This window comes from Stenotrophomonas aracearum (genome assembly GCF_031834615.1).
In the GTDB taxonomy this organism is placed as follows: domain Bacteria; phylum Pseudomonadota; class Gammaproteobacteria; order Xanthomonadales; family Xanthomonadaceae; genus Stenotrophomonas; species Stenotrophomonas aracearum.
On the sequence record NZ_CP115543.1, the window covers coordinates 1629393 to 2552138 of the forward strand.

Here is a 922746-nt window from a genome sequence, read left to right on the forward strand (position 1 = left end):
CTTCAGCCTGGACTACAAGATCACCGACAACGTGAGCGTCTATTTCGAAGCGCAGAACCTGCTCGACAAGCCGCTGGAGCTTTACCAGGGCGTGCGTTCGCGCACCCTGCAGAACGAAGAGTATGGCCGCACCTACGCACTGGGCCTGAAGGTGGCGCTGTGATGCGCGCCGCTCCCGTCGCCAGCCTGCTGGCCGTGGCGCTGCTGGCCGGCTGCAAGCCCGCGGCGGCACCGGCGCCGGCCGCACCGGCGGTGGACGCCGCGACGGCGACCACCACCAACCGGGCCGTGGCCACCGTGGCCGAGGCCTTCCTGACTCCGATGACCCCGGCCGACAACATCGACTCGCCGGCCAGCTGGACCACGCCGGACGGGCAGGTGTGGCTGATCGACACCGCCAAGGCCACCGACAAGCTGGTGGTCTACGACGGCCAGACCGGCGCGCACGTGCGCGACGTGGGCAGCACCGGCACCGCGCCGGGCCAGTTCGTCCGGCCCAACGGCATTGCCGTGGTCGATGACCTGGTGCTGATCGTGGAGCGCGACAACCATCGCGTGCAGGTCCTGCAGCTGCCGGACTTCACCCCGCTGGGCGTGTTCGCCGCCGATGACCTGCGCAAGCCGTACGGCCTGTGGGTCAACAAACTGGCCAATGGCTATGACGTGTACGTCACCGACTCCTACGACGCCGGCGAGGACGCGCAGGGCAACGACGTGCTGCCGCCGCTGGCCGAACTGGACAAGCGCGTGCGTCGTTACGCGTTGCAGGTGCAGGACGGCAAGGCGCAGGCGAAGCTGGTGTCCAGCATCGGCGACACCAGCGAAGCCGGCGCGCTGCGCGTGGTCGAATCGATCTGGGGCGACCCGGCCAACGACCGCCTGCTGATCGCCGAGGAAGATGAAAGCTACGCCAGCGAGTTCAAGGTCTACACGCTGGAAGGCAAATTCACCGGCACCACCTTCGGCCGCGACGCCTTCAAGGCACAGGCCGAAGGCGTGATGCTGCGCCCCTGCGGCAAGGACGGCTGGTGGATCACCACCGAGCAGGGCAAGCAGCGCAGCGTGTTCCATCTGTTCGACCGCCACACGTTGAAGCATGTGGGCGCGTTCCAGGGCAACACGGTGGCCAACACCGATGGCATCTGGATGAGCATGGCGGCGTCGCCACGCTTCCCACACGGCGCGCTGTATGCGGTGCACGACGACCAGGGTGTGGTCGCCTTCGACTGGGCCAGCGTGGCCAAGCAACTGTCCTTGCCGCTGGAGTGTGAAAACTGATGTCCGTGCGTGATTGTGTGAAGGCGCTGGGCTTGGCGTTGCTGCTCTGTTCGGGGGCTGCATCGGCCAAAACCGCGACCCAGGTGGAACCCAACACGCAGGTGCCGGTGGGTAACCGTCATTACGCCGCTACGGGTTTCCCGGACCGCATCGTCGCCTCGCCGGCGCAGGACGCCGCGCGCGGCTTCGGCGTGGCCTGGCGCACCGATGGCACGGTGACGTCACCGGTGCTGGAGTGGGTCGTGGGCGGCGACTCGCCGGACGTGGGCAAGGTGACCCGGGTGACCGCGACGACCACCGCGCTCACCACCGAGCTGGGCGCCTCCAACCACCACCGTGCAGACGTGACCGGCCTCGCGCCGGACACGCTGTATCTGTGGCGGGTGCAGGGCAACGGCACCTGGAGTGCCTGGAACCAGCTGCGCACGGCCGGGACGGCAGACAAGCCGCTGACGCTGCTGTACTTCGGCGACACCCAGAACAAGAACCTGAGCCACGTCTCGCGCGTGCTGCGCGCCGGTATCAAGGCGGCCCCTACCGCGACGCTTTCGCTGTTCGCCGGCGACCTGGTCAGCGGCGGCGACGGACAGGACGACAGCGAGTGGGGCGAGTGGTTCGCCGCCGCCGGCTGGCTGCCGCAGGAAACCATGGTGGCGCCGGCGATCGGAAACCATGAGTACTTCGAAGAATTTGAAGACACCCCGCAGGAACGCCGCGTACTGGGCAAGCACTGGCCGGTGACGTTCGCACTGCCGCGCAATGGCGTGGACGCCGCCTCCACCAGCACCTACTGGTTCGACCATCAGGGCGTGCGCATCGTGGTGCTCGATGGGACGTCCGCGCTCGACCTGGGCACGGCCAAGGCGCAGGCGCAGTGGCTGGACAAGGTGCTCACGGACAACACCCAGCGCTGGACCATCGTGCTGCTGCACCAGCCGTTCTACTCGCCGCGCGAAGGCCGTGAGAATGCCGAGCTGCGCGACGTACTGCTGCCGGTGGTGCGTCGCCACGACGTCGACCTGGTCCTGCAGGGCCACGACCACACCTATGGCCGTCGCGGCGAAGGCAGCGATGCCACCCCGCAGTACGTGGTCACCGTGGCCGGTCCCAAGCAGTACCGGCTGTCCGACGAGGCGCGCGCGACCATGGCGCCGGTTGGTGAGGATACCCAGTTGTTCCAGGTACTCACGATCGATCCACAGCAGCTGCGCTATGAAGCCCGCACGGTGACCGGCCGCCTGTACGACGGCTTCGAACTGACCCGCGCGGCCGACGGCAGCAAGCGCAAGACCGAGCTGACCGAAGGCCGCATCGCCCCGCGCGACTGCGCGCGTACCGAGACCCTCAAGGGTCGCGCCGACCGATGCTGGGAATGATGCTGATGAATCGCCACCTTCCGCTTCTCGTCCTCACCGCCGCGCTGCTCCTGCTCACCGGCGCCAGCGTTGCCAGCAACGCGGTCCTGCACCCGTTCCTGGCTGCGCAACCGAAGGAAGCGCCGGAAGAAGCCAACCTGGCGGTGGAAATCCCCGCCGGCAGCTTCACCAAGTACGAGATCAAGGAAGACGGCCTGGTCCACGTCGACCGCTTCCAGTCGATGCCGGTGGCGTACCCGGCCAACTACGGCTCGATGCCGCGCACCCTGGCCGGCGACAACGACCCGCTGGACGCCCTGGTCCTCACCCGTGAGCCGTTGCACCCGGGCGTGATCGTGCGCTTCCGTCCGATCGGATACCTGAAAATGGTGGACAAGGGCGAGCACGACGAGAAGGTGATCGGCGTGCCCACCGACAAGATCGACCCCACCTACGCCACCATCCGCGACCTGCAGGACCTGCCGCTGATCGAACGCCAGCGCATCGAGGCCTTCTTCCGGGTCTACAAGGACCTGCCCGAGGGTCGGAACCCGGTGCAGCTCAGTGGCTGGGGCAACGCGGCAGAGGCAAAGGCGCTGATCCGCGAATCCATGCAGCGCTTCGATGCGCAGCAACGGCGCGGCAAGGGCGACTGACCCACGGACGCACGCCGGGCGGCACCCTGACTAACGGCCCTTCTGCGGGTCCCGTAGTGCAGTAGCCTTGAGGTAGACGCCAAGGAGAGCCTGCATGTCCCGTACCGTGCTGAAACCCGTCGTGTTCGCTGCCGCGCTGCTGCTGGCTGGCCCCGCTGTCGCAGAGGATTTTGCCATCGTCGGCGCGCAGGTGTTTCCTTCACCGGACGCCGCCCCGATTACCAATGGGACGGTGGTGGTCCGTGACGGACGCATTACTGCGGTCGGCCCTCGCAGCAAGGTGAAGGTGCCGGAAGGGACCCGCATCATCGACGGCAAGGGCCGCAGCGTGACCGCCGGGTTCTGGAACAGCCATGTGCACCTGATGTCCCCGCCGTTCCACCAGCCCGACGCGCAGGCGCCGCAGGCGCTGCAGGACGCACTGCGCGACCGCTTCGGAAAGTGGGGTTTCACCACGCTGTTCGACATCGGTTCCCTGCCGGGCGATGTCGGCGCGCTGCGCACGCGCATGGCAAAAGGCGAGGTCCAGGGACCGCGCCTGCTGACCGTGGACATGCCGTTCTACCCCGAGCACGGAACGCCGATCTACGTGCGCGAGCTGTGGGCACAGACCCGCACGATCAGCGCGGAAGTCGCCACGCCCGCAGAGGCGCGCCAACGCGCCGAAGCCCAACTGGATGCTGGCGCCGACGGCGTGAAGGTCTTCACCGGTGCAATCGTGGGCGGCCCGCAAGGGGTACTGCCGATGCGGGTGGACGTCGCCAGCGCGGCCGTGGCCGCCGCGCACGCGCATGGCAAGCCGGCGTTCGCGCATCCGACCAACATGGCCGGGCTCGAGGTTGCCGAGGCCAGCGGCGTGGACGTGCTGGCGCATACCGCGCCCGATGCAGGCCCGTGGTCGCCGGAGCTGGTGGCGCGGCTGAAAGCAAAGAACATGGCCTTGGTGCCGACGCTGTCGTTGTTCGACGCCCACCTGCGGCAGGAGGGCGTTCCGGACGAGGTGGTGAAGCGTTTCGTCGGCAATGCCCAGCAGCAGGTGAAGGCGATGGCCGACGGCGGCGGGCAGGTGCTGTTCGGCACCGACGCCGGCTACACCGAGGTCTACGACACCCGGTTGGAATACCGGCTGATGACCGCCGCCGGCCTCGACTGGCGGCAGATCCTGACCAGCCTGACCACCGCGCCCGCATCGCGGTTCGGCGACGCCACCCAGCGTGGACGGCTGGCCGAAGGTTACGCCGCCGATCTGGCAATGCTGGGCAGCGATCCACAGCAGTCCACCGAAGCCTTCGCGGATGTGCAGATGACCGTACGCGAAGGCAGGATCATCTACACCCCCCGGTAGAGCCACGCCCTGCGTGGCTGCCTGCATGGCGCGAAATGCAGCGGGGCAGAGCCCCGCCCTACCGCAGGGTATCGGACGTCCCGGCGGTGCTGGTCGGCTCGTGGATCGGGCAGCGGTTGAACCTCGAGCGGAATTCCCGCGAGGCCGCCATCACCACGCGTCGCGCGCGGTTGAGGTTGCCCAATGGCTGGTGCGCCGCCAACGCGTGCCATGGCGCAAAGGCGAGGGCATCTTCAGTCGCTTCGGCATCGGTGCTCCAGGACGACTGCGCTTCCACCACGAGCCGACCCACGGGCAGGTACGGGCTGAGGTCTTCCGGCCAGACTACCGATGCATCTTCGATCGGCATCTTCTCCAGATCGCGGCACAGCTGCACGCGCAGTTCCCATTCGGCAACGGCGCCGGGTGCTGCAAAGAACGCGGAAATCGCATCGCGCTGCGTGTCTGGCTCCGATTCCAGTTTCGTCCCCGTGAGTGCCACCAGCGCCGGCGAAACCGGCACCCACGAGAACTTCGCGATGTAGTCGCCATAGCGGAACGGAACCTGGGTGAAGAACGTTTCCCCCAGCGGATGGTGCTGTGGCTCGCCGCCCAGCGCCTTCAACGACGCGCTCTGTCCACCAACGGCTTCCAGCGCTGCCTCGGTACCGCGCAGCGTTGCCGAGATCACCTGTTTGGTCCGGGGCATGCGCTCGGTGGTGGCGGCCAGCAGCTTGGCCGAGCGAAGGAAGCCGCCGATGCCCGGCGTGTTGAATGCCGGTCCATTGACCATCAGGAAATCCTGGCTGTGCAGCTCGTCGCCGCCTTCAACGCGGGCGCCGGGCACGTCCAGGATCTTGACCGCCATTGCACGCGGGGTGGATACGGTATCCGGCAGCTGTTCGGCCGGCGGCGACGACAATCGCACCAGCGCGTCGAATTCGCCGGGCGCGGCGAACAAGCCCTGCGCAAGTTCGGGCGACAGCCCATCCAGTACCCGGAAGCGTCCACGCAGGAGCGCGTGCCCTTTGGCATGCACGGCGCGATGCGCGTGCCCTTCATGCGCCGCCACGGTGTGGGCCATATCCGTGAACACTTTCACCATCTCGGCAATGGTGGCGTCCTCATCCGCATCGCGGTGCTCGACGGCCGGGGAATAGGGAACAGCAGGCAGGGTAGGGGTCATCGCATGGGCATCCGGATCAGGCAGGAAGGGCTCCGCCACGCGGCCTTGGCAACGAGCGGCTGGGGCATGCGCCCACCATGTGCGTTTCCGGGTGCAGGCGTGGTGCATGCCGCATGCGGGCCATGCGAAGGACGCGTGCAGGGCCTTCACTTCAGCTCGTTATCATGACCGCTCTTTTCAAGCGTAGGCGGTGTCCGTGTCGGTAGCTCTGGTCTGGTTTCGTCGCGATCTGCGCCTTCAGGACAATCCGGCGCTGCAGGCCGCGCTTGAGGCCGGACACACGCCCGTACCGGTGTACATCCATGCACCGCAGGAAGAGGGCGACTGGGCACCCGGCGCAGCCTCCAACATTTGGTTGCACCGCTCGCTGGCGGCGCTGGATGCCGACCTGCGCGAACGCGGCTCGTCGCTGGTGCTGCGCCAGGGCGACAGCGAAGCCGAGCTGCAGGCGCTGATTGCCGAGACCGGCGCGGTGGCGGTGTACTGGAACCGCAAATACGAGCCGGCCACCCAGCCACGCGATGCGCGGATCAAGCGCGAGCTGCGCGAGCAGGGCATCGAAGCAGACAGCCATAACGGCAGCCTGATGTTCGAACCCTGGGACATCGCCACCCTGCAAGGCGGCCCCTACAAGGTGTTCACCCCGTTCTGGCGCAACGCGCTGACCCGCATGAACCTGCCCGCACCGCTGCCGGTGCCGGAGCGCCTGCCGTCGCACAAGGCCACGGGCGTCAGTCTCGACGCGTTGCAGCTGACCCCCACGCTCGACTGGGACCGGCAGTTCTGGGACCACTGGCAGCCCGGCGAAGCGGGCGCCGACGAGGCGCTGACGGTGTTCGTCGACGGCGCGCTGAACGGCTATCGCCAACAGCGCGACCTGCCTGATCGGGTAGGGACGTCGCTGCTGTCCCCGCACCTGCACTTCGGCGAAATCTCGCCGTGGCAGATCGTGCGCCGGCTGGAGAAAGAGCGCAGCGCCAGCCGTGACGCCGACATCGACGGCTACATCCGCGAACTGGGCTGGCGCGAGTTCTCGTACCACCTGATGCACCACTTCCCGCAGACACCGGAACAGAACCTCAATCCGCGTTTCGCCACCTTCAAATGGGCTGCTCCCAACGCGACGCAGCTGCAGGCCTGGCAGCAGGGCCGCACCGGCGTGCCGATCGTCGACGCCGGCCTGCGCGAATTGTGGGCCACCGGCTACATGCACAACCGCGTGCGCATGATCGTCGCCAGTTTCCTGTGCAAGCACATGCGCCAGCACTGGCTGCACGGCGCGCGCTGGTTCTGGGACACGCTGGTGGATGCCGACCTCGCCAACAACACCATGGGCTGGCAGTGGGTGGCCGGAACCGGGGCAGATGCGGCACCGTACTTCCGCATTTTCAACCCGGTCACGCAGTCGCAGAAGTTCGATCCGCACGCGCGCTACATCACGCGCTGGGTGCCGGAACTGGCGCCGTTGCCGGTCAAGGCGCGCTTCGCGCCGTGGCAGTCGGCGGCCCTGCTGGCCGAGCTGGCGCCGTCCTATCCCGCCGTACCGCTGGTGGACCTGGCCGCCGGACGGGAGGCGGCCTTGGCCGCGTATCGCCACACGGGCTAGAGACAGCTACCTGAATGAAATGCCGAATACGTGCGTGTTCATCATGCAGGCATCGCATTTCCCTGTTTATCCTTTCGGCCATTCACACGCCGCACGGCCGTCACTCGAGGAGAACACCATGATCCGATCCGCACCCCGCAACGTGGCCCTGGCCCTGATGACCGCTGCCGCCCTGTCGGCTTGCGCCACCGGTGGCTCCTACGTGCAGAGCGACCAGTACGGCAACCCGACCGAGCAGCAGAGCCGCACCGGCCGCAATGCGCTGATCGGTACCGCCATCGGCGTGGCCGCCGGCCTGCTGACCGGCGACAGCGCCACCGAACGTCGCCAGCACGCCATGGTGGGCGCGGGCATCGGCGCACTGGCCGGTGCCGGCGTGGGCGCTTACCAGAACAAGCAGGAGCGTCAGCTGCGCGAGCGTACCGCCAACACCGGCATCGACGTGCAGCGCCAGGGCGACAACATCGTGCTGAACCTGCCGGACGGCGTGACCTTCGACTTCGGCAAGTCCGCCCTGAAGCCGCAGTTCTACCCGGCCCTCAATGGCGTGGCCGCCACGCTCAACGAGTACAACCAGACCATGATCGAAGTGGTTGGGCACACCGACAGCATCGGCAGTGACGCGGTCAACAACAAGCTGTCCAAGGAGCGTGCCGATTCGGTCGCCGCCTACCTGAGCGGGCAGGGCGTGCAGAGCGTGCGCATGGAAACCCTGGGTGCCGGCAAGGCCTACCCGATTGCTGACAACAGCACCGATGCCGGCCGCGCCAAGAATCGTCGCGTCGAAATTCGGGTGATCCCGCTGACGCAGTAACAACGCACAGCGTTGTTACTGCGATACGTCGGTAACACCGGCGTATAGCGAAAATGCCGCCCCAACGGGCGGCATTTTCTGTAGAGCCGGGCTCTGCCCGGCTGCCCCAACCATCACTCCGCAGTAACCGTCTCCAGGATCCGCTTCCCGGTTTCCTGCAACTCCGCTTCCGCTTCCTTCGCCTGCTGCTTGGCCAGCTTCGCCGCCGGGCACTGCGCCAGCATGTAGTTCGCGTCGAAGTTCAGCTTCTCCACCAGGAAATCCACGAACGCGCGCACCTTCGGCGATACCAGCCGCCCACCGGCAAACACTGCGTTGAAGTCCACTTCAGGCCCGGTCCAGCCGGCCAGCACACGGCGCACCATGCCCGATTCGATGAATGGCTTGGCCATCACGTCACCGGTCAGCAGCAGCCCTTCGCCGCAGACCAACGCACCGTTCAACGCCGACGGATCATTCGCCACCAGCAGCGGATTGACCGGGAAATCGCGCAGGTCGCCGCCATTTTCGCCAAGCTGCCAGAAGAACCGGTTGTTGTTGAGGTTGCGCGCCTTGCGCATCGCCAGGATGCGGTGGAACTGCAGTTCGTCCGGATGCAGCGGCTCGCCATACCGTTCGATATAGGCCGGGCTGGCGAACACCTGCGTGCGCAGGCTGCCCAGCTTGCGCGCCACCAGGTTCGAGTCGGGCAACGCCCCCACGCGCAGCGCCAGGTCCGCTTCGCCTGCGATCAGGTCCAGCTTTTCGTTACCCAGGTGCATGTCCAGCTGGATTTCCGGGTACTGCGCGTGGAACTGCCCCAGCAGCGGCGCGATCCAGGTGATGCCGATGGAGTAGGGCACGGTGAAGCGCAGCCAGCCGCGCGGGCCGGATTGCAGCTGGTTGACCGCACCTTCGGCTTCTTCCAGCTCGCGCGCGATGCGCTGGCAGTGCTCGTGGTAGACCGAACCCGCCTCGGTCAGGCCCAGCCTGCGCGTGGTCCGGTGGAGCAGCCGCGCACCCAGGCGGGTTTCCAGTTCCTGCACCTTGCGGCTGACGGTGGTCTTGGGCAGGCCGAGCGCGTTGGCAGCTGCGATGAAGCTGCCTTGCTCGACCACCTTGACGAAGATCAGCGTGTCGTTGAGATCGTGGGCCATGAGGAGGATCCGAATCGGGGTGGGTAGGGTGCCCGAAAGATTGTGCCGGGTACGGGACGATTATTCCCCTTAATTCGGACTAATCAAGGGGGAGTTCGAGGACTAATCTGGCGCCATTCCCGATTTGGAGGACGCCAACCATGTGGTTGCAGAACATTCTTGGCCGCGTCATTGGCGGCCGCACCCCCTCGCTCGACCTGGCCCTGACCGTTGAGAAGCGCCCCTCGTCCTTCTCCGGCAAGGCTTTCCGCGAGTTCACCCCGCCCGACAACCTGCAGCGCGGCGGCAGCCTGCGCCTGGGCGCCCGCAACGGCGGCCGACTGGGCCGAATTGGGATTATCCCGGCGACGGGAGTTAAAGTCCCATGAGTGGGACGCTGGCCCCCGAGGTTCTGGTGCTGGGCGGCACCGGCAGCGTCGGGCAGGGCATCGTGGCCGCATTGCTGGAGGCCGGCAGCCCGGTCCTGGTGGTCGGCCGCGACCCGGGCCGGCTTGCCGCACTGCGCGAACAGTTCGCCGACGAACCGGGCCTGGAAACCCTGCTCGGGTCGCTGGGCGATGACGGCTCCGCACGCAGCGTGGCCGAGCGCGTTGCGCAGCGCCGCCGCCCGCTGGCCGCCGTGGTCGACGCCATGGGCGGCCCGTACAACCGTGGCCGGGTCACCGACCGCAGCGGCGATGCGTTGCTGCAGGCGCTGCAGGCCGACGTGATGCCGCATGTGCACGCCGGCCGCCATCTGCTGCCGCTGCTGCAGGGTGGCCCGCACGCGCGCCGCTACGTCGTGATCGGTGGGCCGGCCGGCTACAAGGCGTGGGCCGGGCACGGCGAAACCTCGATCACCATGTCGGCCACGCGCATGTATGCGCAGGTGCTGCACCAGGAAGCGCAGGCACTGGGCGTACGCGCGCAGATGCTGGAAGTGAACAACCCGGTGTGCACGCCGACCAACGCCGCCAATGCCTGCATCGAATGGCCGAGCGCGCTGCTGGTTGGGCGCCGGCTGGTGTCGTTGCTCGACAACTGCACCGACAACCGCCCCATCGTCCGCTGCGACACCCGCGACGCCGAACTTCCCCGCGGCCTGCTCAACCAGGAATGGCCGCCGGACCGCTCGCACAACATCGCCGGCACCGCTTGACCTCTACCAAGGTTTAGGTCTCACGCTACGCCACCTCGTTGCACCGCCGTTCTGATTTTCGCCTCACCCACTTTGCCGTAAGGATGCATCTCATGACCTCCCACACTCCTTCCACCCGCATTACCCGACGGCTGGCCATGGCCGGCGTGTCGATCCTCGCCGCTGCGGTATTGGCCGCCTGCAGCGGTGGCCACGCCGAAGAAGCCGGCGCGCCGCCGCCGCCGCAGGTCAGTGCCGCGCCGGTGCTGGTCAAGCCGGTCAGCCAGTGGGACGACTTCAGCGGCCGCGTCGAAGCGGTGCAGAGCGTTGAACTGCGCCCGCGCGTGTCCGGCTACATCGACAAGGTCAACTATGTCGAAGGCGATGAAGTAAAGAAGGGCGACGTGCTGTTCACCATCGACGCGCGCAGCTATCGCGCCGAACTGGACCGCGCCACCGCCGAACTGGCCCGCGCCCGTACCCAGGCCACGCTGAGCCGCAGCGAAGCCGAGCGTGCACGCCGCCTGTCCGACCAGCAGGCGATCTCCACCGAGACCTGGGAACAGCGCCGCGCCACCGCCGACCAGGCGCAGGCCTCGGTGCTGGCCGCGCAGGCCGCGGTGGACGCAGCGCGCTTGAACATGGAGTTCACCCAGGTGCGCGCACCCATCGACGGCCGCGCCGGCCGCGCGATGGTGACCGCCGGCAACCTGGTCACCGCCGGCGACAGCGCCAGCGTGCTGACCACGCTGGTCTCGCTGGACACGGTGTTCGTGTACTTCGACGCCGATGAAGGCACCTTCCTGCGCTATGCCCAGATGGCCCGCAAGGGCGAACGCCCGAGCGAGCGCGACAGCGACCTGCCGGTCAAGGTCGGGCTGTCCGGCGAAGAGGGCTTCCCGCACCAGGGCAAGGTCGACTTCCTCGACAACCAGGTGACCCGCAGCACCGGCACCATCCGTGTCCGTGCGCTGCTGGACAACACCGACCGTGCCTTCACCCCGGGCCTGTTCGCGCGCGTGCAGCTGCTCGGCAGCGGTGAGTTCCAGGCCATGCTGATCGACGACAAGGCCGTGCTGACCGACCAGGACCGCAAGTACGTGTACGTGGTCGACAAGGACGGCAAGGCGCAGCGTCGCGATATCACCCTCGGCCGTACCGCCGAGGGCCTGCGCATCGTGCAGCAGGGCCTGAACGCAGGCGACCGCGTGATCATCGACGGCGTGCAGAAGGTCTTCATGCCCGGCATGCCGGTGCAGGCCAAGGCGGTTGCGATGCAGCCGGCCCCGGCGGTCGTACCGGCACGTGCAACCGCGTTGAATTGAGTTGGTAGCCGGGCCCGGCCCGGCATTACCCGCCGCGTGACGCATCCCTTCCGCTGTCGGTTTCGACAGCGGCCGGGGTGCTGCACGCCGGCGTTGCTGAAAACACCAGGAATCCACACATGGACTTTTCCCGTTTCTTCATCGACAGGCCGATTTTCGCGGCGGTGTTGTCGATCGTGATCTTCGCCGCCGGCCTGATCTCCATTCCGATCCTGCCGATCGGCGAGTACCCGGAAGTGGTGCCGCCGTCGGTGGTTGTGCGCACCGTGTATCCGGGTGCCAACCCGAAGGTGATCGCCGAAACCGTGGCCACCCCGCTGGAAGAGGCGATCAACGGCGTCGAGGGCATGATGTACCTCAAGTCGGTGGCCGGCTCGGACGGCGTGCTGCAGATGACCGTCACCTTCCGCCCGGGTACCGACCCGGACGACGCGGCGGTGAAGGTGCAGAACCGCGTCGCCCAGGCGCAGGCGCGCCTGCCTGAAGACGTGCGCCGCCAGGGTGTGACCACCCAGAAGCAGTCGCCGACCTTCCTGATGGTGGTGCACCTGACCTCGCCGAACGGCAAGTACGACACCCTGTACCTGCGCAACTACGCCCGCCTGCACGTCAAGGACGCGCTGGCGCGCATTCCCGGCGTGGGCGACGCGCAGATCTTCGGCGGTGGCGACTACGCCATGCGCGCCTGGCTCGACCCGGACAAGGTCGCCGCGCGCGGCCTGACCGCCAGCGACGTGGTGCGTGCCATGCGCGAGCAGAACGTGCAGGTCTCGGCCGGCCAGCTCGGCGCCGAACCGATGCCCAACAGCCAGTTCCTGACCCTGATCAACGCCCAGGGCCGCCTGCGCAGCGAGCAGGAGTTCGGCGACATCGTGCTCAAGGCCGGTACCGACGGTGAGGTGGTACGCCTCTCCGACGTGGCCCGTGTCGAACTGGGCGCCGGCGACTACACCCTGCGCTCGCAGCTGGACGGCAAGAACGCGGTCGGCATCGGCATCTTCCAGGCGCCGGGCGCCAACGCGCTGGAGATCCGCGATGCGGTGATCGGCACCATGGACGAGATGCAGAAGACCTTCCCGGCCGACGTGAAGTACGAAGCGGTGTACGACACCACCATCTTCGTGCGCGACTCGATCAAGGCGGTGGTGTCGACGCTGCTGGAAGCCATCGCGCTGGTGGTGCTGGTGGTGATCCTGTTCCTGCAGACCTGGCGCGCCTCGATCATTCCGCTGATCGCGGTGCCGGTGTCGATCGTAGGTACCTTTGCTGCGCTGTACGTGCTGGGCTTCTCGATCAACACGCTGAGCCTGTTCGGGCTGGTGCTGGCGATCGGCATCGTGGTCGACGACGCGATCGTGGTGGTGGAAAACGTCGAGCGCAACATCGAAGAAGGCCTGTCGCCCACGGCGGCGGCCCACCAGGCCATGAAGGAAGTGTCCGGGCCGATCATCGCGATCGCGCTGGTGCTGTGCGCGGTGTTCGTGCCGATGGCGTTCCTGTCCGGCGTGACCGGTCAGTTCTACAAGCAGTTCGCGGTGACCATCGCCATCTCGACGGTGATTTCGGCCATCAACTCGCTGACCCTGTCGCCGGCCCTGGCTGCGCGCCTGCTCAAGCCGCATGACGCGGCCAAGGATGCGCCCACCCGGATCATCGACCGCCTGTTCGGCTGGATCTTCCGTCCGTTCAACCGCTTCTTCAAGTCCAGCTCGGAGAAGTACGAGCGCAGCGTCTCGAAGATCCTCGGTCGTCGCGGCGCGGTGTTCGTGGTCTACGCGGTGCTGCTGGTCGGTACCGGTTTCATCTTCAAGCTGGTGCCGCCGGGCTTCATCCCGACCCAGGACAAGCTGTACCTGATCGCCGGCGTGAAGCTGCCGGAAGGTTCCTCGATCGCGCGGACCGATGACATGCTGCGCAAGGTCGCCAAGATCGCCCAGGAAACCGACGGCGTGGCCCACACCATTTCGTTCCCGGGCCTGAACGCACTGCAGTTCACCAACACGCCCAACACCGGCGTGGCCTTCATTCCGCTCAAGCCGTTCAACGAGCGCCATGGCCGTACTGCTGCCGAGATCAATGCCGAGATCAACCAGAAGATCGCCGGGCTGCAGGAAGGCTTCGCCTTCGCGATGATGCCGCCGCCGATCCTGGGCCTGGGCAACGGCAACGGCTACCAGATGTTCATCGAAGACCGTGGCAACCTGGGCTACGGCGCATTGCAGACGGCGGTGAGCCAGATGCAGGGCGCGGTGGCGCAGACCCCGGGCATGGCGTTCCCGATCACCAGCTACCAGGCCAACGTGCCGCAGCTGGACGCCGAAGTGGACCGGGTCAAGGCCAAGGCGCAGGGCGTGCAGCTCACCGAGCTGTTCGACACCCTGCAGACCTACCTGGGTTCGTCGTACGTCAATGACTTCAATGAGTTCGGTCGTACCTGGCAGGTCATCGCCCAGGCCGACGGCCAGTTCCGCAACAGCGTGGAAGACATCGGCAAGCTGCGTACCCGCAACGATCGTGGCGAGATGGTGCCGATCGGTTCGATGGTGACCGTGAAGGAAACCTACGGCCCGGACCCGGTGCTGCGCTTCAACGGCTACCCGGCCGCCGACCTGGCTGGTGAAGCCGACCCGCGCATGCTGTCCTCGGCCCAGGCCATGAACAACCTGACCGAGATCGCCGCCAAGGTGCTGCCGGTGGGCATGACCACCGAATGGACCGACCTGAGCTACCAGCAGGCCACCCAGGGCAAGGCCGCCTTCATCGTGTTCCCGGTGGCGATCCTGCTGGCGTTCCTGGTGCTGGCCGCGCTGTACGAGAGCTGGTCGCTGCCGCTGGCGGTGATCCTGATCGTGCCGATGACGCTGCTGTCGGCCCTGTTCGGCGTATGGTTGACCGGCGGTGACAACAACGTGTTCGTGCAGGTCGGCCTGGTGGTGCTGATGGGTCTGGCGTGCAAGAACGCGATCCTGATCGTCGAATTCGCCCGCGAGCTGGAAATGGGCGGCAAGGGGATCGTGGACGCCGCGCTGGAAGCCTGCCGCCTGCGACTGCGCCCGATCGTGATGACCTCGATCGCGTTCATCGCCGGCACCATCCCGCTGGTGCTCTCGCATGGCGCCGGTGCGGAAGTGCGCTCGGTAACCGGCATCACCGTGTTTGCCGGCATGCTCGGCGTGACCCTGTTCGGCCTGTTCCTGACCCCGGTGTTCTACGTGGCGCTGCGCAAGTTCGTCAGCCGCAACGGCGGCGGCAAGCTGGTCGCCCACGGCGACTCCACCCTTCATCACTGATCCCGATCCCCACGAGGACGTTCCATGAATACTGCTACTTCCAAGATCGCGCTGGTCACCGGCGCCACCCGTGGCATCGGGCTGGAAACCGTGCGCCAGCTGGCCCAGGCCGGCGTGCATACGCTGCTGGCCGGCCGCAAGCGCGACACCGCCGTGGCCGAAGCGCTGAAGCTGCAGGCCGAAGGCCTGCCGGTGGAAGCGATCCAGCTCGACGTGGTCGACGCTGCCAGCATTGCCGCGGCCGTGCAGGAGATCAGCGACCGCCACGGTCGCCTGGACATCCTGGTCAACAACGCCGGCATCCTGCTCGACAACCCGGCGCTGGCGCCGTCGGCGCAGACCCTGGACACCTGGCGCGGCACCTTCGACACCAACCTCTTCGCGGTGATCGCCGTGACCCAGGCATTCCTGCCGCTGCTCAACCAGTCGCCGGCCGGTCGCATCGTCAACGTCTCCAGCATCCTCGGCTCGCTGACCCTGCACAGCCAGCCCGGCTCGCCGATCTACGGCTTCATGGTGCCTGCCTACAACGCCTCCAAGAGCGCGGTGAATGCCTGGACCGTGCAGCTGGCCTACGAGCTGCGCGAGAGCACCACCAAGGTCAACACCGTGCACCCGGGTTACGTGAAAACCGACATGAACAGTGGCGAAGGCGAGCTCGAAATCGCCGACGGCGCGCGCTCCAGCGTGGGCATGGCGCTGATCGGTGCCGACGGCCCCAACGGCAGCTTCACCTACCTGGGCGAGGTGCTGCCATGGTGATCCGTGTGTTGACCGCCGCCGTTGCCAGCGCGCTGCTGGCCGGCTGCGTCAGCGTCGGCCCGAACTACCAGGCACCGCCGGCACAGCCGGTGGTCCTGCAGGGCGCGGCCGCGCCGGTGTTCACTACCACCTCGCCGGTGGCCAGCTGGTGGGCGCAGTTCGACGACCCGGTGCTGGAGCAGCTGGTGCACGACGCGCTGGGCGACAACCTCGACCTGCGCATCGCGATGGCGCGGGTCCGCGAGGCCCGTGCGGTGTTCGTCGAGCAGCGCCTCGACCAGTTGCCGCATGTCACCGCGGGCGGCAGCTACGACCGTCGCAAGCAGCCGGACCTGACCGCCGGCGGCGAGCGTGTCTTCGGCGAAACCTACCAGCTCGGCTTCGATGCGGGCTGGGAGCTGGACCTGTTCGGTCGCCAGCGCCGGGCCGCCGAAGCGGCGCGTGCCGACCTCGGCGCCGAGCAGGACAACCTGGCCGACGCGCAGGTCACCGTGGCCGCGGAAGTGGCACGCAACTACTTCGAGCTGCGTGGCACCCAGAAGCGGATAGACGTGGCCCAGCGCACCTTGGTGAACCTGCGCGACACGCAGCGCCTGACCGAAGCGCGCTGGGAGCTGGGCGCGGGCAGCGAGCTGGACGTACAGAGCAGCCGGGCGCGGTTGAAGGCGATCGAGGCCGACATCCCGCTGCTGGAAGTGGCCGAAGTGCAGTCGCGGCATCGCCTGGCGGTGCTGCTGGGGCAGCGTCCGGATGCGCTGGATGCACTGCTGGCCCCGCGCGAGGTTCCGCCGTACGCGAAGGCGTTGCCGTTGGGCGACACCACCGACCTGCTGCGGCAGCGCGCCGACGTGCGCGTGGCCGAGCGCCGGCTGGCCGCTGCAACGGCGCGCGTGGGCGTGGCCACCGCCGACCTGTTCCCGCGGATCAGCCTGAGCGGTTTCGTTGGCTTCCTGTCCGGCGATGCCAGCGGGCTGGTCAACGGCAACAACAAGGCGTGGTCGGTGACCCCGTCGATCAGCTGGGCCGCGTTCGACTTCGGCACGGTCAAGGCACGGTTGCGCGCAAGCAAGGCGCAGGCCGACGGCGCCGCTGCCGAGTACGAAAAGGCGGTGCTGCTGGCGCTGGAAGACACGGAGAACGCGCTGACGCGTTATGCCAAGCAGCAGGCGCGGCTGGGCATCGTGGCCGAGCAGGCGCAGGCCGCGCGGCGTGCCGAGCAGCTGGCGCAGATCCGCTACCGTGAGGGGTCGGAAGACTTCCTGACCCTGCTCGATGCGCAGCGCACCCAGCTGGCGGCCGACGATGCGTTGGCCGCGGCCGAGTCCACCGTCAACGTCAGCGTGGTCGGCGTGTACAAGGCGCTGGGCGGTTGGGGCCAGCAGCAGGACGCTACTCCGCCGGCGCTGGCCGGCACGATGCGGTAACCGTATGCAGGGGGCGGCAAGCGTCGCCCCCTGCCATTTTTGTAATGGTTCGCCGCAATGGCGTACCGGAAAACCCCGCGCTGACGGCTTTGCCTCTGCCGGGTCGGTCTGGGCCGGTGCTAAAAACACCGCCAGTCCGGGAGATGAGCCATGCAACGGAAGTGCTGGGAGCCGCCACGCGCGGCCAGGGAAGAACGCCATGCGGGCACCGCGGGCCTGTCGGCCAGCGTGATCGTGCTGCTGGTCGTGGCCGCGCTGACGGTCAGCCTCGGCTTTGCGTGGCTGCCCGACAGCCTGCTCGGCATCGGCGTGGTCGGCGTCGGCCTGTTCCTCGCCATCAGCGCCCGCATCTGCCAGGCGCGCGAACAGCACCAGGCGCTGTGCAGGGTGTTGGAGCACCTGCGCAGCGCACCACGGTATTGAAGGCGATCAACGCTTCGGGGTTTCCGGGAACACCAGCTCCGCCATCACCGGATAATGGTCCGACGGCACCACGCCATCGAACGTCTGGTCCAGTGTGCTGAACTGCTTTACCCCAAACCCGCGCACCAGGATCCAATCGATCTCCACCGTCGGCGTGGTGCTGAAATTCTGGAAGGTCAGGCGCGGACCGTCGACCTTGCCGGCGAGCTTTCTTGCATCGCTTAGCGTGCGGGTGAATTCTGCATACGTGGGGCTGGTCGGCTCGCTGTTGAAATCGCCGGTGACCACCACCGGAATGTCCTTTGGCAGCTTCGCCAACCGCTCGGTGATCAGCTTCGCACCCAGCACGCGGCGCGGTTCATCCTCATCGCGATAGGGCAGGTGGGTGTTGTACAGGTAGAACTGCCTGCCATCGGCCTGGCGCTGGAACAACGCCCAGGTGACCATGCGCGGCATCAGGTTGCCCCAGGTGATGCTGCCGGCGACTTCCGGCGTGTCGGACAACCAGAAGTTGCCCGATTCGACCACCTTCAGTTTGGCGCTGTCGTAGAACACGCCCATGTGCTCCTCGTTGTCGCCCGGACCGCGCGGTTCACCGAACCAGCGATAGCCGGGCAGGTGCTGCACCAGATACTCGGCCTGGTTGGTCTTCAGCTCCTGGGTGCCGAATACCACCGGATGCTGTTCCTTCAACAGCGTGACCATCGCATCGCGACGGTCCTCCCAGCGCTTGTTGGGCTCGGTATCCACCGGCGTGCGCACGTTGAATGACATGACCCGCAGCGGTTCGGGGCTCTTGGCCAGTGCGGAGCCGAGCGGCAACGCCAGCGCGATCAGGGCCAGCAGGGCCGGACGACGAAAACGAGACAACATGGGAATCCCTCCATTCCGTGAAATCGTTTCCAGAGGGTCGCACGGAACCTGTGCCGGTGGATATGCGCAGATTGGCGAAACGGGTAGGGCAGACGTCATGTCAGGCCCCGCTCACGCCGCCACTGGGCGAAAAATGTCACGAGGTTGGGGTTCGGGTCCAGGTCATTCGCCACGGGGGGCAGCGCCTCGACGGGCCGGGGCGGCCCGCCGTAGGTCCGAAGGTAGTGGATGGAGAAGTCGGCGTCGGGGAAGCGGAAGCGGAGCTGCGGCACGACGACCCCGCCGCAGGAGGCGCAGGTGTCCAGCAGTGAGAACAGGCGGAAGCGCTTGACCGGCGGACCGTCTTCAATCGAACTGGCGATCAGCCGCTCGGAGTCCTTCTCACGATCGAACACGACAGTGCGCGTGTCGCCGTCCCTGCGAAGCACAGGCAGGCTGGTGATGTCGGATCGCGGCTCCTTGCCCTTCATCGCCTCACCTGCATCGATCAAGCGGGTGCCATCGGGAAGCGCAGCGGTAGGCTTCAGGTAGATCTTCCTGCTTCGCTTCCCGCCGGACAATGCGCAGTAGATCTCGCGCCCGCCGTTTTCGCGGACTACGTCGGCAATGGCCAGGTTGGCGCCATTGAGGTGCGCAATGATCCGCCTGCCCGCATCGGGTTCGGCCAGTGACGCTGCGGTGATCGGCGCCAGATCGCCCTTGCCCCCGGTGGCGGGCAGGATGGCATTGAGGATCTCGGCGACCGCCGCGCGCTCCTGCCCGCTCGCTGTAGTCAATGCCGTCCACTCGGGGACGTGCTTGCGGGCCAGCGCGACGAAGGTGGCCTGTTGGGGCTCCCCATTGAGGACCTTCCTGGCGTAGCCGGTGAGTGCGTTGGGTCGGCCGCGCGCCGCCTGGTAGCCCGCGTAGGCGTCGTACGTGGGGTAGCGTTCGAGCAGGTCTGCAGGCAGCGTTGGCCTCAGGTAGTTGTATGTAATACGCGCGATGTTGTCCTCATCCTGCCGGAGGAAAGGTCGAAGCAGATCCATGCGGTAACCTTCCGACTTCCGGAGGTAGGTATTGATCGCCGCCTTGTCGCGCCCGGTTTCCATCTTCGTGAAGTGCAGCGCGGTTTGCCCAGGCGCCGGCAACGGGGCCTGGTAGAACACCCCGTCGTCCGGTTCGATGCACAACGCGCGCAGGAACGGCGACTCCACCCGGATCGCGCGCAGCCGCCGCGCGTCGCCGATGCCGGGCAGCAGGGCACCGACATCCACGACCGGCAGTTCGTGTCCAAGGCGTGCGGCATGGTCTTCCGGCAACCCGGCGTGCAGGCCGAACATGCGGTGATCGGACAGCGTTCCTTCCAGCGTGGCAGGGTAGTTCACGCTGGTCGGCAAGCCCATTGCATCGAGCTGCTCGGCGGTCAACGGCACCAGTTGCGGTGCTGCTGCGCGCGCGGACGGCGTCCACGAGCAGACCATGCCGTCATGCACCATGAGGCGCAGCGTCTCGCCGCTGTCGGGGCGGGTGTGCGCCAGGTCCAGCGTGAACTCTCGCGTGGCGGCGGCGATGCCGTCCACGCGCTCGGGCGGCAGCTGGTCCAGGCGCAGGTTCCTGGCGGCGTCAGGAATGAAGCGCAGGCGCGATTGCCGTACGCAGGGGATCACCACCAGCGAACGGCGCGACCTGCAGTGCGACGGCAGCTCCTGCCACTGCCCGGGCCCGCTGCGATGTTCGGCCGTCGCGGTCTGCTCGAATGCGGTGCGTTGCGCATTGAGCCGGTAGCCGCGCTCGCCGATCAGCATTTCCCAGTCATCGTTGCCGTGGTCGAGGAACTGCGCGGGCGTGTCGCCCAGCGCAACCTGCAGACCTTCGTCCGTATGCTGCACGGGAATGATGGGCGGCAGTTCATTCGCGAACGCGAACGTGTCCAGCCTGGGCCCATACGGTTTACCGGTGAACACGTCGTAGCGATGCCAGGCGGTGCCGCGTGCAGCCACCAGCACCACGCTGCCGTCTTCCAGCGTCGCCTCCGCCAGCGTCGGGGTGGCGGCGCGTCGCGTCTGCAGCACCGCCTTCGGGACCCGTCCGCTGGCAATGGCGTGCTCGAGTGCGAGCGTGGATTCCTGCAGCGCCGGGCTGCTGCGCAGGCTGCGCTTGAGCCAGTCCGCACCCTGCAGCGCAGTTTCCCAGGCATGGCTGCCGACCCACTGCGAGCCCTTGACGACGTTGCGCACGGTGCCCAGCCCGCCCTGCATGGCCAGCGACGTTCCCAGCTTGTGAAGGGCTTCAACGGACTCCGCTGCAATCGACGTGATGGTGTGCTCGCCGGCGGTGCGCACGATACGGACGGTGCTTGCGAAGAACTCGCTCACCGGCGCCACCGTGGAAACAACGTCCATCACGCAGCCGCCGATCGTACCGGCCGAGAAGTCACCGGCACGGAGCTGCTCCACGCAGCTCAAGCCGGGCACCAGGAACTCGGCCAATGCATTCAGATCCTGCAGCTCCTGCGCGTGAAGTTGTTCCAGCCCCGTGCGCTGCGCGAGTTCATCCGTGTACGCCTGGTCCAGTCGTTCCTTCCAGAGGTCCGTCGCCGCCGCGCGCGCGAGTAACGGGAAGGTGTGTGGGCCGTTTCCGGTCACCGTGCTGCTGTACGGCGCCAAGGTCAGGCCAGACAGCGGTTCGAGCAGGTCGCCATCGCGCTGGCGCTGGGCATTGCCGGTAAACAGTCCTTCGGTGTCGACCAGGCTGCCCAGCGCCTGATCCTGCCATACCCGACGTGCCACCCCGGCCTGCGGGATGATTTCGAAGTACACAGGCTCCGCGCCCTGTTGGGTGGGCGTGCAACGCAGCAGCAGGCCGCGGTCGGCATGCCGATCGCCCAGGCTGATGCGCAGCGGCGTGCACACCGACGATTCGATCAGCCGCCGGTCGACTGCCGGGAGGCCTTCCAGCACCGTCGCGATGACACCGGCCAGCCCGGTTTCCACAGTGCGCCTCCATGCATCGAACGCGCTTTCGAAACGGCTCGCGGTAGTGGGTCCGTTGGTCGATACCCAGGCGTCGGCCACCACCAGTTCCTGCAGCGTGTCGTCGTTGGTGACCAGGGCGCGTTCGACCGGGTCGTCCATTGCACTGCCACCGCCCGGGCCCGGCCGGTAGGTGTCGTAGAAGCGGGTCTCGAAGTCGATCAGGCGCGAGGGTACGATGCCGTGGCGCTTCAGGTACGTCTCACCGATGTCGACCGGGCGCTTCGACCACAGTGCCGGGTCGATGCCTGCTTCCTCAAGGGTCTGTGCGGCGATGTCCATGCGTCTGGGCGATTCGCTGGCCAGCTGCTGCACATGCAGCGCGTGGATGGCCTGGTCGGCCTGCAGCAGGGTGAGCGCGTCACTCACCTGTTGCCCGGTGGTGGCGTCGAGCCGCGTGAGGTTACCCGCTCCACCGCGCGCGGCCGCATACGCCAACGCCGCGGGTGCAAGCGCTCGCGCCCACGCATCGTGCAGGTCGTCGTGCCCGCCGGGTGTCTTCGCCGGCAGCGAGAGCTGCGCGGGCAGGGCACAGACCTCATCGAAGCGGCCCCCGCTGCAGGCGCCCGGTTGCATGCCGTCCAGCAGCGTCGCGCCATGCCGCAGGGCCACGCTCTGCAGCGAGCCGCCGTAGGTGAGCCAGTCGGGAATGCCGTCCACCATCAGTGCCGGCTGCTCCAGCTCGCTGGCCAGCATCCAGTACAGCACGCCCAGCGCGGCCGGCGACGCCTCGCCGTTTTCATCCAACACCGCCAGGCGCAGTTCGTGGGCAAGGTGCGCAAACGGCACATCCACCACGTCGGCGGAGGCGAAGCGTTCGCGCAGCGCATCGATCCGGTCGCGGCCGATGTAGCGTTCCAGCATCAACTGCGCGAGCAGCGTCTGCGCGCCGCGCGCCGAACCGGTGTCTCCGGCGTCGCCACCCACCCAACCGGCCTCCGCCAGCAGCGGTTGGCAGAACGCGGCGAACTGGCGGGTGCGTGCCATCAGCGCCCAGGCATTGGGTGCGGTCAACGGTTCGTCGTCACGGCCGTCGGCTTCGGGCGGATGCAGCAGCGACAGGCCGAATCCTTCAAGCAGGTCATCCAGCGCTGGCAGGTGCGCCGGATCGACGCGGGGCGTGTCCGGGCGGGGTGGGGCGTCCGACTGCACGATTGCTGCCAGCAGCGCATCCTCCGATGCGTCCGCGCCACGCGCTGGCACGTGGGGCGGCTGCAACAGCGGGAAGCTCACTGGCGCGCGCGCTGGTGGGACCCCGCGTGCGTCAGGCGGCAGCAGCACGGCGCCGAATGCCAACGCCTCATCTGCCGTCAGCGCCGGATGCAGCCGTTGCAGGTCGATTGCCAGCGACAATACCGGCGCAGCGTCCTTGGCAGGGTCGTGAGTGAGTCCTTTGGGATCTTCGCCGAGCGACAGCTGCACCTCAGCCGACGCGCCCAACATCGCTGCGCAGGTGCTGGGCGACAACGGCGCCTCGCGGTCCAGCCGCGTGCCGGCGCTGCGCCCGGCAACCGAGCGTTGCAGGTGCTGCCAGGCGACCCGCTGCGCATCGTCGCTGGCGCACCACTGGTCCAGCGCCTGCGGTGCCTCCATGACCCGCGCCCACAGCGCTGGCGGAGCCTGTGTCCCGCGCGTTCCAGCAGTTGCAGCCAACGCGTGCTCGACGGCATTGACCACGCCCTCGCGGTTGGTGCGCATGCCGGGCGTTCGCCATAACGATGCCAGTTCCCGCTCAGGCAGCAGGCTCAGCCACTCGTCCGGCGACAGGTGCCAGGTGGAGCCGCGCTGGAACTCGTCGCGCCAGTGGCCGAATGCTTCAGCGCCTGGCGCGCTGGCCAGTTGCCGGAAGAACCCGTGAACCAGCTCTGGCGTAACGTCGTCCGCGCCGATGTCCAACATCTGCGCCACCAGCCGGCGTGTCTCACTGCCGCGCATCAGGCGCATCAGGTCGCGGGCCTGCTGCTGCGGCTCGTCTGCGATCCGGTCGCGACCGAGCAGGTGACGCAGCACGGCGGCCGGCAGGGGCAGGGTGACCGTCATCGGCAGCAGCAACGGCCGCAGGCGCTCGGGATTTCGTGCAAGGTCCAGCGCTTCCAGCGGGTCCAGGGCGGGGGACGCGTGGGCGCCACCGGTCCACGCGAAGAAGCCCGCATAGGCAGGGTAGGCAGTGCGGTACCACGGGTCGGCCTGTGCCATCGGCAGGTCCAGCCCCGAATACAGCTGCAGCAGCGGGGCGATCAGTTCACCCGTCAGCACGCGCAGGTCGTTGCGGCGGGGATCGATCACCGACTGCAGCGGCGGTTCCAGGTCTTCGTAGCGGGCCAGCGACGCGGCCACCTGGTGGAACAGCACGCCCAGTTCGGTCACCCAGTGCGTGCCGGCCACGGCAGCCTTGCGCTCGAGGTGGTCGCGCCAGTCGGCAGCGCCGGGCGGCTTGCCGCGCCAATCCCAGTATCTGCCGAAGCGCAGTGCATCGACCTCACCGCGCAGCGTGACCAGCAGGTCTGCCAGCAGGGTATCTGCGCTGTCGAGCAGATCGAACGTTCTTTCGTCCAGCAACGCAGGTTGCGCCTGTACCAGCCAGGCCCGCATCTGTCCGGTACTGGAGCCGTGCGGCAGCGGTTTGCCGTAGGCGAGGTGCATGCGCGCACGGTGTGCCTGCAGCTGCGCATCGGTCATCGGCGTTGCCAGGCGGCCGGCCACGGTATCGGTACGCCAGGCCAACGTATCGAAGTGCGCATGCGCGGCGACCAACGCGTTGGCGTCCTGTTCCTGCACGTACGCGACGGCGGCGCGACCAATGCAGGCCAGGCTGTGCAGCGCCCTGCGTTCGCCTTCGGCGTGCGGGTGCTGGGTGAGCTGTTCCAGCATGCGGGTGAACGCGTAAGCGCGTGCGCTGGCGCCGCCGTCGGCCAGGCTGCGGCGGGCGCCTTCCGGCAGCATCGGCAGCGTCTGCAGCGCGTCATACCATGCGCGTGCCGGCTTGGATGCGAAGAAGGAAGCCAGTGCGTCCGCGCTGGGTGCCCGGTGCTGCAGGTCCAGCCCGGCCTGCGCGAATGCGTCGGTGACGGCTGCATGCAGGCCACCCAGCGTGCGAGGCACCTGCCAGTCCAGCGCGTTCCACCAGTCGCCGGGCGCAAGGCGGTCGAGCAGCGGCGCCTGCACCAGCAGCGGCAACCGACCGTCGACCCGGATCATCTCCTGGGCGACCGCGCCATGGCACGGCAGCGCGGCGGGCGCGGGGGCGGCCGGTCGGCCGAGGTCGGTCAGCGCGCCGGCATCGGCGCGCGGCGCGCGCGTGCGGTGGTGAAGCATCGGCGTCGCCGTGGAAGCCGGGTCGATATCATGCACGGGGCACATCCCGTCTGTCGGCGCGGCTTTTGGGGCGTCGGGCGCTGTCAACGTCGTCGTTCCGGTGGGTTGACGTGCGAGGAATGCGCCGATCCCTGCGCTCTGCTCGCGCAACATGCCGGGTACGTTATGCGGCGCCTCCCAGCACTGACCGCGCAGCGCGACAGCAGTCCCCATCTGCGGGCGGCCAAGCAGCGCGCTGGTGTCGTCCACGAGCGGCGTTTCACCCACCATCGGCGTGCAGGCCAGGATGTTGACCGGCCGCGCCCACGCACCGCCAAGCCCATAAGGCTGCGCGGTATTCGCGACCGCTTCGGGCGTCGGCAGGGTCCTGCTGCCCAGCAGCCTCGCGCTTTTCGCAGCAGTAAAGCTGAGGTCCGCGCCGCCCTTCACCAGCTGCGGAAGCTGCCATGGAAGGCTGAGCAGGCTGACGGCTGCGCGCGCAGGGCTGTCGTAGCGGCCCAGGGGCTGCGCGGGAGCGGGGGTATCGAGATCGGCCTGTTGCGCCACGGCCAGCAGCTGCATGGCCAGCGGAGGCGCCTTTTCGAACGCCACTGTCGCCGTGGAGGGTACATTGGACCCGGTGCGCGTCGTGACCTGCTGCATCGCCGACAGTCGTGCACGAACGTCCGCAATCGACGCGGCATCGCCCGCGTGGGCAAACACCGTGCGCAGACCGGCGCGCGGATCGAGCAGGCCGGCATCGCGTTGTTCGTGCCGGCGCACCCACTTCATCGCCCCCTGCAGCGCCTGGGCGGTTGCGGCAGGTGCCAGTTCTGCCAGCAGCTTCGCCACGGCGCCATGGCGTTTGTCGGTATCCAGACCACCGTACTGCGTGCGCTGGTGGTCGAGCGCAATCTGCCGTGCGTCCGCCTCCGCATCGCGTGCACGCGGGCCGGCAAGCATCTCCTGCCAAGCAGCCGGCGTCTTGTCCAAGGGCCGATACAGCGCATCGCGCAGACGCTGCAACAGCGGATCGCGGCCGGAAACAGCGGCACTCAAGCGCGCCCTTTCGGCAACGCATTCCACTTCCCAGTGCGCCTGCGGCAGGCGCAGGGCATACAGCAGCACGCAGCGCCAGGCGGCGGCCTCGTCGTCGCTGCAGGAGGGAAGTACGCATTGAGCGGCCAGCCACTCCGACAGCGCATCGCCGAGCGGGCTGCCCGGCAACCCGCCGTCGAGCAAGCTCCCGATCAGCGTGGTATCGATCGGCCCCCTGGACAGCGCGTCCGCCAATGAATCCAGCTGTGCGGGCGGCACGCCCACCAGCGACAGCGTCGTCGCGTCGCGATTACGTACCTGCCACGGTGCCGCCGTTGGGCGCGTCTGCTCCTGGACGGGGGCAGGGGTGCGCTGCGCGGCAGCCGTGCACTTGGATGCGGTAGGGCAAGGGGACAGGTTCGGCACAGGCATGGAATCGTGACAGGCGCAGGGGCGCGGAAGGGCGCCGATCCTACGGATGGGTCTCAGCGCTGCAATCGACAACGCCAATGGAACCTGACTAAACGAGTGACTGCATACATCGAGATCGTTGCGGCATGGGGGATGCCGACAGTTGGCCGGTCCGCGCGGCCGGGAACGGCGACGTGTCGGTATCGGAATAGTTGTATCGGCTAGACTCGCCCCAACCTGGTTCGGGAGGTGCGTACGATGAAGCGGACGTGGTCGACCCTGATGCTGCTGACGATGGCGTGGGCAGCTCCCGTGCTGGCCAGCGATCCGCTGACCACCGTGCTGGCCCGCTGGGACCAGGACGAACATCCCGACCTGCGCGCGGTAGTGGTGATGCGCGACGGCCGGATCGTCGCCGAGCGCTATTACAACGGCGAAACCGCAGCCTCGCTGCACGATGTGCGCTCCGCCGGCAAAAGCGTCACCGCGCTGCTGGCCGGCATCGCCATCGACCAGGGCGCGTTGAAGAACGTGGACGAACGCGTCACCGCGCACTGGCCCGAGGCCGCTGGCAGCGCCGTGGGCGATGTGCGCCTGGACGACCTGCTGACCATGCGCTCCGGCCTGGCCGCCTTCGACGAAGATCCCGCCTCGCCCGGCAACGAAGACAAGCTCGACGAAGCCGCCGACCCGTTGGCCTTCGTGCTGGCAGTACCGCGCGCGACCCCGCCGGGCCAGGCCTATCGCTACAACTCGCTGACCAGCTATGTAGTGGGCGTGGAACTGGCCAAGGCCACCGGCATGTCGATGGCCGACTTCGCCCGCACCAACCTGTTCACCCCGCTGGGCATCAGCCGATGGGAATGGGCCAGCGACGCCGCCGGGTACACCAAAGGGCAGGGCAACCTGTCGCTGACCGCGCGCGACTTCGCAACCCTGGGCGAGATGGTCCGGAACAAGGGCCTGTACAACGGCCGCCGCATCGTCAGCGAGGCCTGGCTGAGCGAAGCATTGGCGCCCCGCGTGCCCATCGCCGACAGCGATCCGTATGCCGACCATTACGGCTATTTCTGGTACCACAAGGTCCACGACATCAACGGCCAGAAAGTTCCGGTGTCGTTCGCCTCCGGCAACGGCGGCAACAAGATCTACGTCATCCCCAGCCGAAATATGGTGGTGGCGATCACCTCCAGCGCGTACGGCAGGGGTTACGGGCAACGGCGCTCGGAAGCGATCCTCAAGGCGCTGCTGTCAGCCGACACACCCGCGCCGTGAGGTACTCTGGTCAGTCCCCCATGTCAGAACACCGGACCGCCCGATGGATTACCAGCTGATCATCAAGTTCTGGCGCAAATCGCTGGACGACGAAGGCTTCCTGGCTACGCTCGAAGCCGAACTGGGCGCGGCGCTGGGCAGCGCTGCGAAGCTGGACGGCTATGACGTCAGCGCGAAAGAGATCAACCTCTTCATGGACACCTCCGACCCGCGCCCGACCTTCCGCAAGGCCAAGGACGTGCTGGAGCGGATGGGCGTGATGCACAGCGTGTCGGCCGCCTACCGGCTGGTCGGCGGCGCGCAGTTCACCTCGGTCTGGCCGACCCGGATGGCACGGAAGTTCACGTTGCCCTGAGGCGGAAGACCGGCCTCAGTTGCCAACCGGGTTCAGATACAGCCGCGCACCATCGGACTCGCGCTTGCCCGACCAGCGTCCACTGCGGTCCTGGCGGAACCGGCCAATCGTGGTGTTGCTGGTGTCGGTAATCAGCAACTGGTTGCCCGACAAAACCCAGCGGTTGGCCGGGAAGAAGCCATCCGGGCAGCCTGCGGGCACGTAGGCGCTGTGCCCACCGAACCACTCGGCGTCCTTGAGCTCGATGGTGCAGGTGTTGCCGTTTTCCTGGCCAAGCGTCCAGCGCCCCACCAGTTCTTCGCCCCAGCCGGGACGGCCGCCGTGATGGTTGCCATGATCGTGACCGTGCGACCAATCGTCGTCATCGCCGCCCATGTCGATTTCCACCGAGCTGCCCTTGCTCTCGCTGCGCGACTCCGAATGCGAGCTGCCGCTGCTGGTGGATTGCTGGTTGAGCGAACCGAAGTTGCCGAACGCGGAGTCGCCGTTCTGATCGGAGCTGGTCGTTCCGTCCTGGTCCTGGCCGGTTGTCGACTGGCTGCTGGTGGTGGTCGTGCTGGAGCTGTCCTGCTCGCTGCTGGTGTGCTCCTCCATCGAACCGAACGACACGTCCTGGCCAAGGGCCACGGCCGGGGAGCCCAGCAGGAGCAGGGCGAGCAGAGGGATAGGGGGGAAGTTCGTTGCCATTGCTTTCTCCAGACGTAGACCGACGGGAACAGCGCGAGGCAAGCGGAGCACACCCGGCGTGAGCGGATTGGCAATAAAAAAGCCGGGATCCCGTTGAAGGAGGTCCCGGCTCTTTGGGTCCTTGCGGACCGTCTTATGGTGGAGGTGGGCGGAATTGAACCGCCGTCCGAAGGCACTCCATCCCCGGTACTACATGCTTAGCTCACCGTTGGATCTCGTCCCGTGGCACTGTGTGCATAGCGCACTCTAGGACAATCTGTTTTGATGCCCTCGGCATGCACCAAACAACTTCACAACCTACGTTGATACAAGCGCCGCCCGGCCACCTAAGCTGAACGATACAGGGTCCGGAGACTAGATCATCGGGCGAAGGCTGTTTTTTCTACATCAATTGATGTATAAAAAATGGACCCACTTCTGATCGGAGTTCCTATGACCTTTGCCGCTAGCCCGCGCGTTGTAGTGGACCCGATTGAAATCGAGGATGACATCAGTGTTCGTTTTGGCGTATCGAGCACCGAACTCAAAGGAGTGGCCGAAATCATCCTCGACGGCTTCTCTAAAGTGTCGAGCCTCCATCCTAAGGGCTTTAACGGTATTAGAGGTTGGGCAGAGGGTTCGGCCGCGATCCGTGCGGTGCTCATTCCGAAAGGCTGGCATCCAGAAGACCCTCAGAACCAGCCCCGGATTGTTTCAAAGAAGTTGGGCGTAGCCTTCACGGTTAGTAGCGGCAGCTCGTTCACGGGCATAGAGACCAAAACGCCCCAGACTCGTAATGATAAGGGGTCGCAGACATCGAGTAGCGTCAGATTCAACGCAAAGCAAACGGAACTTTTCCCGGTGACTGGCCAGGTGATTCCTTTGCGGCCGCAACATGGCGACCAATCACTCTGGATCTTCCTGTACTACGTCGATCGTGACAACAAAGAACTTAGGTATGAGTTGTCTCAACCCACTGCGATGTCTGAGGTTGACAAGGTTTCTGAGTGGGCAGTTCGTTATGTCTTCCCGCCGTTGAAGTTTGACGCCGTGTGGGATAGTCAGGACGACGATCAGGATGATATTCCTGACATCGACATTGAAGTAATACCTAAGAAGTAGCCTGTAGATATGAATGCGATCTTTAATCCCTCCCGCTTGGTTCTTGCGCGCCAGCGATGCCAGCTGAGCAAGAAGGATCTTGCCGCTCGGGCGGGAGTTACTCAGAAGAACCTGAAGGCGTTTGAAGAGGGGGAGAGGTCTCCATCCCCTGAAACGCTTGAACAGCTCCGAAAAGTGCTCGACTATCCAGTCGAGTTCTTTTTTGGGGGCGACATTGATCGACCTCTTGCCAGTAATGCTAGCTTCCGCTCATTCTCAAGAATGACGTCTGGTCAGAGGGATGCTGCTCTTGCGGCGGGCGGAATTGCGTTTGAGTTTTCGTCGTGGATTGATGAGAGGTTCCATCTTCCGCTTGTCGACGTACCTGACCTCACGGGGCTAGATCCAGAGACTGCGGCGGACATTGTCCGAGCCAAGTGGGGGCTCGATTTGAGGCCAATCAAGAACATGATTCACCTCTTGGAATCCAGGGGTGTGAGGGTTTTCTCGTTGGTTGAGGACACTCGAGAGGTCAATGCGTTCTCATCTTGGCGGAATGGTTCTATCCCTTTCGTTTTCCTTAATACGATGAAGTCTTCTGAGTCGAGTCGATTTGATGCGGCTCACGAGTTGGGGCACCTCGTTTTGCACCGTCACGGCGATCCTAAAGGGAAGGAGATTGAGGCGGAGGCTAACTCTTTTGCATCGGCGCTCCTCATGCCTCGTTCTGAGATGCTTGCGCTTTCTTCTAGGCCGATTGGGCTTGCCGAGATCATGCGGTACAAGAAGATCTGGAACGTTTCCGCCATGGCACTCGTTTATCGACTCCACAAAGTTGGCGTGCTTACTGAGTGGCTCTACCGCTCTATGTGTATCGATCTGAGCTCTCAGGGAATGCGAAGCAAGGAACGCGATGGTGCTGAACGCGAGAACTCTTTGGTGCTTAAGAAGGTGTTTGACTCATTAAGGGTCGATGGGAGGGCCTTGCGCGACGTGGCAAATGATCTTCGGTTGCCTGTTGAAGAGTTGCATAAGTTGATCTTTGCGTTAACGCCGGTTTCCCTCGGAGCTGATAACTCACAGCCGGTAGCGTCTTCGCCTCGCAGGGGACACCTATCACTCGTGCGGTAGTCCACCTCAGATTTGGTTTCTCCTCATGGCCTTGTCCAGGCGCGATTGCATTCGATCGTGTTCCCGGCAGTAGGGACGACGGACTGCAGTGGGAGGGGTTCGTAGACGGCGCTGGCATTTGCCCCTGCGTGGGGCTGCCTTGAGGAGATCCACCGGCCGTACTTCTTGGCAGTGATGGTCCAGTCCCGGCGGTCCATCTGCCTGGCGACCCAAATCACGGTCTCGCCGGCGATGAGCGCCTGCGAAGCGAAAGTGTGGAGGGTCTGTTACGGATAGCGACACCGGACGCGAGCCCGGCGCAACGTGCGCTGCCACTGCCGGTCCGAATGCTCTGGTCTGATGCCCACCGGGCATTAGTACTCGGATCGCGGCAGACCAACTCGCGGCTGTCGGGTTTAAGCGCCAGCTCGCTAAGAGTCGAATCAAGCACCGTTTAAAGGTGCACACTCAGCTTCCGCCTGCATCTTCGATTTACTCGGATGACGAATGGCCAAGTTCAGGATGGGCGTGCATGTACTCAACCGTCTCTTGGTCAAAGAATTGGCCAACTCGATGACCATGGGGCGCGTTCAGGGCGATGAGCTCGTCTAGATGCCGACAAGTGGCGTTGCGGCTGATGATGTACTGCTTTTCAATCACGAGTAGCTTGTCATGAGGCTCAGCGGAAACGTCTAGAATCCTCCCCGCGATCAAGCCCGGAAGGCTAGGGGGCCCCGGGTGACAGTCTGCATTGATCTCGGCTAGACGCTCTGAGTGAGCGGCAGTAGCCCCGACGCTCATCAGGTATTCGCCTCCCTCCATCAGTCCTACAAACTCGTACACGCCGGCGGGGGAGGACGCGCTGATCATTGCGATGTGCCCGGCTTCATGAAGGCGACCTCTCACAAGGCCGCCGCTTCGGCCATCAACAATCCAGCCGTCCAGAAAAGCTTGGGTGAAATCAGCAGCTGACGCGAGAAAGATTGGGAAGCCCCCGGGCCCTGTATCGCCCGGGCCGATCGCTTTGCGAGTATGTTCGTAGGGTTTCCCGTCCGTACCCATAGGTGTCGTCCTTGCTAGTCGAAGTCATGAGGATATCGCCGCTGCAGCTGTACAGGGGGGCTGAGACTTCCTCAACATTGGACCTTGCATCCGGAACCATGGAGGGGACTCCAGCAACCACACGTCTTGGCGGTGATGGCCCATTCCCGGCGGCCCTTCTGCGTGACCAACTCCATGACGACCACACTGGCGTTGGGCAGCTGGGTCGGGAATGTCTGGGGCATTTGATCTAGTTAGTTGTACCGGACGCCGGCCTTGCGCAACGTGCGCTGCCATCCGCCGTGCCGGGTGCTCAGCTTGAGCCCCATCGGACGTTGGTCCTGCGGCCGTAGAACACGAACTCGTCGGCTGTCGCGGTGAACGCGCGCTGCGCTTTGAAGGCATCGAGCGCGGGCAGTAGCAGTTGCAGCACGCGCACTCCCGACTCGGTCTTGCGGGCCTTCATCTTGCCCATGACTCAGGTACAGCGGATATTTCTCGTGCTGCTGCGGCAGTCCATCTCCGACCCGCACAAGCTCATCATCTCCGACGAGCGCAGGCCGGTGGCGAAGTTGAACTGGCAGTAGTTCCGCCCCTGGTCTTCCCCACAGGCGGCCAAGATGGCCTGGAGTTCCTCCGACGTCATTAGCTCAAGGACTGCCAGTCAGCTCATGAGTAGGGAAAGTCTGTGGCTCGCCTTCCAGCGATTGACGCTTTCAATCATAGCTTGAACGTGCTTAACGACCCGATCTCTAGGAGCGTTGGCGGCAGTCACAAATTCGGGGATTATCCGTCTTTCAGGTGCGCTTGCCGCCATGTTCCAGTGTTCGACTATCTGCCTCGCGGCATGCTCAACATGTCCCAGCGAGGGAAGCATAGAAGCTGGGGTAGCCGGATTCGTGAGGTGTGTCTGGCAGGCGACGATGGCGGTGGCTAACTCAACTGGAGCCGTCCCAATCTGGGCATCGATGATCGGAACAGTGTCGGCGTAGTGATCCGCCAACTGCTGGATCATGCGTAGTGCGTCCAGTATTGACTGCCGACGATCAAGTTCCTCTAGTCGGCGCATTCGGACGGGGACGTAAATGGCAAGGGCCAGTGCTGCGAGAGCGCCCGTGACTTGAATCCAGGCCGCCCACTCGCTATTGGAAAGGCATGGCCAGTTGACGATGTGTGGGCAGAATTGGACGTCCATGGCCGGTCCTTACTTTCAGGAGGCCAAGCATGAAACGGATTCGCTCTTGCAGCAAGTCTACGCATGTCAAAGCGACCCGAATGGATGGCACCGCATATGCCCGCTGCAACCAGTGGCGAAAACGGGGCGGAACAGGGCTATCGAGTAGTGCATCGAGCCCGTGGACATCTAGTAAGGGGCAAGGGAAACAGGTAGTTCTTCCTTGCTAACTGTTTAGGCTAGAACTTCAATCCCGTGCCGCTTAACGACATCTAACAGACGCATCGCCATGCCGCTGGGCTTCTTTGCGCCGGTCTCCCACTTCTGGACTGTGCTTTCACTTGTGCTCAAGTACAGCGCGAAAACCGGCTGGCTCACGTTATTGGCCGAACGAATCTGCACAATTTCTTCAGGTTTGAAGTCCGGTGCTTTCATCAGGTGGCGCGCGTCGAAGTCACGCATGGTGGCTTTACTGACTGCGCCAACCTTCGTCAGGGCCGAGGCCGACGAATGAAGGGCTTCAGACATATCACTCTTGAATCTGGTCTTCGTTTTCATGGCAGATCTCCACCAGGTCTTTGTCTTTCAGCAGAACGGTCAGCTGCGTTCCGTCCATCCTTCCGTAGGCTTTCGCAAGTGTCCGGAAGTCTTCCAGTTCGTCTTCGTCCAGGCTCTTCTTGCCTTGCTTGGAGAAGATGAAGTTGAAGATCCAGTATCGGCCGCCTTTCGCCAGGATGATGCTGCGGTACTCGTTGTTATGAAGGCGTTTCTTGAAGACCCCGCCGCCGAGATCTTCCGCTTGGCCCAGCCGGACCTGTTTCACAGCCCTGCATAAGTCAGCGTCGCTGATGCCGATCTTCTTAGCCTTCTTGGCGAACCAACTGGTCTTGAACGTGCGGCTCATGAACCTAAAGTAGCACTCAGTGCTACGCATGGTCAATCTTGAACCTTCAGCCAAATGCACTGGCAATAAAAAAGCCGGGACCCCGTTGAAGGAGGTCCCGGCTCTTTGGGTCCTTGCGGACCGTCTTATGGTGGAGGTGGGCGGAATTGAACCGCCGTCCGAAGGCACTCCATCCCCGGTACTACATGCTTAGCTCACCGTTGGATCTCGTCCCGTGGCAGCACGGTGTGCAAAGCGCACCCCAGGACCAGCCTGTTTTAGTTAAGCGGTGACTGACAGGCAGCCGTCACAGCCGGTTCCGTGATAATGACCCTACACCGACGAGCACGGGCACAAGTGGGTTCGGGGCTTACGCCTTAAGCGGCGAGAGCGTAGTTGTCGTCGTTGGCAACTAGAGTTTTGCCGCTGGATTTACGAGGAAAGCTGCCCCCTCGGCATGCACCAAGCAACTTCACAACCTCCGTCGAAACCAATGCACCCCCGGTTTCTTCAGAACCTGCAAGACGTCTGCGACCAGACATTACTTGACGGGATCGATCCTACTCCAATTCAGCTGAACAGTCACCCGGAAGCGTCATGGGCTGTCGTAATTACCGGCCTTCACGCTGGCGCTTGCTGTCGGCCTGGTGCTTGGCGCGCACCTTGCGCTCGTGGTTGGCGGCGTTGCGCTGGGTCATGGCCTGCTTGCGGGCTGCCGGTTCGGCCCGGGCCATCAGGGCCTCGATCCGGGCGACCAGGCGGCGGTGCTCGAGCGAGTCGTAGCTCTGGTTCTCGGAGGCGACCCGCTTGGCGTTGCGCAAGGTGTAGGTCAGCACCTTGAGCAGGGCAGCCGGGTCCATGGCGCGGGCCAACTCGCCGAAGATGGTCTCGTAGGCGGCGACGTCGGCCTGGAGCGTGGCGGTGGGGTCCGCAGTGGAGGCGGATTCCAAGGTGGTTTCTTCGGTCACGGGGACGCTCCGGGTATTGGGCAAAGAGCGGCCGGGCAGAGCCCGGCGCTACGGTGGTGTGATGATGCGGCAAGTCACGGGCGCATGGCGATGCGATACGCGCAATGGCGTCCGTACGGTGTCAGGCGTCGCGGTTGTGGCGGCGCATGGTGCGCTGCTTTTCGCGGGCCCAGTCGCGGTCCTTTTCGGCGTCGCGCTTGTCGTGGGTCTGCTTGCCCTTGGCCAGCGCCACTTCCAGCTTGATCTTGTTCTTGCTCCAGTACATCGCGGTGGGCACGATGGTGTAGCCGTCCCGCTCGACCTTGCCGACCAGCTTGTCGATCTCGCTGCGGTGGAGCAGCAGCTTGCGCTCGCGGCGGTCGTTGGCGACCACGTGGGTGGAGGCCTGGATCAGCGGGGTGATCTGGGCCCCGATCAGGAAGATCTCGCCGTCCTTCACATAGGCATAGGCGTCGATGATGTTGCCGCGCCCGGCGCGGATCGATTTGACCTCCCAGCCCCGCAGGGCCAGGCCGGCCTCGTAGCGGTCCTCCAGCGAGTACTCGTGGCGGGCACGCTTGTTGAGCGCGATGGTTTTGTTGGCCGTCGCGTTCTTTGCTTTATCCTTGGCGCTGTTCTTGCTCATTTATCTATTGTCTCCGATTCAGGCCCTCCGTGGTCGATTCGCCAGCCAAGCCTTCGCATGCCAACCATCAAACGTAGTGCCCTGGTCGAACATTCGGCTGCCCGCATGTTCGACCTGGTCAATGATATCGACGCCTACCCCCGGCGCTTCCGCTGGTGCTCTGCCGCGCAGGTCCTGGAAACGGGTCCGGACCGGGTGGTGGCGCGGCTGGATCTGGGCCTGGGGTCGTTTTCGACCTGGTTCATGACCGAAAACACCCTGCAGCGTCCGCACCATATTGATATGCAGCTGCGTGATGGACCGTTCAAGCGCCTGCACGGCCGCTGGGAGTTCCATTCGCTGGCCGAGGACGCCTGCAAGGTGACCCTGACCCTGGAGTTCGAACCGAACTCGCGGCTGCTTGGGCCGGCGCTGGCGCTGGGCTTTCAGGGCCTGGCCGACCGCATGGTCAATGATTTCGTCCGTGTTGCCGACGAGCAGGACTGACCGGTGATCCGCGTGGAGGTGGTGCTGGCCTGGCCGGAGCGGGTGGAATCACGCCTGCTGGAGCTGGGCGATGGCGCCACGGTGGCCGAGGCGGTTGCGGCGGCGGGGATCGAGGGGAGCGGGGATTGCCCGGCCGTGGCCGTGCATGGGGTGCTGGCGAAACCCGGCCAGGTGCTTCGTGACGGTGACCGGGTAGAGCTGCTGAGGCCGCTGGTAGCAGACCCCAAAGACAATCGGCGGCGGCGGGCTGCGCCTCGAAAGCCCTGACGTACCGCCAGGACGAGCGCGTCGCAACGCGCCCGGGCAATAAATCGCCGTGATCGCCGCGGTAGGGCCGAGCTCTGCTCGGCCACCCCGATTACCGGCCGCGCTGCTTCTTCTTGTCCTTGGCCAGGTTGCGGCCGAACTGGCGCACCTGGTCGCGGGCCAGCTGGGCGTCGTTGTTCGGGAAGAAATCACCCTCCCAACGGGTCACCTGGTCGTTCTCGAAGAACACGACGAAATTTTTGGTCTCGGTCCGGCCCAGGCGGTCCAGCCGCTGGCTGGCGGTGTAGTCCCAGCGCTGGGCGTGGAACGGGTCGTCGATGGATGGGGTGCCGAGCAGGGCGTTGACCTGCTGCTTGCTCTGGCCCACCTGCAGCTGACCGACGGACTGCTCCCGGATCAGGTTGCCCTGGTAGATGGGTTGCTTGTAGATGATGCCGCAGCCCGTGGTGGACAGGGCAACGGCGGCGACCAGCAGGAGATTGCGCATCGGGAATGGCGTTTGGGGAAATCCAGTCGATGATACACTCCGAACGTGTCGCCGCGACCCGATCCGAGGCAGCTGGCGCTAAATCGCCAATGAACGGAGACCTATGGAAACCCACGACCTGCGAAAAGTTGGCCTGAAGGTGACCCATCCGCGTATGCGGATCCTTGCCCTGCTCGAGCAGCGCGACGCCCAGAAGCACCAGCACCACATGACGGCCGAAGACATCTACCGCCAGCTGCTGGAGCACGGCGACGAGATCGGCCTGGCCACGGTGTACCGGGTGCTGACCCAGTTCGAGGCCGCCGGCCTGGTGCTGAAGCACAATTTCGAAGGCGGCCAGGCCGTTTACGAACTGGACCGCGGCGGCCACCACGACCATATGGTCGACGTGGACTCGGGCAAGATCATCGAGTTCGAAAGCCACGAAATCGAGGAACTTCAGCGCAAGATCGCCGCCGACCACGGCTACGAGCTGGAAGAGCACTCGCTGGTGCTTTACGTACGCAAAAAGCGCAAATAGCCGCTCGTTACCTGCACGATCGTGAAACCCCGGCCACGCCGGGGTTTTTCATTTTCGGCAGCGGGGCGGGTGAGGCAGCGGGGCAGAGCCCCGCTATAGGGCGGCGGGGCGCCCGGTTATGCCTGCAGGAGCTTGCGGGCGGCGGCGCGGGCTTCCTTGGTGACCTCTACGCCGCCGAGCATGCGCGCGAGTTCTTCTTCGCGGGCGCGGGCGTCCAGTTTTTCCACCGCGCTCTGGGTCATGCCTTCCACCGGGGCCTTGCTGACCCGGTAGTGGGCGTGGCCCTTGGAGGCGACCTGGGGCAGGTGGGTGACGCACAGCACCTGGCGCTTCTCGCCCAGCGCACGCAGCTTCTGGCCGACGATGTCGGCGACCGCGCCGCCGATGCCGGAATCGACTTCGTCGAAGACCATGGTCGGCACCGCGTCCAGGCCCAGCGCGGCCACTTCGATCGCCAGCGAGATGCGCGAGAGCTCGCCGCCGGAGGCGACCTTGCGCAGTGCGCGCGGGGGCTGCCCGGCGTTGGCCGCGACCAGGAATTCGACCCGCTCGGCCCCGTTCGGGTCCGGCTTGGCCGCCGCGTGCGGTTCGATCTCGATCAGGAACTGGCCGCCGCCCATGCCGAGTTCGCCGATCAGCGCGGTGGTGGTCTCCGACAAGGCCTTGGCGGCCGTGCTGCGGCTGCTGCTGAGGGTGGCGGCCACGGCCTGCCACTGCCCGGCGGCGCGGTCGATCTCGCCGGCCAAGGCCTGCAGGCGGGTATCGGCGCCGCGCAGCTGTTCGACCTCGGCTTCCATCGCGTCGCGGTGCTCGGCCAGTCCCTCCATCGGCACGCGGTGCTTGCGGGCCAGGTCGTGCAGTCGGCCCAGCCGGCGTTCGATGTCCTCGAACTGTTCCGGGTCGGCGTCCAGGTCGTCGTGGACCCGGTCGAGCAGGGCCAGGGCTTCGTGCAGCTGGATCACCGCGCTGTCCAGCAGCGCGTCCACCTCGCCCAACCGGGCGTCGTGCTCGGCCACGCGTGCGAGGTCGTGCCGGGTCTGCTGCAGCAGCTGCAGCACCGACACGTCATCGTCGCCATTGAGGCGTGCGGCGGCTACGTCGCAGGCGCTGACCAGCGCCCCGGCGTGGGCCTGGCGGCGGTGGCTGCTGCCGAGCGCTGCGATCGACGCCGGTTCCAGGTCTTCGCGTTGCAGTTCGCCGAGCTGGTGTTCGAGGAAGCCGATGCGGTCGCTGACATCGCCCTGGCGCGAGAGCGCGTCGGCCTCGTCCACCAGGGCCTGCCAGCGCGCGGCCGCCTGGCGCACCTGGACGCGTTCGGCGTCGTTGCGCGCATAGGCGTCCAGCAGGGCCAGCTGCGACGGCCGTGCCAGCAGCGCCTGCTGTTCATGCTGGCCGTGGATCTCGACCAGCATGCCGGCCAGTTCGCTCAGCTGCGACAGGGTCACCGGGCGTCCGTTGATCCAGGCGCGCGAACCGCCGTCGGCGCGGATGATCCGGCGCAGCTGGCACTGTTCGTCGTCGTCCAGCTCGTTCTCGCGCAGCCAGCGCCGGGCCGGGGCGTCGTCGCCGGGGGCGAACTCGGCCGACAGCTCGGCGCGGGCGGCGCCGTGGCGGACCACGCCGCTGTCGGCGCGCAGGCCGGACAGGAAGCCCAGCGCGTCGACCATCAGCGACTTGCCTGCGCCGGTCTCGCCGGAAACCACGGTCATGCCCGCGCCGAACTCCAGTTCGGTGGCGCGGACCACGGCAAAATCCTTGATCGATAGATGTCTGAGCATGGTGTTCGTTTCTTGAGCCGCGCAACGCTAGCATGGGCGAGGGGCAGCTCCAATCGGCATTTCCCCGATCCCTTGCCGGGCAATGGCCTGCCATTATCCAGTCTCGCGTCTCACAGGTTGATTCCATGCATCCGTCCGCGCCTCATCTCGCCCCGCGCGCCCGCCACCTGCTGCGGACACTGATCGCGCGCCACATCCAGGACGGCGAGCCGGTCGGGTCGCAGACCCTGGCGCGGCTGGCCGGGCTGGACGTGAGCCCGGCCACCATCCGCAACATCCTCGGCGACCTGGAAGACCTCGGCCTGCTCAGCTCGGCGCACGTCTCGGCCGGGCGCGTGCCCACCGCGCACGGCTACCGGGTGTTCGTGGACAGCCTGGTCAAGATGCAGCCGCCCGGCGAGGGCGAGCTGAGCCGGCTGCGCAGCGAGCTCTCGACCGGGGCGGGCACCCAGGCCCTGCTGGGCAGCGCCTCGGAGCTGCTCTCGGCAATGAGCCACTTCGTCGGCGTGGTCGGTGCGCCCAAGCGCGAACAGTTCGCGTTCCGGCATATCGATTTCGTGGCGCTGGACGCGCCCCGGGTGCTGGCGATCCTGGTCTTCGCCGACAACGAGGTGCAGAACCGGGTGATCGAACCCCGGCGCAGCTGGGAGCCGGCCGAGCTGGAGCAGGTCGCCAATTACCTCAATGCCCACTGTGCCGGGCGGCCGCTGTCCGAGATCCGTTCAAGGCTGCTGGTCGAGCTGCGCGACGCGCGCTCGGAGATGGAACAACTGCTGGCGCACAGCGTGGAGCTGGCCGAGCAGGCGATGGCGCCGCCGGCCGACGATATCGTGCTGGCCGGGCAGACCCGGCTGATGGGGGTGCAGGACCTGTCCGACCTGGACCGGCTGCGCGAACTGTTCGACCTGTTCGCCAGCAAGCGCGAGATCCTGCAGCTGCTGGAGCGCACCATCCAGGCCCCGGGCGTGCGCATCTTCATCGGCGAGGAAACCGGGGTGATGCCGCTGGAGAACATCTCGCTGGTCACCGCGCCGTACTCGGCCGGCGGCCAGGTGCTGGGGGTGCTGGGGGTGATCGGGCCGAAGCGGATGGCCTACGACCGCATGATCCCGCTGGTGGAAGCCACCGCCCAGGTGCTGGGCGCCGCGCTGGATGCGCCGGGCGGGGCCGGATTGTCCCGCGATCGCGGATAAACGCGCCTTCGGCTCTTGAATCGGGTCCGGCCGCCCACATAGGGGTGGGTGGAGGCGGAGAGTCACCGCCAAGGATCCGGAAATGAACCAAGATCAGCCTGATATCGCATCCCAGACCCCGGCCGGCGACGCCGCCCCGGGCGATTCCCTGCAGCAGCAGCTGGACAGCCTGCACAACGAGCTGGCCCTGCTCCGGTCCGAGTCGCTGCGTGAGCGCGCCGACCTGGACAACCAGCGCAAGCGCGTGGCCCGCGACGTCGAACAGGCGCGCCGCTTCGCCAATGAAAAGCTGCTGGGCGAGCTGCTGCCCGTGTTCGACAGCTTGGACGCCGGGCTGAATGCCGCCGGTGCCGAGCCGAGCCCGCTGCGCGAAGGCCTGGAGCTGACCTACAAGCAGCTGCTCAAGGTCGCCGCCGACAACGGCCTGACCCTGCTCGACCCGACCGGCCAGCCGTTCAACCCCGAACACCACCAGGCGATCAGCCAGGTCGACGCCCCCGGCGCCGCCCCGGGCAGCGTGGTCCAGGTGTTCCAGAAGGGCTATCTGCTCAACGACCGCCTGCTGCGTCCGGCTTTGGTCGTGGTCGCCCGCGACTGACCTGAACGTGTTTGGTCGTAATCGGACACAGCGTCCGATTGATGGCTTGAAAGTGACAACTGCGTCCCACACATCCCATTCATAACCCGGCAGCAGCCGGACGTTTCCCACATTTCAGGAGTCTCCCCCATGGGCAAGATCATTGGTATCGACCTCGGCACCACCAACTCGTGCGTGGCGATCATGGACGGCGGCAAGGCCCGCGTCATCGAAAATGCCGAAGGCGACCGCACCACGCCTTCCATCGTCGCCTACACCAAGGACGGCGAAGTGCTGGTCGGTGCCTCGGCCAAGCGCCAGGCCGTGACCAACCCGAAGAACACCTTCTACGCCGTCAAGCGCCTGATCGGCCGCAAGTTCACCGACGCTGAAGTCCAGAAGGACATCGCGCACGTGCCCTACGGCATCCTGGCCCACGACAACGGCGACGCCTGGGTCCAGACCAGCGACGCCAAGAAGATGGCCCCGCAGGAAATCTCCGCCCGCGTGCTGGAGAAGATGAAGAAGACCGCCGAAGCGTACCTGGGTGAGACCGTCACCGAGGCCGTGATCACCGTGCCGGCCTACTTCAACGACAGCCAGCGCCAGGCGACCAAGGACGCCGGCCGCATCGCGGGCCTGGAAGTGAAGCGCATCATCAACGAGCCGACCGCCGCGGCCCTGGCCTATGGCCTGGACAAGGGCGACGGCAAGGACCGCAAGATCGTCGTGTACGACCTGGGCGGCGGCACCTTCGACGTGTCGATCATCGAAATCGCCAACGTCGACGGTGAGAAGCAGTTCGAAGTGCTGGCCACCAACGGCGACACCTTCCTGGGCGGCGAAGACTTCGACAACCGCGTCATCGAATACCTGGTGGACGAGTTCAACAAGGACCAGGGTATCGACCTGCGCAAGGATCCGCTGGCCCTGCAGCGCCTGAAGGACGCGGCCGAGCGCGCCAAGATCGAGCTCTCGACCAGCCAGCAGACCGAAGTGAACCTGCCGTACGTCACCGCCGATGCCTCCGGTCCGAAGCACCTGAACATCAAGCTGACCCGCGCCAAGCTGGAAGCGCTGGTTGAAGACCTGATCAAGAAGTCGATCGAGCCGTGCCGCATCGCGCTGAACGATGCCGGCCTGCGTTCGAGCGACATCAGCGAAGTGATCCTGGTCGGCGGCCAGACCCGCATGCCGAAGGTGCAGCAGGCGGTCACCGAGTTCTTCGGCAAGGAACCGCGCAAGGACGTCAACCCGGACGAAGCCGTGGCACTGGGTGCTGCGATCCAGGGCGGCGTGCTGGGCGGCGACGTCAAGGACGTGCTGCTGCTGGACGTGACCCCGTTGTCGCTGGGTATCGAAACCATGGGCGGCGTGTTCACCAAGATCATCGAAAAGAACACCACCATCCCGACCAAGGCCTCCCAGGTGTTCTCCACCGCCGAGGACAACCAGTCGGCCGTGACCGTGCACGTGCTGCAGGGTGAGCGCGAACAGGCCCGCTACAACAAGTCGCTGGCCAAGTTCGACCTCTCCGGCATCGAGCCGGCCCCGCGCGGCCTGCCGCAGGTGGAAGTGTCCTTCGACATCGACGCCAACGGCATCCTGCACGTGTCGGCCAAGGACAAGAAGACCAACAAGGAACAGAAGGTCGAGATCAAGGCCGGTTCGGGCCTGTCCGAGGACGAGATCGCACGCATGGTCGCCGACGCGGAAGCCAACCGCGAAGAAGACAAGAAGTTCCACGAGCTGGTCCAGGCCCGCAACCAGGCTGACGCGCTGATCCACGGTACCCGTACCGCGATCACCGAACACGGCAGCAAGGTCGGTGGCGATGTCATCGGCAAGGTCGAGTCGGCCCTGGCCGACCTGGAAACCGCGATGAAGGGCGACGACAAGGCGCAGATCGAAGCCAAGTCGAAGGCGCTGGAAGAAGCCGGCCAGGCGCTGTTCGCGGCGGCTTCGGCCGGTGACCAGGGCGGTGCCCCGGGTGCCGACGCCGGTGCCGGTGGCAACGGCGGCGCGCAGGACGACGTGGTGGACGCCGAGTTCACCGAAGTCAAGGACGACAAGAAGTCCTGATCCGGACGCCAAGGCGGGACGTTGCGCAGGCAACGTCCCGTTGTCGTATCCATGAACGCCTGATTGCCGGAACCCGATTCAAACCATGAGCAAGCGCGACTACTACGAGGTGCTGGGTGTTTCCCGCACCGCGACCGAAGAAGAACTGAAGAAGTCCTATCGCCGTTGTGCGATGAAGTATCACCCTGACCGCAATCCGGGCGACAGCGCGGCCGAAGCCTCCTTCAAGGAGTGCAAGGAAGCCTACGAAACCCTGTCCGATGCCAACAAGCGCCGCATGTACGACGCCCACGGCCACGCCGCGTTCGAGCACGGCATGGGCGGTGGTGGTCCGGGCGGCCCGGACATGGGCGACATCTTCGGGGACATCTTCGGCAACATCTTCGGTGGCGCCGGTGGTGGTCCGCGCCAGGCCCGTCGCGGCGCCGACATCGGCTACGTGATGGAGCTGGACCTGGAAGAAGCGGTGCGCGGCATCGAGCGCCGCATCGAAATTCCGACCCTGTCCGAGTGCGACGACTGCCATGGCAGCGGGTCGGACGATGGCAAGGTCGAAACCTGCAGCGTGTGCCAGGGCCGTGGCCAGGTGCGCATCCAGCGCGGCATCTTCGCCATGCAGCAGGCCTGCCACAACTGCAATGGCCGTGGCCAGATCATCCAGAACCCCTGCAAGACCTGCCACGGCAACGGTCGCGTGGAGGAAGACAAGGTGTTGTCGGTGAAGGTGCCTGCCGGCGTCGACACCGGCGACCGCATCCGCCTGGCCGGCGAAGGCGAGGCCGGTCCGGCCGGTACGCCGCCGGGCGACCTGTACGTGGAAGTGCGGGTGCGCGAGCACGCGATCTTCCAGCGCGATGGCGACGATCTGCACTGCGAAGTGCCGATCCGCATCTCGCAGGCCGCACTCGGCGACACCGTCCGCGTTGCGACCCTGGGCGGTTATGCGGAAATCCGCATTCCGGCCGAAACCCAGACCGGCAAGCTGTTCCGCCTGCGCGGCAAGGGCGTGCGTTCGGTGCGCAGCCGCAGCGAAGGCGACCTGTACTGCCGCGTGGTGGTGGAGACCCCGGTCAACCTGACCAGCGAACAGCGCAAGCTGCTCGAACAGTTCGAAACCACCTTCACCGGCGAGGAAGCGCGCAAGCATTCGCCGAAGTCGGCCACCTTCATGGACGGCGTGAAAGGCTTCTGGGATCGCATGACGTCGTAACCGATCGTTTCACCTGCAACACAAAAACACCGGGCATGTCCCGGTGTTTTCGTGTCTGCGGCGCTAAAATCCCCTGATGAACGATTCCCTCGAAAGCCACCTGGTCCACGGTCGCCGCCAGCGTCCGGACGGTCCGTCGCCGGTCGACGTCATCTCGGTTCAATCGCAGCTTGTGTACGGCCACGCCGGCAACAGCGCCGCCGTGCCGCCGCTGCGTGCCCTCGGCGTGCGCGTGGCCGAAGTGCCGACCACGCTGCTCAGCAATGCCCCGTTCTATCCGACCACGCGCGGCCGCGTGCTGCCGGCCGACTGGTTCGCCGACCTGCTGCTGGGCGCGGAAGAACGCGGCCTGCCGGCGCGCGCGAAGATGCTGGTCTCCGGCTACTTCGGCAGCGTCGGCAACGGTGCCGCGTTCGCCGACTGGCTCGAGCGCGTGCTGCCCGCCTCGCCGCAGCTGCGCTACTGCCTGGACCCAGTGATTGGCGACACCCATACCGGTCCCTACGTGGAACCGGGGCTGGAAACCATCTTCGCCGAACGCCTGCTGCCGCACGCCTGGCTGGTCACGCCCAACGCGTTCGAACTGGGCCGCCTGACCGGCCTGCCGAGCCTGGCCGAAGCCGACGCCATCGCCGCCTCCCGCGCGCTGCTGCAGCGCGGTCCGGAGTGGGTGATTGCGCACAGCGTGGGCGGCGATCCGGGTCAGCTGGTCACTCTGGCGGTCAGCCGGGACGCGGTCTGGCGCTGGTCCTCGCCGCATCTGCCGGTCGACGTGGCCGGCACCGGCGACGTGTTGATGTCGCTGCTGGTCGCCTTCCTGCTGCGCGGCGAGCGCTTCGAGCAGGCCCTGTCGCGCTCGATCTCCGGCGTGCACGCCGCGCTGGAAGCGACCCTGGCCAACGACCACGAAGAATTCGACGTGCTGGCCGCCGCACCGGCGGCGCTGGCGCAGCCGCACCGCTTCACCGCCGAGCGGATCGCGTGATGCAGCGTCCGGTGGTCGGCATCGTTGGCAGCGCCGGTGCCTACGGGCGCTGGCTGCGCACCTTCCTCGAGCAGCGCATGGGGCTGGAGGTGATCGGCCACGACCCGGCCGATCCGGCCTCGGACGATCCGGAGCTGCTGCTGGAACGCGCGCAGGTCCTGGTGTTCTCCGCGCCGATCCGGCACACCCCGGCGCTGATCGCCGAGTACGTGCAGCGCTCGGCGGGCCGTGAGGCGGGTCGCCTGTGGCTGGATGTGACCTCGGTCAAGAGCGAACCGGTCGCGGCGATGCTGCGCTCGCAGGCGGAGGTGGCAGGCCTGCACCCGATGACCGCGCCGCCCAAGGCGCCGACGCTGAAGGGCAGGGTGATGGTGGTGTGCGAAGCGCGGCTGTCGGCATGGCAGCCGTGGCTGGCGCAGCTGTGCGCGGCACTGGAAGCCGAATGCGTGCTCGCCACGCCCGAGCACCACGACCAGGTCATGGCGCTGGTGCAGGCGATGGTGCATGCGACCCACCTGGCCCAGGCCGGCGTGCTGCGCGACTACGCCGCACTGCTGGGTCCGCTGCAGGACCTGATGCCGTACCGGTCGGCCTCGTTCGAGCTGGATACCGCGATCATCGCGCGCATCCTGTCGCTCAACCCGGCCATCTACGAGGACATCCAGTTCGGCAACCCGCACGTGGCGCCGATGCTGGACCGGCTGCTGGCGCAGCTGCAGACGCTGCGCAGCCAAGTGGAACAGGGCGATGACGCCGCGCGCGCTGCGTTCCGCCAGCAACTTCTGGCCGACAACCGCGAACACCAGGGTGCCGCTCTGCTGGCCAACGGCAATTACACCTTCGAACGGGTCGGTTACCTGCTGGCCGACCTGACCGAGCGCAACGCGATCAGCGTGCACCTGCCGGAGGACCGTCCCGGGTCGCTGCGCGAACTGCTGCATGTGTTCGAGCGGCATGGGGTCAGCCTGGCCTCGATCCACTCCTCGCGCACGCCTGGCGGCGAAGTGCACTTTCGCATGGGGTTCGTACCTGGCAGCGACCTGCAGGCGATGCAGCGAGCGGCGGTGGAAATCGACGCCAGCGGCATCGGCCGGGTCCTGCCACGCTGAAGCGCTGCCGCATTCATCCACAGGGGGTGTGGATGAAATGCGGACAAGCATGTGGATAAGCGTGCGCAGCCCCCGTACCGCAAGGCTGTCAAGATGGGTGGCTATTAATTGACCACGTCAATCACGTAGTCAACGTGAGCTCGCCGCCACTGGTGCGGAAGGTCCTGCCATCGCGGACCAGGTGCCGGCCGTCGGCCAGCTCGTAACGCACATGCGGATCGGCCGCGGTGTTTGCAGTGGCGGCCAGCTCATCCTTGAATTCGATGACGATGTAATCGTCACCGTTCGCATCGGTAGCGGGAAACTGACGGAACGACATGCAACACCTCCTGCAGCGGTCTGATGGGACGAGTGTCACCATGCGACCGCGCGTGTTAGCGGTGCGTCATCAATCGATGAACTGCAGTTTCGCCAGTTCAGCATACAGGCCACCCTCGGCCAGCAGCTCTGCGTGGGTACCCTGCGCCACGATGCGGCCGTGGTCCATCACCACGATGCGGTCGGCCTTCAGTACCGTCGCCAGCCGGTGTGCGATCACCAGCGTGGTGCGCCCGGCCATCAGCCGTTCCAGCGCCTGCTGCACCGCGCGTTCGCTCTGCGCGTCCAGCGCGCTGGTGGCTTCGTCCAGCAGCAGGATAGGGGCGTCCTTGAGCAGTGCGCGTGCAATCGCGATGCGCTGCTGCTGGCCGCCGGACAGGCGCGCGCCGCGCTCGCCCAGTTCGCTCAGGTAGCCGTCCGGCAGCGCCTCCAGGAATTCGTCGGCCTCGGCCGCTTCGGCAGCGCGCTGCACCTCTTCATTGCTGGCTTCCAGCCGACCGTAGCGGATGTTGTCCAGCGCACTGCTGGCGAACAGGGTCGGCTGCTGCGGCACCAGCGCCATCTGCGCGCGCAGCTGCGCCGGGTCGACCCGGCGCACGTCCACGCCATCCACCTGCACGCTGCCGGCGGCGGGGTCGTGGAAGCGCAGCAGCATGGACAGCACCGTGCTCTTGCCGGCGCCGGACGGCCCGACCAGCGCCACGGTTTCGCCCGGGCGCACATGCAGGTCGAAGTGATCCAGCGCGGCGGTGTCGGGTCGCTGCGGGTAATGAAAGACCACGTCCTGGAAGCGGATCTCGCCGCGCAGCGGCTGCGGCAGCGGCAGCGGCTCGGCCGGGCTGGTGATCTCGATGTCTTCCTGCAGCAGTTCGGCGATCCGGCCCATGCCGCCGGAGGCACGCTGCAGTTCATTCCACACTTCGGCCAACGCACCCACCGAACCACCGCCGATCAGCGCATACAGAACGAACTGGCCCAGCGTGCCGGCGCTCATGCGGCCGTCGATCACGTCGTGCGCACCGAGCCACAGCACGCCGACGATCGCACCGAACACCAGCACGATGGCGGTGGCAGTCACCAGCGACTGCGCTCCGATGCGGCGTCGCGCGGCGCGGATCGACTCGCCCAGCGCTGCGTTGAAACGGCCGCGTTCGTACGGCTCGCGCGCATGCGCCTGCACCGTGCGCACCGCGCCCAGGGTTTCGGCGGCCAGGCTGTTCGCGTCGGCGATGCGGTCCTGGCTGGCGCGCGAGATGCCGCGCAGCCGGCGCGCACCGATGATGATCGGCAGCACCGCCAGTGGAATGCCGACCAGTGACCATGCGGCCAGGCGCGGGCTGGTCACGAACAGCATCACCAAGCTGCCCACCACCGTGACGCTGCTGCGCAGGGCTACCGACATGGTCGAGCCGATTACGCTGCGCAGCAGTTCGCTGTCGGCGGTCAGGCGAGAGACCAGTTCGCCGCTGCGGCTGCGGTCGTGGAAACCGGCGCCGAGTGCGATCAGGTGCGCGTACAGGCGGCTGCGCAGGTCGGCCACCACTTTTTCGCCCAGCAGCGACACAAAGAAGAAGCGCGCCGCCGTAGCCAATGCCAGCACCACCGCAACCAGGAACAGCAGTGCGAAGGCGCGGTTGATCTGGCCGCCGCTGTTGAAGCCATGGTCGATCATCTGCTTCACCGCCGGCGGCAGGCTCAGCGTGGCCGCCGAGGACACCGCCAGCGCCACCAGCCAGGCCGCGAACAGCCCGCCATGGCGGCGTACGAACGGCCACAGCGTGCCCAGGCTGCCAAGGCGGCGCAGGGTCGGGGCCGGCGGGGAAACGGGGTCAGTCATGGGCAAGGCCTGGTTCGGTGCGTGCGTGCACCCGGATACGATCACGGGTGGCGTCGCGAAGGCGGATTTTCAACGGGTCGACCTGGTCGGCGGGCAGCCGGACATGCAGTTCCACCCCGGACGCGGTGAAGGTTTCGTCCAGCTTGTCGACCAGGTGCTGGGCCAGCGCCGCATGCAGCGCGCCCAGGTCTTCGAACCCGGCGTGCACGGTCAGCTCGGCCAGCGCCACCAGCGGCAATCGCGGCGCGGTGCGCAGGCATTCGGCTGCGATGCCGCCATAGGCCCGGACCAGGCCACCCGCGCCCAGCTTGATGCCGCCGTACCAGCGGATCACCACCACCATGACGCGGTCGAAGCCCTGGCCGTCGATGGCCGCCAGGATCGGGCGCCCGGCCGTACCGGCCGGTTCGCCGTCGTCGCTGGAGCGGTACTCATTGCCGTGCCGGTAGGCCCAGCAGTTGTGCGTGGCGTCGGCTACGGCGACCTGCTGCAGGAACGTGAGCGCATCGGCAGCCGCATCGATCGGCGCGGCGTGCGCGATGAAACGGCTGTGCTTGATGTCCAGGCTGTGGCTGACGGTGGTGGCGAGCGTATCGGGCATCGGCGTCATTTTAGTGCCGGGCTCTGCGCGGCACGTATCACGAATCCAGCAATTCCCGCAGGTCCCCTGGAATCCGCGCTTCCGGGTAAGCCTGCATGTACCGCTCCAGGCTCGCCCGCGCCGTATCCATATCACCCGCATCGCGGCGCTCGCGGATGCGCTTGATCCATTGCCGGCGTGGCAGCGCGGCGTCGGCATCGACCGCGAGGGTGAGCGCGTCGGGCGATGCCAAAGCGCCATAGGCCTGCGCCGGTGCCGGTTCGGCACGGCGCATCACTCCGGGTGCACCCTGCGTGCGTGCAGGGGCGGGTGCGGCCAGCTTGGCGCGCTCCCGCGCATCGACGGCGCGGCTGCCGGTGACGACCACGCGGTCCAGTTCGGCCGACTGTGCTGCATCGGCCTGCGCGTCCTGCTGGACCGGGGCGGCCATCGGCGCGGGAGGCGCCGGGGGAGCCGGCATGGCCATCGGTGCCGCAGCGGGCATCGGCGGTGGCGCTGGCACCGGTGCCGGCTTGGGCACCGACAGCGCCCGCGCCGGCGCAGGCGGCGCAGCGGCAGGTTTCTCCTGGGGGGCCACATCGGCAACCGGCGCTTCGGCCGGTACCGCCGCCGGTGCGGTGTCATCGCCTGCTGCGGGATCGGCCTGCGGTGCCGTCCCGGTGGCCATTTCGCTCGCCATCGGGGCGGGTGCGCCCGGCGGTGGCCCCTCCGGCTTGAGCTGCCAGGCGATGCCCACCGCAAAGACCAGCGAGGCGGCCAGGCCGAGTGCGGCCGGGAAGCGCGAACGCCTGCGCGGCGTCGTGGTGGACACGGGCGCAGCAGCGGGCGAAGCCGGTTCGACCGCGGGTGCCGCAGCAACCGGTTGCACCGCCGCACGCGCAGCGGCCAGCACCGCATCGTCCACCGCGGCCGGCGGTGCACTGGACGCCGGCCGGCCCAGCAGGCGGGCCAGTTCGCGTTCTTCCGGCGTCAGCGGATCGGGGCGGTTCATGGGCTCAACTCCGCGCGCAGTTTGTCCATCGCGTAGCGCAGCCGCGATTTCACGGTTTCGCGGCCCACGCCGGTGACCTGCGCGATCTCTTCCAGGCTCAGCTCCTGTTCCAGCCGCAGTTGCAGCACGGTGCGCTGGTCATCGGGCAGCTGCTCCATGGCCAGCTGCAGGCGGCGGCGCTGTTCGAATTCGGACAGCTGGGTTTCCGGCGTGCGCGTATCGCTCATGCGCGCCACGCGCTCGTCGGCGTCGCCCGGCGCGGAAGGACGGTGCTTCAGCGCCCGCCAGTGGTCGTTGAGCCGATTATGGGCAATCCGGAACAGCCAGGTGGTGAAGGCCGCCTCCGGCTGCCAGCCGGCGCGGGCGGCGATCACCCGCTGCCACACGTCCTGGAACATTTCGTCGGCCAGCGCCGCATCGCGCAGCTGGCGCAGCAGGAAGCTGTACAGGCGGTTGCGGTGGCGCGCATACAGGCTTTCGAAGGCACGCAGGTCGCCCCCGGCCCAGGCCAGCATCAGCGACTCGTCGGTTGGCAGGGCAGCAGCATCCACGGCGCACAGAGTAAGCGCTGGAGGGGGCTGCGCATAGCCGCGCGGGGCAGGGGCGATGGCGGTGGTCACCCTGTCATCAACGTCCGAAGGCGGGCAATGGGGTGAAGGGCTTCCATTCACCCCCGGTTTGCGCGTTATGCTCGGGGGACAGGGGAGGCGCCGGGTATCCGGCGTCAAAAGAGATGAACATGTTGTCCAGCCAGGCAGTGACGACTTCGGGACGGAAGGACCGCAGCGCAGCGGTATCGGCAGCGCTTGGGCGCACGCTGTGCGCGCTGTTGCCGGCCGGTGCCCAGCTCACCCTGGGCTGGTCCGACGCCACGCTGGGCGAAGGCTGCCTGCGGCATCCACCGCGGGCCGGTTCGGATCGCGCGCTGCTGGAGGCGCTGCTGGCCTCGCCGCCGGTCTGCCCGCAGGGCGGGGCGGTGTACCGCTGGCAGCACCAGGGCGGCGAGCTGGTCATCCACGTCCTGCTGGAAGATGGCGCAAGCCCGCCCGACGCCTGGTGGGGCGTGGCCCGCAGCGGCCTGCAGGACGCGCTGGCGCTGGCCCGGCAACGCGAGCAGATCCGCTCGCTGGAGAATTCCAAGCGGCTGCAGCAGGCGTTGTACGAAATCGCCGACCTGGCCGGTGCCGACCTGGAAATGAGCGAGATGCTGCGCCACTTCCACCGCGTGCTCAATTCGCTGATGTACGCGCAGAACTGCTACATCGTCGAGTACGACGATGTGCGCCGGCGGATCCGCTTCCTGTACTTCGCCGACCAGCGCGACGATTTCGTGGCCGACCCGGACCGCAGCTACGAAGAACATGAAATGCCGCGCAGCCTGACCTTCGCGCTGCTGCGCCACGGACAGCCGCTCAGCGGGCCATCCAATGAACTGCTGGCGGCGATGAACGACGAATACGACCCCAGCCGCGGGCCGGAGAGCCTGGATTGGCTGGGCGTGCCGATGCTGCGCGACGGCCGGGTCTGCGGCGCCATCGTGGTGCAGAGTTACGAGCAGCGCGTGCGCTACAACGAAGCCGACCGCACCCTGCTCGGCTATGTGGCCCAGCACATCCTGACCGCGATGGACCGGCGCCAGGCGCAGGTGCAGCTGGAGCGCCAGGTGGAGCGGCGCACGCTGGAGCTGCAGCGCGCCAACCACAGCCTGCAGGACGAGGTGGTCGAGCGCCGCCGCGCCGAGAAACTGCAGCTGGCGTTGTTCAACATCGCCGAAATGGCGATGAGCGCCGAAAGCCTGGCCCAGTTCTACGTGCAGGTGCATGGCGTGGTCGGGACGCTGCTGGATGCGCGCAACTTCTACATCGCGCTGGTCGACGAATCCGGCGAAGGGCTGGAGTTCGTCTACTCGGTGGACGAGTACAACCCCGCCCGCGCCCCGCGGCCGTTCAGCATGGGCCTGACCGAGTACATCGTGCGCAACCGGCAGCCGCTGCTGGCCTCGCGCGAGCATATCGACGCGCTGCGCGCCTCGGGTACCGTCAACGAATTCGGTGCGCGCTCGCACTGCTGGCTGGGCGTGCCGCTGCTGAGCGACGACGACGTGGTCGGGGTGATCGTGGTGCAGAGCTACTCGCCGGAGATCAGTTTCACCGCGCACGACCAGCGCCTGCTGACCTTCGTCGCGCAGAACATCGGCAACGGCCTGGCCCGGCAGCGCGACCAGGAGCGCCTGCGCAACGCGCACGCCGAGCTGGAAATACGCGTCGATGAGCGCACCCGCGAACTGGCCGAGGTGAACGACAAGCTGCTCGGCCAGATCGGCGAGCGCCTGCGCGCGGAACAGCGGCTGACCCACCAGGCCCTGCACGATGCGCTGACCGGCCTGCCCAATCGCGCGCACCTGCTCGACCGCCTGGAGGATGCCATCGCGCGCGCACGCTCGCGCGACGGCCTGCGGTTCGCGGTGCTGTTCCTGGACCTGGACCGCTTCAAGCTGGTCAACGACAGCATCGGCCACGCCGCCGGCGACCAGATGCTGGTCGAGGTGGCCAAGCGCATCGTGTCGATGGTCGGCGGCGATGACGTGGTGGCCCGCCTGGGCGGTGACGAGTTCGCCATCCTGCTCGAATGCGAGCAGGGCCTGGAATCGGCCCGCGAGTTCTCGCAGCGCATGCTGGTGGCGCTGGAAGAATCGATGTGGGTGCAGGGGCGCGAGCTGTTTCCGTCCGGCAGCCTGGGCATCGCGATGTGGAGCCCGCGCTACCGTAATGGCGAGGAGATGGTGCGCGACGCGGACGCGGCGATGTACCGCGCCAAGGCGCAGGGCAAGGACCGCTGGGCGGTGTTCGATGAAGCCATGCGCGAAGAAGCGCTGCGCAGCCTGGACCTGGAAGCCGACCTGCGCCGGGCCATCAACAATCGCGATTTCATGCCGTTCTACCAGCCCATCGTGCGCCTCACCGACGGCCAGGTGGTGGGCTACGAGGCACTGCTGCGCTGGCAGCACGAGCGTCGCGGCCTGCTGCTGCCGAGCGCGTTCCTGGACCTGGGCGAGGAGAGCGGCCTGATCGAACAGGTCGACTGGCTGCTGTATGAAGAAGTCATCGGCCAGCTCGCGCGCGGTGGCGAAGGCTATCTGTCGGTGAACGTGTCGCCGCGGCATTTCCGTTCGCCCGATTTCAGCTCACGGCTGTTCGGCCTGATCGAAGCGGCCGGTGCCGACCCACGCCGGCTGCGCCTGGAAATCACCGAAGTGGCGCTGCTCGACGACGGCCCGCGCACGCTGCGGATCCTGCAGGCGCTGCGCGAACGCGGCGTGCTGGTGCAGCTGGACGATTTCGGTACCGGCTTCTCGGCGCTGTCCTACCTGCACCGCTTCCCGATCTCCACGCTGAAGATCGACCAGAGCTTCATCGCCGGGCTGCATGGCCAGGACCTGCAGAGCACCTACGCGCTGGTCCAGGGCGTGCTGTCGCTGGCGCGCACGCTGGGCATCGAAACGGTGGGCGAGGGCATCGAAAACGCCGCCCAGCGCGAGACCCTGCTGCAGCTGGGCTGCGATTATGGGCAGGGCTACCTGCTGGGTCGCCCTGCGCCGATGGAAACGTTCGTTACCGCGTGATCAACGCAACGCCGTACGCCGCTTCTCGTCGATCCACTTCGATGCCTGCGCCGGCTCATACGCGCGCATCCATTCCAGCATCGCGTCGATGTCCGAGCCGTACCACAGGTCGGCGCGCTGGTCCGGGTGCAGGAAGCGCTCTTCGACCATGCGGTCGATCATGCCGATCAGGGGCGCGTAGAAGCCGTCCACATCGAGGAAGGCGCACGGCTTGTTGCCGATCCCAAGCTGGCGCCAGGTGAGCATCTCGAAGATCTCTTCCATGGTGCCGAAGCCGCCGGGCAGGGCCACGAACGCGTCGGACAGGTCGAACATGCGCGACTTGCGTTCGTGCATCGAGCCGACGATTTCCAACTCCGTCAGGCCGCGATGGGCCACTTCCCAGTCGGCCAGCTGCTGCGGGATGACCCCGGTCACTTCGCCGCCGCCGGCCAGCACCGCATTGGCCACCGTGCCCATCAGACCGACATTGCCGCCGCCGTAGACCAGGCGCAGGCCGTCACGGGCAATGCGGTCGCCCAGCGCGATCGCGCGTTCGGTGTAGATGGGCTTGCTGCCGGCGTTGGAGCCGCAGTAGACGCAGATGGACTTCATGGGTGGTTCCCGGTGGAAACCACCCATTATCGCATGGTGGGGTTTACGCCGCCTGCGATTGTTCCCGGCGCGGGCCTTCCTTCAGGGCGCGACCCACCAGGTTCACCAGCAGGTCCAGCTCCTCGCTGTCCATGCCGAAATGCGGGGTGAAGCGCAGCGAGTTCTCACCGCCATGGATGACGTTGATGCCATGGTTGCGCAGCCATTCTTCGGTGGAATTGGCGCCGTAGCACTTGAACTGCGGGGCCAGTTCGCAGGAGAACAGCAGGCCGGTGCCCTGGACCTTGGTGATCAGCCCGCCCAGTTCGCTGCGCAGCTGTTCCAGCTTGCGCACCGCTTCTTCGCCGCGCTGGCGGATGTTCTCGCGCACCTCCGGGGTGAGCAGGCCCAGGGTGGCGCAGGCCACGTCCAGCGCACGCGGGTTGGAGGTCATGGTGTTGCCGTAGATGCCCTTGCGGTACAGCTGCGCGGCATGCTCGGTCACGGCCAGCACCGACAGCGGGAACTGCGCGGCGTTCAGCGCCTTGGAGTAGGTCTCCATGTCCGGCACCTCCAGCCCTTCGAAGCCGGGGTAGTCCACGATCGAGAGCACGCCATGCGCGCGCAGGCCGGCCTGGATCGAGTCCAGCAGCAGCAGGCTGCCGTGCTGGCGGGTGAGCTCGCGGGCCAGTGCGTAGAACGACGGCGGCACCGAGCGACCCGGGTCGCCTTCGCCCATCACCGGCTCCAGGAACACCGCTTCGATGAACCAGTGGTTCTGTTCGGCCTCGGCAAATACCCGCTTCAGCGCGTCTTCGTCGTACGGCGCGATGGCGATCACGCTGTCCTCGCCACGGTAGCTGGCCAGGTGCTGCATGTAGGTCCTGCGGCTGGAATCGGAGTACAGGCCCGGACGGTCGGTGCGACCGTGGAAGCTGCCCTTGACCACCACGCGCTTGATCTTCGCACCGGCATGGCGGGCGCCCGGATCGGTCTGCAGCTTGGCGTTCACGTCGGCGATGCGCGCGGCCAAGCCGACCGCCTCGGAACCGGAATTCAGGCACATGAACCGTGCATACGGGCAGCCGCCGCGGCGGTGGCCGATCTCGCGGCGAAGCGCCTGGATGAAGCGGTGCTGGGACAGATTCGGAGTCATCACGTTGGCCATCACCTGCGGCGCGGCCATCGCGTCCAGCACCGCCTGCGGGGTGTGACCGAAGCCGAGCATGCCGTAGCCGCCGGCGTCGTACAGCACCGCACCCTTGAGGGTGACCACCCAGGGGCCACGGGCGGCGAGGGCAACGTAGGGGGTGACCGCGTCGTCGGCATAGAAATTGACGAAGCCGTCCTGCATGGCATCGATCTGGGCGCGTTCGTCCAGCGCCAGCAGCTCGGCCAGGTCGGCGCGGACCCGCTCAAATTCGACGACGGCGGCGTCCACGGCACCCAGCAGCTGCGGGTGGCCGGCGGCCAGGCGGTCGAGGGTGGCGTCATCCAGGCCGGCGGTGAGGCGCGTGCCGGGCTGGGCGCGGAGGGGGGCGAGGCGTTCGATGAAGCTCATTGCAGATCTCCTGAAACGATTGGCGGCACGGCGCAAATGCAAAACGCGCGACAGGGGCGCGCGCTTGGGGGAATGCGGCTCGTGCATCAGACTTCCGGTTCGATGCTAGCACGCGCTTTTTCGCGCGATAACCCCGGCAAAAACTGTTGCATAGCAGCATTTTGCGCGACGTTCGCCGCCATGCTCGTTGCCACCGGGAGCCAGTCGTACAATGCGCGACATTGCCTACACGTTGCCGTGCGCTCCCTTGAAGAAGTCCGATTTCCATTACGACCTGCCCGCCGAACTGATCGCCCAGGCGCCGCTCGCCGAGCGCTCCGCCAGCCGCCTGATGGTGGTGCCGCCGACCCCGGCAGCCTTCGACCACCGCCAGGTGCGCGACCTGCCGGACCTGCTGCAGCCCGGCGACCTGCTGGTGTTCAACGACACCCGGGTCATTCCGGCGCGCCTGTTCGGGCAGAAGGCCAGCGGCGGCCGGGTCGAGATCCTGATCGAGCGCCTGCTCGGCGGGCAGCAGGCGCGGGCGCAGGTTGGGGCCAGCAAATCGCCCAAGCCGGGCAGCCGGATCGCGCTGGACGCCGGCGGCGAAGCGGAGGTGCTGGGTCGCGACGGCGAGTTCTACGTGCTGCAGTTCCATGTGCCCGAGTCGCTGGAGCAGTGGCTGCTGCACGCCGGCCGCCTGCCGCTGCCGCCTTACATCCAGCGCGAGCCGGGGCTGGATGACCGCGAGCGCTACCAGACCGTGTTCGCCCGCGAAGTGGGTGCGGTGGCCGCGCCGACCGCCGGGCTGCACTTCGACGAAGCCCTGCTCGCGGCCCTGAAGGAAAAGGGCATTGGTTTCGGCCACGTCACCCTGCACGTGGGCGCTGGCACCTTCCAGCCGGTGCGTGCCGATGACCTGAAAGACCACGTCATGCACCGCGAGTGGCTGAACGTCGGCGCCGAGCTGGTCCAGCAGGTCCGCCAGACCCGTGCGGCCGGCGGGCGGGTGATCGGCGTGGGCACCACGGTGGTGCGCGCGCTGGAAAGCGCGATGCGCGACGGCGACCTGCTGCCGTATGCCGGCGAAACCCAGATCTTCATCACGCCCGGCTACCGGATCCGCAGCGTGGACGCCATGGTCACCAACTTCCACCTGCCCGAAAGCACGCTGCTGATGATGATTTCGGCCTTTGCCGGGCAGGAACGGGTGTTCGAGGCCTACCGCGCGGCGATCGCCGAAAAATACCGGTTCTTCAGCTATGGCGATGCCATGTTGTTGTTCCCGCAGGGGGATTGAAAGCGGGCACGACGGTTTTAGGCGATAATCGAGGATTATTTGCCCCGATTCCGCCCGATGTCCCGACTCCAGTTCCAGCTCCAGACCACCGACGGGCGTGCCCGCCGCGGCCGCCTGACCTTCCCGCGCGGGACGGTGGAAACCCCGGCGTTCATGCCGGTGGGCACCTATGGCTCGGTCAAGGGCATCCTGCCGGAGCAGATCCGCGCGCTGGGCGCCGAGATCATCTTGGGCAACACCTTCCATCTGTACCTGCGCCCGGGCCTGGACGTGATCGCCGATCACGGCGGCCTGCACGGCTTCGCGCGCTGGAACGGGCCGATCCTGACCGATTCCGGCGGTTTCCAGGTGTTTTCGCTGGCCCATCGCCGCAAGATCACCGAGCAGGGCGTGACCTTCGCCTCGCCGACCGACGGCGCTCGGGTGTTCCTGGGCCCGGAAGAGAGCATGAAGATCCAGAAGGTGCTCGATTCGGACGTCGTCATGATCTTCGACGAGTGCACCCCGTACCCGGCCACCGAACCGGTGGCGCGCACCTCGATGGAGCTCAGCCTGCGCTGGGCCCAGCGGAGCCGTAACGCGCACGACGAACTGGGCAACGACGCGGCGCTGTTCGGGATCGTCCAGGGCGGGGTCCACCATGACCTGCGCACCCGTTCGGCCGAGGGCCTGCAGCAGATCGGTTTCGACGGCTATGCCATCGGTGGCCTGGCGGTGGGCGAGCCGGAGCACGAGCGCAACGCCATGCTCGACCACATGCACCCGATCCTGCCGGCCGACCGTCCGCGCTACCTGATGGGCGTGGGCCGGCCGGAAGACCTGGTCGAAGGGGTCGCCCGCGGCGTGGACATGTTCGACTGCGTGATGCCGACCCGCAACGCCCGCAACGGCCACTATTTCACCTCCACCGGCACGGTGCGGATCCGCAACGCCCGCTATGAACGGGACATGGACACCATCGAGCCGGGCTGCGGCTGCCATGCCTGCACCAGCGGCTATACCCGGTCCTACCTGCGCCACCTGGACCGCTGCAACGAGATGCTGGCGCCGATGCTGGGCACCCTCCACAACCTCTTCTATTACGAGAAGCTGATGGCCGACATGCGCGCGGCCATCGCGGCGGGAACCTTCGAGGCCTTCCGCGAGTCCTTCTATGCGGCCCGGGGCATGGCCACGCCGCCGCTGTAACCCGCCCGGGGCCGTGGCATACTTCGCGGCTGACCCCTGTTTCGCGGCGACACCCGACCCCATGTGGGGAAGGGCGCCTCCCAACCCAAGGACACACCATGAACCTGATCGCCTTCCTGATTCCCGCCGCCCACGCCCAAGCCGCCGGTGGCCAGCCGCAGGGCATGGGCCTGACCACGCTGCTGTTCCCGATCATCCTGATCGCGATCATGTACTTCCTGATGATCCGCCCGCAGATGAAGCGCCAGAAGGAACACAAGGCGATGCTGGAAAAGATCAAGATCGGCGACGAAGTCCTGACCAACGGCGGCATCGCCGGCACCGTGAAGGGCATCGGCGACAACTTCGTCACCATCGAAGTGGCCGACAACGTCAACATCCGCGTGCAGAAGGGCGCCGTGGGCAACGTGCTGCCGACCGGCACGCTGAAGTCGGCCAACTGAGTCATCTCCTTTCCGAAGCACAACCGCGGCGCCGGGAATGGCGCCGCGCAGGAACCTGGCAATGCTTGAATTTCCACGCTGGAAATACGTCGTCATCCTGATCGTACTGGCGCTCAGCGCGCTGTACGCTCTGCCCAACATCTACCAGAAGGACCCCGCCGTCCAGATCACCGCCAACCGTGGCGGGCAGGTCGACGAGGCCCTTCGCGAGCGCGTGCTGGCCGACCTGAAGGCCGCCGGGATCGCCAACATCGGTGCGGACAAGGAAGGTGAGAGCCTGATCGTGCGCCTGCCGGACCTGCATACGCAGGCTGCGGCCAGCGCCCGGCTGCGCGACAGCGTGGGTGAGAACTACACGGTGGCACTGAACCTGGCCTCGACCGTGCCGGACTGGCTGCAGCGCCTGGGCGGTCGCCCGATGGTGCTGGGCCTGGACCTGCAGGGTGGCGTGCACTTCGTGCTGCAGGTCGACCAGAAGGCGGCCATCGACAAGCGCATGGACGCCTACGCCGAAGACGTGCGCGGCACGCTGCGCGAATCGCGCGTTCCGTTCCAGTCGGTCGAGCGTCGCCCGGACAACTCCATCGTCGCCACGCTGAGCCCGTCCACCGATGACGCGGCCGTGGACCGCGCCCGCGTGGCGCTGGCCAAGGCGCAGCCGACCCTGGGCTACGACGTGGTGGGCAAGCGCATCACCGTGACCGTGCCGGAAACCGAGCTGAGCCAGATCACCAACGGTGCGATCGAGCAGAACATCAACACCCTGCGCAACCGCGTCAACCAGCTGGGCGTGGCCGAGCCGATCATCCAGCGCCAGGGCGCCGACCGCGTGGTCGTGCAGCTCCCGGGCGTGCAGGACACCGCCGAAGCCAAGCGCATGATCGGTGCGACCGCCACCCTGGAATACCGTGCGGTGGTCGACGGCAATGCACAGGACGCCATCGACACCGGCCGCATTCCGCCGGAGGCCAAGGTCTACACGCGCCGTGACACGGGTGCCCCGATCCTGCTGAACAAGCGCGTGATCGTCACCGGCGACCAGATGGTCGCTGCCCAGGCGGTCAACGACGCCACCACCGGCACCCCGTCGGTCAGCGTGACGCTCAACAGCGTCGGCGGCCAGCGCATGTTCGACTTCACCAGCGCCAATGTCGGCAAGCCGATGGCGGTGGTGTACACCGAACGCGTGCCGACCGTGACCACGGTCGACGGCAAGGAAGTGCGCAGCTTCCGGGTCAACGAGGAAGTGATCTCGGTGGCCAACATCAACGGCGTGTTCGGCAAGAACTTCCAGACCACCGGTCTGGAGAAGAAGGAATCCGAAGAACTGGCCAAGCTGCTGAAGTCGGGCTCGCTGGCCGCGCCGATGGACTTCGTGGAAGAGCGCGTGGTCGGTCCCAGCCTGGGTGCCGAGAATGTCGAGCGCGGCATCACCGCGGTGATCTACGCCTTCATGTTCACCCTGGTGTTCTTCACCGTGTACTACCGCATGTTCGGCCTGATCACCTCGGCGGCGATGCTGTTCAACCTGCTGATCGTGGTTGCGGTGATGTCGCTGTTCGGCGCCACCATGACCCTGCCGGGCTTCGCCGGCCTGGCGTTGTCGGTGGGCCTGTCGGTCGACGCCAACGTGCTGATCAACGAGCGTATCCGTGAAGAGCTGCGTGCCGGCGTGCCGGGCAAGACCGCGATCGTGACCGGTTATGAGCGCGCCAGCGGCACCATCCTGGACGCCAACCTGACCGGCCTGATCGTGGGCGTGGCCCTGTTCGCGTTCGGTACCGGTCCGCTGAAGGGCTTCGCCCTGACCATGATCATCGGTATTTTCGCCTCGATGTTCACTGCGATCACCGTGTCGCGCGCCCTGGCGACGCTGATCTACGGTCGTCGCAAGAAGCTCCAGAACGTGGCCATCTGACGGGACGACTCGCACAATGAAACTGTTTCCGCTGCACATCCTCCCGAACGACACCACGATCGACTTCATGCGGTGGCGCCATGTCGCCATGGCAGTCACCATCGCGGTGTTCCTGGCCTCGGTTGCCATCATCGGCATCAAGGGCTTCACCTTCGCACTGGACTTCACCGGCGGCACCCTGATCGAAGCGCGCTTCGATCGCCAGGTGGACGTGGAAGAAGTCCGCTCGCGCCTGGAAGCCAACGGCTTCGAAGGCACCCAGGTACAGAGCTTCGGTGGCAACACCGACGTGCTGATCCGACTGGCCCCGCACGGCGAGCATGCCCCCGGCACCGGCGCAGCCAGTGCAGAGGACAAGGCCACCGGCGCGGCGGTGCTCAAGGCGATCACCACCAGCGAGAACCCGGCCACGATCCTGCGCAATGAGTTCGTGGGCCCGCAGATCGGCAAGGACCTGGCCATGAACGGCCTGTACGCGACGATCTTCATGCTGGCCGGCTTCCTGATCTACATCGGCTTCCGCTTCGAGTGGAAGTTCGCGGTTACCGCGAGCATCGTGGCGCTGTTCGACCTGCTGGTGACGCTGGCCTACGTGTCGCTGATGGGCCGCGAGTTCGACCTGAACGTGCTGGCCGGCCTGCTGTCGGTGATGGGCTTTGCAATCAACGACATCATCGTGGTGTTCGACCGCGTCCGCGAGAACTTCCGCAGCCTGCGCGTGGAACCGCTGGAAGTGCTGAACCGCTCGATCAACCAGACGCTGTCGCGTACGGTGATCACTGCGGTGATGTTCTTCCTGTCGGCGCTGGCGCTGTACATGTACGGCGGCGCGTCGATGGAAGGCCTGGCCGAAACCCACATGGTGGGTGCAGTGATCGTGGTACTGTCCTCGATCCTGGTCGCGGTGCCGATGCTGACGATCGGCTTCCTGCGCGTGAGCAAGCAGGACCTGCTGCCGAAGGCCAAGGACGTCGAAGCCCTGGCGCGCCGTCCGTAAGATGCAGGTCCGGCCGCTGGCCGGACACGACCCCGCTGTAGGTCCGGCCGCTGGCCGGACACCGGTAAAACGAAAAAGCCGCGCACTGCGCGGCTTTTTCGTTGCCACCGTACCGGGGCGTCGGTTGTGCTGTCTGCCCGTGCGCACTACGATTTCGGGGTTGCGTGCGGCCGTTCCCGTGGTCGCACCGTTTCTACCGAGGTTTCCATGGTCATCAAACCGCGTGTGCGCGGCTTCATCTGCGTCACCACCCATCCGGTCGGCTGCGACGCAGCCGTCAAGCAGCAGATCGATTACATCAAGGCGCAGCCGAAGATCCAGAACGGTCCCAAGCGCGTGCTGGTGCTGGGTGCGTCCACCGGTTATGGCCTGGCTGCGCGGATCACCGCCGCGTTCGGCAGCGGCGCGGCGACGCTGGGCGTGTTCTTCGAGCGTCCGGGTACCGAAACCAAGCCGGGCACGGCGGGCTGGTACAACTCGGCGGCGTTCCAGAAGTACGCTACGGAGGCCGGCCTGTACGCCCGCAGCGTGAACGGCGATGCGTTCTCGGACGAGGTGAAGGCCAAGGTCATCGAGCTGATCCGGCAGGACCTGGGCCAGGTCGACCAGGTGGTGTACAGCCTGGCCGCGCCGCGCCGCAAGCACCCGAAGACCGGTGAGGTGATCAGCTCGACGCTGAAGCCGATCGGCGCGCCGATCACCCTGCGCGGCCTGGACACCGACAAGGAAGTGATCACCGAAACCACGATCGAGCCGGCCACCCCGGAAGAGGTCGCGGGCACGGTGGCGGTGATGGGCGGCGAAGACTGGCAGATGTGGATCGACGCGCTGCTGGAGGCCGGTGTGCTGGCCGAGGGTGCGACCACCACGGCCTTCACCTACGTGGGCGAGGAAATCACCCAGGCGATCTACTGGAACGGTTCGATCGGTGCGGCGAAGAAGGACCTGGACCAGAAGGTGCAGGGCATCCGCGCCAAGCTGGCCCCGCTGGGCGGCGACGCGCGCGTGTCGGTGCTGAAGGCGGTGGTCACGCAGGCCAGCTCGGCGATTCCGACCATGCCGCTGTACCTGTCGCTGCTGTTCAAGGTGATGAAGGAGCGCGGTACGCACGAGGGCTGCATCGAGCAGCTGGATACGCTGTACGACATCGTCTACGGCGGCAGGGACAGCGGCCCTGCCGTGGAGCGCCTGCGCCACCAGCTGCTGGCCGACGGCCGCACGGTGGAGCTGGTCGACGAAGCGGGCCGCCTGCGTGCGGACTACAAGGAAATGGCGCCGGACGTGCAGGCCGAAGTCGTCGCGCTGTGGCCGCAGGTGACCAACGAGAACCTCTACGAGATCAGCGACCTGGCCGGCTACAAGGCCGACTTTCTGAAGCTGTTCGGGTTCGGCGTCGAAGGCGTGGATTACGAAGCGGATGTGGCGACGGATGTGGCGATTCCGGATCTGGTGGACCTGACCTGATTCGAACCTGAGTTCGAAAACGAGATGCCGCCCTTGTGGCGGCATTTTCGGTTCTACGGCGAAGAGCAGCGTCTCCCTACTACGTGCAGGGGCGGCCGCCGGGCAGCCCCGCTCCGGGACACGCCGTGAACCCATCCATGGGGGCTGCTAGAAAACATCCATGTTTTCTAGCGTCCCTCCGGGGGCTACCCGGCGGCCGCCCCCATACAGGGTCGTGTGCGGTGAGGAAGAGCAGCCGGGCAAGGCCCGGCTCTACCGCTTTTCGGTGACTCACCTGCCACTGTCGGAGGGTCGGCGGGGGTGGGTTTGAGGGGGCACGAGCCGCATGGATGCGGCGATGAGCCTACATGGATGTATTTACGGCGTCCCCCACAAACCCGCACCCGACGGCCCTGACCAGGGAAACCGCGCAGGCGGCGGCTGTTCGCACGAATCCAACAGCAGCCGGGCAGAGCCCGGCTCTACCGATGCCTTCCAACCACCGATCGCATCACCCGAAATCGAAGTTCATCACCGGGCCGGCCGGGCCGACGAACTCGCCCTGCACGTAATCGACGCCGGCACTGAACAGCATGCTCATCGAGTTCGCGTCCGCGATGAACTCCGCGATCGTGCGGATGTTCGCTTCCTGCGCGCGCGTGGTGATTTCGCTGATCTTGTCTGCGTTTTCGCGGGTCCGCGCGAAATCGCTGGTGAAGTCGCGGTCCAGCTTCAGGAACTGCGGCTGGAAGTGCGCCAGCAGCTGGAACGAATCCAGCCCCGAACCGAACTGCTCCAACCCGATCCGGCAGCCCAGCGGCGCCACGTCCGCCAGGAACTGCTGCGCGTTGCGCAGGTGCGTGAACACCTTCGCTTCCGGCGCGTGCAGCCACAGACGCTCGCCCGGCACCCCGTGTGCCTCCAGCTCCCGACGGATCGTCGCCACCATCTGCGGGTCGTTGAACGATTCCGGCGTGATTTTCACCATCATGTGCGTCGCATGGCCCGCGCGTGCGCGCTGCCCCAGCACGCTGATCGCATGCCCCACCACCCAGCGGTTGATGTCCGCCAGCAGCCCGTGCTCCTCGGCAATGCCCAGGAAGGCCGCCGGGCTCACCAGCTCCCCGTTGTTGTCCAGGCGCAGGTACGCCTCGTACAGCTCCAGCGGCTCGCCACCCAGGTTCAGCACCGGCTGGTAGTGCAGCTGGAAACCGTCGCCGGCCAAAGCCTCGTTGATCCGCGCCACCCAGCGCTGGATGCGCTCTTCCTCCACCCGGTCCACCGCCGCCGGATCGAAGATCCGGCTCGTGTTGCCCAGTTCCGACGCCGCCTGCTGGCATTCCGTCGCACGCGCCAGCACCTGCCCGACGCTCGCGATCTTCTCGCCCACCTGCACGCCGCCAATGCTCACCGTCACCGTCGCCGAACGCTCGCCGATGCTGAACACCTGCGCCGCGAAGGCCTCCCGGATCCGGTCCGCCAGCGCCTCGGTGTCCGCGAACGCACCCTCGGTCAGCACCGCCAGGCTGTGCTCGCCGTAGCGCGCCAGCTGCGCACTGTCGCCCACCGTATCCGCCAGCACCTTCGCCAGCGCCGCGATCAGCGCATCGGCCGAATCCAGCCCGATGTCCGGCAACAGCCGCGCGTAATGATCCGGCTCCACCAGCAGCAGCCCGAACCGGCCCTCGCTGCGGCCCGCCTGCGCCACCGCGTTTTCCACGTGCAGCATGAAGGTCTGCCGGTTGAGCAGCCCCGTCACCTGGTCGCGCTGGCGCAGGTCCTCCACCTCGCGGGCCAGTTCCGGGTCGAACTCCATCCGGCGGCGGAACACCACCTGCAGGCAGCTCTCGCCCTCATAGGTCGCCGGCGTGAATTCCATGGTCGCGGCGAACACCGCGCCGTCCTGGTTGCGCGCATCCACCTGGTACTGCGGCGGCGGCGGCTCGCCCTTGCTGAGCGACTTCAACAGCTGCTTGAAGCCTTCCACGTGCTGCGGCGCAACCATGTCCAGCAGCGAAATGCCTTCCACGTCGTCGAACGCCTCGTACCCGAACATCTCCAGGTAGGCCTCGTTGGCGCGGATGTGCATGCCCTCGTGGACGTAGGCGATGGGGTCGCGCGAAGACGCGATCAGCGCATCGCAGCGGCGCTCCGTCTCGCGCATCTGCGCCTCGATCCGGCGCAGCCCGCGGCGCGCGTGCAGGTCGGTCCACTCATTGCGCACCACCGCCAGCAGGTGTTCCGGGCGGTTGCGCAGGGCGACCGCGCGGATGCCGTTGGCACTGGCTTCCACCCATTCCGACTCGTTGATGCTCTCGGCCAGCAGGATCATCGGAATGTCCTTGCCGCTGGCCGCGATCTGCTGGGTCACCTGCAGCAGCGGAATGCTCTGCGCCGGCGCCGCCAGGACAAGGTCGATCGGCTGGCTGCCGATGATCTGCGCCAGCTCCTCGGCGTTCTGCGGGCGCGCCGGGCGCACCGCGATGCCGCTGTTGCGCAGCAGGCTGACGATGGTTTCGGCGTTCTCCCCGCTGTCATCCACGATCAGCAGGCGGACGGTGATGTCATTCGCGTTCTGCATTCACTACTCCCCAGACTGCAAACTTGATACACGATGCGTGCCGCTTCGTCCATGCCGGCGGCGGGCGCCGGTCACGGAATGCGCGCGCGCTTACACGACCTGGCCGGCGGCATGGCCGCTGGCCCAGGCCCACTGGAAGTTGTAGCCGCCCAGCCAGCCGGTCACGTCCAGCACCTCACCCACGAAATGCAGGCCCGGAACCAGCTGCGACTCGAACGTGCTGGACGACACCCTGCGCGTGTCCACGCCCCCCAGCGTGACCTCCGCGGTACGGTAGCCCTCGGTCCCACTGGCGACCAGCGGGAAGTCCTGCAGCAGGGTTGCCGCCTGGCGCAGCTCGCGCTCATCGATCTGGCGCACCGGCCGGTCCGGCAGCCAGTGTTCGCACAGGCGCAGCGCCAGCCGGCGCGGCAGCACCTCCGACAGCACCGTGCGCAGCTCGGCCGCGCCGCGCTCGCGCTTCATCGTGCGCAGCCAGTCCTCGGCGTCCTGGCCGGGCAGCAGGTCCAGGCGCAGGTCGTCGCCGGGCTGCCAGAACGAGGAGATCTGCAGGATCGCCGGCCCGCTGATGCCGCGATGGGTGATCAGCAGCGAATTGCGGAACTCGAGGTCGTTGCAGCGCGCCGCCACCGGCAGCGCCACCCCGCTGAGGTCGTGGAAGCGTTCCTGGTGCTTGCCGCTCAGGGTCAGCGGGACCAGCCCGGCCCGGGTCGGCAGCACCTCGTGGCCGAACTGGCGGGCCAGCTCATAACCGAACCCGGTCGCGCCCAGGCTGGGAATGGACAGCCCGCCGGTGGCGACCACCAGCGAGGCGGCATGGAAACGCCCCTGCGTGGTCTGCACATGGAAGCCGTCGCTGCCGCGCTCGACCTTCTCCACCGTGCAGTCGGTGCGGACCTGCGCGCCGGCCGCCGTGCACTCGTCCATCAACATGCGCACGATCTGCTTGGACGAAATGTCGCAGAACAGCTGGCCCAGTTCCTTCTCGTGGTAGGCGATGCCGTGCCGCTCCACCATCTCGATGAAGTTCCACGGCGTATAGCGGGCCAGGGCCGACTTGCAGAAATGCGGGTTGGCCGACAGGAAGTTGGCCGGGGTGGTGCCGGTGTTGGTGAAATTGCAGCGGCCGCCGCCGGACATCAGGATCTTCTTGCCGACCTTGTTGGCATGGTCGATCACCTGCACCATGCGCCCGCGCCGGCCGGCGGTGAGCGCGCACATCAGGCCGGCAGCGCCGGCGCCGATCACCAGGACATCGCAGCGGATGGTGCTCATACCGCCTTGCTCATGCCTGCGGAGCGGGCTTGCGCCAGGTGGGAATGACGCTCAGCTCGGCCTTGTCGGACATCAGCTGCACCTCGCCGTCCTGGATGATCACCGTCCAGCGCATGCTGCGCTCGATCTGCGCGCCCCACTGCTCGACGAACTCGCCGGGCAGGTCCAGCACTTCCAGGGTCTTGAGCTTGTTCAGCGCCGAGGCATTGCGCTCCCACCAGATGTCGGCCGCGCGGCCGCCGTAGGTGATCAGCTGCACCGCGCCGGCACGGCCCGCCGCTTTGCGCAGGCGCGACTCGTCCGGCTGGCCGAGGTCGATCCAGCGCTCGATGGCGCCGGTGTAGTCCTGCTTCCACAGGTCCGGTTCGTCGTCCACGCTCAGCCCGCGGCCGAACTCCAGCCGGTCCTCGGCGTTCAGCGCGAACGCCAGCAGGCGCACCATCAACCGGTCATCGGTCTCGGAAGGGTGCTGGGCCAGGGTCAGGTTATGGCTGGCGTAGTAGCCGCGATCCATGTCGCTGATCTGCAGTTCGGCCTTGCGGATGGTGGCGGTGAGGGCCATGGGGGTACCGTGAACAAAGAGCGCCATGATAATGGGTGGGCCATGACTGCGCCCGATTCCCTTCATACGACCGAACGGCCGAGCCGCCTGCAGCTGCCGCCCGGCGCCTGGCGCTGCCTGCTGGACGGACTGTGCGAGCGCTTCCCGCGCATCGACCGCGCCCAGTGGCAGGACCGTTTCGCGCGGGGCCGGGTCCGCGACGCGCAGGGCAGGGCGCTGTCGCCCGACCAGCCCTGGCAGGTCGGGCTGGAGATCCAGTATTTCCGCGAGGTCGCCGACGAACCGGTGATCCCGGCCCAGGAAGCGATCCTGCACGTCGACGCGCACCTGCTGGTCGCCGACAAGCCGCATTTCCTGCCGGTCACGCCGGCCGGTGGCTACGTCCGGCAGACCCTGCTGGCGCGGCTGGTGGCACGCACCGGCAACCCGGCGCTGGTGCCGCTGCACCGGCTCGACCGGCTGACCGCCGGGCTGGTGCTGTTCTCCACCCACGTGGGGACGCGCGACGCCTATCAGCGGCTGTTTCGTGAGCGGCGCATCGAAAAGACCTATGAGGCCTTGGCGCCGGCCCTGCCCGGGGTGGCGTTCCCACTGGAGCGCCACAGCCGGCTGGTGCCGGGCGACCCGTTCTTCCGGATGGCGGAGGCGGCAGGCGAGCCCAATGCGCGCACCCGGATCGACGTAATTGACGCGGATAGCCCGGTCTGGCGCTATCGGCTCCACCCGGAAACCGGCCGCAAGCACCAGCTGCGGGTACACATGGCAGCGCTGGGCGCGCCGATCTTCGGCGACGACCTGTATCCGGAGCTGGACGGGGCGCCAACCGCCGCGCCTCTGCAGCTGCTGGCGAGGGAGCTGGCGTTCGAGGACCCGCTGACCGGGGAGCGGAGGCGGTTTACCAGCGGCCTGACGCTTGGCGATGTCCCGAGGTGATGCGGTGGGTGAATGGCGCGTGGCGACGCGTTCGTCAGAACGGCGCCCGCCGGTCTAGAGGCGCGGCTCTACCCCTCCTATCGGCTTCTCGTCTACCCATCCGTAGGCATCAGAGGCCTCGCGTTTGGCTCAAATTAAGCCTGGAAATACATGAATAGGGCAGTCCAATTCGTGTAGGATGCGCCTACCCCTTGTCCTGTCAGGCGGGACGGGGGGAGATGGCTGAATCACCCAGCTATCGCTTTTTCGGTAAAAGGCGCGTATCGTCCCCCACACTGTGTTTGCTAGGGTCACCGTGAATCGTGGCCTGGTGCAGTTGATCTCACGATCCGCTCATCGATCCGCTTTACCAACGCCTGCAACTCAGTCTCGGCTCCGGAAATCCGGCGGCCGCGATTATTTCAACTTATGTTTCAGGAGTTAGTAACATGTCTGATCGTCAGAGCGGCACCGTCAAGTGGTTCAACGATGCCAAGGGCTTCGGCTTCATCACCCCGGAAAGCGGCCCGGACCTCTTCGTCCACTTCCGCGCCATCCAGGGCACCGGCTTCAAGTCGCTGCAGGAAGGCCAGAAGGTCACCTTCGTCGCCGTGCAGGGCCAGAAGGGCATGCAGGCTGACCAGGTGCAGGCGGCTTAATTGCCCCTGCAACCGTAAGGTTGCCAGGAACGCCGGAAGCGAAAGCTTCCGGCGTTTTTTATTGCGCGGTGCAGACGCGCCGACGGGTAGCATGTCGATTTGCCTTCGCGGACCTGCCGATGATCAAGGTGCACCATCTGGACCACTCGCGCTCGCAGCGCGTGCTGTGGATGCTTGAAGAACTGAACCTGCCGTACCAGCTGGTCAACTACCAGCGCGATGCGAAGACCTGGCTGGCCCCGCAGTCCCTGCGCGACATCCACCCGCTCGGCAAATCGCCGGTACTGCAGGACGACGCGCTGGTGCTGGCCGAATCCGGTGCGATCCTGGAGTACCTGGCCGACCGCTATGACAGCGGCCGCCAGCTGTCGCCGGAACTCCTGCCCGCGCAGGCGCCCGAGCGCATGCGCTACCGCTACTGGATGCATTACGCCGAAGGCTCGGCGATGCCGCCGCTGTTGATGAGCCTGGTGTTCGCGCGGGTGCGCAAGGCGCCGATGCCGTTCTTCGCCAGGCCGATTGCCCGTGGCATTGCCGACAAGGTGATGAAGACTTTCGTGGGCCCGCAGCTGAAGCTCCATCTGGACTGGATGGAGCGCGAACTGACCGCCGCACCCTGGTTCGCCGGCGAGCGCTTCACCGCCGCCGACATCCAGATGAGCTTCCCGATCCAGGCCGCGGCGTCGCGCGCGGGCAGCATGGAGGCGTACCCGAAGCTGAAGGGCTTCCTGCAGCGTATCGAACAGCGGCCGGCGTATCAGCGGGCGGTGGAGCGGGGCGGCCCGTTGAACCTGGGTGCCGGCGCGGCCTGAGCTTGTGGGGGCATCCTGACGCCCCCACCTTGTCGTGATGAGCACTGAATCGCTGCGCTTCGACAACCGTTTCCTCCGCGACCTGCCCGGCGACGACGAAACCGGCCCGCGCGTGCGCGAGGTGCGCGGCGCGCTGTGGTCGTCGGTGATGCCGACGCCGGTGGCGGCGCCGCGGTTGCTGGCCTACTCCCCCGAGCTGGCCACCCAGCTGGGTTTGGGCCAGGACCTGCTGGACAGTCCCGATTTCCCCCGCGTGTTCGGCGGCAATGCGCTGTACGAAGGCATGCAGCCGTGGGCCGCCAACTACGGTGGGCACCAGTTCGGGCACTGGGCCGGCCAGCTCGGCGACGGCCGCGCGATCTCGCTGGGGCAACTGGTGGCGCCGGACGGACGCTACTGGGAGCTGCAGCTGAAAGGGGCAGGGCGAACTCCGTACTCGCGCGGCGCCGACGGCCGTGCGGTGCTGCGCTCGTCGATCCGCGAATTCCTGTGCAGCGAAGCCATGCATCACCTGGGCGTGCCCACCACCCGCGCGCTCAGCCTGGTGGAGACCGGCGACCCGGTAGTGCGCGACATGTTCTATGACGGTCACCCCGAGGCGGAACCCGGCGCGGTGGTGTGCCGGGTGGCCCCCTCATTCCTGCGCTTCGGCAGTTTCGAGCTGCCGGCCTCGCGCGGCGACGTGGCCCTACTGCGGCACCTGGCCGATGCCTGCATCGCGCGCGATTTCCCCGAACTGGCCGAGGCCGGCGCGGACCGTTACGGCGCGTGGTTTGCGCAGGTCTCCGAGCGCACCGCCGTGCTGGTCGCGCACTGGATGCGGGTCGGCTTCGTGCATGGCGTGATGAACACCGACAACCTGTCCATCCTCGGCCTGACCATCGACTATGGCCCGTACGGCTGGGTGGACGACTACGACCCGGACTGGACCCCGAACACGACCGACGCGCAGGGCCGTCGTTATCGCTTCGGCACCCAGCCGCAGGTGGCGTACTGGAACCTGACCCGGCTCGCACAGGCGCTGGCGCCGCTGTTCGAGGACGTGGCGCCGCTGCACGCCGGCCTGGCCCGGTTCCAGGCCGTGCACGCGCAGTGCGAGCGCGACGACACTGCGGCCAAGCTCGGCCTGGCGGCCTGCGGCGATGCCGACCTCGGCTTGATGGCCGACTGGCTGCAGCTGCTGCACGAGGGCGAGATGGACATGACCCTGGCGTTCCGCGGCCTGATCGCGTTCGATCCGCTGGCGCCGGACATGGCCGTGCTGGACGACGCGTTCTACAGCCCGGACCGGCGCGCCGCCGTGCTGCCGGCGCTGCAGGCGTGGCTGCAGGCGTACGCGCTGCGGCTGCAGGCCGATGGGCTGGATCCCGCGCAGCGGCAGCAGCGCATGCGCGCGGCCAATCCGCTGTACGTGCTGCGCAACTGGCTGGCGCAGGAGGCGATCGAACGGGCGGAGCAGGGCGACTTGGGTGGCGTGCATGCCCTGCAGGAGGTGCTGCGGCATCCCTATGACGAACAGCCGGGCCGCGCGCATTACGCCGGCAAGCGTCCGGAATGGGCCCGGAACAAGGCCGGCTGCTCGATGCTGTCCTGCAGTTCCTGAGGGGTTACCCTATGCCACCCTCTGTGGTTGCGTGACCATGACCGATTCTTCCGCCCCTGTTCCGGCCTGGGCCGGCCGCCTGCGCGACGTCGCCGATTTCCCCAAGCCGGGCATCCTGTTCAAGGACATCATGCCGCTGCTGGCCAACGGCCCGGATTTCGCGGCCGCGGTGGACGCGATGGTCGCGCCGTGGCGCGATGCGTCCCTGGATGCGGTGATGGGCATCGAATCGCGCGGGTTCATCCTGGGCGCGGCGATGGCGCAGGTGCTCGGCGTGGGTTTCGTGCCGGTGCGCAAGCCGGGCAAGCTGCCGGGGCGCACGTTGAAGCAGGATTACACCCTGGAATACCGCACCGACAGCATCGAAGTGCATGCCGACGCGTTGCCGCCGGGTGCGCGCGTGCTGGTGGTGGACGACGTTCTGGCCACCGGCGGTACGCTGCTGGCGGCGCTCTCGCTGGCGCGGCAGCTGCAGGTCGAGGTGGTGGGCGCGGCGGTGCTGGTTGAACTGGCCGGGCTGGGTGGGCGCGAGCGCTGGAACAGCGACGTGCCGCTGGTGGCCAATCTGGTGTATTGAGGTGGTGCAGCCACGCAGGGCGTGGCTCTACCTCACCCCTCGACGGTAGAGCCACGCCCTGCGTGGCTGCACCGTACCGGATCCGATTACATCTTGCGCACGCGGAAACGCCTGCCCTTGATCTTGCCGGCTTCCAGCCGCGCGATCGCCTTGCCCACATGCTCGCGCGCGATCGCCACGTACGAACGCGTGGCGTAGATGTCGATCTTGCCGATCACCTTGGCCGACAATCCGGCCTCGCCGGTCAGCGCGCCGAGGATGTCGCCCGGGCGCAGCTTGTCGGTCTTGCCGCCGTCGATGCGCAGGGTGGCCATGGCGGCCTGCGGCAGCACCGACGGGCGCGCGGTCGCCAGTGGCGTCTTCTGCCAGTCCAGCGGCTTGCCCTGGGCGGCTTCCAGCGCCTCGGCGCGGTTGCGCTCGCGCCCGGTCACCAGGCTGATCGCCAGCCCGGTGGCACCGGCGCGGCCGGTCCGGCCAACGCGGTGTTCGTAGGTTTCGATGTCGGTGGGCAGCTCGTAATTGATCACCGCCGCCAGGTCCTGCACGTCCAGCCCGCGCGCGGCCACGTCGCTGGCGACGAGCACGTTGCAGCTGCGGTTTGCGAAGCGCACCAGCACTTCGTCGCGGTCGCGCTGTTCCATTTCACCGTGCAGCGGCAGCGCCGAGAAACCGAACTCCTGCAGCGACACCGCCACGTCGTCCACATCGCGGCGGGTGTTGCAGAACACCACGGTCGATTCCGGGGTGTACTTCAGCAGCAGGCCGGCCAGCGCCTTCTGCTTGCTGGCCAGGTCGACCTCGCAGAACAGGTGGCGGATCGCCGGGGCGTGGTCGGCGCCTTCCACGGTCACTTCGACCGGGTCGCGCAGCAGCACCCGCGCGATCTCCCGGATCTCGTCGGGATAGGTCGCCGAGAACAGCAGCGTCTGCCGATCCTTGCTGGTGCGCCCGGCAATCTCGCGGATCGGCTCTTCAAAGCCCATGTCGAGCATGCGGTCGGCTTCGTCCAGCACCAGCGTGGTCACCCCGCCCAGTTTCAGGGCGCGCTTGCGGCCCAGTTCCTGGATCCGGCCCGGGGTGCCGACCACCACGTGCGGGTCATGCGCTTCCAGCGAGGCCAGCTGCGGGCCCAGTGGCATGCCGCCGGTGAGCACCACCAGCTTCAGGTTGGGGATGCCGGTGGCCAGCTTGCGGATCTGCTTGCCGACCTGGTCGGCCAGTTCGCGGGTGGGGCACAGCACCAGCGCCTGCGCGCGGATCACCGCCGGGTCCAGCGCCTGCAGCAGGCCCAGCCCGAACGCCGCGGTCTTGCCGCTGCCGGTGGGGGCCTGTGCGATCAGGTCGCGGCGCGCCAGGATCGCCGGCAGCGCCTGCGCCTGCACGGGAGTCATCTGGGTATAGCCCAGCGCGTCGATGCCCGCCGCCAGCGAGGCCGACAGGGGCAGTTCGGAGAATTCGTTCATGCCACATTCTACCCGTTCGGGCTGCCGCGAGCGACGGCGCGCCCCGCCAGCCCGTACAATGGCGGGATGCCTCTGATTACTCTGCAAAACGTCGACTTCAGCGTCGGCGGCCCGCTGCTGCTGGAAAAAGCCGAACTGTCGATCGAACCGGGCGAACGCATCGCCCTGATCGGCCGCAACGGCGCCGGCAAGTCCACCCTGCTCAAGCTGCTGTCCGGCGACCACAAGCCCGACGACGGAGAAGTGCGCGTGCAGCAGGGGGTTCGCATCACCCGGCTCGAGCAGGAAGTGCCGCACGGCGCGGCCGGCAGCGTGTTCGACGTGGTCGCCGACGGCCTCGGCGAGCTGGGCCAGTGGCTGGCCGAGTTCCATCATCTGAGCGTGGCCGAGGAGTTTGACGGCGATGCCCTGGCGGCCGTGCAGGCCAGGATCGACGCCGCAAACGGCTGGGGCCTGGACCAGCGCGTCAGCGAAACCCTGACCAAGCTCGACCTCGACGGCGATGCCGAGTTCGCACGCCTGTCCGGCGGCATGAAGCGCCGCGTGCTGCTCGGCCGCGCGCTGGTCTCGGCACCGGACCTGCTGCTGCTGGACGAACCGACCAACCACCTAGACATCGAAGCCATCGACTGGCTGGAAATGTTCCTGAAGAACTGGAACGGCAGCGTGGTGTTCGTCACCCATGACCGCCGCTTCCTGCGCGCGCTGGCCACCCGCATCGTCGAGATCGACCGCGGCCAGGTCACCAGCTGGCCGGGCGACTGGGCCAACTACGAGCGTCGCCGCGAAGAGCGACTGAACGCGCAGGCGCAGGAAAACGCGCGCTTCGACAAACTGCTGGCCCAGGAAGAAGTCTGGATCCGGCAGGGCATCAAGGCCCGCCGCACCCGTGACGAGGGCCGCGTGCGCCGCCTCAAGGCCATGCGCACCGAACGGTCGCAGCGTCGCGAGCTCGGTGGCAACGTGCGCATGGAGGCCTCCCAGGCGGAGAACTCCGGCAAGAAGGTGATCGACGTCAAGGACATCTCCTTCGCGTTCGGCGACCGGGTGATGGTCAAGGACTTCAGCACCACCATCCTGCGCGGCGACCGGATCGGCCTGATCGGCCCCAACGGCAGCGGCAAGACCACCCTGCTCAAGCTGCTGCTGGGCGACCTCGCACCGGACAGCGGCGAAGTGCGCGCCGGCACCAACCTGCAGATCGCGTATTTCGACCAGTACCGTTCGGTGCTGCGCGAAGACTGGACCGCGATCGAGAACGTGGCCGAAGGCCGCGATTTCCTCGAGGTCAACGGCAAGCGCAAGCACGTGCATGCCTACCTGCAGGACTTCCTGTTCACCCCCGAGCGTGCGCGCGCGCCGATCACTCGCCTGTCCGGTGGCGAGCGCAACCGCCTGCTGCTGGCCAAGCTGTTCGCGCAGCCGTCCAACCTGCTGGTGATGGACGAACCGACCAACGACCTCGACGTGGAAACGCTGGAACTGCTCGAAGAGCTGCTCGGCGATTACACCGGCACGCTGCTGCTGGTCAGCCACGACCGTGACTTCCTCGACAACGTGGTGACCTCCACCATGGTGATGGAAGGCAACGGCGTGGTCGGCGAGTACGTGGGTGGCTACAGCGACTGGCAGCGCCATGCGGCGCGCGTCGAAGCCGCGGCCGCGCCGGTTGCAGCGGCGAAGCCGGCTGCGGCCCCGGTCGCGGCGGCTGCCGCACCGGCGCCGACGGCCAGGCGCAAGCTCAGCTTCAAGGACCAGCGCGAGCTGGAACAGCTGCCGCAGAAGATCGAGACCCTGGAAAAGGACGTCGAAGGCCTGACCGCCGCGATGAACGATCCGGCGTTCTACCAGCGCAGCGCACCGGACATGGCCGCGCACACCCAGCAGCTGGGCAAGGTGCAGGCGGAGCTGGACGCCGCCTACAAGCGTTGGGAAGAGCTCGACAATTGAGGAACAGCCGGGCAGAGCCCGGCTCTACGCCGTAGTGCCTAGCTCTGCCCGGCAGCGATGCGTGTAATCACGCATCGCCCGCACCGGTCACTTCAACCCGTGCAGATCCCGCAACTGGCTCGGCCGCGAGCCGAAGAACGCCGCCAGGTCGGCAATATCCTGATCGGTCAGCTCCGCTGCCTGCGGCGTCATCAGCGCATGCTGGCGGTCGCCGGCACGGTAGGCCTGCAACGCATGGGCGAGGTAATCGCCGTACTGTCCCCCCAGCTTCGGGTAGGTCGGGTCGATCGGGTTGTTGCCGTCGGCGCCGTGGCAGTCGATGCAGCTCTGGTTGGTCGCCTTGCTGCGGCGCTGGGCAAGCCCCTCACCGTGGCCGATGCGGCCCGCCGGCAGGCCGGCAGAAGAACCTGACCCGTGCTCACCACTGGCGTGGCCCGGGTCGGCGGCGGAATCTGCGCTGTTTTCCACCTGCGACTGCGAACAGGCAGCCAGCAGCAGGGTAACGGACAGGGCGATGGCGTAACGCTTGAATCGCGTGGCTTTCGTCATGAGCGCGCTTATTTGACGGTGGACAGGTAAACAGCGAGATCGGCGATCTCCTGTTCGCTGAAACTCATGGACTGCGCCTGCATCGTCGGATGCCGGCGCTTGCCCGTGCGGTACTCGCTCAGCGCCTGGCTGAGGTACTGCTGGGTCTGCCCACCGATCTTGGGCACCCGGTAACTGGGGTAGGCGTTCTTGTACCCGGTGATGCCGTGGCACCCCTGGCACGTGTAGGCGAGCACCCGGCCGTTGTCGAACTGCCCGGTCAGGGCGGCCGGGGCGGCCGGGGCGGCGGGCGCGGCTGCCGGGGCAGCGGCGGGTACGGCGGGTACGGCTGGAGCTGGAGCAGGTGCGGCCTGGACGGCAACCCCGAAGGGCAGGAGGACGGCCAGAGCAAGACAAGCGGCGAGCGGCTGCGGGCGCATGATGTCGTTTCCGATATACGGGTTCTGGTCGTTCCGGCGTGGGGTACGGAACTGACCCGAGTATAGCCTGCGTTTTCATCTAGCTGAAACCGGGCATTGCCGACAGGCGGCCGCAGGTCACCATGACCTTTGGGATATGGTGTAGTCGTGACGTGGTGCATTACTTTGCTACCACACCTGCCCACGCATCCTTCAGGGACACGACGATGTTGCGAATCTCTCTTCTGCCCGGCCGCACCGGAACCTGCGCCGCGGCGCTGATCATCTCCACCTCGCTGCTGCTGGGCGGCTGCGGCGCCGGTGGCCCGGCCGGCGACGCGGCGGCCGCCGAAAAGGACCCCAAGGCCGAGAAGGCCGTTGAAGCGGTGCCGGTGGAAGCCGCTGCGGCCACCCGCCGCGCGGTCGCGGCCAGCTACACCGGTACGGCGGCGCTGGAAGCCCGCGCCGAATCGCAGGTGGTGGCCAAGACCTCCGGCGTGGCGCTGGCCGTGCTGGTCGAGGAAGGCCAGCAGGTGCGTGCCGGCCAGCCGCTGGTGCGGCTGGACCCGGACCGTGCGCGCCTGGCCGTGGCCCAGAGCGAGGCGCAGATGCGCAAGCTGGAGAACAGCTACCAGCGTGCGCAGAAGCTGGTCGGCCAGCAGATGGTCAGCGCTGCCGACGTGGACCAGCTGCGTTACGACCTGGAAAACGTGCGCGCGCAGTACCGCCTGGCTACGCTCGAGCTGTCCTACACCACGGTGGTGGCGCCGATCTCCGGTGTGATCGCCTCGCGGTCGATCAAGACCGGCAACTTCGTGCAGATCAACACGCCGATCTTCCGCATCGTCGACAACTCGCGGCTGGAGGCCACCCTCAACGTGCCCGAGCGCGAACTGGCCACGCTGCGTCCGGGCCAGCCGGTGACCCTGGTGGCCGACGCGCTGCCGGGCAAATCCTTCCCCGGCAAGGTCGACCGCATCTCGCCGGTGGTCGATGCCGGCAGCGGCACCTTCCGTGTCGTAAGCGGCTTCGGCGAAGGTGCCGAAGGCCTGCAGCCTGGCATGTTCGGTCGCATCCGGATCGACTACGACCAGCGCGCCGACGCGCTGGTGGTGCCGCGCCTGGCCCTGCTCGACGACGGCGACCCGGCCGTGTTCCGCGTGCGTGACGGCAAGGTCGCACGGGTCCCGGTCAAGCTGGGCTACGCCGAAGGGCCGTGGGTGGAAATCCGCGACGGCCTGGTCGCCGGCGACAAGGTCGTGACTGCCGGCAAGGTCGCGCTGCGCGACGGCACCGCGGTCCAGGTGATCGGCGACAAACCGGCGGCCACCGTGGCCAGCAAGGCTGCCCCGGCCAAGGCGGAGACCCGCCAATGAGTCCGGCCGGCCACGACCACCCGGACGCCCCCGGCGGCGGCCTGGTGGAGTTCGCCACCCGCCGCCGCGTCACCATTTTCATGTTCATGATCACCCTGGTGCTGTTCGGGTTGATCGCACTGGGCAACCTCAAGGTCAACCTGCTGCCCGACCTGAGCTATCCCACCCTGACCGTGCGCACCGAGTACACCGGTGCAGCCCCGACCGAGATCGAAACGCTGATCACCGAACCGGTCGAAGAGGCCGTGGGCGTGGTCAAGAACCTGCGCAAGCTCAAGTCGATCTCGCGCACCGGGCAGAGCGATGTGGTGCTCGAGTTTGCCTGGGGCACCAACATGGACCAGGCCGGCCTGGAGGTGCGCGACAAGATGGAAGCGCTGAACCTGCCACTGGAGGCCAAGGCCCCGGTGCTGCTGCGCTTCAATCCGTCCACCGCGCCGATCATGCGCCTGGTGATCGCGTCCAGGGCCGACCCGGCCAGCGACGCCGACGCCGTGCGCCAGCTCACCGCGTTGCGCCGCTATGCCGACGAAGACCTGAAGAAGAAACTGGAACCGGTGGCCGGCGTGGCGGCGGTGAAGGTCGGCGGTGGCCTCGAGGACGAGATCCAGGTCGACATCGACCAGCAGAAGCTGGCCCAGCTCAACCTGCCGATCGACAACGTCATCAAGCGCCTCAAGGAAGAGAACATCAACATTTCCGGCGGCCGCCTGGAGGAGGGCTCGCAGCGCTTCCTGGTGCGCACCGTCAACCAGTTCGCCGACCTGGAGGACATCCGCAACCTGCTGGTGACCACCCAGGGCAGCACCGGCAGCGCGGCCGACGCGGCCATGCAGCAGATGTTCGCGATTGCCGCCTCCAGCGGTTCGGACGCGGCCATCGCCGCCGCCTCGGCCGCGCAGAGCGCTTCCAGCAGCAGCTCCACCACCATCGCCAACGGCGTGCCGGTGCGCCTGAAGGATGTCGCCACCGTGCGCCAGGGCTTCAAGGAACGCGAGGCGATCATCCGCCTGGGCGGTCGTGAAGCGGTGGAACTGGCGATCTACAAGGAAGGCGACGCCAATACCGTGGCCACCGCCGAAGCACTGCGTGCCAAGCTCGAACAGATCAAGGCGCAGATCCCGGGCGATGCCGAACTGACCACGATTGAAGACCAGTCGCGCTTCATCGAACACGCGATCAGCGACGTCAAGAAGGACGCGGTGATCGGTGGCCTGCTGGCGATCCTGATCATCTTCCTGTTCCTGCGTGACGGCTGGAGCACCTTCGTGATCAGCCTGTCACTGCCGGTCTCGATCATCACCACCTTCTTCTTCATGGGCCAGCTCGGGCTGAGCTTGAACGTGATGTCGCTGGGCGGCCTGGCACTGGCCACCGGGCTGGTGGTGGACGACTCGATCGTGGTGCTGGAGAGCATCGCCAAGGCGCGCGAACGCGGCCTCGGCATCCTGCAGGCGGCCATTGCCGGTACCCGCGAAGTGAGCATGGCGGTGGTCGCCTCGACCCTGACCACCATCGCGGTGTTCCTGCCCCTGGTGTTCGTCGACGGCATCGCCGGCCAGCTGTTCCGCGACCAGGCGCTGACCGTGGCGATCGCCATTGCGATCTCGCTGCTGGTGGCGATGACCCTGATTCCGATGCTGAGCTCGCTCAAGGGCCGCCCGCCGCTGGCGTTCCCGGAAGAACCGGCGCACGCCACGTGGCAGCCGCAGAATCGCTGGCTCAAGCCGGTGGCCGGCGGTCGTCGCGGGCTGGGTGCGCTGGTGCGCTGGACCGTGTTCGGTATCGCCTGGGCAATCGTCAAAGTGTGGCGTGGCCTCACCGCCGTCATCGGTCCGGTGATGCGCAAGGCCAGCGACCTGGCGATGAAGCCATATGCCGGTGCCGAGCGCGGCTACCTGAAGCTGCTGCCCAGCGCGCTGGCCCATCCGGGCAAGGTGCTGGGGCTGGCCGCGCTGGCGTTCTTCGCCACGATGGCGCTGGTGCCGATGCTGGGCGCGGACCTGATTCCGCAGCTGGCCCAGGACCGTTTTGAAATGACCGCCAAGCTGCCGGCCGGTACGCCGCTGAAGCAGACCGATGCGTTGGTGCGCGAGCTGCAGCTGGCCCACGCCAAGGACGACAGCATCACCTCGCTGTACGGCGTCAGTGGCAGCGGCACGCGGCTGGATGCCAGCCCGACCGAGAGTGGCGAGAACATCGGCAAGCTCACCGTGGTCATGGCCGACGGTGGCAGTGCGCGCACCGAAGCGGCGATCACCGAACGCCTGCGTGCGTCGATGAAGGGCCATCCGGGCGTGCAGGTCGACTTCGCGCGGCCGGCCTTGTTCAGCTTCTCCACGCCGCTGGAAGTGGAACTGCGCGGCCAGGACATGGCGACGCTGGAACACGCGGGCCAGGCGCTGGCCGCACGGCTGCGTGCCAACCCGCACTACGCCGACGTCAAGTTGACGGTGGAAGAGGGCTTCCCGGAAATCCAGATCCGCTTCGACCAGGAACGCGCCGGTGCGCTGGGCCTGACCACGCGCCAGATCGCCGACGTGGTGGTCAAGAAGGTGCGCGGCGACGTGGCCACGCGTTACAGCTTCCGCGACCGCAAGATCGACGTGCTGGTGCGTGCCCAGGAAGGCGACCGTGCCAGCGTGGAGGGCATCCGCCGGCTGATCGTCAATCCGGGCAGTTCGCGGCCGGTGACGCTGGATGCGGTGGCGGACGTGGTCGCCACCAACGGCCCGAGCGAGATCCATCGCGCCGACCAGACCCGCGTGGCGGTGGTCTCGGCCAACCTGCGTGACATCGACCTCGGCGGCGCCGTGCGCGAAGTGCAGGAGATGGTGGCCCGGGAGCCGCTGGGTGCCGGCGTGGGCATGCATATTGGCGGGCAGGGCGAGGAGCTGGCCGAGTCGGCGCGTTCGCTGATCTTCGCCTTCGGCCTGGCGATCTTCCTGGTCTACCTGGTGATGGCCTCGCAGTTCGAATCGCTGCTGCATCCGTTCGTGATCCTGTTCACCATCCCGCTGGCCCTGGTCGGCGCGATCCTCGCGCTGATGCTGACCGGCAAGCCGATCTCGGTGGTGGTGTTCATCGGCCTGATCCTGCTGGTCGGGCTGGTCACCAAGAACGCGATCATCCTGATCGACAAGGTCAACCAGCTGCGCGAGGCCGGCGTGGCCAAGCACCAGGCGCTGGTGGAAGGTGCACGTTCGCGCCTTCGCCCGATCATCATGACCACGCTGTGCACCCTGTTCGGCTTCCTGCCGCTGGCGGTGGCGATGGGCGAGGGGGCCGAAGTGCGCGCGCCGATGGCGATCACCGTGATCGGCGGCCTGCTGGTTTCCACCCTGTTGACCCTGCTGGTGATCCCGGTGGTGTACGACCTGCTCGACCGTCGTGGCGATGCCTACTACCGCGAGCGCGGCCGCAAGCACCACATGGATGCCGCGGCTACCCCGGGTACGGCCGGCGACGCGGCACAGGAGCCGGCATGAGCATCGCCGAGTTCTCCATCCGCCGTCCCATCACCACCATCATGATGTTCGTCTCACTGGTGGTGGTGGGCCTGATCGCCGCGTTCCGGCTGCCGCTGGAGGCGCTGCCGGACATCTCCGCGCCGTTCCTGTTCGTGCAGGTGCCGTACTCGGGTTCGACGCCCGAGGAAGTGGAGCGCACCATCATCCGGCCGACCGAGGAAGCGCTGGCGACGATGACCGGGATCAAGCGCATGCGCTCCCAGGCCACCGCCGAAGGCGCCAGCATCTTCATCGAGTTCACCGACTGGGACCGCGACATCGCCATCGCCGCCTCCGACGCGCGCGAGCGCATCGACGCGATCCGCACCGACCTGCCCGACGACCTGCAGCGCTACAACGTGTTCAAGTGGTCGAGCAGCGACGAGCCGGTGCTGAAGGTGCGCCTGGCCAGCACCTCCGACCTCACCGGCGCGTACGACATGCTCGACCGCGAGTTCAAGCGGCGCATCGAACGCATACCGGGGGTGGCCCGGGTGGAGATCTCCGGCGCGCCACCGAACGAGGTGGAGATCGCCATCGACGCCGATCGCCTGACCGCGCACAACCTGAGCATCAACGAGCTCAGCGAGCGGCTGCGCACCTTGAACTTCTCGATTTCGGCCGGGCAGATCGACGACAACGGCCAGCGCGTACGGATCCAGCCGGTCGGTGAGATCACCGACCTGCAGGAACTGCGCGAGCTGGTGATCGACACCAAGGGCCTGCGCCTGGGCGACATCGCCGAGATCCGGCTCAAGCCCACCCGCATGAACTACGGGCGCCGCCTGGACGGCAACCCGGCGGTCGGCCTGGACATCTACAAGGAGCGCAGCGCGAACCTGGTGGAGGTGTCGCGCGGTGCACTGGCGGAAGTGGAGGCGATCCGCAAGCAGCCGTCGATGCGCGACGTGAACATCAAGGTGATCGACAACCAGGGCAAGACGGTGACGTCTTCGCTGCTGGAGCTGGCCGAGGCCGGCGCGGTCGGCCTGCTGCTGTCGGTGACGGTGCTGTTCTTCTTCCTGCGCCATTGGCCGTCCACGCTGATGGTGACGCTGGCGATCCCGATCTGTTTCGTGATCACGCTGGGCTTCATGTATTTCGTGGGTGTCACCCTCAACATCCTGACCATGATGGGCCTGCTGCTGGCCGTGGGCATGCTGGTGGACAACGCGGTGGTGGTGGTGGAGAGCATCTACCAGGAACGCGAGCGCATGCCCGACCAGCCGGTGCAGGCCTCGATCGTCGGCACCCGCAACGTGGCCATCGCGCTCAGCGCCGGCACCCTGTGCCACTGCATCGTGTTCGTGCCCAACCTGTTCGGCGAGACCAACAACATCAGCATCTTCATGGCGCAGATCGCGATCACCATCTCGGTCTCGCTGATGGCGTCGTGGCTGGTGGCGGTCAGCCTGATCCCGATGCTGTCGGCGCGCATGCAGACGCCCAAGCTGGTGCATTCACAGACCGGCGTGATCGCGCGGCTGCAGCGGCGCTATGCGTCGGTGCTGCAGTGGACGCTGGAGCACCGGGGCTGGAGCGTGTTCGGCATCATCATGGTGGTGCTGATCAGCCTGGTGCCGATGAAGCTGACCAAGGTCGACATGTTCGGCGGCGAAGGCGGGACCGACGTGTTCATCGGCTACAACTGGAAGGGCGCGTTCACCCGCGAACAGATGTCCGACGAGGTCGCGCGGGTCGAACAATACCTGCAGCAGAACCGCGAGAAGCTGCACATCACCCAGGTGTATTCCTGGTACAGCGAGCAGGAAGGCAGCAGCACCATCATGACCCTGGACGAGAAGCACACCGGCAACATGGCGGCGGTGCAGGAATCGCTGCGCAAGGGGCTGCCGCGTTCGGCGCGCGCCGACTACATCGTCGGCAACCAGGGCGGCGACGGCGGTGGCGGCGGTGGCAGCAAGGGCGTGGAAGTGCAGCTGATCGGCGACTCCACCCAGATGCTGCAGGAAATCGGCGAAGACGTGGTGCCGCTGCTGGCCCAGCGCAAGGAACTGCGTGACGTGCGCATCGACAATGGCGAGAAGGGCAGCGAGCTGTCCATCCATGTCGACCGCGAGCGCGCGGCGGCGTTCGGCTTCAATGCCGAGCAGGTCGCCAGCTTCGTCGGCCTCGCCCTGCGTGGTGCCCCGCTGCGTGAGTTCCGTCGTGGCGACAGCGAGGTGCCGGTGTGGGTGCGTTTCGCCGGTGCCGAGCAGAGCAGCCCGGAAGACCTGGCCAGCTTCACCGTGCGCACCGGCGACGGGCGTTCGGTGCCACTGCTGAGCCTGGTCGACGTCAGCATCAAACCCTCGGCCACGCGGGTCGGGCGCACCAACCGCCAGACCACGCTGACCATCAAGGCCAACCTGGCCGAGAAGGTCACCGCGCCGGAAGGCCGCAAGGCGATGGAGGAGACGCTGAAGCCGATGAGCTTCCCGGCCGGCTACAACTTCACCTTCGACGGCGGCGACTTCGGCGACGACAACGAGGCGATGCAGCAGATGATGTTCAACCTGGTGATCGCACTGGTGATGATCTACGTGGTGATGGCGGCGGTGTTCGAATCGCTGCTGTTCCCGGCCGCGATCATGAGCGGGGTGCTGTTCTCGATCTTCGGGGTGTTCTGGCTGTTCTGGCTGACCGGCACCTCGTTCGGGATCATGTCCTTCATCGGCATCCTGGTGCTGATGGGCGTGGTGGTGAACAACGGCATCGTGATGATCGAGCACATCAACAACCTGCGCCGGCGCGGCATGGCCCGCACCCAGGCATTGGTGGAAGGCTCACGCGAGCGCCTGCGCCCGATCATGATGACCATGGGCACGGCGATCCTGGCGATGATCCCGATCTCGCTGACCGACACCCAGCTGCTGGGCGACGGCCCGCCGTACTATCCAATGGCCCGCGCCATCGCCGGCGGCCTGGCGTTCTCCACCGTGGTCAGCCTGCTGTTCCTGCCGACCATCTACGCCATGCTCGACGACATGAGCATCAGCGTGGCCCGGATCGTGCGGCGGGCGAGGGGCCTGCCTCCGAAGGGCAGCGACGCGGTGATCGAACCGGCCTAGGTTTCTGTCACCCTTTGCGCAGAAACCAGGTCCGGACCTTGTACTGGTGGCCGAAGTCGACGTGTTTGAAGCGGGCAACATGGCGGCCATCGCGTTGGTAGTAGCGCCAGGGGGCCTGCTGGCGGGCCCTGGACGGATCGTAGAAGACGTCCATGTGTCCCACCGGCATGCCCTTGGGCGTGACATGCATGACGACGCTGCGCCGGGTGCGCGTCGCTGCATGCGGGGCACCTCCGTGGAACAGCTGCGGGTGCCAGATGATGACGTCGCCCGGCGACACGTGCACCGGTTGCGGCACCAGGCCTGCGGCCTCGCACTGGGCGGCCACCGCGTCCTGGTAGGCAGTCCAGCCTTCCGGCGACATCGGATCGATCGGTCCCTCGCCATAGAGCCGCTGGCGAATGGCGTGCACGTCGATCGGGGGCAGCGCATGGCTTCCCGGGACCACCATGAGGGGACCGTTGTCATCGGATACCGAGTCCAGGGCCACCCAGACGCCCATGTAGCGCCCCAGCGGAGTGGTGGCAAACACAGGGGTATCCCGGTGCAACGACTGCTCCGAGCCCCGCTCGTAGTAAAGGCTGGTGTACAGCGAAGTGGGTTCTCCGAAGAATGCGTCGCACACGGCGATGGCCGCATTCTCGGTGAGCAGCTTTGTCATCGCATCGATGGCCAGATGCAGGTTGACCACGCGATACAGCCGCCCATGCTCGTCGAGGTTACGCGCCGCGGCCTTGGCGTTGCGTTGTTTGAAGCGGCTGATGCGTTCGTTGAGTTCGTTGACCAGAGAGGCATCCACCGCACCTCGAACCACTACGTAGCCGTCCCGCTCCAGACTGTCCATTGCGTCCATCGACTCTCCTTGGAACTACATCTCACATTGAATGCCGCCCGTGGGTCGGCGTCTGTTCACGCGCCGACCTTGCTCCACACCTGGAAGCCGGTCAGCCACAACCCAAGCATGCTGCCGAGATTGGTCAGCATGAAGGTCAGCACCACCCGGGTTACCCGGTTGCGGTACCAGCCCTTCAGGGACTGCGCATCATCACGCAGCTTGAGGAAATCCTCGTACGCCGGCTTGCGCAGCCGGGTTTCCACCAGCGCGGCGAACGCGCCGGTGGGAATGCTCAGCCGGAACGGTTTGAACGGCGCGACCACGATCGCGGTCAGGATGCTGAGCGGATGGCTGCCGGCCAGCAGGCAACCCAGGCCCGCCAGGCCGCCGGTGTACATCGCCCAGACCGCCAGCAGCTCCGTGCCGACGCCAAGCCCGCCACGATAGAAGCCCACCGCGATCCCGGTCAGCACGATGGCCAGGATGGCCAGCGTGATCCACGGGATGTTGCGCTTCTTCGGCACCGACTCCAGCGACTCGCGCAGCGGACCCGGTGCATCGGTATCGGTTTCCAGATACCTTGCCAGCCCGGCCAGATGCCCGGCACCCACCACCGCCAGCACCTCGCGCTGCGCCGGGTCATGCACTTCGCGCAGGCGGGTCGCCATGTACCGGTCGCGCTCGCCGATGATGGTTTCGTACAGGGCCGGACTTTCGCTGGCGAACTCGCCGAAGCTGGCCTCCAGCATGTCGCCCTGCTTGAGCTTCTCGATCTCGTCTTCGCCAACATCTTCGGACGCGAAGAGGCCAGTGCCCAGGCCCATCACCAGCTTGATCTTGCCGACGAACCCGAGCCGCTGCGATGCGCGCTTGAAGGTCAGGCCGACTTCGCGGTCGATCAGGTGCACCGGCAGGTTGCGTTCGTTGGCGAGGCCGACCGCGCGCTTGAGTTCGGCGCCCGGCTCGATGCCCAGCTGCTCGGCCAGGCGGCGCTGGTAAGCGGCGAGGGCAAGGTTGGCGGCGAACAGGGCGACCCGGCCTTTGCGGATCACTTCGACCAGGTCGAGCTTGGCCAGCGCGTCCGGGTTGGTAAGGGCCTGCAGGCGCTGCGGATCCAGTTCCACCGCCACGGCATCGAAACGCCCGCTGTTGATCGCGCGTTCCACCACCTCGACGCTCGCCTGTGAAACGTGCGCAGTGCCAAGCAGGGTGTAGCGCACGCCGTCGCGTTCGACCACGCGCACGGGCTGGCCGGCGAACAGGGTGTCGCCGTTGGGGTCCATCAGGTTCTCAGTCATTTCGTCATTCATTGGAAGGGGCGCTGTCGGCGCCGTCGCCGAGCGCGCGCTGCATCTGCACGGTATCCAGCCAGCGGCCGTGCTTGCGGCCCAGGCCGCGGAAGATGCCGACAGTGTGGAAACCGAAGCGTTCGTGCAGCTTGATCGAGGCGGTGTTGGACGGTTCGCCGATCACCGCGACCATCTGCCGGTAACCCCGCGCCACGCAGGCGTCGATCAGGCCCTGCATCAACGCGGTGCCCACGCCACGCCCCTGGAAGGCGGCATCGACGTAGACCGAGTTCTCCACGGTCCACTGATAGGCGATGCGCCCGCGGTAGGTATTGGCGTACGCATAGCCGGCAACCTGGCCATCGACCTCGGCCACGATGTAGGGGAAGCCCCGCGCAACGATGTCATGCATCCGTCGCAGCATCTCGGCCGCGTCGGGAACGTCGTACTCGTAGGTGTTGACGAAGTCGGTCACTTCCACCGCATAGATCGCGGTGATGGCCGCAATGTCGGCATCGGTGGCATCGCGCAGCTGCACGGTCACGGGGCAGGGTTCCTGTGGGATCAGTCGATATAGCGCTTGAGCAGGTCGCCATAGGCATCGATGCGGCGGTCGCGCAGGAACGGCCAGATGCGGCGCACATGTTCGCTGCGCTGCAGGTCGACGTCGCACACAAGCACGGTAGGCTCACCGCCGGCTTCGGCGATGAACTCGCCCTGCGGACCGAGCACGTGGCTGTTGCCCCAGAACTGGATGCCGGACGCGCCCAGCGGCGACGCCTCATGGCCCACGCGGTTGCAGCTCAGCACCGGCACGCCGTTGGCCACGGCATGGCCACGATGGCTCAGCACCCACGCATCGCGCTGGCGGCCCTGCTCATCCTTCTGGTCGTCCGGGTCCCAGCCGATGGCGGTGGGGTAAAGCAGCAGTTCCGCACCGGCCAGCGCCATCAGGCGCGCGGCTTCCGGATACCACTGGTCCCAGCACACCAGCACGCCAAGGCGGCCCACCGAGGCGTCGATCGGCTTGAAGCCGATGTCGCCGGGGGTGAAGTAGAACTTCTCATAGAAGCCGGGATCGTCCGGGATATGCATCTTGCGGTACTTGCCCAGCAACGTGCCGTCCTTCTCGAAGACCACCGCCGTGTTGTGGTACAGGCCGGCGGCGCGACGCTCGAACAGCGACCCGACGATCACCACGCCATGCTTTTTGGCGAGCGCGCCGAGTCGTTCAGTGCTGGGGCCCGGGATCGGCTCGGCCAGGTCGAACTCATCGACCGACTCGTGCTGGCAGAAGTACGCACCGTTGTGCAGTTCCTGCAGCAGCACCAGCTTGGCACCCTGGGCAGCCGCTTCAGCCACGCGCGTTTCGATCACGGCCAGGTTGGCGGTCGCGTCACCGTGGTTGCGCTCCTGGATCAGGGCGACGGAAAGGGTGTGGCGTGAGCTCATCCGGGGCGGGTCCTGCAGGGGGAAAAACGCAGTTTATCGCGGATGGGTGTGTAGGGCGTGCTGGGGGTTAAATGGGTTGGAGCGAAAGCCAAAGCCGGCGTCTTCGATGCTACGTGCAGGGGCGGCCGCCGGGCAGCCCCGCTCCGGGACACGCCGTGAACCCGTCCATGGGGGCTGCTAGAAAACATCCATGTTTTCTAGCGTCCCTCCGGGGGCTACCCGGCGGCCGCCCCCACACATGGTCGTGTGCGGTGGGAAAGGGCGGACACGCATGGCGTGTCACTACGCGCGTGCGACCGTCCGCAGGGTAGGGTCGGTTCCCAAACGACCGCCGTGAAATCGCCCGCGCCCGGTGACGCATGAACATGATCGGCATCGCGACGCCGGCCTACGGCCGGCACCCGCTTTTCCCGTGGCCACCGCCACACTGTCAAAGGGTCGCCCGGGGTCGGTTTGCGGGGGACTCGGCGCCATGGATGGCGTCCGCGTAGCCTCCATGGACGGATTCACGGCGACCCCGCAAACCGGCACCGGGCGGCCCAAGCCAGGTAACCCGTGCAGCCCACGGCCGTTCGCCCAAAACCAAAAGCGCCGGGCAAAGCCCGGCGCCAAGGAAACCATCGAATACCAACAGGGCCTTACCCAGCCAACACACCGGCAGGCAACTGCATGGTGATGCAGTGCAGGCTGCCGTTCTGCCAGATCAGCGAGCGGCAGGGGACCTGCACGATCTCGTGGTTCGGGTAGGCCCGGGCCAGCACGTCGCGCGCCGCGTCGTCCGCGACGTCGCCGTACGCCGGCATCAGCACCGCACCGTTAAGGATCAGGTAGTTCGCATACGACGCCGCCAGCCGGCGACCCTCGTCGATCACCGGCCGTGCCCACGGCAGCGGGAACAGCCGGTACGGCTGGCCCCCGGCCGTGCGCAGCGCCGCCAGCTCGTTGCCCATCGCCTGCAGCTCCGCGAAATGCGAATCCGTGCTGTCATCACAGGCCTGGTACACGATGCTGTCCACCGACGCGAAACGCGCCAGCGTATCGATGTGTGCGTCCGTGTCGTCGCCTTCCAGATAGCCGTGGTCCAGCCACAGCACCCGGTCCTGCGCCAGCCAGCCCGCCATGTCCGCGCTCAGCGACGCCCGGTCGCGCTCCGGATGACGCTCGTGCAGGCACTGCCACGTCGTCAGCAGCGTGCCCGCCCCGTCGGTCTCGATCGCACCGCCTTCCAGCGCGAACGGAATGCTCTTCAGCTCTGCGTCCGCGAACAGACCCGCCTGGTGCAGCACCCCCACCAGCTGGTCGTCCAGGCTCGCCTCGAACTTCCCGCCCCAGCCCGTGAAACGGAAATCCAGCAGCAGGAAGCCGCCGTCCGCACGGCGCAGCGTGATCGGGCCCGAATCGCGCAGCCACGTGTCGTCGTAGGGCGCCGTGACGAACCGCACCCGGTCCGTATCGATCCGGTTCGAGCGCAGGCGCGCGTCCGCGTACGCCTCCAGGTCGTCATCGGCCACGATGATCACCACCGGCTGGAAGCGGGTGATGGCCGCGACCAGCGCGATGTAGGTGTCCTCGACGTCACCCAGGCGGTCGGCCCAGTCGGTGTCGGCGTGGGGCCAGGCGATCAGGATGGCGGACTGGGATTCCCATTCGGCCGGAAAACGGAGCGTGTCGTTCATGGTCTCGGTGCAATGACCCGCCGGATGCCGGCGGGCGGGGTGGGGTGGGTCAGCGGATCGGCGGCCTCGGGCCGACTTCGTTGCTGTCGGCCTTGTTGACCACCACGTCGATCACCTTCGACTTCTCGAAGTAGACGGTGAACTGCGGGTAGACCCAGCGGTTGATGGTCGGCCACTGGCGCTTCTGGCCGCCGCGCGGATCCAGCCTTTCGCTGGGCTCGCCGAAGGCAGCCTGGACCTGGCTGGCGGTCTGGCCGCGAACCGGAACGGCCGTGGTGGGCTGCTCCTTGGTACGGTCGATCAGCAGCGTGTCGGCGTGGACGCTGGCGCAGGCCAGCAGGGCAAGCAACGGCAGGGTGGACAGGTAACGCTTCATCTCGATCTACTCCCCAGTCATCAAGAACGGTGTGGGCCAATTACAACAAAATCGGCAATAAAAAACCGCCCGGAGGCGGCTTTTTATTCAGGCAGGTCGCGACCATGGGGGTCGGGACGCCTTGGGCTCAGCGCTGGCGAGCCTTGAAACGCGGGTTCGACTTGCAGATCACGAAGATCTTGCCGCGACGACGGACGACCTTGCAGTCGCGGTGACGGGACTTGGCCGACTTCAGGGAAGACAGGACTTTCATTGCATACCTCGGCGTAAACGTGGATTCGGGTGGAGCGCGGCCGCGATATGCAGATGACAATCGGCAGGTGACGCTCGTTCAAGCCCGCCATTCTACCGGGCTTTTTTCCATCCTTTCAAGTGGTTGCACCAAAAAAGTCTCGGTGCCGGCCCGCCAGGGGCTAGAATGGGCGGTCAAATCCACAGGGAAACCCATGAACCAGCTACCTCCCGTGCTCACCATCGACGGCCCGTCCGGGGCCGGCAAGGGGACCGTCAGCCGCATTGTCGCACGCCGGCTGGGCTGGCATTACCTGGATTCCGGCGCCCTGTACCGCGCCGTGGGCGTCGCCGCAAGCTGGGCCGACATCGACACCTCCGACGCTTCCGCGCTGGTCCGCTGCACCTTCGACACCCATGTGAAGTTCGTTGAAGCCGGCGACGGCGGGCTGCGTGTCATCGTCAATGAGACCGACGCCACCGACGAGCTGCGCCTGGAGACCACCGGCGCGCTGGCCTCCGCCATCGCCGCCATCCCCGAAGTCCGGGCCGCCCTCAAGGAGCGCCAGCGCGCATTCAGGGTTCTGCCCGGCCTGGTCGCCGACGGCCGCGACATGGGCACCGTGATCTTCCCGGACGCCCCGTTCAAGGTGTTCCTGACCGCCAGCGCCGAGGAGCGCGCGGAGCGTCGGCATAACCAGTTGAAAGACAAGGGGGTTTCTGTTAACTTTGATGACCTCCTGCGCGAGATCATGGCCCGCGACGCCCGTGATGCACAGCGCACAGTGGCGCCCCTGAAGCCGGCAGACGATGCCGTCGTCATCGACACCAGTGGTATCGGCATCGACACCGTCGTTGCCAAGGTACTGGATCTGCTTCCGGTTTCGGGTGCCTGATCCGTTGCAAGGAGGCCGTCAATCCATCGGCGGTAGTCGCACCAATGCAAGGCAACACAAGCTCCGTCCCGCAATGATGCGTGGCGGTTTTCCTACTTAACACACGACCTGCGTTTCCGGGGTCGACCAACAGGCGGGCAGTAAACGGAACCCTTCCGGGAACCAATGCCCATGTGTCCAACAGAGTAAATCTAATGACCGAATCATTTGCCGAACTGTTTGAAGCCAGCCAGGCCAATCTGGCCAAGCTGAAGCCGGGCGCCATCGTCAGCGGTGTTGTCGTTGAAGTCCGCGGCGACGTCGTGGTGATCAACGCCGGCCTGAAGTCCGAAGGCATCGTGCCGATCGAACAGTTCCGTAACGACGCTGGCGAAATCGACGTTGCCGAAGGCGATGTCGTCAAGGTCGCCCTCGACTCGATCGAGAACGGCTTCGGTGAAACCGTCCTGTCGCGCGAGAAGGCCAAGCGCGCCATGGTGTGGGACGAGCTGGAAGAAGCGTTGGAAAAGAACGAAACCATCACCGGCCGCATCAGCGGCAAGGTCAAGGGTGGTTTCACCGTGGACATCAAGGATGTCCGCGCGTTCCTGCCCGGTTCGCTGGTGGATGTGCGCCCGGTGCGCGACCCGGCCTACCTGGAAGGCAAGGAGCTGGAATTCAAGCTCATCAAGCTGGACCGCAAGCGTAACAACGTCGTGGTCTCGCGCCGCGCTGTCGTCGAAAGCGAGCACTCGGAAGAGCGCGAGCAGCTGATGGACAAGCTGCAGGAAGGCGCGATCCTGAAGGGTGTCGTCAAGAACCTGACCGATTACGGCGCGTTCGTGGACCTGGGCGGCATCGACGGCCTGCTGCACATCACCGACATGGCCTGGAAGCGCGTGCGCCATCCGTCCGAAGTCGTGAACGTCGGCGACGAGCTGGACGTGCGCGTGCTGAAGTTCGACCGCGAGCGCAACCGCGTTTCGCTCGGCCTGAAGCAGCTGGGCGAGGATCCGTGGGACAACATCGCCCGTCGTTACCCGGCCAACAGCCGCGTCTTCGGCAAGGTCTCCAACGTCACCGATTACGGCGCGTTCGTCGAGATCGAGCCGGGCGTCGAAGGCCTGGTGCACGTGTCCGAAATGGATTGGACCAACAAGAACGTCAACCCGTCCAAGGTTGTGCAGGTCGGTGACGAAGTTGAAGTCATGGTCCTGGACGTCGACGAGGAGCGTCGCCGCATCTCGCTGGGCATGAAGCAGGTTGCCGCCAATCCGTGGGAAACCTTCGCTGCCATCCACAAGAAGGGCGACAAGGTGTCGGGCCAGATCAAGTCGATCACCGACTTCGGCATCTTCATCGGCCTGGACGGCGGTATCGACGGCCTGGTGCACCTGTCCGACATCAGCTGGAACACCACCGGCGAAGACGTGGTCCGCAACTTCAAGAAGGGCGACAACCTGGACGCCGTCGTCCTGGCCGTCGATCCGGAGCGCGAGCGCATCAGCCTGGGCGTCAAGCAGCTGGAGCAGGATCCGTTCGGTCAGTACATGGCTGCCAACCCGAAGGGTTCGAAGGTCGAAGGCGTGGTCAAGGAAGTGGACGCCAAGGGCGCTACCATCGAACTGGCTGACGGCATCGAAGGTTACGTCTCGGCTCGTGACGTTGCCAACGAGCGCGTCGACGACGCGACCCAGTTCCTGAAGGTCGGCGACAAGGTTGAAGCGAAGTTCGTGGGCATGGATCGCAAGGGTCGTACCCTGCAGCTGTCGATCAAGGCCAAGGACGACGCGGAAATGCGCGAAGTGCTGGAGGAATACCAGTCCTCTTCGGCTTCCAGCGGCACCACCCAGCTGGGCGCGCTGCTGCGTGCACAGCTGAACGGCAACAAGTCCGAGTAATCGGTCTTACCCGTTGCAGTAGTTCCTGGACGGCCCGGACAATTGTCCGGGCCGTTTCAGGGTTTGAGGCCCTCGACGCGAGTCCGCAATGACCAAATCCGAGTTGATCGAAATCCTGGCGCGCCGACAGGCGCATCTGAAGTCGGACGATGTCGATCTGGCGGTAAAGTCGTTGCTGGAAATGATGGGCGGGGCGCTGGCCGGCGGGGATCGCATCGAGATCCGCGGGTTCGGCAGTTTTTCGTTGCACTACCGGCCGCCCAGGCTGGGTCGCAACCCCAAGACCGGGGAATCGGTCGCATTGCCGGGCAAGCATGTCCCGCACTTCAAGCCGGGCAAGGAACTGCGTGAGCGCGTCAGCGCCGTGGTGCCGCTGGAAAGCGATCCGGCCTGAGCCAAGTCGTCCGCCCTCGCGGATGCACCCTTTACATCCCTTCGGCTACTCTTTGACCGAACGCATGCCTTCTTCTCCTTTCGACGGACAATAAGCGCCGATGGAATTCGTCTCCGAGTGGTTCTGGTTTTTCCTGTTCCTGCCGCTGGCAGCGGTGTCCGGCTGGGTGATCGGCCGGCGTGGCGGGCAGCGCCACGGCGACAACCAGGTCAGCCGTCTCTCAAGCACTTATTTCCGCGGCCTGAACTACCTGCTCAACGAGCAGCCGGACAAGGCCATCGAACTGTTCCTGCACATTGCGGAGCTGGACAAGGAAACCTTTGAAACCCAGGTTGCGCTGGGCCACCTGTTCCGCCGCCGAGGCGAGGTCGACCGGGCCATCCGCCTGCACCAGGGGCTGGTCAACCGTACCGACCTGAGCGACGCCCAGCGCGTCCAGGCCCTGCTGGCGCTCGGCGAGGACTACATGAAGTCCGGCCTGCTGGACCGCGCCGAAACCGTGTTCTCCGAACTGGCCCAGATCGACCAGCGCGCCCCGCAGGCGCTCAAGCACCTGATCGGCATCTACCAGGCCGAGCGCGACTGGGAAAAGGCGATCGACAACGCCACCCGCTACGAGGAAGTCACCGGTGAGCCGATGGGCAAGCTGGTCGGGCAGTTCGAATGCGAGCTGGCCGAGCGCTTCCGTGGCGCCGGCAAGATCGACGAGGCGCGTGCGGCGATTGCCCGCGCCTACCAGGCCGACGCCATGTCGGTCCGCGCTGGCATCATCGAAGGTCGCCTGGAAACCGATTCGGGCAATGCCGAAGCGGCGGTGCGCGCCTTCGAGCGCGCAGCCCGCAACGATCCCGAGTACCTGCCCGAGGTGCTGCAGCCGCTGATGCAGAACTACCGAAAGGTGGGCGACCTGGGCGGCGCGCGCGCGTTCCTCTCTGAAATGACCGAGCACTACCGCGGCATCGCCCCGGTCCTGGCATTGACCCAGTTGATGGAAGAGCAGGAAGGCGTTGCCCCCGCGCGCGCCTACCTGGGCCGCCAGCTCAAGGATCGTCCGTCGGTCCGTGGCGAGTCTGCCCTGATCGACCTGACCCTGGCCGAGGGCGCCGATTCCACTGCGACCCTGCACGACCTCAAGCACATCACCGACCAGCTGCTGGTCCGCAATCCCGCCTACCGCTGCACCCGCTGCGGCTTCGGCGCGCGCACCCATCACTGGCAATGCCCGAGCTGCAAGGAGTGGGGAACGGTCAAGCCGCTGCTGAACTACGCGGTACTCTGACCCATGTTCCCGGGAGTGTGGATCGGACTGCTGGCGGTGCTGGCAGTCGCGGCGGTGCTCACCGCGTGCGCCCGCTACTACGCGCTGCGGCGCAACCTGCTGGACCAGCCCGGCGAACGCCGCAGCCATGGCGTTGCGACCCCGCGCGGCGGCGGAATCGCCATCGTGCTGACCCTGCTGCTGGCGGTCGTTGCCGGCGCATTTTATTGGCCGCAGGCCCGCACCACGCTGCTGGTGTTCGGGCTGGGCCTCGCCCTGGTAGCCGGGATCGGCTGGTGGGACGACCACCGGCCGCTGCCGGCGGTGCGCCGGCTGCTGGTCCATGTGGTGGCCGCCAGCCTGCTGGCCGGGCTGGTCTGGAACGCTACCGGCAACCCCTGGCAGGCGGCGCTGGCCCTGCTGTTCACGACATCCCTGATCAACATCTGGAACTTCATGGATGGGATCAACGGGATTGCCACCACCCAGGCCATCCTGGCCGGCGCCGCGTTCGCGCTGGTGCTGCCGGGTCCGCTGGCGCTGGCCGGCGTGGTGCTGGCCCTGGCGTGCCTGGGCTTCCTGCCGTTCAACTTCCCCCGGGCCCGGATTTTCATGGGGGACGTCGGCAGCGGCGCGCTCGGCTATGCGGTGGCCGCCCTGGTCTGCCTGGCCAGCGTGGCAACCACGGTGTCCTGGCTGCTGCTGCTGGTGCCACTCACCGCCTTCCTCGTGGACGCGGGCTTCACACTGCTGGCGCGCATGCTCTCCGGGCAGAGGTGGATGGAACCCCACACCCAGCATCTGTACCAGCGCGCCGTCAAAGGTGGAGCAACGCACACTTCGGTTACAGGGATGTACTTTGTTTTTGGTTTGTTCAGTATTACAGTGTTTAATGCTTGCACGTATTTGCAGCCGAGGTGGGAGGCTGCCGTGGCCGTAACGTGGATAATCTCCGCGACCGGTCTTTGGCTACTCCTGCGCAAGGGAATGCGCCACTAGAAGGAATGCTTGGTTTATGACGCCTTGGCTGGACCGCTTTACGAGTCTGCTCCCCCGTGCCGCCATCGTGGCCCACGACCTCTTCATGGTCTGGGCCTGCTGGCAGTTGCTGCATGCGGGCCGCTATTCGATGCTGGCCGACGCCCCTTCGCTTCCGCTCTGGAATATCGACACCACGCTGGTGCTGGCCATCCAGGCCGTCGTGTTCTGGCGGGTAGGCCTCTACCGGGGCCTGTGGCGGTTCGCCAGCGTGGCCGACCTGCTGCACATCTTCAAATCCAGCTTCATCGGCCTGCTGGCCATCGTCGTGGTGCTCGCTTACAAGCGCTTCAACGGCGTACCGATGTCGGTGCTGGTGATCTATCCGTTCGCGCTGTCGGCGCTGCTGGGTGCGCCACGCCTGCTGTACCGGGCATGGAAGGACTACCAGGCGCTGCAGTCCGACGCGAGCGCGCGCCGCGTGCTGATCCTGGGTGCCGGCCAGGCGGCCGAAGCCCTGGTCCGCGACCTGCGTCGCTCCGGTGATTTCGAACCGGTCGGCCTGCTCGACGACGCCCCGCACCTGCAGGGTGCCAAGCTGCAGGGCCTGCCGATCCTGGGCACGCTGGACGATGCCGCTGCCGTGGCACGCGAAACCGCCGCCAAGCTGCTGGTGATCGCCATTCCGTCGCTCGACGCGGCGGGCATGCAGCGCGTGGTGGCCCTGTGCGAGAGCACCGGCGTGCCGTTCCGGATGGTGCCCAAGCTCAACGACGTGCTGCTCGGCCATTCGCTGCCGGGTGAGCTCAAGGAAGTGGCGATCGAGGACCTGCTGGGGCGCAAGCCGATCCTGCCGGACTGGTCGCTGATCCGTAGCTGGCTGGGTGGCCGCACGGTGCTGGTCACCGGCGCCGGTGGCTCGATCGGCTCGGAACTGTGCCGCCAGTGCGCGCGGCACGGGGCAGGGCGGGTCGTGCTGCTGGAAATGAGTGAACTGCTGCTGCTGACCATCGAGGCCGAGCTGAAGCGCAGCTTCCCGGACCTGGTGGTGGAGGCGGTGCTGGGCGACTGCGGCGACCCGGCGGTGATCCGCCACGCGCTGTCGCTGTCCAGCGTCGACGCGGTGTTCCATGCGGCGGCCTACAAGCAGGTGCCGGTGCTGGAGCGCCAGCTGCGCGAAGCGGTCCGCAACAACATCCTCTCCACCGAGACGGTGGCGCGCGCCTGTGTCGAGGCGCGGATCGAGCATTTCGTGTTCATCTCCACCGACAAGGCGGTCGACCCGGTCAACGCGCTGGGCGCCAGCAAGCGCTACGCGGAGATGATCTGCCAGAGCCTGGACCAGAAGACCAGCCACACGCGCTTTGTCACCGTACGCTTCGGCAACGTGCTGGCCTCCGCCGGCAGCGTGGTCCCGGTATTCCGCGAACAGATCCTCAAGGGCGGCCCGGTCACGGTCACCGACCCGGAAGTAACCCGCTACTTCATGACCATCCCCGAAGCCTGCCAGCTGATCCTGCAGGCGGCGGCGTCGGCCTCGCATGGTGCGATCTACACCCTGGACATGGGCGAGCCGGTGCCGATCCGGGTGCTGGCCGAGCAGATGATTCGCCTGGCCGGCAAGCAGCCTTACAAGGACATCGCGATCGTCTATACGGGCCTGCGTCCGGGCGAGAAGCTGCACGAAACCCTGTTCTATTCGGACGAGGATTACCGGCCGACCGCGCACCCCAAGATCCTCGAAGCCGGCGTGCGCACTTTCGCCCGCGACCAGGTGCTGGGCAACGTGCCGCGCCTGCGCGAGGCGATCGCCAATTACGATACCGATGCCATCAACAGCATCCTCTTCGCGACCATGCCGGAATTCTCGCCGTTGCAACAGGAATCTCACGTCGAGTCGGCTAATGTGGTTCCCTTTCCGGCACGAGAGGCCAACAGGCTGTGACGAGCAAGCGCATTCGCAAGGCGGTTTTCCCGGTGGCAGGACTGGGTACCCGGTTCCTCCCCGCTACCAAGACGGTTCCCAAGGAAATGCTGCCGATCATCGATCGGCCGCTGATCCAGTACGCCGTCGATGAGGCGATCGAAGCAGGGTGCGACACCCTGATCTTCATCACCAACCGCTACAAGCATGCGGTGGCCGATTATTTCGACAAGGCCTACGAACTGGAGCAGAAGCTCGAGCGTGCCGGCAAGACCGAGCAGCTTGAACTGGTCCGGCACGTGCTGCCCAACGGCGTGCGCGCGATCTTCGTCACCCAGGCCGAAGCCCTGGGCCTGGGCCACGCGGTGCTGTGCGCCAAGGCCGTGATCGGCGATGAGCCGTTCGCGGTACTGCTGCCGGACGACCTGATCTGGAACCGCGGCGATGGTGCGCTCAAGCAGATGGCCGACCTCAACCAGGCTACCGGCGCCAGCGTGATCGCGGTCGAAGACGTGCCGCACGAGAACACCGCCAGCTATGGCATCGTCGCCACCGACGCGTTCGACGGCCGCAAGGGCCGCATTTCGCAGATCGTGGAGAAGCCCAAGCCGGCCGACGCACCGAGCGACCTGGCCGTGGTCGGGCGCTACGTGCTCAGCCCGAAGATCTTCGAGCTGCTGGAGTCCACCGGCACCGGTGCCGGCGGCGAGATCCAGCTGACCGACGCCATTGCCGAACTGCTCAAGACCGAGGAAGTGGACGCGTTCCGCTTCGAAGGCACCCGTTTCGACTGCGGTACCCACTTGGGACTGGTCGAGGCGACCATCCGCTTCGCACTGGAAAGCCACAAGCTGGGCAAGCCGGCACGCGAGAAGCTGGCACAGATGCTGGCCGACGACGAAGGGTAGGCAGTAGGTCCGGCCGCTGGCCGGACACATCAAAAAAGGGCGGCCATCAGGCCGCCCTTTTTTTTGCACTTACAGCGATTCGAAGATACCCGCAGCGCCCATGCCGGTGCCGATGCACATGGTGACCATGCCGTACTTCTGCTGGCGGCGGCGCAGGCCGTGCAGAAGGGTGGCGGTACGGATCGCGCCGGTCGCGCCCAGCGGGTGGCCCAGGGCGATGGCGCCGCCCAGCGGGTTGACCTTGGACGGATCCAGGCCGCAGTCGCGGATCACTGCCAGCGACTGCGCAGCGAAGGCTTCGTTGAGCTCGATCCAGTCCAGCTGGTCCTGGGTCAGGCCGGCCTGCTTGAGCGCCTTCGGAATGGCCGCGATCGGGCCGATGCCCATCACTTCCGGGCGCACGCCGGCGACCGAGAAGCTGACGAAGCGGGCCAGCGGCTTCAGGCCGTAGTCCTTCACCGCCTGCTCGGAGGCCAGCAGCACCGCACCGGCGCCGTCGCTCATCTGCGAGGAGTTGCCGGCGGTCACGGTGCCGCCGAACTGGCCGTTGCGGAACACCGGGCGCAGCTTGGCCAGGCCTTCTGCGGACGAATCCGGGCGCGGGCCTTCGTCGGTGTCGACGATGCGGTCGCGGGTGATGATGCGGCGGCCGTCGGCCAGGTCCGGCTGGCGGGTGCGCACATCGTACGGGCTGATCTCATCCTTGAACTCGCCGTTCTGGATCGCCGCGATGGCCTTCTGGTGCGAGGCCAGGGCGAAGGCGTCCTGCTCCTCGCGCGAGACCTTCCATTCCTCGGCGACCTTCTCGGCGGTGATGCCCATGCCGTAGGCAATGGCCACGTGGTCGTTGTCGAACACGCTCGGCGCCATGGCGATCTTGTTGCCCATCATCGGCACCATCGACATCGACTCGGTACCGCCGGCCAGCATCAGGTCGGCGTTGCCCAGGCGGATCTGGTCGGCGGCCATGGCCACGGCCTGCAGGCCGGAGGAGCAGAAGCGGTTGACCGTCTGCGCGGCGATGGTGTCCGGCAGGCCGGCCAGCAGCACGCCGATGCGGGCCACGTTCATGCCCTGCTCGGCTTCGGGCATGGCGCAGCCGATGATGGCGTCGTCGATGCGATTGACGTCGATGCCCGGGGCCTGCGCGACCACGGACTTGAGCACGTGCGCGAGCATGTCGTCGGGACGGGTATTGCGGAACACGCCCTTGGGCGCCTTGCCAACCGGGGTGCGGGTGGCGGCGACGATGTAGGCGTCCTGGATCTGCTTGGTCATTGTGGCGATCTCTTGAATGTGGTTCGGGCCGATCAGTTACGCAGCGGCTTGCCGGTCTTGAGCATGTGCGCGATGCGGGCCTGGGTCTTTTCCTGCTGGGCCAGTTCGACGAAGTGCTTGCGCTCCAGGGTCAGCAGCCACTCTTCGTCGACCAGGGTGCCGCGGTCGACTTCGCCACCACAAAGCACGGTGGCGATGCGCACGGCGATCTCGTAGTCGTACGGGCTGATGAAACGGCCTTCCAGCATGTTGACCAGCATCATCTTGAAGGTGGCGATACCCACGTCGCCGGCGACCTGGATGCGGCGGGCCGGCATCGGCGGACGGTAGCCGCCCTCGGCCAGCGCCTGCACTTCGGCCTTGGCGATGTACAGCGCCTCGAAGCTGTTGAACACGACCTTGTCGGTCGGGCGCATCAGGCCCAATTCCTTGGCGTTGACCGCCGAGTTGGAGACCTTGGCCATGGCCACGGTTTCGAAGGTCTTCTTCAGTTCGGCGAACACGTCGCCGCCCGGGCCGGCGGCCTGCGAGGCACGCACCGCCAGTTCCTTCAGGCCACCACCGGCCGGCAGCAGGCCAACGCCGGCCTCGACCAGGCCGATGTAGCTTTCCAGGGCCGCCACGCTCTTGGCGCTGTGCATCTGGAATTCGCAGCCACCGCCCAGGGCCAGGCCGCGCACGGCGGTCACCACCGGCACCAGCGAATACTTGATCGCCTGGCTGGTGCGCTGGAAGTTGTGCACCATCTCTTCGAACTGGTCGACCTTGCCGGCCTGCAGCAGGCCGAGCGCGCCGGCCAGGTCGGCACCGGCGGAGAAGGGCTCCTTCTGCTGCCAGATCACCAGGCCCTTGAAGCCCTGCTCGGCGCGCTTGATCGCTTCCTGCAGGCCGTTGAGCACGTGGTCGGACACGGTGTTCATCTTGGTCTTGAAGCTGACCACGGCAATGCCGTCGCCGTCGTGCCACATGCGCACGCCGTCGTTCTCGAACACGGTTTCGCCCGGGCTGAAGGTCTCGCCCAGCAGGGGATCCGGGAAGCGCTGGCGCTGGTACACCGGCAGCGCCGAGCGCGGCAGCTTGGCGTTGCGGGTCGGGCTGTAGCTGCCTTCGGCAGCGTGCACGCCGTCGCGGCCGTCGAACACCCAGTCCGGCAGCGGGGCATTGCTCATGCTCTTGCCGGCGACGATGTCATCGGCGATCCACTGCGCCACCTGCTTCCAGCCGGCGGCCTGCCAGGTTTCGAACGGGCCCAGCGACCAGCCGTAGCCCCAGCGGATGGCCAGGTCCACGTCGCGCGCGGTCTCGGCGATGTCGGCCAGGTGGTAGGCGCTGTAGTGGAACAGGTCGCGGAAGGTCGCCCACAGGAACTGTGCCTGCGGGTGCTGGCTTTCGCGCAGCTTGGCGAACTTCTCGGCCGGATTCTTGATCTTCAGGATCTCGACCACTTCAGGCGCGGCAGTGCGGTCGGCCGGACGGTAGTCCTGCTTCTCCACGTCCAGCACCACGATGTCCTTGCCGACCTTGCGGAAAATGCCGGCGCCGGTCTTCTGGCCGAGCGCGCCCTTGGCGATCAGCGCTTCGAGCCACTTCGGCGACTTGAAGAAGGCGTGCCACGGATCGTTGGGCAGGGTGTCGCCCATGGTCTTGATGACGTGGGCCATGGTGTCCAGGCCGACCACGTCGGAGGTGCGGTAGGTGGCCGACTTCGGGCGGCCGACCAGCGGGCCGGTCAGGCCGTCGACTTCGTCGAAGCCCAGGCCGAACTGCTCGGTGTGGTGGATGGTGGACAGGATCGAGAACACGCCGATGCGGTTGCCGATGAAGTTCGGGGTGTCCTTGGCGTACACCACGCCCTTGCCCAGGGTGGTGACCAGGAAGCTTTCCAGGCCTTCCAGCACGGCGGCGTCGGTGGTGCTGGCCGGGATCAGCTCGGCCAGGTGCATGTAGCGCGGCGGATTGAAGAAATGTACGCCGCAGAAGCGATGGCGCAGCTGCTCGGGCAGCACGTCGGCCAGCTTGTTGATGCCCAGGCCGGAGGTGTTGGAGGCCAGTACCGCGTGGTCGGCCACGAACGGCGCGATCTTCTTGTACAGGTCCTGCTTCCAGTCCATGCGTTCGGCGATGGCTTCGATGATCAGGTCGCAGTCGCGCAGCTGCTCCAGGCCGGTTTCATAGTTGGCCGGGGTGATCGCTTCGGCGTAGGACTTGCTGGCGAGCGGGGCAGGGCTCAACTTGCCGAGGTTGGCGATGGCCTTGAGCACGATGCCGTCGGCCGGACCTTCCTTGGCGGGCAGGTCGAACAGCACGGTGTCGACGCCGGCATTGGTCAGGTGGGCTGCGATCTGGGCGCCCATGACGCCGGCACCCAGCACGGCGGCGCGGCGGACTAGCAGGGAATTGGACATGTCGATAAGCCTTTTGGCGTTACGGGGTGGAAAGGGGGGCGTGGGTGGCCGCGCTGGCGCGGAAGCCAGCCTCGGCGAAATGGATCAGTTCCTGGGCTGCATGGGCACGATGCGCCGCTTCGGTGACACCGGCGGGACGCTTGATCAGCCCGAAGTCGGCCATCGCGTAGGTCAGCGCGCCGGCCAGGAAGTCCAGGCGCCAGTACAGCTCTTCCTTGCTCAGGCCCGGCACGCAGGCGGCGATGGCCTTGCCGAACTCGCGCAGCACGTGGCCGTAGTGGTCGGAGAGGAACTTGCGCAGGTTGTCGTTCTTTTCCGCATAGGCGCGGGCGATGACGCGGACGAAGGCGCCGCCGGTCTGGCGGTCCTGGGCCATGGCAAGCGCGGGTTCGACGAACGCGGCCAGCACCGGGCGCAGCTGGCCCGGGTGCTCGCGGCGGGCGGCCTCCAGCTGGGCCAGGCGCGCGGCGGTCATTTCGTCCATGCGGCGGCGGAACACCTCGTTGACCAGGTTTTCCTTGGAGCCGAAGTGGTAGTTGACCGCCGCGATGTTCACGTCGGCCTGGCTGGTGACCTGGCGCAGCGAGGTCCCGGCGAACCCGTGCAGGGCGAACAGCTCCTCGGCGGCGCCGAGAATGCGGTCCTTGGTGGAGAAATGGGCGGGCTTGGCCATGGTCGGGGCAGGGTTCAATCAAACGATTGTTTGATATTAGACCCAGCGCCGTGCGGCTGCATTGTGCGGCGCAGCAGAACGGTTGCCGGGCGGTCATCCAGATGAATGCGGCACGTTGTATCCGGCCGCCGGGACGCTGTAGAATTGACGCACGTATATCAGGCTAAGCCCGCGTTTTGACGCGGGTTTTTTTCATGTTACTCTCGGGCCGATCAGTGGCCCGCCCAACGGAGAACTTCCCATGGCGCTGGAGCGCACCCTTTCCATCATCAAGCCGGACGCCGTCGCCAAGAACGTCATCGGTGAAATCTACGCCCGCTTCGAAAAGGCTGGCCTGAAGGTCGTGGCTGCCAAGTACAAGCAGCTGTCGCGCCGCGAAGCCGAAGGCTTCTACGCCGTGCACCGCGAGCGTCCGTTCTTCAACGCGCTGGTCGAGTTCATGATCTCCGGCCCGGTGATGATCCAGGCCCTGGAAGGCGAGAACGCCGTGCTGGCCCACCGCGACCTGCTGGGCGCCACCAATCCGAAGGACGCTGCGCCGGGCACCATCCGCGCCGACTTCGCCGATTCCATCGATGCCAATGCCGCCCACGGCTCGGACTCGGTCGAGAACGCCGCGATTGAAATCGCGTACTTCTTCGCCGCGACCGACGTGGTCTCGCGCTGAGAGTAATGCCGTGAACGAGGTCGTACAGCCCACCGCCATCCCCATCGTGCTCGCCGAAGGCGCGCCGGTGGCCAAGCAGAACCTGCTCGACCTCGATCGCGCGGGCCTGGAGCGCTTCTTCGCCGAGACCCTCGGCGAAGCGCGCTACCGTGCCCACCAGGTGATGAAGTGGATCCACCACCACTACGTCACCGACTTCGATGAAATGACCGACCTGGGCAAGGCGCTGCGCGCCAAGCTGCACCAGCATGCCGAGGTCCGCGTTCCCAACATCGTGTTCGACAAGCCGTCTGCCGACGGGACCCACAAGTGGCTGCTGGCCATGGGCACCGACGGCAAGAACGCGATCGAAGCGGTGTACATCCCGGACAAGAACCGCGGCACGCTGTGCGTGTCCTCGCAGGTCGGCTGCGCGCTGAACTGCACGTTCTGTTCGACCGCCACCCAGGGCTTCAACCGCAATCTTTCCACCGCCGAGATCATCGGCCAGGTGTGGGTTGCCGCGCGCCACCTGGGCAACATCCCGCACAAGCAGCGTCGCCTCACCAACGTGGTGATGATGGGCATGGGCGAGCCGTTGATGAATTTCGACAACGTCGTGCGTGCCATGAGCGTGATGCGCGACGACCTGGGCTACGGCCTGGCCAACAAGCGGGTGACCCTGTCGACCTCCGGCCTGGTGCCACAGATCGACCGTCTCTCGGCCGAAAGCGATGTGTCGCTGGCGGTGTCGCTGCACGCACCCAACGATGCGCTGCGCGAGACCCTGGTCCCGCTCAACAAGAAGTACCCGATCGTCGAGCTGATGGCCTCGTGCGCGCGCTACCTGCGCGCCAACAAGCGCCGCGAATCGGTGACCTTCGAATACACCCTGATGAAGGGCATCAATGACCAGCCCGAACACGCCCGCCAGCTGGCGCGCCTGATGCGCCAGTTCGACAACGCGGTGCAGGCCTCGCACTCGGGCAAGGTCAACCTGATTCCGTTCAATCCGTTCCCGGGCACGCGCTACGAGCGCTCCGGCGATGCGGAGATCCGTGCCTTCCAGAAGATCCTGCTCGACCAGCAGGTGCTGACCATGGTGCGGCGTACCCGTGGCGACGACATCGACGCCGCCTGTGGGCAGCTCAAGGGCCAGGTGATGGACCGTACGCGCCGCCAGGCCGAGTTCAACAAGACGCTCCAGGACGGGAAAAACCGGGATGCCGCTGCCTGACCTTCGATTGCCAGCCGTTGTTTTCGTCGCGCTGGCATTCGCTGGCTGTGGCAGCAAAGGCGTCAAACCCATCAGTGCGCCGCTGGGCATCGCCCCGGAGTACGTGGCCCGTGACAGCGCCGACACCCGGCGCCGGTTCAACTACCAGGACCAGCTGACGCTGGCCGCCGAGGCCTTCCGTGCCGGCCAGCCGGACGTGGCCGAAAAGCGCGCACGCAGCGCGCTCAAGCTCGACCCGGGCCAGCCCGACGCCTACATCCTGCTCGCTGCCCTGGCCAACCAGCGCGGCGCGGTGGCCGAGGCCGGTCCGCTGTTCCAGAAGGCGGCCGAGCTGGCGCCGCAGAGCGGGGACGTGCTGAACAACTACGGTGCCTGGCTGTGCGGGCAGGGGCGAGCCGCCGAGGCGCTGCCGCTGTTCGACCGCGCCGTGGTTGCGCCGGGTTATCGCACCCCGGCTGCCGCGCTTGCCAACGCCGGCGGCTGCGCGCTGGACGCCGGGCAGCCGGAACGGGCCGTGCGTGACCTGCGCAAGGCGCTGGTGCTGGAACCCGGCAACGCCTACGCGCTGGAATCCATGGCGCGCAACGAGTACGCGCAGTCGCGTTATTTCGAGGCCCGCGCCTTCGTGCAACGGCGTCTCGCGGCTGCACCGGCCACACGTTCCGTGTTACAACTTGCCTCTCAAATCGAGGCGCAGCTTGGTGACACAGTGGCATCCGGTCGCTATCTGCAGCGAATTCGCGACGAATTTCCGCAGGATGCGGCTCCTAATTCCCGGGGTTGAAGCATTGTGATTGATGACCAGACTGTGAACGCGCTTGATACCGCTGCCGGCTGTGGGGCTCGCCTCCGCCAGGCGCGGGAAGCGGCAGGGATGACGCTGGAGGACGTGGGTCCGAAGCTGCGCATGCCGGTCCAGGTGGTGAAGTCGCTGGAAGCCGAGCAGTGGGACCGCCTCGGCGCGCCGGTGTTCGTGCGCGGCCAGCTCAAGAGCTACGCCCGCCTGCTCAACGTCGACCTGGGCGATGTGCTGGACCAGGCCCGGATCGGGCCGGTGGTGCCGCCGCAGCTGGTCAGCCATACGCATACCCCGCGGGCCCGGCGCATCGCCGAGAACCTCGGTCGCCGTGCCCTGTACGTGGGCATCACCGCGGTGCTGGCGGTGCCGGTGTGGTTCGCCACGCGCGGCCATTTCGACAGTGCGTCCACCGCGCCGGCGACCGCTTCGCTGGACGTGATTCCGGCCGCGGTTCCGGTGGCCGGCTCGTCCCCGCCGGCCGCCCCGGCCGCGTCCGCGGCGACGCCTGCCGCGGCACCGGCCGCGCCTTCGGCACCGTACCTTGCCTCGCTCACCCCGGTGCCGAGACCGGCCACCGCCGCCCCGGCCCCGGCCGGCGCGCTGACCCTGCAGTTCAAGGGCGACAGCTGGGTCGACATTGCCGGTCCCGACGGCGCGACCGTCGAGAAGGCCCTGATCAAATCCGGCGAAACCCGCACCTTCAGCCCCGGCCAGGTGGCCCGCATGGTGCTGGGCAATGCCTCGGCGGTCGAGGTTCAGCAGGCCGGCACTATCGTCGACCTTTCGCCGTACCAGCGAGCCAACGTGGCGCGCTTTACGGTATCCTCTGACGGCTCCGTGGCTCCGGTTTCACACTGAGCCGCGTTTCCGCTGTTTCGACAGTCCAATTCAAACAGTCCCTCCTGACCGGCAGGGGCGAGAGTACGCATGGCGATCGACGACCTGCTCGACGAGCACGAACAAAGTGAACGCGTCCGCAGCTGGCTGCGGAACAATGGTGTGAGCATCATCGCCGGCGTGGCGATCGCCATCGGCGGCATTGCTGGCTGGCAGTGGTGGCAGAAGGAACAGGGCAACCACCTGTCCATGGCCAACGCCGAGTACCAGGTGGTGCTCAAGCAGCTGCAGGACAACAAGCTGGATGACGCGGCCAAGGGCATCAAGGCCCTGGACGGCGGCAAGGCCAGCGTCTATGCCGACCTGGCTGCGCTGCAGCTGGCCAAGGCGCAGGTCGACGCCGGCAAGAACGAAGAGGCCCTGGCCACCCTGCGTGCGATCCAGGCCAGCCCCGAACTCAAACCCGCGATCGACCAGCGCATCGCGCGCCTGTTGATCGCCACCGGCAAGCAGGATGAAGCCATCAAGCTGCTGGGCGATGCGACCGACAGTGCCAGCCTGGAAATCCATGGCGACGCGCTGATTGCATCGGGCAAGCGCGACGAAGCCCGCGGGCTGTATGAGAAGGCGCTCAAGACGCTGGACGTGGCAGCGCCGCAGCGGCGTGTTCTGGAAACCAAGGTGATGGATGCCGGTGGCACCGTCGCCGAGCCCGCGGAGTCGGTGTAATGAAGCAGATGGTCATGATCAAGCGCGTTGCCACCCTGGTCCTGATGGGCGTGGCGCTGTCCGGCTGCAGCACCGTCAAGGGCTGGTTCGCGGGCAAGGACGCAGAGGCCAAGAAGGCGCTGGAACCGGCTGAGCTGGTCAAGTTCGAGCCGACCGTGAAGGTCGACAAGGTCTGGAGCACCAACCTGGGCAAGGGCGAGAAGCGCATTGGCGTCCGCCAGGGTCCGGTCGTGGCCGACGGCCGCGTGTTCGCGGCGGCCATCACCGGCGGCGTGCATGCGCTGGACCTTCAGACCGGCAAGACTGTGTGGACCTACGAGCCGGCCAAGGTCAAGAAGCAGCCCAAGCTGCGCCTGTCCGGTGGCCCCGGCGTCGGCGAAGGCCTGGTGGTGATCGGTACGCTGGATGGCCAGGTGATCGCGCTGGACGCCAACGACGGCACCGAAAAGTGGCGCGCCAAGGTCCCCGGTGAAGTGATTTCCGCCCCGGCCGTCGGCCAGGGCATCGTGTTCGTGCGCAGCAACGATGGCCGGGTGACCGCCTTCGATGCCGGCAACGGCACCCAGAAGTGGTTCAACCCGCGCGAACTGCCTGCGCTGACCGTGCGCGGCAACGCGCCGGTGGTGGCCGGCCCGGGCGTGCTGTTCATCGGCAACGATGACGGCAGCGTGGCCGCGCTGGCCATGCAGGACGGTCGCACCGTGTGGGACCAGATGGTCGCCAACGGCGAAGGCCGTACCGAGCTGGAGCGCATGTCCGACGTGGACGGTGCCCCGGTGCTGGAAGGCAACACCCTGTTCGTGAGCAGCTTCAAGAACCAGACCATGGCGATCGAAGGCCCGACCGGCCGTCCGCTGTGGGCACGCGATCATGGCGGCGCCGGTGGCGTGGCCCTGACCTCGGGCAATGTGTTCGTCACCGACAACAAGGGTGGCGTGTTCGGCCTGGACAAGACCAGTGGCACGGCCATGTGGTCGCAGACCGGGCTGGCCCGCCGCTCGCTGACCGGGCCGGTGGTGCAGGGCGATTACGTTGTAGTCGGTGACTACAAGGGCTACCTGCACTGGCTGCGCACCGACAACGGCGAATTCGCCGGGCGCGCCAAGAGTGGCGGCGATGCCCTGCTGGCGCAGCCAGTGGTCGCCGATGGGATTCTGCTGGTGCAGAACGTTGATGGAAAGCTGACCGCGTTCCGGTTGGCACAATAAGGAGTTACCGCGATGCTGCCCTTGGTCGCCCTGGTTGGACGGCCGAATGTCGGCAAGTCCACCATTTTCAATGCGCTGACCCGTACCCGTGACGCCCTGGTCCATGACCAGCCCGGCGTCACCCGGGACCGCAACTATGGTGTCTGCCGTCTCGACGAGGACAATCATTTCCTCGTCGTCGACACGGGCGGTATCGCGGAAGAGGAAGAGGGCCTGGCTGGTGCGACCGCACGCCAGGCCCGCGCCGCTGCTGCCGAAGCCGACCTGATCCTGTTCGTGGTCGATGCCCGTGACGGCACCTCGGCGTTGGATGACGAGATCCTGTCGTGGCTGCGCAAGCTGTCGCGGCCGACCCTGCTGCTGATCAACAAGATCGACGGCACCAACGAAGACAACGTCCGCTCCGAGTTCGCCCGTTACGGCTTCAGCGAAATGCTGACCGTGTCGGCGGCGCATCGCCAGGGCCTGGACGATCTGCTCGAGGAAGTTGTCCAGCGCCTGCCGGAAGAGGGCAGCGCCGAAGAGATGGACAACGATCCGGCCCGGATGCGCATCGCCTTCGTCGGCCGCCCCAACGTGGGCAAGTCGACCCTGGTCAACCGCATCCTCGGCGAGGAGCGGATGATCGCGTCCGAAGTGCCGGGCACCACCCGCGACTCGATCGCGGTGGACCTGGAGCGCGACGGCCGCCAGTATCGCCTGATCGACACCGCCGGCCTGCGCCGCAAGGGGCGTGTCGAAGAGGTGGTCGAGAAGTTCAGCGTGATCAAGACCCTGCAGGCCATCGAGCAGTGCCAGGTAGCCGTGCTGATGCTCGACGCCGGCGAAGGCGTGACCGACCAGGACGCCAGCGTGCTGGGCGCGGTGCTCGATGCCGGGCGTGCGCTGGTGGTGGCGATCAACAAGTGGGACGGGCTGACCGACTACCAGCGCGAGCAGGCCGAAACCCTGGTGTCGCGCAAGCTCGGCTTCGTGCCGTGGGCGGAAACCGTGCGCATCTCGGCCAAGCATGGCTCGGGCCTGCGCGAGCTGTTCCGTGCGATCCACCAGGCGCATGCCTCGGCCACGCATGAGTTCAGCACCAGCGAAGTCAACAAGGCGCTGGAAATCGCCTACGAGACCAACCCGCCGCCGGCGGTGCGTGGCCACGTGTCCAAGCTGCGTTACGTGCACCCGGGCGGTTCCAACCCGCCGACCTTCATCGTGCACGGCACCCGCCTGAAGGAACTGCCGGAGTCGTACAAGCGCTACCTCGAGAACTTCTTCCGCAAGCGCTTCAAGCTGATCGGCACGCCGGTGCAGTTCATCTTCCGCGAGGGTACCAACCCGTACGAAGGCAAGAAGAACCAGCTGACCGAGCGCCAGATCGCCAAGAAGAAGCGCCTGATCCGCCACGTAAAGGGCCGCTGACGCGACTCCGGATACGGCGATCCCGGTAGAGCCACGCCCTGCGTGGCTTCGCGGCGTCCGAACGTACGACAGCCACGCAGAGCGTGGCTCTACCGTCCGGGCGCGCGCGATAATGTGGCCATGAGCGCCATTCTCGAGATCACCCCCGAACACGCCCACCAACGCGCCCTCCACGGCGCGCTGCTGATCGACGTGCGCGAAGCGCACGAGCGCGCCACCGGCATGGCCGAAGGCGCGCGGGGTATCGCGCAGGGCGACCTCCAGGCCGAGCCCACCGCGCACCTCCCGGCACTCGACCGCGAGATCCTGCTGATCTGCCAGAGCGGCAAGCGCTCGCTCGACACGGCAACGGCCCTGCACGACCTCGGCTACACCCGCATCGCCTCGGTCCACGGCGGCACCACCGCCTGGCGCGCCGCCGGCCTGCCACTGGTGCAACCGCTGCAGAGCGATGACGAACGCGACTTCAACGAACGCTACTCGCGCCACCTGCTGCTGCCCCAGGTCGGCGTGGCCGGCCAGCAGGCGCTGCTGGGCGCGCGCGTGCTGCTGCTCGGCGCCGGGGGCCTCGGCTCGCCCGCCGCCTTCTACCTGGCCGCTGCCGGGGTAGGGCACCTGCGCATCGCCGACGACGACGTCGTCGACCGCAGCAACCTGCACCGGCAGATCCTGCACACCGACGCCAGCGTCGGCCAGCCCAAGGTGCTGTCGGCGCGGGAACGACTGCTGGCGCTCAATCCACGCCTGGACGTGGACGCCGTGCAGGCGCGCGTCACCTCGGACAACATCGACGCCCTGCTGGAAGGCGTGGACGTGGTGCTGGACGGCTCGGACAACTTCCCGCTGCGCTACCTGCTCAACGATGCGTGCATCAAGCACGGCATACCGCTGGTGTATGGCGCGGTGGAGCGCTTCACCGGCCAGGTGTCGGTGTTCGATGCCGGCCGCCAGCGCGGCCACGCACCGTGTTACCGCTGCCTGTTCCCGGAACCACCCCCGCCGGAGTTCGCGCCCAACTGCGCCGAAGCCGGCGTGCTCGGCGTGCTGCCGGGCATGGTCGGCCTGCTGCAGGCCACCGAAGTGCTCAAGCTGCTGCTGGGCATCGGCGAGCCGCTCGTCGGCCGGTTGTTGACCTTCGATGCGCTGGCAATGCGCTTCCGCGAAATCCGGCTGGCGCCGGACCCGGCGTGCCCGGTATGTGCGCCGGGGCAGGCGTTCCCCGGATACATCGACTACACGGCGTTTTGCAGTAGCAGTTAGTGGAATGACCTGGCGCTTTTATGGCCTATCGTTCCATTCCCGGCACGATCCTGCGCACCGGCGTGCTATGTCCCTGCGTCAACTTGTCCTATCGTGACGGCTGATCGGATTTACAGGGAACAACCGCATGGCGGTGGAAGCAGGTGCCAGTGAACTGGTGAAGGTAGTCGCCCTGCTGGGTGCGGCCGTGGTGATGGTGCCGCTGTTCCGCCGGCTGGGACTGGGCTCGGTGCTGGGCTACTTCGCCGCCGGCCTGGCGATCGGACCGTTCGGCTTCGGCTGGTTCTCCGACCCACAGGCGATCCTGCATACCGCCGAACTCGGCGTGGTGATGTTCCTGTTCGTGATCGGACTGGAAATGCGTCCTTCGCACCTGTGGAGCCTGCGCACCGAAATCTTCGGCCTGGGCACCCTGCAGATCGTGGTCTGCGGTGCGGTGCTCACCGGCGTGTGCATGCTGTTCGGCTTCCCGCTGCCGGTGGCCTTCATCGGCGCGGCCGGTTTCGTGCTGACCTCCACCGCGGTGGTGATGCAGCTGCTGGCCGAGCGCGGCGACATCGCGCTGCCCTCGGGGCAGAAGATCGTCTCGATCCTGCTGTTCGAAGACCTGCTGATCGTGCCGCTGCTGGCCGTGGTGGCGTTCATGGCGCCGGTGCAGGCCGACGCCGGCGCGGGTTCGCGCTGGCTCAGCGTGGCCATTGCCGCCGGCGCGATCATCGGCCTGGTGCTGGTGGGGCGCTTCCTGCTCAACCCGCTGTTCCGCATCCTGGCGGCGGCCAAGGCGCGTGAGGTGATGACCGCCGCCGCACTGCTTGTGGTGCTGGGTGCGGCGCTGCTGATGCAACTGGGCGGCCTCTCGATGGCAATGGGCGCGTTCCTCGCCGGCGTGCTGCTGAGCGAGTCGACCTTCCGCCACCAGATCGAAGCGGATATCGAGCCGTTCCGCGGCATCCTGCTCGGCCTGTTCTTCCTCAGCGTGGGCATGGCGCTGGACCTGACCGTGGTCGCCAACAACTGGCCGCTGATCGTGTCCGGCGTGCTGGCGCTGATGCTGGCCAAGGCGGTCTGCATCTACACCGTGGCGCGCCTGCTGGGCAGCGACCACCGCCAGGCGCTGGACCGTGGCGTGGTGATGGCGCAGGGCGGCGAGTTCGCGTTCGTGCTGTTCTCGGCCGCGGCCACCGCGGGGGTGATCGGGGTGGAGGTCAATGCCAACCTGACCGCCATCGTGGTCCTCTCGATGGCGCTGACCCCGCTGTTCGTGCTGCTGCACGACAGGTTGATGCCGGCGCGCGAAGTGTCGCTGGAAGGGGTGGACACCGCCGAGGGCATGTCCGGCAGCGTGCTGATGATCGGTTTCGGTCGTTTCGGCCAGGTCGCCAGCCAGTCGCTGCTGGCGCGCGACGTGGACGTGACCATCATCGACAACGACGTGGACATGATCCACAACGCCGAGCGCTTCGGCTTCAAGATTTATTACGGTGATGGCACCCGCCTGGACGTGCTGCATGCGTCCGGCGCCGCCACTGCGCGTGCGATTGCGATCTGCGTCAACAGCGACGTCGACGCCGACCGCATCGTGGAACTGGCGAAACACGAATTCCCGCAGGCCAAGCTGCTGGTGCGTTCGTTCGACCGCGAACATTCGCTGCGCCTGATCCATGCGGGCGTCGACTATCAGATCCGCGAAACCTTCGAATCGGCCCTGCAGTTCGGCCAGGCCGCATTGATGGAGCTCGGCGCCGACGCCGACGACGCACGCGAGATCGCCGAACAGATCCGCGAGCGCGACGCCGAGCGTTTCGAACTGGAAATGGCCGGTGGCGACCTGCGTGCGGGCGCCCACATGGTGTTCGGCAGCGCGCTGCCCGGCGTGCCGACCCCGACGCCGTTCACCGCGCCAAAGCGCAAGGCGCGCACCCTCAACGCCGACGAAGTCCCCGACGAAGAGTAGTGCCGGCCGCCGGCCGGCTCCTCGCATTACCTTCCGGCAGCCCGAAGAGCCGGCCAGCGGCCGGCACTACCGGCGGTCGCTGGCCCGCAGGTGTTCGGCATCCCGCTAATGAAGGACAATACGCTCCCCGCCGCCCCACGCCGCACGCCCGATGACCGACTCCGCCGCCCCCCATTCCGCCCGCATCCTGGACGGACGCCGCATCGCCGAAGACCTGCTGGACAGCCTGAAGGTGCGCGTGGACGCCCGCCTGGCCGCCGGTGGCAGCCGGCCGGGGCTGGCCGTGGTGCTGGTCGGCGGCGACCCGGCTTCGACCGTGTACGTGCGCAACAAGCGCCGCGCGGCCGAGAAGGTCGGCATCGAAGCGTTCGACTATGACCTGCCGGCCGGCACCAGCGAAGCCCAGCTGCTGACCCTGATCGACCAGCTCAATGCCGACCCGAAGATCCACGGCATCCTGGTGCAGCTGCCGCTGCCGGGCATTCCCGACGCCAGCCGCCTGATCCACCGGATCGACCCGCGCAAGGACGTGGACGGCTTCCATCCGGAAAACGTCGGCCACCTGGCGCTGCGCGAATTCGGCCTGCGCCCGTGCACCCCGCGCGGCATCACCACGCTGCTCGGCCATACCGACCAGCCGGTGCGCGGCCGCAACGCCACCATCGTCGGCGTGAGCAACCACGTGGGCCGGCCGATGGGCCTGGAACTGCTGATCGCCGGCTGCACGGTGACCAGCTGCCACAAGTTCACCCCCAAGGACGTGCTGGAGCAGTCGGTGCGCAACGCCGACATCCTGGTGGTCGCGGTGGGCCGCCCGGGGATCGTGCCGGGCGAGTGGGTCAAGCCGGGCGCGGTGGTGATCGACGTGGGCATCAACCGCCTGGACGACGGCCGCCTGGTCGGCGACGTGGGCTTCGACGCGGCCGCGCAGCGCGCCAGCTGGATCACCCCGGTGCCGGGTGGGGTAGGGCCGATGACCGTGGCCACCCTGATGCAGAATACGATTGAGGCCGCCGAAGCGTCCTGAATGGCGACACGCGGCGCGACACAGCGTCGCATCTGGCCCCTGCCCATCGGGGCCAAATCAGGGTAAAATGTCGCGCTTCCCCACATCTCGGGTATGCCGATGCTGCGCATCCAGGCTGAAGCACTGACTTACGACGACGTCTCGCTCGTCCCCGCCCATTCGACCATCCTGCCCAAGGACGTCACCCTGGAGACGCGCCTGACGCGTGACCTGCGGTTGAAGTTGCCGATCCTTTCGGCTGCCATGGACACCGTTACCGAAGCCCGCCTGGCGATCGCCATGGCCCAGCTCGGCGGCATGGGCATCATCCACAAGAACCTGAGCGTGGAGCAGCAGGCCGCTGAAGTGGCCAAGGTCAAGAAGTTCGAGGCCGGCGTCATCCGCGACCCGATCACGGTCGGTCCGGAAACCACCATCCGCGACGTGCTGGCCCTGACCCAGGCGCGCAACATCTCCGGCGTGCCGGTGGTCGACGGCGGCCAGCTGGTCGGCATCGTGACCCACCGCGACATGCGCTTCGAGACCGAGCTGGACGATCCGGTCCGCCACATCATGACCAAGAAGGATCGCCTGATCACGGTCAAGGAAGGCGCTGCGTCCGACGAAGTCCTGCAGCTGCTGCACCGCAACCGCATCGAAAAGATCCTGGTGGTCAACGATGATTTCGCCCTGCGCGGCCTGATCACCGTCAAGGACATCCAGAAGAACACCGATTACCCGAACGCCGCCAAGGACATCGCGACCCGCCTGCTGGTCGGCGCGGCCGTTGGCGTGGGCGGCGACACCGACCGTCGCGTCGAAGCGCTGGTCGCGGCCGGCGTCGATGTGCTGGTGGTGGACACCGCGCACGGCCACTCGCAGGGCGTGCTGGACCGCGTCAGCTGGGTCAAGAAGCACTTCCCGCAGGTGCAGGTCGTCGGCGGCAACATCTGCACCGGCGAAGCGGCCCTGGCGCTGCTGGACAGCGGCGCGGACGCGGTCAAGGTCGGCATCGGCCCGGGCTCGATCTGCACCACCCGCGTGGTCGCCGGTGTCGGCGTGCCGCAGGTCACCGCGATCGACCTGGTCGCCGAAGCGCTGCAGGACCGCATCCCGCTGATCGCCGACGGTGGCATCCGCTACTCCGGCGACATCGGCAAGGCGCTGGCTGCCGGTGCCTCGACCATCATGATCGGTGGCCTGCTGGCCGGTACCGAGGAATCGCCGGGTGAAACCGAGCTGTTCCAGGGTCGTTCGTACAAGAGCTACCGCGGCATGGGCTCGCTGGCGGCGATGGAGAAGGGGTCCAAGGACCGCTACTTCCAGGACGCGTCCAGCGCCGACAAGCTGGTTCCCGAAGGCATCGAAGGCCGCGTGCCGTATCGCGGCCCGGTCGGCGGCATCATCCACCAGCTGATGGGCGGCCTGCGCGCCACCATGGGCTACGTGGGCTGCGGCACCATCGAAGACATGCGCAGCAAGCCGAAGTTCGTCAAGATCAGCGGCGCCGGCCAGCGTGAGAGCCACGTCCACGACGTGCAGATCACCAAAGAGCCGCCGAACTACCGCGCTTGATGCGGAGGGGCAGAGAGGAACGAGGAAGCTGATTCCCGTTCCTCTTTCTCTATCTGCCATCGAATTTTGTTTCTGAGATTTTCCACCTGTTCTTTCCGGGCGCCATGACCAACATCCATAACGACAAGATCCTCATCCTCGATTTCGGCGCGCAGTACACCCAGCTGATCGCGCGCCGCATCCGCGAGCTCGGCGTGTACTGCGAGATCTGGGCATGGGACCACAACCCGGCCGAGATCGCCGCGTTCGGCGCCAAGGGCATCATCCTGTCCGGCGGCCCGGAATCCACCACCCTGCCGGGCGCGCCCGCCGCGCCGCAGGAAGTGTTCGACAGCGGCCTGCCGATCTTCGGCATCTGCTACGGCATGCAGACCCTGGCCGCGCAGCTCGGGGGTGCCACCGAAGCGGCCGACCAGCGCGAGTTCGGCCATGCCGAAGTCAACGTGGTCAACCCGGATGCGCTGTTCAAGGGCCTGAGCGATCACGGCGGCGAGCCGCGTCTCAATGTGTGGATGAGCCACGGCGACCACGTGTCCAAGGCGCCCCCGGGCTTCACCGTCACCGCCACCACCGACCGCATTCCGGTGGCCGCGATGGCCAACGAAGAGAAGCGTTGGTACGGCGTGCAGTTCCACCCGGAAGTGACCCACACCCTGCAGGGCCAGGCACTGCTGCGTCGGTTCGTGGTCGACGTGTGCGGCTGCCAGACCCTGTGGACCGCCGCCAACATCATCGACGACCAGATCGCCCGCGTGCGCGAACAGGTGGGCGACGATGAAGTGATCCTTGGCCTGTCCGGCGGCGTCGATTCGTCGGTGGTTGCCGCGCTGCTGCACAAGGCGATCGGCGACAAGCTGACCTGCGTGTTCGTCGACACCGGCCTGCTGCGCTGGCAGGAAGGCGACCAGGTGATGGCGATGTTCGCCGAGCACATGGGCGTCAAGGTGATCCGCGTCAACGCGGCCGACCGTTACTTCGCCAAGCTGGAAGGCGTGAGCGACCCGGAAGCCAAGCGCAAGATCATCGGCAACCTGTTCGTAGACATCTTCGACGAAGAGTCCAACAAGCTGAGCAACGCCAAGTGGCTGGCGCAGGGCACCATCTACCCCGACGTGATCGAGTCGGCCGGCAGCAAGACCGGCAAGGCCCACGTGATCAAGAGCCACCACAACGTCGGCGGCCTGCCCGAGCACATGAAGCTGGGCCTGGTCGAGCCGCTGCGCGAACTGTTCAAGGACGAAGTGCGCCGCCTCGGCGTCGAACTCGGCCTGCCGCGCAGCATGGTCTACCGCCACCCGTTCCCGGGCCCGGGCCTGGGGGTGCGCATCCTCGGCGAAGTGAAGCGCGAGTACGCCGAACTGCTGGCCAAGGCCGATGCGATCTTCATCGACGAACTGCGCAAGGCCGACCTGTACGACAAGACCAGCCAGGCGTTCGCGGTGTTCCTGCCGGTGAAGTCGGTCGGCGTCGTCGGCGACGCACGTGCCTACGAATGGGTGATCGCACTGCGTGCGGTGGAAACCATCGACTTCATGACCGCGCATTGGGCGCACCTGCCGTACGACTTCCTGGGCACGGTGAGCAACCGCATCATCAACGAACTGCGCGGCGTCTCGCGCGTGGTCTACGACATCTCCGGCAAGCCGCCGGCGACGATCGAGTGGGAATGATCCCCACCCGGTAGAGCGGGGTTCTGCCCCGCTGCCGTTGAATCACAAGGGCGCCGAAAGGCGCCCTTGTGCGTTGCTGCCCGCGTCGGGGAGAGCTTCCCTACCAGCGCGCTTCGAGCGTGCGGAACGGCTTGTCGATGAGCACGCTCTTGTCGTCGAAGTCCTTCACCGCGCGGCCGTCGACCCGCACGTCGCTCGGCTTCGTGCGGCTGGGCCACCAGACCCTTACCGCCGTGTCCTTGCGCAGGCCCTTGCCGAGCGTGACGTGCAACGTGCCGTCGCGTTCCTTCGCCTCCATCTGCAACGTCCCGAACGCGGTCGGCAGCCGCTCCACTGCCAGACCGTCGCCCACCAGCCACGACTTGGGCGTGCCCGGCAGCAGCGACAGCGCATCGTCGTCTTCGCGCATCAGCATGCCGAACAACGTGCGGCCGTACTCCGCGCCGATCCACGTATGCGGCATGTCGCCGAGGTAGCGCGGGAAACGCAGCCGCGAGTGGACCACTTCGGCCAGCACCTGCCACTCCAGCGGGCGGCGGTCGTGCAGCAGGCCCTGCAGCAGTTCGTTGGCCGCTTCCGGCTGGTCCAGGTGCACGTAGCTGAGCACGTTGCGGATTTCATACGGCGTGTAGGCGTACAGCGCGTCGGGCTGGTTGCGCTTGCGCACGTCGTCCAGGTAGCGGGCAAAGGTGGTGCGCAGCGCCTGTTCCGGCAGCACGTCCTGCGCGCCGGTCGGGTCCAGTGCGATCGACACGCCGGTTGGGTCGCCATCGCCCAGGTCTGCCGAGGAAGGAATGAAATCGATGCCCTTCCACGCCATGGTGGCGCGGATCGAGGCGGCCAGCGCATCGTGCAGGGCACGGTACTGTTCGCGCGCCCATGCGGCAGTTTCATGATCGCCGAGCTGCTCAGCCAGCCACGCGCCGTCGTGCCAGCCCTTCAGGCCCCAGTAGTCGTCCCAGTAGCTGTGGGTCGGCGAGGGGTAGCCCTCATGGCTGATCGACGGCGCAAGGATGCCGGCGAAGCGTTCCGGCGCGGGTTGGTTGGCCATGTAGCCGGGCACCAGCGTGCGCTCGCGCAGCTCCTGCAGGAAGCGCAGTGCGGCCTTCACCTTGGGCAGGTAAGCGCGCACCGATTTCGGCCCGCCGTCGAGCCGGGCGACGTCGGCCACCAGCGCCACGTACTGGCCCTGGCTGTCGTACTCGATGTCCGAACCGAAACCGGTGTTGACGCTGCCGTCGTTGTTGAGGATAGGGGAGACCAGACCGTTCTCATGCACACCGTGCTCGGTGTACCAGGCCAGGTAGTCGCGCGCGATCTTCGACTCGCCCATGCGCAGCAGCACCGCCGAAGTGGCCATGCCGTCGCGGATGAAGGAGCGGTTGTAGTTGCGTGGACCGGGCTGCATGGCCGGGCCGGTCTGGTTGATCAGCATGTAAGCGGCTTGCGCGCGCAGCATGTCCACCAGCGAGGGGTCGGGCAGGCGCAGTCCGACCTGGCCCAGGCGTGCCTGCCAGTCGTTGGCGGCGCGGCTGGCCAGCGTGTCAAAGGTGGCATCCGCATCGGCGGTATCCAGCACGAGCGCCGGGGCTTCCGGCAACACCCCGTGCGCGTCGGCCGGCGCGGTGCCGAGCGGGAACGCCACGACCACGGACTGGCTGGCACCCGGTGCGAGCTGGATGCGGTAGGCGAGGGCGGCTGACGCCAGGCCCTCTAAATCGTCCGCCTGCTGCGCACGGGGCAACTGACCCGCTGCGACGGCGGCGGTGATCTCGGTGCTGCCATCGGGACCGAACGCAGCCGCGCCGGCGCTTTCGACCGGGGTGAGCGAGCGCAGCAGCGTGCGCTGGTTGACCCGCACCGCGTTGTCCTCGACCGCAATGCTGCGGATCGGCGACAGCCCACCGTTCTGCCACGGCGGATTCATCTGCATCGGCCGCACCACCAGGTTGAGGGTGCCATCCACCGGCGCGCTGCCGCTGTTGTGCAGGCGATGGCGGACCAGGGTGACCGGTTGCCCGTCCAGCTCCACGGCGAACGCTTCACTGCGCAGCTCCAACCCGGGTTGCGGTTGCCAGGTGGCAGACGGCATCGGCTTCCAGCCATCGCGCAACGCGTGCTGCACGGACTGGTTGGCGGCTGCAGCGGTGGTGCCGTCGGCACTGCGCCAGATCGGCTGCACCAGCGGCGCGCCCTTGAACGCTTCAATGTTGCCGTGCTCGTCGAAGATCGACTTCTGCAGGCCCCCATGCACGCCCACGGCGGTCCAGTAGGTCTGCTGCATGTGCAGGGAGGCCGGGAACAACGCGCGGTCCGCACCACTGGCGGCGATCTGGTAACGCTTCATCGGGGTCATGACCGCAGCGGGGCCGAGCAGGCGCACGCGGGCGATCTTCGGCGCGTCGCCGTCGACCTGCAGGCGCAGGGCGTGCGCGGTCACCGGCGCGGTGCCGGCCAGCCAGCTCTGTTGGCGGCTGCCGGCCTGCGGGTCGTGCGCAAGGTCGGTCCATCGCCCGTGGGCGTCCTGCGCCTGCAGGCGTGCGGCGCCGTGCGCGCCGGCCCATTCAACGGCCAGGCCGGTGGTTGCCAGCGCGTGCGGCAATGCGATGTCGAGCACATGGCTACCCGCTTTGCTGGCGGGAACGGCGATGGCGCTGCCGCCCTGCCACAGCGCCGCTGCCTGGGCTGCATCCAGTCCGGCAACGCGGAGGCCGGTGCGCGCATCCAGCGGCTCCAGTTCGAAGATGGACACACCCCAGTCGGAGGTGCGCTCGGGGCTGGCCAGGCGCAGGTAGCGGGCCTGGCGCGGGGCGAAGGACACGGTTTCGATACCGCCCAGCGAATCGCGCATGGTGTACGCGGTCTGCCACTGCGTTCCGTCCAGCGAGGTCTGCAGGCTGTAGCCCTCGGGATTGGAGACATCCCAGGTCACGCGCGCGCCGGTGAGGGTGGTGGGCTGCCCCAGGTCGATCTGGAACCAGTGCCCGGGACTGAAGGCGCCGCCGGTGACGGTCTTGGGGTCGTTATCGATCAGGTGACCGATCGCCATGGCCGCGACCTGCTGGGAGGAACTGCTGGCTTTCCACGCCGACCGGGGCGGAAGGTCCTGGGCGAAGCCCGACGACGCCAGGAACAGGCCAAGTGTGGAAAACAACAGCGTGCGGCGAACTACATGCAAGCCCATCGAAAACAACCTCGTACTCGTGCCTCGCCAGTGAGGCGGGGCAACCCTAACAGGGGATGTAATCGGTTACATGACGCAGTGCAATATGTGGCCGGGTCCCCGTCGCCGGACGGCCCGGTTGACGAATCGTCAGGTGCCGCATGCCTTGACTTGACAGGCTGCCCGTTCAGCAACGCATCGCCCCCGCCCACACTGGCAACCGAAGTCACGGCCTGCCGGCTGATGACGCAATCGGTCCATTTTTGGGGAAACCACATGATCAGCATTCCAGTTTCAGACACCTCGCACGCTCGCCTGTCCCGCGCTTCGCGCTGGTTGTGCAGCATCGGCTACGCCGTGCTGGCCGTGTTCTTCGCCTGGTCCGCGTTGAGCGGGCACCGTGAGGCGGAAGCCATCCTCAAGGATGCGGTGACCGTGCAGGCGCCGGTGCAGGTCGACCATATCGAAGAGAAGCGCCGCAAGGGCAGGGTCTCCTACCAGTACCACTTCCGTTACGACTTCGAAGCCAACGGCGTTACCCATACCGGCACCTTCTCCACCTCCGAAGACAATGCCGCGCCGTACCTGGGCGACGAACCGCAGGTCACCGTGGCGTACGCGCGGGCCGATCCGTCGCACTTCGAGCGGCTGGACCGGCTGGAAGGGCAGAAGAGCCTGGGTTCGGTGCTGGGGCGGGTGATCGTGGCGCTGGGCATGCTGGCGATCCTGGCCTTCATCGTGCACCTGCTGCTGACCCGCAAGTTGTTCGTGCGTCAGACGCCCGCCGTCCCGGCCGGCTGAGCCGGGAGACCGTCGTGGCCGGTTCGCATATGGTTGACAGTCCAAGCGGTCACGGTAGGGTGTGCGGCTCACTCCCTTTCTGGTCGTTTCCCATGCCTGCCCTGGACTTCGCGGACCTGCTGTCCCGGCACATGCGGCGGATCCGCGCCAGCGCGGGTGGGGTGGCCTCGGAGATCGGGATCAGCCGTGAGGCGGTCAACAACTGGCGGGCCGGCATCTCGCGGCCCAGCCGCCGCCATCGCGACCGCGTGCTGGCCTGCGCCAACTACCTGCGGCTGACCGAAATCGAGTGCAACGCGTTGCTGCAGTCGGCCGGCTTTGAACCGGAGTTTCCGGCGGAGCCGGCCGCCACGGCAGCCAATGAAGGGCAGGCGGCGCCACCGGTGCTGGTGCCGCCCACCGTCACCCGGTTGTTCGACCGGCTGCAGGCACTGCGGCCGTATCCGGTCAGTTTGTTGCTGACCCAGGCGCACTGGGGCCAGCCGCCCGAGCGCGCGGCGATCCTGGCCGAGGCGGCCATGCGCTATGGAAGGGATCGGGTGCTGCACCTGCAGCCCCCGTTCCGCGCCGGCGAGGGCGACCAGGATTACTTCGCACTGCTGGCCGCGCAATGCGGGCTGGACGGTGTGTCCTCCGATGCCAGCTTCGAAATGGCGCTGGCGCGCGTGCTGCAGCAGCCCGGCCCGTTGTTCTGCCTGGTCAGCCGCTTCGAGCAGGGCGCGCCCGAACCGCGCGACGTGCTCGCCGGAATCCTGCGCAGCCTCAGCGAAATGTACAGCGGCAAGCTGCACCTGTTGATCTGCGGCGGCGCTGCATTGGCCGACCTCAAATACCAGGGCGGCGATCTGTCGCTGCTCAACATCGCCGCTACCGAGAGCTGGCCGGAACTGGGCGTGGATGACCTGCGCCGTGGCGCGGTCGACGCGACCGAGGCCACGCTCATGCGTGCGCTGCATCTTTCCGGTGGGCATCCCCTGCTGGCCCAGGCGGCGCTGGTGCTGCTGGCCGACGCCAGCCTGGACGATGCGGCGATCACCGAAACGCTGTCCACCCATCCGCGGCTGTGGGAAGCGCTGGTGCCGTTGCTGCGCGATCCGGCTACCCGCAGCACGGTGGAAGGCTGGCTGGCGCGCCCCTCACTGGGACCGGCGCGCCCCTACCTGGCCGATCCACTGCTGCGCCAGCTGTACTGGAGCAACCTGCTGGCGGCCCGCGCGCAGCCGCACGGCGCGTTCCTGGAATGGCGTTGCGAAGCGATCCGCCGCGCGGTGCACCAGGTGATCGAAGGGCTGGAGGCGCAACCGGCATGATGACCTTGCCGCGCAGGTCGCTCGGCGTGGGCGTGCCGCTGCTGCTGGTGATCGGGCTCACCTGGTTCGTCGGCAGTTACCTGTTCGTGCCGTGGCTCAATCCGGTCCAGCTGTGGCGCATGCAGCGCGACGGCGAAAGCATGATGCTGATGCAGCGGGCGAACATTGACATGATGTTCCTGCGCGAAGAAGCGCTGTCGTACTGGCTGCAGCATGAAACCTGGCCGAGCGAGGTCGCGGTGCCCGGCGTGCACGATCCCGCCGAGACGCTGGTGGAGGCCGAGTTGCCGCGCCCGTGGGTGCTGCGACTGCGCTTCAGCGATCGCTTCCCGGCCAACAGCGGACTGGGCGGCACGGTGATCGAACAGACCCTGGAACCCAGCACCCAGTACTGGCGCTGTCGTCCGGGCACTCCGGCGCCGCCCGCGCGGTGGTTGCCGGCCAACTGCCGCGCGCAGGAGCCGTGGACCATCGTGCAGTGGTTGTCGCTGCTGCTGGGCGGTTCGGTGCTCGGGTTGGCCGCGCTCGGCCTGCTCTGGTACTGGGTGCGGCCGGCCGTGGCCGCGATCATCGCCGAGCCGAAGCTGCTGTTCGAGCAGCCGCTGCAGGGCCTTCCCGCCATCGACCGCCAGCTGGGCTGGCTGCGTCTGCGCGAACGCGTGTTGGCGGGCGCTGGCATTGCCACGGTGCGGTGGCGCGACGCGCTGCGCCAGCTGCACGCGTCTCCCGACACCCGCGCCCAGCAGCTCGCCGCCCGGATCGGCGCGGTCGACGCGCCCGCGACAGGTTGGTCGCTGCCCGGGCTCGTCCGCGAGTGGACCCTGCCGGACAAGCTTCCGCTGGCCCTTGAGCGGCTGTGGCTGTACCAACCCGAGCCCGGGCTGGCGGTTGACGCCATCGTGCACGCGCTGCGCAGCATGCCCAACGGCCAGGACGTGGTGCTGGTAGTGAGTCCTTCGCTGGTAGCAGAGCCGGAACTGGTTGCCTACGCTGACGACCCAGCCAACCTGTGCGTGTGCCTGGAACAGGTCGCGCAGACGCGCTGGCTGCTGCAGCCCGGTGCGCTGGACGGTCTGGTCGACCTGCTTGCGCGCCAGCTGCGGGTGACCCGGATTTCGCCGTACCAGACCCACGGCGGCATTACCCGCCCCGGTGCGTTCTTCGGCCGCGCGTCGCTGCTGGCGCGCGTGCTCAATCGCGAGCCGGGCAACTACCTGCTGGTGGGCGGGCGCCAGCTCGGCAAGACCAGCCTGATGAAGGCCATCGAACGGCGCTTTACCGGCCACCCGCGCGTGCACTGCGTGTACCTGTCGCTGCGCGACCACCGCCTGACCATGCGCCTGGCGATGGAGCTGGGCATGGCCGAGGACACCGGCATCGATGCGCTGGTCGCCGAGCTCTCGGCCCGTGCCGCCGGGCGCGGCCTGTTGCTGCTGATCGACGAGACCGATCTGTTCCTGCGCGCCGAAGCCGCGCAGGGCTACCCGCAGTTGCTGGCGCTGCGCGCGCTGAGCGAGGAAGGCCGCTGCCACTTCATGCTGGCCGGGTTCTGGGACCTGTACGAAGCGGTCACCCTGGACTTCGCGTCGCCGCTGCGTAATTTCGGTGACGTCATCCACGTCGGCAGCCTGGAAGAGGACGCCTGCCGGGCCCTGGCGACCGTACCGATGGCCCGGTTGGGCGTGCACTACGCCAGTCCTGACCTCCCGAACCGACTGGTGGCCGCGTGCGGGCACCGCGCCAACCTGGTGGCCATCACCTGCCAGCAGCTGCTCAGCCAGCTCGGGCGCGGGCAACGCGTGCTGGATGCCGCGCAGGTGCATGCGGCACTGGTAAGCGAGCCGGTGATGGATGCGCTGGCGGGCTGGGCACGATTGAGTCCGGATCCGGTGGCATGCCGGATCGACCGCATCGTGGTCTACCAGGTGGCGTTGGCGCAGCTTGCGGGCAGCGGCGAGCGTGGGATCACGTTGCTTGAGCTGCTGGCCGCGTTCGATGCGGCCGGGGTGCGGGTCGACCCTGAGCAGGTGCGGCATGCGTTGGCGCGGTTGCAATTGGCGTACGTGATCCGGCGCGAGGCCGATGGCTTGCCGTTCGTGTTCGCGGTGCCGGTGTTTGTTACGCAGTTCCAGCGCGAGGAGGTGCAGGCGCTGGTGCAGCGGGAATTGCAGGCGATGGGCGGCAGCTAGTCACTCGCCGGGTTTTGCGGCAGCGCTGGCGGCTTCGGAGGCAGCGCGGCGTACCAGTACCGCTTCGCGATGCGCGATGTAGGCGTTGGCGCCGAGGATGATGCCGGCGCCGATCACGGTCCAGCGGTCCAGGGTTTCGCCGAACAGCAGCCAGCCCAGCACCGCCACCAGCGGCAGCTGCATGAAGCTGATCGGGGTCAGCGCGGAGACTTCGCCCAGGCGCAGCGCACGCGTCCACATCAACTGGCCGAGCGTGCCGAGCAAGCCGGTGGCGATCAGCCACATCCAGCCGGTGCTGTTCGGCCAGACCCAGACGAACAGGGCCGGCACCAGCGACATCGGCACCCAGAAGGCATACGTGTAGAACACCACCGTGTCGGCGCCATCGACGCGGGTGAGCTGTTTGATCTGGATCGCGACCAGCGAGCTCAGTACCGCCGCCAGCACCGCCACCAGCAGGCCCGGACTGAACGAGTCGGCGCCGGGGCGCACGATGATCAGCACGCCGATGAAGCCGCAGACCACCGCGGCCCAGCGGCGCAGGCGCACGGTCTCGCCCAGGAACAGGACGGCGGCGACGGTGACGAACAGCGGCGTGGAGTACGACAGCGAGATCGCCTGCGAGATCGGCAGGTGGCCGATCGCCCAGAACGCGCACAACATCGAGGCCAGCCCGATCAGGCTGCGCACGAAATAGCGCGGCAGCTGCCGGGTACGGAACGGTGAACTGCCCGGACGCAGCAGGAACGGCAGCAGTGCGAGCAGGCCGAACGCGTTGCGGAAGAACGCCACTTCCTGGGTTGGCACATGCCGCGTGGCATAGCGGATGGCAATGGCCATCAGCCCGAACGCCATCGTGCTGCCGAACATCAGCAGCGCCGCACGCATCGGCGTGGGCGCGGGCAGGGCACGCGGCGCGGTCACCACTGTGCGCCGATCAGGCGCGGCTCCGGTTCGATCGGTACGCCGAACTTCTCCAGCACCGACGCGGAAATGCGCCGCGCCAGCGCCAGCAGCTCCGCACCGGTGGCGGTGCCATGGTTGACCAGCACCAGCGCGTGCTGCGGCGACACGCCGGCGTCGCCCTCGCGGAAGCCTTTCCAGCCGCACGCCTCGATCAGCCACGCGGCCGACAGCTTGCGACGGTTGTCCTGGTCGGCCGGGTACACCGGCAGCTCGGGGAACTGCTGCAGCAGCACGTCCACCTGTTCCAGCGGCAGCACCGGGTTCTTGAAGAAGCTGCCGGCGTTGCCCAGCACGTCCGGGTCCGGCAGCTTGCGCCGACGGATCGCGATCACCGCATTGGCCACGTCAGCCGCGACCGGCAGCTCCACGCCCATCGCCTGCATTTCCTCGGCGATGCCGGCATAACCCAGGCGCAGGTCGTGCAGCAGCGGCAGGCGCAGTTCGATGGCGGTGATCAGGTAGCGGTCGGGCGCGTGCTTGAACACGCTGTCGCGATAGCCGAACGCGCAGGCCTCGGCATCGAAGCGCACCCATTCGCCGGTCTCGCGGTCCCAGGCGTCCACCGCCTGGATGAACTCGTCGACCTGCACGCCGTAGGCACCGATGTTCTGGATCGGCGCCGCACCGCAGGTGCCGGGAATCAGCGCCAGGTTTTCCAGCCCGGACAGCCCGTTCTGCAGCGACCACATCACCAGCCCATGCCAGTTGACCCCGGCACCGGCGCGGACCACGGTGTAGTCGGCCCGGTGCTCCAGTTCTTCGATGCTGCGGTTGGCAAACACCAGCACGGTACCGGGCACGTTGTCGGCGAGCAGCACGTTGCTGCCGCAGCCCAGCACCAGCAGCGGCTTGCCGACGACGTGCGGATGGGCCAGCACGTCGGGCAGCAGGCTCGGGTCGTGCAGTTCCAGCAGCTGTTCGGCGCTGGCGTCGACATGGAACGTGTTGAGGGCCTTCAGCGAGGCATTTTCGGTCAGCGACCAGGCAGGCATTGCAGTACTCACAGGGGGGCCACCGCGCCGCGGCTGGGGGCTTCGCGACGACGGCGGATGGCCTCGACGCAGTCATGCACCAGGGCGGGGCCCCGGAAGATCAGGCCGCTGTAGCACTGCACCAGCGCCGCACCGGCGGCCATTTTGGCTACGGCGTCCGCACCGGACTGGATGCCACCGACACCGATCAACGGGGTGGATTCGGGCAGGCGCGCGCGCAGGCGGCGCAGCACCAGGGTGGACTGGCCCAGCAGCGGCGCGCCGGACAGGCCGCCGGCTTCGCTGGCCCGCGGATCGCCGGCCACCGCGCTGCGGTCGATGGTGGTGTTGGTGGCGATCACGCCGTCGACCTTCAGTTCGCCGAGCACGCGCGCGGCGGCGTCGATGTCGCGGTCGCTCAGGTCCGGGGCGACCTTGACCAGCATCGGCACGCGCTTGCCATGTTTGGCCGCCAGCGCCTCCTGGCTTTCGCGCAGCTGCGAGACCAGCTGGCGCAGCGCGGTTTCTTCCTGCAGTTCGCGCAGGCCGGCGGTGTTGGGCGAGGAGATGTTGACGGTGATGTAGTCGGCCAGCGGATACACCTTCTGCAGGCAGTGCTGGTAATCGTCGAACGCCTGCTCGTTGGGGGTGTCCTTGTTCTTGCCGATGTTGATGCCCAGCAGGCCGTCGCGACGCTGCGCGCGTTCCACATTGCGCACCAACGCATCCACGCCCTGGTTGTTGAAGCCCATGCGGTTGATGATCGCCTGGTGTGCAGGCAGCCGGAACAGGCGCGGCTTCGGGTTGCCTTCCTGCGGACGCGGGGTGATGGTGCCGATCTCCACGAAGCCGAAGCCGAGCGCGAACAGCGCGTCGATGTGTTCGCCGTTCTTGTCCAGGCCGGCGGCCAGGCCGACCGGATTGGGGAAGCGCAGGCCGAATGCGTTGGTCGGCAGCGGGGCAGGGCGGCGCGCCACCAGCGGCGTGGTGCCGGTGCGATAGGCGAGTTCCAGCGCACTCAGGCCCAGGCCGTGGGCGCGCTCGGCGTCCAGCGAAAACAGGAAGGGTCGGGCAAGCGAGTACATGGCGTCCAGTCAGTCCAGCGTGCCGACGAAGGCACGGGTTTGGTATTCAAAAGCAATTTTGCCATCCACCGCATGCGCGTCGAACAGCTGCTGCAGCGCCTCCAGCATCGGCGCGTGGCGCGGGTGTCCCGGCGGGGGCGCATACGAGGACGACAGCAGGCGGCCACGCAGGCCATCGGCGTCCATGGTCTGCGTGTTCGGGAACTGCGCGATGCCGCGCAGGCCGTCGCCGAACCACGCACGCATGGTGTCATCATCCTGGTAGCGCTCGGCCACCTCGGTGTAGTCGGTCCCGAACTCCAGCAGCAGCTGCTCGTAGCCGACCAGGAACGGCGAGGCGTCAAGCAGGCGCGAATTCCAGAACACCAGTGCCATCCCGCCCGGATGCAGGATGCGCGACCATTCGCGGCGCACGGCGGTGGTGTCGAACCAGTGGAAGGCCTGTGCGGCGCTGACCAGCCCGACGCTGTCGTCGGCCAGGGTGGTGGCTTCGGCGGTGCCGTCCACCAGTTTCAGGCGCAGGTACTCATGGGCCAGCAGCGCCTCGGCCGCCTCGCGCATCGGCGCGTTGGGCTCGACCGCGATCACCGGGTGGCCGCTGGCCAGGAACAGCCGGGTGGAAATGCCGGTGCCGGCACCGATGTCGGCCACCAGGGTCTCGGTCGGCACGCCGATCTCGCGATGCAGCCAGTCCAGCAGCGCCGGCGGGTAATCGGGACGGTAGCGCACGTAATCGGCTACGCGGTTGCTGAAACGTCCGGTGGGATCCGATCCGCTCATGGGCACCTCACGACTGCAGGGAAACGAACCAGGCCAGGCCACCGAAGAACATGAGGATGGCGAGCACGGCCAGCACGCTGCCGATCACCACCACCCAGCCCATGATCAGGCCGGCCAGTGCCAGGCCGTCGCCTTCCAGCTCCAGCGGGCGGCGCCGGATTTCGGCGCGGGCCATGTGCCCGGTGATGATGGCCACCACGCTGCCAAGGAAGGGAAGGGCGGTCCAGCCGAGGATGCCGGCGATCAGGCTGATCAGGGCCATCGGGCTGGTTTGACGCGGCGGAAGGCTCATGCGGCTCCTGGGGGATGGGGCGGACAAGGGAATGATAGGGCCAGAGCCGACGTTATCCCATCAAGACCTGCCCACCATCGACATTCAAGGTATGGCCGGTGATCCAGCGGGCCAGTGGCGAGCACAGGAACAGGGCCGCGTCGGCGACCTCCTGTGGGTGGCCGAAGCGGCCGAACGGGATCTTGGCCAGGGTGCCGTGGTACAGCGCCGGGTCTTCGCTGCGGCGGCGCGCCCACAACCCGTCCTCGAACTCGATCGAGCCCGGGGCGATGGCATTGACGCGGATCCGATGCGGGGCCAGCGCCAGGGCCTGCGAGGTGGTGTAGTGCATCAGCGCCGCCTTGGCAGCGCCATAAGGCGCCGCACCGGGGCGCGGTTGCTGCGCGGCGATCGAGGCCAGGTTGAGGATGCAGGCGTCGCGGGACTGCTGCAGCCAGGGCAGGGCCAGCCGCGAGGCGCGTACGGCCGACATCAGGTCCACGCCCAGGCTGGCCTCCCAGCCGGCTTCGTCATCGGACATGCCGTAACCGGTTGCGTTGTTGATCAGGATGTCGATGCCGCCCAGCGCCTTGGCGGCGCTGGCCAGCCAGCGTTCGATGTCGTCCAGCCGGGCCAGGTCGGCCGTTTCGGTGTGCATTGGGACGCCCAGCGCGGCGGCGTCCTCGCGCAGCGCGGCCAGGCCCGGTTCGCCGCGGGCACAGACCGACACCGCTGCGCCAGCCGAGGCAAAGGCCAGCGCCATGGCGCGGCCGATGCCCTTGCTGCCGCCGGCCACCAGAACCCGGCGGCCGCTGAAGTCGAGCGCGTGGCTCACAGGTCGAACTTGATGCCCTGGGCCAGCGGCAGCGAATCGGAGTAGTTGATGGTGTTGGTCTGGCGGCGCATGTACACCTTCCACGCATCCGAACCGGACTCGCGGCCACCGCCGGTGTCCTTCTCGCCACCGAACGCACCGCCGATCTCCGCACCCGAGGTGCCGATGTTGACGTTGGCGATGCCGCAGTCCGAACCGGCTGCCGAAAGGAAGCGTTCGGCGGTCTTGAGGTTGGTGGTGAAGATCGACGAGGACAGGCCCTGCGGCACGCCGTTCTGCATGTCGATGGCTTCGTCCAGGGTGCTGTACTTCATCACGTACAGGATCGGCGCGAAGGTTTCGTGCTGCACCACTTCGTCGCTGTTCTTCAGCCCGGTCACGATGGCCGGCAGCACGAAGTTGCCGGCGCGGTCGATGCGCGTGCCGCCGGTTTCCACGGTGCCGCCGCTGGCCTTGGCCTTCGCGATGGAGGCCAGGAACTGCTGCACGGCGCCGTCGCTGTTGAGCGGGCCCATCAGGTTGGCCGGGTCGGTCGGGTCGCCGATCTTGCCTTCGACCTGCTTGTACGCCTTGATCAGCGTGGCCAGCACGTCGTCGTGGATGGATTCGTGCACGATCAGGCGGCGGGTGGTGGTGCAGCGCTGGCCGGCGGTGCCGACCGCACCGAACACGATGCCCGGGATGGCCAGCTTCAGGTCGGCGGTTTCGTCGAGGATGATCGCGTTGTTGCCACCCAGTTCGAGCAGGCAGCGGCCCAGGCGATGGGCGACCTTCTCGGCGACCTGGCGGCCGACCTGGGTCGAACCGGTGAAGCTGATCAGCGGCACGCGCTTGTCGGCCACCATCTTCTCCGACAGCGCCGTGCCGGCGTCGTTGATCAGGAAGAAGATGTCCGGGAAGCCGGCGCCGCGCAGCGCGTCATTGCAGATCTTCATCGAGGCGATTGCGGTCAGCGGGGTCTTGTTGGACGGCTTCCACAGGCACACATCGCCGCAGATCGCGGCCAGGAACGAGTTCCAGGCCCACACCGCGACCGGGAAGTTGAACGCGCTGATGATGCCGACCAGGCCGAGCGGCTGGTACTGCTCGTACATGCGGTGGCCGGGGCGCTCGGAATGCATCGTGTAGCCGTACAGCATGCGGCTCTGGCCGACCGCGAAGTCGGCGATGTCGATCATCTCCTGCACTTCGCCGTCGCCTTCCGGCTTGCTCTTGCCCATTTCCAGCGCAACCAGCGAACCCAGCGCATCCTTGTTGGCGCGCAGCGCTTCGCCGCACAGGCGCACGGCTTCGCCACGGCGCGGGGCCGGGGTGGTGCGCCACACCTTGAAGGCTTCCTGGGCGCGCGCAACGATGGTTTCGTAGTCGGCGTCGGTGGTGGCATGCACCTGGGCGATGGCTTCACCGGTGGTCGGATTGACCGGGGTGATCACGCCGGCGTCGGTGGCGGTGGACCACTCGCCGTTGCCGAGGTAGGTGCCAGCGTTGGTCGCGTCGAGGCCGAGCGCCTTGAGCAGGTCAGAGGACATGCAAACTCCTGTTGCGGATCGAAAAGGGCGCAGCCGCTGGCAGGGTGGGGGATGCGGCATGCAGACCCGTCATTCTATCAGGACGCCCGCCGGGGCATTGCCGCAACGCCACACGACCGGGCCGGGGCCGCTACAATTGCGGTCATTGTTCGCCCCCCAGGAATCTGAATGAACGTTACCGTTGCAGAAGGCGTCGTCGTCGGGAACCGACTCCCGTTCGTGCTGTTTGGCGGCCTGAACGTGCTTGAGGACCTGGACTCGACCCTGCACGCGGCCGAGCAGTTCACCACGGTCACCCGCAAGCTGGGCATTCCGTACGTGTTCAAGGCCTCCTTCGACAAGGCCAACCGTTCGTCGATCAAGTCCTACCGTGGCGTGGGCCTGGACGAAGGGTTGCGCATCTTCGAAGAGGTGAAGCGCCAGTTCGGCATCCCGGTCATCACCGACGTGCACGAAGTCGCCCAGGCCGCCCCGGTGGCCGAAGTGGTCGACGTGCTGCAGATTCCGGCATTCCTGGCGCGCCAGACCGACCTGGTGGTGGCCATCGCCGAAACCGGCCGCGCGGTCAACATCAAGAAGCCGCAATTCCTCAGCCCCACGCAGATCAAGCACATCGTGTCCAAGATCCGCGAGGCCGGCAACGAGAACATCATCCTGTGCGAGCGCGGTTCGCAGTTCGGCTATGACAACCTGGTCGTGGACATGCTGGGCTTCCGCGAAATGATCGAATCCACCGGCGGCCTGCCGGCGATCTTCGACGTCACCCACAGCCTGCAGCGCCGCGACGCCGGCAGCGAAGCCTCCGGTGGCCGCCGCCGCCAGGTCGCCGAACTGGCCCGTTCGGGCATGGCACTCGGCCTGGCCGGTCTGTTCCTGGAAGCCCACCGCGACCCCGATCACGCGCGCTGCGACGGCCCCAGCGCCCTGCCGCTGAACGCGCTGGAACCGTTTCTGGCCCAGATCAAGGCCGTGGACGAGCTGGTCAAGGGCTTCGCGGAGCTGGACATCCGCTGAGGCGGAACGCCCTGCACGGCGGGATCGGCCTTGGTCCCGTCGCTGAATGTGGGTATCCTTCACACCTGCCTGCATGCAACGTGCGGGCAGCAGTGGACGGGCAACGCGCCCGCACCGCGCATTGGCCCCGTAGCTCAGCTGGATAGAGCGTCCCCCTCCTAAGGGGAAGGTCGCCCGTTCGAATCGGGCCGGGGTCACCAACATGCCGTGCACGCAATCGTCGCCGAAGATTGACGGCCATCCTGTCAGCGTGGTCATAACGCCGTTGTGCAGGACCCCCGCATGTCTCTCGTCGCTACTCGACTTGAATTCCCCTGGCAGCCCACTTCGCAGGTGCCTGCACCCGGACCGGGGCCTGCTGCACCGGAGCCGCCGGTGGAAGCGCCGCCGCCGGGCGAGCCGCCGGTGACGGAGCCACCGAGCGAAGTTCCTCCCGAGCGGGATCCGTCGCCGGACCGTCCTCCACTGGAGGCGCCGGAACCTGAAAATCCACGTTGAAGTTGATTGGAAACATCACGCCGCACTCGTTGCGGCGTTTGTTTTTTGCAGCGCTCAAAACAACGTGCGTGAGGGTGTCGTTGCAGCGCGGACACACTCCGAAAACAAGCTTTTTTCGCTGCGCAGACATCGCTTAACGCTGCGATTTCGAGGTCACGCCGACTTCATTCCGGATGCGGAAAAGTGGTTCCACCCCGACACGGGTCATCCAGAATTTTTTACCAGGAGTAGAAATCAGTGAGCACCGAATCCAAGACCGCGCACACCCTCAATGACCTGATCGAAATCGCACGTGACGGCAAGGACTTCTACACCGAAGCCGCCGGCAAGGTGAAAGACGCCGAGCTGTCCTCGCTGTTTACCCGCATCGCCGGCGTCAAGGCCGAGATCGTCAATGCGCTGAGCAGCACCGTGCTCGCCACGGGTGGCAAGCCGGCCGAGCACGGCACCATGGTCGGCTCCATGCAGCAATTCTACGGGAAGGTCCGCGCCACCTTGGGCGACACCCAGTACGGGTACGTGGCCGAGCTGGAGGAGTCCGAAGACCGACTGCTGAAGGCGTTCAAGGACACCCTGAACGACAACGACACCCCGCCGGCCGCGCGCCAGGAAGTCACCCGCCTGCTGCCGTCGGTGCAGGAAACGCATGAAGTCATGCGCGCCCGCAAGCACGCCATGAAGCATTGATCGAGAGGCGGGCGGCCCCACGCCGCCCCGCCTGTCGGGCGCCCCGGTTCAGCCGGGGCGTCTGCGTTTCCGGCCCGCTCCGCGTTCCAGACCCCGGCGTACGGCACCTGCGGATATGGTGCATACTCGATTTTCGATATCGCTGGGAATGCACATGGAACACATGCGTTGGCTCACGCTTCGTCTTGGCAACAACCAGTCCATCGGACCGCAGGTGCTGTTGAATTTGTGGTCCAACGCGTGCGAGACGAACCAGTCGTCCGTCACCCGCGACAAACCGGTAGGCCGCTCCACCGCGTATGCGCTGCATGCGCCCACCTCGCTGGCGTATCCCAAGCGCGCAGAGCTGCGCATGCGCAAGCTGCTCGAAGAGGCCGGTTACACCTTCACCATGGGCTCGCTGGCCGACCGCCCGGCGCCACAGCCGGTGCGATTCCGCTGAAGCGGTTCAGCCCGCCACCGGCAGTACCCGGCGCATGATCCGGACCGGCACGCCGGTGCGATGCGTCTGCCGCTCGAGCGGTTCCCAACCCAACCGCCTGTACAGTCCACCATCATCGTGCTCGGTCTGCAGGAACACTTCTCGCACACCGTAGCCGCGCGCTTTCTGCATCAACGTTTCGATCATCTCGCTGGCCAGGTCATGGCCGCGGTGTTCCGGCGTGACGAACACGCCGCCCAGCCAGTGCAGCCGCTGCGGGTGCTCGGTGCGTTCGTGGAATTTCAGCTGCGCGGCGGCAATGGGCGTGTCGTCCTGCATGGCCATGAGCAGCATCGGCAGCTCGTTGTCGTGCAGGAACACCTCCAGCCGCTGCTGCTCGTCATCGAAGGTGTGCCCGGGCACGCGGGCGCCCCAGGTATCGAAGTACCAGTGCGCGACCGTGGGCATCAACTGCGGGGCCTGGCTCAGGGTCAGGAACTTCATTGAGTACTCCCTGTACAGAACGTCGGGTGTTCCGGCGCGACAGGCCCGTTATACCACCCACCCCTTGGGCCTCTACCGTGACGCGTTGCAGGTTTCTGCAACCGCGCGCAGACTGCGCTGCATGTCTTCACCTGCTTTCAACCTTCGCCAGTACGGCCGCGCGTCCAGCGTGGACCGCCACGCCTTCGCGCAGTGGGTGGTGCCGGTGCGCGGTGAACTGGCGTTCGAGCTGGAAGGGCGGGGCGCGCGGCTGGATCTGCTGCAGGGCGCGTTTGTCGCGCCGATGGCCGGGCACGCACAGACCGCCTCGGACGACGACCGTTTCCTGATCGTCGACTGCCCGGCCGAAATGTTCGATGACGACACCTTGGAGTGCCTGCAGCGACAGCCGGTGTTGGCGCTTCCGGCTCGGGTGCGCAGCATGGCGCAGCGCCTGGGTACCGTGGTGGGCGAACAGGTGGAGGCGACGTTCGTGCAGGCGGAGCTGCCCGGGTTGCTGCAGGCGTTTTCGCTGGCAGGCAGCGCCACCCGGTTGCAGGCGGTGTGCGCGCGCATCGAAGCGAATCCGGGCCAGGCCTGGCCCGTGGAGCGCATCGCAGGCGAAGTGGGGGTGAGCGGCAGCCGCCTGCATGCCCTGTTCCGGCAGGCGTTCGGGCTCAGTCCGCAGGCCTGGTTGAGCGGCAGCCGGTTGCGCTGGGCCCGGGGTCGGCTGGCGGACAGCGATGTCCCGATCGCCGCCATCGCCCAGCACGCCGGGTATTCCGAACAGAGCGCGCTGACCCGCGCCCTGCGCCGGGAATGGGGCATGACCCCGGCCGACTACCGCCGCCGCTTTCGCCACCCGCAGTAGCCTGGGTCAAGAACGCCAGCGTGCCGATCCCTACACTGGGGCGGACTTTCTGCTGCCGGGCGCGTGACCCCTGATGAATCGTTCGATGGGCGTGGGTATCGCCAACGGTATTGCCGCCGGTGCGTTGTGGGGCGTGGTGTTCCTGGCGCCGGCGGTGCTGAGCCACTTCAGCGCGGTGCAGCTGTCGGCCGGGCGCTACCTGGTCTACGGCCTGATCGCCGTGGTGCTGCTCGCACCCCGCTGGCGCGAGCTGCGCCAGCGCATCGGCATGGCCGAATGGCGCGGGCTGCTGTGGCTGAGCCTGGCCGGCAACCTGGTGTATTTCGTGCTGCTGGCCAAGGCTGTGCAGTGGGCGGGCGGGGCGGCCGCGTCGCTGATCGTGGGCCTGATCCCGGTAGTGGTGACCGTGGCGGGAGTGCGCGAACAGGGCGCAGTACCGCTGCGCCAACTGGCGCCGGCCCTGCTGCTGTGCCTGGTCGGGGTCGCGCTGGTCGGGTATGAGGCGATGCAGTCCGAACACGCGCAGGGCACGGCCAACCAGCGGCTGTTGGGCCTGTTGTGCGCGATCGGGGCGTTGTTCTCGTGGGCGGTGTATTCGATCGGCAACAGCCGCTGGCTGGCCCGACGGCCGGACTTGTCCGGGCACGACTGGTCGCTGCTGACCGGGGTCACCACCGGCGCGCTGGCGTTGCTGCTGGTGCCCAGCGCGTTCTTCGTGCGCGGGCCGGCACATGCACCGGTCGACTGGCTGTGGTTCTGGGTGATCAGTGCCGGCGTGGCGGTGGTGGCGTCCGTAGTGGGCAACGCCTGCTGGAACCGGGCCAGCCGCAACCTGCCGTTGACCCTGACCGGCCAGATGATCGTGTTCGAAACGTTGTTCGCGCTGCTGTACGGCTTCGCCTGGCAGCAGCGCTGGCCTACGCAGATGGAAAGCCTGGCCATCGTCTGCCTGATCTCCGGCGTGCTGCTGTGTGCCCACGCGCACCGGCCGCCACGCGCGGTGGCCGAACACGCTGGCTGAGTCCGTTGCGCGGCCTGGATGGTCACATTCGCAACTTTTTGCCGGACGATATCCGCTGATCGACGCATTCGGCTTTTTGCAGTGCAGCACTTGACAAGCGGTGCGTCGGCGTAGTTTTCTTGGCCCATGGTCCTTGCCGCCGCCGCCGCCGAACTGCTTGCCACTGCCGCCCACGGCAGCGGTCGCAGCGCTGCGCCGGCCACCGGCACCACCACGATTACCACCGTCACCACTCGCCTGGTGCGGCCCGTCGTCTTCGCGTAATTTCCGAACACAACGGCCCCGCACCAGACCAGGTTGCGGGGACTCTCCTTCAGCCTGAATGACGCGGGGCCTCGAATCGAGGTCAGCATGTCCATCGTCGCCGCTTCACCCGATGCCGCTGCATCGCCAGCACCGTCCTCTCCGCTGCAGGCCGCCACCGCCACCGTGGTGCACAAGTTCGGCGGCACTTCCGTGGCCGACGCCGACCGTTACCGCCACGTGGCGCAGTTGCTGCTTGCGCGCGATGAAGCGATGCAGGTCACCGTCGTTTCTGCGATGAAAGGCGTCACCGACGCGCTGATCGCACTGGCCGGCGCGGCTGCGGACAATGCACCGCAGTGGCGCGACGACTGGCACGACCTGCGTGCACGCCACCGGGGCGCGGCGGTGGCGCTGCTCGGCGAACATGCCGGCGAGACCGTGGAATGGCTGGATGCGCGTTTCGATCACCTGGCCGAAGTGCTCGGTGCGCTGGCGGTGATCGGTGAGCTGCCGGCCGAAGTGCTCGACCGCGTGCAGGGCCTGGGCGAGGTCTATTCCGCGCATCTGCTGGGCCACTACCTGCGCAGCATCGGCGAGGACTGCGCGGTGCTGGACGCGCGCGAAGTGCTGGTGGTAGACCGTGGCGAACTCGGCGTGGACGTGGACTGGGTGCAGAGCGCGCAGCGGCTGGCGCGCTGGCGCGAGGCCAACAGCGCAGCGCGCGTGGTGGCGACCGGCTTCGTGGCGCGCGACCGTCGCGACCGCGTGACCACGCTGGGGCGCAACGGCAGCGACTACTCCGGCGCGATCTTCGCCGCCCTGTTCAATGCCGACGAACTGCATATCTGGACCGACGTGGACGGCGTGCTCTCGGCCGATCCGCGCGTGGTGCCCGAAGCGGTGCAGCTGGAAGCGCTGAGCTACGACGAAGCCTGCGAGCTGGCCTACTTCGGCGCCAAGGTGGTGCACCCGCAGACCATGTCGCCGGCGATCGAGCGCGGACTGCCCATCATCATCCGCAACACCTTCCACCCCGACAATCCCGGCACCCGCATCACCGCCGAACGCACCGCCTCGGGCCCGATCAAGGGGCTGACCCTCAGCGCCGACCTGGCCCTGCTCAACCTGGAAGGCACCGGTCTGATCGGCGTGCCGGGCACGGCCGAACGCGTGTTCGCGGCGCTGCGCAACGCGCATGTGTCGGTGGTGATGATCTCGCAGGGCTCATCGGAGCATTCGATCTGCTGCGTGGTGCGCCAGGCCGAAGCGCAGCGGGCGCGCGATGCATTGCTGCACGCCTTCGCGCATGAACTGAGCCTGGGCCAGGTGCAGCGCGTGCAGCTCACCGACAACGTCAGCGTGCTGGCCGCGGTGGGCGACGGCATGGCCGGGCAGCCCGGCGTGGCCGCGCGCCTGTTCGAGTCGCTGGGGCGCGCGCAGGTGAACATCCTCGCGATCGCGCAGGGTTCGTCCGAACGCAACATTTCGGTGGCGGTGGACAGCCGCCATGCGACCAAGGCGCTGCGTGCCGCGCACGCTGGATTCTGGCTCTCGCCGCAGACGTTCTCGGTGGGCGTGATCGGTCCTGGCAATGTAGGCGCAGCGCTGCTGGACCAGTTGCTGGCCGCGCAACCCACGCTGCTGACCCGTGCCAACGTCGACCTGCGGCTGCGTGCAGTGGCCTCGCGCAGCCGCATGCGGCTGGATGCGCGCGGCGTGTCCGGCGACTGGCGCGCTGCGCTGGCCGGCGAGGCGCAGGCGACCGATCTCGACGAGTTCACCGACCATCTGCTGTCGGCGCACCTGCCGCACGCGTTGATCATCGACTGCAGCGGCAGCGCTGATGTGGCCGACCGCTATGCCGGCTGGCTGCAGGCGGGCATCCATGTGGTGACGCCGAACAAACAGGCCGGCGCCGGTCCGCTGCCTCGCTACCACGCCATCCGCGACGCGGCGGCGGCCAGCGGTGCACGCTTCCGCTATGAGGCGACGGTGGGCGCCGGCTTGCCGGTGATCACCACGCTGCGCGACCTGGTCGACACCGGCGATGAGCTACTCGCCATCGATGGCATCTTCTCCGGCACGCTGGCCTGGCTGTTCAACAAGTACGACGGCCAGGTCCCGTTCTCCGAACTGGTCGCGCAGGCGCGCGGCATGGGCTACACCGAGCCGGATCCGCGCGATGACCTGTCCGGCGTGGACGTTGCGCGCAAGCTGGTGATCCTGGCGCGTGAAGCGGGGCGCGAGCTGAGCCTGGAACAGGTCACCGTGGAAAGCCTGGTGCCCGAAGCGCTGCGCGCGGGCAGCGTGGACGATTTCATGGCGGGGCTGGATTCGGTGGATGCGGTGTTTGCCGAGCGTCTTTCCGGGGCGCGTGCGCGCGGTGCGGTGCTGCGTTACGTGGCACGCCTGTCAGCCGATGCCGCGCAGGTGGGGCTGGTGGAGCTGCCGGCCGACCACGCCTTCGCCAACCTGCGCCTGACCGACAACGTGGTGCAATTCACCACGCGCCGTTACTGCGAGAACCCGCTGGTGGTGCAGGGTCCGGGCGCCGGTCCGGAGGTGACTGCCGCCGGCGTGTTTGCCGACGTGCTGCGGGTGGCGGCCGGTGAAGGAGCGCGCCTGTGAGCGATGCAGTGCAAGGGCAGGCGCGTGCGTTCTCGCCGGCCTCGGTGGGCAACGTCGCGGTGGGCTTCGACATCCTCGGCCATGTCATCGCTGGGGTGGGCGATACGGTGACGGTGCGCCGCACGCAGGCACCGGGCGCACGCATCCTCGCGATCCGTGGCACCACCGTGGACCTGCCGTTGGAAGCGGCCGACAACACGGCGGGTGCGGCGCTGTTGGCACTGTGCGATGCGCTTGCGCTGCCCTTCGGCTTCGAGCTTGAAATCGACAAGGGCATCGCACTGGGTTCGGGCATGGGCGGATCGGCGGCGTCGTGCGTGGCCGCGCTGGTGGCGGCCAATGCGCTGTTGGACGCGCCGCTTTCGCGTGAGGCGCTGTACCCGTTCGCGTTGACCGGCGAAGCGGTGGCCAGCGGCGGCCGGCACGGCGACAACCTGGGGCCGATGCTGCTGGGCGGGCTGGTGCTGAGTACGGCCGACCGGCTCGTGCCGATTCCGGTGCCCGCGCACTGGCACAGCCTGCTGGTGCATCCGGACGCGGTACTGGAAACCCGCCGTGCGCGCGCCGCGCTGCAGGGCAGTTATGCGCTGCCGGAATTCGTGGCGCAGAGCGCGAACCTCGCGCTGGTGCTCAGCGGGTGCTTCCGGGGCGACGCGGACCTGCTCCGCGCCGGCCTGCGCGACGTGCTGGTGGAACCGCGCCGCGCCGGGTTGATCGTGGGCTTCGCGGCCGCCCGCGACGCGGCGCTGGCCGCCGGTGCGCTGGGCGCCAGCATCTCCGGTGCCGGGCCGAGCGTGTTTGCCTGGTTCGACAGCGAAGCGGCGGCACGGGCGGCGCAGGCGGCGGTGCAGGGCGCATTTGCCGACGCGGGGTTCGCCAGCCAGGCGTGGGTTTCTCCGTTGAACGCGCCCGGCGCCTGCCTGCTGTGAGCGCGGCTTCCTTACTCTTTTCAGGACCTTCCATGCATTTCGTTTCCACCCGACACGCGGCACCGGCCGCTTCCCTCAGTGCGGCGATTGCGTCCGGTCTGGCGCCCGACGGTGGGCTGTACGTGCCCGAGCAGCGTCCGCAGCCGCAGCGTTGGCACGGGCAGGGCAGCCTGGCGCATGATGCCGAGGCCGTGCTGGCGCCGTTCTTTGCCGGCGACGCGCTGGCGCCTCGGCTGGGCGCCTTGTGCGACGACGCATTCAATTTCCCGGCGCCGCTGCGGGCGTTGTCCACCCCGGGCGACCATGTGCTGGAGCTCTTCCACGGGCCCACGGCGGCGTTCAAGGATTTCGGTGCGCGCTTCCTCGCCGCCAGCCTGGCGCAGCTGCAACGCGACCGGGCGCAGGAACTGACCATCGTGGTCGCGACCTCGGGCGACACCGGCGCCGCGGTGGCCGCCGCGTTCCACCAGCAGCCCGGCATCCGGGTGGTGGTGCTGTACCCGGATGGGCGGGTCTCGCCCCGCCAGGCGCACCAGCTGGGCTGCTTCGGCGACAACATCCACGCACTGCGCGTGGCCGGGTCGTTCGACGACTGCCAGGCGATGGTGAAGCAGGCATTGAGCGACCGCGAACTGCAGGCGCAGGTACCGTTGAGTTCGGCCAACAGCATCAGCCTGGGGCGCTGGCTGCCGCAGATGAGTTACTACGCGCATGCGGCGCTGGTCCATCACGCCGCCACCGGTGAGGTCCTGAACCTGGTGGTGCCGACCGGCAACCTGGGCAATGCGATGGCGGCGGTGCTGGCGCGATCCATGGGCCTGCCGCTGGGGCAGATCGCGTTGGCGACCAATGCCAATGACGTGCTGCCCCGGTTCTTCGAGGGTCAGGCGTATCGTCCGCAGGACAGTGTGGCCACGTTGGCCAATGCGATGGACGTGGGTGCGCCGAGTAATTTCGAGCGGCTGCGTTGGTTGCATGAGGGCGACGACGATGCGCTGCGCGCCGGGTTCCGTACCGCATCGGTGAATGATGCGGAGATCCGCGAGGTGATCGCGCGCCGTTACGCATCGGCAGGCGAGGTGTTCTGCCCGCACACGGCGACGGCGGTGAAGCTGCTCGAACAGCTGCGTGCGGAAGGCGTGCAGGGTGATTGGGCGGTGGCGGCCACCGCGCATCCAGCCAAGTTCGAGTCGGTGGTGGAGCCGCTGATTGGTCGCAGCATCGAGGCGCCGCCTGCGTTGGCGGATCTGCTGAAGCGTCCTGCGCATGCGGAACCGTGCGCGCCGCATTACGCGGCATTGCGCGAGCGGCTCCGGAACGTCTAAACGCCGGAGAGTTGAATGTGAGCGATGCAAGTGCGGTTTCGGACGCTCGAGCCGCGCTGCGCGCGGTGTCCGGCCAGCGGCCGGACCTACGAATTGTTACGTAACGACCGTATGCCCGGATACGTCAGCAATGGGTTTCACAGCGCCCGGCGGGTGCTATGCGCCGCAAAGATCGCGCAAGCCTGCTTCGTCCAGGATCTCGACGGTGTTGAGGTGGGGCAGGGCGATCAGGCCCTGCTGGCGCAGCTTGGTGAAGGTGCGGCTGACGGTTTCCATGGTCAGGCCGAGGTGGTCGGCGATGTCGCTGCGGCCCATCGGCAGGGTCACGCGCAGGCCGGGGTCGCCCAGGCGGGCTTCGCGGGCAGCCAGGCGCAGCAGGAAGTCGGCGAGCTTTTCGGCCGGTTGCAGGCGCGCCAGGGCCAGCGCGGCATCGGCTGCATCGTCCAATGCCTGGCAGGCGCGTTGCAGCAGCTTGCGCTCCAGGTGCGGGTAACGTGCACGCAGGTCCTTCATCTGCGGCAGGGCGACGCGGCAGACCCGGCTGTCGGCAATGGCTTCGATGTCATGCCGGTGGTGGTCGCTGCCGGTCAGGCCCAGGTAGTCGCCGGGCAGCACGAAACCGCTGATCTGGCGGCGGCCATCGGCGAGGGTGCGGACCAGGCGCAGGGCGCCGCCGGTCAAGGTATAGACATGTTGGCGCGGTTCGCCGGCGCGGGCCAGGGTGGCGCCCAGCGGCAGTGCCTGCGAGACGGTGACCCGTTCCAGCGCCTGGACTTCGTCCGGCGACAAGGCTGAACACACGGCCAGATGGCGCACCGAGCAGTGCAGGCAGTCGCGCAGGGCGGAGCAGCCCGGGGCGGGGTCGTCTACGGTGGCAACGGCGGTTCCGGAGTGGGGCCGGGTCATGTCGAACCTGGAAGCGGGGCCTGTCCATGATACGTCATGCGGCGCCCGGCCCGGCTGCGGCTAGAATATGCAGCTCGAACATCCCCACGTTCCGCAGGAGTCCGCAAGTGATCAAGCCCCGTACGCCGCCCGGCATCATGGAATTGCTGCCGCGCGAGCAGATCGCGTTCCAGCGCATGCTGGACGTCATCCGCCGCAATTACGAGCGGTTCGGGTTCCTGCCGGTGGAAACGCCGGTGTTCGAGCTGTCGGACGTGCTGCTTACCAAGTCCGGCGGCGAAACCGAGCGCCAGGTGTATTTCGTGCAGTCCACCGGGGCGCTGGCCAATGCGGCCGAGGCGGGCGACAAGAGCCTGCCGGAACTTGCGCTGCGCTTCGACCTGACGGTGCCGCTGGCGCGCTACGTGGCCGAGCACGAGCACGACCTGACCTTCCCGTTCCGCCGTTACCAGATGCAGCGGGTGTACCGTGGCGAGCGCGCGCAGCGCGGCCGTTTCCGCGAGTTCTACCAGTGCGACATCGACGTGATCGGCAAGGACGGCCTGAGCACGCGCTATGACGCGGAAGTGCTGGCGGTGATCCACGCGGTGTTCTCGGAACTGCGCATCGGTGATTTCTCGGTGCAGCTGAACAACCGCAAGTTGATGCGCGGGTTCTTCGAGAGCCTGGGCGTGGCCGACGGCGAGCGCCAGATGGCGGTGCTGCGCGAGGTCGACAAGCTGGACAAGCGCGGCCCGGACTACGTGCGCGAAACGCTGACCGGTGAAGGCTTTGCGATTCCTGCCGAACAGGTGGACCGCATCCTGGCGTTCGTGGCGGTGCGTTCGAGCAGCCACGCCGATGCGCTGGCGCAGCTGGACGCGCTGGTGGCCGACGGTAACGCGAGCGAAACGCTGCAGCTGGGTGTGGCCGAGCTGCGCGAGGTGCTGCAGCTGGTGAAGGCGCTGGGCGTACCGGAAACGGCGTACTGCCTGAACTTCTCGATTGCCCGCGGCCTGGATTACTACACCGGCACGGTGTACGAAACCACGCTGACCGACCACCCGCAGATCGGTTCGATCTGTTCGGGCGGCCGTTACGAGGACCTGGCCAGCCACTACAGCAAGTCGAAGCTGCCGGGCGTGGGCATTTCGATCGGGCTGACCCGTCTGTTCTGGCAGCTGCGCGAGGCAGGCCTGATTGCCGGCATCGAAGACAGCAGCGTGCATGCGCTGGTGGCGCTGATGGACGACAACGGCCTGTCTGATTCGCTGGACATCGCACGCCGCCTGCGCGCGGGCGGAATCAACGCGGAAGTGCAGATGGAGCCGAAGAAGATCGGCAAGCAGTTCCAGTACGCGGCCAAGGCGGGCATCCGTTTCGTGGTGCTGGCCGGCGAAGACGAGCTGGCACGCGGCGTGGTGGCGGTGAAGGATCTTCTGCGCGAGCAGCAGTTCGAAGTCGCCCGCGATGAGCTCGCCAGTGCCTTGCAGGTGGAGTTGGAGCAGACCCGCGCTATGGCGTGATGGGTTCTTGCGTTCATGTTCGATCGATAACGGCACCTTCGGGTGCCGTTGTTGTTTTCAGAGTTAAAAGCAGCGTTTCATTTGTTCCGTGCTGGGGCGGCCGCCGGGCAGCCCCGCTCCGGGACACGCCGTGAACCCATCCATGGGGGCTGCTAGAAAACATCCATGTTTTCTAGCGTCCCTCCGGGGGCTACCCGGCGGCCGCCCCCATACATGGTCGTGTGCGGTGAGGAAGAGCAGCCGGGCAAGGCCCGGCTCTACCGCCTTCGGGTGACTCACCTGCCAACTATCGGAGGGTCGGCGGGGGTGGGTTTGAGGGGGCACGAGCCGCATGGGTCGGGCGCATGCGCCCGACGGGTTGGGCAGGAGCCCAACCCAGGTCTTGCCGTGTGCGCAGGACAGCGCACACGTGCAAGCGGCGATGAGCTTACATGGACGTACTTGCAGCGTCCCCCACAAACCCGCACCCGACGGCCCTGACCAGGGAGGCCCCGCAGCCCAAGGATGTTCGCCTGAATCCAACAGCAGCCGGGCAGAGCCCGGCTCTACCGGGCTGGATCCAGGCTCTACCTGAACTGTCGAATCCAGGATTTGGCTTCCGGTCGAATTTGCGCTAATGTAATAGCACGCTATTACATTGATACGATGAAAATCCGCCCCGTCCCCCGTGAAAAAGACCCTCAGGCCGATCTGGCCTGCCTTGCTGCGGCGTTTGCCGGCCTGGACAGCGAGGCGCAGGTGACTGCCTTCCTGCGCGACCTGTGCACTCCCGCCGAGCTGGAGGCCCTGTCTGATCGGTGGAAGGTGGTGCCGCTGCTCCGGCAGGGCGTGCCGTATCGCGAAATCCATGAATTGACCGGTGTCAGCGTGACCACCACCGGGCGCGTGGCGCGCTCGCTGGACCATGGCCACGGCGGCTATGCCGCCGCCATTGCCGCGACCGCCACGCCCGCGTCCCCCGAATCCGAGTAGAGACCTCCCCCATGAGTGCAACCCAGACCGCCCCGGCACGCGACCGGCTGCGTATCGCCATCCAGAAGAGCGGGCGGCTCGCCGAACCCGCGCGCAGCCTGCTCACCGCCTGCGGCCTGAGCTGGCGGCAGAGCCGCGACAAGCTCTTCTGCTACGGCGAATCGCTGCCCGTCGACCTCCTGCTCGTGCGCGACGACGACATTCCCGGCCTGATCGCCGACGGCGTCTGCGACTTCGGCATCGTCGGCCGCAACGAACTGGACGAACAGGGCGCCGCCCGCCGCCGGATCGGCCTGCCCGACGCCTACCAGGCGCTGCGCGGCCTCAACTTCGGCCAGTGCCGCCTGATGCTCGCCGTGCCCGACGAATGGGACTGGCAGGGCGTGCAGCAGCTCGCCGGCAAGCGCATCGCCACCAGCTACCCCGCCATCCTGGCCGACTGGCTGGCCGAGCGCGGCGTCGACGCCCAGGTCGTCGAACTGTCCGGCTCCGTGGAAATCGCCCCGCGCCTCGGCACCGCCGACCTCATCTGCGACCTCGTCTCCAGCGGCGCCACCCTGGCCGCCAACCAGCTCAAGCCGGTCGAAACCCTGCTCGAAAGCGAAGCCGTACTCGCCGGACCAGTCAAAACCCCCGACGACGCCCGCGCCGGCCTCATGGCCATGCTGCTGCGCCGCCTCGACGGCGTAGTGAACGTGCAGGACAGCAAGCTGCTGATGTTCCGCGCCGATCAGGACCGCGTCTCCGACCTGGCCCGCCTGCTGCCCGACGCCGACCCGCTCGTGCAGCTGCCCGACGAGGGCGGCCGCCTGCGCCTGCAGACCATGTGCCACGGCGCCCTGACCTGGCAGCGGCTCGAAGAGCTGGAGCGCGCCGGCGCCCAGGGGTTGATGGTGTTGAGCGTGGAGCGGTCGCTGGCATGAATCGTCTGCACTGGTCCCAGCTGGATGCCACCGAACAGGCCCAGGCGCTGCAGCGCCCCGTACAGGCCGTGGCCGCGCGTACCCGTGAATCGGTCGCCGCCCTGATCTCCTCCGTACGCGAAGACGGCGACGCCGCCCTGCGCGAAATCAGCCTGCGCTTCGACGGCGTCGCGCCCGCCTCGTTCGAAGTCAATGACGAAGAATTCGCCGCCGCCGAACGCGCCGTGCCGGCCGAACTGCGACAGGCCATGATCGACGCCGCCGAGCGCATCCGCCTGTTCCACAAGGCTGGCATGAGCCAGGGCTACGCGGTCGAAACCGCCCCCGGCGTGCGCTGCGAACGCATGGTCCGGCCGATCGGCCGGGTCGGCCTGTATGTGCCCGCCGGCAGCGCGCCGCTGCCGTCCACCGCGCTGATGCTCGGCGTTCCCGCACAGCTGGCCGGATGCCGCGAAGTCGTGCTGTGCACCCCGCCGCGTCGCGACGGAAGTGCCGATCCCGCTGTACTCGTGGCCGCGCGCCTCACCGGCGTGCACCGCGTGTTCAAGCTCGGCGGCGCCCAGGCCATTGCCGCCATGGCTTACGGCACCGCCAGCGTGCCTGCCTGCGACAAGCTGTACGGTCCCGGCAACAGCTACGTGACCGAAGCCAAGCAGCAGGTCGCACAGGACGGCGCCGCCGCCATCGACATGCCCGCCGGTCCTTCCGAAGTGCTGGTGATTGCCGATGCCGGCGCCAACCCCGCGTTCGTGGCCGCCGACCTGCTCTCCCAGGCCGAACACGGCCCGGACTCGCAGGTACTGCTGCTCACCGATGATGCCGCCATGCTGGAGCGCGTCGAAGCACAGGTACAGGCGCAGCTGGCGAAGCTGTCGCGCGCCGACATCGCCGCCCAGGCACTGCAGTCCTCGCGCCTGATCCTGGTCGACTCCCTCGTCCAGGCCTTCCAGATCAGCAACCGCTACGCGCCCGAACACCTCATCCTGGCCCTGCGCGAACCGCGCGACTGGCTGGCCCAGGTCGAGGCCGCAGGCTCGGTGTTCCTTGGCGACTACACGCCCGAAGCACTCGGCGACTACTGCAGCGGCACCAACCACGTGCTGCCCACCGCCGGCGCCGCGCGCGCCTACAGCGGGGTCAGCGTTGCCAGTTTCCAGAACATGATCAGCGTGCAGTCCGCCACTGCGCAGGGCATTGCCGCCATCGGAAACTGCGCGCGCGTGCTGGCCCGTGCCGAAGGCCTGGATGCGCACGAAAACGCCGTAGCCCTGCGCATGGAGAGCGTCGCATGAGCGCCGACACCGTGCTTTCGCTGGTGCGCGACGACCTGCGCGCATTCGCCGGTTATTCCTCTGCGCGCAGCAGCGCGCTGGTCGGCGATGTCTGGCTCAATGCCAACGAATCGGCCTGGTCCAACCCGGCCGACGCGCAGGGCATCGCACGGCGCTATCCCGAACCCCAGCCGCAGGCCCTGCGCACGCAGCTCGCCGCGCTGTATGGCTGCAGCGCAGACCAGCTGCTGATCGGGCGCGGCAGTGACGAAGCCATCGACCTGCTGGTGCGCGCCCTGTGCCAGCCCGGCCGCGACGCGGTACTGGTCACCCCACCGGTGTTCGGCATGTACGCGGTCTGCGCACGCCTGCAGAACGCGCCGCTGCTGGAGGTCCCGCTGCGCGACAGCGGCGACGCACTGGTCGCCGACATCGACGCCATCATTGCGGCCGCGTTGTCAGGCAACGCCAAGCTGGTATTCCTGTGCACGCCCTCGAATCCGGCCGGCAGCAGCATTGCATTGAACGACATCGAGCGCGTCGCCCAGGCGCTGGAGGGCAGGGCACTGGTGGTGGTTGACGAGGCCTACGGCGAGTACGCCGACCAGGCGTCTGCGGCCACCCTGCTGTCCCGCTACAACAACGTGGCGGTGCTGCGCACCCTGTCCAAGGCGCATGCGTTGGCCGCCGCCCGTATCGGCACCCTGATCGCGGCGCCGACCCTGATCCAGGTGCTGCGCCGTTGCCAGGCGCCGTACCCGGTGCCCGCGCCGTGCACCGCGCTGGCGCTGGCCGCGCTCGACTCCGATGCGCTGGCCGTGACCGACGCGCGCGTGGCGCAGGTCAAGGCCGAGCGTGACCGTCTGTACCAGGCCCTGCAGCAGGCCCCCGGCGTGCTGCGCGCCTATCCCTCGCACGGCAACTACCTGCTGGTCCGTTTCGACGACGCACAGGCCGCCTTCGACGCGCTGCTGGCGGCCGGCGTGGTGGTCCGCGACCAGCGCGCCGCCCCGCAACTGCACGACGCACTGCGCATCACCATTGGCAGCCCGGAACAGAACGACCGCGTGCTCCAGGTACTTACCGCCCGGAGGGCCGCCGCATGACCCCGATCCTGTTCGTCGACCGCGACGGCACCCTCATCGAAGAGCCCGCCGACTTCCAGATCGACGCCTACGAGAAGATCCGCTTCGTGCGCGATGTGATCCCGGCGATGCTCAGGCTGCGCGATGCCGGCTACCAGTTCGTCATCGTCAGCAACCAGGACGGGCTCGGCAGCGAAGGCTATCCGCAGGCGTCCTTCGATGGTCCCAACGACCTGATGCTGCAGATCTTCGCCAGCCAGGGCATCGTGTTCCGTGACGTGCTCATCGACGGCACCTGGCCGCACGACAACGCGCCTACCCGCAAACCCGGCATCGGCATGATGCTGCCGTACCTGCAGGACCGCAGCATCGACTGGGCGCGCTCGGCCATGGTCGGCGACCGTCCCACCGACATCCAGTTCGCGCAGAACATGAACATCCGCGGTTTCCAGTTGCGTACCGAGCAGTTCGGTGGTGACTGGGACTGGAACGGCATCGCCCACGAGCTGGCCGATGCGCCGCGCCGCGCCACCGTGCAGCGCAATACGAAAGAAACCCGCATCCGCGTGGATGTGGACCTCGACCGTACCGCCGAACCGCAGACCCACACCGGCCTGCCGTTCTTCGACCACATGCTGGAGCAGATCGGCAAGCACGGCGGCTTCTCGCTGAGCGTGCAGGCCGAGGGCGACCTGCATATCGACGAACACCACACCATCGAAGACACCGGCCTGGCGCTGGGCCAGGCGCTGCGTGAAGCACTGGGCGACAAGCGCGGTATCGGCCGCTACGGCTTCACCCTGCCGATGGACGAGACCCTGGCCAGCGCCGCGCTGGACTTCAGCGGCCGTCCGTACTTTGTGTTCGAAGGCGAGTTCAAGCGCGAGCGCGTCGGCGACATGCCGACCGAGCTGGTGCCGCATTTCTTCCGTTCGCTGTGCGATGCCTCGGGGTTGAACCTGCACCTGAGCGTGCGCGGCGACAACGACCACCACAAGGTCGAAGCCTGCTTCAAGGCGCTGGCCCGGGCCCTGCGCCAGGCCCTGCCGCGCCAGGGCACCGCCCTGCCCAGTACCAAGGGGGCGCTGTGACCGACGTTGCCCTGATCGATGCCGGCGGTGCCAACCTGGGTTCGGTCCGCTACGCGCTGGAGCGGCTGGGCGCGAACGTGCAGCTGGTGCGCGACGCGGATGGCCTGCGCGACGCACGCCGGGTGATCCTGCCGGGCGTGGGTGCGGCGAAGCCGGCGATGCAGCGCCTGCACGCACAAGGGCTGGTCGAACCGCTGCGGCGCCTGCAGGTGCCGCTGATGGGCATCTGTTTGGGCATGCAGCTGCTGTTCGAGCATTCCGAGGAAGCCGGGGTGGAAACGCTCGGCCTGATCCCCGGCACGGTGCGCAAACTGGTGCCGGCCATTGGCATCCGCGTGCCACACATGGGCTGGAACCGGCTGCTGCCGTTGAAGCCGTCGGTGCTGCTGCGCGACATCCCCGCGCGTGCCAGCGCCTACTTCGTGCACAGCTATGCCGCGCCGCTCAACGCCCACACCGTGGCCGCCTGCGACCACGGCGGTCTGTTCACCGCGATGGTGGAGCAGGGCCGGTACTTCGGTGCCCAGTTCCACCCCGAGCGTTCCGGCGACACCGGCGCGCTGATGTTGCGCAATTTCCTTGAGGACACCGCTGTATGAGTTTCATCGTCTACCCCGCGCTGGATATCCGTGGCGGCCGCGTGGTGCGGCTGCGCCAGGGCGACTACGCGCAGGAAACCCACTACGGCGACGACCCGCTGCCGCGTGCCCGGGCCTTTGAGGCGCAGGGCGCACGCTGGATGCACCTGGTCGACCTCGACGCCGCACGCGCCGGCGGGTACACGCTGGCACCGCTGCTGGCAGCGATCCGCGCCAACACCGGCCTGCAGGTGCAGACCGGTGGCGGCGTCCGTGGCCGCGACGATGTGGCGCGCATCCTCGATGCCGGCGCCAGCCGCGTGGTGGTCGGCTCGCTGGCGGTGCGCGAACCGGAGCAGGTGATCGGTTGGCTGGCAGCGTTCGGCGCCGAGCGCATCACCATCGCGCTGGATGCGCGCCAGGACGCCGACGGCGAATGGCAGCTGCCGGTACACGGCTGGACCGAAAACGCCGGGGTGACCCTGGACGCACTCGCCGAGCGCTACGCGCAGGCCGGCCTACGCCACCTGCTGTGCACCGACATCGCCCGCGACGGCATGCTGGCCGGGCCGAACCTGGAGCTGTACCGGCACCTCACCGCGCGCCTGCCGGGCGTGGCGGTCCAGGCCTCCGGTGGCGTGCGCGACGTGGCCGACGTGGCTGCCGCGCGCGCTGCGGGCTGTGCCGGTGCGGTGCTGGGCAAGGCCCTGCTCGAACAGCGCATGGACCTGGGCGAGGCGCTGGCATGTTGAGCCGCCGCATCATTCCCTGCCTGGACGTGCGCGATGGCCGCGTGGTCAAGGGCGTGCGCTTCCGCGACCACGTGGACATGGGCGACATCGTCGAGCTGTCGCAGCGTTACCGCGACCAGGGTGCCGACGAACTGGTGTTCTACGACATCGGCGCCAGTCCGGAGGCGCGTTCGGTGGATGTGGCCTGGATCGAGCGCATCGCGCGCCTGATCGACATTCCGTTCTGCGTGGCCGGTGGCATCGACAGCGTCGAGACCGCACGCCGCGTGCTGTTTGCCGGTGCCGACAAGATCTCGATCAACTCCCCGGCGCTGGGTCGGCCGGAGCTGATCACCGAGTTGGCCGACGAGTTCGGCGTGCAATGCGTGGTGGTCGGCATCGACTCGGTGCGCGAAGCCGACGGGCAGTGGCGGGTGCGCCGTTTCAGCGGCGACCCGGACAAGACCCAGGCCGTCGCGGTGCGCACGCTGGACTGGGTGCGCGAAGTGCAGCGCCGGGGTGCCGGCGAGATCGTGCTGAACTGCATGGACAGTGACGGCGTGCGCCGTGGCTACGACGTCGAGCAGCTGCGCCAGGCGCGCGACGCCTGCCACGTGCCCCTGATCGCCTCCGGCGGCGCCGGCGAGATGCAGCACTTCGCCGATGTGTTCGACCAGGCCGATGTCGACGGCGCGCTCGCCGCCAGCGTCTTCCACAGCGGCGCCATCGCCATTCCCGCGCTGAAACAGTTCCTGCGCACGCAGCAGATCGAGGTTCGAGATGTCTATTGAAGTGTTGCCCTCCCGCGAGGCCCTGGACACCCTGGACTGGGCCAAGGGCGACGGCCTGTTGCCGGTGGTGGTGCAGGACGCCGACAGCCTGGCAGTACTGATGCTGGGCTACGCCACTGCCGAGTCGCTGGCGTTGACCCTGGAAACCGGGCACATGACCTTCTACAGCCGCAGCAAACAGCGGCTGTGGACCAAGGGCGAGTCGTCCGGCAACGTGCTGGCGGTGGTGGCGGTGCGCGTGGACTGCGACCGCGACACCCTGCTGGTCACTGCGCGTCCGGCCGGGCCGACCTGCCACACCGGCAGCGAAAGCTGCTTCGCACAGGCGCCGGGCAACTTCCTGGGGCAACTGGACGCACTGGTGCGCGAGCGCGAACAACAGCGCCCGGCCAACAGCTACACCACCTCGCTGTTCGAGCAGGGCATCCGCCGGATCGCGCAGAAGGTGGGCGAGGAAGGCGTGGAAACCGCGCTGGCCGGCGTGGTCCAGGACGATGCCGCGTTGCTGGGGGAGTCGGCCGACCTGCTGTTCCACCTGACCGTGCTGCTGCGCGCCCGTGGCCTGTCGCTGCAGGACGCGGTCGAGGTGCTGGTGGCCCGCCACGCGAAATGAGTGCGGCGGCCGCCATTTAACGCGGCTGAAACGGACCACCAGCGATGATGTGCGGCTTTACACTTGCCAACCTCCTACGGAACGCCTCGATGACCCGCACTGCTGCCTGGCTGGCCTGCCTGCTGTTGATGTCCGCACCTGCCTGGGCCAGCGAGGCCACCGTGACCGGCAAGGTCTACCAGGAGCGCGACGGCAAGCCCGGCCGTGGTCCCACCGACCCGGCGCTGGCGGGGGTGCAGGTCTCCAACGGCGAGGCGATCGTGCGCACCGCCGCCGACGGCAGCTACAGCCTGCCGATCCGCGACGGCCAGACCGTGTTCGTGATCAAGCCCGACGAGTTCCAGTTCCCGGTCGCGGCCAATGGCATGCCCAGCTACTGGCGGCACTACGCGCCGCAGGGCTCGCCGCGACTGAAGTACGACGGCATCGCCGCCACCGGCGGCAACGTGCGCAACTGGGACTTCGCGCTGGAGCCGGCCAAGGACGCCGACGCCGCGCGTTCCGGCTTTGAAATGCTGGTGTTCACCGACTCCCAGACCGCCAGCCGCCAGGACGTGGGCTACTACCACCGTGCCATCGTCGAGCCGATCATCGGCAAGCACCCGGCGCGCCTGGGCACCACGCTGGGCGACATCGTCAACGACGACCTCTCCCTGTATCCGGAGATCAACAAGGCCACCGCGCAGCTGCAGGTGCCGTGGTTCCATGTGCCGGGCAACCACGACCTGGACATGGATGCCGGCGACGACCGCCATTCGCTGGACAGCTGGCGTGCGGTGTATGGCCCGGACACCTACGCGGTGGAGGAGGGCGGCGCCAGTTTCGTGTTCCTCGATGACGTGGTCTATGACCCGACCGCCAAGCCGAAGTATGTAGGCGGCCTGCGCCCGGACCAGTTCACCTTCCTGGCCAACTACCTCAAGGGCCTGCCGCGCGACCGCCTGCTGGTGCTGGGCATGCACATCCCGCTGTTCGATGCCGCACCCGGCCGCGAAACCTTCCGACACGCCGACCGCACGCGCCTGTTCGCGCTGCTCAAGGATTTCCCGCACGTGCTGGTGCTCAGCGGCCACAGCCATACCCAGCAGCATTACTACCACGGCGAAGCCGAAGGCTGGAACGGCAGCCGGCCGCTGCACGAGTACAACGTGGGAGCGGCCTGTGGCGCGTTCTGGTCGGGTGTAAAGGACAGTGCCGGCATTCCCGATGCCACCATGAGCGACGGCACCCCGAACGGCTATGCGGTGCTCTCGGTGCAGCCGGGCGGCGAGTACGGCCTGCGCTACTACGTCGCCCGCGCGCCGGACGACTACCAGATCGCGCTGCATGCGCCGAAAGTGCTGCGCAAGGGCGCCTACCCGGCCTGGGGTGTGTTCGCCAATGTGTTCATGGGCCAGGCCGACACGGTGGTGGAGTTCCGCGTGGATGACGGCACGTGGCAGCCGATGAAGCGGGTGGAGCAGCCGGATCCGCGCGTGCTGCTCGAGAACGTTGCCGACGACACCGCAGAGCGCCTGCGCGGTTTCGACCGTTCGCCCGAAGCCACTCCGTCAACCCACCTGTGGCGCGGCGCGCTGCCGACCGACCTGGCCATCGGCGACCACAAGGTGGACGTGCGTGCCGTCCACGCCGACGGCCCCACCGCAAACGCCAGCACCACCTACCGCCTGCAGACCGCCAAACCCTGATGCCGCACGCCCGGGTACGGCAAAACAGCTTTGCAAACCCCAGCCGATCACCGAAAATCCGCCCATGCGATCGAATCAGCCCAAGGCCAGCGAGTGAGTGTTGCAACACCGTTTCCGGATAGTCATCCGGCTCAACCGCCACGCCCGGGTTCCCAAGGCGACACCCTGATCGTCGCCGACGTCGGCGGCACCTACGCGCGGCTGGCTGTGGCTGAAACGGTGGCCGGCCACGCACCGCGCATCCGCAACCTGCGTCGCTACGCCTGTGCGGAATTCGCCAGCCTGGCGAGCATCCTTGCTGCGTTCCGTGCTTCACAGGACAGTGCCCCGGCGACCGCCGTCGTCGCCATCGCCGGCCTGCTCGAAGGCGACCACCTGGTCAACACCAACCTGCCGTGGCCGGTATCCGTAGCCGCGACGCGCCGCGACGCCGGGCTCGCCTCGCTCGACCTGATCAACGATTTCGAAGCCGTGGCCTACGCGATTCCGCACGTCGCCGCCGACACGCTGGTGGCGTTGAACGGCGAATCCGATGCAGGCAGACGTTGGCCGGCACTGGTGCTGGGCCCGGGCACCGGGCTGGGCGCGGCGCTGCGTTTCGAAGCCGGCGCAGGCGCGGTGCTGGCCAGCGAAGCCGGGCACGCCGCACTCGGTGCGGTCACCGCACTCGAACTGCAGGTGCTCCAGCAGATGCTGCAACGCTGGGAACACGTGGACAACGAACGCATCCTGTCCGGCAGCGGGTTGATGAACCTGTATCCCAGCCTGTGTGCGATCCGTGGCGTGGCACCGCAGTGGACCACCACCGAGGCATTGATCGGCGCCGCACTGGCGGGCGACGACGCGTTGGCCGTGGAAACACTGGAGGTGTTCTGCGGCTGGCTGGGCAGCCTGGCCGGCGACCTGGCGGCGACCTTCGGGGCGCGCTCGGTGTACCTGGCCGGTGGCATTTCTGGCCACGTTGCACGGTTCATCGATGACGGTCACTTCCGCACCCGGTTCCTGGCCAAGGGCGTGATGCGCCGGGTGTTGGAGCAGGTGCCGGTGTGGCGGGTCGAACATGGCGAGCTGGGCGTGGTCGGTGCGGCGGTGTGGCACGCCGAGAACCGCCGCGCGGCCGCATAGCATTCCATTCCGGGGGAGCAGCACGTGACAGATCGTAGGCAGTTTCTCCAGGCCGGTGCATTGGCCGCAGGCGTGATGGCGTTTCCGAAAGTGCAGGCCAGCAGCAACGGTCGTGCCCGGGTAGTCTCCACCTGGGACTTCGGTGTGGGTGCCAACCAGGCCGCGTGGAAGGTGCTGTCGGCCGGTGGCAGCGCGCTGGACGCAGTGGAAACCGGTGCACGCTGGGCTGAAAGCGAGTTGTGCAATCCGACGGTGGGCCGCTGCGGCAATCCAGACCGCGACGGTGTGCTCAGCCTGGATGCCAGCATCATGGCCGGCGACGGTCGCTGTGGCTCGGTGGCAGCGCTGACCGACATCCTGCATCCGGTCTCGGTCGCCCGCAAAGTGATGGAACAGACCCCGCATGTGATGCTGGTAGGCGAAGGCGCGCAGCAGTTCGCCGTGCAGCAGGGTTTCCCGCGCGAGAAACTGCTGACCCCCGCCGCGGAAAAGGCGTGGCGCGAATGGTTGAAGACGGCGCAGTACACGCCGGAGATCAATGCCGAGCGGCGCACGCGCCCGGGTGACAGCAGCAACCACGACACGCTGGGCATGCTGGCCATCGACGCGCACGGCCAGCTGGCCGGTGCCTGCACCACCAGCGGCATGGCCTGGAAGCTGCACGGGCGGGTCGGCGACAGCCCGATCATCGGCGCAGGCCTGTACGTAGACAACGAAGTAGGTGCGGCCACCGCGTCGGGCGTCGGCGAGGAAATGATCCGCAACGCGGCCTCGTTCCTGGTGGTGGAACTGATGCGCCAGGGCCGTTCCCCGGCCGAGGCCTGCCGCGAGGCCATCGCGCGCGTGGTGCGCAAGCGCCCCGAGGCGAGCAAGACGCTGCAGGTGTGTTTCCTGGCGCTGGACCGCAACGGCGAAGTCGGCGCGTACGCGCTCCATCGCGGTTTCGTCTACGCGGTCTGCGACAAGGACCGCCAGGACGACCTGCGCGACTCGGCGTCGGTCTATACCACCGGGCAGACCTGATGGCCGCCCGCCACGTGCTGGAGATCGCCTCGAACTCGGTGGCCTCGGCACTGGCCGCGCAGGCCGGCGGCGCGGATCGGGTCGAGCTGTTCGACAACCTGGGTGAGGGCGGCACCACACCGTCTTACGCGAGCATCGCCATCGCGCGTGAGCGTCTGCGCATTCCATTGTTCGTGTTGATCCGGCCGCGACCGGGCGATTTTCACTACGACGCGCTGGAAACAGAGCTCATGCTCCGCGATATCGCGAATTGCCGGCAGCTGGGCTGCGACGGCGTCGTGATCGGGGCGTTGGACGCGGACGGCACCGTGGACATGCCGCTGTGCCGCGAACTGGTGGCCGCAGCCGGTCCACTGGGCATCACGTTTCACCGTGCCTTCGATGCCGCGCGTGACCTGCCCGAAGCGTTGGAGCAGGTAGTCGAGCTGGGGTGTCAGCGCGTATTGAGCTCTGGTGGGAAGGCCAGCGCAGGGCAGGGCGGCGAAATGCTGGCCCGGCTAGTTGCGCGGGCCGGTAATCGATTGTCGGTGATGGCCGGTGCGGGCATCACGCCGGACAACATCGCCGCGATTGCGTCTGCCACGGGTTGCCGGGAGCTGCATGCGTCTGCGAAGGCGGAGCGCGTTTCGGGCATGCGGTTCCGCAATGCCGATCTTCGCGGGTTGGACAACGATTGGGTGCAGACCGACGCCGCGACGGTGGCGACATTGCGTTTCGCCCTGGATCTGGCGGTGCGGTGAGTTGGCGCTGACACGCATGGGGTGTCACGACGCAAAAAAAACGACAGCCATCTGTACCAGCCTGACTGTCGTGGAGGAACGTTGCCCTCGCCGGTAAGGCGAGGGCAGGTAGTGCTTAGAACTTGTAGGTCGCGCCGAAGTACAGCTGGCGGCCGGAGTAGAGGCTGGAGATCAGGCGGGCATCGGTGTCGTTGCCGAGGTGGATGCGCTGCTCTTCCTTGGTGGCGTTCAGGACCGAAGCGGTGAAGGTCAGCGCGTCGGTGAAGTTGTAGGCCACATTGAGGTCGAGCTGTGCGTACGGCTCGGTGTACTCGGTCATGCCGCCATTCAAGCCACCGACCACTTCGCCACGGCGGTTGTACGAGGCGCGCGCCAGGAACGAGTCGTTCTCGTAGAACACGGTGAAGTTGGCCTGGTTCTTGGCGCTGCCGACCAGCGGCGATGCGCCGATGTTCTCGCCGTCGAGCACGATCGAAGCCAGGTTGGTGTCGTTGTAGGTGTAGTTGGCCTGCACGCCCAGACCGAAGTCGAAGGTGTACTGGCCATACAGTTCCACGCCCTGCGACACGCCGTCACGGCCGTTGGCCTGGGTCTCGTAGTCCTGCACGGTGACCGACTCGCCGCCGATCACCATCTGCACGTCACGCACGACCGGCACGGTGAAGTTGTCCACGTTCTTGCGGAACAGGCCGATACCCGCCACGGCACCCGGCTGGAAGTACCACTCCAGGCCGACGTCGAACTGGGTTGCCTCGAACGGTTCCAGGTCCTTGTTGCTGCCGTGGCCCTGCCAGCCTTCCTGCGGCGCGCCACCGGCGACGCGGCGGTCGTTGACATACTCAGCGCTGAAGTAGCTGAGTGCGCCCGGCGCGGCGATGCTGGTGTAGCTCGGACGTGCGATCACCTTGGACGCGGCGCCACGCAGCACCAGGTTGTCGGTGATGTCCCAGGCGATGTTGAAGCTCGGCAGGAAGTCCGTGTAGGTCTTGTCGGAGCCGATCAGCTCGAACGTCTTCTCACGGGCCAGGCTGTCGGGCAGGCGCACGAAGCCGCTTTCGCAACCGTAGTTCGGGAATGCCGCCGCGGCCGGGTCGTTGCACGACATCGGCGCGCCCGAGGCGTTGTCCAGGAAGTAGTCGTTGAAGCGTTCGATCGAGTCGCTGGACTGGGCGAACTGCTCGGTGCGGACCATGCGGACGCCGACGTTGCCGCGCAGGCGGTCGGTACGGAAGTTGGCCTGGAAGTAGCCGGCGTAGACCTTCTCGTTGACGTTGTAGACGAAGTCTTCTTCGGTCCGGTTGTGCGAACCGCCGTAGCGGTCGTTGAGGTAGTTGATGTAGGCCGGATAGTCGATGCCCGGGAACACGTTGGCGTCGAAACCGCCGCGGATGCCGGTGATCGGGTTGGACAGGAAGAAGCCCGGCTGGGCGATGCCCGCGGTGTTGTCGCAGCCCGCCTGGTAGCGGTTGTTGTCGTAGTCGGCCGGATCGGTGCCCGGGCAGACCCAGTAGGTGTTGCCGGTGTTGCGGTGGACCTTGCCGTCGCTGTACTTGGCGCCGAACTGGAACGAGTCCAGCCAGCCGGCTTCGAACAGCTTGGTGAAGTCGGCCTGGAAGTGGTTCTGCTTGACCTCGGTCTGCATCCAGGACGAATCGGTGGAGCCGGTGTCCACTTCAGCGATGCCGTTCATCAGCTGCTGCTGCAGGTCAGGCGAGAACGTGGCCGACGGGGTGCCGGTCAGGTCCCATGCGGAGTAGCGGTTGCCCGATTCCCACACGCCATCGACGCGACGGCGCGGCTTGGCCGACATGCGGAAGTTCATGGTCGGCCCACCCTCGGACCAGGTGCGGCCGCCGCTGAAGGACGCCTTCCAGAGCGGGCTGATGTCCCAGTCGATGCTCAGGTCGGCGGTCTGCGACAGCGCCTTTTCGCGGCTGTAGCCACCGGTCAGCTGCGGGGTGGGGATGGTGCAGTCGTCCGGACCCCAGCCACCCGGCGGCAGGCCGGCGGCAGCGGCTTCGTCTTCGCTGCAGTAGTAGGTCTTGCCGGCCAGCTTCTCGAACTGGGCGCCGGTGACGATGCTGCCGCTGGGATCCATCGTCAGTCCGTTGAGCAGGCGACCGCCGGCCCAGTTGCCGTCCTGGTTGTAGCGCGCCATGTTCCATTCCGGAATCTTGAGCATGTTCTGGGTGTAGTCACCCTGCAGCTCGAAGCGGAAGTAGTTGGCGGTCAGCGTGACGTTGTCGGTCGGCTTGAACTGGAAGGTGAACTGGCCACCGGTGCGCTCACGTTCTTCTTCCTTGACCGCGAAGTTCACCGAGGTGGGCATGAAGAAGTCGGTGTAGTTGTTGCCGTTCTGGTCGTTGAAGCCGGAGTTGCCCCACCAGTAGTTGACGCCGCCCTGGGTCAGCGCGTTGCCGTTGACATCGCGCGCGTCGGTGTCGGTGCCGTACCACTGGTAGTTCTCGGTGGTGGCTTCCATGGTGCGGCTGGTGCGCTTCTGGTTGGTCACGCCAACCAGCACGCCGAAGCGTTCGTCTTCGCTGTGCCAGGAGTACAGCGCGGACGCCTGCGGGTCGACGTCGGGGCTGGTGTCCGAGGAGGTGCCTTCCAGGGTCATGTAGCCGGAATTGGATTCCATCTCGAGCGGACGACGGGTATGCAGGATCACCGTGCCGCCGATGCCACCTTCGTCGATGCGCGCTTCGGGCGACTTGAACAGCTCGGCGCTGGACAGCATGTTCGACGGCAGCAGGGTGTAGTTGAACGAACGGCTGGCCTCGTCGTTGGTTTCCGAGGTGGCGATGTAGTTGCCGTTCAACTGGGTCAGGGTCAGGTCCGGATCCAGGCCGCGCACGCTGACGCTCTTGCCTTCGCCGCCGTCGCGGGTAATGACCACGCCCGGCACGCGCTGCAGCGAGTCGGCCACGTTCTTGTCGGGGAACTTGCCCACGTCTTCGGCGGTGATCACTTCGACCACGGCGTTGGCGTCGCGCTTCTGCTGCAGGCTCTTTTCGATGGCGTAGCGGTAGCCGGTGACCTGCACGCTGTCGAGCGTGGTCGCCGAGGGCGCTTCGGACGGGGTCGCGGCCTGCTGGGCGAACACGGTCGCCGGCACGAAGGCCGCGGCGGCCAGGGCAAAGGTGATCGCGGCGGACAATGCGTCGCGGCCGTGCATGCGGGACATCTGCTTCATTCCACTCTCTCCGTTGGATTGAATCGGTGCTGAGATTTCGTTGAATCGATCTAAAATTGGCAGCGGACCTGGCGAGCCCCCCAGCTCGCCGTGCCACGCATATGACGGTTCGGAGTTGGATCGATCTAAACCGCTGGCGGCGAATTTTTAACACGGTGGCGCCAGGGAAGCATGCTGCTCCGCAATATGGACGGCGGGGCCGGGAATGTGCCAAGGGCGCAGACGCCACAAGGGACAAGGGGTGGGCGGGGCTGTGAACGCTTCAGTTGCGCAGCGGGCGGGGCGCGGTGGGGCTGGCGGGATCGGGGCTGCGCTCATGTTGCGCCGCAGAATGCATCGGCGGATTGCCCCGTGGTTTACTTAAATCGATCTAAATTCACGCCGCCGTGACTTTGGAGCGATCCAAAACGCACCTCGCCTCACCGTCATCGACCCACAGGAACCACTGCATGCGCCGATTGCCGTCCCGCCTCGCCCTGACGACCTGCCTGGCCGTCGTGGCCTTCACCCCCATGCTGCAGGCCGCCCCGGCCGCGCTGGAGCGTGAGGTCAACACCTTCATCGGCAGCAAGGATGACGGCAACACCTTCCCGGGCGCCTCGGCCCCGTTCGGCCTGATCCAGGTCAGCCCGATCGGCGAGCACTACGCTGGCTGGCGCTATGACGACCCGAAGATCCGTGGCTTCGGCCATTCCTTCCTGTCCGGCGCGGGTTGCTGGGAGCAGGGCGGCCAGGTCTCGGTCCTGCCGGTGACCGGCAGCATCGGTCCGGGCGGCGACTTCGACACCGACAGCGCCAAGAGCTTCGACCAGAAGGCTTACGCCTCTGGCTACACCCATGAGGGCGAGGTCGGCCAGGCCGGCTACTACAAGGTGCGGCTGACCAGCTACGGCGGCATCGACGCCGAGGCCACCGCGCGCACCCGCGCCGCCGCCGAGCGCTATACCTTCCCGGCCGACGCCACTACCGGCCATGTGCTGGTCAACGTGGGCCAGGCCAACGAACGCCATTCGGTGATCGGCAGCGTGATCGACGTGGTCGGCGACCGCGTGGTCGAAGGCAAGCTCGTTACCAAGAGCTTCTGCGGCGGCCACCAGTACACCACCTGGTTCCGCATCGAGTTCGACCGCCCGTTCAAGGCGTTCGGTACGTGGGGCGAGGGGGGTGGCCTGCCCGGCGCGCGCCACGGCATGGAAGGCGAGCTCAAGCCCAGCGGGGCGTGGCTGAGTTTCGATACATCCAAGGGCCGCGCGGTGACGGCAGTCAGCGCCATTTCCCACGTCGACGCCGAAGGCGCGCGCGCCAACCTGCGCAGCGACGGCATGCAGGACGGCCGCCTGCTCGGCTTCGAGCGCATGCGCAGCCTCTCCCAGCAGCAGTGGCGCAAGGAGCTGTCCACCGTGCGCGTGGACAGCAAGCACGCCGATGACCGCACCGTGCTGTACACCGCGCTGTACCACGCGCTGCTGCAGCCGCTGACCGGCAGCGATGCCGACGGCCGTTACCGGGGCTATGACGACAACATCCACCGTGCCGACGGCTGGACCTACTACGAGTACTTCTCGCTGTGGGACACCTACCGGGCGCAGAACCAGTGGCTGGCGCTGACCCGTCCGCAGGTCACCCGCGACATCGGCCGCAGCCTGCTGGCGATCAACGAGCAGGGCGGTTGGCTGCCGCGCTGGGGCTACGCGAACTTCGAGACCAACATCATGACCGGCGACCCGGTCACCCCCTTCATGGTCGACCTGTGGCGCTTCGGCGCGCTGGCCGGGCGCGAAGGCGAGGCGTACACCGCGCTGCGCCGCAATGCGTTCGAGCTGCCGCCGATGAACTCGCGCCATGCCGGCCGCTCGGGCAACCCGGGTTATGTCGAGAACGGCTACGTCGCCTACGATCGCGCGTTCCCGTCCAAGGGCATGGACGTCGACCCGCACCACGGCGGCTCGGCGACGCTGGAATACGCGCTGGCCGACTGCGCGCTGGCGCAGATGGCCGACGGCCTGGGCCATGCCGACGACGCCGGCGTGCTGCGCCAGCGTGGCCGCAACTGGCAGAAGGTGTGGGACCCGAGCGTGCGCGACGAGGAAACCGGCATGAGCGGCTTCCCGCGTCCGCGCATGGACGATGGCAAGTGGTACCTGCCGGCCGACGGCCACTACAGCCCGCGTTCGCACCATGGCTTCCATGAAGGCACCGCGTGGCAGTACCAGTGGCTGGCCCAGCAGGACATTCCCGGCCTGGTCCAGGCCATGCACGGCCGCGAACAGGCCGGCAAACGCCTGGATGCCTTCTTCGCCTACGACGCCCTGCTGCAGTCGCCGCTGCAGGCCGCGCGCAAGGAGTGGGTGGTCGGTCCGTACAGCTACTACAACCAGTACCGCTACAACCCGAACAACGAGCCGGACCTGCACGCGCCGTGGATGTACACGCTGATCGGCCAGCCGTGGAAGACCGCCACGGTGGTGCGCGCCGCGCAGCAGCTGTTCACCAACGCGCCCAATGGCGTCACCGGCAACGATGACCTGGGCACGATGTCGGCCTGGTACCTGTTCAGTGCGCTGGGCCTCTACCCGGCGGTGCCGGGCAGCGGCCAGTTCCTGCTGCACGCACCGCGCTTTGCCAAGGTCGAAGTGGACCTGGGCCAGGGCCGCACGCTGCGCCTGCAGGCGCCGGGCGCCGACGGCCGCAAGCTCCAGTACGTGCAGGGCGTGCAGGTCGACGGCCAGGCGCACGCACCGGTGTGGATGGACTGGAACCGCCTGCAGCAGGGCGGCACCCTTTCCTACGCACTCGGCGACACCGCCCCGGAAGCCGGTTGGGGGACCCGGGTGGCCGACCTGCCGGTGTCCTACTGCGCCACGCCGGGGGCCGTGCTGGAATGAGCCGCCGCCCCGGTCCGCTGGCCGATGCGATCGTTTAGGCTTGCAGCACCATGACCCGACCGACGCCCCGATGAAAAAGGACACTTCCGCTGCCAAGGGAACCCGCGCCAGCACGCCCCGTGCCGGCGCCGCACGTGCGGTCACCGTGACCGACATCGCCGATGCCATCGGCGTGTCGCGCGCCACGGTGTCGCTGGTGCTGCGGGGCAGCCCGCTGGTCAATGTCGACACCCGTGCGCGGGTGGAGGCCGAACTGCGCCGGCAGCGCTATGTGTACAACCGCGGCGCGGCCAACCTGCGCCGCCGCACCTCGACCAGCGTGGCGCTGGTGATCAACGATCTGTCCAACCCGTTCTTCGCCGAATTCGCCTCCGGCGTCGACGAAGCGCTGGGCGCGAAGGGCTACGTGACCCTGCTCGGCAGCACCGGCGAGTCGCCCGAGCGGCAGCAGGCGGTGCTGACCACCCTGATGGAACACACCCCGGCCGGGCTGATCCTGTCGCCGGCCGAAGGCAGCGACGCCACCGAGGTACGCCAGGCACTGGGCTTCAATGCCAACGTGCTGCTGTTCAACCGCGAACTCAACGGCGGCGACTGGGATTTCCTTACCCTGGACAACCAGCAGGGCGCCTACCTCGCGACCCGCCACCTGATCGAGCGCGGCCACCAGCGCATCGCGTTCTTCGGTGGTCATGCCGATTCCAGTTCCTGCCACCAGCGCCGCACCGGCTATGCGCAGGCGCTGGCCGAGGCAGGGCTGAAGGTGCAGCCGGACTGGCTGATCGAATCAGCGCCCAACCGTCTTGAAGCCGCCGCGCGTTCGGGCGAGCTGTTCGCCGGCGAAGTGCCCACCGCTGCAGTCTGCTACAACGACACCGTGGCGCTGGGCCTGATGCTGGGCCTGGCCTCGCGCGGCGTGCAACCGGGCCGCGATTTCGCGGTGACCGGTTTCGATGACATTTCCGAAGCAGCGGTGGCGATGCCGCCGCTGACCACGCTCACCGTGAACCCCCGCGAGCGCGGCCGCCAAGCGGCCGAACTGCTGCTGCAACGCCTGGACGATCCCACCGCCGCACCGCGCCGCACCGTGGCGCCGGTACAGCTCCGTATCCGTGACAGCAGCGGCCCCGCCGTAGGCTGATTTCGACTCCCTTTCACCCGCCCGCGCAATGAGGCGCGTACCGCATGCCCATTTCTCCAACGCCACGCCTGCCCACCTCGTCTTCCACCGCACCCGTGGTCAACACGCGCATGGCGTTGGCGGTCGCCACCACGATCTTCTTCATGTGGGGCTTCCTGACCTGCCTCAACGACATCCTGATTCCGCACCTGAAGGCGGTGTTCGAACTGAACTACGCCAAGGCGATGCTGGTCCAGTTCACCTTCTTCGGCGCGTACTTCCTGATGTCGCTGCCGGCCGGCCGGCTGGTCGCGCACCTGGGCTACAAGAAGGGCATCGTGGCCGGCCTGGCCATTGCCGCGGTCGGTGCGCTGGGCTTCTGGCCGGCCGCCGAACTGCGAGTGTATGAAGCCTTCCTCGGTGCGCTGTTCGTACTGGCCACCGGCATCACCGTGCTGCAGGTGGCGGCCAACCCGTACGTGGCATTGCTGGGCCCGGAACAGACCGCCTCGAGCCGGCTGACCCTGGCGCAGGCACTGAACTCGCTCGGCACGGCGATCGCGCCGATCTTCGGTGGGCTGCTGATCCTGGGCAACACGGTCAAGAGCGCCGACGAACTGGCCGCGCTGGGCGCCGCCGAACAGCTGGCCTACCGCACCCAGGAAGCACAGGCGGTGCAGGGCCCGTACGTGGGCCTGGCGATCGCGCTGGCGCTGCTGGCGGTGTTCGTCTACCTGTTCCGCCTGCCGGCACTGAACGAGACCACCGAGCAGGCCGACACCGGCAGCCACACGCTGATGGATGCGCTGCGCCATCGCCACGTGCTGTTCGGCGTGCTCGGCATCTTTTTCTACGTGGGTGCGGAAGTGTCGATCGGCAGCTTCCTGGTCAACTACCTGTCCATGCCGAACATCGGCGGCCTCACCGAACAGCAGGCGACCGGTTACGTGTCGGCGTACTGGACCATGGCGATGGTCGGCCGCTTCGCCGGCTCGGCGATCATGACCCGGTTCTCGCCGCGCATCCTGCTCACCCTGTTCGCCGGGGCCAATGCGTTGCTGCTGGCACTCACCATGGCGACCGAAGGCCACGTGGCGATGTACTCGGTGGTGGCGATCGGCCTGTTCAATTCGATCATGTTCCCGACCATCTTCGCGCTCAGCATCGAGCGCCTGGGTCCGCTGACCAACAAGGCCTCGAGCCTGCTGATCATGGCCATCGTCGGTGGCGCGATCATTCCGTTCCTGCAGGGCCTGCTGGCCGACCGCATCGGCCTGCACCTGTCTTTCATCCTGCCGTTGCTGTGCTACGGCTACATCCTCTTCTATGGCATGTGGGGCTCGCGCCCGCGTGCCGGTTTCAGCCAGGGGGGCTGAGCGCGTCATGACCAAGATTGTTTGTTTCGGCGAAATTTTGATCGATCTACTTGCACAGCCGCCGGCCACCCCGGACACCCCGCGTGCATTCCTGCAGTACGCCGGCGGCGCGCCGGCCAACGTTGCGGTGGCCGCAGCGCGCCTCGGCGCCGACACCCATTTCGCCGGCATGCTCGGCCAGGACATGTTCGGCGACTTCCTCGCCGACAGCCTTGCCAGCGCCGGGGTCGCCACCGACTGCATCGTGCGCACCGACGCGGCCAAGACCGCGCTGGCGTTCGTGGCGCTGGACGCACACGGCGAGCGCAGTTTCAGCTTCTACCGGCCGCCGGCGGCGGACCTGCTGTTCCGCGCCGAGCATTTCAGCCCGGCCTGTTTCGAGGGCACCCGCAGCTTCCACGTGTGCTCCAACAGCCTGACCGAGGGCGCCATCGCCCAGGCCACGCTGGACGGCATGCAGCGTGCACGCGCCGCCGGTGCGATGGTCAGCATCGACCTCAACCTGCGCCCGGCGTTGTGGCCGGCCGAGGTCGATCCGACCGACACGCTGTGGCAGGCGCTGGTGCTGGCCGACCTGGTCAAGCTCTCGCGCGAGGAACTGGATTTCCTGGCCGCGCCGCTGGGCGCCGACGGCGGCAGCGTGGTCATCCAGCGCCTGCTGGCCGCCCACGCGCACGCCGTGGTGGTCACCGACGGTGCCGCGCCGATGCGCTGGCACACCCGGCATGGCAATGGCGTGGTCACCGGCTTCCAGGTGCCTACCGTGGACACCACTGCAGCCGGTGATGCGTTCGTGGGTGGGCTGCTGTTCGCCCTTGGCGAGCGCGGCGCCGACGGTCCGGCCTTCGCCGGTTTCTGTGCCGATCCGGCCGCCCTGAAGGATGCCATTCGTTTTGGTGCCGCGGTCGGCGCGCTGGCGGTGACCCGCAAGGGCGCGTTCGCCGCGATGCCGAGCCTGGCCGATGTCCAGCAACTGCTGCAGCAACAACAGGAAATTCCCGCATGACCACCGCCGTTCCCGCCCAGCCTGATTTCCGTTCGCCCGACTTCCTGCGCGCGCATATCGCGCAGAGCATGGCGTTCTACCAACCGAACGAGATCGACCCGAACGGCGGCTTCTTCCACTACTACCGTGACGATGGCAGCGTGTACGACAGCAGCCACCGCCACCTGGTGAGCAGTACCCGTTTCGTGTTCAACCATGCGATGGCTTATCGCGAGTTCGGCAAGCCAGAAGACCTTGAAGCAGTGAAGCACGGGATCCGTTTCCTGCGCGACGTACACCGCAATCCAGTCACGGGCGGCTATGCCTGGACGCTGCGCGACGGCGTGGTCGAAGATGCCACCAACCACTGCTACGGCGTAGCGTTCGTGCTGCTGGCCTACAGCTGTGCGCTGAAGGCGGGCATCGAAGCCGCGCGCGGCTGGATGGACGAGACCTGGAACCTGCTGGAAACCCGCTTCTGGGAGCCGGAATTCGGCCTGTACAAGGACGAGGCCGACGCCGACTGGAACTTCAGCGACTACCGGGGCCAGAACGCCAACATGCACATGTGCGAGGCGATGCTGGCTGCGTTCGAGGCCAGCGGCGAAGCGCGCTACCGTGACCGCGCCCTGCTGCTTGCCGACCACATGACCCGTCGCCAGGCGGCGCAGGGCGAGGGGCTGGTCTGGGAACACTACGACCGCAACTGGCAGATCGACTGGAACTACAACCTCGACAATCCCAAGCACCTGTTCCGTCCGTGGGGCTTCCAGCCGGGGCACCAGACCGAATGGGCCAAGCTGCTGCTGATCCTGGATCGCCACGTGCAGGCCGACTGGCTGGTACCGACCGCGCGTTCGCTGTTCGACACGGCCGTTGCAAACAGTTGGGATGACGTGAACGGTGGGCTGGTCTATGGGTTCGCGCCCGATGGCACCGTGTGCGACAACGACAAATACTTCTGGGTGCAGGCCGAGTCGCTGGCGACTGCTGCGTTGCTGGCCGCACGTACTGGCGAGGCCATGTACTGGGAATGGTACGACCGCCTGTGGGCGTACTCGTGGGCGCACATGATCGACCATCAGTACGGTGCCTGGTACCGCATCCTGGACGTGCAGAACCGCAAGTACAGCGACGAGAAGAGCCCGGCGGGCAAGACCGATTACCACACCATGGGCGCGTGTTACGAAGTGCTCAACGTGGTGCGCTGAGTTCGATTCGAGTGGCAACAACGGGGTGAGTGCATGAAGCAGTGGGCGTGGGTGTCGGGTCTTGTTCTGCTGCTTGCGCTTCATGCGCTCCCCACTGCCGCCGCGCCGTTGCAGGCGCAGTGGTCGTTCCGGCTGCTGCCGGGCAATGCGCAGGTGAAGGCGCATCCGGAGGCGGCCGACTGGCGAGCCGCCTCCGTGCCCGGCTCGGTGCATACCGACCTGCTGGCCGCGAAGCTCATTCCCGACCCGTACGCCGGTGCGCCGGAAGCCGCCCTGCAGTGGATCGGGCTGGCAGACTGGGAGTACCAGGCCCGGTTCGATGTGGATGCCGCCACCCTGGCGCGCGCGCATGCCGAACTGGTGTTCGAAGGGTTGGACACCTTTGCTGATGTCAGTCTCAACGGCCGGCCGCTGTTGCGTGCCGACAACAGCCACCGTACTTGGCGGGCGCCTGTTGCAGGCCAGCTGCGTGCCCGCGGCAACGAACTGCGCGTGGTGATCCGCTCGCCGATCACCACGCTGCTGCCGGGCGTGCAGGCGATGCCGCACAAGATTGCAGGCAACTACCCGTCGCCGTACGGCGATGAACCGCGCGATGCGATGGTCGGCAATTTCGTACGCAAGCCCGGTTACCACTTCGGTTGGGACTGGGGCCCGCGCTATGTCACCGCCGGCATCTGGCGGCCGGTGCGGCTTGAGAGCTGGAACGTGCAGCGGATCACCGATGTAGCGGTGCAGGCCACGGCACTCGACGCACAGCGCGCTGCGCTGCAGGTCCAGGTGGAGGTGGAAGCCGCTGCGGCACGGCAGGCGACGGTGCAGGTGGAGATGCTGGATCCGGAAGGCCGCGTTGCGGCTACGGCGACGCAGCCGGCGGCACTGCGGGCCGGTGTACAGGTCGTGTCGGTGCCGGTTGCGCTGGCCAAGCCTCGCCGCTGGTGGCCGGTCGGGCAGGGCGAGCAGGCGCGTTACACCGTGCGCGCGCGCGTGGATGGCGGTACGCCCGACGCGGCGGAGCGCAGCATCCGTACCGGCCTGCGCACGGTCGAGCTGCGTCGCGAGGAGGACGCCAAGGGTGGGCAGGGTTTCACCTTCGTCATCAACGGCGTGCCGATCTTCGCCAAGGGTGCCAACGTCATTCCGTTCGACATGTTCCCGGCCCGGGTCGATCCGGCACGCATACGGCGCGAACTCACCGCCGCGCGCGACGCCAACATGAACATGCTGCGCAACTGGGGCGGCGGTTACTACGAAGACGACGCGTTCTTCAACATCGCCGACGAACTGGGGCTGCTGGTCTGGCAGGACTTCATGTTCGGCGGCGGCATGCAGCCGGGCTACGATCCGGCGTTCCGCGCCAACGTGGTGGCCGAGGCGCGCGACAACGTGCGCCGCCTGCGTCGCCATCCGAGCGTGGTGCTGTGGTGTGGCAACAATGAAGAAGAAACCGCGTGGAAGGACTGGGGCCACGGCAAGGACCTCAAGGCGGCCGATCCGGTGTTCGCAGCCAAGGTGTGGCAGGGGTACGTGGACCTGTTCGGCAACGACCTGCGCCAGGTGGTAGGCGAGGAAGGTCTGGGCGTGCCGTACTGGTCGAGCTCGCCGAGCAACGACCTGGATACCGTGGCCAACGATTCGACCCGGGGCGACAAGCACTACTGGCAGGTCTGGGGCAATCCGGCGTTACCGGTGCAGGCCTACCTGCGCGAGACCCCGCGTTTCATGTCCGAGTACGGGCTGCAGGCGTGGCCGGTGCTGCGGACGCTGGATGGCATCATTCCGGAAAGCGAGCGACAGGTGGACAGCACCACCGTGCGTGCGCACCAGAAGTTCATGGCGGGCGAGGGCAACCAGCGCCTGCTGCAGTACATCGAACGCGAGTTCGGCACGCCGCGCGACTTCGCCGATTTCGTCTACCTGAGCCAGGTGATGCAGGCCGAGGGTATCGAACTGGCGGCGCTGCATCATCGTGCGTCGCGCCCGTACACGATGGGGTCGCTGTACTGGCAGCTCAATGATGTGTGGCCCGGCGCGTCATGGTCGAGCATCGATCATGCCGGGCGTTGGAAAGCGCTGCATTTCCATGCGAAGCGGTTCTTCGCCGACCATGCGGTGGCCGCGTTGCGCGACGAGGGTGTGACCCGGGTAAGCCTGCTCAACGACCTGCAGCAGCCGTTGAAGGCGCAGTGGCGGGTGCGGGTGATGGATGTGGAGGGTCGGCAGATTTCGAAACAGCAGCACGCGGTAGTGGTGCCGGCGCTGTCGGCGCTGGAAGTGGGGCGATTCGCCGATGCGCAACTGCTGGGCAATGCCGATCCGGCACGGACGGTGGCCGTGGTGGAGCTGCTGAAGGGTACGAAGGTGCTGTCGCGGCAGGTGGTCTATTTCGCGGCGGCGAAAGACATGCGGTTGCCGAAGGCGAAGATCGAGACGCGGTGGCTGCAGGACGGTGATGACAGCGCGCTGGAGCTGCGCTCGGCACAGTTGGCTCGCGGCGTGTGGGTGGCGTTCGAGGGGTTCGATGCCACCCTGGACGACAATGCGTTCGACCTGGTGCCGGGTGAGGCGGTACGCGTGCGGGTCAGCGCGGATGCGGATATGCACGCGTTGAAGGACGCGTTGCAGCTTCGATCCGTAGTGGACGCGGTCGGAAGGTAATCGCCTGCGCCGGCTACCGCGAGGACGCGCATGGCGTGTCCCTACGCGATCTTGCATCGAGCGCTGATGCGTAGCGACACGCCATGCGTGTCCCACGCAATGGCCGGTTACACCGTGATCTGCTGGAAATTCTCGACCCGGTCATGCCCGTGCGTCGCGTCCCCGGTACGCGGCATCGGGTAATCATCCAGGCGGTCCAGCAGGCGCGTCTGCAGCCCGGCTTCGCGCGCGGCGTCCAGTTCTTCGACGACGTCGGACAGGAACACGATCTGCCCGGCGGGCACGCCAATCGCCTTGACGATGTTGCGGTAGCTCTCCGCGTCGCGCTTGCCGCCGATCTCGGTGTCGAACCAGCCGGACACCAGGTGGGTCAGGTTGCCGGCTTCGCTGAAGCCGAAGAACTGCTTCTGGGCGGGCACGGAGCCGGAGGAGTACACGTACAGGGGCTTGCCTTCGGCGTGCCAGCCTTCGAGCACGGCGGCGACCTCGGGGTAGAAATGCGCCTTGTAGTCGCCGTTGCGGTAACCGGCTTCCCAGATCATGCCCTGCAGCGCCTTCAGCGCGGTGTGCTTGCGGTCCTGGTCGATCCAGCCCTGCAGGGTTTCCACGATCAGGGCGTCCTGGCAGGCACCGCCGATCTCCACGGCGACCGCATCCAGCCAGCGACGCACTTCCGGCTCCTGGCCGTGCGCGGCGACGTAGGCCGGCAGGGCCTTGCGCGCATACGGGAACAGCACGTTCTTGACGAAGGAGATGCTGCTGGTGGTGCCTTCGATGTCGGTGAGGATGACGGTGGGGTGGGGCATGGATCAGGACGCCTTGGTCGGAACGTAACGGGGGAATTTCTGTGCGATGTCGGTGCCGGTGAAGTGGCCGACCCAGCCGTCCGGTTCGGTGAAAAAGCGGATCGCGACGAAGCTGGGCTCATCGCCCATGTCGAACCAGTGGGTGGTGCCGTCGGGCACGGCGATCAGATCGTCCTTCACGCACTCGATTTCGTAGACCTTGTCGTCGACGTGCAGGGTGAACAGGCCGGAGCCGGCGACGAAGAAGCGGACTTCGTCTTCCTTGTGGAAGTGCTCGTCGAGGAACTTCCTGCGGAGTTCGGCGCGGTTGGGGTTGTCCGGGGCGATCGAGGCGACGTCGACGCTCTTGAAGCCGTGCTCGGCGACCAGGCGGTCGATGTCGCTGCGGTAGGCGGCGAACACCTCGTCCTGGCTGGCGCCGGGAGCGACTTCATGGGCGGCCTGCCAGCGCTCGAAGGTGACGCCGATCTTCTTCAGTTCGGCAGCGATGAGCGCGCCGTCCTGGGTGTCCAGCAGCGGGGCGTCTGGGGCGTGGTCGTCGTAAATGCGCAGTCGGCTCATGGCGGCAGCTTGAACTGGTGGGGGAAACAGAGTGTGTAGTGCCGGGCTCTGCCCGGCAAGCTTCCGGCCGCTGGCCGGCAACCTTACGGCTGGAACGCTCAGGGCCCGCGCAGCTTGCGCAGCTCGAGCTCGCAATGCAGGAGGAATTCGATGGCTTCCAGGTGGCGACGGGCTTCGGCCATGTCGCGGCCCCAGGCGTACAGGCCATGGCCGTCGATCAGGTAGCCCCACATGCAGCCTTCGTCGAGCCTGGCTTCGACCTTGGCGGCGAGTTCGTCCATGTCCTGGGTGTTGGGGAACACCGGGATCTCGACGGCGGTTTCATGGGTGGTGTTGCCGTGGAAGGCCTTCAACAGTTCGTAGCCTTCGATCCGGATGTGGCCGTTGGCGGCATACAGGCGCGAGGCGATGGTCTGCACGGGCGAGTGGGTGTGCAGGACGCAGCCGATTTCGGGGAAGCGGCGGTACAGCTGGGTATGCAGCAGGGTTTCGGCGGAGGGACGCAGCGGGCGGCCGACGGCCTTGCCGTCGAAGTCGACGACCATGATGTCGTCTTCGATCAGGCGACCCTTGTCCTTGCCGGACACGGTGATCGCGGCGTGCTGGTCGTCCAGCCGGTGCGAAAAGTTGCTGCTGGTCGCGGGGGTCCACCCGGCCTGGGCCAGTTCGCGGATGTTGTCGATCAGCACCTGGGCCAGCTCGCTCAGCCGGGTCGTGTCGTAGGGGGTGTTGTTCATTGGGACATTTTACCTGCGAATGCATGGAAGGGCAGGTAAAGGGATGAGCAAACACCAGGCCAGGCGGGCTGTTCCCATGGCCACCGACCCAGTGTCGAGGGCCGGCGGGGGTGGGGGTACGGGGGGCTTTACGAAACATGGATGTTTCGTAAGAGCCTCCAAGGATGGATTCACGGCGCCCCCCCGTACCCCCGCCCCCGCCGGCCCAGCCAGGGGATGCATCAGACGAGGGCGGTTCGCCTGGATGCGTGAAGCAGCCGGGCAGAGCCCGGCTCTACGGGAGCCGTCAGCGGTTGCGCAGGCGGCTGTGGCGGTAGCTGTAGCCGAAGTAGATCGCGAAGCCCACGACGGTCCAGACGCCCATCAGCATCCAGTTGTGCATCGTCATGGCCGAGAGCAGGGCCAGGCAGCTGAGCACGCCCAGGCTGCAGACCAGCCAGGCGGCCGGGATGCGGAAGGGGCGGGGCAGGTCCGGCTGGGTGCGGCGCAGGACCAGGACGCCGGCGCAGACGGCGGCGAAGGCGATCAGGGTGCCCATCGAGGTCAGTTCGCCGAGGATGTCCAGCGGGAACAGGGCCGCCAGCAGGGCGATGCCGATGCCGGTGATGACGGTGTTGATGTGCGGGGTGCGGTACTTCGGGTGGATCTTGGTGAACACCGGCGGCAGCAGGCCGTCGCGGCCCATGATCATGAAGATGCGCGGCTGGCCGATGATCATCACCAGCACCACCGAGCTCAGGCCGATCAGTGCGCCGATTTCGACCACCACCCGCAACCAGCCCAGCTGGGGATGCGCGGCCACGGCGGTGACCACCGGCTCGTCGGTGCCCAGCAGCGTGTAGGGCACCAGGCCGGTCATCACCGCGGCCATGGCGATGTAGAGCACGGTGCAGATCACCAGCGACAGCAGCATGCCGATCGGCATGTCGCGCTGCGGGCGGTGCGATTCCTGAGCGGCGACCGAAACCGCCTCGAAGCCGATGTAGGCGAAGAACACCATCGCCGCGCCGCGCAGCACGCCTTCCATGCCGTACTTGCCCGGGCCCTGGTTTTCCGGAATGAACGGGGACCAGTTGGCCGGGTCGACGTACTTCCAGCCGACCACGATGACCAGCACGATCAGGCCGGTCTTCAGGATGACCATGGCCATGTTCATCGCCGAGGACTTGCTGATGCCGACGTAGCACAGCCAGGTCAGCAGCAGGACCAGGATGGCGGCCGGAATGTTGGCGATCGCGCCGGTCGGGCGCAGCTGGGCGTCCAGCGGGGCGCTGACCAGCGCCGTTGGCAGGTAGATGTCGAAATGACTGAGCAGGCTGAGGAAGTAGCCGGTCCAGCTGACCGCCACCGCCGAGGCCGAGACGCCATATTCCAGCACCAGCATCCAGCCGATGAACCAGGCGGCCAGTTCGCCGAAGGTGGCGTAGGTGTAGGTGTAGGCACTGCCGGAGACGGGCACCATCGAGGCGAACTCGGCGTAGGCCATGGCGCAGAACGCGCAGCAGATCGCGGCCAGCACGAACGACAGCATGATCGCCGGGCCGGCGTGGTTGGCGGCGGCCTGGCCGGTGATGACGAAGATGCCGCCGCCGATCACCGCGCCGATGCCCAGCGCGGTCAGGCCCCACGGGCCCAGATGGCGCTTCAGGCTCAGGCCGTTGGCGTCTTCATGCGCCGCATGCGGGTGCTTGGTCGCCCACAGTTGTTTGAACATCGATCAATTTCCGTCAAAGAACAGGGCCGGCGATGCGCCGGCCCGGGAATGGAATCAGGAAGCCTTGTTGAGCTTGCTGTGGCGGATGCCGTAGCCGAAGTAGATCAGCAGGCCCAGCACGGTCCAGCCGACGAACAGGTGCCAATGCACCACGAACGCCTGCCAGAACAGGAACAGGCACGCCAGCGCGCCCAGCGGGCAGATCAGCCACACCGCCGGCACGCGGAACGGACGGGTCAGTTCCGGGCGGGTGTAACGCAGCACCAGGACGCCGACGCAGACCGTGGCGAAGGCGAGGAGGGTGCCCATCGAGACCAGTTCGCCCAGCACGTTCAGCGGCATCAGGCCGGCCAGTGCGGCGGCCAGCACGCCGACCACGATGGTGGCCCAGTACGGGGTGCGGAAGCGGGCGTGGACCTTGCCGAAGATCTTCGGGATGAGGCCGTCGCGCGAGATCGTGTAGGCGATGCGGGTCTGGCCCATCATCATCACCAGCACCACCGAGGACAGGCCGGCGATCGCGCCGATTTCCACTGCGGTCTTGAGCCAGGACAGGCTGGCATACGGTTCCAGCGCGGTGGCCACCGGCTTGTCGGTGCCCAGCAGGTGGTACGGCATCATGCCGGTCAGCACCGCGCAGACGATGATGTAGACGATGGTGCACACCGCCAGCGAGCCGAGCAGGCCGATCGGCATGTTGCGCTGTGGGTCCTTGGTTTCGCCGGCGGCGGTGGAAACCGCGTCGAAGCCGATGTAGGCGAAGAACACGATGGTGGCCGCACGGAATACGCCGCTCCAGCCGAACTCGCCGGACACGCCGGTGTTTTCCGGGATGAAGGGCGTCCAGTTGGCGGCGTCGATATGCTGCGCGCCGAAGCCGATGAACAGGCAGATCACGGTGACCTTGATCGCCACGATGATCGCGTTGACGAAGGCCGACTGGGTCACGCCGACGTACAGCAGGCCCGAGACTGCCGCTACGATCAGCACCGCCGGCAGGTTGAACAGCTTGCCCGAGGAAATGAACTCCTGGCCGGTCCAGGCGATCGGCGCCGCGCTCAGTGCGTCCGGGAACGGCATGTGCAGGGTGGTGGTGATGAAACTGATCAGGTACGCCGACCAGCCCACCGCGACCGAGGCCGAGGCGAACAGGTATTCCAGTACCAGGCACCAGCCGATGAACCAGGCCATGCCTTCGCCCAGGGTGGCGTAGGAATAGGAATACGCACTGCCGGAGACCGGCATCATCGCCGCGAACTCGGCATAGCACAGGCCGGCCAGTGCGCAGGCAAAGCCGGCGATCACGAACGACAGCATGACCGCCGGGCCGGCATGGTTGGCCGCAGCCTGGCCGGTCAGCACGAAGATACCCGCGCCGATCACGGCGCCGATGCCCAGCATGATGAGGTGTTTCGCCGTGAGGGTCCTTTTCAGTGAGGCTTCGCCATCCAGGCTGCCTTCGATCGGCTCGCCGGCATCGACGTGCCCGGCCGGTTCGACCGGTTTGACCCTCAACAGAGACTTCAGCATGCAGTGCTTCCCAAAAGTGGTGGTTACAACGGGGAGGTGCGATACATGGCCGCACCGGCCCGCTGTACCTTAGCCAAAGCTGAAGGCTGCTTACAAGCGCAAATGCAGCATGCCGGGCGATAATCTGCCAAATCCGTCTTCCAGCGCCGCTGCCATGCCCCAAATCCCCGAATCCGTTGTAGGACTTGATCCCGTGCTGCGCGCGCAATTGGCTGATTACGCCCGTCGCCACCCCGAACACGCCGACCTGGCTGACGAATTCAGCACATTGCTGGATGACCCGGAGAACCCGTTCCTGCGCAGCCGCCTGACCGGGCATTTCACCGGCAGCGCGTGGCTGGTCAGTGCCGATGGCGACAGGGTGCTGCTCACCCATCACCGCAAGCTGGACCGCTGGCTGCAGCTGGGCGGGCACGCCGATGGCGAGCGGGATCTGGCCAAAATGGCGCTGACCGAGGCGGTGGAGGAATCCGGGCTCACCGGGCTGGTGCTGGAGGATGGCGAGCTGTTCGACATCGACAGGCACTGGATTCCGGAACGGAAGGACGTGCCCGGGCACTGGCATTACGACGCCCGCTACGTGGTGCGGGCGCTGGGCAGCGAGGCGTTCGTGGTCAGCGAGGAGTCGCTGGCGCTGGCGTGGCGGGAGGTGGCCGACGTGGCCAACGCGGCGATTGAAACCCCGGATGGGGATGATTCGTTGCCACGCATGGCGAAGCGCTGGCTGGCGCGGTGATCAATACAGAACGCGGGTGCGCAACGTGCCTGGAATGGCGGCCAGCTCGTCGCGCACCGCCGCCGCCTGTTCTTCGCTGGCGGTGATGTCGATCACCACGTAGCCGACCTTCGGGTCGGTGCGCAGGAACTGGCCGTCGATGTTGACGTTGTGGCGCGAGAAGATCTCGTTGACCTTGGACAGCACGCCCGGCACGTTCTGGTGGATGTGCAGCAGGCGCAGGCTGTCGGCGTGCTCGGGCAGGGTCACTTCCGGGAAGTTGACCGCCGACAGGGTGCTGCCGTTGTCGCTGTAGCGCACCAGCTTGGCTGCCACTTCCACGCCGATGTTGTCCTGCGCTTCCAGCGTGCTGCCGCCCACGTGCGGGGTGAGGATGACGTTGTCGTGCGCGGTCAGCGGCGACACGAACGCATCGCCATTGCCCTTGGGCTCGACCGGGAACACGTCCAGCGCCGCACCGCCGATGTGGCCCGAATGCAGCGCCGCGTCCAGCGCGTCGATGTCGACCACGGTGCCGCGTGCGGCGTTGATCAGGTGCGCGCCGGGGCGCATCTTCGCCAGCTGCGCCGCACCGATCATCCATTGCGTGGCCGCCGTTTCCGGCACGTGCACGGTGACGATGTCGGCGCGGGCCAGCAGGTCGTCCAGGTCGAGGGCGGCGCGCGCATTGCCCAGCGACAGCTTGGTTTCGATGTCGTGGAAGATCACCTGCATGCCCATCGCTTCGGCCATCACGCCGACCTGGGTGCCGATATGGCCATAGCCGATGATGCCCAGGGTCTTGCCGCGCACTTCATGGCTGCCGGCGGCCGACTTCGACCAGCCGCCGCGGTGGCATTCGGCGTTCTTCTGCGGAATGCCGCGGGTCAGCATGATCGCTTCGGCGATGACCAGCTCGGCCACGCTGCGGGTGTTGGAATACGGCGCGTTGAATACCGGGATGCCGGCCAGCTCGGCCGCTTCCAGGTCGACCTGGTTGGTGCCGATGCAGAAACAGCCCACCGCCATCAGGCGCTTGGCGTGGGCCAGCACCTCGGCGCTGAGCTGGGTGCGCGAGCGGATGCCGACGATGTGCGCTTCGGCGATGCGCGCCTTCAGCTCGTCTTCGGGCAGCGCCTTGTTGTGCAGCTCGATCTGCGAATAGCCGGCGGCGCTGAACACGTCGATCGCGGTCTGGCTGACCCCCTCCAGCAACAGCACGCGGATATCCTGCTTGGGGAACGAGGTCTTCTTCGGCGACATGGGCGAGCGGCAGCATGTTGGACGGGAGCTGCCCACTATGCCAGATCGGGAGGGGCATGGTGCGGTGCGCCAAAGGGTGGAAATGGTTTCAAACGCGACCATGGCTGAGGTCGCACGGCCAACGGTCGTGCGCTACCCTTTGGGGTTCTCCGCCCTGCGTTCGATTCCATGACCGACCCGCGCCTTGATTCGCTGTTGCAGGACTGCCCCGGGCTGCGGCTCAAGACCGATCCGGCCGATCTCGAACACTACGGGCGCGACTGGACCCGCCGCTGGACCCCGGCGCCGCTGGCGATCGCGTTGCCGGGCAGTGTCGAGGAGGTCCAGGCCATCCTGCGCTGGGCCAGCGCCCAGCGCGTGGCGGTGGTGCCCTCGGGCGGGCGCACCGGCCTGAGTGGCGGTGCCGTGGCAGCCCACGGCGAGCTGGTGCTCAGCCTGGAACGGATGAACAAGCCGCTGGCCTTCGATGCGGTCGACCGCACCCTGACCGTGCAGGCCGGCATGGCGCTGGAAGCGGTGCACAACGCCGCGCGCGAGCACGGCCTGATCTACCCGGTCGACTTCGCCGCGCGCGGCTCCTGTTCGATCGGCGGCAACATCGCGACCAATGCCGGTGGCATCCGGGTGATCCGTTACGGCAACACGCGCGAGTGGATCGCCGGGCTCAAGGTAGTGACCGCCAGCGGCGAGCTGCTCGAGCTGAACAAGGGGCTGATCAAGAACTCCAGCGGCTACGACTTCCGCCAGCTGCTGATCGCCTCTGAAGGCACGCTAGGGGTGATCGTCGAGGCCACCCTGAAGCTCACCGACCCGCCGCCGGCCAGCAACGTGATGCTGCTGGCGCTGCCGTCGTTCGAGGTGCTGATGCAGGTGTTTGCCGCGTTCCGTGAGCGCATGCAGCTGCAGGCCTTCGAATTCTTCACCGACCGCGCGCTGGAACACGTGCTGGCGCATGGCGCGCAGGCGCCGTTCGAAGAGGTGCATCCGTTCTACGTGGTCACCGAGTTCGCCGCCGGCGACGAGGCCCAGGAAGCGGCCGCGATGGCGGCGTTCGAGGCCTGCATGGAGCAGGGCTGGGTCAGCGACGGCGTGGTCAGCCAGAGCGAGGCGCAGGCCGCGCAGCTGTGGCGCCTGCGCGAGGGCATCACCGAAGCGGTCGCGCGCTACAAGCCGTACAAGAACGATGTGTCGGTGCGGATCTCGGCAATGCCGGCGTTCATGGCCCAGACCCAGGCCTTGATCGGCGAGGCCTATCCGCACTTCGACGTGGTCTGGTTCGGGCATATCGGCGATGGCAATCTGCACATCAACGTGCTCAAGCCTGACGGCACCGATGACGCCGAATTCCTGCAGCAGTGCGAGCACGTGACCAAGCTGCTGGCCAAGGTGCTGAAGGACTTCGATGGCAGCATTTCCGCCGAACATGGCATCGGGCTGGTCAAGAAGGGCTACCTGGACAGCACCCGGGGCCCCGCCGAAATCGCGCTGATGAAAGCGGTCAAACATGCGTTTGATCCCCAAGGGCTGCTGAATCCCGGCAAGGTATTCGACCTCTGACAGGCGACAGGCTTTCACATAGCCGATACGCTTTGCCTATTCCTGTCCTGAACGAATCCAAGATGACGCGATCGATCCTGCTGTTTGCCGTGCTCGCCCTGCCGCTTTCGGCCTTCGCTTCCAGCTTCGCCGGCTCGTCGGCCGGTTCGGCCTCGGGCGCTTCTTCGGCCGGCTCGTCCAGCTCGGACGATGACAAGGTGGTGGTGGATGCGCGCGAAGACGCGGCGGCCTTCGTCGCCAGCGACGGTGCGATCCGTGGCGCCCGCCTGGAAGCGGCCCTGTTGCACCTGCGCGAAACCGGCGCCGCCGCACGCGAGGCCAGCGACCTGCAGCTCGCGCGGTCGCTGCTGGCCCGCTGATGTTCCTGCGCCGCCGGGCCCTGCGCCGATGCGCGGCGGTCCTGGCGGTGCTGTTGTCCGTCCCGACCGCCCACGCCGCACTGCAACTGCAGCTGCAGGCCGACGGTCTCACCGCCGTGCAGGCGGCCAGCGCCGCCCAGGTACTGCGCGACGCGCCGGCCCTCCTGCCGGCGTCGTGGCAGGCACGCTTCGTCGCGCCGGTCACCGTGGCTTGGTCGGATCGCCTGCCCGACAACGTACACGGCCGCACCCGCCAGGGCGCGATCACGCTGCGTCGTGACCTGCTCGATGCCGTGCGCCCCGGCGAGCCGCTGCCCCGCGCAGTGCAGGCCGCACTCATCCACGAACTGACCCATGTGCTGGACCGCGCTGCCGACGGTGGCTGGTCATCCAGCGCGCGCTGGCGCGACCTGGCCGGCTGGCAACAACGCCCGTGGCGGCTGGGCCGCGGCGCCAACGCCTTCACCGAACGCAGCCCGGACCCCTACGAGCGCCACAGCCCGGCCGAGTATTTGGCGGTCAACGCCGAGCACTACCTGCTCGACGCCGATTTCGCCTGCCGTCGTCCGGCCCTGGCGGCGTGGTATGCCGCCGGGATCGGCGCCGGTCCACAGGCCGGTTGCGCGGGCACGGTGCCATTGGTGCAGGCAGGCGATACCACCGGCGAAGCCTCGCTGCTGGAGCTGGATCCGCGACGGGTGTACGCGGTGGACTACCTGCTGGCAGAAGGCAACGACCAGCTGATGAGCCGCTGGGGCCACAGCATGCTGCGCCTGGTGATCTGCGCGCCCGGGCGCCCGCGCGGCCCGGCCTGCCGGCTGGACCTGGCCGAGCACCGCGTGCTGTCGTTCCGCGCCTTCGTCGGCGACGTGCAGATTTCCAGCTGGAGCGGCCTGACCGGGGCGTACCCGTCGCGCCTGTTCGTGCTGCCGCTCAACCAGGTCATCAACGAGTACACCCAGCTGGAACTGCGCGGACTTCAGTCGGTGCCGCTGGCGCTGGAGCAGGACGACATCGCCAGCCTCCTCGAACGCGTCGGCCAGGTGCACTGGAGCTACGACGGGCGGTACCGCTTCATCAGCAACAACTGCGCGGTGGAAACCGGCAAGTTGCTGCAGGAAGGCGTGCCGCGCTGGGCCGACCCCGGCCTGAACCGGCTCAGCCCCGGCGGCCTGCTGCGCCGACTGGAACGCGAAGGGCGCGCCGACGCCACGGTGCTGGACGATCGCCGCGAGGCGATGCGCCTGGGCTATTACTTCCCCTCGGCGCAGGTGCACTACCAGCAGCTGTTCGATGTGGCGCGCGCGGAACTAAACCTGCCCACCCGCAACGTCAGCAGCTGGTTGCAGCTGCCGGCCGAGCAGCGCGCCGCATGGGCCGAGCGCGGCGGACTGCGCGCAACCTCGGCATTGCTGTTGCTGGAACAGGCCGCGCGTTACCGCGAGGAGCTGCGCGCGCGCGACGGACTCAAGCGCGCGCTGGGCGCGGCGGGCGAGGGCGGCGACAGCGCGCTGGCCGCGCTGCTGGCACTGCTGGACGATGCCGGGCAGCTGGTCAATCCCGCGGGTCTGGTCGGGGGCGAAGGCTACGGCCTGCCCGTCGGTGAGGAGCGTACAGCCGCGGCCGCCGCGACCCAACGCATCAGCGCGCGTGGCGTGCCAGCCTGGACGCAGCTGCAGGCGCAGATGCGGGCGAGATTGCCGGTGGCGCAGCAGCGCGAGCTGCTGACGATTGACGACACGCTGGCAACGCTGGGCGACCGGATGCGCCGGTTGGCGCGCGAGGGCTGACGCCTACAGTGATACCAACATCGGTAGAGCCAGGCCCTGCCTGGCTGAATGTCGGAACGAGGCGTTGTTCGTGCCATTCAGGCGATGCAGCCAGGCAGGGCCTGGCTCTACCCCCTGTCTCGTCCCGTCAGGTTCACGATGGTTGCGTTACCGTTCCCTGCTGATCCAGAACATCGGCAAAGGAGTCGAACATGCGCATTTCTCCCCTTATCCTGAGCGCGGCGGTGGCCCTTGGGTTGGCGGCCTGCCAGCCTGCGCAGCAGGCGGACTCGGCCCCGGCTGACCCGGCGGGTGGGACGTCAGCGCCGGCTGAGGTCCCGGCGGCGGATGCAGGTGGGTCACTGGCGCCTGCAACGGCTGCCGCCGGAACCGAAGCGCCGCCGGCTTTCCGTGCCACCGGCAACGAGCCGGGTTGGCTGGCGCAGGTGAGCGAGGGGCCCAACCCGGTTTTGCGGGTGGAAACTGGCTACGGTGAGCAGAAGTACGAGATCGCCTCGCCCACACAGGGTGCGGACGGCTGGTCGGGCAAGGCGGCCGACGGAACCGAGATCAAGCTCAGTTACCAGCGAACGCTCTGCCATGACGATATGAGTGGGCAGGGCTTCGGGGCCACGGTGATGCTTACCGTGGGCGCCCGTCAGTACCACGGCTGCGGCGAATTCGCCGGCGCGCCCGCCCGCGCGACACGCCCCTGACGAATCCCTGGCGACACGCCATGCGTGTCCCACGCGGTCCCAGCCCGGTAGAGCCACGCCCTGCGTGGCTGCCCCGTGGTGTCCAGCGAAAAGCAGCCGGGCAGAGCCCGGCTCTACGGAATTTGCACCATCAGTGCATTGATCAGTCCGCGCGACCTGCGAACTCGCCGGTCGCGGTGTTCACCAGCACGCGCTCGCCGTTGGTGATGTACTCCGGCACCATGATCTCGATGCCGGTGCTCAGCTTGGCCGGCTTCGGACGCTTGGTGGCGGTGCCGCCCTTCATTTCCGGCGGGGTCTCGACCACTTCCAGCACCACGCTGGCCGGCAGCTGCACGGCGACCGGCTGTTCGTCGATGACCTGCACATAGATGCCGGTCAGGCCTTCGGTGATGTAGCCGGCGTCGTCGCCGATCACGTCCGCATCCAGGGTGTACGGGGTGTAGTCCTCATCGTCCAGGAACACGAACGCATCGCCGTCCATGTACGAGTAGGTGGACTGGCGGCGCAGCAGTTCGACTTCCGGCAGGTTGTCGTCGGCGTCGAAGCTGGCGTCCAGCTTGTTGCCACCCGGCACGCTGTACATGATGAAACGGAAGCGCACGTTGCCGCCGCGACCCTGCGGCGAGCTGCGCTCGATGTCGCGGATCTGGTAGACGCCGTTGTTGTACTCGACGACGTTGCCTTTCTTGATGTCGTTGGCTTTCATGGGATGAAGATCAGTAGGTGGAAGTAGGGGTGTTACTTGGGAGCCAACCGCACCGCGCCATCAAGGCGGATGGTCTCGCCGTTGAGGTAGGTGTTGGTGAGGATGTGCGCGACCAGGCCGGCGAAATCTTCCGGCTTGCCCAGGCGCGGCGGGAACGGGATCGACGCTGCCAGCGACTCCTGCACGGCCGGCGGCATGCCGTCGACCATCGGGGTCCAGAAGATGCCCGGGGCGATGGTCATCACGCGGATGCCGAAGCGCGACAGTTCGCGCGCCATCGGCAGGGTCATGCCGACCACGCCGCCCTTGGACGCGGCATACGCGGCCTGGCCGATCTGGCCTTCATAGGCGGCGACGCTGGCGGTGTTGATGATGACGCCGCGCTCGCCGTCGTCGCCGGCGGCATTGTGCTGCATGCGGTTGGCCGCGGCCTTGGCGACGTTGAAGCTGCCGACCAGGTTGACCATCACCGTGTTCTGGAAGGTGGCCAGCGGCATCGGCGCTTCCTTGCCCAGCACGCGGCCGGCACCGAGGATGCCGGCGCAGCTCACCACCGCGTTCAGGCCGCCGAGGAAGTCATGCGCGGCGTCGATCTGCGCGGCAACCGCCGCCTCGTCGCTGACGTTGGTGCTGAAATAGCGGGCGTGTTCGGCGCCGAGCTCGGCGACAGCAGCCGCGCCTTTTTCATCGTTGAGGTCGAACAGGGCCACGCGGGCGCCCTGGGACACCAGGTGCCGGGCCACCGACAGGCCCAGGCCGGAAACGCCGCCGGTGACGACGGCGCGGACGGAAGACAGCTGCATTGCACGTACCCGCAGGTTCAAGAGCCGCCAATTCTAGCGGATGCGCGCCGTAAGGCGCCGTGCGAACTCGTCCGGGGCCAGCCCGGGCGCGAACAGGAAGCCCTGGCCGACGGTCACCCCCATGTCGTGCAGGAACCGCCGCTGCTCTTCCGATTCGATGCCCTCGGCGACCAGCCCCAGTCCCAGGCTGCGCGCGATGCCGCAGACCGCCTCGCATACCGCCACGTCCGAGCGGTTGCCGGGCACCCCCTCGACGAACATCTGGCTGAGCTTGAGCCCGTGGATCGGCAGCCGGCGAAGGTAGTTCAGCGCGCTGTAGCCTTCGCCGAAGTCGTCGATGGTCAGCAGCACCCCCATTTCGCGCAGGCGGGCGAAGGTCTGCAGGGTGTCCGGCGCGTCCTCGATCAGCACCCGCTCGGTGAATTCCAGCTCCAGCGCGCTGCCGGGCAGCCCGTACTGGTCCAGCGCCTGGCGCACGTTGCGGGCGAGGTCCTCGCCGACGAACTGGCGGTAGGAAACGTTGACCGCCACCCGCACGATGCCCAGGCCGGCGTCCTGCCACTGGCGGACCTGGCGGCAGGCCTCGTTCAGCACCCACAGCCCGATCCGGACGATGTCGCCGGTGCTTTCGGCATGCCCGATGAAGATGTCCGGGCGCAGCTCGCCCAGTTGCGTGTTGCGCCAGCGGATCAGCGCCTCGGCCGCCACCATCTGCCCGGTGTGCAGGTTGACCTGCGGCTGGTAGACCAGGTGGAACTCGTCATCGTCCAGCGCCCGGTGCAGGCGGCTTTCGATCTGCAGGCGGTCGTGCTGGCGCTGCGCCAGTTCCGGTGAGAACACCTGCCAGCCGTTGCGGGTGCGGCGCTTGCAGTCGTACATGGCGATGTCGGCATTCTGGATCAGCTGCTGCGGGCGCAGTCCGTCCTGCGGCGCACGGGCGATGCCGATGCTGGTGGTCACCGCGAATTCATCGCTGCCGAACCGGAACGGCGTGGCGAACGCGCGGGTGATCGCCTCGGCCAGGCGCTCGGGCTGGTCGGGCTGGTCGCGGGTATCGCAGACCACCAGGAACTCATCGCCACCGAACCGCGCCAGCAGCCCTTCGGTGCCGATCGCAGTGGAAATGCGCCGGGTCGCGTCGATCAGCAGTTCGTCGCCGGCGTTGTGGCCGAGCAGGTCGTTGACCGTCTTGAACCGGTCCAGGTCGATGTACAGCACGCCCACCCTGGAATGGGTGGGGCTGCCCATGCGCGTGGCGAGGTCGGTCAGCACCGCGTCGCGGTTCATGATCCCGGTCAGCGGGTCGGTGCGTGCCTGGATGCGCAGGGTCTCCTCGGCATGCTTGCGCGAGGTGATGTCCTGCACGGTGCCGGCGATGCGCGCGGCATTCACGTCGCCCGCTTCGGCTTCGCCGATCATGCGCACCCAGAACGAATGGCCGTCGCTGCGCTGGCCCTGCAGTTCAAGTTCGAACGGCGCCTGGCGGTCGATCACGTCCAGCAGGGCCTGCTGCAGCTGCATGCGGTCGTCCACGCGCAGGCATTCGAGCAGCTCGGCCATGTCCTGGAGCGGCAGCTCCTGGCCGAGGATGCGCGCGGCTTCGTCGGTCAGGTACAGCCGGTGCAGGCCGCGGTCCCATTCCCAGCCGCCGATGTGGGCCAGCGACTGCGCGCGGTCGAACAGGGTGTTGTTGCGCTTGAGCTCGGTGATGTCGCTGAACAGTGCGAACACATGGTCGGGGATGTCGCGGCCGTTGCCGTACACCGGCACGTTGGTGGTGGAGATCCAGATCATGCGCCCGCGTGGCCGGTGGTAGAGCCCGACGATGGTGCTGCGGATGATGCGTCCGCGCAGCAGCGATTCGCTGGCCGGCCACTGCTCGCGGCTCAGCGGGTGGCCGTGCTCGTCCACGCTGATCCAGTCTTCCGGGGCCAGCAGTGCCTGCAGGCTGCCGCCGTTGCCCTGGGTGCCGAGGATGCGGTGCGCGGCCGGGTTGGCCGACACCACGCGCAGGTCCCGGTCGAACAGGATCACACCCTTGTCGATCGACTCCATCAGCAGGCGGTAGCGCGATTCGGCCTGCCAGCGGCTGCTCAGGTCGCGCGCGACCGCCACGATGCAGTGCTCGCCCTGGTGCTCGAACCCGGCCGAATGCACTTCCACCGGGAAGCGGCTGCCGTCGCCGCGCATGTTGGTGACTTCGATGACATAGGTTTCGCCCCGGCGCAGCGCTTCCCAGACCGGGTCAAGGTGGTCACTGGGCAGGTCGGGATTGAGCGTTTCGATCGGCTGGCCGACGATGTCCTCGCGGCTGCGGCCATACGCGCGCACCCCGGCCTGGTTGAGGTCCAGCACCACGCCGGATTCACTAAGGATGCTGACCGGGTCGGGAACCGCGTCGAACAGCGCGGCGTAGCGGCGCAGCGCCAACTGGCGCTCATCCATCGCTTCCTGCAACGCCTGCTGCACGTCGCGCAGCAATGCATGCACATCCGTGCCCGGCGGCTGCGCCAGGGCCTGTTCCAGCGCCGCCAGCACATCGACGTGCGCGGTGAGGTGGTCACCGACCGCAGCATCCATGCGCGGGCGGAGACGGTTCATGCCGCGGCCAGCGCCCTTCCGGCCTTGCTGCCGGTTTCGCGGCCGAGACGCGCGGCAAGCCAGCGGCCGGTCGCAGCCAATGCGGGCAGGTCGATCCCGGTGCGCATGCCGATCCCGTGCAGCAGGTACACCACGTCCTCGCTGGCGACATTGCCGCTGGCGCCCTTGGCATACGGGCAGCCGCCGGCGCCGGACACGGCCGAATCGACCACGCGCACGCCTTCTTCCAGGCAGGCATCGATGTTGGCCAGGGCTTGGCCATAGGTGTCGTGGAAATGGACGGCCAGCGCCGCCATCGGCACCTCGGCCGCGACCGCATGCAGCATCGCGCGCGCCTTGCGCGGGGTGCCCACGCCGATGGTGTCGCCCAGCGAGATTTCGTAACAGCCCATGGCGTGCAGCGCTTTGGCAACCCGCACCACCTCGCTGACCGGCACCTCGCCCTGGTAGGGGCAGCCGAGCACGGTGGAGACGTAGCCACGCACCTTGACCCCGTCGGCGCGCGCGCGCTCCAGGATCGGCGCGAAGCGGGCCAGCGACTCGTCGATGCCGGCATTGGTGTTGGTACGGTTGAAGGTCTCCGAGGCGGCGGTGAACACCGCCACTTCCTGCACGCCCACCGCACGCGCACGGTCGTAGCCCTGCTCGTTGGGGACCAGCACCGGATAGTCGATGCCCGGCAGGCGTTCGATACCGGCGTAGACCTCGGCGGCGTCGGCCAGCTGCGGCACCCAGCGCGGGCTGACGAAGCTGGTCGCCTCGATGGTGCGCAGGCCGGTCAGCGACAGCTGCCGGACCAGCTCGATCTTGTCGGCGGTGGCCACCGGCTGGGCTTCATTCTGCAGCCCGTCGCGCGGTCCAACCTCGACGATGCGGACGAAGTCATCCATGACGGAGGGCCGGGCGGTCGGACAGCGGGGGGAACTCAAGTGCGATCACGGAACATCCTGGATGAATTGACGGCGCAGTTCCCTGGCGGGCCACGACAGGGAGATACGCGGGATGGGAAACAAAGCGGCCAGCGGCCGCGTTCAGTCCTGGCTGACCCAATGCGGGGCGCGTTTGTCCAGGAACGCGCCGAGCCCTTCCTGGCCCTCGGCCGAGACCCGCAGGCGCGCGATCAGCGCGGCATTGTCGCGGTCGGTGGCGTCGCGGTCGCGGCCGGCGGCGACCCGGCGCACCAGGTCCTTTGCCGACGCCGCGGCGATCGGGCCGGCCTTGTCGAGCAGCCCAAGCTGGCGCTGCACGGCTTCATCGATGCGTTCAGGTTCGACCAGCTGGTGCACCAGTCCGATCCGCAGCGCGGTCTCCGCGTCGAAATGCTCGCCGGTGGCGAACCAGCGGCGGGCCTGGCGCGGGCCGATCGCGTCGATCACATAGGGCGAGATCACCGCCGGCAGCAGGCCGAGGCGGCTTTCGGTCAGGCCGAAACGGGCGCTGGTGCTGGCGATGGCGATGTCGCAGCAGGCCACCAAGCCGACCCCGCCGCCGAACGCGGCGCCGTGGACCCGGGCGATGGTCGGCTTGGGCAGCTCGTCAAGGGTCCGCATCAGCCGCGCCAGGGCCAGCGAGTCCTGGCGGTTGTCCTCCTCGCTGGCGGCGGCCATGCCGCGCATCCACTGCATGTCCGCGCCGGCCGAGAACGAGGCACCGGTCGCGGCCAGCACCACCGCGCGGACCTGCGGGTCGCGCCCTGCCGCGTCCATCGCGGCGGTCAGCGCGGCGATCAGCCCGGCGTCGAAAGCGTTGTGCAGGGTGGGGCGGTCCAGCCACAGGGTCAGTACCGCGGCGCTGCGTTCAATCCGTAAAGCGTCACTCATCTTGGGGGCCTGCGCCTGCTCCATACATGTATGGATCATAGCGGTCCAAGGGGCGCGGGCCATGACGCGACGCGGCGATGCTAGAATTGATAACCATTCTTATCGACCCAAGGCGACCCGTGACGTTGTCCGATCTGCCGCTGCACGGCTCCGCTCAGGTGGAATCGGTGCGCGACCTCCATGCAAACGACGCCATCGCCCGCCGGCTCAGGGAACTGGGTTTTGTGAAGGGTGAAGATGTGCGTCTGGTAGCCCGTGGTCCCATCGGCGGCGAACCGCTGCTGGTGCAGGTCGGGTTCACCCGTTTCGCGCTGCGGATTTCCGAAGCCAGGCGAATCGACATTACGGCGGTTGCAGATGGAGCGGCCGCATGAGCGCCGCCACCCTGCGCGTTGCCCTGGTCGGCAACCCCAACAGCGGCAAGACCGCGCTGTTCAACCAGCTCACCGGCAGCCGCCAGAAGGTCGCCAACTACACCGGCGTAACCGTGGAACGCAAGGAAGGTCGCCTGCGCGCGCCGTCCGGTCGCGAATTCGCGGTGCTCGACCTGCCCGGTGCCTACAGCCTGCAGCCGGCCAGCCTGGACGAGGCGATCACCCGCGACCTGTGCCGGGGCTTCTATCCGGGTGAGGCGGCACCGGACGTGCTGCTGTGCGTGATCGACGCCACCAACCTGCGCCTGCACCTGCGTTTCGCGCTGGAGCTGCGCGAGCTGGGCAAGCCGATGATCGTGGCGCTGAACATGGTCGACGCGGCCGAGCGCCGTGGCATCAGGATCGACGTGCCGGCACTGGAGAAGGCCCTGGGCGTGCCGGTGGTGGAAACCGTGGCGGTGCGCCGCAACGGCGCCCGCGCGCTGGTCGAACGCCTGGACGCGATGGTGCCGCACCTGGATGCGCCGGTGGCGGCCGTCGCCGGGGAAACCGACTACCACATGCAGGTGCGTGACATCCTGGCCGCCGCTGTGAGCATGCCGACGCGCACCGCGAAGATCGACGACGCGCTGGACCGCTGGCTGCTGCACCCGGTGTTCGGGTTGATCACCCTGGTGGTGGTGATGTTCCTGATCTTCCAGGCGGTGTTTGCCTGGGCCACGCCGTTGATGGACGGGATCGAGGCCGGGTTCGGCTGGCTCGGCGAAGTGGTCGGCGCCAACCTGCCGGCCGGGCCGCTGACCAGCCTGCTCACCGACGGCATCATCGCCGGCGTCGGGGGGGTGGTGGTGTTCCTGCCGCAGATCCTGATCCTGTTCGCCTTCATCCTGGCGCTGGAAGAGTCCGGCTACCTGCCGCGCGCTGCGTTCCTGCTCGACCGCATGATGGCCTCGGCCGGCCTGTCCGGGCGTTCGTTCATCCCGCTGCTGTCCAGCTTCGCCTGCGCGGTGCCGGGGATCATGGCCACCCGAAGCATCCAGGATCCGCGCGACCGCCTGGCCACCATCCTGGTGGCGCCGCTGATGACCTGTTCGGCGCGCCTGCCGGTGTACGCGCTGCTGATCGGTGCCTTCATTCCACAGAAGACGCTGTGGGGCTTCGTCAGCCAGCAGGGCCTGGTGCTGTTTGGCCTGTACGTGGCCGGCATCCTCAGCGCGCTGGCGATGTCGTGGGTGATGAAAAAGTGGCGCCGCGACAAGAGCGAGCATCCGCTGATGCTGGAACTGCCGTCGTACCGCATCCCGCACCCGCGCGACCTGGCGGTGGGCCTGTACGAGCGCGGCATGATCTTCCTCAAGCGCGTGGGCGGCATCATCCTGTCGCTGACCATCCTGCTGTGGGTGTTGCTGTCGTTCCCCGGTGCGCCGGAAAACGCCACCATGCCGGCCATCGACTACAGCTTCGCCGGCCAGATCGGCCATGCGATGGCGGTGTTCTTCGCGCCGCTGGGCTTCAACTGGCAGATCTGCATCGCGCTGATCCCAGGCATGGGCGCGCGCGAAGTGGCGGTGTCGTCGTTGGCGACCATCTATGCGCTGTCGGCAGCCGATGACGATGCTGCGATCCAGGCGCTGACCCCGGTGGTCGCCAACGGCTGGTCGCTGGCGACCGGGCTGTCGCTGCTGGTGTGGTTCATCTATGCGCCGATGTGCATTTCCACCCTGGCCACGATCAAGCGCGAGACCAACTCCTGGAAGCAGGTTGGCTTTGCCACCTTCTACCTGTTCGCGGCCGCTTACGTGGCTGCGCTGGTCACCTACCAGGTGACCGTGGCGCTGGGCGGCGGCTGATGGACGCCGGCCTGATGCTGCAGTACGTGGTGGTCGCACTGATCGTGCTGGCCAGCGCGTGGGTGGTGGTGAAGAAGCAGATGCCCGGCACCGTGCGCCGGGTGCGCGGGGCGATCGCGCTGGGGCTGGTGAAGCCGGATCGCAGTGCCTGGCTGCAGGCGCTGGGGCGCAGGATCGCCCCGCCTGCCACCGGCGGCGGCGCGTGTGGTGGTTGTGACAGCTGTGGTCCCACGCCGCCGGAAGCAGCATCGGTAGCGCCGGCCGTTGGCCGGCCTTGGGATCGCGCGGGCCGGCCAACGGCCGGCGCTACCGTTTCCCGGGGCTTTCCTTTAGCCTTCTGGCATGACTACTCCCCCCATTCGTTTGCTCATCCACGGCGCATCCGGTCGCATGGGCCAGGCGCTGCTGCGGCTGGCCGCCGAACGCGACGACCTGCAGGTCGTTGCCGCCATCACCCGTCGTTCGCCGGCCCAGCGCGTGGTCGAAGGCGTGCCGCATTTCGCCGCCAGCGAACTGCACGGCGCGCCCCGGTTCGACGTGGCCATCGACTTCAGCCTGCCGGAAGGTTTCGATCCGGTACTGGCGCTGTGCGTGGAGCGCGGGGCAGGGCTGGTCTCCGGTACTACCGGGATCAGCGAAAGCCAGCGCCAGGCGCTGATCGCGGCCGCCGCGAAGATCCCGCTGGTGTGGGCCTCCAACTTCTCGCTCGGCGTGGCCGTGCTGGATGAACTGGTCGAACGCGCCGCCGCCGCGCTGGCAGGCTGGGACTGCGACATCGTCGAATCCCACCATGTGCACAAGCAGGACGCGCCGTCGGGCACCGCGCTCACGCTGGGCGCCGCCGCGCAGAAGGGTGGGGCACAGCCGCATTACGCCAGCCTGCGCGCCGGTGACATCGTGGGCGAGCATCTGGTCCAGTTCACCGGGCTGGGCGAGCGCATCGAGCTGACCCACCGGGCCACCAACCGGGACATCTTCGCGCGGGGTGCGCTGTTTGCCGCCATTCAGCTGAATGGGCGGGCGCCGGGCAGCTACCGGGTCCGGGATCTGCTAGCCGGAGCGTAGGGACACGCCCTGCGTGTCCTGTGTGGTTCATCACGCATCGGCCCATCGTGAATACGCACAACCACTGGCGCCGGGGCGCCCTTCCCATTACAATTCCCGCTCGCCGAATCACGACAGCCGGACCGGTCCCGCACCGCAGTCCGCGCTTTTTTGCAACCGCTTTTCCGTGAAGCGTGGCGTGACTTCGGCACCCCCTCGGTAGCCAAAGTGAGATTCCCGTGACCCAAGCCGCAATCCTCGTCCTCGAAGACGGCACCGTATTCGAGGGCGAATCCGTAGGCGCGCCCGGCCTGTCCGTCGGTGAGGTGGTGTTCAACACCGCCATGACCGGTTACCAGGAAGTGCTGACTGATCCCTCCTACGCTCGGCAGATGGTCACGCTGACCTACCCGCATATCGGCAACACCGGCATGACCGACCAGGACGACGAGGCCCACAAGGTCTGGTCGGCCGGCCTGATCGTGCGCGACGTGCCGCGCCGTCCCAGCAACTGGCGCAGCCAGGTGTCGTTGCAGGACTGGCTGCTGCAGCGTGGCGTAGTCGCCATTTCCGGCATCGACACCCGCAAGCTGACCCGCATCCTGCGCGAGCGCGGCGCGCAGAACGGTGCCCTGATGGCCGGCGACGACATCAACGTGGACGTGGCGCTGGAAGCGGCGCGCAAGTTCCCGGGCCTGAAGGGCATGGACCTGGCCAAGGTGACCAGCACGGAGAAGGCCTACAGCTGGAACGAGGGCCAGCTCGACCTGGACTCCAACACGTTCGTCAGCGCTGCCCCGCAGTTCAAGGTGGTGGCCTATGACTTCGGCGCCAAGCTGAACATCCTGCGCATGCTGGCCGAGCGCGGCTGCGACATCACCGTGGTGCCGGCGCAGACCCCGGCCGCCGAGGTGCTGGCGATGAACCCGGACGGCGTGTTCCTGTCCAACGGCCCGGGCGACCCGGAACCGTGCGACTACGCCATCGAGGCGATCAAGGTGTTCCTGGACAAGCAGCTGCCGGTGTTCGGCATCTGCCTGGGCCACCAGTTGCTGGCGCTGGCCTCCGGTGCCAAGACCGTGAAGATGGGCCACGGCCATCACGGTGCCAACCACCCGGTGCAGGACCTGGACGACGGCCGCGTGATGATCACCTCGCAGAACCACGGTTTCGCGGTGGACGAAACGACCCTGCCGGCCACCCTGCGGGTGACCCACCGCTCGCTGTTCGACGGCACCAACCAGGGCATCGCGCGCACCGACGTGCCGGCGTTCTCGTTCCAGGGCCACCCCGAAGCCTCGCCGGGCCCGCACGACGTCAGCCCGCTGTTCGACCGCTTCATCGCCCTGATGGCGCAGGCCAAGGCCTGATTCGAGGCGCCGCCGCCTTCGGCGCGGCGCCGGAAGACCCCGACACGCTGTACTGACTTAGAGAAGACAATGCCCAAGCGCACTGACCTTAAGACCATCCTCATCATCGGTGCCGGCCCGATCGTCATCGGCCAGGCCTGCGAGTTCGATTACTCCGGCGCCCAGGCCTGCAAGGCCCTGCGTGACGAGGGGTATCGCGTGGTGCTGGTCAACAGCAACCCGGCCACGATCATGACCGACCCGGAGATGGCCGACGCCGTCTACATCGAGCCGATCAACTGGCAGACGGTCGAAAAGATCATCGCCAAGGAAAAGCCGGACGCGCTGCTGCCGACGATGGGCGGCCAGACTGCGCTGAACTGCGCGCTCGACCTTGCCGACAATGGCGTGCTGGAGAAGTACAACGTCGAACTGATCGGCGCCAAGCGCGACGCGATCCGCATGGCCGAAGACCGTGAGCTGTTCCGCGTGGCGATGGGCGAGATCGGCCTCGAGTGCCCGACCGCTGCGGTCGCGCACACGCTTGAAGAAGCGATCGAGATCCAGACCCGCGTCGGCTACCCGACCATCATCCGCCCCAGCTTCACCCTGGGCGGCAGCGGTGGCGGCATCGCCTACAACCGCGAAGAGCTGGTCGATATCGTGACCCGCGGCCTGGAACTGTCGCCGACCACCGAAGTGCTGGTGGAAGAGTCGGTGCTGGGCTGGAAGGAATTCGAAATGGAGGTGGTGCGCGACACCGCCGACAACTGCATCATCGTCTGCTCGATCGAGAACCTGGACCCGATGGGCGTGCACACCGGTGACTCGATCACCGTGGCCCCGGCCCAGACCCTGACCGACAAGGAATACCAGCGCCTGCGCGATGCCTCCATCGCGGTGCTGCGCAAGATAGGCGTGGACACCGGCGGCTCCAACGTCCAGTTCGGCATCAGCCCGACCACCGGCCGCGTGGTGGTGATCGAAATGAACCCGCGCGTGTCGCGTTCGTCGGCGCTGGCCTCCAAGGCCACCGGCTTCCCGATTGCCAAGGTCGCGGCCAAGCTGGCGGTGGGTTACACCCTGGACGAGTTGAAGAACGAAATCACCGGCGGCCTGACCCCGGCCTCGTTCGAGCCGTCGATCGACTACGTCGTGACCAAGATCCCGCGCTTCGCGTTCGAGAAGTTCCCGGCCGCCGACGCCCGCCTGACCACCCAGATGAAGTCGGTGGGCGAGGTGATGGCGATGGGCCGCACCTTCCAGGAATCGCTGCAGAAGGCCCTGCGTGGCCTGGAAACCGGCAAGATCGGGCTCGACCCGACCGGCCTGGACCTGGCCAGCGAAGACGACATCACCACCCTGAAGCGCGAACTCAAGGCCCCGGGCCCGGAGCGCCTGTTCTTCGTGGGCGATGCGTTCCGCGCGGGCTTCAGCGTGGAAGAGGTGTTCGCGCTGTCGCACATCGACCCGTGGTTCCTGGACCAGATCGAAGAGATCATCCAGGCCGAAACCCAGCTGGCCGCCGATGGCCTCGACGCGCTCGACGCCGCACGCCTGCGCAAGCTCAAGCGCGCTGGCTTCTCCGATGCACGCCTGGCCGAGCTGACCGGTACCAACGAAGCGGGCGTGCGCGCGCTGCGCCGTGCGCACAAGGTGCGTCCGGTCTACAAGCGCGTGGACTCGTGCGCGGCCGAGTTCGGTACCAGCACCGCCTACCTGTATTCGACCTACGAGGACGAATGCGAAGCGGCGCCGAGCAACCGCGACAAGATCATGATCCTGGGCGGCGGTCCGAACCGCATCGGCCAGGGCATCGAGTTCGACTACTGCTGCGTGCACGCGGCATTGGCGCTGCGCGACGATGGTTACGAAACCATCATGGTCAACTGCAACCCGGAAACCGTGTCGACCGACTACGACACCTCCGACCGCCTGTACTTCGAGCCGCTGACGCTGGAAGACGTGCTGGAGATCGTCGAGCTGGAACAGCCCAAGGGCGTGATCGTGCAGTACGGCGGCCAGACCCCGCTGAAGCTGGCGCGCGCGCTGGAAGCCAATGGCGTGCCGGTGATCGGCACCTCGCCGGATTCCATCGACCTGGCCGAAGACCGCGAGCGCTTCCAGCAGCTGGTCGACAAGCTGGGCCTGAAGCAGCCGCCGAACCGCATCGCCCGCAACGACCAGGAAGCGCTGCTGCTGGCCCGCGAGATCGGCTACCCGCTGGTGGTACGCCCGAGCTACGTCCTGGGCGGCCGCGCGATGGAAATCGTCTATGGTGAAGCCGACCTGGCGCGCTACGTGCGCGATGCGGTCAAGGTTTCCAACGATTCGCCGGTGCTGCTGGACCGCTTCCTGGACAACGCGGTGGAAGTGGACGTGGACATCATTGCCGACAAGGACGGCAACGTGCTGATCGGCGGCGTGATGGAGCACATCGAAGAAGCCGGCGTGCATTCGGGCGACTCGTCCTGCTCGCTGCCGCCGTACTCGCTGTCCGCTGAAACCCAGGCCGAACTGCGCCGCCAGGTGGTGGAACTGGCCAAGGCCCTGAACGTGGTCGGCCTGATGAACACCCAGTTCGCGATCCAGGCCGGCGACGACGGCCAGGACATCGTGTACCTGCTGGAAGTGAACCCGCGTGCCTCGCGCACCGTGCCGTTCGTGTCCAAGGCCACCGGCATGGCGCTGGCCAAGATCGCCGCACGCTGCATGGCCGGCAAGACCCTGGCCGAGCAGGGCGCGACCAAGGAGATCGTGCCGGACTACTACTCGGTCAAGGAAGCGATCTTCCCGTTCGCCAAGTTCCAGGGCGTTGACCCGATCCTCGGGCCGGAAATGCGCTCCACCGGTGAGGTAATGGGCGTGGGCCGCAGCTTCAGCGCCGCCTTCGCGCGTGCGCAGGAAGCCGGTGGCATCAAGGCACCGCCGCTGGGCAAGGCCTTCGTGTCGGTCCGCGACCCGGACAAGAAGCGCGTGCTGCCGGTGGCGCAGGCGCTGCTGGAGCGCGGCTACAGCCTGGTGGCCACCCGTGGCACCGCAGCATGGCTGCAGCAGCACGGCATGGACTGCGAGATCGTCAACAAGGTGGTTGAAGGTCGCCCGCACATCGTCGACTCGATCAAGAACGGCGAGATCGTGTATATCGTCAACACGACCGAAGGTCGCGCGGCGATCAACGACTCGTTCTCGATCCGTCGCGAAGCGCTGCAGCACCGCGTGACCTATTCGACCACCATTGCCGGCGCCAAGGCGCTGGTGCAATCCCTGGAATTCCGCAGTACCGGCCCGGTCTGGTCGCTGCAGGAGCTGCACAAGGAGTTGAACGCATGAGAGCACCGATCACCCTGAAGGGCGCGCAGCGTCTGCGCGACGAGCTGGACCACCTGAAGTCGGTCAAGCGCCCCAAGGTCATCGCGGCGATCGCCGAGGCGCGCGAGCACGGCGATCTCAAGGAGAACGCCGAGTACCACGCCGCGCGCGAAGAGCAGGGCTTCATCGAAGGCCGCATCAAGCAGCTGGAAGGTGAGCTCTCGCATGCCGAGATCATCGACATCAGCAAGCTCAATGCGGGCAGCAAGGTCGTGTTCGGCGCGAGCGTGACCCTGGCCGACGTGGATACCGACGAAGAGAAGCAGTACCAGATCGTCGGCGACCTCGAGGCGGACATCAAGCAGGGCCTGATCGCCATTTCCTCGCCGGTGGCGCGTGCGCTGATCGGCAAGAACGAAGGCGACAGCGTCACCATCGATGCGCCGGCCGGCCAGCGCGAGTACGAAATCGTCGCCGTGCAGTACGTGGCCTGACCGCCCATGGCCACGGCAACGTTGTTGCTGCCGGCACGCAGCCGGTTTCCCGCCGCATCGTTGCCCGATGACGTGGCCAAAGCGCTCGGCCGTGCCGAGCGCACCAGCGTCGACGCCGGCGAGCGTGCCCAGCTGCAGCGGCATTTCCAGCTGCAGCCGGCGCACTGGCCGGTGGCCGCGCTGACCCGCCAGCTCGACGTGGGCGATGCCCATGACGGGGTATGGCTTCGGGCCGATCCGGCCAATGTGGTGCCGGACATGCACGGCGCGCGGATGATGGGCCATGGCGACACGCTGCGGCTCGAGGCCAACGACGTGGCCGCGCTGTTGCCGGCGCTGCAACCGTTGTTTGCCGGTTACGGATTCACCCTGGACGCGCCGACCCCGTCGCGCTGGTACCTGCGCCTGCCGCCGGGCACCACGCTGCCGGCGTTTGCCGCGCCCGACGATGTACTGGGCGATGACCTGTTCGCCTTCCTGCCCGAGGGCGATGCAGGCCGCCGTTGGCGTGCGCTGCTGACCGAGGCCCAGGTGGTGCTGCACCAGCATCCATGGAATGCCCAGCGGGTTGCCGCGGGCAAGCGCGCGGTCAATTCGCTGTGGTTCTGGGGCGGTGGTGAGCTGCCTGAAGCGGTGCGCACCGCGCATGCCCAGGTGCGCAGCCGCGACGCGCTGCTGCAGGCGCTGGCCAAGGCGGCCGGCGTGCAGGCCGACGGCGACCAGCAGGTGGATGCATTGGTCGACCTGCGCCAGCTGCGTTCGCTGGAACAGCTGGGCAACGATGCGATCCGGCCGTTGTTGTCGGCCCTGCAGCGCGGTGAGTTGCGCCGGCTGGTGCTGGATTTCGAGGATGGCGCACGCTTTGAGCTGGACAAGGGCCAGCGCTGGCGCTTCTGGAAGAAGCCGGTGCAGCTGCACGACGCATGACTGCTTCCGATTCGCTCCAGATCCAGCGCCGCGCCATCCCGTCTGCCGGTGAATGGCCTGCTGAAATGCTGCCGCTTCTGCAGCGCCTGTACGCGGCGCGCGGTGTCACCGACGCCGCCCAAGCGCAGCCCAAGCTGGCGCAACTGCACGCCCCGGAGCTGATGGGCAGCATGCAGGCAGCGGTCGATCTGCTCGCCGAGGCCATCGCCAACAATGCCCGCATCCTGGTGGTGGGCGATTTCGATTGCGACGGCGCCACCGCATGCGCGGTCGGCGTGCGTGGCCTGCGCATGCTGGGCGCGCGCGATGTGGTGCATGCGGTACCCAACCGCATGCTGCACGGCTACGGGCTGTCGCCTTCCCTGGTGGCCGAACTGGCGCCGTTGAAGCCGGGGCTGCTGGTCACCGTCGACCACGGCATTGCCTGCCACGCTGGCGTCAATGCCGCCAAGGCGTTGGGCTGGAAGGTGCTGGTCACCGACCATCATCTGCCCGGCGAACAGCTGCCGCCGGCCGACGCCATCGTCGACCCGAACATCAACGGCGATGCGTTCCCGAGCAAGGCGCTCGCCGGGGTTGGCGTGATCTTCTACGTGCTGATGGCGCTGCGTCGTCAGCTCCGCCAGCAGAGCGCGTTTGCTGCCGGTGCAGAGCCCGACCTGTTGACCCTGCTGGACCTCGTCGCCGTAGGCACCGTGGCCGATCTGGTCGCACTGGACGCCAACAACCGGGCGTTGGTCAGCGCGGGCCTGCGCCGCCTGCGCGCCGGGCAGGGGTGCGTAGGCCTGCAGGCGCTGATCGAGGCGAGCGGTCGTGATGTGGAACGCCTCAGTGCCACCGACATCGGCTTCGCCATCGGCCCGCGCCTCAACGCGGCAGGCCGTCTGGAAGACATGGCACTCGGCATCGAGCTGTTGCTCACTGAAGACCGCACGCAGGCCCGCGAGATCGCCCAGACCCTTGAGCAGATCAACTCGGAACGTCGCGCCGTCCAGCAGTTGATGACCGACGACGCGGAGCTGGCCGTTGCACGCGCCGTATTGAGTGCCGAAGGCGAACGCCCAATCGCAGCCTGCCTGTTCGACGCCGAATGGCACCCCGGCGTGGTCGGTCTGGTGGCGTCGAAGATAAAGGACCGCCTGCACCGTCCGGTAATCGCCTTCGCACCGTCCGAACCGGGCAGCGATTCGCTGCGCGGCTCGGCCCGCTCCATCGCCGGTTTCCACATCCGTGACGCGCTGGCGCTGGTCAATGCCGCGCATCCGGGCCTGATCGAAAAGTTCGGTGGCCACGCCATGGCTGCCGGCCTGAGCCTGCCGCATGCGCGCCTGCAGGAGTTCCAGAAGGCGTTCGTAGCGGTTGTCGAATCCAGCATGGACCCGGCCGCATTGCAGCAGCTGCTGATGAGCGATGGCGAATTGGCGCCGACCGAACTGGACTTCCGTCACGCCGAAGCGCTGCGCCTGGCTGGCCCATGGGGGCAGGGCTTCCCGGAACCGCTGTTCGATGGCCACTTCCAGGTCGCCCGCTGGCAGGTGCTGAAGGAAAAGCACCTCAAGCTCAGCCTGCGCGTCCCCGGCCGCGCCGAACCGATCAACGCCATCCATTTCAGCGGCTGGCGCGGCAACGCCCCGGCCAACACCGTACACATCGCTTACCGCCTGGTCAGCGACGACTATCGCGGCGGCGGCGCCATCCAGCTCATCATCGAGCACTGCACCGACGCGTGATTGGGGATGGGCTGACTGCGATGGCGGATCCCGGACGTTAGGCTCGACGCGATGGCCAGACGGCCGACGCAGCGTGGGTGGCAGGATTCATGTCGCATGTTCGATGGATGTACGGTGTCGTGTCCGTCGCGGTTTGCGTTCTGCTGGTGTACGTCAGTGACAAATGGGCTGCTCCCGACAGAATTGATTCCTTCACCTACTGGTGTGGCGTTGCCACATTGGTGGCACTTGTCATCGCCGTTGGTGAGATTATTCATGCAGGAACGGCCACAAACGCAGTAAATCTGGCGCTTTCTGCCACTGCACGGCAGGAGGCGAGGACGCTGAGTGCCGAAGTCATTGCATTGGTTGACGAGGTCAGCGAAAGCATGCGCGCTGAGGACTACACTGCGGCGTTAAGGGCGGTGCAGATCGCGCGACGATTTGCCGCCCGCCTCGATTTCAAGCATGTGCTGCCGTTCGAAGGTAACGCCATCGCCGAGAAGCTGGGCGACGTGGAGCATGCTCTTCAAAGGGCACTGAACGACGACAGAGGGAAGCCAATGACCCGGGCCGGAAAGACTGAGCTGAATGATGTGTTGATGACCATCAAGCGCGCTGCCGAGAGGCTCGCAAATCTGGAGGGATGGGTCTGATGTTGCCGCCCAAAGTCCGGGATTTCATGGAGAAAGTCGTTTCAAAGACGGATGCCGGTGAACTGACATGGACCTTTACCTATGACAGGGATGCCATCACGACCAAGACTGACCAGTTCGAGATGACGGTCCGCCACCGACGCGCAACTGCTCAAGTCCCGGGCGGCTACCTCGTCTTTTACCGCAGCAGCATGGACCCCGAGGAATTCCGGTTCTTTGCCAGCTATGAGGCCGAGCAGGATTGCGCGCTTCTGCAGCAGGTATTCGATGGTGTGCAGGCGTGTTCGGCGCATTTCCCGTTCTAGGCCGGGTGGCCCCGCGGCTGGCGCGGCTCTCAGGTCGGTGACTTGACGCCTTTGTCCTTCAACCCCATTCCCACTCCCCATGCGTTGAACCTCCCGTCATCGGATCTGGAGCGTCACATGGACAGCATGCTGCGGAACATCGGGCTGGGGTTGTTGCTTTGGGCGGGGGTAGGGGCAGGCATGCAAACGGCGGCGGCGCAGCAGGTTGCCGCGCCGGTGTTGAAGGTCGCCGGGGCCGAGCAGCCGGTTCGGCTGGAGCAGGCCCGCATCGACAGCCACGTGGCCGGAGGATTGGGCGAAACCCGGATCGAGCTGGTGTTCCGCAACCCCAATCGCCGCGTCCTGGAAGGATCGCTGGAGTTTCCCTTGGCCGAAGGCCAGCAGGTGACCGGTTTCGCATTGGATATCGACGGTGTGCTGCGCGACGCGGTGCCGGTGCCCAAGGCGCAGGGTCGCCAGGTGTTCGAGGCCATTGAGCGGCGCGGGGTCGATCCGGGCCTGCTTGAACAGACGGCCGGTAACCAGTTCCGGCTACGCATCTACCCGATTCCGGCGATGGGCACGCGGCGGGTGGCGATCACTGTGCGCGAAGCGCTGCCGGTGGAAGCGCAGGGCCTGCGCTGGACCCTGCCGCTGCAGTTTGCGCGGCAGGCGCAGTCGGTGCAGCTGAGCCTTGATGCCGTGGGTAATGGCGTGCCGGTGGCCAACGGGAAGTCGCCGCTGGTGCTAGCCCCGCGCGACGGCGCGTGGCGGAGCCGCTGGCAGGGTTCCGGCATGGCATTGCCCGCACAACTGGGCTGGATCTTGCCGCTGCCGCGCGGGGTCGATGCGGTGCGCGGCCGCTTCGATGGCGGGCAGTACCTGATGGTGCAGGTGCCGGTTCCGGTGGAGGCGCGTGCACGCACGCTGCCGCGCCGGGTGGGACTGCTGTGGGACGCCTCGGGTTCGGCACGCAACCGCGACACCGCTGCGGAACTGGCGGTGCTGGATAGGTACTTCCGCGCCATTGGCAACGGCGAGGTGCAGCTGACCGTCCTGCGCGACCGTGCCGAGCCGAGCCGCCGCTTCGCGATCCGCCAGGGCGACTGGATCGCATTGCGTCGCCACCTGGAGGCATTGCCGCGGGACGGCGCCAGCGCCTTGGGCGACTGGACGCCCCAGCCCGACGTGGACGAGTACCTGCTGGTGAGCGACGGGCTGGCCAACTACGGCAAGCGCGACCAGCCCGTGCTGGGTGCGCAGCAGCGCCTGTACGCCCTGAGCGGCGCCGGCGCGCGCACCGACAGCGACCGCCTGCGCGTCTGGACCCGCGCCGGACGGGGCCAGCTGCTGGTGATGGACGGGGCCGGCGACGTGGAGGCCGCCGCCGCGCGCCTGCTGCGCGACAACCCGGCGGATGTGATGGCCGACGGCGAAGGACTGGCAGACCTGCTGATCGACCCGGAGCGTGCCGACCACGGTTGGGTGCGGGTGCTTGGGCGGGTGCAGCGTGCGGATGCGGTGCTGCGGCTGCAGGTACCGGACGAAAACGGCGCGCGACGCACCGTGACAGTGCGGCTGGCCGATGTCGGCGACATCGGTGGCGAACTGGTCGCCCATGCCTGGGCCGATGCCCAGCGTCGGGCGCTGGCCGGCGATCCGGGCGCGAACCGCGCGGCGATCCAGGCGCTGTCGCAGCGCTTCGGACTGGTCGGCCCCGATACCTCCCTGCTGGTACTCGAAACCTTGGACGATTACCTTCGGTACGGCATCCGCCCGGCCGGCCCGCTGCAGCAGGCGTATGACCGCCAGCACGCGGTCACCCTGGCCGACGATGCCGCCGCCCGTCGCCAGCGACTGGACACGCTGGCGGCGCAGTTCGCCCAGCGCGAGGCATGGTGGAACCGCTCCTGGCCCAAGGGCGCGCCGCCGGTCGCCCCACCGGCCAAGGCGATGTCCGCGCCGATGGCGATGGCACCGCCCGCGCCGCCTGCGCCTGCCGCACCGATGATGATGGCGGCGGAGCGCGCGCAGCGCCGAGAGGAAGCCGCGCGCTCGACCTCGCTGGACAGGATCGTGGTCACTGGTGCCCGCCTGCCGGCCGACGCCGAGTCCGCCGCTGACGCTGACGCCTACACCGCCGGTGACCCCGCCAACCGCGGCGCGCTGAAAATCAGCGTCGCTGCGTGGGCGCCTGATTCGGCCTACGCCCGTCGCCTGCGCGCGGCGCGTCCGGACGCGGTCTATGCGCTGTACCTGCAGGAGCGCGACGACCACGCCGACAGCAGCGCGTTCTACCTGGACGTGGCCGACATCCTGCTGGCCCACGGCCAACGCGACCTGGCCCTGCGGGTGCTGTCCAACCTGGCCGAGATGCAGCTGGAGAACCGCCACGTATTGCGCGTGCTGGGCTACCGGTTGATGCAGGCCAAGGCGCCGGCGTTGGCCGTGCCCGTGTTCCGGGATGTGCTGGCGCTCGGTGAGGAAGAGCCGCAGAGCTTCCGCGACCTGGCCCTGGCACTGGAAGCCAACAACCAGCCGGCGGAGGCACTGGCGGCGTTCAACGAGGTGGTGGTGCGGCCGTGGGATGCGCGCTTCGACGGCATCTCACTGATCGCGCTGGACGAGCTGACCACGCTGGTCGCGCGTACAGGAGTAGACGCCAGTGCCGTTGACCCGCGCCTGCGCCGGGCAATGCCGCTGGACCTGCGCGTGGTGCTGAGCTGGGACAGCGACAACAGCGACATGGACCTGTGGGTGACCGACCCGAATGGTGAACGCGCCTATTACGGCAACCAGCTGACGTACCAGGGCGGCCAGATGTCGCGCGACTTCACCGGCGGCTACGGGCCGGAACAGTTCTCGCTGCGCCAGGCCAAGCCGGGCACGTACAGGGTGGAGGCCAATTACTTCGGCAGCCGCGAGCAGCTGGTGACCGGCGCGACCACGTTGACCCTGCGGCTCAGCACCCATTGGGGCAGCCGGCGCCAGCAGGACCAGTACGTGACCCTGCGTTTGAAGGAAAATTCCGAAACCGTACTGGTAGGTGAATTCGAGGTCCGCTGACCCTTGAACATGAACGGGGCTTGGGACGCTATAATTCCCGGTCTTGTCCCAAGCCTTCATTACCGCCGATATGATCGAGCTCAATCCCGTGCGCCAGCGAATCACCGATCTGACCGATCGCGTGGTCTCGCTCAGGGGGTATCTTTGACTACGACGCCAAGAAAGAGCGTCTGGAAGAAGTAACCCGGGAACTGGAAAATCCCGATATCTGGAACAACGCCGAGTACGCCCAGAACCTGGGCCGCGAGCGTTCCATGCTCGACAAGACGGTCGGCGGCATCGCCACCATCCTGGACGGGCTGACCGAATCCAGCGAACTGCTGGAGCTGGCTGAAAGCGAGCAGGACGAAGACACCGCGCTGGCCGTGGTCGCCGACCTGGACAAGTACCAGAAGCACGTGGAACAGCTGGAATTCCAGCGCATGTTCTCCGGCGAGATGGACAGCGCCGCCGCCTTCGTCGACATCCAGGCCGGTGCCGGTGGTACCGAAGCCCAGGACTGGGCCGAAATCCTGCTGCGCATGTACCTGCGCTGGTGCGAATCGCGTGGCTGGAAGACCGAGCTGATGGAAGTGTCCGGTGGCGATGTCGCCGGGATCAAGTCGGCCACGCTGCGCGTGGAAGGCGATTACGCCTATGGCTGGCTGAAGACCGAAACCGGCGTGCACCGCCTGGTGCGAAAGTCGCCGTTCGATTCGGACAACCGCCGCCACACCAGTTTCACCTCGGTGTTCGTGTCGCCGGAAATCGACGACAACATCGACATCACCATCAACCCGGCCGACCTGCGTACCGACGTGTACCGTTCGTCCGGCGCCGGTGGCCAGCACGTCAACAAGACCGAGTCGGCGGTGCGCATCACCCACATCCCGACCAACATCGTGGTGGCGTGCCAGACCGGCCGCAGCCAGCACCAGAACCGCGACAACGCGATGAAGATGCTGGCCGCCAAGCTCTACGAGCTGGAAATCCAGAAGCGCAACGCGGAAAAGGACGCCGTGGAAGCGACCAAGTCCGACATCGGCTGGGGCAGCCAGATCCGCAACTACGTGCTCGACCAGAGCCGTATCAAGGACCTGCGCACCGGCATCGAGCGTTCGGACACGCAGAAGGTGCTCGACGGCGACCTCGACGAATTCGTCGAAGCCAGCCTGAAGTCGGGCCTGGAAGTCGGTTCCAAACGCCTCGACGCCTGACCGTCGGGCCGCCACGTGCGGCCCGATGCTGCTTCACCTCCCCACTGTCCAATTCCCCAAGACACAGACCCACGCCATGAACGATCAGACCGCCGCGCCGCAGACCCCCGTCGACGAGAACAGCCTCATCGCCGAGCGCCGCGCGAAACTGACCGCGCTGCGCGGGCAGGGCATCGCCTACCCGAACGACTTCCGTCGCGAAGACTTCTCCGGCAGCCTGCAGGCCGAATTCGCCGATGCCGAACAGTGGACCGCCGAAGCGCTGGAAGCCACCGACCGTACGGTGAAGATGGCCGGCCGCCTGATGGCCAAGCGGGTGATGGGCAAGGCCAGCTTCGCCCAGATCCAGGACGAGTCCGGCCGCATCCAGCTGTTCCTGCAGGGCAATACCCTGGGCGATGCCTACACCGCCTTCAAGGGCTGGGACGTGGGCGACATCATCGCGGTGGAAGGCGGGCTGACCCGCACCAAGACCGGCGAGCTGTCGGTCAAGGCGACCAGCATCCGCCTGCTGACCAAGTCGCTGCGCCCGCTGCCGGACAAGTGGCATGGCCTGGCCGACGTGGAGCAGCGCTACCGCCAGCGCTACGTCGACCTGATCGTGACCCCGGAGTCGCGCGAGGTGTTCATCAAGCGCTCGCGGATCATCCGCGCCATGCGCGCCTGGCTGGACAACCGCGACTTCCTCGAAGTCGAAACGCCGATGATGCATTACATCCCCGGCGGCGCCACGGCCAAGCCGTTCACCACCCACCACAACGCGCTGGACCTGGACCTGTACCTGCGCGTGGCCCCGGAGCTGTACCTCAAGCGCCTGGTCGTGGGTGGGCTGGAGCGGGTGTACGAGATCAACCGTAACTTCCGCAACGAAGGCGTCAGCACCCGGCACAACCCGGAATTCACCATGATGGAGCTGTACGAGGCCTACGCCACGTACACCGAAGTGATGGACCTGACCGAAGGCGTGATCCGTGACGTGGCCAGCAAGGTGCTGGGCACCACCACCGTGGAGTGGGACGGCGCCACCATCGACCTGGCCCCGGCGTTCCGCCGCTGGCGCATGGACGAGGCGGTGCGCCACCACAACCCGGAGATCAGCCTGGCCGACTGCACCGACCGCGAGGCGCTGCTGCGCCATTGCGAGCGCCTGAAGATCCGGGTCAAGCCGTCCTACGGCTGGGGCAAGCTGCTGCTGGAGATCTTCGAAGCCACCGTCGAGCACACCCTGGTGCAGCCGACCTTCATCACCGACCACCCGGTCGAGGTCTCGCCGCTGGCCCGCGCCAACGACGACCAGCCGGGCTACACCGACCGCTTCGAGCTGTTCATCAATGGCAAGGAGCTGGCCAACGGCTTCTCCGAGCTGAACGACCCGGAAGACCAGGCGGCCCGCTTCCAGGCCCAGGTCACGGCCAAGGAGGGTGGCGACGACGAGGCCATGCATTACGACGCCGATTACATCCGTGCGCTGGAGTACGGTATGGCCCCGACCGGCGGCCTGGGCATCGGCATCGACCGGCTGGTGATGCTGCTGACCGGCAGCAGCTCGATCCGCGACGTGCTCCTGTTCCCCTACATGCGCCCCGAAAACTGAGACGCAGGTCCGGTTCGACCCGCCGGGGCATCCCGGCGGGGTTCCGCTGGGATGGCCGTCCGAGTATGGTTTCTGCGTAGCCCATTGAGGCGCCTTATGGGCGCCAGCTACGGATCATGAGCACTGGACGGCCCCCTGCGTGACGCACGCATCACGGCACGCCCAAGATCATGAATGGGGGAATCATGACCGGAGGTGGGTCCCATGCAAGGTGCCGGCGTACAAAGCAGCGGAGTATCGTCTTCGCAACACGTTCCAGTGTGGTCCAGGAAGACAACGGAAGCAGCCTTGAATATTGTCATCGTTGACGATCAGACGTCTGCGCGCACCATGCTGCGTCATGTCATCGAGGACATCGCGCCGGAACTGAGCGTGCATGACTTCGGCGACCCGCTCACGGCGTTGGCCTGGTGCGAATCGCACGGGGTCGACCTGCTGCTGCTCGACTACCGCATGCCGGAAATGGACGGACTGGAGTTTGCGCGCCGCTTCCGCCGCCTGCCCAAGCACCGCGATATTCCGGTGATCCTGATTACCGTGGTCGGCGACGAGCCGATCCGCCAGGCCGCGCTGGAAGCCGGGGTGATCGATTTTCTGGTCAAGCCGATCCGTCCGCGCGAACTGCGCGCGCGCTGCTACAACCTGCTGCAGCTGCGCCAGCAGTCCGAGAATGTGAAGCAACGCGCGTTGTCGCTGGAGCAGCGGCTGCTGGCCAGCATGCACGAGGTGGAGGAGCGTGAGCGCGAGACGCTGTCGCGGCTGGCCCGTGCGATCGAGTTCCGTGATGCCGGTACCAGCGCCTATCTGGAGCGCATGGCGCACGTGGCCGGGCTGATCGCCGAACAGCTGGGGCTGCCGGAAGAGGAGGTCAAGCTGATCGAGGCGGCCGCGCCGCTGCACGACATGGGCAAGATCGCCATTCCCGATGCGGTGCTGGTCAAGCAGGGCAAGCTCGACGACGAGGAGCTGGCGATCATGCGCCGGCACCCGCGCATCGGCTACGAGCTGCTCAGTGGCAGCCAGAACCGCTTCATCCAGGTGGGTGCGCTGATCGCACTGCGCCACCATGAACGCTACGACGGCAGCGGTTATCCCGATGGCCTGCGCGGCGACGCGATCCCGCTTGAAGCGCGGATCGTAGCGGTGGCCGACGTGTTCGACGCGCTGATTTCGCCCCGGCCTTACAAAGAAGCCTGGACGATGGAAGCCACCCTGGCCTATCTGTATGCACAGCGTGGTCGCCTGTTCGACCCGCGCTGCGTGGACGCCCTGCTGCGTGGCCGGCAGCAACTCGACGATATCTGCGCGCAGCACTCCACTGCGTCCGCACGCCCGGGGATGTGAGGTGCAGAGCATGTTTCACACCCTGAAGCAGCGGCTGGGCAACCGGCCCGACACCGAGCACGGCCAGGCCATCGTACGCATGGTGCTGATTGTGCTGATCCTGGGCTACGTGCTGCTTCCGGGTCCACGCCACGACCTGCCGCACCATCAGTACCAGGTGGTGCTGGGCATCGTGCTGACCGGCCTGACCCTGTCGGTGATGTTGTTCGCGTGGCTGCTGGCGCGGCCCGGGCGTTCGGACCCGCGCCGGGTGGCTGGCATGCTGGCCGACTATGGGCTGATCGCGGCCGGCATGGTGCAGATGGGCGAGCCGCTGGCCTGGGTCTACATCGTGGTGATGTGGGTAACCGTCGGCAACGGCATGCGGTTCGGCAACAAGTACCTGTACACCGCCGTTGGCATGGCACTGGTCAGTTTCGGGGTGACCGTGCTGGTCACCGACTACTGGCAGGCCAATGCACGGCTCGGCTTCGGCCTGTGGCTGGGCCTGGCGGCGGTGCCGCTGTACTTCGCCACGCTGCTGCGCCAGCTGACCCACGCCATGGACGAGGCGCGTCGCGCCAGTGAAGCCAAGAGCCGCTTCCTGGCCAACATGAGCCATGAGTTCCGCACCCCGCTGAATGGTTTGTCCGGCATGACCGAGGTGCTGGCCACCACGACGCTGGATGAAGAGCAGCGTGAGTGCGTCAACACCATCCAGGCGTCCTCGCGCAGCCTGCTGGCGCTGGTGGAGGAGGTGCTGGACATCTCCGCGATCGAGGCCGGCAAGCTGCGCGTGGTCGCCGAAGATTTCTCGCTGGATGACGTGATCCAGTCGATCGGCTTGATCCTGATGCCGCAGGCCAAGGTCAAGCGCCTCGACTACCAGGTCAAGGTGGCCGCAGGCGTGCCCAAGCTGCTGCGTGGCGACCTCGGCCACCTGCGCCAGATCCTGCTCAACCTGGCCGGCAACGCGGTCAAGTTCACCGAGCACGGCCGCATCGAGATCCGCGTGTCGCAGCTGCGCGAAGAGAACGAAGGCCAGGTGCGGCTGCGCTTCGACATCCTCGACACCGGCATCGGCGTGGTGCCGGACATGCGTGCGCGCCTGTTCCAGGCCTTCGAGCAGGCCGATGTGAGCCTGGGTCGCCGCCACGAGGGCAGCGGGCTGGGCACCTCGATTTCGCGCGGGCTGGTGGAGGCCATGGGCGGGCAGATCGGCTATGCCGAGAATCCGCCGCAGGGCAGCTGCTTCTGGTTCGAACTGCCGTTCGCGCTGCCGCCGGTGGTGGCGGGCGAGTACACCCCGGCCGTGGTCGGGGAGGGCAGTGCCACCGCGCCGGACAACGTGATCGCCTTCGCCGACCCGTTCCTGCGCCATCGCGCCCGGGTGCGCAGCATGAAAGTGCTGGTGGCCGACGACCACCAGGCCAACCGGCTGGTGCTGCAGCGCCTGCTGCAGAAGGCCGGGCACAAGGTGGTGTGCGTCAACGGCGGCGAAGCGGTGCTCGATGCCATGGCCGAGAGCGACTACGACGTGGCCATCGTCGACCTGCACATGCCCGGCATGAGCGGGCTGGACATGCTCAAGGAACTGCGCGTGCTGCAGGCCGGTGGCGCCCCGCGCACGCCGGTGCTGGTGCTCAGCGCCGACGTCACGCCCGAATCCATCCAGCAGTGCACCCAGGCCGGTGCGCACACCTTCTTCGGCAAGCCGGTGGTGCCGGTGCGCCTGCTCGACACGCTCGCTGAAATTGCGGCCAACGACGGCCTCAAGGCGCGCACGGCCGTGGTCCAGTCGGCGCCGGTCGCAGTGGGCGTGCTCGATACCGGTGTGCTCGACGAGCTGGCGGCGCTGGGCATGGGCGAAGGCTTCGAGCAGGAGTTCATCCGCCAGTGCCTGGCCGACGCCACGCAGTGCGTGGGCGGGGCCATGGAAGCCGGCGAACGCGGCGACTGGGTGCTGCTTCGCGAGCAGGCCCACGCCATCAAGGGCGTGGCCAGCAACCTGGGCCTGGTGCGGGTGGCGTACCGTGCCGGCGAGGTCATGCACATGGCCGACTGGCAGCTCAAGAGCGAATGGCGCGAGCGGATGACACTGATCCGTACGGCGGTGAAGGAAGGCCGGCAGGCGCTGGAAGAACGCCGGCGCCCCGGTGCCGCATCCAGCGACGACGGCGGCATCGACATGCGCTGACGCGCGTGCCGATGGATGGAAAAAAGCCCGGTTTCCACCGGGCTTTTTTACCGAACCCCCTTGCCGGCAGCAGCGCCGTTACGCGGCATCGAACTGCGCACGACGGGTCTGCGCCTTGATCAAACGGTCCATGGTACGCAGCGACTTGTCTTCCAGGGCCAGGGCCGAATCGACCCAGATCTTGGTGATTTCAAGCAGCTCGTCATAGCCCACCGCCTGGGCCAGGTTGCGCGCGGCGTTCATGGCCAGGTAGCTGCGCGGGGTGCGCTGCTGCTGGCGGATCAGGTCTTCGGCGGCCTTCACGCCCTGGCCCTTGGGCACCAGGATGTCGACCACGCCCATGGCGAACATTTCTTCGGACGAGTAGACCCGGCCTTCGAGGATGATCTTCTCGGCCAGCTGCGGGGCCACGCGGCGGCACAGGAACGAGTAGGCGCCCATGCCCGGGAAAAGCCCGAACAGCACTTCAGGCAGGCCCATGCCGCAGCCTTCCTCGGCAATGATGGTGTGGCAGGCCAAGGCCATTTCCAGGCCACCGCCCAGCGCGTCGCCCTGGATCAGGGCGATCGAGCGGACGTCGCCGCCGAAGCCGGTGTGCAGGTGGTGCACGCCTTCCACGCAGCGCTGGGCATAGGCCAGCAGGCGGTCGCGGTTGCCTTCACGGATCAGCTGGGCGAACAGGGCCAGGTCGCCGCCCAGGTTGTAGGCGGTGGCGTCGGAGGCCAGCACGAAGTGGCGCAGGCGGCCGCTGTTGCGTTCGGCCGGGGACAGGGTGATCTGGCTCATCACGCTCCACATTTCGTCCAGCATGTCCTTGCGGCAGCAGGGACGGATGCCGGTAGCGGCGTCGGCGTGCATGAACAACCAGTGGGCGGCGTTGTCGCCGGTGGTTTCGGTGCGGATGGTCGCGTAGCCGCGGGCATAGGGGAGCTTTTCGATGGAATGCATGGTGATCACCTCGGCGGGTTGGCCTGCTGGGAGGACGGTGGGCGGCAGGCCGGACGGGTCCACACGCCGCGATCCTACACCGGCGGTGGGGGCTGGAATGCATAAAGCCGGCGGGTGTTCCGCCGGCGCGATGAAGAATGGGTGAAAGCTCCATACGCGTTGTGCGGCGGAGGTATTGCAGGAGGCCAGCGCCAGTTCGCGGGAAGATCGGCCTCGCTGGGCGCGGCGCAGAACGGGCAGATTCGTTCCAGTCCGAACAGATGCTCCAAAACGCAGAACGCCCGCGGGTTGTGCTCGCGGGCGTTCGGGTGTTGCGTGCTGCCGGTGGTTACGCCGCCGGGGCGTCGCGCAGCTCGCGGCGCAGGATCTTGCCGACGTTGGTCTTCGGCAGTTCCTTGCGGAACTCGACGATCTTCGGGTGCTTGTAGCCGGTCAGGTTGGCGCGGGCGTGTTCCTTGACCATTTCGGCGGTCAGGTTCGGGTCCTTCTTGACGATCACGACCTTGACGATTTCGCCGGACTTTTCGTCGGGCACGCCCACTGCAGCCACTTCCAGCACGCCGGGCATCATCGCGATCACGTCTTCGACCTCGTTCGGGTACACGTTGAAGCCGGACACCAGGATCATGTCCTTCTTGCGGTCGACGATGTAGAAGAAGCCGTTCTCGTCCATGCGCGCCATGTCGCCGGTGTGCAGCCAGCCGTCGGCGTCGATCGCCTTGGCGGTGTCTTCCGGACGCTGCCAGTAACCCTTCATCACCTGCGGGCCACGGATGCACAGTTCGCCGACGTCGCCGGCAGCCATGGTGACGCCGTTGTCGTCTTTCACGCAGGCGTCGGTGGACGGAATCGGCAGGCCGATCGCGCCGTTGTACTCGGCCAGGTTGAGCGGGTTGATGCAGGCGGCCGGCGAGGTTTCGGTCAGGCCGTAGGCTTCGACCAGGGTGACGCCGGTGGTCTTCTTCCAGCGCTCTGCGACCGAACGCTGCACGGCCATGCCGCCGCCCAGGGTGACCTTCAGCGAGGAGAAGTCGATCTCGTCGAAGCCGGGGGTGTTGAGCAGGCCGTTGAACAGCGTGTTGACGCCGGTGATGGCGGTGAAGCGGGTCGACTTGAGCTCCTTGACGAAGCCCTTCATGTCGCGCGGGTTGGTGATCAGGTGGTTGCAGCCACCGAACTTCATGAAGACCAGCCCGTTCGCGGTCAATGCGAAGATGTGGTACAGCGGCAGGGCGGTGATGATCCACTCCTTGCCCATTTCAATGCCCGACGCGGAGATCCACGCCGAGGCCTGCTGCATGTTGGCCACCAGGTTGCGGTTGGTCAGCATGGCGCCCTTGGCCACGCCGGTGGTGCCGCCGGTGTACTGCAGGAAGGCCACGTCGTCGTGGTCCAGCTCCACCTTCGGCAGGGTGTGCTTGCTGCCCAGCTTCAGCGCCTGGTTGAAGCGGATCGCGCCGCGCAGGCTGTAGTTGGGCACCATCTTCTTGATGTACTTCAGCACGAAGTTCACCAGCACGCCCTTCGCGCCGAGCATGTCGCCCAGGCCGGTGGTGATGACCTGCTTGACCTGGGTCTCGGCGATGACCTGCTGCACGGTGTCGCCGAAGTTGTCCACGACCACGAGTACGGAAGCACCGGAATCGACCAGCTGGTGCTTCAGTTCGCGCGCGGTGTACAGCGGGTTGACGTTGACCACGGTCAGGCCGGCGCGCAGCACGCCGAAGGTGGCGACCGGGTACTGCAGGCAGTTGGGCATCATCAGGGCGACGCGGTCGCCCTTCTTGAGCTTCAGCTCGCCCAGCAGGTAGGCGGCGAATTTTTCGACCAGGGCGTCGGTTTCACCATAGGTGAGGACCTTGCCGAAGCTGGAGTAGGCGGGACGGTCGCGGAACCTGGCCACGGACGTATCGAAAACGGCCGACACCGAATGGAACTCATTGACGTCGATTTCGGCGGGTACGCCGTTGGGATAGCTCTTCAGCCAGGGACGTTCCAGACTCATTATTCCCCCTCCAGGAAACGTGGATGTTGTGATGCTGACGGACAGTATCCGTCGATTCGGTCCCCGGCAGCATACCGGTCCGAATGGAAAACGCGAAGGCCCTGTGAATAAAGCGTGCAGGCCACGTGGAGAGGCCCCCTTCCTGAATGGAAGGGGGCAGGGGGCTCAGCGGGCCGCCAGCTGGCGCAGCACGTACTGCAGCAGGCCGCCGTGCTTGAAGTACTCCACTTCCTTGGGGGTCAGCAGCATCACATGGGCCTGGAAGGTCTTCACGGTGCCGTCGGCGCGGGTCGCGGTGACCGTGGCGGTCTTGCTGGCGCCATCGGCCAGGCCGGTGATGTCGACCTTCTCCGAGCCGTCCAGGCCCAGGCTCTGGGCGTTCTCGCCTGCCTGGAACTGCAGCGGCAGCACGCCCATGCCGACCAGGTTGGAACGGTGGATGCGCTCGAAGCTCTCGGCCATCACCGCCTTCACGCCCAGCAGGTTGGTGCCCTTGGCGGCCCAGTCGCGCGAGGAGCCGGTGCCGTACTCCTTGCCGGCGAACACCACCAGCGGCACGCCCTCGGCCTTGTACTTCATGGCCGCGTCGTAGATGGCCAGCTTTTCCGGCTCGCCGCCGCCGGCCGGGTAGTACAGGGTGTTGCCGCCTTCCTCGCCCAAAAACATCAGGTTCTTGATGCGGATGTTGGCAAAGGTGCCGCGCACCATCACGTCGTCATTGCCGCGGCGGCTGCCGTAGCTGTTGAAGTCGGCCGGCTGCACGCCGCGCTCCTGCAGGAAGCGGCCCGCCGGGGAGTCCTTCTTGATGTTGCCGGCCGGGGAGATGTGGTCGGTGGTGATCGAGTCGCCGAACAGGCCCATCACCCGGGCGCCGTGCACGTCGTCGATGTGGCCGACCTGCATGGTCATGCCATCGAAGTAGGGCGGGTTCTTGATGTAGGTGGAGCTGCCGTCCCATTCGTACAGGTCGCCGTCGGGCGACTGGATGGTGTTCCAGCGGCTGTCGCCCTTGAACACGTCGGCGTAGTTCTGCTTGAACATCTCCGGGCCGATGGTCGCGGCGATGACGTCGCCGATTTCCTTGTTGCTCGGCCAGATGTCGCGCAGGTACACCGGCTGGCCGTCGCTGCCGGTGCCGAGCGGTTCGGTGGTCAGGTCGATGTCGGTGGTGCCGGCGATCGCGTAGGCCACCACCAGCGGCGGGCTGGCCAGATAGTTCATCTTCACTTCGGGGTGCACGCGGCCCTCGAAGTTGCGGTTGCCCGACAGCACCGAGGTCACCACCAGGTCGCCACTGGCGATGCCGGCGCTGACTTCGGTGGGCAGCGGGCCGGAATTGCCGATGCAGGTGGTGCAGCCGTAGCCGACCACGTAGAAGCCGACCTTTTCCAGCTCGGTGAGCACGCCGGCCTTTTCAAGGTAGTCGGTGACCACGCGCGAACCCGGGCCGAGCGAGGTCTTCACCCACGGCTTGCGGTCCAGGCCCTTGGCCGCCGCGTTGCGGGCGAGCAGGCCGGCACCGATCATCACCGCCGGGTTGGAGGTGTTGGTGCAGGAGGTGATGGCGGCGATGACCACGGCACCGTCCTTGAGCCGGAAACGGGTGCCGTCCAGGTCGACATCGGCGTAGCCCTTGGCCAGCTGTTCGTTGCCGACCGCAGCGCCGCCGCCTTCGTTGACGAACTTGGAAACGTCGTCGCTGCGCTTGTCGCGATTGGTGGTCAGGCCACCCAGGTTGTCGCGGTAGTTCTGCTTGACGTCCTGCAGCAGCACCCGATCCTGCGGGCGCTTGGGACCGGCCAGCGACGGCTTGACCTCGCCCATGTCCAGTTCCAGCGTGGCGCTGTAGCTGGCATGGGCGGTGGTGGCGTCGTGCCACAGGCCCTGGGCCTTGGCGTAGGCTTCGACCAGCGCGATCTGTTCTTCGTTGCGGCCGGACAGGCGCAGGTAGTTCAGCGATTCGTTGTCGATCGGAAAGATGCCGCAGGTGGCGCCGTACTCGGGCGCCATGTTGCCGATGGTGGCGCGGTCGGCCAGCGGCAGGTGCTGCAGGCCTTCGCCGAAGAACTCGACGAACTTGCCGACCACCCCGTGCTTGCGCAGCATCTGGGTGACGGTCAGCACCAGGTCGGTGGCGGTCGCGCCTTCGGGCAGGCGGCCGGTGAGCTTGAAGCCCACCACCTGCGGGATCAGCATGGAGGAGGGCTGGCCGAGCATCGCCGCTTCGGCCTCAATGCCGCCCACGCCCCAGCCGAGCACGCCGATGCCGTTGATCATGGTGGTGTGGCTGTCGGTGCCGAACACGGTGTCGGGGTAGGCGACCGCCTTGCCGTCCTTGTCCGCAGTCATCACCACGCGCGCCAGGTTCTCCAGGTTCACCTGGTGGACGATGCCGGTGTTGGGCGGCACCACCTTGAAGTTGTCGAACGCCTTCTGGCCCCAGCGAAGGAAGCCGTAGCGTTCCTGGTTGCGCTGGAATTCGATCTTGCCGTTCAGGTCGAGTGCGTCCGGGGTGCCGAACACGTCCACCTGCACCGAGTGGTCGATGACCAGTTCGGAGGGGATCTGCGGGTTGATCTGTTCCGGGCGGCCGCCCAGCTTGACCACGGCGTCGCGCATGGCGGCCAGGTCGACCACGCAGGGCACGCCGGTGAAGTCCTGCAGGACCACGCGGGCCGGCATGAAGGCGATTTCGATGTCCGGCTCGGCGGCCGGGTTCCAGCGTGCCACCGCTTCGATGTGATCGCGGCCGACGGTGGCGCCGCCGTCTTCGTGCCGGAGCAGGTTCTCCAGCAGGATCTTCATCGAATAGGGCAGGTGGGAGATGTCGAACTGCTGTCCGAGCTTGGGCAGGCTGAAGTAGTCGTAGGTGGTGCCGCCGACGTCCAGCTGGCTGCGGGTGGAGAACGAGTCGCTCATGCGGGGAAACTCCTCTTGCGGATGGCTTGCAGTGGCCCGGGGGCCTGCTTGCGGTTGCCGGAGGCCAGGCGCCGGCAGTGGGAATCAGTATGAACCCTTCAGCCACGCGCCGGTCTTCGGCAGGGCCTCAGGCTACCTATACCTATGTATCGCCTGTGTCATTGGTGTGGCAGGGCCTTGGGCGGTTGGAGGCGGCGAGGCTGAACAGGCTCGGGTAGAAGTATGCGGGGTCAAGTATGTATAATTCGTACATACTTTGGAGGGCCTACCGATGGAAGCCACCGTTGCAGAACGCGGACAGATCACCTTGCCCAAGGCGGTCCGCGACGCGCTCGGCCTGACCAAGGGCACCCAGCTGAAGGTGGAGCTCGACGGCAGCCGCATCATCCTGCGCAAGAGTGTTGACGATGCCATTTCAAGGGCGCGCGGCAAGTTCTCGCTGGACGGCTTCGAGTCGGCCGAGGCGGCCGTGCGCGCCGTGCGCGACGAGGGATAAGCCAGGATGATCGCCGTCGATTCCCCGGTGCTGGTCGAGCTGCTGAGCAATGGTCCGCAGGCCGATGCCGTGGAGGCCTGCCTGCGCCAGAGCCTGGTCAGCGGCAAGGTGGTGGTGTGCGGGGCAACCCTCGCCGAAGTCTGTGCCAGCCTGCGCGGCGGTGCCGAGGTGCTGGAAGCGCTGGAGGAAATGGGCGTCCATTTCAACGCGCTGGAAGCCAAGTCGGCCCTGCGCGCGGGCGAGATGCACCGCCGCCATCGCCAGCGCGGGGACAGCCGGCGCAGCCTGGACGACTTCATGGTCGGCGCGCACGCGCTGTTGCAGTGCGACGGCCTGATCACCTGGAACGACAAGTTTTACCGCGACTACTTCAAGGGCCTGAAGCTGATCGTGCCAAACGCCTGAGCCCCTTTTTTTCAACCGTTTCATTCAATCGCATTCTTCGAGAATCACCCGGGAGTTGTCATGTTGGAAGCCTACCGCCACCACGTAGCCGAGCGCGCCGCGCTTGGCATCCCGCCGCTGCCGCTGAACGCCCAGCAGACGGCCGACGTCATCGAACTGCTGAAGAACCCGCCGGCCGGCGAGGCCGAGTTCCTGCTCGACCTGCTGACCCACCGCGTTCCGGCCGGCGTCGATGACGCGGCCAAGGTCAAGGCCTCGTACCTGGCCGCGATCGCGTTCGGCAGCGAAACCAACCCGCTGATTCCGCGTGAGCGCGCCACCGAACTGCTGGGCACCATGCTGGGCGGCTACAACGTCGCGCCGCTGGTGCAGCTGCTGGACGACGCCAGCGTCGGCACCATTGCCGCCGATGCGCTGAAGCACACCCTGCTGGTGTTCGACGCCTTCCACGATGTGCAGGAAGAGGCCAAGGCGGGCAACGCCAACGCGCAGGCCGTGCTGCAGAGCTGGGCCGATGCCGAATGGTTCACCAGCAAGCCAGAAGTGGCCGCGAGCATGACCGTCACGGTGTTCAAGGTGCCGGGCGAAACCAATACCGATGACCTGTCGCCGGCCCCGGACGCCACCACCCGGCCGGATATTCCGATGCACGCCCTGGCGATGCTGAAGAACAAGCGCGACGATGCCGCCTTTACGCCGGAAGAAGACGGCAAGCGCGGTCCGATCCAGCAGATCCTCTCGCTCAAGGACAAGGGCCACCTGGTCGCCTACGTGGGCGATGTGGTCGGCACCGGTTCGTCGCGCAAGTCGGCGACCAACAGCGTGCTGTGGTGGACCGGCGACGACATTCCGTACATCCCGAACAAGCGCGCCGGCGGCGTGTGCCTGGGCGGCAAGATCGCCCCGATCTTCTACAACACCATGGAAGACGCTGGCGCACTGCCGATCGAGCTGGACGTGACGAAGATGGAGCACGGCGATGTCGTCGAGCTGCGTCCGTATGAAGGCAAGGCACTGAAGAACGGCGAAGTGATCGCCGAATTTGAAGTGAAGTCCGAAGTGCTGTTCGACGAAGTGCGCGCCGGTGGCCGCATTCCGCTGATCGTCGGCCGCGGCCTGACCGGCAAGGCGCGCGAAGCGCTGGGCCTGGCCCCGACCGATCTGTTCCGCCTGCCGGTGCAGCCGGTCGACACCGGCAAGGGCTTCTCGCTGGCGCAGAAGATGGTCGGCCGCGCCTGTGGCCTGCCGGAAGGCCAGGGCATGCGCCCGGGCACCTACTGCGAACCGAAGATGACCTCGGTGGGCTCGCAGGACACCACCGGCCCGATGACCCGTGACGAGCTGAAGGACCTGGCCTGCCTGGGCTTCTCGGCCGACCTGGTGATGCAGTCGTTCTGCCACACCGCGGCGTACCCGAAGCCGGTCGACGTCAAGACCCACCACACCCTGCCGGAATTCATCTCCACCCGTGGCGGCGTGTCGCTGCGTCCGGGCGATGGCGTGATCCACAGCTGGCTCAACCGCATGCTGCTGCCCGACACCGTCGGCACCGGCGGCGACTCGCACACCCGTTTCCCGGTGGGCATTTCGTTCCCGGCCGGCTCGGGCCTGGTGGCGTTCGCCGCCGCCACCGGCGTGATGCCGCTGGACATGCCGGAATCGGTGCTGGTGCGCTTCAAGGGCCAGATGCAGCCGGGCGTGACCCTGCGTGACCTGGTCAACGCGATTCCCCTGTACGCGATCAAGTCGGGCCTGCTGACCGTGGCCAAGGCTGGCAAGAAGAACATCTTCTCCGGCCGCATCCTTGAAATCGAAGGCCTGCCGGACCTGAAGGTGGAGCAGGCGTTCGAACTGTCCGACGCCTCGGCTGAGCGCTCGGCTGCCGGCTGCTCGGTGCACCTGAACAAGGAACCGATCATCGAGTACCTCACCAGCAACATCACGCTGCTGAAGTGGATGATTGCCGAGGGTTACCAGGACGCCCGTTCGCTGGCGCGCCGTATCGAGAAGATGGAATCGTGGCTGGCCAACCCGGAGCTGTTGGAGCCGGACGCCGACGCCGAATACGCCGCGGTCATCGAAATCGACCTGGCCGACATCCACGAGCCGATCGTGGCCTGCCCGAACGATCCGGACGACGTCAAGACGCTGTCGGACGTGGCCGGTGCGGCCATCGATGAAGTCTTCATCGGTTCGTGCATGACCAACATCGGTCACTTCCGCGCCGCTGCGAAGCTGCTGGAAGGCAAGCGCGACATCCCGACCAAGCTGTGGGTGGCCCCGCCGACCAAGATGGACGCCTCGGAGCTGACCAAGGAAGGCCATTACGGGACCTTCGGCACCGCCGGTGCGCGCATGGAAATGCCGGGCTGCTCGCTGTGCATGGGCAACCAGGCACAGGTGCGCGAAGGCGCGACGGTGTTCTCGACCTCGACCCGCAACTTCCCGAACCGCCTGGGCCGCAACTCCAACGTGTACCTGGGTTCGGCCGAGCTGGCCGCGATCTGCTCGCGCCTGGGCCGCATTCCGACCAAGGCCGAGTACATGGCCGACATCGGCGTGCTGGATGCCAGCGGCAAGGAGATCTACCGCTACATGAACTTCGACCAGATCGAGGAATACCAGGACGTGGCCAAGACGGTCGCCGCCTGAGTTTCGTGATCGGTTGATGTGTTGAACGAAAAACCCCCGGTGCGAGCCGGGGGTTATTTGTGTGGCAATTGCGCCGCGCGTGCGTTACCGTTTGATGGTAAACCCCGGTACCGTCTCTGCCTCAGGCATGCGGCCGGGGTATTTTTTTGGTTGGCGGTAGGCGGTAGGGTCGCACCCCAGTCGACCGCCGGGGTGGTCGGGGGTGCATTGGGGCACGACATTCGGTGGAGAGCGTTTCCACGTTCGGTTTCCATGCGTCGCCGTGCCGGTCAGTGGTATCGGCGGACGTTTGGGAACCGTCCCCACCGGTCCCGGCCATTTCGTTGTATCAGCTTCGCGCCAGCGCCATCAGGCGCTCTGCTATCCGCTCCAGCGGTACCTGTTCTTCCGCCGCGCCCAGCTTGAACGCTGCGCCCGGCATACCCCAGACCACGCTGGTGGCTTCGTCCTGGACGAGAGTTGGGGCGCCGACGTTCTTCAGTTCGAGCAGGCCGCGCGCGCCGTCGTCGCCCATGCCGGTGAGGATCGCGCCGATGGCGTTGGCGCCGGCGCTTTCCGCCACGGAGCGGAACAGCACGTCCACTGCCGGCTTGTGCCGGTTGACCGCTGGGCCGTCATCGACCCGGCAGCGCCAGCGGGCGCCGTCGCGGATCACGCGCAGATGCTTGCCGCCCGGGGGCAGGTAGGCGTGGCCGGCGAGCACGGCTTCGCCGTCGCTGGCTTCGCGCACGGACATGGCCGAGTGGCGGTCCAGGCGCTCGGCGAAGGCGGTGCTGAACGTTGCGGGCAGGTGCTGGGTGAGCACCACGGCCGGTGCGTCGGCAGGCATGCCTTCCAGCACCACGCGCAGCGCTTCGGTGCCGCCGGCGGAGGCGCCGATGGCGATCAGGCGGTCGGTGGTGCGGAACTGGATGGAACGGGTGGGCGAGGGCGCCACGGCGTCGAGCGTGACGCGCGGGGCGATCGGGCGGGCCAGGGTGCGCACGCGCGAGCGCGCGGCCATCTTGACCTTGGCGATGATTTCTTCGGCATAGCCCTGCAGGCCGCGCGCGACGTCCAGCTTGGGCTTCGAGATGAAGTCCACCGCGCCCAGGGCCAGCGCCTGCAGGGTGGTGTCGGCGCCACGCTCGGTGAGCGAGGAGATCATCACCACCGGCAGAGGGTGCAGCCGCATCAGGTTTTCCAGGAACGCCAGCCCGTCCATGCGCGGCATTTCCACGTCCAGGGTGATGACGTCGGGCGCCAGGCGCTTGATCTTCTCGCGCGCCAGCAGCGGGTCGGCGGCGGTGCCGACCACTTCGATGCCAGGGTCGCTGGCGAGGATCTCGCTCAGCATCTGCCGCACGACGGCGGAGTCGTCCACGATCAATACACGTACGGGCGAACCACTGATCATTCGAACAGCTCCACGCCACCGGTGACCGGGGCACGCGACAGGCGCGCACGCACCGCCGATTCGGTCGCGGCCACTTCGGCCTCGTGCGCATGCGGCAGGCGCTGCACCACCACGCGGCCGGTGTCGGCGAAGAACCACACCTTGCGCGGGTGGATGCCGCACAGGTCTTCGGCCAGCACCGGAATGTGCTCGGCCTGCAGGTACTGGCGCACGAACTCGGCATTGCGGGTGCCGACCGGGTTGCTGGTGAAGCCCTTGAGCACGTTGGCCCCGCCGAACACCTTGGCTTCCAGGCGCTTGCGGTGTGCGCCGCGCTTGAGCAGGTCGTTGATCAACAGTTCCATGGCATAGCTGCCGTAGCGGGCGGGCGCGCCGTCGCCGACGTTGCCTTCGGGCAGCAGGAAGTGGTTCATGCCGCCGATCTTGAGCATAGGGTCGCGCAGGCATGCGGCCACGCACGAGCCCAGGGTGGTGGTCAGCGCGGTTTCATCGTCGACCACCAGGCACTGGGTCGGCAGCAGCTTGGCGGCGGTGACCTTGAAGCGGCTGTCGTAGTAACGCATCACCTCGTCGGTGCGGGCGGCGAGGTTCATGCCGGGGCTCCGGGAGCGCGCTTGTAGAGGGTCCGGCCGCACGGCTGGATCAGGTCGGCGGCGTGCAGGTAGTTCTCCGAATGCCCGGTGTAGAGCAGGCCGTCGTCGCCCATGTGCTGGATCAGCCGCGAGAGGATGCCGCGCTGGGTGGGCTTGTCGAAATAGATCATGACGTTGCGGCAGAACAGGGCGTCGAACGGGCCGCCGACGTCGTAGCGCGGCGCCAGCAGGTTGAGCGGGCGGAAGTCGATCAGCTCGCGCAGGGCCGGATGCACGCGGCACTGGCCTTCGTTGGGGCCGCTGCCGCGCTGGAAGTAGCGCTTCTTGATCGCCGGATCGAGCCCGGAGACGCGGTCGATGGCATAGACGCCCTTGCTGGCGGTGGCCAGCACCTGGGTGTCGACGTCGGTGGCCAGGATCCGTACCGGCGGCTTCAGGGTGCCGAACGCTTCGCAGGCGGTGATCGCCATGGAGTAGGGCTCTTCACCGGTGGAGGCGGCGCACGACCACAGCTGCAGGGTGCCGTGGCCGGTGCGAGCGCGCAGTTCGGTGTCGAGCTTTTCGAAGTGGTGCGGTTCGCGGAAGAACGCAGTGAGGTTGGTGGTCAGGGCGTTGGTGAACGCCTGCCATTCGTCACCGCCCTGGCTTTCGAGCTGGTCCAGGTAGTCCTGGAAGCTGCGCAGGCCGAGCGCGCGCAGGCGCCGCGACAGGCGGCCGTAGACCATGTCGCGCTTGGCCGGGGCCAGCGAGATGCCGACGCGCTGGTAGATCAGGTCGCAGATCCGGCGGAAGTCGCGGTCGGCGAACTCGAATTCGCGACCGTGGGGCGTGCTGGCGGAGGCAGGGGCGGTTGGCGTGGTCACGGGCGCACTCGGGAGAATGGGGGGCGGATGGAAGCGGAGCAGAGCTCCGCTCTACCTCAGAATTCCTGCCAGTTGTTGTCGTCGGTCGGCGTAGTGCGGGGCGCACGCGCGGCGGGGGACGACCTGGTCGCAACCGGCTTTACGCTGCGCAGTGGCGCCGGCGGTGCGACGCGTGCGGCGACCGCGCTGACCGCGTTGGCCACCTGGTTGTCCAGGCGGAAGATCGAGACGGCGTCGGCCAGCTGGGTCGCCTGTTCTTCCATGGCGCGGGCGGCGGCGGTGGCTTCTTCCACCAGCGCGGCGTTCTGCTGGGTGGTTTCGTCCATCTGCACCACGGTCTGGTTGACCTGTTCGATGCCGGCCGACTGTTCCTGCGAGGCCGCCGAGATCTCGGCCATGATGTCGTTCACGCGCTGCACCGAGGCGACGATCTCGCCCATGGTGGTGCCGGCCTTGTGCACCAGGGCCGAGCCGTCGGCCACGCTGGCCACCGAGTCGTCGATCAGGCCCTTGATCTCCTTGGCGGCACCGGCCGAACGCTGGGCCAGGGTGCGTACTTCGGAGGCGACCACGGCGAAGCCGCGGCCCTGTTCGCCGGCACGTGCAGCTTCCACCGCGGCATTCAGCGCCAGGATGTTGGTCTGGAAGGCGATGCTGTCGATCACCGAGATGATCTCGGCAATGCGCCTGGAGCTGGCTTCGATCGCGCTCATGGTGGTGACCACCTGGCCGACCACTTCACCGCCCTGCGAGGCGACGCTGTGCGCGCCGATGGCGAGCTGGTTGGCCTGGCGCGCGTGTTCGGCGTTCTGGCGCACGGTGGAGGTCAGTTCCTCCATCGAGGCGGCGGTCTCTTCCAGGTTGGCGGCCTGCTGTTCGGTACGGCGCGACAGGTCGCTGTTGCCGGTGGCGATCTCGCCGGCGGCCAGGTTGATGTTGCCGGCCGCCTGTTGGATCTGGCCGACGATCTGGGTCAGCTGCGCGACGGTGGCGTTGGCGTCGTCGCGCATGGTCGCGAACACGCCCTGGTAGTCGCCGTGCATGCGCGCGGTGAGGTCGCCTTCGGCAATCGCCGACAGCAGCTGCGAGAGCTTGCCCAGGTTCTCGTCGCTGACCTGCATCATCGCGTTGAGGCTGGCGATCATCTGCGCGAAGTCGTGGTCGAAGCGGGCGCTGTCGCCGCGCTGGCTGAAATCGCCGGCGGCGGCCGCAGCGCCCAGGCGCTTGATCTCGGCGTTGATGCTGGCCAGGTTGTGCTTGACCGCGTCGACGGTGGTGCTGATCGCTGCCTTGTCGCCCGGGTAGCGGGCGATGTCGGCACTCAGGTCGCCGATGGCGTAGCGCTGGACCACGGCCAGCACCTCCTGCATGGTCTGCACGTGCGCGCCGACCAGGGTGTTGGTCTCATGCACCATCAGGCCGTACTCGCCCGGGAAGGCGGCTTCGTCCATGCGGTAGGTGGTCTGGCCGGCGTCGTGCTGGCTGGCCATCTCGCGCTGGGCGCCGATTACTGCGTGCAGCTGCTGCTGCATGCGGCCCATGCTTTCCAGCAGGCGGCCGGGTTCGTCCTGGGCCTGCACGCCGATGCGGCTGTCCAGCTTGCCGCGCGCGATGCTCTCGGCCACGCTGGTGGCCTGGCGCAGCGGCCCGGTGATGCGGTTGCCGATCAGCCAGCTCAGGGCCAGCACCAGCAGCACCACGGCGCCGCCGCTGCCGGCCATGATGCCGGTGAAGGCCAGCGCGTCGGACTGCACGTCGTCCATGTACACGCCGCTGGTGACCACCCACTGCCACGGTGCATACATGCCGGCGTACGTGGCCTTTTCGATCAGGGCATCGCCGTTGCCGGGCTTGGTGGTCGAGTAGTAAGTGAAGCCGCCGCTCTGCTTGGCCAGGTCCACCTGCTGCCGGTACAGCGGCACGCCGTCCTTGGAGACGTAGTCCTTCTGCACCTTGCCGACGCGGTCGGGCGCGAACGGGTGCATCAGCAGGGTGTAGTCGGTGGCCAGCACGTTGTAGTACGCCGCGTCGTTGTCGCCGCGCATGCTGTGCAGCGCCTGCAGGGCCGCGCTCTTGGCCGCTTCTTCGGTGAGTTCGCCGCTCTCGGTCAGACGCTTGTAGTGGTCCAGGATGCCGTAGGTAAGTTCGACCTGGGTCTTCAGGCTCTCCTTGCGCGTGTCGGCCAGGTCCAGGTACTGGATGCGGGCGGCGATCATGGCAAGGACGATCACGCCAAGCGCGATCAGGGCGGTGAGCAGGTTGAGCTTGCCCCGGACGGAGAGGTTGGAGAAGCGGCTGGCGAGATTCATGTATTCGGGTCTTCTGCTGCGGGGGCATGCCGTCGACGTACAAGTGACGGCAAATGAGTTATCGGCCGCGAACGCGTCGGATTGAGTCGTGCGAACTGAGCGCATTCAGCCTGGGATACGAAAAGGCCCCGGTGCATGCGCACCGGGGCCTGGTCTGTTGCGCGTCACGCGAAGGCGTGGCGCTTAGAACTCCTGCCAGTCGCCTTCGGCCAGTTCAGCGGCGACCGCACGGTTGGTCGGCTTGCGTGCCGGAGCAGCGGCAGCCACCGGACGGGCGGCCACCCGCGGTGCGGGTGCAGCCACCGGTGCCGGCGCCAGCACGTCACGCTCGTCGAGGCGGAAGATCGAGACAGCGTCGCTGAGGTGGCCGGCCTGTTCTTCCATGGCGCGGGCGGCAGCGGTGGCTTCTTCCACCAGCGCAGCGTTCTGCTGGGTGGTTTCGTCCATCTGCACGACCGTCTGGTTGACCTGCTCGATGCCGGCCGACTGTTCCTGGGAAGCGGCGGAGATCTCGGCCATGATGTCGGTGACGCGCTGCACCGAGGCGACGATCTCGCCCATGGTGGCGCCGGCCTTGTGGACCAGGGCCGAGCCGTCGTTGACCTTGCCGACCGAGTCGTCGATCAGGCCCTTGATTTCCTTGGCGGCACCGGCCGAACGCTGGGCCAGGGTACGTACTTCGGAGGCGACCACGGCGAAGCCGCGGCCCTGTTCGCCGGCACGCGCCGCTTCCACCGCGGCGTTCAGGGCCAGGATGTTGGTCTGGAAGGCGATGCCGTCGATCACCGAGATGATCTCGGCGATCTTCTTGGACGAGGTCTGGATCGCGCTCATGGTGGTGACCACCTGGCCGACCACCTCGCCACCCTGCGAGGCGACCGTATGCGCGCCGATGGCGAGCTGGTTGGCCTGGCGGGCGTGTTCGGCGTTCTGGCGCACGGTGGAGGTCAGTTCCTCCATCGAGGCGGCGGTTTCTTCCAGGTTGGCGGCCTGCTGTTCGGTACGGCGCGACAGGTCGCTGTTGCCGCTGGCGATTTCGCTGGCGGCGGTGCTGATCGCCTGGCTGGACTGCTTGATCTTGGTGACGATGCCGCTGAGCTGTTCGGCGGTGGCGTTGGCATCGTCGCGCATGGTGGCGAACACGCCGTCGAACTCGCCGTGCATGCGCACGGTCAGGTCGCCCTGCGACAGCGCCGTGAGCAGGCCGGAGATCTGTTCGATGCTCGACGCGTTGGCGTCGAGCAGGCCGTTGATCTGCTGGGCCAGCTGCAGGAAGAAGCCGTCCTTGCCTTCGGCGCTGATGCGGCCGGACAGGTCGCCGGCAGCGGCCTGGGCGATCACGCGGGCCACTTCGGCTTCGACCAGCGCTTCGGGGGTTCGATCGCGCCATTCGACCACGTGGCCGACGCTCTCGCCTTCTTCGTTGCGGATGGTGGAGACCACCTGGGCGAACTGGGCGTCACCGAACTGCATGGCGCGACGGGCAACGCCGTGCTGCTTGAGGTTGGCCAGCAGGGTGGCGTCCATTTCGCCACGGTGCTCGAGCACGGTCAGCGGGCGACCGACCAGGCTGGTGCTGGCGTCGAAGTCCGGCAGGCTGGCGCGCAGGTCGTCCTGGTACTGGGACAGGGTCTGTTCCAGGGCGCGGTTGGCGTAGACGATGTTGAGGTGGTTGTCGGTCAGGTACACGCCGGTGGAGCTGTAGTCCAGCGCGGTACGGATGCGCAGGTTCTCGCGGGCCACGGCCTGTTCGGTTTCGGTGCGCTCGCGCAGGTCGCGCTGCATGCGCTGCATGGCCTGCATCAGTTCGCCGACTTCGTCCTGGCGGGTGACGTCGATATGGCCATCGAGCTTGCCGCCGGCCACGTCGTTGGAGACCGAGACCGCGCCACGGACGGCGCCGACCAGCGAACGGGCGAACAGGTAGACCAGCACCAGGCCGAGCGCGGCGCCGCCGAGCAGGGCGATGACGGTCAGGGTGGCCGAGGTGGCGTAGGTCGATTCGGCCTCTTCGCGCGAGGCGCGGGCGAGGCGGTTGTCTTCGGCAATCAGGGTCTCAAGCGCGGTGGCGGCCTTGAGGTGCTTCATGCGGGTTTCGCCGACGAAGGTGTCGATGGCATCGTCCGGCAGGTCGAGCTCGAGCATTTCGGTGACGGCGTCGTAGGAGGCGAGCGAGTCGGTCCAGTCCTTGGCGAAGGCGTCGAACAGCTTCTTCTGCTGGGGGCTGTCGATCAGTGCCGGGTACTTCTTGATCGAGGCGTCGATCTTGCCGCGCAGGTCCTTGGCGCGGGTCTTGGCTTCGGCCTTGACGTCGTCGCTGGCGCGGATCAGGCCCTGGTAGGCCGAGTTGCGGTATTCACCGAGCATGCCACGCATTTCGCCGGCCATGCGGATGCTTTCCATCCGGTTGCCGGCCAGTTCGGTGGTCACGTTGTTGAGGGAGTGCAGGCCGCGATAGGCGACCACGCCCTGCAGCAGCATCACCAGCAGGATGACGCCAAAAGTCAGCATCAACTTCGGCATCAGTTTGAGGTTCTTGATCCATTGCATGGTGGTGCACTCTCCTGTGGCAGACGCGCCCGGGTCTCAGGCCCGGTTGCAGCAGCCACGCCGGCGCGGGCCGGCGTGGCGGGGCATGGGTCGATTACTTGATGTTGGCGAGCTTCAGGCCGGCCGGCGAGCTGACTTCGATTTCAGCGCGCGAGGCGTCGCGGGCGATCTTGCCGATCACGCACACGGTCTTGCCTTCCAGGGTTTCCAGCGGGAAGCTGAACTTGCCGCGGTTGGCGCCGGCGATGCGGGCCGAGAAGGTGTGGCGCGGGAAGGCGCCGCCCATGTACAGGAAGGTCGGCTGGCCTTCGGAACCTTCGGCGTAGCGGGCCTTTTCGACCTTGCCGCAGACCATGCCGTCCTTGCCGACCGAGCGCGCTGCCAGCTCCGGCGGGATCATCTCGGCGGACTGGGCGAAGGCGGAGGAGGCGGAAGCGGCCAGGACGGCAGCCGAGAACACGGCAAAGAGGGACTTCATCGGGAAATTCTCCGGGGGACTATGAATGGTGGTACCTGATTCCAGCTATCGGCCTTTTGCGACAGAACTGAAGAACTTTTTTGTCCGGATCAGGCGGCGGCGTCTTCGACGGCGGCCTGCTGGCCCATGTCGGCGCTGTCGAGCAGGGTTTCGATGTCGAGCAGGATCAGCATGCGGTCGTCCTGGGTGCCGATACCGGAGATGAAACGGGTGTCGACGGCGGCGCCGAATTCGGGGGTGGGGCGGATCTGGTCGGCGTTGAGCGGGATGACGTCGGAGACGCTGTCGACGACGATGCCGACGACGCGGTTGTCGACGTTGAGCACGATCATGACGGTGAAGGCGTCGTAGCGGGCTTCATCCAGGCGCAGCTTGAGGCGCAGGTCGATGACCGGGACGATGGTGCCGCGCAGGTTGATCACGCCCTTGATGTAGTCGGGGGCATCGGGGACGCGGGTGACCGAATCGTAGCCGCGGATTTCCTGGACCTTGAGGATGTCCACGCCGTAGTGCTCGGCGCCGAGGGTGAAGCTGAGGTACTCGCCACCGCTGCTGGCGGCGTTGGGGTTGCTGTCGTTCATGGAAGGAATCCTGGGTCGGGCGTGGCGGTCGGAAAACCGGGGCGTCACGCTTGGTATCGGCCTGGGATGTCGCGACTTTAGAGGGCGTCGCGAAGAGCGTCCGGCCAGCGGCCGGACCTACGCATTGGGGTCATTCCCCGTTCTTGCGGGCGCTGCGCTGGCGGTCGATGCGGAAGATGTAGCGCTGGATGGCGCTGTCGCCGCCGCGGGGCAGGCCGTCGAAACGCATGCCGATGCGCTTCATTTCCACGCCATTGGGGAGCTTGAGGGAGAGCTGGTTGCAGACGATCAGGGAGACCTGCAGGGGGCCGGTCTCGGGCATGTCCAGGCGGGCGTCGTAGCGCTTCTGGATGGAGAAGGCGTTGCAGTTGACCGGGACGGTCACGGCCAGGCCGCCGCCGCTGATGTCCACCACGCGCAGGTGCAGGGCTTCGCTGCGGTCTTCGTTGATCGGGAACAGCAGGTGCGGGGAGTCGGTGACCGGGGTTTCCAGGCGGTACAGTTCGCGGCGCTGGAGGTGCACCAGTTCGGTCGGGAAGGGCACGCGGAAAGCGACGTGGCCGTAGCCGCCGGTGCGCTCCAGGTGGTCCAGGCGGAAGCGGACCATGACCCGGTCCAGCTGGGCGAAACAGAGCAGGTGGCCGGCCTCTTCGGCGGCGCGGTTGGCCGGTTCGGAGGGGCTGCCGTCGAGCAGGAGGGTGTCGTCGTCTTCGTCCAGCTCGAGGATGGCAGTGGGGAACGACTGGTCGCGCCCACCCAGGTGCGCGGTGAGCAGCGAACGCTGGTCGATCAGCGCCTGCAGCAGCTGGCGGATCTGCCGGGGATTGCGGACCAGGTAGCGATCATCCGCGCCGTCGTCGTGGACGGCGTGGGCGTCGTTGTGTGCGTCAAGGCTGCCTTCGGACATGGACTCTGCTGCGTTGGGCGGGTACAGATTTCTTGCGAAATCAGGTCTCTGTCCGTTTATCGGCAGCAGATCACAATAATGTAGAGGCAATGTGTGCATCGGTAAACACGACACCCCGCCGGAGCGGGGTGTCGTGGGGCCTGTCGCCAGGGCAGTGGCTTAGAACTCCTGCCAGTCGCCTTCGCTGGCCAGCGCCGGTTCGCGCACGGCGGCGCGGCGGGCGGGAGCCGCCGGGGTACGCGGTGGGGTCGTGGCCCGCTGGCGGGTGGCCGGTGCGGCTGCGACCACGGTCGGTACGGCCTGGCCTTCCAGCTTGAACAGGGCGACCGCATCGGTGAGGTGGCCAGCCTGTTCTTCCATGGAGCGTGCGGCGGCGGTGGCTTCTTCCACCAGCGCGGCATTCTGCTGGGTGGTTTCGTCCATCTGCATGACGGTTTGGTTGACCTGCTCGATGCCGGCCGACTGTTCCTGCGAGGCGGCGGAGATCTCGGCCATGATGTCGGTCACGCGCTGTACCGAGGCCACGATCTCGTCCATGGTGGCGCCGGCCTGGTTGACCAGGGCGGAGCCTTCGGCGACCTTGCCGACCGATTCGTCGATCAGGCCCTTGATCTCCTTGGCGGCACTGGCCGAGCGCTGGGCCAGGGTGCGCACTTCGGAGGCGACCACGGCGAAGCCGCGGCCCTGCTCGCCGGCGCGGGCGGCTTCGACTGCAGCGTTCAAGGCCAGGATGTTGGTCTGGAAGGCGATGCCGTCGATGACGGTGATGATGTCGGCGATGCGGCGCGAGGACGCGTCGATTTCGTGCATGGTGCTGACCACCTTGCCGACCACGTCACCGCCCTGCGAGGCCACCGAGTGTGCGCCGATGGCGAGCTGGTTGGCCTGGCGGGCGTGTTCGGCGTTCTGGCGCACGGTGGAGGTGAGTTCCTCCATCGAGGCGGCGGTTTCTTCCAGGTTGGCCGCCTGCTGTTCGGTACGGCGCGACAGGTCGTTGTTGCCCGAGGCGATCTCACCGGCGGCGGTGCTGATGCTGCCGGAGGCGTGCTGGATGCGGCTGACGATCTGGGTCAGCTGCGCGACGGTGGTGTTGGCGTCGTCGCGCATGCTGGCGAACACGCCGTGGAACTGGCCGTGCATGCGCGCGGTGAGGTCGCCGTTGGCAATGGCCTGGAGCAGGTGCGACAGCTGCGAGAGGTTGCCGTCGGCCACTTCCATCATGGTGTTGAGGTGCTCGATCATGACCTTGAAGTCGTGGTCGAAGCGCTGCGCGTCGCCGCGCTTGCTGAAGTCGCCGGCCGCGGCGGCCTGGGCCAGGGCCTGGATCTGGGTGTTGATGGCCAGCAGGCTGGCCTTGGCCGCGTCCATCGATTCGTGCAGGATCGCGCGGGTGCCGGGCAGGCGGCGTGCATCCCTGGACAGGTCGCCGGCCGCGTACTGGTTGAGCACGTCGATGGCGTCTCGGATCGAATCGAGGTGTTCGAAGATCACCGTGTTCACGCCGACGGCGAGCTGGCCGTACACGCCCGGGAAATCTTCCGGAATGCGGTGGCTGATGTCCGGGCCGGCGTGCATTTCTACCATCTGCTGGGTTTCGCTGGAGTAGCGGCGCAGCATCAGGGTCATGTCGCGGGTGGCCGCGAGCATGCGACCGGCTTCATCGGCGGTGGTGCTGGAGGTGATGTTGACCGACAGGTCGCCACGCGCCACCGACTGGATGGCGTGCATGGCCTGGCGGATCGGACCGGTGATGGCGCGCGCGATCACCACGCCCATCGCGATGGCCAGCAGGGCCAGCAGCGAGACGGTGGTGATGATGGCGATCACGCTGTTGCGATGGGTGGTGTTGGCCTCGTCGATCTTTTCCAGCATCAGGCCGCTGCTGAACGCGCCGAGGGTCTTGAGGTCCTCGAACATGGTGCGGCGGGCGGGGCGTGATTTGTCATCGGAGATCTGCCGGGCCAGCACGGCGTCGCCGGCGGCACCGGCGGCGCGCATTTCGGCGTTGGCCGCGAAGTAGACCTCCAGGTCGGCGGCGACCTTGCGATACAGCGCCTTTTCCTGGTCGCCGGCCGGCAGCGCGGCGTAGGCGTTGAGTTCGTCACGCACGGTCTTGGCGGTGGCGTCCATGCGCGTGTTGTAGTCGGCGACCTTGTCGGGCTGGTCGAGCATGCTCAGCTGCGCCAGTTCGAAGGTGCGGAACTCGCCGAGCTGCGCGCGCACTTCGCCGAGGTGCTGCACCGAGGGGATGTCGTTGCTGGACATCTCGGCCAGCTCGGCATTCGCGCCGTTCAGGCGCAGCAGCGCAAACACGCCCAGCCCGATCGTCATCAAGGTGGTAAGGGCAAACCCGACCGCGAGCTTGCGGCTGATGGGCAGATTCTGGAACCACTTCATGCTGGGGACTCCGGGCAGGGCAGGGGCGCACGGCGGTTGAACCGCGGGGCGGGCAATGAAACTGTCATCGCTACTGCGGATAACGGCGTGCCCCAGCCCGAACTTGAGCGTTCGAATTCACATTTTTTCTGAAGCGTGAATGGTTGCGAAAGCAAGCAACCGCAAGGCTTTCGCCATGCGGATGCGGATGGATCGGGGGCGGAGGTGATCGTTGGCGAAAACGGGCGTCACGGTTCTGGTGGCGGCGCGGGAAAAGCGGAACGCCCCCGCTTTCGCGAGGGCGTTTCAGACAACCGGCAATTGAGCGCGGGTTACGCCGCCTGCGGCACCCGCAGCGAGCGCACCAGGCCGCCGATGTCGACGATCAGTGCAACGCGGCCATCACCCAGGATGGTGGCACCGGAGACCCCACCGATACGCCGGTAGTTGTTCTCGATGTTCTTCACCACCACCTGCTGCTGGCCGACCAGTTCGTCGACCTCCAGCGCGATTTTCTGGCCATCGCCTTCGACCACCACCACCAGCGAGTCCTCGCTGTTGCGGCGGCCATACCCGTAGTACTCGCTGAGCGACAGGATCGGCAGGTATTCGCCACGCACGCGCAGCACGCGGCCTTCGCCGGCCATCGAGCGCACGTCTTCGGCCTGCGGTTGCAATGCTTCAAGCACGTAGGCCAGCGGCAGGATGAGGGTTTCGCCGGCCACCGAGACGGTCATGCCGTCGAGGATGGCCAGGGTCAGCGGCAGGCGGATCAGCACGCGGGTGCCGTTGCCGGTCCTGCTTTCCAGCTGCACTTCGCCGCCCAGCGCCTGGATGTTGCGGCGGACCACGTCCATGCCCACGCCACGACCGGACAGGTCGGTGACCGCGTCGGCAGTGGAGAAGCCGGGCTGGAAGATCAGGTCCCAGACCTGCGCATCGGTGGGGTTGTCCGGCACGGCAAGGCCACGCTCGTGCGCCTTGGCCAGGATCTTGTCGCGGTTCAGGCCGCGGCCGTCGTCGCTGACTTCGATCACGATGTGGCCGCCCTGGTGCGAGGCCGCCAGGGTGATGGTGCCGGTTTCGTCCTTGCCGGCGTCGCGGCGGACGTCGGGCATTTCCAGGCCGTGGTCGATCGAGTTGCGTACCAGGTGGACCAGCGGGTCGGCGATCTTTTCGATCAGGCCCTTGTCCAGCTCGGTGCCTTCGCCGATCGTGCGCAGGCGGACCTGCTTGCCCAGGCGCGTGGAGAGGTCGCGGACCAGGCGCGGGAAGCGGCGGAACACCGCGTCCACCGGCAGCATGCGCACGCCGATGACCGCTTCCTGCAGGTCGCGGGTATTGCGTTCGAGCAGGTCCAGGCCGGCGAACAGCTGCTCGGCGTGCACCGGGTCCAGTGCGTGCGAGACCTGCTTGAGCATGGCCTGGGTGATGACCAGTTCGCCGACCAGGTTGATCAGCGCGTCGACCTTGTCCACGCTGACGCGGATCGAGGTTTCCGCTTCGCTGGACGCGGCAGCGGGGGCGGCGGCAGCGGCCGGCGCCGCAGGTGCGGCTGCCGGGGCAGCGGCGACGGGCGCGGCCGGAGCGCTGGTGGCCAGGCTCGGCGGTGCGGCCGGGCGGATGTCCAGTTCGCAGTCGTCCACGACCCAGGCGAAGGTGTCTTCGATCTTGCTGCGCGGCACCTTGCCGACCAGGCCCAGGTCCCAGGCCAGGTGCGCTTCGAGCGGATCGAGCTGGTCGAAACCGGGCAGCCGCTCCAGGCGTGCGGCCACCTGCAGCGAACCGAGGTGTTCCAGTTCGCGGATGATGCGCAGCGGGTCGTTGCCGCTCATGAACAGCGACGGCGCCGGCACGAAGCCGATCTGCCACGCTTCAGGGGTGTCGTCGACCTTGGCGGCGACCGGTGCGGCCGCGCTGGCGGCCTGGCCGGAGAGCACGGCTTCCAGGCGGGCCTTGATCGCGGCAACGGCCTGCGGGTCGGCCGGCTGGCCGTGTTCGGCTTCGCGCAGCAGGGCGCGCAGCACGTCCACCGAGGACAGCATGGCATCGACCGCGACCGGCTCCAGTGCGCGCTTGCCGGCGCGCAGTTCGTCCAGCAGCGTTTCCAGCACGTGGGTCAGCGCGGCGATGGCGTCGAAGCCGAAGGTGCCGGCGCCGCCCTTGATGGAGTGCGCGGCGCGGAACACCGAGTTGATGATTTCCGGATCCTGCTGGCCCGATTCCAGTGCCAGCAGCCCGGCTTCCATGGCGTCCAGGCCTTCGCGGCTTTCTTCGAAGAAAGTGGCGTGGAAGCGTTGCAGGTCCATGCTCATGGCAGTTCGGGTCCGGTTACCAAAGGGGAAGGAAGGGGCGGGGCGGGATCAGCCCAGGACTTTCTGGACGGTGGCGACCAGCTGTTCCGGGTTGAACGGCTTGACCAGCCAGCCGGTGGCACCGGCGGCCTTGCCTTCGGACTTCTTGTCGGCGGCGGACTCGGTGGTCAGCATCAGCATCGGGGTGAACTTGTAGTCCGGCAGCTGGCGCAGTTCGCGGATCAGCGAGATGCCGTCCATGTTCGGCATGTTCACGTCGGTCACCACCGCATTGAAGCGCTGGCCCTTGGCGCGACCCAGCGCGACCGCGCCGTCTTCGGCTTCTTCGACGGCAAAGCCGGCCGAGGTGAGGGCGAAGGAAACCATCTGGCGCATCGACGCCGAATCGTCCACCACCAAGATACGTGCGCTCATGCCGCGTTCTCCACAGATTTCAGGTTGTCATGGGTTGCGTCCAGGCCCAGGGCCTGGGTGACGCCGAGCAGTCGCGCGGCGTCGCGGAAGGTGGCGGTGCAGCCTTCGAATGCGGTCGGGTTGCCGGCCTGGCGGCGGGCTTCGACGAATGCGCACAGGACCTGCACCGACGCGGTATGGATACGGCCGACCTGGCTGGCGTCCAGCGTCAGGTCGCCGCCCTGGTCCACCAAGGGGGCCAGGCGTGTTTTGAGCTCGGTGCTGCTCTCGATACCGAGATCATCACCCAGGGCCACAGTGCTCATCGTTGCTCCGGACAAACGGTTCCTAGGTCTATAACGGCTGGCTTTCAGGAACCTTTAGGGGTCCGTGATGGCCGTCAATTCAGCAGCTGCGTGGCATCCAGCAGGATCATGGGCTGGGCGGTGACCCGGGCGACGCCGCGGAACAGGTCGTTGGAGATCTGGCAGATACGGGCGGTGTCCGGCGGTTCGATCTGGGAATCGGTCAGGTTGGCGACGTCTTCCACGGCCGAGACGCGCAGGCCCATGGTCTCGCCGTCTTCTTCCAGCACCACGATGCGGGTGTTGGCGTCGTCCTGGGCCGGACCGGCACCCAGGTGGATGCCGAGGTCCATCACCGGGACCACCTGGCCGCGCAGGTTCATGATGCCGAGCATGGCCGACGGCGTGCCGCGCAGCGGCAGCAGCGGAACCGGCAACACCACTTCCTGCACCTTCAGCAGTTCGAGGGCATAGGCCTGGGCGCCGCAGCGCAGGCGCAGCCAGCGCGAGGTGCGCTCGCTGGCGCGGCGGTCGCCACGAGGGCTGGAGGCGGGGTTGCGGGCCTGGGCCTGCAGTTCCTGCCAGCTGTTCGGGCGGCCGGTAGGTGCCAACGGCGCCGGTGCGGCGGCGCGGGCGACCGGTTGCGGAGCGGGCGCGGGGACGGCGCGTGCAACAGGTGCTGCAACGGGTGCAGCAACAGGTGCGACAGCGCGGGGCGGTGCAGGCGAAGCAGCAGGCGCAACGGCAGGCGTTGCTGCAACGGCGGGCACGCTGTCGTGGAGCGCTTCTTCGGGCAGATCGTCCCAGCTCGGACGCGATGCGTCTGCAACAGGGCCCAACGCGGGATCGTTGAGCAGCTCGTCGAGCAGCGCAAGGTTGGCGGGTGCGCCGGGCGAGGTCGGCGTATCGAAGGCAGGGGCAGCGGGAGCGGCTACCGGGCCAAGCGCCGGATCGTTCAGCAGTTCTTCGAGCAGGGCGAGGTTCGCCGGTGCGCCGGGCGAAGTCGGGGTCTCGAACGCGGGCACCGCGTCGCCCAGCAGTTCTTCCAGATAGTCGTCGAGCACGCCCACGGTGTTCATGCCGCGCGCTCCATCTGCTGCGCGTCGTCGGCCAGGATCCATTCCAGCGCGCGGCGGTACGCCAGCAGGCCGCGGCCGGGGTAGTCGTCCGAGGTCAGCGGCAGGGTCAGGCCGGCGGCGTTGGAGATGCGGGTGTCGACCGGGATCGCGTCTTCCCACACGCGTTGGCCGTGGCGGTCCTGCATCTGCTTGAGGGTTTCGTTGCCGGCGCGGGTGCGGCGGTCGAACAGCGTCGGCAGGATCGACATCGGCAGCGGGCGGCGGCGCGAGCGCTCGACCATCTCACCGGTGCGGACCATGCCGTCCAGGCCGTGCAGGGCCAGCGGTTCGGCCTGGGTCGGGATGATGAGGCGGTCGGCGGCGGCCAGCGCGTTGATCATCAGCAGGCCCAGGGTCGGCGCGCAGTCGAGCAGGATGTAGTCGTGCTGGCCCTGGTGGCGGGTCATCGCGTTCTGCAGGGCCAGGCCCAGCCCGGGCTGGTTGGCGCTGCGGCGTTCCAGCGTGGCCAGTGCGCCCTGCGCGCAGATGTAATCCAGGCCCGGCACCGTGCTGGCGTGTGCCAGGGTGCTGAGTTCAGCAGGCGGGGTGCCGAACAGTTCCAGCACGCCGGCCGGCGGCGGGTCCAGCGGCACGTTGAACGCGCGGGTCAGCGACGAATGCGGATCCAGGTCGATCAGCAGCACGCGGTGGCCCAGCGTGGCCAGGCCGCGGCCCAGCGCGAGGGTCGTGGTGGTCTTGCCCACGCCGCCCTTCTGGTTGGCGATTGCCCAGATGCGCATCGGTTCACTCCTTCATTGCGGGGGGAACGGCGGCGCCAACACGGCTGCCGGCCGGCACCGGTGGCAGCTGCACCGGGGCGAGGGGGGAAACAGGGGAAAGCGCCGGCGGCTCCGGTGCGGGTGCCGGCGTGGTGGCGGGCGCTGCGTCGGCGGTGAGCTGCGGGCCCAGCGGGTCCACGCCCTGCGCGGTGTCGGCGAGGATGATCACATTCACCCGGCGGTTGCGGTTGCGTCCCTGCGCGCTGGCGTTGTCCTCGCGCGGGCGGAACTGGCCGTAGCCGACCATCGCCAGCCGCGCCGGCTGCACGCCCTGGTCGGCGAACAGGTGCACCACGCTGGCCGCGCGCGCGGCCGAGAGTTCCCAGTTGGAGGGGAACAGCGCGGTGGCGATCGGCACGTCGTCGGTATGGCCTTCCACGCGCACGCCGTTGGGGGCGTCGTGCAGCACCTGGGCCAGCGAAGAGAGGGTGTCGCGCGCGTGCACGTCGAGCGTGGCCGAGCCGGTGGTGAACAGGATGTCGCTGTTGATCTCCACTTCGATCCACAGCTCGGTGCGGCGCACGGTGATCATGCCGCGGTCGATCAGCGGCGCCAGCGTGGCGGTGAGGCGGTCGGCGATGCCGTTGAGCTGGCGCTCGGCGCGCTGCAGCTGTTCCTGGTTGTGTACCGAGACAGGCATGCGCATCTGCGAGGCCATCGCCGGCAGCAGCGTCGGATCATTGCTGGGCGAGGGCGCGGACGAACCGATCCGGTTGCCGGCCTTGATCACCGAGGGGCTGTCCCAGCCGCCGCCCTGGACCTGCTGGTTGCCGACCTGGACCGGATTGATGGTGCGCGGCGCGCCGCCGAACGCGGTGGTCAGGGCGTCGGCCATGACCCGGTACTTGCCCTCGTTGAGCGAGGAGATCGCGTACATCACCACGAAGAAGGCAAGCAGCAGCGTCATGAGGTCGGCGTAGGGAATCGCCCAGGCCTCATGGTTGGCATGCTCTTCGTGGGCCTTGCGCCGGGCCATCTCAGTGCAGGAACCCGGACAGGTTGGTTTCGATGTTGCGCGGGTTCTCGCCCTGCGCGATCGAGATCAGGCCTTCGATGATCATCTCGCGGTCGCGGCTGTTGTGGTGGATCACGCTCTTGAGCTTGGCCGAGACCGGCAGGAACAGCAGGTTGGCCGAGGCGATGCCGTAGATGGTGGCGGTGAACGCGGCGGCGATGCCGTGGCCGAGCTTGCTCGGGTCCGCGAGGTTCTTCATTACCGCGATCAAGCCGAGCACGGCGCCGATGATGCCCAGGGTGGGGGCGTAGATGCCCATGCCTTCGAACACTTTGGAGGCGGCGAGGTCGCGGCTTTCCTGGCTGCTCAGTTCGATCTCGAGCATGTGCCGGATCGTTTCCGGCTCGACGCCGTCGACCAGCAGCTGCAGGCCCTTGCGCAGGAACGGGTCGTCCTGGGCCTCGACCTGGGTTTCCAGGCCCAGCAGGCCCTGGCGGCGGGCGATGTTGCTCCACTCCACGATCTGGCGGATCAGGTCGCTGCGGTCGGTGCTCGGCGGGCGGATGATCCAGCTGACGATCTTGAAGGCGTGCTTGAACACGGCCGGCGAGGTGTGCAGCAGGATCGAGGCGAGGGTGCCGACGATGACGATGACGAAGGCAGCAGGAGACCACAGCGACGCCAGCCCGGCACCCTTGAGGATGCTGCCGCCGACCAGGGAGGCCAGGGCGAGGAAAAGTCCGATGAGGCTGAGTCTGTCCATTGGTCCGATATCGGCTTGCGTTTGGGGGACTTGAGGTGGGGCGGTGTTGGGTTGGTCGGTGGTTCAGCCACGCAGGGCGTGGCTCTACCGGGGTGGACGTTCGGCGGTAGAGCCACGCCCTGCGTGGCTGCGACCGTTCAGCGCAAACCGTCTACGTCCAGAATGAGCGACATGCGGCCGTCGCCGATCAGGGTGGCGCCGGCGTAGCCGCGCAGGCCGCGCAGGGCCTTGGGCAGCGGCTTGATCACCACTTCCTCGCGGCCGCGGACCTGGTCGACCACCAGGCCGAAACGCGCTTCACCGGCCTGCAGCACCACGATGGTGAGCAGCGGCGAGGCGGTCGGCTCCACCGCCAGCCAATGGCGCAGGTCGACCAGCGGCAGGGTGTGCGACTTGCGATCCAGCACCGCGCGGCCGTCGAACCAGCCCAGCGAGGTGTTGGGCGCATGCAGCACTTCCATCACGCGCGCCAGCGGCAGCGCGTAGATGTCTTCGCCGGCCTGCACCAGCAGGGTCGGCAGGATCGCGAGGGTCAGCGGCACCCGGATCAGGAAGCGGCTGCCGCGACCCAGTTCCGACTGGATCTGGATCTGGCCGCTCAACTCGCGGATGCGCGACTGCACCACGTCCATGCCGACGCCACGGCCGGAAATGTCGGTGACTTCCTGCTTGGTCGAGAAACCAGGCAGGAACACCAGGTGCAGGCATTCCTCACTGCTCAGGCGGGCGGCCGCTTCGGGGTCGATCAGACCCTTTTCGCGGGCCTTGGCGCGCAGGCGCTCCGGATCGATGCCGGCGCCGTCGTCCTGCACTTCAATGCTGACGTAGTCGCCTTCCTGCTGCGCCGACAGCCGCACGTTGCCGCTGCGGGTCTTGCCCTGCGCTTCGCGCAGTTCGGGCATTTCGATGCCGTGGTCGATCGCGTTGCGCACCAGGTGCACCAGCGGGTCGGCCAGCGCTTCGACCAGGTTGCGGTCCAGCTCGGTTTCCGCGCCGATCAGTTCCAGCTCCACTTCCTTCTTGAGGTTGCGGGCGACGTCGCGGGCCACCTTGGGGAAGCGCGAGAACACCTTGCCGACCGGCTGCATGCGGGTGCGCATCACCGCCGACTGCAGGCGCGCGGTGGCGATGTCCAGGGTCGACACCGCACGGTCCAGCTCTTCGTCATGCAGGCGCGCGCGCAGGGTCTTGAGCCGGTTGCGCGAGAGCACCAGTTCGCCGATCAGGTTGACGATCGCATCCAGGCGCTTGGTGTCCACGCGCACGGTGTGCTCGGCTTCGGCCACCGGCTTGTTGGCGGCCGGCTTGGCCGGTGCCGGCGCGGCGACCGGACGCGGCGCGGGCGCCGGTGCAGGCACGGCTGCCTGCACGGCGCCGGGGGCAGCGCCACCGTGCAGCTGGTCGAGCAGCGCTTCGAATTCGTCTTCGCCGATCAGGCCGTCATCGACCTTTTTCGTGGGCGTCACGGCGGTCGGCGCGGCGCCACCGTGCAGGGTGTCCAGCAGCGCTTCGAACTCGTCGTCGGTGATCAGGTCACCGTTGGCCGGCGCGGCGGCCGCCACCGGTGCCGGCACTGCCGGACCGTTGACGTCGAACTGCGCGATCAGTTCCGGCGGGGCATAGCCCGGCTCGGTACCGGCCGACACCGAATCCAGCATCGACTGCAGGTAATCCAGCGACTGCTGGCCGGCATCGAAGTGATGCGCCTGCAGCACCGCGTGCCCGGAGCGGGCCATGCCCAGGGTCTCTTCCGCGGCGTGGCACAGTTCCACCATCGCCTGGATGCCGAGGAAACCGGCACCGCCCTTGAGCGTGTGGAAGCCGCGGAACACCGCGTTGAGCTGGTCGCTGTCCTGGGGCGACTGCTCCAGCGACACCAGCTGTTCGCCGAGGCGATCCAGGATTTCCTGGGCCTCGAGGATGAAGTCGGCGGCAATGTCGTCTGGAACAGCACTCATGGTTTCAAAGTCCCAAATCGGAAAGCAGATCGTCAGCGTCGACCTGCGACACCTGGTGACGGTCCAACCCGGTCACGGCGGGGCCGGCCAGGCCGTTGTCGCGCTTGCTGGTGGTCTCGTCCGGCGGCGGCAGGCCGAGTGCGCCGAAGCCTTCGTGGACGCGGCGCACGATGCCGACCACGCGGCGGATGATCTGCCCGGTGAGGTCCTGGTAGCTCTGGGTGAGCGCGATCTCGGTGAGGTTGTGGCGGATCCGCTCCAGCTGCACGTCCTGGTCCGGGCTGAGCCCGTTGGCGCGCAGCTGCTCGGTCAGCGCCCGGCATTCTTCGGCCAGGTCCAGGGTGCGGTGGGTCGCCTGTTCGGTCATCGCCACCACGTGGTCCAGGCGTGCACAGGCGTCGTCCAGCTCGCCGGCTTCGCTGGGCAGGGTGGGCAGTTCGCCCAGCGCCTGGCCCAGTTCGCGGGCCAGCCGGTTCAGGCCTGCCATCATCGGCTGGGTGCGCAGCGCGGCCAGCGCATCGATTTCCCGGCGCCAGCCCGCTTCGTCGCCACTTTCCAGCGCGGCAAGGGCGTCCTGCAGGCGCTGCACCAGCGCCGATTTGTCGCGAAGGGTTTCCATCAGGCGCTCGCCGCCAGGCGCTCGAAGATCTTGCCGAGCTTCTCTTCCAGGGTCTGCGCGGTGAACGGCTTGATGATGTAGCCGTTCACGCCGGACTGCGCCGCTTCGATGATCTGCTCGCGCTTGGCTTCGGCGGTGACCATCAGCACCGGCAGGGTCTTGAGCTTGGCGTCGGCGCGGATCGCCTTGAGCAGGTCGATGCCGGTCATCACCGGCATGTTCCAGTCGGTGACCACGAAATCGAACGGCTGGCTCTGCAGCAGGGCCAGCGCGGCATGCCCGTCCTCGGCTTCGGCCGTATTGGTGAAGCCCAGATCGCCCAGCAGGTTCTTGACGATACGACGCATGGTCGAGAAGTCGTCGACGATCAGGATGCGCATGTTCTTGTTCAAAGGTGTTTCCTCGGTCTCAGTTGTTCTCGAGGCCGGCGTCGGCCGCCTCGAAGATCTTCAATCGGCCACGCAGGCGCAGCACGGCCTGGCCATGGATCTGGCAGACGCGCGACTCGCTGACCCCGAGCACTGCGCCGATCTCTTTCAGGTTCAGTTCCTGCTCGTAGTACAACGACAGCACCAGCTGTTCGCGCTCGGGCAGCAGGCCGATCGCGTTGCCCAGCTCGCGGCCGAATTCGCCGCGCTCGAGCACCTGCTGCGGGGTCGGGCCGCCCTGGGCCACGGTGTCCAGCTCGCCCTGGTCTTCGATCCGCGACTCCAGGCTCAGCACCTGGCCGCGCGCGGCGTCTTCCATCAGGCGAAGGTAGTCGGGCAGCGGCATGTCCATCGCGGCGGCCACTTCGGTGGCGCTGGCGGCGCGGCCGGTGCTCTGCTCCAGGCGGCGGATGGTGGAGGCGGCGTCGCGCGCACGGCGGTGCACCGAGCGCGGCACCCAGTCGCCGCGGCGGATCTCGTCGATCATCGAGCCGCGGATGCGGATCGAGGCGTAGGTTTCGAACGAGGCGCCCTGGTCGGCGTCGTAGCTGCGCGACGCCTCGATCAGGCCCATCATGCCGGCCTGGATCAGGTCGTCCACTTCAACGCTGGCCGGCAGGCGCGCGGCCAGGTGGTGGGCAATGCGCCGGACCAGGTCCGAGTGCTGGGCAATGCACTCGTTGGCGGCGGCGCGTTGCACCTCCTTGTATTGTGCGGCGCCTTTCATGCGGCCACCCCGCGCTGCTTGAGGATGCGTTCCAGGAAGAACTCGACCCCGCCACGCGGTTCGGTCGGGGCCTGCCAGCGCGCGGTGCGGCGGGCGATCTCGGCGATCGCCTGCGCGGCCGGGCTGGACGGATAGGCCTTCACCACCGGCTGCTGGCGCTGCACCGACAGGCGCAGCCAGTCGTCCTGCGGCACGCAGCCCAGGTAGTTGAGCGAGACGTCGGCCAGGAACTTCTCGCACACGCGGCTCAGCTTTTCATAGAGCACGCGGCCTTCATTGGGGTCGCGCACCATGTTGGCCACGACCTGGATGCGGTCCACGCCGCGCTCGCGCGAGAGCACCTTGATCAGTGCGTAAGCGTCGGTGATCGAGGCCGGTTCATCGCAGACCACCACCACGGTGTCCTGCGCGGCCTGGCAGAAGGTCAGCACGCCGTCGGTGATGCCGGCGGCGGTGTCCACCACCATGAAGTCCAGTTCGCGTTCCAGTTCGGAGAACACATTGACCAGGCCCACGTGCTCGGCCGGCTGCAGTTCGGCCATGTGCCGGCGCCCGGACGCGGCCGGGACCACCAGCACGCCGTTGGGGCCTTCCAGGATCACCTCGTCCAGCGTGCAGCGCCCGGCGACCAGGTCGGCCAGGGTCAGCTTGGGCTGCAGGCCCAGGATCACGTCGATGTTGGCCAGGCCCAGGTCGGCGTCCAGCAGCAGCGTGCGCTTGCCCATGCCGGCCAGCGCCACGGCCAGGTTGGCCGAGACATTGGTCTTGCCCACGCCGCCCTTGCCGCCGGTGACGGCGATGGTGCGCACCGGGCCCAGCGGCTGGCTGCGGGTGGCCGACAGCGGGAAGGTCCTGGTCAGGTTTTCGTACTCACGCGACGGCATGGTTCAACTCCGGGTTGCAGGGCATATCGGCCGCGCGGCGCAAATCTTCAAGGCGAAGTACAAGATTGGCGGCACTGGCCCGGTGCAGGTCTTCGGGGACGTCCTGGCCGTCGGTGACCCAGGTGATCGGCAGGCGGTGGTCGACCGCCACCGACAGGGCGGTACCGAAGCGGCCGGTCTCGTCCAGCTTGCTCAGCACCACGCCCTGCGGGTTGGCGGCGCTGAAGCGGCGGACCACTTCGTCCATGTCGCCGAAGCTGGTGTTGGCCGGCAGCACCAGCAGGGTGCGTATCTGCTCGGACGCGCGCAGCCACTGCAGCTGGGCGGCCAGGGCGCGGTCGCGCGGGCCCAGCCCGGCGGTGTCGATCAGCACCAGCTTGTAGTCCTTCAGGCGCTCCAGCAGCTGGGCCAGGTCGCTGCCGCTGTTGGCTTCGTGCACCGCGATGCCGAGCTGGCGGCCGAAGCCGTACAGCTGTTCGCGGGCTCCGATGCGGGCGGTGTCGGTGGTGACCAGGGCCACGTCGCGGGCGGCATGCGCTTCGGCGAAGCGCGAGGCCAGCTTGGCGATGGTGGTGGTCTTGCCGGCACCGGTGGGACCGACCAGGGCGATCACGCCGCCGGCCTCGAGCGGGTCGACCGGGGCGATCGGCAGCTTCTTCGAGAGCAGGCCCAGCATCAGCCCGCGGCCACGGTGGGCTTCGGTGTCCAGCGGGATCTGCAGGGCGACGTCGCGGCAGATGCCGGCGTCGAAGCCGTATTCGTCCATCAGGTCGAGCGCGGCGGCACGGACCGGCGAGCCGCGCAGGCGTTCGTCGGTGAAGCGGTTCATTTCGCGCTCGATCACGTGGCGCATGCCGGCCACTTCATGGCGCAGCTGGCGCAGTTCCTCGTCGTCGCGGACCAGGGTGACCGGGACGGGTGCGGCGACCGGCGCGGCGGCAACCGGTTCCGGAGCAGTCACCCGCTCGGCTTCGGCGATCTCGGCCGGCGCCGTCGGTTCGTTGGCGGCCTGCATGGCCGGCAGCGCCGGCGGGGCGATCATGATCGCCGCCACCGGGGCGACCGGAGCGATCGGCGCAACCGGCGCAACCGGTGCAGCGGTCTCGATCATCACCATGGGAGCGGGCGGCACGAACACGGCGGAGTCGTCGATGTCCAGGCGCGCGGTGGCAGCTGCCGGGACCACCGGGACGGTTTCCCACAGCGGGGCGATCGGTGCGTCGAACGCGGCGCGCTGCATCTGTTGCGCGGGCATCTGCGGCAGCTGCGGCGGCAGGCTGCGGCCGGGCGGGGCGTGCATTTCGAACAGCGGGGCGTCGTCCTGCGGCGGGTCGATGATGAAGCGGGCGCGGTTGGACGGGGCCGGGGTGGCCGCGCGGGTCGGAGACGGTGCGTCTTCGATCGTTGGCCGGGCAGAGCCCGGCGTTACGTCGGACTGGGCGGCGTAAGCGGTTGCCGGGTTGGCAGCGTGGGCGGCGGCCTGTTCGACATTGAAGGGAGCGAAGATCTGTTCCGGCAGCGCGTCCAGGGTGCGGCGCGGTGCAACTGCCGCGCGGGCCAGGGTCGCGGCGAAACCGGGGCTGCCCGGCGGCGGCACGATTTCGTTGGCGGTGTCCAGGGTGCGGCCGGTGGCGCCGACGGCGGCGCGGGCCAGCGCAGCGACCGCCGAGGTGGTGGCGGCCACCGGCTCCGGCGCCGCTACCGGTGCCTTGCGGCGGGTGACGGCGGCGATCACCGCGTCGGCGGCATTGCGCGGGCGCGGGGCCGACGGCGGCGGGGCGACGTCCTTGCGGGCCGCTTCCAGTGCGCGCTGCACCGCGCCTTCGTCATAGTTCGCCGCGGCCACGATCTCCACGCCTTCCTCGATCCGGCGATTGGACAGGATCACCGCATCGGGACCGTGTTCCTTGCGCACCAGGTTCATGGCCGAGCGCATATCGGGAGCGACGAAGCGTTTGATTTTCATGCTGTGGTACCGGGACGGAGTCTGGGGCTGGGGGGCGGAAGGGAGGCTCTGGTTGTCGGTGGTCTGCACGGTCCGGGGTTCCCTTCTTGTCCTGCTGCGGTGATGGCGAAATGGGTGTGTCTGTTTTCTGACGCGTTGCTGTCGGAGTTCCGGCTCAGCTGATCGTGCCGACCAGCTTCAAGCGCTTGTCTTCCGGCACCTCGCTGTAGGCCAGCACGGACAGCGACGGAACGCTGTGGCGTACCAGCCGTGCCAGCGCGGCACGTACCGGACCGGGCACCAACACCACCGCGGGCTCGTTTTTCGCTTCCTGCTTGCCGACACATTCGGCCAGGCTCTGGTGCAGTCGCTCGGCGAGTCCGGGTTCCAGCGCTGCGCCGTTGCCCTGTGTGGACTCCTGCAAGACACGTTCCAATTGCGGGTTGAGGGTGAACACCGGCAGCTCCGCCGACATGCCGGCGATCTCCTGCACGATGAAACGGCCCAGCGCGTTGCGCACGGCGGCGGTGAGCACGCCCGGGTCTTGGCTGAGCGGTGCGTTTTCCACCAGCGACTCGGCGATCTTGCGCAGCTGGCGCACCGGGATGCGCTCGATCAGCAGGTTCTGCAGTACCCGCACCACCACCGACAGTGGCAGCGCCTTGGGGGTGAGGTCTTCGACCAGCTTGGGCGCGCTCTTGGCCAGGTTGGCCAGCAGCTGCTGCACTTCCTCGTGGCCCAGCAGCTCCGGCGCGTGCTCGCGGATCAGGTGCGAGAGATGGGTGGCGACCACGGTGGCCGGGTCGACCACGGTGTAGCCCATCGATTCGGCGTGGGCGCGCTGATGCGGCTGGATCCAGGTGGCATCCAGGCCGAACGCGGGGTCCTTGCCGGCGATGCCTTCCAGTGCGCCGAGCGCGCTGCCCGGGTCCAGCGCCAGTTCGCGGTCCGGATGGATCTCTGCGGTGGCCACCGGCACGCCGTGGATCAGCAGGCGGTAGGCGGTGGCGCCCAGTTCCAGGTTGTCGCGGATGTGCACCGAGGGGATCAGGAAGCCGATGTCATGGGTGAGCTTGCGGCGCACGCCCTTGATCCGCGCCATCAGTTCGCCGCCCTGGTTCTTGTCCACCAGCGGGATCAGGCGGTAACCCACTTCCAGGCCGAGCGGATCGACCGGGCGCAGTTCGTCCCAGGTGAGTTCGGCGGTGGGCGAGGGCGTGCCGGCCGGCAGGCCGAGCGCGGTGGTCGGGCCGGACGCCGGCGCAGCGGCGGCCTGCTCGGCGACCTGGCTCTTCTTCCACAGCTTCCAGGCGATGAAGCCGAGGATGGCGGCCAGCGTCAAGAAGGCGACGTTGGGCATGCCCGGGACCAGGCCGACCAGGCCGAGGATCGCGGCGGCAATGGTCAGCGCACGGTGCTGGCCGAACACCTGGCCCATCATGGCCTGGGCCATGTCCTGCGAGCGCGAGGCGCGGGTGACCAGCATCGCCACCGCCGAGGACACCAGCAGGGCCGGCAGCTGCGCCACCAGGCCGTCACCGATGGAGAGCAGGGTGTAGGTGGCTGCGGCTTGGCCGAACGGCATGCCGTGCTGGAGCACGCCCACGGCCAGGCCGCCGAGCATGTTGATGAACAGGATCAGGATGCCGGCGATGGCGTCGCCGCGGATGAACTTGCTGGCACCGTCCATCGCGCCGTAGAAGTCGGCTTCCTCGCGGACTTCTTCACGACGGACCTTGGCTTCCTCGCGCGTCAGCAAACCGGCGTTGAGGTCGGCGTCGATCGCCATCTGCTTGCCGGGCATGGCGTCGAGGATGAAGCGCGCGGTCACTTCGGAGACGCGCCCGGCGCCCTTGGTGATGACCACGAAGTTGATGATGGTCAGGATCGCGAAGACCACGATGCCGACCGCGTAGTTGCCGCCGATCACGAATTCGCCGAACGCGGCAATCACCTTGCCGGCCGCGTCGTGGCCGTTCTGGCCGTTGAGCAGGATCACGCGGGTGGAGGCCACGTTCAGCGCCAGCCGCAGCATGGTGGTGATCAGCAGCACGATCGGGAAGATGGTGAAGTCCAGCGGGCGCTTCACGTACACCACCGCCAGCAGCACCATCAGCGAGATGGCGATGTTGAAGGTGAACAGCGCGTCCAGCACCGGCGCGGCCAGCGGCACCACGACCATGGCCAGCAGGGCCAGCACGATCAGCGGGGCGCCCAGGCCCTGGCGGATCATGTCCAGGGCGCGGCGGGTGTTCATGCCAGCGGGCTGGGCGCTCACGGGCGGCCTCCCTTGCCGAACTCATCCACGTCGATGCTGGGCGCGGCCGGCATCGGCCCGCCCCGCCAGGTGCGCAGCTGGTAGACGTAGGACAGCACCTGGGCGACGGCCGAATACAGTCTCACGGGAATTTCCTTTCCAAGTTGACCTTCCCGATACAAGGCGCGTGCCAAAGGCGGGGCCGAGACGATGGCGACCTTGTTGCCGTCGGCCACTTCACGGATGCGCAGGGCGGTTTCGTCCACGCCCAGGGCCACCACGGTGGGGGCGCCCATCCTGCCGCCGTCGTATTTGAGGGCGACGGCATAGTGGGTCGGGTTGACCACGACCACGTCGGCGGTGGGCACCGCTTCCATCATCCGGCGGTTGGCCAGCTGCTGCTGCATCTGCCGGATGCGGCCCTTCACTTCCGGGCTGCCCTCGCTTTCCTTCATTTCCCGGCGCAGCTCTTCACGGGTCATCTTCAGCTTGCGCATCCAGTTCCAGCGCTGGTACGGGGCGTCGATGGCAGCCAGCAGCATCATGGCGCCACCGGTGGCCAGCATCAGCTTCAGGGTGAAGCCCAGGCCGTTGACGATGGCCGCTTCCAGCGGCTGGTGGACCAGGTCGCGCAGCGGGCGGATCCCGTGCCAGACCACCAGCCCGGCGGCAGCGCCGACGAACAGGATGCGCAGCAGCGACTTGATGAACTCGGCGATGGCCTCGGCGCCGTACAGGCGCTTCATGCCGGCCATCGGGCTGAGCCGGTTGAACTGGGGCATCAGCGACTTGTTCGACCAGCGCAGCCCGCCCATCGCCACCGGCGCCAGGAAACTGGCCAGCAGGCAGATCAGCAGCAACGGCCACATCGCCAGCATCAGCTGCAGGAACAGGTGGCCGAAGTGGCTGAACAGGCCGTTGGGTTCGAAGCGAAGGCCGGCCTCCGGGCTGAGCGCGGACTTCATCCAGGCCTTGCCGCCGGCCGCCATACTCCCGGAAAACGCCATCAGCGCCAGCACCGAGGCGCCGAACACGGCGGCCGTCGCCAGTTCGCGCGAACGCGGGATGTTGCCCTCTTCACGGGCATCGCGCAGGCGTTTTTCGGTAGGTTGTTCGGTCTTTTCGCCGGCTTCTTCGTTTTCGGACATCGTGAGCGGGTACCGGAAGGGTCACCCGGGGTGGTGCAAGAACTGTTCCGTTGTGGGACGGCGACGGCCTTCTTCGTTGGTTGTCATGCCCGAACCGGACGCGGGAAACTCACGTGCGGGCGATTGGGATGCGACCCTACCAAGGCGGGATCCGCGCAGCCGCGGTGGCGGGACAGACGCGGTGATGCGACCCTGCAGGGCTGAATGCCTGGGGTCTCCGATGTCGCTTACCCTCTTTCTCGTCGTGCTGTTCGCCGGTCTGCTTCACGCCAGCTGGAATGCCATCGTCAAACGCGGCAGCGATACGCTGCTGACGACGATTTTGGTGACGGGGGCGGCCGCGCTGATTTCGGCGCTGCTGCTGCCGTGGGTGGCCGCGCCGCACCCGCGCAGCTGGCCGTGGCTGGCGGCGTCGACCGTGCTGCAGGCGGGGTACTACGTGCTGGTGGCACGTACCTACCGGATGACCGACATGAGTGCGGCGTACCCGTTGATGCGGGGGTGTGCGCCCATCGTGGTGGCGGTGGTGGCTGCACTGCTGCTGGGGGAGCACCTTGCGGCCGGGGCGTGGATGGGGATCGTGCTGGTGTGCGGGGGCATCCTGTGCATGGCGCATGGGATCCAGCGGCAGCATCTGTGGCGGCCGCTGCTCAATGCGGGGGTGATTGCGACCTACACGCTGGTGGATGCGTACGGCGCGCGCCAGTCGGGGTCGGCGCTCGGCTACACCTTGTGGCTATTCCTGTTGTCAGGCTTGCCGTTGCCGATCTGGGCGCTGTGGGCGCGTTCGCCGCGGCTGGTGGGATATGCGCGTGCCAACTGGCACTACGGGCTGGTCGGGGGTATCGGGACGCTGACCTCGTATGGCCTGGCGCTGTGGGCCATGACCCAGGCGCCGGTGGCGATGGTGTCTGCGCTGCGCGAAACCTCGATCGTGTTCGCGGTGATCATTTCCGCGTTCGTGCTGCGCGAGCGGGTAAGGCGGCAACGGTGGCTGGCGGCCGGGCTGATCGTGGTGGGAGTGGGCGTGCTGCGGTTCGCAGGTTAGTTCGGGGGTCGCGCACCTCGGGTAGGGTCGGTCCCCAGACGACCGCACGGAACGGTTCCACGTTCTGTAACGCATGACCATCGAACGGCAAGAGCCGTTTCCGTCCCAAGGTCATGCCCAATCGGGCGCGGGCAATTTACGTGCAGTCGATTGGGATGCGACCCTACCAAGGCCACAGCACAGTCCAAAGCAGCGTCCAACGCCGGTGTCACGCCGCAGATCGGCACGGCCGGGTAGAGCCACGCCCTGCGTGGCTGCGCCCTCAGTCCAGGAAATGCCCGCCTTGGCTGGCCTGCAGTTCCGATGCGACCACCATGCGCGGTCGCGGCAGGTCGTGCAGCTGCATGAAGCGCTCCGGGTCGACCGGGCGGCCGAGCAGGTAGCCCTGCAGGAAATCACAGCCCAGCCGTTCCAGGTAGGCGCGCTGGCCGGCGGTTTCCACGCCTTCGGCGACGATGTCCATGTCCAGCGCGTGGCCGAGCGCCACGATGGCCGAAACGATGACTACGTCTTCGGAGCTGTTCTCAAGATCGCGCACGAAGGCGTGGTCGATCTTGATCTCGGTGGCTGGCAGGCGCTTGAGGTACAGCAGGCTGGAGTAACCGGTGCCGAAGTCGTCGATGGAAATGCCCACGCCCAGCCGCGCCAGCGACTGCAGCAGGCGCAGGCTGGTCTCGGTGTCGCGCATCACCGCGCTTTCGGTAATCTCCAGGACCAGCCGGCGCGGTTCCACCCGATGGATCTCCAGCGCGTCGCTCACTTCCTGCAGCAGGTGAGGGGAACCGAACTGGATCGGGGAAAGGTTCACCGACACCGACCAGGTGTCGTGCCCGGCGTCGTGCCAGCGCCGAAGCTGCCGGCAGGCTTCATTCAATGCCCAGCGGCCGATGTCGTTGATCACGCCGCTGCGCTCGGCCAGGCGGATGAAGCGGTCCGGTGGAATCAGCCCCTGTTCGGGATGTTGCCAGCGGATCAATGCCTCGGCACCGCTCACCTGATGGGTGCTGACGCGTACCTTGGGCTGGTACTGCAGGAACAGCTGGTTCAGTTCGATGGCGCGGCGCAGGTCGGCCAGCAGGCGGAACTGCTGTTCGGCGCTGTCGCTCATCCACTCGGCAAACACCACGTAGGCGTTGCGGCCCGCTTCCTTGGCCTGGTACATCGCCGCGTCGGCGTAGCCCATCAGCTGGCGCTCGGTGGCGGCGTGATCGGGGCAGATCGCGATGCCGATGCTGGCGGTGACCTGCAGCTCATGACCCGGCACGAGGTTGCCCTTGCCGATCGACTGGATGATCCGGTTGGCCACGGTGGACACGTCTTCGTCGTTTTCGATGCCGACCACCAGCACGAATTCGTCCCCACCCAGGCGTGCCAGCACGTCGGTCGGGCGCAGCAGCTGGCGGGTGCGCGAGGCCACGGCGACCAGCAGCGAGTCTCCGGTCTGGTGCCCGTAGGCGTCGTTGACCTGCTTGAAGCCGTCCAGGTCCATGAACATCACCGCGAAGCGGCCACCGCGCAGCTCGGCGTCGACCAGGGCCTGGTCGATGTGCTGCTGCAGCAGCAGGCGGTTGGGCAGGTGGGTCAGCGGGTCGTGCAGGGCGGCCTGGCTCAGTTCGGCTTCGGCGTCGTCCAGCGAGCTGCGCAGGCGCTGGTTGCGTATGCGCAGCAGCTGCGCCTGCTGGCGCTGGTCCAGCCAGGACACCAGCAGCACCACGGCCAGGATGCCGATGGTCAGCACCATCACCAGCGCACCCAGCCACTGGGTCTGCAGGCCGTCACCGGCGGCGGCGCCACACACGCTGTTGGCCGGGAACTGCGCGGCGGCCATGCCGGTGTAGTGCATGCCGACGATGGCCACGCCGAGCAGCACGGCGGGCACGATCCGGTGATGCAGGCGGGTGTCGTTGTGGCGCAGGCGGAACGCGACGAACAGCGCCACCCACGACGCGGCGACCGCGACCATCACCGAGAGGATGAACCAGCCACTGTGATACTCGATGCCGGGCCGCATCAACATCGCCGACATGCCGATGTAATGCATGCTGGCGATGCCGCAGCCCATCAGCAGCCCGCCCAATGCCAGCCGCGAATGCGGCAGGGTCGGGCGCGAAACCAGCCAGAGGGCGAAGATCGACGATGCGATGGCGGCCAGAAGTGAGGCAGCGGTCAGGCCGAGGTCATACCCGAGGGGAATCGGCAGACGGAAGGCCAGCATGCCGATGAAATGCATCGACCAGATGCCCAGGCCCATGGCGCAGCCGCCGCCGAACAGCCACAGCACGCTGATGCGCGAGGAGGGCGCGGTGGTGACCCGGTTGGCCATGTCCAGCGCGGTGAAGGACGCGAGGATGGCGACCAGGAGCGAGACTACGACCAACCACGGGGTGTAACTGCCGATAAGCATGCTGACTCCTCCCTGGCGTACGCAGCAGACTGCACTGACCAGCACGCGCGCATGGCGATGCCGGCTGCTCCGGCACGTTCCCCCTGCCGTAGGCGCATGAGACGACAGGGGTGGGGGCGAAAGCAAGCGCAAAAACGGCCAAATTTCATGTGGAAATCACACGAAGATGACGTTTTTCACATACTCAACGGTATGTCACCGCGCTCGACATCAGTGGGTAACGCTGTCGGCAGCCTGGAAGGCGGCGTCGAACAGGCGCTGCACCGGCGGGCCCATTTCGCCGGCCAGTACGGTCAGCAGGAACAGGCCGAGCAGCAGCGCGACCGGCAGGCCCAGCTGGATCGGGTTCAACGCAGGCGCAGCCTTGGAGAGCACGCCGAAGGCCAGGTTGATCGCGAGCATGGCCACGGTGAGCGGCAGGGCCAGGGTGAGCGCGCCGCGCAGCACCTGCAGCAGGAACATCGGTGCCACGTTCAGGAAGGCGTCGATGTCGGGCAACGCGGTGCCGATGGGCACGGCCTTGTAGCTGTCCATCAGCAGCGAGATCAGGGCAAGGTGCCCGTTGGCGGTGAAGAACAGCAGGCCGAACAATAGGTAGAACCACTGGCCGATCACGCCGGAGGTGCCGCCGCGCATGGGGTCGCTCATCTGTGCGAAGGCCAGGCCGGTACCCTGGGAGACCAGTTCGCCGGCCATGGCGCCGGCTTCAAATACCAGCCGCAGCAGGAAGCCGATGGACACGCCGATGGCCAGTTCGCGGGCGATGCTGAGCACGGTGGCGGCATCGAACCCGGTCCACGCCGGTACCGGCGGCAGCATCGGCGAGAGCGCGATGGCCAGGGCGCCGGAGAGCATGACGCGCACGCGCGCGGGCACCGCACGGCTGCCGACCAGCGGCATTGCCATGATCATGGCGCCGATGCGCAGCATGGTCCACAGCACGGTGCCGATCATGCCGAAGGCGTTGAGCCCGTCGGCGGCCATCTGGGTTGCCGAGTCCATCGCGGTGCTATCCGATCAGGTGCGGTATGCGCTGGAACAGCAGGACGGTGTACTCGACCAGGTGGCCGATCAGCAGGCTGCCGAGCGCGAATAACACGGCAGTCAGAGCGGCGGCCTTGGCGACGAAGGCGATGGTGGGTTCGTTGAGCTGGGTGGCGGCCTGGACGACGCCGACCACGACGCCGACGATGAGCACGGTGAGCAGCAGCGGGCCGGCCACCCAGAGCACGGTGATCAGGCCACCGCGCAGTTCGGTCAGGGCAAGTTCGGGAGTCATGTCAGCGCCTCAGACCGCGTTGAAGCTGGCGGCAAGCGTGCCGACCACCAGGACCCAGCCGTCGACGAGGACGAACAGCAGGATCTTGAACGGCGCCGAGACCAGCATGGGCGAGAGCATCATCATGCCCATGGACATCAGCACGCTGGCGACGACCAGGTCGATGATGACGAAGGGAATGAAGATCAGGAAGCCGATCTCGAAGGCGGTCTTCAGTTCGCTGGTGACGAACGAGGCGACCAGCACCGGGAACGGAATGGCGTCGGGGCTGGCGTAGGTGCCGTGCCCGGCCATGCCGGCGAAGGTCATCAGGTCGGTTTCGCGGATCTGGGCGAGCATGAAGGCGCGCAGCGGCTGGGTGGTGAGGGTCCAGGCGGTCTGGAAGTCGATCTCGCCGTTGAGGTAGGGCGCCATGCCGCTGCCCCAGGCTTTCTGCCACACCGGCAGCATGACCATGGCGGTGAGGAACAAGGCGAGGCCGAGCAGGACCTGGTTGGAGGGGGTCTGGCCGGTACCCAGTGCCTGGCGCAGCAGGCCGAGCACGATGATGATGCGGGTGAAGGCGGTGAGCACCAGCAGCATCGACGGGATCAGGGTGATCGCGGTCATCAGCAGCAGGGTCTGCAGCGGCAGGCTGACCGGGGCGCCACCGATCTTGCCGACGTTCACGTCGGGCAGGTTGGGCATGGCGGGGGCAGCGGGCGCGGCCATGGCCAGCGCGGGCAGGGCGCACAGCAACAGGGCAAGCAGCAACGGCAGGTAACGGGTCCAGGAAGCTTGGGGGCCACGCATGATCATTTGTCCTTGCGCAGCCGCTGTTGCAGGAGCTGGGCGAAATTGGGCAGGTTCTTGAAATCCGGCAGGCGCGCCGGTTCCGGGGTGGGCAGGGGTTCGGGCAGGCGGTGCAGGGTGTTGATGCCGCCGGCGGTGACGCCGAGCAGCAGCTGTTCGCCGTTGACGTCGACGACGACGACGCGTTCCTTGGCACCCACGTTGAGGCTGGCGACGATGCGCAGGCCTTCGGCGGGCTTGAAGCCGCTGCCGGGCATGCGCTTGAGCAGCCAGCCGAGGCCGACGATCAGGGCGAGCACGGCCAGCAGGGCCAGCACGGCGCCGAACATGCTGGGCGCGGCGGCGGCGTGCTGGCCGACCTTGGTCGCCTGCGCGCCGGCGGCGATGAGTGCCAGGGCGATCAACGCAGTCTCCGGATCCGTTCGCTGGGGCTGACGACGTCGGTCAGGCGGACGCCGAAACGGTCGTTGATGACGACGACTTCGCCGTGGGCGATGAGGGTGCCGTTGACGAAGACGTCGAGCGATTCGCCGGCGCCGCGTTCGAGTTCGACGACGGAGCCCTGGTTGAGCTGGAGCAGGTTGCGGATGGGGAGGCGGGCGCGGCCGACTTCGAGCGACAGGGTGACCGGGACGTCGAGGATGACGTCGAGGTTCAGGTCGGGACCGCCGTCGGCGTCGTCGGAATGCAGGGTGGTGAACTGCGCCGGTGCCGGTTCGTGGGTGTCGATGTCGTTCATTGCGGGTCTTCCTGGATGACGGGTACGCGGGGGCGGGTGCCCGGCGGGTGGGTAGCGGTGATCTTTACGGCGTTCATGCCGTTGGCGACGCCGAACTGGCCGGTGAAGACGGGGATGTTCTCGACGCAGACGGGAACCTGGTTGGGCAGGTCGATGGGCAGGACGTCGCCGATCTTGAGCCGGGTGAGGTCGCGCAGGCTCATGTGCTTGGTGGCGAGGACGCTGGAAAGAGTGACTTCGGCGACGTTGAGCTGTTCGCGCAGCATGGTGCCCCAGCTTTCGTCACGATCATTGCGGTCGCTCTGGATGCCGGCATCGAGCAGTTCGCGGATCGGTTCGAGCATGGAGTACGGGAGGGTGACGTGGATGTCGCCGCCACCGCCGTCAAGCTCGACATGCAGTCGGCAGACGACGACGTATTCGCGGGGGGTGACGATGTTGGCGAAGTGGGGATTGATCTCGGAGTTGATGTATTCGAAGTCGACATCCATCACCGGGGCCCAGGCTTCGCGGAGGTCGGCGAAGGTCTGCTTGAGCAGGAGATGGATGACGCGCATTTCGGTGGCGGTGAATTCGCGACCTTCGATGCGGGTGGGGTAGCGGCCGTCGCCACCGAAGAAGTTGTCGACGATGGCGAAGACGAGGGTGGGCTCGAAGACGATCAGGCCGGTGCCGCGCAGGGGCTTGAAGCGGATGAGGTTGAGGTTGGTGGGGACGTAGAGGGAGTGCATGTAGTCGTTGAACTTGATCAGTTCAATGCCACGCACGGACAGTTCGGCGGAACGACGGATGAGGTTGAACAGGCCGATGCGCCAGAGCCGGGCGAAGCGCTCGTTGACCATTTCGAGGGTCGGCATGCGGCCGCGGATGATGCGGTCCTGGCTGGCGAAGTCGTAGTTGCGGGCTTCGCCGGGGGCAATGGTGTCGACTTCGGTTTCGACGGCACCGGAGTCGACGCCATGCAGCAGGGCGTCGATTTCATCCTGGGAAAGCAGGTCGTTCATGGGCGGCCTTTACTGGGTGACGAAGCTGGTGAACAGCAGTTCGTCGACGCCCTTGTTGCCGGTTTCGGCTTTGAGGAGCTTCTGGACTTCGGCGAGGGAGTCGGCCTGGAGCTTTTCCTTGCCGGCGCGGTCGGCGATCTGGGCGGGTTCGACCTGGGAGAAGAGCATGAGCAGCTTGGCGCGGATGGCCGGGGCGTGAAGCTTGATGGCTTCGAGGGCGGCGGGGTCGCGGGTCATGAGCTGGACTTCGACCTGGAGGTAGCGGGGGCCGTCGAAGCTGCTGCTGAGGTTGACGACGAACGGGGGTTCGAGGCCGAAGTACTGGGCGGGCGCGGGCACGGCGGACTTGGCCTTTTCGGCGGTAGCCGGGGCCTTGTCGTCATGGGACTGGGTGAAATACCAGACGCCGCCACCGGCGGCGCCAGCGGCCACCACGGCAATGAGGGCCGTGATCAGGAGCGGGCTGCGCGGCTTGGCGGCCTTGTCCTTGTCGGCGGATTTCTTGGTTTTGTCGGCGGCTGCGGCCACTGGGAAGCTCCATTGGATTGCTTCCTGGCTACATGCAAGTGGTGTGCCGAAGTGCTTTGGCTGGGCTGGGTCGGGATTTTGACGTGACGGGTTTGCTTAACGTCAACGGCAACGTCAACGGCGTCGGCTCTGCGGTTCCGCCTGGCTGGGCGGGTCGGTATGGGTTTGTGGGGGACGCCGTAAATCCGTCCATGGAGGCTAAGTCGCGGCATCCATGCCGCTCATTCCCCCACAAACCCATACCGACCCACCCCTGAAACCGTACGGGTGACGGTGGGGAGAGCGGGTTCGTCGCCCGGTGCAATTCCGGCGGTAGGGTCGGTTCCCAAACGACCGCCGATAACGATGATCGGCTCTTTAACGCATGGACCCTGATCGAAACGCGGCTTTACGCGTACGCGTCGACCAATCCTCTCTGCCGCATCAACTGCGCAGGGGAGACGATGGTTTCCGTGACTGCCATCTCGCTGTCGCTGACGCCTTGTCCATTCTGCCCACCACCGGCCTTTCCATCCTGCGCGGTGTGCTGCTGCCCGACATCGGCATTGCCCAACTGGAATCCCTGTTCGTTCAACATTTCGCGAAGGCGCGGAATGCTGGATTCGAGGGCGTGCCTCACATCCGCATGTGCGCTGCTGAAGGTGGCGTGGACCTTGTCGCCGTCCATCTGCAGGCGGACTTCGATCAGGCCGAGGTCGTGGGGGGTGACTTTGATGGTGGCGTGGCCGATCTTCTGGTCGGCGAGCCAGCCGATGCGGGCGCTGAGGGCGTCGTCGAAGTCGTCGCCGCCTACGTGCGGGGTTGCGGTGGGCTCGGCCGCGAAGGGGGCGTTGGTGGCGTTGGCCTTGAGTTCGGCGGCGGCGTGCAGGGCGTGGAGGAGTGGGGTGGTGGTGGGGGCGTCGGCGTCGCTGGAGGTGGCAGAGGCGATGGCGTCGGCCAATTCGTCGGGTAGCGGGGTGTCTTCGCTGGCGCTGGCGTCGAGCGGCAGGGCGATCGGGCCGGCTGCATTGTCTGCTGGGGCGGCGGTGGCTGCGGTCAGTGCGGGGGCGGCGGTGAGGGGCGCGGCGCTGGGCAGGCCGGCCAGCACGGGGTCGGTCTTGGCGGCGCTGTCGGCGTTGGCGGCGGGGGCGGCCTGGACGGTGACGGCTTCCGGGCCGGCCAGCGCGAGGCCGGCGAGGCCCAGCGGGGGCCAGGGGGCGGTGTCGGTGTCGTCGGTGGGTTCGGGGGTGGCGGGCGTTTCGCTGGCTGCCGAACTGGTCACGGGGTCGGTGCTGTCGCCGGGCGCGGTGCTGCCGGGACGGCGCGAGGCGTCGTCCGTGGCATTCGTGGCGGTGTCCTGGCCGGGCTGCTTTGCAGTGCCCTCGGGCTTTGCCTGCTTGCTGTCGGCCTTGGCGGTGGTCGGTTTGCGGGCGGGTTCGGCGTTGAGCAGGGCGTCAAAGTCCCGGCGGTCGCTGCCGTTGGCGGTGTTGCGCGGGGCGCTGCCGGTGGTGGCAGTGCTGCCGGTGGCGCTGGCGCTGCTGCCGAGGAAGGTGGGGGTCATCACGCGGTCTCCCCGGAGTCGGTGTCTTCGGCGCGGGCGGCGCGGCTGCGGCGGGCGCCGATGTCGTCCATTTCGCGCTGGTCGCGGCGGTCGACCAGGACTTTTTCCTGGGCGCGGTAGCTGGCGGCGAGCTGTTCGAGCACGGCCTTGTCGCGGCTGGCGAGGATCAGGCGGGCGCGTTCGGCTTCGACCTTTTCGCGGTTGTTGTCGACGGTCTGGCGCTGCTGGGCGACGGCGGTGTCGAGGCGGTCGAGGAAAGCGCGGCGGTTGAGCAGCTGGGCCGGGCTGGTGGCGGCCATCTGGGCGTTGGCGTACTCCTCGGCATAGCGACGCAGTTCGTCCAGGCGCGAGAGGTGGGTGTCGAGCACGCGCTGGCGCTCGGCGAGGTCGCGGGCGACTTCGTCTTCGTGGTCCTGGGCCCGCTTGAGCAGGGGATCGATGCGCTTGGATTGCATGGCTTAGCCCTCAGGTTCCACCAGGCGCTTGAGCGCGGCCTGGCTGTGCGGCAGGTCGGCGGCCTTGCCGACGTCTTGGCCGAGGAAATCGACGATGTCCGACCAGCGTTCCAGCGCTTCGTCGGTGGCCGGATCGTTGCCGCGCTGGTACGCGCCGATGGCGATCAGGTCGCGGTTGCTGGAGTAGGCCGAGACCAGGCGCTTGAGCTTGCGGATGCGCAGGCGCCACGGTTCGTCGGCGATTTCGGTGACCACGCGGCTGACCGAGGATTCGACGTCGATGGCCGGGTACAGGCCGCTGTCGGCAACCCGGCGCGAGAGCAGGATGTGGCCGTCGAGGATGGCGCGCGCGGCGTCGGCGATGGGGTCCTGCGGGTCGTCGCCTTCGGTCAGCACGGTGTAGAAGGCGGTGATCGAACCGCGTCCCTTGGCGCCGTTGCCGGCGCGTTCGACCAGCGCCGGCAGCTTGGCGAATACCGACGGCGGGTAGCCGCGGGTGGTGGGCGGTTCGCCGACCGACAGGCCGATCTCGCGCTGGGCCTGGGCGAAGCGGGTCAGCGAGTCCATCAGCAGGAGCACGTTCAGGCCCTGGTCGCGGAACCATTCGGCGATGGCGGTGGCGCGGTAGGCGCCGTGCAGGCGGGCCAGCGGCGGGCGGTCGGCGGGGCTGGCCACGACCACGGCGCGGCGCAGGCCTTCTTCGCCCAGGGTGCTTTCGACGAAGTCGCGCACTTCGCGGCCACGTTCGCCGATCAGGCCGACCACGATCACGTCGGCGGCGGTATAGCGGGTCATCATGCCGAGCAGGGTCGATTTACCGACACCCGAGCCTGCGAACAGGCCGACACGCTGGCCGCGGCCGATCGGCAGCAGGGCGTTGATGGCACGCACGCCGACGTCCAGCGGCTGGGTGATCGGTTCGCGGGCGAGCGGGTTGATGGCCACGCCGGCCATGCCGACGGTGCCCTCGGCGCGGATCGGGCCCTTGCCGTCCAGCGGTACGCCGTCGCTGTCGATGACGCGGCCGAGCAGGCCTTCGCCCACTTCCACGCCGCCACGGCCCAGCGAGGGCACCACGCGCGCGTTGGGCAGCAGGCCGTGCAGTTCGGCGCTGGGCATCAGGTAGGTGCGTTCGCCGGCGAAGCCGACCACTTCAGCGTCGACCCAGCCGCCGTCGGCGACTTCGACCTTGCAGCTGGCGCCCATCGGCGATTCGCAGCCGACCGCTTCCAGGGTCAGGCCGACCGCGCGGCGCAGCACGCCTTCGCGGATCAGGCCGCGACCATGCGCGCCGTCGGGCTGGATGGTGTCCAGGCGCGCGGCCAGGCGCAGGTTGCGCGCGGCCGCCCAGTCGGCGGCGGGGGCGGGGAGCGGTTCGGTGTTCATGCGCTGGCTCCGGATTTGCGCAGCACCGCGTCCAGCGCGCCACGCAGGCGCGCTTCCAAGGTGCCGTCGATGCGCACGGCTTCGGCGTGCACGCGCAGGTCACCGCGGCTCAGGCTCAGGTCCGGGCTCAGCCGCTGGTTGGGCGAGAGAGTCAGCAGCGGGGTCAGGGCGGCGATGTCGTCGGGGTGCAGGCGCACTTCCACCTCGCGGTTGGCACCACCCACGGCGTCGACCGCTTCACCGACCAGCTGCGCGAGCAACGACGGATCAGCCTCGTAGGCGCGGCCGACCAAGGTGCCGGCGATGCGCACCGCCAGTTCGCCGAGCGCGGCCACCACTTCGTTCTCCAGCCGCACCAGCGGCCGGCTGAAGTTGTCCAGGATGCCTTCGATCTGCGCGATCAGGCGGCGCACTTCGGCCTGGCCCTGGGCGTGGCCGTCGGCATGGCCCTGGTCGAAGCCGTCCTTCTGCGCGGCGTCCTGGATCGCCTGGATTTCCTCCAGGGTCGGCAGCTGCAGGAACGGCTCGGGGTCGTGTTCGAGCTCGATGGCCTGGTCGTCGAACGCTTCTTCCTGCAAGGCGGCCGGATCGGCCAGCAGGTCCGGGGCGAGCCAGCGTACGGCGTTGTTCACAGCATGGCCTCCGCGTTGCCGCCCAGGGTGACGGTGCCTTCATCGGCCATGCGCTTGACGATGGCCAGGATCTCGCGCTGCGCCGCTTCCACGTCGGACAGGCGTACCGGACCGCGCGCTTCCATGTCTTCGAGCAGGATCTCGGCCGCGCGCTGGGACATGTTGCGGGTGATCTTGTCGCGCACCTTGATGTCGGCACCGCGCAGGGCCAGGCCCAGGCGTTCGCCGCTGACTTCGCGCAGCACCAGCTGCAGTTCGCGGTCTTCCAGGTCGATCAGGTCGTCGAACACGAACATCTTTTCCTGGATGCGCGCGCTGAGCGGGGCGTCGATGCGGGAGATCTCGCCGAGGATCGCCTGGTCCTGGCCGCTGTCCATGAAGTTCAGGATGTTGGCCGCGCACTGCACGCCGCCGATGTTGGACGACTTCAGGTTCTGGTTGCCAGCAAACTGGCGCTCCATGATTTCGTTCAGTTCGTTCAGCGCGTTCGGCGGAATGCCGTCCAGGGTGGCGATGCGCAGCAGCACGTCGACCCGGGTGCGTTCGGGCAGCAGCTTGAGCGCGTCGGCGGCCTGGTCGGTTTCCAGGTGGGCCATGACGATGGCGATGATCTGCGGGTGTTCGTTGCGGACCAGGTCGGCCACCGCACGCGGGTCCATCCACTTCAGCGCGTCCAGCCCGGTGGTGTTGCGGCCGAGCAGGATGCGGTCGATCAGGTTGCCGGCCTTCTCGCTGCCCAGGGCCTGCACCAGCATGTTGCGGATGTAGTCGTCCGAGCCGACGCCCAGCGAGGTCTTGGAGCCCAGTTCGGTATTGAACTGGTCCATCACCCGCTCGACCTGCTCGCGGGTGATGTCGCTCATGGTGGCCATGGCGATGCCGATCTTCTGCACTTCCTTCGGTTCCATGTGGCGCAGCACGTCGGCCGCTTCCACTTCGCCGAGCGAGAGCAGCAGCACGGCGGCGCGCTGCACGCCGCTGAGCGGGGCCGGGACGGTGGTATCAGTCATTGGCCACCCACCCCTTCACAACCTGGGCCACGCGCTTGGAATCGGTCTTTACAGCTTCACGCGCCATGCGCAGTCGTTCCTCGTAGGAGTCCACCGGCAGGGCCAGCGGCTCCTGTCCGGAGAGATGTACCCGGTCGGCGCCCAGCGCCGGCAGGCCTTCGCCGTCGTCCACCAGCTGCACGTCGGCGCTGTGCGGTTCCAGGCTGCCCTCGTGGGCCAGCTTCTTCGGGGTGCCGGTGATCGAGCGCAGCGCCGGGCGCAGCACGCCGAACACCAGCGCCAGCACCACGATGGCGCCGAGCAGCAGGCGCAGGCCGTCCTGCACGTACGGCAGTTCCCACCAGTTCGGGGCTTCGACCGGCGTGGTTTCGCGCACGAACGGGGCGTTCATCACCGACACGGTGTCGCCACGTTCGGCGTTGAAGCCCACCGCCTGCTTGACCAGCGCTTCCACGCGGGTGAGTTCGGCGGCCGAGAGAGGCTGTTCGGTGGTCTTGCCGTTGGCGCCGGGGCGCGGCACGTTGTCCAGCAGCACCGCGACGGAGACGCGCTTGATGCGGCCGGCCGGCTGGCGGGTGTGCTGCAGGGTGCGGTCCAGCTCGTAGTTGCGGGTGGCGTTGCGCGCGGTTTCGGTCGGCGTGGCCGCGGTCGCTGGGGCGGCAGCCGGGCCGGGCGGGGTGTTGCTGGCCGCACCCGGTACGCCCTGCGGGCCCGGGGTGCTGGTGCTGTTTTCGCTGGTCTGCTCGCTGCGCAGCTTCTGCGGCTCGCCGTTGTACAGCTCACGCGCTTCTTCGGTGACCGAGAAGTCCATGTCCACGCTGACTTCCGGGTTGACCCGGCCCGGGCCGGTCATCGGCTCGAGCAGTTCGCGGATGCGCTGGTTGAACGAGGTTTCCTGGCGGCGCACCTGGTCGAACTGGGCGGCATTGACCGCCGCTTCGCTGTTCGGGTCGGACACGCTGAGCATGCGCCCGCTCTGGTCAACCACGGTGACGCGCTCGGCGGTCAGGTCGGGAATGCTGGCCGCGACCATGTGCACGATGGCGTCGATCTGGCCGCGCTCCAGCTGCTGGCCACCGCGCAGTTCCAGCACCACCGAGGCGCTGGCCACGTCGCGCTGGCGGGTGAAGGCGCTGGGCTTGGGAATGGCCAGGTGCACGCGCGAGTCGCGCACCGGACGCAGAGTGTTGATGGTGCGCGACAGCTCGGTTTCCAGCGAGTGCTGGTAGCGGGCGTTTTCCATGAACTGGCTGACGCCGAAGCCGGGGTCCCGCTCCATCAGCTCGAAGCCCAGGCGGCCGCTGTCGGTCAGGCCGGAGCCGGCCAGTTTCAGGCGCGCGTCGTGCAGGTTCTTTTCCGGCACGGTGATGCCGCCGGTGGCGGCGTCCAGTTCGAACGGAATCTGCGCGGCGCGCAGCAGGTCGGTCGCTTCGGCGGTGGCCTTCTGGTCCAGGCCGGTGTACAGCGGCACCATGCCGGGCTTCTGCGACCAGAAGAACACGAACAGGCCTGCCGCAACGGCCACGGCGATCATGGCCATCAGGCCAAGCCGACGGGTGATCTGCAGGCTTTGCAGCCGGTCGAACCACTGGCCCGCCTTTTCGGCGTTCAGGGATTCCTTGGTGAGCGACAGGGCCATGCGGTTCTATCCTTACAGCGGCATGTTCATCACGTCCTGGTAAGCCTGGACGAGACGGTTGCGGACTTCCACGGTGGCGCGGAAGGCGATCTGGGACTGCTGGGAGGCGACCATGACCTTGGCCAGGTCGGCGCCGGGTTCGCCCAGTTCGAAGGCGCGGGCGAGGGCGCCGGACTTCTGCTGGGCTTCGTTGACGCCGGCAATGGCGCCGCGCAGGGTGTCGGTGAAGCTCGCGCCCTGCACGTCCTGCGGGGCAGCCAGGCCCTGCAGCGCATTGGTCTGCGGAGTCTCCAGCGGGCCGACCGGCTGGGTGACCTGGGTCTGGTAGCTGCGGATCTGGGAGAGAATCGAGGTGACGGAGTGTGACATCTGGAACGTTCCGGCTGATTTGGGGGATCTCGGGTGATGACGTTGCAAGCCCCGTGCCGAAACGGCTGAGCGGTTCAGTGATGTGGTGATGTCCGTGCGTGAAGGCCGGCGGTGCAAGGGGGGCGCGGAGAAATGTGACGTAGTTCCGCTGCGACGGGACGACGCACGCTCGCGACGGAACGTCGGCGTCGGGAAACCGGCGCGTTGGCCGGCGGCAGATGTGAAGACGCCCGGAGGATCCGGGCGTCTGTATGGATGGGTGGTAAAGCGCGGTTACCAGGTCACACCAGCACCGACCGCAACCGAGCTTTCGTCACCGCTGCGCGACGCACCTACCGACGCAGTGAAGTGCTCGGTGAAGCGGCGACGGAAACTGGCGGCAAAGGCATTCTCGCCTTCGGACCAGCCCACGCCTGCACCCAGGAAGTTACTGCCGACCTCCGGCACGCCAAGGCTCTGCGTCATCGCCGCGGCCATCGCGCCTTGGCGGCTGATCCGGCGGTCCATCACCCGCAACGCGTCGTCCATGCCATTCAGGCGCTCATCGATCCCGGCGAACCGGTCTTCGGCTTGTGCCTTGAACTGGGCGAGTGCATCGTTGGCACCGGCGGCCAGGCTGCTGAGCTGGTTGACCTGCTGGTCGGTGTACTGGTTCGCGGCCACCAACGTGTCACCGGCCACCGTGTCGGTGTAGGTGTTGGCTTCGGCGAGCGTCGCGTCGGCCTGCTCGTCGGTGTAGGTGTTGGCCGCGGCGAGGGTGTCGGCAGCCGATTGCTTCAGCTGGCTGACGTTGACCCCGTCGGTGTCTGCGGTACCGGCGGCGAGGTTGACGATGCGGCGTTCGGAGCCTGCGACGCCGAGCGAGACGGTGTTGGCTTCGGTAGCGACTGCGCCGGCGCCGAGGGCGATGGAACTTACGCCCGAGGCCTTTGCACCTTGGCCGAATGCCAGAGCATTCAGTGCTGTGGCGTCAGTACCTACGCCGATCGCAAGGGTGCCTTCCTCGGTAGCGTTGCTGTTGACGCCGATTGCCTGACTGTCGCGGCCAACTGCCTTGACGTTATATCCGATTGCGGTCGAAGCGAACCCGGTTGCGCCGGAATTGCGTCCTACGGCGGTGCCGAACTGGTCGCCAGCGGCTGCACCGTTACCGACAGCCGTGGCGTTGGCGCCGCCGGCGCTGGCTGCATCGCCGCAGGCAAAGGCGCCAGCGCCGGTAGCGGTAGGTGCCGCGCCGCCGGTCTGGGTACAGACCGTCTGGGCGAGAACGGGAGTGCTCAGCGACAGGAACACGCACAGCGTGGCCCCAACAAAGGCGAGCGAACGGGCGAGGGAGGCGCGCGAAACACCACGCAATGCAATGCGATACCAGGAACGATCCATGGCAGAGATCCTCGGGTGGCAGCGCACCTGGCCGGTCATGCACCGGTTTGGCGTTCTGCGTGAATCCCCCGATTCCCCGTAGCCGGAGCGTGTTTTTGAAGCCCCGTCACACGGCTGTGGGCGACGCTATGCCCGGAGCCGTCATGGCGAGGTGAAGGTAGAGCCACGCCCTGCGTGGCTGCTCTTCGTTCCGGCGGCGTAAGGGCGTTTGGATCCCGGAATGGGGCCGGCATCGCGAGGACACGCGTGGCGTGTCGCTACGCGTGTGATCCCCATCCGTTTCCGTTAGCCGGCCAGCTCCGCCTGGTCGCGTTCGATTCCGTACTTGCGCAATTTTTCCACCAGCGTGGTGCGCCGCAGGCCGAGCAGCTGCGCGGCGTGCGCGACCACGCCCTGCGTGCGCTCCAGCGCTTCGTTGATCAGCGTCAATTCGATGCTGGCCATGTGGTTGCGCAGGTCCAGGCCTGCGTCGGGCAGGGCGGGGGCGCGTTCTGCCGGGTTTGCCGCTGCGGCTGCGGTGCCCGTCGTCGGGGTGTGGAACGAGAAACTACGCAGGTCCAGGCGCTCGTCGCCGTTGGCTTCCGGCGCAGCAACCGCCACCGGTGCGGCCACTGCGAAATCGCCGCGGTACTTGGCCGGCAGGTCCTGCACGCGCACGCTGCCGCCCGGATGCAGCACCGCCAGGCGCTCCACCAGGTTGGTCAGCTCGCGCACGTTGCCCGGCCATTCGTAACAGGCAAGCGCCTGCAGCGCTTCCGGGCTGAAACGCACTTCGCCACGACCGGTGCGGGCCAGTTGGCCTGCAATGGTGGTGACCAGCGCGGGCAGATCTTCGCTGCGCTCGCGCAGGGCCGGCACTTCGATCGGGAACACGTTGAGGCGGTAGAACAGATCCTCGCGGAACTTGCCGTCGGCAATGCGCGATTCCAGGTCGCGATGTGTTGCGGCGATCACGCGCACGTTGCAGCGGATGGTCTGGTTGCCGCCGACGCGCTCGAAGCTGCGCTCCTGCAGGACGCGCAGCAGTTTGACCTGCATCGGCAGGCTCATGTCGCCGATTTCATCGAGCAGCAGGGTGCCGCCTTCGGCCATTTCGAAACGGCCCTTGCGCGCACTCAGCGCACCGGTGAAGGCGCCCTTTTCATGACCGAACAGCTCGCTTTCCAGCAGGTCGGCCGGAATCGCACCGCAGTTGATCGCGACGAACGGACCGTCGCGGCGCGGCGAGCGCTGGTGGATCGAGCGCGACACCACTTCCTTGCCGGTGCCCGATTCGCCCAGCACCAGCACGGTGGTGTCGAACGCGGCGACCTGCTCGATCATCTGGCGCAGCGCGCTTACCGCCGCACCGTCGCCGGTCGGGCCCTGTTCCTCCACGGCACCGGCCTGGTGTTCGGCGTCCAGCCGCTTCAGGCTGGCGCGGCGCAGCAGCGCTTCCATCTGCGCATGGCGCAGCGGCGCTTCCAGCGGCCACACGTTGGCTTCATGCAGGCCATGGCGCTGCGCGAAGGCGCTGGCGTCGCCGTCGATCAGCATCACCGGCGGCGGCAGGGCGCCCTGGCCGGCCCAGGCAAACAGCGCTTCGCTGCGCTCGCCCGGTTCCAGCCCGCCGATGATCACCGCCATCCAGTCGGTGGCGCGGTGGCGGCGGTGGTCGAAGTCGGCCGGGTCGGCGACCCAGCGCGGATTGAAGTCCATGAATTCCAGCAGGCTGACGGTGCGCTCGGCGCGCACGGCGTCGTTGTCCAGCACCAGGATGCGCGACTCGCTCATGGCGTGGCCTCCGGCTTCAATCCTTCCAGAATCGGCATGACCTCCTGGATGTAGGACAACTTGCTGACGAAGTTGTTGGCACCGGCCCGCAGCGCGTGCTCGCGGTGTTCGGTGTCATCGAAGTGGCTGGCGATCACGATGTACGGCGCGTCGTCCTGGCTCTTGATCAGCCGGGTGGCCTGCAGCCCGCCCATTTCCGGCATGGCCAGGTCCATCAGCACCACCTGCGGGCGCAGCGCTTCGGAACGCTCGATGGCTTCCAGGCCGTTGCCGGCACTGCCGACCACGTGCAGCCACTCGACCTTGCGGAAGTGGCGCATGGCCGCGTTGATGAAACCTTCGTGGTCGTCCACCAGCAGTACGGTGAGCTTGTTCATGGTTGTACTTCCTCAGCCCACCCGGGCCAGTAGCGGGGTGCGGGCACTGTGCCGGCGGCGTTCACGGGCCGGCGCGATGTCCAGTTGTTCGCGGTATTTTGCAACGGTTCGACGGGCAATATTCACCCCCTGGCGTGACAGAAGTCCCGCAATGGCTTCGTCGGCCAGCGGTTTGCCGGCCGGTTCGGCGTCGATCAGGCGGCGGACCATGGCCTTCACGGCCTGGCCGGAGACACTGGCACCTTCCAGCCGTACCGCGAAGAAATGCTTCAGTTCGAGGGTGCCGCGCGGGGTCTGCAGGTACTTGCCGGTGGTGATGCGCGAGACGGTGGACTCGTGCATGCCGATGGCGTCGGCCACTTCCTTCAGGGTCAGCGGCGCCATGGCCTCTTCGCCGCGGGTCAGGAAGCCGGCCTGGCGTTCGATGATGACCCGGGTGGTGCGCAGCAGGGTGTCGTAGCGCATCGACAGGCCGCGGGTCAGCCAGCGGGCTTCCTGCAGCATGTCGCGCAGCGGCTGGGCGCTGTCGCCGGCATCGGCCAGGGCGTTCTCGTAGGTGGGGTTGATGCTGAGGCGGCGGCTGGTGGCCGGGTTCAGGGCCACGCGCCATTGGCCGTCGGCGTGCCAGGCGACCACGTCGGGGATGACCGCGCCGGTGCTGTCCGGCAGCAGGCTGTCGCCCGGGCGCGGCTGCAGCGACAGGATCAGGCGGACCGCCTCGTGGATGTCGGCCACTTCGGCATCGAGCTGGCGGGCGAGGGCGGGGTAGTCGTGCGCGGCCAGCGCCTCCAGGCCGTTGTCCAGCACGCGCTGGGCCAGGTGGCGGGCCGGTACGCGGCCGTGCAGGGCGCGCAGCTGCACCGACAGGCATTCGTGCAGGTCCTGCGCGGCCAGCCCGGCCGGGTCGCCGTGCAGGATCTGCTGGCGCACCGCTTCCACCCCGGCGGCGTCGACATCGCAATGGGCGCTGGCCAGCAGGGTCAGCTGGGCCAGCGGGGCGTCCAGGTAGCCGGCGTCGTCGCAGTGCTCCAGCCAGAACCGGGCCACCGCCAGTTCGCGGGCATCCAGTTCGAGCGACAGGCGCTGCAGGGCGCGCAGCTGCGGGTCACTGGACTCGTCGGCGGCAATGCGCTGCAGGCGATCATCGTCGCCGTCGTGCCAGCTGGCACCTGCCACGTCCCACATCGCCGGTTCGGGCAGTTCGTCGAAGGCCGCCACTTCCACCGTGGTGCCGGCTTCGCTGGTGGTCGCCGTTTCCTGCGCCGGGGCTTCTTCCAGCTCCAGCAGCGGATTGGTTTCCAGGGCGCGGCGGATCTCCAGCTCCAGCTGCATGCCGTCCAGCTGCAGCAGTCGGATCGACTGCAGCAGTTGCGGCGTGAGGTGGAGCTGCTGACCCAGCTGGGTCGACATGGTCGGCTTCATTGCTGTGTATCCCCGTCGCACCGTGTCCCCGGTGCGTTATGGAACACATCTTGCTTCTGATCCCTTGCGGGGAAAATCAGGGGGTTCCTGATCGAGGTCGTCAGGTTCCCGACACCCTGTAGGGAGATTCCCTACCGTATTCCAGTTCTTTGACGCTGGTTGCCGCGAAAACCCTTGTCGTTACGTGGCTGGGCGGCGTGGCTGCGATTCAAAATTCCGACGACGACGGGTGGGGAGCCTGTCCGGTGTCGGGGAACCGACGCCGTTTATTCCAGCTCGTGCTGGTGGCGGGCGGCCAGCAGCAGCAGATCGTTGGCGCGGCGGCAGCCCAGCGACTCCATCATGCGCGCGCGGTGGGTCTCCACGGTCTTGACGCTGATGCCCAGGTCCGCGGCGATTTCCTTGTTGCTCTCGCCCTTGCCGATCTGGCGCAGGATCTCGCGCTGGCGAGGCGACAATGCGGCCACGCCGACCGGTTTTTCCTTGCCGAGCATGGGCGCCAGCATCTTGGCCGAGATCTGCGGGCTCAGGAACACCTGGCCGGCATGCGCGGCGCGCAGTGCCAGTTCCAGTTCCTGCGGCGCAGCGTCCTTGACCACGAAGCCGACCGCGCCGCGGTCCAGTGCGTCGCGCACATGCACGGCGTCGTCGTGCATGGTCATCATCACTACGCGGGTGCCGGGCGCGCGGACCAGGATGTCGCTCAGCGCTTCCAGCCCGGTGCGGCCGGGCAGGGAGAGGTCCATCAGGATCACGTCGGGCGAATGCAGCAGCGCCATCTGCAGGGCCTGCTCGGCGTTGCTGGCCTCGGCGGCCACGTCCACGTCGGCAAAGCCCTGGAGCAGGCGACTGAGGCCGGCGCGGACCAGGGTGTGATCGTCGACGATGAGAACGCGCACGGGCAGGGAGGGTGTGAAGGTCAAGAAGTTCTTCACATTAACCGACCCAGCGGCGGGAGCCAAGCGGTAGCGCCGGCTGCTGGCCGGCCCAGGCGGTCCCAACCCACCCGGTCGCGCCGGCTCCTCGCATGACCAAGGACCGCCTGGGCCGGCCAACGGCCGGCGCTACCGGGAGGTCGAGCGGCCAACGGTTGGCTTCAGCGGCTGCGCCGGCTTTCCGCGACCTGGCGGCGGTGCAGCCTGAACAGGTGGCGTTCGAGGGCCATTTCCAGCGTTTCGCTCATGGGCTGGACGCGCAGCCACAGGAAGCAGGAGCCGGCGCCGCTGGCGGCTTCGGCCAGGATGGAAACCGGCAGGTCGATGTGGTCGGGCAGCCAGTCGCAGGGCTGCAGGCGGATCACGCCCAGACTGCCGGTCGGCGCGCCGGTACGGGTGCCCAGCTCCAGCCGGATGCCGCGGCGCGACCAGCGCAGCGGGCGCAGGTCCAGTTCCTGTGTGCTCTGCCGGACCAGCCGGCCGAGCAGCACCATGGTCAGGTCCAGCTTGGCTTCCAGCCGCTGCAGCTGGGCGCTGTCGCCACGCTCGTCATGGCCGTCGTCGACGCGCGCGTCTTCGACCAGGGCCACGCTGCGCAGCAGGGTTTCGGCGCTGCCCGGGCGGATCACCGCGCTGCCCAGCCGGAACTCGGCGGGCAGGGCCAGGTCGCAGCTCAGCGTTTCATCGAACAGCTCGCTTTCGGCCGGATGATGGATGTCGCTGGGGCGCTGGTCGCTCATGACAGGGCTTCGGCGGTGAGGTAGGCGCGTGCCACGCGGCCGGCGGCGACGTTCTGGCGCAGGTGGCGCGCGGCTTCGTCGCGCTGGCTGGCCATCGTCCGCAGCAGTTGCTGCTGGCGGCTTTCCAGCGCGGTCAGCCCGGCCACGTCGGCCAGCGCGCCCGGCTGTGCCAGCCAGGCCTGCTGGTGGCGGTCCAGGTCATCCAGGCAGACCCCGGCGGCGGCGTAGTCGTCGACGCGCAGCGCTGCTTCCACCGCATCGAGGTCGGCATTGAGGCAGGCCAGCGACAGCGCGCCGTCCATCACAGCGCGACCGCGGCCGGCTGGCGCTGGTCGTGCGGAATCGCGTTCCAGGCCGAATCGATCTCGCCCAGCAGCTCCAGCGACTCGCGCAGGGCTTCGGGGTCGTTGTGCAGGTTGGCTTCGGTCAGGCGCTGCATGACGTAATCGTACAGGGCGGACAGATTGCCGGCGATTTCACCCCCGGCTTCATGGTCCAGCGAGCCGTTGAGGTGGCCCACGATCGCGCAGACCTCGCCGATCGCCTTGCCCTTGCGCGCCTGGTCGCCGCCTTCCAGGCAGGCCTGGGCCAGGCGCACGCGTTCCAGCGCGCCGGACAACAGCAGCGCGACCAGCTTGTGCGGGTCGGCATCGGTGATCGAGCTCTGCACGCCGACCTTGCGGTACTGCTCGGTGAATTGACGGTTGGAACCGTACATGGATCATGTCTCCTGCAACGTTGGTACCGATATCGGCCGCGCGCGCGCCCAACTTGAGCGTCCGGGCTCAACCCGACAGCTGGCTCAGCTGCTGGCTCAGCGCGGAGCTGCTCTGGCTGAGCTTGCCCATCAGGGCGTCCAGCGCCAGGAACTGCTTCTTGTAGCGTTCTTCGACGCCGGCCATGCGGGTGTCCAGCGCCGCGCGGCGCTTGTCGATGTCGGTCAGCGTGGCATTGATGCTCTTGGTGCGGGAAACGAACGCGCCTTCCTTGCCGACCGTGGTGCTGGTGTAGCCGTCGACCATGTTGAACAGCTTGGTGGCCGCACCGTCGTCGCCCGTGAAGGCCTGGCGCACCGCGCCGGCTTGGTTGACCAGGGCCGCTTCGAACTTGGTGTTGTCCAGCACCAGGCTGCCGTCCGCATTCGGGTAGGCGCGGGTCTGCAGGCCCAGGGTCTTGGGGTCCAGGCCATTGGCGGCCAGGTCCTTGAGCACGCCGCTCATCATCGAGCGCAGCTGGCTGGCGGCACCGCGCATCTGCGCGTCGCCGGTCAGCGAGGACGGCTCCTTGTTTTCGATGTCGTACTTGGTCGCCGTGTTGATCGCCGCGAGCGCGCCGTTGTAGGCGGTCACGAAGTCCTGCATGACCTTGCGCGCGGCAGCCACGTCGCTGCTGATGGTGACGTTGCTCTCGCCGACCTTCTTCAGGTTCAGGGTCAGGCCCGGGACCACGTCGGTGACGGTGTTCTCGCTGGCGACCACGGCCACGCCGTCGATGGTCAGCTTGGCGTCGGCCGCGGGGGTGCGCTCGGACATGCTGGCGGCCAGCGCGGTCAGGTCGGCGTTGCCGCTGCCGGCGCGGAGCTTGATCGCGTTGGCGGTGCCGGACTTCTCCTGCGACAGCGACAGGTACTGGTCGTCACCGGAGGCGATCAGGGTGGTCTGCACGCCCAGGCTGCGGGCGGCCTTGTCGATCTTGGTCCGGATCGAGGACAGGGTGTCGTCGGCCTCGACCTGGATGTCGAGCGACTTCATCTTGTCGCCCACGCCGACGTCCAGCGTCAGGGTTCCGGCGCCGAAGGTCTTGGTCTTGGGGATGGCGGTGTCGGCGATCCACTTGTTGGCGGTCGCCAGCTGCTCGACCTTGACCACGTGGGTGCCGGTGGCGGCATCGTTGGTGCCGCTGGCCGTCAGGATCTCGTCGGTGCCGCTCTTGGTCACGTTGAACAGGCGTGCGTCGAAGGCGGTGGATGCCTTGAGCGCCTTCAGCGAGGTGCTGAGCACGTCGAACGCGGACTTGACCGTGCCCACGGCCGAGAGCTGCATCTTGGCCTTGGACTGCTGCAGGTTCAGTGCGTTGTCCGCAGGCTTGCGGTCGGCCGCGACCAGGCTGGCCACCATGCCGGAAATGTCCAGCCCCGAACCGATGCCGCCGTAACCAAAGTCAGCCACGCTGTTTCTCCTGTCTGTCAACGAATGTAGCGGCCGTAGCCGCAAGGTCTTTAGACCCGTGTCGATGCAGGAGTTGTGCCACGGGCAGGGCGCGGAGGAATGGCACGCGCTTTGCAGGGGTAATCAGGCGGGACGCAGCATGGTCCGGCCGGGGGTCTGTAAAAAACCCTCCCCCAATGCAGGGGAGGGCTCAGGCTACTGAAAAATACGGGGGGAGACGAAGCCACCCGGGGAGTTCAGTCAAACTTACAGCGCTGATAACAGTTCGGCCGCAGGGGCGGGCCATTGCCACGGATGCCATGGACATGGCCCGGTCCTGCAATGGGTTCGCTGCTGCTCGGGGTTGCCCGCGCCGCCGGCGGTATGCCGGCGGCGTAGGCGCGTGGCTCAGCGCAGCAGGCTGAGCACGTTCTGCGGCACCTGGTTGGCCTGGGCCAGCATGGCCGTACCGGCCTGCTGCAGGATCTGGGTGCGGGTCAGCTCTGCGGTTTCCTTGGCGAAATCCGTGTCCTTGATGCGGCTGCGCGACGCGGACAGGTTTTCGGTGGAGGTCTGCAAGTTGGCGACGACCGAGGTGAAGCGGTTCTGCACGGCGCCCAGGTCGGCACGGGTGCTGTTGATCGAACCCAGCGCCTTGTCGACGATCTCCAGCGCCTGCTGGGCGCCAGCAACGGTGTCGATCTTCAGATCGGACAGGTGCGAAGCGGTGGTGTTGGCGGTTACGTCGGTGGTGGTCACGCCAGCCACCGAAGCGCCCGCGCCAGCCACGGCCAGGTCGGCCAGCTTGGCGTCGGCCTTGACCGAGGTCAGGGTGATTTCGCCATCGATCGCCTTGCCGGTGGCATCCACCGCCTGCGTTGCCAGCAGGCCGGTTTCACCCAGCTTGCTGCTGATCGCCGCGGTGATCGCCTTGACGGCGTTGGCCTGGTTGGCGGCATCGGCGCCGGCCACGTAGTCGAACTTCACGTCGCCCAGTGCCACGCCACCGACGGTCATCGCACCGATGGTGCCGCTGGCGAGGTCTGCACCGTCCACTTCAATCTTGCCGGCGGTGGCGAAGGTCGCAGCGCCCAGCGAGTCGGCCTTGGCATTGACCACCTTGTCGATGGCGATGGCCTGGCCGGCGTTGGCACCGACCTGGAACAGCTGGCTGGAGAACGAACCGTCCAGCAGCTTGGTGCCGTTGAAGTCCGACTGCTTGGCGACGCGGTCGATTTCGCTGACCAGCTGGGTCACTTCGGCCTGCAGCGCCTTGCGGTCGCTGGCGGAGTTGGTGGCGTTGGAGGCCTGCACCGCCAGTTCACGGACGCGCTGCAGGTTGTTGCCGATTTCGCTCAGCGAACCTTCGGCGACCTGGGCCAGCGAGATGCCGTCGTTGGCATTGCGGATGGCCACGTCGGTGCCGCGGATCTGGGTGCCGAAGCGCTCGGAGATCGCCAGGCCGGCGGCGTCGTCCTTGGCGCTGTTGATGCGCGAACCCGAGGACAGGCGCTGGATGGTGGTGGCCAGGGAGCTGCCGCTGGTGCTCAGGTTGCGCTGAGCGTTGAGCGACATGGTGTTGGTGTTGATCACTTGTGCCATGGGGATTCCTTGGTTGAAGCCTGAAACGTGGAGCGAGTGAAGCGGCGCCGGTTTCCCGGCGCCTTCGGATCAGGCGTGATCAGCGCAGCAGGCTGAGCACGTTCTGCGGCACCTGGTTGGCCTGGGCCAGCATGGCCGTACCGGCCTGCTGCAGGATCTGGGTGCGGGTCAGCTCTGCGGTTTCCTTGGCGAAATCCGTGTCCTTGATGCGGCTGCGCGAGGCGGACAGGTTTTCGGTGGAGGTCTGCAGGTTGGCGACGACCGAGGTGAAGCGGTTCTGCACGGCGCCCAGGTCGGCGCGGGTGCTGTTGATCGAACCCAGCGCCTTGTCGACGATCTCCAGCGCCTGCTGGGCGCCCTTGACGCTGTCGATGTTCACATCGCTCAGCATCTTGCCGGCCGGCGCAGTGGCGGTGGCGGTCGGTGCGGCCGAGTTGAAGCCGGTGATGCCTGCGCTGGTGCCGGCGGTGACGGTCATCGCGGTGAAGGCACCGGCCGAGTTGACGCTTTCCTTGACCGAGGTCAGGTTGATCTTGCCGGCGGTGGCATCGACTTCGGCAAACACGCCGGTTTCGCCGATCTTGGCGTTGATCGCGGTGGTCACCGCGGCGACCAGGGCCTTCTGGTCATCGGCGGCAACGCCGGTCGAGACGACTTCGACCTTGTCGATGGTGACCGCCGCAGCCAGGCTGCCGCCGCCGATCTTGACGCCATCGAAGGAGATCGTGGTGCCCTTGTTGGCAGCGGTCACGGTACCGGCAGCGATGGTGATCGAGTTGGCGTCGAAGGTGGCGTTGCCCAGCGCGTTGGCCTTGGCGTTGACCACCTTGTCGATGGCGATGGCCTGGCCGGCATTCGCACCGACCTGGAACAGCTGGCTGGAGAACGAACCGTCCAGCAGCTTGGTGCCGTTGAAGTCCGACTGCTTGGCGACGCGGTCGATTTCGCTGACCAGCTGGGTCACTTCGGCCTGCAGCGCCTTGCGGTCGCTGGCCGAGTTGGTGGCGTTGGAGGCCTGCACCGCCAGTTCACGGACGCGCTGCAGGTTGTTGCCGATTTCGCTCAGCGAACCTTCGGCGACCTGGGCCAGCGAGATGCCGTCGTTGGCATTGCGGATGGCGACGTCGGTGCCGCGGATCTGGGTGCCGAAGCGCTCCGAGATCGCCAGGCCGGCGGCGTCGTCCTTGGCGCTGTTGATGCGCGAACCCGAGGACAGGCGCTGGATGGTGGTGGCCAGGGAGCTGCCGCTGGTGCTCAGGTTGCGCTGGGCATTCAACGACATCGTGTTGGTATTGATGACTTGTGCCATGGGAATTCCTTCAGGCGTGGGTGGAACGCGGAGATTCGGGATCGGCGCCGGTCAGGCCGGCGCCGAGGGTGCCAGGGCGATCAGCGCAGCAGGCTGAGCACGTTCTGCGGCACCTGGTTGGCCTGGGCCAGCATGGCCGTACCGGCCTGCTGCAGGATCTGGGTGCGGGTCAGCTCTGCGGTTTCCTTGGCGAAATCCGTGTCCTTGATGCGGCTGCGCGACGCGGACAGGTTTTCGGTGGAGGTCTGCAGGTTGGCGACGACCGAGGTGAAGCGGTTCTGCACGGCGCCCAGGTCGGCACGGGTGCTGTTGATCGAACCCAGCGCCTTGTCGACCACTTCCAACGCCTGCTGCGCACCGAGCACCGAGCTGACGTCCAGCTTCTGCGCGTTGCTGGCGGTGGCGGTACCGGCGGTGTAGGCGCTGGTGGCGGCGGCGGTGGACCAGTCGCTGGTGGCGCTCTGGTAGTTGCTGCGGGTCAGGGCGATGTCGGCGGCGACCACGGCCTTGCCTTCCTTCACCGAGGACAGCTTCAGGGTGCCGTCGGTGTTGGCCTCGGCATAGATGCCGGCTTCACCGATCTTGCCGTTGATCGCGGTGGCGATCGCCTTGGCGGCATCACCGACGCTGGCGCCGCTCTTCACTTCCACGGTGCCGATGTCGACGCCGGCCACGGTGCCGCCGAAACGCACGTCGGTGGCAACGGCTGCGACGGCAGCGGTGGCGCCGGTGGCGAAGGTGCTGGTGCCCAGCGAACCGGCGCGGGCGTCGACCACCTTGTCGATGGCGATGGCCTGGCCGGCGTTGGCACCGACCTGGAACAGCTGGCTGGAGAACGAACCGTCCAGCAGCTTGGTGCCGTTGAAGTCCGACTGCTTGGCGACGCGGTCGATTTCGCTGACCAGCTGGGTCACTTCGGCCTGCAGCGCCTTGCGGTCGCTGGCGGAGTTGGTGGCGTTGGAGGCCTGCACCGCCAGTTCACGGACGCGCTGCAGGTTGTTGCCGATTTCGCTCAGCGAACCTTCGGCGACCTGGGCCAGCGAGATGCCGTCGTTGGCATTGCGGATGGCCACGTCGGTGCCGCGGATCTGGGTGCCGAAGCGCTCGGAGATCGCCAGGCCGGCCGCGTCGTCCTTGGCGCTGTTGATGCGCGAACCCGACGACAGGCGCTGGATGGTGGTGGCCAGGGAGCTGCCGCTGGTGCTCAGGTTGCGCTGAGCATTCAACGACATCGTGTTGGTATTGATGACTTGTGCCATGAGGAGAGGTCCTTGAGCGGTTGCACGTGTATGGGTTCAGACGCTCATGACGTGCTTCAGGAGCGGCTACTGTCAGCGCTGCAGCAGGCTGAGCACGTTCTGGGGCACCTGGTTGGCCTGGGCCAGCATGGCCGTACCGGCCTGCTGCAGGATCTGGGTGCGGGTCAGTTCTGCGGTTTCCTTGGCGAAGTCGGTATCGCGGATGCGGCTGCGCGAGGCCGACAGGTTCTCCGTGGAGGTCTGCAGGTTGGCGACGACGGAGGTGAAGCGGTTCTGGATCGCGCCGAGGTCGGCGCGCACGCTGTTGACCGATTCCAGTGCCTTGTCGACCACTTCCAGCGCCTTCTGCGCACCGACGTAGGACGACACGTCCAGGTCCTTGACCACGGCGCCGGTGGCGGTGGCAGCGACCGAGCTGGGGGCTGCGGCGGTGGAGTCGGCCAGGCTCAGCTGGGCGGCGCCGGTGATGACCAGGTCGCGGTCGGCTTCCACCGGGGTCAGCTTCAGGCGATAGGTGTCCGGGGTGCCGGCGGTGGTGACCACTTCGGCGAACACGCCGGTTTCGCCGATCTGGTTGTTGATCTGCGCGGCGGCCGAGGCGGCGAATTCCGTGGTGGTGGTGCCGCTGATGGTGCCGATGGTGACGCCGTTGATGGTGACGCCGGTCAGGTCGGTGAGGGTGGCCACGTCGGCGGTGCTGCTCACGGCCGGGGCGAACTTGGCGTTGCCCAGCGAGCTGGCCTTGGCGTCGACCACGTTGTTGATGGCGATGGCCTGGCCGGCGTTGGCGCCCACCTGGAACAGCTGGCTGGTGAAGCTGCCGTCCAGCAGCTTGGTGCCGTTGAAGTCGGACTGCTTGGCGACGCGGTCGATTTCGCTGACCAGCTGGGTGACTTCGGCCTGCAGGGCCTTGCGGTCGCTGGCCGAGTTGGTCGCGTTGGAGGCCTGCACGGCCAGTTCGCGGACGCGCTGCAGGTTGTTGCCGATCTCGCTCAGCGCGCCTTCGGCGACCTGGGCCAGCGAGATGCCGTCGTTGGCATTGCGGATCGCGACGTCGGTGCCGCGGATCTGGGTGCCGAAGCGCTCGGAGATGGCCAGGCCGGCGGCGTCGTCCTTCGCGCTGTTGATGCGCAGGCCGGACGAGAGGCGCTGGATGGTGGTCGCGAGCGAGCTGCCGCTGGTGCTCAGGTTGCGCTGAGCGTTGAGCGACATCGTATTGGTGTTGATTACCTGTGCCATGGGTCGTCTCCCTTATTGGAATCCCGGTGCGGAAATGGAACGAAGCGCCGCCGTTTGTTTTTGTTTGGCTGTGTGCTTCGTTGTTGCCAAATGAATAACGGCGCTTTGTCAACAACCTTTAGCCGGAAATTTCGTTGGGGTTTCAGGAGGGGCCACGGGGCCAATCTGAACGGGCAGGGCGCAGGAACGAAAAAGGCCGCGATGCTCGGAGCATCGCGGCCTTGGGGCCTTCTGGAAGCGGTGTGGCGGGTCAGCGTATGACGTTGAACAGCGACATCTGCTGCATCTGCGAGAACAGCGTCTGTGCCGCCTGCAGCGCGGTGCTTTCCAGCTGGTACTGGCTGATGGCGTCGGCATAGTCCAGGTCGCGCATCTGCGACAGGGTGCCCTTGAGCGTGACCGTGTTGGATTCACGCATGTCCGCGGCGTTGTCCAGCGCCTTGAGCTGGGCACCGCCGGCAGCGCGCGAGTCGATCATCCGTTCGGAGGCCCGGGCCACGTCGCGCAGGCCGCTCTGCAGCAGGTTCTGCTGCGCGGCCGACTTGGCCGCCGTGCCGGTGTCCATCTTCAGCGAGCCGATCAGGCTGTCGAGGGTACTGAAGATGTCGCGGCTGGTCGCGGCGCTGACCTCGAAGCGGTCACCGGCGGCGGGGACGCCATCGATATGCAGGCGCACGCCGTTGAGCACCAGGTCGTCGCCGGCCTTCATGCTGCCGGTGGAGACCACCGCACCGCCCGCATCGAGCAGTTCGTACTGGTCGGCGGCGGTGAAGCGCACGCTGAAGGCCTGGCCGTTCCAGTTGTCGCTGCCATCGCGGGTGACGTTGGTGAGCACACCGGTGCCGGTATTGGCCGTGTTGGCGGCGCCGTCGACGTGGCCGTCACCGGTGGCGATGCGCAGGAAGATCTCGCTGCCGGGCAGGGCGTCGAGCACGTAGGTGTCCGGACCCACTTCGACCTGGCGCTGGTTCTGGTCGCCGTTGTAGACCACCTTGCCGTCGACCTGGCTGAAGGGCGGGCTGTCGTCGGCGGTCCCACCGAACAGATAGCGGCCGGTGCCGTCGGTACTGTTGGCCAGGGCCAGCAGGTTGCCGCGGATCGCCTCGATTTCGGTGACCATCGACTGCTTGTCCGACGCGGCCAGCGCCGGATTGTTGGCGTACACGGTGAGTTCGGTGATGCGCCCCATCATGTCGCCAACCTGGGCCAGCGCGTTTTCCTGCAGGCCGAGCCGGTTCTGCACGTTGCCGGCGTTGAGCTCCATGCGCTCCAGCGAAGCCAGGGTGCGGTCCAGCCCGACCGCAGCGCCGGAGGCGACCGGGTCGTCCTTGGCGGTCACCAGGCGGCGACCGGTGGCGATCTGCTGTTCCAGGTGGCTCATCCTGGCCTGCTTGGCCATCATCAGCGAGACCGACTGGTTGAACATCATCCCGGTGGAAATGCGGTTGTTCATCGGCTCACGGCTCCGAGGATGGTCTGGAACATGTTGTCGGCGGTGGAGATCAGCTGCGACGCGGCCTGGTAGGCCTGCTGCAGGCGGAGCATGTCCGCCGCTTCCTCGTCCAGGTTGACCCCGGACACCGCGTCCCGCGACGCCTGCGCCTGGTCGGTGATGACCTGCTGCGCCTGCAGCGAGTAGTCGGCCGCGCGCGCGGCGGCGCCGACCTGGGTGGTCAGCCCGCCCAATGCACCGCTCAGGGTGACCGTGCCGGCATTGAAGGCTTTGGCCTGTTCAACCTTGGACAGCAACAGGGCGTTGCTGTTGTCCGAGGACCCGGCCGGGGTCGGCCCCATGTTGAAGGTGTCGCCGGACTTCGGCGCACCGTCCAGCACGAAGCTCCAGCCGTTGGCGCTGATGGTCTGGCCGGGGGTGTAGGTGAACGGACCGGCGCCGTCCACGGTGTACTCGGTGCCGCTGGTGAACACGATGGCGGCCGGGGTGCGCAGCGCCGGGTTGGTCGGGTCGGTGACCTTGACCCCGGTGAGCTTGCCGGTGCCGCTGTTGGACAGGGCGGCGCTGCCCTTGACGGGTGCGGCTGCGGCGATGCGCGAGGTATCGGTGATCGCGACCGACAGCGTGCCGGCCACGCCGGCGGTGGGCTGCAGCAGCATGCGGTCGTTGGTGGCCGGGGTACCGCTCATGACCAGTTCCACGCCATTGATCACCAGCGGGTCGGCGGCGCTGCCGGTGCCGGTCATCGGAATGGCGGCGCCGGTGTCGGCGCGGGTCGCCTGCCACTGGGTGCCGTCGAACTTCAGCACCACGTTCTGGCCGTCCAGTTTGGACAGGTCGCCGAACGTGGCAGTCATGCTGGCGGTGCCGGCATTGTTGGCGTTGCCGGTGACGCGCGGGCTGCCGATGTTGAAGAAGTCGCCGCCCAGATTGCCGTACAGGTCCGCGCCCTGGCGGTGCACGTCGTTGAAGCTGCTGGCCAGGCCGATGGCGAGCTTGCCCAGTTCGGCCTGGGTGGGCGTCAATACCGTGTCGCGGAATTCGAGCAGGCCGCCGATCTGGCCGCCCAAAATTTTCGGCTCCAGGGTGATCTTCTGGCCCTGGGTTTCCAGCGCCAGCTGCAGCCGCTCGGGCTGGTAGGGGTCGGTGACCGTGGTGACCTTGCTGGCGGTGGTGCCCACCACCAGCGGCTGGCCACCGGCGGTGTAGACGTTCATGAAACCGCCGTCCTGGATCACCGCCGTGCCACCGGTGTAGCCGATCAGGTTGGCGACCAGCGCATCGCGCCGGTCCAACAGGTCGGGCGCGGCGTTGTTGGCGTTGCTGCCGATCGCGCCATTGAGCTGGGCGATCTCGGCGGCGAGCCGGTTCACTTCGGTGGCGCCGGCGATCAGGCCGTTGTTGACCTCGCCGTTGAGCGTGTCGAGCTGGCCGTTGAGCTGCTGGAAGCGGCTGGCCAGGGTCTTGCCGCCGTCGAGCATGTTCTGCCGGTCCGAGGTGCCGGAGGCATTGGAGGACAAGCCGCTGACCGTATCGAAGAAGTTCGACCACACGCCCGACACATTGGTGGCCGTGTCGGAAAACATCGCGTCGACGCGGTCGGCCATGCTGGACAGCTGCTTCAGCCGCGCGAGCTCGCCGCTGCCATCGAGCAGGCGCGAGATCGCCAGCTGGTCGGCGACGCGGCGCACGTCGGTGATCCGGGTGCCATTGCCGATATCGCCATAGCCCAGGTTCTGCGGGGTGGCGGTGGCGAAGTCGACTTTCTGCCGGCTGTAGCCGGGCGTATTGATGTTGGCGACGTTATGGCTGGTGGTGGCCAGTGCACGCTGGAAGGCGAGCAGGGCGCTGGAGCCGGTGGAAAGTACGGACATGGGTTACCTCAACGACGGATTGCCCCCAGCCCGGCAGGGCTGGCGGTACTGGCAAACGTGCGGCCCAGGCGCTGGCCGGCGTCGTCCACGGCGGCGATGGCGCGCTCGATGGTCGGGCCGCCGGCGATCGCGGCGATCTTGGCCGCGTAACGCGGGTCGGTGGCATACCCGGCCCGCTGCAGGCCCTGCGCGAAGCCGCGCACGTCGCTGCCGGCCTGCAGGGCGTTCTGGTAACGCGGGCTGTTCTTGAGCAGCTTCACGTAGTCGGCAAAGCTGTCGCCAACCGAGCCGTAGGCGCGGAAGCTGGCGGTTTCGTTACGGCGCACGCCGTCCACATATTCGTGGGTGCCGCTGGTGGCGCGCTCGCCGCTCCAGCCGGTGGACTTGATCCCGAACAGGTTGTGCGAGCTGCCGCCGCCATTGCGCTGCACCAGCTTGCGGCCCCAGCCGGTTTCCAGCGCGGCCTGGGCGACCAGCGCCTTGGCGTCCACGCCGAGTTCGCGTGCGGCCTGCTGCGCGTGGCCCCAGATGCTGGCCACGAAGCCTTCCGGGGTGTGCGGGCCGAGCTGCGCGGCGGCGGTGCTGGCGGCGAGGGTGTCGACCGCACCGGGCGCGGCGGCGGCGCCGCCTACGTTGCTCCAGCGGTCGTCGGCCATCGCCCAGTCGGCGCTGGCGACATCCTGCGAAGGCATCGCGCCGTACGCATCGCTGCGGCCGATGGCTTCGTGCATCTGGCTGCTTTCGCGCCCGGCGATCAGGTCCAGCGCGCGCTCCATCGGCTGCAGCACGGCAGCCGGCGCACCGCCGCTCATCTTCTGCAGCAGGTCCACTTCGCTGGTGCCGCCGGGAAGCGGCTCGGCGCCCGGCAGCGCCATCGGCGCGGCCGCCGGCGCGTTGAGGCGGTAGGCGCGCAGCGCGGCGCCGGGATCCAGGCGGGTATCGGTCGGCTTGGCCGCTTCACCTTCGCCGCCGCCGAGCTGGCGCGCGATCATCGCCGACAGGCCCAGGCCACGGCCACGGGTCATCGCCTCGGCGATCTTCTGGTCGTACATGTCGCGGAACGTGGTGTTCTCGCCGGGCAGCAGCGAGTCGCCGAAGCTGGCGTCGCGCATGCTCTTGACCAGCATCTGCGCGAACTGGCCCTCCAGCTGGCGCGCGACCTTGTCGACCTTGGCCGGGCTGTTGGCCTGGGCGGGGTTGAGTTCCAGCGACGGTTGGATGCGCATCAGATCACCTCGAGCTCGGCACTGAGCGCGCCGGCCTGCTTGAGCGCCTCCAGGATCGCGATCAGGTCGCCCGGGGCCGCGCCAACGGCGTTGACCGCATGCACGATCTCGTCGAGCGTGCTGCCGCCGTTGAACTTGAACATGCGGCTGCCATCATTGGTGGCGGTGATGGTCGACTGCGGGGTGACCACGGTCTGGCCGCCGGCAAACGCATTGGGCTGGCTGACGTTGGCGTTTTCGTTGATGGTCACGGTGAGCGAGCCGTGCGAGATCGCCGCAGCGCCCACGTGAACCTGGGAGCCGATCACGACCGTGCCGGTACGCGAGTTGACCACCACCTTGGCCGGCGCACTGCCGGGGGTGAGTTCAAGATTCTCGATGCGCGCGAGCATGCCGATGCGTGCACCCGGGTCGGTGGGCGAGCGGACCGCCACGGTCACGCCGTCCACCGCACGCGCGGCGCCTTCGCCGAACGCGTTGTTCAGCGCGGCGACCATGCGCGAGACGGTGGTGAAGTCGTTCTGGTGCAGGTTCAGGGTGATGTCGCCGCCGGCGCTGAACACGTCGGGCAGGGCGCGCTCGACGGTGGCGCCGTTGGGAATGCGGCCGACGCTGGGCACGTTGACCGAGACGCGCGAACCGTCCTTGCCCTGCGCGCCGAATCCGCCGACCACCAGGTTGCCCTGCGCGATGGCGTACACCTGGCCGTCGGCACCGCGCAGCGGCGCCATCAGCAGCGAACCACCGCGCAGCGACACCGCGTTGCCGATCGACGACACGGTGATGTCGATCGGCTGGCCCGGCTTGGCAAACGGCGGCAGTTCCGCATGGATCGCCACCGCGGCCACATTCTTCAATTGCGGATTGACGTTGGCCGGCACGTTCACGCCCAGCTCGCCCAGCAGGTTCTTCAGGCTCTGCACGGTAAACGGCGCCTGGCTGGTGCGGTCACCGCTGCCATCCAGGCCGACCACCAGCCCGTAGCCGACCAGCGCATTGCCACGCACCCCGCCGACCTGGGCAAGATCCTTGATGCGCTCTGCCGACGCAGGCGCAGCCACTGCCAGCAAGCCGATGATGGCAAACACGTAGAGCGGGGCTCTGCCCCGCTGCGCACGAATGATCGAAACAATATTCTTCATACCCACCTCAGAACGGCACCAGCGCCGAGTTGAAGAACCGGCTCAGCCAGCCCATCGCATTGGACTGCGCAACCGGCCCGCGCCCGCCGTACACGATGCGCGCATCGGCCACGCGGCTGGAGGGAATGGTGTTGTCCGGGAAGATGTCGGCCGAGCGCACGATGCCCTGCACCTGCACCAGCTCGTCGCCCTGGTTGAGGCGCAGGTTCTTCGCACCCTGCACGACCAGGTTGCCGTTCGGCAGCCGCTGCATCACGGTCACGGTCACGCTGCCCTGCAGGCGGTTGCTCTGCGCGCTGGTGCCCTTGCCGGTGAAGTCGCGGCTACCCGACGCCGTGGCACTCAGGATGTCCTTGCCGCCCAGGGTGACCGGCGCGCCGAGCAGCGTCGGCGTGCTCAGGGCAAGGTTGGATTCCTTGTCGGTGCTGGTGTTGGCGGTAGTCTGCGCGGTGGTGTTTTCGGTCAGGGTAATCGTCAGCAGGTCGCCGACATCGCGCGCGCGACGGTCCGAATACAGCTGCAGGCCCGGGCCGGCGGCGTAGATGGCGCCGGCAGTGGCCGGGGCGCTCGGTGCGACCACGGGGACCACCGGGGCCATGGCCGGGTACGGCCGGACGTCGCCGGCGATCACGCAGCCGCCGAGCAGGGCGACCACGCTGGCGGCGGAAAGCAGGCGAAGGGCAGGGGTGAGAGGCAGCATGGCGGGGTCCCGGTTCAAACCGATCAGACGTTGTTGTTGAGGTAACCGAGCATCGAGTCGGTGGTTGAAATGGCCTTGGCGTTCATTTCGTAGGCGCGCTGGGTTTCGATCATCGACACCAGCTCTTCGACCACGTTGACGTTGCTGCCTTCCAGCGCGCCCTGGACCACGCTGCCCAGGCCGTTCAGGCCGGGATTGCCGTTCTGCGCGGGGCCGGAGGCGGTGGTTTCCAGGAACAGGTTCTCGCCGCGTGCCTGCAGGCCGGCCGGATTGACGAAGTCGGTCAGGGTCAGTGCGCCGATCTCCACCGAGGCCGCGTCATCGGCCATCTTCACGCTGATGGTGCCGTCGGTGCCGATGGTCAGCGACTGCGCGCCTTCGGGAATCTGGATGCCCGGCTGCACCGGGTAGCCGCTGTTGGTGACCAGTTCGCCCTGCTGGTTGCGCTGGAACGAGCCGTCACGGGTATACGCCGACGAACCGTCGGGCATCTGCACTTCGAAGAAGCCACGACCGTTGACCATCACGTCCAGCGCGCGGCCGGTCTGCTGCTGGCTGCCCTGCTCGAAGTTCTTCGAGGTGGCCACCACGCGCACGCCGGTGCCCAGCTGCAGGCCGGTCGGCAGCTGGGTCTGGGCCGAGGAGGAACCGCCGGGCTGGCGCACCTGCTGGTACAGCAGGTCTTCGAAGCTGGCACGGTCCTGCTTGAAACCGGTGGTATTGGTGTTGGCGAGGTTGTTGGACACCACCGACATGCGCGTCTGCTGCGCGTCCAGTCCGGTCTTTGCGATCCACAATGCCTGGTTCATGGCCTTGTTCCTGTGTTGGTGCGGGTGGCCGCATGGCGCGGCCGTCGTTCTGGCTGATGCATGGCGCGTGCCACAACCGCGCCGGGATTACGTCGGGGCGCCCGGTCAGCTACCCAGGCGCAGCAGGGAGTTGGCGCTGCGGGCGTTGTCGTCGCCGTGCTTGATCACCTTCACCTGCATTTCGTACTGGCGCTGCAGCTGGATCATCTGCACCAGCGCGCCGGCCGCGTCCACGTTGCTGCCTTCCAGCTGGCCGCTGTCCAGCGACTTGCCCTGGGCCTGCACGAACGGCTGCTGCGGGTCGGTGTTGCGCATCAGCCCGTCCAGGCCGCGCTCCAGCCGCGCATCCTCGGCCTGCACCACGCGCAGGCGACCGATCACCGCCATGGTCTGCGGGCCTTCGCCCTGCGGGATGATCGAGATGGTGCCGTCGTTGCCGATGTCCATCGCCTGGTGCGGCGGCACCGCGATCGGCACGCCGTTCTCGTCCAGCACCGGGTGGCCGCCGGCGGTGACCAGCTGGCCGTTGGGCGTGATCGACAGCGCGGCGCCGCGGGTGTAGGCCTCGCCGCCGCCGGTGGGTGCCTGCACCGCCAGCCAGTTGCCCTGCTCGAGCGACAGGTCCAGCGCGTTGCCGGTGATCTGCTGTGCGCCCTGGCGGCGGTTGAAGCCTGCGTCCACGTGCAGGGCGTCCACGCGCGAGGCGAAGCCGGCGCCCTTGATCGGGAAGGCTTCGGTATTGGCCAGCGCTTCCTTGAATCCGGGCGTATCGGTGTTGGCCAGGTTGTGCGACAGCGTGCCCTGCGCCTGCAGGGAGGCGCGCGCACCGGTCATCGCAACGTAGAGAGCCTTGTCCATGGTGGTGTTCCCGTGCGGCGGTCAGTGGCTCATCAACGGATGTTGATGATGGTCTGGGTGATCTGGTCCATGGTCGAGACCATCTGCGAATTGGCCTGGAAGTTGCGCTGGGCGGTGATCATGTTGACCAGCTGCTCGGTCAGGTCGACCGTGGAGGATTCCAGCGAACCGGCCTGGACCTTGCCCAGGTTGGAGCTGTCCGGTGCGCCGGTGCGCGGGGTGCCGGAGCTGAAGGTTTCCACCCACAGGTTGTTGCCCTTGGCTTCCAGGCCCTGCGAGTTGTTGAAGGTGGTCAGCGCGACCTGGCCCAGCGGCTTGTCGTCGCCGTTGGTGTAGCGGGCGTAGACCACGCCTTCCTCGGACACGGTGATCTCGTTGAGCTTGCCGGCGGCGTAACCGTCCTGCTGGGTGTTGCGCAGCGCGAACTTCTCGCCGTACTGGGTCGAACCGGTCACGTCCAGGGTCATCGCCAGGGTGCCGGCGCCGGTGCTCGGGGTGAACGGGTCCATGACGATCTGGCCATTGGCCGGATTGGTCAGCGCACCGGCGTTGTTGAAGGCCATCGTGGTCGGGGCACCCACGGCCTGGCCGTCCACGTAGTTGTAGACCTGCCACTCGTTGACGCCGCCGGTCTTGACGAAGTACGAGGTCTGGGTGTGGCTGACGCCCAGCGAGTCGTACACGGTGACGCCGCCGGTGGACTCGCTGTAGCTGTTGGAGTCGGTCGGGTCGAAGGGGGTCACCGTGGGCTGCTTGGCGTTTGCCGGCAGGGTGAACGCCACGTTGACCTTCCCGGTCTGCTTCGGGGCGCTGTCGGTGGTGAGCAGCTGCAGGTCGGTGAGGCGGCCGGCATCGAAGCCGGTGCCGTCGGCATTGGGCGCGAACACCTGCAGGCGCGCGCCCTGCGGGTTGGTGACGTAGCCGGCCTGGTCGGTCTGGAAGTTGCCGGCACGCGAGTACACGCGCGCACCGTTCATGTTCATGGTGAAGAAGCCCTCACCGGAAATGGCCATGTCCAGGCTGCGCCCGGTCTGTTCGTTGTTGCCCTGCGAGAACTGCTGGGCCACGTTGGTCAGGCGCACGCCCGAACCGACCGCGTTCTTGGACAGGCCGTAGCTGGTGGCCGAGAACAGGTCGGCGAATTCCGCGCGCGATTCCTTGAAGCCGGTGGTGTTGACGTTGGCGATGTTGTTCGCGGTGACGTTCAGGTCGGCATTGGCGGCGTTGATGCCGGACAGCGAGATGTTGAAGCCCATGGGGTTCTCCTTGGATGCGTGACGAAGGGACTCAGCTGACGCGCAGCACGTAGTCGATCGGGGCCGTACCGAGGCCCTTGAGGTTGAGGTACAGGCCGTCCGAGCCGACGGTGACGCTTTCCACCGGAGCTTCGACGTAGGTATTGGTCTTGGTCTGGGTACCGGCCGTATCGGTGTGGGTGGCGGCGATGCTGTAGCTGCCGGCGGCCACGCGGTTGCCATTGGCGTCCTTGCCGTCCCACTCGAAGCTCACTTCGCCGGCGGCCTTGGCTTCCACGCTGAGCTGGGTGACCTTGACCCCGTTGGCATCGGTGATGTCCACGGTGACGTAGCCGGCGCCGGGGGCGGCGACCATGCCGCTGGTGCCGCCTTCGGCCTCCAGCTGCCACTTGCTGGACGGCACCAGCACCTCGTGGCCGACCAGCGCCGCGCCACGCAGCACCTGGTCGCCGGCCATCGACTCCTGGAAGCCCTTGACCGTGCTGTTGAGGTCGTTGATGCCCTGCACCTGCGACAGCTGCGCCATCTGCGCCACCATCTGGGTGTTGTCCATCGGCTTGAGCGGATCCTGGTGCTGCAGCTGTTCGGTCATCAGGCGCAGGAAGTCGGCCTGGTCCAGGGTGTCCTTCTTCTTGCCGGTGCTGCTGTTGGGCGCGTTCAGGCCCAAGGCGCTGTAGATGTCGGTGTTGCCGACGCCGCTGGTGGTGCTCATGGAAGGGTGTCCTGCAATAAGAAGGGTCAGCGACCCATGGTCAGGGTGGCCAGGGCCAGTTCCTTGGCGGTGGTCAGCATCTCCACGCCGGCCTGGTAATTGCGCGAGGTCGAGATCAGGTTGACCATCTGCGCGACCGGGTCGACGTCGGCCTGGTAGATGTAGCCGTCGCCGTCGGCCAGCGGATGGCCGGGCTCGTAGCGCTTGATCGGCGCGGCGTCGCTCTGGCTGATTTCCTTGACCTGCACCGTGGTGATGTTCGGGTCGGTGCGGCTGGTGACGGCCTGGAAGATCGGTTCCAGCGGCTTGTACACCGCGTCGGCCGAGCCGGCCACGGTGTCGGCGTTGGAGAGGTTCGAGGCCAGGGTGCTCATGCGCACGGACTGCGCCTGCAGCGCGGAGCCGGCGATATCGAAAATGGGCAGGTTGCTCATGGCTTATTGCCCCGTGATCGCGGTGAGCATGGAGCGCACCTTGGATTCGACGAAGCTCAGCGACGCGCGGTACTCCAGCGCGGCGCGGCCGTAGGCGGCGCGTTCGGCGTCCGGGTCGACGGTATTGCCGTCGATGCTGGGCTGCACGCCTTCCTTGGTGATCTGGAACGGGTTGAGGCCGTTGCCGGTGAGGAAGTGCTGCTCACTGGTGGTCCGCATCAGGCCGTTGCTGTCGGCGCCCTGGGCGTTGCGCAGGGCGGCGTCGAAGTCCAGGTCCTGGGCCTTGTAGCCGGGGGTGTCGGCATTGCTCAGGTTGCTGGCGATCAGCTTCATGCGCTGCTCGCGCAACGGCATGGCCTGGGCGTGGACACCCAGGTAGTCGGAAATCAGGTTGGGCATGGCGCTCTCCCACGGGACGATGTGGGGGAGGGTGCAAGGCTTATGCCAATAACCGCATATCGCGGTTATCGGGAGACCGGTCAGGCCGCCTCGGCGACCTTTCGGAGGCGGTCGAGGACGAAATCCGCCAATTCATGCGGGGAATATTTCGCTACGAAGGCGTTCGCGCCCACGCGTTCGACCATGGCGTTGTTGAATACGCCCGACAACGACGTGTGCAGCAGCACGTACAGGCCGGCCAGGCCGGGGTGGCGACGGATTTCCGTCGTCAGGGTGTAGCCGTCCATGGCCGGCATTTCGATGTCCGAAATGACCATGGCGTACCGCTCGGCCGGGTTTTCGCCGGCGGCGTGGATCTGCAGCAGGTGGTCCAGCGCCTGCTTGCCGTCCGAGAGCAGGGTCGCGCCCACCCCCAGCTGGTCCAGCACGCTGCGGATCTGCTGGCGGGCCACGCGTGAGTCGTCCACCACCAGTACCTGCAGCTGCGGGCCGTCGGCTGACAGCGCCATCGACGGGTCCAGCACCGCCTCGCCGCGCACCTGGGCGATGTCGGCCAGCACGCTTTCCACGTCGATCACCTGGATCAGCTCGCCCTGGAAGCGGGTGACGGCAGTCAGGTAGCTCGATTCGGCGCCCAGCTCCGGCGGCGGGTGGATGTCTTCCACCGCGATGTTGACGATGCGCTCCACGCCGCTGACCAGGAAGCCCTGGATCGAGCGGTTGAACTCGGTCACCACCAGGTAGCCCGGCGCCTTGTCCGCGTCCGGCTCACGCTCGGGGTGGCCGATCGCCAGGCCCAGGTCCAGCACCGGCACCGAACGGCCGCGCACGTCGGCCACGCCGGCGAACTGGCCGGGCAGGCCGGGCACCTGGAACAGGTCCGGGCGGCGCAGGACTTCCTGCACCTTGAACACGTTCACGCCAAAAAGCTGACGTCCGCCAAGGCGGAACAACAGCAGGGCGAGGCGGTTGTGGCCAGCCAGGCGCGTGCGCTGGTCGATGCGGTTGAGCAGGTCATGTGACATGGAGACGGTATCGGCGCGACTGGCATTCCCTTGAGGGGTCGGTGAACGCGTCATCGGCACGCCGCTTGCATGACCCTGCGCAATGCCTGTTCCCGGAGCCGCCATGCGTATCTATAGTCTCGCCCTGCTCATCGTCGCCGCCGCGCTGGCCGCCGCGCCGGTGCACGCCGCCGGCGGCTGGCAGCCGGTGGAAAGCATCCGCGCCGCCGCACTGTCCACGTTGCCGGCCGGCAGCGAGGGCGACACCACCTTGGACTCGGCCCTGCGCCTGCCGGCCTGCGGCCAGGGGCTGGTCGCACAGCCCACCGGCACCACCACGGTCGAGGTCAGCTGCCCGGATGCCGGCGGCTGGCGCCTGTTCGTGCCGGTGAAGGTGCGGCGCAACCAGGCGGTGCTGATCCTCAACCGGGGCATCGCCGCTGGAGAAACCCTGACGGCGGCCGATATCACCACTGCACAGCGTGACGTGGCCCGTATTGCCGGTGCCGCGCTGGCCGACCCGGCCGTGGCGGTGGGGCGGGTGGCGCGGCGCACGTTGAGTGCCGGCAGCCTGCTGTCGGCCAATGATCTGGTCGCCCAGCGTCTCATCCGACGTGGCGACAGCGTGGCCCTGGTCTCCCGCTATGGCGGGGTCGAGGTCCGCGTGGCCGGCAAGGCGCTGGCCGATGCCGGTGAACATGAACGCGTGTCGGTCGAGAATCTGTCGTCACGCAAGGTAGTACAGGGTACGGTGGCGGCCTCCGGCGACGTAATTGTGACGCGCTGACCACTCCAACCCGTAAATTTTCCTAAAGATGGCGGCCGTGGTGCCGTTATCCCTTGTGAACCGTAACTCCCAGGACATCACCATGAGCCAGAAAATCGACGGCAACCTGCAGGCGCCCACCCTTCTGCGCAGCATCGCGCCGGGTAACAAGCCCAGCGTGAGCACCGATGCCCCGGCGCGCCCGGTGGAAGCGGCCGACAGCCTGCGGCTGACCGGCGAAGCCACCACCCTGCAGGCCATGCAGCGAGAGCTGAGCACCGCCCCGGCCATCGACGCCGGCCGCGTGCAGGCCGTGCGCGAGTCGCTGCAGAACGGCACCTACAAGATCAACCCGGACGCGATCGCCTCGCGCATGCTCGAGCTGGACCAGCAGCTGCAGGGATGAAGCTGGCCATGAGCGAGCCGCTGCAGCGCCTCAGCGATGCCCTGGACGTCGAACGCCAGGCATTGGTGGAGCATGACGTGCAGTCGCTGATCCGCGCCACCAGCGCCAAGCTCGACGCGCTGCGTGCGCTGGAGCAGGTGCTGCCGGTGGGGCAGCAGGAGCGGCTGCAGGAGCTGGCCGAACGCAACCGCGCCAACGGCGTGCTGCTCTCGCGCCGCCGCCGCGAGGTCAACTGGGCGCTGCGCCAGCTGGGCCGCAGCGAAGAATCTTCGGCGTACGACGCCAAGGGCCAGTCCAGCACCCTGCATACCCGGCGCCCGCTCGCGGTCGCCTGAGCGGTCAACACGGATATAGTGGGCGCTCTGTTCCAGCGGCCCCGATCCGACCGTGACCCTGTCTTCTACGTTTGTCACCGCACCGCTGCCCCCGCAGCCGGTCCTGCTTGCGCTGTTCGAGCGCATCAACGAAGGCGTGCTGCTGTTCCGCGAAGACGGAACCGTGGCCGTGGCCAATGCCACCGTACGGGCGATGCTCGGCCAGGCGGAAACCGATGGCGACGCCGAAGCCGGTTCCGGGCTGGACCCGGCCAAATGGCTGCGCCAGCTGCTGCCGCCCGACGCGCTGGAACACGCGCGCCAGCACGGTCACTGGAACGGCAGCCTGCCAGTCGGCGAGCGCATGGTCATCGTGCACCTGTACGAGCAGGAAGATGCCGGCCGCCGCCATTACCTGGCGCTGTTCCGCCGCATCGAAGGCCAGGAAGACTACGAACGCGAGCTGCAGCAGCGCCATGCCGAACTGCGCCAGGCCTACCTGCGCCTGAACGGCACCCAGGAAAAGCTGCTGCAGTCCGAGAAGATGGCCTCGATCGGCCAGCTGGCCGCCGGCGTGGCGCATGAGATCAACAACCCGATCGGCTACGTGCATTCCAACCTGGGCAGCCTGCAGGAATACCTGCGCAGCCTGTTCACCGTGATCGAAGCCTACGAGCGCGCCCTGCGTGCGCCGGACCCGAAGGCGTTGATCCCGGAAATCGACGACATCCGCACCCGCTTCGACATCGACTTCATCAGCCGCGACCTGCCGCAGCTGATGGCCGAATCGCGCGAGGGCATCGAGCGGGTGACCCGGATCGTGCGCGACCTGAAGGACTTCTCGTATTCCGGCCGCGACGAGTCGTGGAAGCTGGTCGACCTGCATGCCGGGTTGGAGTCGACCATCAACATCATCTGGAACGAACTGAAGTACAAGGCGGAACTGAAGCGCGAGTTCGGCCAGCTGCCGCTGGTGGAATGCCTGCCGTCCGAGCTCAACCAGGTCTACATGAACCTGCTGCTCAACGCCGGCCACGCCATTGCCGAACGCGGCACGATCACCGTGCGCACCGGCGTGGAGGGTGAGAACGTGTGGGTGGAATTCGAAGACACCGGCGGCGGCATTTCGCCCGAGCTGCGCCAGCGCATCTTCGACCCGTTCTTCACCACCAAGCCGGTGGGGAGCGGAACGGGCCTCGGCCTCTCCATTTCATACAGCATCATCAACAAACACCACGGCCGCATCGACCTCGACAGCACCCCGGGCGTCGGATCGACGTTCCGGTTGGTGCTGCCGATCAAGCAACCGCGTTGAGGGCGATCATTCGCCTTCCGGCGCCGGTATCGGCGCGGGTTGGGCGGTGTTGGCGCGACGCTGTTCCTCATGCGTCCGGAACGCCTGGTGGATGTGCTTGCGCAGCTCGTCATCGTTCCACGGCTTGGTCAGGAACCGATAAATCGCGCCGCGGTTGATCGCGTCGGTGACGGTGTTGAGGTCGGTGTAGCCGGACAGCACGAGCCGGATCGTGTCCGGGTACAGCATCTTGACCCGGCCCAGGAACTCGGTGCCGCTCATGTCGCTCATGCGCTGGTCGGACAGGATCACCTGCACGTCGTTGATCGCCAGCAGGTCGAACGCATCGCGCACGTTGCCTGCGGCCAGGATCCGGTAGCCGTCGCGGCGGAACAGGCGCACCAGTGAGCGCAGCACGTTCTCCTCGTCGTCCAGCAGCAGCAGGGTGCGGTCCGGGCGGGTTTCGGCAAACGCTTCCGGACGCAGGTAACGCCGGCGCAGGGTCATGCCCGCCGCGTCGGCCGACATCGGCTCGCCGAACAGGTAGCCCTGGAACACGTCGCAGTCGTTGCGGCGCAGGAAGCCGAGCTGCGCCTGCGATTCCACGCCGTTGGCGATCACGGTCATGCCGAGCTGGTGGCCCATGGCGATGATCGCGCGCGCGATCGCCGCCTCGCGGTTGCCGGCGGGTGCGCTCTTGATGAAGCTGCGGTCGATCTTCAGCTTGTCCACCGGGTACCGCACCAGCGCGCTCAGGCTGGAGTCGCCGGTGCCGAAATTATCCAGGCTCAGGCTGATGCCCTCGTTGCGCAGGTTCACCAGCGTTTCGTGCACGAAGTTGACGTTGTTGGTCAGCGCGCTTTCGTTGATCTCCAGGGTCAGCATGTGCGCCGGCACGCCGGCCGCCTGCATCAGCGACATCACCTCGGCGAAGAAGTTCGGGCGCAGCAGCTGCAGGGTGGAAACGTTCACTGCGATGGTGAAATCGTCGAAGCCCTGGTCGCGCCACAACCGGGCCTGCTTCAGCGCGCCTTCCAGCACCCAGGTGCCGATCTGCACGATGATGCCCAGCCGCTCGGCGGTACGCATGAAGCGCTCCGGCACCAGCATGCCCAGGGTAGGGGACTGCCAGCGCAGCAGCGCCTCCATGCCGACCACGTGCCCGTCGCGGGCGCTGACCAGTGGCTGGTAGCGCAGCTTCAGCTCGCCATTGGGAATGGCGTCGACGATCTGCCGCGCGATGATGCTTTCGCTGTGGGCACTGGACGGCGTGTTGACTGCATGGATGCGCACGGCGTTGCCGCCTTCGCGCGCGGCCTGGTACAGCGCATCTTCGGCGTGGTCGAGCAGGCGTGAGGTGTCGGTGGCGTGTTCCGGGCACAGGCTCACGCCGAGCTTGCCGGTCATGAACAACGTGTACGGCAGCACCGACAGCGGCAGTTCCAGCTGCTGGCGGATTTCTTCGGCCAGGTCGTCCGGCAGGGGCATGTCGGCCGCGCGCGGCACCGCGAGCAGGAATTCGTCGCTGCCATGCCGCCACAGCTTGCCGCGACCGCGCAGGTGGTGCTGCAGGCGCTGCGCGACCAGCACCAATGCCTGGTCGCCGACCTCCGCGCTCATGTTCTCGTTGACCGAGGCGAAGTGGTCGATATCCACGTGCATCAGCATCAGCGGCGTGCCGCCGGAGGCGGCCTCGGCCACCATCGCCTGCAGTTCGGGGTTGCCGGCGCCCAGGCGCGGCGGTGCGTCCTCGATGCTGACCAGGGGCAGGGAAGGGTTCCACATGACTCAGTGTTCCAACGTATCGGGGGTGGCCACGCTGTCGCTGCGGTACGGCAGGAACAGGTCGACCAGGGTGCCGGCGCCGTGCGCCGACTCGATCTTGAGGGTACCGCCGGCGCTCTGCGCGCGCTCGCGCATCACGATCAGGCCCAGCCCGCGCGGGCCGTCCGGGTCGAAGCCTTCGCCGTCGTCGCGCACCTGCAGGTGCAGGCCATGGTCATGCACGTCATGCAGTTTCAGGTGCACCTGGCTGGCGCGCGCATGGCGCAGCACGTTGGTCAGGCTTTCCTGGGCAATGCGGAAGCAGGCCTGCTCGATGTCGCCTTCCGGGCGGCGCGGCAGCGCGTCGATCTCGGCCAGCAGTTCGATCGGTGAGGAACGGAACAACACCCCGGCCTGCCAGCGCAGCGCTGCTTCCAGCCCCAGCGCGTCCAGCTGCGGCGGTCGCAGCAGGGTGGAGATGTCGCGCAGCTTGCCTACCGTGGTGTCGGCCAGCTGGATGATCTGCGCCAGGTCCTCGCCGCGCCGCTGCGGGTCGGTCTCGTCCTGCGCCGCATAGGCGGACAGCTTCATTGCGGTGATGGCCTGGCCGATGTCGTCGTGCAGGTCGCGGGAGATCGCCCGGCGTTCGTCTTCCTGCAGCGAGAACAGCCGCCCGGCCATCGCCTGCAGCTCGCGGTTGCTGGTTTCCAGCGCCTCGCGGATGCGTTCGGGTTCGCTCAGGTCGCGCACGATCAGCAGCTTGCAGTTGCGGCCGCCGTAACGCACATCGCCCACCGCCAGGCCGGCCTGGAAGCGCTCGCCATCGAGCCGGCGCATGCCGATCACCTCGGTGCCGCTGCTGGGCAGCGGAATGCTGGCGAACAGCTGCGCACGCACCCGGGCCAGGTCGCCGGCCACCACCAGCGCCGCCAGCGGTTCGCCGAGCAGGGTGTGCTGGCCATAGCCGAATTGGGCGGCGGCGCAGGCGTTGGCATACAGCACATGTTCCTCGGACAGGATCACCACGCCGTCGGGCAGCACCCGCACCAGTTCGCGGAACTGTTCTTCGCGCTCGCGCAGCAGGCGCCGCGATTGCTCGCGCTCGGTCACGTCCTGCAGCGTGCCGACCACGAGCGGGCGGCCGGCGTCGCCGCTGCCCTGCTCGGCGCGCAGGTGCACCATCAGCGCGCGCCCGTCCATGGCCAGCAGCGGCAGCAGCACGTCGATCTGCACCTGCTCGCCGCGCATGTCCTGCAGCAGCTGTTCGGTGAGCGCGGCGGTGGCCGGGTCGGCCGGCACCAGCAATTCCTCGAAGCGGTGCCAGCGCCGCGCCTCGGGTGGGCGCCGGCCCAGCAGCTGGTAGACCTGGTTGGAGTAGCGGCCCAAGCCGGTAGCAGGGTCCACTTCCCAGGCGCCGATCCGCGCCATCTCGTGCGCTTCCTCGACCCGGTTCAGCGCCTGGTCGCGGCGCCGCAGCGCCTGGTCTTCGCGGGTGCGGTCGATGGCGATCAGCAGTCGCGCCGGGCGCCCTGCGTAGTCGAGGTAGTTGCTGCGCATCTCGATGCTGCGTGTCGTGCCGTCCTTGAGCTGCAGGTCGGCGGTGATCTCGCACAGCTGCCCGGGCTGGGCCCGGATCTGCTCCAGCTTGGCCGCCAGCGCGGGCTCGTCGCCGGGCGGCCACAGCGCTGTCATCGGCAGCGCGGTGAACTCCTCGCGGGTCCAGCCGAACAGGCTGCACGCGGCCGGGTTCACGTCCAGGATCTCCAGCGTGTCCAGGTCGTAGACCAGGATCGGGCCGGGGTTGCCTTCGAACAGCTGGCGGTGGCGCTGCTCGGAGTGTTCCAGCTGCAGGTGGGTCTGCAGCACGTGGTGCGCCAGCGGGCGCAGCAGCAGGTAGATGACCGCGCCGCTGAGGATGACGAAGAAGGCGCCCTTGGCGGTCTGCCAGCGCGCGGCGGTGCCCAGGTCGGCGGTGAGCACCTGTACGGCCGCGTCGCTGCACAGGATCCAGACCAGTGCCAGTACCAGGTAACCGAGCACCACCCGCCAGCGGTCGCGGCGCAGGGCGCGGGCGAGCGGGTGGTCACGACGATGCTGGGCAGGCGGGCCGGGCGGGGCGACAGGCATGGGGCGCGACAGGTCCGGGGTCGGAGGGGCGCTCCATAGTAGTAGGTGCGGCCCCTTCGGCGCACGCGGCACTCAACTATCGGCGGCATCCGCCGCTAACGATTACGTTCCCGGCTGTCGGGTGCGTTATCGGAGTCATACCGCGTGGACCAAGGCATCATCGCGAGTCTGCTGCAGCACCCCCTGGCGTCGGCCCTGGTGATCCTGGACCGCAACGGGCGCCCGCTGGCCGCCAATCCGGCCGCGCGCGAGCACGGGCTGCCGGCCACGGTGGCGGCCTATGGCGCGCTGCTGGAGGACCTGCGCCTGCTGGCGGCCGATGGCGGCCTTGTGCCGTGCCAGCTGCCGGGCGGTCCGCACGGCCGCTTCGACGGCTGGATGCGTGCGGTGCACGACGCCGGTGGCAACCTGCTGGCCTTCACGCTGAGTGTGCCCGAGCCGGTTGTGGCTGACACCCGCGCGGCGCCGGCTGACCTGCAGGCGCAGGCGCAGATGGAAGCCCTGCTGCGTGAGCAGCAGGTGCACCTGCGCGAAGCCCAGCGCATCGCCAGCATGGGCAGCTGGTCGTGGGATCCGGCCAGCCGCCAGTTCTGGTGGTCGCCGGAATTCCGGGCCCTGCTGGGCGCGGGCCACGCACCGCTGGGCGGCCGCCGGCATTGGCTGCGGCAGCTCGAAACGCGCTCGCGCGGCCTGCTGCGCCAGGCCTGGCGGCGCATGCTGCGCGACGGCAAGCCGAGCACGTTGGCGCTGGAGCTGCCGCGCGGTGCGGAAGGCATGCGGCACCTGCGGCTGTGGCTGCAGCCGCTGCTGGGCCCGGACGGGCATATCCAGCGCGTGCTGGGCCAGGTCCAGGACATCACCGAACAGCACCAGACCGACGCGCTGATCCGCTGGCGCACCGAACTGCTCAACCGCGTCTCGGCCCTGGGCCGGATCGGCGGTTGCGAGATCGACGTGCTCACCCGGCACACGCAGTGGACCGAGGAGTGCTACCGCATCCACGGCCTGCGCAAGGAGCCCATCACCCTCGACCAGGTCCTGGCGCTGTACACCCAGGACTCGCGCGACGCGTTCGAAGCGGCGCTGGCGCGGATCGCGGCCGGCGGCCTGCCCGAACAGCTGGACCTGTGCTTCTACCGCCAGTCCGGCCTGCGGGTCTGGGTCCAGGTGCTGATCGAGCTGGACCACCGCGACGGCCTGCCGACGCGCTACGTGGTGCTGTTCCGTGACATCACCCGCGAGCGTGAAGCCAGCGAACGGATCGAGCTGCTGGCCCACTACGACCTGCTCACCGGCCTGCCCAACCGCATGCTGCTGCGCGAGCAGACCGCCGACGCCATCGAGGAAGCGCGCGACCGTGGCGCCGCGCTGGCGATGCTGTTCATTGATCTGGACGGCTTCAAGACCATCAACGACACCTTCGGCCACGCCACCGGCGATGCGCTGCTCAAGGCCGCCGCGGCGCGCCTGCACCAGGTGCTGCGCAATGCCGACCTGTTCGGGCGGTTCAACGGCGATGAATTCATCGTGGTGCTGCGCGACCTGGCCGACCCGGAAGACGCCGGCCATGTGGCGCGCAAGCTGATCGCCTCGCTGGCCGAACCGCTGCAGCGCGGCGAAACGACCCTGAAGGTAGGCGCCAGCGTGGGCATTGCCATGCTGGACGACGAGCACGGCGATTTCGACACGCTGCTGCGGGCGGCCGACGCCGCGATGTACGCGGCCAAGGAAGCCGGGCGCAATACCTGGCAGTACTACAGTCAGGACGCCCTGCTGCGGATCCAGCGCAGGCTGGAGATCGAACATGCGTTGCTGGGGGCGATCGAGCGCGAGGAGTTCAGCCTGGCCTACCAGCCACTGCTGCACGCCGCGCACGACCAGCCGCCGGCGATTGAGGCGCTGCTGCGCTGGCATCGTCCGGGCATCGGCTATTGCAGCCCGGCCGAGTTCATTCCGATTGCCGAGAAATGCGGTGAGATCGTGCGCATCGGCGACTGGGTGCTGGCCGAGGCCTGCCGCCAGGCGGCGGCGTGGGACCGTGCCGGCCTGCAGTTCGATCGCATTGCGGTGAACGTCTCGGCCGTGCAGCTGCGCGACCGGGGCTTTGCCGAGCGGGTGATCGATACCTGCCATGCGCATGGCTGGCCGCCGCAGCGGCTGGAGCTGGAACTGACCGAGTCGGCGCTGATCCGCGACACCGACGTGCTGCGGCATTGTTTCGACGTGCTGGAACGGCACGGGGTGCCGCTGGCGGTGGACGACTTCGGTACCGGGTTCTCCAACCTGCATTACCTCAACCGCTTCCCGGTCGGCCGCCTGAAGATCGACCGCAGCTTCGTGCAGGGCATGTTGCACGACACCGGTACTGCCGAGGTCACCCAGGCGATCGTGCACCTGGGGCATGCATTGGGCATGAAGGTGGTGGCTGAAGGCGTGGAAACCGAGCAGGAAGAGGCGATGCTGCGCCGCCAGGGGTGCGACGAGATCCAGGGGTATCTGTATTCCCGGCCGTTGACCCCGCGGGACCTGGCGCACTGGTTGCGGCAGGGTGGGGCGCAGGGGCAATTGTCGCTGGCTGGGGCCGCGATGGATGCCGTGCGGATTCCGGTTTCTCCGTAAGACACGGGGCCGTCAGGAGCGGCCGGGCAGAGCCCGGCGCTACGTGGCTTCGGTCCGTTGACCGGAGGCCATGACATCAGGGCCCGACAGGCCCATATCCCATCCCAGCCACGCCAACGTCGGATCCAGGCGTGGTTCGTCTTTTGCGTTCCCCGCCATCCCTGCCAATTCCGCCTGCGCCATCTGTTCCAGCGCCGCCAGCAATGCGCGTCCGCTCAGCGGCGCGGCCGGCGCCGGGGCGGGGTGGGGCACGTCGGCAGGCGCGTCGCTGGCGGCGCCTTGCGGTACGTGGTGGGGATGAGTGTTCAACAGCATCGGTCGGTCATCTACACGTAGGCGGAAAGGTCACACACGCGAAAGCCCCGGCAGTGCCGGGGCTTCGCGTTTTGCCGTTGCCGGCAACCCTCATCGATCAGAACAGTTCCACCGCACCGGCGGCCATGCTCTGCTGGCTCACCGGCTTGTGCGGCGGGCGCTCCCACTCGCTGCGCATGTCGCGCAGGCGGTTGCCGGTGCGCTGCAGGGCGGTGGCCACTTCGGCGTCGAACACACCGCCATTCCTGTGCAGCAGTTCCTGCAGGCCGACCGCTTCGCGGTTGATCGAGGTCAGGCGGTCCAGGTGGGTGTGCACGCCGCCCAGGGCCTGGGTGGCGATGTCCTCGAACTGCAGGGCGCGCACCGCTTCGGCCACGCTGCTGTCGATGGCACGGCCGCACTCCGAGATCTCGCGCATGCCGTCACCCAGCGAGGCGTTGATCTGGGCCACGTTGTCCAGCATCGCCGCCGCTTCGTGGCGGGCTTCGCGGGAACGGTCCATGTCGCGCGAGGCCATGTTGGAGACCGTCTCGCGGACCTTGGCGATGGCGTCCTTGGAGCTGTGCGCCAGCTTGCGGATCTGCTCGTTGAAGGTGGTGGAGCGCTCGGACAGGTTGCGCACTTCGTCGGCCACCACCGCGAAGCCACGACCGGCTTCACCGGCACGGGCCGCTTCGATGGCCGCGTTCAGGGCGAGCAGGTTGGTCTGGTCGGCAATCGACTTGACGTCTTCCAGCAGCGAGAAAATGCCGTCCAGGTGCTGCGCCATCTGGTCGATGTGCTGCACGGTGGTGCTGCTCTGGCCGCTCACCTGTTCCAGCGCTTCCACCAGCTGCTCCATGCGCTGGCTGGCGTGCTGGGCGAAGCGGGCCACGTCGACACCGGCGCCGCCGTCTTCACCGGCGCGGTCGACGATGCGGGCCAGCGCCTGGCTCTGCTGGCGCGACTTGCGGTTCATGGCGTCGAAGCTGCCGCCGAGGCCGGCCACGGCCTGGCGGATCAGGTCACGGGCGCGTTCGATCTCGCCGCGCGATCCGTCGATTTCGTTGCCGACGAACGTCCGCAGCTCGGTCAGCAGCTGGTCCTGTTCGCGCATCATGCGGGCATGTTCGGGCGAGCGCTGGGCCTGGGCGCGGACGGTCCACCAGGCAAAGCCCAGCCAGCTGAGCGTCATCGTGGTCAGGATCGCCCAGGTCAGGGCGGCCGGCCAGGCGAAGCCGATGGCGAAGGGAAGCAGCAGGGTCAGGACCAGGGGAGCGGCCAGACTAGTGAAAAGGCGTGAGTACATAAACGTTCTCGGGGAGGTGCACGGAGAATGTATCGGCCGTGCCCCCGGGAGCTTTAGTCGGTGTGTGCGGATTTCGTGCTTCGGGCGCATTGCAGCCACGCAGGGCGTGGCTCTACCGGTCAACGCAGCTGACGATCCACCGCTTCGATCATCGCCTTGCGCGAGATCAGGAAATCCCAGTACTGGCCGCCGGTCTGGCGCCACAGCACCGCCGAGCGCACCGCCGCCAGCAGCAGGGCGCGGATCTCGGCCACCACCCCGGCCTGGCCCAGGTAGTGCGGGTTGCCCTGCACCATCACGCGCGGCTTGAGGTGGCTGATGGTGTCGGCATACAGGCCGCCCAGGCTGCCCAGCACGTCCGGGTGGGCGCTGTCGTTCAGTTCCAGCGCCTGGCGACGGGCACGCGCGATGCCCTGGCTGACCTGCTCGACCACCGCGTGCTCACGCACGAAACGGCGCTCCAGCTGCAGCACCGCCAGCGCCAGCCGCGGCAGGATCTCGTCCTGGCCCTGGCTGCGGAAATAGTTGTGCAGGAGGCGCAGGCCCGGGGCCACGTTGGCCGCGCTGCCATACACGGCCTGCGGGCTGTCGGCGTCGATCCGGAATACGCTGTCGATCGCGGTGCGGACCACGCTGGCCTCGGAATGGCCGGTTTCGGCGATGCGGCGCACCTGCTGCAGCGCCTGGGCGATGCCAGCCAGGGCAAGGACGCGGTCGTCGATCGAAAAACTCATGCAGCAGATACCTCGAAGGGGGAAGGGGCGGTGCGCAGGCGCTGTTCCAGCGGCGCGTCGGTGGCGGCGATCACCGCGCCACCCAGGCAGACCTCGTCGTCATACAGCACCAGGGATTGGCCTGGGGTGACGGCGCGCTGCGGCCGGGCGAAACGCACGTCCACGCTGCCATCGTCGCGCACACGCACGGTGCAGGGCTCGTCCGGCTGGCGGTAACGGGTCTGCGCGGTGCAGGTGAACTCCCGCGCGGGCGGGGCGCCGGCGATCCAGTGCGCGGTCTCCGAATGCAGCCGGGTCGACTGCAGCCACGGGCTCTCGCGGTCCTGGTCGACGTACAGCACATTGCTGGCCACGTCCTTGCCCACCACGTACCACGGCGCCGCCGGGCGGCCGCGCACGCCGCCGATGTTCAGGCCCTCGCGCTGGCCCAGGGTGAAATAGAACACGCCCGGGTGCTCGGCGATGACGGTGCCGTCCGGGTCCTGGATCTGCCCGCTGCGCGCCGGCAGGTAGCGGCCCAGGAACTCGCGGAAGTCGCGCTCGCCGATGAAGCAGATGCCGGTGGAGTCCTTCTTGGCATGCGTGGGCAGGCGCGCGTCGCGGGCGATCCGGCGCAGGTCGTTCTTCTGCAGGTCGCCGATCGGGAACAGGGTCGCGGCCAGCTGGGCCTGGCCCAGCTGGTGCAGGAAATAGCTCTGGTCCTTGCTGCGGTCGGCACCGCGCAGCAGCGCCCAATGCCCACCGACCTTGGCCACGCGGGCATAGTGGCCGGTGGCGATGCGTTCGGCGCCGAGTTCGCGGGCCGCGTCCAGGAAGTGCTTGAACTTCACTTCGCGGTTGCACAGCACGTCCGGGTTCGGCGTGCGCCCGGCGGCGTACTCGGCCAGGAAGTGCTCGAACACGCCCTGCCAGTACTCGCTGGAGAAGTCGCGGAAATGGAACGGAATGTCGAGCAGGCCGCACACCGCGACCGCGTCGCGGCGGTCGTCCTCGGCGCGGCAGTCGCCGCTGCCGTCATCGGCCCAGTTCTGCATGAACAGACCGGCCACCGGCTCGCCCTGCTGGACCAGGCGCCAGGCCGCGACCGACGAGTCCACGCCACCGGAGACGCCGACCATGATGCGCGGGGTGCTCATGCGATCTCCTTGACGATCGAAAGGGGGTGGCGCTGGCCGGCCAGGAAGTCGGAAACGACCTCCCAGACCAGCGGACTGCGCAGCCGCGTCGGGTCGGCCCGGAGCTGGGCCGGGTCCAGCCACAGCGCGCGCAGGATGCCGGTGTCCAGCGGCCGCGCCGGATCATGCGCGACCGGCTCGGCCACGTAGGCGAAGCGCAGGAACGGCGTGCCGTCCGGTGCGGTCCACTGGTAGGTACCGATGAAGGCGGTCAGTCGTACCGTCCAGCCGGTTTCTTCCAGGGTTTCGCGCAGCGCGGCGCCAGCCAGGCTTTCGCCGGGTTCCAGGTGGCCGGCCGGCTGGTTGAGCACGGCGCGTCCGTCGATGGCTTCTTCCACCAGCAACAGCTGCCCGTCGCGTACCACCACGGTGGCCACGGTCACATGCGGCGTCCAGCGGGTGTCCTGCGCTGCGTCCACGTCAGTACTCGTCCGTTCCAGTCAGTTCGGCTTCCATCGCATCGGCGGTATTCGTGGCGGCCTCGATGGCGTCGCCCAGGGCCTGCGCGCCAGCGTTGGCGTCCACCTTCACAACGAACATCGCCAGCGTGTCCTGTTTCACCCAGCCGCCCAGTTTGGCGTCCTGCGAATCTTCCAGCAGGCGGTTGGCGACCTCGGCCGGGAACGCGCCGGAAGCCGCCTTGTAACCGGGCGACCAGACCTCGCGGATCCGGTGCTCGCCGTAGGTTTCCACCGCCGAGCGCACGAACACCAGCTGGGTGCGGCCGCCTTCCACGTCGAACACCAGCTTGTAATCGCCGTCCTCGTCGATCTCATATGGGTATTTGAGCGTATCCAGCACCTTGCCGATGGACGGATCCGGCGTGGCCGCATGGGCCCCGGACACGGCAGTGGCCAGCAGCAGCGCGGCGACGGTCGTTCTCATGAAAACCTTGTGAATGTCTCGTTGCATGCGGGGATTGTGACGGGGGCAGGGGGCCAACGTCCAATCCGGCGGGTCCGGCGGCTATAATGTCCGGATGCCTCGCGAGCCCTCCCAAGACCCCCATCACGACCACGGCGTAGCGCTGGAACCGGCCCGGCCGGAGGTCGCGCCGCCGCCGTTCTACCAGGTGATGCTGTTGAACGACGACTACACCCCGATGGATTTCGTGGTGACCGTGCTGCAGCACTTCTTCTCCATGGACCTTGAAAAGGCCACCCAGGTGATGCTCAACGTGCACACCCGCGGCCGTGGGGTATGCGGGGTATTCACCCGCGAGGTCGCCGAATCGAAGGTGGCCCAGGTCAACGAGTTCTCCCGAATGAACCAGCACCCGCTGCTGTGCACGATGGAAAAGGCCGGGTAATTTGGGATTTTGCAGGCGTTTGGGCGGCTTCGGTCATGTCTAAACGCCGGTGGGATTGTCCCGATTTCGTGCGTTTTCGACTTCGGGTGCTTGAGCCGCGCTGCGCGCGGTGTCCGGCCAGCGGCCGGACCTACGAATTCTTCCGAACGGAATAGGATCGGGACACGTCGGTACGGGCCCATCCGGATTGCGCGGCCCGCATGGCCGGTTCCATCCCCGGCGAGCGTCCTTCCGGGTAACGGCACCGGGGCTCTGGGGAGCGCCCGCGTGAGTACTAACGCCGTCTGAACGCACTGATCCGCTAGGGTGATGGAAATTGAGCAGGTAGGCCGCATATTGTTCACAACTGCCGCCGGAGTAGAACATGTTCAGTAAAGACCTCGAACACACCATCGGTCAGTGCTACAAGCGCGCCCGTGAGGCCCGCCATGAGTTCATGACGGTGGAACACCTGCTGCTGGCACTGCTCGACAACCCGTCCGCCCAGGCCGTCCTCAAGGCCTGCGGTGCGGACGCCGAGCGCCTGCGCCAGGAGCTGGAGCAGGCCATCGAGGCCTCCGTCTCCCGCCTGGCCGAAGATGACGGCCGCGACACCCAGCCGACCCTGGGCTTCCAGCGCGTGCTGCAGCGGGCGGTCTACCACGTGCAGTCCTCGGGCAAGAAGGAAGTCACCGGCGCCAACGTGCTGGTGGCGATCTTCGGCGAGAAGGACTCGCACGCGGTCTATTACCTCAACCAGCAAGACGTGACCCGGCTGGATATCGTCAACTACCTCTCCCATGGCATCGCCAAGCTGGGCGAGGAGGGCGAAGTGCCGCCGTCGTCGGACGCCGAAGGGCGCGCCGAGGGCGGTGATGGCGAAGGCAAGGGCGACGCCCTGGCCGAATTCGCCAGCAACCTCAACGACGCCGCGCGTGCGGGGCGGATCGACCCGCTCGTCGGTCGCCGCGACGAGATCGAGCGCACCATCCAGGTCCTGTGCCGCCGCCGCAAGAACAACCCGCTGTACGTGGGCGAGGCCGGCGTCGGCAAGACCGCCATCGCCGAGGGCCTGGCCAAGCGGATCGTGGAAGGCACGGTCCCCGACGTGCTGGCCGACGCAGTGATTTACTCGCTCGACCTGGGCGCGCTGGTGGCCGGCACCAAATACCGCGGCGACTTCGAAAAGCGCCTCAAGGGCGTGCTCACCGCGCTGAAGAAGATGCCCAACGCGGTGCTGTTCATCGACGAGATCCACACCATCATCGGTGCCGGGTCGGCGTCGGGCGGCACCATGGACGCCTCCAACCTGATCAAGCCGGCGCTGGCGTCGGGCGAGCTGCGCTGCATCGGCTCGACCACCTTCCAGGAATACCGCGGCATCTTCGAGAAGGACCGTGCGCTGGCACGCCGCTTCCAGAAGATCGACATCGTCGAGCCGACCGTGGGCGAAACCTACGAGATCCTGCAGGGGCTCAAGCCCAAGTACGAAGCGCACCACGGCGTGACCTACGCCGACGACGCGCTGCAGGCCGCAGTGGACCTGTCGGTCAAGCACATCGGCGACCGTTTGCTGCCCGACAAGGCCATCGACGTGATCGACGAAGCCGGTGCCCGCCAGCGGCTGCTGCCGGAAGGCGAGCGCAAGGAACTGATCGACATCGAGGAGATCGAGACCATCGTGGCCAAGATGGCGCGGATTCCGGCCAAGCAGGTCAGCGCCACCGACAAGGACGTGCTGCAGCACCTGGAGCGCAACCTGAAGATGGTGATCTTCGGGCAGGACCCGGCCATCGAGACGCTGTCTTCGGCGATCAAGCTGGCCCGCTCGGGCCTGGCCAATCCGGAAAAGCCGATCGGCAACTTCCTGTTTGCCGGCCCCACCGGCGTGGGCAAGACCGAGGTGACCAAGCAGCTCGCGCTGCAGCTGGGCATCGAGCTGGTCCGGTTCGACATGAGCGAGTACATGGAGCCGCATTCGATCAGCCGCCTGATCGGCGCGCCCCCGGGCTATGTCGGGTTCGACCAGGGCGGCCTGCTCACCGAGAAGATCGTCAAGACCCCGCACTGCGTGCTGCTGCTGGACGAGGTGGAAAAGGCCCACCCGGATATCTTCAACATCCTGCTGCAGGTCATGGATCGTGGCGTGCTGACCGACACCAACGGGCGCGAGGCGAACTTCAAGAACGTGGTGCTGGTGATGACCACCAATGCCGGCGCGGCGCAGGCCTCGCGGCGGTCGATCGGCTTCACCCGCCAGGACCACGCCACCGACGCGATGGAGATCATCCGCAAGAGCTTCACGCCGGAATTCCGCAACCGCCTTGACGCGGTGGTGCAGTTCCAGCCGCTGGGCTTCGAGCACATCCTGCGCGTGGTGGACAAGTTCCTGATCGAGCTGGAAATGCTGCTGCAGGAAAAGCACGTCAGCCTGTCGGCCACCCCGACCGCGCGCGACTGGCTGGCCCGCCACGGCTTCGACCCGCTGATGGGCGCCCGCCCGATGGCCCGCGTGATCCAGGACAAGATCAAGCGCCCGCTGGCCGACCAGCTGCTGTTCGGCAAGCTGGTCAACGGTGGCCGGGTCAGCATCGACGTCCGCGACGACGAGCTGTTCGTGGAAACACAGGCCGAACCGGAGCGGTTGCTGCCGGCAACGGTGGAATGACCTGCGGACGCTGATCGAAGATCGGAAAAACGCCCCTTACGGGGCGTTTTTTCTGGGCGGTGTCTTCAGCGCGCGCGGCGCGTGAATACCTCGGCAGTGATGGGTTGCACCGCAGTGACCTCGCAGGACTGCGAATCGGTGCGCAGCTTGCTGCCGCCGGCGCCGCAGAGCTGGCCTTGGTGATCGGGGGTGACGAATTCCACCTTGCGCGAGGTGGCGGCGCTGCTGCACGAGCGGGCGAAACGGACCAGGTAGTGGTCGCTGCCGTTCTGCAGCAGGATGCTTTCAGCGGCGCTCCTGCGAACCACCTGGTGGTCGGGGGCCAGCGCGATGCAGTCGGAACCGGCGGCAGCAGCCGTGTCGGGTGCGGTCTGTGCCGACGCCGAGCCGGCAGCGGTGGCGACAACCAGCAGGCACAGCGGGATCAGGGTTTTCATGTCGGGGGCCGGGATGTGGCGGTCCGGAGCGGACCGGATACCACCATGCCTGTGCGCGGCGGCAGGCGAATCTGCATCAAGGCAGGCTGACTGATGTCAGGGTGAAGGCGGTCAGGGTGACTGTTGGCCTACCTGGACAGGCTGAATGGCGCCCACGCAGAAAGGCCAGCACGGGGCTGGCCTTCGAACGCGTCTTCCGCAGAAGCCGCCTTACCGCTTACTTCATGCGGTAGGTAATGCGACCCTTGGTCAGGTCGTACGGCGTCATTTCAACCTTGACGCGGTCGCCGGTCAGGATGCGGATGTAGTTCTTGCGCATGCGGCCGGAGATATGGGCAATGATTTCATGCCCGTTTTCCAGTCGAACGCGGAAAGTGGTGTTCGGCAGCGTCTCGCTGACGGTGCCTTCGAACTCGATGGAGTCGTCTTTCGACATGTAGTCCTGTGCAGGTCTATAAACGGCCGAGCTGGCCTTAAGAGCGGGCATTTTACGCAGGTTGGCCCCGGGATGCAAAGTTTGCGTTAACTGGGGGGATAACCGTGGCTCGAACAACCACCGTGGTCCGATCAACCGTAGTGCCGGCCGCCGGCCGGCTCCAGGCGATATCGGGAGCCGGCGGCGGCCGGCACTACGCCGAGGTTGCCGCCGCCTGTGTTCGAAACCGGCCGCTCCAACTTTCCGGCGCTTCCGGCATCTGCACCTGCTCCCGCAGCACTCCTAGAAAGCGCTCCCGGGGCCAATGCTCAGCTCCCATGCTCAGCAGATGGTCGTTCTCAACCTGCGCGTCGATCAGCGGCCAGCCCTGCGACCCCAGATAGTGCGCCAGCCCGGCCAGCGCCACCTTCGAGCCGCCGCTCTCCGCGCTGAACATGCTCTCGCCGAAGAACATCCGCCCGATCGCCACCCCATAGATGCCGCCCACCAGCCGCTCGCCGTCCAGCACCTCGATGGAATGGGCGTACCCCAGCCCATGCAGGGCCACATAGGCCTCGACCATGTCGCGGGTAATCCAGGTGCCGTCCTGCCCGGGACGCGGGCTGGCCGAACAGGCCTGGATGACCTCGCGGAACCGCGTGTCCGCGCGCAGGGTCCAGCCGCTGCCGCGCAGGCTGCGCCGGAACCGCGAGGACAGGCGCACGCCGTCGGTGCGGAACACCATGCGCGGGTCCGGCGACCACCACAGCAGCGGCTGGCCCTCGGAAAACCACGGGAAGATACCGCCCGCATAGGCGTTCAGCAGCCGCACCGGCGAAAGGTCGCCGCCCAGCGCCAGCAGGCCGTCCGGTTCGCGCAGGGCGGTTTCGGCTGGCGGGAATGGCGCGTCGGAGCGGTCTTCCAGCCGCCACGGCAGGTGTCGGGTCATGTCGGTTCACCGTCCTTGAACGGGCTGTGCCCGGCCAGCACGTGGGCATAGCGGCGTACGTCGGCGCGCTCCTGTTCGCACCAGCCGGCCAGGGCTTCTGCGAACGCCGATTCGGCGATCCAGTGGCGGCTGCGCACCGTTGTCGGCAGGAAGCCGCGGGCCAGCTTGTGCTCGCCCTGGGCGCCGGGTTCGAACCGCGCCAGGCCTTCACGCAGGCAGTATTCGATGCCCTGGTAGTAGCAGGTCTCGAAGTGCAGGCCGGGCAGGGTGGCGCCGCCCCAATAGCGCCCGTACAGGGTGTCGGCACCGCGCAGGCACAGCGCGCCGGCCACCGGCTGGCCATCCAGCAGCGCCAGGAAGATCACCAGCCGGCGCGGCATCGTCGCCGCGAGGTGCTGCAGGAACGGCAGGGTCAGCGCCGGTGCGTTGCCATACTCGCTGAAGGTCTGCAGGTAGAACTGGTGCATGGCCTGCAGGTCGTCGGCGCTGGCCTCGTCGCCATGCACGATCCGGTAGGTGACGCCGGTGCGGGCGAGCTTGGCGCGTTCCTGGCGGATGTTCTTGCGATGCTTGTGGTCCATAGCGGCGAGGAAGCCGCTGAAGTCGGTCCAGTCGCCCGGGTTGTGCCACTGGAACTGGATGTCCTCGCGCAGCAGCCACTCCGGCCCGAAGGCGGAGTCGTCATCGGTCGGATGGAAGTTCACGTGTGCCGACGACCAGCCCATGCGTCCGACCTCGCCGCGCAGGGCGTCGACCAGTGCCCCGGCGGTCCCGGCATCCCGGGTGAGAAGGCGCGGTCCGGTCACTGGCGAGTACGGCACTGCACCCAGCCACTTCGGGAAGTAGTCCAACCCATGCCGCGCATACGCGTTGGCCCAGGCGTGATCGAACACAAACTCGCCATGCGAGTTGTCCTTGAGATAGCCGGGCACCGCGCCGACCAGCTGGTCGCCTTCCCACAGGGTGAAGTGGCGCGGTCGCCAACCCCACTCTGGCCGCAGGCAGCCGTGCTCTTCCAGCCCCGCCAGGAAGGCATGACTGACAAACGGGTTGCACCCGTCATGCAGGGCATCCCAATCGGCGGCGGGAAGGTCGGTGAGGCGATGAAGAAAGCGTGTATCGGGCATGCACAAAGGATAGGGCATACGAAAAAGGCCGGCAGTGTATGCCGGCCTTTCATGCGTCCCAGGTGCAGCGCACTCAGCCCAGCTCGCCCTTCGCGTCCAGGTAGCGCTCGGCGTCCAGTGCAGCCATGCAGCCGAAGCCGGCCGAGGTGATCGCCTGGCGGTAGTGCTGGTCGGCGACGTCCCCGGCGGCGAACACGCCTTCCACCGAGGTCTGGGTGGCGTTGCCGCCGAGGCCGGAGCGGATGTCGAGGTAGCCGTTGTTCATGGTCAGCTGGCCGTCGAACAGGCTGGTGTTGGGGTGGTGGCCGATGGCGACGAAGAAGCCGTGGGCGTCGATGTCGCGGGTGCTGCCGTCCAGGGTGGACTTCACGCGCACGCCGGTGACGCCGGCTTCGTTGCCCAGCACTTCTTCCACCTGGTGGTGCCACACGGTTTCGATCTTGCCGTGGGCGACCTTGGCGAACAGCTTGTCCTGCATGATCTTTTCCGCCTTGAGGGTGTCGCGGCGGTGGACCAGGTAGACCTTGCGGGCGATGTTGGACAGGTACAGGGCCTCTTCCACGGCGGTGTTGCCGCCGCCGACCACGACCACGTCCTGGTCACGGTAGAAGAAGCCGTCGCAGGTGGCGCAGGCCGACACGCCGCGACCCTTGAAGGCGTCTTCGCTCGGAATGCCCAGGTACTTGGCGGTGGCGCCGGTGGCGATGATCAGCGCGTCGCAGGTGTACTCGGCGCTGTCGCCGATCAGCTTGAACGGGCGCTGCTTCAGGTCGGCGGTGTGGATGTGGTCGAAGATCACTTCGGTCTCGAAGCGCTCGGCGTGGGCCTGCATGCGCGCCATCAGGTCCGGGCCCATCAGGCCGTGGGCGTCGCCCGGCCAGTTGTCCACCTCGGTGGTGGTCATCAGCTGGCCGCCCTGCTGCAGGCCGGTGATCACCACCGGCTTCAGGTTGGCGCGCGCGGCGTAGACGGCGGCGGTCCAGCCGGCCGGGCCGGAACCGAGGATGACCAGCTTCTGGTGGCGGGAAGGCTTGGAATTGCTCATGTAGACTCGCAAAGAGATGATGGGGCGGGGCGCTGGCGGTGCATTGCCCGGCGTCCAAGACAGGTCATAGAGTGGCGGCTGGGGGCGGCTGATTCAAGGCGAGCAGCGGAACGCGGTGAGCCAGCAGGGCATTCGCAACCCCTGCGCCGGAGAATTGGCGCCGAACCCTACCGGCCTCGGCATCAGTCGTTTATTATCAAGGACTAACAGTGCATTCCCAAGGTCTGGTCTAAGGTGGCGAAGCAGGTCCCGGAACGATCCAAGTCTGCCGACGGCAAGGCGGCATCGCGCCGTGCCGCGGCTGCGGCGCCGGTCGACAACCCGCGCAAACAGCGTCTGTGGCGCGATCTCGGCCTGATCGCGATCGCCCCGGCGCTGCTCTATCTGATTGCCAGTCTGTTCACGTATTCCGCGTCTGACCCGGGTTGGTCGCACACCGGCAGCGTGGTCGCGCCGATCCAGAACATGGGAGGCCGGGTAGGGGCCTGGGTGGCCGACGTGCTGCTGCAGCTGTTCGGTTACATGGCCTTCCTGCTGCCGATCGTGCTCGGCGCGCTGGCCTGGTTTGCGATGTTCGGCCTCAAGCGCGAAAGCAAGGGCGAGCACGACCTGGACCCGGCGCTGCGCCTGGTCGGGCTGGTCGGCTTCCTGATCGCCGGCACCGGCTTCCTGCACCTGCGCCTGTTCAGCGGCGATGTCGGCCATGCCGGCGGCATCCTTGGCCGCCTGGTCGGCAATTCGCTCAGTGCCGGTTTCGGCGCGCTCGGCGCCAACATGTTCGTGCTGGTGCTGCTGCTGGCCTCGATCACGCTGGCCACGGGCATCTCGTGGTTCGTGGTGATGGAGAAGATCGGCCGCGCCGTGCTGGCTCTTCCGCCGCTGCTCAGCAAGAAGAAGGAGCAGGCCAACGAATGGCAGCAGACCCGCGCCATGCGCGAGGAGCGCCAGGAAGTGCGCAAGGTCGACGCCGAAGTGCGCGCCAAGCGCGAGCCGGTCAAGATCGAGCCGCGCCCGGAGCCGGTGCTGGAGAAGAGCGACCGCGCCAAGCGCGAGACCCAGATTCCGATGTTCCGTGGCGTGAATGGCGACGGTTCGGACCTGCCGCCGCTGGCGCTGCTGGACGATCCCAAGCCGCAGCCCAAGGGCTACGACGAGACCACGCTGGAAACGCTGTCGCGCCAGATCGAGTTCAAGCTCAAGGACTTCCGCATCGATGCGCAGGTGGTCGGCGCCTACCCGGGCCCGGTGATCACCCGCTTCGAGATCGAGCCGGCGCCGGGCATCAAGGTCAGCCAGATCAGCTCGCTGGACAAGGACATCGCGCGCGGCCTGTCGGTGAAGTCGGTGCGCGTGGTCGACGTGATTCCGGGCAAGTCGGTGGTGGGCCTCGAGATCCCCAACGTCACCCGCGAAATGATCTACCTGTCCGAACTGCTGCGCTCCAAGGAGTACGACAAGTCGGCCAGTCCGCTGACCCTGGCGCTGGGCAAGGACATTGCCGGGCGCCCGACCGTGGCCGACCTGGCGCGCATGCCGCACCTGCTGGTGGCCGGTACCACCGGCTCGGGCAAGTCGGTGGCGGTCAACGCGATGGTGCTGAGCCTGCTGTACAAGGCTTCGCCGAAAGACCTGCGGATGCTGATGATCGACCCGAAGATGCTCGAACTGAGCGTCTACCAGGGTATTCCGCACCTGCTGGCGCCGGTGGTCACCGACATGAAGGAGGCCGCCAACGGCCTGCGCTGGTGCGTGGCCGAAATGGAACGCCGCTACAAGCTGATGAGCGCGGTGGGCGTGCGCAACCTGGCCGGCTTCAACAAGAAGGTCAAGGACGCCGAAGACGCCGGCCAGCCGCTGATGGATCCGCTGTTCAAGCCGAATCCCGAGCTGGGCGAACCGCCCCGTCCGCTGGAAACGCTGCCGTTCATCGTGATCTTCATCGACGAATTCGCCGACATGATGATGATTGTCGGCAAAAAGGTCGAAGAACTCATCGCGCGCCTGGCGCAGAAGGCCCGTGCGGCCGGCATCCACCTGATCCTGGCCACCCAGCGCCCGTCGGTGGACGTGATCACCGGCCTGATCAAGGCCAACATCCCGACCCGCATCGGCTTCCAGGTCAGCTCCAAGATTGACTCGCGCACCATCCTGGACCAGTCCGGCGCGGAAACGCTGCTGGGTCACGGCGACATGCTGTACCTGCCGCCGGGCACCGCGCTGCCGGACCGTGTCCACGGCGCGTTCGTGTCGGACGAGGAAGTGCATCGCGTGGTCGAACACCTCAAGGCCAGCGGCCCGGCCGACTACATCAGCGGCGTGCTGGACGAAGTGCAGATGATGGGCGACGGCGTGGTGGTGGGCGCGGGCGGCCTGCCCGAAACCAGCGCCGCGGCCGGCGACGAGTCCGACCCGCTGTACGACGAAGCGGTACGGATCGTGACCGAAACGCGCCGCGCGTCGATTTCCGGCGTGCAGCGCCGGCTCAAGATCGGCTACAACCGCGCCGCGCGCCTGATCGAAGCGATGGAAAACGCCGGCGTGGTCAGCCCGCCCGAACACAACGGTGACCGCAGCGTACTGGCCCCACCGCCGCCGAAGTAACGTCTGTATCGGGAACACCGATGTACTGCGGTAGAGCCACGCCCTGCGTGGCTGCACGGCGACCATGACGGCATGAACAACCAAGGAACGACGATGATTCGCATGTCATGGATTGCCGCGTGTGCACTGGCATGGGCGCCCCTGCAGGTCATGGCGCAGGCCGCCGCACCGGCGCCCACTCCCGTGCCCGCCATCGCCCCCACCTCCGCCCCGGCGTCCAACGACACCCAGGCCAGCAACAACTTCAGCTTCGTGCAGTACCGCGCCGACTACGAAGTGCGCGCCGACGCCAGCAACGTGCAGACCGAGTCCTACGACATCCTGCTCAAGACCAAGGCGGCCGTGGAGCAGTTCAGCCAGGTGCGGCTGAGCTACAGCGAGAAGATGGAAACGCTGGAGGTGCTCTCGGCCTACACGCTCACCGCCGATGGCCAGCGCCGCGACGTGCCGGCCGACCGCATCTACACCCAGGAAAGCTATTCCAGCGCGGCGGCGGCGATGTATGCCGACCGCAAGGTCAAGGTGGTGGTGTTTCCGAACCTGGCCCCCGGCACCCGGGTGGTCTACCAGACCCGGCGCACCCAGAACGTGCCGTATTTCCCCGGCTACTTCAGCCTGTGGGAAACCTTCAACGTGTTCCAGCAGTACGACGATGCCCAAGTCACCCTGACCGCGCCGGCGTCGCTGCCGATGTACGTGCAGCAGCGCGGCGTGCAGGGCAGCCAGGCGCCGACCGTACGCAACGGCCAGGCCCGCTGGACATGGAAATACCGCCGCAGCGAGCCGATGCCGGTGCAGAACTGGACCGCGCAGCCCTGGGAATTCAGCCCCACCATCATGGCCAGCACCTACCGCGACTGGGCGCAGGTGGCCCGCGCCTACCAGCTCAAGGGCGGCGAGGCGGCCAACGTGACCCCGGGCATCCAGGCGCTGGCCGACGAGGTCACCCGCGGCATCAGTGACCGCCGCGAGCAGGCGGCCGCGCTGTACCGCTGGGTCTCGCAGAACATCCGCTACGTGGCGGTGTACCTGGGCAACGGCGGGCTGGAGCCGAACCCGGCGCAGAGCATCCTCGACAACCACTACGGCGACTGCAAGGACCACGTGGTGATCCTGGAGGCGCTGCTGGCCGCGCGCGGGATCGACAGCACGCCGGTGCTGATCGGCGCCGGCGGCGGGCCGACCCTGCCGGCGATTCCGATGCTGGGCCGCTTCAACCACGCCATCACCTACGTGCCCGAGTTCGACCTGTACCTGGATTCCACCAGCGCCTACGCGCGCTTCGGCCAGCTGCCCGACGCCGACCTGGGCGCACCGGTACTGCATACCCGCCAGGCCACCGTGGCACGCACCCCGGACAACGACGCGGCGCGCAACGGTTCCGGCTTCGAGGTGACCTTCGAGTTCTCGCCCGGCGGCGACGTGCAGGGCCGCACCGTGCAGCAGCCGCGCGAAGTGAGCGAGATCGGCATGCGCGGCGCGTTCGCCCGGCTCAATGCGCAGAACCGGGCGCGGGTGGAGGAGTCGATCATGGCGTCGTCCGGCTTCGACGGCAGTGGCACCCTGACCCTGCTGGGCGACCCGCAGGACCTGACCCGTCCGTTCAACTACCGCTACGACTTCCACGCCACCGACTACGTGGACTTCGGCGTGGTCGGCGGCATGGTGCTGCCGGACCCGCCCGGTGGCGAGTCGTTCCGCGACATCTACACCACCACGTCGGCGCCGGACAACGCGACCCCGTTCTACTGCAACGACAGCCTGCGCGAAGAGACCTACCGGCTGCAGTACCCGGCCGGGGTGCCGATCGTGGCGATGCCGCGCGACCTGGACTTCCACAACGCCGCCGGCGAGTACCAGCTGCAGTGGCGTCGCGAAGGGCAGGCCATCGTGGCCCGGCACCGCCTGCACCAACGGGCCGTGCGTGGCGCGCAGGCGCTGTGCCAGCCCGGCGACTATGCCGCGTTCCGCGAGCTGTACCAGCAGGTACGGCGCGGTTTCCGCGGCCAGGTCGTGTACGGTGATCTTCGTACCGTGCAGTCGGTTCCATGATCCCCCATTCAGGATGCTCCGGGCACACTGCCGGGCATCCTCCAAATCTTGCCTGGATACCCGCATGAACAGCACCTTCCGCCGCTCCCTCGTTGCCGCCACGCTGCTGGTTGCCAGCGTCGGCTCGGCCACCGCCTGGGCCGGTGCCCGGGATGAACTGAACAAGTTCACCAAGGACCTCAAGGGCCTGTCCGGGGACTTCAGCCAGCAGGTGTTCGACAGCAAGGGCAAGGTCAAGGAATCCACCAGCGGCACTCTGGCGCTGTCGGCGCCGCGCCAGTTCCGCTGGGAGTACCTCAAGCCGCACGAGCAGCTGATCGTGGCCGACGGCAAGAACGTCTGGGTGTACGAGAAGGACCTGGAGCAGGCGACCAAGCGTGCGCAGGGCGCCGAAGAGCAGAACAGCCCGCTGACCGCGCTGATCAACCCCAAGCTGCTGGACCAGCAGTACGACGTGAGCGAAGAAGCGGCGCCGCGCGACGGCCTCCAGTGGCTGTCGCTGAGCCCGAAGCGTGAGACCGAGACCTCGTTCCAGTACGCCGCGCTGGGCTTCAATGCGCAGGGCTTGGCGCGCATGGAAGTGACCGATGCAGTCAACCAGCGCACCGTGATCAGCTTCAGCGGGTGGAAGCGCAATCCGGCGTTCAAGCCGGGTACCTTCACGTTTACCCCGCCGAAGGGCACCGACGTCATCGGGAATTGACGCGCAGCCGGGCAGGGCCCGGCGCTACGTGATTCGGCCATACAATACGTACGTGGCCAGAAACCGAACGACATCCCCAGGCCCCGATCTGCTGAGCGTGGATCGGGACAACATGCGCCCGCTTGCCGAGCGGATGCGCCCGCAGACCCTTGATGAAATGGTCGGGCAGAAGCGCCTGCTCGCCCCGGGCAGTGCGCTGCGCCGCGCGGTCGAATCCGGGCACGTGCACTCGATGATCCTGTGGGGGCCGCCCGGGTGCGGCAAGACCACGCTGTCGCTGCTGCTGGCCCACTATGCCGATGCCGAGTTCCGTGCGATCTCGGCGGTGCTGTCCGGCCTGCCGGAAGTGCGGGTGGTGCTGGCCGAAGCGGCGCAGCGCTTTGCCGAGGGCCGGCGCACGGTGCTGTTCGTCGACGAGGTGCACCGCATCAACAAGGCCCAGCAGGACGCGTTCCTGCCGCATATCGAGCGCGGCACGATCGTGTTCGTCGGCGCAACCACCGAGAATCCTTCGTTCGAGCTCAATTCCGCGTTGCTCTCGCGCTGCCGCGTGCACGTGCTGGAAGCAGTGTCGCCGGCCGACATTGTGGAAGCCTTGGAGCGGGCGCTGCACGACAGCGGGCGTGGGCTGGGCAGCGAGCACCTGCAGGTTACGCCGGAGGCGCTGCTGGAAATCGCCACCGCCGCCGATGGCGATGTGCGGCGCGGGCTGACCCTGCTGGAGATCGCGGCCGAACTGGCCGGCGGCGAAGGCGGGCGGATCAGTCCGGAGATGCTGGTGCAGGTGCTGGCCGACCGCACCCGTCGCTTCGACAAGGGCGGCGAGCAGTTCTACGACCAGATCTCGGCCCTGCACAAGTCGGTGCGCAGCTCCAATCCGGATGCGGCGTTGTACTGGCTCACGCGCATGCTGGATGGCGGCTGCGACCCGTCCTACCTGGCACGGCGGCTGACCCGCATGGCGATCGAGGACATCGGCCTGGCCGACCCTCGCGCACAGTCGATGGCGCTGGAAGCCTGGGACATCTACGAGCGGCTGGGCAGCCCGGAAGGCGAGCTGGCCTTCGCCCAGTTGGTGCTGTACCTGGCCAGCACCGCCAAGTCGAACGCCGGCTATGCGGCCTTCAACCTGGCAAAGAAGGAAGTGCGCGAGACCGGTACCCAGGAGGTGCCGCTTCACCTGCGCAATGCGCCGACCAAGCTGATGAAGGAGCTGGGCTACGGCGCGACCTACCAGTACGACCACGACGCCGAGGGCGGCATCGCGCTGGACCAGACCGGATTCCCGGACGCCATGGGCGAGCGCGTGTACTACCAGCCAGTGGCGCGCGGGCTGGAAATCAAGCTGAAGGAAAAGCTGGACCGCCTGCGCGCCGAGCGTGAGCAGGCAAGGGCGCGCAAGGGGCAGTCGTGATCGGCGGATTCGGTACCTGGGGGCAGCAGCTCGGCCTGGTCATGCTGGGCGGCGCGCTTGGTGCGGCGCTGCGCTTCATCATCGGCGATGCGATGTGGCGCCAGTTCGGCAGCAGTTTTCCGTGGGGCACGCTCACCGCGAACCTGATCGGTGCGTTCGCCATCGGCTACATCGCGGTGTGGCTGCAGACCCGGGGCAGCGCGGCGGTGTATTGGCGGGCGTTCGCGGTGGTTGGCATCATCGGCGGGCTGACCACGTTCTCGTCGATGATGCTGGAAGCGGTGCTGCTGGTGCGGAATGGGAAGGGGTGGGTGATGCCTACCTATATCGGCATCAGTCTGGTCGCGGGGTTTGCGTTGGTCTGGTTGGGGGCTCGGTTGGCCGAGGCGTCTGTCGCGCGATGATGGGTTCGCGTGGAGCCGGGCAGAGCCCGGCTCTACCGTCGTGCGGTGAAAATGCAGTGGTTTTTCTGGATTTACGTGCCGGATCACGATATTGTTTCGCCCCCGTCGTGCCGCCACCAGCCCTGTCATGCGTGATGAAGAAGATCCCGGCACCCTGGAACTGATGCTGCCGCGCAAGCGCGGGCGTCCGCCCACGTTCGGCTACGCCATGACCGATGCGCAGCGTGCGGCGCGCTACCGTGCCCGCCGCGCCGGGCAGGCCGACCACGCCGATGTGCGCACCTGCAGCGACATGGTGCTGCTGGACAAGATCCGCGCCTCGATCACCGCCAAGGACGCCGAGCTCACGGGGTTCCTGGTGCACGTGCTGTGGCAGCGCTATCCACTGCAGTTGAAGTAAGCGCGGCCCGCACCAGTTCGGCCACGGCCGGTCGCAGGTAGCCCAGCAGTCGTTCGGCTTCCACCCAACCGGTCGCGTCGTCCAGCTCCAGTTCGTGCAGGTCATCTGCAATGGCCGCCAGGGCCGACTGCCCGAGTACGCGCAATACCCCGGACAAGCGGTGCGCGTGGTGGCGGAATCGGTTGACCGCCTGCTGGCGCAGCGCGTCGTTCAGGCCCATCAACTCGTCCTGCAGCGACTGCAGGTAGCCGTTCCAGACCGATTCGGTGCAGGGTATCGCCTTGGCGTCCCGTTCGTCCGCTGTGCCGGCATCGCCCAGCTGCAGTACATCGAGCAACCGGCGCACCTCCAGCGGTTTGCACAGCACCGCGTCCATGCCGCAGCTGCGGCAGCGCTCCTCATGCCCGGCCGAGTCGTTGGCCGAAATCGCCACCAGTACCGCCGGTATGCGCGCATGGCAACGTTCCAGGTCGCGCAGCTGCACCGCCAGCTCGTAACCGCTCATGTCATCCAGCACGCAGTCCAGCAGCACGATGCTGCACGGTTCGGTGGCCTGGATGCGCAGCGCACTGGCACCGTCGCCGCAGGCCGTGACCGAGGCGCCGAGCACTTCCAGCTGGCGCGCCACCACGGTGCGGTTCAGGGCGTGGTCCTCGACCAGCAGCAGGGTGCGCCCGGCCAGCGGCTGCGCGCTCATGTCCTGGCCGCCGCCTTCGATCACCGCCGGCAGCCGCACTTCGAAGCAGCTGCCTTCGCCGGGCACGCTGTGCAGGTGCAGCTGGCCGCCCATGCCGCGTACCAGGTCCCGGCAGATCGACAGCCCGAGACCGGCGCCGCCCAGTTCGCGTGAGTGGCGGGCATGCGCCTGCGAGAACGGCTTGAACACGGCCTCATGCTGGTTGGCGGGGATGCCGATGCCGGTGTCGCGCACTGCCAGCAGCAGCTGCGCGGTGTCGTCGCGCTGCTGCAGCGACAGGGTCACTTCCACCTCGCCGACGTCGGTGAATTTCACGGCGTTGCCCAGCAGGTTGCTGAGCACCTGGCGCAACGCATCGCCATCGATCCAGATGCGCGGCAGCGGCTCGGTGTGCTGCAGCAGCACCATGGAAAGTCCCTTGGTGTCTGCCGCCGGGCGGGCCACGCTCATGCACTCGCGGGCAAGCTGGCGCAGGTCCTGCCAGCCCGGGATGGGGAGGTGCTCGCCACTGGCCACGCGTTCGTAGTCCAGTGCGTGGCCGAGCAGGTGGCGCAGGCTGACACCGGCCGAGCGGGCGGCGTTGACCAGTTGGCGCTGGCCGTGGTCGAGCGCCGACTGGTGCAGCAGGTCGACCGAGGTCACCAGTGCCTGCGCGGCATTGCGGACCTCATGGCTCATGGTGGCGAGGAAGCGCGCCTGCTGGCGTTCGCTGCGGCGTGCCGACTGCCGCGCCCGGTACATCCAGCCGCCGGCGCCGAGCAGCAGGGACAGGGTCAGGCCCATCGTCACCAGCTCCCATTGGAAGTGCCGCGACATCACCTGCAGAGACGGTCCGCTCAGGTAGGTGGCCTTGGTCCAGCGCTGCATCAGCATGGCGTGCTCCTGCGGGCTGATCGAGCGCATCGCCTGGTGGATCTGGTCGAGCATCGGGCGATCGCGGTGGCGTACCACCAGGTGCAGGCTGCCCGGCAGGCTGGCGGGACCGCCATGCAACAGCAGGCTGTCGCCGAATTCGCGCCGCACCGCCGGACGCATGGCCACGTCCAGCTCCATCGCCACATCGACTACGCCGGCCTCCACCGCGGTGAGGGCTTCACGCAGGGTAGGCAGGCCGACCACCTGCAAATGCGGGTGGTAGGCGGCCAGCCATTCGGAGAGGCGGCTGCCCTTTATCACGGCCACGCGACGCAGATGTGCGAACTCCGGCGGCTGCGCATGGATGTGTCGGCTGGCGAGCAGGGTCTGTCCACGGTAGTAGGCGGGCGAGGCGGCCAAGGCCGTGCATGGCGCATTGTCCAGCGGTCCCAGCAGCAGCATCAGGTCGGCGCGGCCGTTGCAGATGGCCTCCAGGGCCGCCGTGGTCGACTCCACCGGCTGTTCCTGGAAGCGCATGCCGGTCTGCTCCGAGACCAGTTGCGCATAGCCGCTGATAAGGTTGGCATCGCGCGCGGCGCGACCGTCGGCGACCAGCAGCCGGTGCTGGGTAGGGTCGGTGGCTACACGCACCAGGCGTGGCTCCGGCTGGCCGAGGACGGCCGGCATCAGCGCGACGACCAGCACCCCGGCCAGGATGCCAGCCGCGATCCGGTCGCCTCTCACCACACCGCCAGCTGGTGGCGCAGAGTGAAAAGGTCGCGATCCGTACGCAGGCCCAGCTTGCGGAACGCCGCATGCTTCTGGGTGCTGATGGTCTTGATGCTGCGGTGGCGCTGCTGCGCGATGTCGGTCACGGTCAAGCCGCTCAGGCACAACTGCAGCACTTCGCGCTCGGCCTGCGAGAGCCGGTGTTCGGCGTGTTCGTCGCGGTAGTTGAGCGGAACGTGGTCATGGCCGGCGGCCACCCGGCCGATCGCCCGTGCCAGCTCATCCAGGGTTTCAGCCTTGGAGATCACGCCCGCCGCGCCGGCCGCCAGCGTGTTGGAGATCATCACGTGGTGCACGTTGGCCGAGAACATCAGCACGCGCACCCGGGGAAAGCGGCGCCGCAGCATGCGCAGCAGTTCCATGCCCTGCAGGTCGCCTTCGGCCAGCGTGTAGTCGACCACCGCCACGTCGACCAGGTGGTGCAGCAGCGTGTTGACCAGCGCCCGGGTGGTGGCATGGTTGCCGACCACGTGGAAGCGCGGGTCCTGGGAGAGATGCACGTAACTGCCATGCCGCACCACGTCGTGATCATCGAGCAGCGCGATGTTCAACACGGCGGGTTGCAGGGGTCCGTACACGGAGCCGGGATAGCGTCGGGACAATGGAGGCACGCAATCGTGGGATTTGCGCCATTCTTACTGCTTCACCGTACTGCAGAGATACTCTGATGTCAGATTAGGACTATTCCTATGCCCGGTACGAGAGCTCCGTCACTTTCTGCGCGCATCCGAACGCTCCCTTCGGAATGATGCACAGGAAAACGGTCACCGACGCTCGCGGTCCAGCAGGCGTGCAAACTGTGACGCCAACTCCACCACCAGCGCATCGGCCGTCGGCCGATGCAGCATCGCGATCTCGATGCTGTCAATCGGTGTCAGTCCCTGCTTCGCGGTGAGCACGCGATGCTCGCGGGTCACCGCGCGCGCCGGCAGCAGGCTGATGCCCATGCCGTCGGCCACCGCGCCCTGGATGCCGCCGAGGCTGGAGCTGGTAAAGCCGATCCGCCAGCGCCGGCCCAGGCCCTCCACCGCCGCGATCAGCTCGTCGCGGTACAGCCCGCGCGGTGGAAAGGTCACCAGCGGAACCGGATCCAGCGCGATGCAGGGGCTGCGCGCACTGTCCACCCAGCGCATCGGTTCGGCCCAGCACGCCATCGCCTGGCGGCTGTTGCGGCGCTGTTTGACCAGTACCAGGTCGAGTTCGCCGTGGTCGTAGGCCGCGGCCAGGTCGCGGCTGAGCCCGCTGGTCACTTCCAGCTTCACCTGCGGGTGGCGGCGGGTGAAGCGGCCGAGCAGGGCAGTCGTGCGCGGGTTGACGAAATCCTCGGGCACGCCCAAGCGCACCGTTACCGCCACCGTAGCCCCGGCCAGCGCTTCGCCCATCTGGTCGTTCAGGGCCAGCATCTGGCGGGCGATGCCCAGCAGCGAGTGACCGGCATCGGTGGGGTGCACGTCGCGGTTGCCGCGCACCAGCAGCGGGTGGCCGGCCAGCTGCTCCAGGCGCCGGATCTTCTGGCTGACCGTGGACTGGGTGGAATGCAGGCGCGCGGCGGCGGTGGTGAAGCTGCCACAGTCGGCGACCATGACCATCGCGCGCAGCAGGTCCAGCTCGAACAGGGTGCGATGCGAAGCGGCACTGGGTGGCATGGCGCTATCCAGAAAACGAATGCGGAAGCTGCAGCATAGTCAGTCCGCGACCACCGCGCTGGCGCGGGCGAGGCTGCGCGCTACGCGCGCACCGGCGTCGCGCATCATCACGTGCAGCGCGGGCGGGCCGAGCACCTCGAACTCCAGTTCCAGGGCGAGCAGCCAGTACACGACCGCGCCCTGCGGATGCGCGCCGCAGCGCAGCAGGCAGCGCTGCGCATCCAGCGCCTCGAGCACACCGGCCGAGCCGGGCATGCGCTCGCGCACCGTCTCGATCGGAGCGTGCAGGACGATCCGCGCTTCGTCGCCGTGCGGACCCATCGTCAACGACTGGCTCACAAAGGCGCGCAGGTCGCCGTTGGCCGGGGAGGGGCGGGGACGGAAGTGCACGCCTACCTCGGGCGTGCTGGTCATGCGGTCGATGCGGAAAGTGCGCCAGTCGCTGCGCGTGGTATCCCACGCCACCAGATACCAGCGCCTCTCGGCATGCACCACGCCCTGCGGTTCCACCTGGCGATGGCTGGGCTGGCCCTGGCGGTCGGCGTAGTCGAAGCGCAGCTGCAACTGGTCCCGGCAGGCGCCGGCCAGCGTCGCCAGCAGGCGCGCGTCGACCAGCGGGCCACTCTGGTCGATCGGCAGGATCGCGGTGCGCAGCGCATCCAGGCGGCGACGCAGTCGCGCCGGCATCACCTGTTCCATCTTCACCAGCGCAGTGATCGCGGTCTGCTCAATACCGCTGATGGTGCCGCTCACCGCCATGCGCAGGGCGAGCGCGGCGGCCAATGCTTCCTCGTCGTCGAGCAGCAGCGGCGGCAACGCGCGACCGGCACGGAATGCATAGCCGCCGGCGACGCCGCTGCTGGCCTGGATCGGGTAACCCAGTTCGCGCAGGCGTTCGATGTCGCGCCGCAGCGTGCGCGGGTGCACGCCGATGTCGGTGGCCAGCGTATTGCCCGGCCAGTGCGGCCGGGATTGCAGCAGCGCCAGCAGGCGCAACAGACGGGCAGAGGTCGTAAGCATGGCGGCAGGGTCGCGCCTGTCGAGGACAGGATCTGTCCGCAATGGTGGCTAGCCTGTGGCCACGGTGCAAGGGCCTTCCGGCGCACCTCTTCCCCCGACACTTACAGGAGTACTGCATGTCCCTCGTCTTCTATTGGCACCCGATGTCCAGCGCCACCCCGGTGGCATGCGCGCTGGCCGAACTGGGCGTGGCCCACGACCGGGTGCGTATCGACATCCGCAACGGTGAGCAGCGCACCCCGGAGTACCTGGCGATCAACCCCAACGGCAAGGTGCCGTGCCTGGTGGTGGATGGCACGCCGATCTTCGAAGGACTGGCCATCCACCTGTGGCTGGGCGACCGCTTTGGCGTGGCGCGCGGGCTGTGGCCGGCGGCCGACACCCCGGAACGCCTGCAGGCGTTGTCGTGGTGCGCATGGGCGTATGTGACGTACGCGGCGGTCATCAACCGGATGTTCCTGGCCAGCGGTGACGGTCCGCTGCGCGACGCTACCCAGGCCGCTGCGGCAGGTGAGGCGGCGCAGCAGCTGCTGGCGCTGCTGGAAGATCGCCTTTCCACCCAGGCCTGGATGGTGGGTGATGCCTACTCGCTGGTGGACCTGGTGGTGGCGCAGGTGGTGGGCTATGGCACCTACGTGGGCGCGAGCGTGGCCGCATACCCGGCAGTGGCCGCGTGGCTGGCCACGGTGCAGGCACGCCCGGCGATGCAGGGCGAGGTTTGAACGGTATTTGGATTGTGAATGTGCAGCATGCCGAAATTTAACTGGTGAATGGGGGCCGCCGCGCCGTATGGTGCGGTGGTCCTTCCGTTACTGCGTCCTGCCATGAAATCCATCGTGCTCTCTGCGTTCCCGCTGCTGCTTGCGCTGGCGCCCTCCGCCCTGGCCGCCGAGCAGGCCGACCTGATCATCCGCCACGCCACCGTGGTCGACGTCGAGCACGCCACCACCGTGGCCGACCAGGCGGTGGTGGTGCGTGGCGACGATATCGTGGCGGTGGGCGATGACCGCGCCATCGCCAAGGCGTGGACCGCGGCGCGGAAGATCGATGGCAAGGGGCGTTACCTGATTCCCGGCCTGTGGGACATGCATGTGCACTTCGGTGGTGGTCCCGAGCTGATCGAAGAGAACAAGGCACTGTTGCCGCTGTATATCGCCCATGGCATCACCACCATCCGCGACTGCTCCGGCGACCTGCCCGAACAGGTGCTGCAGTGGCGCGGGCAGATTGCCGACGGCACGCTGGAAGGCCCGCAGCTTTTCAGCTCCGGCGCCAAGATCGAAGGCATCAAGCCTGTCTGGAAGGGCACCATTGAAGTGGGCAACCAGGCCGACCTGGATGCGGCTTTCGTCAAGCTGAAGCGCGACCGGGTCGACTTCGTCAAGATCACCGACAGCACCCTGACTCCGCCGTTGTTTCTGGAGGCCGTGCGTGGTGCGCGTGCCAACGGCCTGCGCGCCTCCGGCCACATTCCAATGGCGCTGACCGTGCAGCAGGCGGTGGACGCCGGCATCAGTTCGATCGAACACCTGGACTACGCGTACAAGGCCGGGGTCAAGGATGAAGCGGCCATCGCCGCCGACTTCGCCGCCAAGCGGATCGACCGCGCCGAAGCCAACCGCCGCCTGGATGCCGGCTTCGACCACGACACCGCGATGGCTGCGTACCGGGGCTTCGCCGCGAAGGGCGTGTATGTCACCCCGACCCTCAACGGCGGGCGCATCCTGGACTTCCTGGACCAGGACGACCACGCCAACGACCCGTACCTCGCCTACATCGGTCCCAGGCTGCAGGCCACCTACCAGTGGCGGGTGGAGCGGGCGGCCAAGGCCAGCCCGGAACAGATCGCGCAGCGCCACCAGCAGTACCACCAGGTGGCGGCGGTGCTGCCGATGCTGCAGGAGGCAGGCGTAACCGTGATGGCGGGTACCGACGCCGGCTTCCTCAATTCGTTCAATTACCCGGGCATCGGCCTGCACGACGAGCTCAGCCTGTTCGTCAAGGAAGGCCTGACCCCGGCCCAGGCGCTGTCTTCTGCGACCCGCGCCGGTCCGTCGTGGTTCGGTACGTTGGACCGCTACGGCGGCATCGCGCAGGGCAAGGCGGCGGACCTGGTGCTGCTGGATGCGAACCCGCTGCAGGACATCCAGGCCACCCGTGCCATCAATACGGTGGTGCTGCGCGGCCAGGTGTACGACCGCAAGGCGCTGGATGCCTTGCTGGCGCAGACACGCGAGAAGGTCGCGCAATGGCAGCAGGCGGCGAAGCAGTAACGCCCGCCACACTCCATCAATAAGAGAGAAAACCCGGCGCCCCGCATCTGCGGGGCGTTTTCGTATACGCGTTCCTGCAACAAATTGCAGTAGCGCATTGATGAAAATTGAATGTGCCGCGTTGCAGCACAAATCTACGATGCGCACCTGGTCAACGCCGACCGGCATTCCGGCGCTGGCAATCACCCAATCCATCAACTTTTGCAACTTGTTGTAGTGCAGCTTGAAAAAAGTTGCATGGGGCGACCGGTGGCTGACGCCTACGCTGCGCACTCGATTGAAGGCAGTTATGACAACTGGCCTTCGCATTCACCCCGTTAATCACAGGAGCAGCTTCGATGAAGCGTCTGATGACCGCGCTGGCGGTAGCCATGACCATGGCGATGTCGGCATCGCCTCATTCGGCCCAGGCCGCCGCACCCAACATCCACGTGGGCGCGATGTACGAGTACGCCGAGCCGGGCAAGGGGGCGCTTCTGAAGCGCGTTCGCAACACCGGGAACGCGACCGCATTCGTGCGCGTTCAGATCAGCGAAGTGCGCTACGCCGCCGACGGCAGCCACCAGGAGATCCCCGTCGACACGGCGGACGGTAGCCAGGCCGGACTGGTCGCCAGCCCGTCGCGGATGATCGTGCCGGCCCAGGGCCAGCAGGCTACGCGCCTGCTGGTGCAGGGTGACCGCAGCAGCGAGCGCTACTACCGCGTGCGGTTCGTACCGGTGCTGCCGCAGTCCGAAGACGAGTTCGCCCTGACCGACGCGCAGCGCGACGACTACCGCAAGGAGCTCTCGGCCGGCGTCAATGTGCTGACCGGCTACGGCGTGTTCGTGATCGTGCACCCGGACCAGGCCCGCTACGACGTGCAGACCGAAACCACCGGCGAGCACGTGCAGCTGCGCAATGCCGGCAACACCACGGTGCTGCTCGATGACGTGCGCCAGTGCAGCGCGGCCGACAAGACCGCCAAGTGCTCGCCTACCCGGAAGATCCACTTGCTCCCGGAGCGCACCGAGCGCTTCCCCCGTAGTGCCGAGCACGTGCACCGCCTCCAGATCGTTGAGGGGGACAGCCGGAAGGACGTCCTGCTCAGCCCCTAGGTTCCGCCCGGAACCGCCGTCCAGTCGCCGGACTCCAGGCGACACCTTCCCGTTGGAGATAAGAAGCAATGAACCTCAAGACCACCGTCCTGGCTGCTGCGGCCGCCCTGATCCTGACCCCGGCCGCTGCCATGGCCGCCACCGAGCAGTTCCCGATCCAGGTGACTGTTGAAGCCACCGTGCCGTCGGCCACCGGCCTGCAGATCTCGCCGGTTGGCGACTGGGCAGGCCAGACCCAGCAGATGCGCTGGAACATCGCGACCCAGAGCCTCGCCCCGATCCAGCAGCAGGTCGACATGAAGAGCGGCCTGGGTGCCATCAACGCCTACCTGACCACCGAAGCCATGCTGACCAGCGCCGGCAACGCCATCGACCTTGCGGTCAATGTCGCCGGCCAGGAACTGAAGGTCGGTGCCGGCAATGCCGTTGAAGTGGCCACCTCGACCGAAGCCGCTGCCAGCAAGCGCGCTGCGGTTGCCATCACCGCTGCCGCCCCGACCGGCGACGGCTACGTGCACGGCACCTACCAGGGCAACGTTTTCATGATGTTCGAAAGCGGCACCCCGTAAGCGTTTGAGTTGTTACCCGAGGGGCGCTCCCGCGCCCCTCTTTTCTTCCCGAGGAATGTCCATGTCGCGCCTGCTTCCGATCGCCACCGCCGTGATGCTTTACTGCAGCAGCGCTGCAGCATCCGCTGCGCCTGCCGCTCTGGAAAGCCTCACCCTGCTCGACCAGGCAGGGGGCCTGCCCGACGACTTCCGCGACCATTTTTTCGACGTGCCCCTGGTGGTGCGCGTGGAACGCGATGGCCAGTTCCTGGGCGATGCCCGGGCGCTGCTGACCCGCGAGAATACCTTGTCGTTGCTGGAGTTCACCGACAGCTACGACAGCACCGAACCGGCCACCGAACGTGCTCGCTGGCTGCAGGTACTGGCCACGCCGCGCCCGTTGGGTGCGTGCAACCAATCCTGTGATGCCGGCCTGGTGCGGCTGCACTACAGTCTTGAAAGTTCGCTGCTGTCCATCGCCACCGGGAACGGCGGCCGCAGCGCGAACGACGTACGCCACCATGCGCTTCCCGAAGGCGGTAGCCGTGGCCTGATCCTGCGCCACCAGCTCAACGCCTATGCAGGCGAGGGCATGGATGCATCCGGGCGGTACGCGCTGGACCTGCAGGGCAGCCTGGGCCAGTGGACCCTGGCCGGCAACTACCAGGTCGACCGCACTGGCGATCTGGACGGCCAACTACGCCATTCGGTGCAGAGCCTGTACGCCCAACGCGAATTCCGCGACAACTTCCTGCGTGCCGGCTACTTCCTGCCCAACTTCCAGGGCGTCACCCGGCAACCGCGCGCGGCCGGGTCGGTCAACCACACCACCGTGGGCGTCATGGCCGGTTCGTCCGACAGCCTGGCCATCGATGCACGCGCACCGAGCCTGTACCCGGTGTACGTGACCGCCAACCGCGAGGGCACCGTGGAGGTGTTCCGCGACGGCAGCCTGATCCTCACCCAGCCGCTGCAGCCCGGCCTGCAGGAGCTGGACACCCGGCGCCTGCCAGGTGGCATCTACGAAGTGGAGCTGCGGGTCATCGAAGATGGCCGCGAAAGCTCCCGCGAAACCACCGTGATACACAAGCCGGGCAACTGGCGCGATCCGAGCCGCCGCTGGCGCTACAGCGCCTTCGCCGGCATGCAGCACACCCTGCTGGACAGCATCAACGACCCGAATGCAGGCGCGTTTGCGGCCGGCGGCATCATCAATTACCTGGCCCATCCGCGTGCGGTGGTCGGGCTGTCCGCGCAGCACCTGGACGGCGCGAATGCGTTCGCCGGTTCGGTGGACTGGCAGATCAGCGACAGCGCGAACCTGTTCACCAATGCCTACACCAGCGACCAGGGGCGGGGCGTTGATCTGCAGGGCCTGTGGCGCTACCGCCATGGCACCGTGATCGTTTCGCACAACCGCACCTGGCAGGAGCGCCGTCGCCCGTGGGACGAAGGCTATGCGCCGTACCCGCCCGATGCCGAAGTGCCTGAGACCCGCTCGGGCTGGCTGCAGACCAGCGCCCTGAGCGTGAACCATCGTCTGGGCGACAGCAGCCACGTGGCCGCACGCGTGTCCCACAACCGTGGCATGAGTGACGGCGTCGGCGTGGATCTGTCGTTCAGTCGTCGCCAGACCCTGTTCGGCAGCGACGCCACCTGGCGCGCTTCGGTGTTCGACCGTCCGGCGAACAGCAGCAGCGGGATGCGTCGCAATCGCGGCGTGGACTTCACCCTCAACATCGCGCTGGGCGACGATGGCCGCCGCTACACCGGCAGCCTGGGCAGCCGCACCGCCACCGACGGCGGCCGCAGCCTGTACGCCAGCGCCGGTGCGCAGCAGAGCTTCGAGCAGGGACTGGTGCGCAGCATCGGTGGACAGGCCACTGCCGACAGCGATGGCTTGGGCCTGAGCGGCACCGCGCTGTTCGAACATCCCGCACTGCGCGGCGACGTGCACGCGCAGCGCTCCTCGCTCGGCGGCCAGCTCAGTGGCGGCGTGAACCTGGAAAGCACCATGGCCATCGGCGGCGGCAAGCTCGCGATTGCAGGTGCGGCGCAGGTCGGCAGCACCAGCACCGGCATGATCGTGGACGTGAGTTCCGAGCTGCCGGAGGTGGAGCTGCGTGCACATGACAGCCGAGGCGGTTCCTACACACTGCATCCGGGCCGCAATTTCCTGCCGGTCACCGCGTACCGCACCGGGTCGCTGCAGATCGATTTCCATGGCCGCGCCGCCCCGGCGGCCACCATCCAGCCGGCGAGCCTGGACTACCACCTCAACAAGGGGGGTGTGGCCTACGGCAAGGTCGAGGTGCTCAACACCTTCACCGTGATGGGTCACCTGAAAGATGCCGACGGCAAGCCGCTGGCCGGCGCGCATGTGATCAACCATGCCGGCCGCAGCGTGGCGGAAGCCGACGGCTTCTTCGCGCTCGAGATGAGCGCCCGCGCGCCAAACATGGAAGTGCGTCATCCCACCGTGACCGGTTGCAGCTTCGAGCTCGACGGCACCACCACCCGCCCTGAGGGCGATACCTGGATGGCAGGAGTGCTGCAGTGCCCGTCGTCCAGCCTGACCACGGCGCAGTCCGAATCCACTGCGTCGACTGCTGGAGCAATGCCATGATCGCCACTGCATCCCTGACGAGATTGATTCGAGCGCTGCGTGCAACTTGCTGCACCGTTGGCTTGATTGCGGTCGTTGGCGGCGCGGCTGCAGCGGAGATGACCATCACCGCAGAGTTTCGGCCATCGGCGCTTGATCCGGGCAGGAAGACGTTCACCAACACCACCCCCCGGGGGCAGTACTGCAACTGGCGGCCAGACTTCTGTGAGGCCTTGAACGCCTACGTGGTGGACTTGCCGGTCAACATTGCGTCGAAGATCTACGTCAAGGGCCCTAATGCCCGTAAGAGGTTCTTCGTGGGACTACCAGGTTCGCGGCGGGTAGTGGCTACGAATGAATCGGGCAATTCGATCGACGTGGATGTCGCAATCGGGTCCGTTTCCGGCCAGGTCTCGCCCGGTAACAGCACCAATCCGGTCTTCACCCGAACCGTGCTGGGTGGTGGGTGCACGTACGTGCACTCGGCAGGAGCAGCTCACTGGGTTCGTTTCGGCTGGAATGTCCGTGCGCCTGAATCGCCCCTGTTGTGCTACTCGCAAGGCGACGGCGGAGCCGTTGGTTTCACCGGAGTCTACAAGACGGATGTGCTCGGACTTGGCTTCATCGTAACCACGCCATCGCCGCTGGGTATTGATAATGGCCTGTATCGGGGGCAGTTGCGTTACAGCATGGGCGGCTTGGGCTCGGACTTCGATTTCGGCGACGACGTTGAGATGACTGACGATGTCATGGTGATCAACTTCGAGTTTCTTGTGGCACACGACTTCAAGGTTGAGCGTGCGCCGGGTACGGACACCATTGTGCTTCAGCCCGACAACGGCTGGCGCGACTGGGTGGAGCAGGGTAGGCCGCCGTCAGCGATTCGGCAGGAGTTGCCGTTTCTGATGACCAGCTCCGGGGACTTCACCGTGCACCTGGCCTGCGAACAGCAGGTGGGTGATCGCTGTGCGATCCGGAGCGAGAGCGGCGAAGATGCTGAGCTCGATGTATCAATGACCGTACCCGGTCTTTATGAGGCGGTGACCGATGCTCCCGTGGATCGTTATCCGTTGAAGGTGGGCGGGCTGCCGCCGGGCTTCCGGGTGCGTGAGTACATGCAGAACCGGCCATCACGTCTAGGCTTTTCTATATCGGGTGCGCCGCTGCGGAGAATGCTCGAGCTGCCAGGCAGCACGTGGCGGGGCGAGGTCACGGTGATCTTCGACGCAGCGCCGTAACGCCCGTCCCGGGGACGGGGCGACATGTAGTTATCGTACCTCTAGAAGGAGTAAGTGCCATTTCTACTGTAACCCTTTCAATCCCTCAGGCACGTCGGTGGCGCGCGGCAGCGCTGCCACTGACGCTCCTGCTTTTCACCGCTGCCGCCGCCCACGCGGCGGACATCTACATCAGCGCCGAGTTCAAACCGGACATCAACGATCCGGACAAGCGTGCCTTCACCAACACCACGCCCTGGTCGGGCGTATGCGCCGACACGCACCTGCAGACCTGCATCCGCAACAACTGGTGGAGCATCGACACCGGGATCCGCGGCACCAAGGATGGGATCAAGGAAGCGAACTACGGTCCGAACGGCTTCTACATCGGCATGCCGAGTTCCAGAACGGTAGCCGTTACCTCGGACGACGGGGCGCAGACGTTCGAGCTGGGATTCAACATCATCGGCGCTGCAATGCGGTTGTGGGACCGGGAGGGCGATGGGCCAGCGCAACCGGCGTCCACGGGTGGGCCGAACAACTGCTCTTTGGGCCTGACCAACAGCCAGGCCGGCAACCACAGCGCCATGCGGATGCTCCTGCGTCGGGATGGCGGCGAGGGTGCCGTGGCCTGCGCGTTGCACTGGCTGGCCACCAACAACTACCGCATGAGCGAGTTCGACTTCACCTACAAGCTCACCACGCCCCAGCCGCTGGGAATGCGGAGCGGGGTGTACCGGGGCATGACCACCTACCGGATCGGTGGCACCGGCGAGGGCGCGGACTTCGACCTTGGCAACGGGATGGTGCTGGAGGACAACATCGTCAACGTCCACTTCGAGCTCACCGTGGAGCATGCCTTCCAGCTGGATCTTCCGCCGGGCAGCGAGCGTGCGGTGCTGGCGCCCAAAGGTGGGTGGACGCAGTGGAGCGATCACGGCATCGCGCCGAAGTCGCTGGAGCGCGAGGTGCCATTCAGCCTGAGCAGTTCGGGGCAATTCGAGGTGTCGCTGCAGTGCCAGCATCCGTTGGCCGACGGACGCTGCGCCATCCGCAACGTCACCGAAGGCGCCGAGGAAGTGCCGCTGGATATCCAGCTGACGCTTCCCGGCTTCCACGATTCGGCGACGGGGGTGGATGTGGTGGGCATGCCGCTGACCACGACGATGGTGGCGCCTGTGTTGGCGGCGGATGTCTTCATCGTCCGGCGGCCTTCGAACCTGCGCTTCGCGGTACACGGCGACGCCGTGCGCAGCATGCTGGATCATCCCGGCAGCCACTACCGCGGTGACGTTACCGTGATCTTCGACGCGAGTCCGTAGCAGCACTGCGTCATCTGCATGCGACAGCAGCGTGACGGTGCCGATGGCGGCGCTGAACTGTTTACAGACATGCGCGCTACGTCTACGCCCAGAGGGGTTTAGCGCACGTCTTGGTAACGCGGAAATCCCTACGGTTGGCTCACCGGCCTCATTTCGATGTCGGGCACTCGGAGACACGTCATGGGTAACCAGCAGAATCCGCAGCAGGGCCAGCAGAACCAGCAGGGTCAGCAGAACCAGCAGAACCAGAAGGACCAGCAGCGCCAGGGCCAGCAGCAGCAACAGCAGGACCAGAAGCGCGAGCGCAACCAGCAGGGCAGCCAGGACGAAGAAGAATAAGCTGCTGCCCCAACGGAATAACCAAAGTCCGGCCTTACGGCCGGACTTTTTGTGTACCGGCCGGGCGTAGCAAGTGATACCCATTCGCATTTGAGGTACACTGGGGCGATCGCCTTGCCCGAGTCCCGCCTGCCGTGCTTTCCAGCCTGATGTCTTCGTTTTCCCCCTGGTTGCGCAACGTGGGCGCGGTAGCACTGCTGGGGATGGTGGCAGCCGCCCCGGTCGCGGCCCAGCAACGCAACCCGCTTCAGAAGGTGGGCGAGACGGTGCTGGACCAGCCCGCGCAGAGCTACCGCTTCGAGCGTTTCGTGATCGAAAGTGGGGAGCCCGCGCGCAGGTGGCGGGTCAATCTTGGCGTGCCGACCAGGACATCCACAACGCCGTCGCCGGTGCTTTACATGCTGGACGGCAACGCCGCGGCCATGGTCTTCGACCAGGCGCTGTTGAGCGACCTGGCCGCGCACGCCGCGCCGGTACTGGTGTTCATCGGCTACGACAACGACCTGCGCATCGATTCGGCCGCGCGCACGTTGGACTACACCGCGTGGGTCGATACCGCTGACGATGAAACCGGCACGCCGCAGTCCAGTGGCGGTGGCGCGCAGGCGTTCCTCGAGGTGATCCAGCAGAAGATCAAGCCTGAGGTGGAACGTCGCGCGCGCGTGGACACCGCGCAGCAGTCGCTGTGGGGCCATTCACTGGGCGGGCTCTTCGTGCTGAGCACCCTGTATACGCAGCCAACCGCATTCCAGAATTATGTGAGCGCCAGCCCCTCGCTGTGGTGGAGCCAGGGCGCGCCGCAGGGCGCGATGAAGCGGGCGTTCCTTGCCAAGCCCGCACCGGCCAACGTGTGGCTGATGCTCGGCGGCGACGAACGCAGCGGCAACCGCGGCGTGCGCGACATGAGCAACCCGCGCGTGGTGGCCCACCTGCGCCGTATCGCCGGCGCCGCCCCGGATGCCGCGCACGTGCTGAGCGAACGCCTGGCCAAGGTGCCGGGCGTGCAGGTGACCTACCGCGAATTCCCGGGGCTCGGCCATGGGCCGATGCTGCCGGCATCGTTGAAGGCGACGCTGGCAGCGCTGTATGGCGCTGCAGCTCGCAGTCGCCCCGCCCCGGCGGGCGCTGCCGATGCCGCCGCCGAGTGACCGTTCTTTCCCTTACCCAGGCGGCAACGCCAAGGCAACCCTTGTGACACGCGCCGCTGGCGCGCCCCTACAGAAGGAGTCTGCTATGTCCCGTTTCGTTTCCCTGCCGCGTGTTGCCGGCCTTGCCCTGGCATTGTCGCTGGTCACCGGCGCGGTGTCGGCCGAGCCGGTGTTCGACGCGCCGGCCAATGGCTTCCGTGGCCAGGTCAGTGCCCGCAATGAAAACGTGGTGCCGGGCAGCACCGCCGAAGTTACCGGTCGCGCGTTCGTACCGGGCCAGCAAGTGACCCTGCTGCGCGGCGCCACCGTGCTCAACGAAACGCCATACGTGGTCGACGCGCAGGGCAACTTCAAGGCCAGCGTGCAGGTGCCGGCCGATGCAGTGCCGGGCCAGCAGCCGCTGGTGGTGCGCGCCAGCAACCCGGCCGCTGCAGCGGTGGTGGCATTGCGGGTATCGCCGCACCTGCCGCTGAGCGGGCAGGGGGACTTCCAGCAGACCTCCGGCAAGCTCGTCCAGGGCCTGTACCAGAGCGCCTACAGCGCCGGCAGCAATGCACTGTTCGTCACTTCCGCCGTGGGCCGCCCGCCGGTGACGCAGTCTCAGCTGCTGAAGGTGGACCCGAAGACCCTGAAGGTGGTCAAGGCGATCACCCCGGCGCAGGTGCCCGATGCCAAGGGCGGCAGCGTGTTCGCCGTGTATGGCGTGGGCGTGGACGATGCCAACGGCAACGTATGGGTGAGCAACACCCGCCAGGATACGGTGGCGGTGTATCGCCAGTCGGATCTTTCGCTGGTCCATCAGTTCCCGGTGGGCGCGGTGCCGCATGCCCGCGACGTGGTGGTCGATGCCAAGCACGGCAAGGTGTTCGCCTCGGCGGCCGGTGAGGACCATCTGTCGGTGTTCGATGCAAAGACCTTCAAGGCGCTCGAACCCATCACCCTGGCCTCGGGCGTGGATGACGAGAAGTTCGTGCCGATGAGCCTGGTGCTGGACGAAGCGAGCGGCAAGCTGTTCACGGTGAGCATCGGCACGCCGGAAGCGGCGGTGATCGACGTGGCCAGCGGCAAGGTCGACAAGGTGATCGACCTGGGTAACGCGATCAGCGCCTCGGGCGTTGCGTTCGATGCGAAGCAGAATCGCCTGTACGTGGCCTCGCAGGGCACCGACAACCTGCTGATCGTCGACGTGGCGAGCGGCAAGGTGCTGCACGACGTGCCGGTGGGTGCCGGCGCGCTGAACGTGGCGTTCGAGCCGGTCTCGGGCCTGGCGTATGTCACCAATCGCGGCGCTGGTACGGTGACCGTGGTGAACGGCGAGGGCAAGGTGGTGGGCAACCTGGACGGCGGCACCTTCCCCAACCACGTGCGCGAGGACGGCAAGGGCAACGTGTTTGCGGTCAACAAGTCGCGCGGCGCCGAAGATCCCAAGGGCGACCGCATCACCCGCATCACCCCGGCCAAACGTTGATGACCCGCGCGCGCCGGGCGGTGGCCCTGCGCGCGCCTGATTGGAGCGATACATGTTGAATTCCCTGTCCCTGCAGCGAGGCGCCCTGGTGCTGGCCATGACGGCCGCCCTGGTGGCGTGTGGTGGCAAGCCGGTCGAACCTGCGGGCACTGCCGCGCCCGACACGGCCAACCCGGCTGATGCAGCTGCAACCACGGCGTTGCCGCAGGGCTGGCTGCGCGTTGCTGGCACCGACGTGCCGACCAGCACCGGGCTCACGGCAGTGCTGCCGGTCACGGTCACCTCCGACGACGGTGAGCAGGTGACGGTGAAGGACAGCTCGCGGATCGTTGCCGGCGGCGACGATGTGATCGCGGTGATCGAAGCACTGGGCATGGGCTCGCAGGTGTACGCCGCGCCGCTGCGTTCGGCCACGGAGGCCGGGCGCAACGCGCCGAAGCAGTTCCTGTTCAACCGCACCACGGGCGTGGAGGGCGTGCTCAGCCTGGAAGGCACGCTGTTCCTCGGCAACAGCCTGCGCCGCCACACCGAGCTGGCAAAGAAGCTGCGCGGTGCCGGCGAAGCGGCAGTGGTGATCGACGACCTGCAGCCGGCGCCGGACAAGGTGCGCAAGGTGGCGGCCGCGCTCGGCGTGGCCGAGGCGGGCACGCAGCTGGCCGCACAGGTGCAGGCGCAGCTGGATGAAGCGACTGCGATTGCCGCCGCGAGCAACGTGCACCCGCGGGTGATTCATCTCTCGGCCACCGGCGCCGGCGGCGCGCCGACCGTGGCGGGGGCGGACAGCGCATCGGGCAAGCTGATCGGGCTGGCCGGTGGGATCAACATCGGCACCGAAGCGGGCGTGGCCAATTACTCTGCGCTGAGCAACGAAGGCGTGGTCGCCGCCGCGCCGGATGTGATCCTTGTGACCGAGAACGACCTGCAGTTGTTCGGTGGGGAAGCCGGTCTGTGGAAGGCCTATCCCACCCTGAAGCAGACTCCGGCCGGCGCGGCCAACCGGGTCTGGGTCATGCCGGACGTGCAGCTCAAGGCTGCAAGCGTGGGCTCTGGCAGCGGCGCACTGGCGTTGGCCAAGGCGCTGGCGGCGCTGCCGTCGCCGTGAGTCGCGCAGCATGAGAGGACGTGCCTCGCGACGCCGTGCCGGCGGCTGGGTCCTGGCAATGATGGCGCTCGCGTTGCTTGGCGCCATCCTCGCCTCGTTCGCGGTGGGGCCGTTGCGCCTGCCACCGCTGGAGGTGGTGCAGGCCCTGGGTGTGAAGCTGGGCCTCCTGGATGCATCGCAGGTGAGCACCCGTGACATGGCGGTGGTCTGGAACCTGCGCATTCCGCGTGCATTGCTGGGTGCCCTGGTGGGCGCGTCGCTGGCCATGGCCGGGGCGAGCCTGCAGGGACTGTTTGGTAATCCACTGGCCGATCCGGGCATCGTGGGGGTGACGCAGGGAGCGGCACTCGGCGCGGTGGCTGCCATCGTGCTGGGCGCCGGCAGCGTGGGCGGCTGGACCCTGCCGTTGGCGGCCTTTGCCGGTGGTGCAGCGGCGATCAGCCTGACCTATGCGCTGGCGCGGCCGGGGCGTAATTCCGGTACCGCCACGCTGCTGCTGGTCGGCATCGCGATGGCGGCGTTCTGTTCGGCGGCGATCGGCTTCCTTACCTACATCGCCAGCGAAAGCGAGCTGCAGTCGCTGGTGTTCTGGCAGATGGGCTCGCTGGCGCAGGCCGACTGGGCCGACGTGGCCGCCGCGCTGCCGGTGTTCGTGCTGGGCACGTTTGCGCTGCTGCGGCTGGCCACACCGCTGGACATGCTGGCGCTGGGGGAGCGCCAGGCGCAGCACCTGGGGCTGGACGTGAAGCGCACGCGGTTGAAACTGATCGCGTTCAGTGCGCTGCTGGTGGGGGCGGCGGTGGCGTTCGCAGGCTCGATTGGATTCGTCGGGCTGGTGGTGCCGCACGTGGTGCGGATGCTGGTTGGCCCTGGGCATCGCTGGCTGCTGCCGGTGTCGGCGGTGACCGGGGCGCTGCTGATCGTGGTGGCCGACACGGCTGCGCGGACCCTGGATCCGCCGGCGGAGATTCCGCTGGGTCTGTTCTCGGCCGCGCTGGGTGCGCCGTTCTTCCTATGGCTGGTGCTGCACCAGCGGCGGAGCGGGGCGGTATGACCGCGCCGTTCCTGCACCTGGACGGAGTTGGGGTGCGCTTCGGCGAGCGCACCATCCTGCATGACATCCACCTGGGTTTCGTGCCGGGCACGTTGACCGCGCTTGTCGGCCCGAACGGGGCGGGCAAGTCCACGCTGCTGGCGGTAGCCAGCGGCGACGTACCGGCCGATGCGGGGAGCGTGATCCTGCACGACCAGCCCATCGCGCACTGGAAGGCGATGGCGCTGGCGCGCGAGCGCGCGGTGATGCCGCAGGACCATGCCGTGCGCTTCGCATTCACGGTGGAGGAGGTAGTTGCGATGGGGCGCCTGCCACACCCCGCCGACGCACTGCGTGACGCCGCACTGGTGGAACAGGCGTTGGGCCAGGCGGAAATGGCAGGCCTGCGCGCGCGGGAGGTGCAGACGTTGTCCGGCGGCGAAGCGGCCCGCGCGACCTTCGCGCGGGTGTTGACCCAGGACACGCCACTGCTGCTGCTCGACGAGCCGACAGCGGCACTCGACCTGCGCCATCAGGAGCGCACGCTCAAGGCGGTTCGGCAATTGGCCGATGCTGGCGCGTGCGTGATTGTCGTACTGCACGATCTCAATCTGGCCGCGGGTTACGCCGACCGCATCGTCCTGCTCGAACAGGGACGCGTAGCGGCGGACGGAACGCCGGACCAGGTGTTGACCCGCGAGCACATCGAGCGCGTATACCAGCAGCCAGTGGTAGTGCTGAGACATCCGCAACGCGACGTGCCACTCGTCGTAGTGACCTAGCGCCGGGCTCCGCCCGGCCGCGCACACCAGACACAGGCACACCGGAACGTCTCCCGCCAGGGTAGGAGGCGACGTTCGCGTGCATTCACGTCACGGCCGTGACGCATCTGGATCGAATGCAACTTATTGCACCCCCTTTTGAACGTAATTGCATCTCAAGTGGCGCAATCGACCCGTAATCTTTGCGGCGTTCCACAAGGGTCAATCAAGCACTCGCTAGCGATTGACCAAATCGATTGTTTGACAACCCACTATGAGGAATTACCCCATGAAGTTCTCCACCACTCTGCTTGCCCTGGCCATCGCTTCTTCGGCCGCCATCGCCCCGTCTGCCTTCGCGCAGTCGGCCGACCTGTCCGTCACCGGCCGCATCTTCCCGGGCGCCTGCGTTGTCGATCTCGGCAACGGCGGTGTTGCCGACCTGGGCAGCATCCGCCTGGAGTCGCTGCAGGCGGATATGACCACCGTGCTCGACGATGTCGATCTGAACATGACCATTGCCTGCCAGTCTGCAGTGCGTTTCGCACTGGAAGGTGTCGACAACAGCAATGACAGCTCGATCTCCCCGTCCCAGTATGGGTTGGGGATCACCGCGGCTGACGAGAAGATCGGCAGTGCGCGCCTTGGCCTGGTTGACGTAACCGCCGACGGTGAAGCAGCCAAGGCGATGTTCTCGGACGATGGCGGCGACAACTGGATTGTTCACCTGTTCCCCGACAGCGTCACGATCGGAAAGGGCAGCATGCTTGGCTTCCAGGTTGGACAAACCGGTCAGGGACCGAGTCCGATCAAGGACCTGCAGGGCACTGTAAAGGTCCGCGCCACCATCGCGCCGACCAGCGAGCTGACCGTGACGGAAGACGTTCCGGTCCAGGGCAATGCCACCATCAACCTGGCCTACCTGTAAGTGTTTCAGGGACTCCGGCGCGCCGCCTCTGCGGTGCGTCGGAGTCGACACTGGGGACCATCCGGGAAATAACTACCATGAAGCTTTCCAAGACCTTGTTTGCCCTCATGCTGGTCTCGGCTGCCCCGGGTGCGCTCGCGCAGTCGGCCGATCTTTCCATCACGGGGAATATCTTCCCGGGTGCCTGCACCGTGACCCTGGGCGGTGGCGGTGTCGCCGACCTGGGCGACATCCGAGCCGATACCCTGTCGCATGACACCACCACCGAGCTTGCGCCGGTGGACATGTCGCTGGGCGTCGCCTGCGAGTCGCCGGTGCGATTTGCGTTCGTGGGCGTCGACAACGCCATCGACAGCACGTTGGTCGAGAACCAATACGGCTTGGGCCTGACGCCTGCGGGCGAGAAGATCGGTGGTGCGGACATCCGCTTTTTCGACATCGATATCGACGGCGCGCGTGGCTACTGGACCCGTTCCTACAACGACGGTGAAACCTGGAGCCCCGGCGACGACGTCTTCATGCAGCCGCCCCTGATGCAGCACTACATCCTGGGATTCACGACCCAGACGGGCGCCACCACCGGGCCTGATCCGATCAAGGCGCTGCAGGGCCAGGTGCGCGTGGTCGCGAGGATTGCGCCTGCTGCAGAGCTGACTCTGACCGAAGACGTTGCCATCAATGGCAGCGCCACCATCAACCTTACGTATCTGTAACGGACTCACACAGCTGGGCGTGTCGCAGGCTGCGCCACGTCCAACTTTGTATTCACCAAGGCTTCACGGCCGCCAGCGCATCAATCCGCCGAAACGGGCAGCAGGGTACGCGCTGCGGCCTCCCCGCATGGCGGGCGCGTGTCAATCGGGGGATTGGCTGGCTCAAGGACATCACCATGAAGCGTTCCAAGACGCTGCTCGCGTTGGCCATCCTCACTTCGGCTGCCATTTCCCCGGCGACGTTCGCGCAGTCCGCGGACGTTACCATTGCAGGTCGGATCTCTCCAGCATCGTGCGCCGTCACACTGGACAATGGCGGCGTTGTCGAGATGGGCGAGATTCCCGCGAAAATGCTCAATACCAACAGCAACACCGTGCTGGGGCCGTACCCGCTCGCGATTGCAGTGACCTGCGACTCGCCGATACGGTATGCGTTGCAGGGGACCGACAACACCGATACCTCGACCGCGATCCATTTCTATGGGCTGGGGTTGACCCCGGCCGGTGAGAAGATCGGCGGGGTGAACGTGCTGCTGACCGACGTGATCGCCGATGGCGTGCCCGGTTACGGCACCGCCTCACTGGACAGCGGCACCACCTGGGAGCCCAGCGGCGGCGGCGGCTCCAGCATCCTGCGGGTCTCGCTGCTGGGCTTCAACAAGGAATCCGGCACGGTCAACGGCCCGACCCCGATCGCGTCACTCCGAGGCAGCCTGAGCCTGCTGGCCCATATCCAGCCTGCGCGCAACCTGACGCTTACCAGCATCGTGCCGATCAACGGCAGCGCGACCCTCAATATCATCTATCTGTAACCGGCCCAGGCGGCCTTGGGCGGTCGTGTCGTTTCCCACCCCAAATACAATAATTTGCACTTCGTTTTGAACGAAATTGCATGTGGTGTGGCGCAATCGGCCCGTAATCTTTGCGGCGTTCCACAGGGTCAATCAAGCATTCGCTCGCGATTGACCAATCCGATTGTTTGACAACCCACCACAAGGAATACCCCATGAAGTTCTCCACCACGCTGCTTGCCCTGGCCATCGCCTCGTCGGCCGCCATTGCCCCATCTGCCTTCGCGCAGTCGGCCGATCTCTCCATCACCGGCAACATCTTCCCAGGTGCGTGCACCGTGAGCGTCGGCAACGGCGGCGTCGCCGATCTGGGCGACATCCGTGCCGATACGCTCAACGCGGACACCACCACGCTGCTGGCGCCGGTCACCCTGCCGATGAACGTCGACTGCGAGTCTGACGTGCGGTTCGCCCTCCAGGGCGTGGACAATACCGCCGAGACCTCGACGCAGCCGGATCGCTACGGCCTGGGCATGACCGCCAATGACGAAAAGATCGGCAATGCCAATATCCTGGTGGCCGACGTCACTGCGGACGGCGTCCCCGCGCACGGTACCTTCTCCTACGATGAAGGCCTGACCTGGAACGAGAGCCACCCCGGCGGCCACTTCACCCTGGCAATGCCCGACATGCTGGGCTTTGCCAAGGAGCAGTCGGTCGACACCGGCCCGGCCGCGATCAAGAACCTGCAGGGCAGCCTGAAGGTGATTGCGCAGATCCAGCCGACCGATGAACTGACCATCGATGAAGATGTGCTCGTCAACGGCAGCGCCACGATCAACCTGACCTACCTGTAAGCGTTGCACTGCGCGCCGGCGCGCCTCACCCGAGGTGCGTCGGCGTCACACCTTCACCGCCACTTCACGCCTGCAGGCGCATGAATGCGCCCAGCAAGGCAACAGCATCGCCCCGGCACCAGACCGGGGGGCTTGTGAATCGGGGGATTCATTGGCTGCGCATTGCTTCACCTCATCGCGCGGGTAGTACGCAGCCAGGACACCCTTGAGGAGCTGGTCCCATGGCTATCGCACGATTCGCTGTTCCCGCCCTTGTCGCGGGCCTGGTGGTGTTGGGCAGCGCGCAGACCGCCTGCGCCGACGGGATGAAGCCCGAAAAGTCGATCGTGATCGTGTCGACCGACCCCAAACATCCCACCGTCATGAACGTTACCAACACGGGCGGGACCGAGGACATGCTGCTGGTGGATGTCCTGCCGATCGACGAGGACACGGCGGATATCGTTGTGGTTTCGCCGGCGTCGGCCACGGCGCGTGTGAAGCCCAACGGGACACAGCAGGTGACCTTCACCGCGATTGAGGGCGTCCAGGATTCGTCACAACAGCGCCTGCGCCGGGTGGTGTTCGAGGGAGCGAAGGGCACGCCCAAGCGCGCGCAGAAGCGTAACGAAGTGGGCGTAAGCGTGCGCCAGAACCTGCCGCTGATCATCCATCCGAAAGGACTGCCACTGGAGCGGGAGCCATGGAAGTTTCTGAAGTGGACCAGGTCCGGCGATGATCTGAAGGTGGAGAACAACAGTCCCTACGTGGTCCGCCTCTCCCAGGAGTTTGAATCATTGCCGTCAAACACCGTGTTGGGGCTGAGCAACTCATACGTGCGGCCGAATACAGCGCTTATCGTGCAGGTGCCTGCTGGCGCAAAGAATGACACGAAGGTCCGTATCCACCCGGCGACCGTGTACGGGTTCCAGACCGATCATTTCGAGGCGCCGATTACTGGCGATAAGTAGCGGATGCCTCCCGGGCCTGCTCGGCATGCGGATACAACACATTGCATCCCGTTTTGAAACACCTTGCATGTGGCGTGGCGCAATCGACCCGTACTCTTTGCGGCGATCAATAGGGTCTATCAGGCATTCGTACGCCATTGACCAAACATATCGCTCGCCACACCCGTCACGAGGACTACACCATGAAGCTCACCCACACGCTTTTGACGCTGGCCATTGCATCTGCGGCCGCCTCCGCTCCAAATGCTTTTGCCCAGTCGACCGAGCTGACCATCGTCGGCAAGATTCTGCCCGGCGCGTGCAACATCGCGCTGAGCAACGGCGGCGTCGCCGACTACGGCGACATCCGGTCGACGGCGCTCAAGCCGGTCGACAGTACCGAGCTCGAAGCGAAAGAACTGACCATGACCGTGACCTGCGACTCGGCGGTTCGATTTGCGATGCAGGGCGTCGACAATACCGGCGACACCTCTTTCGTCACCAACCGCTACGGGCTGGGCCGTACTGCAGACGACGAGAGGATTGGCAGCGCCACCATCGGCCTGAAGTCCGTTACCGTTGACGACGTCACCGGCTTTGCAACCACCACTTACAACCAGGGTGAAACCTGGTCCGATAGTGTAGTTCCCGGTCCTGCCCCCATCCCGCGCGATGGAATGATCGGCTTCGCGACCACCCAGGGTGTCACCACCGGTCCCGACGCCGTGAAATCCCTGCAGGGCACGCTTGAGGTCAAGGCCTACATCGCCCCGACCGACGGGCTCACCATCACCGGCGAAGTGCCGATCCGTGGCAGCGCCACCATCAACGTGATGTACCTCTAACCATCAGCCCGGCACGTCCGTCTATACGGAGGTTGCGATGATGAAGTTCACCAATGTCCTGGTAACGCTCGGACTGTTCGCAGCAACGCCGCCTGTCCTTGCGCAGGCGGCCGAGTTGACCATCATCGGAAACCTGCTTCCGGGTGCCTGCACTACGGTGTTGGAAGGCGGTGGCCTGGTCGATCTGGGTACGACGCTGCTGGAGAAGCTCAACCCGAACGAAGAGACGCCGCTGGGGTCCGTGCTGGTGCCCATGACCGTAACCTGCCAGATACCGGTGCGGTTTGCGTTCATGGGAATCGACAATACCGGCGACAGCGCTTCCGTGGGGACGCGCTACGGGCTGGGGCTGTCACCGGATGGCGAGAGGATCGGCGGTGCCGTGATCAGCTTCAAGGACCCCAACTCCGATGGCGCGACGGTCCACTACACACGCTCTGAAGATGGCGGGCAGCAATGGGAGCCCAGCGGCAATGCGGGCTCCACCTGGCTGGGCAAGCAATCCATCAATGGGTTCTCCACGGCCTCGGGTGCAACCACGGGGCCGGATCCTCTCGCGTCGCTCCAGGTGAATCTGGAGGTCCGCACCTACATCCAGCCCACCAACGAACTGACCATCGACGACAACGTGCCGATCCACGGCAGCGCCACCGTCGACCTGATCTATCTGTAAGCACCCCTACCGGATGAGGATGCCGTCATGAAGTTCGCCACGACCTTGCTTTCGCTCGCGTTTGTTGTCGCAGCTCCGACCGCCCTGGCGCAGTCAACCGACGTCTCCGTCACCGGCATCATCCACCCGGGGTCGTGCGATATCCAGCTCGGCGGAGGCGGTGTTGTCGATCTGGGCACGCTCAATACCGCCAATCTCAATACCGATCGGCCCACGGATCTGGAGCCGCGGACGATGACCCTGGCGGTGAGCTGCGATTCCCCGATGCGCTTCGCTCTGGAGGGCATCGACAACCGGCAGGAAAGCTCCATTTACACGCAGATGTATGGCCTGGGCATGACCCCGGAATCGGAGCGCATCGGTGGCGCCGAGCTGAGCGTAGGGGATGCCACGGCTGACGACGCTGCCGCCTACGGCACCCAGTCGCTGGACAGCGGCACCACCTGGGACGCGTCCGCCGCGGCACCCCTGAGTCCGATCATTCCCGATGCGTTGCGCGGATTCACTACGGAACAGGGCGTGTCGACCGGGCCCGCGCCGATCACGTCGTTGACGGGCAATCTGGTGGTCGGGGTCAGGATCCAGCCCACCGACATCATGCGCCTGACCGGTGAAGTGGATATCACCGGCAACATCACGCTCAATGTGATTTACCTGTAAGCAGTGTATGCGCGGTAAGGCTGCAACCGCCGGGCGCGGTTGTGGCGGCGGGTGAATCGGGGGATTCATGGCAGCAGGCACGGGGCGATGGGCCAAACACCGACCGTTCAAGCGGCGACATGGATGAGCGGCCTGCTGCTGTGCGGCTGCCTGCTGGCCACGCCTGCGCGCGGGCAGGAAGCGACGGCCGAAGAACCGCAGGATGAGCCGGAGGACGACGACGTACTTGTGTTCGACGCCGACCTGCTGCGTCAGCGCGGCCTGGACCCAAAGCTGGGCGAGTACCTGAGCCGGGGCGCGCGCTACACCCCCGGCAAGCAGACGGTCACGCTGATGGTCAACCAGCAGCGGATCGGCCAGGCGGAGGTCACCTTCGACGAGGAGGGCAGGCTGTGCCTGGACGAGGCACTGCTGGAACGCGCTGCACTGAAACTGCCGAAGGCCACAGGACCCGGCGGCACAGTGGCCTGCGACGACTTCAGAAAGGCCTATCCGGCGACCGTGGTTGAAAAGGATCCCGGCAAGCGCACGGTGACCCTTCTGGTGCCCGGCGACAGTCGGCTACCCGGGCGTGAAGGCGTGGGCGGCTATGTACAGGGTGGGGTGGGCGCGCTGTTCAACTACAGTGTGATGACCACCCGCAGCGACAGCAGCAGCGGCGCCAGTACCTATGTGGCCGCCATTACCGAGGCCGGTTTCAATGCCGGCGACTGGATCCTGCGCAGCCGCCAGAGCTACACACGGTCGGACGAGAAGACCACGTTCGACGTCACCCAGAGCTACGCGCAACGTACTTTCGCACGCTGGAAGACGGTGGTGCAGCTGGGTGAGCTGGACATGTTGACCCCGGTGCTGCCCGGTACCTCGATCACCGGTGTCCAGCTGCTGCCCGAAGCGGCATTGCAGGTGGGCGACGGCCCGGTGATCACCGGCATCGCCAATTCCAACGCGCGGGTGGAAGTGCGCCAGCGCGACGTGCTGCTGTACGTCACCGTGGTCGAGGCGGGGCGTTTCACCTTGTCCGGACTGCCGCCGCTGTCGGCGCTGACCGATGTGGATGTGAAGGTGGTCGAGGCCGACGGCAGCGAGCATGGTTTCACCGTGCCGGCCGTGGCCCTGGCCGGACTGGTGCGGCCACAGAGCGGCTATACCGTTGCAGTGGGGCGGGTGCGCAACGTGGAACTGGCGCCGGGGCGGCAACCGTGGGTGGCCAGCGCCAGTTGGAGTGGGGCGCTGGGCGGCTGGGGCACCGGGAGCGTGGCGGCGATGGCGGCGCAGGACTACACCGCGCTGGGTGGCAGCGGCTTCGTGGGCTGGCGCTTCGGAACGTCGCTGAGCCCGTACGTGCTGCTCTCACATGCGAAGGATGACGAAGGCACGCGCCGCGGCTGGCATGCGGGGCTCGGGCTGCAGCAGACGCTGGGCAGCCAGCTGTCCTTGAACGCTGGCGTGGCAATGCAGTCGCGCGAGTACCGTGAGCTGGTCGATGTGCTGTCAGCCACCACCGACGACACCAGCCGCGCGCGCTACCGGGAGCAGGCCCATGTGTCCCTGAGCTGGTCCACGCGCTGGCTGGGTTCGATCAGCGCGGGGTACTCGCGCGCTACCGTCTTCGACGGTCGCCCGACCTCGCGCGCATCGTTGTCGTGGGGCCGGAATTTCCGCTGGGCCACGGTGTCGCTCAATGCCGAGCGCGACCTGGCCCAGCGCGACGTACCAGACAGCCGCAACGACACCGTGGAGGGCGATGCCTACCGGGTGTACCTCAGTGTGAGCGTGCCGCTGGGCGAACGCAGACGCGCGCGCACCAACGTGCAGCATGATCGCTCCGGCGAGCGCATCGGGTTGTCCTACACCGACGCGCCCAGCAATACCCTGAGCTATCGGCTGGGGGTGGACCGCGACACGTTCAGCGGCAGGACCGACACCAGTGCCTCGGCGGCGTGGTTGCCGCGCTACCTGCAGACCAGTGCGTCGTACACGCGCTCCAGCCTGGGCAATTCGTCGAGTTCGGTGCTGCTCAGTGGCGGGGTGGCGATGCACGGGCGAGGGGTGACGGTGTCGCCGTACCCGATCCAGGACACGTTCGGGATCGTGGCGCTGAGCGACAAGGTGTCGGGTGTGGAGATCAGTACGCCTTACGGGCCGGTGTGGACCGATCCCTGGGGCAAGGCGGTCGTGGCGCAGTTGACGCCCTATACCACCAGCATGGTGGAGGTGGACACCGCCAGCCTGCCGCGCAACATGCTGTTGGACAACGGCGCGATATCGCTGGAGGCAGGCCGCGGAGCGGTCGCGCAGGTCGACCTGGAGACGCGTTACAGCCGGCGCATCCAGCTGCTGCCAAAGCATCCGGACGGCAGTGCACTGCCGCGCGGCACCACCGCGTTCCGCACCAATGACGACCTGGTGGGCATGGTCACCGCCGGTGGCTCGCTGTTCGTGTACGACGCGGTGGACGGCGAAACACTGGAACTGCACCTGCCTGATGAAAGCGTCTGCACGCTCACCTATCGGCTGGATGAGGACGAGGATGAAAACGTGATGATGCCGGTTGCAACGGTGACCTGTACGCCCGGGTCTGCGGAGCCTGCGTCATGAGTACGCAGGGCCTGGCAACACGCATTCTGCTGTGCGCGATGCTGTTGGTGGCGTGGCTGCCGGCGCAGGCACGGATCGACCCGCTGAAGCGCTGCACGATGACCTTGTCGCCGGGGATGATCGACTACGGGCAGCTTACCCGTGCGCAGGGAATCAGCCGCCCGTTCGTGCCGGGGCAGGGACCGGGCCTGGCGCGCGGGCCTGGGCTGATAAGGCCGAGCGGGATGGCACTGCCGGCGCACACCCTGTTCCTCAACCTGGTGTGCCCGCAACCGATCAACCTGACCATGCTGTTCCATGCGCCGTCGCGCGACCCGTCCACGTTCGACCTGGGCGGCGCGGGGTTTTACACCCTGCGCGTGCACGACGTGCGGGTGGACGAACAGCCGGTGGACATCGGGCTGGTGACGGTACCCGGTGAGCCGCCCAGCACCATTGCCGAGGTGCTGGAATGGGTGCCGGAGCATGCCTGGGTGCCGATGCGCGCGGGCATGCAGGTGCCGGGCAGCCGGTTGTCGGCGCAGATCGACGTGCAGGCCTGGGTGACCACGGACCTGGCGTCGGTGCGAGACGCGCAGGCGTGGGAAGCGGAAGGCATCATCGACGCGGAGGACGCGCGCCAGTTCGTGGCGCTGGGGCAGCGTGCGCAGGCGATGCCCAGTGCCTGCACGCCACGGCTGAGCCCGGCCTCGCTCGACCTGGGCACAGTGCCACGCAGCAGCCTGCACCCGGACTTCGGAACCGGACTGCCACGGCGCACGGTGCAGCTGCAGTTGAACTGCAGCGGGCCGGCGCTGCTGGCGGTGAAGCTGCTGGACAACCGGGCTGGTGCGGACGCCGCCGGATGGGCAGCGGGTGTTCCCGACCCCGGACGCTTTGCGATCACGCCGCGCGAAGGTGGGGTGGCGGGCATCTATGTGCTGTCGTTCGGTGCGGCCATCGCGGACGGCAAGTTGATGCAGGTAGTGCAGGGCAGCGGCGAACGCGCCAGCAGTTGGGCGGTTCACCCGGAAGGTTCGCCGCTGCAGCGCTTCGATGCGCAGTCGACGGTGTATGGCTTTGCCCAGCCCGGGCATGCGGTTCCCGCCGCGGTGGACAACCTGAGCGCATCGCTGCAGGTGGACGTGCAGCTGGCGCCTGCCTCCACGCTGGAGGACGGGGATGAAATCCTGCTGGATGGCTCGGTAACGATCGAGATCGTGTATCTGTGACGCTGCCAGTTTTCAGCGTTCCAGCAGGCTCTCATTGACATATCGGGAAATCCCGATACATTGGCTCCATGGAACTGCTCGATGTCTTCAAAGCCCTCTCCAACCGTACCCGCCTTGAGATCCTGAAAGGATTGAAGGACCCGGAAAAACACTTCCCCCCGCAGGACGAGGGCGATGTGCATGCGGTTGGGGTCTGCGTGAGCAGCATCCAGGAAGGGGTCGGTCTGTCGCAGTCGACGGTGTCGGACTACCTGGCAACCCTGCAGCGCGCCGGATTGGTCGAGGTCAGGCGTATCGGGCAGTGGACGTATTACAAGCGCAATGAAACAACCCTGCGGGCTCTTGCCGAGATCATCGGGAAAGAGCTGTGAGCTTTTGTCCAGACATATCGACAATTCCCGATATGTCGCTATATTGAATCCAGGATCTGAAATGAAAGCAGTTGTACTGACGTCGTTTGGTGGGCCGGAAGCGTTCGAACTGAGGGAGGTGCCGGTGCCGGTGCCGCCTGCGGGGCACGTACTGGTCCGGGTGCAGGCCACCTCGATCAACCCGTTGGATTACCAGGTGCGGCGTGGCGACTACGCCGATCTGGTGCCGTTGCCGGCGATCACCGGATACGACGTGTCGGGCGTGGTCGAGGCGGTGGGACCGGGCGTTTCTTCCTTCAGCGTGGGCGACGAGGTCTGGTACACGCCGCAGATCTTCGACGGCCCGGGCAGTTATGCCGATTACCACGTGGTGGCCGAAGCCATCATCGGCTTGAAGCCGCCGTCGTTGACCCATCTGGAAGCGGCGAGCGTGACGCTGGTGGGTGGCACCGCGTGGGAAGCGCTGACGGTGCGCGCGGGGCTGCGGGTGGGCGAGAGCATCCTGGTGCATGGCGGTGCGGGCGGCGTGGGCCATGTGGCGATCCAGCTGGCCAAGGCCATCGGGGCGCGGGTGTACACGACGGCGCGGAAAAGCCAGTTCGAGTTCGTGCGCTCGCTCGGTGCGGACGTGCTGATCGACTTCGAGAACGAGGATTACGTAGAGGTGATCCAGCGCGAGACCGGTGGGCACGGGGTGGATGTGGTGTTCGACACGGTAGGCGGCGACACGCTGGCGCGCAGTGCGGACGTGCTTGCCCAGCTGGGGCGGGTGGTGTCGATCGTGGACATCGCACAACCGCAGAACCTGATCCAGGCGTGGGGAAAGAACGCGAGCTACCACTTTGTGTTCACCCGCCAGAACCGCGGCAAGCTGGACGAACTAAGCGCGTTGATCGAACGCGGCCAGCTGCGCCCGCACGTGGGTGCCGTGTTCCAGCTGGCGGAGATCGCGGCGGCGCATGCGTTCCTGCAGCGGCCGGACAATGGGCTGCTGGGCAAGGTGGCGATTGCCGTGGGACCGCTGGCAGAGGTTGCAGGCGCACGGCCAGCGGACACCAGCGAGCGTCCCGCGTGATCCACGAGATCGCGGTACTGCCGGTGCGACCCGAGTGCGTGGATGACTTCCGCGCAGCCTTCGATCGCGTTGCGCCCCTGTTGCGCCGGGCCGATGGTTACCAGGGGCATGTGCTGGGGCAGGTCGTTGAATCCCCGCAGGTGTTCACCCTGATCGTACGTTGGCGGTCGTTGCACGATCACACGCCGATGTTCGAGGCCAGCGAAGACCATCGCGTCTTCATGCTTGGGCTGCAGGATCTGTTGTCTGGAGAACCGACGGTACAACACATCGAAAGCACTCCTGTGATTTGAACCGCGCGCGGTCGTGCCGGCAGGGGCCGGCACGACCGCAGGTGGTTCGTCCGTTGGTAGAGTTGGTCCCCAGACAACTGCCGACCATGCTGATCGGTGCTGGGACGCAGGGCACCTGCCGAAGCGCGCGCCTTACCAACCAAATGTGGCGGTGGCCATTACCGCGCGGCCGCTGCCGTAGTAGCAGGACGACACACCTGTGCAGGTAGAGACGTAGCGTTTGTCGGCCAGGTTGCTGGCGTTGAGCGCAAGCTTGACGTCGGTGCTGCCGAACTGGCCAAGGTCGTAACGGATCGCGGCATCGAACAGGGTGTACGAAGGAATACGGTACAGATTCGCGCTGTCGCCATAACTGACCCCGTTGTAACGCGCACCTGCCGCCAGGCTGAGCCCGCGCAGGGCGCCGGCCTGGAAGGTGTAGTCGGCCCAGAACGAGGCCGTCAGGTCCGGGACCATGGCCAGCTGCTTTCCGCCGTAAGCACTCGAACGCAGCATATCCGAATCCATCCGCGACGCCGCACCGATCAGGCTCAGACCGGGGATGGGAGTAATGCGGCCTTCCAGTTCGATACCGCGTACGCGGCCTTCGTCGCCCTGGATCGAGCACACGGCAGTGCCGGTGGCGCCGCAATTACGATGGCTGGCGACCGGGTCGTCGACGATCATGTTTTCCTGGCGCAGGTCGTACACGGCCAGGGTGACCAGGCCGTCTACATTCGCCGGCTGATACTTCACACCTGCTTCCCACTGCGCGCCGGTAACCGGTTCGAACGCGGTCTGCGTGAAGCTGTCCAGCGGCGACTTGGTGGCAGGCTGGAACGATTCGGCATAGCTGATGTACGGCGTCAGCCCATTCTCGAATACATACAGCAGTCCACCGCGACCGGTGAAGGCTTCGTTCTTGATCACGTTGTGCGGCCCCGGCTGCGAGATGCCGGTGGCGATGTTGCGGGTGGCGCTGAGGGTGTCGTCCTTGGTCCAGTCATACCGACCGCCCAGGGTGAGCCGCCAGTTGCCGGCCGCGAGCTGGTCCTGCAGGTAGATGCCGCTCTGGCGGTTGATGCCGCTGGTCGGGGTCTCGCTGGTGATGGTGGGGCTGTACGGGGAGTACACGGGGTTGAAGATGTCGATCGGGCGCGGGTTGCTCATCGCACTGCGCACGCCTTCCCAGTCGGCACGCTGCCAGTCCCAGCCGAGCAGCACGGTGTGGTCGACCGCGCCGGTGGCGAAACGTGCCTGCAGGCGGGTGTCGAAGGTGTCGCCGTCCGAGTCGCCGGTGCCCTGTACGCCGCGACGGTTCTGGGTGCGGCCGTCGGCGTTGAGCGCGCCGAAGGTGACCACGCCGCGGTACAGCGAGTCCACATGCGTGCGGCGCGCGTTCTGGGTCAGGGTGAGGTGGTCGTTGAAGGCGTGTTCGAACATCCAGCCTGCGGTCCACAGGGTGCGGTCGAACGTGTTCCAGTCCGGCTGGCCGATGAAGGTACTGTTCTTCATATGACCGTATTGCGTGGGGTTGAGCGTGCCGGCCATCGGCAGGAACTGGTAGGTGGAGCCGCCGTCGTCCTTCTGGTACATGCCAAGCAGGGTAAGGCGGGTGCGCTCGGCGATCTGCCAGGTGTAGCTGGGGGCGAGGAACCAGTGCTCCTGCGCGGTGTGCTTGATCTGGGTGTTGCCGTCGCGGTACAGCCCGACCAGGCGGCCCAGGTGTGCGTTGTCTTCCGTCCCGGTACCCACATCGAACGCGGCGCTGTACTGGCCGTTGGCTTCCACGCCGAGGCGTAGCTGCTGGACCTGGTCCGGCGTAGGCGTCTTGCTGACCTGGTTGACCATGCCGCCGGGGGCGACCTGGCCGTACATCACCGCAGACGGGCCCTTGAGCACTTCGACCCGGTCCAGGTTCCAGCTGTCGAACATGCTGCGGTTCCACTGGCTGCCCTGCGGGGCGCGCATGCCGTCGAGCGTCACGTTGTTGGCCCAGCTGCCGGCGTCGAAACCGCGGATGCGGAAGTCGTCCACGCGGTTGTCGATGCCGCTGCTTTCCAGGCTGACGCCGGCCACATAGCGCATGGCGTCGTTGAGCGACTGCACGCCACGCGCGTCCAGTTCGGCGCGCTCGATCACGGCGATGGACTGCGGGGTTTCGGCGATGGCGGTGCTGGTTTTCGTGGCGCCGCTGGTGCTGTTGGTGGCGCGGTAGGCGTTGACCCGGACGGCGTCGAGGTCGGTGGCGGATTGGGCCAGGGCGGGCGGCGTGAGCGCCAGCCAGCAGGCGAGGGTGAGCAGGTGGCGGCGGGACGATGCGGGGGAGAGATTCATTCCCGTATTTTCTGGGACTTGCGCATTCAATGCAATTGCGACCTATTCGCATGTGACGCTTTGTCGCGGGTCTCGACCGACCTTGGTGACCTGGCAGGTGTTCTGCTGGGAGAGAGATTGCCACTTCAAGTGGTTCAGCGTTCCACGGGTGTGGCCAAAAACCGCTTGCGCCCGGCTGCCACAGGTCTAGAATGCGCGGCACACCTTCCTGATCCACCGTGATGACTTCCATGCCGCTCCTGACGTTCTTTACTCGTAACCGCGCTTGCGCGGAACGGGCGCGTCTGCCTCGAGGCTCCACGGGCGGCTGATCGATCCACGATCACCGCAGGACCCCAGACAGAGCGCCCACCGGGCGCTCTTTTCGTTTCTGCCTTTCCCACAGCCGCTCCACAACCATTCGAAGGAGAACGTGCCATGCACCAGATCGCCGAGCCCCAAACCTGGCCGCACGCCCGATAGCCAACGGCGGCGTGCGGCTCCCCAGAGTTGGCAGCGAGATACTCATATGAACACCCAGACCCAGACCCGAAACCTCCGTCGCAACCTCGGCATCATTGCCCACATCGACGCCGGCAAAACCACGCTCACCGAACGCCTGCTGTGGAAAACCGGCGAGATCCATCGCGTCGGCGAAGTCCATGACGGCGCCGCCACCACCGACTTCTCGGCGATCGAGCGCGAACGCGGCATCACCATCGGTGCGGCCGCCGTGCAGGCGCATTGGGCGCCGCGCGACGAACCCACCCACCACCTGACCCTGATCGACACGCCCGGGCACATCGACTTCGCCATCGAAGTGGAACGCTCGTTGCGCGTGCTCGACGGTGCGGTGGCGGTGTTCTCGGCCGTGGACGGCGTGCAGCCGCAGTCGGAGACCGTGTGGCACCAGGCGCGCCGGCATGGCGTGCCGCTGATTGCGTTCGTCAACAAGATGGACCGCATCGGCGCGTCCTTCGAGCGCGTGCTGGCGCAGTTGCAGGACAAACTGCAGGCGCGTCCGTGGGCGATCGGCTGGCCGCTCGGCGCGGAAAGCGATTTCCACGGCTGGGTCGACCTGGTCGACCGCAGCACGGTGCTGTGGGACGACGCCGGCCAGCCGACGCGCAGCGCATGGACGCCCGCCGAACACGAACAGTGGGACCCGCGTCGCGAAGAACTGGTGGAAGCGGTGGCCGACCATGACGAGCTGCTGGCCGAGGCCTGGCTGGCCGGTGAGGCGGTGGACCCAGCGTCGCTGCGTGCGGCGTTGCGCCGGGCCACGCTGGCCGGTGCGGGCGTGCCGGTGCTCGCGGGTGCTGCGTTCAAGAGCAAGGGCATCGAAACCCTGCTCGACGCCATCGTGGACTACCTGCCTGCGCCGGAAGACCGGCCGGCGGTGGTCGCCACCGCGGAGGACGGCGAGGTCAGCCTGCCACCGGACCCGAACGGTCCACTCGCGGCGCTGCTGTTCAAGATCACCCACCAGCACCATGGTGCGTTGAGCTTCGTGCGGGTGTATTCGGGCACGCTGAAGGTGGGCGATGCGTTGGCCAGTTCGCAGCATGCGCAGGGACGGCGGGTCAGCCGGCTGGTGCGGGTGCAGGCCGACCAGACCCACGACATCAAGCAGGCGGTGGCCGGCGACATCGTGGCGGTGCTGGGCTGGAAGGACGCGGTGAGCGGTGAGACGCTCAGCGCGCCGTCGCGCCCGCTGCTGCTCGATGCGATCCGGGCGCAGCAGGCGGTGCTGGCGTGGCGGTTGACCGCGGAAAAGGCGGCCGACCTGATCCGCATCGCGCAGGGCCTTTCGAGCCTGGCCCAGGAGGATCCGTCGTTCCGTGTCGAAACCGAGGCGGACAGCGGTGAAACCCTGGTCTGGGGCATGGGCGAGCTGCACCTGGAGGTGATGGTGGAGCGGCTGCGTACCGAGTGGAACGTCAACGTGCGGACCGGCGCACCGCGCGTGGCCTACCAGGAAACCCTGCGGCAATCGCTGCGTGGGGTGGAAGGCAAGGTGGTCAAGCAGACCGGCGGCCAGGGCCAGTACGCACGGGTGGTGCTGGATGTCAGCCCGCGCGAGGACGGCGAGGTGCACTTCGTCGACCGCACCGTGGGTGGCGTGATTCCACGCGGGTTCGTGGCGGCGGTGGAGAAGGGCGTGCGCAGCGCGCTGCTGGAAGGGCCGCGTGGCCATCCGGTGGTGGGCATCGAGGTGGCGCTGGTCGACGGGCAGACCCATGCCAAGGATTCGTCGGACATGGCCTTCCACCGTGCCGGTGCCGAAGCGGTGAAAGCCGCGCTGGTGCAGGCCGGGACCACGTTGCTGGAGCCGGTGATGGAAGTGGCCATCCACGTGCCGTCGGTGAATGTCGGCGACGTGGTGGGCGACCTCAACCGCCGCAGTGGCCGCGTCGCGTCCATCGAGGACCAGGGCGGCCGGGCGGAAGTGGTGGGCTATGCGCCGCTGGCGCAGTTGTCCGGGTACACCACGTCACTGCGGTCGTTGACCCAGGGCAGGGCATCCAGCGACATGCGCTTCAATGGGTATGAAGAGGTGCAGGCTGCGTAACGTTGGAAACAGGCGGGGGCCGGCAATGCCGGCCCCCTTTATAATGGGCGCAATCGTTGCCGGAGTCCCCCATGAACACCCCCCATTTCTATCCCGTCGGCACGCCCGGCCAGCCTTGGGGCGATAACGAGCGCGCGGCCTGGCGCGCACGACAGGTCGTGCAGCGCAGCTACGCGGATGATGTGGTGGCCGCACTGAACGCGCTGCCTGAAGCATTCACCGTGGTGCAGTACGGCGACCTGCGGGCCGGCGCCGACCGCTACCCGCTGCTGCTGGCCATGACCCGCGACTGGAACCCCACGCTGCCCACCGCGCTGGTCACCGGTGGCGTGCACGGCTACGAAACCAGCGGCGTGCACGGTGCGCTGCAGTTCCTGCAAAACCACGCGAGCGCCTATGCTGGCCGCGTCAACCTCATCGTGGCGCCGTGCGTCTGCCCATGGGGCTATGAGCGCATCCAGCGCTGGAACCACGATGCGTTCGACCCGAACCGCAGTTTCCGTGACGGCGGCCTGATCACCGAATCGGCCGCGCTGATGGCGTGGATCGCCGCACGCAACGACAACCTGCAGGTGCACCTCGACCTGCACGAAACCACCGACAGCGACGCGCATGAATTCGACCCGGCGCTGGCCTCGCGCGATGGCAAGGCGTGGGTGCCCGAGTCCATTCCGGACGGGTTCTATGTGATCGGCAACAGCGAGAATCCCGAGCCGGACTTCCAGAAAGCGCTGATTGCCGCCGTCGCGCCGATCACCCACATCGCCCCGGCCGACGCGCAGGGCCATCTGGTCGGGCTGCCGCTGCAGTCCAACGGCGTGGTCTGGGGCGAGTCGCGCTCCATCGGCGCCTGTGCCGGTTTCACCGACGCGCGCTTCGCCACCACCACCGAGGTCTACCCGGACAGCCCGCGGACCTCGCCCTCGGAGTGCAATGCCGCCCAGGTGGCGGCGGTGTGCGCGGGACTCGATTTTGCATTGTCGTCACTGTCCCCCCCGTAGGGTTGCTGCTTTAAGGTAGGCGGCAACGCAGGGGGATGAACCGGTGCACGAGCGAGCTGCCCCAGCAGAAGACCCGCTCACCGATGGCTTCGGTCGTCGCTTCCCCTACCTCCGCCTGTCGCTGACCGAGGCCTGCAATTTCTCGTGCAGCTACTGCCTGCCCAACGGCTACCAGGCCGACGGACGCCCGCGTTTCCTTGAGGTGGACGAGATCGGGAGGCTGGTGAGCGCCTTCGCCACGCTGGGCATGCACAAGATCCGCCTGACCGGCGGGGAACCGAGCCTGCGCAAGGACCTGGACGCCATCATCAAGCGCGTTGCCGACGTCCCGGGCATCCGCAAGGTGGCGATCACCACCAATGGCACCCTGTTGCCGCGGCGCCTGCCGGGCTGGCACCGCGCCGGGCTCACCGCGTTGAACGTGAGCATGGACAGCCTGCGCCGCGACCGCTTCCACGCGATCACCGGGCACGACCGCCTGCCGGAGATCCTGGAAGGGCTGGCGCTGGCACAGGCGCTCGGGATGGAATCGGTGAAGGTCAATGCAGTGCTTCTGCGCGGCCTCAATGACGATGAGTTGCCGGCGTGGATGGACTTCCTGCGCGACCGCCCGATCAGCGTTCGCTTCATCGAACTGATGCGCACCGGCGACAACGCCGACTATTTCGAACGCCACCACCTGCGCGCCAGCGTAGTCGTGGAGCAGTTGCTGGCCGCCGGCTGGCGGCTGCGCCCACGTGCCGCCGACGCCGGCCCTGCGCAGGAATACACCCATCCCGATCATCGCGGCCGCATCGGCGTGATTGCGCCGTACTCGAAGGATTTCTGCCAAGGCTGCAACCGGCTTCGGGTCACTGCGCGCGGCGACCTGCGGCTATGCCTGTTCGGTGAGTTCGGGGTGCCGCTGCGCGCGCTTCTGCAACATGACGACGACCGCGACGCGCTGCTGGCGCGCATCACCACCCAGCTTGGCCTGAAGGCGGCCGGGCACGGCCTGCACCAGAACCAGACCGGCCTGGTGCCGAACCTGGCATCGATTGGAGGATGAGTACCGAATGAGTGGCGATATGTCCGCAGCGTTCCACATGGCCGATGTGCGCGACAAGCGCGTAACCCGTCGGCGCGCCGTTGCCGTGGGCGAGTTGCTGGCCGGCCCGGTGGCCTACCCGCTGATCGTCGAGCGCCGCCTTCCCAAGGGCGACGCATTGGTGATGGCCGAGATTGCCGGACTGCAGGGCGCCAAGATGGCATCGGCGCTCATGCCGCTGTGCCATCCCTTGCCGCTGGAGCTGGTGCGGGTGCACTGCGCCCCGGTGCCGGAGCGGCAGGCGATCCGGGTCTGGTGCGAGTGTGCGAGCGAAGCGCGTACCGGCGTGGAAATGGAAGCCCTGGCCGGCGTGAATGCCGCGCTGCTGACACTGTACGACCTGAGCAAGCCGGTCGAGCCCGCGCTGGAGATCGGCCCGGTGCGCCTGCTGTTCAAGGAAGGCGGCAAGCGTGGACTGTGGATCCATCCCAAAGGCATGGACGATGCAGAGCGCGCGCGTTACCAGCCTCGGTCGCCGCGCGATCTGCACGGTGTGGCGTGTGCGGTGATCACCCTGAGCGACCGTGCCAGCGACGGCAGCTACGAGGACCGTTCCGGCCCGCTTCTGGTGGAGGGTCTGCAGGCACTGGGCGGCAGCGTGAGCGCGGCCGAGGTCTTGCCCGATGGCGTGCAACCGTTGGCGCGCCGATTGCAGGCGCTGGAAATTTCCGGGGTAAGGCTGTGCCTGTGCACTGGCGGTACCGGCCTGGGGCCACGTGACCTGACCCCTGAAGCGCTGCTCTCGGTGGGCGGTCGCCGCGTGGAGGGACTGGCGCAGATGGTGCGCAGCCTGAGCGCGCAGCACACCCCGATGGCCTGGTTGAGTCGTGCCGAGGTGGTGCAGCTGGGGCAGATGCTGGTGTTCGCATTGCCGGGCAGTCCGCGTGCAGCGGCGCAATGCCTGGAGATCTTGGCTCCGGTGCTGGGCCACGCGTTGGCCATGGTCGAAGGAGCCGACCACCGATGATCGACTACGCAGAGGCGCTGCGGCGAATGCTGGCCTGTGCCGACGTGCTGCCCGCTGAAACGATATCGTTGGGCAACGCCCGCGGCCGCGTCCTGGCACGTGATGTCACCAGTCCGCAGTGCCTGCCGCCGTTCGACAACTCGGCGATGGATGGGTTCGCGCTGCGCTGCGCAGGCATACCCCTGCCGGTCGGCGCCATGGTGGAGGTGCAGGGTTCGCAGGCAGCAGGTGATGGTGCCAGCCAAGGCGGTGGCGGCGCGTGGGAAATCATGACCGGCGCACGCATGCCGGATGGGCTGGACAGCGTGATTCCGGTCGAGCAGGTGCGGGTGGTGTCGCGCGCCGACGGGTCTCCGCAACGCATTGAACTGCTGCAGGCGGTCGCGCCGGGCCAGTTCGTCCGCCAGCGCGGGCAGGACGTGCGAACCGGCGACCTGCTGCTCGCGGCAGGCAGTACGCTGGCGACCAACGCGCTCACCGTGCTCCACGCTACGGGCATCGCCGAGGTGGAGGTGCGCCAGCAACCGCGCGTGGCGGTGATCACCACCGGGCGCGAACTGGTGAGTGACGCCGGCCAGGCATTGGATGACGGGCAGATCCGTGACAGCAATCGTCCCTATCTGCTCGAACGGCTGCAGCAGGCGGGGGCGGTGGTGGTCTGGCACGGGGTTGTGGGTGACGATGCCAACGCGTTCGATGCCGCCGTAGACCTTGCGCTGGCGGCAGGTGCGCAGCTGGTGGTCAGCACCGGTGCCGTGTCGCAGGGGCGTTACGACTTCATCCCGGAGGCACTGCGTGCGCGCGGCGCCACGCTCCACTTCCACAAGGTCGCGATCCGGCCGGGCAAGCCGCTGCTGTTTGCGCAGTTGCCCGGAGGCGCGTTGTATTTCGGTTTGCCCGGCAACCCGGTGTCGGCGGCCGTGGGCCAGCGCTTCTTCATCGAGCCGGTGTTGCGCCGGCAGTTGGGACTGAAGCCCGAGCGTTCGATACAGGTGCCGTTGCAGGCAGATACGCGGAAGCCGACCGGCCTGCGCTTCCACGCGCGGGCGCGTGTCGAGCTGGATGTTACCGGCCAGGTGTCGGCGCGCGTACTGGCAGGGCAGGAATCGTTCCGGCTGATGACGACGCTGCAGGCGAACGGCTGGGTCGTGCTGGAGATCGACGGCGACGAGGTGGCCCGCGCGGGCACGCCGGTTCAGGTAGTGGGCTGGGGGCACCGCGAGCCGGTGCAGCTGGCCACGAGGGAGGAGGCATGAGGACGATCCAGGTGCAGCTGTTCGGCGCATTCTCTGAACTGGTGCCCGGGCGGGTGCTACAGGTTGAGGTGGAGGGTGATCGGGTGGAGGATCTGCGCAGGGCGATGCAGGTGCAGCTGATGCAGGGCTGGCCTTCGTTCCGCAGTGGGCTGCTGGCCTACAGTGCGTTTGCTGATGAGCAGCGGGTGCTGCGCGACAGCGACCCGTTGCCGGGCGATGGGCGGGTGGCGGTACTGCCGCCGGTGAGTGGCGGATGAGCGCGGGTGCCCGACAACGGCTGCACGTGGTGGAGCGCACCGACGCGGCGCTGGATCCGGCCGACGCGATCGCCTTTGTGTCCGATCCTGGTTTCGGTGGCATCGATGTGTTCATCGGCAAGGTGCGCGACCTCAATCACGGACGCGCAGTGCAGGGCATCAGCTATGACCTGTTCGTGCCACTGGTGCTGAACACGTTCCAGCAGCTTGCCGATGAGGTGGAGGCGGAGTTCGGACCCCGGCTCAAGCTGTATGTGGGCCACGCCACGGGCCGACTTGCGGTGGGCGATGTTGCGGTGGTGGTAGCGGCGGGCAGTCCGCACCGCGATGAGGCATTCCGCGCGTGCCGTGCCCTGATTGAAGCGGTCAAGCACCGCTCGCCGATCTGGAAGCAGGAGCATTACGAAGACGGCGACAGCGTGTGGAGCGAAGGCTGCTCGCTGTGCCAGCCGGACTCGGCGGTCGATACTCATTCCAACGAACCCAGGACCGCATCATGATCCGTACCCTGCGTACCCTGCGTACCCTGTTTTGCCTGGCGGTGCTGGCCACCGCGTTGCCGGCCGGGGCGGCCGGCCTCACGGTGTCGGCCGCGTCCAGCCTCACCGAGAGTTTCCGCGAGATTGGCGCGGCGTACGAACGTGCCCACCCCGGCACCAAGGTGGACCTGAACTTCGCCGCGTCCGGGGTGCTGCTGCAGCAGGTCGCGCGCGGGGCACCGGTGGACGTGCTGGCCACGGCCGACACCGCGACCATGGACCAGGCGGCGCAACAGAACCTGCTCGCCGACGACACGCGGCAGCTGTTTGCCAGCAACCAGCTGGTGGTAGTGGTGCCCAGTGCCGCGCGCAGCGCGCCGACCTCGCTGGCAGCGTTGGGCGGGGCAGGCGTGCAGCGCGTGGCAATTGGCAACCCGGACAGCGTGCCGGTAGGCCGCTACGCACGCACTGCGTTGCAGGATGCCGGCCTGTGGGAGGCCATGGGCTCCAAGACGATCTCGACACAGAATGTGCGCCAGTCGCTTGATTACGTGGCGCGTGGCGAAGTGGATGCGGGCTTCGTGTACTCCAGCGACGTGAACGCAGGTGGCGACCGCGTGCGGCAGGCGTTCGCGGTACCGCTGAAGACGCCCATCACCTACCCACTGGCCGTCATCAAGGACAGCGCCAATGCCGCCGAAGCCAAGCGGTTCGTGGCGTTCGTGCGCTCGCCGCAGGGGCTGGCGATCCTGAAGAAGCACGGCTTCGGCGCGCCCTGATCGATGGCGTTGGACTGGACCGCCTTGTGGTTGTCGCTGAAGGTGGCCGGCTGGGCCACGGCGATCAACCTGGTGCTGGGCGTGGCCCTGGGCGCATTGCTGGCGCGCCGCCGCTTTCCCGGCCGTGAGCTGCTGGACACGCTGCTGACCCTGCCGATGGTGCTGCCGCCGACCGTGCTGGGCTACTACCTGCTGGTGGTGATCGGGCGCAACGGCCCGCTCGGCGCCTGGTTGCAGTCCACCTTCGGAATCAATCTTGTATTTACCTGGCAGGCGGCGGTGATCGCTGCGGCAGTGGCTTCGCTGCCGCTGGTGTTCAAGCCCGCACGCGCTTCGTTTGAAGCGGTGGACGGGCAGTTGGAGCAGGCCGCGCGCACCTTGGGCGTGTCGGAGTTCGCGCTGTTCCTGCGGGTCAGCCTGCCGCTGGCGTGGCGCGGGATCCTGGCCGGGCTGCTGCTGGCGTTCGCACGTTCGATGGGCGAGTTCGGGGCCACGCTGATGGTGGCGGGCAGCATTCCGGGGCGCACCCAGACATTGTCGATCGCGATCTACGAAGCGGTGCAGGCCGGGCAGGACAGCAAGGCCAATGGGCTGGTGATCCTGACGTCGGTGGTGTGCATCGTGATCCTGCTGGCCGCCGCGCGGCTGGTGGGGCGCCGACCGGAGCCGCGCGATGTGGCTTGACCTCGACATCCGCCGCCGCTTCAGCGCGCCGGGCCAGCAGTTCGAACTGGACATGCAGCTGCAGTGCACCCAGCGCCAGGTGGTGCTGTTCGGGCCGTCCGGCGCAGGCAAGAGCCTGACCCTGAAGGCCATTGCGGGACTGCTACGGCCCGAGGCCGGGCATGTGCGGTTGGGTGGCGCGACCCTGTTCGACGCCGGGCAGGCCGTGAACCTGCCGCCGCAGCAACGGCGGCTCGGCTACCTGTTCCAGGACTACGCGCTTTTTCCGCACCTGACCGTGCGCCAGAACATTGCATTCGGGTTGCACCGCGGGTGGTTGAATCCGTCCCGCCGCGAGAAGGACGCGGAGGTGGAGCGCTGGATGGCGGCGCTGCGCATCGAGCACCTGGCGCAGATGCTGCCGGCGCAGGTGTCCGGCGGGCAGCGCCAGCGCACCGCGCTGGCCCGGGCACTGGTGACCCGCCCGCAGGCCCTGCTGCTGGATGAGCCGTTCGCCGCGCTTGACCACGACCTGCGCGCGCACCTGCGCCAGGAATTGCAGGAGGTGCTGGAGGCCACCGACGTGCCGTTGCTGCTGATCAGCCATGATCCGGCGGACGTGGCGATGTTCGGCCACCAGGTGGTTGAACTGGCAGACGGGAAGGTCAGTCGCGCCTGACAAGTCGGCAATCGGATAGTCCACGCACGTCTCACGCCTCATTTACGAAATCCTCTCCATCCTGAACCCTCACAACCGATGCGGGTGCCGGCCATGTCCTCCAATGTCGTGAAAATGACCCGGATGCAGCTGACCGCCATGGTGGTGGGCGGCATGATCGGGGCGGGAATCTTTTCGCTGCCACGCACGTTCGCCGGGGCGACCGGGCCACTGGGCGCGGTGGTGGCGTGGACCATCGCCGGGTTGGGCATGTACACCCTGGCACGGGTGTTCCAGCTGTTGGCCGAGCGCAAACCGGACCTGGACGCGGGTGTGTTCGCCTATGCAAAGGAGGGCTTCGGAGACTATCCGGGCTTCCTGTCCGCATTCGGGTACTGGATCGGCAGCTGCATCGGCAACGTGTCTTACTGGGTGCTGATCAAGTCGACGTTGGGGGCCTTTTTCCCGGTTTTCGGCGACGGCAACACTGTTGTGGCAATCCTGGTCGCCTCGGCCGGGATCTGGCTGTTCCACTTCATGATCCTGCGCGGCGTGCAGCAGGCCGCGGCGATCAACAAGATCGTCACCATCGCCAAGGTCATTCCGATCATCGTGTTCCTGGTGATCATTGCGTTTGCGATGAAGATGGACGTGTTCCGCTTCAACTTCTACGGCGGCGACCTCTCCGGAAGCATCTTCGAGCAGGTCCGCGCCACCATGCTGGTCACCGTGTTCGTGTTCCTGGGCATCGAAGGCGCCAGTGTGTACTCGCGCTACGCGAAGGACCGCAAGGACGTGGGTGCGGCGACCATCACCGGGTTCCTGGTGGTGACCACGCTGATGGTGCTGGTGACCCTGCTGCCGTTCGCGGTGATGGAGCGCGCCGACATCGCCGGCATGCGCCAGCCGTCGATGGCAGCGGTGCTGGAGGCGGTGGTGGGGCGCTGGGGCGCGATCTTCGTCAGCGTCGGCCTGCTGGTGTCGGTGCTGGGTGCGTACCTGACCTGGTCGCTGATCTGTGCCGAGGTGCTGTCGGCTGCGGCGCGGACCAAGGACATGCCGGCGATCTTCGCGCGTGAGAATGCCAATGGCGTACCTTCGGCTGCGCTGTGGGCGACCAACATCATCATCCAGCTGATCGTGATCAGTACGTACTGGTCGCGCGATGCATTCTCGCTGATGCTCAACCTGACCAGTGCGATGTCGCTGATCCCGTTCCTGCTGGTCGCGGCCTACGGGCTGCAGCTCACCAGGCGCGGCGAGACCTACAACGAGCGAGCCAACGAGCGCGGCCGCGACATGGTGCTGGCCATCCTCGCCACCCTCTACACGGTGTTCCTGCTGTACGCGGGCGGGATCAAGTTCATCGTGCTTTCGGCGGTGCTGTATGCCCCGGGCAGCCTGTTGTACTTCTGGGCGCGCCGCGAGCAGGGCGGAAAGATCTTCACCAAGGCGTCGGACTTCATCATCCTGGGCGTGGCCGTGGTTGCCGCCGTGGTCGGCGTCTACTGGATCGCGACCGGCTACATCCAGATCTGACCGGCCATGGCGCCCACTGCAGGCGACCGCAGGCTGTCGCTGCTGGAGCTGACCGCGCTGGTGGTCGGCTCAATGATCGGCTCGGGCATCTTCGCGCTGCCCGGCGCGTTCGGCAACACGACCGGCGTGTACGGCGCGCTGCTGGCCTGGCTGATCGCCGGTACCGGCATGCTGATGCTGGCGTTCGTGTTCCAGTCGCTGTCGCGGCTGAAGCCCGAACTGGACACCGGCATCTACGCCTACGCGAAGGCCGGCTTTGGCGATTACGCCGGCCTGTTGTCGGCGGTGGGTTACTGGCTCGGCTGCTGCCTGGCCGACGTGGCCTGCCTGATCCTGATCAAGGCCACGCTGGGCCAGTACTTTCCGGCGCTGGGCGATGGCACCACGGTCATCGCGATCCTGTCGGCCTCGCTGTTGCTGTGGGGCTTCCATTTCCTGATCCTGCGCGGGATCAAGGAAGCGGCGCTGATCAACACCATCGCCACAGTAGCCAAACTGGTACCGCTGGCGGTGTTCGTGGTGTTCCTCTTCATTGGCTTCCGCGCCGACGTGTTCGCGCTGAACCTGTGGGGCTTCGAGCCGCCGGCCGCCTCCACCCTGTGGCAGCAGACCCGGGGCACGCTGCTGCTGACCGTGTTCGTGTTCGTTGGCATCGAAGGCGCCAGCGTGTACTCGCGCTATGCGCGTCGCCGCGAGGACGTGGGCATCGCTACCGTTGCCGGCTTCCTCGGTGTGCTGTGCCTGCTGGTGATGGTCACCATCCTCTCCTATGGCGTGCTGCTTCGCCCGGACCTGGCCGCGCTGGCCACGCCGTCCATGGCCGGGGTAATGGAGGCGATTGCCGGGCGCTGGGGCGCATTGTTCATCAGTATCGGGCTGTTGGTGTCGGTGCTGGGGAACTACCTCTCGTGGTCGCTGCTGGCGGCCGAGGTGCTGCATTCGGCCGCGTTGAACGACGCGATGCCGCGGGCACTGGCGCGCGAGAACAAGGCCGGCGTCCCGGATGCGGCGCTGTGGCTGACCAATGGCGTGATCCAGGCGTTCCTGCTGGTCAGCTGGTTCGCCGACTACGCCTTCACCCTGGCGCTGAAGATGACCAGCGCGATGACGCTGGTGCCGTACCTGCTGGTGGCCGCCTACCAGTTGAAGCTGTCGTTGGCCGGCGAGGGCGGGCATGCGCGGATGCGCTGGATCGCCGGCATCGCCACGGCGTATGCGGCGGCGATGCTGCTGTCCGGCGGCAGCCGTTACCTGCTGCTGTCCAGCCTGCTGTACGTGCCGGGCTCGATCCTGTTCTGGGTGTGGCAGCGCCAGCGCGGCATTGCGTTCCGACCGCTGGAACTGCTGGTGCTGGTAGTGCTGTGTACGATGGCCGTGATGGCGTTGGTCGGGATGGGCAGCGGATGGCTGAGGCTTTGATGCGTCGCGTGTTCGACCGTCTGAGTGCACCGTATCTGGGGCCACTGTGCCGTACTGGACAGGTGCTGGGTGCGCTGTTTTTCATTGCATCGCTGACCCCCAGCCTGGTGCCGCGCGGGTATGTGGCGCAGGGGTTGTTAAGTGGCGTGTGTTTTGCGCTGGGCTACCTGCTGGGCGTGGCGCTGGCAGGTTTGTGGCACCGGTTGATGCTGCCGGAGCTGGGCAAAGGCCGGCTGCAGCGGCTTCTGCGCTGGCTACCGTGGGTGAGCCTGTTGGCCTGCGTGCTGACTGCGTGGTGGGTGCGCCCCTGGCAGGATTCGGTACGCGCGGTGATGGGCCTGCCGCCGATGGACGAAGAGTTTTCGCTGCGCCTGCTGGCGATCGCGCTGCTGGTGTTCGGCGTGCTGCTGCTGGTGGGGCGTGCCTTCGCGTGGGTGGCGCGACGGGTAGGCGCGCTGTCGCGGCGGGTGATGCCGGCGCCGGTGGCGCGCCTGCTCGGCATCGTGGTGGCGGCCGTGCTGTTCTTCAACATCGCCAACGGCGTGCTGCTGCGTGGCGCGCTGCATGCGGCCGATGCGTCGTTCCGCAGGGCCGATGCGCTGATTCCGCCGGAAGCGACGGCGCCGACGCGACCGGGCAGCACCGGCGGGCCCGGTTCGCTGGTGGCGTGGGAACAGATGGGCCGTACCGGTCGCGATTTCGTACGCAACGGTCCCGACGCGGCACAGATTGCGGCCTTCACCGGCAAGCCGGCGCTGCAGCCGATCCGCGTCTATGCGGGCCTTCCGTCTGCCAGCACTGCGCGTGCACGTGCGCGGCTGGCACTGCGCGAACTGCAGCGCCAGGGCGGCTTCGAGCGCGCCAACCTGGTGGTGATCACGCCCACCGGCACCGGCTGGGTCGACCCGGCGGCGGCCGACAGCCTGGAATACCTGCTGCATGGCGATGTGGCCAGCGTGGCGGTGCAGTACTCCTATCTGTCCAGCCCGCTCTCGCTGCTGGTCGAGCCGGAGTATGGCGAAGAGACCTCGCGCCTGCTGTTCGCCGAGGTTTACGCCTACTGGCGTACGTTGCCCGTGGAGACCCGGCCGCGTCTGTTCGCCTCGGCGCGATGAACTCGGAGCGCTCGGTCAACCTGTTCGACATGATCGATACGCCGATCGATGGCGCGCTGTGGAGCGGGCCGCCGTTCGCCACTCGGACCTGGCGGCAGACCACCAACCAGCGCAATCCGGGGTCGCCCGAGTGGCTGCCGGTGTTCCGTGACAGCCGCTCTGTGCGTTTCATGAACCAGCAGGGCACGCCGGTGCCTGCCGATGCGCCGTGGGGACGGATGCGCGTGGTGTACCTGCAGTACGCCAGCGATCCGATCACGTTCTTCACGCCGTACGACGCGTGGCGACAGCCGGACTGGATGGCCGAACCGCGCGCGCCGGACGTCTCGAAGGAAGTGCGCTGGTACCCGCTGGTGAGCATGCTGCAGCTGGCGCTGGACATGCTGCTGGCCGACCGCACCCCGATGGGGTATGGCCATGTGTTCGCGCCGGCGCACTATGTGGTCGGCTGGCAGGCGGTGCTGGGGAGGGGCGACTGGAGCGACGGCGACACCCGCCGCCTGCAGGACCTGCTGGACCCGCTGCGACGCCAGGAGATCGAGCGGCGGCGCAACCCCAGCGGCGGCTGAGTCAGGACGGGGGCGGGACGTTCGGCGGCGGATCCTGCGGCGGCAGCATGCGATGGCGGGCCAACCGCTCGGTCACCGCAAGCACCAGGGCCGAGAGCAGCAGCATGCCGTGGATGGCCGACATCCAGCGCAGTGTTTCCGGATCGATCCGGCTGCCTTCTTCCAGTTTCATGAAGATGCGCAGCAGGGCGATGGCCGAGATGGCGATGATCGACCCCATGAGCTTGTTCTTCATCGCCGCGAAGTCGACCATGCCCATCCACTGTGGACGCCGTTCGCCTCCCGAGTCGATGCGGGTCACGAAGTTTTCGTAGCCGGCCAGGGTGACGATCAGCAGCAGGTTGGCGACCAGCGACAGGTCGATCAGCGACAGCGCCATCAGCACCGCATCTGCGGCGCCGAGGTCGGTGATGCGCAGCGCGTAGTTGGCAAGCTGGCGCAGGAACACGAACAGCAGCAACAGCAGCGCCACCACCAGCCCGAAATAGAACGGTGCCATCAGCCATCGCGCATCGAACAGACTGCGCGATACATTGCGGCGGATCAGGCTGCGCAGCTTTTCCATCAATCGACCGGCCGGTCGGTGATGTCAGGCCCGGTGTCTTCCACCAGGTCCGCCGGACGCGTGCCGTAGATGGTGTTGCGCATTTCACGTCGTGCGTCGCGGATTGCGGTGCCGTCCAGTGGGCGGATCCGGATGATGCGGCAGGACTGCGGCATGGCCACGCTGGAGGTGCGCGGAATCACGCTGTCCCAGCGTGCGTTGACCGTACCGAAAGAGTTGGTGATCTCCACCGTATGCGCGATCGACAAGCCCGTGCAGCGGCCGCGCAGCTCCAGCAGGTGGCCTACGCTCTGGCTGGTCCATACCGCCAGTGCGCGGTCGCCCAGCGGTGTCCACTGGGTCTGGCGCACGAAGCGCGCAAGGCGGAACGAGGCTACCGGCGGCCCGGCATGCTGCACGTACAGATTGAAGCGGTCCTGGGTGCTCAGGGTGGGCGAGGTGGCACATCCGACCAGGGTAGTCACGGTCACGGCAAGCAGTGCGGTCAGCAGGCGGCGCATGTCGGTTCCCTCACGTGAGTGGTGCAGCAGGTCGCCCGTCCCTGTCGGGACGGGCCAGCCCTGGTTCGCTCCCCCGGGTCAGCGGGTGACGCGGGTGGTGGTGCCGTCGCTGGAGACGCGCACGCGGTCGCCGACGCGGTAATCGTTGGCGCTGCCGTCCTGGACCACGGCCACCGTGCGGCCATTCTCGAGCTGTACGGTGATCTCAACGCCATTGCGCGCATTGCGCGACAGCGCATTGCCGGCGGCGCCACCTGCTGCGGCGCCGGCGATCGCACCGACCGCGTTGGCACGGCTGCCGCCGCCGATGGTGCTGCCGGCCACGCCACCAATGGCCGCGCCGACCAGGGTGGGCACGCCGCGCGAGTCGTTCTGGATCTGCACGCCACGGATCGACTGGATGGTGCCCATCTGTACGTCCTGGGCACGGCCTACTTCAGACCGGTTGAAGGTGCTGGGCGTGGTGTGGGTGGCGCAGCCTGCCATGAACAGGGCAGACGCCAGCAGCGCCGTGGCAACGCCTGCATGAGGAAGTTTCATTGTGTGTCTCCATCGAGTGAATGCGCGGAACACGGAAGGAATGTCGCCGTCCCTGTGCGTGATTCGGGTCCTTGCAGCAGCGATTAACTACCTGCGGGGTAATGCGGATGTGAAGACGCTGCAAACGCCTAGCGCGGCAACAGATCCTCGATTTACAGCGGTTTTGCAGCACTGTCCGAAAACCGACGTTCACCTGCGCATTACCTTTTCAGGGCTACTTCTTCACGCACGCTCACTGCATCCAACGGCCGACCGCGACGGCACGCGGGGCCACGTCTTCCCCACGTTCCGTGATCGAGAGAGGTCCGCACATGTCCACTGCACCGGTGTATGGCGTTCATTCCGAAGTTGGCGTCCTCAGGAAGGTGATGGTCTGTTCCCCGGGCATGGCGCACAGCCGCCTGACCCCGCGCAACAAGGACGACCTGCTGTTCGACGATGTGATCTGGGTCGACAACGCAAAACGCGACCACTTCGATTTCATGTCCAAGATGCGCGCCCGTGGCGTGGACGTCGTGGAGATGCATGACCTGCTCACCGAGACGCTGGAGATCGACGAGGCGCGCAACTGGATCCTGGACCACCAGATCAACGCCAACGAAGTAGGCGTGGAGTTCATGGCCGAGGTGCGCGCCTACCTGCAGGGCATGCCGGCGCGGCAGCTGGCCGAAACCCTGATCGGCGGCCTGAGCGTGCTCGACCTGCCGGACGACTTCGCCGGCCCGACCCTGCAGAAGGTGCGCGAGGTGCCCGACCTGGTCGGCTACCTGCTGCCGCCGCTGCCCAATACCCTGTACACCCGCGACACCACCTGCTGGATCTACCAGGGGGTGACCCTGAATCCGCTGTACTGGCCCGCGCGGCATGAGGAGACCATCCTCACCACGGCGATCTACAAGTTCCATCCCGATTTCACCAAGGCCGACTTCCCGATCTGGTTCGGCGACCCGACCGTGGACTATGGCAACGCCACGCTGGAAGGCGGCGACGTACTGATTCCGGGCAATGGCATCGTGCTGGTGGGCATGAGCGAGCGCTCCTCGCGCACCGCGATCACCCAGCTGGCGCAGTCGCTGTTCAAGAACGGTGCGGCCACGCGGGTGATCGTGGCGGTGATGCCGAAGCTGCGTTCGGCCATGCACCTGGATACGGTGTTCACCTTCGCCGACCGCGACGTGGTGACCGTGTTCCCGGGCATCGTCGATCAGATCCGCACGGTCTCGCTGTATCCCAGCGACAAGGACCCGGGTTTCGAGATCGTGTTCGAAACCAAGCACTTCAACGACGTGGTCGCCGAGGCGCTGGGCTTCAAGAAGCTGCGCATCGTCGAATCCGGCGGCGACCGCTATGCGGCCGAACGCTCGCAGTGGGACAGCGGCAACAACCTGGTGGCGATGGCGCCGGGCGTGGTGGTGGCCTACGACCGCAGCACCCAGACCAACACCGACCTGCGCAAGCAGGGCATTGAAGTGATCAGCATCGTCGGCGCGGAACTGGGGCGTGGGCGTGGCGGTGGTCACTGCATGACGTGTCCGCTGATCCGGGACGCGGTGACGTTCTAGTCTTTAAACGGAGGCCGGAAGGATGCGATTCCCAGGGTGGATGGCGCGTGCATCGGTACTGGCGGCGGTTGCGCTGGGAATGGCGGCGTGCGGGCGGGGCGGTGGGCCGGGCGGTGAACGGCCCCCGACCCTGGTCGCGGTGGAAGTGGTGAAGGCACAGAGCGTGCCCAACATGGTGGAACTGCCGGGGCGGGTGGAAGCCAGCCGCTCGGCCGAGGTGCGGGCGCGCGCCGATGGCATCGTCGAGCGCCAGCTGTACGTGGACGGCACCGAGGTCGAGGCCAACGCCCCACTGTTCCAGATCGACCCGCGCGACCTGCAGGCACGGGTGCAGCAGGCCCGCGCCTCACTGGCCTCGGCCCGCGCGGCCAAGGCGCAGACCTCCTCGTTGCGCGCACGCCTGTCCACGCTGGTACAGCGCAAGGCGGTGAGCGTGCAGGAGTACGAATCGGCGCAGGCCTCGTTCCGCCAGGCCGATGCAGCGCTGATGGAAGCACAGGCCGCGGTGGACCGCGCCCAGTTGCAGCTGGACCATGCCACCGTGCGCGCGCCGATCAAGGGCCGCACCGGGCGCGCCCAGGTCAGTGAAGGCGCGCTGGTCAGTGCGGCGGCGGCCACGCTGATGACCCGGATCGACCAGGTCGACCCGGCGTTCGTGATCTTCAATCCGTCCAACATTTCGATGAACGAACTGCAGCGCGGCGTGGCCGACGGCCGTATCGACGTGGGCGACAACAAGCAGGTCAAGGTCACCATCCTGCTCGACGGTGGCGAACGCCTGCCGACCCAGGGCGTGGTGGATTTCAGCGAAACCGCGATCGACCCCGCCACCGGCAGCCGCACCCTGCGTGCACGCTTCCCCAATCCGGAAGGCCGGCTGCTGCCGGGGCAGTTCGTGCGCGGCATCCTGCAGATGGGCAGCATCCGCAACGGCACCAGCCTGCCGGAGCGCGCGATCCAGGTCGGCGAAGACGAGGCCAGCGTGATGCTGGTCAACGATGAGAACGTGGCGGTACGCCGTGCGGTGACGCTCGCCGGGCAGGCCGATGGCCGCTGGGTGGTGCAGAGTGGCCTGACCCCCGGTGACCGGGTGATCGTGGACGGCTGGCACAAGATCCAGCCGGGGCAGCCGGTATCCATCCAGTCCGAGCCGATTCCCAAGGCGAAGGCCAAGGCTCCATGAGCGGTTATTTCGTCTACCGCCCGGTCCTGGCGTGGGTCATCGCGCTGTTCGCGATCCTGTTCGGCGGCATCGCGCTCAGCACCTTGCCGGTGGAACAGTACCCGGACGTGGCACCGCCCAGCCTGAGCATTTCGGCCACCTTCGTCGGCGCCGACGCGCAGACCATTGATCGCACCGTGACCTCGGTGATCGAGAACGAGCTGAGCGGCGTGGACGATTTCCTGTTCATGACCTCGACCAGCCGCGCCAATGGAACCGCGCAGATCCGGGTCACGTTCCGCAGCGGCACCGACCTGGACATCGCCCGTTCGCAGGTGCAGGACCGCCTGGCCCGGGTCGAGCCGCGCCTGCCCGACGAAGTGCGGCAGATGGGCGTGCGCGTGACCCAGGCCAGCAACGGCTTCCTGATGCTGGTCTCGCTGCAGTCGGACAAGGGCCGCTATTCGGCGCTGGAGCTGGGCGACTACGCCAACAGCAACGTCGCCGACGAGCTGCGCCGCGTGCATGGCGTGGGCGATGTGACCCTGTTCGGCTCCAGTTACGCGATGCGGATCTGGCTGGACCGCGAGAAGCTGGTCAGCTATGGCATCTCACCCGGTGAGGTGATGGCGGCCGTGCGCGAGCAGAATGCGCAGACCGCCGGCGGCGGCCTGGGCCTGCAGCCGACCACCCCTTCGACCGAGACCACTGCGCAGATCGTGATGCGGGGGCGTTTCAGCACCCCGGAACAGTTCCGCCAGGTCATCATCCGCGCCACGCCCGGCGCGGCCACGGTGCGGCTTGGTGACGTGGCGCGGGTGGAACTGGGCAACGACAACTACGCCTTCAACCTGCGCTTGAACGGGCAGGAAAACGCCGGCCTGGCGGTGTCGCTCGCCACTGGCGCCAATGCACTGTCCACCGCCACGGCGGTGCGCCAGCGCATGCAGGAGCTGGAATCCAGCTTCCCGGACGGCATGCAGTGGAGCACCCCGTTCGACACCACGCCCTTCATCGTCGAGTCGGTCAACGGCGTGGCGATGACCATGCTGCAGTCGCTGGTGCTGGTCTCCATCGTGGTGCTGCTGTTCCTGCAGAGCTGGCGTGCGGTGTTCCTGCCGACCATCGTGGTGCCGGTGTCGCTGCTCGGCGCCTGCCTGGGCCTGCTGGCCTTCGGGGTCTCGATCAACCTGCTGTCGCTGTTTGCGATGGTGGTGGCGATCGGCATCCTCAACGACGACGCCATCGTGATCGTGGAAAGCGTCGAGCGGATCATGCGCGAGGAGGACCTGCCGCCACGCGAGGCGACCGCCAAGGCGATGGGCCAGCTCTCCGGCGCGATCATCGCCACCACGCTGGTGCTGCTGGCGGTGTTCATTCCGATGGGATTTTTTCCCGGCTCGGCGGGCGGCATCTACCGCCAGTTCGCGGTCACGCTCAGCGTCTCGCTGGTGGTTTCGACCATCCTGTCGCTGACCCTGGCGCCGGCGATCTGCGGCGCGATGCTGCGTCCGGCCAGGGAGCAGGAGGGCAAGGGCGGCCCCGCGCGGCGGCTGTTCACTGCGATCAACACCGGGCTGGACCGCAGCAGCCGTCGCTATGCCGGCTGGGTGGGCAGCATGCTGGTACGGCCGTGGCTGTGGATCGGCGTGTTCGCGGTGGTGACCCTGCTCACCGGGCTGTTGTATGCGCGATTGCCAGGCGGCTTCCTGCCCACCGAGGACCAGGGTTACATCTTCGTGGCCTACAACGCGGCGCCCGGCGCGACCATGGAGCGCACCCGCGCTGCCGCGGAACAGGCCGAGGCGATCCTGCGCCAGCAGCCGGAAGTGCGCAACGTGGCCACGGTGATCGGTTTCAGCTTCTTCGGCCAGGGCCAGGCGGTGGGCATGTCGTTCGTCGACCTGCACCCGTGGGCCGAACGCAGTGGCAGCGACCATAGTGCGATGTCGCTGGCCGCGCGCATGAGTGCGGCGTTCACCCGCATTCCGCAGGCGCAGGTGTTCGCGCTCAATCCGCCGGCCATCCAGTCGCTGGGCAATGCCTCCGGCTTCAGCATGAAGATCGAGGACCGCAGCGGTGTGGGCGGGCAAGGCCTGAGCGCTGCGGCCATGGGCATCACCGCCCGTGCTGCCGCCAGCGACCGGCTCACCGGCGTGCGCCCGGAAGGCATGCCGCGCGCGCCCCAGCTGTTTGTCGACATCGACCGCACCCAGGCACGAGCGCTGGGCGTGCAACTCTCCCAGGTAAACCAGGCGCTGGGCATCATGTTCGGCTCGGCTTACGTGAATGATTTTGTGCGTCAGGGCAACGTGCTGCGGGTGTTCATCCAGGGCGATGCGGAGCAGCGGATGCGCGCCGAGGATGTCTCCGATCTGCGCGTGATCGGCAACAACGGGCAATCGGTCCCGTTCTCCGCCTTCGCCACCACCCGCTGGACGGTGGGCGAGCAGCAGGTGGAGCGTTACAACGGCTTCCTCTCGGCCACGGTCTCGGGGCAGGGCGCGCCCGGCGTGTCCAGCGGCGCGGCGCTGGTGGAGATGGAGCGCATCGCAGACGACGTGCTGCCACCCGGCATGCGCCACGAATGGACCGGCACCGCACGCGAAGAACGCGAGGCCTCGGGCCAGGTCGGCATGCTGCTGGGCCTGGCCTTCATCGTGGCCTTCCTGCTGCTGGCCGCGCTGTATGAGAGCTGGGTGACCCCGGTGATCGTGCTGCTGGTGGTGCCGCTGGGCATCCTGGGCGCCGTGGTGTTCACTGCGGCACGCGGCATGTCTGCCGATGTGTACTTCACGGTGGGCCTGGTGACCATCATCGGCCTGGCCGCGAAGAACGCGATCCTGATCGTGCAGTTCGGCCTGGACGAAGAAGCGCGCGGCGTGCCGGTACGCGATGCGATCCTGCAGGCTGCGCAGCAGCGCCTGCGTCCGATCCTGATGACCAGCCTGACCTTCGTCGTCGGCATGGTGCCGCTGGTGATCGCCACCGGGGCCGGTGCGGCCAGCCGCCAGGCGGTGGGTACCGGCGTGCTCGGCAGCATGCTCAGCGCCACGGTGTTCGGCATCTTCTTTACCCCGTTGTTCTATTACGTGTTGCGCCGGCGTGCGCGGGCTAAGCAGGTGGACCCGGCGACCGCCGACCCGGTGAAGCGCGAGGGTGACCATGCATAAGCGCATGCTCGGGCGGGCAGGGGTGGCGCTGCTGGCGTGCCAGCTGTGCGCGTGCAACCTGGCGCCCACTTATGAGCGCCCCGATGCACCGGTTCCCGCCACGTTCCCGCCTACGGCTGCCGACGGTCGCGCCGCGCCGTCGATTCCGTGGCAGACCTATTTCCACGATCCGGTATTGCGCGACCTGATCGGCCAATCGTTGGCCTACAACCGCGACCTGGCCGGTGCGGCCGCCCGCATCGAACAGGCGCGCGCCCAGTTCCGGATCCAGCGCAGCCAGCGCCTGCCCGGGCTGGATGCCAGCGCATCGGGCCAGCGCCAGCGCGGGCCGTTGAGCCCGGCCGACAACGCGCCACGGGTCACGCTGGAAAGTTACGGCGTGCAGGTGGGCATTCCCTCGTACGAACTCGACTTCTGGGGCCGCGTGGCCAACCTCAGCGAGGTCGCGCGGCGGCAGTACCTGGCCACGGTGGAAGCGCGAAACACCGCCGAGCTCTCGCTGGTGGCGAACGTGGCCGCGAGCTACTACGCGGTGCGGGCCAGCCAGGAGGGCATCGTGCTGGCCGAGCGGTCGCTGACCAGCCGCAACGAAACCCTGGAACTGGCGCAGCTGCGCATGGATGCCGGGCTGACCTCGTCGATCGACTTCAACCAGTCCTATGCGCTGGTTACCCAGACCGAGCTGCAGCTGGCGCAGCTGCGTCGTACCCAGGGCCAGGCGCTGCAGCTGCTGCAGTTCCTGGTCGGCACTCCATTGCCGGCGACCCTGCCGGCCGGGCTGCCGCTCGACCCCGACGCGCAGTTGACCCGGCTCGACCCGGGTCTGCCCTCGGCGTTGCTGGAAGCGCGCCCGGACGTCCGACTGGCCGAGCACCAGCTGCGCGCGGCCAACGCCAACATCGGCGTGGCACGGGCGCTGTACTTCCCGATCATCGCCCTGACCGGCGCGGGTGGGTATGCGTCCACCGAACTGTCCGGCCTAGTTTCGGACAGCAACCGGGTCTGGTCATTCGGCGCGGGCGCAGTGCTCCCGCTGCTCGACTGGGGCGCCCGCCGCGCGCGCGTGGATGCGGCCAACGCCGGGCGCGACGAACGCGAAGTGGCCTACCAGTCCACCGTGCAGAACGCTTTCCGTGAGGTCGCCAGTGGACTGGTCGCGGCCGAACAGAACGACCTGCAGATCGCCGCGCAGGTGCGTGCCGTGGAAGTGCAGCAGGCGCTGGTGGTGACCGCGCACGATCGCTACGACGTGGGCCTCACGCCTTACCTGGAAGTCCTCGACGCCGAGCGCAACCACTTCGCCGCCGAACAGAACCTGCTGCAGCTGCGCGCCGCCGCCCTGCAGGACGCGGTCAATCTGTACGCCGCACTCGGTGGCGGCCAGGACCTGCGGGAGCGACCCGTCGACTGATCGTGCAGTGCACCCGTGATCCGCAACTCCAGTGAGGTACATCTTCCATGCGCATTCCCGCCCGATCGCTCTGCCTGGCCGCCGTGCTGCTGCCCGGCGCTGCCGCCGCCCAGACCCGCGACGCCAGCCAGGACGCGGAGATCCAGCGCCTGCGCCAGACCGTGGAGATGCTGACGTCGCGCATCCAGGCGTTGGAGGCCGGGCAGGCCGGAACGGCACCGGCGGCAGCTGCGGTTGCCACACCGCCAGCGCCCACCGCGCCACCCGGCACAGCGCCGGTTGCCAGCGTGCCCGCCGCGCCACTGCTTGCCGCCACGCCCGAGACGCTCAACGTGCCGGAGTCGCCGCTGCCAACGCGCGACACCTTCGACGAAGACGAGCAGGCCAGCGCCCGTGTCGACAACGAGGTGCCGCCCGGGGACGAACTGGAGGGCTTCTTCCAGATTCCCGGTACCGGCACGTGGCTGCGTCTGGGCGGGTACGCCAAGCTCGATGCGATGTTCGACAGCGGCGACGCCGGCGACAGCGATCAGTTCATTACTTCTGAGATCCCGGTTGACGGCGGTCGCGACAGCACGCGCTTCAACATGCACGCACGTCAGACCCGCTTCACCATAGAAGGACGGCGCGAAACCGGGGCCGGGCAGCTACGCTTCCTGGTCCAGAACGACTTCTTCGGCTCCGGTGGGAGCTACGGCTATCGCCTGCGCCACGCGTGGGGCCAGCTCGGCAACACCTACGTGGGTTTTGGCTGGTCGGCCTTCATGGACCTGGACTCCGGCCCGGATACGCTGGATTTCGCCGGTCCGCCGGCCTCGCCGTCGGCACGGCTGGCCAGCATCCGCCAGTACTTCCCGCTGGGCAACGGCAACCAGATCATTCTCGCCGCCGAACACCGTGCCCCGGAACTTCAGTTCAATGGCGTAACCCAGCGTTCGCGGACCGCCGCACCCAACCTGGTGCTGGCCGCGCGACATGAAGCGGGGTGGGGCAGCCTGCAGGCATCGGGCCTGCTGCGCTACCTGGCGTACGACTCGGCCAAGGTCAGCAACGAAGGCAGCGACAGCGCCACCGCCGGCGGCCTGGCCCTGAGCGGTACCTGGGGAGGCGGCGACCGGGGCGACTACGTGGTGTTCGGTGCGGTCGGCGGCGAAGGCATCGCCGCGTTCCTCGGCGACCTCGGCGGTTTGAACCTGGATGGCATCGTCGACCCGCAGGGCGACCTGAAGCTGCTGCAGCAGTACGGCGGCTGGGTCGGTTACACGCACCACTGGTCGCAGCGCTGGCGGTCGACACTCACCTACAGCCGTCTGTACCTGGAACGCGAAGACCTGCTCGATCCGAGCGTTTTCCGGCGCAGCGACTATGCCGCCGCCAACGTCGTCTGGCAGCCGGCGCCGAGCTGGAGCTGGGGCGCCGAACTGCTGTACGGCAAGCTGCAGGAGCAGAGCGGTGAAAGTGGCGACGTGTTCCGTCTGCAGACCGCGCTGAAGTACGACTTCGTGAAGTAGGAGGCCCCATGTCTGCCCGAACCCGATACCGCCACAGTGCGCGCCGCTGGCAGCCTGCGTTGCTGGCCGCAGCGCTCTCCGCGTCCGCGCCGCTGGCTGCGCAGGACGCCATGCTCGGCACCATCCTGGAAGAACCCGGTGCGGCTGGGCTCGGCTTCCTCAGCCGCATCGAGTCGTCGCCGTACAAGGGCGCCGACGACCGTGTCGACCTGATGCCGCTCTACCTGTACGAAGGCGAGCGCTTCTTCCTGCGCTCCAATGCGGCCGGCGTCCGCTTCGCCACGCAGGAGAACCAGGGGCTGGAGCTGTTCGTCGAACGCCGGCTGGAAGGCTACCCCGAAGACGAAACGCCGGACATCCTCGAAGGCATGGAAACCCGCAACAGCGAAGCGGACATCGGGGCGCGCTATTACTTCAAGCACAACGACCATGCGCTGGATCTCAGCGTACGCCAGGACCTTTCCAACAACTCCAACGGCACCGAGATCCGCGCCGCCTACGGCCACACCTGGCGCGGCGATCGCTGGGCCCTGCAGCCGGTGATCAGCCTGAACTGGCGCAGTGCCAAGCTCAACGATTACTACTTCGGCGTGGAGGATTACGAAGTCACGCCCGAGCGCAGCGCCTACTCGGCGGGCAGCGGCGTGGACGTGGTCGCCGGGCTGTACGGCCGCTACCGCATCCTGGAAAACTGGAGCCTGCTCGGTGGCGTGTATGCCAAGCGCTATTCCAGCACCGTGCGCAACAGCCCCCTGGTGGACAGCAACCTCGAATGGGGCGGCATGGTTGGCGCGGCCTACGACTTCGGCAACGGCCAGGTGCGCTGGGACGACGACCACACCCCGACCTATGTGAAAGTGTTCTACGGCCGCGACTCCGCCGATGGCTGCCACCTGGTCAAGATCATGACCTTCAGCTGCGTCAGCCTCAACGATGACGACCCCACCGACATCTGGGGCGTGCACGTGGGCCGGCCGTTCGTGTCCGGGCTCAACGGCTGGCCGCTGGACCTGGTGGGGTATGTCGGCATCCTGCGCCACAACGAACGCGGCCACCAGCCCGATGCGTGGCAGATCGACGCGTACATGAAAGGCTTCTACTACGGGTTTCCGTGGTCGCACCGGGTCAAGACCCGGATCGGCTTCGGCTTCGGCGTGTCCTATGCCGAGCGCGTGCCGTATGCGGAGGTGCAGGCGCAGGCACAGCGCGAACGCAACACCTCCAAGGTGCTGAACTACCTGGATCCGAGCATCGACGTGAGCCTGGGCGACATCTTCGGCAGCGAGCGCTGGCACGAGCTGTACTTCGGTTTCGGCGTTTCGCACCGCTCGGGCATCTTCGGTTCGGCGCAGATGCTGGGCACCGTCGACGGTGGCTCCAACTACATCTACACCTACCTGGAAGGCGCGTTCTGATGCAGGGTCCGGAACTAGAGGGGGGCGCGGTCCTGCCGGAACAACAGGGCGATGGCGATGTAGGCCGCGCCCATGGCGACCAGCGCCAGGCCCACACCCCACGACGCGGAAGCACGCCCGGCCCAGGCTACGCCGCTCACGCAGACCACGGCTGCCACCAATGCGACCAAGCCGGAGACCAACGAGATCCAGCGCTTCCCACCCGGTCTGAAGCGGAATGCCAGGCTGATCTGGGCGATCGCCTGCACCACCAGCACCGCCGCCACCGTGGTCGCCACCGCATAGGCGGCCCATTCGGGGTGGGTGTAGATGGCGATGCCGCCGATGATCTGCGCCGCGCCCAATGCAATGGTCATCGCGAAACTGGGCAGGCCGTGCAGCAGGAACGCCTCGGTAAGCTGCAGCGCACCGGCAATCACCAGCAGGCCGGCGATCAGCACGGTCATGGTGCGCACCATGAAGGAGGAGGCGTAGATGCCGAACGCCCCCAGCATCAGCAGCAGAATGCCTACGATCAGCAGCCGCGGCCAGCTCGATTTCATGGCCATGCCGATGGAGCCGGGATCCTTGCCAAGACGGGTGAGGACGGTCATCACGGTCGCTCCAGGGTGGACCGCTCAATTACCTCCCGGCCAGCGTTAGGCGTTGGTGAAATGGCGACCAGTAAATCCCGCAGAACGGTGCACGCTGCACATCGCAGTAACGCCACCGCTCCTATACCCAACAGACCGTCTTTACGGGGGAGTAGTGCCATGATGAACCGGCTTTCGTTCCGTATCCTGGGCGTCGCGCTGTCACTGGGCCTGGCCACGGCCACCTCCGCGCATTCCGTCATCCAGCAGGATCCCGGTGGCGCACTGGCTGAGCCTGCAGCAGCGCCTTCTCCAGCGGTACTGTTCACCAACGTACGGATTTTCGACGGCACCCACGCACGACTTTCCGGTCCGAGCAACGTGCTGGTGCAGGGCAACACCATCACCCGCATTTCCACGGGCGCCATCGACGCAGCCGGCGCGCGCGTCATCGACGGCCGGGGCCGCACGCTGATGCCGGGGCTGATCGACGCGCACTGGCACAGCATGTTCGCCGGCATTCCGATCCAGACGCTGATGACCGCCGACAACGGCTACATCAACATCGTCGCGGGCGCCGAGTCGCGCAAGACGCTGATGCGTGGTTTCACCACTGTGCGTGACGTCGGTGGCGCGGTGTGGGGCCTGAAGGCGGCGGTGGATGCCGGGCATGTGGAAGGGCCGCGGATCTTCCCGTCCGGCGCGATGATCACCGTGACCAGCGGACATGGCGATTTCCGCCAACCCTCCGACCTGCCACGCACGCTGGGAGCGCCCGGCTCGCGCCACGACCTGCTGGGCGACGGCGCCATCGCCGACAGTCCCGACGAACTGCGCATGCGCGTGCGCGAGCAGCTGATGCGCGGCGCCAGCCAGATCAAGCTGACCGCCGGTGGCGGAGTATCCTCACCACATAGCCCGCTGGACGCGGTGACGTTCACCGAGGCGGAACTGCGGGCGGCGGTCGAGGCCGCTACGGATTGGGGCACCTACGTGGCCGTGCATGCCTATACCCCGGAAGCCATCCAGCGCTCCATCCGCGCCGGGGTGAAGTGCATCGAACACGGCAGCCTGATGGACGACGCCAGCGCCCGGCGCATCCGCGACACCGGCACCTGGCTCAGTACCCAGCCGCTGCCGGAGGAACTGGCCAACGCGTTCCCGCGTGGCTCGGAACAATGGTTGAAGGCGCAGGAGGTGTTCGCCGGCACCGATCAGACCTACCGCTTCGCGATCAAGTACAAGCTCAAGACCGCCTTCGGCACCGACGTGCTGTTCTCCAGCGCGCTGGCCGGCCAGCAGAACCGCATCCTGGCCAGCCTGACCCGCTGGTACACCCCGGCCGAGACCCTGATCATGGCCACCGGCACCAACGCCCAGCTACTGGCCCTGTCCGGCAAGCGCAGCCCCTACGCCGGCCGCCTGGGCGTAGTGGAAGAGGGCGCCCTGGCCGACCTGCTGCTGGTCAACGGCGATCCCCTCTCCGATATAGCCGTCATCACCAACCCGGACGCAAATTTCAACGTAATCATGAAAGACGGCAGGATCTACAAAGAAGACCGCTGAGAAAATTGCTGGAACCCGCGTAGCGACACGCCACGCGTGTCCCAAGGAACAACGATCCGCACGAAATCAATTCCCAACCCCCATCCCACCCCCCGCCTTGAAGTTCAACACCAGCAGAACCACCCGCCAGAAGATGAACGCATACGCCGCACACAACAGAATCTGCAGCAGCAGGTGCGACTTCATCCGGCTCAACCGCCACAGCCCATCCAGCAGGTTCAGCAGCAGCAACGAGCCTCCGATCGCCACCACCACATACCCCACCAACGTCGGGTTCACCAGGTCCAGCTCCCCCGGCCCTTCCCGCACCACCTCCAGCCCGGCCGCCGTAATCAGCGTGGAGACCGCCATGTTGCGGGTGTTCTCGAATATCAGGCGCAGCACGCCGTTGTCGAAGAGTTGAACGGCGATACGCCTGATCGAAGCAGGAAGCATGTCTCACCCCTTGCCGGCGTATGTGCCGGGTCAGGCACAGGGTTGTCCGCACCCCATTAAGCCGGCGTGGACATCCTGCCTGCGTCGGTTGCGACTAGGTAGCTTTACTGATGCGCGGATGCGCCCCACCGGCCCAGACTTTGTCCAGGTGATCCGTATGGGGCAGGGCAATGGCCAGGGTAGCTTCGAACCGGGTGTTGTATGCGTCGATGGCGTCCTCGGCCGACCCACAGCCGGGGGCACTGTGCGGGATCTCCGATGTTGGGTCCCGCCGGTACAGCCGGTATCCCGCCACCCGCGCGGTGCGCTACGCGACCGAACCCGGGTGCCCGACGGAAGGCGAGGGCACGGGTGACGGCAACGAACCGCCCGGCGCGCAACCGCCCTCCGCGCCGGTTTCGAGCGCCACGCTGGATGGAAGCTACCGCGGCGCGAGCTACCGGGTCACCGCCTGGCAGCCCCAGGGCAAGCCGGCGTTCGTGTTCCTGCTGGCGATCGGTGAGCGGAAATTCCTGCAGCCGAACATCCCTGAAGGGGCCGACTTCGAGGAGGTCATGCGGCACGCAGCACATTACGTGGAGCAGCTGCTGGACGAAGACGAAGCCTGATTCACGTGACGCGTCACGTCGGTCCTTGAGGCGTATTCGCTCCGATTTCACAACAATGTCACCTTTGTCACCTCGATGACACCACTTTTGTGGTCAATGTCACGGCAGCGTCATGCGTTCCTGGCGCGGATGCGGCGTTCTAGGGTCTTCCAACCCAGAGCCCGCCCATGCTTCCGACCACCCGCACCCTGCATCGCAAAGCGCTGACTGCCGCGCTCCTGTCCGTCCTGACCCTGCCGGCATACGCTGCCGGCGTGAACTGCCAGCTGCTGGATGACAACGGCGCGCCACTGCCGATCGACAGCACCGCTACCGGCGACCAGAGCCTGGCCTGCGGCACCGACGCGAGCGCTAGCGGCAAGGGCAGCACCGCCGTGGGCACCTGGGTGGACCTGGACAATGACGGCGCAGTGGACCCCAATGAGGTGACGTGGGCCAACGGCACCAACGCGACCGCAGTCGGTGCTGCCGCGCAGGCCCTGGCCAACAACAGCACGGCCATCGGCGTGCGTGCAGTGGCCGTCAGTGAAGGAAGCGTGGCTATCGGCAACCAGGCCGGCGCCGTGCATGCCGGTTCGCTGACCACCAATTCGGTTGTCTATACCAAGGGAAGTCCACAGCAACGCACCACCACCAAGGTGGATACCACGCCTGCAGGCACCAGCGTCAACGCCATCGCGGTGGGAAGCGGCGCCACTGCCAACGGCAGCAACAACATCGCGATGGGTACCGGCACCCAGGTGCGCGCCATCAACGGAAGCCTGAGCGTCAGCCAGGACGCGAGCGGGGTGGTCACCAAACTTGAAACGCTCACGGAAACTCCCGCGCAGAACTCGGTCGCGGTTGGCAACGGCGCCACGGTCAATGGCAATGGCTCCATCGCACTGGGCAATGGCGCGACCGTGACCGGAACCAAGGGCAACCAGACCACCTTCGTCAGCGATTGGGCGGGCAGTTACGTCGATTCGACCACCACCGAAGCAGCCGCCAACTCCATCGCCATCGGCAACGGCGCCACGTCGAAGGGCAACAACAACGTGGTCATCGGCTCCGGCGCAGGGACCGCCGGCGACGTGCTCTATACGTCCTACAGCCCGAACTGGCTGCCCGACCAGAACTCCACGGTGGTGGGGGCTGGCGCCCAGTCCATCCGCACCAACGGGACCGCGTTCGGCTACACCTCCATCGCGTTCAACCCTTACTCCACCGCCATGGGCTACATGTCCTATGCGCTGGGCACCGGCTCGGTGGCGGTCGGCGGGTGGCTGGACTGGGCGCAGGCGTTTGGCGGCACCCCGCGGGGTCCGGGCAACATCAGCAATGCTTACGGCAAAGCCTATTCCATCAGCCTGGGCAGCGCCGCATTCGGCAGCGGAACCTATTCGTTCGGCAACTACAGCACCGCGCTGGGACCGGCCGCTGCCACCGGCGACCGCGACACCGAAAACCCCGGCCCGACCAGCATCATCCGCAACTACGACAGTGTCGACCCGACCGTAGTCTCCGGTTCGTTTGCGGGCGGCTTCTTCGCCCAGGCCGCCGGCCGTTCCAGCGTTGCCATCGGGCGGGAATCCAGCGCGGCCGACGCCGACGCCATCGCCATCGGCACCCAGACCGTCGCCTACGGCGTCGCCAGCATCGCGCTCGGCGACCAGGCCATCGCCACCTGGCACCGCAACATCGCCATCGGCGAGAACGCCTACGCCGACGGCTGGACCGGCACCGGCAACATCGCCTTCGGCCAGGATGCCAAGACCGCGCCGGGCGTGGGCGGGGAGTCCAGCAACGCCATCGCCTTCGGTACCGGCGCGCAGGCGACCGAGACCTCCGCGCTGGCCATGGGTTCTGCCGCGCAGGCCACCGGCCTGGGCAGTACCGCGCTCGGCAACACGGCACAGGCACTTGGTGCCAGTAGTGCTGCGGTGGGCGAGGGCAGCCTGGCAAGTGGCAACGCCGCTACCGCCATCGGCAACTATGCCTACGCCTCCGGTGACTCGGCCATGGCCAGCGGCACCAATGCCTTCGCCACCGGCACCCAGGCCATCGCGTCGGGCTACAACAGCTATGCAGGCGGGGACGACGCCGTGGCCATCGGCAGCTACGCCGTGGTTGAAACCGCAGGCAGCGTGGCGATCGGAAGCGGCGCGGCGGTTTACGGGCTGAACAGCGTGGCGATCGGCATGAATGCCAGCGCAGAGCAGGACAACGTGGTGTCGGTCGGCAGCGCCGGTGCCGAACGCCGCGTGGTCAACGTGGACAACGCGGTGGATGCCACCGACGCGGTCAACAAGCGTCAGCTGGACGCGGTGGTCGCCGACGTTGGCGGCACCCTCGGTTCCCAGCTTGACACCGTCGCTACCGCACTCGGCGGCGGCGCGGCGGTGAATGCCACCGGCATCAGCGCCCCGAGCTTCGCCTTCCAGGGCGGCAGCTACACGAATGTTGGCGCCAGCTTCAACGCCATCGATGCGGCCTTCAACGGTCTGCAGGATCGCGTGGCCGTGCTGGAAAGCGCACCCACGGGGTCGACGCCGGTGGCATCGGACGCACCGATGGGCAGCGGTGACGGCCTGGCGCTGGGTACCGGCTCGAATGCAACCGACGCCAACGATACGGCCGTGGGCAGCGGCGCGAAGGTTGGCGCGGCCAACAGCGTGGCCGTAGGCAGCAATGCCCTGGTTGACGCCAGCGCCGACAATGCCGTCGCCGTAGGCGCCGACAGCCATGCCAGCGCAAGCAGCGCAGTGGCGCTTGGCCAGGGCGCGGTCGCCGACCAGGAGAACACCGTGTCGGTGGGCAATGCCGCCCAGCAGCGCCGCATCACCCAGGTCGCCGCCGGTACAGATGCCAACGACGCGGCAAACGTCGGCCAGGTGCAGGACGCCGACGCCGCCACCCTGGCCTCGGCGAACAGCTACACCGACACCACCGCGACCCGCACGTTGTCCAGTGCCAACGCGTATGCCGATTCCCAGCTCAAGGGCCTGAACGACAGCTTCGACCTGCTGCGCAACGACGTCAACGCACGCCTCAACGCCCAGGACAAGCGGCTGGACCGCCAGGGCGCGATGGGTAGCGCGATGATGAACATGGCCATCAACGCCGCCAACTCGCGCAGCCCGCGCGGCCGCGTGGCGGCCGGCGTGGGCTGGCAGAACGGCGAAAGCGCGCTGTCGGTCGGCTACTCCAAGGCCTTGAGCGACCGCGTCTCCATGAGCATCGGTGGGGCCTTCAGCAGCGACGACCGCTCTGCCGGCCTCGGCTTCGGCGTTGACCTGTAATCCCCATCCCCAGACTCCGCATTCCAGGAATCCATCCATGAATTTCCGTCGTTCCGTCCTGAGCCTGCTGGTGGCCAGCGCCTGCGCTCCGGCATTTGCAGGCACCGTCGATCTTTCCTCCATCAATGACGCAACGCTGTCGCCACGTTTCATCGTGACCTACAAGCCCGGCGCGGCCGAGCGCACCCAGCCGGCGGCCCGCCAGCGTTCCCTGGACGCGGCTGCCAGCAGTGCCCGCCCGCAACTGGGCGCGCGTATTGCCGCGCAGCAGGGCGCAGCCGCCTTGCAGGTAAAGACCCTGCGGGCCACCTACAGCGGCCAGCACGTGGTACGTGCTTCGCAACGACTGGACCGCAGCCAGGCCGAAACCCTGATGCGCGCCATTGCCGCGCAGCCCAATGTCGAATCGGTACGGGTCGACCGGCTGATGCATGCCGCCGCCGTGCCCAATGACCCGGTGCTCAGCAGCCACCAGATGTGGCACTACGGTACCGGGGCGGGCGGGGCGCGGGTTACCACCGCATGGGAATCCGGTGCGACCGGCGCGGGGGTGGTCGTAGCTGTGATCGACACCGGCGCCACCCACCACGCCGACCTCGAGCCCAACCTGCTGCCCGGTTATGACTTCATTTCCGACGCGTTCGTCTCGCACCGGGACGATGACAGCCGCGTCGCCGGCGGCTGGGACCTCGGTGACTACAGTGCCGCCAACGAGTGCGGCGCCGGTGCGCCGGCCAGCAACAGCAGCTGGCATGGCACGCACGTGGCAGGCACCATCGCCGAAGTCACCAACAACGGTGTCGGCGGCGCCGGTATCGCCTACAACGCCAGGGTGCTGCCGGTGCGTGTACTCGGTCGCTGCGGCGGCTACACGTCCGACATCAACGACGCCATCGTCTGGGCTGCGGGTGGCCATATCGACGGCGTGCCGGACAACACCACGCCAGCCGAAGTGATCAACATGAGCCTGGGCGGCGCGCACGAGTGCGAAGCCGATACGCAGGCCGCGATCAACACGGCGACCAGCCTGGGCACCGTGGTGGTGGTGGCCGCAGGCAACGACAACGCGCCGGTCGTAGGCCATGCCCCGGCCAGCTGCGCGAATGTGATCACCGTCGGTGCCACCGGCTATTCCGGCCAGCGCGCCAGCTATTCCAACTACGGCGCCGGCATCGATCTGGCCGCACCCGGTGGCGCCGGCACCGAAGGCAACCCGAACGGTTACATCTGGTCCACCCTCAACGACGGCACCACCGTACCCGGCAACGACATCTATGCCGGTTACACCGGCACGTCGATGGCGACCCCGCACGTGGTGGGCGTGGTCGCGCTGATGCAGAGCGTGGCCGCGCAGCCGCTGACGCCCTCGCAGGTGGAAGGCTTGTTGAAGGCCACTTCGCGCGCGTTCCCGGTCAAGCAAAGCCAGCCCAACGGGACCGGCCTGCTGGACGCGGCGGCGGCGGTCGCGCGCGCGCGCACCTTCGGCCAGCCGATCGATGGCATTCCCACCAGCCCGGGTACTGCAATGCTGCTGCCGGCGATGGCGGCCGGCCAACGCGACCTGTACGTGATCGACGTCGCGCCCGGCAAAACCCGTCTGGAAATCACCACCTACGGTGGCCGTGGCGAGCTGCAGCTGCTGGCCGGGTACGAAATGGATCCGCTGCCGAACCAGAACGCCGGTGCGTCGGCGCGTCCGGGCGTGAACCAGGCTATCACCGTGGTCAACCCCGCGCAGGGTCGGTACTACCTGGCGGTGAGCGCGACCCAGGAAACCAGTGGTTCGCGCCTGCTGGTAAAGGTGAACTAAGTGAAGGGTAGAGCGGGGCTCCGCCCCGCTGCTGGAATTCCAGCGCTGCTTGCCTGGGCGCTGGTCGGGTGTAGTGGTGGGGACGGGCAGGATCGCCCGGGTGCGGCACCGGCGGCGATCGCGCCGCCGGTGCTCGTACTGAACCGAGACGACAACGATCGGCCGGTGCACTTGATGGCCGGTCAACGGGTCGAGGTGCGCCTGCCTGCGCATTCAGCCAGCGGCTACCGCTGCTGGCTGCGTGCCACGCCGTCATTGCTGCTCGATCTGGAACAGGAGCCGGCCCGCGTGGCTGGCGCCCACACCTGGCGTTTCCGGGCCTTGGCAGCGGGGCAGGGCGAGCTGATGTTCGACTGCGGGCAGGAGCTGGCTGACACCGCGCGCGAGGACGTCGTTTTCCATGTACGGGTGCGCTGAGCACGATGGGGCGTGCCTGTCGTAGGATGGGGATCCCCCAACGTGCGAGTGGCAGGCCAGGCTGATGCGCCTTATCCAGTATCGATTCGGCGATTACGTGCTGGACCCGGCCGTACGCGAGCTTCGTCGTAATGGCGAGCGCCTGCCGCTGCCGCTGAAATCGCTGGAGTGCCTGGTGTACCTGGTCGCCAACCGTCAGCGTGCGGTGGGCAGGGATGAACTGATTTCGGCGGTGTGGGGCCGCGCCGAGGTAAGCGACACGGTGATTACCCAGACCATGCGCCGTGCGCGCAAGGCCCTGGACGATGCCGGCGATCGGCAGACCATGATCCGCACCGTGCCGGGCTTCGGGTACCGCTGGGTGGCCGAGGTGGAGGAGCTTGAGCCAGGCACAGTTGCGGTGCCGATGCGTCCAACGGAACCGGATGACGACGGTGCTGGCGTGGTGCCTTCGGCGCCTGCGCCGGTGCCGGTGCCGGTATCGGTGCTGGGGCGGGAAGAGCCCGAGGCGCCCGCGGGCTTGGCGCAGGCGATTCACGACCGCAATCCAAGCAACTTCGCAGTGCGCTGGCGCATGGTCGCTGCAGTGCTTGTCGTCGTTTTGTGCGTGTCTTCCTCCGTGCTGTGGTGGAACCATCGCAGTGCGCCGTCGTCTGCGGATGTTGCCGTGACCCATCCGTCACGCGTGATCGTGCTGCCCGTGCGGGTGGCACCCGGCGAAGCGGACGTCAGCTGGGTGCGGCTTGGGGCGATGGAATACGCCGCGGATCGGCTTCGCGGCGCGGCGCTCCAGGTGACGCCGACCGAACAGACCCTGCATCTGGACGCAGCATTGCCCGACGCGCAGTCGCCGGATGCGGCCGCGCTACGGCAGCTCCTGGACCGGAGCGAAGCGCGCTGGCTGCTCCTGCCCACCGCACAACACAACGGCACGCAGTGGCGCGTGCAGTTGCGGGCGGTCGACAGCAGCGCGGACATCAGTGTCGAAGCCCTTGGCGATACGCCCCTGCAGGCCATGGCGGTGGCTACCGATACCTGGCTGCGGCGCATCGCGCGCGTCCCTGCAGACCGCGCCGTGCCCACCGAGCTGCAGGAGCGCCTGCGCCGCATCGACGCAGAACTGGACGCAGGCCAGCTCGAATCCGCACGCGAGCAGATCCAGGGAACGCCGCGCGCAATTCGTGACAGCCCTCCGTTGCAGGTCCGCGAAGGGCAGCTTGAGTATCGAGCCGGACGCATGGGGGAAGCCGCGCGGTTGTTCGACAGCGCGCTGGCCCAGAAGCCGGCCGCAACGCCTGGCGTGCGTGCCAAGGGGCTGATGGGCCTGGGCGCGGTGGCGCTGCGCAGCGGTGACCCGGCAACGGCCCAGGCGCGTTACACCGATGCGCTGGCACTACTCGCCGAGGCCAGCTCGGTGGACACACGACAGCTGGGCAACGCCTACAACGGGCGGGGCGTTGCCCAGGTACAGCTGGGCAACCTGGATGCCGCCGTGGCCGACCTTGGCCAGGCGCGGGTGGCCATGCGGCGCAGCGGCGATGACGTTTCAGCGGCCATGGTCGGCGCCAACCTGGGCCGCATGGAAGGCATGCGCAGTCATTGGCCGCAGGCCCTGCAGGAATTCGACAGTGCCATCGCGGTGTTCGAACGCTTCCAGGTCAATGACTACCTTGCTGCAACCTTGGCTGCCAAGGCCCAGGCACAGCTTGAAACCGTGCAGCCCGCGCAGGCGAAGGCCACGTTGGCGCGCACCGATGGACTGCTCGGTGCGCTGGAAGACGGCCAGTTGGTCGCGGTCATCCAGCTCGCACGCGGAAATGTGGCACTGGCCAACGGAGAACTCGGTGGGGTCGACGCTGCAGTGAAGGCGCTGGCACGCACCGGAAGCAAAGACCCGTCGGTGTCCCGCCTGCGCATGGCAGTGGCCGTGGCCCGGGGCGATTCTGGCGGAGCAGGGAGGCTGGCAGGCAGTGCATCGGTGCCAGTGCAGGGGGCCGTGTCGGAGATCGCCGCGATCGCCGTGCAGGCCGCAGCCGGCCAAGCGGATGGGGCGCGGTGGCTTGGGCCTGGCGCCTCCGCCAGGCATGCCGCTGCAGCACCGGATCCCGCGACCTTTTTTGCGAAAGCCATGTTGCAGCACCGGTTCGGACCTGCGGACCAGGCATTACGCGATGCTCAGAACGCACTCGCCGTCGCCAACCGCGATGGCAGCCCGAACGATCGCGTGCGCGCCAATCTGTTGCGCGCCGCAGTGCTTCTGGACGCCGACCAGCCCGAGCAGGCGGTGGCCGTGCTGGGTGAACTGGATGCTTACGCCTCCACGGATTACCGGGTGGCGTGGTGGGCCTCTGCGCTGTACAAGCGTCGGGGCGATGCGGCGTCGGCCCGCCGGGCACAGCACCAGGCCGCAGCGCTCGCGGGGGAGCGCCCGTTGGGCACGCCGCCGCTGCTCTGAGCGTGCAGCCGGAAGGCGAGGCGGCTGATTACCTTCAGTTCGCGCCGATGGTCAGCACCGGCGCCGGCGCCGAGGTGCCCGTTTCGGCCAGGGAGAAGAACACCATCATGAAGGCGAAGGCGCGCTTGGAATTCATGTCGGTGTCGTCCACCCAGTACCACGTATTGCGGTAGCGCACCGCAGCGTACGCATCGTCCGGCGCACTCGCTCCGCTGTGGATGGTAGCCAGCCGGCGCGGCCCGACGGCGGAGCTGCGCACGTAGCCAGGGAAGGCGCGGCCCTGCGCGATATGCTCGGGCGGTACCTCCACGCAATTGGAGAAGTCGAGCAGGATCTCAAGCATCGAACGGGTCAGCAGCGCAATCTCGGTGTCGTTGCGCGCCGTGGCGCCGTACACCAGGTTGAATTCCGGTGAGCGTTTGATGCCCAGCAGGTCGCGCACGCGCGCCACCTCCTGTTCCAGTTGGGGTTCGGCACCGCTGCGGAAGAACAGCAGCGTGGCATCGCCGTTCTCGCGCCGCTCGACGCGCATGCCCAAGCCTTCGTTGTACTGCACGTGCCGCATCCGCTCGGTGAGCTCGGTGAACTCGGGGTCGGCGTCGCGCGCATTGACGCCGGAAGAGCGGTTGTAATGGCCGTTGATCGCACGGGTGGTGGCACCCAGGATGAAGTCAGCCGGGTAGCCGGCCTGGATCATCTGGAACACCGAGGCCGGCGCGATGGGCCGCAGCAGACTCTGCGCGAACTTGTCGCCGGTCAGTGGTGCGTAGGAGATGGTGGGCTTGGTGGTGAATCGACCATAGCCGCCCAGCGTGGAAGTGCTGCTGCCGGTCGGTGGGAAGGTTACCCCGCCGTCCACCTGGCCTTCGGCAGCGTACGAAGCGACGATGGAAGATACATCCAGGAATACCGGTGCGTCGGCATAACGCAGACGCACGATATTGAGCAGGGTCTGTTCCTTCCAGGACTCGCCTATTGCGTACGAATATCCCTGGCGATCGCGGGGAATACTCTGCGGTCCCATCGTGGAACAGGCGGGCAGGGCAGCGCACAGGCACAGCGGCCAGGCGAGGGAGCGGAGGGGGCGCATGGTCGCCTGGCCGTGCCTTAGTCGTGACCCTTGCTCATGAACTGCTCGACCACGTTGGACATGTCGAAGCTCTTGCCACCCTGCACCGGCGGATACTTGGCGAGCGTGGTCAAGTGCTCCTTCATCATTTCGCCCATGGGACTGGTCTGCCAGGAAACCTTCTGGATAAGGTGGCCGTAGGAATCGCTGTTATCGTAACTTTCGAAGGGATCCATCCGGATGTTGAACACCAGCGGTTTGCTGCGGCCAACGATGTTGCCGTAATAGTCCTCGGCCGTGGAGAAGTGCCATTTCCAGGGTCCCATGCGCATGGCGGTCAGGCGTGACTCGTTGTAGTGGAAGATGTGATTGCGCGCGGAATCTTCAGACTTCCCGAGCCAGTAGTCGAGGTTGTCGACCCCATCGATATACTGCTTCTTTTCTTTCAGGACCTTGGCCTGCACGTCCTTGACGCCAGCAGCGGCGGCCAATGTCGTGAACATGTCCTGGTGGGCCTGGATGCCGTTCTTGATCTGCAGCGGCGCGATCACGCCGGGCCAGCGCAGCATGGAGATGACCCGGACGCCGCCTTCATAGGTGGTCATCTTTTCGCCCCGCCAAGGCGTGGTACCGCCGTGCGGCCACGACGAGTGTTCCGGTCCGTTGTCTGTGGAATACCAGACGATGGTGTCTTCCTCCAGCCCCTGTTCCTTGAGGAAATCCAGGACCAGGCCGATGTCATGGTCGTGCTGCAGCATGCCTGAGCCGTGCAGGTCGGCCTCGGATGTATACTTTTCAGCCGCGTAGCGCCACTTGTCGTTCAGCCGGGTATACAGGTGCATGCGGCTGGTGTTGAGCCATACGAAGAACGGCTCGTCGTTGTCCTGTGCGTTCTTCATGAACTCCAGCGCCTTGGGCACGAACTCGGCAGCATCCACGTCGTGCATCCGCTCCTGGTGCAGCGGGCCGGTATCTTCGATCTTCTGCTTCCCGACCCGGCCAAAGCGGGGGTCTTCGGTGGGATCGTCCTTATCGGTGGCCCAGCTGTGGATGACGCCACGGGCGCCAAATTTCTTCTCGTAGGCTTCCAGGCTCCCGGCGTAGGCCTTGGCGAAGTTCTTGTAGTCACGCTGTTCGTCTTCCTCGGAGACGTTCAGGTGGTACAGATTGCCGAAGAACTCTTCAAAACCGTGGTTGGTAGGCAGGTGCTCGTTGCGGTCGCCCAGGTGGCTCTTGCCGAAATGCCCGGTGCGGTAGCCGGCTTCCTTCATGACCTCGGCAAGGCAGGGCGAGGCGGGCTGCAGGCCCAGCGCGTCGCCCGGCTGGCCGACGGTGACCATGCCCGAGCGTATCGGGTACTGGCCGGTGATGAAGGCGGCGCGACCCGCCGTACAGGACTGCTGCGCGTAGTGATCGGTAAAGCGGATGCCCTCGTAGCCGATCCTGTCGATGTTGGGCGTGGTATAGCCCATGGTCCCCATGCCGTAGGCACTGACGTTCTGCCAACCGATGTCGTCGCCCCAGATGACTAGGATGTTCGGCTTCTTGGCCTTGCTGGATTTGGTTGCAGCGCTCATGACTATCCGCTCTGACGGGGGAGGCGCCAGTATCTCCAAGGGCAACATGGCGGTCTTGCGTAGTTCTACCGACGCCGGCCAGAAAACGGGGTGTTATTATCGTGACGCATCACGTCCATGCGTCTCGCCGGGCCGTACACTTCGGAGATTCTCCCGAACCAGGCCGCTACATGTCAGTTGACACCCCCGGATTGGTCGCAAGACAACTCCTGGCGAAGGACGGTCATTCCATCCTCGATGCGCTGCCGTCCACGGGCGATCAGAACGCGGCCATCCACGACGCGCGGAAAGCCATACGGCGAATGCGGGCCTTGCTCGCGCTACTGGCAGAGGATTCGTTCGATCTGGATGGTGAAGACTGGGCGCTCAGGCGGCTTGGCAAGGGCTTGTCCAGACTTCGCGATGCGCATGTTGTGGTGGAGACTGCAAAACAGCTCCAGTCGGTGCACCCGTCGCCAGGCTGGATCGCCGTGATTCACGCCTTGGAACTGCGACGTACGCGAATTCTGCAGGAGTCACTGGCTATTGACCCGGGTTTTGAGCGCAGGCGCCGCGTGGTCGAACGATTCCTGCAGCGAATGCAGGTCCAGCCTTGGGGCTCGTTGCGGCCGCGCGCGGTCCGCAAGGCGCTTGGTCGCAGTGAACGGCGCACGGTAAAGGCCGCAGCTCGCGCCAAGGTCGACGCCGCGCCGGAGGTCGTGCACCGGTGGCGACGCAAGGTCAGGCGGCTACGCATGCAACTCGAAGCGGCGCAGGCGTTGGGCGTACTACACAGGCACGATGCTGGCCGCTCCGAACTGGCCCGGAAAGGCAAAGCGCTGCACAAGATCAGCGACCGGCTGGGGTGGGAGCAGGATCTGCGGATGCTGCGGAACCTGGTTCGGAGCTTGCCGTACGCCGAAGGTAAGCAGGCTGTGATGACCGTGGTGGATCGGGAGCTGGGGTTGGTTCGGGTTGAGGGGTAACGTTGGGACGCAGGCGCATCTTACATAATATACATTATGCGAAATGTAGTGACTGGGCTTTGAACCGCTGGATCCTTGTTCCTTCGCATTCTTACCGGTGCTTCTGACGAAGCAGGTAAATCTGCTACCTAGCGCCACGTAAATCTGCAACTAGTTCAAGCCAATGGGTGACGGGACAACTACAAGCGTACTTTTGCGCCACCCAAATTTGTACTTTTTGACCCGCCAGAGAGCGCTCAGCGGTCAAGCTGGCGCTGCAGATCGATGAAATCATCCGGCCGGAGTGATCGACCATCGTCGCCCGGCTCAGTGGCAGAGCTCGGCGGAGTCACCATCGCACGACCGTACCGGGCGTAAAATTCGTCGATGAAGCCTTTAAGTCTGGGACCTGAGCCGCGTCCTCCGAGCTCTTGTCGAAGATTTCGCTGAGTAGTCACCAGTCCTTTTTCAAGAAGCGACATCATCGCCAAGAAGGCTTCGTCCTGCGTGATTTGGCCGGGCATTGTCGTATTCCGGAGGCAAGCGTCCGAGCCTTAGTGTGCGCCGATTGCGGCTCCCTTCAAGTGCCCTCGCCTATTCATGCGCGCACTTCGATACACGACGACATCGGTGTGCCATGCCGCCGACCTTGCCTTCCTTTGCTTGGGATGCTTGGGACGTTTCCCTCACACGTGACGGCCACGCGGCCATGGCATTCTTACGGCCAGTAGCTCATGCAGAAGACAGGCAATGCGCAGTGATTGGCCTCCGGAAACCCCAGCATCTGCCCAAGCCAGGGCGGAGGCCGTGGTTGATTGGCTCGATGCGGCGACGTTCGAATCGCTGCTTTACCGGGATGCTGGTGAAGGCCGGACGCTGAATCAACACCTACAATCTGGCACCGTTTTTGCCGTGTGGGTTCCAGAAAGGGATCTATATCTCTTTCCTTCATGGCAGCTCGATCCTACCGGCAGACCTTCGCCCGCCCTTGCGGAAGTGCTGGCGCTGCTGCGTGGTCAATATGGGGGTTCAGCCGAGATACGTGTAAAAATGCCCCATAGAATCCGATTTCTTTTGTGGAATCATGTGGTTGCCGGATAAAAAACGCTTCGTGGTCTCTACTCACGACCACGGCCCTTCCCGGCGGATGCCGTGTCGGCAACTGCCTGTTCGGGTTTCAGCTGCGCCAATAACTGCTCCAGTGTTTCCAGACGCACACCTGCGCGCAAGGCGTCGGCTTCGGCTTGCTCGCGACGTTCCCGTTCCTTGGTCGCTTCGGCACGAGCGCTGGTCAGTTCGACCCGCGCAGCCTCTAAGGCCTGTACGTCTTTGGCCCACCGTTCCTGCAGCGCCTGATGCTCTGCAGCCGTCAGCCGCAAGGCATCCAGTTCCTTCTGCTGGGCCTCGATGCCGCGGCGGGCATCGGCCAGTTCTCGCTCCAGGCGCCCGTGGCGCTCCAACCACTGGCTGTTATCGCGATTGAGTTGCAGCAACTCGTGGTTCTTGGCGGTCAGCGCCTCGTTGGCCTGGCGCAGCGTGACTTGTAATTCCTGCACCTGGTGCTCGTGGCGACGCTGTTCCTGTTCGCGCTGCTCCTTCATCGAGGTCCGGAAATGCTCCAGCGCCTCACGGGCGTGGGCATGCTTCTCTTCCAGCGATTTCGCATGGGCTTCGTGCTCGGCCACACGGGCGCTCAGGCCGGCGATGCGTTCGCTGAGCTGGGCGATTTCCGTCACCCGCTCCGCTAAGGACTGCTGGGCCGAAGCGTGGGCGGTCCGCTCCTCGTGCAGCGCCGCTTCGGTTCGCTGCAACTGATTGCTCAAGGCGCTCGCTTCCTGCCGAGCCTGTTCCAGCGCATCGCTGCGCTGCTGCAACTGCGCGGCAGAGCGCTGCTGAGCCTCGGTGGCGACGGCCTCCGCCTCTTCGTGCAGGCGGGCCGCAAGCCGGCCGACCAGATCCTGCAACGCGTCGCTGACGGCGACCTTGGCGCCGAGACCTTGCCCTTCCTCTTCCTCCAGTTCCTTGAGGTAGCGGTGGATCGTCGTCTTGGAACCGGTGTTGCCCAGCGCCACACGAACCGCATCCACCGACGGATGCTTGCCCTGCGCCCGCAACGCATCGCGGGCCTTCTGCACGTCGCTCTTGTATAAGCCGCCTCGGGCCATAACCGCCTCTCCGGACTATTCTGTAATGTATTACATACCACGTAATTACATACCGTGTAAATTACACAATCGGCGCTAATGAGCATGTAATTACACGCGGGATAATATTGGTTTATCCCGCCTAATGCCCGCTGACGGCATCAAACAGCCGGCAAGCAGTACGAAACCACCTACTCCCGGGAACTTCAGGGGTACGCCGCGCTTCCAAGTGTGCAGCCCGCAGAGTACGCTCCTCCTTGATGTTCCCTTCCTTGGCCCCTCCCACGCGTAACCAACGCCCATTTACTCGGGTTGCCGCGTTGCATTGGGAGGGTCGCCGATGAAGCTGCGTGCGTTCCGGACCCATTCGCTCCGCTTGCGCTTTGCCGGGCTGGCATTGCTGGCGCTGTTGTTCCAGCAGGTCGCGCTTGCCGCTTATGCGTGCCCCATCAGCGAGACGCCCCCGGAACCGCAGATGGTCATGGCCGGCTGCGAAGGCATGGAAATGCCCGACCCTGCGGCGCCTGCGCTGTGCGATCAGCACTGCCAGCGCGACCACGTCACCAGCCAACACCTCAAAGCGCCACAGGTGCCTTCGCTGGCTCTGCCGCCGCTGTACTTCGCTTTGGCCGCGGCCTTGCTGCCGCCGGTGGAAGCCCAGTACTACGAAGACGTGCCCACTTGCCGGTCCGACCCGCCGCCGGCGCAGCGCTTTTGTAGCCTGCAGATCTAGATCCCGAACGTGACTCGTCCCCTCGCTGCCGGATTCGGCGGCGCACTCGTCGTTGCGTGTTCGGAGGTCTCATGTCGTTTCCTTTCCCGCTGCACCGTCGGTGCAGAATTCGCCGTTGGCGCGTCTGGGCGCTCGCTTTCAGCTTGTTTGCCGTCGCCCCTGCCTGGTCTGCTACGGCCAGTATTACATTCGATGACGCGGTACGCCTGGCGGCCGAGCGCGCCCCGATGCTCCAGGCGCGTCAGTCGCAGATTGCGGCCAGCCAGGAAGAAGCCCTCCGCGCGGCGGCCTTGCCCGACCCCAGGTTGACGCTGGGCGTCGCCAGTCTGCCGGTGACCGGCGCTGACGCGTTCGACGCCAGCGCCGACTTCATGACCATGAAGCAGATCGGCGTGATGCAGGACTTTCCGGCCCGCGTCAAGCGCCAGGCGCGCCAAGCGGTGGCCGACCGCACCATCGAGCAGGCGCAGGCGCTGTCGGAGGCCGAACGACTCGCGGTACGTCAGGCGGTGGCGCAGGCGTGGATCGCCCTGTGGGCGGCGCAGCGGGAAGTCGCGGCGCTGCAAGCGCTGCGCGAGCCGACCGACGTGGCCGTCCGCGCCGCCAAGGCACGGCTTGCCGGCGGCACCGGTTCGGCGGTCGATGCGATGGCGACGCAGAACGCTGTGCTGGAACTGGAAAACCGCATCGACGCCGCCGAGGCATCGTTGGAGGCGGCGCGTGCCGGCTTGGCGCGCTGGCTGGGCGAAACGCAGGCGGACCTACGCATCGAGGGCGCGCCGCCGGACCTGATGGTGTTGCCCATTTCCCCCACCACCATGTTCGCTTCGATCGATCGCCAGGCGCCGCTGCTGCCGTGGCGCTCACGCGAGGCGGTCGCCGAAGCGCAGGTGGATGCCGCCATCGCCGAAAAGCGGCCGGACTGGAGCGTCGGCGTGACCTACGGGCAACGGGATCGTGCGCCCGACGGCATGCCGCGCAGCGACATGCTGATGGTCGAGTTCGCGATCGACCTGCCGTTGTTCACGCGCAATCGGCAGGACCGCGGCGTGGCTGCGCGGCGTGCCGAACTGGACGCCGTGGCCGCCGAACGCGAGGACGCCCGTCGTGCGCAGGCCGAGCGCGTGCGCATGACCCTGGCCGAATGGGATGGACTCAAGCGGCAGGTCGTACGCAAGGAAACCGAGTCGCTCCCGCTGGCCCGTGACCGCGCGAAGACCGCGTTGGCCGCCTATGCCGCCGGCGGCGATCTGCAACCGTGGCTGGAAGCGCGCCGCGACGAAATCGAACTGCACGTAATGCATGCCCGCCATCTCGGCGACCTTGGCCGGGCCTGGGCGGCGCTGGCCTACCTGCTGCCCGAAGAGGAACCCTCGCCATGACGTACACGATGAACCGCGTGGCGATGATCGTCGCAGCGGCCGCACTGCTGGTAGTCGGCTTGGCTGGCGGCTACTGGTGGGCCCGACGTGGCAGCAACCACGACATGGCAATGGCCGATGCGCCGGCGACCGAGGCCGGTGAGCGCAACGCCCTGTACTGGTACGACCCGATGGTGCCGGACCAGCACTTCGACAAGCCGGGCAAGTCGCCCTTCATGGATATGCAACTGGTGCCGAAGTACGCCGACGAAGTCGCCGGCGGTGGCGTCAGCATCGACCCGGGCCTGCGGCAGAGCGTGGGCATCCGCACCGAGGAGGTCGAGGTCGGCCGGTTGGCGGCGACGGTGCGCGTGCCAGGCACACTGGCCTGGGATCTGCGCCGGGAAGCCGTGGTCAGCGCGGTTACCGAAGGTCTCGTGAGCCGGGTGCAGGTCAAGGCGCCGTACACGAAGGTTGCGCGGGGTCAGCCACTGGCCGCGTTGCTGGCACCCGCCTGGAGCAGTGCCCTGGCCGAAGCGCAGGCGCTACGGCAGGCGCAATCGGCAACGGCACAGGAACTGCAATCGGCTGCACAGCAGCGGCTGCGCGTGCTGGGTGTTCCCAGCGGCCTGGGCCGCGACGGCAGCGTGACCTTGAGTGCGCCGCACGACGGTGTCGTTACCGAAGTGCTGGTCCGCGAAGGCCAGGCGGTGATGCCGGGCACACCGCTGTTCCGCGTCAACGGCACCGCGACGTTGTGGCTGGAAGCGGCGATTCCGCAAGCTGATGCGGCGCGGTTGCGGCCGGGCACGCCGGTCGAGGCGGTCGTCAGCGCGGTGCCGGGGCAGACCTTCAGCGGCGAAGTCGAGACGCTATTGCCGCAGGTCGACATGGCCAGCCGCACGCAGCAGGCCCGTATCGTGCTGCGCAATCCCAAAGGCGTGCTGGCGCCGGGCATGTTTGCCGAGGTGACGATGCAGCCCGAAGGCACCGCACCGGCGCCGCTGGTGCCGACCGAGGCGCTGATCGCCACCGGCACGGACAGCCGGGTGATCGTGCAGGACGCCAAAGGCGGCTTCCAGCCGGTACGCGTGCGCACCGGCCTCAGTGGCGGTGGCCGCACCGAAATCCTCGCCGGGCTCAAGGGCGGCGAACGCGTGGTCGTGTCCGGTCAGTTCCTGATCGACTCGGAGGCCAGTCTGTCGGGATTGCTCGGACGTCTCGAAACGGCCAAGGCGCCCGAGGCCGTGGGCCAAGCGGTCCTGCACGAGGCCGAGGCCACCGTCGAGTCCATCGCGGACGGAAAGATCACCCTCGAACATGGCCCGTTCCCGACGTTGAACATGCCGGGCATGACCATGGCCTTTCCGCTGGGTAACCCGGATGTGGCAAAGGGCCTCAAGGCCGGCGACCGCGTTCGGGTGTTCGTCCGCTCTGATGCCAAGGGGCTGACGGTGGAACGGCTTGAGCGGATCGGAGAACGCGCAGGAGATCAACCATGATCGCCCGCCTGATCCGCGCCTCCATCGCCAACCGCGCCCTGGTGCTGATGGCGGCCGTGCTGCTGGCTGCCGCCGGCCTGTGGTCGGTGTCGCACACGCCGCTCGACGCGCTGCCCGACCTGTCCGACACCCAGGTCATCATCCGCACCCAATGGCCTGGCCAGACGCCGCGCATCGTCGAGGATCAGGTCACCTATCCGCTGACCACGACGATGTTATCGGTGCCCGGTGTCAAGGCGGTGCGGGGCTACTCGTTCTTTGGCGATTCCTTCGTCTACATCCTGTTCGACGACAACACCGATCTGTACTGGGCGCGCTCGCGCGTGCTGGAGTACCTGAGCCAGGTGCGCGACCGCTTGCCCGCGGACGTCAGTCCCGCCCTCGGCCCCGACGCCACCGGCCTGGGCTGGATCTACGAGTACGCGCTGGTCGACCGCACCGGCCAGCACGATCTCGGCCAACTGCGCGCCTTGCAGGACTGGTTCCTGCGCTACGAGTTGAAGACCGTGCCCGACGTGGCCGAAGTCGCCAGCGTCGGCGGCATGGTGCGGGCCTGGCAGATCGTGCCTGATCCGCAGGCGTTGGCGGCCCGCGGCCTGACCGTGGCGCAGGTGATCGATGCGGTCGACGCCGCCAACGGCGCCACCGGCGGTTCGGTGATCGAACAGGGCGAAGCCGAGCTGATGGTGCGCAGCGAGGGTTATCTGCGCAGCCGCGAGGAGTTCGAGCGTGTACCGGTCAGCAGCACCACCGCTGGCATACCGGTTCTGCTGGGCGAAGTGGCTACCATCACTCGCGGTCCGACCTTCCGCCGCGGCATCGCCGAACTGGACGGCGAAGGTGAAGTGGCCGGTGGCGTGATCGTGCTGCGTACCGGCAAGGATGCACTGACCGCGATCGAGAACGTCAAGGCGCGGCTGAAGCAATTGCAGCCCAGCCTGCCCAAGGGCGTGGAGATCGTGCCGGTCTACGACCGCTCCGAGTTGATCCGCGAGGCAGTGCGCAACCTCACCCACAAGCTCGGCGAGGAATTCCTGGTCGTGGCGTTGGTGTGCATGCTGTTCCTCTGGCACCTGCGCTCAGCGTTGGTGGCGGTGATCACCTTGCCGCTGGGCGTGCTGGCCGCCTTCATCGTCATGCGCTACCAGGGCATCACCGCCAACCTGCTGTCGCTGGGCGGTATCGCGATCGCCATCGGCGCGATGGTGGACGCGGCGGTGGTGATGATCGAGAACGCACACAAGCACCTGGAGCACTGGCGCGAAACCAACGGCCGCGACCCGGAGGGCGAAGAACGCTGGGAGCTGATGGCCACCTCGGCCATCGAGGTCGGTCCGGCGCTGTTCGCCAGCCTGCTGGTGATCACGCTGTCGTTCGTACCGGTGTTCGCCTTGCAGGCGCAGGAGGGCCGGCTGTTCTCGCCGCTGGCCTATACCAAGACGTATGCAATGGCCGCCGCGGCCGGTTTGTCGGTGACGCTGATCCCGGTGCTGATGGGCTACCTGATCCGCGGCCGCATCCGCCCCGAGCAGACGAACCCGATCAATCGCGTGCTGTTCGCCGGCTACCGGCCGGTGCTGGACTGGGTGTTGCGACACCCGCGCCTGACGCTGGGCCTGAGTGGACTGTTGCTGCTGCTGACCGCCATTCCGTATGCGCGCATCGGCAGCGAGTTCATGCCGCCGCTCGACGAGGGCACCCTGCTGTACATGCCCACGGCGCTGCCAGGGCTGTCGGCGGGGAAGTCCGGTCAGTTGCTGCAGCTTTCCGACCGGATGATCAAGACCGTGCCCGAGGTTGCGCACGTGTTCGGCAAGGCCGGCCGTGCCGATACCGCGACCGATCCGGCGCCGATCGAGATGTTCGAGACCACGGTGACGTTCAAGCCGCGCGACCAATGGCGACCAGGCATGACCCCGGAAAAGCTCCGCCAGGAACTCGATGCCGCGGTCAAGGTGCCGGGCCTGACGAACCTGTGGGTACCGCCGATCCGCAACCGCATCGACATGCTTGCCACCGGCATCAAGAGCCCGATCGGGATCAAGGTCTCGGGGCCGGACACCCGGGTCATCGAGCAGATCAGCCACGAGCTCGAGCGCATGGCGAAAACCGTGCCCGGCGTGAGTTCCGCGCTGGCCGAGCGCGTCACCGGCGGACGCTACGTCGATGTCCGCATCCGCCCGGAAGTCGCGGCGCGGTATGGCTTGAGCCAGGCTGATCTGCAAAAGCTCATCGCCACGGTGGTCGGTGGCGATCCCATCGGCGAGACCATCGAGGGCCGCGAACGCTATCCCATCGTGCTGCGCTACCCACGCGGGCAACGCGATTCGCTCGCGGCGCTGGCGCAATTGCCGCTGGTCGCTCCGGGGGGCGTGCAACTCACGCTCGGGCAAGTGGCCGATCTGACGCTGACGCCCGGCCCGCCGATGCTCAAGAGCGAGAACGGGCGCCTGGTCGGTTACATCTTCGTCGACGTTGCCGGCCGCGATCTCGGCTCGGTGGTGAAGGACCTGCAGCAACGCACGGCAAAGGACATCAAGCTGCCGCCGGGTTACGGCATCGCCTGGTCGGGCCAGTACGAATACCTGGCACGGGCGCTGGCCCGCTTGCAGTGGGTCGTGCCGGCCGCGCTGGCGATCATCTTCCTGCTCATCTACCTGGTGTTTCGACGTTTCAGCGAGGCAGCGATCATTCTGCTGAGCGTGCCGCTGGCACTGGTCGGCGGGCTGTGGCTGATCTGGATGCTGGGCCATGCCGTGTCGATCGCAACGTTGATCGGCTTTATCGCCCTGGCCGGCGTGGCGGCCGAGTTCGGCGTGATCATGCTGCTGTACCTGCGCCACGCTTGGGAGCGACGCCTGGCCGCGGGCGAACCGGAAACCCTCGCCACCCTGGAAACGGCGATCCGCGAAGGCGCCGTACTGCGCGTGCGCCCCAAGGCGATGACCGTCGCCGTCATCCTCGCCGGCCTGTTGCCCTTGTTCATCGGTGGCGGTGCCGGTTCGGAAGTCATGCAACGCATCGCCGCGCCGATGATCGGCGGCATGGTCACCGCGCCCCTGTTGTCGATGCTGGTGATTCCGGCCGCCTATCGCCTGCTGCGTGCTCGCACCTTGCCCCGAACTTCGCCTGCCGCATCGCCGACGGGCACCGCGACGTGAGTGGCGCGTTCATTCCACTCATCGTTCCTATAGGAGATTCGTCATGAAACGTTCCCTCGTCATCGCTCTTCTCACCATCGTCGGCGGGTTGATGAGCGCCTGCACCTCATTGAATCCGGCGTACCGGCTCGGCACGGTCTCGACCGTGTCGGGCAGCGATCTTCAGGTGTGCTCCGGCCCGAAAGACACCCCGCCCATCGCCGGACAGGCCGTGCAACTGTTGCGGCGCGAGCAGTTCGGTAATCCGAAGTTTGCGCCCACCTTCCGCGAGCGCCGTGTCGGTACGGCGGAAATCGGTACGTCGGTCTCCGGACGCTGCGTGGAAGCTCGTTTGGTGCAAGGCAAGGCACGCCGATACGACCAGGTATTCCCCGCGCTGGGAGATGCCACGCCCAAGTGAAATCGCTTCTTCGTTTCGTGGCAGCCGAATGTGCCGCCACCGTGTGCTGTTCAAATCCCGCTCACCCAACCAAAGGAGATCCACATGAAACTTCAAGCCGTTCTGTTTTCCACCGTCCTGCTGGCCGCCTGTTCGCAACAGCCCGGCAACGCGGAAGATCAACCCATGCCCGAGGCAACGCAGCAGCCGATGCCGAATGAAGCGCCGTCCTCCGCCGACACAACGGCCACCGCAGCCCCAAGCGCCGCCGACATGCAGATGTCGGAAGCCGAGCACAAGCAAATGGCTGGAAATGCGGCGGCCACGATGGCGATGGCCACCGGCATCATTGAGTCGGTGGACACCGGTGCCGGCAAGATCACCATCGCCCACGGTCCGGTCGAGGCATTGAAGTGGCCGGCGATGACCATGGCGTTCAAGGCATCGCCGGAACAACTGGCGTCGGCAAAGCCCGGTCAGAAGGTGGAGTTCGAGTTCGAGTCCAAAGGCATGGACAACACCATCACTCGCATCAAACCGATGAAATAGGTCGCCACCTCAATCCGAAAGGCGGCCCATGGCCGTCTTTTCGGTCCTCGCATTGGAGGAGATTCGCATGATGAACTTCAAACATGTGGTTGCCATCGTCAGGCCTGATGTGCTGACGGCGCTGGAGGGAGCGCTTCGGGATCTGGGAATACGCGGGATGACCGTGATCAAGGTCCGCGGCATGGGCGAGCACGACGGCGTCGATTTTCTATCGCGCGATCATCTGTCCGACTACCTCAAGATGGAGTTCTACGTCGAAGCAGCGAAGGCGGATGCCCTGATCCGCACCATCATGGAGATCGCCCGTTCCGACCTGCCGGGCGCAGGCATCGTGGCGGTCAAGCCGGTCGAGTGGTTTTCTCGCGTCCCGGAAGGCGGCGACACGTTGCCCGATGTGTTTGTTGGCTAGCAGGGACCGTACAGGAGGGCTTCACGCATCCTCGTACGGCCTGGGTCTGTAATGCCATCCACATCGGCTGTTACGTTATGGAGCATTGATCATGAGCAACGAGCAACGCGAGGTCGTGGTCGTCACTGGCAGCGGTGGCTTCATCGGTGCGGCGGTGGTCAACAAGCTCGCGCAGCGGTATCGGGTCGTGGGCTTCGACCGCGGCGTTTCCACACATCCTCCGGCGGTCGCCGAATGTGTCTGCGTCGATGTGACCTCCGATTCCAGCGTGGCCGCCGGCATGGAACGCCTGCGAGCGGCTTACGGCGATCGCATCGCCTCGGTGATTCACCTTGCCGCCTATTTCGACCTCAGCGGCGAACCCAGTCCGCTGTATGAGGCGGTGACTGTCCGGGGTACCGAGCGACTGCTGCGGGCATTTCAGGACTTCGAGCTGGAGCAGTTCGTATTCGTCAGCACAATGCTGGTGCATGCGCCTACCGAACCGGGCGCGCCGATCAACGAAGATGCGCCGTTGGATCCCAAGTTCCCGTACCGGGCGTCGAAGATCCGCACCGAACAGCTGTTACGGGAGCAGCACTGGGATATTCCGATCGTGCTCGTCCGGCCAGCAGGTGTATACGACGATCGCGGCCGCTCGGCATTCCTCGCCCAGCAGATCGCTCGGATCTACGAGCGCCAGCTGTCGAGCCATTTCTATCCGGGCGACGTTGCTACCGGCCAGCCGTTTCTGCATCTGGACGACTTGGTTGACGCGCTCGTGCGCATCGTCGAGCGACGCGCGCAGTTGCCGCCGGACTTGCCACTGCTACTCGCCGAACAGGACGCTCCGAGCTTCGACCGACTGCAGCACGAGCTCGGATGCCTGATCCACGGTGAAGCGTGGACGACTCACGAGGTACCCAGGACGCTGGCGCAGACCGGTGTCTGGATTGAAACGCAGGTGCTGCGCGAAGAACCGTTCATCCGACCCTGGATGATCGAGATTTCCGACGACCATTACGAAGTCGACACCTCGCGCGCATCGAATCTGCTGGAATGGGCACCGCGGCACCGCTTGATCGAGGCGTTACCGACCATCGTGGCCGAACTCAAGCGCGATCCGGTCGGCTGGTACCAAGCCAACAAGCTCAATTCCGCCAAGGTGGCCGCACGCGGTGTGGAAGCCGAAGCGCAGGCCACGGCATCCGCGCCGGACGGCGATACCGCCAAGCCGGCCGAAGGCGCCTGCGGTCATGCCACGGGGTCCGACAAACCCATGGAAGGGCGGTGCGGACAGGCGATGGGAGACAAAGCCGCAGAAGGCAAATGCGGGCACGCGATGAACCAGGCGAGCCAGGTCGCCGAGGGCCGGTGCGGCCACGCGATGCAGGCGACGGCAACGAAAGCCGGCGACGACGGCATGAGCGGGCATATGGCCGGCATGCGCAAGCTGCACTTCAACCTGCTCTGGGTCCATTACCTCAACCTGCTGCTGGGTGCGTGGCTGATGACCAGCCCGGTCATTTTCGGCGGCGACACCGCCTTCAGCGATGCCGTATGGCGCGTGACGCAGGAACGCGGCCTGTCGGATCCGGCCCTGCGCAGCCAGTGGCTGGCCCGCAGCGACCTGTTCAGCGGCGCGCTGATCATGCTGTTCTCGATACTGTCGCTCACGCCGCGCCTGGCTTGGGCGCAGTGGGCCAATGCCGCGGTGGGGGTGTGGCTGCTGTTCGCCCCGCTGCTGATGTGGGCGCCGAATGCTGCGGTCTACGCCAACGATACGATGGTCGGCGCGCTGGTGATCACGTTCTCCATTCTGGTCCCGATGATGCCGGGCATGAGCATGGCGGGAATGATGGATTCCTCCGACATGCCACCCGGCTGGACCTATTCGCCGTCCACGTACCTGCAGCGCCTGCCGATCATCGCGATGGGTGCGTTGGGGTTCCTGATTTCGCGGCACCTGGCGGCCTACCAGCTTGGTCACATCGAAGGCGCCTGGGAACCGTTCTTCGCCGGCCTGCAGGGCCTGAACGGCACCGAGACGATCATTACCTCGGACGTGTCCAAGGCCTGGCCGATCGCCGATGCCGGCCTCGGCGCGGTGGCGTATCTGTTCGAGATCCTGATGGGCGCGATGGGCGGCCGGCAACGCTGGCGCACCATGCCCTGGATGGTGACCATGTTCGGCATGCTCGTGGTGCCGCTGGGCATCGTCAGCATCTACTTCATCATCATCCAGCCGATCGTCATCGGCACCTGGTGCACGCTGTGCCTGCTTGCCGGCATCGCGATGCTGATCATGATCCCGTACAGCCTCGACGAACTCGTCGCGATGGGCCAGTTTCTGACGCAGAGCGTGCGCCGCGGCGAACCGTTCTGGCGCACGTTCTTCCAGGGCGGCGCCCAACCTTACGACGGCCGCGATGCGCACCCGGATTTCGATGCGCCACTCGCGCAAGCCGCGCGCTCCGCGATCCGCGGCGTCACGCTGCCTTGGACGCTGCTCGTGAGCACAACGTTGGGGGCATGGCTGATGCTCACGCGGCTGACGTTCGACGCCGAGCCGCCCATGGCCGACAGCGACCACCTGGTCGGCGCGCTGATCGTGACCACCGCCGTGATCGCGATGGCCGAAGTGGCGCGCCCGGTACGCTTCGTCAACGTCGTGCTTGGCGCATGGCTGCTCGCAGCGCCATGGATGCTCGGCGGAGCGTCGATGCCCGCCACATGGAACAGCGTGCTGGTGGGACTCGCCATCATCGCGTTGAGCCTGCCGCGGGGTACGTGCAGCAAAGAGCATTACGGCAACTGGGACCGTTTTGTGGTGTAGAGATACAGCCGCGCTGTGCGCGCGTCGCGGAAGCAACACTTGCCCCCGTGAAGCGAGCGGCGCCTTGAACCGCTCCGTCCGCCCAAGACGTGGGTCTATAGGAAAGAAAGGCAGGTTTTCGCTCGCTCAGCGGCGGATATGGCGATTAACGCTCTGACTCGGCCGTCCACACAAGGAACGCCTCGGGCGCGATCCTCAACGGTGCAACTGCCGTCATTCTCGGCCTCTACGGAATGGAAGCAGCGCAGGTTGCCATGAGGAGCGACTATCGACAGCTCACGCGGGGCAACTACGCTATCCACAGTTCTCGCACTATCAGAAAGATGGCCCATGCATAGCCCAACAAAGTTGGAAGCACCGTCAGTACGAAGCCGAAGCCTCGGCCTGGTGCGCCCCTTTCATAGCCGAGGAAAAACGTCACTCGTCCTATGCCAAAAATCACCGTGGCACTGACGAGTAGCGAAAGCGCTGGCGCTGCAAGCACTGTGATCAGTGCTAGATACGCGCCGCTGGCCAACAAGGCTTGCTCCAGACTGTTCTGCAAGAACGCGATCCGGATCGCCAGGCGCGGACTAGGCGGACCGTATGCCGAGCCCCGAATGTCCTGGGCCGACCGACGCCGTCCTCGGGAAACCGCCCCGACGCCCACCGCCACCCAAATCAGTAGGAATACCTGCAGGCGAGCCCAGAACACGAACCGGTCGGTCAGCGCTTCGGGAAAATTGAAGTAGCGCGGCAGCAGTAAATAGCCCGCGAACAGTCCGACGAAACAGACAAGCACGCCCAACCCCGCCATCTTGAACAAGCCTCGGCGCTGAACGGCCAGATCAACGGGGGCGCCGGGTCTCAATTTGCCGGAAGTCTTTGTGTTCATGGGATGCCTCCGTTTCGCTAGTGGCGTGGCGGAAGTGAATGGCTAGACGTGCAGCGCCCAGTTGTCCACGGCCATCGCTGCCTCCTTGAGCGCTTCGGGCAAGGTGGGATGGGCATGGCAGCTGCGGGCGATGTCCTCAGCCGAACCACGGAACTCCATGGCCACTACGGCTTCGTGGATCAGCGACCCGGCCTCGGGACCAATGATGTGCACACCCAACACCCGATCGGTCGTGGCATCGGCGAGCACCTTCACGAAGCCCTCAGTCTGCGCCTTGGCGCGAGCACGGCTATTGGCGCTGAACGGAAAGCGGCCGACCTTGTAGCTCACACCGTCCGCCTTGAGTGCGTCTTCGGTCTGCCCCACGGAGGCGACTTCAGGCGCCGTGTAGACGACCGCCGGAATGGCGTCGTAGTTGACGTGGCCCGGCAGTCCGGCCAGTTGTTCGGCCAAGGCGACACCTTCCTCGGTGGCTTTGTGCGCCAGCATGGGACCGCCGATCACATCGCCAATGGCGTAAATGCCGTCCACATTCGTGCGCCAGTGCTCGTCGACCTGGATATAACCCTTCCGATCCCGTGTGATACCGATGGCGTCCAGTCCCAACCCGTCGGTAAAGGGCCGGCGTCCGATCGACACCAGCACATAGTCGGCGCGAATCTCCTCGCTCGGGCCGCCCTGGGCCGGTTCGGCCGTCAAGACGATTTCCTCGTCCTCGCTTCGCGCGCCCGTCACCTTCTGCGAAAGCAGGAATAGGAAGCCCTGTTCCTCCAGCACCTTGTGCAGAGCTTGAGAAAGCTCGGTGTCCATTCCTGAAGTGATGCGATCGAGATACTCGATCACGGTGACGTTTGCTCCCAAGCGCCTCCAGACCGATCCCAGCTCCAGGCCGACGTAACCTGCGCCGATCACCACGAGATGCTTGGGCACTTCCGGCAAGGCCAATGCGCCGGTGGAAGAGACGATGCGTGCTTCGTCGATCAGCACGCCGGGCAAGGTCGCGCTGTCGGAGCCGGTGGCGATGACGATGGAAGTGGCAGTCAGCGCCTGCGTGGCGCCGCTACTGTCGGTCAGGGTGACCTGTCCAGGCGCGGGTATCGATCCGGTGCCGACAAGGCGCGTGATCTTGTGCTTGCGCATGAGAAAGTCGATGCCATTGCCCAGCCCCGACACGACGTTGTCCTTATGCGTCATCAGCTGTGGCAGATTCAGCCGCAGACCCTCGAACTCGACGCCGTGTTCGGCGAACTCCGTGCGGGCGGCGATGAAGCGTTCGGAGGATTCGAGCAACGCCTTCGACGGAATGCAGCCGACGTTGAGGCAGGTACCGCCCAGCCGTTGGCGGCTCTCGATGCACGCGACGCGCAGCCCCAACTGGGCGGCACGGATGGCGGCGGGATAGCCGCCCGGGCCGCCGCCGATAATGACGACATCGTAGCGCTCGCTCATGCTCTGCTCCGAGTGGTGTTGCCTGAAGTACGATCTGACCCCAACACGCCGTGCAGCGCCATCGCGATGGCACCGACCACGATGGCCGAATCGCTGAGGTTGAACGCCGGCCAGTAGTAATCGCGCCAGTGCCACTGGATGAAGTCCACTACATGGCCGCGCAGCGATCGGTCGATGACATTGCTCAGCGCGCCGCCGATCACCAACGCATAGGACAGCGCAACCTTGTAGGCGGAGCGCGGTGTCTGGTACAGCCAGTAGGCCAGCAACCCGCTGATACCCAGCGCCAGGATCCCAAACACCACTTGCTGCCAGCCGCCGGCGTCGCTGAGGAAGCTGAAAGCCGCGCCGGTGTTGTAGCTGCGATACCAGTTCCACATGCCCTCGATCACCGGAACTGCGGTGTGCTCGGGCAGCGTGGCCAGTACCCAGTACTTGCTGGCCTGGTCCAGCGCAATCACCAGCGCGGAGACCGTCAACCAAATGAGGGCGTTGGGGATGGGAGCCGTGCGCTTGCGATTAGTGCTCATGCGGGCCCTCGTCGACGGCTGGACGCTTGTTCCATGCGGCGCCCACCAGCGCCGGCAACCGCCGGAAGTTGCGCGTCAGCAGAAGCACCGCCAGCCCGAGGTAGATCCACGCCATCGCGGTCAGCACGGCGATCTCTCGTGCCGGGGTGGCCTGGTAGAAGAACGCGAGCCCCAACTGGGTCAGGAACAGGACCGCCAGCGCGACGGCGCCCCAGACACTCAGGCGCAACTGCAGCAACAGCGCAAGGCCGAACAACGACTGCGCCGCAGTGAGGAAGAATTCTTCATGCTGGCGGGCATCCAGCGGCAGGCTCATCAGTTTTCCAGCTCCGATGCTCATCGCAATGGGCAACATGCCGACCAGCAAGGTCCATTGGTTGATCTTGTCACTGATCATCGTGGTCAGGCCGGCACGGGCGCGACCGTCGAGCACGAACAGGATCGCAATGGTCACCGCCGGCGCTTCGCTTGCCAGCGGCGCCAACCATTGGATCAGCAGAAACTCGTCGATGCCCAGGCGGCGACCGGAAGCCACCAGCGACTCGGCGAACGGCTCGGCGGACAGCAGGATCACGGTGGCCGCAACAACGCTCATCCCCCCCATCACCGCCCAGCGACGGGCGGGCGAGAAAGTGGCGATCACCGCGCCCGGACCCGGCTCCTCGTCCTCTTCTTCATCTTCGTTCTCGGCCCGCGATACACGCCACAGATAGGCACCGAACAACGCGCCCAGCACGATGAAGTCGAAGATTCCGATGCTGTTCTTGAGCACGATCACGAACGCGTACGCGCTGGCGGCCGCGAGGAAGACGATCTCGACCGAGTTATCCGCCTGCAAGGTGATGCCGCGCTGGCGCGAACGCCACCAGTGCAATCCGACCAGCAACGGCCAAGCCAGGCCGATCAACAAGCGGTTGGCGCCGGTCATATTGGCGGCTGCAAAAGCGACGTAGCCGGAGGCCGGATCCTGTCCTGCGCGGTAGGCGTAGTAGAAATCTACCGCGTACTCCGGCAGCACGGTGATCAACGCGACGACCGCGAGTACGAAACCAGTGGCGATGTACTTCTCGGCCGCTTCCGCCCCCCACGACAGCAGGAATCCCGCCGCCAGGATCGCTAGGCCGAACATGATGGCGTCGCCGATGGTTCCAGCACTGTTGCCGCTGAGGCGCAGGAACAGTGCTGGCAGCACGGTCACTACAGCCAGAGCCACGGGGACGATGAGTTCGCGGACAGTGCTAGGCGGTCGGGTCATCTCTTAAGGCTCCTATAGACGATGTCAATAAGGCGTGTCGCTATCGCTCACGTCTCGCCGTCGATGATGAACGCCTGTTCGATCGGGCTGACATAGACTGCGCCGGCCTCGGCGTGGCCCGTGCGACCGACGCGGCGGAAGATCTCGACCACGCGCGCGACCTCGTCGCCCTCGCAGAATAGTTCCATCTGCATTTCGCTGATCACCTGATCGCCGAACTCGACCGAGTACTGCTGCTCGCGCGCACTCAGGGCGCGTAGCAGGCCTTTGACGTCGAACAGGGAGAGCCGCCGGAACCCGGCGGCCTCCAGTTCATGGACCAGGTCGGCGACCCGGTTGCGATGCACGAAGGCCTTGATCTGCTTCATTATGCGTTCTCCTTGGAGTTGCGCTCGCCGGCCTGCCGTTCGGAGCGGTTCTCGAGCCATTCATACAGCACGGGCAGCAGCACCAGCGTCAACAGGGTCGAGCTGATCAGTCCGCCGACCACCACGGTGGCCAACGGCCGTTGGGTCTCGGCACCCACACCGCTGGAGAGCAACATCGGCACCAAGCCGAGGATCGCGACGCTCGCGGTCATCAACACCGGCCGCAATCGCAGGGCCGTGCCTTGCACAACGGCGTCGCGCACCGACAGGCCTTTCTCGCGCAATTCGTTGAGGAAGCTCACCAGCACGATGCCGTTGAGCATGGCCACGCCGAACACCGCGATGAAGCCGATGGCGGAGGGCACCGACAGGTACTGGCCGGTGATCGCCAATGCGATCAGGCCGCCGATGGTGGCGAACGGTACGTTGGCAATGATCAACGTGGCGTACTTGACCGAGTTGAACGCGGTATAGAGCAGCACGAAGATGAAGAAGATCGTGACCGGCACGATCAACGCCAGCTTCGCCAAAGCGCGTTGTTGGTTCTCGAACGCGCCGCCCCACTCGATCCAGTAGCCGGCGGGCAGCTGCACCTGTTGCTTGATCGCCGCCTGCGCGTCCTTTACGAAGCCGTCGATATCGCGGCCGCGCACATCCATCTGGATCACCGCGTAGCGCTGCAGCTGCTCGCGGCGGACGAACGAGTAGCCTTCGGCCACGCTGACCTCAGCCACCCGTGCCAACGGCACGATTGCGCCGGACGCAGTGCGCAGCGGAATCTGTCGTACCGCCTCCACCGACATACGTGCGGACTCGTCCAGTCGCACGGCGATGTCGAAGCGCTTGACGCCGTCCAGCAGCACACTGACCGGTTCGCCACCCAGACCATTGCGCACGATGGTCAGCACTTCCTCGGCGTTCATCCCGTACAGCGCCAACTCGTCGCGGTTGACTGCGATCCGGATTTGCGGCTTGCCGATGTTGGCTTCCAGCGACAGATCGGCCACCCCCGGCACCCCCTGCAGTACCTGCTTGATGCGGCCGCTCAGCTGGTCGAGCTGGGTTAGGTCCTCGCCATAAAGCTTCAGGGCCAGCGTGGCACGCACGCCGGAGATCAACTCTTCCACGCGCATCTGGATCGGCTGGGTGTAGCTCGGCACGACATTGGGCACCGCCTCCTCCAGCGTCTCCTGCATCGCGGCTTCGAGTTGCTTGATGTTGCGTCCCGACGTCCACTCGTCTTCCGGTTTAAGGGCGGTGTAGATCTCCATGTAGTTGACGTCGGCGGTTTCGCCCTTCTCGGCACGGCCAATCATCGCCAAGGTCGTCTCGACCTCCGGGAACTTCTTGAACGCCGCGGCGATGGTGTTGCTGGTCTGGATCGACTCGTCGAGCGAGGTCGACGGGATGCCGGTCACGCGCCACATGATCGAGCCTTCCTGCAACTGCGGCATGAACTCCTTGCCGAGGAACGGGAACAACGCCAGGCTCGCCACCAGCGCCACCACCGCGCTGATCACCACTACCTTTTTCTTCGCTAGTGCCTTGTCCAGCAGCGGCCGGTAGACGCGCTTGATCCGTGCGACCAGCCAGGTGTCACGCTCCGGTTTTGGCTTGAGGATCATCGACGCCAGTACCGGGATCAGGGTCAGGCTGAGGATCAACGAGCCGGCCATCGCGAAGGCGATGTTGAACGCCATCGGCTTGAACATCTTGCCTTCCAGACCTTCCAGCGCGAACAGCGGCAGGAACACGACGATGATGATGATGATCGCGAAGGCGATCGGGTTGGCCACCTCCCGCGCTGCCGCCAGCACCGCGGCAGTCTTGTCGACCTTTTCGCCGTGCTCTAATCGCTCGGCCATGATCCGGAAGGCGTTCTCCACCAGCACCACGGCGCCGTCGACCATCATGCCGATGCCTATCGCCAGACCCGCCAGCGACATCAGGTTGGCCGACAGCCCCATCTGTCCCATACCGATGAAGGCGATCAGCATCGCCAGCGGTAAGGTCACGATCACCACCAACGCCGAGCGCACCTCGCCCAGGAACAGGAACAGGATCACCGCGACCAGTAGCGAGCCTTCGATCAGCGCCCGCACGGCAGTTCCAACGGCCTTGTTGACCAGATCCGTGCGTTCATACATCGGCTTGAGCACCATGCCCTTGGGCAAGGCAGCGCGGGCGGTGTCGATCTTCGCCTTCACCGCCTCGACCACGTTCTTCGCGTTCTCGCCGATGCGGGCCAGCGCCTGGCCCATTACCACTTCCTGACCGTCGCGGGTGACTGCGCCGAACCGTGGCGCCGGAGCTTCCTCCACCGTGGCCACGTCACGCAGGTACACAGGCACGCCGTCCTCGGACTTGAGCACGATCGCACCGATATCGGCCGTCGACTTGAGCAAGCCCAAACCGCGCACCAGGAATTGCTCGCGGCCCACGTCCATGACGTTGCCGCCGACCTGGCCGTTGTTGGCCGGCACCGCGTTGATCACGTCGGCGAAGCCGAGACCGCGGGCATACAGCCGCTGCGGGTCGATCTGCACTTGGTACTGTCGTTCGCCGCCGCCCCAGGAGGTGACGTCATCGACACCGGGCGCCGTGCGCAGGATCAGGCGGACCGTCCACTCCTGCCAGGTGCGCAGGTCCATGTCGCTGATCTGGTCCTTGCTGACACCGGGGGCGCGCTCGACGGTGTACCAGTACACCTGACCTAGCCCCGACGTGTTCGGGCCCATGCCCGGCTTGCCATAGCCTTCGGGTAGCCGGTCGCCGATCTCCTGCAACCGCTCATTGACCAACTGGCGGGCGAAGTAAATGTCCATGTCGTCCTTGAAGTACACTGAGACATAGGACAAACCGAACAGACTGACCGAGCGGATTTCCTGCACCTTCGGCAAGCCGGCGAGCGCGGATTCGACCGGCGTTGTCAGCAGTTGCTCGACGTCTTCCGCCGCCAGCCCGGGCGATTCGGTGTAGACGTTGACCTGCACCGGGGTGACATCGGGGAACGCATCGATGGGGACGCTGCGCACCGCGCTGAGGCCAAGGAAGGCCACCACCGCGAATACGATCAGCACCAGGAACTTGTAACGCAGGGAGAGTTCGACCAGGCGATTCAGCATGGCGCACCTCCCGCGTGGGCGGGACAGGCATCAGTCGTCATCACTCTTCTCCCAACTGCGACTTGAGCATCTGCGACTTGATTGCGAATGCGCCTTTTACCGCTACCACATCACCGGACTTCAACCCCTCGCGAATGACCGTGCGATCACCGATCACTTCGCCGGCGCGCACCGCCACCGGTTCGAGCGCGCTTTCACGGTTGCGGCGGAAGACCACGGTGTCGCCCTGGAACTGCACCAGAGCTTCATTGGGCACCGACAGCGAGGTGGCGCTGGCGCGGCCGGAAATCGACTCGAAGAACACGTCAACGAAATCCCCGCCGTGCAGACGATCCCCCTGGTTCGACACCTCGATGCGCACTACTGCACTACGGGTGGCATCTGAGGTTCGGTGCGCAGAGCGCTGCACGGTACCGGTCAGGCGCTCACCTGCGAACACGATGGTGGCCTCCGATCCCGGCACCACGCGCGACACCGTGCCGGAGGGCAGTTTGGCGTCGACCCAGACCCGTGACTCGTCGACTAGACGGAACAACGCTTTACCCGGTTCGATGCGCTCGCCGACGACGAACTCGTCTTCGGTGATGCGGCCCGCGTGCGGCGCGGTCAACGTGAACTGGCCGTTGACGCCGCCCGAGGCGGTGCCGGGCAGGCCATAGGCCTGTGCCTTGGCCCGGGCCCGATCGACTGCCACCTTGGCCTCGCTGATGCGACGACCTGCCACGGCTTCGCGACCGAGCGCCGAAACCCGGCGCCATTCCTGTTCGGCGATGCGCAACTCGGCTTGGGCGTCGGACACCTCGACGCTCGCCAGCGTTACCAGCGGTGCACCGGCGCGGACCTCATCGCCGAGCTTGGCATGGCGGCGCACGACCAGGGCCTCGATCCGGGGCGTGATCAGCGTGGTGCCATAGGCATCGTCGACCACTTCACCGGGCGCCCGCAGTTCTTCGCTGAGTGCGGTCGTCTGGATGGCTTGCAACTCGATGCCCGCAGCCTTGAGGGCCGCGGCGTCCATCTTCAGCGGAGCCCCGACTTCGGCTTCCTCACCAGCCTCGCCAGCGCTGTCGGCGTCGGCATGTTCGGTCTCGGCCGATTCGGCGGCGGGCGCGCGGGCGGGCTTGCCTTCAGGCGATTTGCTGCAGCCGGTCAACACCAGCAACAGTGACACGGTAAGCAGGGACATCAGTCGGAACGGAACCATCGAATTCTCTCTCATGGGGTGCCCTCCAGGCCGGCCCAGCGTTCGAGCTGGCCGGTGGCGGCAAGGTAATCGGCGTAGGAACGCCACAGACGCGCTTCGAGTTCGGCGCCGGCGAGCTGCGTATCCACGGTCTGCTTGAGCTGTTGCAGGTAGTCGGCGGTGGACAGCTCGCCTTCGCGCCACAGCCGTTCCAGCAACGTGGTGCGGCGCTCGACGTCGGTGCCGCGGCTGGCCTGCCAGCGGGTCCAGCTCGATTGCGCCGCGGCATAACTGTCGATCGCGCGGCGTCGGTCGGCTTCCAACTCGAGGCGGACGCGTTCGGCATCGGCGGTCGCCGCGTCCGCCTCAGCCTGCGCGGCAACGACTTCGGCGCGGTAGGAGTTGCGCACGAACAACGGGACGGTCAGGGTGACTCCGTACACGTTCTCGCTGGGGCCGCCGAAATCGTATTGCTTGCGGCCGCCATAGGCGCCCAGCTTGGGATCGGCGATGCGATCGCGTCGTGCCACGGTGACTTCGCGTTCGGCCGCCAACGCGGTGGCTTGGGCGACCTGCCAGTCCGCCAGTTGGTCGATGCCGAGGTTCGTCCTGATCGGCGGCGACAAGGTTGCGGAGGGAAGCACGAGGTTCGCAAGCAGTTCGGGTGAACCGCCCACGGCACGAAATCGTGCTTCGGCCTCGGCCTGCTCGGCAATCAGTTGTGCTTGTTCGGCCTGCGCCTCGTCCTGAGCCAGCAGCGCCAGGTCCCGCTCCAGGCCGGAGATGTCGTCCGCGGCGAACTGTTTTTGCGCCAACTGGGCGAAGCGGCTCATCAACACCAGCCGCTTTTCGCCGGTGCGCACGCGTGCGGTGGCAGTCTGCAGCGCCGCCCAACTGCCGAACCACTGTTTGGCGAAATCGCGGCGACGCAGCCGAGCTTCGGCCGTGGCTAGATCGACGCGGGCGGCGGCGGCATCGCGGCGCACGCGGCGCTTGCCGCTGAGATCCAGGGTGAGATTCAGCCCGGCAGTAGAGGTCCGCTCCGAGCCTTCGTCCTCGGACGCCAATTCCAGTTCCGGGTTGTGGAGCGGTTGCCGGGCCGCGTCGAGGCGAGCCCGGGCGGCGGTTAGCTGTGCTTCGGTCGCCCGATAGGCAGGGTGGTGCTGCCAGGCCGACTGCAACGCCTCGCGAATGGCGGGCGGTGCCGCTGGCGCGGAGGAATCGGCCGCAGCGGCCGGCATCGATAGTGCCAGGGCCAACGCCATGGCGCAGGCCAACCGCACGGCAAAACGCCGTCGCGGTAAACGAACAAAGTGCATGGAGAATCCTCTGAGTCGACGACATGCCAACGGCCGGATTACCGAAGGCGAAACGCGGTCACTCAGGCGATCGGTGGCCTCAATTCCAGACGCAGATAGGTGCTGGGTGGTAGGCCGGACCGATAGCCGGCAGCGCGATCCGGCGGGATCGGGACTACTACGAGCACCGGGTTCGTCGGCAGCGCCGTCGCATGGTGGCAGCCACAATGGCTGCACGTGCCGGCAGGGGGGAACGAAGTCTTGGCAAGATCGCCCGCGTTTGTGTCCGTCGCTTGCACAACGACCCCATGCGTGTCGCCGGTACCGAAGTTTGAATCGGCGAAGTCGTTCTTCGCGCATGCGGCGGCCGCACCGACTTTCAGGGCAAAGATCAGCAGCACCAGCACCGCCAAGCGCGTGGAAGCGCGCAGGCGGGCAAGCATCGTGGTGCGGTTAGGTCGGGACGACATAACGGTCAACGATACCGGGCGTCAGTGACGTTATGAAATTTCATGCGGCCCAACGGCGCAGTTCGGGTGGAATGGGAGCGCTTTGAAAGGCACCTATCGTGGTGCCGCCGGTGTTGCCGCGCGGCATCCACAGCCAGGTGAACAACCCCACTGCAACGATGCGTAGCAGTTGCCCGACGATCTCCCCACCATCCCGATACCGGACTGCCCAGCGCAGGAAGGCGATGTGGCTGCGGAGGTGGGCCCACATGTGCGGCTGGCCGAGCACGTGCGCTTGCTCGAACAGGGCGTACGCCTTCGCCTTGTCACCCGATAGCAGCGCCGCATAGACGCCGTAGCGAATCAGCGTGGTAAGGCGCATCTGGACTTCCTCCTTGCTTCCAACCCAACAAAAGGCGTCTCGGTCATCGGCGCAGCAACCGCAACCCGTTGAACACCACCAGCAAGCTGGCGCCCATGTCGGCAAACACCGCCATCCACATGGTGGCCTGCCCGGTAAAGGTGAGCACCAAGAAGATCGCCTTGATGCCCAACGCCAGCACGATGTTTTGCATCAACACACTTGCCGTGGCGCGAGAGAGGCGCACGAAGGTGGGGATCTTGCGCAGGTCATCGTCCATCAGGGCCACGTCGGCCGTCTCGATGGCGGTATCGGTACCGGCAGCGCCCATCGCGAACCCGATGTCCGCCTGTGCGAGCGCCGGCGCATCGTTGATGCCGTCGCCCACCATGCCCACCGTCCCGGCCCGGGCCAATTGCTCGACCTCGCGTTGCTTGTCTTCCGGCAGCAGATTGCCTTGGGCACGATCGATACCGACTTGCGCGGCAATGGCTTGGGCGGTGTGCGGATTGTCGCCGGTCAGCATCAGGGTCTTGACGCCCAGGGCATGCAGCTCGGCGATCGCTTGGCGACTGCTGTCCTTGACGGTGTCGGCCACGGCGAACAGCGCATGCACGCGACTGTCTCCGATCAGCATCACCACGGTCTTGCCCTCGGCCTCCAGCATCGAGAGGCGGCGCTCCAGCTCCGGCGAGCTGACGCCCAGTTCTTCCATCAATCGGCGATTGCCCAAGTGGTAGGCCACGCCATCGATTTGACCTCGCACGCCGCGACCCGGCAGCGCGGCGAAGTCGCTGACCGCTTGCAGCATTACGCCGTCGGCCTGCGCGGCCAGCGCGACCGCCTTCGATACCGGATGGTCGGAGCGCGCAGCCAGACTGGCCGCCCATTCCCGCGCGGCGGTCGGCGCCGCTTCGTTCCAGGTCAGGAAATCCGTCTGCACCGGCTTGCCGTGGGTGAGCGTGCCGGTCTTGTCGAGGGCGAGCCATTGCAGCTTGCGCCCGCCTTCGAGGTAGACCCCGCCCTTGATGAGGATGCCGTGGCGAGCGGCGGCGGCGAGACCGCTGACGATGCTCACCGGGGTCGAGATGACCAGTGCACAGGGACAGGCGATCACCAGGAGCACCAGGGCCTTGTAGACCCAATCGAGCCACGGCCCGCCGACCACCAGCGGCGGCACGATGGCCACGGCAAGCGCAACCGCGAATACGGCCGGGGTGTACCAGCGGGCGAACTGATCGACAAAGCGTTGCGTGAGTGCGCGACTGCCTTGTGCGGCCTCCACCGCATGAATAATGCGAGCCAGTGTGGAGTTGCTCGCGGTGGCGGTCACGCGGAACTCGAACGAACCGGATTCGTTGATGGTGCCGGCAAAGACCGGATCGCCCGGGGCCTTTTCCACTGGCAGGCTCTCACCGGTGATCGGTGCCTGGTTGACGGTGGAACGTCCCTCCAGCACTTCGCCATCGAGCGCAAGCCGTTCGCCCGGTTTGACGCGCACCCGGCTGCCGATCATGACGTGCTTGGCATCCATCTCCTGCCACGTGCCATCGGTTTGCTGCACCGTGGCCCGTTCCGGCGCGAGGTCCAGCAGCCCGCGAATGGCGTTGCGGGCACGGTCCAGGGACTTGGCCTCGATCACTTCGGCCAGCGCAAACAACACCATCACCATCGCCGCTTCGGGCCAGTGCCCGATGAGCATGGCGCCGGTGACCGCAATCGACATCAACGCATTCATGTTGAGGTTGCGGTTGCGCAGCGCGATCCAGCCCTTCTTGTAGGTCGGCAGGCCACCCGTCAGGATCGCCACCAGGGCCAACGCCATAACGGACCAGTGATTGCCGTTGTTGAGCCAATAGATCGCTTCGGCGGCGATGGCAGCCACCGCGGAAATCGCCAACGGCCACCATTTCGTTGGGGTCGGCGCCGCCGGCGCCACGGCACCGGCGCCCTCCATGACGTGTGCTTCAAAATCGAGCGTCCTCAGCGCCGCCAGCACCTGGGGCAAGGCATCGGGCGTATGGCGGACCTGCAAGGTGCGTTGCACCAGATTGAAATCGAGATTCGACACCCCCGGCACCGTCCCAAGCTTGGCCCGGATCAAGGCTTCCTCGGTCGGGCAATCCATCTTGGCGATGGCCAGCGTCGTTGACTGGTCAGTCGGCGCCCCTTGAACAAGCACCGCACGCATGCCGATCGCGGCCAAGGCCTGTTCCACGGGCGTCAGCGACGGCAAGGCGTGGTGCACCGTCAGCAATCGCTGCACCAGATTGAAGTCCAAGCGCTCTACGCCCGGTACGCCTGACAGCTTGTTGCGAATCAAGGCCTCCTCAGTCGGACAGTCCATGTTCTCGATGCGGTAAACCGTCGAGGCGGGCGTGCGAAGGTGCGCCTCGGGGGCCGCCGCTGCGGCCGAACAACCACAGGTTTTGGAGTCTGCTTGGCTCATGGGGGCTTAGTCCTTGGTCGTCCGCACCGAGGCGGGCGAGCGCATGTTGAAGAGGAAGCCGATCACAGCAACGACGGCCACGGCCAACTGGGCCAACAGCGATTGCCAGGAGGGATAGACGCCCAGCCATTCGATGCGCGGGGCCGCCACCAGGGCCTGCGCGATCCAGCCCGCCTCCTGCAGGGCCGCGACGCCTTTGCCGACCAGGACCACGGCCAGCACCGCGATCAGGATCGAACTGGCAGAGAAGAACTGGCCGATCGGCAGCCGCTTGCTCATGCGCAACATCCAATAGGCCACCCCGGCCAGGACCAGGGCACCGGCCAGCAGGCCGCCCAAGATCGCGCCGGAGGCCTGTTCACTCCACATGGCGATGAAGAACAGGATCGTCTCGAACACTTCGCGGTAGACGGCGATGAAGGCGAGCGAAAACAGGAACAGGGCCGACCGCCGGGTCAGCGCGGCCGACATCTTGGCGTGCAGGTACTGCTGCCAGCGCCCGGCCAGGCTCTTCTGGTGCATCCAGATACCCACACTCAATAGGACCACCGCGGCAAACAGCGCGGACACGCCTTCGGTGACTTCGCGATTGGCGCCGCTAATGTCCACCAGATGCGTGGCAACGGCCCAGGTCAGCACGCCCGCCAGCAATGCACCGACCCAACCGGCATGGACGTAGGGCAGCACTTCGCGCCGCTCGGCCTTGCGCAGGAACGCAATCATGCCCACGACGATCAGCAGCGCTTCCAGTCCCTCACGCAGCAGGATGGTAAAGCTACCCAGGAAGGCTGTGGTTGTATCGGTGTGGGACGTTTGCAGTACCGCTTCAGCGCGATCGAACAAGCCGGTGATCTCCGCCGCCGTGGCGGTCACCTCGGCGGCCGGCGCACGGCGCCCCAACGCGTCGCGGAATCGGGCCATACCCGCTTCGATCTGGCGCATCAGAGCACGATCGCGGCTGGCCAAGGTCGGCTCCACCGGCTCCACACCGTCCAGGTAAGACGACAAAGCCAGTGTCTTGGCGTGCACTGCATCGCCGGCCGCATAGGCTTGCAAGCTGTCCGCCAGGCGTTGCCGCGCGAGTGCGAACGGGCTAGCCCCGACAGCGGCATGCGGCACCGCTTCAGCCGGGTGAGCACGCAAATACGCGGTGATCGCCTGCGCCTGTGCCACCGCCAACGTCTGGCCCAACTCGGCCTCGCTCGAACCGGACAGGGCGGCCAATGTCGGGAGCGCCTGATGCAGCTTCGGATCCTCTCGCCACAGGATTTCGCCGCGGCTGCGCGCCGCGTCGTCGTAGGCAAATCCCCCAACGTAGAAGGCCAGTGCCCAGCGGTCGGCTTCGGACAGATGGGCAAAGCTGGTCATGGCCGTGCCGTTCAAACCCTGCGAGATCACCTGATACAGCGCCAGGGGACTGCGCTGTGCTGCACGCTCCGCGTCGGTGAATGCGATCGGCCGCGGCGTGAGGCTAGCGGCTATGGGGCCATCTCCGCGGCCCTGGGCCCCGTGACATCCGGCGCACTGCTGGGCGTAAAGCGGGGCCGCGCTGGCCACGTCCGGCGGGGTCGTCGGTGCCGCCTCGATGCGGTAAACCGTCAGCAATTCGGCGGCCAGTGCATGCGCAGTTTTCGCGATGACTTCCGGTTCGGCGCGGGCGGCGACCGCCGCCTGCAGCCGCTCGGCCGAACTCACCAGCGCAGCTTGCTGCGGCGTCGCCGGGAGGCCGGCCACTTTCGTGCGCACCGTGGCCGCGAACTCCTGCATCTCGCTGTACTCACCCGGTTCGACCACTTGGCCGCCGCGCACGGCCCCGGCGTAATCCACGGCGATGTAATCGAGCAGCTGCCAGGCCTGCCGGGCTTCCGCCTGCGGGTCCGCCGCCCCGGCGACGCCGGCACTGAGCGCGATGATCAGGAGGGCGAGCGCGCAGTGACGCAGGACTTTCATCGAAAAAAAGGGCATTGCATGCGACCAGATGGGAGCCCATGGCGGCCAAGCGGCCAGGGCGTGGAATTTCGGAGGCCTCCAGTTTAGAGTCTGTACCTACTACAGAGTCAAGTAATGCGAATGACAATCAGTGACGCTGCCGCCGCCAGCGGCTGCCACCTCGAAACGATCCGCTATTACGAACGCGTCGGCCTGCTGCCCCGGCCCGGACGGACGCGCAGCGGCTACCGCCAGTACACGCCGGCCGACGTGGAGCGCCTGCGCTTCGTCACGCGTGGCCGCGACTTGGGTTTCAGCCTGGAGGAGATCCGCAGCCTGCTGCAGCTGGCCGAGGATCCGGCGCTGTCCTGCGCCGAGGTCGACCGGCTGGCGCGCGAACACCTGGACGATATCCAGACCAGGATTCGGGATTTGCAGCGGATGGCCAGCGAACTGGAGCGCACCATCGGCAGTTGCCGTGTCGGCCAGCGCGGGCAATGCACGATCCTGGAAACGCTGCGGCGATTCCCCGACCATTCCTCCCCCTGACGCCGATGACCACGCCACTTCGACTCGCGCTGGCGCAGTTCGATTTTCCCGTCGGCGATCTGATCGGGAATGCCGACCGGATCACGGCCTATATCGCCGAGGCCCGCGATATCCATGGCGCCGATCTGGTGGTGTTTCCGGAGCTCACGCTGAGTGGTTATCCGCCCGAGGACCTGCTACTGCGTCCCAGCTTCCTCGCCGAGTGCGAGGCGGCCGTCAGGCACGTCGCGGCGGCGGCCCGCGGCATCGTGGCGGTAGTCGGCTGGCCGGAAGCGGCCGGCGCCGTGGTCTATAACGCGGTCAGCGTCTTGCGCGATGGCGCTATCGCGACCACCTACCGCAAGCGCGACCTGCCCAATTACGCGGTGTTCGACGAGCGGCGTTACTTCGCCGTCGATCCCGACGGTAGCGCCTGCGTGTTCGAGGTAAAGGACGTTCCCATCGGGCTGCTGATTTGCCAGGACCTGTGGGGCCTGGAACCTCTCATTGAAACCGCGGCCGCCGGTGCGCAGTTGGTGCTGGTGCCCAATGCATCGCCCTTCGAGCGCGACAAGCACGCGGAACGCGATGCCTTGCTGGCCGAGCGCACGCGGGACACGGGCGTGGCGATCGCGTACGTGAATGTGGTTGGGGGGCAGGACGGCATCGTCTTCGATGGCGCCTCGCTGCTGGCCAACGCAGACGGCCACGTGCATCCAGCGGCCATCGCGTTCGAGCCGCATTGGCTGATCGCGGACTACGACGTCGAAAATCGCACTCTGCTACCGGTGTCGTGGCCGATCGAAGGCGACGAAAGCCGCGATGGCCTCGCTTGGCGGGCCGTGGTCCTGGGCACACGCGATTACTGCCGCAAGAATGGCTTTGACCGCGTTTGGGTCGGCCTATCGGGTGGCCTGGACTCGGCGGTCGTGCTCGCGATAGCGGTGGATGCGCTCGGCGCAGACCGCGTCACAGCCGTGCGTCTGCCGTCGCGCTACACCGCCGCGGTGTCGAATGACCTGGCCGACGAGCAGTGCCGCGCCATGGGCGTACGCCTGATGACGCTGCCGATCGAGGAGCCTTTCCAAGGGTACCTGGATGCCTTGGCGCCGCTGTTTGCGCAGGCGCCAGCGGATGCGACCGAGGAGAATCTGCAATCACGCACCCGCGGTGCGCTATTGATGGCCTTGGCCAACAAGTTCGGCGGCCTGCTGCTGACCACCGGCAACAAGAGCGAATACGCGGTCGGTTACACCACGATCTACGGCGACATGTGCGGTGGCTATGCGCCAATCAAGGATCTGTACAAGACAGAAGTCTCCGCGCTCGCCCGCTGGCGCAACGCCGTGGCGGGCGCTCCAGTGGTCCCATGGGGTGTGATCGATCGTCCACCTTCGGCGGAGCTGCGCGCGGACCAGACCGACCAGGACACCTTGCCGCCGTACGACGTGCTCGACGCCATCTTGTTCCGTTCCATCGATCAGGAGCAGTCGCGAGAGGAGATTGTCGCGGCAGGATTCACCCCCGAAACGGTCGACCACGTGCTTCGTCTGGTGCGCATCGGCGAATGGAAGCGGCATCAGGCGGCGCCAGGACCGAAGGTCTCGCGCCGCGCCTTTGGTCGGGAGCGGCGATATCCCATTACCGACGCGTGGGCCGACACGGCGGAATAGTCAGAAGAAGGCACGGCATGAGTGATATCGACCGTTACCTGCAAGCCGCCACCCGCGACAACACGCGGCGCAGCTATGCCTCGGCGTTGCGGCACTTCGAGGTCGCCTGGGGTGGGCACCTGCCGGCCACGGCCGACAGCGTGGCCCGTTACCTGGCCGAACACGCCGGACGGCTGGCCGTGAATACCCTGAAATTGCGCCTGGCTGCCCTGGCGCACTGGCATGCCGAACACGGGTTTGCGGATCCGACCCGGGCGCCGCTCGTGCGCCAGGTGCTCAAGGGCATCCAAACCCTTCACCCGCAGGAGGAGAAGCAGGCCACACCGTTGCAGCTGACCCAGCTGGCGCAGGTCGTGGACTGGCTGGACGGGGCGATCATCGCCGCTCAGGCGCGGAACGCACAGGCTGCGGATCTGCGTCATCGACGCGATCAGGCGCTGATCCTGCTCGGCTTCTGGCGGGGATTTCGCGGTGACGAACTGATCCGGCTGCGGATTGAACACCTGCGCCTGGTTCCCGGGGAAGGCATGGTCTGCTTCCTGCCGCACAGCAAAGGCGACCGTCAAGCCCAAGGCAAGACCTACAAAGTACCGGCCCTGTCGCGCCTGTGCCCGGTAGCCGCGACACGGGACTGGCTCGATGCCGCACAGCTGACTTCCGGCCCGCTGTTTCGGAGCGTCGGTCGTTGGGGCCAGATCGCCGACGCCCCCTTTCATCCCAACAGCTTGATCCGGTTGCTCCGGCAGGTGTTCCTGCACGCCGGATTGGCCAACGTCGAGGGCTACAGCAGCCATTCCCTGCGCCGCGGTTTCGCCGGCTGGGCCAACGCGAACGGCTGGGACGTAAAGGCGCTGATGGAGTACGTCGGCTGGCGCGACGTGCACTCGGCGATGCGCTATCTCGACGGCGGCGATCCGTTCGCGCGCCAGCGCATCGAGGCGAGCCTGCCACCACCGGCATTACTCACTCCCTGACCGAACTGAGGCTTCAATGGCGTCGATCGAACGGACCGCATACCCGCAATTCAAGCGCAACCCCGTCGTCCGGGAACTGGTCGCCGCCTACACGCCGACCGACGCCGAATTGGCCTTCATCACCGACAACGCTCGCCAACCAGGCCATCGATTGACCTTGGCGCTGCTGCTAAAATCCTTCCAGCGATTGGGCTACTTCCCCGCAATCGATGAAGTTCCCTCTGCGGTCGTCCGGCACCTCCGCAACGCGCTGCGGTACCGGATCCAGATCAAGCCCGCCGACATCGCGCCGAACAAGCGCTACCGCTATTTCCAGCGCATCCGGGATTATCTTCAGGTTCGAGCCTATGCCGACAGCGGCCTCGACGTGGCGGCCCGCGCCATCCACGAAGCCGCCGCCGTCATGGACAATCCGGCCGACCTGATCAACGTGGCGATCGAACAACTTGTCCGCGACCGCATCGAGCTGCCTGCGTTTTCCGCACTGGATCGCCTGGGGCGCCGGATTCGCACCATGGTCAATGGTCGTTACTTCGCTCTCATCGATGCGCGGCTGACGGCGGACGAGAAGCAGCGTCTGGACGATCTGCTGGTCGTCACCGACGCTCGCATCAAGAGCCCGCTGCAGGCCATCAAGCGGCTGCCCAAGCGCTCCTCGCTGCAGCACTTCCAGGAACTGATCGACCATATCGCGGCGTTGGACGAACTGGTCGGCAGCGAACTGCATCTGGCGGACATACCGGAACTCAAGCGCAAGCATTTCGCCGCCGAAGCCCGGGTGCTGGACGCCGCCGAGTTGCGCGACTTCGGCCCGGCCAAGCGACACGCACTCCTGCTGTGCCTGATCCATCGCGCTCGGGTGCAAACCCGTGACGACCTGGCCGAGATGTTCATCAAACGCATGGGAAATCTCCACAACCGCGGCAAGGAGGAACTGGAGCGGCTGCGTGCGCGCTATCGTGAGAAGACCGAGGCCATCGTGGCCACGATGTCGGATGTGATTCAGGTGCTTGATCGTCACCCTGGCGACACCGATGCAGGACGGGAGATTCGCCGCCTGGTCAGTACGCGCGGAGGCATCCAGACCCTGCAGGCCGACTGCGATGCGATCGCCGCACACAGCGGCGACAACCATCTGCCGCTGCTCTGGCCGTTCTACAAAAGTCACCGCGCCACCATCCTGCGCATGGTGCGTATGCTGGACCTGGAATCCACCACCGAAGACCGTTCATTGATCAACGCGATCGAACTGATCCTGTCGCAGGAGCGCGCCCGCGGCGACTGGCTCGACGAACCGGTCGATCTGGCGTTCACGACCCAGCTTTGGCGGAAGACGATCACCCATCGCACCGAGCAGGGCGAGGAACGCATTCGCCGCCGTCTGTTCGAGGTGTGCGTGTTCTCCTCGCTGGCCAACGAACTGAAATCCGGTGACGTGGCCGTGCATGGTTCGGAAACCTACGCCGATTACCGCGAGCAGCTGCTGCCCTGGGAGCAATGCGAACCGCTGCTGGACGACTACTGTCGCCAGGTGGGCTTGCCGGCCTCTGCGGTAGGATTCGTCAATGCCTTGCAGTCAAGGCTGATGCAAGTCGCTGACCTGACCGATCAGGGTTACCTGGAGAACGGCCAGGTGATCATCGGCGACGACGGGTTGCCGGTGCTCAAGCGCCACAAGGCCAAGAACATGAGCAGTGGTGCCCGTGCCTTGGAAACGGCGATTCTTGCTCGTTTGCGCGAGCGCAGCGTCATCGAGATCCTGTGCGACGTGGCCCACTGGACCCGCTGGCCACGGCATTTCGGACCGCTGTCCGGATCCGACACCAAGATCGACCAGCCCACCGAACGCTACGTGCTGACGGCATTCACCTACGGCTGCAACCTGGGCCCGGCCCAGGCCGCACGGCATCTGCGTGGCGCCGCTTCCGCGCATATGCTTTCATTCGTCAATCGCCGTCACGTGGATGCGAACAAGCTGGCAGCGGCCTGTCGCGACATCATCAACAGTTACGCTAACCTGCAGCTCCCCAAATTCTGGGGCGATGGCAAGCGTGCCGCCGCCGACGGCACCAAGTACGACTTGTACGACCAGAACCTGCTGGCGTCGTATCACATCCGTTATGGCGGATACGGCGGCATTGCCTATCACCACGTGTCCGACACCTACGTGGCGCTCTTCAGCCATTTCATCCCATGCGGCGTTTGGGAAGCGGTGTACATCATCGACGGACTGCTGAAGAACACTTCCGACATCCAACCCGACACCGTTCACGCCGATACCCAAGGTCAGTCGCTGCCAGTCTTCGGGCTATCGCACCTGTTCGGCATCCAGCTGATGCCGCGTATCCGCAATTGGCGCGACTACCGGTTCTTCCGTCCGGACGAGGACAGCCGCTACGAGCCCATCGATGCGCTGTTCCGGGAGGACATGGACTGGGACCTGATTGAGACCCACTGGAAGGATCTGATGCAGGTGGTGTTGTCGATCAAGTCCGGCAAGATCGCCGCCTCGACGCTGCTGCGCAAACTGGGCAACTACAGCCGCAAAAATCGCCTGTACCAAGCCTTCCGGGCGCTGGGTGCCGCAGTGCGCACGTTATTCCTGTTGCAATATATTTCCGACCGGGAGTTACGCGAGCAGATCACAGCCTCCACCAACAAGGTTGAAGCCTATAACGGGTTCTCCAAGTATTTCTTCTTCGGCGGAGAGGGCGTGATCGCCGACAACGATCCGCTCGAACAGGAGAAAGCGGTCAAGTACAACGACCTCGTCGCCAACGCCGTCATCTTTCATAACGTGGTCGAACAGACCCGCATCATCAAGACGCTGATGCGAGCAGGTTGGAAGATCACCCCGGAGGACGTGGCTGCACTCAGCCCCTACGTGACCAGCCACGTGAAGCGCTTCGGTGATTACCTGATCGACGTGGATGCTCTTCCGGAGCCGTACGAGATGGAATTGGCCTTGGCCGCGTAGCGTGGGTCAAGTTGTACTGCCGCAGCAGGGGCTGTGTTGCTGGATGGGCGGGCACGGCACCGTGCCGTAGGAACAGAACACACAGCAATCGCCTTCCTTGGGGCGCAGCAGGGTATGGCAGGCCGTGCACTCGTAGAAGAACTGACACGCCGTGGTGGGCATGATCTCGGTCGCTCGGTGCCCGCATGCCGGGCATGCCAGCGTGCTTTGCAACTTCACCTCAGCCACCGTTTGCGTCCGCCTTGGCGGTGGCCGGAAAACCAGCATCGGTGATGGCCTTGGCGATGACCGCTGCACTGGTGCGCTCGGCATCGAAGGTCACCGTCACGGTGGCGCCCTGAGTGTCGACACGGCGCGCCGTCACGCCCGGCACGGTGTCCATCGCCTTTCCGATCGTGATGCTGCACGCCGGGCAGGTCATGTTTTTCACTTGTAGTACAACTTGCTTTGGGGTAGCCGCCCAAGCTAGGCCCATCCATGCCGTGAATACCAAACCGAGAAGGATCTTGCGCATGGGGGACTCCTACAGGAACCAGCCGATGTAATAAGGGAAGAGCAGCAGCAGCGCGATCAGGCCGGTAGCGATCCACAGCCAGCGCCGCAGGCGTCGCAATCGCGCAGGATCGACGCAGATCCCGTCAATGCGGCAGCGCGAGGCCGGGCCATAGAGCATCCAGAATGCCCAGCCCAGACACGCCAGCGTGGCAGCGCTAAACCACGGGCGCCACGCATCCAGGGCTGTGAGATTGGCGATCCAGGCACCGCTGATACCCATCAGGACCAGCACCAAGGGCACGACACAACACACGGACGCGCCAATAGCCGCGACCGCGGCGCCCAAGAGGGCAGGCAAGGAGGACTGTGCGGGACGTTGGGCCATACCCGCATGTTAACCTCCGTACCTAAGTACGGAGTCAAGCCGATGGCCACCCACGTAATGACGATCAGTCGGCTGGCCGCGGCCGCTGGTGTGCATGTCGAAACGGTCCGTTATTACCAGCGGCGAGGCCTGCTGCCGGAGCCTGAGCGCCCAATGGGCAGCGTGCGCCGGTACGGCCCCAACGAAGTCGGCCGGCTTCAGTTCATCCGTCGAGCACAGACGATGGGATTCAGTCTCGACGAGATAGCGGGGCTGCTGGAGGTCAAAGGCCAGCGCGCCTGCGAGCAGACGCAGCAGCTGACCGAACAGAAATTGGCCGAAGTGCGCCGGCGCCTGGACGAACTACGACAATTGGAAGTCGACCTTGAGCATTTGGTAGATGAGTGTCGCCGCGTGGTGACAGGCGCGCCGTGCCCGACGCTCGATCTGTTGGCGCAACCAGCCGAGAAGAAAAATATCGGCTAACTCATTAACCTGAAAGAATTATTTGAGTTTTGCGGGGCATTTTTACACGTATCTCGGCTGAACCCCAATATGGAGCTTCTGCCGGCGAGCGGACGTCAGGTTGGGAGGAACTCGAGTGGCTGATTGCTCCTCATGCTCGGCTGTATGGGAACTCACCATCAGAAATGATGGCTCTGGAGCCCGCGCTGGTGCTAGAAGCTGCCCGGCACGATTTTTCGTCCTGGAGTGCTGGCTCAAGGTGGTGACCGAATTGCGGCGCTCGAACAACGCGAGAGCTGCGCTCTGGCAGTGGCGGTCCTCGCCGTAGATGTTGGGCAGACGGCCGTCTGACACCGAGACGACGCCCCCGTGTTTCTGGGGCGTCTTCGGATCCAGCTCAGGAAGCGATGTCCTCCGATCGCACCGCGCGCCGTAGCTCCGCCCAGCTGAGTCTGGGTCTTCCTAGTGGGCAACGCAATGAATTCGCTGTCTACCTTGCAACAGATGAGCATCTTCGCCGGCGTCGTCGCGTGGCAAATCTCTGGATGGCGGATGTTTCACGTAGGGAGCCTCTAGCCTTCAAAAACGCCTGACGCTCGCAGGTATTGATGGTACGCCCAGGAACGTTCTCAGGGGCAGCTATTAGGGGTAAGTAGCCCCCAAAAGTGCCGTCAATAGTGTTCCTAATTAATGGCTCTGGCTGGGCTCTACGCGAGCCGGCGCTCCTAGTTCGTGGCCTTGGATGAGCTCCTCTTAGCCTGCTGCTTGGAGCTTGCCTTCCGTGGACCGGGATTCACCTGGCTTCGCCTAAGCGCAGCCTCTAGATCCGCCGGCAAGTTCTGGAGCTTGGCCAGTTGCTCTTCTAGCGCTGCACATCTGCCACGCTGGTTGTCCACCATCTGTAGTGCCGCCGCAGTGGCTGAGTGTGCCTTTTCGAGGCTACCCCGCATCTCTGCTTCAATCGAAGTATGTTTTTTCACTGCGCTGGCCAGCTGCGCCTGCAACACCTTGCTCTCTTGTCTAGCGCGATCAAGATCACCCAATGCGCGGTTTTCGACAGATTTGACGTGCTCAGCCAGGCTCTCGCGCTCAGATCTCGCCGATTCCTCAGTCTCTTGGAGCCTGTCGTAGAGCGCCTGGCGTGACGCCTCCACATGCTCAAGTCGATCAATAGCGGCGGCTCGTTGCCCGGCCAGTTCTGCAGCCTGTAGCTGAAGCTGATCGACCAATCGCTGCAATTCGGTAGCCTGGGCGCATGCGATGCGTTCCGCGGCAATTGCCGCCTCCGACCTCGCATGGACAGCGCTCATCTCAACTGCAAGTGCCTTGGACCGGACAAGAAGCTCCTCTTGTTTGAGTGCAAGGTCCTCGCGCACCACGGAGAACTCAGCAAGGACCGCATCACGCGCATGTTCTAGCGCTAGCGCCCACCATTGCCCGGCAAGTTTCCCCACCACAGCCGGAGCGTCTTTCACGCCTGGACTCTCAGGGTGTAACCGACTTCCGAGGCTTTGCCACCAAGTCTCCAGCAAGCGGGTTACCGTGTTCGGGGAGCCCGTACCTAGGTGCGCCCGGACGCGCTCCACCGTCGGGCGCTCGCCCTTTGCGACAAGCGCGTCAGCGGCGCCGTGCACGTCCAGTTCCGTGATGCCGCGAGCCATTGAACTATCTCCTGTGCGGGCGCCCTGCCCCGTTGATTCCGTACTGGCGATAAGTGATGATTATCGCTAGTAAACACCATATTTCATAGCGTACATTACATACTATGAAACGAAATTCCACTCCTTTGACTCTGTCTGCGACGGCCACGCAGCTGGTCTTGCCGGAACAGCTGGCCCAGCATGCCGCCGATGCGGTGCGCGAACTGCTCGCCGAAGCGGCCGCGGCCAACACGACCCGCAGCTACGCCACTGCCCTGCGCTACTGGGCCGGCTGGCACCAAGCCCGCTATGGCATTGAGCTGGCCTTGCCTGCGAGCGAGGCTGTGGTGATCCAGTTCCTGGTTGACCACATCCAGCGCAAGAGCAAGACCGGCCTGGTCAGCGAGCTGCCGCCGACGCTGGACCAGGCTCTGGTCGCCGCCGGACTCAAAGCCAGGATCGGGCCCTTGAAGCTATCGACGGTGGTCCAGCGCGTGGCTGTGCTGTCTACCGCCCACAAGCTCAAGCGCCTGGCCAACCCCTGCGAGCTACCCAGTGTCCGGACATTGTTGGGCCGGGCTCGGCGTGCCGCCGTCAAGCGCGGCGAACGGCCGACCAAGAAGACAGCCATCACGCGCCCGGAGCTTGAGGCCATGCTGGCGACTTGTGATGACAGTTTGGAAGGGCTGCGTGACCGTGCCCTACTCTGCTTCGGGTTCGCCAGTGGCGGGCGCCGGCGCAGCGAGATCGCCGCCGCGGACATGCGCGACCTTCGCAAGGTTGGCGACGACTGCTACATCTACCGGCTCGAGTACTCGAAGACGCAGCAGGCCGGGGTGAAGGCCGATTCCACCCCGGACAAGCCGATCCTGGGGCGCAGCGCAGAAGCGCTCGCTGCCTGGCTCGGAGCCGCGGAGATTCATGAGGGGGCGATCTTCCGCCGAATTTGGAAGGAGCGAGTCGGCCCCGCTCTACTTCCAGGCTCGGTGGCCGCAGTCGTAAAGCGCCGGTCCCGTTTGGCGGGGCTGGAGGGAGACTTTGGTGCCCACAGCCTGCGGTCGGGGTTCGTGACCGAAGCTGGGAAACAAGGCATGCCCCTACCCGCGGTGATGGCCATGACTGAGCACCGATCGGTAGCGAGCGTGATTGGGTACTTTCAAGCAGGTGCTGCTGAGGACAATCCAGCGGCGCGCCTACTGAAATGAGTACCTGCGGCGCGGCAGCCAGTCCCAAACATGGCTGCGGGATTGGCGCTTCTCTTCAGCAATGACCCAGAGCTACGAACTCGCCAAGATAGCTGCACTCCGAGCGACTTCGGTCTTGCTCGAGGGTTTAGTCAGGCGAGTTCCTTCTCAAATCTCTCCCAGGTCACTCAATTGTTCTTGGCACTAACTCTGCGGGCTTGAAGCTAGCCCAGTTGGTAGGGGTGCATTCCGCGCTGCGCCGTCAGCAACCTTGCTCCAGCTTCAGAGTGTTGCGACCTCGCGGGTCCCGCTCCATAATGCCGACGGCGATCGCGAAATTGGACGCGTTCGGGCCTGGGGGGGCGGAATGACGAAACTGGAAGTAGGCAGGCGCGGTATCAGAATGGCTGCGGCAAAGCGCTTGCCCTCCATGCGGGGCATTCGCAGTGGCTGACGCTTTACTCCCCCAGGATGTCATAGACGGTGCCTCGGTTCGCGATCGGCCGAATCTGTTCGTTATCGGGTGCTATGACAGACGCATCACCTTTTACTCGCAGCAAGTCAGGGCGCTCTCGCTCGTCCATGCGCTTAAGGATTTGGGCTACCTCAATGCCAACCCGCGCATTGCGGTGATCGGCGGCGGTGCAGCCGGCGTTTCAGCGGCGGCGGCGGTTGCGCTTGTATCGAATTCTAACGTGATCTTGTTCGAGACAGCGGGTGAGTTGCTCTCGCTTCAGTCGACCACAGCCCGACGGCGCCTCGACCCGCACATTTATGACTGGCCTGCGCATGACACCACCGATCCGATCGCAGACCTGCCAATTCTAGATTGGGAATCCGGCACGTGCGTCTCGGTGCGTGATGATGTCCTGCTCAGTTTCGAGCACATCGCCCTTCGCCTCGCGCCACGGTTGCAGAAACGCATGCGGCACAAGGTGACCGGTCTTACCAGGGCAGCCGACGGATATGACGTCAGGTTTGTGAGTCTGGATGCGCCGCCGCCCGAAGCCGGGCAGGAGCGAACTGAGCGGTTCAACATGGTAATACTGGCGGTGGGGTTCGGCCTTGAGCCGGACGAGCCGCTGCAACATGTCCAGAGCGCAAGCTATTGGTCTGATGCCGGCGTGCCAGTCGCCGAATTCCAGGGGCGCCCCACGCCGCGATTTTTTATCAGTGGCGCTGGCGATGGCGGCCTGATCGATCTCGTGGCGGCCGGTGCGACCGACTTCGATCATGCCGGCATGATCTCCATGATCTCGCAGCATCCCGGCGTCGGCGAGCTCTCCGCAACACTAACTGCGATCGACGCCGAGGCTCGGGCGGCCGACGCCGCCGGCATCCGGTTCGACTTTATGGCGATCTACGATGCACAACTGCTAGCCCCGCTGACCGCTATCGGATTGCTCGCTGCTGTCGCCCAGCAATTGCGCCCCGGCGTGCGGCTCACCTTGCAGACCCGGCACGCCGAACTGTTCGAGGTGTCCACCTCGATGCTTAACCGGTTAGCTGCATACCTGACGATCAAGGCGTGCGAATCAGACGCGCAGCGATCATTCCGGCACCTCCGATGCGATGCAGTTACGCGGATCGACGCACCCTTCCCTCCGTCCGAAGCTCCCGCTGCATTCTGGCTCGACTGTGGAGGGGATAAGGTCGCGGCTGATGCGGTCATAGTTCGTCGTGGACCGTTGCGCGGGGTGGTTCGCGCACCGTTTGAAGAGCATCTTGCGGGTTACGCGCTTGCGCATAAAGAGTGGCTCACCCGTCACGGCGACGCGACACTGGTTCCCAAGTTGTCAGGTCACGCGCGGAGGTTGTTCATAGAGGCGGCGCGTGATGCCGGTATTCCGCTCGCACCGCGCTTGCAGCGGGCCGCCGCGCAGCAATTGCCGATTTCGGTCCAGCTTCGCAGTGACGCCAATCGCGTGCGATGGTCGGGCGCGATCACGGCGGACCAACTCGTTAGAGCCTGGAGTGAGGATCAGGCGTTCGACATCATTCTCCCCGATGGGCCTGGCGACCTTGGAATCGCCGCAGGCGCTATCCTACGCGTCGCATGTCACAGCCGGGGCTGCCGCCTGCATGCCGCGCCGGCCTTGTGGACTCAACATGTACGTGCACTCAGCCTCGAGTCGCTGCATGCCGAAGGAATGACGATGCCGACGATCACCAGCGGGAATCCTGGTGGCGCGGCGCAAAATCCAGAACAAGTTGCTCCCGAGATTCTCGCGAGGCGAATCCATCGCTCGCTCGACGCTTGTCTGCTGGGCCGGCTCGACGCCCATCTCCAGCCTTTTTTTGCGAGCAATGCCGATCCCGGACGCCACATTGGCCTAACGATCGCCAATGACTTGCGCATCGCGATGGCAGGGACTTGGGCTGACTGGCAGGCGTCGTTCGCCGACGATTCCTCGTTGCTCAATCACTTCCTTAGATTGATGGTCTGCGCGGTCGATAGCGAAGATAATCGTGACGTTGCGCAGGTGCTTGTCGGACCGACCAAGTGGAAAGAAATTGTCCGAGGCACGACCGTCGCCCTGGCTATCGCGTCGGCGTGGAAGACAACCTCGCCCAGGGGCGGCGGGCCGGGCAATCTCGTTCGTGAGCGCGACGGTGACAGCGCATGGACCGGTCACGGGTGCGCGGCGGATTTGATCAACGGTAGCGACATGTCGTTGTGCGCCGCGTCATATATGTGGCAGACCCAATTTGTCATCCTGATCGTCAAGGTTACGATAGAGGTCGCGCGTATCGCAGAGCGGGCTTTCGCTCAGATCGAATCTAATCAGCCGTCGCTCAGCGACACCGATGGCGGAGGCCCGGTGATTATGTCCATCAATCGCGAGTTTACTGATGCGGTCGCGTCAGGTCTGGTCGAACTCCGCGCCCTGCTGGCGACCGTCGAGGCCGGGCATTTCGAGGTCTTGGACAGAGCGATCGTGAAAGGTGGCGTGACATGACCAATGGTTCGACGATGTCCCCTGGTCTGACAGATTTTGCCGATCGGCTCCGCAATGCGGCGGCCGGACTTGACCTCACTGTCGAGAACCGTCCAGAACTGGCGAGCTCGACGTTCAATGGTGGCTCGAGCAAGTCCACTTCGCTTAGTCCCAGCGACCTTCCGGCCGAGTGCCACGCCATCCGCATCGATCGCTTCAATATCGTGTTAAGCGTCCTGCCCGATATTCCGACGCTCGAGGCGGTGCGCGAGACCTTGCGTCGTTGTCGCAACCAGTGTGTCGTCGCGCGCTCCTATCTTGGCACGAACGAGACTCTCGATCTGCAGTTACTGCTATTGGGACCGCGCGCGAGCGAGCGGCAGGCAGCCTGGCGTGCGTTGGCGCTGATGGTCGAGCGGGACGATCGCGTGGCGCGCAAGCTTGCTTGGCTGCGCCCGGAAGACGAGCAGCAGGACGATGTAAGCTTCTCCGACTTTCTAAAGCGGACGTTCCTCGCCCGGCCATGGGTTCATGACAAGGGTAAGTTTGAAGACGCGGCACTGGACGAACTGAGCGACAGCGGCGCATCGACGCCTGGCTTACCGCGAACGCTGGCGGACGACTGGGAGCGTATCGCGCTCGATGAGACGAAGTCGCCGGACGATATCGTCACGGCCCTGGTCAGGGCCTGGCAACGAAGAGGCCAAGCATGAGCGATATATTCCTTTCCCGCATTGCGATCCATGATTTTCGCACATTCGGCGACTTCGCCATCGACTTGCCGGCAGCGCCCGGACTCGTGCTGCTAACGGGAACCAATGGCCTCGGAAAGAGCAGCTTCTTCGACGCGATCGAATGGAGCCTGACGAACAAGATCCGCCGCTTCGAACCCTATCTGCAGACGGGCAAGAAGAAGCTCGCCGAGAAGGACTATCTCACCCGTCGAGGGGCGGATCCGGGCTCGCATCGCGTGTCGCTGACGTTCTCCGATCATGATCCGATCGAACGCGGCGCCGGCATCAGCACGCCCATGGCGGAAATCATCGCGCAACTCGCGCGTCCCGACCGCCGCACGATCAACGACCTTGGCACCTATCTCGCCCTCACACATTTTCTTGGGCAAGCGTCGCACCAGCGGTTCACCAGCCGTGATCCTCGGGATCAGTGGCACGCGCTGAAGGGTCCGAGCGGTATCGATCGGCTCGAACGCGTTCGAGCCGGGCTGCGCGGACGTCCGACAGTCGCGGCGTTCACCAGGCGCATCGAGCAGCAACAGGCGAGCGCTGCGACGCTGGAGCGTCAGATGGCCGACTGGCAGGGATGGATGACGCGGCTCGAACGGCTGCGCTCTGCCGCTCGCGCTACCGGCGTTCTAACTACTGCGGAGGTCTCCGAGCGCATCGATCAACTCGAGAACGAAATGCTACAGTTGATATCAGGCCAGCCCCTCGCTATAGCCGGCGAGGACATGGGGAGCCGTTTGGCCGCACTCGGCGACCGTATCAGCGATGCGTTGCGGTCTATGTCCGAGCGCAGGACTGCCTTGGAGGCCCTGACGCCACTGGTGACACAATTTTCGATCCGCGAGGGAGAGAGCCGCCTTGACGCCCCAGATCTCGTTAGGTTGCGAGGTGAATTGAGCAACGCTCAGGAACGGCTTGATCATGCGTCGCCTCTCGTCATTTCGGCGAGGGACGCGGTCTTGGCGCAGCAAGCCGCTATGGCCACGATCGAGCAGAGCATCGCAATTCTTGACGCGGGTCGGACCGACCTCGCGCGTCGCGCCCAACTGGCTGAGCTGATCGCCGCCGACGAGGCGGATCGTGCCGCGTTAGGCCAAGCAATCGCCACCCGCCGAGCCGCGCTCGACGCTGCGGACGGTGCCATCGCTGCGCATGGCAAGGCTGTCGCTGAGCTGGGGCGCCTGCGTAGCTTGGCCGGTTCCGCCAATGCACTCGAAAGGTCGATGGTCGACTATCTCGGTCTCGAAAGTCAGGCCGGGCTCGCGAGGGCCGCGCTGGTGCAGGGTCGCAAAGTTGCCGATAGCGCCACGGCGGAACTAGCGCCGCTCGAGATCCAACTGTCGGATATCAAACTCCATATCGCCCAAGCCGAGCAGGAACGTGCGGAAGCCGATCGTCACGCGACAGCCATTAGCGCCGCCCTCTCGCAGTTGTCGAGCCATTTACACGAAGACGACACCGAATGCCCAGTCTGCAGCACGTCATTTGAGCCTGGCGTAGTTAAGGCGCTCGCCGAGGCCGCGGCTTCGGGTAGCGACGGGCGGTTGGCCCAAGCCGATGAGGCGCTCGAAAGGCTGCGGACCAAATGCGCCGATCTGAACGGCAAAACTGCCGGCCTCAGATCGCAAGTTGCCGCAGTTGAGCAGCTCGAACGAGCAGCCACCGCTGCCATACGAGCGGCGACCGATGCCCGCACAGCGATTGCCCGAGCGCTGAACGTGAGCGCTGATGGTGATCTCACAGGCGTCGCGGCAATGCGTAGGCGAGAAGCAGACGCCTTGCTTGCAACGGCTGAAGCGGCGCTCCCTCAGATGGCTGCGAATGCGGCTGCCGCGACCGAACAGCGTCCGTCAGTGGTGAACGACCTCGATGATCTGATCGGGCGCGAAAGCCAGCTCGGCACCCGGCTGGCACAGTTTCAAGCCGAAGATACGGCGTGTGCAGATCGGATCGTGGCTCGCAATTTATCAAATGCCAGCATCGCCGACGTTGAAGGCCGTCTAACGTCGGAGCGTAGTCGGAGCGAGGCGGCTCGAACCCGTCTGGTCGAGCTAACCGATGCGGTCAGCGCGGCGGTCGTGACGGCGCAAAACGAGCAGGAGGCGGTTAATGCGGCGCAGCGCGATCTAGCGGCTGCAGAACTGATCCGCACCAATGCGGAGCAGTCAACGCGTCATATGCAACTGCGTTGGACCCAGGCGGGGTTGCCGGACATCCCGAGCCAGCTTGGCTATGATCGCGGTATTGCGGCACTCGACGCGAAGCTCGTAGGTTTGCGGTCGCTGGCGGAGCGGCACCAGATTCTTGCGCGTGATAATGAGAATGCATTGCTGCAGGCCGAGATGGACGAGATCACTGCAGCGATGCGGCTGGCTGGTGGCGACGATGGTTTCGGCGATCCGGTCGCTTACCTCGCGACCATGAAGGCGAAAGTGGACGGTGAGAAGGAGGCAGTCAAGCTCACGACCGCTGCGCGCAATGCAGTCAAACGCTATTCGGAAGAGCTGCAGACGCAAGCCGACGACTTCTCCAGCCGGGTCCTGGATCCGCTTAACTCGGTGATCGACGACTTTAATGAGGCAATGCTGAGCACACCCGGCGAGAGCATTCAGTTCAAGGCCGACACACGGGTCGATGCCACTACTTTTGGCATGGCGTTGCGCTATCGCGAGAAGGTCGAGAACGCCTTAGAGAGTAAGAAGGACTTGCCGCCGCAGGTAGTGCTTAGCGAAGGCCAGCTCGCTGCTAATGGCTTCAGCATTCTTTGCGCTGCCAGCACTGCTTATCCCTGGTCACGATGGCGCGCCTTGCTGCTGGACGATCCGCTCCAACACAACGACATCATCCACACCGCGGCTTTCGTCGATGTGATGCGCAACATGGTAGAACTCAACGGCTACCAGCTGATCATGTCCAGTCACGATCGCGGCGAGAGCGACTTCATCGCGCGCAAGTTCGACGCGGCCGGGCTTCCCTGTACCACAGTTCTCCTGACCGCGCCCTCGGACAAGGGGGTTGTCTGGGGTCCGCCAGAACAGAATCAGGCGGCAACCCGAATTCTTCGCCGTAGCGTCGAGAACTCGCATGCCAGGACCGCATGAATACTGAGACCCTCAGAGGATCGCAACAACTGATATGAACATCGCCCGGTCGAGACCAGCTCCCTGCGTAGTTCCCACTTTGAGCAAAGGGCGATCTCGAGTCCGGGCTGTACCTTGATTGCCTCGCGAGATGGGAGCAGCTCCTCTTCGGACGATCCTCGTCCCATTTCCCTACCCGCTATACCAGTCACGAAGTCCACTTTAGGTCAAGAGTCGGCCTCCCTACCCCCGATAAATCTCCCTAATCCCCTCCCCTCCGATGTACGCTGCCTGCCAGAAGCGTACATCGCCATCGTAGAAGACGGGCAGTAGATGCCCTCGCACTGGTCTTGAGACTAGCCAGAATGGCCAACGCGGTCATCCGACGATCGCTTGCCCAAAAATACGGGGTAACGAGGGCGACCCCAAGTGGCTCAGAGCTTTGACTTGGCCGCCCAGCGCGGAGAGGAATAGGACGTCACGGTTTGTTCAAGAAGATGGAGCGCTCTTGCAGCTCGGTCTCTTTTCCGGAAAAGAACGCCGCGCAGCTCTAGGGCCTGAGCCATGACTTCTCGCGTTACAGTCAAGCAAACGAGGCGGGGCTCAGGAAAACGGCGATAAGACGTATGACCACGGTCAATAATCGTGGTATCTCGATGGGAGCTTGCTCGAACCAGTCTTCGATAGATTACGTCCAAGCCTGACTTCGGACCCTCTAGATACTGCAAAAAAATTGCACCATCAAAGACCACGGTGCCCGTAACACCCCACCCTGCATTCGCCCGCTCCGCCGCTTTCCAAAGCTCGGGAAAGTTCTTGCTTTCCAGCCCCGGGGCGACAAGGCTCGTGAAGATCAAATACGAGTGCGGCATTGGTCGAGCTGCGTGTGGCGAGAAAGGGGCTTTCGGCACTGGGAAATGAAGCATCCGTACATGCTCAAACTATACGTCATCCCCGCCAGAAGCGAGGCAGGAAGATGATCAACACAGTGAAGAGCTCGAGTCTACCCAGCAGCATCGCGAACGACAGCACCCATTTGGCTGCGCTTGGCAGCGAGGCGAACGTCCCTGCTGGCCCAATGGTCTCCCCTAGTCCCGGTCCTACGTTGGACAGCGCCGTGGCCGCGCCGCTGGCGCTGGTTAGGAAGTCCAACCCGAGCCCAAGCAGCACGACCGTAATGACGGCATAGCAAACCAAAAACACCGTTAAAAACGCCACCACTGAGCCGATCACCTCGTCGGAGAGCGGCTTGCCGTCGTAGGACCGAGGAAAGACCCCATTGGGATAAAGCAGGCGTAGGAAGTGGACGCGAAGCATCACTGCCATGACCTCGAAGCGAAAGATCTTGATGCCCCCGCTCGTGGAGCCTGTGCACCCGCCAACAAACGTCAACAGGAAAAACACCCCTACGATTGCCGCTCCCCATTGGCCATAGTCGGTTACGGCATAGCCTGTGGTGGTAACCACAGAAACCACACTGAAAGCAGCGTAGCGATAAGCCTGCTCAAACCCATATTGGCCGGATGCAGCCAACCACGTTCCAATCCCACCCACCGACACTGCCAGAAGCCCTAGCAAAGACTTGACCTGGCGATCAAAAAACGCCCTCCGGTCCCCAGCCAAGAACCGCACATACAAGACGAAGGGCAAGGTCCCCGACAGCATGAAGAGCGTGGCAAGCCACTGGATCCCGTTGTCTTCCCATCGACCGAAAGATTGATCTGAGGTCGAATATCCGCCCGTCGCAATCGAGGTGAGTGCGTGCACGATGGCATCAAAGGGGTTCATGCCTGCCAGCCAATAGGCCACACCGGCCACAACCGTCAGACCAATGTAGAGGGTTGGCAGGGAATCGTTACGAACACGGCCAGATCTTCGCTAACCGATTGATGGATCGGTGAATTCTACCCTCGGCCGCCCTTGCAGGGTCGGACTGACGGGCCAACTAAGGCTGTACCTCTGCGCCAAGTGAATTTGTACTCCTATTGACGGGCCAACTAAGGCTGTACCTCTGCGCCAATTGAGTTTTTGCTTTTCTCTGTTCAATTCCGTCCTTGGCTATGTGATTTCGCTTGCCAGCGTCGTGTTCGTCTTGGCCAAGATGCCTTCCCGTCGCTCCAAATCAGATTCCCAGGCGTGTAGGACTATGAACAGTTGGTCGAGGGTTAGCCCAATTCTCTCAAATGCACTCGGCAGATTTGCAAGAACATTTCCTTGGGCATCTGGCTCCCCCAAGCTCTTAAGAGCTGCAATGACATCAGCAAGAGCCATGTCGGCAACTGAGCTCGGCCGACCTGCCAGCAATGCTGCTCGTTCTGCAAACCACGCGGCTACGAACCGGCTTAGTGTTGGCCCACTGCCGCGGCCTCCTAGGGCTGCGCGGACATTCAAATGATGAGGTGGCTTTCCGTTGGCGAGAAGCGACTCGATCGCTGCAAAAGCCTCGCCTTTCGTGACTGAGTCAGGCATGTGCGGGTACCAAAGGTGGCATGCAGTCCAATTGTGCGCCCCTAAGCCGAGCTCGCAAGCCCTCAGTGCGTATTCAGATGGCTACATGCTGCTCGCCGAGGCTGCAAGAGATGGCAGAGCCCGGGGGTATCACTTGATAGTTCTCCAATGCAGCCATGCTGCCCGCACTTTCTGGCAATCATGCAGTGTGTGGCCAGGCAGTAGGAGGTGCTGGGCCCAACAGCTAGGGTTAGAATTCTTGAAAACACCTCAGGTTGCGACCTGCAGTGAGCTGCGTCGCGCACTGGCTCTGGACCGGCCAGACTTCCGTAGACATTCATGAGCCGCCTTGCGCGTAGCGCCGTTCAAACTCTACAGGGGCCAGGTTGCCAGCGGAACCGTGGCGTCGGATTGGGTTGTAAAACATCTCGATGTAATTGAATACATCCGAGCGCGCCTCGTCCCGGGTCGGGTAGATCCGTCGCTTGATCCGCTCCTTCTTCAGTGCACTGAAAAAGCTCTCAGCCACCGCATTGTCATGGCAGTTTCCACGCCGACTCATGCTTGGAACCATGCCATTCTGCTTCAGCAACGATAGCCAGTCGCTGCTCGTGAACTGGCTGCCTTGGTCAGAGTGGATGATCAGGCCCGCAGCAGGCTTTCGCTTCCACACCGCCGATACCAGTGCCTGCAGCACAAGGTCGGTGGTCATCTGGGACTGCATCGCCCAGCCAACCACTTGCCGTGAGTAAAGGTCGACGATCACTGCCAGGAAAGTCCAGCCCTCGTAGGTGCGGATGTATGTTATGTCAGTGACCCACACCTTGTTTGGTGCAGCGGGCGAAAAGTCGCGATTGACGACGTTTTCAACCATCCCAGGCGGACCGCCTCGATGGCGCGGCTTGGTGCCGTAGCCAATTTCTGCCCTTATGCCCTCTGCCTTCATCAGACGTCGAACACGATGGCGGCTGCAACGTTCACCGGCCTCACGAAGTTCCCGGGTGATCTTGCGGTAGCCGTACACCGTCCCGCTTGCCAACCACGCGTGCTTGATAAGGCCGCGCAGACGATCATCCTCACGACGACGCGGCCTGCCCGAATTGCCCGCCCATGCGTAGTAGCCACTGCGGTTAACCCCAAGCACTCGACACATGGCCGTCAGCCTGAACTCGCCCAAGTGCTCACGCATGAAAGCGTACTTCGCCGTCATCCCTTGGCGAAGTACGCCGCGGCTTTTTTTGGGTATCCGGATTTTAGTGTGGGAAGACCGCACTAGCCCTTCTTGTCTGACAGCTCTCGTTCGGTAGGTTTCTGGTATCGCAAGGCTTACGCGCTTTTAGCCTTCAGTGTGGGCTTTGTCTGGCGCATGTCGGTGCAAGGAAACAATCAGTGGCAGGTCACCTTGCCCCCGGCTCGAACTGGGGTTTGAGGCGCAGTGGAACGGAAAACCGGGTTAAGCCACGCGCCTAGCTCCCGTGCAGAGAATCGATCAGCGGGCACGACACAGTGCCTCGCTGCGCATGGCACTCGTTGACCAACCGTGACAGCACCGCTTCGATTCGCGTCAGGTCCGCCATCTTGGTGCGCACGTCGGTGAGCTGGAGCGCAGCCAGCTCGGCGGCTTCGCTGCAGTGAGTGCCGTCCTCAAGCTGTAGGAGTTGGCCGACTTCGTCCAGGTTGAACCCCAGCCGCTGGGCGGATTTCACGAAACGCACCCGCGCCACGTCCGCCGATCCGTAGCGGCGAATACTGCCGACGGGCCGACCTGGTTCTGGCAATAACCCCTTGCGCTGATAGAACCGGATGGTCTCCACGTTGACCCCAGCGGCCTTGGCGAAAGCCCCGATGGTCAGTGTTTGCGGATCGTTCACCATCGCGCTTGACTCCGTACTTGACTACGGAAGTAACCTTAGCGCATCACGCAACGTCTCGGAAGGAGATCCCTCACATGGCAGACCCCAGCAACGGCCGCGGTGCACTGGCCGCCGGTGGCCTCGCCGCCATCCTCGCCTCGACCTGCTGCCTCGGTCCGCTGGTGCTGATCACGCTGGGTTTCTCCGGCGCCTGGATCGGCAACTTGACCGCGCTGGAACCGTACCGGCCGATCTTCATTGGCGTGGCGCTCGTGGCGCTGTTCTTCGCGTGGCGTCGCATCTTCCGGCCGGCTCGCGCCTGCGCGCCGGACGACGCATGCGCCGTGCCCCAGGTGCGGACGGCCTACAAGGTGATCTTCTGGATCGTCACCGCCCTGGTGCTGATCGCGCTCGTGTTCCCCTACCTCATGCCCCTGTTCTACTGAAAGGAGATTGCCATGAAGAAACTCGTCGCATTGCTCGCTCTGACCGTTGCCCTCAGCGCTCCCGCCTGGGCCGCCACCAAAACCGTCACGCTGTCGGTGCCGAGCATGACCTGCGCCACCTGTCCGATCACGGTCAAGAAGGCGCTGACCAAGGTCGAAGGCGTCATCGAGGCCAAGGTGACCTGGGAGCCCAAGGAGGCGGTGGTAACCTACGACGATGCCAAGACCACTCCGGCCGCGTTGACCAAAGCCACCGAGAACGCCGGCTACCCGTCTACCGTCAAGAAGTGAGCACACGCTCATGACCGAGGCGATCACGCTGCACATCGATGGCATGACCTGCGGGTCGTGCGCCGAGCACGTCAAGCAGACCTTGGAAAAGGTGCCCGGCGTGCGTTCGGCCTCAGTGTCCTACCCACAGCGCCGGGCCGAGATTGAGGCCAGCGTAGGTACCGCCGCGGACGTGACCTCGCTGGTCGCGGCGGTATCCGCACTCGGTTACCGAGCGCAGCTTGCCGATGCGCCGGGGCAACCCAGCGACCTGCTGAACAATGCACAAGAGCGGCTGGGCGGCGAACCAAAGCGCGAGGACGATGAGGCTGCACTGCACGTGGCCGTGATCGGCAGCGGCGGCGCGGCGATGGCGGCGGCGTTGAAGGCCGTCGAGCAAGGGGCGCGTGTGACGCTGATCGAGCGCAGCACTCTCGGCGGCACCTGCGTCAACGTCGGATGTGTGCCGTCCAAGATCATGATCCGCGCTGCCCACATTGCGCATCTGCGTCGCGAGAGTCCGTTCGATGACGGCATTGCCGCCGCCTCGCCGAAGATTCTGCGCAAGCGCTTGCTGGCTCAGCAGCAGGGGCGCGTCGATGAACTGCGCCACGCCAAGTACGAAGGCATCCTGACGAGCACCCCGACCATCACCGTGCTGCGCGGCGATGCCCGATTCAAGGATGCGCACACGCTGACCGTGGCAACCGCTGACGACGGGATGCGCGAGGTGAGTTTCGACCGCTGCCTCATCGCCACCGGGGCCAGTCCGGCGATTCCACCGATCCCGGGCTTGAAAGACACGCCCTTCTGGACGTCGACCGAAGCGCTGGCCAGCGACACGATCCCCGATCGGCTGGCCGTGATCGGCTCGTCGGTGGTGGCCGTCGAACTCGCGCAGGCCTTTGCCCGGCTGGGCAGCAAGGTGACCATGCTGGCGCGCAGCACACTGTTCTTTCGCGAAGACCCCGCCATTGGCGAGGCCATCACGGCCGTGTTCCGCGCCGAAGGCATCGAAGTGCTGGACCACACCCAGGCCAGCCAGGTCGCCTATGAGGATGGGGAATTCGTGCTCACCACCGAACGCGGCGAACTGCATGCCGACCGGCTGTTGTTCGCCACCGGCCGCACCCCAAACACCCGCACGCTCAACCTCGACGCGGCCGGTGTGGTGGTCAATGCGCAAGGCGCCATCACCATCGACCACGCGATGCGCACTACCGTGCCGCACATCTATGCCGCCGGCGACTGCACTGACCAGCCGCAGTTCGTCTACGTCGCGGCGGCGGCCGGCACCCGCGCTGCAATCAACATGACGGGTGGCAACGCGACGCTGGATCTGACGGCGATGCCGGCGGTGGTGTTCACCGACCCGCAGGTCGCCACCGTGGGCTACAGCGAAGCCGAAGCGCACCACGACGGTATCGAGACCGACAGCCGCACGCTGACGCTCGACAACGTGCCCCGGGCGCTGGTCAACTTCGACACGCGCGGTTTCATCAAGCTGGTTTCGGAGGCCGGTTCGGGACGACTGATCGGCGTGCAAGCGGTAGCCCCGGAAGCAGGCGAGCTGATCCAAACCGCAGTACTGGCGATTCGCAACCGCATGACGGTGCGAGAGTTGGCCGACCAGTTATTCCCCTACCTGACGATGGTCGAGGGGCTGAAACTCGCGGCACAAACCTTCACCAAGGACGTAAAGCAACTGTCCTGTTGCGCGGGGTAGTGGCTGGGCCTCTTACCTATGCTTCATCGGCTGAATCACAAATTCAGGCTGAAGCGCCGCCTCTTGCACAATGGGTTGAGGACTATTCGAAATACCCCTCTTCGAGTAGCCGCGCCAGCGTCGGGAGATAGGGGCCGTACTCGACCACGCGCGTGATCTTCTTCTTGCGCGTTGCCGCCGTGGTCATCCGCTGGAACACGAAGTCCGTGGTCATTGGGTCGTCGTCATCGACCAACACGGTTTCGATAACCGAGCCATCCTTGCGCGCCTTCTTGTCGTAGAGCATGCGCGCCCGAAGCACCTCGAAGCTGTAACCCCTGCCCATGCGGTTCATGTCTTTGGCCACTCGGTTGACTGACTCAGTATAGGCATTGGTAATCGGCTGCTCGAAGTAGGCGAAGATTTCGTCGTGCCAGTTGTGCACGGCGGTGGTCAGGTCCTTGAACGTGGCCGCCAATTCGGTCGGAATATTGGCCTGCCACTTCGCGCAGGCGGCTTCTGCTGCTGGGCGGGTCTTCTGATCCCAGATCGACAGAAATCCTTCCTTGAGCGCGTGGGCTTCGCTTAGGAGCGGGAACTGTTGGAACCATTCCCGCATCCGGTCCATATCTCTCCCTGTCAGGTCGTGCTGCCGCTTGAGCAGCAGGAACCGCTCGTCCTTGAGTTTGAGGCGCTGCCGGGTGGACAAATCCTTGCGAATGCGCTTGCGCAGCTTCTCCAGCGCGTCGTTCGCCATGCGCTGGATATGGAATCGATCGACCACGATCCGGGCCTGTGGCAGCGTGGCGCGCACCACCTGCCGATAAACGTGGTACATGTCCATCGCCACCCACTCGACCGAGTCCTTGTCCCGCAGGTCGCGGAAATAGGGCATCAACTCGGCTTTGGCCCGGCTGGGGCGGATATCGAACACGGTCTTGCGCTCGACGTTGGTGATCATGGCCCGGTACTGGCCGATGATCTTGAGCTCGTCGATACCCAGCACCCGCGGCGTCCGGAACTGGGTCTTGGCCTCGACCTCCTCGATGAAATCGTCGAAGACGTGGCGGACCGTCTTTTCGTCCACGGCTACTTCCCGGGCAAGGGCCGCAAAGGTCTTGGAGAAGGACTGGTCGCGGATATAACGCACCAGACGCGCCGTGGCTTGGCGTTTTCCATCAAGGTCCGCCACAGGCTCAAACAAGGTCTTGGTGCAGCTTGTACAGCGATAGCGACGGCGCTGGATGAAGATCACGACGGATTTGCCGTGCGTCGGTGTGTCCTGAAACGACTGTTCCTGTGAGCCGTGACCATGCAGGCGTCCGGTCTTGCACAGCGGGCAGGTCACCCACTGATTGACGCCTTCGGCCTTGACGACGTAACTGTCCTCGCTGGTCAGGATTTCAAGCGTCTTCAGGCTTCGCAGCTGGAGAAAGTCCGTCACTCAGCACCTTGGGCGAACCCACACTGAAATCCGACTTTTACTCTAGCACATCCGCTCAGCCGTCCAACACCAAAATCCATTCTTTGAAAGTGATAGCTACAAAGACCCAAGGAGCCAGAACCCACACCAGATACCGGATACCCCTTTTTTTAGGATGTCGCGCTCCTCAGTCAGGCGTTTCACCTCGGCCTTCAGGCGCCGCACCTCGGCTGAGTCCTTGGGCGTCGGCAACATCGACCCCTCAGGCGTGCCCGCCAAGGCCTCGCTCCTGGACTTGCGGAGCCATTGGTAAAGGCTGTGGGACGAGACCCCCAACCGCTTGGCAACCTCGGCTACCGCAAAGCCTCTTTCGGTAACCTGCTTGACCGCCTCGGCCTTGAACTCATCCGTGTACTGTTTGCTTGCCATTAGACACCTCTCTCGCTTCCATTGATTATGGCTCTGAGATGTCTACCAAATCCTGGCCGGTCCACTCTATCACCAATGGTTGGTTTCTAAGATGAACTTTTTAAACTCGTTGACCCTCTTACAGCAGATGAGCATTGTCGCCGGCGTTGCTGTCTTTTTAGTAGTATCCATAACTGTCGCTGCCGTATGGTCGCTCACCGTCAGAACAACAAAGGCTGACTTTGGGATTGCGCGACCACCTCGACGGCCCCGCAGAAGTTCCGGTGCCCTACTCCGTTCTTGGCATGCCAAACGTGCGACGTCCCCCCGAGATTGAGTAGCGAAGCGGTTTGGAGTCCAATCCTCAATGACAAGGAGATTGGACGTGAAGAAGCGCTTTTCCGAAGAGCAGATCATCGGCTTCCTACGCGAAGCTGAGTCCGGCATGCCCATCAAGGACCTCTGCCGCCAGCATGGCTTCAGCGAGGCCTCGTACTACCTGTGGCGCAGCAAGTTCGGCGGCATGAGCGTGCCCGACGCCAAGCGGCACAAGGACCTGGAGGCGGAGAACACACGCCTGAAGAAGCTGCTGGCAGAACAGGTCTTCGAGAACGACGTCATCAAGGATGCGTTGCGAAAAAAGTGGTGACCGCGCCGGCGCGCAGGCTGCTGGTGCGGAGCCTGGTCGAGAAGGGGTTGAGCGAGCGGCGAGCGCTGACGGTGGTGCGGATGAGCGCTAGCGCGCTGCGCTATGAGCCTCGGCCCGACAACAACGTTGAGCTGCGCGAGCAGATTGCTGCGCTGGCGCATCGGCACAGACGCTACGGGGTGGGCATGATCCATCTGAAGCTGCGGCAGAAAGGACTTGTCGTGAACTACAAGCGAGTGGAGCGGCTCTATCAGGAAGCGGGCCTGCAGGTGCGACGCAGAAAGCGTAAGAAGGTGCCGGTTAGCGAGCGCCAGCCCCTCCTGCGGCCGTCCGCTGCCAATGAGGTGTGGTCGATGGACTTCGTGTTCGAGCGTACCGCAGAAGGCCGGGTGGTCAAGTGCCTGACGATCGTCGACGACGCCACCCACGAGGCTGTGGCCATCGAAGTGGAGCGGGCAATATCCGGGCAAGGCGTGTCCAGGGTACTGGACAGGCTGGCCATGCAGCGCGGCTTGCCACGAGTGATCAGGACAGACAACGGCAAGGAGTTTTGCGGTAAGGCGATGGTGGCTTGGGCTCACGAAAAGGAAGTTGCCCTGCGTCTGATCGAACCGGGCAAGCCGAACCAAAATGCGTACATCGAGTCCTTCAACGGACGGCTGCGCGACGAATGCCTCAACGAGCACTGGTTCCCGACGTTGCTTCATGCCCGCACCAGTATCGAAAGCTGGCGGCGCGACTACAACGAAGAAAGACCAAAAAGAGCGCTTGGCGGTCTAACACCCGCCCAATACGCCGCGCAGTTGGCGGCGAAGAACGATAACATCAGCACCGGACTCTAAACCCGCCCACTACTCAAGCCGGGGGGACGTCGCGTGCGCAATTACATGGGCCGCAAGTGGCTCATGATCGATGCTAGGACTCCCAAGGAGTCACTACCAACTCCGCGAAGCGTGGCAGAGGCAAAGTTGCGCTGTAGCGGTAGCCCGAGGTAGTAGAGCCCCTTGATTGTGGTGGAAACCCCTTGGCTGTGTAGTGCCCGCCTGTCCGGATCCAAGGCTTCCCGTGGCAGGAATGACATGTTCGGCCGGAAGCCCGTCGCGAAGATCACAGCGTCGACCGCCTGTATTTCCGCATTCGGCCACACCACCCCATCGTTGGTAAACGCAGTGAACATCTCTCGACGGGAAATGGCACCCGTACTCAGGGCGTGTCGATAACGTCCATCATCCAGAACGGGCGTGCTCTGATCGCTCAGCCAACGGGAATTGCCCAGGCCGGTCCACTTGAGCCAGTCATGAAAATCGAAGCCGAGGAACCGTTGTGGCATGAACTTCACTGGCTCGCGGGTTGCCAGCACCACGGTGGCAGTGGAGTGCAGTTCGTGCGCGATCTGTACCGCTGAGTTGGCCGCACCGACGACGACGACGCGTTTGCCTTCGAAGCCGGTGGGTGTTCGGTAGGCCGAACTGTGCAGAATCGTCCCTTGGTATAGCTGCCTTCCAGGGATCCCCGGCAGGTGAGGTGTGTTGAAGCCACCGGTTGCCACCACTACTGCCTGGGCGGTAATGACCGCTCCATCGGCAAGTTTGACGCGATGTTGGCTTGCTTCGGAGATGACCTCCACAACCTCGCTGTTGGCGCGCACTGGCAGGTCGAAGGCGGACGCATACTGGCGCAGATACGCGGTGACCTCGTCCCGCTTGGGATAGCGCTTGGCTCCGCCGGGGAACTCGAGGCCAGGCAGCGAGGAATATCCTGCCGGGGAGAACAGGGTCAGGCTGTCGTAGTACGACGGCCAACTGCCACCAGCGGCCGGTTGTCGTTCGAGAATCAGGTGCGACACGCCTGCGTTCTTGAGCCGGTATGACATCGCCAAGCCTGCCTGCCCTGCCCCGATCACGACGACGTCGACATTCAACTTATTCATGCGTGTATGCGCCTATATGCATATATGTGAGTTGCGTTGATGAATCAAGAATTGCCTGCGGTATTACTTCAAATCACCGGGGCAGCAGTAAGGTGCCAGCGCCCTGACCTGCAGCAGGATCTGCTCCAAGCGTGCGACCATCGCGGGGCCATCGACCTGGTAGTACACCTGCCGGCTCACCCGCTCTGCGCGTAGGATCCCAGCATCGTGGAGTCCCTGCAGATGACGTGAGACCACGGATCGCTCCTGTGGAAGGCCGGCGGCAATCTCCGCGATATCTGCCCGTTCCACCTGAAGCACACGCTTGAGCACGGCCAAGCGCGACGGCTCAGCCAGCGCCCGAAAAATGGGGTCTGCCAGCACGCTTACTGCTTGCTCAATGGCGTTTGCCTTGGGGGTGCCCTTGCTCATGCATAAAGCATATATGCACACGCATGCATATTCAAGGGCTCACGCCCTGCGTCTTTGCAGGCAACCAACAGCTTCCAACCAAGGAAACAGTGGCAAGCAGCGCCAATAGGCAGATCAGCCAAACAGGCTCGGTTCGCTCGAGCGCAATGGCTGCAAGCGGCGGTGCTGCCGCCTGTGCCAGTAGCATGGGACGGGCAAGTTGGCCCATGGTCTTGCCGTAGTCCGCCGATCCGATCAACGCCAACGGGAGGGTGCCGCGGGCCACCGTGAGTATCCCGTTGCCGGCACCGTAGATGACGAATGCAATGATCGCTGCCCACGAGTATCCAGTGAGTAGCAGCAGTAGCGCTGCCAATGTCGCTGCAATTCCCACGCGTGCGGACCAGGTCGGATGCACGCCTCGCCCGAAGTACATCTCCAGCAAACGAGCGATGACCTGCGCGGGGCCGATCACCATGCCAGCGAGCAGCGCAACCGATGGCGCCAGCCCGATGGCACCGAGCAGCGCAATCAGATGCACCGATAAGGTCGCCATGATCGCTGCCTGGCAGGTCAGCAACAGGCCAATGAGCACAAGCCAGTGTGCAGGCGGTGCTGCAGCTGAAACGGGTGCTGCAGTGCTGGTGTGGACGGCAGCGACCGCTGAGGGATGCGGACTTGCGCTAATACGGGGCTGATGCTTCGGAATAGCGAGCAAATGGATGGGCAATGCGACCAGCAGGTTGAATGCGGCAGCCACCCACAACGCGCCGCGCCATCCCATGGCCTCGTCAAGGTAGGTCAGCGCTGGCCAGCCGAGCGTGCTTGCAAAGCCGGCCACCAAGGTCAGGCCGGCAATGGATTGCTTCGCGTTTGCCCCGAGCAGCTGTCCCAGTGTCGTGAACGCAGCGTCATACAGGCCCGCAGACATGGCAACGCCCAGTACCACCCAGCCAAGGTAATAGGTAGTTGGGGAGTGTGACGTGGCCAGCGCCGCGAGGCCCATGGCAAACACTACGGAGCTGACCGCCAGTACGGTCCGCCCTCCCCGCCTGTCGATGGTCCGACCGGCCAGAGGAGCGAGTAGTCCGGCTGTGACCAGCCCAGCGGAGAGGCCTCCGACCAACAGCCCCAGCGACCAGCCAGTGCTTCTGGACATGGGAAGCGCCAGAATGGCCAACAGGTAATAGCTGCTGGCCCACGCAATGATCTGGCCCACTCCCAGCGCAACGATCAGCCGGGGCAGCTTTTGCGGCTGCTTGGACGCGCTTTGCATGCTCTCGAACTCTCCCTGCCGCTTAGCAACTCAGCGGACGCGCTTGCCGTCCTGATCGATCACCACTTCGCCATCTTCCTTGGTAAAGGGCTCGTGCACTGCTGGCAGGATGTCCAGAACCACCTCAGAAGGCCGGCACAGGCGCGTGCCCATGGTGGTCTGGACGAAGGGGCGATTGATGAGAATAGGATTGGCCAGCATGGCATCCAGCAGTGCGTCCTCGCTCAACGCGGGATCGTGCAGCCCCAGTTCCAGATAGGGTGTGCCTTTCTGGCGGATTGCACCGCGAACATCCAATCCGGCGGCGGCAATCAGCTCGACAAGCCGCGTTCGGCTGGGTGGGTTGACCAGGTACTCAATGACTTCAGGCTCAATGCCGGCGTGGCGAATTAAAGCCAAGGTGTTTCGCGAGGTGCCGCACTTGGGGTTGTGATAGATGACAGCGTTCATGCGTTCTCCTTTTCATTCAATGCGGTCTCGACGACACCGGCCGCGGCAGTCAGCGCGGCCGCTTCGACAGCCCCCTTTCGTTCGCTGTAGCGATCAACCAGGTAGTCACTGCGTCCACGCACCAGGAGGGTGAACTTGACCAGCTCTTCCATCACATCCACGACGCGATCGTAGTAGGCGGAAGGCTTCATGCGCCCCTCGTCATCGAACTCCTGCCAGGCCTTGGCCACCGAGGACTGGTTCGGAATCGTGACCATCCGCATCCAGCGGCCGAGAACGCGCAACGCGTTGACCACGTTGAAGGACTGGGAGCCACCGCAGACCTGCATCACTGCCAGCGTGCGACCTTGGGTCGGGCGTACGCTGCCCTCTTCCAGCGGTAGCCAGTCAATCTGGTTCTTGAACACGGCAGTCAGCGTCCCGTGCCGCTCCGGGCTGACCCACACGTGCCCCTCGGACCACAACGAGGCTTGGCGCAGCTCCTGCACCTTGGGGTGGGAGGCGGGCACCGAATCGAGCATCGGCAGCTCATGCGGATCAAACACTCGGGTCTCTGCGCCCAGATGTTCCAGCAACCGCTGCGCCTCCAAAGCCAGCTTGCGGCTGAACGACTGCGGGCGCAGGGAACCGTACAAGATCAGGATGCGGGGCCGGTGCGGCGCGGCATTGGGCTCGCTCAGCTTTTCGGCCACCGGAGGGTTCAAGGCGCCCGGGACGACATTGGGAAGGTGTTGCATGGGGGGTTGTCCTGCCTATTCGATTCGACTATTCTAGAATCATGGAACATAAAAACGCAACTCACGCCCTGGCCGCCCTGGGTCACGCCACCCGGCTTTCCATCTTCCGCCTGCTGGTCCAAGCCGGAAGTGGCGGCAAGCTGGCCGGCGATATCGCCCAGTCCCTCTCCCTTCCCGGTGCCACCCTCTCCTTCCATCTGAAGGAGTTGCTGGCCGCTGGCCTGATCACCGCCGAGCAGCGCGGTCGCACCATCTGCTACCGCGCCGAGTTCGAGGCGATGAGCTCGCTGGTTGCCTACCTGACCGAAAACTGCTGCGCCGACGAACAGGCCTGCGAACGTCCTGCTGGCTGCTGACCTCCCCCCCTCCTAGAGATCGCTCAAATGACCCGTCGTGTTCTGTTCTTGTGTACTGGCAACTCCGCCCGCAGCGTGCTTGCCGAATCGACCCTTAAAAAATGGGGCGAAGGCCGCTATCTCTCCTTCAGTGCGGGCAGCCAGCCGGCCGGTCGCGTCAATCCCTTTGCCATTGCCCAGCTGGAGCGCGAAGGCTTCCCGGTCGAGGGCATGCGCAGCAAGTCCTGGGACGAATTTGCCGAAGCCGATGCCGCTGCCATGGATCTGATCGTCACCGTGTGTGACAGCGCGGCCGCCGAGGCGTGCCCGGTGGTGTTTGGTGACTTCGTTCGCGTGCATTGGGGCCTGTTCGACCCGGCCGGCGTGGAAGGTTCGGATGCGCAGAAGGCAGAAGCCTTTGACCGTGCCCATCAGACCATCAAGCGACGCCTGCAGGCCTTCCTGGAGATTCCTGACAGCGCCTGGGACGACCGCGCAGCGCTGAAGGCTCGCCTCGACCCGATCGCGCAGATCGACTAACCGCTTTTCCGAGACCTGCCATGACTACTGATTCCCCCCGCCTGTCCTTCCTGGACCGGTACCTTACGCTCTGGATTTTCTTGGCGATGGCCCTTGGCGTCGGCTTGGGCGCGATGTTCGAAGGCGTCCCCAGCGCGCTTCACAGCCTGTCGATTGGATCGACCAACATCCCGATCGCCATTGGCCTGATCCTGATGATGTATCCGCCGCTGGCCAAGGTGAAGTACGAAGAGCTGCCCAAGGTGTTTGCCGACAAGCGCGTGCTGATGCTCTCGCTGGTGCAGAACTGGATCATCGGTCCGTTCCTGATGTTCGGCCTGGCGGTGCTGTTCCTGCGCGACTACCCTGAGTACATGACTGGCCTGATCCTGATTGGCCTGGCACGCTGTATCGCTATGGTGCTGGTCTGGAATCAGCTCGCCCGCGGTGATGGGCAGTATGTGGCCGGGCTGGTGGCCTTCAACTCGATCTTCCAGATCGCGTTGTTCAGTGTGTACGCGTGGTTCTTCCTGTCGTGGCTGCCGCCGGTGTTCGGCCTGCAGGGCAGCGTGATCGACGTCAGCTTCTGGACCATTGCCGAGGCGGTGCTGATTTATCTGGGCATCCCCTTCCTCGCAGGGTTCCTCACCAGCCGCTGGCTCAAGGCGCGCAAAGGCGTGCGTTGGTATGAAGAGAAGTTCCTGCCAGCGATCAGTCCGATCACGCTGGCGGCGTTGCTGTTCACGATCGTTGCCATGTTCAGCCTGAAGGGGGGCGATGTGCTGCGCATCCCGATGGATGCAGTGCGCATCGCGATCCCGCTGACGCTCTATTTCATCATTCAGTTCGTGCTGAGCTTCTTCATGGGCAAGTTCATTGCGAAGGACTACCCGCGCACGACCGCGATCGCCTTCACTGCTGCTGGCAACAACTTCGAGCTGGCCATCGCCGTCGCCATCGCCGCCTTTGGTCTGGCTTCGCCGGTCGCCTTCGCTGCGGTCATCGGACCGCTGGTGGAGGTGCCGGTGCTGATCCTGTTGGTCCATGTCGCCCTGCGGCTGGGCAAGCGCTACTTTCCTGCCGACGCACGGAGTCATTGAGTTATGAGCACGACCCGACACATCCCGCTGTTGATCCTCGGTTCCGGCCCGGCCGGCTGGACGGCAGCGGTCTACGCCGCCCGCGCCAACCTGAACCCGGCGGTGATCACCGGTCTTCAGCAGGGCGGCCAGCTCATGACCACCACCGAAGTGGACAACTGGCCGGGCGACGCCCACGGCCTGATGGGCCCGGACCTGATGGCGCGCATGCAGGCCCACGCTGAGCGCTTCGAGACCGAAGTGATCTTCGACCACATCCACACCGCGGATGTGACCCAGCGCCCGTTCAAGCTGATCGGCGACAGCGCCGAGTACACCTGCGACGCGCTGATCATTGCCACCGGCGCCACCGCCAAGTACCTGGGCATTCCGACCGAAGAGGAATTCAAGGGCCGCGGCGTCTCCGCCTGCGCCACCTGCGACGGCTTCTTCTACCGTGACCAGGACGTGGTCGTGGTGGGCGGCGGCAACACCGCCGTGGAAGAGGCCCTGTACCTGTCCAACATCGCCCGCAAGGTCTACCTGGTCCACCGCCGCGACACCCTGAAGGCGGAAAAGATCATGCAGGATAAGCTGTTCGCCAAGGTCGCCCACGGCAAGATCGAAACCGTGTGGCACCACCAGGTGGACGAAGTGCTGGGCAATGAAGCCGGCGTCACCGGCGTGCGGGTCAAGTCCACCCTGGACGGCAGCACCCGCGACATCGAGGCACACGGCTTCTTCGTGGCCATCGGCCACCACCCCAACACCAGCCTGTTCGACGGCCAGCTGACCATGAACAACGGCTACCTGGACATCCGCTCGGGCCTGGGCGGCAACGCCACCCAGACCTCGGTGGAAGGTGTGTTCGCCGCCGGCGACGTGGCCGACCAGCACTACCGCCAGGCCATCACCTCGGCCGGCTTCGGCTGCATGGCTGCACTGGATGCGGAGCGCTACCTGGATGCACTCAAGATCTCCGATCAACAGCAGAGAAAGAATGCCGCCTGAGTGAGGCGGCGCGAGGGAGCACAGATGGACAGCGTCGATGTGGTGGTAATCGGAGGTGGCCAATCGGGTCTTTCTGCCGGCTATTTCCTGCGCCGCAGCGGGCTGTCCTATGTAATTCTCGATGCGGAAGCGTCGCCCGGCGGCGCATGGCAGCATGCCTGGCACTCGCTGCATCTGTTTTCCCCGGCGGGCTGGAGCTCCATTCCCGGATGGCCCATGCCCGCCAGCCAAGGCCCCTACCCTGCGCGTGCCGAAGTGCTCGCTTATCTGGCGCAGTACGAACAAAAATATGCGCTGCCCGTTCTTCGCCCTATCCGCGTGCAACGAGTCAGCCACTTTGGCGAGCGTCTGCGGGTGGTGGCCAGGGACGGTCGGCAATGGTTGGCGCGGGCGGTGATCAGCGCCACCGGAACATGGGGGGAAGCCTACACGCCTGAGTACCAAGGGTTGGAGTCATTTGCGGGGATCCAGCTGCACTCCGCTCACTACAGCACCCCTGCGCCGTTCGCCGGAATGCGGGTGGCCATCATCGGTGGTGGCAATTCCGGTGCGCAGATTCTGGCCGAAGTATCGACGGTGGCGGAAACCACCTGGATCACACAGCACGAACCGGCGTTCCTGGCCGATGACGTCGACGGCCGCGTGCTGTTCGAACGCGCGACTGAGCGATGGAAGGCGCAGCAGGAAGGCCGGGAGCCTGACCTGCCACCAGGCGGTTTCGGCGACATCGTCATGGTGCCGCCGGTGCTCGACGCGCGGGCGCGCGGGGTGCTCGCCGCAGTCCCACCGCCGGCCCGCTTCTCCCCCACCGGCATGCAATGGGCCGACGGCACCGAGCGGGCGTTCGATGCAGTGATCTGGTGCACCGGCTTCCGCCCGGCGTTGTCGCACCTGAAGGGCCTGGACCTTGTAACCCCGCAGGGCCAGGTGGAGGTCGACGGCAGCGGCCTGCGCGCGTTGGCGGTGCCCTCGGTTTGGTTGTTGGGATACGGGGATTGGAACGGCATGGCCTCTGCCACGCTGATTGGGGTCACGCGTTACGCCCGCGAGGCGGTGAGGCAGGTCACTGCCTATTGCGCAGACCACCAGGACAGGTAGCTGACCCCTGTTGCCAGCCGTGCCAGCTTGCTCCCCTCAACGTCCCGCTCCCGCGGGATTTTTTGTGAGCGACGTTGATCGGTAACTGAATAGGTGTGTGTCATCACGGTGTCACATAGAGGGCCCACCATTTCGTCATGTCGATATATCTCGACATGTCGACATCTTGTGCAATCGGAGCACCGTGATGGCCCAGCCCCAACGCGTCTTGGATTTTGATTACTTCGAACGGCGCTCACTCAGCGCATCGATGTCGATCGACCATGCGCTGGATGCACTGTCGGCACTGAGCAACGGCGCACGTCTTGTGATCTTCCGCACGCTGGTGAACCACGAGCCGGAAGGACTGACCGCCGGTGTCCTGACCGACATGATGGGAATGCGGCACAACACCTTGTCCAACCATCTGGCCGTGCTGAGCCGAGGCGGATTGATCTGCGGCACCCGCGAAGGCCGCTTCGTGCGCTATCGCGCCTGCCTGGACGGCATGCATGGTTTGCTGGCCTTCCTGCTGGACGATTGCTGCGGCGGTCGTTCCGAGCTCTGTCTGCAGCCTCATCCCACCGATCCCGCCTGCGATTGCGTGGCGGAGGTCCCTGCCCCACCGCGGCCGCTCAAATAGTCGTGTACCGCCCGGCTGGGGAGTCGGGGGGTACCTAACCATCGCACCCATGCTCATCTGAACCTCGGAGACTTACATGTACCTGCGCCTCACTTTGCTTGCCGCCGCAACGCTCAGCATCCTCGCCTGCTCGCCGTCTGGAACACCTGCTACCACTGGCCAGGACAGTGCCGGGGCACCTGCAAAAGCCGGCGAGATCACCGGCATGGTGAGCACGGACGGCTCGTCGACCGTGTTTCCCGTCACCGAAGCGATGGCTGAAGAGTTCCAGAAAGAAAATGCCGGCATCAAAGTAACGGTCGGCATGTCAGGAACCGGTGGCGGCTTCAAGAAGTTCTGCCGCGGCGAAACCGACATCTCCAATGCGTCGCGCCCGATCAAGGGTGAGGAGAAGGAAGCCTGCAAGGCCGCTGGCGTAGAGTACATCGAGCTTCCAGTCGCGATGGACGCTCTGACAGTTGTGGTCAACCCACAGAACACCTGGGCCAATGACCTCACCGTCGACGAACTGAAGGCCATGTGGGTCCCTGAAGCACAGGGCAAGATCACCAACTGGAACCAGATTCGTCCGAGCTTCCCGGACAAGCCGCTGGTCCTCTACGGTGCGGGCACCGATTCGGGCACCTACGACTATTTCACCGCTGCAATCGTTGGCAAGGAGCACTCCAGTCGCGGCGACTACACGGCCTCGGAGGACGACAACGTGCTGGTGCAGGGAGTCTCGGGTGATGCCAATGCACTGGGGTTCTTCGGTTTGGCCTATTACGAAGAGAACGCCGACAAGCTCAAGGCAGTAGGCATCAAGACCAACGCCGCCGCCCAGGCGGTCGCGCCCAGCGTCGAAACCGCGCGCTCCGGCCAGTATCAGCCTCTGTCGCGCCCGATCTTCATCTACGTAAGCAGGAAGGCCGCCGAAACCAAGCCCGAGGTCGCGCGCTTTGTCGAGTTCTATCTGGACTCCAAGCACTCCGAAGGATTGGTGCAGGAGGTGGGCTATGTACCGCTGCCGGAGAACGCATTGGCCGCAATGCGCGAGCGCTTTGCAAAGCGGGAGATTGGCACCGGCTTCACTGGCTCGAAGATTGGCGTTTCCATCGACGAGCTGCTGAAAGAGAAGCTGGTTTACTGACAATCATGGTCGGCGCGCACAGCGATGTGCGCGCTGGCTGAGGCCGTCTGATGAAAAGTAGTGGTTCCTTCCTCGATGTGGGTCCTGTCCCGCTTCAGCCAAGCGACGCATTTCTGCGCCGCCGCCATGCCATCGACACAGGCATTCGCCTGGTACTGTTCGTCGCAGCGGCGCTATCAGTTCTGGTCACCTTCGGCATCCTCTACGTCCTTCTCAGTGAGAGCTTGAAGTTCTTCACTCAGGTGTCCATCGTGGACTTCCTGACCGATACGCATTGGACGCCCGTCTTCGAAGAGAAGCACTTCGGGATCATGACACTACTGTCGGGTACGCTGATGACCACGGCCATTGCCTTGGTTGTTGCCGTGCCTGCCGGCACGATTCTCGCGTTGTATCTCAGCGAGTTCGCCAAGCCCAGGCTCCGTGAAGCGGTAAAGCCGTTCCTTGAGCTCATTGCAGGCGTACCAACGGTCGCTTTCGGGTACTTCGCTCTGTTGTTCTTGACGCCCATCTTTCAATCCTTCATCCCGGGTCTGGCGCGCTTCAACCTGCTCGTGTCTGGGGTGGTCATCGGCATCATGATCTTGCCCTACATCGTATCCATGAGCGAAGATGCCATGCGCGCCGTGCCTGATTCGCTGCGTGAGGGGGCATACGCACTGGGATTCACCCGCCTGCAGACCGGACTGAAGGTGGTGACGCCAGCTGCGCTCTCGGGCGTCACCGCCGCTTACTTGCTCGGAATGTCGCGGGCGGTCGGCGAGACTATGGTAGTGGCTATCGCTGCCGGCCAGCAGGCCAGGATCGCGACCAATCCGCTCGAGGGTGCAGCAACTATCACCTCATACATCGTGCAGTTGAGCATGGGCGATCTTCCACATGAGTCGATTGCCTATCAGACCATCTTCGCCGCCGGATTGACGCTTTTCGCACTTACGTTCAGTTTCAACCTCTTCGCCTTCTGGCTCCGCAAGCGCTACCGGGAGGCCTACTGATGCGCGACCACATCGAGCCCATGGGCCTTGACGATGCTGCAATTACACGGCGCGCAAGAGTTTCAGACTTGTGCTTCACCGTGCTCGGGCTGCTGGTACTGTTCCTGACCCTGACCATTCTGATGGCGCTTGTAGCCGACTTCGTAGTCGACGGCGCGGCCAGACTCACTCCAGACTTTTTCACCAACTTCCCCTCTCGCCGACCTGAGTCTGCCGGTATTCTCTCGGCGTGGATCGGTACTTGCCTTGTCATGCTGGTGACCGGGGTCCTTGCCGTGCCGGTGGGGGTCGCCGCAGGCGTCTATCTTGAGGAATACGCCCCGAAGCACTGGGTCACCGACTTTATTGAGGTCAATGTCACCAACCTTGCTGGCGTTCCTTCGATCATCTTCGGACTGCTGGCACTGGGGCTCTTCGTCCAGATGTTCGGGCTCGGCCAAACGATCCTGGTCGCGGGCATGACGCTTGCTCTGCTGATCCTGCCCATCATCATTGTCGCGACCCGCGAGTCACTGCGTGCCATTCCTCAAGACATCCGCGAGGCTGCTTTCGGGCTGGGGGCAGATCAGTGGCAGACCGTCAGCATCTTTCTGCTTCCGGCCGCGCGTCCGGGAATCCTGACTGGCGCCATCGTGGGCATGTCGCGGGCCATTGGCGAAACCGCGCCGATCATCACCATCGGCGCACTGACCTTCATTGCCTTCCTGCCGCCGTCACCAATCCAGGCATCTGCTCCCTTCATCAGTTTTGAATGGCTCAGCTCCCCCTTCACCGTGATGCCCATCCAGATGTTCAACTGGGTGTCGCGACCGCAGGCTGGCTTTCACGTGAATGCAGCCGCCGCCGGGCTGGTGCTGCTGGGCATGACCCTGCTGATGAACGGCTTTGCAATCTGGCTGCGTTACCGCCTTCGCCGCCGCTTGCGGTGATCCACGGAGACAACATGAATCACTCGACCATCTCAATTCCGGTTCCCGTGGCCGAACGCACCTCAACCCCCGCCCACGATGCGACGGTGCGTGCTGAGGTCCGTGGGCTTGACTTCCATTATGACAAGTTCCACGCGCTGAAGGACATCAACCTGTCGATCGGCAGCAACCAGGTCACTGCGCTGATCGGCCCCTCGGGCTGCGGCAAAAGTACGCTACTGCGCTGCTTCAACCGGATGCATGACCTGTATCCGAATAACCGGTACTCCGGCGCGATTACCCTCATGCCGGAGAACCTGAATATCGTAGGGCCGGATGTGGACCCGATGCGCGTGAGGCTGCGCATTGGCATGGTTTTTCAGAAGCCAAATCCGTTCCCGAAATCGATCTTTGACAACGTGGCCTCAGGGATCATGATTCGCGGTGTGCGCAACAAATCAGTTGTCACTGAGCATGTCGAACGCGCATTGCGCGGAGCGGCCCTCTGGGATGAGGTGAAGGACAGGCTTGGTAAGTCAGCATTCGAGTTGTCCGGCGGTCAGCAGCAGCGTCTGTGCATAGCCAGGGCGCTGGCGCCCAACCCCGAGATAATTCTCTTTGATGAACCCACATCTGCACTCGATCCCATTGCAACTGCGCGGATTGAAGAGCTGATCGACGAGTTGCGTGCGCAGTACACCATCGTCATTGTTACCCACAACATGCAGCAGGCTGCGCGGATCTCGGACAGGACGGCATTCATGCACATGGGACAGCTCATTGAGAGTGGCCCTACGGCGGAGTTTTTTACCAATCCGAAAGAGCAGAAGACCCACGAGTACATCACCGGCCGTTTCGGCTGAGGAGCAAAGGTCATGACCGACCATATTGTCCAGTCTTTCGATGTCGAGCTGCGGGGGCTTACTTCACACATCCTTGAGCTCGGCATCCTTGCCGAACAGCAGCTTACGGATGCCGTCTGGTCGCTACGGCGTGGCAACGAGCAAATGGCCAAGGAAGTGGCAGAGCGTGAGGAGCGACTGAACCGGCTTGCGGCGCAGATTGATAGCGACGCTGTGAGCATGATCGCGCGTAGACAGCCGCTAGCGATCGACCTTCGCCATGTGATGGCGGCAATCCGAATTAGTTCAAACCTGGAGCGCGTGGGCGATCTTGCTTACAACATTGCCAAACGCTCGATGGCAATGAGCGAGGCTCCGATACCAGCAGAGCTTGCGGAGCCTATGCAGCGTATGGCCGAGCTCACGCTATTGCAGCTGAAATCAGCGCGGGAGTCCTTTGCCACGATGGACATTCATTCGGCTTATCGCGTTTGGGAGGAAGATGCAGTAATTGACGCGATGCACACGATCTTGTTCAAGGATATCGTCCAATGCATGGCCGACGACCGCGCCTCCGCATTTGACTTAGCTCACCTGCTGTTCGTCGTCAAAAATATCGAGCGGGTTGGTGACCACGCAACCAACATAGCCGAGGACGTCGTATACATGGTCAGCGGAGCGTTACCCATCGGCAAACGCCCCAAGATGGATGAAAGCACCCTGCCCAGGGCGGGAAGTGACAACCTCGGCAACAGCTAACAAACCCACTATCCCTGCATATTGGGCCGCTGCGCCCAACGGCGACGAGGTCGGAGAGCCGTTTTGTGACGACGGGACTACCTCCTTCCCCAGATTTCACGTTGCACCATGCAACGGGTTATTTATCGCATGGTGTTGTGGCACCATGGAGTGATGGCGGTGACATATTACTTTCTTGATACCGAGTGGTCCGATGTATTGGGCGCTGAGTTGGTCAGCCTCGCGCTGGTCCGGGAGGATGGGGAGCAGGACTTTTACGCCGAACGTGCCGATCTTTCCGAAACGCCGACCGACTTTGTTCGCCAGGCCGTATACCCGCTGCTGACCCGCGGAAATGCGGCCATGTCGGATGCGGCTTTGACCACGGCGCTTCGTGCCTTTCTGGGGTCGGTTGCGACGCCAGCGGTGATGGCGGACTACCCAAACGACTTGCACCTCTTGCAGTACGCCTTGGATGGCTTTGAACTGCCTGACGAGCAGGCTGCAGCCTGCGGCCCAATTCCCACCCCCATCCTGACGCGCATGCTGAAGGACGGCCTCACGGGAATGCTGGTAGAAGATTGGTTCGCCGCACATCCGGAGCAAAACGCCAAGCGCCATCACGCGCTGGCGGATGCGCAGGCGTTGCGGATGGCGTGGCTGGTCGCTACCGATCGCCTGCCGCCGCCAGCATGGGCCAAGTCGTACCGGCGACTCAGGGTATAGAAGCTCTGCTGGCTTTGATGCATTGAGCGAATTGGGTATGCTTGCGCCATGAGTCACATCTGCCAGCTCGGCCACCGAATACCGGCGTGATCGCATTGATCGATCACGCCCCTGTTGCTCATGTTGGTCAGAGCGCCGGCCTTATACCCCGGTGAGAGCACGCGCCAGATAAGCGCGTACACGTCGGTTCGATTCCGACCGGGGGCACCACCGTCAATGACGGAAGAATGCTTCTACTTGCGCGCCATGGCAGCGCTTGTACTTGCTGCCGCTGCCACACAGGCACGGCGTATGTTCACGCAGTCCCGCACCGAGTGACTGGCCCAAGAAATCCCTGGCCTGTAGAAGGGGCTGGATTTCATTGGCGGGAACGCTCACTTCTCCATATTGGGATGCTCGCTCGCCGCGGTTCATCACCCGGACTATCGCTTCAGACATCTGGATGAAGTGCTTGATGAGCATGTCATCGCGTAACGGCATGCGGACGTTGTCGATGGCCAAGCCCTCGTAGCGTCTGCGCGGATCGGGCACAAAGAGAATGCGTGTCTCACCTTCAGGCTTTGGCGTGATGTCGACCATTTCACCCTCGGGGCTGACCCACACGGCATGGAATTCTGCCTCCACCAGCACGTGCGGCCATTCCCACAGCTGCCAACCGCACCGCATCTGGCCGCCGTCCCGCGTGATCTTCGCTTGCACGTTGGGAAAGCACTCATGCACGATCGCATCGGCTTCCGGCTGCACAGGCAGATAGACGGGCTCTGCGCCGCGCACGACGGAATCGGTCAGGCGCCGCACTGCACGGGTGATTTCCGGGGGTGTGGTCGTTACCACGGTCATAGCAAAGCTCCTTGCGATCGTTGCGCCTAGTGTTCTCAACCTAGGTTATGGCTCCGGCGTCTCTTCCGATGAGATCCGCTTCGAGCCTTTACCGCCGGTACTGGCCGGCTGTAGCTGGGCCAAAAGCGGCTCCAAGGTGCTCAGACGCACCGTGGCGCGCAGGGTCCCCGCCTCGGCGTGCTCGCGTCGTTCGCGCTCCTGGGTCAATTCGGTCCGAGCTTGGGTGAGCTCCTGTCGTACTGCTTCCAAACTCTGGGTATCTTGGCTCCAACGCACCTGCAGCGCCTGGTGTTCGGCCGCTGTGAGGCGCAGCGTATCGAGCTCGCCTTGTTGTGTCTGGATGGTCTGGCGCAACTGCGCTAACTCCCTTTCCAGCCGAGTGTGGCGTTCCAGCCATTGGCCGTTTTCCCTGTTGAGCTGCACCAGGTCGTGGTTTTTGGTGGTCAACACTTCGTTGGCTTGGCGCAGGGCGACCTGCAGTTCCTGCACCTGGTGCTCATGCCGGCGTTGCTCCTGCTCGCGCTGGTCTTTGACCGAGGTGCGGTAGTGCTCAAGGGCTTCCCTGGCATGCTCGTGCTTCTGTTCCAGGGAGCGCGCATGGCTTTCGTGCTCGGTCAGTCGCGCTGTGAGGCCCGCGATGCGCTCCTCTAGCTGGGCCAGTTCAGTGGTACGGCTGGCCAAGTCGCGCCTAGCCGCTTCGCCGGCCTCGCGCTCTGTCTGCAGCGCCGCCTCGGTGCGCTGAAGCTGCGCACTGAGGCTTCCGGCCTCTTGCCGGGCCTGTTCCAAGGCTTGGGTGCCCGCTTGCAGCTCGGCCTGGAAGCGCTCTTGCGCTTGGGCGATCAGCGCCTCGGCCTCGCCGTGCAGTCGCTCGGCCAGCCGCGCGACCAGGTCCTGCAGGGCATCGCTGACAGCGATCTTGGCGCGTAGGCCTTGCCCTTCCTCCTCTTCCAGCTCCTTCAGGTAGCGATGGATGGTGGTTTTGGACCCAGTGTTGCCCAGCGCCACGCGGACGGCGTCCACCGAGGGGTTCTTACCTTCGGCCCGGAGGATGTCGCGGGCGCGCTGCACATTGTTCGTCGACAGACAATTCTGCCCTGATCAGGCAGAGATTCTGCCCCTTCAGGCAGACAATACTGGCTCGCCGTGAATCCATGCAGAGATTTCTGGCTGTAGATTGGCCCGTTGCACACATCTACCGTTACAGGACCAGTTGAGCTCGCAGTTTAAGGAGCCTCTTACTTCATCGAAGGCCTGTCCGTCCTCATCGAAGCGCTTTCCGCCGGTGCCTGCCGATGGCCCGATCTGTCTGAGTAGACATGATCCGCCACAGGCCAGTTATCGGAGAGAAGAACCCGGCCGGGGTTTCCCTCGCGCCCTGGACGAATCCGCGGAGCATGGCAGTCATCAGATTCATGGTCGTCACCTCGCCCAATGGTGGATCAGATGTATCGGTACTGCACCGTAACACGCGCTGCCGACGGCTAGCTGCGCTTGTGGGCAGCCCTCGGCCTGACTGGTCAGATGGGTTGAGACGTTTCCCCCACAGGTTACCTGAGTGGCGAGCCGTGGCATTCTTGCGGCAAGCAGCTTCTGCAGCAGGCGTCCTATGCACTGGGATCCACCATCGGAAACGACCGCGTCTGCTCAAGCCAGGGTGGATGTCGCGACAGATTGGCTCGATGCGGACACTTTCGAAGCGTTGCTGAGCCCGGATGCCCTTCAAGGCCGGACCCTGAAGCAATGCCTTCAATCTGACAGCGTTTTGGGCGTGTGGATCGCAGAACGGAAGCTCTATCTCTTTCCACAGTGGCAGCTCGACCCTGCTGGGACACCTTGGGCTGGCCTCTCTGCAGTGTTGGCGCTACTGCGTGGGCCATATGGCGTTTCAAGCGGCGAACCTACGTCTGGGTGGGAGGAAATCGAGTGGCTGGTCGCTCCGCATGCTCTATTGTCCGGCGCGAAGCCATCAGAGGTACTTGCTCTGGATCCGGATCTGGTCCTGGCCGTGGCCAAGCAAGAGTTCTCCTCTTCTAGCGATGATGGCCGCTGGTGAACCCTGATCCTTGCGCTGAACCTTGACCAGGCAATTCGGGACGTTTCCCCCACGCTTTTAGCTCGCCTTTCAGCCGGCCACTAGGCGTGGCCCGGCCGCGCTGGTGATGATGCCCATGCCGTTCGCGCTACGTGCGTCCTGGGCTGCGCCAGGTATTGATGAGGTTGACGACTCGGTGTACTATCGGGACGTACTCAAAAAACACAATAAAATCAATGCGTTACCTCGCATAACGCATCTTATGTTTGTCAGGGCGATGTAAATGTCTATATGGCTTCGGTTTTTGCCGGATGCTGCCGATCTTTCGTCGAGGTGCGGCTTTCCCTGATAGACACTCAGGATTTCCTCTGACAGATTCGCTTGGCCAATCCAGGCGCAGCTAGGGGAACTTGCATGGCAGCTCGATATGTTCTGAGTCGTTCGGGAACGCAGTACCGCTTTGTCCTTAAGGCCGGCAACAACGAGATCATCCTCACCAGTGAATTGTATGCCTCCAAGCAAGGGGCACTGACTGGAATTGCTTCAGTCAAGGCGAACTCTCCTGAAGATTCGCGCTATGAGCGCAAGAACGCGGCAAACGGCCAGCCTATGTTCAACCTCAAGGCCGCTAATGGCGAGCGCATTGGTACCAGTGAGACCTACTCTTCCACCCAGGCCCGCGAGGCAGGAATTCAGGCTGTTAAAAACAACGGGCCAACTGCGCCAGTTGACGACCAGGCTTGAATTCCAAATGGGGAGCATGCCGCTCCCCTCCGCGGGCGTGCCCTATTCGTGAGGCTTGGGACGTTTTCCCCACAGATCGCCCACAATCTTCCGACTTGCTAGACTCGTGTTCTGTGTGGTCTCCATAGTGCGAGGCGGCTGAATGCACTTCGACACCTTTACGCCCGCTCAACGGATCCTCCGAGATGCGGCTGACGCGCGCCAAACACTTGCTGAGCAATGGCTCACTGCAGCACAGGTCAGTCAGGGGCTTGGCTCTCATGCTCCGAACGGTGGCCGCTTGGTCAGCCAGTTGCGCCGCGCTGGCAAGTTGCTGGGGGTCTACGTCACCAATCCGTCGCCCAGTTACCGCTACCCGACATGGCAGTTCCTCCCGAGCGGCCAGCCTGTGGACCACTTGGCCGAGATTCTGGCTGTGCTGCGTGAGTTCGGTCCTTTTGAGCAAGAAGGTCGGCAGGGATTCGTGAGAAAAACAGCCGAATCGTCTCTAACACCATGATTCAACGAGGAAACACCCCTCGACGTCAGGCAGTTCGTGGATTACAGACCTAGGCTTGATTGAACCAGAAGCCGCGTGACACAGGCATTCCTGGAGTACTGCTCAGGCACGCGTGCCCTTCTTGAATATTGGATTCAAGAGTTTCCACGCTCCTGACCCAACGGAAACCTTCAAGAAGGCTCTGACCGTCGCCTGATCCATTGCAGTAGTTCCTCGTGCGGGATCGTACGTCCAGCGTCGACGTCGGCCATACCCTCGCGGGTCCGCCGTTCCTTCTCTTCCTCGGTCAATCCCGGAAGGAGTGCTAGTAGCTTATCTTCAGGGCTCATAGGCCGATGAGCTGTGCTCAAGTTGGCTTGATTCTCGTGAAAAAATATGGGCAGGATCTGGGGATCATCCAAGCCCGCCGGCAAAGGCAGCGATACGTCGTGGACCGCCAAGTCGATGATGACGTCCAAATCTGAGCATAAGGGCTGTATGGCGGTGGTCACCAGACGAGCCGCCCGCTCGGCGAAAGCCAGGTCCACCACCAGCCAGATCAACAGACCGGGAGGCTGTTCGACGCCCCCTGACGAGTGAGTTTCCAGGAGATAGGCCGACGAGACGAAGTCGGCGTGCTCAAGGCTGCCGCTGATGGCCGGAGCGAGCCAAGCCGGCGCGGCCTGGGCAGGTCTCACCGCGAACTCCGCCGGCGCCAGACGTTCCACCCTGGCCAGAAAGCCCGTATCCAACAATGTCGCAACCTCTTCCGGGTACAGGACAACGCCGCCGTAGTTGGGATTGAGCATCAACGTCGCGCCGCGAGTACCGGTTAGCAGCTCACGGCCTGAAACTCCCAGAATTCTGACAGCAGACGAGCTGGCCGCCTGCGCCTTGTCGAGCGAGGTAAAGAAAGGGATCGCATCGAAACCGTCAGGATGGCGGAACTGGACCAGCCGCAGTGTCTGCGCGTCGTCCGAGATGGGCGCATGCACGTACACGATCGCATCCATCAGTCGCTTGAAGAATGCGCGTTCCTCGGCCGCACTGTCGCGGGCCCGTTCAAAGGAAGCCTCCAGCGCTGTCTCCGCAGACGTAGTCCCTCTTCCACGCGGCCTGCTCGGTTGCTTCATGGTCAGATGCGATGAGGGCCAAGCGGGTACCCGGAGAACCAATCCGCCTCGATCTCGCTGCTCAGGTAGGGTCGTACGAAGGCCGACTGGGTCAGCGCTCGCAGCCGCTCTTCGTGCTCAGCAATCGCCTCGATGTCGCTGACGGTTGGATAGTGCCGCAGCAGTCAATATGCCTCTTGCCGCACCTCTTTAGGCACGGCTTGGCTGGCCGCTAGCTGCCTGAGGAACGCGCCCGCCTGCAGCACATTGCGGGTGCGCTCAGATGGCATCGTCATGACATCAAGAATGACTAGCACTAAGGAATGCTTAGCTTATCGCGTTTGTGGCCGGCCAGGGCACGGTGCAACTACAGACCTTGCGATTCCTGTATTAATGTAATATAATCAATAACTTAATTCGCATAAGTGAGCGTTATGTCCATGGAGTGAGGGCCAATAGGAACGAGCAGGTAGCCTGAGCCTTCCCATGATGGGAAGGTCAACAACGCGGGACGGATTACCACTCAACTTGCCTGTCGTTTGACCTTCCCACCGTGGGAAGGCTCATCGTCACGCCGTCGGCAAACCGCCGATGCTTTTGGAGGGTTGTCCATGAATCTCGTTGTTGAAGGTATGACCTGTGGTCACTGTGTCCGAACGGTCACCCAAGCCATTCAGGCCCTTGACCCCCACGCCCAGGTGGACGTCGATCTGGGCAGTGGCGTGGTCAAGATCGAGGGCCTGCTTGCCGTAGAACAGGCGGTTGAGGCTATCCAGCGGCAAGGCTATGTGATCGCTGCGGTGCTCCCTTCTGAGGCTGGTACGCCGGCCGCCCCGGCCGTCGCATCCTCCTGCTGCGGCGGATGCCACCGCTGAGTCCGCGCGAGGGCTTGATCCTGATCAATGACAGTCGGCCCCAAGAGGGCTAGACTGGCCATCATGAGAGCTCGCACGTCCCCTGCCCTGATCTGCCCAGCGTCCGCAGGCGCTGCTTCGGGCGTGCGGGAGCTGTCATGGTGAGGCTGCTGAGGCGATGGCGGCGACCCCGTTCTCGTGCCCGACTGGCATGGCTGGGACTGTGGGCGCTGCTGCTGCAGCAACTCGCGCTGGTGGCTTACGCCTGTCCGCTGGAATCGGTGGAAGCTGGACAAGCGACCCTGATGGTCGGTTGCGAAGAGATGTCCACGCCGGATCCCGATGCTCCGGCGTTGTGCGACCAGCATTGCCAGCGCGATCACATCGCCACGGCCGATGCGAAGGCCCCTCAAGTGCCTTACCAGCCCGCGCTGGCCGCCTTCGCGCTGGTGCAGGCTCTGTTGCCACCGGTACACGCGCAGTTGTATCGGGATGTTCCGGTGTGCGTGTCCGATCCGCCTCCCCTGCAGCGCTTCTGTAGCCTGCTGATTTAAGCCCCCTCCTGGATTGACCCGTGCTCGTGCTGCATGCGTTGCAGCGCGCTCGTTGTCGTTTCCCGGAGGTCTTATGGAGATGTCTTTCTTCTTGCGTGCAAGGCGCAAGATGGCGTGTGGGTTCGTGTTTGCCCTGGCGCTCAGTGGTCCTGTGCTGGCGGCATCGCCCGCTATCCCGATCAGCTACACAGAAGCCCTACAACGGGCGCTTGCTAACGCCCCAACCCTGCAGGTGCGCCGATCGCAGATCGATGCCAGTACCGAAGAAGCCGCGCGTGCTGGCGCGCTTCCCGACCCACGTTTGATCGTGGGGCTGGCGAACTGGCCCGTCAGCGGACCCGATGCCTTCAGCTTGCGGGCCGATGAGATGACCACCCAGCAAATCGGTCTGATGCAGGAGTTTCCTGCGCGTGCGAAACGACGTGCCGAGCACGCGTTGGCGCAAGCGACGCTGGCGCAAGCGCGCTCACTGTCGATGGCCGAACAGCAGATGGTGGCCCAAGCGGCCGCGCTGGCCTGGATCGAGCTGTGGAGTACGCAGCAAGCCGTAGATGCGTTGGAAGGTCTGCGCGAGCCGGCCCGTATAGCCGAGCGTGCGGCGCGTGCTCGCTTGGCAGGCGGCACGGCCGGGGCCAGTGATGTGCTTGCCGCCCAGGCCGCCCTACTGCAGTTGGACAATCGCCTGGAGCAGGTACATGCGGAGCACGCCGCCGCGCAGGCCGGCCTGGCGCGGTGGTTGGGTATTGCACCAGAGGCGATCTTGGCCAGTGGTGCGGCACCGGATTTTTCGCAGTTGCCATTGGAGCCCACCCAACTGCTGGCCAAACTGGACCAACACACGCCACTACTGGGCTGGGAGGCACGCGAGAGCTTAGCCCAGGCCCAGGTGGATGCGGCCGTGGCCGAAACCCGCCCGGATTGGAGTGTGGAGCTCACCTACGGACGTCGCGAGCGCGCACCCGACGGCATGGCGCGCAGCGACATGCTCATGGTGGAAGTGGGTGTGGGCCTGCCGCTGTTCCAGAAGAACCGCCAAGCACGAGGCATCGCGGCACGGCGGGCCGAGCTGGAGGCGGTGTCCGCAGAGCGCGATGAGGCCCGGCGCATCCAAGCCGAGTCGGTGCAACGCGCGATAGCGCGATGGCGCGGGTTAACCGGCCAGTTGGAGCGCCAGAACACGCAGAGCCTGCCTTTGGCGCGCGATCGTGCACGCACGGCGTTGGCCGCCTACGGCGCCGGTGCCGACCTGCAGCCGTGGCTGGAAGCGCGGCGCGATGAGATCGAATTGCACCTGGAGAACGCCCGTCTGCTGGGCGAACAGGGCCGTGCCTGGGCGGCACTGGCCTATCTGCTACCCCATGAGGAGAACACGCCATGAGCCCGACCAAGACGCGTCTCACACAGCTCGCCGTGGCCCTCGGGTTGCTGGCGCTCGGCTTTGCCGGCGGCTACGCCTGGATGACTCGAACCTCTGATACCACCCCGCCCCCCGGCACGAGCGTCGCAGATCAAGCACGCAAGGTGCTGTACTGGTACGACCCCATGGCGCCGGAGCAGCGATTCGACAAGCCGGGCAAATCTCCGTTCATGGATATGGAGTTGCTGCCCAAATACGCAGATGAGGCCATAGGGGGCGGAACGCAGATCGATCCGCGCCTGCAGCAGAACGTGGGCATACGCACTCAGGAAGTGACGGTAGAGTTACTAGGGACTGCCGTACGCGTGCCGGGCACACTGACGTGGGATCTGACCCAGGAAAGCGTGATCAGTGCGCGCATGGAAGGCTTGATCACCCACGTGCAGGTAAAGGCGCCGTTTACCGAGGTTCGTCGTGGTCAAACGCTGGCCACCGTGCAGGCCCCGGCATGGAACGCGGCCATCGCCGAAGCACATGCCCTGAGCCAAGCTCAGTCCGCGGGCGCGCGTGAGCTGCAGGGTGCGGCGCAACAACGGTTGCGTTCGTTGGGTGTTCCTTCTGGCGCCTCGGCCAGAAGTGGCGTCGTGCTTAGCGCAGACCACAGTGGTGTCGTGACCGAGATCCTGGCACGCGAGGGACAGACGGTGATGCCCGGTACGCCACTGTTCAAGATCAATGGGCTGGACACGTTGTGGCTGGAGGCCTCGGTACCCCAGGCAGCGCTGGGCACCTTGCGGCCGGGGACCTCAGTGCAGGCCACGGTCAGTGCCTGGCCGGCAGAGCGCTTTGCCGGACAGATCCAGGCGTTGCTTCCCCAGGTCGACATGGCTAGTCGCACGCAGCGGGCGCGAATTGTGCTGCGCAACCCGCAGCGTCGGCTGGTGCCGGGCATGTTCGCCGAGGTTCTGGTGCAGCCCGACGCCGAGCAGGCCCTGCCAGTCGTTCCCACGGAGGCGCTGATCGCCACCGGGCGGGACAGCCGGGTCATCGTGCAGGATCCGGACGGGAGCTTCCGGCCAGTGCGGGTGAGTGTGGGACGTAGCGTGCAAGGGCGCACGCAGATCGTGGCAGGCTTGGCCGGTGGTGAACGCGTGGTCGTCTCGGGTCAGTTCTTGCTCGACTCCGAAGCCAGTCTCTCCGGTGCGTTGGAGCGCCTGGGTGCTGCACAACCGACACGCCCTGCCAGCGCATCAGGTGTGCACGAGCGCCATGACGCCGGGCACGAACCACGCACTGTCGTGCCGTCACCGTCCAGACAGCCGGCGCCTGTCGCGCCAGACACCTCCACCTCTACGCCGCCGCGCTGCCCGGTGCAGTACTGGTATGACCCGATGGTGCCGGAGAAGCATTTCGACAAGCCGGGCAAGTCACCGTTCATGGATATGCAGTTGGTACCCAAGTTCGGCCCCGCCGCAGCCGCTGATTGCCAGGCAAGCGAGGTCATGTCCGAAGCGATGGAGGGCACACCATGATCGCGCGCCTGATCCATGCTTGCATCGCCAATCGCGTGCTGGTGCTGGTTGCCGCCGCGCTGCTGGCGGTGGTCGGTATCTGGTCGGTAAAGAACACGCCGCTGGATGCGCTGCCGGACCTGTCCGATACCCAGGTCATCATCCGCACGCAATGGGCGGGGCAAACCCCGCGCATCATCGAAGACCAGGTCACCTACCCGTTGGCCACCACGATGTTGTCCGTGCCGGGCGTGAAGGCGGTACGCGGCTTCTCCTTCTTCGGTGATTCATTCGTCTACATCCTGTTTGACGATGCCACTGATCTTTACTGGGCGCGCTCTCGAGTGCTCGAGTACTTGAGCCAGGTACGCGATCGACTTCCGCCGAATGTGAATCCGGCGCTGGGTCCTGATGCGACAGGACTGGGCTGGATCTACCAGTACGCCTTGGTGGATCGGACAGGTCAACGTGATGTGGGGCAGCTGCGTGCGTTGCAGGACTGGTTTCTTCGTTATGAGCTAAAAACCGTGCCGGACGTGGCTGAAGTAGCCAGTGTGGGCGGTGCGGTGCGCGCCTGGCAGATCCAGCCCGATCCGCAGGCGTTGGCGGCCCGTGGACTGACGGTGGCCGAGCTCATCGAGGCGGTGGATGCGGCCAACGGCGCTACCGGGGGCTCGGTGATCGAACAAGGCGAAGCCGAACTGATGGTGCGCAGCGAAGGCTACCTGCGCACACAGGAGGCGTTCGAACAGGTGCCGGTAACCGGCAACGACGGCATCCCCGTCCTGCTCGGCGAGGTGGCCACGATCAGTCGCGGGCCGGTCTTCCGTCGTGGTATCGCAGAGTTGGATGGTCAAGGTGAGGTGGCCGGCGGCGTGATCGTCCTGCGGACCGGCAAGGATGCCTTGGGGGCCATTCGGAACGTCAAAGCGCGACTGCAGGCGTTGCAATCCAGCTTGCCCGAGGGCGTGGAAGTGGTGCCGGTGTACGACCGCTCCGAGCTGATCCAGGATGCGGTACGCAACCTCACCCACAAGCTTGGCGAAGAGTTTCTGGTCGTAGCGCTGGTATGCCTGCTGTTCCTGTGGCACCTACGCTCGGCGTTGGTGGCCGTCATCACCCTGCCTTTGGGTATCCTGGCGGCCTTCATCGTGATGCACGCCCAGGGGATCTCCGCCAACTTGCTGTCATTAGGCGGCATCGCCATCGCCATTGGTGCGATGGTCGATGCAGCGGTGGTGATGATCGAAAATGCACACAAGCATCTGGAGCACTGGCGGGAGGCGCACGGCCGGGAACCTCAGGGTGAGGAGCGCTGGCAGCTGATGGCCCGCTCGGCGGCCGAGGTCGGACCGGCCCTGTTCGCCAGCTTGCTGGTCATCACCCTGTCTTTCGTGCCGGTTTTTGCCCTGCAGGCGCAGGAAGGGCGATTGTTCTCGCCTCTGGCCTACACCAAGACCTACGCGATGGCCGCCGCAGCAGGGTTGTCGGTGACCTTGATCCCCGTCTTGATGGGCTACCTGATCCGCGGCCGCATCCGCCCGGAACAGCAGAACCCCATCAATCGCATCCTGATCGCTGGCTATCGGCCCATCCTGCTGTGGGTCCTCAAACATCCCGGTGTCACCTTGCTGCTCAGCGGCCTGCTGCTAGTGCTCACCTTGATCCCCTTTAGCCGGTTGGGCAGTGAGTTCATGCCGCCCTTGGAAGAAGGCAGCCTGTTGTACATGCCCACGGCCCTGCCCGGCCTGTCCGCCGACAAGGCCCGTCAGTTGCTCCAGCTCTCGGGCCGGATGATCAAGACCGTACCGGAGGTTGAGCACGTGTTCGGCAAGGCGGGCCGTGCCGAAAGTGCGACCGATCCGGCACCGATCGAAATGTTTGAGACCACCGTGACCTTCAAGCCGCGGGATCAATGGCGCCCGGGCATGACCCCCCAGAAGCTACGCCAGGAGTTGGACGCAGCGGTCAAGATTCCCGGTCTGACCAACCTATGGGTCCCGCCCATTCGCAATCGCATCGATATGTTGGCCACCGGCATCAAGAGCCCGATTGGGATCAAGGTCTCCGGACCCGATGTGGAGCAGATCGAGCGCCTGAGCCAGCAGATCGAGCAGGTGGCCAAGACTGTGCCCGGCGTGAGTTCGGCACTGGCCGAACGCGTCACGGGTGGGCGCTATGTCGATGTACAGGTGCGCCCGGAAATCGCTGCACGTTACGGATTCACTCAAGGCCAACTCCAGCAACTGATTGCCACGGTCGTTGGCGGTGATCCAATCGGGGAAACGATCGAGGGGCGCGAACGCTATCCCATCGTCTTGCGCTACCCCCGTGGCCAGCGTGACTCGTTGCAGGCCTTGCAGGATCTGCCGCTGATCGCGCCAGGCGGTGTGCAACTGACCTTGAGCCAGGTGGCGGAGCTGTCAATCAGCCCAGGCCCGCCGATGCTCAAGAGCGATAACGGCCGGTTGGTGGGCTACATCTACGTGGATGTGGCCGATCGCGACTTGGGATCGGTGGTCCAGGACCTGCAAGCCGCGGTGCAGACCCAGGTGAGTTTGCCTGCCGGCTATGGTCTGGCGTGGTCGGGGCAGTACGAGTATCTGCAACGGGCTTTGGCACGCCTGCAATGGGTGGTGCCCGCGGCGTTGGCGATCATCTTCCTGGTCATCTGGATGGTGTTTCGCCGGCTTAGCGATGTATCCATCATCCTGCTCAGCTTGCCCTTGGCGTTGGTGGGCGGTTTCTGGTTGATCTGGGGGCTGGGCCATGCGATTTCGGTGGCCAGCATGATCGGATTCATCGCCCTGGGCGGCGTTGCGGCTGAGTTCGGCGTCATCATGCTGCTGTACCTGCGTCATGCCTGGGAGCAGCGCTTGGCCAGCGGTGCGCCGGAAGATGTGTCTACCCTGCAAGAGGCTATCTACGAAGGCGCCGTGCAACGGGTGCGCCCGAAGGCGATGACGGTAGCCGTCATCCTGGCCGGGTTGTTTCCGCTTTTCGTCGGTGCCGGTGCCGGCTCGGAGGTCATGCAACGTATCGCCGCGCCGATGCTGGGTGGCATGCTCACCGCACCGGTGCTCTCTATGGTGGTGATTCCCGCAGCGTTCTATCTAGTGCGGCGACGTGGATTGCGCGCGGCGCGGGGCGACCAATGAGAGACAGACTGAGCACTTGAGGTAAGTCCCCACAAAAAGACGCCAGTCATGGAAGAAGTCATGACTGGCGTCAAAGGGGAGAGTACCGCCTACATGCTTACTTATCAGTGCCCGGCGTGCGGGGAAATCTCAAAGCTCAGCGACGCCCGATCCGACACAAAATCCAAACCCTTTTGTGTAGAGGGCACCATGTGATTGGTGTGGATGTACCAGGTCTTGGCGGTGGTCACCTGGAAACTGGCTTGGCCTTGGGCATCGGTGCGCAGGAGCGTAGCGCTACCGTGCCCACCCTTGACCGGTGCGTCAGCACGATGACCGACGTACACGCGTAGGTTGGGCACTGGCGTGCCCTGCTGCAGCACCTGGAACGACAGCTGTTCGCCGACCTTCACGCTTCCAGGATTGCGGGCCAAGCGGATCTCCAGCGGATAGCCCAGCGAGGCAGCGAAATCGTCGGTCAGTTTTGTGCCCACCTGTCCAATGGTACGAGCATGCTTGGTATAGCTATAGGTGACCCCTTTGGGAAACTTGCTCGCATCATAGGTGGCCAGGGTATCGGGCAAGTCTTCCAACTCCAGGTACTTGCCGAACTCGCTGGCCGTACGCGTGCTGGTGGAGGCCATCGTCGAGACCCCCAGCAGATAGGTGCCCTCGCCCGCCGGATGCACGGTGAGCTGGCTCTGCTTGCCGACCTCTTTCCAACTGGCCAAGTCCGGTGCAGCCTTAGCGCCGCCCTGACTCAGCGAAACGTCCTGTAGACGCGCTCGGGTGACTGCACCTGCACTTTCATCGAAGGTGCCATTGTTCACCAACGCTGTGTTCGCCTCGCCCGCTGCGGTGCCAGGCTTGGAGAAAGCGACAAACAGGTCGTGCGCACCGGCACTGCCGGCCACAGCGAACAGCAGTAGTGTGGCGGATAGTTGCGTGTTTCTCATGATGTGTAGCTCCTCGTGATCGTGGCTTACCAGTGGTAACCAAAGCGGACATTCCAGCGACGACCCAGCAAGTCGTACGTCATGGTGTCGGTGTCGGTGTTGGGGTTGTTCTTCACGAACGGCGCCTTCTTATCGAGCACTTTTTCAACGCCGGCGGAGATATCCCACTTCTTCTTGATGCCGTAGCTCAGTTGCAGGCTGTGGTACACCACGCTGGACACATGCGAGCCGATCGTGTCGGGCACGGCGATGATGTCGTCCGCGCTGCCGATGTACTGCGCCGAATAGACGCCGGTCCAACGGTTCTTGCCCATACGCAGTGAGCCCAAGCCACGCCACTGGGTGTAGCTACCCAAGCCGCTGGTGATCTTGCCGGCGTACTCAATGGTGGTGGCCCCGGGCGTGAGCGCCCCCAACCCACGCGGGGTGAGTCTGGAGGTCCTGGAAGCCCTGCTGGATCTGGTCATGGCCTCGGGCAAGGTACGTGTGGTCGACGTGGCGGAACTGTGTCCGCCCCTGGATCCGGATCAAGCCACCGCACGTGTGGCCGCGCGTTTGATCCACCGAATGGTCAGTGCGCAGGCTCAGTGAAGTGATATCGGCTGGCAAAAGGCAGTGAGCTAATGGGAACGCTCAGCCAGCAACTGCTTCATTTGCGCGATCTCCTGTGTCTGCGAGGTAATAATGTCCTGGCAGAGCTTCACCAACTCAGGATCCTTCAGACGATTCTCCTCACACATCAGGATGGCGCCAGCGTGGTGGGGAATCATCGAACGGATGAACTGTTTGTCAGTGACCGCTGCTTGAGTGCGAATGCCCCACCAGCAGAACAGCATGAACGCCACCGTCAGACCAGCCAGAATCAGATTGCGTCGGCGATCGGGGTACATGCTGGACATTAGCCACAGCTCGATCAGCAGCATGGGAGCGGCCATCAGGCCCGCCATGTAGAACTGGTTCACGTTGTTATAGACGTTAGCCCACTGATCGACCATTGCGTACATCAATGCGTACATGGCCACGAAAGACAGGCCCATCATCAACAACAGGCGGCCGTAATGGCCTTGATGCCCTTGTTGTGCCTGGTGGGCAGGTTGGTGTGAGGCGTGCGGTTTTGCGTGCTGGGACTGCGGGTCTTGCGCGTTTTCGTGCGTACCGTGCGAAGAGGACATAACAATCTCCGTGGGAATGGCAGAACGGCGGAAGAACCCGGGAACTGTTGGAACAGCTCCCGGGCTGAGAACACTTACATACCCTTGCCGGCAGCGAATTCCTGCGGGCTCAGCTTGCCATCTTTGTTGCTATCGAGCATGCCAAAGTGCGGCGCCAGCTTGTGCTTGGCCAGTTCTTCCTTGGACAGCGAGCCGTCCTTGTTGGCATCGAGCTTGGTGAAATCGGCATCGGCCGCCGCCGGCTTGTGCTGACCGTGGTCGGTGGTGGGCGTGGTGGTCTGGCCGCCGGCGAAGGCCGCGCCCGCCATCAGGAACAAGGCCATCATCGAGAGGGAGGCATAATGCTTCATTGCAGTACTCCTTGTGGGATATGAGCCATCAGTGACAGGAATGGCCGCGCGCAGGCTCATCGGCGCGGTCAGGGTGGGGGGTGGCAACAACGGTGGAGCCGGACAAACGCAGGGCATTGGTGACCACCGAAACCGAGCTCAGGCTCATGGCCAGGGCCGCCATCATCGGACTGAGCAAAAGGCCGAAGCTGGGATACAGCAAGCCGGCGGCGATAGGCACGCCGATGGCGTTGTAGACGAAGGCGAAGCCCAGGTTCTGCTTCATATTGGCCACCGTCAAAGACGAGATGGCACGGGCTTGCACGATGCGCCTCAAATCACCCTTGACCAGGGTGAGCTGGGCGCTGGACATGGCCACATCCGTGCCCGTCCCCATCGCGATGCCCACATCGGCTGCCGCCAGGGCCGGCGCATCGTTGATGCCATCGCCAGCCATGGCCACGCGACGACCCTGGGCTTTGAGTTGCTGGACCAGGTCGGCCTTGTCCTGCGGCTTGACGCCACCACGCACATCCTCGATGCCCAGCGTGCGCCCCACGGCCTCGGCCGTCGCCTGTGCGTCACCGGAGGCCATCACCACGTGCAGGCCATCGGCACGTAGCAGGTTCAAGGCAGGCAAGGTCGTGGCTTTGATGGGATCAGCCACCGCAATGGCGCCGGCCAACCGACCATTGACCGCCAGGAACATCACGCTAGCGCCTTCTTTCCGAAGACGCTCGGCGCTGCTTTGCAAAGGTGCTACATCGGCGCCAACCGACGCCATCAGGCTTTGGTTGCCGAGCACGACATCCTGATCGGACACGCGCCCGCGGACGCCTTGGCCGGTGAGCGAATCAAAATCTTGGGCGGCCACCAGGTTCAAGCCACGTCGCTGGGCTTCAGCCACGATGGCCTCGGCCAAGGGGTGCTCACTGCCCTGCTCCAAGCTGCCGGCCAAACAAAGGATCTGATCGGCGTCGAAGCCGGCGTTGGAGAGCGTGTCGCGAAAGGCTGGACGCCCCTCGGTCAACGTACCGGTCTTGTCCACGATCAACGTGTCGATCAGACGTAGCTGCTCGATCGCCTGAGCATCGCGGAACAGGACCCCGACCTGCGCAGCGCGGCCAGTGGCGACCATGATCGACATGGGGGTAGCCAAACCCAAGGCACACGGGCAAGCAATGATCAGAACCGATACGGCATTGAGGACGGCAAAGGTCCAGGACGGTTCGGGTCCAAACAGACCCCATCCGAAGAACGTGAGCACCGCCGTGGCCAGCACGGCCAGGACAAACCAGTACGCCACCTTGTCCGCCATACGCTGCATCGGCGCGCGGGAGCGCTGGGCTTGGGCTACCAACTGCACAATCTGCGCCAGTACCGTCCCGGATCCGACTTTGTCCGCCCGGATGACTAAGGCGCCCGTCCCGTTGAGCGTGGCGCCTATAACGTGATCACCGACAGCCTTCTCCACCGGAATGGGTTCACCGGTCAGCATCGACTCATCGACACTGGCGCGGCCTTCGATGACTTCCCCATCGACCGGCACCTTCTCGCCCGGTCGTACGCGAAGCAGATCACCCACGTGCACGTGATCCAGCGCAACGTCCTCTTCGCCCCCATCGGGTTTGACGCGGCGAGCCGTCTTGGGCGCCAATCCCAGCAGGGACTTGATGGCCGCCGAGGTTTTGGAACGCGCCCGCAGTTCCAGCAGCTGTCCGAGCAGGGTGAGCGAGACGATGACCGCTGCCGCCTCGAAGTAGACCCCTACCCGTCCATGCTCGCGGAAAGAGTCCGGAAACAGGTCCGGTGCCACGGTGGCCACCACGCTGTAGCCAAACGCGGCGGCCACGCCGATGCCGATCAGCGTCCACATGTTGGGGCTGCGATTGCCGATGGACTGTAGGCAGCGCTCAAAGAAAGGCCACCCCGCCCAGAGCACCACCGGGGCGCTCAGCACGAGCTCAATCCAGGTGCGCGCCTGCGTGGACAAGCCGGGCAGACGGTGTCCCAGCATGGCCAAGACCAGGACGATCAACGTCAAAGGCAACGTCCACCAGAACCTTCGGGTGAAATCGCGTAACTCTGGATTGTCGTCCTCCTCCAGCGAGGGCATCTCCGGCTCCAGCGCCATGCCGCAGATCGGACAGGTGCCGGGACCTGGCTGACGAATCTGCGGATGCATCGGGCAGGTGTAGACCGTGGCGTGGGTACCGCTGGGTTGGGCCACCGCTGCTGGGGCGGTCACTTCAACTTGCTGGGGAGCATCGTCCGTATAGCGGACGGGATTGGTGATGACCCGTCCATCCGCAGCCTCGACAGGGGCTGCGCCTGCAGAATGGTGATGGTCATGGGACGACGGTGAGTTCATGCCGATGCTCGCTTTAGTGGGGATGGACTGCCAAGGCAGTGTGCCATTGCGGGTTACACAGCTATTCGGGGCTGAGCGTCCCGAGCACTGAAACAACAATCAGGATCAAGATGGCCAGCGCGGCCTCAGCCGTAACACTCTGCCGCAAAGCCCGCACCTCCTGCGCGGGATCTCCGCTGGTCAGCGCTCGTTCCAAGCGCGGCACCAGCGTCCATCGGTGCAGCGCTCCCAAACCCAGCATTCCAGCGAACAGGGCCAGTTTGAAAAGCAGCAACTTCCCGTAGGTGCTCTGGAACAGGGCCGAAAACGACCACGCGGTGAGATCCCCGTAGTGCGCGATGCCGGACACGATGAGCGCACCAACGAAGATCGTTCCCAGCGTCGAAAAACCATGCAGAAAGTCATGCGTTGATCGCAGACGCCCGCTGCCGTTCGTCTCTTTGCCGCGCAGCAGCATGGCAAGGAACATCAGGACCGCTGCGATCCAGCCGCCTGCCGCGAGAAGATGGACGATGCCTGCAGCAAGCCGGACCGCGCCAGCCAAGCCCTCGCCAGCGGCGGCGTGGCCGTTCCATGCCAGCGAAGCGAGTGCGCCGCCCGCCAGCATCGCCCCCAGCGGGAAGGCGGTCTCCACCTTCCCGCGGCGACGATGCCATCCGAGCACGAACATCAGGGCGACCAGCAGCGCGCCTCTCGCCATGGCTGCCCGGCCCGCGGACGTCTCGAGCAGATACCAGCCAAGCGATGCGCGATCAACCTCGGCAAGCGGCATTCCCATGATGCCCGCGGTCTTGAAGACGACATCGAGCCCGGTGAGCACGAGACCGGCTACGGCACCCGCCAATAGAACGCCCATGAGTGACCACCCGGCCAAGGCGTCGGCGAGTGCCGATCGACGCGACCCGTACCAACCGAAGAGTGGAACCCCGAAAAGAACCATGATGACAAGGTATTCCAAGAATCTCAGTGCATAAGCCGACAGGTCGAACATTCGCGACTCCTCAGCGCACCGTGAAGCTGAAGCTGCCCGGCATGGGGTGGTTGTCACCACCGACGGCGCGGTATTCCACGGTATAGACGCCCGGAGCCAGCGGTCCAGGCAACTTGGCACGCAGGGTCTTGCCGTTGTTGACGATCTCGGTCGTGAAATTCTCGATCGGCATGGTGGAACTGCCGTGCTTCATGAGCAACTTGAGACGCGACGCCCGCGGAATCAATGTCTCGTTGAACACGAGATCGATCTGGCCTGGCGAGGCCACCACCGCATTTGCCGCCGGTGTGGACTGCTGCAGCGCGGCGTGGGCGTGCGCGACCTGCAGCGAAAACTGCCCGGCCGCGATTGCGAGGACGAGCGCGAAGGAGCGAATGACGTTGGACGACTTCATATGGATAAATCCTCATTGGAATGTGATGCAAAGCCCGTTCGGGAGGGGCCGCGCTGTGTTCGATGCGACAAGCGTTAGATGTCGGACTGTCACTGAAACCACGATTTGTCGGATTTTCTTGATACTTCCGCTTTCGCGAGACGAGGATCCCACCGGCTCAGGCGGGATCCTCGACGCATTACGCTGCCATGGCGCTGCAGCTTTCCGCGCAGCGGCGACAAACTTCGGCGCAGCGCGTCATCTCAGGGTCGTTCATGGCGTCGCATGCATCGGCGCACTGGCGGCAGATCTCCGCGCAGGCACCGCAAACCACGTCGTGAACGCTGGCACCGCGCAGCATCGCGTCGGCACTGGTTGCGCAGGTATCGGCACACGTCGCCAACAGGGCGATGTGCTCCGGGGCCGCGTGAACACCTCCTTTGGTCAGGCAGTAGTTGATGGTCTCCAGGCAGATCGCATGGCATTGCGTGCAGTTGTCGATGCACTCGTTCATGGCCTGGGGCCGGTGTGCTGCGGAATGGTGAGTCATGTAGTTCTCCTTCTTCCTCGCGGGCGAGAATCGGCGCGCCCGCAACACCGTCCCCTGTTGCTGCGACGGATCAGTGCTGTGCGAACGGTTCAGTGGTTCCGTCGCGATGTATCAGCTCGACCGTGAACGGCTGCTGGCGTCCCTCCGGGACCTCCATGCCCGGAGAACCAAGCGGCATCCCTGGGAGGACCAGGCCGCGTGCGTTCGGCTTTTCTTCGAGGAGACGCTTGATGTCCGCGGCCGGAACGTGGCCTTCGATGACGTATCCGCCGATCTCGGCCGTGTGGCAGGAGCCCTTTGCATAGGGGACACCCAACCGCTCCTTGACCAGACCCAGGTCATCCATGTCGTGCACATCCACGGTGAATCCCGCCTTCTGCACGTGGTCGATCCAGACACCGCAGCACCCGCAGGTCGGGGTCTTGTGGACGGTCATGCGTGGCAGGGCTGCTGGAGTCGCGTCGGCTGATTGGACGACAACCTGTGCGGAGGGCGAGGTTGTGGGTTGCGCGGATGAAGCATCCTGGGTGCAAGCACCCAGACCAGCCACGGCAAGGACCACAAAAGTCAGACGGTGCAATGTGAGCGTAGTCATTTCAATCTCTCGACTCAGCGCTTGGTCCGCGAGGACCAGTGGATGTGGACGATCCGCCAGCCGTCCGCGGTCTCCTTCAGCACCATCGTCTCGTCGCTCTGGACGGTCAGTGGCTGGCCGTCCTTCTGGGCATGCAACTCGCTTTCGGTTCCGACCCACGCGAACTCGCCAGCGGCTCGTGCGCGCTGACGGAGCAGCTGGCGATGGGCGCCCTTGAGGAACGCCGCATCGCTGACTGCGTGATGGCCCATGTATTCCTCGCGGCTGCGTTCGGCGCCCCCGGACTCGAGGATGAGAACGTCGGCAGCGAGCAGGGCTTCGACCGTGGCCAGATCGCCGCTAGACAGGGCCCTGTTGAAACGCTCCGCTACGGCGACCGCGGCCTCTGCAGTGACTGGGACGTCGACGTCCGCAGATGCCGCGGCAGCGGGGTGATGTGCGTGCGGCTGTGTCGCCTGCGCCATTGCGGGGGACACGACGGCCAGTGCCAGTGCGAGGGTGAACGAGATTGCTGTTGCGTTCATTGCGTGGGCTCCAAGGAGATCAATGGGGGTGCGCATGGCCGTCATCGGCCACGGGCGTGTGTGGTGCAGGGTGCGACTCCACCTTGCCGTCGGGATGGCCGTGGCTCACCAACCCGACTTCCGTGTCGCTGGGTGTCGGGCCGTGGTGATCGTCGTCCACGCCCGGCGGGTGCGCATGCGGCATGGAGTTGTTGCCCGGCTCGAATAAGGCAGGGTGATCCTCGGCCTTTTCGTCGTCATGGTGGCCTTGCGTCTCGCCGCCGCCATGCGAATGGCCCTCGCTGCTGTCGACAAGTTCCTTGTACGCAGTCGCGTCCAGCGTGGGCAACTTCTGCAGGAAGGCCGACATGTTCCATATGAACTCATCGTCCATGCTGCCGCCCCAAGCGGGCATGCCGCTGGCCTTGATGCCGTGCTTGATCACCCAGAACGCCTCAGCTGGAGCGACCGGCTGTTTGCTTAGGTTCGGTGGCGCGGGGTACAGGCCCTTGCTCATCTCGGTGGCCGCCGCGTCTGGTGAAAGATGGCAGGTCACGCACATGGCGTTGTAGTTGCCCGCACCCTGGCGGATACGCTCAGGATCATCAAGGTTCGTGGGTAGCTGAAGCTTGGCGGCGCGCACCTCAATGGAACGCTCGCGCGCCGTTTCAAGTAGCGCATACACCGGGCGACTATGCGGATCGTCGGCGGCCACGTTGTACACGCCCAGAGAGAGCGTGGCGGTTGCGACCACCGCAACCAATGCCACGCCGGCACCGAGCCATACCCACATCTTTTTGTTGGATTTCATTGTCAGTTCCCCTTAGAACCAGGTACGAAGGCCGATGACCAAGCGCGTGTCTTCAAAGGACTCGCCATGCTCGCGTCGCATGTCTGCGGTATTGCCAAACGCGCGCTCGTACACCACGCCGATGTAGGGAGCGAACTTTCGGGTGAACTCATAGCGAAGTCGTAGCCCCGCCTCAGCGGCACTCAGACCCGAACCTATCCCGCGCAATGGATCGTTCTTGCCATAGGCGGTGACTTCCACCAGCGGCTGCAAGATCAGCCGGTTGGTTAGCAGCAATTCGTACTCGGCCTCGACATTGGCGGCAGTCTGGCCCCCTTCGCCGAGATAGGCTGTGGCGGACACTTCGAACTTCATCGGCGCCAAGCCCTGTACACCGATAGCGGCGAAGTTCTGCGATGCCCCAGGCTTGAAGTCATGACGCACACCGGCCACCACATCCCACCACGTGGAGATACTGCGGCCGTAAAGCACTTCCAGATCAGCCGACTCGGTCTGACCATCCGTGCGTTCGCCTTCACTGCGGAGCCAGACGCGATTGAGGTCCGTACCGATCCAGCCCTGGCCCTCCCAGCCCAGCCCGGTGCCCGGATCGGCATCCCAGGTTTCCAGGCGATTGAGCAGCACGTAGCTCTTGATCGAGTTGTCATGCACCGGATGCGCGTGTTCCGGCGCGATGGCCGCCTTGCGATCCGCGTCCGTCACCGCGGGAATCGGGGTGCGCGGCTGCGTTGGCGCTGCAGGCCCGTGTCCCATCTGACTGTGGTCCATGCCCTCCATCGATTGCATTCCCGCTTCTGGTGTAGCGGGCGCGGGCGAATCATGGCCCATCTGCGAATGGTCCATCCCCTGCATCGCAGGCGTGGCCGTGCCGGAGGTGTCGGCTGCAGCGGGCTGTGCCATCTGACTGTGATCCATGCCCTGCATCGACTGCGCCTGCGCTGTGGGCGCCGCAGGTGTGCTCGCGGGCGAGCCGTGCCCCATCTGCGAATGGTCCATGCCCTGCATGGCAGGCTCGGCTGCGTTAGCCTGCGGCTCGGCGTGGCCCATCGCCGCATGATCGATCGTCGCTTCGCTCGTCTTGGCCGGTGTTGCAGGCTTTTGGGCTGGCGCAGGTTTTGATGTCGGTGCCTGATGTGCAGAGTGATCCTGAGTCTGGGTCTGCGCGCCCTGCTCCATCTGCATGGAGCCGTGCTGCATAGATTGGGCGCTGGCCGCATTGGCCAGGGCCAGCGAGATAGCCGTCAGCGCAGTCAGGGTGGTATCGCGTCTATTGATGTTCATTCGTCGACCCTCACCGTGCGCATCATTCCGGCTTCCATGTGATAAAGCAGGTGGCAATGGAACGCCCAGCTGCCCAACGCATCGGCACGCACGCGATACGTGCGTCGGCTACCTGGCGGCATATCCACCGTGTGCTTGCGCACCATGAAGTTGCCGTTGTCGTCCTCCACGTCACTCCACATGCCGTGCAAATGGATGGGATGGGTCATCATCGTGTCGTTAACCAATACGATGCGCATACGCTCGCCGTAGTTCAGCCGCAGCGGCTCGACATCGGAAAACTTCTGACCGTTGAAGCCCCAGGAGAATTTCTCCATGTGTCCGGTCAGATGCAGCTCGATCTCGCGACCGGGGTCGCGTCCGTCAGGGTCTTCAAAGGTGCTCTTGAGCATGGAATACGTCAGCACATGACGGCCGTTATCGCGCAGGCCATTGCCCGGATCATCCAAGCGCGAACTCACGCTCATGGCTTGGTTGTCCAACAGGGGATTGTTGGTCTCGCTAGCAGGGTGTGATTGCATGCCCCCGTGCTGCATGCCTGCCATGGCACCATCGCCGGCGGCGGGCATCGCATGGCCTGCATGGGCCGAGGTCGCGTTACCGCTGACAGATGGGGTCATGCCAGGCATGCCCATGGCCGCACCACAGCCGCCTTCCATGCCCTTGCTGCCGCCAGACATATCCATCGACCCATGATCCATGCCCATGTCTGCCATCGTCAGCAGCGGCCGGGGATCCACAGACGGAACGGGCGCGCGTAATCCTTCGCGCACAGCGAGCGTGCCGCTGATGTAGCCGGTGCGACCGGAGTCTTGGGCAAAGATGGTGAATGCGTCCTGCCCGGAGGGCTCCACGATCACATCGAAGGTTTCTGCTACCGCGATGCGGAACTCGTCGACGGAAACCGGATGGACATACAAGCCATCTGCCGCCACCACGGTCATCTTCAGCCCCGGAATACGCACATCGAAGTACGTCATGGCAGAGCCATTGATGAAACGCAGGCGCACCTTCTCGCCACTGCGGAACAAACCGGTCCAGTTGCCCAGTGAGGTCGTGCCGTTCATCAGGTAGGTGTAGGTGTTGGCGTTGACGTCGGACAGGTCCGTGGGCGTCATCCGCATCACGCCCCACATCTTGCGATCTTCCAACGTGGCCGACAGGCCGTTGCGCTTCACATCGCGCGCAAAATCGCCGACCGTGCGCTTGTAGTAATTGTCATGGCCCGGCATCTTCTTCAAACGATCGAACAGGGCCGTCGGGTCCAGGTCTGTCCAATCGCTCAGCATCACGACGTAGTCGCGATCGAAACTGAAGGGCTCCGGCTCCAATGGGTCGATGACGATCGGGCCATAGAGCCCGGCTTGTTCCTGGAACCCTGAGTGGCTGTGGTACCAGTAGGTTCCGCCCTGATGCAGGGTGAACCGGTAGTGGTAGGTCTCACCACGTCCGATACCGTCAAAGCTCAGACCCGGCACGCCGTCCATGTTGGCCGGCAAAATGATGCCGTGCCAATGGATGGAGGTGTCCGCGCCATGGATGGAGTTAGCGGGCAATGCATTAGAGACGCGCAAGTTGACCGTGGTGCCTTCCCGCCACCGCAGCAACGGCGCCGGAACGGACCCGTTGACCGTGATCGCGGTGCGGGTCTTGCCGGTGAAGTTCATCGGCGTCTCGCCAATGGTCAGGTCAAACTCAGTGCCCGATAGTACGTTGGGTTGTCCCGGCCCCTTGAGCGCCCAACTGGCTTTGGGCCAGAAACCTAATCCTGCGACTGCGCCTCCCAAGGCCAAGCCTTGGACAAATCGCCGCCGCGAAGGCAGCAGCGGTCCACCGCGTGGACCACGAAAATCATCATGCGACATGAAAATGCTCCAAGCGTCGTGTTGCCACCGGCGGGCGGTGGTACAGAGCGGGCGGCTGGCCTAAACAGGCATGCAAGCCACACCAACGGCGCCATTGCGGCGCCTAGGGACGCTTAGCCGATCGGTGGTCGGATCAGATGAGGCAAGGCAGGTGCCGCATGCCCTAGGGGCAGCGGCATGACATCCAGGCCCAAGGCCAGTTGCACCGAAACATGCAGGCGCGCAGGAAGTGCGCTCGCGCAAGCGTGTACGCAGGCGCACCGGCACGCAGAAGACTTGCAACAGTCGGGACCGGCATGGTCGCCATGCCCAGTGCCAGCCTTTTCAATCGATGTGGCATCGGGATGATGCTCAGCACTGTGATGGGCGAAGCAGTCTTCGTCGACTTGCACCGCGGCAGCCACTTCGCTGGCCTGCTCTTCCATGACCGGGTTCATACTGACGGACGCAAACGCCGACCACGCGCCGTTAAGCACGAGCATGGCGATCAGGAACAGTCGCAGTAGAAGTGAGGAGGCTGACACGGGCGACATGGTATATCACTTGAGACAAGGCGCGTGTGTATCGGTCGTGAACAAAATCTCAAGTAAGCCTGAGATGTCGCGACTTGTCAGTCGCACTAGCCGCGGACACTGCAGCTCCCTCCAGAAGCGCCCAAAGGGCGGGTTGAGGCGAAGAGTTGCCCATAGGGCGAGCGCTTGTTCGGTTTACTTCTCGGGCGTGGCCTCGATCAGCTTCACCAACTCGCGCTTCTGCTGCTTGCTTAGCGAGCCCCAGCGCAGGAGCAACTTGGCCAGCAGATCATCGTCGGTGTAAAGGAAGGCGGCGGGGATCCCCAACGCTTGGGCCAACCGCTCAGCAATCTCCAGCATGGGCTCGTGCTTGCCACGCTCGTACTGGTTGATTCGGGGGCTGGCCACGTGAGGATCCAGACCGGCCCGGATGCCCAACTCCTTCTGCGACAAACCCGTGTGCAGGCGGGCTTGTTTGAGGCGTCGAGCGAAGGTCGGTGTTGAGTCGACGGACAAAGTCACGCGCGCACCCCATGGAGACCCCATAAGGATGGCGGATGTACCCTGCCTTGCATACTAAGATATTCTTAGCTTTGAGGCAACCGGCGACACCGGTAGCGCCGCCCCCCCCCCCCCCAGGAGCCACGCCGCTCCCTCATCCCCGGAAACCGCATGCCCGGAACCTCGTCAATGACGCCATCTGGGGTCGCCAGCATCGAGGAGTTGGGCCTTCGTGGCACCCTTTTCCTAGCCGCACTGTTAGCCGCGCAGCTACGACGCCTACCGGTGGCGCCCACACGCCGCTCCACCTTGCTGGTGCTGGACACGCTGCGAGACTTGGCCTTGATCCAAGTTCCCTGGCCAGCGGATCGATGGCAGATCCGCCCCGATGCCGAGGTCACGCCCATCGAAGATCTGCAATGGGCTTTCGCCTGGTCTACCCACGAGCGCAGGCACCTGCTCCCGGTGCTGGAAGACCAACTCGGCGATATGGCACACGATGTAGACTTGGCGGACGCGAAACTGGAGCTGTGGGATGAACTTGCACTCTGGGAGACCGAGCAGTTTCTGGAGCAGCAATTGCTCAAACATCACTTCGACCCAGGCTGGGCACGTGATGTGGGGTTCGTCTTTCAATCCGGACCGCGGGGCTTGCCGATCGCGCGGTGGCGTTACTGCTGCTGGGCGGCGGTACGCCAAGGTGCCTCGGTGGCGATGCGTCTTGGCGTGCACGACAGCGCCCATGTGCGGGAAGCCATCTTTCAGGAGGTCCAGAAGCGCCTGCGCTACCTGATGACCAGTTCGCCCGAGCAAGGCATGTTCAAGCCCTATCATTTGGCACCGGAGTCCTCAGTAGCCAAACTGTTTGTAGATTGGGTCGTCCCTATGGAATGGGCGTACTGGACAGGTGAGCGCCACCCCAGCCGCTAGCAGACAAACGAGCAGCCTCGTCAGTCGGCTCCCCCATCTTGCGCATGGCCGCGCCGAGTTTTCTTCACCGCATTTTGTGCTGGCGTCAGTTGATTCAGTAGAGGCTCTAGCGCTTCAAGACGTGCATTGGCACGCAACGCATCGGCTTCAGCGCTCTCGCGGCGCTCACGCTCCCGCGCAAGGGTGTCTTGAACTTGAGCTAGCTCGTTGCGCATGGTATCCAAGGTCTTGGCGTCAGTCTTCCAGCGCTCCTGCAGTGCCAAATAGTCCGTCGCGGTCTGGCGCAACGCCACGACCTCGCTGTGTTGGCCTTCGTGGGCCTGTCGTAGCTGGGCAAGCTCACGCTCAATCCGCCCGTGGCGCTCCAGCCATTGACCATTGTCGCGGTTCAGCACCAACAGCTCCTGATTCTTCGCGCCCAAGGCTTCATTGGCCTGACGTAAGGCTACTTGCAGCTCTTGGACCTGATGCTCGTGACGGCGAAGCTCTTGCTCACGCTGCTCTTTGGTTGAAGTGCGGTAGTGCTCAAGCGCTTCCCGGGCATGGGCATGCTTGTCCTCCAGAGAACGCGTATGCGCCTCATGATCAGCCAGCCGCACCGTCATGCCAGCGATGCGCTCGTTCAACTGGGCGATTTCCGCGATCCTGTCACCTAGATTCTGTTGAAGGAGGGCGTGAGCAGCTTGCTCTTGGTGCAGGCTTGCTTCGGTGCGCTGCAGCCGACTGCTCAAGGCGGCAGCCTCCTCTTGGGCACCGGAAAGCGCCTGTTGCCGACTGTGGAGCTCAGCCTGATGGCGCTCACGCTCCTGGGTGAGGATGGCCTCTGCTTCCTCCTGGAGCCGCGAGGCCAAGCGCGCAACCAAGTCCTGCAAAGCATCACTAACGGCTACCGTCCTCGCCGGACCGCCGCCTTCCTCTCCTTCCAGTTCACGCAAGTAGCGGTGGATCGTGGTCTTGGAGCCCGTGTTGCCCAAGGCCACTCGCACCGCGTCGACTGACGGCTTCTTGCGTTGGGCCAGCAGCGCGTCGCGCGCCTTCTGGACGTCACTCTTATAGAGTCCTGCGCGCGCCATCGTGCCACCTCACTTTATTTCGTAATGTATTACATACCATGTAATTACATACTATTAAAGCAGGTAGACGACCGCTCGTCGGCGAAAATAGTTATACGGGATAATATTGAATTATCCCGCCTGATCGTCTTTTTGCTCCAGATTTCACCGGTGGCACGTACGAAACGGTCCGAGAGGAGACGCCCCTGCAGACGCCTATGGCACCTCTATCGACCAGGCCATCCAGAGGGGCCTCGTGCTGGGTTAAAATTGAGCGCGAATGGCCCATTCTTCTCCCACGACCACGCCAATGCCGCCCTAGACCCAGCCTGGGCCTAGATCGTCAAGACGTGGTTACAGCGCACAGCGCTTGAGGGAGTCTTATGCCGACCCATACCGCGGAGGCCGCGCGCCGCCGCACGTTTGCCATCATTTCGCACCCGGATGCCGGGAAAACCACCCTGACCGAGAAGTTTCTGTTGTTTGGCGGCGCCATTCGCCAGGCCGGTAGCGTCAAGTCCCGGAAGTCAGCCAAGCACGCCACGTCCGACTGGATGACGCTGGAGAAGGAACGCGGCATTTCGGTCACCTCGTCGGTGATGCAGTTCCCCTACGATGGCCGCATCGTCAACCTGCTCGATACGCCGGGGCATGCCGACTTCTCCGAGGACACCTACCGTGTGCTGACCGCGGTCGATTCGGCGCTGATGGTCATCGACTGCGCCAAGGGCGTGGAAGAGCGCACGATCAAGCTGATGGAGGTCTGTCGGCTGCGGGACACGCCGATCATGACCTTCATCAACAAGCTCGACCGCGAAGGCAAGTCGCCGGTCGAACTGCTGGACGAGGTCGAGCGCGTCCTCGACATCCCCTGCGCACCGATCACCTGGCCGATCGGCATGGGATCGAGGCTCAAGGGCGTGATCCATCTGATGACCGGCGAGGTCCACCTGTTCGAAACTGGCAAGAACTTCACGCGACAGGATTCGACGATCTTCCCATCCATAGAGGATCCTGCACTGGTCAAGCGCGTCGGAGCGCAGCTCCTCGATGAGGTCCGGGAGGAGCTGGCCCTGGTTCAGGGCGCGTCTCATCCCTTCGATCGCGAACTGTATTTGGCAGGTCTGCAGACTCCGGTATTCTTCGGCTCGGCGGTGAACAACTTTGGTGTCCAGTTGCTGCTCGACTTCTTCGTCACGCATGCGCCGGCACCCAAGCCACGCGACGCATCCCTGAGGAAGGTTTCGCCAGAGGAGCCGGCTTTCAGTGGCTTCGTGTTCAAGATCCAGGCCAATATGGATCCATTGCATCGCGACCGCGTCGCCTTCCTGCGCGTGTGCTCCGGCAGCTATCAGCACGGCATCAAGGCACTCCATGTCCGCACGGGCAAGGAGATGCGGCTTGGCGATGCCTTGACGTTCATGGCGTCCGAGCGTGAGTTGGCCGAGCACGCCTACCCGGGCGACGTCATTGGCATTCATAACCACGGCACGATCGCCATCGCCGACACGTTCACCGTCGGCGATCCGTTGCAGTTCACCGGCATACCGAGCTTTGCCCCCGAGCTGTTCCGGCGCATCCGCCTGCGGGACCCGTTGCGTCTCAAGCATTTGCAAAAGGGTCTGACCCAGTTGTCTGAAGAGGGAGCCACGCAGTTTTTCCGGCCACTGTTGTCCAACGACCTGATCCTCGGGGCAATCGGAACCCTGCAGTTCGAGGTGGTGGCCTATCGGTTAAAGGACGAGTACGGCGTGGAAGCGAGTTTCGAACCGGTCCAGATCCACACTGCGCGCTGGATCCAGGCTGAGAGCGATTCCGATCTCGAAGAGTTCCGTGAGAAGGCGGCAACCCATCTTGCGCTCGATGCTTCCGGAGCCCTGGTCTACCTGGCACCCAGTCGCGTCAACCTGCAGATGGCGCAGGAACGTGCACCGAAGATTTGCTTCACAGCCACACGCGAGCACTCCCAAGCCGTGGGTCGCGCGGACTAGGGGTTGTCCGTGTAAAAATGGTTCTTTGCGGATTACCGTGGAGCCTCGGCTGACCAACGGTGCCCTTGAGGCCTGATTTCCTAGATTCGAGGATGCAGCCATGCTGGACCGGAAGACGATCGAAAAGCTGGATGGCCGGGAAGGCTATCGGGTAGAGCGCGTGGCGTGGCCTGAGGATGACAGCCGGACCGTCACGATCTACCTCAAGCCATCGGCGCGGACGATGTACTGCGAGCACTGCGACACTCCCAAGCCGTGGGTCGCGTGCAGCGCAGGGGAAACCATCACGTTCATGAACCCCTCACCTCCGGTCGAATCGGCAATTGATCGGCGCGGACGTCGACCGCGTGCTCGATAGGCATTGATGCCGGACGTCTAACCCCCACGCGCTCCCGCATCACCTCGCGCACGATGAACAGCGACGCGATCGAGCACGCTTCAGAGCAGTCCTCGCGCAGGGCCAATTCGTGGAGGCGATCGAGCTGCCAAGGGACCACCTCGAGCTCTTCGGGTTCGTCCCCCGGCAAGCGCTCCGGGTACAGGTCCTCCGCCAGTACCAGATGGATGGCGTTGCTCATGTAGGTGGGGGCCAAGGTCAGTGGCCGCAGATAGCGCATAACCTTGGCGCCCATTCCGACCTCTTCCTTCAGCTCGCGATTGGCGGCCTCGAGAATCGACTCGCCGGGGTCCATACGTCCCTTGGGCAGGCCAAGTTCGTATCGATGGGTGCCCACCGCGTACTCGCGAATCAAAAGTACCGTGTGCGGATCGGGCATCGCGGCGATGATGACGCTTCCAGGTGAGCGGGTGTGGAGCCGCTCGTAGAGCCGTCGCTCCCCGTTCGCGAATTCGAGATGCACCTGTTCCAGGCAATACGGGCCGAGCTCGGTCGCATCAGCCCGATGGATGACCGGTAGGCGCAGGATCGTGTTGAGGCGGGACATCAGCCGTCTTCCGATTGCACCGCGCCCGGCGGTTCTGCTTCGGCAATCGCGACGCCGCTGCTGAGGAACATGCGGGCAGCAGCGGCCGCATTCTCCAAGGCCAAGCGGGTGACCTTGGTCGGATCGAGGATGCCGAACGCGACCATGTCGCCGTATTCGCCGGTCTGGGCGTTGTAGCCGAAATTGCCGCTGCCTTCCTTGACTTTGTTGACCACGACCGATGGCTCTTCACCGGCGTTGGCGACGATCTCGCGCAGCGGTGCTTCCATCGCGCGCAGGGCGATCTGGATGCCGTGGTTCTGGTCTTCGTTGGCGCCCTTCAGGCCTGCAATCGCGGCCTTGGCGCGCAGCAGCGCGACGCCGCCGCCCGGGACGATGCCTTCTTCCACCGCCGCACGCGTGGCGTGCAGGGCGTCTTCGACGCGGGCCTTCTTTGCCTTCATCTCGATCTCGGTCGACGCACCGACCTTGATCACCGCCACGCCGCCGGCCAGCTTGGCAACGCGCTCCTGCAGCTTCTCGCGGTCGTAATCCGACGAGGTGTCTTCGATCTGGGTCTTGATCTGGGTGACACGCGATTCGATGTTGGCCTTCTCGCCGGCGCCATCGATGATCGTGGTGTTTTCCTTGGAGACCTGCACCTTCTTGGCGCGGCCCAGGTCCTTGATCGTCGCCTTTTCGAGCGACAGACCGATTTCCTCGGAGATCACGGTGCCGCCGGTCAGCACGGCCATGTCTTCCAGCATCGCCTTGCGACGGTCGCCGAAGCCCGGTGCCTTGACGGCCACGACCTTGACGATGCCACGGATGGTGTTGACCACCAGAGTCGCCAGCGCTTCGCCTTCGATGTCTTCGGCGATGATCAGCAGCGGCTTGCCGGACTTGGCCACGCCTTCCAGCACGGGCAGCAGGTCGCGCACGTTGGAGATCTTCTTGTCGTGCAGCAGCACGTACGGATCGTCCAGGTCAGCGGTCTGCGACTGCTGGTTGTTGATGAAGTACGGGGACAGGTAGCCGCGGTCGAACTGCATGCCTTCGACGACGTCCAGCTCGTTTTCCAGGCCCGAGCCTTCTTCAACGGTGATCACGCCTTCCTTGGTCACGCGGCGCATCGCTTCGGCGATGATGTTGCCGATCGATTCGTCGGAGTTGGCCGAGATCGTACCGACCTGGGCGATCGCCTTGTCGTCGGTGGTCGGCTTGGAGATGTTCTTCAGCTCGGCGACGGCGGCGATCACGGCCTTGTCGATACCGCGCTTGAGGTCCATCGGGTTCATGCCGGCAGCAACGGCCTTGGCGCCTTCGCGGATCAGGGCCTGGGCCAGCACGGTGGCGGTGGTGGTGCCGTCGCCGGCGTCATCGTTGGTGCGGGAAGCAACTTCCTTCACCATCTGCGCGCCCATGTTCTCGAACTTGTCAGCCAGTTCGATTTCCTTGGCGACAGACACGCCGTCCTTGGTGATGGTCGGGGCGCCGAAGCTCTTTTCGAGCACGACGTTGCGGCCCTTCGGGCCCAGGGTGGCCTTGACGGCATTGGCGAGAATGTTGACGCCGCGCAGCAGGCGCAGCCGCGCATCATTATCGAAAAGGATCTCTCTGTGCGTCATGACCGTTCCTCCGCAATAAAAACGCATGCCGGAGGGGAGCCGCCAGAACCCCCGGCATACGCCGACTCCGGCAGCAACACTTTCGTTCCGTCCACCGCCTTCATCGAAAGCCGAACCCGACCCTGCATGTCCACTTCCAGGACCTTGACCTTCACCACATCCCCTTCCGACAGAACGGAATTCGGGTTTTCCACTCGCTCGTCAGAAATCTGCGAGACGTGCACCAGTCCGACCTTGCCCGGCGCGATGGTGACGAACGCGCCGAAGTCAAGCACCTTTGCCACCTTACCTTCGTAGACCCGACCCGGTTCGATTTCGGCCGTGATCTGTTCGATACGCCTGCGCGCCGTGTCGGCGGCTCCGCCGCTGGTCGAAGCGATCACGATCGTGCCGTCGTCCCGGATATCGATCTGCGTGCCAGTTTCCTTGGTGAGCGCCTGGATGGTGGCCCCGCCCTTGCCGATCACCTCGCGGATCTTGTCCGGATGGATCTTGATCGTCAGCAGGCGCGGTGCGAACTCCGACATCTGCTCGCGCGGGGCCTGGATGGCCTTGGCCATCTCCCGAAGGATGTGCAGTCGCCCTTCTCGCGCCTGCGCCAATGCCACCTCCATGATCTCGGCGGTCACGCCGTCGATCTTGATGTCCATCTGCAGGGCCGAGATACCGTCGATAGTGCCGGCGACCTTGAAATCCATATCGCCCAGGTGGTCCTCGTCACCCAGGATGTCGGACAGCACCGCGAACCGATCGCCTTCCTTGACCAGGCCCATGGCGATGCCTGTCACAGGCCCCTTGACCGGAACGCCCGCAGCCATCAGGGCCAGCGAGCTGCCGCACACTGAAGCCATCGAGGAAGAACCATTGGACTCGGTGATCTCCGACACTATTCGAATGGTGTAAGGGAATGCTTCCATCGACGGCATGATCGCGGCGACGCCACGCTTGGCCAGACGGCCGTGGCCGATTTCGCGTCGCTTTGGGCCGATCATCGGACCCGTCTCGCCGACGCAGTAAGGCGGGAAGTTGTAGTGGAAAAGGAAGTGTTCCTTGTACTCGCCGGTGACGGCATCGATGACCTGGCCGTCACGCGTAGTGCCGAGCGTGGTGGTCACGATGGCTTGGGTTTCGCCGCGTGTGAACACCGCCGAGCCATGAGTGCGCGGCAGCACGCCGAGTTGGATCGAGATCGGACGTACGTCTTCGAGACCGCGACCGTCCAGCCGACGCCGATCCTGCAGCACCATGCGGCGCACAGCGGTGTACTCGAGGTCGTCCAGCTCCGCGCGGACTTGGGCGACCTCCCAACCCGTTGCCGAGGTCGTCGGTGCAGCTAGCGCAATCAACACTTCATTTCTGATCGCCTGCACTCGTTTCTTGCGTGCGATCCGGTCGGTGATCAGCAAGGCGCTGTTGAGGTTGTTTCCAATCTGTGTGCGCACCGTATCGGCCAGGGCCAGGTCGCGTGGTGGATGGCTCCACTCCCACTTGGTCACCTTCGCTTCTTGGGCGAGTTCCTCGATCGCTTCGATCACGGGCTGCATGGCGTGGTGGCCAAGCGACACCGCCGCCAGCATGATCTCCTCCGAGAGCACGTTGGCTTCGGACTCGACCATCAACACGCCGTGCCGGGTGCCGGCGACGACCAGATTGAGGTCGGAGGCCTTGAGCTCTTCGGTGGTCGGGTTGACCAGAAAACTGTCGCCGTGGCGGCCGATGCGGACCGCTCCAATCGGCCCCTTGAACGGCAACCCCGACAAGCGCAGCGCGGCGGAGGCGCCGACCATGGCTGGAATATCGGGATCGATCAACGGATCGACGGACAGCACGGTCGCAATGACCTGGACCTCGTGGCGGAACTGATCGGGAAACAGTGGTCTTACCGGCCGGTCGATCAGGCGCGAGGTCAGGATTTCCTTTTCGGTCGGGCGACCCTCGCGCTTGAAGAAACCACCGGGGATACGACCGCCTGCGTAGAAGCGCTCCCGGTACTCGACGGTGAGCGGGAAGAAGTCGAGTCCATCTTTCGCGCGCTTGCTGCCGACCGCGGTTACCAGCACCACCGTATCGCCCATGCGGACTATGACCGCGCCGGACGCCTGCTTGGCGATCTCGCCGGTTTCGAGGGTGAGTTCATGCGCCCCGAAGGCGCAGCGCTTCACGACCGGTAATTTAGCCGGTGCATTCGTCATCAGATTCATTATGTTTTCCTTTCATCAACAAGGATATGCCGACCACCGCAGAGGCGGCCCAATGGGTGCCGCGCGGACTCAGCGACCGGCGTTTCGGCGCATGTTGTGCTGTTTCGCCTCGGCCAGTTCCTCGGTGCACTCCAGGCAAAAAGGCGCGGCGGGATCGGCCATCAAACGGCCATGCCCGATTTCGAGTTCACATCGGCAGCAAATGCCGTAGCGCCCCGATTCGTAGCGATCCAGCGCCGCCTTGATCCGATCCAACTGGATCATCAGGCGACTGCTGCCCGCCTTGGCCATGTGCTGCTGGGAGATGGCGTCGATCCTGCTGACGCGGCCTTGCGTGGTCTGATCGAGGGCGACGGGTTGGCCCGCGTCTTCCAAACCGGCGAGGGTGATGCGAATGTCCCGCTGCTCCTCTACGAGCATGCTGAAGAATTCGTCCAGACTTTGAACGTGTACGGACATGGTGACTCCTCATCTTGGTAGGCGGTATGCCGGGAGCGGCATCCGGAAGCGGGCATTGCGCCCGCGGCCAAGAAGTGAGCGTTAGATTGGAGTGGTCATGAGAGAGCCTCGTCTTGACCCTCTGAACCGCACCCCATTGTGCGGAAACCACATCACCTAGTAGAGCTTGAGGCCATCCTCAAGATCGACGAGACAGGCGGAGGGGTGTTGTATCGTGAATTTCACTAAATCATAGCATGTCAAGTCCCCCGTCAAACGACGGGGGATTACCTCGGGCCTTCTGGGCGCTGATAGCCGCCACGAACCCCATCCTTGGACAGCACCCACTGCCACAGTTGCAGGTCGCGGGCGCGGAATGCACCGGCGCAGGACAACAGGTAGTAGCGCCACATCCGATGGAACCGTTGCCCCAGTTCGTCCTCGAAATGAGGCCATGCCTGCTCGAAGTTGGCATGCCACGCCATCAATGTGTTGTCGTAGTCGGCGCCGAAGTTGTGCAGATCCTCGACGACGAAGAGCTCGTCGCAAGCATCACCGATCTGGCCAATCGACGGCAACTCGCCGTTCGGGAAAATGTAGCGATCGATCCACGGGTCGGTAGTGGACTTGCGCCGGTTCTTGCCGATGGTGTGAAGCAGGAACAGGCCGTCATCGGCCAGGCAGCGATGAGCTACTTCCATGTAGCTGCGATGGTTCTTGCGACCCACATGCTCGAACATGCCGACGCTGGCGATGCGATCGAAGCGCTCGTTGATGGAGCGGTAGTCCTGCAGCCGGAACTCCAGTGGCAGGTCGGCATAACGCTCCGTCGCCCATGCGGTCTGCTCCTTCGAAACCGTCACCCCCACGCACTCAACGCCGTAGTGCTCGGCGGCGTACGCCATGAAGCTGCCCCAGCCACAACCGATGTCGAGCACCCGCATGCCGGGCTCCAGGCGCAACTTGTGGCAGATCATGTCGAGCTTGGCTTCCTGCGCCTCCGCCAGGTTCTTCGCATCGGCCCAGTAGCCGCAGGTGTAGGTCATGCGCGGGTCCAGCATTGCCGTGTAGAAATCATTCCCGAGGTCGTAATGGGCCTCGCCGACTTCCCAGGCCTGTCGCGATGTCTGCCGATTCAGCAGCTTGGCCCGTAGCGAATGAAACATGAGCCGCAACGGTTTGACGTGGCGATCGAGCCGCGCACGCAGGATGCGATCGAACAGTTCGTCCAGCCGATCGCACTCCCATGCGCCGTTCATGTAACTTTCCCCAAGGCCGAGATTGCCCTGTGCAAATACGCGCTCCGGGACGCCATCGACCAGCAACCGGATATCCCATGGGCGATCACCGCCCAGTCGAACATCAGCGATCTCCAGCAGTTCGTCCATCATTCGATGGAGGTGGTTTCGATTGATTGTTTCAGTGGATTTATGCTTGGTTGATGCTTCGGTCATTTGACTTACTGCCGGTGGTTGGCGTCAACGGAGAAGGAGCACCGGGACGCGGCAGGTGCGCAGCATCGTGGTGGTGGTGCTGCCGACAATCAGCTGGCGGATACGCGAGTGGCCATAGGCCCCCATGACCAGCAGATCCACATGCTCGTCACGGATGTAATGGCCGATCACCTCTTCCGCTTCGCCCGGTCGCACCGCGCCGGCCGCAGACAATCCGGCCGCGGCCAGCGTGTCCAGCGCCCAGCGCAATGCGGCTTCGTTTGTGGCATTGGTCGCTCCGACGGTGAGCACACGGATATCGAGTCCACTGAACAACGGGCTGGCCGCCACCATTTCCACGCCCTTGCGGGTCGTGGCGCTCCCATCGAACGCGATCAGCACGCGTTCGATTTCCGTGTAGCTGCGCGACGCCACCAGCAATGGGCGATGGACTGCACGTACCACGCGTTCCAGTTGGCTGCCCAGGTGTCCCTTGGCGAAATCCGCATGCTCGCCACGCTTGCCAAGGACAAACAGGCGTGCATCGCCTTCCAACTCGATGAGGGTGTCCACCAAGGACCCATGCCGCATCCGCGTCTCCGCCTCGATGCCATGGAAAGCGGCCGCAATCCCCTTGGCCTGTTGCAGCACTAGGCGGCCTCGTTCTTGGCCCAGCTTGCTGCGGGTCTCGTCCAGCAAGGCGAGCCCTTCCAGCAACCTGGGCTGGGCATCCGCTCCGAGGTTCCCACTGAAGTCCGCGGTACTGGCCGCTTCCGGATGGCGGTCAAGCACATGAAGGTATTCCAGCGGGGCTTCCAGTCTGTGCGCTGCCCAAGCGGCGTAATGCGCCACGCTCTCGCTGTAAGCGGATGCGTCGGTGGCGGCCAATACACTGCCGCTGTGATCTATATGGGAGTGTCCAATCTTGTCTGTCATGGTTGCTTCCTCAGTGGCCCATCAGCCGCTCGACGGCGTCGGGCTTGTCGTGGACGCCCAAGCGATCCACCAGCGTCGCACTGGCTTCGTTCATTCCTAGGATTTCGACCTCAGTACCTTCACGCCTGAACTTCACCACAACCGTGTCCAGTGCGCCCACCGCGCTGAGATCCCAGAAGTGGGCACGGCCCACGTCAATTTGAACGCGCTCCAAAGCCTCGCGGAAATCGAAGCTAGCAATGAACTGGTCAGCCGAGGCAAAGAAAACCTGCCCGGTCACGGTGTAGCACCGCAGACGCCCACCTTCTTCAGAAGTGGAGCCGATATGAAGCACCTGGCCTACCTTGCGAGCAAAGAACAGCCCCGAGAGCAGTACGCCGATCAAAACGCCCTTTGCCAGATCATGGGTGGACACCGTCACGATAACTGTGGCGATCATCACCACACTAGAAGTCTTGGGATTTGCCTTAAGTGCCGCCAGTGAACCCCAGTTGAAAGTGCCAATGGAGACCATGATCATTACAGCGACCAGCGCCGCCATGGGAATCAGCTTTACCCAAGGGCCTGCAAATACCACCATCAACAATAGGAATACGCCCGCGGCCAGTGATGAGAGGCGACCACGACCGCCGGACTTAACGTTGATGACAGACTGGCCAATCATGGCGCAACCGGCCATGCCGCCAACAAAGCCGGATGCGATGTTGGCTATGCCCTGACCGACCGCTTCGCGGTTTTTGTTGCTCGGCGTATCGGTCAGATCATCGACGATCTTTGCAGTCATCATCGATTCCAGCAGGCCCACGACCGCCAATGTGGCGGAAACCGGGAAAATGATCTTCAGTGTCTCTAGATTCAAGGGAACATCAGGCAACAAGAACACCGGCAAGCTGTCGGGTAGTTCGCCCATGTCCCCCACGGTGCGGATATCAAGCTTGAGCAGGAGCGCGACTATCGTCAGGACCACGATGGCCACCAGCGGCGAGGGAATGACCTTGGTCACGCGTGGCAACAGATAGATGATGGCCAACCCTGCGGCGACCATCGCATAAACGGTCCAAGGGACGTTGGTTAGCTCGGGGAGCTGCGCCAGGAAAATCAGGATCGCCAGCGCATTGACAAAACCGGTGATGACCGAGCGCGAGACGAAACGCATCAACGCCCCGAGCCTAAACGTGCCAGCCAAGATCTGCAGCATCCCGGTTAGGAGCGTCGCTGCCAACAAATACTGCAGTCCGTGCTCCTTCACCAAGCCAACCATCAGCAGCGCCATGGCCCCGGTAGCTGCCGAGATCATTCCCGGACGACCGCCGGTAAAGGCGATAACCACTGCAATGCAGAATGAGGCGTAGAGGCCCACCTGGGGATCAAGCCCGGCAATAATTGAGAACGCAATGGCCTCAGGAATTAGAGCGAGCGCAACAACTATGCCGGCAAGCAAGTCGCCACGAATATTGCCGAGCCAGTCCTGGCGCAGTCGAGTAAGCGTAGTCAAAACAGAATATCCCTAGTCCCGACTGGTCGTCGGGCCAACAGTGTGATTTACGAAATAACAACCCTAAGCCCGCTTGCGGGCTTGATCCGATGACAGGATTTAGGGCGGCGTAATCACTATGGGCACTGGCTCGGGAGTAGAGTTGGGTCCGCTGTTGTTTGCGGCCGCTGGCTGGAGAGCCTAGCACAATCTGCATAGTTGCGTCGAATGATGGACGATTGGCCGGCCACCTTTGAAACGTGCGTGTTCTGGGCCAGGTGACTATCCTCGATCAGTACATTGATGCCGCCACCCGCGAGAACACTGTGCGCAGCTACGCTTCGGCGTTACGGCACTTTGAGGTCGAGTGGCAAGGACACCTTCCGGCCACCCCAGACAGTGTGGCGCGGTACTTGGCCACCTACGCGCAGACCCTGGCCACCAGCACGCTGCGGCATCGCCTGGCGGCGATCGCTTTTTGGCATCGGGATCACGGATTTGTGGATCCCACCCGCTCGCCACTGGTGCGCAAGGTACTTAAAGGGATTCAGACCCTCCACCCGACCCGGGTCAAGCAGGCTGCGCCACTGCAGATCCGGCGGCTGGTCGAGCTCGATGACTGGCTGGCCGCAGCGATTGCTGCGGCCCATGCCCGGGGCGACGGGGCGGCGGCGCTTCGCCATCAGCGGGATCGCGCGTTGGTGCTGCTCGGATTCTGGCGTGGCTTCCGTGGCGATGAACTGCTGCGTCTGGAAGTGGCCCATCTCACGCTGGTGCCGGGACAGGGGATGACCTGCTTCCTGCCGCGCAGCAAGGGCGATCGCCAAGCGGCCGGCGTTACCCATAAGGTGCCGGCGTTGTCGCGGCTGTGTCCGGTAGAGGCGACCCAAGTGTGGCTGCAGGCGGCAAACGTGCAAGACGGGCCGGTGTTTCGGGCAATCAACCAGTGGGGCCACGTAAGTGCCGAAGGGCTCCATCCCAACAGTTTGGTGCGCCTGCTGCGCTAGTTGCTGGCCAGTGCCGGCTTTGCCGATGCGGGGCTCCACAGCAGCCATTCGCTGCGCCGCGGCTTTGCTAGTTGGGCCAACGATCAGGGCTGGGACATGAAGGCGTTGATGGAGTACGTGGGCTGGCGCGATGTTCAGTCGGCCATGCGTTACCTGGACGGGCGTGACCCGTTCGCCCGGGATCGCATTGAAGCGAGCCTGCCCAGCCCAACCGCGCCAGCTCCGGCGATGGCGCTGCCGGCGCCCGAGGTCAAATCTGCCCTGCAGCTGCTCCTACGCATGGTGCTGACCCCGTTTGCCCGCGCCGGCCGCGGCGCGGCCAAGGCCCGGGGCAGAATCGAAGAGATCTGCTTGGCCCCGTTCCAAGCGGTGCGGCTGAACACCGCCAGCAGCGAGTACCGGTTGACTGTTCCCACCGATCCCGACCGGGATCTGGATGAAATCCTGGCCACGTTGCTCGATGACATGCACCGCATGGCCGATACGCACCAGTGTTTCCTGGAAGCGTCTCTCAGTACAGACGACGGCCGCCACTGGGATTGACCCCCCTCATAACCTCCGGATCCAATGGCTACCCTTCACGAGACCGCCTACCCGCGACTGAAGCCTGATCCTACCGCCAAGGAACTGGAGGAGATCTACACCCCGAGCGCCGCTGAGATTGCATTTGCCAAGCAGCTGACCACCCAGCCGGGTCCGCAGCTGGCGGTACTGATCCATCTAAAGCTCTTCCAACGCTTAGGCTACTTCACGCTGTTGGCGGAGGTACCTGAGCGGATCCGGCAGCACATCGCCAAGGCCGCCCGTCTCGGGCGTGTGCTGGCCTCTGACCAGCTCGATCGCTATGACAGCTCTGGCAGCAAACGCCGGCACATGCCGCAGCTTCGGCAGTTCATTGGGGTACGCCCGTTGGACAAATCTGGGTTGTCTTGGCTGGACACAGTGGCCACCGCCGCAGCCCAGACCAAGCACACCATCCCGGACATCGTGAACGTCCTGCTCGAAGAGCTGGTGCACCATCGCTACGAGCTACCAGGCTTCCGGACCCTTGAGATGGCCGCTATCGGGGCGCGCGAACGGGTCAACCTGGGCTACTACCGCAGTATCAGCCACGCACTGACGCCTGCCACGCGCACGCTGATTGATGAGCTACTGCGCGCACCGGAAGGATCCAAATTTACCGGCTGGCATTCGCTCAAGCGCGAGCCTGGCCGGCCGACCAACAAAGAGGTCCGGTTCTATCTGCAGCACATCCGTATGCTGCAGCAGTTGGCGGAGCAACTGCCTCCAATCGATGTACCGGTCCCCAAGCTCAAGCAATTCCGTGCAATGGCCCGGGCGTATGACGCCAGCGAGTTGGCCGAATTGGGTGAGGACAAGCGCTATGCGCTGGCCACCATCTTCATCCGCGCCCAGCATGCCAAGACATTAGACGATGCGGCAGAGTTGTTCATCAAGCAGGTGCGCGGGCTGGAGAACACCGCGCAGCAGAAGCTGCTGGCCTATCAGCTCGAACATGCCAAACGCGCCGACTTCCTCATCGGCCAGCTCAAGGAGATCCTGCAGGCCTACCAGCTCGACGGCAGCGATAGCCAGCGCGTGGACGCGATCGACAATAGTCTGGAAGCGGAAGTGTCCACCTTGCTGGCCGAATGCGAAGAACATATGGCCTACGCAGGGAAAAACTACCTGCCTTTCATGCTGCAACCTTACGGCGCGGTCAGGCCGCTGCTGTTCAATGGGCTGGAGCTCATGAACTTGCGGGCGACCAGCCACGACGCCGGCATGGAGCCGCTGATCGCAGCGGTGCTCTCGCTGCGCAACCAGCGCCGTGAGCTGATCGAGGTCGCCTCCCTCGGTTTGGACCCGGAAAAGGACTTTGACTGGATGTCCAAGCTCTGGCGTCAGCACGTGTTCGGCAAGCGGGCCAGTGCAGCCGGCGCCGGCTGGATGCACCGTAAGTACTTCGAGCTGGCCGTGCTGGTGCAGGTCAAGGACGAACTGAAGTCCGGAGATCTCTTCATTCCCAGCAGCGAACGGTTTGATGACTACCGTGAGCAGCTGGTCGATGAAGCCACCTTGGCCCAGGAACTGGAAGCCTACGGCCAGGTGTCAGGCCTGCCCACCGACGCCGAGTCTTTCGTGGCGGGGTTGCGCGCACAATTGACGGCTTTGGCCGATGAGGTCGACGCGCGTTTCCCGGAGAACGTTCATGCGGACATCCTGGATGGGCGCCTGGTGCTGCGGAAGGGGCAACGGGCCGAAGTCTCCAGCGCGATTACCACCGTGGATCGCCTCATCGCCGAACGACTCCCAGAGTCCAGCATCGTAGATGTCCTGATCGATGCCAGCCAATGGCTGGACCTGCACCGTTTTTTCCGCCCGATCGCCGGGACCGAGAGCCAAGTCGAAGATCTGCCCCGACGCGTGATCACCACGCTATTTTGCTATGGCTGCAACCTGGGGCCGACGCAGACGGCGCGGTCGATCAAGGGCTTCAGCCGGCGCCAGGTCGCTTGGCTCAACCTGAAATACGTGACCGAGGATGTGCTTGAGAAGGCCATCGTAGAGGTCATCAATACCTACAACAAATTTGACCTGCCTGGCTATTGGGGCAGCGGTAAGAGCGCGTCAGCAGATGGCACCAAGTGGAGCGTCTACGAAGACAACCTGCTGTCGGAGTACCACATCCGGTACGGCGGCTATGGCGGCATCGGCTACTACCATGTGTCCGACAAATACGTGGCGCTGTTCAGCCACTTCATTCCCTGTGGCGTGCACGAGGGCATCTACATCCTGGACGGCCTGTTGGCCAACACTTCCGACATCCAGCCTGAGATCGTCCATGGCGACACGCAGGCCCAAAGCTATCCGGTCTTCGGCTTGGCCCACATGCTGGGCATCCAGCTGATGCCCAGAATCCGAAACATCAAGGACCTGACATTCTTCCGGCCCGAACCGGGCAGGGCCTATAAAAACATCCAGGCACTGTTCGGGGACAGCATCGACTGGCAACTGATCGCCACCCATCTTCACGACATGCTGCGGGTGGTGATCTCAATCCGATTGGGCAAGATCACCGCGTCCTCGATCCTGCGCCGGCTGGGCACCTACAGCCGGAAGAACAAGCTGTACTTCGCATTCCGGGAACTTGGCAAGGCCGTCCGAACGCTGTTCTTGCTTCGCTACATTGATGACAACGAGATCCGCAAAACGATCAATGCCGCGACCAACAAGAGCGAGGAATACAACGGCTTCGTGAAGTGGGTCTTCTTTGGCAGCCAAGGGATCATCGCTGAGAACGTCCAACACGAGCAGCGCAAGATCATCAAGTACAGCCAGCTGGTGGCCAACATGATCATCCTCCACAACGTGGAGGGTATGAGCCGGACGTTGGCTGAGATGCGGAAGGAGGGGATCGAACTGACGCCCGAGATCCTGGCCGGTCTGTCGCCTTATCGGACCAGCCACATCAATCGCTTCGGCGATTACCACCTGGATCTTGAAAGGGAAGTGGCGCCGCTGAGCTACACAGCCAAGGTGCTTGAACAGACCCCATAGATGGGGAGAACCTGCCCGAGAGACGAGCAATCAACCTTGAAATTCAGTCGCTTAGGCAGCTTTTGGCCCTGTACGTAATGATTCCCTGCCGACCATCTAATCCGCATGGGCTCTGTAGGAAACAGTACACAATGCGCGGATCCGACTTTGCCGAGTTGAAGGCCTTCGTGGCCGTCGTGGAGCGCCAGAGCTTTGCCCGCGCCGCCGAGCATCTGGGGGTATCGCCGTCGGCCCTGAGCCAGACCATCCGTCAGTTGGAACGCCGGATCGGCGCTCGGCTGCTCAACCGCACGACCCGAAGCGTGGCGACGTCGGCGAGTGGCGAACTGCTTTACCGGCGGATCGCGCCGCTGTTCCGGGACCTTGCCGGTGCAGTTGCCGAGGCCAGTGAGGCGACGGGACAGATGAGCGGCACGCTGCGCATCAACACACTGGGAATCGCAGCCAGGTCTGTCATTGGACCCAGGCTCTCGCGCTTCCACCAAGCCCATCCCGACGTCGTGCTGGACATCGTGGTGGACGACGCGCTTACCGACATTGTTCATGGGCGATTCGACGCGGGCATCCGCGTAGGTGGCCAGCTTGAGAAAGACATGATCGCGGTCCGCCTTACGCCTGACCTGAAGATGATAGCCGTGGCCGCTCCGGAATACCTGGCAAGGTGCGGAACACCCACGTCGCCTGCCGACCTGCACCAGCATGCCTGCATCAACTGGAGGCTTCAGGCAGACGGCAGGCAGTATCGCTGGGAGTTCAAGAAGCGGGGGCAGCGCCTGGATGTCGCGGTGGAAGGTCCGGTCGTCACCAATCATGCTGACATCGGCATCGCGGCCGCACTGGGCGGACTCGGCATCGCCTATCACTTCGAGCAGGATGGCGTGGCCGAGCATATTGCCCAAGGGCGGCTGGTCCAGGTGCTTGCGGATTGGACGGTGTCGCGGCCTGGGCTGTTCCTTTACTACCCGAATAGACAACATCGACCCGCCCTGCTCGGAGCGTTGATCGACTGCCTGCTGGACAAAGGCGTGTTTGCTGAGGTCCAGGAAGCATAAGTCGAAGAGCCCGGCTCCCGACCGGGGGCGCCTGGGCTTCATCAAATGGCCGCAGAGCCCTTCCCGAGGATCCCGCCGGCTATACCCCGAGCATCTCAATGATCGCTTGGGCCATCTTTCTTTTTCGAGGGGACAGGCGCCTGATCAGGGAAAGAATGGTTCCCTCAAGCTCATTCTGGACGTGGTCCGCATTCATCTGCACGGCCGCGTCGAGTCCTTCTCCGTCAGTCGAGGACAGCCCGCGTCCAGTGGCCAACCACTCGAACCGTACTCGAGTGATGACTGCAATCTGCGCAAGGTGGGATACGCATGGCGTCGTGCCCTTCGGACACTCCCACTGGGCTACGGCGCTGCGTTTAACCCCGGCTTCTTTCGCCAGTTGCGACTGAGAGAGCCCTGCTCTCGTCCTTGCTGCCCGGATTCGGTCCGACATCGCCCACATCGCAGTCCCCCTGCTTATCCCTTTGCATTGGATACCTCAAAACTTTCCGAAGATTCTGAAAACCTCGCAGAACAACGGATTCCAAGAATATCGGCCAGCGCCCCGGAATATGAAGGGGCTGCGGGAATAGAGGCGATCCCAGCACGCGAGTTTCTCGCTACTCGAATCTGGTCACGGCACGCCGTTGTCAACGTGCTGGGCAAAGCCGGCACGACGCCCGAGGCGAGCAAACCACGCTTCCACAGCCGGAAGATCAGGCTTGTCACCTGGGGTCATCCGCCAACGCTGGGTCGACAGGCCAAGCACGATGTCGGCCAGTGTGAAGGAAGCGCCGACGACATGGGCGCCGGTGTGGGCGAGCTGGTGATCCAGCAGCCCCATCAACGCATTCCACCGGCCCATGCTTGCGTCCGCCACCGGGCCGTCCGGGTAGTCAGGGTGCCTTCGCACGCGGGACATGAATGCGCCCCGCCACGCCGAATTCAGATCGGTCGCCTGCCAGTCCATCCATTGCTCAACGAGCGCCCGTGCCCGCGGATCGGCCGGAAGCAGGTCATGGCGCTGGGCACGGGCGGCCAGGTAGCGGCAGATGCTGTTGGATTCCCACAGCGCGAAGTCGCCGTCAAGCAATACCGGCACCTGCCCGTTGGGATTGATTCTGCAGAGGCGTGCATTGAAGTCGGCGTCCGAAGAAGGGTCGCCACCAACGTGGCGATACTTGAGCTCCAGCTCCTCGCACAGCCACAGCACCTTGCGAACGTTGATCGAAGTGGACTTCCCGTAAAGCTCCAACATATAGCCTTCCGTAGCAATCGCTGAGATCGATAAGCCTACAACAGCTGTTCTAGTCGCCAATGACCTCTGAGTCGGAAAGCGGAGGTGCTGCTCACGTTGGTGTCGAGGAAACTACCTGCGCCTGGCTACCAGGTCCACCAGTACGTCTCAATGCCCGGCCAAAGCGTTGATCTCCGCGCATTCCACCACTGCCGGGGGCTGTGCTTGCGACGCCAGTGCGATCATAGCCCGGCCTATAGCCTCATTGCTCGTCACCATCGAGGGGGCCATGTGCTCGGCCATCTTCATCAGCGGGCCACCCAGAAGGTAGAGCGGCTTCAATGCGCCGTGGCGGGTTCCGGTATGTTCGACCGGCCTTACCCCGCCCGGCCGGAGCATCACGGTACGTATGGGCAGCGCCCCCAGTGCCTGCTCGGTTTCGCCCTTGATCCGCAGCGGCATGACCCGGCTGATTGGGTCCGCATAGACACCCGACACGTAAAGGAAACAACCCGCTGGGTTTGCCTCGGCCCAGGCTCGGGCGACCGCGAGGGTGACCTCCAGCGTGACGTGCCGGTACTCCTCTTCAGGCGTGCCGACCGGCGGTGCGCCTGCGCAGTAGAAGCAGGCATCGAAACCTGAAAGGCGGTCGGCAATCGTGGCGGCCTGCATGAAGTCAGGAAGCACAATCTCGTCCTTGCCCGGGCCCGCGCCGCCTGTTTTGCGAACCAGTGCCGTCATCCGCTCAACCTCCGCCGAGGCCGCGCAGGCACGCACCACGCCCTGCCCAACAAGCCCACTCGCACCGGTCACCAGAACTTTCATGATCGAACCCTTTGCCGTATTGCCAAGTCGCGTTCGAGACTATCACCCGCATACGGTGAGGGTGTTGTGGCTGACCTCGAGCGTCCAAAACATGCGCTTTATCGGGGGCAACAGCGAGCGTCCCCAATCGTCCGCGGCCCGATCACGTCACGTTAACCCGGCGAATGGCAAACACGGTCTGATAGCCATACCCATGCTCCGACAGGCGAACCGCGCATTTCACTACTAATGTGCGTCGCTTGGTTACCCAGGCCGTTTCTACAGAAGGGAACAGTTATGGAAGCGCAGATCTGCAACCAGGGTGATTCTCCACATCTGGCGCCAAAGGGAATGGCGCGACGCTGGATATGGGCAATCGTCGGCATGCTCTTGATCGTGGCAGGTTGCCAGCGGCAGCCATCGGACACCACCGCATCCGGCAATGGCGCTGCACCTGCCGCGCCCCCGTCGGCGCCGTCGCTCGAACAGGTGCGGGCGATCGCCAAGGAGGCCTACATCTACGGCTTCCCGATGGTGGACAGTTACCGCATCCAGCACTCGTATTTCGTGGACACGGCCAATCCCGAGTACAAGGGCGCCTGGAACCAGGTCCACAACACCGCGCGCGTCTACACGCCAGACGATAAGGCGATCCAGACGCCCAATTCCGACACGCCATACTCTCAGCTGGGCGTGGACCTTCGGACCGAGCCGCTGGTGATCACCGTGCCCCCGGTCGACAAGGGTCGCTACTTCTCGGCCCAGTTCATCGACATGTACACCTACAACTTCGCCTACGTCGGCACCCGGGCCACCGGTAACGACGGCGGCAGCTTCCTGCTCGCCGGGCCGGGCTGGAAGGGCGAAACCCCGCCCGGGATCAAGGACGTGATCCGCTCCGAAACCGAGCTCGCTTTCATCCTGTTCCGCACCCAGTTGCTCGGCGCCGACGACATCGACAACGTCAAGAAGATCCAGGCCGGATACAAGGTGCAGCCGCTGTCGGCATTCCTGGGCACGCCAGCGCCCCCTCCGGCGCCGACGATCGACTTCATCGCCCCGCTCACGCCCGAACAGCAGAAGACTTCGCCGGAGTTCTTCGCCATCCTCAACTTCCTCTTGCAGTTTGCCCCGACCGATCCGAGCGAGGTCGCACTGCGCGAGCGCTTCGCAAGCATCGGTATCGAGCCGGGCAAGCCGTTCGACGTTGCGAGCATGCCTGCCGATCGGCGCCAAGCGATTCAGCAGGGCATGGCCGACGCGTGGAAGGCCTTCTCTGACCACAAGACCAATGATATCGACACCGGCAAGGCGAGCAGCGCCGACTCCTTCGGTACCCGCGAATACCTGAAGAACAATTACATGGAGCGGATGAGCGGCGCCGTGCTGGGCATCTATGGCAATTCCAAGGACGAGGCGTTGTACCCGGCGTACTTCGTCGATTCGGCAGGGCAGAAGCTCGACGGCAGGAATCGCTACACCCTGCGCTTCGCGCCGGGCCAGCTGCCGCCGGTGGACGCGTTCTGGTCGACCACGATGTACGAACTGCCGTCCAGCCTACTGGTTGCCAACCCGCTCGACCGCTACCTGATCAACTCGGCCATGCTCCCCTCACTCCAGAAGGACGCCGACGGCGGCATCACCCTCTACCTCCAGCACGAATCGCCAGGCAAGGCGCGGGAGTCCAACTGGCTGCCGGCACCGGCCGGACCGTTCCTGGTGGCGATGCGCCTGTACCAGCCCAAGGCTGAAGCGCTCGACGGGCGCTGGAAGGCGCCGGCGCTCGAACGCACCCCGTAACCCACCCGTCATTTCGTCCTTCGACATAGGGAGATTGCGATGTCAGGTATGCACGCGCACACCGCTCGTTCGAGCCTGCTGTTCCTGGCCGTGATTGTCGCGCTGGCGGGTGCCAACGCGACGCTGACCCGGTGGCGAAGCCGGCGGAATCGTCGGCGGGCGCTCCAGCCGCGGCCGCCCCTGCCGAACCTGGCCCGGCAACGCCTGAACCAGGCAGCATCCCGGTCAATGCCGACAACTTCACGCGCGCGGAATCCGATCTGTACCTGAGCAACATCGTCAAGGAGAACGGTTTCGGCAAATTCTCCCACCGACGGGAGGTGACCCCGATCGACAAGCAGAACGTGATCCGCCTGAATCGCGACACGTTGTACTCGGCGGCCGTGTTCGACCTGGATGCCGGCCCGGTGACCATCACCCTGCCCGACACGGGCCAGCGCTTCATGTCGATGCAGATCATCGACGAGGACCAGTACACCTCGCAGGTGATCTACACGCCGGGCCCGCATACGTTCACCCGCGAGGGCATCGGCACGCGCTACGTGGTCACCCCGCTGCGCATGCTGGTCGATCCGAACAAGCCGGAAGATGTGGAACAGGTGCATGCCCTGCAGGACGCGGTGAAGGTCGAGCAGCCTGGTGGCCCCGGCGCGTTCGATATCCCGAAATGGGATCCGGTGAGCCAGACCCGCGTGCGCGAGGCGCTGCTCGCCCTGGCGGCGGGCCTGCCCGATACACGGCGCAGTTTCGGCACCAAGGCCGAGGTCGACCCGGTGCGGCGGCTGATCTCTTCGGCGTCGGCCTGGGGTGGTAATCCGGACCGCGATGCGCTTTATCTCAACGCGACGCCGGCGAAGAACGACGGCACCACGGTGCATCGGTTGCACGTAACGGACGTACCCGTCGACGGCTTCTGGTCGATCAGCGTATACAACGCCAAGGGCTTTTTCGAAGCCAACCCGCAGAACGCGTACTCGATCAACAACGTCACCGCGAAGAAGAACGACGACGGCTCCGTGGACGTGCAGTTTGGCGGCTGCGACGGCCAGGTATCCAACTGCCTGCCGATCACCGCGGGCTGGAACTACATGGTGCGCCTGTATCGGCCGAAGCAGGCGGCGCTGGACGGCACATGGACATTCCCGGAAGCGCAGCCGGTTCAGTAAGCCTGCGTGGTATGACTCACCTATCCACCCCGGACCCTACCCTTTCAGGCCCGGGAATGTAGAAGCTTGCGACGTCTTCTACAAACTGCACCGGCGACGCCCCGACCAGGTTGGTCAGAATCACCACGATCAGTCCGTCGGAGGGGTATATCGCAAGGACCGCACGACCGCCGCCACCAGAGATGATGGCACGATGCTCCGCGCGCTCCACTGTGGGCCAGCCGATGGCGTATCCGTTGATGAACCGGCTGAAGCCGGCGGTCGAACCATCGTTGAGCCGGGCCGGCGTCCACAGGATGTTCAGTGCGGCTTCGCCGTCGAGCAGTCGGCCCCCCTGTAGTGCAATGGCCCAACGCGCGAGGTCCTCGGCGGTGGTGTTGATGCCGGTCGCGGTCAGCAGCGCCGGATGCCACAGCTCATGCCGCGTATTGAGCTGGCGGCTGCCATCAGCGGCCTTTACGTATCGATACATGCCAACCGCATGCGGTACGACGTCGCGCGCGTCGTGGTAGCCCGTTGCGGGCATGCCTGCCACCTGCAGCTGACGTTCTGTGACGAACCGGGTGAAGGGTTCGCCTGCCAGTTGATCGATGATTCTGCCCAGCAGGACGTAGTTGGTGTGGTTGTAGGCGAAGCGCTCACCCGCGGGCGCTTGGAGTGGAAGCGTTCGCACCTTGTCCCAGGACGTTGCCTCGTCGCCGTCCACCAACAACCTGAGCTCATCATCGACGATGTCGGGCAGTCCGGATGTGTGAGAGAACAGCTGCTTGACCGTTACGGCGCGCCAGCTTGCTGGCAGGTCGTCCAGGTAGCGGGATGCGGGAGCGTTGAGGTCCAGCTTTCCCTCAGTCACCAGCTGCATGGCAGCTACACCAGTGAAGCCCTTGGTAATCGAGTTGATCGGGAACACCGATTCGTTGGTGACCGGCACCGAGTGCTCGACGCTTGCCACGCCGTACGCGCGAAGGAGCACGATCCTGCCCTGCTGAACGACCGCGACCTGCAGGCCGGGGATGCCTCGTTCGCGCATTTCCGCAAGCAGGAAGCGTTCCACGCCTTCCTCGGGCGAATGCGGATCGGCGGCATCGCCTTTGGCCTGGATGCCGAGGGACATAAGGCTAAGAAACAGTAGGCCTGCCGCACGCATCCGGTACCGGCCCGGCGCCAAACCTGGACCGCGGCTATCCGTATTCTTCGCCATTGCGTTTGCTCCGATCACCGACGGAGGTCCCGACCAGCGGGCCCACGACTCGATGCAAGTCGTAAAGGAAATGTAGTGCGCTACAACACCGTTATCCCCTGCCGGAAGTCACCGTGACCATGGCCTGCCCCGCCACCCCAGTTGCACCGGTCACCAGAGCTTTCATGATCGAGCATGACCTTTGTTGCCTGATGTGGTCCGTAGGCGCGCCCACGCTCAAGGTCGCCACCTGAATCGATACCGGGAGCGGAAGCTGTGAGATGCACGGTGGAACTTGGCAAAGGCCACGTAGAAAGGCCAGGAAAGCGGAAGCGGCACGAGGAGCAGCAAGAATGCATCGATCCCTTCCGGACCGAGATTGAACATGCGCTTGAACGGGTGGTCCAGCAGGCCTCCGAGAAGGCCTTCCACCAAGCCAAGCGTCACGAGCAAGGAGAACATGCTGCACATAAGGAACATGGCGGTACGGTTGATGTACCGGAAGGCCCTTATCCGGCCGCGAGAGCCCGTCGAACAGCACCCGGTGCGGTGCCAGCATCCGCGGTAGTCGTGAGGCCGCGCCCCTGAGAGCGCACAACTCCGGCAACGCGGAGCGGCCCGGCGGCTTGTTGGAAAGGATGCAACTCTCCAAGCGTTCGAACTTGATCTCAAAGAGGGCAACCGCAGAGAAGTACGTCGACAGGTGCCTCCGTGAGGCCTTGCTCACTTGAGGCCGAATAGGATTGAAGGACGCCCCGCCGGTTCGCCAGCCCATGAACTCTCTCCAAGCTTTCCCAGCAGTGCACGGCAACATTCTCGTGCTCGAAGACGACGCGGACTTTGCACCGCTGCTGAGCGAGGTGCTTTCCATGGCTGGCTACGATGTTTGCTGGGCCAGATCGACGCCGGAGGCCATGGGCTACATCAGGGACGGTTGCGTTGCTGCGGCGGTCTTGGACTGGCGTGTCCTTGGCGACAGCGCCGAAGACGTGGCAGATCGGTTGCGGTTGGCGCGTGTGCCGTATGTCATCGCCTCTGGCGGCAGTCCTGCCCAAGTGCCGGAACGCCACCGCTGGGCCCCATTTTTTGCCAAACCGTTTCGGATCACAGCGCTAATCAACGCCGTGGAGGAATGCCGGTCCGCGGGTGTCCCGGCCAGCGGCTGACCAAGCAATGACCCAGAACAACCAGAACAGCCAAAACAATCAACATAACCAGCAGAATGAAGAAAACGATCGTAACTGCGCAACGATCGGAACAGTCGCGACCAGCAGCGCTGGCAGCTGGTCGCTCGGCTCTTCCGGTGGGCTCGTTGGATCAGCTCAGATGCGGCGAAACAAGCTGCCTGAGTTTGTCTACGCCCGTGCCGCGCTGACTTGTTTCGCGGTGGCTCTGCACCAAAGCAGCCCATTCAGCCCTTGTGGCTTCAGCGAGATAAGACTGATCAACAGGGATCCAATGCATTGACCAATACGGAAAGCGCCTGGCTCCTGTCATTGCACGCCCCAACTCCATCACCTCAAAGTGGCTCGTCGCGTTGAGTATCCGTCGATAGGCGGACGCTACTCCGGCAGCAGGACCCTCCAGGTACTGAAGGAAGACAGCTCCATCACGCAATAGGACGCCAGTTACTCCTGCCATCGAGTTATGCGCGGCGGCGTCACGAACGAGATCGTCTATCTGATCCCTGCCAAGTCCAGGAACCAGCTGACTCACATAGGCGACTGCATGAACCGGCACTGTCTTTTTCCTCTCGATGTGCAGCTTCTACGCCCGAGGATACGATTGCGTCGGTTAATGGACGGTATAAAGAACTTCCCCCAATGCTCACGTGGTGATCCGTTGTGATCAGGCGTCAGGACTGTCTATGGAGGTGGACGAGTCAATCGTCCTGGGCCCATCTTGCCAAGTTCTGTTTGATCGTGTTGATTTCCGCCCAAGGGTCCTTGCGCCGTCGCTTCAACCGGGCTGGCACGTCCTTCATGGTGAAGGCGTCTGCACGGGTCAACTTGGGAAGCTCGCTCCAAGCGAGGGGCATTGCCACCGGGGCCCCTGGTCGACCGCGCAGAGAATAGGAAGCGACCGCCGTCGCCCCTTGGCCGTTTCGCAGGTAGTCCACAAAGATGCGTTTGTTCCGAAGGCTCTTGGTTGAGGTGGAAAGGAAGCGAGTTGGCTCGGACTGTGCCAACGCCTCTGCAAACCCTTTGGCGAAGCGCTTGGTCAGGCCCCAGTCGCAACCGGGATTCAATGGCACGACCACGTGCAGACCCTTGCCTCCAGAGGCGCGCAGGAACGATCTAAGCTCCAATTGTTCAAGAAGCCTGCGAATATGCGCCGCGGCCTTCTTCACCTCGGAGAACGGCACCTCCGGGCCTGGGTCCAGATCAAAGACGACACGATCGGCGCGATCCGGCGCCTCGGCGTGGCTGCCCCACGGATGGAACTCCAGCGCGTTGAATTGCACTAGTTCCAGCAGGCTTGCCGCGTCCCTGACGACCAGGTAGTGCGCGTTGATGCCGCTGTCCTCCTTGAGCCGAACCGAGTCAACGAGCTCCAGGCCTGCGGTGTGGTGCTTCTGGAAGAAACAGGGGTCTCCCAATGCCACTGGGGCACCGAATGATCGACAAAGGCCGATTGATGATCTCTGGCAGAAAATGATCCATCACTGCCGCGTAGTAGTCCCAGACGTCCTGTTTGGTGCCCTTGATGTCCGGAAAGATCACCTTGGTTGGGCTGGAGAGCTTGGGAGCGTTCCGGGGCTCACCGGCTGGGGCCGTGCTCGACGGCGACCCTTTCCCAACGTCGATGCTCAACCCTGCCCTGTCCGAGTCCGTCAAATCCGTCACGTCTTTATCGCGCCTCACCGCCTTGAGGGAGGGCTGACGAAGCAGTTGCTGTCCGCCGATGCCCCGGTAGAACACCTCCACCACGAATCGGGGGGCGAACCAGGTCGCCGACCGGAGGTCTGTCTCCTGGGTGGGCACATGGGCCGTAGGGGTCTTCCCGCCAGCTCGGCCGATAAGTTCGATCAACTCCTTGATAAGCACATCGGAAAAGCCCGAGCCCACGCGGCCCACGTAGAGCCACCCGTGCTCTGGGTCCGGCTTGGCCAGCAGAAGGGAACCGAGGCCCTTGCGGCTGCCCTTCGGCGCCGTGTAGCCAACGACGGCGAATTCATCGCTGGCCAGCTGCTTGGTCTTCTTCCAGTCGTCGCTTCGACCGCCGCGATAGGCCCGATCAGCCCGCTTGGAAATGATGCCTTCAAAATGGCGCTCGCCCGCCAGTTGATAGGCCGATTCCCCGTCGCCTTCGATGTGGGAACTGTAGGCCAGGAGACCCGTAGATCCTTCCAATAGCGCCTGTAGAAGGGCCTTGCGGTCCACCAAGAGCGCATTCGCGATGTCAACTCCATCGATGTGGAGCAGATCAAACAACGCATAGGCCAACGTGCCTTGCCGCTCGCCTGACAAGGTGGCCTGAAGAAGGTTGAAGTCCTCCTTCGTACCGCTGCCGGCGATGAGTTCGCCGTCCAGCGCGCCAGACTTCAACCCCAAAGCGGCCACCGCGTCCCGGATCTCAGGAATCTTGTGCGTCCACTCCAACGCGTTACGGGACCACAAGCGCACCTCGCCGTCGTTGATCGTCGCGAGGATGCGGTAGCCGTCCCACTTGATCTCATGAAGCCACTGCTCACCCTTCGGGGGCGCGTCGCCGAGCTTCGCCAATTGTGGCTCGAAGGGCCCAGCGGGAGGTTTCGCCGCCACTGCGCCGGACAGTGCCAAGGCCTTTTTCGCCCAGTCTTTCCTGCGTGCTCGCCTGACCGGAACAGCAGTCAGCTTCTTCTTTCCGCTCTTGCCCGCCCCTGCTCGCTTGAGGTCTTCGGCGGGCGCCGGTGCCACATCCGCCAAGAGATCGTCAGCCTCCAGATTGCCTGCAAATGCATCGTCCTCTTTGAACAACAGCCACTGCGGCTGACGTGCAGGTTTGCCAGAGCGGACCAGGTGCCAGCCGCCCTTGAGTTTGGTGCCAAAGAGCTCAAACCGGAGATGTCCTTTTGCAAGCTGCGCCTCCGGATCACCATTCGTCGCCCAGACGCCGTGATCGAATTGCGCTACATGACCGCCCCCATATTGCCCCTTGGGGATTTCGCCCTCGAAGGAGGCGTAGTCTACGGGGTGGTCCTCGACCTCCACCGCCATCCGCTTGACCGTGGGATCGTAGCTGGGACCCTTTGGCACCGCCCAACTTTTAAGGGCGTTCCCCACCTGCAGGCGGAAGTCGTAATGGCGGCGGCTGGCGTGGTGGAGCTGAACGACGAAGATGGCCCGCTGCCCGGCTGGCAGCGCCTTGCCGGGCTCGGGCTCCTTGGTCTGATCAAAGCGACGCTTGCGACGATATTCGACCAGGGACATGGCGACGACCTATTTGCCCAGGTGCTGCCGCACCGCAGCGGCTGTTGGCCCTACTGCCTTGACTGCTTCACGCACTACATCTGCGGAGACTCCCAGGGCTTTGGTCCAATACTGAAGCTCGTAGTCTTCGTTGACGTTGATGCGTTCGCGGTCGGGGCCGCCTGTCTTGCTCTTATCGTCTGTCACGGTCTTATCCTCACATCGTCGTTATCGAAGCGAACGTCGCTCAGGGTTCCCTCGCTGGGCTCTTCGTTGCGCCCGCACCGTCGCCCGTGGCCAGTTCGGCGCCCGTAAGTGGATCTTCTTCCGGATCCGAAAGCGTGCGCAAGCTGACCGCCTCCAACGCCAGCTTCTCGTGCTCAGAGAGGCCGACCGAACAGTCGCCGTCGCCGCCGTCCAATGCTCCCTGGGCATCGCGATCGCTGACCTGCTCCCAGAGATCGCCGCTGTTCCAGCTCCCGGTGGCGTCGCCTTCGCCTTGAGACATGTCCATGTAGAGGTCAGTGAAAGCCGGATCGCCGGGCATCTTGCCGGGCGGGAAGTTGGGGCGAATGCTGTAGAGCGCCTTTTCAAATGACTTCTGATGCGCGATTTCACGTGTCATCAGGAAGCGCAATGCGTCCTTGATGCCCGGATCATCCGTCACGTTGATGAGCCGCTCGTAGACGATCTTGGCGCGTGCCTCGGCGGCGATGTTCGAACGCAAATCCGCAGTAGGCTCGCCTATGGAGTCGACATACGAGGCATTCCAAGGCACGCCACTGGAGTTCACGAGCGCAGGGCCGCCGCCGTAGAGGATCTGTTGCGTGTGACTGGTGCTGTTGCCGCCCAGGTTACGCATGTCCTCCACCTCGGCCATGCCCTCGGACTGCACGGCCTTGGGGCCTTGGTTGAGCATGGCAATGATGGTGCCGATGATTTCTAGATGGCTGATTTCTTCGGTGGCGATGTCAAACAGGAGGTCTTTCCTGCCCGGATCGGTTTCTCCCAGTGCCTGGGTGAAGTAGCGCATCGCAGCGGCCAACTCCCCTTGGGGGCCGCCGAACTGTTCCAGCATCAGGGTGGCAAGGGCCGGGTCAGAACGTTCGACCCGGACGGTATACATGAGCTTTTTATGGTGCAGAAACATGGTGGGTCCTCTGGCGTTGGCTGGGACAACATCGCGTGGGTGTTGCCCAAACGCTACTGGGCAATGCATATGTATGAAGCGAACCTGTCGTGAAGGATTGGCGATGGGCATACCAAAAGCGCACAGCTTTCTTTCACATGTGGTGGTGTCCCTGCTGCGCGCGTGTGCTCGTAACAAGATGCATGCACGCCATTCGCGATCTGTTGATCGTCTTGGGCGGAAGCTGAACGTCCCGATGCGCTTGGACCTGACGATGAATCGATCTGCGCTACTGCTACTCCTGCTAGCCTCCCCCGCAGTGTTCGCCCAGCAGGGTGACGGCACCGACGTCCAGGCCGGCGTGCACACCTTCAAGCCCGGCAAGATCGAGGCTACGCCCAGCCGCATCCAAACCCTGAAGGTCCCGAACGGGTTCCAGGTTCGGCCCTTGGCCCAAGGCCTGCAGAATCCGCGCATCATTGCCGTTGCTCCCGACGGGCGAATTTATGTATCGCGGCGCGACCAGGGCGATGTGCTGCTGCTGGAAGACCAGAACGATGACGGCGTTCTCGATGCAGAGCCGAAGGTCGTATTCACTCGGCCGGGCTCTCACGGGTTGGCCGTCGCGAATGGGATGTTGTATGTGGCCACGGTGAATGATGTCTACCGGGCTCCCATTCGACCTGACGGCACGTTGGGGCGGGAGGAGCGGATCATCAGCGACCTGCCCGACGGCGGGCAGCATCCCAATCGGACCTTGGCGTTCGGCCCGGACGGGATGCTTTACATCAGCGTCGGCTCTTCCTGTAACGCCTGTAATGAAACCAACCCTGAGCACGCTACGCTGCTGCGCGCTTCGCCGGATGGCAAGACCCGCTCCATCTTCGCCAGCGGATTGCGAAACACCATCGGCTTCGCGTGGGATCCCAAAACCGGCGAGCTGTGGGGCATGGACCACGGCATCGATTACCTGGGTGACAACGAGCAGCCCGAAGAGCTCAACCGGATTCAGAAAGGCAAGCAATACGGTTGGCCCCACATCTGGGGCAAGGATGGAGAGAACCCGCAAAGCACGCCGCCGGGGCAGATCAGCAAGAAGCAATGGGCGGCGATGAGCGAGCCCATGACGCTGGGCTACACGGCCCACGCGGCTCCGATGCAGTTGGTGTTTTACACCGGGGCGCAGTTCCCCGCCGAATTTCGCGACGATGCGTTCGTGACCATGCGAGGCTCCTGGAATCGTAAACCCGCCTCAGGCTACGAAGTGGTGCGGATACGCTTTGAGAACGGAAAGCCGGCGGGCGTTGAGCCGTTCCTGACCGGATTCCTGGCTGACGCCGGGAAGTCGCACATCGCGCGCCCGGTTGGCCTGGCCGTGACCAAGGGCGGCGCCTTGCTTGTCGGAGACGACGCCAACGGCATGATCTATCGTGTGAGCTATGGCACCGGACCGTCGGCGGCCGCCGAACCCACGATCGTGCCTGGCGACGTGCTGATGGCCCAGGTCAAGGACGGCTCTGGGGTTCCCTTGGTGCTGCAACGCGTCGGGCAAGCCGGCAATGCCAGCGTCAGTTCCCCCGCCTTCGCCGAAGGCCAACCCCTTCCGCCGCGCTTCAGCGCCTACCACGACGATGCTTCTCCGCCGCTGTCGTGGACGCCGGTGCCCAACGCAAAGTCGTATGTGCTGATCATGGAAGATCCGGATGCTGCGGAACCGAAGCCGTTCGTCCATTGGGTGGCGTACAACATTCCGGTGACGGCGAACGGCCTGACGGAAGGGCTGCCCACGGATCCGAGGCTCCTTAAGCCCGCGGGAATGATGCAAGGCATCAACAGCCGTGGTTCGGTGGGTTACTTCGGGCCCAAGCCGCCAGTCGGGGACCCGCCCCACCATTACCACTTCCAACTGCTGGCGCTGGACGCGATGCTTGAGCTGAAGCCTGGGGCGTCGCGTGATCAGGTGCTGCAGGCGGCCAAAGGACACGTTGTTGGAAGTGGCGAAGTCGTAGGTACCTACCAGCAGAGCGACCCACCGCTGAAGTAATCAAGTTTCTCCATCCCGGGGCGGCGACTCCGCCGCCCCGTTCGGCGCAACCGTCATCCAGGCAGGCCCAACTTCCAGCTGCCGCCGGTCTTTTCGAATCGGACCAGGAGCTTGGAGAGCGCCTCGGGTGACGGGTCGGCGGCAAGCACCATTACCCCGGGGCCGGTGCCCAGATACATCCGCCTTCCCGGCTCAATGCCCAGTCCACGCATCCACAGCCCCCTCGCCTTCAGACAAGGAATGGTTGGGCAGCCAGGGTATGTTTCGAGCCCGTCATGATGAAGCGCATTGATCATTACGCTCTTCGGCGCGCGCCAGAAGCCCTTGAGAAGCGCTCGTTGCTCGGGGGTCATGTTAGTCCAGTCGTCGTGCATGATGGTTCTCCTCTGTGTTCTCCCTCGCCGGGATGGCGAGGGAGTCGGGAGGTTCAGAACCGTGACAATCGAGACGGTGCGACGTATTTCCGCGAGGGTGTTGCATTCCGCCACCCTCCCGACACAGGTCGTACAACTTGCTTGTGATTGTCGGGTTCTGACACCCAGGAGACACCATGCGACCGCCGTGAGCGTACTGGAAATCGAATTCCTCTATCACCGGGGCCGCACGTCAGCGCGGCTTCAAAAAGCATGTCGCAATAAGATCAGTTGGCAGAGATTCGTGTGCTAGCGCGCATTTACCAAGGCACTGGGTCGCAGTTACGGCTGACAAGCGCATACGAAGCGCTCCCTTCGATTTCACTTCGAAGCTGTCGCTACTGGCACATGCCGCGCAAACAAACCCAGAATTCACTGCTTGACCTGGCATAGCATCACACTGGCTATCGCTACGTACTCGGAAAGAGGCCTCATACCCATCAACTTGAGCGGAATCTTCAACTTCGTCTGGAACCCAAGCTCGGTGATTCAGTCGTATCTGGGACGGGGCGCTCCGAGAATTCAGGTGGAGCTTCCCATCTAGTCGATCCCTACTCCGCCCTGCACCGCTGCCAGCCACCAGAAGGTGACGAGACCTGTTCCCACCCATTCGGCAGCTTGCGCATCGCCTGGCCACCCACACATGCGCGCCCTGACTTTGCCGCCGCTTCGCTCCCCAATGCAGGCAGGCGGACCACGTCGTCAGATGGGCCAGGGCGCCCGGCGCGATGCGCCTCGCCTTGGAGCGCGCTCGCTTCCAGTCGGTCGCAGTAGAGCTTCACTCTCGGATCCGGGTGATTGGGCCACCGATACTGCTCGCAGTTGAAAGGCGTGGTGGTCTTCGACATGGAGTTGTAGGCCGCCTTTGGCACGACTGGCGCAGGCTTGGGGCTGGGCCCTTTGGCGGTGTGCATCTGCGCGGCCGCTGTCGACGAAACCAGCAACCCCAAGGTGATCATTGCCAAACGTGCGTCCATGTAGCCCCCTTTGTCCTACCCCGATTCTGCATGCATCAGGGCTGGCCGGACAAGGGTTCCATGACCCGGTTAAACGGTTTGACGCTTTGACAGTGAGGAAAACCCGGATGCCACGTGAAGAAAACCTCTTCGCCTGAGCATTTGGCTTCACGGTCCTTAAGCATCGCCGGCGCCAACCTATAAGCCCTTCCACCAGAGGATCGATACATGGCGATTAAAACCCTTGAAGAGCTGTTCGTCCACGAGCTTTCCGATATCTACAGCGCAGAGAAGCAGCTGACCAAGGCGCTTCCGCGTTTGGCTCGGGCGGCAGAAAATCCCGACCTGGCTGCCGCGTTTGAGACCCACCTTGAAGAAACGCAGGGTCAGATCGAGCGCATCGACCAGGTAGTCGAAGTACTGGGCATCCGCCTCAAGCGCATCAAGTGCGCAGCCATGGAAGGGTTGGTCGAGGAAGGCAAGGAAGTCATTGACTCGGTTGACAAGGGCCCAGTGCGCGACGCTGCGTTGATCGGTGGCGCCCAGAAGGTGGAGCATTACGAGATTGCCTCGTATGGCACCATCGCGGCGATTGCCAAGCAGCTTGGGTACAAGGACGCGCTGCCGCTCCTTCTTGAGACCTTGGAGGAAGAGAAGGCAACCGATGAGAAGTTGACCCTCCTGGCGAAGTCCGGCGGTAACGCCAAGGCCGCCCAAGCGGCGTGATGTACACCTTGGAGGGCGGCACAGGATGCCGCCCCTCCACTCAACTCGTACTGGAAGGGCAAACGCCGCGTCGCTTGGTCAACTCTGGCCCGTATGCTCATGTGTAAACGTAACGGTTTATCCATCGTGCTGCTCCTGCTCCTTCTCTGCTTCCTGGGCGGGCAGGTGTGGACCGGCTTTCTGGCGCACAATCAGGAGCTCGCGGACGCACACCGTACATCGTTGGACCTGTGGGAGTACCTCCAGAGCGGGCACTTCGTCAGCGCCACGTTCGAGAACTGGGAGAGCGAGTTCCTCCAGATGGGCATGTATGTTCTGTTGACTGTCACCCTTCGCCAGAAGGGGTCCGCTGAATCCCGGCCACTGGACGAAGCCCAGGAAGAAGAACGTGTTGAGCCTGGTCCCACCCCGTGGGCCGTCCGCAAGGGGGGGCTCTGGAAGGCGTTATACGGCCACTCCCTGGCGATCACCTTCGGTGCCCTGTTCGTTATGAGCTTCTCCCTGCACCTGGCGGGCAGCTGGCGTGCGGAGGTCGAAGAGCAGCTGGCGCTGGGACAGCCCGCCCCGACATGCTGGGAACACCTCTGGAGCAGCAGCTTCTGGTTCGAGTCCTTCCAGAACTGGCAAAGCGAATTCCTGGCGGTACTGTCACTTGTCATCCTGACCATCTTCCTGCGTCAGAAGGATTCACCCCAGTCGAAGCCACTGGCCGCCCCGCATAGCCAGACAGGCGATTAGGAGGTCGGAAGTTACATGAGTCAGTCCACCCCTGCGCTTCTGATCATCGACATGTTCACCCTGTTCGACTTCCCGGAAGCTGACCATGTGAAGCCAAGGGCCCTGCAGGCGGCCCGGAGCATCGCAGTCCTCGCGCGGCGCTTTCGCGAGCGGGGTAACCCCGTCATCTATGCCAATGACAACTTTGCCAACTGGCAGATGGACTTCAAGGAACTGGTGTGCCTCTGTATGGCGACGGAAGGCGCATCTTCTGAGATTGCCAAAGTGCTGCAGTCTCAGCCCGGTGACTACTTCGTGCTCAAGCCCAAGCATTCTGCCTTCCTCGCCACCCCGCTGACCGTGCTGCTTGCCAAGTTGGGGGTCAGCGAGCTCGTCGTTGCAGGAATGACCGCCGAGTCCTGTATCGCCGCCACCTGCTTCGATAGCAATGCCAGGGAGTACGACACGATCGTGGTGCAGGAGGCGGTGGCTGGCATAGGTTCACTACGAAAGACCGCGTTACGGCTCCTGGAGGATTCAAAGGCGGCGCGTGTCCTTAAACTGGCGAGCTATCTGCGCCGCTGAGGAGTCAAGGCCCACTACCGTGAGCATGTTCGCCGGTCGGGTCGTGGATCTGGATCACCCTGCCCTTTTGCCAAGCGTCTGCCGCCGGATCAATGGCGGGGACGGGAATATCGGCGCGACGTTCTCGCTTGTCTTCACTGCTGACGCCCAGCCGAGAATCGCGGGCTGCGACCATCGCGGGATCGGCTTGACCGTCGGCCGTGAAACCCATCATCAACTGCGGCATTCCCCGGGGTAGATCCTTGTCGAGATCGGTGTGCCAGGTATGCCAGGTCTTTCCATAAGTGTGAACAAGTTCTTCCATAAGCTCATGCTCGGCCAGCTCTGGAATGCCTGGTGCGACCAGCTGCCCCGATTTCACCTCATGGACGTGGCTATGCCAAAGCGCCTTCTCCTGCTCTGATAGCCCGGCGAACAGCTTCTCAGTGATGATGTACTCCACACCCATCAGCTTGGCGTCTTTCACGTTGCCATCGTAGATCGTGCATTGGATGACATCCTCGTTCAGGATGGCGCAGTAATGGTGGGCCTCCATCTGGACCGTCATCTGACCGTTGTAGAAATGAAATCCATCCAGGTAGGCGTTGACCGCGTCGATGGGGGGGCGACTCTGAAGCAACGCCGCGCCCGTCTCCAGGACCTTGGTCTTGGCGGTTTCCTCAGCCCCGGGGGGCTTGGACGTTGGACTCGGTGTTCCCGCCTCCGCAGGCGGTCAAGGCAAGTGCTGCTGAGGCGGATAAGATCGATCGGCGCATCTTGCTTCACGCCCAGACCGGTTTCAGGGCGGCGGACGACGTGCGAACGACTGCAGGTGCATACGCCATATGGCCGGCAGCTGCGATCAGATCAAGTAGATGGGATGCAACCGGGCTACCCGCTTTCGGAACCCCGATGAAGTGGACCCATGAACCCTCAACTTCCACTCGTGTTCGACCAAGCTCCGGGGACGCACTCAACAGTGCCTGCAGGTTTTGGATCCACGCCTCGCAGGGGATCGCGTCCAGCTGAACTGCGGTGGTGGCGTCCCCCACGTATAGATCTGCCATTTCAATTCTGGTCACTCGCGGCGCCGCGGCCCGAAACTGTGGGTATGCACTCATAACATCGTCCTGGGAAAAACTGGAGTACGAATATCCGCTCGTCAGGTGGCACAGCGCGTCATCGCGGCGTAGACGGTGCGTCAAATGATTCGTCCGCTCGGTGGCGTTCTCAGGAAATACACATCGCCGTGCGCGTTGGATCTCTAGAATTCGCCCCAGCGCCACCGTTGGCCCGCATGCAGGAGTCACGATGAACCGTTCTTCCAGCGTAGTCGCCGATAGCGATTGTCCGCCGTGGACGTGAGCGGGTGGCATCTGCTGTACCTGGTCTGGCTGTCTGCAGGGAGCATGGACTTTGTACTGCACAGAGCCAGCAGCATTGAAACAACCTCAGGACTGAGCGAATCCAGACTTCACTTGGTTCAGATTTGGATTCTCGGGCTTGCAACGATCCTTTGGCTCTGCTTCCGGGCATCCCCTGCTCTATTGACGATTCTCCTGATCCTGGTTTGCAGTCATGCCGTCACAGGCTACTGGGACACGCGGGTGGCCTATCCAACCCGGGCAATCCGCCCCGTGGAGCAGCACGTTCACAGCATTCTGGACATCGCTCCGTGGGTGGCGGTGGGCGCTGTTTATTGGTTCATGCCGGACAGGCACATGGGGGCTGCTCTTACATTTGAGCCAGCCCCACTTGCCATGTGGCTGTTTGCCATCGTGCCGGCGTTGCTTCTCACGGTGTTTCCTGCACTAGTTGAGTTTCGACGCTGTCTATCGTTCCGCGCCCTGTGATCGCAAGCGTGTCTCTCAGGGAATGAGAATTACCTTGCGGCAGTCCTCCTCCTTACGGTCGAAGAGTTCGTAGCCGCGTACGGCCTCTTCGAGCGGAAGACGATGGGTGATGATCACGCCCGGGTCGAGTGCGCCTTCCCCGATGTAGTCAAGCAGCTCAGGCATCAGCCCCTGCACGTGGGTCTGGCCCATCTTGAAGGTCAGGCCCTTGTCGAACGCGTCGCCCAGAAGGAAGCCGTGCAGGAAACCCGAATACACGCCAGGGATGCTCACGGTGCCGCAGCGGCGGGTGGCTGCGATGCACTGGCGGATCGCAACACCGCTGCTGCCTTCCACCTTCAGCGTGGTCAATGCGGTTTCCAGAGCGCTACCTTCGGCTTCGAAGCCCACCGCTTCAATGGAGGCGTCCACGCCGCGCCCATTGGTCTGGGTGACGATGTACTGCGCCGGGTCTTCGATCTGACTGAAGTCCACCGGGGTCACGCCGTAGGTCTGCGCGGCGAATGCCAGGCGGTATGCCAGATGGTCGACCATGAAGATGGTTTCGGCGCCCAGCAGGCGACAGCACGCCGCCGCCATCAGGCCCACCGGGCCGGCGCCGAAGATGGCCACGGTAGATCCCGGCTTGACGCCTGCGTTGATCGCGGCCTGGTAGCCGGTCGGCAGGATGTCCGAAAGGAAGAGTACCTGTTCGTCGGGCAGCGCATCCGGCACGCGCAGCGGGCCTACGTTTGCCTTGGGAACCCGCACATATTCAGCTTGCCCTCCTGATACGCCGCCATACAGATGGCTGTAGCCAAACAGCGCGGCCGGCGAACGGATCCCTTTCTGGTTTACCGCTGCGCCCTTGCCGGTATTCGTGGTCTCACATGCCGCGTGTTCAGCAAGCTTGCAGTGGAAGCACTCGCCGCACGCGATGACGAATGGCACCACCACGCGGTCGCCCGGCTTCAGGTCGGTCACTCCGCTGCCTACCTCTTCCACGACGCCCATGAATTCGTGACCGAGCACGTCGCCGGTGTGAAGATCGGGGATCTTTCCGCGGTACAGGTGAAGGTCAGAGCCGCAGATGGCGGTGGCCGTGACGCGCAGGATGAGGTCGTCGGGTGCTGCCAGGGTAGGATCCGGGACCGTGTCCACCCGAACGTCTTTGCTGCCGTGGTAGGTCAACGCGCGCATCGGGCGCTCCTGTTTTCGTGATAAGTACAACAAGAAATACCCGCCATTGCGTTCCCGGTCGGTGACTGCTGTGTAGTGGGGATGTGGACTCCATCAAGACGCTGCGCTCATGGTTGCAGGCTCAGCATGTACATCACCCCAAACCTTGGAGCGATCCATGACCAAGTTACCTCTCAACCCTGGTGCGGACGTGGCTGATCAGGACAAGGCGCACACTCCTGACAAGCTTCGCAACGACGACGCTACATGGAAGGACAAGGACATGCCGGAGTCGGAACACACCGCCAAGCCTGAAGACTACGAGCGTCCGCCGAAGCCGTAAGGCAAGGGACCGGTTCCATAGCCAGGAGAACCAGATGGCCTTGATACATTCGATCTTGATGGGAGCAGTGGCCGGGATGCGTGCGATGACGCCCTTGGCTGCGGTGACCAATGCCGCCCGGAGCGGAAACCTTCCCTTCGATAATGGTGCGCCGCGCCTACTCTCCAACAACCTGGCCTCGGCAGGCATGCTTGCACTGGCGGGCGGTGAGCTGATCGGCGACAAGATGAAAACAGCGCCTGATCGGATCGTGCCAGCGGGCATGGTGGCGCGGGTTGCGACCGGGATGATTGCCGGCGCGGCCCTTGCGCCCCATCGGCACAGAGGGCTGGGCGCACTGTTGGGCGCTACCGCCGCAGTTGGCATGGCTTATGTGACGTTCGATCTACGCATGCGCGCGATTGCCAGGTATGGACAAACCAGCACTGGCGCCGTGGAAGATTCCATTGCGGTTGGAAGTGCCGCACTGATCACCCAGGCTGCAAAGGGTGGCAAGCGGAGACGCCGCTGGTAAGCCGATTTCAGCAGGCAGCAAGCAGCACGACGAGTTTGGCTCAGGTCTGGGCGACGACAGAACCGCCCAGCACCTGCCAACCGATGTCCGTCTTGACCCAGAGCCGGCAGTACCTGAAGCGACCAGAGAACGCCGTGCAATCGATGGTTCCCGATAGTGGGCTGCTACGGTCGTCACGGCGACCTGGTCCCGCACCGTGACCTCCACGGAGTCCCACTCGGCCAGCGTCAGCTTCTGCCTGCCGGAGCGGTGCAACGCCAGATCGTCCTGCTTGTGAAAGACATCGCCAGACGGCCCCACCAAGATCAGGTCGTCCGCGATCAGTTCATCCAGTGCTTCCACATCACTGGCGAGCATCGCCAGGCGCAACGCTTCCTCGTGCTACCGAACATCAGATTCCATTCGACCTCCTGAGTGGGGGCATCAGAGAACGTCGATCGAATACAGTATCTGGATCACCCAGCCACCACGTTCCGGATCACCGAGACGGTCCTGTCGAGGGCGTCACGGTCGATCTGCCAATGGGTCACCAGTCGCATCTTGCCGCCGTACGCACCGTTGGCTCGGATGCCTGCTGCTTCCAGGGCGTCCATCAGCTGAGGCATGTCCACCCCATCGGGCAGCGCGAACCAGACCATGTTGATGTGGACGTCATCCATGTCGACGTTGATGCCTGGCACTTCGGCCAGTCGCTCGGCCAGGTACCTGGCATTGTCGTGGTCCACGTCCAGTCGCTGGGTCATTTCAGTGAGCGCAAGGATGCCCGGCGCGGCGATGACACCTGCCTGGCGCCATCCGCCCCCCAGTAGCTTGCGGTTGTAGCGGGCGCGTTTGATGAAGGCCGCCGGGCCAGCCAGGATGGAGCCGACCGGTGCGGCGAGGCCCTTGGAGAGGCAGCACATCACTGTGTCCACGTGCTGGGTGATCTCTTTTACGTCGCACCCCAGATAGGTGGCGGCGTTGAACACGCGGGCACCATCCAGGTGGATGGGAACGCCGTGCTTTTGTGCGATAGCGGCGGTGGCCTCCATCGTGGCCAATGGGATCACGCGGCCGTTGCCGTGCGCGTTCTCCAAGCAGATTAGCCCGGTGCGGGGGATGTGGATGTCCTCCCCTACCCGGATGCGGGACTCGATCTCGCTGGGCTCCAGGAGGCCCTGCTTGCTGGCAATCGTGCGCAGCTGCACGCCACTGATCACCGCCGCAGCGCCGTTTTCGTGCCAGACCAGGTGTGAGTCGTCGCCGGCGATCACTTCGTCGCCGCGGCGGCAATGGGTGAACACGGCCAGCTGGTTGCCGAAGACGCCGGTTGGGACGAACAGCGCATCTTCCTTGCCCAGCATCTCGGCAGCGAGGCGCTCGAGCTGGATTACGGTGGGATCGTCCTGGTAGACGTCGTCCCCCACTTCGGCTGTGGCCATGGCTTGGCGCATTGCGGGCGTGGGCTGGGTGACGGTGTCGCTGCGCAGGTCGATCCACTGCATTTCGGAACTCGCTGAATGTGGGTAGGCGTGGCCCCTTGGGGGCTTGGGACATTCTAGAGGATGCGATCGCTTGGTCGCATTGGGTTCTGGGCGCGCATTGGCATTCCTGAGCGTTGCTTCGTTCGGGGTCATGCGTTACCGGGGTGGTTGGGCTATCGGCAGTCGTCTGGGGACCGACTCTACCGGCGGTGCTGGGCGGTGAATTGCTGACGGCAACGTCCACGCAGCGTGGTTTTGTTCTTCTTGTTAGGGCGCTGTGAACATGGCCCCTGAATCCAGGCGCGTTGGCGCTTGTTTCTTTTTTACGCGCCAGCTGCATCCAATCGACTGGTTGGTGCGTAGGTATCAGGGCACACCGTTGTGCGCTCGAGATAAGAGGACATACACATGTACAACTCAATTCGGCGTTTGGCTATGGCTTCGTGCATTGCAGCAGCTTGTCTGGCTACCGTCAGCGCTTCGGCTGCTGAGAACCCCATGGTTGGCGGCGCGGCCATGTACCCCAACAAGACCATTGTGGAGAATGCTTCGACTGCCAAGAATCTCACCACCTTGGTGGCTGCCGTGAAGGCGGCTGGCCTGGTAGATACCCTGTCCGGGACTGGGCCGTTTACGGTGTTCGCGCCTACCAATGATGCGTTCGCGAAGCTGCCCAAAGGCACGGTCGATACGCTTCTGAAGCCTGAGAACAAGGCGAAACTCACCAAGATCCTGACCTACCACGTGGTGCCTGGCACGCATTCCGCCGCAGAGCTCACTGCTGCCGCCAGGAAGGGGGGCATGGCCAGCATGTTGACGACGGTTGAAGGCGAGAAGCTTACGGTCAAGCTGTCTGACGGCAAGGTGTGGCTGGTGGATGCGAAGGGTGGGAAGGCGGCTGTGACTACTGCGGACGTAATGCAGTCCAATGGTGTGGTGCACGTTATCGATACGGTTTTGATGCCCAAGTAGGTGGGCGTGGGCGGGGGGGGCTGATGGCCCCTGCCCCTTTTTATTTGCCGGCCGTCTTTGAGACGGCCGGCGCTGTTCGGCCAGGCAGGGCCTGGCTCTACCGCGTCAGGATTACGCGTCATCCCGCAGGGCCACGCGGCGTCGCGCGGGTCACGCGGGGTTATGCGCGATTGCGTGGGATCACGATGGGATCTTGATGGACTTTACGTTCACGAATTCCTTCAGGCCTTCCGGGCCGTGCTCGCGGCCGTAGCCGGAGGCTTTGACGCCGCCGAAGGGGAGCGCCGGCGAGGCTACGTCGAAGGTGTTAATGAAGACCATGCCGGTGTCGAAGTATTGGGTGGCCAACTCGCGGGCACGTTTGACGTCCCGACTGAAGATGCCGCCGCCCAGGCCGTAGCGACTGTCGTTGGCGATGCGCATTGCATCTTCATCGTCCTTGGCGCGGATGATGGCCGCGGCTGGACCGAACAGCTCGTCTTCGTAGGCCACCTGGCCCGGTGCCACATCTGCCAGAACCGTGGCTGGGTAGAACCAGCCAGTGCGGTCGGGTACTTCACCGCCCACGACAAGGCGCGCACCCTGCGAAATACTTTTCGTGACCTGCTCGTGCAGCTTGTCGCGCTGCGCCTTGGACACCATGGGCCCCAGCTGCGTGTCCGCAGCGTTGGGGTCGCCCATCGTTACCGCTGCGAACTTCCCAGCGTAGGCAGTGACGAATGCGTCGTAGTTTTTCTGGGTCACGATGAAACGCTTGGCGTTGACGCAGGTCTGGCCGTTGTTGAACAGGCGCCCTTTGACGCAGGTTTCCACGGCAAGGTCCAGGTCGGCGTCGTCCAGGACCAGATAGGCATCGTTGGAACCCAGTTCGAGTACCGTCTTCTTCAGCGACTCGGCCGCCTTGGTTGCCACGGTGCGTCCGGCGTCTTCGCTGCCGGTCAGTGTGACCGCGCGCACCAGATCGTTCTTCACGATGTCATTGGATTGGTCGTGGCTGATCAGCAGCACGCCGAACAAGCCCTTGGGCAGTCCCGCACTTTCGTAGATATCACGCAACAGAAGCCCGCTGCCAGTGCAGCTCTCCGCGTGCTTGAGCAGGACGCCATTGCCGGCCATCAGGCTGGCGATGGAGTAGCGGATCGCCTGGTAGGCGGGGAAGTTCCAGGGCTGAATGCCGTAGACCACGCCGATGGGGCAATGGGTCACGATGCCGGTGGCGCCTTCCACGTCGCGCTCCTCATCGGCGAGTACGGAAGGGCCCTGTTTGGCGGTGTATTCGCAGATGGCGGCGCAGAGCTCGACTTCGGTGCGGCTGTCTTCGATGAGCTTGCCGACCTCGTTGGTCATGAGCTGGGCGAATTCTTCCTTGCGGTCGCGGAGTTTCGCGGCAATGGACGAGATGACGTTCGCACGCTCGTCAAGGCTGCGCAGGCGCCACTGCAGGAAGGCTGCGTGGCTGGCCTTCACCACGCCGGCGGCTTCGTCATCGGACAGGTAGGCGTACGTTGCCAGTACTTCTTCGGTGAGCGGGTTGATCGTGTTCAGTTGCTTCTTGGACATGGAAACGGGTCCTTCACTGCATGGGGGAAACGATCAAGTGATGGTCGTTGCCTTGCAGTTCCCATGCAGTGAATTCCCCGGCCGCATCCCTCACCGGGGATTCACCCCGTCCTGGAACTTCGGAGCGGTGCAGCCCGGGATGCGCAGATGCCGCCCCGGAGGGCGGCAGCTGCATTGTGTTGGATCAGGAACGGATCCTGTCCAGGAACTGGCGATGACGCTCGTACTGGTCCAGCACGTCATGGATGAGCTGGACCTTCGTCCATCCCATCACGTCGTAGTCCTGCCCGCCTTCGCGCAGATAGACCTCGGCACGATAGTGGCGCGTGCCTTCGGCCAAGGGGCGACGCGGGTCCTGCAGGGCAAAGGTCGGGGCTTCGTAAGGCTGCGGCCGCACCGAGTAGAAGAAGTCCATTTCCTCGCCATGGCCAACCTGCAGCCACGCCCGGCCGTCGTCGCCGCGTGAGACCTGGACCGGCAGGTCCTGCTTGCGCAGTTCGGTGGCCACCTCTTCCAACGCAGGCACCGCGCACTGGTCAATGAACCCGGTCACTTCGATCTTCAGCGGGTTATGGGCCAGCAGGCGCAGCCGGGCGCGCCAGTCTTCACTGGTACCAGGCAGGATGCGGGCCTCGCGCAGGATGGAGCGCTTGGTGGCATCCAGATGCATCGCCTTGAGCAGCCCCCAGCACATCAGGATCATGATGACGGTGAACGGCAATGCGCTGGCAATGGTGGCGGCCTGGAGCGATTCCAGCCCGCCTGCCACCAGCAGTGCAATGGCCAGTCCGCCCACCAGCAGTGCCCAGAAGATGCGCTGCCAGACGGGCGATTCTTCCTCGCCCTTGGAGGTCAACATGTCGATCACCAGCGCGCCCGAGTCGGCCGAGGTAACGAAGAACAGCGCTACCAGGATGACCGCCAACGACGAGGTCAGCAGGGTCAATGGCAGGTGCTCCAGGAACTCGAACAGCGTCATGGAGCTGTCCGAGGACACGGCCTGCACCAGCTGTTGCAGCCCCTCCTCCCTGACCATGTGCAGCGCGGTGTTGCCGTAGATGGTCATCCACAGGAAGGTGAAGCCCAGCGGCACCAGCAGCACGCCCACCACGAATTCGCGCACGGTGCGGCCACGGGAAATGCGGGCGATGAACATTCCTACGAACGGCGACCAGGCGATCCACCAGCCCCAGTAGAACAGGGTCCAACCGCCCAGCCAGCCGGTAGGCTCATAGGCGTACTGGTTGAAGGTCATGGAGAACAGCTGCGAGACGTACATGCCGGTGTTCTGCACCAGCGTCTGCATCAGGTGCACGGTCGGGCCACAGACCAGCACGAAGGCAAGCAGCGCGGCGGCGAGGATCATGTTGATCTCCGACAGGCGGCGTACGCCGCTGTCCAGCCCGGCAATGACCGAGCCGGTGGCCACCAGCGTGATGACGGTGATCAGGCCGACCTGGACCAGCGTGCTCACCTCCAGGCCGAACAGGTAGCTCAAGCCGGCATTGATCTGCATCACCCCCAGGCCCAGCGACGTGGCCAGGCCGAAAATGGTGCCCAGCGCGGCGAAGGTGTCCACCGCATGCCCGAGCGGACCGTAGATGCGATCGCCAATGAGGGGGTACAGCGCCGACCTGACACGCAGTGGGAGGTTGTGCCTGTAGGCGAAGTACGCCAGCGACAACGCGACAACAGCGTAGATCGCCCACGCGTGGATGCCCCAATGGAAGAAGGTAATCCGCATGGCCTGGCGGGCTGCGGCGGCGGTCTCGGGCGTGCCGACCGGTGGCGTGGCGTAGTGCATGATCGGTTCGGCCACGCCGAAGAACATCAGGCCGATGCCCATGCCTGCGGCAAACAGCATGGCGAACCAGGAGCCATAACTGTAGTCCGGGGTACTGTGGTCCGGCCCCAGTTTGATGCGGCCGTAGCGACTGATGGCAACGCCGACCACGAATACAAGGAAGCCGGCCACGGCAAGGATGGTGAACCAGCCCGCGTCGTTGGCCGCCCAGGTTTTGGCAGCGGTGAACCAGCGGGTGGCGACGGCAGGCGCGAAGGCGGCCAGCGCGAGCAGCGCAATGACGATCGCTGCGGTGGGAATGAACACCTGCGGAAGGATCCGCTGGCGAACGGGGGGATGGTGCGGAGCCGGGCTCTGCATGGCTACCTCCGTAGACTGGAATGTGAAAATCGAGGGCCCCGGAACGGGGCAGGATTAGAAATAGAATCCGATGTTGAGGTTCAACCGCGAATGCCAGCGCGACGGTCCGCCGTCATCGATGCCGATGCCGTCGCCGCCTGCGAACCACATGTTGCGACCGGCGATCCAGTCGACATAGGTGAGCATGATCCCCTTCTGCAGGCTGCATCCGGTCACGTTCTGCCAGGAGTCGCGGACCCCGGCGGAATGACCGACCGGGCGGGTCATGCTGAGGTTGTTGTAGCAGGTCAGATCGTCGAGCCAGCCGCGCTGGCCAAACGAATAGGCCACGTTGGCGCTGGGCACGTCGGCCTCTGCCGCGATTTCGAACGGGGCCTGGAACGCAGACAAGGCAATGCGCTCGCCGGGGATGTCGTAGCGGTACCGGGCCCACTGCAACTGCGTGGTCCAGCCATCGCGCTTCCACTGCATGTGCACCGCAGCGCCCTGGTGGTCATGATGGCGGCGGGTCTGGGTGTTCTGGACCTTGCCGGCAAAGCCGGAGGCGCCGATCAGCAGGTCGCCGCCGGCCCAGTCCAGCGAGCGTTCCACGCGTGCGTTGAGGCGCTGCCGTTCCCGATAGGGTAGCGCGTCGGTCTGCGCCACATCGAAGGAATACCGGTCATAGCGCGCGCCGGTCCCGTATTCATCTCCGAAGAACCAGCCGGCATGCCAGGTGATATCGCCCTGCTGGTGGGTCACCACCAGGCCCGGATCGTAGTCGTCTTCGATGCCCAGGTAATAGCCGGAGCCGAACCAGAAGCTCTGCGACACCGTGGGCAGGAGCCCGAACGGCACCTGCTGGATGCCCGCTTTCAGCTGGGTCTGGTCGGAAAACTTCCAACCTGCGTACGCATGGTGGACCGCGTCGAACCCGTCGTACCATCGGTACTGGGCGGAGAAGGACAATCGGCCGACGCCCGCATCGACATCTGCACGCAGCAGCTCAAGCTGCAGCCGACTGGTGGGGCCGTAATCCAGCCACCCGTAATTGAATCTGACCGCGCCCCCGGGATCGAAATAGGGCGCATCGCCCCGGTCTTCTGCGCAGGCCCCGGAAACTGGCGCAAGGCCCGCCAGCGCGGTGGTGATGAGGAAGGAAAGTGCTCTCACTACGGTGTCTGTTGCCCCCATTTTCTGCGAATGAAAGCCCTCTAGTTTAACGCGATCTGTACGGAAGCGTCGGATGGCCCCACATTGAACCGAAACAATACTGGCCAGCGACGGTAGAACTACCGACGCTTTGGCGTGACGCAGCGGACAGACTGGGCACCTGACTCCCCTCTGCGAGAACAGCACCATGGCGCTGAAGGAATACAAGACCGGGCAGGCGTTCCCCGGCGTGATCGGCAGGACCTTCGACGTCTCCGAACCGGCCTGGCCGGCGCCCTTGCGGGCGAAACAGGGCGCACCCAACGTCCTGTTCATTGTGCTGGATGACACCGGCTACGGTCAGCTCGGTTGCTACGGCAGCCCGATCAACACCCCTCATATCGATGCGCTGGCCGCCGAGGGCCTGAAATTCAGCAACATGCACACGACGGCGCTGTGCTCCCCTACCCGCTCTTCGCTGATCACCGGGCGCAACCACCATTCCAATGGCATGGCCTGCATCACCGAAGGATCCATGGGCTACCCAGGCTCCAATGGCGCCATTCCGTTCGAGAATGGCTTCCTGTCTGAAATCCTGCAGCAACGCGGCTACAACACATACGCCATCGGCAAGTGGCACCTGACGCCGGCCGAGCAGACCTCGGCTGCAGGACCCTACGACCGTTGGCCGTTGGGCCGTGGCTTCGAGCGCTATTACGGTTTCCTGGGAGGCGACACGCACCAGTACTACCCCGAACTGGTCAGCGACAACCACCAGGTGGAACCGGAAACCACGCCCGAGCAGGGTTACCACCTGACCCCGGACCTGATCGCGCGGGCGAAGGCGATGATTGCCGACTCCAAGCAGGTTGCGCCGGACAAACCGTTCTTCATGTACCTGGCGCTGGGCACGGCACATGCGCCGCATCACGTGCCGCGCGAATGGGCCGACAAATACAAGGGCAAGTTCGACGCGGGCTGGGACGCCTATCGCCAGCAGGTATTCGAGAAGCAGAAGGCGCTGGGCCTGCTGCCGGAGAATGCCGTGCTGTCGCGCCATGATCCGGACGTGCAGGACTGGGATTCACTCGGCGCCGACGAGCGCCGGCTGTACGCGCGCATGATGGAGGTGTTCGCTGGCTTCCTGGAACACGCCGACCATCATATTGGCGACCTGATGGCCTTCCTGAAGGAGCTGGGCGAGTACGACAACACGCTGGTGATGTTGATCTCCGACAATGGCGCGAGCGCCGAGGGCGGTCCCACCGGATCGGTGAATGAGGGCAAGTTCTTCAACAACGTGCCCGACAACCTCGAGCAGAACCTCGCCGCGATCGACGACATCGGCGGCCCGAAGTACTTCAACCATTATCCGTGGGGCTGGACGCACGCAGGCAATACCCCTTTCCGTCGCTGGAAGCGGGAAACGTATCGCGGCGGTGTGTCCGACCCGTTCATCGTCTCGTGGCCCAAGGGCATCAAGGCGCGCGGCGAGCTGCGTCGCCAGTACTGCCACGCCATCGACCTGGTGCCGACCGTGCTGGACGCGCTCGACATCGAAGCCCCCGAACGGATCCGCGGCGTGACCCAGTCGCCGATCGAGGGTTTCAGCCTGAAGGGGTGCTTCGACGACGCAGAGGCCCGCTCGTTGCATGTCACCCAGTACTTCGAAATGTTCGGGCACCGTTCGCTGTACCACGATGGTTGGCGCGCGGTGTGTCCGTGGCCGGGCACCTCGCTGATCGAGTCGGGACGCCAGTTCGGCGATCCCATCGACTACGACACCCTCATCCAGCTCGATGCGCATGGATGGGAGCTGTACAACATCGACGAGGATTTCTGCGAAACCCACGACCTTGCCGAGCAGGAACGGGATCGCCTGATCGCGATGATCGGCATGTGGTACGTGGAGGCGGGCAAGTACAACGTGTTGCCGATCGACAGCCGAGGCACCGCACGGTTTGGCGAAGAGCGGCCGCAGATCTCGGTGGACCGGAAGAAGTACGTGTACTACCCCGGCACCCAGATGGTGCCCGGCAACGCCGCGCCGCGTGTGATCAACGTCGCCCACTCCATTTCGGTACACGCGGTCGTGCCGGAATCCGGCGCCGAAGGAGTGCTTCTGTCGATGGGCGGCAATGACGGTGGCTTCTCGTTCTACGTGCAGGACGGGAAGTTGACCTACGGCTACAACTACGTGGCCGACCAGCGCTTCAAGGTGCAGTCCGAGTCGCCCGTGCCGAGCGGTGAGCACATCTTCAGTTTCGAGTTCACCCCGACCGGCAAGGCCGACATCGCCAAGGGCAAGGGCGTGCCGGCGAACATCAAGCTGTTCGTCGACGGCGAGCGCGTGGGTAACGGCGATCTGCCGGTCACCATCCCGCTCCAGCTCGGTCTGGCTGCCGGCGTGGCGGTCGGGGCCGACACCGGCGCGCCGGTGATGCTGGACTACCCATCGCCGTTTGCCTTCACCGGCAAGGTCAAGAAAGCCCTGATCGATATTTCGGGCGACGCCGTGGAAGACCAGGAGGCCAAGATGCGGATGTACCTTGCCCGCCAGTAGTACTTGATACGCATAACTGTCCCTTTACCTGTTCCGTGGAGTAGACAATGCCGACCCCTACCAGCGATACCCCGTTCGAAGTTCATCTGGACCACACCCATCTGCCTGAGCCGGAATGGGATTTCAGGAATGCCAGGATCGGAATGTATGCGACCGAGTCCAGTCCGGACTTTCCACCGAACAAGCAGGCGCCGGCCGGCGCCCCCAACATCCTGCTGGCACTGCTGGATGATGTGGGCTTCGGCTGGTCAAGCGCGTGTGGTGGGCTGGTGCGGATGCCCACTGCCGAGCGCCTTGCAGGTAATGGGCTGTTCTACAACCAGTTCCACACGACGGCGCTGTGCTCGCCGACGCGGGCCGCGCTGTTGACCGGGCGCAATCACCACTCCGTAGCCACCGGCGTGATCGCCGAGATGGCCACCGGCTACCCCGGCTATTGCGGCATCATTCCGAAGGGGTGCGCCACGTTTGCCGAGCTGCTCAAACAGGCCGGCTACACCAGTGCGTGGTTCGGCAAGAACCACAACGTGCCCGACAACCAGACCAGTGCCGCCGGCCCGTTCGACAACTGGCCGACCTACCAGGGCTTCGACTACTTCTACGGTTTCATCAGTGGGGAAACCGACCAGTTCTATCCCTCGCTGCTACGCAACACCGACCCCATCGAGCCGCCTGCCAAGCCCGGCGACGGCTACCACCTGACGCGCGACCTTGCCGACCAATGTATCGGCTGGATCCGGCAGCAGAAGTCGATCGCCCCGGAGCGGCCGTTCCTCGCCTACTTCTCGACCGGTGCGGCGCATGCACCGCACCAGCCACCGCTGGACTGGCGTGGGCGCAATGAAGGCCGCTTCGACATGGGCTGGGACAAGTATCGCGAACAGGTACATGCCGAGCAGATCAAGCGCGGCATCATTCCGAAGGGCACGCGCCTGACCGAGCGTCCGGAACAGATTCCGTCCTGGGACAGCCAGCCGCCCGAGCACCAGAAGCTGTTTTCCCGGCAGGCGGAAAACTATGCCGATTTCCTCGAACACGCCGATTTCGAGACCGGTCGGATCGTGGATGCCATCGAGGGCATGGGCGAACTCGACAACACGCTGGTGATCTACATCATCGGCGACAACGGCTCCAGCGGCGAAGGATCGCTGGTGGGAACTCCGAACGAAATCATGAGCCTCAATGGCCGCCAGCCTTCGATGGAGGAGTCCATCGGCTTCATGGACCGCTGGGGCCTGCCCGGCACGTCCCCGCACTATGCCGTGGGCTGGGCATGGGCCGGCGATACGCCCTTCCAGTGGACCAAGCAGGTGGCCTCGCATTTTGGCGGCACGCGCAACGCGATGATCGTGTCCTGGCCGCGGCAGATCACCGACACGGGGCAGATGCGGTCCCAGTTCCACCACTGCATCGATCTGATGCCTACGCTGATGGAGATCGTGGGCATTACCGAGCCGCGCGAAGTCAACGGCTTCATCCAGCGGCCGATCGAGGGCACCAGTTTTGCCTACACCTTTGCCAACGGCGCAGGCAGCGTGCCGAGCACGCACACGCACCAGTACTTCGAGATGCTGGGTAACCGCGCGATGTATGCCGACGGCTGGATCGCGTCGTGCCGGCATGGCCGGCTGCCCTGGGAGACGTCAGGCTCGTCGGGCTTCGACGAAGACACGTGGGAGCTGTACAACATCACCGAGGATTTCAGCCAGGGCGTGGACCTGGCGGCGAAGGAACCCAAGCGGCTTCGCCAGCTGCAGGACCTGTTCATGGCCGAGGCCGCCAAATACAACGTGTTGCCGCTGGACGACCGCTTTGCGGAACGGCTGGACGTAACGCTGCGACCGAGCTACTTCCATGGCCGTGACGAAGTGACGTTCTACCCTGGCATGACACGCCTGCCGGAAGGCAGCGGCCCCAAGCTGGTCGGTGTGCCGTTCACGCTGACTGCCCCGGTGAAGATAGAGCGGGACACTGAAGGCGTCATCTTTGCACTGGGCGGTGATGCGGCCGGCTTCTCGCTGTTCTTCTGGGAGGGAAAGCCGCGCTTCCACTACAACTTCTTCGGCATCCGCCGCTACGACGTGGTCTCCCCCGAGGCCCTTCCTGCAGGCGAGCACACCATCGAGCTGGCCTTTACGCCAGCATCGCCGACCCCGGGCGGGCCGGCGGACGTCGTCCTCAGCGTGAACGGCAAGGAAGTCGCGCGGGGGCACATCGACGAGCAGGTGCCGCAGCGGTGTGGCACGGAGACCATGGACGTGGGCATGGACTGCGTATCGCCGGTGTGCGCGGACTATGAAGAGAAGGGCCTGTTCCCCTTCACCGGCACCATTGATTCGGTGACGCTGCGGTTCGGTGACCACGAACCACCGGGCGGCATGGAGCGGCTGAAACTGGCTACCCGCATGGACTGAGTCGCCTTCCAGGACTATGGCGGTGCGCTGCGCGACCAATGGAGGTCGAAACGCAGCGCAAGCCGCTCGCCGGGCAGGAGCCGGTGAGGAGCCAGGGTGAATCCATCGGGTGGGCCGGTCTGTGGTTCCACGCAGGTTGCATGAGCGGCCGCGTCGTACACCACCCAGTGGTCGGTGTCGGCGCTCAGGTGCAACTGCTGGCCTGCGCAGACCAGCACCGGGTCGCGCGTCCTGACAAAGCAGTCGTCCCACGGGCCTGCCGTGGGGGCTGCGCAGGGTGTGATGGCGATGCCTTCGCTGTCGCGCGGGTACATGGCATCTGCAACGAACTCCAGGCGATCCGGCTTGCGGAACCACGGGTGCCAGCCGAGCACGGCGGGCATGGCGTGGTGTCCCGCCTGCACGGCGAGGTGCAGCGCCAGGTGATCGGGGCCGAGGTGGATGGTCTGCGTTGCCGTGCCCCCGAAGGGCCAGTAGTCGTCTTCGGGAAGTGCCAACGAGAGCACGGCCGCGTCAGCTTCGAGGCTGTCGAGCTGCCAGGGCCGGGTGAAGCCTGTCCCGTGGATGGCATGCCCGCCGAAATTGGTGGGCAGTTCGTAACGCCTGCCGTCGAACTCGAATCGGCCGTGGCGGATACGCCCTGCCCACGGCACCATCGGGTAGCAGCCCCAGCCGATGGCGGACTTGCCGCCCTCTACCTCCCCCACCAGCCAATCCACTCCGTCATGGCGGATCTGGGCGATGCGTCCACCGGCTTCGGGCGCCAGCGCGACGTCCACGCCGCCTGACCGCAGCCACAGCAGGCGCCCCGCTGGCAGGGGTGCCAGCGCGTCATCGATTGGCAAGCAGGTCTCAGGCGCCATAGGGATCGATCGTACGGATGCTGCCGTCCGCGTCCATATGCAGTGGCGTGCACTTCACAGAGCGCAGGTGGGTCACGCCGCCGGACAGCAGGGAGTCGTGATAGAACAGATACCACTGCCCCTCCACTTCGCAGATGGAATGGTGCGTGGTCCAGCCCACTACCGGCTTGAGGATCACGCCAGCGTAGGTGAACGGACCGTACGGACTGTCGCCGACCGCGTAGCACAGCAGGTGGGTGTTGCCGGTGGAGTACGAGAGGTAGTAGCGGTCGTTGTACCGGTGCAGCCACGGACCTTCGAAGAAGCGGCGCTCGTGGTCGTCGGCACGCAGCGGTGTTCCGTGCTCGTCCAGGATCAGCACTTCGCGGGTGGGCTCTGCCAGCCGGGTCATGCCGGAATGGAGTCGCCCTACCCTCGGACCCAGTGCGGGCGCGGCGCCGGTGGGCTCTTCGTTCGCGACGTCGTACCGGTTGTCCCGGTACTTCTGCAGCTGCCCGCCCCATATGCCACCGAAGTAGAGATAGTGTTCCCCATCGTTGTCGCGGTAGACGGCCGGGTCGATGGAGTACGTCCCTGCCATCGGCTCGGCGTCGGCCGTGAACGGCCCCTCGGGGCGATCCGCAACCGCTGCGCCGATGCGGAAGATGCCCTGCGCATCCTTGGCCGGGAAGTAGAGGAAGTAGCGACCGTCACGCGTTGCCGCATCCGGTGCCCACATCTGCTTCGCAGCCCAGGGCACGTCACGTACATGCAGTGCCAGACCGCAGTCGGTGGCCTCGCCCTGCGGCGAGTCCATCCGCAGCACGTGGTAGTCCTCCATGCCGAAGTGGCCGCCGTCGTCATCGAATGGAGCGCCCGCATCGATGTCGTGCGAGGGGTAGATGTACAGCCTGCCTTCGAAGACATGCGCGGAAGGGTCGGCCGTGTAGATATGTGACACCAGCGGCTGGGAAATGGCGTGCGCGGCCAGGTGCTCCAGGTTGTTGCCATTCCGCCGTTGCAGCAGTTCCTGCTCGATCCGGGTTTCCATGCGCTTGTCGATCTTGTAGAGGAACAACAGTCCTACGGCGAGCAGGAACGGAATCGAGCAGTAGAGGCTCACGGTCAAGCGGATGCCATCCACCACGCCGTCCGGCTGCTGGGCGGCGCCGGCCTGATAGCCGTAGTGCGCCAGGATGCCCGCCACCAGTGCACCGCCGATGCTGAGGCCGATCTTCAGGCCGCAGAGCATGGCGGAGAAGATGATGGCGGTAGCCCGGCGGTTGTTCTTCCACTCGGAGTAGTCGGCTACGTCGGCAATCATCGCCCACAACAGCGGGATGGTGATGCCGTAGAAGAAGCCGTGCAGCATGAAGGACACGAACGCCACGGCCACTGCCGTGGGCGGGAACAGGTAGAACACGAGCAGGAACACGGTGCAGACGAACAACGCCGCGCCGAACACATCGCGCTTGCCGAAGCGGTCGGCCAACCGCCGCGAGACGCCGATGCCCAGGATCATGCAGATGATGCCGCAGGCATTGAACAGGCTGAACGCCGAGGTGGCCGGGTCCTTCGGCCAGGTGAAACCGGAGAGGCCCCATCCGCTCAGCACCGCGTTCAAGCCACCGATGAAGCGGTTGAAGCCGGAACTGTCGAGGACCGCGGCCAGCGCCGGCTCGCTCATGTAGTACTGGAAGTAGTAGATGTAGGTGCCGCCCTTCAGGGCGAGGTTCATGAACACCAGGATGGTCAGCGCCAGCATCACCTGCCACGGGCGGTTGTGCAGCAGGTCCTTGAGGTCCTGCCCTACCCCGGCGGTCTGCTCCTTGGCGGGAACGATGCGCTCGCGGGTGGTGGCGAACGTGATCAGGAAGAACACGGTGCCCACCACCGCGAACACGGTCATCACCCGTTCGAAGCCGAGCACGCGGTCGCCGTCGCCGAGGATCAGCACCAGCGGCAGCAGCAGGACCTGGATGATGAACTGCGCGATCATCACCGCCACGAAACGGTAGGCGGAGAGGCTGTTGCGCTGGTCCATGTTGCCGGTGAGCACGCCGCTGAGCGCGGAGTACGGCAGGTTGTTGGCCGCGTACACCAGCATCAGCAGGCCATAGGTGGCCAGGGCGTAGACCACCTTGCCGCGCTCGCCCAGGTCCGGCGTGCTGAATGCGAGCAGCGAGAGCACGCCGAACGGGATGGCGGTCCACAGGATCCACGGCCGGAACTTGCCCCAGCGGCTGCGGGTGCGGTCGGCGGCGATGCCGATCAACGGGGTGAACACGAACGCGCCGAGCAGGCCGACCACGAAGATCACCGTGGCCGCCGTGGCGGGCGGCAACCGGTAGACGTCGGTGTAGAAGAACGCCAGGTAGGTGATCAGCGTCTGGAAGATCAGGTTGGCTGCAAGGTCGCCCAGGCTGTAGCCCAGCTTTTCCCGTACCGACAGGGTGTGATCAGTCACGCTTTGCCTCCACGGTGAAACGTGCCTTTACGCGGGCGTCGGCACTGGAACTGCCTACCCGCACCTCGTACGCCCCCGGCGGCACTTCATACGCGCCGCGCGCTTCGTCGTACTGGCGAAGGGCCTGATAGGCGTCCAGGTCGAAGGCCACCGTCTGTTTCTGGCCTGCCGCCAGATGCACGCGCTGGAACCCATGCAGCGACTGAACCGCATCGCCCGGCGCGGCGTCCACCCGGCGCACGTACAGCTGCACCACTTCGTCGCCGTCGCGCTTGCCGGTGTTGGCCACTTCAACCTGTACGTTGAGACGACCATCGGCGGCGATGCGCGGCGAATCGAGCTGGAGCTTGCCGTAGTCGAAGGTGGTGTAGGACAGGCCATGGCCGAACGGGTACAGGGGGGTGCCGCGGAAGTAACGGTAGGTGCGGCCTTCCATGGCGTAGTCGTCGAACGCCGGCATCTTCTGGTCTGCGGTGTAGAAGGTCACGGGCAGACGGCCGCCGGGGTTGTAGTCGCCGAACAGCGCCTCGCCCACGGCGGTGCCGCCGCGTTGGCCGGGGTACCAGCCCATCAGGATGGCCGAGAGGTTTTCCTGCGCCCATTCAACGGCGAGCGCGGAACCGCCGGTCAGCACCATCACCACCGGCTTGCCGGTGTCCTTCAGTGCTTCCAGCAGCTTTCGCTGGGTGGCGGGCAGGCGCAGGTCGGTGCGGTCGCCACCGGCGAAGCCGGGATAATTGACCTTCATTTCCTCGCCTTCGACATCGCCGGTGAGGCCGCCGACGAACACCACCACATCGGAACTGCGGGCGGCGTCGAGCGCTTCCTCGAACGGCGGCTTGGCGCCGGGCATGCGCCAGCCCAGGCGTACGCCTGCGTCGCGCTCGGCGTCGAAGTACTCGAGCTTCAGGTCGTAGGCGCGGCCGGCGTCCAGGTCCAGGTCCACGCCGTCGCTGCGAATGCGATCGCTGGGGGTCCAGTGGTCGAGCACGCGCTTGCCGTCCACGTAGAGGCGGAAGCCATCGTCGGCGGCGGCCTCGATGCGGTAGCGGCCCGAGACCGGCGGTAGCACCTGGCCACTCCAGCGGATGCTGAAGTTGTCATTCGGCACGCCCTGCCCCGGGCCGGCTTCGCCGCGCGCCATCAGGTTGTCGGTGGGCGAGCCGCGGTCCCAGCCGAAGCCAATCTGCGCGTCGGTGCGGACCAGTGCGGGCGTGCCGGCCAGGTCGGCGGTGCGGAAGTACTCGCCGCGCAGGCCGCGTTCCGGGGAGTCAGCGGCGGGCCGCAGGTAGGCGGCTTCGATCAGCGGGGTGGCGTTGGGGTCGTCGCGCCCTTCCACCAGGTCCACGCCGCGCGCGTAGCGCACCTCCACGCCCTTGGCGGCGTCACGAATGCCCTGCAGGATCGTGACCGGTGCCGCCGGGGTGCCGAAGTAATTGCCCAGCAGCGCCATGGTGTCGTCGGCGGTCGGGCCGACCACGGCGATGCGCTTGAGATCGCGCGAGAGCGGCAGCACGCCGTCGTTCTTCAACAGCACCAGCGACTCGCGGGCGGCTTTCAACGCCAGCGCGTCGTGGGCGGGCGCTTGATTCACCGAGGCCGGAATCCGCGCATAGGCCACGCGCTCCGGCGGGTCGAACATGCCCAGCCGCATGCGTGCGGTGAACAGGCGGGTCACGGCGTCGTCGATCTCGGCTTCGCTGATCAGACCCTGTTTCACTGCCGCAGGCAACGTGGCGTATTCCTGGCCGCATTCCAGTTCGGTGCCGTTCTTCACCGCGAGTGCGGCGGCGGCTTCGCGCGTGGGCACGATTTTGTGATGCTTCCAGATGTCGACGATGGCCCAGCAGTCGGACACCACGTAGCCCTTGAAGCCCCAGTCGTCGCGCAGGATGTCGCGCAGCAGGAACTTGCTGGCGCTGGCGGACTCGCCGTAGACCCGATTATAGGCGCCCATGACAGCGTCCACCTGCCCTTCCTTCACCAGCGCTTCGAACGCCGGCAGGTAGGTGTCGTACAGGTCGCGCTTGCTGGGTTTGGCGTCGAAGTGATGGCGGTCGGCTTCGGGGCCGCTGTGCACCGCGAAGTGCTTGGCGGTGGCGTCGAGCTTCCGGTAGACCGGGTCGTCGCCCTGCAGGCCGTGCACGAAGGCAACGCCCATGCGCGCGGTGAGGTACGGGTCTTCGCCGTAGGTTTCCTGGCCGCGGCCCCAGCGCGGGTCACGGAAAATGTTGATGTTCGGCGACCAGAAGGTCAGGCCCTGGTAACGGCCATGTTGGCCGTCGCGCACGAACTGGTGGTGCTTGGCGCGCGCTTCGTCGCTGATGGTGGTGGCCACCTGCCCCATCAGCGGCACGTCGAAGGTGGCGGCCAAGCCGATGGCCTGCGGGAACACGGTGGCCTGCCCCGCCCGCGCGACGCCGTGCAGGCCTTCGCTCCACCAGTCGTAGGCGGGCACGCCCAGACGCTCGATGGCGGGTGCGCCGTTCTGCATCTGCGCGGCCTTCTCTTCCAGGGTCATCTCGGCGACCAGCGCGGCGGCACGGGTCTCGAAGCTGGCCGTAGTGTCCAGCCAGGGTTTGGGCTCTGCAGCGTGCACGCGGGTGGCGAGCCCGATGGCGGCGCACAAGGCCAAGGTGGCAAGGACGGGGCCGCGAAGGCCGACTAAGTGGTAAGGCCTGCGCGTCATCATCTGCTCCTCAAGGCGCGCTCGTCGCGCGCGAATGGTCCCAGCAGGGTGCCTACAAAGCCCCCTGCGCGATCGGTGCTGAGTACGGTGCCGTCTACATTTGCTGCGAGGGTTTGCCAGCCCTGCCCGTCTCCGGTGTCGACAGCGAAGGCGTAGTTGCCTTCATTGCCGCTGATCTGAAGGCGCAGCGTGGTTGCTGCTTTCAGTTCACGGGTCGCAAGGGTCTTCGTTGTGCCGCCGCCGTCCCGGGCTTCGAGGAAGACGGCGATGCGGTCGCCGCCTAGGCTGCGCACGCCAAGGAAGTACCACCAGGCCTCGCTCTGGAAGGCAGCCATCCCTGCTGCGATGCCTTGCGCCGGGCGGCTCATGGCGGTGCTCGCATCGAAGCGCAGGTGTTGCTGGCGGCGGCCGAGGAAGGCTGGATTCCTGAGCGTCTCAAGGCCTTCCGGCAGCGGGTGGATGGCGAGGCTTCCCGGGCGCTCGTACAGGCTTGCCCACTCTTGTTTGGGCACGCGTACGCGAAGCCAGGCGTTGCCCAGCGCCGCTCCGTCGAACTCGTCGCGGTCGGTGAAGTTCCCGGTCGAGGGCGCCTGCATGGCGTCGCCTCTCATCCAGCTGGGGGCTTTCACCGCATAAGGGATGGTCTGGTTGGCGGGCAGGATCACCGGCCAGCCATCGCGCCATGCCACCGGCAGCAGGTAGGTCTCACGCCCGGTGTTGTAGTGCCGCTGCTGGTAGTTGCGGCTGGCCAGGAACACGGCCCACCACGAGCCGTCCGGACCTTCCACCAGATCCGCATGGCCGGCATTGGTGATGGGCAGCGGGCGGTCGGCAGGCAGGTCGCGCTGGGTGAGGATCGGATTGTCTGCATAGGGAACGTACGGCCCCCAGACGTCGCGGCTGCGCAGCACCACCTGCGAGTGCTGCGGGCCAGTGCCGCCCTCGGCGTCGGAGAGGTAATACCAGCCCTCGCGCTTGTAGAGGTGCGGGCCTTCGATCCAGATCGGGCTTTTTTCCGGTTCGACGCCGCCGTCGATCAGGACTTTGCGCGGGCCGATGGGCTTGAACGCGGCCAGGTCGATCTGCTGCATCCAGATCGCGCGATGGCCTTCGTAGCGCGGGGTGCCGGGCGGCGCATCGTTGTTCACGAGGTAGACGTTGCCGTCGTCGTTGAAGAACAAGGACGGGTCGATGCCATCGATGCCGGGCAACCAGTGCGGGTCGGACCACGGGCCGGCGGGATCGCGTGCGGTCGCGATGAAGTTGCCGCCGCTGTCTACGGCGGTGGTGACCACGTAGAACAGGCCATCGTGGTACGAGATCGCGGGTGCGAACACGCCCCGTGAGACGCTGAGGCCGTCGAAATCGAGCTGGCTGGGTCGGTCGATGACGTTGCCGATCTGTCTCCAGTGCACCAGGTCCTCACTCTCGAAGACGGGGATGCCCGGGTAATAGGTGAAGCTGGAGTTGACCAGGTAGAACCGGCCGTTGACGGCGACGATGCTGGGGTCTGCATGGAATCCAGCCAGGATCGGGTTGCGGTAGTGCGCGGCCGGCAGCGGCGTTTCAAAGGCGGCATCGCGGCCGGTGTATTCGAACCAGTCGAAGTAGACCGGCGGCGCAGGCTCCTTGGCGCCGGTGGTCAACACCGCACTGAGCAGCATGGGAATAGCGAGCAGCCAGCGCATCAGCGGGCGGCTCCTTCCGTGATGGGCAGCTCGAACGGCCCCGTCGGCAGGCCGCTGCTGTCGCGCACGGTGCAGACCGGTCCGTCGGCCCAGCAGTAGCGGACGCGGGCGGCGGTGCCCGCCTGAGGGCTGCGCAGGACGACTGCGTGCCCGTCCAATGTCGCATCGGCGTAGTCGCAGTGGTGGGCAGCGGCGTCACAGAGCTCAAACCCGATGGGGCCCCGCGCGCCCGTGGTAATGAGTTCACCCGTAACATCTTCGAACTGGATCCGCAGTCCATCCGACGTGCGCGACGCAACCGTCGCCGTCGGACCGGTGGGTACCAGGTCGTGCTCGCCGTAGACCACGTTGCGCGCCAGCCGCGCCAGTCGACGTCCCAGTTCCTGCTTGTTCGGCGGGTGGATGTCGTAGGCGTCGCCAATGTCGATGGTGACGGCGAGCCCGCTGTGAGCGCCTTCCGCCGCCACGCGCCGTTGGGCTTCACGTACCTGCGCCCAGCCGCTTTCGGTGGGCGCTGAGGGTGGCTTGCCGTAGTTCGCGAGCTGGATGATCAGCAGGGGCAACGTTGCACCAGACCGGCTGCGCCAGTCGCCGCGCAGGCTGCGCAGTCGCCCTGCGTAAGCGGCACCGTCACCGGTGTTTGACTCGCCCTGGTACCAGAGCATGCCGCGCAGGCCGTAGTTGCCCAGTGGCGCGATCATGCCGTTGTACAGGGTGGACAGCCCGGTTGCTGCGTGCCATGGGGCGAGTGGCGGTGACTCAGGGCCGGGTGCCGCCCGGTACTGCCAAGGCGAGTCGAGCGTGACGCGGGTGCCATCGGCCAGGCGAATCGCGTGGGCGCTCGCGGGCCCGGCCAGCCCGCCGTCGCCCCAGGTGTCCAGTACGTTGAGCACCACGGAATTCGCGCCCGCTTTCAGCAGGCCGGGGGCCACGGGGTATGACCGCGCTTCGCCGGGGGCGTACTGGCTGCCTACCGCAACGCCGTTGACCCAGGTAACGTCGGTCTCGTCTACCGGTCCCAGTTCGAGCGTTGCGTTCTGTGCTGCCTGCGCGGCGGTAAGGGTGACCTGCGTGCGGTACCAGACCATGCCGTTGTAGTCGGACAGCTCGGGGACACCCCAGCGCTCCCATGCGCCCAGTGCAGCGGGTGCCTGCGTCCATGCCCCGTTGTTGGCATCTGGCTGCCACGGTGCATCGCCCGAAACGGTGCCATCGCGACTGGCCCACCATTGCTGCCAGTGCTTTCCCCATTGCGCATTCGCGGCTGCAGGGTCGTTGGCATACAGGGCGAGTACGGCCAGTGCGGGTTGCATGCCGTGCTGTGCGCGCAGGCCCTTGGCGCTGGTCCACGCTTCGATCCGCGAGCCGCCCCAGGCCGATTGGATGAGTCCCATCGGGACGTTGACGGTCTTCTGGAGTTCGCGCGCGAAGTAGTAGCAGGCGGCGGAGAACTCGCGGACGGTGTCTGGGGTTGCGGCGGCCCAACCGACCGGTGCGCTGAACGTGCTCTGCGGGGCGACGGCAGCAGCTTTGGGAACGGTGAAGAGGCGGATGTCGGGATGCGCTGCGGCGGCAAGCTCGGTGTTGGCGTCCAGGGTGCGCCAGACCGGCAGTTCCATGTTCGACTGGCCGGAGCACAGCCAGACGTCGCCGATCATCAGGTTATGCGCGGTCTGGGTGGCCTGCCCTGCACTTACGGTGAGTTCGTAGGGGCCGCCTGCTGAGGTGGACGGGAGCGTTGCCTGCCAGTGTCCGCTGGCGTCCGCGCGGGTTCTGCGGGACTGGCCCGCGAGCGATACGGACACGCTCTCGTCCGGCTTTGCTTCGCCCCAGACCGGAATCGGCTGGTCGCGCTGCAGGACGGCGTGATCCTGGAAGAGTGGATGCAGCAGGGAGGGCGTGGGTTGCTGCGCCATCGCGGGTGCGCTGGCAATGGCAAGTGCGGGCAGCAGCAACCGGTGAGCCCAACGGCGGAGCCTGCTCATCGACCGTCTCCGGGTGCTGAGGGGAACTGTAGGGATTTGTAGTAAGCGAGCGGGTGCGGTGGTGGGGCTTCGCCTGCAGGGAGTGGCAGGTCGTTGATGGATTGGAAGTAGGCGATGCTGGCGTCGCGCCACCATTGGGCTTCGCGTCGTTGGATGCGGAGGAAGGCGGTGATCTGGGCGCTTCGTTGTGGGTCGATTGGTGATGGCAGCGGGGCAGAGCCCCGCTCTACCTCGGGGGGATCCGTCAGGGTTGACCATTGCCTCTGCATTTCCTGAACCTGCTTTACGCCCAGCGAGTAGCGGGTGACCAGTTCGTCCCACAGGGTGCGGCCGGAGGCCATGCGGTGGTTCCATGGGACGTGGTGGAACCACAGCAGCAGCGGTTCGGGCACTTTCGTGAGGTCGCCGTACTGCGCGGCCAGTTCGGGCGCGTATTGGGCCACGGCATTGCTACCGCTCGCGTTGCGGTCGAAGCCGATGCCGTTGCGGTCGGCGCGGTGGTAGTACACCGAGGTCCAGTCCGGGCGTGGACCGCCGTCTACCCAGGGGCCGGGCCCGTAGTGGTGGCCGCGCGCCATCAGGTGGTGCAGGCCGAGTGGGGTCATGTAGTTCACGGCCGCCTCGCGCGAGGCCATCATCATCGCGACGATTGGCTGCACTACGGTGGGGTCCGGCGAGAAGGTCATTGCGGCCCAGTCGGCAGCGATGTCGCGGGCGGACTGGTGGGGGTTCCAGGCCAGCCGGCCGAAGGCGTACCAATTGGCCTGGTCGAAGTGCGAGCCGGTCCAGGTGCGGTCGTTGCCGATGTTGGCAACCCCGGCCATGCCGGTCAGCGTGTGTCCCTCCAGCGAGCCGTCCACCAGCTTGGCGACGGTGGAACCCTTGCCGCGTGCATGGGTATCCGAACGCAGCACTTCCTCGAACAACGGGCCGAGGTACACCAGGTGGGTGTTGAAACCGAGGTACTCCTTGGTGAGCTGGAACTCCATCATCAGCGGCGTGCGCGGCATGGCCCCGAACAAACCGTGGAACGGCTCGCGCGGCTGGAAGTCGATGGGGCCGTTCTTGACCTGCACGATCACGTTCGGGCGGAACGCGCCGTCCAGCCCGGCGAACTCGGTGAAGGCCTGGGTGGCACGATCTGCAGGTACATCATGCGCGTAGACGAAAGCGCGCCACATCACCACGCCGCCGTGCGGAGCCAGCGCGTCGGCCAGCAGGTTGGCGCCATCGGCATGCGAACGGCCGTAGTCCTGCGGGCCAGGCTGCCCTTCGGAATTGGCCTTGACCAGGAACCCGCCGAAGTCGGGAATGCGTGCATATATTTCATTGACCTTGTCGCGCCACCAGCGCTGCACGCCGGGATCCAACGGATCGGCGGTCTTCAGCCCACCCAGTTCGATGGGTGCGCTGAACCGTGCGCTCAGGTACAGGCGGATGCCGTAGGGCCGAAACACCTCCGCCAGTGCGGCTGCTTTATCCAGGTATGCCGGCGCCAGGCTCCAGGCGCTGGCATTGACGTTGTTCAGGACGGTGCCGTTGATGCCCAGCGAGGCATTGGCGCGCGCGTAGTCGGTGTAACGCGGATCCTTCCATTCCGGCAGGCTCTGCCAGTCCCACAGCGAGCGGCCCGCATAGCCGCGTTCCACATGGCCGTCCAGGTTGTCCCAATGATCAAGCACGCGCAGGTGCACGCGCGGCGATTCGTGCACGTCCAGCGCATCCAGTGAGGCGCCGGTCTGCAGCAGGCGCAGCAGGTGGAACACGCCGTACAGCACGCCGATATCCCGCTGCCCTGCCACCACCAGCACGCTGCGGCCGTCGCGCTGCACCCGCTTGAGCAGATACCCCTCCGGGCCCAGTGACGCGATCTCGCTGTGCAGTGGCGCAAGCAACGGGGACGACGCGGGTGTACCCAGTACCACGGCGTACTGTTGCGTCGCCTCGGCGTGCATCGGTGGTGCCGTGCCGAGCAGGCCAGCGAGCCCACGCTCCAACTCCGCACGCGCGGCGCGCTGCGTCGGCGTTGCGTCGGGTGCGACGATGTCGCTCAACTGCGCGCGGTAGGTGGCTGCGAGCGCAGGCTCAACCGGCACGTACCGCATCCACAGTGCATACCCGTCTTCCGCATGCGCGTTGCCCATGAAAAGCAGCAGCGCGATGACAACGCTCGACATCCAATGACACCGTTCGACAGCAGCAAAATGCGGCGTTTTCGGCAGTAAACCGGGTAAGCTGGTGACGCGCCTTGGCCGTTGCATCATCTCCCCTGCCCGCCGCACGGTAGCGTTACGAGAACGAAAGGAAACGCGTATTGGACAAGCCGAAGAAATCGGTCCGCCGCAAAACCAGCGGCGTGACGATCGACGAGGTGGCGGCGCTGGCAGGCGTTTCGCCGATGACCGTGTCGCGGGCCGTGAACCAGGGCAACGTGCGCGAAGAGACCCGCGAACGCGTGATGCGCGCGGTGCGCAAGCTGGGCTACACGCCCAATGTCGCGGCCAGTTCGCTGGCGGCCGCGCAGCACACCCGCATCGCGCTGATCTACGCCAATCCGAGCGGTGCCTACCTGAGTGAACTTCTGGTCGGCCTGCTGCGGGTGGCCTCCAATGCGCCGGTGCAGCTGACCATCGACTACTGGGAAAACATGGATGCCGAGGCCGAGCGCAAGGCCGCGCGCAGCCTGGCCAGCCGGGTCGACGGCGTGATCCTGCCGCCGCCGCTGTGCGAGTCCGCGGCCGCCGTGGGCGAGCTGGTAAAGGCGCGCATCCCCGTTGTGGCGATTGCGTCCGGCCGCCAGGGTGATGGTATTTCCTGCGTGCGCATCGACGACTTCCACGCCGGCAAGGAAATGGCCGAGCATCTGATCCAGCACGGGCATACCCGCATCGGCTTCATCTGCGGACGCGACGACCTCAGTGCCAGCGCCCGCCGCTACGACGGTTTTGTCACCGCGCTGCACGAGGCCGGGTTGGAGGTCGACCCCGAACTGGTCCAGCGCGGCAACTACACCTACCGCTCCGGGCTGGGCGCCGCAGAGCTGCTGCTGGCGCATGGGAACCCGCCCACCGCGATTTTCGCCAGCAACGACGACATGGGTGCAGCCGCCATTTCGGTCGCGCACCGGCGCGGGTTGGACGTGCCCCGCGACCTGACCGTGGTGGGCTTCGATGACACCTCGGCCGCCACCACGGTGTGGCCGGAACTCACCACCATCCACCAGCCCATTGCGGCGATGGCCGACGCAGCCATCGACATCCTGCTGCGCACCATCCGCAACCGCAACGACGAGGCGCGGCCGCTTACCGACCATGTGCTGCCGCACCGGTTGGTGGAGCGCGATTCGGTGGCGCGCCCGCCCAGAGGTCGGTAGGGCGCGCCGCATCGTCAGGCTCCCGGGCAGGCGACGGTGACGTCGGCTTCGTTCAGGGCGCCCAGTGCGACCCGCGACACCGAGACGGTCATCGCCGATGCGCTCACCAGCGACCACGGGCGGTCCAGCTTGCCCACCTGCGCACCGGCACCGGCCAGGCACTTCAGCGGCACGCCCACGCGGGTCCACTGCCCTGCCGGCAGCTTGGCCAGGGTCGGTCCCAGCGGTACACGCGCCGAACAGCCGGTACCGCACCCCACCGCCAGCCACGCCTCGCCCTTGGGCGCGGCATCCACGCGCAGCGTGGTGACCAGCATCAGGTCGCCGTTGCTCTCCCGCTGCAGGTCCAGTGCGGTGTGCGACTGCAACGCGGCGGTCGCCTCACCCTTGCCGGTCCAGGCCAGGCGGCGGCTGTCTTCCTGCTTGAGGTGGTCCACGCCGGTCACATTGAGCAGGTCGCCGTCCAGGCCTTCCGGCACCTTGGTGACGGTCACGCCCTGCCCCGTGGCGTTCTCCAGGCGCAGCGCCATGCCGGCACCGGCATCGCCCGCCGCGAAGAAGACGCCGGCCGCGCCTTCGTTGCCGGTCACGCCGGAAACTTCGGGCAAAGTGGCAAGGTCGCCCTTGTCGGCGTAGGTCAGGCCGTAACCGAACGCGAACTGCGGGTCGTAGTCCTTCTGGCCCACGTTGTTGGCGTACTGCACCGCTGTGCGCGGCCAGCTGAAGCTGAGCTTGCCCTTGAAGTCGTTCTGCACGGCCCCGTCGGGTTTGCGCAGCAGGACGTCGGCAATGCCTGCGCCTTCCGAACCGGGCAGCCACGCGGCGACGAATGCATCGGCGGCGTTGATCTCCCGGTTCACCCACAGCGGGCGGCCGCTCAGGAACACCGCGACCACCGGGATGCCGTCGGCCTTGAGCTTCTTGAGCAGCTGCAGGTCCGAGTCGTCGCCCGGCTTGTAGGCCAGCGTGGCCAGGTCGCCCTGGAATTCGGCGTACGGGTTCTCGCCGAACACGACCACGGCGACATCCGGCTTGGTCTTGTACCTGCCATCAACGGCAAGCTCAGCTTGGCCGCCAGCGGCCTTCACCTGCTGCGCGAGGCCTTCGAAGATGGTGTCCGCATTCGGGAAGTCCTTGCGCGTGGTGCCGGTGCCCTGCCAGTTCAGGGTCCAGCCACCGGCCTGCTTGCCCACATCATTCGCGCCGTCACCGGCCACCAGAATCTTCTGCTTCGGTGCGAGCGGCAGCACGCCGCCCTGGTTCTTGAGCAGCACCAGCGACTCGCGCACGGCCTGGCGTGCGACCTCGCGATGGTCCGGCGCGCCGATCAGCGCGAACTGGCCGCCGACCGAGCGCGCGGACGGCTTGCCGGCCTCGAACAGGCCCAGCCGCATCTTCACCCGCAGGATCCGGCGCACCGCGTCGTCCAGCCGTTCCTGGCTGATGGTGCCGGCCTTCACCGCGGCCAGCGTTGTTTCGTACATGCCCTTCCAGCTGTCCGAGGCCATCGGCATGTCCAGCCCGGCGTTGATGGTGGCCGGGCAGTCGGTGGCGGTGCAGCCCTTGACCTGGCCATGGCCGTTCCAGTCGCCGACCACGAAACCGCCAAAGTTCATGCGACCTTTCAGCGCGTCGGTGAGGTACGGCTTGTTGCCGTGCATCTTTTCGCCGTTGACGCTGTTGAAGGATGCCATCACGGTCTGCGCGCCGGCCGCGATCGCCGGCGGATAGCCGGCCGCGTGGATGCGGACCAGATCGGCTTCGCTGACCTTGGTGTCGCCCTGGTCCTTGCCGTCGGTCGTGCCGCCGTCGCCCAGGAAGTGCTTCACCGACGCGATCACATGGCGGCCGTCGAGGAACTCCGGCGAGCCCACCTTGCCCTGCAACCCCTCCACCACCTTGCCGGCATAGCTGGCCACCACGTCGGGCGATTCGGAGTAGCCCTCATAGGTGCGCCCCCAGCGGTCGTCCTGCGGCACCGCCACGGTCGGCGCGAACGCCCACTCCATGCCGGTGGCGCGGGTTTCCAGCGCGGTGATCTCGCCGATCCGGCGCACCAGTTCCGGGTTGCGCGCCGCGCCCAGGCCGATGTTGTGCGGGAACAACGTGGCGCCGACGATGTTGCTCTGCCCGTGCACCGCGTCGATGCCGAAGAGGACCGGAATCGCCTTGCCACCCTGCGAGGTATCCATCGAGGCGGCGTAGAACGCATCGGCCAGGGCCAGCCACTCGGCCGGCGAGGCGTCGTAGCGACCACCGGGGTCCGAGTTGCCGCCGGCGAGGATCGAGCCCAGCCGGTACTTGCGAACGTCGTCCGGGGTGATGCTGGCGATATCGCCCTGGATCAGCTGACCCACCTTCTCTTCCACCGTCATGGTTGCGATCAGGTCGTTGATGCGCTTTTCCAGGGAGGGGTCTTCGGCCAGCGGCCAGGCCACCGACGGCCACGGGTTGGCTTCGCCGCTGGCGGTGGCGGCGGCCGGGGCCTTTTCGGCAGCCGTGTCGTCGCCCTTGCAGGCAACCAGCGCGAGGACCACCGCGACCATCAGGGCACTGCTGCGGCGGGAATGAAGAAGGTGGGTCATGGGCTCATCCTTGGGGCTGCGCTCAGCGCAGCAGGTACGTGTTGATCAGGTTTTCGTAACGTTCCTGCTTGCCGCTGATCTGCGTGGGCTCACCGCCCTTCGCCCCCAGTGCAGCCAGGTCCGCCAGGCTGAGCTTGCCATGTTCGAAGTCCTTTCCGGCGCCACTGTCGAAGCTGGCGTAGCGTTCGGCGCGCCACTGCTCCCAGGGCGAGTCGTTGAGCAGCCCATGGGCGACCTCCAGCCCGCGCGCGAACGCGTCCATGCCGCCGATATGGGCGACGAACAGGTCCTCCATGTCGGTGGATTCGCGGCGCACTTTGGCGTCGAAGTTCAGGCCGCCTTCCAGCCCGCCCTGGCGCAGCACCACCAGCATCGCGCCGACGGTGTCGTACAGGTCGGTCGGGAACTGGTCGGTGTCCCAGCCGTTCTGCGCATTGCCGCGGTTGGCGTCGATGCTGCCAAGCAGGCCATGGTCCGAGGCGACCTGCAGGTCATGCTCGAAGGTGTGGCCGGACAGCGTGGCGTGGTTGGCTTCGATGTTGAGCTTGAAGTCCTTGTGCAGGCCATGCTCCTTCAGGAACCCGGCCACGGTGGCGCTGTCGAAGTCGTACTGGTGCTTCATCGGCTCCATCGGCTTGGGCTCGATCAGGAAGTTGCCCTTCAGGCCGATGCTGCGGCCGTAGTCGCGGGCCATGGTAAGGAAGCGGGCGAAGTGCTCCACCTCGCGCTTCATCTGGGTGTTCACCAGCGAGGCATAGCCTTCGCGGCCGCCCCAGAACACGTAGTGCTCGCCACCGAGTTCAACGGTGGCTTCCAGTGCGGCCTTGACCTGTACGGCCGCGCGCGCGACCACGGCGAAGTCCGGGTTGGTCGACGCACCGTTCATGTAGCGCGGGTGCGAGAACAGGTTGGCGGTGCCCCACAGCAGCTTCATGCCGGTGGCGTCCTGGCGTTCCTTGGCCAGCTTGACCATGTGCTTGAGGTTCTTTTCGTACTGGCCCACATCGTCGGCGTCCGGCGCCAGGTCGATGTCGTGGAAGCACCAGTACGGCACGCCGAGCTTGGTGAAGAACTCGAACGCGGCGTCCACCTTGGCTTCGGCACTGGCCAGCGGCGAGCTGGATTCCCACGGGAAGCGGCGGGTGCCCGGCCCGAACGGATCATGCCCGGCGTTGCAGAAGGTGTGCCAGTAGCAGACCGCGAAGCGCAGGTGCTCCTGCATGGTCTTGCCGCCGATCACCTTGTTGGCGTCGTACACCTTGAACGCGAGCGGGTTGTCCGAGCCGCGCCCTTCGAAGGGGATGCGGCCGATGCCGGGGAAATACTCGGTGGCGCCGATGAAGGGCTGCGTGCTCATGGTGCGGTTTCCTTTCGTTGTGCGAGGTGTCGCGTGAAGTGGGGTTCAGCCGCGCTGCAGCGGCGTGAGGGCGTCGAGGTAACGCAGGAAGCGGGCGTAGGCGGTGGCATAGGCGTGGCCACGCGCCGGGTCCGGACGGGCCGAGAGCTGCGGGTCGAGCGCAACGTGCCGCTCGGTGATGTCGGCGATGGAAGCACCCTCGCCGCGCGCATGCCCCAACGCCCACAGCGCCTGCAGGGCAGCGCCGAATGCCGCGCCTTCGGATTGGGTCGGCACGTCCACTGGCAGGCCGAACACATCGGCCACCAGCTGCCGCCACTGCGCGCTGTTGCTGCCGCCGCCGGTGAGCACGATGCGGTCGAACTGCATGCCACCGCGCACGAAGGCGTCGTAGCCGTACTTCAGGCTGTAGGTGGCGCCTTCCATCGCGGCGCGGTAGAAGTGCGCCGGGGTCATGTTGGTGGTGTCCAGGCCGGCCAGCACCCCCTTGCCCAGCGGCAGGTCCGGGGTGCGCTCACCGTTGAGGAACGGCAGCATCACCAGGCCGTCGGCGCCGGGGGGCGTATTGCGCAGGTGGCCGTCGGCGTGGCGGGTGTTGAAGTCGAAGGCGTCGGCCACCTGTTCGGTGACCACGGTGCAGTTCATGGTGCAGATCAACGGCAGCCAGCCGCCGGTGGACGAACAAAACGCGGCCCAGGCGCCTTCGGGGTCGACAACCGGTGTATCGGAATAAGCGAACAGCGTGCCCGACGTGCCGAGGCTCATCGCCAGGCGACCCGGGGTGACGCAGCCGGTGCCGATGGCCGCCATCATGTTGTCGCCGCCGCCCACGGCAACTTTCACCGTAGCCGGAAGCCCCAGCGTCTTAGCTGCGGCGGGTGCGATGTCGTACAGCGCTTCGGGCGCGGCGATGGGCGGCAGGCACGCCGCAAGGTCACGGTCCGGGTCGGTGGCGCGCAGCAGGTCGGGCGACCAGGTGCGGGTGCGCACGTCCAGCCAGCCGGTACCCGACGCGTCGCCGTACTCGCAGAAGCGCTCGCCGGTCAGCACGAAGTTGAGGTAGTCGTGCGGCAGCAGGATGGTGGCCAGGTTCGCGTAGGCCTCGGGCCGGTGCGTCTTCGTCCACGGTAGTTTGGAAGCGGTGTAGCCGCTCAGGATCGGGTTGCCGGCCGCTGCAATGGTCTGCGCGGTGCCGCCGACCGCATCCATGATCTGCGTGCATTCGGCCGAGGTGCTGGTGTCGCACCAGAGCTTGGCCGGTGCCAGTACCTGCCCTGCCGCGTCGAGCGGTACGAACCCGTGCTGCTGGCCCGAGACCGCCAGCGCCACGATGCGCGAACGCACCGCCGGTGCAATCGCCGCGAAGCAGCTGTTGAGCGCGGCCACCCAGTCGGCCGGGGCCTGCTCGCGGCTGCCATCGGCGCCGCTGGCCAGCTCCAGCGAAGCACTGGTGCTGGCCACGACCTTGCGCGCGGCAGGGTCGTACACCAGCACTTTCAAGCTCTGTGTGCCTGCATCGATTCCGGCAACCAGTTCCATCCCTTACACCCCGTATGCTTCAAAAGGTAGCGCTACCAAATCCGGGCAACAACGCGCAGCTTCGCTACGCGGTCGCCATCCTCCGCGGCCAGACGTCCTCGGACGCCTTGCAGTAGCGCGCGATGAACTCGGCCTGCGACGGCATCGTCGCCACCGCCTGCTGGATCGGCTGGCGGATGCGCTGCAGCAGGGTGCGCAGGTCGTCGTCGCTGATCGCGCTGGCCAACGGGTGGGCGGGCCCGGGCTGGATGCCCTGTCCCATCAGCACGCTGGTCCAGGAGTCCACGCGGAACAACTCACCCGGGTCCTGCCAGGCGTGCGCGCGCTCCCGCCACGCGCGCAGGCGCACCGCCAGCGACTCGGGCAGCTCCATCTCGCGGGCGGCCTTCCACATCGGTTCGTCGCGCTGGGTGGCGTGGTAGTGCAGGATGATGAAGTCGCGCACGTGCTCCATCTCCTTCTGCCCGACGTCGTTGTACAGCGCCTGCAGGGTCGGCGTGATGCCATCGATCGGGAACAGCTGGATCAGGCGCACCACCGAGCTGATGGTGAGGTGGATGCTGGTCGATTCCAGCGGCTCGATGAAGCCACTGGCCAGGCCCAGCGCCACCACGTTCTTGTTCCAGGCCTTGAGCCGACGCCCGCTGCGGAACGGGACCAGCCACGGGTCGCGCAGCGGTTCGCCTTCGATGTCGCGCAGCAGCTTGGCCTGCGCTTCGTCGTCGGACATGTGGCGGCTGGAGAACACCAGGCCACAGCCCACGCGGTGCTGTAGCGCGATATGCCAGCGCCAGCCGGCCTCGTGCGCGATGGCGCGGGTATACGGCACCGGCGGCTTCACCGATTCGGTCTGCACGGCTACTGCGCGGTCGCTGGGCAGCCACTGGTTCCAGTCTTCGTAGCCGGTATGCAGGGTCTGCTCGGTGAGCAGGCCACGGAACCCGGTGCAGTCGATGAACAGATCGCCCTCCAGCACCTGGCCGTCTTCCAGTACCAGCGCCTGCACCGAGCCGTCATGCGCGTGCTGGCGCACTTCGCGGATCTTCCCTTCCACCCGGCGCAGGCCATTCGCTTCGGCCTTGCGGCGCAGGAACTTCGCGTACAGCCCGGCGTCGAAGTGGTAGGCGTAATTGACCTGGGGCTGGGTCTGCAGCGAGAACTGGTCCCCGCGCGAGGCCACGCTTTCCAGGCAGAAGTCGCCCAGGTCCGAGGACATGCCGCGGCGCTGGCTGTCCAGCCAGAAGTGGTGGAACGGCGTGGCCCAGGTGTTCTGCCCGATGGTGCCGAACGGATGGATGAAGCGGTCGCCGGGGCGACGCCAGTTTTCGAACGAGATCGAGAGCTTGAACGTGCCGGCCACTTCGCGCAGGAATTCCTGCTCGTCGATCTGCAGGAAACGGTGGAAGGTGCGGATCGGTGGCACGGTCGATTCGCCCACGCCGACGGTGCCGATCTGCTCGGACTCCACCAGGGTGATTTCGAGCTGGTCACGGAACTGGTGGGCGAGCGCGCAGCCGGCGAGCCAGCCGGCGGTGCCGCCGCCGGCGATGACGACCTTGCGGATCCGGCCCGGCGTGGTGGTGTTGGCAGCGTTCAAAGCGATCCCCTGTCAGCGGTTGAGTCGAGCGAGCAGCTGGGCGCGCGTGCGGCGCGACTGCAGTTCGTCGAACGGTGCCAGTTCGCCGCGGGCGGCCTCGGGCAGGTGCTGCCCGGCGCGCTCTGCGGGTCCAAATACGTAGTACTCAAAGATCTTCGCCCACGCCTGCTTCTCGCGCGGCGGCAGGTCGCGCAGCGCCCACAGGGCGTGCTGCAGGGCCGGCAGCGGCGAGGACAGGAAGCCAGGCACGCTGCGCCACCAGTAGTTCACCAATACGTTGAATGGTGCCAGGCTGCGCACGTGGTGCCACCACATGCTGGGAATGAAAATCGCATCGCCGGGTTCCAGTTCGGCGGTGACCGCGCTGGCCAGTGCGTCACGGAAACGAGGATGGCGTTTGAAATCCGGAGTGTCGAAATCCACCACGCTGACCACCTGGCCGCCCGGCGTAGGCTCAAGCGGGCCCGGATAGAGGTTGTCGATCTGCTCCGGCGGGAACAGGGTGAAGCGGCGACGTCCCACCGCACAGCAGGCCAGGTTGTCCGGCGTGTCGAAATGGCAGGACGCGGTGACCCGGTTACCGATCCAGATGCTGGCCGAGGCGTCGATGCCCTGCCCGGCCAGGCCGGCGTCGTTGTGCTCGGAGAAGCCCGGTAATGCCCGATCGATCAGCAGCGAAGAGATGTAGTACATGGGCGGCTGGGGATCGTCAACGTGACGCGCAATCTCCTCCAGCACCTTGCCCAGCACGCCACGGCGGACCTCGAAGTTCAACGCGGTGAAGTCGGCGTTGTAGAACGGACGGCCCTGGATGGCGGGTTCGCCATGGGAATACGGCACCGGCACGCCGGCGTCGAACCCACGCAGGTAGTCCATGGCGTCGTTGGTCGAGCGCAGCCCGGCCTGGACAAGGCCCCAGTCACGCACGACGCCGCGCAGCACCACGGGTTCGCCGGCGGCGACCAGCGCCTCCAGCGGCAGCGCGGCAGGCGCCAGCCCTTCCAGTGTCCGCATCGCCGCCCCGTCGGCCATCGCTCAGTTCCTGCCCTGCAGGCGCAGGCGGCGCTGTTTCTCGGCGATGAGCCGTCGCATGTTATGCAGCGAGGCAAGCATCAGATACGCACCTTCCAGGTAACCGGCGCGGTTGAGCTCGGCCAACGCGTCACCGTCCAGCGCGGCCAGGCGATCGCGGTCGACCGCGTGCAGGCCGTTGACGCCGACCCGATGCTCGGCGTCGATCTGCACGTCGAGCGTGACCGGCTGGATCAGCCCCTTGGCGTCCAGCATCGCAAACATCTCCGCGCCGAAGGCATGGCCATCGTTGATGCCGCGCAGCACGGTGGCGATGTGGTCGAGATACGGGGTATTGCCACCCTGCGGCAGGAACACCGGTTCGCCGGCGCTGTTGTTCACGCGCGGGTGATCCAGGTCCACGTGCAGCACCGCTTCGCGGGTGAGTTCGCCGTCTATGCGGTTTTCCTGGAACCCGATCAGGAACGGGCCCTTGGCCGCGGCCCCTGGCAGGTACGACGCGTTCCAGCGGCCCTCGTCCAGGTACAGGTTCTCGTGTTGTTCAAAGCCCAGCAGGACCACCGACTGCCATGCACCGGAGGCGGTGTCCCTGCGCAGGAAAATGGGGTATTCGCGCTGCAGCTCGGCGAACTCGCTCGGGTACGCCGGCACCATGCCGACCGCGTCGCCGAATTCAGGCCCGAAGCCGGTCGCCACGCGCAGGTCGCGGTGGGCGATGTTGTTGAGCATTTCGTAACGCGGCATGTGTAGTCCAATCCCAGCAGGAGCCTGCACGGGTGCCGCTGCCCAAGCAACGGCACCCGTGACCTGTTCAGAACCTGTAACGAACGCCAAGCATGTAACGCGGATCCTGGTCAGCCAGCTTCACCATCATCTGCGAGGTGCGCGAACGCCACCGCACGTCCTCGCCCGTCAGGTTGATGGCTTCCAGGCTGAACGACCAGTTGTCATTCAGCGTATACCCCACGCTGAGATCCCACTGATCGTACTCTTCCACATAGTACGGGTTTCGGCTCGACCCCTGGTTGGCCAGGATCAGGTACTGGTCGCGCCAGTTCCAGGCCAGGCGGACCGACCAGCCATACTTTTCGTACATCAGCATGGCGTTGGCGGTGTCGCTCAGGCCGGTCAGCGAGAACTGGTCGACGTTCGGGTCGCCCGCATCGTTGTAGCCGACGTCACCGTTGACGATGGTGTAGTTGGCCAGCACGCCGAAGCCGGTGTCGCCGAAGAAGTACTGCCCACCCAGTTCCCAGCCATGCAGCTTGGACTGGTTCTGGTTGATCGGACGGTTGACGTTGAACTGGTACAGCGGATCGTCCGCCTCCCCGTACAGGTCGTAGGCCGCCTCGGTCGCCAGCACCTGTGCGTCAGTGCCGTTGTAGGCGCCCAGCCCGGCCGGATTGTTGCGCAGCAGCGCCAATGCGGTGAACAGGGAGGTGTCATTGGCCGAGCAGGCCGCCGCGTTGGCCGGACCCACCTGGGTGATACAGGCGCCACTGGTCAGGAACCCCAGCGCCGCCTGTGCGTCCGGCCCGGAGGTCGGGTCGCGCAGGCCGTACAGGTTTTCCTGCACGATGGTGTTGCCGATGAAGTTGTCGACCTGCTTGTTCCAGTAGGTCACCGACACATAGCTGGCATCGGCGAAATACCACTCCAGAGCCAGGTCCAGGTTGTCCGATTCCAGCGGCTTGAGCGCCGGGTTCTGCGCCGTGCCACTGGCCCGCGAGGACGGGTCGATCAGCACCGAACCGAACGGCTGCTGTGCGGTCGGTCCGGCGTACAGGTTGCCGATCGGCGCGCGCGCGATGCTCTTGCCGAAGGAAATGCGGCCCTTCAGGTCGTCCAGGAGGTCGATGCTGAAGTCCAGGTTCGGAAGGATGTAGCTGTAGCTGGTCTTCTCGGTGAAGGGCTGCTTGTCGTCGGACAACAACACGCGGAAGTCGTTGTTGGCCTGCCACTGGATGGACTCGGGCGTGGCGATGATCGAGGTCGAGACCACGTCGGTGGTTTCGTAGCGCACGCCCAGGCGTGTATTGGTGCGGTGGCCGCCCAGGTCGCCGTCCAGCTCGATCTGGACATAGGCCGAATTGGTCTTTTCTTCGACCCGGTTGTCGGCGGCATTCTGCGGACTGACCCCCAGGTTGGCGCCGTAGTACTGGCCCGCCCACTGGGCCAGGCGGCCGGCGTCGCCACGCCAGGCGCTGAAGCTGTTGACGTTGAAGTCGTCGAACATGCCGACGATGTTCACCGGCTGCAGCAGATCCATCAGGCCGTTGGCCACGTCGCCATTGACGTTGGCCACGCCCCAGTCACCCAGGGTGTTGTAGTTTTCCGCGGCCTGCAGGCGGTGCGTGGTCTGCTTGCTGGAGTCCACGCCGAACTGGAAGCGGCCCGCGTCGAAGGCCCACTCACCGTCCACGCGACCCTGCTTGATCTCGCTGATCTGGGTCTGCGAGTTGATGCGCAGCACCTGCGAGCCGATCTCACCCGGCACGAAGCCCGCGTTGACCACGCCATTGGTCTTGGCGATGGCGTCGGCGGCCGTCGGATACCAGACCTGGGTGCCGACCGGCAGGCCGTTGTTCCAGACCATTTCCTGCACGTAGGTGCCACCGCACTGCGGACCGGTGGTGCAGTTGTTGGTGCCGGCGATACTGGAGAAGATGGAGCCACCGCCGGTGAGCGGATCGTTCGGGCGGCTCTCGTTCTTCGAGTCGTGGCCGTCGAAGCTCAGCTTGAAGCGGTCGGTGATGTTCCAGGTGGCATTGAAGCCGAGCGAACCCAGCTTGTACTTCTGCATGCTGCGCTGCTGCTCGAGCCCGAAGTCCTTGGTGCCGGCGATTTCGCGGATGTAGATCGGCGTGGCGACCGCACCGCTGGTGTCGAACACCACGTCGGTGTAGTTGCTGTTCTGCAGCCACATGCCCTGCTCGCCACGATTCTCTTCGATCTCGTTGGTCGAGTAGGTGTAGTCCAGGGTCAGCGTGACCGCGTCGGTCGGTGCGAACTGCAGCACCGCCTGGCCATTGATGCGCTCGCGCTCGAAGTCGGCGAAGGCATAGCGCAGGTCGTTCGGGCGCCCGTACAGCGCGCCGATCGCCGGTGCATTGGTCACGGTCGGGTTGCCGGGCATGGTCCCGGTCCACGGCTGGATGTTCCAGTAGTTGTTGGTGGCCTGTACCGAGCCGCCCTTGCGCTTCTGGTAGCTCGCGCTGACGCCTACGCCCCAGGTCTTGTCCGGGTTGGTATAGCTGAAGATACCGGACAGTTCCGGGGTGATGTCGTTGTCGAACGGCTGGCTCTGGTCGGAGACGATCTTGGCGCCGGCGCTGGCCACGGTGCCCTCATGGTCGAACGGGCGACCGGTGAGGATGTTGATGGTGGCGCCGATACCGCCGCTGGGGACGTTGGCCTGGCTGGTTTTGAACACTTCGATGCCGTTGACCGCTTCGGCGGCCAGCTGCGCGAAGTTGAAGGCGCGGGTACCGCCGTCCACGCCGCCGATGGCGACCTGTCCTGCCGCACCGAATGCGTCGGCACCGGGCATCTGGCGGCCGTTGAGGGTCACCATGTTGAACTGCGGACCAAAACCACGCGCGGTGACCTGTGCGCCTTCACCATCGCGACGCTCGATCGAGATGCCGGTGATGCGCTGCAGGGACTCGGCCAGGTTGGTATCGGGGAACTTGCCGATGTCTTCGGCACTGATCGCGTCCACCACGCCCGCCGAGTCGCGCTTGATATCCATCGCCTGGCTGAGGCTGTTGCGGATACCGGTGACCTGCACCGTGTCGAGCTGGGTCGGCGTGCTCTGGGTCTGCTGAGCGGTCGTGGCCGGTGCCGGCGTCGACGCGTCCTGTGCAAAAGCGGGATTGATGACCAGGACGCCACCGACGAAGGTGAACATGGCCCGGGACGTTAGTTTCGCCAGCTTGCGGCTCATGCGTGAGCCCTCAGGTCTGGGGTACGACGGAAAGCACAAGCGCTCATGACTCTCCCCTCTGACATACGATCGAATGGATGTACTTCGCACCACGCCAAGGGCGCGGTGGGACCTCGAAATCGCTTGCAGTTGCCAGAACATGCGCGTGGTAAATGGGGGAATCTCCGCTGGCCTTACCCCGGCTCAGTGGTAGCGCTACCATCGCGTCAGGGCGCAGACTAATCACTCCGTCACACCGTTGTCATCATGCAACGCAGCAAAGGAGACCGGTCCTTGAGGAACACCCCCAAAGCGGTGCGTCGCAAAGGCAGCGCCGTCACCATCGACGAGGTCGCGGCGCATGCCGGGGTTTCGGCCATGACGGTTTCGAGGGTCATCAACGGCCACACCGGCGTGCGTGAGGGAAACCGGGAACGGGTGCTGCGCAGCGTGCAGGAACTGGACTACCGGCCCAACCTGGCGGCCAGCGCATTGGCCGCCGCGCAGCAGACCTGCATCGCGCTGATCTACACCAATCCCAGTTCCAGCTACCTGCGCGAACTGCTGGTCGGCGCCCTGCGCGGCTCCACCCGGGCGGCAGTGCAGCTGCTGATCGCGAGCTGGGATGAATTGGGGCCACGGGCACGCCGGGAGGCGGCACGGAGCCTGGCCAGCCGCGTCGCAGGCGTGATACTGCCGCCGCCATTATGCGAGTCCAAGGCCATCGTCGATGCATTCGTCAACGCCGGCATCGCCGTGGTCGCCATCGCCTCCGGCCACTTCAGCGGCCGCATTTCCTGCGTGCGCATCGACGACCGCCACGCAAGCCGCGATATCGTGGAACATCTGATCGCGCAGGGCCATCGCCGCATCGGCTACATTGCCGGCGACCCCAACCAGACCGCCAGCGCGCAGCGCTCGCAGGGCTACCGTGACGCCTTGGTCGATGCCGGCATCGGCTACGACGAGGCACTGGTCTACGCCGGTCACTTCACGTACCGGTCGGGCCTGGAGGCCGCGCAGCAGCTGCTGTCACTGCCCTGCCCGCCCAGCGCCATTTTCGCCAGCAATGACGATATGGCGTCTGCGGTGGTCTCGGTAGCGCATCGTCGTGGCCTACAGGTGCCGGGCGACCTGTCCGTGGTCGGTTTCGATGACACCTCGGCCTCGACCATGGTCTGGCCGGAAGTCACCACCATTCACCAGCCGGTAGCGGAGATGGCCGACGCCGCGATCGACATCCTGCTGGGCGAGATCAGGCGCACGCCCGGCGCGCGGCAGAACATCGTGAACCATGTACTGCCCCACCAGTTGGTCCTGCGCGCGTCAGTGCAACCGCCGGGCCGCCCGTAGAAACCCACTGGCGTCGACCGTACTTTTACGGTCGACGTGCGTTGGGAGCCCGTCGATAGTAGCCAGCACAGGCTTCGTTGCCCTACTCCGCTTCACCAACGCGAGGCGGCCCAGGATCATGAGATATCTGCATAAGCTCCAGGATGCGCTGGCGTTCGAGCCGCTCGCGATGTTCGGCTGGCATCTCAGCGTGGGCGACGCGCTCGCCGGCGTAACAGCGGTGCTGGTCACCTTGCTGATCGCAGGCGTGTGTCGGCGTGCGATCAATCGCTACGGCCGCCGCCACCCGGACGCCAACCAGGCAGCCCTGTACACCTTCTCGCGATTGCTTCACTACGCCATCCTGGTGGCCGGCGTGCTGATCGCCCTGCAGGTGGCCGGGTTGCCGCTGAGCCAGTTCGCGGTGTTTACTGGGGCCATCGGGGTGGGGCTTGGCTTCGGCATGCAGGCCATCTTCAGCAACTTCGTGTCGGGGCTCATCCTGCTGTTCGATCGGTCGTTGAAGGTCGGCGACTTCATCGAGCTGGACAAGGACACGCGCGGGGTCGTCAAGTCGATCGATATCCGCTCCACGTTGATCACGACCAACGACAACATCGACATCCTGGTTCCCAACTCGGAATTCGTGACCAAGCGGTTGGTGAACTGGACCCATGGCTCGGTCAACCGGCGGGTCCGGATTGCATTTGACGTAGACATCGACGTGGACAAGGAGCGGGTGAAGAAGGCAGCGCTGGATGCCGCCGCGCAGGTTCCCTTTACGCTGGCCACGTCGGGACCCAAGCGGCCGCAGCTCTGGTTGGCGGGCGCCGAAGGGAGCGTAACGAACTACGTGCTGGCGGTGTGGCTGACCGAAGCGGCGTCACGCAGGAACTCCGCGGTGCGCGCCGCTTATCTGTGGGAGCTCGACAGCGCGCTGAAGCGACACGGCGTACTGAATACCCTGCCCCGGCGCCAGGTTGTGATCTCTACCCTGAGCTCTCCTGCGTCCGACAACCTTGGCCACGTTGACGCGGACCCAGCCAGGGAACCTGAAGCACTGACGCCGGAAGAACGCCAGGCATTGTCCGTCAACGATGCAAAGGAAGAGGCGCAGCGCGAGTCCAAAGGCGAAGCGCCCACGTAGTGCCGGCCGCTGGCCGGCTCGCCTTTCGGTTGGAGTCGCCTGGAGCCGGCCGGCGGCCGGCACTACATGCCATGCCTTTTTGGCATGGATCATCTACGTTAATTGTATTGGATGCATATCGAAGCGGAGCGCAGACTGATCCCGTCTCAGCATGGCTGCTCACGAAATGCATGTCCCTCGCTCTCTCACACATCCCTCCCGTTGGATCGGCAGCCATGCCGCCGGTCTGCTGCTGACCGCGGCTGTCGCGGCGGTTGCCTTGGTGCTGGGCCATTGGCTGCCCCTGGTTGGCGGCCCGGTCTTCGGCATCGTGCTGGGCATCGTGGTCAAGAACACGGTCTCGCCCGGCAGCCGCTTCGACGCCGGCATCCGTTTCGGCGGCAAGCAGGTCCTGCAGTGGTCGATCATTGCCCTGGGCTTCGGCTTGAGTCTGGGCGAAGTGCTCAAGACCGGCATGGAATCGTTGGCGGTGACGCTGGTGACCGTCACCGTTGCCTTCCTGAGCGCTTGGGTGCTGGGCCGGTGGTTGCGCGTGGAAGGCAAGCTCACGGTGCTGATCGGGGTCGGTACGGCCATCTGCGGCGGCTCGGCCATTGCCGCGGTTACGCCTATCCTCAAGCCGGACGACCACGATACCGCCTTTGCCATCTCCACGATCTTCCTGTTCAACCTGGTGGCGGTGCTGTTGTTCCCGCTGCTGGGCCACCTGATGCAGATGAGCGACCAGGGGTTTGGCCTGTGGGCCGGTACCGCGATCAACGACACCTCCTCCGTGGTGGCCGCCGGTTACGCCTACAGCGACCTGGCCGGCGGTTACGCCACCATCGTCAAGCTGACCCGCTCCACGCTAATCATCCCGATCTGCCTGGTGCTGACCGTTGTCATGGCCACGCTGGCCAAGCGGCGCAGCGCGGGTGGCACCGACGCCGGCACGTTCAAGCTGGCCGCGATCTTTCCCTGGTTCATCCTGTGGTTCCTGGTCGCCTCGGGCGTTCGCTCGGCCGGCTGGGTGCCAGCCGCCGCACTTCCGGTGCTGCACCTGCTGGCGGAAGTGCTGATCGTCTTCGCGCTTTCGGCCATTGGCCTGTCCGCGAACCTGCGCCGCATGGCCGCTACCGGCGTGCGTCCCATCCTGCTCGGGCTGGGCGTCTGGGTCGCAGTGGCGGTCAGCAGCCTGATTGTGCAGTACTTTATCGGGCAGCTCTGACCACTTCGCGCGCATGAACCTCCATCACCTGGCCATCTTTCACGCCATTGCCGAGACCGGCAGCATTTCCGCCGCGGCCCTGCGCGTGCATGTCTCCCAGCCTGCTCTGTCGCGGGAGCTCAAGGTGTTCGAGGCGCGTTTGGGTGTGGTCCTGTTCGAGCGACAGTCCCGTGGCATGCGCATGACCGAACCGGGCAAGGTGCTGCACACCTATTCCACGCGCCTTTTCGCCGTGGCCGACAGTGCGCAGGCGGCCATGCGCGATTTCGCGGACGCTCGCGCCGGTCAGCTCTCCATCGGCGCCAGCAATACCATCGGCACCTATGTGCTGCCCCGCTACATCGCCGAGTTCCGCAAGGCCTTTCCGCAGGTGGGCATCTCCCTGTTTGTCGGCAACACCGAGCAGGTTGCGCAGGGCGTCGCAGATCTACGCTTCAGCGTGGGATTCATCGAAGGCCCGATCCGGGTCGAGGGAGTAACCACAAAGGCCTTCAGCCGCGATGAGCTGATTCCCGTAGTAGGCGCGGAGCACCCGCTCGCGACGCGCAAGCGCGCGGCTCCGACAGACATCAACGGGCTTCCGTTGCTGATGCGCGAACCCGGCTCCGGTACCCGCGAGCTGATCGCAGACCTGCTGCAGGCGCTCGGTGTACAGACCGGCAGCATCGTGGAATTCGGCAATACCGAGGCGCTGAAACAGGCGGCTATCCACGGCGGCGGCATCGCCTGGCTGCCCACCATCAGCGTGACGCGTGACCTGGAAGAAGGCACCTTGGTGCGGCTGCCGGTGAAAGCATTGGCCTTGCAACGACCGCTCAGCATCATCCGCCGCGAGGGCGCCTGGCAGGCGCCTGCGATGGAGGCATTTCTTGAGATGGTGCGGTAGCCGAAACCGGTTCGGCTGCGCATGAAGAGTTACGGCGAAACGCCGTCCTGTGCGTCGGCACGTTCACGCCGGGGGCGCTTGCCTTCAGTGTGCTGCGCGGTGGCCTGGCTCTTCGCAAATTCCGGGAAGACCTTGGAAATCTCGGTCTCCTCCGGCAGCACGTAGAACAGCCCGCCCTTCTCGAACGTCGGCTTGATCACCTTGGCATAGAACTCGGGATCGACATTGATGCAGCCGTTGGTAATGCGGTTGTCGTCCGGCTCAGGCGATGCCAGTCGCGCGGGGCGACGTTCCGACTTGACCCCGGTTGCCGTGGGATGGATGGACACCGCCGTATCGAAGTCCATCCACAGGACCCGCCCGGTGTCCATCGAAGGGCCGTAGCCGCCGACGAAACTGCCCGCCGGGGTGGTGCGCTGGCCCTTTGGAATATCCTTCAATGCATATTTGACGACGCCGGGGTCTGAGCGGTCACCCTTATCCGAACCGAACAGCGCAGGCGCCGCGCCCTTCAGCTTGCCGTCGCCGCCAAACACCAGGATCTGTGCGTTGACCTTGTCGATGACGGCAAATGGATAGCCAGCCGTGTCCTTGCTCGCCTTGACCCAACCGGCCAGGTCGATCACCGTTTGGGAAACTTCCTGCCCGGAGGGCAGCATGTCCACCGCGTCGGCGGAGTGGTCGGCCTCGATGGAGGGCTCTTCCTGGGCGAACGCCGCGCCGGAACATGCCAAAGAAAGTGCCAGCGCCAGAGCGCTACAGGTAGCCCGGAGGGAAGGATGCAGGGACATGGTAATGGGGGATTCCTTGAAGCAACTGCGGGGTCAAGCAGAGAAGCCGGTGGCCAGAAACGGCCACCGGGTCCCGGTTTCTAAAATTGTATTACGTGTTACCCAACAGGAATCAGCCGCGCGGCTGACGCTTGGTGGTGGTCGGCTGGGACTCGAGGCGCTGGAGGCGACCCTCGATCTGGTCCAGACGCTGGTTGGCCTGCTGTGCGGACTGGTTGGCCTGGTCTGCACTCTGGGCCGCGCTGTTCACCTTGGTGTCCAGCGAGTCGAGGCGGGAGTTGATGGTTGCGAACTCTTCTTTGTAGCTGGCGCAACCGGCAAGGCTCAGGCCTGCAACGAGTGCGACGACGACTGTGCGAGCAGTTGCCAGGTGGTTCTTGTTGATGTTCATTCCACTTCTCCTTTCGTCTGGGACGTCGGAAATATTGCAGACTTGAGCGGTTTTTTGCCGGAGCCAAGACCCCGCATGTAGCTTGCGTTGGGTTACGTAGATGAACTGTGAAGGCGTCGGTTTTAGCCAGATTCGGCAAACTCTGCAAAATTGTTCCCCCGCGTCAATCCGGCCAGAGGGGGCAAACGGGCTCGCTTTCTCCCAAAAAACCGGGCAAAGCAACCATGGGCATCAATCGCCTCGCCGCTCTTCTTGCAGAAAATTAACAAGTAGGGCTGCTATCTCGTGGGCGGATATCAGACCAGCCCGTTTGACGGTGGCGGCCCATCGATCCGCAGCCGTGACAGTTGGACGGATGTCATATTGTTCCGAGAGCTCACGAATAAATGCCGCGACGTTCTTGGTGGGAATTGTGAGCGGCGGCTTTGTCGCCGGTTCGTTCATTGGAAAACTCTGCAGCGGACCAGGTCGAACCTTGTCGAAATCAGGCCGATTTTTCTCCAAACCGAATCCGGCGTGACGCTCTCCCTTATAGCCCCCTCCTCCACCGCCATGACCAGCAACTCCCAAGGCGCCTCTTCAAGCAGAGTGCAAACGTGCGCAATGTATGATTGAGGAACCTCGCCATTTGCAAGTGCGCAGGACAGTTCTGACTCGGGAATCTCGGTCTTGTAGGTTACGCTCGCTGATCTGGCAGCCATCCACACCGCTCGCTTTGGCGTACTGTGAAGTATCAGCGGGCCTTCAAGGCCCAATCGAAGCAGATTTCCTACCTTGCGCAGGTGCTCGATATAGACATCCGTGGCGCCATCACTCTCGAATCGGTTGAGGCTGTTCAGCGTTACATCCCTTGGCCAGGGTGCAACGCTTCCTGCAGTAGGTCTCGTCGGGCTCGTCGCTTTTGAGTCGCCTGCCTTCAAGAAGGTAGAACGTCATTGGCAACTACGCGTCCTGGGTTTCAGTGGCTGTCAACGCCGCCGGTTTTCAAGGAAGAAGGTCTGGCGGCGTTTGCAGAGTTTCAGCGTGCATTGGACAGAAACCTGCTACGGCTGGTGACGTAGCCAGGGCGCGAAACACTGACCGAGATAAACGTCTCTTGACCGCGCCGAAGCAGCGCGGGTGTCAGTCGAAGCCGCCGTAGAGCCGGGCTCTGCCCGGCGGCTTCCTGGTCGCAAGTCATGCAGCAGCGTTGGCCGAATCGCAGATGCGCTTCAGCACCACCGACACCTGGGCAGCGGCTGTCTGCTGGGTCGAAAGCACAATGACGCCGGGCTTCGTCTCCACATAGAGACGCGTACCCGGTTTGATGCCCAGCGCATCGATCCAGAGTCCACGCAGTTTCACGCACGGAATGGGCGGGCAACCGGGAAAAGTTTCAAGGCTGTCGTGATGCAGCGCGTTGGTCATCACGCTCTTGGGCTTGCGCCACCAGAGCTTCTGATGGGCGGTCACGCCGGGAGGCGTGTTGGGCGAATGGCTGGACATGGTGAACCTCCATTGAGAAACATCCCTCGCCGGGATGGCGAGGGAGTCGGGAGGTTAAGAACCGTAACAAGACCGGCGCGACGTATTTCCACGAGGGTGTTGTATTTCGTCACCCTCCCAACGCAGAGTCCATCGTGTTGCATCTTGTTAGGAGTTCTTACGCTCCGAAGTGCCACCATGTCGCGGGGATCAGCATAGCTAAAGAAGATTCTCTCTTATGAATTTCAAGTTCTGATTGGCGTTCTCAATACACCAGGCTAATGGCGTCAGAATCAGAAAATTCCGTGCGACGAAGCGCATTTCCAGTGGGAGTGCGGTCACGAAACGCGAGCGGGCCCGACCAGAAAAACTGGTCGAGCCCGTGCATGTGAGTGACGCGATCAGCGCTGGATGCGCGCTGGCATCAGGGACTGTCGCGACGAATGGCCAGCGCGACCGCTTCAGTATAGGAAATCTTCACCAGGTCGCCGCGCTTCACGCTGGGCAGCTTGGCGCGCAGGTCGGGCCGCTCAACCGCGATGAGCTGGGTGTTGCCGCTCGCGCCCCGGAGCGCAATCGTATTTCGGTCCGGATTGACGGCCGTCACCTCGGTCACGATCTCGATGGTATTGGAGCGTGCCCCGCCCGGCTTCTGACCCGGCACCGGCACGGTCTTGGCCTGCGACTTGGTTACGCCCACCGGCGCGCTACCGGCCGGCTCCAGAGCCAGTGCGACAGCGGCCTTGTAGTCCAGGGTGACCCTGTCGCCCACTTTCAGCTGGTTGAAATTGCGTACTTCGGGCCCGGCCACGAACTCCACGGCGCCGCCGTCGGTGCCAGTCACGGTGACGGCACGTGTCTGGGTGTTCAGCGCGGTGATCTGCCCCTGCAGGGTGACCCCGGCGGAGGCGGCGTTGACCGGGGCAGGCATGGCGCGGGCGGCGGGGGCCGCCGCCGGCTGCGCCGCGTGGGCTGCGCCAGCGGCCAAGGCAGCAGTAATGAGGATGACGGATGAAGACAACATAGCGACGCGCATGGAGGACTCCAGGACGACGGCCGGATGGCCGATGAACCGTCATTGCATCAGCTGCCCTACCCCGGCGCCCCCGTACAACTACTGGGCGGTGATCAGAAAACTTACCGCACCACCCTATATCCCATGACCCCCGACCGGCTCGGTCTCGAAACGCTCGCCAAATCCCGTGATGTGCGGCCGCGCCTGGGCGATGGCCTGCTGTACCGAAGGCAGCGCCAGGGAAGCGCGGTGCTGCTCTGCGCTGTCCCATGCCTCTGTGATCCAGATCGCATTCTCGTTCGACGGATCGCGCGCGACTATGTAGCTGCGGCAACCCGGCATCGCCTCTGTTCCCCGCAGCAGGATGTCGATTACCACATCGCGCTGGCCGGGTTCCGTGAGCATTTTGCCAATCAGTCCGTACATGGGAGCCGCCTGCGCAGTTAAATTGGGGTCCATTGTGCTCGAAGTCCGGATGGGTGCGCACGTCCTGCTCTGGTATCTTCACACTTCGTCTTCCTGAACTGGATGCGTCACCTTCATGGATCGAATCAACAGGCTGTTGCTTGGCCTGGTGCTGGCAACCATTGCCACACCCGCTGCTGCCTCCGATTTCAGGGGCTTCTTCTCGCTGTTCCTCGCCGCGCCGTTTCTGGCCGGTGTCATGTTCTTTGCCGCCTTCATCCTGGCCCGCCGGGCGAGCGCCAGCGCCTCGGGACTGCGGCGTTTCGCGCCCTTGGCCCTGCTGGTGCCGGCGTTGATGCTGATGTCCTTGATATGCCTCGTGTTCTCGACCTACGCGCTGGTTGCGTTTCCACTGCTGTGCATCGCGCTGTTCCTGCTTTCCAGCAGGATCTGGTTTAACCCGGTCGGGCGGGTCTCGATCTGGTTTCCGCGTGTGCTTGCGTTGCTGGCGGTTGCGGCGGGCGCGTTCATGGCCTGGGATATGCACCTCGTGGTCAAGGATGGGATGAAGGCGGAGGAAGGCGTGGCGGTTGTGATGTTGGGGGCGGTGTTTTTCATGTCTTTGGGGGCTTGTCTGTTTGCGGGGCGGCGGCCGGCGGGGCGTTGAAGGGGCAGAAAAAGTGACGGGTCGCCGGCATCGCCAGGAGCCGGCCAACGGCCGGCACTACCGGCAAAGTCAAAGGCAAAAGCAAACGCAAACGAAAAGGCCCCGCATTGCGGGGCCTTTGTTTTCCACCGGGGCGCGGTGGCTTAGAAACTCCACCCCCAGGTCAACTGCGCGCCGTACGCGGTTTCGCCGTCACCACTGGCGCCCTGCAGCATCATCGAGAGGCGGCTGGCCTGCGAGGTCTGCAGGCTTATGCCGAACTCGCCCACTGCCGCATTCTCGGCCAATGCGACGCTGCGCACCTCGAAGCCGCTTCCGGCCGCCATGCGCATGGTGCGGCTGAGGTCCGTGTCGCCGAAGGCGTGCTGCCAGCCCAGGCCAGCTTCAAGCCGGGCACGCTGGCCCAGGTCCCAGGCCGCACGCACGCCCAGCGTGGCGCTGGTGTAGTCGTCGCGCTGACTGTCCGCGGAAAGCGCAGCAACGCCGCCCTGTTCGGTGAAGCCGTCGGTCTTGAGACGGGTGTGGGTGACGTTGAGGTACGGGGTGTAGCGGGCCGAACCGGCTTCGAAGGTCCAGGCCGCTTCCACGTACCCGCTGATGGCCTGGGCGTCGTAGTCGGCGTTCAGCCGCTCATCGAGGGTGCTGCCGATGGTGACCTGGCGGCGGCTCTCGATATCGTAGTCCGCGTAATCCACACCACCGGTCAGGCTGAAGCGGCCCCAATCGGCCTGGGCATACAGCCCGACGTGATTGGCGTCGATGTCAGCCGTGTCGTCATACTCGCGCGACCAGCTTTCCATGTCTTGGCGACCCACCGAGATACCCGCAACCACGTTCTCGCCGAAGCGGCGGTCGATACCGGCCATGACGCCTTCATCGCGGGTGCGCAGGCCCGGCATGCCGCCACTCGGGTCGATCCGGCGCGGCAGCGCACGGGCACTGAACCATGCGGTGTTGGCGCCCACTTCGCTGGTGAAGGCCTGTCCACGCAGGCGCTGACCGACGCCGTCGGTGAGGAAGCGGTTGTCCAGCAGCGACACCGCCGTGTTGGCATGGCTCTCACCCGACAGCGCACTCAGCGCCTGGGTCACCGCCCCCGGCGAATCAGGCAGCAGGATCACCGCGTTGAACACCGGGCTGGTGACCGGCAGCGTTTCGATCGCGCCGCCCACGGACACCTGGTTCGGGGTTTCGCCCTGCGAAGGCACCGTGGTGCCGTCGCGTTCCAGGGTCAGCGACAAACCTCCGCCGCCAGCGGTAACCGACGGGTCGAGGAAGGCAAATTCGTCGGTTACCTGGCTGAAGTTGCCGGTGACGCCGCCGCCCGCATTGGCAATGCTGATCGGCGAGCCGACCGGCAAGCGGTCACTGTGGTCCAGCTGCAGCGTAGCGCCCGGGTCGATCTGCAGCTTGCCGCCGATGCTGACCGGAACCACGGTGCCACCGCTGGTGGGCGTGATCTGCCAGGTGGAGCCGCCGTGCACTGCGGCATCGCCCACCACGGTAAGCGAGCCTTCGTCGCCGCCACTGAGCAGCGTGCCGGACACATCGAGCGAGCCGATGCTTCCGTTGCCGAACAGCGTGCCGCCGTTGCCCACCACCACCGGACCGCCCAACGCCGCGCCGGGCGTGGCGGGGGTGCCCACGCCCAGCGCGCCCGCGCTGACCGTAGTGGTGCCGGTGAAGTCGGCACTGTTGCCGCTGAGCAGCAGCGTGCCGCCACCGGTCTTGTCCAGGCTCCCGTCGCCCGAGAGCGTACCGGCATAGGTGCCGTTGGCGGCCTGGTCGAACACCACTGCTGCATTGTTGGCGATGTTGCCCTGCAGGCTGCTGGTGTTGCCGATCAGCGTGCCGGCGTCCACCGTGGTGCCGCCGCTGTAGCTGTTGCTGCCGACCAGGGTGAGCGCGCCTTCGCCCTCCTTTGTGAGCGCACCGGTGCCGGAGATCGCACCGCTGAAGGTACCGTCCTCGCCCTGGTCGAAGACCAGGCTGGCGTTGTCGACGATGTTGCCCTGCAGGCTGGTGGTGTCGCCGACCAGCGTACCGGCGCTGATGGTGGTGCCACCGCTGTAGCTGTTGATGCCGGCCAGGCGCAGCACGCCGAAGCCCTGCTTGGTCAGCGTGCCGCTGCCGCTGATGCTGCCGGCGAAGGTGTCATCGTCGCCCTGCTCGAACACCAGGTTGGCGTTGTCGACGATGTCGCCCTGCAGGCTGGTGGTATCGCCGAGCAGCGTACCGGCGTTGATGGTGGTGCCACCGCTGTAGCTGTTGGCGCCGGTGAGGGCCAGCGTGCCGCCGCCCTGCTTGACCAGCGAGCCATTGCCACTGATGACGCCGGCATAGGTACCGCCGCTGCCCTGGTCGAACACAAGTGCGGCGTTGTCGGTGATGTCGCCCTGCAGGCTGTCGGTGTCGCCGATCAGCGTGCCAGCCGCGACGGTGGTGCCGCCGCTGTAGCTGTTGGCGCCCGCCAGCCGCAGCGCGCCGCCGCCCTGCTTGGTCAGGGTGCCGCTGCCACTGATGCTGCCGGTGAAGGTGCCGTCGTCGGCCTGGTCGAAAATGACGGAACTCTCATTTGCGATGCCACCCTGCAGGCTGGCGCTGTTGCCTACCAGGGTGCCGGCGTTGACCGTGGTGCCGCCGCCGTAGCTGTTCGTTCCGGTCAAGGTCAGCGTGGTATCGCCGTCCTTGACCAGCCCACCGCTGCCCGCGATGTTGCCGGCCAGGGTCAGGTCATTGCTGCCGACCAGGTTGAGCGTGCCGTCGAGCGCGATGTTGTTGGCGAGCTGCGCGGCAGCAGTGGTATCCAGCGCGGTGCCGTCGGCGGCACTGAGCGTACCGGTGCCCAGCGCCTGCGCGTTGCCCAGCAGTAGCGTGCCGGCCTGCAGTGCGGTGCCGCCGCTGTAGGTATTGGCCGCATCCAAGGTAAGCGTGGTGTCGCCCTGCTTGACCAGCCCACCGTTGCCGCTGACCACGCCCGCCAGGGTGAGGTCGTTGCTGCCGGCCAGCGTGAGCGCGCCGTTCAGGGCAACTGCATTGGCCAACGTCATGGCCTCGCCGGTGTCGAGCGTGCTGCCATCGGCTGCAGTCAGCACGCCGCTGCCAATCGCCTGATCGTTGCCGAGCACCAGCGTGCCACCGGACAGCACAGTGCCGCCGCTGTAGGTGTTGATGCCGTCGAGGATGAGGGTGCCCGAGTCACGCTTGTCGAGGCTGCCACTGCCCACCAGCGGCAGGCTCAGCGTGGCGGTCACGCCGGGATCGACGCGCACGGCCGTGGGGAGCGCATTGAGCTGGAGTTGGCCGTCTGCCCCTGCGACCAGGTTGTAGTCGTCACGGGTGAACTGCAGGCCGGTGATGGCCTGGGTGCCGACCACGTCAACAACGCCACCGGCTTCGCCACCGAACACCGCGAAGCCCTGGTTCCAGGCCGCATTGTCCGCGCCGGCCTGGTCGGTCCAATGCGTGCCGTCGTCCCAGGTACCGGCGCCGCCCTGGATGACACCGTCGCCATCCACTTCGGTGCCATCCCAGAACTGCACAGTGCTGCCGCTCGCCGACACCACCAGGTTGACCTGCTGGCCCACGGCGGTCTGCACCAGCAACTGGCCCGGCAGCACGGCGACCGGGAGCGAGCCCAGCGACAGGCCGTTGTTGGTCAGCGCGCCGGTGGAGTCGATCAGGCGGTACACGCCATCGCCGAAGCCACCCAGATCCGTGACGTTGAGCGTTCCGTCGAGTGCGAGGTCGCCGTTCACGGCGAGCACGCGGGTATCGCTGGGTACGCCGAGCGCCGCGTCGAGGTTCGAGCCCGCGTCGAGCGCGAGGCTGCCGGTGGTGAGGGTCTGGCCGCTGCGCAGGCCCAGGCGACCGCCCGCGCCGACGGTGACCGGTGCAGTGACGCTTCCGGCGCCGGACAGGGTAGCCCCGCTACCGACATTGACCCCGGCCGACGCCAGCGTGCCATCCACCTGCAGCGTGCCGCCACTGACCTGCGTGGCGCCGCCGATGGCGCTGTTGCCACCGAGCGCCAGCGTGCCGGTGCCGATCTTTTCGAGACTGCCGGCGCCGCCGAGGGTGCCGTCGAAACTGCCGGACCCGTCATTGCGACCCAGCTGCAGCGTGCTGCCGGCCGCCAGGTCGACCGCACCGCTGCCGCTGATGACATCCAGCGCACCACTGTTGAGTCCCAGCGTGGCACCGCTGGCCACGCTGGCCTGCGCCACGTTGCCCAGCGCGGCGGCGTCGGCCAACTGCAGGCGTCCGGCCTGCACGTCGAAGGCGCCGCCGAGGGTATTGGCGCCGGACAGGGTCAGTTGCCGCTGCCCCCCTTGGCCAGGCCTGCGTTGCCACTGAGGCTGCCACTGAGCAGCAGGTCGTCTGCGGTGTTTACTGCGAGGGCTGCGCCAAGGTCGATCGCATTGGTGAGGTTCATGGCGCCCACGTCAGCCAGCGTGGAGGCGCCGGCGACGCTGAGCGTGCCGCCCCCCAATGCGGTGTCGCTGCCGATCGACAACGTACCGGCGTTGAGGGTGGTGCCGCCGCTGTAGCTGTTGGCGCCGGTGAGCGCCAGCGTGGAGGTTCCGTTCTTGACCAGCGCGCCGGCGCCGTCAATCGACCCGGACAGCGTGAGGTCGTTGCTGCCGGCGAACGTAAGCCCGCCGTTCAAGGTCACGGCGTTGCCCAGCGCCACGGCATTGCCGCTGTCGAGCGTGCCGTTGGCCACGATCAGCGCGCCGGAACCCAGCGCATCGGAGGCGTCAACGCGCACGGTGCCGTCGTTGAGCTGGGTGCCGCCGGCATAGCTGTTCGGCGAACCCAGGGTCAGCGTGGCCGCGCCGTTCTTGACCAGGCTGCCAGCGCCGCCGACGGCGCCGGAAAGAATGAGGTCATTGCTGCCGGCAATCGACAGCGCGCCGGCCAGATCCACGGTGTTGCCCAGCGCCAGCGCGGTGCTGGCATCGAGCGTGGTCCCGTCGGCGGCTGACAGCTGGCCGGCGCCGATGGCCTGGCCATTGCCCAGGATCAGGGTGCCGCCATTGAGTTGGGTGCCACCGGCATACGTGTTGGCGCCGTTGAGTACCAGCGTGCCGGACTCCAGTTTCTGGAGCGCGCCGCTGCCGACCAGCGGCACATCGAGCACTGCGGTCGCAGCCGCGCCTACGCGCACGGGGGTGGGTGCACCGTCGAGCTGCAGCTGGCCGTTGGCGCCCGCTACCAGCTGGTAGCCATCGATGGCGAACTGGAGGCCACGGGCCGCCTGCGTGCCTTCCACCGTGACCACGCCCGCCGAAACACCGCCGAATACGGCAAAGTCGTTGGCCCAGCCGGCATTGACCAGCCCCTCAGCGCCGGTCCAGTTGGTGTCGCTGCCCCAGGTGCCGGTGCCGCCTTCGACCAGGCCATTGGCCACTGTCTGCGTACCGTCCCAGAACTGCACGACCTCACCGGGCGCAGAGACCACCAGATTGATCTGCTGCCCGATGGCGGTCTGCAGTGCGAGCTGCGGCAGCGTGACGCCCGCCGGCAGGGTGCCGTAAAGCAGCCCGTTGTTGGTCAGGGCGCCGGTGTAGTCGATGAGCCGGTACACGCCACTGCCGAAGCCGCCGACGTCGCTGATATTGAGCGTGCCGTCGAGGGTGAGATTGCCGTTCACTGTAAGCAGGCCGTCACCGGGCACGCCGAGTCCGGCGTCGATGATCGAGCCGCCGGAAAGCGATAGATCGCCTGTGCTGAGCGTACTGCCGCTGGTCAGGCCGAGGCGACCGCCGTCGGCGATGGTGACCGGCGCGGTGATGCTACCGGCACCGCGCAGCGTGGCCCCATTGGCCACGTTGAGCGCCGTGGTTGCCAGGCTCCCGGCGACGTCGAACACCCCAGCGGTCACCGTGGTGCTGCCGCCCAGACTGCCGGTGCCGGCCAACTGGAACACGCCGCTGCCGATCTTCTCCAGGTTGCCTGCGCCGGTGAGCTGGCCGCCAAACACGCTGCTGGCGTCGTTGCCGCCGACCTGCAGGTTGGCGCCGGCCCCGATGCCGAGCGTACCGTCGCCGCTTACGGCCGCCAGGCTGCCACCACCGGCGAGGGTAAGCCCTGCCCCGCCCGCGATGATGACGCTCTGCGGCTGTCCCAGCGCACCGGGCGTGGCCGCCACGACCTGACCCACCTGGATGTCGAGATTGCCGTTGAAGGTGTTGTCGGCCTGCAACTGCAGTTCGCCTGCGCCGGTCTTGACCAGGTCGCCCGCCCCGCTGATCACCCCGCCCAGCGCCAGGCTGTCGGCGTTGTCGATGGTCAGCGCAGCGCCCAACGCGATCGCGTTGCCGACGCTCAGTGCGGCCCCGGTCGCCAGCCGCGAGGCGCCCTGTACGTTCAGAGCGCCGGTACCGAGCGCGCCGTTGTTGCCAAGCTGCAGGGTGCCCGCGTTGAGCGCAGTGCCGCCTGCATAGGTGTTGGCGGCGTTGAGCGCGAGCGTGGCCGCGCCGTCCTTGACCAGCCCGCCGGCACCATCGATCACGCCGCCCAGCGCGAGATCCTGGTTGCCGAGTACGTTGAGCGAGGCATTGAGTTGCACGGCGTTGCCGACGGCAACGGCCTGGGTGGCGTCCAGCGCCGCCGCACCGCTGACCAGCAGTGCGCCACTTCCCAGTGCACTGTTGCTGCCGAGCAGCAGGCTGCCTGCACCCAGCGTGGTGCCGCCGCTGTATCCATTGTTGCCGCCCAACGTGAGGGCGGCCGCACCGGTCTTGACCAGCGCGCCAGTGCCGTTGATCGGGCCACCCAGCACGAGGTTCTGGCTGCCCGGAAGATTCAGCGCGGCATTGAGCTGTACTGCATTGCCCAGCGAGACCGCCTGCGTAGCGTCCAGCACCGAGGCGCCGGCCACGGTCAGCGCGCCGCTGCCCAATGCCGTGTTGCCCCCCACCTGCACGGCGCCCCCGTTGACCGTGGTGCCGCCGCTGTAGGTGTTGTTGCCGGTGAGGGCCAGCGTGCCGGTGCCGAGCTTGGTGAGGCTGCCGGTCCCGGCGATGGTGCCTGCCAGGGCCAGCGGGTTGCCGCTGGCACCGACGCCGAGCGGACCGCTAAGGTTGATCGCGTTGCCGAGGCTCAGCGCAGCGGTGCCGTCGAGCTGGCCTCCGCTTGCGTTCAACGCACCGCTTCCCATTGCCGCGTTGTTCCCCAGTACCAGCCGTCCTGCACTGATCGTAGTGCCGCCGGTGTAGGCGTTGGCGCCGGTCAGGGTGAGATCCGCTGCGCCGGTCTTGACCAGCCCACCGGCGCCGCTGAGCGGTCCGGTCAATGTGAGTGCACCCGTGCCCGGCAGGGTCAAACCAGCATTGAGGGTGAACGCATTGGCAAAGGTCAGGGCGCCCGCATTGGACAGGCTGCCGCCGTTGACCGTTACCGCACCGGTGCTGAGCGCGGTGCTGTTGCCCAGTGCAATCGTGCCGGCGTTGAGCGTGGTGCCACCGGCGTAGGTATTGGCGCCGGCCAGGGTGAGCACTCCGGTGCCGTTCTTGGTCAACGCGCCGGTGCCGCCCACAGGGCCCGCGAAGGTCAGGCTGTTTGCGCCCTGCACGGCAAGTCCGCCCGCGTCGAGCCGGATCCCGTCGCTGGGCGCGAAGCTCAGGCCGGACGTGGTGGCTTCAAGCGCACCGCCGTTGCCGACGATCTGCCCGACGAACAGACCCGCGTTGCCGGTGAGCAGCGCGCCGCCATTGAGCTGCCCGACAGCGAATGTCCGGGTGCCGGTCAGGGTCCAGCTGCCGCTGCCCACCCGCAGGGTGTTGAAGTTGATGTAGCGGTCACTTTCCAGCACGCCTGTGCCGCTGGCACCCGCGTTGCCGGGATTCTGCAGGGCCAGTGTGTTGTTGCCGCCGCGGCCGCCGTCGACCACGCCGGTGGGCGCGAAATACAGCAGCCCGCCCGGCCCCAGCAGCTCCAGCGCGCCACCGCTGCCAGTGAAGGTGGAGCCGGTGACGGCGGTAAAGGTGTTGGTGCTGTTGGCACCCAGCGACACGCTGCCGTTGATGTTGCCGCTGTTGACGAAGGTGTTGCCTGCTGCCGAGGCCTGGAAAGCGATCCGCCCGTCGATGTTGCCGCTGTTGACCATGTTCACGCGGCCGCCGCCGCTGACCGCCACCACCGGAATGTCCGACCCCAGCAGGTTGACCCCGATCAGCGGCTGGCCGCCCATGATGCCGGCGTTGTTGATGTTGACCGTACCGTTGCTGGCGGTCGTGGCGCGCAGCGCCAGGCCGGTGAAATCAAGCAGGCTTACATTGGCGAGCGCGCCAGTGCCGTACATGCGGCCGCCGGCCAGGTTGTTCACGGTCACCTGGGTGGCGGTGCTGTTGCCCACCACGGTACCGCTGCTCAGCAGCGAAATCAGGCCGAGCAGCGAAGGATCGATGTTGCCGGCATTGTTGAGCGTGACGTTGTCGCCGGTGAGCTGCAGCGCGGTGCCGCCGATGCCGAGCAGCACGCCGATGCTGGCACCGCTTTGCACGTTGACGGTGAGATTGCTCGCCGAGGATGCATAGGACGGAGCCAGCGGATTGGCGGCACCCGTGCAGGTGACGATCGCCCCATTTGTCGTACACGCGGCCTTGGCGGTTGGTATTGCGGTGACCGCTGACATTGCGAGCAGCACAGTCAGTACGCTGACGCCCAGTGGATGGCGCCGAAGCCGCGGAGAACGGGAAGGAACCACCTGGACGCCGCGCTTCACTCGTACCTGTTGCATCGCATTTCTCCAATGAACGACAGGCACAGTCGTGCCTGGGGGACTTCAATAGGGAATCAGCGGGCCGTGCCGCCGTCGCGAGGTATGAGCAGTGTTGGAAACGTCGTCCGGTGCGCTCGCCGCATGCGTCCGCTGCTGCGGATGTGCGTGTCTCGTGCGATTCATCCTGGGTGCGAAGCGGTGAACGGCACGTTGGACGTCGCCATGAAAAGCGAGTAGTGCGTCACCCTTTATCCGATTACCGACGTTTCGGTTTCTAAACGCAATCAGTGAAATGAAATCACGATAGCTTTCACAGCTGCGTGCGATACGCGCCTGATTACATCAACTTGCACCCGCATTGAATGCATATCTTCCTATGTGCAGTCCATGCAGACCGTGCCGTCTGGCGTTTCAGGCGCGCGCCAAGGCAAACCAGCGATACCCAACGTAGATGCCTACGGCGACGATGGGTGCCATGCAAAGCCATAGCGGCAGCTTGAGCAGGAAGAACATGAGCGCGGCGACGGCGAATGCGGCGATGCCGAGGCCTATCGCCCATGCATTGAGCACCACCATATCCGCGGCGTCGTCCTGCCAGGCGTTTTGCGGGCGGCCCCGTGCGCTGCGCTGGCGGCGCAGCAGCCACACGTCGGTTACGAAGTCGACGATGCCTTCGAGAAGGTCTCCGATGATGCCGGCCATGGTCGATCCTTGAGATGGGCGTTGTGGCGCTATCTTTCGGTGCCGGCGCGTTTCGGTCAAGTGTGGGTGGAGCCGGCCGGCGGCCGGCACTACGCCAAGGGTCAACGCAGGTCGGCTTCGGGGGCCAGGGTGTGGATGACCTTGCCTTGGGCGTCGAGGAATTCGATGGCGCCGTAACCTTCCTGGGTGACGGTCAGGCGCAAGCGTGGACGGTCGGACTTGTCATTCAAGGCTATGGCCGGGGTGCCGTCGGCGCCTACCAGCATTTCAATGCGGGTGGGCGTAGCCACCCCGGGAATGAGGCGGTTGTCGAGCCTGGGTTCGCGGATCAGGGGCGGTGCCTGGTTGATCGAGAACCGGACTTCGCCGTCGGGCGATACACGCCAGCCGATCGCGTCCATTGCCGGGTGGTCCAGTGCCAGCACGGCCATGCCGCCGTTGACGTCGGCGGTGCCGAAGCCGCCGCGCTCGCTGCCCTTGTCGTCATAGAGGACCATGCCGGCGACGTTGAAGGCGCGCTTGTACTGGATGCCGTCGATGATCGGCGCCGGGGTCTGCCCGGACAGGGTCATCCGGATGGTGCCCTTCTCGTCGACGATGTCGATGCGGCGCGCGGTGATGCGGTCGTTGTCAGGCTTTTCGACGTGCGTCTGCGGGGATTTGTCGACGATGAGCTTTTGAAGCTGTTCAACGCTGGGTCGCTTGGGCCCCGGGGCGTCGGTTGCATACGCGTTGAGGGCCAGGGTGCCGAGGAGTGCGAGGGCCGTGCTGCCGATCAACTGCATGCTGCTTCCATTCCGGTGGGTGATATGGAACGTGACGATACCGGTGATGGGGGCGCAGGCCCCGCTGCCTTGCAGCATGGTGTACGTGGGACACGCATGGCGTGTCTCTACGCGGAGGGGTTCATGGGGACACGCGTTGCGAGTGTGCTGTGTAGCGACACGCCATGCGTGTCCCACGAGATCCCTCCGGCGCCAGAAACGCAACAGGCCACCCAAAGGATGGCCTGTCGCATTCAATGGCGGGCCAATCAGGTAAAGATCGCCCACAGGATCAGCAGCGGAATCGGCACGCCCAGTGCCCACAGCAGCAACATCTTCATTTTGGTTCTCCTCTACTCGTTCTCGTTACAGGTCGCGGCGACGGCCGCCCCATGTGGCAGTGAGGCTGGCAAAGAAGGCGCCGATCAGCAGGGTGATGAACAGCCACAGCGCGGCGTAAGCGGTGGCCTTGCGGGCATCATCCGCCGCCTGCTTGGCGGTGTTCTTCGCCTCTTCCAGCGCAGCGCGCATGCGGGTCTGGATGTCGGCCACGCGTGCTTCGGCTTCGGCCTGGCTCATGCCGGTTTCACGGGCGATCAGCTGGCCGAGGTATTGCTGGTCGGCCGGACTCAGGCCCTGCGACTGCAGGCTGGTGACGATGATGCGGTTCACTTCGGCACGCACTTCACGGCGGTCGCCCGGACCAGCGCCCGGCAACGGACGCGGCGGCGGCGCCATGCGCGGCGCGGGGGCACCGGCGACGGTCGGACCGGCCACACCGGCCGGCGGCACGGGCGGCGCGGCCGGATCGACCGGACCCATCGGCGCAGCGCCAGGGCCGGCGTCCGGACCCGGGGCACGGCGGAACAGCGAGTCCACCCAGTAGCCCAGGTCGCCTTCCCGCGAATCCATCGCAGCTGCGGAACCTGCGCCCGCCGCTGCTACGCCGGCGGTGGACGCGGCAGCACCAGCAGTGGCACCGGCAACCTTCGCACCAACGCCGAGCACGCCGCCAATGGCGGAGGTAAGCAGGCCGGCGGTCAGCAGCGTGGCCACGGCCCAGGAAACGAAGCCATGCGCGGTGTCGCGGAAGTAGGTTTCATCGCCATGCAGGCGGGTCCACTTGGTGCGCAGGCGACCGGCCAGGTAGCCGCCCAGGCCGGACTCGGCCAGCGCGGTGAAGGTCAGCCACGCGATGCTGCCCCAGCCAAAGGTTTCCTTGGTGACGCCCTCGAACGACCACGGCGACACCGAGGACAGGCCCAGGCCAACACCGAGAATAAGAAGAATCAGCGAGAGAGCCGCCGCCGCGGCAGCGCCCGCGAAAATGGCACCCCACGACACCGCGCTTTCCGGCGCGCTGGGTACCACGGTTTCATTGATGATCGCGACATCGGGCGCCACCGCGCCACGTTCGGGGTATTCCATTCGGGTGTTCATCGGTACGTGCTTCTCCGGTCTTGAACTGCGACTGCAGCTGTAAGCCGGAGGCTGCGCGATGCGTCGTGAACGCGGCGAGACCCGGGAATCTGCGCGATGTGATTACGACGCGCTGTCGCCCATCACGCGCGGCAATGCAAGTTCGAATGTGGCGCCTTCGCCCGGCGCGGACGTAATTGTGACGAAGCCCCCGGCCTGCCGTACCGCGCTATGGACCTGCGGCAACCCGAGACCTGAGCCCTCACCGGGCGGCTTGGTGGTGAAATACACCTCGAACACGCGCGCCATCACCTCCTCGCTCATGCCGCAGCCCGTATCCGACACGCATAGGGTGAGGTAGGAACCGGGGACCCGTGCGGTACTGCTGTCGTCGCCCGGGACGACCCTATGGCCCGTGGTCACCCGGATGGTGTCGCCCGACGTGCAGGCGTCGCGCGCGTTGACCACCAGGTTCAGCAGCGCCCGCTCCAGGGTGTTGCGGTCGACCATCGCACAACAGGTGGAGTCGCCCGGATCCACGACAAGCTCGATGCCCTGCCCAACCGCCTGATGCAGGAGTGGCTCCATTTTCGTCACCATCGCCGCCAGCTCGACGGCCTCGGGACGGTACGGATGCTGGCGCGCGAAACCAATAAGCCGTTGCGACATTTCGGCGCCCTGCTCCAGCGCGGCTTCGGCAACGGTCAGCAGCCCGGTGTTCTTCGGCCCCAGCTCGCCACTGGCCATGACCAGATCGATCGCGGTCGTGGCCGAGTGCAGGAAGTTGTTGAGGTCATGTACCACGCCGGCCAGCAGCTGCCCCACCGCTTCGCCCTTCTGGGCATGTTCGGCAATGAGTTCCGCCGCACGCTGGGCGGCCACGGCGAAGTCCCGGCCCTGGCTCACCTGGAAGTGACGCACCTCCAGTTCCTGATACGCCAGGTTGGTCGCCAACAGCCGCGACTGGCTTTCGCGCAGGGTATTGATGAGGGTGGCCTCGCGCGTTGCCGCGTTGGCGAGCAGCGCCCCGGCTTCATCGGCTTTTGCATCGAACGCAGCGCCAAGTACATCGGCAGCGGCGAGTGCTGCATTGCGCGCGGTGACATCGGAACTGACCGCGAGCACGCCGATGATCCGGCCATCGTCACGCAGCGGGCCAACGCGCACCCTCCAGTCGCGCAGCATGCCCTGCCCGTCCAGCGCGGAAGCCTCGAAGCCTGCCTTCTCTCCGCGCAGCGCAGCGGAGAGAGCGTGTTCGACCAGCGATTGGGTGGCCAGCGGCCAGAGCGCCTTCCATTTCCTGCCGAGCATGTCCGACGGCTGTTGGGCCCGGAACAGCTTCAGTCCGTTGTCATTGATGGCGACAACGGTTCCGGCAAGGTCCAACTCTTTGACGCAGTCCTCAGACAACTCCACGATCTGGCGGTATCGATCCATCAATCCATCGGGTGTAAACGGTTGTAGGAAGATTATCACCGGGTGATTGCCGCGTGAGTACTGCGGAACCTGAATCATTCATTCCCTTGCCGCATCGATCCCTGCGATCGCGGACCTGGACGCGTAGCGACACGCCGCGCGTGACCTCGCGATGTCTGATCGCGCGATGAGGGGATACGTGGACACGCATGGCGTGTCGCTACCGCTGCAGCAGGTATTTCAGGCCGTGCGTCAGGCCGCGCGGGGCCACGCTCAGGTGGTCTTCGTCGTTGAGCACGTCCAGCTTCAGGCGCAGCGACGGGTAGCGATGGGCACGCAGCGCTGCCTCCATCCGCCGCGCGTCGGCGACCATGTCGGCGTCGTTGCCGAAGGCCGGGGTTTCGTACTCGCCCACGTACATGTAGACCGACGCCGGCAGGTCGTCGTGGCCGGCGGCGTAGTCCTTTTCGAAACGGTCGATCACGTTGTGGTCGTACCAGTACGAGGGGCTGCCGACGATGTAGCCGGCGAACAGGCCCGGGTCGGTGAACAGGATCTGGGTGCCGAGCAGCGCGCCGTAGGAATGGCCTAGCAGCAGACGGCGGGTTTCGTCGGTGCGGTAGTGTCCGGCTACGTAGGGCAGCACCTGCTCGCGCAGGTAGGTGATGTAGGGCGCGGCACCGCCATGCACGGCGTCGGGCGGTGCGCTGCTGGGGCCCTTCGGGGTGGGCGTGTAATCGCGGCGGCGGCTCGGCATGCCTTCATCGCCCACTGCGTAGGACAGGCCGACCAGGATGAACTCATCCAGTTTCGGTCCTTCAACGTTCAACCGCCGACCGATCTGGCGTGCCAGCGGGAACGCGTAGTCCGCGTCGGTGACGTAGAGGACCGGGTACTTGCGGTCGGGCGCGTCGGCGTACGAAGGCGGCAGCGCGACGAAGACCTGGTAGGTGCGGCCGGAGACCGGATCCTTCACGTCATGGACTTCGCTGCCCACGACTTCATACGGCAGGCCCTGGCCGCGCTGTCCACCCAACGCAGAGGCCCTTTCAGGCGCTGATTGGCGTGGCGGCGACGCATCCCCGGCGGCCGCGGCGGCGGTTACGGGGGGCTTGGCGCACCCGGCGAGCATAGACAGAACCACAACACCTGCTACCAGATAGTTCAACGCATCATCTCCATGGTGATTCCAGAAACAGCCTCCACTGGCCGCCTCCGGGATCATACAAGACACCTGAAAGGATCCCCGCCATGTCCGACACTGCTGCATCCAGCGCCTCTCCCCGCGCGTTCGACGCGATCATCATCGGTACCGGGCAGGCAGGTCCCGCGCTGGCGGGGCGGTTGCACGCGGCCGGCATGCGGGTGGCGATCATCGAACGCCACTACGTAGGCGGCACCTGCGTGAACACCGGCTGCAAGCCGACCAAGACGCTGGTTGCCAGCGCCTACGCCGCGCACACCGCCCGGCGCGGCGCGGAGTATGGCTTCACAACGGGCCCGGTCAGCGTGGACATGGGCGTGGTGGCGGCGCGCGCGCGGAAGGTCATCCTGGATTCGCGCAGCAGCAACGAGGACTGGCTGGGCAGCATGCCGAACGTCACGCTGATCCGAGGCCACGCGCGTTTCGATGGCGCTGATACCGTGGTGGTCGACGGCGAACGGCTGACTGCGCCCCGCATCTTCATCAATGTGGGCGGACGCGCTTCGGTGCCGGACATGCCAGGTCTTGCGGAGGTGCCTTATCTCACCAACAGCAGCATGGTCGAGCTCGCTACCCTGCCCCGCCACCTCGTGGTGGTGGGCGGCAGCTACATCGGACTTGAGTTCGCGCAGATGTACCGGCGCTTTGGGGCGAAGGTAACCGTGATCGAGCGCTCCGACCGGCTGATCTCGCGCGAGGATCCGGACGTGTCAGCGGCGGTACGGAATATCCTGGAGGACGAAGGCATCGACGTGCATACCGGCGCGGACGAAATCGCATTCAAACCGCATGCCGACGGCGTGGAAGTGGCTGTTGGTTCAACGAGCGCCATCGGCAGCCATGTACTGATCGCGATCGGGCGGCGTCCGAACACCGACGACCTGGGCCTGGAGTCGGCCGGCATCACGAAAGACCAGCGCGGCTTCATCACGGTGGATGACCAGCTGCAGACCTCCGTGCCCGGCGTATGGGCGCTGGGCGACTGCAATGGCCGCGGCGCGTTCACGCATACTGCCTACAACGACTTCGAGATCGTGGCCGCCAACCTGCTGGACGGCGAGGACCGGCGGGTCAGCCAGCGCGTCCCGGGCTATGCGCTGTACATCGACCCACCGCTGGGCCGCGCGGGTATGTCCGAAGCCGAAGCAGCAAAGACCGGCCGACCCCTGCTGTTCGCCAAGCGCGCCATGACCGCCGTAGGGCGCGCGGTGGAGAAAGGTGAAACCAAGGGCTTCATGAAGGTGGTTGCCGACGCCGAAACCCGGCGCATCCTCGGGGCGGCGATCCTGGGCACTGGCGGCGACGAGGCGATCCACGGCATTCTCGACATGATGAGCGCCGACCGTCCGCTGGATGAACTGCGCTGGGCAGTGCCGATCCACCCGACGGTTTCCGAGCTGATTCCCACCCTGCTGGTCGATCTTGCGCCAGCGGCTGACTGAGGACGAACTGGATGCGCAACGCACGCTGGCTGTCGCTGTACCTGGGGCTGTGCACGGCCCTGCTGCTTCCCCCGGCGTGGAGCAAGGCTCCGGAGGCCCCGGGTACCCGCACCGAGACCGGCACCCTGGAGGGCGCGCCGTGGCGCCTGGACATGCCGGCCCACTGGAATGGCGAACTTGTGATGTACGCCCATGGCTTCGAGCCGATCGGCACGCCGAGACCGGACCCGTGGCCCGGCAACGCCTGGACCGAAGCGCTGACCCAGGCCGGCTACGCCGTTGCGCAGAGCGGTTACAGCAGCCAGGGCTGGGCGGTCACCGATGCGATTGCGGACCTGGAGCGCCTGCGCGCGCAATTCGTCGCCCAGCACCCCGACACCCGGCACAGCTGGATCATCGGCTTCTCGATGGGCGGCGCGGTGGCCATCGGCACGCTGGAACGACTGCCGCAGCACTACAGCGGCGGCGTTTCAATGTGCGGTGCCAACCTGCCGGGCGACGTGCTGGCCGCCGAGATGCTGACCTCGCTGGTCGCGTTCGAGTATTTCTTCCCGGATGCGAAAGGCCTGCCAGAGGGAGGCTTGATCTCGCCGGCTGCCGCGGCGATGCCCCAAGGCGAGACCTATGACGCGATCACTGCGGCCTTCGAGTCCAATCCAGTGGCCGCCGCAACCTTGTCCCGGCGCCTGGAGCTGAAACCGGGCGAACTGGCAGGCACGATCAGCCTTCACACCCTGGTATTTCAGGAGCTGGTCAAACGCAGCGGCGGGGTGCCGGTTTCGAACCAGCAGACGGTGTACTCCGGTTTCGGCGACGACACCGCGTTCAACGCGGGCGTTCGGCGGATCTCGGCAGACCCGGAGGCAGCGGCGGAGTTGGCACGCGAACTGGCGATGACCGGTGCACTGCAAAGGCCACTGGTGCTGCAATACAACCTGGACGATCCGTCGGTGACGCCCCGCTTCGAACCGGTTTACCCGGCACTGGCGCGCAAGGCGGGTGCGGCCTCACAGCTTGCCCAGCTGCCCCCGGTGGGGAGCGGGCACTGCCAGTTCACGCCGCAACAGGTGCTGGATGCAGTGGCGATGCAGAGTGCAGCGGCGCGGGCGACACCGGCGGGGTCCACTGGCGAAGCACAGCGCCCCTGAGCGCCTGCTCGCCACAACCGGCCGGGCAGCGCAGCACGCGGGCGACCGAGGTGCTGACGAAGCCCTCGCCTTCCTGCGCTTTGAAGACCGTCTCGCACAACTGGCAGCGCGCCACCATCGAGTACAGATGCACGATGCGCCCACTACAGGGGTCCTGCAGTGCGTTGACATCGAGCAGTTCGAACCGGCAGGTATCGGGCAGCGGACGCCGCGGAAGGGGGTTATGGAGCAGGGGCTGCAGATTCACGCGGGACGCCATTTCCTGGGTTGCAGCCACTGTAGGCAGCGCGGTGTCGACTGGATGTGCAGCCCGCCTGAACACGCCTTCGACACAGGTACTAAGCAGAACTACGCAGCGCAGCCCAGTACCACTACGGACGCTGCGCTGAGCGGCATGTGGTGCACTGGGCGGGTCAGTCGACCCAGGACACACTGCCATGACCCGCAAGACGTTCAACGGCGTGATCAAGCTAGACATCCGGGATTCCAAAGCCGATTGGGCGCCGTTCCTGCCGCCCAAGGCGCCGGAGGGCGCACCCAACGTGCTGATCATCCTGTACGACGATACGGGTCAGGCTGCCTGGGAGCCCTACGGCGGCGCGATCAACATGCCGACGCTGCAGAAGCTGGCCGAGAACGGGCTGACCTACACCCAGTGGCATACCACCGCGCTGTGCTCGCCGACCCGCTCGTGCTTCCTTACAGGGCGCAACCACCATCTCAACGGCATGTCTGCCATTACCGAGGCGGCCAACGGGTTCCCGGGGTGGTCCGGGCGCGTGCCGGAGGACTGCATGTCGGTGGGACAGGTGTTGCAGGACAACGGCTACAGCACGTTCTGGATCGGCAAGGACCACAACGTGCCGGAGCAGGACATCAGTGCCGGCGGGCCGAAGTCCGAATGGCCGCTGCAGAAGGGTTTTGATCGCTATTACGGATTCCTGGGCGGCGAAACCAACCAGTGGTATCCGGACCTCACCCAGGACAACGTGTTCATCGACCAGCCGTACGGTCCCGAAGACGGCTACCACCTCTCACGCGACCTGACCGACCAGGCGCTGCAGATGATCCGCGACCAGAAGGCATCGAATCCTTCCAAGCCATGGTTCCTGTGGTTCTGCCCGGGCGCCAACCACGCGCCGCACCACGCGCCCAAGGAATACATCGAAAAGTACAAGGGCAAGTTCGATGAGGGCTACGACGCCTACCGCAAGTGGGTGGTGCCGCGCATGATCGAGAAGGGCCTGCTGCCGGAAGGCACCGCCGTGCCGGACTTCAACCCGATGCCGGAGGACCAGGCCAACCCTGGCGATTACGTGAAACCGTGGGATTCGTTGAGCGCGGACGAAAAGCGTCTGTTCGCAAAGATGGCGGAAGTGTATGCGGGCTTCTCCGAATACACCGACGCGCAGGTGGGCCGGATCATCGACTACCTGGAAAAGAGCGGCCAGCTCGACAACACCATCGTGTTCTACTGCTCCGATAACGGCGCCTCGGGCGAAGGCAGCCCGACCGGGTCGGTCAACGAGAACAAGTTCTTCAACAACTACCCCGATTCGCTCGAGGAGAACCTCAAGTACATCGACGTGCTGGGCGGCCCGGAAACCTACAACCACTACCCCACCGGCTGGGCGGCGGCATTCTCGGCGCCGTACAAGATGTTCAAGCGCTACTCGGAGTACGCCGGCGGCACCTGCTGCCCGATGATCATCCATTGGCCCAAGGGCATCAAGGCCAAGGGCGAGGTGCGCAACCAGTACCACCACGCGGTGGACATCGTGCCGACCATCCTCGAGTCGATCGGCATCCAGATGCCCGAGGTCAACCGGGGTGCGAAGCAGCATCCGCTGTCCGGCGTTTCGATGAAGTACTCGTTCGAGGCCGATGGTCCCACGCAGAAGAAGCGCCAGTATTACGCGATGCTGGGTACCCGCGGGATCTGGGAGAACGGTTGGAAGGCCGCCACCACGCACGCTCCGCTCACCAGCAAGGGGCATTTCGAGGATGATCGCTGGGAGCTGTACAACGTGGACGAAGACCGTTCCGAGTCGAAGGACCTGGCCAAGGAACACCCGGAGAAGCTGAAGGCGCTGATCGACGCCTGGTTCGCCGAGGCCGAAGCCAACAACGTGCTTCCGTTGGACGACCGCACCGCGGCCGAAGTGCTGGGCACCGAGCGGCCGAGCACCGAAGCGCCGCGCGAGCGCTACATCTACTACCCCGGAACCTCGCCGGTGCCGGAGGGCGTGGCGGTGAACGTGCGCGGTCGCTCGTACAAGATCCTGGCCGAAGTGGACATCCAGGATGCGGACTGCGCCGGCGTGATCTTCGCGCATGGCTCGCGCTTCGGAGGGCACAGCCTGTTCATCAAGAACAGGAAGTTGTACTACGTCTACAATTTCCTGGGCATCAAGCCCGAGCAGAAGCTGGTGTCCACATCCGAGCTCAAGCCCGGCAAGTACACCCTCGGCATGGAGTTCGAGCGGACCGGGGCCGGCGAGCATGGCGAGTCACTGGGCAAGGCCAGGCTGTACGTCAACGACGCGGTGGAAGCCGAGAGCGACCTGAAGACCCAGCTCGGCAAGTTCACACTGTCCGGTGACGGGCTGTGCATCGGGCGCGACAGCGGTGACGCGGTCAGCGAGGAATACACCACGCCTGGCACGTTCAAGGGGGGTGAGATCCTCGCCGTGGGCGTCACGGTCGAGAAGAAGCAGTACCTGGACCTGGAGAAGCTGGCGGCGGCGGCGTTTGCGGTCGACTGAGCGGACCCACCGTTAACCTGGCGGCGCGCACTGCTGCTGCGCGCCGCCCCCACGACGGAGCACGCATGAGCGATTCGCCCAACCTGTCCAACGACCTGGCCAGGGGTCGCACCCATCTTGCCAATGAACGTACCCACCTGGCCTACCTGCGCACGACGGTTTCGCTGATTGGTTTCGGCATCACCATCAACCGCTTCAGCACCTACCTGATCCAGAACGACGAAGCGCCCGAAGGTGGCCGCCTGCTGCTGCACGATGCGAGCAACGCGGGTTTCGGCATGGTGGTGCTGGGACTGGCGCTGCTGGTCTGGTCTCTGATCCGGTACAGCCTGGTTACCCGTGACATCGAACGCGGAAAGATCGATTCGCGGCATCGGGCCACCACAGGGTTCACCATCGGCCTGCTGCTGCTCGGTGGGCTCACCGCACTCTGGCTGTTCACCAGTTGAGGAGTCTGACCATGAAACTACACCCGTATCGGGTTGCACTGTCGCTGCTGTTGGCCACCGCCATCCTGGTCGCTGCGCCGCTGGTGTGGGCCAAGACGCCTCCGCCAGGTGGGGTAGCTGCGCCCGCAGCCGCAACCGAGCGCCCACGCGCGTCCAACAAATGGCGGATCGAGTTTGACGAACGGGCCAAGTCCGATGGCACCGTCAGCTTCCGGATCTGGCCGCGCGACGGTGAACCCATGCAGGTCGACGTGCCGGTGGTCGATGGCCAGTCGGAGAACCACATTGCCGCCGCCACGCGCGACGCGCTGAAGGTGCGGTTGGGTAAAGGCTTCCATGTGGAGACCGATGACGGCGAGGACGTGCTGGTGAAGGCCAGGCACGGCACCGGGGACTTCGGGTTGGAGCTGCTGGGCAATACCGCCCGCGACGTGGACATCAAACTGCGCCGCGAGTAAGCGGCGCTGCAGCTACTGCCCGGTCGCGGTCACCGTGCATTGCAGGGTGAAGGTGACGCTGCTGTTGCCCGGCAGGCTGGGAATGGTGACCCCGGTGAACGCATCGCCGGACGGCAGTCCGGTTGGGCAGGTTCCGCCGTTTGCGGTACAGGTGGCCGGCGTGGTGCAGCTGAGCCCGGCACCCGGGGTATCGTTCACCACGGCGTTGCTGACGGTTGCCGTACCGACGTTGCTCGCCACCAGTGTGTAGGTGACCGTGCCGCCGCTGGCCACTGCCGTGGCGGGACTGGCCGATTTGCTGATGGCGAGGTCGACCGTCTGCTGCACATTGACGAAGGTGCACAGCAGGTCGGGCTCGCCCGCAAGGTCGGTGGCGGCGATGGTGAGCGTGTTGCCTGACAGGGAGCCGATCCCCCCCGGACCGCCATTGGTATCCACGCAGCTGGCCGAGGTCGGGGCGTAAAGCGCGTCCGGATCGTTCTGCTGGGTGATGACCACCGGCTGGGCTGCAGTGCCCACGTTGGCGATGAGTGGCGAGGTGGTCACCGCGCCGCCGCCGGTGGTGGTGATGCTGTCCGTCGCGGGGGTCAGGTTGCTCGAGGAGTAGACGAAGGTGCCGCTACCCACGTCGGTACTTGCGGCCAGTTGCACGGTCTGTGCGGCCGCCTGGCCAGCAACGGCCAGCCCCAGCATCGCGGCAAGCGGGATGCCGCAGCGGGCAGCAGCGCGATGAAGTCGCAGGGTTGCCATCAGTACGTTCCCACCATGTTGAGGAACCAGCCCTTGTGGTCGTAGTCGAAGTTGGTCAGGTCGTCGCTGAACTCGGTGAAGTTGTAGCCTACGCCGAGCCGGAAGTTGGTGCCGATGTCGCGGTCCAGCCCGACCAGGTAGCCGGACTGGGTGCCACCGTCCTTGACGTCCAGCCAGCGGTATTCGCCCAGCGCGTGCCACTTCTGCAGCAGCTCATAGCGCACCTGCAGTGCGCCGAATGTCGTCGCCGAGTCGAACCACGGCCCACTGCCCCGCCCCAACCGAACCTCGCCTTCGCGCCGCGCCAGCTTGACCCCGTATTCCCAGTGAGTGTCCTGCTTGTACACGCCTTCGAAGGACAGGATTTGGGTCTTCTGGTCCTGGTCGGTATTGTCCACCTGGCCGGGGCTGGCGAGGTCGTACAACTGGGTGTACCGCCCGAACAGCGCCCAGCGCTGGCTGTTCCACGGGCGGTAGGCGAAGCCGACGTTGCCTTCCCAGAACCGGGCGCCGGCCAGCGCGTTGAGCTGGTCGGTGGTCTTTGAGTAGTTGAAGCGCCCTGCGATGCGCCAGCTCTCGTTGATCTTGTGGGTCAGCCGGTTGGTGGTGACCCATTGTTCGCGCTGCTCGGCACCGGTGTCGCGGCGCCATTCGACCTTGCTGCGCCAGTCGGTATCGGACGAGGTACGACCACCGCTGACGCTGATCGCGCGGCGGTCGACCACGCCCCCGCCCACGGTTTCCAGCTCGCCACTCTGCAGGGTGAAGCCCAGGTTCCAGCCGGTGGCCGGATAGAAGTCCATGCCCACCGTGTGCGCCAGCCCGGACTGGGTGTCTTCCTTCAGGAACTGGCTTTCGTTGAACAGGTTCACCTGGTTGGAAATGCGCCAGCGCTGGCCCAGGGTCCAACCGTTGAGCCGGTCGTTGTCGAACGGAGAGTCGTAGGCGGTGGTGTCGGTGGACCAGGTGTAAGCGCCGTACAGGGAGTAGTCCGTGCCCATGCGGTACTCGGCGTCGACGGTGGCGGCGTCGCCGCGGTCGCCGGTGCTTGCCTCGGCACCAATGCTGGCGCGGTCGGCGATCAGGTAGTTGGCGCCTACGCCCACGGCGTTGTTGTCTTCGTAGCGGCCGCCGTCGTCATCCAGGGTGACCTGCGCCTGCCCGTAAACATCCAGCGCGGTGCCAAAGCGATGGGTGTACTTCACTGCCCCCAGCAGCCCGGCCGCCGGATCGGTGCGGCTGCCCTCCTCTACCCGGCGCAGCTCCGCCTCCAGCGTGTTCCAGTCATCCGGCCGCCATTCCACCGTGGCCTGCGCCTGGGTCAGCTGTTCTTCGCCGCTGCGCGCCTTGCTGTAGCGCGCATACAGCTGCAGCTCGCGATTGATCCGGCCCAGCACTTCGGCACCGTACTCGGTGACCGGCAGGCCGGTGTCGTGACGGGCAATGGAGAAACCGGCGTCGGTCTGCCGCCACCAGCTGCCGGCGCTCCAGTCCAGAGTGGTCCAGCCCAGCTCCTTCAGGTTGGCGCGCGCCTCTACGGCTACCGCGTCGCCTTCGCGGCGAATGTCGGTGGGGTTGCGCTGACTGAAGCTGAAGCCGCCGTTGTCGGAGAAGAACGACGGCACCGCGAACGATTCGGTGTGCGAGTACTCGGCCTTCAGGTAGGTGCCCTTGCCGGCCTGCAGGGTGAGGTCGCCGGCGGCCAGCGTGTAATCCTCGCCGTCACGGTTCTCGTCCACGTAGGTGGCGCCCACGCCGACATGGTCACCCAGCCATTGCCGGCCCCGGAAGCCGGCGGTGAGCTGGCCATCGTCGAAGCCACTGGGCAGCCATTCGTAGTCCACCAGCAGGCGCTGCTCGTACCCGTCCAGCGGCGCATCGCGGGTCAGCGTGCGCACATTCTCACGGGTGATCTGCGCCAGCGGCCGGGTCAGCAACAGACGGCCCTGCAGTTCGTCGATCTCGTAGTCGGTGCCGCGCACCAGGGGGGTGCGCACTTCCACCCGCCCGGTGGTGGGATCGCGCACTTCCAGCACGACCTGGTCCGACCCGGGCAGGATGTCGGTGTTGCGCAGGTAATACAGGCTGCCGCCGGTGCCGATGAATTCGTTGTGGCCGGGCGCGGTCTGCTCCTGTGCGCCGAACGCACGCACTTCACTGCGCGGCCCGCCCCACGGGGTGATGGTCGGCGAGCGCCAGCTCAGCGCACCGCCATACAGCGAGCGCACATATTGAGCGTACTCGGTACCGGTCAGGCCGGTGGCATAGTTGCCCCACAGCGCCTGGTTCTTGTCCCAGTCCACGCGCAGGTAGGAGCGGCCCATGCTGTCCACGTCGCGCCAAGTGGCCGAGTCGTCGCCGTAGGTCGGGTAGTACAGGTCCGGGTCGAGGCGGCGGAAGATGTCCTGCGGCCAGGCCTCGGTGAAGCCGTCGAACAGGTGCTTGATGTCCTGTTCGGTGGTGTCGGCCTGGGCGGTCACCAGGTATTTGCCCTTGACCTTGCCCTTCGCGTAGAACGCCAGCCGGCCGTCGCTGATCACGTCGTCCGCATAGCGCTCGTCCACCGCCAATGGCGCTGTGGCGGCGCTGACATCGTTCTGGGCGATGGTCACATCGGCCAGGCCGATGCCATAAAAGTACTTGCCGCTTACGTCCACGTCCAGCACATGGCGCTGCGGCGCTGCACCCTGCCCTGCGCCGCTGACTTCGATGTCGAAGCGGTGCGGGCCCACCGGCACCAGGTATTCGGCAACGAAACGACGCTGCTGGTCGACCGGGTACGAGTCGCCGTTGATGGTCAGGCTGGCCTGCTCGGCGATGTTGCTGCCGCGGATGCGGATGCGCGAGCCGTAGATCGGGATGTTCTGCAGGCGCAGTCCGTTCTCGGCGAAGGCGCTGTCGATCAGGCTCTGGCGCAGGCCTTCTTCGGCACTCAGGGCTTGGCCCAGTCGCGTTTCGGACGCATTGCGCAGGCGGGTCAGCTGGTTGTCCGCTTCCACCGGGTGCACCAGCTGCAGGGTATGCGGCAGGGTTTCGTCGTAGATGCCGTTGGCGCCATGCGCGCGCACGATGTACACCAGCGTGTCCCCGACCCGGAACTGATCCTGCACCGGCAGCTCGCCGGCCCAGTCGGCCTGGCTCACGGCCGACACCGGCAGTTCCACCGTGGCGATCGGACTGATCAGATCGACGTCGGTGGAGCGGTACACCAGCAGCTCCATCCGTTCGATGAAATCGCTGTAGTTGCCGCGCACATAGAACGGCACCGGCTTGGTGATGTGGCCGTCCTGGAACGCCACCAGCGACGGTGCCGACACCGACAGCTCCGGCCGCCCCAGGTTGGGGTCTTCCGTGGCCCAGATCGCGCCGCCGCCGGGCAGCAGGATGCTGAAGCGACCGGTGGCCACCGCCTTGCCCGGCGGCGGCGCCGACACGGTGACGCGACGGTCCGGCTGCAGCGCCTTCTCGCCGGCGTTGGCATCCAGCCCCTCGGTCACGGGCTGGGCGGCACCGCGCGTACGCACGCGCAGCAGTACCTTTCCGTCTTCATCGCAGGCATCGGTGCCGCACTTCACTTCCGGCGCCGTCTGTGTCCAGGCCGGCGGTGCCGCGCCCGCCAGCAGGCCGGCCAGTGCGCAATAGAGCAGATGGCGTTTCATCGGCCCTCCTTCGTGCCCGGCGGAGCATCCAGCGGTGACGCTGGATCGCCGCTGGTTTCCACCGTCACCCTGTCGCGCAGCGCCGGGGAGAGGCGTTCGCGCAGCGCCGCGGTGACCGCTGCGGCGCGGCGCAGGCCCAGTTTCATGTTGTAGTCGGCGGGCCCGCGCACGTCTGCATGGCCGACGATCACGATCCTGCCACCACCGCGTTGTTCCAGTGTGCGGGCCACGCGGTCCAGCAGGGCCAGCGTGTCGGGGTGCAGGGTCGACTGGTCGGTGTCGAACAGCGCCGTGCCCAGCAGCGCCCCGCCCTGGTCCACACCCACCAGCAGGGAGTCCGGATCGTCGACGTCACTGCGCGTGGTCACGGTGACCTGGGAGGCGGCATCGCCCAGCGATGCCAGCAGCGCGTTGCGCACCGCCTCGGCACGCTCGAAGGCCAACGCTGCGCTGGCGCCATTGGCGGCCACCAGCACCTCGCCCGCACCGTGCTGCCGGACCTGGTTGGCCATGGTGGCGATCACCGGGGCATAGCGCTCGGGAATGGCGCTGCTGTCTGGCGCGAAGAACACCTCGCCCAGCGCCAGCTCCACCGCCTCGCGCGATTCCAGCACGGACACCGGCAGGGTGATGCCGAAGTCGAAGCGCACCGGCAGCCCCGGGGTGATCCGGCGCAGCAGCGGGTTGGCGGTGGTGAAGGTTGCGCCTTCCGGCAGCGTGGCGGCATCGACTTTGAGTACGAAGTTGCGCCCCCGCGCGCGCCCGCCGCCTTCGATGCCGGCCAGGTGGTAGCGCCCGTACTGGTCGGTTTCCACCATCAGGCCTTCGACCGAGCCGATCCGCACGCCCGGAATGCCGGTTTCGTCGATGCCCTGGTTGGCGATCACGTAATCCACCACGTAGCCACCCTGGGCTTCCGTGACGCGGCGTTCCACCGTCGGTTCGGCGGCGGTAAGGCCCTTGGCCGCGTCACCGCTGCGTTCCACGCGGGCACGACCCTGCGCGTCCAGCCGCACACTCACGCCCTGCGCGCTGGTCAGCACGAAGTCGTCGGTGAAGTCCGGCGCGCGCAGGCGCTGGCGCACGATCACCTGGTGATTGGCGGCCGGGTCGGCCGGCGACTGCCGGGCGCTGATGCTGCCCAGCGCCAGTCCATGCAGCAGTGGCGCACTGGCGTCGGCCTGCAGCTGCGGGCCCGGGCCACGGTCGACCGTGGTGGAGCCCGCGATGTACGCGCCCGGCGCGAAGCCGCCCTGCACGTGCACCTTGTCCAGCGCAGCGCTGTCCTGCCAGCCATCGCCGTCGCGGTCGTCGAACACGCTGCCCATCACCAGGCTGTCGTCGATCAGCGGGTCGTTGCCCAGCACCACTTCGGCCGTGGCCACATTCGACGCCATCTCGTTGGTCGGCGCGAAGGCCTGCGCGTGGTTGACCTGGGTGCCCGGGCGCACCCCCGCGCCGACCCGCATCAGGTAGGACAGCCGCGCGGTGTTCCCGGCCGCGATGTCCAGATCGTTGATGCGCAGCGGCGACTGCCCGGTGGCGGTCACGAAATGGTCGTCATCATCGCCCTGCAGCGAGCCTTCCACGTAGGTGAAGCCGGCTGGCGGCGTGTCGAGCAGGTAGCCGTCGACCAGGTCGATGTCGCCCACGTTCTGCACGGTCAAGCTGTAACGCACCAGATCGCCGCGCTTCACTTCGCGCGTCCCGGCCACCTTGGTCAGGCGCAGCGTGGCCGGCTTGTTTTCCACCGCGATCACCGCTGCTGCCGTCGCCGTGGCGGTGGACAGCCCGGCACCGTTGGGCTGCCCTTGTGCCAGTACGGTGTTGGTGAGCTGACCACCGTCCACGCCGGCTTCGGCCTCGGTGATGGTGTGGGTGTAGGAGGCGCAGGTGGCCATCTGACCCGGCGCCAGCAGGGTCGGCGTGCAGTCCAGCAGCACAGGCGAGCTGCCTTGCAGGGTGTCGTTGATGGTCAGGTTGTTGAGCGTGACATTGCCCACGTTGGTGGCCGTCACCGCGTAGGTGATCACGTCGTCGATGTTGCCCTTTCCGGGCGTGCCGGCATCCACGCTCAGCGTCGCGGTCTTGGTGGTGGCCAGCGCGGGACGACGGTCGATCGGCAGGTTCAGTACCGGCGTGCAGCGTGCATCGGTCGAGCCAGCCGGGCACACCGCAGGCGGCAGCGGGCTGCCACCCGGCGCCGGCTCGGCGGTGATGCGGGCGGTGTTGTCCACGGTACCCGCATCGGTGTCGGCCTGGGTCACCGTATAGGTGCCGGTAAGTTCGCAGCTCGCCCCCGGAGCCACGCTGGCGCAGACCTGACGGTTCGGCGTGATCAACGCATCGTCGATGGTCACGTTCGACAGCGGCACATTGCCGGTGTTGGTAGCGCGCACGGTGTAGGTGAGCAGGTCGCCGGTGCTGACCTGCCCATTGCCATCCGGATCGCTGTTGGACGCCAGCGTCTTGGCGGTTTCCAGCGCCGGCTGGACCACGGTGTGATCGGTGCTGCAGGAGGTGCAGATCGGATCGGGATCGCCGCCCGGCGGGTTGCTGGCCGCCACGGTGTTGGTGACCACGCCACTGGCGCCGGCGTCCACGGTGGCGCGGTAGACCAGCGGGTAGCTGCCCGGCAAGGTCCCGGCCGGCAGCGTGCACTGCAATGCACCGGTGCAGGTGTAGGCGCCAGCGCTTACCACCGTGTCGAAGTTCAAACCCGCACCCAGCGCATCCTGCAGCAGCAGCGGCTGGGTGGTGGCCGAGCCGGCAATCACCGTGGTCACGGTGAACACGATGCCCTGCCCGCGGTCGACGAAGCTGCCGCTGACCGGATCGGCGCTCTTGGTCACGGTCGCCTGTGAGGGCACGATCGGGTGTTCGGTGCTGCAGCTGCTGCACACCGGCGCCGGGTCCACGCCGGCCGGCTTGGTCGGCACCACTGCATTGCGCACGGTACCGGTGGCGTCGGCATCCACGCGTGCGGTGTAGACCAGGGTATGCACTCCCGGCGCGGTTCCCACCGGCAGGCTGCAGACCAGCGGGTTGGCCGCGTTGCAGGTGAAGTCACCGGCCTGGGTGACAGCCACGAAGGTCAGGCCTGGGCCCAGCAGATCGGTCACGGTCACCACTTCGTGCAGCGCCGCATTGGCCACGGTGACCGCCACGCTGTACTCAATGACCTCGTTCGGGGCGACCTGGGTACCGCTGGCCGGCTGCGACGTTTTGGTGACCGTGGTGGCGGCCGGGGTCAGCTGGGTCGGCGTGGTGACCGTGTCGGTAGCGGTTGCATCCGGCAGCGTGCCGGGCGGCTTGCCGGTTGCGGTGGCGGTGTTGACCACCGCCGTGGCGGTCTCGTCGGCGAAGGTAATGGCGTACGCATTACCGGTGGCCTGGCAGGTGGTGGTGGCGCCCGGCTCCAGCACCAGTACTTCGCAGACCAAGGTGGGCAACAGTGGATCACTCACGCGTACCGGGGCCAGCCTCACGTTGCCGGTGTTCTGTACCGCGAACGCATAGGTGATCTGGTCGCCGGCGTCGCCGGTGATCCCGTCGGCGTTGCTGTCGGCCACGCTGGCGGTCTTGTCCAGCGTGATCGCCGGCAGCTGGGTGGCATCGATCGTCACCGTATCGGGCGCGGAGGTGCTGGTGCCGTCGGTGGCGGTCGCGGTGTTGGTGACGCTGCCGCTGTTGAGATCGGCCTGGGTGACCGTGTAGCTGGCGGTACAGGTGATCGAGGCATTCGGAGCCAGCCCACCGGGCGGCAGTGCCGGGCAGTTCACCGTGGCCGGTGCGACGATGCGGTCGTCGCTCACCGTGATCGGCGCGGTCACGGTCACCGTGCCGGTGTTGGTGACCAGGTAGCTGTACGGCAGCACGTCGCCCACGCTGTCGTAGGTGGTGGCGGTGCTGCTCTTGTCCAGCGACAGCCCACGCAGCTGCTGCACCGGGGTGATGGTCGGCGGCGACGGCGTGCGCGGCGTGGTATCGCTGATGCCGCTGCCGATGTTGAGCACCTGCCCCGCGTCAACGTCGGCCTGCACCACGGTATAGGTGCCGACCAGCACGCAGGTGCCACCCGGTGCCACCGAGGCGCAGGTGGTGCTGGCCGGGGTGATCTTGTCGTCGCTGATCACCACGTTGGTCAGCGTGGTGTTACCGCTGTTGGTGCCGGTGACGGTGTACTCCAGCACGCTGCCCAGCACCACCGGGTTGGGTGCGTTGGACACCACCTTGGCCATGCTCAACGCCGGATTCTGGGTGCCGTTGACGGTCACCGAATCCTGCGCGGAGGTGGTGCCGCCCGAGCTGGCCGTAGCCACGTTGGTGACACTGCCGGCGTCCAGGTCGGCCTGGGTCACGCTGTAGCTTGCGGTGCAGGTCACCGCGCCGCCCGGCACCAGCCCGCCCGGCGGCAGTGCCGGGCAGTTCACCGTGGCCGGGGCGACGATGCGGTCGTCGCTGACGGTCACCGGCGCGGTCAGGGTGATGTTGCCGGTGTTGGTCACCAGGTAGCTGTAAGCCAGCACATCGCCGACGCTGTCGTAGGTGGTCGTGGTGGTGCTCTTGTCCAGTGTCAGCGCCGGGGTCTGCACGGCGTTCACGGTCACCGTTGAGCTCGGCGATACCGTGGCCCCCGAAGTAGCGGTGGCCACATTGACCACGCTGCCCGCATCCAGATCGGCCTGGGTGGTGGTGTAGGTCGCGGTGCAGGTGACGCTGGCCGTGGGCGCCAGGCCGCCGGCCGGCAATGCGGGGCAGTTCACGGCACTGATGCGGTCGTCGCTGACCGTCACCGGATCGGTCAGGGTGATGTTGCCGTTGTTGGTGATCAGGTAGCTGTAGGTCAGCGTGGCACCTACCGCGTTGTAGCTCGGCGTGCTGGTGCTCTTGACCAGCGCCAGCGAACGGGTCTGTACGGCGGTAATGGTTTCCTGCGTGGTCACCGGCGCCAGCGTGCCCTGCGCGGGCGTGGCAGTGGCTGTGGCGGTGTTGGTCACGCTGCCGGCGTCCAGGTCGGCCTGGGTGATCGGATACGTGCCGGTGCAGGTGGTGCTGGCCTGCGGCGCCAGGGTGGTCGCCGGGCAGGCCACGCTCGCGATCAGGTCATCGGTCAGCGCCAGCACACTGACGGTGACGTTGCCGGTGTTCGTGACCACGTAGGCATAGGCGATGCTCTGCCCCACCGTCGCATACGTCTGCGGCGTGGCGGTCTTGACCAGCGTGAGGGCCGGTCCCGGCGCCAGCGGGGTGGTGGTGCTGTCGTCACCGGTGACCGCTGCACCCGTGGGCGGGAAGCCCTGCGCGGTGGCGGTGTTGACCACCTGGCCCGCGTCCATGTCGGGCTGGGTGATGGTGTAGACCGTGCTGGAACAGGTGATGCTTGCACCCGGTGCGACCGGGCCCGCTGGGCACGTGATGGGCGCGGTTCCGGGCAGCGGGTCGGCCACGGTGATGTTGTTGAGGGTGACGTTGCCGTTGTTGGTCACCACGAAGGCATAGCTGATGGTGTCGCCGGCATCGGTGATCGTGGCCGATGCGCCGGCGCTGACGCTGGGTGCGCCGGCGGTCTTGTCCAGCACGATCACCGGCTGTGCGGCCAGCGGTACCACCGCCTGCGAGGGCGCCGAACTGACCCGCGAGCTGGACGGCGGCGTACCCGCAGCGGTGGCGGTGTTGGTCACCGTGCCGTTGTCCATCTCCGACTGGGTGATGGTGTGTACGCCGGTGCAGGTCGCCACCGAGGTCGGCCCGCTGGCGGTGATCTCGGTCCGGTCGCAGGTGGCGGCAGCGTCGATGTTGGAGTCCGTTACCGCCACCGCTGACAAGGTCTGGTTGCCGGTATTGGTCACCACGAAGGTGTACGGGATGGTGTCGCCGGCGTCGGTGACGGTGGCGTCCCGGCCCGCCGCGATGGTAGGCGTGCCGGCGGTCTTGAGCAGGGTCAGCGACTGGTTGGGCAACGGCAGGGTCACCGCGGCGCTGGCGGCGGTGGTGCCTCCGGTCCAGCTCGCGGTGGCGGTGTTGTCGATGGCCTGGTCGCCACCGCCGTTGCTGTCGAAGTCCGCCTGGGTGGAGGTGTAGCTGCCCGTGCAGGTTACGGTTGCGGCCGGTGCCAGGGTTGCCACCGGGCTGGCCGGGGCGCAACTCAACGCGGGCAGCATGGGGTCGCTGATCACCACGTTCTCCAGCGTGGTATTCCCCGAATTTGTCGCGGTGATGGTGTAGACGATCACGTCACCGGGCGTGGCCACGCTCGCCACGTTGGCGGTCTTGGTCAGCCCCAGTCCGGGCGCGCGGACCACGGGAATGCCCAGCGCGCCAGTGCGGTTGATGAGCCCCCCCACTTCAGAGGTGCCGCTGGCGACGGCCACGTTGTCCAGGGATCCACCCGCATCGATGTCGGCCTGGGTCACCGTGCGGGTGGTGCCCGTGCACACCACGTCCGGACTGGCGCCGCCGAACACCACGCTGGCGTTCGGAATCAGGTCTACCGACGGGCAGCTCAGACCCAGGGCCGGGTCGCTCACGCTCACACCCGTCAACGTGACGTTGCCGGTATTGGCGACCGTGAAGCGGTAGTTGATCACGCCCGGCGCCGACACGCTGGTGACGTCGGCGCTCTTGACGATGGTCATCTGCGGTCCACGCACCGGCAGGTTCACTTCCTGCTCGCCGTCGTCGCGCACCACCTGGTTCTGCACCGGGGTGTTGGCGGTCACCACTGCAACGTTGTTGATCTGGCCATTGCCGGGCGAGGCGTCGTTGCTGCCGCTGTCGATGTCGGCCTGGGTCACTACGTAGCTGATCCCCGGGCAGCCCTGCACCACGATGGTGGCACCCGGCGCCAGGCTGGGAATCGGCGGGCACGCCAGCGCAGGCAGCAGCGGGTCGGTGATGGCCAGGTCGGTCAGGGTGACGTTGCCGGTGTTGGTGATGCTGAAGGTGTAGGAAATCGCCTGCCCCGGCCCACTGACCGAGCCCACGTCCGAGCCCTTGTCCAGGAACACCGCCGGCGTGCGCTGCGGCAGCGCAACCTCGGCGATGGCGGTGTCGGTGACGGTCACCACCGGATCGGTGCCGATCTGGTACTGCGCGGTGCCGGTGACTTCATTGCGGATGCGTCCGCTGTCGAACGCCGGGTTGCCCTGGTTGTCGATGTCGGACTGCAGCACCGTATACACGTTGCCGGTGCAGCTGAAGTCGACCGTGGCACCGGGCGCCAGCGTCGGGATCGGCGTGCACTGCAGGGCGCTGCCGAGCAGGCTGTCGTTGGTGATCTGCAGGTTGTCCAGCGTCACCGTGGAGGGGTTGTTGACCCGGAACGTATACGTGATCAGGTCGCCCACCGCATTGACCGAACTGCGGTCGGCGATCTTGATCAGCTGCGCCGAGACCGTGCCGCGATTGATGATGACCGTGGCGCCATCGTCGTCGACCACGTTGATGCCGTTGTCGGTGCCGGTGGCGGTGGCGGTGTTGGTGATGGCGTTGAGGTTGTCGATATCGTCCTGGGTGACGGTGTAGGTGGCGCTGCAGGTCGCGCTCGCGCCGGGCGCCAGCGTGAAGGGGGCCGGCGGCACGCAGGTGATCGCGCTCAAGCCGGGTTTCGGGTCGGTCACGTTGATGTCGTTGATGGTCACGTTGCCCGGGTTGTTCACCACGAAGGTGTACGTGATCACCTCCCCGGCAGTGCTGACCTGGCCCGGGCTTGCGGTCTTGTCGATCACCAGCCGCGGCGCTGCGGGATCCACCGGCACGTTCGCGGTGGCATCGCCGGTCGCGCTTCCGCCACCGGGTGCCACGGCAGTCCCTGTAGCGGTGTTGTCGATGTCACCGTCGCCGCCGCCACGATCGTCAATGTCGGCCTGGGTCACCGTGTAGGTATTGCCGGTGCACGCTACCTGTGAAGGCGGCGAGCTGCCGAAGGTCACCGTCTCACCCGGGGCCAGCGGCCCGATCACCGGGCAGTTCAGGCCCGGCAGCATGGGATCGGAAATGGTGACCGACTGGATGGTGGTGTTGCCGCCATTGGTGACGCTGAAGTTGTAGGTGATCACTTCCCCCGCACTCGCCGCGCCGCTGCCATTGGTATCGGCCAGGCTGCCGTTCTTGGTGAATGCGGCGATGTAGCTGGGGGTGGGAAGCGTGGTCTCTGCGGTGTCGTTGTCGACCACGGCGGCACCGTCCGGGTCGTTGCCGGCAACGCTGACCGAATTGGTGATCAATCCATTATCGATGCCGTCACTGCTGCCCTGGCGGTCGATGTCCGCCTGCGTGACCGTATGGCTGCCGGTGCAGCTGATGCCTGCGCCCGGCGCCAGGCTGGCTACCGGAATGGCCGGCGTGCAGCTGATGTTGCCGGCAATCAGCGGGTCGACCACGGTGACGTTGGTCAGCGGCACGTTGCCGTCGTTGGTGACCGTGATCTGGTACGGCACCACCTGGCCCGCCGTGGTGACGCTGGTGACCGTGGTGCTCTTGTCCACGGTGATCGACGAGCGCGGCACGAACGTGTTGGCATAGGTGCAGGTGATGGTGGTGTCCACATCGGCGATGGGAATCAGCAGGCCATTGCTGGGATCGGTGTCGGTACCGTCGCAGGTGAGGCTGCTGGTGTAATCGCCGGCGTTGCCGCTGGTGAACGACTCCGGCCCCAAGGCGCCGTTCTCCAGCGCATACACGGTCACCGGGCCGACCTGATCAGGGCCAGGCGAGGTGGAGTTGAACGCAGGGGTGTTGTTGGCGAACCCGGTACTGGCGGGAATCGACACGGTTGCCGGCGGCCCGCCCTGCCACACCTTGCGCACGACCAGCTCGGCGCTGCGTCGGTCATTGACGTAGGTGCAGGTGATCGGCTGGTTGTCGGTGGGTCCCACCGTAAGCGTGCCGGTGGTTGGCGAGGTTACCACCAGGCCCGCCGTGTTGGTGCAGGACAGGGTGGAGGTGTACAGGTTGGAGGTGACCGAGCCGAACGATTCGGTCAGTTCGATCACATCACCGGCATGCACCGTCTGCGGCGCGCCGGTGTCGGTCTGGCTGGCCGCGCCCGACGCGGTGGAAGGCAGCGGCACCAGGCCGGTGCCGCCTACCGTCACGGTATCGTTGCCCAGCCCGTTCAACCAGGTCTTCTGCAGGATCAGGGTGGTGGTGTTGCGGGTGTTGGTGTAGGTGCATACCAGCGGGTTGCCGGCATCCGCCGGCAGCACCGACAGCGTATTGCTGGCCTTGCCGTCCGCACCACTCAGGCTGCCACCGGTACAGGCCAGGCCCACCGCGTAGTTGGCCAGCGCGCCACCGCTCATGGTCTCGGCTGGCAGGATCGCCTGCTCGCCGACGTACACCGCCACCGTCGTGCTGTTGCCCGGGATCGATGCGGTGGCGCTGAAGGCACTGGTGTTGTTCTGCAGGCCGCTGCTGGCGGCCAGCTGCGCCACGTCGCCGTTACGGCTGTCCGGCGCCCACTGCTTCACCAACTGCAGCGTGGTCTGTGGGCGGGTGTTGGTATAGGTGCAGACGATGGCGGTATCGCCCTGCCCCACGGTCAGCACGTTGCCGCTCAGCCCCGAGCTGCCCGTACAGGCCAGCGCGCTGGTGTAGTTGGCGGCATTGCCCGGAACGGCGAAGGTTTCGCTGAGGGTGATTGCTTCGCCGGCAAAGACCTGTGCCGCCGCGCCGGTGTCGGTTTCGTTGGCGCTGTCGGCGGTAGAGGCCAGCGTGATCGGGCTGGTGGTGCTCCCGGCGGCCTCGACGGTGACGGCCTCGCCCACGGCCGCGTCCACCCAGCTCTTGCGCAGGGTCAGGCTGACCGCGCGGCGCGTGTTGGTCTGGGTGCAGACAATGGCGGTGTCGGCCGGGTCGATGGTGAGCCCGGTGCCATTGAGGGGCTGCGTGTTGCCGGTACAGGCCAGGGTGGCATCGTAATTGCCCGGGTTGCTCAGCGTTTCGACGATGTTGCCGGTTTCGCCCGCATACACGATCACCTCAGTGCCGGTGGTGACGTTGTTGCCGGACGAGGTGGACAGGCCACTGGTGGCCGCGTTCTCGAAGCCGGTGCTGGAAACGGTGGCGGTGTCACCGGGCAGGCCGTCGACCCAGGCCTTGGCCAGGGTCAGCGTGGCACTGCGCCGGGTGTTGGTGTAGGTGCAGACGATGGCGGTGTCGGCCGGGTCGATGGTCAGCGTGCCGCCGCTCAATGGCTGGGTGTTGCCGGTGCAGGCCAGGGTGCTGATGTAGTTGGCCGAGTCGCTGAGCGTTTCCGACAGCGTGCCCACTTCGCCTGCATACACCGTCGCGGGCGCGCCGGTGGTGGTGTTGTTCCCGGTGGAGGTGCTGGCGCCGGAGCTTGCATTGTTGGTGAAGCCGGCGCTGGAGACCGTGGCGGTCTCGCCCGGCCGGGCATCGACCCACTGTTTGACCAGGGTCAGGGTCGCCTGCCGACGGGTATTGGTGAACGCGCATGCGATCCCGGTGCCGTCCGGCATGGTCAGTTCCACCGAGGGGCCGCTGCCGGTTACCGGGACCGCCGCGCTGGTGTCATTGCGCGTGCAGGCCGCCGTGATCAGGTAGTTCGCCGCCGCGCCGGTACTGAAGGTTTCGGTCAGCGTCACCGCCGCACCGGCCGCGCCGCCCGCCGTGGCCGGCGTGGTGGTGCCGCCATTGGTGGAACTGCCGCCGCCGAGCACGATCACGCCCGCATCGCCGCTGATCGCCAGGCTCACCGCATCGCCGGCGGGGCTGTTGACCCAGGACTTACCCAGGGTGATGGCCGGCGAGACCGCGTGGGTGACGACGCAGCTGCCGCCACTGGTGCAGCCCTGCCCGCCGGTGACCGAATTGCTCACCGTGCCGGTGGCGTTGGGCGCTACCAGGGCCTGGTAGGACCACGCCGTCGCCGTGCCGACCGGTGTGTTGGCCGGGAGGGTGCAGGTGATGACCTGGCCGTTGCCGCTGCAGGCCGCAGGCAACGAGCCCGGCACCAGGGTCAAACCGGCGCTCAGCGTATCGGTGAACACGGTCGCTGCGGTGGTGGTCGCACCGGTCACCACCACGTTCAGGTCGAAGCCAATGGTGTCGCCGGCAGCTACCGGCGTGCCGCTGGCCGGGCTACCGGTCTTGCTGATCGTGACCGCATACACCGCCACCTGCACGCTGGCCTGGTTGTTGCCGGTATTGCCGTCCACCGTGCCAGCCGGCGGTTGGATCTGCGCAGTGTTCTGCACCGTGACCTGTGCAGCTGCCTGCCCGCCGACGGCGAGCAGTCCAACCAGAGCGAGGGCGAAGACGCGGTTCACTCGTGCCTGGCGTCCGGCTCATGATCCGGCGTCTCATGGTGCTGGCGCTCGCGGATCTCCTGGATGTCGCGTTCAAGGAAATAGTTGAGGAAGGTGCGAACCACGGCGATGGCGGCCAGCTGACCGATCGAATCCCACGTGGTGTAGATCGCCGATTCGATGATGTCTCCAGCCAGCTGCAGGGTCAGGCCGGCCACCAGCCAGCGCCCGTATTCCAGCCAGATCGCGCGTCGCAGCGTGTTGTTGCCGCCACGCGCCATCATCAGGATCATTTTGACGAATGCGATGATGGTGGCGAGCGTGATGAGGATCAGCGCAAGCAGCGCGATCACGGTAACCACTGGCTCGGTAAGCGCGACCAGCCACGCTTCCAGCGGCGGGGTGTCAAGGTGGGACGCAGCGGTGCCTGCAACGCTCACGACGATGCTCCTTGTATTACTTCGGATAGAGCAGCGTGACCACGAAGCGGACACCCCAATCCGGTCCGCCATCGGGAGCGTCGAGATACGCACGCACGCCGGCCTGGTAGCTGATCATCTGGCTCCCCAGCCGGGTAACCTTCGAATAGCTGATATTGAGCGGCACCGTCCATTGGCTCGCTTTCCAGTCGTAGGTGGATTCGATGTTGAACGCGAGGGTGCGCCCGCCGCTGTACGCCCGCGACAGGAACGGCTGCAGGAAGGTGGAGCTGATGTCCTGGCGGCGCGAGCCGGTGCCGGCCACATCGGCGATGTGGTTCATCAGCGCGCCATAGGTCCAGCCCGCGTCCTGCTTCAGCAACACAACAGTCGGGCCGGCGCCCCAGGTGTCCGCGCCGAGGTCGTCGGTGCCGGTGGGGACCAGGATCGCCGGACCGATGCCCCAGACCACCCCCGACGGACCGGTCTCTTTGGGCGAGAAGAAGAAACTCTGGGTGATGTCGCCGATCCCGGCCTGGTCGGTACCCGGGATCACGTCCTTCTGATAGGCCACCGGCAGGATGGTCCGCGATATCACATTCCAGTCGGTGGACAGCGAGAACGGTGCCACCGGCTGGATGTTCAGGGTGGTGCGGCGGCCACCGTTGGCGTAGCCGTCGTCATGGTTGAACTGGAGGGGCACGCTGATCAGTGCGGCTACCGGGTTGGAGAGCTTTTTCGCCAGTTCGTCGGCATCGGCCGCGCGAGCTTGGCCTGCCTGGGCGGCGGCAATGACCAGCGCAGGGAGCGCGCAGCGAAGGACGCCTGCACACACGCGCGTGTTCATGACCCACTCTCCCCTGGCCCGGCCGGAACCACCGGCAGATTGACCGAGCGCTGCAGGTCCAGCATCGGGTCCTGCGGCACGTTCACCGCGCCGGTACTGGGCAGGTCCAGGTCCAGCACAAGCCCTACCGCCAGCGAAAAAAGCAGCAGCAGCAAGGTCGTGGTGCTGCGCTTCTGCGCGCGCTCAAAGCCCAGCAGCCCGGCCGACAGCAGGGAAAACACGAACAGCATGCGGAGGATGCGGTGCGGAATGTGGTCCTGGCGCGCTGCGAAACGCTCGGCGGACAGGTCGATGGACTCGTTGGTCGTGGAGATCAGCAGGGAAGCGCGCGGCGTATCCCGGAACGGCTGCACCGCAGCCACCACGGCTGCCCACAACTCGTTCTGGATCGACACGGTGCGCGCAAACTGGTCCACCTCGGTGCGGGCGCTCTTTGCGTTGGCGAAGTCCACCCGCGCGTCGATGTACCGACGCAGGATGTCGCGAACGCGGTTGGCATCCTGCGGATCCAGCAGGTCCGCTCGCAGCCAGGTCGTACCCAGTGCATTGGCCTCCTTGAGCACCAGGGTGCGACGTTCGTCGTAGCGGCCCAGCGCGAGGGAGAAGGTGAAGCCAATCAGCAGCGCAAGCAGGCCGAGCACGGTGGTCGTCGAGAACGCGACCCCATCGCCGTCGCCGGAGCTCCCATCGACGTTCCCGGCGGTGCGCCGCCGACGCGTGCGCAACCAGGCACCCAGCTCGCGCGCAAGCAACAGCGACACGAAAAGAAGGAGCGTGATCAGCCAAAGCGGAAGGTAGGGAAAACTGCCCTGTAGTGCCATGTGCGCCGACCTAGGTATGGATGATGGTGCGGATGGCGCCGGTAATGAGCTGCAGCGCCAGCGCCACCTGCAACATTCCCAGCACTGCGGAAAGGATCTGCAGCGGCAGCTGCCCCACCGTTTTCATGATCGAGCGGATGAAGAGCATCGTGACCAGGTCCAGGACCAGCACCAGGATCGCCAGCCCCATGATCCAGAGATAGCGATCGGCAGACCCACTCAGTGCGACCAGTACGATGAGCGCCGCAATGCCGTAGGCAGGAATCGTGACCGGGAACGCGAGTCTGCCCGCGGGGGGTGGCGGTGCTGCGGTGCCGCCGGGCGGAGCCGGCGTGGCGTACTGGGCCAACACCATCTGCAGCGCTACCAGCAGGAACACCAGCCCGCCGGCCAGCTGCAGGACGGCGGGGGCAATGTGCCACTTGTTCAGCATGATCCCCCCCACGCCGCCGGCCACCAGCGTGGTGACCAGGGCAACGCCGAACACTTTCCAGGCCGTGGCGGTCCATTGCCTGGGTTCCATCCCGTGGGCGGCCGTGGCGTAGGCGCCCAGGGCCTTGATCGGACCGATCATGATGAAGAACAGCAGGAAGATGTCCGCCAAGGCAAGGACGTACGTGGGCGGGGGCGCGGCAACCGCGGCAGCAGCCATGACAAGGGACATCGGGCACGACCCCTGGTGAAATGAAGGTTCGTCCCCAGCATCGCGGATACGCACATCCGCGCGCGTCAGTACTTCTACTTGTTCAAGACCAGTGAAGAATGCACTGCCCGTTCAGCAGTCAACGTCCCTCACCTGGTCGGTTACAGGATAGACAGACCCCGCCTGCCAGCCGGACATTCCACACGCCATCTACGGCACGACGCAAGGAGATTCCGTGGCCGCCCGCTATGTCCTCACCCACGCCGGCTCGCAGTTCCATTTCGTACTGAAGGCAGGCAACAACGAAGTCATCCTGCAGAGCGAACGGTACACCACCCGGCAGAATGCACTTTCCGGCATCGCCGCGGTGCGTGCGAATGCCCCCTATGACGACCGCTACCAGCGCAAGGCGGCCGCGAACGGGCAGCCGATGTTCAACCTGGTCGCCGCCAATGGCGAACCCATCGGCACCAGCGAGACCTACACCTCCCCAGGCGCCCGCGAGATCGGCATCCAGTCGGTGATGACCAACGGTCCCGGGGCGCCGATCGACGACCAGAGCTGATCTCGCCGACGGGCCCGGGCAGGCACTGGCACCGCAATGGACGCCCGGCTATGTTAAGCGCCTTCCCTGCCCGGGCCCCGGCACCGATGCATTCGACTGCGTCCCACCTTGATGCCTGCGAGAACTGCGCCACCTCCCTGCAAGGGGATTTCTGCCACCACTGCGGTCAATCGGCGCACAGCCCGGTGCGCAGTTTCGGGCACGCGATCGAAGAGGTTTTCGAATCGTTCTGGCACCTGGATGGACGGATTTTCCGTACCCTCCAGCAGCTGTTGCGGCCCGGGCGTCTTGCAATGGACTACCTGGCCGGCCACCGCACCCGCTACATCCCGCCGATCCGGCTGTTCGTGATCGTGGCGGTGCTGACCTTCTTCGTGGCACGGCTGGTGGTCCACGTCGACGCCGGCACCTTCATCGACCAGACGCCTGCCCCACCGGAGGTGGCCACTGCGTTCAAGGACGCACGCACCAGCGAAGAGGTGGAAAAGGCGCGCCTGGCGCACATCAAACCGCTCGAAACCGCACGCAGGACCCTGCCCGAGCCGATGCGCTTCACCATGGACCGGGCCATTGCCAAGATCGACAAGCAGGCCGCCCAGCGCAACAAGGAACTGGCCGGGTTGCCCGGCTCTACGGCTGCCACGACGCCTACCGCGACGCCCGCCGCGTCACCGGGCACTGCCCCGGCTGCGCCCAAGGCGTACACCCCCGTTGATATCGACTTTCTTCCGGGGTTCGCCAACCGCTGGCTCACCGGCCAGGCCGAGATCATCCGCCTCAACCTGCCGCGCATCAATGAGCGGCCGCAGCTGCTGGTGAATGCCTTCTTCGCATCGGTACCGTCGGCATTGTTCGTGCTGGTGCCACTGTTCGCACTGTTGCTGAAGATCTTCTACTTCCGGAGCGGCCGTCTGTACCTGGAGCATCTGGTGGTGGCGCTGTACAGCCACGCCTTCCTGTGCGTGGCCCTGCTGGGCATCCTGCTGTTGACCCTGCTCGCCGGCCAGGTGCCCGACGTTCCAGTCGTTGGCAGCCTGATCGGCATTGCGGTGACCTTGCTCCTGGTCTGGATGCCGCTCTATCTGCTGATCATGCAGCGCCGCGTGTATGGCCAGTCCTGGCTGGTGACATCGATCAAGTTCATGGCGCTGGGGTGGTTGTATTTCACCCTGGTGACGGCAGCGACGGCGATCCTCGCCATCGCAAGCCTGGCTCGCGTGTAGGTCGGTGCAAGGCCAAGTGATGCACATTTTCATCGCGTAGCGGCCGTTAGACTCGTTTCTTTCATCCAGCCACCCCCACAGGTAGCCACCCCATGAAAGACGAGGCAGACCAGAGTCGGCCGACGTTGACCCGTCGCCGCTTTTTCCAGGGTCTTACCCTGCTACCTGTTGCCGCCGCCCTCCCCGGTTGCGCTCCCGGCACCCCGACAGAGACCGGCCCGGCTGACGCCGCGCCAGCCAAGGACTACACCCCGGAATTCTTCAACGCGGCCGAATGGGTGTTCATCACGGCGGCCTGCGACCGCTTGATCCCGTCGGACGAGACCGGCCCAGGTGCGGTGGAGTCCGGTGTTCCGGAGTTCCTCGACCGCCACATGCAGACGCCCTACGCCGCCGGTGCCATCTGGTACATGCAGGGCCCCTTCCTGGAGGCCCCCAGCGAATTCGGCTACCAGGGCAAGCTGGCCCTGCGCGACATCATCAAGGTCGGCATCGATGCCGTCGATGCCCACTGCCGCAACGCATTCAACGGCAAGACCTTCGCCCAGCTGGACCATGCGCAGCAGGAAACCCTGCTCAAGGCGGCCGAGGGCGGCAAGCTCGAGCTGGACGCCATTTCCAGCAAGCTGTTCTTCTCCAACCTGCTGGGTGAAGTGAAGAACGGTTACTTCGCCGATCCCAAGTACGGCGCCAACAAGGGCATGGCCGCGTGGAAGATGATCGGCTATCCCGGCATGCGCGCGGACTACATCGACTGGATCGGCGTGCGTGAAAAGGCGTATCCCCTGCCGCCGGTCGACCTGGCCGGGCGGAGGGGCTGAACGATGGCGATCACGAAACCGAAAGTAGATGCTGTCATCGTCGGCATGGGCTGGACCGGGGCGATCCTGGCCAAGGAACTCACCGACGCCGGCCTGCACGTGGTGGCGCTGGAGCGCGGCGGCGACCGCGATACCCAGCCGGACTTCGCCTATCCAAAGGTGGTCGACGAGCTCGAAGGCTCGGTGCACCGCCGTTACCTGCAGAGCCTCAACCAGGAGACCGTGACGGTCCGGCATTCCATCGCCGACACCGCAGTGCCCTACCGGCAGATGGGCTCGTTCAAGCCCGGCACTGGCGTGGGCGGCGCAGGAAGCCACTGGAGCGGCGCGCATTTCCGTCCGCTGCCGGAAGACCTGGTGCTGCGCTCCAACGTGGAACAGCGTTATGGCAAGGCCTTCATCCCCGACGACATGACCATCCAGGATTTCCCGGTCACCTATGCCGAACTTGAACCGCACCTGGACATGTTCGAACGGGTCTGCGGCACCTCCGGCAAGGCCGGCGTGATCCAGGGCGCCGTGCAGCCGGGCGGCAATCCCTTCGAAGGCTCGCGCTCGCGCGAGTATCCGTTGGGGCCCAACCCGAACTACCTGGGCGGCGAGCTCTTCTACAAGGCCGCCAAGGAAATGGGCTGGCACCCCTACCCTATTCCGGCCTCGAATGCGTCCGGTCCCTATGTGAATCCCTACGGCTGCCAGCTCGGCCCGTGCAACGCCTGCGGCTTCTGCAGCGACTACGGCTGCCTGAACTACTCCAAGGCCAGCCCGAATGCCTGCATCCTGCCGGTCCTGCGCCAGCGCCCGAAGTTCGAACTGCGCACGCATTCGCAGGTGCTGCGGGTCAACCTGGACAGCAGCAAGACCAAGGCCACCGGCGTGACCTACCTGGACGCGCAGGGCCGCGAGGTGGAACAGCCGGCCGACATGGTGCTGCTGTGCGCGTTCCAGCTCTACAACGTGCACCTGATGCTGGTCTCCGGCATCGGCGAGGCTTACGACCCGGTCACCAACACCGGCACCATCGGCCGCAATTACTCGTACCAGAACCTCAACCGCGTGGTGCTGTTCTTCGACAAGGACGTGCAGGCCAACGGCTTCATCGGCATCGGCGGCGCCGGCACCACCATGGATGACCTCAACGGCAACCAGCTCGACAACGCCAAGGCCGGCTTCGTCGGCGGTGGCCTGGTCTGGGCGCGCCAGCCTGGCGCCGGCCCGGTGCGTGGCATCAATGTGCCCTCCGGCACACCGAACTGGGGCGCCGCCTGGAAGAAGGCGGCGGCGGACAACTTCCGCCACAACTTCTATTACGAAGTCCAGGGCGCGTGCATGTCCTACCGGCAGCACTACCTGAGCCTGGACCCGAACTACAAGGATTCCTTCGGGCGGCCGCTGCTGCGCATGACCTTCGACTGGCACCCGAACGAGATCAAGGCCTCGCAGTTCTTCGTCGACCAGGCCATGCAGATGAGCCGCACGCTCAACCCGCTGTCGATGAGTGGCGACGCCAAGAAGAACGGCGAGCACTACAACATCACCAAGTACCAGAGCACGCATACCTGCGGTGGCGCGATCATGGGCGCGGACCCGAAGACGTCGGCCCTCAACCGCTACCTGCAGAGCTGGGACGTGCCGAATGTGTTCGTGATCGGCGCCAATGCCTTCCCGCAGAACAACGGCTACAACCCCACCGGGCTGGTTGGCGGGCTGGCGTACTGGGCGGCTACCGCCATCCGCGAGAAGTACCTGCCCGACCCGGGCCCGATGGTCCAGGCCTGAGGAGGCGCACATGAAGAAGCTCCTGCTCTGGATCGTGGTGATCGGCCTGGTGGTTCTGCTTGCCGCGTTGGCCTATGCCTTTATCCCCACCAGGACGCGCGTCCTGGCCGAAGGGCCTGCGGCAGACGCCGCCCTGATAGAGCGTGGCCGCTACCTGGCCGATGCCGGCGACTGCACCGCCTGCCACACCCGGCCGGGCGGCAAGCCGTTCGCCGGCGGCCTGCCGGTGGCCTCGCCGCTGGGCAACATCTACAGCACCAACATCACCCCGGACAAGGAAACCGGCATCGGCGCGTACTCGCTGGACGACTTCGACCGCGCGCTCCGCCACGGTATCGCGGCTGATGGTCGCACGCTGTATCCGGCCATGCCCTATCCCTCCTATGCCCGGGTCAGCGACGACGACGTGCGCGCCCTGCACGCTTACTTCCTGCACGGGGATATCGCGCCGGTGCATGAAGCCAACCGTGCAACAGACATCACCTGGCCGCTGTCGATGCGCTGGCCGCTGGCGATATGGCGCAAGACCTTCGCACCCGACGCCGATGCGGTGGCGTTCGATCCCAACCGCTACAGCGACCCCCAGCTCGCTCGCGGCGCCTATCTGGTCCAGGGCCTGGGCCACTGCGGCAGCTGCCACACCCCGCGCGGCTTCACGCTGCAGGAAAAGGCGCTGGATGAAAGCGGCGCTGCCTACCTCTCCGGCGGCCAGGTCATCGACGGCTGGAACGCGGTGAACCTGCGCGGCAATGACGCCGACGGGCTCGGGCGCTGGTCCACCCAGGACATCGTCGACACCCTGCGCACCGCTCGCAACGCGCACAGTGCCGTGGTGGGCACGCCGATGGCCGACGTGGTCACCCACAGCACCCAGAAGCTCACCGACCAGGACCTGCAGGCGATTGCCGTGTACCTGAAGCAGCTGCCCGCCAGCGGCCATGACCCGTCCCGGTACACCGCGAGCGACGCCACCGCGCGCAAGCTGCAGGCCGGCGTCAACGACAGCCGCGGCGCGGAATTGTTCGTGGACAACTGCGCGGCCTGCCACCGTACCGATGCCAACGGTTACACGAATGTGTTCCCGTCCATCGCCGGCAACCCGACCGTGCTGGCCGACGACCCGACCTCGGTGATCCGCCTCCTTCTGGACGGCAGCTCGCTGCCTTCCACCACCCAGCGCCCGTCCAACCTGGGCATGCCCGGCTTCGCTGAACGCCTGTCGGACAAGGAAATCGCCCAGCTCGCCACCTTCATCCGCCAGGACTTCGGCAACCAGGCCGGCGCAGTGACCCCGGAACAGGCGGCCAAGGTGCGCAGGCACCTGCAGGACGAGGCCAAGGCGGCCAAGGATGCGCACGACCCGACCACGGCCCGGGACGGCGAAGACGCCGGCTGACGGGGCGGTTCAGGCCCCGCCTGCATGAATGCCCCGGATCAGGGAGAATAGCGGCCCGCTGTACGCCCGCCTGCCGCTCTCTCCCGGATCCAACGTGAACGCTATCGCTTCTTCCCCCGCCGACGCCCTGCCCCAGGTCGAGTCGCCCCTTGATGACCGCATCCGTGCTGCGATGGAGCTCCTCGCCGCCATCGACGTCGACCGCACCCTGCTGGATGTGCTGCCGGTAGAGGAGCGCCAGCGCTTCCACCAGGTGGTGGCCCAGGTCTACCACCCGGAACCGAAGGAGCGCCGGGCCAAGCTCAAGCAGCAGGCCAAGGTGCGCCTGCGCGAAGAGAGCATCCGCAAGGAAGAAGCCAAGCTGGACAACACTGGCATCCGCACGCTGCGCCGCAAGCCGGTGTTCACGACCCCCAACTACTTCCCGCCGCACGCCGCCGGCCTGCACGACCCGCACAACGGTGAGAACGCGGCGGATGCACCGGAAGAAGTTCACGCGTCCGAAGCGCGCCACTGCTATGTGTGCAAGCAGAAGTACACCCAGCTGCACCACTTCTACGACCAGATGTGCGTCAGCTGTGGCGACGTGAACTTCATCAAGCGCACCGAAACCGCCGACCTGCGCGGCCGTGTTGCGCTGCTGACCGGCGGCCGGGTCAAGATCGGCTACCAGGCCGGCCTGAAGCTGCTGCGTGCCGGTGCCGAGCTGATCGTCACCACCCGTTTCCCGCGCGACTCGGCCGCCCGCTATGCGGAAGAGCCGGACTTCGCCGAATGGGGCCACCGCCTGCAGGTGTACGGCCTCGACCTGCGCCACACGCCCAGCGTGGAAGCGTTCTGCAGCGAACTGCTGGCTACCCGCACGCGCCTGGACTTCATCATCAACAACGCCTGCCAGACCGTGCGCCGCCCGCCGCAGTTCTACGCGCACATGATGGCCGGTGAAACCGTGGCCAGCCAGGACCTGCCGGAAACCATCCGCAAGCTGGTCGGCCAGTACGAAGGCCTGCGCAGCTCGGAAATGCTGGCGCTGGGCGCGGAAGCGTCCGCACTCGCAGTAAAGGACGCCGCCCTGCTGGGTGCCGATGGCCTGACCCGCGCCGCCGAGCTCTCGCAGGTACCGTTGCTGGCCGACGAACTGCTGGGCCAGCAGCATCTGTTCCCGGAAGGGCAGCTGGACAAGGACCTGCAGCAGGTCGACCTGCGCGGTCGCAATTCGTGGCGCCTGCAGCTGGACGAAGTGTCGTCGGTGGAGCTGCTGGAAACCCAGCTGGTCAACGCCGTTGCACCCTTCATCATCAATGCGCGCCTGAAGCCGCTGATGCTGCGCTCGCCCGAGCACGACAAGCACATCGTCAACGTGTCGGCGATGGAGGGGCAGTTCTACCGCAACTTCAAGACCACCCGCCACCCGCACACCAACATGGCCAAGGCCGCGTTGAACATGATGACGCGCACCTCGGCCGCCGATTACCACGGCGACGGCATCCACATGAACAGCGTGGATACCGGCTGGGTGACCGACGAGGACGTGGCGGAGATCGCCAAGCGCAAAGTGGAGGAAGAGCGTTTCCACCCGCCGCTGGATATCGTGGACGGCGCTGCGCGCATCGTCGATCCGATCATCCATGGCTTCAATACCGGCGAGCACGTGTGGGGCCAGTTCCTGAAGGATTACGTGCCTACCGATTGGTAACGCCGCGCGTGTGGTCGGGCAATGCCCGGCCACACGCCGCGTGACAACCTGTCGCAATGTGTCAAATGCGAATGGTTCGTGATACGATTGTTAACGTTTTCATAAACACGTACACGGACGTCCCAGCCATCGCCAGCGGACCCTTTAACCCAGGAGTTTGCTCTCGATGCATGTTTCATCCCCCACGCTTGCCCATTCCCTGGCCGCACTCACTGCCGCCATCGCCCTTGCCCTGTCCTCGCAGGCCCACGCCAACGGCGAAGCCGCTGCCGACACCAGGGACCTCGACACCGTCGTGGTCACCGCCACCGGCGCCCAGCAGTGGATCCGCGACGCGCCCGCCAGCATCAGCGTCATCACCCGCCAGGAGATCGAGCGCAAGCCGGTCAGCAGCATCGGCCAGCTGCTCAGCACCGTGCCCGGCGTGACCGGTGGCTATGCGCTCTCCGGCGCGCAGTCCAAGATCCGCCTGCGCGGCCTGCCCGAGCAGTACACCCTGATCCTCATCGACGGTCGCCGCCAGGGCAATTCGGCCGGCGTCAACTACCGCGACGACCTGGGCCCGCAGGACCTCAACTGGCTGTCGCCGGACATGATCGAGCGCATCGAAGTGGTGCGCGGCCCGATGTCGTCGCTGTATGGCTCCGACGCCATGGGTGGGGTGATCAACATCATCACCCGCAAGATCGGCACCGAATGGGGTGGCTCGGTTACCTACAACTACAGCAAGCCCGATGCGAAGTCGCGCGGCAACACCACCCAGATGGGCGGATTGTTCAGTGGCCCGCTGACTGACAACCTGGGGCTGCGCGTGGGCGCCAACGTCACCGACCGCGAATCCGACCGCGGCCGCAGCCAGACCCCGGGCAACAAGGCGGAGAATGCCAACGCCCTGCTCAACTGGGCGATCAACGGCGACCACATGCTGGGTTTTGAAGCCTCGCACGGCGTGCAGCGCAACAGTGGCGCCGGCAATGTAAACGCATGGGGCCTCTCCAAGCTGGTGCACACCGGTTACGTGGTCACCCACGACGGCCGTTACGGCGACACCAGCACCTCCAAGACCACGCTGACCCAGAACGATTACGAGGACAAGGGCAGCGCGGTGGGCAACCACTCCAAGGAAACCGTGTTCGACACCGCGTTCGCCACCGGCTTCCATTGGGGCTTCGAGCACAGCTTGAACGTGGGCGGCCAGTGGAAGCGCGAAGAGCTGCAGAACACCGACACCATCGGCACCGTACCGGTGACCTGGAGCGGCACCGGTCGGATCAGCCCGACCAATGAGGCCGACTCCTGGGCGTTGTTCGCCGAAGACCACATCACCCTGCACGAGCGCTTCACCCTGACCCTGGGCCTGCGCTGGGACAACACCGAGAACTACGACGGCAACCTGAGTCCGCGCATCTACGGGGTGTGGCACCCGTCCGACGCGTGGACGGTGCGGGGTGGCGTGTCACAGGGCTTCCGCGCCCCCAACCTCAAACAGGGCAGCGCCGGTGCGGCCACCCAGTCCGGCGGCAACGGCTGTCGCAGCCTGACCGTGGAAGGCTGGACCAACCGCTCGGTCAGCGCCGACGGCACCACCGGCTGCTACATGACCGGCAACCCGAACCTGGAACCGGAAACCAGCACCAACTACGAGCTGGGCGTTGGTTTCGACCGAAGCGGCTGGTCGGCCTCGGCCACCTACTTCCTGACCGACTTCGACGACAAGATCGAACAGGTGCCGCTGCGTGACATCGCCGGGTTCGACTCCAGCTTCGTCAACGGCTTCTGGTGGACGGTCGCGCAGAACATCCAGGAGGCGCGCACCCGCGGCGTGGAAGCCAGCGTCACGATTCCGCTGCATGAGCGTTTGAGCTGGACCACCAACGCCACCCGCATGCTGGAGTCGAAGAACCGCACGACCGGTGCCAACCTGCTGGTGGTGCCGAAGCTGACTGCCAATACCTCGCTGGATTGGCAGGTCACCGACGCGTGGTCGTTGAACCTGAGCGCGCAGCATGTGGGTGAGCAGCTGGTCTCCAGCACCAGCCCGACCTTCGCCAAGGCGTACACCACGTGGGACCTGGTGACCGGGTTCGATGTCAACGAGCACCTGACGTTGCGTGCAGGCGTGCTCAATGCCGGTGATGTCTCCACCATCGACGACGGCAACAGCTACGACACAGGCTCGCGCACGTTCTTTGTCGGTGCAACTGCCCGTTTCTGACGGCACCGGAATACGTAGTGCCGGCCGCCGGCCGGCTCCAGGCGATGCCGGATTCCCCGAGGAGCCGGCCAGCGGCCGGCACTACAGTTTCATGTTGACTGCCAGGTATAGGGATCGCCCTGCAGCCGGTGAAAACATCGGCTGCGGCTGCTCCCAGAAGAAGCTGTCGTACCACGCATACGCGTACTCACGGTCCGTCACATTCTTCACCTGCACATCCACGCTCCAGCGCGGGCTGATGTCATACCGCGCACTCAGATCCAACACCGCGAAGCCGCCATACTTGCCGGCCACATTGCGCTCTTCCAGGTAATAATCCCCCTGCGCCCTGCCCTGCAGCCCAAACTGCAACGCCTCGGTCGCCTGGAAATCCACCCCGATGTTGCTGATGTAACGCGGCGTGGCCGCCACCTCACGCCCCTCCAGCGACAGACTCGCATCGCGGTTATCCCGCTCGATCTTCGCCTCCTGGTACGCGTGCGACGCCCACACTGTCCAGCGCTCGCCCAAGCTGGCACTGACCTGCGCGTCCACGCCCCGCCGCCGAGTCTTGCCCAACGTCACGGTGGTGCCAGTGGCCGGCATATTGGACACCTCATTGGCCGCGTCCTGCTGCCACACCGCAACACGCGCCTGGCTGCCCGCGAAGGGGCTGAACTTCATGCCCAGCTCCATGCCGGTGTTGGTGGAAGCGCCCATCGGATCCTGGCCGGGAGTCAGGTACGCCGGCGGCGTCGAACCGGTCAGCACCTGGAAGGTGCGACCCCAGTTGGCGTACACATTGGCCGTGTCGGTGAAGGCATACACCACGCTGAGCTTTGGCTGCCCGATGGTGCCGTAGCGCTGCAACGGCCCGGTCACGCCACCCTGCAACTGCGTATTGCCATCAAACCGGTCCACCCGGTACGCCGGCACGATCTTCAGCGCTTCGATGGGCTGGTAGATCGCCTGCGCGTATGCACCCCAGTTGTCGAACGTGTGGCGGTCGTTGTTCTGCACCCGCGCAGGCGGTGCCGAGAAGTCGGTGGGCTCTGCGTAGCTGAAACGCTCGCGGATATAGCCGTTGTCCTGATGCTCGTAGTTGAGCCCACCTTCCAGCGTGAGGGTGTCCGCTGGCTGCCAGGTCAACGTGGTCAGCATGCCGGTCTGCTTTTCATCCCATACCCGTCGCTGGCGCGGCGCGTTGCCGGTCGGCAGGTCGCTGAAGGTGACCTTGCGGTCGTCTTCGTACCGGTTGTAATAGAGCTTGCTGCCCAGGAACAGGTTGTCCGCCAGCTTCAGGTCCAGGTGCACGCCAATCTGGCGCATGTCGCGCTCGTCGACGTCATTGGCGTTTCGCAGCTGCGAGCCACGGCGGTCCGTACGCAGTTCTTCCGCCGTCATGAAACCCGGCTCGTCTGCTTCCTGATGGTAGGTGCGAGCGGTCAGCCCGACCCGCATGCCATCGTCCAGGCTGCCATAAAACCACTTCCCGCCCAGCGCGTACTTGCGCGAGGTGTCGTGGTCCCTATAGCCGTCGGAGGCCTGGGTGCCGAAGAAGTAGTTCTGCGCGACGCCGTTGCTCTCGCGGCCGACCGCCAGCTGTGCGTCGCGGGTGTTGTAGCTACCGTAGCTGAGCCGGCCGTCGGTGTAGTTGCCGCCCTGGCGGGTACCGAAGTTCACATTGCCGCCGATGTTGTGCAGGCCATAGCGCGGGTCGTTGGTACCGCGCACCACTTCGATGTAGCTGATCTCCAGCGGGAACAGCATGTCGATGAAGCGCTGGTTGCCGCTGTTGACGTTGCTGGGCACGCCGTCGATCAGGGTCTTGATCGCATTGAGGTAGCCCTCGCCATTGAAGGCCCGGAAGCTGACCTTGCCCGACTCGGCGCCCTGGCGGAATTCGGTCAGCTGGATCCCGGGCATCTGGCCGAGCAGCTCCCAGCTCTGCGAGACATTCTTGTCCTCGATCTGGTCGGCGCCGAGCACATCCACCGAGGTCAGCACCTGATGGGCCGTGAGCTGGCCTTCGGTGTGCTGGTGTACGTCGACCTTGCCGAGCGTGAGGGCGGAGTCGGACGACTGGGCGCGGGTTTGGGGCGCGAACAGGATGGCGGCAGTGGCGGCCACCAAGGCATGGATCTTCATCAAGGACTGTCGTTATGAATAGGCAGTGGATGTAACACTATAACATCACGCTGGGTCCCTCATACCACACAATGGAACCACGACCCCACTTCTCTCCCCGCCAGTTTCACCGGACCCTGCCCGGGAGAAACCTAGGATGGGACAGTCGCAGCGGAGGGCTGCGCCGTAACAGGCTGTGGAGGCGTGCAGTGACCGAACGCGAGCGTCAAGCTGCAGTGGAGTACCTGCGGATTCTGGATTCCGACCCGGAGCCATTCTTCGACGCCCTGACCCGTGCAGCCCACGCCATGACCGGGATGCCGATCGCGATGATTTCGCTGATCGACGGCAACCGCCAGTGGTTCAAGTCGCTGGTGGGCATCGATGCCGCGTCGGAAACCGCCCGCGACATCTCCTTCTGCACCTGGGCGATCCAGTCGGACATGGTGCTGGAGGTGCAGGACGCCAGCGAGGATCCCCGGTTTGCCGACAACCCTATCGTGCAGGGGCCGCCCTTCGTGCGTCATTACCTGGGCGCACCGATCCGGGTACAGGGCGGCAACCGGATCGGCACCCTGTGCCTGCTCGACACCGCGCCGGGCCAGGCCAGCGCGGGCCAGCGTGAAGCGTTGGCATGGCTGGCACAGGTCGCCGCCTTCGCCATGGAGCAGCGCGCCAGCCTGCTGAACCGGATGGCCGAGCAACGACAGGCCAGCGAGGCACTGTCACAAAGCGAGGCGCGCTACCGCCGGCTGTTCCAGCACAGCCTGGGACTGATCTGCACGCATACGCTGGACGGCATCATCACCTCCGTCAATCCGGCCGCCTCCGCCTCGCTGGACCGGCCTGAATCGGAGCTGGTCGGTCATTCGCTGGCTGAGATCATTCCCGAAGAGCGGCAACATCTGCTGCAGGAATACCTGCAGCGCATCGCCGAGAACCAGAGCGATTCAGGCGTAATGGAGCTGCTGGCCGAAGACGGCTCGCGCCGCTACTGGGCGTATCACAACATCCTCGACACCGAAGCCAGCCCGCAGTACGTACTCGGGCACGCGCAGGACATCACCACCCAGCACCTGCAGGAGCGTCAGCTGATGGAACTGTCCATCCGCGACCCGCTCACCCGCTCCTTCAACCGCCGCTACCTCGCCGAGCTTGCCGAAAACCAGCCCGAAGCCTGGGGCTGCCTGGTGTTCGACCTGGACCACTTCAAGGAAATCAACGACACGCAGGGCCATGCGCATGGCGACGCTGTACTGGTGGACTTCGTCTCGTTCATGTCCGAACCGCTGCAGGAAGGCGAAGTGGTGGTGCGACTCGGCGGCGACGAATTCCTTGTGTTCGTACCGGGCGCCACGTTGGAACGCCTGCAGGCACTGGAGACCGAGTACCAGGACCGCGCCTACCTCTCCCCCATCCGCTTCTCCGGCGGCTGCGCTATCAATCGCCCTTCGGAGACCGTAGCCGACACCATCAATCGGGCCGACATGAAGCTTTACGAGCGTCGGCGGCGAGAGCGTCCGCCCTCCAACTGAGCGCTTGGCACAGCCGCAGCCGCATCGCGCACTGAATCAGCCCCAATCAAACCGCGGACGCTACAACTTCGAGATCGTTCACATCGAGGTAAAGTCGTGCTCTCACGTACAAGCCTGCGATCATGTCCAGCTCGGATTCCTTGTCGGCGTGGTGGGTCACCAGTCTTTCGCCAGGAAGCATGCCTTGTGTGACTGCGTGCTGTCGAAGCCCGGCAAGGTTGGCCTGAAGAAGTTCGCCCGACATGACGCCGCCAATCCCCCCTTTGAAGGTGACCAGGCAATTCCCGTCCTCATGGCGTTGAACCCTGAAATCAGGGTCTTGAAGAGTGACCGCACGGAGTCGTTCATTTGCCTCAGTAACACCGAGCTCCCCATCGCCAATCCAGACCACGCAGGTCCCGTGAGAGTAAAGCGTAAACGCGCGACCACCCAAGTACTTGCGCAGATGCGACATCGTCCATTCGCGCGCAGGCACGACGCTTGGACGCCATTTCGGCTTGGGAACTTCAGTTTGCATATTCATCCTTGTCCTGTTTGATATATATAACAAGTATGCGGAGAGGGACAACTGCGCGCCGCATTAAGGCAAATGAGAGGAGAGCTATGCCAAGGATGTAAGCTCGGGCTCCTTGAGGCAGCGTATGACAGATCATCCAAGTAGCTTTTGCCTCGCGCCGCGCACTCCCTCAGCTCAGCCTCGGAGAGCACGAAGGTCACTTCATACATTGCGATACCACCCATTATAACGTCGAGGCAAATGGCGCCCTCAGAGCTTGCGAACAATCGGTACATCAGTGTTGAATCAACGAGTAGATCCTGCTCCATACCGATCGCCTCCCGATGCAAGGAGAATGTAGCCTGCGGAGCGCACGTCCATGCCGCGACATGCACACCACGGCTTGGGATCTCAACGTCCCGGCACCTTCTAGAATCTTCAAGGTGACGAAGCCTTGCGCCTACCGGTGACTTTAAGGCGCAGCTCTGCAACTCTCGTTAGCGAATGTCATGATCGTCGTTGAATGAAGTCTCAAGTTTCCTTCCGGACATCGCCTGCATGCCATGCACAGCAATCTCTGCCAGGAAGCACCTCCAGTGATTCAATATGGTGGAGAGTTGCGCGTGGGAAAACTGCGGCGGCTCTCCTCCTACATCGAGCTCCGGGTAGATGTCATTGGTAAAGCATGCAAACCCTGGCTTGGCTACGGGCGGATCCAGCCAGATCGCGACCACGTTGTAACCCCAGTTCGCCCACCCAGTTCCCGATGGCTCGCGCCCCGGGTCTTCCATCGTGTCGAGCAAGTGAGCCACTTCCTCCAACTGTTCCTGGTCAAGTTCTGTGATCAGCGACAGAACTGTTAGATTCACTGCACGGCAATAGCTGTCATCCGGCCCTACACAGTAGTAGGTACTCCGGAAATATCCCGGTGAGTGCTCGTAGACTGAAGCAATGAACGTAATCATGGATTGCACTCGGGGACTCCACGTCGTCTTAGAACAGCGCTACCATTCGGCACGAACGAACGCAAGCCGATCTGGGCGTGCTCGGCCGGCAAAAAATATGTGGCACCAGCGTTCATTCCTCTCCAGAGTCATCCAACTCAACCCTCATTGCTTGGACGAATCTATCAACATCCGATACCTGCTGCCCAGAGGGAAGCTGAATCCTGGAGAAGACGTGCTCCAACTCTGCCGTTGACCAGTACTCGGACGCTCTAAGGACCTCCAACATATCATCGCGCCCTACCCTGTTCCATGCGAGAAAATTCGGTCTCAGCCAATCCCTCATCAAACGTGCCAGCTGTACGTCATCCTCGATGTCCACCCCGGCAATCAGGTCTGCCTCCCTGTCACTCAGCCCATTAACGTCGAAATATCTAAGCAAGACCATCAGGTCTCTGGGCTCGAGCTTGCGCAAGATCATTCTCCACAATCGAAAGAACAGCGATAATGACCGGGCTCGAACGCATCAAGAACGGCATCCAATCCCTTCCTCATGGTACCGCAGCTGAATCATACCTTGGATCCATAACAATCCTTCCTTCAAGCTCATCCCAGTACTCCTTATAGAGCGAGAAATCATCAGCAGTCCGGGCTTCCTTGTGTGCACCTCTCACGGCTCGGGCGAAAGCCGCAAATTCATCCGGACGCAGTCCATCAGCGGAGATTGCTGACATTCCACCCTCGTCATGGTGCCAAAATACCTGCGCGGCAACGGCCCTCTCACCGGCTCCGAAATGACACCGTATGGCATCACTTAACCGATCAAACACGATCGAGCTGAGCGCGACACCTTCTTCATACGTTACAAAGATTGTCCCTGCCATTTCACTCACATATGAAGAATGAATTGTCCGATGAACTTCAAGACCTCAGAAATCAAAGGTGTTGAGGACATCTCCCCCGAAGAGTAGCTCTGGCCCATTACCGCGGATATCGAGCATCACACCTCATCGCGTCGAGGATCTCTACCCACAACCACTTACCATCCAGTACGAACCCGCCGTCGCGGCTTGCGGAATAGGCTCTCTCACTGGCACGACAGAAGGCCAAGAAATTGTAGGCCTCCAACTCCGTCGAAGAGAGGAAGTACAGCCCACCCTCGCCATGGGGGCTGAACACTTCCTCGTGCACATCCTACTTCTGATATCTGGAATCTGCCGCCATCGCGTCAAATATTTCCGCCCACAGCCCTTCATCGACCAGTTCGCCCCCGCTCTCCCTACCTGCAACATGCGCTCGGTTGATCGCCCCACAAAGGATCAAGTACTTGTCACCGTCCAGATCGGCTGCGTACAGGTAGTTCAAGGCTCCCCCGTCAAATGGATCAAACACCTCCTCGAGAACATCCTGCTCTGCAGGCAGGAACGCGTCACGCACAAGGCGTGCGAAACACCTGAATTGAAACGTGCTCATTCCTACGCCGTTCTCATTAGAAAAAACCATGGAGCCAGCCATTACTACCTCACAGTTATGATCTTAGCCTGCTGATCCGGCGACAGGCCGGCAGTGTGCTTCAAAAGATGGCAAGTGCGAAGAGCTCTTCCGAATCAAGAAATCCATATTTCGTACCAGGCGCTCTCCATTGGGCCGCAGAAGAACGCCATGTCTGATCGACAGCGACAGCTCTAGCACTCAATCATCACGATGACCGTCACCGCGGGTGAGCTGCCGAAGCACCCCAACCGCTAGAGCCACTGTCCAGCCCACCGCCCAGGCGATGAAGCCAGACTCTCTCAGGAGGGTGTCTCTCGGAATCACTGAGATAAAGAACCCGAGAACCGCTAGCCCCACCACCAGCAGCGGCGCCACCACCGGCCCACGCCATGCAACAACTGCAGCCACCGGTAGAGAGATCAAGGGAAAGAACACACCCCCGCCGAATGGCGCAGCCCCAACCACGGCGAAGAACGCCGAGACCACCACCAACACCCACCCCATCACCTTGAACTGCATCCTGGCTTACTCCTGTCCATGCGGCCCGGCGACAGCGCCTTAACCTGCATTGCCTATCCTAGCAACGCGCCACGGGCATGACGCTCGGCGTTTCAATCGCCTTTCTCGATTCGATAGACAGGCGCTAACGAACACTGCAAAGGAGTAGCAATGAAGAAGCGTTACGCTGCCGTTCTCACCGCATGCCTCTTGGGCACCAGTGCCCTCGCCTTCGCCGAAGTCGCCAACCTGACCAACAGCGCCGAGGGTGCGAATCGCGACGCGGGACTGGCCGCAGTCAAGAAAAAGCTCCAGGACGCCTGCACCGACCGCAAGGGTACGCCCGACGCGGCCTCCTTCGAAGTGGTGTTCGAAAAGACCAGCGACAACCCCGACGTACCCAAGCCGTACTACGTTGACGGCAAGATGAAGTGTGATCTTCCCTGATCCTACCTTGGGCTTTCGCCTGAAGGCCCTTCTTCGACTTCCGTGAAACTGGCCGCGCCTCCGGGCCGCAGCCGGTCAGCCCTCACGGTTCGGACAGATTTCCCTCACCCGTTTCCGGGTCTGTCAGCACCCTGATAGAGGAGCCGTCATAGAAATCGCCCCTGGTCATGTGTGAGCCTGTTGCGATGAGCTCACTCTCCCTGAGACTCCAACTTTCGCCACTCTCCATCATATGGACCGAGTAGGACCACGTGCCGGTCTCGTCATTCCGAGCCATACCCAGAACAGCCCCTCTCCACCCGACTATAGCGCCAGTCATCGACCTTCCCGCTATCACCTCTACGACTTCATAGAACGCAAACAGGGAGCCACCATCTCTGTTCATTACGCGGCCCTCACGTCACCCAACCTCATTTTCGACGGAAATCAATCTCACCTGAGAACTCCCGTATCGGATCCCTCTCGATGATGGTAGTGAATCGAAGCGGAAAGAGTGACGACGCCTCTGGCAGTCCAAGTGCAGGATCGTCGGCTGAAAGCTCTGCAAGACTTTCAGTTGAAAACTTTGGGAAGTTCGAATTGACTGGGTACATCTTTCCATTCGCGAAAATCCCCATCCCTACGTCACCCATGCCATTCACGCATCCATCGAATTGAAATCCCTGCGCGGTGGTGATCCGAACTCTAAAGAAAAGGTCATCGATACTCTCTATCTGCTCATCAAGAGTGATGACAGGCGAATAGACTTCCGTATCCCTATCTTGCATCCAGACAGAGAACGCGAGGAAATCACTGAGTTCAAGAAACTGTTTTGACGCAGTCATGAGTAGCTTCACCAGGTCTAGTCGGCATCCCTCAAAGCAACATCAGGAGCAGCACGCTCCCATCGGTACTCCCCTGCCACTCACCGATGCATGAAGGCTTGTTTCATCCATCGGCCCCGCTCCAAATAATTAGTCGGTTACAGGCGGCCATCACTATCGCCGATTATCCAGCAGTTGGTACAGCGCTACGGAGGTTCTGACCCGCAAGCGTGGGTGCGCTGCGGTCAGGAAATCCGCCCGCCCCTGCCGGAAACGCCCATCTCCACCCCACCCCTCGCTGCTATAGTCGGTCCATCGTGACGGGCACCCCGCCCGTCCTTGGATCGCAGGGAGCGGGTCATGGGTCTCATTCAAGCAGTCAAGGGTGCAGTGGGCGGCGTGCTGGCCGACCAGTGGAAGGACTTCTACACCGTCCCGGCTGGGCTGCCGGCTACTGCGGCGCTGTTCGCGGCGGTGCCGCAGGGCACCAACGCAGGGCGCGGGTCCAACACCAGCGGCTCGTCCAACATCATCACCAATGGCTCGAAGATCGTGGTGCCGGAAGGCTACGGCCTGCTGCTGTTCCAGGACGGCGCGATCACCGGCTTCGTGGCCGAGCCGGGTGGTTATGAATGGCGTTCGGATGACCTGAATTCGCAGTCGATCTTCGCCGGCGACGGCATCGTCACCCCGCTGATCAAGCAGAGCTGGGAGCGCTTCAAGTTCGGCGGCCAGCCGGGCGGCCAGCAGCAGGCGTTCTTCGTCTCGCTGAAGGAACTGCCGGACAACCGCTTCGGCACCCAGTCGGAAATCTACTGGGACGACGGCTTCCTCAACACCCAGGTCGGCGCGGTCACGCGCGGCTCGTACACGTTGAAGATCGTCGACCCGATCCTGTTCGTGAAGAACTTCGTGCCGGCCAGCTACCTGCAGCCCGGCAAGGTGTTCGACTTCACCGACATGGACAACGCAGCTGCCACCCAGCTCTTCAATGAAGTGGTGGGCTCACTGGCACCTGCCTTCAGCCTGTATACGAACGATCCCGGCAAGGGCAACCGCATCACCAAGCTGCAGCAGGACTCGCTGGGCTTCGCCCAGAGCCTCTCCGCTGCGGTGGAACAGGGCTACCAGTGGAAGTCTGACCGCGGCCTGGCCATCGTCAAGACCGCCATTGTCTCCATCGAATACGACGCCAACACCCGCGAGCTGCTCAAGACCGTGCAGCGTGCCGATGCGCTGTCCGGTGGGCGTGGCAATTCCAACCTGCAGGCCAGCGTTGCGCAGGGCATCCAGTCCGCTGGCGAGAACGGCGGCGCGGCCGGCATCATGGGCGTAGGCATGGCCTCGGGCATGATGGGAGGAATTGGTTCGCTGCAGCAGCCGGTTGCGCCTTCCGCTCCCGCCGCGCCGGCTGCAGACGACCCGGTGGCCAAGCTGACCAAGGCCAAGGAAATGCTCGACCTCGGCCTGATCACCCAGGCCGACTACGACGCGCTCAAGGCCAAGGCGCTGGGTCTCTAAGGCGGACACTACAGACCCATGTCCGACCCCAGAACCCCGCCCCCGTTGCCCGGGGCTCCACCGCCGTTGCCGGAGGCCGATACCGGCCCCGGCTCGCCGCGTGACGTACCGCCGCTGCCGGGCAGCTTTCCGCTCGACCCGGCCACCCTGCCCGACCCGATCCGCGCCGAGATCGAGGCGCCGGATCCGGTCGCCCTCGACACCCGTGCCGAAGAGCTCAAGGACGGCCTGAACCGCTGCCCGAAGTGCGGCTCGACCGACGTGCGGCTCAAGCTCGGCACCGACGTGCTGATCTGCCAGTTCTGCCGTCACGAATGGCACGGCGCCTCGGTTGAACAGGAATATAGTCTGGGCGAAGGCTTGGACCAGCTGCGTGGCACGATCATCGCTTCGGGCGCACGCGACATCGAAGCCGGCACGGCCAGCCTGATGAGCTTCAAGTGCACCGGCTGCGGTGCGGAAGTGACCATCAATACCGAAACCACCATGACCGCACGCTGCCACTGGTGCCGCCATGTGTTCGGGGTCAACGAGCAGGTCGCCAACGGCGCGGTGCCCGACGCGGTGCTGCCGTTCCGGATCAGCAAGGACGACGCGGTTTCGCGCATCCGCCAGTTCGTGGACAAGCGCCGGCTGTTCGCGCTCAAGGCGTTCAAGGACCAGTTCACCCCGGAAAACGTGGTCGGCGTGTACATGCCGTACATGATCGTGGACAGCAACGTCAGCGCCAGCGTGACCGGCAAGGGCGAGATCCAGACCCGCCAGTACACGCGGGGCGAGGGTGACAAGAAGAAGACTTACTACGACGCGGACGTGTACCAGGTGGAGCGGTCGGTGGATTTCACCGTGGACGACCTGCCCATGGAATCCTCTGCCGAGCGTGGCAATCTGGACATCAAGGCCAACACCAACAACATCATCAACACGATCCTGCCGTTTGATACCAAGAACGCGCTGAAGTGGAACGCCTCGTACCTGCTGGGCTTCAGCTCGGAAAAGCGCAACCTGGATGTGGAGAAGATGAAGCCGCGGCTTGAAGACCAGCTGCTGTCCATCGCCCGCTCGCAGGTGGAAGGCTCGGTACGCCGCTATGACCGTGGCGTGCGCTGGGAGACTGAGCAGGTGGACGTGCACGGCTCGCGCTGGGTCTCCATGTACCTGCCGGTGTGGCTGTACTCGTACCACCAGCCCGGCCGCAACGGCGGCATGCTGCATTACATCGCGGTCAACGGGCGTACCGGTGAAACCATGGGCAGCGTGCCGGTGCAGCAGTGGAAACTGCTGCTGGCCGCGCTCACCACCGGCACGATTGTTGAAGCCATCACCCTCTGGTTCCTGGTAGCGGCCTCATGAGCGACGATAGTGGACTCTGGTTGCTGTTGGCTGGCCCCGCCAGCGCAACGGCGTTGTATTGGGGCTTGTACCGGTATTACCGCAATACCGACAAGTCGCATGCGTTCGAACGCGAAACCACGGTGGAGGCCAAGCCGGTGACCGGCTCGGACCGGCAGGTGGACACCAACAACGGTACGAAGGAGACGCGGATCCGCGGGGATAACGTGCGGGAGTATCGAAAGCGCGTCGTGCGCGGCGGAGGCGGATGAATGTGACCGCCTTCGCGCCACCTGCATCAACCGTGCACCCTGACTAGACAACCCATGGCACACCGTAGGGCGAATCGCCCCAGCCGGAACTGCCATGAGCGAGCCTGTCGCATCACCCCGTGTTACTCCGCCGCCCCGCCCTTCCCCGGGTCCGCGCGTACTGTACCCGCTCAGCCTCACCGTCAATGGCGAGCAGCAAACGCTCCAGGTGGAGTCCACGGTCAGCCTGCTCGACCTGCTGCGTGAACGGCTTCAGCTGACCGGAACCAAAAAGGGCTGCGACCACGGCCAGTGCGGCGCATGCACGGTGCTGGTGGATGGCCGCCGCATCAACAGCTGTCTGACCTTGGCCGTGATGCAGGACGGTGCCGAAATCCAGACCATCGAAGGGTTTGCCGACGGCGACGCCCTGCACCCACTGCAACAGGCCTTCATCGCCTGCGATGCACTGCAATGCGGCTACTGCACCCCCGGACAGATCTGCTCCGCGCAGGGCCTGATCAACGAAGGCAAGGCGTGTAGCCGGGATCAGGTGCGCGAACTGATGAGCGGCAACATCTGCCGCTGCGGCGCGTATCCGCAGATCACTGAAGCGGTGATGTCGGTAGCCGGCATCGCGCCAACGCAGGATGCCGCCACGCCGAAGCAGTGGGTGCCCGGGACGGTGCCGGCATGATCCCCGCCACCTACGAACGCGCCTCGTCGATCCGGCAGGCCCTGCAGACCATGGCCACCGCGGGGGACGACTCCCGCTTCATTGCCGGCGGCACCAACCTGCTCGACCTGATGGAGCTGCAGCTGATGACTCCGGAGACGCTGGTCGACGTGAACCGGCTGCCGCTCGACACCATCGAACGGCGCGACGATGGCGGCCTGCGCCTGGGCGCAACCGCGCGCAACGCGGACACCGCCTGGCACCCGCTGGTCGAGCGCGACTACCCGCTGCTGTCAGCCGCCATGCTGGCAGCCGCCTCGCCGCAGATCCGCAACATGGCCAGCAACGGCGGCAACCTGCTGCAGCGGACCCGTTGCACCTATTTCTACGACCGTGCCACGCCGTGCAACAAGCGCGAGCCGGGCAGCGGCTGCTCGGCCATCGGCGGCCTCACCCGCCACCACGCCATCCTGGGCGCCAGCGAGCACTGCATCGCCACCCACCCTTCCGACATGTGCGTGGCCTTGGCGGCGCTCGACGCCACCGTGCACGTGGCCAGCGTGCGCGGCGAGCGCAGCATTCCGTTCCTCGATTTCCACCGGCTGCCGGGCGACATCCCGCACATCGACAGCACGCTGGAAGCCGACGAACTGATCCTGCGCATCGAACTGCCGCCTGCCACGCAGTACGCCGCGCACAGCGCCTACCTGAAGATCCGCGAGCGCCTGTCCTACGCCTTTGCGCTGGTGTCCGTAGCGGCAGCACTGGATCTTGACGAAGACGGCAACGTCCGTAGCGCGCGGCTGGCGCTGGGCGGGGTCGCACACAAACCGTGGCGGAGCCTGGAAGCGGAATCGCTGTTGGCCGGCGCGAAGCCGTCCCCGGCCACTTTCGCGCTCGCGGCCGATCGCCTGTTGAAAGGCGCGGTCTCGCAGGGCCAGAACGCCTTCAAGATTCCGCTGGCGCACCGCGCCATCGTGCGCGCGCTCGAAACCGCAGCGAAGGGCACAGTCATCAATCAGGGAGATGCCGCATGAACCTGCCACTGCAGCCTCCCGTCGCCATACCCGGCACTGGCCATGTACCCACCGGCACCGGCACCCCGCGCATCGACGGCCGCGCCAAGGTCACCGGCCAGGCGCGTTACGCGGCCGAATGGCCCGCGACGGACCTTGTCTACGGCGTCGCCGTCAACAGCACCATCGCCAAGGGTCGCATCCTGGGCTTCAGTCTCCAGGAAGCCGAGGCCGTGCCCGGGGTGCTGAAGATCATCACCCATCTCAACCGCCCGCACATGCGTGGCAACGGCCTGTTCTACAAGGACATGACCGCCCCCGCCGGCAAACCCTTCCGTGCGTTGTACGACGACGTAGTGCGCTACAGCGGCCAGCCGGTTGCGCTGGTGCTGGCCGAGACGTTCGAGGCCGCGCGGGAAGCGGCCGGGCGCGTCGAAACGCATTACGAGGTGGAAGAACACGATACCAACCTGCTCGCCGCCATGGGCCGGGCGCGCGAGCCGCGCAAGATGAAGGCCGGCTTTTCCGCACCACCGAAGGACAAGGGCGACCCGACCGCAGCCTTCGCCAACGCACCCCACCAGGTGGTGGCCGACTTCTACCACGGCGTGGAACACCACAACCCGATGGAGCTGTTCGCCAGCACGGTGATCCGCGACGCCGACGGCCACCTCACCATCTACGACAAGACCCAGGGCTCGCAGAACAGCCGCTGGTACGTGTCGCAGGTGTTTGGCCTGCCAAAGAAAAAGGTCACCGTGCGCAACCCCTATGTCGGCGGCGCATTCGGTTCCGGGCTGCGCCCGCAGTACCAGTTGCCTCTGGCCGTGATGGGCAGCCTGGCGCTGGAACGGTCAGTCCGCGTGGTGCTGACCCGGCAGCAGATGTTCACCTTTGGCCACCGCCCTGAAACCGTGCAGCGGGTGAAGCTGGCGGCCGACGCGGACGGCACGCTGCGCTCCATTTCGCATGACGCGGTGGCCGAGACGTCACGGTTCGAAGATTACGTGGAAGTAGTGGTCAACTGGAGCGGGCAGCTGTACGCCTGCGACAACGTGCACCTGGGCTACAAGCTGGTGGACCTGGACCAGTACACCCCCATTGACATGCGCGCGCCGGGTGCTGCCCACGGCATGCATGCACTGGAAGTGGCGATGGACGAGCTGGCGGCGGACATCGGCATGGACCCGCTGGCGCTCCGGTTGAAGAACTACGCCGAGGTCAACCCCGCTGACGGAAAGCCGTTCTCCACCAAGGCACTGCGAGACTGCTACCGGTTGGGTGCCGAGCGCTTCGGCTGGAGCGATCGCGCACCGCTGCCGCGCGCTCGACGCGAAGGCCATGAATGGGTCGGCTGGGGCATGGCCACCGGGCAATGGGATGCACTGCAGATGTTCGCGCGCGCCCATGCCCGGTTGCACGCCGACGGTCGGCTGGTGGTGAGCAGCGCCGCCAGCGATATCGGCACCGGTACCTACACGGTGATGAGCATGATTGCGGCGGAGGCACTGGGCCTGCCGCTCGAGCAGGTGAGCTTCCAGATGGGCGACTCGACCCTGCCGGTGGCGCCCATCGAAGGCGGCTCCTCGCATGTCACCACGGTGGGCTCGGCGGTCCAGGGCGCCTGCGAAAAGCTGCAGAAACAGCTTCTGGCACTCGCCCGCAAGCAAGGCCGCGCCGCCTTCGCCCGCGCCCGGGTACACGATCTGGTGTTCGCGCGCGGCAGCATGGCCCTGCGCGACGATCCTGGGAGTGCGGTGCCGCTGACGGCCCTGCTTGCCGACGGCCAGTTGGATGGCATCGAGGCGAAGTACCTGCTGTTGCCGAACCTCCTGGAACAGCGCAAGTTCGTGCGTGCCACCCATAGCGCAGTCTTCGTGGAGGTCCGGGTCGACGAAGAGCTCGGCACGGTTCGGGTGATGCGCGTGGTCAGCGCGGTCGCCGCCGGGCGCATCCTGAACCCGACCACCGCGCGCAGCCAGATCGTCGGCGGCGTGATCTGGGGCATCGGCGAGGCACTGCATGAACATAGCGAGGCGGATCATCGCTTCGGCCGGTTCATGAACCACGACCTGGCCCAATACCACGTCTCCGTGAATGCGGACATCCACGATATCGACGTCCTGTTCGCCGACGAGGACGACAGGGTGGTGAGCAGCCTGGGCGCGAAGGGGGTGGGCGAAATTGGACTGGTGGGGGTATCCGCAGCGGTCAGCAATGCCATCTACCACGCCACCGGCAAGCGCGTCCGCAGCACGCCGATCACCCCGGACAAGGTCATGCGCTGAGCGGCGTTTCACCGTATGCCTACCCGGGCTCCCCGATGATGGGGGCATCGGCGCGCTTGGGGCGTGGCCGTGCCCCACCCCGTGAGCCAGGCTGCAGCAGCCAACGAGGAGCCAATCGATGAGCACCCCTCCGCACCTTTCCCTCTCGCGCCGCGACGTACTGAAACTCGGCGCCGGCTCGGCTACCACCATGGTGCTGCCGGCCGCGGTAGCCGAGGCGCAGGGGAATACCCCGGGTGCGCGCGCCCCGGTCACCGCCGAGGTCGCTTTCGAGGTGAACGGCCGTCCCCGTACCCTGCAACTGGACACGCGCGTGACCCTGCTCGACGCCCTGCGCGAGCACCTGCACCTGACCGGCACCAAGAAGGGCTGCGACCACGGCCAGTGCGGTGCCTGCACGGTGCTGGTCGACGGGCGCCGGATCAATGCCTGCCTGACCCTGGCGGTGATGCACCAGGGCGCGAAGATCACCACCATCGAAGGGCTGGGCAGCCCGGACAACCTGCACGCCATGCAGGCCGCGTTCGTGAAGCACGACGGCTGCCAGTGCGGCTACTGCACGCCTGGCCAGATCTGTTCGGCCGTTGCGGTGCTCCAGGAAGTGCGCGACAACATTCCCAGCCACGTGACCGGCGACCTGGAGGCGCGCACCGCGCTGTCCACCGACGAGATCCGGGAGCGCATGAGCGGCAACCTCTGCCGCTGCGGTGCCTACTCCAACATCGTCGAAGCCATTGAAGACGTCGGAGGCAACCGCGCATGAGAGCCTTCAGCTACGAACGCGCCACCTCGCCTGCCGAAGCCGCTGCTGCGGCCGCGCGCACCCAGGGCGCACGCTTCATCGCCGGCGGCACCAACCTGCTCGACCTGATGAAGCTGGAGATCGAAACCCCGACCCACCTGATCGACGTCAACGGGCTGCAGCTGGATACGATCGAAGCCACCGAAGACGGCGGCCTGCGCGTCGGCGCACTGGTGCGCAACACCGACCTGGCCGCCGACACGCGCATCCGCAGCGACTATGCGCTGCTGACCCGCGCATTGGTGGCGGGTGCTTCCGGCCAGCTTCGCAACAAGGCGACCACTGCCGGCAACCTCCTGCAGCGCACCCGCTGCCCCTACTTCTACGACACCGCGCAGCCCTGCAACAAGCGCCTGCCCGGCAGCGGTTGCGGGGCGATTGGCGGCATCAGCCGGCAGTTGGCCGTGGTCGGTACCAGCCCCGCCTGCATTGCCACCCACCCGAGCGACATGGCGGTGGCGATGATGGCGCTGGATGCCGTGGTGGAAACCATCCGCCCGGATGGTTCCAGCCGGCGCATTCCGTTGAACGACCTGTACCGCCCGCCGGGCACTACCCCGCAGCTGGAAACCGTGCTCGAGAAGGGCGAGCTGATCGCGGCGGCCGTGCTGCCTGCCCCGCTCGGCGGCACCCATATCTACCGCAAGGTGCGCGACCGCGCGTCGTATGCGTTTGCGCTGGTATCGGTGGCTGCGGTGGTCCAGCGCGACGGCACTGGCCGCGTGGCGCTTGGTGGCGTGGCCTACAAACCGTGGCGCACGCCGGAGGCGGATGCGCTGCTTCCACGGGGCGCAAGCGCAGTGATGGCCAAGCTGCTGGAAGGCGCGACGCCCTCGTCACAGAATGCCTTCAAGGTGCAGCTGGCCGAACGCACGCTCGCCGCCGTGCTGCTGGAAGCGAAGGGGTAAGCCATGAAATTCGACACACCCGCCGGCAAGAATCCCATCGACCAGCTCAAGGTGGTCGGCAAGCCGTTGAACCGCATCGACGGCCCGCTGAAGACCACCGGGCACGCGCCGTATGCGTATGAACGGCACGATGCCATCGCCAACCCTGCCTACGGCTACGTGGTGACTGCCGGCATCGCCAAGGGTCGGGTCAGCGGCATGGAGCTGGACGCGGCGCGCCGCTCACCCGGCGTGCTGGCCATCGTTACCGCCGACACCGCTGGTCCGCTGCAGAAGTCGGAACGCAACGCCGCCGCGCTGCTGGGCGGTCCGGAGATTTCCCACTATCACCAGGCCCTGGCGCTGGTGGTGGCCGAAACGTTTGAGCAGGCGCGCGCAGCGGCCGGGCTTGTCAAAGTCCGCTACGCCACCGGGAAAGGCGCCTACGACCTCGCAGCTGCAAAGAAGGCCGGCACGAATTTCCAGAAGACCGATCCCGACGCACGCGTGGGCGACTTCGAACGCGCCTATGGCAATGCACCGGTCACGCTGGATGCGACCTACCATACGCCCGACCAGTCGCATGCCATGATGGAACCACACGCCACGCTCGCCGCGTGGGAGGGCGACACGCTGACCGTGTGGACCTCCAACCAGATGATCGACTGGGGCAAGGGCGACCTGGCCAAGACGCTGGGCATGCCGAAGGAGAACGTGCGGCTGATCTCGCCGTACATCGGTGGCGGCTTCGGCGGCAAGCTGTTCGTGCGTTCGGACGTGCTGCTGGCGGCACTGGGCGCACGTGCGGCGAAACGACCGGTCAAGGTGGCGCTCTCGCGCCCGCAGATCGCCAACAACACGACGCATCGCCCGGCCACGCTGCAGCGCATCCGCTTGGGCGCCACCGCCGAAGGCACCCTCACCGCCATCGGTCACGAATCGTGGTCGGGCAACCTCCCCGGCGGCTCGCCCGAAGAAGCCGTGCAGCAGACCAAACTGCTGTATGCCGGTGCCAACCGCCTGGCAGGCCTGCGCCTGGCGAACCTGGACCTGCCGGAAGGCAATGCGATGCGCGCTCCCGGTGAGACACCGGGACTGATGGCGCTGGAAATCGCGATGGATGAAATGGCGGAGAAGCTCAAGCTCGACCCCATCGAGTTCCGCATCCGCAACGACACCCAGGTCGACCCGGCCAACCCGGAGCGCCCGTTCTCGCAGCGCCAGCTGGTGCAGTGCCTGCGTGATGGTGCACAGCGTTTTGGCTGGGACAAGCGCAATGCCCAACCGGGCCAGCAGCGCGATGGGCGTTGGCTGGTCGGCCTGGGCGTGGCCGCAGGCTTCCGCAACAACCTGGTGATGAAATCCGGTGCGCGCGTGCGACTGGATGCCACTGGCCAGGTCACGGTGGAAACCGACATGACCGACATCGGCACCGGCAGCTACACCATCATCGGGCAGACCGCCGCCGAAATGCTGGGTGTGCCGATCGAGAAGGTCACGGTGAAGCTGGGCGATTCCAGCTTCCCGGCGTCGGCGGGTTCCGGTGGCCAGTGGGGTGCGAACAGTTCGACCGCAGGTGTGTTCGCGGCCTGCACCAAACTGCGCGAAGCGGTTGCCGCGAAGCTCGGTTTTGACCCCGCCACGGCGGACTTCGCCGGTGGGCAGGTGAGCGAAGGCGGCAAGACCGTTGCACTGGGCAAGGCCGCCGCCGACGGCGAGCTGGTCGCCGAAGACAGCATCGAGTTCGCCGAGCTGGAAGAGAAGTTCCAGCAGTCCACCTTCGCCGCGCACTTCGTGGAAGTAGGCGTGGACGTGGCCACCGGCGAAAGCCGCATCCGCCGCATGCTCGCCGTCTGCGCGGCCGGTCGCATCCTCAATCCCAAGACCGCGCGCAGCCAGGTGATCGGCGCGATGACCATGGGCGTGGGCGCGGCGTTGTCCGAAGAGCTGGCGGTGGACACGCGGTTGGGCTTCTTCGTCAACCACGACCTGGCCGGCTATGAAGTGCCGGTACATGCGGATATTCCGCACCAGGAGGTGGTGTTCCTGGACGAAACCGATCCGGTGTCCTCGCCGATGAAGGCCAAGGGCGTGGGCGAGCTCGGCCTGTGCGGGGTCAGCGCAGCGGTGGCCAACGCCATCTACAACGCCACCGGCACCCGCGTGCGGGAGTATCCGATCACGCTGGACAAGCTGCTGCGCGGGTTGCCAGAGCTCGGATGAGCGCCGGCCTGGTCACTGCGCCGCTGGACGCGGACGACGGCAATCCCGGCCGGGTCCTGCAGGCCACGCTGGACGCGCTGCGTGCCGGTCGGCGCGCGGCCTTGGCGGTGGTACTGGAAACCGAAGGTTCCACCTATACCCGCGCCGGCACCGTGGTTCTGTTCACTGACGAGGGCCATGTAGGTTGGCTGAGTGGAGGCTGCCTGGAACCGGAGATCGAGCGTCGCGCGATGCAGGCCGTCGACCAGGCTGCGCTGGACTGGATGGAGATCGACACCCGCGACGATGACGCGTTGTTCTCGGCCAACGCGGTGGGGTGCCGGGGACTGCAGCGGATCGTGTTGATTCCCCTTGCCGCCCTGGAGGGCGTCGGCGGCGTATTGGCGTGCTGGCTGCGCGGTAACGGAACGCTGACGTTGCAGCTGGAGGCTGAAGGCCGGCTTGGCTGGCGGTGCGAGGACAGCGAAGTTGCGGGTTCGCTGCACAGCCTCCCCCTCGAGTGGGGCGGCACCCGTGCGCAGTGGCAGATCCAGTGGCGTGCCGCACCGAGCGTAGTGATGCTGGGTGCAGGGCCAGAGGCCACCCCCTTGCTGCCGCTGCTGCGCGGATTGGGGTGGCGGGTACAGTTGGTTGAACCACGTGAGCGTTGGCGCGAGCGTTTGTCGGGCGGTTGCTCGTTGGGTGCGTCTGCGTTCGCCGGCCAACGGCCGGCGCTACCGGGGCATGAGGTCGGCGCCACGGCAGTTCTGTGGCATGCGCCGTTGCCCGATGCGGTGTTGGTGATGCATCACAATTTCGAGCTGGACCGCGAGGCGCTGGAGCAACTGGCCGACCTGCCCATCCCCTTCATCGGGCTGCTGGGGCCACGCCGCCGTCGCGACGATCTGTTCAAGGTGCTGCCCCCGCAGGCCTGTGCGTCCCTCTCCCCCCGGCTGCGCTCGCCGGTGGGACTTGCACTGGGTGGTCGGGGTCCCGAGGCGATCGCATTGAGCATTGCCGCGCAGTTGCAGGCCTGGCGCCATGCGGCGGCAGGCCTGTCATGACGGGCGGCGGGACGTTGGACCATGCCGTGGTGGTGCTGGCCGCCGGTGCCAGTGCGCGACTGGGGCAGCCCAAGCAGCTGCTTCGCATCGATGGAGAAACGCTCTTGCATCGCGTGGTGCGGTTGGCACGCAGTACCAACCCTGCGGCGCTGGTGGTGGTGCTGCCGCCGGATGCGAACGCCATTGGGGAAGCGTTGGGCGACCAGGCGCTGACGATGGTCATCAACCCGGAGCCGCAGCGGGGCATGCGCAGCAGTCTTGAGGTGGCTGCGCCGCTGGTGGCGGGGTTTGCGCGGGTGCTGGTGGTGACGTGCGATCAGCCTGCGCTGGAGGCGGCGCATCTGCATGCGTTGTTGCGGGGGGCTTGCAACGCGTTGTCGGGGTGTGCGGGGACGCGGCTTTCGGTTGGGGCCGATGCGGATGCGGGGACGGTGGGTGTGCCTGCGGTGGTGCCCGGGCACTGGTTTGGCGATCTGGCCGGCCGCAGCGGCGACAGCGGGTTCCGCGCGCGGCTGCGCGCGCTGGATCCCGCGAGCGTCTACCTGCTCGACGCGCCGGCACTCGCACTCGACATCGACACCCCCGACAACCTGCGCGCCGCCCAATCCCTGGGCCTCATCGACGCGTAGGGCCGGGCTCTGCCCGGCCCACGCACACCGACGTCGCCCGTCACGGATCCCACCCCAACCCCTTCGGCGCACTGGCAAACCCCACCGCCCGCAATGCCTCGGTCACCGCATCGCGACGCACCGGCTGGTCATCGATCAGCTCCAGCGTGAACGACACCCGCCGTCCTCGGCGCAGCGCAATCGCAAGCGCCTGAGCGGCCGCCGTCAACACGGCATCGGCGTCGGCCGCATCGGCATCGAACCAGGTCAACAGCTGCCGGCCACCCTGCGCCAGGTACATGCGCAACCGGCCGCCACCGATCACCACGATCGCGCCAGCTCGGCGCACGGGTCGCAGTACCGCGCGGTGCGCAGGCCACGGCAGCACCGGGCCGAACGGGTTGGCAGGGTCCACCGCGGACAATCCGATGGTCGCACCCGGACCCTCCGGCACCTGCGCATCGGCCACCTCGCGCAACGCATCCACCAACCCTCGCTCGGCGAACTGCGCCCCGCCCATGCCCTCGACGAACCGTCCACGCAGCACGCGGCCCGCATCCTCCATGCCGCGATACACCTGCACCAACGCGGGGAAGCCACCGGCAACACCCTCGGCGATTGCGGCGCCACGCGTCACGATGCCGTGCCGATCCAGCAGCCCTTCGGCCAGCGCTATGGCGCGCACGGTGTCGCTCGTGCCGGGACGCTGCACCAGCGACCAGCGCCCGGCCAGGGTGGCGCCGGAGGCCGCATCGCGAAGTGCGCCCAGCGCATCGTCGCTGCCCGGCGGATGCATCATCGCCCTGCCCCGCGCGTACCGCCCCTGCCTGGCCGAGCTGACCACGCGCGGCCGCACCGGGCGGGCGCCGGAAAGATGGCGTAGCGGCGTCCAGATATCGGTCGTGACCCGGCCCGCCCAGACCAGTTCCCACAGTGCGTCGTGCAGTGCATCCGGATCGCTGCCTACCGCCTCCCCGCGGGCCGCGACGGCCGCCAGCAGCTGCCGTGCAAAGTAGGCGCCGCCATCGGCCAGCACCTGCAGGATGGCGGCCTGCAACGAGGAGGGTTCGAAGGACTCGACGGATGGCAGCGACTCCGCCGCAAGCTCCTGTGGGTGCAACGAGACCAGCCCATCGTCCTCGCCAAGTTTGCCGTGTCCTGCCCACACCACGGTGCCGCTGGCGAGCAGTCCGTCCAGCATCGAGGGCGCGTAGTCGGTCACGCGCGCCGGCAGGATCTGGTTCTCCCAGGCAGACGCCGGCAGCGGTACACCGGCAAGCAGCTCCACCACGCGCAGCACGCCGTCGGCGCCCTGCAACGGGCCGTGCGCAGGCACCGCACGGGTACGTGTGGCCACCGCCGCGTCGGCAATCAGCGCCTGGCGCTGCAGCAACAACGCAACGTAGGCCTCGCGCGTGGCCGGCCGCGTGGCCTCGCGCGCCGCCTGCAGCGAACGCAGTCGCAGGCGTTGGAACACGCCCTCGCCTACCCATTCCCGGCGCGCCAACGACAGGGGTTCGGCCACCGCGTCCAGCCCGGCACGCTGCGCTGCACCGAAATGCCCCCCCAACACCTTGCCCTGTGCCGACAAGGCATCCAGTCCCGCATCCGCTACTGCCACGCCCAGGCCCCAGTGCTGCGCAGCGTCGGCCGTCGTGAACGGTGCATGGGTGCGCGCGTAGCGGCCCAGAAGGTCCCCAACAGGATCTGCGCTTTCCTTCAGGAATGCAGCAGGCAGCCCTTCGGGCAGCACCACGCCCAGCGCGTCGCGCAGGCGTGCGGCATCTTCCACCGCCGCCCAGCACGGGCGAGTGGCAAGCAGTACCTTGAAGGCGCGTTGTTCGCGCTGCAGTGCCAGCAGATGGGCGCGCGCCTTTGCGCCATCGGTCAGCCGCTGCGCTACTGCATCCTCGCTCATGGGCCCCAGCTCGCGCAGCAGGTCGGCCACGCCCTCCCTGCCCGTCGCCTGTCGCTGCGGTGCCAGGCGCTGAAGCTCCTGCCCCACCTGCTCCACCACGCCAGCATCCAGCAGTTCGCCCAGATCCACCTGCCCGAGCAGGTCGCCAAGCAAACCGGTGTCCAGCGACAACACCGACGCGCGACGCTCGGCCAGCGGGACGTCGGTGCCGTACATGAACTCGGCCACATAGCCGAACAGCAGGTTGGCGGCGAATGGCGACGGCACCTCGGTGGTGACCTCGGCGATCTCCACGCTGCCCTCGGCCAAGCGCTGCATCAACGCGTCGAGCGCATCCAGGTCATAGACGTCCTGCAGGCACTCGCGCGCGGTCTCGATCAGGATCGGGAAGTCCGGGTAACGCTGCGCGATGCCCAGCAGTTCGGCCGAGCGCAGGCGTTGCTGCCACAGCGGGGAACGGCGACCGGGCTTGGTCCGGGGCAGCAACAGGGCGCGCGCGGCGCACTCACGGAAGCGGGCCGCGAACAGCGCCGAGCTGCCGACCGACTGGTTCACCTCGCGACGCAAGCGTTCCGGATCGAACAGGAACAGCTCCGCGCCGGGCAGGCGCCCGGTGGAATCGGGAATGCGCAGGATGATGCCGTCGTCGCTGGCCACCACCGCCGGATCGATGCCCCAGCGGTCCTGGATGCGCCCGGCGAGGGCGAGCGCCCACGGGTCGTGCACGCGACGCCCATACGGCGAATGCAGCATCACCCGCCAGTCGCCGGACTCGTCGCGGCAGCGCTCCACCACCAGCCGGCGGTCGGTGGGCAGCACGCCGGTGGCCTCGCGCTGTTCGTCCAGCAGGCCGACGATGTTGGCGATGGCGTTCGGCTGCAACCCGCAGCGTCGCAGGTCCTGCAGATGCGCGGGCGCGATCTCGCCGGTGGCAGCATCCGTGTCCATCGCCGCCAGGAAGGCACCCACCGCCTCGCCCAGCTCGGCCGGGCGACCCACGCCCTCGCCGCGCCAGAACGGCAGCCGCGCCGAACGCCCGGGCGCCGGGGTCACCACCACCTGGTCGTGGGTGATCTGCTCGATCCGCCACGACGTTGCACCCAGGGTGATCACATCATTGACCCGTGACTCGTGCACCATTTCCTCATCGAGCTCGCCCACCCGACGCGAACCGGCGCGCTCCTCGCCTTCCGGCAGCATCACGCTGTACATGCCCCGGTCGGGAATGGTGCCGGCGCTGGTCACGGCCAGCAGCTTGGCGCCGGGCCGCGCGCTCAGTTCGCCGCTCTGCCGGTTCCAGACCAGGCGCGGGCGAAAGCCGGCGAAGTCGTCGGAGGGATAGCGCCCGGCCAGCATGTCCAGGGTCGCGTCGAACGCACTGCGCGGCAGGGTCACGTACGGCGCCGCGCGGCGCACCGTGGCGTACCACTGCTCCACGTCCAGCGTGTCCATCGAGGCCGCGGCCACGGTCTGCTGGGCCAGCACGTCCAGGGGGTTGCGTGGCGGGTCGACCGCCTCGATCTGTCCCGCCAGCATCCGCTGGATCGCCACGGTCGCATCGATCAGGTCGCGCCGCGTGCGCGGATATACCAACCCGGTGGACGTGCCACCCACCTGGTGGCTGGCGCGGCCGATGCGCTGCAGGGCGCTGGCGACCGACGGCGGCGCCGCAACCTGGATCACCAGATCGACCAGGCCCATGTCGATGCCGAGCTCCAGACTGGAGGTGGCCACGACGCAGCGCAGGCTGCCGTCCTTGAGCGACCGTTCGATTTCGCGGCGTTGTTCCTTCGAGACCGAGCCGTGGTGTGAGCGCGCGATCACCTCCGGACTGTCGAGCACGCGCGACACGGTGCTGCCGGTGAACGAGCCGTACTGCTCCGGTACCGCCGTGGGCACGGGGAGCCCGGCGGCACGCGCAGTGCGGTCGGCGTACAACTCGTTGAGGCGCGCGGTCAGCTTTTCGGCCACCCCACGCGAATTGGCGAACACGATGGTCGAGCGGCGCTGCAGCACCTGGTCCAGGATGCTGGCCTCCACATGCGGCCAGATCGACCCGGCGCGCGCGTGCCCGTCGTGCTCCCCGCCGGGTCCTGCCTGCGCCGGCAGGTCGGCCATGTCCTCCACCGGGACTACGATGCGCACGTCCAGCTGGCGCGGGCTGTCCGGGTCGACCACCGTCACCGGCCGGTCGCCCCCCAGGAAGGCCGCAACCCGTTCCACCGGCCGCACCGTGGCAGACAGCCCGATGCGCTGCGCCGGCACCGGCAGCAGCGCGTCCAGCCGCTCCAGGCTGAGCGCCAGGTGGGTGCCGCGCTTGCTGCCGGCCACCGCGTGGATCTCGTCGACGATCACGGTGTCGACCTCGCGCAGCGTCTCGCGTGCCTGCGAGGTCAGCATCAGGAACAGCGATTCCGGGGTGGTGATCAGGATATCCGGCGGGCGCCGCACCATCCGCGCGCGTTCGGCGCTGGGCGTGTCGCCCGTGCGGACTGCGACGGTAAGGGTGACCGGCGGATCGCCGCGGCGCTCGCGCTCGGCATCCACGCCCAGCAAGGGCACCTGCAGGTTGCGCTGGACGTCGGCCCCCAGCGCCTTGATCGGGGAAATGTAAAGAACGCGTGTGCGCCGTGGTCCGGTGTCGTGCAGGCGCTGGCGGTACAGCTGGTCTATCGCGTGCAGGAACGCTGCCAACGTCTTGCCCGAGCCGGTGGGCGCTATCACCAGGGTGTGCTGGCGCTGGCCGATGGCCGCCCATGCCGCCGTTTGCACGGGCGTGGGCGCTGGGAAGGCCGAGGCGAACCAGTCGCGGGTGGCGGGTTCAAACGGAACGAGCGCGTGATGGGGAGGCGACTGTCTCATTGACGTCCAGATTACCCGCAGGGGCGTAGAAATACTGATCACAACCCGCTGTTTACTGACCGGCCACCGCCATGAACCGCCATCCGCATCCCGCCCTGAAAGTCGCCCTCTCCCTCGGTCTGTGTGTCCTGTTCGCGGGCAGCTCAACGGCGATGGCGCAGTTCGCGCCCGTGCTCACCCCGCGTGCCACCGACATGCCGCGCCCGAAGGCCGCCAACAGCTGGCGCCTGGCGATCCATGACGCCGCCGAATCGAACGGCACCGTGAGCTTCCGCATCTGGTTGCAGGAAGAGTCGCCGATGCACATCGACGTGCCGATCAGCGAAGGGGACTCCGAGACGCTGATTGCCAACGCCGCCCGCGCCGCCATCAGTGCGCGACTGGGCGACCGCTACAAGGTCATGGTCGAGAACGGCGATGTAGTCGTCATAGAAGCCCAACGCGGCGCCCCCGACTTCACCGTAGAACTGCTACGCGACACGGCCCGAGACGTGCGGGTCGCAATAGAGTAGCGACACGCCGCGCGTGTCCCACGGAACCTCTGGGCTATGCTGGACCAACACCCCGCCCAAGCCCTACGAATGCGCACCCTCTACCCTTCCATCATCCCCTATCGCGAACACACCCTCGCGGTAGATGCGCTCCACACCCTGCACGTAGAGGAATGCGGCACCCCCACCGGCATCCCGGTCGTGTTCCTGCACGGTGGCCCAGGCGCAGGGATCTCCCCGACGCACCACCGTTTCTTCGATCCCACCCGTTACCGCATCGTCCTGATCGACCAACGTGGCAGCGGCCGTTCCACGCCGTTCGGCGAACTGCGCGACAACACCACCGCGCACCTGGTTGCCGATATCGAAACCGTTCGCACCGAACTCGGCATCGACCGCTGGCTGGTCTTCGGCGGCTCATGGGGCTCCACCCTCGCCCTTGCCTACGCGCAGGCCCACCCCGACCGCGCCACCGGCCTGATCGTGCGCGGCGTCTACCTCGGCCGCGCAGACGAAAATAGATGGTTTGCCGAGGCCGACGGCGGCGCCCGCTGGATCTTCCCAGAACGCTGGGCGCGCTACGCCGCCTATCTGCCGGCGGACGAACACGGCGAGATGATCGAAGCCTACTGGAAGCGGCTCGACAGCGACGATCAGGCAACCCGGATCGCGGCGGCGCAAGCCTGGCTCGGCTGGGAAGACTTCGCCGCCACGCTGGTGCATGACGTGGACGCCGTCTCCGACGCAGACCCGCTCGACACCCTGGCCAAGGCGCGCATCGAAGCCCACTACTTCCGCCACAACGCGTTTCTCGAGCACGGCCAGCTGCTGCGCGACATCGACCGCATCCGCCACCTGCCGGGGGTGATCGTGCAGGGTCGCTACGACATCATCTGCCCGCCGCGCAGCGCCTGGGACCTGTCACAGGCATGGCCGGAGGCTCGCCTGGAGATGGTGCTGTCCGGCCACGGCGCCACCGAACCGGCTACGGTGGACGCGCTGGTGCGCGCCACCGATGCATTCGCCGATCAGGCGGCTGCGTAGCTCGGGTAATCGATGTAACCTTCCGCGCCGCCACCGTAGAAGGTGGTGCGGTCTGCAGTCGCGAGCGGCCAGCCGTTCTGCAGGCGGGCAACCAGATCGGGATTGCTGATGAAGGGCGCACCGAACGCCGCCAGGTCGATCAGGCCCGCATCGATCAGCTGCTCGGCACGCGCGCGGTCCAGGCCACCGGCCAGGATCAATGCGGTGTTCGGCAGGTTGCCGCGGATCGTGCGCAGCAGCGCCTGGAAGCCGGTTTCAGCGCCCCCAGCCATCACCTTCTCGCCCATCTGGTAACCGGACTGGTCCATCAGGTGCACGTAGGCCAGCCCGCGCTGGCCGATCGCCTCGGTCAGCGCGCTGTAGGTACTGTCGATCCCGTCGTGCAGCGGCATGTCGAACAACTGACCGTATGGCGACAGGCGAATGCCGGTGCGCGCCGCACCAATGCGGGCCACCACCGCGTCGATCACCTCCAGGGTGAAGCGAAGGCGGTTTTCCATGGTGTCGGCGGCGTACTGGTCGGTGCGGTCGTTGACCAGCGGGTTCATGAACTGCTCGAACAGGTAGCCGTTGGCGCCGTGGATCTCCACGCCGTCGAAGCCGGCCTCGATGGCGTTGGCCGCGGCCTGTGCGAACTCGCTGACGATCCGTGCGATCTCATCCGTTGCAAGCTGGCGCGGCGCGGGCGGCGCAACCAGCGCAGGTGTGCCGCTTTCGTCGTAACCAAAGGCCTGCGCGCCCATGGGCTGCTTCGAACTGGCGCTGACCGGCTGGCCGCCATCTGCCTGGATGGTCGGGTGCGAAACGCGGCCGACGTGCCACAGCTGGGCCACGATCTTCCCACCCACCGCATGCACGGAGTTGGTGGTCAGGCGCCAGCCCTCGATCTGCTCGGGGCGGAAGATGCCCGGATTGAACAGGTATCCCTGCCCTTCCTGCGAGATCGGCGTGCCCTCGCTGACGATCAGGCCGGCCGTGGCGCGCTGGGCGTAGTACAGCGCGATGCGCTCGTCGGCGATGTCATTGGGCGCGCGGGCACGGGTCAGCGGCGCCATCACCACCCGGTTGCGCAGTGGCGTGCCGGCGAGGTCGAACGGGGTAAACAGGGAAGCAGTCATGGCAGGGTTCCTGGGGAGGGGCCCGACGGTGCGGGCAGGCGTCCATGCTAGGTAGATGCTGATGGAGCTACAATCCGGCCAATCGTCAAATCACAATTGCGTAAATCGCAATCATGGAGCCCAGCCGATGCAGCTCAAGGCCCTGCGCTACTTCCTGATGGTGGCCAGCAACCGCAGTTTCCTGGCTACCGCCCGCCACTTCCGGGTACCCGCGTCATCGGTGTCGCGCTTCATCGCCGGACTGGAAAAGGACCTGGGCCACCAGCTGTTCTATCGCAGCACCCGCGCGGTGCGGCTGACCGAAGAAGGCGAACGTTTTCATCAGCAGGCCCGCGAAGCCATCGACCTGCTGGATGCGGCGGTGGACGATCTGGGCCACAACGAGGGCGCCCTGAGCGGGCGGCTGCGGATCAACGCCCCTGAAGCGTTCGGCCGCCTGCACGTGGCCCGCCTGATCGGCGCGCTGCAGGCCGAGCACCCCGCACTGGATGTCGAACTGCAGCTCACCGATGTCTTCATCGACCCGGTGCAGGAAGGCGTGGACATCACGGTACGGATCGGAGCGCAGGTCGACTCCGGGCTGATCGGGCGCACAGTGGCCGCGCAACGGCAGATCGTGGCGGCCAGCCCGGCCTACCTGGCCGCGCATGGCGTACCGCAAACACCTGCCGACCTGCTGGATCACCGCTGCCTGCTCTACAAGGGCCAGTTCGGCACCCAGCGCTGGTATTTCCGGCAGGATGCCTCCGCCGCGTTCGAGGGCATCAATGTCAGTGGCCCGCTGTGCAGCAACAACGCGGAAGTGTTGCTGGACGCCGCGATGGAAGGTCGCGGCGTGGTGCTGTTTCCGAGCTGGCTGTATCGACAAGGCAGCTTTGAGCGTACGCAGCTGGTGCCATTGCTCGGCACGTGGGAGGGCTCGGCAAGCGTCGAGAGCTCCTACATCCAGCTGTTGTCCCCCGAGAACAAGCTGCGCTCACGCAAGGTGCGCGAAGTGACGGCATTCCTGTTGGACGGCTTTGGGTCACCTGCGTACTGGGATGAAGCTGCCGACACGTGATGAAATCGGGACGACACGCATAAATGCGGATGCATGCTCTGGTAGGGTTGGTTCCCAAACAACCGCCGACCGTGTTGATCAGCGCGACGAACGCATGACCCACTCCGAAGGGCACGTTCCTTCCCGACGTCATGCCCCAACAGATCGATGCACCGTTATCGGCGGTCGATTGGGATGCGACCCTACCAGCGCCGGCGAGCGGCAGGTCCCGCACTCTGCGGGTTTTACTGTGGACCCGCCTCCCCTTCTGGTGCCACGCTTGCGGCGTGGACGCATCCAACGCCCGCCACCGCGCGTTTGCCTGGCTTGCCTTGTTCCTGGGCTGCCTGCTGCTGGCCGGGTGCGCCACCCTGCCCCGCAACCCCGTGCCCGCCGATCAGGTTGCCTGGGCGGCCGTGCCGGGGATGCCCGATGTGCGGGGCTGGGCCGGGCGGCCGAATCGCGACATGGAACTGGATTTTGAACGCTCGATCCGCGATGAGCGGCCGGACGACTTTCCGGTGGGTGGCGATGGACGCATCCACTATCCGCACCTTGCGCTGTCAGGTGGGGGCGCGAATGGGGCATTCGGGGCCGGGTTCCTCAATGGCTGGACCGCAACGGGCACCCGGCCGACGTTCAAGATCGTCACCGGGGTTTCGACCGGGGCGTTGATGGCGCCTTATGCTTTCCTCGGCCCGGACTACGACGCGGCGTTGCGGCGCTTCTACACCACCACCTCCGACGCGGATGTTTTCAGTGCCGGCAATCCGTTGATGGCACTGCTGCGCCGCGAGTCGCTTGCGAATACGGCACCGCTGGAGGCGCTCGTCGCCCGTGCCATCGACGCACCTCTGCTGCGGAAGATCGCCGCCGAGCACCGTGCAGGGCGACGGCTGTACATGGGCACCGCAGACCTCGATTCCCGCCACTTCGTGGTCTGGAACATGGGCCTGATTGCCACTCGCGGGTCTCCCGAGGCGCTCGCGCTGTTCCGCCGGGTAATGCTGGCCTCCGCCTCGATTCCGATTGCATTCCCACCGGTGCTGATCGAAGTGGAGGCCCACGGCAAACGCTACGACGAGATGCACGTGGACGGCTTCGTCGCCGCCAACATCTTCCTGCATGCCGGCATCATTGATCCCCAGCAGATCTACAACCGCGTATCGCGGGCACCCGCCACCTACGACACCTACCTGATCCACAACGGCCAGCTCGCCGCAGCGTCCGACCCGGCGGAACGCTCGCTGCGCGGCATCGCGTTCCGCACCATCGAAGTGGCCGGGCGCGCGGGCATGATCGGCGACCTGTTCCGTGAGTACGCCTACGCACGGCGCGACCGGGCGCGCTTTGCCTGGGTCACCATCGACTCGACATTGGATTTGCCCGAGGCGACCAGCTTCAATCCGGTGCAGATGAAGGTGCTGTATGACCTGGGCTACCAACGCGCCCGCGCGGGACCGGTGTGGCTGTCCCGCCCACCCGGAATGACGCCTGGCGACGATCCCTGATCGCCAGGCGCCTGTACCTCACCGTTACTGGCCGCTGCCCACGCGGCTGGCCAACAGCGCGATCGCGCGGTCCGGCAGATGCCACTGTCCATGCTCGTCGGGCTGCACCGGCGTGTCGTCCACTGAGGTGATCAGCAGGCGCCACGGGGTGTTGTCGGCGCTTGGCGGCGCGAATGCCTGGCTTTCAGCTGCCGCATTGACCAGCAACAACAGCTGGGTGGACTCGACCACGGTTGATTCGCCGTCGTGCGGCAGCGCCGGCAGCTGCAGCATCAACGCGCGATGCTGCGGTTCATGCCAGTCCGCCTCCTGCATCGGCTGCCCGTCCGGGCGCAGCCAATGTGCGGCATCGGCCCCTTGGCCGTCGCGCGCATCCAGGAACCGACTGCGCCGCAGCTGCGGGTAGCGGCGACGCAGCGCCAGCAGGCGGCGAACGAACTGCGACTGCTGCTGCCCGTCCTCGCTCGCCGCCCGTTCCCAGTCGATCCAGTTGATCGGGTTGTCCTGGCAATACGCATTGTTGTTGCCGTTCTGGGTGCGGCCGAACTCATCGCCGGCCAGCAGCATCGGCGTGCCCTGCGCCAGCAGCAGGCTGGCCAGCAGGTTGCGCATCTGGCGACGGCGCAGCGCCAGGATCCCGGGATCGTCGGTGGCGCCCTCCACCCCATGGTTCCAGGAGATGTTGTGGTCGCTGCCGTCGCGCCCGTCTTCGCCGTTCTCGATGTTGTGCTTGTCGTTGTAGCTGACCAGGTCGTGCAGGGTGAACCCGTCATGCGCGGTCACGAAATTGACCGACGCTGCAGGTCGCCGCCCGTTGTGGTCGAACAGGTCGGCCGAGCCCATCAGGCGCGTGGCGAACTCGGACAACTGGCCCTCGTCGCCCTTCCAGAACGCGCGCAGGTTGTCTCGGAAGCGGTCGTTCCACTCGGCCCAGCCCGGCGCGAAATTGCCCAGCTGGTAGCCGCCCGGGCCGATGTCCCACGGCTCCGCGATCAGCTTCACCTGGCTCAGCACCGGGTCCTGCCGCACCGCGTCGAGGAAGCTGCCGGACGCATCGAAACCCGCGCGCTCACGGCCGAGGATCGTGGCCAGGTCGAAACGGAAGCCGTCGACGTGCATGTCCTGCACCCAGTAGCGCAGCGAGTCCATCACCATCCGCAGCGCACCGGCGTTGGTCAGGTCGAACGTATTGCCGGTGCCGGTGTCGTTGATGTAGTAACGCCGGTCTTCTGCCAGGCGATAATAGCTGGCGTTGTCGATGCCCTTGAACGACAGGGTCGGGCCGAGCTCGTTGCCCTCGGCGGTGTGGTTGTAGACCACGTCCAGGATCAGCTCCAGGCCTGCGCTGTGCAGGCTTGCCACCATCTGCTTGAACTCGGCGATGGTGCTGGTCGACATGAACACCGGATCCGGCGCGAAGAAGCCCAGGGTGTTGTAGCCCCAATAGTTCTTCAGCCCCTTGTCCACCAGATACTGATCGTCGACATGTGCGTGCACCGGCAGCAGTTCCAGCGCGGTGATCCCCAGGTGCTTGAGGTGGTCGGTGACCGCCTCCGAGCGCAGCGCCGAGAACGTGCCGCGCGAAGCCTCCGGCACGGCCGGGTGCTGCATGGACAGACCGCGCAGGTGCGCTTCATAGATCACCGTGCGGTCCCAGGGTACCGCCGGGCTACGATCCGCGCCCCAGGTGAAGGCGGGGTCCACCACCACGCAGCGCGGCATGTAGCCGGCACTGTCGCGACGGTCGAAGCTGAGGTCCTTGTCCTTGTGGCCAATGGTGTAGCCGAACAGGTGCGGGGCCCACTTGATCTGACCCACCAGTTGCTTCGCGTACGGATCCAGCACCAGCTTGTTGGGGTTGAAACGGTGACCGGCGTCCGGCGCGTACGGGCCATGCACGCGGTAGCCGTAGCGCTGGCCGGGCCGCGCGTCCGGCAGGTAACCGTGCCAGATCTCGTCGGTGTACTCCGGCAAGGTGATCCGCTCGATCTCGCGGCCACGTTCATTGAACAGGCACAGCTCGACCCGGGTGGCATGCCGGCTGTAGAGCGAGAAGTTGACCCCCAGCCCGTCCCAGGTGGCGCCCAGCGGATACGGTCGACCGGCCTTGACCCGCGAGTGCGCGGCGCCACTGGCACGGCTCATCGGCTCGCCTCCTGGTCGTATTGCGCCGCTTCCACCTCGGCCGCTACCAACCGCTCGGCCATGTGCCAATGGCGGGCCGAATGTCCGTCCGGGCGGCCTTCGGCTTCCCATATCTGGCGGGCAAGTTCCCGGGTTCGCGCTGCCTTCTGTTCGTCGTCCATCGTCGTGCTCTTACCAGGTCGAGTAGATCGCTACCGGGCTGCCGTTGAACAGCTGCCGCAGTCGCGTGGGGGCACCGTCGCTTGTGAATTCTGCGCCGGTGAGGAGATTGCGGTAGCGTCCGGGAGGCACGGACAACGCCGCGCCGCGCCAGTGCGCGTCGCCCAGGGCCGCACCCACGCGGGCCGGCTCGGCGCCGGTGTGGTGGGCCACGGTCACCAGCAGGCGTGCGCCCGCACCGCTACGAACGAAGGCGAGCATCGGCACCTCCCGATCCGCATGCAGCGGTTGGTAGTCGCCGTCACGGAAAAGTGCGGGCTGCTGGCGACGCGCCTCAAGCAGGCGACGCAACAGGCGCGCCTTCACCGCGCCGTCCTGCCACTGCGCAAGCAGCTGCGGCCAGCTGCGCGGGTCGGCGAGCCATCCGCGCCGCTGGGCGTAGTCCACCGGACGGCGGTTGTCAGGGTCGACCAGCGAGAGATCCCATCCCTCGGTGCCCTGGTACAGATCGGGCACGCCCGGCAGGGTCAGGCGCAGCGCAAGCTGTGCGAGCCCGTTGCGCGCACCGGCGGCCGCGATGTGCAGCACGGACTGTTCAAGCACGCGACGCACGGGGGCCGCGGCGCGATGCGAGAGCAGGTCATGGGTGAACGCTTCCAGCCGCGCTTCGAAGCCGGCGTCCGGATCGGTCCACGAGGACCACAGGTCGCCCTCGCGCATCGCCTTGACCTGCCACTGCAGGATGCGCGCGGAGAAGGCGACCGGCTCTGCCAGGCCCTGTACCGGCCACGCGCCGACCAGGGTCTGCCACAGCATCTGGGCGACCGGCGCGGGCGGCAGGCGCAGTCCGATCCGCTTCGCGGTCCGCTCGAGGGTCCGGGTCTGCCGCGTCCACCACTGCGGGTGCTCGGACAGCACCGCCAGCCGCGCGCGACTGTCTTCCCCGCGCTTGTGGTCATGGGTGGCGGTGGCCAGCATCGCCTGCGGGTGTCGGTGCGCCCGCATCAGCGCACGGGTATGCAAGGCGCGGGTGGACAGCGCGAACTGGTCGGGGCGGCTGCCCACTTCGTTGCGCGACAGCAGCACGCCATAACGGTAAAAGGCGCGGTCTTCGACCGCCTTGGCGTTGAGGGGCGCGCTCAACTGCTGGAACCGCACACGCAGCGCGTCGCGGGCAGGATCTGCCGCCTCCGCCCAGAAGCGCGCCGCGATCCACTGCGCGGCAAGCGCGGTATCCGGTCGTTCCTCACGCACCACCCCTTCCAGCACTTCCGACCACCACGCGTGATCGCCTTCGCTGCAGCCGTGGTCGGTGGCGTAGCTGCGATAGACCGGGAAGCGCACCAGCAGTGCGGCCAACGCACGCGCCATGACCGTACGCCCCCAGCGGGCATCGGCGGCGACGGTGTCGCGCTCCATGCCCAGCAGGTGGCGCAGCACGGCATCGAACTCGCTGCGCAGGCCGCGCTCCAGCACCTCCTGCCGTGCCAGCCGCTCTTCAATGGCGAAGCTGGCGGGGCGACCACTGCGTGCCTGCCAGTGTGCGGCCAGCGCCGCTTCGCCGGTCGGCTGGTGCAGCCAGGCCGACACCTGGTCCATGAAATCGTAGCCGGTGGTGCCGTCGCACATCCACTCCGGGGGCAGTTCTTCGTCAGGCGCCAGGATTTTCTCCACCCACAGCAGAGGCGGATGTTCGCGACCCGCGCAGGCTGCATCCATCGCGCCACGCAGGCGCTGCAGGTACGCCTGCGGATCGGCCAGCCCGTCCACGTGATCCACGCGCAGGCCATCGGCCACGCCTTCGGCCAGCAGCGCCAGCGGCAGCCGATGCACGGTCTCGAACACATCGTCGTGCTGCACCTGCAGCCCGGCGAGCGAGGAGATGGTGAAGAAGCGCCGGTAGTTGATGCGGTCATCGCCCAGGCGCCACCAGATCGGTCGGTACGCCTGGGCGTCAAGCAGTTCCGGAACACCGGCGCTCGCTGCGTCGGGCGCACCTGCGCCAGCCAGCGGCAGGCGGCTGTCATGATGCAGCAGCGTCGGCGCTTCGCCGTCGCCGTCACGGTCGACCTGCAGCACGCCGTCGGACATCGCATCCTGCAACGGCCGATCGAGAACGGGCAGCTGCACCCTGCCCTCCGCCAGCGGCGCGTTCCACTGGATATCGAACCAGTGCGCGCAGCCGCTGCGCTGACCGTGCAGCAGCACGTCCCACCACCAGCGGTTGTCGGCGTGCGCGGCCATGTGGTTCGGTACGATGTCCAGCACCAGGCCCATGCCGTGCGCGCGTGCAGTGGCCGACAGTGCACGCAGTGCCGCCTCTCCCCCCAGCTCCGGATTGACTTCGGTCGGGTCGACTACATCGTACCCGTGTGTGGAGCCCGATACCGCACGCCAGATCGGCGACAGATACAGATGGCTGATGCCCAGCGCGGCGTAGTAGTCGACCTGGCGCGCTGCATCGGCGAGGGTGAACCCGGCATGCAGCTGCAGCCGCACGGTGGCCCGAACGGGCGTCATGCAGGCACCCTCGAACGTGCAGCGGCGAAGCGCGCCATCGAATCGACCAGCACCGCCTCGTGACCGTCACGCGGCAACCGCTGACGCCAGTTGGGATGCGTCCCCACCGTCCCCGGCAGATTGACCTGCTCGGCAAGGCCCAGTGCGTCCTCCACCGGGAGCAAGGCCAGCACACTGGGGCCGGATGCCACGAATTCCAGTGCCGCCCCGCGCCGATCCTGCGGCTCCGCGCGTTCCACGCCGAGCGCCGTGTCCAGCAGGGCCACGTCGGCCGCCCTGGCAGACAGCTGCTGCCCAAGGCCTGGCTGGTCAAGCTCGCCGAGCCGGTGGCGCCAGGCCAAGTCCAGGCCTCGCCGCCACCCGACCAGCGTCGGCAGGTCGTGGGTGCCGGTCATCGCCACCGCATCGGCACGCCAGTCCGCCGCAGGCAGGAAGCGGCCGGTGTCGTCGCGGGTGAAGGCCAGCACATCCATCCCCATCACGCCTCGCGCGGCCAGGGTCTGGCGGATGCCGGGTGGTACCACGCCGAGGTCTTCGCCGATCACGATGCAACGGTGCCGCCACGACTCGATCGCCGCAATGTTCAACAGATCCTGCAGCGGGTAGCGCAGGTAGGCGCCCTGCCCGGCATCGGCGCCCTCCGGCACGACCCACAGGCGCTGCCAGCCCAGGATATGGTCGACCCGGATCCCGCCGCGGTCGCGCATCACCGCGCGCAGCAGCGCGATGAACGGTGCATAGCCCTGCACCTGCAGCCCGGAGGGGGAATAGCTGCTGACGCCCCACACCTGCCCGCCGGCACAGAACGCATCCGGCGGCGCACCCAGAACCAGACCGCGCAGGCAGGCGTCGGCGCCTGCGGCGGCCTCTGCGCCGGAGGGGTCGAATCCCACTGCCAGGTCGGCGATCAGCCCGAGCCGCATGCCGCTTCCAAGCGCCTGGGACTGCGCCTGCTGCCAGCCGCGGGTCACCAGCCACTGACCGAACACATACAGTGACCGGGGCAGTGCGAGGCGTGCATGCATGAAGTCCACGTGCGCGGCCAATGCCGCGCCGCCTTCGTGTTCGAAACGCTGCAGTGCTTGCGCGGTCGCGACATCACCCGCGACGGCGCGCTGCACTTCGGACAGCCACGACCACTTGGCAGAGGCCACGGCAGGCCAGTCGATCAGCTCCGCGTTGCGCAGCAGGTGCAGCTCCGCGCGCAGCACCGGGTGTTCATCCAGCGCCCGCAGCGCAACCTCTCCCAGCGCCTGCACCGGCGCGGCGTACAGCGCCTCCAGGTAGCGGCGGTCCCCGGGCGAGTACGGGCTGTAGTCTTGATCCACCGCGTTGGCCGCATGCACCGGGCCCAGCGCCATTGCGTCAGCGCCTGCCGCGGCCACGCGCACGGCCCAAGCTGCACAGGCGGCGGTGTCGCCGATACCGGCGTCATGTTCCCCGCGCGCAGCGTAGGGCTGCAGCACCAGCCCCCATGCGCGTGCATCCGCGCCAAGGGCATCGGTGACGCCGAAGCAACGCACCGGCGCCACCGCCACCCGCTGCACCACGCCGGCGCAGGCCACGGTCCAGTAGCCCGGACGTGCAGGCGCATCCACGCGGCCGCCCGCGTCGGTCCGCGTGGACTCGCTGCTGCCATCTTCATGCACCCACACGCAGGCCGAATCGACCGGTCCGACCGCAACGCTTTCGCGCACGATGGCGGTCCGCAGCACGCCAGCCTGGTGTCGCACCGCCAGGGCGTGCAGCGCGTCGCGCCGCTGCAGCGAGGTCGCCGCCGGCAACGCCAGACGCTCAAGGATGGCCGCCAGGGCGTGGTCGTCGACCCGTTGCGGCATGCCCGCAACATCGGTCCAATCGACCATCACACCGGCGGCAGCGGCTACGTCAGCCAGCGAGGGGGCACTGTTCATGCGGCCTCCACGACGACGGCATACAGGCCGTCGGGCTCCAGCTGCCCATCGCGGCACGGCGCGCCGAGTCGAAAGACTTCCCTGCCCTGCGGCAGCTCGAGGGCAACCGGCGCATCACCGCTGTTGAACCCGATCCACCATTGCGCGCCCGGCACCTGCCAGCCGGCACGGAGTGCGCCCGGTGCAATGATGTCGGCACCGAGCGCATGCACCTCCCCTTCCGCCACCAGGTGCGCCCTGCGAACGGCCAGCAGGCTCCTGAATCCCTCGAGCCAGGTCGCTGCGTCGTTGTCATCCGGCGATGGCCACACGCTACGCGAAAGCGCGTACGTCTCCAGCGCATTGGGGTCCGGAATGAGCGAACGTCGCTGCTCGTCCCGGAAACTGCTGAAATGACCGAACTCACTGCGGCGACCTTCCCGCACCTGTTCGTCCAGCGGCGCGCGGTGGTCCGTGAAGTACAGGAACGGCGAGTGCGCGCCCCATGGCTCGCCCAGGAAAAACAGCGGAATCATGGGGGTCAACGCGGTCAGCGCCATCGCCAGCGCCGCCTTGCGCGGCCCCACCAGCTGGATCAGGCGCTCGCCCTGCGCGCGGTTGCCGATCTGGTCATGGTTCTGTGCAAACAGCACGAACTGGCGCGGCGACACATCACCGCTGGGCTCGCCGCGCGTCTGGCCGCTGCCATTCACTTCACCCTGCCAGGCAAACCCCTCGGCCAGGACGCGGCGCAACCGTTCCGAAGGATCATCGGCGAAGTCACGGTAGTAGCCTTCGCTCTCGCCGGTCAGCAGCGCGTGCAGCGCGTTGTGGAAGTCATCATTCCATTGCGCGGTAAAGCCACTGGCCAGCAGCGAGGCCTGGTTGCGCTCGTTCTCGAGCACCAGCGCGATCTCCCGATCCGGCAGCGCGCTGTGCACGCGCTCCCGCAGGATGTCCAGGAAGGCAGGCGGGTGGATGGCGTGCACCGCGTCCAGGCGCAATCCGTCGAAGCGGTATTCCTGCAGCCACATCAGGGCATTGTCGATGAAATACTGCTGCACCTCCGGGCGACGGAAATCCACCGCCGCGCCCCAGGGGGTGCGCACTTCCTCACGGAAGAACGCCGGCGCCAGTGCAGGCAGCACGTTGCCATCGGGACCGAAATGGTTGTACACCACGTCCAGCAGCACCATCAGGCCATGGCCATGCGCCGCATCGACCAGCGCTTTCAGGTCATCCGGCGTGCCGTAGGCCGCTGCGGGGGCGTACTGCAGCACCCCGTCATAGCCCCAGTTGCGGGTACCGGGAAAGGTGGCCACCGGCATCAGCTCAATGGCGGTTATGCCCAGCGCGGCCAGCTGCGGCAACTGTTCGCGCACCGCCGCGTAGGAGCCACCAGCCGCGCCGACGTGCACTTCGTAGATCACCGCCTCGCGCCACGGCCGACCGCGCCATTCGGTGCGCTGCCAGGGGAAGTCGTCGCGCAGCAGCGCGCTCGGCCCGAACACGCCCTCCGGTTGCGAGCGCGACGCCGGGTCGGCCAGCGTCCGTTCGCCGTCGATCCGGAAACGATAGTGCATGCCCGCCGAGGCAGGTGCGGACAGCCGGAACCAGCCGCCACCCGCCGGCTGCATCGCCAGCGCTTCACCGTCCAGCAGCAGTTCCAGGGACTGAGCGCCCGGTGCCCATGTTGCGAATTCCCATTGCCCCTGCCCGCCTTCGTGGGCGCCCCATCGCGGAACGGCTACGCTCATTCGGCCGCCTGCAGGTAAATCACCGAGAGCGGCGGCAGGGTCAGCGGCAGGCTCTGCGCATGGCCGTGCATGGGCCGGTCGATGGTGCTCACGCGGCCCGCGTTGCCCACGTTGCCGCCGCCGTAGTGCGCGCTGTCGGTATTGAGAATCTCCGACCACTCGCCGGCGGACGGCACCCCGAGCAGGTAGCCATCTCGCGCCACCGGGGTGAAGTTGCACACCACCAGGGTGGAGCGGCCCTGGCCGTCGGGTGCATGCCGGACGAACGCCAGCACGCTGTTGCGGTGATCGTCGCTCACGCTCCACTCGAAGCCGGCTTCACTGTCGTTGGCCAGGCGCAGGCTGGGTTCCTGCTGCAGCAGGCGGTTGAGGTCGCCCACCAGTCGCGCCATGCCGGCATGCGCCGGGTCGGCAGCGGCCGCCCAGTCCAGCGCGGCGTCGTGGTTCCACTCCGCCGGCTGTGCGAATTCGCCGCCCATGAACAACAGCTTGCTGCCCGGGTGCGCCCACATGAAACCGTAGCAGGCGCGCAGGTTGGCGAACTGCTGGCTGCGGTCGCCCGGCATCTTCGCCAGCAGCGAACCCTTGCCGTGCACCACCTCGTCGTGCGACAGCGGCAGGATGAAGCGCTCGCTGAAGGCGTAGATGGCGCTGAAGGTCATTTCGCCGTGGTGGTGGGCGCGATGGATCGGGTCACGGTGCAGGTAGGCCAGCGTGTCGTGCATCCAGCCCATGTTCCACTTGTGGGTGAAGCCGAGCCCCTGGGCTGCAGTAGGGGCGGTCACACCCGGCCACGCCGTCGATTCTTCGGCCATGACCAGCACGTCCGGGAAGCGCGCTCGAATGGCGTCGTTCAGCTGGCGCAGGAACGCCACGGCTTCCAGGTTCTCGCGCCCGCCGTTGACGTTCGGCAACCACTCGCCCTCCGCGCGGCTGTAGTCGCGGTATAGCATCGACGCGACAGCGTCCACGCGCAGGCCGTCCACATGGAACCGGTCGATCCACTCCAGCGCGCTGCCGATGAGGAACGCAGCCACTTCGGCGCGGCCGTAGTTGTAGATCAGCGTGTTCCAGTCCGGGTGCAGGCCGAGCCGGGGGTCATCGTGTTCGTACAGGGCGGTGCCGTCGAACCGGTTCATGCCATGGGCATCGGTCGGGAAATGGGCGCCCACCCAGTCGATGATGACCCCGAGCCCGGCAGCATGGCAGCGGTCCACGAACGCGGCGAAATCCTGCGGGCGTCCATAGCGCGCGGTCGGCGCATACAGGCCCAGCGGCTGGTAGCCCCACGACCCGCCGAATGGATGCTCGCTCACGGGCAGCAGCTCGATATGGGTAAAGCCCAGGCCGGTGACGTAGGGAATCAGCTGGTCGCCCAAGGCATTCCAGTCCAGCGGGGCGCCGGTGGCGTCATGTCGCCAGGAACCGGCATGCACCTCGTACACCGATATGGCCTGCCCGGGCGCCAGCGCACGGTGTGCCATCCACGCGGCGTCCTTCCAGACATGCGCGCACGGTGCCGACACCCGCGACGCGGTGTCCGGGGGAAGCTCGCACGCGCGTGCCAACGGGTCGGCCTTGAGCACCACGGACTGTCCATCGGCTGCGGTCAGTGCGAACTTGTACCGGGCACCGGCCTTCGCACGCGGCAGGAACAGTTCCCACACCCCGGCATCATGGCGAAGGCGCATCGGATGACGGCGTTGATCCCAGCTGTTGAAGTCGCCCACCACGGCCACCCGGCTGGCGTTGGGCGCCCACACCGCAAAGCGCACACCGGGCACGCCTTCGCAGGTTGCCGTGACCGCACCCAGCGAACGGCGAACCGCGTCCGGATTGCCGTCCCGCAACCGCTGCAGTTCGCCGTCATCCAGCTGGGTACCGAACGCGTAGGCGTCTTCGACTTCCTGGGTGCCATCAGGCCATTGAATGCGCAGCAGCCCGGTGCCGCGCTGTCCGGTCCGGAGCTGGAACAGGCCTTCGGCGGCCCCCCGCTGCATGGCACGCCAGGCGCCTTCTGCCAGCTGGGCCTCTACCTGGCGCGCGCCGGGCAGGTACACCGTATGCCGCCAGCCACTAACGTCCCGGTGCGGCCCCAGCACGGCAAACGCATCGCAGGGTTGGCCCGCCAACAGGGGCAGCAGCGCCGGTTCCAGCGGCTGCGGCGATACTTCCGGCATGCCGGCATCGTCAGGGGTGACCGCATCCCGAAGGTTCAGTGCGTCCTCGCTCATGCGCGCTGCTCCATCGCGCGGTCGTACAGATTCAGGTAATGCGACCCGGCCTGCTCCCAGCTGCTTGGCCGCAACATCGCGGCGCGACGCATCGCAGACAGCAGGCTCGGCAGGCGATAGGTCCGGAACGCCCGCTGCACGCAGCGGCGCAGCGAGTCGGCGTCTGCGGAATCGAACAGCAACCCGGTGACGCCGTCCTCGATCGTGTCGATCAGGCCACCAGTGGCATGCGCGATCGGCAGGCAGCCGAACCGCTGCGCATACATCTGGCTCAACCCGCACGGCTCGAAGCGCGACGGCATCAGCAGGAAGTCGGCGCCGGCGAACATCTTGCGGGCCAGCGCTTCGTCGAACCCGGCAAACACGCCCACCGACGACGGGAACCGGCGCGACAGGGTCGCCACCTCGGCGGCAATGCGCGGGTCGCCATCGCCGATGATCGCCAGCTGTCCACCTGCAGCGGCGATCTGGTGCGCCACCGCGCAGCTCAGGTCCAACCCCTTCTGGTGCACCAGCCGCGACACCACCGCAAACAGCGGACCATCGCCATGCGGCAGGCCGAGCGCGCGCTGCACGCGGCGCTTGTTGGCCACGCGGCCTTCCCAACGGTGCAGGTCGAAGTGCTCGGTCAGGTGCAGGTCGGTACGCGGGTCCCAACTATTGTCGATGCCGTTGACGATGCCACTCAGGCGACCGCTCGCGGCGTGTCCGGACAGCAGCACGTCCAGGCCGCAGCCCTGCTCCGGGCCCGTGATCTGCCGCGCATAGCTGACGCTGACCGTGTTCACCTGGTCGGCATGGACGATGCCCGCCTGCAGGAACGACAGCCTGCCGTGGAACAGGATGCTCTCCGCCTGTTCCGGGGAAACGCCAAGCGCCTCGGCCAGCTCAACCGGGAACAGGCCCTGGTACGCCAGGTTGTGGATGGTCAGCAATGCCGGTACGTCCGAGCCGTACCAACGCAGGTAGGCCGCCGCCAGCGCGCACGGCCAGTCGTTCAGGTGCAGCAGCTCCGGCTGCCAGCCCAGCCCGGCGCTGCCGCAGGCGATCACCGCGGCGGCGCGCGACAGGGCGGCGAAACGTACCGCGTTGTCGCTCCAGTCCTGGCCGGCGCCGTCCACGTACGGGCTGCCGCCGCGCTGGTACAGCTCCGGGCAGACCAGCACCAGCACCGGCAGGCCATCGGCCAGGGTCGCCTCGCCGATGTCGCAGGCGGGAATGCCGGCACGCGCCGGCACCCGTCCGACCAGGCGCAGGTCGGGTGCGCGGGCGATCACATCGTCGTAGCCGGGAATCAACACACGCACGTCCGAGCGACCGCGCAGCGCACGCGGCAGCGAGGCAGCTACGTCGCCGAGGCCGCCGGCCTTGATGTAGTCGGCCATTTCGGAGGTGACGAACAGTACCCGCCGCGCACGCTCGATGCGGGCCGTGACACTCGGGGCGCCGCCCTCGACCGCGCGCAGCTTCGGCGCACGCCGTACACGGATGCCACGTTCACCGTTGTCGGCAGCGGGCACGAGCGGAATCGCAGGAACAGCGGACAGACGCGGAGGCGACATGGGGGCAATCTCAGAGGTGTAACGCGGTGGGGGAACCGCTCATCGGCATTGCGCCGCAAGCTGTCGGGGCGTGGGCCCTGATTGGAATCTACCTGCGTGCCGAATAAACAACGTGTGAACCCGTTGCGACAGCTTCGTGACTTGACCGGATTACAAGGCCAGATTGCGCCGGAAAACGCAGCTGTGCGTGCATGCGGTGATTCGAATATCCCATCTGCACATCACCTCGCGGCATATGGGACTTCGCGCAGCGCCTGATTCGCGACGGAACCTGAAGGCTTCACACAGTGAGCGGAAGTGTCATCGCAGTCTCACGACTGCGGCGCGAGCACCTCGATCCAGGTGGGCGCGTGGTCGCTCGCCTTTTCCAGTCCGCGCACCCAACGGTCCACGCCGGCGTCCTTCAGGCCGACTGAAAGCACCGGGTTCACGAGCAGATGATCGATCCGGAGTCCGCGGTCGCGCTCGTAGTGCTGCCGGAAGTAGTCCCAGAAAGTGAAGATCTGCGCCTCGCCATGCACCTGGCGCAGGCTGTCGGTCCAGCCCTGCGCCAGCAGGTTGAAATACGCCTCGCGCGCCTCCGGCTGCAGCAGGGCATCGCGCCGCCAGGATTTCGGATCGTAGATGTCGGCGTCTGTCGGTACCACGTTGAAGTCGCCGATCAGGGCGACCGGGTGCGGCAACCCGACCAGCCCGGAAGCGTGCTTGTGCAGCCGCTGCATCCACTTGAGCTTGTAGTCGAACTTCGGTCCCGGCTGCGGGTTGCCGTTGGGCAGGTACAGGCCACCCACGAGCACGCCGTGCGCAGCCGCCTCCAGGTACCGGCTCTGGTCGTCGCTGCGGTCGCCCGGCAGGCCGCGCCGGCTTTCGATGGGGTCCTGCGCACGGGCAAGCATCGCAACGCCGTTCCATGAGCGCTGGCCGTGCCAGATGCAGCCATAGCCGGCGTCACGGATCTCCTTTTCAGGAAAGCTCTCCTGCGTTGCCTTGAGCTCCTGCACGGCCACGATGTGGGGCTTTTCGCGTTCCAGCCAGGCCAGCAGATGCGGCAGGCGGGACTTGATGCCGTTGACATTGAACGTGGCGATCTTCAGTCGCTTGCGGCGGCCCATGGCGTGCTCCTTCTGCGTGGCATGAGTATCCACCGGCCGTCGCACGTGCGCGTCAACGTCCAGCTCACGCGGTCGTCCCGCCGACATCGGTGTTCACCCCCTGCAACGCAGCCAGGCGCATGCTGGCTGCGTCCGCCTTCCATGGAGCTCCGCATGCACACCTCCCTGCGCACCTCGTTGATGGTCGCGCTGCTGGCCAGTCCCCTGGTCGGGTGCGGTCGCAGCCCGGATCCTGCGCCTGTCGCGCCGCCGAGCGGCGCCGATCCGGGTGCCGCCAAGGCGGTCGCGGTCACGGAGCAGAAGGCTGCAACCGTGGCGCCCGTGTTCGCGGAAGACGCGCCAGGCATTGCGCTGGATGCGGTTCCGGGCATGCAGGTGCGCCGCGACTTCACCCGCAGCTACCTGGCGCTGGACAGCTGGAAGCTGTTCGCGGAACCGGACAGTGAAGGCGAGCCGCTGGCGGCGCTTGTGCTGGAGGGGTCCAACGAGGTCACCGCCGCCGAGGTTCGGTTGGGGCGCAGTGTCGATGCCGATGCGGTGAAGCGATGCCTGGATCTGCCGGCCGAAGCAACCGGGAAGGCCGACACCGTGCGGATCGACGGCGTACCGTTTACCCACTTCAGCGCCGGCGATGCGGCGATGAGCCACTACGTGTCGGCGGAAAGCTACCGCGCCGTGCAGGACGGGCGCTGTTATGCGATTGACCTGGTGGTGGCCGGGACGCGACCGGAAGTGTATGACCCGCCGAAGGTGCCGCCTTTCAGCAATGAAGAGGCCAAGGAAAAGTTGGCGGCTGCGTTGAAAGCCGTTCGGTGGGTTCGTTGAGCCACGCAGGGCGTGGCTCTACCCATTGATCGCGAACGTTCCCTGGTAGAGCCACGCCCTGCGTGGCTTACCCAAGGCGCCTGCGACACGTGCCGCAGGCGCATCCTCCCACCGCTTACTGCGCCGGAGGCGCAGGCGTAACCGGTGCAGGCGCAGCAGCCGGCGCCGGCGCCACAGCCCCCGGCGCCGGCGTAATCCGCCAGATCGTATTGGCCAGGTCATCGGCCACGATCACCGCGCCACGCGGATCCACCGTGACACCCACCGGTCGGCCGCGGGTCTTGCCTTCATCCGTGCGGAACCCGGTAGCGAAATCGATCGCGTCCCCGGACGGCTTGCCGTCACGGAACGGCACGAACACCACCTTGTAGCCCACCGGCGGATTGCGGTTCCAGCTGCCATGCTGGCCCACGAACACGCCGTCGGTGAAGTTTCCACCCACTGCAGGGTTGGAGAACGCAACGCCCAGCGCGGCCACGTGCGACCCCAGTGCGTAGTCCGGCGCAATCGCCGAGGCGACCTTGTCCGGGTTCTGCGGCATCACGCGGGTGTCCACATTCTTGCCCCAGTAGCTGTAAGGCCAGCCATAGAAGCCGCCTTCGCGGACCGAGGTCAGGTAATCCGGCACCAGGTTCGGGCCGATCTCATCGCGCTCGTTCACCACCGCGAACAACGTGCCGGTGCCCGGCTGCACCGCCAGCGCGGTGGGATTGCGGATACCCGTGGCGAACGGGCGGTGCGCGCCGGTCTGCGCGTCGATCTCCCAGACCTGGGCGCGGTCGAGCTCGACCGCCATGCCCCGTTCGGTGATGTTGCTGTTCGAACCGATACCCACGTACAGCTTGGTACCGTCTTCGCTGGCCGCGAGCGACTTGGTCCAGTGGTGGTTGATCGCCGACGGCAGGTCGGTGACCTTCACCGGCGCGCCACTGGCCTTGGTCTGGCCCTCGGCGTAATCGAAGCGCACCAGCGCGTCCTGGTTGGCCACGTACAGCGCATTGCCTACCAACGCCAGGCCATACGGCGCGTTGAGCTTGTCGGCAAACACCGTCTTCAGCTCATACACACCGTCGCCGTCGGCATCTCGCAGCAGCGTCAGGCGGTTGCCGCTCTTCACCTGGGTGTTTCCCTTGGCCTTGATCTTGCCGGCAATCACATCCTTCGGTTTCAGGTTCGGCGCACTGCCGCCGCGTCCTTCAGCCACCAGGATGTCGCCGTTGGGCAGCACCAGGGTCTGGCGCGGAATCGCCAGGTCGGTGGCGATTGCCGACACCTTGAAGCCGGCCGGCACCGTAGGCACGCTGTCGCCCCACGGGGTCGGCTTGGCGATGGTCATGTCCGGCATTACCGCGCGGTGCGGCTTGGGCAGTTCCGGATTGCCACCGAGCTGCTGCAGCTCCGGCGCCTTGCCGCTGCAGGCGGCCAGCGCCACCGCGAGTGCGGAGACGGCGAGGATCTTCGTGGACGCGCGGTTCACAGGGCACCTCCCACGCGCACACGGACGCTGGCAAAGCCCAGCCAGGTGGCAATCAGTGCGAGCACGGTGACGATCACCGACCACACCAGCGCGCCGGGCATGATCGCCCACGCATCGCGCGCATGGTGCAGCGAATTGAGGAAGCCGACGATCCAGGTCGCCGCCAGCACGATCACGTAGAAGCCATTGCGGCTGCCGCGCAGACGCCCGAGCAGGCCAAACAACAGCGCCAGGGTCGTCATCACCATGGCCCCCACCAGCAGCCAGGACGCAAAGTTGCTCCACTGGATCTCATAGGTGTTCCAGTACGCGTAGTCCGCGAGCAGCGCGCCGAGGAACAGCGGCAGCACGCCGCCTAGCACGGCGGCATGGAACGGATGGATGACCCAGTGGCGGGTCACGACGGCAGTTGAGGCCACGGTTTGTCTCCTGTAGTGGGGCGGAACGCCTGCCATCGTGCCAGCCGCAGCGTGACGGCCTTATGGATGCAGGACGCCAGATCCGGCACAGCCTCCCAATGTCCTGAATGCGACGATGGCCGTCCGTATCGCGCGAGACGGCCGCCAGCGCCGGGCTTACGCTTTGCCGCTACCCTTCCCCACGGGTCCGGGTCGGTGCTGCCGACCGGGATCGCTGCTGCTGTTGATTGCCCCCATGCGCCCAGAAACTCCGCCGTCCGCCTCCCCTGTTGCCCCGGTAGTGCCCGCCGTCACCGAACCTGCGCAGCAGGGCTTTGCGATCCGCATCGTCGGTGCCGCTGCGTTCGCGCACCTGCTCAACGACATGATCCAGGCGGTGTTGCCCGCCGTGTACCCGATGTTTAAGAGCCAGTTCCAGCTGAGCTTCGGCCAGATCGGCACCATCGCGCTGGTCTACCAGTTCACCGCCTCGCTGCTGCAGCCGTGGGTGGGCATGTACACCGATAAGCGACCCATGCCCTACCTGCTGCCCTCGGGCATGGTCGCGACCTTCGTCGGCATCGGCATGATGGCCATGGCCAACAGTTACGAAATGTTGCTGCTCGCCGCCGCCGTGGTCGGCGTGGGCTCGGCGACGTTCCACCCGGAGGCCTCGCGCGTCGCACGGATGGCGTCGGGCGGCCGCTTCGGTACCGCCCAGTCCACGTTCCAGGTCGGCGGCAACACCGGCTCGGCCATCGGCCCGCTGCTTGCCGCTGCAGTGGTGATCCCGCATGGGCAGCGTGCCATCGGCTGGTTCCTGCTGATCGCCGCCGTCGCCATCTTCGTGCTGTTCCGCCTTACCGGTTGGACCGTGCGTCACGGCCAGGCCAAGATGAACAGCCTGGCGCGTTCGCATGGCATCGGCCTGAGCCGCGGCAAGGTCGTGCAGGCCATCGCGGTGGTGGCGGTGCTGATGTTCGCCAAGTTCGTCTACATCGCCTCGATCACCAACTACTTCACCTTCTACCTGATCGAACGCTTCCACCTGAGTGTGCAGCAGAGCCAGATGTATCTCTTCATCTTCCTGGCCTCCATCGCGCTGGGCACCTTCATGGGCGGCCCCGTGGGCGACAAGATCGGCCGCAAGGCGGTGATATGGATTTCGTTCCTGGGCGTGGCCCCGTTCGCGCTCGCCCTGCCCTACGCCAACCTGATGGGCACGGCCATTCTCGCCGTCGCCGTCGGCCTGGTGATGTCCTCCGCATTCGCCGCGCTGGTGGTGTACGCGCAGGAAGCCGTTCCTGGCCGCGTCGGCATGGTCTCGGGCCTGATGTTCGGCCTGATGTTCGGTATCGGCGGCATCGGCGCCGCCGGTCTCGGCAAGCTCGCCGACATCCACGGCATCGTGTGGGTCTACCACCTCACCTCGTTCCTGCCGCTGCTTGGATTGGCGACGGCGTTCCTGCCGAAGACATCGATGAAGTAGGCGCGGCTCCCAAGCCTGACGCTAGGTCCTACAACATCATTGATCGCGTATTGCGCTGCTCCAGGATGCATCGCGAAGATCAATTGGACCCCATGTCCGGATCCATAGACTCTAGTCCACACCGCATCGCCGATGCGGTTGCATGGATTTCTGGAGCTCTGCATGGATGCCCTCTGCGCGGCGATGCCGCTGCTCGCCGATCAGTGCGAGCGTATGAAGCTTGGCCAACTGACCTCGACAGCGCTCGCACTCTGCATCGCGCTTCTTGCTGGATGCGCTGACGACTCAATCCCCGCGCCAAGCGCAGGCCAGGTCAGGAAGGCTGCAGCGGTGCAGTCGAATCCGGCTTCGGCCGCCGAAGGCATGGATCGCGCAGCCAAGGCACAAAATCGCAATCTGCGAAATGGCATCACTACCCGTTCCTTGACGGGCCGCGCATATACCTTCATCGACATGGGAGGTGTTCCCGACGGGGATGCGGCAAGCGTAGTGCGAGACCTCTCATCGGCTGCGCTTGGAGGCGAGGCGAAGGCGTCCTACGCGATCCATCTCAAACTCCGCGAGTGTGCTGGAATGATGAAGCGCTTCGACAAGGAAGGCGCTTCCGCCGTTCGCCAAGCTACTTACGAGAACTGCAGGAGCCTGTCGGCAGAGCACTACGACTCCGCATCCGAATGGCTCTCCCTTGCCGCCGAACAGGGTCATGTCGGCGCGCAACTTCTCTACGTGTCAGACCCTGAGGCAACCCTCGGAAGCCCGGCGGACATGCTTCGAGACCCCGATGCCATCAAACAGTACAAAGCCACGGCAATGAAGTACCTGAAGGCTGCGTCATCCGACGGAAGTATCGATGCACTCATCCACCTGGGCGATGCGTACCGGATCGGGGTGCTTGCCGATCAAGACCTCGTAGCCGCGTACGCCTATTACCAGGTTGCGGCCAGGGTGGAACCGCGGTTTGTGTCATCGACAAGAATGGAGGAAATCAGGAAACGGCTGACCCCGCAGGAGCTTCAACACTCACACACGAAAGGAAAGATGATTCATGATGAATGTTGCCGGTAAACGCAGTGGGAGCTGGAAGACCCGCGTGTTTGCGACCATAGTGATTGCGCTGGTTCTAGCGACGACGTGCTCGATTCTGTATGCCTGGGAGCGGGGGCCGATCCATTGTGACAATGGTTGCCTCGTCCAAGCGCCCTACATAGATCCCTTGACGCAGCAATTCCTTGAGAGCATGCGGGCACCTGTCGATGACGTTCCCTTTTGGATGTTCGCCACGGGGACATCCTATATGGTCTGCAACGCAACGCACTGCGCTACGTACCGCCAGACTTTCGAAGGAAAGTACATCACGGATGAACGGGTTCCGATCAATCCTCCGCCTTCGCCCCCAGGCGGCAATGGTGGTGGCTACGGAGTGCTCCCCGGCGGCGGGGGCGGCTCTGGCTGGACCGGTGCCGTCGACCTAGGTCCCATCACTCCGCTGCCACCCGGTCAGAGTGGGTTTCCTCCGGGCGTGCCGCTGGTACCTTGCAGCCTGGGCGGCGGAATCCAATGGGTTCCGGTCGGGGGCTGCGACTTCTGAGCGCAAGTCGTGATCGGCACAGCCGCGTCACTGGAAGAACTGACTCGGCAATTGCCCGAAGCGCTTCTTGAACATCGCGGTAAACGCACTTGGACTGGCGTAGCCCTGCGACAGGGCTACGTCGATCACCTTTTCGCCATGCGCGAGCCGCTCCAGCGCACGGACGAGGCGGATCTGCTGGCGCCATTGGCCGAACGTCATGTCCAGTTCGCGCGCGCACAGGCGCTGGATGGTCTTGGCGTCCACGCCCAGGCGCTGCGCCCAGTCCTGCAATGTTGAAGCGTCATCGGGCGTGCTGTCCCAGTAGTGTGCGATTTCCTGCAGGCGCGGGTCGGCCGGTTCGGGCACGTGCAGGGGCAGCACCGGCAGCGTTTGCAGTTCGTCCAGGATCAGCTGCATCAGGTGGCCGTCGCGGGAGTTCGTCGCGTAAGGCTGCTGCACGTTTGCCGCCGCTGCGATCAGCTCAGCAAGCAGTGGCGTGATCGATACAGTGGCCGCGGTTGTCGGCGCATCCGGCATGGCCTGCGGCTGGACGTAGAGGCTGCGCATGCGCACCGCCCCGATGCAGCTGACCTTGTGGCCGATGCCCGCCGGCATCCAGATCGCGCGCGTGCTTGGCACCACCCACCGACCGCTGCCGGCCTGTACCACCAGGACACCGGAGGCGGCGTAGACCAGCTGGTGGCGGTCCGGATGGTGGTGCAAGGCAATCACCGTGCCGGCCACGTAGTCGCGCGCCCGGCACAGCACCGCCGACTCGGGTCCCAACGGCAGGCGCTGGCCTGCGCTGTCTGCAGGCGGAATGTCTTTTTTACGACGCGGCATGGGCGGGTATCGCGAAACAACCACGCCCCGACTCTAGCGCCGACCCCGGTCCGGCTCAACCACGCGCTCACGCTCCGCCGCCTAGTCTGGGCTTATGCGTCGCTTCGCACAGGCCATTGCCGAACCCGAGTCTATCCCCGAAGGCCTGCCGCGCGAGCTGGCTGAAGCGCTGGCGGCCGCGCCGGACCGCTACAACATCGGCAAGGGCTCGCCTGCGTCGGTCGTCGCGCGCGATGGCGACGGGGTGCTGCATGTGGCGGAGATGATCTGGGGCCTGGTCCCGCGCTGGTCGAAGACACCGAGCACGACCTACACCACCGTTACCGCCCGTCTCGACCGCGCGCCCGCCAGCCGCATCTTCGCCAAGGCGTGGTCCGAACGCCCGTGCGTGGTGCCGCTGTCCGGATACTACAAACTCGACCGCAGCCGCCGCCCGCCGTGGCCGCTGTTCGTGCAGCGACGCGACGGGCTTGCCCTGCTCGCGGCCGGCCTGTGGGAACACTGGGAGGACGGCGACGGCCTACAGCTGGACAGCTTTACCGTGCTGACCGCGCCCAACCGGGCCATTCCCAAACCGCTGACCCCGGACGGGCCGGTGTTCCTTTCCGCAGCGCAGGCGATGGACTGGCTGTCCGGCGCGATCACCACGCCTGCCGGCCTGCACGTGCCCTCGCCCGCACTGGAGGCCTGCCCGGTAGGGCGCGCCTTCCGCGACCTCAAGCGCGACGACTACACCCTGCTGGAACCGGTCGACCCGGACCTGGAAACGACATCGCCGCCCCCGGAAGACGGGGACGGCGATGGGTGGGACGACGACAGCTGAAGGACGTCAGTGCGACATCGAGTACGGCTGCTCGGCACCCTGCCCCGGCCACGCGGTGTTGGCGTCGGCCTGCAGGGTGAAGTGCAGTTCGCCACCGGCCATGATTTCGGCGTGGCGCAGGAACGTGCGGTTGAGCGGCTTGCCGTTGAGCGTGACCGAACCGACGTACTCGTGGCCCTTGCCCATGCCGTCGGTGGTGATGCGGAAGGTCTTGCCGTTGGGCAGGTTCAGCACTGCCTTGGGCAGGAACGGACGGCCGATGATGTACTCGGCGCTGCCCGGGGCGACCGGATAGAAACCGAGCGCGGTGAACACGTACCACGCCGACATCTGGCCCAGGTCGTCATTGCCGGCCAGGCCATCGGGACGGTCAGCGTACTGGGTGTCCATGATCTGCTTGAGGCGGGCCTGGGTGCGCCACGGCTGCCCGGCATGCGCGTACAGGTAGGCGACGTGGTGGCTGGGCTCATTGCCGTGCGCGTACCAGCCGATCAGGCCGGTGATGTCTTCCATATGCTCGAAGATCGACGGGTCGACCTTGGCGTCGAACACCGCGTCCAGCCGCGCCAGCAGCTTGTCGGCGCCGCCGTGTGCAGCGGCCAGGCCGGCCACGTCCTGCGGGACATACCACGAGTACTGCCAGGCGTTGCCTTCGGTGTAGTCGGTGCCATAGCCGCTGGCGCTGGGATCGAACGGGGTGCGGAAGCTGCCGTCGCGCTTGCGGGCGCGCATGAAGCCGGTTTCCTCATCGAAGGCATGCCGCCAGTTGGTGGCGCGCTTGTCGAACTCGGTGGCGACATCGTTCTTGCCCATGGCCGTAGCCATGCGCGCGATGGTCCAGTCGTCGAAGGCGTATTCCAGCGTCTTGCTGGCGGCCTCGCCTTCTTCGTCGATCGGCACCCAGCCCAGTTCGCGGTACTGCGCGATGCCGTCGTAGGGGCCGTAGTTGGCGGTGGCGACCATCGCCTTGAGCGCCTTGTCGGCGTCGAAGCCACGGATGCCCTTGACGTACGCGTCGGCGATCACCGGCACCGCGTGGTAACCGATCATGCACCAGGTTTCCTGGCCGTGGAACGCCCACACCGGCAGCATGCCGTAGGGGCTGTTGTGCTGGTGGGCAAGCAGCGAATTGACCATGTCGCTGGTGCGCTGTTCCGGCTGCACCAGGGTCAGCAGCGGGTGCAGTGCACGGTAGGTGTCCCACAGCGAGAACGTGGAGTAGTTGGTATAGCCCTCGGCGCGGTGCACGGCGTTGTCCGAACCGCGGTACTGGCCGTCCACGTCCATGAACAGCGTCGGTCCCAGCAGGCTGTGGTACAGCGTGGTGTAGGCACTGCGGCGATCGTGCTGCGGTGCCTCGATGTCCAGCACCGACAGCGCCCGCTGCCACTGGGTGCGGGCGTCGGCGCGGATGCGGTCGAAGTCCTGGTCCTTGGCTTCGGCTTCAAGGTTGGCGATGGCGCCGGCTTCGCTGACCGGCGAAATGGCCACGCTGACCACCAGCGGTGCATCGAGCTTGCCGAAGTCGAACGTGCCGACCAGCTGGCGACCTTCAATCTGTGCGCGCTGGGTCGGATCGTTCTGGCCCGGCGGCGGGAAGCCCTTGTAGGGAATGTCCTTCTCGGTGTTGTGCAGCGCGTGGCCGGTCAGCGGGCGCGAGAAGCGCATCGCGAAATACAGCTGGCGGCCCGGCGCCCAGCCGCGGGTTTCGCGGAAGCCGGTGATGGTGCCGTCGTCGCGCACGCGCAGCCGCGACCATGAGATCTTGCCCGGGTAGTCGTACAGGCTGGTGCGCAGGTCGAGCAGCAGCTTGGCCGACTCGCCCTTCGGGTAGGTATAGCGGTGCACGCCGGTGCGGGCGCTGGCGGTGAGTTCGGCGCGGACCTTGTAGTCCTGCAGGGTCACCGCGTAGTAACCGGGCTCGGCCTTTTCGTCCTTGTGGTCGAAGCGCGAGGCGTAGCCGCTGCGGGGCTTCTCCGGGTGGCCGCGCTCCAGGCCGGGGTCGCCGGTGAACGGCATCACCAGCACGTCGCCGAGGTCGGAGTGGCCGCTGCCGGAGAAGTGGGTATGCGAGAAGCCGACGATGCTGCTGTCGTCGTAACGGTAACCGGCGGCCCAGTCGTAGGCCTTTTCGCGCGGCTGGATGCGGGTGTCGGGGCTGAGCTGGACCATGCCGAACGGCACCGTGGCGCCCGGATAGGTATGCCCTTCGCCACCGGTGCCGATGAACGGATCGACCGCGGCGTAGGCGCGTTCGCCTGCGGTCTGTGGCGCCGCGCTGGCGCCTCCTGCTGCCAGCATGGCGCCCATGGCCAATGCTACCCACCCCGTTGCCGCCGCTCTGGTCATTTGGATTTAGATCGATACAAGGTGGATCGATCCTAGCATTGGATGCCCCCGCGCCGCATGTTGCGGCGCGGGGTCCAGTTTACGCGGGTCGCGCATCCGGCAATGCCGCCTCGGGGAGCGTGGGCTGGTGCGGGTCTACGGTCACCGGCTCGTCGCTCTTCAGCAGGGCGTGGGCTTCGGCTTCGCTGGCCACGGCCGGCGGAGAGCCGCGCAGCGGCAGGTTGGCGGTTTCCTTGACGAACAGCATGGTGACCAGGCCGATCACGGCGGCGCCCATCAGGTAGTACGCCGGCACCAGCGGGTCGCCGGTGCGCTCGACCAGCCAGGCAGTGATCAGCGGCGTGGTGCCCCCGAACAGAGAGACCGACACGTTGAAGGCGATCGACAGCGCGCTGTAGCGCACGGGCGTATAGAACAACGCCGGCAAGGTGGAGGGCATCGAACTGGTGAAACACACCAGTGCCAGGCCGAGCAGCATCAGCCCCAGGAAGATCAGCCAGTCGTTGCCGCTGCCGACCAGCAGCAGGCACGGGACGGCCAGCGCGAACAGGGCGATGCAGGCACCGATGATCATCGGGCGGCGGCCCAGCCGGTCACTGAACAACCCGCCGACCACGTTGAGCGGCATCATCACCAGCATCACGATGATGATCAGCAGCAGGCCCTTGCTCTCGGCGTAGCCCATGGTCACGCTCAGGTAGCTGGGCATGTAGGTCAGCAGCATGTAGTCGGTGACATTGAAGACGAGCACCAGGCCCACGCACTTGAGCAGCTGCGGCCAGTGCACGCGCAGCAGCGCGCCCAGGCCCGGGCGCTCCAGGTCGCGCTTGTCGGCTTCTTCGGCATACGCGCGGAAGGCCGGGGTTTCTTCCAGCTTCATGCGCATGTACAGCCCGAGCAGGCCCAACGGCCCGGCGATCAGGAACGGCAGGCGCCAGCCCCAGTCCAGCATCTGGCTGCTGCTCAGCGCCATGTGCAGCACGGTCACGGTGGCTGCACCGGCGATGTAGCCGCCCAGCGTGCCGAACTCCAGCCAGCTGCCCATCAGGCCGCGGTTGCGGTCGGTGGAGTATTCGGCAATGAAGGTCGCTGCACCGCCGTACTCGCCGCCGGTGGAGAAGCCCTGCACCAGCCGCGCGATCAGCAGCAGCGCGGGCGCCCACATGCCGATGCTGTCGTAGGAGGGAATCAGGCCGATGCTGAAAGTGCCCAGCGCCATCAGGATCATGGTGAAGGCCAGCACTTTCTGTCGACCATAGCGGTCGCCGAGGGGACCGAACACCAGCCCGCCGAGCGGACGGACCAGGAAGGCCACGGTGAAGGTGGCGAAGGTGGCGATCAGCTGCGCGGTTGGGCTGCTGGTCGGAAAGAACACATGGCCCAGGGTAACGGCGAGATAGCCGTACACACCGAAGTCGAACCATTCCATCGCATTGCCGAGCGCGGCAGCGCCGACGGCTTTCTTCAACATGGGGCGGTCAACGACAGTGACTTCGTCGACCTTCATCTGGCGGCGGCGTTTGAACCAACCGAAATGCGCATGTGCGGCATGCACTTCCTGCATCTGCTTTCTCCTGCAAGCAGGGTCATCCCGACGCCTGGCGTCCCCGCGCAAGGCACAGGAAAAGACCGCCTCTGGAAGAACGCGGCACGATGCGCGAAGAGGGGTGGCAACAGACGCTCCCGGACGGCCGCGAAAACACAACGGCGCTGCAGGAAGGATGACCGAGAGACGGGCAACGGCCCGGGACAATGATCAAGCGATGCATGTTACCACAGTTGACCCGCCGGGTCCTGGCCCTGTCTTCACATGTTGCAGAAAACGCCTGTTTTCAAGCGTTTTCCATGCACTGCGATCAACCGTTCGCGTGCAGTTCCATCGCACGCATCACGATGGGTTTCGCCCAGTCCGGCGTCTTCAGCAGATCGATCACCGTCACCGGATGATGCAGCCCATCGCGATCCAGCTGCAGCAGCGGCAGCGGCGTTGCCCTGCCCTGCGCATCCACCGGCGCGCTGTTGTCGTACACGTGCAGCTCGGCAAGGTACGGCAACAACGCGATCAGGTTTTCGCGCGCGGAATCGTAACGCGCACGGATCTTGTCCTGCGGAATGTCATGACCGCCCTGGCTGACCCGATCAGCCACGCGCTGCACGTGCAGTGCAACGCTCTGCAAGCCGCAGAACCAGATCGCCACCTCGTGGCTGTCGCACGCCTCGCGCAGCAGGCGCGGAATGGTGTTGCCCCCCAGCGTCGTCTCGAATGCGAAATCGGTGCCGTCGGCCATCGCCTGGCGCAGCCGTCGCGTACCTTCACTCCATGCCGCAGCATTGGCCTCGTCCAAGGGCCAGCCCTGCTCCACCAGTCGGCGGGTAAACGCGTCGGGGTTGAACCAAGTCAGGCCGGCTTCGCGCAGCCACGTGCCCAGAAGCGAACTTTTACCGGCGCCGTTGACGCCGGCCAACACCAGGATCTTCGCCACCGGTCAGAGCGACGGGCCAAGGAGCGTCGCCTTGCCACGGCGGATCGGCTGGCCGAGCACCTTGCCCAGGCCGCCCTCGCGCTGCAGGCTGGACAGCGCGGTGTCGAACTCGGCGCGCAGGCGCTCGAGTTCGCCCTGGCGGCCGTCATCCTGGCTGCCGGCCGCGCGGGCCAGCAGCTCCTGATAGGCCTTGATGTCCACGATCACCGCTTCTGGATGGTTGTGGTTGGTGATCACCAACGCCTGCTTCTCGCGCACGGTGCGCATCAGGCTCGGCCAGCCGCGGGTCTTCACCGACGACGCGGTGGCCTTTTCAAGACCGGGCACATCCAAAGGCAGGCTCATGGCGGAACTCCAACGGTGGACGGGGCCAGTATACCCTTTTTGGACAAATTGGGAATTTTGGTATATCCGCGTCCGCCCAGCGGCCGGATCTACCCGGCGTGGAGCGCCTGTTCGAGCGGCTGCAGGTCTGCTGGTGCGGTCGGCCGCACCACCCTCGCCTGCTCCTGGCCGTCCTTGAGCAGCACCAGGGTCGGCCACAGCTTCACCGTGAAGGCGCGCCCGAGCGGCCGCCCCTTGCCGTCCTCGACCTTGCGGTGCGCCAGGTCGGGGTGGCCGTCCACGAACCCGCGCACCGCCGGCTGCGCGGCCTGGCAGTGCCCGCACCAGTCGGTGCCGAACTCCAGCAGCTGCCAGCCCGTGCCGGCCTCGACCTCGGCACGGGTCGGCTCCAACTGATCTGCATAGCGGGTCGCGAAGGCCATGCTCAGGCCACCAGGGCGCGCTGGATGTCGTCCAGCGTGGAATTGGTGAGGTCCTTGGCGATCTCCTTGAGCATGCGCGACTCCACTTCCTTGTGCAGCTGCGGGCGGATATGCCCCAGCGTCTTCGGGTCGGCCACCAGGATCAGGTGGCTGTAGCGGTTCTTCAGCGCGTGGTCGTTCAGCTGCTGGGCCAGCTGCTTGGCGAAGGTGGCTTCGTTGAGCTGGGAAATGCTCATGTCCTTGGGCACCGAACCGGACGGGCCCTGGCCGGACACGCCTTCCGGGCTGATGTCGCGGATCTGCAGTTCCTCGTCCTGCTTCAGTTGCAGCGTGCGGCCGTCACCCACGTTGGTGAATACACGGGCCGAGCCGCCGTCGGCGACCACTACAAGGGTTTTTTCGGGGATCTGCATGGTGGACTCCTGGAAAGATTGCGGGCGATGGGTTGGCCCGCCCCCACCGTAGGCAACCGCATGTAAGCGCGGCGCATACGCGCGTGTTCACGGCGTGTGGAAGCGCCGCCGCGCCGGGCCGCCCGGGCATTCAGCGAGCCCGGCCGTCATTCCAGTGTAAAATTCGCGGTTTTTGACCGGTACCATGGCGAAAAAGCAGCACCGCACGCCTGTCCCCGGCCCGCCCTTCATCCGGTTGCTGGCGGCGCTGGCCGACCGCAACGCCCCGCGCACCGGGCCGGACCTGTCCGACCGGCTCAGCCAGTGGATCGACTGGACCCGTGCGGTCGCGCTGTCGCGCGCGCTGGACGGGCGCCTGCCGGCCCCGGCCGCGACCGAACCCACCGAGGTGGAGACGCTGGCCGAGGAATGCGCGAAGGTGCGTGCCAGCCTGGTCCAGTCCATCCAGTACACCCCGGACGCCGGCGCACCGGTCAGGATCGACCCGATCGCGTTCCGCCAGCGCTGCCTCACCGTGCAGCGCGCCATGCTGACCGCGACCGGGCGCCTGCGCGGCCAGTTGCGCGACCGGCTCAGCCAGGAACCCGGCGAGCTGCCGCGCCTGGCCGAGGTGGACGCCGCGATGGAACAGGCCCTGAGCCCGCGCGAGCAGCAGCTGCTGGCGAGCGTACCGACCCTGCTGGGCGCCCATTTCGAGCGCCTGCGCGACGACGCCGGTGGCGACGGGGCCGATCCCGACGCCGGCTGGCTTCAGATATTCAGGAACGACATGCAGGCCGTGCTGATGGCCGAACTGGACGTTCGTTTCCACCCCATCGAAGGCCTGCTTGCAGCGCTTCGCCCCCACTAACCGGGCTGTCATGTTCAGAACTCCTCTTTACGTTGTTGTTTTCCTCGCCGGCCTGCTGGCGGTGGGCTGGATAGGCGCCGGGTACGTCGGCAGCAACCTGGTCGGCGTCGCCGTCGCCCTGGTGATCGCCGCCTGCTACTGCGCCGGTGCGCTGGAACTTCACCGGTACCGGCAGGGCACTGCCGGACTGGCGCAGGCCGTGGCCGACGCCGCCGAGGCGCCGTCCAGCCTGGGCGACTGGCTGGCCAAGGTGCCCGATGCCCTGCGCAATGCGGTGCGGCTGCGCGTGGAAGGCGAGCGCGTCGCGCTGCCCGCGCCGGTGCTGACCCCGTACCTGGTCGGGCTGCTGGTGCTGCTGGGCATGCTCGGCACCCTGCTCGGCATGATGGCGACCCTGCGCGGCACTGGCCTGGCACTGGGCAGCGCGACCGACCTGCAGGCCATCCGTGGCTCGCTCGGCGCGCCGGTGGAAGGCCTTGCCGTAGCATTCGGCACCTCGATCGCCGGTGTGGCGACCTCGGCCACGCTCGGCCTGCTCGCGGCGCTGTGCCGGCGCGAACGCCTGCAGGTGGTGCAGCAGCTGGACACCCGCATCGCCACCACCCTGCACGTGCATTCGCAGGCCTGGCAGCGTGCCGAAGCGTTCCGCCTGCTGCAGGCCCAGGCCGGGCTGATGCCGGCACTGGTGGATCGCCTGGAAGCGATGAGCGCTGCGATTGAACAGCAGAGTGGCGCGGCCGGCGAACGCCTGGCCAGCAGCCAGGACAGCTTCCACGCCCGTGCCGAAGCCGCGCATGAGCGGCTCGCCGCATCGGTGCAGCAGGCGCTGGAGGCCAGCGTCGCGCAGAGTGCGCGCGCGGTCGGCGACGCGCTGCAGCCGATCATGGCGGAGACCATGGCAGGGATTGCACAGCAGACCACCGCCCTGCAGGGCACCGTCGGCGACGCCGTGCGTGCGCAGCTCGATGGCCTGGCCACGGGCTTCGAGACCAGCCGCGCCGCCACCGACGCGACCTGGAACGCCGCGCTCAACGCGCAGCGCCAGGCCCACGACACCCTGTCAGCCGACCTGCGCGCGACCCTGGCCACACTCAACGAGGCGCACGACCAGCGCGCCGTACAGCTGTTGGAAACGCTGGCTGCCCGCCTGGATGCCAGCGCCGACGCCGTGGCCGCACGTCTGGATGCCACCGCCACGCAGTGGAACGACGCGCAGGCCGTGCAGCAGCAGACCCATGCCACCCTGATTGCGCAGCTCGACGTTGCGCTGGGCCGCTTCAGCGATACCCACACCGAGCGCGCCACCGCGCTGGTGGAAACACTGGCGGACAGCCTGCAGGCGTCGCACAGCGGCCTGCAGGAGCGCCTGGAAGCGCGCGACACGCAGCGCCTGGACACCTGGCGCGATGCCTTCGCGCAGCTGTCCTCGCAGCTCGGCCAGCAGTGGGCCGAGAACGGCGCGCAGGTCGCGGCCAGCCAGCAGGCCGTGTGCGAGACGCTCTCGCGCACCGCGCATGAGATCGGCACCCAGGCCCAGGCGCATGCCGCCGAGACCATCAGCGAAATCTCGCGACTGGTCACGCTGGCCTCCGAAGCGCCAAAGGCCGCCGCCGAAGTGGTCGCCGAGCTGCGCCAGAAACTCTCCGACAGCATGGTCCGCGACACCGCCATGCTGGAAGAACGGACCCGCCTGCTGGGCACGCTGGAAACCCTGCTGGACGCGGTCAACCATGCCTCCACCGAACAGCGCACCGCCGTCGACGCGCTGGTCAGCACCTCGGCCGAGCTGCTGGAGCGTGTGGGCACGCAGTTCACCACGCATATCGCCGCCGAGACCGGCAAGCTGGAAGACGTGGCCGCGCAGGTCAGCGGCAGCGCGGTGGAAGTGGCCAGCCTGGCCGATGCGTTCGGCACCGCCATGCAGAGCTTCGGCAGCGCCAGCACCGGGCTGGGCGAACAGCTGCAGCAGGTCGCCGGTGCGCTGGACGCGTCGATGACCCGCAGCGATGAGCAGCTGGCCTACTACGTGACCCAGGCGCGTGAGGTGATCGACCTGAGCGTGCTTTCGCAGCAGCAGATCATCGAAGAACTGCAGCAGCTGGCCGGCCGTCGCCGCAGCGCCGGGGCCGCCACCGCATGAGCGACGAGATCGAGCTGGAGAACGAAACCGGCGCACCGATCTGGGCCGCCTTCGGCGACCTGATGTCGGTGCTGCTGGGGGCGTTCGTGCTGATCCTGGTCGGCGTGGTCGCCTTGCAGCTGGAGCTTTCGCACCGGCTGGACCAGGAAGTGGCGCAGCGCGAGGCCGAAGCCAAGCGCCGCCAGACCCTGGAACAGGCGCTGGCCGCACCGCTCGCGGCCGGCCGGGTGACCCTGGTGGATGGCCGCATCGGCATCCGCGGCAACGTGCTGTTCGCACTCAACTCCGACCAGTTGCAGCCGGAAGGCCGCGACCTGCTGCGCAGCCTGGCCGCGCCGCTCAGCGGCTACCTGGCCTCGCGCGAGGAAATCCTGATGGTCAGCGGCTTCACCGATGACCAGCCGGTGCGCGACAGCAACCGGCAGTTCGCCGACAACTGGGAGTTGTCCGCCGAGCGCGCATTGACCGTGACGCGCACCCTGATCGCCGAAGGCGTACCGGCCGGCTCGGTGTTCGCCGCCGCGTTCGGCGCCGAGCAGCCGGTGGGTTCGAATGCCGACGAGGAAGGCCGCGCGCGTAACCGCCGTGTGGAAATGGCACCGATGCCGCGCCTGAAGCCCAGCGTCGCAGGCGATGGACGGTAACCGCTCCGCCGCCACCGATCGCCTCGCCAAGTGGCGGGCGCAGCAGCTGGATCGCGTGGATCCGGTGCAGTTTGCGTTCCTGGAAGCGCTGCAGCGGCGCAGCCAGGCCACGCAGGGCGCGCTGCGCCGCACGCTGGATGCGCGCCTTGAAACGTTGCTGGACGCATACGCCAGCCGGCTGGCGGCACGTCCCGCTGCCACCGCGACCGCCGACACCGCCTCACCGCTGAACACGCTGGCGCCCCTCGGCACACCCCGCGCAAGCCACAACCCGGACTACCCGGCGCTGCCTGCGCTGGCGCAGTTCCGCACCCGGTGGGCGCAGCTGCGCACTGCCGGCCAGGTCCGGCAGACGCTGGCGCAGACCCCCAGCGACGGCGGCCCGTTGAATTCCAGTGTGCTGGTGCACCGGGCCATTGGCTGGATGGGCGACGTCTCGCCCGCCTATCTGGAACACTTCCTGGCCTACGTCGACAACCTGGCCTGGCTGGAACAGATGCAGCAGCGCGGCACCCTGCCCAGCCGCGACAGCGCGCCCGGCCGCGCACCGGCCAAGCCACGCCGCGCCCGCACCGCGCGCTAACCGCGCAGGGTCGCGCCGCCGTCCACGTACAGGTCGCTCATCGCGATGTGGCCGGCCTGGTCGGAGAGCAGGAACATCACCGCCTGCGCGATGTCGCCTGGCGTCGCCAGCTTGCGCAGTGGAATGCCCGCCTTGTAGGTCTCCGGACTGCCGTCGATGACGCGCTGCGCGCCGTTGTCGTCGGCCCACATGCCGGTCTGCATCGGGGTCAGGGTCGAGCCCGGCGCCACGATGTTGCAGCGGATGCCATGCGGCGCCAGCTCCAGTCCGAGGCAGCGGGTGAACATGGTCGCGGCCGCCTTGGACGCCGCATACGCGGCCATGCCATGGCGCGGCACGCCGGCCGCATTCGAGCTGACCGTGACGATGGCGCCGTGCCCGCGCGGCGTCATCACGCGTGCCAGGGCACGGCCTAGATGGAACACGCCATCGGCGTTGACCGCGAACACGCGGCGCCACTGCGCGTCGTCGATCCCCACCACCTCGCCAACCTGCAGCACGCCCGCCACGCTGATGCCGAAGCCGATCGGCCCAAGCGTGGCCTCCACCTCGGTGACCAGGGCATCCACCGCCGCCGCGTCAGCGACATCCAGCACCCGTGCATGCAGGCGGGGATGTGCAGGCAACACCGGCGCGGCCAGGTCGCTCGCGACCACCACGCAGCCGCTGTCCAGCAGCTGCTGCACCAGCGCGTTGCCAATGCCGCCGCCCGCACCGGTAACCAGTGCCAGGGTGCCGTCGAATCCGCTCAGCTTCATGTCGTGTGGTCCTGTTGGAGAACGTCCCAGTGCTGCAGTCGCGCCGACAACCACGGCGCCAGCTGCGCCACCGCCTCATGCCCGGTGAGTTCGGCATGCAGGAACGGCAGTGGCAGCGCTTCGACGCGGGCGGCATGGGCCTGCCACAGTGCGGACTGCAGGTGCGGTCGCTGCACATGGTCGTTGCCGGCGCGCACGTGCACCAGGGTGCCGTTGTAATGGCGGTGGTGATGCTCGCGGATCAGGCGATTGGTGCCGGTCACCGCGCGCACCACGCCGTCGAGCACCGGTTCGGGCAGGTTGCCCAAGGCACTGTCGCCCTGGCGCAGGAAGGCGACGATGCGTTCGCGGCTGTCCAGCCCGGGGTGCTGCTCCGGGTCGTGCCCGGCAATCGCCAACAGGGCACGCAACGCGGCCACCGCATCCGGTTCGGGCTCGGCCCGCCAGCACTCGCTGGGATACGCGTCCAGCAGCACCAGCGCACCGACCTCGCGACCGTGCGCCTGCAGGTGCACGGCGATGGCCTGGGCGATGATGCCCCCGACCGACCATCCGAGCAGGTGCACCGGGCCCTGCGGATGCAGCGCGATAATTCGCGACGCGTAGTCGGCAGCCAGCGCTTCAATGCTGTCCGGCAGGGGCGCGGTGGCATCGATCGCGGGCGACTGCAGCCCGTGCACGTCGCGCCCGGGACTCAGCGCCCGCGCCAGCGTGCGGTAGTTCCACGCAATGCCACCGGCGGGATGGATCACGAACAAGGGCGCCCTGCCCGGCTCACCGCGTGCCAGCACCAGCGTCGGTCCCAGCGCATGGTCGGTGTCCTGCGCGGCCGCGTCCAGGCGCGCGGCCAGTCCGGCCACCGTCGGTGCGGCGAAGATCGCGCCCAACCCGGGATCGCGCTGCCACTGCTGCTGGATCGCCAGCAACAGGTGCACCGCGCTCAGCGAATCGCCGCCAAGTGCGAAGAAATCGGCATCGGCCGGCACCGGCGCAGGCAGTCCCAGCGCCTGCTGGAACAGTGCGGCGAGCACGTGTTCGGTGGGCGACCCGGCGGCGCGTCCGCCGCCCTCGGCCGCCTCCGGCAACGGCAAGGCGCTTCGGTCCAGCTTGCCGTTCGAGGTCACCGGCCACGCAGGAATGCGCATGATCGCCGAAGGCAGCATGTAATCCGGCAGCTGCGCGCGCACTGCAGCCTGCACCACGGCGGCATCCACGTCATCGCCGGACACGTACGCAAGCAGTCGTGCCGGCATGCCGTCCGGCGCATGCAGCAGCACTTCGGCGCGCGCCACGCCCCGTGCGCTGCGCAGGGCCGCTTCGATCTCGCCCAGTTCAATGCGCAGTCCGCGCAGCTTGACCTGGTGGTCGCCGCGCCCCAGGTACTCCAGCGCGCCATCCTCGCGCCAGCGCGCACGATCGCCACTGCGGTACAGGCGCTGTCCGGGCAGGTGCGGGTTGGCCAGGAAGCGTTCGGTGGTCAGGTCATCGCGGCCGAGGTACCCCCGTGCCAGCTGCACCCCGCCCAGGTACAGGTCACCCACCACGCCGGCCGGCAGCGGCCGCAGCCGCGCGTCCAGCACGTACAACTGGGTGTTCCAGACCGGGTAGCCGATCGGCACCGGGTCGGAGCGGTCCTCGCGGGTGGCCGGCCAGAAACTCACGTCCACGGCGGCCTCGGTGGGCCCGTACAGGTTGTGCAGCCGTGCATCGACGCGGGCGTGGAAACGATCGCGCAGTCCGGCGTCCAGTGCTTCGCCGCTGGTGAATACCTGCTGCAACGGCAGCGCATCCAGGTCGGGCACGGCCAGCCATGCGTCCAGCATCGACGGCACGAAATGCAGGATCGAAATGCGTTCGTCGCGGATCAGCCGGGTCAGCGCCTGCGGGTCGCGATGCATCCCCGGCGGCGCGATCACCAGCGTGGCCCCGCTGATCAACGGCAGGAAGAATTCCCAGACCGACACATCGAAGGTGGCCGGGGTCTTCTGCAGCACGCGCGCCTGCGCATCCACCGCGTAATGGCACCGCATCCATTCCAGCCGGTTGACGATCGCCCGATGCTCGACCAGCACCCCCTTGGGCTCGCCGGTGGACCCGGAGGTGTAGATCACGTAGGCGGCATCGTCGGGCTGGACCGTATCGGGTAGCGCAGCCTCGCTGTCGGTGTGCCACTGCCCCGGCGTCAGCAGGCGGCAGCCCTCGAAGCGCGCGGCATCGCCGGGTTCGACCAGCACGCACCGCGGCGCTGCCGAGTCCAGGATCCGACGCAGGCGCGCGTCGGGGTGGTCCAGGTCCACCGGCAGGTACGCGCCCCCTGCGCGCAGCACCGCCACCAGCGCGACCAGCAGCGACAGCGAGCGCGGCAGCGCCACCACCACGCGCGACTCGCGGCCTACGCCGAGCGCCTGCAGCTGCAATGCCAGGGCACGGCTGCGCCGCTCCAGTTCCGCGTAGCTGAGCGACTCGCCTTCGAACACCAGTGCCGTGGCGTCCGGCGTAGCCGTCATCCGCGCCATCAACAGCGCCACCAGCGAGACGTCCGGCACTGCGCGCCCGGTGGCGTTGGCCTCCTGCACCCAGCGGCGCTCCTCCGCAGGCGTGCACAGCGCGACCTCGCCCAGCGTTCCCCCACGCGCCTGTACCTCCAGCGCGGCCGACACGAAATGCAGCAGGCGCTCGGCATGCTTCGGCAGTGCCGCCGCCGCGTGCCGCGCCGGGTTGGCCTCGATCTCCAGCACCAGCGCGCTGACCGCATCGCCGCGGAAGCCGAGGTTGATGTCGTCCACCGGCCCGGTGCACAGCACCTCCAGCTGCGCCGTGACCCCCTGCCACGGCAGCGGCCGGTAGAACGGCTGCACATTGACCAGCGGCCCATGCAGCCGGTGCTGCAAGCCGACCCAGCCCAGGTCGCGGCGCAGCTGCTCGCCGCGATAACGCCCGTGCCGACGTCCCCGCACCAGCAAGCGCGCAGTGTCGCGCACGCTGGCGTCGATCCGGTCGTCGTCGCGTGCCCCGACCCGCAGCGGCAGCACGTTCATCACCATCGCTGGCACCCGCGCCGACGCACTGCCCAGCCGGCCCATGAACGGCACCCCCACCATCACTTCCTCGGCCGCGCTGTACCGCCGGCAGTACTCCGCGGTCAGCGTGGTGAGCAGGTCCGGCCACGGCTGGCCGATCGCCAGCGCTGCGCTGAGCAGCCGTTCGCGCAGCGCGGCGTCCATCGGCCGGGTGAAGCGGTGCGCGTCGGCTGCTGCGGCCGCCGTGCCGCCGCCCAGCCCTTCGGCCGGCGTCGTACCCTGCAGGTAGGCGTGCCAGTGCGCGGCATCGCGCGTGCGCCGGTCGTCGGCCTGGTACTGCGCGTCTTCGTCCAGGACCGGCCGCAGCGGCTGCAGCGGTTCAGTGTCGCCGCCGTTGTACAGCGCGCAGACCCGTGCACTGAACAACGCCATGCCGTAACCGTCCGTCGCCAGGTGGTGCACCCGCACGTACCAGGCCACGCGCTGCGGCCCCACTACGTACAGCCGTTGCCGGGCCAGCCGGTCACGCGCGGGATCGACCGGTCGCAGGCGCTCGGCCTGCATCGCATCGCGCACCGCCTGCTCCGGATCCGCTGCCGTGGACACGTCCACCACCTGCAACAGCGGCACGTGTGCGGGATCCAGCCATTGCCACGGCACGCCTTCCGCGTCGGCGGCCATGCGCAGCCGCAGCGCTTCCGCCTCTGCCGCCGCCGTGTCCGCCGCCGCCGTGAAGCGGGCCAGGTCCAGCCCACCGTCGAACCAGATCGCGTGCGCAGTATTGAACGCTGCAGCTCCGGCCCCGTAGCGCCGGGTGCTGCCCGGCGGCTCTTCCAGCACGCGCTGCGCGAACCACAACCCGCGCTGCGCCTCGCTCAACGGCCAGCACAGGGCGTCCGCTGGAATCCCGCTGGCCGCGCCCCCGCTCATGCGTCGACGCGGGCCCGCGCCTGCAACTTCTGCACCACCTGCCACCAGCCGGCCAGTGTGGTGTGCTCGGCCAGATGGCCGAATTCCAGCGCAATGCCGGTATTGCCCCAGGCCAGCACCAGCCCGAGCACGCGCATCGAATCCAACCCCAGGTCCATCAGGTGGTCGTCGTCGCCCACCGCTTCGGGCGGCTCGCCCAGCAGGTCGGCGACATCGGCGCGCATGCGCTCCAGGGTGAGCGGCGCTGGGGCCAGGGAATCGGTCATGCGAGCGTCTTCAGCAGTTGGTCGGTGGTCATCGGTACGCCGCAGGTGCGCGCGATCCAGCGCAGCGCCTGATCGTGGTCCTCGCGCGAGAAGTCGGCCACCGCGTCTGCGGCGATGAAGGCTTCGATGTCGCGCTGGAACGCCTCCGCCACGGTGGCGGTGCAGCCGATATGCGCGTACACGCCGGTAACCAGCAGCTGGTCGCGGCCGCGCACGCGCATCAGGGTTTCAAGGTTGCTGCGCTGGAACGCGCTGTAACGGTGCTTGACCAGCACATGGTCGCCGTCCGTTGGCGCCAGCGCGTCGATGATGGCTTCATGCTCGGCGGTGGCGTGCATCCCCGGGCCCCACAGGTCGGCCTGCAGCCCGCGGTCGCGGCGGTCCTGGTGGCCGCGCTGCGCGGTGTAGAACACCGGAATCCCGCGTGCACGGCAGTGCGCGATCAACCGCGCGATGTTGGCCACCGCCGGCGACAGCGGCGCGCTGTCGGCACCGAAGGGCGCCAGGAAATAGCGCTGCATGTCGTGCACCAGCAGCGCCAGGCGCGCCGTCTCCGGCCGCCATGGCCCACGCGGCGGCGGCAGCTCGGCGGCGGTGGGCAAGGCGTAATCGGTAATGCGGGGCAACGCCATCAGCGCGTCTCTCCTGTCTGTGCAATGTGGTGGGCGCGCAGCTGGGCGCGCAGTTCGCGGCGGCTGACCTTGCCCACCGCGGTGGTACCGAAGGCATCAACGAACACCACCTGGTCAGGCACCTTGAAGGCGGCCAGGCCACGCCCGCGCACCCAGGCCTTCAGGCTGGCCGCGCTGGGGCGCTCACCCCGCGCGATCACGAATGCACAGCTGCGCTCGCCCAGGTACGGGTCGGGCATCGAGACCACGGCGGCGTCGAACACGCCGGCGTGCGCCAGCAGGTGGTCCTCGATCTCCTCGGCGGAGATCTTCTCGCCGGCGCGGTTGATGTGGTCGCCCGCGCGGCCCTGCACCACCAGATACCCACCCGGCAGCTGCTGCACCATGTCGCCGGTGCGGTAGTAGCCGTCCTCGGTGAAGGAACGCGCATTGGCGCCGGGGTCGTTGTGGTAACTGCGGATCGTGTATGGACCGCGCGTGAGCAGGTGGCCGACCTCGCCCGGAGCGACCGGGTGGCCGTGGTCGTCCACCACCAGCACCTCGTCGTCCGGCGAGATCGGGCGGCCCTGGGTGCCGAGCACGCAGTCCAGCGGATCATGCAGGCGGGTGTAGTTGACCAGGCCCTCGGCCATGCCGAATACCTGCTGCAGCTGGCAGCCGAGTCCGTCGATCACCCGGCGCGCGGCCTCCGGCACCAGCTTGGCGCCGCCCACCTGCACCACCTGCAGGCTGGAAAGCTCATGCGCGGTGGTGGCCGCGGCCTGCGCCCACAGCAACGCCAGCGGTGGCACCAGGCCGACACAGGTCACCCGCTCGCGCGCGATCAGCGGGAAGGCCGTGTCCGGCCCGGCGCCGGCGCTGAGCACCACGCGCGCGCCGGCGTAGAGCGCACCGAAGAAACCCGGCGAACTCATCGGGAAATTATGCGCGGCCGGCAGGGCGACCAGGTACACGCTGTCGCGGGTGATCCCGCAGATCGCGTTGCTGGCGCGGAACGAGTAAAGGTAATCGTCATGCGTGCGCGGAATCAGCTTGGAGAGGCCGGTGCTGCCACCGGACAGCTGCAGGAACGCGACCGCCTGCGGGTCCGGGTCGGGCGGCAGATGCGCGGTGTCGCCCTGCAACGCGTCGACCGCGGTGAACTCGGCGGCATCGCCCACCACCAGCACGTGGCGCAGCGCGGGAATCGCGGCCTGCAGCTCGCGCGCCAACAGGCGGTAATCGAAGCCTTCGTACTGCGCGGTGGTGATGTAGGCGTTGGCCTCGGCGTTGCGCAGCACGTGCGCCACTTCGGTGAAGCGGTGGGCGGGCAATGCATACACCGGCACCAGCCCGGCGCGGAACAGGCCGCAGACCACGGTCACGAAGTCCACGGTATTGCCCAGCTGCACCACCACCCGGTCGCCGGGCTGCAGCCCGTGGCCGAGCAGGCCGGCGCCGATGCGCCCGGCCTCGTCCCACAGCTGCGCATAGCTCAGCCGACGCTCGCCGCCGACCACGGCGATGTCATCCGCGTACTGCTGCGCGCGCTCGCGCAGGAAGCCGGGAAAGGTTTCGCCGCGCCAGTACCCGGCGGCGCGATAGCGGGCAACCAGCCCCGGCGGCCAGGCCTGGCGCAGGGGAACGCGGGCGGGAACAACGGGAACAACCATCAGCAACTCCAGGAATCAGTCGACAAGGCACCGTCCGCGCCCAGCGCGGCCAGCAGCGCCCCGAATTTCGTCGCGGTCTCGGCCACTTCCGCTGCCGGTTCGGAACCGGCCACGATGCCGGCACCGGCGTGGATGCACGCCTGCGTGCCCTGCACGCGCGCGCAGCGGATCGCCACGTACCAGTCGCCATCGCCGTTGGCATCGATCCAGCCAACCGCACCGGCGTAAAACCCGCGCGGCACCGGCTCCAGTTCGTGGATGGCGTCGCGCGCCAGGGTCGGCGGCGTGCCACATACCGCCGGGGTGGGATGCAGCGCGGCCAACAGCGTGGCGACCGAGGTTGTCGGATCGCGCAGCGTCGCTTCGATGCGCGTGCCCAGGTGCCACAGCGTGGTGGTGGCATGCAGGGTGGGCTGCGGCGCCGCATCGATCGCGTCGCAATACGGCCGCAGTGCCTCCACGATGGCCTCGACGACGTAGCGGTGCTCATCGTGGTCCTTGGCCGACGCCAGCAGCTCACGCGCGGCCCGGGCGTCTTGTTCCGGGTCGGCATGGCGTGCCGCCGAACCGGCCAGCGGATGCGAGAGCACCTGGCGGCCACGGCGCGACACCAGCCGTTCCGGGCTGGCCCCCACCAGCCACGCCGGGGGCTGGTGGGCGGCGACCGGCAGCGGTGCCAGGTAGGTCACCGCGTCCGGGTCGCGGCCGAGCCGCGCGACCAGCGCGTGCGGATCGATGGGGGTGTGCGACTGCACGCGCAGCGTGCGTGCCAACACCACTTTCTGCAGCGGTGCGCCTGGCTGGCGCAGCCGGGACACTGCCGTCGCCACGCTCGCGGCGTACTGCGCGGCAGCGGGTTCGGCATGGATCTCGCCACGAAAGCGCGGCGACACGGACGCGGGCTCACGGCTGCCCTGCCCCAGCGACTGCGGCTGGAACAGCGCGTCGGGCGCCTGCGGATCGAAGGGCACCAGCCCGACCAGCAGCGCCGGACCGCGTTGCCGGGCTGCGAAGAACGCGCGCACGCGCGCCTCCAGCGTTCCGGTACCGCCAGAGGCAAGCGTTTCGAGGCAGCCGCGCGCTTCGAGCGTGCGCCCGGCCACGCGCAGCTGGAAGCGCGTCGCCGTGTCGACCGCCACGTCTTCAGCGGTGCCATCGACGGTGTCGCATGTGCGCACGGCATCGTTCATCGCGCGCACCTGCCGTGCAGCATCGCCGCGAGCGCCAGCGCAGACAGCACCGCGCCGACCAGCAGGTACGGCACGCTGGGCGCAATGCGGTACAGCAGCGTGCCGACCATCGGGCCGATCACCATGCCCAGCCCCTGCACGCCCGCCACCGCGCCGGCGGCGGCGCCCTGCTCGTGCGCCTCCACCGAATCGGCGGCCAGCGCCTGGAACGAGGGAAACACAAAGCCCATACCGAACGCCGCGACCGCATAGGTCGCCAGCAGCTGCCAGGGCAGCGTGACCAGCGCCACCGAATCGAATCCCAGCGCCGCGATCAGCGCCCCCAGCGCGATCCAGTGACGGGGTGGCATGCGCTTGAAGGTCATCACCAGCATCTGCGCCAGGATCAGGCCGACACCCACCGCCGTCAGCGCCAGCCCGGCCATGCGCGCACCGGCCGCGGGGGCCAGCTGCAGGCGGTCGATGGCAAAGAAGCCGACCGTGACCTGCGCGATGGTCACCGAAATCATCGCGGCAAACACGGCCATCATCGGCAGGCGCAGGCGTGGATCGAACCGGCCCAGCGGCGCCTGCGGCCCCTTGCCCGCTGCTGCAGCCGGAGCCGCCTTCGGTAGGCGCCATGCAATCACCAGCAGCGCCAGCACCGGCAGCAATGCGGCCACGTACAACGTCAGCGCGAGATTGTGGAAGGCGACCCAACCGGCCGCTGCGGGCCCGATCACCATGCCCAGCGCATTCGCGCTGCCGAGCTTGGCCATCGCACCGGCGCGTTGGCCCGGCGCGGCTTCATCGGCCACCAGCGCGGCGGCGGTCGGCGGAACGGCCGCATAGAACAAGCCGACCAGCGCACGCGTACCCACCAGTACCAGTACCGACACCCACACCGCCGGCGCCGAGCGCAACGCGGTGTCAACGAACACGGCCATCAGCACATAGATCACCGCATACGCGGCGAGCGCGGTCAGCAATACGCGGCGGCGTCCGATCCGGTCGCTCAGTGCGCCCCAGCGGCGTGCGGAGAGCATCCACAGCACGCCAGCCGCCGTCACCGACAACCCGGCATGCCACTCCGAGAGTCCCAACAGGCGGACCACCGGGCCGATCACGGCCACGAACGCCATCATCGCCATGGTCCCGACCCAGGCCGCGAAGACCAGGGCCGGTAGGCTGGAAACGACAGGGGTTGAACGCATGCACCACCAGAAGCAGACAGGAATGGACACGCACCGCGCAGGGCGGGCGTTCGATTGAGTCGGCTTCGTCGGTGCGGGCACCGGCGTGGCTATCAACGTAAATGATAACAGCTCGCATTTGGATTGTGGCGATCAATCACCCCCGGTTTGCACCCGGCTGTCTAAGCTGCAGACAGTTCCACTGGATGTGCCCCATGGCATCACCTCCCCTGCCCGCGCTGCTGGACGACGCACAGGGCATCGCACTGCAGGTCATCAGCCTGGCCGGCGAGCTGTGGAGCGGTGACGTGCGCGAAGTGAGCGTGCCGGGCAGCACTGGACGCTTCGGGGTGATGGCGCAGCATGCCCCGCTGCTGGGCACGCTGCGCGAAGGCATGGTGTCGGTGTACCCGCTGAAGGCGGAGCCGCCGCTGCACGTGTACGTCTCCGGCGGCTACGTGGAAGTGCAGCCCGGCCGGGTGATCGTGATGGCCGACCTCGCGCTGCGCAGCGACGACATCGACCAGGCCCGCGCCCGCGTCGCGCAGGAGGCCGCACGCTCGCCGATGGCGCAGGCGTTCACCGACGAAGACTACGTGCGGCTGCATGCCGAACTGATGCACCAGCGCGCCCTGCAGCTGCGCGGATTGCCCTGGAAGTAGCCGCCGGAACTGCGGCAATCGGTCATCTCTGTCCGCTCGTCAACACTACATATGATGTTGACGATGAGACAGACCCACACTATGTTGTGTTCATCGGCTCCCCGCTTCCGCCAGGCCCGGTTTCTGTCTCACGACACTCCGAACGGCACAGGGAAGAAGGATTGACGATGCACGATGACCACACCGCAGCCACCACGCTGCTGTCGGACGCGCCGGTTGCAGAGGCCGGCCACGCCCCGCTCTGGATCACCAAGGAAGCCGGCAACCGGCGCATGCCGTTCGACCCGGCGCGACTGGAGCGTGCGCTGCGCAGCGTGCACGCGCACTTCCCCACGCTGGACCTGGCCGACTACCTGCGCGCGGTGCTGGCCCTGATCCAGCGGCGCCCCCAGCTCAGTGCCGACGACCTGGTCGACCTGCTGATCCGCGAGGCCGAGTCGCGCATCGACCTGGTCGCCCCGGACTGGGAACACTTCGCCGCGCGCCTCTACCTGCGCCGCCTGTACAAGCGCGCCAGCCGCAACCGCTTCTACGACGCCGCCCTGCGCTACGGCTCCTACGTGGGCCTGCAGGAGAGCCTGGCCGACCGCAACGTCTACTCGATCGACATCCTCAAGGCCTATTCCAAGGAGGAACTGGAAGAAGCCGGGCAGATGATCGAACCGGAGCGCGACCATCTGTTCGCCTACAACGGCCTGTACCTGCTGGCGACACGCTACCTGGCCACCGACCACTCGCGCGGCGTATTCGAACTGCCGCAGGAGCGCTGGCTGACCATCGCGCTGTACCTGATGCAGCACGAGCACCTGCAGGGCGACCGCTCGCGCAAGCGCCGCATGGGGCTGGTGCGCGAGGCGTACTGGGCGCTGTCGAACCTGTACATGACCGTGGCCACCCCGACCCTGGCCAATGCCGGCAAGGTCGGCGGGCAGCTCTCGTCGTGCTTCATCGACACCGTGGACGACAGCCTGCAGGGCATCTACGACTCCAACACCGACGTGGCGCGGGTGTCCAAGCACGGCGGTGGCGTAGGTGCCTACCTCGGCTATGTGCGCTCGGCCGGCGCGCCGATCCGTGGCGTGGCCAACTCCTCCGGCGGCGTGGTGCCGTGGATCAAGCAGCTCAACAACACCGCCGTGAGCGTGGACCAGCTGGGCCAGCGCAAGGGCGCGATCGCGGTGTACCTGGATGTGTGGCACCGCGACATCGAGGCCTTCCTGGACCTGCGCCTGAACAACGGTGACCAGCGCCTGCGTGCGCACGACGTGTTCACCTCGGTGTGCCTGCCCGACCTGTTCATGGAAGCGGTGGAACGCCGTGGCGACTGGTACCTGTTCGACCCGCACGAGGTGCACCGGATCAAGGGCTGGTACCTGCAGGATTTCCATGACGAAACGCGCGGCGAAGGCAATTTCCGCGAGCGCTATGCCGAGGTGGTGGCCGACGAACGGATCAGCCGGCGCACGCTCAAGGCCATCGACCTGTTCAAGCGGATCATGGTCAGCCAGCTGGAAACCGGTAATCCCTTCATGTTCTACCGCGACGAGGTCAACCGGAAGAACCCGAACAAGCATGCCGGCACGGTGTATTCCAGCAACCTGTGTACCGAGATCCTGCAGAACATGAGCCCCACCCGCATGATCCAGGAGATGATCAGCGGCGACCAGATCGTCACTACCCGCCAGGCCGGCGACTTCGTTGTGTGCAACCTGTCGTCGATCAACCTGGGCCGCGCGGTGACCGCAGCACCGGACCTGCTTTCCACAGATGTCCTGGAGCGGCTGGTGCCGATCCAGGTACGCATGCTCGACAACGTGATCGACCTCAACCAGCTGCCGGTGCCGCAGGCCACCATCACCAACCGCAAATACCGCGCCATCGGCCTGGGCACGTTCGGTTGGCACCACCTGCTGGCCCAGCAGCACATCCAGTGGGACAGCGTGCAGGCCGAGGACTACGCCGACAGCCTGTACGAGCGGATCAACTTCCTGTCGATCCAGGCCAGCCTGCAGCTGGCGCAGGAAAAGGGACGGTACAGCGCGTTTGCCGGCAGCGACTGGCAGACCGGCGCGTACTTCCGCGCGCGCGGCTACGACAGCCCGGCGTGGCAGGCACTGGCGGCACAGGTGGCCACGCACGGGTTGCGCAATGGCTGGCTGCTGGCGGTGGCGCCGAACATGAGTACGGCACAGATCGCCGGTTCCAGCGCGTCGATCGATCCGGTGTACGGGGCGTTCTATTACGAGGAGAAGAAGGACTTCCGCCGCCCGGTGGCCGCGCCGGGGTTGTCGCTGGAAACCTACCCGTATTACGAAAAGGGCGCGTACCGGCTGGACCAGTTCGCCAGCATCCGCCAGAACGCGCGACGGCAGCGCCATGTCGACCAGTCGATCAGCTTCAACCTGTACGTGCCGAGCACGATCCGTGCGAGCACGTTGTTGGCGCTGCATATGAGTGCCTGGAAGGAAGGATTGAAGACCACGTATTACGTGCGGTCGAACGACATTGATATTGAAGAATGCGATTGGTGTTCGTCCTGACCGTGTGTTGTGCAGCCACGCAGGGCGTGGCTCTACCGCAATCCGGCTAGACGATCCGAGACCCCGTAGTGCCGGCCGCCGGCCGGCTCCCGGCAAACGCCCGAACCCCAGGAACCCCCATGTCCACCCCGCTTGAACGCATCAAGATCCTCGAACCCCGCCATCCCAACCGCTCCACCGGCATCATCAATGGCCGCACCAGCGGCATCCTGAACTGGAACGACATTCCCTACCCGTCGTTCTATCGGGCCTACAAGGAACTCTCGACCAACTTCTGGATTCCCGACGAAGTGGACATGAAGGGCGACGCCCGCCAGTACGGCGAGCTCAACGCGCGCGAAAAGAATGCCTACGATTCCATCATCGGGCTGCTCGCCACGCTGGACTCGCCGCAGACCCGCTTCATCTACAACGTGGCCGAGTACATCACCGACCCCGCCGCGCATGCCAACGCAGCGATCATCGGCCAGCAGGAAGTGATCCACAACGAAAGCTACAGCTACGTGCTGGCCTCCATCGCCGGCCTGGCCGACCAGAACCGGGTGTTCGAACTGGCCCGGACCCACCCGACCATCCTCGCCCGCAATGCGCCCATCATGCAGTCCTACGACGACTTCATGCGCGAGAAGACCGCCGAGACCCTGATCCGTTCACTGATCCAGTCCTCGATACTGGAAGGCATCAACTTCTATTCCGGGTTCGCCTTCTTCTACAACCTGGTGCGGCAGAACCGCATGACCGGCACCGGCAAGATCATCAGCTTCATCAACCGCGACGAGCTGGCCCACACCAAGTTCATCAGCGAGCTGATCCGCGCCATCATCGGCGAAAACCAGCAGCTGCAGGGCGATGCGCTCACCGCCTATGTGCACGAAGCGTTCGAGCATGCCATCGCACTGGAGACGCGCTGGACCGGCGAAGTGCTGGATGGGATCGACGGCATCGACGTGGACGAGATGATCCGCTATGTGAAGTACCGCGCCAACAAGATGGCCGGCATGCTGGGCATCGAGCAGCTGTACGGCGACGCCAACGCCAACGTGATGCCGTGGATCAAGGCCTACGCCGACAACTTCACCGAAACCAAGACCGACTTCTTCGAAATGCGCAATGCCAGCTACAAGAAGACCAACTCGGACAATGGTTTCGACGACCTGTGAGGACCTGCCCATGGATGTCCTGGTCTGCTACGCATCGCTGAGCGGCAATACCCGTGAAGTGGCGCGCCAGGTCTCGGCGCACTGCAGCGCACGCGGTCACCGCGTGCACCTGATGGATGTCGATGACGCGCAGGCGGCGGCGACCGCCGCGCAACCGCACGACCGCCTGCTGCTCGGCTGCTGGACCGACAACGCCGGGCGCAACCCGGCCGAGATGAAACGGTTCGTGGCCGCCCTGCACGACATCGCCGGCGCTCCCCCTGCGGAGACCGTGGCGGTGTTCGGTACCGGCGAAACCCAGTGGGGCCTGGAGTACTACTGCGGCGCCGCGCATCGGCTGGCCCGCCACTTCGGCTCGCCCCACCCCGTGCTGGAAATCGAGCAGATGCCGCATGGCCCGGCCGATACCCGCGCCATCCACCTCTGGACCGACCGCGTCCTGCAACCGATAGGAGTCACTGCCTGATGTTGACCCTGCATGCCGACACCCCCGAGCAGTACCACGCCGCCGTCGCCGACCACCCGGCACTGCTGGTCGACTTCCACAAGGACAACTGCCCCGGCTGCCGGATGCTGGCGATGTCGCTGGCCGCCGTGGCCAGCACCCCGGAGGCGCACGAACTGGTGCTGCTCAAGGTGCGGCTGGAAGCCATTGGCGAAGTGTTCTTCCGCAGCCTCGGCCTGCGCCAGACGCCCACGTTGAGCGTCGTGCGCGATGGCCAGGAAGTGCTGCGCCTGCCTGGCTTCCAGTCGCCCGACGCGATCCGCGCCGCGCTTGCCCGCTCGGCCTGAGCGCGGCGCCCCTTACGCTGCCGGGCGTGCGCCAAGCAGGCCACGCCGCTTGAACCACCACTCCAGCGGCAGCGTCACCAGCGGCGGCACCGCCGCCAGCAGGGCCAGTACGGCCGCCCACCACGGCCAACGCAGCTTGACCGCGGCCAGCACGGTGACCACCACGTAGACCATGAAGGCCACGCCGTGCACCGGGCCGAACAACGCCACGCCGGCGGTGGTCGGCTCGGCGGCGTGGTACTTCAGGTACATGCCGACCAGCAGGCCGGCCCAGGTAAAGGCCTCGAACAGGGCCACGACAGCGAATACGCGACCCATCGGGTGCATCGGTACGGAAGAGCGCAAGAGAATCCCGACGACAGCGGCAAGGCCGGCCATCATACCGGCTTGCCGCGAATGCGACGCTTTCGCACTCAGACGAACATGCCGCCCGATGCTTCCACGCGCTGTGCGTTGATCCAGCCGGTGGCCGGCGACAGCAGCGCGACCACCACCGGACCGATATCGTCCGGCTTGCCCGCGCGGCCCAATGCGGTGTTCCCGGCGACCATGGCGTTGATCGCCTCATCGTCGCGCACACGACCACCGCCGAAGTCGGTCGCGATCGCGCCCGGCGCCAGCGTGTTGGCACTGATCCCGCGCGCGCCCAGTTCCTTGGCCAGGTACCGGCTGAACACCTCGATGCCGCCTTTCATCATCGCGTAGGCCGAACTGCCCGGCAGTGCGAAACGGGCCAGCCCGCTGGAGACATTGAGGATGCGGCCGCCATCGCCGAGCAGCGGCAGCAGCGCCTGGGTCAGGAAGTACGGGCCTTTCAGATGCACCGCTACCAAGTGGTCGAACTGGGCGGTGGTGGTGTCGGCAATCATTGCGTGCAGGCCTTCACCGGCATTGTTGAGCAGGCCCTGCAGGCGGGTTTCGCCCCAGGCCTGCAGCTGCGCCCGCACGGCATCTGCGAACGCGGGGAACGCGGCACTGTCGGCCACGTCCAGCGGCAGCGCGGCGGCACGACGACCCAGCGCCTGGATCTGCGCAACGACCTCGTTGGCCGCGTCCGCCTGGTTGCGATAGGTCAGCACGATGTCGGCACCGTCAGCGGCGAGCGCGAGGGCGGCGTTGCGGCCAAGGCCACGGCTGCCACCGGTGACCAGCACGATGCGGGAAGTCGAAGTACTCATTGGGGGCGCTCCTGGGTTGGGGTGCAGCCAGACTATTGGTATTGCCAGCACGCATAAATCACGCGATCCTGATTTGACTGTCCAACTGAGACGAACAATCCATGGATCGCCTCGATCAGCTGCGCAGCTTCCTGCGGGTCGCCGAACTGGGCTCGTTCACTGCCGCGGCCGAACAGCTCGGCCTGCCCAAGGCCAGCGTGTCGCTGGCCGTGCAGCGACTGGAGGCGGAGCTCGGCGTGCAGCTGCTGCACCGGACCACCCGTCGCGTGCGGCTCAGCGCGGACGGCGCACAGTTCCAGCAACGCGCGCGCGACCTTCTGGACGACATGGAGGACCTGCAGGGCATGTTCCGCCGCGACACCGGCCAGCTCAAGGGCCGGCTGCGGGTGGACATGTCCAGCGGGCTGGCCCGGCAGTGGATGATTCCGCACCTGCCCGGCTTCCTCGACCGACATCCGGGGCTGGAGATCGAGCTGAGCGGCACTGACCGCCGTGTCGACCTGGTCCGCGAGGGCTTCGACTGCGTGCTGCGGGTGGGGCCGCTGGACGACAACACGCTGGTCGCGCGCCCGATCGGGGCGATGCACATCGTCAACTGCGCCAGCCCCGGCTACCTCGCTGCGCACGGGGTGCCGCGCAGCGTGGAGGACCTGGCAACCCACGCGCTGGTGCATTACGTGGGCACGTTGGGCCAGCGCTCGCCGGGTTTCGAGTACCACGACGGCCAGGGGTACCGCAGCGTGCCGATGCGCGGCGCGGTCACGGTCAACAGCGGCGAGGCCTACAGCGCAGCGGCGCTGGCCGGGCTCGGCATCATCCAGGTGCCCCGCCTGGGCGCACGCCAGGCGCTGGCCGCGGGGCAATTGGTGGAAGTGCTGCCGGACTGCGTGGCCGAGCCGATGCCGGTCACCCTGCTCTACGCCCAGCGCCGGCACCTGCCGCGCCGCGTGTCGGCGTTCATGGACTGGGTGGCCGAACTGCTCGGCCCCGAACTGGCGCGCCGGGATTGACCACCCTCCCCGGCGCCCGGGTAAGCTGTGCGCCACCCATGTAAACGTTTTCATTCCATGTCCGAACCGCTCGACGCGCTCGCCAGCGCCGCCCGCACCCCGCGCGCCGAACAACACGCCACCCGCGCCGCATTCTTCCTGCCCGGTTTCGCCACCGCCGCGTGGGCACCGCTGGTGCCGTTCGCCAAGACCCGCACCGGCCTGGACGAAGGCACGCTGGGACTGGTGCTGCTGTGCCTGGGCGCAGGCTCGCTGCTGGCGATGCCGCTGGCCGGGGTCCTGGCCGCCCGGCATGGCTGCCGCGCGGTGATGGTCGCCACCCTGCTGATGGTGGTGGCCAGCCTGCCGCTGCTGGCCATTGCCCCGTCCCCGTGGACACTCGGCCTGGCGCTGTTCGTGTTTGGCGCCGGCGTGGGCGCCTGCGACTGCACCATGAACATCCAGGCGGTGATGGTCGAGCGCGACAGCGGCAAGCCGATGATGTCCGGCTTCCACGCGTTTTACAGCATTGGCGGCGCGGTCGGTGCCGCCGCGATGACCGCGTTGCTGTCGCTGCAGCTGGCACCGCTATGGGTGTGCGTGCTCGGCTCGCTGGCGATGCTGGCCGTGCTGGCGCTCTCGGTGCGGTACTGGCGCCGCGACCGCGCACCCAGCGGCGCGCCGGTGTTCGCGATACCGCATGGCGTGGTGCTGGCGATCGGCGTGCTGTGCTTCGTCGCGTTCCTGGCCGAAGGCGCGATGCTGGACTGGAGCGCGGTATTCCTGCACGAGGTGCAGCAGGTGCCGCCGGACCGCGCCGGGCTGGGCTTCATGACCTTCGCCATCGCCATGACCGTGACCCGGCTGGTGGGCGACGGCGTGGTGGCGAAACTGGGCCGGTTGCGCGCGATCCTGCTCGGCAGCATCGTCGGTGCGCTGGGCTTCGGCGTGGCCACGTTCGCCGGCACGCTGCCATTGGCGCTGCTGGGCTATGCGCTGATCGGCCTGGGCTGCGCCAACATCGTGCCGGCGCTGTTCTCGATGGCGGGCAACCAGAAGGCCATGCCGGAAAGCCTGGCCATTCCGGCGATCACCACGCTGGGCTATGCCGGCGTGCTGGCGGGGCCGGCGCTGATCGGCTTCGTGGCCCAGGCCAGCAGCCTGGTCTTTGCGTTCTGCCTGGTTGCAGCGGCGCTGCTGCTGGTCGGCATCAGCGCCCGCTGGGTCAAGGCCTGATCAACAAGGCAGGGTCAATGCGCCAGCGCGTAGTCGATGGCCGCGCACACCGCGGCCACCTGCGCGTCGTTGCACTGCTGCGGGGTCGCGCGCGGGCTGTCCGGGTAGACCTCGGTGGTGGTGGTGAAGCGCGCGCCGGTGATGCTGGCGCACAGGCCGAGCGTCTTCAGCGGGTACTGGATCACGCCGGGGGCGACCACGGCGGAGCCGATGATTTCGTTGCGGTCATCGGCCGGGGCGATGTGCGTGACCTGCTCCACCGCCGCGTTGACCGCCTGCTGGAACGCCGGCTGCGGGTTTTCGGTGTCGTCGACCAGGTAGAAGCCATCGGGAATCAGGCCGGGCTCGAACGGCTTGCCGTCGCGTGCGGCCAGCGCCGGTCGGAACTCGGACTCGTCGCTGTCGGTGGTTTCGTGCAGGTCGATGTGCATGACCATGCCCTCGCGGAGCGGCGCGAGCAGGGCCATCAGCGCGGCGGATTCCTGGGCCGGGCTGTCGGCCACGAACGAGCGGTTCGGGTCGATGGCATCGGCGTTCCAGCGCTGGATGCGCTCATAGCCCCACGGGCTCACGCACGGCACCACCAGCACGTTGGCGCGGCCGGCGTAGTCGGCTGCGCGGGTGTCGAGGAACTGCAGCGCGCCTTCCACGCCGCTGGTTTCGTACCCGTGGACGCCGCCGGTGACGAGGACGGACGGGAGTGACGGATTCCAGTTCTTGCTGCGCACCGCGAACAATGGGTAGGTGTGGGGGGTGTAGTCCAGGGTGCCGTATTGGGTGACGTCGAACCGGTCGCGCAATGCGTCCAGTTTGGGGACGACGTCGTTGGCGTATGAGCGCACCGGCACCTGCCTTGCCCGCCATTCCGCTTTTTCGGCGGCGCCCCACGGTTGGTTGGGGGTGCCGATGGGGTAAAAGCGGGTGTCATTCATGGCGGTGCTCAGGTATGGATCGGGGAACCCGATTTTAGCCGGCCCTGCGACGAGCCGGGCAGAGCCCGGCTCTACGGCTTCAACAATACCTTGCCGTTGCGGCCTGGCTGCAGGCTCGCCGTGGCCGCCTCCGCAACCTGATCCAAGCCGTAGACCCCATCCACCGGCAGGCTCAATCCGCCCTTGGCGGCCAGGGTCAACAACTCACCTACCAGCCGCCGCTTGTCTTCCGGCGCCATCGCCTGGCTGACCTTGCTGCCCCAGAATCCCTTGATCGTGGCCTGCTTGAAGATCACATCGCCCGAACCGATCTGCATCGGTTCGCCGGTCATGGAGCCGAACGACACCAGCGTGCCGTTCTCGCTCAACAGCTTCACCAGCTCACCGCTGGCCGTACCGCCGACCGAGTCGACGGCCGCAGCCACAACGCCGTCCCCCACCGTCGTCTTGACCTGCTTCGTCCAGTCTTCGGATGCCGTGGAAATCGTGTTCTCGATCCCCAGCGCCTCCATCTCGGCAACACCCTCATCGCGCCTGACCAGGTTGAGGCAGTGCACGCCGCGCGCCTTGGCCAGCATCGCCAGCGCCTTGCCCACCGCGCCATTGGCCGCGTTCTGCACGATCCACTGGCCCTGTTTCACCTGCAGGAACTCCAGCAGCATCAGCGCGCTCAACGGCATCGCGATCAGCTGCGCGGCGGTGTTGTCGTCAATGCTGTCTGGCATCGGGATCACCATCTTCGCCGGGGCGATGAAGTACTCGGCCCAGGTGCCATGCACCGAGGCGGCGCTGACCCGCTGGCCCACCTGCAGCCCGGTCACGCCCTCGCCCAGCGCATCGATCACGCCGGTGCCTTCGCTGCCGCCGATGGCCGGCAGCGTGGGCGTGTAGCCGTACTGGCCGCGCACCGTCCACAGGTCGTGGTTGTGGATCGGCGCCAGCACCGTGCGCACCCGCACTTCACCGGGACCGGGCTGTGGAGTCGGCGCTTCGCCGCCGTGCAGGACCTCGGTCGGGTCACCAAACTGCTCATGCAGTGCAACGCGCATGTTCCTCTCCTTCTTCAACGACGATGGCGGTGCGCGGCGACCACGCCCGCGCGCGGCGTGCGCCAGGCACGCGTGCGCAGCAGCAGGGTCTGCAGCACCAGCAGCGCGGCAATGGCCAGGGCCAGCACCGCAATGGTGTCGGCGCCCGGCAGGCGCCAGTCGGACTGCTTCACATACACTCCGACCAACGCCCACAGCACCGCCGCCGGATAGGCAAAATGCCCGCGCAGGCGGTAGTTCATCACCCAGGCAAGGACCGTGGCGATGGCCAGCAGCACCACGCTCCAGCCCAGCATGTTGCCGGTCGGCAGCCACTGGTAGGCCACGATCACCTGTGCGGTGTTGAGGAAGGCGGCCATGGTCAGCCAGCCGGCATGCAGCGCCAGCGGATACGCGGCGAACGCACGTTGCCCCGCGCTCGCGGTCGGCGGCGCGGCACGCACGGCGGCCACCAGCAGGCACACCAGCGCGCACCAGATGATCGCCAGTGCCGGCAGGAACAGTTCGTTGGAGAACACCGGCATCCACGCGGCCGTCAGCGCGAAACCAACCGCCGCCCAACCACGCACGCCGGCGTTGTCATCGGGTCGGCGCTGGCGCAGCTGCCACAGCCCGAAGGCCACGTCCCACAGGAAGATCAGGCCCCAGATCGAAAACGCATACCCGGCCGCCACCAGCAGCGTGGGATAGCGGTCCGAGATCGCGCCATTGGTCGGACCGAACTCCCCGGTCTGGGACAGCCACGCCACCAATGGCATGGCCAGGGCGGCCAACAACACGATCCAGCGCATGCATCTGCTCCTCTCAAAGAGCGCCGACCATACGCTGGATCCGGTTAAAACGGTGGCACGACCGCTCTGGCCCGCGGCCGTCAACCCAATGCGTGGTGCTCATGATCGCCGTGCAGGGCCTCCAGCGCGCCGCTGCCGCCGACGAAGTGCCGCACGATCGGCGCGTGCTCGTTGCGGTGCAGCGCGCGCACCCGGTCCTGCAGCGCGCGGTCTTCGGCGGTCACCCGCTCGTGCTGGCGCAGGTGCTCGATCCACGAGCTGGTCACGAAATACTCCATGTGCACCCCGGGCGTAGCTACATCTTCGGCCACACCCCAGATCACTGCGCCGTCGCGGCGGCGGGTGCGGCCGAGCTCGCCCAGCAGCCGGTGGAATGCGGCGCGGTCGGCGTCGTCGATGTGGTATTCCACGGTGACCAGCACCGGGCCTCGATCATGCGTGACCGGCACCGCCAGCTCGGGCGCGGGCCAATGCCCGGCAGGACGCAGGTCGAGCTCTTCGCTGCCGGCAATGCGCACCCGCCACACCAGCAGGCCCGCCACCACGGCGCCGATGGCAGCCACGGTCAGCGCGAACGGGATCGAGGTGCGCTGGGCGATGCTGCCCCAGCTCAGCCCACCGGCGGCCATGCCCAGCGAGAACACCATGATGTACAGCGACAGCGCGCGCGCCCGCACCCAGGCCGGCACTGCGGTCTGCGCGGCGATCTGCAGCGAGGACAGCACCGTGATCCAGGCGAAGCCATTCACCAGCATCGCCACCGGCAACAACGCCATGTGCCGCACCCAGGCCAACCCCAGCAGGCTCAGCGCGCAGGCCAGCGTGGCCAGCAGCACCAGCAGGTCGCGGTCCAGTCGCGCGCGCAGGCGCGGCAGCAACAGCGCGCCGGTCACCGCGCCGATGCCGATGCAGCCCAGCAGAAGGCCGTAGGTGCCGGCCCCGCCCTTCATTTCGCCGCGCACCACCAGCGGCAGCAACGCGGTGACCGCGCTGGCGAAGAAGAAGAACCCGGCCGACTTGATCAGCACCGCCTGCAGGCGCCCGGCCCGCAGCGCATAGCGCAGACCGGCACGCAGACCGGCACCGAAGCCTTCCGGCGGCAGGCTGGAGGCCTGCACGTCCTGCTTCCAGGTGAACAGCACCCACAGCATGGCGGCAAAGCTCAGCGCGTTCAGGCCGAACGCCCAGCCCGCACCCAATTGCGCCACGATCAGGCCGCCGATGGCCGGGCCCAACGAACGGGCGATGTTGATGCCGATGGAGTTCAGCGCCACCGCCGAGGCCAGCATCGGCCGTGGCACCAGCTCGGAGACGATGGCGGCTTGGGCCGGCATCGCCATCGCCGCGCCGCAGCCCATCGCGAAAGTGAGGGCCACCAGCAGCGGCGGGGTCAGCATCTGCAACGCGGTGAGCGTCGCCAGCGAAGCCGCCACCAGCAGCATCCAGCCCTGGGTGAACAGCAGGTAGCGGCGGCGGTCGACGATGTCGGCCAGGGTGCCTGCCACCAGTGCCAGCAGCACCACCGGTACTGTAGTGGCCGACTGCACCAGCGCCACCATCAGCGGCGAGCCGGTGCGCTCGGCCATCACCCAGGCGGCAGCGACATCGTTGACCCAGGTGCCGACGTTGCTGCCCAGGATCGCCAGCCACATCGCCCGGAACAGCTTGATCTTCAGCGGCGACCACGCGCCCGGCGCCGCATTTTCGTGTGTGTCTACCATTGCCATGCTCCCACTACCGATGCAAAGAAGGTGTCGCGGCCACCGGCCGCACGCAGGCCAGGACCGGCGTCGAACCACGCCAGCTGACCCTTCCAGGTCCACTGCGGGGTCGCCTCCCAGCTGGTTTCCCACTTGTATTGCTGGCCGATCCGGCGCGGCGTGCCGGCCGTGCCGGGGACCGCCGCCAGCGGCGCCGGAGTGGTGTAGACCGCGTCGCTGCGCTGGTGCTTCCAGGCCAGCTGCCAGCCGAACTCGGTGCTCAGGCCGGGACGCGGCGTCAGTGTCAGCGTGGGCTGCACATCCATCAGGTTGGCCGGTGCCAGCAGGCTGGCCTCACTGAAATACGCCGACTTCGGGTACATCGCATTGAACGTGCCCAGCCGTCCGTCCTGTGCGTTGCGGTCGCCACTGGCGATATCCAGCTTGATGCCCAGCCGCGGTTCCCAGCGGTGCGTTGGCCAGCGCAGTCCACTGTCCGTGGCCAGGGTCCAGGCACGGATGTCGAGGTTGCCCTGGCTGCGCGACAGCGTGCCCTGCTGCGCGACCAGTTCCACGTTGGTGTCCCAGCGCGGCTGCAGCGCAAACCAGCGGGTGCCCAACGAACGCCGCCGCTCGTTGCCCACGGCGCTGGCAAAGCGTGCGCCGTCGCGGCCATAGTCGAGCAGGTATAGATCGGTGCCGTTGCCCGCTTCGCCGCGCTGCCAGGTGGCATAGCCCCCGGCCAGGTGCTGGCCACGGTCGCTGCGGTCGTCAAACGCGCCCATGCGGTTGTCGACCGGGCGCAGGGCCATCAGGTCGAGCTTGAAGCCGCCCTGCTGCCAGCGCCCGCGCACGCCGTCGAAGGCCAGCCGGATGTTGGGCCCGTCGCGCACCGACAGCAGCCGTGAGCTGCCGTAGGCCGCTTCCTGCCGACCGAGCTGCCAGCTGAGGTGTTCACCGTGCCAGCGCACATAGCCCTGCTGCAGGTCGAGCGCAGCCTGGTCGGTGCCGCCGGGGCCGCCATTGCGGCCCTGCTCGGCGTGCACGCCCAGCTGCGCGAACCCTTCCCAGCCACCGCGCCTTGCTGTCGCCGATGCCAGCGCGCGCAGCAGGCCGTAGCCATCCTCGCGCCCACCAATACCGAACCGGGTCGGGTCGTAGTACATGCCGCGCAGGCGCAGCGAGGTATTCAGCTGCACCTCGCCGCCGCCGTCCAGCGCGATGCAGCGCCCACTCGCGTCATCCGCGCACGCACTCGCCAACGACGGCGCGGCCGTCACCAGCGCCAGGGTCAGAACGCGAAGCACGAACATCCCAGTGCGCCCCAGAACGCATTCGGTGCGTCGGTCGGCACCGGGTGCGCCGCCGCGTGCCCATGCGCGTGGGTGCGGCACCCGCCTGCGCCATGAACATGCGAATGGGCCGCCAAGCCGCTGGCCGCACCGCCCACGTGATAGCCGCCGAAGCGGTTCACCGGCGACCAGTCCGGCATGGCCGGCGGCAGCGTCGGTGCGAGCGGGCCGAATTCGCCGTCGCCATGCACCACCCGGCCGCCGACCACGGTCAGCACGCTGGTGATGTCGGCAATCGCAGCGTCGTCCACCGCGAAGAAGTCCGAAGACAGCACGCAGAAGTCGGCCAGCTGGCCCACCGCCAGCGTGCCCTTGCGGCCGTCGTCGCCGGAGAACCAGGCGCTGCCCTGCGTCCACAGGCGCAGCGCCTCTTCGCGTTCGAGCAGGTTTTCCTCGCCATACAGCGCCAGCCCGCCCACGGTGCGCCCGCTGACCAGCCACGACAGTGCCACCCACGGGTTGTAGCTGGCCACGCGGGTGCCGTCAGTACCGGCGCCCACCGGCAGTCCGGCCTGCAGCATGCGCCGCACCGGCGGGGTGTGCCGCGCCGCCTCGGCGCCGTAGCGCTGCACGAACGCTTCGCCCTGGTAGGCCATGCGGTGCTGGATCGCCAGCCCGCCGCCGAGCGCGCGGATGCGGTCGATGTTGCGCGGGGTGATGGTTTCGGCGTGGTCGATGAACCAGTGCAGGCCGTCGAACGGAATCTCGCGGTTGACCTGCTCGTACACATCCAGGATGCGGTCGATGCTTTCGTCGTAGGTCGCATGGATGCGGAACGGCCAGCGCTTCTCCACCAGCAGCTTCACCACCTCGGCCAGCTCGGGCTCCATGCCCGGCGGCAGCTCCGGGCGTGGTTCGTTGAACAGCTCGAAGTCGGCGGCGGAGACCACCAGCATTTCGCCGGGCCGTTGTGGCGCAGCAGGTCGTCGCCCTGGCGTGGCGCGAGCATCTCGCTCCACTGCTGGAAGTCCTGCACCTCCTTGCCCTTGTTCTGGGTAAACAGGTTGTAGGCGATGCGCACGGTGAGGTCGCCGTCGCGGTGCAGCTGCTCGATGACCTGGTAGTCCTCCGGGTAGTTCTGGAAGCCACCGCCGGCGTCGATCACCGAGGTGATGCCGAGCCGGTTGAGCTCGCGCATGAAGTGCCGGGTGGAATTGGCCTGGTATTCGATCGGCAGGCGCGGGCCCTTGGCCAGGGTGGCGTACAGGATCAGCGCGTTCGGCTTGGCCAGCAGCAGCCCGGTGGGGTTGCCCAGGCTGTCGCGCGCGATCTGCCCGCCCGGCGGGTCCGGCGTGTTCCTGTCGTAGCCACAGGCCCGCAGCGCGGCGCGGTTGAGCAGCGCGCGGTCGTACAGGTGCAGCAGGAACACCGGCGTGTCCGGGGCGATGGCGTTGAGTTCGGCCAGCGTGGGCAGGCGCTTTTCCACGAACTGTTCCGCGGTGAAGCCGCCGACCACGCGCACCCATTGCGGCGCCGGGGTGTTGTCGACCTGCGCCTTGAGCATCGCCATCGCGTCGGAAAGCGAGCGCAGCCCGTCCCAGCGCAGTTCCAGGTTGTAGTTCAGCCCGCCGCGGATCAGGTGGGTGTGGCTGTCGTTGAGGCCCGGCACCAGCCGGCGCCCGCCAGCGTCGATCACGGTGGGGTCAAGCAGGCCTGCACGCACCTCCGCTTCGGCACCGATGGCGACGATGCGCCCGTCCACCACCGCCAGCGCATCGGCCTGCGGCACGCGGGGGTCGAGCGTGGTGATGCGGGCGTTGCGGATCAGCAGCGTGGTCATGGGTTTCTCCGAAGAAGTAGCGAAGGCGCGGCCGGCCAGGCCCAGCGCCACGGCGGCACCGGCACCCAGCAGCAGGTCGCGGCGGCCAGGAAGGGTGGGATCAGAGGTCATGTGGGCGCTCCGCTCACAGGGACTGCAGCGCGAGTGCGCCGGGTCCGGCCAGTGCGATGGCAAGGAGGGCCATCGTCCAGAACAAGGGGTACTCGATGCCGCCGTGCATCCAGAACCAGCCCTTGGGCAGGGCCAGCACGGCGGTGGTGGCGAGGAACAGCGCGGCGACGCTGGCCGCCGCGCAGGTCTGCCAGCCCAGCAGCACCGCCAGCCCGCACAGCACCTGCACCACGGCCAGCAGCAGCGGTGCGGGTGCGGGTGCAGGCAGGCCGAAGCCGCGCAGCTCTTCGGCGAACCCACTCAGGCCGGGGCCACCGAACCAACCGAACAACTTGCCGAGCGCGTGCGGCAGCAGGAAGCCACCCGCCGCCAGCCGCAGCACCAGCAGCCCCAGGTCCAGGCCGGTGGTGCTGCCGGCCATGTTCAGTGGCCGCCTTCCTGCGCGCCGAACATCGCCTTGGCGTACTGGATGCCGAGGCCGTAACCGCCGGCATGTTCGCGGGCGATGCCGGTGGTCAGGTCGTAGGTTTCGCCGCGGCCCCAGTCGCGCTGCAGTTCCAGCACGTACTGCAGGGCGGTGATCGGCACCGCGCCGGCCTGGACCATGCGGGTCACCGCGCGCTCGTGCGCCTCGTCGCTGACATCGCCGCAGGCGTCGGTGATCACGTAGACCTCGAAGCCCTGCTCGATCGCCGACAACGCCGGGCCGACGATGCACACACTCGTCCAGAGACCGGCCAGCACCACCCGCTTCTGGCCGATGCGGTTGATCTCATCCACCACCGGCTGGTCTTCCCAGCTGTTCATGGTGGTGCGGTCCAGCACCTTCTGGCCCGGGAAGATCGCCGGCAGCTCCGGGAACATCGGGCCGGAGAACGACTTTTCGGCCACCGTGGTCAGCACCACCGGCACCTTGAAGCCGGCCGCGCCCTTGGCCAGCATCGCCACGTTGTTGCGCAGCGCGGCGATGTCGATGTTGCGCGTGGCGAACGCCATCTGCGACTGGAAGGCGATCAGTACGAGGGCGTGGTTGGTCGGCGACAGCAGCGAGCTGCCCGGTACGGCGGTGGCGGTGGTCATCGGAAGTCCTTGCGGGATGGGTAACGAAATGGTGACGGCGACCGCGCCAATGCCCTACCCCCCTTGGGTGGTGGGCGCAGCTACTCTTTTGGGGGAGGGGTCCCTGCCACTACCCCATTGCGCACCCCTTGCGCCTGCCCCGAATGGGGAGTCATGCCCGCGCCCCGGCCTGAGACAATCCGCGCATGCAGCGTGTGCCTTTCGTGTCACGATCCACCGCCCCGGCGACCAGGTGGCGATGGGCGTGCGGCTGGCTGCTCGCGGCGGCGTTGTGCCTGATGTCCATGCTGCCCGCCGCAGCGACCTCACTGTCTGACTACGAACACAGCGCATGGCGGGTCGGCCAGGGCGCGCCCGGCGATATCTGGGACATCGCCCAACTGGCCGACAACCGTCTGCTGCTGGCCACCGGTGCCGGCCTGTACCGCTTCGATGGGCGCCAGTTCGAACGCGTAGCGCCGCCCAATGGCGGTTCCTTTCCCTCGGCGAACATGACCTCGTTGGCCGTCGACGCGGACGGCACGATCTGGATCGCCTACTACAACGGGAGCATTACCCGTCTCGACGCACATGGCGCGCGCGACTTCGGCATCCGCGAGGGGCTGCGTCCGGGATTGATTCCGCGCCTGCAGCGCGACGCCAGCGGCCGTCTGTGGGCGGCCTCCGACGCCGGCCTGCGCTGGTTCGACGGCGCACGCTGGCGCGCGCCCACCGCAGCCATGGGCATCGGCGACGTCGCCGCGCACTGGGCGCTGCGCGACCACCGGGGCACCCTGTGGCTGCTCGCCGGCGGTGAGCTGTGGCGGCTGCGCGCGCGTGCCACCCGCTTCGAACGTCTTGGCCTGGCCGTCTCCGCGTTCTCCTCGCTTGCGCTGCGCGGCGACGGCCAGCTGTGGTTGGCAGATCGCCAGCGCGGGATCATGCCGGTTGCGGATGCACGTGGCCTGCTCCCCGCCACGCAGCGCGAGGCACGGCGCCTGCCGGGGCTGCTTGCGGGGCGAATCCAGTTTGCCGCCGACGGCAGCCTGTGGGGCAGCTTTGTCGCCAACGGCGGCATCTTCCATGTCACCGATGACGACCGCGGGCAGCGTTTTGACCGCTTCGATGCCCCGCAGGGCCTGGCCTCCACCACCGCCGGTCCGCTGCTTCAGGACCGCGAGGGCAACCTCTGGGTCGGCACCAACCTCGGGCTCAACCGCTTCCGCGAACACCAGGTGCATGCGCTGGTCCTGCCCGATCCGGGCGATCCGCTGCGTTCGCTGTACCGCGCCCCCGACGGCGAGGTGTTCGGCCATGGGGTCGACCTGCAGCCGCTGGCGCTGCGCCGCGCCCTGCGCGACGCCACGCCTGCGGTGCAACGGGACGCGGCACGGGCCACCCTGCAGCCACTCTGGCTGGGCGACTGGAGCGCGATCGTGCGGATCGTGGACGGCCAGCGGCAGGCGCTGTCACCGCCAGGCTTTCCGGTGCCGCACGAACTACGCGCGTTGCTGCCGCTCGGTCGGGCCGAAGCCTGGTTCTGCCTGGGCAGCGACACGCTGCTGCAGTACCGCGCGGGGCGCTGGATTCGCGATCCGTCACTGCCGCGCCAGGCCTGCACCGCGCTGGCCGCCGGCCGCCACGGCCAGCGCCTGATCGGCTATCCGGACGGCACCCTGCGCGTCGGCAGCGGCGGCCGCTACCGCCACTACACCGGTGCCGACGGACTGGACGTCGGGCCGGTCACCGCCACCGCGTACGCCGGCAACAGGATCTGGGTAGCCGGCGAGAACGGGTTGGCCCTGCTCGGCCACGACGGGCGCTTCCGCACCGCGCGCGCCGCCGGCGATGGCCTGTTCGAAGGCATCACCGGCATCGTCCGCGACGCGCGTGGCCGCTACTGGTTCAACGGCAGCCGTGGACTGGTCCGGGCCGAGGCCGCGGACTTCGAGCGCGCGGTCGATGCCGGTCGCGAAACCGCGCCGCGCCTGTTCGACACGCCCGATGGCATGCCCGGCATCGCGACACAGGCCAGCCCGGTGCCCAGCGCGGTGCTGGCCGCCGACGGCCTGCTCTGGCTGGCCACCAACCAGGGGCTGGCCTGGCTCGACACGCAGAAGGTGCGCGCCGACGCGCCGCCGCTGGTGCCCCGGATCGGCGCGTTGTCCTCGGCCGGCACCCAGCAACCGCTCCGCGACGGGCTGCAGCTGCCACCGGGTACCGCGCAGCTGCAGATCGACTACCAGGCGGTGTCGCTGTCGCGGCCCGAACGTGTGCGCTACCAGCACCGTCTGGTGGGCCTGGACGACGAGTGGCAGGACGCGGGCAACCTGACCCGCGCGTTCTATACCAACCTGCCACCCGGCGCCTATCGCTTCGAGGTGCGCGCCGCCAACGAAGACCAGGTCTGGAGCACAGCGCTGGCCCAGCGCAGCTTCCGCATTGCCCCACTGTGGTACCAGACCCTGTGGTTCGGTGCCGCCTGCGTGCTGGCCATGCTGGCGTTGCTCGGGCTGGCCATGCGCCTGCGCAGCCGCAGCCTGACCCTGCTGGTGCGCGCGCGCCTGAAGGAACGCCACGCCGAGCGCGAGCGGATCGCGCGCGAGCTGCACGACACCCTGCTGCAGGGCACCCAGGGGTTGATCCTGCGACTGCACGCGGTGAGCCATTCCCCGCAGGCCACGCCCGCCGTCCGCGCCGCGCTGGAAGCGGCCATGCAGCAGGCCGAACAGGCGCTCGGCGAAGCGCGCGAGCGGGTGCGACTGCTGCGCGACGGCAGCACCGACTACCAGGACCTGGGCGCAGCGCTGGTACAGGTCTACGGCGAACGCGCCGACGAGCTCGACAGCCCGGCGCTGCGCCTCAACATCGAAGGCACCCCACGGCCGCTGCGCCACGACGCCGCCGAAGAAGTGTTCCTGATCGGCCGCGAAGCCCTGCTCAACGCGTTGCAGCACGCCTCGGCGGCCGCCGTCGATATCGAACTGGCTTACGCAAGGCGCGGACTGCGCCTGCACATCAGGGATAATGGCAGCGGCCTGCCGCAGCAGTTGCCTGACGACCGCTGGGGCCTGGTCGGCATGCGCGAGCGCGCCGAACGCCTGGGCGCGCGGCTGCGCTTGTGGTCGCGCCCGCAGATCGGTACCGAAATCGCACTGTTCCTGCCTGGCGAGCGCATCTATCGCCATCACCGCCGGCGCTGGCGCTGGCGGCGCACTACCGGAGAGACCGCATGACCGCTGCATCCACGCCCATCGGCATCCTGGTGGTCGACGACCATCCCCTGCTGCGCGACGGCCTGGCCGCACTGCTCGGCCTGCAGCCGGACATGCACCTGCTCGGCGAAGCCGCCGACGGCGAAGAGGCCGTGGCGCAGTTCCTGGCCCTGCGGCCGGACGTGGTGCTGATGGACCTGCAGCTCCCTGGGGTGGACGGGGTGGAGGCCATCACCCGGATCCGCCAGCACGACCCGCGCGCCCGGATCATCGTGCTCACCACCTACCGCGGCGATGTCCGCGCGGTGCGTGCCCTGCAGGCCGGGGCGAGCGGCTATCTGCTCAAGGACATGCTGCGCCACGAGCTGGTCGACACCATCCGCACCGTGCACAGCGGCAAGCGCGCCGGCATTCCCGCACCGCTGGCGGCCAGCATCGCCGCGCACGTGGTCGAAGACAGCCTCTCGCCGCGCGAAACCGAAGTGCTGGGGCATGTGGCCGGCGGGCGCTCGAACAAGGGCATCGGCGAGCGCATGCACATCTCCGAGCAGACCGTGAAGGCGCACATGAAGAACATCATGGAGAAGCTCGGCGCCCGCGACCGCACCCACGCGGTCACCCTGGCCCTGAAGCGGGGCATCATCAGCCTCGACGACACGGCCGAACCAGCAACATGACGCGGGAACCCGTAGTGCCGGCCGCCGGCCGGCAACCAGGCAACGCCTGACTGCCCCTACCGCCGACGCACCACGAAACTCATCCCGGCCGTCACCACCGCCAACATCGCCACCCCGGTCCACCCGAAGTGCGCCAGCATCACCGCCCCCAGCGCCCCACCTGCGGCCATGCCCAGGAATACCCCGGTGAACAGCAGCGCATTGAGCCGGCTGCGCGCTTCCGGCGCCAGCCCATAGACCAGCGTCTGGTGCGAGACCAGCGCCGCCTGGAACCCGAAGTCGAACACCACCGCGCTGATTGCCAGCAACGGCAGGATCGCGGCGTTCGGCAGCCACGGGTCCAGCAGCAGCAACGCGAACCCGGCCAGCGCGATCAGGATCGCGATGCGCGCCACCGCATGGCTGCCCAAGCGGTCCGCCCAGCGCCCGGCAAGCGGCGCGGCCAGCGCACCGGCGGCCCCGGCGATGCCGAACGCCCCGGCCACCGCGCTGCCCAGCTCGAAACGCGTGTGCAGCATCACCGCCAGGGTCGACCAGAATGCACTGAAGCCCACCGCCAGCAGGCCCTGCGCATACACCGCACGCCGCAGCGGCGGCTGCCCGCGCCACAGCCCGAACAACGAGCGCAGCAACGCCGGATAGCCCAGCTTCGTGGTCGGCGCCATGTGCGGCAGCTCGCGCGCCAGGGCCAGCGCCATCAGCACCACCGAGCCGGCCGCGAAGCCGAACATCGCGCGCCAGCCCAGCCACTGTGCGACCAGCCCGCTGGCCACCCGTGACAACAGGATGCCCAGCAGCAGGCCGGTCATCACCTTGCCGACCACCGCGCCGCGATGCGCCTCCGGTGCCAGCGTTGCCGCGGCCGGCACCACGTCCTGTGCGACCGTGGCCATCAGCCCGATCAGCAGGCTGGCCAGCAGCAGCGTCGGCAGGTTGCCGGCGATGGCGGCGAAGGTCAGCGCCGCCGCGAGCACCAGCGACTTCACCAGGATCAGCCGACGGCGGTCGAAGCGGTCGCCCAGCGGTGCCAGCAGCAGGATGCCCAGCGCGTACCCCAGCTGGGTGAGCGTGGGCACCATGCCGGTGGCCTGCTCGCTGCTGCCCAGGCCGCCGCTGATGACGCCCAGCATGGGCTGGCTGTAATAGATGGAAGCGACCGAGAAACCAGCGCCGGCCGCGAGCGAGACGATCAATCGTGCAGGCACGCCGTGTGAGGCGTGCGAGACGGTGGGGATATGCGTGGTGGACATGAGCCACTCCAGGCAGAGAGAGAATGCCGCAAGGTTCCTCTCTGGCCGCCGCTACGTGTAGTAGGCTTGAGTACATATCCATCATACGAAGGTTGTATGACCACACCGTCCCCTGCCGCCGGCGCGGACCGGATCGACCTGCTGCATACCTTCGTCCGCATCGTCGAAAGCGGCAGCCTGTCGGCCGCTGCCGTGCAGCTGGGCACCACCCAGCCCACCGTCAGCCGACGCCTGCAGACCCTGGAACGGCTGTTCGGCCTGCACCTGATCCAGCGCTCCACCCACCAGATGACCCTCACCGAGGATGGCGAGCGCTGCTACGCCCATGCCCGCGCGCTGGTGGACGACTGGGACGCCATCCAGGCCGACCTGCGCGGCGAGGTCGACGCGCCGCGCGGGCGCCTGCGCGTGGTGGTGCCGCATGCGTTCGGCCAGGCCCAGTTGCTGGAGCCGATGCTGCAGTTCATGGCGCGCCACCCGCAGGTGACCCTGGAATGGATGCTGGAAGACAGCCCGGTGGACTTCATCGCCGATGGCATCGACTGTGCGATCCGGGTCGGCGGCGTCGATGCGCCGCAACTGGTCGCGGTGCCGCTGGCCGAAGTGCCGCGCATCGTGATTGCCGCCCCGTCGCTGCTGGGCACGGCAGACCCGCACGACCCCGCCCTGTTGCCGGGCCTGCCGTGGATCGCGCTGACCACGTTCTACCGCGAGCGCTTCAGCCTGCTGCCGGCCGACGACGGCCCGGCCCTGCGGGTGGACATCCAACCGCGCCTGCTCACCGACAACCTGTTCGTGGTGCGCCGCGCGGCGGTGTCTGGGCTGGGCGCGGCGGTCGTGTCGGCGTGGCTGGTGGCCGACGACCTGCGTGAGGGCCGTCTGCTGCAGCTGGTGCCCGGCTGGGAGGCGCCGCCGCTGCCGGTGCACCTGGTGTACCCGGCCGCGCGGCAGATTCCCACTCGCCTGCGCGCCTTCATCGACAGCATGAAGGCCAGCCTGCCGTACACCCACGGGATGCGTTCGTTGCCTTTGCCATCCCGCGCCTGACGCACAGCCGGGCAGAGCCCGGCGCTACAGAATTTGCACAGACTGCATAACATAGCCTCTGCTATATTCGAGGCATGAGCGCGCACCCCACCACCCCAACCGCCAGCCTCGGTGAAATGCACGCCAGCGTCGCCGTACCCAGCGGCGGCCACTGGTGGTTCCGGCTGCTCGCCTTCCTCGGGCCGGGCTACATGGTCTCCGTGGGCTACATGGACCCGGGCAACTGGGCCACCGACATCGCCGGCGGCGCACAGTTCGGCTACCTGCTGCTCTCGGTGATCCTGCTCTCCAACCTGATGGCGATCGTGCTGCAGGGGCTGTCGGCGCGGCTGGGCATCGCCACCGGGCGCGACCTGGCGCAATCCTGCCGCGACCATTTTTCCAAGCCGGTGAACCTGTGCCTGTGGTTGCTGTGCGAGCTCGCGATCATCGCCTGCGACCTGGCCGAGGTGATCGGCACCGCCATCGCACTGAAGCTGCTGTTCGGCCTGCCCCTGCTGATGGGCGCGATCATCACCGCGGTGGACGTGGTATTGGTGCTGTGGCTGATGAACCGCGGCTTCCGTGCGCTGGAAGCGTTCGTGATCGCGCTGCTGCTGGTGATCTTCGCCTGCTTCGCGATCCAGATCGCGCTGGCCGCACCGCCGCTGCACGCGGTGCTGGGCGGGTTCATCCCGCGCGCCGAAGTGGTGACCAACCCGCATGCGCTGTACCTGGCGATCGGCATCATCGGCGCCACGGTGATGCCGCACAACCTGTACCTGCATTCGTCCATCGTGCAGACCCGCGCCTACCCGCGCACCGACCCTGGGCGGCGCAGCGCGCTGCGCTGGGCGGTGACCGACAGCACCATGGCGCTGATGCTGGCGTTGTTCATCAATGCCGCGATCCTGATCCTGGCGGCGGCGGTGTTCCATGCCAACGGCCGCACCGATGTGCAGGAGATCGAACAAGCTTACGAACTGCTGGCGCCGATGCTGGGGGTCGGCATTGCCTCCACGCTGTTTGCAGTGGCGTTGCTGGCCTCGGGGATCAATTCCACGGTGACCGCCACGCTGGCCGGGCAGATCGTGATGGAAGGCTTCCTGCGCCTGCGAATCGCACCGTGGGCACGACGGTTGATCACCCGGGGCATCGCCATCGTGCCGGTGGTGATCGTGACCGCCATTTACGGCGAACAGGGCACGGCCCGGCTGCTGGTGCTGAGCCAGGTGGTGCTCTCGATGCAGCTTCCGTTCGCGGTGATCCCGCTGGTGATGTTCGTGGGCGACAAGGCGCGGATGGGCGCGCTGGTGGCGCCCCGCTGGTTGCTGGGGTTGGCGTGGGTGATCGGTGCGGTGATCGTGTTGTTGAATGTGAAATTGTTGGTAGGGTTCTTTGGGGGTTGAACGAAGAAACGCCGTAGCGCCGGGCTCTGCCCGGCCGCTCTTGACCTCAATCACGGTTGAGGTGGCAGGATGCGCCATAACCCATCCAACGAATCCACCCCATGCCCTCCACCCCTCCCACCCAACACGATCTCTGGAATGGCCCGGCCGGCGATGCCTGGGTGCAGGCGCAGTCGCTGCTCGATGGCATGTTCGCCGGTTTCGTCTCGGTTCTTGCCGACCCCGTCGACCCCGCCGCACACGTACTGGACGTTGGCTGCGGCACCGGGGCACTGTGCCTGGCCATCGCTTCCCGGCTCGGGCCGGACGGACGCTGCGGCGGCGTCGACATTTCCGCCCCGATGATTGACGTCGCGCGCGAACGCGCACGGTCTGCAGGCCAATCCATCGACTTCACCGTGGCCGATGCCGAACAGCACGCCTTCGCCCCCGCCAGCCTGGACCGCATCGTCTCGCGCTTCGGGGTGATGTTCTTCAACGATCCCGTGCAGGCCTTCGCCAACCTGCGGCGCGCCCTGCGCAGCGGCGGCAGCCTGCATGCCATCGCCTGGCGCGGCCCGGCCGACAACCCGTTCATGACCACTGCCGAGCGCGTCGCCGCGCCGCTGCTGACCCTGCCTGCGCGTGCGGAAGGCGGGCCCGGCCAGTTTGCGTTTGCCGATGCGGACAAAGTGCGGGGGATTCTGAAGGACGCCGGTTGGAAGGACATCCAGATCACGCAATTGGACGTCGAATGCAGCATCCCGGCAGACCAGCTGCCCACCTACGTCTCATTGCTGGGCCCGGTCGGCCAGGCGCTGCGCGCGGCCGATCTGGCGCCAGCCGACCGCACCCGGATCCTGCAGACGGTGGTCGATGCGTTCGCGCCGTTCGTGCAGGGCGACAACGTGGTGTTCAACGCCGCGTGCTGGTCGATCCGCGCGGTGTAGGCCGCGCCGCGCGCCGTAACCGGTAAAAATACCTAGGGCGGCTCGGTGTAACTCCGGTTGTCGGCCCGGCAGCGGGTGCGCACAGTGGGGCATGGCCGGTGGTAGGGGCCATCACCCACAGGAGAGCCCCATGCGCCGGTCCCGTTCCTGCCTGTTGTTGGCCCTGTTGCTGGCTGCGCCGTGGGCGTGGTCGACGGCAGTCGCCGCGCCACCCACCGCCAGCGAAACCGTGGGCGCAGCCACCCGGGACCCGGATGCGATTGCCGCGCTGGAGCGCATGGGCAAGGCGCTGCGTGCGCTGCCGCAGTTCACCCTGGCGGCCACCACGCGCACCGAGTATGTGCTCGATGATGGCCAGAAGCTGGCGTTGGCCGGTACGGTGGACTACAAGGTGCTGGGCCCGGACCGTTTCTTCGTCGAAATCCGCAGCGACCACCAGCACCGCCAGCTGTTCTACGACGGCCATACGCTGACGATTGCCTCGCCTGCGCAGAAGTTCTACGCGCAGGTCGAGAACCTGGATCGCAGCAGCCAGGCGCTGCTGAGCGACTCGGCCACCCAGCTGGGCATCGAGTTCCCGCTGGCGGATCTGTTCCTGTGGGGCACGCCGGGATTCCCGACCGAGCGCATCGATTCGGCGCTGTTCGTCGGCACAGAACGCATCGACGAACAGCCCACCCGCCACTATGCGTTCCGCCAACCGGGGGTGGACTGGCAGGTGTGGATCTCCGACACCACCCGGCTGCCACTGCAGCTGTTAATCACCAGCCATTCCGATCCGGCGCTGCCCAGCTATCTGGCGACGTTGAACTGGGACACGAAACGCAGCGTGGCCGCCAATGACCTGGTGTTCCGACCGGACGGTGCCACCCGCATCGTGTTCGTGCCGGTTGCCGTCGCGTCCGACGACACCGTCACGGGAGGCCAGTGACATGACCACGACCACGATCCTGCGCACTGCACTGGTCACCGCCCTGCTGTGCGCCAGTGGCGCGTCACTGCTGGTCCCTGCACCGGCCGACGCCCGCCCCGGCATGCGCGGATTCGCCCATCCGTCCATCGCCGGCCACGGCGGTTTCGGCGGCGGGGGCGGTGCATTCCACGGCGGCGGCGGATTCGCCCCGCATCCCGGGCCGCATCCTGGACCTGGACCTGGACCTGGCCCTGGCCCCGGTCCCCATCCCGGTCCCGGCCCTGGACCGCACCCGGGTCCTGGTCCCGGACCTCATCCCGGTCCTGGTCCTGGTCCTGGCCCTGGTCCGGGTCCACATCCGGGCCCAGGTCCCGGTCCCGGCCCGCATCCCTACCCTCCGCCGCCTCCGCCGCCCTATTGGGACCACCCCTTCTGGGATGCCGCCGCAGTCACCGCCGGCGTTGCGCTCACCGCCGCCGCCATCGGCTCGGTGGTGTACACGCTGCCGGTGGACTGCAGCACCATTGTCGTCAATGGCATCGGCTACCAGCAGTGCAGCAACGGCTGGTACCAGCCGCGGTACGTCGGCACCACCGTGCAGTACGTGGTGGTGGACCCGCCGCGATGAACCACGCGTTCCAGCATCCCTGGCTGTGGTTCCTGGCCCTGTTCCTGGTGCCCCTGATCGGGGCACTGGTGGTGAGCCGGCTGGTGCGCAAGCGCGGGCTCACCGCCAATGGCGTGCTGGCGTGGTTCGTGCTGGTGTGCTGGATCGGGGCGTTGGGGGTGATCCTGTCGCAGGTGCTGTAGTGCCGGCCGCTGGCCGGCTCCCCATTACAACGATTGCCCCAACTCGATGAACACCACGCGGTGCCCGCCTTCGCGCATGCCGACACCGAAGATCAGCGGCCCGATCCACGAGTCGAAGCCCAGGAACAGGCTGCCGTTCCAGATGCCGTCGCTGATCGACATGTCCGAACGGCGCTGCCATGCATTGCCGTACTCCACCGTGCCCCCCAACTGCGCCGAACGTCCCAGCACCTTGCCGAGCTCGTAGGTGTAGCCGGCAAAGGCCAGCGCGTAGTCCTGGCCGGTCAGCTCGTTCTGCTGGAACCCGGCCAGGCGCCAGCGCCCGCCCAGGCGGTACAGGTTCTGCAACGGGGCGGTGCCCGAAGCGGTGACGTGGTACCGCAGCCCCAGCTGCACGGCATTGCTGCCGATCGGGAACGCGCCCACCGCGTCCAGGTCGATCTGGCCGAAGCGCTCATCCGCACCCAGCCCCTTCTGCGACTGGTACGTGCCCAGGTTGACCAGAAACCCGTTGCGCGGGAAATAGATGCTGTCGATGTTGTCATAGGTCGCGCTGGCGGTGATCGCGCCTTCGTCGAACGAAGTGCGCGGCACCTGCGGAGAACCGATGTCCATGCGCGCGTTGCCGGCAAACCGCTCCAGGCCGACGCGCAGGGACAGCACGTTGGACACGTTGCGCACCAGGTCCACGCTGGCACCGGTGCGCTGTACCCGATAGCGCGAGGTCTTGTTTCCGTAATCGTCGAACACGTTGAAGCTGCGTGTCTCGTAACCGCCGTCGGCCTCGAAGGCATAGCGGTTGCCGACGTCGAACGGATGGTAGTAACTGCCGGTGATGGCCGGCTCGCTGCCGATCTGCAGCGTCACCCGCGCCTCGGCTCCGTACGGCGACAACGGCGCGAACAGCAGGCCCGCGCGCAGGTTGCTTTCGTGGTTGCCGTCGAGGTCGTTGCTCAACCGCAACCCGGCCTCCAGGTAGGCGGGGCCGTTGGGTTTCTCATAGGCAGTGATGACCACGCCGACCCGGCCGTCGCGCCGGGTCTCCTGATAGCCGATGCTGGCCAGCGTATCCATGCCGTAGGCACGCAGCACGCCCTCCTGCATGCCTTTGCTGTCCAGCGGCTTGCCGATCTCCACCGGCAGGTAGGACAACAGCAGTGCGTCGGCGTAGCGGGTGTGGTTCTCCACCTCGATGAAGGCGATGGGCGCCGGAGCGGCGCTGGCCGCCCGCTGTTCGCGGGTCGCGTACCACCGCTGGTAGGCGACGTCGGGCTGCGAAAAGGCGCGCAGTGCCGGTGCAGCGGTGTCGGCGGCCTGCTGGCCGATCTCCAGCGCCAGCGGTGCCTTGTCGAAATCGCCGGTGGCGACCTTGCCGGTCAGCGGCGGGGAGATCAGCAGGTCCTGCGGCCCCAGGGTGTCCAGTTGCCGCTGCGCGTTGCGCGTGGTGAGGAAGCCGCTCAGCTGGCCGATCACATCGACCAGGCTGGCGTCGCGGTCCAGCTCGGTCAGCGGCGTGCCAACGTCCACCGCGATCACCCGGTCGGCGCCCATCGCGCGGACCACGTCGATGGGGACCTGGTTGGAGACGCCACCGTCGAGCAGGACCCGGTCGCCAATCGTGATCGGCCGGAAGATGCCGGGCAGCGACATGCTGGCGCGCATCGCCATCGGCAGGCTGCCGTGGTCCAGGATCACCGCCTCGCCCGTATTGAGGTCGGTGGCGATGGCGCGGAACGGGATGGAAAGATCATCGAAGTCGCCACTGACCCGGCTGCCGCCGGTGGCCGTTTCGAACAGCGCGATCAACCGTTCGCCCTGCGCCATGCCGCCGGCCAGCTGGATGCGCTTGCCCTGCCCGCCCAGGCCAATGCCGATGGGGGCCAACTGCTCGTAATCATCGCCCTTGCGCTGCAGCGAGCGCTCGCGGCGCGGCAGCGTATCGCTGAACATCGCCATCCAGTTGGTGTCCAGCACCACCTTCTCGATCTGTTCGGGCGTCTTGCCCGAGGCGTACAGCGCGCCGACCAGCGCGCCGGCGCTGGTGCCGGCAATGCAGTCCACTGGAATGTGCAGCGCTTCCAGCTGGCGCAGGATGCGCACGTGCGCGATGCCGCGCGCGCCACCGCCGCCCAGCGCCACGCCGATCCGGGGCCGGGTATCGCCCGGCTCGCGATGCCCGCACTGGGTGCCGTTGAGCACTTCGGTTTCCTCTGCCGCCCATGCCACGCCCGGCCATCCGGGCAGCGCCAGCAGCAACCAGCCAAGGCAGCGTTTCATCGCCATGCACTCCCCACCTGGATGTAGAACGTCGAGTCCTCGGGACCCCATGCGTAGTCCACGCCCACATGCATGCCAAGCTGGCGGGCGATCAGGTAACGGAACCCCGCGCCCTCGGAGACTTCATTGTCGGCGTCGCCGAAACTGTTGTGGCGACCCCAGGTGCGCCCGGCGCCCACGAAACCGATCAACGCCCAGCGGGTCGTCATGTTCCAGCGCAGTTCGGTCTCCAGCACCGCCGCGCGGGTGTCCTGGTAGCGCGCCGACCCGATCCCGCGCAGGTCGATGTACGGCAGCCGGTAGAACGGGATCTCGCCATTGGCCCAGCGCGTGTCCACGCGCCCGCCTAGTACCAGTCGCTTGTCCAGCAGCGGCCAGTAGCCGAACGCATGCGCGCGGTAGCTCTGGAAGGCGCCGTCGCTGCCGATACCGGGCAGGTAGAAGTTGCCTTCGGCCATGCCCAGCCAGCCACTGTTGGGGGTGAAGGTGTTGTCGCGGCTGTCGTACTGCAGCGACATGCCCAGCCCGGAGCTGCGCGAGGCCAGCTCGGGCGGGGTGAAGTTCACACGGTCCGAGGCGACATCGAAGCCCACGTCCAGGTCCATGTAGATCCAGGCCAGGCCAAGGAACAGGTCCTGGTTGCCGAGCCGGCGGAAACCCTGCTGGAACGACATCAGGCCGTCCAGGTTGTAATCGATCTCCAGCGGTGGAAGCCGCGTGCCCGGGGTATGGAAGCCCAGGTTCATCGAGGTCTTGGCCACGCCGCCGCGGTAACGCCAGCGGTCTTCGTCGAAATGCAGCGAGGCGCCAATGCCGTAGGCTTTGGTGCCGTTCTCGGTGCGCATCGCCGCGCCGCCGTAGATGTCCGGCGCCACCATCTGCTGTCGGCCATCGCTGCCCGGCCGCGTGGCGGCGGTGTCCGCGGGCCGATGGAAGAACGCCAGCGCCAGGCCACCGCCGTTGCCCACCGCGGGGTCGGTGATGATGATCGGCACCGGCAGGAACCCACGGTGCTCCAGCAGCCAACGTGACATGTCGAAGCGGCCGTCTTCGCTGTCACGGAACACCGACAGGCCGTGCGCCGGAGCGGCGTGCGCCGGGGCCAGCCAACCCAACACCAGGCACAGCACGGCCGCGCTCGCACGTGTCGTCACGCTGCACCTCGTCAAAAAGTGCGCGGCATCGTGCCGGTGGGAGGGATGGGCCTCGGCACGACGCCGCGCGGTGAAACGTCAAAGGGGGTGCGCGCTCACTTGGCAGGGGCACTGCCCGGCGGGAAGCTGGCAAACAGCCTGTCCAGGCCGGCTTCCACGGTGGCGTTCACCCGGTCAGGCGAAGACGGCACGGTGGCGCTGGCGGTGCCGCGCCAGACCGCCTGCTTGCTCTTGGCGTCGAACATGTCCACCACCAGCGTGCCGACGTCGTAGGTGCGTACCGTGGTGGTGGACGAGCCCATGCCCATGCCGCCGCCCCAGCCGCCGCCGCGCCAGCCCCAGCCGCCCATGTTGCTTCCCGTATAGAAGGTATCCAGCGTCTGCCGCTGGCTGGTCACGATATGCGCGGCCAGGGCGACGTCGCCGTTGGGCGATTGGGTCCAGCCGCGCGCGGCCAGCCGCGCGTCGATGCCGTCCACGATGCGCTGGGTCACCAGCGGCGAGCCGCCCTGCGGCTTCATGGCCCAGGTGTAGGTCTTGAACGAGGCGAAGTTCGCACTCGGGTCGAAGTCGGTGTGGACGGTGGGCGTGGTCGTACAGGCAACCAGCGCCGTGGCGAGGACCGCAATCGCAAAGGCTTTCATCACACACGACTCCCATTTCGTGGACTGGCCACCAGCCTAGACCCGGGCCTGCCGCGTGGTCATCCGAATAACTACGCAGTGCGGCCAGCAAAAATACCGGTTGGTACCAAAAGGGCGATACGGGACCACAAGAGCTCAACGCGGGGATTCGATCACCACGTACTGCACGGTGGTGCCGCTGTAGCGCGGCTCGTACCAGGTGTTGCCGCACTGCTGGTAGGCCATGCCGTCGATCACCGTGGTCACGCAGCTGGGCGGCACCGAATTGACGATGGAGCCGATCACCGCCGAGGTGACGGCCACGCCTGCAGTCACCGCCGCCGCCGTAGCAAAAGGATGGTCGTCATAGCGATCCCAGTGGTCGTCATAGTGACCGTGGTGGTCCACGTTGACATTCACGTTGCGGTTGACGTTCCGGTTCACGTTGCGGTTGACGTCACGATTCATGTTGCGGTTCGCGTTGTGGTTGATGTCGCGGTGCTCGCCACCGTGCGGTCGCTGCACGGGCCGGTTGACGTTGCTGTGGGCACTGGCCCGTGCCGCACCGCCGCCGCGGTGGCCATGCTGGGCGTGGACCGGGGCGATGCCCACCGCCAGCAGAACCAGCAGGCTGGATGCACAGGCCAACAGCGCAGCGCGGGTCGTGGTCAAGGTACGCATGTCAGTTCTCCTGGTCTGCATCGGGGACCACCACGGCAACCTCGACCGGCACCAGCTTGATCCGCGCAGCATCGGTTGGCGGAGTGAACTGGAACGCGCTGGAGGCTACGGGCGAGCGCGTATCCCAATGCAACCGGGCCCGGTACTGCGGCTGCGCCGGGTCGTCCAGCGAATTGATCACCAGCTTCTTCGGTAGTGCCGTCTCCTTGGACACCCAGAGCTGCCAGTCCGCGCCGTCCTGCTGGAACGCATACTGGTCCACCGCTTCGCCGTCGATGGTGCCACCCCCTATGTACAGCGCGCTGCGGATCGCGGTCTTGGGGGCCTTGTCGGTGCCCCACAGGAACATGTCGGCGAGGGGCATTTCGATGCCGTAACGGGTGGCCGCATTCTCGACCAGTTCGCCCAGCGTCGCGCTGAGCCCGTCGACCTGCGCGTAGTACTTCGTCCGCGGCGAGTACACCGTCAGTGTCTTGCCATCGTAGGTCAACTGCCGCAGCTGGCGGTCGCTGCTGAGCTCCAGGAACAGCTGGTTCGGCGTCTTTACCTTGTAGGTGACGGTGCCGTCCAGTTCGATTTTCTGTCCGTCTTCCAGCACCAGCTCGGTGCTCGCCTCGGAAGTCAACTGGAACTGCTTGAGCGCGCGCAGTGCAGCGCCCATCCGGTCCAGCGCGGCCAGCGCCTCGGGGTCCCGTTCATTGGAAGCAGCGGCGGTTGCCGCTGCGGCGGGGGGCGGTGCAGCGGCCGACGCCGCCGCGCCGACGCCCAGCGCGGCGAGCAGCAGGCAGGCGGTGGATCCAAGCGACCTTGCAGGACGAGCCATGAGCATGTCTCCAGGTACGGTCAATGGAACTTCGGAACATCAGAATCCGGCGCTGATCGACACGCTCCAGGGATCACCCTCGAAGCGGTTGCGCACGCTGAACTCACTGAGATAGCGGAACGACACATCGACGTGCTCTCCGCCCGACCATTTCTTGCCGTAGGTCAACACCGGGCCCACGCCGAACGAACGACCCTTGAACCCATCGAGCTGGTCGGCCAGTGCGCTTTCGTCGTCCTGCACCTGCTGCAGCCAGCCGGCGGCCGCACCAACGCCCCACCCGCTGGCGGTGCGCTTGACCAGCAGGGCGTCGGTACGCAGCACCAGCCCGTTTTTGTAATCCGTGTCGTCGTTGCGGCTGTACCAGTCCATGCCGCCGAGCACGCTGAACTCCAGCGTGCCCTTCTGGAACAGGTGGGTGTAACCCACCGCAGGCGACACCGTCCACACGTTGAGTCCGGGATTGGCCAGCTTGCCTGGCGTGTACTTCGCCGTAGGGGCGTACACATACAACCCGAGCGACAGGTGCTGCACCTCGTCGATGTGGTACCCGGCGATCACCGGCGCGAAATACACGTCGAACAGGTTGGACGCACTGTCCTGGACCCGCACCTGGTTGCCCAGCGGCCCCTGCAGGCCAGCGGTGACCTTGGCATCGATGTACGGCACGGTCAGCATGCTGGCGAAGTTCCATTTGGCCGGACCGGTCGGCCAAACGTAGATTCCCGTCGCAGCGGTCAGGCTGACATCGGCCTCGAGCCCCAGTGAGACCTGGCCGGCAATCGGCGCCGGCCGGCTGCCACCGATCTTCCCGTCATAGTGCACGTAGCTCAGCGACCACTGCATGCCCGGGTCGGGCGGAATCACCCCCACGTACGAGGTGATCTGCATGCCGGTGATGGACCGTCCAAGCCCCCCTTCAACGGCGTGCGCGGGCAGCGCCGCGACGACTGCCAGCGTGCCAAGCAGTACGGCACTGGCGATGCAGCTGCGACGATAGTGGGAGGAACGTGTCGTGGTCATGGCATCACCGTTCCACGCAGCGGAAGCCGACGTGGCAGGTCGAGGTGTCGATGGGCTGGGCCATGCGCGCGGCCGGCCGGTATCGCCGGCAGTAATTGGGCGCGCACAGGTGCGAGCCGCCCTTCATCACACGTCGCGGCGTGCCGCTGCGGTCGTTGGGGTCGTGGCTGCGCTGGCGCTCGCCCCCGCGCGGGTTCTCGATCGCACAGCACGGCTTGCTGGGAATCTGGTCGTGCTGCTGGTACCAGTCGCTGGTCCATTCCCACACATTGCCGATCATGTCGTAGAGACCGTAGCCATTGGGCGGGAAGCTGCCCACCGGCGAGGTCCACCGGAACCCATCCTCGTCCAGGCTCTGCCACGGGAACTGACCCTGCCAGGTGTTGGCCTGGTGCCGCCCGCGCGGGGTCAGTTCATCGCCCCAGGCGAACTCGCTCGGTTCGTGCCCGCCGCGTGCGGCAAACTCCCACTCCGCCTCTGTCGGCAGCGACTTGCCGATCCACTCGGCATAGGCCTGGGCATCGGCGAAGGTCAGATGCACCACCGGGTGGTCGTCCAGCCCGTCCAGCCGCGTGAACGGACCGCGCGGGTGGCGCCAGTCGGCGCCGGCCACGTACTGCCACCAGTTGTGCGTATTGGACATGTCCACCGGTCCAGCTGGCTGCACGAACACCACCGACGACGGCACCAGCAGCGCGGGATCGGCGCCCGGGTAGTCGCGCGGGTCGGCCGGGCGTTCGGCGAAGGTTACATAGCCGGTGTCGCGCACGAAGCGCGAGAACTCGCGATTGGTCACCGGATACCGATCGATCCGGAACGGTGCCACCCGCACCTTGTGCGCCGGGCGCTCTTCCGGGTAGTGGTCATTGGACCCCATCAGGAACAGCCCGCCTTCGATGTCGATCATGGTATCGGCCACAACACTCATCCCTGTTTCTCCTCAGCCGAAGGGCGCAACGTTGAAGGTCATCCCGGCGATCGCCAGCAACCCGAGCACCCACAACAGCCCTGCGGTGATCAGCGTCAGCGACACCGGGTAGTGGCTTTCGCCGTGGATCAGTCCTTCGCGCTTCATCAGGGTGCGCTCGGCGCGCAGCTCCCGCATGTAGCGCAGGTGGTAGATGATCCCGAGCGTGAGCAGCACCATCCCCAGCGCCACCAGCGCCACGCCGAAGTTGCGGGGTGCATGCGGCTTCAGGCTGACACCCGGCAGTTCGAGCATGTGCCCGAAGAACTGGAAGATGGTGAAGCCGAACCCGATCAGCGACAGCGCGGTGCGGATGATCGACATGAGCGTCCGGTCGGCGCTCATCCGCGTGCGCTGGAACGACATGCCGGTGCGACGCGAGGACAGCTCGAGGGAGACCGCATCGGCGCTGCCGAGTGTCGTCTGTGCCTCGTCCAGCGTCACTGCCCGCTCTGACAATGCGCGGGTCGGGTCTTTCTCGGTCATGAGGCAGAATCCTTGTGGGCGGTTGGATGGTGGCGGTACCAGCGCGCGGCCAGTCGGGTGAACGGGCCCCGCAGGATCAGGTAGGGAATGAAGCCGAGCGCCACCGCCAGTACGAATGCCTCCAGCGGATGGGGAAAGCCGCCGTACACACGCACCTGGTAAATCGCATCCATCACCACCCCCAGCAGCAGGATCCGCGCCGTGGCCGTGACGCCTTCGCGCCACAGCACCAGGTGCTCGCGGGGCGAACTGCGCATCATCCGCGCAGCGTAGGGCGCCTTGCCGGCGCGCGCGTCGCGCGTCCCATCGATCAACGCGGTGATCAACGCCATGGTCGGCTGCAGGAAGAACCGGAAGGTCATCGGACCGTCGGTGCGCCCCATCAGGTCGGCCCAGAACCGCGTCAGGAAGTCGATGACCAGGAGCATGGCCGGTTTCCGTTGTACAGGGGTCCAGCTTGGGGGCGGGGCCGGTGCAGCACATCGGGATAGGTACTGCATGCGCATCAGTATTTTTACTGCCCCTGCCCCTGGCAACCGCAAGGGTATGCTCGGTGCGCATGAGCCAGGACACCTACTCATTGATGCGGGGCGGCCTGGTGCACCGGGTGCTGCATGCCAGTGGCGCCCTGCATCGCAGCCGGCGGCTTTCGGTGTGGCTGGCAGGCCTGTTGACGGCCCTGGCGCTGTTGCCGATGGTGCTGCTCGCCCAGGCAGAGGGGATGTTGTGGCCGCGCCCCGGGGCCATGGCGTTGTTCGGGGACTATGCCACCCTCGCCCGGCTGCTGCTGGGCCTGCCGTTGCTGGTGCTGGCTGCGCCCCGCGCGGACGACCTGCTGCGCAGCGCGATCCGGCAACTGACCCACGCCAGCCTGGTGCGACCCAGCCGCCAACCGCGCCTGATCGCGTTGCTGACGCGGGTGCGGCGCTACCGGGACAGCTGGGTACCGGAACTGGTCTGCATCCTGATCGCGTTCGCACCGTCGTTCTACCAGAGCGGCGTGGTCAGCCTGCTCGACGGCGTGCCGGACTGGCGTTCGCAGCACGGCGTTGCGACCACCGCGGGGGACTGGTACGGCTGGGTGGGAACGCCCCTGTTCCGGCTGGTGGTGCTGCTGTGGCTGTGGCGGTTCGTGCTGTGGACGCTGCTGTTGTGGCGCCTGCCACGGGTGGGGCTGGGCCTGCACGCCGAACACCCGGACCAGTGCGCCGGCCTTGCCTTCCTCGGCCTTGCACAGGAGCGCTTCAGCGCGCTGGCCGTGGCCGGTGCACTGCTGGTGTGCGGTGCGTGCCTGAACCAGATGGTGTATCTGGGCGTGACCCTGCATGACCTGCGCCACCTGCTGGCCGGCTACGTGATCGGCGCCTGCGTGGTGCTGATGTCGCCGCTGCTCCTGCTGGTACCGGTCCTGGTCCGCACCCGCCGCCACGCCCTCTATCGCTTCGACGCGCTCGGCAACCGCGCCGCGGCGACCTTCGAACAGCGCTGGCAGGCCGCCAGCGAGGCCACCGCCGGCAGCGAATCGCTCGTCGACACCGGCGACGCCTCGGCGATTGCGGACTTCGGCGGCGTCTACCAGAGCATCGTGGCGATGTCGGTCATTCCAGTCACCCGCTGGAACCTGCTGTCGATGGCGATGTCCGCAGCCGTGCCGCTGCTGCCGCTGGTGCTGATGGCGTTCCCGTTCGACGACCTGGTGGCCAAGCTGATGGGCATCCTGGTCTGACGGCGCGCCTGGCGCTCCCTACAGCGAACGCGACACGAACGGCTCACCGCGCAACGCGGCCTGCACCGCCAGTGCCAGGTCATCGCCTGCATCGGACTTGAGTACATAGCTGCAGGGTCCCAGCGCCATCGCGCGATCGACCATCTGCGGCTCGGCATGCACGGTGATGAAGACCACGCCCAGCACCGGGCGCTGCACGCGCAGGCGCCGCGCCGCTTCCAGCCCATCGATCTCAGGCATCGCAATATCGGTCACTACCACGTCCGGCAGCATGCTCTGCGCCGCCTTGACCAGCGACGCCCCGTCCTGGACCAAGCCGATCACCTCGAACTGTTCGGCCAGCAACCCGCGCAGTTGCCGCCCCATGGCGGAACCGTCCTCGGCCAGCAGCACACGGGCAGCGTTCATGGGGTCCCGGCAAGTGATTGCACACCCTGATGGTGTGCCGCAGCCGAGACGGTAACAAGGGAAAAACAACCGGACGCGGGCAAGTAAATCTACTTGCCCGGCCCTCGGGCCGCAGGCCGGGTCAGTGCCGGATCAGCCCCTCGTGTTCGGCCTTGCGCACCAGTTCCAGGGTGCCGTGCACGCCCAGCTCCTGCATGATCGCGTACTTGTGCGATTCGATGGTGCGGACCGAAACGCCCAGTTCGTAGGCGATCTGTTTGGAGCGCAGCCCGCGCGCCACGTATTCCAGGATGCGCAGTTGCTTGTCGGTCAGCACGTACTGCTGGCGCCCGGCATTGGTAATGGCGTCCATGGCCAGCGTCGGGGTGACGTAGGTGTGCCCGCCCATCACGCCGGCCAGGGCCCGCACCAGCTCTTCGCCGGCGGCACTCTTGAGGACATAGCCGCGTGCGCCGGCGCGGATCGCTTCGGCCGCGACGCTGGATTCGTCATGCATGGTGAGGAAGACCACCGGCATCTCGAAGCCCTCCTCGCGCATCCTGCGCAATGCCTGGATGCCGGTGAGGCCGGGCATGCTGATGTCGGCCACCACCACGTCGGGTGGATCGCGCCGTACCGCCTCCACCAGTTCCTCGCCGGAGCACACCAGCTCGATCGAATCGAAGCGGTCTTCCAGAAGGTGCTCGATGCCCTGCGCCACCACCCGGTGGTCGTCTGCCAGGACAACCCTGCGATACCGGCTCTCCGCCGTCGAATACGAAACCTGCATGTGCTCGTCTCCCATGGTCATCAATCGTCCCCTGATTGAAGTACTGCGCGGAGAAGCTCTCCGGCTTCCGCCGCGCAACGACCTGAAAATTACAGTCGCGGTGTGATGGATTCGTGACGGCGTCGTATTCTGTGACTCACGCCCGCAACTATTCAGCTGCGCAGCGTGTCGCGCGGGCTTTCTCCGAATACATCACGGTACATGACGGAAAACCGGCCAAGGTGGGCGAACCCGTAGCGGGTCGCGACCTCGGTCACCCCGACGCGCCCCTGCGCACGGCGCAACGCACTGCGGGCAAGGTTCAAACGCGCCAGCTGGTGCCAATGGCACGGACCATGGCCGTAGGCATCACGGAACAGGCGCTCCAGCTGGCGCTCGCCTACGCCCAGATAGCTGGACAGCGCACGGCTGTCGTACGCATTTTCCAGCTGCGACTTCAGGTAGGCCTCGGCCTGGCGGACGATCGCGTCCCGCCGGCGCTCGATGCCGCTGCCCAGGCCGCGCCGCTCCGGGCCGCCATCGCTCGCACCGACCGCATCGATGAACACGCCCAGCAATGTACTGGCCTGCACCTCCAGCTGCTCCGGCATCACCACGCCCTGCCACTCGGCCGCTTCCTGCAATACCGAAAACACCCCTTCGCGCAGGTTGCGTGCGTCCTTCGGCGCCGCCGCCCGACTGTGCCAGCCGGTGCGCGGCAACCGCAGCTCACGACCCAGCCGCCGCACCGACTCGCGCTGCAGCACCTCGCGTGGAATCAGCATCACCGCCCATTGCCAGCCACCCGGGCTGGGCCGGACATTCAACTCGCTGTCCTCGGCAAACACCATCACCTGGCCCGCCGCGATCCAGCGCCCGTTGGCCCACATCGGCGCTTCGCAGGTCACCGCCAGGGCCAGCGCGATCATGCCCTGGCTGAAACTGCCGCTGGCGAAGATCGGCAGCGTATAGGCGCCGCTGTCCAGGCTGAACTCCGGAAACACCAGCCGCTGCACGCAGGCGCGGAAGTGGCCGGAGGCCAGCAGGCGCTGTTCGAAGCGCGTATCGCGGACCACCCCGAGCAGGGCGTCTGCATCGAAACCGTCAACCACGAAACGGCTGTACGGTGACATCGGTTCATCCATCGCCAGCTCCCCCGTCACGTCGGAATGTGGATAGCGTGCAACGCGTCAACCTGTTTACATCGGGCCGATTGTGGGGCTGAAGCAACACGGCGGCAAGCGGTCAAGCAGAGGGTCGTACCACGCAGGGCGCATGGATCGCCTCGCGATCCCGCCCATCTCCCCGAGGTGCAGAGTGCAGGCCAGCAGCCAGGTGAATCGGGTCGGCGTGGAAGCGCCGGACACGCCGCGACGTCGCTCCCGGACACGACGGGTAGCGCGTTTCACATATTCTGCACTCGACGTGCGCACACTTTTAACACTTGCCCTGCCCTTGCTGGTCGGCTGCATCCTGGGCCAGTGGTTGCCTACCTTGTTGCCCGAGCAGCTGCACCTGCACGTGATCTGGATACCCGGCCCACTGCTGCTGGGCTTCCTGCTGGTCACCCCGCGTAACCAGTGGCGGACCTGCGTGCTGGCCGCCTGCATCGGCACCGTGCTCTCCCTGCCGCTGGTCCCGATGGCCTCGTTGCCGCGCCTGCTGGCCAGCCTGGGCGAATTCGCCATGGTGGGTGTGGTGGCATGGCTGCTGCTGCGCTGGCGGGGCGAACGCGCCGCGCTGGAAGATTATCGCGACCTGAGTTTCTTCCTGCTGCTGGCCTGCGTGCTGCTGCCGCTGTGCAGCGCCTGGTGGTATTCGTTGGCCCAGGGCGGGCGCAGCGGCGCAAGCGGTCCGGCTGCACTGCGCGAACTGGCCCTGACCAGCGCGGTGAGCTACCTGGTGCTGGTGCCGGCGCTGGTCAACGTGGTCCGCATCATCGACGCCCCGGAGCGCCGCCACGGCTGGCGCTGGGATTCGATGGCGCTGGCCATGGTGCTGTTCGGCCTGCTGGTGGTGCTGTGGACGGTGGACTGGCAGGACGGCGTGATGACCCCGCTGCTGACCCTGGCGCCGATTCCCCTGCTGGTCTGGGCGCTGATCGTGTTCGGCATTGCCGGCGCCTCGGTCACCATGCTGGCGATAGCAGTGCTCGGCATGCAGCTCGGCGTGGAAGGCCTGGGGCCGTTCGGCTTCTGGTCGGTCGACCGCAACCTGCTCACCGGCCAGGCCTGGACCCTGTGCACCGGCTTCGCGCTGCTGTTCCTGGGCGCACTCTCCGAGCAGAAGCTGTCCAGCCGGATCAAACTGCAACGCGCTTACGCTCGCCTGGGCGAAGTGACCGGGCGCATGCTGGTGGTGCAGGAAGAAGAACGCACGCGCATCGCGCGCGACCTGCACGATGACGTCAACCAGTCGCTGGCCGCGATCTCGATCCGGCTCAGCACGCTGCGCAACCACATTCCGCTGGAGGAACGGCCCAGCGTGGTGGAACTGCAGGACCAGCTGCTGTCGGTCTCCAATGACATCCGGGCCATTTCGCATGAGCTGCACCCCAGCATCCTGCGCTTCACCGGCCTGGCCAGCGCGTTGGACGCGTTCTGCATCAAGCGCAACGCCCGCGGTCGATTGCGGCTGCGCTGCAGCATCGAAGACGCGCCCCGGCTCAACGACGAACAGGAGCTCAGCCTGTTCCGGATCGTGCAGGAAGCCGTCAACAACGTAGACAAGCACGCGCGCGCTCGCGTGGCCGACGTGCTGGTCTGCGTGCGCGGACGACGACGGCATCGGCATTCCCCCCGGCCACCTGCGGCGTGCGCCCGGGCTGGGCCTGATCAGCATGGAAGAACGTGCCAGGCTGCTCGGCGGCGTGCTGCACGTAGACACCAGCCCGCTTGGCGGAGCGCGCATCGAGGTTCGTTTCCCGCTGCGCGACAACGCGCAACAGGGACGTTGACCCCCCGGCGGTAGTGCCACGCCCTGCGTGGCAACCCTCGCAGAACATGGAGCCCCACATGCGCCTGAACCGCACGCTCACCACCCTCGCAGTGTCCGCCCTGCTCGCCGCCTGCGCCACCGGCCCCCTCAACCCACCCGCCCCCGCGGTCCTCCCAACCGCATTGCCCCCCGCTCCGCCGCCGGTCCCCGAGCTGCGCCCCGGTGTGCCCGCCGGCTACCTCGGCCGGTCCCTACCCGACAGCCTCGCCCTGCTGCCGCCGTACCCGGCCAAAGGCAGCCCTGGCTTCGCCCGCGACCAGGCGGTCAGCCGTGCCTCGCAGAAGCTGAAGAACACCCCCCGCTATGCCCTGGCCAGCCGCGACGCCGACCTGAGCTTCCCGCAGGTCGCCGGCACCTTCTCCTGCGCGCTCGGGGTGCCGGTCAGCGCGCAGGACACCCCCCGCCTGTACCTGCTGCTGCAGCGGAGCATGGTCGACGCCGGCCTGGCCACCTATGCCGCCAAGGACCACTACCAGCGGACCCGCCCGTTCGTGTTCTACAAGGAAAAAACCTGCGCACCGGCCGACGAAGAGGCACTGCGCAAGGACGGCTCCTATCCCTCCGGACACACCGCGATCGGCTGGGCCTGGGCACTGCTGCTCAGCGAGCTCAGCCCAGCCCAGGCCGACGCCGTGCTGGCGCGCGGCCGCGCCTTTGGCGAGAACCGCCTGATCTGCAACGCGCACTGGCAGAGCGATGTGCTGCAGGGACGCGCGGTGGGCGCCGGCGCGGTGGCGGTGCTGCACGCCAACCCGCAGTTCAACGCCGACATGGCCGCCGCCCGCGCCGAGATCAATGCACTGCGCGGCAATGGCGTGGAGCCGCAGGACTGCACTGCCGAGGCGGCGGCGTTGAAGGTGAAGATCCCCGGCGTGGAGTGATCATGCCGATACACAGGCAAAACAATGACCCGACTCGTCGTCCTACCCAATGACGGGGGAGACATCGCGCATGGCGACGAGGCGGGTCAAGCCGTTGTCCCGATCAGCACGGGAGAGAGTCGTGCCAGCGGGCACAACGCAGTCGTATGTGGATGGCCTGGCTCGCTGCCCCCTGAGCGATGACGGGGGAGACATCCCGCGGTTGACAGCGAGCCAGGTCAAACGGTGCAGATTCCGCGCGGGATCGCAGCAGAATCGGAAGCGTGTGGGAAAAGGCATGTGGCCACGTCGGGCCCGAAGCCGGCCAGCCCACCGGTCGGGCCCGACGGCAGCGCCGGCCGCGTCGGTGTCGCCAGGCCGGCGACAACGGCTTTGGCGCGGTCCACCGGCGCTGCGGCATGGATCCGCGTCCCCTTGTCGAGCTGCATGGCGGTGTCGACCGCATGCAATGGCACCCCGGGTGCGCTGGCCAGTCCCAGCGACAGCAGCCACAGCGGCACTTTCAGATGCAGCACGGTCGGGCCGGCGGCGAGGCTGCCGCGCGCGGTGGCGATTTCCGAGGTCACCACCAGCGCATCGAGCCGATGGTTCCAAACCAGCCTGAAAATCCTGCCCATCTGCCCTGCCCCCGACGCTGACGTTGCGTTGGGAGTATTAGAACGTCGCCATCCGCGCACGGACGCGGTATTCCGGCAGGGTGAATGTGCGTTCCGGCAAGTCGCAGTGGAAAACCGGCAGGCCGATGGACATTTCCGGCAGCGTGCCGGAAACGTGCACTCAGGCAGGACTGCCCAGCGAGGTCGGCGCACGCATCAAGGTGTCGCGCGGCAGCTCACCGAAGACCCGCCGGTAGTTGTCGGCGAACCGCGAAAGATCCCACAGCCCGCAACTCAAGGCGACCGCCTTCACCGATTTACGCGTCGAGTCGGCCATGGAAAGTCCACGGCACGCCGCGCACAGCCGCAGCATCGACAGGTAGCGGTTGGGCGACGTGCCGAACAGGTCCTCGAACGCATAGCGCAGCGCGCGTTCGCTGACGCCGGCGGCGTCGCAGATCTCATGCATGTAGATGTAGCGCCGCAGGTTCTGCCGCATGAAGTTCTCGGCACGCTGGGCGATCAGGTAGTGTGCGCGCCGCGCACGCGTGCCCGCCGCCCGTTCGGCGTTGCCGGTAGCGAGCAGCGCCTGCACGTGCGCGTGCAGCACCTGGTCCACGGCATCGGTCGGGAGCCCCCCACTGGTGGGGCCCAACCACGCCGGCAACTGCGCATAGCGTTGCGCCAGCGCCGATGGGCCATCGTCCGCCTCGGCGTTGAACAGCGACAGGGCCTGGCCGGAAGGCAGGCTGCCGCGCAGGCTCAGTTCCGTCAGCTTGCGTTCGATCCGGCGCAGCGGGGTCAGCAGCAGGCTGAGCCGGGTGCCCGCACTGAAGGCGAATTCACTTATGCCTTCCGGCAGGATGGTCAACGCCATCCCGGACGACAGCGGCACGCCATGGCACCAGCTCTGTGTTGGATCGGTCTGATGGATGTAGCCGAGCAGGCACCAGTCCTGCGGCAGCATGAACCGCCCGCGAAACTGGAAACCGCAGGTCGCACTGCAGAACAGCGACTCGTCATGCACCTGCGACTGGATCGATGCGCGTGGACCATTCCCGTCCAGCAGCACCAGCTCCAGCTCGCAGACGCGCAGCATTCCACCCAGCGTCGCCAGGTCGAACGGGCGCAGCGCGGTTTCTCCAATCCCCTCCACTACACCATCGGCCATGACAGTGGCTCCCCTGGTTGAATCGCACCCGCTGCGCACGGTGTCCGCAGCGGAAACACGTTCCTTCTTTATCGAGGCACTGCTGCGATATCCCCCCGAATTTTCGCGGCAGTATGTCTCGACGCGGGTGGCGGCACGCCATGGATTTACAGGACTTAATCAGCGGCGCACTGTCCAAGTTTCGTCACGACCATGTGTAGGTCGCGTCAATTTTCTGACTTCACGCTATTTTCATACATTCTGTAAACCGACTGGCCGGCGACAGGAATTTACAGACGGAGGCGAATGCACAAAATCGGCATATAAATGCCATCGATAAACTTTGTGGCCTGCGTGCCGATTTTGTGCATCGGCCGCGGGTGCCGCGACGGAGGATTATCCGCAACAGCGCCGGAGGGGATCCTTGGCGGATACCGGGCTGGACCACAGGGGGACTGCGATGGACCTGCCGACCGCAACGCCGTGCACCTGCTTCCGTCGCATGACCACGCGCGCGTGTTTCTCCGCGCGCGTCACCTCACCCAGGATTCAAAGCTGAGCGCATGAGGCCCGGCGGATCGCTCCGTCGGGCAGCGGCCGTCATGGCCGCGCCCCTGCGCAGGGACGCGCAGGTTCATTCGTGGCCACCGGTGGAACCGGTTCGTGCCACCCCACGCAGGCAACGTTCGGCTGACCGGAACAGGGAGAAGATCGTCATGCACAGTTCCATCCGCACCTTCATCGCCGAAGAAGATGGCGTCACCGCGCTCGAGTATGGATTGCTGGCCGCCGTGGTTGCCGGCGTCCTGGTCGTGGCCGGCAAGGCGGGCCTCACGGCGATGTTCACCGAGCTGTTCGACAAGCTCAAGGACCTGGTGAGTTCCGCCATCGGCGGTTCCGGCGCAGCCACGCCGTCAACCTGAGCCTCACCGGCACCCGGCCGTGGCGCCGGGTGCCCGGTTCGATCTCTTCGTTCGGTCCTGCAAGGGGGAGTACCGGATGTCCCTGTTGCCGCTGCTGGCGCTGTTGCTGAGCGTGCGCATCGCGATCAGCGATCTGTATGCCCGACGCGTACCCAATACCTGGCTGGCCGCCACTGCGCTGGCCGCACTGGCGTGGCTGCTCGGCACCCGGCTGGCCGGCACGCCGCTCCCGCTGCTGCCGCACGTGGCGGGCGCCGCGCTCGGGCTCGCCGCGCTGCTGCCGTTCTACGCCATCGGCTGGATGGGCGCGGGCGACGTCAAATACTTCGCCGTGCTCGGCCTGATGCTGGGCATGGGCGCGTTGTGGCCGCTGTGGCTGCTGGGCAGCCTGCTGGCCGCCGCGCACGCAGTTGCCCTGCTGCTGGGGCGCAGGTTCGGCGGCACGCTGCCGTTGCGACTGCAGCTGCTGCGCGACCGGGCCGGCCAACACTGGAAGCGGCATCCGCTCGCGCGCGGCATGCAGGCCGCACGCCAGGGCCGCGTCGGTATTCCGTTTGCCGCCTACCTGGCGGTGGCGACCGTGTCGCTGGTCCTGTGGCAGGGAGAAAACGCATGACCCGGCCGGCCCACGCACGCGGCGCAGCGACCCTGGAGTTCGCCTTCATGCTGATCTTCGGCCTGGTGCCGCTGCTGATGCTCACCTACACCGGCGTCATGATCATGGCGGTGCAGCAGACCCTGTCGCTGGCCTCGGCCGAAGGCGCGCGCGCCTCGCTGCGCTACGCGCCGGCGGCCGAACGCCGGGCGGCAGCCTGCCAGGCTGCAAAACGGTCCATGCAATGGCTGCTCAGCTTCGCCGCGCAGGACGCCGACTGCAGCGCCGCCGGCGCGCCGCCCATCGTGGTCTCGCCGCCGGCACCCTGCTCGGGCCTGCCCAGTGCGCAATGCATGCAGGTCTCGGTCAGCTACGACTATCGCGCCCACCCGTTCCTGCCCGGCACCGGCCGTGTCTATGGCTGGGTGATCGACACCCCGATCCGCAGCACCGCCGTGGCCCAGCTCGACCTGGGAATGCCGTGATGACCGCACCCGCCTGCCAGGAGGCACCTGCATGCTCAGACTGACCCGGATCACCGCCGTGGTACTGATCGCGCTGGCGCTGCTGCTGGCGCTGGCCGCCGTTGCGGTCGGCCGGCGCGCGCCGCCGCCGGTGCCGGCCGCCAGCGTAATGGCGCCCCGCGCAACGGTTACGGCCGAACCGGAGCCGGCGGCGTCGAGTGCCGCCTTGCCGGTGCAGAGCTATGCACAGCGGCTCAATCCCGGCGAACGCGCCCTGGCGGTCCCGGTCGATGAACTGGTCGCCGCCGGCAACCGGATCCTGCCCGGCGACCACGTGGACGTGTTCCTCAACCTGCGTGCACCGCCGGGCATGGACAAGGAGGGACAGGCCCAGACCCGCCTGCTGCTCTCGCGCCTGCGCGTGCTCAGCTATGGCGCCGCGGATGCGGTGTCGCATGCGCAGGCAGCCGACACGACCGCCCCGACCGCAGCCACCGACAGCCGCGCCGCCGATATCCAGGGCAGCGCCTCCAGCAGCAGCGGCAATGGTGGCACCCCGCAACCGGCGCGCAGCGCCGTGCTCGCCGTACCGGTGGCCGACGCCAACCGGCTGCTGCTCGGCGCGCAACAGGGCAAGCTGTTCCTGGCGCTGCGCAATCCGGCCGACCCCGGCCTGCCCGACGCCACGCTGTTCGCCCGCACCGATGCCGTGCTCGATGCGCGTCGCGACCTCGACCCGGCGCAACGGCTTGCGCTGGCCTCGCCGGAGAACGATGCCTACGCGGGCCTGGACGCGGACGCCCTTGCCGGCAAGGCAACAACGCCGCGCGCGCCACCGCATGCGCCCCGTCCCGCGCGCCAGCGCACCACATCGCGCGTGGATCGCGGCGTGGAGATCATCCGCGGCGACGTGTCGTCCACCACCGGAGCGCACTGACCCCATGCACGGACGCCTTCTCACCCCCTGCCTCATCGCCACAGTGCTCGCGGGCGTGCTCGCCCCCGCCCCGGCACGGGCCACCCCTGACGTGGTCCTGCAGCTGCGCGAGCAGCACCCGTGGGCGTTGCCTGCGGACCTGGAACGCATGGCCATCGCCGACCCCGGCGTGGCCGATGTGGTCATGCTGAAACCGGGCCAGGCCCTGCTGGTCGGCAAACAGGCCGGCAGCACCACCCTGCTCCTGTGGCAACGCGGACAACGCGAACCGCAGCGCCTGCAGGTGGAAGTGCGCGGCGCATTGCAGGGCGCGCTGCCCCCGCAGGACGACCTGCAGCTGACCGTGCAGGCGCAGCAGGGCCTGCTGCAGGGCAACGCGCCCAGCCTACTGGCGCACGAGGACAGCCGAAAGGCCGCGCAGGCCACGCTCGGGCGCGAGGGCCAGCTGGCCGACGTCTCGATGGTGGGCACCGGCGGCGTGGTGCAGGTCGAAGTGAAGGTGGTGGAGTTCAACAAGACCGTGCTGCGCCAGATCGGCATGAGTTTCGCCAACCGCAACAACGGCTTCTCCTGCGGCGTCGCGCGCCCCGGTGGCAACGTGCCGATACTGGACGCCGACGGCGGCAGCGAGCCGGTCGCCAGTCCGCTGTCGTCGGCGTTCGGGCTGGTGTTCCGCTCGCTCACGCATGGCTGGGCCGCCAACATCGACCTGCTGCAGAACAACGGCATGGCCCGCGTCCTGGCCGAACCGACGCTGGTGGCGCTGTCCGGGCAGAGCGCCAGCTTCCTGGCCGGTGGCGAACTGCCGATCCTCGAGCCGCAGGGGCTGGGTACCACCACGGTGACCTTCAAGCCGTTCGGCATCGGCCTCACCGTCACCCCCACCGTGCTCGGCCCGGACCGGATCGCGCTGAAGGTCGCCCCGGAAGCCAGCGACCTCAACTACACGGCGGGCATTTCTTATAACGGCGTGCAGATTCCCTCAATCACCACCCGCCGCGCCGACACCACGGTGGAGCTGGGCGACGGCGAGACCTTCGTGATCGGCGGACTGGTCAGCAACGCGGTGAGCTCCAGCGTCGACAAGATCCCGCTGCTCGGCGACCTGCCGGTGATCGGGTCGTTCTTCCGCAACCTCAACTACAAACAGGAGGAAAAGGAACTGGTGATCGTCGTCACCCCGCGACTGGTGCAGCCGCTGGCCAAGGGCACCGCGCTGCCGCTGCCCGGCGAGCGCGAGGTGCAACCGAAGCTGCCGGTGTGGGGTACATGGCTGCTCGGTCCGGTCTCGCCCGACCCGCTGCCCGGTTTCTCGCGCTGACAGGACGCCAACGCCCATGACCGCTTCCCTGCGACTGCTGCAGCCGACTCCTCCCCCGCTGACCCTGGTGCTGTATGCACCGGCCCGCGAGCTCGCGCTGGTGCTCGAGGCGCGCCTGCCGGTCGGCCTGCACGTGCACTGGCAGGACAGCGCGCTGCCCCCGGCCGCGCTCGAGGTACACCGCCGTAGTGGCCCGTGCGTGGTGCTGCTCGACTTCCGGCGCGACGCGGCAGCGGCCTCTGGCGACCTGGCCCGCTCGCTGCAGCGCACCCTGCCCGACCTGCCACTGGTGGCGGTCGGCTCGACCGCGCCCGGCCAGGACGAAGGCATCGTCGCAGCGGTCCGCACCGGCCTGCGCGACATCCTGGATCTCGAATCGACCACCGCCGATATCGACAGCGTGCTGCGCCGCGCCGCCGCGCTGTCGGCGCCATCGCCGCGCGCGCCGGTCCAGGCCGCCCCACAGGCCCAGCTGGTACTGCTGCTGGGCGTACGCGCCGGCGTCGGCTGCAGCACCCTGGCCGCGCACCTGGGCGTGCTGGCGCAGCAGTGCAGCAGCGGCGACGCCGACGACACCTCCGGCGAACTGCTGCCCACCGCCACCACGCTGCTGCTCGACCTCGGCCAGCCGGCCGGCGACACCGCGCTGTACCTCAACCTGGATAGCCAGTTCCATGTCGAAGACGCGCTGCGCCATGCCAGCCTCATCGACGGCACGCTGGCGCGCACCGCGATGGCGCGCCACGGCGGCGGCCTCACCCTGCTCGGGCAGGCGGCCGGCAGCGACGGCGGCCCCATTCCCGACCCCGCGGTGCTGGTACAGCGCCTGCGCACCGTGTTCGACACCGTGCTGTGCGACCTCGGCGGCCTGGCGCTGCGCCAGGTGCCGCGGTCGCTTTTCAACAGCGCCGACGCGATCTGGCTGGTCGCCGACCAGGCCATCGGCACGCTGGTCTCGCTCGACCTCGCACTCAAGCAGCTCGAGGCGATGGGCCTGCGCGACGACCGCGTGCAGCTGCTGATCAACCGCTACCAGGAAGACGATGGCCTGGTCCCGGCCCAGATCGCCGGCCGCTTCGGCCTGCCACTGCTGGCCACCCTGCCCGACTGCCATCGCCTGCGCGGCAGCGCCAACCACGGCCACCTGCTGCTGCAGGATGCCCCCCGCGACCCGTACGTGCGCGCCCTGGCGCCACTGCTGCTGCACCTGGACCACGCTGCCGCGCAGACCGCGCCGCGCAGCTGGCGCGAAAAACTCGCTCTTGCCCTGGGTGGACTCCAATGGAAGACAAAGTAACCCCGTTCGCTCCCTCTGCCGCGCGCGTGGCGCTCGCCGCCGCTGCCGTGGCCGACCTGCAGGTTCCGTTCGCGCAGTCCGACGAGTACCAGAAGGTGCTGCTCGCCGCGCACGAGCACCTGCTCAACCGGATCGAAGACGAGCGCATCGACATCGACGCGTGGGCGCCGGACACCGTCGGCCGCTACGTGCGCACGCAGACCGCGCTGTTCGTGCAGGAATGGCGCATTCCGGTCAACGAAGCCGAGATGGAGATCGTGGCCGCCGCGCTGGTCAAGGAGCTGACCGGGTTCGGCCCGCTCGACGACCTGCTGCACGACCCGGCCATCGAAGACATCCTGATCAACGGCTACAAGGACATCCACGTGTCCCAGGGGGGCCGCCTGGTGCGCGCACGCCAGCGTTTCAGCGACGACAGCCACCTGCTGCGCATCCTGCGCCGCATCCTGGCCCCGCTCGGGCGCCGGCTGGACGAGTCCAACCCGATGGTGGACGCGCGCCTGCCCAACGGCGGACGCCTCAACGCCATCATCTCGCCGTTGGCCGTAGACGGCCCGATGGTGTCGATCCGCAAGTTCCGCAAGGACCCGTTCACCCCCGATGAACTGCTGCGCATGGGTACCTTCGACGCCGCCATGCAGGCCCTGCTGCACGCCATGGTGCTGGGCCGCTGCAACATCCTGGTCTCCGGCGGCACCAGTTCGGGCAAGACCTCGCTGCTCAACGCGCTGGCCAGCTACGTGCCGGCCGGCGAGCGCGTCATCACCGTCGAAGACACCGCCGAACTTTCGCTCAACCACCCGCACGTGGTGCGCCTGGAGAGCCGCATCGGCGGCTCCGACGGCCAGGGTGCGATCAGCATCCGCGACCTGCTGCGCAACAGCCTGCGCATGCGCCCGGACCGGATCGTGGTCGGCGAAGTGCGTGGCGCGGAAGTGCTGGAGATGCTGCAGGCGATGAACACCGGGCATGACGGCTCGATGGCGACCATCCACGCCAACTCGCCGCGCGACTGCCTGTACCGTATCGAGATGCTGGCCGGCTTCGCCGGTTTCCAGGGCAGCGAGGACAGCCTGCGCCGGCAGATCGCCAGTGCCATCGACTTCATCGTGCAGATCTCGCGGCTGGGCAGCGGTCGCCGCGTGCTGATCTCGATCACGGAAATCACCGGGGTCAGCGACAACCTGATCAGCACCCAGGAGATGTTCCGCCACGAAGTGCAGTACGACACCGACGGCAGCGAACGCGACCGCTGGATCGGGCTCGGCTTCCAGCCGCATTCGCACAAGCTCGAACCATTCCGTCGGCAACTGCGTGAAGCACTGGACGGGAGTTTCTGAACATGGTGACCGTGCTGCTGTTGTGCAGTGCGATGCTGGTGCTGGTGGCCGTGGCGATGGAGCTGTGGCTGCTGGCCGACCGCCGCGCCCGCCAACGCGCCTCGCTGCTGCATGCCGAGCAGCGGCTGGCAGTGGGGCCGGCGGTGCCGACCCTGGCCGGGTTGCCGCCGCGCGGCGCCACCGCGTCGGCGCCGCTGCCGCAGGCACCTTCGCTGCCATGGGACGACCTGCTGCAACGTGCAGGGCTGCGCCCTGGCTGGCGCCTGCCGGTGCTGTGGCTGGCCGGGGGCCTGCTGCTGGCCGCGATGGCCGCCAGCCGGATCGGCACGGCCTGGCTGTGGCCGATCACGCTGGGGCTGCTGGCGCTGCTGCTGGGCGTGTGGATCTCGCGCCGCATCCTCGGGGTCAAGCGCCGGCTGCTGCGCCAGCTGCCGGACTTTCTCGACAACCTGGTGCGCCTGACCGCGCTGGGCAACAGCCTGCAGATGGCCTTCCAGACCGCCAGCCAGCAGGTGCCCGCGCCGCTGCGCGCACTGCTGGATGACACCCTCTCCGCTACCCGCAGTGGACTCGACCTGGACCGTGCCCTCTCGCAGGCCGCACGCCCGTACCGGCTCGAGGTGTTGGAGGTGCTGGCCGTGGTGCTGGGCGTGAGCCTGCGCATCGGCGGCCGCTCCGACCAGATCCTGCAGCGCATGAGCGACTTCATGCGCGACCTGGAACAGGCCCAGCAGGAACTGATGGCCACCACCTCGGAAACGCGCATGTCGGCCTGGGTGCTGGGGTTGCTGCCGCCGCTGTGCGGCCTGCTGATGGCGATCGCCAGCCCGGACTTCTTCCAGCCGGTACTGCACGCACCGCTCGGGCACCGCATTCTCGGCGGTGCGCTCGTGCTGGAACTGATCGGCGGGTTCCTGCTGTATCGGCTGGCACGCTCGCTATGAAAGAGAGCGCCCTGTGGTTCGCCGCGCTGCTGGTCCTTGCCGCCGGGCTTGCCCTGCTGGGCGTGGCCGCGCTGCTGTTGAATGGTCGCCGGCAACGCACCGCCGCGACATTGCAGAGCGCGTTGCGCTCGCGCGAGGAAGGTGCCGCCGCGCCGGCGACCGCGATCGACTCCGGCAGCCGCAGCCTGGGCTGGCTCGCCGCAGTGGGCGAGCGTTTCAACGGCGGCCGCGTCGAAGCGGCGCTGCTCGCCCCGGAAGACCGCCTGCTGCTGGATCAGGCCGGCTGGAATACCCGCACCGGCACAGCGGTGTTCCTCGGCTTGCGCCTGTTGCTTGCCGTCCTGTGCCTGGTGCTGGCCGGCCTGCTGTTCGACGCCCACGGCGTGCAGCGCGTGCTCGTACCGCTGGCCGCGCTCGCCTTCGGCGTGCTGCTGCCCAAGCTGGCGCTGCGCAGCTTGGCCAACCGGTTGCGGCAGCGGGTGAATGCCGAACTGCCGCTGATGATCGACCTGCTGCGCCTGCTGCAGGGCGTGGGCTTCAGCATGGACCAGAGCCTGCAGACGTTGGGCGACAAGCTGCGCACCGCGATCCCCGTGCTCGGTCGCGAAATCCAGCAGGCCAACGTCGCCTACATGCACGGCCGCAGCCGCCAGCAGTCGCTGCGCCGGCTCGCCGACGCGTTCAACGACGAAGACCTGCGCAGCCTGGTGCAGCTCATCCTGCAGGTGCACGAACACGGCGGCGCGGTGCAGGAACCGCTGCGCCAGTTCAGCGTGCGCCTGCGAGAACAGCGCCGCGCCACGCTCAAGGAGAAGGTCGGCAAGCTCTCGGTGAAGATGACCGTAGTGATGATGCTGACCCTGCTGCCGGCATTGATGCTGGTGTTGTCCGGCCCGGCGATCATCGCGCTGGCCGATGCCATGACCCGACTGGGAACCTGAGCATGTCGACCCGTACCCTCCATTTCTCTGTGTTGCTGGCCGTCGCCGCGCTGGGCACGGCTTGCCATTCCACCCGCCCTGCGTACCGTCCCGACCCGGTCAGCCTCGCCACGCCGGCAAAGCCCGCACAGGACGACAAACGCCTGTACCTGGCCCTGATCGCGCAGATGCAGCAGCAGGGCGCGTACTACGCCTCGCTGGCCCATGTGGATGCCTATCGCCAGCGCCATGGCGACAGCCCTGCCCTGCGCCTGCTGCAGGCCGACGCACTGCGCGCCACCGGGCAGCTGCCGGCCGCGCGCAGCCTGTATGTCGCGCTCGCCAACGGCCCACAGGCGGCAGCCGCATGGCATGGACTGGGCCTGATCGCGGTGCACGAAGGCGATCCCGCGCAGGCCGAACAGTGCCTCGCGCGCGCGGTGGCGTTGGAGCCACTCAACACCGATTACCTCGGCGACCTGGGCTTCGCGCGGCTGCGTGCGGGGCAGCGCGAACAGGCACGCGAGCCGCTGGCCAGGGCCGCCGAATTGGCGCCGGACAAAATCCAGGCCAACGCCAACATGGCGTTGTGGGCGCTGTTGAGCAACGAAACTGCGCTGGCCGAACGCATCCTGCACAGCGCCGGCTTCCCCGAGGCGACCCGGCAGGAAGTGCTGCGGCTGGCTGTTGAGCTGGGGCCACCTGCCGCCGCGTCCTCCTCCCCCGAACGTCTCGCTGATGCCCACCTTGCCTCCGGGAGCACGCCATGAACGTTTCCGCCACTGCCCGCTTTGCGGGCGTAGTGCTGGTCTTTGTCGCGCTGGGCACCACCTCCGCCCTGTCCGCCGAGTCGCGGCCGGCTGCCGGGGTCACTCCTGCGCCGGTGGTCGCATCACCGACGCCGCCGGATCCCCGCGCCGCCCAGATAGGCGACGCCACTCGAGCGCTGCTTCGCCTGCAGGCCAGCGGCGAACGCGCCGGCACGCCGCTTCCCATCCTGGGCGACCAGGCCTCGGCCAGCTACAAGCGCTACATCGACAGCTTCACCCATCCCATTCCCGCCTACCTCGCCCCCAGCCTGCGCCCGGATGCCGCCGGTGGCGCAGCGACCACCGGGAAGTAGGCCCATGCGCGCCCCGAACCATGCGCGCGGCGGGATGTCGGTGACCATGATGTTCGTGCTGCTGGGCCTGCTCGGCATGCTCGGCCTGATCGAGATCGGTTACCTGTACTGGGCCAAGCGCGATGTGCAGAAAATCGCCGATCTCTCGGCACTGGCCGGGGCGCAGCGGCTCGACCTGTGTACCGCCGACCGCGCCGACAACACTGCCGCACGCCGCAACGCACTGGAAGCCAATCGCTTCCCCGGCACCCTCACCGTGCAGTGCGGCAGTTGGAACGCCAGCCATGCCAGCGAAGACCATTTCCTGCATGACGCCAGCACGGTACCCAATGCGGTCAAGGTCGTGGCCGAACGCGCGGTGCTGCCGTTCTTCGGCGGCACCACCCGCCTGCCCAGCGTGCGTGCGCAGGCGGTGGCCACCCGCGCGCCGCCGCTGGCGGTGTTCAGCGTCGGCGCGCAACTGCTGCGGGTCAACGGCAATACCCCGCTGGGCAGCGTGCTGCGTCTGGTCGGGGTGGACCTGGACCAGACCACCCTGCTCGGCTACGACGGCCTGGCCCAGGCAAAGGTCACGCCGGGCGGCCTGCTGCAGGCGCTGGGGATCGAGGTCGACGCCGACATCAGCGTGGCCGATTTCAACGCGCTTCTGGCCGCGCACAAGGTCTCGCTCGGCCGGCTGCTGACCGCCACCGCACAGGTGCTGGCGCAGAGCGGCGTGGCCAACGCCGACCTGGATGCGCTGCACGACGCGCTGGCCACCAAGCTCGACCTCGACCGGCTGGCCGTGCAGCTCGGCAGCGATGCCGCCGGCAGCGGCCTGTTCGCCCGCATCGTCGCCCCCGACGGCGCCGCCACCGCCGCGCTGCAGGCCCAGGTCAGCGCGCTCGATGTGCTGACCACCAGCATCAGCATCGCCTGCCGCGGGCGCGCGGTCGAGGTCCAGAACCTCGACATCCTCGGCGTGCAGGCGCAGGCGGCGGTGATCGAACCACCCTCCATCGCCATCGGCGGCGTCGGCGCCCGCGCCTACAACGCCCAGGTGCGCGTCTACCTCGACATCGACACCAACACCCTGCCACTTGGCGTCGGCAAGGTCCTCGGCGCACTGGGCATCCGGCTGCACCTGCCGATCCACGCCGACGTCACCAATGCGATGGGCACGCTGACCGCGTTGCAGTGCAGTGTGCAGCCGGCCACCGCCACCGTCCAGGTCGATGCGTCGGTACTGCGCGCCTGCGTCGGCAAGGTCGCCGACAGCGCCCGCTTCTCTATCCGCAACGTGTGCGAAGAGAGCCTGCAGAACGAGCAGCTGCTGACCCTGCTCGGCGCGCCGCTGGTCAACGACCGCATCCAGCTCAACGCGCTCACCCATTCCGAGCAGCTGACCCTGGCCGCCGGCGAAACGAAATCAACCTCGATCAACGGCGCGCAGCTGGGCAGCGCGGTCAACGAGCTGGTGCAGCAGCTGCTGCGCGTGCTGGGCGGCATGCTGAACCCGGCCAGCAAGGGCATGAACACCGGCGACACCGCCAACCAGCTGGCCGAGCAGTTCCTCAAGGCCTCCAACCCCGGCAACGGCCTGTACGACGTGGACCGCACCATCTCCCTGCTGCGCAACGGCAGCCCGGCGCAGGGCATCCCCGCGTTCGGCGACTGGATCGTGCCCAAAGGTGTTCCCCGGGCCTGCGGACTGGGCCTGCTGACCTGCTTCGACGACGGCTCGGCGTGGGACGGCTATCGCGCCACAGTGACCGGCCAAGGTTTGGGCTTGATCGATGGCCTGCTAGGGACCCTGCTAGGGGGACTCGTGGTCAACCGCTGCAGCGGCCTGGTCAGCGCGCTGTTGGCCTACAACGCCTGCCTCAAGGCCAACCTCGCGTCCTACCTGCAGACTGCACCGGCCGGCGTGCTGGACGCCTACCAGGGCGCAGGAAGCGTGACCGACCCCGGCACCAATGCGGTGGCGTGCACGGGCCTGCTGTGCACCCTGCTCCGCCCGGTGCTGGAAGGCGTGCTCAAGCCCCTGCTCAACGGCGTCGGCACCCTTCTCACCACCACCCTGGCCAACGTGCTCGGACTGGAACTGGGCCGCACCGACGTGCACCTGCAGGCCACCGCCTGCAACCCCGCACAGCTGGTGTATTGACCGGGCTGGCTACAATGGGCGCATCCCTCCTGCCGGACGCGTCCCATGACTGCCACCGATGTGCCCCTGACCTTCTACGTCCGCCTCCAGGTCAAACCCGAACGGGTGCAGGACTGGCTGGACGCCGTCCACGCGCTGATCGACCGCATGGCCGAGGAGCCGGCTTTCATCTCCTGCGACCTGCACCGCGATGCCAACGACCCCACGTTGTTCACCCTGTACGAGCGCTGGGACGAAGACTCGGTGCAGGATTTCCTCGCCCACCAGTCCACCGACTACCGCGCCGCCTACGACGCGCTGCTGCCGGGGCTGCTGCAGAAGCCGCGCGAGCCGCAGGTGCTGGAATTGATCCAGAGCTGGGAAGCGCAACAGGAACAATGAAAAACGGCGACCCAAGGGTCGCCGTTTTCATGCTGCACCGTCGTTGCGATCAGGCCGCCTGGACCTGCTCGCTCTGGCGCTGCACCAGCGCGTTGAAGCGCGCCAGCGAGCTCAGGTGGTGGTGGATCGACGCCAGCCAGCCGTTGCGGTGCCAGGCGACGATGATGTCGTCGGGCAGCTTGGCGAACTTCTCGACGTCGACGACGTGGAAGCCGTTGACCGACATCTTCTCGCCGTTGTTCAGGGTCACGTCGATGCTGCGGTCCACCAGCAGGTCCTGGGCCAGCAGCGCGGCGCTGAACTGACGGGTCTGCTCGTGTTCGCGGGTGAAGTCGGCGCAGAACTTCATGGCGTTGTCGACCAGCTCGGTCGCCTTGCCGTCGACGAACAGCGGTTCGCCTTCTTCGTTCTCGCCCTGGTTGACCTGCTCCGAATCGGCGTCCAGCGCCAGCAGGAAGTTGCCGTCTTCCTCGGACTGCATGAACACGAACGGGTAACGGCGCAGGTAGGCCGGCGCGTAGGTGTTGTCGGCCCAGCGGCCGTCATTGACGAACAGGTTGTTGCGGGCCAGGCCCACCGCCACGATCGGCGCGGCGTCCTTGCCGGTGAACAGGATGGGGAAGTGCTGGGCGGCCATGCCGAATTCGCCGATCACCGCCGGAATGGCGTTGGTGTCGGCGGCGAAGGCAAGCGAACCCGGGCGCAGGCGCCAGTTGGCGTGCTTGTCCGACTGCAGCGGCAGCGGCTGGCGGTAGAACAGCGGGCCGGAAGCCTGGGTGGAATCGGTCGGCGGAGTAGTCGTTTCAGCAGTCATGAATGTGATCGGATACGACGCGCCAGACAGCCCGGGCGCGAAAGCGGGCACCGCATTGATCGGTCACTATAGCGTGGCTGTTTGACGATTGCCTGCTGCGCCCCCGGTTCAGCGGAGTCCTACGTTTTTCGCTGCATTGCAGCAAATCCGGGAAACGGGGCTGATAGCGACGGCCTGCATGGTCATCGCGGAGGTCACGGGACATGATCGCCTCCGTTCCGCAGCAGATCTCCCATGAACGCCCGCCTCCCTTCCCCCGGCCTGATCGGCCTGCTCCGCCCTGCCCTGCTGGGCACGGTCTGCGCTGCCCTCGCCGCCTGTGACGACGCCGCGCCTTCCGCGCAGCTGCCCGGCCTGACCCTGCTCTCCGCACAGGATGTGGCGGCCGACCCCATGCCCGGCAACGACGATGCGCTGCGCCGCGTGCACTACCGCGATCTGCATGGCGAAGGGGTGCTAGTGCTGGAGCGCAGCGCGGCGGTGATCGACGACCCGGCCGGTAGCGGTTCGCTCGACGTGGCGATCCTGACCGCGCGGCTGTACGTCCGGTCAGGGCCCCGCAAGGGGTGGACCAAGCAGTGGCAACGCCAGATCCGCCAGCCCTGTGCCGCTCCGGTGCTGGAGGCGGCCTGGCTGCTGCAGCACGTGGGCGCCACCGACCTGGACGACGACGGCCAGGCCGAGATCACCCTGGCCAGCCATACGTTCTGCGGCAACGGGAGCGGCCCGCACCAGTTGCACGTGAGCCTGATCGACGGCAGCACCGGCTACGGCATCGAAGGCGAAACCCGGCTGGACGCCGCCGGCCAGGCGCGGTTCGACGGCGAACGCCACCAAAGCCCCAGCCTGGCTTCGGCACCGCCGGTGTTCGTGCAGCACCTGGAGAAGGTGTGGTCCGCGCTGGGCGATACCTCGACCACGCACGCCCGCCAGGCGCACTGAGCGCGTGCCGTGCGGCGGTGGTATGGTCAGCGCTGGCCCCCGCAGGAGCGACCCATGGCACTTCGTTCGCGCAGTCTGATTACGCTGGTGGCAATGGCCACCTTGTCCCTGTCAGCCTGCGCCACCGCGCCGGGCCCGCACATCACCGGCAGCGGCCAGTGCCATGCCGAACCGCTGGCCTGGGCCATCGGCAAGCCGGCCGACGAAGCCAACATGCGTGCCCTGCTCAAGCAGAGCGGCGCCGGCCTGATCGACCCGATCGGCCCGGCCACCATCACCGCCAGCGCCACCCGCGACGACCGCCTGCGCGTGTTCATCGACAGGAACAACGTGATTACCGCGGTCAAGTGCGAATGACGGACGGCACCAACGAATCCTCGCTGATATCGGCCAACGTCCGCGCGCCGGTCAACGTCATCGCCACCCGCATTTCCTTCGCGATAAGGTCCAGCAGGTTGGCCACGCCGGCCTCGCCATGCGTGGCCAGCGCGTAAACGAACGCGCGCCCCAGCAGCACGCCGTCGGCGCCCAGCGCGAGCATCCGCACCACGTCCAGCCCGGTGCGGATGCCCGAATCGGCCAGGATCTCCACCTCACCCTTGACCGCTGCGGCGATCGCCGGCAATGCGCGTGCGGTGGAGAGCACGCCATCCAGCTGCCGCCCACCATGATTGGAGACCACGATGCCGTCGGCGCCGAACCGCACCGCGTCGCGCGCATCGTCCGGGTCCAGGATGCCCTTGATCACCATCGGCCCGCTCCAGAACTCGCGGATCCACTCCAGGTCCTTCCACGAGATCGACGGATCGAAATTGCTGCCCAGCCAACCGATGTAATCCGCCAGCCCGGTCGGGCTGCCGCGATACGCTGAAACATTGCCCAGGTCATGCGGCCGCCCGCGCAGGCCCACGTCCCACGCCCAGCGCGGGTGGGTCACCGCCTGCAGCATGCGCCGCATCGCCGCGTTCGGCCCGCTCATGCCCGAGTGCGCATCGCGGTAGCGCGCGCCGGGCACCGGCATGTCCACCGTAAACACCAGCGTGGTCACGCCGGCCGCCTTGGCCCGCTCCAGCGCATTGCGCATGAAGCCCCGGTCCTTCAGCACGTACAGCTGGAACCAAATGGGCCGGCCGATGACCGGCGCCACTTCCTCGATCGGGCAGACCGACACCGTCGACAGCGTGAACGGAATGCCGCGGCTGGCCGCCGCGCGTGCGGCCTGCACCTCGCCGCGCCGCGCGAACATGCCGGTCAGCCCCACCGGCCCCAGCGCTACCGGCATCGCCATGCGCTCGCCCAGCAACTCGGCCTCCAAGCTCAGCGCTCCCATGTCGCGCAGCACCCGCTGGCGCAGGGCGATATCGGCCAGGTCGTCGACATTGCGGCGCAGGGTGTGCTCGGCGTAGGCGCCGCCGTCGGCATAGTGGAACAGGAACAGCGGCAGCCGGCGCTGCGCGGCAGCGCGGTAATCGGTGGAAGCGGAGATGATCATGGTCCAACCATGGCGGATGCGAATGCAGGCCGCCCATTAGACCAAAGTCAGCCGCAGCAGGGGCTGGTCGGTCCCTTCAGTTCGACGGCGTTGCCATCCGGGTCGCGCAGGTACAGCGACAGGCCGTCTCCCTCCGCGCCCAGGTTGCTGCGTACCTGCCCGTCCACCGCGACGCCATGTTCCTGCAGGTGCGTGCGCAGCGCCTCTTCGTCGAACGGCTCGATCCGCAGGCACAGGTGCTCCAGGTTGCGGCCCTGTGCCCCGGCGGCCGGGCCACCGCGGCTGCCCAGCGCGCCGTCCACGCTGATCAGGTCGATCATCGAACTGCCCGCATGCAGGTGGATCATTCCCAAGGTCGGGCGCTCGCGCGCCACGGTGCAGCCCAGTACATCGCAGTAGAAGGCCAGCGCACGCTGCAGGTCCTGCACCCGCAGCACCACGTGGTCGATACGTTGGATCTCGAACGGTCGCTCGCTGCCCATGACGACTACTCCAGCTTCTTGGCCAGACGGCGGAACACCGTCAGCACGATCACACACAGCACGCTCACGCCGATGGCGATGACGTACTCCCCGATCCCCACCGCGATGCCGATGGCCGCGGCCATGATCAGCGAACTGGCCGTGGTCAGCCCGCTGACCTCGTCCTCGCGGCTGCCGCGCAGGATCGTTCCTGCGGCCACGAACCCCACGCACGCCACCACCGCCTCGATCAGACGCACCGGGTCGACCTGCAGCAGGTCGCGATAGCGCTCCTGCTGGAAATGCTCGGCAATGCTGTCGCCCAGGCCAACGATCAACGCGGCCGCGCCGGCGATCAGCATGTGCGTGCGCAACCCCGCCGCATGCTTGCCCATTTCGCGCTCGATGCCGAGCACGCCGCCGAACAGCATGGCAGCGCCAATGCGCAGCAGGATCGATAGATCTTGTTCCATTCCCATCAGGTTCCAGTGGCGATGGGTGGAGCGTTGCCTGATCGTCGTGGGAATTCCGTGAAATGGGATGTGAGCGCGACGTGCAGGAGCGGTGCATCCGCCCCTGCTGCGCCGCATTACTGCGCCAGGTAGCCGCCGTCGATGGCGTAATACGTACCCGTGGCGAACGACGCATCGTCACTGGCCAGCCAGGCCACCAGCGCGGCAACTTCCTCGGCCTTGCCCAGCCGTCCCAGCGCGTGCTTGGCCTCCAGCGCCTTCTTGACGGCCGGATCCATCTTGTCCAGCAACGGCGTGGCGATGAAGCCGGGGCCCACCGCGTTGACGCGGATCCTGTCGCTGGCGTGCTCCCACGCGGCGGTCTGGGTCAGCCCCACCACCCCGTGCTTGGCCGCCACGTAGGCGGCCGAGTTGGCGAAGCCGACCTGGCCCAGGATGGAGGCCATGTTGACGATGCTGCCGCCCTTGCCGGCCTTGCGCAGCGCCTGGATCTGGGCACGCTGGCACAGGAACACGCTGTTGAGGTTGACGTCGATCACCCGCTTCCAGCCGTCGATCGGGTAATCGCCGCTGAGCGCGGAGGGCCCGCCGATGCCGGCGTTGTTGACTGCAATATCAAGCCCACCCAGTTCCTGCACGGTGCGCTGCACCGCCGCTTCCACGGCGGCTTCGTCGGTGACGTCCAACGCGATGCCGATGGCCTTCACGCCCTTGCCGCGGATCGCCTCGGCGGTCTTCTGCACCGCGTCGTCCTTCAGGTCCCACACCGCCACCGCCGCGCCGGAGTCGGCGAACACTTCGGCCACGGCCAAGCCGATGCCGGAGACGCCGCCGGTAACGATGGCGACCTTGCCCTTCAGCTGATAATCGATCATTGCGCTTGCCTCTGCCTGGATTCGATCCCACCTTACGCCTGCAAAACGTTACACAACGTGCACGGGAGGCCCCGCAACAATGCTTCCCATCGCTGCAACGCACGCGCCCCTATGCTGGGTGTCGTACCCCTGCACGATTTCCCATCCCCCAAGGCACTTTCATGACAGAGTCCACTGACGGAACGTTGTTCACTCCCACCCGGCTTGGCGCGATCGAGGTCGCCAACCGTATCGCGATGGCCCCGCTGACCCGCAACCGCGCCATCGAAGGCCGCGTGCCGAATCCGCTGGCGATCCAGTACTACCAGCAACGCGCCAGCGCCGGGCTGATCATTGCCGAAGCGACCCAGATCAGCCCGCTGGGCCAGGGCTACCTGGATACGCCCGGCATCTACAGGCAGGCGCAGATCGACGCGTGGCGCAAGGTGACCGACGCGGTGCACGCCGAGGGCGGCCGCATCGTGCTGCAGCTCTGGCATGTGGGCCGCGTTTCGCACACCAGCCTGCTGCCGGAAGGCGAAGTCCCGGTGGCGCCCAGCGCGATCCGTGCCAATGCCAAGACCTTCACCGCGAACGGCTTCGAAGACGTGTCCGCGCCGCGCGCCCTGCGCCTGGAGGAAATTCCCGGGGTGGTCCAGGACTACCGCCAAGCCGCGCGCAATGCGCTCACTGCCGGCTTCGACGGGGTCGAGGTGCATGCCGCCAACGGCTACCTGATCGACCAGTTCCTGCGCGATGGCAGCAACCATCGTACCGACGAATACGGTGGCAGCATCGAGAACCGCACGCGTCTGCTGGAGGAAGTGGTGCGTACGGTGGTCGCGGAGATCGGCGCGGAGCGCACCGGCGTACGCCTGTCGCCGACCACCCCGGCCAGCGACGCGTACGATTCCAACCCGCAGCCGTTGTTCGAACGCGCGGTGGAGCGCCTGGATGCGATTGGCGAGTTGGCCTTCATCCATGTCATCGAAGGCGCCACCGGCGGTCCACGCGACAACATCCCGTTCGACTACGCCGCGCTGCGGGCGAAGTTCCGTGGGTCGTGGATCGCCAACAACGGTTACGACAAGGCCAGCGCCGAGGCGGCGATTGCCAGCGGCTATGCCGACATGATCGCCTTCGGCCGGGCCTTCATCGCCAACCCGGACCTGGTGGAGCGCCTGCGCAATGACGTTCCGTTGTCGGATTTCAATCCTGACACCCTGTATGGCGGTGGTGCCGAGGGGTATACGGATTACCCGAGCATGTCGGGCTCCAACGTCGCGGAATGATGCACACGGTGCCGGGCACGCGGCCCGGCACCGTCGTTTCGATCAATACACCGGCAACGAAATGAAACTCGCCTGCTGCGGTGCGTGCCACACCTGCTGGGTCGCCTTCTGGTAATCGCCCGGCTTGGCCAGGTAGATGTTGGGCACGAAGGTCTGCGGGTTGCGGTCGTACAGCGGGAACAGCGTCGACTGCACCTGCACCATCACCCGGTGGCCGGGCTGGAATACATGGTTGGCGGTAGGCAGGCCGAATTTGTAATCCAGCACCTGGTTCGAGGCAATCGCCTTCGGCTCGCTGAAGCTCTCGCGATAGCGCCCGCGGAAAATCGCCATCGACACCGCCAGCTCATACCCGCCCATTTCCGGCGTGGACGGCACCTGGTCCGGATACACGTCGATCAGCTTCACCACCCAGTCGCTGTCGCTGCCACTGGTCGCCGCCTGCAGGTTCACCTGCGGCGCGCCGCCGATGCGCAGCGGTTCGGTCAGCGGCTCGCTGACGAAGGTGAGCACGTCGGGGCGACCATCGACGAAGCGCTGGTCCTTGACCAGCCAGGTGGTCCACATGTCGCGGTCGGCGAAGCGCACCGGGCGCGGCACGAACGGCACCGGCTTGGCCGGATCGGACACGTACGCGTCATAGGTCGCCTCGCCCGCCTGCGGCGCCTCGAACGAGAGCTTGCCGCCGGCGCGCAGGTACAGCGGCTTGGTCTGCGCGGCGGTACGCGGCCACTGCTGCAGGCGGTCCCAGTGGTTTTCGCCGGTGTTGTAGATCAGCACCGGCGGCGTGTCGGCCTTGGCCGCGCCATCGACCAGGTACTGGTCGAAGAACGGCTTGAGCACGTCGCGGCGGAACTGCAGCGCGGTGTCGCCGTCGAACTTGAGTGCGCCCAGGTTTGCGCCGTCATAGTTCACCTGGCTGTGCCGCCACGGGCCCATCACCAGGTAATTGAGGGTATTGTCAGTGTCGCGCGGTTCCATCGCCGCATAGCTGTGCACTGCGCCCCACATGTCTTCCTGGTCCCACAGGCCCTGCAGCCACATGGTCGGCACCTTCAACGGGGTGCTGGCCATGCGCTTGTCCAGCGCCTGTTCCTGCCAGAACGCGTCGTAGGAGGGGTGTTCCACCAGCTTGTGCCACCACGGCAGCTGGTCGATGCCATTGGCCTTGGCATAGTCGCCGGCCGACCCGGCACGCAGGAAGGTGGTGTAGTCGTCGTAGCCGACGCTGGGAATGGACGGACCCTTGCCACGCTTGGCCAGCTGGCCGGTGAAGTAGCCGAAGTTGACCTGGCGGAAGGCACCGTAGTTGAGCCAGTCGTCGCCCATCCAGCCATCGATCATCGGGCTCTGCGGCGCGGCCACCTTCAGCGCGGGATGCGGGTCGGTCAGCGCCATCACCACGGTGAAGCCTTCATACGACGAGCCGAGCATGCCGACCTTGCCGTTGCTTTCCGGCACATGCTTGACCAGCCAGTCGATGGTGTCCCACGCATCGGTGGCGTGGTCGACCTTGGTGCCATTGAGCGGACCGCGCAGCGGCCGGGTCATCACGTAATCGCCTTCGGAGCCGTGCTTGCCGCGAATGTCCTGGAACACGCGGATGTAGCCGGCATCGACAAACACCTCGTCGCCCTGCGGCAGGATATCGCGCATGTGCGGCGAATCCATGCGCTTGGCGCGATTGGCGGCGTCGTACGGGGTGCGGGTAAGCAGCATCGGCGCATTGTGGGCACCCTTGGGCACCACGATCACCGTATACAGCTTGGTGCCATCGCGCATCGGCACCATGACCTCGCGCTTGTCGTAGTCGAAGCCCGCGGTCGGGGTCACGAACCCCTTGGCTGGAATGTCCGGCGTCATCGGCGCGGTCTGCGCCGACACGCTGGCGGCAATCATCAGGCTCAACAGCACAGGCACGACACGAACACGCATGGCTCTCTCCGGGAAGGGTGATGGCAACCAACCTTCCCAGCCTAGCGCTGTTCGCCCGCGGCGCCTATGTGTCGTAGGTTGGCCGCGAACGAACAGATCCTGCAAAACGCCACGTCGGTCGTTCACTGCGCGGGCGCGTGGCGACGCGTTCATCGGACGAACGCGTCATTGCTGCCGGGGCGCGGCTCTGCCCGGCTCGACGCAAACCATCAACGCACCACACCCCCACTCAACACCACCGGCACCGTCTGCAGCGGCTCGCTGGCCGAGCGCGACAGCTGCAGCTCATACCGCCCTTCGGCAATCTTCCACTGCTTGTCGGCGGTATCGAAGCTGGCCATCGCCTTCGGCTCGGCCTCGATCCGGATCCGGCGCGACTCGCCCGGCTGCAGCATGACCTTCTGGAAGCCGATCAGGCGGATCGGCGTGGTGCTGCCTTCCGGCAGCTTCAGGTACAGCTGCGCCACGTCCGCGCCGGCGACCTTGCCGGTATTGCGGATGTCGACCGTCGCCACCAGCCGCTGCCCCATCGCCGTGTAGGTCAGGTTGTCGTACTGGAACTGCGTGTACGACAGGCCGTGGCCGAACGGGAACTGCGGTACCAGGCCCTTGGCTGCGAACCACTTGTAGCCCACGTTGGCGCCTTCGATGTCGTAATCGATGGTGTCGTCCGGCTTGTTCTTCGGATTGAAGCCCAGCCCGTTCACGTGCGGGCGCGGCAGCTGCGAGGCGTCGATCGGCCAGGTCACCGGCAGGCGGCCGGACGGATTGACCTTGCCGGTCAGCAGCGTGGCAATCGCCTCGCCACCGCGGATGCCCGGGTACCACGCCTGCATCACGGCCGGCACCTGCTGCAGCCACGGCAGCTCGACCGGGCCGTTGGTTTCCAGCACCACCACCGTCTTCGGGTTGGCCTTGGCCACGCCCGCGATCAGCGCGTCCTGGTTGTCCGGCAGCTGCATGTGCGGCAGGTCCACCGACTCGGCCGACCACTGCGTGGCGAACACGATCGCCACGTCCGCCGCCGCGGCAGCGCGCGCCGCTGCCGCCACGTCACGGCCGTCCACGTATTGAATGGTTGCATCCGGGCGCTCGGCGCGCAGGGCTTCCAGCGGCGAAGACGGGTGGAAGATCACCGGGCCCGGCCAGGTGGTCGGCAGCACGCCGGGCACCGCATTGGTGCCACGGGCAGTGAACCCCACGTGCGACGAACCGCCGCCACCGATCACGCCCTTGTCCGCGTGTCCGCCGATGATCACGATGCGCTGCACGTCCTTGGCCAGCGGCAGCAGGCCGCCTTCGTTGCGCAGCAGCACGCTGCCCTCTTCCACCGTGCGCTGCGCGGCGGCGAAACCCGCCGCGACGTCGATCGGCACGTGCTGCGGCGGCAGGTCGAAGTTGCCGTGCGCGAACATCGTGCGCAGGATCCGCGCCACCATGTCGTCCAGGCGCGCCTGCGGCACCGTGCCACCGGCCACCGCAAGGCGCAGCGGCTGGTCGAAGTACACCGCCTTGTCGAACACCTCACCGGCCGACTGCTGGTCCAGCCCGGCCAGGGCCGCCTTGGAACCGCTGTGCACGCCGCCCCAGTCGGACATCACGAAACCCGGGAACTTCCATTCCTGCTTGAGCACCTGGTTCATCAGGTAATCGTGCTCGCAGCCGTAGGTGCCGTTGATGCGGTTGTACGAGCACATCACCGAGCCGGGCTTACCGGAATCCAGTGCGATCTCGAACGCCAGCAGGTCCGACTCGCGCATCGCCTGCTCGCCGATCTCGGCGCTGTGGAAGTTGCGCGAGGTTTCCATGTCGTTGAGCGCGAAGTGCTTCATCGTCGAAATCACGTGCTGGCTCTGCACGCCCCGGATCGACTCGCCGACCAGGCGACCGGCCAGCACCGGGTCTTCGCCGGCATATTCGAAGTTGCGGCCGTTGCGCGGGTCGCGCTGCAGGTTGACGCTGCCGGCCAGCAGGATGTTGAAGCGCTGCTGCCAGGCTTCACGGCCCATGGTGGCACCGCCGGTAAACGCGATCTGCGGGTTCCACGTAGAGGCCGTGGACGGGCCCGATGGCATCGCCGTGGCAATGTCGCCCTTGCGGATGCCCCCCGGGTTGGTCACGCCCACGCCGGCATCGGCCGACTGCTGGGCCGGAATGCCCAGGCGCGGCACGCCCGGCACGAAACCGGCCGAACCGACCGCGCCTTCCGGCAGCGGTCCGCCGTCCTTGCCCAGCCCGAAGTAGCTGTGCAGCATCTGGAACTTCTCGTCCACGGTCATCTTCGCCACCAGCGCCTTGGCGCGGGCATCGGCGTTCAACGTGGTGTCCATCCACGGCGTGTCGCCGCCGACCGGTGCGGTGTAGGCGAGGGTCAGCAGCTGGCCGGACAGCGGGGCGGAATCGGCATCGATCCGCAGCTTGATCGGCGCACTCGTCGCCGACGCGAAGCCGGCGCTGTAGTACTGCTGTTTGGCGCCGGCCTGGAGGCCGCCTGCATCCAGCAGCATGCCGTCCAGCGGCAGGCTGCCCAGCAGCACGGCCGGGGCGCCCAGCCGCGAGCCTTCCACCAGCGTCTTGATGCCCGGGTCCGGCGAAACGGCAGCAGCGGTATACATCGCCACCACGTGGCGGCCGTCGTTGAGGCGCAGGTAATTCAGCCCCGGCGTTTCCACGCCCGACTCGGCCTCCACCGGCAGGCGCGACAGCACCACGCTGCCGTGCTGTTCGGCGGCGGCTGGATCGGCGCTGACGAAACGGTAGGTGTAGCCGAGCTGGTCGGCCAGCGCGGCCAGCGGGTCCGGCGCCAGCGCGCTGTCGGGGGTGTCGGCGGCGCGGGTGACGTTGTCGATGGTCAGCGCATCCACGTCCAGCGCCTGCAGCTGCGCGGCCACGGCAGCGGTGTCCAGGTACGTCGGCGCCTGCTCCAAACGCAGCACGGTGAAGGCATCGGCGGGGGCAGCGGGGGCGGCCGAAGCGGCAGCGGAGAGCGACAAGGCGATGGCGGCCGTCAGGGCCAGGGGCTTTGTAATCGTTTTCATAAGCGGGCGAAACACCTTTGCTGACGCAGTAAATCCAGGGAGTCTTGCCGCAGAAGGGTGCAGCGCCGTAGTGGCGGGACACCGGCACGCAGGCGGCCGATATCGGAACTACACGGGTACGCCGACCACGATCAGGCCCCTCCGCCTGTCGCTACAGCCATCGCATCCGTCGGGTGCCGCAAGGGTACCCATCCGATCAAGAGTGGTTCACCGCGTTCATCCGTGTCAACAGCGTGTTCAGGTTTTGGGACCCTTTCGTTTGCCTATCGAATCGTTGAAATCCATAGAAATGATTGTCTTGGAGGGATTGCCAATTAACCTTTAAGGTGTATATTCATCCTGACGCGGACGTACGCAATGTCTCATCCGCCCTCCCATCCACCTCTTTATGGCGCGCCCACTGGATCGTTCGTTCGCAGCGATGGTGTGTTCGAAAAGCGAACTCCGGACTACCCCCTGGCGCACGTCCAGCAGTTGGTGAGAAAGCATGGAACCGGCGTCTTTGGATTCAACGCAATGGCCGGTGTGGCTGCGATGCAATTACAGCCACATCAGGCAATTGCCGCGATTCTCGCGCTTCGACCTGTGCACTTTTTCAAATCGATGACCGCCGAGAACGACGCAACGCACACCCTTTGGCAGGACGTCTACCACGGGCCCACGGACAACGGACTGGCGTACATCAAATTCATGCTGTGGGTGCCTCCTGCTGCGTCCAAGTCTGCGGTGCCGCCCTCGCCCAAGCTCGTCATCTCATTCAAGAAGCTATGACCATGACTACCAATCCCGAATACCCCACCCTCGCCCCAGGTCAATGCCCGGCGTGCGGCGCAGCAGGTACATGGGCTGCATTTGCGGGTGGGCTTCCCCTTGCAGTAGGCACACGGGTCATCGAGGTTGCCGACCTCGTCGGCGAGCGCTGCGAACGGTGCGGAGAGGCCTTCCTGGATGATGCAAGCCAGGCACGGTACATGGCGGCGGCTGATGCCCTGGTCTTGCAGGCACGGCTGGAAGCAGGCGCTGAACTACGCCGCGTTCGGCGAAAGCTGCAGCTGAGCCAGCATGAGGCGGCGGAGATCACCGGCGGTGGCCCGAACGCCTTTTCGCGCTATGAAACCGGTAAGGCCCAGCCGGTAGCGGCCGTGTTCAACCTGTTCCACCTGTTGGATCGTCATCCCGACCTGCTGGGGGAGATCCGAGAGGCGGCTGCAAACTTTCAGCCGGTGCTCAAAGTGCCTTTCAGGGGTTCCTGAACCTGCTTGATTGCGTTCGGCGGGTACGAATTTTTACGTGGCGTCCGGCACCCCGACGCCGGTTGAGCCGGGCTCTGCCCGGCTGCTTTTCGTTCCGGAATCATGAACGCCTGTGGGGTCTTGGGCGCTCAGAAAATTCATTAGTAATTCTGCTAAAACACGCTAGCATGTCGGTCTCACCCCTTGACACCGATCCTGCCTACGCTCGCTTCATGTTCAGGTTTCCCGCCCGTCTCCGCTCGCTCCTGCCCTTCCGGGAGGCACGTCCATGGCCGCTGTAAGAGCCTTGGACCAGCTGCTGGAAAGCCGCCAGGTCTGGCGCGGGCAGCCGCGTGCGGCGGTGCCGGAGGTGGCGGCCCACCCGACCGGGCACCCCGCGCTGGACAGCCGGCTGCCTGGCGGCGGCTGGCCGCCTTCGGCCCTGTCCGAGGTGCTGCTGGGCGCGCCCGGCCAGGGCGAGCTGGCATTGGTCTGGCCCACCCTGGCCCGGCTCAGCCAGCTCCAGCAGACCGTGGTGCTGGTCGCCCCGCCACACCTGCCGCACGCACCCGGCTGGGCCGGGGCCGGGCTGGCGCTGGGTCAGTTGCAGGTGGTCCATGCCAATCCGCGCGACGCGCTGTGGGCGGCCGAACAGTGCCTGCGCTCGGCCGCCTGCGCCGCCGTGCTGTGCTGGCCGCAGCAGGCCGACGACCGCGCCCTGCGCCGCCTGCAGGTCGCCGCCGAAACCGGGCAGTGCCTGGGCTTCGCCTTCCGCGACAGCCGCCAGGCGCGCAATCCCTCCCCCGCCCCATTGCGCCTGCAGCTCGACGCCGGCCAGGTGCGGGTCCTCAAATGCCGCGGCGGCATGGCACCGGCGCAGCCGTTGCCGCTGGCCCTGGCCCATTGAGGCGCCGCCATGCAGTGGGCCTGCCTGTTGCTGCCTCAACTGGCGCTGGACGCGGCCCTGCGCCAGCAGCCGGATCCGCGCGCGCCGCTGGTGCTGGTCACCGGCCCGGCGCAGCGCCGGGTGCTGCATGCGGTCAGCCCGGCCGCGCGCCAGCTCGGCCTGCGCCGCGGCATGCTGCTCTCGGCCGCGCAGGTGCTCACCCGCGACATGCTCACCGTGGACTACGACCCACGCGCCGAACAGGACACCCGCCAGCTGCTGGCCAGCTGGCTGTACGGCATCAGCTCGCAGGTCAGCCTGGCCTTCCCGCATGCGCTGGCTTTGGAGATTGGCGCCAGCCGCGCCCTGTTCGGCGACTGGGCGGCGATTGAACAGCGCCTGCGCGACGGACTGAAAGAACTCGGCTTCCGCCACCGGCTGGTGGCCGCACCGAACCCGCACGCAGCCTGGGTGCTGAGCGGCGTGCACGCGCGGCTGGGCGTGGATGCCGACGCGCTGGAACCGGCACTGGCGCAGATTCCGATCGAACGCAGCGGCCTGCCCACCGAGGCGGTCACGGTATTGGCCCGCTCCGGGCTGCGCAGCCTGGGCGCGGCCTTCGCCCTGCCCCGCGACAGCCTGGCCCGGCGCTTCCCGGCCCAGGTGCTGGCCCACCTGGATGCGCTGCGCGGCATCGGCAGCCCGCCGCTGCAGTACTTCCGGCCGCCGGACCGGTTCGATGCGCGCATCGAGTTCGATTACGAGATCGACTCCACCCAGGCCCTGCTGTTCCCGCTGCGCCGGCTCACCGCCGACCTTGCCGCGTTCCTGTGTTCGCGCGATGGCGGCGCGCAGCAGTTCGACCTGTGGTTCGAACACGAACAGCACCCGGACACGCGGCTGACCGTCGGCCTGCTCGCCCCCGAACGCGACGCGGCGATGCTGTTCGAGCTGGCCCGCAATCGCGTCGACCACCTGCGCCTGCCCGCCGGCAGCCGCGGGCTGCGCCTGCAGGCCGAGCACCTGCCGCCGTTCGTGCCGGCCGCGCGCGACCTGTTCGACCCGCGCCCGCAGCAGGCCATGCCGTGGGAACAGCTGCGCGAACGCCTGCGCGCGCGACTCGGCGACGACGCCGTGCAGGGCGTGGCGCTGCGCGCCGAACACCGGCCCGAACGCGCTACCGGCACCCCGGCCCAGGCGGCCAAGGGTCCACCGCCGGTGCTGCCGCTGCGCCCGGGCTGGCTGCTGGCCACCCCGCAGCCGCTGTACGACCCGGACCTGCGCATCCTGTCCGGACCCGAACGCATCGAATCGGGCTGGTGGGACGAAGACGATGTGCGCCGCGACTACTACGTGGTGGAAACCGCGCTCGGCCAGCGCGGCTGGGCCTTCACCGCCGCCGGCGCGCGGCATGGCCCGTTCATGCTGCACGGCTGGTTCGCATGAGCACGGCCCTGCCCGACTATGCCGAACTGCATTGCCTCTCGGCCTTCAGTTTCCAGCGCGGCGCCTCCATCGCCGAGGAGCTGTTCGCGCGCGCGAAGGAACAGGGCTACCGCGCGCTGGCGATCACCGACGAATGTTCGATGGCCGGCATCGTGCGCGCCTGGCAGGCGGCGAAGAAGCACCAGCTGGCGCTGATCACCGGCGCCGAATTCCAGATCGAAGACGGCCCCAAGGTGGTGCTGCTGTGCACCGACCTGGCCGGCTATGCCGGGTTGTGCGAACTGATCACCCGCTGCCGCCGGCGCGCTGCCAAGGGCCAGTACCGCTGCCTGCGCGAAGACTTCGAGGCCCTGCCCGAGGGCCTGCTGTGCCTGTGGCCCTCCCATGCGCCCACCGCCGACGATGCCGCCTGGCTGCACGCGCGTTTCCCGCACCGCACCTGGCTGGCGGTGGAGCTGCACCGTGACGCCGACGACGTGGCGCGGCTGGAAGCGCTGCTGGAATTCGGCTACGCCCACGACCTGCCGCTGGTGGCCAGTGGCGACGTGCACATGCACGTGCGCCGCCGCCGTGCGCTGCAGGACACGCTCACCGCGATCCGCCAGCACTGCACCATCGCCGACGCCGGCTGGCACCTGTTCCCCAATGGCGAACGCCACCTGCGCAGCCGCCAGGCGCTGGCGGCGGTGTACCCGGCCGAACTGCTGGAAGAAACCCTGCGCATCGCCGAGCGCTGCCGCTTCGACCTGGCCCAGCTGCAGTACACCTACCCGCGCGAGCTGGTACCCGAGGGCCACGACCCGGCCAGCTGGCTGCGCGTGCTGGTCGAACAGGGCATGCAGTGGCGCTGGCCCGGCGGTGCCACCGAAGACCAGCGCCGCCAGATCGAACACGAGCTGCGCCTGATCCACCTCAAGCAGTACGAGTCCTACTTCCTGACCGTGCACGACATCGTGCGTTTCGCGCGCAGCCAGCAGATCCTGTGCCAGGGCCGCGGCTCGGCCGCCAATTCCTCGGTGTGCTTCGTGCTGGGCGTGACCGAGATCGACCCCAGCCACATGGAGCTGCTGTTCGAACGCTTCATCTCCGAAGAGCGCGACGAACCGCCGGACATCGACATCGATTTCGAGCACGAACGTCGCGAGGAAGTGCTGCAGTACGTGTTCAACCGCTACGGCCGCGAACGGGCCGCGCTCACCGCCGTGGCGATCAGCTACCGCGGCCGCAGCGCGGTGCGCGACGTCGCCCGCGTGCTCGGCCTGCCGCCGGACCAGGTCAACGAGCTGGCCGCCTGCCTGGACCGCTGGAGCAGCCACGAACCGCTGCCCGACGCGCTGCGCGAGCGCGGTTTCGACCCGGACACGCCGCTGATGCAGCGGCTGGTGGCACTCACCGCCGAACTGGTCGACTTTCCGCGCCATCTTTCCCAGCACCCGGGCGGTTTCGTGATTTCCGAATACCCGCTGTCCAGCCTGGTGCCGGTGGAAAACGCGGCCATGGCCGACCGCACCGTGATCCAGTGGGACAAGGACGACCTCGACGCCACCGGCCTGATGAAGGTCGACTGCCTGGCGCTGGGCATGCTCACCGCCGTGCGCAAATGCCTGGCCATGCTGCACGCGCATGGCGCCCCGGCAATGGGCATGGCCGACATTCCGGCCGACGACACCGCCACCTACGACATGATCTGCCGCGCCGACACGCTGGGCGTGTTCCAGATCGAATCGCGCGCGCAGATGGCGATGCTGCCGCGCATGCAGCCACGCTGTTTCTACGACCTGGTGATCGAAGTGGCGATCGTGCGCCCCGGCCCGATCCAGGGCGACATGGTCCACCCCTACCTCAACCGCCGCAAACGCCTCAAGGAAGAAGGCATCGAAGAAATCGACTACCCACCGGAACTGGAAAAGGTGTTCAAACGCACCCTCGGCGTGCCGCTGTTCCAGGAACAGGTGATGCAGCTGGCGGTGGCTGCGGCCGGTTTCAGCCCCGGCGAGGCCGACGCGTTGAGGCGTTCGATGGCCGCCTGGAAGCGCCATGGCGGGCTGGAGCCGCACCGTGACAAGCTGCTGGCCGGCATGGCGACGCGGGGCTACAGCCGCGACTACGGCGAACGCCTGTTCGAGCAGATCAAGGGCTTTGGCAGCTATGGCTTCCCGGAAAGCCATGCGGCCAGTTTCGCGCTGATCACCTACGTGAGCTGCTGGCTCAAGTGCCATCACCCGACCGCGTTCGCCGCCAGCCTGATCAACAGCCAGCCGCTGGGCTTCTACACGCCCGACCAGATCCTGCAGGACGCGCGCCGCCACGGCGTGCCGGTGCTGCCGGTCGACGTGCGCCACAGCGACTGGGACTGCACGCTGGTGCCGGCTGCGCAGAGCGATGCCCTGCCCGGCATCCGGCTCGGCCTGCGCATGGTCGACGGTTTCAGCGAAGAGGTGGCCATGGCAGTGATGCAGGCGCGTGCCCGTTACCCCTTCGACAGCGTGGCCGACCTCAGCCAGCGCGCCCGGCTGGACCGCCGCCACCAGGGGCTGCTGGCCGACGCCGGCGCACTCAAGGGGCTGAGCGGGCATCGCCATCGCGCGCGCTGGGACGTGTCCGGCGTGGAAAAGCCGCTGCCGTTGTTCGAAGCCGTGCGCGCCACTGCCGAAGCCGAGGTGCCGCTGCCTGCCCCGAGCGCGTTCGAGGACATGCAGGCCGACTACAACAGCACCGGCACCACCCTGGGCCAGCACATGGTCTCGTTCATCCGTGCCGACCTGCAGGCGCGGCGCTGCCAGCGCTCGGACCAGCTGGCCGCGCTGCCGAATGGACGCAGCGTGCGCTTCGCCGGCCTGGTGCGCATGCGCCAGCGCCCGCAGACCGCCAGCGGCGTGACCTTCCTGACCCTGGAAGACGAATGCGGCATGGTCAACGCCGTGGTCTGGCGCAAGACCGCCGACCGCCAGCACCGGGTGCTGGTGGAAGCACGCCTGATGCAGATCGACGGCCGCCTCGAACGCGTCGACGGCGTGCAGCACCTGATCGTGCAGCGCATGCACAACCTGGACGAGCTGATCGACGGCGTGCGCACCCACAGCCGCGACTTCCACTGAACCGACCATCCGGTGCCAACCAACGGTAGAGCGGGGCTCTGCCCCGCTGCTCTGCCCCGCTGCTCTGCCCCGCTGCTCTGTGACCCAATTCACGCCAAACACAGATACAGATTTTTCTGACTGGTGTCGCAATCACCCCATCCGCTATCGTCGCAGCCATCCAAGGATCCGGAACCGGCCATGTCGCGCGCACTCACCCTTACCACGCTGGCCGTGTCCAGCCTCGCCCTGCTGGTCTCCGGCTACACCGCCGTGCGACTGCACCAGAGCCAATCCGCACAGCGGGTCATCACCGCACGCGGACTGATCATCCAGGACGCAGGAGGCCAGGCGCGTGTGATCCTCGGCGCGCCGTTGCCCGACCCGCTCAGCAAGGGCGTCACCCAGGGGCCGCGCGCCTCGCCGCTGTCCGGCGTGGTCCTGCTCGGTGCCGACGGCTCCGAACGCGGCAGCTATGGCACCGCCGATGTCGGCGACGAAGCCTCGCTCACCCTGGACGATGCCAAGGGCACCACCGAGGTGTTCAAGATCACCGCCAACCCGGATCGTGGCGCCACCCTGGTGATCAAGCACCAGAACAGCACCGGCGCCATGCTCACCTCCTGGCAGGGCAAGCCGGAGCTGATCTTCCTCAACGACAACGGCCAGTCGCATTACATCCGCCCGGGCACGGCGGCAGCCCCCTGACCCGTCCGACATGCGAAAATGGCACGACGTTCGTTGAAGGTTCCCGCCCGTGCCCATCGCCGCTCCGTCCTGGCCGCAGGCCACCACCGTTGCCGACTTTCGCCACAACCTGGACGTGGTGCACGCGCGCATTGCCGCCGCCTGCGCCCGCGCCGGGCGCGACCCGCGCAGCGTGCGCCTGCTGCCGGTCAGCAAGACCGTGGATGAAGCGCGCCTGCGCCTGGCGGTTGAAGCTGGCTGCGATACGCTCGGCGAGAACAAGGTGCAGGAAGCCAAGGGCAAGGCCGAAGCGATGGCCGACCTCGGCATCCGCTGGTCGGTGATCGGCCACCTGCAGACCAACAAGGCGCGCGACGTGGCGCGCTTTGCCAGCGAGTTCCAGGCGCTGGACAGCCTGCGCGTGGCGCAGGCGCTGGACCAAAGGCTGGCGCAGGAAAACCGCACGCTGGACGTGTTCGTGCAGGTCAATACCTCCGGCGAGGCGAGCAAGTACGGGCTGGATCCCATCGAGGTGGCCGACTTCGTGCAGCAGTTGCCGGCCTTCAGCCAGCTGCGCGTGCGCGGGTTGATGACGCTGGCGGTGTTTTCCGACAATACGGAGCTGGTGCGTCCGTGCTTCGTGCGCCTGCGTGAGCTGCGCGAGCGGCTGCGCCCGGGGTTGCCGGTCGGGGTCAGCCTGGATGAGTTGTCGATGGGGATGTCGGGGGATTTCGAGATCGCCATCGAGGAAGGGGCGACGGTGGTGCGGGTGGGACAGGCGATTTTTGGGGCGCGGGCTACGCCGGATAGTCAGTATTGGCCCGGGAGTGCGGGGTAAGAGCCGCCATGTGGTTCGCGTGTTCGCGGGCCTGGGCGTGCAGCCAGTCTCGGAAGGCGAGAAAGCCGGGGTGCGTGGAGGAGCGTGGCGGGTAGACCAGCCAGTGCGACCAGCGTGTTTTCAGCCGGTGCGGCGACAAGGCGATCAGCTGGCCGGAATCCAGCAGCAGGCGCGCGCGGGTCATCCGCCCCAGCGCTACGCCGAAGCCATCCAGTGCGGCGCGGTGGTGCGCTTCGGAATCGTTGAGCATCGCAACGAACCGCGCAGGCGCCGCGTCACCCACCAGCGAGAACCAGCGATGCCATTCGCCATCCGGGTCGCCCAGCAGCGGCCACTGCGACAACGGCCGTGCATCCACTCCACCCATGCGCTCGACCAGCGACGGACTGGCCATCGGCACCATCCATTCGTCGAACAGCGGCTCGGCATGCACCCCGCTCCACTGCCCGGCGCCCACCCGCAGTGCGGCGTCGCAGTGCAGCTGGCGTTCGAAATCGGTCAGCCGTTCGCTGGATTCCAGATTGAATTCGATCTGCGGATGCGCGGTCACGAATGAGCCCAGGCGCGGCACCAGCCAGTTGGACGCCATCGACGGCAGCGCGCTCACCGTGAGCACCCGGTCATGCCGCGCGCCGAACGGCTGCAGCGCCTGCGCGATCGCATCCAGGTGCGGCCCCACCTGCTCCAGCAGGCGCTGGCCCTCGGGCGTTGCCTTCACCCCGCGCGGCTGCCGCTGCAGCAGCGCATAGCCCAGCCGCTCCTCCAACTGGCGCATCTGGTGGCTGAGCGCGCTGACCGTGAGGTTCAACGAATCCGCCGCCCGGGTCAGGTTGCCCAGGCGGGCGGCGGTGACGAAGTTCTGCAGTGGCTGGAGCGGAACCCGGGACATGGCGACTTGAATCCAGTTCAAGAAAGGGTTGTGAAACGATCGCTTCTGCGCCGCCCATCCTGCCCGTATCGTCAATTCCACTCAAGTGGAGGACGCCCATGAACATCTACGCCAGCCTGTTGTTCCTGCACGGCCACATCACCGATCCCGACTTGGCCCGCCAGCTTTCCGAGCCCGCGCCGGACACCGACGCTCAAGGCGCCGGCCTGGCCTCCGGCAGCACCCGCGGCCTGCCGTCGTACCAGTCCCGCGCCCCGGCCAGGTGCCAGCTGCGCTTGTCGCCGTCCAGCTCGATGCCGGCACCGAGCAGCCCCCAGCGCAGGTAGAGGTCGCCGCGTCGACTGCCCTGCGGCATGTCCAGCCGCGCGCGCAGCGACAGGCGCTCGTTCTCGGCCTGCAGGTCATCCACCGCGAGGTGCTCGCGCTGCCAGCGCAGCTGCCCGCTGGCCTGCACCTCGCCCGAATCGAGCAGGCCCAGCACCCAGCGTGGGTAGTCCTTGCGCGCGGCGAACACGCCCAGCACCGGCCCAGCGTCGCGCAGCCGCAGTTTGGCGCGCGCATCCACCCGGAACGGTTCGGCCGCCTGGATATGCCCACTGTCCAGGTCGACCTCGCCCCACCAGCCGCCCTTGCCCGCCGTATCGCCGTCGACCTGCACATTGCGCAGGCTCAGCGTCGTGCCGCCGAGGTCGAACTGGCCGGCATCAAAATCAGCGCGCTTCACCTGCGCCTTGACCTGCGCATCGCCACGGATGTTCATGCCCATCACCTGCATGCGCGCACCCGTGCCGCGCAGGTCGGCACGCCCCTGCCCGACCCGTCCGGCGCCATCCAGCGTCACGTCACCGCTGAGCAGCCCGGTGCCGCCGAGCAGGCGCGCGTTGCCGCTGCCCACGTAGCGGTTGTAGGCGGTCAGGTCGGGCACCCGCGCATCGCTGAATTTCAGGTGCGCACGCATGCCCTCGCGCAGTTGCTGCAGGCGGGCGTCACCACGCATCGTCAGCGCCATCGCCTTGCCGTCAAACAGTACCGTCTTCGGCGAATCCGACGGCGCGGCACGGAACTCGGGAATCGCCACCTTCAGTTCCGCCTGCAGCGGTTCACCCTCGACAATCCTTCCCACCGCGCTGGCCTCGCCCTGCATGCGCACCCCAGCCACTTCCGACACCGCCACCACCTTCGGCACGTCCAGTCGGCTGCCCGGCGCCAGCGCACCATCCACGATCTTCAGGTCGCCCTCGAGCAGGCCACCGCCATCCAACCGGAACCACGGCTTGCGCACGAACAGGTCGGCAATCCAGTTCAACGAATCGAACTTCCACGCGCCGCGCACTTCGCCGGACAGGCGCGGCAGCAGCTCCGCCGGCGCCTCGAACGGAATCTTCCGCCCGCGCACGCGCAGGTCGGCGTGCAGCTCGCTGCCGGTCTCCTCGTCGCGCGGCAGGCGCGCCTGCACGCGCATGTCCTGGGCCACGTCCAGCTGCAGCGACAGCAACCCACGGTCCGGCGCATGCACACCGGCATGTACCGGCACCCGCCACACCATCCGGCTGCCGGGCTGCAACATGCCGCGGTCCATCGTCAGGTCCGCGTTGAGCCGCGCCTCGGCCGGCATGCTGCCCACCTTCGCGTGCGCGCCGGCCGTATCGATCGTGATCGCCTGGCTGCGCCCGTCCACCTGCAACTGCGCCCAGGTGATGCCAAACTTGCGCAGGCCCGGCGCTTCATCTCGGTAGTGGCGCGGGTAATGGAAGCGTGCGGCGAGGTGCGCTTCATCGAGCAGCTTGACCCCGTCATAGCTCACCGTGGCCTGCTCGAAACCGGCGGTGGAATCGAACAGCTCCGAAGGTCCACCCTTGGTCTGCTTCTGGAAGCCGACCGTGCCGTGCCCTTGGCCGACGATCAGCAGCTTGCCGAAGCGACCACTGCGGATGCTGTCGCTGTGGATCGCGTCCAACCGGATGTTCCAGCCGCGATCCCCGCGCGGTGGTGGTGGTATCGCCTTCTCCACCCGTGAGATGTCCGATTCCACCCCGGTGGCATTGATGCTGGGAATGCGCACTTCCCGCTTGAACAGGTGCACCAGTGAAATCCATGCGCTCGCGCGGTCGGCACGGAAGACATAGACCGTGTGGTTGGCCTGTCCCCGGATATGGATGTTCCAGACAATCGCATGCCCCGGCATCAGGGTGAGTGCCGGCCCGGTCATCAACGTGAACTTTTCAGGTTTGCGGTTGGTGACCGCATCGAACAACGGCGTGTTGAGGAACACATTCCCCGCCACCAGGTACAGCGCATACAGCACCAGCAGCGCATACAGCGTCACGCGCCACGGCCGGGGCCAGCGCCGGACGCGCTCGGGAATCAAAGCCATGGAAGTCTGCGACGTAACGGAATGACACCGCCACTATCAACAACCGCGCTACGGCACCGCGTGAAGGCGCGGGTTCAACCCACCCGCCGCTCAGGATCCCACGCCATGGGCTGCCACAACTCCAACTTGTTCCCATCCGGGTCCAGGATCCACGCAAACGACCCGTTCTCATGCGTCTCCGGCCCACTGACAATGGTCACATCCGCCTCACGCAGGTTGGCCAGCAACCCTTCCAGATCATCCACCCGATAATTGATCATGAAAGGCGACTCGCTCGGACTGAACCATTTACTCTCCGGCTCCGCCAACGCCCAGACAGTAAGGCCACCATCATTGGCCTTGTCATCCGGCCACCGCAGCACCGCACCGCCGAAATCCTCCAGCTGCATGCCCAGGTGCTGCCGATACCATTCGGCCAGCGCGGCACGGTCGCCACGGCTCTTGAAGAACACCCCGCCAATACCGGTCACCTTCGCCATCTGCCGCACCTTCGCTGACTGTGGTGCGCCGAGCGTACACCGCCCGGCGCCAATGGCAAGGCAGAGGCCTCAGGCATCCGGTTCCGGAAGCTTCGCCACCACCTTGAACTCCACATCGAAGCCGCTCAACCAGGTCACCCCCACGGCGGTCAGGCTCGGATGCGGGGCCTTGCCCCAATATTCGGGGACGATCGCCCAGACCCGGTCCAGGATCTTGTCGGGATCGATCATGAAGACGGTCACGTCGACCACATCATCGAACGTGCAACCCGCCGCCGCCAGCACCCCGTTGAGGTTCTCGAACAGGCGGTGCACCTGCGCCTCCAGCCCCGGCTCCGGCGAACCGTCTTCGCGGCTGCCGACCTGGCCGGACACGAACAGGAAACCATTCGAACGCACGGCGGGGGAATACCGGTAGCGGGCATACAGGTCCTGCCGGCCAGCGGGGAACACAACGTCTCGGGTTGCCATGGAAGTCTCCAGAGGGGCGCAGGGCCCGGTGAGGGAAGGCCTCCACGGTACGGGCGCCGCCCGGGGCGATAAACGACCAACCTTGGCCATCACTGTTTGTAGAATCCAAACAATTACCCTTGGGAGTGCCGATGGACCGTTTCGATGCCATGCAGGCCTTTGCGCGGGTTGTGGAGACCGGCAGCTTCACCAAGGCCGCGCAGACCCTGCACATGAGCCGCACCACCGTGACCCAGCTGGTGCAGCAGTTGGAGGCGCGCCTGCGCGTGCGCCTTCTCAACCGCACCACCCGGCAGGTCAACGTCACTGAAGACGGTGCGGCCTACTACGAGCACGTGGTTCGGCTGCTGGCGAACCTGGACGACGCGGAGACCAGCCTGTCCAGTTTCGCCGCCAGCCCGCGCGGGCGCCTGCGCGTGGACGTACCCGCCCCCTTGGCGCGCTTCCTGCTCGTCCCCGCCCTGCCCGACTTCCATGCGCGTTATCCCGACATCCAGCTGGACCTGGGGGTCAGTGACCGCAACGTGGATCTGATCGACGAGAACGTGGACTGCGTCATCCGTGGCGGCGTGCTGACCGATCCGTCGCTGGTCGCCCGCCAGATCGGCGAACTGAAAGCGGGGCTGTACGCCGCGCCCAAGTACCTCGACACCATCGGCGTCCCGACGCACCCGGCTGAGCTGGAAGCCGACCCGCACCGCATCGTCGGCTACCGGGGCTCACGTCCCAGCGGTGCCATGCCGTATGTGCTGCGGCGAGGCGATGAAACACTGACCATCCACGGCCGCCACCTGCTCGCGGTGGACGATGGAAATGCCTACCTCGCCGCCGGCGTAGCCGGACTGGGCGTGCTGTGGCTGCCGGACTATGTGGCGGCCGAGCACGAACGACACGGTGAACTGGTGCGCGTGCTGACCGATTGGCAGGTCGACCCCATGCCCCTGCACATCGCTTTCCGGCCAAACCGGCACGTCAGCGCCAAACTGCGCGTGTTCGTCGACTGGGTCGCGGCCCTGATGGCTGAGCACGTGCCCAAAGCCACGCAGGGCGTGGCGCTACCGGGTGGACAGCACCAGCAGGAGGAACAACAGTAACGACGCTACGCTGGTCAGCGTCAGTAACCACTGGATATCACGAAGCCGTAGAACTGCAGCATCCAGTTCACCACGGTGCGTACGAAGCAGCAGGAAGCGGGTGTAGGTGCCATTGCCCCAGTGGCTGCCACCCGGGCCGAAGGTGCGTGGCTCGCCGAAGGCATCGAACAGCGCCGGATGATCCCGACGGATCCGCCGGAGCATCATCACGTTGAACGGCAGGCACATCAGGATCAGCCCGAACGGCAGCAGCAGCATCATGTCGATCAGTTCTTTCACGGCACCTCCCCGATGGCGTGCCTGGGATGATAGACCGGACAGCTGGCCGATGGTGGGGGTCACGAAGGTAAGGGCTGAACCACCAGCACGTCACCCCGGCACACATCCACTTCGCGATAAATCGCGTCGCGCCCATTACGGAACGCCAGGCGCAGGTCGAAGCGGCAGCGGTTGTTGCCCAGTCGCACCGTGGTGCTGCCGCCGCCACCCTCGATCCGGTCGATCGGACGGGCTTCGAAGGTGCCGCTGCCGGCTTCGGCGACCTCCAGCCGGAGAATGCTGTCGTGGGCGCGGTTGAGCACCGTCAGGTAGCGCGGCTGATCGGCAGCTTGGGCGGCCGAGGTGGCAGACATCAGGCAAAGCAGTGCGAAGGTGCGGGTATGCATGGCAGCGGGCTCCAGCGTGGGCGAGCCTGCATGACGCGCCGGGAATGCCCACGCCGACAACCGATCCGGGACCAATCGTCGTCACGCCGGGACCAATCGTAATGGGCCGTCATGGCGCTTCTCGGGCCCCGCTGAGGCGCCTAAGATGGCCCTGCCCCGCCTTGTCGGGCGCCCTGGATACCCGCCGTGATCGTTCGCCTTGGCAGCACTTCCATCACGCTGAGCCGCTACCTGCTGCTGTGGACCGCCGTCGTGCTGGTGTTCACCGTGCAGCACGTCCTCAGCGACGGCATGCACGGCAACAGCGTGCCGCTGATGGCCCATCTACGCTGGTCGATGATCCAGTGGTACACGTGGGCCGCCCTCGCTCCGCTGGTGTTCCGCCTGGCCGAGCGCCATCCCATCGACCCGACCCGTCGCCTGCGCGGCCTCGGCCGGCACGTGCTGGCCAGCGTGGTGGTCACCTCCGCCGCCATGGTGATAGGCGCGCTGGTCTCCACCCTGTTCGAACCCAGCGGCTTCTTCGAACAGCTGGGTTACTTCCTGGCCCAGCACTTCGCCATCGGCCTGCTCACCTACTGGGGGCTGTTCGCCCTGCAGCAGGCCTTGCACTTCCAGGCCGAGAAGGCGCGGCGCGAGGTGGAAGCCAGCCGGCTCGCCACCGAACTGGCCCAGTCGCGCCTCCTGTCGCTCAAGTCGCAGCTGCAGCCGCATTTCCTGTTCAACACCCTGCACGCCATCATTACCCTGCTCGACGAGGACACTCTCTCAGCCGAAGACATGCTGCTGCGCCTGAGCGAGCTGCTGCGCGCCTTCCTGGAAGACTACGACGGCCAGGAGATTCCGCTGCGCCAGGAGCTGGACCTGATCGAGCTGTACCTGGGCATTCAGCGTGTACGCTTCAAGGATCGCCTGACGACCCGCACCTACATCGCACCAGATACCCTCGACTGCGCCGTGCCCAGCCTGCTGCTGCAGCCGCTGGTGGAAAACGCGCTGCGCCACGGCATCGGCCAGCGCGTGGGCGGGGATGTGGTGGAGATCGAAACCCGCCGCGATGGCGACGCGTTGTGCATTGAAGTGCGCAATCGCAACAGTACGCTGGAGGCCACCCCTGGCGCGCCGGCCGGGCATGGCATTGGCCTGTCCAACACTCGCCTGCGCTTGAAGGAGCTGTACGGCGATGCCGCCGAGGTGCGCCTCGACATGCTCTGGCCCGAAGGCGTGGCCTGCCGGGTGCGCCTGCCGTTCCGCGCACTGGCCCCCCTCGACGACGCACCGGAGTTTGATGCAGGGACGGCGCCGGCATGAGCATCCGCGTACTGGTGGTGGACGACGAACCACTGGCCCGGCGCGCCATCGTGCGCCTGCTGGCCGACGACCCCGAGATCGAACTGATCGGCGAATGCGGCGACGGCGTCTCCGCAGTCAAGGCGATCCGCGAACAGTCGCCCGACCTGGTGTTCCTGGACATCCAGATGCCAGCCATCACCGGCCTGGACGTGGTTGCCACCATCGGTGCCGAGCGCATGCCCGCCACCGTGTTCGTCACTGCTTACGAGCAGTACGCGGTCAAAGCGTTCGAGGCCAACGCGGTGGACTACCTGGTCAAACCGTTCAGCCGTGATCGCTTCGCCGCAACGCTGCAAAGGGCCCGGCAGCGCGTTTCGGCCGCATCGGGAACCAGCGCCCACGCCACCACGCAGATCCTGCAGGCGCTGGATACCCTGCGGCAACGCGAAGCCTACCTGCAGCGCCTTCCCGTGCGAGTTGAAGAGCACATCGTGTTGATCGACGTTGCCGACATCGTCTGGATCAAGGCGGCGCGCAACACCGTGGAGATCCACCTGGCCACGAAAGTGCATGAGCATCGCGGCACCATGACCGCGTTGGCCGAGCGGCTGGATCCGAGGCACTTTGCCCGGGTCCACCGCTCGGCCATCGTCAACATCGCCCGAGTCAAAACCATCCATCCGTGGTTCAACGGCCACCATGTGGTCACTCTGGACACCGGCCAGCAGCTGCGCATGAGCCGGTACCAGAACGAGGCATTTTTGAAGCTGGTTTCGACACGCGCCGAATAACCGTGATGCAACGGAATGGGCCGTCAACCGCCAACCATCAACCGCCACCGTCTTCATCCGGCGGCGTCTCATCAACCTTGCGGCTAGGATCATCCAGGTACAGTGTGTTTCCGTCCGGGTTACCCCTGATCCACACCTTCCCTTCGTTTCCGTGCTGGTCGATATAGCCCATCACGCATGAATCATAATTGCAGTTTCCGTAGTCACGCGCATCCGAGATGCGCGCTGCGGTCGCCTGTCCGTCGTACTTGTTGATCCGGATGTCCAGATAGTTGCTGCCGGCCATCGACTGGTGGCGCACGGTCCTTGGCTCGTCCGCTCCATAGCACACGTGCTGCACCTGATTTCCGCCCTTGAGCCATGCATAGTGCCATTTATCATGGCCGCTCCAGCCATAATGCCGACTGGCAACAATGTCGTATTTGTCATCAATGAAGCGAATGTAGTACAGGTCGACGTCCCAGTACGTCGAGTTGTACGCATCCTCCCTGGTCATGGTGAAGCAGTTCCACTTATGTGGATTCTCCGGCCTCCCTCTCAGCTTCACCCAGCTGTCGAACTTCCCCGCCGGGGGGTTCTTCGTGTTGGTCCGAAATTTGGTCCCTGATGGAGATGTAATCTCCGCGGCGATCCACGTCGTATCCAGATCCACCTTGCTCAGGTAGATGAAAACAGACTGCCCATTGGCTTTGGAGGTCTCAGCCGGACCTGCATCCTGTTCGATTTCTTCCCCATCCTCTCGCGCCAATGGCCATTGATAGACAAAACGATCGTCCTTGGTGTGTGTTGTCCTGCTGACTCCAGCATTCGTTTCATACGTGATCAGCCTGACACCATTGACACCATACAGTTGCTCATGGGTCAGCTGGACAGAGACGCCGTTCCTGTCCCGGGCCTGGAGGATGATCTCGATCGGTGCCTGCTGCAGTCCGTTCGCATAGATATCCCCGCTCACCTTGGTGTGCTTGTGGATCTGGACGGTAAACTCGCTCAGCGTGTGCCAGTCCACGAGCGGCTGCGGTTCGAACCCGCCCCCCTCGACGACGGTTGGCTCACGATCCGCGGACGCTTGATTGGATTCCGTACTCATGACAGGTTGCTCCCAGGTTGTGTTCCATTGGTTTCTGCCACCACCATGGATCGCAAGCATGGGACGCGCACCGCACTTCGGCGCACCGGCCCCAAGGGCTGCACCGAACAGAAATCCGCGCAACGGGCACGGCAAACCCAAGCCCGTTGAGCGCAGCTCACTGCTCGCGATTCACCCCCGTGAGCGGCCAACATAAGCCCGGGATCGTTATGCCTGCGTGTTGGGCGACCGCGGTCACAGGATATGCCCGATCGGCGTTCGCGTGGCGCTAAGGGAAGCCGGGCAGAGCCCGGCTCTACGACCGGGCAGAGCCTGGCGTTACGCGGCTTTTTCGCCCGCGCGCAGGGTGAGTACCTCTACGCCATCGTCGGTCACCAGCACCGTGTGTTCGGCCTGCGCCGAGAGCTTTCCATCGCGCGTGGTCACCGTCCAACCATCGTCGCTCATGTCGATGGCGGCGCGACCCTGGTTGATCATCGGTTCGATGGTGAAGGTCATGCCGGCTTCCAGTTCCACCCCGGTGCCGCGCTTGCCGTAGTGCAGTACCTGCGGCTCTTCGTGCATCTCACGGCCGATGCCGTGCCCGCAGAATTCGCGTACCACGCTGTAGCCGTTCGCTTTGGCATGTTGCTGGATCGCAAAACCAACATCGCCCAGCGTAGCGCCTGGGCGCACCATGGCAATACCCTTCCACATCGCTTCACGGGTGACCCGCACCAGTCGCTTCGCCTGGAAGTCGACGTCACCGATCAGGTAGGTCTTGCTGGAGTCAGCAATGAAGCCGTCCTTCTCCAACGTAATGTCGAGATTGACGATGCTGCCGCTGCGTAGAATCTCTGTCGCCGACGGCACGCCGTGGCAGACCACGTTGTCAACCGAGCTGTTGAGCACGTAGGCGAAGCCATACTGGCCCTTGCTGGCCGGCCGCGCCTTCAGCTCATCAACGATGAAGCGTTCCACCCAGTCATTGACCTGCAGCGTGCTCATGCCTTCCAGCTGCAATCGGTCCAATGCCTCGAACACCGACGCCAGCAGCCGCCCCGAGGCCCGCATCAGCGCCTGCTCTTCCAGCGTCTTGATCACGCGACAGCCACCCGCAAGGCACCGGGGTCCACCCCGGCCGCGCGCAGCTCACGGTTGACGATCTCCTGGTAGCTCATGCCGGGGTTCATTTCGCACAGCATGCCGACCTTGATCCAGAAGCCGGCCTGCGCGTTGATCGAACGCCCGGACACGCCGCTGGCGCGGCGCAGGTTGTCGTGCAGTTCGTCGTCGATGTTGACGATGCCCATGACAGATCTCGAGGAGGGGTATATACACATCATATACGCTTCATATACCCCGCGCCACCGGCCATATGGCACCCCGAGTAGAGCCGGGCTCTGCCCGGCTGCCTCAGGTCCAGGCCGGGTCCGCTGTGAAGTCGATGGTCAACCAGAACTCGCTTCCCCTCGCATCCAGCCGCTCCGCAATCTCGTCGCGCAACGCATCCACGCTGCCGATGGTGCCGATTACGGTATCCGGGTGGGTCAGGATGTGGATTTCCACGAAGCGCATGCGCCCCATCTTGGCGACGTGGCTGGTGAAATCCAGATACCCATGCTCGGCAATGAACTGCTGCATCACCGTCTGCACCCGTGCGTCCAGCGCATCCGGCGCCACCTGCAGCACCTCGCGCATGGCCTTCCACGCACCGCGCAGCGGTACCGGCAGCACCGCCACGCTGATGATCGCCAGCACCAGCGGATCGAGGTAAGGAATCCAGTGCGCGTGGTCGCCATCCTTCAGCAGCAGTGCCAGCGCGAACGCCAGCACCACCGCCAGGCTCATCATCCCGCTGAGCAGCCACGCCCGCACGTCCAGCCACAGCAGCGCCGAACGCAGGCGCCTGGCATACACGCGAATGATCGCCGCCATGCCCAGGTTGCTCACGCACAGCAGGCTGGCCCACATCAGCGCCGGGCCGGCGCGGACCACGTGGCCGCCGGTGGTCAGGCCGATGATCGAATTGGCCACCGCGTAGATGCAGGCCAGCGCCAGGATCGCCCCACCCAGCGCCTCCACCATCGGTTCCAGGTGCCAGTAGCCATACTGGAAGCGCGGGCTGCCCTCGCGCCCGAGCAGGCGCAGCACCGCCAGCGCCACCAGGGTCAGGGCCACGTCGACCAGGCTGTACACGCCGTCAAACAGGATCGCCTGCGAGCCCACCAGCAGCCCGCCAATGAAGCCGGTGGCGCTGACCGCCACCGTCACCCCGATCGAAAATTTCAGGACCCGCTGCTCGCGTGCTGTATCCATCGACTGCCGAAGCCCTGCCCTGTGCTCAGGTCTTCAGCACCTCCACCTTGTAACTCGGCACGTCGCCGTCGCGGTCGATGATAAGCCCGTGCACGTCCGACTCGAAGCCCGGGAATCGCGCGTTCTGCTCGCGGGCGATACGCAGCGACTGGATGATCGGCTCATCGGACGCACCAAACCGTTCGCCCGGCATGATGGTGGGGATACCCGGCGGATACGGCACCAGCATGGTGCCGGCGATCCGCCCACTGATCGCTTCGATGTCGACCCGCTCGATCTGTCCGCGCACCAGGTGGTCGTAGGCCTCGGCCGGCGTCATCACCGGCTCGGGCAGGTCCACGTACATTTCCCGCATCACCTGCGCAACGGCGAACTCACGGTTGAACGCGTGCAGCGCCAGGCACAAGTCGCGCAGGCCCCAGCCCGCGTAGGCCTGGGGGTAGTCCGCAGCCAGGTCCGGCAGCGCCCGGGTCAAGGGCGCGTTGGCGTCGAACAGTTCCTTGAACGCCATCAGCTCGGTCACCAGCGTGCTCCACTTGCCCTTGGTGATGCCCATCGAGAACAGGAACAGCACCGAGTACAGGTTGGTCTTCTCCACGGTGATGCCGCGCGTCCACAGGAACTTGCTGAGCACCGCCGCCGGAATGCCCAGTTCACCGAGATCGCCATCGATGGACAGGCCGGGCGTAAGCAGGGTCACCTTGATCGGGTCGATCAGCACGTAGTCTTCGACCAGCCCGTCGAATCCATGCCAGTGCGCGTCCGGCTGCAGGTACCACTCCTCGCGCTTGGCCACCAGCGGCGCCGGCGCATCGCCCTTGGCCAGCGAGCGCTCCAGCTTGTCCGGCTGCCACACGCTGAACCACCAGTCGTCGCGGCCCAGGTCTTCGCGTACGTGCAGCATGGCCCGGCGGAAGGCAATGGCCTCGTCGTGCATTTCCTGCACCAGCGACTCGCCGGCCGCACCCTCCATCATCTTCGAGGCCACGTCGCAGGCGGCAATCACCCCGTAATGCGGGCTGGTGGTGGTGTGCATCATGAACGCTTCGTTGAAGCGCTCGGCATCCAGGTCGCGCGTGGCCGCATTGCGCACGTGGATCATCGAGGCCTGCGAGAACGCGGCCAACAGCTTGTGGGTGGAATGGGTGGTGAAGATGATGGCGTCCTGCTCGCGCGGCTTGCCCTTGGCCATGCCGTAATGGTTCTCGTAGAACGGATGGAACGCCGCGTACGCGTACCAGGCTTCGTCGAAATGCAGGAAGTCCACCGCGCTGCCGATTTCCTCGGCAATCTTCTCCGCGTTGTAGCACAGCCCGTCATAGGTCGAATTGGTGACCACCGCGATGCGCGGCTTGGAACCGGCTTTGTACGCCTTGCTGGCCAGCGGGTTGGCCGCGATGGCCTGCTGCAGCGCCTCCGGCGTGAACTGGTCCAGGCTGATCGGGCCGATGATGCCGTGCGCGTTGCGGCTGGGGGTGAAGAACACAGGCACGCCACCGGTCATGATCAGTGCGTGCAGCAGGGATTTGTGGCAGTTGCGGTCGACGAACACCACGTCGCCCCGCCCCACCGTGCCATGCCAGACGATCTTGTTGGCGGTGGAGGTGCCGTTGGTGACGAAGAAGGTGTGGTCGGCACCGAAGTTCGCCGCCGCTTCGTTTTCCGCCGCCTTGATCGGCCCACTGTGGTCGAGAAGCGAACCCAGCTCTGGCACCGAGATGGAGAGGTCGCTGCGCAGCGTGTTCTCACCGTAGAACTGGTGGAAGGCGCGTCCCACCGGCGACTTGGTGAACGCCACCCCGCCCGCATGCCCTGGCGTGTGCCAGGAATAGTTGGAGTCTGCGGTGTGGTGGATCAGGGCCTTGAAGAACGGCGGCAGCAGCTGCTGCATGTAGTCGTCGGCAGCGCGCATCACCTGCCGGGAAATGAAGCTCTTGGTGTCCTCGAACAGGAAGATGTAGCCGTGGATGTACTTGAGCAGCTTGCTCGGAACCTTCTCGATGGTGCGGCGCTCACCGTACAGGAACACCGGCAGGCCCGCGCGCCGGGCACTCTGCTCGCGCAGGAAGCCCAGCAGGCGCTGGAACTCGCCGGGCTTGTCCTCGGTGCCGTCGATGGAGATCAGCACCGCCGAGGCGGCCACGTAGGTCCGCGCGCCAGCCTGTGCATCGGCCAGGGTCAGGCCGCACAGCACGCGCTGGTCGCTGCCACGCAGCTCGTCGACCAGCGCGCGGATCAGGATGCCGCCAATGCGCGGGGACTCGTAGTCGTCGTCGATGACGATGATCGGGTAATCCAGTGACTTGAAGTACACAGCATTTCTCCTGGGGGAAGATCAAGAAAGCTTCGTGCTGGTGGTGGCCTCGAGCGGCGGCAGCTGGCCGCGCTGGCGGCGCCGTTCCTCGCTGAAGAACGGGTAGAACACGGTGATGAACAGCACGAACAGGAAGGCGTACTGCACGATGCTGCCGGACGAGCCGAAGATCGCCCACAGGCAGTACACCACCGTGATGCTGGTCAGGAACCAGAAGGCCCCGATGTGCACCAGCGTGTGCGAACGTTCCACCACGAAGTAGCAGGCCACGCAGGAGTAGATGTAGGGCAGCAGGGTCAACACCACCGCCGCCGAGGTGATCACATCGAACTGGGCCGAGGCGGTCTCCGAGGTCGAGGTCACCAGCACCGCCAGGGTCATCAGCACCGCCACGATCAGCACGCCCTTGACCGGCACGTCGTCCTTGTTGGTCTTGCTGAAAATGCTCGGGAACAACCCGTCATCCGATGCGGCCTTGGCGCTCTGTGCGGTCAGCAGGATCCAGCCGCCCAGCGAACCGGCCGCGCCGATGAAGGCGCACAAGCTCACCAGGGCACCGCCCCAGCCACCCACCGCATTGGCGGCGGCCAGCGCGAACGGCGCGTCGGACACCTGCAGGTCACCGTTCGGCACCATGCCCATGATCACCGACGAGCTGGCGATATATGCCACCGCTGCCAGGAACACGCCGGCAAGGGTCGCCCTTGCAACGTTCTTCTCGGGGTTCTCCACCACCCCGGCGGTCACCGAGGCTGACTCCACGCCGATGAACGCCCACAGGGTCAGCGCCGCCGCACTGGAGATCGCGCCGAAGTTGCTCTCGCCCGAGACGTTGTAGGCGCCTTTGAAGATGGTCGGGTCGAAGAAGAACCAGCCGAAGATGGCGATGCCCAGGATCGGCACCAATGCAAAGCTGGTGGTCACCGTCTGTACCCGGCTCACGAAGGCCGGGCCGATCACGTTGGCGAAACTCAATGCCCAGACCAGCGCCAGCACCGCGATGCAGCGCGGGACCGGCTGCGACAGGATCGGGAAGAAGTAGCTGAAGTAGCCCACCGCCGCGATCGGAATGGCGACGTTGCCGATCCAGTTGGCGAACCAGTAGATGGTGTTGGTCTGGAAGCCCATGTACGGCCCGAACCAGTCGCGGGCGTACGCGTAGGGTCCGCCTGCCTTGGGCGCCAGCTTGCCCAGCTTGGCGAATACGAACGCCAGCAGCAGCGCGCCTGCGGTGGTCACCAGCCAGCCCCAGATCGAGGCGGTACCGATCTTGGCCAGGCTCGAAGGCAGCAGGAACACGCCCGATCCCATCATGTTGCCCGCCACCAGGAAGGTGGCACCCACTACCCCGATCTTCTTCTGCGCCATGACGGTATCGCTCCGTTACTTGATGAAGTTGTATTGCAGGCTGCCCTGCACCCGCACCGTGTCGGCACGTTGTCCGTCCTGCTGCTCCAGCTGCCCGTACAGCACTTCCATGCCCATCGTCCACGACGGTGCCGGGCTCCAGATCAGGTTGAAGACGCCGTACTGGCTCTGCTTGAATGCATCGGCCGCCAGTGCAGCGTTGCGGTCCATGTTCAACTGGCCGTACACCAGGTTCGACCGCCACATCGGCGACCAGTAGTGGGTGTAGCCGACGAAACCGCCCTGCAGCGACAGCGCATGCAGCCGCCCGTCCAGCCCGATCACCGCGTCAAGGCCGGAGCCGGTCAGGTCGGCGGTATAGCGGCTCATGCCCTTGCCGCCGAGCAGGCCGAACAGCACCAGGTCCTGCTCGCCGACCGAGGCCGACCCACTGAGCTGCACACCACCACCGAACCGGCGCTCGTCGCGCTGGTCGCCGTCATAGCCCAGGCTGCGCGCAACCCCACCCAGCTGCAGATGTCCCCAGTCGCGCTCCATGCGGGCGGTCACGGTCACATCGGGCAGGCGGTTCACCGCCACGGTGTCATCGGTGGTGCCGGCCAACTGGCTGTCGGGGTCTTCGGCGGCAAGGGTCAGCGTGTTGCCCTTGCCCATCTCGAAGCTGTGGTGCACGCCCGCCACCAGCAGGTAACCCGCCCCACCCGGCCCGGCGAAGTCCAGCGTGTCGGGCAGGCTGTCGGCGTCCATGAAGGTGGCGTAGCCATAGCCGGCGTAGGTGTTGCCCAATTGCCCGTAGGCATGGCGCAGCCGGAACTGGTAGCCGTCACTGCTGCCGAAGAAATCGTTTTCCAGATAGAAGCGCAGGTTGCCGCGCGAGGTCGGCCGCCGCGCCTCGAAACTGAAGCGGGTCTGCTTGGCATGCAGGTTGAAGTTGGTGGTGTCGCGGTGGGCGCTGCCGACCGGAATGGTGGAGGTGACGAACTGATCCTCATCACCCGCCGCACGGGTGTCGGCAATCGCGTCCAGCTTGGCGTAGCCGCCGATGCGGATCATCGTGTTGGTGTTGGGAATGGCGAAGAAGCCTTTCAGCTCCGGGTCGGTCGGCCCGGCGGCGCTGTCGGGGCGCGAAGCTGCCGTGGAGGGATCTGCCACCGAATCGCGCGGTGGAAGGATCGCCTGACCCGTACCGGGCACCCTGGCACCCGTTACCAGACTGATCGACGCGGGAGATGCGATGGCCGAGGGCGCTACGGCAACCACTTCGGGACGTGCCGGCGGCGTTCGTCCCTCCGTGTGCTCCAACGCATCAAGGCGTTGCTCCATCGCTTCCAGGGTCTGGCGCAGCGTGCGGATATCCTGGCGCAGCGCCTCCGCTGAATCCTGCGCATGCAAGGGCGTGGCCCACAGGGCGAACACACAGAACAGCACGACAGAACACCGCATCACGTCCTCCGTGGACCGCAGACAATACGGCCGACCGAAGACGCAACGTTGCCGTGCACGCCCCCTGCCAGCGACCCGGTACTGCGGGACTCCCTCCCAATCCCGGGTTTCGCGCAGCAACTGCGCGTGCCTGCGCCTTGATTATCAACCAAGGAGTTAGCGTGTCGTGAAACGTAGTGACACGCCATGCGTGTCAACGCAAAAACAAAGCAAAGAACCATGCCCGCAGCATCAAGCTGCGGGCCTATTCAGTCGTTGATCGAAATCAACGCACCGCGCCCATCACCTTTTCCATGTCCTCCCCCTGCGGCATCCCCGACACGCGCTGCACGATGCCCTGCGCATCACGGAACAGAATGCCCGGCGTGCCCTGGAAGCCCAGCTCCACCATCAGCACCTGGTTCGCATCGAGCTTGTTGGCCAGTTCCGGCGTGATCTTCGCCGCCGGCTTGATCCCGCCCTTGCTGAAATCGTGCTCGTTCTGCAGGAACACCGCGCTCGGATTGGGCGCACCCAAAATCGCCGCGGCCTTGGCCGGGCTGTCCTCACGGATCACGCCCACCATCACGTGCCGCAGCTGCACCTTGCCACTGTCCACCCACGGGCGTGCGGCTTCCCAGAACCGATGGCAATACGGACAGTTGGCATCGCTGAAGGTATAGACCACGCGCGGCGCATCGGCGCGGCCGTCGCGCACCCACGCGCTGGCATCCAGCTTGTTCCAGATCTTGTCGGACATCGGCTTTTCGACCAGCTTTTCCAGCGGTGCGGCGCCGACGTCCTCACCCTTCTCATTGAAGAGCGTGCCCACCATCACATTCTTGCCGTCCGCGGTGACATACGCAGCGGCCGGCTGCTGACCACCCACCAGGCCCGCAAAGCCACGCAGCCCGCCCGGTGCATCGAATTCACCCATCACTTCGAAGCCGTGCTTCTCGATACCCTGCAACACGGCAGGACGGTTCGCTCCGGCCTTTGCAGTGGAAGCCGCAGCCGGCTGGGCGGCGGTCTTGGCAGGCTGCTGCGCCTGGCTGCACCCGGCCACGGCCAGCAGTATCGACACGGCCAGCACGGAGCCCGGCAGGGGCGAAGATTTCAACGACATGGACACTCCCGGGGCACGCCCGTAACGATCAGCCCACAGGGTAGTCGCATCCGGCGGGCGGCGCAGCCGGATGCAGGCAACGCAGTGTTGGGGTTCAGGCAGCGGGGCGCAGCGGTTCCCCCTGCATGTGTGGCAGCGCATTGCGGAGGCGTTCGCGGCGCTGCGCGAATATCTGGCGGCGGTAGCGCGCCGGGGTCACGCCGACGATGCGCAGGAACAGGCGGCGGAACGCGCTCTGGTCCGAGTAGCCCACCGCCCACGACACCTCGTCCACCGCGCCGCCGCCCTGCAGCAGCAGCTGCGCCTTGGCGATGCGCAGGCGCTGGCAGTATGCGATCGGGCGCAGGCCGGTGGCCTTGAGGAAGCGCCGCTGCAGGGTGCGCGGCTCCAATCCGGCCGCGTCGCAGATGTCCTGCAGGGTCACCCCGCGTGCGGCAATGCTGTGCAACCAGCGCTGCGCCTTGAGGATGCCGCGGTCGCCATGGGCGAAGTTCGGGCTGAAACGCTCCAGGTCTTCCTGCACGCCGCGCGGAATGACCAGCTGCAGCTGCTGGATCGCCGCGCTCATCACGCTCTGCCCATAGATGCGGGCCAGCAGGCGCAGGCTGATGTACTTCCAGGCGTCCGGGCCGGAGGAGGTCAGCAGGTCGCCGTCGTCGACCAGTGACCGCTCGCTGGGCTGCCAGCTCGGCACCACCGCCGCCAGCGTCGGGCAGCGCGACAGGTCCGGCAGGCTGACCGAGCGGCCCGTGAGGATACCGGCCGAGGCCAGCAGCAGCCCGCCCTCCTCGCAGCCGGCCAGCAGGCTGCCGGCGTCATGGCAGTCGCGCAGCCAGGTCAGCATGCGTTCGTCGCCCTGCATCAGCGGCCAGCTGGGCTCGTTGCCTGGCACCACGATGACCGACGGCGGGGCGTCGCCGAACAGTTCGGCCCCGGCCACGCGCTGCATGCCGTGCCCGCGCGTGGACAACGTCCAGCGGGTCACCAGCATCCGCGCGCCCGAGCGTTTGCCGGCGGCCGCCGTACGGTTGCAGCGCTGGGCCAGTTCGGACAGCACGGGCGCGGCAGCGCGCAGGCTGCCGGGGTATTCGAGCACCGCGACTTCCATGAGGGTCGGCGAGGTTGGCTTGGGATTCGACGATGAGGTAGGGAAAGATGCATCCATGACGGCGCTCCTGGAACGGCTGCTGAGACCGGCAATCCCTGCTGGATCAAGGCTTACCGGCGATTCAGAGGGAGCGTACGGAGGGCCTTCCCATGCAGCTATGAAACAAGTTGTAAATCCGGCCCGGTAACGACATCCGGCCGATTGCAGCAAACCCTTGACTCTTGACCAGACTCCAGGGTTCACACTGTGCGCCTGCTCCCCTGCGAGACCGCCGTGAACATAGGACAGCTCGCACGCCAGGCCGGCGTGCCCATCGACACCGTGCGTTACTACGAGCGCCAGCACCTGCTGGCCACTGCCCAGCGCAGTGCCGGCGGTTACCGGGTGTTTTCCGACACCGACCTGACCCGTCTGCGCTTCATCCGCCGCGCCAAGGCGCTGGGCTTCACCCTCGAGGAAATCGGCGAGCTGCTCCGGCTCAGCGACCACCGTGGCCAGGACATGGCCCAGGTCCGCGACACCGCCGTGCACAAGCTGCAGGACATCGAGCAGCGCATCGCCGAACTGCAGCGCATGCAGGCCGCGCTCGGCCAGCTGGTCGACGCCTGCCCCGGCCACGGCGACCTGGAGCAGTGTCCGATCCTGGCCGCACTGACGGAGCCGCGCGCATGAATGCTCCGCACAGCTGCTGCTCGGCGCATCCAGCCAAACCGGCCGTCCCCGCCTCGTCGGTACCACCCGGCACCCGCTACACCTGCCCGATGGACCCGGAGATCGTGCAGGACGGCCCCGGCACCTGCCCGATCTGCGGCATGGCGCTCGAGCCGATGATGCCCAGCCTGGACGAAGGCGAGAACCCGGAGCTCACCGATTTCCGTCGGCGCTTCTGGTGGAGCCTGCCGATGAGCGTGGCCACCTTCATGCTGGCGATGCTGGCGATGACACCGCTGCTTCACGCACTGTCGCCGAACGTCAGGGTCTGGATCGAGTTCGCCCTCGCCACCCCGGTGGTGCTGTGGGCCGGCTGGCCGTTCCTGCAGCGCTGGGCGCAGTCGATCCGCAACCGCAGCCCCAACATGTGGACGCTGATCGGCACCGGCGTGCTGGCGGCCTACGGCTACAGCGTGGTGGCCACCGTCGCGCCGGGCCTGTTCCCGCCCTCCTTCCAGCAGCATGGCCATGTCGGCGTGTACTTCGAAGCGGCGGCGGTGATCATCTCGCTCACCCTGCTTGGCCAGCTGATGGAACTGCGCGCCCGCGCGCAGACCTCCGCGGCGATCAAGGCGCTACTCGGGCTGGCACCGAAGACCGCGCGCGTGTTGCGCGACGATGGCCGCGAGGAAGACGTGGAGATCGCCACCCTGCAACCGGGCGACCGCCTGCGCGTGCGGCCCGGCGAGAAAGTGCCGGTGGACGGCAGCGTGCTGGAAGGCCGCTCCAGCGTGGACGAGTCCATGTTGACCGGCGAACCGGTGCCGGTCACCAAGACCGTGGGCGATGCGGTCATCGGCGCCACCCTCAACGGTACCGGCAGCCTGGTGATTCGTGCCGAACGCCTGGGCGATGACAGCATGCTGGCGCAGATCGTGCAGCTGGTGGCGCAGGCACAGCGTTCGCGCGCGCCGATGCAGCGCATGGCCGACAAGGTGGCGTACTGGTTCGTGCTGGCCGTGCTCGGCGTGGCGGTGCTGACGTTCTTCGGCTGGGGCCTGTTCGGTCCCGAACCGTCCTGGACGCATGCCGTGCTCAGCGCGGTGGCGGTGCTGATCATCGCCTGCCCCTGCGCACTCGGCCTGGCTACGCCGATGACGATCATGGTCGCGACCGGTCGCGCCGCACAGCACGGCGTGCTGTTCCGCGACGCTGAAGCGATCGAGGCGCTGCGCACGGTCGATACGCTGGTGGTGGACAAGACCGGCACGCTGACCGAAGGCCGCCCGGCGTTCCGCGAGGCGATTGCCGTCGCGGGCTTCAACGCAGACCAGATCCTTCACTGGGCCGCCAGCCTGGACCAGGGCAGCGAGCACCCGCTGGCGGCAGCGATGGTTGCCGAGGTGCGTACGCGCGGCCAGGCGCTCGCCACCGTGGACGATTTCGATTCGCTCACCGGCCTGGGGGTGCGTGGCACCGTTGAGGGCAAGGCGCTGCTGCTCGGCAACGCAACGCTGATGCGCGAACACGGGATCGCGCTGGAGTCGGTGCAGACCGATGCAGACCGCTTGCGCCGCGCGGCGGCCAGCGTGATGTACCTCAGCATCGACGGCACCCTCGCCGGCATCATCGCCGTGGCCGATCCGATCAAGGCCTCCGCCGCCGAAGCGATTTCGCAGCTGCATGCCGACGGCATCCGCATCGTGATGGCGACCGGCGACGGCACCGCCACTGCCGAAGCAGTCGCGCGCGAGCTCGGCCTGGACGAGGTGCACGGCGACATGCGCCCGGCCGACAAGGCAGAACTGATCCGCAGCCTGCAGGCGCAGGGGCGCGTGGTGGCGATGGCCGGCGACGGCATCAACGACGCCCCCGCGCTGGCCAGCGCCAACGTCGGCATCGCGATGGGCAACGGTACCGACGTGGCGATGTCGAGCGCGCAGGTCACGCTGGTCAAGGGCGATCTGCGCGGCATCCTGCGTGCGCGCCAGCTGTCCGCCGCCAGCGTGCGCAACATGCGCCAGAACCTTGGTTTCGCGTTCCTTTACAACGGGCTGGGCATTCCGGTCGCCGCCGGCGTGCTGTATCCGCTGGGCATCACGCTGTCGCCGATGCTCGCTGCGGTGGCGATGAGCCTCAGTTCGGTGTCGGTGATCAGCAATGCGCTGCGGCTGCGCCATCAACGCGTGTCGAATGCATGACAGTTTTTTCTTGCCATTCGAAAACAGCGTCGCTATGATTCCGCTCCTCACGACGTGGGGCCATAGCTCAGCTGGGAGAGCGCCTGCATGGCATGCAGGAGGTCGGCGGTTCGATCCCGCCTGGCTCCACCACTCCAATCCTTAGGCCGATTGGAAGGTAGTGAACACAATTCAAGTTTTTCGTGCGTCCCCATCGTCTAGAGGCCTAGGACATCACCCTTTCACGGTGGCGACCGGGGTTCGAATCCCCGTGGGGACGCCAGTTGTAAAGCACAAAGCCCTGACTTCGGTCGGGGCTTTTTGTTTGCGTCGCGCGTGTGTCGCGCATGCAGAAAACACTTGGCGAACCCTTCACATCCGCGTAGAATTCGGCCTCCAGCATCGTGGGGCCATAGCTCAGCTGGGAGAGCGCCTGCATGGCATGCAGGAGGTCGGCGGTTCGATCCCGCCTGGCTCCACCACTCCAGACCTTAGGCCGTCCGGAGCAGCTGGAAAAACTTGATGAGTTTCATGCGTCCCCATCGTCTAGAGGCCTAGGACATCACCCTTTCACGGTGGCGACCGGGGTTCGAATCCCCGTGGGGACGCCACTCATCAGACTGCAAGACCCCGGCTTCCCATTCAGGCAAATCAACGCTATGATGGTCGGCTCGCGGTAACAACGTGGGGCCATAGCTCAGCTGGGAGAGCGCCTGCATGGCATGCAGGAGGTCGGCGGTTCGATCCCGCCTGGCTCCACCACTTCTCCGGACATAGGCCGTCCGACAGAAGCAAAATCAAAAGTTTCGTGCGTCCCCATCGTCTAGAGGCCTAGGACATCACCCTTTCACGGTGGCGACCGGGGTTCGAATCCCCGTGGGGACGCCAATAACGCAGAGAACCCCGGCAGTGCCGGGGTTTTTTGTTGCCGCTAAAAATCTGTTTGCATTCCCAAATAAACCAGCTATGATAGGCGGCTCGCAGCATCAACGTGGGGCCATAGCTCAGCTGGGAGAGCGCCTGCATGGCATGCAGGAGGTCGGCGGTTCGATCCCGCCTGGCTCCACCAACATCCGGTCATTAGGCCGATCGGATGGATGCGGCATTAAAATTCAGTTTTCGTGCGTCCCCATCGTCTAGAGGCCTAGGACATCACCCTTTCACGGTGGCGACCGGGGTTCGAATCCCCGTGGGGACGCCAATTTTAAAACACAAAAAGCCCTGACTCCGGTCGGGGCTTTTTGTTTTGGTAGCCTACGCACATGTGCTATTCCGCCCAGATCCGCGCCGACTACACCAAGCTGGTCCGTGAGTTCGGCGCCACCCTGTCGCTGGACGAATTCGCCCAGCTCTACGCACACGATGCCGGCAAGCAGCGTCCGAAAACCCCCAAGGCCATGGACGACGGCTTCATCGGCGCACGCACCCCGCTCGGCCAGGACATCGTGGCCAGGATCCAGCAGTGGCACGCCGAGGAAATGCAGACCCTCGACCAGGAGCTGCGTGTACAAAGCGCACGCCTGAAGCAGGCCGAAGAAAGCCTGGCGCACCGCCCTACCCAGAAGGCGCGCAACGAGATCCGCATTGCCGGCAACCGCATCGACCGCGCGCAGGCGCGCCTGGCCGACCTGCACCGCAGCGGCCTGCTGCCACGCGACAGCCGCATTTTCCCGGGCGTGTACGCGCCGGTGATCGTCTCTGAGCACGGCCAGCGCGTCATCAAGCCGATGCGCTACCAGTGCCGCCTGCCGGACAAGCCCGCGCGCAACGACGCGCTTTACCCCGGCACCTACAACGCCCGCCGCGACAGCCTGGAGGCGTATTGGAAGAACGCCTTCGGCCACCACCATGGCGTGGTGGTGGTGCAGTCGTTCTACGAGCACGTACCGCGGCATGCCATGGAACAGCGCACGCTGGCACCGGGCGAGAACGCGCAGAACGTGGTGCTGGAATTCCGCCCCCGGCCGCAGCGCGACCTGTTGATCGCCTGCCTGTGGTCGGAATGGGAAGGCCCGGAAGGCCGGCTGCTCTCATTCGCCGCAATCACCGACGAACCGCCACGCGACGTGGCCGAAGCCGGACACGACCGCTGCATCGTGCCGATCCGGCGCGAGAACCTGGATGCCTGGTTGAATCCCGATCCGGATGACCTGGGCGCGCTGTACCGGATCCTCGACGATCGCGAGCCGGTGGAACTGGGTTACGAAGAAGCGGCGTAACGCGCGCTCAGCTGGCGACCGGGTTCCCGAGCAGCGCCTTCAGCAGCGCCGCTTCCAGTTCCTTGCCCAGGTAAGGCTTGACCAGCACGACGCCGGCGCGGAACGCCTCAGGCAGCTGATGTGCCGCCATGCCGGTAGCCACCACGAACGGAATGCCGCGCGCGGTCAGTAGTTCGGCCACCGGGTCACTGGTTTCATTGTTGGCCAGGCGGTAATCGAGCAGCACCACCTGCGGCGCGTGATCCTTGACCAGCTGCACAGCCTCGGCCACCCCGCCCGCCATGCCGACCACGACGGCACCGAGCTGCACCAGCTGCATGTCGAGCAGCGAGGCACTCATCTCGTCGTTTTCGACTACCAGTATCCGCAGGCCCTGCAACGCGCTCATTCCAGTTCCCTGTATGGTTCAGCGCAATGAGTATAGCGTCGCGGCCAGATGACGGCCCGGGCCAACCTAAACGATTCAGACCTCGCCAAGCGGCCGGAGTTTGTATACACTGCGCGGCCAGCCAGCCGAAGTGGCGGAATCGGTAGACGCAGCGGACTCAAAATCCGCCGCCCTTAAAAGCGTGTGGGTTCGAGTCCCACCTTCGGCACCAGCTGGTCGAAACCCCTTGAAACCTATAGAGGACAATGGTTGCAGGCGGAAAGTGAACTACAAACTGAACTACAATGTAGTTCATGAGTCCCCAACCGACCTATCTAAAGCAGCGTGGCAAGGGCGACCGCAAGGTCTTCTACGTCACGATGCGAGTCCCGACATCCGCACAGCATGTCTGGGGCCTGATCCGAAACGAATCCCTTCGCACCTCCGATTTGAGCCAGGCCCTCCGGGACAGGCACAAGGTCATTGCGCGGTTCCAAGCTGATTTCGAGGAGGCTGCGCGCGCGCCGCTGCCTGCGGATGCCGCCTCTCTTATGCCGTTGGCCGAGCAGGTTCGAGCTGGAGAGATGTCTGAGAACGACTTCGATGGACAGCTGTCTTCATACCTAGATGCCCTGCCCCGCGACGAGTACGGCCAGCCGGTGATCGGCAGCAAAGACCTAACCTTTGTTCGCAAGGCGAGTGCCGTGGCGAGCGGGGTCCAGTTGCTCGAGTCGCTCAGTGAACAGTGGTTGGCCCTTGAGGCGACTAAAGGCATCAAGCAGGCCACCGTTGCAGAGCGCCGTGGGCACTTGAACAAGCTGCTCAAGTACCTGGGAGATGACGCCCGCCCCACCGATCTGACTAAGGCGCGAGCGGTGGGCTTTGTGGAAGAGGCCCTGAACCCGTTGCCGGTGGGTAAGTCGCGCAAGCAGTTCATGCTCGCCACCTGCCGGGGCTTTGCCGATTGGCTCGAAGTTCGAGGGATGATCCCCACGTCGGATCCCTTTGGAAAGGTCGGTATGCTGCTGCGCGCTGCTGACACGTCACGCGATGAACGGTCCACGTGGTCCCCTGAGGACCTGCTGAAAATGCTTCAGGCCATCCCTCACGGCGACCCGATGTGGCCCTTGGTGGCTATCTGCGCGTACACCGCCGCACGACCCCAAGAGCTCTGTAATGTGCGCTGCGAGGATGTGACCGAGACAACTCTGACCATCAAGAGGAGCAAGACACAGGCAGGAGAGCGCACGATTCCCATCCCGCCCCAGCTTCGAGATCTTGTCTCACGCCTTGCGGGAGAAAGCTCCGATGGCTGGCTATTGTCGGGCCTGACTACATCGACGCCGGACGACAACCGGTTCAAGCTTATCGGCAAACGACTGCAGACGGTTCGGAAGCGGGTCGGCTTGCACCAGACGCTGCAGGTCTACAGCTTGCGACATACGGGGATTACCCTAATGACGGAGGCCGGGCACCCCGAATGGCTCCGGCAGCTGATTGTAGGTCACGAAGGTGGCTCGACAATCATGGCCAAGCACTATGTAAAGTCAAAGAATATGGAACTTATGGCCGAGGCCATGAATGCTATTACCTATGGAGTAGCCGTAGATAAATATGTCATGGACTTCGGCAATGGGAAGGGCCTTGTCCGGCAGCACGCCTGACACCCCGCCCTCGCGCCATGACCATTCACTCAAGGGCCACGTCACTCTCAACACGTACCTTCCCCATTGGAGCCCCAACGGGGAAATACTCCGCTGGTGTCTTTCACCGGCATGAGCGGGACGCGCCGGATGAATAGGCTCCATCGCGTCGTAGGAAAAACGAAGCGCTGACCACGGCTTTGGCAGCAAGAACAAGGGCGTCCCATCAGCGGCACTGCATCTTAGATCTCGAGCGCACTAGCTCTTAAAGACCAGACAGATTCGGTACTGCCGCACTCCACTGCGACCTGGAAGTGCATTTGCTCAGCGGACGCCCGGGTAGAAGTTCTGTCGGTGCGATCTAATCCAGGGCGCTGAACTTAAGCGGGATCTCCGCCTGAGGATTGCGTCAATCGCCTTTGCTTCGTTGCCGGGTATTGAAGAGCAGACCTTTCAACCGGTTGACATCCAGCACTGCGTCATCCCCCTCAACCTCGAATGCATGCTCAAATGTTAGCGGCGGGTTGAGCTCGTTTGCCAGAAGTCTTGCCTTGAGGGCATATGCCCCCGCATTGCGGGGTAGAATCGCCAAGTCCTCGTCGACAATGATCGATTCACCAGGTAGCAAGTTCCCCAACCGAATACGGAAGAGAGGACTGCCCTCCCTGTTGTCGAGCTCCACTTGACTCATACTGCTTTCGATGCGTGGCATCGCCCTCATATGGTCCATTTGTCGATGGAAAATATTCCATCTTGCTGCGGGCATTTTTGGGAGCTCACTGACGAAATCAAGCTCCAAAGCTCGCGCATTGATATCTAGCGCTTGGACTTCCAGCTTAGTCCCAGACAATGGAAAATCCGAATGGTTGGTCACCTTGATCCGAACCGCTACCAAGCGGCTCGTCAGGATCACATGCTCCGCCGCCTGCCTCCAGAAGTCCCTGTTGTCCTCGTGTGTCTCGATATAGGCTGACTGCAGTCCCAATGCGTCACGCACCTTCTTGTCGGTCGAATAGTCCGGCAGATCCGCCGCCCCACTGTAGAACGCCAATGCAAATGTCGCCGCCAAAGGCTCGTTGTCATCCTGCCTCCATTCAAGATCGACGTTGGCGAGCGGACGAGCGCTATTCGCGACGCCCATCATCGCGATCTCTCGTGGAGAGGCTACGTCCGTCGAACTTCCTCGCCGAATATAGACCTTATCCTTCAACAACTTCCCGTAGTCCTTCTTGAGATAGAACGGACGAGCCTGTTTAGGGATGGAAATGACGGCGATGTGCTGCCCTTCATATATTCTCTCTTCGTAACGGAAGGTCAACTTACTCTCTAGCTTTTCGTTGACGAACTGCTGGATCCGTGAATCGTCGATCGCACCATCGGTCGGCAATCCCACAACGTCCGCTGGATGCGGCGAGTTCTCTCGAAAGCCAAGGAGGATGTAGGCTGTACCGTCTCGATGGGCGTTGGCCATCGCCAAGATATCTTTGAGGATCTCACCCTTATCTTCGTCCGATGCGCCAGAGAATAGATACCTCTCCGCCTTGTAATCCAGATCAGTACCTTCACCTTTGAAACACAACTGAGTCAGCAAATCATCTGTCAGCATGCAGTCACCTCCGTTCCTTAGGAGTGGCGATGTAATGACTTGGAACCATTGTGCTTCTCCAGGCGCGAAATAATGGAAACCGGAGGTCTACCATTTGCCACGGTTAGACCCTCTTGACTATCACGGACGGCTTGTCCGGCGGCAAGCACAATGATGAGGAAGTGCTGCAGGATTCTACAAAAAATATCGAAGAGGCATAACTTGATCGGAACGTCCGAGCCCCCCCCTACCCCCCCTTTCTCCAACTAAGTGTAACAAGCATCGTTCGCCATCTCGGCGGATCTGCCATCACCCGGCTGGTTGCGAGCCGCTTGGTAAGCGACTTGCGTACGCTAACGTTCTCACGCTCGTCATAGCTCCGCGCACTGCCCCGATCTGAATCACAGAAACATTGCGGTGCCTCGCTGAAAAAACAGGAAACAGCCCGAATCGAGCATCGGCGGGGCCCCAGGCCGGACCTACATGTGGTAACCAGGCGCCTACTCTAATCCCAAGGCTTCGCGCTACGGTCGCAGCGCGCTTCCGTAGTCTCCCCATTCAAAAGATCCGGCTCCTTCTGTAGCACTGACCAAGCATAGTCGACTATGTTGAAAGCGAATCCGTCGAAGTGGTGGCCGGTCTGCGACGCCAGATATATGATTCCTGCCGTCGAAAGTCCGGCGACCACACCATCCTGGTGTCGTAGACTGTTGGATCGCGTTTGGTTTAAGACGTAGTAGCGTAAAATCTTCTTCTCTTCCTCAGTCAAGCTGCGTAGCCGCCTTTTAATGCCGCGCCTGGCAACAAGAGTTGCGTGTTTCGCTAACGCCAGCTGCCATGCCCAGTGCAGGATGGTCAACAGAAGCAGCACTGCGCACACCGCGAACGCTAAGCCTATCCAGCCACGGTAGACGCCGATCCAAGTACCCACACCAAGCACTTCCTGCCATTTGGCGGGAGCGAACAATGCCCCTGCCGTCAGCAGTGCTCCGGCCACCAAAAAGCGCGGGCCGAGTTTCAATACTTCTGCAATGCTCTTGAGCCACTCCATGTGTCACCCTTGCTTAGTCAGGCTGATAGTAGCGCTTCCGCGCATCGCGTAATGCAGGTATGGGCGACTAAAGAAGCTGCCCAAGAGCGAAGCTTGACCGCTTGCATTCGACCTGTATCATTTCGCCTAACGTTCGCTACGCAGATTGATACGCGGTGACTACTGCTTCTAGATTCATTGCCTACTATCGCGTGTCCACCCGTGGGCAGGCAGCATCCGGTCTCGGTCTCGACGCCCAGCGGACGTCGTGTGAAGCGCTGGTCGCTCAGCGAGGGGGCGTGATAGCGGAGACGTTCACGGAGACGGAGAGCGGCAAGAGAGACGACCGCCCCAAGTTGAGGAAGGCTCTCCAGCTATGTCGACTTACCGGGTCGACTCTCATCATTGCAAAGCTGGACCGATTGAGCCGTAACGCGGCCTTCCTCCTGACGCTGCGCGACTCAGGTGCGCGCTTTATTGCTGCAGATATGCCGGACGCCTGCGAGTTGACCGTGGGCATTCTGGCCTTGGTGGCCCAGCAGGAACGTCAAGCCATCTCAAGTCGCACTAAAGCCGCCCTACAGGCCGCTAAGGCCCGGGGACAGGTGCTCGGAAATCCTAACGGCGCAGCATCGCTAAGGCGCGCTAAGAAGGGTAATGAAGCCGCTCTACGGGCTGTTCGCTGTGAGGCGGACAGGTTTGCCGAGCGCCTTAGGGAGACTGTAGCCGAACTTCGGCAGGCTGGAGTGACCACCCTAGGGGGGATCGTGTCGTCTTTAAACGCTGGCGGGATCTTGACTCCTCGTGGGTCTAGATGGACTCGTGCCGGCGTCTCCAGGCTGTTGGACAGGCTTGGGCGGTAGCTTAGGAAGCTCGGTCCGCCCCTCCAGGCGTAGCCCGAGCCTTGCTCACTGATTTGGTTGCACCCAAGGGAACAGACCCGAGATCCTTCCAGCCCTTGGGTAACGGCGACCCCTCCATTGGCGATTGGGTTCCACCCAAGGCGTTAGACCTCGGTCACGGGCCAACCCGCTGCGCAGACACTCGCCGTGGGCCAGTGCTCTGGGTTTCCGATCCAGCCGAGCTGGTCAGCTCGACGCCGCATAGCTAACTCCCCATGCCTCGGACTGGGCTTAGATCAGGTACGCCTGGGCGCTACGGATCGTAGAACTACCTTAGGTGTATACGCATAAGCGAAAAGCACAGAGGGACGCCTTCGGGTAGACGCATAGAGGCATTCGTTCAGCGACTTCGTCTGCGGTCTGCAGATCATCCCCCAACCTATCCGCACTTTTAAGGCAGCCCCATGTCCACACTACCGACGCCGTCAGAGCGCCGCGCTTTTGCGTGCCTAATGTTCAAGGACGAAACACCCTGTGGGCCATTGATGAAGGATGGTTCCTTCAGCCTCCCGTCTGCTGCCGCTATCGCTGAGATGGAGAGAGCGCACACTGCGGAAGCGCTTCGCCAGCTTCACTTAGTCCGAAACCGTGTGTTTGAGCAACGCCGGGCCAGGCAGCAGAAGGGTCGGAGACTTCCGCCCGATGCCGTACGGATGCGCGCTCCTAAGAGACCACGGCTACCCGCCGACCTGACCTCTATTGATCCAAAGGACTACCGCACGCGGCTTAAGGCCGAGGGATTTACCACTGCCTCTGGGGTCCGATACTTCATGGCTCTTCTGAAGATGCAAGGTGAAGGAACCTTCGTAATCATTCCAGCGTCTACCAACCTCCCAGCTCACACTATGCTTGAGAAGGTACGCAAGTTTGCCGGTGCATGCGGATGGAACCCGAGACTTTACTTGTCCTGCTGCCCAAAGACGTGCGGCCTTATGGTCCGATGGCTAGCCACCGGAGAGGTGATGCCCGAACCGTACCGATCAAGGTATGGCCTCGACATGCTTGTTGGCTCTGGCGAGTTTGTCGATATTGGGGTCGACGTCTTTCCGTCAGGTATGAGGCGCACGGTGCAGGTGCGCGCAATCTACCTTGACCACGCTGTGGCTCGCCGTAACGTTAAGCGCGCGATGCCTCCGCAGATTGACGTTCTGCCCGAGGACCCGAATCATCCGGAGACACTCACCGCTGTTCTAAAGTCTGCCGATCACGACCTCAGGTTCGCTGCAACTCTCTTACGCTGACGTATCTCTTCAGCTAGTCACTGGACGAAGGCCGGTATGGAACGAACTGCGGATACTTATCCTCTTACGGGGTGAGTATCCAAGTACCGATCCTTTGCCTGCTGTGTTTCATTAAGGGCACCTTGCACAGGAACCCGAAATGATCAAGCATGCTTTCGAAAGACTACTCCCAGGTGAGGTCGCATCCGTGCTGAGCAGCAGAAGCACGACCGTGGGGGTGGCAATCTCGGTCCGACTCCCCGCGCGCTGGAGGCTGATCGTCGATGTCATCTTCCCCCGCCATTCGAGGGGTCGATGAAGGAACATCACCCGTCGCCTAAGTGCAAAGCAATCAGGGCTTCATCGTCACCTGATTCGATGCATCCTCAGCAGCCTTTCCTGCTTGGCATCTGTGAGGCGCTTGGGCCGGACGCTCCGCTTCGCCGAGTAGTGTTTTTGATGGTGCTATGGCAGGTCGAAGAGCATGGCATTAGCGCTGGGGAGCTTGAACGGAGAGTTGACGCGGCGATTGGAACAGCGCAAAGCACCACGAGCCGAACCATTAGAGTACTGGTCCGCGCTGGTCTAGTTGAGTGCTACCTTTGTTCCCGGGACCGCCGAATCCGTTTGATTCGCCTTACAGGTGTTGCCCGCGTGCTACTTCGGAGCCTCGCAGAACGCCGTCCAGTCTAAAAGGCTCCCCTGCAGGAAATATCCCGTGCGCGCCTTAAACGCTCCATGGCTACGGGGCGTACTCCCAAGTCAATCCAGAGACCGCAGGGACACAGTTGATCCGCTCTTTTTGTGGCATCGGCAGCACAGGTCTTAAGGTCCCCGTCTTCCGGCAAAGTGCTGGCAAGTCGCGTGCGACGCTGTGTAGCAGATGTTAGGACCGTGCTGAGACTTTCGTACAGGAGAGCTCGGCTGACTCTTGGGCAGTAAGAGCTTGGTCCTGATTTCCGAGACCATGCGTCAGCCTTCATAGTTTCGGCGCATTAGTGCCTGGCACGTACGGTTACAGGTCCCTTAGTCTCAACTGTCAACCGTACAGGCCAGCTAAAAGTGCCAGCATCGGGTCAGAAAGCGAACGCAAGGTCATTGTAGGTCCTACGAGATTAGTCTCAGATGGGCGCGCCTTTGCCAGCGACGTACAGCCTCAACACTTAGGATCCGGGCGAGACTAATGGAGGGACATGTTGTATGTGCCGCCATCGCCCTTGGGTTCCGCGCTCCCCTTGCGCCTATCTGTCTTTTATGAGGAGCGGCGGCCGCTCCGTTGGAAGACGGGGCCCTCTTAGATGCGGCAGCGGGGCCTCACCTTCTTAGGAGTCACCTGAAGTGCGTCTAGTGGTGCTATCGCGCCGGGTCCGCATACCGCGCAAGGTAATCTCCCGGACGGCGACTGTCCCGGAAACGCGCGCCGCAACGTAGAGGGGGAAGCCGTAATCGAAGCTAAGGTTAGCGCAGCTGGCCATCTCCAAGGCGAAGTCGGAGAACTCGTCCTCGCCTTCGAAGCTCCTCTTGCCACCGTACACGACGAGCCCCACCTCGAACTGCCCGTCAAACACCTCTTGGGTCCCTTCAAAAAACGTTCGCAGCCCACTCTTGTGCGGGGTAAGGATAGCTTTGGAGGGCACAACGAGCAGGCGGCGGCGGAGACCTGACACAGCGCCTAAATCAATAAAGGAGGCTTCGCCGAACGTTGTCTTGGCGTGGCCTAGTCCCCCTCCTAGAGCACTCTCGATGGATTGAAGCGCGCTGTAAGGGACATTGAAAACCGGAGCCGCAGTCCTGGAGAGCTCATGCTCCTCGAGAAGATCGCGCTGTGGATCGCGTTCAATCTCTTCAACGTCACGCTTGGCGTTATCTGTAACGGCGACACCCAGATGCACTCCTGCACCTGCCATAAAATCAGCCAACGTGTACATGCCGAAATCCGCCACGCCAACGTCTGCAATCTCTGACCGAAGCTCCGGGAGCGGCCCCACTCGTTCTCTTCCCAAGAACTCCCACCAATCAGGTTTGACGTCAGAAGTCACGAAAATGACCCGGGTGACGCCTGTAGTCTTCGCATACTCAAGCAGCTGCGTCCAAACCACATAGTCACCAAACTTGCGGTCGTAGATCAATCCGCCGCTCATGTAGGTCGGCTGCTCCTTCCCCTTCTCTTCATCTTTGTAGCCGGGACCCATCTGAGCAGCGAACCGCTTCGCCCCATCCTTAAAAGTCTCATTCAATGCCGTCTGTGAGGGAGGCGGAGGGCCGATCCGCCCAGCGAATAGTTCATCTAAGTGTGCTCGGACCGGGTCCGCAGCGGCAGGGTCCAACTGCTCGGCGGGCACGACGCTGGCCGACTCCAGAAGACTACTAAAGGTCTCCTTGAGCGTCGAAAGAAGCTGGTCGACGTGTTCGCCCACGCCGCGCTTCTCAAGTTGGAGCTCTGATACTTGCTTCAAAAGTGCATTGAAGCTGCTATCGATCTTCTCCAATGCGACTTGAGATTTCTTATGAGCGACGTGCATGACCTGGAGCCTGTTGCGCTGGTACTCCAATGCCACGTGGTGGGGCAACCACAGCCGTTGCGCAAGGGAATCGAGCAATAGCAACACTTGGTCTCTTGTTGAGGACGGGACCCGGTACAGGTCCAGTAGCACGTTCGTATCTAGGACAACCAAGCCTTCACGCCAAAGCGTGGAGACCTCAGCTGGATTGGCCGAGTAGTACCCGCGAAAACTCGTCTTCAACTCTATTCCTCCTCTATCCACCTAGATCATGTCCTGTCGACCTGCTACCCGTCGACCCTCTACAGGTAACCTGAGCAATACCTTGGCATCATCTCCTGTGGTGGTCGGGGTCGTTCTAGACCGCTGCCCAATCGAACAGCACGTTAGGAGCCTAGGGAGCGGAGGACAAAGTGAACTACATTTGGTAGTAGCTTGAACTACACGCGGAAGCGAACCCCGGACTGCCGCCCTTTTAAATCATACAGTTACGCAGCTCCCGATGCGCTTTAGTCCCGAAGCTCCGCATCCCACCTTCGGCACCAGCTGGTCGAAACCCCTTGAAACCCGTAGAGGACAAGGGCTGAGGTAGGTCACCATGCGAGTCCCGAGGCGGATACAGCGCTGCCAGTGCGCCATCAGGGTCCCTCGCCAGCGAACGCTACGCCTCCTCGAAGTCTCCAGGCTTCCACGTCCCATTGAAGGCCGCCTCTGCAGGACCGTAGATTCGGAAATAGGCGAACCACCCCTTTCCAGGCACGGTCCGAATCCACCCCGCCTCCCCTTTCGTCGGCGGGCTGGGCCCAAACTTCAGCGTGATTTCCTCGCCCTTCATGCCTTTGAGCTCGAACATCGAGCGCAAAGCGGCGTAGCCTTGGCCGCTGTTTATTTCAGAGCGGGTCTCCGCGTCGTAGACTGTGACCGACCAGAATAGATTTGCCGGTACGGGTTGCGGCACTCGAAGTTTGTACTGCTTACCGCCCTCCAGGAAAGCACCAGACTGATCGCGGGTCCCGAGCCAGTACAGCGAGCCGGCACCGGCGCTTCTCCGAAACATCGCTGGAGACTCGACCTGGGCTTGGAAGAACCATTTTGCCCGTGCATCCAGATCAAGATAGCTGTCTGAGTCGAAGGTGCCGTTCTCAGGTCGCAGCGTAGCCCACTCCCACCGGCGGTCCGACCAAGCAATTCGATCTGGCCTGCGGTCCGCGAAGGACTGTACGCGCATCTGGCCGTTGGCGAGTTGAGCGGCCTTCTCCAGTATGCCCCTCATCCGTGCGTCCGGCTGGAACGGCTTCCCCTTTACGATTCCCAGACCCGCCAGGTCTCCGTAGTACGCCCGATAGGCTTCGTACGGCGGCTCCATCTCAAGGATCTCGTGGAGCACCTTCCAGTACTGCAGGTTCGTCTCCCATTGAAGGGGCGTGAAGTCGCCCTTCTTGAGGCGCACCCAGGTGGGGGCTTTCCATTCGGCCGATTCGTTGAGTGGGTACACACGGACCGACTTCATCAGCGCATTCGCCGCATCGTTGTCACCGCCCGGGGGGATAGCCCTGATCAGTACCAGCACGCGATTCATCGTCGCCTCAGCGGCATGGAAGCCGTCCGGAACAGGCCCTGTGTATCCAGGCGGCAACAGCAAGTGCTTCCCGCCTTTGCCTGCATCTGGTCCCGGAAGCCCCAGATCCATGACCCACCGTTGATTGAGGTCATTGGCAGCTCCCATGAGCGGGCCGGGGGGAAGCTCTACCACCATGGGACCTTCCACGAGATCCAGAGGCAGGCCCGAATAGGGTGTATCGGAGTTCGGAGTAAAGACGAGCTGTGTGGGAGTACCCTCAAGCAGCGGAAACACCTTGTTAGGGACTACCACCTCAGCCAGGTTCCCACGCCAAGTCCCTTCAAACGAGACAGTGGGATAGAAGAACTTGTACGCCTGAACAGCGCGCGCCAGATCGGCGTCGTCGTAGGCGTTGCGGACGGTTTCCGGCGTGGGATATCCGCCGACGAACTCGTAGTTGCTTTGCATCGTCTTCTCCGAAGCTTAGCCGCCTGAGGGAATCTTGGCGCTGTAGGCCAGATCAAGCTCCCACAGCTTCGCTTCAGCGAAGCGGAGGCGCGACAGCAAACGCACTGAAGGCCCCTCAGTACTTTTACGGGTAGGTCCTCCCGCTTTGATGGCGCCACTGCTGAAGCAAACAGAGTTCCAAACAGGAGCCGGCTCGAAAGACCTGGCGCTTTGCTTCTGATCGTGGGGCTTGTCTCCTCGCTACCGGCCAAGTCCCTTGGCTGCAGCACCCGTGATCCTCTCCACGATCTCGTCTACGGGAAGGGATGCCACCTATTTCCAGAACGGATTTATAGTGAGCTTCCAGAACGCATCCGCGCCACGCTGATGCAAGTTACTGTTTTATAAGGCGCACACAGGGGTGTACGGATGGCGGTGGCGTTTCCCACCTTCGGCACCATGGAATCCAAAAGGCCAGATCTAAAGATCTGGCCTTTTGCTTTTCCGGCTGCGACGCCACGCCACGCCACGCCACAATCAAACTTCGTCAGCCAGCTCCACGCCAGTCGCCGAGCGCGCACTACCGCGCTCATAGCGCCCGTTCGCATGATCCAGATCCAAGCGGATGACTACACTCGAGCCGTCATGGAACACGACATTGAAGAAGAAGCCCTCGCTGGACGAACGTCGATCCACCAACGCGCGACGTTCTTCAGGCGTGGTCACTGCCATGATGAGATCCGAGGATCCCGCAGCGGTTGCCACCATACCCTGCAGGTTCTTGTCCCGAACGAACTGATGCGCCGTCCTCTCGCGCGCATCGGGGTTCAATCCCAGCTTGTCCACGGGCACCTCAATCAGCGGCCCGATGCTGTGGCCTCCTTTGACGTACTGCGCATCCCCAGGTCGCGGCCCCTCGCCAGCAATGGCGGTGTGCGCGACCAGGAAACCTGCCAGTGCAAGGCAGCACCACCTGGACCTGTTGGACATGGTCTTCCTTCTCCACGATATTGATAGGTGACCGAAGGTTACCTCAGCGACTACGCCAACTTCACCTTTCGCACCATCCAACAGAAAAGGCCAGATCAATCGATCTGGCCTTTTGTTCGTTGGACGATTCAGACCAGCCGCAACGTCGGTGCCCCGCCGGGGCTGCCCGACTGCGCCGCATGGCGCAGGGCCTGGGCCACCGCACCGTCCACGCGGAAGGCCGCAACGGTCTGCAGCAGCTGGGTCGCCTGCTCTTCCATGCTGCGTGCCGCCGCCGAGGCTTCCTCCACCAGCGCCGCGTTCTGCTGCGTGCTCTGGTCGATGTGCTCCACCGCCTGGTTGATCTGCATGATGCCGTCGCTCTGCTGCTGGGCGCCAACGCTGATCTGCGCGATCAGTTCGTCCACGCGTTTGACGCTGGCCACGATCTCTTCCATGGTGCGCCCTGCACTTTCCACCTGCGCGGTGCCGGTGCCGACGCGGTCGACCGAGTCGTCGATCAGCTGCTTGATCTCCTTGGCCGCGCCGGCCGAGCGCTGCGACAGCGAGCGGATTTCGGCGGCGACCACGGCAAACCCGCGGCCGTGTTCGCCGGCGCGCGCCGCTTCAACCGCCGCGTTCAGCGCGAGGATGTTGGTCTGGAACGCGATGCCGTCGATCACACCGATGATGTCGACGATGCGCTTGGACGAGGCATTGATCAGCGCCATGGTAGCGACCACCTCGTTGACCACGCGACCGCCCTGCGCGGCCACGTCCACTGCGCCGCCGGCCAGCGCGCTGGCCTGGCGCGCGTTGTCCGCGCTTTGGCGCACGGTACCGGTCAGGCCCTGCAGCGATACTGCGGTCTCTTCCAGCGAGGCGGCCTGCTGCTCGGTGCGTTGCGACAGATCGCTGTTGCCTTCCGCGATTTCGCTGGCGCCCAGCGCCACGGCATCGGCGGCAACACGGATCTGGCCGATCATGCTGCCCATGGTTTCCACCATGGCGTTGACGCCTTCGCACAGCGCCGCGATCTGCCCGGTCTTGTCTGCGGTGTCGATGCGCTTGCTGAGGTCGCCGGCCTGGGCAGCACCCACCACATCGCGCGTCTGCGCCACGGCAGCGGCCAATGCCTGTGCGTCGCGGACCTGCGCGGTGATGTCGGTGGCGTACTTGACCACCTTGAACGGCTTGCCGTTCATGTCGAAGATCGGGTTGTACGACGCCTGGATCCACACCTCGCGCCCGCCCTTGCCCAGGCGACGGTATTGACCGGCGTCGAATTCGCCGCGCCCGAGCTTCTGCCAGAACTCGCGGTAGGCATCGCTCCGCGCGTAGTCGGGCTCGGCGAACATCGAATGATGCTTGCCACGCACGTCGTCGAGCGTGTAGCCCAGTGCGGCCAGGAAGTTGTCGTTGGCCGACAGGATGCGTCCATCCAGGCTGAACTCGATCACCGCCTGCGAGGTGTTGATCGCGGCCAGCTGGCCGGCGAAGTCGGCCGCCTGCATCTGCTGCGCGGTGATGTCGGTGGCGAACTTGACCACCTTTACCGGACGCCCACTGCTGTCGAACACCGGGTTGTACGAGGCCTGGATCCAGATCTCTCGCCCGCCCTTGCCCAGCCGACGATACTGGCCGGCGTCGAACTCGCCGCGCCCCAGCCGCGCCCAGAACTCGCGATAGGTGCTGCTGCGCACGTGTTCGGGGTCGACGAACATCGAATGGTGCTTGCCGCGAATCTCCTCGAGCGTGTAACCCAGGGTCTGCAGGAAGTTGGCGTTGGCCTGCAGGATGGTGCCCTCCAGGTCGAACTCGATCACGGCCTGCACGCGGTGCAGCGCGGCGACCTGGGCTTCCAGCTCGGCGTTGCGCTGCGCGAGCGCGGCGCTGGCCTGGCGGCTTGCACGGGGGGCGAACGCCAGCGCTCCAAGGGAACGCAGGACTGAGGTGAATTCTGGATCGCGGGTGCGTGCGGCCGCCGGTGGCTGAATGGCTGCGGTGGACATCATTGTTTCCTCGGTTCCAACAAGCTCGATGGGCTACGCCGGACCCCATGTCCGGTGTAGAACGCAAGAACGCTTGGGGACTCACGAAGAGCGTCGTGTTACTGACGTACCTTCCGTGGGATGACGCGTTACAACTCTCTGCCCCATGTCAGCGGCTGCCGCCGACGAATCTTTAGGCCGGCCTGCTCAGCGCCGCCGCCCCGTGCCAGCAGCGCCGGCCGTGGGTTTCGCACCCAGCGCCCGCGCCAGCTCCTGCGCCGGCTGCAGGTGGAACATGCGCGCATACTGCGCCGCCATCCGGCCCAGGTCCCACACCCCGAAGCGTGAACAGATGCCGGTAATGGTGTCGCCGGGCCTGGCCGAACGCAGTGCGCTGCGGATCGCGTGCAGGCGTTCGATCAGGTAGAAATGATGCGGCGCCATGCCGAACAGGTCGTCGAAGGCCCGGTTCAACGAGCGCTGCGACGCACCTACCGCGAACGGGATGTCCGAGAACGCCACCTCGCCGCGCAGGCTGCGCTGGATGTGCTCGACCCCGCGCCGGACGATTTCCCGGCGCGGCAGCGGCGGGCGTCCGCGCTTGGCAATACTCGGTTCGCTGCCCGCGCGTTGGTGGCATTGCAGCACGGCGGAGGTGAGCTGGGCCACGAAGGCCAGGCGCGGCCCGGCGTCGACGAACGCATCCGGCCGCGCTTCACGCACCTCGAATGCGCGCTGGATCAACGCACTGATGTGCCCGACCATGGCGGTGGTGGTGACGATGTTGCGCGTGCGGTACAGCCCGGTCACGTCCAGCGCCTCGATCTGTGATGCCTGCTCCAGCAGCACGCGCTCGGTGAAGTCGATCGCCAGGAAGGTGGCCGGTACCCGGGTGAAGCCCTGCAGCTCCACCCGCGGCGCCAGCCAGGTGAAGCCGTCGTCGCCCACGCGCTGGCCGTCCAGTTCGGTCTCGCTGCCGGGCAGCGACAGGTAGGCGCCGAAGCGCCCTTCATGCGGGGCGCCACGATACAGCACCGGTGCGCCATCGATGCCGTGCAGCAGGGTTAATCCGCCAAGCTCCAGTACATTCAGCGACCACGGACCATCGCCGTGACCGGTCACCCGCATCTCGCCGTCGATTCCGTCGACAGAATTTGAATATGCCTCGAAGTCCGGGAAAATCAGGGCAGGCATGTCTTCCATAAGTACTTTTGGATAATCAGGGTGCGATTGCGGAGGCTTTCGTCCTGAGCGCCGCGGCGCGGGCGGGGCCTACTGTACGACACGTGCACAGGTGCGTGCACACCTATAGGTCATGCCGAATTTGCGTGTATTTGGCAAACTCTACGTAGCGTCGGCGAATGGCCAACAGTAAGAATTCACCTGCCTCGCGACGGGGTGCTGGGCGGTGGGGACTGTCCAGCATCCCGTTCCGGGGCGTTGTTTTTCGCATTTTCTGCGAACAGCTTCGCCGTTCCCATGACCATACTCAACCGAATCTGGCAGATATTCTCCCAGACTGTTAACCGGTGCACGCTTTAACATGATTCCGACAACGCTTCGATAACCGCAGAAAATGTGCTGCGGGAGGGTATCGACCGCACCCCCGGGTGCTTGAGCCCATATTCCGCCAAGTGTGATCGCGAAGCTGAAAAATTCAGCCCGGTCCGCCTTCGCTGCTCTCGATGTCCAGGTCGCCATCCCCCAGGTCCAGCGGATCCGGGCCGCCGTGCACCGGCGCTTCGACCTGCACGTTGTTCCTGCCCAGGGCCTTGGCCCGGTAGCACTGCGCGTCGGCGGCAGCTACCGCTGCGTCCACGCTCATGCCGCCGCTGATCGCGGCGATGCCGATGCTGGTGCCCACCACCAGCCGATCCACGCTCCACGGCACGCTCAGGTTGCGAACCGCTTCGAGCAGGTCGCTGGCAATCCGCCGTGCCCGCCGCAGCGAGCACCCGGCCAGGATCACCGCGAATTCGTCGCCACCCAGCCGCGCCACCACGTCCGAGTCGCGCACGCCGTTGCGCAGCACGGTGGCCACGGCCCACAACATCGCGTCGCCGGCCAGATGGCCGTGGGTGTCGTTGATCGGCTTGAAGTTGTCCAGGTCGAGGAACATCAGCGAGGCCGACTGCCCGGTACGGGCGACCCGGGTAATGGCCTCCTGCAGGTGCGCCTCGAAGCCGCGCCGGTTGCTCAGTTCTGTCAGCGGGTCCACTTCGGCCAGGTGTCGCGCTTCGCGCTGACGGGCGCGCTGCTGGGTCACGTCGCGGATCACCCAGACCGCGCCGCTGACCTGTCCACTGCTGTCCTGCAGCCAGGCGCGGGTCACGTCCACCGGCAGCAGGCGCGCGCCTACCGACAGCAGCAGGTCCGAATGCAGGTCCACCGCGTTGCTGTCCGGGTCCATCAGCACCGCCAGGTCCAGCGGCGACCGCGGCGCGTACTCGGTGGTGAGTTCCATCACTTCCTGGACCTGGCTGCCGGTCAGCGGTGTAGCACCCTCCCCGGCCAGCGCGCGGGTGGCGGCTGCGTTGGCGTACTGGATCTGGCCCTGCAGGTCCAGGGTGAGCACCATGTCGGCGACCGCATCGAGAGTGACCCGGGTACGCTGTTCGGAGTCACGCAGCTGCTGGCCACTGAGTCGCTGCGCCGTAACGTCCTGGATCTGCGAAACGAAATGCAGCGGCTCGCCGTGCGGGGCACGCACCAGCGACACCGACAGGCGCCCCCAGACCACATTGCCACCTTTGCCCAGGTACCGTTTGTCCATGTGGTAGTGGTCGCGGCGGCTGGCCAGCAGGTCGCCCACCAGCGCAAGATCGGTGTTCAGATCGTCAGGGTGGGTCAGGGTCTGGAAGTCGATCTCCAGTAGTTCCGCCCGCGTGTAGCCCAGGATGCCGCACAGTGCGTCGTTCACATCCAGCCAGCGTCCTTCCAGCGACACCAGCGCCATGCCCAGCGCCGCAGAATTGAACGCACCGGCGAATTTTTCCGCGGCCACGAACGCCTGCTCACGCACCTCCAGCAGCGGCGTGATGTCCACCGCCATGCCGACATAGCCCATCCGTTGCCCAGTGCCCGAATCGAGGGGGCTGATCGAGAGCCGCACCTGGCGGTGCTCGCCGTCCTTGCGCACGAAGGTCCACTGGTGCGACCAGGTGCCGTGCGCGGCGTGGGCGGTCAACGCCTCGAACACCGTAGGCAGGCGACCGTCGGCGTCGGCAAGCGGCCGCAGGAAATCCTGGACCTCGTGGACGTCATGGAACAGCCCTGGGTTGACCCGGCCGATCACCTCGTCTGCGCGGAACCCCAGCAGTTTTTCCGCACCCGTGTTGAACAGGTTGATGACCCCGGCCGTATCGGTGGCAATGACCGCCACTTCGTCGGAGGCGTCGACCACCGCCTGCAGGCGCTGGCGCATGTCGGCCGCGTCTTCCAGCGCGTTCTGCAGGTCGCTTACGTCAGCGTGCGCACCGGCCATCCGCAACGGCTGGCCGTGCGCGTCCCATTCGTACACGCGGCCGCGGTCCTGCACCCAGATCCAGTGGCCCTGCTTGTGGCGCATGCGGCACAGGCTGTCGTACTGAGGGGAACGCCCCTCCAGATGCTCGCGCAGCAACGCATTGGAGCGGGCCAGGTCCTCGGGATGCACCAGCCGGAAAAATGTTTCAGGCGTGATCGGTGCCAGTTCCTCGCGGGTATACCCCACGATCTGTGCCCAGCGCTCGTTCACCCACATCTGCCCGGTCTGGCAGTTCCACTCCCAGGTGCCCATCGCGGTGCCGTCGATGATCATCTCCAGGCGCCGGTGCTGCTCGGTCATCTCGCGCAACGCACGCGCCAGCGCGGCGCTGCCATCGCTGGCCGCATCGCCCTGGACCGGACCGCCCTGTTCCGCCTGGTGATCTGTCATCTCGTCTCCCGCCGCCGGTACAGCCTACCGGTATTCAGCGGGAAACGGGGTGAGGCGCTCAGCCGCCGCGCTTGGCCTTGGCGAACGCCTCGGCCAGCGCATTGTTGGCCGGCGGCGCGCTGCTGCCCGGGCGCGGGCCGGACGCGGCGCCGCGGCCGCCACCAGGACGACCGCCACCACCGTCGCGCCGGCCTGCACCGGCCGGGCGTGCGTCGCGCTCGCCGGGGGCCCTGGCCGGGGCCGGGGTGTCGTCCAGGCGCCGGGTCAGGGCGATGCGCTTGCGCGCCACGTCCACCTCCAGCACCTTGACCTTGACGATGTCGCCCGCCTTGACTACGTCGCGCGGGTCCTTGACGTAGGTGTCGGACAACGCCGAGATGTGGATCAGCCCATCCTGGTGCACGCCGATGTCGACGAACGCGCCGAACGCGGCCACGTTGCTGACCACGCCTTCCAGGATCATGCCCGGCTTGAGGTCCTTGATCTCCTCCACGCCTTCGGCAAAACGCGCCGCCTTGAACTCCGGACGCGGATCGCGGCCGGGCTTCTCCAGTTCCTTGAGGATGTCGCGCACGGTCGGCACGCCGAAGGTGGCATCGGTGAACTGCTCGGCCTTCAGCCCGCGCAGGAAGCTGCCGTCGCCGATCAGCGCCTTGATCGGGCGTTCGGTGGCGGCCACGATCCGCTCCACCACCGGGTAGGCTTCCGGGTGCACCGAGGACGCGTCCAGCGGCTGGTCGCCGTCGGCGATGCGCAGGAACCCGGCGCACTGCTCGAAGGTCTTGTCACCCAGGCGTGGCACCTTGAGCAGGTCCTTGCGGCGCTTGAACGGACCGTTTTCGTCACGGTGGCGGACGATATTCTCGGCCACGGTCGAGGACAGCCCCGACACGCGCGAGAGCAGCGCGGCCGAGGCGGTGTTGACGTGCACGCCGACCGCGTTGACGCAGTCTTCCACCCGCGCGTCCAGCGCGCGCGCCAACCGGTACTGGTCGACGTCGTGCTGATACTGGCCCACGCCGATGGCCTTGGGCTCGATCTTGACCAGTTCGGCCAGCGGATCCTGCAGGCGCCGTGCGATCGACACCGCGCCACGGATCGACACGTCCAGGTCCGGGAACTCCTTCGCCGCGAATTCGGAGGCCGAGTACACCGAGGCGCCCGCTTCACTGACCACGATCTTCTGCAGCTTGGCCTCGCCCAGCGCCTGGATCACTTCACCGGCCAGCTTGTCGGTTTCGCGGCTGGCGGTACCGTTGCCGATCGCGATCAGCTCCACGTTGTGCTTCATGCACAGCTGGCGGATGGTGGCCAGCGACTGGTCCCACTGCCGGCGCGGTTCGTGCGGATAGATCGTGTCGGTGGCGACCAGCTTGCCGGTTGCATCGACCACGGCGATCTTGCAGCCGGTACGGATGCCCGGGTCCAGCCCGAGCACGGTCTTCGGACCGGCCGGGGCAGCCAGCAGCAGGTCCTTGAGGTTGTCGCCGAACACACCGATGGCCTCGGCCTCGGCTTTTTCGCGGGCCTGGTTGAACAGGTCCAGCAGCAGGTGCATGTGCAGCTTGGCGCGCCAGGTCAGGCGGCAGGCGTCGAGCAGCCAGCGGTCGCCGGGGCGGCCGGCGTCACGGATGCCGGCCTTGAACGCCACGCGGCCTTCGGCGTATACGTGGCCGGCCTCGGCGTCGCTGCCCGGGTCCAGCTCCAGGAACAGGATGTCTTCGCGGCGCGCGCGGAACAGCGCCAGCAGCCGGTGCGAGGGGATCTTCGCCAGCGACTCGGCATGTTCGAAGTAGTCGCGGTACTTGGCGCCCTGCTCTTCCTTGCCTTCGGCCACGCGCGCGCGGATCACGCCGGTGTCGCCCAGCCAGGCACGCAGTTCGCCGACCAGCGCGGCGTCTTCGCCCCAGCGCTCCATCAGGATCGCGCGGGCGCCTTCCAGCGCGGCCTTGGCATCGGCCACGCCCTTCTCGGCGTCGACGAACCCGGCCGCGAACACCTGCGGGTCCAGGGTCGGATCGGCCAGCAGGCCATCGGCCAGCGGCTCCAGGCCGGCCTCGCGGGCGATCTGGGCACGGGTGCGGCGCTTGGGCTTGTACGGCAGGTACAGGTCTTCCAGGCGCGACTTGGTGTCCGCGCCCAGGATGTCGTTGCGCAGTTCGTCGCTGAGCTTGCCCTGCTCGTCGATGCTGGCCAGCACGGCCGCGCGGCGGTCTTCCAGCTCGCGCAGGTAGCTCAGGCGGGTTTCCAGGTTGCGCAGCTGGGTGTCGTCCAGCCCGCCGGTGACTTCCTTGCGGTAGCGCGCGATGAACGGAACGCTGGCGCCCTCGTCGAGCAGCGCGATGGCGGCCTGCGCCTGCGCCGTCTGGGCGCCGATTTCAACGGCGATGGTATGGGCGATCTGCTGGGCGAGCTTGAGGTCTGGCATTGCGTCCGGCCGAAGCCACTATGCGGAAAACACCGATTGTGGCAACGCTGGGCGGCGGGGGAAACCCGTTGACATTGCCAGACCCGGTAGGTACCGACCGTGGGTCGTTACGCCTCAGCGGTAGTGGCGGGCCGCGCGCAGCTTCGCGGCGTCGTCGTTGAGCGACTCCAGCGCCATCACCCGAACCCTGCCAAAGCCCTGCAGCTCCATGAAGCGCTCGGTGTAGATCTCGGGGCCGATGTCTGTTTCGGCCTGCGACTTGCTGAATCCGTGGGGCACCAGGCCCTTGTCGCCATCCTTGCTACCACCGACATAAAGAACGATTGCCATGTGATGTGTTCCTCCAGAAACGTCATGCATGTCCAACAGGTCACAGCTTAGCGTGGCCAACCTGACTGGCGTGTCAGGAGGCTAATGACCTTTGCTTTCATGCAGATGACGCCGCGTGGGCCACCAGCCATGGCCGTTCAGCGCGTACAGGTCGGCCGCGCGTTCGAACGGATTGCGTGCGCTGACCCCGCCGCACAGCAGGTACACCGGCAGGTAGAACGGGCCCAGCACCAGGTACTGGAAGACGTGGGCGCGTTCATGGTCGTGCAGGGAGATCACCGGCTCGGTGCAGTGCCCGGCCTGGTGCGCGTAGGTGCGGCACGGCACCTCCAGGCGCGGGCCGGTGTGCAGGATCACGTTGCCCAGGGTGATCGCCCCGCCCGGGCCCCAGGGATACTCGCGGAACACCAGCGCGCAGTCGCGGCGGCTCCAGTACGGGCGGGCGCCGGCCAGCATGCCGAGCAGACCGCCGATCACGCCGATCAGGGTATTGGGCACGGTCCAGACCGCGCCCAGTGCCTGCAGCGCGCGCAGCGCGGTTGGATTCAGGTGCGTTCGGCCAGCCATGCCGAAATGGTACCCGGCACTTCGCGCTGCGCGCGGCCGGAGACATAGATGCCGATGTGGCCGCCGCGGAAACTGCTCTCGGTGTAGTCGTCGCTGCCGATCCGGTCCTTCATCGCGCGTGACGCATCCGGCGGCACCAGGTGGTCCTGCTCGGCGTAGATGTTCAGCACCGGCAGCGTGACCTGGAGCAGGTCCACGTGTTCTTCGCCGATCCGCACGCCGTCGTGCATCAGGCCATTGCCCTGGTAGAACTGCTTGATGAAGTCACGGAACGCTTCGCCGGCCAGGTCGGGCGAGTCGAAGATCCACTTCTCCATGCGCAGGAAATCCTGCAGCGCGGCCTTGTCGTCGAGGATGTCGAGCAGGCCCACGTACTTCTGGATGTTGAGCCGGAACGGCTTGAGCATCAGGTAACTGGCGTTCATCAGGTCGGCCGGGATGTTGCCCAGCGTGTCCACCAGCAGGTCCACGTCCACCTGCCGCGCCCAGTGCGAGAGCATGTTGTCCGGGGTCTGGAAGTCGACCGGCGTGACCATGGTGATCAGGTTGGCCAGCTTGGGCTGGCGCAGCGCGGCGTAGCACAGCGCGAACACCCCGCCCTGGCAGACACCGAGCATGTTGATCGGTGCGCCGTCGTTGGCCGCGACCAGATGGTCCACCGCGCCGTCGACGAAGCGCAGCAGGTAGTCCTCCAGGGTCTGGTAGCGCTCGGAACGGTCCGGGTAGCCCCAATCGAGCACGTACACGTCGTGGCCGAGTGCCAGCAGGCGCTGCACCAGCGAACGGTCGGCCTGCAGGTCGACCATGTACGGGCGGTTGACCAGCGCGTAGACGATCAGCAGCGGCGTGCGCTGTACCGGCGTTTCTTCGCCGACGAAGCGGTACAGGGTCACCTTGCCGTCGCGCCAGACTTCCTCGCGCGCGGTGGCGCCGTAGTCCACGTCTTCGACCGACGGCAGCAGCTTCAGCCCGTCCATCAGCTTGCGCTGCATGGACAGGGTTTCCTGCAGCAGGTCTTCGGCGTTGAAGCCCAGCGGTCCCTTCATGGGGCGGCCTTGCGGGCGCGCGTCGCTTTCTTCGGCGTCGCTTTCTTCGGCGTCGCCTTCTTCGGCGTCGCCTTCTTCGGCTTCGCCGCTACGGCCGGTTCCGGCGCGGCCTTGGCCGCCATGCGCCTTACCAGCCGCTCCAGCTCGGTGATGCGCCGATGCGCGGCATCCATTTCGGTGCGGGTCGGCAGGCCGAACGCTTCGCACAGCCGTTCCACTTCCTGCTGCGCGGCGCTGCGAAGGCGCATCTGGGCATTGCCCAGCGATGCGTACACCTTCTGGAACGGCTCGGACATGGCGACCTTGGCGTAGGCGTCTTCGGCCGCCTCGATCCATAGGTCGAACATCGCGCGCGCACTGGTCAGCTGGTTGCCCGGCTGCTCGTGCTCGGCCAGGCGCTGCTCGAACAGGGCGAACGCGTCGTCCAGCGCCTTTTTGATCTGGTCCACGTAGTCGCTGGCGTGGCCCTGGAATTCCTGCTGGGCGCGCAGCAGCGCCTGCCAGCGCGCCTGATGCTCGCGGCCGGGGCCGAACGCCGGGCTCTGCAGCCACGGACCGAGGTCCTGCTGCAGGCGTTCCAGCAGCGCCAGCAGGTCCGGGCCGCCGGGCTGGGTATGCCCGCGTGCGCCCTGCAGCATCCACTTCAACAGGCCGTCGCCCTGTCCTTCCACCGCGTTGCGCCAGGCCTGGGCGATATCGGCACTGCTGGCGTCCTGGCCGGCGAACTGCGCGGCCACCTGCTGCATGGTGCCGTACCAGCCACCGGCCTGCTCGCGGAACCGATGCACGGCGTCTTCCGACTGCCGGTTGCCCGGACTGGACATCAGCTGCGCCCAGCCGTCGATGGCCTGCTGCCAGCCACCCGGAGCGCCAGGCCCGCCGGCACCGGGGGCGGCCGCATGGCGCAGCGCGTCGCCCCAGGCGCTGAAGTACTGGCGCGCCAGTGCCTCGAAGTCGCCCGCGTCGTGCCCGCTGCCGGCCGTGCTCATGGCTTGGGAATGCGCAGGGTCTTGCTGATCATCAGCGACCCGGACAGGGCGAACAGCAGCACCAGCGGGTGCAGCTGCCACGGACCCAGCTGCCAGCGACCCAGCCACAGGTCGTGGCCGATCGCCCCCATGCTGGCGGCAACGGCCAGCACCACCACCAGCGCCAGGCTGGTCGGAATCGGCGTGCCTTCGAAGTACGGCACCTTGTCGCCCTCGCCGGCCAGCGCCTCGGCGGTGACGTTGTAGCGGGCCAGGCGGCTCACGCCGCAGCACACGAAGTAGCTCAGCACCAGCCAGTCCCAGCCGCCCTGCATGCCGCAGGCATAGGCCAGCGCGGCCGGGGCCACGCCGAAGGAGATCACGTCCGAAAGCGAGTCCAGTTCGCGGCCCAGGGTCGAGCTGGACTTGCGCCAGCGCGCGATGCGCCCGTCCAGCGCGTCGAAGATGAAGGCCAGCGGGATCAGCGCCATGCCGAACAGCAGGTAGCTGCGCTCGCCGTCCTGCAGGAAGCGCATCGCCGCAAACACGGCGCCGGTGCCGCAGAACGCATTGGCCAGGGTGAACCAGTCGGCCAGCTGGAACTCGCGCAGCATCGTGAAGTGACGTTTCATGGAAGCTCGGGTGGCGGCAATACGGAAAGAGTACCGCGAGCGGGCCAAACCGCGACAGCCTTCACGGACAGGCGCGCCTTCGCATGGCACTCACACGGCGCTGACCAGCGGTGAATTTTTCGCCACCCATCTTGACAGCCATGGGCGATGGTCGCTGCCGGGTCTTATCCACAAACTTACGCACCGGTCATCCACACCCCCTGTGGATAACGCGGGGCTCTCCTACAGACGGGTATAGGACCAGCCCTGCATGACGCCATCACGATAGGGCATGACGCCGTGGAACGGGCGCGGGTCTGCGTCGAACACCATCGGCAGGAACTGGCGGTCGCCCTCCCACAGCGGCAGGGTCTCCAGCTTGTCCACGTCCACCCATTCCAGGGTGCCTTCCGGGTTGGAGGTCAGCGGCGTGCCGGTGAAGTCGTCGATGACGAACACGAAGCCGAACCAGTCCTCGCCGGCCTTGCCGAACCCCGGCCAGCTGAGGGTGCCACGCAGGCGCATGGTGCCGCATTCGATGCCGGCCTCTTCCAGGATCTCGCGGCGCATGCCGGCGGCCACGTCCTCGTCGCGCTCGACCTTGCCGCCCAAGCCGTTGTACTTGCCCAGGTGCTGGTCGCCGGGGCGGGCGTTGCGGTGGATCATCAAGGCCTGGCGGCCATCAGGGGACAGCACGTAGCCCAGGGTGGCCACGATCGGGGTATAGGGCATCAGGTCAACCAGCTATCTGGGCGCGACGGGCGTCGGAAGGTGCGGGGGCGGCGTCGCCATCCCGTTGCAGGGTGGCCACGCCGTGGCCGCGCTCGGCCAGGTATTCCAGCCACTTGCCCAGGAAGGTGTTCATGCGCATGCGGTGGCTGATCAGCTCGGCCGGCGGCGGGTACATGCCGACCACGTCCTGCCAGCGGCGTCCCACGTAGCAGTGGGTGGTCTCGGCCTGGCGGGCGTCGCGGTACAGCCGCACATAGGCAGAGGGGTCCGGCTGACCGGTGACCGGGTCGGCGAAATCGTAGGTCAGGCGCAGTTCCACGGTGTACGGGTGGCACTCGATCACGTCCAGGCGCACGTCCAGCCCGTCGCCGACCGAGGACACGTAGCTGCCCGGCATCAGGTCGGCCGGCTCGAACAGCCGGACCAGGTGGCGGTAGTTTTCGGCGTACAGCCCCATCAGCCAGCTCAGGCGGCTGAGCCGGGGAATACGTTCGATGCGGGGCGATGCCTGGGCCATGTCTCGATCCTACACGTTGATCCTTCAACGTGGGGGCGGATTGCCACCGGTCAACCGTCAATACAGCTCGCGCTGCAACCCCAACGTGGTCAATACCTTGCTGGAAATCTCCTCGATCGAGGTATGGGTGGTGCTCAGGGTCGGGATGCGCTCCATCCGGAACATGGTCTCGGCCGCGGCGACCTCCCGCCGGCAGGTTTCCAGGTTGGCGTAGCGCGAATTGGGCCGGCGCTCCTGGCGGATCTGCTGCAGCCGGTCGGGGTCGATGGTCAGCCCGAACAGCTTCTTGCGATAGGGCCGCAGCCGGGCTGGCAGGCGGTCCTGCTCCAGGTCCTCGTCGGTCAGCGGGTAATTGGCCGCGCGCACCCCGTAATGCAGGGCCAGGTAGATGCAGGTCGGGGTCTTGCCGGCCCGCGATACCGCTACCAGGATCACGTCGGCGTCGTCGTAGTTGATGGCGATCCCGTCGTCGTGGGTCAGCGCGAAGTTCATCGCGTTGATGCGGCGGTGGTAGGTCTCGAAGTCGACCATGCCGTGCGCCTGGCCGACCCGGGAATGGCGGTTGACCGCCAGTTCGCGCTCCAGCGGCTCGATGAAGGGGGCGAACACGTCGAGCATCAGCCCGCCGCTTTCGGCCAGGATCATGCTCAGGCCGCTGTCCACGCAGGAACTGACCACGATCGGCCGGACCTGGTAGCGCTCCCCCGCCGCCTTGATCCGTTCACAGGCTTCCCGCGCTTTTTCGGGGTCGTCTATGAACGACATCCGATCGGTGATGAAGCTGAATCCGGAGAACTGGGTGAGCAGGCTATGCCCAATGGTTTCAGCGGTGATACCGGTTCCATCGGATACGTAGAAGACCGGACGGATCGTCGACATATGGCGCTTAACCCCTCTGAAGCTGAAAAAGGCCGACGATACAAGCTTGTGCCGACGGCGGTCTGCCCGGCATCATATCGGCTTCTTCCTACGGACGTGGCCATTAAGCCCGCCTCGGGCGATGGCCAAACGGAGCATCGCGCTTGAACGAGAATATCCTGTGGTTGCACGAACTGCGCCTGGCCGACCTGGCCCGCGTAGGCGGCAAGAATTCGTCGCTTGGCGAAATGATCGGCAATCTTGCCGGTCTGGGGGTTTCTGTCCCCGGCGGTTACGCAACCACCGCTGAAGCCTTCAAGGACTTCATCGCACACAACGATCTTTCCAAGCGCATTTTCGACAAGCTGGCCACGCTGGACGTGGAAGATGTCGCCGCGCTCACCGCAGCCGGCAAGGAAATCCGCGGCTGGGTGATCGACGCCCCGCTGCAGCCGCAGCTGGACCAGGACATCCGCAGCGCCTACAAGCAGCTGTGCGACGAGAACGGCGGCGGCGACGTGGCCGTGGCCGTGCGCTCCTCGGCCACCGCCGAAGACCTGCCCGACGCCTCGTTCGCCGGCCAGCAGGAAACCTTCCTCAACGTCACCGGTGCCGACGACGTCGTGCACAAGGTCAAGGAAGTGTTCGCCTCTCTCTACAACGACCGTGCCATCGCCTACCGCGTGCACCACGGGTTCAAGCACGAAGACGTGTTCCTGTCCTCCGGCGTGCAGCTGATGGTGCGCTCGGGCGTGGGGTCGTCCGGCGTGCTGTTCACCCTGGACACCGAATCGGGCTTCCGTGACGTGGTGTTCGTGACCTCCAGCTTCGGCCTGGGCGAAATGGTCGTGCAGGGAGCGGTCAACCCCGACGAGTTCTACGTCTACAAGCCCACCCTGAATACCGGCAAGCCGGCCATCCTGCGCCGCTCGCTGGGCAGCAAGGCGATCCGCATGGTCTATTCGGACGTGCCCGGTGAGCGCGTGCGCATCGAAGACACTCCGGTGGAGCAGCGCAACACCTTCTCGATCAGCGACGAGGACGTGCAGGAACTGTCCAAGCAGGCGCTGATCATCGAAAAACATTACGGCCGCCCGATGGACATCGAGTGGGCCAAGGACGGCGTGAGCGGCAAGCTGTTCATCGTGCAGGCGCGCCCGGAAACGGTGAAGTCGCGTGGCCACGCCACCCAGATCGAGCGTTTCGCGCTGAACCAGAAGGACGGCAAGGTGCTGGCCGAAGGCCGCGCCGTGGGTGCCAAGATCGGCGCCGGCGTGGCCCGCGTGGTCAAGTCGCTGGACGACATGGCCCGCGTGCAGCCGGGCGACGTGCTGATCGCCGACATGACCGATCCCGATTGGGAACCGGTGATGAAGCGCGCCTCGGCGATCGTGACCAACCGGGGTGGCCGTACCTGCCACGCAGCGATCATCGCGCGTGAGCTGGGCGTGCCGGCCGTGGTTGGTTCGGGCAACGCGACCCAGGTGCTGCAGGACGGCCAGGAAGTGACGGTCAGCTGCGCCGAGGGCGACACCGGCTTCATCTACGAAGGCAAGCTGGACTTCGAACGCACCACCACGGACCTCGGCAACATGCCGCCGGCGCCGCTGAAGATCATGATGAACGTGGCCAACCCGGAACGTGCATTCGACTTCGGCCAGCTGCCCAACGCCGGTATCGGCCTGGCCCGCCTGGAGATGATCATTGCCAGCCACATCGGCATCCATCCGAACGCGCTGCTGGAATACGACCGCCAGGATGCGGCCACGAAGAAGAAGATCGACGAGAAGATCGCCGGTTATGCCGACCCGGTGAGCTTCTACGTGAACCGCCTGGCCGAAGGCATCGCCACGCTGACCGCGTCGGTGGCACCGAACCCGGTGATCGTGCGCCTGTCGGACTTCAAGTCCAACGAGTACGCGAACCTGATCGGCGGCAGCAACTACGAGCCGCACGAAGAGAACCCGATGATCGGCTTCCGCGGCGCCAGCCGTTACGTCGACCCGAGCTTCTCGGCTGCCTTCGCGCTGGAGTGCAAGGCCGTGCTGCGCGTGCGCAACGAGATGGGCCTGGACAACCTGTGGGTCATGATTCCGTTCGTGCGCACGCTGGAAGAAGGCCGCAAGGTGGTCGAAGTGCTGGCGGCCAATGGCCTGAAGCAGGGCGAGAACGGCCTGAAGATCATCATGATGTGCGAAGTGCCGTCCAACGCACTGCTCGCCGATGAGTTCCTGGAGATCTTCGACGGCTTCTCGATCGGCTCCAACGACCTGACCCAGCTGACCCTGGGCCTGGACCGCGACTCCTCGATCGTGGCGCATCTGTTCGACGAGCGGAACCCCGCGGTGAAGAAGCTGCTGTCGCTGGCGATCAAGGCCGCGCGCGCCAAGGGCAAGTACGTGGGCATCTGCGGCCAGGGGCCGTCGGATCACCCGGACCTGGCCGAATGGCTGATGCAGGAAGGCATCGAGTCGGTGTCGTTGAACCCGGACACCGTGGTCGATACCTGGCTGCGGTTGGCCAAGTTGAAGGCCAACAGCTGATAACGAAAAACCCCGCCTCGGCGGGGTTTTTTGTGGTTCAGGCAATGGTGGCTTCGTTCGGGGATCCTGCGGGACACGCGTGGCGTGTCGCTACGCGGTTTCCCGCGCCGACATGCCACGCGATTCATCGGCCCCACCGCGTAGCGACACGCCATGCGAGTCCTCGTGGACCCCGACCGGCAGGTAATCGGTAAACCCATCCTCCCCGCCTCCGAAGAACGTCGCCTTGTCTGGAACGTTCAATTCGAGACCCTGCTGCAACCGCTCCGGCAGGTCCGGGTTGGCAATGAACGGCCGGCCAAACCCGATCAGGTCGGCCCAGCCCTTGGCCAACGCTTCCTCCGCACGCTCCACGGTGTACTTGCCCGCATAGATCAACGTGCCGCGATACACCATGCGCAATGCTTCCTTGAACGCCACCGGCATCACCGGGGCATCCTCCCAATCGGCTTCGGCGATGTGCAGGTAACCCACGCCAATGCTGTCCAGAATGTGCGCGGCAGCCAGGTAGGTCGCCTGCGGGGTGTCGTCCACTGCGCCCTGCAGGGTGGTCAACGGCGCCAGGCGCACGCCGACACGCTCAGCGCCCACTTCAGCGGCAACGGCTTCGGTCACCCCACGCAGGAAACGCAGGCGGTTCTGCAGCGAGCCGCCGTAAGCGTCGGTGCGCTGGTTGGCCTGCGAGTCGATGAACTGGTTGATCAGGTAGCCATTGGCGCCGTGCAGTTCCACGCCATCAAACCCGGCTTCGATCGCACGGCGGGCGGCCAGTGCGTACTCGCGCACGATCTGCGGGATTTCGGCGATCTCCAGCGCACGCGGCATGGAGTGCTGGACCATCTCGCCCACCCCACCCTGCGGGCCGGTGCCGGCGACATCGACGAACACCTTCACGCCCTCGGCCTGCAGCGCCGAAGACGAGACCGGCGCGGCGCCGCCCGGCTGCAGGTCCACATGCGAGACGCGGCCGACGTGCCAGAGCTGGGCGAAGATGCGCCCACCGGCGGCGTGCACGGCGTCGGTGACGCCGCGCCAGCCCGCGACCTGGGCGTCGTCGTGGATACCGGGGGTCCAGGCATAGCCCTGCCCCTGCGGGCTGATCTGGGTGCCTTCGCTGACGATCAGGCCGGCCGAGGCGCGCTGGGCGTAGTACTCGGCCATCAGCGGGGTGGCCACGTTGCCGGCGGCGGCGCGCGAACGGGTCATCGGCGGCATCACGATGCGGTTGGGCAGCGTGAGCGGGCCGAGGCGGTAAGGAGTGAAGAGCATGGGGGATCCTTGCGGGAAGACTGTGGCAAGGATGGGGATGGTGGCGGTCAGGGACCAGCCACATCAGGGCAAAACAGTTGTGCCGTGGGTGCAATGATCGCGGGTGGTTCTGGACACGCGTGGCGTGTCCCTACGCGGGGATGGTCGGCGGTCCGGCGGGCGCGCGACGTAGCGACACGCCATGCGTGTCCCACGGGCACCGTCCGGAGCAGCTATACAGGCGCCGGATGAACCACGAGGGACACGCATGGCGTGTCGCTACGCGGCGGGGCGTTTGGGTTGTCAGCCCGGGGGGCGTTGGCCCGCCAGCAGGTTGTAGGCGCTACGCACTGTTTCGTAGCCGTACTGGCGTTCGAGGCGGCGCACGATGAAGTGGCCGCGCGCCATGTCCTGGTAGTAGTCGGTGAACATGGTGTTGAGCGTGGCGCCAGCCACCGCGCCGATGATCGGGACCGCCTGGGCGGCGAATTTCTCGGTGACCACCACGCCGAAGCGGGCGGCGACCTTTTCGACGATCTTGGCCAGCCACTTGCCGGCTTCCTTGGGGGTCAGCCCGATCATCACCCCGCCGCCACCGACGGCCGCGCCGGCCAGTTCGGCCGAGAGGTGACGCATCACTTCGGCGGTGAAGCCGCGGGTGATGTAGTAGCCGGTTTCGCTGGCGTCGTCCTGGCCGGAGTTGCCGCCCAGCGCGAACACTTCCAGGCAGGCGTGGCGAGTGCCCATCTCGCTGAGGTCGAAACCCTCGCTGCGGGCGACGTCGGCGACCGAGCGCATCATGATCGTGGTCGACACCGGCAGTTCCAGGAACAGCGCGGTGAAGCCGAAGGCACCGCCCAGCGCACCAGTGGCGGCGGCCGCGGCCTTGTGCCAGCGGGTGGACGCCTCCTTGCCGGGCGTGTTGTCCATGCTCCAGAGCGCGGCCTGCGCCGACTTGAACAGTGCCGCCTCGACCGCGCCGTGGATCCGCTTGGACACCGACTGCGGCAGCTTCTTCACCGCAAACTCGAGCGGTGAGCCGATCAGGTTGGCCATCTTGGCGGTGAGCGTGGGCGATTCGAGCAGCGCCACCGCCCGTTCGAGGTCGGCCCAGTCCTTGGAGGTGGGCACGATCTTCGCCTCGATGGGCGGCGGCAAGATGCGGACGATATGACTCATGGGGCGATCATACCCCTGCCCGATTGAACGGATCGTTGGCGGCAACGGCAGCCGGGCAGAGCCCGGCTCTACGGCCGGGGGCCGACTGCATTGCCGTGCGGTAGTGCCGGGCTCTGCCCGGCAGGCCTTACACCGGTAGACCCGACAGCGCGCCCATGAACTGGCGGTAATGGCGCAGTTCGGCGATCGAATCGTGCACGTCGCTCAGCGCGGTGTGGCTGGAGGTCTTGCCTACCCCGGCAGCCACGGTCGGCGCCCAGCGCCGGGCCAGTTCCTTGACCGTGGACACGTCCAGGTTGCGGTAATGGAAGTACTTTTCCAGGCGCGGCATTTCACGGTGCAGGAAACGGCGGTCCTGGCAGATCGAGTTGCCGCACATCGGCGAGGCGCCGGCCTTGATCCACTGGGCCAGGAAGTTCACGGTCTGCGCTTCGGCCTGGGCCAGGGTGACCTGGCTCTCCACCACGCGCTGCCACAGCCCGGAACGGCGGTGCTGGTTGCGGTTCCATTCGTCCATCGCTTCCAGCCGCTCCACCGGATGGTGGATGGCGAACTCCGGACCTTCGGCCAGCACGTTCAACTGCGCGTCGGTGACCACGGTGGCGATCTCGATGATCGCGTCGTTGTCGGTGTCCAGACCGGTCATTTCCAGGTCGATCCAGATCAGTCGTTCGCCTTCTGCGCCGTTGTCTGCCATGTTTTCCAGCCGTTTTTACGAAAGGGTGATGATACCGCGCACGACGTCAGGGAAGCAGCAGCGGCGGTTTGCCGCGCTTGGCGCGGAAGTAGTTGGTCAGGCGCGTGCTGGCTTCCTTGGCCAACACCCCACCATGCAGTTCAACGCGGTGGTTGTGGCGCGGATCGCCGAGCAGGTCGAACACGCTGCCGCAGGCGCCGGTCTTGGGGTCGGTGGCCGCGTACACCAGCCGCGCCACGCGCGCATGCACTACCGCCATCGCGCACATCGCGCACGGCTCCAGGGTCACGTACAGGGTGCTGCCCAGCAGGCGGTGGTTGGCCAGCGCCCTGCCCGCCTGGCGCATCGCCACGATCTCGGCGTGGGCGCTGGGGTCGTGGTCGGCGATGTTGAGGTTCCAGCCCTCGCCCAGCACGGTGCCATCGGCCCCGACCAGCACCGCGCCCACCGGGATTTCGTTGAACTCACGCTCGGCACGTTCGGCCAGGGCCAGCGCGTGCTGCATCCAGTGCTCGTCCTGGTCGTGCACCGGCACGCCCAGCGGCGGCGGCGCGGGCAGGCGCTCAACCACGGCCGTCGGCCTTGCGCACGAATGCCTCGAAGGCGGCCAGGGTGGCTTCGCTGACATGGTGTTCGATGCCTTCGGCGTCGCGGCGGGCAGAGTCCGGGTCCACGCCCAGCGCCAGCAGGAAGCGCTCCACGGTCTGGTGGCGGGCGCGCATCTCCACGGCCAGCTGCTCGCCGGCCGGGGTCAGGAACACGCCCCGGTACGGGCGCTGGATCGCCCAGCCTTCCTTGACCAGCCGCTTGAGCGCCTTGGCCACGGTCGGCTGTGCCACCCCGAGCCGGGTCGCGATATCGACCTGGCGGGCCTCGCGGCCATCGGCGATCAGGTCAGCGATCAGCTCCACGTAGTCTTCCACCAGCTCCGAGCGCCGCGCCTCGCGCACCTGCACGAACCCTTCCACATGGACCTGGGCATCGATCAGCGGCGTAGGCGTCTTGCGGGCAGTAGGCGACATACGGACAGTTTACCGTAGTGACGGGCCATGCCCGTCAGTCAGGCATCCCGCCGCATCAGCCCCGTCTCGAACACCACTTCCCCGTCCAGGTTGCGCGCCGCCAGGTCCCCGCCATGCGCGCGGGCGAACTCATGGGCAATGAACAGCCCCAGTCCCAGCCCGCGGCTGTCGTGGAAACTGGCCTTGAACGGCTCGAACAGGCGCGGCAGCAGCGCCTCGGGAATCTGCCCCGCGTTGCGCACCTGCAGTCGCAGCGAGTCGCCCGCCAGCCCGCGCACCACCACCTGCACCGGTGCGTTGCCCCCGTGCAGCACCGCGTTGCCGACCAGGTTGGAGAGCAGCTGCGCCAGCCGGTCCGGGTCGCCATGCAGGCAGGTATCGCCTTCCACCTGCAGCTCGATGTGCGCCTGCGGGTGGGCACGGCTCATCTCGCTGACCACCGCCGCCGCCACCTCGGCCAGGTCACAGGCCACCTGCTGCAGGCGCAGGCCACCGCTGCGGATGCGCGAGAAGTCGAGCAGCTGCTCCACCATCCGCGCCATGCGCACCGCGCTGTTCTCCAGGTGCACCAGCGTCTGCTGCGCCGACGGGTCATCGGGCAGGTCCAGCGCCAGCTTGTCCGCGCACAGCAGGATCGCCGAGAGCGGCGTGCGCAGGTCGTGGGTGAGCACGGCCATCATCGTTTCGTTGAGCGTCAGCGCGTGCTCCAGCGCCTGGTTGCGCGCCTTGAGCAGCTGCTTCTGCTGGTAGAGCTCGATGAACACGTTGACCTTGCTCATGATCACCTGCGGCTCGATCGGCTTGTGCAGGAAATCCACCGCGCCGCTCTCATAGCCCTTGAACGCGCGCACCGGGTCGTTCGGCGAAGCGGTAAGGAAGATGATCGGTACATCGCGGCTGCGCTGCGAACCGCGCATCAGTTCAGCCAGCGAGAAGCCGTCGATCTCGGGCATGTGCACGTCCAGCAGCGCCAGCGCCACTTCGTGCTCCAGCAGCAGTTCCAGCGCTTCCGCACCGGAGGCCGCGCACAGGATGTCGAGTCCGTCGCGGCGCAGCAGCGCTTCCATGGCCACCAGGTTCTGCGGCACGTCGTCGACGATCAGCAGGTTGACCCGGTCGGTGGTGGCCGCAGGGGTGGGCGCAATCAGGTTCATCGTGCAAGGCCTTTCATACGCGAACAAAGGGAGTCTAGGGTCAACACCGCATCGGCGCCGGCATGGGCCAGCGCCGCTGCCGGCATGATCGGGGAAAAGGCGTCGTCCGGGCTCTGGATCCAGGCCTGGCCGCCCGCCTCGCGGACGGCTGCAACACCGGCACTGCCATCGTTGCTGGCCCCGGTCAGCAGGATCGCCAGCACGCCGCCGCCGAATACATCGGCCGCGCTCTCGAACAGCGGGTCGATCGCGGGACGCGAGAACAGCACCGGCGGGTCGACCGACAGCGCCAGGCTGTCGCGGTCCTCCACCAGCAGGTGGTAATCCGGCGGCGCGAAGGTCACCGTCCCCGGCACCAGCGCCTGCTTGTCCTCGGCTTCCCGTACCGGCAAGGCGCAGCCGTGGTCGAGCAGGTCGGCAATCCGGCTGGGGCGGTCGCGCGGCAGGTGCAGCACCACCAGCACGGCCATCGGCAGCCCGGCCGGCAGCGCGGCCAGCAGCGCCTGCAGAGCACGCACGCCGCCGGCGGAGGCGCCGACCACGATCAGTTCGATGTTGGGCTGCACGGCGTCGGCGTCCATCAGGCCAGCTTCCGGTACAGGCGCTGCTCGCGCGCGCAGGCTTCGAATTCGTTGGCGTGCTCGCCGAACTGCAGCGACTCCTTGCTGCCCAGCCCCAGGAAGCCACGGTGCACGAGCGCTTCATGGAACAGGCCGATGGCGCGGTCCTGCAGGGCACGCTGGAAGTAGATCAGCACGTTGCGGCACGACACCAGGTGGACCTCGGAGAACACCGTGTCGGTGGCCAGGCTGTGGTCGGCGAACACGATGTTGCGCTTGAGCCGGCGGTCGAACACCACCCCGCCGTAGCCGGTGCTGTAGTAGTCCGACAGCGAGCCGCTGCCACCGGCCTCCAGGTAGTTGCGGCTGAACTGGGCCAGGCGGTCCAGCGGGAACGCACCGGCTTCGGCCGCCTGCAGCGCCTCGGGGTTGATGTCGGTGGCGTAGATGATGGCGCGGTCGAGCAGCCCTTCTTCCTGCAGCAGGATCGCCAGCGACCACACTTCTTCGCCGGTGCTGCAACCGGCGATCCACAGCTTGATCGAGGGATACGTGCGCAGCACGGGGATGGCGTGCTCGCGCAGCATGCGGAAGTACGCGGGGTCGCGGAACATCTCCGAGACCTGCACGGTGAAGTACTGCATCGCCAGCGCGAACGTGTCCGGTTCGTGCAGCAGCCGGTGTTGCAACGCGCCCATGCTGTCGCAGTCGAAGCGTGCCATGGCATGTCGCATGCGCCGCCGCAGCGATGCCAGCGCGTAGTCGCGGAAGTCGTAGTGGTAGCGCTGGTACACCGCCTCCAGCAGCAGCTTCAGCTCCAGGTCGTACAGCTCGGCCTCGTTCATCGACGCGAGCACCACACGCGGCACAGCGAGACCAGCTTGTCCACATCGATGGGCTTGGCGATGTAATCGTTGGCACCGGCCTGCAGGCAGTGCTCGCGGTCATCCGGCATGGCCTTGGCGGTCAGCGCGATGATCGGCAGGTCGCGCCAGCGGTTGTCGCGGCGGATCTCGCGCATCGCGGTCAGGCCGTCCATCTCCGGCATCATGATGTCCATCAGCACCAGGTCGATGTCCGGACCCAGCCGCTCCAAGGCTTCACGGCCGTTGCGGGCGATCTCCAGCTTCACCCCCAGCGGCTCGAGCACGCTGGACAACGCAAAGATGTTGCGCACGTCGTCCTCGGCCAGCAGCACGGTGCGGCCGTCCAGCACCGCGTCGCGGCGGCGCGCTTCGCGCAGCAGGCGCTGCTGGTCGCTGGGCAGCGAGGCTTCCACGCTGTGCAGGAACAGGGTCACTTCATCCAGCAGGCGCTCGGGCGAACGCGCGCCCTTGATGATGATGCTCTTGGAATAGCGGCGCAGGCGCTGCTCTTCGTCGCGGGTCAGCGCACGCCCGGTGTAGACGATCACCGGGGGGAAGCCCAGCGCCTCGTTGCCGGCCATGTGCTCAAGCAGGTCATAACCGGTGCCGTCGGGCAGCGCCAGGTCGGTCACCATGCAGTCGAAGGTGGAACCGGACAGCTCGGCAATCGCCTCGGCGAGGGTGCCAACGGCGGTGATCTCCAGCTGGTCGCGGCCCAGCAGCAGCTGCAGGTTGGAGCGCAGCGCGCTGTCGTCCTCGACGATCAGCAGGCGGCGCACGTCGCGCTCGTTGGTGGCTTCCAGCTGCTGGATCGCCTCGACCAGGCGCTCGCGCGTGGCCGGCTTGATGACGTAGCCGATGGCGCCGAGCTCCAGCGCGACCTGCGAACGCTCCAGCCCGGACACCACGTGCACCGGAATGTGGCGCGTGGCCGGGTCGCGCTTGAGGCGCTCCAGCACGCTCAGGCCGGACACGTCCGGCAGGCCGATATCCAGCAGGATGCCGTTCGGGCGCAGCTCGGCGGCCAGCGAAAGGGCCTCTTCGGCCGTCTGCGCGACCACGCAGTCGAAGTCCAGCTCATGCGCCATGCCGACCAGCGCCTCGGCGAAGGCCACATCGTCCTCCACCACCAGGATCATGCGCCCGGCGCGGCTGCGGCGGCCACGGTCGTCGACCACGCGCGGGCCCTGCGGTGCGACCGGTGCGTCGTGACCCGTGCCGAACAGCGGCGCGGCAGCGGCGGGCTTGGGCGTCGGCGCCATGCGCACGTCCGGCGCGGCGGCCAGCGGTGCGGGGCTGGCGCCAGCGGCCAGCGGCAGTTCCAGGGTGAAGCAGCTGCCGCGCCCCGGCTCGCTCGACACGGAAATATCGCCGCCCATCCGCGTGGCCAGGTCGCGCGAGATCGACAGGCCCAGGCCGGTGCCGCCGTAGCGACGGCGGGTACTGCCATCGGCCTGGCGGAACGCTTCGAAGATCACCTCGGTCTGGGCCTGGGCGATGCCGATGCCGGTATCGCTCACTGCGAACTGGATCCGCCCTGCCCCGTTGCCACGCACCACCAGCGAGACGCTGCCGTGCTCGGTGAACTTGATCGCATTGGCCAGCAGGTTCTTCAGGATCTGCTGCAGGCGCTGGCCGTCGGCCACCAGCTGGGTCGGCGCGTCAGCGTCGGCGCGGATATCCAGCGTCAAGCCCTTCTGCGCGGCCAGCGGCTCGAAGGTGTCCTTCAGGCGCTGCAGCACGCTGGGCACGGCCAGGTTCTCTTCGGCCAGTTCCACATGGCCGGCTTCGATCCGCGACAGGTCGAGGATGTCGTTGATCAGGGCCAGCAGGTCGTTGTTGGACGAGTGGATGGCCTGGGCGTACTTCACCTGCTCGGCGGTCAGGGTGCCGTCCTTGTTGTCTGCCAGCAGCTTGGCCAGGATCAGTGCGCTGTTGAGCGGCGTGCGCAGCTCGTGCGACATGTTGGCCAGGAACTCGGACTTGTAGCGGGAGCTGGCCTCCAGTTCGCGGCTGTTCTGCACCAGCTGGCCCTGCGCGATCAGCAGCGCCTGCTGGCGCGCTTCCAGTTCGTGGGTGCGCTCTTCCAGCTGCACGTTGGTCTGTTCCAGCTCGGCCTGCTGCTGTTCCAGGCTGGCCTGCGAATGCAGCAGGCTGCGGCTCTGTTCCTCCAGCTCTTCGTTGGCCACCCGCAGTTCTTCCTGCTGGGTCTGCAGTTCTTCGCTCTGGCGCTGGGTTTCTTCCAGCAGCTCCACCAGCTGCGCGCGCAGCAGGGCGGTGCGCATGGCCATGCCCACCGGTTCGGCGCACTGCAGCAGCAGGTCCAGTTCCAGCGAACGTGCCGGGGATGCCCCGGCACGGCCCAGCTCGATCAGGCCGATCACCACGCCGTCGGCGGTGATAGGACCGAGCAGGCGCTGGTGCACGACGGTGCGGCCCAGCGCGGTTTCGATTTCCAGCGGGCTTTCGCCCTCTTCCAACCGGCGTGGCGTGCCGGCGCGCAGCACCTCGCCCCACTGCCCGGCCGAGGTCGGCAGCGACTCGGGAAGGTGCGCAGGCAGTGCGGCCCCGCCCACCAGCACCAGGCGCTCACCCTGCAGCCGGTACAGCGCGCCCACGTCGGCGTTGAGGCGGGCGCACAGCGAACGCATCGCCGCGTCAGCCAGCGTGCGCGGTTCGGGATCGCCGCGCAGGCTCACGGTCACATCGTTCTCGCCTTCCTGCAGCCACAGCGCATCGGCGGCGGTGCGGCGCGCCTGGATCGCCTTGACCACGGTCAGTGCCATCAACAGGAACGAAATGCCCCCAATGGTGCGATTGACGAAGGAGAACGCCGAATTGGTGCTGGCCGGCGCCAGGTTGTAGCCCACCACGAGCAGCACGCAGGATCCCACCGCCACCAGCACGGGTACCTCCAGGCGGCGCTGGAACAGCGTGATCCCCACCGCCATGAAGTAGGTCAGCCACACCGCGTAGCCCAGCGGCACCACCAGTTCCAGGCCGATGGTCAGGCCCATCAGGCCGGCGGATGCCAGCCAGATCCAGCGGTCGCGAGCAGTCGGCGCAGCATTCATCCAGACACTTCCAGCGTGAAAAGGGGTTCGATGTTAACCGAACAGTGAATGCGTGCGTTATGCGACAGATGGCGTCGTGTTCAGATCCATTCTTGACACTATCTTCACATGATCGCTTCTACGGTTCGGACCCTTACCGGGGGAGTAGAACCGTCGCCGTGGTCCAGGCCGTCACCGACATCGCGCCATCTGCTGATGATCGCCTGCAGCTGCAGTTGTTGATCGATCATGTGTCCGACCATGCGATCTACATGCTGGACGCGCAGGGCCGCATCCGCAGCTGGAACCGTGGCTGCGAACGGGTCAAGGGCTACACCGGCGAAGAAGCGCTCGGCCAGCATGTCGGATTGTTCTACGGCGCCGATGACCGCGCCCAGGGGGTTCCGCAGCAGACCCTGGCCCAGGCCGAAGCACAGGGCCGCTTCGTCGGCGAAGGCTGGCGCGTGCGCCGCAGCGGCGAACGCTTCCGCGCCAGCGAGGTGATCGAAGCCGTGCGCCAGGACGGCGTGCTGCTGGGCTTCGTCAAGGTCACCCAGGACATTACCGAGCGCTATCAGGCCCAGCGCCTGCTGCAGGATGCCCAGCGCGCACGTGAACAGCTTCAGCAGTTCGAGGGCGTCGGCCGCCTGACCCGCGGCCTGGCGCACGAATTCAACAACCTGCTGACCACCATCGGCACTGCGCTCGACCTGATCGCGGCACAGCCGGTGGCCGACACGCGCACCCGTGAACTGGCCGACCTGGCCCAGGCCGCCGCCGACCGTGGTTCGCTGCTGACCCGCCAATTGCTTGCGTTTTCGGCTGATCAGACGCTCATCCGCGAGCCGCTGCAGGTGGCGCAGCTGCTGCAGGACCAGCTTTCGTCGCTGCAGCGCGCCTGCCCACCCGACATCCTGCTGCGTACGGAAGTGCCTTTCGACCTACCTCGAATCGTCACCGATGGCGTACAGTTGCACACTGCCCTGCTGAACCTGCTGCTCAACAGCTGCGAGGCCATGCCACAAGGCGGAACCATCACCCTCAGCGCCCGGGTCGAGCAACGCCTCGCGCCGGACCTTGCTACTCCCACCCAGCGTCGCTACGTGGCCATCTCGGTCACCGACCTGGGCAGCGGCATGCCGCCGGACGTGGCAGAGCGCGCCAGCGAGCCGTTCTTCACCACCAAGGAAGTCGGCAAGGGCAGCGGGCTTGGGCTCAGCCAGGTGTTTGGCTTCGTGTCCCAGTGCGATGGATTCGTCGATGTGCAGACCGCCCCCGGACGCGGTACCACTGTCCGTTTGTTGTTACCCGCCCTGGAGGAAACCGCCCATGTCTGAGCCGCTTCGTGTATTGATGGTTGAAGACCAGGCGGACCTGCGCGAGTTGATCGGTACGGCGCTCCGCGATTTCGGCATCGACGTGCAGACGGCCGAGGACGGCCACGAGGCGGTGAAGAAGATCGCGGAGTTCGCTGACTTCGACATCGTGTTCAGCGACGTCAATATGCCCAACAACATGACCGGGCTGCAGCTCAGCGAGCACGTCGCGGCGGTCCTCCCCAACGCGCGGATGATTCTCTCTTCGGGCTACGCGCGATCCCAGCTGCCTGCCCTGCCGGATAATGTCGAGTTTCTGGCCAAGCCATATCGGTTGCCGCATCTGATCAAGTTGATCCGCTCACCCGAGTGAATGCTTCATACCTGAACGACTGCGTTCACACAGGCTCTGCAACCGCAGCGGGATAGTACCGGTGTACTCCGTATGACAGGACGCACCGGATGCTCGACCGCAGCCAGGATCTCGAACGCATTGCGTTGATCGAAGCGCTCAATGTGATGGATCCAGCCTTGGGCCGTTCGTTGGACCCGATCACCGAACTGGCGGCATTTACCTTTGGTACCCCGATTGCGCTGATCTCGATCGTGGACGCCGACTCGCAGCAGTTCATCTCACGGGTCGGGCTGGCACTGGAGCGCACCGACCGCCACCACTCGATCTGTTCGTGTGCCATCGAATCCAGCTGCATCCTGCAGATCAGCGACCTGCGCGAAGATCCGCGGTTCCGCGACAACCCCATCGTGACCGGTCCCGAGCGCATGCGCTTCTATGCCGGCGCGCCGCTTGTGACCCGAAGTGGCATCGCCCTAGGGACGCTGTGCCTGATGGACCGCGAACCGCGAGAGCTTTCTGCCAACGAACAACGGCAGCTGCAGACGTTGGCACGGATCGTTGTCAACCAGATGGAGCTGACCATGTCTGTCGGACGCCGTGAGCCCATCAGCGGGCTGCCCAACCGCCAGCAGTTCCAGGCCGACCTGAGCGTGCTCAGCCGGCGCGACGGCGCCAGCCGCTTCACCGGCGTGCTACTGGATGTGTTCGACCTGCAGAGCGCGAACGACGCCGGCCAGGCGCTGGGCCTGAAGCCGGTGGAATCCCTGCTGCGGCAGGCCGCGCTGCGGGTGCAGGAAGTGATGAGTGACGATGTGCAGGTCTACCACGTAGCCGCTACGCGGTTTGCCTTCGTGCTGCGCGACCATTCGCACGACCAGGTGGAAGCTCTGATGGGCCGCCTGCGCGAGCGCATGCGTCGGCCCCTGATGGTCGGCAGCATTCCCATGTCGCCGCAGTTCCATGCCGGCGTGTGCGACTTCCACGCCGACCCGGAAGAAGCCGGGGACCTGGTGCGCAAGTGCATGGTCGCGCTGAATCACGCGCTGCATGCAGACGCATGTGTGTGCTGGTATTCCGCCGACCGCGACGCGCACCTGCGGCGCCGTTACCGTCTCGCGTCAGACGCTGCGCGGGGTCTGGCGCAGGACCAGTTCAGCCTGGTGTACCAACCCCGCTACGACCTTTCCGACGACCAGCCGGTGTCGGCAGAGGCACTACTGCGCTGGACCCATCCAATGCTGGGGCCGATCAGCCCGGGCGAGTTCATCCCGGTACTTGAATGCACCGCACTGATGCCGCAGCTGAGCCAGTGGGTGATCGAACACGCCTTCGCGCAGGCAGCGCGCTGGCAGCAGCAGCTGCCGGGTTTCGCCATGTCGATCAACCTGTCGCCGCGCGATTTCGACAACGAGCAGCTGTGGACCGGGATGGCCGAGCGGCTGCGCATGCATGGACTGGCGCCGACGCAGATTGAAGTGGAGATTACCGAAGGCCAGTGGCTGCACAGCCACCCGGCCGCCCTGCCCCAGCTGCGCGCGATGGCGGCGGCCGGAGTGCGCATCGCCATCGATGACTTCGGCAGCGGCTACAGCAACTTCGGCTACCTGAGCGAAGTGCCGATCAGTCATATCAAGGTAGACCAGAGCCTGGTCACCGGCCTGGCGCGTTCGCGCACCGCGCGGTTGAAAGTGGAGGCGATCATCAAGCTGGCCCATCAGCTCGGCTACCGCACGGTGGCGGAAGGCGTGGAGCATGAGGGCGAGCTGTCGTTGCTGCGGCTGTGGGGCTGCAACGAGGCGCAGGGGTACTATCTGGCGCGGCCGATGAGCGCCGAGGCAGTCACGCAGCTGGTGTTGGCGCATCGTGCAGGGCCGCCGCTTGAGCCGGATGCCGACTAGCGGACCGGTCGTGAGCGGCATCCTGCGATAATCCGGTTTTCCCCAGCGTGGTGCACCCGATGTCCGACCTCTCCCCCCTGCCCCAGATCGCCCCCGGCCACTACCGCCATTTCAAGGGCGGCGAGTACGAGGTGATCGACGTGGTCCGCAGCAGCGAGACCCTGGAACCGATGGTGCTGTACCGCGCGTTGTACGGTGAGCACGGCTTGTGGGTGCGCCCGTATGAGATGTTCTGCGCGACGGTGGAAGTGGACGGCGTGACCCAGCCGAGGTTCGCCCGCACCGCATGATAGCGCCGCCGGGTACCGGGTGATGGCGATCCCCCGGTAGAGCCACGCCCTGCGTGGCTGGAATTGTGCACAAATCAGGAACGGACGCGTAGCGACACGCCAAGCGTGTCCCACGGAAGCCGTCATCATCCATGGCAATTCGTTGCCCGTTGCGCGTCCGACGTTCCCACGGACACGCATGGCGTGTCGCTACCGGGATGCCCGGCCTCTCCGGGCAAAGCCCGGCGCTACCGCGAACGCCTGCTAGAACTTCTCAAAGTATGGCTCACTGCAACCCGAGTACTCCAACTTGCAGGTACCACTACCCGCGCGCCTGCAGTCCTCGGTCGCTCGTTCAGTGGCGGCTTCAATCGTCGCGCCTGTATTCAGCTTCGTCCCGAGCCCCTTGTCAGCAGCCACTGCGGCGACGCACTGGTTCTTGTAGGTCAAGCCCACTTTGCAGTCAGTGGCACCCCATTTGGAACACCGCTCGAGCGATTCCCGAGCAGCTTCATTCTTTGATAGCTTGCCCTTTGAAACGCCAGCGTCTCCTCCCGCTGAGGTTGCGATAGCTCCCCATGTCTTGATCCAGCGCCCCGTCGGAACGGGAGACTGACTGTCTCCTCCAGACGCCGGCACCGGAGCACACCCACCGGCGCCTTGACCTCCGATGGGGTACTGACCGGGTGGACACCTACCTTCCGCAAGCGAAGTGAATGGAAGGGCACAGAGTCCGAACATGGCAGCGATGCACCAAAACAGCAATGAGCTCGTGTTTTCGCTACAAAACTTCCGCGTCATCGTTTCACCTCGAAATCCATCGTCATCCAGCGAGTCCACGCTGACCGGTCGGGGGCGCGGAAGGCGCGTCGCCCGTGTTGTAGCGAGATACGTCATTCACCGGCACTGCGGTACTGGTATCCGCGCGCTGCGGTGCCGGCGGCGTATACGACCCCGGCGGCTGGCCTTGCGGACCAGCAGCTGCCGAGCCGCCTATTTGGGAATATGCCATGAAGGTGCCCAAGGTCCCTTGGAAGAAGAACGCGGCCATTGGGGGGGCGGTCAGGATCAGCGTGGTGAGGATCAGGCCCATGCCGCCCTGCTGCATGGCTTGGCTGGTCATGCCGTCGCTCATCGCGTCCTTCAGGAAGAAGCTGTTGATCAGCGACGAGGTCCAGAACGCGGCGGAGACGCGGATCACCATGTCCAATGCGATGGAAACCATCGCCGACAGCACGGCCATGGAGAACATGGTGCCTATGCCGTAGAACAACCACTTCTGGAACAGCTGCTTGGTCTGGTCGAACAGCAGGCACAGGATGAATAGTGGGCCGAAGCCAATGAACAGCGCGATGGCGACCTGGTACAGCAGCAGCATGGCCCCTGCAGTAACCGCCGGCCCACCAGTACCGATGCCGATGAACCACATGGCGCGGGTCTTTTCCTGCTGCAGCCCGCCATCATCCAGCACCTTGATCGCATCGATGCTTGACAGCGCCACCTGCATCCAGGCCAGGCTCTTGTCGATCTGGTCCTCCGCAGTGCCACTCTCCCCCGTCACCACGCGGGTGATCAGGCCACCCACGTCCCTGGTCAGGAAGTCGCTGACGCTGGTCCCGAACATGGCCATGGTGGTGGCTACGCTGATGATCAGCGCCGCGCGGGCCATGTTGGTGACCAGCGCCATCATCGAATCCCGGCTCTGTCCGGTAATGATGCGGTAGCCCTGCACCAGCACCCACAGGGTCATCAGGACCAGGGCGATGCCGCCGACCCAGGCCATCATCCGGCCCATCATTTCGATGCCGAAGTCGTTGATGCGCGCGCGAAGGTAATCCAGGATCAGCTTGAAGAAGACGAAGTCGCCGATCGACTGGACACGCACCGCGTAGCCAAGCAGATCCTGCAAGCCGCCTGAGAAATCAAAATTGAAAATCGACCTGATCGACATTTCCACAATCCCTTGATGATGCTGCTACTGCGTTCGGCCGTGATTACTTGACGCTGAGCGCGCCCTTCAGCGCAGCCGTCTTGACCAGGTCGCCGATGATGTTCTTGGTGGTGTCGCCCTTGAGCGCGTTCTGCGCCACCACCTTCTGGTTGGCCTCCATCACTTCGATGTAGGCGTCGTAGGAGCGCATGCGCGACTGCCAGATCTGTGACTGCACGGCCAGGTCATTGGCCATGCGCAGCGCTTCGCTGTCGGTGCCCTGCACATTGCCCTGGCTGTTGCTGAAGATGCGCAGATTGAAGATCCGGGTCAGCGAGGACTGCATCAGCGGGACCGACTCGGTCATGAAGCGCACCGCCTCGTTGTACTTGCGGTTCTGCATCATGCGGATGTTCACGCAGATCTGGGTCTGCTGTTCCTTGAAGTCGGCCTGCGGGTTGAACACGAAGGTCTTGAACAACCCCATCGGGCTCAGATCGGTGCCCCCGCCGCAACTCTGCGAAACAAGGTAGTTCTCGGAGACCGGGGTGAGCGTGATCCCCTGCGGCATGCCGAAGTCATTCAGCACCGCCTGCACCTGTACCAGCGCCTGCGCATACTGCTCCAGGGTTCGGATCCAGCGGGTGCGCTGCTCCACGTACTCGGCCGCGTCCTGCGCCTTGGAGGCATACGCCGTGATCTCCGCCTTGTAGGTGTTGATCTGGTTCATGATCTGCTGGTACACGCTGGGGCCCACTTCGACCACCGGCATGGTGTAGGCCGGCGCCGGGGCGTTGCACATCAGCACGGTCACCAGAGAGAGTGCCGCCAGGCGGTAGCTGAAATGGCGGCGACGGGTCTTGTTATCGTTCATGGCGTTGTCCATAAGGGTCTCCATCGAATCAGGCAACAGCGTCCTGGCGGGTTCCGGCGGGCTTTCCCGAGCCCTTGCGCTTGCTGTAGAACTCACTGAGCCACTGGTCCGGTGTGAGGTCGGCCTGCGCGACCTTCTCGCGCCGGGCGGCGTCGAGCAGGACGCGATGCATCACGTCGATATTGTCGGTGGAGGCCGAAATCACCGACAGGATGTCGTCCATGCCGCGCAGGTTGAGCTGGCATACGCTGGCCGCGTGGCCCTGCTTGACCAGGAAGCAGCGCGACCGCTCGTCCAGCGCGGTGACCACCTTGAACTCGCTCTCGGTCAGCTTCAGGCCGTCGATGTAGTCCGAGCGGCTGGCATTGGGGTTGGGCAGCAGGATCAGGGTGGCGGTCTGCTCGATCAAGGCGGCGGCAATGTCGCTCTTCAGCGCATCTTCCGGGCTCTGGGTCGCGAAGATGCCCATGCCGTTCTGCTTACGGATGGTCTTCTGCTTGTTCTTGGCGAATTCCTTCAGGCCGCCCTCGCCGTCCAGGATCTTCCAGAACTCGTCCATCACGTAGATCAGCGGGCGGCCGTCGATCAGCGATTCCAAGCGGTGCAGCAGGTAATTGATGACCGGCACGCGCACTTCGGGGTTGTCGATGATGTCGGTGTAGTCGAAGCCGATGATGTTGGCCCGGCTCAGGTCCACCGTGTCCACCGGATTGTCGAACACCCAGCCCAGCGAGTTGCCCGAGGTCCACTTGCGCAGGCGCGCATACAGGCCGTCGTCGCCCATGTTGGGCAGGCTCTTCTGGAAGTTGGTCATGCTGCGCAGGTGCATGGGGGTGTCGAGCATGTTCTCGACGGCGCGGAAGATGTCCTCTTCCTCGCGGGCGCTGTATTCGTGCTTGTTGGCCAACACCTTGACCAGGTCGGCCAGGAACTGCACGTTGGCTTCGTTGTTCTCGCACTGGAACGGGTTGAAGCCGGTGGCCTGGCCGTTCTCCAGCGCCAGGTAGTTGCCGCCGCAGGCGCGCACGAAGATCTCCGCGCCACGGTCCTTGTCGAAGAAGAAGATGGTCGGCGACGGGTCGTACTTCTGCACCTGGCTGAGCAGGAAGTTGATCAGGGCCGTCTTGCCGGTACCGGACTTGCCGATCACCATGGTGTTGGCAATGGCCTTCTCACCCAGCGAGTTCTCGGATGGGTGGGTGGCGTGGAAATTGAAGTAATACGGCTGCCCGTTCGTAGTCTGCAGCGTGGTCACGCAGTCGCCCCACGGGTTGTTGTGCTGCTTGCCGGTGGCGAAGTTGTGCAGCGGCGACAGGCCGAGGAAGTTCAACGAGCTGATGTTGGCCAGGCGGGTGCGGTAGCGCCAGTTGGCCGGGAACTGCGAGTAGAACGAGGCGGTGACCGCCAGGTCCTCCTTGGTCGACACGAACCCGGCGTTGGAGAGCTCGGCGCGGGTGGTGGCGATGTTCTGCGAGAGCTTCTCCTGGCTGTCGGCGTAGACGGCCATGATGAAGTGGTACTCGCCCAGCACGAAATTCCCCGAGGAGAGCTGGTCCATCGCCTGGTCCAGTTCGACGATCTGGCTGACCGCCTTGTCGCCGGATGAGATCATCATGCCCTTGGTGCGGTCCAGCACCTTGAGCGCATCCTGGCGGCCCATCGGGCTGAAGGAGTGGGTGATGACATACTCGAAGTCCAGGTACTTCAGGCCATTCAACACGCCGGGATAGGTGCCTTCGGCGTATTCCTTGATGTTGAGGATGGCGCCGAAGTGGTTCACGCCGTTGGGCGTGTTGATCACGAAGTCGCCGGTCTTGGACGAGAACATGTGCCGGCTGATCGGCAGGTAGTCCTTGACCGGGGCCGACAGCACCGGCACCGGCTCGTCTACCCGGTTGAGCAGGTAGCCGAAGAACTCCAGGGTCTCGGAGAACACCCTGCCGTTCCTGGCTTCGTACATGCCCATGCGGTACGGCGAGTAGTCACGGATCACCGCTTCCACGTTGCCGGCCATCTCCAGCAGCTTGGCCACCGCCTGGTCCTGCTCGGCCTGCAGCTGGGTGATGCTGGAGGACTTGTCCATGAAGCGCTTACCGGCCACCACCGGCCGGTAGATCATCGTGAGGTACAGCTCGTTCTGCATGATCCGCTGCGAGCCGAGCATGCCCATGTACTGGTCGGAGACGTCCTGGTTGAAGCGCTGGCCGAACGTGCTGCTGCCCTTGAGCTGGCGGCGACGGCGGATGTCATGCACCCAGAACGCCACGTTGACGAAGTCCGGCGCCCGCAGCGTCTGCAGCAGGCGGTTGAAGGTGTTGTGCCGGTGTTCCAGCTCCCAGTCCTCGCGCCCCACGAACGGCAGGCCTTCCAGGTGCCAGGTCAGCAGGAAGTCTCCGCCCGTGGTCTTCACGACCGTCGGCGCCACATGGGACGACAGGGGGATGAATTCGCTGATCGAGGTGTCGGGACTGAACATGACCGGTTCCAATGGATGCTGCGGGGATGACACGGGTCCTGCACCGGGCAGGCGACGGGGCCGCCTGCCCGGGGTACTGCATGCCGTCGTCAGGCCGACGGCGGTGGCTTGTCGCGGTAATGGTTGGGCGTGAACACCCACATGCCGCCGTGCTGTTCCAGGTTGCGTGCGCGGAACTTGAACTGCAGGCGCAGACCGATCAGGCGGAAGATCATTTCATCGCGCTTGGCCATCTGCCGGAGGATGAAGATGGCGATCGGAATGGTGACCAGCAGCCGCATGTCGATGTACATGCTCAGCAGCAACAAGCCGCCCGCGACCAGGAAGAACGGGACGTACGGGACGCCCAGGAACATCGCCGGTCGGGTGCAGCCGCGGAACAGGACGTTCTTATGCACGGTAGTACTGGACGACGTTCATGATCGAGGTGACGGTGGTCTGGCAGGAGCTGGCATTGCCGTCGCCCAGCAGCATCTTGGCGATCTGGCCAGCCGCACCGATCAGCAGGCCGCCGATCAGGATCGGGGCCACGTCGCCGATGCGCTTGTGGGCGAAGGCGATCTGGTAACCGGCAAAGATCACCGCGATGGTGACCACCGCGATCGAGGCGATGTTGAGCAGGCCATTGATGTTGGAGAAGAAGCCGCAGACCTTGGTGTCGGTGCCGCCGAAGTTGGTGGCCTGGGCGAACACGTCCGGCACGAAGACGGCGGTGGCGAAGGCGACGGCCATCAGGGCGGTCTTCAGCGAGCGCTGGGCGTGGACGATGTCGAGGTGGGTACGCTTCATTGTGGATTTTCCTTGTTGAGGGTCAGACACGACTGGATCGTTCCTTCAGAACACGAAGGCGGCATCCCCGGCGGGGACGTTCTGTACCGGCATCGCCTGTGCAGGCAGGGCCTGCGTCGGCAATGCCACCGGTGCGTTGCGCTCGCTCCACGGGCGCACCACCACCGGGCCGGCGGTGTTCTGCGGCAGCTGCTGGGCAGGCACGGGAGGGAGCGCGATGGGTTCCGGCGCGGCAGCGGGCGCTGGCTGTTGCGGCATCGCCCGTTCCACCGCGCCCATCACCACCCGTGACAAGGCCGCGTCGGCGGTGCGGAGCACGTCGCGGCGCACCATGGCGCCGATGGAGGGATACACCTCGTAGGCACGGGCCGGGTCGACCGGCACGGCGGCCTGGGCATACGCGGGCGCCGCGGCCTGCATGCCCTGCACGCGCGCGCCGACCACGCCCTGCGGCTGCCCGCTGAGCTGCGGATGGTGGGCCACGTCGACGACGCGACGCTCGGCGCGGCTGACCACGTCGATCGGCACCGCGCCGTTGGCGGCCACCATGCTGCCGCGTTGCCGGGCGATGGACGCGAACACCTTCTGCACGTAGCCGTGGCGGAAGCCGGTGGTGAAGTTGCCCGAGTAGTAGCAGCTGAACGACTTGCCCCAGTCGTTGCCCGAGCGCCCATAGCACTCGGCCAGGATGCGCGAGGCGGCCTGCAGGTTCGGGCACTGCTGGAAGGCCTTTTCGTACGAATCGAGCCCGTACTTGACCAGGTTGTAGCGGTTGACCTGGGCCAGCCCGACCGAGAAGTTGTAGCCCTTCTCTTCCAGCATGCGCACGGTGGCCAGCGCCTCGTCCAGCTGCCTGGGCTGGCGTACCAACGCGCCACCGACCACGCCGATGGCGTAGGGGTTGCGCGAGGATTCGACGTTGATCACGTGCTGCATCACGTCCATGGACACCGCCATTTCCGGGCAGGCCATCATTTCCAGTCCAGGCAGCATCAGGCGTCCCTCCCCGTGGCGGCCAGCGCACGTTCGGGGCTGAAATCGATGCCGGTGATGTAGCGGCTGCCGGCGTGCGCCTTGATATGCACGACCACGTCGATGGTCATCATCAGCAGGCGCTTGATCACCGAGAACTCCAGACCCGACCCTTCGGCCGAGGCCTTCACCATCAGGCCCAGCTGGTCCCAGGTCTGCTCCGGGCTGCCGGCATGGCAGCTGGTGATCGAACCGGGGTGGCCGGAGGCGCAGTTGCGGATGAAGTAGAACGCCTCATCGCCACGCAGCTCGGCCAGGATGATGCGGTCCGGCTTCATGCGCAGGCAGGCTTCCATGCAGCTCTTGGCGGTGACATTGCTCGCGCTCTGCCCGCCCTTGGAATACAGCAGGTGCACCACGTTGGGCTGGCTGATGAACAGCTCGCGCGCGTCCTCGATGGTGACCAGGCGCTCGTTGGCCGGAATGTGGTTGACCAGCGATTTCATGAAAGTGGTTTTGCCGCTGCCGGTGGCGCCGGAGACCACGATGTTCTTCCGGTACTGCACCGCCTTGCGGAAGAACTCGGCGTAGTCGCGGTTCTGGCGCAGGGCCAACAGCTCCTGGTCCTGCTCGCTGAGCGACGCGCCCTGTTCCAGGATCTGGTTGAAGAAGCCGTCGCTCTGGTACTGCTCCAGGGTCTTGGTGTGCTTGGACGGCAGGCGGATGGTGATCGACACCTTGCCCGCGTCGCACGCCGGCGGAATCACGAACTGGGCGCGCTGGCCGGTCGGGAAGGTCAGCGACACCACCGGGTCCACGTCGGTGATGCGCTGGCCGGTGTTGCTTTCATTGACCACGGCGGTACAGAACTGGCGCGCACGCTCGTAGGTCAGCGTGGGCACTTCCACACGCTGCCATCCGTCACGCGTTTCCAGGTACACCTCGCCCGGACGGTTGATGCAGATTTCCGTCACATCGGGCGAGGTCATATACGTGTGAATGCCCAGGACCTCGTACTGGTACCTGAGGAACTCACTGGAAACGTCGGCTACAGGGGCCACTTCGGCGTCCATGGTCTGTCCAGTCGGTCAGCGGCGGCGCGGCAGCACGTCGCTGAAGTCGACGTCCTTGGCCACGTAGACACTGACCACGGTGCCCTGGTTGATGGTCACGGTGGGCGGGCGACGCTCGCTCAACGCTTCGTTGGCCAGGCGCTCCATGCTGCGTGCGGTCGCGCTCTCATAGGGCGACTGCACGGCAAAGCCGTTGCTGGCGATTTCAGTGGTCTCCGGACCGTGTTCGGCGGCCGCGTATTTGAAGGCGTCGGCGATCAGGCTGATCATCAGCGCCGAGGCAATGCGGCTGCCCCAGTGCGCGCTGTAGTCGCCTGGATGGCCGGCGCCACCGAGCTGGTCGATGCCCGGACTGGACATGGCCACGTCGATGCCATTGGGCGTGGTGATGCGGTCCCACACCACTTCCACGCGCTTGCCCTGCGGGCCGCCACCGTAGGCACCGTAGATCTTCGAGCCCTTCGGCAGCAGCAGGCTGCGGCCGTTGATCGAGTACACCGGCTCGGTGAGCAGGCAGGAAGTGAAGCCGGCCACGTCGGTGATGATCCGGGTCTCGAGCACGCAGCGCAGGTAAGTGCCGCGCACCAGCAGCGCATCCGGGCTGCGGATGAAGCTGGCGTTGGACACGTCTTCCACGTCCGGGCCGCGACGGACCTTGGCCGGTGCCGGCTGCTGCGCGCCGGGCAGCTGCGCCAGCATGGTGCGGGTGTACTCGTCGTCCGGACGGCCGCCGAGACCGCCGGCCTGCCCTTCGGCGCCCCCGCCCATGCCGCCGCCTACGCCACTGCCGGACGCCATGCGGCGGTCGAGCAGCGACGGCTGGCGCGGTTCATTGGACATGCCCATCTCCGACGGAATCGCCGGCGGCGTGCGGTACGGGTTGTCCTGTGCCGGCGGCGGCAACGGCGGCAGCATTTCAATGGGCTGCGCGTCGGCCACCGGCGGTGGTGCCACTACCGGCGGCGCGGTCGGCAGCTCCGGCGTGGACACGCGGGCCTGTTCGTTGACCTTGGCCGGGCGGTCCTGGTCGTCGCTGCTCTTGCGCAGCAGCAGGAAGCCCATGGCGATCACCAGCACCAGGATGCCACCGAGGAAGGCCAGGGCCTTGCGGTTCAGGCGCTGCTCTTCGGCCGAGCGCAGCTGCGGCGCGGCAGCGTCCAGGTTGGGATTGTTGTCGGCCACGTTCTGCCCGTAGTACGGGTTGCCGGTGGGCTCATGCGGCTCGTTGCCGGGAGTGTGCTGGCTCATTTCTTTACGTTCCTTCGCAGGCCGACGACGCTGTCACCGTGGCGGATCACCAGGTAGGGATAGGTGCCATGCACGATGAGCGCGTTGCCTTCCACCGTGGTGTTGACCACGAAGTCCTCACCGTCTTCGCTTTCGCGACCGAACACCGCCGGGAAGATCCCGGTCTTGTACTCCGGCGACGCCGGCAGCTTGAGGTAGGTGAAGCGGCCATCGTCATAGGCGTTGACCGGGATCAGCCAACCCATCTTCTTCGCGCGGCGCGTCGAGTACGAGTAGTCGAAGTTGTACTGGCGGTCCTTGGCCAGCTCCGAGCTGAGCAGCGGCTTGACCTCTTCGTCCACCGCCTGCTGTGCGGTACCGAACTCGGTATCGCTCGGGTAACGGAAGGCGATCTTGTACTGCACGCCTGCACGCCGCGCCTGTTCCAGCTGGCGCCAGTCGGTGGCCACCACCTTCAGTTCGAAGATGTACGAATGGGTCTCGGTGCGCACCATCATGTTGGTGTCGACGTCGACGTTTTTCGGCTTGAGATAGAACACGTTCTCGCGACGGGTCAGCTCCCAGCCGCTGCTGAAGCCGGTGCTGTAGTCCAGGATCTTTTCGTTCGGGCTCAGTTCGATCTGGGTGGTCAGGCCCAGGCCGGTGCGCACCGGGTAGATGCGGTCCTGCTCGTACTCGTACTGGTCCACCACCTGGGCCTGCGCCGGGGCGCTGGCCATGGCCATGATCGGCACCAGGGCCAATGCGGCCCATCCCATGTTGCGACTACTCATCGGTTGCTTGCTCCCTCAGCAGTTCCGGTGGAAACGTTTCGTGCCGGCACGGTGGCCGGTTGCCGCGGCGCGACCTGTCCTGGTATTGCCTGGCCGGGCATCACCTGCCCGGGGTTCTGTTGCTGCATCGGTTGGGCTGGCATCGGCTGCGCGGGCATTGGCTGGCCCGGCAGGGTCATCTGGCCCGGTACCGGCTGGGCTGGAATCTGTTGGCCCGGCGCCATGGCCTGCCCCGGCACCGGCGCGGCTACCGTCTGTCCGGTGTTCGGATCGATCATGGTCGCCGCAGCGGGATTGTTCGGGTCGTACACCGGCACCGCAGCCGCGGCTGCCGCCTGTGCAGCCGCCTGCGCCGCCGCAGCCTGGTTGGCCTGGCTGGTCATCGACGCATCGTCCGGCACCGGCACGCCGCGCGCGTAGTCGCTGTCGACGCGGTACTCGGTGACCTGGAACGCCAGTGGGTTGAGCACGCGGTCCTGTTCGGAGAGGGCCAGGTCGGTGCGGTACTCGAACCGCATCGTCACCAGCTTGTTGTCCAGGAACTGCATGACCCCGGTGGTCTTGTCGAGCAGGCTGCGCTGGATGCGCACCGAGGCACCACGGAAGCTGCCGTTGCCCTCTGCAGCCAGCGGCGTGATGCTCAGGATCTTGACCCGGATCGCCTTGTTGGTGCCGTACACGTACACCGGGTTCTGCGGGTTGTTGTTCGCATAGCGCTGGCGTTGGGTCGCGGCCACCGGCTCGGACGACATCGTGAACACCAGGTCCCAATCGCGCAGGCCCATCACCGCCGAATCGAACGACTCGCGCGCCATCACGTATTGCGCGACGTTGCTGCGGTTGATCGCCTCGTTGGCGGTGATCGACCCGGCACCGAAGGTACCGCTGAGGCGCGCGACCGTGGCGTTGCCGGTGTACGCATCGGCCATCACCAGGAACGGCACCTTCTCCTTGAGCGGCAGCATGTAGTAGTAGCCGCCGGCCAATGCCAGCGACATCACCATCGAGCCGGTCGCCACCCACCACGCACGACGCTCGCTGCGACGCGCCATGTCGGCGACGGTCAACTCGTAACTCACGGCCTTGGCGACCGCCTGGTCGACCTTGGGAGTGTTGCCTGCGTCCTTCTTTCGGAACATGGGGTCATCCGTACTGCTGGAACATCAAGGGGATCAGCTGCCGCTGGTGCTGCTGGCACTGCCGGTGGCCGCAGTCGGCGCAGCCGCCGACGCGGTCTGCACGACGATCTGGTTGCCGACGATCGACACCAGCACGCCCTGCCCCGCATACGCGGCGCTCAGGTCGATCATGGCCTGCTGCGGATTGGTGGTACCGATCGTGGAGACCGCGCCGTACAGCGTGTAATCGGAGCTGATGCGGTAATCGAGCGTCATGCCCGAGTCCTTGGCCCAGCGTTCAAGCATGGTCTTCAAGGTGCCGTCCATCGGCGAAGCCTGGTACACGTAACTGGTGTACAGCGGGATTTCCATCGTGGTGCTGGCGAAGCGGTTCACCGGCTTCCAGCGGCCACCGAAGTCCGGCGCCGGTGCGGTAGCGCACCCTGCAAGCAGCAGTACGGTAGAGGCAATGGCGACGCCGATGGATCCCTTGAACAATGACGCTTGCTTCATACGAACTTCCCTATGGCGTACGGAATAGCGGTTTTCAGCCTGAAAATCGGCAAAACTAAAGCGTGTCGACGCCCACGGCGGGCTCAACCAGTCAACGTGCGGATGTGAGTTGCAACACTTTTCAACGGTGACACCGGGCCCCAGCCCGCCTGGTGTGCATTCGCCCCGAACGCCTGTCCGGCCCCTGTGCCTGCACACCCAATCCGTGAAAAGCCATCCATGTACCTCTTACTGCATGCGTAACGACGATTTCATGACGCATGGAACGTCCATCAAAATTACGATGCCACACCTTCGCGTCAATTCAACGTCAATTGCGACAACTTTTTAACCTTCACACACAACTTCTTTGACGTGCGTCACATGCGTTCACGTGCAGCGCTCACAGCGCCAGCATCGGCACATCGGTCTTCGGCAGCAGACGCGAAGTGAAATAGCGGTCCTTGTAATACTTGATCTTGTCGCACTTAACGGGATGCGGAATGCCCTCGTACAGGAACACCTCGTGGTCGTTGCCCATGGCCTTGAGCTCCTGCGGCAACATCAGTGCGCGGCGCTCCTCGGTGAAGTTGTGGGTCTTTTCACGGGCGTGGGTGACGTTCTTCTTCCGCACGGTGGTGTAGCCGAGCATCTCCGAATAGTCGTTGGCGTCCTGCTGCTCGCGCGGCGCGTACAGGATCTGCAGCGCGTGGTTGGTGATGATGGTCCGCGAGACGTCCCGGCCATAGGTGGCATCCAGCTGCGCCATGCTCTGGATGATCGGCAGCAGGCGCACGTTGTAACCGGCCATGTAGGACACCGCCGAGGCAATGATGTCGACCCTGCCGATCGCGGTGAACTCGTCCATCAACAGCAGCACCTGGTACTTCAGGTCCGGATTGGACTTGGGCAGTTCCTTGGTGTTGAGGTTGATGATCTGGCTGAAGAACAGGTTGATGATCAGGCGGCTCTCGGCCAGCTTGTTGGGCTGGATGCCGATGTAGATGGTCATCTTCTTCCGGCGCAGGTCGGTAAGCAGGAAGTCGTTGTCGCTGGTGGCCTTGTCCAGCACCGGGTTGATCCAGGCGTTCAAGGGTTCCTTGAAGGTGCCCATGATCGACGCGAAGGTTTCATCGGCCTGCGAGAGCAGGTTGGCGAAGGCCGCACGGGCATTGCCGCTGAGGAACTTCTGCTCGGACAACGCCTTGAGGTACTTGCGCAGGTCGCTGCCATCGCCGGTGGCGAGGCGGAACACCGCGCCCAAGGTCGGCGCGCCCTGCCCGCCCGGGAACCCCTGCTGGCGTTCGTCGTCGCGGTTCTCGAACAGGTACAGCGTGAAGGCCATGAACGCGTTGCGTGCCTGGCTGATCCAGAATTTCTGGTCGTCCGAGCCGTCCGGGTACAGCATCGCGGCAATGCTCATCAGCTCCGAGACGCGGAACGCGGGGTCATCGGAGACGTAGCTGAGCGGATTCCAGCGATGGGTGCGGCGGTCTTCGGCGAACGGATTGAACAGGAACACCTCGTGGCCCTGGCTGGCGCGCCAGCCACTGGTGAGGTCGAAGTTCTCCTGCTTGATGTCCAGCACTACCACTGACTCGCCGTACTCCAGCAGGTTCGGAATCACCACGCCCACGCCTTTGCCCGAACGGGTGGGTGCGGCCAGGATCACGAACTGCTGGCCACTGAGGCGCACCAGCTTGCCGCCAAAGCTGCCCACCACGATGCCGTTGTCGGTCTTCTTGAACAGGCCATGCTTTGCCAGGTCGCCCGCCTCTGCGAAGCGCGCATCACCATGCAGCGACTTCTTCTTCGGCTTGACCAGGAAGAACAGCGCGCCCAGCAGCGCCAGCACCGGCAGGCCGAAACCGATCACGCCGGCAGCTTTGATTTTCGTCAGGTACGGCGCAACGGCAGGCTGATCCATCGCCTGCACGTACTGAAGGTAGGTGTTCCACTTGAACAGCCCGGTGTCCAGACCCAGCAGCAGCAGCGTGAGGTATCCGGAAAGACAGTAGCCAACAAGTGCGGTCAACAGGACTGCAACAGCGATGACGACAGGTTTCTGCGTGGACAAACGTGATCCTCCATGACGCGCCATTCCAGGCGCTACGACGTGCGTTGGCATCGGTGTGATGCGCGGTGCACGCGGCTCGTAATCCAACTTCCGACATTCGGACCAATGTCATTGACGCGCATCCTAATGCACGTTTGCAGCGCTGCCAATCAGAAATTCCTGATGATACGTCTGTAAATACAGGTGTATTCGCACCAATGATGCGTGCAGCGGGACAATGGAACACGATCGTAAACAACGCATCACGCAATGCACGCAACGCGTGTGTGGATCCTTCACGCAGCACTGAACTGCAGTGCTGTAGACGCGCGCGAAGCAACGCATTGCCATCATCAAAACTGTGCGACTCGTCACGGTGGTTAATGATTGTGTAGAGCGTTCGATGTGCTCGCATGAAAATTTGGATGCTTCACTTGCACACACCTCCATGTGAAAGCGTTCGAACAACGTTCTTTTCTTTGTCGAGATAATGTGAAGAAAATATGACGATCAATCTTCACGCCGTGTCTCAGTAGATCCACTGATCCACAGCATTCCAGCCGCAGCCCTGCGTCAGACGGGCGCATGTTGCGCCGCAGCAGTACAATAGACAGCCACGTTCTTCGTTCTCCTGCCCCATGAGCCCCACCACCCTCCCCCTGGCCGCGCGGCTGTCTGCCCGTGAGCGCACGCTGATCATCCTGGCCCTGTCGCTCGGCGGCTTCGCCATCGGCACCAGCGAATTCGCCAGCATGGGCCTGATGCTGGAAATCAGCCGCGGGCTCTCCATCAGCGAGACCCAGGTGGGCCACCTGATCAGTGCCTACGCCATCGGCGTGGTCGTGGGCGCCCCGGTGCTGGCCTTCGCCGGCGCCGGGTACGCGCGGCGGACCCTGCTGCTGGGCCTGATGGGCTTCTATGCGGTGGGCAACCTGGCCAGCGCGCTGGCACCGGACTACACCACCATGCTGATCGCTCGCTTCGTGGCCGGCCTGCCGCACGGCGCCTACTTCGGCGTGGCGATGCTGGTGGCTGCAGCGATCAGCCCGCCCGCACAACGTGGTGCGGCGGTGTCCAAGGTGCTGCTGGGTCTTTCAGTGGCAATCCTGGTCGGCAACCCGCTCACCACCTGGCTCGGCCAGCAGCTCAGCTGGCGCACCGCGTTTGCACTGGTCAGCGTGCTCGCCATCGCCACGGTGGTGATGATTGCGCGCTTCCTGCTGCCGGACCCGGACGAAGTGCGCACCTCGCCGATGCGTGAACTGCGCGCCTTCAACAAGCCGCAGGTGTGGCTCGCCTTGGCGATCGGCTCGGTCGGTTTCGCCGGCATGTTCTGTGTGTTCACCTATCTTGCCCCGACCCTGGTGCAGGTGACCGGCCTGGCCGAGTCGTGGATGCCGGTGGCCGTGGGCATCTTCGGCATCGGCGCGATCATCGGCAACGTCGCCGGTGGCTGGCTGGTGGACCGCTTCCAGTTCCGCGCCGCCGCCATCGTGCTGGTGTGGTCGATCGTGGTCCTGCTGGCCTACCCGCTGGCCGCCAACTCGGTATGGACCATCTTCCCGATGATCATCGCCGTCGGCACCATGGGCGCCTTGGCGGCTGTGCTGCAGACCCGCTTGATGGACGTCGCCGGCGAAGCGCAGACCCTGGCCGCCGCCTCCAACCACGCGGCCTTCAACACCGCCAACGCACTGGGCCCGTGGTTCGGTGGCATGGCCATCGGCGCCGGCTTCAGCCCGGCGGTGACTGGGTACGTTGGCGCAGCCACTGCGGTGGGCGGCCTGCTGCTGTGGGGCGTTGCGGTGCTGGTGCAGCGCCAGTCGCGCGGCAGCGAAGCGGTTGCCTGCGAGCGCTGATCCAACAGCCGGTCGCTCCACTGAACAAGCCCCGCCTCGGCGGGGCTTGTGCGTTATGGACACTGCACGGATCGTAGCGACGCGCCGTGCGTGTCCCACGCAATGCACGATTCCCGCGCAAATCCATCGCCATCGCGGCGCCAGACACTGCGCTGGACGCGCATGGCGTGTCTCTACGCGTCTCATCGCGTGACGTGTGCAACCCGTTCTTCCTGCAACTCCGTCGCACTTTCGCGAAAACCTGTGCACGTTGCGACACGTGTTAGGCAACGCCTATCGAAGGCGCAATTTCAACAGAAACAATCAACTAGCCATGCAAAGCGTTGGCGGGCAACGTGAGCGCCGGAGCTTCGAAACTCCGAGTGCGTGCAAACTTATGACGTCCCATGTCGGGAGGGTGGCTAATACAAGACCCCTCATCCGGGGAAATACGCCACGCCGTACGCACGCTTCCACGGTTTCGAACCTCCCGGCTCCCTTGCCCTACCGGCAAGGGAGATTTTCCCTTGGAGGATCGCCATGCGCTCATCACGCCACACCCCCCTGTTCCCCGAACTCGGCCTGCCCACCGCAGAGCAACCGCGCCACTACACCGTGCGCGCGCATACCTACGCCTGGATGGGCACCTTCGACGGCGGCATCGTGCCCTGCATCTCCGCACATGGCAGCTGGTTGTACAACGCAGGCTTCAAGCCAGGCGCACGGGTAACCGTAAACGCCACCAAGGGCAGGCTGATCTTCGATGTGATGGATCCACCCAAGGAACCGCGCATCCGCAAGTGCAACGCGTTCGAAAAGTACATCGCCGACCGCTACGAACCCAAGCCGGGGTATGTCATCCCCTACGAACATCCTGGCCTGCTCGTCCGCGAGCACATCCTCGGCCCCATGGGCGCCTCAACGCTGGACTTCGCCCACGCCATCGGCGTCTCACAGGACCTGGCCGAATGCTTCCTGGCCGGCGACCATGACGTAGACATGGACCTCGCCGAGCGCCTGGCCCCCTTCGCCAGCACCTCCCAATGGTTCTGGTGGGAACTACAACAAAAGCACCTCTCAACCAGGTAGAGCCGGGCTCTGCCCGGCTGCTCGCACACCACGCGGCATTTCCGATCGGATTTTCCTATCATGGCAAACCCTTCCAACGCTCGCCCGGCCCCGCGCCAGCGACCGCCCCGCTTTCCTGGATGTACAGATGACGCACGACTGGTCCCCTTCCCCTTGGGGCCGCCGCCTCTCGCGCTCGCCGGACTGGCGACTGCGCCGGGTCGATGACCGGTTCGAGCTGACCGTGGATGGGCAGGTCTATTCGCTGGCGGTGAGCGCCTCCAACGCGTGGCGAGTGCAGAGCGGTCCGGTGTGGTCCACGCTCAGCATCGCCATCGAGGACGGCGACCTGCGGCTGGGCGGTCTAGCCGCGGCCCCGGCGCGCGAACTGGAGGCACTTTGGGCGGCAAGCGCGCATGCCCACCAGCAGGACCAACAACTCGGCGGTGCCAACGATGCGCTGGCGCGGATCCGCGATTGGCTGGACAAGGTCGACCACGCGCAGGAACTCGCCGATGCCCAGCAGCGCTGGTTCACCCTCGAGCAGCAGCAGGCACTGCTGGATGCCCGCCCGCGTCTGACCCTGGATGGCGATGCGCTCTGGGCCATCTTCGACGACCCGACCCTGCGCCCGCAGCTGCACGGTGCGCCCGCAGCGATCGAAGACGATCTGCAGCGCTGGACGGAGGACTGGGAGGCACAGTGGGCGTCACGCAATGAAGCGCACTTCCAACAGGAACGCAGCGCCGTAGCTCCGCTGCTGGCCCAGGTCGAACGCCGACCGCTGAGCGAGGAACAGACCCGCGCCGTACTCAGCTTCGAAAGCCGCATGCTGCTGGTGGCCGCCGCCGGCTCCGGCAAGACCTCGACCATGGTGGCCAAGGCCGCCTACGCCGTGCAGCGCGGCCTGATGGCGCCCGACCAGATCGTGATGCTGGCCTTCAACAAGGAGGCCGCCACCGAGCTGCAGCAACGCACCGCCGCCGCATTCCAGCGGCTGGGCCTGCCGGCCGGCGAGGTCAACGCCTGCACCTTCCACGCGCTGGGCCGACAGATCATCGGCAAGGTGACCGGCCGCATGCCCGAGGTGCCGTCGTGGGCGGTGGATGCCGCGCAGGGCTTCGACCAGCTTGCCGACATCATCGACCGCCTCAAGGACCGCTCGCTGCATTTCCGCACCCAGTGGGACATGTTCCGGCTGGTGTTCGCACGCGACTTGCCGCCCCAAGGCGAAGCCACCCCGGCCGACGGCTGGGACAGCGACGGCAACCGCTACGTGCGCACCCTGCGCGGCGAGCGCGTGGGCAACATCGAAGAGTGCGTGATCGCCGACTGGCTGTTCTACAACGGCGTGGACTACACCAACGAGCCGCACCCGGTGCTGGATACCGGCACCGACACCTGGCAGCCCGGCTGCGCGGACTTCTTCTACCCGGGCACCACGCTGTACCACGTGCACCATGCCGACGGCAGTGGCGACAGCACACCCCTGCATGCGCGCTCACGCGATGCGGTGCAGCTGCGCACGACCGCCGCGCAGCTGCGCAATGGGGACCTGTTCGACGCACTGGCCGAGGCACTCACCGCGCACGGTCTGGAGCTGGACCCCAACCCGGACCGCGAGCTGCCTGCCGAAGGCGCCAAGCCCATGCCGGACAGCGACCTGATCGGCCTGCTGCGTACCTTCATCAGCCATGCTAAGAGCAACGGACTGACCCCTGCCGACCTGGCCGAGCGCCTGCGCGAGCTGCCCGAAGACCGGTTCAAGCACCGCTATCGGCTGTTCCTGGAACTGGCCACCCCGATCCTGCATGCCTGGGACGACGCGCTCGCCGCCGAGAACGCCATCGATTTCGAGGACATGCTCAACCAAGCCGCCGAGTACCTGGAACAGGGCCGCTACCAGGCGCCCTACCTGCTGGTGATGGCCGATGAATTCCAGGACGCCTCACGTGCCCGCGCGCGACTGTGCAAGGCGCTGGTGCAGGCGCCCGGTCGGCACCTGTTCGCGGTGGGCGACGACTGGCAGTCGATCAACCGGTTCGCCGGCGCCGACGTGAGCGTGATGACCGGGTTTACCGAGACGTTCGGCCCCTCGCAGGTGCTGCAGCTGTCGCAAACCTTCCGCTGCCCGCAGGCACTGTGCGATGCCTCCAGCCGCTTCATCTCGAAGAACCCGGCACAGATCGCCAAGCAGGTCCGTTCCGCCACCCCGGCGCAGGGCCCGGTGCTGCAGGCGTTTCAGGTGGCCTCGCGCGACCGCCTGCAGGACGCGATCTACCAGTATCTGCAGCGCCTGCAACAGCAGCTGCAAAGTGGCGCCATCGCGCCCGGCCGCAACGGTCGCCTGTCGGTATTCGTGCTCGGCCGCTACAACGCCGACCGCGCCTACCTGCCCGCGCATTGGACGCAGCGCTTCGGCGCGCAGCTGGAGCTCAGCTTCCTCACCGCGCACCGCGCCAAGGGTGCCGAGGCCGACATCGTGATCCTGCCTTCAATGCTGGAACGCAGCTTCCCCAGCGCCCGCGCCGATGACCCGGTGCTGGGCCTGGCGATGCCGCATGCCGACACCTACCCGCTGAGCGAAGAGCGCCGCCTGTTCTACGTGGCGCTTACCCGTGCGCGGCGCTCGGTGGCGATGTTCACCGTGCAGGGCAAGCGTTCGCCGTTCCTCAACGAATTGGTGCACGACGGCGCGGTGGAGATTACCGCCACCACCGGCGAGCCGATCCGCGAGCAGGCCTGCCCGGTATGCGACGGCGGGGTGATCGTGCAGCGCAGTGGGCCGTATGGCGAGTTCGTATCGTGCTCAAGCTTCCCGCGCTGCCAGTACAAGCCGAGGCAGGCTGCGACCGCCACTGCATTGCGCTAGTCGAGCAGGCCCAGCAGCGAGCGGTGCACGGCCACGCCCACCAGCGCACCCTCGCCCACCGCCAGCGCGATGCTGCCAGCCATGCGCCCGGCATCGCCGCAGGTGAAAACACCGGGCACGGTGGTCTGCTTGGCTGAATCGGCGACGATGCAGCCTGCATCTAGCAGCTCGCAGCCAAGCTGTTCGGCCACGTCGCAGGAGAGGCGTGACTGGGGGAGCAGGAACAGGGCGTCCAGGATGAGCTTGCGGCCATCGCTGAGCACGACGGTTGCTTCGTCTTCCACGTGCTGGATGGTTGTCGATTCGATGGTGGCGCCGCAGGCGTCCAGGCGCTCCCGCTTTTCGGGATCAATGCCATCGGGATTGCAACAGAACAACGTGATGTTTCCCCAGTCGCACAGCAGCAGCGCCTGGCCGACGCCACCGTCTTCGGAACAGCCGATCACGCCGATGTTGCCTTCGTAGATCTCATAGCCGTGGCAGTACGGGCAATGGAACACGCTGCGGCCCCAGCGCTCTGCCAGTCCCTCGATGTCGGGAAGCGTGTCGGTGACGCCGTAGGCCAGGACCAGCCGGTCGCCAATGAAGGCGCTGCCGTCGTCGCATCCCACCTCGAACGACACGCCCTCTTCCAGCACCTTGGCTTGGGTCGCCCTACCCTCATGCCAGGTCAGGGTTGGGTAGGCCATCAGCTCCGCGCGTGCCTTGGCTGCGATCTCGGCGGGGGGCAGGCCTTCCCGGGCGATGAAGCCGTGCGCCGCGAGCGAGTTGCGGTTTCGCGGCAACCCCGAATCAATCACCAGCACCTTGCGCCGGGCGCGGACGAGCTGCAACGCGGCGGACATGCCTGCGTAGCTGCCGCCGATGATGATGGCGTCGAATTGATTGCTGGGGGTGGGGCTCATGGGGGCGGGCCGGACCGATGGAGGACGACGAAGAGCATACGAAAGGCACGTGAAGCAGCGGTCACGCCGATCCGGTGCGCCTCAGCCAGCGTAGGCGGCTGGTTGCCGCGTGCGCTGAGCATCCAGGCGCATGCAGGCTTCAGTGGTTTCGCAACAAGGCAACGTGCGCGTCGAATACAGCAACGTCGTCGCTTGCCAGCTCGGCCCAGTCCAGCGGCGCACCCAGCAGCTCCTCCACCACGACCCGTGGCTCCCGGTCGAAGCCCCGCGCTTGAACCTGAGCGTAGCGGTCGGCGAATCCCGGATCTTCCGAGCTCAGTGCATAGAGCTTCACCGCGACCAGTCCAGCGAAGAGATAGTTGGTCAGATAGAAAGGGTCCTGGTAAAACAGCCGCTTGCCGGCCCAAGTGGTGTCCTGGCCGGCCTGGCCATGAAAGCCGCCTTCGTGCAGCGTGCGCATCTGCACTACCAACGCGTCCAGGTCGTCCGCCCCCCGGACGCTTCCATCGTGCACCCCGCTATGGATCGCAGCCTCAAGCTGCGCTTCTTCCGCCGAGATGAAAAGTTGCAGCGCCATGTCCCGCAGCAGCCCCCTCTGGAAGTACTCCTTGGCGTCCACGGTCTTGGCGTCCGTTATCAGCTGTTCGCGATACAAGAATTCATCCAGGATCGCAAAGGTTTCCTCCAGCCAGGAGGCGCCGTGCCGGAACAACGGCGAGGTCCCATGCGTGTTCATCAGTTGCCCGTGAACTGCATGCGCTCCCTCGTGAACGACTTCCACATCACTCTCTGTGTCGCCTCGGCGATGCCCTACGTACAGCACGGAAGTTGAATGGGGTGCCGTGATGGAGAAAGCATCGCGCTTGCGGCCGCCAAGCTCGCTCGCAAAGTCCATGCGGCCACCCGAGGGGTCCAGCACGCCGCCGATCTGTGCGACATGCTCTCCCCCCAGCCGCGCGACGGCGCGCATTGCAATCTGGCGCACATTCTCCATCGGCATCGCGACCGGGGTATAGCCTGCAGGTGCCGCCTCGGCGTTCCACGGCGATCCGTCACCTTCCGGATGTATGCCCGACAGCGACTGGTAACCGGCAAACGAAGTCGCATGCGATTGCAGCGCGTGAATTGCGGCGTCCACCTCCTGGCGATCCAGGCCCATTCCGGAGTACGCCTGTTCTGCAGCGTCGGCATAGCCACGGCTCACAGCCAGGCCGTCGCGCAGACTGGCAATGCCAATCAAGGCATCGGCCAATGCAGGCTTCCGCTGCAGCATCGCACTGTGATGCAACACCCACGCCTGCTTGCGCAACGCCTCGTCCGGCATCGCCATCAGGGTATGGAAGTCATCGGAAACATTCAGCGGTACGCCCCCGTTTTGTACCGTCGGGAATCCCGCACCCTGCATGGCCAGCCGGTGCGCATGCTCAAACCGGTCCAGTGCGGTATCGACAGAAGCCGCAAGTGGCTTGGCGTCGACAGGCAGCGGGTGGGCCGCAGCGCGGGCGCTTCGGACCGCCAGGTAAGCATAAGGCTCTGCCCAACGCTCACCCTCACTCGCGGCGCGGACCTGGTTCTTTGCCGCTCCGGCTATATCACCGCACAGGTCTTCCACATCATCACGGGCAGCGCTTGCCACACGATCCCCGGCGCTGCGGGACGCGATCAGCTCGTAATAGGCGTAATGATCCAGGCAATCCCCGAACAATGACTCAAGATTGTGAAAGGTATCTTCCCCATTCAGCACATTACCTTTGCCTTCAACCAGGTCGAATCGACGCTTGATCGCGGCGCGTGAAGCGAGCTCATCTGCCGGCGTGGCGAAATAGCGTGCCTGATCTACCGATTGCGACTCGCGGATCGGAACACGCATCGGGGCCGCAATAGCGAGGCCCGCGGGTGCGAACAAGGCTGACAACGCGAGCAGCCAGCAGATTTGTCCTGCCCGGGAGCGTCGGGCTTCCCATGCATATCGTTGCGTCATTTGAAGTCCATTTCGCTGATTACCTCATCCTATCCACATCGTGGAGCGTTTGACAGCCGAGGCACAGGCTGTGGGCAGGCCCGGCAAATTGCCGTCACGGGCTCCCTGCGAAAATAGCCGCATGAGCCCCGAACCTTCCAATACCCACGGCGACGCCCCACTGCTTTCACGGGTCGCCTGGCGGCGCCGCGCGGCACTGTGGGGCGGCGCGGTTGCCGTCGCCCTGGTGGCGATCCTGTTCGCCAAGGCCAGCGACGCAGCCTTCCGGGTCTTCCAGTCGGTCATCGCCCACTCCGTATGGTGGGCGCTGCTGCTCACCCCCACCGTGTTCGCCCTGCTTGCCTGGCTGACCAGTGGCGCCCTGAAGCCCACCCGCGGCAGCGGCATTCCACAGGTCATTGCTGCGTTGGATACGCCTACCGAGGCCTTCCGCAACGAGAACCTCTCGCTGAAGGTCTCGGCTGGCAAGCTTGCATTGACCACGCTGTCGCTGCTGGGCGGCGCTTCTGTCGGGCGCGAAGGTCCCACAGTGCATGTGGGTGCCAGCCTGATGTATGTGTTTGGGCGCCTGGCTGGTTTCCGCGATCCGAAAGAGCTTTCCCACTTCCTACTGGCGGGTGGCGCTGCAGGCATCGCAGCCGCATTCAACACGCCGCTGGCGGGGATCGTGTTCGCGATAGAGGAGCTCAGTGGGCGATTCGAACATCGCTTTTCCGGAACGTTGCTCACCGCCGTCATTGTTGGCGGCGTTGTTTCGCTAGGCCTGCTGGGCAGCTACACCTACTTTGGCAAAGTCACCGCATTCCTGCCGCTGGGACAGGCGTGGCTGGCGATCCTTCTATGCGGCTCGGTTGCCGGACTGCTGGGAGGCTTGTTCGCCAAGGCTGTGCTGCTGACCATGGAAGGCAAGCCCGCGTGGCTCGGCACCCTGCGGCAGCGTCATCCAGTGCTGCTGGCGGCGGGCTGTGGCGTGGCACTGGTGCTGCTGGCCGCCGCCTTCGGTAACGGCGCCTTCGGCACCGGCTACGAGCAGGCGCGTGGCTTGGTCCAAGGAAACCCGACGGTGGGCCATGAATTCGGGGTGATGAAGATCCTCGCCAACCTGGTCTCCTACATCGCTGGAATCCCCGGCGGCCTGTTCTCGCCTGCATTGGCGGTGGGCGCCGGTATAGGACACAACATGGCCACGCTGATGCCGGGCGTGGATGGGCGCGTGTTCGTGCTTCTGGGCATGTGCGCCTACCTCACTGGGGTGACGCAGGCGCCACTCACCTCGGCAGTGATTTCGCTGGAGCTGACCGACAGCAGCGACATGCTGCTGCCGATCTTGGCGACGGTGCTGCTGGCGCGCGGGGTGTCGGGGCTGGTGTGTCGGGTGCCGATCTATCGTGGGATGGCGAATCAGTTGTTGAAGCAAATTGAACCCGCCAAACCTCAAACAAAAGACCCAGCCTGACAGTCTTCAGAGCCGAGGACTGCCCATCTTTGGATGAGCAGTCCCGTCACACTTGGTAGGTTAGATACCGTCAAAACCTTCGCACATGTCGTTCTCCTAATGTAAGGAATTAAAGGCTTCAGCAGCTCGACAGAAGTTTGCCCTGATAGCACCGGGCAAACTGACCCCGACGTCTCACTTCTTGATCGCTCGGCATAAGCGTTCTGATTGAAAACCTATTTTCTATTGACAAGATCAATCGCATGAAGCCAACGACCGCTTCTGTGTTAGCTGATTCCGTCGCTGGTCATACACCGGCAGCGCGACAGTGACATGCTGCCAGTTCGTCTGGGAGACCATCGATGCGGGTAACGGGTAGTTTTCTTGCGGCAACTGCTGTCACGCTGAAGGTAGGCGTGGTGTTCTGGGTGCTGGTGGCCTGGCAGACGCCGGGGGGCGAGCCTTGGGACACGCCTACCTTCTGGACCGTGGTCTATCCCATTGCACTTGGCATCGCCGCAGTGCTTGGCGCCTGCTTTCCCAGGAAAGCATGGCTGTGGGGTCTGCTGCTCATGGCGCTGCAGGTCCCGGTAGTGGCCGTGATGTCTGGGATTGGCCCGTTGCTGCTGGCCGGGCTGGTTTACGCACTGGTGCTGGCTATCCCAGCGATGGCGATTGCGGCGGGGGCGGGGGCGCTCCGTCGCAGCTTGCAGCCGCAGGCCTGAGCCCCGCAAGAACAGGCTCATCGCGACAACGCTCGCATTTGTCTTTCCCGCCGAAATGAAATCGCCGGTTCTGCCCCGTCCCACGAAGTATCTACGAAGACGACAATCTGATCCGGCTCCGAGACATCGTTGGCAAAGATTAGAACGTGCGCTTCGGACCTCTTCAACTTCATGGTCAACAGCTCTGTGTCTGCCGCACTGCAAACAGCCAGCTCTTGCCGCGGCACTTTCAGAAGCCCGTCAAAGACCAATTGACCCCGTTTTACTGCTTCCAACCTGTCCGTCAGGATGATGGTCGTCTCACCATCAACCCCCGGCAATGTTCCTACGGCAACACATGACTCAGTGAATGCGACCAACTGGCCATTCATGGCCTCTGGCAACTCGCCGGACGAGCGATCCATGACTAAGATCAACGAGTTAGGCGGGGATAGCGTTATGGAAGTCATCGTCGTTTTCCCTGTTTGCGCGACTCGCTTGCCGCGTCCAGTCCACCACCCAAGGGGGACGGTGCCACCGCACCTCAGTCCTTTCCGGCTTGATGCACCTCGGCCCACCAACCTGCGTACTGCGTATTCTTGACGAGATGCCTGTTGAGGTCAGGGGCACCATCGGTCCACCAGACCGCGCCTCGTTCGCCCAATCCCCTTTTGGCATTGTCCACGGCTCGGCGAGCAGTTGCCAGGTCTTCGGGACTACCCGAAGCCTTGGCTGCTTTGACAGCCCGGCGGGCATCCATGAGCTCGTCGACAAGGCGCTGACGCTCCTGCTCACCCAAACCGGAGTTGGTGGTTCGCCATAGCCTGCCACGCACGATGAGGTAACGGCCATCTGGGGTAGTGATGTGATCCATGGGACAAGAGTAAGGTGCCAACGATGAAGGCTCCGCAGGCATTGCACGCGTCACCGAGGCCTTAGCTCACGTATTCCCATCTCTACGTAAGAATTGCCCTACAACCTTGGACCAGAATTCACGACAACGCCGCGCACACGTAAATCTGGCTGTGCGTCACACGCGTTGATCTCGTCTCGGAAGCACGCGGGCGGAAGCGCATCTATGTCCATCTCGAAGACCACCTTGGAGTGGTTGACGAAGTTGGCATGCTGCCGTCCGTGTTCATTTCCCTTGATCCGCTGACCCTCGGGACACGCAAACTTCAGCGCAGTCAACGTGAAGCCGACATCAGTTCCCTTTTCATTTTTCGTGCCTTTCGCCGGTAGTTCGAAGCAGATTTAACCTACCCTCGTGAAACCAGCACTCGACAACCTACCCGTCTCTTAAGGGAATTGCTCCCGCCACCGATACCAAAGATATCACCTGACTGCTTCTCGAAACCTGCCCATCGCTTGCCCAATGCGCTCGTAGATGAAAGCGGCGATGCATGCAGCCCGTGTTATATTCTCGAAGAAGGGGCAGGGAACAACGTATGGCAGGTTTCGAAGTTGCGGGACTCGTTGAGGCCTTGAAGAAGCTGGGGATGACACGGGTCGCCCTCGTGATCGTAGTCGCGGCCGCGCTTACCTCCCTCATGGGCGACGCACTATTGAGGACACTTCCCGCTCTACTCGACTGGTTCGGTAAGACCGGCGTTATGGTCCTCGCCGCCGCTGTGGCATGGCTTGTCATATCGCTGGTGGAACGGTTGCTAAGCGCCACCTACCCGTGGATGGAACATCGAGCGGAACAAAAGATTCTGGCGCGGCTGATCGAGCAGCTTTCGGAACAGCAGAAGATGATTCTGCGCGCCGCGGTGGATGGCCGCTTCGAACACCTAGACTTACACGCCGTGCAGCAATCTGCCCAGCGCCAGGGCCAAAGCCTGAGCGTGGAGATAAACGGACTTAGGGCCACAAGAGTAATTGACTACGAGGGACTGATATCGGCGCCTGTCTACCGCTATCTACTGGCGAATCCGGCATCGGTGGGCTCTAAGGCCCCCGCTCAGACCGTCCGCGAAGGCTGGTAACGGCACGACGCTCGGTCGAAGACCATACGCTAGAAGTACTAGGATGCGCTACATCATGATTCTTCATGCTGGGATAGCTCCAACGCACGCGAGAAGAACCAACGACCGACGCGGAGCAACGCGTGCCGACACTAAAGTAAGCCACCGCGATCCTTCGCATCTCTAAGCGCCCCTGATCTCATCTCGTGACATTGTTCCATGCTGGCGCGCCTTTCGCCAAACAGGTGCGCTACAATTCGCGCCGCATATTACCCGACTTTGATTCAGGGGAGCCCCGGCTTCGTCGACATCGAATACCGCCTTACCGCGACTTGATGGCCGTTCGACGGCAGTCCGGCACCCATTTACTTCCGACATACTCGCAGCGATGGAGAGTACTCGGATCTCATCGCCATCGCCATCGCCATCGCCATCGAGTATTGTTCGTGAGTAAATGGAACTGTTCAAAATGCCGGGCCGACAACCGCATTGGCATTCGTTGTTCTAGCTGTGACTGGCTCAAGGGCGCAAGCCATTGGCTCTGCCCAGCGTGTCGTCATGAGAATTACGATACAGGTATTTATAACGACCCGTCTAATTACCGGTGCGGAGAGTGCCAGGCTGAGCGGCCCGACGCAAGAATACTGCGCAACGGCCGCTATTTTAAAGGCTGGCCCTGGGCCGCATTGGCTGTGATTGCCATGGTGATCTACTCACACCTGAAAAGCTAAGTAAGCCCACGAAAAAACCAAATCATGAGCGATTCTTAGGAGGTTCGCTCACGGTCAAATTAAATAATGGCAGTGGCGGAGAGAGTGGGACTAAACGATCCCAACACTAACCCATTGATATTAATAAGGAACTCTAGCCGGAATGTGTCCTGGTGAGTGTCCTTCGAGTCTATTGCCAAAGTGCCATTGACTCAAGCACAGCGATGTCGGCTGGCCTTGGTTGGGGTGTCAATTTAATCGGCCGCCGCTGCTTCAACACCTGTATTGACGTCAAAGCTCCATCCACACCCAGAGCAGACTATAGAATTTTGCTCGTAAAGCTTGAACAAGGACTCGTTGTCTGACAGCACGGGCTTAGTGCAATTCGGGCAGTCCAAATCCAGCTCGTTAAGCATAGATCTGATCTCTGTCATGAGTTCGGTAGAGCCCAGACCATTGGAGCGGAGATCAACCCAGTGCGCAAATCCAATCCGCGTTCTGATAAAGGTTAAATCCAATACATCGTCTCGTCTTTTGGCGAAGCTGGACACAAGAGCCTCAACAACATCAATCGTGTGCATGATCACAAGCGGAAGGTAACTATAAAAGCCCTCCCATTGAGTCAGCCATGCCTCTTCTGTCGAAAATATGAAATTGAAGTTAGCCGCCTCTGTCTCTAGACCTGGAAAAGTTGTTACAAGATGATTTGCTTTTTGAAAAAGGTCTTCATAGCCAAAAGCGAATTGCTTGTTGTAGCGAAGGTCATACATAAGCTTGGGCTGCATCCAGCTCCCTAGCGACGTTTTTTCCATCGCAAGTGTGATGAGCTCCAATTTCCTCTTCTCACTCATCTTACTGATCGACTTCGCCTTAAGCTCGTCACCTTCGAACACAGTAAGCATGTCCTCGGGATCAGCGAGCAACCACTCAAGGTAAAGAAGGTTCTCTTTTAAGGGCTTCCTCAAGAGTGCGTATGCGACCGTGAGCTTGCCTTTAGCAGAGCACCTTAAAGCCTCATAGAGGAAATTTAGGAAGTCCCCGAGCAGTGCCGCCGTGAGCTGCTTGTAATACATCTCCTTAATTTCGTCACGATGGCCGTTTTCCGTCATCCACTTGAATAGCTCATCACCGCCAAGACCCTCTTGAATGGGAGCGTTTGCAACGACCTGGACAGAAAAGATGTCCGCCTTCGCCCCCTCTTTCACTGTCGACACCAGCTGATCGTGCAGGAAAAAGGAGAAGTTATGACTGAAACGAAATCGTTCAGGGAGATTTCCGTAATCCACGCATGTTCCTAGTGAACGCCAGGCTAGGCAATGCCAATTCTTACGTCAGCTAACCGCGACGTCAAGACCGCGCCAGAGCCACGGGCCATTGATTTAAGGTCGAGCCTGCGGCCCAGCCGATGGATAGCTGAAACTAACGAGCGACACGAAAACTTTGGTCGATGAATCCTTGACATTGCGCGGCCCCGGCTTATTTGTGATTAACACTCAAATAAAACCGGAGATCCAATGCACAAATTGCTTTTTAGCTTACTCATGCTCCTTGCACCAACAACTGCCCTTGCTTCTCAAGAACCTTATTGGTCAAAACTCACTTCATCGAATTTCCTGGTGAGCCCGAGCACTGCCCATGTTCGAATTTTTGATCAGGGTTCAAGTGGCATCATCTTCGGATCCTCGTCACCCTTGTTCTATGGAGAAATCGAATCCGATAGCAACTCGAACCCAGCCGAAACACTGAAACCTACCAAGAAGCCACGCGGACGGATCTATCGCTTTTTCCATCCCGGCCAAGAACAAATTTGGAAAGGTGTCCATCCTGATCTCAGAGAAAAGATCGAAGCCATTCAAGAGGTCATGAGAGATGAAGGCTTTGATCTAAGACCAGTTGAAGGATATCGAAGCCCTGAACGTCAAACCGCCCTCCTCGCGTCCGCATCCGGGGTCACGAGTGTTGGCGCATGGTCGAGTTGTCATAACTATGGCTTAGCTCTGGATGCCGCTGTCTACGTGGGTGGAAAGCCGAGCTGGAATCTGAGTGACCCTCATGTCATTGCGGGCTATGAGCGGTTCGGCGAGCTGGCTGAAATTCTTGGCTTGAATTGGGGCGGCCGGTGGACTTCTCCGAGAGACTACCCCCATGTCGAGATGAGAGCTGAGTGTGGTCAGTCCAAGTGGGCGAAACGACACGGGCAAACCCTACCCACGTTCATCGCGAGCGCTAGCGAACCATCATCTCTAATTCTTGAACGAGCATTGGTATCGACCTGGTGCCCACAGGGCTTAGAGGCCACTTGTATCGCGATGGGCAAGGAACAATTTGCTTTGTGGGGCTGGACTGTTCAAAGCCAAAACAGGGCATGCACAGCACGATCCAACCTCTACCTCTACGCTTTTTCCTAATCGAACTTTTAAGCATAGAGCCGCGCATTGTTGCGGCTTTTTTTATTTCACACAGCTTGACAATCTTTGGACCCGGGTTATTTGTGAAGAACACTCAAAAAACCCGGAGATCCAATGAAATACCTTCTGTTAAGCGCAGCACTAGCGCTCTGTCCATTTGCATCAACTGCAATGCAAGTCTCACCATTAGCTCAAACCATCAACCCGAGTAAGAACAATGGCTCATTGACTGTCGTCAACACGTCGAATGAAAAGAAGGAATACCAGCTCCAAGCGTTTAAATGGACCTTGGTTGATGGAAAGCAGACCCGCACACCAGTTGACGCGATCCGTTTCGCTCCAAGCTCCTTCTATCTCGAAGCAGGCAAATCTCAAGTGGTCCGCTTCATCAACATCGAGACATCAAGCAGTGAGCTTGCTTATCGCGTCGTCGTGAAAGAGAAGAACGTCAAGAAGCTGGAGACGACCGGGGTTGAGCCCGTCTTCAACATGAACTTCCCCATTTTTTGGCGTGCATCGGATCGAGCCACAGTGACCGCAAAGACTTCTGGATCAACCATTGTTCTTCGCAATGCAAGCCCGATTACTGCCCAGATCGCGAACCTCAACTATGGTGGCTACCGTCGTGATGGCTTGGTCGGCTACTTGCTCCCAGGCGAAGAAATGATCATCTCCAAAGGCAACGCAACATCGGTCAAGGCTTTGATCAATGGCGTTGCCACTGAGCTAGTGATTGAGTAATGGCCTGGCGCGCCTTTGCGCTAGCCCCTCTTCTTTGGTGTTCAAGTTCATATGGTGCTGAGAGCATCTATGCCATCTCGATCAATGGGAAAACAGTAGATGAGGCACTTCTAGCAACAACAACGGATGACGGCGATTTGCTCGTCCCATCTGCAAAGCTCAAAAGCTACGGCTTGGTTGGCGACTTCGCCTCTATCCAGAGCATGAAGGCCCTCGGTGTCGAGGTGGAAGTGCAACATGAGAAGCAGCTTGTCACTCTCACAGTGCCTGGCAAATATTTCAAGCCTCAGATTGTTGGATCAGTGGACGCGCTTGTAGAGGCAGACTCCGCACCGAAGGGCATCTTGATCAACCAAGATCTCGCCGTCATCCGCTCATACAGAGGCACATGGGCAGCGTCATGGGGCTATGACATGCGAACGGGCCTCGCCGATGGTGTGCTGATCAACACGGGGCAATTGAACGTTCAATCTGGTGGATCTACGAATACGCGGGGTCTGACCACCTGGACTAGGGACCTCCTTAAGAAGGGGCTCTCGGTGGAGATCGGGGATGTCTTTACGCCCTCGCTTGGCATTACGTCCACGTCAAACTTGCTCGGATTCAAGATTGGGACAGAGCGCGAGCTCACTGGAGAACTCTACCCCGTCCCGGTCATCGCCGGCATTGCCGATAGCAGGACCACAGCTGAGATCTATCTCAACAACGAGCGGCAACGCCAGCTCAACCTGGATCAAGGCCCCTACTCCATCGAGCAAGGCTCGATGCTCAATGGCTTGAACTCGTCGTCTGTCATGTTGAGAGACCAGTTTGGCCGCGAGCAGATCATTCAGAGTGACTTCTATTTTACCAACCGTGCCCTGCGCCCAGGAACGTCAGAATGGGCTGTGACTGGCGGTCTCAGCCGCTTCGGAACAATTGGCAACGACTACCAGGATCTTGCGCTCGCGGGCTTCTACCGCAGGGGCCTGAGCCCTTTCTTGACGCTCGGTTCCTCTGCACAAATGATGGGGCAGAACGCGAACCTGGCGCTGGATGCAACTGTCGTCCTCGGAACCGCTGGTGTCGTCACTCTAAGCAGTCTGGCAAGCCACTCAGATGGGCAAAACGCCCTCTCCTACTTGGCTGGATACAGCTATCAGACTCGCAACTGGTCCATCAACGCTCAGACTCAGAAGCGGGCCCCGGACAGCTGGCAGCTCACTGACCAATGGCGCGGCGGATCTGTCATCACCAAAAGCAACTTAGCGAGCATTGCCTACACTCATCGCCCGTTCCAAGTTGGATTGTCCTGGTCTTCGAATACCTACTCATCGGGATCTCAGAACGAACGCCTGAGCCTCACCGGACGCTACTCAGGTGCCAACAGCACCCTGAGCGCCCAGCTCTATCGAGACCGCGATGAGAGCGGCTTCTATGTGTTCTACACCCGCCAGTTTGGTGCGCGGCAGCGAGCGAGCATGTCGTTCAGTGATGACCACAGGAGCCTTGCCTTCAACGGTAGAGCTGGAAAGATCAATTATGGATTGGGGACGTCTGACACGGGCTCTTACGCCAATGCCGGGCTCGACAGCCGCTCAGGACGCTTCCAAGCACAGTCCACGACTCGATATGGTCAAACGAGCCTGTCAGGCCGGTATGAAGGCTCAGTCTGGCTGGGCGAAGGTGGCGCACTTGTCGGCCGCACCCTCCATCGCTCCTTTGCTCTCGTCGAAGTTGCTGATACATCAGACGCGAGGCTCAACGCCAACGGATCAAGCCAGGTCACGAATAAGCGGGGTTACACCCTCTTCCCGTTGTCTGCATACCGGACGTCGAACCTTGGACTAGACGTAAGCTCCCTGCCCCTGGATGCACAGATCAATCAACGCACCCAGACAACGACACCAGCACGGTTGTTCGGAAGCAAAGTGACCTTCCCAATCTCTTACATCAAACCGCTAGAACTGCGAGCGATGTTCCAAGGGAAGATCGTGCGTGGTTCAGGGGTCGCGGTCGCAGACGACTTACAAGTTCCAATCGCAGATGATGGCCGAATTTTCCTTCCAAATTATCACCCAAGCGGAACCATCTCCATCAAGACCGACAGCGTCACTTGCAGTGGCGTCCTTCCCATCGATAAGGACGACAAAGATCTTGAAGAAATTGAGTGCCGATGACTTGCGCAATTCCAATTTCACCTTAGCTTCGATTGGATCCTAAGCAATTCCGCTTACAACAAAGGAGATCAATCGATGTTAAAGAATAAAATTACTACTGCTACCGGCTTAGCATTTGGCCTGGCAATGGCAGCGGCAAATCCGGCTTTTGCTGCAACTGAGACGCAGACAATGAACATCACAGCAGTCCAGGCAGCAGTCTGCAAAATGGGAATTCCTGATGATGTATTTATGCAGCTGGGTGAAAAGGACGAAAACAGCGTTATCGTCGCGCTCTCTGCGATCCAAGATCTGACTGTCACTTGCAATAAAGACCTTCCTTACACGGTTGAGATGGATACCGCCGATGCATCTGGCAACTTTGTGATGACTGACGCCGCCACATCCAAAGAGATCAAAGCCAGGGCAAGCTTTGGCTTGAGCGGTCCGTCGAACTGGCAACCTTTTAGCACCACTGCAAACAATGCAGCATTGACCTCCGTTGGGACTGGCGCGGAGCAAGTGTTTAGCACTCGCATCACTGTCAACACGGACGCGACATATGCAGCTGTTGGCACTTACACAGCAGAACGTCAAATCACGATCTCTTACTAAGATCGCTGCGCCATAAAATAAAGCCGCCTTCGGGCGGTTTTTTTGTGATCAACGTCTTGCGTTTTAGATTTTTTCTGTTTTGTTGAAGGCAACTCAACGAAACGGAGATCCAGTGTTTAAATTATTTATCCCACTACTTGCCCTTTTATCAGCACCCGCATTTGCAACAGTGATCACAACTGTCGATCCCCAGGCATTCAATGCGGCCGTCAAGCCAGCAGTGTCTTTCCAGAACAGCGTTTGCACAGTGCAAGGCGCATTGATCGTTGCTAACGAACTCGTCTCTGATGCGCATATCGTCATTCGAGCAAATCAGGGAACGTCTCCCGTAGCGGAAGCACGCACAGGCAGAGACGGGCGCTACACCGTTTCATTTGCGTCAAAGAAAGGAGCGGGCTTCCAAGAAGTCGTGATCTCTAAGCCAAGCAAAGACGGAAAAATCAGCGCAGTGCCTGGACCCACCTTCGTGTGCGGTGGGGTGAAGCAATGAGCGCTCTCCGCAGACTCTCTATCGGGCTGACGTTCGCTCTTGCAGCCTTCGCCCATCCGGCAATGGCTGACACAGTCGGCGATCAAATGATCATCAAAGGCTCTCAGAACGCCACATGCCGGGACAATGGTGTAGTCGGCTGTCTCGTGCTCGGCAACGGCGCTTCGGCGTGGCTGACTACCGGAGGAGTCACAGACAACTCCATTGATGCCAACCCAATCGGAACGGCAACTGTCGTTGGGAATCGGGCTACCAATACAGACGGCGGCGTTGCCTTTGGCGATACGGCCTCATCTGCCTGGGGCGGTTCGGCAATCGGCAATTTTTCTGTCGCTGGCCAGCAAGCGGTAGCCCTTGGATACCGTGCTTATGCGGGCAGCATCGGCAGCATTGCCATCGGTTCAGGCGCGGTCGCAAACGGCAGCATGTTCGGTTCTGCAATCGCAATTGGCGGACAAGCAACAGGCGCTCGCACAATCGCGATTGGCGGCGAAGCATCCTCCCAAAATGCAGTCTCCATAGGCCACGGCTCGACGGACGGTGGTGCGAATACCGTTTCTGTCGGTGACAGCAACTTGCGTCGCCGAATCGTCAATGTTGCAGCTGGTCAGGCCGCAAATGACGCGGTGATCGTGAGTCAGATTGCCCCGATTGCTGCGTCTTTAGGCGGGGGAGCTAGCTTCACGAACGGTGCTTTCACTGCCCCAAGCTACGCCCTTTCGACCGGGACCTACACAACCGTGGGAGCTGCGTTGACTGCTTTGGACAACAAGCCAAGCAGTGGATCAGCCTCCCCCTATTTTAAGGCGACATCCCCTGTCTCTGATGGCTCAGATGCCACACAAGCAACAGGTCAGTCGGTCGTAGCAGCAGGAGCCGGGGCGAAGGCTGCTGGCACCTACAACACGGTGATTGGCGCTGACAGTGGCGCGTCGTCCTACGGAGCAACGGTCATCGGCAGTCTTAGTTCAGCGGGCGATTCCGCCTTCGCAGGCGGACATCAAACCGTTGCTGGCGACGCGTCGGTGGCTTTGGGTGCTTACGCAACGGCCGGCCAGAACTGTATTGCCATTGGCTACGGTGCATCGTGCACCGAATCAATGACAGCAAGCTTTGGCAGCGCGGCTGGTCAGCCTGTTCGCTTGACGAACATCGCGAGCGGCCTGGATGAGACTGACGCAGTCAATATGGGTCAGCTCAACAGCGTCTCCGTTCAAGTCACCAACACCCAAAACGCTCTCTCTTCGACCACCAGCTATTTGGGTGGCGGCGCCAATTACAACGCGGTCACGAACACCATCACAGCTCCAAGCTTCAACTTCCTGAGCGGTGCGAGCTACAACACAGTCGGCGATGCGCTGGCAGACCTGGATGGCCGGGTGACAGGCTTGGAGAACGCACCCGGTGGCGGTGGATCCAGCACACCTGGACCGCAGGGCGAGAAAGGTGAGACAGGAGCGCAGGGCGACAAAGGCGATAAGGGCGATCCAGGTCAAGATGGGAAAAACGGCTCGGCCAATGTGGCAGCTGGCAAGAACATCGAAGTTCAGACGCAAGTAGATGGGAGCACTACTGTGAGCCTTTCAGATCAAGTCGAGCTGAGCGAAGAAGGATCGATCAAGGTAGCCAAGACCATCATCAATGGTGAGGGAATCAATGCCGGTGGCAACCGGGTGACAGGCGTCGGGAACGGCTCGATCTCCAAGGGATCAACAGACGCGGTCAATGGCGGTCAGCTGTATGACATGCAGCAACAGTGGTCAGATCGTTGGGAAGACACCACACGGCGCGTTGGCAACCTGGAACGTGAGGTCAAGATCCAGGGAGCTCAGTCCGCAGCATTCGCCTCGATGATGGGTGCACAGACTTCTGGTGTGATCGGCGAAGTGCATGCGACAGCGGGTGTGGGCTTCTACGGCAACAAAGCTGCCGTGGCTGTCGGTTGGAAGGCCCGTGTGAGTGAGAGGGTCAACCTCTCGGCAGGATTCTCCAAAGGAATGGGGGGCGGATCCGTGCAGGGTGGCATCGGGATCTCAGTCAACATCGGCCACTAATTATTGTTCAAACCTGGGGAGATCCGATCTCCTTCTTCCCAGGCGGGGGCTCCCTTTTTGAGTGAGGGGGCCCCCATCTTTTTTCCTCTGAAGCATTGACAACAGGCCAGATCACCTTTGACTGAGTGTCACTCAACCAAAAAAGGAGATCATGATGAAGCTGTATCTAATGTTCCTACCGCTGTCGCTAATCATTTTTTTTATGGCTGAAAACGTAACGGACACAGATCAGATCGAAGTTCAAAGCGGACCATCACCCAAGTTTCTTGAACAGATGAAGCGCGAGCTGCCGAGACTCAGATTACGAACGAAGCAAGCTTTTGAAGAGAACTTGATTGTCAGCGGTTACGCTGAAAAGCACCCCGAGAATTCGTTGTGTGTCAGTGCGTCGCTCGATAGCAAACGTCTGGCGAGAGAGGCAGCCGCTGACTACTTCCTGGCTAGTGCATATTTTGAGGGGGCCGCTGATAGGCTCGCCAAGCTGAGACAAGGCTTTGCCAACTCACAGCGATCTATTGAAGCCTCTCGGATGTGCATCGAAGCCAACAGCTCAGACAACTATTACACAACAGGCAAGTAGTGAGCCCTCCCCTTCCATAAGCGGCACTCTGCACCCGAAGCTCAGTTCTGAGCTCCGGTGGACGGCTACAATATGGAGCGCGCCACTCCCTTTGGTGACGGAGATCAGAATGGACGATCAGTCAGAGCAGACCCTGCCACCGCCTACCCTCCCGAAGGATCTTCGGATCTCACTCATGGGATTCCAGGATCAGAAATTTGCGCAGACGTTCGGTGAGCATCTGTGCTCTACCTTAGCCGCGTGCAGCCGTGTCCTGGACCTCGAAAGACTGGCAGGTGTGACAGTCGGGTATGACCTTGCATCGGCCATAGCATCCGTTGACATGGGTGAGCCGGACGTATCACCGCCTTCGTTCACTTCAACTGCGGAAGTCAGATGCATCGCAAAGGCCGTCACGGTGAAAAGGGACGGGATCGAGAAGACGCACGTCGTATACAGCGCAGCCTTCATCGAAGACATCGTTGATGACGAGCTCCCAGGCTTTCAGCAAGCACTGCACCTGATTGCTCATGAGCTTGGACACGTCGCAGAGCTGAAATGGCGAGACGAATCGGCCCCTGGATTCGATGAAAAGCTTAAGGACGGCATGTTCGCCGACAACCTATTCCTGCACACCGCAACGGCGGTTTGGGAGGAATATGCAGCATGTCGCCTCACCGGTTTCATCGGCGATGTTGAAGCATTGAAGCAAGAATATGCCAAGAACTTCGATGAGTCAGCCGGCCTGTATCTCGGCAGAGCAAGAGAAAAAATTAAAGACTATCGTGCTCACCAAAGCGTTCGAACACTTCTATTAGAAGCCGGCCAGCACACAGCGATGCCTCTCAAATTGGCTTCGTATCTGCTCGGTCACCTTGATGCCAATCAGGACGAGACGGACCTTAAGGTGCTCTGCCCGACCTATGACGATTCAGGGCTTACTGAGTTGATCCCTCGGTTCTGGACAGCACTGCGAAGCACTTGGAATCGGATGGATGACAAGGCAGGACTCGCTGTCTTTGATGAGCTTAAGCAAGTGGTCATCGAGAGTTATGTCAATGCCGGCGTCAACATCACACCACAGGGTGAGGACTTCTTCGTCAACGCACCTTTTACGGCTGAGACCATGCCAAATGGGGAGGCAGACATGGTCGAAGTGAGAGCCCTTCAAGCCCTAGGACTGCTCTGATACTAGACCTCATGTGCAGGCCCTAGATCCGGTCAAGTGCTACTTCGCCACCCTCAGCACAGCTCTCGGACAACGCGCCGTGATTGAGAGAACGGCGAGAGTAGACCAGCACGCCATTGACGTGGACTTCCGAAAACGCCCTGGCAGAGCTCTGCACCAGCCCTAGGCACAGGCTCGCCTGGACTGCAGTCGCGGTGATTCGGAAGCCCTGCCCTGCATTGAGGGGTGAGAGCTCGATGTTTCCTAGGATCGGGGAGTGCAGTCCCTGGCCTACTACCCAGGCAGTCGGGACCAACTTACGCTCAACAGCACTTGCTGTGCTGACGCTTTGATAGCGCCCTTCTGCAACTGCGTAATCAGCAGCGATGGCGTCAGCCAGTTGGGCAAGGTTCGCAGACTCCTGTTGGATCCTAGTGCCAGCGGAAGTTGGGCCAAAGACCTTCCAGGCAGCGAGACCTACGATTGTAGCTAGACCCACCACTAAGCTGAGCTCGACGAGTGCAAAGCCGCGAGACTTCATCTCTTCGCTCCCGCCCGTTCTGCAACCATGATCTTTTTGAAGCGCATGAGGCATAGGGTCAGTGCAAGAACAGCTGATGCCATGTATGCAGAGAGCTGAGCGCCCGTCGCTCCATAGTTCGGCCAGAACACGAGCATGGTGACGAAGCTCAACAACACGGCTGTAAGCAAAAATGGATATGGGACGTTCTTCATGGTGATCTCCTTTGATGGGTCCTTTCATCAAAAGCCAGATCACTCGTTTGTCAATCATTGGGCAAAAAAAAACCGCCCGAAGGCGGTCAAGGTGAAGCACGGATCTATTAGATGAAATGAGGATACTCAAAAATAAAGCCACCGTCAGGATTGGTGAACTCACAGCCTTCGACAAAATGGAAAACGCGATCTCGGCCAACCTTCTTTCCTTCGGCTGACATCCGCATCTGCTCGACCGCGTCGTTGAGCATTTGGGCAAAAGCCTTATCATCAAGCCCACGGAGTTCGGACTCATCGCGACGAAGGTCTTCAATGACATCCTTCATGACACACATCGCCGCTGCGTAGCTCTCAACGAACCCCTGCATCCGGACAGTTTCGCACTTGGACTTCAAGAGCGCCTTCTTGGTGACTTCAAGCTCGCTCGTGGCGTTGCCCAAGTTGATGCCAAGCTGCACGTTCTCGAACTGGGCGGTGCGAGCCTGTCCCCGATAGTCCCGGGCGCGGTCAGCCTGGTGAGCGACTTGGTCACCACGGATGCTATCGAGCCCCTGGTCCACAGCTTCCTTGTTTTGCTGGTTCAAGATGTTGGAGAACTTGGTAAGAAAGCTCATGTCCATTCCTTTGACCAGGCCAACCCCGGTAAGGCCATGCTGCACCATATCTAGAGCAGAATCAACGTGTTAACGCCATCCTAGCCTGCCTATTCCGACGAGCGGTCAAACGCTCAACGAAGCCGAAATTGACCTTCAATTTCTGCCCCAGCTGCTGACCCAGCTGCTCAAACTCGCTTTTCAGGCCCGGCTGCTTCGCCCGCATGGGCTTTTTCGCCTCAATGGTGTTCTCTTTGAGCCGCTGCTGCCCTAGCTTTCCTTTTATCTGGTCCAGGCTCATCGAATCGGCAAACAGTGTATAGCTGCCTTTGGTTAGACGGGTAAAAGCCACCAAAGCGCTCTGGTTGTCGGTCATCCCCGCATGCCCCAGGTGGAAGATGTCAGTCTTGCCCTGCCCTTGGGCCTTATGGATCGTTGAGCAATAGGACAGATCAAGAGCGCTGTATTGGTGGGAGTCAAAGCGAACCATCTTCGTGACCCCGTTTCGCTCGATCTCCACCCCAAGGCTCACCCCACCCGCACTGCTTCGCTTGATGCTCTTCACCGTCCCTTTGGTCCCGTTGATCACTCCAAGTTCCTCGTCTTTGACGTTGAAGATGACCTGATCACCCCGGCTCAACGTAAGGTCACGAAAGACCTTATTTTTACCAATAGATCGGAAGGTGAAATCATCCTTTTCTACCTGCCCACGTGCTTTCAGTTCCTGCCGAACACGTCGATTGAGATCCTGCATATCCTCGTTCGAGTGAGCAAGAATGAGACGTTCTTGGGTAGGTGCAGAGCTGTTGAAATAGGCTTTGATACAAGCCTTCTTCGCTTGCTCGCCCGTTGCCCATTCGTCCACCTGACCATTGTCTATAAGCGCTTGGAAGATCTTCTTGCTCTTCTCAATGATGTCACCGCGTGACTGCACTTTGTCTGCGTTTCGGACTTTGCCGTCAGCGCCATAGTTGTAGAAGAGCCCTGCTGTATGACGGTCCTGAGCGTTCTTCTGACGGCGGATTTCGGTGAGCTTTGCGTCCCCAATCGCGTCCTTGGCGATGGACATGCCCGAACCTGCCCCGACAGGCTGAATCTGCTCTTGGTCACCCTGCAAGATGAGCTTTGCACCCGCTTTCTGGCAATAGGCCATCAAGTCCCGAGTCTGGCGGCTGTCCACCATTCCTGCCTCGTCTAAGACGACGACATGCTTATCCGTCAACTTGAGCTTGGATTTGCCCAGGTCACTGATCAGCTTGGCAACACTAGTGCACGCAAGGCCCGATTCCTGGTGGAGCTTTTCGGCCGCTTCGTTGGAAACGCAAGCACCAAGCACGGTGCGCCCATCGGCTTTGAAGGCCTCCGCGTAAATCAGGCTCACTGTCGTCTTGCCAGTTCCAGCAAGCCCTGAAAGCACGCCCACGCCCCCTGTATTGATGGTGAGGTGCTCCACAGCTTCCCGCTGCTCTGGACTGATTTGGAAGCCCTTGGCTGCCTCGAAGGCCTGAATGGCATCGTTGAGCTTGGTGAGCGGCACATGTTGGGAAACCTCGCCTTCACGGCTCAGTGTCTTATGCAGGATCTCTCGCTCCATCGACACCATCCACGGGGCAGCAAAGCGCTGCTCTGTATGCCGGCGAGCAAGGGATGAGCCCATGTCGTCCGTGTGGATTCGCTCAGGGCAGACACGAACAAGATTGTTGCGCTGGATGAAGTCCGGCACCATGACGTCCAGTTGGCTTGAATCGATCATTCCCGAGTTAGCCTGTCCCAACCGAAAACGGAGCTCTTTTTCATCAAAGATTGCTTCATTCTCGTGGAGAAGCTCCAAGATCTCTTCGTCCGTAGCTGGAACGAATTCCGTGGTGATCTTCTGTTGTTTGATCTCGGCAACGGTCATCAGAAGCTCTGGGTGCTCCTTTTGTAACTCAACGGCGTCCTGCTTCCACGCCTCAACCAGTTCAAGAAAAGTAGGTTCATCTTTATGCTTGCGTGTGGCAAGAGACGCTTGCTGCATCGTCCCGCCGTTTTCTTGTTGATGCTTCAAGATGTCTTCGCAACGACTTGACCAGAGCTTCGATAATTTATCAGTGCCAGGGATTTCCCATGTCCTAACGCCGGTCTTCTCACCGAGTGCATTGACTTCAACATGCTGTTCGATGGCGTAGCCAAGCGCTTTGAGGCCTGCTGCCAGTTCGTTCTTGTAGATCTCATCTGCTGCTTTGCGGTGAGCAAAGATCTCATGACTGTCGTAAGTCCCCCACTTCCCATCGACCCCCTTCGCAACGGCATACGCAAGCGCATGGGTATGAATCTGAGGGTCCAGATTCCTTGAACTTAGATGCTGATGAAAAGAGACGATCAATCCATCGACTGGGATGACAGTCTTGCCACCTTGATCACGCCGGGTCTCGACCTTGCTTTCGATGTAGCCAAAGGCCCGCTCGACAGCCTTACGCTGAACTTCGAGGATCTTCTCCCGCTCGTTCTGATCTGCCAGAGCAAACACGGTAGACAACGACTTTGGTGCGCTAAACGTCAGCTCATAACCAACACGATGACCGCCTTGTTCAATCATGACCTGGTTGCCATCTTCGTCTAGGAGCGGAGCACCCTTCCCATCGAACTTTGGCTTTAGGACCGGCTTTTCGCCAGCGTTCTGGCAGAGCGGTTCATTGGTGAGGGGATGAAAGCCGTCGCATAGCGAAAGCATGTGTTTCCCATCCACAGCGATGCCAGCGAGCTTCATTTCATGCGCGAGTTTACCGCCCCAATATGACGCAGAGACCTCTTGAACCTCGCCGTTGTAGTAGCGAATCAGGCCTTCGGTAGCGAGCAGGTATTCGACCACAGGCTTGCCGTCTTTGTTCTTGCCTTGAGCTGTAAGTGCGGTGATTGGAATCAAGCCTGATCTCCTCTAATGTGATGAGATCAGTCAAAGGCATTCAGAGGAAACGTCAAGATCAAAGGCAGTTTTTGAAGCATCATTCCCGGAAGAACTGATCGATCTCTTCTTTCGTCATCCCAACGCGCTTTGGCTGAGCACGAGGAGATGCAGCAACCTGGGTAGGTGCGGGAAGCACCGGAGTGTTGCTGTTGCGCTTGTGCGGCTGAGTCATCCATCGAGCTGGAACTTGACCTGGGCGCTTGGTTTTCATGACGACACCAGGAAAGCCGAGGAGGAGTGGGTCTCCCCCCATCTGGACAATTGCCCTCACCCCAAACCCATGCGGGCCATATTGCTTGCCTTTGCGCGGGCCAAGGCGGTCCGTAAGCTCACCCGGGCTGACCAGCGCCCTGCTCTCTTCGTGCACTGCGGCCTTCTCATCATGCGTTCGATACGCAACACGATGCTTGCCAAGTTGCTGAGCGGCCTTCTCTCTTGTCTCACCGATCTGCAACTGACAGATGATGTGGGTGCCGACCATAGACGACATCGTTTCGGCGAGTTTATCGCCATAGACCTGGGCTACTTGGGCGATGTTCTGATAGCAGCCTATGAAGACCACTCCTTTGCTTCGGCCTTTGTCAATCAGAGGACCGATGTTGAGCCTACCGGCCGTCGCCAGCTCGTCGAAGACAAACCCAATGAAGCGATCCCTCTCCGCATCTGGGAGCTTAGGGGAGATGATCTCTGGGACCGCAAGATTGACCAAAGCGCTGATGTAAGCCTTCGTCATGCCCTCCTCTGGGCCGCTTTGCACTATGACTTGCTTGCGTCCTTTATAGCCATCCTGAGCCCACTCCGTGATGGCAAAGCGGCGGTTCTCTTTGCGCACGGGCCAGGCCATTGCCAGGTCGTCGATCAGCTTCGTTTGAGCCACGAGCGTGGCAAGCAATGAAGAGGTGGTCTGGCTCTCCGTGTTCTCCACCAAGCTTGTCGCAGTCGCGAAATGCTCCTGGATCATTGGAAGCATGGCCGCCGCCGACTGGTTTTTGAGCAATGCGAGATCGGCCCACGTCCACACGCCAGGATTTTCCACTTGCAGGGATCGGATAGCGGCGACGAGCAGCTGCCTTGCTGCCATCGACCAGAAATCACCATTTTTTTGATCAGGGCTCCCAGGGATCAGGATCTCGGCAAGCATCGCGGCTTGCAGTGGATAGCGACAGTCAGCCGCTATGTCCCAATAATAAGACCGTTCATCGAATGGACAAACGATGATGGGCTTCTTGAAGTAGCTCGTGAAGTCGCCTTTGGTGTCGTAGAGGAACAGCTTGTGATCCGCCCATATGATCTGCTCAATGATCGGCAACAGGATCTGGGTCTTGCCGCTTCCCACTGAGCCCTGCATTAGGACGTGTCGTGACCAATGGGACTTGGGTAGGTGCAGCTCCGGATGGAGCTTCAAGCTCATCCTGACCATCCATCCTCCTTGATCTGCTTCTGCGTCATCGAGCGGCGATGTGCCTCTCTGATCGCTGCCTTTCCATCTAGCAATCTTGGGCCGGACACATGCCAAGTGTTGGACCGGGGTTCCAGAGCCTTTGCACCTACCCAAGTTGCAAGCGAAAGACTTAGTGCAAGCGATGGACCAACACGGATCCAGACCTTCCAGGGTTCCCACATGAGACTGGTGTATTCGTGCGCTCTAGCTGAGCAGAGAGCCCCGAACGTGAGCTTGTTGAGGATCGCAGCAGGAGCCCCCACCAAGTCAAAGGACAGGCTCGGGGTCAGTGGGCTATCAGGCAGCTGCCAGGCTAGCCAGGTGAGGCCTGGATAGGCAGTTAGGATCAAGATCAGGAACAGGGCTACGGCATGGTCGACCCGCCGCACTGGCTGGCTAGGCGGAATGGAGGTCGGGACTGTGCCGAAGGCGTTGTAGACCTTTGCCTTCATATGCGTCTGACTTGTGCTTCGGCTGCGATCTGAGGTGTTGCTTGGCCAAGGTTCCTGCGGTCGTTGTCTGCTGCAATTGACCGGATAAACCAGGCAGGAATATCTATGTAGCCGTTGATCAATCCACTCAGCACTTTAATGACATTAGGATCATGAACTGATACCTCAGTGGCCGCATCAACCTCACCCTCGAAATGCGAAAAAATATAAAAACCTTTTCTATACAATGACCTTGCATCGAACATGTCATCAGCGCAGGAGTAGAATACCGGGTTACTAATATCGACGTCTGACAACGTGAGTTTCGACAGAATTTTTTCAACTATCCTAATTCTTTGCACACAACACCACGACTCCTTATTTATGCATGTCAAACACTGGATAATAGCTTTTGATTTATCCGAAAAATGGGACTGTTGCACCAATGCTCCAATCTTAATCATAAGCGCACCACCTTAGCTGCCCGTTCAACCCGTGGCACTTCATTGTTTAGATACGAATTTTCAATCACTGATAGAACTTGCCTTGTCTCCTGATCAATATTCTGGGGGTCAGCGTTCGGATAGACAGGAAGGATCATTGCCTTAGCTACATCTGCCGATGCGACAGCGCCAAGGGAGAAAGCAGCAAGCACGAGGCTTGGGATGTTCTCGTTTACGTCTGTCCAGCGCCAATAACGGCCTTGGACGGTGAGCACATCCAAGAGATTGCGCCCATTGCTCAGCTGAGCGTTCGGATCAGCGCCGAACATCAAAAGGCTATGTAGTTGATCGACGTAGCTGGAAGCCTCGTAGCGGTGATCACCCATCCACTCACTTGGATGATCAAGCATCGAAAGGTTGTGGAGGAAGATGCATGTGATGTCATCGGGCATCCCGGAGTTACTGCAGCTACCTAATCGCACTGAATTAGCTACTTCCATGAGCTGCTGTTGCCAGTGGTTAGAGCAGGCAGTCATCTTTACAAGGTCACGCTGCATGATTGGCAAGCGTTCGATAGCATTGATCATTTGTGCATCTCCGTTTTTTTGTTTGAGTAAAATCAGTCAAAGGCAGATGCAACTAAAGTCAAGAGATTGAGGTATAAGAAAAAGGCCCCGAAGGGCCTTTTTTTACATTGACTGTGCTTTGGGCTTTTGTTCCCAGGGCTTTTCCGACTGAGTCAGCGTTGGCTTGGCAGTGAATTTCTCCATCTCGCCTTCAACCGGAACACGTCCTTTTTCACGCATGAAAGCATTGAATTTCTCTTCGTGTTGCTTCTCTTCGTCAATGCCATCTCTGTTGATGAACTGCTTCTGATAGCCGTCGTTGTTCTGACTGCGTGACACGCGCTCCGCGTTCTGCGTTTGCGCATGCATGATTTCTTCAATTTGGTCAGAGCGATAGACCGACAGCTTGCTTTGGAATTCAACCTGGCTAACCGTTGATTTCAATAACTCAGGATCCGAACTCTTAGACAGTGAAGTGAGTTCAGTTTTGAGAGCATCGCCCGCTTGTGAAGTGATCTTGTGCTCTTCTTGCTTAAATGACTTGACCTGATCAGTCATTGTGGCCTGTGGACCAGGATTGTTCTGGTAGAACTCGTTGCGCCTCTTTTGTGCTTCTGCAAAACTTGTCATGAATGGTCTCCATAATTGGGGTAAAACCAACATAAGGCAGTTTGGGATCTTGTAAAGCAATTAGCCCCGATTGCTCGGGGCTAATTCTATGGAGACTGAGCAATCAGGCCCTACTGTTCTCTCTCATGAAATCCTCCACTTGATCTGCCTCTAGTCCTCCGACCTCACAGATCTCTGTTCGCGTCGAACCGGCGCGCGACACGACGATCAATGCCTGGCCCTGGAACAGCGTGTTGGCAAAGTCGTCATCGTCCATCACCCAAGACAACTCTGTGCCTTGAACCGTTTCAAGATCGAAGTTCTTGATTCGTGCAACGTCTTCAAAGCGGTGGGCCGCATCCTTAACATCGATTTGTCGGGGAGCGGAGTGGACATAGGAATTCTGTATCGCGCCGACTCCTTTCTCTCTCAACTTCTGCATGAAGACAGCATCGGGATGTTCGGGATCGACCAGGGCGCTATTGGCGTAGCGCTGGAGCATAGCCTGGTTGTTGATCCCGACAGATGCAGTCTTATATGGCGTGAGCCTTGCTTTCCCTAACATCTCTTGGAAATACTTGTATGTGCTATGTGAGCTCTCGTTCTGCATAAGAACTTTGGTAGCGAAGAGCTCGAATAAGTTGTGCGCCCCGTGTTCACTGAAATTGGCGAGGAAGGAGCTGATGTTCTGCGTCAAGAAGACGAAGTAGCAGCCCAAGCTTCGCGCCATTGCGATCAAGTCACGCTCTGCTTCACCGATCACAGACTGCGCCTCGTCGATGAAGTTAAATACTGGATTGTGCCCTTCGAGGTCAGCCCAATTGACTGGTCGATTTTTGATGAGGTTGTAAACGCGCATCCGCACGATGTCTGCTGTGATCTGTCCACCCACGCCATGGACCATGGTTGGCAAGTTGACACCGATCCAGAGCTTTTCAGTCAATACGCCTTGGAAGTCGATGCCTGTCTCGGTGTCGGCCCACAGAACTCCATCCGCGTTTTTGAGATGTCGGCCACGGAAGACGTCGTTCAATGCGTTATCGATGTTCGAAGTGATGCTTGTTCGAGTCTCAGGTGCCATCACTGCCCAGGTGTCTGCGAAATACGAGACTGACCCTTTGATCTGGTTGGCTGCATCCGCCACATTCAAATAGCCAGATTTTTCAATGAAGTCGAACGCGCCCCGGAACTCTTCGTGGAGCTCGAGCCCTTTTTCCGTTTGCTTGATCTGATTGACCACGTTTAAGAAGCGCTGGATCTGACCAATTGTCCAGTAGCACGAGCGCGGCTGCTTCAAAGATGCTTCCAACTTGCGGATATTTGCATTGGTCTCTGCAACCGCATTTCTTGCATGCTTTAATCGCTCTTGATCACCTTCCAACTCAGCAAGTTGCTCAATTGCAGTGAACTTGATCAATTGCTGTTCTTCGTCTGAGATCAGCAGCGCCGTGTTTGTGCGAACAAACTTCTCAGCTTCGCATGCCGCTTCAACAATCATGGCAACGTGCTCTAAGACGATGAAACCCATGCTTGTCCAGAAGCTGCTCTCGTCCTCCGACATTTTGCCTTTGCGCTTCAACTCTCTGAACGCTTGGACCAACTGTTGAGCGTTCATTCCTTGGCTTAGAGATAGGTTGATGCCAGGCTCAATCACGATATCCATCAAGCTCATTACTTCTCGAACGAGCACGTTTTTTCCGTCACCCACAATGGCCCCGGCCCATTTCGTCAACTTCACCAAGGCCATGATCTTTCGAAGCCAGAAGGTTTTGCCGCCACCAGACTTGCCGATCACCAGGATGTGCTGAGAAGTGTCCTTTAGAGAAGCTACAAGCATTTTTCCTGGGACTGGCGCAAAACGATACATCTTGTTGAATAAGAAGCCAGTGGCTTTTCCCAGCGGGATAAGCGGAGTCTTGTCGTTGAGAGCACGCAACGCCTGAGCGATCCACTGCTTCTTCATCATTCCACGAGCAGTCTTCTCATGACGTCCGATTGTGAAGTGATTGCTGTTTGACGATGTCTCAGACGTGCGAGTTTCACGCTCAATCTGTGTGTAGCGAATGCAATACAAATTCGGCACTGCAAAGATGAGGATCAAGCTCAGCGGTGCGGGAAGGAGTGACACAGCCACGGCATAGACAACGAAGGAAACTTCGACCTTCAACGCTCTCGCGAATAGATCGAGTGATTTCTCATGTTTGGTTCCTTGCTTGCTACTGAAATAGCAGCAAGCAAACGTGAGGGTAACGACAACCAAAAACACTATTCCCAGCGGAATCAAAGCGGGACCGGACATGAGACTTCTTAGAGCTGCCACGCGCTCATCGCCCAACGATTGGATGCCAACAAATAGTGGTCCGATTAGCAAGCAGAAGAATGCGCCAATAGCGTGAGAAGCTGACTTGTCTACACGAATAGCTTTTAGATACGGCACTGCTGCAAGAAGAGCCAGGTATCCATAAGCTCCGAAGAAACGACTAAGAATGAAGGCTACGCAAGCGATAGCGGGAAGCGCTGCGAACATCAATGGCATCGCCGAGGAGACGGATCCAGTGATCGTGTCTTGAGGTAGCACTACGCCGTCCATCGGCTTGCCAGAGCGCGTGATCTTAGAATTCTCAAAGCGAACGATCATGTCGTCAGTGGCGTCAGGCATCCACGGTTCAAGATCCTTCGAATGCTTCAAATCATCGCTTACGTGCCAGGACCCATCAGGGAATTGAATCGCCCCATATGCTTCTACAATGGCCTGATCTTCTTCATTGACATCGACCAGGATGTTGCTTGGGACTTTAACGAAGTCATCGAATGCGCCGACCACTTCATGAATTTCTTCATTGGTGCGCTCTTGTATTGACGCTTCAACATCAACAAATCGCTTCAAGCCCGGGACTTTGCCGAGAACACTCAGCACCTGAAAGATAGTCGGGATCATAGTTCACCCGCCTTTTCCATAACTTCTTGGCACTTCGGATTTACATCTGATCCAGTCTCGATTGATTTCTGATACTGCGCTTTGCACGCCGCATATGAAGGTGATAGACCGACCGCGCTACCTACCTTGCTTCCGAGAGAACCCAGGCCCATCATCATCATGAAAGCAAATAGCATTGCAGTGATGAGGGCTGTGCTAAGCAAGCACGCATAGACACCGACATAGCTGGCCTCGACTCGTCGACGTATGTCGGCTCTTTGACAGTCTCGTCCCCATCCCGACTGAGTCATGACCCCGTCCAGCGGGTAGCGGTCTTTGTGGAAGTAGTAGTAGGTGCGAATCACATCGGGGTGCAACGGACCCAGACCCTTGCTTTCAACGCTTCCGATAAGCAACCTTCCATGAAGGTGCATCCAGCGCGAGCCGTCTGCGCTCTTGACCTTTGTTCTGAATTGACGGAATAGACTTTCGAACACACTGATCTCCTGTTTTTTTGAGTGGTAGATCAGCAATAAGCCAAAAAGCAAAAAGCGCAACACGAGGGCTGCGCTTTTTTTTATTTTAATTGTTCTGCGAAGTGATCGAGATCATTGTTAGCTTTCTCTACCCAATCACTTCCCTTTGTATTGGGTTGTTCAATCTGTTGTCGCATCTCTGATCGTTTTTTGGGTGCGCGAACAACCGCAATGGGTGCAGGTGATCGGTCTACCTTCTGGAGCTTCGGTTCAACCGACTTTGGCTGCTCCTCGACACTGGGCGTCACAGACATCTCATGCACAGGCTCTATGACCTGGACGGGCTCAGATGCTTTGGGCGCTTCCTGGACCTGAGGTGCTGGCGCAACAGGCAGTGTGGAAGGCACATCGACCTGGTGCAGCTCAGGGGTCTTCTCGCTCTCGTGCTGAGTCCAGAACCATACACCTGCTCCTGAAAGAGCGGTGAAGACTGCTATGGAAGCCAGGATCTTGAAAGTGGGCTTCGATAGCGCTTGGGGATTGGCAACAGCTGTGTTCTCGATGGCCGGGTTTTGCTCTTCCCGATCAAGCTCAGCATTCTGGATCCGCTTACCATCCTCCTGTTCTGCTCGCTTCGCATCCTGTGCTTGCTTCCATGCACCTGCCTTTGCTTTGGCCCGCTGCGCTTGTTCCTGGGCAAGCTTGGCAGTCTTGGCCGCAAGCTCTTTGGCAAATTTGCTCGTGGTTTGTGCAGTGGCCTTGGCTGCGATCTGGGCCTGTTCCAAGCGCTGATCCATCTTCCAATCTTGAACTTGCTGCCTGTTTAGAGGACTTGGAAAAGATGACCCACCTTCTTTTTCAGCCTTAAGCTTTGCAGCTTTTTCCAATAATTTTCTTCGTTCGTAATCACTGATACTCATCTTGATCTCCATTTGAGATAAGAAGAGCCCCGAGAGGCTCCACTTATTTCAGCTCCGGCAGTGGGGAGACTAAGATGCGGTGGGTTGGAACTTTTCCGCATTGATTGTCGAGTTCGTGTTTTGCCAAAGCTGCTCGCCCATTGAGTTCACCGACGACTGCCAAGCACCCCGCCCCACCCTCCGTTCTAACAGTCAGCTCATTCTTTGAAGACTTCAAGATCGTGCCGAGCTTGTCGAAGAAGGCTTTGGTCTTTTCGTCAGGCTTGACCACCGATGCGGGGTCATACTCGATCACTAGACCTTGGAATTTTTCCGTGGCCTTTCCATCGGCAGAGGTGTCGGTCTTCACTTCAACTGTTGCCTTCATTCCCGCCAAGCGAGCTGCATCTGCGGCTTCTCTGGCTCGTGCGAGCTCTTGCTTGTAAGCAAAGCCTCCGCCGATCAATCCGCCCGCAGCACAGCCTTTCAGCGCACCGTCTTTGCCTGCAAAGATGGCCCCGAGTGCACCACCAGCTGCGCAGCCAATTCCCGCGCCTTTCGCGACTGTGCCTTTGTTGACCGGTGAGGCATTTCCGCCGGCAAGTTGGTCAATGGTGGCGCATCCTGCGAGTGAAGCGGCAAGCATCGTGATCATGGTTAATGTTAATTTGTTCATTTCTATCTCCTTTGTTAGTTAGGGTTGTTGTTAGTTTTGGTGGCACCTTGGCCCTGCATCTCATTCAATATTTCTCGACTCGACCTCCTGCCCTGCACTGCCGGCATTGCCTTTTCTTGGATCGGCTCACCGTTCAATGCATCTGAAAGACTTCGAACAAAGGCCTTTGTCAGATCAGTGCTTCGTTCGATATGCCGCTCTGATGCCTCGGTCATTGCCTGGATTCCTGCACTTAGATCTGAAAGAAGTTCTCTACGAACGTCTGTCAGTCGCCTTTCCTCACGATCAGCAAAACTCCTAAGCTCTTGCATTGTTTTTTCATGGAGCTCGTTGAACAGTTGATCGTTCAACAGTCCATCTACCGCCATCCGCATCAACTCATTGACACTCGTTCTTTTCCGAATGGCCATTTCGTTGAGTGATCTCAATTGATCACTCTCAAGTAATACATTTCTTTTGATCAGCTTCATAAATTCTCCGTATGGCATAAATTGACCGTAAGGCGATTCCGTGAATTGGCAAGGGGTGTGCTTAAAATTATTTAGCGAAAGATGCTGAGGGGAATTGAAGGCATTAAAAAGCCCCTTGTCGGGGGCTTCTTTTAATCCTTGCGCTGCAAAGCTCTCAGAGTCTCTACACAGGGCGCGCGGGGGTCAGCGCGGAACACCCCAAGGTGCGTCATGTGTATGATCTAGACTTGTGAAAATGACGATGACTTTGCCGTTCCGCCCGCCGACGCTTCTGCTCTTTCTTTTCGCTCCTGGTCTTTCTTTTCGCTCCTGACTCTTGCGCCGATCTCAATTTCTGCTTCACTGAAATGAGATCAAGCAAGCACGGGAGACGACAGCTTTTATGGAGACAGCAGACAAAATTAGGATCGAGCAAGTGAACGAAGCGAAGCAAAGTTCGCTTGATGATCCGATTGCGAATTTCAGCCAAGCCATCTCTGAACTATCGGCTCGCCAAGCATTCAATCTGCCAGCACAGCTTCGCCAACAGTTGAGATCGATGCAGACCTCTTGCCCCATCTGCAAGATCGACTTCACCAATGAATCGTCAATCATCGTCGCTCAGATCGTTCCCATTGAGCTTGGGGGCCCGGATGACTTCTCTAACTGCTTTCTGTGCTGTGAGCGCTGTAATCGCAGGCGCGGCACTTCAGATCTGCTCAGCCTGGGCGGTGCGTTCTGCAGCCCAGCTGCTGCCCCACCCCTTCCATCGCACGGCCGCGCCCTGGGCTTTTCCCCAACTGACCTGATTCAGCGCCGCGTCGAGCTCCTCGCGCGCTCTGCCAATCACTGGACGCCCCACACCCACAATTCAATGAAGAGCTCAGTGTTGAAGCACCTGGCCAAGCGTTGGGCCGAGCCGCGCTTTCGTGTCTTCGCGCACCACACGTCTGACCTGGCACTCATCGGCTTTGCCAGACGCTCTGGTGATGCACAGAGCTTGGCCGTCGCAAAGGTGCTGACCAAATTTCAGGGTGCCAGCGCGGCGCTGCTGGACGATGCCGTGAGCGTCTACCAGATAGATCGAGAGCACTTCCTACCCTTGATCTGGTCACTCATCGAGCTCAACGCCTTTATGGTGCCGGTGCGAGTCCCAGGCAAAGACGCACATCCATTCGGAAGCGAGTGGCAAGACTTCTGGCCAGACCATGTGCGGTCTGTCGCTGCTCTCAGATCGCGCCTACGGCCTGGTCATGCCACCAGGGCACAGCAAATTCGCCGCTGCCCTGACGCAAGACGGGCGCTATCTGACAAGCCTGACGCACTGCGGAAGCGTCGGAAAAGTGCCGCGAGGGTTGAGCGAAACCGCAGCCAGCGGCTCGCTCTCTATCACCAAAAGCGTATTGAGGAGGCTTCCCAGGACAGCGCTTACGCAGTCCTGGAAGCTCGCCTTTTATCTCTCCAACTCAGCTAAGCATCACTCCTTTTCATGACAGAACCCATCAGCTTCTCGCATCGAGAGAGTTCAGCGAGATCAGAATTGTCGTAAAGCATTTTCAAGTGACGATCCGAAATTGATCGATAATTGTATCCGCGCTCAAACATCGTTCGACTATTGCGCGAGAGCAAATACGCGCCGTGTCCAACGAGCAACCCTCTGTTTTTAGCAAGACGCACAATTCGATTGCTGGATCTTTTCCCATGACGACTAGTGACATGGAGAGCCTGATCAAAAATGTCTGCTGAGATATCCTGACAGTCAAAGAAACGTTCGAACACGTTCTTTTTTGAATAGATCGCTGCAAACCCAAGGATTTCGGCCCTCGCCGACTCATCATCTTCTTCCAACCAAAACTCGATAAATCCACCGCAGCGACATGCATCTTCAAGCACACTCTCAAAATAAAAACTCATTGAGCATCCTCCGCGACATCCAAGATGATCCCACACGCAGAGAGATGGACTTCGACACGAATTGAGTGTCCAAAGAAATTAAACCCGATGATGACATTGACAATTTGTCGAGTGCGCAACACCCCTACGCAAATCGCCCATTTAGCGTGGCGCATGATTTCGCAATAAGTATCTTCGATTTCAACATCGAGAGGAAGAAGGCGCTGAATGATATGCGCCAAATCGTGGTGCATCAGGACGCTGAAATCTTCAGATTGCAACTCAGTCAAATCAATAAAACTCATTTTTGTCTCCGATACTTAGCGGGCTGCTAAGCTTCGAAAACAAAGATATGCATTGCATTAACAAACCTCCACGTGAACACTGTCCCTTTCCATAAATGCTTGTTCAGCTTCCGCCGCCGAGCATAAAAAAGCCCCGCAAAAGCGAGGCTATCAGCTCAGCTGGAAGGCTGAAAAACTACTGTGGCTGCAAAATTTTCGCAGAGATTTGTTCAATCCACGTTGCTTGGGCAATCCCAGCAACAGCTTCAATTGGATAATTGACAATGTGCATACGGATGTGATCTGCCCCCTGCTTCTCCAATGTGACCAATCCGAACGGTCCATCTACATCGAAGAGATGAAAGTCGCCATGGATAGCACCGCACGCTTGGCAGCGGTTGGCGAGGTAGCGCGTGCCCGATCCCTTTGTCGTCGCCATCAGCATCCAGGGCGCAGCTGCTGAGATGTGCTGCGCGGCTGGAAGGTTGATCGACTCCACAAATCTGAGAACGGCTGCGTCTTCGACGGAAAGCTCTTCGCCGTCATCAAAACGCTCGACGAAATTTGGCACCCACAGAGCACTCACCGATACAACGGCTGCGCATGTCCAGCACTGATGTTCTGTCGTCAGCACTGCAAAACTGGGGCTTAGGATGACCGAGCTGAGCTCCGGCAACGCCGCTAATACTGCTTTTCGGTGTGGTTCGATCATGTCCCTATCTCCCCTTGGCCAGGGCTTTCCGGGCCTGCCAAGTTTCCACAACAAACAGGCACAAAGAATGAGCTGAGTGGACAACGAGACGGGCGTGCCTTGGAGCGACCTTGTAGGCGCGTTTGTGCTGGCCGTGGGCACTGCCCGCATGCGTTCGATAAGCACCGAGACCATCAATGATGGAGCTTAGCCCCGACAGCACACGCTTCAAGTCGTCGTCTTCCAGCTGCTCAGGCGACAGCTTCAAGTGCTTAGCAACGACAACCCACAGGGGCTTCACTGTCTGACTCGTGGGTAGGTCCAGGCGCTCCGTGGCGATGTAGTGCTTACAGAGAGCTTCAACGATTGCGCATGCTGCCGTGACGGCAGCGGCCGGATCACTGTCAATGAATCTCACCGCTCGCTCAAACTCTTCCTCCACTTCTGCGACCGAGAAGTCCTTCAAAGCATCGCCGAACGCCTTGCTTGGAGCTGTGACAGAGTGAGCGCCCAGAATGCGGCCGCCAAATCCATAGGACAGTTGATAACGAGCGAGAATTTCGTTGATTCGCTTGCGAGCAGTGAGCTCTTTGTCGGGGTCCCATGTCGAGACCTCACCATCCATCAGCGTTTCAATGAGCTTGCCAAGGATGGTGAAGGCCTTAGAGACATCCTCTTTCCCTTCTCTCACAAGCCAATTTTGAACCTTATCAACGCAATTTCCCTCAGGAACATCGCCAGAAGCGCCTGCTTCATAGAGCATCGTCTCCAAGCGTCGGTGACTGTAGTAGTAGGAGCCAACGACATCACCAATGGTGGCAGCCAACGGCTTGGGGAACTCTTTCAGCATGGCTTGGTCCGGTCAGTAAGGAGTTGGCATAGCCGACAATGCAGCCTGTCCGTAGAGCATAAATGCAGCGCCGAGCGCATAGATCAGCCATCCATATGCTGGGCGCACAAATGCGACAAGAATCAACCCGAAGATCATCGGGATCGCCGTGATCCCGAGGTAGTAGCCCCAAGTTGACGGAATCGTGCTTACCGAGCTTGGCGACTCCTGGAACTCCACAAGTAGCCCGAAGGCGAGCCAAGACGCGAGAGGCCCAAAAACAGAAGAGCCAGCCCGTGCATGAACCGCGTTCGCCTGCGAATTTTAGAGTGTGGCATCTAGAGCACCTGCCGATAGACCACACGCTTGTGCTCGTCGTTGGTGTAGCAGACCAGTGATGCCATCTTGCCAAAGACGCCTATTTTTTCTACGTCCCATTCGTTCTTATATTCCGGATAGGTGTGCAGATGCATGGTGTCTCCCTTGACGAAGTCAGGTCGCTCAAAGGTCACACCGTAAGCCATGGCAATCGGGCCGTAATTTTTAGCTTCCTCTACTGCCACTGGACACTTCGAGGCCAACGCATAGCTTGCGTATTGGGAGGAACGCTTAGCGATCTTACGAACATCTTGTGGGGACATGAGCACCGAATACTCGGTGTCTGTCTTCTTCTCAAACAGTTGGGTCTGTCCGTAGACCTCCCGCCTGTTGACTAGCGGCGCACCCTCGACACTAGCCAGGCGGCAAGCCAATGTGTTCTTCAAGGTGGTGAAATCGTAGTCCGTGCAAAAGCTTGGATCCGCTGTATACGCCCCTTGATCAGCATCATATTTGACCTTCGTCGTGAATTCGAAGAGATAGACTTTGCCGGCATCAATGCCAACAGGTAGAGATAGCTCCGCTTTCCGCTTCTCATAGTCCGCGGTGGTTTCGAACTCGCCTTTTGCCACCTGGTTGCGCGCCCGGATGAGTTCCTGGTAGAACCGGATGGGAGGATTCAAACGAACCGTCTCACCATCGAAGGCTTTGCCTACCCAAGGCTCCTCTGTAATGACAATCGGAGGCTTGTTTGCCACGTGACCGGAGGTTGTTGAAGCCGCGTCCTGCTGACAACCTACAAAAAAGACGCATAGTGCGGCCAGGACGGCCGGTGAAATGGTAGAGCGCACGAACTTCCCCTGTTCCCTTGACGACAACCGCATTGTAAGCGCTACGTGAAGACTAGGGGTGTCAGAAAAATCTGACACTCGGCCGATGCACCGTGTGCTAGCTCAAAGACGACGGGAACTGGTGACTCGCGTTACAGATGCCGGACCAAGACTATGCTGGCTTGCAACGCATTCCTTGAAGCTCGGGGGAATTTCCACTGAGTTTGTCTGGAACTCTTTTTGGGTCAACGTAGACTCATCAGCGCCTTTAGTATGTGAGCACCTTTCCACGACACGCCACTGATCCTCCATGTTCTCGTCATCGTATTCGACTCGATCAAGCCGAAGGCTGCTATCTGAGATGATGTATGAAGTTCCGTTCTCATCTGAAATCACAGCTCCGGCCAGACCAAGATGATAGGCGGTTCGGCCGCGTATGCTCTGCAAATCCCAGGCTGGATCTTCTCCATTGGCATATTCAATAAGCTCATCGTTGCCACTACAGTCGTCAAACTCAATCGCGCATGCCCACAGGTTCTCCCACTGTTCTTTATCGTAATCGAATTCAAGGCAGGCTTTTTCGAACGCAGATCTAATATCTTCCCCCCTAATAATTAACGGGTTTCCATGCCTGTCAGACATGTAGTCAATAGAATTGGTTGGTGATACATCCAGGTTGTGAAGCATATCGGTAGTGAGCATATTCCCCTCATCTTTAAGCTCTATTCGATACGTTACGTCACCAAAGTGATCTAGAGCGTTATCAGAAAAGCACAGTCCACGAATGACATTGTCCTTCGTAAAATCATCTAATGGAATTTTGCAAAGATTTTCGTTGTCAGTGCAGTGATATAAAAACATGAGATCTCCCAATTATTTGAACAACCTCATTAAAGCGCAAAGCTATTCTTTAGCAATGGTTTTTACCCTTTATTCGCAAGAATTCGCTCGCCATAGTTGGCAGCGCAACGAGCGCTCAGGGCGGTAGACTGCTGCACATGCAATGAGTGATCTACGCACCTAATTCAGTCCGCCCAGGAGGGCAGATGTCTGTCATTACTATGATCGCGGGTGCTATCACTACCGCTTCGCTCGTTGCCTTGATCCACTATGTTTGGAGTGCCCACTTCCAGCCACAAGCGTTCGTTCGCCGCGCCCACATCCAGTCGGTCATGTCACCTCTAAAGTGGATCTACTTTGGCCTGGCGTGGCTGGGCGTTGCTATCTTCATCTATGGGGGCACCAAAAGCGCATTGTTTTGGATTCCTTACGATTGGGGCTGGACAGACGAAGACGGAGATGTGCAGCCACTTAGATCCTACTTCGCTGTCGCCGCAGCAGTGGTGTTGACGTTTCCTGTGCTGGGCTTCATCTACCGTGCGGCAGCAGACCGTTGGGACGCTATTGAGCGGAAGAGCCCTGGTTCCTGAGCAAGCGACTCAGGCCCGCATGGGGCGATCAGTGATCGCGTGCGGCGCACCCAGTGGCGCGGTGGGCCAGCGGCCTATGGTCCTGGTCAAGCAGCACGAAGTTCTCGTGCGAATTCCATCCTTGATTTGATGAGCTGCCGGACATCCCAGCGCCGGCGTTCCTCTCTCTCTACCAGCTGTTGCTTGACTCGTTCAACAGCACGCCATTTATGATCCTCGATGGCTTGGCTCTGCAAGAACAAAGAGCCCTTGCCCGAAATCAGAACCGTGTCTCGTCCGTAGACGTTGACTAGGCCCTTGCGTGCCGCTCTGTCAAAAGCATGGTCGAAGTCAGACTGAGCATACCCCGTCAATTCGTGAAGGAATTCAGCGGGAGAGCAAAGACCAAAGCTCTCTCTTTAGCTGCAAGGCAAACTTGGACATCTGAGATATAAGCGTTCATTTGGTCTCCTCGGTTAGACGAATCGGCGGACGGATTTGGTGCCATCGAAGCAGCAGAACTCAACACGAGTCTCAACTTGCGCCTCACTTGTCCGGTTGGTCGTCATCAACCCTTTGAAGCGCTTCCAATAGATCCCCAGTGAGAGCTTGGGAAATCCTAAACCGTCTTTGCCAATACGCTCTCTAAGTTGTTCGGGGGTCGTGATGTCTTTGAGTTTAATTTGAGTGTTCATAAGTGATCTCCTTACCTTATATTCATTGAAAGGCAGATCGAACTTTTGTCAATAGATGCAGCCATTAAAAAACCGCCCTTCGGCGGTCTTTTCTTATACATAGCAATTGAGCTCGCGCTCTGGCCTTTGACCCAATGGCATAAACAGCCCTTGCTCTGTGTAGATCCAAAGATCATCGTCTAGCACGTCACTCGAAGATGCCTCATCCCAGACAAGCAATTTCTCCTTGATGCTCTTTCCCGTTGAAAGAAAGACTCCCTCTTTGATCGAAATAACTCCGGCCTCACGGGCCTTGCAGATGAGTCTTTGAATTGCGTTGATTTTCATGTGATCTCCTTTATTGAGTGGATGAATCAAGCAAAAGGCAGATCGAACTTTTGTCAAGCTTCCAGGATCTAATCAGTGCCTCTAAATCAGAGGATTGGTGCTTACCCGACCGCCAGCACCTGGGAGCGCAGCGCAAGGCGACCGATGGGAGACACAAAAAAGCCCCGGCGAAGGGGCTCTATCTTGAACTTGGGTAGGTGCATCAGAGCCTTCGGGCCTGGACTCTTTGAGTGGCCGCAGTGCCCTGGCTGTCAGACTTCGCTTGATCAACGCATTGATTGAAGCTCTGTGGGATTTGGACAGTTGAGGCTTGAAGCTCTCTCATCCTGAAGTCAGCCTCCATAGCCTTTACAAGTGTTACTTCTGATTCATCAAGCTGTTCGCAAGCTGCTTCCACATCAGACACGGCGATCAGCATTTGAATCATTTCCATATCCTCATTTTCCGCCGCAGCTCGCAGCGCCTGTGAACCATTCGCCTTGGGGTCTGAGAATGGAATGAGCATTTTAACTATTTCTGTGTGGCCATTTTCCGCCGCATCTCGCAGAGCCTGTGAACCATTCGCCTTGGGGTCTGAGAATGGAATGAGCATTTTAACTATTTCTGTGTGACCATTTTCCGCCGCATCTCGCAGAGCCTGTGAATCATTCGCCTTGGGATCTGAGAATGGAATAAGCATTTTAACTATTTCCCTGCGGCCATTTTCCGCCGCATCTCGCAGCGCCTGTGAACCATTCACCTTGGGGTCTGAGAATGGAATGAGCATTTTAACTATTTCTGTGTGGCCATTTTCCGCCGCATGCCGCAAGGCCCGCGAAGCTTTGGCCTTTGAATCTGAAACAGGAAGTAGCAGTTCAAAGATTTCTTGCCAACCCCGCTTTGCCGCCCAAGCCAATGCCTCTGAGTCATTTGCCTTTGGATCTGAAACAGGAATAAGCATTTCAACAATATCCCCATACCCCTTACAGGCGGCATCTCTCAACGCCCCTGAGTCATTTGCCTTTGGATCTGAAACAGGAATAAGCATTTCAACAATATCCCTATATCCGTTACAGGCGGCACCTCTCAACGCCTCTGAGTTATTCGCCTTTGGATCTGAAACAGGAATAAGCATTTCAACAATATCCCTATATCCGTTACAGGCGGCATCGCTCAATGCCTTTGAGCCATCTGCCTTTGGATCAGAAACAGGAATAAGCATTTCCACAACCTCTTTAAACCCGTTGTATGCGGAATTTCCCAACGCTCTTGAGTCACTTGCCTTTGGATCTGAAACAGGTATAAGCACTTCAACAACGTATTTACTCCCCCTCGCTGCTGCCCAAGCCAATGCCTCTGAGTCATTTGCCTTTGGATCTGAAACAGGAATTAGGCCCTTAACGACTTCTAGCCAGCCATACTTCGCAGCTCGAATTAGTTGTTCTTCATTAGTCATAGTGATCTCCTTTTTCCCAGTAAAAGGCCAATCGCATTTTTGTCAATACCCCTTAATATAAAACTTCAACAAACAACAAGGAGAGCAAAGACTGTCCTCACAACCTCCGGCCAACAGCGTTCGCATTTGGAACTGTTGTCGCCCGCTCTATGAAATATGCTTCCAGCCGCCTAGATGCGGCGAACCAAGCTCTCTCCTTGCAATAACACATCGCCTCAGAAGGACAGCAGTGCAGATAAAGAAGCTCCATGAGGCCCTGATGCTGCTCCTCCGCAGCAATCGCCATGGCCCTGCTGTATTCGCTTGGGCTGCCTGGCCCGACGCTCCCTGTCCTTGCCCACTCGACCATTCGTAGGATCAACTCAGGGTCTGTGCCTTGCCGTAGATGACACCAGTGCTCGATGGCCTCCGGGTCAGAGACTGGATAGAGCACCAGAGCGGCTTGAAGTCGAGCGTTCATTGCCGCCACTGCCAGGGCTTTCGAGTGCTGAGCCTTGGGGTCAACCTGGACCAGCAGCTCATGCAACGTGACCAGGTCACCTGTCCTTGCTGCCTCAATGAATTTCTCTTCCGCTGGTCTACTCACCTGCGTCACTCATGGGTCTTGCCTGGTTCTGCCCTTTCCGGCTGCGGACGTCTAGGTCAAAGTAGGACTGCCGGCACTCATAGTCCTCCGGCTCAGGTGCCGACCTAAGTTCGACGTTGATCCGCTTTTCGCTGCAATGCCCAGACTGATGAATGACGTCTAGCGCGGTATCGAGATCTGGAAGGCGTCTCATAGATCGCCCCAGGCTCGGCTGTCAAATCCTCTCACTGCTCGCGCAATCGCTTTGATGTCCTGCTGAGCGTGGCTGGATCTCACCCCAACACGATTAAAGACCGTCTCACCGTAGCCATAACACGAGGAAAAAATGGCGCGATCTCTCACGATAAGTGCCCCGGGAGGGAGCTGTGCGAAGCGCTGGCGATGCTCAGAGCGGTCGGAATTGAAGCGGTTGGCCACAATGATGTGAGGCAAGCCTTTCTTGCGCACGAGCTGCATCGTTTTCAAGAACACGACATAGCTCACAGCATCCAAGAGTGTTGGGATGATGTAGACGTCAGCCTCAGGAACAAGACCGTTCTCAGGCAGCTTCGGTGGCGTGTCAAAGAGGTGAAAGTCATGCTGTGCCCGTGACTTCACGACACCTACCGTGAAGGCCGTCTCCTCGGCCAGCCTTGCCCAGGCGAGGGATGAGCCTTGGACGTCCAAGTCAGCGACATAGACGCTGGAACTTGGGTAGGTGCACTGCAAGCAATGAGCGAGATTGAGCGTGAGAGTCGTGCGCCCTACTCCCCCTTTGCCATTCAACATGCAGATCTTCATGAGAGCACCGCTTGGACTTGTGATGCGCGCTGACGGTTCCAATGACCCATCATTCGTCTATCTCGATCTTTAGCTCGGTTCTTTAAACGCGATGCTCGCTCTTCTTTCTGGTTTAAATGAGCTTGATAGAACTTGATCGTCGTGTCGATGTCATATTTGATTTTCATGCTGATCTCCAGTCGGGGTTATTCCCTAACTTGAGAAAAAGGCAGTTCCAACTTTTGTCAACAGTTTTGACTCCAAATACTTGACAAAATTGCGATCAGCCTTTTAATAAATGAAAGGCACTCAAAGCCTCATCACCAAAAGGAGATCAACATGTTCAAATATCTTTTCAATCACGAAAGCCTTTTAATTTCGGCAGGCTCAATGGTCACACTGGCTGTTCTTGCTTTGCTGAGCTGCTACGCGGTTCTCTCTGGCATCGGCCGCTTGATCAGCAGTGCTCTGGGAACTGCTGTATGAGGCGCCTGATTACCTGGCTGATCGTCATCACATGCTTGATGATCGGATTTGATTATTTGTCAGAGAAGGCTATTGGAAGCATTCGAACGATTGAGTCATCTCTTGCGAGAATTGGATCCAGATAAACGAAAGGCCACTCCAAGTGGCCTTTGTCAAATCAAATCATCGTCGCTTGGTCTTAGCCATCTCTTTTCGCGAACGTTTGATCAATGGTCCGGACGGACCAAGAGATATACCCATCTCTCTTGCGACACCGGAAATTATTTTTCGAGAGTTAGGAAATACACCGGAAACATCACTCCGTGTCATACCTTTTTTGAGAGCATGGCGCAGCAGAGCTTTGATTTCCTCACGCTTCTTAAGTCTTTTTATCGAAACTGGCTCATGGCCGACCATCTTTCTAGCGCTCTGAACAAGAGAACCTGAGACCTGCTGCTCTCGTGCAAGCTGGGCGAGACAGTGCCCAGGATCTCTAACAAGTAACGCCGCGATTTCGAGACGCTTCTTCTCTAGCATTTCAGTTCTACGAGGTGCGCCGACCTGGATGCAGATGCTACCGATCCGTTGCCTGGTCAGACCGAACTCACGGGCGAGGGACGAATGCTTCTCGTCGCCCCGCTTGAGCTTTCGCACCAATCGAGCCCTCTCCTTAACGCTTAGCCGTCTCATAGTCATAAAGCGACCTTCGCTCGCATTGCGCGTTGCTGACGCGCCAAGACTGACCCCTTCTTTTCGGAGGACGCTGAGGCGTCACCGGAAGCCTTTGCCGCTCGGAATTGATCAAGGATGACGACGTTGGTGCGAGATTTGCTGACAGAAAGAACGTTGTGCTTATTAATCGAGAAACCGGTAACTAGTCCACACTCCGGGGCAGACAAAACTACCAACGCCCTCTTGACTTCAAATTTAAATTTCTTCAACTCGAACCCGGAACGCGCCAGGCGTTTTAGCTCCAATAGCGAGATTGGAGGAACAACTTTGTGAGTAGCAATGAAGTCGTGAAGCCACAATGCAAGTTGATTATTCCCCAGTGCCACTTTACGAGTCAGATCATTGACTAAAACTTCATCATCAAAGAGTTTGGATAATTCCTTGTTGATCGTGATCGTGATGTTCCCTTTTCGCACCCTCGTGCCAACGTTGACTCGCGCAATCTTCACTCCAGAGACCAACCCTCCCATGTAGTCGTGTGTTGCCGTTTGATAGCTGATCTCACCACTTCTCAGATCCCTGAGCATCTTGATTAAGCGACTGTGCATCTGCGAGCAAGTGGATTTATTACCCATCCTTCGAAGCAGCTCGTTCCCACTGATTTCAACGGTGTCGGTCTTCTGCTCGACATATGCAGAAATGATGCTCTGCCACAGCAAAGAGTGATGCTGATTGAGCACAGGCCCCGTATAGCTCACCTTGGTTGCGCGTAGCTTTTGAACGGCCAAGCTGGTGTCTTCGAGATGAATTTCTACTCGCTCACTCTTCGACGTCATAGACGTTCCAAACAGTGCGGATCGCGCCAGGCCCAATGGAATTTTAGAATAAATATCTTCTTTACACACGAAACCATCTCCTTAAAATGACATCAATTAAGGAATAGGCCAATACCACCTTTTGTCAACCTCAAACAGCAAACTGTTCAACACTTCGGTTAAATTCTCCTGCGATATATCGAGAACTTTGTGCGATATATCTAGGACCGCACTGCGATATATCGAGAACCATCACTGCGATATTTCAAGAACTTTCTGCGATATATCTAGAACCGAAACAAGCGAAATCCCTTGTGGCACAGCGGTTTCCAGCCTCCTTAAGGCTCTTAGGCTTAAAGCTAAAGGAAAGAAGGGCGCTGTCGCGCTCTTTTTTTGGATCAAGAAAAGAGCAAGATCGTCAGCACTTGTCACCCCCTCCGCCTATGCCCCCTGCGAGGGGGCGGCGGGTAAGCCGGGGCTATCGCTTCACCTGGCAGCTGCGCTGCGGCTTCGCCCCAATGGGAGTTGAAGGGCCGCATGGCTCGGCCTGATGATGGGCGATAGCCCGTTCCACAGCCAGCCCCTTGGGGGGCGTTGGCGCAGGGGGGTTGAAGTCGGGGGTGATCTACGTTGTGATCTGCTTGCTCGCTTTGAGCGCAAGGGGATCAAGGATGAAATCACACATCGTATTCGCAGGAATTTTGCTTTCGACAGGTTCAACGGCTCCGCCAAGGGGTTCTGCGGCCCAGGTATCGTCGAATTGACAGGTGTTGATCAGAACGCAACTGATGGCCGCGTAGGGGGACGGAACTACGGTGGCGACATGACGATGAAGGTCACATCCGGGCGGAAGGTCATCACCCCTCCCCTGGGCGTTGGACGCATTAGCGCAGCCTGTCTGGGTGAGTCTCGGAAGACTCTGCTTGTCATCGAGGACAAGGCACCCGCTACGCGCTACTTCAAGGCCTATGATGCAGTGAGCCTCACGCCGATCAGTGAGAAGGAAGGTTGCGACGCTGCATGCATGGCGCAAGCTGGTGTCAAAGTCCCTCAGAAGCTCGCTTCGTTTGATCCACCCATTGACTGATCCACACACACTAAAGAAGAACTTTCATGTCCTTGACTGAACAACTTGACCTGAAAAACGGCGAAACACTTCGCCGGGAAAGCTCGCGAGAAACTGGACCGCTAGGCAACATTGACATCACCAACTACTCTGTTCTTGACGCCCATGGCGATGTCGTCGGCAAGGTCGAATATACAGAAGATATGGCAATCAAGGGCTTCAAAGTGACGCATAAGGCCGTTAGAACTGACTTGGAAGGTAAGACTGTCCTGCAGAAATTCTGGTAGAGCATGCCCTGCTGCAGACGAAGAAAGCCCCGGATTTCCGGGGCTTTTTTTGTTGCTCAGTTCCAGCCGAGGTCAACTCGATCAAGATCGTAGTCGCGACCGATTTGGTGAGCAGCTTCAAGAGCTGAAAGATCGCCATAACGCTGTTTGAACTCGGCTTCTGAGAAGCCCGCTTCGTCGATGCTGATGCCAAACATCTTGGTGAAGTGCTCGTTTGCTTCGTTGAAGAATTTCGTGCTCATCATCCTGCTCCAATTGAGCCAATTGCTCGCGATAAGAGCAAGGGAAGCGGTGAGAACGCATTGCACTGAAAGCCGGAACAAAGTGGAGGAGCGCTTGCGCTTGCAATGCGTTGAGCGACCGATCGTTGTCGCTAGCCATTTGCAAATTGGACCAAATAAATTGTGCTAGAAACCCCTTGCCAAACGAGTCAGTTGCCTTAGCTTAAAAACAGGAGGCAATTTATGGCTGATGAAGATCTGTATTTCGAAGAGACGGCGGTAACACCAGAGGATATCTACCCGCCCTTCAAGCGATTCGTCGCAGAACGGCACGGGGACGGCCTGCTCTTTAGCGTAGCCACTGATCAGACAGAGGCCGAAGGCCATTTCAATGACTTCGAGATCATCGATCTTGTCGATCTCGCTCTCATGCAACACCGCAGTATTTGGATTGGCGCATGAGCAAGACAGACGACTACGCGCGCCAATTTGTTGATCTCGTGATCCGCAGCCTGGAGAGCCACACAGCGCCCTGGACGAAGCCTTGGAAACCAGGCGAAGTGCCAGCAGGGCCACACAATGGGGTAACTAACCGAAGTTACCGTGGCGGCAATTACATGAACTTGCTCATGACACAGCACGAACGCGGCTATCAGTCTGCTGAGTGGTTGACGTTCAAGCAGATCGCGGAAGCCGGTGGCAAAGTGCGTAAGGGCCAGAAAGGCACGTCGATCCAGTTCTGGAAGACGACAGAGCCAAGTGCAGAGCAACTGGCTGAGGATCCAACGGCAAAGAAGCGCATGCAGGTCTTCTACTTCACAGTCTTTAACCGCGATCAATGCGATGGCTTGCCTGAGCCGAAAGCTCAGCTCCAAGTTCCGGACCAATGGCGACATGAGAAGTGCGAGCAGCTGATGACTGACTCGGGCGTGCCGTTCAACTTCAATGGCGGTGATCGGGCTTACTACCGTCCTGACATCGATCAGATCTTCATGCCTTCGAAAGCAGCGTTTAAAAGCCAGGACGGCTTCTATACAACAGCCCTTCACGAGCTGGGCCACAGCACCGGCCATAAATACCGATTGGGACGCGATCTATCGGGCAAATTTGGTAGTGAGAACTACGCTATTGAAGAGCTGCGAGCCGAGATCTTCTCCTACATGACCGGCGAACGCTTGGGTATTGGACATGACCCTGGTCAGCACACGGCCTACATCAAATCCTGGATCAAGGTCCTCAAAGATGATCCCAAAGAGATCCTCCGCGCGTGTGCGGATGCAGAGAAGATCTGCAATTTCTTGAAGGTCGAGCGCTACGAGGAACTCCAACAGAGCCATGTGCAGGACCAAGAGCTAACGGGCCAAGAGCCCGTTCAACAGAGGCCAGAGCGTAAGGCCCTGCCGAAAGCCGTCGATCCCCTTGCATCTGAGTTGCTTGACGATCAGATCAAAGACATGAAGGCGCGGCGCAAAGCCAAAGAACTGGCGGTAGCGCTATGACCGAACGACTGCCACAAATCCATAATTCAGACCGCGAGGAGAGCCGGCAGTGCTACACACAGCCCGGGCAAGACACCCGCCCCAAGCTCTTCGATTTTGGCAACCTAAGCCCTGAATCCCAGGCCATCTATGAAGCGAGCCGAGCCGGTTCCAGGTTCGATCACCTCATCGATCACGCACTACTTCTGTCCCGCATTCAGGGTGACAAAGAACAGCTTGTCTACGCCTCTGAGGTGGATGACACGCTTCCCGGCACCGCCCTCCTGGACGCCGTCGACAACGGGCGCTGGAACGAAGCCAGAGGCCTTATCCGCTCACATGTAGACGTCAATGCGACCAACACGTTTGGACAGACAGCCTTGCACCTCGCAAACGACCCCGGAGTGATCGATGCCCTACTTCGCTTTGGGGCGAAGCAAGACATCGTCGATGACTATGGCAACACGCCGATGCAAGCGGCTATGGAGCGCGGTGATCGCGATGCGCAGCACCTGATGGTGAAATACCGATATGGAGCCGATCCGAGCGCCACCGCGATGCGCCTGTGATGTTCAACGCTTAAGTCGGTTCTTTAGGACTTGGCCCCTGGGTGAACTCAGCTTGGCGACGTATGCAGCCTCTCCCAGCATCGCAACCATGTTGCCGTCCCGATGCGGCATCTCAGGCCAAATCTGATCGGGGATCTGATCAAGGTAGATCGGTATCTCAACCTCATCGTCCGGGCCGAGAGAAGCGTAAAAGTCAAACGATGGCGGCTGCCAACCATCTAACGGCAAAGTCTTATTGACGATGATTGCGAAGGCTATGGGATAGCACTTCATGATCATCACTTGCGAGGCTATCTTAGTCCCGGTGTAAGTTATAAATAGATCACGAGCGACCGTTCTGCCAGCGAATGGATAGACCCAATAGCAGACTCTACAATCTTGCAAGAAGGTCGATTGGTCGTTGAGCACATACTCGCCAAACTTCTGCGGGTCTCCCTCGTTGTAGCGATTGATGCCTAGCGCACAGAGGTGCCCTAGCACTGCCCTGGCTACGAGTTGCGGCTTTACTCGAACGGTCTGCGATCCATTAAGCAGGATCGGTGTTCGCAACATCGCAGTCACCTGGTCTGCCATCGCCACTAGGGCCTTGTCGTAGCGTGACAACACGACGCCATTGCAGCGCTGACAAAGGCTTCTGAACTTGATGCCGTCTGGCATCTTGGTGCCGGGAGGCGCCTTCTCTGCACCCAACACAGAAACGAGATGGTTGAGTCGCAGAGCGATGTTTTGCGCCAGCGCTTTAGGCGGGATGTGATCTTCGGTCAAAGGCCCTACGGCGCCACAGATATTGCACCTACCCAACTTCGGACCGATGACGTTCAGAACCGGCATGCTTGATCTACCTCGGGCAGGAAAAAGTGAAAAGAAAGACTGATAAATTTTAGGGCCGTTGCCGTAGCCCTGATATCTCGGACATCCCGTGACTATTGGGCAATGAGCAGCTCAATGGCGTTCTTGAGGCTTGGGGCAAGCTCCGGGAAGTCGCTGTGCCCCTCTACACTCGCCTCTGAGTAGACGTTCCCAGGGACCCTGTTCTTCAACTGACCCATCACAAACTTCCCTTTCGCCCCCTTCAATGGTCGATGTTGCAGCGCCGCCCAAACATCTGCATTCGTAGGGCCACCGCCTGCTCCATGAAGCTCTTGATTCGCTGCGACACGCTGTTTTGCGAACTGGTCTGAGATGGGCACGGTGTTGTTCGCGATGATGTGATTCACCCATCCCTCACATGTAGCAAGCGTTTCGCCAGTAAGCGATGACAGGAAGCTTGGGTTGCAGAACTCAGACTCGATGTCGGATTGGTCTGTAAGCCACAAGGCAATGCCCTCTGCTGCATAACTATCCACCAATTGCGCCGCCTCGTCGTCAGTCAACGAATCGCGGTCTCGGTGAACCAAGACTTTGAACTTGCCACCTAGTGACTCCCTGAGCTCTACTGCCTCAGCCTTGGTCAGGAGATGCTTGTAGCCCCGGCCTGGGAGAACAGTCACAGACCGCTCGATCTCGGGCCACTGTCGAATGAGCTTCTTTAATAGCTCGTTCTTCGCGTCTTCGCTGACGATGATCACCTGCTTACCGAACGCCCCCCAACCCAGCGCCAGTTCGACCACAGACCTATCGTCGGATTTGATCTCACCGTCTGCAAGCCAGACCACATTAGCGTCAACCGGCGCTCCTCTTACGATGAAGGGAGAGTGCGTTGACATGACGATCTTAATCTCCTGCGCTCTTGCGATCTCCAACAAACTGCTTGCCAGCTTCTCTTGAATCGTCGGATGAAGATGGATATCAGGTTCGTCAATAAGCAAAATTTTGGGCTTGAAGAGCAGGATGTAGCAGAAGATCTGAATCAGTTGCAGGAAGCCCGTCCCAAGCAGCTCCAACGGCGTCCAACGACCGTTTAGCTCTGCGTGCGCATGGATGTCGAAGTCCTTAGACTCATCGAACACGATCTTGAGCTTGATCGCTCCCAAAAGCGGCTCCAACCACTCTTCGATCTTGACGATGTCAGCAGCCGGCAGCAGGTTTAGCGCATTTCGCAGATAGACGTTCGAATCGCCGAACGAGCAGGCTTTGAGCACAACGCGCTTAGAATTCTTGTGCTCAACATTCGGGATGCCCGAAATCCCAGGAATGAACCCGCTAAAGAAGACATCCTGACCACGGAACAAGGGGCGAACTGATTCAGGCAATTCACCCTGAACAGAGATGCCCGCGTTCCTAGCAGAGCGCATGACGAGCTTGGCAGTCACGATGTTAGGGGGCACAACTCCAGCTGCGTCGTCGAGAAAGCGGAACTCAACTTTTGAGGACGGGCTGTTACCTTTGTTCCCCCAATCTGCACCGTGGCCTAGCTTCCAATACTGATCACTCGGCAGATAGTCCAGGTCATTGATGCTGACCATTGCCGTTGATTCGGCGCGAATTCGATCTACCTGCCGCATCAGGCATGAGGCAAGATGAAGTGCCTGCAAGATGGAAGACTTGCCGCTGCCGTTGGATCCGACCAAGATGTTGAGATCTGCAATTGGCAGCTCGATTGCATCGATCCGTTTGAACTTTTCCACCTTGATTGATTCAAGCTTCATCCTATCCACCACCCCTGATTTAAAAAATAGCCTTGAGACGATCTGTTCTAAAAATTTTTCTTGTCAATACACTACGGCGAGGGTTCGCCAAACGCGAACTCCGCTCCGAAAGCGTCTAGCGCCCGTTGTGCTCCCTGGGGATTGCTCTCCCCAGCGACCAGGATCGTGATGAGAACAGCTGTCATCCCAATCGCTTCGATGCTTTCCAGCGCATAGAAGATATCCTCATCCAAGTAGGAAGCCCCCACTTCGTTTGTTGCAAGGTAGGGGATGGCTATCTGGTTGCCACCATGGGTGAAGCTGTGCAGGTGGTCAATCCCAGCTTGGAACTGTCCACTAAAAATGGGGAATTTGCTAAACGGCCCATCGGCTTCGATTGCAGCCACCATCATTTGCGGACTGGGCAGTTTGTCTCTCTCCATGAAAGCAACAGCCTGCTCCTCTGTCGCCCCCAAGAAGAACCAACAACCGCGCCGGAACTTCTCGTTCATGGGTCTGACAAGGCTAAACGCACTTCCAACGAGATCTGGCGCGTAATTGCCAATCAGAAGTGTTGCTGCTCTAGCGTCGTCGTAAGCGGCTGCCAGGAGTGCCACTGCGATGCGGTGCGCAAGTGTCGCGTCTCCGGCCAGTTGCAATCCCGCCCTGATCTCTGCCGCACGGATCAAGGCCTGGTTGACCTCAATGGACCTCTGATGGCTTCTTGTCACGGAATGACGATCCTATGTTGGCTCGAAAAAAGCAGTTTGGTCATTTCATCGTTAGGAATTCGGATGGGCTTGGCCCACCGGTTCGTGAACCTAAGGAATTTTCCAGAGCCATTCCTTGCCGCTATTGCTAACTGGATGCAGAGGAATTGCGCCCTTGCCTAACATGAATTTGTCCACCTCGTCTCTATGTTCGCCTTTGCTGCGAATGACGATCTCTTTGCATTTCAGATACTCTTTAGCTACGCGACCAACCCCGTGGAGCATGGCTGTTCCGAACCCCTTGCCAGACCGATCCTTACTAGTCCGGAAATGCCCAACCCAGAGTCTTGATTTAGATTGATCATGACTAATTTCTTTGATGTATCCGATGTCTGCCGCTCCAACAGATACATAGATGTCCAAAAAAGACACGTTAATGGCCTTTTCCCAAGGGTTCCTACCATCGTTGGCTTGCGTCCTGGAATGCGCTTCGAGGCGCTGTTCGAGCTCATCACGGAGCTGTTGTTCTGTGAGTGGTTGAGCAGGAGGCTTTGAGAACATCCCTCGGAACTTGGAGATTATTTTATTCACGCAGCAAGCCTATGCTCGTAAAATGGATGTTGCTTGTCGTCCATGATGTCCTGCATGCTCTGTAAATTGTTTGGGTCGGGATTGAGCCAAGCCGTGATGTGCTCTCGATTGAGGTTCATGACGGTGCGGTCATGACCCGCTTCTGCAACCTCCGGCTCTGGATCGTCAGTCACAGCAGCGCAGCTGTAAAGATCAGGCGCTTCACCTTTGGGGTCTTTCCAATGTGACCAAAGGCACGCGATGAACATCGGCTCATGCGTGCTTGGGTTGAACTGAACTTCACGCGTGACACCGTCCCGTTCGACCATCTCATAGAATTGGCTGGCAACGATGAGGCCGTGCGTGTATCCAAATTGTTTGCGCCAAAAGCGAGTCAAGTTGTCCCGGCGAGCGTTGTAGGTGCCAGAGACCTTGCCATCCTTTGTTCGGTCAACGCTGGCGGGTTTTCCAGCGGGACGGCCGTGATAGCGCATCGGCCGAACGACAAGCTTTCCCTTCTCAGAAATCAGCACGGGCACATACCAGTCCGGCCACATGCGATTGTCCTTGACCGGATCGAGCTCAACACGCTTAGCGTCGGCGATCCATCGCTTCATTTGCTTGATCTTGTTCGTTGCAATGCGCTGCTCATTGAGTGCCGTCTTCGTCTCTTTGACTGCAAGCTTCCTTTCGGCATCCGCCAAGCGCTTTGCCTGCTTGAACATCTCTTGTTCGCTGTCGCTGATCAAGCTGCTTTTGTAGTCCTGCACAAGTTGTTGGATCTGCTTCTCCAGATCGGTCTTCGGCTTGTCGAAGGCGCGATCCATGCCCTTCGGTATTTTGATTTTTGGGGAACTCTGCCGAGCGAGGTAGAGCTTGGCGAACTCTTTGGTGTCGACGTCAGCGTTGAACTGATCGACATAGCCGTGGTAGTCCGTCCAAACTTCTGCTGAGTAGCACATGGCCTATGCTCCGAGTTCTGACAGGATTTTCTTTATGCAAGTCTCAGTTGCTTCGACATCATTGAACGCCATGAGTGGCGCGAGATCGAGCGAGAGCTCTCGGTTCTTGTCCGCAATTTGAAAAAGGATCCGCGTCACCGCGTCGAAGTCAGCGTCGAGCTGCTCCCAACTAATCTTGGCTTCGTCGAAGAGCTCTCGATGCTGCTCGCGCTGGGTCGAATTATGAGAGAAGAGCTTGTTGCGAAACACGCGATATTTGTCGCAGATCGCCGCAGCTTCTGCTTCCAGCTCTGCCGGCACTTCTGTGCCATCTGCTCGGATCAAGCGAGCGAGTTCTGGGATCGAAGCACTTCCCTTGCTGTCTTCCAGCACCGCCACCAATCCCACGAACGTTGCGAGCTGGCAGGACCAAAGAATGGGCAGCGTAACGTCCTCCAAACCGCTGAGCCGGTCGGTCAGTCGCCTGGGGCTGTCTTCACCCAATGCAAGATTGAGTGCTTTGCTAATCGCGTGAGCCTGCCGTGTATCCACGAGTCTAGAAGTGATCAGGCGATAGACCACGACAGTCTTCGATTCTTCCATGTCCATACGTGCGCCCCTCTTCCCTAGGCCGCTCAGCCCGACTCATCTTCGCAGGCTATGCCGTGCTTGGTAAGCATGGCGCTGATGCGTTGAGCCACCAACTCCCGGTGAGCTCCCGCGTTGTCCTCAATGACGTCTGCCAGGCCTGCAAATGCTTCCCAGAAGTCGCCCGAGCTGGAGTGGGCCTGGATCAGCAAGGGAAGGTCGGTTTCAAGCGCGTTGAGTTGAGCTTCCAGCGTATTCAGGTTCGCAGGCATCGGGCCGGTCCTTCTTCATCAATGACTTATGGAATTTGTTAGTAATTTCACTAACTCAGTTCTAAGCTAGCGCCGTAGCAGCATGCTGAGGCCTCTCAGTCTCAGCCCGTGATTCAGCTTTCTCGGACCCTCCCACTATGCACCCCATCGCCCCTCCAAGCCTCCTGGGCGCTTTCAGCCCCACCGCACCTACCCATGCACTGCCCGTCCTGCGTATGCGCGTCTCTTGCGGCTTCCCTAGCCCAGCAGAGGACTTCTTCGGGGCCGAGGACACGCTCTGCCTCAATCAGCACTGCATCAGCAATCCGGTAGCTACGTTCTTCGCAACCGCCGAGGGGGACAGCATGACTGGGCTCGGGATCGACCAGGACGACACGCTGGTCGTTGACCGCAGCTTGGAACCCAAGCACGGGGACATTGTCCTGGTGCTGTGGGAAGGGGGGTTCATGGTCAAGCGGCTTGCCATGAGCCGGAATCGCCTGGCACTCCACTCGGGACACCCGGACCACCCTCCGATCCTGGTGCCCCCAGACACTGAACTGGATGTCTGGGGTGTGGTGACCTGGTCTTTTAAAAAGCAACTGAGGCGTTAAGCCATGAAGACGATAGCGACCAACTTCATCACGCTTCACGGCGAAGAAGAGCGTCTTCGAGGACTTGCAATCCAAGCCATAGAGAACACTCCCGACTTGCTAGTCCATCTCGAAATCACTCATCGAGCGATGGACGTGCTGGACATGCTCCGAAAGCACTTCACTGCTAACAGCGATGAGCTGGCGATTAGTCACCTAGGAATTCGGGTGTTCAACGCCTTTGCATCTGCCATCAAACTTTCCCTCGCGGGCTACTACCAAGCCGGCGTGATGGTCATGCGATACGTTATCGAGACCTCGGAGCTTGTCGAGCTTTTCCAGCTCGACAGGCAACATCTTGAACGCTGGAAGGTTGCAGATCAGGCAACGTTGATCAGGGAGTTTGGACCGGCAAAGGTGCGCAAGGAGCTGGACAAAGCGGCAGGCAAGGGAAAGAGCCGCAGAGAAGAGATCTATAAGAAGTTCTCACACTACGCCGCGCATCCGAGCGTAGAGGGCTTTGCAATGCTTCGCCCAAAAGGCATGGACAGCAGGTGCGGCCCTTTCCCCGACATCACGGCTCTCCGAGCGGTGTTGGAAGAGATGGGTGAGCTTGCAGTGCGTGCTGGGTTTGCCTTCGCCATCTTCCTAGACAGCAGGATCGGTGAGTGCAACGCCGTCAATCATAAATTCCTGCGGACAGCAATGGACTTCGCTGAGCGCTATCACGGAAAAATCTACTCCGATCAGAATCGCCTGGAAGTAGATCGACTCTTCGGCGACACGCCCCAATGAGCGCTCAACATCAGCCGAATAGCTCCATTGCCCTGCAAGATGGAAATAATTTCTACTGCTCTGTTGAAGCAAGCTTCGATCCGAAGCTTCGCGGAAAGCCTGTGTGCGTTGCAAGTAGCGGGGATGGTTGTGTCATTGCCCGGGACGCATTGAGCAAGAAGCTCGGTGTGCCGATGGGTGCACCAATCCACCAAATTCCGCCAGAAGTGCGCCGCCAGATCACTTTTCGCTCTGCAAATTTCGCGCTCTACGGTGACATCAGCGGCCGGATCGCGTCGATCTTGAGAGGCCTCTTCCCTGCAATTGAGGAATACAGCATCGATGAGAATTTCATTGATTTGACTGGCATCCCTGTTAGGGACCATGAGCGTCTCGCAGCGGAAGCCCGCGCCCGAATTTTGAAGTGGACCGGCATCCCATCATGCGTCGGCATTGGTCCGACGAAGACGCTCGCGAAGCTCAGCAACAAGAGGGCCAAGTCCACCGTGGAAGGTGTCGTTACGACGATGCCTGACGACCCTGCCCTGCTCACTTATCCCGTTGAAGATGTTTGGGGTGTGGGGAGGAAGCTCACTGCAAGATTGGGTGCGGACGGCATCCTGACCGCAGGTGATCTGGCTGCGGCTGACGTAGACACACTGCGCTCTCGGTATGGTGTTGTGCTGGCACGCACGCAGCGGGAGTTGCAAGGCATCTCGTGTGCAGAACTCGAAGAACACGAGCCGCAACGCAAAGAAATTATGGTGTCTCGCACGTTTGGCAAAGACATCACGTCACAGACCGAGCTGATGCAAGCCATTGCCACTTTTGCCCAACGGGCGTGCGAGAAGCTTCGTTCAAGACAGCTGCAAGCAGCCGGTGTCTGGGTCTTCATCCAGACGAACCCTTTCAAGCACAATTTGACGCAATACAACCCATCAAAGTCGTTTCGTCTGCTGATGCCATCTGCGGACACGAGGGAAATTTTGATGGTCGCCCAGGGGCTGGCCAAGGCCATGTTCCGTCCGGGCTACGGCTACAAGAAAGCAGGTGTCAGCTTGCTTGATCTGAGCCATACGGATGTCCAGCAGGGGGATCTGTTTGCCGGGATTGATCAGCGCAGTAAGGCCATCATGGAGGTGATGGACCGGACCAACCAGAAGTTCGGCCGAGGCTCTATGGGCTTTGCTTCCACGGCTTGGCGTCCAAGGGGAAAGACCCTTGAGAAGCCCGCCTGGTCAGTCAAGAGGGACATGCTCTCGCCGGCTTACACCACGGATTGGAAGCAGCTCATTCGCGTGAGATAAGATCAACCTGAGCTGGGTCGGTTGCTGCTTCGATCACAGCTTCCCGATGACGGCAACGGGTCGGATAGGCCCCACTGCAATTGCACAAGGTGCTCACGATGGATGACATGGAACGCTTTCGTATTCGTAACCTAGTGCTGAATGACATTGAGGCTCAGCTGCATGGGGCTGACAGCTTTCAAGTTGCCAGATACAAAATGTTCTTGGCCATCAGGCATCACATTCCGCAGCTCCCGCACGCACCATATTACCCGCCCTTTGGTAGCTTTGAGAGCATCCCAGGTAAAGCCATGGTTCTCGATAACGCCCTGTCGAGAGCCATGAAAGAGATTGCAAACCAGATCAATAGCTTCGGGCAGATGATACGCAGCCTTGAAGCATGGGATCTCGTAATAGAAGACCTAGATTACAAGCTGATTTTTTCCCTCGCGATTGAGCACATTGAGCCGCTTGCCAATCTCGCCATTTCGGCGACACAAGCAATCCGAGGCCAAATGATCTACGCCACGGTCGAGTGTGGCGCACTGATCAACAGCATCATCGGGCAGCCGCTCCGCTGGGACGGTAGCACCCATGTAACCATGAAGGTTGCAAAGTCCGTGGCTGAGAATTGGAAAGGGTGGCCGGAATTGGCAGAGAAGCTGACCCTCCTTGAGGCCCAGGAACTCAACGAGGCAAGCGGACACTTCCGGAACAGCTTTCAGCACGGCGCGCCTCGCCAGCTCGTCATTGGGCTGACGGAGCACACTGAGTGGACCAAGCATGCTGATGGTTCCTTTTCATGGGGAATTGGGACTCAGGATCCCATCAAACTCAAGGAGATCATTCCCCACTTGAAGAAGGCTCACCACGATCTTCTCAGAGCACAAGAAGCAATCATTGAGCTGACAAAAGAGTGGGAGTCTGCGGTCCCCATAGCAGTTGTCTAAACCACCAACTTCAAGGAATGACAGTGGCCCTAGCATCACATGAAGTGACAGTTGCAGTCATGATCGACTGCGATAACGTAGCCCCAGCAATCATCGACTTTGCACTTCTCATGGCCGCTCAAGCCGGTCGTGTGATCCTTCGCCGGGGCTATGGCAACAAAGCTACGCTCAGCAATTCCTGGGAACAAGCGTTGGTCCGTCAGGCGTTCACTCCCTGCCTCCAATACCAATACGCGTCAAAGAAGAATACAGCTGACATTGCGCTTGCTCTTGATGCTCAAGAAGCACTGTTCGACAAGCGTGCCGAGGTCTTTTGCCTGGTCACCAGTGACTCGGACTTTGCGTATCTCAGCCGCAGACTGAGAGAACGCGGCGCTACGGTCTTCATTGTGGGCGAAGCAAAGACACCAGATGCACTGCGCAATTCGTGCGACCGGTTCTTCGAATGGAGCCCTGAACAAGCCACTGCGGAAGCACCGGACGCCGAGACCCCGGAAGCCAAACCTCGGGCCCCTGCCCAGCCCAAGCACGCCGCTGCTTCCACCCCGTCTGCCAAGATCAAGCGTAGGCCACGATTCGTCGTGGAAGCTGTCTCCCTCCTGGCCGCAGGCACGCCTGACGGGAGGGTCAGCGTGAGTGCCCTGAGCCAGTATTTGAAGCGTGCCGACTCAGCCTTTTCGCCCAGTGCCTACGGGCATTCCGGGCTTGTAGACATGTTAAAGACCTACGATCTGCTCACTCCGCACCTTGAGGAGGGTGGACATTGGACGGTGAGCCTGGCTCCAGAGCCTGATGCTCCCTGACAGTCCTGGTAGGACGGCCTGATGAGCCTGCCACAGGACCATCCCAACCGGCATAATTGGCGATGCAGCACAGATGTCACACACTATTTTGGCCGCTAGAGGACCTGGCGGACAGGGGGAAGCATGAAGATTGCAGAGATTGGAGAGTCTGTCCGGCAGCTGGTGCTGGCACCGAATCGGGATCGATTCCTCTACGAACTACTCGCCGCATATGGGCAGCCAAAAGCTTCGATCACTCGGCTTGAGAGCAAGGACAAGGGGAGCTACAACCTGTCCAAGGTGGAAGGTGTTGTCCTGTGGAAGAAGAAAGTGCTCTATGCCAGCACAGCGCTCGACGATGTGGAGAGCTACGCCGAAGCACTCATCGAGTCGCAAGCGGTTGAAAAGCACTCACCGCGTTTCGTGGTGGTGACTAATTTTGAGCGTTTCTACGTGTTGGATACAAAGACCGACGAAACGCTCGACATCTTGTTCGTTGAACTACCGAAGCACTTTGACTTCCTTCTTCCTTGGGCGAACATGGAGAAGGCCACGGTTACGCTGGATAACCCGGCTGATGTTAAAGCAGCAGAGAAAATGGCAAAACTGTTCGACCTAATCAAGGCGGACAATCCCTCTTCCGATCCGGCGTCGGTCCACAGCCTGAATGTTTTCCTGTCTCGCCTGCTGTTTTGCTACTTCGCAGAAGACACTGGGATATTCAAGCGCAAGCTTTTCACCAATAAAATTGAATCGCAGACGTCAAGAGATGGCAGCGATGTCAGCTCCTACCTTGACCTCCTCTTTGATGTCCTCAACACGGAGGACAAGGCATCGTGGCCGTCATACCTTCACGAATTCGAATACGTCAACGGGGGCCTATTCGCGGACAAACATCCGACACCGAGGTTCACTGCGAAATCACGCCAAATTCTTATTGAATGCGGGGCTGAACTTGATTGGTCCGAGATCAACCCCGACATCTTTGGGTCGATGATTCAAGCCGTGGTCGATGTAAAAAAACGCGGCAAGATGGGAATGCACTATACAAACGTGCAGAACATCATGAAGGTTATCAAACCACTATTTCTAGATGCGCTTTATGCCGACTTCGAAAAATCGCGAGGCAGCACAAAAAAGTTGCTGGAACTACAAAAGCGCATCACCGAGATGAAGTTTTTTGATCCGGCGTGCGGCTCCGGAAATTTTCTGATCATCGCCTACAAAGAAATCAGAAGATTGGAGATGGAGATCTTCAATCAAATTTCGCTCCATGAAAGGCAGGCCGACTTCGGCATCACGGGCGTCCAGCTATCACAGTTCTACGGCATTGAGCTTGATGATTTCGCCCATGAGATCGCCATCTTGGCTCTATGGCTAGCTGAGCATCAAATGAACGTAGCGTTCACAAATCGCTTCGGCGGCTACAAGCCGACGCTGCCATTGAAACCAAGCGGCAATATTTTTCATGGAAATGCTCTTGAAATAGATTGGACGCAGATTTGCGCTCGGCACCCGAAGGAGGAAGTTTTCCTGATGGGGAATCCGCCATATTACGGAGCGAAGAAACAGACGAAAGAGCAGAAGGCCGATATCGCCCGAGTCTTTCAGCAAACAAAAACCTACCGCAACCTAGATTACATCTCGTGCTGGTTTATGCTTGGCGCTAGATATGTAAGCGGAACCGATGCGCGAGCAGGATTTGTTACCACCAATTCCATCGTTCAAGGCGAGCAGGTTGGTCTTCTGTGGCCGTCCGTCTTTGAATTGGCTGTCGTTATTCCGTTCGCTCACGAAGCCTTTAAATGGGAGAACAACGCCAAGAATAAGGCGGGAGTCACTTGCGTTGTAGTTGGCTTGTCATCGGATGACGTTAAGGAGCGCTGGCTCTACTCCCAAGATCAAAAGACGCTATGCAAGAACATCAGCCCCTATCTTACGGATGCCAGCAACGCAATTATATTTAAGAGAAGCACGCCACTATCTAACATTGCCGAAATGGTATATGGGAACATGCCCCTGGATGGCGGCTTCCTTAAACTTGAGCCCGAGCAACTCTCTGAACTGCTGCAGGAGTTTCCGCAAGCCAAGAAATTCATTCGGCCACTTATCGGCGGCAATGAACTGTTGTATGACGAGAAGCGCTGGTGCATATGGATTGAAGATGACCAACTCGCCGAGGCAGAACTAATTCCGCCAATCAAAAAGCGAATCCAACAGGTCAGGGATTTCCGAATCAACGGCGGCGAAGTTGCGCAAACTCTCGTCAATCGTTCGCATCAATTCCGATATCGCCAGATGGCAACTCGCGGCATCTTAGTTGTCCCTTGCACCTCGTCCGAAAGGCGAGAGTATCTTCAAGTAGGCTTTGTAGGCGCTGAAAATGTCTCTATGAACTCGGCACAGGTCATCTACGACCCCGAGCCTTTCTCGCTAGGACTGGTTTCGTCCCGGATGCATATGCTTTGGACAAAGGCAGCCTGCGGCGCGCTCGACTCGCGCATACGTTACTCAAACCTTCTTTCATATAATAATTTTCCGTTCCCCAGTATCGGACTGGAAAAGAGGAGGGAGATTACCGCGCTATCCCTTCAAATTCTTGACGAACGGGAACGGAATGCAGAAATGACGCTTGCAGAGATGTATGACCCGAAAAGGATGCCTCCTGGCCTAAAGAAGGCACACGGCAACCTGGACGTGGCGATTGAGAGTGTATACAGACGAGAGCCATTCAAAAACGATTCGGAAAGACTTGCTCATCTCTTCCATCTTTTCGAGCAAATGAAGGCCAAGAATAATGCCTAACATCGTCGAAGTCAGCTACGAACAGACCGGTGAAAGCACCATGATCAACTCACGCGGCATGCGTGAGATGCAGGTTCGTGCCTATGAGGCACGCGACAGCCAATACCTGTTGCTTAAAGCTCCCCCGGCGTCAGGCAAGAGCCGCGCCCTCATGTTCCTCGCCTTAGATAAGCTCTATAAGCAAGGGTTGCGCAAAGCGATCATCGCGGTGCCGGAGCGATCTATTGGCGCTTCGTTTGATAGCACCGACCTTTCCGCCCACGGCTTCTTCGCGGACTGGGTTGTAGAGGCACAGAACAACCTCTGCACACCCGGCGGAGACGGAAGCAAGGTTCAGGCCTTCCTGCGGTTCATGGAAGGCGAAGACCGTGTGCTTGTTTGCACCCACTCAACTCTTCGTGCGGCCTTTGAAGCGCTTGAAGAGGAGATGTTCAACGACTGTCTGCTAGCCATTGACGAGTTCCACCATGTTTCCGCTGACGAAGACAGCCGCCTTGGACTGCTGCTTCGAACTGTGATGCAGAAGTCGAGCGTGCATATCGTCGCAATGACTGGCTCCTACTTCCGAGGAGACAGTGTGCCGGTGCTGCTGCCAGAAGACGAAGCCAAATTCACCAAGGTCACTTACAACTACTACGAGCAGCTCAATGGCTATACGTATTTGAAGTCACTTGGCATTGGCTACCATTTCTACCAATACAAATACCTGACTGCGATCAAGGATGTCCTTGATACCGACAAGAAAACCATCCTCCACATCCCAAGTGTGCGTTCAGGCGAGTCGACTCAAGACAAGCACCAGGAAGTTGACACGATCCTGGACATCATTGGCAGCGTCCAGTTTCAAGACTCAGAGACTGGTGTAATCCATGTCAAACGCAAGGAAGACGGCAAGATCATCAAGGTCGCCGACCTGGTGCAAGATGAGCCCAAAGCCCGTGATCGCATCGTAGGCTACCTGCGCAAGATCAAATCGCCCGACGACCTGGACCTGATCATCGCGCTAGGGATGGCTAAGGAAGGCTTTGACTGGTCGTTTTGTGAGCATGCGCTCACCGTTGGCTATCGCGGCTCGCTGACCGAAGTGATCCAGATCATTGGGCGCTGCACACGCGATAGCAGCAACAAAACGCATGCACAGTTTACCAACCTAATCGCTCAGCCCGAAGCCGAAGACGACTTGGTGAAGCTGGCTGTCAACAACATGCTCAAAGCGATCACTTGTTCCCTGCTGATGGAACAAGTGCTTGCTCCCGTCTTTAAATTTAAGACCAAGGTTAACGAGGACGATCTCCCAGGACCTGGCGAAGTAAAGATTGGCGGGTTCAAGGAGCCCTCGACCAAACGAGTTAAGGACATCATTGAATCAGACCTCAATGATATCAAGGCCAAGATTTTGCAAGACGACCAAATCGTCAAGGCGCTTCCTGGTGGAGTAGATCCCGAAGTCATCAACAAGGTCATGATCCCTAAGATCATTCGGATGACCTACCCCGACCTGACGGACGAAGAGGTTGAAGAAGTTCGTCAGCAGGTCGTGGTGGACTCTGTGATCAAGGGAGGGGAATACAAGGAAGACGGTGATAAGCGTTTCATCAAGATGGCGGGGAAGTTCATCAACATCGATGAGCTGCACATCGACTTGATCGACCGGATAAATCCCTTCCAGGCAGCGTTCGAGATCCTATCCAAGTCGGTCACTGTGGGCGTCTTGAAGCTGATCAAGGAAGCAATTGAAGCTACCCGAATTGCGATGACGGAGGAGGAAGCTGTCATCCTTTGGCCGAAGATCAAAGAATTCAACCGTCTCAACGGACGCCCACCTAGCCCAGACTCAACTGATCCCCTCGAAGTTCGAATGGGTCAGGCGCTGATCTACATTCGTAACGAGAGGCGTAAAGAAGGGCTATGAAGCGAGAGACACTGATCCAGTTGATCGGGGACGACGAGATTGGCCTGCTCAAGGTCAAATCTCGGGTGCCCGAAGCAATGACTCAGGACCAGCGCCTTCTTGGTTCTTTCAGAGAGATTGAGGAATTCGTCAAAGATCACGGACGTATGCCGGAGGCGAACCCGAAGGACATGCACGAGTTCAAGCTCAACAGCAGATTGAGCGGCATCAACGATAGCCCAGCCAAAGCCGAAGCGCTTCGTCCCATCGACAATCTAGGGCTGATTAAAAAGCCAATTGAGTCGCTCGACGATATCTTGGACGATGATGATATGGGTCTTCTTGGACCCGATCCTGAGAGCATTTTCACGCTCAGAAACGTTCCGTCCAACATACGCATGCCAGAGCGGATTGCGTCGCGCAAGCCTTGCCTGGACTTTGCCAACTTTGAGTCGTTGTTCGTCCTCTGTCATGCAGAGCTCAAACAGGGGTTGAGGGAAATGCGCGCCTTCACTGGCGAACAGCAAATTCAACCCGGCCACTTTTTCGTTCTACATGGCGTCATGGCATATGTCGCCGAAGTCGGCGAGAAAGAGATTCGCAATAAGAAGGTCAATGCCAGGCTTCGATGCATCTTTGAGAATGGAACGGAAAGCAACATGCTTCTGCGTTCCCTAGCCACTGAGCTTTACAAAGATCCTGCCGGACGCCGCGTCCTTAGCCACAGTGATCAAGCCTTGGATGAGTTGGACCAAGTCAAAGACGACGACATTGAAACGGGCTACATCTACATCCTGAGCTCAACAAGTGAGCGCGACGACATCAGGAGCATCAACCATCTATATAAGATTGGCTATTCGACTGTTCCAGTTCCGCAGCGAATCAAAAATGCCAAGAGAGAACCAACCTATCTGATGTCAGGCGTCAAGATCATCTCCGCCTACAAATGCTTCAACCTCAACCCACAAAAATTTGAAAACTTGCTTCACACTTTTTTTGGAAAGTATTGCTTGGACGTGCAGGTGGTTGATGAGCTCGGCAAGAAGCACACTCCGAGGGAGTGGTTCATTGCACCGCTACCTGCCATTGAGATGGCGGTGCAGCTATTAATCAACGGTGAAATTATTCACTATCGATATGATGGCGTTACACAACAGGTCATCGAGAGAGAGTAGTTCCATGAGCCGTGGAGACCCAGGCAACCGCCTGGGTCTGCTCACTAATGGCCGAGGCGTTATCTGGCGATGCCCTTAACTACCTCAATGTTGCTCCAGTGCAGGAACTCGATGTCCGGATGCTCCCAGTAGATGCCATCCAGCGTGAACTGGACGACACCCGGACTTGCACCATGAACAATTAGTGTAACGACGGTCTTGTCTAGCAGTGTTACTTGACACTCTTTTCCCAAACATAATTTTACTTTCATGTAATTATTTCCTTATTCTAATTAATTACATGAATATTTATAGCAAATGCAATTAGCTGTCGCGACTGATAATTCAGCGACGAAATGAAATTAACGCAGCATATAAAGCACCCCAGATTCTCTGACCGAATGGGCTTCTAGCAGTGGGCCAGCGGATGGTCTTCGAGAGCTTCAAACTATTAGGCGTCTGCTGACGCCTGCAGTCCACGACAATTCCTGGGGGCTTAGCGAAGATGCGATGCCCGCGTGAGGCAGCGACATAGCGCCAAGCCCTCTCGTGATCTTCAGCGTCAAGCTGGGTGCCCTGAATCGTCGATAGGTGTTGGAACTCGAAAGCGCTTGGCCAACCACCAGCAATTGATTCGTGCTCCTTGCGCCTGCGTTCCATGTCAACCGTCTGGCCGATGTAGACTGCACCATCTTTAAACTTGAGAGCGTATAGATGCCGCTCTCTTGCATGGTATTTCTGATCTCGCTTATACCGCACTGGATCTCCTGATTTGCTGAGTTAGACCCAACAAAACAGAAAATCCAGAATTAGCAATAATTTAGGTATTTATTATTTCGGAATACCGGTGTCTACCAAGTGAACTTGGGTAGGTGCAATTACCTTCCTACCGTTGAAGCGTCAAGCTCTGCCCGATCAGCGAGCGCTTTGCTTTGCGCCTGCTCTCGATCCAGCCATAGAAGCTTCTCCCGGTGCTTGGTTTCAAGATTTTTCCGGTAGGCCTCTATGTAAGCAGCCTTTTCTTCATGCATCGCCCAGGGCTTCTCAATTGCCTTTTCAGGCGTAAGGGCGACGATACGACATCCAGCCCGCAAGGTATCTGACAAGAGCTCGTCTGAGACAGAAGTGATCAAGCTATTGCAAAGAACAACCGGCCTACCCGTGATCCTGTCTTTAAAGACGATGAAGAGATTTGGGTTGGGGTGAAGATCGAGGCCAGCGCTGCCTTCGATTTCCTCTTCTAGCCCGCTCTTTTTCTTCAAGACCGTAGCCCACCATCGCAAAATTTGATCCTTGCGAGCCGTATGGCTTTTGGACAGGAAGAAAGGATCGTCATACTTCTTTCGAGCCTCACGCAAGGCACTGCTTGTGATACCCAAGAAGAAAGCAGTCATGGATAGGGTCAACAAAGCATCACCGCCCATCTCATGAAGCTTCTTGCGCACCGATGCATAGTCCTGAGTCGCCTTTATCCTTTTGCGCTCCTCTTTATCTGCGAAGAGCGACTCCAACGCGTTCTTGAAGCCTTCTGCCTCAGCTTTCTCGTTTGTCATTCGTGGCATATAAAAAAGCCGACATTGCTGCCGGCTTTCCTAGGTTCAATGAGACATCAAGACTTGTGCGGGTATGCCGGATATTCGTGATCCGGGTTGGCTTTCTTCCACTCCTGGAAGGCAATCGGGGTGCGGCCACGACCGCTCCACTTCTCGCCGGTCGGCAGCTCATATTTGGGCTGCACACTGCCCTTCTCCTGGGACTGCTTACCGCCCTTCTTGGCTCCGCGCACCTTGTCAGACGGGAAGAATGACTTCAATTCAGCCTTTTGTTCGGCAGTGAAGTGCTGGAAGAACTCAGACATCTTGCCGTGGATGTCTTCAAAGTGCTTCGTTGCCTCGGCAGCGAGCAACTTCTCCTTGTCCTGCTCAAGCTTTTGCAGAGCATCACGAAGTTCTTTCTCTTTCTTCTGAATTTCTGCGTAAGTCATTGCCATTCGTGTGCACTCTTAGGTTGATCAAAGGAATTCGGGATGCATCCTGATCATATCGAACCAGCATAAAACTGGCAACGTTCTGAATTGATCTGATAGCTCAATCCATTGAGTCCGGACCAAGTCTCAACTTGTAATTTAGCGCCGCAAGGCCGGGCGAGTGCTTACCCATACCATTGAGCTTTTCTGCGGCAGTGAAGTCCCTGCTGTATGTCGCATGGTGCTCGTCATCGAGCTCGTGACCCACAATTTGAGCGCGAAGTTCAGAAGACACGCCAAGTCCTTGCAACTCCTGGATGAAGGTTTTTCTCAACGAATGGAAGCCACGCTTAGCCTTCGGCCAGTCTTTGCCAATCACAGACAAGTGGCGGCTAAATGCCTTAGTGATCCAATTTCCTTGCCCGTTGAGAGCAGTGCCTTTGGCTTGGGGGAACAGGCGCTTATGCCCTGCCGCTCTTCGGCTCTCAACCCAAACAAGAAGGCCTAGTTCAATCAAAGCTGGATGCAGAGGCACGGTGCGAAGACTGACCTCGGTCTTCACCTTCTGATTTTCACCCTCATCCGAAATTCGGATACAAGCCAATTTCCCTTCATTGAAGACGTCTGTCACCAGCAACTGGCCCACCTCAGAAGCACGAGCACCAGTGTAGAGTCCGATCAGCGAGGCCCACTTGGCGTTTTGGGAGAGCTTTTCGAAGTTGCTGGGTGAGAAGATCGTCTGGATCTGCTCATGGTCATATGCTTTAAAACCAAGCTTCCTGCGCGCACGCTTCTCGCGGAGCGAATAGCTCACATGCCCGGTGGCCGGGTTATCGCCCTTCGGGTAGAAGCCTGACGCAATTGACCAATCGAAGAAGCCGCCCTTTCCGCCTACATAGCTTTGTTTATTCGTGAGCGTTGGCGTGGATGCACCGTTGTCGCGAAGGTGCTGATACCAGCGCGCCAGGTCAGGTCGGGACACAGTGTGGAGCTTGGACTTCGGTCCAAGGAATGAAACCAACGATTCCACAGCCGCAAGCTTGATCGTGTAGGTCTTCGGTAGCGTGCGCGGTTTGATGCTTGCAAGCCACGCATCGCGAGCCTTCTCGAGACTAATGGTTTCGGTGACTTGGGGTCGAGAAGCGTGTGTCCGCCGAACGGGAGTGGGATCAAGGACGCCGATTGCTGCGACTTCCGCAGCATTCGCCTGGGCTTGCGCCTGACGGAAGAGCTTTACGTCTTCCTCGCTATCCATCTGCCACCGCTCTGTGATCGTGCCATCGGCGGCTTGAGTCCGATGCAGAGTGAGATCATTTCGACCTGCACCTTTGCTCAGCCGCTCAACAAGATCTTCCAGATCCTTTTTACCGAACTTCTCCACACTTCTTTCTCGCAGCAAGTCATAGGCCTGAGCATAGCTTGACGCGAGAACGGTTGCGCGCATACGAGCGCAGCTAGTGTCGGCAGTGTTTAGAGCGCGTTTGATGAGCCTGAGACCTACAACTGCATGTAGATCACCCGGAACACGCTGACGGAAAGAGTAGTGGCCAGAGGCAGCTCGAACGAGATTGTGAGGGATGCGCATGCGGGAGATGTGTCCCGACTTGTGTCCCATTTAACGATCAATCAAATCATGCAAATAATCATATAAATCAATTACTTGCGATGATTTGGCGGAGAGAGTGGGATTCGAACCCACGGAAGGAATTACCCTTCGCCGGTTTTCAAGACCGGTGCCTTAAACCGCTCGGCCATCTCTCCGTATAGGTGACGCTTTCGCACCTACCCGCTGCAGTCATTGCAACCGCAGCGTTCCGGTCAGGGCGTGGCCCTGGCCGGTATGGCTCCCAGCCTTCGGCCGGGGCGCCATTCTCGCATTTTCACACCGGCTCTGCCCAGCACTGGCGCAGCATGCCGTCGGGATCAGCCCGCATCCACCGCCAACGCCCCCAGCGCACTCGCCCGGATCTTCTCCTTGGCCCGTTCGCACGCCCCACCGCAGTCCAGGCGCGAGGCCTCAAGCTGCGGCGGCAGGTGTTCGGCCAGGAAGTCGATGAACACCCGCACCGCCGGCAGCAGGCCGCGGCGGGAGGCGAACACGGCGTGGCAGATGCCCTGCGGCAGCGACCATTCCGGCAGCACTACTTCCAGCTCGCCACTGCGCACGGCGTCGGCGCAGACGGTTTCCGGCAGCATGGTGATGCCGAAGCCGTCCTTGACCATGCTCTGCAGCAGCGGGAAGTCGAATCCGGCCACGCGCGGCTGCAGGTCGACACGGCGCACCGCGCCTTCCGGGCCGTGCAGTTCCCAGCGCTGGCGGGCTTCGTCTTCGCTGATGCTCAGGGTGACATGGTTGGCCAGTTCGTCCGGGTCTTTCGGGCGGCCGGCGCGATCGAGGTACTTCGGGCTGGCGACCAGCAGTTCCTGCACCTGGCCGAAGCTGCGCATGACCAGGCTGCCGTCGTCGTCCAGCCGCGAACGCACGCGCAGGGCGACATCATAGCCTTCATTGATGATGTCGACGCGACGGTTGCTGATGTTCAGCTGCAGGCGCACCTTCGGGTACTGGGCCAGGAACTTGGGCAGCAATTTGGGAAGCTGCATCTGGGCCAGTGAGACCGGTACGCTCGCACGGACCAGACCACGCGGTTCGGCGCTGAGCCGGTCCACCACTTCGCGGGCGGCCTGCGCTTCGGCGAGCATGGTCTGCGCGTGGCGGTGGACGCTGGTGCCGACGTCGGTGACCGCGAAGCGGCGCGTAGAGCGCTGCAGGAGGCGCACGCCGAGGTCGGTTTCGAGCTGGCTGATGCGCCGGCTCAGGCGGGATTTGGGGATGCCGAGGGCGCGTTCGGCTGCAGCGAAGCCGCCGTGATCCACCACCATGGCAAAGTAGTAAAGGTCGTTGAGGTCGTGCATACCGAAGTTCCAGATATAGAACAATACGTGGTATTCAACCACCTTTATCCCAGCGACGCAACAACCTAACCTGCTCTCCGTCGGCGGCGCCTTGACCGCCCTTCCCCGGATACAGGTGATTGCCATGAAGCTTCTTCACATTGATGCCAGCGTGCTGGGCGACAACTCGGTTTCCCGCCAGCTGTCCGCGGCCGTGGTCGCACGGTTCAATGAGACCGTTGAGCACCTCGACGTAACCTACCGCGATCTCGATCGTAATCCCATTCCCCATTTGAGTAGTGGTTCGCTGGCCCAGGCCGATGCGGCCGAGGCGACCGAAGCCGAAGCGGTGATGCAGCAGTTCCTGGCGGCCGACGTGATCGTGATCGGCGCGCCGATGTACAACTTCAGCATCCCCTCGACGCTGAAAGCGTGGATCGACCGCGTGGCCGTCGCTGGGCGCACCTTCAAGTACACCGAGAATGGCCCGGTGGGCCTGGCCGGTGGCAAGCGCGTGATCATCGCCAGCTCGCGTGGCGGCATCTACACCGATTCGCCGGCCGACTTCCAGGAGCCGTTCCTGCGCCAGGTGTTCGCCTTCATGGGCATCGACAACGTGGAGTTCGTGCGCGCTGAAGGCATTGCCTACTCGCCGACCCATCGCGAAGAGGCCATTGCGGCCGCGCTGGCCAGCCTGCCGGCGGCCGAGTTCGAAGAGCTGGCCGAGGCCTGAGTGTTCCAGGGCAGGCGTTGAGTCCTCGTCGGACGCCCTGCCCGGGCCGGAGATCCCCTCCCCCATCCGGCCCACCCTGCGGCCCCGCTTTTGCGGGGCCGTTTCTTTTTTTGGAGCAGCCACGCAGGGCGTGGCTCTACCCGGGGGGTCCCAAGAAAGAACCCGCCTTTCGGCGGGCTTCTTCGTTACGCGATCTTTTCGAGACCGCCCATGTACGGCTTGAGCGCGTCCGGTACGGTGATGCTGCCATCCGCGTTCTGGTAGTTCTCCATCACCGCAATCATGGCGCGGCCTACGGCTACGCCGGAGCCGTTGAGGGTGTGCACCAGTTCCGGCTTGCCGGTTTCCGGGTTGCGCCAGCGCGACTGCATGCGGCGCGCCTGGAAGTCGCCGCAGTTGGAGCAGGAGGAAATTTCGCGGTAGGTGTCCTGCGAGGGCAGCCACACTTCCAGATCGTAGGTCTTGATCGCGGAGAAGCCCATGTCGCCGGTGCACAGCAGCACCTTGCGGTACGGCAGGCCAAGCTTTTCCAGCACCACTTCGGCGGCGCGGGTCATGCGCTGGTGTTCCGCTTCGCTGTCGGCCGGGGCGCAGACGGTGACCAGTTCGACCTTTTCGAACTGGTGCTGGCGGATCATGCCGCGCACGTCGCGGCCGCCGCTGCCGGCTTCG

General features: G+C 65.3%; 785 protein-coding genes, 12 tRNA genes, 2 other RNA genes and 15 pseudogenes (2 of these 814 running past the window's edge). 386 read left to right on the plus strand and 428 right to left on the minus strand.

Annotated elements, in window-relative coordinates; translation table 11 throughout:
• From PDM28_RS07615 to PDM28_RS07635, 5 genes are all read left to right on the plus strand, one after another.
• Positions 1-163: the end of a TonB-dependent receptor gene (locus PDM28_RS07615; RefSeq protein ID WP_311184341.1), read on the plus strand. 2387 nt of this gene lie to the left of the window's left edge; the window shows 163 of its 2550 coding nt (coding positions 2388-2550); its start codon lies off the left edge, out of view; it ends in the stop codon at positions 161-163.
• Positions 163-1278 (plus strand): NHL repeat-containing protein, encoded by a 1116-nt coding sequence (locus tag PDM28_RS07620; protein WP_311184342.1) that lies wholly within the window; start codon positions 163-165, stop codon positions 1276-1278. The genes PDM28_RS07615 and PDM28_RS07620 overlap by 1 nt, the downstream gene beginning before the upstream one ends.
• Positions 1275-2654 carry a purple acid phosphatase family protein gene (locus PDM28_RS07625; RefSeq protein WP_311184668.1) on the plus strand — a complete coding sequence of 460 codons (1380 nt, stop codon included), beginning with the start codon at positions 1275-1277 and terminating at the stop codon, positions 2652-2654. The genes PDM28_RS07620 and PDM28_RS07625 overlap by 4 nt, the downstream gene beginning before the upstream one ends.
• A 5-nt stretch (positions 2655-2659) precedes the next feature.
• Positions 2660-3289 (plus strand): inorganic diphosphatase, encoded by a 630-nt coding sequence (locus tag PDM28_RS07630; RefSeq protein ID WP_425507645.1) that lies wholly within the window; start codon positions 2660-2662, stop codon positions 3287-3289.
• A 94-nt stretch (positions 3290-3383) separates the two neighbouring features.
• Positions 3384-4634, plus strand: coding sequence for an amidohydrolase family protein (locus PDM28_RS07635; RefSeq protein WP_311184344.1), 1251 nt, complete (start codon positions 3384-3386; stop codon positions 4632-4634).
• A gap of 58 nt (positions 4635-4692) precedes the next feature.
• Here the strand turns inward: PDM28_RS07635 and PDM28_RS07640 are convergent, their stop codons facing one another.
• A complete protein-coding gene (locus tag PDM28_RS07640) occupies positions 4693-5799 on the minus strand; it encodes a catalase family protein (protein WP_311184345.1) in 1107 nt (368 codons plus the stop codon).
• A gap of 196 nt (positions 5800-5995) precedes the next feature.
• On the opposite strand from PDM28_RS07640, the gene PDM28_RS07645 reads away from it, so the two are divergent.
• Both PDM28_RS07645 and PDM28_RS07650 read left to right on the plus strand, forming a co-directional pair.
• Entirely contained in the window at positions 5996-7405 is a 1410-nt protein-coding gene (locus tag PDM28_RS07645; protein ID WP_311184346.1) for a cryptochrome/photolyase family protein, read from the plus strand.
• Between the two features lie 118 nt (positions 7406-7523).
• On the plus strand, positions 7524-8219 hold the full coding sequence (locus PDM28_RS07650; protein WP_102945721.1) for a YiaD family glycine zipper/OmpA-like lipoprotein: 696 nt from the start codon (positions 7524-7526) through the stop codon (positions 8217-8219).
• Positions 8220-8332: 113 nt separating this feature from the next.
• Here the strand turns inward: PDM28_RS07650 and PDM28_RS07655 are convergent, their stop codons facing one another.
• Positions 8333-9355 carry a LysR family transcriptional regulator gene (locus tag PDM28_RS07655; RefSeq protein ID WP_070206428.1) on the minus strand — a complete coding sequence of 341 codons (1023 nt, stop codon included), beginning with the start codon at positions 9353-9355 and terminating at the stop codon, positions 8333-8335.
• A gap of 140 nt (positions 9356-9495) precedes the next feature.
• Here PDM28_RS07655 and PDM28_RS07660 point away from each other — a divergent pair, with 140 nt between their 5' ends.
• The 7 genes from PDM28_RS07660 (at position 9496) to PDM28_RS07690 (ending at position 17696) form a co-directional block, all read left to right on the plus strand.
• Positions 9496-9723, plus strand: a complete 228-nt coding sequence (locus tag PDM28_RS07660) for a hypothetical protein (RefSeq protein ID WP_311184347.1) — start codon at positions 9496-9498, stop codon at positions 9721-9723.
• Positions 9720-10493, plus strand: coding sequence for an SDR family NAD(P)-dependent oxidoreductase (locus PDM28_RS07665; RefSeq protein ID WP_311184348.1), 774 nt, complete (start codon positions 9720-9722; stop codon positions 10491-10493). Before PDM28_RS07660 ends, PDM28_RS07665 begins: the two co-directional genes overlap by 4 nt.
• A gap of 137 nt (positions 10494-10630) precedes the next feature.
• Positions 10631-11797, plus strand: a complete 1167-nt coding sequence (locus tag PDM28_RS07670) for an efflux RND transporter periplasmic adaptor subunit (protein ID WP_102945902.1) — start codon at positions 10631-10633, stop codon at positions 11795-11797.
• Between the two features lie 119 nt (positions 11798-11916).
• Positions 11917-15087 carry an efflux RND transporter permease subunit gene (locus PDM28_RS07675; RefSeq protein WP_311184350.1) on the plus strand — a complete coding sequence of 1057 codons (3171 nt, stop codon included), beginning with the start codon at positions 11917-11919 and terminating at the stop codon, positions 15085-15087.
• Positions 15088-15111: 24 nt separating this feature from the next.
• Positions 15112-15849, plus strand: a complete 738-nt coding sequence (locus PDM28_RS07680) for an SDR family oxidoreductase (protein ID WP_311184351.1) — start codon at positions 15112-15114, stop codon at positions 15847-15849.
• Positions 15843-17273 carry an efflux transporter outer membrane subunit gene (locus tag PDM28_RS07685; RefSeq protein ID WP_311184352.1) on the plus strand — a complete coding sequence of 477 codons (1431 nt, stop codon included), beginning with the start codon at positions 15843-15845 and terminating at the stop codon, positions 17271-17273. Before PDM28_RS07680 ends, PDM28_RS07685 begins: the two co-directional genes overlap by 7 nt.
• Before the next feature lie 150 nt (positions 17274-17423).
• Positions 17424-17696, plus strand: coding sequence for a hypothetical protein (locus PDM28_RS07690; RefSeq protein WP_311184353.1), 273 nt, complete (start codon positions 17424-17426; stop codon positions 17694-17696).
• A gap of 6 nt (positions 17697-17702) precedes the next feature.
• Here the strand turns inward: PDM28_RS07690 and PDM28_RS07695 are convergent, their stop codons facing one another.
• Both PDM28_RS07695 and PDM28_RS07700 read right to left on the minus strand, forming a co-directional pair.
• Positions 17703-18569: an endonuclease/exonuclease/phosphatase family protein gene (locus PDM28_RS07695; RefSeq protein ID WP_311184354.1), complete on the minus strand. Its 867-nt coding sequence runs from the start codon at positions 18567-18569 to the stop codon at positions 17703-17705.
• A 95-nt stretch (positions 18570-18664) separates the two neighbouring features.
• Positions 18665-26347: a deaminase domain-containing protein gene (locus PDM28_RS07700; protein ID WP_311184355.1), complete on the minus strand. Its 7683-nt coding sequence runs from the start codon at positions 26345-26347 to the stop codon at positions 18665-18667.
• Between the two features lie 237 nt (positions 26348-26584).
• On the opposite strand from PDM28_RS07700, the gene PDM28_RS07705 reads away from it, so the two are divergent.
• Both PDM28_RS07705 and PDM28_RS07710 read left to right on the plus strand, forming a co-directional pair.
• Positions 26585-27601: a serine hydrolase domain-containing protein gene (locus PDM28_RS07705; RefSeq protein ID WP_311184356.1), complete on the plus strand. Its 1017-nt coding sequence runs from the start codon at positions 26585-26587 to the stop codon at positions 27599-27601.
• Positions 27602-27644: 43 nt separating this feature from the next.
• Entirely contained in the window at positions 27645-27956 is a 312-nt protein-coding gene (locus PDM28_RS07710) for a hypothetical protein (RefSeq protein WP_311184357.1), read from the plus strand.
• A 15-nt stretch (positions 27957-27971) separates the two neighbouring features.
• Here PDM28_RS07710 and PDM28_RS07715 read toward each other — a convergent pair whose 3' ends face one another.
• Both PDM28_RS07715 and ssrA (PDM28_RS07720) read right to left on the minus strand, forming a co-directional pair.
• Positions 27972-28643: an AprI/Inh family metalloprotease inhibitor gene (locus PDM28_RS07715; protein ID WP_311184358.1), complete on the minus strand. Its 672-nt coding sequence runs from the start codon at positions 28641-28643 to the stop codon at positions 27972-27974.
• Positions 28644-28779: 136 nt separating this feature from the next.
• Positions 28780-28962: a transfer-messenger RNA gene (ssrA, locus tag PDM28_RS07720) on the minus strand.
• 113 nt (positions 28963-29075) lie between these two features.
• Here ssrA (PDM28_RS07720) and PDM28_RS07725 point away from each other — a divergent pair.
• Positions 29076-29744: a hypothetical protein gene (locus tag PDM28_RS07725; protein ID WP_311184359.1), complete on the plus strand. Its 669-nt coding sequence runs from the start codon at positions 29076-29078 to the stop codon at positions 29742-29744.
• 9 nt (positions 29745-29753) lie between these two features.
• Positions 29754-30854, plus strand: coding sequence for a helix-turn-helix domain-containing protein (locus tag PDM28_RS07730; RefSeq protein ID WP_311184360.1), 1101 nt, complete (start codon positions 29754-29756; stop codon positions 30852-30854).
• A gap of 1333 nt (positions 30855-32187) precedes the next feature.
• Here PDM28_RS07730 and PDM28_RS07735 read toward each other — a convergent pair.
• The 7 genes from PDM28_RS07735 to smpB form a co-directional block, all read right to left on the minus strand.
• A complete protein-coding gene (locus tag PDM28_RS07735) occupies positions 32188-32349 on the minus strand; it encodes a hypothetical protein (RefSeq protein ID WP_311184361.1) in 162 nt (53 codons plus the stop codon).
• A gap of 189 nt (positions 32350-32538) precedes the next feature.
• Positions 32539-33069: a hypothetical protein gene (locus PDM28_RS07740; protein WP_311184362.1), complete on the minus strand. Its 531-nt coding sequence runs from the start codon at positions 33067-33069 to the stop codon at positions 32539-32541.
• Between the two features lie 213 nt (positions 33070-33282).
• Positions 33283-33606, minus strand: a complete 324-nt coding sequence (locus tag PDM28_RS07745) for a helix-turn-helix domain-containing protein (protein ID WP_311184363.1) — start codon at positions 33604-33606, stop codon at positions 33283-33285.
• On the minus strand, positions 33578-33952 hold the full coding sequence (locus PDM28_RS07750; RefSeq protein WP_311184364.1) for a type II toxin-antitoxin system RelE/ParE family toxin: 375 nt from the start codon (positions 33950-33952) through the stop codon (positions 33578-33580). The genes PDM28_RS07745 and PDM28_RS07750 overlap by 29 nt, the downstream gene beginning before the upstream one ends.
• A gap of 128 nt (positions 33953-34080) precedes the next feature.
• Positions 34081-34434: a transfer-messenger RNA gene (gene ssrA, locus PDM28_RS07755) on the minus strand.
• A gap of 108 nt (positions 34435-34542) precedes the next feature.
• Positions 34543-34899, minus strand: a complete 357-nt coding sequence (locus tag PDM28_RS07760) for a hypothetical protein (RefSeq protein ID WP_311184365.1) — start codon at positions 34897-34899, stop codon at positions 34543-34545.
• A 121-nt stretch (positions 34900-35020) separates the two neighbouring features.
• Positions 35021-35524 (minus strand): SsrA-binding protein SmpB, encoded by a 504-nt coding sequence (gene smpB, locus PDM28_RS07765; protein ID WP_311184366.1) that lies wholly within the window; start codon positions 35522-35524, stop codon positions 35021-35023.
• Positions 35525-35581: 57 nt separating this feature from the next.
• Here smpB and PDM28_RS07770 point away from each other — a divergent pair, with 57 nt between their 5' ends.
• Together PDM28_RS07770 and PDM28_RS07775 are read left to right on the plus strand one after the other, a co-directional pair.
• Positions 35582-36010 (plus strand): type II toxin-antitoxin system RatA family toxin, encoded by a 429-nt coding sequence (locus PDM28_RS07770; protein WP_311184367.1) that lies wholly within the window; start codon positions 35582-35584, stop codon positions 36008-36010.
• A 3-nt stretch (positions 36011-36013) separates the two neighbouring features.
• Entirely contained in the window at positions 36014-36277 is a 264-nt protein-coding gene (locus PDM28_RS07775) for an RnfH family protein (RefSeq protein WP_311184368.1), read from the plus strand.
• Between the two features lie 91 nt (positions 36278-36368).
• Here PDM28_RS07775 and PDM28_RS07780 read toward each other — a convergent pair whose 3' ends face one another.
• Positions 36369-36764, minus strand: a complete 396-nt coding sequence (locus PDM28_RS07780; RefSeq protein ID WP_070206514.1) for an outer membrane protein assembly factor BamE — start codon at positions 36762-36764, stop codon at positions 36369-36371.
• A 103-nt stretch (positions 36765-36867) separates the two neighbouring features.
• Between PDM28_RS07780 and fur the strand changes: the two genes are divergently transcribed.
• Positions 36868-37284, plus strand: a complete 417-nt coding sequence (gene fur / locus PDM28_RS07785) for a ferric iron uptake transcriptional regulator (protein ID WP_068851145.1) — start codon at positions 36868-36870, stop codon at positions 37282-37284.
• A gap of 116 nt (positions 37285-37400) precedes the next feature.
• Here the strand turns inward: fur and recN are convergent, their stop codons facing one another.
• Positions 37401-39062 carry a DNA repair protein RecN gene (recN, locus tag PDM28_RS07790; protein WP_311184369.1) on the minus strand — a complete coding sequence of 554 codons (1662 nt, stop codon included), beginning with the start codon at positions 39060-39062 and terminating at the stop codon, positions 37401-37403.
• Positions 39063-39187: 125 nt separating this feature from the next.
• Here recN and hrcA point away from each other — a divergent pair, with 125 nt between their 5' ends.
• From hrcA to PDM28_RS07820, 6 genes are all read left to right on the plus strand, one after another.
• Positions 39188-40255 (plus strand): heat-inducible transcriptional repressor HrcA, encoded by a 1068-nt coding sequence (gene hrcA, locus PDM28_RS07795; RefSeq protein ID WP_311184370.1) that lies wholly within the window; start codon positions 39188-39190, stop codon positions 40253-40255.
• An 82-nt stretch (positions 40256-40337) separates the two neighbouring features.
• Positions 40338-40853 (plus strand): nucleotide exchange factor GrpE, encoded by a 516-nt coding sequence (gene grpE / locus PDM28_RS07800; RefSeq protein WP_311184371.1) that lies wholly within the window; start codon positions 40338-40340, stop codon positions 40851-40853.
• 129 nt (positions 40854-40982) lie between these two features.
• Positions 40983-42914: a molecular chaperone DnaK gene (gene dnaK / locus PDM28_RS07805; protein ID WP_102945645.1), complete on the plus strand. Its 1932-nt coding sequence runs from the start codon at positions 40983-40985 to the stop codon at positions 42912-42914.
• Positions 42915-42999: 85 nt separating this feature from the next.
• Complete coding sequence (gene dnaJ, locus PDM28_RS07810) at positions 43000-44124, plus strand: molecular chaperone DnaJ (RefSeq protein WP_102945644.1); 1125 nt, start codon at positions 43000-43002, stop codon at positions 44122-44124.
• Positions 44125-44200: 76 nt separating this feature from the next.
• On the plus strand, positions 44201-45109 hold the full coding sequence (gene pdxY, locus PDM28_RS07815) for a pyridoxal kinase (protein WP_311184372.1): 909 nt from the start codon (positions 44201-44203) through the stop codon (positions 45107-45109).
• A complete protein-coding gene (locus PDM28_RS07820; protein WP_311184373.1) occupies positions 45106-46218 on the plus strand; it encodes a prephenate dehydrogenase in 1113 nt (370 codons plus the stop codon). The genes pdxY and PDM28_RS07820 overlap by 4 nt, the downstream gene beginning before the upstream one ends.
• A 121-nt stretch (positions 46219-46339) precedes the next feature.
• Here the strand turns inward: PDM28_RS07820 and PDM28_RS07825 are convergent, their stop codons facing one another.
• The 5 genes from PDM28_RS07825 to PDM28_RS07845 all read right to left on the minus strand — a co-directional run bounded on the left by PDM28_RS07825 (position 46340) and on the right by PDM28_RS07845 (position 50516).
• Positions 46340-46537, minus strand: coding sequence for a hypothetical protein (locus PDM28_RS07825; RefSeq protein WP_311184374.1), 198 nt, complete (start codon positions 46535-46537; stop codon positions 46340-46342).
• A 69-nt stretch (positions 46538-46606) separates the two neighbouring features.
• Positions 46607-48373: an ABC transporter transmembrane domain-containing protein gene (locus PDM28_RS07830; RefSeq protein ID WP_311184375.1), complete on the minus strand. Its 1767-nt coding sequence runs from the start codon at positions 48371-48373 to the stop codon at positions 46607-46609.
• On the minus strand, positions 48366-48974 hold the full coding sequence (locus PDM28_RS07835; protein ID WP_311184376.1) for an IMPACT family protein: 609 nt from the start codon (positions 48972-48974) through the stop codon (positions 48366-48368). Before PDM28_RS07835 ends, PDM28_RS07830 begins: the two co-directional genes overlap by 8 nt.
• Positions 48975-49011: 37 nt before the next feature.
• A complete protein-coding gene (locus PDM28_RS07840) occupies positions 49012-49965 on the minus strand; it encodes a hypothetical protein (RefSeq protein ID WP_311184377.1) in 954 nt (317 codons plus the stop codon).
• Positions 49962-50516, minus strand: a complete 555-nt coding sequence (locus PDM28_RS07845) for an RNA polymerase sigma factor (RefSeq protein WP_172448125.1) — start codon at positions 50514-50516, stop codon at positions 49962-49964. Before PDM28_RS07845 ends, PDM28_RS07840 begins: the two co-directional genes overlap by 4 nt.
• Positions 50517-50704: 188 nt before the next feature.
• On the opposite strand from PDM28_RS07845, the gene PDM28_RS07850 reads away from it, so the two are divergent.
• On the plus strand, positions 50705-53587 hold the full coding sequence (locus tag PDM28_RS07850; RefSeq protein ID WP_425507646.1) for a bifunctional diguanylate cyclase/phosphodiesterase: 2883 nt from the start codon (positions 50705-50707) through the stop codon (positions 53585-53587).
• Here PDM28_RS07850 and PDM28_RS07855 read toward each other — a convergent pair whose 3' ends face one another.
• Both PDM28_RS07855 and PDM28_RS07860 read right to left on the minus strand, forming a co-directional pair.
• Positions 53588-54181: an LOG family protein gene (locus PDM28_RS07855; RefSeq protein ID WP_102945638.1), complete on the minus strand. Its 594-nt coding sequence runs from the start codon at positions 54179-54181 to the stop codon at positions 53588-53590.
• 43 nt (positions 54182-54224) lie between these two features.
• Positions 54225-55721 carry an aminotransferase class III-fold pyridoxal phosphate-dependent enzyme gene (locus PDM28_RS07860; protein ID WP_311184379.1) on the minus strand — a complete coding sequence of 499 codons (1497 nt, stop codon included), beginning with the start codon at positions 55719-55721 and terminating at the stop codon, positions 54225-54227.
• A gap of 247 nt (positions 55722-55968) precedes the next feature.
• Here PDM28_RS07860 and queA point away from each other — a divergent pair, with 247 nt between their 5' ends.
• The 6 genes from queA (at position 55969) to fabV (ending at position 63010) form a co-directional block, all read left to right on the plus strand.
• On the plus strand, positions 55969-57000 hold the full coding sequence (gene queA, locus PDM28_RS07865; protein WP_311184669.1) for a tRNA preQ1(34) S-adenosylmethionine ribosyltransferase-isomerase QueA: 1032 nt from the start codon (positions 55969-55971) through the stop codon (positions 56998-57000).
• Between the two features lie 57 nt (positions 57001-57057).
• On the plus strand, positions 57058-58188 hold the full coding sequence (gene tgt / locus PDM28_RS07870; RefSeq protein WP_311184380.1) for a tRNA guanosine(34) transglycosylase Tgt: 1131 nt from the start codon (positions 57058-57060) through the stop codon (positions 58186-58188).
• Positions 58189-58286: 98 nt separating this feature from the next.
• Positions 58287-58631, plus strand: a complete 345-nt coding sequence (yajC, locus tag PDM28_RS07875; RefSeq protein WP_070206534.1) for a preprotein translocase subunit YajC — start codon at positions 58287-58289, stop codon at positions 58629-58631.
• A 61-nt stretch (positions 58632-58692) separates the two neighbouring features.
• Positions 58693-60549 carry a protein translocase subunit SecD gene (secD, locus tag PDM28_RS07880; RefSeq protein WP_311184381.1) on the plus strand — a complete coding sequence of 619 codons (1857 nt, stop codon included), beginning with the start codon at positions 58693-58695 and terminating at the stop codon, positions 60547-60549.
• A 16-nt stretch (positions 60550-60565) separates the two neighbouring features.
• Positions 60566-61546 (plus strand): protein translocase subunit SecF, encoded by a 981-nt coding sequence (gene secF, locus PDM28_RS07885; RefSeq protein ID WP_070206535.1) that lies wholly within the window; start codon positions 60566-60568, stop codon positions 61544-61546.
• A 207-nt stretch (positions 61547-61753) separates the two neighbouring features.
• On the plus strand, positions 61754-63010 hold the full coding sequence (gene fabV / locus PDM28_RS07890) for an enoyl-ACP reductase FabV (protein WP_311184382.1): 1257 nt from the start codon (positions 61754-61756) through the stop codon (positions 63008-63010).
• 490 nt (positions 63011-63500) lie between these two features.
• Here the strand turns inward: fabV and PDM28_RS07895 are convergent, their stop codons facing one another.
• The 3 genes from PDM28_RS07895 to PDM28_RS07905 form a co-directional block, all read right to left on the minus strand.
• A complete protein-coding gene (locus tag PDM28_RS07895; protein WP_070209581.1) occupies positions 63501-65570 on the minus strand; it encodes a GGDEF/EAL domain-containing response regulator in 2070 nt (689 codons plus the stop codon).
• Positions 65571-65660: 90 nt separating this feature from the next.
• Positions 65661-66845 carry a BaiN/RdsA family NAD(P)/FAD-dependent oxidoreductase gene (locus tag PDM28_RS07900; protein WP_311184383.1) on the minus strand — a complete coding sequence of 395 codons (1185 nt, stop codon included), beginning with the start codon at positions 66843-66845 and terminating at the stop codon, positions 65661-65663.
• Positions 66846-66855: 10 nt separating this feature from the next.
• On the minus strand, positions 66856-67407 hold the full coding sequence (locus PDM28_RS07905; RefSeq protein WP_070209579.1) for a YaeQ family protein: 552 nt from the start codon (positions 67405-67407) through the stop codon (positions 66856-66858).
• 42 nt (positions 67408-67449) lie between these two features.
• Here PDM28_RS07905 and PDM28_RS07910 point away from each other — a divergent pair, with 42 nt between their 5' ends.
• The 5 genes from PDM28_RS07910 (at position 67450) to PDM28_RS07930 (ending at position 71970) form a co-directional block, all read left to right on the plus strand.
• Entirely contained in the window at positions 67450-68340 is an 891-nt protein-coding gene (locus tag PDM28_RS07910; RefSeq protein WP_311184384.1) for a pseudouridine synthase, read from the plus strand.
• 428 nt (positions 68341-68768) lie between these two features.
• Complete coding sequence (locus PDM28_RS07915) at positions 68769-68978, plus strand: cold-shock protein (RefSeq protein ID WP_068851222.1); 210 nt, start codon at positions 68769-68771, stop codon at positions 68976-68978.
• Positions 68979-69097: 119 nt separating this feature from the next.
• Positions 69098-69790 (plus strand): glutathione S-transferase family protein, encoded by a 693-nt coding sequence (locus PDM28_RS07920; RefSeq protein ID WP_311184385.1) that lies wholly within the window; start codon positions 69098-69100, stop codon positions 69788-69790.
• A gap of 37 nt (positions 69791-69827) precedes the next feature.
• Positions 69828-71393 carry a protein adenylyltransferase SelO gene (locus tag PDM28_RS07925; RefSeq protein ID WP_311184386.1) on the plus strand — a complete coding sequence of 522 codons (1566 nt, stop codon included), beginning with the start codon at positions 69828-69830 and terminating at the stop codon, positions 71391-71393.
• Positions 71394-71430: 37 nt separating this feature from the next.
• A complete protein-coding gene (locus tag PDM28_RS07930; protein WP_102945629.1) occupies positions 71431-71970 on the plus strand; it encodes an adenine phosphoribosyltransferase in 540 nt (179 codons plus the stop codon).
• An 86-nt stretch (positions 71971-72056) separates the two neighbouring features.
• Here the strand turns inward: PDM28_RS07930 and dbpA are convergent, their stop codons facing one another.
• Positions 72057-73433, minus strand: a complete 1377-nt coding sequence (gene dbpA / locus PDM28_RS07935) for an ATP-dependent RNA helicase DbpA (RefSeq protein ID WP_102945628.1) — start codon at positions 73431-73433, stop codon at positions 72057-72059.
• 66 nt (positions 73434-73499) lie between these two features.
• On the opposite strand from dbpA, the gene PDM28_RS07940 reads away from it, so the two are divergent.
• Positions 73500-75383, plus strand: a complete 1884-nt coding sequence (locus PDM28_RS07940) for an ATP-binding cassette domain-containing protein (RefSeq protein WP_102945627.1) — start codon at positions 73500-73502, stop codon at positions 75381-75383.
• 87 nt (positions 75384-75470) lie between these two features.
• Here the strand turns inward: PDM28_RS07940 and PDM28_RS07945 are convergent, their stop codons facing one another.
• Both PDM28_RS07945 and PDM28_RS07950 read right to left on the minus strand, forming a co-directional pair.
• Positions 75471-75932, minus strand: a complete 462-nt coding sequence (locus PDM28_RS07945) for a c-type cytochrome (RefSeq protein WP_102945626.1) — start codon at positions 75930-75932, stop codon at positions 75471-75473.
• Positions 75933-75940: 8 nt separating this feature from the next.
• Entirely contained in the window at positions 75941-76351 is a 411-nt protein-coding gene (locus tag PDM28_RS07950; RefSeq protein ID WP_311184387.1) for a c-type cytochrome, read from the minus strand.
• Positions 76352-76557: 206 nt separating this feature from the next.
• Between PDM28_RS07950 and PDM28_RS07955 the strand changes: the two genes are divergently transcribed.
• From PDM28_RS07955 to PDM28_RS07965, 3 genes are read left to right on the plus strand one after another with little or no spacing between them, the layout of a single operon-like run.
• A complete protein-coding gene (locus PDM28_RS07955; RefSeq protein WP_102945624.1) occupies positions 76558-77706 on the plus strand; it encodes an efflux RND transporter periplasmic adaptor subunit in 1149 nt (382 codons plus the stop codon).
• Positions 77703-81194, plus strand: a complete 3492-nt coding sequence (locus PDM28_RS07960) for an efflux RND transporter permease subunit (protein WP_311184388.1) — start codon at positions 77703-77705, stop codon at positions 81192-81194. The genes PDM28_RS07955 and PDM28_RS07960 overlap by 4 nt, the downstream gene beginning before the upstream one ends.
• Entirely contained in the window at positions 81191-84286 is a 3096-nt protein-coding gene (locus PDM28_RS07965; protein WP_311184389.1) for an efflux RND transporter permease subunit, read from the plus strand. Before PDM28_RS07960 ends, PDM28_RS07965 begins: the two co-directional genes overlap by 4 nt.
• 7 nt (positions 84287-84293) lie before the next feature.
• Here the strand turns inward: PDM28_RS07965 and PDM28_RS07970 are convergent, their stop codons facing one another.
• From PDM28_RS07970 to ykgO, 7 genes are all read right to left on the minus strand, one after another.
• A complete protein-coding gene (locus tag PDM28_RS07970) occupies positions 84294-85139 on the minus strand; it encodes a phytanoyl-CoA dioxygenase family protein (RefSeq protein WP_311184390.1) in 846 nt (281 codons plus the stop codon).
• A 56-nt stretch (positions 85140-85195) separates the two neighbouring features.
• Positions 85196-86431 (minus strand): TraB/GumN family protein, encoded by a 1236-nt coding sequence (locus PDM28_RS07975; protein WP_311184391.1) that lies wholly within the window; start codon positions 86429-86431, stop codon positions 85196-85198.
• Positions 86424-86954, minus strand: coding sequence for a GNAT family N-acetyltransferase (locus PDM28_RS07980; RefSeq protein WP_070209194.1), 531 nt, complete (start codon positions 86952-86954; stop codon positions 86424-86426). Before PDM28_RS07980 ends, PDM28_RS07975 begins: the two co-directional genes overlap by 8 nt.
• A gap of 20 nt (positions 86955-86974) precedes the next feature.
• Positions 86975-87862: a carbon-nitrogen hydrolase gene (locus PDM28_RS07985; protein ID WP_311184392.1), complete on the minus strand. Its 888-nt coding sequence runs from the start codon at positions 87860-87862 to the stop codon at positions 86975-86977.
• A gap of 638 nt (positions 87863-88500) precedes the next feature.
• Complete coding sequence (locus PDM28_RS07990; protein WP_311184393.1) at positions 88501-89538, minus strand: agmatine deiminase family protein; 1038 nt, start codon at positions 89536-89538, stop codon at positions 88501-88503.
• A 49-nt stretch (positions 89539-89587) separates the two neighbouring features.
• Positions 89588-89914, minus strand: a complete 327-nt coding sequence (locus PDM28_RS07995; protein WP_070209364.1) for a hypothetical protein — start codon at positions 89912-89914, stop codon at positions 89588-89590.
• 127 nt (positions 89915-90041) lie between these two features.
• The gene (gene ykgO, locus PDM28_RS08000; RefSeq protein ID WP_017355593.1) at positions 90042-90167 is read right to left on the minus strand and encodes a type B 50S ribosomal protein L36; all 126 of its coding nucleotides are present in this window, start codon (positions 90165-90167) and stop codon (positions 90042-90044) included.
• Between the two features lie 193 nt (positions 90168-90360).
• Here ykgO and cmk point away from each other — a divergent pair, with 193 nt between their 5' ends.
• From cmk to galU, 7 genes are all read left to right on the plus strand, one after another.
• The gene (cmk, locus tag PDM28_RS08005; protein ID WP_102945618.1) at positions 90361-91041 is read left to right on the plus strand and encodes a (d)CMP kinase; all 681 of its coding nucleotides are present in this window, start codon (positions 90361-90363) and stop codon (positions 91039-91041) included.
• Between the two features lie 194 nt (positions 91042-91235).
• Positions 91236-92921 (plus strand): 30S ribosomal protein S1, encoded by a 1686-nt coding sequence (rpsA, locus tag PDM28_RS08010; RefSeq protein ID WP_070209366.1) that lies wholly within the window; start codon positions 91236-91238, stop codon positions 92919-92921.
• An 88-nt stretch (positions 92922-93009) separates the two neighbouring features.
• Entirely contained in the window at positions 93010-93315 is a 306-nt protein-coding gene (locus PDM28_RS08015) for an integration host factor subunit beta (protein ID WP_017355596.1), read from the plus strand.
• Positions 93316-93415: 100 nt separating this feature from the next.
• Complete coding sequence (gene lapB / locus PDM28_RS08020; RefSeq protein WP_070209367.1) at positions 93416-94594, plus strand: lipopolysaccharide assembly protein LapB; 1179 nt, start codon at positions 93416-93418, stop codon at positions 94592-94594.
• A gap of 3 nt (positions 94595-94597) precedes the next feature.
• A complete protein-coding gene (locus PDM28_RS08025) occupies positions 94598-95572 on the plus strand; it encodes an MraY family glycosyltransferase (protein ID WP_102945616.1) in 975 nt (324 codons plus the stop codon).
• A gap of 16 nt (positions 95573-95588) precedes the next feature.
• Positions 95589-97496 (plus strand): polysaccharide biosynthesis protein, encoded by a 1908-nt coding sequence (locus tag PDM28_RS08030; protein ID WP_311184394.1) that lies wholly within the window; start codon positions 95589-95591, stop codon positions 97494-97496.
• Positions 97493-98383 carry a UTP--glucose-1-phosphate uridylyltransferase GalU gene (galU, locus tag PDM28_RS08035; protein WP_311184395.1) on the plus strand — a complete coding sequence of 297 codons (891 nt, stop codon included), beginning with the start codon at positions 97493-97495 and terminating at the stop codon, positions 98381-98383. Before PDM28_RS08030 ends, galU begins: the two co-directional genes overlap by 4 nt.
• A gap of 69 nt (positions 98384-98452) precedes the next feature.
• On the opposite strand, the gene PDM28_RS08040 is transcribed toward galU, so the two are convergent.
• The 3 genes from PDM28_RS08040 to PDM28_RS08050 are packed head-to-tail and all read right to left on the minus strand — an operon-like array spanning position 98453 to position 102739.
• Positions 98453-99661, minus strand: coding sequence for an acetyl-CoA C-acyltransferase (locus PDM28_RS08040; protein ID WP_102945614.1), 1209 nt, complete (start codon positions 99659-99661; stop codon positions 98453-98455).
• A gap of 32 nt (positions 99662-99693) precedes the next feature.
• Positions 99694-102066 (minus strand): 3-hydroxyacyl-CoA dehydrogenase/enoyl-CoA hydratase family protein, encoded by a 2373-nt coding sequence (locus PDM28_RS08045; protein WP_311184396.1) that lies wholly within the window; start codon positions 102064-102066, stop codon positions 99694-99696.
• A 19-nt stretch (positions 102067-102085) separates the two neighbouring features.
• A complete protein-coding gene (locus PDM28_RS08050; protein WP_102945612.1) occupies positions 102086-102739 on the minus strand; it encodes a TetR/AcrR family transcriptional regulator in 654 nt (217 codons plus the stop codon).
• A 241-nt stretch (positions 102740-102980) separates the two neighbouring features.
• On the opposite strand from PDM28_RS08050, the gene ndk reads away from it, so the two are divergent.
• From ndk to guaA, 12 genes are all read left to right on the plus strand, one after another.
• Positions 102981-103406: a nucleoside-diphosphate kinase gene (gene ndk, locus PDM28_RS08055; RefSeq protein WP_070207199.1), complete on the plus strand. Its 426-nt coding sequence runs from the start codon at positions 102981-102983 to the stop codon at positions 103404-103406.
• Between the two features lie 10 nt (positions 103407-103416).
• Positions 103417-104622, plus strand: a complete 1206-nt coding sequence (rlmN, locus tag PDM28_RS08060) for a dual-specificity RNA methyltransferase RlmN (protein WP_070207198.1) — start codon at positions 103417-103419, stop codon at positions 104620-104622.
• Complete coding sequence (gene pilW, locus PDM28_RS08065; RefSeq protein ID WP_311184397.1) at positions 104609-105406, plus strand: type IV pilus biogenesis/stability protein PilW; 798 nt, start codon at positions 104609-104611, stop codon at positions 105404-105406. Before rlmN ends, pilW begins: the two co-directional genes overlap by 14 nt.
• 6 nt (positions 105407-105412) lie before the next feature.
• Complete coding sequence (locus PDM28_RS08070) at positions 105413-106279, plus strand: helix-turn-helix domain-containing protein (protein ID WP_311184398.1); 867 nt, start codon at positions 105413-105415, stop codon at positions 106277-106279.
• Positions 106280-106348: 69 nt separating this feature from the next.
• Positions 106349-106987, plus strand: a complete 639-nt coding sequence (locus PDM28_RS08075) for a YfgM family protein (RefSeq protein ID WP_102945609.1) — start codon at positions 106349-106351, stop codon at positions 106985-106987.
• Positions 106987-108195, plus strand: a complete 1209-nt coding sequence (bamB, locus tag PDM28_RS08080) for an outer membrane protein assembly factor BamB (RefSeq protein ID WP_102945608.1) — start codon at positions 106987-106989, stop codon at positions 108193-108195. Before PDM28_RS08075 ends, bamB begins: the two co-directional genes overlap by 1 nt.
• Positions 108196-108207: 12 nt before the next feature.
• Positions 108208-109605 (plus strand): ribosome biogenesis GTPase Der, encoded by a 1398-nt coding sequence (der, locus tag PDM28_RS08085; protein WP_102945607.1) that lies wholly within the window; start codon positions 108208-108210, stop codon positions 109603-109605.
• A gap of 120 nt (positions 109606-109725) precedes the next feature.
• A complete protein-coding gene (gene moeB, locus PDM28_RS08090; RefSeq protein WP_311184399.1) occupies positions 109726-110865 on the plus strand; it encodes a molybdopterin-synthase adenylyltransferase MoeB in 1140 nt (379 codons plus the stop codon).
• A 127-nt stretch (positions 110866-110992) separates the two neighbouring features.
• Positions 110993-112819 carry a monovalent cation:proton antiporter-2 (CPA2) family protein gene (locus PDM28_RS08095; RefSeq protein ID WP_102945605.1) on the plus strand — a complete coding sequence of 609 codons (1827 nt, stop codon included), beginning with the start codon at positions 110993-110995 and terminating at the stop codon, positions 112817-112819.
• Between the two features lie 151 nt (positions 112820-112970).
• Positions 112971-113846, plus strand: coding sequence for a bifunctional methylenetetrahydrofolate dehydrogenase/methenyltetrahydrofolate cyclohydrolase FolD (folD, locus tag PDM28_RS08100; protein ID WP_070207190.1), 876 nt, complete (start codon positions 112971-112973; stop codon positions 113844-113846).
• Positions 113847-113945: 99 nt separating this feature from the next.
• Positions 113946-115400 carry an IMP dehydrogenase gene (guaB, locus tag PDM28_RS08105; RefSeq protein WP_070207203.1) on the plus strand — a complete coding sequence of 485 codons (1455 nt, stop codon included), beginning with the start codon at positions 113946-113948 and terminating at the stop codon, positions 115398-115400.
• A gap of 104 nt (positions 115401-115504) precedes the next feature.
• A complete protein-coding gene (gene guaA / locus PDM28_RS08110) occupies positions 115505-117070 on the plus strand; it encodes a glutamine-hydrolyzing GMP synthase (RefSeq protein WP_311184400.1) in 1566 nt (521 codons plus the stop codon).
• A 100-nt stretch (positions 117071-117170) separates the two neighbouring features.
• Here guaA and PDM28_RS08115 read toward each other — a convergent pair whose 3' ends face one another.
• Positions 117171-120254: a galactose-binding domain-containing protein gene (locus PDM28_RS08115; RefSeq protein ID WP_311184401.1), complete on the minus strand. Its 3084-nt coding sequence runs from the start codon at positions 120252-120254 to the stop codon at positions 117171-117173.
• Between the two features lie 255 nt (positions 120255-120509).
• On the opposite strand from PDM28_RS08115, the gene PDM28_RS08120 reads away from it, so the two are divergent.
• The 3 genes from PDM28_RS08120 to PDM28_RS08130 all read left to right on the plus strand — a co-directional run bounded on the left by PDM28_RS08120 (position 120510) and on the right by PDM28_RS08130 (position 124533).
• Positions 120510-121034, plus strand: a complete 525-nt coding sequence (locus PDM28_RS08120) for a DUF3592 domain-containing protein (RefSeq protein ID WP_102945596.1) — start codon at positions 120510-120512, stop codon at positions 121032-121034.
• Positions 121035-121126: 92 nt separating this feature from the next.
• Positions 121127-122344, plus strand: a complete 1218-nt coding sequence (locus tag PDM28_RS08125) for a hypothetical protein (RefSeq protein ID WP_311184402.1) — start codon at positions 121127-121129, stop codon at positions 122342-122344.
• A complete protein-coding gene (locus PDM28_RS08130; protein WP_311184403.1) occupies positions 122341-124533 on the plus strand; it encodes a hypothetical protein in 2193 nt (730 codons plus the stop codon). Before PDM28_RS08125 ends, PDM28_RS08130 begins: the two co-directional genes overlap by 4 nt.
• On the opposite strand, the gene PDM28_RS08135 is transcribed toward PDM28_RS08130, so the two are convergent.
• Genes PDM28_RS08135 through amaB form a run of 7 tightly spaced genes read right to left on the minus strand, consistent with a single transcriptional unit; the run spans position 124534 to position 130970 of the window.
• Positions 124534-125421 (minus strand): DMT family transporter, encoded by an 888-nt coding sequence (locus tag PDM28_RS08135; RefSeq protein ID WP_311184670.1) that lies wholly within the window; start codon positions 125419-125421, stop codon positions 124534-124536.
• Between the two features lie 32 nt (positions 125422-125453).
• Complete coding sequence (murB, locus tag PDM28_RS08140; protein WP_425507647.1) at positions 125454-126491, minus strand: UDP-N-acetylmuramate dehydrogenase; 1038 nt, start codon at positions 126489-126491, stop codon at positions 125454-125456.
• 8 nt (positions 126492-126499) lie between these two features.
• Positions 126500-127555 (minus strand): quinone-dependent dihydroorotate dehydrogenase, encoded by a 1056-nt coding sequence (locus PDM28_RS08145; RefSeq protein WP_102945592.1) that lies wholly within the window; start codon positions 127553-127555, stop codon positions 126500-126502.
• A 9-nt stretch (positions 127556-127564) separates the two neighbouring features.
• Entirely contained in the window at positions 127565-128335 is a 771-nt protein-coding gene (locus tag PDM28_RS08150; RefSeq protein WP_311184405.1) for a class I SAM-dependent methyltransferase, read from the minus strand.
• Between the two features lie 7 nt (positions 128336-128342).
• On the minus strand, positions 128343-128627 hold the full coding sequence (locus PDM28_RS08155) for a DUF4190 domain-containing protein (RefSeq protein ID WP_102945590.1): 285 nt from the start codon (positions 128625-128627) through the stop codon (positions 128343-128345).
• Positions 128628-128679: 52 nt separating this feature from the next.
• On the minus strand, positions 128680-129441 hold the full coding sequence (locus PDM28_RS08160) for an SDR family NAD(P)-dependent oxidoreductase (protein ID WP_311184406.1): 762 nt from the start codon (positions 129439-129441) through the stop codon (positions 128680-128682).
• On the minus strand, positions 129438-130970 hold the full coding sequence (amaB, locus tag PDM28_RS08165; RefSeq protein WP_311184407.1) for an L-piperidine-6-carboxylate dehydrogenase: 1533 nt from the start codon (positions 130968-130970) through the stop codon (positions 129438-129440). Before amaB ends, PDM28_RS08160 begins: the two co-directional genes overlap by 4 nt.
• Positions 130971-131138: 168 nt before the next feature.
• Here amaB and kdsA point away from each other — a divergent pair, with 168 nt between their 5' ends.
• From kdsA to PDM28_RS08185, 4 genes are all read left to right on the plus strand, one after another.
• Entirely contained in the window at positions 131139-131984 is an 846-nt protein-coding gene (gene kdsA / locus PDM28_RS08170) for a 3-deoxy-8-phosphooctulonate synthase (protein WP_311184408.1), read from the plus strand.
• 123 nt (positions 131985-132107) lie between these two features.
• Positions 132108-132184, plus strand: a tRNA-Arg gene (locus PDM28_RS08175).
• 535 nt (positions 132185-132719) lie between these two features.
• Entirely contained in the window at positions 132720-133169 is a 450-nt protein-coding gene (locus PDM28_RS08180; protein WP_102945586.1) for a PA2169 family four-helix-bundle protein, read from the plus strand.
• A gap of 154 nt (positions 133170-133323) precedes the next feature.
• Positions 133324-133611, plus strand: coding sequence for a hypothetical protein (locus PDM28_RS08185; protein WP_084738920.1), 288 nt, complete (start codon positions 133324-133326; stop codon positions 133609-133611).
• 6 nt (positions 133612-133617) lie between these two features.
• Here the strand turns inward: PDM28_RS08185 and PDM28_RS08190 are convergent, their stop codons facing one another.
• Positions 133618-134094, minus strand: coding sequence for a GNAT family N-acetyltransferase (locus tag PDM28_RS08190; RefSeq protein WP_102945585.1), 477 nt, complete (start codon positions 134092-134094; stop codon positions 133618-133620).
• Between the two features lie 121 nt (positions 134095-134215).
• On the opposite strand from PDM28_RS08190, the gene PDM28_RS08195 reads away from it, so the two are divergent.
• The 6 genes from PDM28_RS08195 to thrC all read left to right on the plus strand — a co-directional run bounded on the left by PDM28_RS08195 (position 134216) and on the right by thrC (position 141093).
• Complete coding sequence (locus PDM28_RS08195) at positions 134216-134944, plus strand: AraC family transcriptional regulator (protein WP_102945584.1); 729 nt, start codon at positions 134216-134218, stop codon at positions 134942-134944.
• Positions 134945-135017: 73 nt separating this feature from the next.
• Positions 135018-135965 carry a DMT family transporter gene (locus PDM28_RS08200; protein ID WP_311184409.1) on the plus strand — a complete coding sequence of 316 codons (948 nt, stop codon included), beginning with the start codon at positions 135018-135020 and terminating at the stop codon, positions 135963-135965.
• Between the two features lie 126 nt (positions 135966-136091).
• A complete protein-coding gene (locus PDM28_RS08205) occupies positions 136092-136229 on the plus strand; it encodes a hypothetical protein (RefSeq protein WP_311184410.1) in 138 nt (45 codons plus the stop codon).
• A gap of 87 nt (positions 136230-136316) precedes the next feature.
• On the plus strand, positions 136317-138839 hold the full coding sequence (thrA, locus tag PDM28_RS08210; RefSeq protein ID WP_311184411.1) for a bifunctional aspartate kinase/homoserine dehydrogenase I: 2523 nt from the start codon (positions 136317-136319) through the stop codon (positions 138837-138839).
• Positions 138836-139768, plus strand: a complete 933-nt coding sequence (locus PDM28_RS08215; protein ID WP_311184412.1) for a homoserine kinase — start codon at positions 138836-138838, stop codon at positions 139766-139768. The genes thrA and PDM28_RS08215 overlap by 4 nt, the downstream gene beginning before the upstream one ends.
• Before the next feature lie 32 nt (positions 139769-139800).
• Complete coding sequence (gene thrC / locus PDM28_RS08220; protein WP_311184413.1) at positions 139801-141093, plus strand: threonine synthase; 1293 nt, start codon at positions 139801-139803, stop codon at positions 141091-141093.
• Between the two features lie 156 nt (positions 141094-141249).
• Here the strand turns inward: thrC and PDM28_RS08225 are convergent, their stop codons facing one another.
• Positions 141250-141999, minus strand: a complete 750-nt coding sequence (locus tag PDM28_RS08225; RefSeq protein ID WP_311184414.1) for a Crp/Fnr family transcriptional regulator — start codon at positions 141997-141999, stop codon at positions 141250-141252.
• 107 nt (positions 142000-142106) lie between these two features.
• Here PDM28_RS08225 and hisS point away from each other — a divergent pair, with 107 nt between their 5' ends.
• The 14 genes from hisS to PDM28_RS08295 all read left to right on the plus strand — a co-directional run bounded on the left by hisS (position 142107) and on the right by PDM28_RS08295 (position 156135).
• Positions 142107-143504 (plus strand): histidine--tRNA ligase, encoded by a 1398-nt coding sequence (gene hisS / locus PDM28_RS08230; protein ID WP_102945578.1) that lies wholly within the window; start codon positions 142107-142109, stop codon positions 143502-143504.
• Between the two features lie 645 nt (positions 143505-144149).
• Complete coding sequence (locus PDM28_RS08235; protein ID WP_311184415.1) at positions 144150-144476, plus strand: YerC/YecD family TrpR-related protein; 327 nt, start codon at positions 144150-144152, stop codon at positions 144474-144476.
• Between the two features lie 11 nt (positions 144477-144487).
• Positions 144488-145399 carry an ATP phosphoribosyltransferase gene (gene hisG / locus PDM28_RS08240; protein WP_311184416.1) on the plus strand — a complete coding sequence of 304 codons (912 nt, stop codon included), beginning with the start codon at positions 144488-144490 and terminating at the stop codon, positions 145397-145399.
• A complete protein-coding gene (gene hisD, locus PDM28_RS08245) occupies positions 145396-146691 on the plus strand; it encodes a histidinol dehydrogenase (protein WP_311184417.1) in 1296 nt (431 codons plus the stop codon). The genes hisG and hisD overlap by 4 nt, the downstream gene beginning before the upstream one ends.
• Positions 146688-147776, plus strand: a complete 1089-nt coding sequence (gene hisC / locus PDM28_RS08250; protein ID WP_311184418.1) for a histidinol-phosphate transaminase — start codon at positions 146688-146690, stop codon at positions 147774-147776. Before hisD ends, hisC begins: the two co-directional genes overlap by 4 nt.
• Positions 147773-148846, plus strand: coding sequence for a bifunctional histidinol-phosphatase/imidazoleglycerol-phosphate dehydratase HisB (gene hisB, locus PDM28_RS08255; protein ID WP_311184419.1), 1074 nt, complete (start codon positions 147773-147775; stop codon positions 148844-148846). The genes hisC and hisB overlap by 4 nt, the downstream gene beginning before the upstream one ends.
• Positions 148843-149445 carry an imidazole glycerol phosphate synthase subunit HisH gene (gene hisH / locus PDM28_RS08260; RefSeq protein WP_311184420.1) on the plus strand — a complete coding sequence of 201 codons (603 nt, stop codon included), beginning with the start codon at positions 148843-148845 and terminating at the stop codon, positions 149443-149445. The genes hisB and hisH overlap by 4 nt, the downstream gene beginning before the upstream one ends.
• Positions 149442-150176 (plus strand): 1-(5-phosphoribosyl)-5-[(5-phosphoribosylamino)methylideneamino]imidazole-4-carboxamide isomerase, encoded by a 735-nt coding sequence (gene hisA, locus PDM28_RS08265; RefSeq protein ID WP_311184421.1) that lies wholly within the window; start codon positions 149442-149444, stop codon positions 150174-150176. The genes hisH and hisA overlap by 4 nt, the downstream gene beginning before the upstream one ends.
• The gene (hisF, locus tag PDM28_RS08270) at positions 150170-150946 is read left to right on the plus strand and encodes an imidazole glycerol phosphate synthase subunit HisF (protein WP_311184422.1); all 777 of its coding nucleotides are present in this window, start codon (positions 150170-150172) and stop codon (positions 150944-150946) included. The genes hisA and hisF overlap by 7 nt, the downstream gene beginning before the upstream one ends.
• Entirely contained in the window at positions 150936-151559 is a 624-nt protein-coding gene (gene hisIE, locus PDM28_RS08275) for a bifunctional phosphoribosyl-AMP cyclohydrolase/phosphoribosyl-ATP diphosphatase HisIE (protein ID WP_311184423.1), read from the plus strand. Before hisF ends, hisIE begins: the two co-directional genes overlap by 11 nt.
• 89 nt (positions 151560-151648) lie before the next feature.
• A complete protein-coding gene (locus PDM28_RS08280) occupies positions 151649-153247 on the plus strand; it encodes a calcineurin-like phosphoesterase C-terminal domain-containing protein (protein WP_311184424.1) in 1599 nt (532 codons plus the stop codon).
• A 165-nt stretch (positions 153248-153412) separates the two neighbouring features.
• The gene (locus PDM28_RS08285) at positions 153413-154372 is read left to right on the plus strand and encodes a glucokinase (RefSeq protein ID WP_425507657.1); all 960 of its coding nucleotides are present in this window, start codon (positions 153413-153415) and stop codon (positions 154370-154372) included.
• Between the two features lie 24 nt (positions 154373-154396).
• On the plus strand, positions 154397-155395 hold the full coding sequence (locus tag PDM28_RS08290; RefSeq protein ID WP_311184426.1) for a glycosylasparaginase: 999 nt from the start codon (positions 154397-154399) through the stop codon (positions 155393-155395).
• Positions 155395-156135: a copper homeostasis protein CutC gene (locus PDM28_RS08295; RefSeq protein ID WP_311184427.1), complete on the plus strand. Its 741-nt coding sequence runs from the start codon at positions 155395-155397 to the stop codon at positions 156133-156135. Before PDM28_RS08290 ends, PDM28_RS08295 begins: the two co-directional genes overlap by 1 nt.
• 115 nt (positions 156136-156250) lie before the next feature.
• Here the strand turns inward: PDM28_RS08295 and PDM28_RS08300 are convergent, their stop codons facing one another.
• A complete protein-coding gene (locus PDM28_RS08300) occupies positions 156251-159331 on the minus strand; it encodes a TonB-dependent receptor (RefSeq protein WP_311184428.1) in 3081 nt (1026 codons plus the stop codon).
• A 449-nt stretch (positions 159332-159780) separates the two neighbouring features.
• Between PDM28_RS08300 and PDM28_RS08305 the strand changes: the two genes are divergently transcribed.
• The 6 genes from PDM28_RS08305 (at position 159781) to PDM28_RS08330 (ending at position 169566) form a co-directional block, all read left to right on the plus strand.
• Positions 159781-162216 carry a GH92 family glycosyl hydrolase gene (locus PDM28_RS08305; protein WP_311184429.1) on the plus strand — a complete coding sequence of 812 codons (2436 nt, stop codon included), beginning with the start codon at positions 159781-159783 and terminating at the stop codon, positions 162214-162216.
• A 70-nt stretch (positions 162217-162286) separates the two neighbouring features.
• Positions 162287-163357, plus strand: coding sequence for a LacI family DNA-binding transcriptional regulator (locus tag PDM28_RS08310; RefSeq protein ID WP_311184430.1), 1071 nt, complete (start codon positions 162287-162289; stop codon positions 163355-163357).
• Positions 163358-163401: 44 nt separating this feature from the next.
• Positions 163402-164712, plus strand: coding sequence for an L-fucose:H+ symporter permease (fucP, locus tag PDM28_RS08315; RefSeq protein ID WP_102945563.1), 1311 nt, complete (start codon positions 163402-163404; stop codon positions 164710-164712).
• A gap of 7 nt (positions 164713-164719) precedes the next feature.
• Positions 164720-165718 carry a carbohydrate kinase family protein gene (locus PDM28_RS08320; RefSeq protein ID WP_311184431.1) on the plus strand — a complete coding sequence of 333 codons (999 nt, stop codon included), beginning with the start codon at positions 164720-164722 and terminating at the stop codon, positions 165716-165718.
• A complete protein-coding gene (locus tag PDM28_RS08325) occupies positions 165715-166908 on the plus strand; it encodes an AGE family epimerase/isomerase (RefSeq protein ID WP_311184432.1) in 1194 nt (397 codons plus the stop codon). The genes PDM28_RS08320 and PDM28_RS08325 overlap by 4 nt, the downstream gene beginning before the upstream one ends.
• 51 nt (positions 166909-166959) lie before the next feature.
• The gene (locus tag PDM28_RS08330; RefSeq protein ID WP_311184433.1) at positions 166960-169566 is read left to right on the plus strand and encodes a beta-mannosidase; all 2607 of its coding nucleotides are present in this window, start codon (positions 166960-166962) and stop codon (positions 169564-169566) included.
• A 107-nt stretch (positions 169567-169673) separates the two neighbouring features.
• Here the strand turns inward: PDM28_RS08330 and mtnC are convergent, their stop codons facing one another.
• From mtnC to PDM28_RS08355, 5 genes are all read right to left on the minus strand, one after another.
• Positions 169674-170372: an acireductone synthase gene (gene mtnC / locus PDM28_RS08335; RefSeq protein WP_311184434.1), complete on the minus strand. Its 699-nt coding sequence runs from the start codon at positions 170370-170372 to the stop codon at positions 169674-169676.
• 3 nt (positions 170373-170375) lie between these two features.
• Complete coding sequence (locus PDM28_RS08340; RefSeq protein WP_102945558.1) at positions 170376-170933, minus strand: 1,2-dihydroxy-3-keto-5-methylthiopentene dioxygenase; 558 nt, start codon at positions 170931-170933, stop codon at positions 170376-170378.
• Positions 170934-171031: 98 nt separating this feature from the next.
• Positions 171032-171670, minus strand: coding sequence for a methylthioribulose 1-phosphate dehydratase (locus PDM28_RS08345; RefSeq protein WP_311184435.1), 639 nt, complete (start codon positions 171668-171670; stop codon positions 171032-171034).
• Positions 171671-171956: 286 nt separating this feature from the next.
• A complete protein-coding gene (locus PDM28_RS08350) occupies positions 171957-173384 on the minus strand; it encodes an amino acid permease (RefSeq protein WP_311184436.1) in 1428 nt (475 codons plus the stop codon).
• A 54-nt stretch (positions 173385-173438) separates the two neighbouring features.
• Positions 173439-174914, minus strand: a complete 1476-nt coding sequence (locus PDM28_RS08355; protein ID WP_102945555.1) for an amino acid permease — start codon at positions 174912-174914, stop codon at positions 173439-173441.
• A gap of 154 nt (positions 174915-175068) precedes the next feature.
• Here PDM28_RS08355 and PDM28_RS08360 point away from each other — a divergent pair, with 154 nt between their 5' ends.
• Entirely contained in the window at positions 175069-175650 is a 582-nt protein-coding gene (locus PDM28_RS08360) for an NUDIX hydrolase (protein ID WP_311184437.1), read from the plus strand.
• Here PDM28_RS08360 and serA read toward each other — a convergent pair whose 3' ends face one another.
• Positions 175651-176892, minus strand: a complete 1242-nt coding sequence (serA, locus tag PDM28_RS08365; RefSeq protein ID WP_102945553.1) for a phosphoglycerate dehydrogenase — start codon at positions 176890-176892, stop codon at positions 175651-175653.
• Between the two features lie 168 nt (positions 176893-177060).
• Here serA and PDM28_RS08370 point away from each other — a divergent pair, with 168 nt between their 5' ends.
• From PDM28_RS08370 to PDM28_RS08385, 4 genes are all read left to right on the plus strand, one after another.
• Positions 177061-178449, plus strand: coding sequence for an FAD-binding oxidoreductase (locus tag PDM28_RS08370; RefSeq protein ID WP_311184438.1), 1389 nt, complete (start codon positions 177061-177063; stop codon positions 178447-178449).
• 62 nt (positions 178450-178511) lie between these two features.
• Positions 178512-178808 carry a DUF2388 domain-containing protein gene (locus tag PDM28_RS08375; protein WP_311184439.1) on the plus strand — a complete coding sequence of 99 codons (297 nt, stop codon included), beginning with the start codon at positions 178512-178514 and terminating at the stop codon, positions 178806-178808.
• A complete protein-coding gene (locus PDM28_RS08380) occupies positions 178808-180598 on the plus strand; it encodes a DUF7844 domain-containing protein (RefSeq protein ID WP_311184440.1) in 1791 nt (596 codons plus the stop codon). Before PDM28_RS08375 ends, PDM28_RS08380 begins: the two co-directional genes overlap by 1 nt.
• A 191-nt stretch (positions 180599-180789) precedes the next feature.
• Positions 180790-181293, plus strand: coding sequence for a hypothetical protein (locus PDM28_RS08385; RefSeq protein WP_311184441.1), 504 nt, complete (start codon positions 180790-180792; stop codon positions 181291-181293).
• A gap of 142 nt (positions 181294-181435) precedes the next feature.
• Here PDM28_RS08385 and yeiP read toward each other — a convergent pair whose 3' ends face one another.
• The 5 genes from yeiP to PDM28_RS08410 form a co-directional block, all read right to left on the minus strand.
• Positions 181436-182002, minus strand: a complete 567-nt coding sequence (gene yeiP / locus PDM28_RS08390; RefSeq protein WP_102945549.1) for an elongation factor P-like protein YeiP — start codon at positions 182000-182002, stop codon at positions 181436-181438.
• Between the two features lie 32 nt (positions 182003-182034).
• The gene (locus PDM28_RS08395) at positions 182035-182805 is read right to left on the minus strand and encodes an SDR family NAD(P)-dependent oxidoreductase (RefSeq protein WP_311184442.1); all 771 of its coding nucleotides are present in this window, start codon (positions 182803-182805) and stop codon (positions 182035-182037) included.
• A 33-nt stretch (positions 182806-182838) separates the two neighbouring features.
• The gene (locus tag PDM28_RS08400; protein WP_311184443.1) at positions 182839-185406 is read right to left on the minus strand and encodes a sensor domain-containing protein; all 2568 of its coding nucleotides are present in this window, start codon (positions 185404-185406) and stop codon (positions 182839-182841) included.
• On the minus strand, positions 185403-186296 hold the full coding sequence (locus tag PDM28_RS08405; RefSeq protein WP_311184444.1) for a hydroxymethylglutaryl-CoA lyase: 894 nt from the start codon (positions 186294-186296) through the stop codon (positions 185403-185405). The genes PDM28_RS08400 and PDM28_RS08405 overlap by 4 nt, the downstream gene beginning before the upstream one ends.
• A 141-nt stretch (positions 186297-186437) precedes the next feature.
• Positions 186438-187226 carry an enoyl-CoA hydratase-related protein gene (locus PDM28_RS08410; RefSeq protein ID WP_311184445.1) on the minus strand — a complete coding sequence of 263 codons (789 nt, stop codon included), beginning with the start codon at positions 187224-187226 and terminating at the stop codon, positions 186438-186440.
• 119 nt (positions 187227-187345) lie between these two features.
• On the opposite strand from PDM28_RS08410, the gene PDM28_RS08415 reads away from it, so the two are divergent.
• The 16 genes and pseudogenes from PDM28_RS08415 to PDM28_RS08490 all read left to right on the plus strand — a co-directional run bounded on the left by PDM28_RS08415 (position 187346) and on the right by PDM28_RS08490 (position 208601).
• Complete coding sequence (locus tag PDM28_RS08415; RefSeq protein WP_102945545.1) at positions 187346-187600, plus strand: FeoA family protein; 255 nt, start codon at positions 187346-187348, stop codon at positions 187598-187600.
• Positions 187597-189450, plus strand: a complete 1854-nt coding sequence (feoB, locus tag PDM28_RS08420; RefSeq protein WP_102945544.1) for a ferrous iron transport protein B — start codon at positions 187597-187599, stop codon at positions 189448-189450. Before PDM28_RS08415 ends, feoB begins: the two co-directional genes overlap by 4 nt.
• A pseudogene (locus tag PDM28_RS08425) lies at positions 189450-189692 on the plus strand (DUF6587 family protein); the annotation flags it as partial. The gene feoB and the pseudogene PDM28_RS08425, both read left to right, overlap by 1 nt.
• 100 nt (positions 189693-189792) lie before the next feature.
• Complete coding sequence (gene dapB / locus PDM28_RS08430) at positions 189793-190515, plus strand: 4-hydroxy-tetrahydrodipicolinate reductase (RefSeq protein ID WP_102945542.1); 723 nt, start codon at positions 189793-189795, stop codon at positions 190513-190515.
• Positions 190516-190733: 218 nt separating this feature from the next.
• A complete protein-coding gene (carA, locus tag PDM28_RS08435) occupies positions 190734-191864 on the plus strand; it encodes a glutamine-hydrolyzing carbamoyl-phosphate synthase small subunit (protein WP_311184446.1) in 1131 nt (376 codons plus the stop codon).
• Between the two features lie 69 nt (positions 191865-191933).
• Complete coding sequence (gene carB / locus PDM28_RS08440) at positions 191934-195176, plus strand: carbamoyl-phosphate synthase large subunit (RefSeq protein WP_311184447.1); 3243 nt, start codon at positions 191934-191936, stop codon at positions 195174-195176.
• Positions 195173-195649, plus strand: coding sequence for a transcription elongation factor GreA (greA, locus tag PDM28_RS08445; protein WP_311184448.1), 477 nt, complete (start codon positions 195173-195175; stop codon positions 195647-195649). The genes carB and greA overlap by 4 nt, the downstream gene beginning before the upstream one ends.
• Before the next feature lie 6 nt (positions 195650-195655).
• The gene (locus tag PDM28_RS08450) at positions 195656-196576 is read left to right on the plus strand and encodes a phosphoglycerate mutase (RefSeq protein WP_311184449.1); all 921 of its coding nucleotides are present in this window, start codon (positions 195656-195658) and stop codon (positions 196574-196576) included.
• Complete coding sequence (gene recJ / locus PDM28_RS08455) at positions 196573-198306, plus strand: single-stranded-DNA-specific exonuclease RecJ (protein WP_311184450.1); 1734 nt, start codon at positions 196573-196575, stop codon at positions 198304-198306. Before PDM28_RS08450 ends, recJ begins: the two co-directional genes overlap by 4 nt.
• Before the next feature lie 89 nt (positions 198307-198395).
• Entirely contained in the window at positions 198396-198941 is a 546-nt protein-coding gene (locus PDM28_RS08460) for a hypothetical protein (RefSeq protein ID WP_146033442.1), read from the plus strand.
• Positions 198941-199246 (plus strand): hypothetical protein, encoded by a 306-nt coding sequence (locus PDM28_RS08465; RefSeq protein ID WP_146033441.1) that lies wholly within the window; start codon positions 198941-198943, stop codon positions 199244-199246. The genes PDM28_RS08460 and PDM28_RS08465 overlap by 1 nt, the downstream gene beginning before the upstream one ends.
• A gap of 117 nt (positions 199247-199363) precedes the next feature.
• Positions 199364-202291: a VIT domain-containing protein gene (locus tag PDM28_RS08470; protein WP_425507648.1), complete on the plus strand. Its 2928-nt coding sequence runs from the start codon at positions 199364-199366 to the stop codon at positions 202289-202291.
• Between the two features lie 70 nt (positions 202292-202361).
• Positions 202362-203487, plus strand: a protein-coding gene (gene prfB, locus PDM28_RS08475) for a peptide chain release factor 2 (RefSeq protein WP_102945533.1) whose coding sequence is annotated in 2 segments (ribosomal slippage) — positions 202362-202436 and positions 202438-203487 — 1125 coding nt in all. Because the reading frame shifts where the segments join, the coding sequence is not laid out codon by codon here.
• A 76-nt stretch (positions 203488-203563) separates the two neighbouring features.
• Complete coding sequence (gene lysS / locus PDM28_RS08480) at positions 203564-205081, plus strand: lysine--tRNA ligase (protein ID WP_311184451.1); 1518 nt, start codon at positions 203564-203566, stop codon at positions 205079-205081.
• A gap of 204 nt (positions 205082-205285) precedes the next feature.
• Entirely contained in the window at positions 205286-206425 is a 1140-nt protein-coding gene (gene rpfG / locus PDM28_RS08485) for a cyclic di-GMP phosphodiesterase response regulator RpfG (RefSeq protein WP_311184452.1), read from the plus strand.
• A gap of 10 nt (positions 206426-206435) precedes the next feature.
• Entirely contained in the window at positions 206436-208601 is a 2166-nt protein-coding gene (locus tag PDM28_RS08490) for an ATP-binding protein (protein WP_311184453.1), read from the plus strand.
• A 78-nt stretch (positions 208602-208679) separates the two neighbouring features.
• Here PDM28_RS08490 and PDM28_RS08495 read toward each other — a convergent pair whose 3' ends face one another.
• The 3 genes from PDM28_RS08495 to acnA all read right to left on the minus strand — a co-directional run bounded on the left by PDM28_RS08495 (position 208680) and on the right by acnA (position 214473).
• The gene (locus tag PDM28_RS08495) at positions 208680-209549 is read right to left on the minus strand and encodes a crotonase/enoyl-CoA hydratase family protein (RefSeq protein ID WP_070206802.1); all 870 of its coding nucleotides are present in this window, start codon (positions 209547-209549) and stop codon (positions 208680-208682) included.
• A gap of 328 nt (positions 209550-209877) precedes the next feature.
• Positions 209878-211554, minus strand: a complete 1677-nt coding sequence (locus PDM28_RS08500) for a long-chain fatty acid--CoA ligase (RefSeq protein WP_311184454.1) — start codon at positions 211552-211554, stop codon at positions 209878-209880.
• 165 nt (positions 211555-211719) lie between these two features.
• Positions 211720-214473 carry an aconitate hydratase AcnA gene (gene acnA / locus PDM28_RS08505; protein ID WP_311184455.1) on the minus strand — a complete coding sequence of 918 codons (2754 nt, stop codon included), beginning with the start codon at positions 214471-214473 and terminating at the stop codon, positions 211720-211722.
• Positions 214474-214744: 271 nt separating this feature from the next.
• On the opposite strand from acnA, the gene PDM28_RS08510 reads away from it, so the two are divergent.
• From PDM28_RS08510 to acnB, 3 genes are read left to right on the plus strand one after another with little or no spacing between them, the layout of a single operon-like run.
• Entirely contained in the window at positions 214745-214969 is a 225-nt protein-coding gene (locus PDM28_RS08510) for an AbrB/MazE/SpoVT family DNA-binding domain-containing protein (protein ID WP_070206788.1), read from the plus strand.
• 6 nt (positions 214970-214975) lie between these two features.
• Positions 214976-215374 carry a type II toxin-antitoxin system VapC family toxin gene (locus PDM28_RS08515; protein ID WP_311184456.1) on the plus strand — a complete coding sequence of 133 codons (399 nt, stop codon included), beginning with the start codon at positions 214976-214978 and terminating at the stop codon, positions 215372-215374.
• Positions 215375-215434: 60 nt separating this feature from the next.
• Complete coding sequence (gene acnB, locus PDM28_RS08520; RefSeq protein WP_311184457.1) at positions 215435-218026, plus strand: bifunctional aconitate hydratase 2/2-methylisocitrate dehydratase; 2592 nt, start codon at positions 215435-215437, stop codon at positions 218024-218026.
• 328 nt (positions 218027-218354) lie between these two features.
• Here acnB and PDM28_RS08525 read toward each other — a convergent pair whose 3' ends face one another.
• The 24 genes and pseudogenes from PDM28_RS08525 to flhB form a co-directional block, all read right to left on the minus strand.
• Positions 218355-219422: a protein-glutamate methylesterase/protein-glutamine glutaminase gene (locus PDM28_RS08525; RefSeq protein WP_311184458.1), complete on the minus strand. Its 1068-nt coding sequence runs from the start codon at positions 219420-219422 to the stop codon at positions 218355-218357.
• Positions 219419-220015, minus strand: a complete 597-nt coding sequence (gene cheD, locus PDM28_RS08530; protein ID WP_311184459.1) for a chemoreceptor glutamine deamidase CheD — start codon at positions 220013-220015, stop codon at positions 219419-219421. The genes PDM28_RS08525 and cheD overlap by 4 nt, the downstream gene beginning before the upstream one ends.
• Positions 220012-220878, minus strand: a complete 867-nt coding sequence (locus PDM28_RS08535; protein ID WP_311184460.1) for a CheR family methyltransferase — start codon at positions 220876-220878, stop codon at positions 220012-220014. Before PDM28_RS08535 ends, cheD begins: the two co-directional genes overlap by 4 nt.
• A 56-nt stretch (positions 220879-220934) precedes the next feature.
• On the minus strand, positions 220935-223187 hold the full coding sequence (locus tag PDM28_RS08540; RefSeq protein ID WP_311184461.1) for a methyl-accepting chemotaxis protein: 2253 nt from the start codon (positions 223185-223187) through the stop codon (positions 220935-220937).
• A 183-nt stretch (positions 223188-223370) separates the two neighbouring features.
• On the minus strand, positions 223371-225737 hold the full coding sequence (locus tag PDM28_RS08545; RefSeq protein ID WP_311184462.1) for a methyl-accepting chemotaxis protein: 2367 nt from the start codon (positions 225735-225737) through the stop codon (positions 223371-223373).
• Between the two features lie 94 nt (positions 225738-225831).
• The gene (locus PDM28_RS08550) at positions 225832-226215 is read right to left on the minus strand and encodes a hypothetical protein (protein ID WP_425507649.1); all 384 of its coding nucleotides are present in this window, start codon (positions 226213-226215) and stop codon (positions 225832-225834) included.
• Positions 226216-226304: 89 nt separating this feature from the next.
• The gene (locus PDM28_RS08555) at positions 226305-226796 is read right to left on the minus strand and encodes a chemotaxis protein CheW (RefSeq protein WP_070207885.1); all 492 of its coding nucleotides are present in this window, start codon (positions 226794-226796) and stop codon (positions 226305-226307) included.
• Positions 226797-226926: 130 nt separating this feature from the next.
• Positions 226927-227703 carry a flagellar brake protein gene (locus PDM28_RS08560; RefSeq protein ID WP_311184463.1) on the minus strand — a complete coding sequence of 259 codons (777 nt, stop codon included), beginning with the start codon at positions 227701-227703 and terminating at the stop codon, positions 226927-226929.
• Positions 227704-227862: 159 nt separating this feature from the next.
• Entirely contained in the window at positions 227863-230100 is a 2238-nt protein-coding gene (locus tag PDM28_RS08565) for a methyl-accepting chemotaxis protein (protein WP_311184464.1), read from the minus strand.
• Positions 230101-230411: 311 nt separating this feature from the next.
• Positions 230412-232394, minus strand: coding sequence for a chemotaxis protein CheA (locus PDM28_RS08570; RefSeq protein WP_102945509.1), 1983 nt, complete (start codon positions 232392-232394; stop codon positions 230412-230414).
• 48 nt (positions 232395-232442) lie between these two features.
• Entirely contained in the window at positions 232443-232808 is a 366-nt protein-coding gene (locus PDM28_RS08575; RefSeq protein WP_070207889.1) for a response regulator, read from the minus strand.
• Positions 232805-233113, minus strand: a complete 309-nt coding sequence (locus PDM28_RS08580) for an STAS domain-containing protein (RefSeq protein WP_102945508.1) — start codon at positions 233111-233113, stop codon at positions 232805-232807. Before PDM28_RS08580 ends, PDM28_RS08575 begins: the two co-directional genes overlap by 4 nt.
• A 74-nt stretch (positions 233114-233187) precedes the next feature.
• Entirely contained in the window at positions 233188-234171 is a 984-nt protein-coding gene (locus PDM28_RS08585; RefSeq protein ID WP_311184465.1) for a chemotaxis protein CheW, read from the minus strand.
• The gene (locus tag PDM28_RS08590) at positions 234168-234950 is read right to left on the minus strand and encodes a ParA family protein (RefSeq protein ID WP_311184466.1); all 783 of its coding nucleotides are present in this window, start codon (positions 234948-234950) and stop codon (positions 234168-234170) included. The genes PDM28_RS08585 and PDM28_RS08590 overlap by 4 nt, the downstream gene beginning before the upstream one ends.
• Positions 234845-235965, minus strand: a pseudogene (gene motD, locus PDM28_RS08595) (flagellar motor protein MotD). The gene PDM28_RS08590 and the pseudogene motD overlap by 106 nt, the downstream one beginning before the upstream one ends.
• Position 235966: 1 nt before the next feature.
• A complete protein-coding gene (locus tag PDM28_RS08600) occupies positions 235967-236707 on the minus strand; it encodes a flagellar motor protein (RefSeq protein WP_102945504.1) in 741 nt (246 codons plus the stop codon).
• Between the two features lie 137 nt (positions 236708-236844).
• A complete protein-coding gene (locus PDM28_RS08605; protein WP_311184468.1) occupies positions 236845-238665 on the minus strand; it encodes a chemotaxis protein CheA in 1821 nt (606 codons plus the stop codon).
• Positions 238666-238669: 4 nt separating this feature from the next.
• The gene (locus PDM28_RS08610) at positions 238670-239284 is read right to left on the minus strand and encodes a protein phosphatase CheZ (protein WP_070207896.1); all 615 of its coding nucleotides are present in this window, start codon (positions 239282-239284) and stop codon (positions 238670-238672) included.
• Positions 239284-239676 (minus strand): chemotaxis response regulator CheY, encoded by a 393-nt coding sequence (cheY, locus tag PDM28_RS08615; protein WP_017357461.1) that lies wholly within the window; start codon positions 239674-239676, stop codon positions 239284-239286. Before cheY ends, PDM28_RS08610 begins: the two co-directional genes overlap by 1 nt.
• 16 nt (positions 239677-239692) lie before the next feature.
• Positions 239693-240439, minus strand: a complete 747-nt coding sequence (locus PDM28_RS08620) for an RNA polymerase sigma factor FliA (RefSeq protein ID WP_311184469.1) — start codon at positions 240437-240439, stop codon at positions 239693-239695.
• The gene (locus tag PDM28_RS08625; protein WP_145477742.1) at positions 240436-241323 is read right to left on the minus strand and encodes a MinD/ParA family ATP-binding protein; all 888 of its coding nucleotides are present in this window, start codon (positions 241321-241323) and stop codon (positions 240436-240438) included. Before PDM28_RS08625 ends, PDM28_RS08620 begins: the two co-directional genes overlap by 4 nt.
• Positions 241310-243289 (minus strand): flagellar biosynthesis GTPase FlhF, encoded by a 1980-nt coding sequence (gene flhF, locus PDM28_RS08630; RefSeq protein WP_311184470.1) that lies wholly within the window; start codon positions 243287-243289, stop codon positions 241310-241312. The genes PDM28_RS08625 and flhF overlap by 14 nt, the downstream gene beginning before the upstream one ends.
• Before the next feature lie 154 nt (positions 243290-243443).
• Entirely contained in the window at positions 243444-245525 is a 2082-nt protein-coding gene (gene flhA, locus PDM28_RS08635; RefSeq protein ID WP_172448124.1) for a flagellar biosynthesis protein FlhA, read from the minus strand.
• Positions 245526-245542: 17 nt separating this feature from the next.
• A complete protein-coding gene (flhB, locus tag PDM28_RS08640) occupies positions 245543-246673 on the minus strand; it encodes a flagellar biosynthesis protein FlhB (protein WP_311184471.1) in 1131 nt (376 codons plus the stop codon).
• 220 nt (positions 246674-246893) lie between these two features.
• Between flhB and PDM28_RS08645 the strand changes: the two genes are divergently transcribed.
• A complete protein-coding gene (locus PDM28_RS08645; protein ID WP_311184472.1) occupies positions 246894-247721 on the plus strand; it encodes a DMT family transporter in 828 nt (275 codons plus the stop codon).
• Between the two features lie 262 nt (positions 247722-247983).
• On the opposite strand, the gene PDM28_RS08650 is transcribed toward PDM28_RS08645, so the two are convergent.
• The 40 genes from PDM28_RS08650 to PDM28_RS08845 form a co-directional block, all read right to left on the minus strand.
• On the minus strand, positions 247984-250125 hold the full coding sequence (locus PDM28_RS08650; protein ID WP_311184473.1) for a putative bifunctional diguanylate cyclase/phosphodiesterase: 2142 nt from the start codon (positions 250123-250125) through the stop codon (positions 247984-247986).
• 210 nt (positions 250126-250335) lie between these two features.
• Entirely contained in the window at positions 250336-251127 is a 792-nt protein-coding gene (fliR, locus tag PDM28_RS08655; RefSeq protein WP_311184474.1) for a flagellar biosynthetic protein FliR, read from the minus strand.
• A gap of 7 nt (positions 251128-251134) precedes the next feature.
• Entirely contained in the window at positions 251135-251404 is a 270-nt protein-coding gene (locus tag PDM28_RS08660) for a flagellar biosynthetic protein FliQ (RefSeq protein ID WP_102945495.1), read from the minus strand.
• 9 nt (positions 251405-251413) lie between these two features.
• A complete protein-coding gene (fliP, locus tag PDM28_RS08665; RefSeq protein WP_311184475.1) occupies positions 251414-252196 on the minus strand; it encodes a flagellar type III secretion system pore protein FliP in 783 nt (260 codons plus the stop codon).
• 2 nt (positions 252197-252198) lie between these two features.
• Positions 252199-252600, minus strand: coding sequence for a flagellar biosynthetic protein FliO (fliO, locus tag PDM28_RS08670; RefSeq protein WP_311184476.1), 402 nt, complete (start codon positions 252598-252600; stop codon positions 252199-252201).
• Positions 252597-252935, minus strand: coding sequence for a flagellar motor switch protein FliN (gene fliN, locus PDM28_RS08675; RefSeq protein ID WP_102945493.1), 339 nt, complete (start codon positions 252933-252935; stop codon positions 252597-252599). Before fliN ends, fliO begins: the two co-directional genes overlap by 4 nt.
• On the minus strand, positions 252932-253939 hold the full coding sequence (gene fliM / locus PDM28_RS08680; RefSeq protein ID WP_102945492.1) for a flagellar motor switch protein FliM: 1008 nt from the start codon (positions 253937-253939) through the stop codon (positions 252932-252934). Before fliM ends, fliN begins: the two co-directional genes overlap by 4 nt.
• Positions 253940-253948: 9 nt before the next feature.
• Complete coding sequence (locus tag PDM28_RS08685; RefSeq protein ID WP_311184477.1) at positions 253949-254467, minus strand: flagellar basal body-associated FliL family protein; 519 nt, start codon at positions 254465-254467, stop codon at positions 253949-253951.
• A 388-nt stretch (positions 254468-254855) separates the two neighbouring features.
• Positions 254856-256007, minus strand: a complete 1152-nt coding sequence (locus PDM28_RS08690) for a flagellar hook-length control protein FliK (protein ID WP_311184673.1) — start codon at positions 256005-256007, stop codon at positions 254856-254858.
• Entirely contained in the window at positions 256007-256462 is a 456-nt protein-coding gene (gene fliJ, locus PDM28_RS08695; RefSeq protein ID WP_070207910.1) for a flagellar export protein FliJ, read from the minus strand. Before fliJ ends, PDM28_RS08690 begins: the two co-directional genes overlap by 1 nt.
• 3 nt (positions 256463-256465) lie before the next feature.
• Positions 256466-257848: a FliI/YscN family ATPase gene (locus tag PDM28_RS08700; RefSeq protein WP_311184478.1), complete on the minus strand. Its 1383-nt coding sequence runs from the start codon at positions 257846-257848 to the stop codon at positions 256466-256468.
• Positions 257845-258480: a FliH/SctL family protein gene (locus tag PDM28_RS08705; protein ID WP_311184479.1), complete on the minus strand. Its 636-nt coding sequence runs from the start codon at positions 258478-258480 to the stop codon at positions 257845-257847. The genes PDM28_RS08700 and PDM28_RS08705 overlap by 4 nt, the downstream gene beginning before the upstream one ends.
• Entirely contained in the window at positions 258477-259490 is a 1014-nt protein-coding gene (gene fliG, locus PDM28_RS08710; RefSeq protein ID WP_102945487.1) for a flagellar motor switch protein FliG, read from the minus strand. Before fliG ends, PDM28_RS08705 begins: the two co-directional genes overlap by 4 nt.
• Positions 259483-261129, minus strand: a complete 1647-nt coding sequence (gene fliF, locus PDM28_RS08715; protein ID WP_311184480.1) for a flagellar basal-body MS-ring/collar protein FliF — start codon at positions 261127-261129, stop codon at positions 259483-259485. The genes fliG and fliF overlap by 8 nt, the downstream gene beginning before the upstream one ends.
• Before the next feature lie 12 nt (positions 261130-261141).
• Positions 261142-261498: a flagellar hook-basal body complex protein FliE gene (gene fliE, locus PDM28_RS08720; RefSeq protein ID WP_102945485.1), complete on the minus strand. Its 357-nt coding sequence runs from the start codon at positions 261496-261498 to the stop codon at positions 261142-261144.
• 273 nt (positions 261499-261771) lie between these two features.
• Positions 261772-262881 carry a YadA-like family protein gene (locus PDM28_RS08725; RefSeq protein ID WP_311184481.1) on the minus strand — a complete coding sequence of 370 codons (1110 nt, stop codon included), beginning with the start codon at positions 262879-262881 and terminating at the stop codon, positions 261772-261774.
• Positions 262882-263166: 285 nt separating this feature from the next.
• On the minus strand, positions 263167-264654 hold the full coding sequence (locus tag PDM28_RS08730; protein WP_311184482.1) for a sigma-54 dependent transcriptional regulator: 1488 nt from the start codon (positions 264652-264654) through the stop codon (positions 263167-263169).
• Positions 264651-265031, minus strand: coding sequence for a response regulator (locus PDM28_RS08735; RefSeq protein WP_102945482.1), 381 nt, complete (start codon positions 265029-265031; stop codon positions 264651-264653). The genes PDM28_RS08730 and PDM28_RS08735 overlap by 4 nt, the downstream gene beginning before the upstream one ends.
• Positions 265032-265043: 12 nt before the next feature.
• Positions 265044-266453, minus strand: coding sequence for an RNA polymerase factor sigma-54 (rpoN, locus tag PDM28_RS08740; protein ID WP_311184483.1), 1410 nt, complete (start codon positions 266451-266453; stop codon positions 265044-265046).
• Positions 266454-266719: 266 nt separating this feature from the next.
• On the minus strand, positions 266720-267352 hold the full coding sequence (locus PDM28_RS08745; RefSeq protein ID WP_102945480.1) for a response regulator: 633 nt from the start codon (positions 267350-267352) through the stop codon (positions 266720-266722).
• A 197-nt stretch (positions 267353-267549) separates the two neighbouring features.
• On the minus strand, positions 267550-268128 hold the full coding sequence (locus PDM28_RS08750; protein WP_311184484.1) for a PilZ domain-containing protein: 579 nt from the start codon (positions 268126-268128) through the stop codon (positions 267550-267552).
• Positions 268125-268430 (minus strand): hypothetical protein, encoded by a 306-nt coding sequence (locus tag PDM28_RS08755; RefSeq protein ID WP_311184485.1) that lies wholly within the window; start codon positions 268428-268430, stop codon positions 268125-268127. The genes PDM28_RS08750 and PDM28_RS08755 overlap by 4 nt, the downstream gene beginning before the upstream one ends.
• Positions 268430-268846 (minus strand): flagellar export chaperone FliS, encoded by a 417-nt coding sequence (gene fliS, locus PDM28_RS08760; protein WP_070209330.1) that lies wholly within the window; start codon positions 268844-268846, stop codon positions 268430-268432. Before fliS ends, PDM28_RS08755 begins: the two co-directional genes overlap by 1 nt.
• Positions 268847-268913: 67 nt before the next feature.
• Entirely contained in the window at positions 268914-270296 is a 1383-nt protein-coding gene (gene fliD / locus PDM28_RS08765) for a flagellar filament capping protein FliD (protein ID WP_311184486.1), read from the minus strand.
• A gap of 387 nt (positions 270297-270683) precedes the next feature.
• Positions 270684-271877, minus strand: coding sequence for a flagellin (locus PDM28_RS08770; RefSeq protein WP_311184487.1), 1194 nt, complete (start codon positions 271875-271877; stop codon positions 270684-270686).
• 79 nt (positions 271878-271956) lie between these two features.
• Positions 271957-273186: a flagellin gene (locus PDM28_RS08775; protein WP_311184488.1), complete on the minus strand. Its 1230-nt coding sequence runs from the start codon at positions 273184-273186 to the stop codon at positions 271957-271959.
• An 80-nt stretch (positions 273187-273266) separates the two neighbouring features.
• Positions 273267-274445, minus strand: a complete 1179-nt coding sequence (locus PDM28_RS08780) for a flagellin (protein WP_311184489.1) — start codon at positions 274443-274445, stop codon at positions 273267-273269.
• A 72-nt stretch (positions 274446-274517) separates the two neighbouring features.
• Positions 274518-275684 (minus strand): flagellin, encoded by a 1167-nt coding sequence (locus PDM28_RS08785; RefSeq protein ID WP_311184490.1) that lies wholly within the window; start codon positions 275682-275684, stop codon positions 274518-274520.
• 250 nt (positions 275685-275934) lie between these two features.
• Positions 275935-277137, minus strand: a complete 1203-nt coding sequence (gene flgL / locus PDM28_RS08790; RefSeq protein WP_311184491.1) for a flagellar hook-associated protein FlgL — start codon at positions 277135-277137, stop codon at positions 275935-275937.
• Positions 277134-279011 (minus strand): flagellar hook-associated protein FlgK, encoded by a 1878-nt coding sequence (gene flgK / locus PDM28_RS08795; protein WP_311184492.1) that lies wholly within the window; start codon positions 279009-279011, stop codon positions 277134-277136. Before flgK ends, flgL begins: the two co-directional genes overlap by 4 nt.
• Positions 279012-279019: 8 nt before the next feature.
• Complete coding sequence (gene flgJ, locus PDM28_RS08800) at positions 279020-280237, minus strand: flagellar assembly peptidoglycan hydrolase FlgJ (protein ID WP_311184493.1); 1218 nt, start codon at positions 280235-280237, stop codon at positions 279020-279022.
• Entirely contained in the window at positions 280237-281379 is a 1143-nt protein-coding gene (locus PDM28_RS08805) for a flagellar basal body P-ring protein FlgI (protein WP_311184494.1), read from the minus strand. The genes flgJ and PDM28_RS08805 overlap by 1 nt, the downstream gene beginning before the upstream one ends.
• Positions 281380-281386: 7 nt before the next feature.
• Positions 281387-282079, minus strand: coding sequence for a flagellar basal body L-ring protein FlgH (gene flgH, locus PDM28_RS08810; RefSeq protein WP_311184495.1), 693 nt, complete (start codon positions 282077-282079; stop codon positions 281387-281389).
• Positions 282080-282102: 23 nt separating this feature from the next.
• Positions 282103-282888 (minus strand): flagellar basal-body rod protein FlgG, encoded by a 786-nt coding sequence (flgG, locus tag PDM28_RS08815; protein ID WP_068851734.1) that lies wholly within the window; start codon positions 282886-282888, stop codon positions 282103-282105.
• Between the two features lie 105 nt (positions 282889-282993).
• Positions 282994-283746: a flagellar basal body rod protein FlgF gene (locus tag PDM28_RS08820; RefSeq protein WP_102946873.1), complete on the minus strand. Its 753-nt coding sequence runs from the start codon at positions 283744-283746 to the stop codon at positions 282994-282996.
• 32 nt (positions 283747-283778) lie between these two features.
• Positions 283779-285002 (minus strand): flagellar hook protein FlgE, encoded by a 1224-nt coding sequence (gene flgE, locus PDM28_RS08825; protein WP_102946872.1) that lies wholly within the window; start codon positions 285000-285002, stop codon positions 283779-283781.
• A 31-nt stretch (positions 285003-285033) separates the two neighbouring features.
• On the minus strand, positions 285034-285714 hold the full coding sequence (locus tag PDM28_RS08830) for a flagellar hook assembly protein FlgD (RefSeq protein ID WP_311184496.1): 681 nt from the start codon (positions 285712-285714) through the stop codon (positions 285034-285036).
• Positions 285715-285740: 26 nt separating this feature from the next.
• The gene (flgC, locus tag PDM28_RS08835; RefSeq protein ID WP_070208099.1) at positions 285741-286148 is read right to left on the minus strand and encodes a flagellar basal body rod protein FlgC; all 408 of its coding nucleotides are present in this window, start codon (positions 286146-286148) and stop codon (positions 285741-285743) included.
• Between the two features lie 3 nt (positions 286149-286151).
• On the minus strand, positions 286152-286547 hold the full coding sequence (gene flgB / locus PDM28_RS08840) for a flagellar basal body rod protein FlgB (RefSeq protein WP_102946870.1): 396 nt from the start codon (positions 286545-286547) through the stop codon (positions 286152-286154).
• Positions 286548-286627: 80 nt separating this feature from the next.
• Positions 286628-287572: a chemotaxis protein gene (locus PDM28_RS08845; RefSeq protein WP_102946869.1), complete on the minus strand. Its 945-nt coding sequence runs from the start codon at positions 287570-287572 to the stop codon at positions 286628-286630.
• A 103-nt stretch (positions 287573-287675) separates the two neighbouring features.
• On the opposite strand from PDM28_RS08845, the gene flgA reads away from it, so the two are divergent.
• The 4 genes from flgA (at position 287676) to PDM28_RS08865 (ending at position 290352) form a co-directional block, all read left to right on the plus strand.
• Positions 287676-288338 carry a flagellar basal body P-ring formation chaperone FlgA gene (flgA, locus tag PDM28_RS08850; protein ID WP_311184497.1) on the plus strand — a complete coding sequence of 221 codons (663 nt, stop codon included), beginning with the start codon at positions 287676-287678 and terminating at the stop codon, positions 288336-288338.
• Positions 288339-288420: 82 nt separating this feature from the next.
• Positions 288421-288723, plus strand: coding sequence for a flagellar biosynthesis anti-sigma factor FlgM (gene flgM, locus PDM28_RS08855; RefSeq protein ID WP_102946891.1), 303 nt, complete (start codon positions 288421-288423; stop codon positions 288721-288723).
• 2 nt (positions 288724-288725) lie between these two features.
• Positions 288726-289058 carry a flagellar protein FlgN gene (locus PDM28_RS08860; RefSeq protein ID WP_171966812.1) on the plus strand — a complete coding sequence of 111 codons (333 nt, stop codon included), beginning with the start codon at positions 288726-288728 and terminating at the stop codon, positions 289056-289058.
• Between the two features lie 52 nt (positions 289059-289110).
• Positions 289111-290352, plus strand: coding sequence for an ATP-binding protein (locus PDM28_RS08865; RefSeq protein ID WP_102946867.1), 1242 nt, complete (start codon positions 289111-289113; stop codon positions 290350-290352).
• Between the two features lie 6 nt (positions 290353-290358).
• On the opposite strand, the gene PDM28_RS08870 is transcribed toward PDM28_RS08865, so the two are convergent.
• Both PDM28_RS08870 and PDM28_RS08875 read right to left on the minus strand, forming a co-directional pair.
• Positions 290359-292116 (minus strand): EAL domain-containing protein, encoded by a 1758-nt coding sequence (locus tag PDM28_RS08870; protein WP_311184498.1) that lies wholly within the window; start codon positions 292114-292116, stop codon positions 290359-290361.
• A gap of 3 nt (positions 292117-292119) precedes the next feature.
• Positions 292120-294222 carry a sensor histidine kinase gene (locus tag PDM28_RS08875; protein ID WP_311184499.1) on the minus strand — a complete coding sequence of 701 codons (2103 nt, stop codon included), beginning with the start codon at positions 294220-294222 and terminating at the stop codon, positions 292120-292122.
• A 144-nt stretch (positions 294223-294366) separates the two neighbouring features.
• Between PDM28_RS08875 and PDM28_RS08880 the strand changes: the two genes are divergently transcribed.
• Positions 294367-296841 carry a putative bifunctional diguanylate cyclase/phosphodiesterase gene (locus PDM28_RS08880; RefSeq protein ID WP_311184500.1) on the plus strand — a complete coding sequence of 825 codons (2475 nt, stop codon included), beginning with the start codon at positions 294367-294369 and terminating at the stop codon, positions 296839-296841.
• Positions 296842-296880: 39 nt separating this feature from the next.
• Here PDM28_RS08880 and PDM28_RS08885 read toward each other — a convergent pair whose 3' ends face one another.
• The 6 genes from PDM28_RS08885 to PDM28_RS08910 form a co-directional block, all read right to left on the minus strand.
• A complete protein-coding gene (locus PDM28_RS08885; protein ID WP_311184501.1) occupies positions 296881-297156 on the minus strand; it encodes a hypothetical protein in 276 nt (91 codons plus the stop codon).
• Between the two features lie 97 nt (positions 297157-297253).
• Positions 297254-298444, minus strand: a complete 1191-nt coding sequence (locus PDM28_RS08890) for a methyl-accepting chemotaxis protein (protein WP_311184502.1) — start codon at positions 298442-298444, stop codon at positions 297254-297256.
• Between the two features lie 119 nt (positions 298445-298563).
• Positions 298564-299178, minus strand: a complete 615-nt coding sequence (hflD, locus tag PDM28_RS08895; protein ID WP_102946861.1) for a high frequency lysogenization protein HflD — start codon at positions 299176-299178, stop codon at positions 298564-298566.
• Entirely contained in the window at positions 299175-300314 is a 1140-nt protein-coding gene (gene mnmA / locus PDM28_RS08900; RefSeq protein WP_070208111.1) for a tRNA 2-thiouridine(34) synthase MnmA, read from the minus strand. Before mnmA ends, hflD begins: the two co-directional genes overlap by 4 nt.
• Positions 300311-300772 (minus strand): NUDIX hydrolase, encoded by a 462-nt coding sequence (locus tag PDM28_RS08905; RefSeq protein WP_311184503.1) that lies wholly within the window; start codon positions 300770-300772, stop codon positions 300311-300313. Before PDM28_RS08905 ends, mnmA begins: the two co-directional genes overlap by 4 nt.
• A 1-nt stretch (position 300773) precedes the next feature.
• Positions 300774-301238 (minus strand): hypothetical protein, encoded by a 465-nt coding sequence (locus PDM28_RS08910; protein WP_311184504.1) that lies wholly within the window; start codon positions 301236-301238, stop codon positions 300774-300776.
• A gap of 94 nt (positions 301239-301332) precedes the next feature.
• On the opposite strand from PDM28_RS08910, the gene clpS reads away from it, so the two are divergent.
• Together clpS and clpA are read left to right on the plus strand one after the other, a co-directional pair.
• Positions 301333-301662, plus strand: a complete 330-nt coding sequence (gene clpS / locus PDM28_RS08915) for an ATP-dependent Clp protease adapter ClpS (protein ID WP_070208114.1) — start codon at positions 301333-301335, stop codon at positions 301660-301662.
• A gap of 364 nt (positions 301663-302026) precedes the next feature.
• Positions 302027-304309 (plus strand): ATP-dependent Clp protease ATP-binding subunit ClpA, encoded by a 2283-nt coding sequence (gene clpA / locus PDM28_RS08920; protein WP_311184505.1) that lies wholly within the window; start codon positions 302027-302029, stop codon positions 304307-304309.
• A gap of 65 nt (positions 304310-304374) precedes the next feature.
• On the opposite strand, the gene PDM28_RS08925 is transcribed toward clpA, so the two are convergent.
• The 5 genes from PDM28_RS08925 to trxB (PDM28_RS08945) all read right to left on the minus strand — a co-directional run bounded on the left by PDM28_RS08925 (position 304375) and on the right by trxB (PDM28_RS08945) (position 308282).
• Entirely contained in the window at positions 304375-304746 is a 372-nt protein-coding gene (locus PDM28_RS08925; RefSeq protein WP_311184506.1) for a hypothetical protein, read from the minus strand.
• A 217-nt stretch (positions 304747-304963) separates the two neighbouring features.
• Positions 304964-305182, minus strand: a complete 219-nt coding sequence (gene infA, locus PDM28_RS08930) for a translation initiation factor IF-1 (RefSeq protein ID WP_005409596.1) — start codon at positions 305180-305182, stop codon at positions 304964-304966.
• 193 nt (positions 305183-305375) lie between these two features.
• Positions 305376-306110, minus strand: coding sequence for a leucyl/phenylalanyl-tRNA--protein transferase (gene aat, locus PDM28_RS08935; RefSeq protein WP_311184507.1), 735 nt, complete (start codon positions 306108-306110; stop codon positions 305376-305378).
• The gene (locus tag PDM28_RS08940) at positions 306107-307237 is read right to left on the minus strand and encodes a GNAT family N-acetyltransferase (RefSeq protein WP_311184508.1); all 1131 of its coding nucleotides are present in this window, start codon (positions 307235-307237) and stop codon (positions 306107-306109) included. Before PDM28_RS08940 ends, aat begins: the two co-directional genes overlap by 4 nt.
• Positions 307238-307310: 73 nt before the next feature.
• On the minus strand, positions 307311-308282 hold the full coding sequence (gene trxB, locus PDM28_RS08945) for a thioredoxin-disulfide reductase (protein ID WP_311184509.1): 972 nt from the start codon (positions 308280-308282) through the stop codon (positions 307311-307313).
• 234 nt (positions 308283-308516) lie between these two features.
• On the opposite strand from trxB (PDM28_RS08945), the gene PDM28_RS08950 reads away from it, so the two are divergent.
• The 6 genes from PDM28_RS08950 to PDM28_RS08975 all read left to right on the plus strand — a co-directional run bounded on the left by PDM28_RS08950 (position 308517) and on the right by PDM28_RS08975 (position 315856).
• The gene (locus PDM28_RS08950) at positions 308517-310883 is read left to right on the plus strand and encodes a DNA translocase FtsK (protein ID WP_311184510.1); all 2367 of its coding nucleotides are present in this window, start codon (positions 308517-308519) and stop codon (positions 310881-310883) included.
• Between the two features lie 102 nt (positions 310884-310985).
• The gene (locus tag PDM28_RS08955; protein ID WP_425507650.1) at positions 310986-312935 is read left to right on the plus strand and encodes a DUF3857 domain-containing protein; all 1950 of its coding nucleotides are present in this window, start codon (positions 310986-310988) and stop codon (positions 312933-312935) included.
• 64 nt (positions 312936-312999) lie between these two features.
• Positions 313000-313638, plus strand: a complete 639-nt coding sequence (gene lolA, locus PDM28_RS08960; protein ID WP_311184511.1) for an outer membrane lipoprotein periplasmic chaperone LolA — start codon at positions 313000-313002, stop codon at positions 313636-313638.
• A gap of 112 nt (positions 313639-313750) precedes the next feature.
• On the plus strand, positions 313751-315052 hold the full coding sequence (locus PDM28_RS08965) for a replication-associated recombination protein A (RefSeq protein WP_311184512.1): 1302 nt from the start codon (positions 313751-313753) through the stop codon (positions 315050-315052).
• Positions 315052-315456: a fluoride efflux transporter CrcB gene (gene crcB, locus PDM28_RS08970; protein WP_311184675.1), complete on the plus strand. Its 405-nt coding sequence runs from the start codon at positions 315052-315054 to the stop codon at positions 315454-315456. The genes PDM28_RS08965 and crcB overlap by 1 nt, the downstream gene beginning before the upstream one ends.
• Before the next feature lie 127 nt (positions 315457-315583).
• Positions 315584-315856: a hypothetical protein gene (locus tag PDM28_RS08975; protein WP_070207989.1), complete on the plus strand. Its 273-nt coding sequence runs from the start codon at positions 315584-315586 to the stop codon at positions 315854-315856.
• Here PDM28_RS08975 and PDM28_RS08980 read toward each other — a convergent pair.
• The 4 genes from PDM28_RS08980 to PDM28_RS08995 all read right to left on the minus strand — a co-directional run bounded on the left by PDM28_RS08980 (position 315801) and on the right by PDM28_RS08995 (position 320863).
• Complete coding sequence (locus tag PDM28_RS08980; RefSeq protein ID WP_311184513.1) at positions 315801-318152, minus strand: ATP-binding protein; 2352 nt, start codon at positions 318150-318152, stop codon at positions 315801-315803. The two genes, PDM28_RS08975 and PDM28_RS08980, sit on opposite strands and share 56 nt — an antisense overlap.
• A complete protein-coding gene (locus PDM28_RS08985; RefSeq protein ID WP_311184514.1) occupies positions 318149-318751 on the minus strand; it encodes a response regulator in 603 nt (200 codons plus the stop codon). Before PDM28_RS08985 ends, PDM28_RS08980 begins: the two co-directional genes overlap by 4 nt.
• A gap of 210 nt (positions 318752-318961) precedes the next feature.
• Complete coding sequence (locus PDM28_RS08990; protein ID WP_311184515.1) at positions 318962-319843, minus strand: LysR substrate-binding domain-containing protein; 882 nt, start codon at positions 319841-319843, stop codon at positions 318962-318964.
• Between the two features lie 39 nt (positions 319844-319882).
• Complete coding sequence (locus PDM28_RS08995) at positions 319883-320863, minus strand: helix-turn-helix transcriptional regulator (RefSeq protein WP_311184516.1); 981 nt, start codon at positions 320861-320863, stop codon at positions 319883-319885.
• A 116-nt stretch (positions 320864-320979) separates the two neighbouring features.
• On the opposite strand from PDM28_RS08995, the gene PDM28_RS09000 reads away from it, so the two are divergent.
• From PDM28_RS09000 to PDM28_RS09125, 26 genes are all read left to right on the plus strand, one after another.
• Positions 320980-321585 (plus strand): glutathione S-transferase family protein, encoded by a 606-nt coding sequence (locus PDM28_RS09000; protein ID WP_311184517.1) that lies wholly within the window; start codon positions 320980-320982, stop codon positions 321583-321585.
• A 102-nt stretch (positions 321586-321687) separates the two neighbouring features.
• Positions 321688-323136: an amidohydrolase family protein gene (locus tag PDM28_RS09005; RefSeq protein ID WP_311184518.1), complete on the plus strand. Its 1449-nt coding sequence runs from the start codon at positions 321688-321690 to the stop codon at positions 323134-323136.
• 338 nt (positions 323137-323474) lie between these two features.
• Positions 323475-324233 carry a CS1 fimbrial subunit B flags: Precursor gene (locus PDM28_RS09010; RefSeq protein WP_311184519.1) on the plus strand — a complete coding sequence of 253 codons (759 nt, stop codon included), beginning with the start codon at positions 323475-323477 and terminating at the stop codon, positions 324231-324233.
• 68 nt (positions 324234-324301) lie between these two features.
• Positions 324302-324802, plus strand: a complete 501-nt coding sequence (locus PDM28_RS09015) for a CS1 type fimbrial major subunit (protein ID WP_102946843.1) — start codon at positions 324302-324304, stop codon at positions 324800-324802.
• A gap of 61 nt (positions 324803-324863) precedes the next feature.
• Positions 324864-327407, plus strand: coding sequence for a TcfC E-set like domain-containing protein (locus PDM28_RS09020; protein WP_311184520.1), 2544 nt, complete (start codon positions 324864-324866; stop codon positions 327405-327407).
• Positions 327404-328624, plus strand: a complete 1221-nt coding sequence (locus tag PDM28_RS09025; protein ID WP_311184521.1) for a hypothetical protein — start codon at positions 327404-327406, stop codon at positions 328622-328624. The genes PDM28_RS09020 and PDM28_RS09025 overlap by 4 nt, the downstream gene beginning before the upstream one ends.
• On the plus strand, positions 328582-329925 hold the full coding sequence (locus PDM28_RS09030) for a hypothetical protein (RefSeq protein WP_311184522.1): 1344 nt from the start codon (positions 328582-328584) through the stop codon (positions 329923-329925). The genes PDM28_RS09025 and PDM28_RS09030 overlap by 43 nt, the downstream gene beginning before the upstream one ends.
• 180 nt (positions 329926-330105) lie before the next feature.
• Positions 330106-330264: a hypothetical protein gene (locus tag PDM28_RS09035; protein WP_172448171.1), complete on the plus strand. Its 159-nt coding sequence runs from the start codon at positions 330106-330108 to the stop codon at positions 330262-330264.
• Between the two features lie 149 nt (positions 330265-330413).
• Positions 330414-331412 (plus strand): alpha/beta hydrolase, encoded by a 999-nt coding sequence (locus PDM28_RS09040; protein ID WP_311184523.1) that lies wholly within the window; start codon positions 330414-330416, stop codon positions 331410-331412.
• 85 nt (positions 331413-331497) lie between these two features.
• Positions 331498-332880, plus strand: coding sequence for a YncE family protein (locus PDM28_RS09045; RefSeq protein WP_311184524.1), 1383 nt, complete (start codon positions 331498-331500; stop codon positions 332878-332880).
• A gap of 52 nt (positions 332881-332932) precedes the next feature.
• Positions 332933-333982, plus strand: a complete 1050-nt coding sequence (locus PDM28_RS09050; protein ID WP_425507651.1) for a heme/hemin ABC transporter substrate-binding protein — start codon at positions 332933-332935, stop codon at positions 333980-333982.
• Between the two features lie 10 nt (positions 333983-333992).
• A complete protein-coding gene (locus PDM28_RS09055) occupies positions 333993-335036 on the plus strand; it encodes a FecCD family ABC transporter permease (protein WP_311184525.1) in 1044 nt (347 codons plus the stop codon).
• Positions 335033-335797 (plus strand): heme ABC transporter ATP-binding protein, encoded by a 765-nt coding sequence (locus PDM28_RS09060; RefSeq protein WP_311184526.1) that lies wholly within the window; start codon positions 335033-335035, stop codon positions 335795-335797. Before PDM28_RS09055 ends, PDM28_RS09060 begins: the two co-directional genes overlap by 4 nt.
• A 268-nt stretch (positions 335798-336065) precedes the next feature.
• The gene (locus tag PDM28_RS09065) at positions 336066-336704 is read left to right on the plus strand and encodes a DUF1120 domain-containing protein (protein ID WP_311184527.1); all 639 of its coding nucleotides are present in this window, start codon (positions 336066-336068) and stop codon (positions 336702-336704) included.
• Between the two features lie 77 nt (positions 336705-336781).
• On the plus strand, positions 336782-337417 hold the full coding sequence (locus tag PDM28_RS09070; protein ID WP_311184528.1) for a DUF1120 domain-containing protein: 636 nt from the start codon (positions 336782-336784) through the stop codon (positions 337415-337417).
• A gap of 176 nt (positions 337418-337593) precedes the next feature.
• Positions 337594-338229: a DUF1120 domain-containing protein gene (locus PDM28_RS09075; protein ID WP_311184529.1), complete on the plus strand. Its 636-nt coding sequence runs from the start codon at positions 337594-337596 to the stop codon at positions 338227-338229.
• A 194-nt stretch (positions 338230-338423) separates the two neighbouring features.
• Positions 338424-339065: a DUF1120 domain-containing protein gene (locus PDM28_RS09080; protein ID WP_311184530.1), complete on the plus strand. Its 642-nt coding sequence runs from the start codon at positions 338424-338426 to the stop codon at positions 339063-339065.
• Positions 339066-339286: 221 nt separating this feature from the next.
• Complete coding sequence (locus PDM28_RS09085; protein WP_311184531.1) at positions 339287-340015, plus strand: fimbria/pilus chaperone family protein; 729 nt, start codon at positions 339287-339289, stop codon at positions 340013-340015.
• A 182-nt stretch (positions 340016-340197) separates the two neighbouring features.
• A complete protein-coding gene (locus PDM28_RS09090; RefSeq protein WP_311184532.1) occupies positions 340198-340839 on the plus strand; it encodes a DUF1120 domain-containing protein in 642 nt (213 codons plus the stop codon).
• Between the two features lie 37 nt (positions 340840-340876).
• Complete coding sequence (locus PDM28_RS09095) at positions 340877-341512, plus strand: DUF1120 domain-containing protein (RefSeq protein ID WP_311184533.1); 636 nt, start codon at positions 340877-340879, stop codon at positions 341510-341512.
• Positions 341513-341539: 27 nt separating this feature from the next.
• Positions 341540-342172: a DUF1120 domain-containing protein gene (locus PDM28_RS09100; protein WP_311184534.1), complete on the plus strand. Its 633-nt coding sequence runs from the start codon at positions 341540-341542 to the stop codon at positions 342170-342172.
• Positions 342173-342295: 123 nt separating this feature from the next.
• Positions 342296-344773, plus strand: a complete 2478-nt coding sequence (locus PDM28_RS09105) for a fimbria/pilus outer membrane usher protein (protein WP_311184535.1) — start codon at positions 342296-342298, stop codon at positions 344771-344773.
• Entirely contained in the window at positions 344770-345984 is a 1215-nt protein-coding gene (locus PDM28_RS09110) for a DUF1120 domain-containing protein (RefSeq protein ID WP_311184536.1), read from the plus strand. Before PDM28_RS09105 ends, PDM28_RS09110 begins: the two co-directional genes overlap by 4 nt.
• A gap of 68 nt (positions 345985-346052) precedes the next feature.
• Positions 346053-346355, plus strand: a complete 303-nt coding sequence (locus PDM28_RS09115) for an ArsR/SmtB family transcription factor (RefSeq protein WP_102946825.1) — start codon at positions 346053-346055, stop codon at positions 346353-346355.
• A 61-nt stretch (positions 346356-346416) separates the two neighbouring features.
• Positions 346417-347430, plus strand: a complete 1014-nt coding sequence (locus PDM28_RS09120; protein ID WP_311184537.1) for a zinc-dependent alcohol dehydrogenase family protein — start codon at positions 346417-346419, stop codon at positions 347428-347430.
• Entirely contained in the window at positions 347427-347723 is a 297-nt protein-coding gene (locus tag PDM28_RS09125) for an antibiotic biosynthesis monooxygenase family protein (protein WP_311184538.1), read from the plus strand. Before PDM28_RS09120 ends, PDM28_RS09125 begins: the two co-directional genes overlap by 4 nt.
• A gap of 132 nt (positions 347724-347855) precedes the next feature.
• Here the strand turns inward: PDM28_RS09125 and PDM28_RS09130 are convergent, their stop codons facing one another.
• The gene (locus tag PDM28_RS09130) at positions 347856-350039 is read right to left on the minus strand and encodes a TonB-dependent siderophore receptor (RefSeq protein WP_311184539.1); all 2184 of its coding nucleotides are present in this window, start codon (positions 350037-350039) and stop codon (positions 347856-347858) included.
• A 508-nt stretch (positions 350040-350547) separates the two neighbouring features.
• Here PDM28_RS09130 and fusA point away from each other — a divergent pair.
• The 13 genes and pseudogenes from fusA (at position 350548) to PDM28_RS09195 (ending at position 364379) form a co-directional block, all read left to right on the plus strand.
• Complete coding sequence (gene fusA / locus PDM28_RS09135) at positions 350548-352590, plus strand: elongation factor G (RefSeq protein ID WP_311184540.1); 2043 nt, start codon at positions 350548-350550, stop codon at positions 352588-352590.
• A gap of 71 nt (positions 352591-352661) precedes the next feature.
• A complete protein-coding gene (locus tag PDM28_RS09140; RefSeq protein WP_311184541.1) occupies positions 352662-353591 on the plus strand; it encodes a M14 family metallopeptidase in 930 nt (309 codons plus the stop codon).
• Positions 353592-353634: 43 nt separating this feature from the next.
• Positions 353635-354639, plus strand: coding sequence for a GTP 3',8-cyclase MoaA (gene moaA, locus PDM28_RS09145; protein ID WP_311184542.1), 1005 nt, complete (start codon positions 353635-353637; stop codon positions 354637-354639).
• A gap of 7 nt (positions 354640-354646) precedes the next feature.
• Positions 354647-355645 (plus strand): bifunctional molybdenum cofactor biosynthesis protein MoaC/MoaB, encoded by a 999-nt coding sequence (gene moaCB / locus PDM28_RS09150; protein WP_311184543.1) that lies wholly within the window; start codon positions 354647-354649, stop codon positions 355643-355645.
• Complete coding sequence (locus PDM28_RS09155; RefSeq protein ID WP_311184544.1) at positions 355642-356901, plus strand: molybdopterin molybdotransferase MoeA; 1260 nt, start codon at positions 355642-355644, stop codon at positions 356899-356901. Before moaCB ends, PDM28_RS09155 begins: the two co-directional genes overlap by 4 nt.
• Positions 356898-357158, plus strand: coding sequence for a MoaD/ThiS family protein (locus PDM28_RS09160; protein ID WP_311184545.1), 261 nt, complete (start codon positions 356898-356900; stop codon positions 357156-357158). The genes PDM28_RS09155 and PDM28_RS09160 overlap by 4 nt, the downstream gene beginning before the upstream one ends.
• Positions 357155-357658 carry a molybdenum cofactor biosynthesis protein MoaE gene (locus PDM28_RS09165; RefSeq protein ID WP_311184546.1) on the plus strand — a complete coding sequence of 168 codons (504 nt, stop codon included), beginning with the start codon at positions 357155-357157 and terminating at the stop codon, positions 357656-357658. Before PDM28_RS09160 ends, PDM28_RS09165 begins: the two co-directional genes overlap by 4 nt.
• The gene (modA, locus tag PDM28_RS09170) at positions 357655-358416 is read left to right on the plus strand and encodes a molybdate ABC transporter substrate-binding protein (RefSeq protein ID WP_311184547.1); all 762 of its coding nucleotides are present in this window, start codon (positions 357655-357657) and stop codon (positions 358414-358416) included. Before PDM28_RS09165 ends, modA begins: the two co-directional genes overlap by 4 nt.
• Before the next feature lie 3 nt (positions 358417-358419).
• On the plus strand, positions 358420-359100 hold the full coding sequence (modB, locus tag PDM28_RS09175; RefSeq protein ID WP_311184548.1) for a molybdate ABC transporter permease subunit: 681 nt from the start codon (positions 358420-358422) through the stop codon (positions 359098-359100).
• Positions 359090-359758 carry a sulfate/molybdate ABC transporter ATP-binding protein gene (locus PDM28_RS09180; RefSeq protein ID WP_311184549.1) on the plus strand — a complete coding sequence of 223 codons (669 nt, stop codon included), beginning with the start codon at positions 359090-359092 and terminating at the stop codon, positions 359756-359758. The genes modB and PDM28_RS09180 overlap by 11 nt, the downstream gene beginning before the upstream one ends.
• A gap of 93 nt (positions 359759-359851) precedes the next feature.
• On the plus strand, positions 359852-361276 hold the full coding sequence (locus tag PDM28_RS09185; protein WP_311184550.1) for a basic amino acid/polyamine antiporter: 1425 nt from the start codon (positions 359852-359854) through the stop codon (positions 361274-361276).
• Positions 361277-361282: 6 nt separating this feature from the next.
• Entirely contained in the window at positions 361283-362695 is a 1413-nt protein-coding gene (locus tag PDM28_RS09190; RefSeq protein WP_102946812.1) for a basic amino acid/polyamine antiporter, read from the plus strand.
• Positions 362695-364379, plus strand: a pseudogene (locus tag PDM28_RS09195) (alpha/beta hydrolase). The gene PDM28_RS09190 and the pseudogene PDM28_RS09195 overlap by 1 nt, the downstream one beginning before the upstream one ends.
• A gap of 1 nt (position 364380) precedes the next feature.
• Here PDM28_RS09195 and PDM28_RS09200 read toward each other — a convergent pair.
• From PDM28_RS09200 to PDM28_RS09210, 3 genes are all read right to left on the minus strand, one after another.
• Complete coding sequence (locus tag PDM28_RS09200) at positions 364381-364944, minus strand: TIGR00645 family protein (protein ID WP_102946810.1); 564 nt, start codon at positions 364942-364944, stop codon at positions 364381-364383.
• Positions 364944-365444, minus strand: a complete 501-nt coding sequence (locus tag PDM28_RS09205; RefSeq protein WP_311184551.1) for a DUF6491 family protein — start codon at positions 365442-365444, stop codon at positions 364944-364946. Before PDM28_RS09205 ends, PDM28_RS09200 begins: the two co-directional genes overlap by 1 nt.
• Before the next feature lie 78 nt (positions 365445-365522).
• A complete protein-coding gene (locus PDM28_RS09210; RefSeq protein WP_311184552.1) occupies positions 365523-365984 on the minus strand; it encodes an outer membrane lipoprotein in 462 nt (153 codons plus the stop codon).
• A 311-nt stretch (positions 365985-366295) separates the two neighbouring features.
• On the opposite strand from PDM28_RS09210, the gene arcA reads away from it, so the two are divergent.
• The 6 genes from arcA to PDM28_RS09240 are packed head-to-tail and all read left to right on the plus strand — an operon-like array spanning position 366296 to position 376218.
• Positions 366296-367546 (plus strand): arginine deiminase, encoded by a 1251-nt coding sequence (arcA, locus tag PDM28_RS09215; protein WP_311184553.1) that lies wholly within the window; start codon positions 366296-366298, stop codon positions 367544-367546.
• Positions 367547-367568: 22 nt separating this feature from the next.
• A complete protein-coding gene (locus PDM28_RS09220; RefSeq protein WP_311184554.1) occupies positions 367569-368729 on the plus strand; it encodes an efflux RND transporter periplasmic adaptor subunit in 1161 nt (386 codons plus the stop codon).
• On the plus strand, positions 368726-371881 hold the full coding sequence (locus tag PDM28_RS09225; RefSeq protein WP_311184555.1) for a multidrug efflux RND transporter permease subunit: 3156 nt from the start codon (positions 368726-368728) through the stop codon (positions 371879-371881). The genes PDM28_RS09220 and PDM28_RS09225 overlap by 4 nt, the downstream gene beginning before the upstream one ends.
• Positions 371874-373292 carry an efflux transporter outer membrane subunit gene (locus tag PDM28_RS09230; RefSeq protein ID WP_311184556.1) on the plus strand — a complete coding sequence of 473 codons (1419 nt, stop codon included), beginning with the start codon at positions 371874-371876 and terminating at the stop codon, positions 373290-373292. Before PDM28_RS09225 ends, PDM28_RS09230 begins: the two co-directional genes overlap by 8 nt.
• Before the next feature lie 47 nt (positions 373293-373339).
• The gene (locus PDM28_RS09235; RefSeq protein ID WP_311184557.1) at positions 373340-374803 is read left to right on the plus strand and encodes a DcaP family trimeric outer membrane transporter; all 1464 of its coding nucleotides are present in this window, start codon (positions 373340-373342) and stop codon (positions 374801-374803) included.
• A gap of 8 nt (positions 374804-374811) precedes the next feature.
• Positions 374812-376218: a MipA/OmpV family protein gene (locus tag PDM28_RS09240; RefSeq protein WP_311184558.1), complete on the plus strand. Its 1407-nt coding sequence runs from the start codon at positions 374812-374814 to the stop codon at positions 376216-376218.
• A gap of 14 nt (positions 376219-376232) precedes the next feature.
• On the opposite strand, the gene PDM28_RS09245 is transcribed toward PDM28_RS09240, so the two are convergent.
• Positions 376233-376811: a DUF308 domain-containing protein gene (locus PDM28_RS09245; RefSeq protein WP_311184559.1), complete on the minus strand. Its 579-nt coding sequence runs from the start codon at positions 376809-376811 to the stop codon at positions 376233-376235.
• 159 nt (positions 376812-376970) lie between these two features.
• Between PDM28_RS09245 and PDM28_RS09250 the strand changes: the two genes are divergently transcribed.
• Positions 376971-378356 (plus strand): metal-dependent hydrolase family protein, encoded by a 1386-nt coding sequence (locus PDM28_RS09250; RefSeq protein WP_311184560.1) that lies wholly within the window; start codon positions 376971-376973, stop codon positions 378354-378356.
• Between the two features lie 66 nt (positions 378357-378422).
• On the opposite strand, the gene PDM28_RS09255 is transcribed toward PDM28_RS09250, so the two are convergent.
• Entirely contained in the window at positions 378423-378791 is a 369-nt protein-coding gene (locus tag PDM28_RS09255) for a hypothetical protein (protein WP_311184561.1), read from the minus strand.
• A 170-nt stretch (positions 378792-378961) separates the two neighbouring features.
• Here PDM28_RS09255 and PDM28_RS09260 point away from each other — a divergent pair, with 170 nt between their 5' ends.
• From PDM28_RS09260 to PDM28_RS09280, 5 genes are all read left to right on the plus strand, one after another.
• On the plus strand, positions 378962-379399 hold the full coding sequence (locus PDM28_RS09260; RefSeq protein WP_311184562.1) for a hypothetical protein: 438 nt from the start codon (positions 378962-378964) through the stop codon (positions 379397-379399).
• Between the two features lie 167 nt (positions 379400-379566).
• Positions 379567-382680, plus strand: coding sequence for a YadA-like family protein (locus PDM28_RS09265; RefSeq protein WP_311184563.1), 3114 nt, complete (start codon positions 379567-379569; stop codon positions 382678-382680).
• A 37-nt stretch (positions 382681-382717) separates the two neighbouring features.
• Complete coding sequence (locus PDM28_RS09270; protein WP_311184564.1) at positions 382718-384490, plus strand: S8 family peptidase; 1773 nt, start codon at positions 382718-382720, stop codon at positions 384488-384490.
• A gap of 129 nt (positions 384491-384619) precedes the next feature.
• Entirely contained in the window at positions 384620-384907 is a 288-nt protein-coding gene (locus tag PDM28_RS09275) for a protease inhibitor I42 family protein (RefSeq protein WP_311184565.1), read from the plus strand.
• Between the two features lie 64 nt (positions 384908-384971).
• Positions 384972-387362, plus strand: a complete 2391-nt coding sequence (locus PDM28_RS09280) for a winged helix-turn-helix domain-containing protein (protein WP_311184566.1) — start codon at positions 384972-384974, stop codon at positions 387360-387362.
• Between the two features lie 34 nt (positions 387363-387396).
• Here PDM28_RS09280 and PDM28_RS09285 read toward each other — a convergent pair whose 3' ends face one another.
• A complete protein-coding gene (locus tag PDM28_RS09285) occupies positions 387397-388452 on the minus strand; it encodes a hypothetical protein (protein ID WP_311184567.1) in 1056 nt (351 codons plus the stop codon).
• Positions 388453-388469: 17 nt separating this feature from the next.
• Positions 388470-390008: an arylsulfatase gene (locus PDM28_RS09290; protein ID WP_311184568.1), complete on the minus strand. Its 1539-nt coding sequence runs from the start codon at positions 390006-390008 to the stop codon at positions 388470-388472.
• Positions 390009-390178: 170 nt separating this feature from the next.
• On the opposite strand from PDM28_RS09290, the gene PDM28_RS09295 reads away from it, so the two are divergent.
• Positions 390179-390973: a CHAD domain-containing protein gene (locus tag PDM28_RS09295; RefSeq protein ID WP_311184569.1), complete on the plus strand. Its 795-nt coding sequence runs from the start codon at positions 390179-390181 to the stop codon at positions 390971-390973.
• 236 nt (positions 390974-391209) lie between these two features.
• On the opposite strand, the gene PDM28_RS09300 is transcribed toward PDM28_RS09295, so the two are convergent.
• Complete coding sequence (locus tag PDM28_RS09300; protein WP_311184570.1) at positions 391210-391476, minus strand: hypothetical protein; 267 nt, start codon at positions 391474-391476, stop codon at positions 391210-391212.
• A 226-nt stretch (positions 391477-391702) separates the two neighbouring features.
• Here PDM28_RS09300 and PDM28_RS09305 point away from each other — a divergent pair, with 226 nt between their 5' ends.
• Positions 391703-392053 carry a hypothetical protein gene (locus PDM28_RS09305; protein ID WP_311184571.1) on the plus strand — a complete coding sequence of 117 codons (351 nt, stop codon included), beginning with the start codon at positions 391703-391705 and terminating at the stop codon, positions 392051-392053.
• Between the two features lie 17 nt (positions 392054-392070).
• Here the strand turns inward: PDM28_RS09305 and PDM28_RS09310 are convergent, their stop codons facing one another.
• Complete coding sequence (locus tag PDM28_RS09310) at positions 392071-393117, minus strand: DNA-binding protein (protein WP_293979356.1); 1047 nt, start codon at positions 393115-393117, stop codon at positions 392071-392073.
• 319 nt (positions 393118-393436) lie between these two features.
• Between PDM28_RS09310 and PDM28_RS09315 the strand changes: the two genes are divergently transcribed.
• From PDM28_RS09315 to PDM28_RS09350, 8 genes are all read left to right on the plus strand, one after another.
• Complete coding sequence (locus PDM28_RS09315) at positions 393437-393829, plus strand: hypothetical protein (RefSeq protein ID WP_293979355.1); 393 nt, start codon at positions 393437-393439, stop codon at positions 393827-393829.
• A gap of 71 nt (positions 393830-393900) precedes the next feature.
• Positions 393901-395211, plus strand: a complete 1311-nt coding sequence (locus tag PDM28_RS09320; RefSeq protein WP_293979353.1) for a TolC family protein — start codon at positions 393901-393903, stop codon at positions 395209-395211.
• The gene (locus tag PDM28_RS09325; RefSeq protein ID WP_311184572.1) at positions 395208-396692 is read left to right on the plus strand and encodes an efflux RND transporter periplasmic adaptor subunit; all 1485 of its coding nucleotides are present in this window, start codon (positions 395208-395210) and stop codon (positions 396690-396692) included. The genes PDM28_RS09320 and PDM28_RS09325 overlap by 4 nt, the downstream gene beginning before the upstream one ends.
• Positions 396689-399853, plus strand: coding sequence for an efflux RND transporter permease subunit (locus PDM28_RS09330; RefSeq protein ID WP_311184573.1), 3165 nt, complete (start codon positions 396689-396691; stop codon positions 399851-399853). Before PDM28_RS09325 ends, PDM28_RS09330 begins: the two co-directional genes overlap by 4 nt.
• 43 nt (positions 399854-399896) lie before the next feature.
• A complete protein-coding gene (locus PDM28_RS09335; protein WP_293979347.1) occupies positions 399897-400253 on the plus strand; it encodes a hypothetical protein in 357 nt (118 codons plus the stop codon).
• A gap of 84 nt (positions 400254-400337) precedes the next feature.
• On the plus strand, positions 400338-400781 hold the full coding sequence (locus tag PDM28_RS09340; protein WP_311184574.1) for a copper-binding protein: 444 nt from the start codon (positions 400338-400340) through the stop codon (positions 400779-400781).
• Positions 400782-400809: 28 nt separating this feature from the next.
• On the plus strand, positions 400810-401190 hold the full coding sequence (locus tag PDM28_RS09345) for a P-II family nitrogen regulator (RefSeq protein WP_311184575.1): 381 nt from the start codon (positions 400810-400812) through the stop codon (positions 401188-401190).
• Between the two features lie 91 nt (positions 401191-401281).
• Positions 401282-404005 (plus strand): NAD-dependent epimerase/dehydratase family protein, encoded by a 2724-nt coding sequence (locus PDM28_RS09350; RefSeq protein WP_311184576.1) that lies wholly within the window; start codon positions 401282-401284, stop codon positions 404003-404005.
• 289 nt (positions 404006-404294) lie between these two features.
• Here PDM28_RS09350 and PDM28_RS09355 read toward each other — a convergent pair whose 3' ends face one another.
• The 12 genes from PDM28_RS09355 to PDM28_RS09410 form a co-directional block, all read right to left on the minus strand.
• Positions 404295-404879, minus strand: a complete 585-nt coding sequence (locus PDM28_RS09355) for an MAPEG family protein (RefSeq protein WP_293979339.1) — start codon at positions 404877-404879, stop codon at positions 404295-404297.
• Positions 404880-404921: 42 nt separating this feature from the next.
• Positions 404922-406328 (minus strand): dihydrolipoyl dehydrogenase, encoded by a 1407-nt coding sequence (gene lpdA, locus PDM28_RS09360; RefSeq protein ID WP_293979337.1) that lies wholly within the window; start codon positions 406326-406328, stop codon positions 404922-404924.
• Entirely contained in the window at positions 406325-406858 is a 534-nt protein-coding gene (lspA, locus tag PDM28_RS09365) for a signal peptidase II (protein WP_311184577.1), read from the minus strand. The genes lpdA and lspA overlap by 4 nt, the downstream gene beginning before the upstream one ends.
• A complete protein-coding gene (locus tag PDM28_RS09370; RefSeq protein ID WP_293979333.1) occupies positions 406848-408113 on the minus strand; it encodes a sodium/calcium exchanger protein in 1266 nt (421 codons plus the stop codon). The genes lspA and PDM28_RS09370 overlap by 11 nt, the downstream gene beginning before the upstream one ends.
• A gap of 47 nt (positions 408114-408160) precedes the next feature.
• Positions 408161-408481, minus strand: coding sequence for a P-II family nitrogen regulator (locus PDM28_RS09375; RefSeq protein ID WP_293979331.1), 321 nt, complete (start codon positions 408479-408481; stop codon positions 408161-408163).
• Complete coding sequence (locus PDM28_RS09380) at positions 408481-411606, minus strand: efflux RND transporter permease subunit (RefSeq protein ID WP_311184578.1); 3126 nt, start codon at positions 411604-411606, stop codon at positions 408481-408483. The genes PDM28_RS09375 and PDM28_RS09380 overlap by 1 nt, the downstream gene beginning before the upstream one ends.
• Positions 411607-411646: 40 nt before the next feature.
• Entirely contained in the window at positions 411647-412825 is a 1179-nt protein-coding gene (locus PDM28_RS09385; RefSeq protein ID WP_311184579.1) for an efflux RND transporter periplasmic adaptor subunit, read from the minus strand.
• On the minus strand, positions 412822-414108 hold the full coding sequence (locus PDM28_RS09390) for a TolC family protein (RefSeq protein WP_293979325.1): 1287 nt from the start codon (positions 414106-414108) through the stop codon (positions 412822-412824). The genes PDM28_RS09385 and PDM28_RS09390 overlap by 4 nt, the downstream gene beginning before the upstream one ends.
• A gap of 62 nt (positions 414109-414170) precedes the next feature.
• Positions 414171-414530, minus strand: a complete 360-nt coding sequence (locus PDM28_RS09395) for a hypothetical protein (protein WP_311184580.1) — start codon at positions 414528-414530, stop codon at positions 414171-414173.
• 67 nt (positions 414531-414597) lie between these two features.
• Positions 414598-414918, minus strand: coding sequence for a DUF3703 domain-containing protein (locus tag PDM28_RS09400; protein WP_293979321.1), 321 nt, complete (start codon positions 414916-414918; stop codon positions 414598-414600).
• A gap of 43 nt (positions 414919-414961) precedes the next feature.
• A complete protein-coding gene (locus PDM28_RS09405) occupies positions 414962-417346 on the minus strand; it encodes a heavy metal translocating P-type ATPase (RefSeq protein ID WP_311184581.1) in 2385 nt (794 codons plus the stop codon).
• Between the two features lie 6 nt (positions 417347-417352).
• The gene (locus PDM28_RS09410) at positions 417353-419311 is read right to left on the minus strand and encodes a cytochrome c/FTR1 family iron permease (protein WP_293979317.1); all 1959 of its coding nucleotides are present in this window, start codon (positions 419309-419311) and stop codon (positions 417353-417355) included.
• A 105-nt stretch (positions 419312-419416) separates the two neighbouring features.
• On the opposite strand from PDM28_RS09410, the gene PDM28_RS09415 reads away from it, so the two are divergent.
• The 4 genes and pseudogenes from PDM28_RS09415 to PDM28_RS09430 all read left to right on the plus strand — a co-directional run bounded on the left by PDM28_RS09415 (position 419417) and on the right by PDM28_RS09430 (position 425427).
• Positions 419417-419824, plus strand: a complete 408-nt coding sequence (locus PDM28_RS09415) for a MerR family transcriptional regulator (RefSeq protein ID WP_311184582.1) — start codon at positions 419417-419419, stop codon at positions 419822-419824.
• Positions 419825-419829: 5 nt separating this feature from the next.
• A complete protein-coding gene (locus PDM28_RS09420; protein ID WP_293979313.1) occupies positions 419830-421476 on the plus strand; it encodes an NAD+ synthase in 1647 nt (548 codons plus the stop codon).
• Between the two features lie 17 nt (positions 421477-421493).
• Positions 421494-422441 (plus strand): annotated as a pseudogene (locus tag PDM28_RS09425) (site-specific integrase); the annotation flags it as partial.
• A gap of 25 nt (positions 422442-422466) precedes the next feature.
• Positions 422467-425427: a Tn3 family transposase gene (locus PDM28_RS09430; RefSeq protein ID WP_311184583.1), complete on the plus strand. Its 2961-nt coding sequence runs from the start codon at positions 422467-422469 to the stop codon at positions 425425-425427.
• Positions 425428-425433: 6 nt separating this feature from the next.
• Here the strand turns inward: PDM28_RS09430 and PDM28_RS09435 are convergent, their stop codons facing one another.
• Genes PDM28_RS09435 through PDM28_RS09445 form a run of 3 tightly spaced genes read right to left on the minus strand, consistent with a single transcriptional unit; the run spans position 425434 to position 426307 of the window.
• A complete protein-coding gene (locus tag PDM28_RS09435) occupies positions 425434-425739 on the minus strand; it encodes a GDCCVxC domain-containing (seleno)protein (protein WP_484605321.1) in 306 nt (101 codons plus the stop codon).
• Entirely contained in the window at positions 425648-425941 is a 294-nt protein-coding gene (locus PDM28_RS09440; protein WP_293979307.1) for a heavy-metal-associated domain-containing protein, read from the minus strand. The genes PDM28_RS09435 and PDM28_RS09440 overlap by 92 nt, the downstream gene beginning before the upstream one ends.
• Positions 425942-425950: 9 nt before the next feature.
• Positions 425951-426307 (minus strand): mercuric transporter MerT family protein, encoded by a 357-nt coding sequence (locus PDM28_RS09445; RefSeq protein ID WP_293979305.1) that lies wholly within the window; start codon positions 426305-426307, stop codon positions 425951-425953.
• Between the two features lie 42 nt (positions 426308-426349).
• Between PDM28_RS09445 and PDM28_RS09450 the strand changes: the two genes are divergently transcribed.
• Positions 426350-426772, plus strand: coding sequence for a MerR family transcriptional regulator (locus PDM28_RS09450; RefSeq protein ID WP_293979303.1), 423 nt, complete (start codon positions 426350-426352; stop codon positions 426770-426772).
• 704 nt (positions 426773-427476) lie between these two features.
• Here PDM28_RS09450 and PDM28_RS09455 read toward each other — a convergent pair.
• Positions 427477-428412 (minus strand): DNA-binding protein, encoded by a 936-nt coding sequence (locus tag PDM28_RS09455; RefSeq protein WP_311184584.1) that lies wholly within the window; start codon positions 428410-428412, stop codon positions 427477-427479.
• 104 nt (positions 428413-428516) lie between these two features.
• Between PDM28_RS09455 and PDM28_RS09460 the strand changes: the two genes are divergently transcribed.
• From PDM28_RS09460 to PDM28_RS09475, 4 genes are all read left to right on the plus strand, one after another.
• Entirely contained in the window at positions 428517-429596 is a 1080-nt protein-coding gene (locus tag PDM28_RS09460) for a site-specific integrase (protein WP_311184585.1), read from the plus strand.
• Positions 429597-430021: 425 nt separating this feature from the next.
• On the plus strand, positions 430022-432535 hold the full coding sequence (locus tag PDM28_RS09465) for an ABC-three component system protein (RefSeq protein ID WP_311184586.1): 2514 nt from the start codon (positions 430022-430024) through the stop codon (positions 432533-432535).
• Positions 432532-433227 (plus strand): ABC-three component system middle component 1, encoded by a 696-nt coding sequence (locus tag PDM28_RS09470; protein WP_311184587.1) that lies wholly within the window; start codon positions 432532-432534, stop codon positions 433225-433227. The genes PDM28_RS09465 and PDM28_RS09470 overlap by 4 nt, the downstream gene beginning before the upstream one ends.
• Positions 433224-436358 carry an AAA family ATPase gene (locus PDM28_RS09475; protein ID WP_311184588.1) on the plus strand — a complete coding sequence of 1045 codons (3135 nt, stop codon included), beginning with the start codon at positions 433224-433226 and terminating at the stop codon, positions 436356-436358. The genes PDM28_RS09470 and PDM28_RS09475 overlap by 4 nt, the downstream gene beginning before the upstream one ends.
• A gap of 413 nt (positions 436359-436771) precedes the next feature.
• Here PDM28_RS09475 and PDM28_RS09480 read toward each other — a convergent pair whose 3' ends face one another.
• The 5 genes from PDM28_RS09480 to merR form a co-directional block, all read right to left on the minus strand.
• Positions 436772-437263, minus strand: a complete 492-nt coding sequence (locus PDM28_RS09480; RefSeq protein WP_311184589.1) for a BLUF domain-containing protein — start codon at positions 437261-437263, stop codon at positions 436772-436774.
• 22 nt (positions 437264-437285) lie between these two features.
• Positions 437286-438185, minus strand: coding sequence for a TrkH family potassium uptake protein (locus tag PDM28_RS09485; protein ID WP_311184677.1), 900 nt, complete (start codon positions 438183-438185; stop codon positions 437286-437288).
• Positions 438186-438395: 210 nt separating this feature from the next.
• Positions 438396-438806, minus strand: coding sequence for a DNA-binding protein (locus PDM28_RS09490; RefSeq protein WP_080047697.1), 411 nt, complete (start codon positions 438804-438806; stop codon positions 438396-438398).
• Positions 438807-439122: 316 nt separating this feature from the next.
• Complete coding sequence (locus PDM28_RS09495; protein WP_371105641.1) at positions 439123-440058, minus strand: IS3 family transposase; 936 nt, start codon at positions 440056-440058, stop codon at positions 439123-439125.
• A gap of 193 nt (positions 440059-440251) precedes the next feature.
• Entirely contained in the window at positions 440252-440659 is a 408-nt protein-coding gene (gene merR / locus PDM28_RS09500; RefSeq protein ID WP_012480188.1) for a mercury resistance transcriptional regulator MerR, read from the minus strand.
• Positions 440660-440733: 74 nt separating this feature from the next.
• On the opposite strand from merR, the gene merT reads away from it, so the two are divergent.
• The 3 genes from merT to merA are packed head-to-tail and all read left to right on the plus strand — an operon-like array spanning position 440734 to position 443080.
• Positions 440734-441084 (plus strand): mercuric ion transporter MerT, encoded by a 351-nt coding sequence (gene merT, locus PDM28_RS09505; RefSeq protein ID WP_019183730.1) that lies wholly within the window; start codon positions 440734-440736, stop codon positions 441082-441084.
• 12 nt (positions 441085-441096) lie between these two features.
• The gene (merP, locus tag PDM28_RS09510; RefSeq protein WP_012480190.1) at positions 441097-441375 is read left to right on the plus strand and encodes a mercury resistance system periplasmic binding protein MerP; all 279 of its coding nucleotides are present in this window, start codon (positions 441097-441099) and stop codon (positions 441373-441375) included.
• A gap of 10 nt (positions 441376-441385) precedes the next feature.
• Positions 441386-443080, plus strand: a complete 1695-nt coding sequence (gene merA, locus PDM28_RS09515) for a mercury(II) reductase (protein ID WP_012480191.1) — start codon at positions 441386-441388, stop codon at positions 443078-443080.
• 82 nt (positions 443081-443162) lie between these two features.
• Here merA and PDM28_RS09520 read toward each other — a convergent pair whose 3' ends face one another.
• Complete coding sequence (locus PDM28_RS09520) at positions 443163-444503, minus strand: ISL3-like element ISStma11 family transposase (RefSeq protein ID WP_311184590.1); 1341 nt, start codon at positions 444501-444503, stop codon at positions 443163-443165.
• A gap of 144 nt (positions 444504-444647) precedes the next feature.
• Positions 444648-444911, minus strand: a pseudogene (locus tag PDM28_RS09525) (transposase); the annotation flags it as partial.
• Between the two features lie 346 nt (positions 444912-445257).
• On the opposite strand from PDM28_RS09525, the gene PDM28_RS09530 reads away from it, so the two are divergent.
• Positions 445258-446381, plus strand: a protein-coding gene (locus tag PDM28_RS09530; RefSeq protein ID WP_311184591.1) for an IS3-like element ISStma13 family transposase whose coding sequence is annotated in 2 segments (ribosomal slippage) — positions 445258-445534 and positions 445534-446381 — 1125 coding nt in all. Because the reading frame shifts where the segments join, the coding sequence is not laid out codon by codon here.
• A 41-nt stretch (positions 446382-446422) separates the two neighbouring features.
• Here PDM28_RS09530 and PDM28_RS09535 read toward each other — a convergent pair.
• The 5 genes from PDM28_RS09535 to arsH all read right to left on the minus strand — a co-directional run bounded on the left by PDM28_RS09535 (position 446423) and on the right by arsH (position 450322).
• Positions 446423-447469, minus strand: coding sequence for a flavin-containing monooxygenase (locus PDM28_RS09535; RefSeq protein WP_026070259.1), 1047 nt, complete (start codon positions 447467-447469; stop codon positions 446423-446425).
• A 63-nt stretch (positions 447470-447532) separates the two neighbouring features.
• On the minus strand, positions 447533-447880 hold the full coding sequence (locus PDM28_RS09540; RefSeq protein ID WP_019186249.1) for an ArsR/SmtB family transcription factor: 348 nt from the start codon (positions 447878-447880) through the stop codon (positions 447533-447535).
• 31 nt (positions 447881-447911) lie between these two features.
• Complete coding sequence (locus PDM28_RS09545; protein WP_019186248.1) at positions 447912-449135, minus strand: MFS transporter; 1224 nt, start codon at positions 449133-449135, stop codon at positions 447912-447914.
• A 30-nt stretch (positions 449136-449165) separates the two neighbouring features.
• Entirely contained in the window at positions 449166-449585 is a 420-nt protein-coding gene (gene arsC / locus PDM28_RS09550; protein ID WP_019186247.1) for an arsenate reductase (glutaredoxin), read from the minus strand.
• Positions 449582-450322: an arsenical resistance protein ArsH gene (gene arsH / locus PDM28_RS09555; RefSeq protein ID WP_012480200.1), complete on the minus strand. Its 741-nt coding sequence runs from the start codon at positions 450320-450322 to the stop codon at positions 449582-449584. The genes arsC and arsH overlap by 4 nt, the downstream gene beginning before the upstream one ends.
• 41 nt (positions 450323-450363) lie before the next feature.
• On the opposite strand from arsH, the gene PDM28_RS09560 reads away from it, so the two are divergent.
• The 13 genes from PDM28_RS09560 to PDM28_RS09620 all read left to right on the plus strand — a co-directional run bounded on the left by PDM28_RS09560 (position 450364) and on the right by PDM28_RS09620 (position 460534).
• Positions 450364-450678: an ArsR/SmtB family transcription factor gene (locus PDM28_RS09560; protein WP_012480201.1), complete on the plus strand. Its 315-nt coding sequence runs from the start codon at positions 450364-450366 to the stop codon at positions 450676-450678.
• A gap of 27 nt (positions 450679-450705) precedes the next feature.
• The gene (locus PDM28_RS09565; protein ID WP_032960056.1) at positions 450706-451197 is read left to right on the plus strand and encodes an arsenate reductase ArsC; all 492 of its coding nucleotides are present in this window, start codon (positions 450706-450708) and stop codon (positions 451195-451197) included.
• Positions 451198-451217: 20 nt separating this feature from the next.
• Entirely contained in the window at positions 451218-452276 is a 1059-nt protein-coding gene (gene arsB / locus PDM28_RS09570) for an ACR3 family arsenite efflux transporter (protein ID WP_012480203.1), read from the plus strand.
• 3 nt (positions 452277-452279) lie between these two features.
• Positions 452280-453266 carry a thioredoxin-disulfide reductase gene (trxB, locus tag PDM28_RS09575; protein ID WP_311184592.1) on the plus strand — a complete coding sequence of 329 codons (987 nt, stop codon included), beginning with the start codon at positions 452280-452282 and terminating at the stop codon, positions 453264-453266.
• 24 nt (positions 453267-453290) lie between these two features.
• Positions 453291-454364, plus strand: coding sequence for an ArsO family NAD(P)H-dependent flavin-containing monooxygenase (locus tag PDM28_RS09580; protein WP_026070021.1), 1074 nt, complete (start codon positions 453291-453293; stop codon positions 454362-454364).
• A gap of 187 nt (positions 454365-454551) precedes the next feature.
• Positions 454552-454986, plus strand: coding sequence for an ArsR/SmtB family transcription factor (locus PDM28_RS09585; protein WP_019184704.1), 435 nt, complete (start codon positions 454552-454554; stop codon positions 454984-454986).
• A 76-nt stretch (positions 454987-455062) separates the two neighbouring features.
• Complete coding sequence (locus PDM28_RS09590; protein WP_311184593.1) at positions 455063-456115, plus strand: PstS family phosphate ABC transporter substrate-binding protein; 1053 nt, start codon at positions 455063-455065, stop codon at positions 456113-456115.
• A 50-nt stretch (positions 456116-456165) separates the two neighbouring features.
• Positions 456166-457110 carry a phosphate ABC transporter permease subunit PstC gene (gene pstC / locus PDM28_RS09595; RefSeq protein WP_187299806.1) on the plus strand — a complete coding sequence of 315 codons (945 nt, stop codon included), beginning with the start codon at positions 456166-456168 and terminating at the stop codon, positions 457108-457110.
• On the plus strand, positions 457110-458039 hold the full coding sequence (gene pstA / locus PDM28_RS09600) for a phosphate ABC transporter permease PstA (protein WP_082332067.1): 930 nt from the start codon (positions 457110-457112) through the stop codon (positions 458037-458039). The genes pstC and pstA overlap by 1 nt, the downstream gene beginning before the upstream one ends.
• Positions 458040-458053: 14 nt before the next feature.
• Positions 458054-458881 carry a phosphate ABC transporter ATP-binding protein PstB gene (pstB, locus tag PDM28_RS09605; protein ID WP_074038423.1) on the plus strand — a complete coding sequence of 276 codons (828 nt, stop codon included), beginning with the start codon at positions 458054-458056 and terminating at the stop codon, positions 458879-458881.
• 12 nt (positions 458882-458893) lie between these two features.
• A complete protein-coding gene (gene phoU / locus PDM28_RS09610; protein ID WP_019184709.1) occupies positions 458894-459619 on the plus strand; it encodes a phosphate signaling complex protein PhoU in 726 nt (241 codons plus the stop codon).
• A 108-nt stretch (positions 459620-459727) separates the two neighbouring features.
• Complete coding sequence (locus PDM28_RS09615) at positions 459728-460324, plus strand: 3'-5' exoribonuclease (RefSeq protein ID WP_228892862.1); 597 nt, start codon at positions 459728-459730, stop codon at positions 460322-460324.
• Between the two features lie 107 nt (positions 460325-460431).
• Positions 460432-460534 (plus strand) — tRNA-Ile (locus tag PDM28_RS09620).
• Between the two features lie 3 nt (positions 460535-460537).
• Here PDM28_RS09620 and PDM28_RS09625 read toward each other — a convergent pair.
• Both PDM28_RS09625 and PDM28_RS09630 read right to left on the minus strand, forming a co-directional pair.
• Positions 460538-461164: an SEC-C domain-containing protein gene (locus tag PDM28_RS09625; RefSeq protein ID WP_019184711.1), complete on the minus strand. Its 627-nt coding sequence runs from the start codon at positions 461162-461164 to the stop codon at positions 460538-460540.
• A 45-nt stretch (positions 461165-461209) separates the two neighbouring features.
• The gene (locus tag PDM28_RS09630; protein ID WP_019184712.1) at positions 461210-462232 is read right to left on the minus strand and encodes a DNA-binding protein; all 1023 of its coding nucleotides are present in this window, start codon (positions 462230-462232) and stop codon (positions 461210-461212) included.
• Between the two features lie 1378 nt (positions 462233-463610).
• Between PDM28_RS09630 and PDM28_RS09635 the strand changes: the two genes are divergently transcribed.
• Positions 463611-463940, plus strand: coding sequence for a YegP family protein (locus PDM28_RS09635; protein ID WP_074038356.1), 330 nt, complete (start codon positions 463611-463613; stop codon positions 463938-463940).
• Between the two features lie 142 nt (positions 463941-464082).
• On the plus strand, positions 464083-464439 hold the full coding sequence (locus PDM28_RS09640) for a hypothetical protein (RefSeq protein WP_129111535.1): 357 nt from the start codon (positions 464083-464085) through the stop codon (positions 464437-464439).
• A 170-nt stretch (positions 464440-464609) separates the two neighbouring features.
• On the opposite strand, the gene PDM28_RS09645 is transcribed toward PDM28_RS09640, so the two are convergent.
• Complete coding sequence (locus PDM28_RS09645) at positions 464610-465551, minus strand: SseB family protein (protein ID WP_049401588.1); 942 nt, start codon at positions 465549-465551, stop codon at positions 464610-464612.
• 164 nt (positions 465552-465715) lie between these two features.
• Entirely contained in the window at positions 465716-465826 is a 111-nt protein-coding gene (locus PDM28_RS09650; protein ID WP_311184678.1) for a BPSL0761 family protein, read from the minus strand.
• Between the two features lie 336 nt (positions 465827-466162).
• On the opposite strand from PDM28_RS09650, the gene PDM28_RS09655 reads away from it, so the two are divergent.
• The 5 genes from PDM28_RS09655 to PDM28_RS09675 all read left to right on the plus strand — a co-directional run bounded on the left by PDM28_RS09655 (position 466163) and on the right by PDM28_RS09675 (position 472964).
• On the plus strand, positions 466163-466405 hold the full coding sequence (locus PDM28_RS09655; protein ID WP_224482004.1) for a heavy-metal-associated domain-containing protein: 243 nt from the start codon (positions 466163-466165) through the stop codon (positions 466403-466405).
• Positions 466406-466542: 137 nt separating this feature from the next.
• Positions 466543-466938, plus strand: coding sequence for a hypothetical protein (locus tag PDM28_RS09660; protein WP_005413404.1), 396 nt, complete (start codon positions 466543-466545; stop codon positions 466936-466938).
• 79 nt (positions 466939-467017) lie between these two features.
• Positions 467018-468316, plus strand: coding sequence for a TolC family protein (locus PDM28_RS09665; RefSeq protein WP_024957398.1), 1299 nt, complete (start codon positions 467018-467020; stop codon positions 468314-468316).
• The gene (locus tag PDM28_RS09670; RefSeq protein ID WP_005413406.1) at positions 468313-469827 is read left to right on the plus strand and encodes an efflux RND transporter periplasmic adaptor subunit; all 1515 of its coding nucleotides are present in this window, start codon (positions 468313-468315) and stop codon (positions 469825-469827) included. Before PDM28_RS09665 ends, PDM28_RS09670 begins: the two co-directional genes overlap by 4 nt.
• On the plus strand, positions 469824-472964 hold the full coding sequence (locus PDM28_RS09675; RefSeq protein ID WP_005413407.1) for an efflux RND transporter permease subunit: 3141 nt from the start codon (positions 469824-469826) through the stop codon (positions 472962-472964). The genes PDM28_RS09670 and PDM28_RS09675 overlap by 4 nt, the downstream gene beginning before the upstream one ends.
• Positions 472965-473068: 104 nt before the next feature.
• Here PDM28_RS09675 and PDM28_RS09680 read toward each other — a convergent pair whose 3' ends face one another.
• Together PDM28_RS09680 and PDM28_RS09685 are read right to left on the minus strand one after the other, a co-directional pair.
• Positions 473069-473899, minus strand: coding sequence for a DUF4198 domain-containing protein (locus PDM28_RS09680; RefSeq protein WP_049452571.1), 831 nt, complete (start codon positions 473897-473899; stop codon positions 473069-473071).
• Between the two features lie 26 nt (positions 473900-473925).
• Positions 473926-474213 carry a TonB-dependent receptor gene (locus tag PDM28_RS09685; RefSeq protein ID WP_005413409.1) on the minus strand — a complete coding sequence of 96 codons (288 nt, stop codon included), beginning with the start codon at positions 474211-474213 and terminating at the stop codon, positions 473926-473928.
• An 88-nt stretch (positions 474214-474301) separates the two neighbouring features.
• On the opposite strand from PDM28_RS09685, the gene PDM28_RS09690 reads away from it, so the two are divergent.
• Positions 474302-474490: an arginase family protein gene (locus tag PDM28_RS09690; protein WP_187756563.1), complete on the plus strand. Its 189-nt coding sequence runs from the start codon at positions 474302-474304 to the stop codon at positions 474488-474490.
• 29 nt (positions 474491-474519) lie between these two features.
• On the opposite strand, the gene PDM28_RS09695 is transcribed toward PDM28_RS09690, so the two are convergent.
• From PDM28_RS09695 to PDM28_RS09755, 13 genes are all read right to left on the minus strand, one after another.
• Entirely contained in the window at positions 474520-475071 is a 552-nt protein-coding gene (locus PDM28_RS09695; protein ID WP_031269107.1) for a DUF305 domain-containing protein, read from the minus strand.
• Positions 475072-475145: 74 nt separating this feature from the next.
• Positions 475146-475421: an EF-hand domain-containing protein gene (locus PDM28_RS09700; RefSeq protein WP_311184594.1), complete on the minus strand. Its 276-nt coding sequence runs from the start codon at positions 475419-475421 to the stop codon at positions 475146-475148.
• 28 nt (positions 475422-475449) lie between these two features.
• The gene (locus tag PDM28_RS09705; RefSeq protein WP_024957401.1) at positions 475450-477585 is read right to left on the minus strand and encodes a copper-transporting P-type ATPase; all 2136 of its coding nucleotides are present in this window, start codon (positions 477583-477585) and stop codon (positions 475450-475452) included.
• A gap of 247 nt (positions 477586-477832) precedes the next feature.
• Positions 477833-478762: a copper homeostasis membrane protein CopD gene (gene copD / locus PDM28_RS09710; RefSeq protein ID WP_017354978.1), complete on the minus strand. Its 930-nt coding sequence runs from the start codon at positions 478760-478762 to the stop codon at positions 477833-477835.
• Between the two features lie 10 nt (positions 478763-478772).
• Positions 478773-479156 carry a copper homeostasis periplasmic binding protein CopC gene (copC, locus tag PDM28_RS09715; protein WP_005413416.1) on the minus strand — a complete coding sequence of 128 codons (384 nt, stop codon included), beginning with the start codon at positions 479154-479156 and terminating at the stop codon, positions 478773-478775.
• Between the two features lie 178 nt (positions 479157-479334).
• Entirely contained in the window at positions 479335-479685 is a 351-nt protein-coding gene (locus PDM28_RS09720; RefSeq protein WP_012480213.1) for a four-helix bundle copper-binding protein, read from the minus strand.
• Positions 479686-479755: 70 nt separating this feature from the next.
• A complete protein-coding gene (locus PDM28_RS09725; RefSeq protein WP_012480214.1) occupies positions 479756-480280 on the minus strand; it encodes a DUF411 domain-containing protein in 525 nt (174 codons plus the stop codon).
• A 14-nt stretch (positions 480281-480294) separates the two neighbouring features.
• The gene (locus PDM28_RS09730; RefSeq protein WP_031269112.1) at positions 480295-480804 is read right to left on the minus strand and encodes a nuclear transport factor 2 family protein; all 510 of its coding nucleotides are present in this window, start codon (positions 480802-480804) and stop codon (positions 480295-480297) included.
• A 19-nt stretch (positions 480805-480823) separates the two neighbouring features.
• A complete protein-coding gene (locus PDM28_RS09735) occupies positions 480824-481594 on the minus strand; it encodes a c-type cytochrome (protein ID WP_005413420.1) in 771 nt (256 codons plus the stop codon).
• A gap of 12 nt (positions 481595-481606) precedes the next feature.
• Positions 481607-482875: a copper-binding protein CopB gene (locus tag PDM28_RS09740; RefSeq protein ID WP_005413421.1), complete on the minus strand. Its 1269-nt coding sequence runs from the start codon at positions 482873-482875 to the stop codon at positions 481607-481609.
• Complete coding sequence (locus PDM28_RS09745) at positions 482872-484740, minus strand: copper resistance system multicopper oxidase (protein ID WP_311184595.1); 1869 nt, start codon at positions 484738-484740, stop codon at positions 482872-482874. The genes PDM28_RS09740 and PDM28_RS09745 overlap by 4 nt, the downstream gene beginning before the upstream one ends.
• Before the next feature lie 113 nt (positions 484741-484853).
• Positions 484854-485273 carry a transcriptional regulator CopL gene (copL, locus tag PDM28_RS09750; protein ID WP_012480218.1) on the minus strand — a complete coding sequence of 140 codons (420 nt, stop codon included), beginning with the start codon at positions 485271-485273 and terminating at the stop codon, positions 484854-484856.
• Positions 485274-485447: 174 nt separating this feature from the next.
• Positions 485448-485798 carry a helix-turn-helix domain-containing protein gene (locus tag PDM28_RS09755; protein WP_043033515.1) on the minus strand — a complete coding sequence of 117 codons (351 nt, stop codon included), beginning with the start codon at positions 485796-485798 and terminating at the stop codon, positions 485448-485450.
• Between the two features lie 126 nt (positions 485799-485924).
• On the opposite strand from PDM28_RS09755, the gene PDM28_RS09760 reads away from it, so the two are divergent.
• Positions 485925-486683 (plus strand): hypothetical protein, encoded by a 759-nt coding sequence (locus PDM28_RS09760; RefSeq protein WP_223224790.1) that lies wholly within the window; start codon positions 485925-485927, stop codon positions 486681-486683.
• A gap of 20 nt (positions 486684-486703) precedes the next feature.
• Here PDM28_RS09760 and PDM28_RS09765 read toward each other — a convergent pair whose 3' ends face one another.
• Positions 486704-487756 (minus strand): DNA-binding protein, encoded by a 1053-nt coding sequence (locus PDM28_RS09765; protein WP_021201903.1) that lies wholly within the window; start codon positions 487754-487756, stop codon positions 486704-486706.
• Between the two features lie 362 nt (positions 487757-488118).
• Between PDM28_RS09765 and PDM28_RS09770 the strand changes: the two genes are divergently transcribed.
• On the plus strand, positions 488119-489726 hold the full coding sequence (locus PDM28_RS09770) for a peptide chain release factor 3 (RefSeq protein ID WP_005413425.1): 1608 nt from the start codon (positions 488119-488121) through the stop codon (positions 489724-489726).
• A gap of 100 nt (positions 489727-489826) precedes the next feature.
• Positions 489827-489967: pseudogene (locus tag PDM28_RS09775) on the plus strand (ISL3 family transposase); the annotation flags it as partial.
• A 145-nt stretch (positions 489968-490112) separates the two neighbouring features.
• On the opposite strand, the pseudogene nudE reads toward PDM28_RS09775, so the two are convergent.
• The 7 genes and pseudogenes from nudE to PDM28_RS09810 form a co-directional block, all read right to left on the minus strand.
• Positions 490113-490670, minus strand: a pseudogene (gene nudE / locus PDM28_RS09780) (ADP compounds hydrolase NudE); the annotation flags it as partial.
• Positions 490670-492277, minus strand: coding sequence for a chaperonin GroEL (gene groL / locus PDM28_RS09785; RefSeq protein ID WP_005413427.1), 1608 nt, complete (start codon positions 492275-492277; stop codon positions 490670-490672). The gene groL and the pseudogene nudE, both read right to left, overlap by 1 nt.
• Positions 492274-494478 (minus strand): polyribonucleotide nucleotidyltransferase, encoded by a 2205-nt coding sequence (gene pnp, locus PDM28_RS09790; RefSeq protein WP_005413428.1) that lies wholly within the window; start codon positions 494476-494478, stop codon positions 492274-492276. The genes groL and pnp overlap by 4 nt, the downstream gene beginning before the upstream one ends.
• Before the next feature lie 69 nt (positions 494479-494547).
• A complete protein-coding gene (locus PDM28_RS09795) occupies positions 494548-494937 on the minus strand; it encodes a TraR/DksA family transcriptional regulator (RefSeq protein ID WP_046272806.1) in 390 nt (129 codons plus the stop codon).
• Between the two features lie 266 nt (positions 494938-495203).
• On the minus strand, positions 495204-496370 hold the full coding sequence (gene cfa / locus PDM28_RS09800; RefSeq protein WP_005413430.1) for a cyclopropane fatty acyl phospholipid synthase: 1167 nt from the start codon (positions 496368-496370) through the stop codon (positions 495204-495206).
• Positions 496371-496394: 24 nt separating this feature from the next.
• Positions 496395-497285: a universal stress protein gene (locus PDM28_RS09805; RefSeq protein ID WP_046272807.1), complete on the minus strand. Its 891-nt coding sequence runs from the start codon at positions 497283-497285 to the stop codon at positions 496395-496397.
• 10 nt (positions 497286-497295) lie between these two features.
• Positions 497296-498780: a SulP family inorganic anion transporter gene (locus tag PDM28_RS09810; protein ID WP_086016262.1), complete on the minus strand. Its 1485-nt coding sequence runs from the start codon at positions 498778-498780 to the stop codon at positions 497296-497298.
• Positions 498781-499037: 257 nt separating this feature from the next.
• Here PDM28_RS09810 and PDM28_RS09815 point away from each other — a divergent pair.
• The 3 genes and pseudogenes from PDM28_RS09815 to PDM28_RS09825 all read left to right on the plus strand — a co-directional run bounded on the left by PDM28_RS09815 (position 499038) and on the right by PDM28_RS09825 (position 504379).
• Positions 499038-500309, plus strand: a pseudogene (locus PDM28_RS09815) (site-specific integrase).
• Between the two features lie 24 nt (positions 500310-500333).
• Positions 500334-503327 carry a Tn3 family transposase gene (locus tag PDM28_RS09820; protein ID WP_311184596.1) on the plus strand — a complete coding sequence of 998 codons (2994 nt, stop codon included), beginning with the start codon at positions 500334-500336 and terminating at the stop codon, positions 503325-503327.
• Positions 503328-503458: 131 nt separating this feature from the next.
• Positions 503459-504379 carry a LysR family transcriptional regulator gene (locus PDM28_RS09825; protein ID WP_311184597.1) on the plus strand — a complete coding sequence of 307 codons (921 nt, stop codon included), beginning with the start codon at positions 503459-503461 and terminating at the stop codon, positions 504377-504379.
• A 79-nt stretch (positions 504380-504458) separates the two neighbouring features.
• Here PDM28_RS09825 and PDM28_RS09830 read toward each other — a convergent pair whose 3' ends face one another.
• The 3 genes from PDM28_RS09830 to PDM28_RS09840 all read right to left on the minus strand — a co-directional run bounded on the left by PDM28_RS09830 (position 504459) and on the right by PDM28_RS09840 (position 506420).
• On the minus strand, positions 504459-504821 hold the full coding sequence (locus PDM28_RS09830) for a helix-turn-helix transcriptional regulator (RefSeq protein WP_311184598.1): 363 nt from the start codon (positions 504819-504821) through the stop codon (positions 504459-504461).
• A gap of 171 nt (positions 504822-504992) precedes the next feature.
• Positions 504993-505616 (minus strand): glutathione S-transferase family protein, encoded by a 624-nt coding sequence (locus tag PDM28_RS09835; protein WP_311184599.1) that lies wholly within the window; start codon positions 505614-505616, stop codon positions 504993-504995.
• Positions 505617-505763: 147 nt separating this feature from the next.
• Entirely contained in the window at positions 505764-506420 is a 657-nt protein-coding gene (locus PDM28_RS09840; protein WP_311184600.1) for an SDR family oxidoreductase, read from the minus strand.
• A 363-nt stretch (positions 506421-506783) separates the two neighbouring features.
• Here PDM28_RS09840 and PDM28_RS09845 point away from each other — a divergent pair, with 363 nt between their 5' ends.
• The gene (locus tag PDM28_RS09845; protein ID WP_311184601.1) at positions 506784-508199 is read left to right on the plus strand and encodes a DUF1254 domain-containing protein; all 1416 of its coding nucleotides are present in this window, start codon (positions 506784-506786) and stop codon (positions 508197-508199) included.
• A 131-nt stretch (positions 508200-508330) separates the two neighbouring features.
• Positions 508331-509365, plus strand: coding sequence for a DUF1254 domain-containing protein (locus PDM28_RS09850; RefSeq protein WP_311184602.1), 1035 nt, complete (start codon positions 508331-508333; stop codon positions 509363-509365).
• 16 nt (positions 509366-509381) lie between these two features.
• Here PDM28_RS09850 and PDM28_RS09855 read toward each other — a convergent pair whose 3' ends face one another.
• Together PDM28_RS09855 and PDM28_RS09860 are read right to left on the minus strand one after the other, a co-directional pair.
• Positions 509382-510566 carry a serine hydrolase domain-containing protein gene (locus PDM28_RS09855; protein ID WP_311184603.1) on the minus strand — a complete coding sequence of 395 codons (1185 nt, stop codon included), beginning with the start codon at positions 510564-510566 and terminating at the stop codon, positions 509382-509384.
• A 216-nt stretch (positions 510567-510782) separates the two neighbouring features.
• A complete protein-coding gene (locus PDM28_RS09860) occupies positions 510783-511007 on the minus strand; it encodes a hypothetical protein (RefSeq protein ID WP_311184604.1) in 225 nt (74 codons plus the stop codon).
• A gap of 311 nt (positions 511008-511318) precedes the next feature.
• On the opposite strand from PDM28_RS09860, the gene PDM28_RS09865 reads away from it, so the two are divergent.
• Both PDM28_RS09865 and PDM28_RS09870 read left to right on the plus strand, forming a co-directional pair.
• On the plus strand, positions 511319-511711 hold the full coding sequence (locus tag PDM28_RS09865) for a DNA-binding transcriptional response regulator (protein ID WP_311184605.1): 393 nt from the start codon (positions 511319-511321) through the stop codon (positions 511709-511711).
• A gap of 7 nt (positions 511712-511718) precedes the next feature.
• Positions 511719-512012, plus strand: coding sequence for a hypothetical protein (locus PDM28_RS09870; protein ID WP_311184745.1), 294 nt, complete (start codon positions 511719-511721; stop codon positions 512010-512012).
• 54 nt (positions 512013-512066) lie between these two features.
• Here PDM28_RS09870 and PDM28_RS09875 read toward each other — a convergent pair.
• From PDM28_RS09875 to PDM28_RS09890, 4 genes and pseudogenes are all read right to left on the minus strand, one after another.
• Positions 512067-512285 (minus strand): annotated as a pseudogene (locus tag PDM28_RS09875) (BLUF domain-containing protein); the annotation flags it as partial.
• A 142-nt stretch (positions 512286-512427) separates the two neighbouring features.
• Positions 512428-514957 (minus strand): annotated as a pseudogene (ligD, locus tag PDM28_RS09880) (DNA ligase D).
• Between the two features lie 9 nt (positions 514958-514966).
• A complete protein-coding gene (locus tag PDM28_RS09885; RefSeq protein WP_311184606.1) occupies positions 514967-515143 on the minus strand; it encodes a DUF3606 domain-containing protein in 177 nt (58 codons plus the stop codon).
• A gap of 40 nt (positions 515144-515183) precedes the next feature.
• Positions 515184-516086, minus strand: coding sequence for a manganese catalase family protein (locus tag PDM28_RS09890; RefSeq protein ID WP_311184607.1), 903 nt, complete (start codon positions 516084-516086; stop codon positions 515184-515186).
• 235 nt (positions 516087-516321) lie between these two features.
• Here PDM28_RS09890 and PDM28_RS09895 point away from each other — a divergent pair, with 235 nt between their 5' ends.
• On the plus strand, positions 516322-518109 hold the full coding sequence (locus PDM28_RS09895) for a YbhB/YbcL family Raf kinase inhibitor-like protein (protein WP_311184608.1): 1788 nt from the start codon (positions 516322-516324) through the stop codon (positions 518107-518109).
• Positions 518110-518162: 53 nt separating this feature from the next.
• Here the strand turns inward: PDM28_RS09895 and PDM28_RS09900 are convergent, their stop codons facing one another.
• Complete coding sequence (locus tag PDM28_RS09900; RefSeq protein ID WP_311184609.1) at positions 518163-518483, minus strand: hypothetical protein; 321 nt, start codon at positions 518481-518483, stop codon at positions 518163-518165.
• A 1223-nt stretch (positions 518484-519706) separates the two neighbouring features.
• On the opposite strand from PDM28_RS09900, the gene PDM28_RS09905 reads away from it, so the two are divergent.
• The 3 genes from PDM28_RS09905 to PDM28_RS09915 all read left to right on the plus strand — a co-directional run bounded on the left by PDM28_RS09905 (position 519707) and on the right by PDM28_RS09915 (position 521506).
• Complete coding sequence (locus PDM28_RS09905; protein WP_070206169.1) at positions 519707-520204, plus strand: YciE/YciF ferroxidase family protein; 498 nt, start codon at positions 519707-519709, stop codon at positions 520202-520204.
• 99 nt (positions 520205-520303) lie between these two features.
• Entirely contained in the window at positions 520304-520942 is a 639-nt protein-coding gene (locus PDM28_RS09910; protein WP_311184610.1) for a DUF6766 family protein, read from the plus strand.
• 15 nt (positions 520943-520957) lie between these two features.
• Complete coding sequence (locus PDM28_RS09915; RefSeq protein WP_311184611.1) at positions 520958-521506, plus strand: cysteine hydrolase family protein; 549 nt, start codon at positions 520958-520960, stop codon at positions 521504-521506.
• A gap of 4 nt (positions 521507-521510) precedes the next feature.
• On the opposite strand, the gene PDM28_RS09920 is transcribed toward PDM28_RS09915, so the two are convergent.
• Positions 521511-522125, minus strand: a complete 615-nt coding sequence (locus PDM28_RS09920) for an OBAP family protein (RefSeq protein ID WP_311184612.1) — start codon at positions 522123-522125, stop codon at positions 521511-521513.
• Between the two features lie 40 nt (positions 522126-522165).
• Complete coding sequence (locus tag PDM28_RS19265; RefSeq protein WP_425507652.1) at positions 522166-522261, minus strand: lipoprotein; 96 nt, start codon at positions 522259-522261, stop codon at positions 522166-522168.
• Between the two features lie 633 nt (positions 522262-522894).
• Between PDM28_RS19265 and PDM28_RS09925 the strand changes: the two genes are divergently transcribed.
• The gene (locus PDM28_RS09925; protein WP_311184613.1) at positions 522895-523338 is read left to right on the plus strand and encodes a hypothetical protein; all 444 of its coding nucleotides are present in this window, start codon (positions 522895-522897) and stop codon (positions 523336-523338) included.
• 15 nt (positions 523339-523353) lie between these two features.
• On the opposite strand, the gene PDM28_RS09930 is transcribed toward PDM28_RS09925, so the two are convergent.
• Positions 523354-524517 carry a zinc-dependent alcohol dehydrogenase gene (locus PDM28_RS09930; protein WP_311184614.1) on the minus strand — a complete coding sequence of 388 codons (1164 nt, stop codon included), beginning with the start codon at positions 524515-524517 and terminating at the stop codon, positions 523354-523356.
• Between the two features lie 157 nt (positions 524518-524674).
• On the opposite strand from PDM28_RS09930, the gene PDM28_RS09935 reads away from it, so the two are divergent.
• Both PDM28_RS09935 and PDM28_RS09940 read left to right on the plus strand, forming a co-directional pair.
• Positions 524675-524839, plus strand: a complete 165-nt coding sequence (locus PDM28_RS09935) for a hypothetical protein (protein WP_172448051.1) — start codon at positions 524675-524677, stop codon at positions 524837-524839.
• Positions 524840-524873: 34 nt separating this feature from the next.
• Positions 524874-525353 carry a DUF4126 family protein gene (locus PDM28_RS09940; protein WP_311184615.1) on the plus strand — a complete coding sequence of 160 codons (480 nt, stop codon included), beginning with the start codon at positions 524874-524876 and terminating at the stop codon, positions 525351-525353.
• A 156-nt stretch (positions 525354-525509) separates the two neighbouring features.
• Here PDM28_RS09940 and PDM28_RS19270 read toward each other — a convergent pair.
• Both PDM28_RS19270 and ltaE read right to left on the minus strand, forming a co-directional pair.
• Positions 525510-525722, minus strand: a pseudogene (locus PDM28_RS19270) (nuclear transport factor 2 family protein); the annotation flags it as partial.
• An 86-nt stretch (positions 525723-525808) separates the two neighbouring features.
• Entirely contained in the window at positions 525809-526837 is a 1029-nt protein-coding gene (gene ltaE, locus PDM28_RS09945) for a low-specificity L-threonine aldolase (protein WP_311184616.1), read from the minus strand.
• Between the two features lie 387 nt (positions 526838-527224).
• On the opposite strand from ltaE, the gene PDM28_RS09950 reads away from it, so the two are divergent.
• Positions 527225-527788: a fasciclin domain-containing protein gene (locus PDM28_RS09950; RefSeq protein ID WP_311184617.1), complete on the plus strand. Its 564-nt coding sequence runs from the start codon at positions 527225-527227 to the stop codon at positions 527786-527788.
• Between the two features lie 180 nt (positions 527789-527968).
• Here PDM28_RS09950 and PDM28_RS09955 read toward each other — a convergent pair whose 3' ends face one another.
• From PDM28_RS09955 to PDM28_RS09965, 3 genes are all read right to left on the minus strand, one after another.
• On the minus strand, positions 527969-529348 hold the full coding sequence (locus PDM28_RS09955; RefSeq protein WP_311184618.1) for an NAD-dependent succinate-semialdehyde dehydrogenase: 1380 nt from the start codon (positions 529346-529348) through the stop codon (positions 527969-527971).
• A gap of 184 nt (positions 529349-529532) precedes the next feature.
• The gene (locus PDM28_RS09960) at positions 529533-531512 is read right to left on the minus strand and encodes a BCCT family transporter (RefSeq protein ID WP_311184619.1); all 1980 of its coding nucleotides are present in this window, start codon (positions 531510-531512) and stop codon (positions 529533-529535) included.
• Between the two features lie 54 nt (positions 531513-531566).
• Positions 531567-532664, minus strand: a complete 1098-nt coding sequence (locus PDM28_RS09965) for a hypothetical protein (protein WP_311184620.1) — start codon at positions 532662-532664, stop codon at positions 531567-531569.
• A gap of 187 nt (positions 532665-532851) precedes the next feature.
• On the opposite strand from PDM28_RS09965, the gene PDM28_RS09970 reads away from it, so the two are divergent.
• Together PDM28_RS09970 and PDM28_RS09975 are read left to right on the plus strand one after the other, a co-directional pair.
• Positions 532852-535206 carry a sulfatase-like hydrolase/transferase gene (locus PDM28_RS09970; RefSeq protein WP_311184621.1) on the plus strand — a complete coding sequence of 785 codons (2355 nt, stop codon included), beginning with the start codon at positions 532852-532854 and terminating at the stop codon, positions 535204-535206.
• A gap of 47 nt (positions 535207-535253) precedes the next feature.
• The gene (locus tag PDM28_RS09975; RefSeq protein WP_311181818.1) at positions 535254-537620 is read left to right on the plus strand and encodes an arylsulfatase; all 2367 of its coding nucleotides are present in this window, start codon (positions 535254-535256) and stop codon (positions 537618-537620) included.
• A gap of 14 nt (positions 537621-537634) precedes the next feature.
• Here the strand turns inward: PDM28_RS09975 and PDM28_RS09980 are convergent, their stop codons facing one another.
• The 7 genes and pseudogenes from PDM28_RS09980 to PDM28_RS10010 all read right to left on the minus strand — a co-directional run bounded on the left by PDM28_RS09980 (position 537635) and on the right by PDM28_RS10010 (position 549468).
• The gene (locus tag PDM28_RS09980) at positions 537635-538483 is read right to left on the minus strand and encodes an aldose epimerase family protein (protein ID WP_311181819.1); all 849 of its coding nucleotides are present in this window, start codon (positions 538481-538483) and stop codon (positions 537635-537637) included.
• Complete coding sequence (locus tag PDM28_RS09985; protein ID WP_425507658.1) at positions 538473-539501, minus strand: glycoside hydrolase family 43 protein; 1029 nt, start codon at positions 539499-539501, stop codon at positions 538473-538475. The genes PDM28_RS09980 and PDM28_RS09985 overlap by 11 nt, the downstream gene beginning before the upstream one ends.
• Positions 539475-540929: pseudogene (locus PDM28_RS09990) on the minus strand (MFS transporter); the annotation flags it as partial. The pseudogene PDM28_RS09990 and the gene PDM28_RS09985, both read right to left, overlap by 27 nt.
• The gene (locus PDM28_RS09995) at positions 540922-543618 is read right to left on the minus strand and encodes a glycoside hydrolase family 3 protein (RefSeq protein WP_311181820.1); all 2697 of its coding nucleotides are present in this window, start codon (positions 543616-543618) and stop codon (positions 540922-540924) included. The pseudogene PDM28_RS09990 and the gene PDM28_RS09995, both read right to left, overlap by 8 nt.
• Positions 543618-545306: a glycoside hydrolase family 43 protein gene (locus tag PDM28_RS10000; RefSeq protein ID WP_311181821.1), complete on the minus strand. Its 1689-nt coding sequence runs from the start codon at positions 545304-545306 to the stop codon at positions 543618-543620. Before PDM28_RS10000 ends, PDM28_RS09995 begins: the two co-directional genes overlap by 1 nt.
• Positions 545306-547291 carry a sialate O-acetylesterase gene (locus tag PDM28_RS10005; protein ID WP_311181822.1) on the minus strand — a complete coding sequence of 662 codons (1986 nt, stop codon included), beginning with the start codon at positions 547289-547291 and terminating at the stop codon, positions 545306-545308. The genes PDM28_RS10000 and PDM28_RS10005 overlap by 1 nt, the downstream gene beginning before the upstream one ends.
• Positions 547288-549468, minus strand: coding sequence for an alpha-glucuronidase family glycosyl hydrolase (locus tag PDM28_RS10010; RefSeq protein ID WP_311181823.1), 2181 nt, complete (start codon positions 549466-549468; stop codon positions 547288-547290). The genes PDM28_RS10005 and PDM28_RS10010 overlap by 4 nt, the downstream gene beginning before the upstream one ends.
• A 137-nt stretch (positions 549469-549605) precedes the next feature.
• Between PDM28_RS10010 and PDM28_RS10015 the strand changes: the two genes are divergently transcribed.
• Positions 549606-550664 carry a LacI family DNA-binding transcriptional regulator gene (locus PDM28_RS10015; protein ID WP_311181824.1) on the plus strand — a complete coding sequence of 353 codons (1059 nt, stop codon included), beginning with the start codon at positions 549606-549608 and terminating at the stop codon, positions 550662-550664.
• Positions 550665-550678: 14 nt separating this feature from the next.
• On the opposite strand, the gene PDM28_RS10020 is transcribed toward PDM28_RS10015, so the two are convergent.
• The 7 genes from PDM28_RS10020 to PDM28_RS10050 all read right to left on the minus strand — a co-directional run bounded on the left by PDM28_RS10020 (position 550679) and on the right by PDM28_RS10050 (position 562684).
• The gene (locus PDM28_RS10020; protein ID WP_311181825.1) at positions 550679-553249 is read right to left on the minus strand and encodes a glycoside hydrolase family 3 protein; all 2571 of its coding nucleotides are present in this window, start codon (positions 553247-553249) and stop codon (positions 550679-550681) included.
• 22 nt (positions 553250-553271) lie between these two features.
• Positions 553272-554606 (minus strand): xylose isomerase, encoded by a 1335-nt coding sequence (gene xylA / locus PDM28_RS10025; protein WP_311181826.1) that lies wholly within the window; start codon positions 554604-554606, stop codon positions 553272-553274.
• 45 nt (positions 554607-554651) lie between these two features.
• Positions 554652-556145 (minus strand): xylulokinase, encoded by a 1494-nt coding sequence (gene xylB, locus PDM28_RS10030; protein WP_311181827.1) that lies wholly within the window; start codon positions 556143-556145, stop codon positions 554652-554654.
• Positions 556146-556209: 64 nt separating this feature from the next.
• Positions 556210-557742, minus strand: coding sequence for a tryptophan halogenase family protein (locus tag PDM28_RS10035; protein WP_311181828.1), 1533 nt, complete (start codon positions 557740-557742; stop codon positions 556210-556212).
• Positions 557743-557754: 12 nt separating this feature from the next.
• Positions 557755-558774, minus strand: coding sequence for a cupin-like domain-containing protein (locus PDM28_RS10040; RefSeq protein WP_311181829.1), 1020 nt, complete (start codon positions 558772-558774; stop codon positions 557755-557757).
• A 3-nt stretch (positions 558775-558777) separates the two neighbouring features.
• The gene (locus PDM28_RS10045; protein ID WP_311181830.1) at positions 558778-559518 is read right to left on the minus strand and encodes a SapC family protein; all 741 of its coding nucleotides are present in this window, start codon (positions 559516-559518) and stop codon (positions 558778-558780) included.
• A 67-nt stretch (positions 559519-559585) separates the two neighbouring features.
• Positions 559586-562684 carry a TonB-dependent receptor gene (locus PDM28_RS10050; protein ID WP_425507589.1) on the minus strand — a complete coding sequence of 1033 codons (3099 nt, stop codon included), beginning with the start codon at positions 562682-562684 and terminating at the stop codon, positions 559586-559588.
• Between the two features lie 309 nt (positions 562685-562993).
• Here PDM28_RS10050 and PDM28_RS10055 point away from each other — a divergent pair, with 309 nt between their 5' ends.
• The 4 genes from PDM28_RS10055 (at position 562994) to PDM28_RS10070 (ending at position 567271) form a co-directional block, all read left to right on the plus strand.
• Complete coding sequence (locus tag PDM28_RS10055; protein WP_425507590.1) at positions 562994-564052, plus strand: LacI family DNA-binding transcriptional regulator; 1059 nt, start codon at positions 562994-562996, stop codon at positions 564050-564052.
• Between the two features lie 118 nt (positions 564053-564170).
• A complete protein-coding gene (locus tag PDM28_RS10060) occupies positions 564171-565178 on the plus strand; it encodes a mechanosensitive ion channel family protein (protein ID WP_311181832.1) in 1008 nt (335 codons plus the stop codon).
• Between the two features lie 166 nt (positions 565179-565344).
• Positions 565345-566385, plus strand: coding sequence for a YeiH family protein (locus tag PDM28_RS10065; RefSeq protein WP_311181833.1), 1041 nt, complete (start codon positions 565345-565347; stop codon positions 566383-566385).
• A gap of 13 nt (positions 566386-566398) precedes the next feature.
• On the plus strand, positions 566399-567271 hold the full coding sequence (locus PDM28_RS10070; protein ID WP_311181834.1) for a LysR family transcriptional regulator: 873 nt from the start codon (positions 566399-566401) through the stop codon (positions 567269-567271).
• A 29-nt stretch (positions 567272-567300) separates the two neighbouring features.
• On the opposite strand, the gene PDM28_RS10075 is transcribed toward PDM28_RS10070, so the two are convergent.
• The 5 genes from PDM28_RS10075 to PDM28_RS10095 all read right to left on the minus strand — a co-directional run bounded on the left by PDM28_RS10075 (position 567301) and on the right by PDM28_RS10095 (position 571358).
• Positions 567301-568017, minus strand: a complete 717-nt coding sequence (locus tag PDM28_RS10075; protein ID WP_102945029.1) for a L,D-transpeptidase — start codon at positions 568015-568017, stop codon at positions 567301-567303.
• 157 nt (positions 568018-568174) lie between these two features.
• Complete coding sequence (locus PDM28_RS10080; protein ID WP_070206200.1) at positions 568175-568453, minus strand: hypothetical protein; 279 nt, start codon at positions 568451-568453, stop codon at positions 568175-568177.
• Between the two features lie 1176 nt (positions 568454-569629).
• On the minus strand, positions 569630-569938 hold the full coding sequence (locus PDM28_RS10085) for a SymE family type I addiction module toxin (RefSeq protein WP_311181838.1): 309 nt from the start codon (positions 569936-569938) through the stop codon (positions 569630-569632).
• A 403-nt stretch (positions 569939-570341) separates the two neighbouring features.
• The gene (locus PDM28_RS10090) at positions 570342-570953 is read right to left on the minus strand and encodes a hypothetical protein (protein WP_311181839.1); all 612 of its coding nucleotides are present in this window, start codon (positions 570951-570953) and stop codon (positions 570342-570344) included.
• A gap of 114 nt (positions 570954-571067) precedes the next feature.
• A complete protein-coding gene (locus tag PDM28_RS10095; protein WP_311181840.1) occupies positions 571068-571358 on the minus strand; it encodes a putative quinol monooxygenase in 291 nt (96 codons plus the stop codon).
• A gap of 115 nt (positions 571359-571473) precedes the next feature.
• Here PDM28_RS10095 and PDM28_RS10100 point away from each other — a divergent pair, with 115 nt between their 5' ends.
• A complete protein-coding gene (locus PDM28_RS10100; protein ID WP_311181841.1) occupies positions 571474-572004 on the plus strand; it encodes a hypothetical protein in 531 nt (176 codons plus the stop codon).
• A gap of 143 nt (positions 572005-572147) precedes the next feature.
• Here the strand turns inward: PDM28_RS10100 and PDM28_RS19275 are convergent, their stop codons facing one another.
• The 8 genes and pseudogenes from PDM28_RS19275 to PDM28_RS10135 all read right to left on the minus strand — a co-directional run bounded on the left by PDM28_RS19275 (position 572148) and on the right by PDM28_RS10135 (position 586165).
• Positions 572148-573440 carry an autotransporter outer membrane beta-barrel domain-containing protein gene (locus tag PDM28_RS19275; protein ID WP_425507659.1) on the minus strand — a complete coding sequence of 431 codons (1293 nt, stop codon included), beginning with the start codon at positions 573438-573440 and terminating at the stop codon, positions 572148-572150.
• Positions 573441-573455: 15 nt separating this feature from the next.
• Positions 573456-578050: pseudogene (locus PDM28_RS19280) on the minus strand (beta strand repeat-containing protein); the annotation flags it as partial.
• Between the two features lie 126 nt (positions 578051-578176).
• A pseudogene (locus tag PDM28_RS19285) lies at positions 578177-580750 on the minus strand (autotransporter-associated beta strand repeat-containing protein); the annotation flags it as partial.
• 393 nt (positions 580751-581143) lie between these two features.
• Entirely contained in the window at positions 581144-581434 is a 291-nt protein-coding gene (locus tag PDM28_RS10115) for a hypothetical protein (protein WP_311181845.1), read from the minus strand.
• Positions 581435-581535: 101 nt separating this feature from the next.
• On the minus strand, positions 581536-582219 hold the full coding sequence (locus PDM28_RS10120) for a hypothetical protein (protein WP_311181847.1): 684 nt from the start codon (positions 582217-582219) through the stop codon (positions 581536-581538).
• Between the two features lie 345 nt (positions 582220-582564).
• Positions 582565-583638 (minus strand): hypothetical protein, encoded by a 1074-nt coding sequence (locus PDM28_RS10125; protein ID WP_311181849.1) that lies wholly within the window; start codon positions 583636-583638, stop codon positions 582565-582567.
• 102 nt (positions 583639-583740) lie between these two features.
• The gene (locus tag PDM28_RS10130) at positions 583741-585054 is read right to left on the minus strand and encodes an ATP-binding protein (RefSeq protein WP_311181850.1); all 1314 of its coding nucleotides are present in this window, start codon (positions 585052-585054) and stop codon (positions 583741-583743) included.
• Between the two features lie 199 nt (positions 585055-585253).
• Positions 585254-586165, minus strand: a complete 912-nt coding sequence (locus PDM28_RS10135; RefSeq protein WP_311181851.1) for an alpha/beta hydrolase — start codon at positions 586163-586165, stop codon at positions 585254-585256.
• A 119-nt stretch (positions 586166-586284) separates the two neighbouring features.
• Between PDM28_RS10135 and PDM28_RS10140 the strand changes: the two genes are divergently transcribed.
• Complete coding sequence (locus tag PDM28_RS10140; RefSeq protein WP_311181852.1) at positions 586285-587679, plus strand: FAD-containing oxidoreductase; 1395 nt, start codon at positions 586285-586287, stop codon at positions 587677-587679.
• An 11-nt stretch (positions 587680-587690) separates the two neighbouring features.
• Entirely contained in the window at positions 587691-588827 is a 1137-nt protein-coding gene (locus tag PDM28_RS10145; RefSeq protein WP_311181853.1) for an alpha/beta hydrolase family protein, read from the plus strand.
• On the opposite strand, the gene PDM28_RS10150 is transcribed toward PDM28_RS10145, so the two are convergent.
• The gene (locus PDM28_RS10150; RefSeq protein WP_425507591.1) at positions 588733-589074 is read right to left on the minus strand and encodes a hypothetical protein; all 342 of its coding nucleotides are present in this window, start codon (positions 589072-589074) and stop codon (positions 588733-588735) included. The two genes, PDM28_RS10145 and PDM28_RS10150, sit on opposite strands and share 95 nt — an antisense overlap.
• Positions 589075-589264: 190 nt before the next feature.
• Between PDM28_RS10150 and PDM28_RS10155 the strand changes: the two genes are divergently transcribed.
• From PDM28_RS10155 to PDM28_RS10165, 3 genes are all read left to right on the plus strand, one after another.
• Positions 589265-591592 carry an arylsulfatase gene (locus PDM28_RS10155; RefSeq protein ID WP_311181855.1) on the plus strand — a complete coding sequence of 776 codons (2328 nt, stop codon included), beginning with the start codon at positions 589265-589267 and terminating at the stop codon, positions 591590-591592.
• Positions 591593-591657: 65 nt separating this feature from the next.
• Complete coding sequence (locus PDM28_RS10160; RefSeq protein ID WP_311181856.1) at positions 591658-592041, plus strand: YidH family protein; 384 nt, start codon at positions 591658-591660, stop codon at positions 592039-592041.
• An 11-nt stretch (positions 592042-592052) separates the two neighbouring features.
• A complete protein-coding gene (locus PDM28_RS10165) occupies positions 592053-592499 on the plus strand; it encodes a hypothetical protein (protein ID WP_311181857.1) in 447 nt (148 codons plus the stop codon).
• A gap of 12 nt (positions 592500-592511) precedes the next feature.
• On the opposite strand, the gene PDM28_RS10170 is transcribed toward PDM28_RS10165, so the two are convergent.
• The 7 genes from PDM28_RS10170 to PDM28_RS10200 form a co-directional block, all read right to left on the minus strand.
• Positions 592512-593249: a prealbumin-like fold domain-containing protein gene (locus PDM28_RS10170; protein ID WP_311181858.1), complete on the minus strand. Its 738-nt coding sequence runs from the start codon at positions 593247-593249 to the stop codon at positions 592512-592514.
• On the minus strand, positions 593249-596908 hold the full coding sequence (locus tag PDM28_RS10175) for a TonB-dependent receptor (RefSeq protein ID WP_311181859.1): 3660 nt from the start codon (positions 596906-596908) through the stop codon (positions 593249-593251). The genes PDM28_RS10170 and PDM28_RS10175 overlap by 1 nt, the downstream gene beginning before the upstream one ends.
• A complete protein-coding gene (locus tag PDM28_RS10180) occupies positions 596905-608202 on the minus strand; it encodes a DUF7507 domain-containing protein (protein WP_311181860.1) in 11298 nt (3765 codons plus the stop codon). Before PDM28_RS10180 ends, PDM28_RS10175 begins: the two co-directional genes overlap by 4 nt.
• Positions 608199-608621: a DUF1622 domain-containing protein gene (locus PDM28_RS10185; protein ID WP_311181861.1), complete on the minus strand. Its 423-nt coding sequence runs from the start codon at positions 608619-608621 to the stop codon at positions 608199-608201. Before PDM28_RS10185 ends, PDM28_RS10180 begins: the two co-directional genes overlap by 4 nt.
• A 16-nt stretch (positions 608622-608637) precedes the next feature.
• Complete coding sequence (locus PDM28_RS10190; RefSeq protein WP_311181862.1) at positions 608638-609447, minus strand: transporter; 810 nt, start codon at positions 609445-609447, stop codon at positions 608638-608640.
• Positions 609444-610208 carry a bestrophin-like domain gene (locus PDM28_RS10195; protein WP_311181863.1) on the minus strand — a complete coding sequence of 255 codons (765 nt, stop codon included), beginning with the start codon at positions 610206-610208 and terminating at the stop codon, positions 609444-609446. The genes PDM28_RS10190 and PDM28_RS10195 overlap by 4 nt, the downstream gene beginning before the upstream one ends.
• A 70-nt stretch (positions 610209-610278) precedes the next feature.
• On the minus strand, positions 610279-610932 hold the full coding sequence (locus tag PDM28_RS10200) for a MarC family protein (RefSeq protein WP_102944946.1): 654 nt from the start codon (positions 610930-610932) through the stop codon (positions 610279-610281).
• Positions 610933-611146: 214 nt separating this feature from the next.
• Between PDM28_RS10200 and PDM28_RS10205 the strand changes: the two genes are divergently transcribed.
• The 7 genes from PDM28_RS10205 to PDM28_RS10235 all read left to right on the plus strand — a co-directional run bounded on the left by PDM28_RS10205 (position 611147) and on the right by PDM28_RS10235 (position 620606).
• Positions 611147-611476 carry a YegP family protein gene (locus tag PDM28_RS10205; RefSeq protein WP_102944945.1) on the plus strand — a complete coding sequence of 110 codons (330 nt, stop codon included), beginning with the start codon at positions 611147-611149 and terminating at the stop codon, positions 611474-611476.
• An 86-nt stretch (positions 611477-611562) separates the two neighbouring features.
• Complete coding sequence (locus PDM28_RS10210) at positions 611563-612699, plus strand: DUF3667 domain-containing protein (protein WP_311181864.1); 1137 nt, start codon at positions 611563-611565, stop codon at positions 612697-612699.
• Between the two features lie 92 nt (positions 612700-612791).
• Positions 612792-613520, plus strand: coding sequence for a gluconate 2-dehydrogenase subunit 3 family protein (locus PDM28_RS10215; protein ID WP_311181865.1), 729 nt, complete (start codon positions 612792-612794; stop codon positions 613518-613520).
• A 3-nt stretch (positions 613521-613523) separates the two neighbouring features.
• A complete protein-coding gene (locus PDM28_RS10220) occupies positions 613524-615299 on the plus strand; it encodes a GMC family oxidoreductase (RefSeq protein WP_311181866.1) in 1776 nt (591 codons plus the stop codon).
• A gap of 10 nt (positions 615300-615309) precedes the next feature.
• Positions 615310-616695: a cytochrome c gene (locus tag PDM28_RS10225; RefSeq protein WP_311181867.1), complete on the plus strand. Its 1386-nt coding sequence runs from the start codon at positions 615310-615312 to the stop codon at positions 616693-616695.
• 172 nt (positions 616696-616867) lie between these two features.
• A complete protein-coding gene (locus PDM28_RS10230; protein WP_311184680.1) occupies positions 616868-618391 on the plus strand; it encodes an SDR family NAD(P)-dependent oxidoreductase in 1524 nt (507 codons plus the stop codon).
• 166 nt (positions 618392-618557) lie between these two features.
• Positions 618558-620606 (plus strand): TonB-dependent receptor domain-containing protein, encoded by a 2049-nt coding sequence (locus tag PDM28_RS10235; RefSeq protein ID WP_311181868.1) that lies wholly within the window; start codon positions 618558-618560, stop codon positions 620604-620606.
• 81 nt (positions 620607-620687) lie between these two features.
• Here PDM28_RS10235 and PDM28_RS10240 read toward each other — a convergent pair whose 3' ends face one another.
• The gene (locus tag PDM28_RS10240) at positions 620688-622733 is read right to left on the minus strand and encodes a TonB-dependent receptor (RefSeq protein WP_311181869.1); all 2046 of its coding nucleotides are present in this window, start codon (positions 622731-622733) and stop codon (positions 620688-620690) included.
• Between the two features lie 188 nt (positions 622734-622921).
• Here PDM28_RS10240 and PDM28_RS10245 point away from each other — a divergent pair, with 188 nt between their 5' ends.
• A complete protein-coding gene (locus PDM28_RS10245; protein WP_311181870.1) occupies positions 622922-624247 on the plus strand; it encodes a sensor domain-containing diguanylate cyclase in 1326 nt (441 codons plus the stop codon).
• A gap of 46 nt (positions 624248-624293) precedes the next feature.
• On the opposite strand, the gene PDM28_RS10250 is transcribed toward PDM28_RS10245, so the two are convergent.
• From PDM28_RS10250 to PDM28_RS10270, 5 genes are all read right to left on the minus strand, one after another.
• Positions 624294-624764 (minus strand): hypothetical protein, encoded by a 471-nt coding sequence (locus tag PDM28_RS10250; protein ID WP_311181871.1) that lies wholly within the window; start codon positions 624762-624764, stop codon positions 624294-624296.
• A 476-nt stretch (positions 624765-625240) separates the two neighbouring features.
• The gene (locus tag PDM28_RS10255; protein WP_311181872.1) at positions 625241-625708 is read right to left on the minus strand and encodes a hypothetical protein; all 468 of its coding nucleotides are present in this window, start codon (positions 625706-625708) and stop codon (positions 625241-625243) included.
• Positions 625709-625820: 112 nt separating this feature from the next.
• The gene (locus tag PDM28_RS10260; protein WP_311181873.1) at positions 625821-626162 is read right to left on the minus strand and encodes a hypothetical protein; all 342 of its coding nucleotides are present in this window, start codon (positions 626160-626162) and stop codon (positions 625821-625823) included.
• 719 nt (positions 626163-626881) lie between these two features.
• On the minus strand, positions 626882-627202 hold the full coding sequence (locus PDM28_RS10265; protein WP_311181875.1) for a hypothetical protein: 321 nt from the start codon (positions 627200-627202) through the stop codon (positions 626882-626884).
• A 177-nt stretch (positions 627203-627379) separates the two neighbouring features.
• Positions 627380-627700, minus strand: a complete 321-nt coding sequence (locus PDM28_RS10270) for a hypothetical protein (RefSeq protein WP_311181876.1) — start codon at positions 627698-627700, stop codon at positions 627380-627382.
• Positions 627701-627850: 150 nt separating this feature from the next.
• On the opposite strand from PDM28_RS10270, the gene PDM28_RS10275 reads away from it, so the two are divergent.
• A complete protein-coding gene (locus PDM28_RS10275) occupies positions 627851-628126 on the plus strand; it encodes a hypothetical protein (RefSeq protein WP_311181878.1) in 276 nt (91 codons plus the stop codon).
• An 82-nt stretch (positions 628127-628208) separates the two neighbouring features.
• Here PDM28_RS10275 and imm31 read toward each other — a convergent pair whose 3' ends face one another.
• Together imm31 and PDM28_RS10280 are read right to left on the minus strand one after the other, a co-directional pair.
• Positions 628209-628511: an Imm31 family immunity protein gene (imm31, locus tag PDM28_RS19290; protein WP_425507592.1), complete on the minus strand. Its 303-nt coding sequence runs from the start codon at positions 628509-628511 to the stop codon at positions 628209-628211.
• Between the two features lie 25 nt (positions 628512-628536).
• Complete coding sequence (locus tag PDM28_RS10280; protein ID WP_311181879.1) at positions 628537-628950, minus strand: hypothetical protein; 414 nt, start codon at positions 628948-628950, stop codon at positions 628537-628539.
• A 339-nt stretch (positions 628951-629289) separates the two neighbouring features.
• Here PDM28_RS10280 and PDM28_RS10285 point away from each other — a divergent pair, with 339 nt between their 5' ends.
• From PDM28_RS10285 to PDM28_RS10335, 11 genes are all read left to right on the plus strand, one after another.
• On the plus strand, positions 629290-630450 hold the full coding sequence (locus PDM28_RS10285) for an SPFH domain-containing protein (RefSeq protein WP_311181880.1): 1161 nt from the start codon (positions 629290-629292) through the stop codon (positions 630448-630450).
• A gap of 18 nt (positions 630451-630468) precedes the next feature.
• Entirely contained in the window at positions 630469-631803 is a 1335-nt protein-coding gene (locus PDM28_RS10290) for a TFIIB-type zinc ribbon-containing protein (protein WP_311181881.1), read from the plus strand.
• Positions 631800-632054: a hypothetical protein gene (locus PDM28_RS10295; RefSeq protein ID WP_311181882.1), complete on the plus strand. Its 255-nt coding sequence runs from the start codon at positions 631800-631802 to the stop codon at positions 632052-632054. Before PDM28_RS10290 ends, PDM28_RS10295 begins: the two co-directional genes overlap by 4 nt.
• A gap of 94 nt (positions 632055-632148) precedes the next feature.
• Positions 632149-632730 carry a (2Fe-2S)-binding protein gene (locus tag PDM28_RS10300; protein WP_311181883.1) on the plus strand — a complete coding sequence of 194 codons (582 nt, stop codon included), beginning with the start codon at positions 632149-632151 and terminating at the stop codon, positions 632728-632730.
• On the plus strand, positions 632703-633746 hold the full coding sequence (locus PDM28_RS10305; protein WP_311181884.1) for an FAD binding domain-containing protein: 1044 nt from the start codon (positions 632703-632705) through the stop codon (positions 633744-633746). Before PDM28_RS10300 ends, PDM28_RS10305 begins: the two co-directional genes overlap by 28 nt.
• Complete coding sequence (locus PDM28_RS10310; RefSeq protein WP_311181885.1) at positions 633743-636013, plus strand: xanthine dehydrogenase family protein molybdopterin-binding subunit; 2271 nt, start codon at positions 633743-633745, stop codon at positions 636011-636013. Before PDM28_RS10305 ends, PDM28_RS10310 begins: the two co-directional genes overlap by 4 nt.
• Before the next feature lie 118 nt (positions 636014-636131).
• Positions 636132-636776, plus strand: coding sequence for an aldehyde dehydrogenase iron-sulfur subunit PaoA (paoA, locus tag PDM28_RS10315; protein WP_311181886.1), 645 nt, complete (start codon positions 636132-636134; stop codon positions 636774-636776).
• Positions 636773-637723: an FAD binding domain-containing protein gene (locus PDM28_RS10320; RefSeq protein ID WP_311181887.1), complete on the plus strand. Its 951-nt coding sequence runs from the start codon at positions 636773-636775 to the stop codon at positions 637721-637723. The genes paoA and PDM28_RS10320 overlap by 4 nt, the downstream gene beginning before the upstream one ends.
• Before the next feature lie 3 nt (positions 637724-637726).
• Positions 637727-639925: an aldehyde oxidoreductase molybdenum-binding subunit PaoC gene (gene paoC / locus PDM28_RS10325; RefSeq protein WP_311181888.1), complete on the plus strand. Its 2199-nt coding sequence runs from the start codon at positions 637727-637729 to the stop codon at positions 639923-639925.
• The gene (locus tag PDM28_RS10330; protein WP_311181889.1) at positions 639922-640968 is read left to right on the plus strand and encodes an XdhC family protein; all 1047 of its coding nucleotides are present in this window, start codon (positions 639922-639924) and stop codon (positions 640966-640968) included. Before paoC ends, PDM28_RS10330 begins: the two co-directional genes overlap by 4 nt.
• A 26-nt stretch (positions 640969-640994) precedes the next feature.
• Positions 640995-641597, plus strand: a complete 603-nt coding sequence (locus PDM28_RS10335) for a nucleotidyltransferase family protein (protein ID WP_311181890.1) — start codon at positions 640995-640997, stop codon at positions 641595-641597.
• Positions 641598-641637: 40 nt separating this feature from the next.
• Here PDM28_RS10335 and PDM28_RS10340 read toward each other — a convergent pair whose 3' ends face one another.
• A complete protein-coding gene (locus PDM28_RS10340; RefSeq protein WP_311181891.1) occupies positions 641638-646356 on the minus strand; it encodes an ATP-dependent helicase in 4719 nt (1572 codons plus the stop codon).
• Positions 646357-646427: 71 nt separating this feature from the next.
• Here PDM28_RS10340 and PDM28_RS10345 point away from each other — a divergent pair, with 71 nt between their 5' ends.
• On the plus strand, positions 646428-646868 hold the full coding sequence (locus PDM28_RS10345; protein ID WP_311181892.1) for a hypothetical protein: 441 nt from the start codon (positions 646428-646430) through the stop codon (positions 646866-646868).
• A gap of 69 nt (positions 646869-646937) precedes the next feature.
• Positions 646938-647891 (plus strand): prolyl aminopeptidase, encoded by a 954-nt coding sequence (pip, locus tag PDM28_RS10350; RefSeq protein ID WP_311181893.1) that lies wholly within the window; start codon positions 646938-646940, stop codon positions 647889-647891.
• Here the strand turns inward: pip and PDM28_RS10355 are convergent.
• Positions 647876-649009 (minus strand): alkene reductase, encoded by a 1134-nt coding sequence (locus PDM28_RS10355; protein ID WP_311181894.1) that lies wholly within the window; start codon positions 649007-649009, stop codon positions 647876-647878. The genes pip and PDM28_RS10355 overlap by 16 nt on opposite strands.
• 127 nt (positions 649010-649136) lie before the next feature.
• On the opposite strand from PDM28_RS10355, the gene PDM28_RS10360 reads away from it, so the two are divergent.
• The gene (locus tag PDM28_RS10360) at positions 649137-650069 is read left to right on the plus strand and encodes a LysR family transcriptional regulator (protein ID WP_311181895.1); all 933 of its coding nucleotides are present in this window, start codon (positions 649137-649139) and stop codon (positions 650067-650069) included.
• A gap of 266 nt (positions 650070-650335) precedes the next feature.
• Complete coding sequence (locus PDM28_RS10365) at positions 650336-651559, plus strand: patatin-like phospholipase family protein (RefSeq protein ID WP_311181896.1); 1224 nt, start codon at positions 650336-650338, stop codon at positions 651557-651559.
• Positions 651560-651583: 24 nt separating this feature from the next.
• On the opposite strand, the gene glgX is transcribed toward PDM28_RS10365, so the two are convergent.
• From glgX to xth, 8 genes are all read right to left on the minus strand, one after another.
• The gene (glgX, locus tag PDM28_RS10370) at positions 651584-653704 is read right to left on the minus strand and encodes a glycogen debranching protein GlgX (RefSeq protein WP_311181897.1); all 2121 of its coding nucleotides are present in this window, start codon (positions 653702-653704) and stop codon (positions 651584-651586) included.
• Positions 653701-653865, minus strand: a complete 165-nt coding sequence (locus tag PDM28_RS10375) for a DUF2934 domain-containing protein (protein ID WP_311181898.1) — start codon at positions 653863-653865, stop codon at positions 653701-653703. The genes glgX and PDM28_RS10375 overlap by 4 nt, the downstream gene beginning before the upstream one ends.
• A 10-nt stretch (positions 653866-653875) precedes the next feature.
• Positions 653876-656383 (minus strand): malto-oligosyltrehalose synthase, encoded by a 2508-nt coding sequence (gene treY / locus PDM28_RS10380; protein WP_311181899.1) that lies wholly within the window; start codon positions 656381-656383, stop codon positions 653876-653878.
• Positions 656380-658296, minus strand: a complete 1917-nt coding sequence (locus PDM28_RS10385) for a 4-alpha-glucanotransferase (RefSeq protein ID WP_311181900.1) — start codon at positions 658294-658296, stop codon at positions 656380-656382. The genes treY and PDM28_RS10385 overlap by 4 nt, the downstream gene beginning before the upstream one ends.
• Positions 658293-660032 (minus strand): malto-oligosyltrehalose trehalohydrolase, encoded by a 1740-nt coding sequence (gene treZ / locus PDM28_RS10390; protein WP_311181901.1) that lies wholly within the window; start codon positions 660030-660032, stop codon positions 658293-658295. The genes PDM28_RS10385 and treZ overlap by 4 nt, the downstream gene beginning before the upstream one ends.
• Entirely contained in the window at positions 660029-662266 is a 2238-nt protein-coding gene (glgB, locus tag PDM28_RS10395; RefSeq protein WP_311181902.1) for a 1,4-alpha-glucan branching protein GlgB, read from the minus strand. The genes treZ and glgB overlap by 4 nt, the downstream gene beginning before the upstream one ends.
• Positions 662263-663828: a glycogen synthase GlgA gene (gene glgA, locus PDM28_RS10400; protein WP_311181903.1), complete on the minus strand. Its 1566-nt coding sequence runs from the start codon at positions 663826-663828 to the stop codon at positions 662263-662265. Before glgA ends, glgB begins: the two co-directional genes overlap by 4 nt.
• Before the next feature lie 311 nt (positions 663829-664139).
• On the minus strand, positions 664140-664940 hold the full coding sequence (gene xth / locus PDM28_RS10405; RefSeq protein ID WP_311181904.1) for an exodeoxyribonuclease III: 801 nt from the start codon (positions 664938-664940) through the stop codon (positions 664140-664142).
• A gap of 153 nt (positions 664941-665093) precedes the next feature.
• On the opposite strand from xth, the gene PDM28_RS10410 reads away from it, so the two are divergent.
• Positions 665094-665765 (plus strand): hypothetical protein, encoded by a 672-nt coding sequence (locus PDM28_RS10410; RefSeq protein WP_311181905.1) that lies wholly within the window; start codon positions 665094-665096, stop codon positions 665763-665765.
• A 115-nt stretch (positions 665766-665880) separates the two neighbouring features.
• On the opposite strand, the gene PDM28_RS10415 is transcribed toward PDM28_RS10410, so the two are convergent.
• Both PDM28_RS10415 and PDM28_RS10420 read right to left on the minus strand, forming a co-directional pair.
• Complete coding sequence (locus PDM28_RS10415; protein ID WP_311181906.1) at positions 665881-667242, minus strand: PQQ-dependent sugar dehydrogenase; 1362 nt, start codon at positions 667240-667242, stop codon at positions 665881-665883.
• On the minus strand, positions 667239-667661 hold the full coding sequence (locus PDM28_RS10420) for a DUF2231 domain-containing protein (protein WP_102944910.1): 423 nt from the start codon (positions 667659-667661) through the stop codon (positions 667239-667241). Before PDM28_RS10420 ends, PDM28_RS10415 begins: the two co-directional genes overlap by 4 nt.
• A 235-nt stretch (positions 667662-667896) precedes the next feature.
• On the opposite strand from PDM28_RS10420, the gene PDM28_RS10425 reads away from it, so the two are divergent.
• Together PDM28_RS10425 and PDM28_RS10430 are read left to right on the plus strand one after the other, a co-directional pair.
• Positions 667897-669129 carry an MFS transporter gene (locus tag PDM28_RS10425; RefSeq protein WP_102944909.1) on the plus strand — a complete coding sequence of 411 codons (1233 nt, stop codon included), beginning with the start codon at positions 667897-667899 and terminating at the stop codon, positions 669127-669129.
• 162 nt (positions 669130-669291) lie between these two features.
• Positions 669292-670194: an SEL1-like repeat protein gene (locus PDM28_RS10430; protein ID WP_311181907.1), complete on the plus strand. Its 903-nt coding sequence runs from the start codon at positions 669292-669294 to the stop codon at positions 670192-670194.
• 550 nt (positions 670195-670744) lie between these two features.
• Here the strand turns inward: PDM28_RS10430 and PDM28_RS10435 are convergent.
• On the minus strand, positions 670745-671542 hold the full coding sequence (locus tag PDM28_RS10435; protein WP_311181909.1) for an AraC family transcriptional regulator: 798 nt from the start codon (positions 671540-671542) through the stop codon (positions 670745-670747).
• A 94-nt stretch (positions 671543-671636) separates the two neighbouring features.
• On the opposite strand from PDM28_RS10435, the gene PDM28_RS10440 reads away from it, so the two are divergent.
• Positions 671637-672365 carry an SOS response-associated peptidase gene (locus tag PDM28_RS10440; protein ID WP_311181910.1) on the plus strand — a complete coding sequence of 243 codons (729 nt, stop codon included), beginning with the start codon at positions 671637-671639 and terminating at the stop codon, positions 672363-672365.
• A gap of 6 nt (positions 672366-672371) precedes the next feature.
• On the opposite strand, the gene PDM28_RS10445 is transcribed toward PDM28_RS10440, so the two are convergent.
• From PDM28_RS10445 to PDM28_RS10470, 6 genes are all read right to left on the minus strand, one after another.
• Positions 672372-674714, minus strand: coding sequence for a GH92 family glycosyl hydrolase (locus PDM28_RS10445; protein WP_425507593.1), 2343 nt, complete (start codon positions 674712-674714; stop codon positions 672372-672374).
• Between the two features lie 79 nt (positions 674715-674793).
• Positions 674794-676278, minus strand: coding sequence for a glycine betaine/L-proline transporter ProP (gene proP, locus PDM28_RS10450; protein WP_311181913.1), 1485 nt, complete (start codon positions 676276-676278; stop codon positions 674794-674796).
• A 292-nt stretch (positions 676279-676570) separates the two neighbouring features.
• Positions 676571-677197: an ATPase gene (locus tag PDM28_RS10455; protein WP_102944903.1), complete on the minus strand. Its 627-nt coding sequence runs from the start codon at positions 677195-677197 to the stop codon at positions 676571-676573.
• 3 nt (positions 677198-677200) lie between these two features.
• Positions 677201-677542 (minus strand): type II toxin-antitoxin system prevent-host-death family antitoxin, encoded by a 342-nt coding sequence (locus PDM28_RS10460; RefSeq protein ID WP_102944902.1) that lies wholly within the window; start codon positions 677540-677542, stop codon positions 677201-677203.
• Positions 677543-677631: 89 nt separating this feature from the next.
• Positions 677632-677964: a thioredoxin family protein gene (locus PDM28_RS10465; protein ID WP_311181914.1), complete on the minus strand. Its 333-nt coding sequence runs from the start codon at positions 677962-677964 to the stop codon at positions 677632-677634.
• 2 nt (positions 677965-677966) lie between these two features.
• Complete coding sequence (locus PDM28_RS10470) at positions 677967-678377, minus strand: host attachment family protein (RefSeq protein ID WP_102944900.1); 411 nt, start codon at positions 678375-678377, stop codon at positions 677967-677969.
• Positions 678378-678549: 172 nt separating this feature from the next.
• Between PDM28_RS10470 and PDM28_RS10475 the strand changes: the two genes are divergently transcribed.
• Genes PDM28_RS10475 through PDM28_RS10490 form a run of 4 tightly spaced genes read left to right on the plus strand, consistent with a single transcriptional unit; the run spans position 678550 to position 682594 of the window.
• The gene (locus tag PDM28_RS10475) at positions 678550-679227 is read left to right on the plus strand and encodes a DUF3348 domain-containing protein (RefSeq protein ID WP_311181915.1); all 678 of its coding nucleotides are present in this window, start codon (positions 678550-678552) and stop codon (positions 679225-679227) included.
• A 10-nt stretch (positions 679228-679237) separates the two neighbouring features.
• Positions 679238-681367 (plus strand): DUF802 domain-containing protein, encoded by a 2130-nt coding sequence (locus PDM28_RS10480; RefSeq protein WP_311181916.1) that lies wholly within the window; start codon positions 679238-679240, stop codon positions 681365-681367.
• Complete coding sequence (locus PDM28_RS10485; RefSeq protein ID WP_311181917.1) at positions 681364-682011, plus strand: OmpA family protein; 648 nt, start codon at positions 681364-681366, stop codon at positions 682009-682011. The genes PDM28_RS10480 and PDM28_RS10485 overlap by 4 nt, the downstream gene beginning before the upstream one ends.
• Positions 682001-682594 carry a DUF2894 domain-containing protein gene (locus PDM28_RS10490; protein WP_102944897.1) on the plus strand — a complete coding sequence of 198 codons (594 nt, stop codon included), beginning with the start codon at positions 682001-682003 and terminating at the stop codon, positions 682592-682594. The genes PDM28_RS10485 and PDM28_RS10490 overlap by 11 nt, the downstream gene beginning before the upstream one ends.
• On the opposite strand, the gene PDM28_RS10495 is transcribed toward PDM28_RS10490, so the two are convergent.
• Genes PDM28_RS10495 through PDM28_RS10525 form a run of 7 tightly spaced genes read right to left on the minus strand, consistent with a single transcriptional unit; the run spans position 682591 to position 692235 of the window.
• Positions 682591-683352 carry a 2,3-dihydro-2,3-dihydroxybenzoate dehydrogenase gene (locus PDM28_RS10495; RefSeq protein ID WP_102944896.1) on the minus strand — a complete coding sequence of 254 codons (762 nt, stop codon included), beginning with the start codon at positions 683350-683352 and terminating at the stop codon, positions 682591-682593. The two genes, PDM28_RS10490 and PDM28_RS10495, sit on opposite strands and share 4 nt — an antisense overlap.
• Complete coding sequence (locus tag PDM28_RS10500; protein ID WP_425507660.1) at positions 683349-687278, minus strand: amino acid adenylation domain-containing protein; 3930 nt, start codon at positions 687276-687278, stop codon at positions 683349-683351. The genes PDM28_RS10495 and PDM28_RS10500 overlap by 4 nt, the downstream gene beginning before the upstream one ends.
• A gap of 20 nt (positions 687279-687298) precedes the next feature.
• Positions 687299-687568, minus strand: coding sequence for a phosphopantetheine-binding protein (locus PDM28_RS10505; RefSeq protein WP_102944894.1), 270 nt, complete (start codon positions 687566-687568; stop codon positions 687299-687301).
• A complete protein-coding gene (locus PDM28_RS10510) occupies positions 687565-688200 on the minus strand; it encodes an isochorismatase family protein (protein WP_102944893.1) in 636 nt (211 codons plus the stop codon). Before PDM28_RS10510 ends, PDM28_RS10505 begins: the two co-directional genes overlap by 4 nt.
• Positions 688200-689852 carry a (2,3-dihydroxybenzoyl)adenylate synthase gene (locus tag PDM28_RS10515; RefSeq protein ID WP_311181919.1) on the minus strand — a complete coding sequence of 551 codons (1653 nt, stop codon included), beginning with the start codon at positions 689850-689852 and terminating at the stop codon, positions 688200-688202. Before PDM28_RS10515 ends, PDM28_RS10510 begins: the two co-directional genes overlap by 1 nt.
• Positions 689852-691042 carry an isochorismate synthase gene (locus PDM28_RS10520; RefSeq protein WP_311181920.1) on the minus strand — a complete coding sequence of 397 codons (1191 nt, stop codon included), beginning with the start codon at positions 691040-691042 and terminating at the stop codon, positions 689852-689854. The genes PDM28_RS10515 and PDM28_RS10520 overlap by 1 nt, the downstream gene beginning before the upstream one ends.
• Positions 691039-692235 (minus strand): MFS transporter, encoded by a 1197-nt coding sequence (locus tag PDM28_RS10525; RefSeq protein ID WP_311181921.1) that lies wholly within the window; start codon positions 692233-692235, stop codon positions 691039-691041. The genes PDM28_RS10520 and PDM28_RS10525 overlap by 4 nt, the downstream gene beginning before the upstream one ends.
• Before the next feature lie 194 nt (positions 692236-692429).
• On the opposite strand from PDM28_RS10525, the gene atpC reads away from it, so the two are divergent.
• The 5 genes from atpC (at position 692430) to PDM28_RS10550 (ending at position 697368) form a co-directional block, all read left to right on the plus strand.
• Positions 692430-692876, plus strand: a complete 447-nt coding sequence (gene atpC, locus PDM28_RS10530; RefSeq protein WP_311181922.1) for an ATP synthase F1 subunit epsilon — start codon at positions 692430-692432, stop codon at positions 692874-692876.
• Between the two features lie 167 nt (positions 692877-693043).
• Positions 693044-695416 (plus strand): ribonucleoside-diphosphate reductase subunit alpha, encoded by a 2373-nt coding sequence (locus tag PDM28_RS10535; RefSeq protein WP_311181924.1) that lies wholly within the window; start codon positions 693044-693046, stop codon positions 695414-695416.
• Positions 695417-695535: 119 nt separating this feature from the next.
• Positions 695536-696576 carry a ribonucleotide-diphosphate reductase subunit beta gene (locus tag PDM28_RS10540; RefSeq protein ID WP_311181926.1) on the plus strand — a complete coding sequence of 347 codons (1041 nt, stop codon included), beginning with the start codon at positions 695536-695538 and terminating at the stop codon, positions 696574-696576.
• 10 nt (positions 696577-696586) lie between these two features.
• Positions 696587-697042, plus strand: a complete 456-nt coding sequence (locus tag PDM28_RS10545) for a flavodoxin (protein ID WP_311181927.1) — start codon at positions 696587-696589, stop codon at positions 697040-697042.
• A complete protein-coding gene (locus tag PDM28_RS10550) occupies positions 697042-697368 on the plus strand; it encodes a thioredoxin family protein (protein WP_070206594.1) in 327 nt (108 codons plus the stop codon). The genes PDM28_RS10545 and PDM28_RS10550 overlap by 1 nt, the downstream gene beginning before the upstream one ends.
• 12 nt (positions 697369-697380) lie before the next feature.
• On the opposite strand, the gene PDM28_RS10555 is transcribed toward PDM28_RS10550, so the two are convergent.
• Positions 697381-697695, minus strand: coding sequence for a DUF3817 domain-containing protein (locus PDM28_RS10555; protein ID WP_070206593.1), 315 nt, complete (start codon positions 697693-697695; stop codon positions 697381-697383).
• A gap of 86 nt (positions 697696-697781) precedes the next feature.
• Positions 697782-698546, minus strand: coding sequence for an SDR family NAD(P)-dependent oxidoreductase (locus tag PDM28_RS10560; RefSeq protein ID WP_311181928.1), 765 nt, complete (start codon positions 698544-698546; stop codon positions 697782-697784).
• A 101-nt stretch (positions 698547-698647) separates the two neighbouring features.
• Between PDM28_RS10560 and PDM28_RS10565 the strand changes: the two genes are divergently transcribed.
• Positions 698648-699556, plus strand: coding sequence for a LysR family transcriptional regulator (locus PDM28_RS10565; RefSeq protein WP_311181929.1), 909 nt, complete (start codon positions 698648-698650; stop codon positions 699554-699556).
• A gap of 57 nt (positions 699557-699613) precedes the next feature.
• Entirely contained in the window at positions 699614-700771 is a 1158-nt protein-coding gene (locus tag PDM28_RS10570; RefSeq protein WP_311181930.1) for an MFS transporter, read from the plus strand.
• A 14-nt stretch (positions 700772-700785) separates the two neighbouring features.
• Here the strand turns inward: PDM28_RS10570 and PDM28_RS10575 are convergent, their stop codons facing one another.
• The 8 genes and pseudogenes from PDM28_RS10575 to PDM28_RS10610 form a co-directional block, all read right to left on the minus strand.
• Entirely contained in the window at positions 700786-701703 is a 918-nt protein-coding gene (locus PDM28_RS10575) for a M14 family metallopeptidase (protein WP_311181931.1), read from the minus strand.
• Positions 701704-701774: 71 nt separating this feature from the next.
• Positions 701775-702752, minus strand: a complete 978-nt coding sequence (locus tag PDM28_RS10580; protein WP_311181932.1) for a zinc-binding dehydrogenase — start codon at positions 702750-702752, stop codon at positions 701775-701777.
• Between the two features lie 14 nt (positions 702753-702766).
• Positions 702767-703543, minus strand: a complete 777-nt coding sequence (locus tag PDM28_RS10585; RefSeq protein ID WP_311181933.1) for a hypothetical protein — start codon at positions 703541-703543, stop codon at positions 702767-702769.
• Positions 703544-703623: 80 nt separating this feature from the next.
• Positions 703624-705264, minus strand: coding sequence for an MFS transporter (locus tag PDM28_RS10590; RefSeq protein ID WP_311181935.1), 1641 nt, complete (start codon positions 705262-705264; stop codon positions 703624-703626).
• Positions 705258-706556 (minus strand): alginate export family protein, encoded by a 1299-nt coding sequence (locus tag PDM28_RS10595; RefSeq protein ID WP_311181937.1) that lies wholly within the window; start codon positions 706554-706556, stop codon positions 705258-705260. Before PDM28_RS10595 ends, PDM28_RS10590 begins: the two co-directional genes overlap by 7 nt.
• Positions 706535-708375 (minus strand): annotated as a pseudogene (locus PDM28_RS10600) (amidohydrolase). Before PDM28_RS10600 ends, PDM28_RS10595 begins: the two are co-directional and overlap by 22 nt.
• Before the next feature lie 124 nt (positions 708376-708499).
• Positions 708500-708907: a DoxX family protein gene (locus PDM28_RS10605; protein ID WP_311181938.1), complete on the minus strand. Its 408-nt coding sequence runs from the start codon at positions 708905-708907 to the stop codon at positions 708500-708502.
• Between the two features lie 2 nt (positions 708908-708909).
• A complete protein-coding gene (locus PDM28_RS10610; RefSeq protein WP_311181939.1) occupies positions 708910-709566 on the minus strand; it encodes a hydrolase in 657 nt (218 codons plus the stop codon).
• Between the two features lie 278 nt (positions 709567-709844).
• Between PDM28_RS10610 and PDM28_RS10615 the strand changes: the two genes are divergently transcribed.
• Together PDM28_RS10615 and PDM28_RS10620 are read left to right on the plus strand one after the other, a co-directional pair.
• Positions 709845-712781: a sensor histidine kinase gene (locus PDM28_RS10615; RefSeq protein ID WP_311181940.1), complete on the plus strand. Its 2937-nt coding sequence runs from the start codon at positions 709845-709847 to the stop codon at positions 712779-712781.
• Positions 712778-713437 (plus strand): response regulator, encoded by a 660-nt coding sequence (locus tag PDM28_RS10620; RefSeq protein WP_311181941.1) that lies wholly within the window; start codon positions 712778-712780, stop codon positions 713435-713437. The genes PDM28_RS10615 and PDM28_RS10620 overlap by 4 nt, the downstream gene beginning before the upstream one ends.
• A gap of 56 nt (positions 713438-713493) precedes the next feature.
• On the opposite strand, the gene PDM28_RS10625 is transcribed toward PDM28_RS10620, so the two are convergent.
• Positions 713494-714687 (minus strand): MFS transporter, encoded by a 1194-nt coding sequence (locus PDM28_RS10625; RefSeq protein WP_311181942.1) that lies wholly within the window; start codon positions 714685-714687, stop codon positions 713494-713496.
• A gap of 96 nt (positions 714688-714783) precedes the next feature.
• Here PDM28_RS10625 and PDM28_RS10630 point away from each other — a divergent pair, with 96 nt between their 5' ends.
• The 6 genes from PDM28_RS10630 to PDM28_RS10655 all read left to right on the plus strand — a co-directional run bounded on the left by PDM28_RS10630 (position 714784) and on the right by PDM28_RS10655 (position 719774).
• On the plus strand, positions 714784-715734 hold the full coding sequence (locus PDM28_RS10630; RefSeq protein WP_311181943.1) for a LysR family transcriptional regulator: 951 nt from the start codon (positions 714784-714786) through the stop codon (positions 715732-715734).
• A gap of 74 nt (positions 715735-715808) precedes the next feature.
• Entirely contained in the window at positions 715809-717122 is a 1314-nt protein-coding gene (locus PDM28_RS10635) for an Nramp family divalent metal transporter (RefSeq protein WP_311181944.1), read from the plus strand.
• Positions 717123-717223: 101 nt separating this feature from the next.
• Entirely contained in the window at positions 717224-718051 is an 828-nt protein-coding gene (locus PDM28_RS10640) for a class I SAM-dependent methyltransferase (RefSeq protein ID WP_311181945.1), read from the plus strand.
• 130 nt (positions 718052-718181) lie between these two features.
• Positions 718182-718982 carry a DUF2092 domain-containing protein gene (locus PDM28_RS10645; protein WP_311181946.1) on the plus strand — a complete coding sequence of 267 codons (801 nt, stop codon included), beginning with the start codon at positions 718182-718184 and terminating at the stop codon, positions 718980-718982.
• Between the two features lie 475 nt (positions 718983-719457).
• Positions 719458-719592 (plus strand): hypothetical protein, encoded by a 135-nt coding sequence (locus tag PDM28_RS10650; protein WP_301182351.1) that lies wholly within the window; start codon positions 719458-719460, stop codon positions 719590-719592.
• The gene (locus tag PDM28_RS10655; RefSeq protein ID WP_311181947.1) at positions 719589-719774 is read left to right on the plus strand and encodes a hypothetical protein; all 186 of its coding nucleotides are present in this window, start codon (positions 719589-719591) and stop codon (positions 719772-719774) included. Before PDM28_RS10650 ends, PDM28_RS10655 begins: the two co-directional genes overlap by 4 nt.
• Before the next feature lie 24 nt (positions 719775-719798).
• Here PDM28_RS10655 and PDM28_RS10660 read toward each other — a convergent pair whose 3' ends face one another.
• The 9 genes from PDM28_RS10660 to PDM28_RS10700 all read right to left on the minus strand — a co-directional run bounded on the left by PDM28_RS10660 (position 719799) and on the right by PDM28_RS10700 (position 728236).
• Complete coding sequence (locus tag PDM28_RS10660; RefSeq protein ID WP_311181948.1) at positions 719799-722057, minus strand: patatin-like phospholipase family protein; 2259 nt, start codon at positions 722055-722057, stop codon at positions 719799-719801.
• Positions 722048-723205 carry a BamA/TamA family outer membrane protein gene (locus tag PDM28_RS10665; protein WP_311181949.1) on the minus strand — a complete coding sequence of 386 codons (1158 nt, stop codon included), beginning with the start codon at positions 723203-723205 and terminating at the stop codon, positions 722048-722050. Before PDM28_RS10665 ends, PDM28_RS10660 begins: the two co-directional genes overlap by 10 nt.
• Positions 723206-723300: 95 nt before the next feature.
• Complete coding sequence (locus PDM28_RS10670) at positions 723301-723849, minus strand: DUF4136 domain-containing protein (protein WP_102944864.1); 549 nt, start codon at positions 723847-723849, stop codon at positions 723301-723303.
• Positions 723850-723984: 135 nt separating this feature from the next.
• A complete protein-coding gene (locus PDM28_RS10675) occupies positions 723985-724509 on the minus strand; it encodes a hypothetical protein (protein ID WP_311181950.1) in 525 nt (174 codons plus the stop codon).
• Between the two features lies 1 nt (position 724510).
• Complete coding sequence (locus tag PDM28_RS10680) at positions 724511-725332, minus strand: DUF2092 domain-containing protein (protein ID WP_311181951.1); 822 nt, start codon at positions 725330-725332, stop codon at positions 724511-724513.
• Between the two features lie 39 nt (positions 725333-725371).
• Entirely contained in the window at positions 725372-726355 is a 984-nt protein-coding gene (locus PDM28_RS10685; RefSeq protein ID WP_311181952.1) for a SphA family protein, read from the minus strand.
• A 4-nt stretch (positions 726356-726359) separates the two neighbouring features.
• Complete coding sequence (locus PDM28_RS10690) at positions 726360-727283, minus strand: formylglycine-generating enzyme family protein (protein WP_311181953.1); 924 nt, start codon at positions 727281-727283, stop codon at positions 726360-726362.
• 12 nt (positions 727284-727295) lie between these two features.
• On the minus strand, positions 727296-727808 hold the full coding sequence (locus PDM28_RS10695) for a YidH family protein (protein WP_311181954.1): 513 nt from the start codon (positions 727806-727808) through the stop codon (positions 727296-727298).
• The gene (locus PDM28_RS10700) at positions 727805-728236 is read right to left on the minus strand and encodes a hypothetical protein (protein ID WP_311181955.1); all 432 of its coding nucleotides are present in this window, start codon (positions 728234-728236) and stop codon (positions 727805-727807) included. The genes PDM28_RS10695 and PDM28_RS10700 overlap by 4 nt, the downstream gene beginning before the upstream one ends.
• A 131-nt stretch (positions 728237-728367) precedes the next feature.
• On the opposite strand from PDM28_RS10700, the gene PDM28_RS10705 reads away from it, so the two are divergent.
• Positions 728368-729534, plus strand: a complete 1167-nt coding sequence (locus tag PDM28_RS10705) for a hypothetical protein (RefSeq protein WP_311181956.1) — start codon at positions 728368-728370, stop codon at positions 729532-729534.
• 18 nt (positions 729535-729552) lie between these two features.
• Here the strand turns inward: PDM28_RS10705 and PDM28_RS10710 are convergent, their stop codons facing one another.
• The 3 genes from PDM28_RS10710 to PDM28_RS10720 form a co-directional block, all read right to left on the minus strand.
• Complete coding sequence (locus PDM28_RS10710) at positions 729553-729942, minus strand: response regulator (protein WP_311181957.1); 390 nt, start codon at positions 729940-729942, stop codon at positions 729553-729555.
• A gap of 121 nt (positions 729943-730063) precedes the next feature.
• Positions 730064-730732: a response regulator transcription factor gene (locus PDM28_RS10715; protein ID WP_311181958.1), complete on the minus strand. Its 669-nt coding sequence runs from the start codon at positions 730730-730732 to the stop codon at positions 730064-730066.
• Between the two features lie 131 nt (positions 730733-730863).
• Positions 730864-731823 (minus strand): AraC family transcriptional regulator, encoded by a 960-nt coding sequence (locus PDM28_RS10720; RefSeq protein WP_311181959.1) that lies wholly within the window; start codon positions 731821-731823, stop codon positions 730864-730866.
• A 292-nt stretch (positions 731824-732115) separates the two neighbouring features.
• On the opposite strand from PDM28_RS10720, the gene PDM28_RS10725 reads away from it, so the two are divergent.
• On the plus strand, positions 732116-733660 hold the full coding sequence (locus PDM28_RS10725) for a sensor histidine kinase (protein WP_311181961.1): 1545 nt from the start codon (positions 732116-732118) through the stop codon (positions 733658-733660).
• 44 nt (positions 733661-733704) lie between these two features.
• The gene (locus PDM28_RS10730) at positions 733705-734568 is read left to right on the plus strand and encodes an acid phosphatase (protein ID WP_311181962.1); all 864 of its coding nucleotides are present in this window, start codon (positions 733705-733707) and stop codon (positions 734566-734568) included.
• Between the two features lie 218 nt (positions 734569-734786).
• On the opposite strand, the gene PDM28_RS10735 is transcribed toward PDM28_RS10730, so the two are convergent.
• Both PDM28_RS10735 and PDM28_RS10740 read right to left on the minus strand, forming a co-directional pair.
• The gene (locus PDM28_RS10735; protein WP_311181963.1) at positions 734787-735185 is read right to left on the minus strand and encodes an ESPR domain-containing protein; all 399 of its coding nucleotides are present in this window, start codon (positions 735183-735185) and stop codon (positions 734787-734789) included.
• Positions 735186-735345: 160 nt separating this feature from the next.
• Positions 735346-736335, minus strand: a complete 990-nt coding sequence (locus PDM28_RS10740; RefSeq protein WP_311181964.1) for a helix-turn-helix domain-containing protein — start codon at positions 736333-736335, stop codon at positions 735346-735348.
• A gap of 695 nt (positions 736336-737030) precedes the next feature.
• On the opposite strand from PDM28_RS10740, the gene PDM28_RS10745 reads away from it, so the two are divergent.
• From PDM28_RS10745 to PDM28_RS10805, 13 genes are all read left to right on the plus strand, one after another.
• Positions 737031-737237, plus strand: coding sequence for a Flp family type IVb pilin (locus PDM28_RS10745; protein ID WP_070208264.1), 207 nt, complete (start codon positions 737031-737033; stop codon positions 737235-737237).
• A 76-nt stretch (positions 737238-737313) separates the two neighbouring features.
• On the plus strand, positions 737314-737853 hold the full coding sequence (locus tag PDM28_RS10750) for a prepilin peptidase (protein WP_311181965.1): 540 nt from the start codon (positions 737314-737316) through the stop codon (positions 737851-737853).
• Positions 737850-738317: a pilus assembly protein gene (locus tag PDM28_RS10755; RefSeq protein WP_311181966.1), complete on the plus strand. Its 468-nt coding sequence runs from the start codon at positions 737850-737852 to the stop codon at positions 738315-738317. Before PDM28_RS10750 ends, PDM28_RS10755 begins: the two co-directional genes overlap by 4 nt.
• Positions 738318-738348: 31 nt before the next feature.
• Positions 738349-739233 carry a Flp pilus assembly protein CpaB gene (gene cpaB / locus PDM28_RS10760; protein WP_311181967.1) on the plus strand — a complete coding sequence of 295 codons (885 nt, stop codon included), beginning with the start codon at positions 738349-738351 and terminating at the stop codon, positions 739231-739233.
• A 4-nt stretch (positions 739234-739237) separates the two neighbouring features.
• Positions 739238-740554: a type II and III secretion system protein family protein gene (locus PDM28_RS10765; RefSeq protein ID WP_311181968.1), complete on the plus strand. Its 1317-nt coding sequence runs from the start codon at positions 739238-739240 to the stop codon at positions 740552-740554.
• A 16-nt stretch (positions 740555-740570) separates the two neighbouring features.
• Positions 740571-741851 (plus strand): CpaE/TadZ family protein, encoded by a 1281-nt coding sequence (locus PDM28_RS10770; protein ID WP_311181969.1) that lies wholly within the window; start codon positions 740571-740573, stop codon positions 741849-741851.
• Positions 741836-743191 carry a TadA family conjugal transfer-associated ATPase gene (locus PDM28_RS10775; RefSeq protein WP_311181970.1) on the plus strand — a complete coding sequence of 452 codons (1356 nt, stop codon included), beginning with the start codon at positions 741836-741838 and terminating at the stop codon, positions 743189-743191. Before PDM28_RS10770 ends, PDM28_RS10775 begins: the two co-directional genes overlap by 16 nt.
• A gap of 2 nt (positions 743192-743193) precedes the next feature.
• Positions 743194-744135: a type II secretion system F family protein gene (locus PDM28_RS10780; protein ID WP_311181971.1), complete on the plus strand. Its 942-nt coding sequence runs from the start codon at positions 743194-743196 to the stop codon at positions 744133-744135.
• Positions 744132-745076, plus strand: a complete 945-nt coding sequence (locus PDM28_RS10785; protein WP_311181972.1) for a type II secretion system F family protein — start codon at positions 744132-744134, stop codon at positions 745074-745076. The genes PDM28_RS10780 and PDM28_RS10785 overlap by 4 nt, the downstream gene beginning before the upstream one ends.
• 2 nt (positions 745077-745078) lie before the next feature.
• A complete protein-coding gene (locus PDM28_RS10790) occupies positions 745079-745825 on the plus strand; it encodes a tetratricopeptide repeat protein (protein WP_311181973.1) in 747 nt (248 codons plus the stop codon).
• Positions 745822-746178 (plus strand): DUF3613 domain-containing protein, encoded by a 357-nt coding sequence (locus PDM28_RS10795; RefSeq protein ID WP_311181974.1) that lies wholly within the window; start codon positions 745822-745824, stop codon positions 746176-746178. The genes PDM28_RS10790 and PDM28_RS10795 overlap by 4 nt, the downstream gene beginning before the upstream one ends.
• A 4-nt stretch (positions 746179-746182) precedes the next feature.
• On the plus strand, positions 746183-748324 hold the full coding sequence (locus PDM28_RS10800; RefSeq protein WP_311181975.1) for a TadG family pilus assembly protein: 2142 nt from the start codon (positions 746183-746185) through the stop codon (positions 748322-748324).
• A 45-nt stretch (positions 748325-748369) separates the two neighbouring features.
• Positions 748370-748705: a putative quinol monooxygenase gene (locus PDM28_RS10805; RefSeq protein ID WP_311181976.1), complete on the plus strand. Its 336-nt coding sequence runs from the start codon at positions 748370-748372 to the stop codon at positions 748703-748705.
• Between the two features lie 49 nt (positions 748706-748754).
• On the opposite strand, the gene PDM28_RS10810 is transcribed toward PDM28_RS10805, so the two are convergent.
• Positions 748755-749519, minus strand: a complete 765-nt coding sequence (locus PDM28_RS10810; RefSeq protein WP_311181977.1) for a SapC family protein — start codon at positions 749517-749519, stop codon at positions 748755-748757.
• A 234-nt stretch (positions 749520-749753) separates the two neighbouring features.
• Here PDM28_RS10810 and PDM28_RS10815 point away from each other — a divergent pair, with 234 nt between their 5' ends.
• Together PDM28_RS10815 and PDM28_RS10820 are read left to right on the plus strand one after the other, a co-directional pair.
• Positions 749754-750461, plus strand: a complete 708-nt coding sequence (locus PDM28_RS10815; RefSeq protein ID WP_311181978.1) for a M949_RS01915 family surface polysaccharide biosynthesis protein — start codon at positions 749754-749756, stop codon at positions 750459-750461.
• A 54-nt stretch (positions 750462-750515) separates the two neighbouring features.
• On the plus strand, positions 750516-750818 hold the full coding sequence (locus tag PDM28_RS10820; RefSeq protein WP_311181979.1) for a hypothetical protein: 303 nt from the start codon (positions 750516-750518) through the stop codon (positions 750816-750818).
• Here the strand turns inward: PDM28_RS10820 and lldD are convergent.
• From lldD to PDM28_RS10840, 4 genes are all read right to left on the minus strand, one after another.
• Positions 750805-751953, minus strand: a complete 1149-nt coding sequence (lldD, locus tag PDM28_RS10825; protein WP_311181980.1) for an FMN-dependent L-lactate dehydrogenase LldD — start codon at positions 751951-751953, stop codon at positions 750805-750807. The two genes, PDM28_RS10820 and lldD, sit on opposite strands and share 14 nt — an antisense overlap.
• 47 nt (positions 751954-752000) lie before the next feature.
• Entirely contained in the window at positions 752001-752435 is a 435-nt protein-coding gene (locus PDM28_RS10830; protein ID WP_311181981.1) for a VOC family protein, read from the minus strand.
• A 5-nt stretch (positions 752436-752440) separates the two neighbouring features.
• On the minus strand, positions 752441-752893 hold the full coding sequence (locus PDM28_RS10835) for an MgtC/SapB family protein (protein ID WP_102944847.1): 453 nt from the start codon (positions 752891-752893) through the stop codon (positions 752441-752443).
• A 110-nt stretch (positions 752894-753003) separates the two neighbouring features.
• Positions 753004-753762, minus strand: coding sequence for an SDR family NAD(P)-dependent oxidoreductase (locus PDM28_RS10840; protein WP_311181982.1), 759 nt, complete (start codon positions 753760-753762; stop codon positions 753004-753006).
• A 161-nt stretch (positions 753763-753923) separates the two neighbouring features.
• On the opposite strand from PDM28_RS10840, the gene PDM28_RS10845 reads away from it, so the two are divergent.
• Positions 753924-755033, plus strand: a complete 1110-nt coding sequence (locus PDM28_RS10845) for an alkene reductase (protein ID WP_311181983.1) — start codon at positions 753924-753926, stop codon at positions 755031-755033.
• A 42-nt stretch (positions 755034-755075) separates the two neighbouring features.
• Here PDM28_RS10845 and PDM28_RS10850 read toward each other — a convergent pair whose 3' ends face one another.
• Together PDM28_RS10850 and PDM28_RS10855 are read right to left on the minus strand one after the other, a co-directional pair.
• Complete coding sequence (locus PDM28_RS10850) at positions 755076-756968, minus strand: CocE/NonD family hydrolase (RefSeq protein ID WP_311181984.1); 1893 nt, start codon at positions 756966-756968, stop codon at positions 755076-755078.
• 209 nt (positions 756969-757177) lie between these two features.
• A complete protein-coding gene (locus PDM28_RS10855) occupies positions 757178-760006 on the minus strand; it encodes a beta-glucosidase (RefSeq protein ID WP_311181985.1) in 2829 nt (942 codons plus the stop codon).
• Positions 760007-760363: 357 nt separating this feature from the next.
• On the opposite strand from PDM28_RS10855, the gene PDM28_RS10860 reads away from it, so the two are divergent.
• The 7 genes from PDM28_RS10860 (at position 760364) to PDM28_RS10890 (ending at position 768172) form a co-directional block, all read left to right on the plus strand.
• Positions 760364-760777, plus strand: a complete 414-nt coding sequence (locus PDM28_RS10860) for a type II toxin-antitoxin system MqsR family toxin (RefSeq protein WP_311181986.1) — start codon at positions 760364-760366, stop codon at positions 760775-760777.
• Between the two features lie 2 nt (positions 760778-760779).
• A complete protein-coding gene (locus PDM28_RS10865; protein WP_311181987.1) occupies positions 760780-761259 on the plus strand; it encodes a type II TA system antitoxin MqsA family protein in 480 nt (159 codons plus the stop codon).
• 268 nt (positions 761260-761527) lie between these two features.
• A complete protein-coding gene (gene imuA / locus PDM28_RS10870; protein ID WP_311181989.1) occupies positions 761528-762145 on the plus strand; it encodes a translesion DNA synthesis-associated protein ImuA in 618 nt (205 codons plus the stop codon).
• Positions 762146-762154: 9 nt separating this feature from the next.
• Positions 762155-763570 (plus strand): Y-family DNA polymerase, encoded by a 1416-nt coding sequence (locus PDM28_RS10875; RefSeq protein ID WP_102944841.1) that lies wholly within the window; start codon positions 762155-762157, stop codon positions 763568-763570.
• The gene (locus PDM28_RS10880; RefSeq protein WP_311181992.1) at positions 763567-766668 is read left to right on the plus strand and encodes an error-prone DNA polymerase; all 3102 of its coding nucleotides are present in this window, start codon (positions 763567-763569) and stop codon (positions 766666-766668) included. The genes PDM28_RS10875 and PDM28_RS10880 overlap by 4 nt, the downstream gene beginning before the upstream one ends.
• Positions 766669-766848: 180 nt before the next feature.
• Positions 766849-767355, plus strand: coding sequence for a hypothetical protein (locus tag PDM28_RS10885; protein ID WP_311181994.1), 507 nt, complete (start codon positions 766849-766851; stop codon positions 767353-767355).
• A 49-nt stretch (positions 767356-767404) separates the two neighbouring features.
• Positions 767405-768172, plus strand: coding sequence for a YggS family pyridoxal phosphate-dependent enzyme (locus tag PDM28_RS10890; protein ID WP_311181996.1), 768 nt, complete (start codon positions 767405-767407; stop codon positions 768170-768172).
• On the opposite strand, the gene PDM28_RS10895 is transcribed toward PDM28_RS10890, so the two are convergent.
• The 4 genes from PDM28_RS10895 to PDM28_RS10910 form a co-directional block, all read right to left on the minus strand.
• The gene (locus tag PDM28_RS10895; protein ID WP_311181997.1) at positions 768132-769061 is read right to left on the minus strand and encodes a LysR substrate-binding domain-containing protein; all 930 of its coding nucleotides are present in this window, start codon (positions 769059-769061) and stop codon (positions 768132-768134) included. The genes PDM28_RS10890 and PDM28_RS10895 overlap by 41 nt on opposite strands.
• 193 nt (positions 769062-769254) lie before the next feature.
• Positions 769255-771435 carry a hypothetical protein gene (locus PDM28_RS10900; RefSeq protein WP_311181998.1) on the minus strand — a complete coding sequence of 727 codons (2181 nt, stop codon included), beginning with the start codon at positions 771433-771435 and terminating at the stop codon, positions 769255-769257.
• A 74-nt stretch (positions 771436-771509) separates the two neighbouring features.
• Positions 771510-771914 carry a VOC family protein gene (locus tag PDM28_RS10905; protein WP_070209139.1) on the minus strand — a complete coding sequence of 135 codons (405 nt, stop codon included), beginning with the start codon at positions 771912-771914 and terminating at the stop codon, positions 771510-771512.
• A gap of 69 nt (positions 771915-771983) precedes the next feature.
• Positions 771984-772385 (minus strand): RidA family protein, encoded by a 402-nt coding sequence (locus tag PDM28_RS10910; protein WP_311181999.1) that lies wholly within the window; start codon positions 772383-772385, stop codon positions 771984-771986.
• 131 nt (positions 772386-772516) lie between these two features.
• Here PDM28_RS10910 and PDM28_RS10915 point away from each other — a divergent pair, with 131 nt between their 5' ends.
• Positions 772517-773479, plus strand: a complete 963-nt coding sequence (locus PDM28_RS10915; RefSeq protein ID WP_311182000.1) for a LysR family transcriptional regulator — start codon at positions 772517-772519, stop codon at positions 773477-773479.
• Here PDM28_RS10915 and PDM28_RS10920 read toward each other — a convergent pair.
• Complete coding sequence (locus PDM28_RS10920) at positions 773441-773758, minus strand: hypothetical protein (RefSeq protein ID WP_311182001.1); 318 nt, start codon at positions 773756-773758, stop codon at positions 773441-773443. The two genes, PDM28_RS10915 and PDM28_RS10920, sit on opposite strands and share 39 nt — an antisense overlap.
• A gap of 59 nt (positions 773759-773817) precedes the next feature.
• Positions 773818-774144, minus strand: coding sequence for a hypothetical protein (locus PDM28_RS10925; protein WP_311182002.1), 327 nt, complete (start codon positions 774142-774144; stop codon positions 773818-773820).
• 186 nt (positions 774145-774330) lie between these two features.
• Between PDM28_RS10925 and PDM28_RS10930 the strand changes: the two genes are divergently transcribed.
• The gene (locus PDM28_RS10930; protein WP_311182003.1) at positions 774331-775455 is read left to right on the plus strand and encodes a sensor histidine kinase; all 1125 of its coding nucleotides are present in this window, start codon (positions 774331-774333) and stop codon (positions 775453-775455) included.
• The gene (locus tag PDM28_RS10935; protein ID WP_311182004.1) at positions 775452-776228 is read left to right on the plus strand and encodes a LytR/AlgR family response regulator transcription factor; all 777 of its coding nucleotides are present in this window, start codon (positions 775452-775454) and stop codon (positions 776226-776228) included. The genes PDM28_RS10930 and PDM28_RS10935 overlap by 4 nt, the downstream gene beginning before the upstream one ends.
• 37 nt (positions 776229-776265) lie before the next feature.
• Here the strand turns inward: PDM28_RS10935 and PDM28_RS10940 are convergent, their stop codons facing one another.
• The 9 genes from PDM28_RS10940 to PDM28_RS10980 all read right to left on the minus strand — a co-directional run bounded on the left by PDM28_RS10940 (position 776266) and on the right by PDM28_RS10980 (position 787011).
• Positions 776266-777318: a hypothetical protein gene (locus PDM28_RS10940; RefSeq protein WP_311182005.1), complete on the minus strand. Its 1053-nt coding sequence runs from the start codon at positions 777316-777318 to the stop codon at positions 776266-776268.
• A 318-nt stretch (positions 777319-777636) separates the two neighbouring features.
• Positions 777637-778401: a type I methionyl aminopeptidase gene (map, locus tag PDM28_RS10945; protein WP_311182006.1), complete on the minus strand. Its 765-nt coding sequence runs from the start codon at positions 778399-778401 to the stop codon at positions 777637-777639.
• Complete coding sequence (locus PDM28_RS10950) at positions 778398-778610, minus strand: ParD-like family protein (RefSeq protein WP_068852612.1); 213 nt, start codon at positions 778608-778610, stop codon at positions 778398-778400. Before PDM28_RS10950 ends, map begins: the two co-directional genes overlap by 4 nt.
• A 103-nt stretch (positions 778611-778713) precedes the next feature.
• Positions 778714-779616 carry a cation diffusion facilitator family transporter gene (locus tag PDM28_RS10955; protein ID WP_311182007.1) on the minus strand — a complete coding sequence of 301 codons (903 nt, stop codon included), beginning with the start codon at positions 779614-779616 and terminating at the stop codon, positions 778714-778716.
• Positions 779617-779641: 25 nt separating this feature from the next.
• On the minus strand, positions 779642-781930 hold the full coding sequence (locus PDM28_RS10960; RefSeq protein WP_311182009.1) for an Orn/Lys/Arg family decarboxylase: 2289 nt from the start codon (positions 781928-781930) through the stop codon (positions 779642-779644).
• Between the two features lie 21 nt (positions 781931-781951).
• Positions 781952-783298 carry an arginine/agmatine antiporter gene (gene adiC, locus PDM28_RS10965; protein ID WP_311182010.1) on the minus strand — a complete coding sequence of 449 codons (1347 nt, stop codon included), beginning with the start codon at positions 783296-783298 and terminating at the stop codon, positions 781952-781954.
• 15 nt (positions 783299-783313) lie between these two features.
• Positions 783314-784741, minus strand: coding sequence for a DcaP family trimeric outer membrane transporter (locus tag PDM28_RS10970; RefSeq protein WP_311182011.1), 1428 nt, complete (start codon positions 784739-784741; stop codon positions 783314-783316).
• Between the two features lie 265 nt (positions 784742-785006).
• Positions 785007-785846: a thiol:disulfide interchange protein DsbG gene (gene dsbG / locus PDM28_RS10975; protein ID WP_311182012.1), complete on the minus strand. Its 840-nt coding sequence runs from the start codon at positions 785844-785846 to the stop codon at positions 785007-785009.
• 94 nt (positions 785847-785940) lie between these two features.
• Positions 785941-787011 carry a GlxA family transcriptional regulator gene (locus PDM28_RS10980; RefSeq protein WP_311182013.1) on the minus strand — a complete coding sequence of 357 codons (1071 nt, stop codon included), beginning with the start codon at positions 787009-787011 and terminating at the stop codon, positions 785941-785943.
• Between the two features lie 216 nt (positions 787012-787227).
• Between PDM28_RS10980 and PDM28_RS10985 the strand changes: the two genes are divergently transcribed.
• The 11 genes from PDM28_RS10985 to PDM28_RS11035 all read left to right on the plus strand — a co-directional run bounded on the left by PDM28_RS10985 (position 787228) and on the right by PDM28_RS11035 (position 792004).
• Positions 787228-787626 carry a heavy metal-responsive transcriptional regulator gene (locus tag PDM28_RS10985; protein WP_070209142.1) on the plus strand — a complete coding sequence of 133 codons (399 nt, stop codon included), beginning with the start codon at positions 787228-787230 and terminating at the stop codon, positions 787624-787626.
• Between the two features lie 89 nt (positions 787627-787715).
• Entirely contained in the window at positions 787716-789806 is a 2091-nt protein-coding gene (locus PDM28_RS10990; RefSeq protein ID WP_343236718.1) for a copper-transporting P-type ATPase, read from the plus strand.
• Positions 789807-789862: 56 nt separating this feature from the next.
• Positions 789863-789938 (plus strand) — tRNA-Ala (locus PDM28_RS10995).
• A 54-nt stretch (positions 789939-789992) separates the two neighbouring features.
• Positions 789993-790068: transfer RNA gene (locus tag PDM28_RS11000), tRNA-Glu, on the plus strand.
• A 123-nt stretch (positions 790069-790191) separates the two neighbouring features.
• A tRNA-Ala gene (locus PDM28_RS11005) sits at positions 790192-790267 on the plus strand.
• A 53-nt stretch (positions 790268-790320) separates the two neighbouring features.
• Positions 790321-790396 (plus strand) — tRNA-Glu (locus PDM28_RS11010).
• 75 nt (positions 790397-790471) lie between these two features.
• A tRNA-Ala gene (locus PDM28_RS11015) sits at positions 790472-790547 on the plus strand.
• Positions 790548-790597: 50 nt separating this feature from the next.
• Positions 790598-790673 (plus strand) — tRNA-Glu (locus PDM28_RS11020).
• 105 nt (positions 790674-790778) lie between these two features.
• A tRNA-Ala gene (locus PDM28_RS11025) sits at positions 790779-790854 on the plus strand.
• A gap of 56 nt (positions 790855-790910) precedes the next feature.
• Positions 790911-790986, plus strand: a tRNA-Glu gene (locus tag PDM28_RS11030).
• A 61-nt stretch (positions 790987-791047) separates the two neighbouring features.
• Positions 791048-792004, plus strand: coding sequence for an SOS response-associated peptidase family protein (locus PDM28_RS11035; protein ID WP_311182015.1), 957 nt, complete (start codon positions 791048-791050; stop codon positions 792002-792004).
• Between the two features lie 7 nt (positions 792005-792011).
• Here PDM28_RS11035 and PDM28_RS11040 read toward each other — a convergent pair whose 3' ends face one another.
• Positions 792012-792392 (minus strand): response regulator, encoded by a 381-nt coding sequence (locus PDM28_RS11040; protein ID WP_311182017.1) that lies wholly within the window; start codon positions 792390-792392, stop codon positions 792012-792014.
• 124 nt (positions 792393-792516) lie between these two features.
• Here PDM28_RS11040 and PDM28_RS11045 point away from each other — a divergent pair.
• Positions 792517-792603: transfer RNA gene (locus PDM28_RS11045), tRNA-Leu, on the plus strand.
• Positions 792604-792685: 82 nt separating this feature from the next.
• Positions 792686-794035 (plus strand): tyrosine-type recombinase/integrase, encoded by a 1350-nt coding sequence (locus PDM28_RS11050; protein WP_311182018.1) that lies wholly within the window; start codon positions 792686-792688, stop codon positions 794033-794035.
• Positions 794036-794423: 388 nt separating this feature from the next.
• Here the strand turns inward: PDM28_RS11050 and PDM28_RS11055 are convergent, their stop codons facing one another.
• Together PDM28_RS11055 and PDM28_RS11060 are read right to left on the minus strand one after the other, a co-directional pair.
• A complete protein-coding gene (locus PDM28_RS11055; protein WP_311182019.1) occupies positions 794424-795620 on the minus strand; it encodes an AlbA family DNA-binding domain-containing protein in 1197 nt (398 codons plus the stop codon).
• A gap of 484 nt (positions 795621-796104) precedes the next feature.
• Entirely contained in the window at positions 796105-796650 is a 546-nt protein-coding gene (locus tag PDM28_RS11060) for a super-infection exclusion protein B (RefSeq protein WP_311182020.1), read from the minus strand.
• A gap of 155 nt (positions 796651-796805) precedes the next feature.
• Between PDM28_RS11060 and PDM28_RS19295 the strand changes: the two genes are divergently transcribed.
• Entirely contained in the window at positions 796806-797492 is a 687-nt protein-coding gene (locus PDM28_RS19295) for a recombinase family protein (RefSeq protein ID WP_425507594.1), read from the plus strand.
• Positions 797493-799129: 1637 nt separating this feature from the next.
• A complete protein-coding gene (locus tag PDM28_RS19300) occupies positions 799130-799444 on the plus strand; it encodes a helix-turn-helix domain-containing protein (RefSeq protein WP_425507661.1) in 315 nt (104 codons plus the stop codon).
• Positions 799445-800073: 629 nt separating this feature from the next.
• On the opposite strand, the gene PDM28_RS11065 is transcribed toward PDM28_RS19300, so the two are convergent.
• The 15 genes from PDM28_RS11065 to ppsR form a co-directional block, all read right to left on the minus strand.
• Complete coding sequence (locus PDM28_RS11065; protein ID WP_311182021.1) at positions 800074-801495, minus strand: PIN-like domain-containing protein; 1422 nt, start codon at positions 801493-801495, stop codon at positions 800074-800076.
• A gap of 418 nt (positions 801496-801913) precedes the next feature.
• Entirely contained in the window at positions 801914-803281 is a 1368-nt protein-coding gene (locus PDM28_RS11070; protein ID WP_311182022.1) for a DUF1254 domain-containing protein, read from the minus strand.
• A gap of 516 nt (positions 803282-803797) precedes the next feature.
• Positions 803798-804250: a hypothetical protein gene (locus PDM28_RS11075; protein WP_311182023.1), complete on the minus strand. Its 453-nt coding sequence runs from the start codon at positions 804248-804250 to the stop codon at positions 803798-803800.
• Between the two features lie 128 nt (positions 804251-804378).
• Complete coding sequence (locus PDM28_RS11080; RefSeq protein ID WP_311182024.1) at positions 804379-806241, minus strand: methyl-accepting chemotaxis protein; 1863 nt, start codon at positions 806239-806241, stop codon at positions 804379-804381.
• A gap of 186 nt (positions 806242-806427) precedes the next feature.
• Entirely contained in the window at positions 806428-807414 is a 987-nt protein-coding gene (locus tag PDM28_RS11085) for an AraC family transcriptional regulator (protein WP_311182025.1), read from the minus strand.
• Between the two features lie 463 nt (positions 807415-807877).
• Positions 807878-810136 (minus strand): PAS domain S-box protein, encoded by a 2259-nt coding sequence (locus tag PDM28_RS11090; RefSeq protein WP_311182026.1) that lies wholly within the window; start codon positions 810134-810136, stop codon positions 807878-807880.
• 58 nt (positions 810137-810194) lie between these two features.
• Positions 810195-812564, minus strand: coding sequence for a Tex family protein (locus tag PDM28_RS11095; RefSeq protein WP_311182027.1), 2370 nt, complete (start codon positions 812562-812564; stop codon positions 810195-810197).
• Positions 812565-812678: 114 nt separating this feature from the next.
• The gene (locus PDM28_RS11100; protein ID WP_311182028.1) at positions 812679-812894 is read right to left on the minus strand and encodes a hypothetical protein; all 216 of its coding nucleotides are present in this window, start codon (positions 812892-812894) and stop codon (positions 812679-812681) included.
• Positions 812895-812975: 81 nt separating this feature from the next.
• Positions 812976-813461 carry a hypothetical protein gene (locus PDM28_RS11105; RefSeq protein WP_311182029.1) on the minus strand — a complete coding sequence of 162 codons (486 nt, stop codon included), beginning with the start codon at positions 813459-813461 and terminating at the stop codon, positions 812976-812978.
• Positions 813440-814507, minus strand: a complete 1068-nt coding sequence (phaC, locus tag PDM28_RS11110; RefSeq protein ID WP_311182030.1) for a class III poly(R)-hydroxyalkanoic acid synthase subunit PhaC — start codon at positions 814505-814507, stop codon at positions 813440-813442. The genes PDM28_RS11105 and phaC overlap by 22 nt, the downstream gene beginning before the upstream one ends.
• Positions 814504-815496: a class III poly(R)-hydroxyalkanoic acid synthase subunit PhaE gene (phaE, locus tag PDM28_RS11115; protein ID WP_311182031.1), complete on the minus strand. Its 993-nt coding sequence runs from the start codon at positions 815494-815496 to the stop codon at positions 814504-814506. Before phaE ends, phaC begins: the two co-directional genes overlap by 4 nt.
• Positions 815493-816107, minus strand: coding sequence for a CDP-alcohol phosphatidyltransferase family protein (locus tag PDM28_RS11120; RefSeq protein ID WP_102944811.1), 615 nt, complete (start codon positions 816105-816107; stop codon positions 815493-815495). The genes phaE and PDM28_RS11120 overlap by 4 nt, the downstream gene beginning before the upstream one ends.
• A gap of 222 nt (positions 816108-816329) precedes the next feature.
• On the minus strand, positions 816330-816818 hold the full coding sequence (locus PDM28_RS11125) for an NUDIX hydrolase (RefSeq protein WP_070206263.1): 489 nt from the start codon (positions 816816-816818) through the stop codon (positions 816330-816332).
• 4 nt (positions 816819-816822) lie between these two features.
• On the minus strand, positions 816823-817335 hold the full coding sequence (locus PDM28_RS11130) for a DUF1249 domain-containing protein (RefSeq protein ID WP_311182032.1): 513 nt from the start codon (positions 817333-817335) through the stop codon (positions 816823-816825).
• Between the two features lie 57 nt (positions 817336-817392).
• The gene (ppsR, locus tag PDM28_RS11135) at positions 817393-818214 is read right to left on the minus strand and encodes a posphoenolpyruvate synthetase regulatory kinase/phosphorylase PpsR (RefSeq protein ID WP_070206265.1); all 822 of its coding nucleotides are present in this window, start codon (positions 818212-818214) and stop codon (positions 817393-817395) included.
• A gap of 143 nt (positions 818215-818357) precedes the next feature.
• Between ppsR and ppsA the strand changes: the two genes are divergently transcribed.
• Positions 818358-820736 carry a phosphoenolpyruvate synthase gene (gene ppsA / locus PDM28_RS11140; RefSeq protein WP_311182033.1) on the plus strand — a complete coding sequence of 793 codons (2379 nt, stop codon included), beginning with the start codon at positions 818358-818360 and terminating at the stop codon, positions 820734-820736.
• A 90-nt stretch (positions 820737-820826) separates the two neighbouring features.
• On the opposite strand, the gene PDM28_RS11145 is transcribed toward ppsA, so the two are convergent.
• The 9 genes from PDM28_RS11145 to PDM28_RS11185 all read right to left on the minus strand — a co-directional run bounded on the left by PDM28_RS11145 (position 820827) and on the right by PDM28_RS11185 (position 830536).
• Positions 820827-822005, minus strand: coding sequence for an alkene reductase (locus PDM28_RS11145; protein WP_311182034.1), 1179 nt, complete (start codon positions 822003-822005; stop codon positions 820827-820829).
• Positions 822006-822287: 282 nt separating this feature from the next.
• A complete protein-coding gene (locus PDM28_RS11150) occupies positions 822288-823163 on the minus strand; it encodes an EcsC family protein (protein ID WP_311182035.1) in 876 nt (291 codons plus the stop codon).
• Positions 823164-823290: 127 nt separating this feature from the next.
• Complete coding sequence (orn, locus tag PDM28_RS11155) at positions 823291-823860, minus strand: oligoribonuclease (protein WP_311182036.1); 570 nt, start codon at positions 823858-823860, stop codon at positions 823291-823293.
• A 46-nt stretch (positions 823861-823906) separates the two neighbouring features.
• Positions 823907-824431, minus strand: a complete 525-nt coding sequence (tadA, locus tag PDM28_RS11160) for a tRNA adenosine(34) deaminase TadA (protein ID WP_070206270.1) — start codon at positions 824429-824431, stop codon at positions 823907-823909.
• Positions 824424-824882 (minus strand): manganese-binding transcriptional regulator MntR, encoded by a 459-nt coding sequence (gene mntR, locus PDM28_RS11165; RefSeq protein WP_311182038.1) that lies wholly within the window; start codon positions 824880-824882, stop codon positions 824424-824426. The genes tadA and mntR overlap by 8 nt, the downstream gene beginning before the upstream one ends.
• A gap of 38 nt (positions 824883-824920) precedes the next feature.
• On the minus strand, positions 824921-826036 hold the full coding sequence (locus PDM28_RS11170) for a hybrid sensor histidine kinase/response regulator (protein WP_311182039.1): 1116 nt from the start codon (positions 826034-826036) through the stop codon (positions 824921-824923).
• Complete coding sequence (locus PDM28_RS11175) at positions 826033-826617, minus strand: chemotaxis protein CheB (RefSeq protein ID WP_311182040.1); 585 nt, start codon at positions 826615-826617, stop codon at positions 826033-826035. Before PDM28_RS11175 ends, PDM28_RS11170 begins: the two co-directional genes overlap by 4 nt.
• The gene (locus tag PDM28_RS11180; RefSeq protein ID WP_171966721.1) at positions 826617-827465 is read right to left on the minus strand and encodes a CheR family methyltransferase; all 849 of its coding nucleotides are present in this window, start codon (positions 827463-827465) and stop codon (positions 826617-826619) included. The genes PDM28_RS11175 and PDM28_RS11180 overlap by 1 nt, the downstream gene beginning before the upstream one ends.
• Positions 827438-830536, minus strand: a complete 3099-nt coding sequence (locus tag PDM28_RS11185) for a response regulator (RefSeq protein WP_311182042.1) — start codon at positions 830534-830536, stop codon at positions 827438-827440. Before PDM28_RS11185 ends, PDM28_RS11180 begins: the two co-directional genes overlap by 28 nt.
• Before the next feature lie 158 nt (positions 830537-830694).
• Here PDM28_RS11185 and PDM28_RS11190 point away from each other — a divergent pair, with 158 nt between their 5' ends.
• The 4 genes from PDM28_RS11190 to PDM28_RS11205 all read left to right on the plus strand — a co-directional run bounded on the left by PDM28_RS11190 (position 830695) and on the right by PDM28_RS11205 (position 834374).
• Complete coding sequence (locus tag PDM28_RS11190; RefSeq protein ID WP_311182043.1) at positions 830695-831852, plus strand: two-component system sensor histidine kinase NtrB; 1158 nt, start codon at positions 830695-830697, stop codon at positions 831850-831852.
• Positions 831845-832204, plus strand: a complete 360-nt coding sequence (locus PDM28_RS11195) for a response regulator (protein ID WP_311182044.1) — start codon at positions 831845-831847, stop codon at positions 832202-832204. Before PDM28_RS11190 ends, PDM28_RS11195 begins: the two co-directional genes overlap by 8 nt.
• Before the next feature lie 89 nt (positions 832205-832293).
• Positions 832294-834084 carry a sensor domain-containing phosphodiesterase gene (locus PDM28_RS11200; protein WP_311182045.1) on the plus strand — a complete coding sequence of 597 codons (1791 nt, stop codon included), beginning with the start codon at positions 832294-832296 and terminating at the stop codon, positions 834082-834084.
• A 59-nt stretch (positions 834085-834143) separates the two neighbouring features.
• Positions 834144-834374, plus strand: a complete 231-nt coding sequence (locus PDM28_RS11205; protein WP_311182046.1) for a DUF1653 domain-containing protein — start codon at positions 834144-834146, stop codon at positions 834372-834374.
• 243 nt (positions 834375-834617) lie between these two features.
• On the opposite strand, the gene PDM28_RS11210 is transcribed toward PDM28_RS11205, so the two are convergent.
• The 13 genes from PDM28_RS11210 to PDM28_RS11270 form a co-directional block, all read right to left on the minus strand.
• Entirely contained in the window at positions 834618-835250 is a 633-nt protein-coding gene (locus PDM28_RS11210) for a DUF4189 domain-containing protein (protein WP_311182047.1), read from the minus strand.
• Positions 835177-836304 (minus strand): TrbL/VirB6 family protein, encoded by a 1128-nt coding sequence (locus PDM28_RS11215; RefSeq protein ID WP_311182049.1) that lies wholly within the window; start codon positions 836302-836304, stop codon positions 835177-835179. Before PDM28_RS11215 ends, PDM28_RS11210 begins: the two co-directional genes overlap by 74 nt.
• Positions 836305-836347: 43 nt before the next feature.
• Complete coding sequence (locus PDM28_RS11220; protein WP_311182051.1) at positions 836348-837157, minus strand: hypothetical protein; 810 nt, start codon at positions 837155-837157, stop codon at positions 836348-836350.
• 28 nt (positions 837158-837185) lie between these two features.
• Positions 837186-839633, minus strand: a complete 2448-nt coding sequence (locus PDM28_RS11225) for a VirB4 family type IV secretion/conjugal transfer ATPase (RefSeq protein WP_311182053.1) — start codon at positions 839631-839633, stop codon at positions 837186-837188.
• An 89-nt stretch (positions 839634-839722) separates the two neighbouring features.
• Complete coding sequence (locus PDM28_RS11230) at positions 839723-840031, minus strand: VirB3 family type IV secretion system protein (RefSeq protein ID WP_311182054.1); 309 nt, start codon at positions 840029-840031, stop codon at positions 839723-839725.
• On the minus strand, positions 840024-840422 hold the full coding sequence (locus tag PDM28_RS11235; protein WP_070206282.1) for a TrbC/VirB2 family protein: 399 nt from the start codon (positions 840420-840422) through the stop codon (positions 840024-840026). Before PDM28_RS11235 ends, PDM28_RS11230 begins: the two co-directional genes overlap by 8 nt.
• Before the next feature lie 45 nt (positions 840423-840467).
• Positions 840468-841415 carry a lytic transglycosylase domain-containing protein gene (locus tag PDM28_RS11240; RefSeq protein WP_425507595.1) on the minus strand — a complete coding sequence of 316 codons (948 nt, stop codon included), beginning with the start codon at positions 841413-841415 and terminating at the stop codon, positions 840468-840470.
• A complete protein-coding gene (gene virB11 / locus PDM28_RS11245; RefSeq protein ID WP_070206284.1) occupies positions 841415-842467 on the minus strand; it encodes a P-type DNA transfer ATPase VirB11 in 1053 nt (350 codons plus the stop codon). Before virB11 ends, PDM28_RS11240 begins: the two co-directional genes overlap by 1 nt.
• A gap of 15 nt (positions 842468-842482) precedes the next feature.
• Positions 842483-843715, minus strand: a complete 1233-nt coding sequence (locus PDM28_RS11250) for a TrbI/VirB10 family protein (RefSeq protein WP_311182055.1) — start codon at positions 843713-843715, stop codon at positions 842483-842485.
• Positions 843712-844488, minus strand: a complete 777-nt coding sequence (locus PDM28_RS11255) for a TrbG/VirB9 family P-type conjugative transfer protein (protein WP_102944787.1) — start codon at positions 844486-844488, stop codon at positions 843712-843714. The genes PDM28_RS11250 and PDM28_RS11255 overlap by 4 nt, the downstream gene beginning before the upstream one ends.
• Entirely contained in the window at positions 844485-845627 is a 1143-nt protein-coding gene (locus tag PDM28_RS11260; RefSeq protein ID WP_311182057.1) for a VirB8 family type IV secretion system protein, read from the minus strand. The genes PDM28_RS11255 and PDM28_RS11260 overlap by 4 nt, the downstream gene beginning before the upstream one ends.
• Before the next feature lie 33 nt (positions 845628-845660).
• Entirely contained in the window at positions 845661-846119 is a 459-nt protein-coding gene (locus PDM28_RS11265) for a hypothetical protein (RefSeq protein ID WP_102944785.1), read from the minus strand.
• A gap of 382 nt (positions 846120-846501) precedes the next feature.
• On the minus strand, positions 846502-848199 hold the full coding sequence (locus tag PDM28_RS11270; RefSeq protein ID WP_311182058.1) for a type IV secretory system conjugative DNA transfer family protein: 1698 nt from the start codon (positions 848197-848199) through the stop codon (positions 846502-846504).
• A 593-nt stretch (positions 848200-848792) separates the two neighbouring features.
• Between PDM28_RS11270 and PDM28_RS11275 the strand changes: the two genes are divergently transcribed.
• The 3 genes from PDM28_RS11275 (at position 848793) to PDM28_RS11285 (ending at position 853932) form a co-directional block, all read left to right on the plus strand.
• The gene (locus PDM28_RS11275) at positions 848793-850013 is read left to right on the plus strand and encodes an MFS transporter (protein WP_311182060.1); all 1221 of its coding nucleotides are present in this window, start codon (positions 848793-848795) and stop codon (positions 850011-850013) included.
• A gap of 519 nt (positions 850014-850532) precedes the next feature.
• Positions 850533-851081, plus strand: a complete 549-nt coding sequence (locus PDM28_RS11280) for a hypothetical protein (protein WP_102944780.1) — start codon at positions 850533-850535, stop codon at positions 851079-851081.
• A gap of 127 nt (positions 851082-851208) precedes the next feature.
• On the plus strand, positions 851209-853932 hold the full coding sequence (locus PDM28_RS11285; RefSeq protein ID WP_311182061.1) for a UvrD-helicase domain-containing protein: 2724 nt from the start codon (positions 851209-851211) through the stop codon (positions 853930-853932).
• Here PDM28_RS11285 and PDM28_RS11290 read toward each other — a convergent pair.
• Both PDM28_RS11290 and PDM28_RS11295 read right to left on the minus strand, forming a co-directional pair.
• Positions 853929-854837: an NAD(P)/FAD-dependent oxidoreductase gene (locus PDM28_RS11290; protein WP_311182062.1), complete on the minus strand. Its 909-nt coding sequence runs from the start codon at positions 854835-854837 to the stop codon at positions 853929-853931. The genes PDM28_RS11285 and PDM28_RS11290 overlap by 4 nt on opposite strands.
• 139 nt (positions 854838-854976) lie before the next feature.
• Complete coding sequence (locus tag PDM28_RS11295) at positions 854977-856707, minus strand: gluzincin family metallopeptidase (protein ID WP_311182063.1); 1731 nt, start codon at positions 856705-856707, stop codon at positions 854977-854979.
• Positions 856708-856939: 232 nt separating this feature from the next.
• On the opposite strand from PDM28_RS11295, the gene PDM28_RS11300 reads away from it, so the two are divergent.
• Positions 856940-858274: a chloride channel protein gene (locus PDM28_RS11300; RefSeq protein ID WP_311184682.1), complete on the plus strand. Its 1335-nt coding sequence runs from the start codon at positions 856940-856942 to the stop codon at positions 858272-858274.
• Between the two features lie 341 nt (positions 858275-858615).
• On the plus strand, positions 858616-858978 hold the full coding sequence (locus tag PDM28_RS11305) for a hypothetical protein (RefSeq protein WP_311182064.1): 363 nt from the start codon (positions 858616-858618) through the stop codon (positions 858976-858978).
• A 17-nt stretch (positions 858979-858995) separates the two neighbouring features.
• On the opposite strand, the gene PDM28_RS11310 is transcribed toward PDM28_RS11305, so the two are convergent.
• Together PDM28_RS11310 and PDM28_RS11315 are read right to left on the minus strand one after the other, a co-directional pair.
• Positions 858996-859382 carry a hypothetical protein gene (locus PDM28_RS11310; protein ID WP_311182065.1) on the minus strand — a complete coding sequence of 129 codons (387 nt, stop codon included), beginning with the start codon at positions 859380-859382 and terminating at the stop codon, positions 858996-858998.
• A 119-nt stretch (positions 859383-859501) separates the two neighbouring features.
• A complete protein-coding gene (locus PDM28_RS11315) occupies positions 859502-859831 on the minus strand; it encodes a hypothetical protein (protein ID WP_311182066.1) in 330 nt (109 codons plus the stop codon).
• A 574-nt stretch (positions 859832-860405) separates the two neighbouring features.
• Here PDM28_RS11315 and PDM28_RS11320 point away from each other — a divergent pair.
• Entirely contained in the window at positions 860406-860945 is a 540-nt protein-coding gene (locus PDM28_RS11320; protein WP_311182068.1) for a hypothetical protein, read from the plus strand.
• A 943-nt stretch (positions 860946-861888) separates the two neighbouring features.
• On the opposite strand, the gene PDM28_RS11325 is transcribed toward PDM28_RS11320, so the two are convergent.
• The gene (locus PDM28_RS11325) at positions 861889-862920 is read right to left on the minus strand and encodes a hypothetical protein (protein ID WP_311182070.1); all 1032 of its coding nucleotides are present in this window, start codon (positions 862918-862920) and stop codon (positions 861889-861891) included.
• A 228-nt stretch (positions 862921-863148) separates the two neighbouring features.
• Between PDM28_RS11325 and PDM28_RS11330 the strand changes: the two genes are divergently transcribed.
• The 8 genes from PDM28_RS11330 (at position 863149) to PDM28_RS11365 (ending at position 871828) form a co-directional block, all read left to right on the plus strand.
• Positions 863149-864042: a M15 family metallopeptidase gene (locus tag PDM28_RS11330; protein WP_311182071.1), complete on the plus strand. Its 894-nt coding sequence runs from the start codon at positions 863149-863151 to the stop codon at positions 864040-864042.
• Positions 864043-864156: 114 nt separating this feature from the next.
• A complete protein-coding gene (locus PDM28_RS11335; RefSeq protein WP_311182072.1) occupies positions 864157-864783 on the plus strand; it encodes a fimbrial biogenesis chaperone in 627 nt (208 codons plus the stop codon).
• Positions 864783-866942 (plus strand): fimbria/pilus outer membrane usher protein, encoded by a 2160-nt coding sequence (locus tag PDM28_RS11340; protein WP_311182074.1) that lies wholly within the window; start codon positions 864783-864785, stop codon positions 866940-866942. The genes PDM28_RS11335 and PDM28_RS11340 overlap by 1 nt, the downstream gene beginning before the upstream one ends.
• A gap of 75 nt (positions 866943-867017) precedes the next feature.
• Positions 867018-867536, plus strand: a complete 519-nt coding sequence (locus PDM28_RS11345) for a Csu type fimbrial protein (protein ID WP_311182075.1) — start codon at positions 867018-867020, stop codon at positions 867534-867536.
• 79 nt (positions 867537-867615) lie between these two features.
• Positions 867616-868026: a hypothetical protein gene (locus PDM28_RS11350; protein WP_311182076.1), complete on the plus strand. Its 411-nt coding sequence runs from the start codon at positions 867616-867618 to the stop codon at positions 868024-868026.
• The gene (locus tag PDM28_RS11355; RefSeq protein ID WP_311182077.1) at positions 868023-870080 is read left to right on the plus strand and encodes a YadA-like family protein; all 2058 of its coding nucleotides are present in this window, start codon (positions 868023-868025) and stop codon (positions 870078-870080) included. The genes PDM28_RS11350 and PDM28_RS11355 overlap by 4 nt, the downstream gene beginning before the upstream one ends.
• Before the next feature lie 154 nt (positions 870081-870234).
• The gene (locus PDM28_RS11360) at positions 870235-870660 is read left to right on the plus strand and encodes a hypothetical protein (RefSeq protein ID WP_311182078.1); all 426 of its coding nucleotides are present in this window, start codon (positions 870235-870237) and stop codon (positions 870658-870660) included.
• A 109-nt stretch (positions 870661-870769) separates the two neighbouring features.
• On the plus strand, positions 870770-871828 hold the full coding sequence (locus PDM28_RS11365; protein WP_311182079.1) for a hypothetical protein: 1059 nt from the start codon (positions 870770-870772) through the stop codon (positions 871826-871828).
• Positions 871829-871850: 22 nt separating this feature from the next.
• On the opposite strand, the gene PDM28_RS19305 is transcribed toward PDM28_RS11365, so the two are convergent.
• The 13 genes from PDM28_RS19305 to PDM28_RS11425 all read right to left on the minus strand — a co-directional run bounded on the left by PDM28_RS19305 (position 871851) and on the right by PDM28_RS11425 (position 885010).
• Complete coding sequence (locus PDM28_RS19305) at positions 871851-872402, minus strand: type 4 pilus major pilin (RefSeq protein WP_425507662.1); 552 nt, start codon at positions 872400-872402, stop codon at positions 871851-871853.
• Complete coding sequence (locus tag PDM28_RS11370; RefSeq protein WP_175422525.1) at positions 872345-872542, minus strand: hypothetical protein; 198 nt, start codon at positions 872540-872542, stop codon at positions 872345-872347. The genes PDM28_RS19305 and PDM28_RS11370 overlap by 58 nt, the downstream gene beginning before the upstream one ends.
• Positions 872543-872649: 107 nt before the next feature.
• Positions 872650-873156 (minus strand): hypothetical protein, encoded by a 507-nt coding sequence (locus PDM28_RS11375; RefSeq protein WP_138927527.1) that lies wholly within the window; start codon positions 873154-873156, stop codon positions 872650-872652.
• A 61-nt stretch (positions 873157-873217) separates the two neighbouring features.
• Positions 873218-876040: a MobF family relaxase gene (gene mobF, locus PDM28_RS11380; protein ID WP_311182080.1), complete on the minus strand. Its 2823-nt coding sequence runs from the start codon at positions 876038-876040 to the stop codon at positions 873218-873220.
• A gap of 79 nt (positions 876041-876119) precedes the next feature.
• Entirely contained in the window at positions 876120-877493 is a 1374-nt protein-coding gene (locus PDM28_RS11385; RefSeq protein ID WP_311182082.1) for a type IV secretion system DNA-binding domain-containing protein, read from the minus strand.
• A 478-nt stretch (positions 877494-877971) separates the two neighbouring features.
• Positions 877972-878418 carry a hypothetical protein gene (locus PDM28_RS11390; RefSeq protein ID WP_311182083.1) on the minus strand — a complete coding sequence of 149 codons (447 nt, stop codon included), beginning with the start codon at positions 878416-878418 and terminating at the stop codon, positions 877972-877974.
• A complete protein-coding gene (locus PDM28_RS11395) occupies positions 878415-878984 on the minus strand; it encodes a hypothetical protein (RefSeq protein ID WP_311182084.1) in 570 nt (189 codons plus the stop codon). The genes PDM28_RS11390 and PDM28_RS11395 overlap by 4 nt, the downstream gene beginning before the upstream one ends.
• A gap of 102 nt (positions 878985-879086) precedes the next feature.
• Positions 879087-879593 (minus strand): hypothetical protein, encoded by a 507-nt coding sequence (locus PDM28_RS11400; protein ID WP_138927531.1) that lies wholly within the window; start codon positions 879591-879593, stop codon positions 879087-879089.
• Between the two features lie 103 nt (positions 879594-879696).
• Positions 879697-882510 carry a type IV secretion system DNA-binding domain-containing protein gene (locus tag PDM28_RS11405; protein WP_311182085.1) on the minus strand — a complete coding sequence of 938 codons (2814 nt, stop codon included), beginning with the start codon at positions 882508-882510 and terminating at the stop codon, positions 879697-879699.
• On the minus strand, positions 882507-883049 hold the full coding sequence (locus tag PDM28_RS11410; RefSeq protein ID WP_062167816.1) for a hypothetical protein: 543 nt from the start codon (positions 883047-883049) through the stop codon (positions 882507-882509). The genes PDM28_RS11405 and PDM28_RS11410 overlap by 4 nt, the downstream gene beginning before the upstream one ends.
• 17 nt (positions 883050-883066) lie before the next feature.
• Complete coding sequence (locus PDM28_RS11415) at positions 883067-883885, minus strand: hypothetical protein (protein WP_138927534.1); 819 nt, start codon at positions 883883-883885, stop codon at positions 883067-883069.
• 43 nt (positions 883886-883928) lie between these two features.
• Positions 883929-884540: a hypothetical protein gene (locus tag PDM28_RS11420; protein WP_311182086.1), complete on the minus strand. Its 612-nt coding sequence runs from the start codon at positions 884538-884540 to the stop codon at positions 883929-883931.
• Between the two features lie 14 nt (positions 884541-884554).
• A complete protein-coding gene (locus PDM28_RS11425) occupies positions 884555-885010 on the minus strand; it encodes a hypothetical protein (RefSeq protein WP_311182087.1) in 456 nt (151 codons plus the stop codon).
• Positions 885011-885425: 415 nt separating this feature from the next.
• Here PDM28_RS11425 and PDM28_RS11430 point away from each other — a divergent pair, with 415 nt between their 5' ends.
• Positions 885426-886463 carry an HNH endonuclease signature motif containing protein gene (locus PDM28_RS11430; RefSeq protein WP_311182088.1) on the plus strand — a complete coding sequence of 346 codons (1038 nt, stop codon included), beginning with the start codon at positions 885426-885428 and terminating at the stop codon, positions 886461-886463.
• On the opposite strand, the gene PDM28_RS11435 is transcribed toward PDM28_RS11430, so the two are convergent.
• The 6 genes from PDM28_RS11435 to PDM28_RS11460 form a co-directional block, all read right to left on the minus strand.
• Entirely contained in the window at positions 886460-886903 is a 444-nt protein-coding gene (locus PDM28_RS11435) for a hypothetical protein (protein WP_311182090.1), read from the minus strand. The two genes, PDM28_RS11430 and PDM28_RS11435, sit on opposite strands and share 4 nt — an antisense overlap.
• The gene (locus PDM28_RS11440) at positions 886900-887187 is read right to left on the minus strand and encodes a hypothetical protein (protein ID WP_311182091.1); all 288 of its coding nucleotides are present in this window, start codon (positions 887185-887187) and stop codon (positions 886900-886902) included. Before PDM28_RS11440 ends, PDM28_RS11435 begins: the two co-directional genes overlap by 4 nt.
• 175 nt (positions 887188-887362) lie before the next feature.
• Positions 887363-887878 (minus strand): hypothetical protein, encoded by a 516-nt coding sequence (locus PDM28_RS11445; RefSeq protein ID WP_311182093.1) that lies wholly within the window; start codon positions 887876-887878, stop codon positions 887363-887365.
• Positions 887879-887882: 4 nt separating this feature from the next.
• A complete protein-coding gene (locus PDM28_RS11450; RefSeq protein ID WP_180845979.1) occupies positions 887883-888707 on the minus strand; it encodes an abortive infection family protein in 825 nt (274 codons plus the stop codon).
• 317 nt (positions 888708-889024) lie between these two features.
• Positions 889025-889855, minus strand: a complete 831-nt coding sequence (locus PDM28_RS11455) for a hypothetical protein (protein WP_311182095.1) — start codon at positions 889853-889855, stop codon at positions 889025-889027.
• Positions 889856-889957: 102 nt separating this feature from the next.
• Positions 889958-890695 (minus strand): hypothetical protein, encoded by a 738-nt coding sequence (locus PDM28_RS11460; protein WP_311182097.1) that lies wholly within the window; start codon positions 890693-890695, stop codon positions 889958-889960.
• 185 nt (positions 890696-890880) lie between these two features.
• On the opposite strand from PDM28_RS11460, the gene PDM28_RS11465 reads away from it, so the two are divergent.
• Positions 890881-891264, plus strand: a complete 384-nt coding sequence (locus PDM28_RS11465; protein WP_311182098.1) for a hypothetical protein — start codon at positions 890881-890883, stop codon at positions 891262-891264.
• A 455-nt stretch (positions 891265-891719) separates the two neighbouring features.
• Here the strand turns inward: PDM28_RS11465 and PDM28_RS11470 are convergent, their stop codons facing one another.
• The 5 genes from PDM28_RS11470 to PDM28_RS11490 form a co-directional block, all read right to left on the minus strand.
• Positions 891720-891938, minus strand: a complete 219-nt coding sequence (locus tag PDM28_RS11470) for a hypothetical protein (protein WP_311182099.1) — start codon at positions 891936-891938, stop codon at positions 891720-891722.
• A 93-nt stretch (positions 891939-892031) separates the two neighbouring features.
• Entirely contained in the window at positions 892032-892265 is a 234-nt protein-coding gene (locus PDM28_RS11475; RefSeq protein ID WP_311182100.1) for a hypothetical protein, read from the minus strand.
• Between the two features lie 202 nt (positions 892266-892467).
• Positions 892468-893700, minus strand: a complete 1233-nt coding sequence (locus tag PDM28_RS11480) for an ankyrin repeat domain-containing protein (protein WP_311182101.1) — start codon at positions 893698-893700, stop codon at positions 892468-892470.
• Positions 893701-894475: 775 nt separating this feature from the next.
• Positions 894476-895054 carry a nucleotide-binding protein gene (locus PDM28_RS11485; protein WP_311182102.1) on the minus strand — a complete coding sequence of 193 codons (579 nt, stop codon included), beginning with the start codon at positions 895052-895054 and terminating at the stop codon, positions 894476-894478.
• 8 nt (positions 895055-895062) lie between these two features.
• Positions 895063-895233 carry a hypothetical protein gene (locus PDM28_RS11490; RefSeq protein ID WP_311182103.1) on the minus strand — a complete coding sequence of 57 codons (171 nt, stop codon included), beginning with the start codon at positions 895231-895233 and terminating at the stop codon, positions 895063-895065.
• Between the two features lie 151 nt (positions 895234-895384).
• On the opposite strand from PDM28_RS11490, the gene PDM28_RS11495 reads away from it, so the two are divergent.
• Complete coding sequence (locus tag PDM28_RS11495) at positions 895385-895531, plus strand: hypothetical protein (RefSeq protein WP_311182104.1); 147 nt, start codon at positions 895385-895387, stop codon at positions 895529-895531.
• A gap of 162 nt (positions 895532-895693) precedes the next feature.
• Here PDM28_RS11495 and PDM28_RS11500 read toward each other — a convergent pair whose 3' ends face one another.
• Together PDM28_RS11500 and PDM28_RS11505 are read right to left on the minus strand one after the other, a co-directional pair.
• A complete protein-coding gene (locus PDM28_RS11500; RefSeq protein WP_311182105.1) occupies positions 895694-896164 on the minus strand; it encodes a hypothetical protein in 471 nt (156 codons plus the stop codon).
• A 38-nt stretch (positions 896165-896202) separates the two neighbouring features.
• Positions 896203-897087: a hypothetical protein gene (locus PDM28_RS11505; protein ID WP_311182106.1), complete on the minus strand. Its 885-nt coding sequence runs from the start codon at positions 897085-897087 to the stop codon at positions 896203-896205.
• A 460-nt stretch (positions 897088-897547) separates the two neighbouring features.
• On the opposite strand from PDM28_RS11505, the gene PDM28_RS11510 reads away from it, so the two are divergent.
• Both PDM28_RS11510 and PDM28_RS11515 read left to right on the plus strand, forming a co-directional pair.
• Positions 897548-898084: a hypothetical protein gene (locus PDM28_RS11510; protein ID WP_311182107.1), complete on the plus strand. Its 537-nt coding sequence runs from the start codon at positions 897548-897550 to the stop codon at positions 898082-898084.
• A gap of 26 nt (positions 898085-898110) precedes the next feature.
• Positions 898111-898350 (plus strand): hypothetical protein, encoded by a 240-nt coding sequence (locus tag PDM28_RS11515; protein WP_138927554.1) that lies wholly within the window; start codon positions 898111-898113, stop codon positions 898348-898350.
• Between the two features lie 56 nt (positions 898351-898406).
• Here PDM28_RS11515 and PDM28_RS11520 read toward each other — a convergent pair whose 3' ends face one another.
• Positions 898407-898592, minus strand: a complete 186-nt coding sequence (locus tag PDM28_RS11520; protein ID WP_138927555.1) for a hypothetical protein — start codon at positions 898590-898592, stop codon at positions 898407-898409.
• A 222-nt stretch (positions 898593-898814) separates the two neighbouring features.
• On the opposite strand from PDM28_RS11520, the gene PDM28_RS11525 reads away from it, so the two are divergent.
• From PDM28_RS11525 to PDM28_RS11535, 3 genes are read left to right on the plus strand one after another with little or no spacing between them, the layout of a single operon-like run.
• Complete coding sequence (locus PDM28_RS11525) at positions 898815-899033, plus strand: hypothetical protein (RefSeq protein ID WP_138927556.1); 219 nt, start codon at positions 898815-898817, stop codon at positions 899031-899033.
• Entirely contained in the window at positions 899030-900070 is a 1041-nt protein-coding gene (locus PDM28_RS11530; protein WP_311182108.1) for an ArdC family protein, read from the plus strand. The genes PDM28_RS11525 and PDM28_RS11530 overlap by 4 nt, the downstream gene beginning before the upstream one ends.
• The gene (locus tag PDM28_RS11535) at positions 900067-900618 is read left to right on the plus strand and encodes an ankyrin repeat domain-containing protein (protein WP_311182110.1); all 552 of its coding nucleotides are present in this window, start codon (positions 900067-900069) and stop codon (positions 900616-900618) included. The genes PDM28_RS11530 and PDM28_RS11535 overlap by 4 nt, the downstream gene beginning before the upstream one ends.
• 3 nt (positions 900619-900621) lie before the next feature.
• Here the strand turns inward: PDM28_RS11535 and PDM28_RS11540 are convergent, their stop codons facing one another.
• From PDM28_RS11540 to PDM28_RS11570, 7 genes are all read right to left on the minus strand, one after another.
• The gene (locus PDM28_RS11540; protein ID WP_311182111.1) at positions 900622-901449 is read right to left on the minus strand and encodes a hypothetical protein; all 828 of its coding nucleotides are present in this window, start codon (positions 901447-901449) and stop codon (positions 900622-900624) included.
• A 92-nt stretch (positions 901450-901541) separates the two neighbouring features.
• Entirely contained in the window at positions 901542-903206 is a 1665-nt protein-coding gene (locus tag PDM28_RS11545) for an ATP-dependent nuclease (protein ID WP_311182112.1), read from the minus strand.
• 71 nt (positions 903207-903277) lie between these two features.
• Complete coding sequence (locus tag PDM28_RS11550; RefSeq protein WP_425507596.1) at positions 903278-903916, minus strand: DUF6988 family protein; 639 nt, start codon at positions 903914-903916, stop codon at positions 903278-903280.
• Between the two features lie 90 nt (positions 903917-904006).
• The gene (locus tag PDM28_RS11555) at positions 904007-904486 is read right to left on the minus strand and encodes a hypothetical protein (protein ID WP_311182114.1); all 480 of its coding nucleotides are present in this window, start codon (positions 904484-904486) and stop codon (positions 904007-904009) included.
• The gene (locus PDM28_RS11560; RefSeq protein ID WP_311182115.1) at positions 904483-905427 is read right to left on the minus strand and encodes an SOS response-associated peptidase family protein; all 945 of its coding nucleotides are present in this window, start codon (positions 905425-905427) and stop codon (positions 904483-904485) included. Before PDM28_RS11560 ends, PDM28_RS11555 begins: the two co-directional genes overlap by 4 nt.
• A gap of 3 nt (positions 905428-905430) precedes the next feature.
• Positions 905431-906015 (minus strand): hypothetical protein, encoded by a 585-nt coding sequence (locus PDM28_RS11565; protein ID WP_311182116.1) that lies wholly within the window; start codon positions 906013-906015, stop codon positions 905431-905433.
• A gap of 26 nt (positions 906016-906041) precedes the next feature.
• Positions 906042-906266 carry a hypothetical protein gene (locus PDM28_RS11570; protein ID WP_311182118.1) on the minus strand — a complete coding sequence of 75 codons (225 nt, stop codon included), beginning with the start codon at positions 906264-906266 and terminating at the stop codon, positions 906042-906044.
• A gap of 137 nt (positions 906267-906403) precedes the next feature.
• On the opposite strand from PDM28_RS11570, the gene PDM28_RS11575 reads away from it, so the two are divergent.
• The 8 genes from PDM28_RS11575 (at position 906404) to PDM28_RS11610 (ending at position 916501) form a co-directional block, all read left to right on the plus strand.
• Complete coding sequence (locus PDM28_RS11575; RefSeq protein ID WP_311182120.1) at positions 906404-906859, plus strand: LexA family protein; 456 nt, start codon at positions 906404-906406, stop codon at positions 906857-906859.
• Between the two features lie 3 nt (positions 906860-906862).
• Positions 906863-907633, plus strand: a complete 771-nt coding sequence (locus PDM28_RS11580; protein ID WP_311182121.1) for a hypothetical protein — start codon at positions 906863-906865, stop codon at positions 907631-907633.
• Positions 907630-908919 carry a Y-family DNA polymerase gene (locus tag PDM28_RS11585; RefSeq protein ID WP_311182123.1) on the plus strand — a complete coding sequence of 430 codons (1290 nt, stop codon included), beginning with the start codon at positions 907630-907632 and terminating at the stop codon, positions 908917-908919. The genes PDM28_RS11580 and PDM28_RS11585 overlap by 4 nt, the downstream gene beginning before the upstream one ends.
• Before the next feature lie 98 nt (positions 908920-909017).
• Positions 909018-909848 carry a hypothetical protein gene (locus tag PDM28_RS11590; protein ID WP_311182124.1) on the plus strand — a complete coding sequence of 277 codons (831 nt, stop codon included), beginning with the start codon at positions 909018-909020 and terminating at the stop codon, positions 909846-909848.
• Between the two features lie 59 nt (positions 909849-909907).
• Positions 909908-910651: an NYN domain-containing protein gene (locus PDM28_RS11595; RefSeq protein ID WP_425507663.1), complete on the plus strand. Its 744-nt coding sequence runs from the start codon at positions 909908-909910 to the stop codon at positions 910649-910651.
• Between the two features lie 123 nt (positions 910652-910774).
• On the plus strand, positions 910775-913435 hold the full coding sequence (locus tag PDM28_RS11600; protein WP_311182127.1) for a class I SAM-dependent DNA methyltransferase: 2661 nt from the start codon (positions 910775-910777) through the stop codon (positions 913433-913435).
• The gene (locus tag PDM28_RS11605) at positions 913428-915347 is read left to right on the plus strand and encodes a DEAD/DEAH box helicase (protein WP_311182129.1); all 1920 of its coding nucleotides are present in this window, start codon (positions 913428-913430) and stop codon (positions 915345-915347) included. Before PDM28_RS11600 ends, PDM28_RS11605 begins: the two co-directional genes overlap by 8 nt.
• Positions 915344-916501, plus strand: a complete 1158-nt coding sequence (locus PDM28_RS11610) for a GIY-YIG nuclease family protein (protein ID WP_311182130.1) — start codon at positions 915344-915346, stop codon at positions 916499-916501. The genes PDM28_RS11605 and PDM28_RS11610 overlap by 4 nt, the downstream gene beginning before the upstream one ends.
• A gap of 857 nt (positions 916502-917358) precedes the next feature.
• On the opposite strand, the gene PDM28_RS11615 is transcribed toward PDM28_RS11610, so the two are convergent.
• The 5 genes from PDM28_RS11615 to PDM28_RS11635 form a co-directional block, all read right to left on the minus strand.
• Positions 917359-918033 carry a hypothetical protein gene (locus tag PDM28_RS11615; RefSeq protein ID WP_311182131.1) on the minus strand — a complete coding sequence of 225 codons (675 nt, stop codon included), beginning with the start codon at positions 918031-918033 and terminating at the stop codon, positions 917359-917361.
• A gap of 56 nt (positions 918034-918089) precedes the next feature.
• A complete protein-coding gene (locus PDM28_RS11620; protein ID WP_311182132.1) occupies positions 918090-918464 on the minus strand; it encodes an H-NS family nucleoid-associated regulatory protein in 375 nt (124 codons plus the stop codon).
• A 103-nt stretch (positions 918465-918567) separates the two neighbouring features.
• Complete coding sequence (locus tag PDM28_RS11625) at positions 918568-920031, minus strand: DUF6538 domain-containing protein (protein ID WP_311182133.1); 1464 nt, start codon at positions 920029-920031, stop codon at positions 918568-918570.
• An 86-nt stretch (positions 920032-920117) separates the two neighbouring features.
• Positions 920118-920207, minus strand: a tRNA-Ser gene (locus PDM28_RS11630).
• A gap of 162 nt (positions 920208-920369) precedes the next feature.
• Positions 920370-921362 (minus strand): LysR family transcriptional regulator, encoded by a 993-nt coding sequence (locus PDM28_RS11635; protein WP_068854691.1) that lies wholly within the window; start codon positions 921360-921362, stop codon positions 920370-920372.
• Positions 921363-921486: 124 nt separating this feature from the next.
• Between PDM28_RS11635 and PDM28_RS11640 the strand changes: the two genes are divergently transcribed.
• Complete coding sequence (locus PDM28_RS11640) at positions 921487-922074, plus strand: FMN-dependent NADH-azoreductase (RefSeq protein WP_311182137.1); 588 nt, start codon at positions 921487-921489, stop codon at positions 922072-922074.
• 185 nt (positions 922075-922259) lie between these two features.
• On the opposite strand, the gene serS is transcribed toward PDM28_RS11640, so the two are convergent.
• Positions 922260-922746 carry the 3' portion of a serine--tRNA ligase gene (gene serS / locus PDM28_RS11645; protein WP_311182139.1) on the minus strand. 794 nt of this gene lie beyond the right edge of the window, so only the last 487 of its 1281 coding nucleotides appear in the window; its start codon lies off the right edge, out of view; its stop codon occupies positions 922260-922262.

What these genes read in the sequence shown, in the direction of transcription:
- PDM28_RS09035 (WP_172448171.1), top strand. Translation starts at nt 330,106, where the DNA reads ATGGGTAACCAGCAGAATCCGCAGCAGGGCCAGCAGAACCAGCAGGGT.
- PDM28_RS09105 (WP_311184535.1), top strand. Translation starts at nt 342,296, where the DNA reads ATGAGCGGCCTGCTGCTGTGCGGCTGCCTGCTGGCCACGCCTGCGCGC.
- PDM28_RS07965 (WP_311184389.1), top strand. Translation starts at nt 81,191, where the DNA reads ATGAGCATCGCCGAGTTCTCCATCCGCCGTCCCATCACCACCATCATG.
- flhF (WP_311184470.1), bottom strand. Translation starts at nt 243,289, where the DNA reads ATGAAAATCAAACGCTTCGTCGCTCCCGATATGCGCTCGGCCATGAAC.
- PDM28_RS11420 (WP_311182086.1), bottom strand. Translation starts at nt 884,540, where the DNA reads ATGAACAAATTAACATTAACCATGATCACGATGCTTGCCGCTTCACTC.
- PDM28_RS10895 (WP_311181997.1), bottom strand. Translation starts at nt 769,061, where the DNA reads ATGTCCCGGGTTCCGCTCCAGCCACTGCAGAACTTCGTCACCGCCGCC.
- PDM28_RS10495 (WP_102944896.1), bottom strand. Translation starts at nt 683,352, where the DNA reads ATGAAGCTGAGCGGATTCGACGGCACCCTGGCACTGGTTACCGGTGCG.
- PDM28_RS10215 (WP_311181865.1), top strand. Translation starts at nt 612,792, where the DNA reads ATGAAAGACGAGGCAGACCAGAGTCGGCCGACGTTGACCCGTCGCCGC.
- PDM28_RS11255 (WP_102944787.1), bottom strand. Translation starts at nt 844,488, where the DNA reads ATGAGTAGTCGCAACATGGGATGGGCCGCATTGGCCCTGGTGCCGATC.
- PDM28_RS09870 (WP_311184745.1), top strand. Translation starts at nt 511,719, where the DNA reads ATGACCCAGAACAACCAGAACAGCCAAAACAATCAACATAACCAGCAG.
- PDM28_RS11475 (WP_311182100.1), bottom strand. Translation starts at nt 892,265, where the DNA reads ATGAAAATCAACGCAATTCAAAGACTCATCTGCAAGGCCCGTGAGGCC.
- PDM28_RS10145 (WP_311181853.1), top strand. Translation starts at nt 587,691, where the DNA reads ATGCGCAACGCACGCTGGCTGTCGCTGTACCTGGGGCTGTGCACGGCC.
- virB11 (WP_070206284.1), bottom strand. Translation starts at nt 842,467, where the DNA reads ATGGACGCCGAAGTGGCCCCTGTAGCCGACGTTTCCAGTGAGTTCCTC.
- serA (WP_102945553.1), bottom strand. Translation starts at nt 176,892, where the DNA reads ATGTCGCCGAAGAAGACCTCGTTCCCCAAGCAGGATATCCGCGTGCTG.
- PDM28_RS09440 (WP_293979307.1), bottom strand. Translation starts at nt 425,941, where the DNA reads ATGCGCAAGATCCTTCTCGGTTTGGTATTCACGGCATGGATGGGCCTA.
- PDM28_RS10250 (WP_311181871.1), bottom strand. Translation starts at nt 624,764, where the DNA reads ATGCAAACTGAAGTTCCCAAGCCGAAATGGCGTCCAAGCGTCGTGCCT.
- PDM28_RS09645 (WP_049401588.1), bottom strand. Translation starts at nt 465,551, where the DNA reads ATGAAGCAACCGAGCAGGCCGCGTGGAAGAGGGACTACGTCTGCGGAG.
- PDM28_RS11070 (WP_311182022.1), bottom strand. Translation starts at nt 803,281, where the DNA reads ATGCAAAGCAACTACGAGTTCGTCGGCGGATATCCCACGCCGGAAACC.
- PDM28_RS08340 (WP_102945558.1), bottom strand. Translation starts at nt 170,933, where the DNA reads ATGAGCCGACTGCGCATTTACGACGACCACGCCCCAGACGCCCCGCTG.
- PDM28_RS10155 (WP_311181855.1), top strand. Translation starts at nt 589,265, where the DNA reads ATGACCCGCAAGACGTTCAACGGCGTGATCAAGCTAGACATCCGGGAT.
- PDM28_RS07930 (WP_102945629.1), top strand. Translation starts at nt 71,431, where the DNA reads ATGACCGATTCTTCCGCCCCTGTTCCGGCCTGGGCCGGCCGCCTGCGC.
- PDM28_RS07770 (WP_311184367.1), top strand. Translation starts at nt 35,582, where the DNA reads ATGCCAACCATCAAACGTAGTGCCCTGGTCGAACATTCGGCTGCCCGC.
- PDM28_RS11055 (WP_311182019.1), bottom strand. Translation starts at nt 795,620, where the DNA reads ATGCTGACAGATGATTTGCTGACTCAGTTGTGTTTCAAAGGTGAAGGT.
- PDM28_RS09470 (WP_311184587.1), top strand. Translation starts at nt 432,532, where the DNA reads ATGACCAATGGTTCGACGATGTCCCCTGGTCTGACAGATTTTGCCGAT.
- PDM28_RS11525 (WP_138927556.1), top strand. Translation starts at nt 898,815, where the DNA reads ATGGCTGATGAAGATCTGTATTTCGAAGAGACGGCGGTAACACCAGAG.
- grpE (WP_311184371.1), top strand. Translation starts at nt 40,338, where the DNA reads ATGAACCAAGATCAGCCTGATATCGCATCCCAGACCCCGGCCGGCGAC.
- dnaK (WP_102945645.1), top strand. Translation starts at nt 40,983, where the DNA reads ATGGGCAAGATCATTGGTATCGACCTCGGCACCACCAACTCGTGCGTG.
- lysS (WP_311184451.1), top strand. Translation starts at nt 203,564, where the DNA reads ATGAACGATCAGACCGCCGCGCCGCAGACCCCCGTCGACGAGAACAGC.
- PDM28_RS08830 (WP_311184496.1), bottom strand. Translation starts at nt 285,714, where the DNA reads ATGAGCACCACCAGCGGCGTCGGCAACACCGACATCTACAGCGCCTTG.
- fliP (WP_311184475.1), bottom strand. Translation starts at nt 252,196, where the DNA reads ATGCGTGGCCCCCAAGCTTCCTGGACCCGTTACCTGCCGTTGCTGCTT.
- PDM28_RS09055 (WP_311184525.1), top strand. Translation starts at nt 333,993, where the DNA reads ATGAGAGGACGTGCCTCGCGACGCCGTGCCGGCGGCTGGGTCCTGGCA.
- PDM28_RS10835 (WP_102944847.1), bottom strand. Translation starts at nt 752,893, where the DNA reads ATGGGAATGGAACAAGATCTATCGATCCTGCTGCGCATTGGCGCTGCC.
- PDM28_RS08405 (WP_311184444.1), bottom strand. Translation starts at nt 186,296, where the DNA reads ATGGATGACTTCGTCCGCATCGTCGAGGTTGGACCGCGCGACGGGCTG.
- PDM28_RS08320 (WP_311184431.1), top strand. Translation starts at nt 164,720, where the DNA reads ATGACCAAGATTGTTTGTTTCGGCGAAATTTTGATCGATCTACTTGCA.
- guaB (WP_070207203.1), top strand. Translation starts at nt 113,946, where the DNA reads ATGCTGCGCATCCAGGCTGAAGCACTGACTTACGACGACGTCTCGCTC.
- flgA (WP_311184497.1), top strand. Translation starts at nt 287,676, where the DNA reads ATGCGTATCTATAGTCTCGCCCTGCTCATCGTCGCCGCCGCGCTGGCC.
- flgK (WP_311184492.1), bottom strand. Translation starts at nt 279,011, where the DNA reads ATGTCCGTACTTTCCACCGGCTCCAGCGCCCTGCTCGCCTTCCAGCGT.
- PDM28_RS08565 (WP_311184464.1), bottom strand. Translation starts at nt 230,100, where the DNA reads ATGAAGTGGTTCCAGAATCTGCCCATCAGCCGCAAGCTCGCGGTCGGG.
- yajC (WP_070206534.1), top strand. Translation starts at nt 58,287, where the DNA reads ATGAACCTGATCGCCTTCCTGATTCCCGCCGCCCACGCCCAAGCCGCC.
- PDM28_RS09835 (WP_311184599.1), bottom strand. Translation starts at nt 505,616, where the DNA reads ATGTTGGAGCTTTACGGGAAGTCCACTTCGATCAACGTTCGCAAGGTG.
- PDM28_RS10115 (WP_311181845.1), bottom strand. Translation starts at nt 581,434, where the DNA reads ATGGCCGGCATCATCGGAGACCTTCTCGAAGGCATCGTCGACTTCGTA.
- PDM28_RS11095 (WP_311182027.1), bottom strand. Translation starts at nt 812,564, where the DNA reads ATGCCAGACCTCAAGCTCGCCCAGCAGATCGCCCATACCATCGCCGTT.
- PDM28_RS07675 (WP_311184350.1), top strand. Translation starts at nt 11,917, where the DNA reads ATGGACTTTTCCCGTTTCTTCATCGACAGGCCGATTTTCGCGGCGGTG.
- PDM28_RS10625 (WP_311181942.1), bottom strand. Translation starts at nt 714,687, where the DNA reads ATGTCCACCACGCATATCCCCACCGTCTCGCACGCCTCACACGGCGTG.
- PDM28_RS11220 (WP_311182051.1), bottom strand. Translation starts at nt 837,157, where the DNA reads ATGAACGATAACAAGACCCGTCGCCGCCATTTCAGCTACCGCCTGGCG.
- PDM28_RS09700 (WP_311184594.1), bottom strand. Translation starts at nt 475,421, where the DNA reads ATGAAGCATTATGCCTCCCTCTCGATGATGGCCTTGTTCCTGATGGCG.
- PDM28_RS10310 (WP_311181885.1), top strand. Translation starts at nt 633,743, where the DNA reads ATGAACCTGCCACTGCAGCCTCCCGTCGCCATACCCGGCACTGGCCAT.
- PDM28_RS11295 (WP_311182063.1), bottom strand. Translation starts at nt 856,707, where the DNA reads ATGCGTGTTCCGATCCGCGAGTCGCAATCGGTAGATCAGGCACGCTAT.
- PDM28_RS08495 (WP_070206802.1), bottom strand. Translation starts at nt 209,549, where the DNA reads ATGCATTCCATCGAAAAGCTCCCCTATGCCCGCGGCTACGCGACCATC.
- PDM28_RS11490 (WP_311182103.1), bottom strand. Translation starts at nt 895,233, where the DNA reads ATGAAAATCAAATATGACATCGACACGACGATCAAGTTCTATCAAGCT.
- amaB (WP_311184407.1), bottom strand. Translation starts at nt 130,970, where the DNA reads ATGTCCTCTGACCTGCTCAAGGCGCTCGGCCTCGACGCGACCAACGCT.
- PDM28_RS11620 (WP_311182132.1), bottom strand. Translation starts at nt 918,464, where the DNA reads ATGACTTACGCAGAAATTCAGAAGAAAGAGAAAGAACTTCGTGATGCT.
- PDM28_RS10575 (WP_311181931.1), bottom strand. Translation starts at nt 701,703, where the DNA reads ATGAATGACACCCGCTTTTACCCCATCGGCACCCCCAACCAACCGTGG.
- PDM28_RS11510 (WP_311182107.1), top strand. Translation starts at nt 897,548, where the DNA reads ATGATGGGCGATAGCCCGTTCCACAGCCAGCCCCTTGGGGGGCGTTGG.
- PDM28_RS10750 (WP_311181965.1), top strand. Translation starts at nt 737,314, where the DNA reads ATGTCCCTGTTGCCGCTGCTGGCGCTGTTGCTGAGCGTGCGCATCGCG.
- PDM28_RS09280 (WP_311184566.1), top strand. Translation starts at nt 384,972, where the DNA reads ATGCGCCTTATCCAGTATCGATTCGGCGATTACGTGCTGGACCCGGCC.
- PDM28_RS11625 (WP_311182133.1), bottom strand. Translation starts at nt 920,031, where the DNA reads ATGCGCATCCCTCACAATCTCGTTCGAGCTGCCTCTGGCCACTACTCT.
- PDM28_RS10010 (WP_311181823.1), bottom strand. Translation starts at nt 549,468, where the DNA reads ATGTCGAGCGTTGTCATCGCGCTGCTGCTTTTCATGGGCAACGCGCAT.
- hisC (WP_311184418.1), top strand. Translation starts at nt 146,688, where the DNA reads ATGAGCGCCGACACCGTGCTTTCGCTGGTGCGCGACGACCTGCGCGCA.
- thrC (WP_311184413.1), top strand. Translation starts at nt 139,801, where the DNA reads ATGCATTTCGTTTCCACCCGACACGCGGCACCGGCCGCTTCCCTCAGT.
- fusA (WP_311184540.1), top strand. Translation starts at nt 350,548, where the DNA reads ATGAACACCCAGACCCAGACCCGAAACCTCCGTCGCAACCTCGGCATC.
- PDM28_RS07705 (WP_311184356.1), top strand. Translation starts at nt 26,585, where the DNA reads ATGAAGCGGACGTGGTCGACCCTGATGCTGCTGACGATGGCGTGGGCA.
- PDM28_RS09760 (WP_223224790.1), top strand. Translation starts at nt 485,925, where the DNA reads ATGCCCGGAACCTCGTCAATGACGCCATCTGGGGTCGCCAGCATCGAG.
- PDM28_RS07855 (WP_102945638.1), bottom strand. Translation starts at nt 54,181, where the DNA reads ATGAAGTCCATCTGCGTCTACTGCGGCTCCAACGCCGGCAGCAAGCCC.
- glgA (WP_311181903.1), bottom strand. Translation starts at nt 663,828, where the DNA reads ATGTCGCCTCCGCGTCTGTCCGCTGTTCCTGCGATTCCGCTCGTGCCC.
- PDM28_RS08725 (WP_311184481.1), bottom strand. Translation starts at nt 262,881, where the DNA reads ATGGATCGTTCCTGGTATCGCATTGCATTGCGTGGTGTTTCGCGCGCC.
- PDM28_RS08135 (WP_311184670.1), bottom strand. Translation starts at nt 125,421, where the DNA reads ATGCGTGCGGCGCTGCTGATGTTCGGCAGCACGATGGCGTTCGGGCTG.
- PDM28_RS10270 (WP_311181876.1), bottom strand. Translation starts at nt 627,700, where the DNA reads ATGCAGTTCAAGGTGATGGGGTGGGTGTTGGTGGTGGTCTCGGCGTTC.
- ppsR (WP_070206265.1), bottom strand. Translation starts at nt 818,214, where the DNA reads ATGTCGACGATCCGTCCGGTCTTCTACGTATCCGATGGAACCGGTATC.
- PDM28_RS11040 (WP_311182017.1), bottom strand. Translation starts at nt 792,392, where the DNA reads ATGAGCGCGTTGCAGGGCCTGCGGATACTGGTAGTCGAAAACGACGAG.
- PDM28_RS08885 (WP_311184501.1), bottom strand. Translation starts at nt 297,156, where the DNA reads ATGCTGTTGAACACTCATCCCCACCACGTACCGCAAGGCGCCGCCAGC.
- PDM28_RS11545 (WP_311182112.1), bottom strand. Translation starts at nt 903,206, where the DNA reads ATGAAGCTTGAATCAATCAAGGTGGAAAAGTTCAAACGGATCGATGCA.
- PDM28_RS09290 (WP_311184568.1), bottom strand. Translation starts at nt 390,008, where the DNA reads ATGAGCGCTGCAACCAAATCCAGCAAGGCCAAGAAGCCGAACATCCTA.
- PDM28_RS10565 (WP_311181929.1), top strand. Translation starts at nt 698,648, where the DNA reads ATGGATCGCCTCGATCAGCTGCGCAGCTTCCTGCGGGTCGCCGAACTG.
- orn (WP_311182036.1), bottom strand. Translation starts at nt 823,860, where the DNA reads ATGGCAGACAACGGCGCAGAAGGCGAACGACTGATCTGGATCGACCTG.
- flgL (WP_311184491.1), bottom strand. Translation starts at nt 277,137, where the DNA reads ATGAACAACCGCATTTCCACCGGGATGATGTTCAACCAGTCGGTCTCG.
- PDM28_RS11035 (WP_311182015.1), top strand. Translation starts at nt 791,048, where the DNA reads ATGTGCTATTCCGCCCAGATCCGCGCCGACTACACCAAGCTGGTCCGT.
- PDM28_RS09130 (WP_311184539.1), bottom strand. Translation starts at nt 350,039, where the DNA reads ATGAATCTCTCCCCCGCATCGTCCCGCCGCCACCTGCTCACCCTCGCC.
- PDM28_RS09100 (WP_311184534.1), top strand. Translation starts at nt 341,540, where the DNA reads ATGAAGTTCGCCACGACCTTGCTTTCGCTCGCGTTTGTTGTCGCAGCT.
- PDM28_RS09350 (WP_311184576.1), top strand. Translation starts at nt 401,282, where the DNA reads ATGAGCAACGAGCAACGCGAGGTCGTGGTCGTCACTGGCAGCGGTGGC.
- PDM28_RS08145 (WP_102945592.1), bottom strand. Translation starts at nt 127,555, where the DNA reads ATGTACTCGCTTGCCCGACCCTTCCTGTTTTCGCTGGACGCCGAGCGC.
- PDM28_RS10970 (WP_311182011.1), bottom strand. Translation starts at nt 784,741, where the DNA reads ATGCGGTGTTCTGTCGTGCTGTTCTGTGTGTTCGCCCTGTGGGCCACG.
- PDM28_RS11150 (WP_311182035.1), bottom strand. Translation starts at nt 823,163, where the DNA reads ATGAGTCATATCGTCCGCATCTTGCCGCCGCCCATCGAGGCGAAGATC.
- PDM28_RS10610 (WP_311181939.1), bottom strand. Translation starts at nt 709,566, where the DNA reads ATGACCACCGCCACCGCCGTACCGGGCAGCTCGCTGCTGTCGCCGACC.
- clpA (WP_311184505.1), top strand. Translation starts at nt 302,027, where the DNA reads ATGTTCAGTAAAGACCTCGAACACACCATCGGTCAGTGCTACAAGCGC.
- PDM28_RS11210 (WP_311182047.1), bottom strand. Translation starts at nt 835,250, where the DNA reads ATGACGTATCTCGCTACAACACGGGCGACGCGCCTTCCGCGCCCCCGA.
- PDM28_RS09375 (WP_293979331.1), bottom strand. Translation starts at nt 408,481, where the DNA reads ATGAAGCAGATCAAGGCCTTCGTGCATCGCAACCGGGTCGCCGACCTG.
- PDM28_RS10555 (WP_070206593.1), bottom strand. Translation starts at nt 697,695, where the DNA reads ATGCACCCGATGGGTCGCGTATTCGCTGTCGTGGCCCTGTTCGAGGCC.
- PDM28_RS07620 (WP_311184342.1), top strand. Translation starts at nt 163, where the DNA reads ATGCGCGCCGCTCCCGTCGCCAGCCTGCTGGCCGTGGCGCTGCTGGCC.
- PDM28_RS07975 (WP_311184391.1), bottom strand. Translation starts at nt 86,431, where the DNA reads ATGAATGACGAAATGACTGAGAACCTGATGGACCCCAACGGCGACACC.
- PDM28_RS09270 (WP_311184564.1), top strand. Translation starts at nt 382,718, where the DNA reads ATGAATTTCCGTCGTTCCGTCCTGAGCCTGCTGGTGGCCAGCGCCTGC.
- PDM28_RS08395 (WP_311184442.1), bottom strand. Translation starts at nt 182,805, where the DNA reads ATGCAGCTGTCTTCCGTCCGCGCCGTCGTCACCGGCGGCGTTTCCGGC.
- PDM28_RS09235 (WP_311184557.1), top strand. Translation starts at nt 373,340, where the DNA reads ATGCGCATTCCCGCCCGATCGCTCTGCCTGGCCGCCGTGCTGCTGCCC.
- PDM28_RS09415 (WP_311184582.1), top strand. Translation starts at nt 419,417, where the DNA reads ATGACAATCAGTGACGCTGCCGCCGCCAGCGGCTGCCACCTCGAAACG.
- merR (WP_012480188.1), bottom strand. Translation starts at nt 440,659, where the DNA reads ATGGTGAACGATCCGCAAACACTGACCATCGGGGCTTTCGCCAAGGCC.
- PDM28_RS09475 (WP_311184588.1), top strand. Translation starts at nt 433,224, where the DNA reads ATGAGCGATATATTCCTTTCCCGCATTGCGATCCATGATTTTCGCACA.
- PDM28_RS07955 (WP_102945624.1), top strand. Translation starts at nt 76,558, where the DNA reads ATGTTGCGAATCTCTCTTCTGCCCGGCCGCACCGGAACCTGCGCCGCG.
- PDM28_RS07985 (WP_311184392.1), bottom strand. Translation starts at nt 87,862, where the DNA reads ATGAGCTCACGCCACACCCTTTCCGTCGCCCTGATCCAGGAGCGCAAC.
- PDM28_RS11530 (WP_311182108.1), top strand. Translation starts at nt 899,030, where the DNA reads ATGAGCAAGACAGACGACTACGCGCGCCAATTTGTTGATCTCGTGATC.
- PDM28_RS11300 (WP_311184682.1), top strand. Translation starts at nt 856,940, where the DNA reads ATGAGCCCCGAACCTTCCAATACCCACGGCGACGCCCCACTGCTTTCA.
- PDM28_RS08690 (WP_311184673.1), bottom strand. Translation starts at nt 256,007, where the DNA reads ATGACCCCCACCTTCCTCGGCAGCAGCGCCAGCGCCACCGGCAGCACT.
- PDM28_RS10545 (WP_311181927.1), top strand. Translation starts at nt 696,587, where the DNA reads ATGGATGTCCTGGTCTGCTACGCATCGCTGAGCGGCAATACCCGTGAA.
- moeB (WP_311184399.1), top strand. Translation starts at nt 109,726, where the DNA reads ATGAGCGCCATTCTCGAGATCACCCCCGAACACGCCCACCAACGCGCC.
- PDM28_RS09585 (WP_019184704.1), top strand. Translation starts at nt 454,552, where the DNA reads ATGGCCCAGCCCCAACGCGTCTTGGATTTTGATTACTTCGAACGGCGC.
- PDM28_RS09460 (WP_311184585.1), top strand. Translation starts at nt 428,517, where the DNA reads ATGAAACGAAATTCCACTCCTTTGACTCTGTCTGCGACGGCCACGCAG.
- PDM28_RS09315 (WP_293979355.1), top strand. Translation starts at nt 393,437, where the DNA reads ATGAAGCTGCGTGCGTTCCGGACCCATTCGCTCCGCTTGCGCTTTGCC.
- PDM28_RS08280 (WP_311184424.1), top strand. Translation starts at nt 151,649, where the DNA reads ATGACCCGCACTGCTGCCTGGCTGGCCTGCCTGCTGTTGATGTCCGCA.
- PDM28_RS07740 (WP_311184362.1), bottom strand. Translation starts at nt 33,069, where the DNA reads ATGGACGTCCAATTCTGCCCACACATCGTCAACTGGCCATGCCTTTCC.
- PDM28_RS10850 (WP_311181984.1), bottom strand. Translation starts at nt 756,968, where the DNA reads ATGCGTGTTCGTGTCGTGCCTGTGCTGTTGAGCCTGATGATTGCCGCC.
- PDM28_RS08310 (WP_311184430.1), top strand. Translation starts at nt 162,287, where the DNA reads ATGAAAAAGGACACTTCCGCTGCCAAGGGAACCCGCGCCAGCACGCCC.
- PDM28_RS09430 (WP_311184583.1), top strand. Translation starts at nt 422,467, where the DNA reads ATGGCGTCGATCGAACGGACCGCATACCCGCAATTCAAGCGCAACCCC.
- PDM28_RS09345 (WP_311184575.1), top strand. Translation starts at nt 400,810, where the DNA reads ATGGCCGTCTTTTCGGTCCTCGCATTGGAGGAGATTCGCATGATGAAC.
- PDM28_RS11290 (WP_311182062.1), bottom strand. Translation starts at nt 854,837, where the DNA reads ATGAGCCCCACCCCCAGCAATCAATTCGACGCCATCATCATCGGCGGC.
- copC (WP_005413416.1), bottom strand. Translation starts at nt 479,156, where the DNA reads ATGAAGTCGTCCAACGTCATTCGCTCCTTCGCGCTCGTCCTCGCAATC.
- PDM28_RS10085 (WP_311181838.1), bottom strand. Translation starts at nt 569,938, where the DNA reads ATGTCCAGCCATTCGCCCAACACGCCTCCCGGCGTGACCGCCCATCAG.
- PDM28_RS10720 (WP_311181959.1), bottom strand. Translation starts at nt 731,823, where the DNA reads ATGTCACCGTACAGCCGTTTCGTGGTTGACGGTTTCGATGCAGACGCC.
- PDM28_RS11170 (WP_311182039.1), bottom strand. Translation starts at nt 826,036, where the DNA reads ATGAACCTGATTGCGCCCACCCCTGCGGCCACCACCGACCGGGTCAAC.
- cpaB (WP_311181967.1), top strand. Translation starts at nt 738,349, where the DNA reads ATGCTCAGACTGACCCGGATCACCGCCGTGGTACTGATCGCGCTGGCG.
- PDM28_RS08590 (WP_311184466.1), bottom strand. Translation starts at nt 234,950, where the DNA reads ATGCGCATCTGGGCAATCGCCAACCAGAAGGGCGGCGTGGGCAAGACC.
- PDM28_RS11145 (WP_311182034.1), bottom strand. Translation starts at nt 822,005, where the DNA reads ATGCTCTTCACTCCTTACCGCCTCGGCCCGCTCACGCTGCCCAACCGC.
- PDM28_RS09615 (WP_228892862.1), top strand. Translation starts at nt 459,728, where the DNA reads ATGCAACGGGTTATTTATCGCATGGTGTTGTGGCACCATGGAGTGATG.
- PDM28_RS10280 (WP_311181879.1), bottom strand. Translation starts at nt 628,950, where the DNA reads ATGACTGCGTCAAAACAGTTTCTTGAACTCAGTGATTTCCTCGCGTTC.
- PDM28_RS07990 (WP_311184393.1), bottom strand. Translation starts at nt 89,538, where the DNA reads ATGAACGACACGCTCCGTTTTCCGGCCGAATGGGAATCCCAGTCCGCC.
- PDM28_RS07665 (WP_311184348.1), top strand. Translation starts at nt 9,720, where the DNA reads ATGAGTGGGACGCTGGCCCCCGAGGTTCTGGTGCTGGGCGGCACCGGC.
- PDM28_RS08360 (WP_311184437.1), top strand. Translation starts at nt 175,069, where the DNA reads ATGCCCCAAATCCCCGAATCCGTTGTAGGACTTGATCCCGTGCTGCGC.
- PDM28_RS09140 (WP_311184541.1), top strand. Translation starts at nt 352,662, where the DNA reads ATGAACACCCCCCATTTCTATCCCGTCGGCACGCCCGGCCAGCCTTGG.
- PDM28_RS11640 (WP_311182137.1), top strand. Translation starts at nt 921,487, where the DNA reads ATGAAGCTTCTTCACATTGATGCCAGCGTGCTGGGCGACAACTCGGTT.
- PDM28_RS08580 (WP_102945508.1), bottom strand. Translation starts at nt 233,113, where the DNA reads ATGAGCACTGTGGCCCTGGGTGATGATCTCGGTATCGAGAGCAGCACC.
- PDM28_RS09675 (WP_005413407.1), top strand. Translation starts at nt 469,824, where the DNA reads ATGATCGCGCGCCTGATCCATGCTTGCATCGCCAATCGCGTGCTGGTG.
- PDM28_RS10190 (WP_311181862.1), bottom strand. Translation starts at nt 609,447, where the DNA reads ATGAACACGCGCGTGTGTGCAGGCGTCCTTCGCTGCGCGCTCCCTGCG.
- PDM28_RS08550 (WP_425507649.1), bottom strand. Translation starts at nt 226,215, where the DNA reads ATGAAGTCCCTCTTTGCCGTGTTCTCGGCTGCCGTCCTGGCCGCTTCC.
- PDM28_RS08785 (WP_311184490.1), bottom strand. Translation starts at nt 275,684, where the DNA reads ATGGCACAGGTAATCAACACCAATACGATGTCGCTCAACGCTCAGCGC.
- PDM28_RS10830 (WP_311181981.1), bottom strand. Translation starts at nt 752,435, where the DNA reads ATGGGCAGCGAGCGACCGTTCGAGATCCAACGTATCGACCACGTGGTG.
- PDM28_RS07945 (WP_102945626.1), bottom strand. Translation starts at nt 75,932, where the DNA reads ATGACGAAAGCCACGCGATTCAAGCGTTACGCCATCGCCCTGTCCGTT.
- copD (WP_017354978.1), bottom strand. Translation starts at nt 478,762, where the DNA reads ATGTTCGACCTGTCGGCTTATGCACTGAGATTCTTGGAATACCTTGTC.
- PDM28_RS07745 (WP_311184363.1), bottom strand. Translation starts at nt 33,606, where the DNA reads ATGAAAACGAAGACCAGATTCAAGAGTGATATGTCTGAAGCCCTTCAT.
- PDM28_RS10685 (WP_311181952.1), bottom strand. Translation starts at nt 726,355, where the DNA reads ATGACCACGACACGTTCCTCCCACTATCGTCGCAGCTGCATCGCCAGT.
- PDM28_RS11100 (WP_311182028.1), bottom strand. Translation starts at nt 812,894, where the DNA reads ATGGCAATCGTTCTTTATGTCGGTGGTAGCAAGGATGGCGACAAGGGC.
- ykgO (WP_017355593.1), bottom strand. Translation starts at nt 90,167, where the DNA reads ATGAAAGTCCTGTCTTCCCTGAAGTCGGCCAAGTCCCGTCACCGCGAC.
- PDM28_RS10225 (WP_311181867.1), top strand. Translation starts at nt 615,310, where the DNA reads ATGAAGAAGCTCCTGCTCTGGATCGTGGTGATCGGCCTGGTGGTTCTG.
- PDM28_RS08490 (WP_311184453.1), top strand. Translation starts at nt 206,436, where the DNA reads ATGTTTCACACCCTGAAGCAGCGGCTGGGCAACCGGCCCGACACCGAG.
- PDM28_RS11435 (WP_311182090.1), bottom strand. Translation starts at nt 886,903, where the DNA reads ATGAGTTTTTATTTTGAGAGTGTGCTTGAAGATGCATGTCGCTGCGGT.
- PDM28_RS08295 (WP_311184427.1), top strand. Translation starts at nt 155,395, where the DNA reads ATGGCCGCCCGCCACGTGCTGGAGATCGCCTCGAACTCGGTGGCCTCG.
- PDM28_RS08510 (WP_070206788.1), top strand. Translation starts at nt 214,745, where the DNA reads ATGGAAGCCACCGTTGCAGAACGCGGACAGATCACCTTGCCCAAGGCG.
- PDM28_RS10950 (WP_068852612.1), bottom strand. Translation starts at nt 778,610, where the DNA reads ATGGGCATCGTCAACATCGACGACGAACTGCACGACAACCTGCGCCGC.
- PDM28_RS10060 (WP_311181832.1), top strand. Translation starts at nt 564,171, where the DNA reads ATGAGATATCTGCATAAGCTCCAGGATGCGCTGGCGTTCGAGCCGCTC.
- PDM28_RS09755 (WP_043033515.1), bottom strand. Translation starts at nt 485,798, where the DNA reads ATGGGGTCTCCATGGGGTGCGCGCGTGACTTTGTCCGTCGACTCAACA.
- PDM28_RS10670 (WP_102944864.1), bottom strand. Translation starts at nt 723,849, where the DNA reads ATGAAAGCCTTTGCGATTGCGGTCCTCGCCACGGCGCTGGTTGCCTGT.
- PDM28_RS08015 (WP_017355596.1), top strand. Translation starts at nt 93,010, where the DNA reads ATGACCAAATCCGAGTTGATCGAAATCCTGGCGCGCCGACAGGCGCAT.
- tgt (WP_311184380.1), top strand. Translation starts at nt 57,058, where the DNA reads ATGTCCCGACTCCAGTTCCAGCTCCAGACCACCGACGGGCGTGCCCGC.
- PDM28_RS09545 (WP_019186248.1), bottom strand. Translation starts at nt 449,135, where the DNA reads ATGCAAAGCGCGTCCAAGCAGCCGCAAAAGCTGCCCCGGCTGATCGTT.
- PDM28_RS08585 (WP_311184465.1), bottom strand. Translation starts at nt 234,171, where the DNA reads ATGAACACCGTGGGCGTGCTCGACGACTATCTGGAAGAACTGCTGGGC.
- PDM28_RS08500 (WP_311184454.1), bottom strand. Translation starts at nt 211,554, where the DNA reads ATGAGTCTGGAACGTCCCTGGCTGAAGAGCTATCCCAACGGCGTACCC.
- PDM28_RS09340 (WP_311184574.1), top strand. Translation starts at nt 400,338, where the DNA reads ATGAAACTTCAAGCCGTTCTGTTTTCCACCGTCCTGCTGGCCGCCTGT.
- PDM28_RS10360 (WP_311181895.1), top strand. Translation starts at nt 649,137, where the DNA reads ATGCAGCTCAAGGCCCTGCGCTACTTCCTGATGGTGGCCAGCAACCGC.
- PDM28_RS08645 (WP_311184472.1), top strand. Translation starts at nt 246,894, where the DNA reads ATGTCGCTTACCCTCTTTCTCGTCGTGCTGTTCGCCGGTCTGCTTCAC.
- PDM28_RS09160 (WP_311184545.1), top strand. Translation starts at nt 356,898, where the DNA reads ATGAGGACGATCCAGGTGCAGCTGTTCGGCGCATTCTCTGAACTGGTG.
- PDM28_RS09860 (WP_311184604.1), bottom strand. Translation starts at nt 511,007, where the DNA reads ATGTTCTCCTTGCTCGTGACGCTTGGCTTGGTGGAAGGCCTTCTCGGA.
- flgG (WP_068851734.1), bottom strand. Translation starts at nt 282,888, where the DNA reads ATGAACCAGGCATTGTGGATCGCAAAGACCGGACTGGACGCGCAGCAG.
- PDM28_RS09490 (WP_080047697.1), bottom strand. Translation starts at nt 438,806, where the DNA reads ATGCCTGACTCAGTCACGAAAGGCGAGGCTTTTGCAGCGATCGAGTCG.
- PDM28_RS08625 (WP_145477742.1), bottom strand. Translation starts at nt 241,323, where the DNA reads ATGCCGTCGCGTGAGTACGAAAACCTGACCAGGACCTTCCCGCTGTCG.
- PDM28_RS10165 (WP_311181857.1), top strand. Translation starts at nt 592,053, where the DNA reads ATGAAACTACACCCGTATCGGGTTGCACTGTCGCTGCTGTTGGCCACC.
- PDM28_RS09020 (WP_311184520.1), top strand. Translation starts at nt 324,864, where the DNA reads ATGTCGCGCCTGCTTCCGATCGCCACCGCCGTGATGCTTTACTGCAGC.
- PDM28_RS09995 (WP_311181820.1), bottom strand. Translation starts at nt 543,618, where the DNA reads ATGACGCGCAGGCCTTACCACTTAGTCGGCCTTCGCGGCCCCGTCCTT.
- PDM28_RS10855 (WP_311181985.1), bottom strand. Translation starts at nt 760,006, where the DNA reads ATGAAAACGATTACAAAGCCCCTGGCCCTGACGGCCGCCATCGCCTTG.
- PDM28_RS10285 (WP_311181880.1), top strand. Translation starts at nt 629,290, where the DNA reads ATGGGTCTCATTCAAGCAGTCAAGGGTGCAGTGGGCGGCGTGCTGGCC.
- PDM28_RS09895 (WP_311184608.1), top strand. Translation starts at nt 516,322, where the DNA reads ATGCGCTTGGACCTGACGATGAATCGATCTGCGCTACTGCTACTCCTG.
- yeiP (WP_102945549.1), bottom strand. Translation starts at nt 182,002, where the DNA reads ATGAAAGCCAACGACATCAAGAAAGGCAACGTCGTCGAGTACAACAAC.
- PDM28_RS09255 (WP_311184561.1), bottom strand. Translation starts at nt 378,791, where the DNA reads ATGCTTCCTGCTTCGATCAGGCGTATCGCCGTTCAACTCTTCGACAAC.
- PDM28_RS10275 (WP_311181878.1), top strand. Translation starts at nt 627,851, where the DNA reads ATGAAGAAGCGTTACGCTGCCGTTCTCACCGCATGCCTCTTGGGCACC.
- ndk (WP_070207199.1), top strand. Translation starts at nt 102,981, where the DNA reads ATGGCGCTGGAGCGCACCCTTTCCATCATCAAGCCGGACGCCGTCGCC.
- PDM28_RS10065 (WP_311181833.1), top strand. Translation starts at nt 565,345, where the DNA reads ATGCATGTCCCTCGCTCTCTCACACATCCCTCCCGTTGGATCGGCAGC.
- PDM28_RS11085 (WP_311182025.1), bottom strand. Translation starts at nt 807,414, where the DNA reads ATGCCTGCCCTGATTTTCCCGGACTTCGAGGCATATTCAAATTCTGTC.
- PDM28_RS09395 (WP_311184580.1), bottom strand. Translation starts at nt 414,530, where the DNA reads ATGCTTGCCCGCCTGCGCGCTTCCACGCGCTTGGCGGTGCTGGTGCTG.
- PDM28_RS11375 (WP_138927527.1), bottom strand. Translation starts at nt 873,156, where the DNA reads ATGAGCTTTCTTACCAAGTTCTCCAACATCTTGAACCAGCAAAACAAG.
- acnA (WP_311184455.1), bottom strand. Translation starts at nt 214,473, where the DNA reads ATGAGCGACTCGTTCTCCACCCGCAGCCAGCTGGACGTCGGCGGCACC.
- PDM28_RS10940 (WP_311182005.1), bottom strand. Translation starts at nt 777,318, where the DNA reads ATGAGTACGGAATCCAATCAAGCGTCCGCGGATCGTGAGCCAACCGTC.
- PDM28_RS10655 (WP_311181947.1), top strand. Translation starts at nt 719,589, where the DNA reads ATGAACCACGCGTTCCAGCATCCCTGGCTGTGGTTCCTGGCCCTGTTC.
- thrA (WP_311184411.1), top strand. Translation starts at nt 136,317, where the DNA reads ATGTCCATCGTCGCCGCTTCACCCGATGCCGCTGCATCGCCAGCACCG.
- PDM28_RS09010 (WP_311184519.1), top strand. Translation starts at nt 323,475, where the DNA reads ATGAAGCGTCTGATGACCGCGCTGGCGGTAGCCATGACCATGGCGATG.
- PDM28_RS10090 (WP_311181839.1), bottom strand. Translation starts at nt 570,953, where the DNA reads ATGCGCGTCGCTATGTTGTCTTCATCCGTCATCCTCATTACTGCTGCC.
- PDM28_RS08755 (WP_311184485.1), bottom strand. Translation starts at nt 268,430, where the DNA reads ATGGACGGCGCGCTGTCGCTGGCCTGCCTCAATGCCGACCTCGATGCG.
- PDM28_RS09390 (WP_293979325.1), bottom strand. Translation starts at nt 414,108, where the DNA reads ATGCACTTTGTTCGTTTACCGCGACGGCGTTTTGCCGTGCGGTTGGCC.
- PDM28_RS10510 (WP_102944893.1), bottom strand. Translation starts at nt 688,200, where the DNA reads ATGGCGTTGCCCCGCATTACCGATTACGCCTTGCCCACCGCCGCCGAG.
- arsB (WP_012480203.1), top strand. Translation starts at nt 451,218, where the DNA reads ATGACTACTGATTCCCCCCGCCTGTCCTTCCTGGACCGGTACCTTACG.
- PDM28_RS09535 (WP_026070259.1), bottom strand. Translation starts at nt 447,469, where the DNA reads ATGAATAAGTTGAATGTCGACGTCGTCGTGATCGGGGCAGGGCAGGCA.
- PDM28_RS08370 (WP_311184438.1), top strand. Translation starts at nt 177,061, where the DNA reads ATGACCGACCCGCGCCTTGATTCGCTGTTGCAGGACTGCCCCGGGCTG.
- PDM28_RS07850 (WP_425507646.1), top strand. Translation starts at nt 50,705, where the DNA reads ATGTTGTCCAGCCAGGCAGTGACGACTTCGGGACGGAAGGACCGCAGC.
- PDM28_RS09770 (WP_005413425.1), top strand. Translation starts at nt 488,119, where the DNA reads ATGCCGACCCATACCGCGGAGGCCGCGCGCCGCCGCACGTTTGCCATC.
- carB (WP_311184447.1), top strand. Translation starts at nt 191,934, where the DNA reads ATGCCCAAGCGCACTGACCTTAAGACCATCCTCATCATCGGTGCCGGC.
- PDM28_RS11480 (WP_311182101.1), bottom strand. Translation starts at nt 893,700, where the DNA reads ATGACTAATGAAGAACAACTAATTCGAGCTGCGAAGTATGGCTGGCTA.
- PDM28_RS10570 (WP_311181930.1), top strand. Translation starts at nt 699,614, where the DNA reads ATGTCCGAACCGCTCGACGCGCTCGCCAGCGCCGCCCGCACCCCGCGC.
- PDM28_RS11450 (WP_180845979.1), bottom strand. Translation starts at nt 888,707, where the DNA reads ATGCTGAAAGAGTTCCCCAAGCCGTTGGCTGCCACCATTGGTGATGTC.
- PDM28_RS07690 (WP_311184353.1), top strand. Translation starts at nt 17,424, where the DNA reads ATGCAACGGAAGTGCTGGGAGCCGCCACGCGCGGCCAGGGAAGAACGC.
- PDM28_RS09200 (WP_102946810.1), bottom strand. Translation starts at nt 364,944, where the DNA reads ATGGAAAAGCTGCGCAGCCTGATCCGCCGCAATGTATCGCGCAGTCTG.
- PDM28_RS10840 (WP_311181982.1), bottom strand. Translation starts at nt 753,762, where the DNA reads ATGATCGATTATCAGCTGAAGGGCAAGGTCGCCATCGTTACCGGCGGC.
- PDM28_RS10095 (WP_311181840.1), bottom strand. Translation starts at nt 571,358, where the DNA reads ATGTACGGACTGATTGGCAAAATGCTCACGGAACCCGGCCAGCGCGAT.
- PDM28_RS11605 (WP_311182129.1), top strand. Translation starts at nt 913,428, where the DNA reads ATGCCTAACATCGTCGAAGTCAGCTACGAACAGACCGGTGAAAGCACC.
- PDM28_RS08890 (WP_311184502.1), bottom strand. Translation starts at nt 298,444, where the DNA reads ATGTACTCACGCCTTTTCACTAGTCTGGCCGCTCCCCTGGTCCTGACC.
- PDM28_RS10595 (WP_311181937.1), bottom strand. Translation starts at nt 706,556, where the DNA reads ATGTTCGTGCTTCGCGTTCTGACCCTGGCGCTGGTGACGGCCGCGCCG.
- PDM28_RS09245 (WP_311184559.1), bottom strand. Translation starts at nt 376,811, where the DNA reads ATGACCGTCCTCACCCGTCTTGGCAAGGATCCCGGCTCCATCGGCATG.
- cmk (WP_102945618.1), top strand. Translation starts at nt 90,361, where the DNA reads ATGAACCAGCTACCTCCCGTGCTCACCATCGACGGCCCGTCCGGGGCC.
- PDM28_RS08225 (WP_311184414.1), bottom strand. Translation starts at nt 141,999, where the DNA reads ATGACCCGGCCCCACTCCGGAACCGCCGTTGCCACCGTAGACGACCCC.
- PDM28_RS11370 (WP_175422525.1), bottom strand. Translation starts at nt 872,542, where the DNA reads ATGAAGAACGTCCCATATCCATTTTTGCTTACAGCCGTGTTGTTGAGC.
- PDM28_RS10295 (WP_311181882.1), top strand. Translation starts at nt 631,800, where the DNA reads ATGAGCGACGATAGTGGACTCTGGTTGCTGTTGGCTGGCCCCGCCAGC.
- arsH (WP_012480200.1), bottom strand. Translation starts at nt 450,322, where the DNA reads ATGCAACACCTTCCCAATGTCGTCCCGGGCGCCTTGAACCCTCCGGTG.
- PDM28_RS10710 (WP_311181957.1), bottom strand. Translation starts at nt 729,942, where the DNA reads ATGAACGCTGCCCGTGTGCTGCTGGCCGAGGACGGTTCCGCCATGGGG.
- PDM28_RS08735 (WP_102945482.1), bottom strand. Translation starts at nt 265,031, where the DNA reads ATGAACAAGCTCACCGTACTGCTGGTGGACGACCACGAAGGTTTCATC.
- PDM28_RS08620 (WP_311184469.1), bottom strand. Translation starts at nt 240,439, where the DNA reads ATGAAAGGCGCCGCACAATACAAGGAGGTGCAACGCGCCGCCGCCAAC.
- xth (WP_311181904.1), bottom strand. Translation starts at nt 664,940, where the DNA reads ATGGGCCGCCGCAAGCGACTGAAGATCGCCACGTTCAATGTCAACGGC.
- PDM28_RS08130 (WP_311184403.1), top strand. Translation starts at nt 122,341, where the DNA reads ATGATGACCTTGCCGCGCAGGTCGCTCGGCGTGGGCGTGCCGCTGCTG.
- PDM28_RS09090 (WP_311184532.1), top strand. Translation starts at nt 340,198, where the DNA reads ATGAAGCTCACCCACACGCTTTTGACGCTGGCCATTGCATCTGCGGCC.
- PDM28_RS10425 (WP_102944909.1), top strand. Translation starts at nt 667,897, where the DNA reads ATGCGCCCAGAAACTCCGCCGTCCGCCTCCCCTGTTGCCCCGGTAGTG.
- PDM28_RS10375 (WP_311181898.1), bottom strand. Translation starts at nt 653,865, where the DNA reads ATGGACGACGAACAGAAGGCAGCGCGAACCCGGGAACTTGCCCGCCAG.
- PDM28_RS07750 (WP_311184364.1), bottom strand. Translation starts at nt 33,952, where the DNA reads ATGAGCCGCACGTTCAAGACCAGTTGGTTCGCCAAGAAGGCTAAGAAG.
- PDM28_RS10795 (WP_311181974.1), top strand. Translation starts at nt 745,822, where the DNA reads ATGAACGTTTCCGCCACTGCCCGCTTTGCGGGCGTAGTGCTGGTCTTT.
- PDM28_RS19305 (WP_425507662.1), bottom strand. Translation starts at nt 872,402, where the DNA reads ATGCCTCATGCGCTTCAAAAAGATCATGGTTGCAGAACGGGCGGGAGC.
- PDM28_RS11495 (WP_311182104.1), top strand. Translation starts at nt 895,385, where the DNA reads ATGTTCAAATATCTTTTCAATCACGAAAGCCTTTTAATTTCGGCAGGC.
- PDM28_RS07725 (WP_311184359.1), top strand. Translation starts at nt 29,076, where the DNA reads ATGACCTTTGCCGCTAGCCCGCGCGTTGTAGTGGACCCGATTGAAATC.
- cfa (WP_005413430.1), bottom strand. Translation starts at nt 496,370, where the DNA reads ATGACCGAAGCATCAACCAAGCATAAATCCACTGAAACAATCAATCGA.
- PDM28_RS09720 (WP_012480213.1), bottom strand. Translation starts at nt 479,685, where the DNA reads ATGACTCACCATTCCGCAGCACACCGGCCCCAGGCCATGAACGAGTGC.
- PDM28_RS08205 (WP_311184410.1), top strand. Translation starts at nt 136,092, where the DNA reads ATGGTCCTTGCCGCCGCCGCCGCCGAACTGCTTGCCACTGCCGCCCAC.
- xylB (WP_311181827.1), bottom strand. Translation starts at nt 556,145, where the DNA reads ATGGAACTGGTTGCCGGAATCGATGCAGGCACACAGAGCTTGAAAGTG.
- pstB (WP_074038423.1), top strand. Translation starts at nt 458,054, where the DNA reads ATGAATCACTCGACCATCTCAATTCCGGTTCCCGTGGCCGAACGCACC.
- PDM28_RS11385 (WP_311182082.1), bottom strand. Translation starts at nt 877,493, where the DNA reads ATGAGCTTGAAGCTCCATCCGGAGCTGCACCTACCCAAGTCCCATTGG.
- PDM28_RS10040 (WP_311181829.1), bottom strand. Translation starts at nt 558,774, where the DNA reads ATGGCCGACGGGGCGGCGATGCGGACACTGGAAGGGCTGGCGCCTGCC.
- PDM28_RS10790 (WP_311181973.1), top strand. Translation starts at nt 745,079, where the DNA reads ATGTCGACCCGTACCCTCCATTTCTCTGTGTTGCTGGCCGTCGCCGCG.
- PDM28_RS09300 (WP_311184570.1), bottom strand. Translation starts at nt 391,476, where the DNA reads ATGCCCGGCCAAATCACGCAGGACGAAGCCTTCTTGGCGATGATGTCG.
- PDM28_RS08325 (WP_311184432.1), top strand. Translation starts at nt 165,715, where the DNA reads ATGACCACCGCCGTTCCCGCCCAGCCTGATTTCCGTTCGCCCGACTTC.
- PDM28_RS10765 (WP_311181968.1), top strand. Translation starts at nt 739,238, where the DNA reads ATGCACGGACGCCTTCTCACCCCCTGCCTCATCGCCACAGTGCTCGCG.
- PDM28_RS10525 (WP_311181921.1), bottom strand. Translation starts at nt 692,235, where the DNA reads ATGCGTTCAACCCCTGTCGTTTCCAGCCTACCGGCCCTGGTCTTCGCG.
- PDM28_RS10675 (WP_311181950.1), bottom strand. Translation starts at nt 724,509, where the DNA reads ATGCGTACCTTGACCACGACCCGCGCTGCGCTGTTGGCCTGTGCATCC.
- fucP (WP_102945563.1), top strand. Translation starts at nt 163,402, where the DNA reads ATGCCCATTTCTCCAACGCCACGCCTGCCCACCTCGTCTTCCACCGCA.
- PDM28_RS09795 (WP_046272806.1), bottom strand. Translation starts at nt 494,937, where the DNA reads ATGTCCGTACACGTTCAAAGTCTGGACGAATTCTTCAGCATGCTCGTA.
- PDM28_RS10615 (WP_311181940.1), top strand. Translation starts at nt 709,845, where the DNA reads ATGTCCATGCTGCCCGCCGCAGCGACCTCACTGTCTGACTACGAACAC.
- PDM28_RS09000 (WP_311184517.1), top strand. Translation starts at nt 320,980, where the DNA reads ATGTCCCTCGTCTTCTATTGGCACCCGATGTCCAGCGCCACCCCGGTG.
- PDM28_RS09685 (WP_005413409.1), bottom strand. Translation starts at nt 474,213, where the DNA reads ATGGGCAAGAACCGTTGGACCGGCGTCTATTCGGCGCAGTACATCGGC.
- PDM28_RS09410 (WP_293979317.1), bottom strand. Translation starts at nt 419,311, where the DNA reads ATGCCCTTTTTTTCGATGAAAGTCCTGCGTCACTGCGCGCTCGCCCTC.
- PDM28_RS08780 (WP_311184489.1), bottom strand. Translation starts at nt 274,445, where the DNA reads ATGGCACAAGTCATCAATACCAACACGATGTCGTTGAATGCTCAGCGC.
- PDM28_RS10130 (WP_311181850.1), bottom strand. Translation starts at nt 585,054, where the DNA reads ATGGATCGATACCGCCAGATCGTGGAGTTGTCTGAGGACTGCGTCAAA.
- PDM28_RS10240 (WP_311181869.1), bottom strand. Translation starts at nt 622,733, where the DNA reads ATGAAGATCCATGCCTTGGTGGCCGCCACTGCCGCCATCCTGTTCGCG.
- modA (WP_311184547.1), top strand. Translation starts at nt 357,655, where the DNA reads ATGATCCGTACCCTGCGTACCCTGCGTACCCTGTTTTGCCTGGCGGTG.
- PDM28_RS08700 (WP_311184478.1), bottom strand. Translation starts at nt 257,848, where the DNA reads ATGAACACCGAACCGCTCCCCGCCCCCGCCGCCGACTGGGCGGCCGCG.
- PDM28_RS09955 (WP_311184618.1), bottom strand. Translation starts at nt 529,348, where the DNA reads ATGTCCAAGAAGCAACTGAACACGATCAACCCGCTCACCGAAGAAGTA.
- PDM28_RS10170 (WP_311181858.1), bottom strand. Translation starts at nt 593,249, where the DNA reads ATGGCAACCCTGCGACTTCATCGCGCTGCTGCCCGCTGCGGCATCCCG.
- PDM28_RS10715 (WP_311181958.1), bottom strand. Translation starts at nt 730,732, where the DNA reads ATGACCATGGGAGACGAGCACATGCAGGTTTCGTATTCGACGGCGGAG.
- PDM28_RS11275 (WP_311182060.1), top strand. Translation starts at nt 848,793, where the DNA reads ATGAGCCCCACCACCCTCCCCCTGGCCGCGCGGCTGTCTGCCCGTGAG.
- PDM28_RS09735 (WP_005413420.1), bottom strand. Translation starts at nt 481,594, where the DNA reads ATGAAATCCAACAAAAAGATGTGGGTATGGCTCGGTGCCGGCGTGGCA.
- PDM28_RS09560 (WP_012480201.1), top strand. Translation starts at nt 450,364, where the DNA reads ATGGAACATAAAAACGCAACTCACGCCCTGGCCGCCCTGGGTCACGCC.
- flgB (WP_102946870.1), bottom strand. Translation starts at nt 286,547, where the DNA reads ATGCCCAACCTGATTTCCGACTACCTGGGTGTCCACGCCCAGGCCATG.
- rpsA (WP_070209366.1), top strand. Translation starts at nt 91,236, where the DNA reads ATGACCGAATCATTTGCCGAACTGTTTGAAGCCAGCCAGGCCAATCTG.
- PDM28_RS07970 (WP_311184390.1), bottom strand. Translation starts at nt 85,139, where the DNA reads ATGGACGCAATGGACAGTCTGGAGCGGGACGGCTACGTAGTGGTTCGA.
- PDM28_RS09155 (WP_311184544.1), top strand. Translation starts at nt 355,642, where the DNA reads ATGATCGACTACGCAGAGGCGCTGCGGCGAATGCTGGCCTGTGCCGAC.
- PDM28_RS08040 (WP_102945614.1), bottom strand. Translation starts at nt 99,661, where the DNA reads ATGACCAAGCAGATCCAGGACGCCTACATCGTCGCCGCCACCCGCACC.
- PDM28_RS10100 (WP_311181841.1), top strand. Translation starts at nt 571,474, where the DNA reads ATGGATCGAATCAACAGGCTGTTGCTTGGCCTGGTGCTGGCAACCATT.
- PDM28_RS10480 (WP_311181916.1), top strand. Translation starts at nt 679,238, where the DNA reads ATGTTCAGAACTCCTCTTTACGTTGTTGTTTTCCTCGCCGGCCTGCTG.
- PDM28_RS09640 (WP_129111535.1), top strand. Translation starts at nt 464,083, where the DNA reads ATGCACTTCGACACCTTTACGCCCGCTCAACGGATCCTCCGAGATGCG.
- fliE (WP_102945485.1), bottom strand. Translation starts at nt 261,498, where the DNA reads ATGTCACACTCCGTCACCTCGATTCTCTCCCAGATCCGCAGCTACCAG.
- PDM28_RS11270 (WP_311182058.1), bottom strand. Translation starts at nt 848,199, where the DNA reads ATGGCGCGTCATGGAGGATCACGTTTGTCCACGCAGAAACCTGTCGTC.
- PDM28_RS10160 (WP_311181856.1), top strand. Translation starts at nt 591,658, where the DNA reads ATGAGCGATTCGCCCAACCTGTCCAACGACCTGGCCAGGGGTCGCACC.
- PDM28_RS09970 (WP_311184621.1), top strand. Translation starts at nt 532,852, where the DNA reads ATGGCGCTGAAGGAATACAAGACCGGGCAGGCGTTCCCCGGCGTGATC.
- PDM28_RS11595 (WP_425507663.1), top strand. Translation starts at nt 909,908, where the DNA reads ATGATCGACTGCGATAACGTAGCCCCAGCAATCATCGACTTTGCACTT.
- PDM28_RS10705 (WP_311181956.1), top strand. Translation starts at nt 728,368, where the DNA reads ATGAGCCAGGACACCTACTCATTGATGCGGGGCGGCCTGGTGCACCGG.
- PDM28_RS11445 (WP_311182093.1), bottom strand. Translation starts at nt 887,878, where the DNA reads ATGATCGAACCACACCGAAAAGCAGTATTAGCGGCGTTGCCGGAGCTC.
- PDM28_RS08730 (WP_311184482.1), bottom strand. Translation starts at nt 264,654, where the DNA reads ATGAGCGAGTCGCGCATCCTGGTGCTGGACAACGACGCCGTGCGCGCC.
- PDM28_RS10265 (WP_311181875.1), bottom strand. Translation starts at nt 627,202, where the DNA reads ATGGCTGGCTCCATGGTTTTTTCTAATGAGAACGGCGTAGGAATGAGC.
- PDM28_RS09740 (WP_005413421.1), bottom strand. Translation starts at nt 482,875, where the DNA reads ATGAACATCAATAGACGCGATACCACCCTGACTGCGCTGACGGCTATC.
- PDM28_RS10235 (WP_311181868.1), top strand. Translation starts at nt 618,558, where the DNA reads ATGCATGTTTCATCCCCCACGCTTGCCCATTCCCTGGCCGCACTCACT.
- PDM28_RS08185 (WP_084738920.1), top strand. Translation starts at nt 133,324, where the DNA reads ATGGAACACATGCGTTGGCTCACGCTTCGTCTTGGCAACAACCAGTCC.
- PDM28_RS10635 (WP_311181944.1), top strand. Translation starts at nt 715,809, where the DNA reads ATGAGCGCGCACCCCACCACCCCAACCGCCAGCCTCGGTGAAATGCAC.
- PDM28_RS08575 (WP_070207889.1), bottom strand. Translation starts at nt 232,808, where the DNA reads ATGAGCGCACGTATCTTGGTGGTGGACGATTCGGCGTCGATGCGCCAG.
- PDM28_RS07910 (WP_311184384.1), top strand. Translation starts at nt 67,450, where the DNA reads ATGACTGCGCCCGATTCCCTTCATACGACCGAACGGCCGAGCCGCCTG.
- PDM28_RS07680 (WP_311184351.1), top strand. Translation starts at nt 15,112, where the DNA reads ATGAATACTGCTACTTCCAAGATCGCGCTGGTCACCGGCGCCACCCGT.
- PDM28_RS08610 (WP_070207896.1), bottom strand. Translation starts at nt 239,284, where the DNA reads ATGGAAACCCTTCGCGACAAATCGGCGCTGGTGCAGCGCCTGCAGGAC.
- PDM28_RS10690 (WP_311181953.1), bottom strand. Translation starts at nt 727,283, where the DNA reads ATGAGTGTTGTGGCCGATACCATGATCGACATCGAAGGCGGGCTGTTC.
- arcA (WP_311184553.1), top strand. Translation starts at nt 366,296, where the DNA reads ATGTCCACTGCACCGGTGTATGGCGTTCATTCCGAAGTTGGCGTCCTC.
- PDM28_RS11130 (WP_311182032.1), bottom strand. Translation starts at nt 817,335, where the DNA reads ATGGCCCAGGCATCGCCCCGCATCGAACGTATTCCCCGGCTCAGCCGC.
- PDM28_RS09825 (WP_311184597.1), top strand. Translation starts at nt 503,459, where the DNA reads ATGCGCGGATCCGACTTTGCCGAGTTGAAGGCCTTCGTGGCCGTCGTG.
- treY (WP_311181899.1), bottom strand. Translation starts at nt 656,383, where the DNA reads ATGACGCCCGTTCGGGCCACCGTGCGGCTGCAGCTGCATGCCGGGTTC.
- PDM28_RS10410 (WP_311181905.1), top strand. Translation starts at nt 665,094, where the DNA reads ATGCACACCTCCCTGCGCACCTCGTTGATGGTCGCGCTGCTGGCCAGT.
- PDM28_RS07695 (WP_311184354.1), bottom strand. Translation starts at nt 18,569, where the DNA reads ATGTTGTCTCGTTTTCGTCGTCCGGCCCTGCTGGCCCTGATCGCGCTG.
- PDM28_RS09120 (WP_311184537.1), top strand. Translation starts at nt 346,417, where the DNA reads ATGAAAGCAGTTGTACTGACGTCGTTTGGTGGGCCGGAAGCGTTCGAA.
- PDM28_RS10470 (WP_102944900.1), bottom strand. Translation starts at nt 678,377, where the DNA reads ATGCAGATCCCCGAAAAAACCCTTGTAGTGGTCGCCGACGGCGGCTCG.
- pnp (WP_005413428.1), bottom strand. Translation starts at nt 494,478, where the DNA reads ATGAATCTGATGACGAATGCACCGGCTAAATTACCGGTCGTGAAGCGC.
- lolA (WP_311184511.1), top strand. Translation starts at nt 313,000, where the DNA reads ATGAACAGCACCTTCCGCCGCTCCCTCGTTGCCGCCACGCTGCTGGTT.
- PDM28_RS08400 (WP_311184443.1), bottom strand. Translation starts at nt 185,406, where the DNA reads ATGAACCGTCTCCGCCCGCGCATGGATGCTGCGGTCGGTGACCACCTC.
- PDM28_RS09095 (WP_311184533.1), top strand. Translation starts at nt 340,877, where the DNA reads ATGATGAAGTTCACCAATGTCCTGGTAACGCTCGGACTGTTCGCAGCA.
- PDM28_RS11260 (WP_311182057.1), bottom strand. Translation starts at nt 845,627, where the DNA reads ATGTTCCGAAAGAAGGACGCAGGCAACACTCCCAAGGTCGACCAGGCG.
- PDM28_RS11265 (WP_102944785.1), bottom strand. Translation starts at nt 846,119, where the DNA reads ATGAAGCAAGCGTCATTGTTCAAGGGATCCATCGGCGTCGCCATTGCC.
- PDM28_RS08200 (WP_311184409.1), top strand. Translation starts at nt 135,018, where the DNA reads ATGAATCGTTCGATGGGCGTGGGTATCGCCAACGGTATTGCCGCCGGT.
- rpfG (WP_311184452.1), top strand. Translation starts at nt 205,286, where the DNA reads ATGCAAGGTGCCGGCGTACAAAGCAGCGGAGTATCGTCTTCGCAACAC.
- PDM28_RS10000 (WP_311181821.1), bottom strand. Translation starts at nt 545,306, where the DNA reads ATGCGCTGGCTGCTCGCTATTCCCATGCTGCTCAGTGCGGTGTTGACC.
- PDM28_RS08050 (WP_102945612.1), bottom strand. Translation starts at nt 102,739, where the DNA reads ATGGCCAAGCCCGCCCATTTCTCCACCAAGGACCGCATTCTCGGCGCC.
- PDM28_RS10645 (WP_311181946.1), top strand. Translation starts at nt 718,182, where the DNA reads ATGCGCCGGTCCCGTTCCTGCCTGTTGTTGGCCCTGTTGCTGGCTGCG.
- PDM28_RS08300 (WP_311184428.1), bottom strand. Translation starts at nt 159,331, where the DNA reads ATGAAGCAGATGTCCCGCATGCACGGCCGCGACGCATTGTCCGCCGCG.
- PDM28_RS09325 (WP_311184572.1), top strand. Translation starts at nt 395,208, where the DNA reads ATGACGTACACGATGAACCGCGTGGCGATGATCGTCGCAGCGGCCGCA.
- PDM28_RS09940 (WP_311184615.1), top strand. Translation starts at nt 524,874, where the DNA reads ATGGCCTTGATACATTCGATCTTGATGGGAGCAGTGGCCGGGATGCGT.
- PDM28_RS11060 (WP_311182020.1), bottom strand. Translation starts at nt 796,650, where the DNA reads ATGGAGTGGCTCAAGAGCATTGCAGAAGTATTGAAACTCGGCCCGCGC.
- PDM28_RS10135 (WP_311181851.1), bottom strand. Translation starts at nt 586,165, where the DNA reads ATGCTCGCCGGGTGCGCCAAGCCCCCCGTAACCGCCGCCGCGGCCGCC.
- PDM28_RS11195 (WP_311182044.1), top strand. Translation starts at nt 831,845, where the DNA reads ATGTCTGAGCCGCTTCGTGTATTGATGGTTGAAGACCAGGCGGACCTG.
- PDM28_RS08525 (WP_311184458.1), bottom strand. Translation starts at nt 219,422, where the DNA reads ATGATCAGTGGTTCGCCCGTACGTGTATTGATCGTGGACGACTCCGCC.
- PDM28_RS08775 (WP_311184488.1), bottom strand. Translation starts at nt 273,186, where the DNA reads ATGGCACAAGTCATCAATACCAACACGATGTCGTTGAATGCCCAGCGC.
- PDM28_RS10340 (WP_311181891.1), bottom strand. Translation starts at nt 646,356, where the DNA reads ATGAGACAGTCGCCTCCCCATCACGCGCTCGTTCCGTTTGAACCCGCC.
- PDM28_RS10460 (WP_102944902.1), bottom strand. Translation starts at nt 677,542, where the DNA reads ATGAGCCTGCCTTTGGATGTGCCCGGTCTTGAAAAGGCCACCGCGTCG.
- PDM28_RS08750 (WP_311184484.1), bottom strand. Translation starts at nt 268,128, where the DNA reads ATGAGCGACCAGCGCCCCAGCGACATCCATCATCCGGCCGAAAGCGAG.
- secD (WP_311184381.1), top strand. Translation starts at nt 58,693, where the DNA reads ATGCTTGAATTTCCACGCTGGAAATACGTCGTCATCCTGATCGTACTG.
- imm31 (WP_425507592.1), bottom strand. Translation starts at nt 628,511, where the DNA reads ATGAACAGAGATGGTGGCTCCCTGTTTGCGTTCTATGAAGTCGTAGAG.
- PDM28_RS08875 (WP_311184499.1), bottom strand. Translation starts at nt 294,222, where the DNA reads ATGCCTGTCGCCCCGCCCGGCCCGCCTGCCCAGCATCGTCGTGACCAC.
- PDM28_RS11235 (WP_070206282.1), bottom strand. Translation starts at nt 840,422, where the DNA reads ATGAAGCGTACCCACCTCGACATCGTCCACGCCCAGCGCTCGCTGAAG.
- PDM28_RS09930 (WP_311184614.1), bottom strand. Translation starts at nt 524,517, where the DNA reads ATGCGCGCGTTGACCTACCACGGCAGCAAAGACGTTCGGGTGGACACG.
- merA (WP_012480191.1), top strand. Translation starts at nt 441,386, where the DNA reads ATGACCGAGGCGATCACGCTGCACATCGATGGCATGACCTGCGGGTCG.
- PDM28_RS11365 (WP_311182079.1), top strand. Translation starts at nt 870,770, where the DNA reads ATGGACGATCAGTCAGAGCAGACCCTGCCACCGCCTACCCTCCCGAAG.
- PDM28_RS10925 (WP_311182002.1), bottom strand. Translation starts at nt 774,144, where the DNA reads ATGCATACCCGCACCTTCGCACTGCTTTGCCTGATGTCTGCCACCTCG.
- pilW (WP_311184397.1), top strand. Translation starts at nt 104,609, where the DNA reads ATGCCGCTGCCTGACCTTCGATTGCCAGCCGTTGTTTTCGTCGCGCTG.
- PDM28_RS10700 (WP_311181955.1), bottom strand. Translation starts at nt 728,236, where the DNA reads ATGCTCCTGGTCATCGACTTCCTGACGCGGTTCTGGGCCGACCTGATG.
- PDM28_RS07655 (WP_070206428.1), bottom strand. Translation starts at nt 9,355, where the DNA reads ATGGCCCACGATCTCAACGACACGCTGATCTTCGTCAAGGTGGTCGAG.
- PDM28_RS09070 (WP_311184528.1), top strand. Translation starts at nt 336,782, where the DNA reads ATGAAGCTTTCCAAGACCTTGTTTGCCCTCATGCTGGTCTCGGCTGCC.
- PDM28_RS10330 (WP_311181889.1), top strand. Translation starts at nt 639,922, where the DNA reads ATGAGCGCCGGCCTGGTCACTGCGCCGCTGGACGCGGACGACGGCAAT.
- PDM28_RS11515 (WP_138927554.1), top strand. Translation starts at nt 898,111, where the DNA reads ATGTCCTTGACTGAACAACTTGACCTGAAAAACGGCGAAACACTTCGC.
- PDM28_RS08910 (WP_311184504.1), bottom strand. Translation starts at nt 301,238, where the DNA reads ATGAGAACGACCGTCGCCGCGCTGCTGCTGGCCACTGCCGTGTCCGGG.
- PDM28_RS09180 (WP_311184549.1), top strand. Translation starts at nt 359,090, where the DNA reads ATGTGGCTTGACCTCGACATCCGCCGCCGCTTCAGCGCGCCGGGCCAG.
- paoC (WP_311181888.1), top strand. Translation starts at nt 637,727, where the DNA reads ATGAAATTCGACACACCCGCCGGCAAGAATCCCATCGACCAGCTCAAG.
- pip (WP_311181893.1), top strand. Translation starts at nt 646,938, where the DNA reads ATGCGCACCCTCTACCCTTCCATCATCCCCTATCGCGAACACACCCTC.
- fliF (WP_311184480.1), bottom strand. Translation starts at nt 261,129, where the DNA reads ATGGCCCTGTCGCTCACCAAGGAATCCCTGAACGCCGAAAAGGCGGGC.
- PDM28_RS07825 (WP_311184374.1), bottom strand. Translation starts at nt 46,537, where the DNA reads ATGTCGTTCCGTCAGTTTCCCGCTACCGATGCGAACGGTGACGATTAC.
- secF (WP_070206535.1), top strand. Translation starts at nt 60,566, where the DNA reads ATGAAACTGTTTCCGCTGCACATCCTCCCGAACGACACCACGATCGAC.
- PDM28_RS08990 (WP_311184515.1), bottom strand. Translation starts at nt 319,843, where the DNA reads ATGCCACCCAGTGCCGCTTCGCATCGCACCCTGTTCGAGCTGGACCTG.
- PDM28_RS11320 (WP_311182068.1), top strand. Translation starts at nt 860,406, where the DNA reads ATGGCAGGTTTCGAAGTTGCGGGACTCGTTGAGGCCTTGAAGAAGCTG.
- PDM28_RS08120 (WP_102945596.1), top strand. Translation starts at nt 120,510, where the DNA reads ATGATCAGCATTCCAGTTTCAGACACCTCGCACGCTCGCCTGTCCCGC.
- PDM28_RS10810 (WP_311181977.1), bottom strand. Translation starts at nt 749,519, where the DNA reads ATGACTGCTGAAACGACTACTCCGCCGACCGATTCCACCCAGGCTTCC.
- copL (WP_012480218.1), bottom strand. Translation starts at nt 485,273, where the DNA reads ATGTCGCCCGTGTCAGCCTCCTCACTTCTACTGCGACTGTTCCTGATC.
- PDM28_RS09330 (WP_311184573.1), top strand. Translation starts at nt 396,689, where the DNA reads ATGATCGCCCGCCTGATCCGCGCCTCCATCGCCAACCGCGCCCTGGTG.
- PDM28_RS09820 (WP_311184596.1), top strand. Translation starts at nt 500,334, where the DNA reads ATGGCTACCCTTCACGAGACCGCCTACCCGCGACTGAAGCCTGATCCT.
- PDM28_RS10550 (WP_070206594.1), top strand. Translation starts at nt 697,042, where the DNA reads ATGTTGACCCTGCATGCCGACACCCCCGAGCAGTACCACGCCGCCGTC.
- PDM28_RS10560 (WP_311181928.1), bottom strand. Translation starts at nt 698,546, where the DNA reads ATGAGTACTTCGACTTCCCGCATCGTGCTGGTCACCGGTGGCAGCCGT.
- PDM28_RS11415 (WP_138927534.1), bottom strand. Translation starts at nt 883,885, where the DNA reads ATGAGTATCAGTGATTACGAACGAAGAAAATTATTGGAAAAAGCTGCA.
- PDM28_RS09950 (WP_311184617.1), top strand. Translation starts at nt 527,225, where the DNA reads ATGTACAACTCAATTCGGCGTTTGGCTATGGCTTCGTGCATTGCAGCA.
- PDM28_RS11520 (WP_138927555.1), bottom strand. Translation starts at nt 898,592, where the DNA reads ATGAGCACGAAATTCTTCAACGAAGCAAACGAGCACTTCACCAAGATG.
- PDM28_RS09065 (WP_311184527.1), top strand. Translation starts at nt 336,066, where the DNA reads ATGAAGTTCTCCACCACTCTGCTTGCCCTGGCCATCGCTTCTTCGGCC.
- PDM28_RS07995 (WP_070209364.1), bottom strand. Translation starts at nt 89,914, where the DNA reads ATGAAGCGTTACCTGTCCACCCTGCCGTTGCTTGCCCTGCTGGCCTGC.
- proP (WP_311181913.1), bottom strand. Translation starts at nt 676,278, where the DNA reads ATGCAGGAAGTGCATGCCGCACATGCGCATTTCGGTTGGTTCAAACGC.
- PDM28_RS07950 (WP_311184387.1), bottom strand. Translation starts at nt 76,351, where the DNA reads ATGCGCCCGCAGCCGCTCGCCGCTTGTCTTGCTCTGGCCGTCCTCCTG.
- PDM28_RS08975 (WP_070207989.1), top strand. Translation starts at nt 315,584, where the DNA reads ATGCGTGATGAAGAAGATCCCGGCACCCTGGAACTGATGCTGCCGCGC.
- PDM28_RS19265 (WP_425507652.1), bottom strand. Translation starts at nt 522,261, where the DNA reads ATGCGCCGATCGATCTTATCCGCCTCAGCAGCACTTGCCTTGACCGCC.
- PDM28_RS08375 (WP_311184439.1), top strand. Translation starts at nt 178,512, where the DNA reads ATGACGCGATCGATCCTGCTGTTTGCCGTGCTCGCCCTGCCGCTTTCG.
- dnaJ (WP_102945644.1), top strand. Translation starts at nt 43,000, where the DNA reads ATGAGCAAGCGCGACTACTACGAGGTGCTGGGTGTTTCCCGCACCGCG.
- PDM28_RS09660 (WP_005413404.1), top strand. Translation starts at nt 466,543, where the DNA reads ATGGTGAGGCTGCTGAGGCGATGGCGGCGACCCCGTTCTCGTGCCCGA.
- PDM28_RS09380 (WP_311184578.1), bottom strand. Translation starts at nt 411,606, where the DNA reads ATGCTGAATCGCCTGGTCGAACTCTCCCTGCGTTACAAGTTCCTGGTG.
- PDM28_RS11580 (WP_311182121.1), top strand. Translation starts at nt 906,863, where the DNA reads ATGAAGACGATAGCGACCAACTTCATCACGCTTCACGGCGAAGAAGAG.
- flgC (WP_070208099.1), bottom strand. Translation starts at nt 286,148, where the DNA reads ATGAGCAACCTGCCCATTTTCGATATCGCCGGCTCCGCGCTGCAGGCG.
- PDM28_RS10800 (WP_311181975.1), top strand. Translation starts at nt 746,183, where the DNA reads ATGCGCGCCCCGAACCATGCGCGCGGCGGGATGTCGGTGACCATGATG.
- PDM28_RS09745 (WP_311184595.1), bottom strand. Translation starts at nt 484,740, where the DNA reads ATGTCGCATGATGATTTTCGTGGTCCACGCGGTGGACCGCTGCTGCCT.
- rpoN (WP_311184483.1), bottom strand. Translation starts at nt 266,453, where the DNA reads ATGAAGCCGACCATGTCGACCCAGCTGGGTCAGCAGCTCCACCTCACG.
- PDM28_RS10080 (WP_070206200.1), bottom strand. Translation starts at nt 568,453, where the DNA reads ATGAACATCAACAAGAACCACCTGGCAACTGCTCGCACAGTCGTCGTC.
- PDM28_RS07650 (WP_102945721.1), top strand. Translation starts at nt 7,524, where the DNA reads ATGATCCGATCCGCACCCCGCAACGTGGCCCTGGCCCTGATGACCGCT.
- PDM28_RS10355 (WP_311181894.1), bottom strand. Translation starts at nt 649,009, where the DNA reads ATGACTGCTTCCCTGTTTACCCCGTTCGACCTCGCCGGCACGCCACTG.
- PDM28_RS10210 (WP_311181864.1), top strand. Translation starts at nt 611,563, where the DNA reads ATGCATTCGACTGCGTCCCACCTTGATGCCTGCGAGAACTGCGCCACC.
- PDM28_RS07715 (WP_311184358.1), bottom strand. Translation starts at nt 28,643, where the DNA reads ATGGCAACGAACTTCCCCCCTATCCCTCTGCTCGCCCTGCTCCTGCTG.
- PDM28_RS08555 (WP_070207885.1), bottom strand. Translation starts at nt 226,796, where the DNA reads ATGAACGACAGCAACCCCAACGCCGCCAGCAGCGGTGGCGAGTACCTC.
- PDM28_RS07730 (WP_311184360.1), top strand. Translation starts at nt 29,754, where the DNA reads ATGAATGCGATCTTTAATCCCTCCCGCTTGGTTCTTGCGCGCCAGCGA.
- PDM28_RS09250 (WP_311184560.1), top strand. Translation starts at nt 376,971, where the DNA reads ATGATGAACCGGCTTTCGTTCCGTATCCTGGGCGTCGCGCTGTCACTG.
- clpS (WP_070208114.1), top strand. Translation starts at nt 301,333, where the DNA reads ATGCCTCGCGAGCCCTCCCAAGACCCCCATCACGACCACGGCGTAGCG.
- PDM28_RS08925 (WP_311184506.1), bottom strand. Translation starts at nt 304,746, where the DNA reads ATGAAAACCCTGATCCCGCTGTGCCTGCTGGTTGTCGCCACCGCTGCC.
- PDM28_RS07895 (WP_070209581.1), bottom strand. Translation starts at nt 65,570, where the DNA reads ATGCAGAACGCGAATGACATCACCGTCCGCCTGCTGATCGTGGATGAC.
- PDM28_RS11470 (WP_311182099.1), bottom strand. Translation starts at nt 891,938, where the DNA reads ATGAACACTCAAATTAAACTCAAAGACATCACGACCCCCGAACAACTT.
- PDM28_RS07710 (WP_311184357.1), top strand. Translation starts at nt 27,645, where the DNA reads ATGGATTACCAGCTGATCATCAAGTTCTGGCGCAAATCGCTGGACGAC.
- PDM28_RS09935 (WP_172448051.1), top strand. Translation starts at nt 524,675, where the DNA reads ATGACCAAGTTACCTCTCAACCCTGGTGCGGACGTGGCTGATCAGGAC.
- PDM28_RS10915 (WP_311182000.1), top strand. Translation starts at nt 772,517, where the DNA reads ATGGACCGTTTCGATGCCATGCAGGCCTTTGCGCGGGTTGTGGAGACC.
- lapB (WP_070209367.1), top strand. Translation starts at nt 93,416, where the DNA reads ATGGAATTCGTCTCCGAGTGGTTCTGGTTTTTCCTGTTCCTGCCGCTG.
- PDM28_RS10580 (WP_311181932.1), bottom strand. Translation starts at nt 702,752, where the DNA reads ATGCGCGTTGCACTGCATGAGCAGTTTGGTGACCCGACCGAGGTCCTG.
- PDM28_RS09295 (WP_311184569.1), top strand. Translation starts at nt 390,179, where the DNA reads ATGTCAGTTGACACCCCCGGATTGGTCGCAAGACAACTCCTGGCGAAG.
- PDM28_RS10740 (WP_311181964.1), bottom strand. Translation starts at nt 736,335, where the DNA reads ATGGCCGATGGTGTAGTGGAGGGGATTGGAGAAACCGCGCTGCGCCCG.
- PDM28_RS11485 (WP_311182102.1), bottom strand. Translation starts at nt 895,054, where the DNA reads ATGTTGAATGGCAAAGGGGGAGTAGGGCGCACGACTCTCACGCTCAAT.
- mnmA (WP_070208111.1), bottom strand. Translation starts at nt 300,314, where the DNA reads ATGAGCACCCCGCGCATCATGGTCGGCGTCTCCGGTGGCGTGGACTCG.
- PDM28_RS07905 (WP_070209579.1), bottom strand. Translation starts at nt 67,407, where the DNA reads ATGGCCCTCACCGCCACCATCCGCAAGGCCGAACTGCAGATCAGCGAC.
- PDM28_RS10640 (WP_311181945.1), top strand. Translation starts at nt 717,224, where the DNA reads ATGCCCTCCACCCCTCCCACCCAACACGATCTCTGGAATGGCCCGGCC.
- PDM28_RS07840 (WP_311184377.1), bottom strand. Translation starts at nt 49,965, where the DNA reads ATGAACCGCCCCGATCCGCTGACGCCGGAAGAACGCGAACTGGCCCGC.
- PDM28_RS10805 (WP_311181976.1), top strand. Translation starts at nt 748,370, where the DNA reads ATGACTGCCACCGATGTGCCCCTGACCTTCTACGTCCGCCTCCAGGTC.
- PDM28_RS08845 (WP_102946869.1), bottom strand. Translation starts at nt 287,572, where the DNA reads ATGTCACATGACCTGCTCAACCGCATCGACCAGCGCACGCGCCTGGCT.
- PDM28_RS10660 (WP_311181948.1), bottom strand. Translation starts at nt 722,057, where the DNA reads ATGGCGATGAAACGCTGCCTTGGCTGGTTGCTGCTGGCGCTGCCCGGA.
- PDM28_RS09765 (WP_021201903.1), bottom strand. Translation starts at nt 487,756, where the DNA reads ATGGCGCGCGCAGGACTCTATAAGAGTGACGTCCAGAAGGCGCGCGAC.
- PDM28_RS10620 (WP_311181941.1), top strand. Translation starts at nt 712,778, where the DNA reads ATGACCGCTGCATCCACGCCCATCGGCATCCTGGTGGTCGACGACCAT.
- ltaE (WP_311184616.1), bottom strand. Translation starts at nt 526,837, where the DNA reads ATGCAGTGGATCGACCTGCGCAGCGACACCGTCACCCAGCCCACGCCC.
- PDM28_RS09115 (WP_102946825.1), top strand. Translation starts at nt 346,053, where the DNA reads ATGGAACTGCTCGATGTCTTCAAAGCCCTCTCCAACCGTACCCGCCTT.
- PDM28_RS09900 (WP_311184609.1), bottom strand. Translation starts at nt 518,483, where the DNA reads ATGCACGACGACTGGACTAACATGACCCCCGAGCAACGAGCGCTTCTC.
- PDM28_RS08870 (WP_311184498.1), bottom strand. Translation starts at nt 292,116, where the DNA reads ATGTGGAACCCTTCCCTGCCCCTGGTCAGCATCGAGGACGCACCGCCG.
- fur (WP_068851145.1), top strand. Translation starts at nt 36,868, where the DNA reads ATGGAAACCCACGACCTGCGAAAAGTTGGCCTGAAGGTGACCCATCCG.
- recN (WP_311184369.1), bottom strand. Translation starts at nt 39,062, where the DNA reads ATGCTCAGACATCTATCGATCAAGGATTTTGCCGTGGTCCGCGCCACC.
- PDM28_RS09805 (WP_046272807.1), bottom strand. Translation starts at nt 497,285, where the DNA reads ATGACAGACAAGATTGGACACTCCCATATAGATCACAGCGGCAGTGTA.
- PDM28_RS09370 (WP_293979333.1), bottom strand. Translation starts at nt 408,113, where the DNA reads ATGACCCGACCGCCTAGCACTGTCCGCGAACTCATCGTCCCCGTGGCT.
- PDM28_RS11335 (WP_311182072.1), top strand. Translation starts at nt 864,157, where the DNA reads ATGAAATACCTTCTGTTAAGCGCAGCACTAGCGCTCTGTCCATTTGCA.
- PDM28_RS11395 (WP_311182084.1), bottom strand. Translation starts at nt 878,984, where the DNA reads ATGATCAATGCTATCGAACGCTTGCCAATCATGCAGCGTGACCTTGTA.
- PDM28_RS07630 (WP_425507645.1), top strand. Translation starts at nt 2,660, where the DNA reads ATGAATCGCCACCTTCCGCTTCTCGTCCTCACCGCCGCGCTGCTCCTG.
- hisD (WP_311184417.1), top strand. Translation starts at nt 145,396, where the DNA reads ATGAATCGTCTGCACTGGTCCCAGCTGGATGCCACCGAACAGGCCCAG.
- glgX (WP_311181897.1), bottom strand. Translation starts at nt 653,704, where the DNA reads ATGAGCCGTGCCAGTGGCGCCGCGCACTCGCGGGTCAAGGCCGGTCGA.
- hisG (WP_311184416.1), top strand. Translation starts at nt 144,488, where the DNA reads ATGAGTGCAACCCAGACCGCCCCGGCACGCGACCGGCTGCGTATCGCC.
- PDM28_RS09385 (WP_311184579.1), bottom strand. Translation starts at nt 412,825, where the DNA reads ATGAGAGAGAATTCGATGGTTCCGTTCCGACTGATGTCCCTGCTTACC.
- PDM28_RS10935 (WP_311182004.1), top strand. Translation starts at nt 775,452, where the DNA reads ATGAGCATCCGCGTACTGGTGGTGGACGACGAACCACTGGCCCGGCGC.
- PDM28_RS10845 (WP_311181983.1), top strand. Translation starts at nt 753,924, where the DNA reads ATGACAGAGTCCACTGACGGAACGTTGTTCACTCCCACCCGGCTTGGC.
- glgB (WP_311181902.1), bottom strand. Translation starts at nt 662,266, where the DNA reads ATGAGCGAGGACGCACTGAACCTTCGGGATGCGGTCACCCCTGACGAT.
- PDM28_RS11315 (WP_311182066.1), bottom strand. Translation starts at nt 859,831, where the DNA reads ATGGATCACATCACTACCCCAGATGGCCGTTACCTCATCGTGCGTGGC.
- PDM28_RS08030 (WP_311184394.1), top strand. Translation starts at nt 95,589, where the DNA reads ATGACGCCTTGGCTGGACCGCTTTACGAGTCTGCTCCCCCGTGCCGCC.
- flgE (WP_102946872.1), bottom strand. Translation starts at nt 285,002, where the DNA reads ATGGGCTTCAACATCTCGCTGTCCGGCATCAACGCCGCCAATGCCGAC.
- infA (WP_005409596.1), bottom strand. Translation starts at nt 305,182, where the DNA reads ATGTCGAAAGACGACTCCATCGAGTTCGAAGGCACCGTCAGCGAGACG.
- PDM28_RS08460 (WP_146033442.1), top strand. Translation starts at nt 198,396, where the DNA reads ATGTCGCATGTTCGATGGATGTACGGTGTCGTGTCCGTCGCGGTTTGC.
- PDM28_RS11225 (WP_311182053.1), bottom strand. Translation starts at nt 839,633, where the DNA reads ATGTTCAGTCCCGACACCTCGATCAGCGAATTCATCCCCCTGTCGTCC.
- PDM28_RS10860 (WP_311181986.1), top strand. Translation starts at nt 760,364, where the DNA reads ATGTCTCATCCGCCCTCCCATCCACCTCTTTATGGCGCGCCCACTGGA.
- PDM28_RS09025 (WP_311184521.1), top strand. Translation starts at nt 327,404, where the DNA reads ATGATCGCCACTGCATCCCTGACGAGATTGATTCGAGCGCTGCGTGCA.
- mtnC (WP_311184434.1), bottom strand. Translation starts at nt 170,372, where the DNA reads ATGCCCCACCCCACCGTCATCCTCACCGACATCGAAGGCACCACCAGC.
- kdsA (WP_311184408.1), top strand. Translation starts at nt 131,139, where the DNA reads ATGAACGTTACCGTTGCAGAAGGCGTCGTCGTCGGGAACCGACTCCCG.
- PDM28_RS08545 (WP_311184462.1), bottom strand. Translation starts at nt 225,737, where the DNA reads ATGCAATGGATCAAGAACCTCAAACTGATGCCGAAGTTGATGCTGACT.
- lpdA (WP_293979337.1), bottom strand. Translation starts at nt 406,328, where the DNA reads ATGAGCGAGCGCTACGATGTCGTCATTATCGGCGGCGGCCCGGGCGGC.
- PDM28_RS10120 (WP_311181847.1), bottom strand. Translation starts at nt 582,219, where the DNA reads ATGCAGTTGATCGGCAGCACGGCCCTCGCACTCCTCGGCACCCTGGCC.
- PDM28_RS09455 (WP_311184584.1), bottom strand. Translation starts at nt 428,412, where the DNA reads ATGGCTCGCGGCATCACGGAACTGGACGTGCACGGCGCCGCTGACGCG.
- PDM28_RS10955 (WP_311182007.1), bottom strand. Translation starts at nt 779,616, where the DNA reads ATGGATACAGCACGCGAGCAGCGGGTCCTGAAATTTTCGATCGGGGTG.
- groL (WP_005413427.1), bottom strand. Translation starts at nt 492,277, where the DNA reads ATGACGCACAGAGAGATCCTTTTCGATAATGATGCGCGGCTGCGCCTG.
- hisA (WP_311184421.1), top strand. Translation starts at nt 149,442, where the DNA reads ATGAGTTTCATCGTCTACCCCGCGCTGGATATCCGTGGCGGCCGCGTG.
- PDM28_RS11080 (WP_311182024.1), bottom strand. Translation starts at nt 806,241, where the DNA reads ATGTCCACCGCAGCCATTCAGCCACCGGCGGCCGCACGCACCCGCGAT.
- merT (WP_019183730.1), top strand. Translation starts at nt 440,734, where the DNA reads ATGGCAGACCCCAGCAACGGCCGCGGTGCACTGGCCGCCGGTGGCCTC.
- PDM28_RS10255 (WP_311181872.1), bottom strand. Translation starts at nt 625,708, where the DNA reads ATGATTACGTTCATTGCTTCAGTCTACGAGCACTCACCGGGATATTTC.
- PDM28_RS09400 (WP_293979321.1), bottom strand. Translation starts at nt 414,918, where the DNA reads ATGCGCCTTACCACGCTGATTCGCTACGGCGTCTATGCGGCGCTGCTA.
- PDM28_RS11575 (WP_311182120.1), top strand. Translation starts at nt 906,404, where the DNA reads ATGCACCCCATCGCCCCTCCAAGCCTCCTGGGCGCTTTCAGCCCCACC.
- PDM28_RS08465 (WP_146033441.1), top strand. Translation starts at nt 198,941, where the DNA reads ATGTTGCCGCCCAAAGTCCGGGATTTCATGGAGAAAGTCGTTTCAAAG.
- PDM28_RS09305 (WP_311184571.1), top strand. Translation starts at nt 391,703, where the DNA reads ATGCGCAGTGATTGGCCTCCGGAAACCCCAGCATCTGCCCAAGCCAGG.
- imuA (WP_311181989.1), top strand. Translation starts at nt 761,528, where the DNA reads ATGGCCGCTGTAAGAGCCTTGGACCAGCTGCTGGAAAGCCGCCAGGTC.
- PDM28_RS10050 (WP_425507589.1), bottom strand. Translation starts at nt 562,684, where the DNA reads ATGTTCACCTTCGTCGGTGGCGTCCTGGTCATCAATCCCGCTTTTGCA.
- flhB (WP_311184471.1), bottom strand. Translation starts at nt 246,673, where the DNA reads ATGTCCGAAAACGAAGAAGCCGGCGAAAAGACCGAACAACCTACCGAA.
- dbpA (WP_102945628.1), bottom strand. Translation starts at nt 73,433, where the DNA reads ATGAACGAATTCTCCGAACTGCCCCTGTCGGCCTCGCTGGCGGCGGGC.
- PDM28_RS11590 (WP_311182124.1), top strand. Translation starts at nt 909,018, where the DNA reads ATGGATGACATGGAACGCTTTCGTATTCGTAACCTAGTGCTGAATGAC.
- PDM28_RS10515 (WP_311181919.1), bottom strand. Translation starts at nt 689,852, where the DNA reads ATGGTTGTTCCCGTTGTTCCCGCCCGCGTTCCCCTGCGCCAGGCCTGG.
- PDM28_RS11585 (WP_311182123.1), top strand. Translation starts at nt 907,630, where the DNA reads ATGAGCGCTCAACATCAGCCGAATAGCTCCATTGCCCTGCAAGATGGA.
- PDM28_RS08770 (WP_311184487.1), bottom strand. Translation starts at nt 271,877, where the DNA reads ATGGCACAAGTGATCAACACCAACACCATGTCGCTCAACGCTCAGCGC.
- PDM28_RS09725 (WP_012480214.1), bottom strand. Translation starts at nt 480,280, where the DNA reads ATGACTACGCTCACATTGCACCGTCTGACTTTTGTGGTCCTTGCCGTG.
- PDM28_RS09220 (WP_311184554.1), top strand. Translation starts at nt 367,569, where the DNA reads ATGCGATTCCCAGGGTGGATGGCGCGTGCATCGGTACTGGCGGCGGTT.
- PDM28_RS08350 (WP_311184436.1), bottom strand. Translation starts at nt 173,384, where the DNA reads ATGTTCAAACAACTGTGGGCGACCAAGCACCCGCATGCGGCGCATGAA.
- PDM28_RS08195 (WP_102945584.1), top strand. Translation starts at nt 134,216, where the DNA reads ATGTCTTCACCTGCTTTCAACCTTCGCCAGTACGGCCGCGCGTCCAGC.
- PDM28_RS09040 (WP_311184523.1), top strand. Translation starts at nt 330,414, where the DNA reads ATGTCTTCGTTTTCCCCCTGGTTGCGCAACGTGGGCGCGGTAGCACTG.
- PDM28_RS08305 (WP_311184429.1), top strand. Translation starts at nt 159,781, where the DNA reads ATGCGCCGATTGCCGTCCCGCCTCGCCCTGACGACCTGCCTGGCCGTC.
- folD (WP_070207190.1), top strand. Translation starts at nt 112,971, where the DNA reads ATGACCGACTCCGCCGCCCCCCATTCCGCCCGCATCCTGGACGGACGC.
- PDM28_RS10520 (WP_311181920.1), bottom strand. Translation starts at nt 691,042, where the DNA reads ATGAACGATGCCGTGCGCACATGCGACACCGTCGATGGCACCGCTGAA.
- PDM28_RS10220 (WP_311181866.1), top strand. Translation starts at nt 613,524, where the DNA reads ATGGCGATCACGAAACCGAAAGTAGATGCTGTCATCGTCGGCATGGGC.
- PDM28_RS10505 (WP_102944894.1), bottom strand. Translation starts at nt 687,568, where the DNA reads ATGACCGATTCCCTGGCCCCAGCGCCGCTCACCCTGGAGCGCATGCGC.
- smpB (WP_311184366.1), bottom strand. Translation starts at nt 35,524, where the DNA reads ATGAGCAAGAACAGCGCCAAGGATAAAGCAAAGAACGCGACGGCCAAC.
- bamB (WP_102945608.1), top strand. Translation starts at nt 106,987, where the DNA reads ATGAAGCAGATGGTCATGATCAAGCGCGTTGCCACCCTGGTCCTGATG.
- PDM28_RS08650 (WP_311184473.1), bottom strand. Translation starts at nt 250,125, where the DNA reads ATGCTTATCGGCAGTTACACCCCGTGGTTGGTCGTAGTCTCGCTCCTG.
- merP (WP_012480190.1), top strand. Translation starts at nt 441,097, where the DNA reads ATGAAGAAACTCGTCGCATTGCTCGCTCTGACCGTTGCCCTCAGCGCT.
- fliS (WP_070209330.1), bottom strand. Translation starts at nt 268,846, where the DNA reads ATGTACGGTTCCAACCGTCAATTCACCGAGCAGTACCGCAAGGTCGGC.
- PDM28_RS09915 (WP_311184611.1), top strand. Translation starts at nt 520,958, where the DNA reads ATGAGTCAGTCCACCCCTGCGCTTCTGATCATCGACATGTTCACCCTG.
- flgM (WP_102946891.1), top strand. Translation starts at nt 288,421, where the DNA reads ATGAGCCAGAAAATCGACGGCAACCTGCAGGCGCCCACCCTTCTGCGC.
- flhA (WP_172448124.1), bottom strand. Translation starts at nt 245,525, where the DNA reads ATGAACACCCGCCGCGCCCTGGACATGATCCGCCAGGGCCTGGGCGCC.
- PDM28_RS08820 (WP_102946873.1), bottom strand. Translation starts at nt 283,746, where the DNA reads ATGGACAAGGCTCTCTACGTTGCGATGACCGGTGCGCGCGCCTCCCTG.
- hflD (WP_102946861.1), bottom strand. Translation starts at nt 299,178, where the DNA reads ATGAGTTTTTCGATCGACGACCGCGTCCTTGCCCTGGCTGGCATCGCC.
- PDM28_RS09320 (WP_293979353.1), top strand. Translation starts at nt 393,901, where the DNA reads ATGTCGTTTCCTTTCCCGCTGCACCGTCGGTGCAGAATTCGCCGTTGG.
- PDM28_RS07830 (WP_311184375.1), bottom strand. Translation starts at nt 48,373, where the DNA reads ATGACTGACCCCGTTTCCCCGCCGGCCCCGACCCTGCGCCGCCTTGGC.
- PDM28_RS09060 (WP_311184526.1), top strand. Translation starts at nt 335,033, where the DNA reads ATGACCGCGCCGTTCCTGCACCTGGACGGAGTTGGGGTGCGCTTCGGC.
- PDM28_RS09260 (WP_311184562.1), top strand. Translation starts at nt 378,962, where the DNA reads ATGGCCAGGGTAGCTTCGAACCGGGTGTTGTATGCGTCGATGGCGTCC.
- PDM28_RS09655 (WP_224482004.1), top strand. Translation starts at nt 466,163, where the DNA reads ATGACCTGTGGTCACTGTGTCCGAACGGTCACCCAAGCCATTCAGGCC.
- PDM28_RS09230 (WP_311184556.1), top strand. Translation starts at nt 371,874, where the DNA reads ATGCATAAGCGCATGCTCGGGCGGGCAGGGGTGGCGCTGCTGGCGTGC.
- PDM28_RS09015 (WP_102946843.1), top strand. Translation starts at nt 324,302, where the DNA reads ATGAACCTCAAGACCACCGTCCTGGCTGCTGCGGCCGCCCTGATCCTG.
- PDM28_RS11330 (WP_311182071.1), top strand. Translation starts at nt 863,149, where the DNA reads ATGCACAAATTGCTTTTTAGCTTACTCATGCTCCTTGCACCAACAACT.
- PDM28_RS09085 (WP_311184531.1), top strand. Translation starts at nt 339,287, where the DNA reads ATGGCTATCGCACGATTCGCTGTTCCCGCCCTTGTCGCGGGCCTGGTG.
- PDM28_RS10735 (WP_311181963.1), bottom strand. Translation starts at nt 735,185, where the DNA reads ATGGGCAGGATTTTCAGGCTGGTTTGGAACCATCGGCTCGATGCGCTG.
- PDM28_RS09890 (WP_311184607.1), bottom strand. Translation starts at nt 516,086, where the DNA reads ATGTTTCTGCACCATAAAAAGCTCATGTATACCGTCCGGGTCGAACGT.
- PDM28_RS09635 (WP_074038356.1), top strand. Translation starts at nt 463,611, where the DNA reads ATGGCAGCTCGATATGTTCTGAGTCGTTCGGGAACGCAGTACCGCTTT.
- PDM28_RS08115 (WP_311184401.1), bottom strand. Translation starts at nt 120,254, where the DNA reads ATGGGCTTGCATGTAGTTCGCCGCACGCTGTTGTTTTCCACACTTGGC.
- cheD (WP_311184459.1), bottom strand. Translation starts at nt 220,015, where the DNA reads ATGAACCTCGCCGCCCGCACCGACGAGGTGATGCGTTACTACGACAGC.
- PDM28_RS11200 (WP_311182045.1), top strand. Translation starts at nt 832,294, where the DNA reads ATGCTCGACCGCAGCCAGGATCTCGAACGCATTGCGTTGATCGAAGCG.
- PDM28_RS09265 (WP_311184563.1), top strand. Translation starts at nt 379,567, where the DNA reads ATGCTTCCGACCACCCGCACCCTGCATCGCAAAGCGCTGACTGCCGCG.
- PDM28_RS08025 (WP_102945616.1), top strand. Translation starts at nt 94,598, where the DNA reads ATGTTCCCGGGAGTGTGGATCGGACTGCTGGCGGTGCTGGCAGTCGCG.
- PDM28_RS10445 (WP_425507593.1), bottom strand. Translation starts at nt 674,714, where the DNA reads ATGACCAGAGCGGCGGCAACGGGGTGGGTAGCATTGGCCATGGGCGCC.
- PDM28_RS11615 (WP_311182131.1), bottom strand. Translation starts at nt 918,033, where the DNA reads ATGACAAACGAGAAAGCTGAGGCAGAAGGCTTCAAGAACGCGTTGGAG.
- PDM28_RS10300 (WP_311181883.1), top strand. Translation starts at nt 632,149, where the DNA reads ATGAGCGAGCCTGTCGCATCACCCCGTGTTACTCCGCCGCCCCGCCCT.
- PDM28_RS09480 (WP_311184589.1), bottom strand. Translation starts at nt 437,263, where the DNA reads ATGCTTCATTTCCCAGTGCCGAAAGCCCCTTTCTCGCCACACGCAGCT.
- PDM28_RS07960 (WP_311184388.1), top strand. Translation starts at nt 77,703, where the DNA reads ATGAGTCCGGCCGGCCACGACCACCCGGACGCCCCCGGCGGCGGCCTG.
- PDM28_RS10430 (WP_311181907.1), top strand. Translation starts at nt 669,292, where the DNA reads ATGGATGCCCTCTGCGCGGCGATGCCGCTGCTCGCCGATCAGTGCGAG.
- adiC (WP_311182010.1), bottom strand. Translation starts at nt 783,298, where the DNA reads ATGGCGCAGAAGAAGATCGGGGTAGTGGGTGCCACCTTCCTGGTGGCG.
- fliM (WP_102945492.1), bottom strand. Translation starts at nt 253,939, where the DNA reads ATGAACGACCTGCTTTCCCAGGATGAAATCGACGCCCTGCTGCATGGC.
- PDM28_RS08190 (WP_102945585.1), bottom strand. Translation starts at nt 134,094, where the DNA reads ATGAAGTTCCTGACCCTGAGCCAGGCCCCGCAGTTGATGCCCACGGTC.
- PDM28_RS11460 (WP_311182097.1), bottom strand. Translation starts at nt 890,695, where the DNA reads ATGTTTTTATATCACTGCACTGACAACGAAAATCTTTGCAAAATTCCA.
- PDM28_RS10345 (WP_311181892.1), top strand. Translation starts at nt 646,428, where the DNA reads ATGAACCGCCATCCGCATCCCGCCCTGAAAGTCGCCCTCTCCCTCGGT.
- PDM28_RS11310 (WP_311182065.1), bottom strand. Translation starts at nt 859,382, where the DNA reads ATGGATCGCTCGTCCGGCGAGTTGCCAGAGGCCATGAATGGCCAGTTG.
- pstC (WP_187299806.1), top strand. Translation starts at nt 456,166, where the DNA reads ATGAAAAGTAGTGGTTCCTTCCTCGATGTGGGTCCTGTCCCGCTTCAG.
- PDM28_RS09925 (WP_311184613.1), top strand. Translation starts at nt 522,895, where the DNA reads ATGGACTTTGTACTGCACAGAGCCAGCAGCATTGAAACAACCTCAGGA.
- PDM28_RS10755 (WP_311181966.1), top strand. Translation starts at nt 737,850, where the DNA reads ATGACCCGGCCGGCCCACGCACGCGGCGCAGCGACCCTGGAGTTCGCC.
- PDM28_RS10910 (WP_311181999.1), bottom strand. Translation starts at nt 772,385, where the DNA reads ATGGCAACCCGAGACGTTGTGTTCCCCGCTGGCCGGCAGGACCTGTAT.
- PDM28_RS10680 (WP_311181951.1), bottom strand. Translation starts at nt 725,332, where the DNA reads ATGGCTCGTCCTGCAAGGTCGCTTGGATCCACCGCCTGCCTGCTGCTC.
- phaE (WP_311182031.1), bottom strand. Translation starts at nt 815,496, where the DNA reads ATGAGCACGGCCGGCAGCGGGCACGACGCGGGCGACTTCGAGGCACTG.
- PDM28_RS09420 (WP_293979313.1), top strand. Translation starts at nt 419,830, where the DNA reads ATGACCACGCCACTTCGACTCGCGCTGGCGCAGTTCGATTTTCCCGTC.
- PDM28_RS11125 (WP_070206263.1), bottom strand. Translation starts at nt 816,818, where the DNA reads ATGCCCTATACCCCGATCGTGGCCACCCTGGGCTACGTGCTGTCCCCT.
- PDM28_RS11120 (WP_102944811.1), bottom strand. Translation starts at nt 816,107, where the DNA reads ATGAAACGTCACTTCACGATGCTGCGCGAGTTCCAGCTGGCCGACTGG.
- PDM28_RS10865 (WP_311181987.1), top strand. Translation starts at nt 760,780, where the DNA reads ATGACTACCAATCCCGAATACCCCACCCTCGCCCCAGGTCAATGCCCG.
- PDM28_RS08600 (WP_102945504.1), bottom strand. Translation starts at nt 236,707, where the DNA reads ATGGACAGACTCAGCCTCATCGGACTTTTCCTCGCCCTGGCCTCCCTG.
- PDM28_RS11340 (WP_311182074.1), top strand. Translation starts at nt 864,783, where the DNA reads ATGGCCTGGCGCGCCTTTGCGCTAGCCCCTCTTCTTTGGTGTTCAAGT.
- PDM28_RS08075 (WP_102945609.1), top strand. Translation starts at nt 106,349, where the DNA reads ATGGCGATCGACGACCTGCTCGACGAGCACGAACAAAGTGAACGCGTC.
- PDM28_RS11305 (WP_311182064.1), top strand. Translation starts at nt 858,616, where the DNA reads ATGCGGGTAACGGGTAGTTTTCTTGCGGCAACTGCTGTCACGCTGAAG.
- PDM28_RS09865 (WP_311184605.1), top strand. Translation starts at nt 511,319, where the DNA reads ATGAACTCTCTCCAAGCTTTCCCAGCAGTGCACGGCAACATTCTCGTG.
- murB (WP_425507647.1), bottom strand. Translation starts at nt 126,491, where the DNA reads ATGCCTGCCTGGTCGCTGACCGAAAATGCCTCGCTGAAGGCCCTCAAC.
- PDM28_RS10320 (WP_311181887.1), top strand. Translation starts at nt 636,773, where the DNA reads ATGAGAGCCTTCAGCTACGAACGCGCCACCTCGCCTGCCGAAGCCGCT.
- fliR (WP_311184474.1), bottom strand. Translation starts at nt 251,127, where the DNA reads ATGGACTCGGCAACCCAGATGGCCGCCGACGGGCTCAACGCCTTCGGC.
- PDM28_RS11285 (WP_311182061.1), top strand. Translation starts at nt 851,209, where the DNA reads ATGACGCACGACTGGTCCCCTTCCCCTTGGGGCCGCCGCCTCTCGCGC.
- phaC (WP_311182030.1), bottom strand. Translation starts at nt 814,507, where the DNA reads ATGAAGGGACCGCTGGGCTTCAACGCCGAAGACCTGCTGCAGGAAACC.
- PDM28_RS08470 (WP_425507648.1), top strand. Translation starts at nt 199,364, where the DNA reads ATGGACAGCATGCTGCGGAACATCGGGCTGGGGTTGTTGCTTTGGGCG.
- PDM28_RS08410 (WP_311184445.1), bottom strand. Translation starts at nt 187,226, where the DNA reads ATGAGTGACGCTTTACGGATTGAACGCAGCGCCGCGGTACTGACCCTG.
- PDM28_RS08150 (WP_311184405.1), bottom strand. Translation starts at nt 128,335, where the DNA reads ATGAGCGGATCGGATCCCACCGGACGTTTCAGCAACCGCGTAGCCGAT.
- aat (WP_311184507.1), bottom strand. Translation starts at nt 306,110, where the DNA reads ATGACCCGACACCTGCCGTGGCGGCTGGAAGACCGCTCCGACGCGCCA.
- PDM28_RS09045 (WP_311184524.1), top strand. Translation starts at nt 331,498, where the DNA reads ATGTCCCGTTTCGTTTCCCTGCCGCGTGTTGCCGGCCTTGCCCTGGCA.
- PDM28_RS09110 (WP_311184536.1), top strand. Translation starts at nt 344,770, where the DNA reads ATGAGTACGCAGGGCCTGGCAACACGCATTCTGCTGTGCGCGATGCTG.
- PDM28_RS11440 (WP_311182091.1), bottom strand. Translation starts at nt 887,187, where the DNA reads ATGAGTTTTATTGATTTGACTGAGTTGCAATCTGAAGATTTCAGCGTC.
- pdxY (WP_311184372.1), top strand. Translation starts at nt 44,201, where the DNA reads ATGAACGATTCCCTCGAAAGCCACCTGGTCCACGGTCGCCGCCAGCGT.
- acnB (WP_311184457.1), top strand. Translation starts at nt 215,435, where the DNA reads ATGTTGGAAGCCTACCGCCACCACGTAGCCGAGCGCGCCGCGCTTGGC.
- dapB (WP_102945542.1), top strand. Translation starts at nt 189,793, where the DNA reads ATGACTACTCCCCCCATTCGTTTGCTCATCCACGGCGCATCCGGTCGC.
- PDM28_RS08955 (WP_425507650.1), top strand. Translation starts at nt 310,986, where the DNA reads ATGTCATGGATTGCCGCGTGTGCACTGGCATGGGCGCCCCTGCAGGTC.
- PDM28_RS11250 (WP_311182055.1), bottom strand. Translation starts at nt 843,715, where the DNA reads ATGAGCCAGCACACTCCCGGCAACGAGCCGCATGAGCCCACCGGCAAC.
- fliG (WP_102945487.1), bottom strand. Translation starts at nt 259,490, where the DNA reads ATGACTGATACCACCGTCCCGGCCCCGCTCAGCGGCGTGCAGCGCGCC.
- PDM28_RS09625 (WP_019184711.1), bottom strand. Translation starts at nt 461,164, where the DNA reads ATGACCGTGGTAACGACCACACCCCCGGAAATCACCCGTGCAGTGCGG.
- PDM28_RS10900 (WP_311181998.1), bottom strand. Translation starts at nt 771,435, where the DNA reads ATGGCTTTGATTCCCGAGCGCGTCCGGCGCTGGCCCCGGCCGTGGCGC.
- PDM28_RS09705 (WP_024957401.1), bottom strand. Translation starts at nt 477,585, where the DNA reads ATGCATCCGCAGATTCGTCAGCCAGGTCCCGGCACCTGTCCGATCTGC.
- PDM28_RS11560 (WP_311182115.1), bottom strand. Translation starts at nt 905,427, where the DNA reads ATGTGCTACTCAGCAGAAGTTTGGACGGACTACCACGGCTATGTCGAT.
- PDM28_RS10045 (WP_311181830.1), bottom strand. Translation starts at nt 559,518, where the DNA reads ATGCCGCGTTACGAAATGCTCAACAACATCGCCCACCGCGACCTGCGC.
- PDM28_RS08450 (WP_311184449.1), top strand. Translation starts at nt 195,656, where the DNA reads ATGGCCACGGCAACGTTGTTGCTGCCGGCACGCAGCCGGTTTCCCGCC.
- PDM28_RS08385 (WP_311184441.1), top strand. Translation starts at nt 180,790, where the DNA reads ATGCGCATTTCTCCCCTTATCCTGAGCGCGGCGGTGGCCCTTGGGTTG.
- PDM28_RS09665 (WP_024957398.1), top strand. Translation starts at nt 467,018, where the DNA reads ATGTCTTTCTTCTTGCGTGCAAGGCGCAAGATGGCGTGTGGGTTCGTG.
- PDM28_RS10125 (WP_311181849.1), bottom strand. Translation starts at nt 583,638, where the DNA reads ATGAACACCCGAATGGAATACCCCGAACGTGGCGCGGTGGCGCCCGAT.
- PDM28_RS08095 (WP_102945605.1), top strand. Translation starts at nt 110,993, where the DNA reads ATGGCGGTGGAAGCAGGTGCCAGTGAACTGGTGAAGGTAGTCGCCCTG.
- PDM28_RS09190 (WP_102946812.1), top strand. Translation starts at nt 361,283, where the DNA reads ATGGCGCCCACTGCAGGCGACCGCAGGCTGTCGCTGCTGGAGCTGACC.
- paoA (WP_311181886.1), top strand. Translation starts at nt 636,132, where the DNA reads ATGAGCACCCCTCCGCACCTTTCCCTCTCGCGCCGCGACGTACTGAAA.
- PDM28_RS07835 (WP_311184376.1), bottom strand. Translation starts at nt 48,974, where the DNA reads ATGCCCGATACGCTCGCCACCACCGTCAGCCACAGCCTGGACATCAAG.
- PDM28_RS10590 (WP_311181935.1), bottom strand. Translation starts at nt 705,264, where the DNA reads ATGGTAGACACACACGAAAATGCGGCGCCGGGCGCGTGGTCGCCGCTG.
- guaA (WP_311184400.1), top strand. Translation starts at nt 115,505, where the DNA reads ATGACCAACATCCATAACGACAAGATCCTCATCCTCGATTTCGGCGCG.
- PDM28_RS08045 (WP_311184396.1), bottom strand. Translation starts at nt 102,066, where the DNA reads ATGTCCAATTCCCTGCTAGTCCGCCGCGCCGCCGTGCTGGGTGCCGGC.
- treZ (WP_311181901.1), bottom strand. Translation starts at nt 660,032, where the DNA reads ATGAGCGTAGCCGTTCCGCGATGGGGCGCCCACGAAGGCGGGCAGGGG.
- PDM28_RS11280 (WP_102944780.1), top strand. Translation starts at nt 850,533, where the DNA reads ATGCGCTCATCACGCCACACCCCCCTGTTCCCCGAACTCGGCCTGCCC.
- trxB (WP_311184592.1), top strand. Translation starts at nt 452,280, where the DNA reads ATGAGCACGACCCGACACATCCCGCTGTTGATCCTCGGTTCCGGCCCG.
- PDM28_RS10770 (WP_311181969.1), top strand. Translation starts at nt 740,571, where the DNA reads ATGACCGCTTCCCTGCGACTGCTGCAGCCGACTCCTCCCCCGCTGACC.
- PDM28_RS09405 (WP_311184581.1), bottom strand. Translation starts at nt 417,346, where the DNA reads ATGAGCCAAGCAGACTCCAAAACCTGTGGTTGTTCGGCCGCAGCGGCG.
- PDM28_RS07915 (WP_068851222.1), top strand. Translation starts at nt 68,769, where the DNA reads ATGTCTGATCGTCAGAGCGGCACCGTCAAGTGGTTCAACGATGCCAAG.
- dsbG (WP_311182012.1), bottom strand. Translation starts at nt 785,846, where the DNA reads ATGTCGTTGAAATCTTCGCCCCTGCCGGGCTCCGTGCTGGCCGTGTCG.
- PDM28_RS11610 (WP_311182130.1), top strand. Translation starts at nt 915,344, where the DNA reads ATGAAGCGAGAGACACTGATCCAGTTGATCGGGGACGACGAGATTGGC.
- PDM28_RS09565 (WP_032960056.1), top strand. Translation starts at nt 450,706, where the DNA reads ATGACCCGTCGTGTTCTGTTCTTGTGTACTGGCAACTCCGCCCGCAGC.
- PDM28_RS08660 (WP_102945495.1), bottom strand. Translation starts at nt 251,404, where the DNA reads ATGACTCCCGAACTTGCCCTGACCGAACTGCGCGGTGGCCTGATCACC.
- PDM28_RS09005 (WP_311184518.1), top strand. Translation starts at nt 321,688, where the DNA reads ATGAAATCCATCGTGCTCTCTGCGTTCCCGCTGCTGCTTGCGCTGGCG.
- PDM28_RS11390 (WP_311182083.1), bottom strand. Translation starts at nt 878,418, where the DNA reads ATGATTAAGATTGGAGCATTGGTGCAACAGTCCCATTTTTCGGATAAA.
- PDM28_RS09910 (WP_311184610.1), top strand. Translation starts at nt 520,304, where the DNA reads ATGTGTAAACGTAACGGTTTATCCATCGTGCTGCTCCTGCTCCTTCTC.
- PDM28_RS09445 (WP_293979305.1), bottom strand. Translation starts at nt 426,307, where the DNA reads ATGGCCCAACGTCCCGCACAGTCCTCCTTGCCTGCCCTCTTGGGCGCC.
- PDM28_RS09590 (WP_311184593.1), top strand. Translation starts at nt 455,063, where the DNA reads ATGTACCTGCGCCTCACTTTGCTTGCCGCCGCAACGCTCAGCATCCTC.
- PDM28_RS11090 (WP_311182026.1), bottom strand. Translation starts at nt 810,136, where the DNA reads ATGACAGATCACCAGGCGGAACAGGGCGGTCCGGTCCAGGGCGATGCG.
- PDM28_RS09225 (WP_311184555.1), top strand. Translation starts at nt 368,726, where the DNA reads ATGAGCGGTTATTTCGTCTACCGCCCGGTCCTGGCGTGGGTCATCGCG.
- PDM28_RS10005 (WP_311181822.1), bottom strand. Translation starts at nt 547,291, where the DNA reads ATGAGCAGGCTCCGCCGTTGGGCTCACCGGTTGCTGCTGCCCGCACTT.
- PDM28_RS10535 (WP_311181924.1), top strand. Translation starts at nt 693,044, where the DNA reads ATGCACGATGACCACACCGCAGCCACCACGCTGCTGTCGGACGCGCCG.
- PDM28_RS10465 (WP_311181914.1), bottom strand. Translation starts at nt 677,964, where the DNA reads ATGGCCTTCGCGACCCGCTATGCAGATCAGTTGGAGCCGACCCGTGCC.
- PDM28_RS10875 (WP_102944841.1), top strand. Translation starts at nt 762,155, where the DNA reads ATGCAGTGGGCCTGCCTGTTGCTGCCTCAACTGGCGCTGGACGCGGCC.
- PDM28_RS09540 (WP_019186249.1), bottom strand. Translation starts at nt 447,880, where the DNA reads ATGAGCAAGGGCACCCCCAAGGCAAACGCCATTGAGCAAGCAGTAAGC.
- PDM28_RS11240 (WP_425507595.1), bottom strand. Translation starts at nt 841,415, where the DNA reads ATGCTGCCTGGACTGGAAATGATGGCCTGCCCGGAAATGGCGGTGTCC.
- PDM28_RS07925 (WP_311184386.1), top strand. Translation starts at nt 69,828, where the DNA reads ATGAGCACTGAATCGCTGCGCTTCGACAACCGTTTCCTCCGCGACCTG.
- arsC (WP_019186247.1), bottom strand. Translation starts at nt 449,585, where the DNA reads ATGAACGCTGTCATCTATCACAACCCCAAGTGCGGCACCTCGCGAAAC.
- PDM28_RS10775 (WP_311181970.1), top strand. Translation starts at nt 741,836, where the DNA reads ATGGAAGACAAAGTAACCCCGTTCGCTCCCTCTGCCGCGCGCGTGGCG.
- PDM28_RS08605 (WP_311184468.1), bottom strand. Translation starts at nt 238,665, where the DNA reads ATGAGTGCTGTTCCAGACGACATTGCCGCCGACTTCATCCTCGAGGCC.
- fliJ (WP_070207910.1), bottom strand. Translation starts at nt 256,462, where the DNA reads ATGCAATCCAAGCGCATCGATCCCCTGCTCAAGCGGGCCCAGGACCAC.
- PDM28_RS09960 (WP_311184619.1), bottom strand. Translation starts at nt 531,512, where the DNA reads ATGCAGAGCCCGGCTCCGCACCATCCCCCCGTTCGCCAGCGGATCCTT.
- PDM28_RS08235 (WP_311184415.1), top strand. Translation starts at nt 144,150, where the DNA reads ATGAAAATCCGCCCCGTCCCCCGTGAAAAAGACCCTCAGGCCGATCTG.
- flgH (WP_311184495.1), bottom strand. Translation starts at nt 282,079, where the DNA reads ATGCTGCCTCTCACCCCTGCCCTTCGCCTGCTTTCCGCCGCCAGCGTG.
- PDM28_RS08355 (WP_102945555.1), bottom strand. Translation starts at nt 174,914, where the DNA reads ATGCTGAAGTCTCTGTTGAGGGTCAAACCGGTCGAACCGGCCGGGCAC.
- PDM28_RS11185 (WP_311182042.1), bottom strand. Translation starts at nt 830,536, where the DNA reads ATGAATGCTGCGCCGACTGCTCGCGACCGCTGGATCTGGCTGGCATCC.
- PDM28_RS08155 (WP_102945590.1), bottom strand. Translation starts at nt 128,627, where the DNA reads ATGAGCCTTCCGCCGCGTCAAACCAGCCCGATGGCCCTGATCAGCCTG.
- moaCB (WP_311184543.1), top strand. Translation starts at nt 354,647, where the DNA reads ATGAGTGGCGATATGTCCGCAGCGTTCCACATGGCCGATGTGCGCGAC.
- recJ (WP_311184450.1), top strand. Translation starts at nt 196,573, where the DNA reads ATGACTGCTTCCGATTCGCTCCAGATCCAGCGCCGCGCCATCCCGTCT.
- PDM28_RS09855 (WP_311184603.1), bottom strand. Translation starts at nt 510,566, where the DNA reads ATGGCGAAGAATACGGATAGCCGCGGTCCAGGTTTGGCGCCGGGCCGG.
- PDM28_RS11465 (WP_311182098.1), top strand. Translation starts at nt 890,881, where the DNA reads ATGTCTGTCATTACTATGATCGCGGGTGCTATCACTACCGCTTCGCTC.
- PDM28_RS08380 (WP_311184440.1), top strand. Translation starts at nt 178,808, where the DNA reads ATGTTCCTGCGCCGCCGGGCCCTGCGCCGATGCGCGGCGGTCCTGGCG.
- PDM28_RS10730 (WP_311181962.1), top strand. Translation starts at nt 733,705, where the DNA reads ATGCGCCTGAACCGCACGCTCACCACCCTCGCAGTGTCCGCCCTGCTC.
- PDM28_RS09695 (WP_031269107.1), bottom strand. Translation starts at nt 475,071, where the DNA reads ATGTCCTCTTCGCACGGTACGCACGAAAACGCGCAAGACCCGCAGTCC.
- feoB (WP_102945544.1), top strand. Translation starts at nt 187,597, where the DNA reads ATGAGCGCCGCCACCCTGCGCGTTGCCCTGGTCGGCAACCCCAACAGC.
- der (WP_102945607.1), top strand. Translation starts at nt 108,208, where the DNA reads ATGCTGCCCTTGGTCGCCCTGGTTGGACGGCCGAATGTCGGCAAGTCC.
- PDM28_RS07635 (WP_311184344.1), top strand. Translation starts at nt 3,384, where the DNA reads ATGTCCCGTACCGTGCTGAAACCCGTCGTGTTCGCTGCCGCGCTGCTG.
- PDM28_RS11600 (WP_311182127.1), top strand. Translation starts at nt 910,775, where the DNA reads ATGAAGATTGCAGAGATTGGAGAGTCTGTCCGGCAGCTGGTGCTGGCA.
- PDM28_RS09075 (WP_311184529.1), top strand. Translation starts at nt 337,594, where the DNA reads ATGAAGCGTTCCAAGACGCTGCTCGCGTTGGCCATCCTCACTTCGGCT.
- PDM28_RS09335 (WP_293979347.1), top strand. Translation starts at nt 399,897, where the DNA reads ATGAAACGTTCCCTCGTCATCGCTCTTCTCACCATCGTCGGCGGGTTG.
- PDM28_RS09080 (WP_311184530.1), top strand. Translation starts at nt 338,424, where the DNA reads ATGAAGTTCTCCACCACGCTGCTTGCCCTGGCCATCGCCTCGTCGGCC.
- PDM28_RS07700 (WP_311184355.1), bottom strand. Translation starts at nt 26,347, where the DNA reads ATGCCTGTGCCGAACCTGTCCCCTTGCCCTACCGCATCCAAGTGCACG.
- PDM28_RS09840 (WP_311184600.1), bottom strand. Translation starts at nt 506,420, where the DNA reads ATGAAAGTTCTGGTGACCGGTGCGAGTGGGCTTGTTGGGCAGGGCGTG.
- PDM28_RS09050 (WP_425507651.1), top strand. Translation starts at nt 332,933, where the DNA reads ATGTTGAATTCCCTGTCCCTGCAGCGAGGCGCCCTGGTGCTGGCCATG.
- PDM28_RS08345 (WP_311184435.1), bottom strand. Translation starts at nt 171,670, where the DNA reads ATGAACAACACCCCCTACGACACGACCCGGCTGAGCGAGCTGGCCCAG.
- PDM28_RS09670 (WP_005413406.1), top strand. Translation starts at nt 468,313, where the DNA reads ATGAGCCCGACCAAGACGCGTCTCACACAGCTCGCCGTGGCCCTCGGG.
- PDM28_RS10880 (WP_311181992.1), top strand. Translation starts at nt 763,567, where the DNA reads ATGAGCACGGCCCTGCCCGACTATGCCGAACTGCATTGCCTCTCGGCC.
- PDM28_RS09240 (WP_311184558.1), top strand. Translation starts at nt 374,812, where the DNA reads ATGTCTGCCCGAACCCGATACCGCCACAGTGCGCGCCGCTGGCAGCCT.
- phoU (WP_019184709.1), top strand. Translation starts at nt 458,894, where the DNA reads ATGACCGACCATATTGTCCAGTCTTTCGATGTCGAGCTGCGGGGGCTT.
- PDM28_RS10815 (WP_311181978.1), top strand. Translation starts at nt 749,754, where the DNA reads ATGAACGCCCGCCTCCCTTCCCCCGGCCTGATCGGCCTGCTCCGCCCT.
- PDM28_RS08940 (WP_311184508.1), bottom strand. Translation starts at nt 307,237, where the DNA reads ATGCCCGATACACGCTTTCTTCATCGCCTCACCGACCTTCCCGCCGCC.
- pstA (WP_082332067.1), top strand. Translation starts at nt 457,110, where the DNA reads ATGCGCGACCACATCGAGCCCATGGGCCTTGACGATGCTGCAATTACA.
- PDM28_RS10630 (WP_311181943.1), top strand. Translation starts at nt 714,784, where the DNA reads ATGACCACACCGTCCCCTGCCGCCGGCGCGGACCGGATCGACCTGCTG.
- lspA (WP_311184577.1), bottom strand. Translation starts at nt 406,858, where the DNA reads ATGAGCACTAATCGCAAGCGCACGGCTCCCATCCCCAACGCCCTCATT.
- PDM28_RS09845 (WP_311184601.1), top strand. Translation starts at nt 506,784, where the DNA reads ATGCTCTTGATCGTGGCAGGTTGCCAGCGGCAGCCATCGGACACCACC.
- PDM28_RS08560 (WP_311184463.1), bottom strand. Translation starts at nt 227,703, where the DNA reads ATGTCCGAAGGCAGCCTTGACGCACACAACGACGCCCACGCCGTCCAC.
- PDM28_RS10605 (WP_311181938.1), bottom strand. Translation starts at nt 708,907, where the DNA reads ATGGCCGGCAGCACCACCGGCCTGGACCTGGGGCTGCTGGTGCTGCGG.
- PDM28_RS09980 (WP_311181819.1), bottom strand. Translation starts at nt 538,483, where the DNA reads ATGGCGCCTGAGACCTGCTTGCCAATCGATGACGCGCTGGCACCCCTG.
- PDM28_RS10980 (WP_311182013.1), bottom strand. Translation starts at nt 787,011, where the DNA reads ATGGATGCATCTTTCCCTACCTCATCGTCGAATCCCAAGCCAACCTCG.
- flgJ (WP_311184493.1), bottom strand. Translation starts at nt 280,237, where the DNA reads ATGCGCATCCAACCGTCGCTGGAACTCAACCCCGCCCAGGCCAACAGC.
- PDM28_RS10020 (WP_311181825.1), bottom strand. Translation starts at nt 553,249, where the DNA reads ATGACCCACCTTCTTCATTCCCGCCGCAGCAGTGCCCTGATGGTCGCG.
- PDM28_RS07920 (WP_311184385.1), top strand. Translation starts at nt 69,098, where the DNA reads ATGATCAAGGTGCACCATCTGGACCACTCGCGCTCGCAGCGCGTGCTG.
- PDM28_RS09205 (WP_311184551.1), bottom strand. Translation starts at nt 365,444, where the DNA reads ATGCGCCGCCTGCTGACCGCACTGCTTGCCGTGACCGTGACTACCCTG.
- PDM28_RS09905 (WP_070206169.1), top strand. Translation starts at nt 519,707, where the DNA reads ATGGCGATTAAAACCCTTGAAGAGCTGTTCGTCCACGAGCTTTCCGAT.
- PDM28_RS11360 (WP_311182078.1), top strand. Translation starts at nt 870,235, where the DNA reads ATGAAGCTGTATCTAATGTTCCTACCGCTGTCGCTAATCATTTTTTTT.
- PDM28_RS11205 (WP_311182046.1), top strand. Translation starts at nt 834,144, where the DNA reads ATGTCCGACCTCTCCCCCCTGCCCCAGATCGCCCCCGGCCACTACCGC.
- PDM28_RS11635 (WP_068854691.1), bottom strand. Translation starts at nt 921,362, where the DNA reads ATGCACGACCTCAACGACCTTTACTACTTTGCCATGGTGGTGGATCAC.
- PDM28_RS09650 (WP_311184678.1), bottom strand. Translation starts at nt 465,826, where the DNA reads ATGACGATGCCATCTGAGCGCACCCGCAATGTGCTGCAGGCGGGCGCG.
- PDM28_RS09285 (WP_311184567.1), bottom strand. Translation starts at nt 388,452, where the DNA reads ATGCGCCCCCTCCGCTCCCTCGCCTGGCCGCTGTGCCTGTGCGCTGCC.
- PDM28_RS09450 (WP_293979303.1), top strand. Translation starts at nt 426,350, where the DNA reads ATGGCCACCCACGTAATGACGATCAGTCGGCTGGCCGCGGCCGCTGGT.
- PDM28_RS09680 (WP_049452571.1), bottom strand. Translation starts at nt 473,899, where the DNA reads ATGAGAAACACGCAACTATCCGCCACACTACTGCTGTTCGCTGTGGCC.
- hisIE (WP_311184423.1), top strand. Translation starts at nt 150,936, where the DNA reads ATGTCTATTGAAGTGTTGCCCTCCCGCGAGGCCCTGGACACCCTGGAC.
- PDM28_RS09185 (WP_311184550.1), top strand. Translation starts at nt 359,852, where the DNA reads ATGTCCTCCAATGTCGTGAAAATGACCCGGATGCAGCTGACCGCCATG.
- hrcA (WP_311184370.1), top strand. Translation starts at nt 39,188, where the DNA reads ATGCATCCGTCCGCGCCTCATCTCGCCCCGCGCGCCCGCCACCTGCTG.
- xylA (WP_311181826.1), bottom strand. Translation starts at nt 554,606, where the DNA reads ATGAGCACGCAGCCCTTCATCGGCGCCACCGAGTATTTCCCCGGCATC.
- PDM28_RS10385 (WP_311181900.1), bottom strand. Translation starts at nt 658,296, where the DNA reads ATGAACAGTGCCCCCTCGCTGGCTGACGTAGCCGCTGCCGCCGGTGTG.
- PDM28_RS09830 (WP_311184598.1), bottom strand. Translation starts at nt 504,821, where the DNA reads ATGTGGGCGATGTCGGACCGAATCCGGGCAGCAAGGACGAGAGCAGGG.
- PDM28_RS09975 (WP_311181818.1), top strand. Translation starts at nt 535,254, where the DNA reads ATGCCGACCCCTACCAGCGATACCCCGTTCGAAGTTCATCTGGACCAC.
- PDM28_RS11540 (WP_311182111.1), bottom strand. Translation starts at nt 901,449, where the DNA reads ATGCCGGTTCTGAACGTCATCGGTCCGAAGTTGGGTAGGTGCAATATC.
- hisF (WP_311184422.1), top strand. Translation starts at nt 150,170, where the DNA reads ATGTTGAGCCGCCGCATCATTCCCTGCCTGGACGTGCGCGATGGCCGC.
- PDM28_RS11215 (WP_311182049.1), bottom strand. Translation starts at nt 836,304, where the DNA reads ATGTCGATCAGGTCGATTTTCAATTTTGATTTCTCAGGCGGCTTGCAG.
- PDM28_RS10070 (WP_311181834.1), top strand. Translation starts at nt 566,399, where the DNA reads ATGAACCTCCATCACCTGGCCATCTTTCACGCCATTGCCGAGACCGGC.
- PDM28_RS11570 (WP_311182118.1), bottom strand. Translation starts at nt 906,266, where the DNA reads ATGCCTGCGAACCTGAATACGCTGGAAGCTCAACTCAACGCGCTTGAA.
- PDM28_RS07660 (WP_311184347.1), top strand. Translation starts at nt 9,496, where the DNA reads ATGTGGTTGCAGAACATTCTTGGCCGCGTCATTGGCGGCCGCACCCCC.
- PDM28_RS10440 (WP_311181910.1), top strand. Translation starts at nt 671,637, where the DNA reads ATGCGTCGCTTCGCACAGGCCATTGCCGAACCCGAGTCTATCCCCGAA.
- PDM28_RS09730 (WP_031269112.1), bottom strand. Translation starts at nt 480,804, where the DNA reads ATGAACGCAACAGCAATCTCGTTCACCCTCGCACTGGCACTGGCCGTC.
- fabV (WP_311184382.1), top strand. Translation starts at nt 61,754, where the DNA reads ATGGTCATCAAACCGCGTGTGCGCGGCTTCATCTGCGTCACCACCCAT.
- PDM28_RS10820 (WP_311181979.1), top strand. Translation starts at nt 750,516, where the DNA reads ATGGCACTTCGTTCGCGCAGTCTGATTACGCTGGTGGCAATGGCCACC.
- trxB (WP_311184509.1), bottom strand. Translation starts at nt 308,282, where the DNA reads ATGAGCAATTCCAAGCCTTCCCGCCACCAGAAGCTGGTCATCCTCGGT.
- PDM28_RS10140 (WP_311181852.1), top strand. Translation starts at nt 586,285, where the DNA reads ATGTCCGACACTGCTGCATCCAGCGCCTCTCCCCGCGCGTTCGACGCG.
- PDM28_RS09210 (WP_311184552.1), bottom strand. Translation starts at nt 365,984, where the DNA reads ATGAAACTTCCTCATGCAGGCGTTGCCACGGCGCTGCTGGCGTCTGCC.
- mntR (WP_311182038.1), bottom strand. Translation starts at nt 824,882, where the DNA reads ATGTCGCCTACTGCCCGCAAGACGCCTACGCCGCTGATCGATGCCCAG.
- hisB (WP_311184419.1), top strand. Translation starts at nt 147,773, where the DNA reads ATGACCCCGATCCTGTTCGTCGACCGCGACGGCACCCTCATCGAAGAG.
- PDM28_RS09355 (WP_293979339.1), bottom strand. Translation starts at nt 404,879, where the DNA reads ATGAACACAAAGACTTCCGGCAAATTGAGACCCGGCGCCCCCGTTGAT.
- PDM28_RS11105 (WP_311182029.1), bottom strand. Translation starts at nt 813,461, where the DNA reads ATGGCTGGCCGAACGCACCTGAATCCAACCGCGCTGCGCGCGCTGCAG.
- PDM28_RS11345 (WP_311182075.1), top strand. Translation starts at nt 867,018, where the DNA reads ATGTTAAAGAATAAAATTACTACTGCTACCGGCTTAGCATTTGGCCTG.
- PDM28_RS10745 (WP_070208264.1), top strand. Translation starts at nt 737,031, where the DNA reads ATGCACAGTTCCATCCGCACCTTCATCGCCGAAGAAGATGGCGTCACC.
- PDM28_RS08125 (WP_311184402.1), top strand. Translation starts at nt 121,127, where the DNA reads ATGCCTGCCCTGGACTTCGCGGACCTGCTGTCCCGGCACATGCGGCGG.
- PDM28_RS08805 (WP_311184494.1), bottom strand. Translation starts at nt 281,379, where the DNA reads ATGAAGAATATTGTTTCGATCATTCGTGCGCAGCGGGGCAGAGCCCCG.
- PDM28_RS10290 (WP_311181881.1), top strand. Translation starts at nt 630,469, where the DNA reads ATGTCCGACCCCAGAACCCCGCCCCCGTTGCCCGGGGCTCCACCGCCG.
- PDM28_RS11400 (WP_138927531.1), bottom strand. Translation starts at nt 879,593, where the DNA reads ATGACAAGTTTTGCAGAAGCACAAAAGAGGCGCAACGAGTTCTACCAG.
- PDM28_RS10785 (WP_311181972.1), top strand. Translation starts at nt 744,132, where the DNA reads ATGAAAGAGAGCGCCCTGTGGTTCGCCGCGCTGCTGGTCCTTGCCGCC.
- PDM28_RS07670 (WP_102945902.1), top strand. Translation starts at nt 10,631, where the DNA reads ATGGCCGGCGTGTCGATCCTCGCCGCTGCGGTATTGGCCGCCTGCAGC.
- atpC (WP_311181922.1), top strand. Translation starts at nt 692,430, where the DNA reads ATGGCATCACCTCCCCTGCCCGCGCTGCTGGACGACGCACAGGGCATC.
- PDM28_RS07640 (WP_311184345.1), bottom strand. Translation starts at nt 5,799, where the DNA reads ATGACCCCTACCCTGCCTGCTGTTCCCTATTCCCCGGCCGTCGAGCAC.
- PDM28_RS11075 (WP_311182023.1), bottom strand. Translation starts at nt 804,250, where the DNA reads ATGTCCAACAGGTCCAGGTGGTGCTGCCTTGCACTGGCAGGTTTCCTG.
- PDM28_RS19300 (WP_425507661.1), top strand. Translation starts at nt 799,130, where the DNA reads ATGCATCCTCAGCAGCCTTTCCTGCTTGGCATCTGTGAGGCGCTTGGG.
- PDM28_RS10175 (WP_311181859.1), bottom strand. Translation starts at nt 596,908, where the DNA reads ATGAAACGCCATCTGCTCTATTGCGCACTGGCCGGCCTGCTGGCGGGC.
- PDM28_RS11405 (WP_311182085.1), bottom strand. Translation starts at nt 882,510, where the DNA reads ATGATCCCGACTATCTTTCAGGTGCTGAGTGTTCTCGGCAAAGTCCCG.
- modB (WP_311184548.1), top strand. Translation starts at nt 358,420, where the DNA reads ATGGCGTTGGACTGGACCGCCTTGTGGTTGTCGCTGAAGGTGGCCGGC.
- PDM28_RS08570 (WP_102945509.1), bottom strand. Translation starts at nt 232,394, where the DNA reads ATGAGCATGGACCTGCAACGCTTCCACGCCACTTTCTTCGAAGAAAGC.
- PDM28_RS07780 (WP_070206514.1), bottom strand. Translation starts at nt 36,764, where the DNA reads ATGCGCAATCTCCTGCTGGTCGCCGCCGTTGCCCTGTCCACCACGGGC.
- PDM28_RS11565 (WP_311182116.1), bottom strand. Translation starts at nt 906,015, where the DNA reads ATGGACATGGAAGAATCGAAGACTGTCGTGGTCTATCGCCTGATCACT.
- PDM28_RS10780 (WP_311181971.1), top strand. Translation starts at nt 743,194, where the DNA reads ATGGTGACCGTGCTGCTGTTGTGCAGTGCGATGCTGGTGCTGGTGGCC.
- PDM28_RS09580 (WP_026070021.1), top strand. Translation starts at nt 453,291, where the DNA reads ATGGACAGCGTCGATGTGGTGGTAATCGGAGGTGGCCAATCGGGTCTT.
- PDM28_RS10905 (WP_070209139.1), bottom strand. Translation starts at nt 771,914, where the DNA reads ATGGCGAAGGTGACCGGTATTGGCGGGGTGTTCTTCAAGAGCCGTGGC.
- PDM28_RS08995 (WP_311184516.1), bottom strand. Translation starts at nt 320,863, where the DNA reads ATGCTTACGACCTCTGCCCGTCTGTTGCGCCTGCTGGCGCTGCTGCAA.
- PDM28_RS07735 (WP_311184361.1), bottom strand. Translation starts at nt 32,349, where the DNA reads ATGGGCAAGATGAAGGCCCGCAAGACCGAGTCGGGAGTGCGCGTGCTG.
- PDM28_RS10485 (WP_311181917.1), top strand. Translation starts at nt 681,364, where the DNA reads ATGAGCGACGAGATCGAGCTGGAGAACGAAACCGGCGCACCGATCTGG.
- PDM28_RS07900 (WP_311184383.1), bottom strand. Translation starts at nt 66,845, where the DNA reads ATGAGCACCATCCGCTGCGATGTCCTGGTGATCGGCGCCGGCGCTGCC.
- PDM28_RS08515 (WP_311184456.1), top strand. Translation starts at nt 214,976, where the DNA reads ATGATCGCCGTCGATTCCCCGGTGCTGGTCGAGCTGCTGAGCAATGGT.
- PDM28_RS10540 (WP_311181926.1), top strand. Translation starts at nt 695,536, where the DNA reads ATGTCCACCCCGCTTGAACGCATCAAGATCCTCGAACCCCGCCATCCC.
- PDM28_RS11050 (WP_311182018.1), top strand. Translation starts at nt 792,686, where the DNA reads ATGAGTCCCCAACCGACCTATCTAAAGCAGCGTGGCAAGGGCGACCGC.
- PDM28_RS10200 (WP_102944946.1), bottom strand. Translation starts at nt 610,932, where the DNA reads ATGTCCCTTGTCATGGCTGCTGCCGCGGTTGCCGCGCCCCCGCCCACG.
- PDM28_RS11355 (WP_311182077.1), top strand. Translation starts at nt 868,023, where the DNA reads ATGAGCGCTCTCCGCAGACTCTCTATCGGGCTGACGTTCGCTCTTGCA.
- PDM28_RS07940 (WP_102945627.1), top strand. Translation starts at nt 73,500, where the DNA reads ATGCCTCTGATTACTCTGCAAAACGTCGACTTCAGCGTCGGCGGCCCG.
- PDM28_RS07685 (WP_311184352.1), top strand. Translation starts at nt 15,843, where the DNA reads ATGGTGATCCGTGTGTTGACCGCCGCCGTTGCCAGCGCGCTGCTGGCC.
- PDM28_RS10885 (WP_311181994.1), top strand. Translation starts at nt 766,849, where the DNA reads ATGTCGCGCGCACTCACCCTTACCACGCTGGCCGTGTCCAGCCTCGCC.
- PDM28_RS09165 (WP_311184546.1), top strand. Translation starts at nt 357,155, where the DNA reads ATGAGCGCGGGTGCCCGACAACGGCTGCACGTGGTGGAGCGCACCGAC.
- PDM28_RS08540 (WP_311184461.1), bottom strand. Translation starts at nt 223,187, where the DNA reads ATGAATCTCGCCAGCCGCTTCTCCAACCTCTCCGTCCGGGGCAAGCTC.
- fliN (WP_102945493.1), bottom strand. Translation starts at nt 252,935, where the DNA reads ATGAACGACATCGACACCCACGAACCGGCACCGGCGCAGTTCACCACC.
- PDM28_RS10490 (WP_102944897.1), top strand. Translation starts at nt 682,001, where the DNA reads ATGGACGGTAACCGCTCCGCCGCCACCGATCGCCTCGCCAAGTGGCGG.
- PDM28_RS10435 (WP_311181909.1), bottom strand. Translation starts at nt 671,542, where the DNA reads ATGCCGCGTCGTAAAAAAGACATTCCGCCTGCAGACAGCGCAGGCCAG.
- PDM28_RS10990 (WP_343236718.1), top strand. Translation starts at nt 787,716, where the DNA reads ATGGACCCGGAGATCGTGCAGGACGGCCCCGGCACCTGCCCGATCTGC.
- PDM28_RS11535 (WP_311182110.1), top strand. Translation starts at nt 900,067, where the DNA reads ATGACCGAACGACTGCCACAAATCCATAATTCAGACCGCGAGGAGAGC.
- PDM28_RS10585 (WP_311181933.1), bottom strand. Translation starts at nt 703,543, where the DNA reads ATGCGCTGGATCGTGTTGTTGGCCGCCCTGGCCATGCCATTGGTGGCG.
- PDM28_RS10230 (WP_311184680.1), top strand. Translation starts at nt 616,868, where the DNA reads ATGGAGCTCCTCGCCGCCATCGACGTCGACCGCACCCTGCTGGATGTG.
- greA (WP_311184448.1), top strand. Translation starts at nt 195,173, where the DNA reads ATGAGAGCACCGATCACCCTGAAGGGCGCGCAGCGTCTGCGCGACGAG.
- PDM28_RS11425 (WP_311182087.1), bottom strand. Translation starts at nt 885,010, where the DNA reads ATGAAGCTGATCAAAAGAAATGTATTACTTGAGAGTGATCAATTGAGA.
- PDM28_RS09435 (WP_484605321.1), bottom strand. Translation starts at nt 425,739, where the DNA reads ATGCCGAGCGCACCAGTGCAGCGGTCATCGCCAAGGCCATCACCGATG.
- PDM28_RS11175 (WP_311182040.1), bottom strand. Translation starts at nt 826,617, where the DNA reads ATGGACGCCGACGCCGTGCAGCCCAACATCGAACTGATCGTGGTCGGC.
- PDM28_RS09310 (WP_293979356.1), bottom strand. Translation starts at nt 393,117, where the DNA reads ATGGCCCGAGGCGGCTTATACAAGAGCGACGTGCAGAAGGCCCGCGAT.
- PDM28_RS10695 (WP_311181954.1), bottom strand. Translation starts at nt 727,808, where the DNA reads ATGACCGAGAAAGACCCGACCCGCGCATTGTCAGAGCGGGCAGTGACG.
- PDM28_RS08965 (WP_311184512.1), top strand. Translation starts at nt 313,751, where the DNA reads ATGCGCCCGCTTGCCGAGCGGATGCGCCCGCAGACCCTTGATGAAATG.
- PDM28_RS07860 (WP_311184379.1), bottom strand. Translation starts at nt 55,721, where the DNA reads ATGAGCTTCATCGAACGCCTCGCCCCCCTCCGCGCCCAGCCCGGCACG.
- lldD (WP_311181980.1), bottom strand. Translation starts at nt 751,953, where the DNA reads ATGATCATCTCCGCTTCCACCGATTACCGCGCTGCCGCGCAGCGCCGG.